The sequence below is a fragment of the Desulforhopalus glucosivorans genome (genome assembly GCF_054397165.1).
Map to the genome: position 1 here is coordinate 519,044 of NZ_AP044854.1, position 675,957 is coordinate 1,195,000.

Annotated in this window: 551 protein-coding genes, 2 tRNA genes, 2 rRNA genes, 11 pseudogenes and 2 riboswitches (2 of these 568 only partly in view); of the genes and pseudogenes, 358 read left to right on the plus strand and 208 right to left on the minus strand. The window is 43.3% G+C overall.

All coding sequences use genetic code 11. From position 1 onward, the window contains the following. From ACX6CI_RS02255 to ACX6CI_RS02290, 8 genes are all read left to right on the plus strand, one after another. Nucleotides 1-1,882: the 3' portion of a carboxy terminal-processing peptidase gene (locus ACX6CI_RS02255; RefSeq protein WP_458776560.1), read on the plus strand. It extends 299 nt beyond the left edge of the window; the window shows 1,882 of its 2,181 coding nt (coding positions 300-2,181); its start codon lies beyond the left edge, outside the window; the stop codon is at nucleotides 1,880-1,882. A gap of 178 nt (nucleotides 1,883-2,060) precedes the next feature. Beyond that, entirely contained in the window at nucleotides 2,061-2,606 is a 546-nt protein-coding gene (locus ACX6CI_RS02260) for an RsbRD N-terminal domain-containing protein (RefSeq protein WP_458776561.1), read from the plus strand. Between the two features lie 77 nt (nucleotides 2,607-2,683). Further along, a complete protein-coding gene (gene dsrM / locus ACX6CI_RS02265; RefSeq protein WP_458776562.1) occupies nucleotides 2,684-3,706 on the plus strand; it encodes a sulfate reduction electron transfer complex DsrMKJOP subunit DsrM in 1,023 nt (340 codons plus the stop codon). A gap of 40 nt (nucleotides 3,707-3,746) precedes the next feature. After that, nucleotides 3,747-5,378: a sulfate reduction electron transfer complex DsrMKJOP subunit DsrK gene (gene dsrK / locus ACX6CI_RS02270; protein WP_458776563.1), complete on the plus strand. Its 1,632-nt coding sequence runs from the start codon at nucleotides 3,747-3,749 to the stop codon at nucleotides 5,376-5,378. A 27-nt stretch (nucleotides 5,379-5,405) separates the two neighbouring features. Beyond that, entirely contained in the window at nucleotides 5,406-5,807 is a 402-nt protein-coding gene (gene dsrJ, locus ACX6CI_RS02275) for a sulfate reduction electron transfer complex DsrMKJOP subunit DsrJ (protein WP_458776564.1), read from the plus strand. Next, the gene (gene dsrO, locus ACX6CI_RS02280) at nucleotides 5,807-6,637 is read left to right on the plus strand and encodes a sulfate reduction electron transfer complex DsrMKJOP subunit DsrO (RefSeq protein ID WP_458776565.1); all 831 of its coding nucleotides are present in this window, start codon (nucleotides 5,807-5,809) and stop codon (nucleotides 6,635-6,637) included. The genes dsrJ and dsrO overlap by 1 nt, the downstream gene beginning before the upstream one ends. Before the next feature lie 7 nt (nucleotides 6,638-6,644). Next, nucleotides 6,645-7,820: a sulfate reduction electron transfer complex DsrMKJOP subunit DsrP gene (gene dsrP / locus ACX6CI_RS02285; RefSeq protein ID WP_458776566.1), complete on the plus strand. Its 1,176-nt coding sequence runs from the start codon at nucleotides 6,645-6,647 to the stop codon at nucleotides 7,818-7,820. A 260-nt stretch (nucleotides 7,821-8,080) separates the two neighbouring features. Further along, nucleotides 8,081-8,707 (plus strand): hypothetical protein, encoded by a 627-nt coding sequence (locus tag ACX6CI_RS02290; protein WP_458776567.1) that lies wholly within the window; start codon nucleotides 8,081-8,083, stop codon nucleotides 8,705-8,707. Nucleotides 8,708-8,797: 90 nt separating this feature from the next. Here the strand turns inward: ACX6CI_RS02290 and ACX6CI_RS02295 are convergent, their stop codons facing one another. After that, nucleotides 8,798-9,589, minus strand: a complete 792-nt coding sequence (locus ACX6CI_RS02295) for a prepilin peptidase (RefSeq protein WP_458776568.1) — start codon at nucleotides 9,587-9,589, stop codon at nucleotides 8,798-8,800. 68 nt (nucleotides 9,590-9,657) lie between these two features. Between ACX6CI_RS02295 and ACX6CI_RS02300 the strand changes: the two genes are divergently transcribed. Genes ACX6CI_RS02300 through aroA form a run of 3 tightly spaced genes read left to right on the plus strand, consistent with a single transcriptional unit; the run spans nucleotide 9,658 to nucleotide 12,668 of the window. After that, nucleotides 9,658-10,446: a dihydroorotate dehydrogenase electron transfer subunit gene (locus tag ACX6CI_RS02300; protein ID WP_458776569.1), complete on the plus strand. Its 789-nt coding sequence runs from the start codon at nucleotides 9,658-9,660 to the stop codon at nucleotides 10,444-10,446. Continuing rightward, nucleotides 10,434-11,378, plus strand: a complete 945-nt coding sequence (locus ACX6CI_RS02305) for a dihydroorotate dehydrogenase (RefSeq protein WP_458776570.1) — start codon at nucleotides 10,434-10,436, stop codon at nucleotides 11,376-11,378. The genes ACX6CI_RS02300 and ACX6CI_RS02305 overlap by 13 nt, the downstream gene beginning before the upstream one ends. A 21-nt stretch (nucleotides 11,379-11,399) precedes the next feature. Further along, nucleotides 11,400-12,668: a 3-phosphoshikimate 1-carboxyvinyltransferase gene (gene aroA / locus ACX6CI_RS02310; protein WP_458776571.1), complete on the plus strand. Its 1,269-nt coding sequence runs from the start codon at nucleotides 11,400-11,402 to the stop codon at nucleotides 12,666-12,668. A gap of 57 nt (nucleotides 12,669-12,725) precedes the next feature. On the opposite strand, the gene mltA is transcribed toward aroA, so the two are convergent. Genes mltA through ACX6CI_RS02330 form a run of 4 tightly spaced genes read right to left on the minus strand, consistent with a single transcriptional unit; the run spans nucleotide 12,726 to nucleotide 18,440 of the window. Then, nucleotides 12,726-13,922, minus strand: coding sequence for a murein transglycosylase A (mltA, locus tag ACX6CI_RS02315; RefSeq protein WP_458776572.1), 1,197 nt, complete (start codon nucleotides 13,920-13,922; stop codon nucleotides 12,726-12,728). A 14-nt stretch (nucleotides 13,923-13,936) separates the two neighbouring features. After that, entirely contained in the window at nucleotides 13,937-15,043 is a 1,107-nt protein-coding gene (locus ACX6CI_RS02320) for a lytic murein transglycosylase (protein WP_458776573.1), read from the minus strand. Between the two features lie 10 nt (nucleotides 15,044-15,053). Continuing rightward, a complete protein-coding gene (locus ACX6CI_RS02325) occupies nucleotides 15,054-16,010 on the minus strand; it encodes a DHH family phosphoesterase (RefSeq protein WP_458776574.1) in 957 nt (318 codons plus the stop codon). A gap of 30 nt (nucleotides 16,011-16,040) precedes the next feature. After that, nucleotides 16,041-18,440 (minus strand): LPS-assembly protein LptD, encoded by a 2,400-nt coding sequence (locus tag ACX6CI_RS02330; protein ID WP_458776575.1) that lies wholly within the window; start codon nucleotides 18,438-18,440, stop codon nucleotides 16,041-16,043. An 804-nt stretch (nucleotides 18,441-19,244) separates the two neighbouring features. Between ACX6CI_RS02330 and ACX6CI_RS02335 the strand changes: the two genes are divergently transcribed. The 5 genes from ACX6CI_RS02335 to ACX6CI_RS02355 all read left to right on the plus strand — a co-directional run bounded on the left by ACX6CI_RS02335 (nucleotide 19,245) and on the right by ACX6CI_RS02355 (nucleotide 24,450). Next, complete coding sequence (locus ACX6CI_RS02335; RefSeq protein ID WP_458776576.1) at nucleotides 19,245-21,710, plus strand: Rne/Rng family ribonuclease; 2,466 nt, start codon at nucleotides 19,245-19,247, stop codon at nucleotides 21,708-21,710. Between the two features lie 37 nt (nucleotides 21,711-21,747). After that, nucleotides 21,748-21,824 (plus strand) — tRNA-Arg (locus tag ACX6CI_RS02340). 301 nt (nucleotides 21,825-22,125) lie between these two features. Further along, nucleotides 22,126-22,422, plus strand: a complete 297-nt coding sequence (locus ACX6CI_RS02345; protein ID WP_458776577.1) for a hypothetical protein — start codon at nucleotides 22,126-22,128, stop codon at nucleotides 22,420-22,422. Nucleotides 22,423-22,710: 288 nt separating this feature from the next. Beyond that, nucleotides 22,711-23,217 (plus strand): shikimate kinase, encoded by a 507-nt coding sequence (locus tag ACX6CI_RS02350; RefSeq protein WP_458776578.1) that lies wholly within the window; start codon nucleotides 22,711-22,713, stop codon nucleotides 23,215-23,217. A gap of 792 nt (nucleotides 23,218-24,009) precedes the next feature. After that, nucleotides 24,010-24,450, plus strand: coding sequence for a fibronectin type III domain-containing protein (locus tag ACX6CI_RS02355; RefSeq protein ID WP_458776579.1), 441 nt, complete (start codon nucleotides 24,010-24,012; stop codon nucleotides 24,448-24,450). 119 nt (nucleotides 24,451-24,569) lie between these two features. On the opposite strand, the gene ACX6CI_RS02360 is transcribed toward ACX6CI_RS02355, so the two are convergent. After that, nucleotides 24,570-24,872 (minus strand): hypothetical protein, encoded by a 303-nt coding sequence (locus ACX6CI_RS02360; RefSeq protein WP_458776580.1) that lies wholly within the window; start codon nucleotides 24,870-24,872, stop codon nucleotides 24,570-24,572. 484 nt (nucleotides 24,873-25,356) lie between these two features. Here ACX6CI_RS02360 and ACX6CI_RS02365 point away from each other — a divergent pair, with 484 nt between their 5' ends. The 6 genes from ACX6CI_RS02365 (at nucleotide 25,357) to ACX6CI_RS02390 (ending at nucleotide 31,135) form a co-directional block, all read left to right on the plus strand. Continuing rightward, nucleotides 25,357-26,106, plus strand: coding sequence for an ABC transporter substrate-binding protein (locus ACX6CI_RS02365; protein ID WP_458776581.1), 750 nt, complete (start codon nucleotides 25,357-25,359; stop codon nucleotides 26,104-26,106). 274 nt (nucleotides 26,107-26,380) lie between these two features. Then, entirely contained in the window at nucleotides 26,381-27,064 is a 684-nt protein-coding gene (locus tag ACX6CI_RS02370) for an amino acid ABC transporter permease (RefSeq protein ID WP_458776582.1), read from the plus strand. Further along, nucleotides 27,061-27,819, plus strand: a complete 759-nt coding sequence (locus ACX6CI_RS02375) for an amino acid ABC transporter ATP-binding protein (protein ID WP_458776583.1) — start codon at nucleotides 27,061-27,063, stop codon at nucleotides 27,817-27,819. The genes ACX6CI_RS02370 and ACX6CI_RS02375 overlap by 4 nt, the downstream gene beginning before the upstream one ends. A gap of 1 nt (nucleotide 27,820) precedes the next feature. Further along, the gene (locus ACX6CI_RS02380) at nucleotides 27,821-28,486 is read left to right on the plus strand and encodes an amino acid ABC transporter permease (protein WP_458776584.1); all 666 of its coding nucleotides are present in this window, start codon (nucleotides 27,821-27,823) and stop codon (nucleotides 28,484-28,486) included. Nucleotides 28,487-28,518: 32 nt separating this feature from the next. Further along, entirely contained in the window at nucleotides 28,519-29,904 is a 1,386-nt protein-coding gene (locus ACX6CI_RS02385) for an FAD-binding oxidoreductase (RefSeq protein ID WP_458776585.1), read from the plus strand. Between the two features lie 34 nt (nucleotides 29,905-29,938). Beyond that, nucleotides 29,939-31,135, plus strand: coding sequence for a pyridoxal phosphate-dependent aminotransferase (locus ACX6CI_RS02390; protein ID WP_458776586.1), 1,197 nt, complete (start codon nucleotides 29,939-29,941; stop codon nucleotides 31,133-31,135). 65 nt (nucleotides 31,136-31,200) lie between these two features. On the opposite strand, the gene ACX6CI_RS02395 is transcribed toward ACX6CI_RS02390, so the two are convergent. Next, complete coding sequence (locus ACX6CI_RS02395; RefSeq protein ID WP_458776587.1) at nucleotides 31,201-32,100, minus strand: LysR family transcriptional regulator; 900 nt, start codon at nucleotides 32,098-32,100, stop codon at nucleotides 31,201-31,203. 153 nt (nucleotides 32,101-32,253) lie between these two features. Between ACX6CI_RS02395 and ACX6CI_RS02400 the strand changes: the two genes are divergently transcribed. Next, nucleotides 32,254-33,303 carry a homocysteine S-methyltransferase family protein gene (locus ACX6CI_RS02400; RefSeq protein ID WP_458776588.1) on the plus strand — a complete coding sequence of 350 codons (1,050 nt, stop codon included), beginning with the start codon at nucleotides 32,254-32,256 and terminating at the stop codon, nucleotides 33,301-33,303. Between the two features lie 526 nt (nucleotides 33,304-33,829). Next, nucleotides 33,830-35,998: an acetyl-CoA hydrolase/transferase C-terminal domain-containing protein gene (locus ACX6CI_RS02405; protein ID WP_458776589.1), complete on the plus strand. Its 2,169-nt coding sequence runs from the start codon at nucleotides 33,830-33,832 to the stop codon at nucleotides 35,996-35,998. Nucleotides 35,999-36,059: 61 nt separating this feature from the next. Here ACX6CI_RS02405 and ACX6CI_RS02410 read toward each other — a convergent pair whose 3' ends face one another. Next, nucleotides 36,060-36,770, minus strand: coding sequence for a substrate-binding periplasmic protein (locus ACX6CI_RS02410; protein WP_458776590.1), 711 nt, complete (start codon nucleotides 36,768-36,770; stop codon nucleotides 36,060-36,062). A 631-nt stretch (nucleotides 36,771-37,401) separates the two neighbouring features. Here ACX6CI_RS02410 and ACX6CI_RS02415 point away from each other — a divergent pair. Then, nucleotides 37,402-39,885 carry a diguanylate cyclase domain-containing protein gene (locus ACX6CI_RS02415; protein ID WP_458776591.1) on the plus strand — a complete coding sequence of 828 codons (2,484 nt, stop codon included), beginning with the start codon at nucleotides 37,402-37,404 and terminating at the stop codon, nucleotides 39,883-39,885. Nucleotides 39,886-39,983: 98 nt separating this feature from the next. Here the strand turns inward: ACX6CI_RS02415 and ACX6CI_RS02420 are convergent, their stop codons facing one another. The 4 genes from ACX6CI_RS02420 to ACX6CI_RS02435 are packed head-to-tail and all read right to left on the minus strand — an operon-like array spanning nucleotide 39,984 to nucleotide 41,694. Next, nucleotides 39,984-40,259, minus strand: a complete 276-nt coding sequence (locus tag ACX6CI_RS02420) for a hypothetical protein (protein WP_458776592.1) — start codon at nucleotides 40,257-40,259, stop codon at nucleotides 39,984-39,986. Nucleotides 40,260-40,262: 3 nt separating this feature from the next. Beyond that, the gene (gene rd / locus ACX6CI_RS02425) at nucleotides 40,263-40,436 is read right to left on the minus strand and encodes a rubredoxin (protein WP_458776593.1); all 174 of its coding nucleotides are present in this window, start codon (nucleotides 40,434-40,436) and stop codon (nucleotides 40,263-40,265) included. A gap of 51 nt (nucleotides 40,437-40,487) precedes the next feature. After that, nucleotides 40,488-40,904 carry an HIT family protein gene (locus tag ACX6CI_RS02430; RefSeq protein WP_458776594.1) on the minus strand — a complete coding sequence of 139 codons (417 nt, stop codon included), beginning with the start codon at nucleotides 40,902-40,904 and terminating at the stop codon, nucleotides 40,488-40,490. Between the two features lie 34 nt (nucleotides 40,905-40,938). Then, on the minus strand, nucleotides 40,939-41,694 hold the full coding sequence (locus ACX6CI_RS02435; protein ID WP_458776595.1) for a SagB/ThcOx family dehydrogenase: 756 nt from the start codon (nucleotides 41,692-41,694) through the stop codon (nucleotides 40,939-40,941). 281 nt (nucleotides 41,695-41,975) lie between these two features. On the opposite strand from ACX6CI_RS02435, the gene ACX6CI_RS02440 reads away from it, so the two are divergent. The 15 genes and pseudogenes from ACX6CI_RS02440 to ACX6CI_RS02510 all read left to right on the plus strand — a co-directional run bounded on the left by ACX6CI_RS02440 (nucleotide 41,976) and on the right by ACX6CI_RS02510 (nucleotide 58,712). Then, the gene (locus ACX6CI_RS02440; protein ID WP_458776596.1) at nucleotides 41,976-42,857 is read left to right on the plus strand and encodes a methylenetetrahydrofolate reductase; all 882 of its coding nucleotides are present in this window, start codon (nucleotides 41,976-41,978) and stop codon (nucleotides 42,855-42,857) included. Nucleotides 42,858-42,862: 5 nt separating this feature from the next. Beyond that, nucleotides 42,863-44,410, plus strand: coding sequence for a two-component system sensor histidine kinase NtrB (locus ACX6CI_RS02445; protein ID WP_458776597.1), 1,548 nt, complete (start codon nucleotides 42,863-42,865; stop codon nucleotides 44,408-44,410). Continuing rightward, complete coding sequence (locus tag ACX6CI_RS02450; RefSeq protein ID WP_458776598.1) at nucleotides 44,403-44,966, plus strand: 4Fe-4S dicluster domain-containing protein; 564 nt, start codon at nucleotides 44,403-44,405, stop codon at nucleotides 44,964-44,966. The genes ACX6CI_RS02445 and ACX6CI_RS02450 overlap by 8 nt, the downstream gene beginning before the upstream one ends. Continuing rightward, nucleotides 44,963-45,829 (plus strand): CoB--CoM heterodisulfide reductase iron-sulfur subunit B family protein, encoded by an 867-nt coding sequence (locus ACX6CI_RS02455; protein ID WP_458776599.1) that lies wholly within the window; start codon nucleotides 44,963-44,965, stop codon nucleotides 45,827-45,829. The genes ACX6CI_RS02450 and ACX6CI_RS02455 overlap by 4 nt, the downstream gene beginning before the upstream one ends. Beyond that, nucleotides 45,826-49,398: pseudogene (locus ACX6CI_RS02460) on the plus strand (FAD-dependent oxidoreductase); the annotation flags it as partial. The gene ACX6CI_RS02455 and the pseudogene ACX6CI_RS02460, both read left to right, overlap by 4 nt. 112 nt (nucleotides 49,399-49,510) lie before the next feature. Next, nucleotides 49,511-50,011, plus strand: coding sequence for a hydrogenase iron-sulfur subunit (locus ACX6CI_RS02465; protein WP_458776600.1), 501 nt, complete (start codon nucleotides 49,511-49,513; stop codon nucleotides 50,009-50,011). Beyond that, nucleotides 50,008-50,673, plus strand: a complete 666-nt coding sequence (locus ACX6CI_RS02470; RefSeq protein ID WP_458776601.1) for a methylenetetrahydrofolate reductase C-terminal domain-containing protein — start codon at nucleotides 50,008-50,010, stop codon at nucleotides 50,671-50,673. The genes ACX6CI_RS02465 and ACX6CI_RS02470 overlap by 4 nt, the downstream gene beginning before the upstream one ends. Further along, entirely contained in the window at nucleotides 50,673-51,599 is a 927-nt protein-coding gene (locus ACX6CI_RS02475; RefSeq protein WP_458776602.1) for a methylenetetrahydrofolate reductase, read from the plus strand. Before ACX6CI_RS02470 ends, ACX6CI_RS02475 begins: the two co-directional genes overlap by 1 nt. Nucleotides 51,600-51,754: 155 nt before the next feature. Beyond that, nucleotides 51,755-52,141: a response regulator gene (locus tag ACX6CI_RS02480; protein WP_458776603.1), complete on the plus strand. Its 387-nt coding sequence runs from the start codon at nucleotides 51,755-51,757 to the stop codon at nucleotides 52,139-52,141. Nucleotides 52,142-52,226: 85 nt separating this feature from the next. Beyond that, complete coding sequence (locus tag ACX6CI_RS02485; RefSeq protein WP_458776604.1) at nucleotides 52,227-53,735, plus strand: ATP-binding response regulator; 1,509 nt, start codon at nucleotides 52,227-52,229, stop codon at nucleotides 53,733-53,735. A 480-nt stretch (nucleotides 53,736-54,215) separates the two neighbouring features. Further along, a complete protein-coding gene (locus ACX6CI_RS02490) occupies nucleotides 54,216-54,998 on the plus strand; it encodes a hypothetical protein (RefSeq protein WP_458776606.1) in 783 nt (260 codons plus the stop codon). Between the two features lie 605 nt (nucleotides 54,999-55,603). Next, nucleotides 55,604-56,482: a LytTR family DNA-binding domain-containing protein gene (locus ACX6CI_RS02495; RefSeq protein ID WP_458776607.1), complete on the plus strand. Its 879-nt coding sequence runs from the start codon at nucleotides 55,604-55,606 to the stop codon at nucleotides 56,480-56,482. A 543-nt stretch (nucleotides 56,483-57,025) separates the two neighbouring features. Then, nucleotides 57,026-57,391, plus strand: coding sequence for a hypothetical protein (locus tag ACX6CI_RS02500; RefSeq protein WP_458776608.1), 366 nt, complete (start codon nucleotides 57,026-57,028; stop codon nucleotides 57,389-57,391). Between the two features lie 41 nt (nucleotides 57,392-57,432). Further along, nucleotides 57,433-58,227, plus strand: coding sequence for an MBL fold metallo-hydrolase (locus ACX6CI_RS02505; RefSeq protein WP_458776609.1), 795 nt, complete (start codon nucleotides 57,433-57,435; stop codon nucleotides 58,225-58,227). Then, nucleotides 58,209-58,712 (plus strand): hypothetical protein, encoded by a 504-nt coding sequence (locus tag ACX6CI_RS02510; RefSeq protein ID WP_458776610.1) that lies wholly within the window; start codon nucleotides 58,209-58,211, stop codon nucleotides 58,710-58,712. The genes ACX6CI_RS02505 and ACX6CI_RS02510 overlap by 19 nt, the downstream gene beginning before the upstream one ends. Before the next feature lie 459 nt (nucleotides 58,713-59,171). On the opposite strand, the gene ACX6CI_RS02515 is transcribed toward ACX6CI_RS02510, so the two are convergent. After that, complete coding sequence (locus ACX6CI_RS02515; protein WP_458776611.1) at nucleotides 59,172-61,454, minus strand: autotransporter outer membrane beta-barrel domain-containing protein; 2,283 nt, start codon at nucleotides 61,452-61,454, stop codon at nucleotides 59,172-59,174. 958 nt (nucleotides 61,455-62,412) lie between these two features. Between ACX6CI_RS02515 and ACX6CI_RS02520 the strand changes: the two genes are divergently transcribed. The 6 genes from ACX6CI_RS02520 to ACX6CI_RS02545 all read left to right on the plus strand — a co-directional run bounded on the left by ACX6CI_RS02520 (nucleotide 62,413) and on the right by ACX6CI_RS02545 (nucleotide 68,246). After that, nucleotides 62,413-62,979: a lipid-binding SYLF domain-containing protein gene (locus ACX6CI_RS02520; protein WP_458776612.1), complete on the plus strand. Its 567-nt coding sequence runs from the start codon at nucleotides 62,413-62,415 to the stop codon at nucleotides 62,977-62,979. Nucleotides 62,980-63,068: 89 nt separating this feature from the next. Then, nucleotides 63,069-63,569: a hypothetical protein gene (locus ACX6CI_RS02525; protein ID WP_458776613.1), complete on the plus strand. Its 501-nt coding sequence runs from the start codon at nucleotides 63,069-63,071 to the stop codon at nucleotides 63,567-63,569. A 10-nt stretch (nucleotides 63,570-63,579) separates the two neighbouring features. Then, a complete protein-coding gene (gene tsaA, locus ACX6CI_RS02530) occupies nucleotides 63,580-63,975 on the plus strand; it encodes a tRNA (N6-threonylcarbamoyladenosine(37)-N6)-methyltransferase TrmO (RefSeq protein ID WP_458776614.1) in 396 nt (131 codons plus the stop codon). A gap of 154 nt (nucleotides 63,976-64,129) precedes the next feature. After that, on the plus strand, nucleotides 64,130-64,903 hold the full coding sequence (locus ACX6CI_RS02535) for a LytR/AlgR family response regulator transcription factor (protein ID WP_458776615.1): 774 nt from the start codon (nucleotides 64,130-64,132) through the stop codon (nucleotides 64,901-64,903). 4 nt (nucleotides 64,904-64,907) lie between these two features. Beyond that, complete coding sequence (locus ACX6CI_RS02540) at nucleotides 64,908-66,629, plus strand: LytS/YhcK type 5TM receptor domain-containing protein (protein ID WP_458776616.1); 1,722 nt, start codon at nucleotides 64,908-64,910, stop codon at nucleotides 66,627-66,629. A gap of 180 nt (nucleotides 66,630-66,809) precedes the next feature. Beyond that, a complete protein-coding gene (locus ACX6CI_RS02545) occupies nucleotides 66,810-68,246 on the plus strand; it encodes a carbon starvation CstA family protein (protein ID WP_458776617.1) in 1,437 nt (478 codons plus the stop codon). Between the two features lie 165 nt (nucleotides 68,247-68,411). On the opposite strand, the gene ACX6CI_RS02550 is transcribed toward ACX6CI_RS02545, so the two are convergent. From ACX6CI_RS02550 to ACX6CI_RS02580, 7 genes are all read right to left on the minus strand, one after another. After that, nucleotides 68,412-69,305 (minus strand): selenium metabolism-associated LysR family transcriptional regulator, encoded by an 894-nt coding sequence (locus tag ACX6CI_RS02550; RefSeq protein ID WP_458778421.1) that lies wholly within the window; start codon nucleotides 69,303-69,305, stop codon nucleotides 68,412-68,414. A 458-nt stretch (nucleotides 69,306-69,763) separates the two neighbouring features. Then, entirely contained in the window at nucleotides 69,764-70,681 is a 918-nt protein-coding gene (cysK, locus tag ACX6CI_RS02555; RefSeq protein WP_458776618.1) for a cysteine synthase A, read from the minus strand. Between the two features lie 34 nt (nucleotides 70,682-70,715). Continuing rightward, the gene (locus ACX6CI_RS02560; RefSeq protein ID WP_458776619.1) at nucleotides 70,716-71,693 is read right to left on the minus strand and encodes a serine O-acetyltransferase; all 978 of its coding nucleotides are present in this window, start codon (nucleotides 71,691-71,693) and stop codon (nucleotides 70,716-70,718) included. Nucleotides 71,694-71,828: 135 nt separating this feature from the next. Then, nucleotides 71,829-72,458 (minus strand): methionine biosynthesis protein MetW, encoded by a 630-nt coding sequence (metW, locus tag ACX6CI_RS02565; protein ID WP_458776620.1) that lies wholly within the window; start codon nucleotides 72,456-72,458, stop codon nucleotides 71,829-71,831. Then, entirely contained in the window at nucleotides 72,445-73,581 is a 1,137-nt protein-coding gene (gene metX / locus ACX6CI_RS02570; protein ID WP_458776621.1) for a homoserine O-acetyltransferase MetX, read from the minus strand. Before metX ends, metW begins: the two co-directional genes overlap by 14 nt. Before the next feature lie 68 nt (nucleotides 73,582-73,649). Then, the gene (locus tag ACX6CI_RS02575) at nucleotides 73,650-74,927 is read right to left on the minus strand and encodes an O-acetylhomoserine aminocarboxypropyltransferase/cysteine synthase family protein (RefSeq protein WP_458776622.1); all 1,278 of its coding nucleotides are present in this window, start codon (nucleotides 74,925-74,927) and stop codon (nucleotides 73,650-73,652) included. Nucleotides 74,928-74,976: 49 nt separating this feature from the next. Continuing rightward, nucleotides 74,977-75,606 (minus strand): tetratricopeptide repeat protein, encoded by a 630-nt coding sequence (locus ACX6CI_RS02580; protein ID WP_458776623.1) that lies wholly within the window; start codon nucleotides 75,604-75,606, stop codon nucleotides 74,977-74,979. Between the two features lie 448 nt (nucleotides 75,607-76,054). Here ACX6CI_RS02580 and ACX6CI_RS02585 point away from each other — a divergent pair, with 448 nt between their 5' ends. Further along, nucleotides 76,055-78,553, plus strand: a complete 2,499-nt coding sequence (locus ACX6CI_RS02585) for a glycogen/starch/alpha-glucan phosphorylase (protein ID WP_458776624.1) — start codon at nucleotides 76,055-76,057, stop codon at nucleotides 78,551-78,553. A 169-nt stretch (nucleotides 78,554-78,722) separates the two neighbouring features. Here ACX6CI_RS02585 and ACX6CI_RS02590 read toward each other — a convergent pair. Further along, nucleotides 78,723-78,798 (minus strand) — tRNA-Cys (locus tag ACX6CI_RS02590). A 58-nt stretch (nucleotides 78,799-78,856) separates the two neighbouring features. On the opposite strand from ACX6CI_RS02590, the gene rnc reads away from it, so the two are divergent. Genes rnc through ACX6CI_RS02605 form a run of 3 tightly spaced genes read left to right on the plus strand, consistent with a single transcriptional unit; the run spans nucleotide 78,857 to nucleotide 82,570 of the window. Then, nucleotides 78,857-79,588, plus strand: a complete 732-nt coding sequence (rnc, locus tag ACX6CI_RS02595; protein ID WP_458776625.1) for a ribonuclease III — start codon at nucleotides 78,857-78,859, stop codon at nucleotides 79,586-79,588. Continuing rightward, nucleotides 79,585-80,598: an elongator complex protein 3 gene (locus ACX6CI_RS02600; protein WP_458776626.1), complete on the plus strand. Its 1,014-nt coding sequence runs from the start codon at nucleotides 79,585-79,587 to the stop codon at nucleotides 80,596-80,598. Before rnc ends, ACX6CI_RS02600 begins: the two co-directional genes overlap by 4 nt. After that, nucleotides 80,582-82,570 (plus strand): ABC-F family ATP-binding cassette domain-containing protein, encoded by a 1,989-nt coding sequence (locus ACX6CI_RS02605; RefSeq protein WP_458776627.1) that lies wholly within the window; start codon nucleotides 80,582-80,584, stop codon nucleotides 82,568-82,570. Before ACX6CI_RS02600 ends, ACX6CI_RS02605 begins: the two co-directional genes overlap by 17 nt. Before the next feature lie 416 nt (nucleotides 82,571-82,986). On the opposite strand, the gene ACX6CI_RS02610 is transcribed toward ACX6CI_RS02605, so the two are convergent. Together ACX6CI_RS02610 and ACX6CI_RS02615 are read right to left on the minus strand one after the other, a co-directional pair. Beyond that, a complete protein-coding gene (locus ACX6CI_RS02610; protein ID WP_458776628.1) occupies nucleotides 82,987-84,471 on the minus strand; it encodes a nitrilase-related carbon-nitrogen hydrolase in 1,485 nt (494 codons plus the stop codon). 129 nt (nucleotides 84,472-84,600) lie between these two features. Further along, the gene (locus ACX6CI_RS02615) at nucleotides 84,601-85,266 is read right to left on the minus strand and encodes an outer membrane beta-barrel protein (RefSeq protein ID WP_458776629.1); all 666 of its coding nucleotides are present in this window, start codon (nucleotides 85,264-85,266) and stop codon (nucleotides 84,601-84,603) included. 355 nt (nucleotides 85,267-85,621) lie between these two features. Here ACX6CI_RS02615 and ACX6CI_RS02620 point away from each other — a divergent pair, with 355 nt between their 5' ends. From ACX6CI_RS02620 to ACX6CI_RS02630, 3 genes and pseudogenes are all read left to right on the plus strand, one after another. Then, nucleotides 85,622-86,356: a response regulator gene (locus ACX6CI_RS02620; protein ID WP_458778422.1), complete on the plus strand. Its 735-nt coding sequence runs from the start codon at nucleotides 85,622-85,624 to the stop codon at nucleotides 86,354-86,356. Further along, nucleotides 86,353-87,657, plus strand: a complete 1,305-nt coding sequence (locus tag ACX6CI_RS02625; RefSeq protein WP_458776630.1) for an ATP-binding protein — start codon at nucleotides 86,353-86,355, stop codon at nucleotides 87,655-87,657. The genes ACX6CI_RS02620 and ACX6CI_RS02625 overlap by 4 nt, the downstream gene beginning before the upstream one ends. A 240-nt stretch (nucleotides 87,658-87,897) precedes the next feature. Beyond that, nucleotides 87,898-88,383: pseudogene (locus ACX6CI_RS02630) on the plus strand (arsenic resistance protein); the annotation flags it as partial. A 331-nt stretch (nucleotides 88,384-88,714) separates the two neighbouring features. Here the strand turns inward: ACX6CI_RS02630 and ACX6CI_RS02635 are convergent. The 3 genes and pseudogenes from ACX6CI_RS02635 to ACX6CI_RS02645 form a co-directional block, all read right to left on the minus strand. Beyond that, nucleotides 88,715-89,599 carry a formylmethanofuran dehydrogenase subunit E family protein gene (locus ACX6CI_RS02635; protein WP_458776631.1) on the minus strand — a complete coding sequence of 295 codons (885 nt, stop codon included), beginning with the start codon at nucleotides 89,597-89,599 and terminating at the stop codon, nucleotides 88,715-88,717. Between the two features lie 707 nt (nucleotides 89,600-90,306). Further along, a complete protein-coding gene (locus ACX6CI_RS02640) occupies nucleotides 90,307-91,089 on the minus strand; it encodes a hypothetical protein (protein WP_458776632.1) in 783 nt (260 codons plus the stop codon). Between the two features lie 35 nt (nucleotides 91,090-91,124). Beyond that, nucleotides 91,125-91,977: pseudogene (locus ACX6CI_RS02645) on the minus strand (transporter). A gap of 643 nt (nucleotides 91,978-92,620) precedes the next feature. Here ACX6CI_RS02645 and ACX6CI_RS02650 point away from each other — a divergent pair. Both ACX6CI_RS02650 and ACX6CI_RS02655 read left to right on the plus strand, forming a co-directional pair. After that, a complete protein-coding gene (locus ACX6CI_RS02650) occupies nucleotides 92,621-93,208 on the plus strand; it encodes a TetR/AcrR family transcriptional regulator (RefSeq protein ID WP_458776633.1) in 588 nt (195 codons plus the stop codon). A 225-nt stretch (nucleotides 93,209-93,433) separates the two neighbouring features. Further along, nucleotides 93,434-94,825 carry an MATE family efflux transporter gene (locus tag ACX6CI_RS02655; protein WP_458776634.1) on the plus strand — a complete coding sequence of 464 codons (1,392 nt, stop codon included), beginning with the start codon at nucleotides 93,434-93,436 and terminating at the stop codon, nucleotides 94,823-94,825. 39 nt (nucleotides 94,826-94,864) lie between these two features. On the opposite strand, the gene ACX6CI_RS02660 is transcribed toward ACX6CI_RS02655, so the two are convergent. Next, entirely contained in the window at nucleotides 94,865-96,277 is a 1,413-nt protein-coding gene (locus tag ACX6CI_RS02660) for a sigma-54 interaction domain-containing protein (RefSeq protein ID WP_458776635.1), read from the minus strand. 674 nt (nucleotides 96,278-96,951) lie between these two features. On the opposite strand from ACX6CI_RS02660, the pseudogene speD reads away from it, so the two are divergent. The 9 genes and pseudogenes from speD to ACX6CI_RS02705 all read left to right on the plus strand — a co-directional run. Beyond that, nucleotides 96,952-97,233, plus strand: a pseudogene (speD, locus tag ACX6CI_RS02665) (S-adenosylmethionine decarboxylase); the annotation flags it as partial. 1 nt (nucleotide 97,234) lies between these two features. Continuing rightward, the gene (locus tag ACX6CI_RS02670) at nucleotides 97,235-98,203 is read left to right on the plus strand and encodes a GNAT family N-acetyltransferase (protein ID WP_458776636.1); all 969 of its coding nucleotides are present in this window, start codon (nucleotides 97,235-97,237) and stop codon (nucleotides 98,201-98,203) included. Further along, entirely contained in the window at nucleotides 98,196-99,563 is a 1,368-nt protein-coding gene (locus tag ACX6CI_RS02675; protein WP_458776637.1) for an ATP-grasp domain-containing protein, read from the plus strand. Before ACX6CI_RS02670 ends, ACX6CI_RS02675 begins: the two co-directional genes overlap by 8 nt. After that, nucleotides 99,550-100,893, plus strand: coding sequence for a diaminopimelate decarboxylase family protein (locus ACX6CI_RS02680; protein WP_458776638.1), 1,344 nt, complete (start codon nucleotides 99,550-99,552; stop codon nucleotides 100,891-100,893). Before ACX6CI_RS02675 ends, ACX6CI_RS02680 begins: the two co-directional genes overlap by 14 nt. 102 nt (nucleotides 100,894-100,995) lie before the next feature. After that, nucleotides 100,996-102,279, plus strand: a complete 1,284-nt coding sequence (locus ACX6CI_RS02685) for a citrate synthase (protein WP_458776639.1) — start codon at nucleotides 100,996-100,998, stop codon at nucleotides 102,277-102,279. A 122-nt stretch (nucleotides 102,280-102,401) separates the two neighbouring features. Beyond that, nucleotides 102,402-102,671, plus strand: coding sequence for a hypothetical protein (locus ACX6CI_RS02690; RefSeq protein ID WP_458776640.1), 270 nt, complete (start codon nucleotides 102,402-102,404; stop codon nucleotides 102,669-102,671). Beyond that, nucleotides 102,658-103,725: an Mrp/NBP35 family ATP-binding protein gene (locus ACX6CI_RS02695; protein ID WP_458776641.1), complete on the plus strand. Its 1,068-nt coding sequence runs from the start codon at nucleotides 102,658-102,660 to the stop codon at nucleotides 103,723-103,725. Before ACX6CI_RS02690 ends, ACX6CI_RS02695 begins: the two co-directional genes overlap by 14 nt. A 74-nt stretch (nucleotides 103,726-103,799) precedes the next feature. Beyond that, on the plus strand, nucleotides 103,800-104,471 hold the full coding sequence (locus tag ACX6CI_RS02700; protein ID WP_458776642.1) for a PAS domain-containing protein: 672 nt from the start codon (nucleotides 103,800-103,802) through the stop codon (nucleotides 104,469-104,471). 199 nt (nucleotides 104,472-104,670) lie between these two features. After that, entirely contained in the window at nucleotides 104,671-105,393 is a 723-nt protein-coding gene (locus ACX6CI_RS02705; RefSeq protein ID WP_458776643.1) for a hypothetical protein, read from the plus strand. A gap of 171 nt (nucleotides 105,394-105,564) precedes the next feature. Here ACX6CI_RS02705 and ACX6CI_RS02710 read toward each other — a convergent pair whose 3' ends face one another. From ACX6CI_RS02710 to ACX6CI_RS02730, 5 genes are all read right to left on the minus strand, one after another. Further along, nucleotides 105,565-107,475, minus strand: a complete 1,911-nt coding sequence (locus ACX6CI_RS02710) for a hybrid sensor histidine kinase/response regulator (RefSeq protein ID WP_458776644.1) — start codon at nucleotides 107,473-107,475, stop codon at nucleotides 105,565-105,567. A gap of 377 nt (nucleotides 107,476-107,852) precedes the next feature. Beyond that, nucleotides 107,853-108,500: a response regulator gene (locus ACX6CI_RS02715; protein ID WP_458776645.1), complete on the minus strand. Its 648-nt coding sequence runs from the start codon at nucleotides 108,498-108,500 to the stop codon at nucleotides 107,853-107,855. A gap of 51 nt (nucleotides 108,501-108,551) precedes the next feature. Then, entirely contained in the window at nucleotides 108,552-110,756 is a 2,205-nt protein-coding gene (locus ACX6CI_RS02720; RefSeq protein ID WP_458776646.1) for a cache domain-containing protein, read from the minus strand. Nucleotides 110,757-111,045: 289 nt separating this feature from the next. Continuing rightward, nucleotides 111,046-111,930 carry a CoA-transferase subunit beta gene (locus tag ACX6CI_RS02725; RefSeq protein WP_458776647.1) on the minus strand — a complete coding sequence of 295 codons (885 nt, stop codon included), beginning with the start codon at nucleotides 111,928-111,930 and terminating at the stop codon, nucleotides 111,046-111,048. A gap of 84 nt (nucleotides 111,931-112,014) precedes the next feature. Further along, nucleotides 112,015-113,031: a CoA transferase subunit A gene (locus ACX6CI_RS02730; RefSeq protein WP_458776648.1), complete on the minus strand. Its 1,017-nt coding sequence runs from the start codon at nucleotides 113,029-113,031 to the stop codon at nucleotides 112,015-112,017. Nucleotides 113,032-113,488: 457 nt separating this feature from the next. Between ACX6CI_RS02730 and ACX6CI_RS02735 the strand changes: the two genes are divergently transcribed. Then, entirely contained in the window at nucleotides 113,489-113,800 is a 312-nt protein-coding gene (locus ACX6CI_RS02735; RefSeq protein ID WP_458778423.1) for a peptidylprolyl isomerase, read from the plus strand. Between the two features lie 161 nt (nucleotides 113,801-113,961). Here the strand turns inward: ACX6CI_RS02735 and ACX6CI_RS02740 are convergent, their stop codons facing one another. After that, nucleotides 113,962-115,404, minus strand: coding sequence for a GGDEF domain-containing protein (locus tag ACX6CI_RS02740; protein ID WP_458776649.1), 1,443 nt, complete (start codon nucleotides 115,402-115,404; stop codon nucleotides 113,962-113,964). Nucleotides 115,405-115,900: 496 nt separating this feature from the next. Continuing rightward, nucleotides 115,901-116,812 carry a PilZ domain-containing protein gene (locus tag ACX6CI_RS02745; protein ID WP_458776650.1) on the minus strand — a complete coding sequence of 304 codons (912 nt, stop codon included), beginning with the start codon at nucleotides 116,810-116,812 and terminating at the stop codon, nucleotides 115,901-115,903. Between the two features lie 674 nt (nucleotides 116,813-117,486). Between ACX6CI_RS02745 and ACX6CI_RS02750 the strand changes: the two genes are divergently transcribed. From ACX6CI_RS02750 to ACX6CI_RS02785, 8 genes are all read left to right on the plus strand, one after another. Continuing rightward, nucleotides 117,487-118,575: a GGDEF domain-containing protein gene (locus tag ACX6CI_RS02750; protein WP_458776651.1), complete on the plus strand. Its 1,089-nt coding sequence runs from the start codon at nucleotides 117,487-117,489 to the stop codon at nucleotides 118,573-118,575. Nucleotides 118,576-118,851: 276 nt separating this feature from the next. Further along, nucleotides 118,852-120,549 carry a PilZ domain-containing protein gene (locus tag ACX6CI_RS02755; RefSeq protein WP_458776652.1) on the plus strand — a complete coding sequence of 566 codons (1,698 nt, stop codon included), beginning with the start codon at nucleotides 118,852-118,854 and terminating at the stop codon, nucleotides 120,547-120,549. Between the two features lie 594 nt (nucleotides 120,550-121,143). Further along, a complete protein-coding gene (locus ACX6CI_RS02760) occupies nucleotides 121,144-121,929 on the plus strand; it encodes a transglutaminase domain-containing protein (RefSeq protein ID WP_458776653.1) in 786 nt (261 codons plus the stop codon). 119 nt (nucleotides 121,930-122,048) lie between these two features. Further along, nucleotides 122,049-123,512 (plus strand): circularly permuted type 2 ATP-grasp protein, encoded by a 1,464-nt coding sequence (locus ACX6CI_RS02765; RefSeq protein ID WP_458776654.1) that lies wholly within the window; start codon nucleotides 122,049-122,051, stop codon nucleotides 123,510-123,512. Further along, on the plus strand, nucleotides 123,505-124,479 hold the full coding sequence (locus ACX6CI_RS02770; protein WP_458776655.1) for an alpha-E domain-containing protein: 975 nt from the start codon (nucleotides 123,505-123,507) through the stop codon (nucleotides 124,477-124,479). The genes ACX6CI_RS02765 and ACX6CI_RS02770 overlap by 8 nt, the downstream gene beginning before the upstream one ends. An 86-nt stretch (nucleotides 124,480-124,565) precedes the next feature. Then, on the plus strand, nucleotides 124,566-127,886 hold the full coding sequence (locus ACX6CI_RS02775; RefSeq protein ID WP_458776656.1) for a transglutaminase family protein: 3,321 nt from the start codon (nucleotides 124,566-124,568) through the stop codon (nucleotides 127,884-127,886). A 68-nt stretch (nucleotides 127,887-127,954) separates the two neighbouring features. Continuing rightward, complete coding sequence (locus ACX6CI_RS02780; RefSeq protein WP_458776657.1) at nucleotides 127,955-130,474, plus strand: circularly permuted type 2 ATP-grasp protein; 2,520 nt, start codon at nucleotides 127,955-127,957, stop codon at nucleotides 130,472-130,474. Further along, complete coding sequence (locus ACX6CI_RS02785) at nucleotides 130,471-131,346, plus strand: transglutaminase family protein (RefSeq protein ID WP_458776658.1); 876 nt, start codon at nucleotides 130,471-130,473, stop codon at nucleotides 131,344-131,346. Before ACX6CI_RS02780 ends, ACX6CI_RS02785 begins: the two co-directional genes overlap by 4 nt. Before the next feature lie 117 nt (nucleotides 131,347-131,463). Here the strand turns inward: ACX6CI_RS02785 and ACX6CI_RS02790 are convergent, their stop codons facing one another. Next, nucleotides 131,464-132,312, minus strand: coding sequence for a beta-keto acid cleavage family enzyme (locus ACX6CI_RS02790; protein ID WP_458776659.1), 849 nt, complete (start codon nucleotides 132,310-132,312; stop codon nucleotides 131,464-131,466). Between the two features lie 173 nt (nucleotides 132,313-132,485). On the opposite strand from ACX6CI_RS02790, the gene ACX6CI_RS02795 reads away from it, so the two are divergent. Then, nucleotides 132,486-133,394 carry a MurR/RpiR family transcriptional regulator gene (locus ACX6CI_RS02795; RefSeq protein ID WP_458776660.1) on the plus strand — a complete coding sequence of 303 codons (909 nt, stop codon included), beginning with the start codon at nucleotides 132,486-132,488 and terminating at the stop codon, nucleotides 133,392-133,394. 17 nt (nucleotides 133,395-133,411) lie between these two features. Beyond that, a complete protein-coding gene (locus tag ACX6CI_RS02800; RefSeq protein WP_458776661.1) occupies nucleotides 133,412-134,755 on the plus strand; it encodes an aminotransferase family protein in 1,344 nt (447 codons plus the stop codon). On the opposite strand, the gene ACX6CI_RS02805 is transcribed toward ACX6CI_RS02800, so the two are convergent. From ACX6CI_RS02805 to ACX6CI_RS02815, 3 genes are all read right to left on the minus strand, one after another. Beyond that, the gene (locus ACX6CI_RS02805) at nucleotides 134,733-134,927 is read right to left on the minus strand and encodes a hypothetical protein (protein WP_458776662.1); all 195 of its coding nucleotides are present in this window, start codon (nucleotides 134,925-134,927) and stop codon (nucleotides 134,733-134,735) included. The genes ACX6CI_RS02800 and ACX6CI_RS02805 overlap by 23 nt on opposite strands. Nucleotides 134,928-135,036: 109 nt before the next feature. Then, entirely contained in the window at nucleotides 135,037-135,954 is a 918-nt protein-coding gene (locus ACX6CI_RS02810) for a VOC family protein (protein WP_458776663.1), read from the minus strand. Nucleotides 135,955-136,130: 176 nt separating this feature from the next. Beyond that, a complete protein-coding gene (locus tag ACX6CI_RS02815) occupies nucleotides 136,131-138,614 on the minus strand; it encodes a right-handed parallel beta-helix repeat-containing protein (RefSeq protein WP_458776664.1) in 2,484 nt (827 codons plus the stop codon). A 439-nt stretch (nucleotides 138,615-139,053) separates the two neighbouring features. Between ACX6CI_RS02815 and ACX6CI_RS02820 the strand changes: the two genes are divergently transcribed. Continuing rightward, nucleotides 139,054-139,296: a hypothetical protein gene (locus ACX6CI_RS02820; protein WP_458776665.1), complete on the plus strand. Its 243-nt coding sequence runs from the start codon at nucleotides 139,054-139,056 to the stop codon at nucleotides 139,294-139,296. Between the two features lie 196 nt (nucleotides 139,297-139,492). On the opposite strand, the gene ACX6CI_RS02825 is transcribed toward ACX6CI_RS02820, so the two are convergent. The 6 genes from ACX6CI_RS02825 to ACX6CI_RS02850 all read right to left on the minus strand — a co-directional run bounded on the left by ACX6CI_RS02825 (nucleotide 139,493) and on the right by ACX6CI_RS02850 (nucleotide 144,783). Beyond that, nucleotides 139,493-140,044, minus strand: a complete 552-nt coding sequence (locus ACX6CI_RS02825; RefSeq protein ID WP_458776666.1) for a 2-oxoacid:acceptor oxidoreductase family protein — start codon at nucleotides 140,042-140,044, stop codon at nucleotides 139,493-139,495. Next, complete coding sequence (locus tag ACX6CI_RS02830) at nucleotides 140,044-140,850, minus strand: 2-oxoacid:ferredoxin oxidoreductase subunit beta (RefSeq protein ID WP_458775100.1); 807 nt, start codon at nucleotides 140,848-140,850, stop codon at nucleotides 140,044-140,046. Before ACX6CI_RS02830 ends, ACX6CI_RS02825 begins: the two co-directional genes overlap by 1 nt. Before the next feature lies 1 nt (nucleotide 140,851). Then, a complete protein-coding gene (locus ACX6CI_RS02835) occupies nucleotides 140,852-142,000 on the minus strand; it encodes a 2-oxoacid:acceptor oxidoreductase subunit alpha (protein ID WP_458775099.1) in 1,149 nt (382 codons plus the stop codon). Further along, complete coding sequence (locus ACX6CI_RS02840) at nucleotides 141,993-142,214, minus strand: 4Fe-4S dicluster domain-containing protein (protein ID WP_458775098.1); 222 nt, start codon at nucleotides 142,212-142,214, stop codon at nucleotides 141,993-141,995. The genes ACX6CI_RS02835 and ACX6CI_RS02840 overlap by 8 nt, the downstream gene beginning before the upstream one ends. Nucleotides 142,215-142,292: 78 nt before the next feature. Further along, complete coding sequence (locus ACX6CI_RS02845; protein WP_458776667.1) at nucleotides 142,293-143,783, minus strand: alanine/glycine:cation symporter family protein; 1,491 nt, start codon at nucleotides 143,781-143,783, stop codon at nucleotides 142,293-142,295. Between the two features lie 88 nt (nucleotides 143,784-143,871). Next, nucleotides 143,872-144,783 carry a glutaminase gene (locus ACX6CI_RS02850; RefSeq protein ID WP_458776668.1) on the minus strand — a complete coding sequence of 304 codons (912 nt, stop codon included), beginning with the start codon at nucleotides 144,781-144,783 and terminating at the stop codon, nucleotides 143,872-143,874. 69 nt (nucleotides 144,784-144,852) lie between these two features. Between ACX6CI_RS02850 and ACX6CI_RS02855 the strand changes: the two genes are divergently transcribed. Continuing rightward, on the plus strand, nucleotides 144,853-145,056 hold the full coding sequence (locus tag ACX6CI_RS02855; protein WP_458776669.1) for a hypothetical protein: 204 nt from the start codon (nucleotides 144,853-144,855) through the stop codon (nucleotides 145,054-145,056). A 1-nt stretch (nucleotide 145,057) separates the two neighbouring features. On the opposite strand, the gene ACX6CI_RS02860 is transcribed toward ACX6CI_RS02855, so the two are convergent. From ACX6CI_RS02860 to ACX6CI_RS02870, 3 genes are read right to left on the minus strand one after another with little or no spacing between them, the layout of a single operon-like run. Next, nucleotides 145,058-146,458 carry a sigma-54-dependent transcriptional regulator gene (locus tag ACX6CI_RS02860; RefSeq protein ID WP_458776670.1) on the minus strand — a complete coding sequence of 467 codons (1,401 nt, stop codon included), beginning with the start codon at nucleotides 146,456-146,458 and terminating at the stop codon, nucleotides 145,058-145,060. Further along, nucleotides 146,451-148,214, minus strand: coding sequence for a sensor histidine kinase (locus ACX6CI_RS02865; protein ID WP_458776671.1), 1,764 nt, complete (start codon nucleotides 148,212-148,214; stop codon nucleotides 146,451-146,453). Before ACX6CI_RS02865 ends, ACX6CI_RS02860 begins: the two co-directional genes overlap by 8 nt. Before the next feature lie 4 nt (nucleotides 148,215-148,218). After that, nucleotides 148,219-149,034, minus strand: a complete 816-nt coding sequence (locus tag ACX6CI_RS02870) for a transporter substrate-binding domain-containing protein (RefSeq protein WP_458776672.1) — start codon at nucleotides 149,032-149,034, stop codon at nucleotides 148,219-148,221. Nucleotides 149,035-149,495: 461 nt separating this feature from the next. On the opposite strand from ACX6CI_RS02870, the gene ACX6CI_RS02875 reads away from it, so the two are divergent. Both ACX6CI_RS02875 and pntB read left to right on the plus strand, forming a co-directional pair. Beyond that, a complete protein-coding gene (locus ACX6CI_RS02875; RefSeq protein WP_458778424.1) occupies nucleotides 149,496-151,037 on the plus strand; it encodes a Re/Si-specific NAD(P)(+) transhydrogenase subunit alpha in 1,542 nt (513 codons plus the stop codon). A gap of 14 nt (nucleotides 151,038-151,051) precedes the next feature. Further along, complete coding sequence (gene pntB / locus ACX6CI_RS02880; RefSeq protein WP_458776673.1) at nucleotides 151,052-152,449, plus strand: Re/Si-specific NAD(P)(+) transhydrogenase subunit beta; 1,398 nt, start codon at nucleotides 151,052-151,054, stop codon at nucleotides 152,447-152,449. Nucleotides 152,450-152,507: 58 nt separating this feature from the next. Here the strand turns inward: pntB and ACX6CI_RS02885 are convergent, their stop codons facing one another. The 5 genes from ACX6CI_RS02885 to ppk1 form a co-directional block, all read right to left on the minus strand. Continuing rightward, entirely contained in the window at nucleotides 152,508-152,849 is a 342-nt protein-coding gene (locus ACX6CI_RS02885; RefSeq protein ID WP_458776674.1) for a hypothetical protein, read from the minus strand. Nucleotides 152,850-152,887: 38 nt separating this feature from the next. Next, complete coding sequence (locus tag ACX6CI_RS02890) at nucleotides 152,888-153,949, minus strand: asparaginase (protein WP_458776675.1); 1,062 nt, start codon at nucleotides 153,947-153,949, stop codon at nucleotides 152,888-152,890. Nucleotides 153,950-153,988: 39 nt separating this feature from the next. Beyond that, nucleotides 153,989-155,134 (minus strand): hypothetical protein, encoded by a 1,146-nt coding sequence (locus tag ACX6CI_RS02895; RefSeq protein ID WP_458776676.1) that lies wholly within the window; start codon nucleotides 155,132-155,134, stop codon nucleotides 153,989-153,991. Beyond that, complete coding sequence (locus tag ACX6CI_RS02900; protein ID WP_458776677.1) at nucleotides 155,127-156,560, minus strand: TIGR01777 family oxidoreductase; 1,434 nt, start codon at nucleotides 156,558-156,560, stop codon at nucleotides 155,127-155,129. Before ACX6CI_RS02900 ends, ACX6CI_RS02895 begins: the two co-directional genes overlap by 8 nt. Before the next feature lie 146 nt (nucleotides 156,561-156,706). After that, nucleotides 156,707-158,884 carry a polyphosphate kinase 1 gene (ppk1, locus tag ACX6CI_RS02905; protein ID WP_458778425.1) on the minus strand — a complete coding sequence of 726 codons (2,178 nt, stop codon included), beginning with the start codon at nucleotides 158,882-158,884 and terminating at the stop codon, nucleotides 156,707-156,709. Between the two features lie 278 nt (nucleotides 158,885-159,162). Here ppk1 and ACX6CI_RS02910 point away from each other — a divergent pair, with 278 nt between their 5' ends. From ACX6CI_RS02910 to ACX6CI_RS02935, 6 genes are all read left to right on the plus strand, one after another. Then, nucleotides 159,163-159,318 carry a CopG family transcriptional regulator gene (locus ACX6CI_RS02910; RefSeq protein WP_458776678.1) on the plus strand — a complete coding sequence of 52 codons (156 nt, stop codon included), beginning with the start codon at nucleotides 159,163-159,165 and terminating at the stop codon, nucleotides 159,316-159,318. A 6-nt stretch (nucleotides 159,319-159,324) separates the two neighbouring features. Next, entirely contained in the window at nucleotides 159,325-160,851 is a 1,527-nt protein-coding gene (locus ACX6CI_RS02915) for a CHAD domain-containing protein (RefSeq protein WP_458776679.1), read from the plus strand. Then, nucleotides 160,852-161,601 carry a ParA family protein gene (locus ACX6CI_RS02920; protein ID WP_458776680.1) on the plus strand — a complete coding sequence of 250 codons (750 nt, stop codon included), beginning with the start codon at nucleotides 160,852-160,854 and terminating at the stop codon, nucleotides 161,599-161,601. A 74-nt stretch (nucleotides 161,602-161,675) separates the two neighbouring features. Further along, entirely contained in the window at nucleotides 161,676-161,807 is a 132-nt protein-coding gene (locus ACX6CI_RS02925; protein WP_458776681.1) for a hypothetical protein, read from the plus strand. Nucleotides 161,808-161,959: 152 nt separating this feature from the next. Next, a complete protein-coding gene (locus tag ACX6CI_RS02930) occupies nucleotides 161,960-162,835 on the plus strand; it encodes a TRAP transporter TatT component family protein (RefSeq protein ID WP_458776682.1) in 876 nt (291 codons plus the stop codon). 18 nt (nucleotides 162,836-162,853) lie between these two features. After that, the gene (locus ACX6CI_RS02935) at nucleotides 162,854-163,582 is read left to right on the plus strand and encodes an alpha/beta hydrolase-fold protein (protein ID WP_458776683.1); all 729 of its coding nucleotides are present in this window, start codon (nucleotides 162,854-162,856) and stop codon (nucleotides 163,580-163,582) included. Between the two features lie 36 nt (nucleotides 163,583-163,618). Here the strand turns inward: ACX6CI_RS02935 and ACX6CI_RS02940 are convergent, their stop codons facing one another. The 5 genes from ACX6CI_RS02940 to ACX6CI_RS02960 form a co-directional block, all read right to left on the minus strand. Beyond that, a complete protein-coding gene (locus tag ACX6CI_RS02940; protein WP_458776684.1) occupies nucleotides 163,619-164,167 on the minus strand; it encodes a methyltransferase family protein in 549 nt (182 codons plus the stop codon). A gap of 10 nt (nucleotides 164,168-164,177) precedes the next feature. Then, nucleotides 164,178-165,665 carry a phytoene desaturase family protein gene (locus ACX6CI_RS02945; protein WP_458776685.1) on the minus strand — a complete coding sequence of 496 codons (1,488 nt, stop codon included), beginning with the start codon at nucleotides 165,663-165,665 and terminating at the stop codon, nucleotides 164,178-164,180. A 120-nt stretch (nucleotides 165,666-165,785) separates the two neighbouring features. Next, nucleotides 165,786-167,132 (minus strand): lipid biosynthesis B12-binding/radical SAM protein, encoded by a 1,347-nt coding sequence (locus tag ACX6CI_RS02950; protein WP_458776686.1) that lies wholly within the window; start codon nucleotides 167,130-167,132, stop codon nucleotides 165,786-165,788. Continuing rightward, complete coding sequence (locus tag ACX6CI_RS02955) at nucleotides 167,129-169,297, minus strand: beta-ketoacyl-[acyl-carrier-protein] synthase family protein (RefSeq protein ID WP_458776687.1); 2,169 nt, start codon at nucleotides 169,295-169,297, stop codon at nucleotides 167,129-167,131. Before ACX6CI_RS02955 ends, ACX6CI_RS02950 begins: the two co-directional genes overlap by 4 nt. Beyond that, nucleotides 169,294-169,560: a phosphopantetheine-binding protein gene (locus tag ACX6CI_RS02960; RefSeq protein ID WP_458776688.1), complete on the minus strand. Its 267-nt coding sequence runs from the start codon at nucleotides 169,558-169,560 to the stop codon at nucleotides 169,294-169,296. Before ACX6CI_RS02960 ends, ACX6CI_RS02955 begins: the two co-directional genes overlap by 4 nt. Nucleotides 169,561-169,785: 225 nt before the next feature. Here ACX6CI_RS02960 and ACX6CI_RS02965 point away from each other — a divergent pair, with 225 nt between their 5' ends. The 10 genes from ACX6CI_RS02965 to ACX6CI_RS03010 all read left to right on the plus strand — a co-directional run bounded on the left by ACX6CI_RS02965 (nucleotide 169,786) and on the right by ACX6CI_RS03010 (nucleotide 178,951). Next, complete coding sequence (locus tag ACX6CI_RS02965; RefSeq protein ID WP_458776689.1) at nucleotides 169,786-170,220, plus strand: hypothetical protein; 435 nt, start codon at nucleotides 169,786-169,788, stop codon at nucleotides 170,218-170,220. Between the two features lie 3 nt (nucleotides 170,221-170,223). Beyond that, nucleotides 170,224-170,988, plus strand: coding sequence for a 3-oxoacyl-ACP reductase FabG (gene fabG, locus ACX6CI_RS02970; RefSeq protein WP_458776690.1), 765 nt, complete (start codon nucleotides 170,224-170,226; stop codon nucleotides 170,986-170,988). Then, nucleotides 170,988-171,593 (plus strand): outer membrane lipoprotein carrier protein LolA, encoded by a 606-nt coding sequence (locus ACX6CI_RS02975; RefSeq protein ID WP_458776691.1) that lies wholly within the window; start codon nucleotides 170,988-170,990, stop codon nucleotides 171,591-171,593. Before fabG ends, ACX6CI_RS02975 begins: the two co-directional genes overlap by 1 nt. After that, nucleotides 171,590-172,252, plus strand: a complete 663-nt coding sequence (locus tag ACX6CI_RS02980) for a hypothetical protein (protein ID WP_458776692.1) — start codon at nucleotides 171,590-171,592, stop codon at nucleotides 172,250-172,252. Before ACX6CI_RS02975 ends, ACX6CI_RS02980 begins: the two co-directional genes overlap by 4 nt. Beyond that, entirely contained in the window at nucleotides 172,252-173,529 is a 1,278-nt protein-coding gene (locus tag ACX6CI_RS02985; protein WP_458776693.1) for a B12-binding domain-containing radical SAM protein, read from the plus strand. Before ACX6CI_RS02980 ends, ACX6CI_RS02985 begins: the two co-directional genes overlap by 1 nt. After that, entirely contained in the window at nucleotides 173,519-174,886 is a 1,368-nt protein-coding gene (locus tag ACX6CI_RS02990) for an AMP-binding protein (protein WP_458776694.1), read from the plus strand. Before ACX6CI_RS02985 ends, ACX6CI_RS02990 begins: the two co-directional genes overlap by 11 nt. After that, nucleotides 174,883-176,649, plus strand: a complete 1,767-nt coding sequence (locus ACX6CI_RS02995) for a DegV family protein (RefSeq protein ID WP_458776695.1) — start codon at nucleotides 174,883-174,885, stop codon at nucleotides 176,647-176,649. Before ACX6CI_RS02990 ends, ACX6CI_RS02995 begins: the two co-directional genes overlap by 4 nt. After that, on the plus strand, nucleotides 176,640-177,350 hold the full coding sequence (locus tag ACX6CI_RS03000; RefSeq protein WP_458776696.1) for a glycosyltransferase family 2 protein: 711 nt from the start codon (nucleotides 176,640-176,642) through the stop codon (nucleotides 177,348-177,350). Before ACX6CI_RS02995 ends, ACX6CI_RS03000 begins: the two co-directional genes overlap by 10 nt. Further along, a complete protein-coding gene (locus ACX6CI_RS03005; RefSeq protein ID WP_458776697.1) occupies nucleotides 177,347-178,258 on the plus strand; it encodes an LpxL/LpxP family acyltransferase in 912 nt (303 codons plus the stop codon). The genes ACX6CI_RS03000 and ACX6CI_RS03005 overlap by 4 nt, the downstream gene beginning before the upstream one ends. A gap of 96 nt (nucleotides 178,259-178,354) precedes the next feature. Next, nucleotides 178,355-178,951 (plus strand): GDSL-type esterase/lipase family protein, encoded by a 597-nt coding sequence (locus ACX6CI_RS03010; protein WP_458776698.1) that lies wholly within the window; start codon nucleotides 178,355-178,357, stop codon nucleotides 178,949-178,951. A gap of 53 nt (nucleotides 178,952-179,004) precedes the next feature. Here ACX6CI_RS03010 and ACX6CI_RS03015 read toward each other — a convergent pair whose 3' ends face one another. Further along, nucleotides 179,005-180,105, minus strand: a complete 1,101-nt coding sequence (locus tag ACX6CI_RS03015) for a D-alanyl-D-alanine carboxypeptidase family protein (RefSeq protein ID WP_458776699.1) — start codon at nucleotides 180,103-180,105, stop codon at nucleotides 179,005-179,007. Nucleotides 180,106-180,424: 319 nt separating this feature from the next. Here ACX6CI_RS03015 and ACX6CI_RS03020 point away from each other — a divergent pair, with 319 nt between their 5' ends. The 9 genes from ACX6CI_RS03020 (at nucleotide 180,425) to ACX6CI_RS03060 (ending at nucleotide 188,520) form a co-directional block, all read left to right on the plus strand. After that, complete coding sequence (locus ACX6CI_RS03020) at nucleotides 180,425-180,751, plus strand: metalloregulator ArsR/SmtB family transcription factor (RefSeq protein WP_458776700.1); 327 nt, start codon at nucleotides 180,425-180,427, stop codon at nucleotides 180,749-180,751. Further along, on the plus strand, nucleotides 180,748-181,314 hold the full coding sequence (locus ACX6CI_RS03025) for a YeeE/YedE thiosulfate transporter family protein (protein ID WP_458776701.1): 567 nt from the start codon (nucleotides 180,748-180,750) through the stop codon (nucleotides 181,312-181,314). The genes ACX6CI_RS03020 and ACX6CI_RS03025 overlap by 4 nt, the downstream gene beginning before the upstream one ends. Nucleotides 181,315-181,324: 10 nt before the next feature. Beyond that, entirely contained in the window at nucleotides 181,325-181,879 is a 555-nt protein-coding gene (locus ACX6CI_RS03030) for a DUF6691 family protein (protein WP_458776702.1), read from the plus strand. Between the two features lie 249 nt (nucleotides 181,880-182,128). Further along, nucleotides 182,129-183,124 (plus strand): HD-GYP domain-containing protein, encoded by a 996-nt coding sequence (locus ACX6CI_RS03035; RefSeq protein ID WP_458776703.1) that lies wholly within the window; start codon nucleotides 182,129-182,131, stop codon nucleotides 183,122-183,124. Between the two features lie 515 nt (nucleotides 183,125-183,639). After that, nucleotides 183,640-183,897 (plus strand): acyl carrier protein, encoded by a 258-nt coding sequence (locus tag ACX6CI_RS03040; RefSeq protein ID WP_458776704.1) that lies wholly within the window; start codon nucleotides 183,640-183,642, stop codon nucleotides 183,895-183,897. A gap of 18 nt (nucleotides 183,898-183,915) precedes the next feature. After that, nucleotides 183,916-185,163: a beta-ketoacyl synthase N-terminal-like domain-containing protein gene (locus ACX6CI_RS03045; RefSeq protein ID WP_458776705.1), complete on the plus strand. Its 1,248-nt coding sequence runs from the start codon at nucleotides 183,916-183,918 to the stop codon at nucleotides 185,161-185,163. A 220-nt stretch (nucleotides 185,164-185,383) separates the two neighbouring features. Next, nucleotides 185,384-185,929 carry a lysophospholipid acyltransferase family protein gene (locus ACX6CI_RS03050; RefSeq protein ID WP_458776706.1) on the plus strand — a complete coding sequence of 182 codons (546 nt, stop codon included), beginning with the start codon at nucleotides 185,384-185,386 and terminating at the stop codon, nucleotides 185,927-185,929. Continuing rightward, nucleotides 185,926-187,416 (plus strand): B12-binding domain-containing radical SAM protein, encoded by a 1,491-nt coding sequence (locus ACX6CI_RS03055; protein ID WP_458776707.1) that lies wholly within the window; start codon nucleotides 185,926-185,928, stop codon nucleotides 187,414-187,416. The genes ACX6CI_RS03050 and ACX6CI_RS03055 overlap by 4 nt, the downstream gene beginning before the upstream one ends. 66 nt (nucleotides 187,417-187,482) lie before the next feature. Then, nucleotides 187,483-188,520, plus strand: a complete 1,038-nt coding sequence (locus ACX6CI_RS03060) for a radical SAM protein (protein WP_458776708.1) — start codon at nucleotides 187,483-187,485, stop codon at nucleotides 188,518-188,520. A gap of 27 nt (nucleotides 188,521-188,547) precedes the next feature. On the opposite strand, the gene ACX6CI_RS03065 is transcribed toward ACX6CI_RS03060, so the two are convergent. Together ACX6CI_RS03065 and ACX6CI_RS03070 are read right to left on the minus strand one after the other, a co-directional pair. Beyond that, on the minus strand, nucleotides 188,548-189,735 hold the full coding sequence (locus tag ACX6CI_RS03065; protein ID WP_458776709.1) for a hypothetical protein: 1,188 nt from the start codon (nucleotides 189,733-189,735) through the stop codon (nucleotides 188,548-188,550). 18 nt (nucleotides 189,736-189,753) lie between these two features. Further along, nucleotides 189,754-190,425, minus strand: coding sequence for a class I SAM-dependent methyltransferase (locus ACX6CI_RS03070; RefSeq protein WP_458776710.1), 672 nt, complete (start codon nucleotides 190,423-190,425; stop codon nucleotides 189,754-189,756). A 396-nt stretch (nucleotides 190,426-190,821) separates the two neighbouring features. Between ACX6CI_RS03070 and ACX6CI_RS03075 the strand changes: the two genes are divergently transcribed. From ACX6CI_RS03075 to ACX6CI_RS03110, 8 genes are all read left to right on the plus strand, one after another. Further along, the gene (locus ACX6CI_RS03075; RefSeq protein ID WP_458776711.1) at nucleotides 190,822-191,181 is read left to right on the plus strand and encodes an ApeI family dehydratase; all 360 of its coding nucleotides are present in this window, start codon (nucleotides 190,822-190,824) and stop codon (nucleotides 191,179-191,181) included. A gap of 12 nt (nucleotides 191,182-191,193) precedes the next feature. After that, nucleotides 191,194-191,457 (plus strand): acyl carrier protein, encoded by a 264-nt coding sequence (locus tag ACX6CI_RS03080; protein WP_458776712.1) that lies wholly within the window; start codon nucleotides 191,194-191,196, stop codon nucleotides 191,455-191,457. After that, the gene (locus ACX6CI_RS03085) at nucleotides 191,458-192,510 is read left to right on the plus strand and encodes a radical SAM protein (protein ID WP_458776713.1); all 1,053 of its coding nucleotides are present in this window, start codon (nucleotides 191,458-191,460) and stop codon (nucleotides 192,508-192,510) included. Nucleotides 192,511-192,630: 120 nt separating this feature from the next. Next, a complete protein-coding gene (locus tag ACX6CI_RS03090; RefSeq protein ID WP_458776714.1) occupies nucleotides 192,631-193,629 on the plus strand; it encodes a radical SAM protein in 999 nt (332 codons plus the stop codon). Between the two features lie 6 nt (nucleotides 193,630-193,635). Further along, nucleotides 193,636-194,889, plus strand: coding sequence for a beta-ketoacyl-[acyl-carrier-protein] synthase family protein (locus tag ACX6CI_RS03095; protein WP_458776715.1), 1,254 nt, complete (start codon nucleotides 193,636-193,638; stop codon nucleotides 194,887-194,889). A gap of 66 nt (nucleotides 194,890-194,955) precedes the next feature. Beyond that, nucleotides 194,956-196,221 (plus strand): beta-ketoacyl-[acyl-carrier-protein] synthase family protein, encoded by a 1,266-nt coding sequence (locus ACX6CI_RS03100; protein ID WP_458776716.1) that lies wholly within the window; start codon nucleotides 194,956-194,958, stop codon nucleotides 196,219-196,221. Beyond that, nucleotides 196,221-196,697, plus strand: coding sequence for an acyl-CoA thioesterase (locus ACX6CI_RS03105; RefSeq protein WP_458776717.1), 477 nt, complete (start codon nucleotides 196,221-196,223; stop codon nucleotides 196,695-196,697). The genes ACX6CI_RS03100 and ACX6CI_RS03105 overlap by 1 nt, the downstream gene beginning before the upstream one ends. Beyond that, on the plus strand, nucleotides 196,697-197,512 hold the full coding sequence (locus tag ACX6CI_RS03110) for a polyketide synthase dehydratase domain-containing protein (protein ID WP_458776718.1): 816 nt from the start codon (nucleotides 196,697-196,699) through the stop codon (nucleotides 197,510-197,512). Before ACX6CI_RS03105 ends, ACX6CI_RS03110 begins: the two co-directional genes overlap by 1 nt. A 184-nt stretch (nucleotides 197,513-197,696) precedes the next feature. Here ACX6CI_RS03110 and ACX6CI_RS03115 read toward each other — a convergent pair whose 3' ends face one another. Continuing rightward, nucleotides 197,697-198,062, minus strand: coding sequence for a hypothetical protein (locus ACX6CI_RS03115; protein ID WP_458776719.1), 366 nt, complete (start codon nucleotides 198,060-198,062; stop codon nucleotides 197,697-197,699). A 224-nt stretch (nucleotides 198,063-198,286) separates the two neighbouring features. Here ACX6CI_RS03115 and ACX6CI_RS03120 point away from each other — a divergent pair, with 224 nt between their 5' ends. The 10 genes from ACX6CI_RS03120 to ACX6CI_RS03165 all read left to right on the plus strand — a co-directional run bounded on the left by ACX6CI_RS03120 (nucleotide 198,287) and on the right by ACX6CI_RS03165 (nucleotide 210,395). Then, on the plus strand, nucleotides 198,287-199,006 hold the full coding sequence (locus ACX6CI_RS03120; protein ID WP_458776720.1) for a glycosyltransferase family 25 protein: 720 nt from the start codon (nucleotides 198,287-198,289) through the stop codon (nucleotides 199,004-199,006). Nucleotides 199,007-199,014: 8 nt separating this feature from the next. Next, nucleotides 199,015-202,083: a methyltransferase domain-containing protein gene (locus ACX6CI_RS03125; RefSeq protein WP_458776721.1), complete on the plus strand. Its 3,069-nt coding sequence runs from the start codon at nucleotides 199,015-199,017 to the stop codon at nucleotides 202,081-202,083. A 1-nt stretch (nucleotide 202,084) separates the two neighbouring features. Continuing rightward, nucleotides 202,085-202,876 (plus strand): polysaccharide deacetylase family protein, encoded by a 792-nt coding sequence (locus tag ACX6CI_RS03130; RefSeq protein ID WP_458776722.1) that lies wholly within the window; start codon nucleotides 202,085-202,087, stop codon nucleotides 202,874-202,876. Between the two features lie 195 nt (nucleotides 202,877-203,071). Continuing rightward, complete coding sequence (locus ACX6CI_RS03135) at nucleotides 203,072-203,719, plus strand: acyloxyacyl hydrolase (RefSeq protein ID WP_458776723.1); 648 nt, start codon at nucleotides 203,072-203,074, stop codon at nucleotides 203,717-203,719. Between the two features lie 6 nt (nucleotides 203,720-203,725). Then, complete coding sequence (locus ACX6CI_RS03140; RefSeq protein ID WP_458776724.1) at nucleotides 203,726-204,169, plus strand: hypothetical protein; 444 nt, start codon at nucleotides 203,726-203,728, stop codon at nucleotides 204,167-204,169. Beyond that, nucleotides 204,162-205,169: a BtrH N-terminal domain-containing protein gene (locus ACX6CI_RS03145; protein WP_458776725.1), complete on the plus strand. Its 1,008-nt coding sequence runs from the start codon at nucleotides 204,162-204,164 to the stop codon at nucleotides 205,167-205,169. The genes ACX6CI_RS03140 and ACX6CI_RS03145 overlap by 8 nt, the downstream gene beginning before the upstream one ends. Then, nucleotides 205,166-205,948 (plus strand): ABC transporter ATP-binding protein, encoded by a 783-nt coding sequence (locus ACX6CI_RS03150; RefSeq protein ID WP_458776726.1) that lies wholly within the window; start codon nucleotides 205,166-205,168, stop codon nucleotides 205,946-205,948. The genes ACX6CI_RS03145 and ACX6CI_RS03150 overlap by 4 nt, the downstream gene beginning before the upstream one ends. A 37-nt stretch (nucleotides 205,949-205,985) precedes the next feature. Next, nucleotides 205,986-207,272: an ABC transporter permease gene (locus ACX6CI_RS03155; RefSeq protein WP_458776728.1), complete on the plus strand. Its 1,287-nt coding sequence runs from the start codon at nucleotides 205,986-205,988 to the stop codon at nucleotides 207,270-207,272. A gap of 66 nt (nucleotides 207,273-207,338) precedes the next feature. Further along, entirely contained in the window at nucleotides 207,339-207,575 is a 237-nt protein-coding gene (locus ACX6CI_RS03160) for a phosphopantetheine-binding protein (RefSeq protein ID WP_458776729.1), read from the plus strand. Between the two features lie 657 nt (nucleotides 207,576-208,232). Beyond that, nucleotides 208,233-210,395 carry a methyl-accepting chemotaxis protein gene (locus tag ACX6CI_RS03165; RefSeq protein WP_458776730.1) on the plus strand — a complete coding sequence of 721 codons (2,163 nt, stop codon included), beginning with the start codon at nucleotides 208,233-208,235 and terminating at the stop codon, nucleotides 210,393-210,395. Nucleotides 210,396-210,535: 140 nt separating this feature from the next. Here the strand turns inward: ACX6CI_RS03165 and ACX6CI_RS03170 are convergent, their stop codons facing one another. Continuing rightward, the gene (locus ACX6CI_RS03170) at nucleotides 210,536-212,767 is read right to left on the minus strand and encodes a transporter substrate-binding domain-containing diguanylate cyclase (RefSeq protein ID WP_458776731.1); all 2,232 of its coding nucleotides are present in this window, start codon (nucleotides 212,765-212,767) and stop codon (nucleotides 210,536-210,538) included. Nucleotides 212,768-212,925: 158 nt separating this feature from the next. Continuing rightward, a riboswitch (cobalamin riboswitch) is annotated at nucleotides 212,926-213,145 on the plus strand. A 203-nt stretch (nucleotides 213,146-213,348) separates the two neighbouring features. Between ACX6CI_RS03170 and trpD the strand changes: the two genes are divergently transcribed. The 6 genes and pseudogenes from trpD to ACX6CI_RS03200 form a co-directional block, all read left to right on the plus strand. Further along, nucleotides 213,349-214,449: an anthranilate phosphoribosyltransferase gene (gene trpD, locus ACX6CI_RS03175; protein ID WP_458776732.1), complete on the plus strand. Its 1,101-nt coding sequence runs from the start codon at nucleotides 213,349-213,351 to the stop codon at nucleotides 214,447-214,449. Continuing rightward, nucleotides 214,442-214,663 carry a hypothetical protein gene (locus ACX6CI_RS03180; RefSeq protein WP_458776733.1) on the plus strand — a complete coding sequence of 74 codons (222 nt, stop codon included), beginning with the start codon at nucleotides 214,442-214,444 and terminating at the stop codon, nucleotides 214,661-214,663. Before trpD ends, ACX6CI_RS03180 begins: the two co-directional genes overlap by 8 nt. Nucleotides 214,664-214,668: 5 nt before the next feature. Beyond that, a complete protein-coding gene (gene cobT, locus ACX6CI_RS03185) occupies nucleotides 214,669-216,774 on the plus strand; it encodes a nicotinate-nucleotide--dimethylbenzimidazole phosphoribosyltransferase (RefSeq protein WP_458776734.1) in 2,106 nt (701 codons plus the stop codon). Nucleotides 216,775-216,782: 8 nt separating this feature from the next. Further along, nucleotides 216,783-217,007: a DUF3820 family protein gene (locus tag ACX6CI_RS03190; protein ID WP_458776735.1), complete on the plus strand. Its 225-nt coding sequence runs from the start codon at nucleotides 216,783-216,785 to the stop codon at nucleotides 217,005-217,007. Nucleotides 217,008-217,647: 640 nt separating this feature from the next. Beyond that, a pseudogene (locus ACX6CI_RS03195) lies at nucleotides 217,648-217,896 on the plus strand (IS5/IS1182 family transposase); the annotation flags it as partial. A 33-nt stretch (nucleotides 217,897-217,929) separates the two neighbouring features. After that, a pseudogene (locus ACX6CI_RS03200) lies at nucleotides 217,930-218,100 on the plus strand (DDE-type integrase/transposase/recombinase); the annotation flags it as partial. Here the strand turns inward: ACX6CI_RS03200 and ACX6CI_RS03205 are convergent. After that, on the minus strand, nucleotides 218,093-219,835 hold the full coding sequence (locus tag ACX6CI_RS03205) for a methyl-accepting chemotaxis protein (protein ID WP_458776736.1): 1,743 nt from the start codon (nucleotides 219,833-219,835) through the stop codon (nucleotides 218,093-218,095). The pseudogene ACX6CI_RS03200 and the gene ACX6CI_RS03205 sit on opposite strands and share 8 nt — an antisense overlap. Nucleotides 219,836-220,248: 413 nt before the next feature. Continuing rightward, entirely contained in the window at nucleotides 220,249-221,052 is an 804-nt protein-coding gene (locus ACX6CI_RS03210) for a DeoR/GlpR family DNA-binding transcription regulator (protein WP_458776737.1), read from the minus strand. A gap of 475 nt (nucleotides 221,053-221,527) precedes the next feature. Between ACX6CI_RS03210 and gap (ACX6CI_RS03215) the strand changes: the two genes are divergently transcribed. From gap (ACX6CI_RS03215) to tpiA, 4 genes are all read left to right on the plus strand, one after another. Beyond that, on the plus strand, nucleotides 221,528-222,532 hold the full coding sequence (gap, locus tag ACX6CI_RS03215; RefSeq protein WP_458776738.1) for a type I glyceraldehyde-3-phosphate dehydrogenase: 1,005 nt from the start codon (nucleotides 221,528-221,530) through the stop codon (nucleotides 222,530-222,532). A gap of 99 nt (nucleotides 222,533-222,631) precedes the next feature. After that, nucleotides 222,632-223,924, plus strand: a complete 1,293-nt coding sequence (gene eno, locus ACX6CI_RS03220) for a phosphopyruvate hydratase (RefSeq protein WP_458776739.1) — start codon at nucleotides 222,632-222,634, stop codon at nucleotides 223,922-223,924. Between the two features lie 87 nt (nucleotides 223,925-224,011). Next, nucleotides 224,012-225,433 carry a pyruvate kinase gene (pyk, locus tag ACX6CI_RS03225; protein WP_458776740.1) on the plus strand — a complete coding sequence of 474 codons (1,422 nt, stop codon included), beginning with the start codon at nucleotides 224,012-224,014 and terminating at the stop codon, nucleotides 225,431-225,433. A gap of 19 nt (nucleotides 225,434-225,452) precedes the next feature. Further along, nucleotides 225,453-226,199, plus strand: coding sequence for a triose-phosphate isomerase (tpiA, locus tag ACX6CI_RS03230; protein WP_458776741.1), 747 nt, complete (start codon nucleotides 225,453-225,455; stop codon nucleotides 226,197-226,199). Between the two features lie 154 nt (nucleotides 226,200-226,353). Here tpiA and ACX6CI_RS03235 read toward each other — a convergent pair whose 3' ends face one another. The 5 genes from ACX6CI_RS03235 to ACX6CI_RS03255 all read right to left on the minus strand — a co-directional run bounded on the left by ACX6CI_RS03235 (nucleotide 226,354) and on the right by ACX6CI_RS03255 (nucleotide 232,248). Continuing rightward, nucleotides 226,354-226,956, minus strand: coding sequence for a class I SAM-dependent DNA methyltransferase (locus tag ACX6CI_RS03235; RefSeq protein ID WP_458776742.1), 603 nt, complete (start codon nucleotides 226,954-226,956; stop codon nucleotides 226,354-226,356). 241 nt (nucleotides 226,957-227,197) lie between these two features. After that, entirely contained in the window at nucleotides 227,198-228,151 is a 954-nt protein-coding gene (locus ACX6CI_RS03240; RefSeq protein ID WP_458776743.1) for an ABC transporter substrate-binding protein, read from the minus strand. A 111-nt stretch (nucleotides 228,152-228,262) separates the two neighbouring features. Further along, nucleotides 228,263-229,744 carry a betaine-aldehyde dehydrogenase gene (gene betB, locus ACX6CI_RS03245; protein WP_458776744.1) on the minus strand — a complete coding sequence of 494 codons (1,482 nt, stop codon included), beginning with the start codon at nucleotides 229,742-229,744 and terminating at the stop codon, nucleotides 228,263-228,265. 2 nt (nucleotides 229,745-229,746) lie between these two features. After that, nucleotides 229,747-231,396: a choline dehydrogenase gene (betA, locus tag ACX6CI_RS03250; protein ID WP_458776745.1), complete on the minus strand. Its 1,650-nt coding sequence runs from the start codon at nucleotides 231,394-231,396 to the stop codon at nucleotides 229,747-229,749. A 90-nt stretch (nucleotides 231,397-231,486) separates the two neighbouring features. Further along, nucleotides 231,487-232,248 carry a FadR/GntR family transcriptional regulator gene (locus ACX6CI_RS03255; RefSeq protein WP_458776746.1) on the minus strand — a complete coding sequence of 254 codons (762 nt, stop codon included), beginning with the start codon at nucleotides 232,246-232,248 and terminating at the stop codon, nucleotides 231,487-231,489. Nucleotides 232,249-232,879: 631 nt separating this feature from the next. Here ACX6CI_RS03255 and ACX6CI_RS03260 point away from each other — a divergent pair. From ACX6CI_RS03260 to ACX6CI_RS03275, 4 genes are all read left to right on the plus strand, one after another. Next, complete coding sequence (locus tag ACX6CI_RS03260; RefSeq protein WP_458776747.1) at nucleotides 232,880-233,221, plus strand: choline/carnitine O-acyltransferase; 342 nt, start codon at nucleotides 232,880-232,882, stop codon at nucleotides 233,219-233,221. Nucleotides 233,222-233,229: 8 nt separating this feature from the next. Next, nucleotides 233,230-234,639, plus strand: coding sequence for a choline/carnitine O-acyltransferase (locus tag ACX6CI_RS03265; RefSeq protein WP_458778426.1), 1,410 nt, complete (start codon nucleotides 233,230-233,232; stop codon nucleotides 234,637-234,639). A 445-nt stretch (nucleotides 234,640-235,084) separates the two neighbouring features. Then, a complete protein-coding gene (locus ACX6CI_RS03270) occupies nucleotides 235,085-235,987 on the plus strand; it encodes a type IV pili methyl-accepting chemotaxis transducer N-terminal domain-containing protein (protein WP_458776748.1) in 903 nt (300 codons plus the stop codon). A gap of 43 nt (nucleotides 235,988-236,030) precedes the next feature. Beyond that, on the plus strand, nucleotides 236,031-238,193 hold the full coding sequence (locus tag ACX6CI_RS03275; RefSeq protein ID WP_458776749.1) for a bacteriohemerythrin: 2,163 nt from the start codon (nucleotides 236,031-236,033) through the stop codon (nucleotides 238,191-238,193). Between the two features lie 176 nt (nucleotides 238,194-238,369). On the opposite strand, the gene ACX6CI_RS03280 is transcribed toward ACX6CI_RS03275, so the two are convergent. Then, on the minus strand, nucleotides 238,370-239,722 hold the full coding sequence (locus ACX6CI_RS03280; RefSeq protein ID WP_458776750.1) for an integron integrase: 1,353 nt from the start codon (nucleotides 239,720-239,722) through the stop codon (nucleotides 238,370-238,372). 216 nt (nucleotides 239,723-239,938) lie between these two features. On the opposite strand from ACX6CI_RS03280, the gene ACX6CI_RS03285 reads away from it, so the two are divergent. The 29 genes and pseudogenes from ACX6CI_RS03285 (at nucleotide 239,939) to ACX6CI_RS03425 (ending at nucleotide 267,280) form a co-directional block, all read left to right on the plus strand. Next, complete coding sequence (locus ACX6CI_RS03285) at nucleotides 239,939-240,466, plus strand: P-loop NTPase family protein (RefSeq protein WP_458776751.1); 528 nt, start codon at nucleotides 239,939-239,941, stop codon at nucleotides 240,464-240,466. Nucleotides 240,467-240,544: 78 nt separating this feature from the next. Further along, nucleotides 240,545-240,973, plus strand: a complete 429-nt coding sequence (locus tag ACX6CI_RS03290; RefSeq protein WP_458776752.1) for a DUF6892 domain-containing protein — start codon at nucleotides 240,545-240,547, stop codon at nucleotides 240,971-240,973. Nucleotides 240,974-241,792: 819 nt separating this feature from the next. Beyond that, nucleotides 241,793-242,404, plus strand: a complete 612-nt coding sequence (locus ACX6CI_RS03295; protein ID WP_458776753.1) for a GyrI-like domain-containing protein — start codon at nucleotides 241,793-241,795, stop codon at nucleotides 242,402-242,404. Nucleotides 242,405-242,673: 269 nt separating this feature from the next. Next, nucleotides 242,674-243,027: a hypothetical protein gene (locus ACX6CI_RS03300; protein WP_458776754.1), complete on the plus strand. Its 354-nt coding sequence runs from the start codon at nucleotides 242,674-242,676 to the stop codon at nucleotides 243,025-243,027. A 986-nt stretch (nucleotides 243,028-244,013) separates the two neighbouring features. Beyond that, complete coding sequence (locus ACX6CI_RS03305) at nucleotides 244,014-244,625, plus strand: GyrI-like domain-containing protein (protein WP_458776753.1); 612 nt, start codon at nucleotides 244,014-244,016, stop codon at nucleotides 244,623-244,625. A 169-nt stretch (nucleotides 244,626-244,794) separates the two neighbouring features. Further along, nucleotides 244,795-245,226, plus strand: a complete 432-nt coding sequence (locus tag ACX6CI_RS03310) for a gamma-glutamylcyclotransferase family protein (protein ID WP_458776755.1) — start codon at nucleotides 244,795-244,797, stop codon at nucleotides 245,224-245,226. An 82-nt stretch (nucleotides 245,227-245,308) separates the two neighbouring features. Then, nucleotides 245,309-245,743: an Imm44 family immunity protein gene (locus ACX6CI_RS03315; protein ID WP_458776756.1), complete on the plus strand. Its 435-nt coding sequence runs from the start codon at nucleotides 245,309-245,311 to the stop codon at nucleotides 245,741-245,743. 782 nt (nucleotides 245,744-246,525) lie between these two features. Then, on the plus strand, nucleotides 246,526-246,954 hold the full coding sequence (locus ACX6CI_RS03320; RefSeq protein ID WP_458776757.1) for a ribonuclease E inhibitor RraB: 429 nt from the start codon (nucleotides 246,526-246,528) through the stop codon (nucleotides 246,952-246,954). Further along, on the plus strand, nucleotides 246,914-247,336 hold the full coding sequence (locus ACX6CI_RS03325) for a hypothetical protein (protein ID WP_458776758.1): 423 nt from the start codon (nucleotides 246,914-246,916) through the stop codon (nucleotides 247,334-247,336). The genes ACX6CI_RS03320 and ACX6CI_RS03325 overlap by 41 nt, the downstream gene beginning before the upstream one ends. 53 nt (nucleotides 247,337-247,389) lie before the next feature. Next, the gene (gene ltrA / locus ACX6CI_RS03330; RefSeq protein WP_458776759.1) at nucleotides 247,390-248,823 is read left to right on the plus strand and encodes a group II intron reverse transcriptase/maturase; all 1,434 of its coding nucleotides are present in this window, start codon (nucleotides 247,390-247,392) and stop codon (nucleotides 248,821-248,823) included. Between the two features lie 132 nt (nucleotides 248,824-248,955). Further along, nucleotides 248,956-249,498 (plus strand): hypothetical protein, encoded by a 543-nt coding sequence (locus ACX6CI_RS03335; RefSeq protein ID WP_458776760.1) that lies wholly within the window; start codon nucleotides 248,956-248,958, stop codon nucleotides 249,496-249,498. An 848-nt stretch (nucleotides 249,499-250,346) separates the two neighbouring features. Further along, complete coding sequence (locus ACX6CI_RS03340; protein WP_458776761.1) at nucleotides 250,347-250,844, plus strand: hypothetical protein; 498 nt, start codon at nucleotides 250,347-250,349, stop codon at nucleotides 250,842-250,844. A gap of 122 nt (nucleotides 250,845-250,966) precedes the next feature. Beyond that, nucleotides 250,967-251,233 (plus strand): hypothetical protein, encoded by a 267-nt coding sequence (locus ACX6CI_RS03345; RefSeq protein WP_458776762.1) that lies wholly within the window; start codon nucleotides 250,967-250,969, stop codon nucleotides 251,231-251,233. Between the two features lie 158 nt (nucleotides 251,234-251,391). Next, nucleotides 251,392-251,826: a hypothetical protein gene (locus ACX6CI_RS03350; RefSeq protein ID WP_458776763.1), complete on the plus strand. Its 435-nt coding sequence runs from the start codon at nucleotides 251,392-251,394 to the stop codon at nucleotides 251,824-251,826. A gap of 72 nt (nucleotides 251,827-251,898) precedes the next feature. After that, nucleotides 251,899-252,351, plus strand: coding sequence for a cupin domain-containing protein (locus ACX6CI_RS03355; protein WP_458776764.1), 453 nt, complete (start codon nucleotides 251,899-251,901; stop codon nucleotides 252,349-252,351). Between the two features lie 877 nt (nucleotides 252,352-253,228). Further along, a complete protein-coding gene (locus tag ACX6CI_RS03360; RefSeq protein ID WP_458776765.1) occupies nucleotides 253,229-254,452 on the plus strand; it encodes a retroviral-like aspartic protease family protein in 1,224 nt (407 codons plus the stop codon). Between the two features lie 405 nt (nucleotides 254,453-254,857). Then, nucleotides 254,858-255,319 (plus strand): DUF5412 family protein, encoded by a 462-nt coding sequence (locus ACX6CI_RS03365; RefSeq protein WP_458776766.1) that lies wholly within the window; start codon nucleotides 254,858-254,860, stop codon nucleotides 255,317-255,319. Nucleotides 255,320-255,947: 628 nt separating this feature from the next. Beyond that, nucleotides 255,948-257,321, plus strand: coding sequence for a group II intron reverse transcriptase/maturase (ltrA, locus tag ACX6CI_RS03370; RefSeq protein WP_458776767.1), 1,374 nt, complete (start codon nucleotides 255,948-255,950; stop codon nucleotides 257,319-257,321). Between the two features lie 180 nt (nucleotides 257,322-257,501). Continuing rightward, a pseudogene (locus ACX6CI_RS03375) lies at nucleotides 257,502-258,147 on the plus strand (LysE family translocator). Between the two features lie 215 nt (nucleotides 258,148-258,362). Continuing rightward, nucleotides 258,363-259,487: an alpha/beta fold hydrolase gene (locus tag ACX6CI_RS03380; RefSeq protein WP_458776768.1), complete on the plus strand. Its 1,125-nt coding sequence runs from the start codon at nucleotides 258,363-258,365 to the stop codon at nucleotides 259,485-259,487. Nucleotides 259,488-259,601: 114 nt separating this feature from the next. Beyond that, on the plus strand, nucleotides 259,602-259,880 hold the full coding sequence (locus tag ACX6CI_RS03385; RefSeq protein WP_458776769.1) for a type II toxin-antitoxin system RelE/ParE family toxin: 279 nt from the start codon (nucleotides 259,602-259,604) through the stop codon (nucleotides 259,878-259,880). Nucleotides 259,881-259,889: 9 nt separating this feature from the next. Beyond that, nucleotides 259,890-260,201: a HigA family addiction module antitoxin gene (locus ACX6CI_RS03390; RefSeq protein WP_458776770.1), complete on the plus strand. Its 312-nt coding sequence runs from the start codon at nucleotides 259,890-259,892 to the stop codon at nucleotides 260,199-260,201. Nucleotides 260,202-260,621: 420 nt separating this feature from the next. Further along, nucleotides 260,622-260,786: a hypothetical protein gene (locus ACX6CI_RS03395; protein WP_458776771.1), complete on the plus strand. Its 165-nt coding sequence runs from the start codon at nucleotides 260,622-260,624 to the stop codon at nucleotides 260,784-260,786. A gap of 114 nt (nucleotides 260,787-260,900) precedes the next feature. Then, complete coding sequence (locus ACX6CI_RS03400; protein ID WP_458776772.1) at nucleotides 260,901-261,638, plus strand: methyltransferase family protein; 738 nt, start codon at nucleotides 260,901-260,903, stop codon at nucleotides 261,636-261,638. 444 nt (nucleotides 261,639-262,082) lie between these two features. Continuing rightward, on the plus strand, nucleotides 262,083-262,616 hold the full coding sequence (locus tag ACX6CI_RS03405; protein WP_458776773.1) for a DUF6985 domain-containing protein: 534 nt from the start codon (nucleotides 262,083-262,085) through the stop codon (nucleotides 262,614-262,616). A 125-nt stretch (nucleotides 262,617-262,741) separates the two neighbouring features. Continuing rightward, the gene (locus ACX6CI_RS03410) at nucleotides 262,742-263,305 is read left to right on the plus strand and encodes a hypothetical protein (protein WP_458776774.1); all 564 of its coding nucleotides are present in this window, start codon (nucleotides 262,742-262,744) and stop codon (nucleotides 263,303-263,305) included. A 637-nt stretch (nucleotides 263,306-263,942) separates the two neighbouring features. After that, nucleotides 263,943-265,172, plus strand: a complete 1,230-nt coding sequence (locus ACX6CI_RS03415; protein ID WP_458776775.1) for an OmpP1/FadL family transporter — start codon at nucleotides 263,943-263,945, stop codon at nucleotides 265,170-265,172. A gap of 54 nt (nucleotides 265,173-265,226) precedes the next feature. Continuing rightward, nucleotides 265,227-266,405, plus strand: a complete 1,179-nt coding sequence (locus tag ACX6CI_RS03420; protein ID WP_458776776.1) for a M24 family metallopeptidase — start codon at nucleotides 265,227-265,229, stop codon at nucleotides 266,403-266,405. 170 nt (nucleotides 266,406-266,575) lie between these two features. Beyond that, nucleotides 266,576-267,280 carry a TetR/AcrR family transcriptional regulator gene (locus ACX6CI_RS03425; protein WP_458776777.1) on the plus strand — a complete coding sequence of 235 codons (705 nt, stop codon included), beginning with the start codon at nucleotides 266,576-266,578 and terminating at the stop codon, nucleotides 267,278-267,280. Here ACX6CI_RS03425 and ACX6CI_RS03430 read toward each other — a convergent pair. Further along, nucleotides 267,262-267,588: a hypothetical protein gene (locus ACX6CI_RS03430; protein ID WP_458776778.1), complete on the minus strand. Its 327-nt coding sequence runs from the start codon at nucleotides 267,586-267,588 to the stop codon at nucleotides 267,262-267,264. The genes ACX6CI_RS03425 and ACX6CI_RS03430 overlap by 19 nt on opposite strands. Before the next feature lie 83 nt (nucleotides 267,589-267,671). On the opposite strand from ACX6CI_RS03430, the gene ACX6CI_RS03435 reads away from it, so the two are divergent. The 11 genes from ACX6CI_RS03435 (at nucleotide 267,672) to ACX6CI_RS03485 (ending at nucleotide 281,417) form a co-directional block, all read left to right on the plus strand. Then, nucleotides 267,672-268,274, plus strand: a complete 603-nt coding sequence (locus ACX6CI_RS03435) for a trimeric intracellular cation channel family protein (protein ID WP_458776779.1) — start codon at nucleotides 267,672-267,674, stop codon at nucleotides 268,272-268,274. Between the two features lie 167 nt (nucleotides 268,275-268,441). Next, the gene (locus tag ACX6CI_RS03440) at nucleotides 268,442-268,873 is read left to right on the plus strand and encodes a plasmid pRiA4b ORF-3 family protein (RefSeq protein ID WP_458776780.1); all 432 of its coding nucleotides are present in this window, start codon (nucleotides 268,442-268,444) and stop codon (nucleotides 268,871-268,873) included. A gap of 11 nt (nucleotides 268,874-268,884) precedes the next feature. Next, nucleotides 268,885-269,034, plus strand: a complete 150-nt coding sequence (locus tag ACX6CI_RS03445) for a hypothetical protein (protein WP_458776781.1) — start codon at nucleotides 268,885-268,887, stop codon at nucleotides 269,032-269,034. 486 nt (nucleotides 269,035-269,520) lie between these two features. Continuing rightward, a complete protein-coding gene (locus ACX6CI_RS03450; RefSeq protein WP_458776782.1) occupies nucleotides 269,521-272,973 on the plus strand; it encodes a response regulator in 3,453 nt (1,150 codons plus the stop codon). A gap of 539 nt (nucleotides 272,974-273,512) precedes the next feature. Next, nucleotides 273,513-276,599 carry a BTAD domain-containing putative transcriptional regulator gene (locus tag ACX6CI_RS03455; RefSeq protein ID WP_458776783.1) on the plus strand — a complete coding sequence of 1,029 codons (3,087 nt, stop codon included), beginning with the start codon at nucleotides 273,513-273,515 and terminating at the stop codon, nucleotides 276,597-276,599. A 130-nt stretch (nucleotides 276,600-276,729) separates the two neighbouring features. Then, the gene (locus tag ACX6CI_RS03460; RefSeq protein ID WP_458776784.1) at nucleotides 276,730-276,948 is read left to right on the plus strand and encodes a hypothetical protein; all 219 of its coding nucleotides are present in this window, start codon (nucleotides 276,730-276,732) and stop codon (nucleotides 276,946-276,948) included. Nucleotides 276,949-277,349: 401 nt separating this feature from the next. Then, nucleotides 277,350-277,985, plus strand: coding sequence for a PEP-CTERM sorting domain-containing protein (locus ACX6CI_RS03465; RefSeq protein ID WP_458776785.1), 636 nt, complete (start codon nucleotides 277,350-277,352; stop codon nucleotides 277,983-277,985). 269 nt (nucleotides 277,986-278,254) lie between these two features. After that, nucleotides 278,255-278,542, plus strand: coding sequence for a hypothetical protein (locus ACX6CI_RS03470; RefSeq protein ID WP_458776786.1), 288 nt, complete (start codon nucleotides 278,255-278,257; stop codon nucleotides 278,540-278,542). 419 nt (nucleotides 278,543-278,961) lie between these two features. Continuing rightward, nucleotides 278,962-279,360, plus strand: coding sequence for a hypothetical protein (locus tag ACX6CI_RS03475; protein WP_458776787.1), 399 nt, complete (start codon nucleotides 278,962-278,964; stop codon nucleotides 279,358-279,360). A 157-nt stretch (nucleotides 279,361-279,517) separates the two neighbouring features. Next, nucleotides 279,518-280,123: a hypothetical protein gene (locus tag ACX6CI_RS03480; protein ID WP_458776788.1), complete on the plus strand. Its 606-nt coding sequence runs from the start codon at nucleotides 279,518-279,520 to the stop codon at nucleotides 280,121-280,123. Nucleotides 280,124-280,322: 199 nt separating this feature from the next. Beyond that, complete coding sequence (locus tag ACX6CI_RS03485; protein ID WP_458776789.1) at nucleotides 280,323-281,417, plus strand: transposase; 1,095 nt, start codon at nucleotides 280,323-280,325, stop codon at nucleotides 281,415-281,417. Here the strand turns inward: ACX6CI_RS03485 and ACX6CI_RS03490 are convergent. The 3 genes from ACX6CI_RS03490 to ACX6CI_RS03500 form a co-directional block, all read right to left on the minus strand. Beyond that, nucleotides 281,403-281,849 carry a hypothetical protein gene (locus tag ACX6CI_RS03490; RefSeq protein ID WP_458776790.1) on the minus strand — a complete coding sequence of 149 codons (447 nt, stop codon included), beginning with the start codon at nucleotides 281,847-281,849 and terminating at the stop codon, nucleotides 281,403-281,405. The genes ACX6CI_RS03485 and ACX6CI_RS03490 overlap by 15 nt on opposite strands. A 68-nt stretch (nucleotides 281,850-281,917) precedes the next feature. Continuing rightward, nucleotides 281,918-282,544, minus strand: a complete 627-nt coding sequence (locus ACX6CI_RS03495) for a PEP-CTERM sorting domain-containing protein (RefSeq protein WP_458776791.1) — start codon at nucleotides 282,542-282,544, stop codon at nucleotides 281,918-281,920. Nucleotides 282,545-282,712: 168 nt separating this feature from the next. Then, a complete protein-coding gene (locus tag ACX6CI_RS03500) occupies nucleotides 282,713-282,892 on the minus strand; it encodes a hypothetical protein (RefSeq protein ID WP_458776792.1) in 180 nt (59 codons plus the stop codon). Nucleotides 282,893-283,713: 821 nt separating this feature from the next. Here ACX6CI_RS03500 and ACX6CI_RS03505 point away from each other — a divergent pair. The 15 genes from ACX6CI_RS03505 to ACX6CI_RS03575 all read left to right on the plus strand — a co-directional run bounded on the left by ACX6CI_RS03505 (nucleotide 283,714) and on the right by ACX6CI_RS03575 (nucleotide 296,398). After that, the gene (locus tag ACX6CI_RS03505) at nucleotides 283,714-284,394 is read left to right on the plus strand and encodes a hypothetical protein (protein WP_458776793.1); all 681 of its coding nucleotides are present in this window, start codon (nucleotides 283,714-283,716) and stop codon (nucleotides 284,392-284,394) included. Between the two features lie 174 nt (nucleotides 284,395-284,568). Further along, nucleotides 284,569-285,978, plus strand: coding sequence for a DUF1254 domain-containing protein (locus ACX6CI_RS03510; RefSeq protein WP_458776794.1), 1,410 nt, complete (start codon nucleotides 284,569-284,571; stop codon nucleotides 285,976-285,978). Nucleotides 285,979-286,107: 129 nt separating this feature from the next. After that, nucleotides 286,108-286,515, plus strand: a complete 408-nt coding sequence (locus tag ACX6CI_RS03515; protein WP_458776795.1) for a hypothetical protein — start codon at nucleotides 286,108-286,110, stop codon at nucleotides 286,513-286,515. A gap of 492 nt (nucleotides 286,516-287,007) precedes the next feature. Beyond that, nucleotides 287,008-287,502, plus strand: coding sequence for a hypothetical protein (locus tag ACX6CI_RS03520; RefSeq protein ID WP_458776796.1), 495 nt, complete (start codon nucleotides 287,008-287,010; stop codon nucleotides 287,500-287,502). 236 nt (nucleotides 287,503-287,738) lie between these two features. Then, nucleotides 287,739-288,296, plus strand: a complete 558-nt coding sequence (locus ACX6CI_RS03525; protein WP_458776797.1) for a hypothetical protein — start codon at nucleotides 287,739-287,741, stop codon at nucleotides 288,294-288,296. A gap of 469 nt (nucleotides 288,297-288,765) precedes the next feature. Further along, the gene (locus tag ACX6CI_RS03530) at nucleotides 288,766-289,350 is read left to right on the plus strand and encodes a helix-turn-helix domain-containing protein (protein ID WP_458776798.1); all 585 of its coding nucleotides are present in this window, start codon (nucleotides 288,766-288,768) and stop codon (nucleotides 289,348-289,350) included. Between the two features lie 222 nt (nucleotides 289,351-289,572). Then, nucleotides 289,573-289,800, plus strand: coding sequence for a 4Fe-4S binding protein (locus ACX6CI_RS03535; protein ID WP_458776799.1), 228 nt, complete (start codon nucleotides 289,573-289,575; stop codon nucleotides 289,798-289,800). A 177-nt stretch (nucleotides 289,801-289,977) separates the two neighbouring features. Further along, nucleotides 289,978-291,036: a 3-methyl-2-oxobutanoate dehydrogenase subunit VorB gene (gene vorB / locus ACX6CI_RS03540; RefSeq protein WP_458776800.1), complete on the plus strand. Its 1,059-nt coding sequence runs from the start codon at nucleotides 289,978-289,980 to the stop codon at nucleotides 291,034-291,036. Nucleotides 291,037-291,039: 3 nt separating this feature from the next. Then, nucleotides 291,040-291,786 carry a thiamine pyrophosphate-dependent enzyme gene (locus ACX6CI_RS03545; protein WP_458776801.1) on the plus strand — a complete coding sequence of 249 codons (747 nt, stop codon included), beginning with the start codon at nucleotides 291,040-291,042 and terminating at the stop codon, nucleotides 291,784-291,786. Further along, nucleotides 291,783-292,352, plus strand: coding sequence for a 2-oxoacid:acceptor oxidoreductase family protein (locus ACX6CI_RS03550; RefSeq protein ID WP_458776802.1), 570 nt, complete (start codon nucleotides 291,783-291,785; stop codon nucleotides 292,350-292,352). Before ACX6CI_RS03545 ends, ACX6CI_RS03550 begins: the two co-directional genes overlap by 4 nt. 57 nt (nucleotides 292,353-292,409) lie before the next feature. Continuing rightward, nucleotides 292,410-293,465: a Glu/Leu/Phe/Val family dehydrogenase gene (locus ACX6CI_RS03555; RefSeq protein ID WP_458776803.1), complete on the plus strand. Its 1,056-nt coding sequence runs from the start codon at nucleotides 292,410-292,412 to the stop codon at nucleotides 293,463-293,465. 709 nt (nucleotides 293,466-294,174) lie between these two features. After that, on the plus strand, nucleotides 294,175-294,753 hold the full coding sequence (locus ACX6CI_RS03560) for a DJ-1/PfpI family protein (protein WP_458776804.1): 579 nt from the start codon (nucleotides 294,175-294,177) through the stop codon (nucleotides 294,751-294,753). A gap of 137 nt (nucleotides 294,754-294,890) precedes the next feature. After that, the gene (locus ACX6CI_RS03565) at nucleotides 294,891-295,274 is read left to right on the plus strand and encodes a hypothetical protein (RefSeq protein WP_458776805.1); all 384 of its coding nucleotides are present in this window, start codon (nucleotides 294,891-294,893) and stop codon (nucleotides 295,272-295,274) included. Nucleotides 295,275-295,357: 83 nt separating this feature from the next. Then, entirely contained in the window at nucleotides 295,358-295,708 is a 351-nt protein-coding gene (locus ACX6CI_RS03570; protein ID WP_458776806.1) for a n-acetylglutamate synthase, read from the plus strand. Between the two features lie 444 nt (nucleotides 295,709-296,152). Beyond that, complete coding sequence (locus ACX6CI_RS03575) at nucleotides 296,153-296,398, plus strand: hypothetical protein (RefSeq protein ID WP_458776807.1); 246 nt, start codon at nucleotides 296,153-296,155, stop codon at nucleotides 296,396-296,398. A gap of 275 nt (nucleotides 296,399-296,673) precedes the next feature. Here the strand turns inward: ACX6CI_RS03575 and ACX6CI_RS03580 are convergent, their stop codons facing one another. Further along, nucleotides 296,674-298,707 (minus strand): PKD domain-containing protein, encoded by a 2,034-nt coding sequence (locus ACX6CI_RS03580; protein ID WP_458776808.1) that lies wholly within the window; start codon nucleotides 298,705-298,707, stop codon nucleotides 296,674-296,676. 457 nt (nucleotides 298,708-299,164) lie between these two features. Between ACX6CI_RS03580 and ACX6CI_RS03585 the strand changes: the two genes are divergently transcribed. After that, entirely contained in the window at nucleotides 299,165-299,437 is a 273-nt protein-coding gene (locus ACX6CI_RS03585; RefSeq protein WP_458776809.1) for a HesB-like (seleno)protein, read from the plus strand. A 167-nt stretch (nucleotides 299,438-299,604) separates the two neighbouring features. On the opposite strand, the gene ACX6CI_RS03590 is transcribed toward ACX6CI_RS03585, so the two are convergent. Next, a complete protein-coding gene (locus ACX6CI_RS03590) occupies nucleotides 299,605-299,946 on the minus strand; it encodes an IscA/HesB family protein (RefSeq protein ID WP_458776810.1) in 342 nt (113 codons plus the stop codon). 361 nt (nucleotides 299,947-300,307) lie between these two features. Between ACX6CI_RS03590 and ACX6CI_RS03595 the strand changes: the two genes are divergently transcribed. The 12 genes from ACX6CI_RS03595 to ACX6CI_RS03650 all read left to right on the plus strand — a co-directional run bounded on the left by ACX6CI_RS03595 (nucleotide 300,308) and on the right by ACX6CI_RS03650 (nucleotide 313,623). Further along, the gene (locus ACX6CI_RS03595) at nucleotides 300,308-301,036 is read left to right on the plus strand and encodes a FadR/GntR family transcriptional regulator (protein ID WP_458776811.1); all 729 of its coding nucleotides are present in this window, start codon (nucleotides 300,308-300,310) and stop codon (nucleotides 301,034-301,036) included. A gap of 30 nt (nucleotides 301,037-301,066) precedes the next feature. Continuing rightward, nucleotides 301,067-302,506 (plus strand): aryl-sulfate sulfotransferase, encoded by a 1,440-nt coding sequence (locus ACX6CI_RS03600; RefSeq protein ID WP_458776812.1) that lies wholly within the window; start codon nucleotides 301,067-301,069, stop codon nucleotides 302,504-302,506. Nucleotides 302,507-302,567: 61 nt separating this feature from the next. Further along, complete coding sequence (locus ACX6CI_RS03605) at nucleotides 302,568-303,524, plus strand: tripartite tricarboxylate transporter substrate binding protein (RefSeq protein WP_458776813.1); 957 nt, start codon at nucleotides 302,568-302,570, stop codon at nucleotides 303,522-303,524. A gap of 18 nt (nucleotides 303,525-303,542) precedes the next feature. After that, nucleotides 303,543-303,956 carry a tripartite tricarboxylate transporter TctB family protein gene (locus ACX6CI_RS03610; protein WP_458776814.1) on the plus strand — a complete coding sequence of 138 codons (414 nt, stop codon included), beginning with the start codon at nucleotides 303,543-303,545 and terminating at the stop codon, nucleotides 303,954-303,956. Between the two features lie 101 nt (nucleotides 303,957-304,057). Beyond that, nucleotides 304,058-305,557 carry a tripartite tricarboxylate transporter permease gene (locus ACX6CI_RS03615; RefSeq protein ID WP_458776815.1) on the plus strand — a complete coding sequence of 500 codons (1,500 nt, stop codon included), beginning with the start codon at nucleotides 304,058-304,060 and terminating at the stop codon, nucleotides 305,555-305,557. A 17-nt stretch (nucleotides 305,558-305,574) separates the two neighbouring features. Then, entirely contained in the window at nucleotides 305,575-305,925 is a 351-nt protein-coding gene (locus tag ACX6CI_RS03620; protein ID WP_458776816.1) for a DUF3592 domain-containing protein, read from the plus strand. Nucleotides 305,926-306,223: 298 nt separating this feature from the next. Then, entirely contained in the window at nucleotides 306,224-307,285 is a 1,062-nt protein-coding gene (locus ACX6CI_RS03625) for an extracellular solute-binding protein (protein ID WP_458776817.1), read from the plus strand. 102 nt (nucleotides 307,286-307,387) lie between these two features. Then, the gene (locus ACX6CI_RS03630; protein ID WP_458776818.1) at nucleotides 307,388-308,491 is read left to right on the plus strand and encodes an ABC transporter ATP-binding protein; all 1,104 of its coding nucleotides are present in this window, start codon (nucleotides 307,388-307,390) and stop codon (nucleotides 308,489-308,491) included. Further along, the gene (locus ACX6CI_RS03635) at nucleotides 308,478-309,332 is read left to right on the plus strand and encodes an ABC transporter permease (protein WP_458776819.1); all 855 of its coding nucleotides are present in this window, start codon (nucleotides 308,478-308,480) and stop codon (nucleotides 309,330-309,332) included. The genes ACX6CI_RS03630 and ACX6CI_RS03635 overlap by 14 nt, the downstream gene beginning before the upstream one ends. Next, nucleotides 309,329-310,183 (plus strand): ABC transporter permease, encoded by an 855-nt coding sequence (locus ACX6CI_RS03640; protein ID WP_458776820.1) that lies wholly within the window; start codon nucleotides 309,329-309,331, stop codon nucleotides 310,181-310,183. The genes ACX6CI_RS03635 and ACX6CI_RS03640 overlap by 4 nt, the downstream gene beginning before the upstream one ends. A 720-nt stretch (nucleotides 310,184-310,903) precedes the next feature. Further along, on the plus strand, nucleotides 310,904-312,259 hold the full coding sequence (locus tag ACX6CI_RS03645; RefSeq protein ID WP_458776821.1) for a sensor histidine kinase: 1,356 nt from the start codon (nucleotides 310,904-310,906) through the stop codon (nucleotides 312,257-312,259). A gap of 2 nt (nucleotides 312,260-312,261) precedes the next feature. Beyond that, the gene (locus ACX6CI_RS03650; protein WP_458776822.1) at nucleotides 312,262-313,623 is read left to right on the plus strand and encodes a sigma-54-dependent transcriptional regulator; all 1,362 of its coding nucleotides are present in this window, start codon (nucleotides 312,262-312,264) and stop codon (nucleotides 313,621-313,623) included. Nucleotides 313,624-313,819: 196 nt separating this feature from the next. On the opposite strand, the gene lon is transcribed toward ACX6CI_RS03650, so the two are convergent. The 4 genes from lon to ACX6CI_RS03670 form a co-directional block, all read right to left on the minus strand. After that, a complete protein-coding gene (lon, locus tag ACX6CI_RS03655) occupies nucleotides 313,820-315,868 on the minus strand; it encodes an endopeptidase La (RefSeq protein WP_458776823.1) in 2,049 nt (682 codons plus the stop codon). A gap of 128 nt (nucleotides 315,869-315,996) precedes the next feature. Then, nucleotides 315,997-316,284 (minus strand): hypothetical protein, encoded by a 288-nt coding sequence (locus tag ACX6CI_RS03660; RefSeq protein WP_458776824.1) that lies wholly within the window; start codon nucleotides 316,282-316,284, stop codon nucleotides 315,997-315,999. Nucleotides 316,285-316,438: 154 nt separating this feature from the next. Then, complete coding sequence (locus ACX6CI_RS03665) at nucleotides 316,439-317,494, minus strand: sulfite exporter TauE/SafE family protein (RefSeq protein ID WP_458778427.1); 1,056 nt, start codon at nucleotides 317,492-317,494, stop codon at nucleotides 316,439-316,441. A 329-nt stretch (nucleotides 317,495-317,823) separates the two neighbouring features. Next, the gene (locus ACX6CI_RS03670) at nucleotides 317,824-318,162 is read right to left on the minus strand and encodes a hypothetical protein (protein ID WP_458776825.1); all 339 of its coding nucleotides are present in this window, start codon (nucleotides 318,160-318,162) and stop codon (nucleotides 317,824-317,826) included. Between the two features lie 636 nt (nucleotides 318,163-318,798). On the opposite strand from ACX6CI_RS03670, the gene ACX6CI_RS03675 reads away from it, so the two are divergent. The 3 genes from ACX6CI_RS03675 (at nucleotide 318,799) to ACX6CI_RS03685 (ending at nucleotide 322,109) form a co-directional block, all read left to right on the plus strand. Beyond that, nucleotides 318,799-319,245 (plus strand): hypothetical protein, encoded by a 447-nt coding sequence (locus ACX6CI_RS03675; RefSeq protein WP_458776826.1) that lies wholly within the window; start codon nucleotides 318,799-318,801, stop codon nucleotides 319,243-319,245. Between the two features lie 56 nt (nucleotides 319,246-319,301). After that, nucleotides 319,302-320,186, plus strand: coding sequence for a universal stress protein (locus ACX6CI_RS03680; RefSeq protein WP_458776827.1), 885 nt, complete (start codon nucleotides 319,302-319,304; stop codon nucleotides 320,184-320,186). A gap of 120 nt (nucleotides 320,187-320,306) precedes the next feature. Continuing rightward, nucleotides 320,307-322,109 carry an APC family permease gene (locus tag ACX6CI_RS03685; protein WP_458776828.1) on the plus strand — a complete coding sequence of 601 codons (1,803 nt, stop codon included), beginning with the start codon at nucleotides 320,307-320,309 and terminating at the stop codon, nucleotides 322,107-322,109. Nucleotides 322,110-322,478: 369 nt separating this feature from the next. On the opposite strand, the gene ACX6CI_RS03690 is transcribed toward ACX6CI_RS03685, so the two are convergent. From ACX6CI_RS03690 to ACX6CI_RS03720, 7 genes are all read right to left on the minus strand, one after another. Continuing rightward, complete coding sequence (locus tag ACX6CI_RS03690) at nucleotides 322,479-323,498, minus strand: tyrosine-type recombinase/integrase (RefSeq protein ID WP_458774987.1); 1,020 nt, start codon at nucleotides 323,496-323,498, stop codon at nucleotides 322,479-322,481. Further along, entirely contained in the window at nucleotides 323,495-324,475 is a 981-nt protein-coding gene (locus tag ACX6CI_RS03695; protein WP_458776829.1) for a tyrosine-type recombinase/integrase, read from the minus strand. Before ACX6CI_RS03695 ends, ACX6CI_RS03690 begins: the two co-directional genes overlap by 4 nt. Continuing rightward, nucleotides 324,459-325,643, minus strand: a complete 1,185-nt coding sequence (locus ACX6CI_RS03700; RefSeq protein WP_458774989.1) for a tyrosine-type recombinase/integrase — start codon at nucleotides 325,641-325,643, stop codon at nucleotides 324,459-324,461. Before ACX6CI_RS03700 ends, ACX6CI_RS03695 begins: the two co-directional genes overlap by 17 nt. Then, entirely contained in the window at nucleotides 325,636-326,052 is a 417-nt protein-coding gene (locus tag ACX6CI_RS03705; protein WP_458776830.1) for a hypothetical protein, read from the minus strand. The genes ACX6CI_RS03700 and ACX6CI_RS03705 overlap by 8 nt, the downstream gene beginning before the upstream one ends. 16 nt (nucleotides 326,053-326,068) lie before the next feature. Then, on the minus strand, nucleotides 326,069-326,467 hold the full coding sequence (locus ACX6CI_RS03710) for a hypothetical protein (protein WP_458774991.1): 399 nt from the start codon (nucleotides 326,465-326,467) through the stop codon (nucleotides 326,069-326,071). Nucleotides 326,468-326,941: 474 nt separating this feature from the next. Beyond that, nucleotides 326,942-327,265, minus strand: coding sequence for a hypothetical protein (locus tag ACX6CI_RS03715; RefSeq protein WP_458776831.1), 324 nt, complete (start codon nucleotides 327,263-327,265; stop codon nucleotides 326,942-326,944). Nucleotides 327,266-327,498: 233 nt separating this feature from the next. After that, entirely contained in the window at nucleotides 327,499-328,500 is a 1,002-nt protein-coding gene (locus tag ACX6CI_RS03720) for a LacI family DNA-binding transcriptional regulator (RefSeq protein ID WP_458776832.1), read from the minus strand. Between the two features lie 26 nt (nucleotides 328,501-328,526). Here ACX6CI_RS03720 and ACX6CI_RS03725 point away from each other — a divergent pair, with 26 nt between their 5' ends. The 5 genes and pseudogenes from ACX6CI_RS03725 (at nucleotide 328,527) to pfkB (ending at nucleotide 336,135) form a co-directional block, all read left to right on the plus strand. Further along, a complete protein-coding gene (locus tag ACX6CI_RS03725; protein WP_458776833.1) occupies nucleotides 328,527-328,838 on the plus strand; it encodes a hypothetical protein in 312 nt (103 codons plus the stop codon). Between the two features lie 393 nt (nucleotides 328,839-329,231). Then, nucleotides 329,232-330,608, plus strand: a pseudogene (locus ACX6CI_RS03730) (PTS mannitol transporter subunit IICB); the annotation flags it as partial. Between the two features lie 105 nt (nucleotides 330,609-330,713). Then, nucleotides 330,714-333,347 carry a phosphoenolpyruvate--protein phosphotransferase gene (ptsP, locus tag ACX6CI_RS03735; RefSeq protein WP_458776834.1) on the plus strand — a complete coding sequence of 878 codons (2,634 nt, stop codon included), beginning with the start codon at nucleotides 330,714-330,716 and terminating at the stop codon, nucleotides 333,345-333,347. A 117-nt stretch (nucleotides 333,348-333,464) separates the two neighbouring features. Then, complete coding sequence (locus ACX6CI_RS03740; RefSeq protein WP_458776835.1) at nucleotides 333,465-335,201, plus strand: alcohol dehydrogenase catalytic domain-containing protein; 1,737 nt, start codon at nucleotides 333,465-333,467, stop codon at nucleotides 335,199-335,201. 16 nt (nucleotides 335,202-335,217) lie between these two features. Continuing rightward, nucleotides 335,218-336,135: a 1-phosphofructokinase gene (gene pfkB, locus ACX6CI_RS03745; protein WP_458776836.1), complete on the plus strand. Its 918-nt coding sequence runs from the start codon at nucleotides 335,218-335,220 to the stop codon at nucleotides 336,133-336,135. A gap of 307 nt (nucleotides 336,136-336,442) precedes the next feature. Here the strand turns inward: pfkB and ACX6CI_RS03750 are convergent, their stop codons facing one another. Further along, nucleotides 336,443-337,858 carry an IS1380 family transposase gene (locus tag ACX6CI_RS03750; protein WP_458775562.1) on the minus strand — a complete coding sequence of 472 codons (1,416 nt, stop codon included), beginning with the start codon at nucleotides 337,856-337,858 and terminating at the stop codon, nucleotides 336,443-336,445. A 101-nt stretch (nucleotides 337,859-337,959) separates the two neighbouring features. Here ACX6CI_RS03750 and ACX6CI_RS03755 point away from each other — a divergent pair, with 101 nt between their 5' ends. Together ACX6CI_RS03755 and gap (ACX6CI_RS03760) are read left to right on the plus strand one after the other, a co-directional pair. Next, complete coding sequence (locus tag ACX6CI_RS03755) at nucleotides 337,960-338,934, plus strand: class II fructose-bisphosphate aldolase (RefSeq protein WP_458776837.1); 975 nt, start codon at nucleotides 337,960-337,962, stop codon at nucleotides 338,932-338,934. Nucleotides 338,935-339,000: 66 nt separating this feature from the next. Continuing rightward, a complete protein-coding gene (gene gap, locus ACX6CI_RS03760; protein WP_458778428.1) occupies nucleotides 339,001-340,005 on the plus strand; it encodes a type I glyceraldehyde-3-phosphate dehydrogenase in 1,005 nt (334 codons plus the stop codon). Between the two features lie 169 nt (nucleotides 340,006-340,174). Here gap (ACX6CI_RS03760) and ACX6CI_RS03765 read toward each other — a convergent pair whose 3' ends face one another. The 10 genes from ACX6CI_RS03765 to ACX6CI_RS03810 form a co-directional block, all read right to left on the minus strand. Next, nucleotides 340,175-340,615, minus strand: coding sequence for a hypothetical protein (locus tag ACX6CI_RS03765; protein WP_458776838.1), 441 nt, complete (start codon nucleotides 340,613-340,615; stop codon nucleotides 340,175-340,177). 281 nt (nucleotides 340,616-340,896) lie between these two features. Next, entirely contained in the window at nucleotides 340,897-341,748 is an 852-nt protein-coding gene (locus ACX6CI_RS03770) for an ATP-grasp domain-containing protein (RefSeq protein WP_458776839.1), read from the minus strand. Between the two features lie 301 nt (nucleotides 341,749-342,049). Further along, nucleotides 342,050-342,886, minus strand: coding sequence for a cytidylate kinase-like family protein (locus ACX6CI_RS03775; protein WP_458776840.1), 837 nt, complete (start codon nucleotides 342,884-342,886; stop codon nucleotides 342,050-342,052). 30 nt (nucleotides 342,887-342,916) lie between these two features. Beyond that, complete coding sequence (locus ACX6CI_RS03780) at nucleotides 342,917-343,660, minus strand: NADH-quinone oxidoreductase subunit B family protein (RefSeq protein WP_458776841.1); 744 nt, start codon at nucleotides 343,658-343,660, stop codon at nucleotides 342,917-342,919. Between the two features lie 77 nt (nucleotides 343,661-343,737). Then, on the minus strand, nucleotides 343,738-345,258 hold the full coding sequence (locus tag ACX6CI_RS03785) for a hydrogenase large subunit (protein ID WP_458776842.1): 1,521 nt from the start codon (nucleotides 345,256-345,258) through the stop codon (nucleotides 343,738-343,740). Beyond that, nucleotides 345,251-346,678: a proton-conducting transporter transmembrane domain-containing protein gene (locus tag ACX6CI_RS03790; RefSeq protein ID WP_458776843.1), complete on the minus strand. Its 1,428-nt coding sequence runs from the start codon at nucleotides 346,676-346,678 to the stop codon at nucleotides 345,251-345,253. Before ACX6CI_RS03790 ends, ACX6CI_RS03785 begins: the two co-directional genes overlap by 8 nt. A 4-nt stretch (nucleotides 346,679-346,682) precedes the next feature. Next, nucleotides 346,683-347,336: a hydrogenase gene (locus tag ACX6CI_RS03795; protein WP_458776844.1), complete on the minus strand. Its 654-nt coding sequence runs from the start codon at nucleotides 347,334-347,336 to the stop codon at nucleotides 346,683-346,685. Beyond that, on the minus strand, nucleotides 347,333-348,250 hold the full coding sequence (locus tag ACX6CI_RS03800; RefSeq protein WP_458776845.1) for a respiratory chain complex I subunit 1 family protein: 918 nt from the start codon (nucleotides 348,248-348,250) through the stop codon (nucleotides 347,333-347,335). The genes ACX6CI_RS03795 and ACX6CI_RS03800 overlap by 4 nt, the downstream gene beginning before the upstream one ends. An 8-nt stretch (nucleotides 348,251-348,258) precedes the next feature. After that, nucleotides 348,259-350,214 (minus strand): proton-conducting transporter transmembrane domain-containing protein, encoded by a 1,956-nt coding sequence (locus ACX6CI_RS03805; protein ID WP_458776846.1) that lies wholly within the window; start codon nucleotides 350,212-350,214, stop codon nucleotides 348,259-348,261. Between the two features lie 233 nt (nucleotides 350,215-350,447). Further along, nucleotides 350,448-350,702, minus strand: coding sequence for a hypothetical protein (locus ACX6CI_RS03810; RefSeq protein ID WP_458776847.1), 255 nt, complete (start codon nucleotides 350,700-350,702; stop codon nucleotides 350,448-350,450). 852 nt (nucleotides 350,703-351,554) lie between these two features. Between ACX6CI_RS03810 and ACX6CI_RS03815 the strand changes: the two genes are divergently transcribed. From ACX6CI_RS03815 to ACX6CI_RS03830, 4 genes are all read left to right on the plus strand, one after another. After that, complete coding sequence (locus ACX6CI_RS03815) at nucleotides 351,555-354,404, plus strand: methyl-accepting chemotaxis protein (RefSeq protein WP_458776848.1); 2,850 nt, start codon at nucleotides 351,555-351,557, stop codon at nucleotides 354,402-354,404. Nucleotides 354,405-354,890: 486 nt separating this feature from the next. Next, nucleotides 354,891-356,204: a sulfurtransferase gene (locus ACX6CI_RS03820; RefSeq protein WP_458776849.1), complete on the plus strand. Its 1,314-nt coding sequence runs from the start codon at nucleotides 354,891-354,893 to the stop codon at nucleotides 356,202-356,204. Between the two features lie 50 nt (nucleotides 356,205-356,254). After that, nucleotides 356,255-356,614, plus strand: coding sequence for a hypothetical protein (locus ACX6CI_RS03825; RefSeq protein WP_458776850.1), 360 nt, complete (start codon nucleotides 356,255-356,257; stop codon nucleotides 356,612-356,614). A gap of 281 nt (nucleotides 356,615-356,895) precedes the next feature. Further along, a complete protein-coding gene (locus ACX6CI_RS03830; RefSeq protein WP_458776851.1) occupies nucleotides 356,896-358,944 on the plus strand; it encodes a methyl-accepting chemotaxis protein in 2,049 nt (682 codons plus the stop codon). An 80-nt stretch (nucleotides 358,945-359,024) separates the two neighbouring features. Here the strand turns inward: ACX6CI_RS03830 and ACX6CI_RS03835 are convergent, their stop codons facing one another. From ACX6CI_RS03835 to trkA, 4 genes are read right to left on the minus strand one after another with little or no spacing between them, the layout of a single operon-like run. Further along, nucleotides 359,025-360,383 (minus strand): sigma-54-dependent transcriptional regulator, encoded by a 1,359-nt coding sequence (locus ACX6CI_RS03835; protein WP_458776852.1) that lies wholly within the window; start codon nucleotides 360,381-360,383, stop codon nucleotides 359,025-359,027. Then, nucleotides 360,380-361,849 (minus strand): sensor histidine kinase, encoded by a 1,470-nt coding sequence (locus tag ACX6CI_RS03840; RefSeq protein ID WP_458776853.1) that lies wholly within the window; start codon nucleotides 361,847-361,849, stop codon nucleotides 360,380-360,382. The genes ACX6CI_RS03835 and ACX6CI_RS03840 overlap by 4 nt, the downstream gene beginning before the upstream one ends. 32 nt (nucleotides 361,850-361,881) lie before the next feature. Then, nucleotides 361,882-363,342, minus strand: a complete 1,461-nt coding sequence (locus ACX6CI_RS03845) for a TrkH family potassium uptake protein (RefSeq protein ID WP_458776854.1) — start codon at nucleotides 363,340-363,342, stop codon at nucleotides 361,882-361,884. After that, complete coding sequence (gene trkA / locus ACX6CI_RS03850; RefSeq protein WP_458776855.1) at nucleotides 363,339-364,676, minus strand: Trk system potassium transporter TrkA; 1,338 nt, start codon at nucleotides 364,674-364,676, stop codon at nucleotides 363,339-363,341. The genes ACX6CI_RS03845 and trkA overlap by 4 nt, the downstream gene beginning before the upstream one ends. A 597-nt stretch (nucleotides 364,677-365,273) precedes the next feature. Here trkA and ACX6CI_RS03855 point away from each other — a divergent pair. After that, complete coding sequence (locus ACX6CI_RS03855) at nucleotides 365,274-365,987, plus strand: pirin family protein (protein ID WP_458776856.1); 714 nt, start codon at nucleotides 365,274-365,276, stop codon at nucleotides 365,985-365,987. A 25-nt stretch (nucleotides 365,988-366,012) separates the two neighbouring features. On the opposite strand, the gene ACX6CI_RS03860 is transcribed toward ACX6CI_RS03855, so the two are convergent. Next, the gene (locus tag ACX6CI_RS03860; RefSeq protein ID WP_458776857.1) at nucleotides 366,013-366,201 is read right to left on the minus strand and encodes a hypothetical protein; all 189 of its coding nucleotides are present in this window, start codon (nucleotides 366,199-366,201) and stop codon (nucleotides 366,013-366,015) included. A 404-nt stretch (nucleotides 366,202-366,605) separates the two neighbouring features. Here ACX6CI_RS03860 and ACX6CI_RS03865 point away from each other — a divergent pair, with 404 nt between their 5' ends. Together ACX6CI_RS03865 and ACX6CI_RS03870 are read left to right on the plus strand one after the other, a co-directional pair. Further along, complete coding sequence (locus tag ACX6CI_RS03865) at nucleotides 366,606-366,815, plus strand: hypothetical protein (protein ID WP_458776858.1); 210 nt, start codon at nucleotides 366,606-366,608, stop codon at nucleotides 366,813-366,815. 38 nt (nucleotides 366,816-366,853) lie between these two features. Continuing rightward, complete coding sequence (locus ACX6CI_RS03870; RefSeq protein WP_458776859.1) at nucleotides 366,854-367,291, plus strand: ArsC/Spx/MgsR family protein; 438 nt, start codon at nucleotides 366,854-366,856, stop codon at nucleotides 367,289-367,291. 116 nt (nucleotides 367,292-367,407) lie between these two features. Here the strand turns inward: ACX6CI_RS03870 and ACX6CI_RS03875 are convergent, their stop codons facing one another. The 7 genes from ACX6CI_RS03875 to ACX6CI_RS03905 form a co-directional block, all read right to left on the minus strand. Further along, nucleotides 367,408-368,235: a TIGR02285 family protein gene (locus ACX6CI_RS03875; protein ID WP_458776860.1), complete on the minus strand. Its 828-nt coding sequence runs from the start codon at nucleotides 368,233-368,235 to the stop codon at nucleotides 367,408-367,410. A gap of 92 nt (nucleotides 368,236-368,327) precedes the next feature. After that, on the minus strand, nucleotides 368,328-370,355 hold the full coding sequence (locus tag ACX6CI_RS03880; RefSeq protein WP_458776861.1) for a hybrid sensor histidine kinase/response regulator: 2,028 nt from the start codon (nucleotides 370,353-370,355) through the stop codon (nucleotides 368,328-368,330). Between the two features lie 175 nt (nucleotides 370,356-370,530). Next, entirely contained in the window at nucleotides 370,531-371,277 is a 747-nt protein-coding gene (locus ACX6CI_RS03885) for a substrate-binding periplasmic protein (RefSeq protein ID WP_458776862.1), read from the minus strand. Nucleotides 371,278-371,613: 336 nt separating this feature from the next. Then, nucleotides 371,614-372,273, minus strand: coding sequence for an NAD(P)/FAD-dependent oxidoreductase (locus ACX6CI_RS03890; RefSeq protein ID WP_458776863.1), 660 nt, complete (start codon nucleotides 372,271-372,273; stop codon nucleotides 371,614-371,616). A 570-nt stretch (nucleotides 372,274-372,843) separates the two neighbouring features. Then, on the minus strand, nucleotides 372,844-373,335 hold the full coding sequence (locus ACX6CI_RS03895; RefSeq protein WP_458776864.1) for a hypothetical protein: 492 nt from the start codon (nucleotides 373,333-373,335) through the stop codon (nucleotides 372,844-372,846). Beyond that, nucleotides 373,332-373,829: a signal peptidase I gene (gene lepB / locus ACX6CI_RS03900; protein ID WP_458776865.1), complete on the minus strand. Its 498-nt coding sequence runs from the start codon at nucleotides 373,827-373,829 to the stop codon at nucleotides 373,332-373,334. The genes ACX6CI_RS03895 and lepB overlap by 4 nt, the downstream gene beginning before the upstream one ends. Before the next feature lie 204 nt (nucleotides 373,830-374,033). Next, nucleotides 374,034-374,291 carry a hypothetical protein gene (locus tag ACX6CI_RS03905; RefSeq protein WP_458776866.1) on the minus strand — a complete coding sequence of 86 codons (258 nt, stop codon included), beginning with the start codon at nucleotides 374,289-374,291 and terminating at the stop codon, nucleotides 374,034-374,036. Between the two features lie 102 nt (nucleotides 374,292-374,393). On the opposite strand from ACX6CI_RS03905, the gene ACX6CI_RS03910 reads away from it, so the two are divergent. Beyond that, nucleotides 374,394-375,362, plus strand: coding sequence for a LysR family transcriptional regulator (locus ACX6CI_RS03910; RefSeq protein WP_458776867.1), 969 nt, complete (start codon nucleotides 374,394-374,396; stop codon nucleotides 375,360-375,362). Between the two features lie 59 nt (nucleotides 375,363-375,421). On the opposite strand, the gene ACX6CI_RS03915 is transcribed toward ACX6CI_RS03910, so the two are convergent. Then, the gene (locus ACX6CI_RS03915) at nucleotides 375,422-376,729 is read right to left on the minus strand and encodes a hypothetical protein (protein WP_458776868.1); all 1,308 of its coding nucleotides are present in this window, start codon (nucleotides 376,727-376,729) and stop codon (nucleotides 375,422-375,424) included. A 239-nt stretch (nucleotides 376,730-376,968) separates the two neighbouring features. Here ACX6CI_RS03915 and ACX6CI_RS03920 point away from each other — a divergent pair, with 239 nt between their 5' ends. Then, nucleotides 376,969-377,592 carry a LysE family translocator gene (locus ACX6CI_RS03920; protein WP_458776869.1) on the plus strand — a complete coding sequence of 208 codons (624 nt, stop codon included), beginning with the start codon at nucleotides 376,969-376,971 and terminating at the stop codon, nucleotides 377,590-377,592. Between the two features lie 5 nt (nucleotides 377,593-377,597). Here ACX6CI_RS03920 and ACX6CI_RS03925 read toward each other — a convergent pair whose 3' ends face one another. Then, nucleotides 377,598-378,404, minus strand: a complete 807-nt coding sequence (locus tag ACX6CI_RS03925) for an arylamine N-acetyltransferase family protein (protein WP_458776870.1) — start codon at nucleotides 378,402-378,404, stop codon at nucleotides 377,598-377,600. Nucleotides 378,405-378,537: 133 nt separating this feature from the next. Between ACX6CI_RS03925 and ACX6CI_RS03930 the strand changes: the two genes are divergently transcribed. Beyond that, nucleotides 378,538-379,344 (plus strand): alpha/beta fold hydrolase, encoded by an 807-nt coding sequence (locus tag ACX6CI_RS03930; protein ID WP_458776871.1) that lies wholly within the window; start codon nucleotides 378,538-378,540, stop codon nucleotides 379,342-379,344. A gap of 51 nt (nucleotides 379,345-379,395) precedes the next feature. Here ACX6CI_RS03930 and ACX6CI_RS03935 read toward each other — a convergent pair whose 3' ends face one another. From ACX6CI_RS03935 to ACX6CI_RS03950, 4 genes are all read right to left on the minus strand, one after another. Beyond that, a complete protein-coding gene (locus ACX6CI_RS03935) occupies nucleotides 379,396-380,358 on the minus strand; it encodes a substrate-binding domain-containing protein (protein WP_458776872.1) in 963 nt (320 codons plus the stop codon). Nucleotides 380,359-380,522: 164 nt separating this feature from the next. Then, nucleotides 380,523-383,687: an efflux RND transporter permease subunit gene (locus ACX6CI_RS03940; protein ID WP_458776873.1), complete on the minus strand. Its 3,165-nt coding sequence runs from the start codon at nucleotides 383,685-383,687 to the stop codon at nucleotides 380,523-380,525. Nucleotides 383,688-383,705: 18 nt separating this feature from the next. Continuing rightward, a complete protein-coding gene (locus ACX6CI_RS03945; RefSeq protein ID WP_458776874.1) occupies nucleotides 383,706-384,731 on the minus strand; it encodes an efflux RND transporter periplasmic adaptor subunit in 1,026 nt (341 codons plus the stop codon). Beyond that, nucleotides 384,731-386,650, minus strand: coding sequence for a cation:proton antiporter (locus ACX6CI_RS03950; protein ID WP_458776875.1), 1,920 nt, complete (start codon nucleotides 386,648-386,650; stop codon nucleotides 384,731-384,733). The genes ACX6CI_RS03945 and ACX6CI_RS03950 overlap by 1 nt, the downstream gene beginning before the upstream one ends. 217 nt (nucleotides 386,651-386,867) lie before the next feature. Here ACX6CI_RS03950 and ACX6CI_RS03955 point away from each other — a divergent pair, with 217 nt between their 5' ends. Continuing rightward, nucleotides 386,868-387,482, plus strand: coding sequence for a CBS domain-containing protein (locus ACX6CI_RS03955; protein WP_458776876.1), 615 nt, complete (start codon nucleotides 386,868-386,870; stop codon nucleotides 387,480-387,482). Nucleotides 387,483-387,582: 100 nt separating this feature from the next. Further along, nucleotides 387,583-388,464, plus strand: a complete 882-nt coding sequence (locus tag ACX6CI_RS03960) for a universal stress protein (RefSeq protein WP_458776877.1) — start codon at nucleotides 387,583-387,585, stop codon at nucleotides 388,462-388,464. A 984-nt stretch (nucleotides 388,465-389,448) separates the two neighbouring features. Here the strand turns inward: ACX6CI_RS03960 and ACX6CI_RS03965 are convergent. The 4 genes from ACX6CI_RS03965 to ACX6CI_RS03980 all read right to left on the minus strand — a co-directional run bounded on the left by ACX6CI_RS03965 (nucleotide 389,449) and on the right by ACX6CI_RS03980 (nucleotide 394,652). Beyond that, a complete protein-coding gene (locus tag ACX6CI_RS03965; protein WP_458776878.1) occupies nucleotides 389,449-391,377 on the minus strand; it encodes a methyl-accepting chemotaxis protein in 1,929 nt (642 codons plus the stop codon). 584 nt (nucleotides 391,378-391,961) lie between these two features. Continuing rightward, on the minus strand, nucleotides 391,962-393,338 hold the full coding sequence (locus ACX6CI_RS03970) for a dipeptidase (protein ID WP_458776879.1): 1,377 nt from the start codon (nucleotides 393,336-393,338) through the stop codon (nucleotides 391,962-391,964). A gap of 59 nt (nucleotides 393,339-393,397) precedes the next feature. Beyond that, nucleotides 393,398-394,234: an MBL fold metallo-hydrolase gene (locus ACX6CI_RS03975; RefSeq protein WP_458776880.1), complete on the minus strand. Its 837-nt coding sequence runs from the start codon at nucleotides 394,232-394,234 to the stop codon at nucleotides 393,398-393,400. Beyond that, entirely contained in the window at nucleotides 394,224-394,652 is a 429-nt protein-coding gene (locus ACX6CI_RS03980; protein ID WP_458776881.1) for a PaaI family thioesterase, read from the minus strand. The genes ACX6CI_RS03975 and ACX6CI_RS03980 overlap by 11 nt, the downstream gene beginning before the upstream one ends. Before the next feature lie 164 nt (nucleotides 394,653-394,816). On the opposite strand from ACX6CI_RS03980, the gene ACX6CI_RS03985 reads away from it, so the two are divergent. The 7 genes from ACX6CI_RS03985 (at nucleotide 394,817) to ACX6CI_RS04015 (ending at nucleotide 403,089) form a co-directional block, all read left to right on the plus strand. Continuing rightward, complete coding sequence (locus tag ACX6CI_RS03985) at nucleotides 394,817-395,803, plus strand: arsenic resistance protein (protein WP_458776882.1); 987 nt, start codon at nucleotides 394,817-394,819, stop codon at nucleotides 395,801-395,803. 334 nt (nucleotides 395,804-396,137) lie between these two features. Next, nucleotides 396,138-396,521 (plus strand): response regulator, encoded by a 384-nt coding sequence (locus ACX6CI_RS03990; protein ID WP_458776883.1) that lies wholly within the window; start codon nucleotides 396,138-396,140, stop codon nucleotides 396,519-396,521. Further along, complete coding sequence (locus ACX6CI_RS03995; RefSeq protein WP_458776884.1) at nucleotides 396,521-397,159, plus strand: cobalamin B12-binding domain-containing protein; 639 nt, start codon at nucleotides 396,521-396,523, stop codon at nucleotides 397,157-397,159. Before ACX6CI_RS03990 ends, ACX6CI_RS03995 begins: the two co-directional genes overlap by 1 nt. After that, nucleotides 397,156-398,217, plus strand: coding sequence for a uroporphyrinogen decarboxylase family protein (locus ACX6CI_RS04000; protein WP_458776885.1), 1,062 nt, complete (start codon nucleotides 397,156-397,158; stop codon nucleotides 398,215-398,217). Before ACX6CI_RS03995 ends, ACX6CI_RS04000 begins: the two co-directional genes overlap by 4 nt. Next, nucleotides 398,214-400,433: a two-component system sensor histidine kinase NtrB gene (locus ACX6CI_RS04005; RefSeq protein ID WP_458776886.1), complete on the plus strand. Its 2,220-nt coding sequence runs from the start codon at nucleotides 398,214-398,216 to the stop codon at nucleotides 400,431-400,433. The genes ACX6CI_RS04000 and ACX6CI_RS04005 overlap by 4 nt, the downstream gene beginning before the upstream one ends. 45 nt (nucleotides 400,434-400,478) lie before the next feature. Continuing rightward, entirely contained in the window at nucleotides 400,479-401,807 is a 1,329-nt protein-coding gene (locus tag ACX6CI_RS04010; protein ID WP_458776887.1) for a response regulator, read from the plus strand. Nucleotides 401,808-401,892: 85 nt separating this feature from the next. Then, nucleotides 401,893-403,089 (plus strand): rubredoxin-like domain-containing protein, encoded by a 1,197-nt coding sequence (locus ACX6CI_RS04015; RefSeq protein WP_458776888.1) that lies wholly within the window; start codon nucleotides 401,893-401,895, stop codon nucleotides 403,087-403,089. Between the two features lie 76 nt (nucleotides 403,090-403,165). Here ACX6CI_RS04015 and ACX6CI_RS04020 read toward each other — a convergent pair whose 3' ends face one another. Next, complete coding sequence (locus tag ACX6CI_RS04020) at nucleotides 403,166-403,837, minus strand: CBS and ACT domain-containing protein (protein WP_458776889.1); 672 nt, start codon at nucleotides 403,835-403,837, stop codon at nucleotides 403,166-403,168. A 401-nt stretch (nucleotides 403,838-404,238) separates the two neighbouring features. On the opposite strand from ACX6CI_RS04020, the gene iorA reads away from it, so the two are divergent. The 5 genes from iorA (at nucleotide 404,239) to ACX6CI_RS04045 (ending at nucleotide 409,872) form a co-directional block, all read left to right on the plus strand. After that, on the plus strand, nucleotides 404,239-406,020 hold the full coding sequence (gene iorA, locus ACX6CI_RS04025) for an indolepyruvate ferredoxin oxidoreductase subunit alpha (RefSeq protein ID WP_458778429.1): 1,782 nt from the start codon (nucleotides 404,239-404,241) through the stop codon (nucleotides 406,018-406,020). Continuing rightward, nucleotides 406,020-406,601: an indolepyruvate oxidoreductase subunit beta gene (locus ACX6CI_RS04030; protein ID WP_458776890.1), complete on the plus strand. Its 582-nt coding sequence runs from the start codon at nucleotides 406,020-406,022 to the stop codon at nucleotides 406,599-406,601. The genes iorA and ACX6CI_RS04030 overlap by 1 nt, the downstream gene beginning before the upstream one ends. Nucleotides 406,602-406,614: 13 nt before the next feature. Next, nucleotides 406,615-407,925 carry a phenylacetate--CoA ligase family protein gene (locus tag ACX6CI_RS04035; protein WP_458776891.1) on the plus strand — a complete coding sequence of 437 codons (1,311 nt, stop codon included), beginning with the start codon at nucleotides 406,615-406,617 and terminating at the stop codon, nucleotides 407,923-407,925. A 140-nt stretch (nucleotides 407,926-408,065) separates the two neighbouring features. Next, on the plus strand, nucleotides 408,066-408,497 hold the full coding sequence (locus tag ACX6CI_RS04040) for an ACT domain-containing protein (protein ID WP_458776892.1): 432 nt from the start codon (nucleotides 408,066-408,068) through the stop codon (nucleotides 408,495-408,497). A gap of 76 nt (nucleotides 408,498-408,573) precedes the next feature. Continuing rightward, nucleotides 408,574-409,872, plus strand: a complete 1,299-nt coding sequence (locus tag ACX6CI_RS04045; protein WP_458776893.1) for a phenylacetate--CoA ligase family protein — start codon at nucleotides 408,574-408,576, stop codon at nucleotides 409,870-409,872. 97 nt (nucleotides 409,873-409,969) lie between these two features. Here the strand turns inward: ACX6CI_RS04045 and ACX6CI_RS04050 are convergent, their stop codons facing one another. After that, nucleotides 409,970-411,295 (minus strand): BamA/TamA family outer membrane protein, encoded by a 1,326-nt coding sequence (locus tag ACX6CI_RS04050; RefSeq protein WP_458776894.1) that lies wholly within the window; start codon nucleotides 411,293-411,295, stop codon nucleotides 409,970-409,972. Nucleotides 411,296-411,742: 447 nt separating this feature from the next. Here ACX6CI_RS04050 and ACX6CI_RS04055 point away from each other — a divergent pair, with 447 nt between their 5' ends. From ACX6CI_RS04055 to ACX6CI_RS04065, 3 genes are all read left to right on the plus strand, one after another. After that, a complete protein-coding gene (locus tag ACX6CI_RS04055) occupies nucleotides 411,743-412,051 on the plus strand; it encodes a hypothetical protein (protein WP_458776895.1) in 309 nt (102 codons plus the stop codon). Nucleotides 412,052-412,351: 300 nt separating this feature from the next. After that, nucleotides 412,352-412,543 (plus strand): hypothetical protein, encoded by a 192-nt coding sequence (locus tag ACX6CI_RS04060; RefSeq protein WP_458776896.1) that lies wholly within the window; start codon nucleotides 412,352-412,354, stop codon nucleotides 412,541-412,543. A 710-nt stretch (nucleotides 412,544-413,253) separates the two neighbouring features. Continuing rightward, nucleotides 413,254-413,439, plus strand: a complete 186-nt coding sequence (locus ACX6CI_RS04065; RefSeq protein ID WP_458776897.1) for a hypothetical protein — start codon at nucleotides 413,254-413,256, stop codon at nucleotides 413,437-413,439. Nucleotides 413,440-413,482: 43 nt separating this feature from the next. Here ACX6CI_RS04065 and ACX6CI_RS04070 read toward each other — a convergent pair whose 3' ends face one another. The 6 genes from ACX6CI_RS04070 to ACX6CI_RS04095 form a co-directional block, all read right to left on the minus strand. Continuing rightward, on the minus strand, nucleotides 413,483-415,132 hold the full coding sequence (locus ACX6CI_RS04070; RefSeq protein ID WP_458776898.1) for a multiheme c-type cytochrome: 1,650 nt from the start codon (nucleotides 415,130-415,132) through the stop codon (nucleotides 413,483-413,485). A gap of 179 nt (nucleotides 415,133-415,311) precedes the next feature. Further along, complete coding sequence (locus tag ACX6CI_RS04075) at nucleotides 415,312-415,740, minus strand: universal stress protein (RefSeq protein ID WP_458776899.1); 429 nt, start codon at nucleotides 415,738-415,740, stop codon at nucleotides 415,312-415,314. Nucleotides 415,741-415,832: 92 nt separating this feature from the next. After that, a complete protein-coding gene (locus tag ACX6CI_RS04080) occupies nucleotides 415,833-416,975 on the minus strand; it encodes an NAD-dependent epimerase/dehydratase family protein (RefSeq protein WP_458776900.1) in 1,143 nt (380 codons plus the stop codon). Between the two features lie 196 nt (nucleotides 416,976-417,171). Beyond that, nucleotides 417,172-418,458 (minus strand): TRAP transporter large permease, encoded by a 1,287-nt coding sequence (locus ACX6CI_RS04085; RefSeq protein ID WP_458776901.1) that lies wholly within the window; start codon nucleotides 418,456-418,458, stop codon nucleotides 417,172-417,174. A 3-nt stretch (nucleotides 418,459-418,461) separates the two neighbouring features. Further along, on the minus strand, nucleotides 418,462-418,971 hold the full coding sequence (locus ACX6CI_RS04090; protein ID WP_458776902.1) for a TRAP transporter small permease: 510 nt from the start codon (nucleotides 418,969-418,971) through the stop codon (nucleotides 418,462-418,464). A gap of 254 nt (nucleotides 418,972-419,225) precedes the next feature. Next, nucleotides 419,226-420,263 carry a TRAP transporter substrate-binding protein gene (locus ACX6CI_RS04095; RefSeq protein ID WP_458776903.1) on the minus strand — a complete coding sequence of 346 codons (1,038 nt, stop codon included), beginning with the start codon at nucleotides 420,261-420,263 and terminating at the stop codon, nucleotides 419,226-419,228. A 351-nt stretch (nucleotides 420,264-420,614) separates the two neighbouring features. Between ACX6CI_RS04095 and ACX6CI_RS04100 the strand changes: the two genes are divergently transcribed. The 4 genes from ACX6CI_RS04100 to ACX6CI_RS04115 all read left to right on the plus strand — a co-directional run bounded on the left by ACX6CI_RS04100 (nucleotide 420,615) and on the right by ACX6CI_RS04115 (nucleotide 427,507). Further along, complete coding sequence (locus ACX6CI_RS04100) at nucleotides 420,615-421,652, plus strand: TRAP transporter substrate-binding protein (protein ID WP_458776904.1); 1,038 nt, start codon at nucleotides 420,615-420,617, stop codon at nucleotides 421,650-421,652. Between the two features lie 393 nt (nucleotides 421,653-422,045). Continuing rightward, on the plus strand, nucleotides 422,046-424,772 hold the full coding sequence (ppdK, locus tag ACX6CI_RS04105; protein WP_458776905.1) for a pyruvate, phosphate dikinase: 2,727 nt from the start codon (nucleotides 422,046-422,048) through the stop codon (nucleotides 424,770-424,772). 335 nt (nucleotides 424,773-425,107) lie between these two features. Further along, entirely contained in the window at nucleotides 425,108-426,334 is a 1,227-nt protein-coding gene (locus ACX6CI_RS04110; protein WP_458776906.1) for a hypothetical protein, read from the plus strand. A gap of 24 nt (nucleotides 426,335-426,358) precedes the next feature. Then, the gene (locus tag ACX6CI_RS04115) at nucleotides 426,359-427,507 is read left to right on the plus strand and encodes a cache domain-containing protein (protein WP_458776907.1); all 1,149 of its coding nucleotides are present in this window, start codon (nucleotides 426,359-426,361) and stop codon (nucleotides 427,505-427,507) included. A 78-nt stretch (nucleotides 427,508-427,585) separates the two neighbouring features. Here ACX6CI_RS04115 and ACX6CI_RS04120 read toward each other — a convergent pair whose 3' ends face one another. Continuing rightward, on the minus strand, nucleotides 427,586-428,854 hold the full coding sequence (locus ACX6CI_RS04120; RefSeq protein WP_458776908.1) for a glycerophosphodiester phosphodiesterase family protein: 1,269 nt from the start codon (nucleotides 428,852-428,854) through the stop codon (nucleotides 427,586-427,588). A 271-nt stretch (nucleotides 428,855-429,125) separates the two neighbouring features. Next, nucleotides 429,126-429,350: a hypothetical protein gene (locus ACX6CI_RS04125; RefSeq protein ID WP_458776909.1), complete on the minus strand. Its 225-nt coding sequence runs from the start codon at nucleotides 429,348-429,350 to the stop codon at nucleotides 429,126-429,128. A 267-nt stretch (nucleotides 429,351-429,617) separates the two neighbouring features. On the opposite strand from ACX6CI_RS04125, the gene ACX6CI_RS04130 reads away from it, so the two are divergent. From ACX6CI_RS04130 to sbmA, 7 genes are all read left to right on the plus strand, one after another. Beyond that, nucleotides 429,618-430,550, plus strand: a complete 933-nt coding sequence (locus ACX6CI_RS04130; protein WP_458776910.1) for an RluA family pseudouridine synthase — start codon at nucleotides 429,618-429,620, stop codon at nucleotides 430,548-430,550. 125 nt (nucleotides 430,551-430,675) lie between these two features. After that, complete coding sequence (locus tag ACX6CI_RS04135) at nucleotides 430,676-431,968, plus strand: DEAD/DEAH box helicase (protein WP_458776911.1); 1,293 nt, start codon at nucleotides 430,676-430,678, stop codon at nucleotides 431,966-431,968. A gap of 106 nt (nucleotides 431,969-432,074) precedes the next feature. Then, complete coding sequence (locus ACX6CI_RS04140; RefSeq protein WP_458776912.1) at nucleotides 432,075-432,674, plus strand: flavodoxin family protein; 600 nt, start codon at nucleotides 432,075-432,077, stop codon at nucleotides 432,672-432,674. A gap of 327 nt (nucleotides 432,675-433,001) precedes the next feature. Further along, entirely contained in the window at nucleotides 433,002-433,700 is a 699-nt protein-coding gene (rph, locus tag ACX6CI_RS04145; RefSeq protein WP_458776913.1) for a ribonuclease PH, read from the plus strand. A 21-nt stretch (nucleotides 433,701-433,721) separates the two neighbouring features. Further along, nucleotides 433,722-434,510, plus strand: coding sequence for a radical SAM family protein (locus ACX6CI_RS04150; RefSeq protein WP_458776914.1), 789 nt, complete (start codon nucleotides 433,722-433,724; stop codon nucleotides 434,508-434,510). A gap of 47 nt (nucleotides 434,511-434,557) precedes the next feature. After that, nucleotides 434,558-435,505: a hypothetical protein gene (locus ACX6CI_RS04155; protein ID WP_458776915.1), complete on the plus strand. Its 948-nt coding sequence runs from the start codon at nucleotides 434,558-434,560 to the stop codon at nucleotides 435,503-435,505. Nucleotides 435,506-435,699: 194 nt separating this feature from the next. Next, nucleotides 435,700-436,962 carry a peptide antibiotic transporter SbmA gene (sbmA, locus tag ACX6CI_RS04160; RefSeq protein ID WP_458776916.1) on the plus strand — a complete coding sequence of 421 codons (1,263 nt, stop codon included), beginning with the start codon at nucleotides 435,700-435,702 and terminating at the stop codon, nucleotides 436,960-436,962. A gap of 334 nt (nucleotides 436,963-437,296) precedes the next feature. Here sbmA and ACX6CI_RS04165 read toward each other — a convergent pair whose 3' ends face one another. The 3 genes from ACX6CI_RS04165 to ACX6CI_RS04175 all read right to left on the minus strand — a co-directional run bounded on the left by ACX6CI_RS04165 (nucleotide 437,297) and on the right by ACX6CI_RS04175 (nucleotide 438,651). Next, nucleotides 437,297-437,494 (minus strand): heavy-metal-associated domain-containing protein, encoded by a 198-nt coding sequence (locus tag ACX6CI_RS04165; protein ID WP_458776917.1) that lies wholly within the window; start codon nucleotides 437,492-437,494, stop codon nucleotides 437,297-437,299. A gap of 145 nt (nucleotides 437,495-437,639) precedes the next feature. Further along, nucleotides 437,640-438,188, minus strand: a complete 549-nt coding sequence (locus tag ACX6CI_RS04170) for a PepSY-associated TM helix domain-containing protein (RefSeq protein WP_458776918.1) — start codon at nucleotides 438,186-438,188, stop codon at nucleotides 437,640-437,642. Nucleotide 438,189: 1 nt separating this feature from the next. Continuing rightward, nucleotides 438,190-438,651: a DUF4920 domain-containing protein gene (locus ACX6CI_RS04175; RefSeq protein ID WP_458776919.1), complete on the minus strand. Its 462-nt coding sequence runs from the start codon at nucleotides 438,649-438,651 to the stop codon at nucleotides 438,190-438,192. Between the two features lie 175 nt (nucleotides 438,652-438,826). On the opposite strand from ACX6CI_RS04175, the gene ACX6CI_RS04180 reads away from it, so the two are divergent. The 3 genes from ACX6CI_RS04180 to ACX6CI_RS04190 all read left to right on the plus strand — a co-directional run bounded on the left by ACX6CI_RS04180 (nucleotide 438,827) and on the right by ACX6CI_RS04190 (nucleotide 444,602). Then, nucleotides 438,827-441,094, plus strand: a complete 2,268-nt coding sequence (locus ACX6CI_RS04180; protein WP_458776920.1) for a heavy metal translocating P-type ATPase — start codon at nucleotides 438,827-438,829, stop codon at nucleotides 441,092-441,094. 216 nt (nucleotides 441,095-441,310) lie between these two features. Next, on the plus strand, nucleotides 441,311-442,240 hold the full coding sequence (locus ACX6CI_RS04185) for a BMP family lipoprotein (RefSeq protein WP_458776921.1): 930 nt from the start codon (nucleotides 441,311-441,313) through the stop codon (nucleotides 442,238-442,240). Nucleotides 442,241-442,310: 70 nt separating this feature from the next. Beyond that, on the plus strand, nucleotides 442,311-444,602 hold the full coding sequence (locus ACX6CI_RS04190; RefSeq protein ID WP_458776922.1) for an ATP-binding protein: 2,292 nt from the start codon (nucleotides 442,311-442,313) through the stop codon (nucleotides 444,600-444,602). Between the two features lie 11 nt (nucleotides 444,603-444,613). On the opposite strand, the gene ACX6CI_RS04195 is transcribed toward ACX6CI_RS04190, so the two are convergent. Continuing rightward, nucleotides 444,614-444,748, minus strand: coding sequence for a hypothetical protein (locus tag ACX6CI_RS04195; RefSeq protein WP_458776923.1), 135 nt, complete (start codon nucleotides 444,746-444,748; stop codon nucleotides 444,614-444,616). Between the two features lie 673 nt (nucleotides 444,749-445,421). On the opposite strand from ACX6CI_RS04195, the gene ACX6CI_RS04200 reads away from it, so the two are divergent. Together ACX6CI_RS04200 and ACX6CI_RS04205 are read left to right on the plus strand one after the other, a co-directional pair. Further along, entirely contained in the window at nucleotides 445,422-445,808 is a 387-nt protein-coding gene (locus tag ACX6CI_RS04200; protein WP_458776924.1) for a hypothetical protein, read from the plus strand. A gap of 116 nt (nucleotides 445,809-445,924) precedes the next feature. Next, complete coding sequence (locus tag ACX6CI_RS04205) at nucleotides 445,925-447,772, plus strand: SLC13 family permease (protein WP_458776925.1); 1,848 nt, start codon at nucleotides 445,925-445,927, stop codon at nucleotides 447,770-447,772. Between the two features lie 16 nt (nucleotides 447,773-447,788). On the opposite strand, the gene ACX6CI_RS04210 is transcribed toward ACX6CI_RS04205, so the two are convergent. From ACX6CI_RS04210 to ACX6CI_RS04245, 8 genes are all read right to left on the minus strand, one after another. After that, entirely contained in the window at nucleotides 447,789-448,367 is a 579-nt protein-coding gene (locus ACX6CI_RS04210; protein WP_458778430.1) for a LysE family translocator, read from the minus strand. Nucleotides 448,368-448,432: 65 nt separating this feature from the next. Then, nucleotides 448,433-449,200 (minus strand): amino acid ABC transporter ATP-binding protein, encoded by a 768-nt coding sequence (locus ACX6CI_RS04215; RefSeq protein ID WP_458776926.1) that lies wholly within the window; start codon nucleotides 449,198-449,200, stop codon nucleotides 448,433-448,435. A 38-nt stretch (nucleotides 449,201-449,238) separates the two neighbouring features. Beyond that, complete coding sequence (locus ACX6CI_RS04220) at nucleotides 449,239-450,333, minus strand: amino acid ABC transporter permease (RefSeq protein ID WP_458776927.1); 1,095 nt, start codon at nucleotides 450,331-450,333, stop codon at nucleotides 449,239-449,241. A gap of 9 nt (nucleotides 450,334-450,342) precedes the next feature. Then, a complete protein-coding gene (locus tag ACX6CI_RS04225; protein WP_458776928.1) occupies nucleotides 450,343-451,515 on the minus strand; it encodes an amino acid ABC transporter permease in 1,173 nt (390 codons plus the stop codon). A 65-nt stretch (nucleotides 451,516-451,580) separates the two neighbouring features. Then, a complete protein-coding gene (locus tag ACX6CI_RS04230; protein WP_458776929.1) occupies nucleotides 451,581-452,600 on the minus strand; it encodes an amino acid ABC transporter substrate-binding protein in 1,020 nt (339 codons plus the stop codon). A gap of 261 nt (nucleotides 452,601-452,861) precedes the next feature. Next, nucleotides 452,862-453,455: an HDIG domain-containing metalloprotein gene (locus ACX6CI_RS04235; protein ID WP_458776930.1), complete on the minus strand. Its 594-nt coding sequence runs from the start codon at nucleotides 453,453-453,455 to the stop codon at nucleotides 452,862-452,864. Between the two features lie 17 nt (nucleotides 453,456-453,472). Further along, nucleotides 453,473-454,492: a uroporphyrinogen decarboxylase gene (gene hemE, locus ACX6CI_RS04240; RefSeq protein ID WP_458776931.1), complete on the minus strand. Its 1,020-nt coding sequence runs from the start codon at nucleotides 454,490-454,492 to the stop codon at nucleotides 453,473-453,475. 72 nt (nucleotides 454,493-454,564) lie between these two features. Further along, on the minus strand, nucleotides 454,565-455,632 hold the full coding sequence (locus ACX6CI_RS04245) for a radical SAM protein (protein ID WP_458776932.1): 1,068 nt from the start codon (nucleotides 455,630-455,632) through the stop codon (nucleotides 454,565-454,567). Between the two features lie 551 nt (nucleotides 455,633-456,183). Between ACX6CI_RS04245 and hisD the strand changes: the two genes are divergently transcribed. From hisD to ACX6CI_RS04280, 7 genes are all read left to right on the plus strand, one after another. Continuing rightward, on the plus strand, nucleotides 456,184-457,485 hold the full coding sequence (gene hisD / locus ACX6CI_RS04250) for a histidinol dehydrogenase (RefSeq protein WP_458778431.1): 1,302 nt from the start codon (nucleotides 456,184-456,186) through the stop codon (nucleotides 457,483-457,485). Continuing rightward, a complete protein-coding gene (gene rsmG, locus ACX6CI_RS04255) occupies nucleotides 457,482-458,144 on the plus strand; it encodes a 16S rRNA (guanine(527)-N(7))-methyltransferase RsmG (protein ID WP_458776933.1) in 663 nt (220 codons plus the stop codon). The genes hisD and rsmG overlap by 4 nt, the downstream gene beginning before the upstream one ends. Nucleotides 458,145-458,195: 51 nt before the next feature. After that, entirely contained in the window at nucleotides 458,196-459,269 is a 1,074-nt protein-coding gene (gene leuB, locus ACX6CI_RS04260; RefSeq protein ID WP_458776934.1) for a 3-isopropylmalate dehydrogenase, read from the plus strand. A 66-nt stretch (nucleotides 459,270-459,335) separates the two neighbouring features. Then, on the plus strand, nucleotides 459,336-460,253 hold the full coding sequence (locus ACX6CI_RS04265; protein WP_458776935.1) for a ribose-phosphate diphosphokinase: 918 nt from the start codon (nucleotides 459,336-459,338) through the stop codon (nucleotides 460,251-460,253). Nucleotides 460,254-460,328: 75 nt separating this feature from the next. Beyond that, nucleotides 460,329-462,968 carry a sigma 54-interacting transcriptional regulator gene (locus ACX6CI_RS04270; RefSeq protein WP_458776936.1) on the plus strand — a complete coding sequence of 880 codons (2,640 nt, stop codon included), beginning with the start codon at nucleotides 460,329-460,331 and terminating at the stop codon, nucleotides 462,966-462,968. Nucleotides 462,969-463,332: 364 nt separating this feature from the next. Further along, a complete protein-coding gene (locus ACX6CI_RS04275; RefSeq protein WP_458776937.1) occupies nucleotides 463,333-464,172 on the plus strand; it encodes an MlaA family lipoprotein in 840 nt (279 codons plus the stop codon). 653 nt (nucleotides 464,173-464,825) lie between these two features. Next, complete coding sequence (locus ACX6CI_RS04280; RefSeq protein ID WP_458776938.1) at nucleotides 464,826-466,856, plus strand: AsmA family protein; 2,031 nt, start codon at nucleotides 464,826-464,828, stop codon at nucleotides 466,854-466,856. Here ACX6CI_RS04280 and ACX6CI_RS04285 read toward each other — a convergent pair. The 9 genes from ACX6CI_RS04285 to ACX6CI_RS04325 all read right to left on the minus strand — a co-directional run bounded on the left by ACX6CI_RS04285 (nucleotide 466,836) and on the right by ACX6CI_RS04325 (nucleotide 480,182). Further along, nucleotides 466,836-467,456, minus strand: coding sequence for a nucleotidyltransferase family protein (locus ACX6CI_RS04285; protein ID WP_458776939.1), 621 nt, complete (start codon nucleotides 467,454-467,456; stop codon nucleotides 466,836-466,838). The genes ACX6CI_RS04280 and ACX6CI_RS04285 overlap by 21 nt on opposite strands. Nucleotides 467,457-467,489: 33 nt before the next feature. After that, nucleotides 467,490-468,458 carry a GGDEF domain-containing response regulator gene (locus tag ACX6CI_RS04290; RefSeq protein ID WP_458776940.1) on the minus strand — a complete coding sequence of 323 codons (969 nt, stop codon included), beginning with the start codon at nucleotides 468,456-468,458 and terminating at the stop codon, nucleotides 467,490-467,492. A 20-nt stretch (nucleotides 468,459-468,478) separates the two neighbouring features. Continuing rightward, nucleotides 468,479-471,898, minus strand: a complete 3,420-nt coding sequence (locus ACX6CI_RS04295; protein ID WP_458776941.1) for an ATP-binding protein — start codon at nucleotides 471,896-471,898, stop codon at nucleotides 468,479-468,481. Continuing rightward, complete coding sequence (locus ACX6CI_RS04300; RefSeq protein ID WP_458778432.1) at nucleotides 471,895-472,491, minus strand: 5'-nucleotidase C-terminal domain-containing protein; 597 nt, start codon at nucleotides 472,489-472,491, stop codon at nucleotides 471,895-471,897. The genes ACX6CI_RS04295 and ACX6CI_RS04300 overlap by 4 nt, the downstream gene beginning before the upstream one ends. Before the next feature lie 1,083 nt (nucleotides 472,492-473,574). Further along, a complete protein-coding gene (locus tag ACX6CI_RS04305) occupies nucleotides 473,575-475,734 on the minus strand; it encodes a CHASE2 domain-containing protein (protein WP_458776942.1) in 2,160 nt (719 codons plus the stop codon). A 260-nt stretch (nucleotides 475,735-475,994) separates the two neighbouring features. Beyond that, nucleotides 475,995-476,678 carry an ABC transporter ATP-binding protein gene (locus ACX6CI_RS04310; RefSeq protein ID WP_458778433.1) on the minus strand — a complete coding sequence of 228 codons (684 nt, stop codon included), beginning with the start codon at nucleotides 476,676-476,678 and terminating at the stop codon, nucleotides 475,995-475,997. Next, nucleotides 476,675-477,901, minus strand: a complete 1,227-nt coding sequence (locus tag ACX6CI_RS04315) for a lipoprotein-releasing ABC transporter permease subunit (RefSeq protein ID WP_458776943.1) — start codon at nucleotides 477,899-477,901, stop codon at nucleotides 476,675-476,677. Before ACX6CI_RS04315 ends, ACX6CI_RS04310 begins: the two co-directional genes overlap by 4 nt. A gap of 33 nt (nucleotides 477,902-477,934) precedes the next feature. Beyond that, nucleotides 477,935-479,440 (minus strand): lysine--tRNA ligase, encoded by a 1,506-nt coding sequence (gene lysS, locus ACX6CI_RS04320; protein ID WP_458776944.1) that lies wholly within the window; start codon nucleotides 479,438-479,440, stop codon nucleotides 477,935-477,937. A gap of 169 nt (nucleotides 479,441-479,609) precedes the next feature. After that, nucleotides 479,610-480,182 carry an NUDIX hydrolase gene (locus tag ACX6CI_RS04325; RefSeq protein ID WP_458776945.1) on the minus strand — a complete coding sequence of 191 codons (573 nt, stop codon included), beginning with the start codon at nucleotides 480,180-480,182 and terminating at the stop codon, nucleotides 479,610-479,612. Nucleotides 480,183-480,567: 385 nt separating this feature from the next. Here ACX6CI_RS04325 and ACX6CI_RS04330 point away from each other — a divergent pair, with 385 nt between their 5' ends. Together ACX6CI_RS04330 and ACX6CI_RS04335 are read left to right on the plus strand one after the other, a co-directional pair. Continuing rightward, nucleotides 480,568-481,233 carry an HAD family hydrolase gene (locus ACX6CI_RS04330; protein WP_458776946.1) on the plus strand — a complete coding sequence of 222 codons (666 nt, stop codon included), beginning with the start codon at nucleotides 480,568-480,570 and terminating at the stop codon, nucleotides 481,231-481,233. Between the two features lie 2 nt (nucleotides 481,234-481,235). Beyond that, complete coding sequence (locus ACX6CI_RS04335) at nucleotides 481,236-481,889, plus strand: YigZ family protein (protein ID WP_458776947.1); 654 nt, start codon at nucleotides 481,236-481,238, stop codon at nucleotides 481,887-481,889. 37 nt (nucleotides 481,890-481,926) lie between these two features. Here the strand turns inward: ACX6CI_RS04335 and ggt are convergent, their stop codons facing one another. From ggt to rlmD, 8 genes are all read right to left on the minus strand, one after another. Continuing rightward, a complete protein-coding gene (ggt, locus tag ACX6CI_RS04340) occupies nucleotides 481,927-483,663 on the minus strand; it encodes a gamma-glutamyltransferase (protein ID WP_458776948.1) in 1,737 nt (578 codons plus the stop codon). 305 nt (nucleotides 483,664-483,968) lie between these two features. Beyond that, entirely contained in the window at nucleotides 483,969-484,601 is a 633-nt protein-coding gene (locus ACX6CI_RS04345; protein ID WP_458776949.1) for a thiamine diphosphokinase, read from the minus strand. A 4-nt stretch (nucleotides 484,602-484,605) separates the two neighbouring features. Next, nucleotides 484,606-485,565, minus strand: a complete 960-nt coding sequence (locus ACX6CI_RS04350) for a bile acid:sodium symporter (RefSeq protein WP_458776950.1) — start codon at nucleotides 485,563-485,565, stop codon at nucleotides 484,606-484,608. A 104-nt stretch (nucleotides 485,566-485,669) separates the two neighbouring features. Further along, nucleotides 485,670-486,086 carry a secondary thiamine-phosphate synthase enzyme YjbQ gene (locus ACX6CI_RS04355; RefSeq protein ID WP_458776951.1) on the minus strand — a complete coding sequence of 139 codons (417 nt, stop codon included), beginning with the start codon at nucleotides 486,084-486,086 and terminating at the stop codon, nucleotides 485,670-485,672. 82 nt (nucleotides 486,087-486,168) lie between these two features. Further along, on the minus strand, nucleotides 486,169-487,254 hold the full coding sequence (locus ACX6CI_RS04360; protein WP_458776952.1) for an ABC transporter ATP-binding protein: 1,086 nt from the start codon (nucleotides 487,252-487,254) through the stop codon (nucleotides 486,169-486,171). Between the two features lie 2 nt (nucleotides 487,255-487,256). After that, a complete protein-coding gene (locus ACX6CI_RS04365; protein WP_458776953.1) occupies nucleotides 487,257-488,930 on the minus strand; it encodes an ABC transporter permease in 1,674 nt (557 codons plus the stop codon). Between the two features lie 33 nt (nucleotides 488,931-488,963). Beyond that, entirely contained in the window at nucleotides 488,964-490,007 is a 1,044-nt protein-coding gene (locus ACX6CI_RS04370; protein WP_458776954.1) for a thiamine ABC transporter substrate-binding protein, read from the minus strand. Nucleotides 490,008-490,097: 90 nt separating this feature from the next. Next, a riboswitch (TPP riboswitch) is annotated at nucleotides 490,098-490,203 on the minus strand. Nucleotides 490,204-490,271: 68 nt separating this feature from the next. After that, nucleotides 490,272-491,606, minus strand: a complete 1,335-nt coding sequence (gene rlmD / locus ACX6CI_RS04375) for a 23S rRNA (uracil(1939)-C(5))-methyltransferase RlmD (RefSeq protein ID WP_458776955.1) — start codon at nucleotides 491,604-491,606, stop codon at nucleotides 490,272-490,274. Nucleotides 491,607-491,898: 292 nt separating this feature from the next. Here rlmD and ACX6CI_RS04380 point away from each other — a divergent pair, with 292 nt between their 5' ends. From ACX6CI_RS04380 to trpS, 6 genes are all read left to right on the plus strand, one after another. Further along, nucleotides 491,899-493,596: an autotransporter assembly complex protein TamA gene (locus ACX6CI_RS04380; RefSeq protein WP_458776956.1), complete on the plus strand. Its 1,698-nt coding sequence runs from the start codon at nucleotides 491,899-491,901 to the stop codon at nucleotides 493,594-493,596. Further along, nucleotides 493,593-497,402 (plus strand): translocation/assembly module TamB domain-containing protein, encoded by a 3,810-nt coding sequence (locus ACX6CI_RS04385; protein WP_458776957.1) that lies wholly within the window; start codon nucleotides 493,593-493,595, stop codon nucleotides 497,400-497,402. The genes ACX6CI_RS04380 and ACX6CI_RS04385 overlap by 4 nt, the downstream gene beginning before the upstream one ends. A gap of 49 nt (nucleotides 497,403-497,451) precedes the next feature. Beyond that, nucleotides 497,452-498,804 carry a sigma-54-dependent transcriptional regulator gene (locus ACX6CI_RS04390; protein WP_458776958.1) on the plus strand — a complete coding sequence of 451 codons (1,353 nt, stop codon included), beginning with the start codon at nucleotides 497,452-497,454 and terminating at the stop codon, nucleotides 498,802-498,804. A 259-nt stretch (nucleotides 498,805-499,063) separates the two neighbouring features. Continuing rightward, the gene (locus ACX6CI_RS04395) at nucleotides 499,064-499,678 is read left to right on the plus strand and encodes a nucleotide exchange factor GrpE (RefSeq protein ID WP_458776959.1); all 615 of its coding nucleotides are present in this window, start codon (nucleotides 499,064-499,066) and stop codon (nucleotides 499,676-499,678) included. Between the two features lie 163 nt (nucleotides 499,679-499,841). Further along, nucleotides 499,842-501,752, plus strand: a complete 1,911-nt coding sequence (dnaK, locus tag ACX6CI_RS04400; RefSeq protein ID WP_458776960.1) for a molecular chaperone DnaK — start codon at nucleotides 499,842-499,844, stop codon at nucleotides 501,750-501,752. Nucleotides 501,753-501,929: 177 nt separating this feature from the next. Next, nucleotides 501,930-502,895: a tryptophan--tRNA ligase gene (gene trpS, locus ACX6CI_RS04405; protein ID WP_458776961.1), complete on the plus strand. Its 966-nt coding sequence runs from the start codon at nucleotides 501,930-501,932 to the stop codon at nucleotides 502,893-502,895. Nucleotides 502,896-503,117: 222 nt separating this feature from the next. Here trpS and ACX6CI_RS04410 read toward each other — a convergent pair whose 3' ends face one another. Beyond that, entirely contained in the window at nucleotides 503,118-504,083 is a 966-nt protein-coding gene (locus ACX6CI_RS04410) for a peptidylprolyl isomerase (protein ID WP_458776962.1), read from the minus strand. Nucleotides 504,084-504,313: 230 nt separating this feature from the next. After that, the gene (locus ACX6CI_RS04415) at nucleotides 504,314-507,388 is read right to left on the minus strand and encodes a ChaN family lipoprotein (RefSeq protein WP_458776963.1); all 3,075 of its coding nucleotides are present in this window, start codon (nucleotides 507,386-507,388) and stop codon (nucleotides 504,314-504,316) included. Nucleotides 507,389-507,571: 183 nt separating this feature from the next. Here ACX6CI_RS04415 and ACX6CI_RS04420 point away from each other — a divergent pair, with 183 nt between their 5' ends. From ACX6CI_RS04420 to fabL, 4 genes are all read left to right on the plus strand, one after another. Continuing rightward, the gene (locus ACX6CI_RS04420) at nucleotides 507,572-509,257 is read left to right on the plus strand and encodes a B12-binding domain-containing radical SAM protein (RefSeq protein WP_458776964.1); all 1,686 of its coding nucleotides are present in this window, start codon (nucleotides 507,572-507,574) and stop codon (nucleotides 509,255-509,257) included. Nucleotides 509,258-509,384: 127 nt separating this feature from the next. Continuing rightward, nucleotides 509,385-510,569, plus strand: coding sequence for a phosphoglycerate dehydrogenase (locus tag ACX6CI_RS04425; protein ID WP_458776965.1), 1,185 nt, complete (start codon nucleotides 509,385-509,387; stop codon nucleotides 510,567-510,569). A gap of 455 nt (nucleotides 510,570-511,024) precedes the next feature. Beyond that, nucleotides 511,025-511,960 carry a DUF362 domain-containing protein gene (locus ACX6CI_RS04430; RefSeq protein WP_458776966.1) on the plus strand — a complete coding sequence of 312 codons (936 nt, stop codon included), beginning with the start codon at nucleotides 511,025-511,027 and terminating at the stop codon, nucleotides 511,958-511,960. A 91-nt stretch (nucleotides 511,961-512,051) separates the two neighbouring features. After that, the gene (fabL, locus tag ACX6CI_RS04435) at nucleotides 512,052-512,795 is read left to right on the plus strand and encodes an enoyl-[acyl-carrier-protein] reductase FabL (RefSeq protein ID WP_458778434.1); all 744 of its coding nucleotides are present in this window, start codon (nucleotides 512,052-512,054) and stop codon (nucleotides 512,793-512,795) included. Nucleotides 512,796-512,895: 100 nt separating this feature from the next. Here fabL and ACX6CI_RS04440 read toward each other — a convergent pair whose 3' ends face one another. Genes ACX6CI_RS04440 through ACX6CI_RS04450 form a run of 3 tightly spaced genes read right to left on the minus strand, consistent with a single transcriptional unit; the run spans nucleotide 512,896 to nucleotide 516,857 of the window. After that, nucleotides 512,896-514,545 (minus strand): putative ABC transporter permease subunit, encoded by a 1,650-nt coding sequence (locus ACX6CI_RS04440; protein WP_458776967.1) that lies wholly within the window; start codon nucleotides 514,543-514,545, stop codon nucleotides 512,896-512,898. 9 nt (nucleotides 514,546-514,554) lie between these two features. Further along, nucleotides 514,555-515,364 carry an ABC transporter ATP-binding protein gene (locus ACX6CI_RS04445; RefSeq protein ID WP_458776968.1) on the minus strand — a complete coding sequence of 270 codons (810 nt, stop codon included), beginning with the start codon at nucleotides 515,362-515,364 and terminating at the stop codon, nucleotides 514,555-514,557. Between the two features lie 14 nt (nucleotides 515,365-515,378). Next, nucleotides 515,379-516,857, minus strand: coding sequence for a transglutaminase-like domain-containing protein (locus tag ACX6CI_RS04450; RefSeq protein ID WP_458776969.1), 1,479 nt, complete (start codon nucleotides 516,855-516,857; stop codon nucleotides 515,379-515,381). 163 nt (nucleotides 516,858-517,020) lie between these two features. Here ACX6CI_RS04450 and ACX6CI_RS04455 point away from each other — a divergent pair, with 163 nt between their 5' ends. The 4 genes from ACX6CI_RS04455 (at nucleotide 517,021) to ACX6CI_RS04470 (ending at nucleotide 523,279) form a co-directional block, all read left to right on the plus strand. Further along, entirely contained in the window at nucleotides 517,021-517,617 is a 597-nt protein-coding gene (locus tag ACX6CI_RS04455; protein WP_458776970.1) for a Maf family protein, read from the plus strand. Nucleotides 517,618-517,886: 269 nt separating this feature from the next. Continuing rightward, nucleotides 517,887-518,087, plus strand: a complete 201-nt coding sequence (locus tag ACX6CI_RS04460; RefSeq protein WP_458776971.1) for a hypothetical protein — start codon at nucleotides 517,887-517,889, stop codon at nucleotides 518,085-518,087. Beyond that, complete coding sequence (locus ACX6CI_RS04465; protein WP_458776972.1) at nucleotides 518,087-521,464, plus strand: cyclic nucleotide-binding domain-containing protein; 3,378 nt, start codon at nucleotides 518,087-518,089, stop codon at nucleotides 521,462-521,464. The genes ACX6CI_RS04460 and ACX6CI_RS04465 overlap by 1 nt, the downstream gene beginning before the upstream one ends. 9 nt (nucleotides 521,465-521,473) lie before the next feature. Beyond that, nucleotides 521,474-523,279, plus strand: coding sequence for a DnaB-like helicase C-terminal domain-containing protein (locus tag ACX6CI_RS04470; protein WP_458778435.1), 1,806 nt, complete (start codon nucleotides 521,474-521,476; stop codon nucleotides 523,277-523,279). An 18-nt stretch (nucleotides 523,280-523,297) separates the two neighbouring features. On the opposite strand, the gene trmFO is transcribed toward ACX6CI_RS04470, so the two are convergent. From trmFO to mutL, 6 genes are all read right to left on the minus strand, one after another. Continuing rightward, entirely contained in the window at nucleotides 523,298-524,638 is a 1,341-nt protein-coding gene (gene trmFO / locus ACX6CI_RS04475) for a methylenetetrahydrofolate--tRNA-(uracil(54)-C(5))-methyltransferase (FADH(2)-oxidizing) TrmFO (RefSeq protein ID WP_458776973.1), read from the minus strand. 140 nt (nucleotides 524,639-524,778) lie between these two features. Further along, nucleotides 524,779-526,032 (minus strand): MFS transporter, encoded by a 1,254-nt coding sequence (locus tag ACX6CI_RS04480; RefSeq protein WP_458776974.1) that lies wholly within the window; start codon nucleotides 526,030-526,032, stop codon nucleotides 524,779-524,781. Between the two features lies 1 nt (nucleotide 526,033). Next, nucleotides 526,034-526,615, minus strand: coding sequence for a 3D domain-containing protein (locus ACX6CI_RS04485; protein WP_458776975.1), 582 nt, complete (start codon nucleotides 526,613-526,615; stop codon nucleotides 526,034-526,036). A 92-nt stretch (nucleotides 526,616-526,707) separates the two neighbouring features. After that, entirely contained in the window at nucleotides 526,708-527,400 is a 693-nt protein-coding gene (locus tag ACX6CI_RS04490) for a DUF922 domain-containing protein (RefSeq protein ID WP_458776976.1), read from the minus strand. A gap of 302 nt (nucleotides 527,401-527,702) precedes the next feature. Beyond that, the gene (locus ACX6CI_RS04495) at nucleotides 527,703-528,026 is read right to left on the minus strand and encodes a hypothetical protein (protein ID WP_458776977.1); all 324 of its coding nucleotides are present in this window, start codon (nucleotides 528,024-528,026) and stop codon (nucleotides 527,703-527,705) included. Nucleotides 528,027-528,236: 210 nt separating this feature from the next. Then, nucleotides 528,237-530,201, minus strand: coding sequence for a DNA mismatch repair endonuclease MutL (mutL, locus tag ACX6CI_RS04500; protein WP_458776978.1), 1,965 nt, complete (start codon nucleotides 530,199-530,201; stop codon nucleotides 528,237-528,239). A gap of 156 nt (nucleotides 530,202-530,357) precedes the next feature. Here mutL and ACX6CI_RS04505 point away from each other — a divergent pair, with 156 nt between their 5' ends. Together ACX6CI_RS04505 and ACX6CI_RS04510 are read left to right on the plus strand one after the other, a co-directional pair. Next, nucleotides 530,358-532,241: a transglycosylase domain-containing protein gene (locus ACX6CI_RS04505; protein ID WP_458776979.1), complete on the plus strand. Its 1,884-nt coding sequence runs from the start codon at nucleotides 530,358-530,360 to the stop codon at nucleotides 532,239-532,241. Nucleotides 532,242-532,404: 163 nt separating this feature from the next. Further along, entirely contained in the window at nucleotides 532,405-533,250 is an 846-nt protein-coding gene (locus ACX6CI_RS04510) for a DUF3108 domain-containing protein (RefSeq protein ID WP_458776980.1), read from the plus strand. Nucleotides 533,251-533,358: 108 nt separating this feature from the next. On the opposite strand, the gene ACX6CI_RS04515 is transcribed toward ACX6CI_RS04510, so the two are convergent. From ACX6CI_RS04515 to ACX6CI_RS04555, 9 genes are all read right to left on the minus strand, one after another. Beyond that, on the minus strand, nucleotides 533,359-534,624 hold the full coding sequence (locus ACX6CI_RS04515; RefSeq protein ID WP_458776981.1) for an inorganic phosphate transporter: 1,266 nt from the start codon (nucleotides 534,622-534,624) through the stop codon (nucleotides 533,359-533,361). Between the two features lie 12 nt (nucleotides 534,625-534,636). After that, nucleotides 534,637-535,323 (minus strand): TIGR00153 family protein, encoded by a 687-nt coding sequence (locus tag ACX6CI_RS04520; RefSeq protein WP_458776982.1) that lies wholly within the window; start codon nucleotides 535,321-535,323, stop codon nucleotides 534,637-534,639. Nucleotides 535,324-535,584: 261 nt separating this feature from the next. After that, complete coding sequence (locus tag ACX6CI_RS04525; RefSeq protein WP_458776983.1) at nucleotides 535,585-537,666, minus strand: metallophosphoesterase; 2,082 nt, start codon at nucleotides 537,664-537,666, stop codon at nucleotides 535,585-535,587. 300 nt (nucleotides 537,667-537,966) lie between these two features. After that, a complete protein-coding gene (locus ACX6CI_RS04530; RefSeq protein WP_458776984.1) occupies nucleotides 537,967-538,422 on the minus strand; it encodes a hypothetical protein in 456 nt (151 codons plus the stop codon). Between the two features lie 74 nt (nucleotides 538,423-538,496). Continuing rightward, nucleotides 538,497-539,414, minus strand: coding sequence for an ion transporter (locus ACX6CI_RS04535; RefSeq protein WP_458776985.1), 918 nt, complete (start codon nucleotides 539,412-539,414; stop codon nucleotides 538,497-538,499). A gap of 172 nt (nucleotides 539,415-539,586) precedes the next feature. Beyond that, nucleotides 539,587-540,423 carry an agmatinase gene (gene speB, locus ACX6CI_RS04540; protein ID WP_458776986.1) on the minus strand — a complete coding sequence of 279 codons (837 nt, stop codon included), beginning with the start codon at nucleotides 540,421-540,423 and terminating at the stop codon, nucleotides 539,587-539,589. Nucleotides 540,424-540,485: 62 nt separating this feature from the next. Further along, the gene (locus ACX6CI_RS04545) at nucleotides 540,486-540,899 is read right to left on the minus strand and encodes a GFA family protein (protein WP_458776987.1); all 414 of its coding nucleotides are present in this window, start codon (nucleotides 540,897-540,899) and stop codon (nucleotides 540,486-540,488) included. A gap of 46 nt (nucleotides 540,900-540,945) precedes the next feature. Continuing rightward, nucleotides 540,946-541,293, minus strand: coding sequence for a hypothetical protein (locus tag ACX6CI_RS04550; protein WP_458776988.1), 348 nt, complete (start codon nucleotides 541,291-541,293; stop codon nucleotides 540,946-540,948). Nucleotides 541,294-541,317: 24 nt separating this feature from the next. Further along, nucleotides 541,318-541,839 carry a lipocalin family protein gene (locus ACX6CI_RS04555; protein ID WP_458776989.1) on the minus strand — a complete coding sequence of 174 codons (522 nt, stop codon included), beginning with the start codon at nucleotides 541,837-541,839 and terminating at the stop codon, nucleotides 541,318-541,320. 857 nt (nucleotides 541,840-542,696) lie between these two features. Between ACX6CI_RS04555 and ACX6CI_RS04560 the strand changes: the two genes are divergently transcribed. After that, nucleotides 542,697-545,723 carry a DNA translocase FtsK gene (locus tag ACX6CI_RS04560; RefSeq protein ID WP_458776990.1) on the plus strand — a complete coding sequence of 1,009 codons (3,027 nt, stop codon included), beginning with the start codon at nucleotides 542,697-542,699 and terminating at the stop codon, nucleotides 545,721-545,723. Nucleotides 545,724-546,000: 277 nt separating this feature from the next. On the opposite strand, the gene ACX6CI_RS04565 is transcribed toward ACX6CI_RS04560, so the two are convergent. Together ACX6CI_RS04565 and ACX6CI_RS04570 are read right to left on the minus strand one after the other, a co-directional pair. Next, entirely contained in the window at nucleotides 546,001-546,648 is a 648-nt protein-coding gene (locus ACX6CI_RS04565; RefSeq protein ID WP_458776991.1) for a cold-shock protein, read from the minus strand. A 185-nt stretch (nucleotides 546,649-546,833) separates the two neighbouring features. Beyond that, nucleotides 546,834-548,156 carry an IS1380 family transposase gene (locus tag ACX6CI_RS04570; RefSeq protein WP_458775547.1) on the minus strand — a complete coding sequence of 441 codons (1,323 nt, stop codon included), beginning with the start codon at nucleotides 548,154-548,156 and terminating at the stop codon, nucleotides 546,834-546,836. A 603-nt stretch (nucleotides 548,157-548,759) separates the two neighbouring features. Here ACX6CI_RS04570 and ACX6CI_RS04575 point away from each other — a divergent pair. Then, nucleotides 548,760-549,032 carry a hypothetical protein gene (locus tag ACX6CI_RS04575; RefSeq protein WP_458776992.1) on the plus strand — a complete coding sequence of 91 codons (273 nt, stop codon included), beginning with the start codon at nucleotides 548,760-548,762 and terminating at the stop codon, nucleotides 549,030-549,032. Nucleotides 549,033-549,242: 210 nt separating this feature from the next. Here the strand turns inward: ACX6CI_RS04575 and ACX6CI_RS04580 are convergent, their stop codons facing one another. The 8 genes from ACX6CI_RS04580 to ACX6CI_RS04615 all read right to left on the minus strand — a co-directional run bounded on the left by ACX6CI_RS04580 (nucleotide 549,243) and on the right by ACX6CI_RS04615 (nucleotide 560,116). Continuing rightward, on the minus strand, nucleotides 549,243-551,600 hold the full coding sequence (locus ACX6CI_RS04580; RefSeq protein WP_458776993.1) for an FAD-dependent oxidoreductase: 2,358 nt from the start codon (nucleotides 551,598-551,600) through the stop codon (nucleotides 549,243-549,245). Nucleotides 551,601-551,676: 76 nt separating this feature from the next. Next, nucleotides 551,677-553,317, minus strand: coding sequence for a glutamate synthase-related protein (locus ACX6CI_RS04585; protein WP_458776994.1), 1,641 nt, complete (start codon nucleotides 553,315-553,317; stop codon nucleotides 551,677-551,679). Continuing rightward, nucleotides 553,275-554,411 (minus strand): class II glutamine amidotransferase domain-containing protein, encoded by a 1,137-nt coding sequence (locus tag ACX6CI_RS04590; protein WP_458776995.1) that lies wholly within the window; start codon nucleotides 554,409-554,411, stop codon nucleotides 553,275-553,277. The genes ACX6CI_RS04585 and ACX6CI_RS04590 overlap by 43 nt, the downstream gene beginning before the upstream one ends. A 446-nt stretch (nucleotides 554,412-554,857) precedes the next feature. Next, nucleotides 554,858-555,112: a Sec-independent protein translocase subunit TatA/TatB gene (locus ACX6CI_RS04595; protein WP_458776996.1), complete on the minus strand. Its 255-nt coding sequence runs from the start codon at nucleotides 555,110-555,112 to the stop codon at nucleotides 554,858-554,860. Nucleotides 555,113-555,253: 141 nt separating this feature from the next. After that, a complete protein-coding gene (tatA, locus tag ACX6CI_RS04600) occupies nucleotides 555,254-555,445 on the minus strand; it encodes a twin-arginine translocase TatA/TatE family subunit (RefSeq protein ID WP_458776997.1) in 192 nt (63 codons plus the stop codon). Nucleotides 555,446-555,786: 341 nt separating this feature from the next. Continuing rightward, complete coding sequence (gene thrC, locus ACX6CI_RS04605) at nucleotides 555,787-557,202, minus strand: threonine synthase (RefSeq protein WP_458776998.1); 1,416 nt, start codon at nucleotides 557,200-557,202, stop codon at nucleotides 555,787-555,789. A gap of 47 nt (nucleotides 557,203-557,249) precedes the next feature. Beyond that, nucleotides 557,250-557,627 (minus strand): ribosome silencing factor, encoded by a 378-nt coding sequence (rsfS, locus tag ACX6CI_RS04610; protein WP_458776999.1) that lies wholly within the window; start codon nucleotides 557,625-557,627, stop codon nucleotides 557,250-557,252. 35 nt (nucleotides 557,628-557,662) lie between these two features. Further along, nucleotides 557,663-560,116, minus strand: a complete 2,454-nt coding sequence (locus ACX6CI_RS04615; RefSeq protein WP_458777000.1) for a DNA topoisomerase III — start codon at nucleotides 560,114-560,116, stop codon at nucleotides 557,663-557,665. A gap of 712 nt (nucleotides 560,117-560,828) precedes the next feature. Here ACX6CI_RS04615 and ACX6CI_RS04620 point away from each other — a divergent pair. The 11 genes from ACX6CI_RS04620 to ACX6CI_RS04670 all read left to right on the plus strand — a co-directional run bounded on the left by ACX6CI_RS04620 (nucleotide 560,829) and on the right by ACX6CI_RS04670 (nucleotide 572,569). Continuing rightward, entirely contained in the window at nucleotides 560,829-561,284 is a 456-nt protein-coding gene (locus ACX6CI_RS04620) for a ribosome maturation factor RimP (protein ID WP_458777001.1), read from the plus strand. Between the two features lie 77 nt (nucleotides 561,285-561,361). Next, nucleotides 561,362-562,810, plus strand: a complete 1,449-nt coding sequence (nusA, locus tag ACX6CI_RS04625) for a transcription termination factor NusA (RefSeq protein ID WP_458777002.1) — start codon at nucleotides 561,362-561,364, stop codon at nucleotides 562,808-562,810. Next, nucleotides 562,791-563,018, plus strand: a complete 228-nt coding sequence (locus tag ACX6CI_RS04630; protein ID WP_458778436.1) for a YlxR family protein — start codon at nucleotides 562,791-562,793, stop codon at nucleotides 563,016-563,018. Before nusA ends, ACX6CI_RS04630 begins: the two co-directional genes overlap by 20 nt. 96 nt (nucleotides 563,019-563,114) lie before the next feature. Further along, nucleotides 563,115-565,928 carry a translation initiation factor IF-2 gene (gene infB / locus ACX6CI_RS04635; RefSeq protein ID WP_458777003.1) on the plus strand — a complete coding sequence of 938 codons (2,814 nt, stop codon included), beginning with the start codon at nucleotides 563,115-563,117 and terminating at the stop codon, nucleotides 565,926-565,928. Nucleotides 565,929-566,118: 190 nt separating this feature from the next. Next, on the plus strand, nucleotides 566,119-566,541 hold the full coding sequence (gene rbfA, locus ACX6CI_RS04640; protein WP_458777004.1) for a 30S ribosome-binding factor RbfA: 423 nt from the start codon (nucleotides 566,119-566,121) through the stop codon (nucleotides 566,539-566,541). After that, on the plus strand, nucleotides 566,510-567,520 hold the full coding sequence (locus tag ACX6CI_RS04645; protein ID WP_458777005.1) for a DHH family phosphoesterase: 1,011 nt from the start codon (nucleotides 566,510-566,512) through the stop codon (nucleotides 567,518-567,520). The genes rbfA and ACX6CI_RS04645 overlap by 32 nt, the downstream gene beginning before the upstream one ends. Nucleotides 567,521-567,555: 35 nt before the next feature. Then, entirely contained in the window at nucleotides 567,556-568,308 is a 753-nt protein-coding gene (gene truB / locus ACX6CI_RS04650) for a tRNA pseudouridine(55) synthase TruB (RefSeq protein ID WP_458777006.1), read from the plus strand. 263 nt (nucleotides 568,309-568,571) lie between these two features. After that, nucleotides 568,572-568,841, plus strand: a complete 270-nt coding sequence (gene rpsO / locus ACX6CI_RS04655) for a 30S ribosomal protein S15 (protein WP_458777007.1) — start codon at nucleotides 568,572-568,574, stop codon at nucleotides 568,839-568,841. Nucleotides 568,842-569,034: 193 nt separating this feature from the next. Beyond that, complete coding sequence (gene pnp / locus ACX6CI_RS04660) at nucleotides 569,035-571,116, plus strand: polyribonucleotide nucleotidyltransferase (RefSeq protein WP_458777008.1); 2,082 nt, start codon at nucleotides 569,035-569,037, stop codon at nucleotides 571,114-571,116. A gap of 222 nt (nucleotides 571,117-571,338) precedes the next feature. After that, nucleotides 571,339-571,800 (plus strand): dUTP diphosphatase, encoded by a 462-nt coding sequence (gene dut, locus ACX6CI_RS04665; protein ID WP_458777009.1) that lies wholly within the window; start codon nucleotides 571,339-571,341, stop codon nucleotides 571,798-571,800. Between the two features lies 1 nt (nucleotide 571,801). Beyond that, nucleotides 571,802-572,569, plus strand: a complete 768-nt coding sequence (locus ACX6CI_RS04670; RefSeq protein ID WP_458777010.1) for an MBL fold metallo-hydrolase — start codon at nucleotides 571,802-571,804, stop codon at nucleotides 572,567-572,569. 29 nt (nucleotides 572,570-572,598) lie between these two features. Here the strand turns inward: ACX6CI_RS04670 and yhbY are convergent, their stop codons facing one another. The 3 genes from yhbY to ACX6CI_RS04685 all read right to left on the minus strand — a co-directional run bounded on the left by yhbY (nucleotide 572,599) and on the right by ACX6CI_RS04685 (nucleotide 576,178). Further along, a complete protein-coding gene (yhbY, locus tag ACX6CI_RS04675) occupies nucleotides 572,599-572,934 on the minus strand; it encodes a ribosome assembly RNA-binding protein YhbY (protein WP_458777011.1) in 336 nt (111 codons plus the stop codon). Nucleotides 572,935-573,125: 191 nt separating this feature from the next. Further along, nucleotides 573,126-574,328, minus strand: coding sequence for a TraB/GumN family protein (locus ACX6CI_RS04680; protein WP_458777012.1), 1,203 nt, complete (start codon nucleotides 574,326-574,328; stop codon nucleotides 573,126-573,128). Between the two features lie 152 nt (nucleotides 574,329-574,480). Further along, nucleotides 574,481-576,178, minus strand: coding sequence for a LysM peptidoglycan-binding domain-containing protein (locus ACX6CI_RS04685; RefSeq protein WP_458777013.1), 1,698 nt, complete (start codon nucleotides 576,176-576,178; stop codon nucleotides 574,481-574,483). A 323-nt stretch (nucleotides 576,179-576,501) separates the two neighbouring features. Here ACX6CI_RS04685 and ACX6CI_RS04690 point away from each other — a divergent pair, with 323 nt between their 5' ends. Together ACX6CI_RS04690 and ACX6CI_RS04695 are read left to right on the plus strand one after the other, a co-directional pair. Then, complete coding sequence (locus ACX6CI_RS04690; RefSeq protein ID WP_458777014.1) at nucleotides 576,502-579,882, plus strand: transglycosylase domain-containing protein; 3,381 nt, start codon at nucleotides 576,502-576,504, stop codon at nucleotides 579,880-579,882. A gap of 237 nt (nucleotides 579,883-580,119) precedes the next feature. Then, nucleotides 580,120-581,955 (plus strand): tetratricopeptide repeat protein, encoded by a 1,836-nt coding sequence (locus tag ACX6CI_RS04695; RefSeq protein ID WP_458777015.1) that lies wholly within the window; start codon nucleotides 580,120-580,122, stop codon nucleotides 581,953-581,955. 72 nt (nucleotides 581,956-582,027) lie between these two features. Here the strand turns inward: ACX6CI_RS04695 and ACX6CI_RS04700 are convergent, their stop codons facing one another. Beyond that, nucleotides 582,028-582,738 carry an arginine N-succinyltransferase gene (locus ACX6CI_RS04700; protein WP_458777016.1) on the minus strand — a complete coding sequence of 237 codons (711 nt, stop codon included), beginning with the start codon at nucleotides 582,736-582,738 and terminating at the stop codon, nucleotides 582,028-582,030. Between the two features lie 193 nt (nucleotides 582,739-582,931). On the opposite strand from ACX6CI_RS04700, the gene ACX6CI_RS04705 reads away from it, so the two are divergent. Beyond that, complete coding sequence (locus tag ACX6CI_RS04705; RefSeq protein WP_458777017.1) at nucleotides 582,932-583,486, plus strand: DJ-1 family glyoxalase III; 555 nt, start codon at nucleotides 582,932-582,934, stop codon at nucleotides 583,484-583,486. A 168-nt stretch (nucleotides 583,487-583,654) separates the two neighbouring features. Here ACX6CI_RS04705 and ACX6CI_RS04710 read toward each other — a convergent pair whose 3' ends face one another. Both ACX6CI_RS04710 and ACX6CI_RS04715 read right to left on the minus strand, forming a co-directional pair. Next, a complete protein-coding gene (locus tag ACX6CI_RS04710; RefSeq protein ID WP_458777018.1) occupies nucleotides 583,655-584,032 on the minus strand; it encodes a DUF2237 family protein in 378 nt (125 codons plus the stop codon). A 226-nt stretch (nucleotides 584,033-584,258) separates the two neighbouring features. Beyond that, entirely contained in the window at nucleotides 584,259-584,762 is a 504-nt protein-coding gene (locus ACX6CI_RS04715) for an NUDIX hydrolase (protein ID WP_458777019.1), read from the minus strand. 127 nt (nucleotides 584,763-584,889) lie between these two features. Here ACX6CI_RS04715 and ACX6CI_RS04720 point away from each other — a divergent pair, with 127 nt between their 5' ends. Genes ACX6CI_RS04720 through ACX6CI_RS04730 form a run of 3 tightly spaced genes read left to right on the plus strand, consistent with a single transcriptional unit; the run spans nucleotide 584,890 to nucleotide 586,559 of the window. Beyond that, a complete protein-coding gene (locus tag ACX6CI_RS04720; protein WP_458777020.1) occupies nucleotides 584,890-585,111 on the plus strand; it encodes a hypothetical protein in 222 nt (73 codons plus the stop codon). A 3-nt stretch (nucleotides 585,112-585,114) separates the two neighbouring features. Continuing rightward, nucleotides 585,115-585,888 carry an NRDE family protein gene (locus ACX6CI_RS04725; RefSeq protein ID WP_458777021.1) on the plus strand — a complete coding sequence of 258 codons (774 nt, stop codon included), beginning with the start codon at nucleotides 585,115-585,117 and terminating at the stop codon, nucleotides 585,886-585,888. Nucleotides 585,889-585,941: 53 nt separating this feature from the next. After that, nucleotides 585,942-586,559, plus strand: a complete 618-nt coding sequence (locus tag ACX6CI_RS04730; protein WP_458777022.1) for a nitrite reductase — start codon at nucleotides 585,942-585,944, stop codon at nucleotides 586,557-586,559. A gap of 110 nt (nucleotides 586,560-586,669) precedes the next feature. Here the strand turns inward: ACX6CI_RS04730 and ACX6CI_RS04735 are convergent, their stop codons facing one another. The 4 genes from ACX6CI_RS04735 to ACX6CI_RS04750 form a co-directional block, all read right to left on the minus strand. Further along, nucleotides 586,670-587,212: a DUF309 domain-containing protein gene (locus tag ACX6CI_RS04735; RefSeq protein ID WP_458777023.1), complete on the minus strand. Its 543-nt coding sequence runs from the start codon at nucleotides 587,210-587,212 to the stop codon at nucleotides 586,670-586,672. Between the two features lie 12 nt (nucleotides 587,213-587,224). After that, nucleotides 587,225-590,455, minus strand: coding sequence for an efflux RND transporter permease subunit (locus ACX6CI_RS04740; protein WP_458777024.1), 3,231 nt, complete (start codon nucleotides 590,453-590,455; stop codon nucleotides 587,225-587,227). A gap of 193 nt (nucleotides 590,456-590,648) precedes the next feature. Beyond that, on the minus strand, nucleotides 590,649-591,698 hold the full coding sequence (locus tag ACX6CI_RS04745) for an efflux RND transporter periplasmic adaptor subunit (protein ID WP_458777025.1): 1,050 nt from the start codon (nucleotides 591,696-591,698) through the stop codon (nucleotides 590,649-590,651). Nucleotides 591,699-591,732: 34 nt separating this feature from the next. Beyond that, nucleotides 591,733-593,055, minus strand: coding sequence for a TolC family protein (locus ACX6CI_RS04750; RefSeq protein WP_458777026.1), 1,323 nt, complete (start codon nucleotides 593,053-593,055; stop codon nucleotides 591,733-591,735). Between the two features lie 352 nt (nucleotides 593,056-593,407). Here ACX6CI_RS04750 and leuC point away from each other — a divergent pair, with 352 nt between their 5' ends. Both leuC and leuD read left to right on the plus strand, forming a co-directional pair. Then, nucleotides 593,408-594,829, plus strand: coding sequence for a 3-isopropylmalate dehydratase large subunit (gene leuC, locus ACX6CI_RS04755; protein WP_458777027.1), 1,422 nt, complete (start codon nucleotides 593,408-593,410; stop codon nucleotides 594,827-594,829). 11 nt (nucleotides 594,830-594,840) lie between these two features. After that, nucleotides 594,841-595,491: a 3-isopropylmalate dehydratase small subunit gene (leuD, locus tag ACX6CI_RS04760; RefSeq protein WP_458777028.1), complete on the plus strand. Its 651-nt coding sequence runs from the start codon at nucleotides 594,841-594,843 to the stop codon at nucleotides 595,489-595,491. Between the two features lie 14 nt (nucleotides 595,492-595,505). On the opposite strand, the gene ACX6CI_RS04765 is transcribed toward leuD, so the two are convergent. Further along, nucleotides 595,506-597,599, minus strand: a complete 2,094-nt coding sequence (locus ACX6CI_RS04765) for a PAS domain S-box protein (RefSeq protein WP_458777029.1) — start codon at nucleotides 597,597-597,599, stop codon at nucleotides 595,506-595,508. A 147-nt stretch (nucleotides 597,600-597,746) separates the two neighbouring features. Then, a complete protein-coding gene (locus ACX6CI_RS04770; RefSeq protein ID WP_458777030.1) occupies nucleotides 597,747-598,973 on the minus strand; it encodes an MFS transporter in 1,227 nt (408 codons plus the stop codon). Nucleotides 598,974-599,525: 552 nt separating this feature from the next. Between ACX6CI_RS04770 and ACX6CI_RS04775 the strand changes: the two genes are divergently transcribed. From ACX6CI_RS04775 to ACX6CI_RS04840, 14 genes and pseudogenes are all read left to right on the plus strand, one after another. Further along, nucleotides 599,526-600,266 (plus strand): ABC transporter permease, encoded by a 741-nt coding sequence (locus ACX6CI_RS04775; RefSeq protein WP_458777031.1) that lies wholly within the window; start codon nucleotides 599,526-599,528, stop codon nucleotides 600,264-600,266. A gap of 20 nt (nucleotides 600,267-600,286) precedes the next feature. After that, nucleotides 600,287-601,588 (plus strand): ABC transporter ATP-binding protein, encoded by a 1,302-nt coding sequence (locus ACX6CI_RS04780; protein WP_458777032.1) that lies wholly within the window; start codon nucleotides 600,287-600,289, stop codon nucleotides 601,586-601,588. A 13-nt stretch (nucleotides 601,589-601,601) separates the two neighbouring features. Then, nucleotides 601,602-603,719, plus strand: coding sequence for an HAD-IA family hydrolase (locus tag ACX6CI_RS04785; protein ID WP_458777033.1), 2,118 nt, complete (start codon nucleotides 601,602-601,604; stop codon nucleotides 603,717-603,719). Between the two features lie 33 nt (nucleotides 603,720-603,752). After that, nucleotides 603,753-605,846, plus strand: coding sequence for a hypothetical protein (locus tag ACX6CI_RS04790; protein WP_458777034.1), 2,094 nt, complete (start codon nucleotides 603,753-603,755; stop codon nucleotides 605,844-605,846). Nucleotide 605,847: 1 nt separating this feature from the next. Further along, on the plus strand, nucleotides 605,848-606,870 hold the full coding sequence (locus tag ACX6CI_RS04795; RefSeq protein WP_458777035.1) for a nucleoside hydrolase: 1,023 nt from the start codon (nucleotides 605,848-605,850) through the stop codon (nucleotides 606,868-606,870). 152 nt (nucleotides 606,871-607,022) lie between these two features. Then, on the plus strand, nucleotides 607,023-607,817 hold the full coding sequence (locus ACX6CI_RS04800; protein ID WP_458777036.1) for a glycosyltransferase family 2 protein: 795 nt from the start codon (nucleotides 607,023-607,025) through the stop codon (nucleotides 607,815-607,817). 7 nt (nucleotides 607,818-607,824) lie between these two features. Continuing rightward, on the plus strand, nucleotides 607,825-608,982 hold the full coding sequence (locus ACX6CI_RS04805; protein ID WP_458777037.1) for a glycosyltransferase family 4 protein: 1,158 nt from the start codon (nucleotides 607,825-607,827) through the stop codon (nucleotides 608,980-608,982). A 10-nt stretch (nucleotides 608,983-608,992) separates the two neighbouring features. Further along, entirely contained in the window at nucleotides 608,993-609,946 is a 954-nt protein-coding gene (locus tag ACX6CI_RS04810) for a GDP-mannose 4,6-dehydratase (RefSeq protein ID WP_458777038.1), read from the plus strand. 207 nt (nucleotides 609,947-610,153) lie between these two features. After that, a complete protein-coding gene (locus ACX6CI_RS04815) occupies nucleotides 610,154-612,118 on the plus strand; it encodes an ArnT family glycosyltransferase (protein ID WP_458777039.1) in 1,965 nt (654 codons plus the stop codon). Between the two features lie 430 nt (nucleotides 612,119-612,548). Then, nucleotides 612,549-613,639 (plus strand): IS3 family transposase gene (locus ACX6CI_RS04820; RefSeq protein WP_458777040.1). Its coding sequence is split into 2 segments (ribosomal slippage): nucleotides 612,549-612,807 and nucleotides 612,807-613,639, totalling 1,092 coding nucleotides; the frame shifts between segments, so codons are not numbered across the junction. A 667-nt stretch (nucleotides 613,640-614,306) separates the two neighbouring features. Further along, nucleotides 614,307-614,439 (plus strand): annotated as a pseudogene (locus ACX6CI_RS04825) (IS66 family transposase); the annotation flags it as partial. Between the two features lie 143 nt (nucleotides 614,440-614,582). Then, nucleotides 614,583-614,858: pseudogene (locus tag ACX6CI_RS04830) on the plus strand (IS66 family transposase); the annotation flags it as partial. Nucleotides 614,859-614,960: 102 nt separating this feature from the next. Further along, a complete protein-coding gene (locus tag ACX6CI_RS04835) occupies nucleotides 614,961-616,517 on the plus strand; it encodes an MBOAT family O-acyltransferase (RefSeq protein ID WP_458777041.1) in 1,557 nt (518 codons plus the stop codon). Between the two features lie 83 nt (nucleotides 616,518-616,600). After that, nucleotides 616,601-617,629, plus strand: a complete 1,029-nt coding sequence (locus tag ACX6CI_RS04840; RefSeq protein ID WP_458777042.1) for a hypothetical protein — start codon at nucleotides 616,601-616,603, stop codon at nucleotides 617,627-617,629. A gap of 60 nt (nucleotides 617,630-617,689) precedes the next feature. Here ACX6CI_RS04840 and ACX6CI_RS04845 read toward each other — a convergent pair whose 3' ends face one another. Next, nucleotides 617,690-618,871 carry a class I SAM-dependent methyltransferase gene (locus tag ACX6CI_RS04845; protein WP_458777043.1) on the minus strand — a complete coding sequence of 394 codons (1,182 nt, stop codon included), beginning with the start codon at nucleotides 618,869-618,871 and terminating at the stop codon, nucleotides 617,690-617,692. Nucleotides 618,872-620,038: 1,167 nt separating this feature from the next. Here ACX6CI_RS04845 and ACX6CI_RS04850 point away from each other — a divergent pair. From ACX6CI_RS04850 to ACX6CI_RS04975, 26 genes and pseudogenes are all read left to right on the plus strand, one after another. Next, the gene (locus ACX6CI_RS04850; RefSeq protein WP_458777044.1) at nucleotides 620,039-620,575 is read left to right on the plus strand and encodes a GbsR/MarR family transcriptional regulator; all 537 of its coding nucleotides are present in this window, start codon (nucleotides 620,039-620,041) and stop codon (nucleotides 620,573-620,575) included. Nucleotides 620,576-620,605: 30 nt separating this feature from the next. After that, nucleotides 620,606-622,414, plus strand: a complete 1,809-nt coding sequence (locus ACX6CI_RS04855; protein WP_458777045.1) for an ABC transporter ATP-binding protein — start codon at nucleotides 620,606-620,608, stop codon at nucleotides 622,412-622,414. A gap of 6 nt (nucleotides 622,415-622,420) precedes the next feature. Continuing rightward, a complete protein-coding gene (locus tag ACX6CI_RS04860; protein WP_458777046.1) occupies nucleotides 622,421-623,410 on the plus strand; it encodes an NAD-dependent 4,6-dehydratase LegB in 990 nt (329 codons plus the stop codon). Next, nucleotides 623,403-624,554 carry a LegC family aminotransferase gene (locus ACX6CI_RS04865; RefSeq protein WP_458777047.1) on the plus strand — a complete coding sequence of 384 codons (1,152 nt, stop codon included), beginning with the start codon at nucleotides 623,403-623,405 and terminating at the stop codon, nucleotides 624,552-624,554. The genes ACX6CI_RS04860 and ACX6CI_RS04865 overlap by 8 nt, the downstream gene beginning before the upstream one ends. Beyond that, on the plus strand, nucleotides 624,544-625,719 hold the full coding sequence (gene neuC, locus ACX6CI_RS04870; RefSeq protein ID WP_458777048.1) for a UDP-N-acetylglucosamine 2-epimerase: 1,176 nt from the start codon (nucleotides 624,544-624,546) through the stop codon (nucleotides 625,717-625,719). Before ACX6CI_RS04865 ends, neuC begins: the two co-directional genes overlap by 11 nt. Further along, nucleotides 625,716-626,804, plus strand: coding sequence for an N-acetylneuraminate synthase (neuB, locus tag ACX6CI_RS04875; RefSeq protein ID WP_458777049.1), 1,089 nt, complete (start codon nucleotides 625,716-625,718; stop codon nucleotides 626,802-626,804). Before neuC ends, neuB begins: the two co-directional genes overlap by 4 nt. Beyond that, a complete protein-coding gene (locus tag ACX6CI_RS04880; protein ID WP_458777050.1) occupies nucleotides 626,801-627,436 on the plus strand; it encodes an acetyltransferase in 636 nt (211 codons plus the stop codon). Before neuB ends, ACX6CI_RS04880 begins: the two co-directional genes overlap by 4 nt. 17 nt (nucleotides 627,437-627,453) lie before the next feature. After that, on the plus strand, nucleotides 627,454-628,512 hold the full coding sequence (locus ACX6CI_RS04885) for a nucleotidyltransferase family protein (RefSeq protein ID WP_458777051.1): 1,059 nt from the start codon (nucleotides 627,454-627,456) through the stop codon (nucleotides 628,510-628,512). 1 nt (nucleotide 628,513) lies between these two features. Then, complete coding sequence (locus ACX6CI_RS04890; RefSeq protein WP_458777052.1) at nucleotides 628,514-629,539, plus strand: Gfo/Idh/MocA family protein; 1,026 nt, start codon at nucleotides 628,514-628,516, stop codon at nucleotides 629,537-629,539. Nucleotides 629,540-629,545: 6 nt separating this feature from the next. After that, the gene (locus tag ACX6CI_RS04895; protein ID WP_458777053.1) at nucleotides 629,546-630,256 is read left to right on the plus strand and encodes an acylneuraminate cytidylyltransferase family protein; all 711 of its coding nucleotides are present in this window, start codon (nucleotides 629,546-629,548) and stop codon (nucleotides 630,254-630,256) included. Then, nucleotides 630,253-631,056 carry an SDR family oxidoreductase gene (locus ACX6CI_RS04900; protein ID WP_458777054.1) on the plus strand — a complete coding sequence of 268 codons (804 nt, stop codon included), beginning with the start codon at nucleotides 630,253-630,255 and terminating at the stop codon, nucleotides 631,054-631,056. Before ACX6CI_RS04895 ends, ACX6CI_RS04900 begins: the two co-directional genes overlap by 4 nt. A gap of 270 nt (nucleotides 631,057-631,326) precedes the next feature. After that, entirely contained in the window at nucleotides 631,327-632,304 is a 978-nt protein-coding gene (locus ACX6CI_RS04905) for a hypothetical protein (protein WP_458777055.1), read from the plus strand. Between the two features lie 273 nt (nucleotides 632,305-632,577). Next, nucleotides 632,578-633,468, plus strand: coding sequence for a hypothetical protein (locus ACX6CI_RS04910; RefSeq protein WP_458777056.1), 891 nt, complete (start codon nucleotides 632,578-632,580; stop codon nucleotides 633,466-633,468). 32 nt (nucleotides 633,469-633,500) lie between these two features. Further along, complete coding sequence (locus ACX6CI_RS04915; protein ID WP_458777057.1) at nucleotides 633,501-634,478, plus strand: hypothetical protein; 978 nt, start codon at nucleotides 633,501-633,503, stop codon at nucleotides 634,476-634,478. 104 nt (nucleotides 634,479-634,582) lie between these two features. Further along, a complete protein-coding gene (locus tag ACX6CI_RS04920) occupies nucleotides 634,583-635,389 on the plus strand; it encodes an SDR family oxidoreductase (protein ID WP_458777058.1) in 807 nt (268 codons plus the stop codon). After that, nucleotides 635,367-636,878 carry an aldehyde dehydrogenase family protein gene (locus ACX6CI_RS04925; RefSeq protein ID WP_458777059.1) on the plus strand — a complete coding sequence of 504 codons (1,512 nt, stop codon included), beginning with the start codon at nucleotides 635,367-635,369 and terminating at the stop codon, nucleotides 636,876-636,878. The genes ACX6CI_RS04920 and ACX6CI_RS04925 overlap by 23 nt, the downstream gene beginning before the upstream one ends. Nucleotides 636,879-636,882: 4 nt before the next feature. Next, nucleotides 636,883-637,644, plus strand: a complete 762-nt coding sequence (locus tag ACX6CI_RS04930) for an acylneuraminate cytidylyltransferase family protein (protein WP_458777060.1) — start codon at nucleotides 636,883-636,885, stop codon at nucleotides 637,642-637,644. Nucleotides 637,645-637,648: 4 nt separating this feature from the next. Then, nucleotides 637,649-639,568: a transketolase C-terminal domain-containing protein gene (locus tag ACX6CI_RS04935; RefSeq protein ID WP_458777061.1), complete on the plus strand. Its 1,920-nt coding sequence runs from the start codon at nucleotides 637,649-637,651 to the stop codon at nucleotides 639,566-639,568. A gap of 18 nt (nucleotides 639,569-639,586) precedes the next feature. Beyond that, nucleotides 639,587-640,660, plus strand: coding sequence for an N-acetylneuraminate synthase family protein (locus tag ACX6CI_RS04940; protein WP_458777062.1), 1,074 nt, complete (start codon nucleotides 639,587-639,589; stop codon nucleotides 640,658-640,660). A gap of 780 nt (nucleotides 640,661-641,440) precedes the next feature. Further along, the gene (locus tag ACX6CI_RS04945; protein WP_458777063.1) at nucleotides 641,441-642,481 is read left to right on the plus strand and encodes a hypothetical protein; all 1,041 of its coding nucleotides are present in this window, start codon (nucleotides 641,441-641,443) and stop codon (nucleotides 642,479-642,481) included. Between the two features lie 260 nt (nucleotides 642,482-642,741). Then, nucleotides 642,742-644,439, plus strand: a complete 1,698-nt coding sequence (locus ACX6CI_RS04950; protein WP_458777064.1) for an aldolase catalytic domain-containing protein — start codon at nucleotides 642,742-642,744, stop codon at nucleotides 644,437-644,439. A 27-nt stretch (nucleotides 644,440-644,466) separates the two neighbouring features. After that, the gene (locus ACX6CI_RS04955; protein ID WP_458777065.1) at nucleotides 644,467-645,159 is read left to right on the plus strand and encodes an acylneuraminate cytidylyltransferase family protein; all 693 of its coding nucleotides are present in this window, start codon (nucleotides 644,467-644,469) and stop codon (nucleotides 645,157-645,159) included. Continuing rightward, on the plus strand, nucleotides 645,159-646,061 hold the full coding sequence (locus ACX6CI_RS04960) for a dihydrodipicolinate synthase family protein (RefSeq protein ID WP_458777066.1): 903 nt from the start codon (nucleotides 645,159-645,161) through the stop codon (nucleotides 646,059-646,061). Before ACX6CI_RS04955 ends, ACX6CI_RS04960 begins: the two co-directional genes overlap by 1 nt. Further along, on the plus strand, nucleotides 646,061-646,711 hold the full coding sequence (locus ACX6CI_RS04965) for an HAD family hydrolase (protein WP_458777067.1): 651 nt from the start codon (nucleotides 646,061-646,063) through the stop codon (nucleotides 646,709-646,711). Before ACX6CI_RS04960 ends, ACX6CI_RS04965 begins: the two co-directional genes overlap by 1 nt. Before the next feature lie 716 nt (nucleotides 646,712-647,427). After that, a pseudogene (locus ACX6CI_RS04970) lies at nucleotides 647,428-647,622 on the plus strand (N-acetylneuraminate synthase family protein); the annotation flags it as partial. Between the two features lie 313 nt (nucleotides 647,623-647,935). After that, a complete protein-coding gene (locus tag ACX6CI_RS04975; RefSeq protein WP_458777068.1) occupies nucleotides 647,936-649,324 on the plus strand; it encodes a surface carbohydrate biosynthesis protein in 1,389 nt (462 codons plus the stop codon). A 44-nt stretch (nucleotides 649,325-649,368) separates the two neighbouring features. On the opposite strand, the gene ACX6CI_RS04980 is transcribed toward ACX6CI_RS04975, so the two are convergent. After that, nucleotides 649,369-650,043, minus strand: a complete 675-nt coding sequence (locus ACX6CI_RS04980) for an IS1595 family transposase (RefSeq protein WP_458778437.1) — start codon at nucleotides 650,041-650,043, stop codon at nucleotides 649,369-649,371. Nucleotides 650,044-650,429: 386 nt separating this feature from the next. Continuing rightward, nucleotides 650,430-651,620 carry a glycosyltransferase family 4 protein gene (locus ACX6CI_RS04985; RefSeq protein ID WP_458777069.1) on the minus strand — a complete coding sequence of 397 codons (1,191 nt, stop codon included), beginning with the start codon at nucleotides 651,618-651,620 and terminating at the stop codon, nucleotides 650,430-650,432. Nucleotides 651,621-652,053: 433 nt separating this feature from the next. On the opposite strand from ACX6CI_RS04985, the gene ACX6CI_RS04990 reads away from it, so the two are divergent. The 9 genes from ACX6CI_RS04990 to ACX6CI_RS05030 all read left to right on the plus strand — a co-directional run bounded on the left by ACX6CI_RS04990 (nucleotide 652,054) and on the right by ACX6CI_RS05030 (nucleotide 661,921). Then, nucleotides 652,054-653,171, plus strand: a protein-coding gene (locus tag ACX6CI_RS04990; RefSeq protein WP_458777070.1) for an IS3 family transposase whose coding sequence is annotated in 2 segments (ribosomal slippage) — nucleotides 652,054-652,329 and nucleotides 652,332-653,171 — 1,116 coding nt in all. Because the reading frame shifts where the segments join, the coding sequence is not laid out codon by codon here. Between the two features lie 886 nt (nucleotides 653,172-654,057). Beyond that, nucleotides 654,058-654,891 carry a glycosyltransferase family 4 protein gene (locus ACX6CI_RS04995; RefSeq protein ID WP_458777071.1) on the plus strand — a complete coding sequence of 278 codons (834 nt, stop codon included), beginning with the start codon at nucleotides 654,058-654,060 and terminating at the stop codon, nucleotides 654,889-654,891. Nucleotides 654,892-654,925: 34 nt separating this feature from the next. Then, the gene (locus tag ACX6CI_RS05000) at nucleotides 654,926-655,807 is read left to right on the plus strand and encodes a class I SAM-dependent methyltransferase (RefSeq protein WP_458777072.1); all 882 of its coding nucleotides are present in this window, start codon (nucleotides 654,926-654,928) and stop codon (nucleotides 655,805-655,807) included. 31 nt (nucleotides 655,808-655,838) lie between these two features. Next, a complete protein-coding gene (locus tag ACX6CI_RS05005) occupies nucleotides 655,839-657,050 on the plus strand; it encodes a glycosyltransferase family 4 protein (RefSeq protein WP_458777073.1) in 1,212 nt (403 codons plus the stop codon). A gap of 169 nt (nucleotides 657,051-657,219) precedes the next feature. Continuing rightward, nucleotides 657,220-657,942: an HAD family hydrolase gene (locus tag ACX6CI_RS05010; protein ID WP_458777074.1), complete on the plus strand. Its 723-nt coding sequence runs from the start codon at nucleotides 657,220-657,222 to the stop codon at nucleotides 657,940-657,942. A gap of 209 nt (nucleotides 657,943-658,151) precedes the next feature. After that, entirely contained in the window at nucleotides 658,152-659,153 is a 1,002-nt protein-coding gene (locus tag ACX6CI_RS05015; protein ID WP_458777075.1) for a glycosyltransferase family 2 protein, read from the plus strand. Between the two features lie 87 nt (nucleotides 659,154-659,240). After that, nucleotides 659,241-659,924, plus strand: a complete 684-nt coding sequence (locus tag ACX6CI_RS05020) for a glycosyltransferase family 2 protein (RefSeq protein ID WP_458777076.1) — start codon at nucleotides 659,241-659,243, stop codon at nucleotides 659,922-659,924. A gap of 27 nt (nucleotides 659,925-659,951) precedes the next feature. Beyond that, on the plus strand, nucleotides 659,952-660,320 hold the full coding sequence (locus tag ACX6CI_RS05025; protein ID WP_458777077.1) for a DUF2304 family protein: 369 nt from the start codon (nucleotides 659,952-659,954) through the stop codon (nucleotides 660,318-660,320). Between the two features lie 293 nt (nucleotides 660,321-660,613). Next, entirely contained in the window at nucleotides 660,614-661,921 is a 1,308-nt protein-coding gene (locus ACX6CI_RS05030) for a glycosyltransferase family A protein (protein WP_458777078.1), read from the plus strand. Between the two features lie 198 nt (nucleotides 661,922-662,119). Here ACX6CI_RS05030 and ACX6CI_RS05035 read toward each other — a convergent pair whose 3' ends face one another. Then, on the minus strand, nucleotides 662,120-663,367 hold the full coding sequence (locus ACX6CI_RS05035) for a serine hydroxymethyltransferase (RefSeq protein ID WP_458777079.1): 1,248 nt from the start codon (nucleotides 663,365-663,367) through the stop codon (nucleotides 662,120-662,122). A gap of 577 nt (nucleotides 663,368-663,944) precedes the next feature. Between ACX6CI_RS05035 and ACX6CI_RS05040 the strand changes: the two genes are divergently transcribed. Next, nucleotides 663,945-665,519, plus strand: a complete 1,575-nt coding sequence (locus ACX6CI_RS05040) for a serine hydrolase (protein ID WP_458777080.1) — start codon at nucleotides 663,945-663,947, stop codon at nucleotides 665,517-665,519. 90 nt (nucleotides 665,520-665,609) lie between these two features. Next, nucleotides 665,610-665,909 (plus strand): MTH1187 family thiamine-binding protein, encoded by a 300-nt coding sequence (locus tag ACX6CI_RS05045; RefSeq protein WP_458777081.1) that lies wholly within the window; start codon nucleotides 665,610-665,612, stop codon nucleotides 665,907-665,909. Nucleotides 665,910-666,027: 118 nt separating this feature from the next. Here the strand turns inward: ACX6CI_RS05045 and ACX6CI_RS05050 are convergent, their stop codons facing one another. After that, complete coding sequence (locus tag ACX6CI_RS05050) at nucleotides 666,028-667,236, minus strand: sigma-70 family RNA polymerase sigma factor (protein ID WP_458777082.1); 1,209 nt, start codon at nucleotides 667,234-667,236, stop codon at nucleotides 666,028-666,030. Between the two features lie 403 nt (nucleotides 667,237-667,639). Between ACX6CI_RS05050 and ACX6CI_RS05055 the strand changes: the two genes are divergently transcribed. The 4 genes from ACX6CI_RS05055 to ACX6CI_RS05070 all read left to right on the plus strand — a co-directional run bounded on the left by ACX6CI_RS05055 (nucleotide 667,640) and on the right by ACX6CI_RS05070 (nucleotide 673,659). Beyond that, the gene (locus ACX6CI_RS05055) at nucleotides 667,640-668,857 is read left to right on the plus strand and encodes a HEAT repeat domain-containing protein (RefSeq protein WP_458777083.1); all 1,218 of its coding nucleotides are present in this window, start codon (nucleotides 667,640-667,642) and stop codon (nucleotides 668,855-668,857) included. An 84-nt stretch (nucleotides 668,858-668,941) separates the two neighbouring features. After that, nucleotides 668,942-669,655, plus strand: a complete 714-nt coding sequence (locus ACX6CI_RS05060) for a response regulator transcription factor (protein ID WP_458777084.1) — start codon at nucleotides 668,942-668,944, stop codon at nucleotides 669,653-669,655. Nucleotides 669,656-669,698: 43 nt separating this feature from the next. Next, entirely contained in the window at nucleotides 669,699-671,381 is a 1,683-nt protein-coding gene (locus ACX6CI_RS05065; protein ID WP_458777085.1) for a FecR family protein, read from the plus strand. Between the two features lie 4 nt (nucleotides 671,382-671,385). Further along, nucleotides 671,386-673,659, plus strand: coding sequence for a CHASE2 domain-containing protein (locus tag ACX6CI_RS05070; RefSeq protein WP_458777086.1), 2,274 nt, complete (start codon nucleotides 671,386-671,388; stop codon nucleotides 673,657-673,659). Between the two features lie 314 nt (nucleotides 673,660-673,973). On the opposite strand, the gene rrf is transcribed toward ACX6CI_RS05070, so the two are convergent. Together rrf and ACX6CI_RS05080 are read right to left on the minus strand one after the other, a co-directional pair. Further along, nucleotides 673,974-674,090, minus strand: a 5S ribosomal RNA gene (gene rrf, locus ACX6CI_RS05075). A 192-nt stretch (nucleotides 674,091-674,282) separates the two neighbouring features. After that, a 23S ribosomal RNA gene (locus ACX6CI_RS05080) occupies nucleotides 674,283-675,957 on the minus strand (it continues 1,361 nt past the right edge of the window).

A 675,957-nucleotide genomic window follows, 5' to 3' on the forward strand; every position in this document is an offset into this window, starting at 1 on the left:
TCTTGCGGGTGGTCACATCACACTGCCGGATACCGGTTATGATATCCTCAACGAAAAAATTAATATTGTAAAAGATCTTGTGGCCAAAATGCTGGTTGATGAATCTGTACATATTAAGAAGGATGGAAGTGATGATATTATTGTGGGTTCTTTTAATGTCTCAGAAAAAGATAGTTATGAGACTGATCCCGAAGCAATAGATTTTGTCGAAGATCTTGATGGGCTGGCCAACAGATGGCGAAAAATCCTTAAAATGCAGATTATCTCCCAGTACTTTGACCTCAAAGAAATTCAAGAAAAAGACATTGAAAAAGGTACTCTAAAGGAAGAGGAAATAAAAGATGACGAGGGGCTGTGGAAAGAAGCTCTAACCAAAATTCGTAAGCGAAACACCAACTTCTTTGCAAGACTTCATCAGGAAACCCTTCAGGACCATTACGATCGTTATTTTGGCTGCGTCACCAGAGCATTTGGGCCCCATACCAACTACATCCCACCTGCAACTAAAGAGCAGTTTGATATTAGCATGCGTGGTAGCCTCGAGGGTATTGGTGCAATCTTAAGAGAGGACGATGGTTTTATTAAGGTTATCAGAATTATTCCCGGTAGCGCATCAGCCAGGGAAGGAACTCTTAAGGCCGAAGATATTATTTATGAGGTGGCCCAGGAAGGTGAAGAGCCTGTTGATATAACCGATATGCGCCTTCGTGATGCAGTTCGTCTTATTCGCGGTCCTAAGGGTGAGGCTGTAACGCTTACTGTGAAAAAGTCCGATGGCTCAATGCACAGCATCAGGATTATCCGTGATGTGGTTCAGATTGAAGAGACCTTTGTCAAGGGTACGGTTATTGAGTCAGATAAGAGTAGAAAGATAGGATATGTCTACATTCCAAGCTTTTATCGCGATTTTGAGGGAAGTAGAAATGGCGGTAATGGCCGAAACTCAACCGATGATACCAAAGCAGAAATTGAGCGCCTAAAGGAGCAAGGGATCGATGGTTTGATTTTGGACCTCCGTGACGATGGTGGTGGTGCTTTAGTGGACGCTGTGGATATTGCCGGGCTTTTTATAAAAACCGGACCAGTTGTTCAGGTAAAAAACAGCTTTGGTGACAGTCGTATTCTCAGTGACACCAATGATGAGATTCAATACGATGGTCCCCTTGTTGTGCTGGTTAATCAATTCTCTGCTTCAGCATCAGAAATTGTTGCAGCAGCACTTCAGGATTACAAAAGAGCCGTAATCGTGGGGAGTAAGCATACCCATGGTAAGGGAACTGTTCAGACTATAATTGACCTTAATGAAAACATACCTCTTCTTCAGCTTAAAAAGTATGATGATCTCGGCGCCCTTAAGGTAACGATCCAAAAGTTTTACAGAATAACCGGAGTTTCCACGCAGTATAAGGGTGTTGAACCCGATATCATTCTGCCAAACCTTTCAGAACACATTAAATCGGAAGAGCGCTATCTTGATTATTCGTTGCCCTGGGACTCCATTGATCCGGTGGATTATACTGTTGCGGAATCCCACGCTCTTGATATTGAAACATTGCGTAAGCGCAGTCTTAAACGAGCAGCAGAAGACGAGGGATTGCAGATTATTCAGGAAGAAGCTGCAAATGCTCTTGCCAGAAGTGAAGATACCATCCTGACCATCCAGTATGATGACATGTTGAAAAAACGACGGGAGGCAGAGAAGGTAAGAGAAAAAGTTGGAGCTCACTATCGTAGATATCAGGTATCAGATGATGAAGAAAATGATTCTAAAGAAGATGTTTATGACAAAGAATATATGAAAAAGAAGTGGCTCGAAGAGGTAAACAACGACCCCTACATAGGAGAAGCGGTCAATATTATTGCCGATATAATTGAATTGTAAAAGTGTCTGGAAAGCCTAACTTTACAGAGATTTAGGCGAAGTGTGCATCGAAGAATCTACTTGAAAAAGAGGTGAAAAGGTGCTAGAAATGCCTTCTTATGAACCGTCATTCAGTAGTCTCGGTTTTTTTCTGAATGGCGGATTGAATCAATTAAAACGATAGAGAAGGTAGTATTTCATGGATCTCGCCGAAGGTTTTAGAAACCACAGGGACAAAATTGTCAACAAATGGGTGGAATATACACTCGACACCTATAATTCATCCGGTTTTTTTATCAAGGAAAAGGATAAATTTGCAAATCCCGTCGGCGGAAACGTTCGTGAAGCGTTGGGACATATGTTTACGCTTCTTGCAAAAGGAGCGGATAGCAAAGAACACCAGCCGTATCTTGATCAAATTATAAGTATACGCTCAGTTCAGGAGTTTACGCCCGCCCAGGCAGTTGCACCACTTAATGCTGTAAAGCATATCACCCGGGAAGTCTTTCTAAAAGACAAGGAAAGGGCACATCTGGTCGCGGAACTCTATGATTTTGAGTTTGCTGTGGATCTTCTGGTTCTCGCATCATTTGACACATATATGCAATATAGAGAGCGGATCTACAAGGTACGGTTAGCCGAAATAAAATCGGGTAGTCACATTCTCACAGACAGTAAGTGTCCATCGAACATGCTGGCTGAAGCAGATATAAAGGATTTAACAAAGGAAACAAACGGTAATTAACTGGTTGCTGTCGCTAAGCGCCCTGTGTTGGGTCTCAGTGCAGTTTCCAAAACAGTTCAACTGAAGCGAGGTAAGAAATGAAGTACGCCTTCTCATTCCTGGCAGTCATAGCGTTGGTATTGATTGCTTGGCTCGGATCACAGATACCGGGAATGCCCTACTTGTTTGGTGTGGCACTGCCGTATCTGGCCCTGATGATCTTTCTCGGTGGCTTTGTCTATAGAGTGGTACAGTGGGCTAAGTCTCCTGTTCCGTTTTCAATTCAGACAACATGCGGCCAGGGAAAATCATTGGATTTCATCAAGCAGAATAAGCTTGAAGCTCCTGACACAACAGCAGAGGTTGTTGCAAGAATGTTTCTTGAAATTGTGTTGTTTCGTTCACTTTTCAGAAACACCAAATCCGAGATTCATGATGGTCCTAAGATCACCTATGAATCTTCCAAATGGCTGTGGCTTTTTGCCCTGATCTTTCACTACTCTTTTCTCATTGTTGTTGTGAGACACTTAAGAATCTTTCTTGACCCGGTACCAGCATGTGTTGGTTGGCTTGAGGCTCTTGATGGTCTGTTTCAGATTGGAGCACCAACCCTGTATGCGACTGATGTCGGACTTCTCGCCGGTGTCGTATTACTTTTTGGTCGTCGACTGATCACTCGTCATGTACGATTCATCTCCCTTGTAAATGATTATTTCCCACTGGTTCTGATCTTTGCTATTGCTGTTACTGGTGTTTTGATGCGTTACTTCCTGCGCACCGATATAGACATTGTCAATATCAAACAGCTGGCTGTAGGACTTGTTACTTTCTCTCCTGTTATCGGTGCAGAAATTGGTGCAATCTTTTACATCCATGTTTTTCTTGTATGCGTTCTGCTTGCCTATTTCCCATTCAGCAAGCTGATGCACATGGGTGGTGTTTTTATGAGCCCTACCCGTAATATGAAAAATAACAGCCGTGCAGTTCGCCACGTAAACCCATGGAATCCGCGTATTCTGCCGCACTCCTATGCTGGCTATGAAGACGATTTTCGTGAGTATATGGTTGAGGCTGGTCTTCCTGTTGATAAGGAGTTGCCTCCTAAAAAGGATGAAGAGTAATTTGATTGACCCAAAACTAGCTTAAGAGGATTAGATAACGATGTCAGTTCCAAAATTAGAACAATTATCGAAAAGCGTAGTGCAGGGACCATCCTTGGCGACAGGAGCAATACCTACCATGGATTGGATGGATATTCCGGTGGTCTTCAAACCCGGTAATTATGCCTACCCTGCCAAAAAAGAAAAGGTCGAGTACCTCGACAGCCAAAAAGGTTTGAGCTTTCCAAATGCCCGTGAATGGAGTCCGGAAGATGAAGACTGGAAACTTCCCGAGGACTGGAAAGATATAATCATTAAAGGCTTGTCTGAGCGACTCGATAAATTTCGTTCCCTGAAAATATTCATGGATTGCTGTGTCCGTTGTGGTGCTTGTGCTGACAAGTGTCACTTTTTTCTCGGAACAGGTGATCCTAAAAACATGCCGGTACTTCGTGCAGAACTGCTGCGCTCAGTCTACCGTAACGACTTTACCCTTGCTGGTAAAATCCTCGGTAAGATGGCTGGCGCCCGCGAGATGACGACAGCTGTATTGAAAGAGTGGTTCATGTACTCTTATCAGTGTACTGAGTGTCGTAGATGCTCTGTGTTCTGTCCTTACGGTATTGATACTGCTGAAGTAACCATGATGCTTCGTGAGTTACTGCATCTGGTTGGTGTTGGTATTAACTGGATTTTAGAGCCCGCCTCTAACTCCAACCGTACCGGTAACCATATGGGGCTTCAACCACACACCTTCAAAGACAACGTTGAATTCTTGATCGACGATGTTGAAGGTCTTACCGGTATCAGACCGAACATCACTTTTAACCGTAAAGGTGCAGAGGTTCTTTTTATAACCCCTTCTGCTGATGTTTTCGCAGAACCCGGTCTCTATACCGCCATGGGGTATATGATCCTCTTTGATGCTATTGGTCTTGATTACACCTGGTCAACCTATGCATCTGAGGGTGGTAACTTCGGTCTCTTTACTAACAACGAGACCATGAAGAAGCTCAACGCCAAAATGTACGCTGAAGCTGAGCGTCTTGGGGTTAAGTATATCATTGGTGGTGAGTGTGGACATATGTGGCGTGTACTGCATCAGTACATGGATACCATGAATGGTCCTGCTGATTTCCTCGAAGTTCCCGTTTCACCTATGACCGGAACGGTCTTTGAAAACGCAGCGTCTACCAAAATGGTTCACATCAGTGAGTTTACCGCTGATTTGATCAAGCACGGAAAACTTAAACTGGATAAGAGCCGAAACAGCCATGTGAAAGCTACATGGCACGACTCCTGTAATACTGCGAGAGCCATGGGTCTTATGGATGAGCCTCGTTATATTCTTGACCATGTGGTTGATTGGGTTGAAATGCCTGAGAATACAATTCGTGAGCAAACCTTCTGTTGTGGTTCTGGAACCGGTTTGAATACTGACGAAATCATGGAACTGAGAATGCGTTCAGGACTGCCTCGTGCAAACGCTGTTAAGTACGTTCACGAAAAACATCTTGTGAATATGCTCGCCTGTGTATGTGCGATCGATAGAGCGACACTAACGTCTCTCATGAACTACTGGAACCCTGCTGTGGAAGTGTGTGGACTCACCGAACTCGTTGCAAACGCAATCGTTCGTGAAGGTGAGGTTAGACCTGAGCTCCCAGAAGGTCTCCGTACCATGCTCTTCTAATCCTGAACAGAACATAGGAGTTAAGTAATGTACAATAAAGGAACAATAATACCGGGACTGGCAATATTTGTCCTGATAGTGACGTCTCCGCTCTGGCTCAATGCGTTCATGACTGGAAGCACGGTACCCAAGGTAGAGTTACCACCAGGTGGAGAAACTAAATGTGTCGCTTCTGCTGCAGAAATGCGGGCGAACCATATGATACTGCTCAACGAATGGCGTGATGATGTCCTTCGTGATTCAAACCGGGTATCGATTATGGTAGATGGCAAGATGTATCGTAAAGGTCTGCAGATGGCGTGTATGGAATGTCATACCAGTAAAGAAAAATTCTGTGACTCATGCCACGAGTATGCATCTGTCAAACCGTATTGTTGGGATTGTCACCTGACACCGGAGATGGCTGCGACAAAGAAGGAGACACACTAATGGATAAGCAAAGAAGAAAATTTCTGAAAGTTGCAGGAGCTACTGCTCTTGCAGGGATCAGTGCTCCTGCTGTAGTGAAGTTGACTACAACTGATGCAGTTGCCTCATCAGGGCATGCTGCTCCAGCAGCTGACGCCCATGGCGCAGTAGCTGAGCACGGAGAAGCCTCAGCACCTAAGGGTGTTCGCCTAGGTCTGGTTATTGACATGCGTAAACTATATGGCAAGCCAGAGCTTATGGATAAAGCGATAAATGCATGTCATAGGGCGCATAACGTTCCTCATTTCGAAGAAAAAAAGAATGAGGTGAAGTGGATATGGAAGATGCCTTTTGAAAATGTCTTCCCTGAGCATTCTTCATATCATTCGTCAGACGTGACAAAAGAGAACGAGTTCTTTGCACTGTGTAATCATTGTGATGAGCCCCCTTGTGTTCGGGTATGTCCCACCAAGGCAACCTTTAAGATAGAAGCCACTGGTGTTATTGCCATGGACTATCACCGCTGTATTGGTTGTCGTTTCTGCATGATGGGCTGTCCATATGGTGCACGAAGCTTTAACTGGTTTGAACCACGTCCACACATTAAAGAATACAATGCTGAATTTCCAACTCGGATGCGTGGTGTTGTTGAAAAATGTAATTTCTGTGGTGAGCGCCTTGCAAAAGGGCTTAAGCCTGCGTGTGTTGAAGCTGTAAAAGAAGTAGGGGCAATTGTTTACGGTGATCTGCATGATCCGGAATCCGAGATTAGCAAAATACTTGCCGAAAACCATACGATCCAGAGAAAGCCTTCTCTTGGAACTAAACCTTCAGTCTTTTACATAGTGTGAGGGAGTCATGATAGAAAAAGTATTAAAAGGTAACTCTAAATACTGGATGTGGCTCGCTTTTCTGAGTGCATTCATTGCGGTAGGTGCTATTTGCTACCTCAGACAGTTTTTTACTGGAATGGGTATGACAGGTATGGGGCGTGATTTAACCTGGGGTCTTTATATCTCTCAGTTTACATTCCTCGTAGGTGTTGCGGCTGGAGGATTGATGCTGGTCCTTCCATATTATATCCATGATTATAAAGCCTTTGGCAAAATAACCATTTTAGGTGAGTTTCTTGCGATTGGAGCCTTAATTATTTGCCTGATGTTCATCATGGCTGATATCGGACAACCGCTTCGAGGTCTTAACATGGTTTGGCATCCTACACCAAATTCAATGCTGTTTTGGGATATGGTTGTACTGTGGGGCTATCTCATTCTTAATGGTCTGTGCGGGTGGGTTATCCTCACAGCCGAGCGCAAGCAGGTTAAGCCGCCTAAGTGGATTTATATTTTTGTGTACACCTCAATCCCTTTTGCTGTTTCGATCCATACTGTAACTGCTATGTTGTACTGTGGTCTACCTGGTCGTCACTTCTGGCTCACTGCAATTACTGCTCCACGCTTTCTGGCATCAGCTTTTGCCGCGGGACCTTCTATCATCGTCATAGCTTGTCTCATTATGAAGCGTGTTGCTAACTTTGATGCTGGAAAAGAGGCTATTAACAAGATCACCACCATTATTATGTATGCAGCTATTGTTAATGCGTTCTTTGTACTGCTCGAGTTCTTTGTAGGGTATTACTCAAATATTCCTGGTCATATGCACTCTTTGCAGTACCTGTTCTTTGGCCTTGAGCATCATGGTCATGTGTACAATAACCTGGTTCCATTTATGTGGACTTCAGTAATTTGTTGCTTTGGTGCCTTGGCGGTATTCGGTTATATGAAGATTTCCAAAGTCTACAATGAGGCGTTGATAGGGCTGGCCTGTGCAGCTACTTTCATTGCTCTTTACCTGGATAAAGGCCTGGGCTTTGTTATGGGTGGCCTTGTTGTGAGTCCTCTCCATGAAATTAACGAGTACGTTCCAACTGCAAATGAGATTGGTATCACTCTTGGAATCTGGGCAACCGGTTTTCTGATTGTTACTCTTCTCTATAAGATTGCAATCGGGGTTCATCACGAGGTAGAAGCTTAGATTCTTCGCTGATTAATCTAGTACTAACCCCGATACATGGGATAAGTGCCTCGAAGGTCTTACTGCGTGTACAATCTCGTGGTAAGACTAAGCTTACGATTTCAAATTCAACTCCTGAGTTTCCTGTTTTTATGACAGGAGTTCAGGAGTAAGGCACTAAAAACGCCTCCGACTTGTCGGGGGCGTTTTTTTTTGTTAAAAATGTAGCCTGTTACATTTTGCTTTGTTTTCGTTGCTCCATTTGACCTAAGAGGGATAACGTGAAGAAACGTGTGCTTGTCGTTTATTATTCATATACCCAGCAGACCCGGATATTGTTAAAACAGTTTTGTGCAGGTCTTGAAGAGCAGGGTGTAGAATGTGAATATGAGCGAATCGAAGCTGTTAATCCATATGAGTTTCCATTTAAGACAGATGTTCGCTTGATCTCTGTGATGATGAGAACTTTTATAAAAGGCAGAAAAGAAATTCAGCCGGTTTCTGAAAAATGTTTTGGCCCGTGGGATTATATCATTCTTGCTGGTCCCACATGGTCCTACCAGCCAAGTGGGCCGATGCTTGATTTCCTTGATAAGTATGGGGAGAAAGTGCTTGCCGGGAAAAAGGTTGTTCCATTTATATCATGTAGGTCATACTGGAGACTTCATCACTATAACCTCAAAAGAGTCTTTAAAAAGGTGGGGGCCGAAGGTCTCTCACCGGTCGTCTTTGAGCACCCTACAAAAGAGCCGTATCGGGTTATAGGGCTGCTATTAAAGCTCAGGGGAAAGATGATCCAACAGGACTGGTTTAGAAAGCACTATGAATCTTATGGGCATAGTAAGGCCCAGGGGCAGGAAGCCTTTCAATTCGGAGTTGAATTTGGGAAAAAAATCACAACAACATAGTTCATCTCTAATGTTATGTTGAATAATTACAGGTTGTTGTTGAGATTCAACTATCCGAGTTAATGTAACATTGATGTCTTTTAAAACCCCCTAGGGCCATTCACCATTGAGGTAGAGTTGGAAGAAGTATAAGATTTCACTGGAATAAAAAACATAGATTATTGCTGATATTGATAGAAATGGACCAAATGGGATACGTGTATACCCTCCCTTTTTTTGGTAGCCCATTGCAATAAGTCCGACTATAGTTCCACTAAAAGAACTGGCAAAGATTACAAAAGGCAGAGACTGCCAGCCAAGCCATGCCCCGATCATTGCTAAAAGCTTGATATCGCCACCACCCATTCCGTCAATTTTACGAATGAGAAAGTAGAGCAGGGCAATCGAATAGAGAACCCCTCCACCCACTGCGATACCGATAAGAGAGCTTTGCCAGGTGAGAGTCGTGCTAAAGCAGGAGAAGATAAAGCCTGCAATAATTCCTGGCAGACTGATAACATCCGGGATTATCTGGTGGTGGATATCTATGACGATGATAACAAGAAGTGCAGCACAAAAAACAAAGAGAGCGCCAAATTCAATACTCAGACCATAGGAGTAGATCAAGGCTGCAGAAAGTCCCGCCATGGTAAGTTCTACCAGAGGGTATTGCAGAGATATTCTCGCTTTACAGTGACCACACTTCCCTAAAAGAAAGAGGTAGCTGAAAAAAGGAATGTTTTCATACCACCTTAGTGGGGTTTTGCATGTGGGACAGTGGGAGGCTGGGAAGGCTATCGATTGCCCATCACTGGGGAGCCTTAGAATAACCACATTGAGAAAGCTGCCAACGAGTGCTCCATAGATTGCTGCTACTGCAGTGAGAATGGTAAGTGGGATCATAATTTTAAATAGACGTTTATATTACTGAATTTAGTTCAACAATTATTACATAAGGTGTTTAGCTAACTATGTCACAATTCCAAGAAAATGCAATTGTTACTCGTGTAGAACAGCTTTCCGAGTCAAATTATAGGCTAACCTTTGATGCACCCCTTATTGGTGGTGCAGCAAAGCCGGGGCAGTTTGTTATGATCAGGACCTCCATTGGTAAGGATCCTTTACTGCGCCGTCCATTCTCAGTCCATCAGGTGCTGGCGGATGGTCAGATTCAGATCTACTTTAAAGATGTTGGACGTGGTACGAGCATCCTGGCACGGGCAAAGATTGGTGATCTTTTTTCAGTCTTTGGTCCACTGGGACGCGGCTTTTCTCTTACGAAAACAGAGCCTTCAATTCTCGTGGGTGGTGGTCTTGGTATCGCTCCCTTACTCTTGTTGCTTAAAGAAAATTGTCGAATAAAAACCAACTGTGATAACGACATTGTTATCCTGGGAGGTCGAAACAAGGATGAGGTTGAACCCCTTGTTGAAGACTTTAAAAAATATGGTGTCACCGTTCGGGTTTCAACAGATGATGGATCGCTAGGGCAGCAGGGATTTGTTACTGATATTTTTACATCCCTCGATATTCGTCCAGACAGTCATATATACGCTTGTGGGCCTGAGCCTATGATGGAAGGCATGGCTCGTCTCTGCGCTGATCGAAATCTAAAATGTCAGGTCTCTGTTGAAAGTGTGATGGCCTGTGGCATGGGAGCTTGCCTTGGCTGCTCCCGACCAGATAAAAAAGGTTCTTATACCCATGTTTGTTTAAACGGCCCTGTTTTTGATGCGGAGAAATTAGAATGGAATATGTAAAACCTACGGGAGATGCCTTCCCTGATATGAGAGTTGATATTGGGTCTCTTAAACTTGAGAATCCAGTGATGACCGCATCCGGCACCTTTGGTTATGCCAGAGAGTTTGAAAACTTAATGAATCTTCACCGTCTCGGTGCTGTGATTGTTAAGGGGATTTCTCTTAACCCAAGGCCTGGTAATCCACCCCCACGCATTGTTGAAACAGCATGTGGTATGCTTAATGCCATTGGTTTACAAAATGTAGGTGTTGATCGCTTTATAGATGAGAAAATGACGTATCTTGCGGGACTTAATGTTCCGGTCATCGTCAATATACTTGGCGACTCCATAGCTGAATACGAAGAAATTACCAGCAGGCTCAATGGGGTTCCAGGGGTTGCTGGTATTGAGGTTAATATCTCCTGTCCTAATGTGAAAAAAGGTGGGGTTGCTTTTGGTACCAATCCAGCCATGGCCGCTTCAGTGACGTCTGCGGTGAAAGCTAAGTCATCTGTTCCTGTTATGGTAAAACTTTCACCAAATGTCTCTGATATTGGGACCATTGCATTGGCGGTGGAAGAGGCGGGAGCTGATTCAGTTTCTCTTATCAACACCCTGATAGGTATGGCCATCGATATCAAGACTAAAAAACCAGCCCTTGCTAATGTCATTGGAGGACTGTCGGGTCCCGCTATTAAGCCTGTAGCTCTCAGGATGGTATACGAGGTCGCCAAGAAGGTCTCTATTCCTATTATTGGAATAGGCGGTATTGAATCCGCAGAAGATGCATTGGAGTTTATGCTCGCAGGAGCCACGGCAGTTCAGGTTGGAACTGCCAATTTTGTAAACCCCAGAGCCAGTGAAGATGTGGTCGAGGGTCTGGCTGACTACGTTGCACAGGAAAAATTACCATCAGTTCGCTCCATAATAGGGCAGCTCGATCTATCTTAAAATCTGTAACTTTAAAATACAATGATTGAAATAATACCACTTGAAAACATAGATGTAGACATCGAAGTACCTGGCTCAAAAAGTCTTACCCAGCGTGCATTTATCGCAGCAGCACTTGCCGAAGGTACAAGCAGGCTCGTAGGTCCCCTCGAGAGTGAGGATACAGAGTACTCATCCAGTGCTCTTGAGCAGATGGGAGTTGTTATAAATCGGGATAAGGATTGGACTATTACCGGAAACGCAGGTGTTATTGCGCCATCAGATAAGCCTATTTTTCTAGGAAATAATGGAACGGCCACCCGTTTTCTTACCTCCGTTGCAGGACTTGGAGAGTCTTCATATCGTATTGATGGAGATAAGAGGATGTACGAGAGACCAATTGATCCACTGATGAGTGCATTAAGGGGTTGGGGGGTTGATATTACATCTGTGCAGGGTACTGGTTGTCCTCCGTTACAGATTAATGCCGCCGGTCTAAGTGGTGGTGAGACAGTGCTGCCGGAAGGTAAGAGTAGTCAGTATCTTTCGTCCTTACTGCTTGTTGCTCCATATGCTAAGAATCCTGCAACTTTAAAAGTTGAGGGTGAGGTGTTTTCCAAGCCATATGTTGCTATGACCCTTGCTGTTATGGCTGATTTTGGAATCAGTGTCGACTGTACTGAAGACTATAGTTCATTTACCATTCCCCAGGGCTGTTACAAGGCAAGGGAATACCATGTTGAAGGGGATGCGTCGAGTTCGTCGTATTTTTACGCCGCTGCTGCAATTACAGGCGGTCGTGTGGCAGTGACCAATGTTCCCGTCCCCTCTCTTCAGGGAGACTCGATGCTGGTACCATTACTTGGTCGTATGGGCTGTGAGCTTACAAAGCAAGGTAACGGGATTTCCCTTAAAGGACCTGAGCGTCTTACTGGTGTCACTGTTGATATGGCGGATATGCCAGATGTTGTTCCAACACTTGCAGTCGTTGCAGCCTTTGCCGAAGGTAAAACTGTCATTAACAACATTGAGCACCTTCGCATTAAAGAGTGCGACCGCTTAACAGCTGTTGTGACGGAGCTGACAAAGCTAGGTGTTAATATTGAAGAACATCAGTCCTCTATGGTGATTCATGGAGAGGGTGGGCGTGGATTACACGGTGCTGAAATTGAAACCTATGAGGATCACAGAATGGCCATGAGTATGGCCGTGGCTGGCTTACGCATACCGGGCGTTAAAATCACCGGTGAAGAGTGTGTAGGCAAATCCTTTCCTGATTACTGGGATCGATTTGCCTTACTGAGAGGGTAACGACGAGTTACTTATAAAATTCAAAAAAGGGAGATGTCATCCTGGCACCTCCCTTTTCTATTTATTATCCGCTTTTATTACACCTTTTTTGATAAGAAAATAGAGTTTTCCCGGATGTTTCATATGGTTTGCGGCAGTCTCAGCGTATACACCATTTCCCCAGAATACATCAACTCTTCCTGTGCCTTTAATTGCCGATCCTGAATCCTGTGGGAAAACTAACCGTTTCATAGGTTCCCAGGAAACGATTTCCTGATCATCCCCGAGTACCGGTTTCATGGTGTGTAGATATGCTATTGTACCAGTAGGCAGAGACTTTGGGTCTATTGCAATGGAGCGGCCTGCTGTGAGCGGTTCTCCTAAACTTCCACGTGGACCTTTATTGTCGCCCCACCTAAAGAATATATAGCGTGGATTTTGGTGGAGCAGGGGAATGCGTTCACTCGGGTGATCTTCTAAATACTTGCGAATAGCTGGAATGTTGACATCTGCAAGCTTCATGATGTTTGTATCCACAAGTATTTTGCCGATACTTTTATATTCAAGACCATTGGTGCCGGCAAAGCCAATTGACCTGATGGAACCATCAGGGAATTGGATTTTTCCAGAGCCCTGAACATGAAGGAGGTAGGCATCAAAAGGGTCTTTCAGGTAAACAAGTTCATTGCCAGCAAGGTGAAGGGCTGTCTCTATTTCTTCCCGACTCCAAAAACTGGTGAAGTGGTTTGTTTCATCGTAACGACCAATCACAGTTTTTTGCTGAGAGTCAATCTGCTTTACCAGTGATTTTGGTGGGCTATAGAGCGGATAAGTGTAGATTGGGGTTGGGGTAAGACTTCCCTTAAAAAGGGGCTCATAATATCCGGTTACAAGCATTTTTCGGCCCCATTTGTTCTTGCGGCCTCCTGCCTGGAAAAACTCGTAGTTGTTGGTTAAAAAATTTTCTAGCTCCTTTTCACTGGGGCCAGTTTTTAGAAAGCTCCGTAATTCAAGGAGTGAAGTGAGTAACCAATCATTTGTTACACTATATTCACCTATTGGATAAGTTGAGCCTGACGGGAGCTTTTCAAGGTAGTGTTTCTGGCGCTCTATGACGGCAAGTAGAGAGGCGCTATCCATATCATCAAACAGCGGTGATGGGGCAGAAACCTTATGTAGAGGTTTATATGGATCATAAAACCATAAAAAGAAGGTAGTTATAAGAACTGAAATTACAGCACACAGGGTCGCAATAGTGCGAGGGGAGTAGGTCATTGATAGTGTCAATTTTATTTCGAGAATGCTTCTGCCATTTCACTGACTACCATGGCATATTTGTGGCTGTGATTATATTCTGTAATCGCATGGAAATTAGGATATCCAGCAGTGTACCTGAGGCCTCCTCCCTGTTCTTTAGATTGTTCCAGGCCAATTATTGAAAGTTGAGCATTTCCGGGAGGGCGAGGCAGGGAAATGCCTTGACTATCAGCGACATAACGCCATTCGACTCTTGCCTTACGTCCCTTTGCATGGGCTGCAACGAGTTTACTTGAATGGAGTGTATCACCGATTTCAATATACACAGGGGCATCAAGGGTCCAGCCAAAGGTTTTAAGATAATTCGCAATTGATGCAAAAATGTCGGGGATGGATGTTAACAGATCGCTACGGCTGTCCCCATCAAAATCTACAGCATAGGCGTTATAGCTTGAAGGCATAAACTGTGCCTGGCCAAAAGCACCTGCATAAGATCCTTTGATTTCTAGTGGGTTGAGACCATTATCCCTGCAGAGAGTGATATAGTTGATCAGTTCTTTACGAAAGAAATCAGATCTTCTCGGGTAGGCATCAAAGAGAGTGTTGAGGGTTCGGAAAAGATTGAAACCACCCATATTGGAACCAAATCTGGATTCTATCCCCCAGATGGCAACAATCACTTCTCGATTCACACCATATACCCCTTCTATGTGGTCGAATAGTTCGTGATATCTTGCGAGGTACTTTTTCCCGTCATGTATTACAGTCGGGGTGATAAAGAGTGGACGATATTCGTAGTACGGTTTCCCCTCCCACTGCTTATCCATGAGTTGGAGAACTTTTATATCGATATTAACACCTTGAAAAAGCGTGTCCAGTTGCGTTTGACTGAACTGGTGTTCTTCCTTTAGCTCTGTAAACAGCGTTGTATATTTTGTGCTGTTGAGATCAATAACCTGTTTATCTGTGACAAGGTCCGCGGCCTTGGGTTTGTTATCCTCCGCATAGCAGGGCACACCCCCAGAGACCAGGAGTGATAAAAGAGAGAAGATCAGAAAAAGGGAACAGTAGTGCATGGAAAGAGCAACTGTTCCAAATGGGTATGTTCTGGGACTCTTTTGAAAAAATGTGGCCAGCATAGTTGTGATATCAAGGGTAGGTTGTATTGAATGCCTCTAGAAAAGATTCAAATAACTCAGGTGGTAATACGTTGATACCTGCAGCAGCTGATCTACCTCCACCTGTTGGAAAGGATTTGCAGAGTGTGTCAGCATCCCGACGGTCAGCAAGGGGTGCTCGAACACTTATACGCAAGGTCTTATCCGAGTTTTCTGTAATAATAGCGTGGGCAGAATGTTCTTGCTCTCTTGCTTTGAGGTTAGAAAACACACCGGAGACTCTGCGTGACCATGGTGCATCGGGGAATATATATACCCTGTTTTTACCAGGTATTGAATACGGTTTCTGCTCTAAAGCCTTGGCCATATCGCTTGCGTGCCCGTCTCTCAGTGTTGGCAGCTGGGGGGCATTTTCAATAAAATCAAATGGGTTTTTATAGGGGGCGATTGCAAGGTATAAATCAGCTGGGTCAAAGTGTAGATCTGCAAGTGTTGCCCCATAACCGTTATAGTTGAACAATTCTCCCAGTTCCATCAGTGCCCTGCCTTGCCCTTCACTTATTCCAGCTTTAGCTTGAAGCGTTAAGGCACTCTTATGCAGGTTGTCACCGTAAGCACCACATATGGCCCAAAGTGGAGAGGCATCATTTAGAAAATCATTTACAATGATTGAGGTACAGGTTTCAGCAGAGGGATTGATTTGTACACTAAGTGATGAAGAGGTTGGAATCTCTCCTGCATAGTGATGATCAAAGTAGCTGATAGTATTACCGGCTGCTATCAGGTTGCCTAAAGGGGCGCGATTACTATCCAGAGAAATATCAAAAACAGTGACTACACTGTTTTTGATATCTTTAATCTGCTGGAGTAATTTTATGTCTCTTTTTACTCCAGTAATACGTGTTGCACTCGCCTCAGGGTAGGCTAAGCGATACTGATGTAAGGAGAATATCCCATCAGCATCACCATTAAATATGTCGTAGTGCATGGTCTGTGTATTGTTCCCTTTTTGCCGTAATTAGAAATCTGCACCTAATGGGATGCCGATATTAGCAAGATTAAACACTACAAGATAGGTTGTATCTTCTGGTGTATAGGTTGTTTGAAATTTTACAGACCAGCAAAGAGCCTGATAAGTGATTGAACCTTTAGCTTCATTTGTCTCTTCATCTTGCAGTGAATGTTCAATTTCCGCTTTAAGCAGCCAGTTGTTAAATACAGTTGTTCCAAAGGAACCATTAACCTGTTCGATATTACTGTTAGGTTTAAAGGAATAATCAAGAGTGACGAAATCACCTCTGTTATTTTCATAGCTACCTTCAACGGTGTGTGCGTTAAATTCAGAGTCATACACATCGTAATAGGTTTTGTAGGAAAAGGAGGTAAGTTGAGCCGGATACCATTTTAGTTTAGCGTAAATGTCAGAAAATGGAGTGTCTTCTGAATCATCACTGTAGTCATAGGGGTCGTTTGCGTTTCCGCTGAAGTTGTATGATTGTTCAATGGTCAGTTCTGCATAATCAGACAGGCTATCTATTCCACCTGCGTTTTTAGAAACATGGTCAAAGAAGTTATCTATACCATAGGTAATAGTGTTTTCTTCACCAATGTTGTCAACATCGTCAAATTGAGGGATTTCATCCTGATCAACATCAGGAATATAATCGTACTCGATGTATGGGCGGAGTTGGTGACGGAGTGGTGTACTGAAATTAAAATCTCTTTCAAGGGTTGTCGCAACCTCAGTTTCAAAGGCAGCATAGAGACGATTTTGGGTGTCGTCGTATTCCCACTCTTCGTCTCCGTAGGTTTCAACCATATAATAGGTATCTCTAATCGAAATTTCAGCTCTTGATTCGAGATATTGTCCTAAAGGAATTGGGGTTGAAAGGGCTGGCTGGATGTCAAACCTGTTACCACCTAAACCGCTTTCACGCCAGTAGTTGACATAATCAGCATCCCAGCTAAAAGTGACATCGGCAAACCCGGAGTCAATGGTACCCGAATAGTCTACACTTGGCATCGTCCAGAGTGGGGTATCCGCTTCTTCATAGGTTGTTGTCGTTTCGCCGGTGACAGAGTCAGTGGTGGTGACTTCTACCAAATCATCGGATGATGTGTCGCTATCATTGATGGCAATAACTTTTCCAACTAGAGATTGACCACTCCAGCTCTTTAGAACCTTTAATGAGTTTGTTCGTTCAGTCGCTGTATCATCATCAAATCCGCGACCAAATGTATCGATGTAACGCTTCTGAGTATCGTCAAAACCTGTATATCCGCTGTTAAACTCACTCAGATAGTCTTCGTCTGAGGCAATGTCTATATCCAATCTTGATTGCCAGTCATCACCAAAGTCATAATCAGCCTTACCGCGAATCCAGTATCTGTCGCTGTTATCATGGGTGTAACCTGTGTCCGAATAGTATTCGGTCTCTGAAGGATCAGAAAGTGCATCGTCCAGATAAGAAGCTGTAAACACCCCTTTGTTGTTATCGCTAGCTACATAACGAAATTCAGCACCCGGCATAAAACCACGATTGGCAAAATACTCAGGGAAAAAGGTCGCATCAGCAGATTCTGAAATGTTGAGAAAAAACGGTAGGTTTACGCCGAAACCGCTGTTGCTGGAACTTGAGAATTCGGGAAAAAGAAAACCGGTTTGCCTGGTATTTTTAATAGGGACGATGAGATATGGGGAATAGAGAACAGGTACGTTCTTAATTTTGAACTTCGCATGCTTAAGAACCGCGTAGCCACCCTGGCGAATGTCAGTTTGACTACTTGCAAAACTCCAAGGCGGTGTTTTACCATCTTCAACCTTACAGGTAATGGCCCAGCCGTCAACGATTTGGTAGGTGTCAAAACCAGTTTTCTCTATGGTCTCACCTTCAAGGTGAAGAGAGTCTTCGTCCCGGATAACAACAGCATCGGTGAACTTACCTGTTTCAGTGGTGAGGTTCAGCGTTCCTTCTTTGGCTGTGACTTGATCTTCATCTGTAACAATTTTTACGTTACCCTTGGCCTTGATCGATTCAAGGTCCATGTCATAAACCATCCAGTCAGAATTAATCGTGACTGTTGTTTTATATATAGGGGGACCTTCATTTTCCACATCTTCTGCAGTTACTTCCTCAGGTTCAGTGGTCTCACCTAGCAACTCACCCCAGTCGGTTACTGAGTCATCCTGTTTCTTTGTTGTTTTGGGAAGCGGCTCCTTTTTTTCCAGTACTACATTGCCGGTTGCAACTATACTGTTAGGCGATTCATAACGTACGACCTTGTCAGCTGATATATTCCATTCTTCTGTGGAAACATTTTCTGCAAACGATGTTTCACCAAGGAATAGAGAGCAGCACAAAACAGTGGCACAACAGGTAACTGAATATCTCGAATATTTTCTTAGAGATGCAGGCACAGTTAGCTCCTTTCTGGAGATTGTTCTAGAGGGCAATGTCGACATTTTAATCTATGAAAAAAAGGTTTATGAAAAAATATTATGAATTCAGATGTTTAGGCTTAAAGAGAATGGTTTATCCTATCACATATATAAAAAGAGGTCAAAGTTTACGGTTCTAAGCTGACACTGTCAAGGTTAAAGTCTCATCTGAAGGAGGAAAATGGGTAGTGTTTTGTTAATTAAACCATGTGAGAATTGTGTGAAGAGTAACTAGTGGTACAATACAAATTGTTTTTTATATTTGTTGGTTGAGCTCTGGTCACTAACATAATTGTTGACCATTCACAGTCTTTAAGGTGGCTGAGTGAACGTTTGAATTACCGTTGTTTAGTGTCTGCAGTTAAGGCGTATTGCTGCAGACTTAATTACGAAAGAAACGTAAATAATATTTGTGTTTCATGTGAATTGACTGTACTAGTGTTCAGCACTGTACATTGTTTTGTCTCCATTATATGATAATCATGTACAGATATCCTCTTTTTTAGGAATGTACCGAAAAGAGTGATCTTGGAATTTGAAGTGAAAGGACGTTATTTCCATTCTCGGGCAACATTAATCTTATAACTGACAGCTGAGGTCTCGTACAGGCCTGTCTACGCTGCCATTGTCAGAGAATATAATATTGTTTTTCCACTGGTATTAACAGACATAAGGCATCGCGCAGTAAGGTAATACAACCCCTTTATTTGGCGTTGATGATATTAGAAATAGTAAACCTGTGGCTTGGATTTTAATCTCAGTTGCAGGTTATAAGGAATAAAGATGGTAGAAAGGAAAAAATCAGACAAAGAAGATAAAACCGTCAAAATCAAAGCAACAACAGGTGCATGGTGGAAGAGTAAAGCTTCTGATGAACCGGTTGAGGCTCCTGCCGAAGTAAAAAAAGATGTCAAGGATGCATCTAATGCAGTAAAGCCAAAGCGAGCCCCAAGAGCTAAGAAAGCTACGCCTGCAGTAAAAACTCCTCGAAAGTCAACTCGTACAACAACGAAGAAGAAAGTTGAGGAAACAACTGATAGTACCCTCGCTGAAACTGAATCATCACCTGAAGCTTTAGTCCCTAAAGCACGTGCCCCCAAAAAAACGACTCCCAGAAAAACAACAGCAAAGCCGCGGACCAGTAGGGCAAAGGCAAAGAATCCTGAAAAGGAATCTCTTGAAGTTGTAGCTGTGGATCAAGCTGTTTCTGCCGAGAAAGAGCCTGAAGTTGTGGTGCCCGAAGAAGCTAAGGATACTGCACCTGAGAAGGCTAAAAGTCCAAAACCCAGAAGGGGAAGGCGACCTAAGGCTGCCCCTAAAAAAGACACCTCGACCGGGCAGGAAGAAGGCGTCGATGAGGTAGATGGAAACAAGGCGGCAAAAGAGCAACAACTCGCGGAAGCAAAGGCCGTAGCAGAACAGAAGGATATTGATGGTAATGTTGTAGAGACGGTAGCCACAACTGAAACTCAAGATGCAGAAGCTCGGAAGGCAAAAAGCCCTAAACCCAGAAGGGCTAGAAAGCCAAGAGCTGCAGCAAAAAAGAAAGAAACGACGACAGACAATGTTGAAGGTGCTGTAGCCGAGGAAATTGACGGCGCAGAAACATCTGCTGATAACGAGCCGGTAAAGGCTAAGGCTACAGATCAACGAAGTGAAGCCCAAAAAACATCTCCCAAAAAGATCGAAGAAGAACCGCAAGAGGAGATAAAGAAGGTCTCTAAATTGCTGATTAATGCAGAGGAGCCGGAAGAGTGTCGTCTTGCTCTTTTAGAAGATGGGCGTCTTGAATCCATAAATGTTTCAACCACTGTTCGTACTCAGCGGAAGAATAATATTTATAAGGCACGTATTGTCGCAATTGAGCCGAGTCTGCAGGCAGCATTTGTCGAGTATGGAACAGACAAGAACGGGTTTCTGCCATTTAGTGAAATCCATCCTGAGTATTTCAAACAGGAACTCAGCGAGAGTATTCAGCATTTGGTAGATACCCAGCAGTGGAAGAAGCTGAGCATTACAGATGTGGTTGAAAGAGGGACTGATATACTGGCCCAGGTTGTTAAAGAAGAGGTCGGGAAGAAGGGTGCTAATATGACGACCTATCTTTCTATCCCCGGACGCTGTGTTGTCTTAATGCCAGGTTCTGATTCCTCAGGTATCTCTAGAAAAATATCCGGAGAGCAGCGAAGATCTCAGCTGAGGGAGACCATGAAGTCAATGGAACTTCCAGAAGGGATTGGTTGGATTGTTCGGACTGCAAGTGTTGATATTACAGAAGAAGATCTGAGTCGTGATGTTGGCTACCTGGTTAAATTATGGGATGATATTAAAGGTAAGGGACAACGTCTTGAAGGTGTAGGGCTGGTTTACGAGGAGCAGCATAGTGTCTTGCGTTTTCTCCGGGAACATTTTGACCCTTCAATTCAGGAAATCCTGGTTGATGACCGAACTGCACTTGAGCAGGTGAAAGATTTTGTTCAAATGCTTCCAAAAGATCAGCAAAATGTGACTGTGAGGTTGCATCAGGGAGCTCGCCCGATTTTCAATCAGTTTAGTGTTGAGGATCAGATAGAGTCAATCTATCAACCCCAGGTCAGTCTTCCTTCCGGCGGCTCTATTGTTATAGATCCCACAGAAGCTCTTGTGGCCATTGATGTGAACTCCGGCTCCACCTCAAAGGGGAAAAATTTTGAAGCCTCAATCTTTCAGGCAAACATGGAGGCTGCCGTAGAACTCGCAAGGCAGTTACGCCTAAGGGATCTTGGAGGTCTGATTGTCGTGGATTTTATCGATATGCGTAGTCGTAAAAACATCATTGCTGTTGAAAAACAGGTGCGCGCTGCGATGAAAAAAGATAAGGCCAAGGTTGATTTTAGCCGTATCTCTAAATTTGGCCTTATGGAAATCTCAAGACAGAAGCTTGGAGCTCCAATTGAAGCGGGCAATTATCGCAGGTGTGAACACTGTAAAGGGCGGGGAAGTGTTCGTTCTATAGAGACTCTATCTCTGTTTTATCTCAGAAGGGTGCAGACAGGTGCGAGTCGTAAACCTGTAGAAAAAATAGATTGTCATTTCCCTATGGATGTTGCAGCCTATCTTCTCAATAAAAAACGAACTGAGATAAATGAGATGGAAAAACGTTATAATGTGGAGATAACCATTCATGCAGAAGCCAGTATGAAGCCAAGTGATAATGAAATAATTTTCCATAAAGCAGAAAAAGACACAAATAATAAAAAACAAGCTTGAGTTCATTTTCAAAGTGGGGTATATAGCTACCTCCGATGCACCAGTAGCTCAGCTGGATAGAGTACCTGACTACGAATCAGGGGGTCACAGGTTCGAATCCTGTCTGGTGTACCATAAGATATTAAGGGGTTACAGCTTTTAAGCTGTAACCCCTTTTTTCTTTTCCGGTACCCAATAGAGATAATGACGTCGAGGTAAGCGATTCTCAACTATTGTTAGTGTAAAGATCATTGGCTCTTTGACATCAGTACTGTTAAAATCGGAATTTCTGTTTTAATTTCAAGGAAAATTAACAGGAGCCGTATACGAATTCCGTACCTACGTTTCTGTGAGGGGATAAGGTGCGCTTAATTAACCCACCTTACCCTGCTCGATTTTATCCTACGTTCAATTTCTCTTCTATTATGGGGGCCCTGTGAATTCGTTTTATTTTATCTATGAAGTTGAGCCGAAGACTGAGAATCCAGTGATTGCGCATGTTTCTAGGGCTGTTTCTCATATTTGGGTGATAGCAACTGATATAAGCGCAGCAAGAGATGCAGCACACCGTTTGCTCGAAACTGGACATTGGGAGCTAAGCGAAGAGAAGGAGGCACATTTAATCACTCCAGAGAAGATTGATGAAATGGGAGATGAAGAGCTGTCGAATTATCAAACAGCACAAAGAGAAGGCATTAAGGCGAAGTTTTACTATTGGCACAGGTCTGAGTGATTATACCTTGGTGCCACGGATTCCTAACTCCCCATCGATAAATTATATAAACAAAGAGCAATGAACAATATCTGGGGGGGACTAACCTGACACCATTGTTCCTTATGATGCATCTTATAAGTATCATTGTATGCGTCTCATATGATAAGGAGTAAGAACGATTCGAGGACCGCTGGGATGTCATCACCAACCCTTGAAGAATCGATCTCTTTTGGTACATTGTATCGATAATGTTTTGTTGTATCCATACAGTTAAGCGGGCCAACTGCAAAAATATAAAGGTTACATATGCCAAAGAATATAATTTTAATTGGTTTTATGGGAGTAGGAAAGGGGCGCACTGCACGTGAGCTTTCCAGACAAACTGGTCGTTTTACCATCGATACAGATGATCTGATTGAATCAGCAACAAATGTGAAGATTAAAAAGATATTTGAAACACAGGGTGAACCGGCATTTAGAAAACTTGAGTATGAGATGGCCCTATGGCTAGAGCACAATGTCAGTAATACCATTGTCTCAACGGGTGGCGGCTTTTTCATGGTGGATAATATTCAAAAACTCGGCACAGTTATCCATCTTCACGCGAGCATTGATGGAATCCTTCAAGCAATTAATAACCATCCCAAAGCTGCCAAAAAGATACATAAACGCCCTCTACTTCAGGATTTAAATAAGGCTAGAGAACTCTATGATATCCGTCTTCCTCTCTACAGACAAGCAGCCTCCCACACTATTGATATTGAAGGAAAAGACATCTCCGATGTTGCAAAAGAGATCAGGTCATTAGTGTAGAAAGTCGGAGTGTAATTCGTATCTGATTTTACCAGGTGTCATCAAGTCGGACTCTTGTTACTCAGAAAGGATTCATGGCGAAGATTGGAGAGAGCCTGAAGTGATTACCTGTAACTGCCTAACAATAAAGATGGGGCAAATGTGAGGATTCTCTTTACAGAGATTACAGTGTATGAAGCCATATCAGAGCTTGTTACGCTCATCATTAAGCTGATCAATACGCTGTAGGTTGACTCGTGAGAAAGCTTTGTGTATCGAGTACAGAACCTCATTTTAATTCGCTTAAACAGGCTACACTTTATCTGTATAAACACCATCGATTAATTACCCGTGACAGTTTGCAGCAATACGTATAGAGAAACCGAATCAGGATATTAGACGGATCTCTCCTTCGTGAATAGGTTTGTCGTGTCCACTTGCTCCGTAAAGTCGCTATTAAAACGATTGCTTATGTTAAGAATTGGGGCTTACAGGTTCCTGGTGCGGGGCGTAGTTCTTACAAAGACAGGGGTACTTAGTTTGGAATCACTGAAAAGGTTATTGCTGGTATCTTTCTCAGACCATGCGTAACTTTTTTGCACACTACGTGTGAAGGAATTGTCAATCCAGATGCCGTGGAAGCAATACTTTTTGTAAGGTTCTGGATAAATAACTCTGTAACATTCTGCAATTTCAATAATACTTTAAGTTAATAGATTTCGGCATATCGTTTGCTAGGTCTGAACCAGTCTAGAGATAGCTCTGGTGTCATGATTCAGGGTTGTACATTATCGTTCCCTGTTAATATAGCAAATGGAGATAGTCATTTTTATTAATTTTCGAATAACAGAAGTTTGTAAGAAATTTTACTTTAAACTGTTCATATTCATTCCCCTTATTTTCTGTTTTGCGATACCAGCTGTTGCACAAGAGTACTCTTTTTCCTGGTCGGCAAATGACGGTCAGGTGGATGGGTACAAATTGTATTATAAAAAAGGCGGTTCTGCTGGACTTCCATTTGACGGAAGTGACGCTTTTGAAGGGGATTCTCCCATCAGCATAACCAATGGAACATCAGTCACAGTTTCCGGTTTAGAAGAAAATACTACCTATCATTTTGCCCTGACAGCCTATAGTGGTGCGGATGAAAGTGATTTTACAGATATAATTACAGTGTTTCCAGACGATCAACAGGAGCGAATCGCAAGAGTCCTGACAATTATCAACAATTACTTATTGCTTGACCAGGAATAATCAAAACAACTCGTTGAGACCAACACAATACATTGTAGACCAAATCACTACACATCGTGTCGATATATAATTCGAAGGCTGATTTCCCCTATTTTCTTTGAGGGAAAGTTCCGACAGTCTCACTCATTACCTTTAGTAGACCACTTTCCTTTAAGGTGTTCGACACCAACGATTCGATTTTGCAGGTTGGCAAAGCTTTGACTGTTTATCATTAATTTCGCCGTAAAATCTTTTAAACATCCTTCGCACATACCTGTAACATCTTCTTCTCTGAGGTTCTGGAAATTGTCAGCACAAGCAAAACACAAGGCATCCTGATTTTCACTGAATATGATTGTATCTGCACTACCGTTACCAACATGTTTACAGACAATCCAGACGGGAACTGCACCATGCTTTTTGCATGTCTCTTGATGGTTCATTATGGTTTGGTCTCCGTAAAGAAGGGGGCGTTTTTAACTTTTCTCTCATTGTTCACATTTTCATTTTGTTTTACCCGCATACCGTTCTTATCCGCAATATTATGTGACAATAATTTTGAATTTTTCTTAGAGGTGTAGAAACTCAGCTAAGAAAACTACATGAGAAAATGTAAGTGGATGGGGCGGCCAATTTCTCACTTGTCTCGTAATATCTTACTGTAACCGCAGAGTATTATATGGTCAAATTCAAACTTTTTGCCGTTCTACAACATTTGGATTGTAGGGAGCTAAGGAGGCTTTTTTTGAAAGAACTTGACAAGATGCGAAAAATTACTGTTTTTTAACGTTTTTTAGTTGTAGAGAAAGTGAAATGCTTTCTATGTTACACGTTGCAATGTAGAGATAAATGTACATTGTTCGTCTGTTGTTGAAAACAGGATCGGAAATGTGTTCCGACCATAAATAATACAATGAGGAAAGAAGAATGATGAAAATGAGAGTGGTTCTATTTTTAAGTGCTCTGGCATTGGCTTTTGCCGGGCAGGCTATTGCTGCTGACAAAATTGTTAACGGTATTGATGCAAACTTCCCTCCGTTTGCCTATATTGATAAGACTGGTCAGCCAAGCGGTTTTGATGTTGAGGCCATGGAATGGGTAGCAAAGGAGATCGGTGTTGAGGTAAGTCACCAGCCTATTGAGTGGGATGGTATTATCACCAGTCTCTTGACTAAAAAGATCGACATTATTGCTTCTGGTATGAGTATCACCGAAGAAAGAGCCGAAAAAGTTAATTTTTCTATTCCTTACTGGGTCATCAAGCAGGTTATGGTTACCAAAAAAGATTCTGCTCTTACCATCGATGAACTGTTGAAAGGTAAAAAGATCATTGGTGTTCAGCAGGGAACATCAGAGGCAAAATGGCTGAAAGCCCAGGCCGCTGAAAAAGGTTGGAATTTTGAGCTTCGTTACTACAGCTCTTCGCCACTCGCGGTAGAAGATGTACTTAACGGAAGAATCGCTGCAGCTGCTATGGATGATGCTCCTGCAAAGGATGCTGCTTCCAAGAAAGATGTTCAAATTGTTGGAACCTTCGGTATGCATGATGAAGAGTTTGGTTATGCCGTTCGTAAAGAAGACAAGGAACTCCTTGAGAAGGTGAACAAAGCCCTTGCCAAGCTTATGGCAACACCTACCTGGAACGAGATGATCGAAAAATTCGAACTTGGTAAATAAGCTCTACTCCACCGGCTACCTCCCTTGTCTGATGGGGTGTAGCCGGTCTTTTTTCTGTTGTTTAAGTAATTTCAGGCTCATACACAACCTACCTCGATGTACCATCTTTCCTCCAGGCATTACTTCGCCTCTTGCTCAACCGCACTGTTGAGTGAGAAACTGTATTATTTCCTTGCAGGAAAAGTCGCTGTATTTTACCTTCCGACGCCAGTAAGATTGTACGGTTCAGCCGTACTGTTAAACATCTCTTAAGTATCCTTATTGAAGGAAACCCATGCAAAACGCCATCTCTGTAATCATTGATTCCCTGCCATACTTACTTCAGGGTGCGTCTCTCACTGCAGGCATCGTTGTTTCTGCAATGCTTCTGGGCCTTTTTATCGGTATTTTTATGGCAGTCGGTTTGGTGTATGGGAATCGGTACATCAAGTTTTTGCTCTCCGCTTACGTCTGGATATTTCGTGGGGTGCCTGTCGTTGTACTGCTTTTTCTTTTCTACTTTGGATTGTTCACCTATCTGAATTTGAATCTGAGTGCCTTTGCATCTGTGACAATTGTTCTCGGTATGACCACTGGGGCCTATCAGGCAAATATTTTCAGGGGAGCTATTCTTTCCCTGCCACAAGGACAGTTCAAGGCAGCAAGTGCACTTGGCATGAGTAATGGCCAGGCGATACGCAATATTGTGTTGCCGCAGATTTTGAGGATGTCGATTCCTGCCTGGTCCAATGAGTACTCTATTATTTTAAAAGACTCTGCTCTTGCCTTTGTTATTGGTGCTCCTGAGATTATGGCAAGAACCCAGTTTGTGGCGTCCCGCACGTATCAACATCTGTCGCTCTATATTGCTGCAGGGTTAATTTACTTTTTGCTCACCTGGGCTGGAGTTATAGCTCTTAGGAAACTGGAACAGTATCTTAGTATCCCCGGATATTCTCACGAAGGAAACAAATCATGACAGACCCAATTCTAAGCACCCATAATATTACGAAATCCTTTGATGGTAAGACTATCCTGGGTGGTGTGAGTTTTCAGCTTGCCAAGGGGGAAATCAAGGTGCTGATCGGTCCTTCGGGCGGGGGAAAAAGTACCTTGCTGCAATGTGTAAATTGTCTGGTCATCCCTGATGATGGCGAAATTACACTGGAAAATAGTAATATAGATTTTTCCAGTAAGAAGGATCTGTATCGCCTTCGACAGCAGGTTGGTATGATTTTTCAGGATTTCAATCTCTTTGACCATCTTAATGCCATCGACAATATCACTATTGCTCTTCGTAAGGTAAAAAAAGTGAGTAAGAAAGAGGCGGAGACACGGGCCAGGATGGAATTAGAACAGGTTGGTCTAGGTGATAAAGGGGATTTGTATCCAGCGCAACTCTCAGGTGGACAAAAGCAGCGGGTTGCCATTGCCCGTGCGCTTGCAATGGACCCAAAGGTCCTGATGCTTGATGAACCAACCTCCGCCCTTGATCCAGAACTTATTGGCGAAGTTATTGCGGTTATTAAAGGACTGGCAGTAAAAGGGATGACCATGATAATGGCGACCCATCAGATTAGTCTTATCTCCGGCTTAGCCGATGAGATTCTCTTTATGGAGAATGGAAAAATTGTCGAGCAGGGAAGTCCGGCAGAACTCCTGTCTTCAGGTAACTCTAGTAAATCCCAAGGGTTTTGTGACCGATTGAACGAGCTTTCGGTGGTGGAGGGATAGCGTGGAATTGTCACCTTTTTACCAGGAGTTGCTGACGAGTTTGAACAGAGGACTGCTTATGTCAGTTGCTCTTATTGTACCTTCTGCAATCGGCGGCGTATTGATCGGTATCCTTGCAGGTTCTGTGCGTACTTTTGGCAACACCTTTGTTAGAAAATGTGCTGACGCCTACGCCGCAGTCTTTCGGGGTACTCCTCTGGTTGTACAACTGTTCGTGCTCTATTTTGGTTTGCCAAATGTAGGTATTTACCTGTCTCCCTATATTGCAGCGGTAATTGGTTTTACGCTTTGTAGCGGGGCCTACCAGTCTGAGTATGTGCGTGGGGCGTTACTTTCCATTAAACGGGGGCAGTACCTTGGCGCTCAGGCCCTTGGCTTCACAACGTTTCAGTCGATTTTCTGGATTATTATTCCCCAGGCTGTCCGGCGGGCAATCCACGGTTGTGGTAACGAAATAATTTACCTGATAAAATATTCTTCCCTGGCATTTATTGTCACCTGCATAGAGTTGACAGGTGAGGGGAAAACCATTGCCACCGAGTATTTTCGTTTCACCGAGGTCTTTGGGCTTATCGGGCTCTATTATCTTGCCCTGGTCACCCTTGCCATCTTCTTACTCAAAAGAGTAGAAAAATACCTGCATGTTCCAGGTTTTGGCCAGGGCTGATGTCTTTCTTTTTTTAATAACACTCATCTATTATGCCTCAGTATTCAACTATTAACAGCGATATTGTAGCTGCAATCCATCAAAGGATATCTCCTGGATCGATTGTCTCTGACCCGGCTGAGCTTGACAAATATTCCCGGGATGTGTCCAGTTTGGAATATAAACCCGAGCTCGTTATAGAGGCCCAGAGTGTGGCTGATATTCAGGCAGTTATGGAGCTTGCAAATATCCATGGCTTTCCCGTTACTCCACGGGGTGGTGGGTCTGGTCTTGCTGGTGGCTGTCTTGCAAATTGCGGTGGTTTAGTGCTGTCCACAATCAAGTTGAACCGGATTGTACACATAGATACCGAAAATCTTCTGATGAAGGTGGAGCCGGGGGCTATTAGTCAGGATGTTCGTGATAGTGCCAGTGCTAAAGGGCTGTTTTACCCACCTGACCCAGCCGGAATGGACCAGAGCACCATTGGCGGAAACGCTGCAACCGATGCCGGTGGTCCCGCCTGTGTGAAATATGGTACCACCCGTGACTATATTCTTGGCCTTGAGGCGGTTCTACCCAGTGGAAAGTTGATCAGCACCGGAGTTCAGACACGAAAAGGTGTTGTGGGTTACGACCTCACCAATCTGCTTGTGGGAAGTGAAGGAACCCTTGGTATCATAACTTCTTTGACCTTGAAGCTGCTTCCGAAACCGGTTGGTACAACCGGGCTCATGTGTGTGTTTGATAATATGGTGTCCGCTATGAACGCTGTGGCGGCCATTCTTGGTAAGGGATATCTGCCAAGTGCCATCGAATTTCTGGATCATAAATGTCTATCACTCATCGGAGAATTGTTACCATTTTCCCTTCCTGATGGTAAGCCGTCTCTGCTTATCATTGAAATAGATGGGCCTGAAAAACAGATCAAAGAAGAGAGTGAAACACTCTGTACCCTTGTGAAGACTGAAGGCGCTGTAGATTTAATTAGAGCTGAAACCAGCGAGGAACGAGAGAAGATCTGGGCCACAAGAAGGCAGGTCAGTCTGCGTATCCATGACTACGCCAAGCTTTATATCCCAGAGGATATAGTGGTGCCCATCTCGGCCATAGCAGAGCTTGTGGGGGCATTACCAGAGTACGAAGAAAAATACGGTTTTGAAGTCTTTGCCTTTGGTCATGCAGGGGATGGTAATATTCATCTCAATATTACCACCCAGGATGCTGGCCAAGAGGCTCTTGCCTGGGAGGGAACAAAGGCTCTGCTTGAGTTGACTCTTCAGTTGGGAGGCACGATCTCAGGAGAACATGGTATTGGTATCGCTAAAGCTGCATATATTGAAATGGAGCTTGCTTCAGATTCCATTACCCTGCAGCGGGATATAAAAAAGTTATTTGACCCCAATATGATACTCAACCCTGGAAAGATATTTGTCTAATCCCATCAATACGTAAGCCAATCGATTGAAATTTATGGACAGTCAAGCAACTGAAAAACACCATTGTCAGGTGAGCCAAAGAGTACAAAATATCGCCACATCAGCCACTAAGGAGATGGCAATAATTGCTGCTCGCATTGGTGGCTGCGTGTCCCTTGGTCAAGGTGTCCCATCCTTTGGTACTCCTGCACATATTATTGAGGCGGTCACAAAGGTTCTGGCTGAAGATACAAATAGTGGCAAATATTCCCTGCAGACCGGAATGGGTGAGTTGCGACATAGTATTGCCGATTATCTGTTGCGAGAGAAAAATATATCCATAGATCCAGAAAGCGAGGTCTGTGTAACTGTTGGAGGAATGGAAGCTCTTCTGGCAACAGTTATGACTGTTGTGGATGAGGGGGATGAGGTCATTCTACCGACGCCAACATACGCCTCCTATATCGAGCAGGTTCTCCTGGCAGGTGGCACTCCAAAACATGTACCCCTTACCGGCGAGTGGGGGCTTGACCTTACCGCAATTGAAAAGGCCATAACTCCTAAAACCCGTGCCATAATGATCTGTAACCCTGGCAATCCAACGGGTACCGTTTTCTCAGATGAAGAGATACTAGCTCTTTGTAAACTTGCTGTTGCCTACAACTTTGTTGTGATAACAGACGAAGCCTATGACTATATCGTTTACGGCGGCGAAGAGCCGTGTAGTCCGCTTGGGATGGATGAGTTTCGCGACAATGTAATTTCGATCTATTCCTTGTCTAAAAAATATGCCCTTACCGGATGGCGGGTGGGTTGGGTAACAGCTACTGCCGGATGGATGGAGCAGATCATGAAAGTCCACGATGCAACGGCGATCTGTGCTCCTACACCTTCTCAGTTTGCAGCCCTTGCAGCTCTTGAGGGTGATCAGAGCTGTATAGATGAAATGCGAGAACAACTGGTTGAACGGAGGCAGCTCTGCTGCAATAGGTTAGACCGGCTCAAAGACTACTTTTCATATGTTCCACCTAAAGGTGCGTTTTATGTGATGGCAAAGTACCTTTTTTCAGCTGAATCTTCCCAGGAGGTTGCCACCAGAGTCCTTGAAGAAGCGAAGGTCATAACAATACCTGGCGGAGCATTTGGTACAGGTGGAGAGGGGCACTTGCGTCTTTCCTTTGGTGGTGAGCCAGAGGTTATAAATGAGGCCTTTGATCGAATTGAGAAGTGGCTTGGAGTGGCGGGAAAGTAACTCACAGCCCTCCCAAAAAAATAAAATGGATATTTTGCAACGTTTCTAAAGCTATACATTCTCGGTTAGTTCGAATCCTCATCTGCAATAGCCATTGCAAGAGAGACGAAATCCTGAATATAGGTTACGTCACTATCTGTTGTTCGTATAGCTGTGTAGAGCTTTTTATGAAGGCCTGAATTGCCTAGCCGAAGGGCTTTTATTGGCAGTAGTTCGGTATAGCCTGCAACCATCCAGTTCGGTAGTGCCGTTACTCCTCTTTTTGCTGCAACCATCTGGATCATTATTTCATGGTCTTCAATAACTTTGTGGTGGGCTGGCCTGCATCCCGCAGGCATTAAAAAGTGAGTAAAAATATCCAGCCGTTCAGTCTCCACCGGATAGGTAAAGAGTGTCTCGTTTTTCAGCTCCTCTGGAGTTACATGACTTTTCTTTCCTAGTCTGTGGTCTCTTGCCACAACCAGCACCATCTCGTAGGGAAAAACCGGGGTAAAGATGAGGTCATCATCATTGTATGGGTCTGGAGTGATGAGCAGATCTGTCTCATGATCTTTGAGAGCATTGTACCCATCAAACTGAAAGTCTTTTTTTATATCCATATCAACTTCCGGCCACTGCTGCAGGTAGGGCAAAACAATTGTAAGGAGCCACTGGTAACATGGATGGCATTCCATACCGATTCGGAGAGTACCTTTTTTACCATTTGAAAAGCGGGTGAGTGCGCTGTCTCCGTGCTCGAACTGAGGAAGGATTCTGTTGGCAAGATTCAGTAGAAAGTGACCTGTATCGGTAAACTCGAGGGTTCTGCCCTGTTTTAACCAGATCTTCACACCGCTCTGGTGTTCGAGCTTTCGGATGGAGTGGCTCAGTGCAGATTGGCTAAGATGCAGGGCTGCTGCGGCATCAGTCAGTGTTCTCTGACGGTCGATTTCACGGATTATTTCCAGGTGTGAGCGTTCTAGCATTGTATGTATGAGTTAAATTCATGGAATGATGAAATACTACCATTTTAAATCATGAATTAAAATGGCTATTGTATCAGTTAACAGCGAATGCCAGACCGGTATTACCTTGGATTATATGAAATTTTGAAATGATACAATAGAGGGAGACAGCAAATGTCGTCAAATATATTGGTAGAAAAACTCGATGAGGGCCCGGTGATTTGTGCTGAAGGCTTTCTTTTTGAACTGGAGCGACGTGGTTATCTCACCGCAGGGGAGTTTGTCCCGGAAGTAGCCCTGGAGTATCCGGAAGCACTGGAAGCATTGCACCGTGATTTTCAGCGGGCTGGATCGGATATTGTAGAGGCCTTTACCTATAACGGGCACAGGGAGAAGATGCGTGTAATCGGCAAGGAAGATCTGTTAGAGCCACTAAACAGGTCGGCCCTGCAGGTTGCCAAAAAGGTGGCAACGTCAAAGCCTGGAAATTTAATGGCTGGGAACATCTCCAACACCAATATATGGGACCCTCAAGATAAAGTTAAGCAGTTGGAAGTACGAAAAATGTTTGACGAGATGGTGGGCTGGGCTGTTGAAGAAGGGGCTGATATAATTATTGGTGAGACCTTCTATTATGCAGCAGAGGCCTACGCCGCACTGGAGGCCATTCAAGCTTCAGGGCTTCCGGCAGTGGTCACCATCGCGCCCATGGCAGAAAACCATATGATGGATAACATTTCCATCGTTGATACCTGTAAGGAGTTGGAGCAGCGTGGTGCAAATGTTGTGGGGATGAACTGCTTTCGTGGCCCAGAAACAATGCTGCCCTATCTACGCGAGATCCGTAAGGCGCTCTCATGCCATGTGGGAGCACTTCCCATACCGTATCGAACCAATGAGACTGAACCGACATTTTTTAACCTCTCGGACCATGCATCGTGTACCTGTCCTGCTCCCCACGGAAGAACCTTTCCAACGGCACTTGACCCTCTCTACTGTAATCGATATGAGATCGGTGAGTTCGCAAAAGAAGCATATGAACTGGGAATTAATTACCTTGGTGTTTGTTGTGGTGCTGCACCCATTCATATACGTCAGGTTGCAGAAGCCGTTGGGCTGACGACAGAGGCCAGCAGGTTTTCAGAAAATATGGCCAACCATTTCATGTACGGCTCCAATGATCGTTTGCCAGAGCATATAAAGGCATTAGGAGATAAGGCCTAGTCTAAATGATTCGCTGACTGGAACTAAAAAGGCCACTGACGTTGTGTGCTGATCTTTGTTTCAAGATCTGCATAACATAACGACGGTGGCCTTATGCAAACAGAGTGTAAAAAAATCCCCCCATTGTTTAGTCCTCCCCCTGTAAAAGTCACAACAATACTCTATAGCATTTGGGCTTAACTGCTGATCTTACTGCAAGGTATTTTACCGTCGGTGTATCGTTTGGTTCAGCCCCATTATTATCTTTTTAACGATCCTTCTCACAACTACACTTTTAATTAACCCTTACGTAAAGATAAAGATTGATTGCGGCTATCGTTTGGGATAGTATGCTTGGATTCATTTAATTATGTGGCTATGCACGATTGTAGTCGCCATTAAAAGAACTAAAGGATAAAGGTCTTAATTGGGGATACTCCCTTTTGCTAGAAAGCAGTACCGAGAACAGAATATATTGCGCAACCCAGAAATAAACTAACCCATCGATCAGTCGGGTCACCTTTTAATCAATGAATTGTATAGGTGGATGATGAACGGAAAGACAGGTGTTATTTACAGTGACGTGCAGAAAAGTGTTGATGATGTGCTCGCATATATGGGCAATGAGATCAGTTTTGCAATGACCTTAGCCCTTGGAAAGCCAGTTTTGTTCATTAACGAGTTGTATCGAAGGGCAAAAGAAGATTCCACCATTAAACTCAATATTGTTACAGCCCTGGCTCTTGAGCGACCTCCCATAAAAAGTGAAATTGAGAGACGATTTATGGGGCCTCTGGTCGATCGGATTTTTGATGGTACTCCCGCCTTTGATTACATGCATGATTTTCGCGCCGGTAATCTCCCTAAAAATGTTGAAATTTACGAATTCTTTAATAAGGCCGGTGGATACATGGAAACACCACAGGCCCAGAGAAACCACCTTAATTCGAATTATACCCATGTGATACGTGATGCCATCGATTTTGGATGCAACGTCTTTGGCCAGCTTATTTCAAGTCGTGAAATAGACGGAAAGATGATGTACTCCATGGGATGCAACACCGATATATGCATTAACGCAATAGAGGAATTGCAGAAGAAGAGGGCAGAAGGCGGGAAGGTTGCAATCATTGGAGAAGTTAATACCACGTTGCCTTTCATGTATGGAGATGCGGTCTTTGAAGGCGATCAGTATGATATTTTGCTTGAAGGACCAGAGTTTAACTATCCTTTGTTTGGTCCTCCTAAAGAAGCAGTAAGCCTGCGAGACCATGCAATTGGTCTCCACGTCAGTTCTTTGATAAAAGATGGGGGAACGCTTCAGGTGGGGATCGGCGCTCTTGGTGATGCCATTGCTGCTGGTCTGAGCATGAGACAGAATGAAAATAAAGTATATAACACTGTTTTGCAGTCAACAGGTATTGCTGATCAATATAATGGTTTGATAGAAAAAATTGGAGGGACCGGAACCTTTGACCAAGGATTGTACGGATCTTCTGAAATGTTTGTTGATGCTTTTCTTCAGCTCTATAAAAGTGGTGTTCTAAAGAGAAAAGTCTACGACTGCATACCAGTCATGAAGTTAATAAATAATGGGAAGCTTACTGGGGATACAATTCCTGATGATATTATCGAATCTCTTCTTGAAATCGAAGGTATACACACCATACTAACGGTAAAAGATTTTAAAATGTTGTCTAAATACGGTATTTTAAAAGACGGTCTTACATTTAAAGATGGTGAGATTATTGATGGAAAAACAAAAATATCCTGTGATTTTTCAATTGACGAGAACCTGACTCAGATAAAGACTGTTCTTGGTCGTAAGCTGAAGCGCGGTAAGGTCATACTTGGTGCATTTTTTATCGGTCCCCGTTCCTTTTATAAGGCTCTAAATGCAATGAGTGAAGAGGAGAGGATGCAGTTTGGTATGTCGGGGGTTGAAAAGGTGAATCAACTCTACGGCAATGAGGAACTTCGAACACTGCAAAGAAAAGATGGGCGTTTTGTTAATGCGGGCATGATGGTCAATGTCTTCGGTGCTATTACTTCCTCTACCCTTGAGTGTGGAAGGGTCGTCAGTGGTATAGGAGGGCAATATAATTTTGTCTCAATGGCCCATGCCCTCCCGGATGGCAGACTTATTATGATGATTCGCAGTACCAGAAATGCATGCAAGAAGATCAAATCAAATATTGTCTATCATTATGGACACACCTCAATACCAAAGCATCTCAGAGACATAATTGTAACGGAATATGGTATTGCTGATGTGAGAGGGAAGCCTGACTCAAAAATCGTTGAAGAGATTTTAAAGATAACGGATTCACGTTTTCAGGACGAGTTGATTAAGGAAGCAAAACGTCATGGAAAGCTCGCTTCGGACTTTGAACTGGCCCCTGAGTATAAACAGAATTTTCCTGAGAGAATCGATGCAATGCTTAAACCGTATCAGGCTGATGGACATTTTGCAGCCTTTCCGTTTGGGACCGATTTTACACCAGAAGAAATTACCCTGGGTGGTTCGCTGAAGAGTTTTGCGGCAAAGAAGAAGCCAGCTGTTATACGAGGTATTGTTGCTGAAATGTTCAGGCCCGTTCCCCCTGGCGCCAAACCTTATTTAGAGAGAATGCAATTGGATACTCCCAAAAACCCTAAAGAAAAAATAATGCGAAAAGTTGTGTTATCTGCCATGAGGGCCCATGGAACAATCTAGGGTCTTGCCCGGCAAGTTCCATATATGCATATTTAGATTGTTGTTGAGTCCCAAGAGAGAATCACCATGTTACAACTGATTGTAAGCCATCATTAAAGAGTTGCATGAGTTGCTTGTTGTCAGGGTTCTTTTTAGAGAAGATCAGGTAGGTGGAATGTGAAACCAATGGTGTTCGGGACCATGTTAGTTTTCTTATGTCACTGGGTGAAAAATGCTCTTTTAGTTTGTGAAGGCCAACATCTTTACTGATGGGGAATATATCTATTTGTTCCATAAATAATTTTCTGAAATTGAGAATATCATCAGAGGCCCAGTCAATATTGATTTCTCCTTTTCTTCCTGCCTCAGTAAAGTCAGGGGTATATGCAGAACCTAGTGTGGCCCCAATGGTTGTGCCTTGAAGATCCGCGATACTATGCCATCTGAAAAATGTTTTTTTAAGATGGAAGAATAGTGTGTCGCTCTGCAGTATCGGGTCGCTGAAATAAAATTCATCTTCCCTTTCTTGAGTTTTCACGTTTGTAAATGAGCCGTCATACTCTCCGTTTTTTACTAACTCATATGCCCTGGTCCAAGGGTGCCAACTGTACTGTACCCTCATGTCTTGTTTTGCGAAGATGGAAGTCGTTGTCTCTGGAATTCTGCCGAGTTGAGCAATTTTTTTCGAATAATAGGGCGGGTATTCTCCCAGGGCCAATTGTACTGTTTTACCCCGCGAAGTGGGATTGAGGAGCTTGTCGGCAAGCATATGGCAAAGTGGTAATATACCCATGTAAGGCCTTGTTTTAAAATCTAATTCATGGGGGAATCCCAATGGTTTGGCGGTTACCATTTTCCTTGGAATCTGTTTGAAAGCTATTGACCTGTTGTCTTTATATGAGAATTATACCAAATTTGAGATCAATTATCATTTTGTTTGGTCTAAAACAGAGTCGAATGCGTGTACTAGTATTGGCCTGATTTCTTAGCCCGCATTTCTCATGAGCTTTTACGACACAAGCTTAACTGTATAATTTATTAATTAAAAATGACTGCCGCAAATAACAGTATGTTTTTTGTTTGAAATCAAAAAGCCCACCCTTCGGGTCAAAAGATTTCTCCGCAGGTACAGCGTTACAAACCACTTGGAGTAGTTTACTACGCCGGCGTGGCTTGTGCCTCGACCTGCGGAAAAATTTATTGATGAGAAATACGGGGTAGGCCTATTGCAATAAAATGTTGCTTTTGGGTGGGATAATGAAAAGATAATTTTTGCGATTGTCACAGAAAAAGTGATACCCTGTCAGGATACAATGATTGTGTAACAGTTTCTCTTTTGACCACCTGGAATATATTTGTACACCTGTGTTAACATGCTGACATTTCTACGTTGCCTACTAATATTATTATTGAGCAGTCTTCCCGTGGCTGCTGAAAGTATACATCAGACAACTGCACCACAAATACTTATCCTTAATTCATATCATAAAGGCTATAGCTGGTCAGATCAGATCCTCGATGGTATTGAGAGCGACGTGTTGCTTCAATTCCCAGAGGCTGAAATCCGTGTCGAGTATATGGACACCAAGAGAAACAGCTCAGGCAGATATCTCGCTGAGCTTTCAAGGGTGTATGATCTGAAGTTTTCTAACGAAAAATTTGATCTGATTTTTGCAAGCGATGATAACGCTATTGATTATCTGATGTCTGTTCGCAGCACTTTATTTCCAAATGTACCCATCGTTTTTTGCGGAGCAAATAGGAGTCACAACGACACGCAGATAAAGGAGCATAACCTAACCGGGGTCCTTGAATATGCTGATATTAAGCAGACTGTTGACCTTGCCCTGCAGTTACAGCCAAAAACCCAAAAAATAGTCATAGTAAATGATAAAACCACGACAGGGAATAGCATTGGTTTAGAGTTTGACCGGTTTCTTCACGAGAGTGGAGGCAGGTTTGAAGTCACCCGCCTTGACGATTTACCTCTTGATCAGTTAGCAGCAGAGCTTCATAAGCTGCCAAGTGATACCATTGTACTGTTGCTTGCATATCTGCGTGATAAAAATGGAATATACTACGACCCTGCCCAAACCGCTGAGGTCCTAACAAAGGCCAGCTCTGTTCCTGTGTATAGTGTATGGGATTTTTATTTTAATCATGGCGTTGTAGGGGGTGTTATGACCTCCGGGCATCTTCAGGGGCAGGCTGCCGCGAAGCTTGGTTTGCAGATTTTGCAGGGGAGCTCTGTTGAAAGTCTTCCAATAGAGTTTGAGGGAGGTAATCGTGTAGTCTTTGATTATAGTGCCATGCAGCGTTTTAATCTGCCTGTGGATAAACTGCCCCAGTCAGCAATTGTTGAAAATATTAAATATACCAGTCAGAAAAATGTCCTGGTTTTGAATTCTTACTCTGCTGATAATGCCTGGACACGCGCAATTATGGAAGGGGTTGAAGAGAGTTTTGCGGAATCAAATCTAACTGTTACGACCTTTGTTGAATATATGGATACCAAAAGGTATTCCAGTAGTGCCTACATGTTGATGTTGGCTAAAACAATCGCACATAAATACGCGCAGACACCACTTGATGCGATAGTTGTTTCAGATGATAACGCTTATAACTTTATACTGCGTCACCGCTCTACTCTTTTTGAGGGAGTGCCTGTTGTCTTTTGTGGTGTGAATTATCTGGAAAACACCGATTCTCTCCAAGAACAAGGTATTACAGGTGTCGTTGAGTCGTATGATATTCTAGGGACGATGCAACTGGGTCTGACTCTTTTTCCAGACACTAAGAACATTCTTGTGGTGAATGATGACACCACTACTGGTAAGGCAAATGTACAGCGTTTAACCGATGTGCTGCCCCAATTACCAGATTATGTAAGGGTGGATTTTATACCGAAGACATCTATGCAGGCCCTGCAACAACGATTGTCGTTACTCGGTGATGAAACGCTTGTATTGCTTATGTCGTTTACCAAAGACAAAAATAATCATCGATTCTCTTACCGACAGAGTGTTGCAATGGTTTCAGAGGCGTCATCTCGGCCTGTTCTTGGTTTTTGGGATTTTTACAGTGGGGAGGGAATTCTTGGGGGAGTAATAACCAGTGGTTTTGATCAGGGTCATCTGGCAGGAGATCTTGCTGTTGCACTCTTGGATGGCCAGGATATCAGATCTCTACCTGTAATGACAAAGAGCCCGGTGCGAGCAACGCTTGATTACAATGTTCTCCTGCGTTTTGGCCTTGAGGATAAGGATTTCTCAGATAAAGTGGAGGTCTTAAATCAGCCGATATCTCTGTTTGATCAATATCCTGATCTTATTTACACCATTGTTGTTGTGATTTTTATACTTGTCCTGCTTGTCGCCTCCCAGGCAGGTAAGATAGTTTTTCAGAGCAAACGGCAAAAAGTTCTCTCAGAAAGGGCGGAGACTGATTCCCTCACAGGGACCAAAAATAGAAGCTTTCTTATGCAGTCGTTGGAAAGAAATATTGAGCAGGGTGTGGCTGATAATCAACCTCTGGTTGTCTGTTATTTTGATCTGGATAATCTCAAGCAGGTAAATGATGATGAAGGGCATAAGGCGGGGGATACTTATATTACTACGGTGGTGAAGATTGTGCAGCGCCATATACGTTCCGGAGATATTCTGTGCAGGGTGGGAGGGGATGAGTTTGTCATCGTCCTGCCCCATTGTTCTAAAGAAAAGATTGATGAGTTATGGAACTATATTTACAATGAGTTTCAGCAAAAGAAACAGTTAGGAATACTCTCGGGAAATACCGGGATAAGCTACGGTTTCGTAGAACTCGATCCAGCAAAGCCGCTCTCTGCCGAGGTTCTCATTGAGAAGGCGGACAGCAATATGTATAAACATAAAATGGCTAAGAAAAGGTAGTTCTTGTATACGTTTACGTCCTGATTTGGCTTTCGCGAAAAACCTTGATGAACCTGTCAAAGATGATTCTGTTGCACATCTCTAAGTAAATTTCTTCGTCATGCAGGCCACGGCAGATCGCTTATTTCCTGTAGGTGTATATCGGATTGTTTGAGAAAAACTCTGGTTTTACTGCAAACAGGTGCCGTGGTTACTATACTGACCTTAATTGAGGGTGCTACATCTCTGATAGCTTGAACTTTTTCAAAAAGCTTCTTCCCGTCGGACATAATAATCCTGCTCTTGCGATCTACGATAATCCCGATAGTATCCTCGGCGATCTTGGCAAGTTTCGTCCTTGGGGGTAGATTGTACGCTTTTGGATCAAGTTGCATTTATTATAGATTCTTTCTAGTAGGGTTAGAAAAATCTTCTTTGGATGCACCGCATACCGGACATGTCCAACTGTCTGGAAGATCCTCAAAAGCAGTACCGGGATCAATTCCCTCATCAGGGTCCCCCAGGGCTGGGTCATAAACATAGCCGCAAAGAGCACAAATATATTTATCCATAATGGTTCCTTTAAAAATGATTTTGTAACATTACGTTTACACAAGCCTTGTTTATTCAGCAACAGGGTAATTCATTTTATCAGGAATGACACCCCTTACTCCTCCGCGTGGCGCTGGAGTGTCACCATCTCGCCTCGGAATGAGGTGGATATGACAATGAAATATGGTTTGTCCTGCCGATTCGCCACAGTTTATACCGATGTTAAAACCTGTGACTGATGAATCGGCATTGCTGATTATCTCCTTGCACCTATGGATCAGTTTGTCAGCGTGATACTTTTCCATGCGGGTAAGCGAGAAGTAGTCTTCAACATGGCGACGTGGAATGATGAGTATGTGATTTTTGCTGACCGGATTCTGGTCAAAAATAGCTATCGCTGTCTTGCACTCTGTGATCGGATTAACTGCCGATTGCATTCTGCAAAACAGACAGTTTTCATCAGTGATGTCATTGTTGTTTATATCCATATTTCACCGGTCTGTTCGCGGATATTGAGTGTGTTTAATACTTTCCAACAGGTGCAAGATAGACCGTAAACTCATCATTGCCATCTACTTGAAGTAAATCATCCATTGCTTCCTGGTCATAGGCGGCTATGGCACAGGTCCCTGCACCGATATTTTCACAGGCAAGGTAGAGATTTTGGCATACGTGGCCAGCATCAAGTAAGATGACACGATGTGCCGAGTCAAGATATCGCCATTCCATCCGGTATGGAATAGTCGTCCAGACAAATGTGACAGCACTTTTTGCCACAAATTTCTGGCCAAAGGCCGCCTGGGAGATTGTATCCATGAGTTGTGGCTTGCTCTCATAGAGGAGAACCAGTTCATTTGAGAGGGGCAGGAAGCGATAGAGACCAGGTGTGATTGTCTCAACCCTGTTGATAAACAGATAGGTCTCAAAACTGTGTCGGGCACCTGCTGATGGTACGGTTCGAAACTGGGGTTGATCTCTTTCGGGACTTCTCTGTCCCTGGGTGGCCCAGAGAAGAAAACTCAGTTCTGAGTTGGTAAGTGCTGTTTTTGTAAAACTTCTCCTGCTTTTTCTCTCTGATATAACGTCCACAAGACTCTTTTGGTTAATGTTTGTTTTCCATTCTTCCATCTGAGGTAAAGCAATTCGTGGGAGTTCCTTGGGAGCTGGTTTTTCAAGGGGTGGTCCTGGTATGCCACGGTGTTGATCGCTTTGTCGAAAGTCGATGGTTTTTCTTAGGCTGTCTTTTAAGAATTGACGATGAATATGGTGATCATTCATTTTAAGCTCCTTGTCGTCTCTTGTGGGAGGGCTTCATGTCACGATGTTTGCGTCCTTATAGCAAAGAACAATAACCTGAATTTGCCAATTGCCAAGGGAACTATGGCTAACAAATAAAGAGGTTATGGATAATTATTTTGCCTTGCAAAACTATTTAAATGATAGTTAAATAAAATTGATATATAAATATATTGCTGTAGTTTTGTAGTTCTTCGCATTGCGATACCTTTTATTCTCCAGAAAGAAAGTAATTTGCCCTTTATCATCTTACAGGAGGTTCAATGGACGCTGCCCAAAATACTACCTCTTCCAGTCGTACTTCTCGCATTCTTATCTCTGAGATTGATCCGCCTAAAGGTGTCATTCTCGACTCATTTTTACAAACAGCGTCCCAGATGCGGGGGCGTTTGGATAATGTTCGGGTCACGGACTGTGAACACGCTATTATGCGAATGTCGCCAGTTGCTCCCTGTCTTGCATTAAAGAAGAATGGGTTTGAGCCGGAGATGGTCATCACGGGTCGTGATCGAAACAGAATTTCGTTTCAGGCAGACCTTTTGTCTGCATCAGCCCTTGGAATAAAAAATATCGTCATAAAAGAGGGAAACGACCCTGCAGAAGGGGATCAGCCGGTGGTGAGAACCAGTGGCGATCTTGATCTTGTGACGATGTTGAAATGCGTGCGGGCGCTCAATAGTGGTAGAGATCTTGGCGGAGAGGAGCTTGAAGGGGCAACAGACTTTACTGTTGGAGTGGCTATCGACCTCTCAGACGATGTTAATTTTAACCGCGAACGGGCAGAATTTTTCAAACAACTTCAAGGCTACGGGGTGCAATCCGTAACCTTGGGTCCAACCTATGATCTGAATATTATCGAGATGTTTCTTCCATTTGCAGAGGAAACCGGGATACAGCTGTTTACCTCGGTAATGTTTCTTAAATCTGTCACAATGGTACGTTACCTTAATAACTTGCCAGGTGTACCTTCAATCCCTCAAGAGTTTTTAAAGAAGATGATCCAGGCTCCTGTGAAAAAAGATGCCGGGTTAGAGGCGGCAGCAGAGCTGATGAAAGAACTTGATACTGTTGTTGATGGAACTGTCCTTCTTGCTATGGGATGGAAGGATAGACTCCCAGAATATCTCGATCTTATAGGCCGGTAATTAACGTGAAGAGTTCGTTTGTTGTTTCGACAGCAAATAGGGACCCGGTATCGTTACAAAAAGAGTTAGGGCCCTATAATTACCTTGCTACTATTTTGGAAGAGACTCCAAATGGCGTTGTGGTGGTGGGACCGGACCACCGGGTTATCCATGCAAACCCGGCAGCCAGCTGCTTCTTAGGAGTTGAGTATGGAACTCTTTCAGGGCAGCCTTTGGAATCACTTATCGGTGCTAAATATGGAGACTTTTACCTCCTTATTCAGGATTATGCAAAATTGCAGGGCAAAAAGGATGATTTAAAGATTCGTCATGAACTTGAATTTAATAGTGGCGAAGAGCATTGGATTTTAAATGCAGTCGCAGTCTTTCCTCAGTCCTGTCTCGATTACTATCTGTTGTATTTCATAGATATTACCCAGCAAAAGCAGCTTGAAGGTGAGTTGCGCCGTAGAAACAGTTTCTTTCAAAATCAGATAGATAGTTCAGTAGATGGAATAATTGCCTCCGACCGGCAGGGTCGGATCATGCTCTTTAATAAAGAGGCACTTTCTCTTTTGGGATACATGGAAGAGGATACCCGGGATCTTCATGTAACTGAACTCTATAATGAGGGTGTGGCGTACGAACTCAAGAAGAGGATGCGAAGTAAGCATTTTGGCGGTGAGGGTAAACTCTTACGCCATGAGATGATAGTAAAACATAAGGATGGTCAGGATATCCCGGTGAGCTTTTCTGGTGGAATCATTTACGACCAGGGAGAGGAAATCGGAACCTTTGGTCTGTTTACTGATCTTCGCGCTATTCAGCAGGTAGAAGAAGACCTTCAGCAGGCACAGCGGATGTTAATGCAATCTGAGAAAATGGCCGGGCTTGGCAGGCTTGCAGCAGGGGTTGCCCATGAGATCAACAATCCCATGTCAGGCATTATGCTCTACGCCAATCTGATCCAGGAAGATTTGGGGAAAGATCATATACTCAGTAAGGACCTGGATACCATCATACATGAGGCTGAACGATGTAAGGTGATAGTAGCTGATCTTCTGGAGTTCTCACACCAGACCAGCTATGAAATGGAATTGACAGATCTCAATGATGTGATCCATAAAACTATCACTATCCTCCAGCATCAGCCACTGTTTCAGGACATTGATTTTGTCCTGCAGCTAGCCGAAGATCTACACCCTATTTATGGCAACTCGATCAGATTGAATCAGGTGGTGATGAATATAATCGTCAATGCCGCCCAGGCAATGGATGGCAAAGGTAATTTGATTATCACGAGCACTATTCGAGCGAACAATGATCTTGTAGAGATCAGCATAAAAGACTCAGGGCATGGGATACCACCTGAGTTAGTCGAAAAAATATTCGATCCTTTCTTTTCAACGAAGGCAACAGGCGAAGGGGCAGGACTTGGGCTGTCAGTTTCATACGCCATAGTAAAAGAGCATAAAGGGTCAATTCGTGTTGTATCTGAGCCGGAATCAGGAACCACCTTTACCTTGAGGTTCCCCGTTGTAATGGAAACTTTGATGGGAGAAAACCATGGCTAAACCCTCTATTTCCCCCGATGAAAGAAATCGCAAGTTCTTACGTAAACTCCAGATTCGAAATGTGGACGTCCAGGCCTGTTATCAGTGCGGGAGGTGTTCGTCCGGATGCCCTGTGGGAGATTACTTCGATATCAGCGTGATGCAGGCGGTGCGACTTGCGGCCTATGGTCAGGAAGAGCGACTCTTGGGTACCGAAACAATCTGGCTGTGTGCCGCCTGTGAAACCTGTGCTACACGCTGTCCTAATAATATTGATATTACAGGACTTATGGATGTGTTGAGAGAACTTGCTCTCAGAAAAGGCATAGAACCTGCCCAACCTAAAATTGCCAGTTTTCACAAGTCATTCTTAGGTTCAATAGGTCGTTGGGGCAGGGCCTGGGAGGTGGGGATGATTGCAGCCTACAAGGTAAGGTCTCGTGATTTTCTAGGTGATATGGTCCTTGGCCTGAACATGTTTGGCAAAGGAAAATTGAAGCTGCTTCCCCATTCTATTTCTGGGAAGTCTGAGATTAAAGATATTTTTTCCGGCAAGGGAAAGGAGTATGACAGATGAAACTATCTTACTACCCCGGCTGCTCCCTTGAGGGAACGGCGCTAGATTATGATCATTCGGTCCGTGAGGTGTGTCTTAGTTTAGGGATTGAACTTGTTGATATACCTGATTGGAACTGTTGTGGGGCATCTTCTGCCCATATGACTGACCATGAGATAGGTATGCGACTCCCCATGCGCAACTTAACTTTAGCAGGGACCTTAGGCAATGATATCCTCGTACCATGTGCCGCTTGTTTTCAGCGGTTGAAGGCTGCTGATAAGGCTCTGAGAAAGAATGCACCTCAGTGGGATGTTCCTGAGTATTCTCCTGGCTTTGAGATTATTCATATCAGTACCTTACTCGCTCGCGCTGATATGCAGAAAATCATCACTGATAAAGTGATAAGTGATCTCAGTGGTTTGAAGATCGCCTGTTACTACGGCTGTCTTTCCTTACGAAACCCTGAAGTAACAGGTGCTCCCCAGTGGGAAACACCAGACACGCTCGAGCGAATCATGGAAGGAATTGGTGCAGATCCTGTGCGCTGGTCGCACAGAACAGAGTGTTGCTCGGGCAGCCTTACCATGGCACGGCCTGATATTGCCGAAAAACTGGTGGGTGACATTGCACGTGCTGCAAGAAGGGCGGGGGCTACAGCTCTGGTAACTGATTGCCCCATGTGCCAGGCCAATATGGAGACGCGACAGCTTACAAGAGAAGAAGGGGAAACCAGGTTGCCGGTTTTCTTTGCCACAGAGTTAATTGTTGCTGCAATCAGCGGCAGTTATCCTGCGGAGCAACAGAAAAAGCATCTGGTTTCTCCAGATATTTTAACAGATATCATACACAACAGGGCGGCGGTGAGTGAGGAGGCTATATGAAAGCAAATCTCAATGGCTTACCAAAAAAGAGTAGCCCACCAACCGGAGCCGTAATGGTTATTGGTGGTGGAATTAGTGGTATGCAGTCCGCTCTTGATCTCGCCAACTCAGGTATCAAAGTCTATTTGGTCGAACGTTCTCCTGCCATCGGCGGGAAGATGGCCCAGCTTGATAAGACCTTTCCTACCAATGATTGTTCGATGTGTATTGTCTCCCCCAAGCTCGTTGAGGTGGGACGACACAGGGATATTGAACTACTCACCCACAGTGAGGTGACAGGCATAGAAGGCGATCCTGGTAACTTTACAGCATCTGTTGTTCGCCATGCACGTTATGTGGATGTTGATAAATGCACCGGTTGCGGGTTGTGTGAACTGGTCTGTCCGGTGACCCATGTTTCCAGCTTTCCTCCAGTACAAGCGGAGGGCGAGAAAAAGAAAAAACTGCGGGCAAAAGTCAAACAAACTATTACAGGCATAAAGCCTCCAACGGCGACAGATAGACATAAATGGACTTTTACAGTGGATGAAGAGGCCTGTTCAATGTGTGGCGGCTGCTACTCTTCATGTTTACAGGGTGCTGTTACCTGGCAGAAGAAAAGTGTCGCAAGCATTGATCAGGATAAATGTACTGGCTGTGGTGCCTGTTATGTTGCCTGTCCTGAAAAGTTTAATGCCATTACCATGAGCAATGTACCCGATCTTGAAAAAAGTTTAGGGGCCGCTGTACATGCAAGATCTGAGCTTTTGAAAAAAGAGTTGGAAGTTCAGGATGGGACGAGTTGTGTGCGTTGTGGGCTCTGCGCCATTACTTGTAGCAAGGTGATGAATATAGGTGCACTAAAAATGGTGGAAGACGGGATTGAGGCAGGACAGGATATCTGCCAGGTCTGCGGTGCCTGTGTCTCTGTCTGCCCTGTTAATTATCTTTCAATAGATCAGGTGACAAATAAGGAACCACAACTGTTACGCAACGATTTCAATGAGGGTTTAAATGGCCGAAAACCGGTCAATATCCTCTACCCTCAGGCGGTACCACGGGTGCCGGTCATAGATGAACAAAGCTGTGTACATCTCAGCACTGGTGCCTGCGGGACCTGCGCCTCAATTTGTGGCGTAGGAGCAATTCACTATGAATCTAAAGAAGAAGAAATTGAAATTGAGGTGGGCTCAGTCATTTTCTCCCCGGGTATTGAGGTGTTTGATGCCAGGATGCGGGGTGAGTTTGGGTATGGGCAGTATAAGAATGTTGTGACCAGTATAGAGTTTGAACGCTTACTTTCCGCCTCTGGACCCACCTCCGGGACAGTTGCACGGCCAGGCGATAATAAACATCCTAAAAAGATAGCCTGGATTCAATGCGTTGGTTCAAGGGATCACTCATGTGATCGGGATTATTGCTCTTCTGTCTGCTGTATGTACGCAACCAAAGAAGCATTTATCGCAAGGGAGCATGATTCGTCCATTGAGCCTACAATCTTTTACATCGATATGCGCTCCTTTGGTAAGAACTTTGACGACTATGTGGAAAGAGCCAAAGATAATAATGTGAAATTTGTTCGGGCCATGGTGAGTCGGATCTTTGAAGATCCCGTAACAGGGGATTTGGAATTACGATACGTTGACGGCGCTGGCAACAGGAGAATAGAAGACTTTGATATGGTGGTCCTCTCTGTGGGAGTCCAGGTACCAAAGCCTGTTAAAACTTTGGCTGAAACCATTGGTATAGAGCTCGATAGGTATGGGTTTGTGGTGACCGATGCGTATCAGCCCCTTGCGACATCAAGACCCGGAATCTTTGTCAGTGGCGCTGTAAATGGGCCAAAAGATATCCCTGAGACGGTATGTGAGGCGTCAGGTGCCGCCGAAGCCGCATCTGCTGCTCTTGCAGGTGCACGTGGAGAGCTGATTGAGGCAGAACAACTCCCCGAAGAGTTATTGTTTACGGATGAAGATGAGTTACGAATTGGTGTATTTATCTGCCACTGTGGCACTAACATAGCCTCTGTGGTGGATGTCGATGCGGTGACTGAGTATGCCAGAACCCTGCCTGGAGTGGTCTATGCAGAGCATCCACTCTACACCTGCTCCCAGGACTCCCAGGAGCGGATGCGTGATATCATCAAAGAACATCGACTCAACAGAGTGGTCACCTCCGCCTGTTCTCCCACGACCCACGAGCCACTGTTTCAATCAACGCTCAGGCAGGCCGGGCTCAATAAGTATTTCTTTGATATGGCAAATATCCGTGATCAGTGCAGCTGGGTACACCCCGATGACCCTGAACTTGCAACTGAGAAATCAAAGCGTCTGACCAGGATGGCAGTGGCTAATGCTGCAGCCGGTGAACCCCTTGATGAAATGGAGTTTGAGGTGGATTCAAGGCTTCTGGTTGTCGGTGGTGGACTTGCTGGAATGACTGCGGCGGTGGAGGCCTCACGTCAGGGTTTTGGAGTGTATGTAATAGAAAGAGATGCAGTCCTGGGAGGACATCTGCGCAACCTGCACCGCAATAGCGATGGCCAAAAGTTCGCAGGTTTTATTGATGAGTTAAGTAAGCAGGTCATGCAGGACGAACGGATTAAGGTTTTCACAAGTAGTGAGGTGGTTGAACAGAGTGGTTTTGTTGGTTCCTTTGAAACTGATATTGTGATGCCTTCGGGTGCCACCAGGACCTTAAAACACGGTGCAATTTTACTGGCAACTGGGGCCCAGGAATATAGGCCTGAGATTCACGGTCTTGATACGTTCGAAAGAGTAATGACCCAAACAGATTTTGAAGCAGAACTCGAAAAGCTTGAAACAAGCGAGCTCGAGGGTTGGGAGCATCTGCGGGTTGTTATGTTGCAATGCGCAGGTTCCAGAGACAGCGAACATTTGCCCTATTGCTCAAGGGTGTGTTGTAATCATGCGGTAAAAAATAGTCTTAAGCTGAAGACAATGTTTCCCAAAACTCGTGTAGACGTATTGTACAGAGATATGCGTTGTTATGGACACGGTGAAATTGATTATCGCCATGCCCGTCGTGCTGGAGTCAATTTTATTCGTTTTGACCCGTTGGAAAATCCACCAACAATTAATGCTGAGGCTAGTGGCATCTCAATAAGTGTAACAGATCCGTCCATTGATATGGAGGTGCGTTTGTACCCTGATATCCTGGTGCTTTCAACTGGAATGAAGGCCCGAGATACGGAAGAGCTTGCCTCCATGTTACGTGTACCACGGCATGAGACCGGCTTTTTCATTGAGGCCCATGCAAAGCTTCGCCCCGTTGACCTGCCAAGCGAAGGTCTGTTTATGGCGGGAACAGCCCATGGACCAAAAAGCAGTAGTGAAACTATCATCCAGGCACAGGCGGCTGTTGCGCGTGCTGTGACACTGTTGGCCCAGGACAGGTTGCAGATGTCTGGTGTCGTTTCCAAGGTGGACCCAACCAACTGTGCTGTTTGTCTCACCTGTGTTCGCGCATGCCCTTACGGGGTTCCATTCATTAATGATGAACATTCAGCTGAGATTAACCCGGCACTATGCCAGGGATGTGGCATCTGTGTAGCAGAATGTCCGGCGAAAACTATTAGCCTTGGCAGATTTGAGGATAGAAATATAAAAGCGAAAATAGAGTCATATGGTCTGGCGTAGTCTGGTGTAGTTACTGATTCTGGTCAGGAAAGGAGTTGTACCTATGAGCGATTTTTCACCAAACGTTATTGTCTTTGCCTGTCGCCATTGAGCGTATTCCGCAGCGGACCTGGCAGGTTCGGAACGAAGACCCTATCCACCGGCAATAAGCATAGTCATGCTTCCCTGTACTGGTCGTATTGATGAATCACTATTACTTGCTGCCTTTGAAAATGGTGCGGATGGAGTGATGGTTATTGGCTGCCTGGAGGGTGATTGTCACTATATCTCCGGAAATATTCGAGCGAGATCCCGTGTTGAGCGGGTTTATAAAATTCTTGAACAGATAAAAATTGGTCCGGATCGGATTCGAATGTTCAACCTTAGCGCTGGAGAAGGAGAGCGATTTGCCTCCTATGCCAACGAATTTGTGGAGCAGATTCGAACGATTGGAGCCAGCCCGATTAATATTGTTCGTGCAGGCGGTTCTGCCCAATTAAAAGAAAATCCAGAAAACACTGAAAATACAGAAGGTACAGAAAGAACAGAAAGGGAGGCGACATGATAACAGGAACACCTAAACCCATTGATGAGGTTCTGGAAATGCTCGAACCGTACGACAATATCATCGTGGCCGGTTGTCATGGGTGTGTCACCGTTTGCAGGGTGGGAGGAGAAAAAGAGGTGCAGGTTCTCGCATCCACTGTTCGGCTGGCAAGAGAAGCTGCGGGTAAGAAAATAACGATTAAGGAAGTAAGTATTGAGAGGCAGTGTGACCCTGAATATGTCGAGCAGATGCGTCCCTATGTTGGAGATTATCAGGCAGTCCTCTCCATTGCCTGTGGGGCTGGAATTCAGTTTCTGGCGGAAAAGTTTACCACAACGCCGCTCTTGCCGGGAATCAATACAGGCTTTCTTGGAGTGACCGAACGGCAGGGTGAGTGGGCGGAGCGTTGCCAGGGATGCGGAGATTGTGTCCTACACTTAACTGGTGGCATCTGTCCTGTGACCAGATGCGCCAAGTCACTGTTTCATGGGCCTTGTGGAGGCTCTGTTAGAGGGATTTGTGAAGTGGACAAAGAAATACAATGCGGTTGGCAGCTTATTATAGATAGACTGGTATCCCTTGATCAGATGGAGAATTACTCGAAGTTAAAGCCCTATAAGGGATGGAAATCTGCGCGACATGGTGGACCACGGCGTATAATTCGGGAGGATATGATCTGATGAAATCAGGAAGCAATCTGGAAAAGGTACTCGAAGCAGGTCATTTTTCAGTCACCGCAGAGTGCGGGCCTCCTAGAGGTGCGGACCCGGACATTGTGCGTAAAAAGGCCGCATTTGTAAGAGGCCACGTTGATGCCTGTAATGTGACCGATAATCAGACCGCAATGGTGCGAATGAGCTCCCTTGCAGGTTGTATGCTTATAAAAGAGGAAGGTATTGAACCACTGATTCAGATGGTGGTACGGGATCGTAATCGTATAGCACTCCAGTCTGATCTTTTGGGTGCCTCGGCTATGGGGGTGAGAAATCTCTTATGTCTATCTGGAGATCATCAAAAATTTGGTGATGACCCCCAGGCAAAAAATGTTTTTGATATCGACTCCATGCAGCTCATTCATCTTGTTAAAACCATGCGAGATGACGGGGTATTTCCCTCAGGAGATGAGCTGGAAGGCGCACCCAAATTTTATATAGGTTGCGCAGTAAACCCCTTTGCTGATCCATATGAAATTCGTATTCCACGATTGAAGTTGAAGATGGAGGCAGGCGCAGACTTTGTCCAGACCCAGTGCATCTACAACATGGATAAGTTTAAAAAGTACATGGAGGATGCAAGGGCGCAAGGCTTACATGAAAAGATTAAGATCCTCGCAGGTGTTACACCGCTTAAATCAGCAGGAATGGCAAAATTCATGCGCAGAATGGTAGCTGGAATGGATATTCCAGAGGATGTTGTTGAGCGTATAGCAGCAGAACCTAAGGAGAAACAGGCAGCAAAAGGTATTGAGATGTGCATCGAGCAGATTCATGAATTAAAAGAGATCGAAGGTGTTGCCGGAGTACATGTTATGGCAATTGAGTGGGAAGAAAAACTGGAAGAGATTATTGGAGGAGCGGGCTTGTTGCCCCGCCCGGTAGTGGAGTGAGAGGAGAGAGGCTATCCCCGGAAACAGGGAAATAAGCCAATATAAGTACCTTGGTGGTTGTTTAAGTTCTTAATTTCTAAAGAGCCTCCAGATTTCTTGTTATTTATGACAGGTATTCAGGAGTAAGGTACTAACAATAATTACGGAGGAATCATATGTCAGAAAATAAAAAAGTGTTGTTAGTAGATGATGATCCTGATTTCGTAGAAGCTGTAAAAGTTATTGTTGAGAGTGGGGGCTACGATGTACGGGTAGCCTGTGATGGACAAGAAGGTCTTGAGGCCGTTGCAGCGGAACGTCCGGATATTATTATTCTCGATGTTATGATGCCGGTAATGGATGGTCATAAGGCATGTGCGGCACTTAAAGGCAACAAAGACACAGCCGATATACCAATTATTCTGCTTACTGCAGTGGCTGATCGGGTAACTACAAGTAAATATACCCATCGCGATATGCTTGAGAGCGAAGCAGAAGATTATATGCCAAAACCTGTGGAGCCTAAAGAGCTACTGGAACTCATCAAGAATTGGTTGAAGTAGATTGGGTTGGCAGGTGCGTTGATGTTCTTGTCAGAGATTCAGTCTCTAACCCTCAGCTTTTTGATTCTGGTAGGGGAGATGGGTAATGGATGATCTACGTATTTTAGTCATCGATGATGAGCAGGTAATACGTGATGGTGTTGAGCGGGCCCTCGTAACAGAGGGGTATGCGATTACTAAGGCATCGGACGGTCTTGCGGGTTTGGAAATGCTGCAAAGTGAGAGCTTCCATATCGTTCTTACAGATCTAATGATGCCTGGTATGGACGGTTTTGCGGTGCTTGACTGGATTCGTGAGAATCAGCCTAATGTTCAGGTAATTGTTATTACCGGTTTTGCAACAGTAACTAAAGCTGTGTCCGCCATGAAGCAGGGAGCTTTCGATTTTGTAGGTAAACCGTTTACGCCAGATTATATACGAGTGGTGGTAAACCGGGCGGTTGACAGGTTGAGAATGCAGGAAGAAACTGCACGCCTTAGAGCTGAAAAAAAAAGGGGACTGGAGGCAATCGATAAATCCGAGAGTCGCTTAAAAACTGTTTTTGGTTGTATGGCAGAGGCTGTTCTCATTACTGACGCTGACGGAATTGTGGTGCTCCATAACCCTGCAGCCATTAAAAATCTTGAAATCCAGACCGATCCTGTTATCGGCAAACATCTTTCAGCCTCCATAGGAGATTCTACGGCTATCTCCATGGTGGAAGAAGTCGTGAAGCAGTCTAAGGCCGTTATTCGGGAGTTCAGCCCCGGTTCTATTTCCAGAAAATTTCTACGGGCGTACTGTTCTCCTGTGATTACTGAACAGAATGAAGTTGTTGGTTCGGTGACTATTTTTGAGGATATTACCACCCATAAAGAAATCGACCAGATGAAGTCGGACTTTGTCGCCATGGTAGCCCATGAACTCAAGTCCCCCCTCGCCTCAGTGGAACAGATGATCTACGCAGTTCAGGTGGGCTGTGAACATGAACAGACCGCCTCCTGTAATGGTCTCCACTCGCGGATGACAGCACGGACTAAGGATCTGTTACGTCTTATTGATAATCTCCTCAACCTATCAAAACTTGAGAGTGGAACTGTTGTTTTTAATCTTGAGCCGGTGCGTGGAGAGGACATTATCCAGGATGTATTGGAAATATCCAGACCTCAGGCAGAGGCTAAAGATATTACTCTTCAGTACTCGTCAGCAGATGAGGAGTGGTGGTTTAAGGTAGATTACGATCATATGCGAACAGCATTCATGAACATTGTTTCAAATAGTATCAAATATACACCGGATGGAGGACAAGTCAGTCTCAAGTCTGCTGTGAGTGGAGGTTTTATCTCTTTTTCTGTGAAGGACACAGGGATAGGGATCAGTGAGGAAGATTTACCGCACATATTTGATAGGTTTTACAGGGTGCGTGGGAAGGCAACCAGAAATATAATTGGTTCCGGGCTTGGTCTTGCTCTCGTGAAAGAGGTTGTAACCGCCCATCAGGGCTATCTCGATGTTGAGTCAACTCCCGGGGTTGGAACGACATTCTCCATCAGTTTTCCATTGGTTCATGAGAATGGAACTGCTGCAGAAAATAAAGATCTCTCATTTATGTAGTTCTATCATCTCGACATTATCTTACTAAAAAAGATAACGGTAATCCAACTTGGGTTATCGATATTTTTGTTGATCCTGCCGTGAGATCGGTTGTCGATCCTAACAACGACATCGATGATTAAACTCTAGAGCTTGTGCCTTCTTTTTAGAAAAGCTTGGTATCAATCACGCAAGTAACTTTAAACAGCGGGGGAATATATGTACTTATTTAACAAAGGACGCAAAATATTTTCATCTGTTACTCTGGCGGTGATAGTTACATTTTCTGTTACTGTGTTATCGATTGTCGGGCTACCTCAATCAGTACGTTCTTCTTTTCTGGGCATAGATATACCGTATGTTGAAGGCTGGCAATTCGACCCACTATGTAATCCGGTATTCATGATTTGCGCGAAATTGGATTCCGAAGGAAAAATGCCCACTGGTCCCAGTTATTGCGAGTATAAATGTCCACTAACTAAGGTGGCTTTCGAGAAACATATGTGGGGAGAAACATTTTATGAATTTGGTGGAGAATCGTCTTACCAAGCTCATGGTCTTATGGCATGCCCACCAGGGATTAAAAAAATAAAGGGAGCCGCTTCATGGAAGCCTGGCTGGGATAAGGAAAAAGGGTTCGGAGGAATTGCTACAGAAGATATTTATTTGGAACAACCCTTTGTTGAAGGTGGTTGGGCAAGGATTATACTTACAAGGAGTTGGTGTAAATCGAATCCTTGGCTCGTGGAAACAACTGATTGTACGTTAATTGACAAGGTTCCTGTTCAGTCAAAATTTCCTGAACCGTTTCCACGAAGTGCTGCCGGAGTTACCCAGGCAATGCGGCACGATCTTCTTCTGACTGAACTATTGAAGACACCACCTGAAATTCAGTCTCCTGGAAATAACGATGTCATAAAAGATGGTAAAGCTGTTTTCACCGCACGCAAAACACTCCCCTCTACTGTAGAGGAAGAAACTGTGAGGGTTGAAGTAGAATTTAATCGTTCTCTCTGGCCGGGGTCTGAACCGATACAGCCTATGAAAATTAAGGAAACAATGCCTTTGAACAACGGATTTGCGATTAAAGCAATTTCTCTTAACGAGGGTCTATGGCAATGCCGTACACGGCTTGTGGCCCAAAACGGTCCCGGAATATGGAGTAAAATCATATCTGTTAAGGTGCCAGCCCAAGACACGACAAAAGACTTGAAAATCAATAAGAAATTAAAAATTATCCCCACGAATGTCACTAAACCTGTTTTGCCCCCAAAGAAAGACTAGCAAGTCTGGAGTAACACAATAGGTGCAACCGACTATACAGCGGACCCCGCAAAAAGCGCGGGTCCGTTGAGCCGGAACGTTACTATAACCATCTCGAAGATCTCTAGTTTCGTAAATCTCTCAACCATTGCCTTATTCCTGTCAAAATTCAGCTAGACAGGTAGCTCTTCAACTCTATATCTTCACTATAATATAGCTCCATATCCGGTTTCACTGGTCGGCCCATTGTCATGCTTTCTGCACAAAAGAAAATGGTGAGGCGGTATGGCGGGCACTATTCCGTCTCAACGAAACTAAAGAAAAGAGGGGGAAGGTGCCCTCTCTATCATTTGAAAACGAGCAGTAAGGTAGGGGCTGCAGGAGGCCGTTTAATGTTTTGCAAAAATTACTGATAAGGTTAAGTCACACCGCAAAAGGCCTATCTACTGCCGTTTTGGGCACAATCATTATAGTTGTTCTTGTAATCTTACCCACCTGATGTTACACATAAATTCGACATATATTAAACAATACCAAACACTTCACAACGTCGAGGATAGAGTGTACCCAAAGAATTAGACAATATATTTCTTACATTACCACAACTGAGTTAGCTCTAACTGTATATGAAAAAGATAATAGTAAACTACTTTTCACTCACACTGAGTGACGTTGGGGATAATCTTGATCAGAGACTCTTTTTGTATCTTGCCTATGGACTCTTGGTTGGTATCGTTACTTTTCTAAGCTTGAACATATTGGGCATCCTCAGGGGATACCCTGTCATACAGGCTTTTCAGGGAATGTATTCCTGGCATACGACCTTAAATTTTTGCCTTTGCTTCGTTTTGGTAACAAAAATAGTTCGATTTATCCAGAGCCGGAGTGAAAACCAGGTTAATTGGAAGGTCCTCCATCTTTGGATGATCGGTATCTCTTCGTTTGCGATAGCCTTTGTCGTGCAAAGAACCCTAGTCTATGCTGGTATTGAACAGTATAATCCCGCTTTGATTGAATACTACCAACTTCACCCTCATGCCAGGCCGAGCTTTTTTATTATGCTTTTCTGGTGTTTGTTCTTTTGGATTCCTACCTTTTTTGGTGTGGTGCAAATAGCAGTCTGGAAACAAAAACGCTACAGACAATTTATTGAAGGAGCCAGAGCGCCAGTGACACAGCGCTGGTCATTGGATGGTGGGAAGACATTGGTGAACATAGATGATATCACACATATTTCCATGGAAGATCATTATGCCAAAGTTTGCTGGCAGCAAACCGGTCTGAAAAAAGAGAAACTGGTAAGACTGTCTCTTAAAGAGGCAGTTAAACAGCTTCCTGTAGACCGCTTTATACAAATCCACCGTTCACATCTTATCAATCTTGACCACGTCGAAGGCCTTATCAGGGAAAAACAGAAGTGCATGGTGAATATTGACGGGGTAGAACTTCCTGTCAGCAGAAGCAGGTTGGCTACTGTTAAGAGTATGCTTACCAGCGATATTTGAATATGAAAGCGTAACTTTCCGTCAACCTTCTCAATATAATTCTCATCTCTTTTTTGATGATTTATCTCTGCTTTTTAAACACTCAAATCTGCTCTCCAGAATATTTTCCCGATTATAATCGAGTATGAAAATTTAAAGGATCATTGGTGTTCGAACGATGCCCAAGGATTTCCATATAAAAGAAGATCAACTACCGCTGTCATTTACGACAGAATTGAGTTCATTGGCGACAATTACTTTGAATTATAAGGAATATTTTCTAGGATCACTATTATCAAAATAATAAGCAGCCGCCACACTTTCACTCATTGTAAAATAACTGCTGGTGTCATGTCATGTTGTAAATGTTGTAATAGAGCGCCGGAATTCTGGTTTTCTGCGAGGCGCGCTAAAAGAAGCGTAGCAATGCTATGTAACTGATTAAGCAACGAAGTCAGGAATCCAGAACAACAAGCTCTAAGCGACAGAGGAAGCATGACAGGATACGGCTTAATACGACTCATATAATTAAATACTTCAAAATTTGACGTCGACGGAGGTACCATGAAAACATTATTTGCAGCTCTTATCTATCTTACCATCACCTCTTCACTTGTTTTTGCAGGTGAAGCCGATGTGGTAAAAGTCAAAATTGAGACGACCGATGATGGCTATCTTAATGTTTATGCAACAGTTCAACACAATGATGATGGCTGGGACCACTACACTGATCGCTGGGAAATTCTGGACCTGGAAGGCAATATACTTGATACACGTGTTTTGAGACATCCCCATTCAGCGGCTCCTTTCACAAGATCTATTCTTCGAGCAAGGATACCGAAAGGGACGATAAAAATTAACGTTCGTGCTCATGATAATGTCCATGAATTTGGCGGCAAAGAGGTTGAAGCTATCGTCCCTGAACATTAAGATGCGCTACTCCCTGTAGCGATTTACTATGGAAAATTGAAATGGAAAGAAAAGTACTGCCCGTTCATGGAGCATGTCTGGTTATACTCTCTTTATTCCTGGGGATGGCCAACATCACCTTGGCCGCTCCTGGGGTTGAAATCTACAACCAAGAGGCCGCCCAGTTTGAGTTTGTAAGCGAATCATCTCCAGTGATACATATAGACGTTGTCGATCCATCAATATTACAGAATAGATTCACAAAGCAGGCCATTCTTGCAGTGACGCATGGTCATCCCGATCATTACGATAAGACTCTCATCGATTCCTTTCCGGGAAAGTCGCTTGTCAAAAAAGCAGGCCACATATCGTTTAATACAGGCAAGATAATCTCTATCCCTTCAACTCATTCTGAAAAAATAGAAGGCGCTTTTTTAGTGGAGAATGGCAGTAACTACATAATGCTTGTGGAATTGAATGGCCTTAAAATTGCCCATTTGGGAGATATCGGCCAAGCATCCTTAACCAAGAATCAGCTGGGGATGCTGGCGGATGTTGATATAGTCATTACCCAGTTCATGAATCCTTTAAGTGATATGGATATGGAAAACAAGAAGGCCTTTAACCTCGTTGCACAGCTATCACCCAAGATTGTAATCCCCACGACTCATGGCCGCTTGAATGAAGGCGTTATTCGCCACGCCAAGAAATTATGGGAAGTATACGCCAGTGAAGAACCCTCCTTAACATTTGACAAAGCTACACTCCCCCAGAAAACCACCATGCTGGTATGGGGGGATGGGGTGTTTTTTGTCACGGAAGACCATGCACTTCCTGAATGGAATGTGACAAAATAGACCACTTTCGAAGATCGTATTTCAGCAGGAGGGCATTTGGGGGAAGGGTTCTCGCCGAATTCTGCCTAGGTACTAAAAGTTTTTGGTGGGTTGGCACTGAAGTTAGCTATTTATGTGTCAGATGGAGGTGTGCTCCCAGAAACTTCGAGAAAGATACAATTGAGAAATTTATCGATGGAATGCATTTTTTACCAGTATCAAAGGGAACGCTATTTAATAGAAATCTTAAGGCGACTAATTCAATTGGGGCAAGGATGTTTTACAGTCAGAGTGGGATGTTTGTCCGACAAATTGTAAAAAACAAACCTCTGCTTTTTAAAAAATTCATTGTTGATCTGCAAACAGGAAAGGATTTTAAAGAATGTTTCATTGAAGTATTTCATTCAGATGTTGATGTGGTGCTAAATAACTATATAGAAAACATAAGAAAAAAGCACAGCCAGTCACTGGACGCTGACAGCGGGAACAGCTCCGTTGCAGGTTAGCTCGGGCGCTATTTTTAAACAAAATATGGTCACTCTACTGGGGCCAAGCTCAAAGTATATTTTGAGAATTATATGCCTGAAATGTCAGTTTTATTCACTACATCTATACAACCTTCACTCTTACAATTGTGGGTGGGGATATTACCTTTAGTTATTGGCGTTTTCCTGATAGCACCATTTCCAGCAAATTATGAAATCCTAACCGTTATGAAGCCAAAGGAAAAATGATGAACATTGGAATTTATATTTATGATGAAGCTGAAGTACTCGTTCTCTGGCCCACCCGGCGGACCTGACTAATTCGTTCAAACGCCCCAACTAGTCCGTATTGTCAAATGTTTCACAGTTGTCGAGGATGTTGCCTGTGCTGGTCTCGAAGACCATGTGGTAAGGTTTAAAAAGCAACAGTAAAAGACATTTCTTCATAATTATTTTATCCCTATTCAATATTTTCAAAAATTAAAAACTGTAGGAAAGATAGAGGGCTCCCTCCCATTCATCATAGTCGCTTTGACCAATACTGAGGTAACCAAGACTAGCTTCGATGTAGATGGAGTCAGTGACTCTTGAACGAAGACCAGTCCTTACCGAGCCGCTCCAGGCAGAAGGTGTCTTATACGTAAATTCACCGGTCAGTATTTTTCCGTCATTAGGGCGTTCATATTCATATGAGACTCCAAGCTCGAAAAAAGGCTCTGTTGTAGGCACCGATTCGGTGGTGCTTTTTTCCAAGGAAAAAGTGTGACTGAATTCCGCGGTAACGCTTGCTACACCGGAGTTAGCGTCAGCGTTTTCTATATCGAGATCAAGCGGTATGTCGAATACCTCACCATGGAGAGTATAGTCATCCGTTCTCGTGTGTGTATAGCTGATTGAAACACTGGGTTGGATGCGTGTACGTCCGTCATCACTGAGCGTGTAGTAACCGTTGGCATTTATAAGAAGCGAATACTCTTCAGAGTTGTAATCTCCTTCCAGAATTAATAATTTGCTGGAATTATCGAACCGCCCGTAGCTGAAAAAAGTGGAAAGCGCCCAATGATCTGTAATCGACTTTCCGATATAGGGGCCGATCTTAAACCCATCACTTTCAGTTTCCACCAGAGAACGGAACCCGGTAGTCTCATTATTCATCAAACTCATCCAGAATCCGGTTAACCATCCGTCTCTAAAGTGTTTGTCCGCTCCCAAGTTAACTGAAACGCCATCGGAGTCAATGTTTCGGCCGTAGCGCTCATCAACGGTTTTCAGCGCCTTTGGGTTAACCCATACGTTCCATGGTGCTGCTGTATCGTATCGTCGGCCACGAGTTACCGGAGCCTTTGGGCCATTGCCCTTGGGAGTATCTTGAGATTCATAAATTGGAATGCAATGTACGTATCTTGGATCATCCAACATTGCCTTGTAGATTTGTTCATCGACTTCTTCAGGGCATGTGAGTATTGAGCCCTCAATAATTTCAGGATGTCTCTGGCCGGCCAGCTGTGTGATGCCAGTTCCCTGGGGCTTGATGGAGTGATCGGACTGAGAGGGCACAGCTGGAGTGATTCCCGTTGGTGGCAAGGTGCCGATCGGGTTACTGGGTTTTACAGGACGGGTTGGAGTGATTCCCGTCGGTGGCAAGGTGCCGATCGGGTTACTGGGTTTTACAGGACGGGTTGGAGTGATTCCCGTCGGTGGCAAGGTGCCGATCGGGTTACTGGGTTTTACAGGACGGGTTGGAGTGATTCCCGTCGGTGGCAAGGTGCCGATCGGGTTACTGGGTTTTATAGGACGGGTTGGAGTGATTCCCGTCGGTGGCAAGGTGCCGATCGGATTACTGGGTTTTACAGGACGGGTTGGAGTGATTCCCGTCGGTGGCAAGGTGCCGATCGGGTTACTGGGTTTTATAGGACGGGTTGGAGTGATTCCCGTCGGTGGCAAGGTGCCGATCGGGTTACTGGGTTTTATAGGACGGGTTGGAGTGATTCCCGTCGGTGGCAAGGTGCCGATCGGGTTACTGGGTTTTATAGGACGGGTTGGAGTGATTCCCGTCGGTGGCAAGGTGCCGATCGGGTTACCGGGTTTTACAGGACGGGTTGGAGTGATTCCCGTCGGTGGCAAGGTGCCGATCGGGTTACCGGGTTTTATAGGACGGGTTGGAGTGATTCCCGTCGGTGGCAAGGTGCCGATCGGGTTACTGGGTTTTACAGGACGGGTTGGAGTGATTCCCGTCGGTGGCAAGGTGCCGATCGGGTTACCGGGTTTTATAGGACGGGTTGGAGTGATTCCCGTCGGTGGCAAGGTGCCGATCGGGTTACCGGGTTTTATAGGACGGGTTGGAGTGATTCCCGTCGGTGGCAAGGTGCCGATCGGGTTACTGGGCCTTGATGGGCGTCCAGGAGTAACACCTTCAGGAGGTAAGATTTGAATCGGGGGGACCGGGCGCACGACTGGTGGTTTGACCAGATCGGGAATCTCCAAACCTCCTTTCTGGTTCTGTGTGTCAAGCAGACTATATCCTCCTTCTGTAACATTGTATAATTTATGGACACCACCGTTGCCACTGGACACATTGGGAGAATGGCTTATGTGTGAACCACTATTTTCCATTGCCCATTGATCGACAACTGTCGTCTGCGAGGTTGATTCCAGCTGGAATGAACCAACTGAAGTTGTCGAAAGCCAGATGGAATGGGTTTGGCTAGAATCGTACCCGAGAAATTCTAAAATGCCTGTAACCGGAGTATTCTTCGCCTCCACGAATGGAGCAGCAAACAGCAACATAAACGCTGCATTTACAAACATGTATTGTGCAATTTTTTTCATTTATCCCATACCTTCATATTAAAGTTGATAACTAATCAACACTGTTACTGTGTCACTAAAAACAATTTCTGAAAAATGTTGAAGCTTCCTTCTTTTTTCTGTTGATGAGATTTAATATATTGAACTAGAGGTGATTCTTGGTACCAATGTTTTAATTATCGTTTGAATAGTGATAAAGTCAACCATCAATAGTTGTTAATGGCAATATTCTATCATATTGTTTTTTCATCTTTTGTTACGTATACTTCCTGTACGTTTTTGATGTTAAAGCTGTGAAAAGTTACATCATTTCCGGCAAGTGGATGAAGGAGAGCCATTACTCATTATCTAGTTTGTATCGTTTCAATTTTGCGTTTGAAGGTTCAAGTGTTCACCTTATGTTGTCAGACAGGATGGAAGATGTCACGGCAGTATCATGCAACTGGCATTGAAATATTTGTAACGGCAGTAACACTTTTTTTTCGACATTCCTCTTTTAATACGAGGGTTTCACGTAGCTGATTGATGCCCCATGTAGGGATGCAGACACCTCTGAATGGAAACAGGAAAAATATTAGATTGTTGTTCAGCTATCTGAATTGAGGTTTTCATTGGCAAAGATTTCCGGCATCCGACTCAGCAACTCATTTTTCCATTTACTGACGGTTATCGAGTGGATCTCGTATTCCTCTTTTTTGCCATGATTGAAGGACTATGGATAGGTTAGGTAAATGGTTGTCCGGATTCCAGGGATCGCCTCTGCATTGCTTGTCAGTACTAGTTCATGATTATGCTAGGTGCATACCTTAACAAACAGGTTTTTATGTATAAAGTAGTCTCGGCATAGAAATGAAAGTTTTGGGTTTTATATTGAAGTCTGGGCGATAATCGCTAACAATTTTAAGAGGAACGTATGAAACGAATTCTTTATGCTGCACTACTATTATTTTCAGTGGTTTGTATCTCTTCACCTGCATTTGCAGACAAATTTGAAGATACGAAAAAGATGTTTGTGAAAGCCGGGGTGGGGGATAAGTTCGATACGGCCTATGGGTACGCCCTGTTCCCGACCATTGGTAAGGCAGGCTTTGTGGTTGGTGGTGCATATGGAAAGGGGCGGGTTTACATGCAGGGAAAGTATTATGGAGACACCGCAATGACCCAGGCGACTGTAGGATTTCAGTTGGGTGGGGCCGGGTTTAGTCAGGTCGTATTTTTTCGTGATAAACATTCCTTTGGTGATTTTGTACGGGGCAATTTTGAGTTTGGTGCTGATGCAAAGGCTGTGGCCTTGACTGCAGCAGTTGAAGCAAGTGCAAATACCGGTGGGAGTTCCACCACCGCCAGTGGCGGAAAATATAACGCCAATATAGCAGGTGGTGGCTACAATCATGGAATGGCGACATATACCATTACGAAAGGTGGCCTGATGTATGAAGCGACGATAGGCGGACAGAAATTTAGTATTACAAAGAAATAGTTGACCTAGATTGAGAATCTTTTAGTAAAGGGCCGTCAGTAATTGATACGCTGATGGCCTTTTTAATAAATAGTTACAGGACGAGTCCCATGAGTGAAATTCTTTTGTTACAGAAAAAACAGGATAGGACCTTTCTTCTTGTGTGCATTAATTTCCTCCTTTTTATGGTTCTTTTTGCAGGCTTCGGGATTGTTGTCTGGAAATCTGCAACGCTTGTCAGTCGCTTGAGTAGTGATCTTACACGAGCGGAAGAAACCATTGGACAATTGCATCAAAGGTTTCAGGCCATGGATACGACTCAACTTGTTGATCGTATAGCTCAAAATGCAAGCCAACAATTAGGTGAGTCGATACAGAGTTCATTATCAGGTGTTGATCTGTCGACTCCCATTACGAACCTTTCAGATAAGGTTGTCGTAACCCAGGAGATGCTGGAAAAAAGTGGTGAAACACTTCAGGCGATAAATACCAATGTTGCACAGCTGGATAATGATGTAATAGCAAGAAAAGTGGCTGACTATGTCTTACAGGGTTTAAGACAAGGTGTGAACAGTTCGGCTCAACCGTTAACAATTCAAAAGAATAACTGAGTTAAAAATAATGGATAATCCACAGCTCAAAATAATTGGTATTGTACACAGTGATATTCTACATTTAGACGATGCGCCCAAGAATTACAGCGAGTCGAACAGGGCAGGGCGTCTTGAGATTTTTCCGGAGTATGCCGAGGGGATGGAAGATATCTGTGTGGGTGATACCATTGTACTGCTCTGCTGGTTTCATCAGTCAGACAGAGAGGTACTGAAAGTATATCCTAGAGGTGATACGTCGAGAGGTTTACGGGGCGTATTCTCCACCCGAAGTCCAGCCAGGCCTAACCCAATAGCCATCTCAGAACTTGAAGTGTATGAGATCGAAGGTACCACACTGAAAGTGACAGGTCTCGATATGTTAGATGGTACCCCCATCGTCGATATCAAAAAAAAGATTAACTAACTCTTCTATACATAACAGTATATTGTTGTCCTTCCTCCTCTCTTCTGGAATTTCCTTCTCTTATATCCATTGCATTTCTATGTCCCATTGAGGTAGTTATTCTAGCGAATACGCCTTCTATCGTGTGAAGTATATAACCCAAGAGATCCATAGTATGAAAATTAGATGTATCATAGTTGATGATGAGCAACCGGCACGCGACGAATTACGTTATCTCCTTTCTTCTTTTGATGATATTGAAATTGTTGGAGATGTTGATTCTGCAGGAAAAGCAGAGAAGCTTATACATGGTCTGTCTCCAGATCTTGTCTTTCTTGATATTCAAATGCCCGGCAGAACCGGTTTTGATCTGATTAAGATGCTGGCCGGCAGCGACCATATACCGCTTTTTGTGTTTGTCACCGCCTACGATAACTACGCAGTGAAGGCATTTGAAAAAAGTGCCATAGATTATCTCCTCAAACCTCTTTCCGAAAAGCGGCTGGCACTCACTGTGGACAGGGTGCGAAAGTATATGGGAGAGGAAAAACATGACTCTATTGAGGAAAAACTACAGCATTTGCTTTCACAAATGGAGCCCCAAAAAGATGTGGTGAAAGTTTCAGTGGAGAATCATGGAAGAATGCAGCTCCTTTCCCCCGATTCTATTGTCTATTGTTCCTACGATTCCGGGCGAATTATGGTTCACACAAAAAATGAGCAATTTCCCCTGCATAGTATTTCCACCATGGATAAGTTAACAGAACATCTCAATGGTTGTTCCTTTTTTCGAGCCCATAGAGGACTCCTTGTGAATCTTAACTGCATCCGTGAGTTTAGTCCCTGGTTTAACGGTAAGTATAATTTAATTATGGCGGATGCGAAGGGGACCGAGCTTGTTGTGAGTCGCGCTCGAGTTAAAGATTTTAAAAAGCGATTGGGAATTTAATTCAATGACTATTACTGCCCTGATCACGGTTCTTCTCAAGCATGTAGGCCTTCTCGTTGCCGGAGCCTTTGTGTTGCTCACTATTTCCCCCGTCCAGGAACTCAATTTTAAGAAAAACTCAATCTACAACAGGTTGTTTCTCATTATCTTTTTTGGCCTTTTTGGAATTCTTGGGACCTATAGCGGCAACGCTATTTTTCATTCAATCGCCAACCTTCGGGCCATGGCTGTAATAACTGCTGGCCTTTTTGGCGGGCCCTTAGTGGGGCTTGGAGCAGGGATTATTGCCGGTGGGCACAGGTTTGTTATTGACCCCTGGGGCTTTAGTGCCGTTGCCTGTTCCTTGGCGACGATTTTAGAAGGATTGTTTGCAGGCTACATGCATCTGCGATTTAAAGAGAGAAGTCTTGAGTGGCAATGGGGGATGGTCTTGGCTTTCCTGGGCGAGGTCATGCATATGAGTCTTGTACTTCTTTTCTCCAGACCGTTTGAACATGCTGTGGAACTGGTTCGAGTCATTGCTTTACCAATGATCATTGGTAATACCCTGGGTGCTGCTCTTTTTATCCATGTTATTAAGACGCTTCAGGAATTTAGAGAAAAAAAGGACTCCACCCAGGCCCAGAAAATATTTGATATTGCCAGTAATACTGTTCGTTACCTGCGTGGTGGCTTAAGGATGGATACAGCCCAGGCAACGGCTAAAATTATACACCAGCGTTTACCGGTTGCAGCGGTGGCCATCACAGATACTTCAAAGGTGCTAGCCCACGTTGGTGCTGGTGACGATCATCATCTTGCGGGAAAGGCTATTAGGACGAAGTCTACCCGTGATGTAATTGACACAGGTAAGCCCATTTTTTTACGTCGTCACTCTCAAATTGGCTGTAACCATGATAACTGCCCTTTCTATTCAGCTATCATCGTGCCGCTGAAAAAAGGTGGGGTGATAGTGGGAACCTTAAAGTTTTATGGTTCTGAAAGGATAGAGCTTAACCGCATTCAGTTTGAAATAGCAAAAGGATTGACAGATCTGCTATCAGTCCAACTTGAGCTTGAGGATATTCAGGTAAAAGATAAGTTGCTGGCCCATGCTGAAATAAAACATCTCCAGGCTCAGATAAACCCCCATTTTCTCTTTAATTCTCTGAACACCATTGCCTCTTTTTGCAGGACAACGCCTGAGAAAGCTCGAGAGTTGATCCTCGACTTGTCTCTTTATATGCGGAAAAATCTTGATTCCAGTCGTGGATATATTCCTCTTTCCAGCGAACTGGAACAGATTCAGTCCTATCTTGCCATTGAAAAGGCTCGTTTTGGTGACCTGATTCAGGTGAATATCGATGTAGAACCCGGCTGTGAAGATTGGCCGATACCTTCGCTTATTATTCAACCCCTTGTGGAAAATGCTATAAAGCATGGGATACGAAGCAGGGAAGGGGGTGGATCCATTGCTCTTACAATTTATCGCAATATGGATGTCTTAGAAGTGACGGTTGAAGATGATGGTGTAGGGATTGCTGAAAACAATCTTAATACTTTGCTTACGAGAAAGAACCTTGAGAGCCATAGCGAAGGTGTCGGCCTACGTAATTCCAATTGTCGTCTCGAGCAGATCTATGGTCCGGAGTTTGCCATGGAGATCGTAAGCAGTCCGAATAGAGGCACCACTATATCCTTTCGAATACCCCAAAGTCAGGACGTTGAGTACCTTCCTGCGACCTGAAAAGATGGTGTCTCAGCTTTATCCCAGTGCACTCCAAGTATAACTTTTGTCACTTCAAGCGTATAAAACGACCACTCACCTCCAATGAATTGATGTAGATGCCACTTCGGACTACCCTCACTGCAAACATTATGCGAGCAAGGGGCAGCATATAAACATCAATTTAGTTGGAGGAACACAATGATTTTTTTTCTAACCTGTGTGGGATTACTCATCCTTGGATATTTAACCTATGGTGTTCTCGTTGAGAAGATCTTTGGTATTGAGGCAGAGCGCCAGACACCATGTATGACCAAAGAGGACGGTGTTGATTATATATCAATGCCCACCTGGAAGGTGTTCTTTATACAACTTCTCGATATTGCGGGATTAGGACCGATATTTGGGCCGATCCTCGGTGCATTGTATGGGCCTTCTGCACTTATCTGGATTGTCATAGGCTGTATCTTTGGCGGAGCGGTACATGACTATTTCAGTGGAATGCTCTCTGTTCGTGGCGGCGGTAAGTCTATTCCCGAAGTTGTTGGGGATATTATGGGTATGACTGCGCGTCAGGTTATGCGTGTGTTCTCAGTTATTCTTCTTCTATTGGTCGGTGTTGTTTTTATCTTAGGACCTGCAAAGCTTCTCAGCGCTCTTACCGGAGTGAATGTACAGATTCTGGTTGGCTGCATCTTCTTTTACTATTTCATCGCTACCATCCTGCCCATTGATAAGGTCATTGGTCGATTGTACCCATTCTTTGGCGCACTGCTTATCTTTATGACCGTCGGTATCATGGGTGGATTGGTTTTCCACGGATATGAAATTCTGCCAAATCTCGATTTTGCAAGTAACACCCATCCAGGTGGCAAGGCTATCTGGCCACTTCTTTTTATCACTCTCTCATGTGGTGCGATCAGCGGGTTTCACTCAACCCAGTCCCCACTTATGGCGCGCTGTATCAAAAATGAAAACAAGGGACGCCAGGTATTTTACGGTTCCATGATCATGGAAGGAATCATAGCACTTATCTGGACCACCGTAGGACTCTCGTTCTACACCGGTCCAGATGCAATGAGTGCTGTTATCGCATCAGGATCACCTGCAGCTGTTGTAAACGAGGCATGTAACACACTTCTAGGCCCTGTTGGTGGATTCCTTGCTATTGTGGGTGTGGTTATTTTGCCAATATCCAGTGGTGATACCGCTTTTCGTTCTACCCGCCTTATCCTGGCTGAAGCCTTTAAGATGGATCAATCTAAAACACCTAAGCGTTTAATGATTGCAATTCCTCTTTTTGCCATTGCCTTTCTTATTACCCAGGTAGATTTTAATATTATCTGGCGCTACTTTGGTTGGTCAAATCAGATGCTCTCAATGATGGTACTCTGGTGTGCAGCTATTTACCTTGCGAAAAAAGGTAAGTTTCACTGGATATGTTCCCTTCCTGCTACCTTTATGACTGCAGTTGATGTTGCCTTTATCCTTCAGGCAAAGATAGGGTTTGGCCTGCCAGCGACACCTTCAAATATTGCAAGTGTAGCAGTTGCCGTGGCTGTCTTCGTCTTCTTCCTCGTGTCGGCAAAACCCGATTCAGCAGCCATTGATCAGCTGGAAATGAACCAGGCGAGCTAGAGCTGTTTTGCGTTTTAGCGTAATATTCGGAGGGGGCTCTGAGTAGTTTCCTGGTATTTTTATAAAAAAAGCCCCACAGGATTACATATCCTGTGGGGCTTTTTCTGTTTCTACCTATACTGCCCTGACCTCGTTGGTCAATAGCGTGGCGTACTTTGTTTGTTTCTATACCTCAGACCCACTCTTACGTATACTGCGGAGAAAAGCATTGTATTGATGGGGGAGACTGCGTTTAGCAGGGGTAACAATATAGAAATAGCGTTGTAGGGTGAGGCCGGCCACCTTTATCTCCCGTAACTTCCCATTTTCAAGCTCTTCGGCAATTGCGTGCTTTGAAATGATGGAAACTCCGAGATTGGCCTTAATCGCCTCTTTAACCGCTGCACTGGATCCTAAGGTTGCACATATCTGCAGCTGGCGTACATTTAATTTTTCCTTGGCCAGGAGTGTTTCTGTACTTTTTCTGGTACCGGAACCTTGTTCTCTGACGATAAACGGTAGCTTTTTGAGGTCAGCAACGGATATTTCGTCGTCAGTTGTACTCTCTTTTGCTGCGGTTAAAATCAGGTCATCTTCAACGAAGATTTCGTACGATACCTTGGAAGACTGAGGTTTTGCTCCAACTATACCTAAATAGAGTTCATTTGTTGCAATGGCATCGATAATTGTCTTTGAATCTTTAATACGAACTTCAAAGGCAATACCGGGATACTGCTGTTTGAAGGTTGCAGCCAAAGGGGGAAGCAGATAGGTACCGGGAATGGTACTTGCTCCAAGAATCAGTTCACCGCTGACAGAGGTCTGTTGGGCTGAAATATCCGATTGTAACTGCTCAAGATCGTCAAGGATCGCGAGTGCTCGGGGGTTTAGAAGATCAGCTTCGGCGGTGGGCATGATACTTCTACCTAGCCTATCAAACAATTGACAGCCTAAGCTAGCTTCAAGGTTCTGTATATGCTCACTTACAGTGGGCTGACTTGTGTAGAGTTCTTCGGCTGCCTTTGTAAAACTTCTGGTTCTATATACAGCAACAAAGATTTTTAAATGCCTGGTTTCGATGGTAGGTACCTAGTAAAGAGAAAGATAATAGAACGGTTTATTTAAAGGCTACTAGGAAAAATTGCTAATTGGCCCAACTTCATCGTTACGTTCAGAATTTTATCCTTGGAATATCAGTTATATGCCTGTGGTAAAATTTTTCACGTGCCTCGAATTTGAGCTAATTATCTAATTTTTCAAGGTACCCTTAAGTTAAATCGTACATGCCAACTGTATTAAAACGCATTTTTTAGTGTTTACTGCCCTTCGGGCTACCCAAGCTTAACAAAGCTAATTTGTTTACGCAGACTTGAAATACATACACCGACTAAATGTACGCAGCGTGTCACCTTCGGCAGGTAGCGGAGGCTTTGAGCCTGGTAATTGTAAAAATTAGATTAAACGTTGAAAGTATAAACCGTAAGTATGTATTTTACTAGTGAGTAAAAACAATAAAATACATACTTACTCGATCTATATTATTTTTCCATCAGGGGAGTGCTGAGATACCTCTCTCCTGTGTCAGGTAATATGACCACAACCTTCTTACCTTTGTTTTCAGGTCTTGATGCGACCACTATAGCCGCTTTTAGAGCTGCACCACTTGAAATTCCGCAAAGAATACCCTCTTTTAGGGCAACTTCTTTTGCAGTGGCAAAGGCATCATCGTTACTGACCGGGATTATCTCATCGATGATCTCGGTATTAAGAATTGCGGGAATAAAACCGGCACCGATACCCTGAATTTTATGGGGACCTGGTTTTCCACCGGCAAGTACCTGAGAGTCTTCAGGCTCTACTGCCACGATCTTTACAGCAGGATTATGCTTTTTAAGTACAGCAGAAACGCCTGTGATTGTACCCCCGGTGCCAACACCTGCCACAAAGATATCAACCTCTCCACCAGTGTCTTTTATGATTTCTGGTCCTGTGGTTAGCTCGTGGATCTCAGGGTTAGCCGGGTTGCCAAATTGATCTGGCATAAAGCTGTTATCTGTTTCAGCAAGAAGAGCAGAAGCCTTTGCAATGGCACCTTTCATACCATCTGCAGCAGGAGTCAGAACCAGTTCCGCTCCAAGATGTTTTAACAGCGCTCGTCTTTCAATAGACATACTCTCAGGCATGGTGAGTATGAGACGTAATTTCTTATGTGCACATACAAAGGCAAGACCAATTCCGGTGTTGCCGCTGGTGGGTTCAATAATTGTGCTGTTTTCATTGATACGGCCATCTTTTTCGGCTGTTTCAATCATATTAACCGCAATTCTACACTTCACGCTGCCCATGGGGTTGCGCGATTCTTGTTTAGCAAGGATCGTTGCTCCGGTTTGCTTTGAATATGAGTGAAGCTCCAGAAGGGGGGTATTGCCAATTGACTGCAGTATTGTCTGGGACATAGTTATATCCTTGTATATTGTTTTATCAATCTCATTACGAGTGTGAGTAGATCAACTCTGGACGTTTCAGGAGTACCTTGGTTCCTGTGGCGACACTTTCAGTAATCCAGATATTACCGCCAATGATTGAACCTTCGCCGACAATCGTTTTGCCTCCAAGTATGGTGGTATTCGAATAAATTATAACATTGTCTTCAATGGTTGGATGGCGCTTTTTATCACGCAGTTTCTTGCCCGCATCCCTTGGCAGAGAGAGGGCTCCCAGGGTAACTCCCTGATAAAGACGAACATTCTCGCCAATAATTGTAGTCTCTCCGATAACAACCCCGGTACCGTGATCGATGAAAAAACCAGGTCCTATGGTGGCGCCAGGATGAATGTCGATTCCTGTGAGGCTGTGGGCGTATTCCGTCATTATTCTTGGAATGATTGGTATATCAAGAAGGTAGAGCTCATGGGCGATACGAAAAATGGATGTGGCCAACAGCCCTGGGTAGCAGAAAATAACCTCATCTGGACTTTTAGTCGCAGGATCTCCACGCAGTGCTGCCCTGATGTCGGTTGCAAGAAGACCGGTGATCTTTGGCAGAGCTTCGATAAAATGAAGGGCCAGCATATGACTACGTTCTTCACAGTTGGTGCAGGGAAGACCGTTCCTTCTACAATCATGCCGGATGGCCATGGTGATCTGTTCAGAGATCTTTTCGTAGAGATCTGTGGTCTGCTTACCTATATAGTATTCAATATTTGCGGCGTGGAGCTTGGTTTTGGTGAAATAACCTGGAAACAATATACGTTTCGTCTGCTCAACGATTTCAATTACTTTTTCCTGGGAGGGTAAAGATACCGGGCTGATATGCTCAAAACACTCCTTGGTATTCCAGGAGGAAAGGAGTTTTTTTACAACCTGAGGAACCTTATCCTGCTGACTGGTGTTGGTTATTTCAACATGATCGCAGAGTGTTGCAAGCTTTAGGTTATCAGTAGTGTTTTGTTCTGATTTCTGAGTCATAATATTTCTACATCCTTGTGGCATGGGAGTACCGTTTTGTATTACCTGCTTACTTTCCTGAAGTACTGAAGTCCTTATGTCCGCAAAAGACTCCGAGGGCATTCAACTGAGTTGTCGTCTGTTTTTTATTCCCGGTTACCGCCTTACTTTTTCTATAATATAAATACCGTATCTGGCCCGCAGGTTTGTGAAGTTGTGGATTACGTGGCCATCACTATTGGCGGGGTTAGTATTGATGAGTATCTCTTTGGTTATGTTGTACCCCACATCCCGCGCGAATTTTTTAAAGTCCCGTATGGTGATGACTCTGATGTTCGGGGAGTCATACCATGAGTATGGGAGCTGGTCACTTTTGGGCGCTACTCCCTTAAATAACAGCTGTAGTCTGTTGGAATAGTGGCTGAAATTAGGGAAACTGACAATCACCTTTCTGCCAATTCGTGCAAGTGAATAGAGAAGGGCCGCGGGTTCAAATACCTGCTGCAGGGTTTGACTGAGAATAACGTAGTCGAAAGAGCAGTCCGGGTAGTCATTCACTTCTTCGATGAGATCGCCCTGAAGTACGCTTAAACCACGACCAATACAGTGTGTTGTCTTTTCTTTGTCCAGTTCTATACCCGTTCCGTGTACCCCTTTATTAGCGGCAAGCCAGGCAAGTAAATCTCCATTACCGCAACCAAGATCCAGAACCCTGCTTCCCTCAGGTATTTCAGAACTGATTATTCGGAGATCAAACCGGATATTTTCGTTATCAGGAGATACCATCGATGAACCCCCTGATGAGTGTGATAAATCTGTCATCTGATATTAAAAATGCGTCGTGACCGCAGTCCGCTTCGATTTCACAAAAACTTACATCCTCGCCGCCACGTTTTAGTGCCTGGACCAGTTCCTTGGCCTGATAGGTTGGATATAGCCAGTCAGAACTAAATGAGACAACGAGGTATTTAATCTTCTTTTCGCCAGTTTTTTTGCTAAAATCCGCCTTGTTCATCAGATCAACCACATCGAAATAGTCAGCGGCTTTTGTGATATACAATAAAGAGTTGGCATCAAAACGATTGACGAATTTTGATCCCTGATGGCGCAGGTAACTTTCAACCTGAAAGTCCCCGTCAAAACCGTAGGAAAAGCTATCCTTATCCTGGAGTCTGCGTCCAAATTTACGCCGCATTGCCTCATCGGAGAGGTAGGTGACGTGGCCGACCATTCTGGCCACCGCAAGCCCCATATTAGGAGGTGCGGAATTGTAATAGTTCCCCTTGTTCCAGTTGGGATCGGAAATAATGGATTGTCTGGCAATCTCATTAAACGCGATAGCAAGGGCCGAATGGCGCATGGTGGTGGCGATTGGTACCGCTGCACGCACAAATTCAGGGTACTTAACACACCACTCGAGTACCTGCATGCCTCCAACAGAGCCACCGACCACAGCTCTTAGCTGTGAAATACCTAAGTGGTCGATGAGTACTTTCTGAGTGTCAACCATATCGCCTATGGTCATCATGGGAAAATCAAGGCCGTAGGGCTTGTCTGTTTCCGGGTTTATGGAGCTTGGCCCGGTCGATCCCATGCAACTCCCCAGGATATTAGGACAGATAACAAAGTATTTATTGGTATCTATACCTTTTCCAGGTCCCACGAGAAAATCCCACCAGCCCGGTTTGTCATCCTCCTTATCCGTTGCGTAATACCCAGCTACATGGGAGTCTCCTGAAAAGGCGTGGGCAATAAGAATCGCATTATCTTTCTTATCATTTAAGCAGCCACAGGTCTCATAGGCTATGGTAACAGGGCCCAGCTCTGCACCGCTCTCAAGGGTGATCTTGTGTGGTGGTTCAGCAAACGTAAAGAACTGCTTTTCAACAATACCAACAGAGTTTTTCATCCTGCTCATTTCATCAGATTCTATGTAAATCGGGCAATACTTACGGTATTGCCCTTTTGTTAAAAATTTTAAATTGTTTTTTCAAGCGCTTGGGTCAAATCCTCTATAATATCATCCGCATGTTCAATTCCAACGGAAAAACGCACCATACCCTCATCAATATCAGCATCTTGTAACTGTTGAGCAGATAGTTGAGAGTGGGTGGTGGATGCCGGGTGAATGGCAAGCGATTTTGTATCACCTACATTTGCCAGGTGGGAGACAAGTTGCAGGTTATCAATAAACGTCTTTCCTGCCTGGAGCCCCCCTTTAATACCAAAGGTAATCATTCCTCCAAAGCCGTTTTTCAAATATTGAGCGGCAATTTTATGGCCTGGAGCCTCGCTGAGGCCCGGGTAGTATACCCAGTCTACATTTTTATGGCTCTGGAGATACTCGGCAACCTGCTGTGCGTTTTCATTATGTTTTTCCATGCGCAGATTCAGTGTCTCAATACCCTGTAGGAATGACCAGCAGTTGTCAGGGCTTATTGCCGCGCCTAAATTACGGAGAGGAACCAGACGCATACGTAGTGCAAAGGCTACCGGATTAAGGTCTCCCAGGTCATGGGCGTAACGCAAACCATGATACGACGGATCAGGCTCATTGTAGAGGCTGAATTTTGGGTCCTGCCAGTTAAATTTTCCCGCATCGATGGCAATTCCACCAATGGCTGTTCCGTGCCCTCCAATCCATTTAGTCAGTGAGTGAATGACGACGTCCGCCCCGTGCTCAATGGGCCTAAGTAAGCATGGCGGGGTGAAGGTTGAGTCCACCACTAGCGGCAGATTATATTCTTGGGCTATTTTACTCAGCGCATCAAGGTCCGTCATATTTAAACCAGGGTTGCCAAGGGTTTCACAGTAAATGGCTCTGGTTTTATCGTTGATTGCCGCCTTAAAATTGTCTGGATTGGAAGGGTCAACAAACGTTACATTGATGCCCAATTGTGGGAGGATCGTGTCAAACTGGGTGTAGGTCCCTCCATAGAGATTATTGGCCGAGACAACCTCATCTCCAGGTCCACATATGTTAATGATGGAATAAAAAATGGCTGATGTTCCGGAGGCAAGGGCAAGTGCCGCAGCGCCACCTTCAAGTTGTGCCATTCGTTGTTCAAGTACGTCCTGGGTAGGGTTTCCAAGCCGGGTGTAGATATTGCCAAGTTCTTTTAAGGCAAAGAGGTTTGCTGCATGCTCGGTGCTCTTAAAGGTGAATGCAGCAGTTCTGTATAGTGGAACCGCCCTTGAACGGGTTTCCTGATCGACGCTCTGTCCCGCGTGTAGGGCAAGTGTTTCAAATTTCATACATGTTCTCCTTTGTGTGAGAAATGTTTATAGCAGTAACTATCTGAAGCTATTTAGTTTTAGCTGATTCTTTCTTCATACGGTCTATGAAGTCATGGAGATGTTCTCCGTTGCCTGTCTGGGCTTCTGGATCGATTTTAAGAATTGACTCCCAGCTGGCTATGGCTCCATCCATATTTCCCAGATCATAAAAGAGAACTATCCCTTTGTTGAATCGTGCTGGAATATGGTTGGCGTCCATTTTTATAGCATCATCAAATGCGCCTATGGCTTTTTCTGGCTGATTTGTTCTCCTGTACATTACGCCAAGGTCTGTGTAGATGTTGGCATTACCCGAGTGGAGTTCCAGTGATTTTTCGTAGGCAGGAACCGCCTTTTCAGGGTGGCCTGCATCAAAATAGAGGTTCCCGAGCTGTGTCCAGCTTTCAAAGTTGTCAGGGTTTGCTGTAACGTCAGCCTCAAGATTGGCTATGGCCTTATCAGTTTCTGCGCTGTGTTCGTGTTTCTGTTGCTGGTTTGCTACCGGTGCTGGTGCTGAGCTCCCAGTTTTATAAACAGTAAAAGCAATACCGCAGAGAAAGCCTGCAATAAATATGACAGCATACATAGTTAAGTTGCTGCTGGCTTTCGGAGTGGTCGCTGGTTCAGGGGACTCTGGCATCGCTTTTTTTCTACTCATTTTTTTATAATCCAGTTGATGTTGTTAGGATACGGTGTCATTATTATAGACATACAGGTTAGTAAAAGACATTGTGTGTACCACGATGTGGTATGCTGTGCAACAGTTTTAAAATAGTCATGAATTCATCAATCTCTTATTTAATTCTAAAAAATTACTGTTACTTCAGCAATTATTCTGAAGAGACTTATAGTGATTTGCATGTCAGTTGTAGTCGATACAATGTTTCTGGTGGATCAGTCGGAGCATTGCACTAATGTGAAATAAATTATAAAAAGTGCAGTAAGTCTTCCCCGTCAATCCTCGACCACCAGATTACATACAATAGATATATCCATTGTAAATGTTTGTCCAGTGAGCAATAGAAAGCAGATGTTGAGCTTGTTTTTGAGCTGCCACGTTTAGGGCCAAATATTTTATGGTCAATATAAATTCGGAGGAATCTGAGATGAAGGTGTTAGAAAAAATAGGTAGTAAAACAGATAGAGAAAAGGGGAGGGCTGACAACACAGCCTACCCGCCCACTGTAACAGCCATTAAAGAGAGTATTGTCCATCATTTAATGAGTTTTCAGGGACGGGATCCGGAGCGATCCGGGCCCCAGGATGTATATAGGGCGCTTGCGTATACCATGCGGGATGTAATGGTACAGAAGTGGATTGCAACTCAGAAGACGTTTTATGCCAAAGAGAAAAAACGGGTCTACTATCTCTCCCTTGAGTTTTTGATTGGGCGTTCTCTTGGAAACAGTGTGAGTAATCTTGGTCTCTTTCATGATGTCAAGCAAGCGGTGGAGGAACTGGGCTTTGATATGGATGAAATTAGGGACCAGGAAGAGGATGCGGCCCTTGGTAATGGCGGACTTGGGCGTCTTGCGGCCTGTTTTATGGATTCCATTGCAACTCTTAAAATTCCGGCCTATGGCTATGGTATTCGTTATGAGTATGGTTTGTTTTTTCAAAAACTCATCAATGGCTATCAGGTTGAGGGGCCGGACAACTGGCTACAGGATGGCTGTCCCTGGGAGTTTGAGCGCAGCATGCCCGTCTTTGAAATTAAATTTTTTGGTAATGTGAACTCCTATCTGGATGAAAAAGGTCAGTACAGGAAAAAGTGGGTTAATACCAAAAATGTTATGGCTAAGGCCAGTGATCTGATGGTGCCTGGTTATAAAAATGACCACGTTATAAATATGCGACTCTGGTCCGCTTCTTCATCAAGAGAGTTGGATCTGGGAGATTTTAGCCGTGGTGATTATATAGGCGCGGTTGAATCAAAGGTTAGTTCTGAGACTATTTCAAAAGTGCTTTACCCACCCGATCATAATTATGCGGGGCAGGAACTACGGCTTAAGCAACAATATTTCTTTGTTGCCGCAACTTTTCAGGACATTATGCGGCGTTATAAGAAAAAGCACACCAACTTTAATAAATTCACTGATCTTGTTGCTGTGCAGCTTAATGATACCCATCCATCCATCGCCATACCTGAACTGATGCGTCTTTTACTCGATGTTGAGGGGCTTAGTTGGGAGCGTGCCTGGAAGATCACGGTGGATACCTTTGCCTTTACCAATCACACCCTTATGCCGGAAGCACTTGAGCGCTGGAGTGTCGATATGATCGGGCGGGTTCTGCCAAGGCATCTAGAGATAATATTTGAGATCAATCAGAGATTCCTCGATGAGATCGCCGAAGCCTACCCCGGTGACGGCAGAAAGATTCGTGAGATGTCCATTATCCAGGAAGGACCGGTGCAGATGGTCCGTATGGCTCATCTGGCAATAATAGGTAGCCATAGTGTCAACGGTGTGGCCGAGCTTCATTCTCAGTTGCTTAAAGATCGTATTTTCCCTGATTTTCATCAGTTCTATCCGGGAAAATTCAACTCAAAAACCAACGGTATTACTCCAAGGCGTTGGCTGCTTGATGTGAATCCACAGCTTGCTGAACTCATTACCAGTAAAATTGGAGCTGGCTGGGTAACGAATCTTGACCTTTTGCGCGGCCTTGAACCCTTTGTGGATGATAAACAGTTCTGCTCGTCATGGGAGAAGATAAAGCTGCAGAATAAGGTGCAGCTTGCAGACTATATTCGTAAATCCTGCAACGTTATAGTTGATCCGAGAACAATGTTTGATATTCAGGTCAAACGTATTCACGAATATAAAAGACAATTGCTGAGTGCATTGCACCTGATCCATCTCTACCAGCGCATTATTCACGGAGAAGCAGAAGGGATTGCTCCACGAACGGCGGTCTTTGCAGGCAAGGCGGCACCATCCTACTGGCGGGCAAAACTAATCATTAAACTCATCACCTCCATAGGCAAGGTTGTTAATAACGACCCACGGGTTAAAGACCTGCTCAAGGTAGTATTTTTGCCAAACTATAATGTATCTCAGGCTGAAATAATCATGCCAGCGGCAGATCTGTCCGAGCAGATTTCAACCGCAGGTACGGAAGCCTCAGGTACAGGGAATATGAAGTTTTCTCTTAATGGCGCTCTTACCATCGGAACTCTTGATGGGGCCAATATAGAAATTCGTGAGGAAGTGGGTGAGGAAAATATCTTTATTTTTGGCATGACGGCAGAAGAAGCTGAGTTCGAGAGAAGGAATAGTAGCCGAACTCCGTGGCAGGTGTGTCAGATGAATGCAGAAATAAATGACGTCATCGAGTCCATTGCCGATGGTTCTTTTAGTGGTGGTGATCGTGAACTCTTCAAACCTCTTGTGGACAGCTTGATGGATAAGCATGATCCATATTTATTGATGCTCGATTTTGAATCCTATATCGCCTGTCAGAATGAGGTGAACGATGCCTTCTTAGACACTGATCAGTGGACGAGGAAATCCATACTTAATGTTGCCCGTATGGGTAAGTTTTCAACCGATAGGACTATTAAACAGTATTCAGAAGAAATCTGGGGAATACCTGTGGAGTAAGGTCGTCTCGGTCATGCCGTGCGGGGTCAACTTTCTTGACCTTGCACGCAAAATCGAGTACTTCTTGCGCCAGCGCCCGCAGCCTAGGTGGTTTCAGAACTCAGTTGCTGAAGGTAATGAACGAAAAAAGGGCTTACAGATAAATTATCTGTAAGCCCTTTAAAATTCATGGAGGCGGCGATCGGAGTCGAACCGATGAATAATGGTTTTGCAGACCACTGCCTTAGCCACTTGGCTACGCCGCCCCGCTGAGGGATATCTATATACCATAACAAAAACTTTTGACAAGGAAAATAATTAAAAATGGGAATGAACATTGATTCGCTTGTGCGGGTCAACAAAGAGAGGTTGAGTGAGTTTGAGAGAATTTTAGGTTACCGTTTCACTGATTTAAGGCTTTTGCAGAGATCTTTAGTGCATTCATCCTATGCATTTGAGCAATCCAATGAGGGTGAAAATAATGAAAAACTTGAGTTCTTAGGTGACGCGGTTCTTGATCTTGTCATTGGTCATGTCCTTTCCCATCGATATCCCGAGATGCGAGAAGGGCAACTGACAAAACTGAGAGCGTCCCTTGTAAATGAACACCATCTGGCCTTAATGGCCCGTGGTATTGATCTGGGCGATTATTTATTCTTAGGTAAGGGGGAAGATGCCTCCCAGGGAAGACAAAAATCTTCCATCCTGTCCTGTGCCTATGAGGCAGTGATTGGTGCAATCTTTGAGGATGGTGGCTTTGATACTGTATATGAGCTTGTAGATCGTTTCTTTAAGCCAACTCTTGATCCTAAAAAAGATGAACTGCTTGTGGCGGACTCCAAAAGCAGGCTTCAGGAACTCTTACAGGAAAAACACAATGAGGCTCCTGTCTATGTGATTGATGATGAAGAGGGCCCATCCCATAGAAAAGTTTTTTCGGTGTCTGTGAGATTTAGAGATGAAATCCTTGGTACTGGTCAGGCCGGGTCCAAAAAAGGCGCAGAGCAACAGGCTGCAGCGGCAGGACTTTTGACCTTGCAGAAAAAAGGTAGATGAAAAATATTCTTGTTATCCCGATCTTCATTCCCCATCGTGGCTGTCCCCATGATTGTCTCTTCTGTAACCAGCAGAAGATCTCGGGAGCAGCAAGAGATGGCGATTCGAAGGTAGAGGTTACTGATACGATTGAAGAGTGGTTGCAGTATAAACGCGGCCAACAAGAGGTGCAGGTTGCATTTTTTGGTGGCTCTTTTACCTGTATGGATCAGCGTGCTCAAAAAATGCTTCTGGAGGCTGTACAACCCTATATTAAGGATGGCAGGGTTCAGTCTATAAGGTGTTCCACCCGGCCTGATTGTATTGACGGGGCAATCTGTGACTTTCTTGCAGAGTATAATGTTCAGACTGTTGAGCTGGGAGTGCAGTCACTTGATGATGGTGTCCTGCGACAGGCACGGCGGGGACATAACGCCAGTGATTGTGAAAAAGCGTTTAGAATGTTGAAAAATGGTGGTATAGAAGTTGGCATTCAGTTAATGCCGGGTCTGCCGGGTGATACGACTTTCTCGTTTCTACAGACTGTGAGACGGGTGATTGAACTAAGCCCAGCCTTTGTTCGGATGTATCCATGCCTCGTGGTGAATGACTCAGGCTTGGAAGATCTTTATGAAAAGGGCGGGTTTCAACCATTAAGTCTACCGAAAGCCATTGCTATGTGTAGTTATTGCTACCCTGAATTTATAAAAGCAGGAATCGAAGTTGTTCGGATGGGGCTGCAACCTTCTAAGAGTTTAAGTGAAAGTGTAGTTGCAGGGCCGTATCATCCTGCTTTTGGTGAGTTGGTGCAATCAAGGCTCTGGTTGAAAAAGATTAAGCAAAAGCTCATGCTGCTGGCTAAAGGAGAACAACTGGTTATGCACCTTTCGCACCGGGATCTCTCATCCGTCATAGGGCAGCAGAGGAGCAACCTTCTTCGTATTGAAGAGCTGGGTTATAAAGATAGATTTACCCTTATGGTAAATAAAGATATGCAAAGGGGAAGTGCAGAATATGTTGTCAGTAAATAACCTCGATATACGTTTTGGGGAGAAGTACCTTTTCAAAAATGTTTCAGCCCAGGTCCATAAGGGGAATCGTATTGGCCTTGTTGGTGTTAATGGTGCTGGTAAGTCCACCTTACTCAAGGTGATGGCAGGTATTAACAGTACCGATGACGGGGTTGTGAGCTGTTCAAAGTACTTTTCTATCGGTTATCTCGCCCAGGAATCTGACGAACTATTTTCTGAAAAATCACTCTATGAAGAGGCGGAGACAGCCTTTGCCCCACTTCTTGCTTTGCAGAAAGAAGCGGACCGCCTCCATAAAGAAATGGAACAAGGCGATCCTGAATCAGAAGATTTTCAACAGTTATTACTTGATCACGGTGAAATCCAACAACAGCTCGATGGTAGTGATATCTATTCAATCAGTGGCAAGATAGAAAAAGTATTGCTTGGCCTTGGTTTTAAAAGAGAGGATATGGAAAAGCCGGTGGTCTCTTTTTCCGGTGGCTGGCAGATGCGTTTAAAACTTGCCAAGATGCTCCTTGAATCACCGTCACTTCTTCTCCTGGATGAACCTACAAACCATCTTGATATTGTATCCCTTACCTGGGTTGAGAATTTTCTTAAAAACTATAGCGGTGCCATGGTGATCATCTCCCATGACAGAACCTTTCTTGATAAAACCACCGAGCGAATATGGGAGCTCAGCTTTGGCAAGATTGATGTGTATAAGGGCAATTATACCTATTACACCACAGAAAAAATTGAACGAAGGGCCATAGAGAAGGGTGCCTACGATAATCAGCAGGCAAAGATCAAGCAGACCATGAAGTTTGTCGATAAGTTCAGGGCTAAGGCTACCAAGGCACGACAGGTACAGAGTCGGGTTAAACAGCTTGAGAAGATGGAGCTTATTGAACTCTCCGATGATGAAAGTTCCATTAAGTTCAGGTTTCCACCTGCACCATCTTCAGGAAGAGATGTGCTTAAGATAGATAAGCTGAGTAAGTCGTTTGCTGAAAAGCAGGTGTTTACAGACGTAGAGGTTTTATTAAATCGTGGTGATAAGGTAGCTGTGGTTGGAGTTAATGGGGCTGGTAAGTCAACATTCTTAAAGATTGTCGCAGGAGAAATCGAATCAGACTCAGGAGAGATTAAGCTCGGTTCCAATGTGAAGATGTCCTATTTTGGTCAGCATCAGGCACAGGAGCTAGCGCCTGGCCTCTCAGTGCTTGAGACGATGTCTTTTGCCGGCGAAGATATGACTATTACCCAGATCCGCTCGCTGCTCGGTGCATTTCTGTTTCGTGGAGAAGAGGTGGATAAAAAAGTTGCCGTGCTCTCTGGTGGAGAAAAGAGTAGGCTTGCCCTTGCGAAAATGATTGCTGTCCCGGCCAACTGCATGCTCCTGGATGAGCCGACTAACCATCTTGATATGAGCTCACAGGATGTTCTGATGGAGGCTATGGCCCAGTATGATGGAACCATTGTTGTGGTTTCCCATAATAGATATTTCCTTGATAGCTTTGTGAACAAGGTGCTCGAGGTAAAAGACGGGAATATCACCATGTTTGAAGGCAATATTACTGAATATATTCGCAAGTCTGAGGAAATTGAAGCTCAGGAACAACCAGCAAAAGGAAAGAGTAGTAAAGAGAGCAAAAATACGGAACCGGGTAGCTCTGCAGGCACAGAAAATCGTAAAGAGAAGAAACGTCAGGAAGCTTTAAAGAGACAAGAAAGAAGCCGTAGGGCAGGAAAGTGGGTCAACCAGCTGGAAAAGGCTGAAAAAAAGGTCGAAGAGTTGGAAAAGACCAAGGAAGCCATTGAAGAAAAGATGGCCGATCCTAATCTGTATAGTGATGAAAAAGGTTGGGCTGAAACCAGTGAGCAATACGAAACCTGTAAGCGTCATCTGGACAGGTATTACGCTCAATGGGAAGAGGCTCAGGAAAAAATTGACGAAATTGACGCAGAATTAGAGAAGATGTTGTAACCTTAATATCGGAATGATACGGAAGTAAAATATCAACAATATTGGTGCCTTATGTGGATCCTTTTTAAGGATGTCGAAAGCAATGTTACCGATAGAATATTACAAGTTAAGAAGGATAATGAGGTAATGGTTGGCTCACTCTAGTATCTACTCATGCACGTTGAGTTACTGCCGCTCTCATTATTTTGAGATTATCTTTGGGTAAGCTACAGTCTGTCGTTGCTTCGTTTTGAGCCAATTTAAATCAAATAGCCAAGTCTATCTTCACAGTCTATATACGCAATAAACTCAAGTGGAGCGACTGGTAGGATACTTAGAGTTTCGATCTGGCAATGTTAACATAATGATCACTGGTTAATCCGATGTGATATTTCGTTATTAAGAGTTTCCACAAGAGCCAAAAGCCGATTTGACCACTATTTTTCTTTATCTATAGTTGATTGTGTAAAAAACAGAAAGCCCGATATAGCTGTTAACCCGAAGATGGAGATCCACGCAAGAATATCACCCATCTTTGAATAAAATGTCGGTGTATTTTTAATTGACACATTAGAGTGCATAACATAATTTGTATTATTCCAGTAGTCTAAACTTGTTAACGTGGTTCCTGTGTAGTCAACTGCAATAGACAAACCTTCTCCAGTTGCTTTAATCATCGAGCATCCATTTTCTATTGCACGAAAAATTCCCATTCGACTATGTAGAGGACTTACTGCTTTCCAATCTAAAGATGGTACTAGTAATAGTCCGGCTTTACCTTTTCCCGTTTGCCGAATAAAATTAGGATAATTTTGATCAGCACAAATAACCGATGCAATTTTTCCAAACGAAGTGTTCACAATGGGTATAACACCTTTTCCAGGAATAATAGGTTCCAGTGGAGGGGCGGGTTTGGATTTGACATATTCTTGTATAATCTTCCCTTCAGGACTAATCCAAACTAATTTATTTTTCCAAGGCATTGCCGGGAAACCTAATGGTAGTGTAGCATATACCATAACGAGATATACTTCTTGTTCTTGGGCAATAGCACTAGCTTTATTTACAAAATCAGTCTCGTCTTCTTCTAATAGGGTAACTGCGTATTCCTGCCAAAATACAATTTGTGCACCTTTTTTAGCAGATACTATACTTTTATTTAAAAAATAATCTTGCTCGTTAATAGAGTGTTCTCTGATAGCAATCCTGTCTTTGTGACTTTCATTAAAAAATAATGAAATGAAAGTCTTATCAGGGTTCAAGATTGATGAAACTTTTATAGTTCCAGAATCTGGATTAATTAAAATTAGTCTCATTCCTCCATAGAAAAAAACTAATAAAAACAAAGCTAAGTATACAACTACTTCTTTCTTAGTTTCTTTGATATTAAAATCATTTTCTAAAAAACTATTAGCAACTGAAGCAAACCACGTTATTAAAAATGAAATTCCCCAAATTCCAGTTATTGATACAATTTGCATTAAGGCAATATTCCCATATTGAGTATAAGCCAGTGAGTACCATGAGCCAAATGATATAGAGATTATATATTCTATCGTTACCCATGCAAATGGAAATACAAATGTAGATGTAAGTCCTTTTAGTTTCGTAGCTAAACACCTATCTGCTAGAAATGGGAGAGAGAAAGCTATGCCTGAAGCTATTCCATATGACAATCTGTATATTGGAGGTAGTGCATCAAAAGAGAACATTAACCATGATATTAACGTATATGCTAAGGTTATCGATACGATACCTAAGGTTAGATGAATTGCAGTACGCCTGGTTCGAAAAAATCGAATTAACAAAGCTGGAAAAAGCCAAGTTGCAATTGCGATACTCCAGTTACCATTTGAAAGTACAAGAAGAATTGATCCTGTAAAAAGCAAAAAAAATGTTCTAAGTTTATTGGAAATGCTCATAACTTTTGGCCTGCCGTTTATGAAGAGAAGAGAAGCTATCGAAAAACAATAAACTCTGACCGTCTTACATCTTAATTCCGCTAATCAACCTACAGCTTGCTATAGGTTGATGAAGCAGACAGGATAGATTTAAAATCGGAAACCAGCATTAAAGGTGACAATGACAGCACTGAGATCTCCGTTATACTCAAACGGGATTGAGGCAGTTGTCGCACTTATATCAATGTCCTCGGTCCATCTATACATTGCTTCCAATCCTAAAAAGAATCGGTCATTAATGTTGTAGTTTGCCCCCGCTACAACATGTACACCAAAGACAGAATCATTATCGTCAACATCAAAATCTCCTAAGGCATCGGATTCGATATCCGCACAAATATATGTTCCATAGAGACCAACACCACCACCACCAAAAAGATCTACTGGGCCAAGGGGATATTCTCCCTTAAGCGTTAATAATATAGCTTGTGTAGCAAGACTGGAGTCTTTAGAGTAGGACCCTGCAACACCGTTTGAACTGGCTTCATCATCATTGCCTTGACCAGAAAGATCAATGGACCCCTCGAGAATAAGGTGGTCACTCAAGTACCTGCCGTAGGCGAAGGTGCCGCTAAAACCAGTGTCATCGAATCCTCCATCGTCCAGATCGGAGGTAGGGAATAGTGCCCCTAATTTTAGCTGCATATAGTTTTGCCGAGTTTCAGCTTCGCCTGCCAGACAATTCGATGCGAACCCGAGAGTTAGGCCACTAATACCGAGTACAATTCCCATTTTAATGCTTTTTTCTACGTTCATTTGTATCCCCACCCTTCATTGTTGTTATTGTGCAGAACGATGAACAAAATCATCTTTAAGCGTTTTTGTTCATCGCCCTCAATTACCTGATGTTCTGGACATATAGAATGAAATTACCGCTACGTCTACAGAGAAATTGTATTAAAATGTTGCAAAATGTTGTTGGTGTTAGTTTGTTAGGTCTACCAACACCTTGCGTCAGGCAACCTCTGTACATTTTGTTACAATTCGCCACACAATATAACAGGTTGAAGGACTATCCTGTGATACACTTCCCTTGTATTGGAATGAGCGTACCTTCAATATGAGCAAGGTCTGCTGACTTATTATTTATGGAGTTTTAATTATGTATTCAATCAATCACATTCTTCTTATTGAGGATGACCTGAGATTATCTGCTCTCATTGCTGAGTATTTCATTAAGCAGGGGTTCAGGGTATCCACTGAATCAAGAGGAGACCTGGGCCTTGCCAAAATTTTATCTGAGCCGCCCGATATCGTGATACTTGATCTTATGCTACCCGAAATGGATGGCTTAACAGTATGTCAAAAGGCAAGGCAGGACTTCTCTGGCCCAATACTGATGTTAACAGCCAGAGAAGATGATTTTGATCAGGTGGTTGGTTTGGAGATGGGGGCTGATGATTATGTCAAAAAGCCAGTAGAGCCCCGGGTGCTCCTTGCCCGTATTCGAGCTCTTCTTCGAAGAGCTCGTTGTGTAAAAAATGAAGGCCGGTACGAACATAATAACAGAGAAGAGCTTTCATTTGGTGACCTCTCACTGAGTAAGACTTCTCAGGAAGTTTCGTTTGCCGGGGTCCAAGTGAATGTCACGACAAACGAGTTTTCTCTCCTCTGGGCGCTTGCTTCTGCTGCTGGAAACATTCTCTCTCGTGAAGATTTATTCCAACTTACAAGAGGAATTCCCTTTGATGGTGTTGATCGGTCTGTGGATATTACTATTTCAAGGTTGAGGAAAAAGTTAGGGGATAATGCCGATAGTCCCTGGAGGATTAAAACAGTATGGGGCCAGGGCTATCTTTTTGTTAAAGAGGCTTGGCGTGATACCGCTCTTCAAGATGTCGAATGAAAAGAGTCTTTTTTAGTTTTTATACCTTTTTTATCTGCGTTCTTTTGTTGGTACAATTTCTTATTGCGCCGGTGGTGGGTAATATTTTAGATAAATATCGCGAAAATGAGGCTCTGCAATACTCAAGAAATCTTGCGAAAGGTGTCTTTCATCTTATGGAAGAAGATCTGCTTGGACGGCCCCAGGAGGCCTGGCCTGATCGTATCAGGCAACTGCAACCGTATTTTGGATACGATATCAACCTTGTGCATTCCGCCAGTCTTGATTTGCCGCAGAGGCAAATGGAGTATCTTGGTCGTAGCGAGATAGCAGTGGTCGACGCAGGCGACTATGTTTACTACAAGATTAAGGGCAGCGAGTTGATCATCACCAAAGGGCCATTCTCGGTAATAGAACCTAAAGGTGGTATTTTTCAATATATATTCCTTCTCGCAGTGTTCGTGATTGTTGCGATACCTACGGCGGTTTGGATCATTCCTTTCTGGCGCAAGCTCAACAAAATTAGCACAGCAGCAATCGCCTTTGGTGATGGTGACTTTGACACCAGAGCAGAGATAACATCAAGGTCAGCCCTTGCACCTATTGCCGTTGCTTTTAACACAATGGCCGATCGTATTCAGCATTTGATCAGCTCCCATAAGGAGTTAACAAATGCAGTCTCTCACGAGTTACGTACCCCTATCTCACGCATTCGTTTTGGCCTTGAGCTGCTGGATGATCCGGACGAGACTCCCCATAAAAAGAAACAGTACATAAACGGGCTGTATGGTGATGTCGCAGATCTGGAGGAGCTGGTTTCCGAGTTATTGACATTCGCCAAATTTGATAGGGAAACGCCTGAATTGCACATTGAAACTCACTCTGTAATTCCTTTTCTTAGCTCAGTACTTCGCGATATTGTCGGCAAAGAACCAAAGGTAGAATATCAGCTTGTGGATAAGCTCAAAGAGGGAGAGGGCTCCGTACCCTTTGATAGTAAATATCTGGAGAGAGCTATTGATAATCTGGTGCGCAACGCAATGAGGTACGGCAACCAACAACTGCGGGTTACCGTCGAAAGGTCATCAGACATGTATTTGCTCCATATCGAAGATGATGGTCCTGGGATACAAATTGAGGACAGGGAGAAGATCTTTGAACCTTTTACAAGATTGGATTCCAGCCGAAACAAGCTTTCTGGAGGCTATGGCTTAGGGCTTGCCATTGTCTCTCGCATAGTGAAGTGGCATGGTGGGGATATTTTTGTTACCGATGGAAGTCTCGGTGGGGCGTGCTTTACCCTTAGTCTGCCAGGAAAATAGGTCGCCCACGCGAAGGTAAAACGATATCTATCGCAGATATATGTTGCTCAGCCTCCAAATTTGACCCTCTTTCAGCGTTGAGCATTAACTCCTATATATTATGGAGAAGAATATGTTTCCTCGTTCAAACCCCTTCTGGGTGGTCGATTAAGAGTTTCTAAAAGAGAGTAGATATTTGGTCTGAGGGGTCACCCTTGGACGCTGACAAGGGGTCAATATTGAAAGCTGATTGACACGCAGCTCTTATCTGTTGCTATATATGTGGCTCTTCCCCTTGTTGCTGGATATTTCTCACGTAAGTGGATCATCGGTGCCAAGGGTGAGGAGTGGTTTAAGGAAAAATTCTTGGGCGTTCTGACACGCGTGACTATCACGGCTCTGCTGCTCACCTTGGTTCTACTTTTTAGCTTTAAAGGTGAGGTCATCACTAATAATCCTATGACGATTGTCTGGATTGCAATACCACTTTTTATCCAGACGATACTCATTTTTGCCCTTGGATACGGTGCGGCTAAACTCTTAAATTTCAAATACGAGGATGCAGCTCCAGCAGCCATGATCGGAGCTTCCAACCACTTTGAGGTTGCTATTGCCACAGAAGTGATGCTATTTGGATTATCCTCAGGTGCCGCACTGGCAACGGTTGTTGGCGTTCTAATAGAAGTTCCTCTCATGCTGATGCTTGTCGGATTTTGTAAACGCACCACATCCTGGTTTGAAAATTAATTTCTTTGCCCACTTTTACGGAATATTACTATGGACGACAAACATGTAGACAAAACAGACCAAGGTGATCAAAAACTATTCTTTCAAAAGGTAACAGCAGCTCAGCAGATTGAGGGTAAATGCCTATCGCATGTGAACTTGCCGGCCCTGCTAGATACCTAACAGAGCATCAGCTAAGATAATTACTTCATTTCTAAAAAAGCTAGTTAGCCCATTACTGGGAGTCTCGAGTGCAGCTGTAACTGAAATGGTTTTAACAAAAGATTCGATATCCTGGATATTTAAAGCTAAAACCACTCCCAGCGGCTAACATCTTGCACTCTAGAGTGCCTTATTTTCCTTCAGAAACAGGTTTATCTCGATAAGAATAATTTTTTAATCGGATATCTCCGCGTTTGTGGGGATTGGAGACAGCTTTTGTTGTGTCGACCCAATCTTCCCACCTAAAGTCTTTTATGATTTCTGCCTGATAGCTCTCACTCAGTGGGCGGCTGAGGATATCGTTGACATGCACCCACTGATAATAACGCATAAGGTCCACCTGATAGGGGGCGGGTTCACCTTTAGAGTTTTTAACGACTTTTTTCAGATCAATGATTTTCTGCATATCAATTTTTGTCTTCCATGTGATCGCTCCCGGAAGAACAACAGGTTCATTCGGGATATTATTGATTCCTTTTTTTAATGTCGCCAGAACAGCGACTCCGGTATCCTCACGATAGATGATAATTGCATGGCTATAATCTTTGTTCTTAAAAAAACCGAGATTGCCATATTGAACACGTGCCCCGGTCAGAAAAGCGATTCCGTCCGACCAACAAGGACCTGTTCCCGAAATGGCTTTAAGGACACTTCTGTCAATGATTCCATCAGGAAAAAGAATATCGAAAGCAGTTTTACAGCAATTCGCCACATGCGTTATTCCCTCGCAATCATGACCATGCCATTTTATGACGTCTTTTATTGTCACCGCATAAGTGCGCTGATAGTACCGTCCCTGTGTGCCTTTGGTTGCAAGAATCTCAAATACTGGTGCATATGGCATAGCGACCATGGGGGCATACCAAGTAGGTATCCTGTCCGGTGGAGTCACACCGGTTTCTATAAAAATATTAACGCCCTGTTTATAAGTCGGGTCTTGAGACCAAGATGGTGTGTGAACCATCGTTAAAAGAACTGCAAGTAAAGCAACCGATATCAATTTCATTTCTTTCATTCTCCTTTTTGTTCATTTTTTCAAAAACAATGAATGTTAAGCTGCACTGTATAGTCAGAAAATTTAAGCGCTACACAGGACAGAACCATTACATTATGAATCTTGCACCGAAGGTAATATTCCAGTATCTATAAGATTTTATAGTACTTTGCAAGAATTACTCAATACCAATATGTAGTTAGGAACTAGTGTGGTATGTTGACAAAGTGTCTCGTTAAGGAGAAGGATAGATAGAGAAATATCTTACTTATCACGTAAAAGGAGATGGTAATGGTAAATGCAGAGAAGTGGTTCAGTTTGTTTGAACAATTACCTGGTGTTCCTTAGGTGGAATCCCTGCCTACTTTATGCTGCTAAGGGTACCGCCGGCAGCATAGTTCCATATGCCTCGTCTGGTGTCATTTTCTCCAAGCTTGAATGCGGCCTCGATTGATTTCTGATTATCTTGTGCCATAATATAAAATAATTTATTGGTTTGTTCTGCTAAGATTGTGGTATCAGACCCCACACATAGGCAAGCGTGTCAACCTGCCTTCCTCCTTTAACTCCCGGCCCGGATTGCGCTGTCAGGCATCCCATCAAAAAAAACAGCGTGCAATACGTGTCTCTACACGGTCGGGCGTCATTATCTAGGGCGGTAGTGCGGTGGGCATTTTGGGCGGAGTTGGCTGTTTGTTCAACTCAACTAGTCTAGCCCCTTGATCACATTAAAATCTCCAGGAAAGTCCAATCGTTGGCCCATCTTGGCTGACATCGTATATAAAGCCATTACTCTCATAGTCGATATCCAGGTAACGGTACCCAATGGTGGTTGAAAACATTTCCCCCCACTTGTATCCCATGTTAAAACTTACATCCCACATAAGGTCTGACCCTGCACCGAAACCTCCAATAAGTGCTGCCCCACTCATGAAGAAATTTGAACTACCCAGAGCGGTGAGACCTTTCACACCAACCAGTGGATCCACCCAATTCTTTGAATTGTTAGACTCCCTCCCAGGAAGAAGACCGCCACTAAATATCAGTGTTGATTCAACCGCCATAAAACGAGCTCCCACCAAAAGATCAAGAAAATAGGTTTCACTCCCAGAAAGACGATAAAATGCGGCAGGTGTCATCAGCCACGATTCGGTTCTAGAGGAAGCTGAAGTAAAGAGAGAGCCAGGCGTAGCATTTTCAATGTCAATGTCCGTATAGGCAAGATCTAAAAACAGTCCGAATGCCCCCTTGCGAACCTCACCAAGGAGAAACAGGGCACCGTTGATGTTGCCGGCAATATCGTCCCAGAAATCGATATCAACATCAACTTTAGGCAGGTTGTTATAGGTCTTAACAGTGCCTTTTTGACCGGCAAGCCAGGCGTAGGTCGCGAGCTGAAAATCCCATTGGTCGTCCATATTCTCGGCGGAATTGGCGGGAAGAGCAAAAGCGAGCAGGAGAAGACTGGTAAGAAATAGTTTTGAACATTTTTGGCTGTGGAGAAAATGCATAATGTTGTCCCTTTATATTTTTTTATGGATATAACCTAATTAAATATCGATTTTGGTAGTATGAAGGTTACCTGAAAGCGAAGGCGAACCCCCTGGGCCTGCATCTGAAGATTCTATCCAGTAGCCGATGCCTCCAGAAAGGCTTACCGGTAACTTGCCAATGCGAACGAGTTTGGCCGCCGTCAAATTAATGGGTACAGACCAGTTTTCAGTTTCCCAGTTATATGTGTTTTCAGAAGTTAATGAAAATGTCAAAGCACTTTTAAGAGAGTAAGAAACAAAGGGCTGAATAAAAGAAAGATTAACGTCATCCCGATCCGAGTCCCCGGCAAATGACCAGATATGATTGGCAAGCAAACCAACTGTCCAAGGTCCTTTTATGGTAAGAACAAGACCACTGGGGCCAGTACCCCATTTTTCTGTACCCAGCTTCGAGTCGGTTGCTGTCGGCAGAAAAAAAACGGGACCAATCCCCCATGTTATCCCTCTGGAAGAAGGTTTTTTCGGGGAAAAGAAGACACTGAGTGTCGTGTCACCAAGACCAAACTGTGAACCAGCACCTTCAAAGATATCCTCCTGATAAGTGACAGGTAATATGGTTCGGCTGATAATATTCCAATCATCATTCATGCTAAAAGGTATCACAGGCTGAATATTGGTCTGCAATTTCCACCCGTCATCCGTTAGGCCATAATTCCCATCATAATTCATCTGGACAGGAATACTGATAAGATCAACAACTGGATTTGTTAATTCCTGCGCAAGATCAGCATCATTGGTTTGATTGGACTGTGCATCTTCATTGGCGGATACATTTTGAGTAGAAACAATAAGCAGGGCAACAATACTTAAGAGACAACAATTGGTGATACCATGTAGCTTGAACATAGTGTGTTCTTATTGTGGAGTTTGATCAAAAAACACAAAAGTGCCGAGGGTACAATTGCCATTCAACGCTGCAAGTTGTCAATACTGCAGAGCGTAGTAACATTTCAGATAATCTCAGCCTATCTCTCGAAAGCTTTGATCATTGTAGAAATTACGAAAATTGTGAATTTGAATTCAAGCAAAAATTGAGCGATTTGATGCACTTCAAGGAAATACATTTTCATCTTTTTCACCGAGATGTGTATGATGAATGCCGTTGTTTCGTTCTTATCCTGGTGCTTGAGCAGCTAAAGTATGTTTTTTCAGAAGTAGTATATTTAATTTATATCAGATAGAATTGAACGAGTACACCTATTATAGCCTAAATTAGATAATCAGACCCTGAGTTACAAATGTATTTTCTTTGGCTCTGCTGTCTGTTGCCCTATCAACTGATAAGGTTGTTTTCATTGTTGTATTACACAACCTCGACCAAAGAGATTTAGTCCTCCTTTTTACATATTTGTTACTGATGAGGATTCTCTCGCAATGGGCAATGTATTGACTTTTGACCCAAATATGATACATTAAAGTATCATTTGATTCACGGAGGTCTATTATGAGTGTTGGTTCGCTCAACTGATACATTTATTTCGGATGAAATATGGAACTATTTGATGAGGTGAGTAGTAATAAAAGTAAAGGTCGTAAAAAACGGACAAGAGAAAAAGTGCTGAACCTGGCGATGAATGTTCTTGCCAAAAACCCAAAAGCTTCCCTGAATGAAATTGCTGAAGCGGCTGAAGTTGGCAGAGCCACCATTTTTCGTCATTTCAAGTCCAGAAAAGATCTTATCAGCGAGCTCATAGTAGAAGCTGACACTAAACTTGAAACTGCAATACAACCTATTCTCGAAAAAAATCTCAATGCCAGAGATACTCTTGAAGAGTTCGTTAAGGTTCTCGTTCCGCTTGGAGCAAGTTTTCATTTTTTAAACTCCAACCAGATCTACGCGGAAGACTCAGGTATTGATGATTTATACAGAAATCAATTAATGCGATTACACGAACTTTCCAAACGTTTAAAGGCTGAAAACGTTGTTTCTTCTGAAGTTCCTCTAGCTTGGGTTGCTGCAGTTTTAGATAACCTGATATACACGGCGTGGGAAACTGTTCTGAAGGGTGACATTGCTCCTAACGATGCCCCTGACCTTGTACTCTCTTCGTTCCTCTACGGTTTTTTCCCGCGTTAGCTTTTCCTTCGAAACACCTCTGGAGGTTTTCTGTAATTCCTGCAGCCACCTCATTTTATATTTCTCTCGTGATGGCCTGGATGTCAGCAATACTGCCTTCTGCTCTAACCTATCTGCAGTACCTGTAATACCATCAGGCCGCGCATCCAGATACATTCAAAAGCTACCAATTAACGCAAGATGAATTTTTATTAAGCTTTACCAATCAAACTCTTCAGGTGTCCAATGAGTACTGATCTAAACCCCGTAACAGGGAAAATATTTCCTGTTTTTTTATTCTATGCAATACCCTCTGTCATTGGTTTGCTGGCGATGTCCTGTGCTGTTGTTGTGGATGGATTCTTTTTGGGAAACTATGCGGGGATAGCCTCTCTTGCTTCTGTAAATCTTACCCTTCCAGCAACAGGTCTATTGTGCGGTCTGGCACTCATGGTGTCGGTTGGCGGGGCAATTCGTTGCGGAAATTTTATTGGGGCAGGAGATATCAAGGCAGCCAATACCAGTTTTTCCCAATCAATTGTCTTTATTTCTATCTTGTCACTGATTCTGACGGTTATAGGAAAAGTCTTTATGGATCAATTTGTTTTCCTCATTACCACAGATAGTTCGTTGGCACCTTTGGTGGCAGAGTACCTGGATATCCTGCTGTGTTTTACTGTTTTTCAGCTTGGATCTCTCTGTCTCTCGTATTACATACGTGTGGCAAATTTACCATTCTGGGCTTCTGCATCCATGATAGTCGGCTGTTGTGTTAATGTTTTTCTAGACTGGATATTTATCGCTCATTTTCAATTGGGTCATCAAGGTGCAGCTTTTGCTACGGGCCTTTCAGCAACTGTGACATTTGTTCTTTTAGTCGCTCCTTTTTGCACTAAAAGAATCGAACTCAAATTTTGCTGGCGATTGAAAGATATTTCAGAGGTGATAAAGGGCGCGAGAGCAGGGTTCCCTGAATTTGTTGATGAATTTTCTTTTGGAATATTTGTTTTTATTTTCAACTGGATAATCATGAGAAAATTAGGGGAAAGTGGTGTGGCGGCTTTCTCAATCATTAACTATATGGTTATTACTGCGCTCGTCATTAGTTACGGTATTAGTGATTCGATGCATCCGATTATTAGTCAGAATCATGGAGCTTTAAAGCATAAACGCATTAAGAAATTCATAATGATTTCGACAATAGCAGCTTTTGCTCTGGGTGTTGGTGTAAGTTGCCTGCTCGTTATGATTCCCCAGGCTGTTTCTGGGCTTTTTATCCCAAATGGAGAAAGGGAGACAACACTTTTGACCCATCACTTTATTTCAAAAATATGGCCAGTTTTTATTGTCAACGGCATAAATATTGTTCTTGCTGCTTACCTGACTGCAATGAACAGGTGTATTGGCTCCACCCTCATAATTTTGTCGAGAAATATTCTGCTTCCTGTTTTATTTCTGATTATTATTCATCTCTTTGTCGATGGGGGCGGTATTCTTATCGTTCTACCACTTTCTGAACTATTTACCTTTGCTCTGGCTATTTTTCTGTTTTATAAAAACAGACCGGACAAATTGATGAGTAATGGCTTTGTTCCGAGCGTTGCACAGGCGGGGATGAGCTGTCAGCGCAGCGTATAGCAGGGCAGATGTTTACCAGTCCGGCTGTCCTGTTCCACGCTATTTAAAGTCTTCCTTCTGTATGCCAAGATGTTTCATCTTGCCGTACAGACCTCTTGTGTGGATACCAGCAATCTCAGCGGCTTTACCCACTTTTCCGCGGGTTTTTGTGAGCACCATTCTGAGATATGCTCCTTCTACCTGCTCCATGACAATTTTTTGGACTTCCGGTAGGGTCTTTCCTTCCCAGAAAGAATCATTTTCGACCATCGATGCAGTGAATGGACTGAGTACTCTATTTGTTGTATTGAAAACACTTGGCAGATCGTCCAGGGTAATTTGATTGGTTTTACAGAGCAGGATAGCTCGCTCTATAACATTCATAAGTTCTCGGACGTTACCTGGCCAGTCGTAGTTACAGAGTGCGGTCATTGCAGGTTTGGAAATCTGATTTACATCTTTTGCGATCTTATATTTGTAGAGTGAAAGAAAACGCCTTGCAAGGGATGGCACATCCTCTTGTCGGTCACGTAACGGTGGAATTGTCAGGGACATCACATTGAGTCTAAAATAGAGATCCTTGCGAAAATTGCCTAATTCAACTTCTTTTTCCAGGTCGCGATTTGTGGCAGTAATTACTCGAACATCTACCCATATTTGTTTTTCTCCCCCTAATGGTCTCACTTCATAATCCTGTAGAACCCGTAGCAGTTTGGTTTGCAGGTGTAGAGGCATTTCACCGATCTCATCTAAAAATATCGTACCCCCATGGGCGAGTTCAAAGGCACCACGGCGTGCGCGTGTGGCACCCGTGAATGCGCCGCTGGTATGACCAAAGAGTTCACTCTCCAGAAGTTGTTCAGGTAAGGCAGCTGCGTTTAGGGCAATAAATGGACCAGAAGACCTGGGGCTTTCAGAGTGTATGGCTTTGGCCAGATGTTCCTTGCCAACCCCTGTCTCTCCCAGGAGTAAAATTGTAGAATCACTTGGTGCAACGAGCTGAACCTCATCAATAAAAAATTGCATCCTTTCGCTACTGGAGGAGAAGTCGTTCAGTTTTGGCTGCATCCCTTTTTTTCGGGAAAGATGTTTTAACTCAACGAGTTGTAACCGTGATTCAACTGTGGCCTGGATGGTGTCTGTAAGGTTGTTCAAAGACACTCCTGAGTATAAAACCACATCGGCACCAGCAGCCATCAGTCTGGCATGTTCTTCTGAGGAATCAAAATTATGGATAACCACAGTTGTTGGTGCCTCAGGAAGGTTGTTGAGTTGACTGATGCTAAACTCAACTGGCCTTGGAATGAGGGATTCACTGATGACAATGATATCACCGCAGCTCTGTACAGCAGAGTGCCAGGGATTCTTGACCTGGCCATGGCATTCCACTTGAATGTCGGACGGCACAAAGCTTTGTTCAAGGTTTGCCTGTAGTTCTCTGTTTTCCACTGCAAGTATGAGTCGTGTCAGCATGGATGTCTCTCGTATAATCGGAGGGCTTTGATGTGTTGAGTAAAAAAATACCGTTTTAAAGTCAAATAATACAATAAAACGATCTAATCGGAAATAAAATACTCAAATATTATAGTATGTCACTTTTTACTGTATAAATATAGTGATAAACAGATCGTCAGTCAGATAAGTATCTGTGTGTAATATTACATATAAACAGCATGTTATATGTTTTTTTTGGCAGGTAAAATGAGGATTTTCTGGGCGTTTGAATATGTCGGTAAAAAATTACCTTTTATGCATTGAGGAGATGTGCGTATTGTATGACTTTGTTGTGTTTAACGTGCTGTATTCAATCGATATATATCTTTTTTTTTGTCTGTTCGTTTTTTTTGGCATTTAAGTTGCAAAATTGTACCGTAAGCAGATTGAAGGGCACATTTTTTATAGATCCATAAAATCGTTCTTACAGAAAATATAACATCCATCCGTGTAGAAAAATAACGGGCAAAACTAGAGGCAATCAGGAGATAACAATGCAGACTTTAACTCTTCACACCCCAGAACCGCTGCCAGCAAGAACTGGTTATGAAGGTATCTATGCTATGAACGAAGCCATTGAGCGTAACGCCTGGGGGATAGCGTCATCTGTAGATATATATAATTGTGAGCCGGATACAATTCGTGATGCCGATGCTATACGCCGTTTTGTCGTCGAATTGTGTGATCTCATTGAAATGAAACGATTTGGAGAAACTCAGGTGGTGCATTTCGGAGAAGACGAGCGGGTAGCCGGGTTTTCAATGGTTCAACTCATTGAAACATCGCTCATTTCTGGACATTTTGCCAATCAGACCAATGCAGTCTACCTTGATGTGTTCAGCTGCAAACCGTACTTACCAGAAAAGGTGCAAAAATTTGCTCAGGAATACTTTGAGGGAAGCCACAGTAACCTTAATGTCAGTTTGAGGTACTGATATGTTGAAGATCAGGTCATGTGAAGACTTTGACGAATGCGCAAACCTCTGGGCTAAGGTCTGGCCACAACATTGCATTTTTGATTTATGGGAGGTGCGGACAAGCTTTGCCTCATGTTTTGGTAACAAACCATACTTCATTGTTGCCGAAGAGTTCGGCGAAATTAAGGGACTTCTTCCTCTCAGTTGGATTGAAGAGACCGAGACATATGGAATTTTTCCCGGTGAAACCTGGCAGGGAAAGACCTGGCTTGAGCAAAATAAAATAGTTGCCGAATCCCGTCAGGTATTTGATGCCATGCTCGAAAGTATCCCAGGTCCTGTTCATTTGCGCTATCTCACATCAGACAGTATTCCTGATGGAAGCTTCCCGGTGGCGGTGGATGAGGTTGGTTTTCTGTTCTTTCCGAGCAGTTACGGCTATTCTTTTGATAGGTATATGGCTGAATTTTCAGGGAAATCCAGAAAGAATCTAGGGCGGGAAATTGCACATTTACAAAGTGGCGGTGTTGCATATCGATACGATCAGTGTGCTGATGTTGACTGGATGTTTCAAAAGAATCTGGAATTATTCGGAGATTCGTCCTATTTCAGTGACCCCAGATTTCTAGCATCCTATGAAAAGCTTATTGCAATGCTCTTTGATAATAATCTCCTGAGGGTTACGACGGTTTTACTTAAGGGAGAAATTGCAGCGGTGGATATCGGCACGATCTGGAAAAGCGAATATACCATTCTGGCTGGTGGAACCAATTCCGAATTTCAGGGGGTGGCCAAAATGATAAATTTTCACCATTTGGAGTGGGCCTGCCGGCAGCGTATGCATGTCGTTGATTTTCTTTGTGGCGATTTTGGTTGGAAAAAACGCTTCCATTTGTCAAGTCGTCCTCTCTATGAAATTTATCGACAATCAGCACCCGTATACTCTAACAACACTCTATGCCGCATGGCCCAGGTTACGCATGAGTAATAACCTAAGGGAATATAATTTAAATCTTCTCCCACCAGAAATCGGCAGGAATTTTTTGGATGATGGTAGGGAAGGATTGAATACTGCTGTAAGTGGAGCAAAGGTGCTCGTGGTCGGCACGACCTCAGATTATGTTGCTCTGCTCAGGCAATCGAATCCTGGAAATGCACTTTATCTGACAGCAGAATCAGAGAGGAATAAGGCCCAGGAACCTCGGCCATCGCACGATGAAGAAATAGTCTGTGATCTTGAGGAGGATGTCTCTCTGATTGTAGAGAAAATACAAACCCATAGCCGACAATGGGGTGGTTTCATCGATGGGGTGGTCTGTTTTGATTGTGAGTCTATGGCACTTGCAGCAAAATTAGCAGAAGAACTATCCTTGCCCTATCCCTCCCTTGACAGTATTCGTCTCTGCCGGGACAAGTTCGTAACCAAAACTATCTGGCGGGACAGAAAAGTTGCCTGTCCTCGCCACAAACTCGTCCAGACAACAGAGGAGCTTGTGGCTTTCTGGAGGGAGATTGATGGTCCCGTCGTGATAAAACCACTAAGTGGCAGTGGGAGTGAACTGGTTTTCATCTGTAAGAACTATAAAGAGTGTAAAAAGGCTACACATGCGATATTGGAAGGCCTTGCTGGGAGAAAAGAGGATCGACTTTACAGTAAGGCCACAACAAGCTTTGTGGCTGAAGAGTTTGTTGATGGTAGCGAGTTTAGTTGTGACTTTACTGTTAAAGATGGTCAGGTTGAGATTTTGCGACTCACCAAAAAAATAAAGTATACCAACGTTCCTTTTGGGACAATTGATGGCTACATGATAACCGACTGGCAGCGCAGCGGTATCAACCAGAGACATCTGTCAACAATGCTCGGGCAGGGTGCTGAAGCCTTGGGATTTGTTGATGCAGTTTGTATGGTGGATTTCATAGTTGACGGCGATAAAATTCTACTGCTTGAAATGACTCCTCGTCCAGGAGGAGATTGTCTTCCATTTCTTCTTCATAGAGCTTTCGGCTTTGATATCTTAAGTTATTGCATCGATTTTTCAATGGGGCGTAGTGCAGCACACCCGGTTCCAAGAATGTCAGGGGAAGGACTCGTTGCCTTAAGAATCCATGCAGAACGCGATGGTAATGTTGTTAAAATAGATAGTAATCGCCTCTTTCTTGATCCTCGTACACGGGAAATTAGTCTTTTCAGGGGAAATGGGCATCGGGTTACCATGCCGCCCCTTGATTATGAATCCTGGTACCTGGGGTACGTCCTCTTTCAACCTAATTCTGAGCCCTCTGTCGAACTACAGTGCAAGGAACTGCAACGCCTGCTTGAGGTGGAGATGAACAATGACAACAATTGATATCCCTAAGGACTCTTTTCAAGAAAGATTAGAAACATGTTTGCAAGACCAGGCTCCACCTCTTTCTGACTCTTCTCTCCGAGCTTTTGTTGAGCCCTTCTTCCTGCGGAGGTACGAGTTTTTAGCACCACTTAAAGAACAGGAGACCCCACTGTATCTTTTTGAGCCGGAGTTGCTGAGACGGCGTTCTGATCGATTCCAGGCTGCATTTATGGCACATTTGGCAAAGACTGGTTTTTATTATGCGGTTAAAAGCAACAACTATCCTGAAATCGCAAGAATACTCACTGAAACAGGGTTTGGCCTTGATGTATCAAGCGGTATTGAACTGAAAATGGCACTTGCCCTGGATAACCAGGATATCATTTTCAGCGGACCTGGAAAAACGAGAGCGGAGCTGGAGATGGCGGTTACTGGTGCTGAGAAGGTGACAGTGCTCGTTGATAGTTTTCATGAGCTTAAAATGTTGGGCGAGCTTGCCAGAATCTGGAAGAAAGAGGTTCGGATTGGTGTGCGACTTACCACCAGAGCTGATGGATTATGGCGTAAATTCGGCATCCCTCCGGAAGCACTGTCCCGGTTTATAAATGAGGTCAGTTACTTATCCTATTTGCATTTCAGAGGCATTCAGTTTCATACGAGTTGGAACCTGGACGCTCGGGCGCAGCAAGACTTTATCTTGAGCTTAAAAAATATTTTAACACAACTGCCTGCCACGGAACTGAGCCAGATCTCATTTATTGATGTTGGTGGTGGATATTGGCCAGAGCAGGGAGAGTGGCTGCAACCAGAGGGGACTGAAGCGGGTATTCTTAGAAAAGCACTGCAATTAGGTATAGAAGACAAGAACAACCACTACTGCCAAAGCGCAATTTCAATAGAAGATTTTGCAGAACAGCTGGGCCAGGCCATACATTGTCATATTTTTCCACTTTTACCTGATTGTCGGATCTGTTTTGAACCCGGCAGATGGCTGTGTAATGATGTTATGCACCTTCTTATGACAGTGGTTGATAAAAAAAGTGACGATCTCGTTATTACAGATGCGGGCACCAATGCTGTTGGCTGGGAGCGTTTTGAAACGGATTACTTTCCGGTTATAAATTTGAGTCGACCGGAAATGACTGAAAATACATGCAATGTTCTGGGTTCGCTCTGCACTCCTCATGATGTGTGGGGATATCAGTATTGGGGTGAGGATATTGAAATTGGAGATGTTCTGTTGATACCAGCACAGGGGGCCTATACCTATAGCCTTATGCAAAATTTTATTAAACCATTGCCTGAGGTCGCTGTTGTCTGGCCTGCAGCTGTTTCGAAATTACCCTAATTAAATAAAATAACGCAAAAAACAATACAAAAAATCCATCTAAAACATATGGAATGAATGCCCGGGGCATTACGTACAACGTTTAGAGGAAAAGGAGATATTTTGGACGAATTCGTAACTCTGACATATAACGGAAAGGCAGTTGAACTTCCTGTAATTACCGGAAGTGAAGGGGAAAAAGCTATTGATATTAATAGGCTACGAGCTGAGACAGGATTTATAACTCTGGATCCTGGCTATGGTAACACGGGCAGTTGCTTGAGTGCCATAACCTTTATGGATGGAGAGAAGGGAATCCTGCGCTACCGTGGTATTCCTGTTGAGCAACTGGCTGAACATGCTTCATTTAAAGAGACAGCGTATTTACTGATTAACGGTAGATTGCCAAACCGTGAAGAGCTGACCCAGTTCTCGGTGAGGCTCAATGATCATAGTCTGGTTCATACCGATATGAAGGGATTCTATCAGAATTTTCCCAGGGCGTCTCATCCCATGGGGATTCTCTCTTCCATGGTCAATGCCATGAAAAGCTTCTACCCTGAACTCGATACCACAGAAGAAGAGATCAATATCACCATGACGCGCTTACTTGCCAAGGTGCGTACCATGGCTGCTATGTCCTATAAAATATCGAGAGGCCATGAAATAGTTTTACCCAGACCGGATTTGACCTATTGTGAGAATTTCCTCAATATGATGTTTGACACTCCTGTAAAACCTTATGAGATGAAACGCGAGGCGGTCAATGCCCTGAGAGTACTCTGGATTCTCCATGCGGACCATGAACAGAACTGTTCAACCTCTGCAGTTCGTATGGTTGGAAGTGCCCGGGTAAACCTTTATGCCGCTATTTCTTCTGGCATAGCAGCACTTTGGGGGCCATTGCATGGTGGCGCCAATCAGGCAGTTCTTGAAATGCTTACTCAAATTCAACATGAGAGCGGTACCTGCGCACAAATGGTTGAGCGGGCAAAAGATAAGAACGATCCTTTCAGGCTGATGGGTTTTGGCCACCGGGTGTATAAAACCTATGATCCACGCGCGAAAATAATGAAGAAAATGTGCGATGAACTTCTCGAATCAATGCAGATTACTGATCCGTTGCTGGATATCGCAAGGGAACTTGAAGAAATCGCCTTAAAAGATCAGTATTTTATCGATCATAACCTCTATCCTAATGTGGACTTTTACAGTGGCATAATTTTAAGAGCCATTGGTATTCCAACCAATATGTTCACAGTAATGTTTGCCATAGGCAGGCTCCCAGGCTGGATTGCTCAGTGGAAGGAAAGTACTGATGATCCGAACTGGAAAATCAGTCGGCCCCGGCAGATTTATACAGGGGAGCGGGAGCACAGTTACATCCCCCTTCACGCCCGTCAATAAACGCTGTAATGAAACAAAGAGATGAGTTTTGACGGAAGGTCATTTATGTGTAACGGTGTTTGACTGCTGTAGTGACATTATTTTTAGCCCCATTATTTATGGAGCACGACATAGGACAGGACATGACCGAGTCAGAAGGATTTATTGAGTATATCAAAACAAAGATCCCTGCAGTTTGGGATAGTCTGGAAAGCGCGGCCCAAGAGGGACTTGTTTATATCGATCTGGACTGCGATGCCGTGACCGCTTCAAACCGTCTTCTCTTAACCTATCCAGATCTCCATGAAGTACTCTCGACCTTAATTAACCAGTGGGCCGAATCTGCGGATTCAACCGGTTTCTCCCTGCAGGATATTCTCAATGAGGAGAAAGCAGATAATGGACAATACTAAAACTCGTACCATAACAGCTGTTTTTGATTCTCTCATTGAGCCAACCTTGAAATGGCCTGTCAATGTACTAAATTTACTTAAAAAAATAGAATTTAAAGGCGACCGCGTTATTATCGATGTCAACTTGATATCCAGCGATGCTGATGAAAAAAATCTTTTTAAACAACAAGCACAACGGGCGTTGGTGGAAGTTGGTTTCGAAGATGTCACTATCAACCTTGGTACAGTGAATGTAGCAACAGAAGGGATCAGCGGGGTCAAGCATATCTTGCTGGTGGGTTCTGGTAAAGGTGGGGTTGGTAAATCAAGTACTGCTGTCAACCTTGCAACAGCTATTAGTAAACTTGGGTACAAAACGGGTCTCATGGATGGAGATATCTATGGTCCGTCGTTTCCGACGATGCTTGGAGTCACAGAAAAGCCTGAGGTTCTTACATCAGAGTACCTTTTGCCAATAGAGTGTCATGGTATTAAAACTATGTCTGTCGGGTATCTGGTGGACAGAAATAAAGCGCTTACCTGGCGGGGAAATATCACCAGTGGTACGGTTCTGCAATTTATCCAGAAAACATTCTGGGGCGATCTTGACTACCTCGTCATCGATTTACCCCCAGGAACCGGAGATATTCCACTCACGCTAGCCCATAAAGTGAAGTGTGATGGGGTTGTTCTGGTCACCACCCCACAAAATTTAGCACTTGATGATGTGCGGAGAGCTGTCACCATGTTTCAACAATGTGAAATTCCGATTCTGGGTATTGTCGAAAATATGAGTTATGCGGTGTGCAGTTGCTGTGGCCATCAAGATCATTACTTTCCTAAAGCAAAATCAGGCGGACCTGATGACCCGTTAAGCAGCATTGAAACACTCTGCTCCATACCGCTCTCAAAAGATGTATCTAGCGCAGCAGAAGCGGGTATGCCTTTAATATTCACAGAGGGAAATAATCCGGTAAAGGAAATATTTGAATCTCTAGCAGCCAAAATCACAGCCAATATTAGTAGTAATGAACAACAGTTGCCAAGAGAAGAAAAAGCCCAGATTCTTGAGTAGAATTATACCAACAGCTGTAAAGGAAGGTTATTTCGAATGTAGAGTCTATAAAAGATACAGATGGTGGGTAAGGCATGGACACACAGGAAGAGCAAAACACAAAACTTATTCAGCAAATATCTGATGAAAAATTAATTAACGCTTTAACACCCGAAAAAAAGCAAGATGTGATGAGCATTGTTTTTGATGCAATAAACTCTCTAGTAGGTGGTGTAATTATAACAGATAAATGTGGGGGAATTTGTTTCGCCAACCCATCATTTTGTAAAATGTTCGGCTACAACCAAAAAGAAATAATAGGAAAAAATGCAGCTGAACTTTTTACCACATCGGAGGTGACAAGATTTTCAGATGTTATCGAAATATTAGATATTAGCAAAAATACTACTGAAGAATTTATTGTTCAAAATAGTGACGGGGCGACTTTTGTCGTTGAGGTTTCAGTCTCAAATGTGACTTCTGAAGCTAACCAGGTTTTAGGAAGGATGGCTTCTTTTGTCGACATCACCTCTCGAAAAGAAATTGAGAATGATCGTGAAAATTTAATCAACAAACTCCAGAATGCTTTAGATACAATAAAAGTATTGAAGGGGATTCTCCCTATCTGTTCCTATTGCAAAAAAATTCGGGATGATAAAGGAGCCTGGGACCAAATGGAGGCTTATTTGTCTGAGTATTCGGATGTTCAGTTTAGCCATGGTGTTTGTCCTGACTGTTATAAAAAAGTAATGGATGGGTTGAAATAATGAAACTACACCTACTGCGAAGGTGTAATCCATTTTTGGGTGTGAAGATCGCTAACTGGAAATTGTATACGTCGTATGATTTTGTGATAAATATGACCGAAAAATTCATGGAAAAGGGGAGGGGGGGCCAGATTTGATGTAGTCAGTAAAACCGGTATGGTATACCTTGATCTTTCCCCAAAAACCTAGAGGAGGGTAAATGTTTCTTGACTCAAATTCGCCACTCCTGATACAAACAAAACATGTTGCTCTTGTTTTTGAGGATTTATGTTTATTTTTTGAGGAAAAGGAACCTACTATGACCCAACTTGTAAAATGCAAATTCTGCAAAACAGAATTTGCCTCGAATGCAAAAGCATGCCCTAAATGCGGGAAGCCCCCTTTATCCACTCAATTAGGAGTGATTGCAATTACAATTGTTGTAATCCTTTGTGCTGTCATTTTTATCGTGCCTCGTTTGCCTTCCTTAGACCCATCGTCACTGCCCCCTCAAACTCTGGGTGAGGAAAAATCTATGGAAACTGTAACTTTGACAGCAGAGCAGAGAAAACAAATTGAAAACAAATGGGGTGGAGCGCTCTTATACCACTGTCAAGAACTCCAGAAAGCTTTTGAAAAATTCAGGCAGGGAAATTTCAATGCGTATGCAGTATACAAAAAAGGTCAGTGGTTACCAGAATTTAGTAAAAATAGTGATGTAATGGTAACCGGCTGGAGAGAATTTGGATCGCCTGCCAAGAATCCTGATTTTAATAATATGAAAGAAATTTTAAGTGCAATGACCGATTTAAATTCAGTCTCAGTAGATATATTGTCTTATATTAGGAAGCCAAAGGAAGATGATTTGCGAATTATAAATAAGAAATTTGCTGAAATTTCTGAACTATCAGCACCCTACTCGGCATTTAAGCCAAACCCTTAATCTGTATAATTTTCTTATAATCAATCTGATTAATAAATGAGAATATCATAGCTGAAGATCCTGCGCTATTGTTAAAGAAACGATTTTAAGCAAGTCAGCTAGAAAAGTCTATGCAGTGACACGAGCAAGTATCGAGGAAGCTATCGCCGATATGTTGATAAATTAGGATGGTTACACGGATTCTACTCCGCAGAGAGCAATATATAGATTTTCAGCGAGATCATTTAAGGAATAAGGTTTCTTTATATTTGTTCTGAGGCCAAGTTCTTTGAGAGATTCAAGGCAATTTGGGTCAGAATAGCCGGAAATCAGAATCACCTTCTGGTTCGGAGTTATCTCCTTAATCCTGCGGTACGTTTCAAGCCCATCAATGCCTGGTTCCATAATCATATCCAGGAGGATGAGATCGAATTGTTTTTGTTTAATAATATCTATGGCAGACTCGCCATTTATTGCAACATCAACTGAGTAGTTCAGATACTCCAACATAGAACTAGCAATCTCTCTTTGCTCCTCTAAATCATCAACCACTAGAATGGTTTGCCCCTGCCCCATTGTAAGTTGGCCCTCTTTCGGCGTATCTAAATTAGAGACTACTCGTTCGGTTGCAGGTAAATAGACTTTAAAGGTCGTGCCAATACCCAGGACACTTTCAACTTCTATATATCCCTGATGGTCTTTGACGGCATTCCATACAATGGCCATCCCCAAACCAGAACCACTATTGCCTAGAATTTTACGTGAATAAAAGGGTTCGAAGATTCTTGAGATGTTCTCCGGGGGAATACCAGTGCCATCGTCTTGAACGGTGAGTATTACATAGTTGCCCTCAAGGACAGTCTCGTAACCTGATATTGGACCATCTATATGTCCGTTTTCAAAGGTGATCTTAACACTGCCTTTTTCCGGAATAGCCTCGACTGCATTGAATATGAGATTCATTGCCACCTTGCTCAGGTGTACAGGCGAACCTTCTATCAGCATCAACTCTTTTTCAATAGAAGTTGTAATGTGGACCCCTGAGTGGCTCGCAATTAACCTCTCAAACTCGGGACTTGCAAGAAAATCCTGTACTACAATGCTAATGTCGACAGGCTGCTTTACCACAATATTTTGTTGTGCAAGCGTTAAAAGGTCCTGGACAATAACAGCAGCCTTCTCCCCTGATCGCTTTATTGTTTCAAGTGGCTTACGCAACGGATCTGATTCATCGACTTTCATGAGAATCAATTCAGGGTAACTCAGTAGCCCTGACAAAATATTGTTGAGATCGTGTGCTACACTTCCGGCCAAGAGCCCTATTGCCTCCATTTTCTGAGCTCGCTCCAATTGCTCCTCCAATCGTTTCTTTTCGCTCATGTCCAAGAACGCTTCAAGAAAGTGGGGTTCGCCTTCTAGTTCGATACGGCTTACAGTTTTTAGAATAGGCAGATCCGTACCTTTGGGACATATAAGTGTATATTCACCTTGCTGATTTTTTTTGTCAGGATGTAGCAGCATCGGGCAATTATCTTTGTTTGCACCAAATACATAGTCTTGACATTGACAGCCGACAATATCACCCTTGGCAGCTCCAATCATGGATTCCGCCATTGAGTTGGCGTCTTTTATCTGGAGGGTTTTTTCCTCGATTATCAGCACTCCTATGGGTAGGTTGTCCAAAATCTGCGTGAGCTTTTTCTCCCTTTCTTTGGCTGTAATCTCAGCTTGTTCTCGCTCTTGAACTTCTAGTCCAAGAATCTTGTTTGCTTTTAGTAGTTTATGTCGCTCCTTTTCTAATGCTTCTGCTGACACACGAGCCGCTTCGTAGCGGTTACGAAGCATAGTGTTCATCGCATTTTGCAAACGAACACCAAGGAAAACAAATACAGCACCAAAAAAGAAAATAATACTAACGAAGATTTCACTTATAACTTCAGTTTTTGTATAAATAGCCACTGCCACAGAGAAGTAACCGATCAAAAAAAACAGCATCAACACAGTGTGAACTGTTTTGGAATTCTTGAAGGGTGAAAGCTCGTGACTGTCAAATTCATTGAAAATACGGTAAGATTTGAGGCTGTAAATTAAACTGGAAAACATGACAACAGCGCCACACAGGATTATACCTATTGAAATTATAGAAACAGAGTTCATCTAGCGTTGTTGCCTATGTTGTTTATTTTGAAATTCGTCAGGAATAACGGATTCTTGTAAACTATAAATATTCACTCCGAGTAGTGCTCTCCATAGTTTTCAAGTAGTCGAATCTTCCACTGTTTTGATTGTATCACACAGCGTGGTATTTTCACAACACACCTGGTTCTTAAACTATACAAGAGATAGAATGATGTTTGTCAGTTATGATAGGTGAGGAAAAGGTATCTATCTTCAGCTGAGTTACAGGATTACAGTGATGACATTCCTATGGGTGATATCTTTTTGAGGATATTCTGTTTTAAAGTAACATGTTAAATGGATTACAACTCTCCCTTTTCAAACCAGCGGACTGCTGAATGGATCAGATCCGAAGCGTTGTGGAGGTCGAGTTTCACCTTTATTCTTTCCCGATAGGTGCCAATAGTCTTGGCGCTGAGATCAAGGCGTGAGGCTATATCCTTCGTGGTCTTTCCTTTGCCTAGCAAGCGGAAGACATCGAGTTCCCGGTCGGTGAGGCGGTCTATGGGGCTTCGGCTGTCCTCCGGAGAGTGGTTGAGGAATTTATTAAGAACATTACCCATAAACTGTTTCGAGGCATATCTTTGGCCGCTGCAGACCAAACGTATCGCCTCGATAATGGATTCTGAGGTCTCTTCTTTCATGATATAACCACTGGCCCCGGCGCGAAAGGACCGTTCGGCATAGATTGATTCGTCATGCATGGAGAGTACGAGGAGCGGCAGATTGGGTGACTCCCGATTCAGTTCCGTAATGAGCTCAAGACCGTTTCTGCCCTTCAGGGTTATATCAACAATAACCAGGTCAGGCTTTTCTTGAGTAATCACCATCATCGCTTTGGTGATTGTGTCGGCCTCCCCGCAGACGTGGAGGTCTTTTTCAGTTTCAATGAGTTCCTTGAGTCCTGAACGAAAAACCGGGTGATCTTCAACGATTACGATGCGAGTCATAGTCATTACCTTTTCTTCTGTGTTCCACTGCCAATTGATCGTTAGGTAGTATTAAAGTGCCACTTGTTCTTCAATAGTGACTCCATTCAGTGCCAGGATTACCTGGGTTCCCCTTTTGTCTCCAGGCTTAACGGTGAGTTCTGCGCCAATACGCTCTGCCCGGTACTGCATTATTTTTAGGCCCATGCCACCTGCAGAGTGTTGTTGGGAGATGCCAATGCCGTCGTCTTCTACAACAATTCGAATCCGCTTGCCCAACTTTTCCTGGCGGATGATAATGTTTTGGGCCTCGGCGTGTCGTACCCCATTGGAGATTGCCTCCTGGATGATCATGAAAATGTGAATGGTATCACTGCTGTCATCAAAAAGGAGATGTCCACGTCCCTCATAGGAGCAGGTAATAGTATAGACCTCCATCGTATTTTTTGCGAGTTCCTCGATAGCCGCTTCAAGACCACGGTCAACCAGAAAGACGGGACAAAGCCCTCGGGCCATGCCCCGCGATTTATGGACAGCGTCTTTTATCAGGGTGTGAATCTTTTCGGCCAGAGCGCATGTTTTCGAATGCTCCTCTTCGAGTTTTTTCTGGAGAATTTTGGTCATGACTTCGGTGCCTATCAGATGGGGGCAGAGATCATCATGAATATCCTGACCTATTTTACGCCGCTCCGTTTCGCCAATATCAAGGATTCTCTCCTGGAGGAGCTGGCGTTCTGTGACATCCTCTACGATAACCAAGGCATATTTGTCCCCCCAGAGGTCAATGAGGTCGGCTGACATCATGGCCTGTCGTACCTCCTTTTTACGATTACGAAAGGTTATGGCTCGCTCTCGGATATGATTACTGGATTCTAGTATACGTTGCAACGTTGTTAGTTCTTCAATAGATGACAGGATGCCCAGGCGCATCAATGAACGGTTGAGCAGAAATTCACGCCTAAAACCGGTTGTTTTGACAAAACTATCGTTGGCACTGACTATCAGTCCCCCAGGGTAGCTGAGGATCATGATTCCAAAGGGACTGAGGCTGAAGGCTTTGGAAAACATCTCTTCGGATTGTCTCAGGGCCTTTTCTGCCTTGGTTCGTACTCGGATTTCTTTTTTCAGGTCATTACTATATCGTTCCATCCTGGCCATAAAGAGGTTGAAGAACTTGGCGAGTTGTCCGATTTCACCACTGTATTCTTCGGCAATTCGAGGGGTAAAATCCCCTTCTGGTACCATGGAGAAATGGGACATAATCTCATGCAGGGGGGCGGTTATAGTACGGCTGATTATTAGAGAGAGGGGTAGAAGCAGCAGTAACGCAATTATGGCTACTCCGATCATAAAACTTCGGATGGTGTCCAGCGGTGCAAAGATTTCATCGAGGTAGCTGGAAGAGGAAACAATCCACTCGAACTGGGGAATGTAATTAAAAGTCACCAGTTTTTCCCGTGGCTTCTTGTCACCTGGATTTTTCCAAGGGTAGATGATGGTTCCTTTTTTTTGGCGGCAGACCTCCTGAATGAAAAAGCGACCCTGGGCATCTTGTTCATCATAAATATTATATCCTTCCAGTTGCGGATGGAGGACCAGATTGCCTTTGAGGTCCATGACATAACTGTAGCCACTTTTGCCAAAGGTGAGAGCCAGAAATTTTTCTCTGAAATCGTCAATTTTCACCAGTTGACGAAATTCGCTGCGATAGGTTGAGACGGAAATAATCCAGTCCCACGGTGCAAAATAGGCCATATAGAGGGCTTTTCCACGCGGGTGGTGCTCGCTCGGGTTTTTCCAGTCGTAGACAAGATACCCATCTTTACGGCGCTTTTGGTCGGTAACAAAATCATAGCTGGAGATATCTTCGCCGACCAGGGATTGCTCCGGGTGGACCTGAAGGACCCCGTTGCTGTTGATGGAGTAGATATATCCGGATTCGCCAATATGCTGGTGTAGAAAAACCTCAGCGACCCGTTTCTTGGCTTCACGCTCCGAGAGTTCACCACGTTGAGCACGCTGGTAGTAATATCTTGTTATTTCGAGATTTTTTTCCGCTGTGGCCCGTAGATAGTTTTTCAGGGAAACTTCGGTTGCTGTTTCGACAATATTGAGCAGAGTGTTGGTGGACTGCACAAGCTCCCTTTCAATATCGTGTTCGATAGTCTGTTTCAGGAAATAAAAAATGCCGAGCCCGGAAGCAATTAAAATCAATAGAAAAGCGCTGGAATAGCTGAGGAACAGCTTCGTTCGGATATTGAATTGGAATGATCGCATTGCCCTGACTTATCTTATGTTTTTAGTACCTTACTTAGGGAAACCTGTCATGAAAAATATGAAACTGAGTTGGGTTAATTTCATTGTTCCGAGCAATCTACAAGGTACTTATCCCGTTTGTCGGGGTTAGGTAAACTGCATCCTATGGACAAGCCAATATACGGTAAATAATTTAGTTAGGCAAGGAGTGTGGGGAGCACGGGAAATGTAGAAAAGGCGAGCTGGCTGTAAAGATTTTTATGTTACAGCCAGCTCTAGCTCCCTTATGCGCCTACCGATCTATAAACTGCTATAGACCCTGGTGAGAGGAGAGTGGCGCAGGTTCGTGGAGGATGGGGGGCATCTCGATGTTATTTTCAATGTTACTTTTTTCATCTACCTTAGGTCGCTTCACAAAGGCCTGGGTAGGGTCAATATTTTCTCGAATCATCTGAATTTCTTCCACCGTTGGGGGGGCAAAAGAAGAGACGTTCGGAGCAACCAGCAATTCAAAGCCTGTGGCCGCCTGGATAGACTCGATGGTCTCTCCGGGGAATGTCTGCAGGATACGCATGCGATGTGTCTCTTCATCGAAGTCGAGGATTGCCTTGGTGGTGATAACCCGGTAGGGTCCTTTTCCCTGAAGACCCGCATTGTAGCGCGCATTGGGGCTACCATCAAGATAGCCTGGGCTGGTTACATACTGGAGCTTTCTGCTGAATTTACGTTTATCATGGGGGACGATAAGGATGGTTCGCTCACAGGAGGCGGCCATATCACTGGCACCACCGCTACCAGGCAGGCGTACTGTAGGTTGTTGATAACTGCCAGGGAAATCTCCAATCATGGTGGAATTTAGGTTTCCGTACATATCCACCTCAGCCCCTCCGATAAAGCCGATATCAGCATAGCCGCGCTGGGTCATTTCAAAAGCTGTGTTCAAACCGTTTAAGAACGAAGCCCCGGTAAAGGTTTTGGAGTCACCAACCGAAAGTGGTAGGCCAACTCCTAGCGGCGGGCCAACCGCCCCGGCTTCAAATACTGGGATCAAGCCGGGCGCATGGGTCATTTTGGCAAGAAGAGATGCAACCATTGGCAGGCCTGTGCCTACAAATACAACTTTATTATCTTCCAGAATTTTAGCTCCCGCCACAACGATAATTTCCTGGGCGGTATAATCAGTAGAAGCAGTCATGGTAACTCCTCATTGTTTGGATTTATGGGTATTGCTCTATCTCAATCACCTTGCTGGAATATGGTTTGTATTGTTGATTATGATCTACGCCAGACGTTCGCAGTTGCCAGCTTCGGCTGCCTGGCTTGCTAATAATTTTTTATAGGGAAATTTGGAGATAAAATCGCTGAAGTTATTTACCCCAAGGATGTTTTCGTCATAATAGTTCTCCAAAAGTTCGGACTTGCCGTCTTTTCGAAATGCTTCTACTGCTACATGGAAGTTTTTGATATGTTCTCCATCGAAGTAGTAGTGACGCCGACAAGCACCCGGGTAGGCACCAAAGGGGACTTCAATGATAGCGTCAACCGCTAAAAATGGGATCACCACATCTTTGGGTTTGCCCGCCACCAGTTCATGGGATACGAGCTGTTCACAGGTAACTATAGTATGGGCTGAGGCCATGGCTATCTCAGCGCAGGTACAATCAGTTCCGCGAATTATGCAGTTACCGTACTTGTCAGCTGCCTGGACGTGTATGATTGCAACATCCGGATTACTGGCAGGGAGTAAGGTCAATGGGCGATTGGTGAAAGGACAGTCGATAACCCTGGTGCGGTTGGTTTTGATCAGATCACTCCCAAGTGGTCCGCGGGAGGGAATAAAAGGTAGGCCCATGGCTCCGGCCTTGAACCGTGCAGACATATTGAAGTTACTCCAGTCTTCAATCTCAACCAGCCCTCGTTCGGCCAGATACCTGAAACAGGGGGAGAGCCCGAAGGCCTCATGGGCCCAATAGGCAAGTTCTATACGTTTAATGGAGAAATGTTTGTCATAGAGCATCATCGCTCCGGCCAGATAGTCAGGTGCCATGCCGGCAGACTGCCAGGAAAGGGTAAGGTCCCTGAAGCCATGACGAATCATTTCATGGGTAATGGCAATAGGTTGGCGGATATTGACAAAGCCACCAATAGCAACATTATCGTTATCTTTGATAAAGCGACTCACTGCCTCTTTCAGACTCATCCGCTTGTCTCTCATGGATTTATCTTTATTTACAAGCACTTCTCTCGCTTCATCGGGAGACAATCCAGTCCAGTACATCTCGGTGTTGTTTGCCATATTTACCCCTCTTATTTGTAGTACAACCTGTTAGTGTATTTACATAAGGACGATATTCTATGGACTTGTACTTGTAAATCGGTGAGGAACTGAACTTTTTCTGGCGGGAAACTTCAGGGGGTGAAGGAGGGAAACCTTAAGCCCTGTAGGTTTAAAACCTACAGGAAGAGCTGTCATAAAAACAGGTAGCGTCGACTCCGAGAAATTGAGTGTTGGGAAACTTGCTGATATCGCACTATTTTCAGATAGTGACCGCAGGGAGACCTTCGGGGAACTTATCCAGCATTACTAAAAATTTTTCCGCTTGTCCGGTTAGAACTTAGATGAGTCACTAATGATAGTGTCTTTTTGCTTATTTTGAAGTTCAAATTTTTACTTTTGAACAAAAATGGGGTGGATTTATACCGCTAGTAACACTACTATCCCTAAAATACGAAGTGTCAGTAAATAATTACCAATTTATAAATTAAACAATACAAGGAGATATCTCATGGCTAAAGCAAGCGCCCGACACATTTTGGTACTTGATGAATCTGAATGCAATGCTCTGAAAAAAATGATTGAAGGAGGCGATGATTTTGCAACGGTCGCCAGCCAGCATTCAAAATGTCCATCAGGAAAACAGGGTGGCGCGTTAGGAGAATTCTCTCCAGGTCAGATGGTTAAAGAGTTTGACGAAGTTGTTTTTTCCGGAGAAATAGGAAAGGTACTTGGTCCTGTGAAGACACAGTTTGGTTACCACCTCATCGAGATCACCAGCAGAAGCTAATACGTTGATGGTCTAAATTTGAAGTAGTAAAGGATCAAAGGTTCAATCTGGGGCAACAGGGTTGGGCCTTTATCTTGTATGCGATTGATATGGTACCATTGCTTTGATCATTAATTTTTAAATTCCAATACCTTGTCTGATGTATTGGTAAATCGACATTTCTATTGAACCGCCACTGTGGTTGGCTTGTCATGGGAGGCAGAAGAGGTTCTATCCAGTTCTATCTTGTTTTTGCCGGATTTCTTTGCGTAATAGAGTGATGCATCAGCATGGCGAACCAGTACATCCTGGTGAGAGACATTGAGCTCAGGGTGAGATACACCACCAAGACTAACTGTCACCTTGATAGATATGTCACCTTCCATAACTGTCATGTCTTGAACTGCACGCCGAATGCGTTCACCAACCTGTCTCACATCTTCCAGTGAAGCGCCGGGTAAAACGACCATAAACTCCTCACCACCATACCGAATCAATATATCTCCCTCACGCAGCATAGATCTCGACATTTTAACAACATTTATCAAAACCCTATCACCTACCATGTGCCCGTAGGTGTCATTGATCAGTTTAAAGTCATCTATATCAAATATGATAACCCCAAGCGGTGAATCGGCACGAACAGAACGAGTATATTCTTCGTGTAATCTTTTAACCCCGAAACCACGATTGTAAATCTCAGTCAGGGGGTCTAAAATGGCGAGCATCCGCATTCGCCCATGGGTCAGGGAGTTGTTTAAAGCTAATCCCAGGCCAGTTCCCAAAATTTCTAGCCTATGTAAAATTTCTTCACTATATTCATGTGGTGACGCCAGGACAAAAACCCCTAGAGAAACACCTTTGTATAAAACAGGGGTTACCAGAACGTGCTTAGCCCGGTGATGACCAACAATATGGTCTATCACAACGTCTTCAGCTTCAGGTAACGTCATTAGTTTAGGCTGTCCTTGTTGAAAAACTTCATCAACATATTCACTTTGAGCTATTTCATCTGGTTTTCCTACACCATGGCTGGAAACTACCTGCAGAGCTCCTTGATGCTCTACGGCTAACAAACCTCCCTCTGATTGAGAATAAATTAAAATTTGTTGGAGAGCCTTCTCTGCGAGAGGTTCAAGATCTAAACACGTCGTTAACATGTACGTAAAAGAACGAGCCGCCCTTTCAGTGGATATAGTCTGCCGAAGAGTTTCAGCCAGTAGGTTGAAGGCATAGGCACTCTCACCAAAAACATCGTCAGAATCGACAACAATATGACAGTCAGTTTCTCCACAGATATCTTCGGCGAATTCATTTGAGATGTCAGATCCTTCTGGATTCTGCTTAGTTCTTTCACGCATAATTCTTGCGAGATTGGTCATTTGTTGGCCCACTCGACTAAGAGTTGACAAGCGATCTCCAACTATTTTCCTGGCTAACCCAAAATTTACCACTCCAGCAATTAGTCCAGCGGAGATACAGGAAGCAAAAAAAGGATATGTTAAGGTATACTCTTTCGGAACTCCAAGCATGGTAACAAAAAAAGGAAACACGGTCCCAATTGCAAAACCAAAGGCCAACATAAACAGCCCTAAATCGGTAAATACTTTTTTGGTAATTCTCATTAATAACTCCGGTAAATCAAGGCGTAAAGCCAAGTAGAAAAAACTTACAGATCAAATCCATCACAAGGTTTTGGGTCCATTTATTCCCTAATGTTACAAACTTCACAACTAAAATAGTATCACTATGTCATACTATTCTCCATTCTCAAAAGCATTTTGCTGAAAATCATGACTGCCTCAAACGGAGCGAACCCTATGTGTGATGAATTGAGATGGGACATGAAGTGAGTACAACACTCATATGGAAAGAGGAAAAAATGGTGATTTCCTATTATTTAGTCAATAGAACAGGTGAGCCCTGGCGTTGATTAACTTACAGATCGTCAAAATATGTTTTTACAGTGAAAGCCGTGAACAGAACTGTACCCGCAAGAACAAAACGGCACTTTTACGGGGAGCAGTGCCTTTTCTTCCAATGGTTCATTTAACAATGAAGCTGCCTTAGAAGGATGTTGTACCGACTTATTGATAAAGGACATATCTTCATTTAGCTCTATTATTTGTCATAATAGACACCAAATTGTTCCTCGATATCTGATAATTCTCTTAAATGTTTTCTTTGCACAAGAGCGACAATTTTTTCAATGGAAGATTTTACTGCCGGTACGCGGAAGTTAAATTTCAAACCAAAACAATGCTGAATTCCAGTTGAATTACGCAGGTTTGTTACATGAATTATTGACGCTTCAACCAAGACTGGCTCTTCACTGGGTATTTGCAGATCGCATAGTATCTTTTGGCCTGTTTGAAAGTCTGTCTGTCTACCCATAGGGTCAATGAGAGACATACCATTGATACTGATATTTAATGGTGTTGTCGTTATTGTCTTTTTTTTAGGTCTTTCTACAGTGACTTTAAAATTCATTCCTTTTGGTACTTTTACTCTAAACTCTCTGGCACTTGATGTTTTTCTGGCAACTAATGGAAAGCTTAGTTTAAGGACTGGCATATCACCAAGAGATGTTCGTTGTTCAAAAAAACATCCTATTTCGACCGCTTCCCCTGAAGAGATAATTCTGAGTAATACTGGTACTTCACGGTTTGGATGGGCAGAGATGAGGAAATTGCCCATACTGGGTTCAAGGGGAGTGATGATCAAAGAATTATGGTTATCCAAATACGAACCTGTTTCATGATTTGTTTCGTTTAAATCCTGATCGCCCATGCTCTCAGGTCCTGCATCTGGAAAAGGGTTATCTAAAATCCGACAAAAAAACACCTGTTCAAAGTCAGGCAATTTCACTTCGACAATAGACTCATTCAACAAAGCACCTTTTAGCGTATTAGCTAAAGATTTTTCGGAAATATCAAGTTCATCACTCTCGACGTATTGATGAATATTTTCAGATGTATATTTAATCAGAGGGAAAAATGTCTGGAGCTGTGTGAGAATGAGATTCTGGTCCATATGTATTGAAAATATTGTGAGGTTAACAAGGTAATAATAAGGATATTCTATCCTTCCTCCTCTATGCTAAACTAATCCTGTGGTCATTGGAATACAAAAAAGAAGCACAAAGCGTACCAGTTAGAGCTTTCTCAGGTTTTGAAGGTAAGTGTCTAGTAATACAGTGAGATTCTGTATAGTCTGTTAAATATATAATCATCAAGAAATAGATCAGTTCCCAATGACGTCATTCAAAGTTCAAGTATGTAACTCAACACTATCAGGTTCACCTCCTAACCTGTCATAATTCCATTTGTTGGTCTGTACCAGTATAGCGTGGGTGAGATTGATTCTCTACGCATCTATTGGAGATGAGTGTGTACTACTCCAGTAAGAATCAAGCATATATAAATTATATATAGGGTAAGTTTTAGAAAACATTGAGTAAAATAGTGTGAAAAGAGTTCTTGATGTTGTGTAGAGCTGATAACATCAGTATGTCAATTGTAAAATTATAGCAAATTATTGGTGGCTGAAGGTACAGTTATTCTGAAAAAATGGTATTAAATAGCTGAGAATAGGTATATGTGCCGATGTTTTTATGAATATTTATTTGTATAAACATAATTCTGGCGGCCCACTTATACTATGAGGCCACCAGTTCGCGCTGTTTGTTAATTCAAAGATAGATTTCAATGGTAAAAAAAATATTCATAAATCTTTTCTATGCAGGACAGCTGGAGATTGATAGTGCCAGTGTTCGTAAACAGATTCTCATTTGTTCAATTTTTAACCTGACTGCATTTATTCTACTCATTCTTTATGGAACCCACGCGGCGTTGCAGCAGAACTATCCTATCGCAGTTGTAGATTTTAGCGTTTGTGTCATCAATGCACTCAACTATATTTATCTTCGAAAAACCGGAAACTATAAAATTTCGTCCCAGATAGTTGTTTACATGATGGGGACTCTCTGCCTCTATCTTTTTTGTTCGGGGGGGAGTTATCAGACGGGACCATTGTGGTCACTTATGATGCCCAGTCTGATCTTTTATATTTTAGGTCTGCGTGTGGGCAGGATTGTTTTAACATTATTCTTTTTGACAATACTGGCTATTGTGGCCTTACCTGATAATCTAGTTTCAATAAATAATTATCCACCCTCATTTTTCTTTCGGTTTATTGGTGCTTTTCTGTCGGTCAGTATTATCGCATATGCCTATGAGTACACCCTCGAAGACGGCCGTAACGAGTTGTTGAACTTGAATGAAAAACTCGACGCTCTCTCAAGAATAGACAGTCTGACCGGCCTTGCAAATCGAAGGGATATAGTCGAGAGGATGGAGCAGGAAGTGAGGCGGTATGAGAGGAGTAAGGACACATTCTGTGTTCTGATGGCAGATATCGATAATTTTAAACAGATAAATGATAATCAGGACCACGCCTTTGGTGACCTTGTTTTACAGAAGGTTGGTGCTGCTTTATCTCATTCGACCCAGAAAAGAGACTGCGTTGCACGTTGGGGCGGAGAGGAGTTTTTGATCCTTCTGACGGATACGTCTCTAAAGGACGCCACTCGTATTGCTGAGAGGTTACGTAAAAACATTGCTGGATTGGAATGTGTTACAGATGATATTGTAGAAAAGGTTACCCTTAGTATAGGGGTTGCTGAGTACGATAAGGTCAACAGTGTAAACGAGTTGGTGAAAGAGGCTGATCGGTTTATGTATGTTGCTAAAAATAAGGGTAAAAACCAGGTCGTTTCAGCGCTGTGTCACTCGTGAATTATCTGTAACTATTTCACGGTTACAGTTCTCTATCTCCATTCAAAAAGTATGTATCTATTTTCAGTCTCTCCCTATAGACTTGTGTCTGCGTGGGTAGTGTTATATTGAATTTCTCCCCTTATTTCTTGCATATCGGTGGTTGTAGTGAGTATGGTTGTCGGGTTACTCCATGAGCGCTATATGGTGTATTGTTTGTTTAAAAGCTCGTGGAGAAGGTGTCTTGACTGATTCCTATATCGCTACATAATAATCTTCTCTTTTTTGAAAAGAATTATGAATGATGAAAAATTGAAATGCTCTCAGTGCGGAATTGTTGCACAAGAAGGACAATACTTCTGCGGGGATTGCGGTCAAAAGTTGAGGACTGTGTGTACATGCTGCGACTCAGCTAATCCACCCGGATATAAATTTTGTGGGCAATGCGGTAAAGACCTCAGAATCCTGGGTACTTTGGTGCTTGATCGAGCCGGTATGATCGTAGAAGTGGATAACACTGCCACTTCGATTTTACGCACTCCAGGTGACAGTCTCTCAGGTAAACCTTTTTCAATTTTTGTTAATATAACGGACCGTGCTTTCTTCTTCTCTTGTTGGAATGTGGCATTAAATTCCTCCAAAGAACAAGATCTGGAGGTGGAACTCAAGACGGAGCAAGATAGTACAATTAGTACTCGTCTCATCCTCAAACCTCTGGCTACATCCGGTAGAACAGTTAATAGCCTTCAAATGGAAATAGAAGACATAACTGATCGTGGCAGAACCCAGCAAAAGTTGGAGGAACAGGAAAAAATATTTGAAATTATAGGTTCAATAACAGAAATATTCCATCCCGCTAAAAGGAAAACCCGGCAAAAGACTATCAACGGTGTCCTCGAAAAAATTGGTATGGTATCACTTGCACAATACACATTTGTTTCAAGAATCGATCCGGTGAGTATGTTACTATTTACAGAGTTTAAGTGGCAACAAACAGATACTCCCCAAACATCAAAATCTGTTATAACTCTACCTCTTGATACCATTCATCCTGTCCTTGATAAACTGCAGAAGGGTATGACATACATCGCTGAAGATTTCAGCTTGTTGATTCCTTCAGAATGTAATCTCTGGCAGAGGTGGCACCCGGGTTTTTCGTCTCCTGGTTCCATAGCCTGCGAGCTGATATGTCGTGACTATAAACCAGTTGGTATTATCGGTATAGTACGAACTGAGAAGGGGACGTGGCCACGAAACATTATAGTGCTTTTGAAACTTGCAGCTCAATTAATTTCTGAAACATTGCCCAAAAGTCTGTCAGGTAACTCACTGCTTCAACCAGCAGATGTCTCAGTGGGCCAAAGTCGTTTTGAAGACATTTCGTTGTACTCAGGGGAGAGTGATGATTTTGGCGACATAGAGATAATAATAGATGAACATGAGGTTGTTGAAAGAGCTGAAAACCTTGATCAAAGAATGCTGATTGAGCCTGTCGAAGAAGGTAATCCAGATAGTGCTCACCCGGTTTTTGCCTCAGATGATGGTGCCTATGCTCTTCAATGCCCCAAGTGTGAACGCAGTGAACTGGTCGCACCAGAGTATTTCAAAACAAGTGGTTGGATTCTAAACGTAACCTGTCCCTGTCGTTGTTCTTTTCGAATAATTCGTGAAATGCGAAAAGCGTACAGAAAGAAAGTTCAGCTATCAGGATCCTACACCCATGTGCCAAATGATCGTACTTATCTTACTGTTCCTATGAAATGGATTTCCATGGAGGTTACAAATATCTCTAAAAACGGCTTGTGTTTTAAGGCACCCATGACACAATCATTAGAGATTGATGACGATATACAGCTCAGATTTAACCTTGATAATTCGAGTAATTCACTGATGAAAAAATCGGCAATCATAAAATCTATTAGAAAAAACAGTGTGAGTTGTCAGTTCCAGGATGCTGATGAGAACGATACAACCCTTGGCTTTTATTTTCTGTAGGTTTGTAAGGTTTTTTTTACCAAATCCACAGCGGAGTTGACAGTTTGTTGCAGTGTCTCTTTTGTTTCCCCATTTTTCATTGTATTTCCCCGTATATTCATTCATTATCCAATGGGTAATAGGCACATTCCAGGCACATTTTCTATACGTCCGTTGTAAAAGTAGTCTATGGAAAAGTCCGTTTTAACTGGATGAGAGGTTACTGTAAAATTACCAGCCGATATTCCCATCTTTTGTAAGCTCTACACCTTCTTCTATTGAAGCTCTTTTGTGAAAAATACCAGTTGTAACTCGTTGTTTTTTACCTGTTGTCAGGTGACTTCCAGTGCAGAAGAGTCTGTAGATCCTCATTGTTGTTTACTCAAAGTATCATTTACGACAAGAGTCTAAAAACGCTTGTGATTTTATCTATTAAGTATATTGTTTGTTAATTAGACCATACGGAAAATTGGTTTGTGGTCATTCGTTATGGGTAATAGGTGAGTCTGGCACTGTTATTGCTATTGTTGCTTTAGGCTGTGTCTCTGTTGTGATACTTTCACCTCCGAATAAATGGGGTGGTTGTGCGGTACTGTTTTTATAAGGCGAATCTTTATGCAATTACAAATCAGTTGTGATTTATCCTTTAGTATTATCGTTCCGACTCCGTTTGTTTTTATGTTAAGGCCCCGCAGTGGTGCCCATCAATGGGTCTGTTTTGAAAAGTATAGTCTCACACCCTTAACTGCAGTATCTGAGTTTACAGATTACTATGGCAATCTCTGCCAGAGGTTAGTAGCACCGATCGGAGATTTTTCTGTTTCCACTAGAGCCGAGCTGGTCGTGTCAGATGGCGTTGATACGGCTCCGGGCGGCCTGTTTGTTGAGATTCAAAATTTACCCGACTATGTTCTGGGGTATTTATTACCAAGCCGTTACTGTGAATCGGAACTATTCAGTGAAATGGCTACAGAAATTACTGCAGGGAGCAACTGGGGGTATGATCAGGTTTCTGCAATTGAAACCTGGATCCGCACAAATGTCCGTTATGAATTAAGTGGTAGTGATGAGACTGTATCCGCCAGCGAGGTAAATATGCGAGAGTGGGGCGTCTGTCGTGATTTTGCCCACTTAGGGATTGCGCTTTGCCGGGCTCTCAGTATTCCGGCTCGCATGGTTGTTGGTTATCTCCATGGCTTAGAACCGATGGATATGCATGCCTGGTTTGAAGCATATATAGCAGATCGTTGGTACACCTTCGATCCTACACAAAGAAATTCCATAGGAGGATATGTGGTTCTTGGTTATGGTCGTGATGCAGCGGATGTCGCCGTGTATAACCAGTTTGGTCCACCAGTTTTTCCGACAATTAAGACGATTAGCGTTGAACGTATAGATTAAGGATATTTCAGCAGGGCGGGGAATATCTTGTTATTTGATACGGCATTTATATTACAATTTTGTAGTATTTTCTCAGTTTTATATTACAAAAATCACTAATAATTTTAAGGTGAGTTTTCATGGAAACATTTTCAACATACGATCCTGAAGGATTTTATGACGAGTTAATTGATGAAAAGGGTAAGCCGCGCCCTGGTATTCAACTGCTCGTGGATAAAATTGAGTCATTGCCAAAGGGTGATTTACAACTGAGGCAGAAAGAGGCGGAGGCCCTGCTTTTAAAAATGGGCATCACATTTAATGTGTATGGTGAGGATCAGGGAACTGAGAAAATTTTCCCCTTCGACCTTATTCCTCGGATTATTTCAGATAATGACTGGCAGCAGATTGAGGTGGGGCTTAAGCAACGTATCTATGCCCTCAATGAATTTCTACAAGATATCTACAACGATCAAAAGATCCTAAAGGATAAGGTCATCCCCAAGGATCTTGTCCTGAGCAGCAAGACGTATCGAAAGGAGTTTGAGGGATTTACTCCACCAAAAAAAATCTGGTGTCACGTCACTGGGACTGACCTTATTCGTGGAGCTGACGGCTGTTTTTATGTCCTTGAAGATAACCTGCGATGTCCCTCGGGAGTATCCTACGTCCTTGAAAACAGGCAGGTACTTAAACGAACCTTTCCCCATGTTTTTGAACAATCGAGGGTGCGTCCTGTAGAGGATTACCCTGGCAAGTTGATGGAAATGCTTGAATATCTGGCTCCAGACGGTATTGACTCCCCAACGATTGGGGTGTTGACTCCCGGTATATATAACAGTGCCTATTTTGAGCATTCATTCTTATCACAGCAAATGGGTGTTGAGTTAGTCGAAGGCCGTGATCTTATTGTTTCGGATGGTTATGTACATATGCTGACCACCAAAGGCTTAAAACGAATTGATGTTCTTTATCGAAGAATTGATGATGATTTTATAGACCCGACCGTATTTCGTCCTGACTCTCTCTTGGGTGTTAAGGGGCTGATTGATGTGTACAAAAACGGTCGAATTGCCATGGCAAATGCACCTGGGACCGGCATTGCTGACGATAAAGTTATTTACGCGTATGTTCCTGAAATCATAAAATATTACACGGGTGAAGATGCCATTTTACCTAATGTCCCAACCTATATTTGTGAAAAGAAACAGGACAGATCCTATGTATTATCTCATCTTGATGAATTGGTTGTAAAAGCTGCCAATGAGTCCGGGGGCTATGGGATGCTTATCGGTCCTCACTCAACAGTAAAAGAGCGGGAGCAGTTTGCAGCACTGATAGAGGCAGAGCCCCGCAACTATATCGCTCAGCCTACAATTTCTCTTTCCCGGGTACCAACTCTTGTGGGTGATGGCCTGGAAGGGCGACATGTGGATCTGAGACCATATATAGTGTTTGGGGAGGATATTTATGTGCAGCCGGGAGGGCTGACCAGGGTGGCGCTTAAAAAAGGATCTCTTGTTGTCAATTCATCCCAGGGCGGTGGAAGTAAAGATACCTGGGTCCTGTTGCCAAGTAAAGATAAGGAGAACCAGAATGCTTAGTCGCGTTGCCAATTCAATTTACTGGATGTGTCGATATATTGAACGGGCTGAAAATGTTGCTCGTTTTATAGATGTTAACCTCAATCTCCTACTTGATCTTCCAACTGATGACAGGGAGCAATGGTCTCCGCTTATCAAAACCACAGGGGATCAGGCACTGTATGAAAAAAAGGAACAAGCGTACAGTCAGGAAGATGTTATCTGGTTTATGACCTTTGATCGAAGTTATCATAATTCAATTCTCAGTTGTGTTTCTGCAGCCAGGGAAAATGCCAAATCCATTCGAGAGATTATTTCTTCGGAAATGTGGGAACACCTTAATAATTTTTACCTGGAATTAGTAAGTGAAGAGTCAATAAAAATGGCCATTGAGGATCCTGCTCGTTTCTTTAAAATAATAAAGATGCGAAGCCATCTATTCACCGGTTTATTGGATTCGACCATGAGCCACGGTGAGGCGTGGAATTTTGCCAGGTTCGGTATGATGATTGAACGGGCGGATAAGACTTCGAGGATACTTGATGTTAAGTATTTTATGCTGCTTCCCCAGGTAGGCCTTGTTAATACGCCTATTGATAATCTTCAGTGGATTTCTGTACTGCGATCCGCCAGTGCATTTGAAATGTTCAGGAAAGAATATCATAGGGTAAAGCCGGCTAGTGTTGCCGATTTTCTCATCTTTAACAGGTTCTTCCCACGTTCTATTTATCATTGTGTTGAAAAAGCTCAAATATGCTTGCATCGTATTTCCGGCTCTCCACTTGGTGCTGCTTCAAATCCAGTGGAAAAAAAGCTGGGTCGCCTTAAAGCTGATCTTGAATACACAGATATTGAAGAAGTTATCGAATCCGGTTTACATGAGTTTTTAGATGAGCTGCAGACGCAGTTTAATCAAATCGGTGGTACCATAGGTGAAACTTTCTTCAACATAGAGCCAAAGGTTCAGACAGGTATCAGCGAACAGTAACCGGCAGTTAATATTTCTCACCCATGGGTTATAAATATGGGGTGGACAGTGGTAAAAACAAAAAATCACTTTATTGAGGAACAGTAGTGGGAATCCATATAGCTCTACATCATAAAACGACCTATAAATACGATCGCCTGATAAATCTTGCTCCACACATTGTCAGGTTGCGTCCCGCGCCCCATTGCAGGACACCAATTTTGAGTTACTCAATGCAGGTGACTCCAGCCGACCACTATATTAATTGGCAGCAGGACCCCTTTAGTAACTATCTTGGCAGGCTCGTTTTCCCAGAGAAAACAACGGAATTTGAGGTTCAGATTGATCTTGTGGCGGACATGATCATTATCAATCCCTTTGACTACTTTCTAGAGCCTGATGCCGAAGAATTCCCCTTTGGCTATGAAAAGACATTACGTAAAGAACTACGTCCTTATCTGATTAAAAAACGGCTGGGCAAAATGTTTAAGGACTATGTTGCCGAAGTGGATGTCAGCCCAAGGCGGACCATCGATTTTCTTGTGGATCTGAATATGAAGCTGAGTAATGATATCAGCTATCTTATTCGTATGGAGCCCAACGTTCAAACCTGTGCAGAAACCTTGACCAATAGAAGTGGGTCTTGCAGGGATTCGGCCTGGCTTTTGGTTAACATTCTCCGTTCGTTTGGGCTTGCTGCACGTTTTGTCTCCGGATACCTGGTGCAGTTAAAGCAGGATGTGAAGTCCCTTGATGGGCCATCGGGTACAGACGTAGATTTTACAGACCTCCATGCCTGGACGGAAGTTTATCTGCCGGGGGCTGGCTGGGTTGGTATGGATCCTACTTCCGGGCTTTTTGCAGGAGAAGGGCACATTCCGCTTGCCTGTTCTCCTGAGCCTCAGAGTGCTGCTCCTATTACTGGTGCTCTTGACGCCTGTGAGGTAGAGTTTAGCCACGAAATGTCTATTGCCCGCATCCTTGAAGATCCTCGTTCCACAAGGCCTTATCCTGAAAATGTATGGTCTGACATTTTAAAACTGGGTGATAAGGTCGATGAAGAGTTGAATGCTCGTGATGTTCGATTGAGCATGGGAGGAGAGCCCACCTTTGTCTCCATTGATGATATGGAGGGAGCGCAGTGGAATACAGAAGCTCTGGGGGAAGAAAAGCTTGTCCTTTCAGAAACGCTCATTAAAAAATTATGGAAAGAGTGGGCGCCCGGTGGATTTCTTCACTACGGCCAGGGCAAATGGTACCCTGGAGAATCCCTGCCCAGGTGGGCCCTTGGCTGCTATTGGCGAAAAGATGGTGTAGCGATCTGGCAAGACGAGCAGTGGCTTGCCGATGTCTCAAAAGATTACGGCTTTGATGTTGGTGAGGCTGAAACATTTATTAATACTCTGGCTGATGTTCTTGAAGTCAACAAAGAGTATGTTCGTGAAAGTTATGAGGACATCCTCCATAACCTTTTAAAAGAACAGGAACTGCCAGTCAACGTTAGTCCAACCGACTCAAAACTTGACGACCCCGAAGAAAGAAAGCGAATGATCCGAGCCTTTCGGCGTGGTTTAGGCTCTGTTGTTGGTTATGTCCTGCCATTACAATATGGCTCCTGGAAGAGTGGTCCCTGGACATTTAGGGGAGAGCACATGTATCTGTTGCCCGGCGACTCGCCCGCTGGACTTCGCCTCCCTCTTGATTCATTGCCATGGATTGCACCTGAGGACTTACCTCTTGATGAACCCCTTGATCCAATGGTTTCAAGGGACCCACTGCCTGATCTTAATGACCGAATTAAAGCGGGTGATAGCGAAGCCTCAGTGAGTTCTACAATTGCCCGGGATACTGTTCAGCCGCAACCTGACCCCATAGAAGATCCGCAACCCGTAGAAGGGAAATCCGCGGCATGGCTTGTGCGCACTGCTCTTTGCGTGCAACCGAGGGAAGGGCGCCTCTATGTCTTTATGCCGCCGATTACCTCCCTTGATGGTTATCTGGAACTGGTTCATTGTATTGAGAAAACAGCAGAAAAGACCGGGCTTCCTGTGGTGATAGAAGGCTATGGCCCACCATCGGATTATCGATTGGAATGTCTGAAGGTGACTCCAGATCCAGGTGTTATTGAAGTCAACATCCAGCCAATGCACAGCTGGAAAGAAATGGTGGATTGCACAACCACACTCTATAATCTTGCCCGGGAAACACGTCTTGGAACTGAGAAGTTTATGGTTGATGGCCGTCACACAGGAACCGGAGGTGGTAATCACATCGTCATCGGTGGAGCCACTCCTGCCGACAGTCCTTTTTTACGCCGTCCAGATCTACTACGTAGCTTTGTAAGTTTCTGGAATAACCACCCATCCTTGTCCTTTCTTTTTTCTGGGCTGTTTATGGGGCCGACAAGTCAACAACCCCGTATTGATGAGGCACGGCACGATAGTTTGTACGAACTGGAAATTGCCTTTGCCGAGCAGGACAAACAAACCATGGGGGATCAACCCTGCCCACCATGGCTTGTGGACAGGTTATATCGTAATCTTCTGGTTGATGTCTCCGGTAACACCCACCGGGCTGAATTCTGTATTGATAAGCTCTATTCTCCGGATAGTTCAACGGGGCGTCTTGGCCTGCTTGAGTTCAGGGCTTTTGAAATGCCGCCCCATGCCAGAATGAGCCTTGCACAACAGCTTCTTTTACGAACCTTTGTCAGCTGGTTTTGGGTGCATCCCTATAGGCAGGACTTAGTACACTGGGGGACACGGCTCCATGATAAATTTATGCTCCCGCAGTTTGTGCGCGACGACTTTACTGATGTCTTGTCCATTCTGAATGAGGTAGGGTATGAATTTTCCGTGGATTTTTTTCATCCACATTTTGAATTTCGTTTTCCTATTTATGGTAGAGTAGACTATCAGGGAATGCAACTCGAGCTGCGTCAGGCCCTTGAACCGTGGCATGTTCTTGGCGAGGAGGCGGGTGGCGGTGGCACTGCCCGCTATGTTGATTCGTCGGTTGAACGACTGCAGGTGAAAGTGTCCGGGATGACCCAGGAACGGTATGTAGTGACATGTAATGGTAGAAAGGTCCCTCTACAGCCGACCCTTGAAGCGGGTGTTTTTGTGGCTGGAGTTCGGTATCGTGCCTGGCAGCCGCCATCGTGCCTTCATCCGACAATTGGTGTTCATGCACCTCTTGTGATCGATCTTTTTGATACCTGGACAGGGAGAGCTGTTGGTGGCTGTACCTATTACGTGGGGCACCCAGGTGGACGCAGTTATGATATTTTCCCTGTAAATTCATACGAAGCGGAAGGAAGACGTAATTCAAGGTTTATTCCCGGAGGGCATTCTCCGGGGGCACATGTGAACGCTCCTGCTGACGAGGTTAATCGTTATTTCCCATACACTCTTGATTTGCGTACCTGAAAAGAGTAAATAACGGGCAGTGGAATCAATAAAGATTTCACTGCACCTGGAATATTAAACGCAAATTTATGAGCAACACAGTCCCTGGCAGTTCACCTACATCTTCAGGCTCTTCTCCATCAATTTTTGAGACGATTGCATGTCCTAAAGACTCCTACTGTGAGCATCTTGATTCAGAGGGTGCGCTGAGACCCCACTGGAAATCACTGCTTGAAGCACTAGCATCAAAAGGTAAGGACGCACTTACCCAGGACCACGAGCGAGCAAAACGCAGGCGTCATGAAGATGGTGCCACCATAAATCCCTATGATGATCTGACAGAGCAGACCAGTTCCTGGGCTCTTGATATGGTGCCTCTGCCTCTTGCCTCACAGGAATGGGCGCAGATTGAGGCAGGGATTAAGCAGAGAATGGGGCTTTTGGAAAAGGTTCTGCGGGATACCTATGGTCCGCAAAATCTATTGAAAACTGGCAGTATTGATACTGAGCTGATTTTTGCAAATCCTAATTTTCTCCACGCCTGCCATGGAATCGAACCCTCAGGGAACCGGCATCTCACATTTTACGCAGCCGATATTTACAGAGCTCCCGATGGCCAGTTTAAGGTGTTTCGGGATTACAGTGTAAATCCGGCAGGACTTGGGTATACCCTTGAAAATCGGCTTGTTATGTCACGGGTATTTTCGCGCCTGTATCATAAAACTCAAATTCGCAGGCTCGCGCCATTTTTTCAGAAATTTCATAGGGCTTTTATTGAACGCTCATCCCTTCGTAAAAATGATCCGGGTATTGTTCTTTTATCTCCAGGGCCTGATAGTAATATTTATTTTGAACATGCCCTGCTTTCAAGATATTTGGGTTATCCACTTGTTGAGGGACAGGATCTGACCGTTCGAAACGGAGAACTGTTTTTAAAGACTCTTGCAGACCTTGAACCGGTGGAAGCTATCTTTCGTCATGTTGATGACCAGAACAGTGATCCATTTGCACTACGCCGTAAAACGAGTGCGGGGGTTTCGGGTCTCATTCAAGTGTGTCGTGAACAAAATATTGATATTACAAATCCAATTGGCAGTGGATTTGTTGAGACACCAGCTCTACAGAGCTTATTGCCAAAGCTCAGCCGCGATCTCCTTGGCGAAGAGCTGCTGCTTGCAAATCACCCGACATGGTGGGGTGGTCACAGTGATTCTCTTACCCACATGGTGAACAACCTCGCTCATCTTGACGTCAGTCGGGCAATGGAGCGGTCAGCTGATTTGCAAGCATCCGACGACCTGCTTGCGGATATACAGAAAGCACCTGCCAGTTATATTGGTTCTTCTGTCATTGCACCATCCACTGCCCCTGCATGGAACGACCAGGGCGTTGCGAGTTGTTATACTATGATTCGGGTCTTTGCATGTGCAACCGAGAGCGGATACTCTGTGATGCCTGGGGGGCTTGCAATTACAGGTGATAACGTTGAAACGCTGTGTACCCGTAACCCTGAGATCCAGAAAAGTAAGGATATCTGGATTATTTCAGATGAGCCGGTGGAACTCATCACTCTAATGTCCGGGTTTAGCAGTATCCCGGAATTTAAGAGGAGCAGCGATCTTCCCAACAGGGTTGCGGATAATCTTCTCTGGTTAGGACGTTATCTTGAGCGGGCCGAAGGATTGGTTCGGATTCTACGTTCGGTCTTTAGAAGGTTATCTGGCGAAGAAAAGCCGGAAAATGTACCTGAACTCAAATTCCTACTCCATATTTTGCAGGCAAAACATGTATTGCCCGGGGTTGTTGACGAGTTGCAGGGCGATGAACTGGCCCTGTTACAGCACCTGAACAATGCCCTCTATAAAAAGGATAGTTCGGAGAGTGTTGCTGCCATTTTAAGACGTGTACAGCAGACAGCAAGAAACGTTCGAGACAGGCTCTCAATTGATTGTACACGAATCCTTGGTCGCATGGAAAACTTCAGAGCAACAGCAGACAGTGACCCCGTTGAAATTCTGGATGAGACCTTAATTAACCTCTGTGCCTTTAGTGGTCTTGCCATGGAGAGTATGCAACGGGGCCTCGGTTGGAGCTTTATGGATATGGGGCGAAGGATAGAGCGGGCGATGAACCAGTCGGTACTGATTCGCCATGCGATCCCCGAGGTCTGTATTGATGCTCACAATACATTGCAGGCCTTACTCGAAATTTGTGATAATTTGATGACCTATCGGGGGAGATACAGATCTTCCTTTCAGTTAGCGCCGGTTCTCGATCTACTGCTTGCAGATGAGGTGAACCCTAAATCCATGGCTTTTCAATTTAACCAGATTTCAGAACATATAGAGCAATTTCCTCGAAAAAATGAGAAGAGATTTTCGAGTAAAGAAGAGCGCATAACCCTTGACCTGCTGACCGGAATTCGCCTCCTGGATCTGACGAGAATAGATTGTACAGATACGTCATCAGAGACTGAAAAAGTAATAGCATTTTTACATGAGACAGAGCAGAAGCTCAAAGATTTCGGGCAGGAAGTGAGTGCTAATTATCTCACCCGGGTGCCGTCCACACCTCATTACGCAGTTTTCAATGGTGGCCAGTCCCTATGATATATCGTGTTACCCATAATACCGGTTATAAATATTCAGCACCGGCATCTTTATCTCAAAATGAGTTGTTTCTGGCACCCCGGAATACTCCGTCCCAGGAGGTCCTGGAAAGTCAACTTAAGATTAAACCTAAACCACAATATCTTCACCAGCGGACAGATTATTTTGGTAACAGTGCCCATGTGTTTATGGTGCAGCATCCCCATAATGAACTTGCGATTACTGCAATTAATCTTGTGAAGACCACAAAGCCTGATACCCCGGCCTCAGAACTTACCATGCCATGGGAGGCCGTTGTTAAAAGATTAGCTGAACATAAGGATGCTGTGGAACTTGATGCACAGCAGTTTACCTTTGCAAGCCCCCTTGTGCCTCTTTTGCCTGAAAGTTTGAGTTATGCCCAACAATCGTTTCTGCCTGGTACACCTGTACTTGCAGGAGCAATTGATCTGACGAGAAGGATTTTTACAGAATTTACCTATGATAAATTGGCAAGTAATGTTGAAACCCCAGTTGATCAAGCCCTTGCCAATAAAAAGGGTGTGTGTCAGGACTTTGCCCTTGTGGCAATAAGTTGTCTGCGAACCCTGGGATTGGCGGCCAGGTATGTGAGTGGATACCTTGAGACAATACCTCCACCGGGTAAGGAAAAACTGATAGGCTCTGATGCATCCCATGCCTGGATTTCAATCTTTATTCCCTATTTTGGCTGGGTGGATTTAGATCCCACCAATAACCAGCTTGCTAATGAAACATATATTACAGTTGCTTGGGGGCGCGATTACGGCGATGTTTCGCCGGTAAAAGGTGTGGTGATGGGAGGTGGGGCGCATAATCTTTCTGTTACTGTGGATGTCGCACCACAGGTGTAGCGGAGTTGTTTGAGTTCTCTACCGCTCATGAAACTAAACAAGCGTCCTGGAAACGTTACATCTCAGGCTGTTCGTTTGTCTGTAGATAAGACCTCCAAAGAGGTGTGGTTGATACACCTATCTTATCTCTGTCAATATCCTATCCTTATTTTCTTTTTTAAGGCCTAAAATTTCTCTTGCCTCGTCAGGGGTTGCAATAGGCCTGCCTACTTCTCTCGCAATTCTCACAATGGTCTCAACCAGAGTTTGGTTGGACGCAAGGGAGCCATCCGGGAGGTATAAGTTATCTTCCAGGCCCACACGCACGTGACCACCCATTACGATTGCGGCTGTGGCCAGAGGAATCTCATGTCTTCCAATACCCGCCACAGTCCAAGTGGAGTCTGGAGGAAGACTTTCAGATAGAAAGAGCAGATTTTTTATACTTCCTGGCATGGACCCAGGTGCTCCCATGACAAAGCCAAAGTGCAGGGGCGATGAAAGAATGCCTTTTTTCACAAGAAAATGGGCATTGTTGATCATTCCCGGTTCAAACACTTCTATTTCAGGTTTAACCTCTGTTTCCTTAAATACTCCGGCCAGAAATTCAATAAATTGGGGAGAGTTCTCGTAAATAATGCCGGGCAGGTTATTTGAACCTGTGGTGAAGGAGGCCATCTCTGGAAGTAAGCGAACTGGAGTTGCGCGCTCTTCCCAATCTTTTCCTGCCCTTGCACCAGTGGAGAGTTGGATAATGACACCCGGTACCCTGTCTCTTATTTGTCGTACCGTTTCCTTAAAAATTTCTACATCCTGGCACGGTTTTTCATCTTTATCTCTTGCATGAACATGGAAAATGCTAGCCCCGGCATCGGCACACTTTTTAACATCCCTTGCAATCTCCTCAGAGGTCACAGGAAGATTTGGATTCATCTTTTTAGTAGGTACATTGCCGGTTAAGGCTGTTGTAATAATAAGTTTTTCCACAGCGATTTTCCTTATGGTCTTGTTCCATGTTTTTGAGCTGAGAGCATCGATTATTATTCTTTACATCATAATGTATCAAGTGTTACATTTGTGAGAAATTAATGTAATGATCATTGCTACGCAAGTTTTTTTTGCTATGAAGATCAAGAAATAAACGTGAACAGGCCACTACGATGCTGAAAAAAGAATTTCTCTTAAAAAAGACACCTTTGCCAAAATTGACAGCCTCCCAGAATAAGATACTGGAGTACCTGTTGGACCATCCCGATGATGTAGCGTATATGAGCAGTGGACAACTGGCAGCGAGCCTTGGAATGTCTAATGCTACTATTGTCCGATTCTGTCAGCATATTGGTTTTAAGGGCTATATGGATCTTCAGCGACATATTCGCCAGGAGATAAAAACTCGGTTGAGTGTCCCACAACGGTTACAGAAACAACCGAACAATATTGTTGCGACCCGTGATTTTATAAAAACAGTTTTGAAAAGTGATCAGGAGAATCTTGCAGTGGTAGCAAAGACCCTCTCTTCTGAATTGTTTGAGCAACTGGTCACTGATATTCAAGGCAGACAGGAAATATGGGTACTAGGGTTACGCTCCTGCCATGGGGCAGCACACTATTTTTCCACTAACCTCAGATTTCTATCAAGGCGGGTAAATCTGATTACCCTTGATGCAGGAACCGTCTGGAGTCAGATTCAACCGGGCCTTAACCCTGACGCCCTTTTAATCAGTATCTCTTTTCCCAGGTATTGCAGGCAAACAATAGAAATAGCCGAGCTTTTTCAAAATGGAGGAGCACGCATTGCTGCGATTACTGATAGTGAGGTATCTCCTCTGGCTCAACTGAGTGACCTGGTTTTTCCACTACCTTTCTGGGTAGATTCGTTTTTCGAATCCAATGTTGCAGTGCTGAGTTTTTTTAATGCGGTACTGGCTGGAGTTTCGTATCTGGACGGGCATAAAACCATGTCAAGGCTCCAGCGCTTAGAACAAATATGGGACGATAAATCAGTATATTTAAACCCGAGAGCTGCTGTACCCAGCTGGGCTGAGCAGCTTCAGCCTAAAAACAAATGAACTTTAAGGACAAATCCATGGGAAAAGGACAAAATATCCCCAGAAATTTTTTGGCAAATACCCCCAAGGCGACACGCGCGCAAGGCATCTATATCTATGATGATCAGGGAAAAGACTATCTTGACGGTTGTAGCGGCGCTCTGGTCTCAAATCTCGGCCACGGTGTTACTGAGGTCATCGATGATCTGACTCAGCAGATGAAAACTCTGGACTTTGCCCATCCCTCGAGATGGCATCAAAGTGCAGCCCAGGAGGCGGTGGATCTCATTGCAGAATTGACCCCTGGTGATCTTAATCACTGCTGGTTTGTCTCCGGAGGTTCTGAGGCGGTTGAGTCAGCGATTAAAATGGCTCGTCAGTATTATGTGGAAAGGGATGGAAAAAACAGTCCTAAACATAAAATAATCAGTCGCCACTGCTCCTACCATGGGGCGACAATCGGGACAATGTCTGTGGGGGGAAGTGCTGGTCGGGTGGAGACCTATGCGCCTCTGCTTAACCCTTCAGTGAAGATTCCGGCCACCTATTTTTATCGTAAGCCTGATCAGTATACCACCGAGGAATTTGCCGATCATTGTGCAAATTCTCTCGAAACTGAAATTTTGAGCCTGGGAGCTGAAAACGTTCTCGCCTTTCTGGCAGAACCAATTGTGGGTTCAGCTGGTGGAGCAATAACGCCGGACGATAATTACTGGCCTGCCGTCAGGAAGATTTGTGATACATATGATGTCCTGCTCATTGCAGACGAGGTAATGACAGGATTTGGCCGTACGGGGAAAGCCTTTGGTGTTGACCACTGGGATGTGACTCCAGACATCATCGCCTCGGCCAAGGGAATGGCTGCTGGTTATATCCCAACAGGGGGCATCTTTGTCAGCGAAAATATAATTAATACGATTAAAAACGGTACTGGAGCATTCATTCACGGCCATACCTATAATGCCAACCCTTTGAGTTGTCGGGCTGTGGCAAGTGTTCTCACCTATATCAAAGAACATAAACTGATAGACAACGTACATAAAAACGGATCAGTGCTTGGAAAAGGGCTCACTGATATTGCACAGGAATCCCCCTTTATTGGAGATGTCAGGGGAAGGGGATATATGTGGGCCCTTGAGATTGTACAGGACAAGGAGAGCAAACAGCCTTTTCTCCCTCAGGATAAGGCGACCGCAAGAGCGCTTTCAGCCTGTCTTGATAATGGACTTGTTGTGTATCCCGGCGGCTGCCATATCAATGGCATTGACACCAATATCGTTCTGGTAGCTCCCCCTCTTGTGACCACTACAGCAGAAGTTGGTGAGTTATTAAGTCGGCTTGACAGCGGGCTTAAGCAGTTTATGAGGGACATTCAAAACTGATTTCAAAAGACACAAGTGGCCTGAAATAAAACATATTCAGGCCACCAGGGTTCAGCTGGGGACTATCTTCGTCGATGACCACCTCGATGACTACTCCGGTGATTGTATTTGTACGATGGACGGTGATGGTAATAGCGTCGGTGATGATGATGGCCCCAGTATGGACTTCCATGAACGCTCACTCCGTAGGTGGCGCTGTAGGGGGCGCATCCTCCGATGTAGAATATTGGAAGGGTCACAATTGCAATAAATAGAATAAGGGTTAGTGGTTTCATTATTTGTCACCCTTGGGGGGAAAGGTTAATGTCAATCTGCTGGATGCCAAAGATTGCTCCGGATGGGTCGGCTAGTATAGCCACCTCATTTTCAGGAAAGGCAGTGTCGGGTTCCATTATTAAGGTCGCGCCAAGCTCTATGGCTTTGCTAGTGATGGTCGCCACACTTTCTACGCCAACGTAGGGGATCCAGATAGGATCAACATCATCCCAGGGGATTTGGGCTATTCCGGCACGGGGTTCTTCGTCCCTCATCAAAAAATGATAGGTGTCACCACACGTTAAGGGCACCAGCTTTTCTTCATAACCCGCGATGTTTGTGTAAAAAATTCGAGCCTTTTCCATATCAGTCGTCCAGAGTTCGCTTCCAAGCCACGCCGAATATTTCAGATCTTCGTCTTTAGGATCACCGGTGGATGAATGTAGTAGAGCAAAGAGAGCACCCTGGGGATCACGAACGACTGCTACGCGACCGCGGTCAGGGAGTTGTTTTGCTGCGGTATGTATGGTTCCATGGTCGTCTTCGACGACTTGTACCGCCTCGTCAACATCTGGGACTGACATGTAACTGAGCCATTGACTACCTGAATTTTTGTTTTGACGTTTGCCAACCGCTATAGCATTTCCAATTGGTACACCATCTTGTACTATGGTTTGGACCTGGGTTTTACTCGCGGGAAGATCCTGAAAAGACCAGCCAAATAGTTCACTGTAAAATGTTGCTGTACCGGATAAATCATCGGTAAAGACATCGTACCATACAAATTTCCCAGTTAGTTGCGGGCCTTCTGCATCTTGTGATATTTGCGGCACCTTTGTTTGACTGGTGATACATCCTCCAAGAAGGCTTACGAAGATGAGAAGGAGAATAGGTACAAAGAATGGGGAACGATTTTTCTTCTTTCTGGGGTGAGTTAATTTCATTGGCATGTTCCGTATTTGGACAGCGAGGTTGTCCCAAATATGTATGGGGTTAGGTTGTAAAGATTTAATGTTGATAGTAACAGGTGACATCATTTATATCTATTCACCATCCTTTTCCTAAAGAAACTGAAGAAGGATGGCGGATGGCAAGCGAATTGTTGTGAAATAGTGTCAGGTTATTTTGCTACCACGCGGGGCATCAGCTGATCCGTATCAGCAGCATCGTCCATATTACTTTCTCCTTTTATGGAACTGTTATCTGCTACAGAGGATGAACCTGAAACGTTCACATAGTGTCCCATGTAATCAAGAGCAACACCTCCCCCTCCAGTTTTTGCACTGTTATTGTGGATGGAAGTTTCCTCTAAAAATAAGGTTCCTTCATAGACTTCAATACCACCCCCTCGAAGGGAACTCGAATTGTTTGAAAAGTCGCAACCTACAAATCGGGCCTGGATGGGAGAGAGTTGAGATGTGTTGTTGTCTATATAGACAGCACCTCCACTGCCATAACTTTCGTTTTCAGTTAATTCACAGTTTGTAAAGCTTGGCCAGGCACCGTAGTCTACGTACACTGCACCACCCCGGTCCTGAGCAATATTATTTGAAAAAATAGTATCGATGATTTGCGGCCCGCTTTCTTCACTGTCTGGGCCTGAACGGAATAAAAGAGCACCTCCAATTTCAGCTGAATTGTTTATGAAGGTACAGTTTGAAATAGCTGGTGCAGAATTGGAATAACTGGCAATAGCCCCACCTTCAATACCACTATTATTCTGAAAGTTACAATTTACTATAGTAGGTGAAGCACTGTTATAACAGAGCATACCGGCACCACGACTGTGGTGGAAGTTGCCATCTGCATAACCGTCCTGAATGGTAAAGCCATCAAGAGTAGCATTTGAGGCCCCAAAGAGTACATGGTATACATTGTCGGAGTTATCCCCAACAGTTCCAATATCACCTGAGAGGATGGTGATGTTTGCTGCATAATCCCGTGCCTCAAGATCGGTTTCTGTGCCGGCAAAACCTCCGTAAATATAAACACCTTCTTTCATGACAAAGGTTTCTGATCTGTCGGTGCCGGAGGTTGGCTTGTAGGTACCTGCAGCAACCCAGATGTCTGAGCCTGGTGTTGCGTTTTCAAGGGCATCACTTAGCTTAGTGTAGGCATTATCCCATGAGGTTCCATCGCCTAGTCCACCGGCATCGTATTTGACAAAGATCCTTGAGGCAGCGCCTTCACTACTCATTGTGTTATAGCTGTACGCTGTATAGGTGCGATTTGGATCATTGAGAAAGTAGTCAGCCCAATAGTCGACATCGGCCTTCCTTCCAGGGTGCCAGCCAATGAGCACTTTCTGGGGAATGTAACTATCTTCTTTGAAATAATCCTCTGTATCAACTGTTCCTTCAGTGGTTTCCACCAGCGACTCCTCATCAAACATTGCAATACCGTCATGCCAGTTACTGATTGAGGTTGTGGCAGAGCCGCTATCATTAGCGATAATGATGGATTTATATACATGAACTTCGTTCCCGACATAAGGCTCACCGTCCCCTGTCAGGCCCATTAAGGCCCCCTGATACAGGGCAGAGCCTATGTCATATGCCTTGTTATTGGCAAAAGTTGTGTAGGCGAGCCGGTGTGGAGATACACCATCGGCCACCAGGGCTCCACCGCGCTCTGCTTCATTTTTGTAAAACAGAACGTTTATAATAGATGCCGGGCTTCCCATATCAGAATAGATCGCTCCACCTTTTGCATCACAAACGTTTTTTGAAAAAACAGAGTTTGAAATTGTAATCTTAGTGAAAAACTCATTGTTCATCGCGCCGCCACGGTCGGTGGCATGATTACTTTCAAAGATGCAGTTCTCAAAAATAGGGGCGTCACCGATAACTGTTCCAGCATTACTGCCCGGGTCCCATGACTGGGTTACCATGTTATAGACTGCTCCGCCCTTTGTGGCATAGTTGTTTGTAAAAAAACAGTTTTTGGTAATAGTTCCAGTATGCACGTTTAAAAGACCACCGCCTGAACTTTTCTTCGTATTGGTTACAATGCGAAGACTCTCCAGGTCGGAAAATTCATCTGGTACGGTTACCAGGCAACCGCTGTTGTCTGTTTCGCTTTCACCGAGGATTGCATAACCGTCACGTATGATGAAGCCATCCAGGACGGCATCATCGGCACCAGTCACCACATGATAGACGTTGTCCGTTAGAACAGATTGGTCCCCAATTTCCCCTGAGAGGATGGTTGTGTTTTTTAACCAGTTGCGCTGTTCTTTACGAACTTCAGTGCCCTTAAAACCACCATACACCCCAATTCCTGAGACAAGTGAGAATGTTGCCTCACGTTCAACATCACCACTGGGATAGTAGACACCCCGCGATACCCAGATTTCACTTTTATCGGTGAGATCACTTGCTAGAGCGTCTCCCAAGGAGGTGTAGGCCGTGGCCCATGATTGGCCGTCAGGATTTATGGATGTTGCGTTTTGTCTGACATAAATAACTGAAGAATTAACCTCTGGAAATGACATCTGTAACTTTGTTCTTGTATATCCGATTCTCTCTTCGGCAGCTAGAGCTACACCAGCAACATGTGCTAGTAAAATGGTAGCTATAACAAACGCTTTGTTCGAGATGTTCATCTATTTCTCCTATGAAAAATGTGCACTGCTTGTTTTTAAAAAAAATTCTACTGGCAAAATGTAGCAGCCATACGATTAATGAATGAATTTATCGGTTAAATGTGCACTAAAAATGAAAGTATGTGCAGTAAAAGTGGAAATAGAAATAATGTAAATTATTGGATAGGTAGGAGCTGTATGCAGGTAGATTTTAAATTTTGGACGGGAAACAGTTACATATTGGAGTGGTAACATAATCTTCAAAATAGTTGTTTTATGACTTTGTTGTAGGCCCTGAATGTGAAATCGTTCTCCTATTTTTGGATGAGTATCGTCTTCAATGACCGCGTCTGGTAACTATTAGGAAAAATTCTTAAATACTGCTCGGTTTGGTTTACATCTTGCTCTACGTACAGCAAAAGAGCCGTAAGATGAAAATTAAGTCTAGGAGACGTAGACAATGAAACAAACATGGGAAAAAATATTTGAGTATGCATCTATGCCTGTACATGGGACACTCTCACGTAAATTGAGAAAGGGAGTGTCTTTGCAGGTCAATGAAGGAAAAGTATATAAGAGTGCGGTGATTTTTCTCGGTGATGCCTTTGTTCGTATTACCGAAGAAGATGATGGGCAGGCAATAAACAGCTATTATGATTGGGGTAGCATCAAGACTATTCGGACCTATGGAGTGAAAGAATAGCGCCAGGTTCTTTAAGTAATTGATGAAAAGATTGGGCAGGAAGGGCTCTCCTGTCTGATTGCTTCCCCTATATTCAGACTTAATTTTTTTTAAAAAAAAGATAAAGAGATGAGTGTATTAACTCCCAGAAAGAGATGCAAATCTTCCTGGGAGCTTTACTTAACTCACATATTCCATGGGAATATCGGGTTATATACTACGTAGTCCAGCTGTAATCCGCACCGAGCTCCATACCAAGTTCAAAAGCCTTGGTGTTCAGCTCAATAAAGTCTTTTGGCACCTTGCCAATAACAGCACTAAGGACAGACTTTGGTTTGATTACTTCTGTAATAGCAACCAGTGTTCCCAACATACAGATATTAAAGACAACTGGCTTACCTATCTTCTCCATCACGCTGTCATACATCGGCAACTCGATCTGCTTGGCATCGACCTTACGGGTAGTCTGTACATAGCGACTGTCCGAAAGTAAGATACCACCAGGACGAATGATGGGGGCGTAACTGTTATAGGCATCCTGGGTGAGACAAACCAAAACATTGGGTTGGGTGACCTCAGGAAAATCGATCTCTTTATCAGAGATGATGATATCGCTGCGGGTAGATCCACCACGGGCAGCAGCACCATAGCTCTGGGATTGAGTTGCATTGAGGCCTTCTTTTATAACTGCTGCCTCAGCGAGGATAATAGCCGCAGTAATGACTCCCTGGCCACCGGAGCCGGTAAATACCAGACGTATTCTACTCATTACACGTCCTCCTTCATTGCGTGCTTGATTACTTCATCATATGAAGCACAGTATTCAGGTCGCTCTATATCCACAAAGATTCCACGTGGGATGAGATCTGGATTCTCCTCCAAGGCCTTTGAACCAAGTTTTGCTGTGTTATTCTTATGAATCTCAAGCATGCTGACGGCATCACCTTCTCTGTTCTTCCTGCCATAGTGGGTAGGACACTGGGAAAGTATCTCAACCACAGAAAAGCCCTTGTGCTGTATCGCCTGCTTCAGATAGCCCGTTGATTCTTTGGCATGGTAGGCGGTGGATCTGGCAACAAAGGTGGCGCCAGCAGCTTTTGCAAGCTCGACCACATCAAAGTTGTTGTCAATGGTGAGGTAGGGCGCAGTCGTTGCTTTAACACCAGGGCCTGATAGTGGAGAAAACTGTCCACCGGTCATGCCATAGATTCTGTTGTTCATGACGATTGCGGTAATATCTATGTTACGCCGCGCCGCATGGATGAAGTGGTTACCACCAATGGCAAGTGCATCTCCATCGCCCATGGGAACCAGTACGTTAAGGTTTGGCTTACTGAGCTTTACCCCTGTCGCACAGGCAAGTGCTCGTCCATGCATGGTATGCAAAGAGTGAAAGTCAACATAACCTGAAATTCTGGCAGAACACCCGATACCAGAAGTCATAACAATCTCATTCTTATTTAAACCGAGCTCTTCAACAGCGCGTAGGAGTGAATTGAGAATAGTTCCATGCCCGCAACCGGGACACCACATGTGCGGGAAAAATCGTTCCCGTAAATAATCTTTTACAGCCATCTCACACTCCCCTCCCCTGGATTACCCGAAGAAGTTTCTTAATATCTGAAGGTGTTATCAATTCACCATCAATGCGATTTGCAAGAAATACACGACCCGGTTTTTTCACTGCGGCCTTCACCTGCGCGAGAACCTGGCCCATATTCATCTCGACAACCAGTACAGCTTTTGCGCGGTCGCACTTTTCACGAACGAGCTCTTTAGGGAAAGGCCAGATGGACTGAAGCTCAAGTACCCCAATCTTTTCACCTCTGGCTCTTCTGGTCTTGGCAAGATGTATGGCGGATCTTGCAGAGGAACCGTAGGAGACGAAGACATACTCAGCGTCATCCATGAAATGCTCTTTGTAGCGTGTGATTTCATGGATATTGTTGTCAATCTTGTCAACGAGATGACGGAGCAGCTCATTGACAACCTTTGGGTTGTTTGAAGGAAAACCCCACATGTCATGGAAAAGACCAGTGACGTTATATCTGTGCTCGCCACCAAAGTCAGACATCGGTAGACGACCATCTTCTCTTGGCAGGTAAGGGTGGTAGTCGACCCCTTTGCCAAGGGATGTTCTGAGGCGGTCGACAATCTCAAGTGCGCCTTTTTCAGGGATAACCAGCTTTTCCCGCATATGGCCAACGGCCTCATCGAGCAAAAGGATTACAGGGGTACGATAGGTTTCAGCCATATTAAAGGCATCGACGGTGATCTGGAAAATATCCTGGTGGTTGGAAGCGGTCAACGCAATGATGTTATGATCACCATGGGTTCCCCATCTTGCCTGGTTGATATCTCCCTGACTGACGTGGGTTGGGTTTCCTGTGGATGGCCCGCCACGTTGTACATTGGCAATAACGCAAGGGATCTCAGTCATACATGCGTAACCGATAGCCTCCTGCTTCAAGGAAAAGCCTGGACCACTGGTTGCGGTCATAACTTTTCGGCCGGTAAGAGAGGCTCCAATAATGGCACACATGGAAGCGATCTCATCTTCCATCTGAATAAACTTGCCTCCCTGCTCAGGAAGCCTTTGGGATAAATGTTCTGCAATCTCTGTGGAAGGTGTAATCGGGTAGCCTGCAAAGAACTCAATCCCTGCGTAGATAGCCCCCTCAACACACGCTTCATTGCCTTGAATAAAACGTATATTCTCAGTCATTGTCCTTATCCTGGTCAATTAGTACCTCGATCGCGAGATCCGGGCACCTTAGTTCACATAACATACAACAGATACAGTCTTCCGGTCGCACCGCAACAGCCGTATCTTTTGCATTGAGTTCCAAAACATTTTTAGGACAGAAACTAACGCAAATACCGCACCCTTTGCACCAGTCTCCGTTGATTTTCAGCTCTTTGAGCTGCTTCTTAGCCATGGCTTTTCCCTATTTACCTGATCACTTTGTTAAGGTTTGTTGGTATTGGCCGGACCTGTATTGTCCGGCCATGGTTGGTTAATTTTTCAGGCCGCTTATAGCAGCAGCGCTCATTTCATCTATAGTCTCATTCTCCGCACCCTCAGTTCCAGGTTTGTTATTCCAGGCGGAGTGGTCAATGTCGAGATCTTGAAATTTTGAAGGGTCAAACACAGGATCATCAATTCCCTGTTTTAGCTGTTCCCTATAGTCAGCTAAGATTCGTAATGCTGTTGGAAATAGCATTAAGAGTGCCAGTAAGTTAACTAATGCTAGAATTCCCATCATCGGGTCTGAGAAAAAGAAAATTGAAGTAGCACCCGGAGCAACGGCTCCAACAAAAAGAATCGCTATAACGGAGATGCGAAGTATTAAAACGGCTAAGGGGTTTTGGGTGAGAAAAGTAAGGGCATTTTCTCCGAGATAGTAGTTGTAAATAATTGAGCTAAAACCAAAGAGCAGGATGGCAAAGGTGAGGTAGTATTGAGACCATACACCGAGTTGTGCAACCAGGGTCTGTTGTGTGAGAACGATGCCGTCAATGCTTTCAGCACCTGGGACATAGACCTTGCCCAGTAAAATAACAAAGGCGGTGCAACTGCAGATAAGGATTGTATCAATAAATACCGACAGTGACTGGGTGATCCCTTGAGCGATCGGGTGATTGACTTCTGCAGTTGCTGCCACATTTGGAGCAGAGCCAAGGCCCGCCTCATTTGAAAATAGACCACGACGTAATCCTTGAGCAAGGGCCGCCCCCATGCCACCTGCAACTGCTTCTTGAATTCCAAAGGCATTTTCGACAATATTGACAAGAATAGTAGGCAGCTCGGCAATGTTTAATACAATGACCACCAGTGCCATGGCTAGATATCCAACTGCCATAACGGGTACAACGATATCTGCAGCTTTGGCTATACGCCTGATACCACCAAAAACGATAAAGCCTGAAACTACAGCGAGAAGAATACCGGTCCAGATCCGGTCAATTCCAAGACTATCCTGGGCAGCACCTGCAACGGTGTTTCCCTGAAAGGCATTAAAACCAAGAGAAAAGGCTGCAATGAGACAAACTGCATAGATAACTGCGAGCCATTTAAACTCCTTACCTAGACCGTACATTATGGTCCTGGCAGGGCCTCCGCGATAGGTACCATCATTATTTGATCGCTTGTAGAGCTGGGCCAGTGAACATTCGATGAGACTTGTAGCCATGCCAACGAGTGCAATCATCCACATCCAGAACACTGCGCCAGGACCACCCATAGTAATGGCAACAGCAACACCGGCAATATTACCACCCCCGACCCGTCCACCTACAGAGATGAGGAGGGCTTCCCGGCCTGAAATTGAACTGGAACTGCCCTGTTTTTTAGTGAATAATACTTGAAACATTCGGCCAAAAAACTGAACCTGTACAAATCGTGTGGCCAACGTAAAGAGAAGGCCAAATATTACCAGAAAGGGGATAAGTGCCCATCCCCAGGTAAGGTCTCCAATTATGCCAAATACAGTTTGCAAAAATTCCATGTCTACTCCAAATTGAGGTGATTGTCTTAGGCAGTGATGAGCAAGTTATAGATTGTCTCTGCCTCGCTATATAGTTCTTTGTCTTCGACTACAAAATGCTTAATCTTTCAGTTTCTGCTAATAGCTCCAGCGCCTTAAATCCTGCCACTGAGGTACCGTATTGGTCGAGGCCAGGCGACCAGACCGTGATGGTCATTTTGCCTGGTACAATGACGAGTAGGCCCCCTCCAACACCACTTTTGCCTGGCAGACCAATGCGGAAGACGAAATCACCGGCGGCATCATAGGTGCCGAACATCAGCATCAAGGCGTTGATTCGCCTGCTCTGAAATGGTGTAATGATTTGGGTACCGGTTATTGGGTCCAGGCCATGGTTGGCTAGAAAGAGAAATGCTCGGCTTAAGTCCTTACAGCTCATGGCAAGGGAACACTGGGTAAAGTATGCTCCCAGCACATCATCCACTTCGTTTTTCAGGATGTTGTAACTTTTTAGAACAAGGGCAATTGCGGCATTTCGGTGGCCTGTTCTTTTTTCAGACGTTGCAACACTGAGATCATAGTGGATGCTGTTATTACCGGTAAGTTGCTGCACAAAACTCAATAGCTCTTCTGTATAGTTGTCACTTATTGAAAGAAGTAGATCAACGATGGCGATAGCGCCGCCGTTGGTGAAAGGATTTCGAGGGGTGCCTTCGGCTTCCTCAATAGGCGTTATTGCATTAAAGGTCTTAGCTGATAATCTGCGACCAACATGGCTCCAGAATTCATCACCAATTGATCGAAGAGCTAAGATGAGGGGAAATATTTTTGTGATACTCTGTAAGGAGAACTGCTCGGAAGAGTCGCCGGCCTGATAGGTTGTTCCATCAACACAGGTCGCAGATATACCAAATTTTTCAGGTGAGACGCAGCCCAAAGCAGGTATGTAATCTGCAACCTTACCTTCTGTAAGGTACGGTTTAATATTTTCAGGTAGCCCATCAAAAATTGCTTGATTCATTTTCACCCCAATTCCCAGGAAATGTACATCAGAGGCAGTGGTATAAAAGCCTTTGGTGTGCAGAGGTTTATGTCAAAGCAAATTACATACCGAAAATCAGTAGAAAAATTCTATCTGTCTAATTTACTGATAATTTTTAGAATTGAGGCTGGATATGGGGAAAATGATCTGGTTCGTACTGGAGAAGGTATGGGTAGGGGGTGGTGGTGGAGGCTTTTGGGCGCACACTTTCGTGCGGTATCGAACGGTAGTGTGCGGTATCGCACAGAATGATTTACTGTTTTTGTAAGTTAAAACGCTTTAATTTTCTGAGGAGGGCGTAGCGGCTTATTCCAAGTTTCTGTGCTGCTTTGGCCTTTACTCCTCCACATTCCTGCATTGCCTGGTTGATGTTATCAATTTCCAGAGCGCTCACAGCATCCCCAAGAGACCTCTCTAAACCATTTGGTTTTGCTATATTAGTATCTGTGTGAGGTATCAGATCGTTTTTGTTGGATTTTACATTTTCAAGAAAACGATTGGGCAGATCTTCTAAGTATACGCCACTTTCATTTGATAAAATAACAAGTTGCTCCAGCAGGTTTTTGAGCTCACGGATATTGCCTGGCCAGTTATAACTCATTAAGGCTTTGGTAACATCCTGGCTTAAGTGTAAATCTCTCTTGTGGAACTTGTGGGTAAAGATCTTCCAATAGTGGGCTACGAGTAGATCGACATCGCCAGGGCGGGATCGAAGTGGAGGCATTTTAAGAGGGATAACCGCTAGTCTGTAATAGAGATCTTCTCTAAATGTTTTATCAGCAACACGCTGTTGTAGGTCATTGTTGGTTGACGTAATTATAAAGAGATCGACCTTATATTCTTTGGTACCACCGATCCGGCGAAAGGTTCTTGTTTCAAGAAACTTGAGGAGTTTGGCCTGCAAGGGTAATGGTAGTTCGCCCACTTCATCAAGAAAAAGTGTGCCGCCATCGGCTAGTTCAGCTAAACCGACTTTCATTTTTTTTGCATCGGTAAATGCACCGCTTTCGTGGCCGAAAAGCTCACTCTCGAGCAAGTGTTCAGGAAGTGCTGCGCAGTTTATTTCGATAAATTGTTTGTTCTTCCTATTGCTTTGATTGTGGATTGCTTTTGCCAGAAGATCCTTGCCCGTCCCGCTTTCACCAAGGAGTAACACCGTCGTGGTATCTACCTGTCCCAACTGATGTACCTTGGTAAATAGTTGCTGCATGGGACGGCTGTTACCAATGATATTATCAAGGGTAGTCTTTTGATGGGAGCGATTGCGGTGGTGTTCAACCTCTCTTACTAAGCGTAATTCCTTACAGGCCTTGGCAACAAGCATCTCAATGACATCAAGATCAAAGGGCTTACTGATATAGTCAAATGCCCCAAGTTTCATGGCCTGTACGGCTGAGTCAATATCGCCATGGGCAGTAATAATGATAGTTGGGGTGTTTGGATTCAGGCGTTTAATATCTTGTAGTATTTCAAGACCGTGGCCGTCAGGTAGTTGTAAGTCCAGTATTACTATATCGGGGACATTATCCTGAAAATAGGCCATGAAACAGGTCTTGTTCTCAAATGTTACGACCGTATAGCCGCACCTGGTAAGGCCAATCTGCAGTGACTTTAGGACCACTTTTTCATCATCAACAATCGCTATCTCAGTCATCGAGCCTATCCTCTTGTACGTCGCTGGTTCCCATAAATGTTATTTTAAACTCGGTGCCTTGGTTTAACTCACTCTTAACCTTAATTCTAGCGTTGTTTTGCTTGAGTAGAGTGTACACTACCGATAAACCTAACCCTGTTCCTCCATCGTGAAGCGAGAAAAATGGATCGAAAACACGGGGGATAGAATCTCTAGCAATTCCTGAACCATTATCTATAACTCTTAAAATTACGAATTCCTCAGGTGATAATTCGGATTGTATTGTAATGTGGCCAGTATGTTCAGGGACCGCCTTCAAAGCATTGAACAGGAGATTGAGCAGTACCTGTAAAATCTGATCCGGGTCTGCGACTACCTGATGGGGAATAAGCTCTGTGGTAATCTGTACCTGTTTCTTACGAGTTTTAGAATGAACGAGGCTTATGGCATGGGTAACAGTTTCCTCTAAACTAAAGGGTTTGGACCGTGCTTCACGGGGACGACCAAATTCAAGCAGGTCATTTACAATTGTAGTTAAACGATCCGCCTCATCTGAGATACCTTGTGCTAGTTCTGATACCAACTGATTGTCTTCAGTGTTGTTGCTATGGTTGGGGGGACAGTCTGCAAGCAGATCTGTTGGTTTAAGAATCTTATTAATAACCTGAGAGCTTGTCTTTATACCAGTTAGAGGATTTTTGATCTCATGGGCTATACCTGCTGTCATAACCCCAAGAGATGCAAGTCGTACAGCTTGGTTCAGCTCCTGCTGCCTATCATTTAACTGATTGGCCATATCATTGAAGGCAGTGGCAAGCTGTTGTGCCTCATGTCCGGAATCAACAGTGATCTTATGATCGAGGTTACCCGTAGCAAAATCTTTTGTTCCATGGATGATCTGTTTAAATGGCTTAGTGAATCGATGGCTGAAAACAAAGATGAAAGCAAAGGCCAGAACCACAACGATAGCAATGAAGATGATACTATATTTTTTAAGCCAAATTACATCACCAAATAGTTCAGCTTCACTAATACCGACAACTATCTTCCAGCCCAAAGGTTCTACCTGGGCTGAATATTGACGCTGGGTTGAGGTTGAGTCCGCTGCTCTGTCTGTGGTGAAAGAATTTATTAACTCGCCACTATTGGTCACAATGGATTTTTCTGCATCAAAGTCCAGGTGAAGATTTTGAAGATATTGAGTGAGTGCGCTAAGGGGGACATAAGCTACCATGTAGCCCACAGATTTTTCCGCGTTGCGAAAGGAGTGGATTGGGATAAAAAAGGCTAATTCGTCCGAGTGGTTTACCCTACGGTTATATGCAGGACTGGTCTCTGTTATTGGTGCGCGGTGCTGCCTGATGGTTTTCCTTGTGAAAGACGCATATTGCTCTGTCTCTGGTGTTGTATGGGTGCTGAGCATTAACTCGCCGTTGAGAAAACAGAGATCTAAACGGCTGAATACTTCACTTGAAACTCGAAATAATTCCAAACGTTCTCTGAGAAGCTGCAGGCGAGTATTAAGAGGGAATTGTTGAAAACTGAGCTGGAGGTAGGGTTGTATTGCCTGATTTTTAATGTCGTCTATCACGTTGAGTGATTTAACAGAAGTCTGTTCAGCAACCTGGGAAACAAGCTGTGAAACCTGATTGGTATAGGTTTGCTCAAGAGAGCGTGTGTAGGCAGACATTGAAAAATAGGAAATTACAACCTGGGGCAGTAATCCAAGTAGACAAAAGAAAAATAGAATGCGCCATCGAAGAGATATATTGGTCATGGTCTTACCTGGCCCACCAATTGTCAGGTATTGGGTAGGTTATAACGCTCAGGTATTCTTTAAAGCTTGGGGACATTTTAAACGGCCCAATGCCCAGCGGTCCCATCCATTGTTCATAGATATCGAAGTACTTTCCGGTAAGAATGGTCCAGCGAATGGTATCATTTACAAAGTCACGAAAGTCTGAATTGTTTTCAGGGATCATAAAGGCGTATGGTTCGTAACCAACTGAATCTTCAAGTATTATCCAGTCATCTGGGTGAGGTGTCTGTAATCGTTTGGTGGTAAGGAGTACACGGTCAGCGCAATAGGCATCTGCTTCACCATTAACAAGGGCCCAAAGGGCCAGGTTGTGGGTGTCGTAGGAAAGAATCTCTTTAGGCAGTATTTGGCCGGATTTTTTCATCTGCTGAAGAAGAAGGAGGTTGGTTGTTCCTTTTCCAGCGACTATACGTTTATTGCTCATTCCCGAGGTTTCAAGAATGCCTGAAGCTTTACTGACCAAAAATGTTGTCTCGGAGGTAAAGTAGATAAGACTGAAATCTACTTCTTTTTCTCGGTCATAGGTCTGGGTGGAAGCACCCATTTCAATATCAATTTCATCATTTAAAATCATGGCGGCTCGCTGGGTTGCACGGAGCCTTACCGGTTCCAGCCTGATTGTTTTATTAAATCGTTTTGAGAGATAATGAACCAGTTGACCTGCCATATCCACCGAAAAGCCCCTATGAAGTCTTGAAATTTCATCAAAACTGGAGAACGGGGTAACATCTTCCTGAAAGCCCACCCGAAGGACACCTTCTTTCTCAATCTTTTCCATTAGTTGATCTGACATTCCTTGGTTTGGTATGAAAACTAAAAGAATGAATATCACAATGAATCTGCTTGTCGTGATAGAGCTAAAAATCTGTAATTTCTTCTGGTTATATTTTCCCATTCTTTCTGGTAGGTAATTCCTGTGAGCTGTGTGTTAGGGTTTACAACTCTTGAATATGTAACAACAGTTGGCCTGCTGGCTGTTGTATGTTTATGTCAGGCTCTGGAGCTTTTACAGTTGTCCAATAGTAGCAAGGTTGTGACCTATTGTCATAGATAATTCCTCTGGGAGTTTCCAACGATGCCATATCGATTGAAGATAAAGACAAAGGATGATCTATAAAAAACCACTTTTAAAGCCATCTCTTAATAGCCAAAGCGCCCATCCATGAATATCCTTTTGATTGTGTTTCATGTATTGCAGTTACTTGCCTAACTAACCCACAATATCAGAGGAGATTTATGATGCGAATTGGGGTGCCTAAAGAACAACACCAAGGTGAATTGCGAGTCGCAATGACGCCTGACGTTATCACAGCAGTCATTCAGCTCGGTTATGAAGTGATGATTGAAGCCGGAGCTGGCGAGCTATCAAAATTTAGTGATGAAAAATATATAGAAGCAGGTGCGGAGATCGCTGTAGATAGAGAGTCGCTCTATCAGCAGAGTGATCTGATTTTAAAGGTCCGTGCGCCAAACGAAGAGCAGGGGGAGGTGTCTCTTCTGCGAGAGGGACAACACCTTATCAGTTTTATCCAGCCGGCACAGAACGAAGATTTAATGGCCCAGCTGGTAGAAAAGAAATTAACAGTACTTGCCATGGACTCTGTGCCGAGGATCTCAAGGGCCCAGAAGATGGATGCCCTTAGCTCCATGGCAAATATTGCGGGTTACCGCGCTGTGGTTGAGGCCGCACAGCACTTTGGTCGTTTTTTCACGGGACAGATTACAGCTGCCGGAAGGATTGAACCGGCCAAGGTTCTTGTGATCGGGGCAGGTGTAGCTGGACTTTCAGCCATTGGTGCTGCCAAGAGTATGGGAGCCATTGTTCGAGCCTTTGATACCCGGCCTGAGGTGAAAGAACAGGTAGAAAGTATGGATGGGGAGTTTTTGCTCCTCGATTTTGCAGGCGATGATGATGGCTCTGGAGAAGGTGGTTACGCTAAGGTGATGAGTGAAGAGTTCATCAAGGCAGAAATGGCTCTTTTTGCTGAGCAGGCAAAAGAAGTTGATATAATAATCACAACGGCGCTTATCCCAGGAAAACCGGCTCCAGAACTCATTACCGAAGATATGGTTCGCAGTATGAAAAATGGCAGCGTCATAGTGGATCTTGCAGCGGAAATGGGAGGTAACTGTAAACTGTCTGAGCCTGATAAGGTGGTAGTACAGCACGGTGTTTCTATTATTGGTTATACTAATTTACCCGCAAGACTGCCAACTCAGTCCAGTCAGCTCTATGCCACAAATCTTAAACACCTGCTCACTGATCTCACCCCTGAAAAAGATGGGGTGGTCAATGTAAATATGGACGATGAGGTGATTCGGGGAGCCACGGTTATTAAAAATGGTGAGATCACCTGGCCGCCTCCTGCACCTAAACTTTCAGCAGCACCCAAAAAAGAAGCTGAACCCGCAAAACCCGTTGTCAAAGAAGAGAAAAAATCGGCCTGGGGTTTTCTTGTACCCTTTGCCATTGGTGCCACTGCACTGTTAGGGCTTGGTTCGGTAGCTCCAGCATCCTTTATGTCCCACTTTACTGTTTTTGTACTCGCCTGTTTTGTTGGTTATATGGTGATCTGGAATGTATCGCCTTCCTTGCATACACCTCTTATGAGTGTCACCAATGCCATTAGCTCTATCATAATAATCGGTGCCCTCATTCAGATCTCTTCAGACAGTTTTCTGATTCGATTTTTGGCAGGAATCGCGATTTTAATAACCAGCGTTAACATCTTCGGTGGTTTTGCCGTAACCCAGCGCATGCTGGAAATGTTCAGGAAATAGGGGGGAGTGAAAAAATGTCTCAAGGAATAATGTCTGTGGCCTATATAGGGGCCACGGTTCTTTTTATATTGGCACTTGGCGGACTCAGTCGTCAGGAAACTGCACGTCGCGGCAACTATTACGGCATGGTCGGTATGGTTATGGCGCTGGTGGCAACTATCAGTGGAATGGTGACTGCTAACTATTTTATTCTCATCTTAGGTCTTGTTATAGGTGGGGGGGCCGGTCTGGTGCTTGCCAAAAGGGTGGAGATGACTGCCATGCCGGAGTTGGTTGCCATCCTCCACAGTCTGGTTGGTCTTGCTGCAGTGTTGGTGGGGTTTGCTAATTTTCTCGATCATGGCGGTTCACTTGTTGGTGCGGAAAAGACAATTCATGATGTTGAAACCTACCTGGGTATTCTCATCGGCGCCTTGACCTTTTCTGGCTCGATTGTGGCCTACTTAAAGCTCAGTGCAAAGATATCGGGTAAACCATTGCTCTTGCCGGGAAGGCACTATCTTAACCTGGGGCTTCTTCTCGGGGCTATCTGGCTCTGTTTCACATTTGTTGGTCAGTCGCAGGCAGGTGGAGGTGCGTTACCACTGGTACTTATGACCCTTATCGCTCTTGCCTTTGGAGTGCATATGGTACTTGCCATTGGTGGCGCTGATATGCCTGTGGTTGTCTCCATGCTCAACTCATACTCAGGTTGGGCGGCTGCTGCCACCGGCTTTATGCTCAGCAATGATCTGCTTATTGTGGTGGGTGCCCTGGTTGGATCCAGTGGTGCTATCTTGAGTTATATTATGTGCCGCGCTATGAACCGCAAATTTTTAGCGGTTATCGCTGGAGGTTTTGGAACCTCAGGGGGATCAACGGCTACTGGAGCTGCTGGGGATGCTGGGGACGTTCAAGCTGTGCAACCACTTGAGGTGGCTGAAATGCTCATGGGAGCGAAAGAGGTAATGATCATTCCAGGATATGGGATGGCCGTCGCACAGGCTCAGCATACGGTGTTTGAAATCACCCGTAAACTTAGAGAGAAAAATGTTAATGTGCGTTTTGGAATCCACCCTGTCGCGGGGCGGATGCCTGGACATATGAATGTGTTGCTCGCTGAAGCCAAAGTGCCCTATGATATAGTTTTTGAACTCGATGAGATCAATGGGGACTTCCCTGATGTAGATGTTTCTGTTGTCATTGGGGCCAATGATATTGTTAATCCCGCAGCAGAAGAAGAGCCAGACAGCCCTATTGCTGGTATGCCGGTATTGCAATGTTGGAAGGGGAAGGTCTCAGTGGTTTTAAAACGTTCTATGGCAACAGGCTATGCAGGAGTCGACAATCCTCTTTTTTATAAAGAGAACAGCCGAATGCTTTTTGGTGATGCCAAAGACACCCTTGGTGAGGTACTAAAAAATATAAAATAAAATATGTTCTCTGTATACATAGTCTGTGTACATCTGTGCACAGACTATTCTTTTTCAATTACTTGATTTGTTTTTCCATCTCCTGATATTTCTCTTCAGAAACAATTCTTCTAAATGATGGCGGTTTAATGAGTTCAGGCTTTCCGGCTCTTGCGAGTTCTTCTGCAGCATCCATTGCCTCCCGCAGTTCTCTATTCGCAGCATTTGCGGCGGATCGTTTATCTCGACGCAGGGTCGGGCGTGATATTTTATCGGGATTGGCCCCATTTTGCAGTTGGACGATATAGTTAGCGACCTTAAACTGATTGTTTACAATCTTATTTTTCCAGGCTAGTGCAGGACCACCAAAAAGAAATACGACTGAAATGACCAACAGGGTGATTTGTGTTATTCGTTTCATGTTTTCATTCCTTTTTTCTCTCATTCATCGTAACTTTTTTACGAAAAATAAAATTGTTCAGGATTTTCCAGTATGTCATCACGCATTGGGGTTTCGATGAGCTCTTTAACCTCTGTCGGGTCGTTCGTTTTTCCAAGGGCCCACATGAGTTTTGCTACCAGTGCTTCTGTATTCATATCTTTACCGTAAATAATTTTATCAAGGGGCAGGGAACGCCCTACCTGGTAGACATGAAAATTGACACCCTCCTGCAGGCACTGGGTGGTGAGAACCACTGAGACTCCTGCTTCTGTGAGTTCTTTTACCTTGGTTGCAATGTCAATAATCTCAGAAGAAACTCCTCCGATACCATAACTCTCAATGATGACTCCTTTCATGTTGGTTTTAAGGTAGTCAAAAATACCCGTGTCAAGGCCCGGGAAAAGCTTTAGAACGAATATTTTCTCTTCAACTCTAGTGGCTACCCTCAGAGAATTGGCAGTGCTTTTGTTGTGGCTAAAATCATTTTTGAAATGTGCGCAGACAGATTGATTGTAACTGATTCGGTTGTGCTTGACTCCTGCCACGGGTGGGTAATTTACACTTTTAAAGGCGTCATAACTTTTAGTTTTTGTTTTGATCCCGCGGGTTCCGTTAATCAGTAAGCCATCAAAAGCAATAAAGACACCGGCCAGATCTTCACTTGCAAAGAGTATGGCATCATTGAGGTTGTGTATGGCGTCGGTTGCACTGTCTGTCATTGAGTACTGTGAGCCGGTAATAATTACTGGTTTGTCAAGGCCTTCTAAAATATAGCTGAGAGCTGCAGCAGTATAGGCCATGGTGTCGGTTCCATGGGTAACGACAAAACCATCGTATTGAGAATATTCTTTCTCTATGGCCCTTGCAATTGTAAGCCAGTATTTGGGCGTCATGTTGGAACTATCAATGTTCATAACCATCGTACCGTTAATGGTATGATGTTTATGACACGGTTGAACGCACTTCAGCAAATCATCTACGTTGTAGTGAGGAAGCAATCCGTTATCGGAGCTTGCGCAGACAATAGTTCCACCGGTGGCGATTATAAGAATTTTTTTGCTGATAGTAGTATCGGTCATAGGTTCGTTTTTTGGTTAATTCGAGGGGACAGAACTCAGTTATTGAGCTGGCATTTCTTCTAAAACCTTGTCTTCCGCCTTGACCATTCCAACATCCACCTGACCGTGATTAAAAAGAAGGGTGTAGAGCAGGTATCCGTAACATAGAATTGCTGCAACTGCTGGAAGGGGATAGAAGTATCCTAGAGGGCAGAGAATAAGCACCGTGACCCAGTGGAGTATGATGACTTTTTGAGAGTGCAGTCGGATGGGAAAGTCTCCATGTCTGCTGATCACTGCAAGGCCGCTTAGATTCCAGCCATAGAGGGCGGTGAATGCGTGCATTCTAAGAAGGGGCAAAGAAAAATTTGGTGTGTAATAATCTGAAAATTCCAGGAAAATGTACATAATTCCTGTGATTGAAGTGATAACCAAAAAGAGGATACCTGAGGTTAAAAACGACTTTTGCTGCAGGCGCATCCCCTGTTGCCAGTAGAGGTAGAGTACCAGACTTACAGTGATAAACAAAAGGGTTGCGATAAAGACCTGGGGAAGAAACCAGTTGGCGAGGATAAAGAGAAAGAAAATGATAACCCCAAGGTTAATAATCCAAAAGGAGATCTCCTTTAAAAACTTTGATGGAGGAGCACTATTGTTTTTCATCAGAGCAAAAATCACTGACATACTGATGAGGGAAATCGGGAATGAAAAACCGAGGAAAAATGTGTCGAGGGTCAGCTTTTCAAGAGTAAACCAGTGGGTGTATTCACTGTTGAGGATAGCAATAGTTGAGATTACAAGCCCCAGAGAAAGACAGAGCAGTGAGGCCTGATGGAATTTTCTGGAGGTGGTTTCTTTTTTGGTGAAAAGGGCAACCGGAAGGCAGTTACCAAAGTGGCCCACGCGAACCGACTCGATGATAACTGCGAGAATAAGCGGAATAATAAGGGTCGGTCCATACCACTCCATAAAGGCACAGAAAGCAAAAAGCAGGGCAAAAAACAGGAAGGTATAGCCTTTTCTGCTGAGTCGTCTTGTGTTTTCTGTAAAGTAAATGAGTAGGGTGCCGCCACTTACAAGATTGAACAAAAAGATATGTAACCTCTCAAAGTTCATAACAGCAGGCGAGATGAGATGGTGAAGGAAACCACAGGTGAGTGCAGTGATCATGATGAACCACAGGGTGACCTTTAATGATTTATTCACTACAATTTCCCATGTTTGAAGTGCTGGACGAGGCGATAGTATCCTTTCCAAGTAATTTCGTTAATGCAAGCTCAAGGGTTGGATGCCTGAATTCAAAACCGGATTCAACAAGTTTTCTGCTTGAGACATGACATCCTGAAAGTAATATTTCAGACGCCATCTGTCCATAGACTATTTTGAGTAGTGTCGAAGGGATAGGTATGAGTAGAGGGCGCCTGGCAACCCTTGCAAGCGTCTTCATAAACTCCGCATTGGTGACAGGTTCTGGCGCTGCAATGTTCACCGGACCATGAAGTGACTCAGTGGCTAGGCAGTGGAGCATGGCCGAGATCATATCATCTGTACTGATCCAGCTTATGTATTGGTTACCAGATCCAAAACGCCTCATAAATCCCAAGGGAGAAGTCTCGATAATCTTCTCAAGAGCCCCGCCCCGTGGAGTGAGGCCTACACCTAAACGGAGAAATACTGTTCTAATCCCGGTATCAGTGGCCTCCTTGGCTGCGTCTTCCCAGAGGCCGCAAACCTTTGAAATAAAGTCGGTTCCTTGCGCATTTGCTTCACTGATATTTGTGAGGTCAGTATCTCCATAGTAACCCACTGCAGAGGCGCTGAGAAAGACCTTTGGTCTGACTGGTAGTGAACTGATAACTCGACTTATAAGCTTCGTGCCGTCGACTCGGCTGTTAATGACCCGCTGTTTCTTTTCTTCAGACCACCGTGAAAGACCAATATATTCGCCAGCCAGGTGAATGACTGCGTCGAGCTTTGGGAGTTGTGATGCATCGAGGATATCGTTTTCAGGATCCCAGAAAATTTCCTGCTTTTCGAAATTTGGTTTCCGGCGTACCAGTGTCCATACCTGATGTCCCCCGGTGGTAAGAAAGGGGATGAGTTCCCGGCCAAGGACGCCGCTTGATCCCGATATAAGTATGCGAAGAGGCGTACTGCTGCACCTGAGATGTACTTTTATATCTTCAGTTATAATACTTTTTCTATGGTGGAATACCTGCTGAAGACTTGAGTGGACATGTTTTTTAAGAAATGATGGTAGTCGCTTGCCAAAGGGCAAGCGATACTCAACCTTGTCATACAGGGTTGAACCGAAATCTGTTTTCTTAAAATAGTGGGAATGGGAAAAACTGGAAAAAGGACCCTTTTCCTGTACATCACGAAACATTTCACCCGGAACATTTTCGATATGGTGGGCATGGTAGTAAAAGGGGATGGGGCCTGCACTCATTTTTAGTACAACTCTGCCCCCTGGGTCTATCCCACCCTCGCGGGAGATGATTTTTGTTTTTTCCCACGGAGGCAAAAGACGTTCCAGAGCGCCAAACCTACTATGCCAGTCATAGAGTTGTTGTGGACTACATGGATAATCACTCTGGTGCTCAAATAAGATCGGTGTGCTTGTGTTATTCATTCCGTCTGATTTTTAGTGCCTTACTCTTGAACTTCTGATTAAAAAAACAGGTAGCGTAGACTCCGAGAAACTCAGGAACAATATTTAGAATCGTGAAGTTGATTGTTGCCAACAAGGCACTTCTCCCGTGTATCGGGGGTAGAGTCTTATTTATTTCTCTTTTTGCCTGAAGATCTACCCGGTAATTTTTTCTTGCTTCTCTTTCTTGCAAGCGCCCTTCGACCGGCTGCTGCACGTTTTTCAGCACTTTCAATGAGGTAACGATGAATACAAATATCACCATTTTTTTCCACTGATTGCAGTTGGGTATAGCTGCCCTTATCGTCCATCTCCCAAACATTACGGGTGTTTGTGAGTTGTAGGTCAAGGATTTCCCGTAATAGATTAATATTTTTGACGGAATCTATGGGTGTGCACACCTCAACCCTGCTTTCAAGGTTACGTTTCATCAGATCAGCTGATCCTATGAAGTATTCTTCTTCTCCATTATTATGAAAATAAAAAATCCGAGTGTGCTCTAAGAACCTTCCCACGAGGGAAATTACCCTGATATTTTGGGATAATCCTTTGATTCCCGGACGCAGACGGCAACTATCGCGAACAATAAGATCCACATGAACACCCGCCTGGGAAGCCTTATAGAGTCCCTCAACAATATCACGGTCCTCCAGGGCATTGGTCTTGAACTGGATCAAACCCTTCCCATTAGATTTGTGACAGGCGATTTCTCTTTCGATTTTAGTTAACAGTGCTTTTTTGAGCAGTTTGGGGGACGGAAGCAACTTGGTGTATTGCCGTACAGGGGTGTAGCCGCTGGTCAGATAGTTAAAAAGTTCGGTGAGGTCAGCTCCGATATCAGGGTTACAGGTTAACAGGCCCAAATCCATATATGCCCGGGCAGTTCCAGCATGATAATTACCGGTTCCGATGTGGGCGTAACGTCTCAAGCCATTGTAATCTTTACGGATAACGAAAATGAGCTTTGAGTGGGTCTTAAGGCCCACAACCCCATAGGTGACGTGGATGCCAGCTTCTTCCAGGAAACCTGCCCATCTGATATTTGCAGATTCATCAAAACGAGCCATGAGTTCCACAACTACAGCCACCTGTTTTCCGTTGAGGGCTGCATCGATGAGATACTGGATTATCTTTGAGTCCTTTGCTGTACGGTACAGTGTCATCTTGATGGCAAGGACCTTAGGGTCCTGACTGGCCTCTCTTAAAAACCTCTCAACAGAGGTCTCAAAAGACTCATAGGGGTGCTGCAGCATGATGTCGCTGTGTTCCCGGATGGTGTGGAATATATTGGGGTCATCCCCGAGTAGTTCCGGGTTATCTGTGGGCTGATGGGGGATAAAGTGGAGGTCTGAACGGTCTATTGCATTGATTTCAAAGAGGTCCCTCAGTCCTAATATGCCATCGACTTCGAAGACGTCCATGTCTTCATCCACTCCCAGTTCTGCAGCAAGCTTACCTTTATGATGGTCGAGCATGGTGGATTCAACTTCAAGGCGTACTATTTCAGCGAATTTTCTATCCCTGAGAGCCGTTTCGATCATCCCGAGAAGATCATTTGCCTGCTCTTCGTGTCTGTCTGTTATGGCGTTTCTGGTCACCCTGAATGTTTCACAGGTTTCTATCACCATGCCGGGCAAAAGAAGCTCCATGTTGTTTGCCACGAGGTCTTCAAGCAGGATATAGGTGTCAGTTTTGCCAATCTTAACAAAACGGGGCATATCTGAGCTAACCGGGATCTTGATGCGGTTAAGATAACTGTGGTCACTGTCCGGATAGTGACAACTCACTAAAAGGTTAATGGAGAGGTTGGAAATAAAAGGAAAAGGATGCGCCGGGTCCATGCCCTGAGGAGTGAGAAGTGGATAAATTTCGTTCAGAAAATAACTATCTATTTTCTTTTTGTCCCGTGCAGGCAGATCCAGATAACGTTTGATAAAAATCTTTTCTTTGGCCAGGAGTTGCTGAAGCTCAATTTCAAGACTCAGCTGCTGGTCCCGTATCTCGCGCACGGATTCATAGCAAATATCTATCTGTTCCTGGGGAAGACGACCATCTATGGATAGTTTTTTGACACTGGCACCAACCTGTTGCTTGAGTCCTCCAATCCTCTTCATGAAAAATTCATCAAGGTTAGACCCGACGACTGCAAGAAAGAATACCCGCTCAAGCAAAGGGTTTCGCGTGTCCTGACCTTCGTGGAGCACACGTTTATTGAACTCGAGCCAGGTGAGTTCCCGGTTCAGGTACCATTCGGCGGATTTGAGGTCAAAGCTTTGTGGGGATGCCACGACTGTTTTTTCTTTCATGGTTGTTTGTGGGTTTTGGTCGGCAACGGGTGCTTCTTGATGGTTGCTTGATACTGTTAATTCCTGCTCGGCTTCTTCACTCATTGCTATACTTATCCATAGTTTAACAGATTATTAATAAAAGCTGTAATAATAAGAATCTATTGTTAGTGTTTTATGAGTATTTGGTTAAGTCGTTAAAAAATAAGTGTTTTATATTGAACCTATAGTAGATTGGCCGGTGTCAGTATGTCATGATGCAATGACGTCATAATTGCGATTTGTTTGAGGAGGCCGCGATGCCAAAAGAAAAGAAGAAGAGTACCTCCCTTCGTCTTGATGCTAAAGTGCTCAAAGATCTCAAGCTGCTTGCAGTAGAGCAGGAGACAAGTATCCAGGCGATTTTAGAGACTCTTGTGAAAGAATATATTGAGAATAATACATCAAGGAGGTGAATCAATATGGATCCATTCATCTATATTGGTCATTCAGTGCTCAGGGCTAAGTCACTAAACAAGTCGCTGGATGAGACAAAAGAGTACAAAATTCGTGAAGAAAAGGGTGAGAAGGTGGACGGTGTAATCCTGGATACCTTCGATAATGTATTGCTTAAGAAAGATCTACTCCTCCTGCAGCTTGACGAGGGTCAGGTTCTGGTGAATCTCAAGGATGGTTCTATTTTAGAACAGGGTTTTGCAGGTGATTGGAGATTCGCAGCCGATCTACCGCCAGGTCCCATTGCGGATCTGCTCGGCGAACTTTCTGAGCTTCGTGCCTTTTTACCTGTTGTAAGTATCAAGGTCCGACAGGACAGGGGGGCCTTGCTCGATGATGAAGGCAAGACCCGCGCAAGGTATAATAATCTTGTTCTCTGGAAGGGAAAGACTGCCATAAGTGTTGGAACGGTGACCTCGTTAAGAGGATACTCTAGAGCTTACAATGATCTTATAGACCTTCTTAAGGGACATGATTTTGCATCACTTGACAAGGCAGCTGAAATATTTGCTCTTCTGGGAGTAAAAATCAACACCTACACCAGTAAACCAGCCTTGCCTCTTGAGGCCGGAGCCCCTGCGAGTGAGACAGCGGCAACCATCATTCGCGAATTCATAAAAACTGCACGACTCAATGAGTCAGGAGTTATAGCTGATTATGATACAGAATACCTGCACGATTACAGAGTGAGTTTTAGAAAGGTCCGTTCCGTACTCAGTCTCTTTAAGGGGGTCTATGAAACGGAAAAGACCGTGGAGCTTAAGGAGGAATTTGCCTCCATTATGCAATGCACTAATCGTCTGCGAGACCTGGATGTGTACCTCATGGAAAAAGAACACTATTTTACCATGGTCCCTAAACCGTCTCTTGCAGGTTTGAAAATACTGTTTGATTTCTTTGGTAAAGAGAGAAAAAAAGAACTGAAGAAGGTAAAACAGAATCTTGGCAGTACCACCTATAAAAAACGGGTCGAGGGGCTGGCGCAATTCTTTTTAGAGGGTAGTTCACTTCCTGCAGGAGCTAAAGGGAAACTGCCATCGAAGGTTCTTGCAAGTAAACTTGTTCTTAAGCGCTATGCACAGGTGTGCCGGATTGCAGGTACTATAGATAAAAACACCAAAGATGAGGTGGTCCATCAGCTGCGAATAAGTTGCAAAAAACTGCGCTATCTTATGGAGTTTTTTACGCCTCTTTTTCCTGAAGATGATATTAAAACGCTTATTAAGACGTTGAAAATATTGCAGGACAATCTTGGTAAGTTCAACGATTACTCAGTCCAGCAGGAGTTTTTGCGTCAGGTGCTGGAGAATGATCTAAAGAGTTTTAAAGGTGATGAGATGCAGCTTATTGAAGCCATCGGAGCCTTGACAGCAATGCTCTATAGCCTGCAACTCAAAGAGCGCAAGAAGGTGATGAAAAACTTCACGCGTTTTAACAGTGAAGAGACACGGGCGCTATTTAAACAGCTATTTCAGCAGAAGGGGGAGCTATAAATGAAGATTATCGCCTGTTACAGCAATAAAGGTGGGGTTGGAAAAACAGCAACCTCCGTTAATCTGGCCTATGCCTGTGCTATGAGCGGGAAGCGGACGCTATTGTGTGATCTTGACCCACAGGGAGCCTCCGGATTTTACTTTCGAATAAAGCCCTCAAAAAAGCTTAAAGAACGGGCCTTTTTTAAAGATGTTGAGCGGTTTACGGATGCCATCAGGGCCAGTGATTATGAAGATCTCGATCTTGTTCCTGCGAATTTAACCTTTAAGGATTTTGATATTTTCCTTTCGCGGATGAAAAACAGCAGGTCTAGGCTTAAAAAGGCTTTAAGGGCTGTGGGTAACGATTACGACGTCATTATTCTCGACTGTCCCCCTAATATTTCCTTGTTATCAGAAAATGTCTTTAAGACGGCAGATAAGATTGTTGTCCCTGTAATCCCCACGACCTTATCTGCGCGGACCCTCGAACAACTGTACACTTTTTTTGAAGAGAACGGTTTTAGCAGGAAAAAATTGTTACCGTTTTTTTCCATGGTTCAGGTCAGTAAAAATTTGCACAAAGAGAGCATGTTGACGTTGCGAAAAAAATATAAGAACTTACTTAAACCTTATATACCTTTTTCCACGGATATCGAGCGTATGGGGGTGCATAGGGCTCCTGTGACCACCTATACCGGTAAAGGCTCGGTTGGAAAAGTGTATGCTGAAATGTGGAGGGACGTCGCAGCAAAGGCGGGAATAGTTTAATGCTTGCCTGCTGATTTGATACAAGGGGAGTTTTCTTGTTGCAAGTTTTCGGGTGATTTACATAAGAGGTTGTTGTGTCTAAGAAAAAGAAAAAATGTTGCGGTAAATATAAAAAGAAGGATAAGTTTTGTAAGAAGTGTCCAGAGGCTGAAGATTGTAAGGCCTGCAGCGAATCAGACTCCTGCAAAAAGAAGAAAAAGAAATAATCTTTCTGTTGCCTCACAAACTGTTTGTTCATGCTGAATTAACTTTCAATGATTGAGAACTCTGTTGAGTGGGGCAAGAGTAACTCACAATGTACTTATCACGTTTATCGGGGTTAGAACGTAATGCAGCGCGGTAGACAGAGGAGAATCTGATGTCTTTTAAATCCCCGATTTGGGTGTTGGGCCTTCTGATATTGCTACTTGCTGGATGTGGAAAGAAAAGCTGGCATCCCTCGTGGGAAGAAGCTGGACAGATTACAGGTTCTGATCAGGGGGAACAGTTATATCTGCAAGCTCGAACCAAAATTGATGTTTCTGCAGATTACGAAAGTATACTGGCAAGTATGGAATTGCTGCAGCACGTTTTGACTGTGGAACCAATGCACCGGGCAGCTCTCGCCTATCTGGGTAATCTTCATATACTTCTGGGCACCGCCTACACTGTTGATAGGGCGGAGAAAACCGCACATTTTAGACAGGCAATGAAATATTGTGAGCTGTCAATGTATACCAACCCGGAGTTCGGACAGGCTGTAAATAAGGGTCTGGAACCATGGAACGCAGTGGGCACACTCCAGCAACAAGACGCTGAGGCTATGCTTTTTTGGGTGATAGCTCTACAGTATGAATTCAAAGAGGGTATGACAATGCCCATGAAGATTATCAATGTCGGCTGGCTTAAGCACGCTATTGCTTTTCTGGATAGAATTGCGTTGGTGGCTCCTGACTTTGGTAATGGCGCCGTAGAATTTGCGTATAGTATTTGTTATTTCGCTTTACCAAAAATATTTGGTGGGGATAATGAGGTTGCTGAAATGTATATGGAAAGATCAATCTCAGAGGGGAAAGGTTACTTGCTTCCCAGGTGGGGAAAAGGGAAATACTATCATCAGGTATCGGGGAATCAGAAAACAGCAGACAAAGAATTGCAGTGGGTGGCTCGTCAAAAAACAGAAGATTTTAACGATCTCTTTCCATGGCGGGTTCATTTTATCACCGATGCTAAGCTGCAAATAGATGCTTTATAAAAAGAAAGGGGGCAGTCTATGCTAGCAATTCGTATATCTCTTTTAATCCTTATTATGATATCGCTCTCCAGTTGCTCAACCAACGCGCCTCTCGAATCACTCTATTACAATGCAGATGAATTCAAATCCCAAAAGAGCCTTATTATCTTTTTAAGAGGAAGGGGAGGAAGTCACGAAGATTTTGCTGCAAAAGGCTTTGTTGATTCAGTAACACAACGAAGCCTACCCTACGACATGGTCGCTCCCGATGCCCATTTTGGCTATTATTTTGGGGAAACTCTGGTTGGGCGTCTAAAGTCGGATCTCATTGAACCGGCTAAAGCGAAGGGGTATGATAATATTTTTCTTGTTGGTGCTTCAATGGGCGGTTTAGGGGCCATAATTTACAGCCGTTTTTATCCAGAAGATGTGACCGGGGTGTATGCGATTTCACCATTTCTTGGCTATGATTCAATCATAGGAGAAATCTCAGATAGTGGAGGTCTGGCGCAATGGCAACCGGGACCATACGATCCTGATAAGGACTGGCAGCGCATGGTGTGGGATTGGCTTAAAACGAGTACGGATAATCCCCAGGGCAAGCCTGTGATTTACCTTGGATATGGTACAGAAGACACCTATGTAAAGTCCCAGAAGATTTTAGAAGATGCCCTGCCTGGTGATCGTGTTATAACGACTGCAGGCGGTCATACTCCGAAAACAATGAAATTACTTTGGGACATGTTTCTTAATAAAGAAATTTTGTAGGCTGTATTGTGAGCTCATCCCAAGAACGGTTGTTGCTTACAATATCAAAGGAATAAACATCTTAGTACGTTGCATGTACTCTGTATACGTTGTTCCAAAAAAACTGATATTCTCGCGCTCTTCCACCTTGGCCACAGCGATGAGCAGGCCAGTCACTGTTAGAACCAGTATTACGTTTATCAGCGTAATATGTTTAAAAAACGCACCCCAGGCAAGAAACAGCAGGGAGCTGTACATGGGGTGTCGAATAAAGTGATAAAGACCTTCATCCACTACATTGACAGTATTTTCAAAAGAAAGATTCTCCGGCATATCTTCTCGTTCTGCATGGCCGCCACTCTGTTTGAGCATCATGAGAGAATTGACGATAAAAACAATCGATATGAGCAAAAGGCACCAGGACAAAAGATGTACTGGTGAAAATGGCTCCATGAACCAGTATGGGTAGTTGAGTAAGACGAGAAGTAAAATCCCTTCAAAGACAAAAAAACGGTAGAAGCCGTGGGCCTTCGAATTACTTAAAGCTCGCCTTGAAAAGCTGATGAAAAATATTGTGAAAATGACAAATAGTGCGATGCGAATCAAGGCTAGCTCCCTAAAAATGGATCATTTTATTAAACTCATCTGTGCCGAGTATCAACTTTACAGTATTAAAAGAGCCCATTATGGTGCCGATAACTCCGGGAGCTGTGACGTTTTGCCCGGAAAGATATAACCCCTTCACTGCGGTTCGATTAAGAAGAGCCGTGGCGAGCATCTGACTCGATGATCGCAGTACTCCGTAGGCGCTCCCACCTGGAGTGTTGACCCAATCTCGCATTGTGAGTGGTGTGTAGGTATCAAGGATTTTTGCGTTTTTAAGAGGGCCGAACATTTGCTCCGCCTCTATAACGAGTTGAGCTGCGCGTTGCTCTTTTAATGCGAGATACTCTTTACCACGTTGACCACTTTTGGTCTCTATCCAAGGGGCCCATAACTCGTCCTTTCCTGAGGTGAGGATGGACAGGAGATTACTTTCTGACTTTTCAGTTTTCCTGATTTGATAATATTTTAAATCGGGTTCCTTTCCTGGCTTTTCGGTGTCGATTGTAAAGATGTTGTAGGGGATTTCCGGATGGCATCCAGCATCGATCTTGACATGAACCGAAAAAATTCCATGGGTGTCCTGCAAACTGCTGATTCGTTGCCGGTATGAGGGTTTCACATCTCCCTCGGCCAGCATCTGTAAAACAACTTTTGGGTGTACTGCTCCTATGACGCTATCTGCTGCCAAAGTTTCCCCGGATTGTAACTCTACTCCTTTTACAACACGTGACTGAACATTGATTCGGTTAATTTCTGCATTGGTGACTATCTTTCCGCCCAGTTCCTTGAACTTCGTTGCAAAAGCCTTTGCCATATCCGAGCCATTTTTCTTAAGACGCCAGGAAGAGGAAACATAGGACGCAAGTGCCATGTTATGATAGTAGGCAGGACAGTCATGTAAAGGGACTCCAATCCAGCAGGAAGGGATGGATAGAACACTTTGTAAACCGGGAGAACATCGAAGGTCCGAAAGTATTTTCCCAAGAGGATCGAACTGATCAGACAGGGAAAAACCCGTATCACCTGCATACAAAAATTCCAGCTGGTGCAGTTGCCTGGATGCCTTATGTATGGGTTTAATGAGTTTGTCTATTGTCTCATGTTCAAGTGGAAACGCCTGCTTGAGGTTTTCAGCATAGTTATCAAGACCTTGAGGGAGATCAAAGGTTGATGATTGGTTCTCGGCAGCGTCAAAAATATATCTGTCGATTATCCCGTTTGTCCCCATCCTGCTAACAGGAATAGCATCGGTGACACCGAGATAGTCAAAGAAAGTCCTGAGGACCTGGCCCCGGTCAAGGGATCCAAGGTAGTGCACTCCAACGTCACATTCGATTCCATCACGGCTATAGCTTCGCATTAGTCCGCCCGGCTGACTGTTTTTCTCAAGGACAGTAACGTCAAAACCAAGCTTTGCTAAAATTATTCCAGTGCTGAGACCGCCTATACCAGCCCCAATGATCAGCACATTTTTAGGTATGGATGAAGGCCCTTTCATAGTTCGCAGTAATGATAGATGTTTTCATAAAAAATAACCATGGAGATGAGCTCTGGTAAAAGGTTCGATAAACCATCGCTTAAGATCTATAACGAAGTAGATCGGGTTTTTACGAGTTCATCAGCGAATGAGATACTCCCAGAGCGGCCCCGTATACCCCCGCTCATACATTGCACTAACCGTTTTGGTCTCTTCAGGATTACCGGCTCCAAAAATCCAGTTACTTCGTTTACCAGCCCTTGACTCTACCATTGCCTCGATGGTTTGTTGTTCAATATCGTCGGCAGTATAAAAGATCGGTTCCAGAAAATTGGTGTCAGGTGTGATTTTACCCTCAGCCATTGCGATATCGTAGAGTGCCGTTTCGGGGTAGATCCTGATGCCGATAAAGAAAAAGAAGACAGCCTTTTTCAGTGCATCAATGTTATCGAGACTTTCTGTGATGGTTGCAGCGGATTCTCCGGGCCCCCCCAAGAGGAAATAGTGGGCAACATGTAATCCGGCGTCAAGTGCCTGCTCGTGGGCGGTAAAAACATCACCCACTGAAAAAGGTTTACGATATGTTTTTAATACGGAAGCTGACAAGGATTCTGTGCCAAATTCAACATGGGACAGGCCTGCATCTGCGAGCGTCTGGAAGTAATTTTCAGGATGCTTCATGGGGGCAAAAAAGCTGCCCCATGGAATTGAAACACCAGCGGTCTTAAAGGCTTTGGCCACTTCCAGGCTGTGCTTGATATCGGAATTAAAGGCAGAGTCGGTGATAAAGAAATATTTAGCCCCTGCTGCCTGTAACTCAAGAGCTGTTTTTGCTACGTCTTTCGGATCTACCAGGCGATGTTTGTGCCCCTCAATATGAGGGTAGGAGCAGTAGATACAGTTAAAGCAACAGCCTCGTTTGCTCTGGAGATTGAGCATACCTCCCTTTGTAAGGTAAAAACTGTTATGGCTGAGGCTTTGAAAATCACGTTTTATTGGGCCTTCCCAGGGAGGTGGGGCGTTTTTATCTATGTTGGTGGAGGTAATGACGCCTGGCAGTTCTGCCGGGTCCCTTCCCTCGTTAATGGCTTCAATAAGCAGGCCGAATCGTTCTCCTTCTCCAATTACTCCATAATCTGCACCAAGGATGGGAAAAATCCGTTCGGGCATGATGGTGAAGGCACTGCCCCCGCAAACAATAGTTGCCTTTGAGTGTGATCGTAAGTGGGAAACAATTTTTGCGTAATCTTCGAGAAAACAATGGAAGTCGCCTGGATCCATGTTGTCAACATTGCGGCAGGACAGTCCTATGATATTCGGGGAGAAAGTAGTTACGATTTCAGCGAGATCGGTCAGCGTAAGTGTGTTGAGATCTGCAATTTCTACCTCGTGATCAGAAGAGATAGAGGTAGCTACATAATCGAGACCTAAGGGGTAGACAGGGTAGGGAACTGTGAGTGTGTTGGGCGATACAAGGAGGATTCTCATGGCCTTTCGAGTTCCATAGCCGTCACGTATTCCCCAAGACCCAGGATGAGAATTTTCGATGTTTTTGCCGTTGTATCAATATCACTGCCTCCGGTAAGAGCGGCTGGGATCACTCCTGATTCAAAAAAGGAGGCGGCAAGAGAGGTGGCAACAGCCGACGCAGAGCCAAACTCTCCTGTAATTTTACGGTAGTCGACAATGGGAGCTGTGAGCTTAGATATTGACAAAAACTGTTCAAGCTGCCGTTTTCCCTCACTGTGCATGGCGGCAGGGATACCAGCAAGTATAAGCGTGTAACCGCCCTGTTGTTTAAGAGTGGTTAGCGAGTCCACAAGTTTTGCAATAACGTCTTCTGTTGTACTACTCCGGTAGAATGGGAGGGATAGGATGCATTTTGCACCGTCTTTTTTCCTACTTACCGAAAGAGCGCCGCCACCATCGGCAAGCGTTGAGCCTTGCGCAATGGAAGGATCAAAGAGTGGTGAAAAAACTTCATGCCCTTCATCAGCGCCAAGGATGAGGGCTGCTTCTGGCGATTCATCCATCATCAGTTCTGCGGTGAGCAGTGCCTGTTCAAACGAATAATCTCCCCCGCTTGTGGTAATGTTGGGCCCTGTTGCGCCATGAAATATTGCGACCTGACTGGCTGGTCCGTTATGAACAGAGCCAACAAAGTCAGTGGGGCTGGGAAATTTCTCTTTGGATTCTTGTAGGCGATCCAGGAAATCATGGGTCTCAGAAAGGGCACCCCAGCTGGTGCCCATAAATACAGACGAGGGTTTTTGCTCAAGTGTCGAATGTTCAATGGCCTCTCCAGCAAGGGCAAGCGTCATTCGCGGTAATCGTTTAAGCCTGCGTACTAATCGCGATGGCAGGTTTTTAGAAATTGTATCGAGTCCTGCCATGCCTGAGACTGGAGAACCTGTCTGTATTCCGTGGAGGGTTTCGTTGATATCTCCAGCACCTGTCAGGCAGGAGTAACCATGGATTGCAAGCCCCGCTTTAGGTAGTGCGGAGGATGTTCCCCTAAAGGTATCAACTGCGCCGATGGCAAGTGATCCATTGTTCCCGCCAAAACCAAAAGAGTTGGAGAGAACCGCCTTGGTGGGCTGTGTACGTGGGCTTGTTATCGGAGTTAGTCCAAGCGCTGGGTCAACGTCTTGTACACCGGTATTGGCGGGCATGAAATCATGGGATATTGCCATGGTGGCAACCACCGCTTCAATGGCCCCTGCGGCTGCAAGGCTGTGACCTGAAGCGCCCTTAATCGATGAAAGGGGAGGCAGGGTTGTAAAGAGTTTGCGTATGGCTTTGGATTCTGCCAGGTCATTATCCGGAGTGCCTGTACCGTGAAGATTTATATAGCTAATATCTGCGGGCTCAATCCCTGCATCGGACAGGGCTCCCTGCATCGCCATAAATGCGCCCTGACCCTCGGGGTGTGGGGCTGCCGGATGGTAGGCATCACAGGATAGTCCGGCACCAAGGAGTTCAGTTGAACAATTTTTAGATTTTTCGGTACTTAAAAGAAGCATGCCAGCGCCTTCAGCTACAGCCATGCCTTGTCTGTTTTGATCAAGGGGTTTACAGCCGGACTGGTCAACCAGTTGCAGGGAGTGGAAACCAAAATAGGTAAGACGAGAAAGAGAGTCAACACCCCCAGCCAAGACTGTTTTTACAGCGCCGCTTCGAAGCATTTTCAGCGCAATGCCCATGACCACAGCGCCCGATGAGCAGGCCGTGGAAACCACTATAACAGGACCTGTACATCTGACCTGATCAGCAAGAGAACTGGCGACAGTGTGCAAGCCGTGGTGCTGGTAGTGCTCTTTGTTCTGATCTCCGTTTTTCAGTAACTGCTCGGTGGTAAAAATTCCCCCAGTTGTGGTACCTATAATGATCGCATCAGGTGGATGGGAACATTCTTCCATGGCCTGCATGGCGGCAATGCCAGCCAACTGGTGGGTCCTCGGGAGCAGAGACGATGATTGTTCTATTTCAGGAACAGCACCCACAGGAAGCGGTGGTCCTTGAAGCAGGGAAAACAGTTGAAGAGGTCGTATTTCCGAGCTGTTTTCGCGAAGAGTCTTTTCTGTGGCAGCTAGTCCGACCCCCAGGGAACTGATGATCCCTCTTCCTATAATATAAACCGGTTGGTTGTTCAAGATGATGATTCGGTGGAGTTTTCTTGGATGTACTCGGCGAGATTTGTGAGTGTTGCAAAGATCTTTTGACCGACTTCCTGATTATTGATGATGATGCCATAGTCTTTTTCTACCATGACAACCATTTCTAAAACATCAATGGAATCGATACCGAGTTCACCTCCAACCAGTTGACTGTTTTCATCAAAATCTTCAGGTTTTACATCTGACAGACTCAAAACTTCTATAAGTTTGACCTTGAGCTCTTCTATTAATGCACTCATAATTTTTTGCTTTTATAGTTCCGTTGTATTAATAAAACCGTCAGGAGCGTGGCAACAAGACAAGCTCGGTTTTATGGTAAATTATGCCTGATGTAAAATCAGGAAAAAACATAATGCCAATAAATTCGTATAATGCCAACAGGAATTTGACATCTAATTTGGTAGCGATTCCTATAGGATTAAAGTATCATTTTAGCCCTTTTAATGGGCTTCCCCTGTGAAATTATGAATAGTATGACAATCTCCGATCTGACTCTTGAGGATGTACTGCCCCATCGAGGTCATATGATGCTGCTGGAAAAAGTGCTCGAGGTAGATACCAAACATGCACTTACACTGTGTCGCGTAAAAGAATCCTGGCCCATGGCGGATGAGCGCGGGGTGGACCCTCTGATACTCATCGAGCTGGCAGCGCAAACAGCAGGTGTGTGCAATGGTCTCGATAGAATCCAGTCCAAAGGCCCCGACTCTGAGAAGATGGGGTGGTTGGTTGGAGTCAAAAAAACGGAGTTTTTCATCCAGTCACTGCCCTTTGGCAGTGAAATAATAGCCAGTGCAGAAAACACCTACAGCTTTGAAAATCTTCGGGAAGTGAGCTGTGAACTGCACATTGCAAATAAACTTATCTGTAGAAGTACACTACAGCTCTTTCAGGCATAAACTATGACAGTTGAAAAGAAACAAACGAATCAGACAGAGCAGGAAAAACAGAAAATTGCAATCGTAACCGGTGGTAGCAAGGGAATAGGTCAGGCTATCTGTGTGGAATTGGCCAGATGTGGCTGCTACACCGTCATTAACTATATGTCTGATAAAAATGGGGCAGAAGAGACCTTATCCCAGGTTGAAGAAGTTGGCGGCCACGGTGAAATTTATCAGTTTGATGTACGAGATGAACAGGCAGCAAAGACGGTTGTGGATGACGTTGCTACCCGGTTGGGTTCTATTGATATTCTTATCAATAATGCTGGTGTTGTGGCAGACGGTCTGTTTATGATGATGCCTGCAAAGAACTGGCAGTCGGTAATAGACACCAGTTTGAACGGCTTTTATAACATGACTCAACCTGTGGTTGAACAGATGGTGCGAAAGCGTAAAGGTTCCATTGTATCCATCTCTTCAGCGAGCTCTCTTATGGTCAATCGTGGTCAGGCCAACTATTCTGCTGCCAAGGCCGGGTTGAATGCCGCAAGTAAGGTGGTCGCTTCTGAGGTTGCCCGAATCGGTATCCGGGTCAATGTCGTGGCCCCCGGTCTTATTGAGACGGATATGATTGCGCAGGCACCAAAGGCTGAAATTAAGGCGATGATCCCCATGGCTCGTATCGGCAAACCTGAAGAAGTTGCTCAGGTTGTTAGTTTCCTCTGTTCCGATGCAGCTTCCTACGTGACCGGGCAGGTACTTTCGGTTAATGGCGGAATGTATTAATGAAGTTTTTTGCATTGCCAGCCTCACTGTCAGCTATAGTAGCGCTGTTTCTAACACTATTTGTCTGTTGCTCCCAGGCATCTGAAGAGAAAGCTATTGTCTTGAAGTCGATCCAGGCGGATTTTATTCAGGAAAAGCATCTAAAGATTCTGGTCAGACCCCTTGTTTCAACTGGTACCTTTACCTTCCAGACTCCCCAGTCTTTGCGCTGGGAATACCTGGCACCTGTTCCATCTGTTCTCATTATGCATGGTGACAAGATAAAGAAGTTTGTGGAACGGGATGGTCAGATGGTTGAAGATAAGGGGCTGCGGCTTGACTCTATGCTGGTGGTATTGGGGCAGATCAGTAATTGGCTGGATGGTCGTTTTTCTGACAATGATATGTTCACCGTCTCTTTTAGTGATGACACGACAGTCCAGCTTTCTCCAAAAGATCAGGGCCTTGCTGGATTCATTAGCAAAATTGAACTGAAACTTGCCGCTGAAAAAGGTTTCCTTGACGGGGTAACTATCTTTGAAGGTCCTGATTCATACACAACGATGACCTTTGAAAACAGGGCCATGAACATGGACGTACCTCTCTCCGTTTTTACTCAGCGATGAAAAGCCAATTTTTTTATGTAATTATTGTTCTTGTCTGCCTTACAGGTTGTGCGGCACCACAGCAACGCCTGCAAGAACTGACTGTTACGGGGGATGAACAAGAATCACACGATTGCTCTGCTGTGTTTCCTGGGGGAAAATGGCAGTTTTCCCATGCCATCGATTTTCATATGGGGAACGCATCTGGCACTCCTGTGATCGGCGTAACGAGTTTAAACGAAAATGATATCGATGTAGCGCTTGTTACAGTAGAAGGGCTCACTCTGTTTGATGCCGTGTTTCACCATGATGGAACGACTGAGCTCAGGCGAGCTATCCCGCCCTTTGATGGACCCGACTTTGCTAAAGGGTTGATTGGTGATATTCAGATGATCTTTCAACCCCCGACAGGTGCCATGACCATGGGGCAGATTGATGGGACTACCAGAGCCTGCCGATACACCGATACGAATGGCCGAATTGTTGATGTTTTACCCGGTGTGGATGACTGCTGGCAAATAAAGAGTTATAATTCTGAGTTGATTATGGATCGTTCTATTGTTGGGCGATCATGTACGAAAAAAGGGTCCTACCTCATCCCGGATTACCTTGAACTAAAAACCTACGGTCAGATCGGCTATACCCTGAAACTGACTTTGATAACTGCTGATACATTGTAATGAAATTCAAACTGATATACCCTAAATGGGCAAAGCTCGATCGACAGACGGAGTTTCATCTTCCTCCCCATGGACCTGTGGTTTTTGCTGCAACATTACCCGATTATGTTGATATTGATTTTGTTGACGAAAACCTCCAGGAGATTGACTTTGATGGGGACGTAGACTTCGTTGGTATTTCGATGATGCTCACAGTTCAGGTCAAACGTGGTTGGGAGATTGCGGACAGGTACCGAAAAAGAGGTGTTAAGGTCATCTTCGGCGGTATTTCTACCATGCTGCACGCCGAGGAAACCATGGAGCACGCTGACTCGGTTTTCTTAGGTGAAGCGGAAGGGCGGATGGAAGAGGTGCTGGCCGATTTTCGTCAGAATACCTTGAAGCCCTGTTATGATTTTATCAACGATAGACCTGATATTGCCCTGATTGGACCTGCGAGGCGTGATATTCTCGATCGCAAGCTCTACAATTATAAGGGCGTACAGATGGTGGATCTGGTCCATGCCTCAAGGGGGTGTCGATTTAACTGCTACCCCTGTGCTGTCTCCTATCTGGGGGGCAGACAGTTTCGCCCACGGCCTATTGATAAGGCGGTGGAAGAGATTGCGGGGATTGATAATAATCGCCTTTTTATCGTCGATAATTCTCTGGCTCAGGATACCCAGTGGGAAAAAGATCTTTTCCGGGAGATGATTCCGCTGAAGAAAAAGTGGTGCTCTCATCCCATTGAAGACAAACCAGAGGTTCTTGATCTGGCAGCTCAGGCTGGAGCCTGGTACGTCTACCAGGCGGTTTTTGACACCTCTGATTATATTAAGGAACGGATTAAACGGTATCACGATTATGGTATCGGGGTGGAAGGAACAATCCTTCTTGGGCTCGACACCCATACAGAAGATGACATTAAGCGCCTGATCGATTTCTTGCTTGAAATAGAGCTCGATCTTGCAGAATTCACTGTGCTGACCCCATTTCCGCACACCAAGGCCTATGATGACTTAAAAAAACAAAATCGAATCCTGTCCCATGATTGGAATGATTTTTCGGCTGATCGGGTCGTATATCAGCCTAAGCACATGAGTCCTGAAAGACTTCAGGAGCTACTCGATTATGCCTGGAGTAGTTTTTATAAGGATGAGCCTCAATCGATTAAAATGGCCAAACTCTTTAAAGAGGTCGTGAAAAAAGAAATGGCCGATAATACCTTTAAACCAAGGGATAGAAGTCTGAGCGGACAATCCTTTGGCAAGGCGGTCACCAGGGAAGATGAGCGCTGAATTTTCTCTCGATATAGATAAGGCCATAGAAAATCTGCTCAAGGGGCCTGAATATCCAGACAGGGAGTTTGTCCGTTCCGGAGCCACCTTTGCGGAAGTCTATGGAATGGCTGCCTTCCTGCGAGAGACACTGGCGGCTCCTGAATATCAGGGCGCATCAATATGTCTTGCTGCAGATAATAAGGCCATTATTGCTGCGGCTCTCTTAGCATCTCTTGCCGGTGGACCTCGTCTTCTTCTGCCCTATGCTTTTTCGGGAAAGGCACTTTCCAAGATGCAGCAGGCAACAGGGTATAATATTGCTATTTCTGATGTGGATAGAGATTTTCCGGAAGGGGTGAAGGTGATCTGTCCACAAGCCTCTCAGGTAACTGATATTCCAGTGAGTGGTCCCGCTTCTCCCCAGACCGAGTTGCTGAGAATCTTTACTGGTGGTTCCACTGGTACGCCTCAGGTTTGGGCCAAAACAAGGGAAAATGTTTTTAGTGAGGCGTTTTTCCTGGCCAACCAGTATGGAGTGACAACTCACGACAGTATTTTGGCTACCATTCCCGCCTACCATATTTACGGCCTGCTTTTCTCTGTTGTACTGCCCCTTGTTTCTTCCGCAACTGTTCTGGGCGAAGTTCCAGTTTTTCCAAATGAAATTGCTCAGCTGGCAAAAGACAATGAAATAACTCTTCTTGTCAGTGTTCCTGCCCACTATCGGATTTTGGGTGGAGTGAGACTCAGCGGATCCCTGTGTCAGTCGTTTTCGTCAGCCGGAATGCTTGATGAGACAGACAATAAGGTTTTTTGTAATAGAAATAAGATAGGTGTCGTGGAGGTGTATGGTTCCACAGAAACAGGGGGCATTGCCACTCGAAATCGGGATGCTGGAGAAGAGTTCTTTACTCCTTTTCAAACCATCGACTGGAAGATTGTAGATGGACGTTTAGCTGTATGCTCACCGTATATCTCACCTGATCTCATGGTCGATGACAACGGTTTTTTTACCGCAAGTGATAGGGTGGAGGCCAGGGGGACCAACCAGTTCACCTTAAAAGGTCGGGCTGATTCAGTGACTAAGGTCGCAGGAAAACGTGTTGATCTTGATGAGATTCGTCTGCTCATTAAAAATGAATCAGGAGTTACAGACTGTGTGGTTGTAGCCCTGCCAAACCCGGGTGGGCGCGAAAACCGGATCGGTGCGTTGATTCAAGGAGATGGGATTGATACCGAGGTGATTAGAAAGGGTTTGGCCAGGGTGCTGGAATCCTACGCAATGCCCCGTCGCATAAAAACTGTGGAACTCATCCCGGTAACGAAAAATGGCAAGTACGACTGGTCTGGGATTACGGAGCTTCTAAAAAAATGAGCGATCTCAGCCAGAGTTTTGCTGCAGGTTATGCCTGCCTTGCAGCCTGGGCTGGGCTTTTTGACCGGATCAATGTCTTCCCCGTGGCCGATGGGGATACCGGAACCAACCTGCGCATCAGCCTTGCACCCCTTCGTGAATGTGGAGAAGAGAACAGAAGAACCTTTGATCAACTGGCTCGCTGTGCCACTGGTAATTCTGGCAATATTGCGGCAGCTTTCTTCAGGGAATTTTGTCAGGCGAAAAACTATGCCGAGCTGGCAGAAAAGTCAGCACAGGGTAACGAGAAAGCCTGGCAGGCCATTGCCAGTCCAAGGCCGGGAACCATGCTTACGGTTTTTGAAGGTCTTAGCGTTGTGTTGGCAGCAGAGAGTGGCTTACATTCCATTTATCCCAAGGTAATCAGTGCATTACAAAAGGCAGTGCAAGAGAGTTTACAGCTTCTGCCTGAGCTTACGCATGCTGGAGTGGTAGATTCCGGAGCTCTTGCCATGTATGTCTTTTTCGATGGTTTTTTCTGGCATCTTACGGGGCAAAAGGGACAGGCTGAATCTGTCCTTGATATCTTTCACGGTTTTCTTGAGATCAATAGTTCTTTTCGTCCTGCAATTACCGACAGCTATTGTGTTGATCTGATCCTTCAATCATCAGATATCCATACTGGCGTTAAAGATGATATAGCTGCTCTTGGAAAAAGTGTGGTTGTGGTGGAGGATGAGACCCAACTCAAGGTGCATGTACATACTTCCGATCCCGGTCAATTGCAGGAACAGCTCGGTAGGTATGGTGAGATTTTAGAATGGTCCGCTGAGGAAATTGATCAGGGAAGAGATGGGCAATATGCCGAACCAATAGTAAAACCAGTTCTGCAGATTGTAACTGATGCGGCTGGATCAATTCCAAGAGAAATGGCCCGTGAAAATGGCCTTGTCTTGCTCGATAGTTATATCGTGGCTGCAGATAACTCAAGGCCTGAAAGTCTCTATGATCCAGCTCAACTCTACTCATTGATGCGAAAAGGAGCGAAGGTGACCACTGCCCAGGCATCGACCTTTGAGAGGCATCAGCACTACCAGAGCATTTGTGGGCAGTTTGGCAGGGCCTTGTACCTTGTGGTCGGCTCAGCCTTTACCGGTAACTTTGATACTGCCACGGCCTGGCAAAAGGAAAATGATCCGGATCATCTGCTGACGCTTATGGATACCGGCGCTGCCTCTGGCAGGCTTGGACTTATTGCTCTCCTTACCGCCCGGTTGGCAAAGAAGGCCACATGTGCTGAAGACGTAATGAGTTTTGCCCAAAAAGCCATTCTGGACTGTGTGGAATTTGTTTTTATTGATGAACTGAAGTATCTGGTGGCTGGAGGCAGGGTGTCGAGAGCTGGTGGATTTTTTGGGGATCTACTGTCCATGAAACCTATCATCAGTCCCACAAGTGAGGGGGTGCGTAAGATTGGTGTTGTACGTAGTAAAGAGAGCCAACTTACCTTTGCTACTGCCGAACTAAAAAAGCTAAAAAAAATAAAAAAGCATAAAGAGGGTGGAGAAGAAGCAACTGCACCTGTTATCATGTTGCAATACTCTGACAATAAGCAATGGGTGAAAGATACCGTCTTGCCCGAGGTAAACAAACTTTTGCCTGAAGCAGAAATATTGCTTGTACCGTTGTCACTCACCTCTGGGGTCCACATGGGCCCTGGTACCTGGTCCATGGCCTATTGTCCTGGTGATGGTTTGAATGCGGGTGTTTTGTCATGGGTATGAATCCTGCCATCATCATACCTGTCTACAATCATGGAGAGCAGATTGGTGAAGTTCTACGACAAGCTCTCACCCTTGGTCTGCCTGTTTTTGTGGTTGATGATGGTTCAACAGACTGTACGAATCAGGTTTTGCAAACATTTAAGGAGATCACTGTTCTCCGCCACTCAATCAACCAAGGTAAAGGTGCGGCTATTCTCACCGGTTTTTCTGCAGCTGTTAAAAACAAATGTGACTGGGCAATAACCATTGACGGAGACGGCCAACATAATCCCCTGGATGCGATGGATCTTCTCCAGGCAGTTAAAGGTGAGGAGCGGTGCATTGTGATCGGAAAAAGGCAGGGGATGGAGGATTCTGCGAACGTCCCCTGGACCAGTAAATTTGGCCGTAAGTTCTCCAACTTCTGGGTATGGGTTTCAGGAGGGCCGATGGTAGAAGATTCACAGTCCGGGTTTAGACTCTATCCACTTCCGGAAGCTTTGCAACTTGATGTGAAAGCTAAGAGATATCAATTTGAGGTAGAGATTCTTGCCAAAGCGCGGCACCGGGGTATACAAATAAAGGAAGCACCTGTTTCGGTGGTGTATCTGGCAAAGGGTGTACGTGTGAGCCATTTTCGGCCCTGGCTTGATTTTTGGCGTAATTCTGTTTGTTTCAGCCGTTTGATCTTCAATCGTATTGGAAGGATATTTCGGTTATGAACGGGGTTTGGTATAGACTGCTGGTCCGCATGGCGAGCCTCATAGGCCCATGGTTCTTTGTTTTAGTTTCTCGTATTATTGCCACAGGTTTTTTTGTTTTTTCCAGCCGGGTACCAATAAGTCGTAACTTCTACTCCGTTCTCTATCCAGAACGGGGAAGACTCTACCATCTTTTATGTACTTTCAAGCAGTATCAAAATTTCACAACCATCCATCTCGATAGATTTTTGGCGCGACAGGAAAAACCCACGACCTTTACCTCCAAAGGATTTGAAAAGATGGAGGCGGTTATTGGTCGCGAGGGCGGTGTTCTGCTGATGTCTCATCTTGGCAACTGGGAAATGGCAGCGACCCTGCTTAAGGAACTGCGAAGTGACCTCCAGCTTCTTCTTTATATGGGAATAAAGGAAAAGGAGGGTGTTGAGCGGGTGCAGAAAAATGATCTGCGCAGCTCTGGGATAACCATAATCGGCGCAGATCAGGAAAACAGTTCACCGTTTACGGCAGTTGAAGGCATCCGTTTTTTGCAGAAAGGGGGCCTTGTGTCCATGGCCGGTGATATTGTCTGGCGCAGTGACCAGCGTAGGGTACGTGTGACGTTTCTTGGTCACGACGCCTATTTGCCTGAGGCACCTTTCATTTTCGCCCTGGTGTCAGGCGCTCCGTTGCTGGTGTTTTTTGTCTATCGGAAAGGCAGAAACAATTATCATTTTACTCTCTCCGATCCCATCACAATTCATTCAACATCTCGCAAGGATCGTCCTGAAGCCATCGCCAGAGCTGCCCAACAATATGCTGATCTCCTGGAGCAGGCACTGCGGGAGCATCCTTTTGAATGGTATCACTTTGATCAGTTTATTTTTTCTAAAAAGGATATATGCCCGCCTTGTCTGACAGGAGTAGGGTAAATATAATTCAGGTGTTATGAAACTGCTGAGAATGATTCGAAGCCACCATCAAGTGATGAGATCTTTATCTTTAAAACAACTCTTTATAGGACGTAGATGCAAAGTATAGCCTGCATGGGAGACAGCCTTACCGAAGGAGCAGATCTTGATATAGGACACACCTGGCCATTCCTTGTCGGAAAGGCATTGGCTCTAAACGTTTCAAACTTTGGTATCGGGGGTGATACTACAGGGGGGATGCTTTCCCGGTTTTACCCTGAAGTCATACAGAGTAAACCTGATTATGTGCTGATTATGGGTGGCACAAATGATCTGTGGTGGGATTTGGAGTTGAAAACAATCCTGGGAAATATATTTTCAATGAGTTGTCAGGCGCGATATCATAGTATCACACCTATCATTGGTTTACCGCTCCCTGTCGATGTGGAATCTGCTCAAAAAGAAGATTTTTCCCCTCCGTTTCAAGGCTATGAGCAACTGGTAGATAAATTGACTGATCTGGTGACTCAGCTAAAGACTGCCGCAACTGAGAACGAAATTCCTGTGATTGATTTACACCAACCGTTTTTGAAAAATGGTCAGCAAGCTGATAGTACTCTCTTTCTCGGGGACGGTCTACACCCAAACCAGAGAGGGCATCAGCTCATTGCTGATAGTGTTATTGGATCACTAAGAGATCTCTTTCGATTTTAAAATGATATGGTTTAATCCTTATATTTTGAACAGACCTAAAACACCTAAGAGACCTACATGTATTTGCGGGATCGTCGATTACTTCTCTTTGTTCTGATGAAAACAAGAAAAAAGAATGGTATGAGTCCAACGCCGACACCTAGGAAAAACATCATCCAACTATTGTTGGCAGGTTCTTGTGCCTTTTCAGATTTTTCAGCCGTTTCTGCTTTCTGTTTCTTTATTACAGGTTGGGCTTCTTCACTATTCTCTTGTGGAGTCACCGGTTGAGCTTTTTGTGCTGAGGGGGTCTTTGCAACTGCTGTCGCGGGCCTTGCTGGAACCTTAGAGAACCCTCTTGCGAGTAGTTCGGTAGCTTTTGCATCCCGTACTTTTCTGTCTTTACTGCCAAGGACAACAACGATTAAACGCACTCCGTTTCTCATGGCCGTGGCAACAATTGAAAAGCCTGCTGCTCTAAAGTATCCAGTCTTAAACCCATCACATCCATCTACATTTTTTAGAAGGTTATTATGGGTGCGCATGATGAAATTCCCGTCCCGGAATTCCCGTTCTTTAGCAGATGTGTATTTAAATGTTTCTTCACGTTTGGCCAGGTTCATCGCAAGAATTGAGAGATCTTTTGCTGTGGTCGTATCAACTTGCTGTCCATCTGCCGGGGGTAAGCCATGTACCGAATGGAATTGGGTGTCTTTCATACCCAGAGAAGCAGCCTTCTCGTTCATCAAGGCAATAAAGCCCTCTTTTGAACCCGATATATGAATAGCAAGAGCCATAGCCGCATCGTTTGCCGATTGAATCATTAAGGCGTAGAGTAAATCATCTACAGGGAACTGTTCCTTAGGGTCGAGGTAGACTTGGGAGCCTCCCATGCGTGCAGCCTCAGGAGTGACCTGAACAATATCACGTAAGCTAAGGGAGCCTTGATCTATCTGGTCAAGAACAACCAGAAGCACCATCATTTTTAATACAGATGCGGGATACGCCTTTGCTGTGCTGTTTTCATCTATCAGGGTTTTTCCTGTACCAGCATCTATTACCAGGGCGGAAATATATGGGTCTTTAGAAATAGTTGCGATTTTTGCACGAGCTGCCCATGTTGATTGGGCAATAAGCAAAGTGCTGATGACAACGAGGATGAGTCCACGTTTCATGATTTTTCCTTATTTGAGATTTCTAATTAGAGTAAATTCATGGAATTTTTAGCCAAATCATAACCTCATCAGGTTATTTTTCAAGATGCATTTGTAAATCATTAATAACTATTTCTTGGTGTTTGGATATGAGTTGATGAAGTTTCTGTAAAATATCGGAATTGAGTTCGTTAGAAAACGTCTTAAATCAGTCTTAAGTCAGTCTTAACTCAGGTTTATGACAAAACTATGATATTCGAAAAATGTTGATTGCAATTATTGACAACTCGTTATATTAGAATTACCTAATTTATTAAAAACTAAAATAGTTCGTGTGGTTATGGAAAAAATTGATCCCTATAAACTTAAAGATAATGCGGAAAAGGCTGCCAGCTTACTAAAAAGCATGAGTCACCCAAGTCGGTTGATGGTGCTTTGCCACCTGATGGATCGGGAATGGTCTGTGAGTGAACTGAACCAGACTGTGCCGCTGAGTCAATCGGCTCTGTCTCAGCATCTGGCAAGTTTACGGGAAGCTGGCCTTGTACAAACACGGCGTGAAAGCCAGATCATCTACTATCGGTTATACAGTGAGGCTGTTGCAGCTATTCTAGAAACTCTGTACACCATCTACTGCACCCCAAACAATGAGGAGTCATCAATATGAATGGACAGTTGAACTGGTTTAAAGGTGGGCTATTGCTCGGAGCAGCATTTCTTCTTGCTGTGGCACTCGTCAAACCCATCGGTGTTTCCACTCAATTTGTAATAGCTGACGGCATTGTCTGGAATATTTTTTCAGACACTATTGTGCAGGAAAACCCTGAGAGTAAAAGTGGTTTTTCAAGTCCTAATGCCTATCTCAATAAAAGTGGTGGTAAATACGCGAAAAACGTGGCTAACCCGGTAAATTATAGTTTTGTTTTTGTTCTTTCCATGATTGCAGGGGCATTTATCTCTTCTAGGCTCGGTGGCCCTCAACCCAACGAAAAAGACCGTGTGGCACCAAAGGTATGGCGAGAGCGTTTCGGGGAGGACCCTGTTGCCCGTTATGCAACGGTGTTTTTGGCAGGTGTTGTTGCTCTGTTTGGAGCCAGGCTGGCAGGTGGCTGCACCAGTGGTCACATGATGAGCGGCATGATGCAGACATCGCTTAGCGGCTATCTGTTTGCTCTTGGGGTTTTCGCAGCAGCAGTTCCGGTAGCTGTATTAGTTTATAAAAGGAAATAAGAGGTTTACAATGAATATTATTCTAGCGATCATTCTAGGAGCATTTTTTGGTTTTGCTCTGCAGCGAGCAGGGGCAACCAACCCTCAAAATATCATTAATATGCTCCGCCTTAAGGATTTACATCTTATGAAGGCCATCTTTTTTGCAATTGGAATCAGCAGTACCTTGCTGTTTTTGTTAATGACCGCCAGTATCATCGATAGCGGACACCTTTCAGTCAAGAGCAGTTACATTGGTGTTATTGTAGGAGGTGTGCTGCTTGGTCTGGGGTTTGCCATAGCAGGTTATTGCCCCGGAACGAGTCTAAGTGCTCTTGCAGACGGTAGAAAAGATGCCATGTTCTTTAGTGCTGGCGGACTACTAGGCGCTTTTTTATATACTCTTGTTTACGGCAGTATTAAAGATACGTGGCTTTTTGATAAGATTGCCGGCGGCAAGGTAATGCTTGCAACCGGATCTGAAAAGTTTGAACCGCTACTCCCCATGATTCCAGGGACCTTACTGGCTGCAGGTATCGGTGTTGTCTTTATGCTGCTTGCCTGGAAACTTCCAGAAAAAATCTAACCCCGTTGCAAGGGATAAGTACCTTGAAGGCCTCAATACGTTTACGTATCTGGAAGTAATTATCCCTCGAAGCTCTCTCTCAAGAAGGGCTTGGGGGATAATCGTGATTCTCTATCTAGAAGTCGAGTAGTTTGTGAGGCTGGTTTTGTTTTGAGTAGAATATTCTCTTGAAAGTGTCAGAAGTATATGAGAACCTTTTCTACAAGGAACAGACTCTTATAAATCTTTCTCAAAATGACGGTACGTAAAATGATTGCTCCCGAATTTTTGCCCATTCTCTTTGTATGTGCCGGTGCAGTAATCATGACCCTGAGCATTGCTAAGTACTATTCAACACTAACACTTGCCCAAAAATTCGAAAAAGGATCTGCTGATACCTTTGGTACAAAGTGGTATAAAATCCACCATTTGCTCATGGTGTTTTTTTTGGTCGGCTATATTCTTGTGATCATTTCGCTGGTTAAAAATATCAATATCATAGGTGAGTTGTTTATTTCTCTAATTTTCTTCTTTGGTGCCGCGTTTGTCCTGATAGGTATCCTTTTGCAAAACAAACTATTACGTTCTATCGAACTCCAGCAACATAAGTATATAGAAAAAAATGAACAACTCAATCAGCTCCAAGATGCAAATATCTTCACCCTCGCCTATCTAGCTGAAATAAGAGATTCTGAGACGGGCAAGCATATTGAGAGGACATCTATGTATGTCAGAGAACTGGCGATACAGCTCTCCATCTTACCGAAATATAAGAACCACCTGACCAGCAAGTATGTAAGTGATCTGGTTAAGTCTGCACCACTCCACGACATTGGCAAGGTTGGTATCGAGGACGCTATCCTCAATAAAGCTGGCAAACTGACAGACACAGAGTTTAACGCCATAAAGCGGCATTGTGAGTATGGAGCAAATATCCTTACAATAGCCGAAAGTAAGGTTAATTTTCGCTCTTACCTTGCGCTTGCTATCCCCCTTGTTAGAAGTCACCACGAACGTTGGGATGGGAAAGGGTATCCGGATGGTCTCAAGGGCGATCAAATCCCACTGGCAGCACGAATAATGGCTGTGGCGGATGTTTATGACGCTTTAAGAAGTAAGAGATGCTACAAACAAGCGTTCTCCCATGAAAAAGCGATGGGAGTTATTGTTAAGGACAGAGGGACGCATTTTGCCCCAGCTGTTGTTGATGCCTTTTTGAAATGTGAACGAAAATTTAACCAGATTTCATTAACCCATGCTGATTAGACTCAGGTATCATTCCGGAATTTTAAAAGCAAAGTAAATGGCCTCTTGCAACCATCTAATATTTCTTATTATCCACTATCATGCTGTCAGGTATCGTAGATGATTACAGAGCATTGTCGTCTGGTGCCTTTATTTTTCAAATCTAATATCTAGCCATACGAAAAGAATTTAAGAAAGATCGTTGGAGTAACTTACATTAGCAGGCCCAATTTTTTACACGAGAGCCACAATGGTAGGTGAGAGAGTCTGAGCTGGTTATGATCTTTGATATTGAAAGCCTACTGTCGCTAATGTAGAACGAGCTAAAAAAGTCAGCGCAATCTTTATTCCTGTGAAGGTGGAATTGCGGGGAGCATTATTGGTTCAATAATTCCTTTTGATATTGTACGAAAATGTGTAGTATCGGCGGTCACACATAAAGATATTATAGATGGTGTTGTAAAAACTTTCCCGCTTCGTCTTCACCACACTATCACTATTACATTATAAAGAACAATTCCCCAATACAGCTCATTATGACTAGAGATGAATTAAAAGATAAAATTATATCTATCCTTGTTGATGATTTTGAATTTGAAGCCCCTGGGCTTGAAGATAATCTTCGGGATGACCATGGGTTTGATAGTATTGATGCCATTGAACTGCTTGGGAAGATTGAGCTTATACTCGGCTACTCCATTTCCAGAGAAGAAAAGGAAAAAGCCATGGGTATCAGGACGATCAATGATATTCTAGACTATGTGGAAGCAATACAAGAATCACACACCAAATAATTCGGCCGGTCTCACTCCATGAATAGACGCGTTGTTATTACTGCCTGCTCGGCCATCACACCTATTGGCTACGACAAAAACGATATAATAGACAGCCTCAAAACCGGGAAGTCCGGTGTAGGGGTCCTGCGTGATGACGGGTTACTGTCAAAGCATATCCATTCCCGGGTATTTGGAACGGTAGATTATCCCATTGAGTTTGATTTCACTCGGCAGTATCGAAAAACCATGGGGCCTGTGGCGTATTATGCCTGTCAGGTGGCAAAGGATGTGTTGGCAAGTTCCGGGATGAGCCAGGAATTTATTACCTCTGGCCGTCTGGGGGTCGCCTTTGGCTCCACCCACGGTAGCCCAACGGTCCAGCGTGAAATTTATAAGACATTTTTTAGTGATCTTGAATCAAAATTTTCTTCTATCGGTGCGGTGGATTACCTGCGTTCCATGGTCCACACAACAGCGGTGAACATAAGCCGAATGTTTGGCATCACCGGGCGAATCATTGCCTCATCCACCGCCTGTACGACCAGCAGTCAGTCCATAGGCTATGGGTATGAATCAATTAAATACGGTATGCAGGATGCTATGATTTGCGGCGGGGCGGATGAATACGATACCACCACCGTGGCAGTCTTTGATAACCTGCTTGCCTGTTCTGTGAAGTATAACGAAACTCCGGATTGTACCCCTCGCCCCTTTGATGCCAATAGAGATGGTCTGGTAGTGGGCGAGGGTGGTGGAGCTGTTCTTCTCGAGGAGTATGAAACAGCCAAAAAACGAGGAGCAGAAATTCTGGGAGAGGTTATCGGCTTTGCCTGTAACAATAACGGTGGAGACCTTATCCTGCCAAATCTCGATGGGATAACAACAACTCTGCGCCTTGCCCTAGACGATGCGGGAATTAAACCGGATGATGTTGATTTTGTTAGTGCCCATGCCACTGCAACAAAGATGGGTGACGTTATAGAGGGGCAGGCCATTGGTGCGGTGTACGGTAAAGGACCGCTTGTTACCGGGCTGAAAAGCTATATGGGACACACCATGGGGACCTGTGGGGTGATTGAGACGATTTTAACCCTTTATATGATGGAACAGGGTTTTATTGCTCCTACTCTCAATCTCGACAATGTCGACGAGCGCTGCAATATGCTGCGACATACGCGTGAGTTAACAGAAGCAGAGACTAAAATTGCAGCCATCCAAAATTTCGCCTTTGGCGGAGTCAACACCTGTTTGCTTATAAAAAATGGTAGAGATGCAGTCCAGTAACAGCTCTTTTCGTCGTTTTCTTTCCCAGTGTATTGATTGCATTGTCACCCTTGTCTGCTGGACTTGGTTTATCTTTGGTTTCATCCTTTTCTTCTCCTGGTTTTATCTGGGAGCGGCTCTCTTTTGTAAAAATGCTGAGTTGGTTTTTCAGAGATTAAACAGTTACTTCTATCAAATATTCTTCTTAATAGTCAGAGCTACTGCTCCTCGGCAGCGAGTTATGATTGATGAAAAAATTGCTGATATCAGGTCTTCTGTTATCGTCTGTAACCACCTCTCCTATCTTGATCCATTACTACTCATTGCTCTTTTCAGGCGACAGAAGACAATCGTGAAATCGCGTTTTTTTGGTATGCCGGTGTTCGGTTGGATTATTGCAAAGTCTGGTTATCTGCCCGCCTCAAGTGAGGGGAGATTTGCACGTATGATGATAGACCAGATGGAGACTATGAAGTCGTATCTTGATGCTGGAGGAAACTTTTTTATTTTTCCAGAAGGAACGAGGAGTCGTGACGGTAAAATGGGCAAACTGAATAAAGGTGCGTTTAAAATTGCACGGATGAACAGGGTGCCAATTTATGTTCTGGAAATCAGCAATACTGATAGATTATTTACCCCAGGTAAATTTTTCTTTAATACCAGACTGCATAATAGTATCAGCGTAAATATTATAGATTGTATCCAGCCCGATTATGAAGGTAAACAACCAACGGCCGCGGAGCTTGAAAACCAGGTAAGGCAGGCTTTTAGCCAGAGGCAAAGATGAAAGTTCTTTTGATTTCAATGCCGGATGTAGTGCCTGTCATTGTTCACGAGGCAGCAGTTCATCTGCCAAATCACGGCATAGCCAGTATCGCAGGTAACATTGATGAGGAACATGATGTTGTCCTTATTGACCTGGTTCGGAAACGTCGTTCGATTAAAAAATACCTTAGCAAGGTGATTGGCAAGATCCAGCCCGATCTTGTTGGTCTTTCCTCCATGGCCTGGCAGTTTGATACCTGCATCAAAATTGCCCACCTGATTAAAGAACTCCTTCCCGGTGTCAAAATTGTTGTTGGCGGGTATCACGCTACCTTGATGTTTGAAGAGACTGCCGTTTCGGAGGACGCCCAGTGGATCGATTTTATGATCAGGGGAGAAGGGGAGGAATCTTTTCGTCGTCTGGTTAATTGTTTGGCGGGTAATGACACCTTGGCTGAGATCCCATCACTCTCGTATAAGCAGGATGGGCACTTCGTTCATAATCGGTTGGGCGAAAACCTTGACCTGAGTACATTGAAACTGCCGGTCCGTGATAAACGAAGACTTACCTGGGGGTATCATCTGTTCAACTCTAAAATTGAACTTATTGAGACTTCCCGTGGCTGTACTCGCACCTGTAACTTCTGTTCGATGAAACACATGTATGGGCGAACCTTCAGGAGTTATCCCATAAGCCGTGTCTTGGCCGATATTGACGACATTTATTATAAGCGGAAAACTCGCTATATATTCATTACCGATGATAATATGGTGTTGAGTCCCCATAGGGTCATTGAGTTGTGTGATGCCATCATCGCTCAAAAATATGACGGCCTTCGTCTGATGGTTCAGGCGGATTGTATGTCCATGGCCAAAAATGAAGAGATGGTCGCTAAGATGGCCGAAGCAGGTTTTTGTTCCGTTTTTCTTGGTATTGAAAATGTGTCGAAGAAGAACTTGAATTCTGCTGACAAAGGTGATTCAGGGGCTTTTGCAAAAAAGGCTGTGGAAAATTGCCACAAGTACGACATGATGGTGATCGGTGGTCTTATTTTCGGTTTTCCTGAAGATGATGAGGCATCGATTAAAGAAAATTATGAGTTCTTTACAGATGTACAGGCGGATGCCGCCTACTGTCAGGTCCTGACTCCCTACCCAAAAACCGGTATGCGCCAGAATCTCCTTGATCAAGATTTGATAACCAATCGGACAGATTATAAAAGATATAATGGTCTGTGGGCGAATGTGCGAACGAACTATTTAGATTCGGAGCAGCTCCAGTATCAATTTTGGTATCAGCGGCAAGTGGTACTGGGGTGGTGGAATCCACCCGCTGAAGTGAACAAGATTGGTTGGGTATGGGTGTCCATCTGGCGTTTTCTCTTTAAACCTTTTTTGAAACTTCGTTATAAGCGGGTTATGAAAAAATATGGTTGGCAGGGTCGCTACGAAAAAGAAATGCTACGTTGGGAAAATATGAACAAGTTTAATGATCTTGATGGATATTGATGGTGTGGTTATACTTTTTCACTGTTTCACACGTTAGTTTTTTAGAATTTTTTATTATTGAGAGTAATGCAAATATATAATCTTGAATTTACAGAGCAGGAAGTTCGCGATGCCGTTGCGGCTGGAAAGCTGTTATCCATGGAAATCGAATTCAGCCGGGTCTGTAATTTTCGCTGTTCCTATTGCTATGTCGATGAAAAAATTGAATGTGACAAGGAGCTTTCAAGAGACGAAATTAAGGATGTTATCCTCCAGGCAAAAGCTATGGGGGCCAGGAAGATTATCATTTTAGGGGGAGAACCTTCTATTTATCCCCATCTTGTTGAGATGTTACTGTTTCTCAGTAAAGAGGGGCTTGAAATAGAGATGTTCACTAATGGCTCTGGGATTGATACAGCTCTTGCGACTGTGCTGGCCCGTGAAAAGGTGCGGATTGCCTTAAAAATGAATTCGCGGGATGAGCAAATTCAGGATCAGTTAGCTGGAAAAACAGGCGCTTTTAACATGATTAAGAAGGCGCTTTCAGCATTGAAAGCTGCAGGCTATCCTTCAGAGGAGTTATTTCTCGCCATTAGTACAGTTATCTGCCAGCAAAATATAAAAGAATTACCCGCTCTTTGGCAGTGGCTGCGTGAAGAGAATATTGAGCCATTTTTTGAAGTTCTTACTCCCCAGGCCCATGCGAGCGAAAATAGCTGGCTTGGCGTTTCCCCCATGGAGTTGAAGGATCTTTTCACCAGGCTTTCAAAAATTGATCAGGAACAATTTGGTCGTCATTGGGAACCGCAACCACCACTGGTTGGCAATAAGTGTATGCGCCATCAGGTGTCCTGTGTGGTGACTGCAACAGGTGATGTGATGCCATGTGTCGGGGTTACCATTCCGCTTGATAATATTCGTCGCACCGGCCTGGAATCTATTTTGAAAAATAGTGAGGTTGTCAATAATCTAAAGAATTTTAGAGAGACGATTAAAGGAGAGTGTCGCAGTTGTGAAAAAGCGGCAGAGTGTTATGGCTGTAGAGGTGCTGCGTATCAGCTTACTGGCGATTATCTCGCCTCAGATCCTACCTGTTGGCGAAATGCTGAGATAAAAGACAGATGATGATAGCTGTTGATGGAAATGATCAGGTTACACGGTCAGTGAATCGTCAAGTAATGTGCTGATGTCTGCTGCAAGAATATCCGCCTCATCTTGGTCATAGCGTACGGCTCTTTTTGCATATCTGTGGCAGTGGCGACAATTCTCGCAGAAGGTCTCCGCGCAATTGATTGTCCCAAAGCCGTCTAGAAAATCGGATAACTCAGCATTGTCAATGTGGATATCCAAGGCGAGGAGGCGACGTCGTAGTTTAAGCATACGCAACATTAACTGCCGTTCCTTTTTGTTGTAGTGCCGCATCCGCTCAGGAATCTGGTTTTCTATATCACTATGAAAACCAGCGGGGTCCCCAAGCATTTCCAGTGAGAGTATGTCCAGTAGGTTTCCGTCATAGCTCCGGTTTGCGTAGGCTTTTGTAGCACGCAACAGCCAGGCTGTTGAGCGGGAACGATCAATAATCTTGAATTCATCAAAGCCCAAATCTTCGTATTGCTGCAGATCTTCAGGGCGAATCCAGCGACTCATCAGAAATAGCTCCGGATGGAGTAGGCGCCGACGGGTGCATTGCCAGAGATAGATATCAAGAAACGATTTCGGGCCCTGATTGTTTTTGGCTAATTGAGATGCGTGGCCAACACTGTTGGCGTGCTCTCCGAGGTAGTGGCAGTTGTAGATGCATGAGACATTGACAAAGAGTTGCATGTTACATGAGAGGCCTGAACGAATCTTAGGTAACATGTTAAAGTCACGGTTGAACTCGCTGTATGGAATGATCAGCGGGTCAACGCCCAGAGCCTCCTGATATTTCAGGCGCGATAGATTTGTTGGCCAGCTGAGGACGCTGCCGCGAATAGCAAGACCAGGGAAATTACGACGAACCAAAGCTACCAGAGATAGATTTGCAATTGAGACGCTGTCAACCTCCATATCAACCAGTTGGCCGATCATGGAGAGTATCTGTTGCTGGCCTTCTTCGTTCTGTTCCAAATTCCCCAGGCAGGGAGCATTGATAAGGTAGCAAAATGATAGGCCACGTTGATGGGCCAAATCTATATATGAGGCAGCAAAGTCCAAGTCAACAGATGGTATGACAAGCCCTGCACGTCCTCCACCAACGACGTCAAAGGGGAGTTTGGCATAGATCGATGTGACTTCTGGGATTTCGCCAAGGCCGTCCAGTAACTCAAGATCCCAATTCGCAGCAACGCTCAGTTTCATTCTGTTACCCCTTTTGAATCAGTCTACGTATCCATATGCCGCAAATTGGAACGTGGTTGTCATACTTAAGTGTATGTTTTCAGCAAGGTTGGCTTGTTCCAGTTGGGTTTTGACCTCATCCAGGGTGTAAGCACCGAGCAGTGAGAGCAGCATGTCGTGTCGAAGTAGTGATGGTGCATTGGGCATGTATTGATCAACCAGGTGCTGGGCTTTTTCTTTACTTGTCGGCCGCACAAGGTCAACAATGAGGATTGCTCCCCCTGGAAGACAGTAGGTATGGATGGCGTCCCACAAAATCATGGGGTCCGTTAGGTGGTGTAGAAAGCTATTGGAAATAATTGTTTTGTACTTGTCCTGTGGGAGTGGGAGTTTGTCTGGTAGATTACCGAGGAAAAAATGTATTTGCTTTTCCAGACCTTCCCGCAGTGCGGCTTGTTGTCCCTGTGCCAACATCTGGGGAGCTCCGTCTACACAATGTATCTGACAGTTATGAAAAAGTTTGGCAAGGCGCATGGGGATAGCGGCAGGACCACAGCCAAGATCGAGAATTGCGTCTTCTGGTACCTGGTGAGGAAAATATTTGCGGAACAGTTGTTCAAAGAGCCAATACGCATTATCCAGATCTCTCCCAGCGTAGGCTGCCGCCTGCTTTGGGTCGTTCATCAGTGCTGGTTCAGGAACTCTCTTCATGCTGTGGTTTTCCTGCTATAAATGTGACCGTTTACTTTTTATAGACTCTATCGTCTCGAAATTATACACTATCAATGGAGTGACTACCTCAAAAAACATTACAAATGTCGGCTTGTCGTGGATGTGTTGAACGCAGTATGAGAGAAAGGTATGCTCGAATACGAGCAATGTAGTGTGCCCTGCGGGTTGTATTGTCTTGAACGAATAATTACTGTTTTCATTCAGTCACAGAGCTTTTAGTTAACGTAGATTTTGCAAAAATAATCTGTTTTTTTCTTCGGATTCACTATTGTGTATTGCTGGTCTTAGTGGTATAAATTTTTCCTTGTAATTGATTACTAGATATACATAGGTGTTGACTGGGAAGAAGGGTTCTTCTTCTGTCTGATCTTGGAGTTGAGGCAGGTTTATCGACTTGTTGATATAATAATGAAAGAAGGTGAAATGGTTGCCTCTGTTGCAACTGATGACAAATCCCCTTGGTTCTCCGGACATTTTCCTGATAATCCAATTTTACCTGGAATTGCTCAGTTGAAGATGGTTGCCGATCTTATTTCCAGGTCCTCAGAACGGGATATGTATTTGGCGGGTGTTACTCGAGTCAAATTTAGAAAAATTGTCAAGCCCGGTGAGGTGCTTGATATTCATGTCACCTCAGGAAATAAGCAAGATCAATATATATTTAAAATTACCAGCGGTGAGGACGATGTATGTTCCGGCTGGATGTTTTTCACTTTAAACGAAATAGAAAAGTAAAATAACGAATTCATGAGCAACCATAGCCAAACCATTACTCGAATAGCTGAAATAATCATCGACGAGCTTAAACTTGAAGATGTTACCGCCGCCACCTTTGATGCTGACCTTGATTTGGTGAATGAGGTGGGTATCGATTCCATGGACATGGCAACTGTAGCCCTGTTTCTAAGAGATGAATACGAGATACAGATCGATGAAGATGATTATCCCAAGTTGACCACTGTTCGTATCATTGCCGAGTATATAGACGATAAACGTAACAATCGCGAATAGATGTCTGTTCAGACAAAATATAAATTCTCTGATATCATAGCCGATCCGGTTATAGGCGAACGTTGGGAAAAGGTTCGACGCTATTTTTTCCTGCGCGAATCAACCTATGACATGAGTAACCGCTGTAATATTCGTTGTGATGGATGTTACTACTTCGTTGGCGAAAAGCAGTTTGCCGAAGAAAATAAAAGCGAAGAAGATTGGCGACAGCTTTTTCTCTCAGAAAAAGAGCGTGGGATAACCTTTGTTGTGCTTGCCGGTGCCGAGCCTTCTCTGGTGCCAGAGTTGTGTGCTGCCTGCTACGATGTTATTCCATTGGGGGCCATAGCCACAAATGGACTCATCCCGATTCCCCGAGAGATAGATTACCGTATTCATATCTCAATCTGGGGTAATGATCAAACCAGTCTGGCGGTTCGAAAGGCCCCGGATATGCTGGTTCGCCAGATGAAAAATTATCAGGATGATCCGAGAGCTGTGTTTGTCTACACGTTTACTCCGTTCAATATTGATGATGCACGGGAAGTAACCAGGATTCTTGCAGATAATGGTCAGCAAATCACCTTTAATATGTTTTCAGCACCAATTGGTTATGATGGATCTCTTCGTCATACAGCTGAGTCATTGAAGAAGACCGGGGAGATGATGAGTGAATTGTTGCGTGACTATCCCAAGACTGTTCTCTTCTCACCCTATAATATCGTTGCCCATACAAGCAATAAGGGACTGCATGATCTGTTTTCCTGCACCTATCCGAGGATGAACCCATCTACTGATATCGGGCTTGGCAGGTCGTTCAGGCAGTATCGGACTGATCTTCAATGGGACCGTGATGCAGCCTGTTGTGTGCCGGATACCGATTGTGATGACTGCAGACATTATGCAGCAGGAAGTGCCGTTGTAACAGCCAGGATGTTTAGACATGCCACCGATCCTGTGACCTTTTCTGCCTGGCTCGATTATGCGGACACTTATCTTGCCGTCTGGGTTAGAGGTTATGAGAAGGGGCAGAATCTCTGTGATAGTTTTGTTAATCCGCCTGAAAAAGAATAGTGTTGTATTGTGCAAGGTTGTTTGTATCCTCTCATAACATAGAACGCACCGTCCAATAAATTTGAAAGTACAGTCAGGTACTCATCCTGACCTTTCCCGTTTCCTAGGGGTAGTAATATTATGATAACTGTTAGTTCCCTCCTTGATGACCACTGGTATGAGCGTTATACAAAAATCTCAAAGCTCAATATCCGCAGCTCCATCTATGATGTGACAGATCGCTGCAACCTGCGTTGTCAGGGCTGTTTTTTCTTTTCATCCGGTGAACATGAGGTAGCGTCAGAAGAAAAGGACGTTAATAAGTGGCATGCCTTTGTTGAAAAGGAGATGGCCCGTGGGGTGAATCTGGCGATACTTATTGGCGGAGAACCAACACTCTGCCTCGACCGGGTAGAGGCCTTTTACAAACGAATGCCTTCGTTTTGTGCCACCAATGGTTTGATTAAGGTTCCAAGAGATCGCTTCCCGGATATGATGGTTGGTATCTCCCTCTGGGGAGACGCGGAAGATGAAACGATTCTACGTGGCAAAGACACCTTTAAGATCTCAAGTGCCAATTACGAGGGAGATCCCCACGCCTACTATCTGTATACCATTACCCCTAAGCAACTGGGCAAGACAGAGAAAATCATCCAAAAGATTAAAAATGTTGGGCTTAAGGTTCAGATGCAGCTCCTGTCCAATGACGAAGATGTCGATGGTTTTTCCTGGCAGCCTGAGGAACTTATCGCTATTCGGGCAGAAATGGATGATATGCTGGATAAGTACCCAGAGACGGTTATTTCCTGTAAGTATTACCATGAGGTGATCACCACCGGGAAAATGCTAGGCCGACCTTTTGGTTGGATGGAATGTCCCTCTGTTACTGAACCGATCGATAAAAGAAATCCCCGACCCAGGCGGTTGACCAATTTTATTCGCTGGTCTTCTGATCTTGAGACCATGCACCGTTGTTGTACCTCTGAAACCCGCGACTGCAGTACCTGTAAGGACGGCGCTGCCCATATGAGCTGGGTTATGGTCAATAAACGGGCGCATATCAAAACGACCAAGGACCTGCAGAATTGGATTGAGGTCTATGAAATGTTTGCAAAACTCTATCAATTTATCCCCTGGTAATAGAATATGGGAGGAAAAGATGCGGTCATCGTCGGCTATGATGCAATTTCTCCCCTGGGAAGTGATCTTGGAGAGCAGTGGCAACAGGCCCTTGCAGGGAAAAGTGGCATTGGTCCATTAACTCGTTTTTCGCTTCCTGATAAATTTCCAGTTCATATTGCAGGTCAGGCTCCTGAGATTGAGGGTAAGGAGTATCCTTTCCTGTCCGCGAGGCACCAGGCAGCCTGGACATCTCCTGTCTTCAAGTATTCCATGCTATCGGTAGCTAGAGCCCTAAAAAACAGTGGGGTCGAGATAACGCCGGACATTGGTTTACGAACGGCTGTGACCTATAGCTCGGCCATTGGTGGACTGGATGCAGTGTTAAACGCTGATCGTAAACTTCAGGCCGAGAATAAACTGCCGCTACCCTATGTTAATCCCAACTCATGTATCAATATGGTTGGTGGCAAGGTGGCTATTCAGACCGGGGCGCGTGGGCCAATTACCTCAACCATTAGTGCTTGCGCCACTGGCCTTACATCGATGATCATGGGCGCCATGTTTCTAGCCCAGAACCGGGCTGATGTGGCAATTTGCGGTGCTGTTGATTTTGCCCTGGTTGAGCCCATAGTTGCTGGATTTTACACTATGAACGGGGTTTACAGTCCCCAAAAAGGGCGGGAAAGTGAGCCACCGCAGATGGCGAGCAGACCTTTTTCTGCTGATCGGCGTGGTTTTGTCATCTCTGAGGGGGCCGGGGCAGTCATTATGACCACCAGGGACTTTGCTGAGGTCCATGGCTTACGCTATAAGAGTGCACTTGCTGGCTGGGGTATGACTTCAGATGCTCACCATTTTGTTGCTCCCTATTTGGATACTGTTAAAAAATGTATGCTTGATGCGATCAGTGATGCGTCGCTTACCACGGGAGATATAGCTGCAGTAAATGCTCACGCTGCATCAACCAAGGTGGGTGATAAGGTAGAGTATGACGCACTCAAGTCCGTTTTTGGGGAAGCTCTGCCACCTGTATGTGCCAATAAATCGCTTATAGGCCATGCCATGGGGGCATCCAGTGTTATTGAATCAATTTTTGCTCTGCGAGGCATGGAAGAGGGTGTTGTTCCACCGACTATTAATTACACACCTGATCCGGAAATTGAAATCGATTGTGTAACAGAGGGGAAACGGACTCTTGAACAGGAATTTGTTCTGAAAAATTCGTTTGGTTTTGGTGGCTGTAATGCGTGTGCTGTATTCCAAAAGTGTGATGAGTAACAGTATTGAATTTAATAATTTTTTAAGTTTTGACTACTGAATAGTCCCAAATTTAACTAAAATTCTATGAAGGCACCTCTAAACAGAAAGGTCATGGTTGTTGGCTATGATGCTGCAACGCCACTTGGCAACGATTTTTCCTCGACCTGGCAAGGGGCTGTAGATGGCCGCGCAGGTTTTCGTAAGCTCACTCGTTGCGAGACCAAAAGCCGAAGTAATGTTGTCGGTGAAATCCCTGACTGGGACCCAAGTTCGTTTTCCTACGTCAACCGTAAAGAGGCCTCTTTATGGAACGCTGATTTTGTCTTTCTCACCATGGAAGTGTGTAGAAGGGCACTGCTTAATGCTGGTCTTGAAATGAATGCAGAGACAGGGCCCAGAACAGGTTGTCTGATAGGTTCTGCCTTAAACGGGACTGACTCCTACCGTATAGCTGTTGATAACTATGTTAATAAGGGGCCACTAAAGGTCAGCCCCTATCTTCTGCCCAATGTCTGTGCCAATCTTCCCGGTGGTAAGGCGGGGATGATGCTGGGCTTTACCGGACCTATCTTTTCCCCCCAGGGAGCTTGTGCTTCGGGTAATCATGCCATAGCTATTGCGGCTAAAATGATACGGGACGGAGACTGTGATTTTATTCTTGCCGGTGGTGTTGATACATGTTTGGTCCCTGAGATTATCCAGGGCTTTTCAAATATGCAGGCCACCATCAAGATTAGCCCTAAAGATCGTGCAGCCGAAGATCCTAGACTGGCTTCACGGCCGTTTAGCATAGACCGGCGAGGGTTTGTACTCTCAGAGGGTGCTGGTGTTTTAGTTCTTGCCGCTGAAGAGGCAGCAGAATCACTTGGTTTGACAGCAAAAGCAGAAGTCGCAGGCATCGGCTGGAACTCGGACGCTGAGCATTTTACAAGGCCCAACAGTACGACAATTATCCGGGCCATGCACGATGCGATAGATGATGCCGAAATTAGCCCTCTTGATATTGGCGCGGTTAATGCCCACGGCACTTCAACGCCCACAGGTGATGGTACTGAAGTCGAGTGTCTGCGGAGTGTCTTTGGCAAAAATGTATCAAAGATACCTGTATCATCAAATAAATCCCAGGTTGGTCATTCTCTTGGTGCCTCTGCTGCCATAGAGGCAGCTCTTGCAATAGAGGCCATGGGACAGGGCATTGTCCTGCCCACAGTTAATCATATCCCTGATCCTGCTTTTAGTGATCTGGATGTGGTCCCCAATACAACTCGCAAACATGCACATGAATTTGTACTCTCCAACTCTTTTGGTTTTGGTGGAACGAATTGCTGCGTCGTCTTTAAAGGATTATAATGCGACCAAAACCTTTTAAACCCGAAGTTCAGGATGAACCCTGTTTTGTCAAAGACACAAACACTGGTCTCATCTGGCATAGATGTGAACTGCGCACCCTCTATGTTGACACCGATCGTTCAGAGGTTGTTTATCACGCCAACTACTTGAAATATTTTGAGTTTGGTAGGGCAGAGCTGATGCGTAACGCCAACTATCCCTATAAGAAAATTGAGGAAAGTGGCTATGTCTATCCCATTATCAAAACAGAGCTCAGCTATTTCTCACCGCTCTTTTATGATGACCTGATGTATATCTATACGCGGCCCGGTAAGCTTGAGATGGTCAAACTTCAGTTTGAGTATCTGATCACAAGGGCAGATAACGGTGAAACCTGTTGTACAGGTTTTACCAGGCACTGTGCTGTTAACGGTAAAGGTATTCCAGTGGAGATTGATCAAAAGACCATCAACCTCTGGCAAGAATTTCCCCGTTGATGAGTGACCGGCGTCTTCCTCTCACAATTCCTGTGAAACCCTGGTTTAAGGATCACTGCTTTGCAGGTAGTATTGTTCTGCCCGCAGTGGAGAGCATGCTTCTACTTGCCGCTAAGGCCCATACTGTACATCCGGAAGTGGATATCAGGGTCATGGAAAATGTTCGCTTTGCAAAGTTTCTGGAAATTCCCCCAGAACGCAGCACAGTGGATAGCCTCGTTGAGTGTGATAAGATATCTGGTGATCGCCTGCAGGTTACCTTGCTCAGCCGAACAGTTTTCAAGGCAATGAGTAGGATTAAAGAGCACGGTACTATAGAGTTTTCCTCTACGCGTATCCAGAACCTGCATGTTTCAAATATAGATCTTACCCGTCCGGAAAAGGCCGAGACTGAGGTTGCGGCGAATTATCTGTACAGTGAACTTGTTCCCTTTGGCCCTCACTATCAGACCCTTCATAATATTCTTTATCTGTCGGGGGATGAGGCGTGGGGACGGTTGAAATCTCCAGAGCTTACCTGCGACCCTATCCAGGAAATTATCGGTTCGCCATTTCCTCTGGATGGCGCGTTCCATGCAGCCTGTGTTCTCGGACAACAATCGGTGAATTTTATTCCCTTTCCAGTGGGATTTGACAAACGGGTCATTGTACGACCGACACAGCCTGGGTGCTATTATCAGACGAGGGTCAAAAAAGTAATGCAGACAGATACTGAGCTGATTTTTGATCTCGTTATTGCAGGCGATGATGGCCAGGTGTATGAAACAGTGACAGGATTGCGCATGAGAGATGTCAGTGGGGCAATAAGGAAATGATGGACTCGTAAAAAGCTCGATCTACTTCGTTATAGGTTTTAATCGACGATCCGGTGTACTATGCGTGCTATTGAATCATCGATTAAGACACTACGCCTCGTATAGCGCGCGTTTTTCAGAGCCTATCTCTACTCACTGCGTCTGTGTATGAAGCCATCAAACAACAGTAATTTGATACTTTCTCTTACCGGTGTGCCCAGACAAGAGCTTTCTCCACTGAAACTTTAGTGAGCCAGCGCAGGAAGATAAGAGAGTACTTTGCACCGGAAAGATACATGCCGAAGAGAAAAACAAGGTGGGATAAGCCGTAGGTGAAGGGGCCACCGACTGCGACGATCCAAGGGTTGTGTAGTTTGACAGCGAGAATTCCGAGTGCTGTAATAGCTGGCCAACCAAGGACAAAGCTAAAACCAATAGCAAAAACTCCGAGGAGAACCACAGCCGTAGGTTTTTCTTTAAAGGCAGAAAGATCGGCCTGGTCTGCTATTGCAGAGCGGACGTAGTCTAACTCACTAATTTTAAGTATATTCTTTTTTATTGTTTCTGTCATGGTACAAAGAAAAGTGGATCAAAGCATCCAGGCTACTACGCAGTATTGCCGGTAAATTCAAAAATATACCACAAAAGCAGAGTAAACAACAGGCGATGTTCCAGCCTTGGTTAATCCTCAGAAAAATGTAGGCTAGAGTCATTTGAGAACCACGACTACCAGTTTTTGTGACCATCAGCAATTATAAATTCGCATAACCGATACAGACGAGTAACGTGAACCAATTGCAATCGAGTCAAATTGATAGCTGGGCTTTTTTTGACAGGATTTATTGTATATCTCTTGAATCTCGCCCGGATAGAAAAGAGCAGGCGATACAACAGTTTGAAGCTGTGGGGCTGTTGTCTCGGGTTGAATTTATTATTGTTGAAAAACACCCTGTTAATCAGGAAAAGGGTATCTTCCTGTCCCACATGACCTGTCTGGAAATGGGACTAAAAGATAATGCCAACCGAATTCTTGTATTTGAAGATGATGTTTTCTTTGATTGTTTTGATACGAACGTACTAGATAATGGCTGTCGCAGCCTTGATTCTGGTGGTGATTGGGATGCATTTTTTCTCGGCTGCATAAGTGATGGCAGCAGAAAGGACGAAAAGACGAATCTAGCCCAAATAGCCTACCGTTGTCTGGCCCATGCATATGCCTTGAACGCACCATTTGCCAAAGTCATTGTCGAACAACCCTGGGACGGCACTCCTTTTGATGAACTTATACGGCGGCAGAGTAAATCCTCCTATGCACTCTATCCCATGTGCGCTTTTCAGGGTCGTGCAAGTTCTGATAACCAGACTGTTATAATAGATCGTATGCGTAGAATGTTAGGTGGACTTCCATTTATTCAAAAGGCGAACGAATTCTATCAGAATCGTAAAACGATTTTGCGGGTGGTTACGATTGGTATTGTAATGGCTCTTGTTACTCTTTTGACCCTTAGTTTGTGATACAAACCATGATCAACTACCGACTTCTTATAACCGTTTCTTTTCTGATTCTTGTGTTAGGCGCAGTAGGTATTATGCGCCTTGATATTGATACCGATGTGGCCCGTTCTTTACCCTCTGGTGAAAAGGTCATTGCTGACGGTCTGGATATTTTTGAGCATCATCCTGTGCACGATCAAATTGCTGTGGATATTTCCCTTGATGGTGAAGATCCAGATACCTTGGTCGAAATAGGGGGAATGCTAGAAAAAGAATTGGAGGAGAGTGGACTATTTGCCCAGGTTGGTACTGAGGAAATCGGTGAGCTGATTCCACAATTGGCCTTCCATGCAGCGCGCAATTTGCCAATGCTGTTTTCAAAAGATGAATTAGAACAACATGCCGAGCCACTCTTGGACGGGCAGATGATTCAAAATCGTCTTGAGAAACTGTACCAGGATTTGAGCAGTATGGAAGGAATAGGACAGGCTGAGTTTATCAACCTGGATCCCCTTGGCTTAAAAGATCTGGTCCTTGCCAAAATGGCGCCGCTGGCACCATCGCTGAATTCCAAATTTTACCAGGGTCGTCTTCTCTCTGCCGACAGTCGTCATCTATTGGTGGTTGCAAGACCTCTGGCAACAGGCACCGATACCGGGTCTGCACGCAACATCTCTGAGCTTCTAGCTACGAGCTTTAATACACTTACCGAAAAATATAGTTCTTCAGGCCACAAAGTTACCTTTACTCCGGTGGGGGCGTACCGCGCTGCTCTTGATAACGAGAATATAATTCGGCATGATGTCCAGCTCGCTCTTATTCTTGCAACTGTAGCCATTGGCCTGCTCCTCCTTTTTGCCTTTCCAAGACCACTGCTTGGGTTGTTATCGCTGGTGCCAGCCCTTGCCGGAACAGGGACTGCTCTCTTTGTCTACTCTCTTTTTCACCCATCTATTTCCATTATGGTGTTGGGCTTTGGTGGGGCGATAATTTCCATCACCGTGGATCATGGAATTACCTATCTGCTCTTTTTGGATCGTGATCGCAAGACCTTAGGAAAGGAGGCTTCCCACGAGGTATATGCCATCGGTGTTATGGCGGTTGTTACCTCAATTGGCGCTTTTTTGATTTTGAGTACAAGTGGGTTTCTCATTTTCACAGAACTGGGTCAGTTTACCGCACTTGGTATTCTCTTTGCCTTTCTCTTTGTTCATTCGATTTTCCCAAAGATCTTTCCTGTCATGCCTCCTGGCAGTAGCCGCACACTACCGCTTCGTGGTGTGGTCAATCGTCTGTACAGCACCGGTAAGCCTGGTGCTTATGCTGCTGCCATGCTGGCCGTTGGGCTGCTCTTTTTTGCAAAACCAGAGTTTGAAGTAAGTCTCAGTAGTATGAATACGGTGAGTGAGGAAACTCTTGCAGCCGATGACCTGTTCACCAAGGTGTGGGGCAATATTGGTAACCGTGTTTTCTTGATGAACTCTGCAGAGACCATAGCAGGTATTCAGATAGCTAATGACCAGATTTTAGAAAAAATCGAGCAAGATATCGACAGGGAGGTCTTGTCTGCGGCTTTTGTGCCATCAATGATCTTTCCCGGCCAAGTTAGAGCCAATGAAAATGTAGCCGCCTGGAAAGATTTCTGGGGTAGTGGTAGAGGAGAAAAACTACAAGCAGAACTGGTGAGAGCAGGGGCAGAACGAGGATTCACACCTGAGGCATTTACAGAGTTTTTCTCTCTGCTGGGTCCTTCTTATAGTGCTAAGAGTTGGGAAATTCCGCTGGCTTTCCGGAGCTTACTTGGAATCTCAGAAAAAGAGTCTGGTCTGATCCAGTTTATTACCGTTCAGCCCGGTAAAAATTACGATGGATCAGGTTTTTATAGTCGGTATGGTGATGAAGATAAAATTTTTGATGCAGATTATTTCACAAAAAGACTTGCTGATATTCTATTTTCTACCTTTACCTCCATGCTGCTGATCATTGCGGCAAGCGTTGTGGTACTCACATTTTGTTTCTACCTCAATATTCAGCTGACCCTTTTGACATTGCTTCCGCCTTTTTTTGCCTATATCTGCACCTTGGGAACCCTGAAACTAATTGGTCATCCCCTCGATATCCCCGCACTTATGCTCTCTGTTGTAATACTTGGGATGGGTGTTGACTACTCAATCTTTTGTGTGCGCGCCCATCAACGTTATCGTGATATTAATCACCCTTCCTATGTCCTTGTGCGTGTTGCCATTTTTATGGCAGGCGCTTCCACTCTGATTGGCTTTGGAGTGCTTGCTGTTGCAGAACATTCTTTATTACGAAGCATAGGTATCACTTCTTTACTGGGCATTGGGTATTCTCTGCTTGGAACATTTTTGTTACTTCCCCCGCTGTTAAATAACTATATAGCCCGTGAAAATAACAGAGCAGACCGGAAAGATAAGAAAAGCACTATAGAGCGGACTCGTAATCGTTTTCGAGCGATGGAACCGTATCCACGGATGTTTGCACGTTTTAAGATACAGTATGACCCGATGTTTAGTGATCTGCATCGCATGCTGAAGGGTGTTGGTAAAAATTCAACTATTATTGATATCGGTTGCGGTTATGGTGTTCCGGCCTGTTGGTGCCTCGAACAATACCCTGAGTCAAAGGTGTACGGCATCGACCCTAATCCCGAAAGGGTAAGGGTGGCTGGACTTGCCATTGGCGAGCGGGGTGGGGCCACCGTTGGCTGGGCCCCTGAAATGCCGGAGGTTCCAGGCGCTGCTGATGCTGTACTACTTCTTGATATGATACACTATCTCGACGATGAGACGGTGGCTGATGTATTTGAAAAAAGTTTTCAGGCTCTTGGCGAGGGCGGCGTTTTGGTTACAAGGTTTGTACTTCCACCGTCTGATAAACCATCATGGTCCTGGCATTTGGAGGATAAACGAATAAAGCTATCCGGTGGGGCTGTCTATTATCGTTCTGCTGATACAATAGCAGAGTTCATTGAAAAAGCAGGGTTTGAAGTCATCCTAAACGAAGTTTCAACTTCTAATTCAGAATTAGTCTGGATGGTCAGCCGGGTGGGTAAAGAGGCAACTCGTGTGGGGTAATATGCGTAAGACACCTTTTACTCTTGGGGAGAAAATTGGAACTGCTGCATTTTTATTGGCTGTGCTGTTCTCTTTTGTCGCGCCTTTACTCGCAGTGCTGCCTCTTATAGTTTTTCTTGTCTTTTCATTCGTGGCACCTTTTTTCCCTGGTATGAGTTTTTATCTGCCAATAATCAGCCGAGGGAGTGCAGGAGTTAAAGAAATCGCTTTAACTTTTGATGATGGTCCATCACCGCTCTCCACCCCCGTCTTACTTACATTACTTGCTCGTCACAACCTCCATGCTACATTTTTCGTGATAGGTGAAAAAGCGGCTCAATATCCTGAACTGATCAAGACTATTCTTGATCATGGTCATACCATAGGCAATCACTCCTGGAGCCATGACTATTTTCTGATGTTACGGAGTCAAAAGAAAATAGAGCAGGAGATCCATCAAAGTCAGGAGTTATTTCGACAATTCGGTGTGAAACCACTTCTTTTCAGGCCACCTGTGGGTATCACCGGGTCGCGTTTGGCTAGAGTATTGACAGAAGAAGGGCTGATAACGGTAAATTTTAGTTGCCGTGCCCTTGACAGGGGGAACCGAAATATTCAGGACCTTGCCCGAAAAATCCTGAGTCGAATTGAACCTGGAGCAATAATAATGCTCCATGATCTTCCACCATATGAGAGAACATTAGAGGATCACTGGGAAAAAGAATTAGATTGTCTTTTTACCGCATTGAAAAAGAAATATTCTATTGCTCCACTGGAGGCTTTAATTGAGCGTCCAGTAATGATGGTTGTATAGCAAATCCGCTATATGCTTGCAAATCAGAGCTCTTTTCAGTATAAAAGTGTTTCCACTGACGGGGGGTGAGTGGGTACGCATCGTAGCATCTTATTCCAAAATAATTGTTACATATTTAAGGAAAACTAGAGATGTTTTTTCATAGCAGGACCTCTAGCCAACAAGATGTCTTTCCCGTTTAGCGAGCTTAGAAATATGGCACTACAGATAGAATTTAATCATAAAAGTACTCCAGCTACAATATATCAAAATATAGGTTGCCGCACTATTGCTGGTCTGTTTGTTCTTGGTATTATTCTCAGCTTTTCTTCTTTTGAAGCCCGTTGTGCTGATGTAGTGGGACTTGAAACAGCACAAGATAATTGGGCTGTGATTGGTGGCTATGGTCAGAGTATTCCCGGCTGGGGAGAGACAAGCCAACGAGTTGAAACCGTAGATCTTATTCCACGTTATAATCACCATCTTATCGATAACATCGGGTCGAGCTGGTACCGGGGCTATCACTCTTTATTACTGGAACTTCCACTCTCCATAACTACCAGTCCAGATGTCTCAAGTATGGTTGGTGCTAATTTTCTGGCAGCGTATACATTTACAGCTGATCAGGTGTGGCAGCCATATCTGTTTGGTGGCGGTGGACCTGTTTACAGCTTTGCAGATATCCCGGAAATGGGTGCCGAACTCAATGGAAATTACCAATTTGGGATAGGCCTTAAGCATTCCCTGGACGAGCTGCATAAACTGCTCTTTGAAGTGCGATATCATCATATTTCCAATGCTGGAACTAAAGAGCCTAATGATCCACTCAATTCAGCAAAAATATTGATAGGGGTGACCTTTTAAGAACGTATGGATGAACCCAAGCAAAATTCAGAGAGCAGTGTAACTGGCGGCGTAAAAATTGTCAGCTATGTTGCCAATAATAGTGGGAACCATGAGCTTGTTCAGGGTTCTATGTGGTCTCCTGTGGATGTTGTCAATGATCAGGCCTGGCAGGAGATCGACAAACATATTGAGGCGTCAAAAGAGAAGGTTGCAGCGGGACGGGTGAGTTGTCTGCACTATTACATGACTGCAAATCAGATGGATGCCGGCCTTCTTGCCAGTTATACCAAACAGTCACGTTGGTTGGTCCGCCTTCATTTGATCCCTTTTTGTTTTAGCAGGTTAGGCTCAACCACTCTACGAAAGTATGCCGAAGTATTCAATGTCTCAGTGGACGATCTGATCAAGGGTGCGCTCAAGCCACCAGTTTATAATCAAAGCGAGTATCAGGAGAGTTCATTTGACTGATTTTTCACATCAGCAGTCAGCCCATTGTGAGAGTGGTGTTGCCTCTAATCTGCTCACCCATAAGGGTATTGGTCTTTCAGAAGCAATGGCTTTTGGTATTGGTGGAGGCCTTTTCTTTGGTTATCTTCCCTTTATCAGGATTAATGGTCTGCCACTTGTTACCTACCGTTCTGCTGCCGGGCATATTTTAAAGACAATCGGAAAAATTCCGGGTGTCACGATGTACCAGAAAAAGTTCAGGGACAAGGGCCAGGCGATGGCTGAACTGGATGAAGCCCTTGAACAATCGATTCCTGTTGGTCTGCAGACTGGAGTCTATTGGCTGCCCTATTTCCCAAAGGCGTTGCGCTTTCACTTTAATGCCCATAACCTCGTCGTATATGGAAAAGATGGGGATGATTATCTTATAAGTGATCCTGTATTTCCTGGTACCGTTCGCTGTCCTGCTGAAGATTTAGTTCGAGCAAGATTTGCCTCTGGAGCACTGGCTCCTAAAGGAAAAATGTATTATCTGACCCGGGTTCCTGAGCAGATTGATCATAGGTCGCAGATCATTGAAGGAATTGGGTCCGTTTGCAAGAGTATGTTGGGTAGTCCTTTTCCTTTAATTGGTATTAAGGGCATACGGTTTATGGCCGGTCGACTCGAAAAATGGCCGGATCGACTGGGAAAAGAACGTGCAGATCTGCACCTTGGTCACGTTGTTCGCATGCAGGAAGAGATTGGCACAGGTGGTGGCGGCTTTCGTTTTATGTACGCTGCGTTTCTTCAGGAAAGCGCCGAAATATTGCAGGACTCTTCTTTGGTCGAGTACGCAGCAGTGCTTACTGCAGCCGGCGATAGCTGGCGGAAATTTGCTGTTATGGCCGCCCGCATTTGTAAAAAACGTGTCCAGGATGGTGATAATTATACGGCCTTAGCTGAACAGGTTCGTGAGTGTTCAGTATTGGAAGAAAAATTTTTCCTCCAGCTGCAACAGTGGCAAAAACGACAAGTATGAATGACAGTAATCCCTCTCTACATCTGCAAGACAAAGGTGATGCACTTGTGGCCATCTCCCTTGTGAAGCGCTATAAAAATAGTGTGAGCCCGGCCTTGGATGATTTTAGTCTTCGGGTTGGAAAGGGTGAATTTTTTGGCCTGCTCGGAGCAAATGGAGCGGGAAAAACCACAGCTGTTTCAGTTTTTAGCGGTTTTCTGTCACCAGACAGTGGCACTGTTTCCCTTATGGGGCTGGATTGTAGCAAGAGTTTGCATGCAATTCGGAAAATACTTGGTTTGGTTCCTCAGGATATTGCCCTGTATGATCAATTGACCGCCCGGGAAAACCTCCTTTTCTTTGGACGGTTATACGGCCTGGCCGGGAATACGTTACGGAATAGGGTGGATGAATGTCTTGAATTTGCGCAACTGACTGAGCAGGCAACACGCAAGGTATTGACGTTTTCCGGAGGAATGAAACGCCGCCTCAACCTCGCAACAGGTCTTATACATCTTCCCAGGATCCTTTTTCTCGATGAACCGACTGTTGGGATTGATACACAATCCAGGCACCTCATTCATAAACAGCTAAAGGAACTGAACCTGAAGGGAACGACAATTCTCTTTACGACACACTATATGGAAGATGCTCAGGAACTCTGTAGTCGCATAGGCATTATCGATGCTGGTAAAATTATCGAGCAGGGTACACCAGAGGCCCTCCTTGAAAAAAGCGGATGTCGTAATTTGGAAGAACTTTTTTTACGCCTGACAGGAAAGCAGCTTCGCGATACCTAATGAGTTTTTTCGAATTATTATGATGTAAAGAATTAATATGTTTAAGATAATAACAGCAGCAGGCAAAGAACTTACATTACTTAAGCGTGATCGAGCAGGCCTGCTTGTGCTTTTTCTCATGCCAGCTCTCCTGGTTGTTGTGATTACTCTTGTCCAGGAAAATGTTATGGAGCTCACCGGGCAAAAGAATACCCAACTTCTGCTTCTTGACCTGGACGGAGGGACCATTGGCCAATCACTCAGCCAAAGGCTCGAAAAAGAATATATTGAGATAGTTGCCTGGGATAGTCAATTAAAACAACCAGCTGATGTAGAGACCGCAATCGCGGGTGGGAAGTATCAGGTTGGTCTTGTCATCCCCAAAGGCTCCTCTGTTAACATGGATAAGACTACTCTCCAGCTTTTTCAAAAGAGTAGTCAGGAATTAAAAGAGGAGTCAACGGCTCGTCTTTCTATCGATGTCTTTTTTGATCCGGGGATTATGCCGGGCCTCCGTTCCGGGCTCAGTGCTCAGTTGCAGATGGCTCTGGAAGCTATTGGTATGGAGTCTAAGATCGGTATCTTAGAAAAGGAACTGAGTATAATCATGGACCAACTGGGTATTCCACAAGATTCGTTATCGGCCCCAGGGATCTCGGAGATAATCGTTCAACCTCTGTTTAAACTGGATGCCAATCGTGAAGGTCTTGCTGATACAGATGTACCTGCATATAATCCGGTCCAGCAAAATGTTCCTGCATGGGCACTTTTTGGCATGTTTTTTACAGCTATTCCTCTCGCTGGGGTGATATTGCAGGAACGAAAGTCCGGTATCTGGGTTCGTCTGGCTTCTCTGCCGATTTCACCTCTTGTTTTATTCTTAGGTAAGGTGGTGGCCTTTGCCTGTGTCTGCTTGTGTCAATTCCTGCTTGTTGCTCTTATCGGTACATTTTTGTTTCCGCATATTGGGCTACCAGCCTTCAGTATTGCACTGAACCCTGGTGCTGTGTTTCTTATCGTTCTGCTGGTAAGTCTTGCATCCTGTGGCTTTGGTGTTTTGCTCGGCATGGTATGTAGCACGTATGAGCAGGCCTCCACCCTTGGATATACGGCTGTTGTTACTGCCGCGGCCCTTGGAGGAGTGATGGTTCCGGTTTATGCAATGCCACAGGTAATGCAACAAGTGGCAGTAGTATCGCCTCTTAATTGGGGACTTACCGCCTTTCTTGATATTCTGGTGCGGGGGGCCTCTATTACTGCTATTTGGGGTGATCTTGGCAGGCTAATTCTGTTTTTCCTACTGACAACTTTTCTTGCCTGGATATTAGTCCGAGCTCGAAGATAGTTGCACAGTAATTACAATCAAGCTGAACATATACTATTTTTTATGGAACCTATAGAACGAGAGCTGTTGGAATTAATTTGTAAAACATGCAACTTAGATGATGTGGAGATGGATGCATTTGTGAGCACCGAACCACTCTTGGGGCCGACGTCGACTCTGGGGCTGGATTCTCTGGATGCCCTTGAAATTGCGGTTACAGTACAGCAGGAATATGGTGTACGAATGGATTCTGAAAACACAAGCAGGGAAGTTTTACAGTCCCTTAAAACCCTTTCTGACTATATTGTAGAGAAAAACCAGTAGGTTGTGGCCCCAGGTTTGTTAATTCCCGGATTTTTCATTGATCCATTAAAAAATCCGGGCGAGATGTTCCCGGCCGCTTTGTTCTTGATGTAATGTACTTGATATCCACCTCGTTTTTGAGTGTATGATAAACTGTCATTATATTTGAGGTCACATATTCACGGTATCTTCATTCGAAGCCCCTCCCTGTACCGCTGTGATAACGCCACTTTTCCCTCTTTCGGTTTGAGAGATGGAGCGGGTGCTGAATGTTTTCGGATTCCAAGCCAGTTCATTGTTGCTTCAGATCTGTTTAAAATTCTATTTAAATAATCACTTAAGTTGAATAATTAAAAAGATACTCCTACCTTGTCGCACAGTTTATTGCATTACCCGCCTGTGTTTGGTTCCTATTAATTGTCCTTATCCATTTAATAGCATGTTTTATATAGGGTTAATTACTTTTTAAAATAAAAAAATGTTAGGAAGAAGGCTCTTTTTATGGGATAGGTATTGTGTGGTGATTCGAATTGTAAAGTCAAATTAATTTCTAACAAAACACCTCATTTGGCCATATGTTCAAAAAAAAACCATAATTATTTTTATCCCCTCAAGTTATGTGATAGCATTTCTCAGAGTCCTAATTTCATAACAGGTTTTTCTATTAAGGAGATAGAGATGTCGTCACTGTTTCAAAAAATATTGCCGAAAAAGGTCAAAACGAAGCTACTTCTGATTCTTGGTGTTTTAATTACAGTCATGATAGCTGTTCCGGTTTTTTTCTCGTATAAGAAATCGGTTGATAATGCAGTGAATGGATTTAAAGAAGAAGTAACAGTTATTCTGGGTCAGGTGCGCCATGAAGTGACTGAAGGTAAAGCAGAGCAATTGCAACTTATCGCAAGAACAGTGTCAGAAATGCCGAGTGTTCAGGACAATTTACAGTTTCAATCCAGGGAAGATCTACTCAGTATTACAGCTCCGTTGTTTACAGGGTTAAAAGAGATCATTGATCTCAATGTATTTCATTTTCATCTACCACCGGCAACGTCCTTTCTTAGACTACAGAAACCTGCAAAATTTGGTGATGATCTCTCCTCCTTTAGAAAAACAGTCCTTGCAGTGAATACTAATATTATGCCAGCAGTGGGGCTTGAAGTTGGCAATGCAGGATTGTCTGTTCGAGCTGTTGTTCCTGTAAAATATCTGGGTGAAAAGCATGCAGGATCTGTTGAATTTGGCGCCCCGCTTAACGATAAGTTTTTTAACGGCATAAAGGCATCCCTGGGTTTTGATTTATCACTGATTATTCCCGATGAACAGGGGTTTAAGTATCAGGCAAAAACCCATGATCTTAAGCTCAAGAAAGAGAATTATCCCCTTTTTAAAGATGTTATGGGAGCCGATGAGATAGTAACGGTACGAAGTGTTATTGATGGAAGGGAATTCATGACAGCCTATGTCTCTCTTCAAGATTATTCCGGTGAAAGTGTAGGTCTCATAGCTATTCCAAAAGATATTGAGGGTATTTTATCTGCAGCCAGAAAAACGGCTTTTAACTCTATAATTGCCGGTTTAGTCGCGCTCATCCTTATCCAGACATTTGTCTATTTTCTCTTTGTTAAACTCATCGACAAACCCATCAAGGAATTTACCACAATTTTGGAGCAGGCAAGTACTGGAGACTTATCTCAGGAAGTTGATCTGAGCAACATTTCCGAGGTTAACTGTTCTGAAATGTTGGGTTGTGGGAAAAAAGATTGTTCGATGTATGGGAAAAAAGGTCTCTGTTGGGAAGAAGCCGGCTCTGCTGCAACCAATATTCAATGTCCAAAAATCTTATCCGGGGAGTTTAAATCCTGCTCTGAGTGTAAGGCCGTATTCCGAACGGCTGTAACGGATGAGTTCTCTGAATTAAGTGCATATATGCACTCATTTATCGGCAACGTCCGAACCCTGGTCAAGGATATTAACACGAACAGTGTTAACCTCAATTCTTCTTCTGAAAGTTTGACACGAATATCTGCAAAAATTGATACAGGATCAACCGAGTCAGCATTAAGGGCAGAGGGGGTCGCAGCTGCGTCAGAGGAGATGAGTTCGAATATGACATCAGTTGCAGCTGCCACAGAAGAGGCGACGGCCAATGTCAATGTGATGACCACGGCAACAGAGGAGATCAGTGCCACTGTTGGTGAAATTCAGCAGGCGACTATGAATGCCAAGGGCATTACTGGAGATGCAGTCATGCAGGCATCAGATATAACCGAGAAAGTTGATGCTCTTGGAAGTGCCGCACAGGATATTGGTAAGGTAACAGAGACAATTACAGATATTTCCGGTCAGACAAATCTTCTTGCCCTCAATGCCACCATTGAGGCTGCAAGAGCAGGGGAGGCAGGAAAGGGGTTTGCTGTTGTGGCCAATGAAATTAAAGACCTGGCCAAGCAGACTGCAGAGGCGACCGGTGAAATTAAACAACGAATCGAGAGTATTCAGTCATCCACTGATGTCACGGTCACAGGAATTAAGAAGATTTCTTCAATCATTACGGAAATTGACTCCATTGTCTCTACCATTGCTGTTTCTCTCGATGAGCAGAGTGAAACAATGACAGAACTTACAACTAATATTGTCCAGGCAGGAGAGGGGATAGGTGAGGTCTCAGAGAATGTTGCCCAGAGTTCTTCTGTTTCTCAACAGATTTCTGAAGATATTTCTGAAGTTCACCAGGCCGTGAGTATTATTTCTTCTGATACTGGCGAAGTGCAAAAAAATGCGGAGGAGTTGCGCGCCCTTTCCCAGAGCTTAAAAGTCTTGATTGAAAAGTTTAATCTATAAAAGGCGACGATTCTTTATGGAATAATGCCCCTTGCTTGTCCAGCAAGGGGCGCAGTGTCATGTAGCAACGAAGAGAAGAGGGCAGCGAAGTAAACTCTTTGCATTTAGTGTTGATAGTATTCTTTCGACTCCCAGGAGTTTTATTTCGCTGATTCGACCCTGTTTCTGCCATTGTTTTTTGCCCTGTAAAGGGCCTCATCTGCCCGTTGAATAAAACTGCTTTTGCTCTCTCCAGGGAAATAGCATGCAACCCCAAAACTGGCTGTTCGTTTTCCCACATCTTTAAATGATATTTTAGAAAATGCCTGCCTTAAATTTTCTGCCTCTGCCAGCGCTCCCTGGATATCAGTTTCCGGGCATATAATAAGAAACTCTTCTCCACCCCAACGACTGACGACATCTGAGTCTCTCGTTTTTTCAGTAAGTATTGTTGCAAATGCTTGTAGTACAGTATCACCGATCTGATGTCCCCAGGTGTCATTAACCTCTTTAAAGAAATCAAGATCACCTATTATGAGTGACAAATTACCCTTGTATCTGGTTGCTCTGCGGATTTCTTCCTCTAGTTTGATATCGGAGTATCGTCGGTTGTATAGCCCGGTCAGTACATCTGTAATTGAGATCCTTTGTAACTCCTTGCTCTGTTCTTGTAGTTTCTTGTTTGCTTCAGCAATCTTCTTATTAAGGTGAAAGAGTTGTCTGTTCCAGAGGAGAATAAGTAGAACAATGATTGAAAATATAGAGAAAAACTTCCAAAGGGCAGTGTAGTCAAATTTTGTGTCAAAGCGGATAGACATCCATTTTTGATACACGGAGTCAATATCGTCTTGGGGGATTGAACGGATAAGTTTACTCATTATTGAGTTGAGGTAGGGCCTGTCTTTTTGGCTCCGTATTCGTATTGTGCCCTCAGAACCAGAATATCCAGCAATCTTCAGGTTGGTAAGGCCCAGGTGACGGATATAATGAGCTGCAACAGGCAGTGCGAGGAGTGCTCCGTCACTGGTTTTGTTTGAAACGTGTAACAGACATTCCTGGGCATTGTCGTAAGGTAACACTGAAATATGCGGGTAGAGCGATGAGATATTGTTCTCATTGAGATCATATTGTACTACTGCAAGTTTTTTGCCAACAAAATGCTGGAGTCCCGCGATAAAACCTTCTTCCTCCCTGGTTATAATAGCTGTCTGAAACTTGAGTATTGGACTTGTAACATTGGTTTGTCTATCAAGTTGCTCGTTCATTGTAATCATGGGAATTATGTCACATTCCCCTTTCTTAAATTTTTCCTGGGATTCTTGCCAGGTGGTGGTGGGAACAAGATTAAATGATATGTTCAGCTTTTCTGAAAATAAATCAAACATATCAGTTGCCATGCCCGAAACCTGACTGTTTTTTATGTCGGCAAAAGGCATGGCTTCAGGGGTGATGCAATAGTTGATTGAATAATGTTCACTCAGAAAAATCTTTTCATCAGGAGTAAGCCCTACATCCGCTTTACCAACTGCTCTGCCATCCCGGCTGAACCATTTCAGTTTTAATGATTCCAGGGTTTGGGGCGGGATACTATTGTGCGCTTTTGCAAGGATTTGAAACAGAATGGGATTAGTTTTTAAAACCGCAAAGTGCATGGATGATGTTTTTTGCAGTTCAACATCTTCAATCCACTCGGATAGTTTTAAATCATAAAATCCAAATTTACTCATGAAGTATTGAGCTATTTCCTTTTGTTCGACTGTAGCATAGACCTTTCCCTGATCAACATATTCGAGGGCTTGCCTGGAGCTGGCAACTTCAACAATATGGATGCCTGGATAGTATTTCTTGAAAAATTCAATGGATGACCAGCCCCTAGGTAGCGCAATAATCTTTCCCTCAAGATCGTTTAGGTTATGAGTAAGTGGGCTGTCATTTCGCAATATCAGAACGTTTTTACTATGATAAAAAGGGGGAGAAAAATGTGAGGTCTTCTCTCTTTCAGGAGTAATTGATAAACAGTGTAGAAGATCAATTTCTCCCCTTTGGTATTTGTTCACCAGTTGGTCCCAGGTATAGCCGTTAATGTACTCAAATTGAATCCCTGAAGTTTCTGAGAGTAGATTCATTAAATCTATGCCGAAGCCATAGGGCTTGCCAGAAAGAGCAAAATCAAATGGAGGCCAGTCAAACTCGTTGGAAACTGTGATTGTAGGATGTTCCTTAATCCAGAGTTTCTCTTGCTCAGTGAGGGCTATTTGAGCAATCGATGGAAGGGGAGTGGCGATTGAGGTTGCGGTCTTGTCGGGCTCTGTCTCGGCAGCAAAGGTGGCAGGAAGACTCGTGAAAAATAGATGAAATAAGACTGTTGCAAGGATGAATTTATTTTTGAACATACATTCCTTGTATTATCTGTTTTGTTTTCTGATCTCTAGACATATTGTGTCTATTCTAGCACAGGGAATCCTTTATAATATAGTATTTTGTCAAATCAGTAGAAATAGTTACTTTAATACCATCACCCTATAAAGCCGTTGAATTTCTGGAATAAGATGGTATAAGAATTTTATCAGGTGCATACAACGTTAAAAGGAAAGACGGTGTGAGTCCGTCACAAGCCAGTCCTTGCTGTATACGGAGGCTGCTGTAACTGAAGAGCTGTTGGCTTCTTCATCCCGGGATTTTTGCCCGGGTCGTCACTGGAAAGTCCGGGAAGGCGGTTACAAGCAGGATAATCCGTAAGTCAGAAAGCCTGCCTGTTATGATAGCAATTTCACTGCTGTCATCAGAGTATACCCACTGGAGATACTCTGTGTCTGTGAATAATCGTTGTGCTGTTTTTTGTAGATTCAGCCCAGTGGATTATGCCGTCGCGGATACGGAGATCTACCTCATGAAGTTTCTTTTTCCCGTATCCTGATCTATTTGTTTTGAGTTTTGTCATGACGCAACGACAAAATACTATTGAGGTACTATTATGGATATGGAAAAAAATCAAAAACTTGGAGCTTGTATTGGACAGCTGATTCGAGGTGAGGATCTCTCGGAAAAGAGCGCCTATGATGCCTTTACCATGGTGCTTGGTAATGAAGTTACCGAGATGCAGCAGGGAGCTTTTTTAGCAGCACTTACTGCAAAAGGTGAAACTGCCCAGGAAGTTGCCGGCGGTTGGAAGGCTGTATATGAGCTGGATACTGAAAAGGTCGATTTTGGTGATTTGGCAGTTGTTGATAATTGCGGTACCGGCATGGATACCTTTAAGACCTTCAATATCAGCACTGCGGCCTCTCTTGTGGCTGCTGCAGGTGGTGTAAAAGTTGCCCGTCACGGGGCAAGAGCCATTACTTCATCCTGTGGAACTGTTGATATGGCAGAACTACTCGGAGTTGATGTTGAGTGCGGTGTGGATCTTGTTAAAAAAAGTGTGGTTGAGGCGGGTATAGGTCTTTTTAATGGCATGAGCCCCACTGTACATCCCATGGCTCTTGGTAGGATACTTTCCCAGATATGCTTTGGCTCCCCACTCAATATTGCAGCCTCTCTTGCCCATCCGGGTCTTCCAAAAGTAGCCGTGAGAGGTGTCTATTCACCATCTCTATTACAACCGGTAGCAGAGGTTATGCAGGCCATCGGTTACAGTGATGCCCTTGTTGTCTACGGTTCAATCAACGGCAGTGATAAGGGTATGGATGAGGGCTCAGTTTGCGGTGAAACCGTTGGGGTTCAGTTGAAAGATGGCATAATAGAGCCACTATCCTTTATGCCTGAAGATGTTGGCTTAGGTCTGCATAGTGCGGATTTAATCTCTTCAGAACGGAACCGGGATAGAGCTGCAAAGCATATGTTTGAACTTCTTGCAGGAAGAGGGACTGAAGCTAAAAACGATGCTGTTATCCTCAATAGCGGTCTGATCTTTTATGTTAAAAATGAAGTGGCAACTATACAGGACGGCGTAGAAAAAGCGCGGGAGTTACTCTTGTCTGGTCAGGCAATGAAGAGTCTTGAAGGGTGGGTCTCTGTGCAGAACCGTGACGCTGATAAGGGACGCGCAAAACTGGAGGCTCTTGGTAATGGCTGAGGTGTTAGCAACCGAACTGCTCATCGTTAAAGAGGGTGAGAAGTATATTCGTTTTTTGGAGACAGGTTTTGAGTACTGCTCCATGAATAAGGCTTCTGTTTTTCCTTTAGAGAGTATTGAGGAAGTAAAAGTACGCTGCAGCAAGATACGTCTGGAAACCCAAGGTTTACAGCTTATGAAGCTTGTTATTACTGAAGAACCTTTCTTAGCGTGAAAACAATGCAATTGATACTGGAAAAAACAGGCATTTTAACTGTTGAAGAATCTTCTTCTCTTCCTGCCGTTGGCGCTGGACAGGTACGATTAAAGGTGCTCTCCTGTGCCATATGCAGGACAGATGCGAAGATGTGGCAGCAGGGGCATAGGGATTTATTACTCCCCCGTGTCCTGGGCCATGAGATTGCTGGTATCGATGAACGTGATGGCAAAATATATACGGTTTGGCCGGGACAGTCCTGTGGGACGTGCAGCTATTGTTTGAGTGGCAGAGAAAATCTTTGTGAAGAAATGAAGATTATCGGTTTTCACTCCGATGGTGGTTTTGCAAGTCATGTTGTGGTTCCTGAAAAGAGTCTTATTCCTGTTCCGGAAAATCTCCAGCCTGAACTTGTCACCTTTGCAGAACCTGCCGGTTGTGTCATTAATGCTCTTGACATGGTCAAGCCGGCGGGTGGAGAACGAGCAATAATCTATGGCGGTGGGGTCGTGGGGATTATTGCCGCCCTTATGCTGCGAGATAAGGGCTGTGGTGTGACCGTTATTGAGCAGAGTGAGGAGAAGATTAGCCTGCTTGCAGATCTTGCGAAGAAAAACTCCATTGAATTATGTAAGGACTCTACTGCTGCTGATTTTGATCTGGCCATAAACTGTTGTGCAAGTCATATTGCCTTTAGTCTTTGCATTACAAAACTGTGTAAGGGTGGACGTCTGGCCTTTTTTAGCGGTCTCAGTAAAAATGAGGAGATTGATACAAACCTTCTCAATCTGATTCACTATAAGGAGCTTGTGGTCACGGGCAGTTACGGGCCTAAGCGGTCTGATATGGAAAAGGGGCTTACCTTTTGTAAGAAGTACCATGAAGATGTCTCTCTTTTAATTGAGCGAATAGTAAAACCGGGTCAAGTGCAGGACTTGTTGCCCTCTATCTTAAACGGTGAGAGATTGAAATGCGTCGTCATGATGGACGATGGTTGTGATGTAGACGTTAAGCAAGAGATGAGTCGTCCAGACAATTTTAAGGTAGAAAAAGCTGAGGCTGCTCTACCAGCGCCAATTGCTGAGTTAACTGCACATATTACAGCCACTCAAAAGAGCTTTGCCGACCAAGCCCAAAAAAAGGTGGATTTAAAGACCAAACCCCTAGGGGCACTTGGTCGTCTTGAGACACTGGCTGTTAAGATCAGCACCATACAGGAAACTCTTCAGCCGGAAGTTGGTTGTAAAAGGATGTTTGTTTTTGCCGGTGATCATGGTGTGGTTGAAGAGGGTGTTTCTGCCTTTCCAGCCAAGGTTACTGTTCAGATGGTGGAAAATTTTCTAAAAGGCGGGGCTGCTATTAATGTGTTCTGCGCGCAGTATGATATTGATCTTGCTGTGGTGGATATGGGGGTGAACACTATTTTTGATGATCATCCGCTTCTCATGCAGAAAAAAGTGGCCCATGGGACTGAGAATTTTGCCATAACAGATGCAATGAGTCTGGATCAAGCCATTTCAGCTATCGTACGTGGTGCTGAATGTTTTTATGAGAAACAAAAACAACAACCATGTAAGATTGTTGGCCTTGGGGAAATGGGTATTGGAAATACCAGCAGTGCCACAGCTATAGTTTGTGCCGTTACAGGTATTGCGGTTGAAGATATAGTTGGTCGTGGCACCGGTGTTGATGACAGGGGACTCCAACGAAAACAGGAGGTCCTTGAAAAGGCCCTTATGCTCCATAAACCTGATGGTAGTGATGGTCTTGAACTATTAAGGACTGTTGGTGGTTATGAGTTAGGTGGAATCTGCGGGGCAGTTTTAGCCGCGGCTTCAGAAGGTTGCTGTGTGGTGCTCGATGGTATTATCTCAACGGCTGCGGGGTTGCTTGCCTATCTTATCTGTCCTGAAGTAAAAGACTATCTTGTCGCAGGGCATAAATCAGTGGAAGTGGGCCAGAAGGGTGCCCTTGACTTTATGGGTATAGAGCCTGTGCTCGATCTTGATTTCCGTCTTGGTGAGGGAACAGGTGCAGCCATTACTATGAATCTGGTTGATCTGAGTTGTGCTATGATGCGGGATATGGCATCCTTTGAAGAAGCTGGTGTTGACGGCAGTTCTATCTGAACAAAACTATGACAAAAGAAATTCAATTTGATCATAATGAATTACTTGAACTCAGTAAGGCCACGATGCCATTTGGTAAATATAGTGGACGACGTCTTGTCGATCTTCCTGAGCCCTATGTCGTATGGTTTGCCGGACAGGGCTTTCCTCCCGGTAAACTGGGGCAACAGCTTGCCATAGTGTATGAGATAAAGGTAAATGGTCTTGAATACCTCTTTGGTCCTTTGAGGTAGTAATGCTTAAACTATCGTTTACACCTTCTATCCCAAGTATGGAAGTTGTGTCCCTAGAAATGCTACAGTTTGTTTAAAGATATGTAATAACTTTGTGATACAATGTGTTGGTTCACGTGTGCTATACTCAAGGATAACATGGGGCGGTGCCAATTTCAGGTGATTGACTATCTTTATAGAAATTCCATACGGGGTGTGTCCGGTTGATTCACTCAAAATGGAACAGTTTTTCAATGTAATTCATCTCGTCAAGCTCATATTAACTGAATTTGACACTCAACGATGGTTACCAGTGGGAAAGGTACGAAGTTGATATCTGTTTGCGGTTGCCATTGTAAAGCATCTATACCTAAATGCAGTTTAACTTCCAAGGACTCGTTTTACTTGTTTTCAAGACTATCTAATCAGAAACTCCTTCTTTTAAAATACCCTTGTCAATTAACTGAGTAAGAATATCAAAACACTTCTGTTTGATCGTATCTCTTTGTAGCCTCGCAGCCGGGGTAATTAATTGTCTGCTTGGAAAAATAAGCCAAAGTTCTGTGGGGGGTGGGTTTGAATTCAGGCATAACGCTAAAAAAGCTCATTCTTGCTCAACGCTTTCGTGACCATCCAAAAAAACTACAAAAAGGCAACACCTTACCAAAGGCAGAAGGCTAGGAAAAGATTTCGGAAAAGAGCAGGCATTGAGCCGATAATAGGACATTTAAAATCAGATTACCGACTCCTGCTTAACTATCTCAAAGGAACTGTTGGCGATAGCATCAATTTGATGTGTGCAGCAGCGGTTTCTAACTTCAAAAAGTGGATGAGAGAGGTACAACTCTCTTTTGCCATAATTATTATTAGCGTTATTCGTAAAAATCATTACATGCGAAAAGTGGCTTGAACCGAAAATTGTCATCTCTCAGGGACGACTAAATATCTCAATAACCTCAATGAAGCAGATTATGGCAAATTGAAACGCCTGATCCAACCGACCTCAGGCTTTGAGTCTATGAAGACAACCTATGCAACGATTAAAGGATTTGAAGTCATGAGAACTTTTGTAACAGAGACCCTGGGGATACAAAACCATCATCAGTTCAACTGAACAGCGCATTTGGGTCAAAGCCGATAATTAATGCCCCCCAATGCCGTCCGTCTATATATATCGGCAGAGAAAGGTCGTTGAGAACCTCCCCTGTGTCACGCATGTATGTTTGCAATAGTAGAGGGTCGGTATGCGAACTACGTCTTTTCTCTGTTGTATTATTTTGGTAAATGCGTTGGTGACGGCTATTGAGAAGATCTTTTTTGGGATCGCCTGTCATAGGTTGTGAAAAGGCTGTGTGGTGGGCAGGCAGATAACCGTTCTTATCAATGGCAAGACAGTATATGACCCCATTCATCTGGCTCTTGGCTGTGTCGTATTTTTTTGACATCTGCTGCTTAACAACAGTAGTAAATGTTGTTTCAAATTTTCTCGGATCAGTATCAGGTACTTCTTGATAGCGGGTGTCGAAAAGATTGGTACCTTTTGTATGAATTGCCTGGAGTTCTTGTTCAAATTGATTTCTGGTATCTTGAGCCCAGGACATGATCGTATCAAAGGTACCTTCCCCGGTATTAATGCGTGAAACCATCTCAAGCATTTTTTCAGTTACCGAACTGAGAGTGTTCACCGAGATCTCTGACCGCTGCATATCTTTTTCTATTTCTTCGCTTAAAGAATTAATTCCAGCAACTTTGTCAGTCACCTCACTATTGTTTGTCGAAAGTTCTTCCATCGCAGCAGCAATTTTCAAAAGCTGGTCGTTAGCCTCTTCAAAATCCTGCATCATGAGGTTGAAGTTTTCTGAGGCTTCACTGACTGTTGTATTTGTTTCTTGTGCAAATTTACTGATTTGTTTTGTTTCCTGCTGGGTTTTTTCTACGATCGTGATCATCGAAGTAATATTAGCTGTAATTTCTTGAGTCGCGGGCTTAATACGTTTGGCGAGATCGCGCACTTCTTCGGCCACAACCGCAAAACCTTTTCCGTGTTCAGCAGCCCTGGCAGCCTCTATAGTAGCATTGAGGGAAAGTAAATTTGTCTGCTCTGCGATATCGTTGATAACAGAAACCGCCTGGAGGATAAAAGTTGAGCTTTTACCCAAATCTTCGACAGTGGTTCGAAATGAATCAACAGATTGATTAATTTGGATGGTTTTCTCTGTCGCATCAACCAACTCCTGATAAGATTTTTGGGCCACACTAAGGTTATTCGCCGTTTTATCTGAGACATATTGAGCGCTTTCCGACACTTCAGCGATCGCGCTATTGGCCTCTATACTCACTGCAGAGACAACATTGGAAATCTCGAGTTGTTCTCCAGTTTTACTGGCCGTAGCCTTTACTGAAGTTGCCACCTTTGCGGCATCGACAGCAATATCAATACCGATTTTACGAATTTCTTCGATGATTTGACGGATTGCTGCCAGAAATTCTCCATATTGTTGACGGATTTTTTGAGTGTTTTGATTTCCATCAGTTAAACTAGGGGAAGTTAAGTTTATTGTTCCATTTTCTAAATTACAGAATATTGCGCTGATCTCACCTATCGTTTCCTTCATGGTGTACTTGAGGGTTTTACCAAACCCCAAAGCCGTCAGAACTGAGAAAAAAAATAATAGCCCAGACAGAACTATCAGCAACTTCTGGCCCGCGGGAAAGACGATAGCCGCCGCAAGTACACCAATACTTGTGAGGTGGAAACAGAGAAGCAAGCTAACCAAACCGTTAACTTTGCCACTGTACGATGGAAATATTTGAGAAATGGTTCGAGCGGGAAATGAATACTCCGACATGCGTAACCTCACAGGAAAAAATGAATAAGAATGAGGGGTATAACCTGTCATCAGAATACTTAGTAATTAAAATAGCTTCCGACAACTACAACTACCTCCGAATAGATTAACGTTATATCTCTGTTAATTGACGATGTACAGAAAAATATAAGTGATCAAACTCAAGATTAGAATCACGGAATCAATTCCTAAAATATACGGCAATAGGATAGTTCAAAGCCGCGCCAGAGAGGAACCAAAGGTGCTGATGGAATCTTTTGGGGATGTGATAAGCCATAGAATTAGACGCCAGTTCTAAAGATGGTACAACCACATTATTCTGAATAGCCTTGGTGCTTCTTTTACGCCCATTCACGTTTCTTGAATGGGCTTAATTTAAGTACTTTTGTGATGGGAGGTTAATTCTACTTAAGCTAGCTGATATGGTTTTCGGAAACGTGGAGGGCGACATCTTTTTCCTTGAGTAGTTCCTGGAAGTTCTGAGGGGGCATGTTGTCGGTGAAGATCCTGTCTATCTCAGAGAGATCTGCCATACGAACCATCGCGTTTCGGGAGAATTTGGTATGGTCGGTTACCAGAAAAACTTGACGTGAGTTCTGCATTATCTCTTTTGTGACCCTCACCTCATGGTAATCGTAGTCAAAGAGGCTCCCATCCTCATCTATGCCTGCAGTACCGATAATAGCGATGTCAACTTTGAATTGTCGTATGAAGTCTATCGTCGCTTCGCCGGTTATTCCTTTATCTTTTTTTCGTACCATACCACCGGCAATGATGACCTGACAGTTGTTGTTGTCGCTCATACTGACGGCTACATTAAGGTTGTTTGTAATCACCCTCAGGTTTTTGTGGTTCGCAAGGGCAGTGGCGACCTCTTCGGTGGTCGTTCCAATATTAATAAATAGAGACGCGTGGTCATGGATTTTTCGGGCAACCATTTCGGCAATGCGTCTTTTTTCTTCCCCCATAATATTTTTACGATCCGAATAATCAATGTTTTGGACACTGGTTACCCTGCTTGCACCCCCATGGTGGCGTTGGAGGAGATTACGATTGCACAGGTTATTAATATCCCTCCTGATGGTTTGGGGCGTAACATTAAAAAGACTTGTTAAAGCGTCGATGGTAACAAATCCCTGTTTGTTGATGAGCTCAAGGATGTTTCGTTGTCTCTTGGACAGGTTCTCCGGATCGGCGTTGGATTTACTTTTTTGCATATGATGTTCTAAAAAATTGAAAATGGCTTTAATGTTCGATTTCGAACAATTGGCGTGGGCGCCTGCATTGTAGGTGTTTGGCTCTCATTATTTCTTCCGACAAGTTCTCCTGACAGAAAACTTGACAGTCATCTGCCTTAGCATACCACAAAGAGCCTCAACTGTTAAATTTATAGCAGACAGGCAGTTGAGCTGAAAAGTCGTTGCGTTGAAAAGAGTTCGGTTCAGACGATGTTCGTGTTGGCTCACGAATATATTCTAATCTTAGAGAATAACAAGCCCATATTAGTCTCAACTGAAAGAGGTAAAGGGCTAAAAGCTTATATTTCTTATAAATTGGCCAAAAATATTCACATACGAACATTTAAGCGTTGCTTTTGCACGTTTTATTTGTAATTATACTTTCGCAAAACAACATTGGTCTAGGCAGAAAAAGGTGTGAGCACCTTCTGTATAATTAAATTAAGGAGCAATAATGGCTATTAAAGTAGGTATTAACGGATTTGGACGAATTGGTAGAAATATTTTCAGAGCAATGTTGAAGGACGCCACCTTTGAAAATATAGAAATTGTAGCAATCAATGATTTGACTGATATTGCAACCTTAGCCCATTTGATCAAGTATGATTCTGTTATGGGTATTTTAGATGCAGATGTTAGTGCCTATGATGAAGGCATAATTGTCAACGGCAAAAAGATTGTTGTGACCAGTCATCGCAGTCCTGCAGAGATTCCATGGGCTGCAGCAAATGTGGAGTATGTTGCTGAGTGTACCGGGCTTTTTACGGATCAGGAATCAGTGCAAGCTCATATAGATGCCGGAGCTAAAAAAGTAGTTATCTCTGCCCCTGCAAAAGGTGGTGTTAAAACCATCGTCATGGGTGTGAATGAGGACGAATATGATGCGAGTATTCATCATGTCGTATCCAATGCATCATGTACCACCAACTGTCTCGCCCCATTTGCAAAAGTTATTATGGATAAATTTGGCATAGAGCGTGGACTTATGACGACTATCCATGCATATACTGGAGACCAGCGACTTCTTGATTTTCCACATTCAGATCTGCGGCGTGCAAGAGCAGCAGGCCTATCAATGATTCCAACCAAAACAGGTGCTGCGGCAGCTGTATCTCTTGTAATTCCAGAGTTGAAGGGCAAATTTGATGGTCTTGCTGTACGAGTTCCTACCCCAACGGTATCTATTGTAGACGTTGTCATGGAAGTAGGACGTGAAACAACTGTCGAAGAGGTTAATGCAACACTTAAAGAGGCCGCTAACCGCTACCTTGGTTACACTGAATTACCTCTTGTTTCTATCGACTTTCAGGGTGATAGCCGTTCTTCCATTGTTGATGCTCAGTCTACCAAGGTAATCGGTAAAACGGTGAAAGTTATGAGCTGGTATGACAATGAGTGGGGATATTCTAACCGAATGCTCGATCTCATTCTGCATATGGCATCCAACGAATCCCTGTAAGCCCTATCTTTTAAGTAGAAAAAATCGGCGTATCTGATTTTGAATGAGGCCATTTGCAAAAGCAATTTTGCAAATGGCTCAAATATATTGGGAATAACTATGTCAAAAATTAGCAAAATAGTTGGTAGAGAGGTTATGGATTCAAGGGGCAACCCTACAGTTGAGGCAGATGTTTACCTTGAGTCTGGAGCATGGGGAAGAGCATGCGCACCTTCTGGCGCATCAACTGGATCAAGAGAAGCTCTTGAGCTTCGAGATGGCGACAAGAGTCGTTACCTCGGTAAAGGAGTACTAAAGGCTGTTGCGGCAATTAATGAAAATATTCAGTTGGCATTAGTTGGCCAGAGTTCCTATGACCAGCAAAAGGTTGATCAGATAATGATTGATCTGGATGGTACTGAAAATAAAGATAAACTTGGTGCTAATGCAATCCTCGCAGTTTCTCTTGCCAATGCTAAAGCCGCAGCTCTTGATAAAAATATTCCTCTTTATCAGTATATCTCCGAATTGAATGGAACTGCAGGTGAGTATGTGATGCCCGTTCCTATGATGAATATCATCAATGGCGGGGAGCATGCCGATAACAATGTGGATATTCAGGAGTTCATGATCCAGCCGGTTGGAGCCAAAACTTTCCGTGAAGCGTTACGCATGGGAGCTGAAGTGTTCCATAACCTAAAAAAGGTGCTAAGTGAAAAAGGCTTGAGTACTGCAGTGGGTGATGAAGGTGGTTTTGCACCAAATCTTTCTTCAAATGAAGAGGCTCTTACCGTCATCGTTAAAGCTGTTGAGGCAGCTGGCTACAAGATGGGTGAAGACATTACCTTGGCACTCGATTGTGCAGCATCTGAGTTTTTTAAAAATGAGAACTATGACCTCAAAGGTGAGGGGAAAATCTTTGATTCTGAAAAATTTGGTGACTATCTAGCGGGACTCACTAGAAAATATCCAATTATTTCCATAGAAGATGGCTTGGATGAAAGTGATTGGGAAGGGTGGGCCAGTCTGACCAAAAAGATAGGAGCACGCATTCAGCTGGTAGGTGATGATCTGTTTGTTACAAATACGAAGATCCTAAAAAAGGGTATTGATACAGGCGTTGCAAACTCTATCTTGATCAAATTCAACCAAATCGGCTCCTTGACTGAGACCTTAGCTGCTATTCGGATGGCTAAAGAGGCGGGTTATACCGTGGTGATCTCACATAGAAGTGGAGAAACAGAAGATGTGACCATTGCCGATCTCGCAGTCGGTACAGCTGCAGGGCAAATCAAAACCGGTTCTCTTTGTCGGTCTGACCGGGTTGCAAAGTACAATCAACTGCTGCGAATAGAAGAAGAGTTGGCGGGTAAGGTGAGCTTCGCAGGTCGCAAGGGAATATATGGGCAATAGTAACTCTATTGTTACTGTAATTCTGCCATCGTCTTGTAAAACAATCTCTTATCGCTTCACCAGTACAGAAACAGGTTCGTAATTGCCATGCAAAGAAAAACAAAAATAGTTGCAACGATCTCAAGTAAAAATTGTTCTGTACCCTTTATTACATCCCTTTTTGAGGCGGGAATGAACGTTGTACGGCTTAATACTGCCCATATGGATCATAATGATGCCCTGGATGTTATCCGAAACACCAGAGCCGTGTCGGATAGGATAGGCATACTTCTCGATACTAAAGGGCCTGAGATCAGGACCTGCGCTATGGAGGCTCCTTTAGCCGTCAGATGTGGTGATACAGTCTTAATGAAGGGTGCGCCAAATGAAATATCATATGATAATGTAATATGCGTATCCCATGGTGAATTTGTTGAAGACGTCCCAGTTGGTAGTTCTATTCTTATTGATGATGGCTTGATTGCCCTTGCTGTTATAGGTAAAGAAGATAATTGTCTCAAATGTACTGTTGAAAATGATGGAACAATCAATGCGCGGAAAAGCATTAATATTCCTGCTGTTCATGTGAAATTACCGGCCCTTAGTGAAAAAGATAAGGGGTTTATTGATTTCGCGGCTGACAATGACCTGGACTTTATTGCTCATTCCTTTGTTCGAAATAAGGATGATGCTTTAGCTGTTCAGAGTATTCTGGATGCTAAAAAGTCCGGCATTAAAATAATTGCTAAAATTGAAAACTCTGAAGGGGTGGAGAATCTGTCGGAAATTCTGGACCATGTTTATGGAATTATGATTGCGAGAGGCGATCTAGCCGTTGAAATACCGACAGAACAGATTCCACTCACCCAAAAACGTATCATAAAAGAATGTATTGAGAGAAGAAAACCCGTCATTGTCGCAACTCAGATGCTTCATTCCATGATTGAATCGCCAAGGCCCACAAGAGCTGAAGTGTCAGACGTGGCGAATGCTTGTCTTGACCATGCCGATGCCGTTATGTTGTCAGGTGAAACTGCCAATGGTAAATATCCAGAACTCGCAGTGCGCATGATGACGAAGATAGCAGGCGAGGTTGAAGCGAACACTTCTGGTAACATCGATGTCCCCTACAGTAATGGGAATAAACTTGCCGCCTATCTGGCAAAAGCAGCCGTTAAGGCGGCGGTTCGTCTCAAAACAAAGGCGATTATTGCAGATTCACTTACCGGGAAGTCTATTCTTGCCCTTGCAGCATATCGTGGCCCAAACGTAATTTATGCGCAGGTTTATGACAAACGAGTGACGAGGCAACTGTCACTTTCCTATGGTGTTTATGCAGAGTATGTCCCAATTGATCTGACTGTAGATCAACCGTTAAAATTATCAATCTGTCGTCTTGTGGCGGAAGATCATTTTAAAGACAGTGATCTTGTCGTGATCCTTGCCGGAAGTTTTGGACCTAAGCTGGGTGCATCATATATTGAAATAAGTTCGGCTGCAAATTTCAGACAAAATTGCGGTCATTTATAGAGTATAATTGAGGAATAAAATGAGAAAGCCTATAATTGCTGGAAATTGGAAGATGACAATGAGTATTGCAGAAGCAAGAGATTTCGTTGCTGCAATTAAAGACCAGGTGACAGGAGAGAATGTTGAGGCTGTTATCTGTTCGCCCTTTACCATGCTTAAAGATTTAAAAGAGGTTACTGCCGGGACAGCGATCAAGGTAGGAGCACAAAATATGCACTTTGAAGAAAGTGGTGCCTTTACAGGGGAGATTTCTCCTTCAATGCTGAAGGAATTAGGTGTGGATTATGTAGTCATCGGCCACTCCGAGAGAAGAGAATATTTCAACGAAACAGATGAAACTGTGAATAAGAAAGTTCTTAAAGCATTAGAGCATGCCATCCTGCCTATCCTCTGTTGTGGAGAAACTTTAGAGCAAAGAGATGCAGACAAAACCAAAGATGTTGTGAAAGAACAGGTTGAAAAAGGTCTTGTTGGTGTGAGCAGTGCTGATCTGGTGAACGTTGTTATAGCCTATGAGCCTATCTGGGCAATTGGTACAGGAAAGACGGCCACAAGCAGCCAGGCAAATGAAGTGATCACATACATACGAAAAGTTGTGGCAGATATGTTTGATGCTGAGCTTGCTGCACAAGTTCGTATTCAATATGGTGGGAGCGTCAAGCCTGCAAATGTTGCTGAAATCATGAATGAATCAGATATAGATGGAGCCCTTGTTGGCGGAGCAAGTTTGAAACCAGAGAGTTATCTGGGGCTTGTGAATTTCTAACGAATCCTGGGGCTCAGGTCCTGAGAACCTTTAGGTATAAAGATGATTGAAATATAATAGACGTGGCCCATGGTGATTGCAAAAGGAACTTCTTGATGACCAATAGAGCTCTTGGCAGTGGTCAGGAGCTTTATTCTATGAATGAGCGAAAGTATTAACCCTTAGTGGCAGTTACCAGAAAGGCCGTAAATTTCCTTTCGTTATAGGTGAAATGATGGGCTGTGACAAACTCAATATTCTCAAATGAGTACATTTTGAGTATTGCTTTCAACTCTTCTCGGTTAAATCCGCAATGATAAACACCTTGATTATCCTCTCCATGAAAACTTCCATCTTCTTCATCGACATCAACCAGGGCAATCCACGATCCTGATTTTGAGTGGGATGAGAAACTTTGTATCAATTTATTTGTGTCCTCCACGTGGTGCATCGCAAAGGCGCTTATGATGAGATCAAATTTTTCACCAATGGGATTTGTTATGATATTCTGGCAGAGGGCAGTAACCTTGTTTTCAAGCTCAGGTTTTGCAGTGAGTTGTTCCAGCATTGCTTCGGATATGTCCAATGCTGTTATCCTGTCCACTTCCGGGGCAATTTGGGAGGAAATAAGGCCGGTGCCAGCACCGAAATCCATAACATGCATCTGTTTATGAATGGGGACTTTTGATAAAATCAAATCGCCAATCACAGGTGACATATCTTTTGCCCACTGTTCTGCATCATAATCTTTCGCTTTTTCTTCAAACAAATCTGACATAGAATATACCTGTGTAACTCGTTAGTATTGGTTCTTGCTTGATATGTTCCCATGCGTGTCAGCGAATCTCTTTCACTATTATTTTGTGTAACTATTACTAATAGGATTCTAGTCAAAATTTCAGGAAATTTCGAGCTGTAATCGGGACGTAGATATGGAAATTCTTATGAGAAGTATACAGACGCCCCGACAACACGAGCAGTGTTGTCGGGGCGTTTGAGTGTTCTGGGTAAGGGGAGAATTACTGTTTCTGGAGGTATGCTGTAAAAACTGGTAAGGCAGGTTTGCTACCATCAGCGGTGGTCACACCCTCTAACCACCCTTTGTAGATTTCAGGGTGCTTTTTTAGATAAGCTATTCCTGCTTCTCCATGCTTGAGTTGCTTGTCTTCCTGGAGCATGAGTGAGATCTCGTTTATCATTGTGATAGGGAAGGTGTAATTCTTTAGAAATATACCAACGTTTGGCATCTCTTTGTCAAATCCCTGGCGTATGTTTGTGTAGACGGTGGCTGTTCCGTCATTTGCTCCAAAGGTTTCTTCTGTGGAGCCTGTGAGATACTTCATGTCGATGATCCGGTTCATGTAGTGGGGAGACCAGCCGAGGAATACCACCCATTGACCTTCTTTACTGAGGGTTTTTACTTCAGCGAGCATAATTGGTTCACTCGTCTCAATGAGTTCGAAATCACCAAGACCAAACTTGTTTGTATCGATCATTGCTTGAACAATCATGTTGCCGTCATTGCCGGATTCAATACCGTAAATCTTATGATCGAGTTTATCAGCGTATTTGGCAATATCGCTTAAGTCTTTCAATCCGCCATCCACAACATAGGCAGGAGCTGCTAGGGTGTATTTAGCACCAGGCATATTGGCAACATATTTAACGATTGTCTTCTTTTCGAAGAACTGGTCGGCAATAGATGCCATTGATGGCATCCAGTTGCCAAGAAATATATCGATATCGCCCATATCTAGAGCCTTATAGATCATGGATACCGGTAGTATTTTGCTGGTGGTTTCGTAGCCGAGGCTGTCGAGGATTTGCTGACCGATCTCAGTTTTTACTGTGACACCGGTCCAACCGACATTGGCAAAACGTATTTCTTTTGCACTGTAAGCTGTTGTAGTAAACAAAAAAAAGGCTGTTACTATCGTAATTAGCGTTATGCTGCATCTTCTCAGTGGTTGCATACATTCTCCTTAATTATATATGTATCTGATAAGTGGTTTCAGCTTACTTTCTCCTGTAATTTTCCGGAAATGGAGCTGACCTGCTCATGAAGAAAACCTTTATTCTAAAACTCAAATACCAAACCATCTCAGAGGTTCGGATTTATGGTTTTGAAAAATATGCTTAACTTCAGTGTATTCTTCGAGACCATTTGGGCCCAGCTCCCGTCCAAGGCCGGACTGCTTGTAACCGCCCCAAGGGGCTTGGGTGAAATAGACGTTAAAATCGTTGATCCAAACGGTACCAAATCGTAGCTGTCGTGAAACCCTGGAAATTCTATCCGGGTCACGAGTCCAAAAGCCCGTGGCAAGGCCGTAGACTGAGCTGTTCGCTCGTTGTATAACTTCCTCTTCTTCCCTGAATTTTTCTACAGTTATGACGGGGCCGAACACTTCTTCCTGGACGATGCGCATGTCGTTATGACAGTTGCTGAAAAGTGTCGGCATAAAGAAAAACCCGTCTTGCAATTCAGCTTCATCAGGACGCCGACCACCCAGCTCGAGGTGTGCTCCATCAGCCTTTGCAACACTCATATAGCTCTCAATCTTTGACAGGTGTTCAGCTGAAATTACAGGTCCCATCTGGGTTGACACCGCCATGCCATCGCCCAGTTTGATCTTTGACATTCTCGTTTTGAGCTGTTCTAGAAAGCGATCGTGAATACTTTCTTCAACCATTAATCTGGAGCCGGCGGAGCAAATCTGTCCAGCGTGAAAAAACACCCCGTTCAGTGCCCCCTCAATGGCAGCGTCCAGATCAGCATCAGCGAAGATGATGTTGGGGTTTTTGCCGCCCAACTCAAGGGCGATTTTTTTAACGTTGCCACTTGCTGCACGCATTATAGTTTTTCCGGTCTCTATCCCTCCGGTAAAAGAGATCAGATCCACCATATGGTTTTCGGCAAGCTCTGCACCTACACTTGCGCCAGGTCCCAGCACAGTGTTAATGACTCCTGGTGGAAAATCGAGCTCGGATGTAAGTTCTGTAATTTTGAGTGTGGTGAGCGGCGTAATTTCACTTGGTTTGATAACAACCGTACAGCCGGCTGCAAGGGCAGGGGCCAGTTTCCAAGCTGCCTGGAGGAGTGGATAATTCCACGGTGATATTTGGCCACAAACACCAACTGGCTCACGTACCAGGCGGCTGTCACTGTTTGGTATTGGTGAGTTGATAATTGTCCCACCATCTTTATCTGCAAGACCTCCATAATAACGAAAGATACCGGCAATATCTGCCATGTCCCAACGACTCTCTTCTAACGTCTTTCCAGTGTCAAGAGTCTCGAGCTCTGCTAAAACCTCGCTATCTGACTCAATACGATCAGCGAGTTGAAATAGGAGATTACCACGTTCCACGGCAGGGAGATCAGACCACACCTTGCTGTCAAAGGCGTGCCTGGCTGCTTCAATGGCACGTTGGGCGTCTTCCCGGTCGCCTTCAGCTACTTCAACAAGAACCTTGCCGTTAAAAGGGTTGATGATTTTGCGAGTTTTCCCAGATGCAGCAGGCTTCCATTGCCCATTTATAAACATGTTGTTGGCGGTAATGTTCATAATTACTCTGCCTCTTGCTTGTGTCTGTAGAAGTCTGCTTGAATGGCTGGTTCGGGGCTGTTGCCAAGTATGATATCGGCAGCCTTTTCGGCCACCATCATAACCGGAGCGTAGATGTTACCGTTGGTGATTGACGGAAAAATCGATGCATCAACAACCCGTAGATTCTCAACCCCATGGACCTTAAGTTCTGAGTCCACAACAGCCATGTCGTCGTATCCCATTTTACAGGTGCAGCTAGGGTGGTAGGCGCTTTCACCCTCACGGGCAACAAAGTCAAGAATCTCTTCATCGCTCTGCACATCGGGGCCGGGGGCCAGTTCTGTACCACGCAAGTCATCAAAGGCGGCTTGACCGATTATTTCCCGGGAACACTTGATCGCTTCCAGCCATTCTTGCCGCTCCTGCTCAGTGGAGAGGTAATTGAAGAAGATTTCGGGATATTTTGCAGGATCCGCTGATGTGATCTTAACGTGTCCGCGGACATCTGTATTCATCGGTCCAACATGGAGCTGAAAACCGTGACCTTGGGCTGGTGCAGAACCATCATAGCGGATGGCAATGGGTAGAAAATGAAACTGTAGATTTGGATACTTAACTCTATCGTTGCCGCGGATAAACCCTCCAGCCTCAAAATGATTGGTAGCGGCTGCACCTTTTCGGTGGAATAACCAGTCATATCCTATTTTAGGTTGGTTCTTCCATTGTAAGGCAGGGTACATACTGACCGGTTTCTTGCAGGCATATTGGACGTACAATTCCAGATGGTCCTGTAGGTTTTCCCCAACACCGGGTAGATCATGAACAACATCCACACCAAGCTTATTTAGTTCACTGCCATTGCCGATGCCCGATTGTTGGAGAAGTGCAGGTGAGTTAATTGCGCCGCCACAGGAGATGATCTCTCCTGCATAGACTGTATATGTCTTGCTTCCTCTGCCATACTCGACCCCAACAGCTTTTTTCCCCTCGAAAAGGATACGTTTAACCATGGCCTTGCAGTGCACAGTGAGGTTTGCGCGATTTTTAACTGGGTGAAGGTAGGCGCGGGCAGCATTATGTCGACGTCCTCTGTAGATATTTTGGTCAAATTTTCCAAAGCCCTCCTGTTGATAACCGTTTACATCTGTGGTTAGAGGATGACCCGCCTGTTCAGCAGCTTTGAAAAATGCACTAAAGAGAGGACTGTCACATTTTCCTGTGTCGAGATAGAGCGGACCGTTTGAACCATGGTACTCATCTGCTCCCTGCAGGCGGTTTTCGGCTTTACTGAAGTAGGGTAGGCAGTGAGCGTAACTCCACTGTTCTAACCCTTGATTGCCAGCCCATTTGTTGTAGTCCATTGCGTTACCGCGAATGTAGATCATGCCGTTTATGCTGCTCGATCCCCCCAGGACCTTACCTCTTGGCTGGGCGATACGACGATTATGCATCTGCGGTTCGGGTTCAGATTCATACAACCAGTTATAGGTGTCATCTGTGAGCAAGTAGGTGAGAGCTGCAGGCATATGGATACGGAAATCCCAGCGGTAATCAGGTTTGCCAGCCTCTAGTACCAGAACCTTATTTTGGGGGTTGGTGCTCAGTCGATTGGCAATAACACTTCCAGCTGATCCACCGCCTATGATAATGTAATCGTATGTTTTATTCATTTGCTCCTCACGTCCTTACCTGTAAATTTTTTTAAAAAAAGTTGTTGGCTGGGGGGACAGAAAGATGTTCTTTGCCCTATTGAGTCAGTGCTAGCCTATAGCTTTGTTGTCTTCAGAAATACCCTCTCGTTCACTGTTTTTTTCAATACAGTTTTGCAGTAATGCGTAATGCGCTGATATCGAGTTAAGTGCTTTCATAGGATCATTTTCAGCAATTCGACATGCCGTGACATACCAATTTTTTGCTGTTTTTCTGCGGAAATCCGGATCATCATATAGAGCGTAGTCGTGGGAGCTAAAGCCGTGTTGAATGGCTTCCATGACCCACTCAAAAATTGGGTTTTTACTCATTTTTGCCAGGCGGATATTTAGTAACTGGTCCTGCCTTTCCAGGATGTCTCGCTCAACCTCCTCACCGTCAAGAAGCTGCAGTAGTTTCTCTGTTTCTGTTACAAGCTCCTCTTTTTCCCTTGTGGTCGCTCGAGCAATGGCTAAAACGGTAATTGTGCGGTCTATACTTTCGCGGAACTCCACAATGTCATTGGTGCCGATATCTTGCTGTTTTAGAAATAAAGATAGAGATTCACCCACATTAGCTACGTCAATCTGTTTAATGTATGCTCCTCCCTTAGCCCCTTTACGGGTTTCGACCAGTCCTTTTTGTTTTAATGCGCGTATGGCCTCTCTAATTACTCCACGCCCGCACTGAAACTGGACCTGTAATTCTCTTTCACTGGGGAGTCGTTCGCCTGGAAGGATCTTCTCCTCAAGAATTGCAGCTTGGATCTGAATTGCTATATCTTCGCCTGCTCTGCCAATTGGAACGGGAATAAAAATTGGTGGTTTTGACATCACGTATCCTTTGTTGTCGTAATGGTAGGACCAAATGGGTGGTTTTAGATTTCGATATTTATATATGGTAAAATTAAACCATGTTAAAACGGGGTTATAGTAATTTTAAATGAATGACTTTATGGTTTCTTGGCCCTGAATGGTCGTACCAAACTTATCTGACAAAGAGATGGATGTCAAGTTGTTTGAGTTTTGGGAGCCGGTTTGAAAGAGTGAGTTGGTGGATGTGGTCAGAGCGGAGCTGCTTTTTGGGAAGATAGTGCGAACATATTTTTCCTACGCCTAGCAGTCTAAGATGGCTGGTAAGGTTCATAGTAAGTGTGTGCTGGAATGGTACTACCATTGTGGCTGTGAGAAATAATGATGGTGGCGTGTTCTTGGGGTTGAATTTTAACCAAAGCTCTGTTAATAGTCGTTAAAATGATTTAGTCGTGATCGGTGTGTTCTCAGTTTTTTTGTCTTGAATGGTAGGACCAAACTGACAGGTAGAAGAGCCTAAGTCGTTTTTTTTGAAGACCAAATGCACTGCAGTAGTGCTTCAAGCTCGCCTTAAATAAACACGTAGAGTCACATCTAAACATCAAGAAAAGTCCCTCTTATTTATTATTTTACACCTATGAATGCTCCAACAATGACATTACCACAACAACCGATTCCCGAACTGGAACAAACCTGCAGGAACCTACTTTACTGGATAAAACCGTTGGTTGACTCTGAGACATTTGCTCAAACCAGCAACGTTGTCAATGCATTTCAGAATAAGACTGGTGCAGGTCCAAAGCTGCAGAATCTACTTGTCAACTGGGGCCGAAATACAAAAGCTGAGAACTACGCAGCCCCACTTTGGCGCGAGCTATACCTTTCGTCTAGACATCCTCTCATTATTGAAGGGAATGTTTTTTTTGCTCTTGAAAGTCCCTATGATTCTGACCTTAAAAAACACCCGACCAGGACCAGGTGGCGTGCAGACTAGTCCATTCAGTGCTCAGGTTTATAGCGGATATTCAAGCTGAGTATATGTCCAAACCGCCTGGTAATACAAATATATGCATGCACCAATATACGGAGTTATTTGCAACAACTCGAATTCCCGGAACAGGTCGAGACACGATAGTGACTGGTTCATTGGACAGCGACTACATCGTTGTAGTCTGTCATGGCCATCTCTATAGACTGAAAGTCAGGGACTCAAGAGGCACACCTTTGTCAGAGGAGATACTCAGAAAAACAGTTGCCAAGATACAGGAGTTGCCTGTCAACGACCAGAACAGTCCAGGAGTTTTTACTACACTTCAGAGGGATGACTGGGCCAGGATTCGAAGAGATCTTGAACTCATTCCGGGTAATAGTGAAAAACTGGACACAATTGATGAAGCACTCTTTATTCTCTGTCTTGATGATACCGTCGTTGAACAGCCGGAAGAGATAGCTGAGAATATGCTGCTTGGGCCTTGCGGTAACCGGTGGTTCGATAAATCTCTGCAATTCATTGTGACAAAAAACTGTCAGATTGGTTTGAATATGGAGCATACCTGCTTTGACGGAACCGTTACAACCCATCTATTGGAGGAAATATCACACAATATGTCCGTTATTCCCAAGGACAGTAATGGGCAAGACGATATTCAAGAGATATTGTATGAACCCCTTGTCTTTGCACTAACACCTTCTCTTCAAGATGAACTCAATGACAGCCAAAAAAATTTTAGCCAGATTGTATCAGACTACTCTTTTAATGTGTTGTTGCTACCGGACTATGGTATTGAGCGTCTGAAGAAATTTAAGTGCAGTCCTGATGGTTTCATACAGCTTGCTCTTCAGTATGCGTATTATAAAATATACACCACTTGCCCCAGTACATATGGAGCTGTATCGATGCGCCACTTTGTTAAAGGTAGAATCGAGGTTATGTATACTGTCACTGAGGAGTCGATACAGTTCGTTCATTTGATGTGCAATCCCGATACAACAATCAGAGAAAAACAACAGGCATTGCGTCGTGCAACCACAGCACACGTCGAACGAATTCGTAGTTGTCAGAAGGGGTGTGGTATCGACAGTCATATCATGGCGCTCCGCTTCATGTATGACAGTTTTGCAAGTGATGCAGGAATAAAAGAACTCCCTGAGTTGTTCAACGATCCCGGGTTCAAACGACTACTGGACACCAGGCTTTGTACAAGCACAACCTCTTCAAGTGATCTATTCCTTGCGGGGTATGGCCCTGTCGTAAAAGGTGGCTTTGGTATTCGTTATATTAAAGATCGTGAAAGTTTGCGAATCATCGTCACAGGAAGAGAGGAAAGTGCACCATATGTTAATGATATGAGCCGTCAGATACAGAGAGTATTGACAGAAATGATTGGGCTTATGGAAGATATAGCTTCATGATGGGCAAAATTATCAGTTACATTAACCAATACCGTAATGCAAGAAGGTATCTCTCACTTCACTCACTCGACTTTAATGTGTAGAATCCTAGCTGGCTGTTGCTGTTGCACCCTTGGCTCTTCCGAAAAGATTTGAGCTATCTCTCCCCGCCCTTGAATATAATTGATGGAGATCAGGTTATTCTCCAGTCCTACCCTCTGACTCTTTTGTTTTAGCTACGAGCAGTTACGTAGTTTTAAGAAAAGAGCAAGAATCTCACCGACCCTGGTAACCTCAATCTATTGAGCCTTTTGCAAAAGTAAGCTGTAAAGGGCGTTTATGGCTCATAGAAAGGAAAAAAATTGCACTAAAAATTTGTAATTAGCAATGGCGATACGATACAGTTAGTAGACTTCTTCAAAAGAAGATGTCCTACAGCTAACCACACACCTTAGGAGAAAAATGTATGAACGGTTTATTACAAATGATCATTGCCTCTCTTGTTATATCCCTTGTTACAGTAACCGGTTCCACACTCGCCTTTGCAGAGGGACCGACTGCAGGAGAATATGGTGTTGTTCTTAACCTGTCCGGAAAACAACGCATGTTGTCGCAGAAAATGAGTAAGGAAGTCGCTCTCATTAAACTCAACTATAAAAAGGATGAAAACCTCGCCAATCTGAAAGCGACGTCAGCATTATTTGATAAAACACTCAAAGGCCTACGTGATGGGGATGAAGGTCTCAAGCTGCCTGCCACCGAGTCACGCCGTATTCTTCGCCAGATAGACCAGAAAATTACACCTCTCTGGGGGCCTTTCTACGCAACCATCCAGGAAATTACTGCAGCAGGTGATGTCACTGATGAACAACTTGATGCAATAGCTGTAAATAACTTACCTCTTTTGGGCGAGATGAATAAATGCGTGAAACTCTACGAAAAGGACGCTGCTAAAGCTGGTATGAAATCAGATCCAGGCCTTGCTGTAACAATTAATCTTGCTGGTAAGCAACGCATGCTTTCCCAGAAAATGAGTAAAGAATTTCTTCTGATTGCAGCCGGGTATAAGGTTGATGATAATAAATTGAGTCTACAGGAAACTTCTGGTCTGTTTGAGAGGACATTGACAGGGCTGCTGGATGGTGATGCAACCTTAGATCTTCCCGGGACAAAAGATGAAGGCATCAGGGCCCAACTTGTAAAAGTTCAGGGATTATGGACCGAATTCAAACCGGGTGTAGAATTTGCCGCAAAATCTACTGACACAATTCCAGAGGATAAGGTGGCAGGTCTTGCTGAACAGAATCTTCCCTTACTGAAGGAAATGAATAAGGCCGTTGGTATGTATGAGGCCTTGGCTGCTCAATAGTTTTCATCTAAGAAAGCACATTTGATTTAGGAGAAGCTCGGAAGTGAAAATACGATCGAAAATACTCTCGCTCGGTGGACTGAATGTAATTATTCAGTTCATCACTCTTGCTATCATTATCACAATATTCTCATCTCTTCTTACGGGGTTTGGTGAGATTATTGAAAAAGCAAATTCAAACAAGCTGCTTACTGAGAAATCTCAGGAAGACATAAAGGCTGCTAATCTCCAAGTCGATAAAATGGTTGAGGAGATGGCTGGTCTTAACGATCTGATTGGTGCGACAAATAACTCCATAAAAATCCTTGAAAAAAAGATCGTGGTCAGTTCGAACAGCCTCTCTGAAATGTCAGAGAGTATTGAGGTAGTACTCGATGCTATTGAGGATGAAGAAACCCAGGATCACCTCTTTGATATGGCCGATGGAGTAGGGAATTTGCAGGAGATAATGAAGCGTGAGGCGTTGGTAAGCCTCCAGGCTTCAGTCAAAAGTATGGATGCGTCCACCATCAAGGTTGGTCAACAGCTCGACAAGATCAATAGCTTTTCCCAAAGCCTCGATCAGATGATGGCTGATGGTGTAAGGGTCACAAAAGAGAGTGGCGAAATTCTCTCTATCTCAACACTTTTTGAGACATCTATCACCAAAAACAAAACCTTTTTGACAATATTGATTCTGGTATTTGCGGCTATTGCCGTGGTCATCAGTATCGTGATTTCCCGCTCTATTACTGTACCTCTACTTAAGGTAGTAGATATGGTGCAGGACATCGCTCAAGGTGAAGGCGACCTTACCAAGCGACTTACCATAAACACAAAAGATGAACTTGGAGAACTCTCTTCCTGGCTCAACATGTTTATAGAGCGTCTTAACAAAATTATTGTCAATATCACCACCAATGCGGAAACAGTAACAGCCTCTTCCCGTGAACTGTTGGTCGCTTCTAAAGAGGTATCCGGAGGGACTGAAGAACTCTCTGGTAAGGCCAATACTGTTGCGGCCGCCTCAGAGGAGATGAGTTCAAATATGAACTCAGTGGCAGCAGCAAGTGAACAGGCTTCTGCCAATATATCCATCGTTTCAAAGTCCGCTGTTGTTATGCAGGAGACCCTTGGTGCTGTTGCGACAAATTGCGATAAAGCAAAGACCATTTCTGGGGATGCCACGGCACAGGTCGATACAGCGGCAGAGCGTGTTTCATTTCTGGGTACAGCAGCTCAGGAGATCTCAAAAGTCACTGAGGTTATCACCGAGATTGCAGACCAGACGAACCTCTTGGCACTTAATGCAACTATTGAAGCGGCAAGGGCTGGTGAATCTGGTAAGGGGTTTGCGGTTGTCGCGGGTGAGATTAAAGAACTTGCAAGCCAGACCACAGAGGCGACAAAAGATATTAAGGAACGAGTCGCTAAAATTCAGAGTTATACTGACGATACCGTCCAAGATGTAACCAAAATATCCAATGTCATCACTGATGTGAATACCATCGTGCTTGCCATCGCCAAATCTGTGGAGGAGCAATCGAGTAATGCAGCAGAGGTCGCAGATAACATCGGCCATGCAGCGCTCGGTATAGGAGAGGTGAATGAGAACGTTGCTCAAAGTTCCCAGGTTTCCTCCGAAATTGCAGAAGATATTGCTGGTGTTAAGACTGTTGCTGAAAATATGTCTAAGACAAGTCTACAGCTTAATCGTAGTGCCGATGACCTCTCTACACTATCATCAAATCTACGGGATATGATCAGTGTGTTTAAAATTGATAAAGAAGCCGGGTCTGGTCAGCAGATATTTGGGAAAACACCTCAGGACGTGCCTGATCTTTTGCCCTGGAGTAAAGACTTAACTATTGGCATTGAGGAAATAGATAAGCAACATCAAAAACTAGTGGAGTTGCTTAATAAACAGCACAGGTCTATGCGGATAGGAGGAGGTAATGAAGATCCTGCTGCAATTCTCAAAGAATTGTTGAGTTATACGGAGTACCATTTTAGAAGCGAAGAAAAGTTGTTTGCAAAATTCAATTACCCAAAACAAGACGAGCACATAAAACGTCACAAGGAACTCATTGAAAAAGTTACCCACTTCCAGCAGCAGGTGGAAGATGGCAGTGCATCTGTTAATATGGACCTTATGGATCTGTTGAGTGACTGGCTAACAAATCACATCTTAAAAGATGATAAAGACTATGTTGAGTATTGTAAGTAGAACGAGACTGTCTTTGTGATGGGAAATGTTTGATTACCCAGTGAGGTGACAGGAGGCAAATGTCGCCTTGCTGGGAATTGGTTTTGATGAGGTTTTTAACGTGAACGAATTGTAGCAACAATCCACACCATTGCCTGCCACAAAATACTTTCTCAGCAATATGGTCGGTTAACATATTAAAAATCAAGTGGACTCTTTGCTTCCTTTTTTGTCGTGCTTTTCACAGTATGTGTATAAATCATTGTTGTTCGCACATCACTGTGCCCCAGTAATTCCTGAATTGTCCTAATGTCATAATTTGCCTGTAGGAGATGGCTTGCAAAACTGTGTCTGAAGGTATGTGCAGTGACTCTTTTGGTAAGACAGGCCTTTTCTACAGCTCGTCGAAGAGCTTTCTGAACATGGGTTTCATGGAGATGAAATCGTTTCATCTCTCCCGTCTCCTTTACCCTGGAGAGCTTGTGTGCAGGAAACAGCCACTGCCAGATGAATTGACGACCTGCATTCTTCGATTTCCTAGCATATGCATCAAAAAGAAAAACCCCATCGTAACCTCTTTCAACATCTTTACTGTGTAGCTCATGAACCGCGCCAAGTTGCTTACGTATTTCCCCGTGCAGACTTTTGGGTAGGGGTACCGTACGATCCTTTTTACCTTTCCCGTTGTGGACAGTAAGAATACCTTCTTCCAGGTTTAGACATTGGACACGTAGTGACAGACACTCAAACAGACGTAGCCCACAACCGTACAGCAGTTTAGCAATGAGTAGATACGGTTCATCGATTGCGTTAAATATTTTCTCGATTTCAGCTCTGGATAGGACCACGGGAATATACGGTCTTTTCTTAGCACGTACCACTCCATTGATGGTGCCGAATTCCCTGTTAAGCACGTGTCTGAAGAAGAAAAGGAGTGAATTAAAGGCTAGGTTCTGGGTTGATGCTGATACCTTTTTCTTAACGGCAAGGTGAGTCAAGTAGCCCTTAACGTGTTCAGCAGTTAGAGTATCCGGCCTCGGGGATTGGGTATAGGTTTGAAAATCTCGTACATATTTTCTGTAGGATCTGAGTGTTTTGTCAGAGTAGTGCCTCATCCGGATGGTATTCTCTAGTTCTGCATATTCAGATTTCCAGGAGATTGCGTTCCTATTGGTGTTTTTTTCAGCAAGTTTGGTGTCACATGTTGGTGAGGCATTTTTTCTGCTAGGATCTTTCTTAACATTGTGTTTGTGAATATTGACCCTTTTATCTGTTGTTTCATCGTTTTTCATAAGCATTACAGCTTCTTGATAGAGCTGAACTGCTCTTTTAGCTTCTTTTATTGTCGTTACATCTTGTTTTTTTTCGGCCAGCTTAAGAAGAAAGGCTTTTAGCCCTTGGACAGTTGATGAATCATGACGATATTTATGACAAAAATCCAAGTAATAACGTAGGTATTTCTGGCATTTATAAATGTAATTCTGAGCAATACCTTTCTTGACGAGAAACTCAGCATACCTGATCCTGATCTCTGTAGGTAAAGCCAGCATGAAAGCCTCCAGATCCTAAATGTACACACCTGTAATATGTTTTTATGTAATGTTACCCAGAAGTAAAACACTAACAACTTGCATCGATTACATCAATCTATTTATCTGATATCTCACAATATAAAAATTTTGAGTGGAGCACCTCCAAGGATGAGCAGTACCATATGGGTGGCTATACTCAGTCTTCTGTATAATAACTTGTTGGGCGCCACTCTCATGAGAATGATAATAGTAGGAAATAGCGGAAGCGGGAAAACATGGTTGGCCAAAAATTTGGCAAAGATTGATGGATCTCCAGTGATCCATTTGGATCACATCTTTTGGGAACCTGGCGGATTCGATAAACCAAGGCCCGCAGAAGTAGTGACTAAAATGATTGACGAATCTAAAAGTCATGAATCATGGATAGCTGAAGGAGTTTTTGGCGAATTAGCTGAACAATTTATGGAATGTTCACAGTATTTTATCTGGTTGGATATTGACTGGCCGATTTGCCGAGATAGGCTGTTGATTCGAGGATCAGAATCAAAACAACATATGGGAAGAAACGAATCTGAAGAAGGGCTCCGACAACTGGTAGAGTGGGCATCTAAATATTATGAGAGGAAAAATGCGCGATCCTACGAAGGGCATAAAAAGCTTATGAATGGTTTTAAAGGTCAACAAATTTACCTCAATTCAGAAGCCGGTGTAGATGATTTTATTACATTAGCCCAACAAAAGTTTTCACTGGATCGCGGATAGATCGCCGCGTCCAGTGAAACTTGGCGTTATGTCTCTGCTAGGCTAAAGCGGTAATCAATCCATGGATAAATATAAAAAATGTCTAAAGTATTAAAATTCAAAGATCCTAATTTTAGATTAGCAGTAATTAATGTTTTGATGTATGAAAAAAATATTCTAGAACCTGCAATAGACCCTTTTGAGTTTGCAGAAAATTACGATAAAAGAACCATTGATATTGATGAGGAGGGATATGAAATTATTCCTGAAATATTGGAATACTTTAATAATCTGGAAATTTTAGATTCTCAAGTAAAAGATATTGATGAGCTGTATCAAGATGGTGGAGATGATATTTACATGACTATTTGCCCATTTTGGAGTGGAACGAATGATATTTTTAATATTAATTCAGCGGAGGATGCTACTTTATTGCCTAAGTTAAAAAATGTAACTCTATTTCATTCTTCAGATAATGGAATTTTAGAACAATTTAAAGCAAAGGGTATAACCGCAGAATGGTTGTAAAGAAATTTCAGAAATTAATATAAGTACATAACAAGTTGCTACATCGGAAAAACTACTCGCTCGCGCTCGCATTTTTCCGCTGAGCAAAGCGTTAGTGCGCCAAGCGAAGCTTGGTGCTTCTTATAGGGTGCCCTGCTTAAGTTCCTGGGCAGGAAGTCCCAATCGGGCAAAGCTTAACCAGCAGCCCGTACCGAGTGTTGCGGGGTCGGCGGAGTCGGCACATTTAGCCGGTGAACAAAGATTGCGAAGCGTACACAGGGAACACTGCAGGCCGCAGGGGAGACGTACCTCCTTTAAGCAATTCAGCCTCGTTAGAGTAAAGTGCAGTTGGCGACGGCTTTAACGTACCGGAAGCCAGGACAGAGGAATCGCTATGGTGAGATTCCCGAGGGACTGCCGGGGTCCGAGAGCGTGGCATGTAGTGAGAGAAGCATCAGGAACTTGGGAGCCCCTTCCACCTCCCCCGATTTACCGATCAGGGGTAGGACAGTTCAATCACAAAAAGGCTGTCGCGATGGGTAAATTAAGCGAAGGGAGTCAGATCATCTCATACTACTCTGAGACGGTAACGCCGATCACATGGGGAAGGGGATGACGGTATTGTGTAGCCCGCAAAGGAAACTTGTACGGATACGAAAGGCCGAATAATGCAAGCCAACCTCACTGAGGGGAATAGCAAAGAGAGCATGAGAATGTTCTTGTACGAAGCGAACAATACTGAGGAGCCTTGTGCGGGAAAACCGCACGCAGGGATCTGTGAGGGGGCGGTCGGGTAACTGGCCGTCCTACCTCAATGCATCCCACAAATGGAAATATATCATGAGCAAAATTGACTACAAAAAAGAACTTAAGCATTTATATAAACCCTCACCCAAAACCGTTGCCACTGTTGATGTGCCAGAAATGAATTTCCTGATGATTGACGGCAAAGGAGATCCGAACACATCGGTGGCGTTTCAAGATGCAATTCAGTGCCTTTACCCTGTTTCTTACACGTTGAAATTTATGGTCAAACGAGGCGAAATCGGAATTGATTATGGTGTATTGCCTCTTGAAGGACTTTGGTGGTGTGATGATATGCGTGATTTTAGTGTTGACGACAAAAGTGATTGGAAATGGAAGTTAATGATTATGCAACCAGAATTAATTACTCAAGACATGGTTGAAGTTGCAATTTCAGAGGTTAAAAAGAAAAAAAATCCAGTGGCCCTCCCCTTATTGAAATTTCAAAAATATGCGGAAGGAAATTCTGCCCAGATGATGCATATAGGACCATTTTCAGAGGAAGGGCCAACCATAGAAAAAGTTCATAATTATATTCAGGAACTTGGCTCCTCACGAACAGGCAAACATCACGAAATATATCTTAGTGATATACGAAGGGCAAAACCAGAGAAGTGGAAAACTATTATCCGTCAACCAATGAAATAAATAAAAATGCTAACAAGTCACTGCACTGGAAAAAAAGGGGTCAGGGGTTTGGGTTACTTCTCGGTACGCACCATGTATATCTCTAGTTCTATACATTTTGCTACGCACCTTTTTTTCCAGTGAGTTCAACCGTTGCGTAATGGTTAGGATGGTTTTAATTATTATCCTTCTAAAAAAACAATCTATTAATACGTTAGATGTTGAAGTAAATAAGTTAGTTGTATATTGATTTGCACCCAAATAAATATTTTTTTTTATCGGAGAAAGCTATGTCAGAAAGTGGTATCGCATTATTTGTTAAATTTGATGATTATGACAAATTAGAGGTAGTAGAAGATATCTTAAAAGATATTGACAAATTAATTTCAGAATCAGGTGATGAAATAACTATTCATGATTATCTGCAAAAAAAGAATTTAACAATGGGTGTTCAGTTTGACTCATGGTGGATTCCTGAGACGATCATGACAAATGGGTGTGCAATCATCTTTAAACTAATTGGGTCCCCCTCTGGAACAAGAGAAGAAGATATTGTTACATGGCTAAATAAAATGGGTGCAACATCAATTAGCGGAAATCTGTTAATGTCTGGCGGTGGTGATGTAGAAGAAATGGATATTTAGGCTACTAATTTAGAACAATAGGTTTGGCTTAAAAAACTACTCGACCGCTGTTTCTATTGAAATTTAAAATAATTTTATTATTTGGTCTATTTTAAGTCAGACTTATTGCAATTTAACCCACACCATATTCACAAAAAAAACACTAAAATATATTATAATTTCTTACTGATATGACTAGTAAGTCATGAAATTTACATATTGGATCAAATAACAAATCCATCAACACGGACTCGCTGAAGCTCGCCGGTTATGTCCACGTTAGTGCGCCAAGCGAAGCTTGGTGCTTCTTATAGGGTGCCCTGCTTAAGTTCCTGGGCAGGAAGTCCCAAACGGGCAAAGCTTAACCAGCAGCCCGTACCGAGTGTTGCGGGGTCGGCGGAGTCGGCACATTTAGCCGGTGAACAAAGATTGCGAAGCGTACACAGGGAACACTGCAGGCCGCAGGGGAGACGTACCTCCTTTAAGCAATTCAGCCTCGTTAGAGTAAAGTGCAGTTGGCGACGGCTTTAACGTACCGGAAGCCAGGACAGAGGAATCGCTATGGTGAGATTCCCGAGGGACTGCCGGGGTCCGAGAGCGTGGCATGTAGTGAGAGAAGCATCAGGAACTTGGGAGCCCCTTCCACCTCCCCCGATTTACCGATCAGGGGTAGGACAGTTCAATCACAAAAAGGCTGTCGCGATGGGTAAATTAAGCGAAGGGAGTCAGATCATCTCATACTACTCTGAGACGGTAACGCCGATCACATGGGGAAGGGGATGACGGTATTGTGTAGCCCGCAAAGGAAACTTGTACGGATACGAAAGGCCGAATAATGCAAGCCAACCTCACTGAGGGGAATAGCAAAGAGAGCATGAGAATGTTCTTGTACGAAGCGAACAATACTGAGGAGCCTTGTGCGGGAAAACCGCACGCAGGGATCTGTGAGGGGGCGGTCGGGTAACTGGCCGTCCTACCTCAATGCATCCCACAAATGGAAATATATCATGAGCAAAATTGACTACAAAAAAGAACTTAAGCATTTATATAAACCCTCACCCAAAACCGTTGCCACTGTTGATGTGCCAGAAATGAATTTCCTGATGATTGACGGCAAAGGAGATCCGAACACATCGGTGGCGTTTCAAGATGCAATTCAGTGCCTTTACCCTGTTTCTTACACGTTGAAATTTATGGTCAAACGAGGCGAAATCGGAATTGATTATGGTGTATTGCCTCTTGAAGGACTTTGGTGGTGTGATGATATGCGTGATTTTAGTGTTGACGACAAAAGTGATTGGAAATGGAAGTTAATGATTATGCAACCAGAATTAATTACTCAAGACATGGTTGAAGTTGCAATTTCAGAGGTTAAAAAGAAAAAAAATCCAGTGGCCCTCCCCTTATTGAAATTTCAAAAATATGCGGAAGGAAATTCTGCCCAGATGATGCATATAGGACCATTTTCAGAGGAAGGGCCAACCATAGAAAAAGTTCATAATTATATTCAGGAACTTGGCTCCTCACGAACAGGCAAACATCACGAAATATATCTTAGTGATATACGAAGGGCAAAACCAGAGAAGTGGAAAACTATTATCCGTCAACCAATGAAATAAATAAAAATGCTAACAAGTCACTGCACTGGAAAAAAAGGGGTCAGGGGTTTGGGTTACTTCTCGGTACGCACCATGTATATCTCTAGTTCTATACATTTTGCTACGCACCTTTTTTTCCAGTGAGTTCAACCGATATGTGACGAAAATAAACCTCATAAAAAGGAACGTTATGAACGACGTATGGGTGTTTTTCTATGGAACATTTATGAGTGCTAGAATTTTGAAACAGCATGGGATCAATTGCGAAAAAACCTATCCTGCAAAGGTGTCTGGATATTCTTTATCAATAAAACCAAGAGTCAATCTGGAAAGAAGTGCTGAACACAATTGCTATGGCGGCCTAGCATTGGTCAGACATAATGAGTTGACAGAACTTTATACAAAGGTTCATCAAACGTTTGGTCAAGCTTACTATCCTTACCCCGTGATGGCAGAAATGGACAATGGTCTATTCCGCCAAGCTCTTTGTTTTATTTCAGAAGAATTCGATTTTGGTGACCCAGAACCAGATTATATTAACGAAATGAATCAATGCGCTAATGAAATGAATGCCCCAAGAAGTTATATTCTACATATTGAATCATTTAGAAAAGAAGCATAATATTAAACACATATCAAAACATTCCAGCGGACCCGCAAACAGCGCGGGCCCCTGAATTTTCCGTTAGCAGCACATATGAAAAATGAAACTATTTTTAAGTGGTGAAATCTCAGATATAAATATTGCTGACAAAATACCTGAAAAGTTTAACAAAGCCGTTGGCTATATTGAGAGTAGACTAAAACCCTTTCTTGCATCGAGAGATTATGGGGAAGAAGTTAATGAGCTCAACATAATTCCTGTAATTATCAAACTTCCCAAAGAAATGGAATCTAAGGGCTGGTTTAAGGAAAGGAAACTCTTTAAACGCAAAACAAAATCAAGTGATTTTAGGCTTCGAATAGACTACGACAAATTTTGCAATGGAAATGATGATTTAAGAATTAATCTAGTCATAAAGAATATAATTGATTCTGTCAGAATACTAGATCAAAGAACAACAAAGAATTTTGATGGGAAAAAACTTGAAAATGATATTCTGGAGCTATTTAGTTTGAGCATAAATGACTTGAATTAAAGATATTTCTGCTAACCAGCCGTTCGAGTCGGACTCGCTGAAGCTCGCCGCTCAACTCAACGTTAGTGCGCCAAGCGAAGCTTGGTGCTTCTTATAGGGTGCCCTGCTTAAGTTCCTGGGCAGGAAGTCCCAATCGGGCAAAGCTTAACCAGCAGCCCGTACCGAGTGTTGCGGGGTCGGCGGAGTCGGCACATTTAGCCGGTGAACAAAGATTGCGAAGCGTACACAGGGAACACTGCAGGCCGCAGGGGAGACGTACCTCCTTTAAGCAATTCAGCCTCGTTAGAGTAAAGTGCAGTTGGCGACGGCTTTAACGTACCGGAAGCCAGGACAGAGGAATCGCTATGGTGAGATTCCCGAGGGACTGCCGGGGTCCGAGAGCGTGGCATGTAGTGAGAGAAGCATCAGGAACTTGGGAGCCCCTTCCACCTCCCCCGATTTACCGATCAGGGGTAGGACAGTTCAATCACAAAAAGGCTGTCGCGATGGGTAAATTAAGCGAAGGGAGTCAGATCATCTCATACTACTCTGAGACGGTAACGCCGATCACATGGGGAAGGGGATGACGGTATTGTGTAGCCCGCAAAGGAAACTTGTACGGATACGAAAGGCCGAATAATGCAAGCCAACCTCACTGAGGGGAATAGCAAAGAGAGCATGAGAATGTTCTTGTACGAAGCGAACAATACTGAGGAGCCTTGTGCGGGAAAACCGCACGCAGGGATCTGTGAGGGGGCGGTCGGGTAACTGGCCGTCCTACCTCAATGATGTATGAGATTGAAATGAAACATTCTTTAATAATTATTTCCACTTTTATAACATTAGTCTCAGGGAGCTATAATTTAGTGCTAGCAGACAATACCGAATACGAAAAACTGTTAAAAAGTCAGCTGTCTATGACAATTAAGACTTGGGAGCAACTACAAGCGAATGGTGCTACTGAGAAATCAAAATTGAAATTAGAATTTTTCTTCTATTGTTCATCTGAGACCTCTGCTAAAGACTGCATGCAACATTTTCTCGAATATGAGTACAAAGTAGAAATAAAACCAGAAAATGATAATGAAAAAACTAGTCTTTGGCTTTTAAGCGGAAATACCCAACCTACAGAAGTCAATGAAAAAATATTATTGCAATGGGTAGATTATATGGTAACGGCAGGTTGGAATTATGGCTGTTATTTTGACGGGTGGGGAGCAGAAATACCATAATTATCATCTAACAAGTCACTACACTGGATTTCGCAAACAGCGCGGGCCTGTGAACGCTACGTTAGTGCGCCAGGCGAAGCTTGGCGCTTCTTGCAGGGTGCCCTGCTATACAGCAGGAAGTCCCTGTCGGGCAAAGCCTAGCCAGCAGCCCGTACCGAGTGTTGCGCGACTCGCGGAGCTAATTACGGCGAACAAAAGTCGTGAAGCGTACACAGGGAACACCGTAGGCCGCAGGGGAGACGTACCTCCTTTAAGCAATTCAGCCTCGTCAGAGTATAGTGCAGTTGGCGACGATTTTAACGTATCGGAAGCCAGAACAAAGGAATCGTCATGGCAAGATTCTGGAGGGACTGCCGGGGTCATAGAGCGTGGCATGCAGTGAGAGAAGTGTCAGGAACCTGGGAGACCCTTTTATCTCCTCCTCGTGGAGGTAAGATGTATCAACCACAAGAAGAGCATCTGATGGGTAAAAGGGAGTCAGATCATTCCATAGTACTCCGAGACGGTAGGGCCGTTCACATGGGGAAGGGAATGACGGTATTATGTAGCCCGCAAAGGAAACATATGCAGATAAGACAGGCTGATAAACATATGCAAACCTCACTGCGGGGAATAGCAAAAAGAGCAAAGGAAGTTCCAAAATACCGATTCGGTAATCTGTACAGTTTGCTCAACAAAGGCAACCTTCGGTGGTGCTATGGTCAACTCAACCGCAAATCAGCTCCAGGAGTTGACGGTGTGGACTGGGAAGAGTTTGGAATTGATTTGGATGGCAACGTTAGCCAGATAACAGAAGCGTTGAAAGAAAAACGCTACAAAGCTGGTCTTGTTCGAAGACAATATATTCCAAAGCCAGGAGGCAAACAACGTCCTCTAGGTATCCCTGAGACTGGTGATAAACTTGTGCAATATTGCGCAGCGCAGATCCTGTCAGCCATATTTGAACAGGATTTCTTGCCGTGCAGTCACGGATATCGGCAGGGTAAAGGTCCTCGTTCAGCGGCCCTTGAGTTGAGTCAACGTATTCATCGGGGCAAGTTCGGTTGGGTACTGGATGCAGATATTAAAGGCTTTTTCGATAATCTTGATCATGATTGGCTCCTGCGTATGCTGGAGCAGCGTATCAATGACCAGCCATTTCTCCATCTTGTGAAGAAGTGGCTCAAAGCAGGCATCCTTGAGGTTGACGGCAAAGTAATACTACCCGTTACAGGAACACCTCAAGGCGGAGTGATCTCCGCAGTCCTGGCCAACATTTATCTCCATTTTGCCCTTGATCTCTGGTTTGAGAAAGTTGTTAAACCCAGATGTCGGGGTGATGCTTATCTGATTCGTTTTGCTGATGACTATGTGTGCTGTTTTCAGTACTGCAGTGACTTGATGAAAGTAGTTCGCGTTCTTCCTAAACGCCTGGGCAAGTTTAACCTGGAACTTGCAGCCGACAAAACAAAAGCTATACGGTTCAGTAGGTTTGAAACGAAACGTAGCAAGAGTTTTGTTTTTCTTGGCTTTGAATATCGCTGGGTCATTAGCTTGAAAAAGAAGCCTCTTGTTAGAATGGTAACCGCTCGGAAGAAATTCCAGCAGGCACTGTCAAACATGAAGGCGTGGATCAGAAGCAATCGGTGTGTTTCAGGAGTCACTGAACTCATGGAGCAATTTATGGCAAAACTACGTGGGCACTACAATTATTATGGTGTTAGTGGTAACTTTGATAAACTCGGTTCCTTCTACAATCTGAGTTGCAAGATAGTCTATAAATGGTTGAATAGGAGGAGTCAGCGGAAAAGCTTTAACTGGCGAGGTTTTGAAGAACTCTTACGGAGTTTCTCAATTCCCCGGCCTCGGATCACAGGGTACTGGAGCTGAAATGTTTTTGTACGAAGCGAATAATACTGAGGAGCCCTGTGCGAGAATACCGCACGCAGGGATCTGCGAGGGGACGGTCGGGTAACTGGCCGTTCTACCTTAATTATGAGAGGAAAATTCAAAAATATAGGCATGGCTAGCAAATTATTTCTTTTAATTCAATTTGTTCCACTATCTATCTTTCTTGCGATTACCCGGTGGCCTGATGGATCTGACAGCCCAAATTGGAAAATGGCATTTATTGTTGGTGGCGGTATTGCGTTAGTAGAAACCATTTTATTGTCTCGTCGTAAAAACACATTCAATCGTTTTATTTTAGCTGTAAATGTTTTCCTTTTTGTTGGTGGCATGGGTTTTCTGCTCAGTATTGGCCCAATTCTTAGTATGTATAAGAATCTGATGCAATCAGCACTGTTTTCATCTCTCATAGTGGTTGGCTTACTAACAACGTTTTTCTCTGCTCATGGTTTCATTGGCGTTGAGCACCCCAATAGAAAACTTGTTATAAACCGATCTATTTATCTATTACTGGCATCTCTATTTGCTTTTAGCTTCTCACTGTTCTTTCGAGGAAACACGCTTTTGTCTGGCATACTTCCTTTTATCAGTCTATTATTTTTTGGTAAAATATTACGATTAAACATGAATGACAAAACAACCATTAAGAGTATATAACCTGGCGCTCCAAGGGACGGCGTGAGGTTACGGCTTTTACAAAGTTTATCGGTAAATCGACAATAAATCTTTTACTCCAAGTTCAGTGTAGAAATCACGCCGCCCCTTAGCTAAACGTTAGTGCGCCAAGCGAAGCTTGGTGCTTCTTATAGGGTGCCCTGCTTAAGTTCCTGGGCAGGAAGTCCCAATCGGGCAAAGCTTAACCAGCAGCCCGTACCGAGTGTTGCGGGGTCGGCGGAGTCGGCACATTTAGCCGGTGAACAAAGATTGCGAAGCGTACACAGGGAACACTGCAGGCCGCAGGGGAGACGTACCTCCTTTAAGCAATTCAGCCTCGTTAGAGTAAAGTGCAGTTGGCGACGGCTTTAACGTACCGGAAGCCAGGACAGAGGAATCGCTATGGTGAGATTCCCGAGGGACTGCCGGGGTCCGAGAGCGTGGCATGTAGTGAGAGAAGCATCAGGAACTTGGGAGACCCTTCCACCTCCTCCGATTTACCGATCAGGGGTAGGACAGTTCAATCACAAAAAGGCTGTCGCGATGGGTAAATTAAGCGAAGGGAGTCAGATCATCTCATACTACTCTGAGACGGTAACGCCGATCACATGGGGAAGGGGATGACGGTATTGTGTAGCCCGCAAAGGAAACTTGTACGGATACGAAAGGCCGAATAATGCAAGCCAACCTCACTGAGGGGAATAGCAAAGAGAGCATGAGAATGTTCTTGTACGAAGCGAACAATACTGAGGAGCCTTGTGCGGGAAAACCGCACGCAGGGATCTGTGAGGGGGCGGTCGGGTAACTGGCCGTCCTACCTCAATGCTTAAAAAATTGAATTTCACAGTTTAATGCAGAATAAAGAACATATTGATGAAAGCATTTTTTCCATTGATAAAATGGACTCTTTTGTTGGAAAAAATTCATGGAAAATTGGTTTGTCTTTAGTATTCATTATTATACTTGCTTCTTATATTGGTAGGGAGAGCATCAATATTGGAGGTATGTTTGGAGTAATAGTTTTCTTCTTAGCTTTGTTTTATATATTTGAAAGGTCTTTTCAGAAGTATATCGAAACTATTCATTTTGACTTTGAAAAAAGTGCCCTTGAAGTTCACTTGTTACGAAGAAATCATTCAAAACTTATCCCTTTCAACAATATTATCTCTATAAAGGTCAACGGTTTAGTGATAATTAAAACTATAGAACAAACTCTTTATTACAAAGATATTAGTAACGACAATCTTTTTTATAATCTCAATAAAATTAAAGAAATTGAGTGGGGATACCTTAGCAAAGTCTTCGGTCCTAGCAAAATAACACGTAACAAATTGAAAATTAAAGAATAAAATAGCTAACCAGGCGCTACACGACGAGGACCCGTAAACAGCGCGGGCCTGTGAGCTCAACGTCTTCTGACAGAAAAATAGATTGATTGTAAAAGTGATCCACAATAGATGAGAAAAAAGGTTTGAAAAAGAAGATTAAAAAATATCTCTGGGGTTTTCTTTCTTTAGGTTTGGGTCTTTATTTATCGTATCTTTGCATAGAAAATATTGGAAGAATGGGATTGGACATCTTTAATCCTGAAGCTCAGGATGTCACGTTAAGGCATAGTTGGGGAGAAGATCTAAGTCAATTCATACTATCACTGGTAGGTGCTGTTGTTTGCTTCGCCACCTCATTTGGGTACTTAGTGCTTTTTAAAGAAGAAGAATTGTTCTATGACGATGAATAAAAAATTATCAAAATTAAAGATAACTAGACACTCCAGTGGATTTGCTGAGGTCGGCGGTATTTTGAAGAAAAGGGGTGTTAAGTAATTCCGATACTATTCGAGCAAATTACTTTTCATCCGCAAACCACTGAGTTCAACGTTGTGCTTAAGAAAAATTAATGACAAATATCGTAGAAAGAATCTTGGTTGTGCTAATTTTTTTAATACTGATTGTACCTGGTGCATACAAGATCAGTTCCTTTCTTTTTGATTGGTCACATTCAAGTACTTATAGTGGAATTGTCGTAAAAGATGGGATGGGGAAGTTTACAGGTTGTAAACCATTTATTGAATTCTATGATAGCAAAGGATTGTTAAGAGAATATAAAAGCGAAATTAATTATCATTTTTTCTTTTGTCCGAAAGAGGGAGATGAAATAACAGTAATCAGTCACAATCAAATCCCATCAAGAATCTATACACTTAATACTTTCCATTATATTTTCATACCAATAATCCTTGTTCTTTTAGGCCTCTGGGTGGTTTACTCATATTTTTTTAAGAAAGATTTTAACGAAGACGCTGAGGACAACAAACAGTATCACAGGCCTTGATGAAGTTTGCTAGTAAATCAACCATTGTTCTTAAAGGAATGATCTATTCATCTCAAACAGGCAAAGTTATATATGAAACTTAATAATATTATTCCGATTTTGTTACTAGTTCTTTCTTTTTTCTTTCGGGCTGAATTGCTGTTAGCAGAAGAAAACCACAAAATTTCCATGAATTATACTAGGCTGGGTGTAGACGAATCAGGAGAAACTTACTTCAAGGAAGAAATTATTGAATTTAATCATAGGCCTTCTGGGTTCATGGTTTCACTTGCAGAGGCATCAGAAAGTGTTCGCTTTTTTCAAGCCAAACCCGGCTGGGAAATGCTTGAACTGCATTATGCTCCTGATCGTCAATATCTACTAGTGATGCAAGGAATTCTTGAAATTCAATGTAGCACAGGCCAAATGAAGAAGTTTGAGCCAGGTTCAGTTTTGTATGTTGAAGATACGTATGGAAAGGGGCATAGGACAAGGAATGCAGGCGAAAATGACTTGATACTTGTCTGGGTAAGTGTGCAAAAATAAATGTAAAAAGCACAACCAGCCACTCCAGTGGATTTGCTGAGGTATGCGGTGTTTTGCAGCATCGAAGTACTTAGTATCTTCTACATTTATCGAACATTTTACTGTTAATCCGCAAACCACTGAATTCTACGTTGGTGCGCCAAGCGAAGCTTGGTGCTTCTTATAGGGTGCCCTGCTTAAGTTCCTGGGCAGGAAGTCCCAATCGGGCAAAGCTTAACCAGCAGCCCGTACCGAGTGTTGCGGGGTCGGCGGAGTCGGCACATTTAGCCGGTGAACAAAGATTGCGAAGCGTACACAGGGAACACTGCAGGCCGCAGGGGAGACGTACCTCCTTTAAGCAATTCAGCCTCGTTAGAGTAAAGTGCAGTTGGCGACGGCTTTAACGTACCGGAAGCCAGGACAGAGGAATCGCTATGGTGAGATTCCCGAGGGACTGCCGGGGTCCGAGAGCGTGGCATGTAGTGAGAGAAGCATCAGGAACTTGGGAGACCCTTCCACCTCCCCCGATTTACCGATCAGGGGTAGGACAGTTCAATCACAAAAAGGCTGTCGCGATGGGTAAATTAAGCGAAGGGAGTCAGATCATCTCATACTACTCTGAGACGGTAACGCCGATCACATGGGGAAGGGGATGACGGTATTGTGTAGCCCGCAAAGGAAACTTGTACGGATACGAAAGGCCGAATAATGCAAGCCAACCTCACTGAGGGGAATAGCAAAGAGGGCATGAGAATGTTCTTGTACGAAGCGAACAATACTGAGGAGCCTTGTGCGGGAAAACCGCACGCAGGGATCTGTGAGGGGGCGGTCGGGTAACTGGCCGTCCTACCTCAATGGCCAAAAACTAAGAACAGGAATTAACAATAAAGAAGGGAAAATGGATAAAATCTTAAGTTATTTTACTGCAGTACTCATTTTAATTATTTTTCTACCAGGCTGTACAGCAATACAGGCATTTAAGCTATTAAATGACAGTGAGGCTGTAATTGAAAATGACAGTGATAGTGTAATTCCGTTTATTGTTGAAGGGCACCAGATTCTTGTAAAAGCAAAAGTTAATCACTCTAACAAAGAATATACATTTATTCTTGATACCGGCGCATTGACCATGATGAGTGAAAAGGTTGTTAAAGAATTATCATTGCCAAAAGGGATAGAGGTTAATGCTGGAGGCACTGGCGGCAACTTAAAAACGATCAATTTGGTACAGTTGGATAGTGTCATTGTCGGGAATGTGGAAGTAAATAAATGTGCATCAGGTATTACTGATTTTAATTCTATTTTTCCGCATAAAATTGATGGTATATTAGGATCAAATTTTTTAAAGCACTTCAAGGTTACCATTGATTATCAGAAAAAGGAACTAACCCTATCTCATGATACCAAACCTGTTCAGCTACAAAGAAATGAAATAAGGATACCAATTAAACTTGACATGTTACACGGATTTGCTCCGGTCGTAGAGTGTGAAGTTGATGGGGTGCTTCAAGACCACGGGATTATTGATACAGGGCTTTATGGTTATATTGCGCTGCCAAAAACTATAAATAAAATACCTTCGTTTAAAAATGGCAGTGTCGTTTCCTCACAAGGATCAATGAGTTTTGGAATGTTCGGTTTAGGCAAAAAAGAAGACTATGCCTTACTTTTAAATAATGTAAAAATTGGCAACCTGAAACTTCATAACATTCCAGCCAAGTCACATGACCACAACGATGGGCAAATTTTAATTGGCAATAGCTTTCTAGAAAAATATATAGTTGTACTTAATTATCCTGCAGAAGAATTGATTTTGCGCTCTTTATCTTTGCCCTTTGAACGTAACATTCCTACTTACGGGATTGCGTTGACGAGAAAAGAACAGAAAACCATAGTCTCAGGAGTTTGGCGTAATTCAGTTGCGTTTAAAAAAGGTCTAAGACCTGGAGATGAGATTATTAAGATTAACTCTATTGAAACTAGTTCGATTCAGTCAGTATTTGAATTAATGGTCATTTTTACAGATGAAGAAATTAACAGCTTAACTATTGAAGTATTAAATGAAGCTGAAAGGAAAACTGTGGTTCTACAAAAAGAAAATCTCCTTCCTGCTTTGTATTAATCCGGCGGGCATTTAGATCGTAATTTATGTCATTGGAGCAACGGGTATTTAGTCAAATATAACGCATCTTAAATGATGAGAATGCCCACCGGGTTAATAATGATATTGCCCAACTAGGCAAATTAACTCGGATGCAATTCCGCTGCGCTCCATTTGCACCGGTTATTTGCAAGCGTTAGCTGAGCACAAAATAGATATATGAATTTGTTTTCAAAAATGGCAGGCTTATTTACTGGGATAATAATATTTATTTTGTCTAGCTTCCTATTGCCCGATTTCATTCAAAACACTTTCAGTCATTCAGAAGAAGGCATTTCAAGTTTCATATTATTTGTTGTAATTCTTTCATTCTCAACAATTATCGGAAAGTATTTTTACAAATGGTTGACGCGACGAAATAAATACATGAAAACTGCCATTATATCAATCTGTTGCTTGAGTGGAACCATGTTGATTGCCTTCTGTCTGTTCATAACCCTTGTTGGCATCGCCACGCATGATCTTTGTGCTGAAACTATCATTTCTGAGAAATATTCTCCTAACCAAATATTGAAAGCTAAGGTTTATCAGGTAGATTGTGGTGCCACGACAGGGTTCAATACTCAGGTTGACATTTCATGGGTTAAAAACTCTTCATTAATACCTATATTTCAAAATATTTATGGTAAAAAAAGTACCAAGGTTTTCCTTGCTCAAAATGGCCATGGTCAAGACACTTTTGGGAAACATGGTGGTCCAGAAGTCATTATAAAATGGAGAAACAACAAAGAACTCGATGTTGATTATAATTACCGTGCAGATGTAAAAATAAAAAACTCACGAGTTAAAGGGGTTGAAATCTCTTTTAATAAACTGAAAAGCAATTAAGACAACAGCTAACAAAATGCCACACAAGGAATTTTGCCAGTTCCGGCTACTGCATTCTTTTTTGGTTTTTCAATGCTCCTTGATCTTGCTTCCATTCAAGCATTTTCATGCAAAATCCTGTGAGCTCAACGTGTGTGCCGAGCATGGCATGAAACTAGAGAGGTGTAAGTCCTCTTACCAGGTATAAGCAGAGCCGAAGGTTAGAAGAAGGGCAGGTAAGCGAAGACTCCGAGGGCGACATCGTGAGGTGTGGTCTGGAGGAAGCCCAATTCAAAGTCGCGGGGCGACGAACAGGAACCGGATACGAGGTGTGACATACTCGGGACCAGCGGGCACGTGACCGCGAAGTCCTCCATCTGCGATTTGGGTATGTTTTATAAATCCGGCGTTTACGCGATGAAAGTTTCATGCCTTACCTCGGGAGATCTCCCCAATTGCCCAGGGAAGTTGCGTGCAGCGGAAATTGGCTGGGAATTGAGTAATCAATTCTGATCATTGAGGAGAAGTCAGCAGAAGGCATAGTAGGCGAAATCATGTGGAAACGCATGATGTGGAAACGAGCTCGGTGAATAGAAAAGCCGGGAGGACTCACCCGCTGAAGGCCTGAACGGTTCCCATAAGGGATCAAATGAAGAGAGTAGTCAGTCATATGACGAAGACGGGTATAGCATCAGGCAAACAACTGCGGTTGCCCTTTAGAACTAAAGGGGATGAAATTCGTTTTATGAATATGAAAGAAGGCGCTCCGGTCAAACATGTAATAGCAGAACCTTTGCTTGAGCGTGTGCTTGAACGCGGTAATATGTTTACAGCGCTTCAGCAGGTAATGGAGAATAAGGGTTGTGGAGGAGTTGACGGATTAAATGTTGACGAACTTCCAGCCTATCTGAAGGAGCACTGGCCCCGGCTACGTGTGGAATTACGTACCGGTAGTTACAAGCCGCAGCCGGTAAAGCGGGTTACTATTGCTAAGCCGGGTGGCGGTGAAAGGCACTTGGGTATTCCAACAGTTGTGGATAGATTGATCCAGCAGGCTCTTCTGCAGGTGTTGCAACGTGAATGGGACCCGACCTTTTCTGATTCTAGCTATGGCTTTCGTCCCGAGCGCAACGCTCATCAAGCTGTACGCGCTGCCCGTGGATTTATAAGATGCGGGCATAAGTGGGTAGTTGACATGGATCTTGAGAAGTTCTTTGATCGCGTTAACCATGATGTATTGATGCATCGTGTACAACAACGAGTCGATGATCCAGTAGTCGTCGTTTTGATATACAGGTATTTAAAGGCAGGTGTGCTGAGTCATGCAGGTTATCAAGATTCAGATGAAGGCACCCCTCAGGGTGGGCCTCTCTCACCGCTGCTTTCGAACCTGTTGCTGGATGATCTGGATAAGGAACTTGAGCGCAGAGGACATAAGTTCGCTCGCTATGCTGATGACTGTAACATATATGTGAAGAGCAGAAGGGCAGGAAACAGGGTGATGCGAAGTGTCAGCCATTTCCTGTCGAGAAGGCTTAAACTGAATGTAAATGAAGAGAAAAGTGCTGTAGATCGTCCTTGGCGACGTAAATTTCTCGGTTTCACCTTCAGGACACATAAAGATGTGCGTATCAGGGTAAGTCCAGAGTCAGAACGCGCTCTTAAACAGAAAGTAAGAGTGATCACCAAACGTACTCGTGGCCTCAGTTTTGATACAATAGTTGAGGAACTTTCTAAATATCTGCGCGGCTGGGTAGGATATTACCAGTTGAATGAAATCAAACGTCCATTTACTGAACTTGATAAATGGATACGCAGGAGGTTGCGATGCTATGCGTGGAAACAGTGGGGGCGTTCAGGATACCGCCGATTACGTGAATTAGGGATAAGTGTTAGACTTGCTTGGAACACTAGCAAGTCAGCACATGGACCATGGCGATTGAGCCACAGTCCAGCCCTTAACTATGCTATGCCGAAAACATATTTCGTGGAACGAGGGTTACCATCACTAACTGACTGGTAGCATGACTCAATCAACCGAACCGCCGTGGTACGTGATCCGTACGCCCGGTGGTGTGGGAGGAGAGGAACCGTGAGGTTCCTCCCTATCCAGATTGTATATAAAGGCCTACCGGCCTTAATGAAAAAATAATAATAAAATCTTCACGAAGTAACTACATCAAGGCATCAAAAGGATTTAATGATGGAATCATACTCTTATTGGTTATTATTTTTATCTGCAGCCATTGCGATAAATATCACACCTGGTCCAGATATGCTCTACATCCTTTCTAGGACAATAGCTCAAGGACGAAAGATTAGAATTGCATCATCTTTGGGGGTCTGTAGTGGGTCTTTAGTGCATATTTTTGCAGCAGCATTTGGCCTTTCAGCGATACTTGCAACCTCCGCCATGGCCTTCGGTGTTGTTAAGTATGTCGGTGCAGCATATCTTGTTTATCTGGGGATAAAGGCTTTAAGGTTGAAAAGGATATCTTTTGATATTCCTGTTAAAAAACAGGATCAATCAACATTCTGGAAAGCTTTCAGGCAAGGGGCGTTGATCGATATCTTAAACCCTAAAGTTGCCATTTTTTTTTTTTATAGCCTTTTTGCCACAATTTGTTCGTCCGGAACTGGGACACGCACCGGCTCAGATTCTTATACTCGGTTTTCTCGTAAATTTAATCGGTATGGTAATTGAGTCTGTCCTCGTTTTAACTGCTGCTCGAACAACGATTTTTTTCCGCAACAACAGTCAATTCTCTACCTTACTTGACCGAATTTTAGGCTCTATGCTTATATGTCTGGGAATTCGCTTAGCCTTAATTGAGAATCACACGAATTAGTATAGCATAGGTTGCCATTTCAAAAGACAAACTGCGTTAACGAAAAAAAAAAAAAAAAAAAAAAAAAAAAACGGCATAAAAGCATAAAGAAAGACAAAAACATATAATTATTTATACAACAAGCCATTTCTGCGGACCCAACAAACAGTGCGGGTCCGCAGAATTCCACGTTGTGCATAAGAAAATATACAAGAATGACCATAGGAATCTTTCTCATGTTCATACCCAAATCGGTAATTTCCAAGCTTGTCTTCCTTTTTAGCCTTAGCGCAATAGTTCTTTCCGGTTGCGCCACGTACACACCAGAATTTAGAGATGTCAACGGTCAAATCAAATCAGATAGTGTTGCGGAAATTAGAGAAGTTATCATCGGAGGAGTAAAACAAAGTATTATAATAAGAGGCAATAACCGAAACAATCCAATTTTACTGATTATCCCAGGTGGTGGAGTAAGCATCCTACCTGTAATGTCCAAAAGCAATAGCGAGTTGGAACAACATTTTATAGTTGTACACTGGGATATACGTGGAACCGGTAAATCTTACTTCAATAAACCTGGTGTCCAAGATATGACCTTCGAACATCTTATCAATGACACCGAAGAACTTGCAGAGCTTTTACTTACCGAGTTTAATCAAGAGAAACTATTTATTATGGGCTGGTCACTTGGAAGTGCGATCACCATGGGAGTAACCCAAAAGCGACCTGACTTGTTTTATGCCAATATCGCAGTGTGTCAGGTGGTTAATTTCGTTGAGAATGAAAAAATTGGCTACAACTATATCTTGGCTGAAGCCAGGAAACACAACAACAAGAAAGCGTTGACCGAACTCACAAAATTGGGGTTCCCTCCATATGCCAAAAGTGACCTAATGCATTCATTTAAGGTAAAAGGGAAATGGCTACAAGAATTTAACGGCGTTATACACGATAAAAACAATTTGAAAAAGACGGCTCTCGGTAAACAATATTTTTCAGGAGAAATGTACACAAAGTCCAAAGAGTATTCCTATTGGGATCTTTTTAAAATCATGTGGGGAATAAAGTTCTTTATGACTTCCATATATGAAGAATTACTCGAGGCAGATCTATCTAGTCAAGTAACGCAAGTTGAGGTTCCAGTTTATTTTTTCCTTGGGCGGCATGATTATAACGCACCTGCGTCCTTAGCTGAACAATACGTCCAAGAACTTCGAGCCCCCTATAAGGAAATGGTGTGGTTCGAACATTCTGCGCATTACCCTTTTCTGGAAGAACCAGAAAAATTTAACAAAGAAGTAGAGGCTATTGGCAGAAGAGCATTAGAAAAAAAACAAAATGAAAGCGATCCAACCTTCTGAAATGAAAACCATGCACAACAAATCCATCAACACGGACGCGGTGACCCGCGCCGGTTATGTCCACGTTATCTTTTTCAAATTGACATTCGTAACCTGGAAGGTTACGCTCTAGTCATGATTAAATCATTCAAACATAAAGGATTAGAACAATTCTTTTTTACTGGAAGCAAGAAAGGAATAAGGGCTGATCATTCTTCTCGTCTTTCAAGGCTTTTAGACCGTTTGAATGCATCAAGTGACATAAAAGATATGAATTACCCTGGTTCTAATTTACATGAGCTAAAAGGCGATAAAGCTGGCCAATTCTCAGTGAAAGTATCTGGGAATTGGAGAGTCTTTTTCGAATTTAAAGATGGTGATGCATATATTGTTGACTACGATGATTATCACTAGGGAGGTGGTATGCAGAAAATGGAAAGAAAACCAACGCACCCAGGTGTTATTGTTAAAGAAGACTATCTAGTTCCTCTCTCTATATCTATCAAAGATATGGCTGAAAACTTAGGTGTCTCAAGGAAAACTTTGTCTAAAATTCTAAATGAAAGAGGCTCTGTAACTCCTGACATGGCACTGAGGCTATCTAGGGCTTTTAGTACATCACCTGATTTGTGGTTAAATTTACAAAAGAATTATGATTTATGGAATGCAGAAAGAGAATCAAAGTCTTGGAAAAGAGTTAAACCTCTTTCTCCAAAAATTCTGCATTCACATTAAAAAAATCAGATAATCAATTAATGAACACTGACCACGGGCCTAGCTCTGCAACAAAGTTCAAGGATATTCATTTACCCTATGAGCTATTGGACCAATAATTCTTTTCCCGCGGCAGGTTATCAAAACGTTGTTTGGGTTGATCAGTCCCTCATTTAGACTTCTTGTCATCCATAGTGACATAGAATCACTAGTAAAAAAAGGTAAACATACTGAGGTAAGAAATCTCAGACATAAAAGCCTAAACCATTTCAATAAAAAATATCTTGCTCCATTATGGCGGCAAGAAGGCTTTGATCTACTGTATGAGGTTAAGGATTATCAGAAAAGTTTAATAGCATTTGAAAATGCTATTGAAGCTTTAGAGCTAAGTACAGCGCTCTATGGAGTAGCCAATCCATTAGATATATTTTTTGTGCATCTATGGCTGCTGTCTCAGCACATAAGACAGACAAGGCTAAAAAATATTACACGGAATTCAAAGAATTATTTGCTACATACGCGAGAAATCCAAAGCTTGAGAAAGCAATGGAAAATTATAAAGAAGGTATAACCTGGCTTGAAAGAAATATACCGCAACATACTTAAAAATAATAATAATTTGCTAACAAATCATTTCACCGGAAACCGCAAAAAGCGCGTTTTCGATGAATTTCCCGTTAACCTACAGATAAAATTCGACGGACCTATAAAAAATAGGATATGGATACAATGCATCTAAATTACAAGTTACTGTCATGGTTGTCGGTGATTATTGGTAGTATTTCTTTGCTTCTATTTTTTCATTTTGTACTGTTCGGGCCATTAAACCTTGTTGAACTAAATCTTAACCAGTCAATGATCATCATTTTCAATTTACTGCTTTCATCGATTTATTTTACTCAACACAGTTTGTTGATACGTAAATCAGTCAGAAATAGAATAGATCAATATCTACCGAAGGAGACATTTTATTCATTTCATTCAATTACTTCTGGTTTACTCTTAGGGGCCACAGTTGTATTTTGGCAACAAACTGATTTCATCATTTTCTCTGTACCTTATCCTTACCGTTTTTTGCTATTTATTTTCATAATCATCGCTATAGTTGGCCTAATATGGGCCATATTTTCTTTATCTAATTTTGATCCTTTCGGCAGAAAACAAATCTTAAACTATTTGAAGAACAGAAAAACAAAAACTCAGGATTTTGTTTTGCGCGGCCCATACAAAATTACAAGACATCCATTTTATTTTTTCATTTTAGCAATGATTTGGCTTTATCCAGTCATGTCCACTGACAGATTGCTTTTCGCATTAATTTGGTCATGTTGGGTAGTTTTAGGGACAAAACTTGAAGAGAAAGACTTGGTCGAGGAGATTGGTGAAGACTATATTAAATATCAATCGAATGTTCCAATGTTAGTTCCTTATAAATTTATGAATAATATTAAAGGTTAACAATTCGCTCAACAATGACCGCGGGAACAGCGCCGCGGCCAGTTAGCTCGGGCGGTTATGCGTTAGAAAAATGAAATTTCTCGAAATATATGATCATATTTTAGATATGTGGCCTGAGGAAGTAGATATTTCTGATGGGCAACCATCAGGTGAGAGGGGGTTCTACTTTAAAACTCTTTCTAGGGTTAGTTATCTTGAAATTAATACCTAATTCCAAGTAGCAACTTGCTACAAAAACAATTTGAGTAACTCCTGCGCTTGGCAAATAACAACTTGAAATAAAATGAATAAAAAACCATAACCAACTAATCAGCACAGACTGCAACACAATTGCGGTATTTTGGAGTTGGGAACTGCTCCAAAACTCATAAGTAACTCAAACACCCTGCACCAAGATTTGTTGCAGCAGGTTATTAAAACGTCAGATTTCCATCAGGGGGACCAATGTATAACGTAAACCCATCAAAATATCCTAAAACCAATGTGGATGAATATTTTAAATACACCTCGACGATTGTTGATGGTTTCGCAGGGCTTCAAATAAGAAACGGTATGTATGGTTCCGTTTCTAGCTCTGAGGCTTCGGACGGAGAAGTGCATTTTTGTTGCGACAAAGAGTTAGATACAGAGCTTTTTCTAAGCATCGTAAATTGGGTAGACGCGAATGGTAAGGAATTATTAGAGACTTCCCTAAAATCCTTCGTCGAACAATATTGGGAAATGCGTGATCTTGTTATTGAAAGTCTCATTGATGAGGACCCCGACGAAGTTGTTCCCGAAATATCTTCTTTTGCTGATCTTGCTAAGCTTTGCGGTATTGTTGCTATTCATGTGAAAGGGAGTGGAACTAGAAGTGAGCCTAGGTTTGGTATAGAGTTTGGCTGCACATGGGAAGATGAACACGGAGCAGGCGTGAGCTTCAGTGGCCTGAAGGTAATAGAAAGTGGTCAAGGGTCAGAGGCATTCGATTTTGAATAGAAAAATTTAACGACTAAGGATAGATCGTGTGAGGAACGAACCACGATCTTATCCCGGAACAAATTGCTGCACGCGGACACATACTGCTACGCTCGTTTTTGTTTCCGTGAGCAAGACGTTATAATATGACAAAACAATACATAATTGTTTCAAGTATTTTTTTGGTATTGCTCATCACTAGCGGCTGCGGCCTTACAAATAAGAATGCCCCTGACAAGTTATATTCATTTGATACCGAAAAACTTGGTTCAAAAAATATGAGCATCGTCGTCGAGGAGCTAAGTCATTCAGACAATATTTCTGTGGTGCGAGAAACTGTTAACAAAAGAGGATCGTACGCTGGTGCCATAGTGTTTTCATTGTGTAGCTTTAGCGTTATAGCTGAAAATCGTGGCTATAAGTATTTTACAGTTCTAAATACAACGGATAATCCTTGGGAGTCGCACAATGAATGGAGCGTAGATCGCAAGATAGGCTTACTCATTGATATTGATAAAGAATTAACTGTAAAAATTAGTGATAAAAAACATGAAAGTGTTCAAGAGAAGAACAATAGGGAATTAAAAACAAAAAAATATCTAGAAGAGCAATTTCCTTATCAAACAATTGACGCAGACACCAACGATATTGTGTCGGTCAAAGAATATTGGCCACTCTGTAAAAATGTCAGGAATATTTGTAGTTGGTAAGTGCTATATATTATAACAAGGCGCTACACAAATAATCTTGCCGGTCCTGGCTATTTTGAACTCTGTTGCTTTTCCAATAGCCGTAGCTTGATTACTGGTCAATGCTTTCAGGCAAAATCCTCTGTGCCTAACGTTAGAGATTAAAAAAATATATAAACAATGATGAAGGGTTTTGATACCCAAATTCCATAGACGAAATAGTTGCATTTCTCAGGATTGTTGAATGTATCGGAGTAGACGGTAAAGATATTATTCTATAAATAAAGAAACAATCATGGGAAACGACTTGAAATAACAAGTAAATACTTGACCATGCGGCTTACATTAACTGCAGATGGGGTAATTTACTTAGCTGCAGTAGTTAGAGAGCCACTATCACGTCAGTTACAAATATCATGGCCCAACAAATCTGGAGAAAGAATTAAAACACTTACCCAAAAGCTTAAAACATCGGTAAATCTTGACCCTCCTTTATGCATTTTGATTTTCTTCCCCAATTGATACCACATTCATCGCAGTTTTCCAGTTCTTGACTTCCGATAAATGCCCTTGACATTGGCTATTGTGAAGTGTATTTGCATAAGTTAATAGTAGTAACTAAAGTGAATGCTGTTTAAAAATCTTCTCTGGAGGTGTCATGAACAGGAATCAATGTGTAATGCTTAGTACAGCTGGTATGTGTTTCATGTTTTCAACCTTTGCCTATGGCTCGGGTATCGTGAATAAACAGGGGTATAGTGCTGATTATTATCGAACCTTGAACCGTGCAGCTGCTACAGAAGGAGTAGATGTTGCTGCCTACAATCCGGCAGGAGTTATGAAACTTGTCAATGGTATTCATGTGCGGGGTGAGATTCAGTATGTTGGCAAGACCTACACGAATACAGTGCCCGGTTATGGAGATCTGGAAAGTGATGAACCATCTGTTATTCCCGGATTATTTTCTGTCTATAAACAGGATAAATGGGCTGGGTATTTTGCTATCACCTTTCCAGGAGGCGGTGGAAGAGTTGATTATGAAAATGGCAATGCAAGGACAGCAGCAATCGCTGGTGAATTGATAAGCTCCGGCATGGCCGCGACAATAAGCAATATGTCTCTCAATGCCATGACAACCTATACCGGTTTCACGCTAGGTGGTGCATATGCTGTTAATGATACATTGTCACTTTCTCTGGGTATGAGGTACATCTATGCCTATCAGGAATTTGAAGGAATTATCGGTTCCACGGGAGCCGCAGGCGATACGGTTATAAAACTCGATCTTGAACGGGATGCAACAGGTGTCGGGGGGATACTGGGGGTAAATATCAGTCCATCTGAAAATCTCAATATCGGTATGCGGCTTGAGAGTTCTACTAAAATAGACTTCGAATCATCAGTGGCAAGAGACGATCTGGGATTGACAAGCCGTATGGGTATGGGTGATGGCGTTAAGCAGCGGGAAGATCTTCCGGGCTTAATCTCAGTGGGGCTTTCTTATAAACCTGCACCTTCATGGAGGCTAGAGACCTCTTTTACCTATTATCTCGAAGATGATGCTACGTGGGAGGATGCACGATTGCAGGGGGCAGGCAACAGCTGGGAAGCCGGGCTGGCTATAGAGTACAAGACCTCGCCCAAGCTACTGGTAAGTGCTGGGTACCTGTATAATGAATTAGAGATAGGTGCTGATGAAATGCAGCCGGAAAACCCTCTTCTGGACAATCACTCTATAGGAGCGGGCGGGGTCTGGAGCGTAAATGAGAAGATGAATGTAAGTCTAGGAATATTCAATACATTCTACGACGACGAAACGACCTCTTCAGGTGTTACGTACAAAAAAGATGCACTGTGTGCAGCACTCGGCGTTGAATACATGTTCTGATAAGAGCATCCAGGCCTCAATAAGATGGTGTGATCGTCTTACCGGAGAAATACAATGAGTAATGAAGAGCATCGTTATCGTCTGAAAAAGTTACAGGATACAATCAGCCAAAAAGGGATGGATGTTTTTTTGGTAACCACCCCTGATAATATCTACTACCTGACAGGACTTACATATGCACAGCAGGAACGCCCTTTTTTTCTGGTAGTACAACCTAAAGAGGCTGAAAAGTATATTGTTCCTGAATTGGAAAAGTCGCATTTAGATAAATATCTCGGAGCGGGGCGAATCATCTCTTACACAGAATATCCGGCCAAAGCCGGGAAAAGGTGGCAGGATGCTTTGCTGGAATGTGTGTCGGGCATGACAACAATAGGGGTTGAACCTGACCTGAACCTTGAATTATACAAGGCGCTTGATGCTGAGAAAACTGTAATCTTGACCTTAATTGAGCAGCAACGATTGGTAAAGTCAGACACAGAGATTGAAAAGATCCGCCAATGCGCCCGCTATTGCGACCAGGCCGTCTCTCATGTTGTCGACAGTGCATATTATGGGGTGACTGAGCTTGAGCTTTTCAGCCAGGGACGGAAGATTCAAAAACAGATTTTGCAGGAAACGGTATATGATCCTGTTACCACCAGTATATTGGTTGGCTCCTGGGTTGCTCCTGACAGTGCAATTCCGCACTCCATACCCAAGGTTGATGATGTGTTAAAGGATGGCCCTCACATTGCTCTTGGTTACCTCAGAGTTAATGGGTACGCTGCGGAGAATGAGAGAACGTACTTTCTGTCGCCTCCTGAGCAGGAAATTCAACGAGCGTTCAGCTGCATGCTTAAAGCAAGGAGAATGGCTCTTGGTATGGTTCGGCCGGGAGTCGCCGCAGCAGAAATTGATTCGGTAGTGAGGTCCTTTTTGACAAAAGAAGGATATGGAGAAAATATTCTGCACAGAGCGGGGCATGGGATCGGGATAAGTAATCACGAAGGCCCATGGCTGGCAGAGGGGAGTGACGATGTATTGGCTGAAAATATGGTAATAAGCATAGAGCCCGGATTATACTTTCAGGAAATCGGCGGGGTCAGGCATTCAGATACTGTTCTGATTACACAAGACGGGTATGAAATGCTAACTTCTTACCCTGTTGAGTCTGATACGTTAACCATCACCTCCCGTAAACCGCTCAAACAACTCCGCGGAAAGATAATGAACCGTATGCTGTCGAAATGATTCACTGTCTCCGTTGTATATCATGATATCCCGGATATTGTGTTATGGTTCGATTGAAGGTGCGCATTACTCAGCTTTTCGACTATAGTGAGGTTCTGTTTGTCTTGAGAGAATGAACATATCTTTTATGAATGCAGTACACTATCAATACTTTTTAATGCCAGGGGACAATGAAAACACGCCGTGAACGAGTGAAGGAAGCAACAATTCAGGAAATAAAGGAGGTCGCCTGGGGACAGATTGCAGAAAAAGGCGCCGCCGGTATTTCAATCAATGCTATCTCACGAAACATGGGCATGACGGCTCCTGCATTTTACAGATATTATGAGAGCCGTAATGCACTGTTGAAGGATCTTATCAGGGATAGTCTTGTTTCATTTCGGAAAGAACTTGAATCTGCCAGGGACAGCATTCCGGAAAGCAGGCTAGCTGAACGAATCTTCCAGGTTTATAAGTCATGGCGTGAGTGGGCCGTGACTAACCCTAATGCTTTCAGATTGTTTACCGAGCTGGATGTATGGGGAGATGTCTCCTTTCAATCAACGATCAACAGTTCCCATGAAGCGGTATATGCTATTTTCAGTGAACTATTTCATCAGGCATGGGAATCAGGGTGCATAAAAATTCCCAGTGAGTTAAAGAGTCTTCCTGCAGAGTATGTTTCACAGCTTAACCGACTGAAAAGAGAGAGAAATGTTGCAGCACCTGCAGAGGTTATCCATGTGGTGCTCCATCTCTGGGGGCTTTGCCATGGGCTCATTTCACTCGAGGTTAAAGATCGCTTTGCATCTATTCTCAGCAATCCAGTTCATCTCTTTGAACATCAGATTCTTACTGAACTGGATAAAATCGGGCTTCAAATAGGTGATGAGTAGGTGATGGGCAAATTGAACCACCTTTTTATTATGGCATGACGGACAGAACCAACGACCACGGCAAAGTGGGTATTGAGCAACTGCCAGAGTGGCGATTGCTGCGGATTTATCGGATGACAGATTTTCGCCTGGCTATTTTTTTTCATTGTCGCACCTGAGACAACAAGAAGGTGCAGCTCTATACCACCGGAGGATCGTATAATTTTCCCCTGCATCAGGGGCATTGTGAGATTTTTCTCTAAGAAATAGAGGAGGGACTGGGCAATAAGAGTCGTTGATGCGATGCTATTTCCAACCAGAAAATGCACCGGATAAACCTGTGATTTTGGCGTTAGTATTCCTTGTGTTGAAATCGACTCTTTACAGGCAGTAAAAAATTATGATTTATTATATGGGATTAATCGGAATAGCCGCTTTTGCCATAACAGGGGTGATCGCAGCCGGTAAAAAAGGGATGGATATATTCAGCGTTGTCCTGCTCGGTGTTGTTACAGCGCTCGGAGGCGGCACTCTGCGTGATGTGATTATAGATTCTGGCCCGGTCTTCTGGACTAACGATTTACTTTATCTATGGATATCCGTGGCGGCTTCTGTCATAACATTTTTTCTAATCCAGCATGTGCGCCATGCTCTGAAACTGCTGCTGTTCGTTGATGCATTCGGCCTATCACTTTTTACCGTTCTTGCAACGGAGCAAACTCTTAATCTGGGCTTTACCGAGCCGGTTGCTGTATTAATGGGGGTTATCACCGGAATCGCCGGCGGCATGATCCGTGACATACTGACAGGCCGAATGCCTCTGCTTTTAGGCAGGGAATTCTATGCGACTCCTGCGCTGCTCGGAGCCATTGTATTTTGTCTCCTCCGTTATTATTTCCCTCTGCATGGCTTTAACATCATTTACGCCGGCGGTATTATATTCATACTCAGATCATCTGCTATTCAATGGGGGCTGTATTATCCTAAATGGCTTATTTACAGTGAAAAAAACTGAACAGATTAAGTGTTTCAGTCAGATTTATATGTCTTTCAAATAGAACTAACAATGCAAATTAACGCGGACTGGCTTACAGCGGCGTTTTTTGAAACACTTTGGTTATAAAAACTTTATTAATTTTTCAACCGTTTTCGTGAATAGCCGCCAACCGGTTATTTGCGGCGTTGGGAAGAATAAAAACACAACAAGCCGAAATGATTTACATATTTAAAGTAAAACTATCACACAATAAACGAACTTGGCGTACAATTGCCATCAATGAAAATCAAACTCTCGATCAATTACATGATACTATATTTGATTCATTTGACCGGTATGATGAGCATTTATATTCATTCTACATGACAAGTGGTGCTAAGCGTCAAGACAGGTTCAGAAACTGCCCTGAATATACACATCCACAAGCGTTTCAAGACGGGGGAGGTATGTTTGGGTTTAGAACACCTCCAAAAAATGCAGCAAAAACCAAAATCAAAGACTTGGGGTTATCTGTCAAAGATAAGTTTGAATATCTTTTTGATTTTGGAGATAATTGGCTGCATGAAATTGTATCCCTTTGCTGCAGCACCAGCCAATTGCAATCCTTGCAGCAATAATAGTAATTGCGGTGGTTGGCTTATTTCAGATTGCGACCCTGCTTCACTCCTATAAGGTTAATCCCCATGATACTGTGGTGGCTTTTGTGGTTTTTAACACCGCGATATCCTTCGTTCCACACTTCGAAAAGGGTGAGTATATAGGGATTGGGATGATGTGACGAAATGCATGTCGGATTTGTGAGCAATTGCTTGGGATTACAGTTTGCAAGTAGCTATCGCTGATTTCTGCATGTGATTTAGTATTGGAGTGGGGAAAAGCACGGTCAAGGTACCGCAGCCCAGAGAGATAAGAGGAAAAAAGCAACAACTCCCACACCCGATCTGAAAAAAGCTGATACCCTTCACCTCCCTCCTTTTTTACCTTTCTCGTTCTCATTTCCTGCAGTTGTTCATATGGTTAGCCACATCGACCAGTGACTCCAATTACACGCGACACACTTCTCCCAAAATCAATTTGGCCTAACAGGTAAAAAGAACATATTTCTTGCATTACCACCCAAAACTATATAGTTATGCTGTCTGAATGATACCAATTATTCTACGGATGGCATAATTCCAATGCTATTTGAAGTGATTTCTTGGCTACAGGAATCCTTATGGGTAAAGGATGCAGCATACATTAATTGATGTACCATCAGGTCACTTTGAAAATAACAAAAAATGTCCGTTTTCTAACGATTTTTCTGTTTTGTGTAATGCTCGCAGGATGCGAGCAAACGCCTCCGAATCAACCAACAGCCCAACAAGGCTTTATCGACCTCACCGAGTGGGATTTTGCACGGGACGGTTCTGTCGAACTGTTTGGCGAATGGGAGTTTTACGACCAAACGCTGCTCACGCCATCGGATCTCTCCAGTCCTGATAGACTGAAACATCCGGATTTCTTTTCAGTACCGGATTTCTGGGCCAATCATCAGGCGAACCGCGCAGAGATTCCCGCTCATGCTTTCGCAACCTATCGCCTGCTGATTAAAACACAAACCACACAACCCCAATTAGTACTCCTCAACTATGGTGTGATGGCAGCCCATAGTCTCTGGGTGAACGGCAAACTGCGTCGAAAAGACGGCCAGGTGGCAGACGAAGCGGGAAAGGTTGTTCCCGGTCAGCTACAGCCTGTGCCTATTCACCTCTCTGATTCAGATTTTATAGCGGGTTCAATCGAACTGGTCGTACAGGCTGTAGGTTCCAAATATTGGGTTGGTGGCATGGCCCAGCCGTTCAAGATTGGTCTGGAGAGCCAAATCATACGACCACTGGAACATCAGCGATGTTTTGTGGTTTTCTTCAGCAGCCTTTTACTTTTCATGGGGTGTTTTCATCTGGTCCTGTTTTTTTCACGTCGCCAAGACCCGTCAACCCTGTTCTTTAGTCTATTTTGTTTAACATGGGTCGTTAGCATTGTATCCAGTGCGGCTGACCGATGGCTGATTTTCTCTCTCTTTCCAAATATTTCCTTATATACAGCTGACCACATCGAAATCATCGGGTATTATTTTTCTGTCCCTCTGCTGCTCTTTTTTCTGCAGGCTCTCTTCCCTCGTGAGACCCCAAAATGGCTGGCCAAAGCCCATCTGGTCCTGGCCGTTATTCTTACGCCATTAACATTCACCTCTCAGCCAATATATGGTGTATCCTCGACCATCGGCCATATTGTGACAGGTTGTGCCATATGTTCTGTTTTTGTCATTCTTGTTAAAGCGCTGCGCCGAGGGCGACAGTCCTCTCAACTGCTGGCTGCTGGTGGAATTACCTTAGCCATCTTCGGATTTGGTGATCTCCTTGCTGCCTTTGGAATTATAAAATTTATCTATCTGAGACATTTCGCCCTGATGATCTTTGTCAGTTGCCAGGCCTGCGCCATCGCGCTTCGATTTTCTCAAACTTTTGCCAAAACAGAAGCACTGTCTCTTGAACTGCGCCATAAAAATATCCAACTATCCCGGCTTGATGCCTTAAAAGACGAATTCCTTGCCAATACCTCCCATGAACTCCGCACCCCCCTGGCGGGCATCATCGGTATCGCCGAATCGATGCAAGCAGGGGCGACAGGCAGCCTGTCCGCTTCCGCCATGGGAAATCTTGATCTGGTGGTGGCCAGTGGCAGAAGACTCGCCAACCTGGTGAACGATATCCTCGACTTCTCCCGTCTGAAAAATAAGGATCTCTCCCTGCATCTTAAACCAGTGGACCTTGGAAATGTTGTTGAAACAGTCTGTACCGTTTTGCATCCCCTGGCATCTGGTAAAGGCATTGCCCTTGTCAATAACCTGGATGGTTCACTGCCACTCGTCCAGGCGGATGAAGATCGGCTGCAGCAGATCTTGTTCAATCTTATTGGCAACGGCATCAAGTTCACCCCTGCGGGCAGCCTGACCATAACAGCTGAACCAAACGACCAGTTTTTACAGGTGGCAATAACCGACACAGGTATCGGAATAGCCCAGGATAAACTGGCAGAGATATTCCTCTCTTTTGAGCAGGTGGACTCCACCGAGACCAGAAACTTTGGTGGAACGGGGCTGGGGCTCTCTATTACCAAAGATCTCGTGGAGCTTCATAACGGCACGCTCAAGGTTCAATCAAAACTTTGCAAGGGCTCGACCTTTTTCCTCAACCTTCCTCTGGCAGAGCAGGCCGTAGAAGGCGAAATCCCCGTGCCTGGCATAAACAGGTATCAGCCCCCAACTCGGTCTGCAATGAGTGATTCAGTTGAGCCAATACCTAATAGTGAAATGGCTCCCCTCTTCGCAAACGCTCCAACGATTCTTGCAGTCGATGATGAACCTGTAAACCTGCAGGTAGCTGTAAACCAGCTGGGCCTTGCAGGGTTTAAGGTTCTCACGGCTGCCAATGGTGCTGACGCCCTTGCTCTCTGTCAGGAAAAACTGCCGGACCTGATCCTTCTGGACATCATGATGCCCGGAATGTCAGGCTATCAAGTGTGTCAGCAGTTACGCATGAAACATTCAGCCTCCATCCTGCCAATCATTATAGTGACAGCCCGAAACCGCACCGCGGATCTGGTTGCAGGCTTTGAATCTGGCGCGAGCGACTACCTGACCAAACCGTTCACCAGTAGTGAGCTCCTTGTCCGTGTCCGCTCCCTCTTGCAAGTCAAAGATGCCTATCAAACCCTAGCGGAAAACAGTCGCCTCAAAAGGGAACTTCAACTGCGGCAGGAAACAGAACTTGAGCTACGACTTACCCAGCGTCGTCTCTCTATTCTGCTCGACACCGTCGATGATGCTCTTTTGGCTTCCAATGAAAGTGAAGAAATCTGCTTTTGCAATAAGGTCTGCTCCGAGATGTTGGGCTATGACAATAACGGCTTGCTGGGGCGGCCGCTGAGATCCATTCTTACCGATAAGGCCTTGTGTCTGCTTGAGGATCTTGGTGCACACAGCCCTGATGGTACAGACAGCCCAGCAGCCTCTTACCAGGATATCGAAATTATGGCGGCAAGTGGTACACATAAGAGAGTGAACGTAGAGCGTACCCTGCTCTTAATGGAGGAGGACAATTTCGCAATTTTCATGATCCATCAATTTCCGGGAGACAAGAAAAATGGAAGAGAACTCAATGGATCGAATAGCCAGAATAATCCCCTGGCCCTGGTCAAGGAATTAAACCACAACCAGATACGACTCCGAGGGCTGGAAGAAACCCTGCAAACAATTCTTCCCGTTACCAGCATGCAGCCGTCCACAATTCTCAATGAAATCAATGCCATTGATACCGCTCTAGCAAGGATGAGCAATAGGCTACAGAATCCGCAAACAGCCGAGGGGAAACGTCAATTGGCCGTAACAGCAATGAACCTTGCCATTGAGTATTGGACCGAAACAACCGGCAACAATAAGTTCGATCTGGCCCGAGAGTCCGGTCTCTGGAAGGTCTACACCAACCAGGATGGATGGGAACGGGCCCAAACCCTTGATAAATATCTCGATATTAATACCCTCCCTGCCCGTCCTCGCTGGAATCTCATCATGGCCACCTGTGACTTCGTCCTGGCCTATTCAACAAGCCAGTCCGCCCTCCGAAACCATTTAGAGACAGACCTGAGTAAGATGAGAGCTGTCTCATTTCGGTGAAGGATAATTAAATAAGGGTTGTCTTCCCACCCAAAAAACAAATATTTAGTAGACTAGCTTATTCTATGCAGTAGATGGTCTTCCCATACTCCTTATATAGTATTTTCCACGTATTTTCAATGTTATAGATGTGTGTTAACAATCTTTAACAATTTGTTTCCTTGTACTTACCTAACTCATTGGTTAACCATACAGCAGAGAGTGTCGCCATAACGCGCATCACAATCTACATATCAAACAAGACAATGAGGAAACATGAAATGGAGAACTCCTCTTCTATTTTGAATGTCGGGATTTGTAACCACAAGAGAGATGAGTCAAGTAGGGACTTGAGCCACCTTATTTCAAATTACAATTTTCAATTGAAAAACTCTGATACTCAAATAGAATGGGGATGCCCCCAAGACACATCCTCCATCCGAGCGAAAATGCATCCACATGCTGCTTCTGAATTAAATCTTGTTAAGATCAATTGTCCTTCCGCGGATGGCCTCTTCCCCCGGAGGCGACTGTTTCAATTCCTGGACGAGAACACTTCTATGCCAGCTACCTGGATTACAGCACCTGCTGGTTCAGGTAAAACCTCGTTGGTTGCAAGCTATCTCGCTTACCGTAAAGCGAGCTTTATCTGGTATCAATGTGATTCTGGTGACAGAGATCTGGCGGCGTTTTTTTATTACCTCGGGCTTGCTGCCAAAAGGATTCTTCCGGCAGGCTCTTCTCCACTCCCGTTATTAACACTTGAATATCAGCACGATATCCAAAATTTTTCACGCAATTACTTTGAAAATCTGTACCATCTGCTGCCACCTGATTCCTTTATAATTTTTGATAATTTTCAGGAAGTTGATACTGAATCCAAACTATCGGGTTTATTAGCAAGTGCAGTTAGCAGTGTCCCTGAAACCACACATATCATTTTTGTAAGTAGAAATGCTCCGCCGCAATCCACGGCTCGCCTGCGAATGCACAATCAACTCCTTCAGCTTAAAGGAGTTCAGATGCGCCTAACACGTAAGGAGACCGACAGGATTGTAGCAAATTATGCGCATGGTGAACACTCTTCTCATGAGCTGGACATTATTTATGCGCGATCTCAAGGCTGGGTGGCTGGAGTAATCCTCATGCTCAATCAGAAGAACAGACAGACTGAACCATCCGATAATTGTCATAATAATACAGAAGAAATTCTATTTGACTATTTTGCTGGTGAAGTATTTGAGTCAGAACCGCTTGTAGTTCAGCAATTCCTGCTTAAGACCTCCTTTTTACGCAGTTTTACAGAAGCTATGGCAAAAGAGATCAGCGGAGCGGATAGCGCAGGCAATATTTTGCAAACACTGTTACTGAAAAACTACTTTATTACCATGCATACTGGAGGAACTTTTCAATATATCCCACTCTTTCGTGAGTTTTTACTTAACAAGGCAGAGGCAGTATTTGATGCAGATATTTTAGGTCCTCTTCTGCGCAGAAGCGCTTGGCTTCTCTATGAAAACGGGAAAATAGAGGAAGCTGCGACGCTGTTTGCCAGGGTCGAGGAATATCCCACGTTAATCAGAATTCTTTGTAAAGAAACACCAAGATATATACAGAGGGGACAGGCGAAGACGATCCAAAGCTGGATTAACAAAATCCCAGCCAAGCTACAGCTTGAAAATCCGTGGGTCCTGTATTGGGCGGGAATGTGTCTGTTACCGTATGACCTTTCTCTTGCCAAATCGCACTTTAAGCAAGCATTTGAAGAACAGAAAAAACTGGGTGATATCAGCGGCCAGTTTGCGGCATGGTGCGGAATAGCAGAATCCATACTTCATGCACTTGATGATTTATCTGAACTCGATCATTGGATCGCCATCCTCGACGAACTTTTAGCCAAGAATAACAACACTCCACCCACACATCTGAAGAATCATATTGCTGCAGCAATGTTTATGAGCCTGGTCTTCAGGCAACCAGATCACCCTGAGTTTGCATCTTGGAAGGCAAAGGCAATGGATGTACTCACCGAAGAACGGGACATATCACTGCGCATATTTACATGTTTCTTCCTGTTGTCCCATAGCTACTGGACTGGAAACCTCGGTGTGGCAAGCAATGTTCTTCAAGAGATTAAAGCTATGGCTGAATCTCCAGATGCAGAGCCTTTTGCAAGGATTATGGGGCATTTTGCAGTTTCCTGGCATGGTAGGATGGAAGGGGACTATAAGACGACACAGACTGCGGTTGAGAATGGCCTTCAACTCTCAGCACAGACGGGGATAGTTATATGGAATTTTATACTCAAGATGCAGGGTGCGGTAAGTTCTCTTAGTGAAGGAAACGCAGATGAAGCTGATATATGGCTCGATGAGCTGTCTGCAAACCTCTCTCAATGCCGTAGGTTTGATGTTTTTTACTATTACCATGAGCGTGCCTGGCAGGCACTCATTCGAGGCAAGATTCAGGAAGCTTACGCCTATCAACAAAGTGCACTTGATAACATATATAAAGCTGGTGCCAAACCGATTATTGGAGTTGCCCATTTTGGTATGTCCCAGGTATGTCACGAAATCGGTAAATTCAAAGAGCGAGATTCTCATCTGGCAGAATGCCGTCGTTATGGAAAACTCTGCAACAGCAGACTTTACCTCTTTCTGGCCGATTTGTCAGAGGCGCAATATCGTATAGATAACGGCGATAAGGACCGTGCGGTAGAGCTGCTCAAGCAGACAATGGCCATAGGTCGCGTAGAGGGATATTATAATTTCAGTTTTTGGCGCACCTCATTTATTACACCGGTGATTGTATTTTGCCTCAAACACGATATTGAAGTGGAGTATGCGCAAAAAATAATTCAAAAGAGAAACTTACAAACTCCTGACCCACCTGTTGAACTCGAGAATTGGCCATGGATGCTGCGTGTCTATACCTTAGGGCGGTTTTCTATCATAAAAGATGGTGTCGCTTTAAAATTTGGCAAGAAATCCTCAATCAAAATTTTGGAGTTACTTAAAGCAATAATTGCATTTGGTGGGCGTGATGTGAGTGAAAGCCGTCTGAGTGATGTGCTGTGGCCGGACTCGGATGGTGATGCCGCACATCAGGCCCTGGCGACGACCCTCTTCAGGTTGAGAAAATGGCTGGGCGTGCAAAATGCCATTATACGCTCAGAAGGGCTGATCAGTATTAACCCACATATCTGCTGGGTTGATGCATGGTGTATTGAAAGACTTTTGGGGAAAAGCGTTCAATTGGATATAGCGGACGACACCTTGTACAGCAAAGTAGTGCAAATGTACTCGGGTCATTTTCTGGTGCAAGACACTGATAAACCATGGGCTACTATCATGCGTGAGAGGTTGCGATTTAAAATGGTACGCACCATAGCAACCGTTGCTGCACACCTGTTTGACCGTGATAAACACCATGAGAGTATTACCTGCTATCGTAGAGGAATAGAATTTGCCCCCCTTGCTGAAGAATTCTATCAGGGATTGCTGAAAAACTACTCAGCACTAGGTGAAACAGCTAAAGCGTTGAAGGTTTACGATGAACTCAAATCGATACTTGTCGATGCCTTAAATATTGAACCATCACAGGTCACACAGGCCTTGCATAAACAATTACTCAATATCGAAAACTGACTTTTTCTTTGAAGTACCGTTGCGTCTCCATCTCCCCTTGCATAGTTTTTTCTAATTAATCTACAAAAAAACTCATCTGTACCCCATCTGTAATCGGCCCCATGTTACTTTTTACCTATAAGGAGAGAGCATGTCTTTAGAAACCTATGTAGTTCGAATTTATAGACGTGATGGCGACAACGTTGAGCAAGTGGTTGGTGTTGCCGAGAGCGTCGAAACGGGAGAAACCTGGAAATTTGTTTCACTGCAGGAATTAGTTTCAATTTTTGAAAATAAAAACTGCAAAGAGAACGTGAAAGGGTCAGGGATACCTGAAACTGACAGGCAGGAAATGAAAAAAGAAATGTAATGCAGTATACCCTCTCCACGCCTGTCAGTTTGATGCATTGATGAGGTTAGTGAAAAACAGGACATCACTTCATTGGATATGTTTTCAAACAAGAAAGACCATATGGGTGACAATCAAAATGAAAAATGAAGGATTCTGTTTTTCATGGGGCTATCTAAATCTAACACCGGTAGACGGGAAATAAGCCGAGACTCAGTTCAGTCCCCACTCGGAGTCTATCGCTTACCTGAGGGGTATAAGTGCATCGAAGGTCTCTCAACGTTCACTGTCTGTCAGATGAACCTTACGATTTCAAATAGTATTCCTGAGTTTCTCGGAGTCTGCGTTACCTGTTTTTTATGACTGAAGTTCAGGGCCAAGGCACTAAAGGTAGGAAACTATCAATACAAGTGGAGAAGAGGATGAAGAACTTTAAGAGATTGTTCCTTACGATTTTTACGGTTTGTGTTGCAGGTCTACCGGCCATTGCACAGAGCTCTTTGATAAGTTGTGTGCTTGAGGATTTGGATGATAGCCAGGGGGCAGGAGGAGATTTATGGCAGGCTACCTACACTTTGGGTACCTCAAACTGGTCAGATCCTTTGGTGAGGTCTGGCGCTGTTATAGAAATCAGGCTTTGGGGAGTTAACTATGAATCGATTGAATGGGTTGATAATGATATCAATAGTATTTTTGAGCCTGATTATTGGTTGGCCGGAAGGCCGTTAAACTCTTTTGACAAAACACTTACGTTTACGGCCAGTAGGGCTCATTTACCCTATGAAGATATAGGGAATGATTTCTCAATCCAATTTATTTGGACAGGTGTTGATGATCCAGGTGGCTCTCAATATTGGAGCCTCTATCTAAGGGAGTTGGATTACGTTGAGAGCCGTTTTGATGGTCTGGGCACTGTCAACATTGATGAAATAATACACTTGGAGGCGCCCGTTCTTGGACCATCAAATGCGCCTGTGCCTGAACCAGCGACAATACTACTTTTTGGAGCTGGGTTAGCCGGAATTGCGATGGGCCGGAGACGGATACGCAAATCGTAATATGGAAAATTGGGAGGGGCGGTGATTGATCGCAATTACAATACTTTAATGCAGTTTCAGCAAAAAGACGATGGTTGGGGAGAAAGAGAAGAGTCAAGCAAAAATTTGACCCCTTTATCATAATATTATCCATGTTGGTGCGTATACCAGTGAGGTCTCCGGGCCGTAAATAGAATGAGTCGCTTAAGTCTGAACAGGTTAAATATTGCCTGTTGATCATAAGAGGAGTTGTTCAAAATGATTTCCAAATACAATTCAAGGAGGTTGCTATGCTGCCAGGAGGTTGGACAAATTATTCAAAAGAAATATCAGGATCGGATAAGGAAGTTTTTAACATTGTTATTAAAAAGGTTGCAATTGAAGGTTATGTCGGTGTCGGGTTTGAGCCTATAGGCTTTCAAAAACAGATAGTAGCAGGGACGAATTACTGCTTTTTCTGCATTGAAGAAACGGTCTCACAAGACCCTGCTCCAATCTGTATGACGAAAATAAGAGCTTCTAAGGACGATGCTGGCAATGTTGAACTCAAAAGTGTTGATGTGGTGCATCCATATTAATGGTCACTCATTGAATTGCGTTTATCACATTTCCCAATAGGCAACTGCAGTTATCATCGAGTGAGATGATAACTGCAGCTCTATCAGTAGAGTTTTCGAACTCTTTGCATCTCCAAATATTTCCTAGCGGTACACGAAGAATTTAACCTCAGTTATGAGCAGGATGCGGCTGGCGAACGTATTGGGGAGAATATTAAAGGGTGGTGGCTTGTTATTTGATGTGAGCCGTTTTTTGACGAGGGTTGGTGGTTCTTATAATAAAAAACCAGTCCACTTCTCGTAAGTTGAGCACTTTAATGTAGTTTCAGAATAGAAATTCTAATGGTCGGAAGAGATGAGTCAAACAAAGACTTGACCCCTTTTCCTTTTCTAATCGTAATCGGGGGCTGTCCCCAATTCAATTAACTTGAAAAGGAGGAATGATGATGGTTGGAAAGGCAAATGTAAAAGGTGACTTGAAAATATATGAAGGAGCACAATTTTGGGCATATATATCACCACAAGATAAGACTGAGGAAATGATTATAAAGTGGCAAGTCAAGATTGAACAGCAAGATGGTGATTGGGCTGGTGTAATTAGCTCAGACAATCCTACTGCGATTTTGCATACACCAAGTTTGTCCGGGGTTTTTCGTGTGACTGTGAAGGCAACAGGTAAATTCTTTGAAGAAAAAATTCTATCTTGTGCTGATTATAGCAATCCGGATATTGGTTGCAACTCGAACTGTTTTGGTATGGTTGGAATTGTATCAATTAAAGGTGGTGAAGATGCAAACTATTGGACAGTTTGGGACGCTATATGCAAGCAAATTAAATAAGCATCTATCTCAATAGTTTAGTCTGATTATGAGTAAAAAAAAGGGTCTGTCCCCAATTTGCTCTATTAACCTGCAGAATTTACACAATTAATCAATACTCAAGGACGAGTTATGCATTCTTGGTAAATTGGCATGTTAAATGAGAAAGGAGAATTCTATGAATAATTTACAATCTTCAATCAAAAACCACGAAGAATCGTCAATTCACATTAAGGCGCTAAAGGCATTTTTCAAGAAAGCAGCGGCCGACGAGTCGGAGTATATTGCGCTATGCAAAGACCCCCTTGATATATTGGAAGCTCAGGGTGTTTTTGTCGAAGAAGAATATAGAGAATCTGTCTCACTACAGATGAAGTCGGTTGCCGCATTCGCATCCCTTGGCGCTGGAGAGCCTGCCTACCAGGAAGGCACCAATTTACAAGGTTTTTTCGAGGTGGCTAGCGATTTTCAATTCCTGGTTCAGCCCTGGGGTGTTGTACTGGTAGTTGGTGAACCGGGCATGAAGTACTTGGAGGCGGGTGGCGGAATCACAGCAGGAATACTGGGAGGCGCAGCAGGTGTTGCAGCGATCCCGGCGGCGCCTCTTGGAGCAGTGCTCGGCGTGGCGTCAGCAGCACTAGGCGTTTACTTTGCAGGTATGAAAGCCATTGATCAAGGAAATGGTGTGTACCTGACCTGGACTTGGGTACAATTCTGGCCATTCCTTCCGATCCCGCCGATTCCGAATCCGATGTTTGGTGTGCCTGTGTACACTGCCATATAGGAGTCGTATTAATTGGGGTCGGATCAAATCAAGTTGTTTGGAGTACAACTGATCCGTGTCGAAAAGATGTTGGTTTTACCATTAGAGGTCCCTTGTTTATAGGTAAAAAGGGGCCTCTAAGTTTCTCTACCCCGCATTTTTGTATGTGAAAATGGGGGTGCTTCAGTATTTATTCACACCCATATTGGCAATCCAGGCCATGTTTATATTTATTTTAAAATGGGTCAAAAAGGGGTCAAGTCTTCGCTTGACTCATCTTGCAGAATCCATTAGCCTCCTTCCTATGACGAGACCCCTTAGAATAGAATATCCAGGTGCCTGCTATCACGTAATGAACCGTGGAAGGCGCGGCGAAAACATCTTTACAGACTTTGATGACGATAAGGCATTTATTGATCTGCTACAGGAAGCCTCTGAAATGTTTAACCTCCGGGTTTCTGCATTTTGCCTTATGTCAAATCATTACCATATTCTGGTTCAGACACCTGCTGGCAATCTGTCACGAGCTATGCGACATATAAACGGTGTTTATACCCAGCGTTACAACCGAAGACGAAAGATATATGGACAGCTGTTTCGTGGACGCTACAAAAGCGTTCTCGTGCAAGAAAACAGTCATCTACTTGAGCTGTTGCGTTACATTCACAGAAACCCTGTCAGGGCACATATGTGCAAGGCTGTAGGTGATCACCTCTGGTCCTGCCATCATGGCTATATCTCTTCAGCGAAAAAGTGGGATTGGTTACATAAGAAGTCACTGCTTGAAATGTTTGACCGCGATCAGATCAAAGCCAAAAGACAGTACAAGAGTTTTGTCGAATGTGAAGACTCTGCCGAAATCACCAATTTCTTTGGTAAGAAGAACCTTTCTCCATTTTTTGGCTCCCAGGATTTTATTAAATGGGTTAAAGCCACATATCGGCAGCTTCAAAATAATACGGAAATCCCTCAAACCAAGAATCTTGCTCCGACAATAGCCGAAATAAAATTGGTAGTATGCCAATATTATGAGGTTGAACAGCGACGACTTGAACAAACCAAACGCGGTCAAGTCAACGAGGCTCGCAACGTGGCTATATATCTTGCCAGAAAAAGATGTGGTTTACGGCTAGAAGAGATAGGTCGTGAATTTGAGGTCCTGAAATACAGTTCGGTGAGCAGTATAGTCACGAGAACTGAAAAGAAGCTTAAAACGAACAGTCAACTAAGAAATCGGGTTGAAGAAATTCACCAGATGCTCAACAAGAGTCAAGCAAAGACTTGCCCGCCGCCCCAGGTCTTAATTATTTTTTAACTCTTCAGGTTTAATTCCCGCATGCTCAATATCACACGGCCAGACACCATTATCGATAAACACATGACCTGGATTACCTATATGAGAGTGGATAAAGACAAATCTTGGATCAATTTCAGTCAGTTCTGCTATTGTTGATGTAACCGAGTTCATGATCTTGGCGATTTCTCCATATGAGAAGACAGATGTAAGATATAAATCAACAAAAATAGGAAACTCTTTTTTCTCTGCATCAAACTCATACAGATATTCCTGTTTACCAGTAGCCTCAGGTGTGTGCGCTATAGCGTTAAGTGTTTGCCACAATACTGTGGCGCTTCCCACTGGTAGAAATCCCCCTTTACCTTCATACAATCTGACTTCTACCGCTCTTATTACCTCTTCAATCTCATATGACTTTGCAGGTAAGGCAGAGATTTTCACAAATGGCACAGTACCCTCTCAACGACATCTCAGGTTAATGGAAGAATGGGGGCAGTTCTCATTCTTCCTTGAATATTTTATTGTCGACCAAATTTTCTTCGGCAACCAGCAATTCCTGCTAATCCAACTCCAAAGAGCAATATCGTTGACGGTTCCGGCACAGGTGTGTCCAACCTATTAATCTCGGTAATGTTGACATCCCCATAACTTGATGGAATTGCCCAAATTGGCGAATAATGGATATCCCTGTAAGTAAGCCATGATTGGCTGTCAGGGTCGCCATCACCCAACCAGACAAATTGAATTGAAAAAGGGAAAACTTGGCCTCCGAAAGTATCAGCATTGAAACTGAATTGAATATACCCGCCGTAGTAAGGCGAAAATTGTTGCGTTATTGAAACATCGAAGTAGCCACTGACATCTGGTTTATCTACCCACTCAATGGATTCATACAGATCACTATCAAAGGTGATTGCGAAGTTATATCTATCATCGAATACATAAAATACTTCGTTTAAAGTTGGGTTACTTGGATCCGAGTAGAAATTGAGAGGATATGTAGCCTGCCAAAGGTCCCCTGCTGTTCCCAGGCTGTCATCCAAGTCGGTAAGTTCACAATCAAGAGTTAAACTGCTCGCTATTGTAGCGATACTTAATGCACAAACGACAGTGACTACAAAAAATACACTTTTAATTTTTTTCACATTTCCCCCCTGCAATGAATTGAAGTTTGACCCGAATGCCACGAACTATCATGAAGTAAGATACCGCACCGCGACTCTAAGGTGAATTGATCCGTTCCATGATATGTTTTTTAACCTGCTACAGCCTCTCCATTATTTTCCTCACGATTTTCCATCCACAATCCGCTGCTAAGGCTCATTCAGTTCTTTCGCGTTGCCCTTGTCTTCTTCACCACGAAATATTGACCGCAATTCACTCAGCGCGCTGAATTTCCAGGTGTTTTCAGTTTCAACCTCCTCAACAACACCAACTACCCAATCTGGCTTTTCGCTATTACGTCTGTATATTCGAACTATATAGGTTTGCATGCCATTTTCTTGTTAGGCTAAAGATAACATGGAGTCGATTACAGATAGGGTACAGATCAGCTTTTTTTCGGAGTATTCTACGAAATACTTTGGCCAGGAGATGCTACAGTTAGAAAGGCATCACATCGTGCACAAACCAGCCTGGATATTTCATGAAAAACGTGTTGTCTATCATTTATTACTAAGTAATAACATCAGCTTAAATTGTTTTGGTACTGAGGGGCTTCAGGTTACAGTTTGTACATAGATACTCAGGGGCTTCCATCATAACTTTCCACCCTTCGGGCGAGTCGATATAGCCCGCTATTCATCGTTGCAACGGGGAGTCACCTACCCAAGTAGTGTAACTCCCTGTGCGCCTCCGCTTGCAGGCCATCTCGACTCGTGAAATATCCAGCCTCGTTCTTTGTATCAATGAATGTATTGTATATGGCCTGGAACGCTTGAGATAGTTTGAAATTAAAGATTGCTAACGGCACAGATTGCAAATCATCGTAAAGTCGAAAGACATCTGAACACAGTAAAGGGCCATCATGTGAAACAGGACTACCCTTTATTCATTTCAAGAGTTATCAAATGGATATTGTCCTTTTAACAATCTTTAACAATCGGCTTCGTTGCATACACCTAACCCATTAGTTTATCAGTTGAACTGCAGGCGACACAGTCACTGGCTATAACAACATACAAGGTACACCACTAATCGATCCCGTGAATTTGATCACGCTGTGGTACTTTCAAAATAAAAGACAGCGGTGTACATTGTTTGTTCTATCTCACAATAGGTGTTGATAATGCGGTTAAAATGTAAGGAGAATGCAGTGTCGATAGACAACAAAAGTTGGAATGCAGTCGGTTTTGTAAAAGCGGTTATTCTTTTCACTCTTTTATTTCCGCAATTTACTGGTGCCCATGACGTAGACGGTAACCATCAGGAGGGTCTTGCAGAAGCTATCCATGCCCTACAGGTAGCCGCAGGACAGACTCCATCATCGTCTGATCCCACAGGCAATGCACAACCCGACCAAGTGTTAGAGGGTGTAACATTTTCCAATGTCAATGAATTAGGACTAACCGGCACGATGCCAGACAATGGTACACTCACCATTACCCCAGGAGTTAATGAACAGGCTATCCCGGAAGGATACCACAGCGGTGCTGGTACAGTTCCAGGGGCCGAAGATCTTCTTTCCAACAATATCAAAAGCGGCATAACGTTATATGGTGTGGTTGGTGACCCGATGGTGGTTGATACCTCAGAAGGCGATGCTGTGGCGGCTGATATTAAAGTGAACCGAATAGTATATGTGGATGGAGTGATGGTTACAGGAACGAATCATGGCCCTTGGGGATGCGTGGCTGAAGGTTTTTGGCACAATACGACTTGTATTTATCAGTGCATGGAGTTGGGGAAACTCCCCTACGCAACATGTGCATCTGCATGTCAAAATATATATTATGACTATGAATTATCGGAAATGATGAGAAAGCAATGTTTTTGAGAAGGACGGGTGTGCATGATAGAAATTGACCAGCCAGAAAGAGGCAGCTTCCCAAAGAATTATAGTGCCTGTCCTTTTGTTCATACTTATTGGAGAAATAGTATGCTTATTGTAAAAATTCCTCACTACCAGATCCTTACAAAGATCTTGGCCATATAATGGGGTTTCAGAAATTTGGGGAGCCTTGCTATTGCGGCACAGACCACGCAGGACACGTATCTGGGAAAAATTGAATATCAGAACCAGACGATAACCAAAGCTTCGGCTGCAAAATTGAATCGAGAAATTGATTTACAGCGTGCTTCTCAACTCACGCTTTGGGCCATGCCGATAACTTCTTTGTATCAGTCAACAAAAGCTGCAAAGGAGAATTTAGGACATAACGATGATGAAATTGTAATAGGGTTACACGAAGGATATGATGCCGTTTATCCTTTTGTCACAGCAAATGTTACAACACCCTATACTGTTGTAGCTCATTTAGATCTTTCAGCTACTGGTCCTGTAGTTGTTAACATACCCGCTGGAGGTATTTTTGGTGTGGCCAATAATGCTTGGCAAGAGCCCATTAAAGAGATTGGTTCAGGAAAAGCAGAGCCCCTTCTTTTTGTTGGGCCAGGTCAGGATTATCCGAAAGATTTTAAAGGTGAAATCGTACATAGTGATACTTTTATAGTTGTTTATTTTTACCGAGTATTGGGTACAGGGGCAGAGGCAGAAAAACTAAAAACGGCTGTAACTTCGTACAAATTATCTGAAGCTGATAATCCACCAAAAACAAAATATGTTACTTTTTCTCCAAAATCAGAAGATAAGGTTGTCATAGGGACGGCACCTGAAGATATGAGATATTGGGAGTTGGTCAATGCCTATGTGCAAAAAGAGCCTATGGCTGATCGTGATCGCTTTTTCTATGCCTGGTTAAGAGATTTGGGCATTGAGAAAGTAAAACCATTTAATCCAAATGCATATCAAAAAGAGATTTTACTCGAAGGTGTAAAAACTGGAATGGCAATGGCTCAAGCCACTGCATTTAGTAAAACCAAAGCGAAATTCGCTTCATCACTTTATGGAAATGACTCGGGATGGGAAGATGCTATGGCAGGGATGGATCCTAAAATAGATTTGGAAACCTATTCAATGTTTAACGAGCGTACTTCTTATACATTTGAAGCAGTAACTACCTCTGCCGGAATGGTATCGAGAGTCGCAGGAAAAGGCTCTGCGTATATAGGGGCTTATGGCAATGCACTTATGGGAGAAAATAACTATAGCCTCCACATCGAACCTAATCCACCAGCGGCACTCTTCTGGTCCATTACGGTCTACGATATAGCGAACCATTTGATCATTCAAAATGAGACCAGACGTGCAGACCTTTCTTCACGCTCAGAACAGTTAGTTACAAACAGCGATGGATCTGTGGATTTATATTTTGGTCCTGAAGCACCAAAAGGAAAAGAAAACAATTGGATTCAATCTAATAAAGGAGAATCCTTCTTTGTCTATCTAAGATTGTATGGCCCTGAACAGGCATATTTTGACCAAACTTATCCAATGAATAAGATCCAGAAAATAAAGTAATGAAGCTTAATCAAGGGCTAACCAACACATGCACTCGGGTAGCAAAAAGCGGCGCGGCTTCCGCCATGTTTCAGCACCCCCACTTTTTGCTGCCGATAATGTGGAACATTGTGCGATAAAAGTGAATTAATGAAAGAAAATATCAAAACACTAATAAAACCACTATTTGATGAGTACGGAGCTGAAATACTTCCTGCCTCATCAATACAGGTAGAGAGTTTCCGTAGTACTGCGCTGAGAAGGGGTGTGCCGATTTCTGCGATTGGTCAACTTGTCAAGTTTTATCAAATCACCAATGGTATTCCATGCCTTGACGGGTTTGATTTCCATCGATGTGAGGATGAGATACTCTATGAATGGTGGGATGAGCTAGAATTGTGGTTGGGGGCAAAAGATGATGATGTTTTACGATGGGTTGACAACAAATTCTGCATTGGAGATACGGCTAACTTGAGTTATGGAAAAGAATACGAGTTTGACTCACTTGTAGAACTAATTGAGAATAGCATGAAAGAATGGTTCTGTGATAACTATTGAAATCTGAAACAGCATAACAAACACATTTATTGGATAAGCCTGTGATGCGGACGTTAGCAGACTGTATGAAGAAAATTATCACTCAAATATAACAAATCAAATCCCAAAAGAAGTCATTAAAGAACCAAGGGGTAATATCTATGTCCAAGATTCGGCAAGAAAAAAGACTATTATTGTTTAGTTGTAGATTTGAATGGCCAAATAATTGGAGGAGTTTGGGTAAGAAAAATTGCTGATGAGATTAAGGGGTATGGATATATAGATAACAAAAAACCTGAATTTGCAATTTCTGTGTACTTTGAAAAGTGTTCAAAAAGAGAATTATGCTGTGAAAATATATGTAAAACTCGGCTTCAAGATAATTGAAGAAGACGATGAAGATTACCTAATGTTGTTGAGATTATACAAAAATGTTAACCTGGCGTACCTTTAGACATAAAAGGTCAAGCCTATAATTTAAGCAAATGTGTATAAGCAGTGGAGATAGATATTGTGTCGTTTAGAAAAGATTATTTTTACTATGCATTTTTATTGCTTCCATTATCTTCAATCGCCTTGCTCCCTATATATATTATAGCAAAATATGGTTTGACCAATAACACTCTTGTTTCGGTAGTTATTTTATCTCCATTGTCTTTCATTTCAATATTTCTATGCAGAATATTAATGAAGGCGATACCACATAAAATCAGACTCACACCTGATTATCTGGTTGTAGATGATTTTAAACCATCCGCGTTGCCATGGTCCGAAATTGATGAAGTTTCCTACGAGGTAATTCCTGTCGGACAAATGGGGCCAATCACTTCGTTGATTATCGAATTTTCAAATCCGAAAAAATATAAGATAAAGAATAAATGGTTAGGTGGACTTAACAACGAAAATCTGGAAAAGGGAATCGTGGTTTGCAATTTGGCAACCTATAGAGAAAAGCCCTCTTTGATCGTTTCTCAAATCAATGAGTATCGATCAAAATGCAACAAATAAAAAAGATGCTGTTGTGATAGCTGATCTCACGCTAAACATGTGTGAGTATGATCTGGGGCCCCAACATATTAGAAAATTTCAAATTTCGCTAACAATTCCATCAACACGGACTCGCTAGATCCCGCCGATTATGTCCACGTTATTCGCAGTACGTTACATACAAGCTAAGCGATGATTCGATTTTCGAAAATTCATTGGCAAAACGCCAAATTGGTTAATAACAGAGGAAACCATTAATGGAACCAACAGCGATCGTTGCGAAAGTAAGAATTAGTAAATTAAGAGCAGAACAGTTCCTTCGTGACCATAAAAAACAATTCGTAGATGAAATTGTTCGAATCATGAATGGTGAATACGATCGGGGTAATGTACTTGTTTTGCAGTACGACGAAGATAGTGAGTCAATCGTGTTCATTTATTGGCTGGAACTGCGAGATTCAGATTCAATGAAACAGATGTCTGGTTTTGAGACCTTCAAACGAATAGCAACCTACAAAGATATTGAAACAGTTGACTTGATTGCTTTTTCATCAAGTGCACCGAATTTTTTGACGGATCCGGTTTGGTTAGCATATCAAGTCGGCGTGAATGAATTTTCAAAAGTTTTTCCCGATGAAATGTCTGAAAAATCGATGGCGGAATTAGATGATATGATTAGAAAATATATTTTTGATACTGCTAGAGAAAATAATGATTCCATTGACGCTTCAAGCAATCCTTACAAGTTGTTTCTCCATAACAAGTGCGTCCACCCAATTTTAATGAATGAATACAAAAAAGTAGCAGGCAGCTAACGAATAAGGATAGATTGTGAGAGCGTAGCGATCCAAGATCTTATCCATGGTTGAACAAGCCCGGGGGAATAATAAGGAAATATCTTTTTTTCGGGACATTTGGTTGATGTGCAATCGAATGATATGCAATTTTGTCAGGACGCACGTATCCCTTTGCATCTAGAGGCGTTAAAAAATCTATTTCGGGGCGACGGGCGACGGGCGACGGGCGACGGGGCGCGACGAGTGGGCGACCCGGCAGGTAGCGTAGACTCCCAGAAACTCAGGGATTGAATTGAAATCGTACGATTAGTCTTATCACCAGATAGTGAACGTAGTGAGACCTTCGAGTTCCCGCATATTTACAAAGGTATAGGATGCTTGTTATATAAGCTTTAGATAATGTATGGTTCTAGCGGACAGCGGGATTTCAGTGAATTGCTGATCTCAAGAGCTTTCGGTTTTCCTTTCTTACTATCGGGTGCAACATATGGTGCAGGATATTAATCATAAAGTCGCCTCTCTTGACATAGGCAGTCAGGTTCGGACGTTACGAAATAATCGCAACCTGACCTTGCAGGAGCTGGCTAATCTCACCGGGTTGTCGAAACCGAATCTTTCCCAAATTGAAAACAATCTGGTGACACCTCCTATTGCAACTCTTTTAAAGATTGCAACTGCTCTTGGGGTAGGGATAGGGCATTTTTTTAGAGATTCGACCAAGCCGAGTAATGTTGTTGTTACTAGAAAAAATGATCGCTACGGTGTTGCAAAAGGACCACATATTTCCCATATCGGATACCAGTATGAACCGCTGGCATACCCAAAGATTGGTAAAAAGATGGATCCCTTTGTGGTTGAGATGGAAATGCGCAAGGCGGAAGAGATTGTCTTTAATAATCATCGGGGAGAAGAGTTCCTGTTTCTCTTTGAAGGACGTCTTGAGTTTCGTTGTGGTGATGACATTATTGTACTTGAAGAAGGCGACAGCATCTATTTCGATTCGGATATACCCCATGGTTACAGAGGGTTGGGAGGTCCTGCGAAAACCCTGGTTGTAATTTACCGTCCATAAGCTGTGCTCTTTCGGGCAAGTTTATTTAGATTTAATCAAGTTTCACTTCTCCTTTTCCCGGATTATCGCTCTCATAGTGTTGAAAAAGCGTGGTTTTACACCTTGACTAAATCAGAAAATCTGCTACCATTAAGTTAAGCGTAGATGAACAAAGTTTTCTCTTGAGAAACATTTGAGCCGTTTCACAGGTCGGTAATAGAGTAACCCTTGAGGAGGTATGATATGGCACGATCTAAAGGATATACGCTGTTTGACAGTGAGCGTTGCAAAGGGTGTGGCATGTGTGTGGCGGTGTGTCCGGAGAAGATAATTTCCCTGGATGAGAGTGTAACGAATCAAAAAGGGTATCATCCTGCTATTATAAGAAATTATGAAAAATGTACCGGCTGTTGCAGCTGTGCAATGATGTGTCCGGATGTGGCCATTACAGTGGAGCTACTGGCCGCATAAGTGCCTGCAACGAGCAAGAGATTGCAGGGCAAGGCCTGGGAATGACGAAAAGTTTGAATACAACTTTTCAGCGATACAGGAAACCAGGATTTTGTTGAGGCTCTGAGGGGTCAAAGGGATTTTCTTTTCTCTCTGACTTTTAGCACTTTTCCACCATTTGCTGATGGAGGTGACGGTATGGGTAAAACCTTAATGAAGGGCAATGAGGCACTTGCCCTGGCTGCAATCAAGAGCGGGTGTACTCATTTTTTTGGTTACCCTATCACTCCCCAAAATGAGATACCGGAATATCTGGCAAGAGAGCTTCCCGAGGCTGGAGGGACATTTGTTCAGGCTGAAAGTGAGATTGCCGCAATAAATATGGTTTTTGGCGCAGCTGCTGCGGGTGCGCGCACAATGACATCGTCATCATCTCCAGGGATCGCTCTCATGCAGGAAGGTCTTTCGCTGTTGGCTGCGGCTGAGCTTCCCTGTGTGGTCGTGAACGTTCAACGTGGAGGGCCAGGTATTGGCGGCATTCAGCCAGCTCAGTCCGATTATTATCAGATGACACGTGGAGGGGGCAACGGAGATTATCAGATACCGTCTTTTGCTCCGGCGACAATTCAAGAATCTACAGAGATGATGCGGCAGGCGTTTATACTGGCGGATAAGTACCACACACCAGTGTTTATTGTAAGTGACGGTTTACTGGGCCAGATGATGGAACCTGTTGAGTTTAAGGGGTGGTCTAAACCTGAGTATCCGGAAAAACCGTGGGCGACTGTTGGGCACAAAAACCAACGTGCGCCTAACACTATTACGACTTTGAGGCTTGCGCCGGAGATGCTTGAGGAAAAAAATCTCACACTCCAGAAGAAATACAAACAGATTGCCCGAGATGAGTGCCGGTGGGAGGAGTATAATCTCAAATCTGCCGAAATCGTGCTGGTTGCCTATGGGTCAATGTCGAGGATTATCAAAAATGTAATAAAAATGCTCGAGGAAGAGTCAATTTCAGCAGGATTGATACGCCCGCAGACCCTCTGGCCTTTTCCGGTTGAGCCTTTTGCTGCATTAGGAGAAAAATGTCGGGCGATACTCTGCGTGGAGATGAACTGTGGACAGATGATTGATGATGTTCGCCTGGCTGTAAATGGTGCTCGTCCGGTTGAATTTTATGGGCGGGCCGGCGGCGTTATACCTTCACCGGTCGAGGTTGTTGAACAGGTGAAATCATTGCTGGGGAGGAACTGAATCATGACAGCTAACTTCCACAAAACTGACGGGTTGACGGAAAAAGAGACACACTACTGTCCAGGCTGCACCCATGGTATTGTTCACCGGTTGGTGGCTGAGATCCTAGAGGAACTTGACGTGCTTGGAGAAACTATTGGTTGCGCTGCCGTCGGCTGTTCCATTTTTTCACACAGCTACTTAAACGTTGACATGGTCGAATGTGCCCATGGAAGGGCACCGGCAGTGGCCACGGGTATTAAGCGTGTACACCCTGACAAGATCGTATTCACCTATCAGGGAGATGGGGATCTGGCCTCAATAGGCACTGCGGAGATAGTTCATGCGGCACATCGGGGTGAGCGTATAACTACAATATTTGTCAATAATGCAATCTACGGTATGACTGGCGGTCAGATGGCGCCGACCACCTTACCCGGGCAGAAGGTCACAACTGCTCCAAAAGGCAGAGATACCGCCCATAGTGGACTCCCTTTACGCATTTGCGAGATGTTTGCCCAGATACCTGGTTCTGCATATATCGAGAGGGTTTCCGTGCATAGTCCCGGGGCTGTCAGAAAGGCGAGAAGGGCCATCAAAAAAGCGTTTGAGGTTCAGATAGCGGGTGAAGGTTTTACCATGGTTGAGGTGCTTTCAACATGTCCGACAGGCTGGGGGATGGAACCGGTTGAAGCGTTGAAATGGCTAAAAGACAACATGATACCGTACTACCCCATTGGAGTCTATAAATCTCCGGAGGTGGCGAAATGATCAATGAACGAGTGCTCTGTGCAGGATTTGGCGGTCAAGGGGTTATGTCGCTTGGTCAACTGCTCGCATATGCCGGAATGCTTGAGGGATTGCATGTGAGTTGGCTTCCTTCCTACGGACCTGAAATGCGGGGAGGAACAGCGTATTGCTGCGTGATGCTCTCAGAAGAACCTGTTGGCTCACCGGTTATTGCAGGAGATGCAACCTGTGCAATAATCATGAACCTTCCCTCGCTTATCAAGTTCGAACCCGCGCTTATGAGCGGTGGCTTGTTATTTCTGAACAGCTCGATGGCAGACAAAAGAGCGGAGAGGGATGATATTGATGTGTACTATATCCCCGCAGGTGATTTGGCCCAAAAGTGTGGTGATGATCGGGCTGCAAACATGGTTATGCTTGGGGCGTACCTTGGGATCATGCAGGTTGTAGATAAAGAGAGTCTGGAAAAGGCTTTTGCTCGAGTTTTCGGGGAAAAATCTGAAAAACTGCTGCCGCTTAACCTAAAGGCGATCACGTGCGGGATGGAATATGTAAACAATAAGGAAACGCTCAACAGGGCAGCGTGAATCGGAGTTTTGAGAAATATTACGCTTATCAGAATCAATATGTTCCATTGATGAACTATGAATATTTATACAGAACTGGATGTTGAGGGATATGAGCGGGTTGTCCGCTGCGATAACGAAGATGTCGGTTTTGTTGCCTGGATAGCTGTTCACAACACCGCTTTAGGCCCTGCATTAGGAGGTTGCCGGGTCTGGAAGTATGAATCTGAAGATGCAGCATTAACCGATGTTCTGCGTCTCAGTAAAGGCATGACCTACAAGAACAGCCTGGCGAGACTACCGCTAGGTGGTGGCAAGAGTGTTGTGGATGCTGATCTTAATGAAGTTGATCGTATCGCCCTTTTTAGAGAAATCGGTAATTTTGTTGAGCTGTTCGATGGGCTGTATATAACAGCTGAAGATATGAATTCGACAGTCGAAGACATGGCTGTTATAAAAAGCCGGACTGGTCATGTCGCTACGGTTGGCGCCAGTGGGAATCCAAGCCCGTTTACCGCGCTTGGGGTATATCACGCTATCTGTGCATCGGTGAAGCATCTGATGAGGCGAGATTCTTTGAACGGTTTAACGGTTGCAATTCAGGGTGTGGGGGAGACTGGCGGAAGGTTGGCTGAGATGCTGTACACTGCTGGCTGCAGCTTGATCGTGGCAGATGTCAATGCAGATAACATCAGAGCACTACAGGAGAATGTGCCGTTTATAGAGGTTGTCCCCGGACAGATCTATGATGCGGATTGTGACATCTTTTCCCCCTGCGCCATGGGAGGAATTTTAAACAGCGAAACGATTCCCAGGCTAAAGTGCAGGATTGTGGCTGGGAGTGCAAATAATCAACTCCTTGAAGAATCTGATGGAGCAAGGCTACTGAAACGAAATATTGTCTATGCCCCTGATTATGTGGTAAATGCAGGGGGTGTGATGAATATATGCTGTGAGATTGGGCAGGTATATGATGCCGAGAAGGCGCGTGCTCTGACCCTGCAGATTGGAGAGAACCTTAAAGAGGTTCTGAAAACAGCAGAACTAAAGAAACTACCGACAAATATAATCGCCAACAGGTTGGCGGAGAAGTATGTAGCCGCAGGACGTTACCCGTTACAGGATGTTGTTTAGTCTTTACTCCTTCAGCTTGTCCTAAACAATCGGTTTCCTGGTCGAAACCACCCCATGCCGAGACTCTGTATGCCTTCATGCACATCGCCACATTCCAGATAATTGTTGGGAACAAGTGAAACACCAACCGATAAAAGCCGTAATAGAGAGTACAACGTCGAGCATAACAGGGTTCGAATTGAGTAACCTCCTAAGTGGCTATTCTAGTTGTCTTTTTCTGGTTTTGGGATATATATAGTGCAGTCACTGCCGATACTATGCAGGTAATGGCATAACAATAAAATGCATTGCTAACTATGGTTGCCCGAAGTTTTGACGGTATCAACCTGACTCAATCAGCAAATCTAAAAAAGCCCGATTTGTCATCGGTTGTATCACCATGGCTGGGTATCCATTCATTTTTATGATCTTGGGTTAGCAGAACGTATTTATGACTGTATCGCTCGGTGGATTGATATTCCCATTATTTTTAAACGACTACCTGTTGGTAACGTCAATTAATTTATAAGCCGTAATCCATTGATGGCAAAGGCATGGGAAGATGCAGGTTGGCAATTTGAGAAACCGAAAAGTTTATAACAACAGCATGCATCCGGACAATAATCGTTTTCGGAGTGGGCTTTTCCCAGAGTTTCAATAAAGATTCATCGTTAGTCCTCTTTCATCAAGGTTGCCGGTGATGCAGACGTTGTACGTTTTCGGAGACATCATGGAAATAGGTATACTTATATATGAAGAAGCTGAAGTCTTAGATTTTGCCGGCCCCTATGAAGTATTTTCAACGGCAGAGAGGTTGTTAAATACTTCGATATTTAATCCGTTTTTAATTAGTCAGAATGGTGGGCTAGTTAAAACAAGAGGCGGGTTCGAGGTTAACACAAAAAGTATCTACGAAATTGATACGTTGGATATTCTCATTGTGTCTGGTGGGGTTCATGAAAATATCGTTGGAAACGATGTTGTAGAATCATGGGTAAAGGAGATATCCGAAAAAGTCGCCTACTTGGTGTCTGTTTGCACAGGTGTATTTCTACTTGCATCGAGTGGTTGTGTTACATCGGGTAAAGTAACAACGCACTGGGAAGATCAACAAGATTTAAGCATCAAATATCCAGAGCTAGATGTGATATCGAATGCACGTTGGGTGCAGCAAAGTAAACTATTCACGTCTGGCGGAATCGCAGCAGGTATAGATTTATCATTGCACTTAGTTAGTCTTGTTGAAGGTGAATCAATCGCAATAAATACTGCCAGGCAAATGGAAGTAACCTGGCAAAAAAACGTATAATAAAGCAATCTATTGATAATTGACGGTGATTTTCTAACACTGAAAAAATAAAAAGTGGACAATATGGCTAATTCGACCGATGCAAAAAAAAGGGCGGCTGCTAAAATAATGTTATACGTGAAAATAGGGGTTTTATTATGAGAGATATTTGCGTAATTCAAGACGAATCTTCAGAAAATCTTGCGTTGATCGGTGAAGTTCTAGGTGCCGCTGGTGTAAATATTGAGGGCCTGACATTAGCCACATTTAGTGGACAGTGTGTCATTCATTTTGTGGTGGAAGATGCTATAACCGCAAGACATGTTCTTGAAAATTCTGGGGTCAGAATCAAGGATGTAACTGAAGTATTTGTTTTCCATAAAGATAAAAAGGGTGTTACTGGAAAACCGGGTTCTTTTGGAGGAATCTGTAGATTGTTTGCAGAGAATGAAATCAGGGTTAATTTTGGATATCCAGCCGAAAACAACCGGTTTATTTTTGGAGTTGATAATATTAAGAAAGCACAAGAATTGCTGGAGTAGTAATCTGGGAGACCCAGATTAGTAGTGGGAGAGACCAGTATCCTCTATTGTTTATTCAATTCGTTATGCACAAGGTAGCAAAGATGGAATTTAACCTCGAAGGCAAATTATTTCACTCCGTTTCAAATTCAGAGAATGGAGATGTGAACGCTGAAACTTTATTCCATTACCATCAAGACAGAGAAATTATCTCAGCCGACTATTATGGTGGCAATATTATAAAAGGGCATCTCATAGGAAAAAAACTGGATAACGGTCAACTGGATTTCTATTATCATCATGTTAATAATCACCATCAACTAATGATTGGCAGATGTCTATCTACTCCTGAAGTTTTAGAAGATGGAAGGCTTAGGTTTATGGAGAAATGGCAGTGGTTTACAGGTGATAAATCGAATGGCGAATCCGTTATTGAAGAAATAGATAGCGTATAACATGGGCTGTATCAGACTACGAGAACGACCGGTGCTTTCCTTTACGTCACTGGCGCAGCTGGTGATTTTGTCGTTAGGTGGTAGGAAATTAATTGCTTTTAAGGCTTTTAAACAAATAGGAGAAATGAAAAAATGAAATCAAACCGGTTTCAATATTCTTTTTCCGGACTGAATTGTAGATAGAAGTGTGCTCAAATAATTTTCGGGTACAGCTCCCTATTGGTCAGACGGTTGTTCTTTTCTGACTGGGGCACGTCTTCAATATGGTAATCTTGGATTCTTTAAAAATAAAGATTCTAATCGTACGGTTATTCTGTATCTTGAGAATACCGGAGTTGCTGTCCTCGCAACATTGAAACTTACAGTAGTTGGCTATAAGGTCTTATGAGTGATTAATGCATAAGCATCAAAATTCATTTATCTATCAACCAAACACCACCTCATATGCGATTCATTACGTTAACCGGGGTTTCATTCACAGGCATCGTGATCGTTATGATGGGGCTTGTTTACGATATTATGTTTGCCGGTATTCCCTATCAGGACCCCACGCCTGAACTTCAGGCCAGATATGACTTTCATAGTTTTGTAGCTGGAATATTTTACAAAACCGGAGGGATGGTTTTCTTAGTTGGATTGGTGGCTATCCTGTTCATATGGGTAATGGCAAGAAATAAGAACAGCCAATAAACCGCTCCAGCAACGACCATGATCCTGCATACACAAATCACGGAATGCTCCGGGTTTTCAACGATGATGTTGTTCAAAGTTGAGCTCAAACCCGCTTCATTTCTTATTAGTGCCTTACTCCCCCCCAAAAAAAAATGTCATAAAAAACAGGGAGTGTAGACTCCGAGAAACCGAAAAGAATGTGTTGGAATCGGTAGGTTAAGAACTTACGCCAGGTAGTGAACGTCGTGAGACCTTGAAGGCACTTATACCCCCTTGTGGGGTGTTTGTTTCTTCTATGAGTCTTCTGGAGTGAACTCAAAACCAAACAAATCAGATTGAATGTTGCGAATTGCCTGAAATTTTGGCGCTTCTTCAATCGGTTGATCTTGATACTCCAAAATTCCCCATGAACCATATTTGCTGGGCCGCGTAACATATGAAAAATTGGCAAAAACATTGCCAACGTTGGCAAACCAATAGTTTAGATATTTTTCATAAAGTGCCCCCATTCCCGGGTCACTTTGGGCTGCAGTGAGTTTTGCTGTCAGAGTGTCGTTGTTCTGATTCTCACCAGTACCGACCAAATGCTGCCCCCCTTCATAGGCAACCAAATCAACGCCAAATTGATTGGCAATTGTTAGGTTGTTTTGCATCCACACCATGGCCCGGCCCTCCATATCAACATCCATCCGTTGGAGGATTTCAGTACTCGTTATGGTATCAACAACACCGTCTGTGACAATCTGATTGGCAACACTCCCCCCAAAATATGGCGCAATGGCCAGTACATCAATTTCAATATCCTTCGGGTTATACACTGGATCAGTCGCTGCAATGAGCAGCTGCTCACCCACCCAGGAGTTCGCCGCCTGAGACGCAATAACCCCAATCACGCGGGTTTTATCCTGCGCCAACGCCTGTTCAAAAATATCGATTATTTCTGCTGTTCGTTTGGCCTGGAATCGATGCGCTGAGGTGCCATCATTACAGCCAGGGATGCCCCAGTCAGTTCCACTGGTATGGGGGGTAAAGGTCACCGGGTCATTGCAGGCAGCCTCCCACTGCCAATGGGTTTGTGAAAATCCGGAATTCCATAATTCATTGGAATACTCAACATAGACTTTCAGGTTATGATGCAGATTATTCGCGACATATTGTGCAAAATTAGCAACATATTCATTATTTACCATGTGGGGGAGAGTAAACCAGGCATCCATATTTAACCTGTTGGCCAGCTCAACCATATACTCAACACATACACCATCACTCAAGTTTTGGGTATGAGATGTCGGAGTGGTTCTCTCAGACCAACTCGTCGTTGGGCTACCGTTGGTTCTCATGTAATCCATAAACCGGAGAACACCAAAACCTTCAAGACGCCTCAAAAATAATGGATGGAATATTTGCGTAGCATAATTATCTTCAAAACCGGGAGTGATTATGCGAATATTTCGCACATGATCAGCAACATCTGAACGTGTTATGTTGAGCCATAAACCTTCACCAAATTGAACGGTCACTTCATACCTGTTTGATGAGACTCTGTTAACCGCTCCTCCTGCAATACCACCAAAACTCAAATCACCATCACCATCAAACAGCACTGTGTACGTAGCCGTTGGTAAATGTTCACCAACATTGATAACCACAGTTCGTACGTTTTGATCAGGCTGACCCGCAATAGGAAATGGTATTTGTAGTGGATAGCCGTCAGCATCTTTTGCAATCTGATCTTTTAACCCGGTATCCCAAGGACTTGAGCCTGCTGAATGATACGTGATCCAATCTCGGGAATTTTTCATCACATCGACGAAATCCCATTGACCATCGTAATCTGTAACTCCTGACAGGTTTGTCCCTAACAGTGTATTCGGCTGTATAGCTTGTGGTTGCAGGACGGTGATGCTGACGTCATCAACACTGCTGAAATCATCATTGTCAATAACCGTTAAACGAATGGTATGGCTACCGTCACTGAGAAATACACTGGGATTGACGCCCGATGCGATTTCGATATTGTTTTCAGTCCAATGGTAAGTAACGATGGTTCCATCATTGTCAGTTGATGCGCTACCATCCAACTTGACCAACTCACCAGGCGTGTTATCACTGTCGGCCACCGTTTGATCGGAACCGGCATTGGCAACCGGAACCTTGTTATTGAGCGGATTGTCGAGAAGGAGTAGGGAGAGCACTGGAACTATTTTCCCTTCTTGGGCTGTATAGGCTGGCTGAGCATCGAGGCACAGGAATACAGGGAAAATAGCCAGGCCTAAAAGGATATATGACAGGCTGGTGACAATGTTACAGGGGAAAAAGTTCATCATAATGAAGAAGTATCTCCGGGAAATCTGGCGTTTGCAATATGTAGGTTGTAATACAAATATTGAAATTCTAGCAACTTACCACAGGAAGAGAGGGCTCGCAAATATTACCGGCTTTTTCCGGACCTGATGATGAGCACTACAACCAGAGTTGTGATACCATTTCAAAATCATTTCGAATAATGCGTCATCGCCATAGATCAACTTTGCTTTTTGTTACACAGCTCCATTTCCTTGTAGTCGTATACATAATGAGCCACTTGGATTAGTGCATGTGTCAACCAGATAAAACATATTCCTACACTATTAATGATCGGACATTACGATTTGACATATTAGCAAAAGCGATGTTAATGTATCCTGACAACTACCAAAACTGTTAACATACTCTTATACATGTAGAGGGTTGTGATCGGTGGAAATGATCTGAGTAAAAGGAAGTGGGAAGGAGAATAATAGGTTGATTAATTATCCTAAAGAAAGCCATATGATGGTCTTAGAAATCAGGGTGTCTATGGTAGAGGAAGAGGGGGCAATACCTTACTTGAGACTCTCTCTGGATGAGGAAAAACCCCAGGATGAGACATTTTGCGTTCAGGGTGTAACGTTTATCGTGGATAAGATCCTTCTTAAACAGTGTGGTGCCATCAATATTGATTTCATCGAAGGAGAGAACAACTCCGGATTCAGGATCACCTCTGCGAATTCGCTTCATATAGGATATGACTGTTAACGTTGAGGCTCTTGCGGAGTCCGGCCTGCTGCTATTGAGCCTTGATTTGTTGGTCTCCGGGGCTACTCAGTAGTTACATAAACGACGTACTTCATTGACAATGAACAAAACCCATCTGCCAACAGGTAGAAGGGTTTTGAGCATCCTGTGGATCGTGTTGGTATTTATCAGGAACCACATCCTCCAGAACCGCAAGAGCCGGAACTGCACCCGCCACCCGCTCCAGGCAGTGGAATTGCAGAGCTGATGGAGAAACCAGAACGGGTGCCGGCATCGACGTAATCAACGTTGATGGAACCGCATTGTTCCAGCAAACTTTTCTCAACGAGTAAAGCTAAGCCCTCACAATTAAACAACTCATCGTTATCTTTCTTTTCATCAAGAGCGAGCCCAAGTGAAGGACCGGAACATCCTCCCTGCATTACGGCAATCCTGAGTGATGAAGTGATATTATTCTCTTTTAGATATGCAAGCAGTTTTTCCGTTGCCAAATCAGATATATCCAACATGATCGTTCCTTTTATTATAGTTTGGGTTCATTTTTTACTGGACACCACAACGGGGCAGAAGTCACCCACGCATACACACTCTTTTAAAACAAGATATTGTATAGATCAAATAGGTAAAACCTATCGTAATGGGTGTACTTATCACATAGCAATCTATCAGGCCTAATCTAGATTTCTACCTCTGAGGTCGTCAAGGCCTTCCAGCCAGTATTTTTAGTATAAACTTTCAGGTAATAGCCGAAACACCATTGTGTTTCCATAAAAGCTGGTCAATCATGATCCTTGACAAAGATTACTTCGTCTGGAATTATGACCTTTTAAAAGAACTAACATTTAAAGAACTAATATTTATGGAGTCGTTGTGTCTCGATCATCTAAGCCTCAGTTGGCACCACAGATAAGAATTTCAGACAAAATTAAAAGTGACCTGAAGCAAGCCATCTTAGATGGAGTGTATAGCCCTGGTGATAAGCTTTCTCCTGAAATTGAAATTGCCAAGCAGTATGGAGTAAGTAAGGTTTCTGCCCGTGAGGCTCTGCGAGAGCTTGAAATTGAAGGGTTGATTGTAAAAAGAAGAGGGATCTTTGGCGGAAGCTTTGTGGCTGAACCTGGTGCTGAGAAGATGGTGGATGTTGTCACCAATGCATTTTTATTTGGTGGTGTGACTTTAACAGATCTGGCCGAATTCAGGCAGATTCTAGAACCAGATCTTGCTCGGCTTGCAGCAGAACGCAGGACCGATAGTGATCTTGCCGTAATGAGAGAGTACATCGCAGCAATCCATCTTTCCATAGAGCAGGGTGATCCTGACCAGACAAAGGCTATAGGGTTTCACAAACTCATTGCCGATGCCTGTTACAACCGCTTTATCAGTGGCTTGATGGCTGGTCTTGTCCATGTCTTTCAGCGGGTGTTGGATAAAGAACCTGATCTTGAAACTGCCAGGATGGATATTCGTTTTAATGAATTATTCTACGAACACATCAAGGCAGGTGATGGAGAACAGGCAGAATTAGTCATGAAACAGCATTTTGATGCTTTAGAAGAAATTATAAGACAGAGAAGAAAGAACGGTGAAACGATCAGTTGATGAACTGGTTAGGAAAGGAAACAGAAACAAATGACTTATCCAAGCGTATATCCTACAGGAACAACTGTTTACGACTCTTCAAAGTGTTTTAACGGTTACACTGTATTTCAGGCAAAAGAGCACGGGGCCCTGGTCATCGATATGAATGGGGGTGAGGTTAAATTATGGCGTGGTCTCCACGGTTTTCCCAATAAACTTCTTCCTGGTGGACAAGTGCTGGGCCATACTGGTGAGCGTTCGACCCTGTATGGTATGCAGGATTATAGAGATCTGATCCAGGTTGACTGGGATGGAAACGTAGTCTGGAAATTTAACGAGTATGAGTTCATTGATGACCCCGGTGAAGAACCTCAATGGATGGCTCGTGTTCATCATGATTATCAGCGTGAGGGTAATCCAGTCGGCTACTATGTGCCAGGTATGGAACCGCTGACGAATGCAGGTAACACGATGTTGCTCGGTCACAAAAATGTTTATTCCAAGGCAATAAGCGATAAGAATCTCCTTGATGATACTGTCTATGAAATATCCTGGGATGGAAAAATCCTCTGGGAATGGGTCTGCAGTGATCATTTTGAGGAGTTTGGTTTTAAAGAGGATGCGCGTACAGCGCTCTCACTTGACCCCAATATGCGCCCATGTGGTGGTGGTATGGGGGATTGGATGCATCTTAACTCCATGTCACTCTTGGGGCCTAATAAATGGTTTGACGCAGGTGATACACGTTTTCATCCAGATAACATCATAGTGGATGGCCGGGAAACAAATATCATATTTATTATTAGTAAGGCGACAGGAAATGTTGTCTGGAAGGTTGGCCCATATTACGACGATACTCCTGAAAAAGATCTTGAGTGGATAATTGGTCAGCACCATGCCCATATGATCCCAAAAGGTCTGCCGGGAGAAGGTAATATCCTGGTTTATGACAATGGTGGCTGGGCTGGTTATGGTGCTTGTCATCCGGCGAGCCCAACGGGCACTAAAAATGTTCTTCGGGATTATTCAAGGGTCTTAGAGTTTGATCCGGTAGCTCTGAAAATTGTCTGGCAGTACACACCCCACGAAGCGGGTCTGGTACATCCGACCGATTCTAATCGCCTCTATAGTCCATTTATAAGTTCTGCTCAAAGATTACCAAACGGAAACACCCTTATAACAGAAGGCAGCGGCGGGCGAATTTTTGAAGTGACTGCAGGCTATGAGCTTGTGTGGGAGTATATCTCACCCTACTGGGGACAGCATTTTAACATGAATATGGTGTACCGGGCCTATAGATATCCTTACGACTATATTCCCCAGGTAGACGCACCTGAGGAAGTTGATATAAAACCCATTAGTGTTGTTGATTATAGAGTTGATGGGGCAAGCCCGAGAGGGGCCAGATCTGAGAGTACAGTGGCGGGGGCTGTGCCGTACCAGACATCTTCGGCTTTATGTGTTCTCTCTGATACAGATGATAAAAAATAGTACGAAACTTTTAGTATTGCAGATCGCAGATATAAAAAATTGTACATTCAGGAGGAAGTAGATGAAACAGTTACTCTCTATTGCAGCACTGGTATGTGTTATGGCCTTACCTTCTTTGGGGCTGAGTCAGGATTGGGCTCCCAAGGACTCCATCAAGCTCCAAATAGGTTTTGGTGCCGGTGGTTCGACAGATATTATGGGGCGTTTAGTTGCTGCTAAGATTGAAGAAAATACCGGTTGGAATGTTGTGGTTGAAAACAAGCCAGGGGGCGGCGGAATCGCCATGTTTTCATCACTTATGAGAGAAAAGGCTGACGGTCAGACCTTAGGGCTAGGCGTGAGTATGCCAATCTTTCTCAACCTTGCTTCAAGGGGCGATAAACTTCCCTTTAACATTGATACCTTTGATTACCTCGCCACAATCATGCGCGGTGAGATTGGTATGGTTGCAAAGGCGGATGCGCCCTATAACAATCTTGAAGAACTCATTGCCTATGCTAAAAAGCAAAAAGGCGGTATTGCAGTTGGTTTTGATGCCAAGCCCCAACAAATGGTGCTTGAGCCTGTTGCTAAAAAGGCTGGCGTTAAGTTCAAGTTTGTAAAGCACAAAAGTGGCGCGGAGCAGGTCCAGTCTATTCTTGGTGGACATGTCGATATTGCCTGTACTGCAGGTGAGCATGTCAAATATATTAAGAGTGGCGATTTGAAACTGATCGCTTCCATGAGTAAGGATAGACAGGAGTGCGCACCGGAGAGCATGACCCTGATTGAAAACGGTTTTGATCTCTATCTGGAGCCTTACTTCTATATTGCAGCTCCAAAAGATTTGCCTGAACATATTAAGGCTGCCCTTGCTAAGGCATTTGATGAGGCCATTAACTCTGAGAGTGTAAAAGAAGGTCTTATAAACTCGATGCAGGCAAAGGCCCATAATCTGGGCCCTGTAGGAACATACGAGATGATGAGTCAGGGCGCTGTTGATATTAAGGCTCTCGTTAAGGCTGCAAAGACTGAGTAACTATAGGATGCAGAATTAATGGAAAATCGCATGTCAGGTGTTGTTGTTGTGCTATTTGGAATTATTTTGCTCGTTTTTATAATTCCAAGCCAGACAGAAGTTGTTGATTCGGGGTGGCTGAAACCTGCCACCCTTCCAACAATTGCTGCGATTATTATAACTGTTGCGGGGCTTCTCCACTCTGTTTTTCCAAGGGGTGGAAATGAGTTTGATCGTAACTCATCGCGTAGAGCTCTCCTGTTTTTTATCATCGGGGTTTTGGGGGTATGGTTGATGACTGTCAGTTATCTGGTGGCAGCACCCCTGTTGGTGCTGGCACTTATGTTGGTAATTGGTGAGAGAAGATGGCAGTGGCTCTTGGTTGGAGTTGTGCTGATGCCCGTATCTGTTTGGTTTTTTATAGATTATCTGCTTAAAAGACCTCTTCCATGACTTCTATGTCAGCCTGGTATAATTACTACCCGAAGGTTTGAGTTGCAGCTTATTTCGCCCCAATTATCGGGATACGTTAATTAAAGATTGAATCAGACAAAATGATTGATTTACAAATAATTTTGGCAGGCTTTGCCGACGCACTCACCCTGCATAATTTATTTTTTGTCTGGTTTGGCATCATAGTTGGGCAACTCGTAGGGGCTATTCCTGGGATTGGTCCAGTAATGGCTATGGCAATTGCCATTCCATTCACATTTACCTTAAGCCCACTGCCCGCCATTGGTTTTCTTATGGGAGTGAGTAAGGGAGGACTGGTTGGTGGCGCTATTCCGGCTATTCTTATAAATACCCCAGGCACTCCTGATGCCGCCGCAACGACCCTTGACGGCTATCCCATGACCAAAAAGGGCAAGCCTGAAAAAGCTACTAAAATGGCCTTGTATGCATCTGTTACCGGAGATGCCTTTAGTGATATTATCCTTATAACCGTGGCACCATTTATTGCGGTTGTTGCCTTGAAAATGGGACCCATCGAAATCTTCTGTCTGATGGTTTTTGCTTTCTCTATCATTGCAGGCCTGGTTGGTGATTCCATGGCAAAGGGAATAGTCGCAGCAGGGTTTGGTCTTTTTTGTGCGACGGTGGGGCTTGATCCGGAAAACAGTACGCCACGCTTTATCTTTGGCTATTTTGAGTTGTACGATGGTATTCCTCTCATTTCGATGGCGCTCGGGATGCTCGCTGTAGCCGAAATTATTCGGAGGATGGCGCGTATTCGTGGCAAGATTGAGTCTGCAATTGTTATTCCTAAGACCCAGGAAAAATCCGATAAAAGAGTGAGTTTTACGGAGTTCTGGGCCTGTAAGTATACGATACTTAGAGGGTCAGTAATTGGAACCATCCTCGGAGCCATTCCAGGACTTGATTCATCTGCCGCTTCCTTTATGAGTTATGCTACTGCAAAACAGGCTTCAAGTGAGCCTGAAAGTTTTGGTAAAGGAAATATACATGGTGTGGCGGCCACAGAGTCTGCAAACTCTGCGGTGGCTGGTGCAAACCTGATACCACTACTTACCCTGGGCATACCAGGGAATCTTGCAGCAGCGCTCATCATCAGTGCATTAATGATCCATGGCGTACAGCCTGGCCCACTTCTCTTTCAGGAACAGGGACAGCTGATTTACGGCTTGTTTGGTACGCTTCTCATGGCTAATATCCTCAACCTCTTTTCGGGGATGCTGGGGCTTCGTTTATGGGCCAAGGTTATTCAGGCACCTGAGTCTGTCATCTTTCCAGCGGCGCTGCTGCTCTGTATTACAGGAGTGTACCTTGCAACGGGAGGGCTGTTTGGAGTGGCTGTAATGTTTGTCTTTGCATTTCTCGGGTATCTGATGAGTTCCTACGGCTACTCTGTTATCGTCTTTGTGATTGCCTTCTTTCTTGGGGAACGATTTGAGTTATCCCTCTCCCAGTCTCTGAATATAATTGATGGAGATCTGACTATTCTCCTATCCCACCCTTTGGCTCTGTTATTACTTGTTTTAGCCCTGGCCTCTACTGTATGGTTTGGACTGAAAAGCAATGGTACCTCTAAATAACCTCGACGGTTCACTGAATGGCGCAGAGAGTCTCAGATATAATTGGTGACTATTTCACAAAGATCTTTGTCGTAGGGTTGTCGCTCATTGTTATGGTGCCAACGGCCTACAAAATCTATGATTACCTACGTAAGCGAAACCAGTCTATATCCGCCCAGGCAATTGTACTTAATGATCCTGTCATTGGTTCCGACCTGTCCAGCAGACCCCGCGTACGCTACACTGATCACCTTGGGAATATCCATGAACATAAAAGTAAGATCAACTTTTACTGGATTTTCTCCCCAAAAAAAGGAGACTCTCTTAAGGTCTACTACCATAAAGATACTCCTGGCGTTGCCTTTATCGATAGTCTCTATCACTCATAATACTTCCCTTTCAACTGTTTTTAATGGGCTTGGTACCCTTTCTCTGTGTCCTCATGGGGCGAGTGAAAAAGGATAATGGTTCTGTGGATTTAAATTGACTGTACTTTTTTTGAATGTGTGGGTAATTTGATCTTCATTCGCAGTGTGGGATATAAAAAAACCGTTATCCTTGGAAGATGTCTGGAGCAGGGCATAAAACTCTAATTTTAAACTCATCATAACTAAATATTTGGTCAATAGTGTGTCTGCTGGCCGCATATTAAATGTGTATGATGATAAAAATTAACAGGAGAATGTGATGAAGAGATTTTTAGTAGGATTGACCTTGATGATGGTGGGCAGTGCAACAGCTGTTATGGCTCAGGATACCTTAAAGATTTTAACCTGGAAGGGGTATGCACCACAGCAACTCATTGAAAAATTCGAGAAAGAAACAGGTATGAAGGTAGAGGTTACCTTTTCAAACAATGAAGAGATGATTGCTAAGCTTCGCGCAACCCGTGGGGCGGGGTTTGATCTTGCCCAACCAAGTCAAGACCGTATCTCATCCGTACAGGAGAAATATAAGCTGTATCAACCACTTGACTATACAAAGATTGAAGAAGGACAGCTGGTTACCTCCATGCTCGATGCCGTTAAAAAGAACACCAAGGTTGGAGATGATTCCTATGGTGTACCATTTTGCTATGGAACCTCTGGTTTGATTGTAAATAAGAAGATGGCCCCGGATGCAATTGACTACGATGCATTGCTCGATTCTGCATACGATGGTCGTATTAGCTACCGTTTAAAACGACCAACCCTCATTGCTCTGGCTTTTGCCGGCGGTGATGATCCATTTGCCAAATATGGTGATCCTAAGGCGTACAGTGCTTTAATGAACTCTGTTTCAGAGAAGATGATTGCTGCCAAGCCCTATGTTAAAAATTACTGGGCCAACGGAGATGCACTCCTTGAGATGGTACGTAGTGGTGAGGTAAGTGTTGCCATGGCGTGGGATAATGGTGGTTGGAAGCTCCATGCTGAAAATGCTGATATTGACTTTGTAGCTCCTAAAAGTGGTGCTCTGGGGTGGATTGACACCTACACAATTCCCGCAAAGGCAGAAAATGTAGAGGGTGCATATAAGTGGATTAACTTCATGTTAAAGCCCGAGAATGCAGCTGTCTTCACCAATGCTGAGAAATACGGTACTGCCTCCAAGGGTGCCAGTGAGTTCTATGAAGCTTCAATCAAGGAAAACTTTGACCGTTCCTTTACCAGTGCTGATATAGATAATATCAAGTGGTATCCACCTGTTCCTGCCAAACTTGAGCAGGTTGAAGGTAAGATCCTCGATAAGGTAAAAGCTGCGAAGTAAGCTTTATACACCTTGTATCTTTGGGCACCTCTTTGATCTGTTCGGGAGGTGCCTTTTTTAATTTCACCTAGTTTGTAGAAGTAGGCAATAAGGGTTGTGTGTATGTCGAATGTTCTTGAGATAAAAGCGCTCACTAAAAAATTTGGTGATTTCGTAGCTGTGGATGGGGTTGATATTGAAGTGGAAGAGGGGAGTTTCTTTTCTATTTTGGGGCCATCAGGGTGTGGGAAAACCACCTTACTCCGTATGATATCAGGTTTTTTAGAGCCTGACTCCGGAACGCTTCGTATACGTGGGGAAAACATGCTGGGGGTTCCACCGAACAAGCGGCCAGTTAATCTTGTTTTTCAAAATCTGGCGCTCTTTCCCATGATGAATGTTGCGGGTAATATTGCCTTTGGCCTCAAAAGACAGCGCAAATCAGCAAAAGAGATCGACCATAAAATTGACTCCATCCTGGAGCGGGTTGGACTGTCCGGGTACAAAAACAGCGAGGTGTCACAGCTCTCAGGGGGGCAGAAACAGCGTGTGGCCATTGCCCGTTCTCTGGTGCTCGATCCATCCATACTACTGCTTGATGAACCTCTTGGTGCACTTGATTTAAAACTGCGTGAGCAGATGAAAATCGAGCTTAAAAAACTGCAGGCCGAGGTGGGAACCACCTTTATCTATATCACCCATGATCAGTCTGAAGCTCTGGTCATGTCAGATAATGTTGCTGTGATGAATTGCGGGCGGTTTGAGCAGATTGACTCTCCTCGTAACCTCTATTCCGACCCTGAAACTGCCTTTGTGGCTGGCTTTGTCGGGGAAAATAATGCCTTTGAAGTACAGGTGGTTTCCGGCCGTGACCCCTTTACAGTGCAAACTGCAATGGGCCAGGAAATACAGGGCGTGGCAGTGGGGGATATACGCGATAAGTGCACACTCTATATCCGCCCGGAAGCTATTATCCTTAGCCCGCCAGAAGACACAGAGGGTCTCAACCTCTTTGATATAGAGGTGAGGAATATTCTCTTTGACGGCTCAAATACCAAGATTCTCGCAACACTCATTGGCAGTGAGGTGGAGCTAAGTATTGCACTTCCACAAAACCAGCAGTTTGCCCATATTCAGGTAGGGGACACTTTACAGGCGGGTGTTCACTTCTCAAGTTGCAAATGCTATGGCGCTGCCAATACTGGGGACGGTCATGAAAAAGCATAAGCTTGGTTTCTGGATCTTTTTAACCCCAGTCCTTCTCTGGCTGGTGCTTCTCATTATTGTCCCCCATATGCAGTTGCTCTTTATGTCCCTGCAGGGGGAAAATGATTTTGGGGATGCTATCTGGACCTTTGAAAACTATTCACATTTTTTCACGGAACAGATTTACTGGCTCACCTTTGTACGAACAGCGAGTTACGCAGTATTGGTGACCATTCTTACTTTTTTGATCACCTTTCCTGTGGCATTTTTTGTGGTGAAGGTGGCTCCTAAAAAAAATGCGGGTTTTCTTACCATTCTTCTGTTGTTACCCTTTTGGGTAAGTGAGTTGGTCCGCGTCTACGGCTGGATGATTTTGCTACGGGAGAGTGGGGTGATGAACCATTTTCTCCTGATAATGGGGCTTGTGGATCAGCCCATCGAAATGCTGTATAACGATATTACTATGATCATGGGCCTTGTCTACACCTCCATGTTGTTTATGGTTGTACCTCTTATCTCGGCCTTGGAAGGTATGGATGATAGCCTTATTGAGGCGGCCCACGACCTGGGTGCGTCAAAGCTGACGATACTTCTTAAAATTGTGATCCCCTATGCGGCTCCAGGGATCACTTCAGGCTCTATTGTTGTTTTTATGCTCGCCCTTGGGAATTATCTTACCCCTAATCTCATGGGTGGTAAAAACTCCCTCTGGTTTACTGAGCAGATTTATAACGAGTTTATTGCGAGTTTTAACTGGAATCAGGGTGCTGCTTTTGGTTTTCTTCTCCTCCTTCTCTCTTCAACGATTATCTGGTTTGGCTTGAAAATCACCAGGCAAGACCTTGGGAGGGCGCTATCATGATACGAACACTGCCACGTTCCACAGCATATATCGCCGGCTATAGACTATATATCGGCCTCTTTTTCCTGTTTCTCTTTGCACCACTTCTGGTCACCTGCGTGCTGGCCTTTAATGACTCAAATTTCCCAGCCCTTCCCTGGAAGGGATTTAGCCTCGATTGGTTTGTTTCAGCAGGACCCGAGCGTGTGGGACTCTGGTATGACAGATCTAACCTTACAGCTATCCTCGTTAGTGTAAAGACCGCCCTGTGGGTGTCTTTTTTATCTCTTATTGTAGGGACCATGGGTGCCTTTCTCTTTGAGCAAGAGGAGTTTCGCGGAAAACAGGCTCTTTACTTCTTGGCCCTTACGCCCCTCGTTATTCCTGGTGTTATCCTTGGTATCTCTATACTGCTTGCAGCCAACGGCGCCGGCCTGTATATGGAAGATAATTGGGGGATCGATCTGTCACTACTACGACCTAGTTTTGCCCTTGTGGTCTTGGGCCAGTTTTCCTTTATCACAACCTTTGTGTTGCTGGTGGTCTCTGCACGCTTAAAAAAGTTTGACCCGGCCTTAGAGGAGGCAGCTTTAAATCTAGGAGCTTCACGTTTTGAGGTGATTCGCTACATCACCATCCCGTTTTTACGACCAGCACTCATTGGTGCGGGAGCTGTGGCCTTTCTGATGAGTTTTGAAAACTTTAACACTACCCTCTTTTTAGTCGGTTCAGAGACGACCCTACCTGTTAATTTATACCTGCAGGTGCGAGACGGTTCCAGCCCGATCATTAATGCTGTGTCCTGCCTGCTTATCTTTTTTACTTCGATACTCGCAGCTCTTAATCTCTTTTTCACAAAATCCAAAGAGTAATGTAATGCCCTCCCTAACTCCATTTTACATATGTAGGTTGTGGGGGAGGTATACATGCTCACATTGTTGTTTTAGGGAAAATTTTGGTACGAAGAGTGCTGAGGGTGTACACCAGCTTGCCTGACACACTTCGCCAAAGAAAATTGTAAACATTCTCGCTCCCAAGAATGGTTGCAAATGGAGCAACATTTCGAAGCGGGGAGATGGAGAGAGTCTTTGGTAAGCTCTTGTTTGCAGTTACTCCATTTTGCCCATCTTTATTCAGGTAGGAAGATCTACTCTGTCGGTAACAAGGTTAAAACCATTGGGATACTCTCAGTTTTGAACTGCCATTGCTAATCTTCGATTCGTTTTCATGATCCTACATAAGGTATACCGCTATGCGACTAAAGCGCATTATGGCCAGCCTATATCGAAAGAATCGGTACGATCTGGTTAGTACATTATGGGTCAGTATAGCAGTCAAGTGAGAATGCACTCATAAAGACATCTATAGTCCTATGAAATAGTACAAAAAACTAAAGAAAATATAGTCTATATAATTGTTTTGGTAAGGGAACCTCTCTTTACTTTTCGCTCAATTTTAAGTAGAAAAAAGAGTTATATTGATGGACTTCTCAGTCACATTTCAGGAGAGCGATTTTGTCAAAACCATTTCACTTTAGCCTGACATTTAAAATACTCTTTTTCGTCGTATGTTACCTTTTGGGAATATCCGTGATGTGGTATATGTCAAGTGACGATCTCCACACCGCTGAAAAGAAGTTTTCCTTTATGGAACAGGCCTATCAACTTGATAATATTATTCTCGAGATTCGCCGATACGAAAAAAATTATTTTTTATATGGCACACCTGAGGCGTTACAAATACACCAGGATTATCTGAGTAAAGCGAAATCAACAATCAAGATTGTGGATGAGCAGCTATCTCATTTAAAAGTCCACCCCCAGCTCATGGAGCTTAAAGTACTCATTGAAAATTACGATGATAATTTCAGCAAACTAGAGGATAGTCAATCCCTGGGCTTAATATCTTTCCAAGTCCTTGTGGACAAAACGAGAAATCTGGGGAAGCAGATGACGGATAAGAGCAGCCAGCTTCTGCAATTTGAAAGATCGCAGTTGCAGTCTATATTCCACGAACTCAGGATCCGTATGGACCTTTGGTCCGCTATTGCGATAAATCTTGGCATTGTTATGCCATTTTTGACCTTTTTTAAGATATTTCGGCCACTGAATATCATAAAAAAAATAACACATTCTATTGCTAAAGGCAGATTTAAGCAAGTTGAGGTGCTCAACACTCGGGATGAAATGCAGCAGGTTATGGAGGCGTTTAATACTATGGTCAGAGAGCTTGAGCTGCGTCAGGATCAACTAGTGCAGTCCCAAAAGCTCTCCTCCATCGGGACACTAACAGCCGGGGTGGCCCACCAGCTGAACAACCCATTAAATAACATTTCCACGTCATGCCAGATCGCCATGAGTGATTTGGAAGAAAACGACACGGAGATGCTTGGTAAAATGCTGAAAAATATCGATCAGGAAACATTGCGGGCCCGGGATGTGGTTAAAGGTCTTCTCGAATTTTCAAGATCAGGGAAGTTCACGTTGCGCCCGACTCTTCTTGCGAAAACCATTAAACGGGTTGTGCAACTTGCCAAAAGCGAGGTCCCCGCAGATATCACGGTTGAAATTAGTATTCCAGAAGATCTCGAAGTCAAGATGGATCCGCAGCGGATGCAAGAAGTTTTTCTCAACCTGATTATCAACGCGGCCCAGGCTATTGAGCAACAGGGTGCTATAGCTATAACGGCGGAAATCGACCCAATTAAAGAAATTGTTGTCATCATGGTACACGATACTGGCCCGGGAATACCTGAAGAGATGCGGGGTCAGCTGTTCGACCCGTTTTACACAACCAAGGAAGAGGGCAAAGGTACGGGCCTTGGGCTTTCTGTTGTGTATGGTATTATTCAAAAACACCAGGGCGAAATTACTGTCAGCAGTGAACTGGGGCAAGGAACATCTTTTATCATTCACCTCCCCCTCCATCAAAAAGCAACTCACCCCTGATTATGAGCGTATCCTCGACCAATAGCACAATCCTCGTTGTTGATGATGAGGTTATTGCCCGTGATAACCTTGCCCATGTTTTGACAAAGGCCGGTTATCAGGTTTTGACTGCTGCGGATGGTGTTGAGGCTGTACATATAATGGAAGGCCGGGAAGTAAACCTGGTCATCACTGATCTTCGAATGAAGGGCAAGGATGGGATGGGAGTCCTGACCGAGACAAAGCGTCTCTGGCCTTCAGCGGAAGTGCTCATGGTGACAGGCTATGCAAGCCTGGATACTGCCATTGAGGCTATGAAAAAGGGTGCCTATCATTACCTCGCCAAACCTCTGAATGTAAAAGAACTGCTAGCGATGGCGAAGAAAGCACTTGAGCGCAACGCTATGCAGTTGGAGCTGTACCGGCTCCGTCAGCAAGTGGCTGACACCAGTGAAACATCCAAAATTATTGGCCAGAGTTCAAAGACAATAGCCCTAAAAGAGCAGATTTCTCAGGTTGCACAACTTGACTGCAATGTACTCATCCTTGGGGAGACTGGTACAGGTAAAGAACTCGTTGCCCGAACTATTCACGATCTCTCAAGAAGGAGCGAAAATAAAATTGTATCGCTCAACTGCGGCGCATTCAGTGAAGAACTGATCAGTACAGAACTCTTTGGTCACGAGCAAGGAGCCTTTACCGGAGCACAGAAAAAGAAGAAAGGACTGCTTGAATATGCAAAAGGTGGCACTGTTTTTTTTGATGAAATCGGCGAACTGCCCCTGCAAATGCAAGTGAAACTGTTACGTGTATTACAAGAACGAACCCTGATGCGCGTAGGCGGTTCAGAAGAGATCTCCATTGATATCCGGGTACTGGCAGCAACCAATAGAAATCTGAAAGAGGCGATAGATGAAGGCAGCTTTCGAAAAGATCTATACTATCGTCTCGACGTTATTACCATAGTGGTGCCCTCACTGGTGGAACGCCGCAATGACATCCCGCTTTTAGCCAGTCATTTTCTGCAAAAGCATGTGGAGATAGGCCGTCCTGTACCACAACTTTCTGATCTCGTTATTGAAAAACTGAAAAGTTATGACTACCCCGGTAATATTCGTGAACTCGAAAATATTATCCAGCGTGTTCTCATCACTTGCCCTGAAGATGTGATCGAAACACACCATCTCGAAGAGGATATCGCCGGCAGTGACACCAGCGCAACGACAAAACAGGAGTCATGGCCGACTCTTGAAGATAACGAAAAAGATTATATCATCAGGGTACTTGATGAAGTTGAGGGAAGGCGAGCAAAAGCTGCAGAAATCCTGGGGATTGATCGGGTTTCTCTTTGGCGAAAAATCAAACGTTATGGTCTGGAGGAATAATTGTTTTCATACAAAGAATTATCCCCTATTAAGATCGAAGAACGTACTCCAGACAACATGTCTTACCCCGATGAACCGGATAAGTACCTCGAAGGTCTCACTACGTTCACTATCTGGTGGTAAGATTAAACTTAGGATTTCAAAAACAATTTCTGAGTTTCTTGTTTTTTTACGACAGGCTTTCAGGAGTAAGGCTCTAATTTGCCAGGCTATTCGGAAGTAGTACCAGATCAATCATCTCATCGATGTTTTTTACCTTCTTCACTTGCACTCCAGCTGTAATTTCTTCCGGGAGTACCTTCACGGCATCACTATTTGCCGCAGGTACAATGACAAGGGTGATACCTGCCCGCTGGGCCGCAAGCATCTTCTCGCGTATACCGCTTACCGGCAGCACCCTTCCGCTCAGTGTCATCTCCCCGGTCAGCGCCACGTTTCGCCTGGCAGCCCGCCCGGTAAAAAGTGACAGGAGAGCTGTAAAGATTGTAATACCTGCGGAAGGCCCATCTTTTGAGATACTTCCTGCGGGAATGTGAATATGGATATCACTGTTTTGAAACACTTCATGATCAATTCCAAACTCATCCGCCCTGCTTCGGATGAGACTGAGTGCGGTTTGGGCGGACTCCTGGAGAATCTCCCCCAGAGAGCCTGTCATGATGAGGTCACCGTTTCCGGCCATTTTCACTGTTTCAATGGAGATAATCTCGCCCCCAGTCTCAGACCAGACAAGACCTGTGGTAATACCGACGTAGTCGTTTTCCTCAGCCATCTCGCGGTAGAACTTTTGAGGTCCGAGAAAGGATGTAATAGTTGACTCATCGATCTGGGAGAGTTCAATTACTGCGTTTTCGTTTTGCTCATCGAGCTTTAAAAGTGCTATCTTTCTACATACATTTGCAATTTCGCGCTGAAGATTTCGCAGGCCTGACTCAGAGGTGTAATTGCTTATAATGCGAGAGACAGCCTCGTTAGAAAAGCTGATGTTTTCCCTGTGCAGTCCAGCAGCCTTGAGTTGACGGGGAATGATGAACTTCTGGGCGATACTCAGTTTTTCTATCTCTGTATATCCTGAGAAATGTACAATTTCCATCCGGTCAAGAAGTGGCCGCGGTAATTTCGAGAGATCATTGGCTGTGGCCATGAACATGATGTGTGAGAGATCAAAAGGGATGTCGAGATAATGATCAACGTAGTTTGTATTCTGTTCGGGGTCGAGCACTTCAAGAAGAACAGAGGCCGGATCACCACGAAAATCCTGACCAATTTTATCGAGTTCATCGAGCATGAAAACGGGGTTGTTCACTTCGGTTCTCTTGATTTCACTGAGAACCCGACCGGGCATGGCTCCGACATAGGTGCGACGATGTCCCCGAAGTTCAGCCTCGTCACGGAGGCCAGCCACAGAAACACGGATGAAACTACGATTGAGTGATTCTGCTATTGCTTTGCCCACAGACGTTTTGCCTGTGCCGGGAGGGCCTGCGAAACAGAGTATAGGACCTTTTCCCATGTCACTTGAAAGCTTGTGCTCGAGTACCTCTTTCACCGTCTTGCGTAGCTCATCAAGATTTACAGGTTTGCCTAAATAGTGGGCGGCGCCTTTTTTCAGTGCTTCTACGGCGGAGCTTACCGTTGCAAAACCGGTCACCATGATAACCTGGGTATCTGGATAAAGACGATTGATATGGCCGAGCAGTTCAATACCGTTCATGCGTTCCATTTTCAGATCGGTGATAACCAGATCAACATCATGTTTTTCCAGTACTTCAAGAGCTTCAACACCGTTTGAAGCTGCATGGCAACGGTAGCCGTCCTTTTTCAGAACGTGCTCCATATTCGTCCGCGCAATTTCTTCATCATCGACAATCAGTACATGCGACTGGACATTGCCTCGCAGTGTTTTTGAGGCGAGGAATTCAAGGATACGCTGCTTGACCTGCTCTAGGCCGCTGTGTCTTGAATCGAGGATTTTTCTCGCCCGTCCAAGATCAAAATTACCGGTTGAGCTTTCTCGCCAAGGAAGGTCAAGAAGCATGCTGATATAGTTAATCCCCACAGTGAACTCAGCCACTGCAGGGTCGGTCTTTTCAAGCTTCTCCAGTTCTCTGTTTGCAGCTTCCGCTGCATGAGCGGGTAGATCGGCCTGATTGATGCGTGCTTTAAGTTTTGAGAGAAGTGTCGACTCTTGAGCTGGCTGTTCTTCCTGAGGTACTTCGGATGATTGTTTTTTTGAAAAAAACATTCGAAAACTCCTTTCGGTTCTCTCCTATAAGTCTGTTAACTGACTGGTTACAACCTTATTCTGTATCATACTCAAGCTGGCCAGGAAATAGAATTATTCCATAAAATATCTCGTCTGTAGCAGATCACTCACGCAAGATAGCTCCTCAGTAATACACGACTATCTTTTGCTTTGCTCTTTCCACGACGCACACTGATATTCTTGTCTTTTCCTTTACGAACTACTTGCTCTTGTGTCTCTCCCGTAAGGGCAGAGCAGTGAAAAAACATATACCAGTCGCTTCGTTTGTTTTGGGCTTTGGAACTGGTGGGGCTTAATGCTTTGAAGTGGTGGCGAAATGAAACAACACCTCGTGTGATAAGATGTAAAATCGCTACTGCAAATACAAGTGCTGTGAGATAAAATCCGGGTTCCATAACTGTACCTCCTTGTTAAATTTTTCCTTAACTATTGGGGTCGTTATCTGGGCCTGGAGTTTTGTTTATGCATAGATATGGTTTACACCGGGCCCACAAGGTAACTCACAGGAAGGGGAGCCTGTCAGTCACCTCGTTTAATGGTAAAAAGCTATTATGAGCTCACCCCCTCCTGGATGGCCTGCCCCTGTTTTTCTGCACGATCCTGAAGCATACCTTGTATCATTGCAACAGAGATGATGACTCCGGCAACAGCAAGAGCTGCAATAAGAGCCCAGAAACTCACACTGTTAAGGACAACAGTCAATTTATGTTGCATCTGTGGAATGAGGTTGAGGTCAGAAAGATAACCAGGCACTTTGGCACCACGAGAAACTGCGACAATCAACATAACTGCAGACATCACGAGTTTGATGGTGTGATCTTTAACATATGTTGTACCAAGCGCTCCAAGCTGTACACCAATAAGAGAACCAGCAAGAATGAGTAGTGTCATGCGAATATCAATGAGCCCTGCTATACCCCATTGGATAGAACCATAGCAACCCATAATAAAGGCAACAACAAGCTCAGTGGCACTGGCAACCATGGCGGAGGCTCCAACCACATAGATCATTCCTGGGACACCGATAAAGCCACCAACGGCTATGGTAGCTGCGAGCATTCCAGTGAAAAGTCCAACAGGTACAGTTACCCAAGCAGAAATACGAACCTTGGCAACTTTGAAGTCCATCATTGGCCAGATATTTACTTTCTGCAGCCTGAGAGCGAGTTTAGATGTCTTTGCCTCTGCCTTACCTTTAGTCAATTTGATTGCATCACGAAGTACATAGGCGCCAACAATGACGAGAACCAGAACAAATACGACACTTACATAAAGGTTAGACCCTGCATTTCCCCACATATTGAGGATTGCTTTCTGAATTTTAATACCAATTTCCACACCGATGATTGCGGTTACTGCCATGACGATGCCGAGTTTTATGTCGACCTGCCCATATTTCCAGCGCTTATAAGAGCCAACCATGGCTTTTGGAAACTTGTGACACATGTTACTGGCAACAGCAACGGCACCTGGAGCACCAAGTGACATCATGGCAGGAGTCAAAACGAAGGCGCCACCAGAGCCGATAAAGCCGGAGAGAAGTCCTCCAATGAGGCCAACGATGAGAAGAGCGAAAATCTTTGTAGGGGTCATATCAAAGAACATCAGCGAGACGTCTTTGATGGTATTGGGGGCAGCGTGGGTATCGAGGCTAACCATAACCTTTTTATCGAGTATTATTTCATCAACAGTCATACCTTCTGCAAGGTTCAGCACTTTGAGGTCATCATGGCCATCAACTTGTATGGTTGCTGTTTTTGCAGCCATGTCAACTTCAGTGAACACACCTTTCATTACGTTTTTGGGAGGAGGACCTCCAGCATATGCTGATTGCACTAAAAGTGCGCTTAAACAGACTGTTATCAATATAGTGAGAAATTTTTTCATGGAATCGTTAGCTCCTGCTTGGATTGAGTTCTTAAAAATTCGTACACTTATGATTTTTTGGGTTCAAGTCCCAAGACTCCGAGAAAATTGCTGGCGAAAGCGCCGTGGATAAAAGAGAATGCGAATGCGGTTCCAACAGGAAAGATCGCATGCCAGCCGCCCAAGGTGTAAGTATTCGTGATCATTCCTTCATTTGAGAACAGCAGGCTGTACATGCCAATAGATGCGGCTCCAAAAAGCACCATTTTACCGGTTGGCTTTTTTTTACGAAATGCGGTTTGCGTACTGGTCCTTGTCCCAGTAGTTTTGGTTACGCTCCTGGTTGTTGATTTCGAAGTTGTTCTCTGGGTGGATAGCTGAGTTTGATAGGGATCATTTTGTCTCATTGCATTTCTCCAATAAAGATGAATTATAAACTGATCGGTAAATCATGACGCGGTGGGACCTTATCTGTACCGAATACTTTGAAACCTTTATTACCAGTTTCATCGCAAGCTTAATGCCAGTTTATTTTTCTGATATAATCCATCAATTACAGTTACTTATATATATTCACCATAAAATGTTTTTTGTTGCATAATGCAACGTATTTTCAACAGAAATCTAACAAAACATTAAAGTATCAAATATTTATATGTTATTTTGTGCATTCGTCATATTCGTTGCACATTGCAACACTATGGACTTCACTTAATGAGGTCAAATCTCCGAATGATACGGCTACACCATTTCCTACGGTGACACCTATGTTACTGATTATATATGTTATTTTTTGATAAATTGTGACGACAGCTTAGAGGGCGGGCCATTTTTCCAGATAGAGACTATCTACGCTGTGTCGCACATGTTTCATAATGCAACAATCGCCGTAACTACACAGGTGCAAACAGCACCATAAACTTCGCAATTACAGAATCTTATTTGATTACCAGCACGCCTGGAATACCTCTTGCTAGTTATTCCATTGTTAATTGAGAGTACGATTCAAGAGCCTGGAAAACACAATTGCATGGTAAAAGGAGGTGAGTTCACTGGAACAGGACATATCTTCAACAGAAAGTCTTCACAATCAGCCTGTAATCCTTGTTATTACTCGTAGTTCAAAACTCACTGAGGGGGCAATGAACTACAGTCTTAATGTGGCAGGAAGACTGCATCATGGAATTCTTGTTGCATATGTGAACACCATGCCTTTTCTTAAAAGTGGCCCCGATCAACGGGAACGGTTTTCTTCTGGTGTGGGTGAGAATATTGCGAAATTTATAGAAAAGGATGACACCAGAACCATTCCCATATCACATGTTAAAGAGAGCGGCAAGATAGGAAAAGTGGTGGGCAGACTCTGCCGCATTGTCAAAAAAATCAATTTAGTAATTGTCGATGAAGGTGTCAGGATGGAAGAAGTTGTGTCCCGAGCACCGGTACCTGTTTTTAATGTCGATATATCCATGAAGGCGAAGCAATACTAAACCCAGAAAAACCAACAAAAACAATCTGCAGGTCAAATCGTATCGAGGTACACTCTATGACAGCTCATGCAGCTAAAACCATACTCGCAACAATAAATAACTCAGTAGAAAACCAGTCGCTGTTTAAAGAGGCGCTTGCTCTTGCGTCGGCTATGCGGGCAAGGGTTGTGGTTGTTTCAGTGACACCTGAATATGAAGGCAATACTAATCGGTTTTTCCTGAATAATGCAGAGCAGGAATTTAATAAGAATCTCTTAGAAATGCTCAGCGAGGCGGAAGAGTATGCAACCTCGCTTGGTCTTTCTTTAGAGACAATCCACCGAACTGGAAAGCCGGATGAACAAATCTGTTCAGTTGCCTACGACATAAAGGCTGATGTTATATTGCTTGGCTGCGTGAAACGTATGCAGATGGAGAGAATAATGCTTGGTCGAACCACTGCTGAGGTCGTGGCAAACAGTCCATGTGATGTGTTGCTTATACCGCTAGAGACAGAGCTTCGTTTTGATAGAATCCTTACAGGCATCAGTGGCTCAGAGGCAAGTGAAGAAGCAGGACTCCGTACCATCGAAATCGCAAAAAGTTATGGTAGCGAGGTCCACGCTCTGTATGTAACCAGTATCCCGACAGATCGGTATCTTCGCTATGGCGTTTCCCGCGAAGCTGAACAGAAGGGATGGAAAATACTTAAAAACTATATTGTCAGCGCAAGTGAGCAGGATGTTGCCGTTATTGCTTCCACTCGCGGCAATAATATTGAAGAATGTCTTACAGAGTACATCAAAGAAAAAAACATTCACCTCCTCATCATAGGTTCTCAAACAAACACCTTCAGTCTGGATATGTTTTTTGGCTCTGTATTGGAGCGGATCGTCTCAACTACGCCATGCCCGGTACTTGTCGCAAAAAAACAAATCAATTACTCCCGTGGTCATCGCTGAAACTGTTGATTGGGCGGTCAGTTTGATTTCACATTTGTAAAGATAGAAAAATACCGTTATTTATTTTTGTTCCTGTTTAACCGGAGCTCATATCAAATAACATCACTTTATGGTGCGGTCATGGAGTCTGCAAAAGATCTGCCCCCCTCACCCCAGAGGGGAAAGTACGAATTAAAGAACCAGACTGAAAATAAAAAAGGTGGTCTTGGACAAATATCTGCCACTGCCATATGCGGCAACGATATCACCTCATCCTGCCTCTATGTCTCAGCCCTTGCAATTATATATTCTGGAATATGGGCGCCAGTGGTCCTTCTTCTGGTTGGGGCGGTATTGTACCTTTATCGTGGGATCTATGCTGAAGTAGTCAGTGCCCTCCCTCTCAATGGTGGCGCATATAACGCTCTTCTCAACACAACAAGTAAATTCAGAGCATCCATAGCTGCCTGCCTGACTATTCTCTCCTATATGGCAACAGCAGTCATTTCTGCCAGCGAAGCGTGTCACTATGCACACACCTTTTGTCCTCTAATACCAGTTGAAATAAGCACCATCGTACTACTGGCTATTTTTATGATTCTTACGATTATTGGTATTACAGAATCGGCTGTGATTGCGATTGTGATTTTTTTCCTGCACCTTACAACACTTTGTCTTCTGCTTGGAGTTGGTGGATACTACATTACTCAGCACAGTTTGAGTACCCTACAGTTAAATATGAGCACGCCTACCGCAGGCGGACTTGGTATAGCCCTACTTTTCGGTTTTTCTGTATCGCTTCTCGGGATTTCAGGCTTTGAAAGCTCTGCCAATTTTGTTGAGGAGCAGGCTGAAGGGATATTTCCGCTTACGCTGCGCAATATGTGGATTGCGGTGAGTTTTTTTAATCCGGTTATAGCACTCCTTGCTCTGACTCTGGTACCCATTGCGGACGTTGGCGAAAATCAACATGCCCTGCTTACTCACATGGGAAATATGATTGGAGGGGAGTGGCTCGGATATGTTGTTTCAATCGATGCAGCCTTGGTGCTCTCAGGTGCCGTTTTAACAAGTTTTATCGGTGTGAACGGACTTGTTCACCGCATGACTCTTGACAGATGTCTGCCTCAGTTCTTTCTAAAAAAAACAAAAAGGAATACGACATACCGAATCATTATCGCCTTTTTTCTCCTCTGTGTGTCGGTGTTGTTTATAACAAAGGGGGATCTCCCTGCACTTGCTGGAGTCTATACCATTTCTTTTCTTGCAGTGATGGCTCTATTTGGACTTGGCAATCTCTTCCTCAAGACAAAGCGTGCGCGCTTGCCGCGTGAGACCAGTGCACCACTCTTATCTGTAGTCTTAGGTATCGCAGCTGTACTTGTCGGTCTTGTTGGTAATGCAATGATGAATCTGCATTATCTCTTCATCTTTTTAGAGTATTTTATCCCCGCGCTCATGATTGTGACCATCATGCTTGGCAGGATTACAATACTCAAAGCAGTTCTGTTTCTAGTAAGATCAATGCTTATGATCTTTGTGAAACGAATGACCTCAGCCTCCCAAAAAATCAGAGCTCAGATTGATAAAATCAACGATCAGCAGATCGTCTTTTTCACAAGGGGAGATAATCTAAGCAACCTCAACCAGGCGATGATTTATGTGCAGCAGAACGAGGATACAAACAAGATAAAGGTGGTCAATGTTGTCGCCCAAAAAGAAGAGCTACCACCCAATCTGAAAAAGGATCTCGATTTTCTCAACGAGGCATATCCGGATATCGATATTGAATTTGTACCGCTTACAGGTACTTTCAGTCCCAAGCTTATTATGAAGCTTTCCAAGGAGTGGCAGATCCCTCCAAATCTTATGTTCATCGGTTCTCCCGGTGACCATCTCATCTACGGGCTCGCCGATCTTGGAGGAGTGAGACTTATCATCTGATAACAGATTATTGAAATCAAAATTTTTCTTTTAACACTAATTGGCAGAATAGCTTGTATAAGCCATACTTTTTCTGAGACTGCTATCATAGCTCTGGTTCCAAATATATGTGAGAAAAGTCACTGCATGTAAGAACGCAAAACCTAACCCAAAACAAGCAACCTACAATCAGAGCTTGTCCATGTTATGTTGCGAGTCGGCCTATCTGCTCGAAATGATAACATTTTTAACGGAAAAGGCTATTGTCATACTATTCTCTTTTATTTCAAGCAGTTCCTCCAATTTCGAGAACGATTCTCCTTTTTCATGCAACATAATAAGTCGGCCTGTTTTTCACCTGTCCATCAACCTTGCGGAGATCGGAAAGCACTACAGACTATCGAGCCAGTCTAAAATTTCCTCCTTGTTTTCCCAGTCGAGTAGTTCACCGACCTTGTCATCCTGATTGAGCAGCGATTGTGTATGATTGATGAACTTTTTCTGTATTCCTTGCCGTTGACCTAAATCGAGGTGTAGATAGATCATAGTTGATTTAACGCTATCGTGACCGAGACGGTTTTTTATATCAGATATAGGGTGTCCTTCCAGAAGCATATTGACGGCACAGGAGTGTCTGAAGCTATGTGCAGGGTTGAGGTCTTTCAGCCGCTTTTCCGGCAAGGATTTTTCCAGATATTTCCGACACAGTCTATATATTCCGTGCCGAGTAAGTTCTTTTCCACGCTGGTTTAGAAACAGACGATTCCTGTAAAGAATGTGCGGTGTTGTTCGATATCTTTCGACATATCTGGAGAGAAGATCAACAGTTTTGGGCCAGAGTGTTATCATCCTGAAGTGACCACCCTTGCCTTGAATGACCAGCGTTTTCTGCTGTGGATCAAAATAGTCGAGATCGAGTGTAGCCACTTCACTGGCCCTGGCACCGGAATCAAAAAGCAGATTGAGTATGGTATAATCTCTGAAGCCTTGTACCGACTTGAGGTTCACGGACTCAAGAACTGCCAGGATTTCTTCTTGGTTGAGAAAGCCGATGACATTCCTGTGGTAGCGTTTACAGGGAATATTCAGTATTTTCTCTGCAATATCTCTTTTTTCAGGATGCTTATAGAGGATCATTTTAGCCAGAGACTGTATGGCCGCCAATCGGTGATTTCTGGTTCTGGCGCTGTTTCCTCGCTCTTTTTCGAGCCAACCAAGAAAGTCCACAATCAACTCCGGGGTGAGCTGTTCAAGTTCTAAGGAGTTGATAGGCATACCAAATGTATCCCTGGCAAAAGGTAGAAAAAGAGAGAATGCATCACGATAGGACTTAATCGTGTTGAGCCCGTATCCTTTGATCCGTGGCAGATACTGCTCAAAAAATTGATGGACACAGCTGACAAGTTTCATGGGGTTAGTGGGTACTTGATCATGAAATCAATGAGATTCCGGTGTTGGTCCGCATCGATCAGTTTAAGGTAGTAGATTGTGTAGAAGTACATCCTATGCCCCATGTATACAGAAAGAACAGGCAAAGCGTTTTGTGGCGAATCACCTCGTTCTCTTATCCGCCTGAGGGTATTAACTGCAAAGGAATGTCTCAACGAGTGCGGTGTAGGAGCGCTGATGTTGGTATTGCCTATAACCTGCCTGGTTTGTGTGAGCCCGATCTCTTTTCTTGCCCGGTGGAAATAGTTGCGAATACGCTGGGCATATCCTTTGCTGGGATTTTTGGCCAGGAGATACGGGTTTTGATTATTCACCGGCAACAAGGTTTTGCGGAGCTGAAGATAGTCCGACAGATGGTTTGCCACGTCCCTGGGAATGGGGATTAGCCGATCCTTGCTGAACTTTGTTTTTCTTATATAGATTGTTCTCTCATCTAACCTGAAATCACTCACTTTTAATTTCAGGGGTTCAGATATCCGCAAACCGCAGCGGGCCAAAAGCTGCAGAGCCATACAGCAACTCATGTCCCCCAGAAAAAGGTGTTTATGTTCCCTGCGTACCTGCTGCCAGGCAGCTTCAAGTAGCTGCTCAGTCTCCCGTTCAGAGAAAATAAAGGGAATAATGTTGTTTCTTTTGAAACGTGGAACTCCGGTAAGAGGGTTAGTCTGGCAGAATTCGATCCGCACGAGATATTCAAAGAAACCGCCCACCCCATCAATCACCCTGCTTTTTGTATTCTGCTCTATCTCCAGATCTTTCAACATTTTCAGAAAGAACAGAGGTGTTAGGTGCTCGATCGTGGTCACATTTTCCTTTACCAGGTAACGATCAAACAGTTTCAGCCTGTTTACTGCTGCTGTGGAACAACCAAGGTTTTGTCGATATCCACCATATTGTTCCATCTGCAGTGCCAGAAAGCTTTTAAACAAATTCGCCAAGAATAACCCTCCTCATGAGTTTGAGATGAATATGGAGGTACGTGTTGGTCGCTTCAATATCCTCATGACCAAGCATTTCCTTGATCTCAAAGAGCGACGCTCCGGCTTCCAGTAAATGTTGCGCATGGCTATGTCTCAGCCAATAGGCCGTAGCTTCTTTAGGTAAACCGGCTTTTCTCATACAGCTTTTTATTGCCCAACAAACAGTCCATGACTTGGCAGGCCTGAAGGGTCGGTGGCATTGTAGGAAGAGTTCCCGGCAATCGCTTTCCGGGCGACCTCCGACCAGGTAGGCCGCAATGGCTTTCAGCGTTTTCTGCGGAATCGGCATCGTGACCGGTGAACTGGCTTTGCGGTATCGCACACACATTTCGGCTTTGCCGAAAGCAATATCATCTAGAGTTAATCTGCTGATTTCCTGTGGCCTCAACCCCATCGTGTAGGCAATATGGACCATCGCATATGCCCGTAGTCCAGAAGAGGTTGTCTCGGTCATACTTTCAAAGAGTTGTTTGATTTCGCCCGCGCGCAGAAAGCAAGGTGGCTTTGCCTGATGGTACATTCGCGGCACCTTGAGTAATGCTGCAAAATCCCGTTTGATCGCATGACGATCATGGTAGAGGTACCTCAGAAAACCCCTGAAACATTTGCGGTTTAATTTCTGACTTTGCCGGGCATACGGTGCATTATACTCCTGATCAAAGGTGTCTATTTGTTCTATAGTTATTGCTGAAAGTTTGAGATTATTGCGTTTGAGATAGTGGCTGAATGCTTCAAGAATCCGCCGTACATGCTCTACCATTTTTGCGGTATCGTAGCGGGTTGTCGCACAATAATGCAGATAGTGTTCAAATATTTTTGGCAATATTGGTCTTGATTTTCTCGGAATGGGCTGGGGAATAAGTTTTTCCTGGTACAGGAAACTTGCCAATCCCCGGACAGCCCCTTGTCGTCTACTGATGTCATTGCCAGCATGCATAAATTCCCGCAATATCTCAAGGGTGAAAATTGCATTCCATTCCTTTACCCGCTTCTCTACAAATATTTGAAAATCCATCAGTATTTTATACTGGGAGGTAATGTCCGTGTCCCGGTATCCTTGTTCTATCCGTTGCAGGATATATTGCTCAACTGCCAGCGAGAGTCTTTCAGAGTCTTTATCATTCATGATTGCGGTTAAGTTGCTTATTCATGATTTGCACAATCGTGGCCCTGTCAAATGTCTTCATGTCATCCTGGTTTTGAAGCACTTTGGCAGATTGGATTACAGGGCTTCGCGGCAAAGAGAGAACCTGGAAAAAAGTACCGTCAAAGGCGACTAGATCTTTGTCTATCAGCAGGTTGCGGGCAACTATGTAGTCATCTAAAGAAATCCCAAGCAAAGAGCAGATCTTGTCATAATGGTAATAGGAAAGTCCCTGGCGGTCGGCCACAAGGATCAGGAAGAAATACAGGATCAGTTCATGGTGGCCGAGGGTGGTAAAATACCCACCCCGTAGAAAGCGGTGACCGATCCAGGCGAAGCTCCCTTCTATTGTTCTGATGCGATCGCCGACAAGGGGTTTTCTGCTGGTCATATGCTCCTCCGAAAAGTCAGAATGGCTTGAGATTGGCTTCTGTCTTCCGTCTCCCGTATCCCCGGCGGGGGAAATGTTCAACGACAACGCCCTTTCCACCACAAAAATGACAACAGGGGACGATAAACGGGTCATCTTGAGGTAATTTATCATACGTGATTACGACTGTTGAAGATGCATCAGCCACGGTTTTTTCAGAAACCTGCATCCTGCGTCTTCTTTCAGCTTGTCGGTGAGCTTCCCGGCCTTTTTCTGTCTGGCGATATCTTTGCTGGGCTAAGCGGTGAGCTTCTCTCTGGGCATATTGCCGACAAGGATCACTGCAATATGCCTGTCCACGCCAGCAACTCCGGCAAATGTAAAAAATCCTGCCACAGCATCTGCATGACACAGCCTTGAGTAGGATAATCTCCATTCTTCCGTCTTGAACAAAAACGAAAGCCGTGATTAGATGAAAGAGCTTGATGGGCTTCCGTATTTACGGGATGTCTAAAGAAAGGCCCGAAGTTGCAGCTTCGGGCCTTTCGTCCGTTATGAGACTTTCCCGTTATTATCGTCGGAAAAACGGAAGAAAAAAAAGAAAATCCAAAGAAAAAGTAGGAAGAAGAGACAAAAGTTTACAACTTTAAAAAGCGGGAAGAAAAATAGAGAAGAAAACACGCAACATAACGGATCTCGCACCATAATCCATGATAGCCCTATGTTGGAGATGGCTACAATCTTGTAATTTTAACGTTAGGCAAATGGGACTACTATGAGACGTCTGTTCTATTGTGTATTACTCCATCCCTGACATTCTGAATGGTAGAAGAATACTTTGGTGGCATCATACAGATTAAGACAACTTTAGTGGGGATTTCTACAAAAAAATGATTTTATTGATAGAGTTTTAACATTGGATAGAATTGGTGTTACGAAGGTCTTCAAAATACTGGTCTCTTATCGTTGGATCATCAAGGCAGATGGTGCAGGTATAATTCCAACATTTTTCTAATAAATCGTCATCCTGTCTAAGGTCAGCTACTGCTGAATTCAGATTACTTGTTGTTCCTGTGCGAAGAACGTTAACCTGAAACCCTGCTAGATGGCCACGGGGATGGGAATAGGTCAAGATGAAAACGCCACCTGCTGTAGGAAGTTGAGCACTCTTGGAGTAGACATCAAACGTATAGACTGTTCCCGACAATCCTATGAATTCCAATCTTTTCTGCATTGCTCTTCTTGTATCCTTTAATAATCAGTTTTCATCTCAAACCGATCGGATGGTTTTGGCCAGGGAAAACGCTTCAAAAGGTTTATCGAGAAGTACTCTAAATCCTATTCTTTTCACCTATGCTTTCCTCCTGTAATTTCTCTTAACAGTCGCCTGACCGAGTGTCTACGATTTTAGGGGAACTAAGGTCGTTAAGTAGTGCTTATTGTAAAAATATATTCGATGAATGCGATTTAGTCGTTTTTACAGCCACAGGATTCACGAATAATGAGTTTTGTTTGCAGAACAACTTCACGGTGAGATCTGTTCGGGTCATCAATTCTTTTAATAAGCATTTCCGTCGCAGTTCGACCAATTTCATAGGTCGGCTGCTCAATCACCGTGAGGGCGGGTTCAATTAACCGGGCCCAGCTGGTGTCATCAAAACTGGCAAAGGCTATATCTCCGGGAATAGAGAGTTTACAATTTCTAATGGCAGAGAGTATACCTGATGCCAGGAGGCTGTTACTGGTGAAAATCGCATCGGGTCTATCTGTTCTTTTCAGCAGTTTTAGCGCTATATTATAGCCGTCGTCTTCCCTTGGAGAACTGTATTTAATGAGGTCTTGTACAGGTTTGATACTATTGTCTTTCAAGGCTTTTATAAAACCTTCGCGGCGTTCCTGGCCTGTGGTACTGCCTGCTCCGAAAATACCTGCAATTCGTTTGTAACCGTGGCTGACCAGGTGGCTAACGATGGTATGGGCTGATGCGATATTGTCGATGAGAACGTTGTCGACACTGAAATTATGTACGTGGCGATCGATCATTACCATTGGGATGTCAAGAGAGTAGGTCTCTGTGAAGTTTTCAACGCCCTTCCTGGTGGGCGAGAGGATAATACCTGCAACATTTTCCAACCGTAGCATATCAAGGCATCGCTTCTCTTTTACAGGATCTTCATCCGTATTACAGAGCATGACGTTATAGCCCATTTCCTGGGCAACATCGTCCACAGCTCGACTCACTCTTTGAAAAAATGGATTTTCTATATCTGCAACAATGAGCGCAATGATACGGGAGGTATTTGAACGGAGGTTTTGGGCAACCCTGTTGGGTTGGTAGTTTAACTCTTTTACCACAGTCATAACCCGTTCTTTCACTTCGGCTCTCACGTGGGGCTTGTTTGCAAGAACTCTGGATACCGTTGCTGTAGAAACACCGGCAGCATCTGCCACATCTTTGATTTTAACCATTAGAACCTCTGTCTTCGTAGGTAGAATTGAACCTTGAAACTTCGGTTAATTGTAAACGGTTACAGGTGGTAAGTCAATTTTTTTACAAAGAAAAATGTGAAACAACTACTTTATCCTTAGAGGTGCACTCGTTGTTAGTTATCGAAAGATTGATTCGTGAATTAATGTTTAATATTATATATTTGCAGGAATTTTATTCTGGAGGTCGCTTGTTGTTACCTGTCCGAACTAGTGTTCATGAACTGTTTTGTGGCGATTATGGAGGTAGGTCTGTGGGGGGAGCTGCTGTGAAAAAATATGGTATGTTCACAGTTACAGGATTGATTGTTGCGGTGTGATGGCTTTGTGCTGTTAGGATCTTTCGAGGTGTGGTGTTGTTAAGTGTATAATAATGTGTCGTTATTGTGGTTGTAGGGGGTCTGCTGTGTTCAAATGTATCAATCCAAAAAAAACCTATTGACAAGGAATCCTGTAATCGATTACAGTTTTTTGTAATGGTATTGATTGTCATTAGTTTTACTGAAGAGGCCAATGTGAGTTACCCCGTTAGGTTGTAAAACGTTTGGCCGACTTGTGAAAACCTATGAGAAAGAGAGTCATTGATCGCTTGATGCAAGTGAGCGAATTTGTGTCTTTCCCGGAGGGATGAATTCCCCCTGTACCATCGGTGAATGTATCACCAGGGTTTGATTATGGAGAATTTAACAACCATGTAACAAGGAGGTCTGTTTATGTCCGGTAATGCTTTGAAGGTAGGTGCCCAGTCATTGGGACGGTTTTTAAGTGGTATGGTGATGCCCAATATTGGGGCGTTCCTCGCTTGGGGTTTGATTACGGCGCTGTTTATTCCAACAGGTTGGTTACCTAATGAAAAATTAGCGGAACTAGTAGGCCCAATGATCACATACTTGCTGCCGCTATTGATTGGGTATACAGGTGGTAAGATGGTCGCTGGTGAGCGTGGTGCAGTAGCAGGCGCAATAACTACAATGGGTGTCATTGTTGGTGCAGACATACCAATGTTCTTGGGGGCTATGATTGTTGGTCCTGTAGGCGGACTGGCAATAAAGAAATTTGACGAAAAGGTTGAGGGTAAAATCAAACCGGGTTTTGAGATGCTGGTCAACAACTTCTCTCTCGGCATTATAGCTATGCTTATCACTTTAGTAGCCTTTTTGGTGATTGGCCCTGTGGTTGCTGCAGTGTCCAAGGCATTGGGTGCTGGTGTAGGTTGGATTGTAGAAATGTCTCTCTTGCCTCTGGTCTCTATTATTGTTGAACCTGCAAAAATTCTCTTTTTAAATAATGCTATAAACCATGGTGTTTTTACTCCGTTGGGAGCCGAGCAGGCTAAGGAGTTCGGTGCTTCAATCTATTTTCTAATCGAAACCAATCCGGGACCTGGTCTGGGTATCCTGCTTGCCTATATGGTGATGGGGAAAGGTATGGCACAGAAATCATCGTATGGTGCTGCTATTATTCACTTTTTTGGTGGTATTCACGAAATATACTTTCCGTATGTTATGATGAAGCCAAAATTGATCATTGCCGTAATTGCTGGTGGTATGGCTGGTGTCGGTTTTAATATGGTTACTGGTAATGCTCTGGTTGGTCCCCCTTCTCCAGGTTCTGTTTTTGCTTTGGTTCTTATGTCTACAAAAGGAATGGGTATTGTACTCACCTTATGTTCCATCACTGTTTCCGCTGTCACTTCGTTCATTGTTGGTGCAGTAATAATTCGTATGGACGCCTCTGAAACTGATGATCTTGATGCTGCTACAGCAGCTGTTGCAGCAAGAAAGTCAGAGTCTAAAGGTCAGAGCGCACCAGTTGCTGCTGGTACTATTCGCTCTATTGTTGTGGCCTGTGATGCAGGTATGGGATCATCAGCCATGGGAGCCACGGTATTACGAGGTAAAGTTAAAGATGCTGGTTTAAATATTGAGGTTACTAATGCAGCTATTAATGATCTGAAGGATGCGGATATCGTTATAACCCAAAGTGAATTAACTGATCGTGCCAAGGCTCAATTGCCAGGTGCACAGCATATGAGCATCGGTAATTTTATGGATGCAGGCTTCTACGATGACTTGGTAGCAAAGCTGGTGTAATGACTCTGTTAGGACTGACCGCGGCATCACAGCTGCGGTTTTGTGTTTGCCGCAGGCGTAGGATTTGTTTGAAGTTCGATACAATTTTTTAAGGAGATCAGCATGTCTTTTTTTAAAAAGTTACTCGGTGGTCAAAGTAAACCAGAAGTCACCGAGAAGCCAGAAGTAGCCGAAAAAATTATCCAGGAACCTGCAGCTGAGGTTAGTGTACGTGCAGCCGAGGACGATACACTGAAGGTCAGTCCACAACAGTTACTATTAAACGCAGAAGTAACAACTAAAACAGAAGTTCTTGAACTGATTGCAAAGAACTTGTCCGCTCTAGGGCTTGTCAACGGAGACTATCTTGAGGCCCTTCTTGGCCGTGAAGAAAAAGTAAGCACCTACCTTATTAATGGTGTGGCTATTCCACACGGTGTAAATGAAGCCAAGGATCAGGTTGTAAAGACAGGGGTATTTATTGTTCAGGTTCCCCAGGGTGTTGTCTGGAATGATAAGGGGGATGTAGCCAGACTCATTGTAGGTATTGCAGCAAAGGGTAAAGACCATTTGGATCTGCTTGCCCGTTTGACAGGTGTAGTTATGGATGAGTCCTTAGCCGATACCCTTGCAACAACCACCAATAAAATTGATATTCTCAATGCATTAAATGTTGAACAGCAGGCTGTACCTGAGCAGTTTGATGATTTCGCAGTGACTGCGACAGCAACAGTGGTCGATGAACAAGGAATGCATGCCCGCCCGGCAAGCCTGATATCAGAGGCTGCCACAAAATTCTCAGGAACAGATATCCGTATTAGAAACGATAAGAAGACGGCAAATCCTAAATCCATGGCGACCTTACTAACCATGGGGGCAAGTTGTGGGGATGTTCTAACAATTTCTGCTGACGGCCCTGATGCTGAAAAAGCCACTCAGGTTCTTGCTGAAATGATTAACCAGGGGCTCGATAATGATGAGGAAGAAGTAAATGCCTCGTATAATCCACTCACAGTTCTCACAGCCCTTCCGGATGTTCAGTGTCGTGCCACCATAATCGGTTCTGCAGCCTCTCCTGGTATAACCATGGCACCTGCCTTTCGCCTGCAGGCAGGCAAGATGAAGTACGAGGAGAACGCCGAGGATCCAAAAGCTGAGGCCAAACTTTTCAGTTCAGCTCTTGTCAAAGCTGCCCAGCAGCTCGATGAACTGAAAGCCACCATGCAAAATACAGCTCCTAACGAGGCGGCGATTCTACACGCCCAAAAACAGCTGTTGCAGGATGAACTGGTCTTAACGGACAGCGAAAAACATATAGTAAACGGAAAGACGGCCGCCTGGGCATTTCATCAGGCTATTGAAAAGCAGGTGGAGTCTTTACGAACAGTTGAAAATGAACGATTAAGAGAGCGGATAGCCGATCTCATTGACGTTCGTGACCGAGTTCTTGCTCTGATGGTACCCGCAGTATCAGCAGTTGAATACCCCGAGACAGAGTTTATTTTGATGGCCAAGGATCTCACACCGTCACAGACTGCAGGGCTGCATGGGCTTAAGGTTCGCGGCATATGTACAGAGCTTGGTGGTCCTAACAGTCATATGGCAATTCTTGCGCGTGCCTTTGGTATTCCTGCAGTGGTTGGGCTTGGCGATGGTAGCCTTACAGATATTAAAAATGGTGAGCTCATTGTTGTCGATCCCCAGGCATCATCGGTCTATGTCGAGCCAGACGCGGTAACCAAGGAAAATGGCTTGAAATGGATTGCCCAATGGGAACAGATCCGCACCGCAGAAGATGCACAAAAGCACAAGGTCGCAGAAACCCAGGATGGGACACATATTGACGTTGTATGTAATATTGCAAAACCTGAAGATGCTCAACTTGTTTTGGAGCATGGTGGTGAAGGTGTTGGCTTATTGCGAACAGAGTTTCTCTTTGAGTCTTCTACGGCTGAGCCAAGTGTTGAAGAGCAGTTCGAAAGTTTAAAGTCTATTGCCAAGGAACTTGGAACCCGCCAGTTGATTGTTCGAACCGCCGATATCGGTGGAGACAAGCCCGTATCCTGGATGCATATACCCCATGAGGAAAACCCCTTTCTTGGTATGCGCGGAATACGTCTGTCGTTTAAGCACGAAGGTATGTTCAGGCGGCAATTAGAAGCAATATACAAAACTGCAATCTGGCAGAAAGAGACAGATGGATCGACCGGCTTACATATCATGTTTCCCATGATCGGTAGAATGTCTGAGTGGCAAAAGGCGCGGAATATCGCAGAGGCTGTTCGATCTGGGTTAAACGCCCCGAAGTTGCCCCTTGGAATCATGATTGAAGTCCCATCTGCTGTTATGATTGCAGAACACTTAGCCAAAGAAGTGGATTTCTTTTCCATCGGCTCGAACGATTTAACCCAGTACACCCTGGCAATAGATCGTGGTCATCCCGATCTCTGCTGTGAGGCGGACAGCTATCATCCAGCGCTTGTACGAATGATAGAAATGACAGCAAAAGCTGCCAAGGCCCACGGAAAATGGGTTGGGGTATGTGGTAATGCGGCCGCAAGCCCAAATCTTGCAACCCTTCTGGTGGGGCTTGGTGTCACGGAACTCTCAGTAAGCCCAACTAATGTAGCAGCGGTGAAAAATATTATCCGCGCAGTGAACTATAAAAAATTACAGGAAAAAGCGAGTAAGGCCTTAGCGCTTGAAAGCTCTGAAGCTATTATGGAGTTGTATAAAATTAACGACGATCTGTTGTAGTAAATATCTTTAAAATCTTAAGTAAGACCGTGATACGGAGCTTATGAAACTCTGTCACACACGATATGAGAGTACTTTCTGAGTTCCTTGAGTTCACACTCCCCAGGAGACATAAAAATGACATCACAATATAGCAAATATGGGTCGAGTGACCCAGTAATACCAGAACAGACTCTGGTCTGGAACATGTACGGTGCAGGTGAGGAAAACATAGGAAAAGACGGCAAACCAGAAGAGTTTCCCGTCCCGGAGCCAGGCCCAAACCAGATGCTGGTTCGGGTGGATAGTGTTGGTCTCTGTTTTTCTGATGTTAAACTCATCAACATGGGTAGAAAACACCCTAAATTGTACAACCGCGATTTGACCCAGGAGCCAACGAGGCTTGGTCATGAAGCAAGTCTCACCGTAATCTCAGTAGGGGAAGAGCTGAAAGATAAATATAGTCCAGGTCAACGACTTGCAGTTCAGCCCGATATCTACCAAAACGGCAAGAGCACAGCCTATGGTTATACCATCCCAGGCGGGCTCATCCAATATCACCTGATTGGCCCGGAGATGCTTGAGACCGATGAAGGTGCCTGTCTCTTGCCCATTGGCGACAGCATGGGATATGCCGAAGCCTCTCTTCTTGAGCCCTGGGGCTGTGTGTTGGCTTCCTATACTCAAAGACGACGTCTGGACCCAAAACAGGGCGGCGTTATGTGGATTATCGGCCGAGATGGTGATGAGCGTGACTACACCTTTTCAAAAGGTCTTGATGCTCCAAGAACAATCATTTTAACCGATGTCCCAAGCTCTGTTGCGGCTCTTGCAGGGAAGACTTCAGCCACTGTAGTTGTCCGCGATAAGGTGTCCTCTGATCAGTATCAGGCACTTTCTGATGAGTTTACTGAAGGTGCAGGCTTTGACGATATCGTTATGCTCGATCCACGGTCTGCTGCGACTGTCAGTGATGTGGCTAAATATATCATGCGAAGGGGAACCCTCAATATGGTCGGGAAGGCTCCTCTAGATGGCCTCGTGAGCGCAGATGTGGGGCGTCTTCACTATGACTATATTGCCTTTATAGGCTGCCAGGGTCCAGATATTAGTGCATCTTATGGAGAAGAGAGAAACCGCTGCGAACTGAAAAAGGGTGGAACCACAGTATTTGTTGGTGCCGGTGGCCCCATGGGACAGATGCATGTCCAGCGCGCCATTGAACTCCCCGATGGACCCAGCAAGGTTATTGCCACCGAGGTGAGCGATATGCGCCTTGAGGCTATTGTTGAGCGTTTTGGTCCTCTGGCGAAAAGTAACAACTGTGAACTCTTCACCTACAATCCCCAAACCAGTGATAAATCAATCCATGAGTTTGTCATGGAGGTGACCGACGGTAAGGGAGCAGATGATGTTGTGGTCAGTGTGCCTATAGCAGCCGTTATGGCCGAAGCGGACACCCTGATGAACAAAGATGGAATGCTTGTTTTTTTTGCAGGAGTACCCAATGGAACAATGGCTGATCTGAATCTCAGTACGGTCTATATGTCCAATGCTCAATATACTGGAACCTCCGGGTTAAGCCTTGATGACCAGTTCCAGGTACTTGATCAGGCCTCTAAGGGGGCTTTATCTCCTGGCCGCAGTGTCGGTGCCATTGGTGGTATGCAGGTCGCTAAAGAAGGTATTCAGGCAGTAATTGAGGGCCGTTTTGCTGGAAAGATCATCATCTTTCCTCAGTTTAATGATCTGCCTTTAATCGGCCTTGATGACCTGCACAAAACCGAGCCCGAGATTGCAGCTAAACTTGAGCCAGGCAATATGTGGACAGCAGAAGCTGAAGAAGCGCTGTTTGAAAAATATTACAAGGGCTAACACAATGATATGTACTGTGACACTAAACCCCGCAGTTGACAGGGAGTTAACAGTTGACAATATCGTTTTTGATACTGTTTTAAGAGCTTCTGAATGGCGGGTTGACTGTGGAGGAAAAGGTTTTAATGTTGCCAGGATGCTGAAATCAGTTGGAGTTTCAAGTGTTGCCCTGGGTTTTGCAGCAGGAAAAACCGGAGAGCTGTTAAGCGACAAGCTTCTAGATCTTGGGATTGAAACGGATTTTGTCTGGGTAACGGGGGATACCCGTACCAACGTCTCAATTGTGAGTGAGGGGAGTAGTCGGTACGTGAAGGTTAATGAGCCGGGACCGACCATTTCAAAGGCGGATTTGGTTTTGCTGGAGGAGAAGGTTCGGGGCCGCGTGCAGCCTGGTGACTGGTGGGTTTTGGCTGGTAGCCTGCCCCCGGGTGTACCTGATACCTTTTACAGTGAGCTGATTGAGATCATTCAGAGCGCCGGGGCCCATGTGTTTCTTGATACCAGTGGTGGTGCGTTACAAAAGAGCTGTAAGGCTTCCCCCGTATTGGTTAAGCCTAACGACGAAGAGGCCCATGAGTTGACTGGACTGCCCGTTGGTGATATCAATGAAATTGTAGAAGCTGCCCGGGCTGTTCGGTTGCTCGGGCCTGCTAATGTAGTTGTCTCTCTTGGTAAAGAAGGTGCCCTTCTGGTGAATGACAAGGGAGCCTGGAAGGCGAAGAGCCCTGCAATTACCGAAAAAAATCCCATTGGCGCTGGAGATTCAATGGTTGCTGGAATCGTTTGGGGGCTCAGTGAAGGTTCTGAACTATCCGAAGCACTTGCAAGGGGTATTGCCTGCGGTGCTGCCACGGCCAGCCAAAGTGGTACAACTGTCGGCAAACTATCTCAGGTGAATGAACTGCTTCAAAGAGTTGAACTTGAGAAGCTGTAGTTGAGGGGCATGTACGTTCCCATAGATGTAGTCAAGCTGCCCGGTTATGGGGATTGTATGCTGAAGGAAATTTGACCCTACTAATATGTTGAAGGACTAACCCGGATTTCTCATAAGGTGTAAAATTTCGCGGAGGCGGTGGCTCATTTACTATAAAAAGATGAATTAGTGCGACCTTTCAAATCTCAGCACTAGCAATCAACCAACGCCGGTTATTTTGAGGCCATTTCTAGCGAAAATCCTTGAGTTATTTTCTCCAGAGAACGCACCTCAACTGTCGATTGCACTGCTCATTCAGAATTCACAGTTAATGCCTGATGGGTATTCTGCCGATATTTTTCAAAACCTGATCGAAGATCTCCTTATAGGGATATCCTTCGGCAAATGCTATCCAAACCTTTCTTACTGTCAGTCTCACCCTTGCTCCAATTTTGAATAATCTAATTCTTATGGTGTCACATTGAGCTTTTGCCATCACAGTACCTTCAAGGCCAAGACGACGCAGGGCTTGAGTAAGAACGTAGGCCAGAGAGGAGAAATAGAGTCGAACTTGATTACTGTGCATTTTCTTGGTACTGGTTCTTGCTGCAAAGAGCATCAGCTGCTGCTCCTTTATGCGATTCTCCATATCACCCCGGGCACAATACATCATTTCATACAAATCACGAGCACCATAGAGTTCAGCTGGTAACGAGGTAACGACAAATCGTGGATTTGATCCTTTGGCCAAATGTTCAGCCTTTCCTACAACTCGACGATGCCATCGCCAAGTTTTTAAAGTTTTGTAACAAAAATCCTTAAACACGCGTGACGCTTTTCCACTGCATTGATACAACGCTTTGGCTAGCGCCAGTTCTTCTGCAATTTCCTCAGCAAGGCGGTTGTTTTTAGCAACTCCAACAAGAAAGTGAACATCATGATCTTCGCACCAGACCATGATCTCTTCACGACAAAAACCACTGTCACCACGAATAATTATTCGAGTGTCCGGCCAAGATAAGCGAATACGCGCGATTATGCGATCCACCTCCTCAACTGTACCAGCTGCGCCATCATTATTGGCAGTCCGGAGCCGTGCACACAACAGATGTTCTCCACAGAAAATGTACAACGGTAAGTAACAATACGCTTTATAGTAACCGTGGAAAAATTTACCTTCCTGATTGCCATGTAAGGGATTATCAGTAGCATCAACATCAAGGATTATTTCTTCAGGGATTTTTGTTTGTGATTCGAGAAAGATATCAACTAGAAGATTGTCTACAGATTCTGGTTGCAGGACAATTTTTTTGTAGGCACTCTTCGAATCTGCATCGGTTGCTGTCAATTCCAACCTGTTCAAGGTACTTTTTCCTGCCAGGGGCTTGCCCTTGTCTTTTATGGATTTACGGTCCAGGCCTTGGGGATCTTTTTTACCTACTGCTACAGCAAGCATTTTATCACTGGCCAGACGGTCATGGTCATTAAGATCCTCATATCCCAAAGCCATGCCAATAACCCGCTGGGAAACCAGAGATAGTACGCTATGTTCAATACGTTTGGAATCTCGATAGTCCGTAAAACATTCTGAAAAACGTTGGAGAATTGCTGTTCGTTGCTCAACTTCTCGAAGTAACAGCGCCCCTCCATCGGAAGTTATGGTTCCACCACTGAAATCAGCAACAATCCTTCTTTTTCCCAGGACTTGAAATGAACGGTAACTTTTTGTACACTCTGTTTCCATAAGGCCACCTTTGTTGGATTATCTAACGTCTTGAGATAACGTTAAATATACCACTTTTGTGGCCTTTTTTGTTCTAATTAATGAGAAATTCGGGCTAAACAATGACTATACGATACGAAGACCTTGGGCTGGTTAACACCAAGGATATGTTTGCCAAAGCAATGCAGGGGAAATATGCTATACCTGCGTATAATTTTAATAATATGGAGCAACTGCAGGCCATTATCAGAGGCTGTGTTGAGTCCGATTCTCCTGTCATTCTTCAGGTTTCCGGTAGTGCCCGAGACTATGCTGATCCTGTATTTTTACCCCACATGGTAAAAGGCGCTGTATCAATGGCAAGAGAAGCAGGAAGCACTATACCAATTGCACTGCATCTCGATCATGGTGGCACCTTTGATCTCACTGTGAGTTGTATTGACAGTGGATTTTCTTCTGTGATGATTGATGCTTCCCATCACTCCTTTGAGGAAAACATCAAGTTGACCAGTGAGGTCGTGAAGTATGCCCACGGAAAAAATGTCACAGTAGAAGCGGAACTTGGGGTACTTGCAGGAGTAGAAGATGAGGTCTCTTCTGAGGTGTCCCACTACACACGACCTGAAGAAGTAGAAGAGTTTGTTGAAAAAACAGGTGTGGACAGTCTTGCCATCTCCATAGGAACCTCCCATGGTGCCCATAAGTTTAAGCTGGCTCCTGGCGAGGCACCTCCAACACTGCGTTTTGACATACTAGAAGATATTGAAAAGCGTCTTCCCGGCTTTCCCATTGTGTTGCACGGAGCATCATCTGTCACCCCTAAACATGTTGATATGATCAACCAATATGGCGGATCACTTGAGAGTGCTGTGGGTATCCCGGTAGAGCAACTGAGAAGAGCGGCGGGTTCAGCTGTGTGTAAAATCAATATAGATAGTGATGGCCGTCTTGCTATGACAGCGGTCATCAGGAAAATATTCAGTGAAAAGCCTTCTGAATTTGACCCACGAAAATATCTTGGGCCTGCAAGGGTTGAGCTTATTGAGCTTATCAAAGAGAAAAACAGCAAGGTACTTGGAAGTGCCGGACAGGCATAAGGGGTATTTCAATACATTTTTTGCACAATTAATCCCATTAACATGGGAATTATAATAGGAAGAATGATGAGTATAAAAATCGGAATTAACGGATTTGGAAGAATTGGAAGAAATATCTTTCGGGCTGCAGTTACAGACCCGGAATTTTCAGACATTGAAATTGTTGCAATCAATGATTTAACTGATACCAAGACTCTGGCACACCTGCTTGAGTATGATTCAGTTATGGGACGTCTTAAGGCCGATGTACAAGTTTCTGATGGAGGTATTTCTGTTAATGGAAAAGAGATTACTGTCAGCAGTCACCGTAACCCTGCGGATATTCCCTGGGGAGATATGGGGGTAAAATATGTTGCCGAATGTACCGGACTTTTCTGTGATGATACTTCAGCCCAACCCCATATAGATGGTGGTGCGGAAAAGGTTGTTATTTCAGCTCCAGCCAAAGGTAATGTCAAAACCTTTGTTATGGGCGTAAACGAAGACGACTACGACCCTCAGGCGCACCATGTTGTCTCAAATGCCTCATGTACCACAAACTGCCTGGCTCCTTTTGCCAAGGTTATCCTTGATAACTTTGGAATCAAGAGAGGTCTCATGACCACAGTTCACGCTTACACCGGCGACCAGCGTCTGCTCGACTTTCCCCATTCAGACCTTCGAAGAGCAAGGGCAGCAGCACTTTCAATGATCCCCACCAAGACCGGTGCAGCTGCCGCTGTTTCTCTTGTAATTCCTGAGCTCAAAGGCAAATTCGACGGTCTGGCTGTTCGTGTTCCAACTCCAACTGTCTCCCTTGTGGACGCAGTAATGGAAGTTGAAAAAGAAACTACAGTTGAAGAGGTAAATAACGCCCTTAAAGCTGCTGAGAGTCGTTACCTCGGTTACACTGAGCTTCCTCTTGTTTCCATTGACTTTCAGGGTGATGGGAGGTCTTCAATTGTTGACGCTCAGTCTACTAAGGTCATTGGATCTACTGTGAAGGTTATGAGCTGGTATGATAACGAGTGGGGCTATTCTAACAGAATGCTTGACCTGATTCTTCATATGAGTAAAAAAGCAGTACTGTAATGGAACAGGGGACTGAAGTCCCCTTGGTGTCACCAGCATACAATCACCTGGCCTATGTATATATGTCGGGTGATTCGAAGAGATATTCATAGGAGTGACTCTGCAAATAGTTCTCTGTAACTGCCATTTCCCGGCAACTTATTTTTTATGTAGAAAGCTGTATAGCAGATTAATTACTCAGTTGTTTTTCTAGATCAGCAATAATCTGTTCTTTTTCTTTTATTGTGGCATGGGCTGCAGCTGCCGCTTCGTAATTACCGTCGGCAGCCTGGACAGCATCTTCTTTGGCCTGCTCTGCATGGGCTATTTTCTGGATTGAGGATTGGACAACATCATCCATTTTACTTTCGAAATCGTTTTCTAAGGCCTCTAATGCCGATACGTTTTTATCGCGGTCTTGTTGTGCGGCTTTGAGCGCCTGTTCTTTTCCTACAAGAGAATCTTTTGTTTCACTTAACTCTTGTTCAAGCATCGAAATTTTTTCACTCAGTTCTTCAATCTGTTCAACATCCTGACTGTGACCGCCGCCTTTTTTTTGTAACAGCAGAGCAGCAACAGCGGCTACGATAACAGCAATCCCATACCCACCCCACATAATCAGTGTATTCATCTATCACTCCTGTACTAAAAAGTTAGTCATATATTAGTCTATGCCAGTGACAGCGCATATTTCATAATAAATTCTATCTCTTTACAATCATAATCACAATGTTTTCAAAAATTATGAAGATTTCCTCAACCATTGTGTCGGCGTAAGTATATGTTACTCCTTGTGAAATGGCTACAATCAGATTTGTCTATATGCTATAGACATCACCATTATCAAGGGTACAATTTCAAGTCTTGACAAGGGGTTCGGTACTATTATTTCCATTTCGACCAGCAAAAACCTTATGTTGCTTGGATTCTGCCAAGAAGCTGTTGCTGGCGAACAGCTATCTTGTCTTTGTATTCATCTGGACTGATCTGGGCTCCCAGGAGCCCGCCTCTGAGGTTGATCTCTGTGAGGTATAGCTTTTTATCTGGCGTCTCCATGATGTCCATGTGGGCGTAGGGAAATTCACTTCTATCCATTATTTTCCTGCAAAATGACAGCAGCTTGTCATCCATGGTGATAGGGCAGGATTGACCTCCGCAATGGAGATTGTGTCTAAAGTTCCATGGGTTAATACGCTGGTAGGCTTCAGCATAGTCCCCAATGATGATGACCCTGATATCCGTGAAGTCTGCAACATATGGTTGAAGGACAAAGGGGAAGCAAAGGTTACCGAAAGCTGCATGGTTGTATACATCTTCGACACTTTGGAAAAGGTGGATGCCCATACCTCCGTTTTTCCTGTTTTGCTTGACCACAACCTTTTTGATATCTTTTTGCTGATAACTGGTCGTGGCCTTGAGTAAATTATTGGTATCGTAGATCACCCGGGTATGGGGAATCATGAACGGGGCAAAAATCCTGGTTTGATGTGCCTTGGAACGGCTAGCCAGTTGTGCGGTGGCAGATGGAATGAGTCGAACGTTCCTTTCCAGTAAATCCACCAGAATGTGTTCTTCACCTGCATAGAGCTTGAGTCGACAACAGACGATACTGGTCTGGTCAAGAAGATGAAAGACCTTTCTAAACTGATCGTTACTTGTGACGGTGATCCTTGGTGTGTCAGTCATTATAGAACCAGTAGTGAGAGGTGATAAAGAAATAAGTTGTACAGCCCAGGATAAAAACAAGGGGCGCGTGCGTTCCATCTTCCTCTCTATATAGACTATCCCATCAGCTACCTATCTTCAAATTATTATTTATCGGTCGCTTTTAGAGGAATTTTGGGAAATTGAAATATTTGCAAAGGTGCTAGATGGTGCTAGATGCTGATAGGCGAGGTGATTGAGCAACACTCTAACGTTAGTGGGGAATTAAAATAACGGCAGAGCACTCTTGATGCTCTGCCGTCACTTTACTTTTTGGACCTGTATGAAACTCATTCTTTGCGCTACTACCTGCTGTGTTGAGTATTGCAAAGTATGAGATAGTTACCCAAAAAAAGTTCTTTTAATCGAGATTGTAAAATGGATTAATGTGGTCTGTTTTGGCCTTTACCCGTTTTGCAAAAACAATATCTTTAATATCAAAACGATCAATTAATCTTTCTTTAGTTTTTTGCCGGAAATCTGAGTCATGTTTTAAGGCTCCATCAAGGTTGCTGAGGGTGACGATTCCATCCTTAATATTCACTCTGGCGCGGGGAGCTACACTCACAATATTAGCGTGGATGTTCGCAAGGAGAGCTTGTTTTTTTATAGTTGCTGTGGATTCAGGGGTTGCATCAAATCGTCCATCTTTGGTGATTTTCTCAAGAATCCCTACGACATCGTCAATAGTCATGGTGTCGATACGAAGCACAAGGTCGTACAGATTAGAGTTCGCTGTGTCCATACCGTAGAGGCTAAGCGCCCATTTACGCCTCTCATCATCATCTTTTTTAAGAAGATATCTGGCTTCTTCAGCGGAGGAGTTCTCACGCTTCATCTCTTCTTTGATTCGATCTTCCATTTTGCCAAGGATTCTTACTTTTACAGCATGACCAATACCTTGAAGAAAGAAGTGACCGGAAAGGCCATGATAGACGATGTTATCTTTAATCATATGGTTGAGAAAGGCTGCTTGGAAATAGCTTATGTATCGCTCTCTTCCGTTATTGAAACGATCAAGAACTGATGGAGCATCGTGTAGGGCCTTGATTAAACGAATTTCAGGGATGGCGAATTCTTCACAGGTTTCCAGTAAAATATCTCTGGAAACACACTCATAACCAAGTCTATCGGCTAGTGCTTCTGCCACTTCCTTGCCACGGCTGTACGACCCTCTTGAAATTGATATGATTGCCATAATGTCTTCCTTTGCAGATTGATTAAGTGTTTATTTGAAAAAGTTTAACAGTGCGTGGAGTGTAGTTAGCGGATGCGGAGGGCATCCGGGAATATATAAGTCCACAGGGATTAAACTATTTAAGTCTCCGACTATTTCTTTGCTGCCGTAGAAAGGACCACCTGAAATAGAGCAGCAGCCACTGGCAATGACTACCTTGGGTGATGGCACAGCATCGAAGGTGTCCAGTAGTGCCTGTTTCATGTTATTGGAAATTGGTCCGGTTACATGTATGCCGTCTGCATGACGGGGTGAGGCGACAAAGTCAATTCCAAAGCGTGACAGGTCAAAGAATGGGGTGTTTAAAACGTTGGTATCAGCCTCGCAGGAGTTGCATCCACCAGCGGAAACCTGACGAAGCTGTAGTGAACGACCAAAGAGTTTTTTGAAGTGTTGCTTGGAGTGCTCGGCAAGGGCTGGCAAACTCCCGTCAGTTATAAGATCACTCCTGTTTGCAGTACCGAGATCGAAGTTCTCGCTAAAGTGGACAAAGGCCCCATCTGCAACTGTTTCACACTGGCCGCAAAAGCTGCAGCGGCCAAGATCAATTGTTTTATTCTCTATATCTATAGCGTCCTGGGGACAGATATCGACACACTGTTGAACAATTTCGGCGCTGCAATCTTTGTTAATTTCTGGTAGCCCCCTGAACCGGTGATAGAGATGGATTGGTTCTTTGGGGTAGCTCGAGGTTTTACACCCTTGTTCTATTCTATTTTTAATTACTTTTAGCATAGTAGTACCTTATATGTTTACTGCTATTGCATGCATTGCAGCAATAGCAGGCAAACTGAATATCAATCCCGGAGATTTTATAAATCAAAGCCGCAGTAAGAGAGGTTGAAGCTCTTGTTGCAAAGAGGGAAGTCGGAGATTTCCTGGTTGCGAAGAGACATAGCAAGACCTGTCCAGTTATGGAATGACGGATCCTTGATTTTGTAACGCTGTATCTGGCCGTTACTATCGGTCAAAACGCAGTGTGAGAGTTCGCCGCGCCAGCCTTCATTAATGGTGACAACAAAGGAATCGGCGCGAAGACTATGCTCTCTCATATGTACCTCGGTTTCATGATTTTTCAAGGTTTCATGATCGCCAAGGAGAATATTTATGAGTCTCAGTGAATGCATAATTTCTTCCCGCCTGACCCACGCACGACTATTGACATCTCCATCAGTCACAGCGTTGCTGTTAGCAGGTAATTTCTCGTAGTATTCAGTGGGAAAGGCTACTCTTGCATCGTAAGGGAGCTTACATGCTCGGCCGGCATAGCCGACAAGGCCAAGCCTGGTTGCTGTTTCCTGATCCACTGTTCCGGTGTTTTCAAATCTGGCCTGAACTGTATGGGCATCAAATAATAGATCGGCCACATGTTTTATCTCAGGCGTTGTTTCTGAAATCTTATCAAAGAGAAGTTTACGTTGTTCCTCTCCCATAGCGTGGGTAATTCCCCCTGGACGAATGAGGCCCTTACCAAATCTGTTACCACCAAGTACCTGTAGAAGATTAAGGAATTCTCCTCGAATTCTGCCATAATATGCTGCGGGGGGATTAAAGGCTACGTCTCCACTAAGTGCGCCAAGATCACCAATATGATTGCAGATTCTCTCAAGCTCAAGGGCAATGGTGCGTACAATCTTGGCACCTTCGTCAACCTTAAGGCCTGCAAGGGCTTCAATCCCCTGGGACATACAGAGGTTGTGGCCAACACTGGTATCGCCCGCTATGGATTCACAGATGATAGGAAACCTTTTCTGCGGGAGGCTGGTCAGCATATTTTCAATGCCCCGGTGCTGGTACCCGAGCTGAATTTCCAGGCTGAGAACTTCTTCTCCTGCACATTGAAACCTAAAGTGTCCAGGTTCAATAATTCCCGCGTGAACCGGACCTACAGCTACCTCATGAATGGCGTCGCCTTCAACGCTAAAAAACGGGTAGTTTCCAGGAATCTTATCTTTGTAGTCATTGCCGAAAACATCTTCTTTACCAGAATAGTTCTCATGATACCTGACCATTTTAAGCCAGGGATGACCGTCAGGCTTAAGTCCAAACTGTTCGGCAATTTCTCTTTCGAACATATGGAATTTCTCACTGGCGTTTCTTGTTAGAGACTGGAATGACGAACCAACCTGTGTGCTGGTTACATAGAGATTAATGTTTCGAACCACTGCGATCAATCTATGGCTATCGTCTTCTTTGCACGCAAAGAACTGAACGATGAAGCCATCATTTTTAACAAAATCAGAAAGTGTAGAGAAGAACTCCCCAAAGGAGAGATCAGGGATAGACACTCGACTTATGGCTACACCATTTTCTATTTTCAGGAGGTTAGACATGGGTTATGCCTCCTATTATTTTAATTGAGTTGAGAATGGTTGTGTAGATGATATCCGGCATCCATATACAGAGCGCAACAGAGGCAAGCAACAAGGTGTATGAAGGGACTAAACGAATCATCTTTTCTTTTACCTGTAATTCTTTTGTGGTTTCACCGTAGGACATGGACATGAAGATACGTCCAATGCCAGCCCCAACGAGTGTGAGGGCAAGTAGAAACAGAGCAGCACAGATATAACGGTGTTGCTGAAAAGCACCGATAATTATAACCATTTCACTGATGAACATGCCAAAGGGAGGCATACCGGAAATACCTATAAATCCAGCGAAAAATGAGATGAAGGTTTTAGGAAGATGGCGGATGATGCCTCCAACCCGTTGGACCTGTTTTGTGCCAAACCCTAGAAGAATATTACCGGCTGAGAGAAACAGAGAGGACTTCAAAAGAGAATGATGAATAATATGGAGGAATGCTCCATAGAGTGCAAACCCTCCTATACCAACGCCAAAAGCAATGATACCCATGTTTTTAATCGAAGAATAGGCAAGCATTCTTTTATAGTCTGGCTGGGCAATGATAAAGATTGCACCCACCATCATGGAGAGAAGACCAAAGCCGATCAGCAGATTACCTGAAAAGTCACCGAGTCCTGCTATACTCATAAGCACATGGGTCTTGTAAATACCTAAAAAAGCGCAGTTGAGTAGTGCTCCTGAAAGTAGTGCAGAGGCAGGGCTTGGTGCCTGGCTGTGGGCATCAGGTAACCAGGTGTGCATAGGGGCAAGACCCATTTTGGTACCAAAACCGATCACAACAAAGATAAATCCAATTTTTAACCAGAGAGGATCGAGTTGGGTTGCAACGGTGTTAAGTGATGTAAAGGTCAGCGGTGCATCTATATTTCCAAGATCCATGGCAAGGGTAATGAAAAAATAGCCAAGGAGCGCAAGTGCAATCCCTACTGAACAAATGAGTACATATTTCCAGGTTGCTTCCAGTGCCTCCTGGGAACGATGGATGAATATCAGAGGAGCACTCACCAGAGTCGTTGCTTCAATGGCAATCCATAATACTATGGGATGATCTGAAAGGGTGACCATGGACATGGTGCCGAGGAAAAGCAGCATACAGCAGATGAAAATCGGCTTATTTTCCATCTCAGTCTCTTTCATATAGGAAAAAGAGTAGAGAGAGATACAGACGAAGATAAAAGAGGTCACCATAAGAATCAGCAAACCCTCAGGAGAGTTACTGAAATAGTTGGTGAAAGCAGGTGTCAGCTTGCCCAACCAGCTCATTACAGTGAGTTGAAGATGTAACAGTGCTGTAATAAGGAGCAGTACTCTGCCTAGCGTTGCCGGCAGTGCAAGGGCCATGAAGCCTGTTGCAATTGGTAGTAAAAATATAAATTCAATCATAGCATCAATCCTTTAAACGTCCGAGTAAGGTTGTATCAACATCATCGAATGCACTGTTAATATTATGCAGGATGATCCCCATGATCATGACCCCCACCAGGAGATCCAGTAGTACCCCAAACTCAACAACATAAAGGGTGTGGCTGTGTTTGGTGAGCGCAGTACCGATAAGGTAGATGCCGTTTTCCAGCATCAGATAACCGATAATCTGAGTGATTGCCTTACTTCTTGCCATCATCAGGAAAAAACCCGTTGCCATAGTGGTTATGGCCGTGATCAAAACCATATCGTGGCCTTCCGGCAGGGAAAGGCGGAGATGGTTTGTGATAAAGACGGAGAAAATTAAAATAGCAAGTCCAGACAGGATCGAGGCGTGGTAACCGATAAACGGTTCAATCTCACGTTTTATGGCAATCCGTTTAACCGCCATATAGAGTAGCCCTGGAATAAGCAGACCTTTAATAAGGATCATTATCTGGAAAAAAATAATTGCACCGCTACCAAGGGAGCCGTGGTCTTTAAGGAAAAGCGGGGTGAGTGACACCATGATTCCCTGCAAGGCCATAATCTGGACCAGTGCAAACAATCTGGTTGCTCCAAGCGATAGCAAAACAGAGAGGAGTATGAGTACTAAGAAAGCTTCGGTTATAACTATCATTGCAATACTCCCATGGTTAAAATGGCAGCGAAAAAGACCAGAGCAAACGAGGTGAGAATGAATTGGGGCACCATGGGCATTTTAAACCTGGCCATTATGGACTCGGTTATACCAATAGTCACATAGACACAGGCGAGAATCCCATAAAAGATAAGACCGCTCACAACGCCATTACCTGGGCTGAACGGGTAAATGATCTGGGTTATAAACGCAGCGTAGAAAAATAATTTATAGAATGAGCCCAGCTCAATGAGCGCAAGGTCAGGCCCACTGTGATCTAGTATCATTACCTCATGGATCATGGTCAACTCAAGGTGGGTTGCAGGGTCATCTACTGGAACTCGGGAGTTTTCCGTGAGAAGTACCATAAACAGGGCTACAATGACGAAGAGCAACAGGGCTCCAGATGCATTGATCAGGCAGATTTGGTTATCCCCTGTGAAGTATTCCGCAAAACTGAGGGAGCCAGTGAGACGATAGAACAGTATCAGGATAGTAAAAATAGTTACCTCGGCAAGCATTGAGAAAAATACCTCCCGGGCAGCTCCCATCCCTTCAAAAGGAGAAGCTGTATCAAGGGCTGCTACAACTGTGAAAAAACGTCCGATTCCCATGGCATAGAAAAGGAAGATCACATCGCCCTGAAAGGAAAAGAGTGGTGAACTCCCTGCAAATGGAAAAAAGATGAGGGCGATGATCGCTGTTGCAAATGAGACGATGGGCCCGAGTTTAAAAACAAAACTGGTGCTGTTGCTATATACCGAACCTTTGCGCAGCAGCTTTATTACCGTGTAATATTTAATGAGAAGTGGCGGACCTTGTTTACCAGCAAAAAAGCCTTTTACTTTTAAAATGATGCCAGGGAAAAGCGGTGCCGACAGAATCGCAATGGCAAATGTTATATATGTTTCCATCTGGGGCCTCATATGAAAATCAGTAGGACAATGATAGTCGCAACGATATAGCCAATATAGAGCTGGATATGGCCGTGTTGGATCCATCGCAATTTCGCAAGCAGATAGAGTAGTGGACTGATGAGCTTGTCCATCATCGCTTTTTCTGCAATGTCATCCACCTTGGTACTATAGGTGGTGCGACCGGGAAATATCCTCGTTATACCTGAATAGCTGGTTCTGATACCAACAAAGGGTCTGAAGAAGTCAACAATACTCATCGCATATGATGTGCCGGTATACTGCATTTTCACAGAAGGTTGGGTAAAGCCACAGCCCCATGTGGACCCTGTGGCAATGTCCTTTTTGCGATAGAATATTTTTCGTAGGCAAAGGCTGACGAGAAAGAGAATGAGTAAAAGGCGAGTGGCAAAGGCTACATTTCTGATAACGACCGTCATTTCATTTGAAGTGACAAATTCTATAGATGGAATACTAGCTAGGGCCAGACACACTGCCTGAATAAAAGGCTCTGGAAAAATACCGATAATAACACAGCTACATGCCAAAATGATCATAGGAATGGTCATGGTGGCTTCTGGCTCAGAACCGTTTGCTGCTTTTTTGTTCCTTGGTTCACCTAAGAAAACGATCCCCACGACCTTTGAAAAACAGGCTGCAGCAAGTCCTCCAATAATGGCTAAAGAGAGGATAGCCAAAATTGTAAAAATAAAAGGAGAGCCTCCAAGGTTAAGGCCATGAAAAGCTCCATAATATATTAAAAACTCGCTGATAAAACCGTTAAAGGGTGGTAGACCGGAGATGGATACTGCGCCAATCAAAAATGATTTACTGGTGGTGGGCATCCTTTTCATTAGTCCACCTAATTGGTCTAGATGCCTTATTTTTGTTTTTTGCAGCACTGCTCCTGCGCCAAGAAAGAGTAGAGATTTGAAAATAGAATGATTCAGGACATGCAGCAGAGCACCGGAAAAACCAAAACTAGCCATTATCATGTTATCGGAAGCAATGCCGATCATACCAATTCCAGTGCCGATCAGAATTATTCCTATGTTCTCGACGCTGTGGTACGCTAGTAATCTTTTGAGATCGTGTTTTCCTAGAGCATATACAACCCCAAGTATGCCAGATACTATTCCTAGGGTAAGTATTACTTCACCGTAGATAAGATCAGAGACTCCCAAGGAGGCATAGAGGCGAAAGATTCCGTAAATGCCCATTTTGATCATAACTCCTGACATCACAGCAGAGACATTACTTGGTGCTGCAGGGTGAGCATGGGGGAGCCAGATATGTAAGGGAAAGATGCCCGCCTTTGACCCAAAGCCTACGAGGGCGAGGAAAAAGACTATCATTTTAATGTTTTCCGGTATGGCTGCAAAACTGAGGAAATGAAATGATCTTGTATAACTGTATACGAGAGCAAAGGCTGCGAAGATAAACATGGCCCCGATATGGGTGAATATAAAGTAAATATATCCCGCTTTTCGTGTATCCTTTTTATGGTAGTCGTGCATGACGAGGAAAAAGGATGAAAGGGACATAACTTCCCAGACGAGTGTAAAGCTGATGATGTTATCAGCCGTGACCACTAGGGCCATGGAGATTGTAAGGATGGTTGAAAAAAAATAGTTTATTGCGACTCTGCCCTGCTGGCTCGGCAGATCCATATAGTGAAAACTATAGAGAGCCGTGAGTGGACATATCGCAAAAATGGGGATGAGAAAAAAGGCTGAAAGAGAGTCCAGGCTAAAAGAAAGAGTGAATAGGTGGAGCCATGTTGTAGAGAATACAACCACAGATCCATCAAACAAAGGGGCTTTTGTTGCGTATAAACCTAATACGCTGCCAGCTATTGAGAGAGCAATATAGCCGACTTTCATTAAATTGAACTGTTGATGAGCCAACAGGGCAAAAAGCCCACCAGCTAATAAAACAGTCAGTGAAAGTAAAAAAGTATCCATTAGTCCTCGTTGTTCGGGGTGAATAGGGCTTTGTGCATCACTATGGTGAATGTTGTGTTACCAGGGTGTTCCATTGTGTTAGCAGGTTTTGCTCATAGTGCCTCCAGGTTGGTCGGGTGTGATATATCATAAAGTTTAAAAAGGGTTTATTTTTAAGGGAAGGTAGGACCGGGGTATCGGGATATAATTGTCAGTCCATAAAGAGAGAAATAGCAGTTTTAGTGATGCTGGAATTAATGGTGCTGATGCATCTTTGGCTGTTCAAAAGTGAAGCCAAACCATAGATCTGCGTCTTCTTCTGTCTGTGATATCGGAGTGATTTCCTGAAAATTACAGATTCTGCACTTGAGATAGGCGAGCCAATTCAGCGCATCAAGTCTGGATGCGAAGGGACCAACCTCGGTCAAGGTTCCATCCTGGCCAAGGTGATCGTAGAGGTAATCTTTTATGTTTTCCGGGTGTTTGGTAACGCCAATGAATATTTTCACTTGCCACCTTTTAGCGAAATTTAATAAGTGTGATTTGCAAGTTGAAAAGCAAAATGAATGCCAACTCATTACTGTTGGGTGGTATGTCGTGTATGTGTTTAATAATTATAGAGATAGTTGTGGTGCTGTTGAATCCTTCCCAAAAAATAAAGGATGAAAGAGTAGTCTTGAGGGGTGGGGTGGGGCACTATGCCCCAAGTCGATAACAACTCGTAGGACAGAGGTCTCCGAAACGATTCAGTGCCTTACTCTGGAAAAGCTGTCACAAAAAACAAGAAAATTAGTGGGGGTATGTTTGCTGATACCAAGCTCCCTCCAGGGAACTTATCCCGATCATCGGGGTTAGATTCTTTCTGGTAAGTGGGTGGCGGGGGCTCGGTTGTGTTGGTGCTGAGCTATAAAAGGTTAATGTTCTACAGCGCTGGGGCATAATGCCCCGGGTTGGCATAATGCCCCACGGTTATGGACTTGTGGACTTTTTGATTTCAAACGAAAAACATACTGTTATTTACGGTAGTTAATTTTAATGATTAAAATCGAATAGTTATCTTTGTTGCGAAAAATCTCATGAGAAATGCGGGTCAAATCTGATTACCACGATTTCATCGTACTACAATTGTTTCTACGAAAATGAGTTTATTTGTAGAGCACCAGTTTCATTATCTCATTGGAAATTAAAGGAGTTACTGAAATACCCGTTGTGGACACACATTTTTCACTTCTGGAAGTGGACTTGTTAAGATTCAATATGATAGGATAAATAAATAAAAAATAGTGATAAGCGACTATGTTAAGGGCGCTAATGAGATACAGGTGCTTAGGCGGTTCAACTTTCTATTAAGGTATGCTTATATGGAAAAAACAGCTGTGAAATCAATTTTGGGGAATTTTTCTTTAAGTAAAAAGCTCATTTTGTCGTTTCTAGCTGTGGGTATAATCCCACTTATTGCCGTGGCTATCATATCCATGCAGCAGTCTGGCTCCGCACTTTCAGAACAGGCGTTTAACCAGCTGGTGCTTGTGCGCGAAATTAAAAAATCCCAAATAGAGCGGTTCTTTAATGAACGTCAGGGGGACATGGGGGTATTACTTGAAACAGCTGCTGCCATGGAAAGTTCGGGCATGGACCGCCTGACGATTGCACAAGAACTTAAAAAGACTCAGATTGAAGAGTATTTTTTATCCTTGGAAGATCAGTTTTCTACCCTGAAATCAAATCCGTTAATAAGACAGGCCCTAGTCTGGTTTGGTGGTGCTTTCGAGGATTCAGGCAATAAGGTTTTAACGCCTGAATGGTTATCTCTTGCTGAAAAGTATGATCCGCAGATGAAAGCCGTTATGGAACAGTATGGTTGGTATGATATCTTTCTCATGGATACGGACGGTAACATTGTTTACACTGTTGCTCGTGAACCTGATCTCGGAATGTCTATCCATGATGGAGTATTGAAGGGCTCCGGATTAGAAAAGGCGTTTACAGAGGCACTCAAGGCCAGTCCAGATGAACTCGTTCTTGCCGATTTTGAACCCTATGGACCGTCCAATGGCAACCAGGCCGGATTTATGGTTGCTCAGGTTCTAGATGATTATGGAAATATAATTGGGCTGATCGCTTTTCAACTTCCCACGGATAAAATCAACGAGATAGTGCACCAGAGTGCCGGAATGGGGGAGACTGGCGAAACATATCTCGTCGGCAAGCATGACGGGAAGGTCGCATTTCGAAGCCATATGACTACCATGGGTGATGGGAAGTATGTGGTTGGCTATGAAATATCAACGCCATATATAGTAGAAGCTCTTGATGGGAAAAGTAGTATAGATCTTTTTACCGATAGTGCCGGTAGTCTTGTACTTGTTGCCTATAACCCGCTAAATATTAAGGGTTTACATTGGGCCTGTGTTTCCAAGATTAACCTTGAGGAGGTCATCACCACGACACTTGAGGGAGAAACAAAAGACTATTACACCAAATATATTGAAAAGTATGGCTACTATGACCTTTTTTTAATTCACAATCAAGGTAAGGCGTTTTACACCGTCTCAAAAGAAGCCGACTACGGAACAAATTTTGTGAATGGAAAATATAAGGATTCAGGTCTTGGCAAACTCGTAAGAAAGGTTCTGGAAACAAAGTCCTACGGGATTGCAGATTTTACTCCTTATGCTCCTAGTAACGATGAACCAGCGGCTTTTATAGCCCAGCCAATAATTCAGAATGGTGAAGTGAAAATGATCGTTGCCCTGCAACTGTCACTTCAGGCGATTAACGACATAATGATGCAACGGGACGGAATGGGTGAGACCGGTGAGACCTATCTTGTGGGCGAAGATCTGTTGATGCGTTCCGATAGTTTTCTTGATCCTACTTATCATACGGTCAAAACATCCTTTGCTAATCCTCAAAAGGGAAAGGTGGATACAGAAGCAACACGGGAGGCTTTTTCAGGGATAACTGAGAATAAAATCATAATCGATTATAATGGTAACCCGGTTCTAAGTGCGTATACCCCGTTGAAAGTAGGAGATCTAACCTGGGCACTTATTGCAGAGATAGATGAATCAGAGGCCTTTGCGGCAGTTGATACATTGAAATGGGCAACCTTAATGACGGGTCTTATAGGCGCTGCAGTTATCATCGTGATTGCATTATTGCTTGCAAGAGCAATAGTAAATCCGGTGCGAGAGGTTGTTGAAAATCTAACAGAACTTGCCCAGGGTGAAGGAGATCTGACATCCAGGTTAGAGGTAAAGAGTGGTGATGAAATTGGTGAACTGGCAAGGCGGTTTAATCAGTTCATCGAAAAATTACAGGCAATGATTAAAGACATTACTTCCGGAGTTAATACCCTTTCTTCGTCTTCAACAGAGCTTTCAGCGATTTCAGAACAGCTTTCTTCAAGTGCGGATACTACTTCAGGAAATGCAAATGCCGTATCTGCGGCTGTTGAAGAAATGTCCAGTAATCTTAATAGTGTTTCTGCGGCAATGGAGGAATCGACCACAAATACGAGTATGGTCGCTACAGCCACTGAGGAAATGACCTCTACCATCAACGAGATTGCCCAAAATGCAGAGAAGGCTCGCTCAATAACAGCTCAAGCTGTTGACCAAGCGAAAGTTACTTCTGAAAAAATGGGTACTCTGGGTGAGGCTGCCAATGCTATTGGAAAAGTAACGGATGCCATAACAGACATATCGGGACAAACTAATTTACTTGCCTTAAATGCAACCATAGAAGCGGCCCGTGCAGGTGAGGCTGGTAAAGGTTTTGCTGTTGTCGCAAATGAGATTAAGGATCTGGCAAAACAGACAGCTGAATCGACTCTCTCTATTCGAACACAAATAGATGATATTCAGCAATCCACTGAAGCTACAGTAGTTGAGATTCAAGGGATATCGCAGGTTATTGGTGATATAAACGATGTTATCGCAACCATCGCTACGGCCATTGAAGAACAGTCTGCAGCAACAAATGAGATTTCAGGTAATGTTGCTCAGGTATCCGATGGAATTGGTGAAGTAAATGAAAATGTAGCTCAAAGTTCTGCTGTTGCCGAAGAGGTTGCACGCGAGATAGCCATGGTGAATGCTTCAACAGAGGAAATGAACGCTGGAAGTACCCAGGTAAGAGACAGTGCCGGAGAATTGTCCAAATTGGCAGAAAGTCTTAATGAAATGGTCAGCCGCTTTAAGGTCTGAGTACGGTCGCTTAAGGGAAAAGTAAAGCCTCATTTCATTTTGTAGAATGAAATGAGGCTTTACTTTTTCGTACATTCTCCTGAAATCTGAAGAAAATTATCCCGGCCTGGGTGAATACTCTTTTTTGTCACCAGATGGTGGTTGGCAGGGTGCCAAGAGCCTGGGTAGTGTAGCCAAGTTTCAGGCGCCGCTGGTCAGGGAGAGCGGTATACTGCAGAAGTAATGAAAGGTGTAAATGGCTAATGAAACCCTGACAGAAAGATATGGTTGTCTCGCGTTTTCAAACACATCCGACGTTCTCTATTTGTATTCTGAATAACACTCAGTCTATCCATTGGAAATTACTATTGTACTTGTTGCTTATACACTGGTAAACAGCACCAGCTGTATTAAGGCAACAATAAATAATTTTTCTATTTTTAAATCATATGGAGGTGCTGAGTGTTACGATTTTGGCGAGCTAGGTTTGTGTTGTTGTTTGTTTTGATGTCTGTGTCTATCCAAGCGGATAGCACCGTTGCAGCTAGTTTAGATCTGCCCACAATAAATACTGAAAAGCTACTTTCCATCCAGGAAAATTCTGATTGGAGAATCGTTGACTGCCGTTTAAACGATGCCTTTAATGGCTGGAAGATTGATGGAGTTAAGCAGGGTGGGCATATACCTGGAGCAACAGATTTTTCCGCTAACTGGCTCAAGGTGGAAATAAAGGACAAGGCAAATGTGCTCAATGAAGCGCTCACTGCAAAAGGCATTTCTAAAGAAAAGAATATTGTTCTCTATGATGCCAATGGCAGAGACGCTGCAGAAGTGGCTCAGTTCCTTCAGTCTCAAGGTTTTAGTAAACTCTATTCCTACGATATAAATAGCTGGCCTATGGACAGGCCGCTCATAAAATACAAGCATTATCAGTCCATCGTTCCAGCCGTAGTTGTCCACGATATTATAGAGGGTAGGCTACCTGAAACGTTTCCCGGCGGCAAAACGATAAAAATTGTTGAGGCAAGCTGGGGTGAGGAGAAAACCTCCTACGCAAAAGGGCATATCCCCACTACTTTTCATATCAATACTGACAATATCGAACCGCCGACCGCCACCGAACCAGTGATGTGGATGCTTGCAGGTGATGATGTATTGGAAAAGTTTGCACTTAAATTTGGTTTTACTAAAGATGATGTGGTTATCGTTACGGGTAGCGAGCAGATGGCCGCATACCGTATTGCCCTTGTTCTTCGCTATATTGGTGTAGAAGATGTACGGGTACTCAACGGTGGAACGTTGGCCTGGACCCTTGCAGGCTACGAATTGGAGACGAAGAGTAATAAGCCTGTGCCTGTAACTGACTTTGGAGGTCAGATACCGGGTGATCCATCTGTTATCGACACCATGGATCAGGCGAAAAAGGGGCTACAAACCCCTGAAACCTATACTCTTGTAGACAATCGTACCTGGGATGAACATATCGGCAAAATTTCAGGTTACAGTTATCATAAGATAAAGGGGCGCATTCCGGGTTCTGTATTTGGCTATGCTGGTAAGAGTGATGCGTACTCTCTTGACTATTTTCGCAACCCGGATAAAACCATGCGTAATGGAGACGAGATTATAGCACTCTGGCAGGAGCAAGGTATAGACCTGGCTAAACGTCTTGCTTTTATGTGCGGCAGTGGTTGGCGTGCAGCAGAGATCTACTACTACGCTGATGTTTACGGTTTACCAAATATCGGTGTGTATAGTGATGGTTGGATAGGTTGGAGCAATGGTGGAAACACCTTCGACACTGGAATCCCAGCCAAGTGAACAGAGGCACATTGATCAATTTTTGGGTCACCTTTCTACAGGTGACCCTTTTGCTCGCTTTATTTGTGCTGGAGTACCTATCAGGTTATAAGGCAGGCCTTGCCCAGCATCTATATTTCAAGAAAGTCTACTACATCTCCCACTATTATCAGGGTGTCCCACTTATCCTGCATTTTGTACTACTTGTTCTTCTGACTATGGTAGCCGTGAAAATGTATGTCCGCAACAGTCACCAAACACGCATCAAACTTCGTAAATATTTCATCATACTGGTTGGGTTAGTTAGCTGGTTCTTTGCTGGTTTCACCCACGAACTCAATGTCTACGCCCATGTCTTGATGATTGTAGAGTTCTGTTTGTTGCTTGAAATTGTTTCGCTCACATTACGTTTCTATGAACCTAACAACTAAATGTCGGGGAAAAGCGTCAGGTATGTGATTTTTTGCTTTAGGAAAAATTGTTAACCTTTTTGTCCCTTACTTATATCTCTCTTTCTATATTATTCCCTCAGCTTTTCTGAACCACTTATTTCGCAGATAATATTATACCTTGACTTGTCTCCTTTAAATATGGACAATTCTGTTTAAGAAGTAATTTTTTGCAATATTCCTCTCTACTCTGCAGCCTAGTGTTGCTTCCAATATTTATAATTATTTTTCTCTTTTCAGAATGGGAGAAGGGGCGTGTTTGAATGAAAAACCTGAAGATTGGCGTAAAACTGGTTGGAGGTTTCATCCTCACCGCAATTATTATTATCGCCGTTGGTGTCACTGGAATTGTAGAGCAGGGAAAAATGCATCATCTGCAGGAAGAAATGGGTGAAGATGATTTGCCGGCTGTAGAAAATATTTTAATAATTAAAGGTGAGTTATCTTCAATAGCCAGCCTTATGCGTACACTACTCACCCCATATGCCTCTGCTGAACAGCGAAAAAAATCTCACCAGGGACTTCTTGAGATAAGAAAAGTATATGGCGCTGCAAAAACAGCTTTTCTCGATTTGGATTTTGCTGAGACGGTTAAACCTGAAATGGATAATTTTTCAAATTATATCAGTAGTTGGGTTGCAGTGAATAATAAGGCTGTCGAGATTTCCAAGAGTCTTATCGAAGCTGATATGACCAACCCGACCTTGTTGAACAATCATATGAATGATTTTGAGATTGCTCACTTGGGACTCCTTGCAAAGATAGGTCAACTTCTTGCATTTAATGAAGCATTTGAGGGAGGTACAGACGGTACATCCTGTTCCCTTGGCAAGTGGTTGGGCAATATGGACACCACAAATCCAGAGATTGTTGCCTTGGCAGAAGAATTACGACCAGTTCATTTAGCGTTGCACAAACATGTTGGTGAAGTCAAGAAGTCTAGTTCTGAAAAGAGAACCTATGCAGCTCGAGATATAGCTCTGAATGACCTCTATCCTGCGTCTGAGCAGGTATTTAAGCTTGTGGCTCAGATGAAGGCTGTCAGTGATGTGGCATACTCATCTTTTGTAGAAATGAATAAACTTCTCCTTGAAGATGCTGCTGTTCATCAGGACAATACATTTAAAGCTATAGATATAATTGTTAACAAGGCAAAGGAAGAGTCTGCAAAGACGGTCAAAAGGGGCGAAGCTATTGCCAAAAGAAGTCAAATTATAACAATTGTTGGTATTTGTCTAGGCGTTGTTCTCGCTCTTATTTCCGGGTTTTATCTAACGTATATTATCACCAAACCATTACAGAAAGGAGTTGAGCTGTCACAGGCCATGGCTGGCGGTGATATGACAAAAACCATGGATGTAAATCAGAAAGATGAAATTGGTGTTTTGGCACAATCATTAAATGATATGGCAGGGAATCTTCGTCAAATGATCACTGATATCAGGCAGGGCGTTGAGAGTGTCGATGATTCATCTTCTCAGTTGGCAGTTATTTCCAACCAGATGCAATCTGGTGCAGAAAACACCGCATCAAGGTCTGGACAAGTCGCTTCCGCTGCTGAAGAAATGAGTGCAAACCAGAACACAGTAGCAGCAGCAATGGAGCAGGCTTCAGTGAATGTGAATATGGTGGCAACAGCAACCGAGGAGATGAACGCCACCATCAGTGAGATCGCCAGGAATTCTCACAATGCAAAAGATATCACAACAAAAGCGGTGGGCAAGTCAGAGAGAGCTTCCCAGCGAGTCAATGAATTAGGAAAGGCTGCCGACGAAATTAATAAAGTAACTGAAGTAATAACAGAAATTTCAGAGCAAACTAATCTTTTGGCTCTAAATGCAACCATCGAGGCTGCCCGTGCCGGTGAGGCGGGTAAGGGGTTTGCGGTTGTAGCCAATGAAATCAAAGATTTGGCGAAACAGACAGCCCAGGCCACCCTGGATATTAAGACAAAAATAGAGGGGATTCAGGAGGCAACCGGTATAACCGTAACGGAAATTAATGATATTCAAAAGGTTATCTCTGAAATCGATCAGATTGTAACAACGATTGCAGCTGCAATTGAAGAACAGACGGCAACCACCAGTGAAATTGCAGAAAATGTTAGCCAGGCGTCTACTGGCATCACAGAAGTGAACGAAAATGTAGCGCAAAGTTCTACGGTTGCAGGAGAAATAGCCAGTGACATTGCTGATGTGAACAATAGCGCCAATGAGATGACTCAAGCCAGTTCACGTGTCAATGAAAGTGCTGAGGACCTCTCAGGAATCGCCCTTAATCTGAAAAATATGATTGCCAAGTTCAGAGTATAACTCGACTCCATCCGTTATCAACGTCATCTGTACAGATGCATGTTGATGGTGGATGGGTGCTTTGAATTGCAATATGAATGTCAGTGATCCTCGTAGCGTTGCAGTTTACGATACAATGTTTTTCTATCAAGTTGGAGGATGCGGGCGGTTAAGCTCCTGTTGCCACCACTTCTCTTTAAAACATGCATGATGTAGCGTCGTTCCATCTCCTCCATGGATATCAGCTCCATGGGGTCTTCAGCCCCCAGCAGGATGTAATCTGTTCGAAAAAGACGAATTTTTTCAGGGAGATCTTCTGGAATGATTTTTTCATAGTGAGTGAGGGCTACCGCATGTTCAATGGCATTACGCAACTCCCTGACATTTCCAGGCCAGGAGTACTCAAGTAATTTTTCAGATGCGGCGTTTGAAAGACCTGTAATTGCCTTATTTTGTTGTTTTGAAAACTGTTCTATAAATTTCCCAGCTAAAAGAAGAATATCATTTCCCCTGGAACGCAGAGGTGGCATCTCTATGTTGATCACGTTGAGCCTGTAGTAGAGATCCTCCCTGAACAGTCCGTCCTCTACTGCCGATTCAAGATCACGGTTGGTGGCTGCAACAATTCGAACATCAAATGGTCGTTCTGTTGTTCCTCCAAGGGGCCTGACTAAACGCTCTTCGAGGGCTCGTAGCAGCTTTGGCTGGAGTTCAAGCGGAATTTCTCCCACTTCATCGAGAAACAGGGTACCACCGTCGGCTTTGAGAAACAGTCCCGCATTGTGATGTGTTGCATCGGTAAAGGCACCTTTTGTGTGGCCAAACAATTCACTTTCGAGCAGTTGGCTTGGCATGGCAGCGCAGTTGATGGTGGTGAGAGGTTGTTTTTTCCTTCGGCTGTGCATGTGGGCAGCTCTTGCTGTGAGCTCTTTGCCTGAGCCACTTTCCCCGGTTATAAGAAGTGACGCTTCAGAGTCAGCAATACGGCTGAGTTTTAAAAATAACTCCTCCATGGCGGGGCTTTCGCCGATGAGATCGTTAAAGGTGTGGGGTTGTTTAACCGCATTTTGCAACTCTCTTACGGTATCCTGGAGGTTACTGTATCGAACAGCCCGATCAAGAGACAGGGCAAGTATGTCAAGATCAATGGGTTTTGTTACAAAGTCATAGGCCCCAGCTCTAATTGCTGCGATTGCAGTGTCCATACTACCAAAGGCTGTCATGATGATGACAGGTATTTCCGGGTAATTTGTGGCTATATCCTTACAAATATCAAGACCATTTTTATCGGGTAGATGTATGTCTGTGAGCACAACGTCCGGGAGGATGCTCCCAACAGCTGCGAGTCCACCCGTGCCTGAGGTATACGTTTCAACGGTGTAGTTTCGTCTGCTGAGTCCCACGGACAGCATGTTGCACATATCCTGGTCATCTTCGATAATTACAATTTTACCTGTCATGACGCATCTTCCTTAATGGGGAGGTAAATAGTAAAACATGCGCCTCTTTGGACCCTGTTTTCAATATTGATCCAACCTCCGTTTTCTTCTATGATGCCATGGGCGATCGACAGACCAAGTCCGGTTCCTGTCCCTATGGTTTTGGTGGTGAAAAAAGGAGTGAAGATATGTTGTATATTTTCTTTTAAAATCCCTTCACCTTCATCCTGTATTTTTATCTTGAGATAACTGGTTTTTGTATGTTTGTCAGTAGTAGATCCTGTGATAATCTCATTAGACAGGTCGACATCAACCTTACCGCCATCAGGCATCGCCTGTATTGCATTCATAAGCAGGTTAACAAGTACTTGCTGCAGTTGAGCAAAGTCGCCACTCAATATAACCTTAGTATCGTCTTTTTTGTTTAAGGAAAAAGAAACACGTTGTTTAGCCGCCATCGGATAGAGCAGCTGGAAGACCTGTTTGATGTGAAATGTAATATCTTCTCTTGATATCTTCTGTTTTGGTTGGCGGGTGAAATCCAGCAACTGTCTGATAATGACAGCCATTCGTTCAGCCTGACTCTGTATAATTGAGGCGCAATCATGGATGTCTTCCATGGGCAGATTTTCACGGATGATCATTTTTGCTCTGCCATCAACAACGTTGAGGGGGGTTCCAAGCTCATGGGCGATTTCAGCTGCAAGAACACCAAAAGATGAAAGTCGCTCGGTATGGCGGAGTTGTTCAATGGTTTTTAAGCGTGCATCATATTCAAATTTTATTTTTTCTTTTGCGATAAGCAGGCGTGAGCACATGTCATTCATGGTTTCAGCCATTTCTGAAAGTTCGTTATCTCCGATGATCTCCTTATTGGCTGTGAGATCGCCCTGGCCAATTCTTTCGGCCTGTGCCATAAGGTTATTTAACGGACGACGTATTTTTCGGTCGATGAAGATAAAGAGTATTATACCGCAAACCAGTGCAAGAAGAGCGGTGATAGTCACTGCCCGAATCAGCATATTTTTTGAAAATTCGGTCAGTGGTAGAAGTGTTTGACTGAGTTGAAGTGCTCCGGCCTGGGACGTACCCACATCCACTGGAACATATGTGTATCTGACGAGGATTCCTTCATCATTTTTGAGTTTTAAAGAGATATTTTCCCCTTGGAGAATACGCTCAAGCTGAGATTTTTCCTCTGAACTGCCGGTAAAGGTCCCAAGGAATGTGTCAAGCCAGACCCAGCGAACCTGTATTGTGCCTGACTCACTGGCATCGCTGATCAGCTGAAGGGCTTTTTCTTCACCACTTTCCCGCCAGGTATGTGAAACCATACCGGAAATGCTCTTGCCATTCTGGATTGCATTGGTGATCATATCTGATTCATATTGTGTAATCTCTTTCTGGAAATTAAGAAATTCATCAATACAGATCAGGGCTATCATTCCTAAGAGAAGATAGGCAAACAGGTGGTAAAAAAGTTTCATGCTCTTGTGTTCATCGTTAATGAGTTAATGGGTTAGTGATTGGAAAAATTCCAGAATTCAGGTGAGAGCATAACGAAAAAAGGGATCAGCTCCAGCCGGCCGACCAGCATATCGATGATAAAGATCACCTTGCTGAGTGGCTGTACACTTGCAAACGATCCCATTGGTCCAATTTCGCCAAAGCCTGGTCCCACATTACCAATTGTTGTAATCGTGCCAACAAAACCCACTGCTGCACTCTGTTCTATCATGGTAGTTACAACTCCTGAACATAATATGAGCATAATGTAAAAAAGCAGAAAACTGAGAATCTGTCGTTGTATATCATCGAGTACGGTAACCTTGTCAATTTTAATGGGCAATACTGCCTTGGGATGAAGGAATTGATGAATTTCCCGTTTAAGAAATTTAAAGGCAAAAAGTATGCGAACGACCTTAATGCCTCCTCCAGCTGACCCTGCACAGCCCCCAACAAACATCATGGTAAGAATGAGAACTTGTGCGGGAACGACCCAGAGAGCGAAGTCTGCTGAAGAAAAGCCTGTTGTGGTAATTATGGAGACTATTTGAAAGAGACTGTCCCTAAAGTCGATTGAGGTTGTTGCCGTTTGAGACAGGACAAGGGATACAAAAAGAATGACAGAAAAAAAACATATAATAGCTGTATAAAATCTGAATTCTTCACTGGCCCAGAGTGGTTTAAAATGGCCCTTGATGAGCAGCCTGTACTGTAGAGCGAAATTACTTCCTGCAAGGAGCATAAAGAATGTAATGATCCACGTTATTGTAGAGCTCTGATACCCCATGATGGATTGCGGGTTGGGAGAAAAACCACCTGCAGCCATTGTTGTGAGTGAGTTGCAGATAGCATCGTACATTGGCATGTCAGCAAGGTGCAGAGCGACAATCTCAAGACAGGTGAGTAGAATATAGATAAGCCAGAGGGCCTTTGCAGTATGGGTGATACGCGGAGTCAGTTTTTCTTCAGTAGGGCCGGGGGCTTCTGCAAAAAATATCTTTCGCCCGGCGACTCCAAATTGGGGAAGAATTGCAACAAAGAGGACGAGAATTCCCATGCCGCCAAGCCATTGAGTTAAGGATCTCCAAAAGAAAAATGTTTTTGAGTAGAGGGAAAAATCGACAAGAATTGTGGCTCCAGTCGTGGTGATCCCTGATACCGATTCAAAGAGTGCATCTAGTGGATTTAACCCGCAAAAAATGTAGGGGATTGCACCGATTATACTGCAAAGAACCCAGGTGAGACTGACGATAAGCAATCCCTCGTTTCGTTTTAAAAGATCAAGATTACGATGTTCACGACCATACCAGCGTAACAGTAACCCCAGGGAGATTGAAAATGTGGAGGCAATCAAAAAAGGAACAGCTGCCATATATTCAGTTTCGTACCAGGCAATAGCAATTGGCAAAAGGATGATTGAACCAAAAGCTATGAGTACAACAGCTAAGGCTGAGGCTATAAGAGGGAGTTTCATAGGGCAAAAAGTTCTTTGATGGTTTCTGAGTCTTCTTTCATAGTGAATATTTTCAGTTGATCTCCTGGGTTGAGAAACGTATCACCATTGGGGATCAGTACCTTATGACCTCTGCTGATAACTCCAATCACAGCGTTTACTGGAAATGTGAAATCTTTGAGTTGTATCGTGACAAAGGAGTCGGGAACCGTAAGTTCTAAGACCTCACCTTTTCCTCCTTCAATAAGTGCTATGATATGGATATCGTGGCTTTGGATGCGATTGTGTACCTCTGTCAGGGCAGATGCTTTGGGAGAAACTAAAACATCAATTCCCACCCGGGTAAAGAGATCGTAGTTTTGCGGGTTGCTGATTCTGGTTATGGTTCTTCTGGAGCCAAGTTGTTTGAGAAGTAGTGAGCAGAGAAGGTTTTTCTCATCGTTGTCTGTGGTACATACACAGACGTCTGCGTCTGCGATGGCTTCTTCTTCGAGCAGCTCAAGATCGGTACCATCCCCCTGAAGCACCAGTGTTTTTGTGAGGGTATTGGCAAGATACTCACAGCGGTTTTGTTCACACTCAATAATTTTGACGTTAATACCCTGGTCTTCGAGCTTTTGGCAAAGCATCAGGCCGACACTGCCGCCTCCAATGATGGATACCTTGTTTACTTTGTTGTTGTGTTTAAAAAAGTCCGCTGCCAGTGAATCGAGAGCTTCGCTGGTGCCGATGAAAAAGACTCTGTCATCCTGCTGGATGGTGGTTTTTCCATTGGGGATAAAGAGTTGGTCTTTACGGGATATTCCAGCTATGAGTATGTTTGGTGGAAAGTTGCAGGACATTATCGGGGTATTGATGATGGTGGAGCTGTCTTTAATTTTATACTCAAATAATTTTGCCTTGCCACCTGCCAGATATTCGACATCCAGGGCCTCAGGCACTGAGATTATGCGGAAAATATCCTGGGTAAGAAGTTGTTCCGGCCAGATGATGGAATCAATGTCGTAACGTGTCTGGTATTTGTTGTGGATGGACGAAGAAAGGTTGTTGTACAGGCTTGCCTTACTGATAAAACAGACGGTTTCTGTTTCTGATATTTTTTTAATTGTCCAGCAGGCAACGATGTTTGCTTCATCTAGTGGGGTGCAGGCAATAAACAGTCTAACTTTTTTCGCTTCTATGCTTTGCAGTACCGCTATATCCCCACCATCACCTTCTACTATACTGATATCAAGGTGGATGAATTTTTCACTGAGCTCTGGGTTGTCAGATAATAGAGTGACATTGTGCTGCTTATGTAATTGTGAGGCAATCAGGTAGCCTATTTCTGTGGTTCCGTAAAGTATGATATCCATATGTATTATCAATACACCGTATTTTTTTAAAGAGATCCAGTAGATATACTATGTAAACTCTAAAATGATAGTAGTGGACTATATGTTTTTGTTTATACAACTCAAGGGTGACGAATACCACGACTTTTTAAGGGACTGTAGTCAGTAGAGTTAGGTGTGGCGAGTAAAGTCCAATATCTCTTCCGGTTCATAAAACAGAGGGCACCTTTTATTTACGTATAAAGTGAAATTACGTAGCAATGTTTCGGCAATGTTAACCATCGCATGGATGACAAAGAACCCATATCGGGTCCATGAGAGTGATTGATAGTCTCGAGAGAAACACTTTGGTTATGTGCAAAAGGGCAGAGAAAGATAGGTACAGGGTGACAGTATGTCTTACTGTATCAGGTAGAGAGTTAATTGCCTGGGTGTTTCTAAGCCATGCAGAAATTGTAGTAAAGGCGTTTCTGTGTCTAAGTGTTGAAGAAAAAGATATTTAGTCGAATGTATTAAAAAGATTCAAATAAATGCGCCTATTTTATTAACTGTATATTTCGGCATCGAAATAAATGCTAATTGTATGCAATATAACCACTCACCATACAGGAGAACATAATGAAACCAGTGTATCATGAAAATCAATCAAGAGGGTTGGCTGATCATGGTTGGCTCAAAAGCAGACACACCTTTAGTTTTGCCAATTACTACAACCCTGAGCGCATGAATTTTGGATTATTGCGAGTGCTCAACGATGATATCGTCACGCCATCAATGGGATTTGGAACTCATCCCCATGAAAATATGGAGATAATTTCTATCCCTCTGTCAGGGGCTTTGCGACATCAAGACAGTATGGAGAACAAGCACATCATATCTACAGGTGAAGTCCAGATTATGTCGGCAGGAAGCGGCATAACCCACTCGGAGTACAATGATTCATCTTCAGAAGATGTAAATTTTCTTCAAATCTGGGTGCTGCCAAAAGAGAGGGACATTACCCCGAGGTATGATCAAAAAGTCTTTGATGAAGGTAAGAGAAAGAACAGCTTCCAGCTTCTTGTATCACCAGAAAAATCGGAAGAAACAGTTTTGATCAACCAGGATGCCTGGTTTTCCCTAGCTGATATTGAGGCTGAAAAACAGGTGATCTATGAGAAAAAAATCCAAAAGAATGGTGTGTACTTCTTTGTCATCGAAGGCAATGTCACCATAGACGGTAATGCTGTTAAAAGGCGTGATGGCTTGGGGATAGCAGATGGCACATGCTACCCAATTGTAGCTCAAAGCAAAGCGCAAATCCTGGCGATTGAGGTCCCATTAATCGACTAAGTAGAGCCCTTTAAAAAGGTTAGGCTTATCCCAGGGTCTTTAAATAGGCTTTAGTGATCCAGGTATCTCCTTCTTCTTCCGTTAGATCATCGAGGGACATGACGATTCGTTCAATATATTCCATGGAAAATTGGAGTAGATAAGCGTCGATTTCAAGATCGAGTTCACTACTCAGTTTTTCTAAAATATGTACTTGTAATCTGTTGAGTTGCATCGCTGAATTCCTTCTTAAACAGTATCAAATTTCTATGTACTCCTTCTAATGTACATCCATAGACACGTCTGTGCAACGGGGTATCAAGCAACCCAAAAACAACTTGCGTTTCAACACATTGCAACCCGACATTAATGTAATTTTGCTTCAGTTTTGAAGGAAACAATACAGCCACACTGAAGCACCGTTTGAATAGTAAATGTTCTGTAGTACACGCGTGTGTGGAAGAACAAATTATACATCATAAATGGCTCGAGATTTGTAATAGAGAACATCAATGTAGTAGCTTCACGAAATACAATTTTTAAAAATATGAATTTCGTGAATTACTTATCCTGGCAGAATTCTCGTTTACTGGGCGAGCATTTATCTCGTTAAATCGGATCAATCTGAGGAATACAATAATGGCTCAATTTATATGTCCCGGTTGCGGGTCAAAATATTTTCAGACCTCTAAGGCAGGTGCGAAAAATACATTTATTGTTGTTGGCAGGCGAACAGTGGAATTCATCCAGCAGGCCGGTGATGTTGAAATAGATACGAAGAGTATTTGCTGTGGTGCTTGCAGTTGGCAGGGGGCTTTGGACGAGTTGGTTGAATCCCGTTTAGATTGACAAACAAGATTTTTTTATGAGAAGAAAGGTAGAAGTTTATGGCGTATATTCAATTTTTTGAAAAACCTGGTTGTATTAATGGTGGAAAACAGAAAAACATTCTGCTTGAGGCTGGAAATACTCTTGAGTGTGTGAATATCTTAAAGCACGCTTGGAGCCCGGAGGAGCTGGCTCAATTTTTTTTAAGCAGGGACGCTTCATTGATTATGAATCACACTGCACCGGCTATAAAAAATGGAACAATAAACCCTGCACATTTAAGCTATGATGAAGCAGTGGCCCTTATGGTAGAAAATCCAATACTTATAAAGCGTCCCCTCATTAGAGTCGATGGCCTGTCGATCCAGGGCTTTACTGATGAGCGCCTTACTCCTTATCTGGGGGGCTGGGATAAGAAGAATGATGTTACGACCTGCCCGAATCTTTTATCCATATCCTGTGATGACAAAAGTAACCTTGATGATAACGATGTCTAAAGCAGGGTAACCAAATCAGATTTAAGCTTTTCTTTCCATGTTACTATGCGGAAGTCGAGCAATCCACATGTAACCCGGACAAATATCGTTCCAGGTGTTGGCTTTCTGCCTGACAATCAGTTGCTTTTTTGTAGGGAGTTAAAAAACTCTTCAGCCATTTGTTTGTGTAAAGTTTTGGTGGTTTCATCGAGCCACTCCCCATAAAAACCAATAAATTCCTTGTCCCTGTGTTGTTTGATCTGTACATCAATCTGCTGGATAATATTTCTACCCCAATCGTTATTTGGGCAGCCGATATGGCCTACGGTGTAGGTTACACTACTCTCTTGTATTGGGTAGTAGGTGAAGTCGTTATGTGCGTTGTTTTCTCTCACAAAATATCCTGCTTCCACAGGATAACCAACAAGGCAATCGATCCTACCCATATTCAACATGTTGATAAGGCCACGGAAAACATCATTTCCGGAACGAACCAGCAGGTTTTTTTTGCCACTGAATTGACTCAAAATTTGATCTATTCCACCAGAATAAACTCTGCCATTGGATATCCCAAGTTTGATGTTCTCGTCCTGTAAGAGAGAGAGGAGTGAAATGTTTCCGTCTGCATCGATGTGTGGAGCAAGTTTTTCACGGTTTTTTTCAGATGTTATCAGTCCGTTGGGTAGAACTACCATCGCAGGTTCTGAAAATGATACAAATTGTTCGCGTTCCTTGGTTTTATAGAGTGAGGGGCAGCATACATTTTTGTTTTGCTTAAGTTCCAACATTATTCTTTTGAAATTAGCAATTTCAAAATTATGTGAGTATTCAGGAAGATGATGTATTAAAAAATGCATTGTCTTATCAAAGAATCCCTGATCCATATGTGGTTCATTAGGAATAGACACTGGTGGAAAGTCAGCCCTGTACCAGGTGATTTGATTCTGCGATTGATTTACGTTCACCGCAAAAGATCTGCTTGGGGTCGTGTACGTTAGTAGCAATAGCGTGACTATAAATAGTGTTGCAGGCTTCATTGATTTTTTGAAGTATAGTGTCATGGGGTAGTAATCTCAGTGTATACGGCGCTTGCGAGTTGTTCACTGGTGTAGGGTTTATTGACTAGGCCACTGGCACCGAGACGGATGGTGTTCTTAACATCATCACTTTCTGAGAAGCCACTTAAAATTATAGCCTTTTGCTGAGGAGCAATGCTGATGATTCGTTTGTATGTCTCAAGTCCATTGATTCCAGATTCCAGTATCATGTCGAGCAGAATCAGATCAACCGGTCTCTTTTTAATATATTCGACTGCGGCCTCTCCCGAGGCAACACTTTCAACATTGTAACCAAAGGATGTGAGCAGTCGGGTGGCAATGTCTCTTTGTTGAAATTCATCATCAACAATGAGTATAGACTGTCCTTTGCCCTTAAATATATCAGGGTTTGGTTTGACTGCCTTTTTATGAATGAGGCTGGGGGAGCTTGGGAAATAGAGTTCAAATACAGTACCTTTTGAGTTAGAGCTGACTTGTATTCCGCCATCATGGTCCTGCATCGTATTCCATACAACGGTGAGTCCGAGGCCTGTTCCACTTCTGCCCAGTTCCTTTTTTGAAAAAAATGGTTCTAGAATATGACTTAACTCAGAGGCAGGTATTCCTTTGCCAGAATCCTTGATGGCAACAGTAGTATAGGAGCCAGGAGAAATAATTCCATGGCCCGTTGTAACTGGGCTGTTAACTGTTACGTTCGCTGTCTCTATAAGAACATGTCCTTCACCATGTACGGCTTCAAAAGCATTGTTCACAAGGTTCATAAGACTTTTTCTCACGTGGATTATCGAACAGGAAATATTGTCGATTTCAGGTGAAAGGGTCTTAGTAAAATGTATCTTTGGATACAGCGATTGAATTGTTTGAAATTCGGGTGAAAAGGTGTAGTCCCGAATAATTTCATTAAGATTGGCAGACTCTCTTGTCGCTGCAACACCCCGGGCAACGGTTAGTAGGTCAGCCACGACTGCTGCAGCACGAAGACCAGCATCTTTAATAGGTTCAACTAGATTCACCAGGGGGCTGTCTTTGGGCAGTTGATGTAGTAACAGCTCAGGATAGTTGATGATACCTGAGAGAATATTATTTAAGTCATGGGCGACACCCCCCGCCATGATACCGATGGATTTCATTTTTTGGTCCCGGCTAAGTTGTTCCTGAAGAGCCTGTCGTTCGGTAATATCTATAATGACCATCCGCGCTCCGATAAAATGGCTGTTTTTATAGATAGCAGCTGAGCGGACAAGTACGGGAAAAAGGGCTCCGGAGCTGTTCTTTGCCCTATATTCTTTACGATTAAGGTCTGCACTATCTGAATCTAGATAGATACTGGCATCACCTCTCTTACCATTTTCCAGGCGGATGTAATCCCTGCAATCATGTTTTGAGTTGGTTAAATCTGTAATACCAAGACATTTCTGGGCTTTTTCGTTGGCAAAGGTAATGTTTCCTTCCGCATCAGTTTCGAGCACCATTTCCGGGAGAAGACTGACGAGGTCGTGATATTTCTGCGTTCTTTCTCTCACCTGATGTGCAAGGAGTCTTCGGTGGAAAATAAGATAAAAGATTAGAAAGAGGGTGAGAACGGTAAAGAAAAGTCCAAGAAATATGTAAAAGAGTGGATAAATGTACCTGACGTACTGTTCACCCTTAAAGTATCCTATTTTGCGGTTTTCATATAAAACAGGATGAGATATTTTTTTAGTGGATATAAGCCCGGTTCGTAAGAAAAACGCATCAAGTGACTTGGGTTCAGGCCCGGAGATCATAAGAAACGTTTCCTGATCATCGGTTAATACTTCAATGTTCTTGTAATGATCTGCTGCAGCAACAAGGTCGAGGTAGGCTTGCATACCATAGGTGTTAAGGCTCCAAAGATCATGGGCTATAATTATCGCGTGATTTTCTATTAGCTGAGCATCTTTTGTTTTGGCTGACGTCAGATACCAGGAAGCCATTGCAAAATAGATAAAACTCAAAAGAGATATCACTGCAAAAAGTGATAGAATTATATGTTTCTTACGTAACATTAATACTCACGAAATAATACGAGCCGCTTGCAAAAGTGTCTTTTCGCCCAATCTTTTCGTTTTGTTCAAAATTTTATCCTCGGAATATTAAAGATATGCCTGTGGTAAAATTTTTCACATGCCTCAATCTTGAACGAAAATCCTATTTTTGCAAAAGGCTCTACTATCTTTAGTTCTATTCAATAATTCCATATTTACCAATAAGATCACGGTATGCAGGTGTTGTTTTATACGTCTGTAGTGCTTTGGCGAGTTTTTCTGCTCTGTTGTTCTCGTTGCGAGCTTTAACTACTCCAAGATAGAGTGTTTCTTTTGTAATGGGTGGATCAAGAAATTTAATTGTGTGCTCAATTTTCCTTAGCTTTGCATAGTGTTGCACCACATACCTGTTCCCCACTCCTATATCAAAACGATGGTGGGTAAACATATCGATGAGGTGCTTATCGCTTCGAGTAACTTGTTTTTTAGGAAACTCAAAGTGATCAAAAATAGTTCCATAGCTGTATAGATCGACTACTCCAATCTGATATTGTTTAAAGTCTTCAAGGTTACCGGTAAATGAGATATCCGATTCTGTGGAAGTGAAAAAATGATTGGTTTCAGGTGCCAGCTCAAGTCCTTCAAAAATAAGATATTTCTCTCTTTGTTCAGTTTTAAAAAGGGGCATTATGGCATCAATATCACCTTTTTGGGCATTGGCTATAAGTCGCTTCCACGGATAGACCTCATACTCCACATCAACACCAATTGCATCGGCCACTGCATTGATGGTTTCGATACAAAACCCGGTAAGAGTTCCTTCATCTTCGTAATAGTAGGGTGGGTAGCCAATACTGATTCCAACGACAAGGGTTTCAGCCTGCACAGTTGTGTAAGCCGCAAACAGCAAGAGTAGTAGGGTCGTACGGATGAAGAGTGTCATGGCAAAATTCCATATTGATAACTATGAGATTAATAGATTTACTAACTACTACTTGTAGGCTACGGTTTTTGTTTACTAATTACAAGTTGAAAAACGAAAGGAATAACAGGTGTATGTTGTTTGAAAAAAAGGTGGGGGATTTCGTCAACAGACAGTCATGGCGCATGAAGAACAGCGGTATATTCTAGAGGATAATTCTAGAGGAAAAAAACAGCAGTTGTGAACAGTTTTAGGATAGGAACAACACAATCTGACCTGATAATAATCTGTGGTACTCGATAGATGTCAGGTCAGATGATGCTAGAGTGGGGCTTGGTAGAAATATGTTACAGCGAGTTAAGCTCCAACAGCTTCCTGAAAAGGTTCTAAGCCGACTCGCTCAATCATTTTCCCAAGACGCTCACCTTTTTTGGCATTTTCTTTGTAATACTCGATAACAGTATCAACGGCTGTCATAACGGCTTCATCATCGAGACCTCTGATCACTTCTTTGCCGATACGGGGGGTGGCGCCTACATTCCCGCCAATGGTTACAATCCAGCCGTCCTTGTCACCAATTAAACCAATATCTCTGACCCAGGACTCAGAACAACTGAGTTTACATCCCGAAACTGCCATTTTAAATTTACCGGGTAGTTGGTAGGCATGGTATTTTTTATCAAGCTTTAGACCAATTTCAACAGCGTCTTGTTGTCCAAGACGGCAAAAGCCGTTTCCAGGGCATGTGCGAATGCTTCTAACACATAGGCCCACCGCTGCACCTTCCTCTAGCTGAAGATCTTCCCAGGCAGAATCTATATCGGCTTCTTTTAGACCAACGATTGCAATACGTGTGGCTCCTGTAATTTTCAGAGCTTTGGCGTCATATTTCTCAGAAACATCTGCGATTTTTCTGAGTAGATCTGGCGTTACAAACCCACCGGGTATATGGGGGGCGATGGTGTAACTGTCCTCTCCACGTTGTGGAATGGCTCCTTTTTCTCCTAATTTTAACATAACTTTCTCTCCTGATTCGATTTAATAGATGAGTAATTGAGTGTCTTAATAATAGTTGTCGTAAATAATGAGTTGATAATAGTGCGTAACTCTGCACTGTATCAACTCATTTTTTAATTTTTAATATGAAGAGCCACTTGCAAAAGTGCCTTTGCGCCCAATCTTTTCGTTTTGTTCAAAATTTTATTCTCGCCATATTAACTATATGCCTGTGGTAAAATGTATCACAAGCCTCAATCTTGAACGAAAATCCTATTTTTACAAAAGGCTCTGAAGTGTACATTTATCAGGAGTAAGCCCCTGATAAATAATGTTTCAGCAATATTGAGAAGTATGAGAATGGTTTCTACTCTTAAAAATTTGTCACTGTCTTTGTCAACATAAAAGACGAGACCAACGCTAAAAAAGTTGATAAATCATGGTCTTAATGAGGACCATGGCAGAGGTCCTCGGTAGGCGGAAAACTATACAGTTGGAAGGTCTTATAGAGAGAACAGCAGTCTGTTAGCGTGATTTGAAAATCATTTTAATATCAAAATGTTCCAGTTGTAATGAAGTGCGGGTGTATCCCTATTTTTTCATAAATTCAACGACTGTAAATGATGAAAACAGCCAGTCCCCATCAATTTTATCAACCGTGATATCAACCTCATAGGCATCTGTAAAATTCCCGTCGTTAGACTCTCCATTGAGCCGAATGGTTGTCAACACTGATGCACTGTTTTCTGCGGGAAAATCTACACTCACATCCTCAAAAGTGAAGATTGTGGTTGGTAATCGTTTCTTGAGTATAAGAAAATTATCTGAAAGCTCTTTTTGGCTTAATTCCTTATTGAAATTTCTTGACTCAATTTCAATTTTGCAGGGATCGGTGCAGAGTTTTGATGCAAGAGTAACGTTACGAAGAGTCTCTATCATAGATTCTACGCGTAATGTAGAACAGTATTCAGCGAGTGAATGTAGATTTTTTTTTATCTTTTTGTCATCACTGGGCAAGAGAAATATTGCACCTCCCACAAGCATTAGAATGATGCCTAGAAGAAATTTTGTTTTACTGTTCATGGGACTATGCCTCCGACTATTCGATTTAAGCGTATTTCACCAAACTGGTGTCTTTCAATGGATGTACCGCGGTTATCGCCGACCACATATACATGATTATCTCTAATGGTTCTCGGTGGTAGCTCCCAGTCTGTGCGATATTTTACATAGGGTTCGTCCATTGCATTTCCATCCACGTACAGAACACCTTGTCTAAATTCGACTGTTTCGCCTGCGTGCGCTACTATCCTTTTCATAAGCATAACTTTTTTACCGGCAAAACGAACTCCTACTATATCAAATCGTTTTGGAGAGCTCAGCAGGTAACTCAGTCGCCAGCAGAATGCAAAAGATCTGTCATGGTAGGTGGGTTCCATGCTCATCCCCTGAATGTTAAGTGGTATGAGAAGATGCCCAAAAATGATGTAACAGCAAAGAACGAGGAGAACAAGTCGCACGAAAAATCGTTTATTGAAACGGGGAAAGAAAAATTCGCGAACAGGGGAGGAAGACATGGACGATCCAGTTGAATTCTTGGCCACGATAGGGAGCGTTTACAAGCTATAAGAAAATGATCTACGTCCAGTATATTCCTGTCCTCTGACTAAAATCAATAACAATCAGCTGTTTTTCAAGGTTGCCATAAGATATGGGAGGTTCGCAATGGTTTGATGTGCATATCTCAGTGGTATCTGGATTGGATACGTGTACCTATTGGTTTAATGCAGTTGGCCCATGGCAATAGTTGCAGCAATGGATACTGAGATCCAGAATAGTGTTTTTACCATATCACGGGTGCCCTTAACATTTGGAGCCATCATGTCATGGGAGCTATTGTCTGCGTTGGAACTGGTGTCCTCGGGTTGTAGCAGATAGCCTGCTTCACTTGCGCTCTCACTGATAAGTTTTTGCAAGCGGCGCGATGGATTGATATCCAGGCTATATTCAAATTGTCTTTCAAGTTTCGATTCGAGCATAGACTTCTCCTGTTAGTTATGGCTTTCGATTTGTTGCAATTATAAAGGGGGACGAGTAATAAGTATAATTATACAAAATTCACCACAGGATTAATTATACTTATGTTACAGAATCTCGATCGATTGAAGGTATTCTTCCACGTATTTACTCTGGGGAGTGTTGTCCGTGCCGCTGAAATCCTACATGTTAGTCAGTCTGCGGTGAGTCAGGCTATTCAAAAACTTGAAGCGGAACTCAACAGCCCCTTGTTCATTCGTTTACACAAACAGCTCATTCCAACTTCAGCCGGTAAGCAGTTACATGAAATTGTTCAACCATTTATGGGAGCACTTGAGACCTATGTGAAAAGTCTTGAGATGGCAAAAGAGAGTCCGGTAGGAGAGTTGAGAATAGGTGCCCCGTATGAATTCGGCAAAACATACCTGCCTTCAATTGTTGCTGATTTTCGGCAGCACTATAAGGATGTGACTTTTTTCCTGGAATTTGGAACACCTGACCGGTTGTTGCCAATGCTCAAAAAGGGGATGATTGACCTTGCTCTGGTGGATGTCTTTCTAACAAAAACCACAACTTCTGAAACCCATGAAGTGTACAACTTTAAACCAGTGCTTGAGGAGGAAGTGATTCTTGCTTGCTCCAAAGAGTATAACGACACCCATATTAAAAAGGATCTATCATTTAGATCTCTTTCAAAACAGAATTTCATCGGTTACAGAAAAGATCAGCAAACCATTAAAAAATGGTTTAAACACCATTTTGCAAAACCCAATGTACAGGTGAGCGATGTACTCGTTGTGGATAGCCATGATGCTGTTATCGCATCTATCAAAAAAGGCGTCGGTCTGGGAATTATTGCCTCTCACCTTGTAAAGCACGAAATTCAAGAGGGGGAGATTATACCGATATCCACTTCAAAGCCAGCGATATTAAACCCCATCGCCCTTGTCCACCTTCAGGATAAAATTCCAACACTCACCGAGAAAGTTTTTGCAAAATTTATGGTGGAGCAGATAAGAATAATAATACCCAACTCTGGTGGTGGAATGAAAATTCTCGATGCTAAATTCTGAGAAAGGACTCCACATAACCCATGATTGCATAGACTTGGTTTGTGGAGTCCAGTGGCCCATTAAGACAACATTGAGGATTTTAATTGTGTGGTGAGATGCTCCAACCGCTCCACCATTTCATTATGGGAGCTGTTGAGCATTTTACTGCCAAAATACAACTGCATTTTCATTCGTTGCCAGAAAATAATCTGTCTTAAATCATCCATGGCGCTCTGGTTTTTCTCACTGATCGAACTGATAATATCAGCTTGAGCAGTTGTCTCGAGCTGCCCATTAGAACCTCCGTTAATGTCAGGTACTGAATCTTGTATTTCACGGTTCCGCGGGACCATGTCAATCTCCAGCATCGATTTTGGTTCCCCGTTCTCCATGAGAAACATGCCTGAGGCCTGGACGATGCCCTGCACTGTTCCATCCTGATCTTCAAGGTTAAACTGGGTCCCAAGATTGGACACTGATATAGCGCCTACGCCAGCCTCCCGGAGACTTATGAGGTGTTCATCTTCCCCTCCAGCCCCCTGCCAAATCATCAGGTCATCAAAGATAGGATCATTTTCATCAATCCAGGAATTACCGTCATAATCAAGATCTGCCAGTTCTCCAAAACCACTGTCCGTTGACGGGCCAAACAGTTCGAGACCGTTGTTTATCGACCCATCACCATTGCGGTCAAGGGCCAGGAAACCGCAACAACTGCCTAGGGTAGATAGTTCTTCCTTTTCGCCATCACCATCAAGGTCAAAGGAAAAATAGTTCTCGTCAAAAATAGAGATAGTATCATCGAAGTTGAGAACTAATGGGTCGATGCCAAAGATTGATCCCATACCTGCAGACTGGATCAGAAGCTCCTGGCGTTCCATCTGCAGCCCAAGATTAAAGGATATGGACCTGCCATCTTCGGTTTGCACCTCTCCTGCTGCTTGAAAGAAGACCGACTCCTCTTCAAAGTGGACAACACTACTGCTGAGGCTGGCAGAACCCACTTCGATGGAAGGGGATGATCCCAGTCGATTTGGGCTGATGCCCCTCGTTTGCTGGATGTTGACAGAGGTACCAGCAACAAGTTCCACCATTGATGAAATGGCAGCTTTGGATTGCAGGTTTTGATCGAATTTTTCAGGTACTTCAACTGCTTCCTCAATTCCCGATCCTGTTGAAACAGAAAAAGACCCGCTCTGCCGGGTAGAGGTGGAGGAGTGAATCAGTGAAAAAAAATCCTGTTGGAAGGATTGCCCGGAGAGTTCTGACCGGGGTTGATTGATAGAGTTGAGGCCTGCCTGGCCCTGTTGCATAATTGTGTTGGTCTGATCTACTTCCGTGTAGTTTCGTGCCGCATCCATGCTGACCATAGTCGCAGCTATTTTCATGTGGGTATTAGTCTCCTCTCGTTAAATTTAAACTTCTTTAAATATGCCTATAGATCTTTTCGGTTTTGCAGGGTCTGATCTTAATTAATATTTGGCCGATGTATTGGGAAACAGACTAAGGAGTATAAATGTGGTCTATAAGATAGTAATAAACTTGACTTGAACGTGGTACATTGTATGCCCGCTTGATTGTACAAACTAACAGAATTTTTTATATTACATAACGCACTAAAATTATAATGATTAATGAGTATTTAGTTTACATTACACTTGCAGTTACCATTACCGCACTTCCCGGACCTGCGGTAATACTGACTGTAAGAAATAGTATACGATACGGTTATAAGGTTGCTATCCTCAATATAGTTGGCAATTTTGCTGCCATGGTCATTCTGGCATCTCTTTCTGCGGCAGGTTTGGGGGCTGTGATCCTTGCTTCATCAACTCTTTTTTCCGCCATAAAAATAGCAGGTTGTTTGTATCTCATCTATTTGGGTGTGAAGGCATGGAAGGCACCTTATATTCAGGAACCTTACGGGGTAATATCTCGGAGCAAGCAAGTCAAACCGCTTCTATCAGTTTTTAAAGAAGGTTTTGCTGTTGGTATTGCTAATCCAAAGGCCATCGCCTTTTTCGTGGCGCTTTTCCCACAGTTCATTGCTCCCGACAGAGCTTATCTGCCGCAATTCCTGACGCTGATATTTACCATTGAAGGAATATCAATTACTGTGTTGACGACCTATGCTGTGTGTTCATCTGCAGCCTCTCCGTTTTTATCCAGAAAACGTTCTATGACGATTTTTAATAAGATAACAGGTGCAGCTTTTATGTTATTTGGCCTGGCTCTGTTGTCTGAAGAGTAGTTTACTTATTGTCTGGCAGACACCTTCTCAAACAAGGTACGGCACTCATCTGCGCCTAGTTGAAGATTGAGTTCTTTGGTGAGGATATGGTGTAAATTCTCCGGGTCATTAATGTGCTGTTTTTTTGTTCCTGCTGCTGTGATTTGCCAATATTCCAGATCAAGTAAAGAATGGATTGTGGATTTGGTGAGGCGGCTAACAACCAAATGATTAACGAAGTTCGCAGCGGGGTGCTGGTGGGAATAAAAGTGGCCAAGCTCGCAGTCTGCCTGACCGTAACGACATAATTCAAACCGATACAGAGAAAAAAAGTCACCGTCTTTTATAATCTGCATATGAAACTCGGAAGGTCTTGGCTCAGCTATCCGGTAAACCCTGTCGCCATCTCTGGACTCAGTTTCAGACATCAGTACCGGTATTCTGGGACCGTTTGCACCAAAGCCTACGTCGATGACATATTGCTTGCCATCATATTCGATTAGAGAGATTCTGTGGGTCAAACCGGGATGGATGTCCTGATTGTGAATCACTCGTGCCAGATAGAGCCTAGGCGCAAATCCAAGTTCCTCTAAAATTTCAAATAGTAGACCATTTTGCTCGAAACAATATCCACCGCGCCTTTGTATAACAATTCTGCGGTACAAGGATTCGTAATCGAGAGGCAAATCATCACCTAATTGACAACTTGAGCTGCTAAACGGATACGCCGCAACATGGCGGGGAATGAGATCACATAGAAACGTGAAGTCCAACTCCCGGTTATGTAGGTCAAGGATCTGTAGATAATCCTGCACCATTTCATCACGTTTCATTACAAACTCCTCGGTGTTGTTGGTTGCTTTCAAATATTAAAAGAACTGATTAATAATTGATTAATAATTGAGTCAGGTTATATGGTAGTGGTTAACCATTATAATCAATATTTATCTTTGGAACATGGACGTGATGAAAAAACACTTTAGAGTTAAAGGTAGTGGAGAGACCATTGTAATGCTGCATGGCTCCATGGCCTCAAAAGAACAATGGTCATCACTCGCCAGGATGTTGAGTAAAGAGTATCGCGTTGTGACCATCGACCTGTTGGGATACGGAAATAGTCCTATGCCGAAGATCCTGGAAGAGTATGATATTGAAGAGGAATCCCAACATATCCTGAATACCTTAGCTGAAATCGAAAATCTTCATAGTTACCATCTTGTTGGGCATTCATATGGTGGAGCAGTTGCTCTGCATTACGCCTTTACACATCAACGCAAGGTTAAGAGTCTTACTCTCTATGAGCCGATGGCCTTTCATCTTTTACACCAAGACCATCCTCTGCTTGTTGAATCGTATGATATGGCTGCCGATATTGTAGAAGATATTCAAGAAGGCAATAGTGTTACCGGCGCAAAAAAGTTTATTGATTTATGGTTACCTGAAGGTACTTTTGATCGGACCACAGAGCTTGAGAAAAAAATGCTCGCGGTTGGTGTAAAGAAAATGGTTCATGATTTCAGGTCTGCAGTAACTGCTCCCCATGGCACAAAAGACTATATGGAGCTTCACATCCCAACCTGCCTGCTTGCCGGACAGACAAGTCCTGACTATTCCCTTTGTATTGCCGATGTCGTTGGATCATGTCTGCCGAATATTGAAATACATAATGTTGAAGGTGGTCATGTAGGACTGTTTACTCATCCGCATTCTTCATACCCGGTTATGTTTGATTTTCTTATGAGACAGGTTCAACAGGCAACGACGGTAATATGAGTACAGAGCTGCGGGTAAGAGGTCGTGGCAGCTAAGTGTTAAGCGGGCGTTTTACTTTTTGGAATTCTGCGATAAATATTGATTGATGACCTTCAGCACCTTTGAAGATTCAATGTTTTCTTGAGTGACGAGAATCAAGTCGGTATATACTTTTTCTGGAACGTCCTGATTTTCTATGAGCTGATTGGCTATGGTAACGGCCTTGTAGCCCATTTGATAAGGGTTTTGCACAATTGTGGCATCCATATCTCCCCTGATAATTGCCTGCCTGATGGTTTCGTTGAAATCAAAGCCAATAAACCTGGGCCTGTTTTCTTTTGCTATATTTTTCAGCGCTTTAAGTATTCCAAGAGACGCCTCTTCAGAATCACAGAAAATGGCATCAATTGTTTCCTGGTTAAGCAGCCCAAGTATGACATGGAACGCTTCTCCCTTTGATGCCCCGACGTAAGGGTCAGCTATAACTTTTATTTTTGGAAAATTTGTTTGCAGGGTATCCAGAAAAGCCTCTTCTCGTTTCTGGGTTGATCCATGGCCCCTTATATGTCTGGCCAGAATGATTCTACCTGAGTTACCCAGTATCGTAGCTATATGATTGGCCGCCATCTTGCCAGCCATATCATTATCCGAAGCAACGAGGGTTGAATGGTGCTCTGAAGTCATGTCAGAATCCACGAGAACGATTCTGATATTATTTGCAACTGCCTCATTAAGAATATCAGCTGCTATTGCTTCGTGGTTAGGAGCTAAAACTATCGCATCGTATTGATTTTTTATTCCATAGTCCACGATATAGGTCTGGGCATTATGATTGTCTTCATACCTCGGGCCGCGAATGGAAACAGTTAAACCAAACTCTCGTCCTGCGTGGAGAGCTCCATAACCAAGGTTTTTCCAAAATGAAGCCCTGCTACCCTTAGGAATGACGAGTACCTTGGTAACTGCAAGAGCATTGGAAACAGATATACACAGGAAGAGATGAAGAAGAAAAATCTGTATAAGGGCTCGTCTCATAGGCAGCTACTACACTGTCGGTTCAAATTGCAGTGTACAGATAACGTATAAATGAAAATGTTTAACGATCTTTCCATTATGCTATCACACCTAACTTTGATAATTCAAATAGGATGAGACCGAATTTTTCATGAACATTCTTTTCACCGAAACGAGTATAAGCACTACTCTTTTGTATCCGGTTGTTCCCAGTCAATAAGAATATCCCATTGCGCCGGTACAAGAATAATTGTGAGTACTGTGGCTGTGCAGAGACCTGTGACAAAGGTCATGGCCATACTGCCCCAGATAATGGAGTATTGTGGGATACCTATGGCCATGGGAAGTAAACCAAGGGTTGTTGTCAGTGTGGTGAGGATAATTGGCCGCAGTCTGGTATTTGCAGCTGTGATAAGAGCTTCTCTTTTCTCCATCCCATTTCGGTGGCATGAGTTTATAAAGGCCACAAGCACCAGGGCATCATTAACCACAACCCCGGCAACCCCAATGACAGCTACAAAGCTGTTAATGGTGAAAAGAGTGCGGGACAAAAAGGTTCCAAACGTTACCCCGAGAAGAGCAAAAATCACAGCCGAGATAATAATGAGGGGTTGCAGGTAGGATCTGAACTGTGCTGCAAGAATGAGGTAGATGAGAAGTATTGCAATAATAAAGGCATAGGTCAGTGAGAGAAAGGACTTTTGGGTTGATTCATGTTCGCCTGCAAAGGTTATTGTGGCCCCAGGGTATTCATTGCGGATCTTTTGGTAGAACTGTTTGGTCTGGTTAATTACCATTGCAGGGGTGAGAGGGGAGCCTGTGCCGATGTCGGTTGTGAGGGTAATGGATCGCTGCTGTTGGTATCTATTGAGGATACCCGGTTCTTCACTATAGCTGTAGCTGCAGATGTCTCTTAGCCTGATTGTTCCATTTTCGCTTTCGATAACAGGGGTGTCAAGGACCTGAAGGAGATCCACTGTCTCTGGTTGGGCGACTTTTACTATTATGTCAATCTGCTCTTCAGCTGTCTTCATTTCTCCAACAATCTGTCCATTAATAACTGATGCGGAAAGGGCCGCCACCTGTTCGACGGTGAGACCAAGTTCAGCTGTTTTTTCTTTTATAACCTCTATTCTGAAAATCCTGTTTGGACTTCCCTGGTCGTTCTTGAGTTCTGTTACCCAGGGACCTATGTTGTCATCATTTTTAAGATAGGATTCAAGCTTTTCGGCAAGTTGGGACACTTTTCCGGTATTGGTTCCAATGATTCGAATTGTGATATCTTTGCCCGTTGGCGGACCATCTTTTTCAGGTCGTACCACCATACTGAACTGATCTGGTAGATGTTCTTGAAGCCTGTTTCGAATAGAATCCAGATGTTTGATCACATCATTTTCAGGGTAATCTGCAAAATGCCGTCTACCCTCAGGGGGGAGGGTGACAGCGATATGTCCCATGGTACTTCCATACTGTGGTGCAAAATCGTCATCGATATAAAATCCGGAAAAACCAAGAATCGACTCTGACATCTCAGGTCCGTCCCCATGGAGTACTTTTGAGATATCAGATATGACCTTATTGGTGGTGTAGATGGGAGTACCGGTGGGACCAAACAGCTCTACAAAGTATGTGGAATAATTATCGGGAAAAAATTGTATTCGTATCAGGTTAGATTTTCCAAGAAAGGAAAGACCAAAGATAACAACAGCTGCGAGAAAGCCAAATATTAAAACACATTGTGCGCTGTAACGAAATCGCAGAGTAAAAAGGATGAGATAATTACAAACCTTACGGGTTGCTCCCATGATTCTGCCTTCTTTTTCGATCGCGCTTTTCGGCAAGTCTTGGTTTGTAAGCGATTGATCTGTTTTCTTCTGGCCGAACTCAAGATAATGGCAGGGGAGAATGAATAAACATTCGAGTATGGAAGCGACCAGGGCAAAAACAATGGTTTTGGGAATAATTGCAAAGAAATCCCCAATCATTCCTGTCATAAGCAGCATTGGAAGAAATGCGGCAGCAGTTGTTAAGGTTGCTGAAACAACAGGGAGAAAGACCTCGGAAGTACCCACAGTAATGGCCTTTTGAAGTGGCTTTCCCAGCTGGATGTGGCGGTAGATGTTTTCAACCACCACAATGGCGTCATCCACAATGATTCCGGAGACCAGAATAAAGGCAAAGAGAGAGACTTCATTGATGGAATTTCCGGTAAGAAACATCAGGATGATGGTCACCAGAAAGGCAAAAGGAATGCCGATGGTGGTTAACGCGGCGTTTCGAAAACCCATGAAAAGCCAGATAATGATGCATACGAGGACGATACCCACAAGAAGATTGATGCCAAGTACTCCGATTGAGTCCTTTATTCGAATGGATGAGTCCTGGGTGACTGAAATGTTAATTTCATCCTTGGCATAAACGGGTTGTAGATCCTCTACAATCTTTCGCACCGTACTGGCTATTTTCAGAGCGTTGCCGGATTCACTTTTTAAAACCTGAAGGGTGACACACTCTTCCCCGTTTATTGACGCGAGGATATGTGGTTCGCGGTAGGTGTGGATGGCGTCATCTATAAGGTCTGAGATACGAATAAAGGAACCGTTCTGATCCGTTCGCACTATGGTGTCAAGAAGTTGCGCCCTACTCGTAACCTGTTCGTCAACACGGAGGGTAAACTCCCCTCCAGATGTCATGATATGGCCTGCAGGGATGGCGATGTTGGATTGTCTCAGAACTCTGGTAATATCCTGGAAGGTTATGCCGTAATTCCCCATCCTCAACGGGTCGAGCAGCAGATGAAATTCCCTTGTATATTCCCCAAGAATTTTGACCTGACTCACTCCTGTGATGGTGGAAAGAGGGATTCTCAGCTCTTCAGCAACAAGTTTAAGTGTCGTATTGGTATGGCTTCCGGATACATTAACACTCACTGTCGGGAACCAGTCTCCAACATCGAGGAAGTTAAAGACCGGGGAGTCGGCACGTTCAGGCAGGTTATTTACTTCAGAGAGCACCTTGATTCGCACATCGTCGTAGGTCTTTTGGTAATCGGTATCGTCCAGGAATTTTATGACGATGTTGGAGCGTTCCCGGTAACTGCTTGAGCGGATATACTCAATGTTGGTAATTTCCTGAAGTGCGTCTTCTATCTTTTTGGTAACAAGAGTTTCAACCTCATCCGGTGCACCTCCGGGAAGGTAGGTGTTGATATACATCTTACCAAAGTAAATGTTTGGATAGCGGTCAACTGAGACCTGGAGCAGGGTAAATGCGCCAACGACTATGAGAAGCACAAACAGCAGGTTCATGACCACGCGCTGTTTGAGGGTGAATTGAATGAATTTTTCCATAATCAGGCTGTAAGTACCCTAAAAGTTTTCGGGAGTCTTTGTGAGAATTCTGTCGCTTGCTGTGAGGCTTCCCGATGAGATAATTGCAGATATGCCATCATCTGTTACACCGAGAAAGAGGACTCGAATTCTCTGGTTATTTTCTTTGACAATCCAGTGGGCATCATAGCGGCTAATAACCGCTGTGGTGGGTATCGTAAAGGTTCCGTTTTTTTGTTGTTTAAGTTGTATCTCCCCGCGAAGACCACCTCGTATTGTACGTTGGTCGTTGTTGTCGATAATTATGTCTACAGGAATCTTTTTTGTGGTTTCAGTAAAGGTCGGAGATATCCTGTAAATTGTACCACTGGTTTGTAGATTCAGATCTGGAAAATAGAGAGAAATTTCTTTAGTTTGTTGCAGGTTCTGGAGTTCATTGAAGCTTAGGGCAAACCGCAGGATTAATTGAGAATAATCCCCAATGGTTGCAATAACCTGTGCCGGTTGAATATATTCACCCGGTTGGACCATGCGTTGAATAAGAGTCCATCCCCTCGTTGCTGTAATGGTGTGGCGGGCCAGATTTTCCTGAAGGTTCTGGAACTGGTTGTTGAGTGTTTTTAACTTCATCTCGTGAAGATCAACGCTCAGTTGTACTTCGTCGAGTTTGGCTTCAGTGGCTGAGTTTTTGTCAATAAGGGTCGTATATCTTGCAAGCATCTTTTGTTCAGTTTTCAGCTGACGCTTGAGACTTTCAACCTCGAGTCTGTTGGCCTCAATATCAAGTCGGATGAATGTGTCATCAATCTGCGCAAGGATCCCGGAATCTGGTACAACATCGCCAACATCTGCATGGATAGCCAGGCATTTACCTCCCACCTCACTGCTCACCTCTATGGTTTGCCTGGCCTCTGTAAAACCGGTTAGAAGTTGTGTTCGGTGATATGATCTTGGTTGAACTGTTTCACCTGCCTTCACTCCTGTGGTGTAGAGTAAGCCGAGGATTACAGTGAGGATGAGTGGAAAGTGGCGGTGAATAGGTTGTATGGAGATAGAACGGGCCATTAATTTTCCTTTTCTGGTGAGAAAGACGATTTTGCTATAACTGGTTGCTGTAATTCTTTACCCTGTTGAAGTGCAACAAGAACACCACCGGTAGCGTGACTATTATTTTCTTGCGCGGTGATAATGTGAATATGATCTTTTTGGTCAATAAAAAATAGCGGTATAAGGTGCTCAGACTTCTTTTCTACTATTTCCTGTACTGAAGTGTTCTGATCGACAACTATCTTTATAAGCTCTGCTCCTGAGGCTAGAGCTTCAGAGAACTGCAGGTAGCTGATCTTGGCATCGAAGAGGAGCCTACCTCTATTGTTTCCCGGGAGGAAACGTGAGTCTGTCTTCTTTCTTGCGGAAACGATGGTGGTTGAATCATTACTTACCGAGCTTTTGGAAGATCTATGGGATTTTTGAGCCCACATGGCCTGGGAGCGAATGAGGAACACATTATTATTACCTAATTCTCCACGGAAATGCATTACGGCACCAAAATTAACGCTTTCATACGGCGAGATTGCAAGTAAAGAACCAATCCCTGTCATGTCTAAATGTCGTTCTGCGTGTTCTGACATCGGGTTGCCGAGATAGGTTTCTAGACCGTCCCCTGCAGCAGCCTGTATGTGTTCACGGGATGTGTCCGCAAGTACAACTCTTACGCCACAATCAGAAAGAATCTTACCAATTGAACGGGCGACAACATTGGCTCCAATTATAATAAACCCCAGTGGTTCAGGTTCTGCAACTCCGAGAAATTTGGCTACCGGGCCTGCAGTAAAACTTTGGAGCAACACAGTTCCGATTATGACAGAAAAGGTGAGGGGAACAAGTAGATGCGCATTTGCAACGCCAGCTTGTTCAAGCCCAAGGGCAAAGAGAGAGGCAATAGCAGCAGCTACGATACCCCTGGGAGCAACCCAGGCAAGGAAGTGACGTTCATGTATCGTGAGTCCTGAGCCAATGGCAGAAAGCATGACGTTTACGGGTCTTGCAAGAAATTGAACGACCAGAAATACAGATAAGGCACCCCAACCAATTTCCCTGAATGTACTGAATTCAAGGCGGGAGGAGAGCATAATAAAAAGCAGAGAAACGAGAAGGATACTGAGATGTTCCTTAAAATGTAAGATTGAATCAATATCAACGCCCTTCATATTAGCAAGCCAGATTCCAAGAACGGTTACAGTGATAAGACCTGACTCCGGCTGCAGGTAGTTGGCTGAAGCGAAAAAGAAAAAGACTATGGAGAGGGTGGCTACATTTTTGAGGAACTCAGGGAGCAGGTGATTCCTGAGCGCCAGACCAAATATGTAGCCCCCGGTGACACCAGTTACAAAGCCCACAGAGACAATTTTGGTAAAGGTGAGCAGGGTGTGGCCCCATGCTGCCTGTCCGCCGCCTGAAACGATAAACTCATAGACAAGAACGGCAAGGGATGCACCGATGGGGTCTATGACGATTCCTTCCCACCTGAGAATGTTGGCAATTGGTGCAGTTGGCCTGACAGATCGGAGTAGTGGGGCGATGACTGTTGGCCCTGTGACCACTGTAATGGCACCAAAGAGGGTTGCAATCTCCCACGATACCCCTGTGAGTAGTTTTGCGCTGAGACTGGTTATAAGCCAGGTGATAAGTAGCCCAATTGTGAGCATGTTTCTTAAAACTGACTGCAGGTGAAGGATATCCCGGAGTTTTAAGGTAAGGCTCCCCTCAAACAAAATAATTGCAACACTAAGAGATATAAAAGGTAAAAGGAGTGGACCCATAAGTATATCCGGATTAAGGATATTAAAAACTGGGCCTGCGAGTAAGCCTGCTGACAGCAGAAAAATTATTGCAGGGAGTTTTAGCTTCCATGCGATCCACTGGCAGAGGGTAGAGGCAGTCACAACATAGGCAAAGAGCAATACAATATCTTTTATTTCCATATCACAGTCTTTTAAATAAATTAGCACCTTACTCCAGAAAAGCTGTCATAAAAAAGCAGGCTTTCAGGGGTAAACCACTAAAAGTTCTACTTGTTGGATAGGTAGTGGTATATTTGATTATAATTGTTAGTGTTTACATAACAAGGAGCAGCTAAAAAAAACAGTTCATGATGATGTAAGAGCAAAAAAATCTTCAAGAATTCAGATGGGGGCCACAATGTTTTATGTAAATGATATCGACGGACTAAAATTTACAGGTCCACTGGAGGAGTTGGAGCGATGGGGGAAGGTTTCAAGGAGGCGAAAAGTTGCCGCCCTTACTGAAGAAAAGGTGACCCCATCCTTTGGAAATGGGGCGAATGCCGGGGCCATAGCTGCATACCAGAAATACCTGAGCGGTGACAGTGATATGGTAGAGCCCCTCATTCATGCCCACCAGATTATGTCTTCACCTGTGCTCACTATCCGTTTAGAGACACCTCTTATCGATGCCTGGAATATGCTTGAACAACAAACTGTACGGCAGGTTGTAGTGACCACAGAACAGAGAAAGGTTCTTGGTATGCTTTCAGAACGAGATCTCCTTAAAAGAATTAATATTATAGATAATGTTGCCCAGGCTAGTCCAGATCTTTCCGTAAGTGATGTTGTAAACCGGGAGATCATCAGTACCCACTCAATTTCGGATATACGTCGTATCGCAAAAGTCCTTGCTCAGTTCCATATTGATTCAATGCCTGTTGTCGAAGATGAGGTCTTGATCGGTATAGTTACCCGAGGAGACATATTGAGAGGGTTTGCAGATAATCCAAAATTAAATTTATACGCCTGATGATACATATATGGGGTGTACATTTTCAGGCAGATTGTGATGGGTTTCAGGGTGTAGAAACGTAGTTAGACTTTTTTCTTTGTTAAGAGTGAGGATATAAATGAATAAAAACTTTTTGGTCACAGTAAGTAACGATTGCGAGCATCTCACAGGGGTTAAGTTTCTCTGCTCTTTTTTCAAGCAACGCTCAGAGCATCAGATCACATTGTTACATATTTGCCGCCTGGACTCGAAGGCCGCCCGGCATACCTTACTTGAGATGTGGGAAAACCCGGATGAACGCGTTAAGGGTACACCGACAATAGGTGCTAAAAGGGCGCTTGAGAGGGCAACAAACCTGCTTAACGAAAGCAATATGGCTGTTGGTGAGATGAAAATTAAGACCTTTGCCGAGCACTATGGAAAGGTTAAGGATATTTTAAAGGAAGGATCTTCAGGGCTTTATGATGCGATTGTTTTGGGAAAACGTGCCTCATATACCCTCCAGTGGCTTGTGGAACAGCCGGCCGATGAAACAGCTAAGGCAATAATCACCGATAGTACAATAAGCACCCCCATTTGGATTTGTCCTGATCCTGAAAAGGGGCAAAAAAATGTGCTGCTTTGTGTGGATGGTTCTGAAGGTTCCCTAAGAGCAGTGGATCATGTTGGGTATATTCTGACAAAGCAGGAGCAGCATGATATTACACTTCTGCATGTGGAAAATGGGGCGGGACTGGGGAGTGAAGGTATCTTTAAAAAATCTAAAGAGATCTTAAAGGAACATCACATAGCTGAGGGACGTATACATACCGAAACCACTTGGGGAATCAATGTTGCAAACACCATTTTAACTGTTGCTGAAAAGGGTAAGTTTGCAGCAATAGCAATAGGTCTGCAAGGGACCGATAAGGGCATTATGAAAAAAATGAACCTTGCGGGTGGAACCACTGTGAGTCTCATTGAGCGCACAAAGAAAATTTCCCTCTGGTGCTGTCCGTAGTTGAATGATCTACAATTGTAGTTGGACAATATAATTTTACCATTTCAAAAGAACACTTTATTGTGTTTGTCCAGCTACGCTTTTTGTCGGGCCTTGTTGGGATACTCTAACGTGTTGTAATATGTTGCCTCACGTACCACCCACCTAAGAATATACAAAAATATATTTTCCTACAGTAATCAACCTTATTCTTTATCCCAGTCGCACCATTGAGTGAGAAGCCTAACATCTGCAAAGACTGATGGCACGATCTACATGATGAGGAAAAAAGGGAATAAGAACAAGGAATAAAAACTGTAGGAAAGATAGAGGGCTCCCTCCCACTCATCATAATCGCTTTGACCATCGCACTTTTGGGTTACCCCATACGTTCCATGGCGTTGCTGAGTCGTAGCGTCGTCCCCGTGTTACCGGAGCCTTCGGGCCATTACCCTCGGGAGCATCTTGAGATTTTTAGAGTGGAATGCAATGTACGAATCGTGGATCATCCAACATTGTCATGTCGGTTTGTTCATCGACTTTTTTAGGGCATGTGATTCTTGATCCTTCAACAATTTCTACACCTCTCTGGCCAGCCAGCTGCGGGGTGCCTGCCCCCTGGGGCTACATGGAGTGGTCGGACTGAGAGGGTACATCTGGAGTGACTCCCGTCGGACGCAAGGTGCCGACCGGATAGCTTGGTTTTATAGTTTACAGGGTTACGCGAGATTACGATGGAAGAAACGAGTCAATGGTAATATTAAACAGCAAACTAGTCTTACTTATGGAATAAGATAGTCATTTACAGGACAATGTACTCTTTACGTATGTTGAAACGATTGGTTTAGGGGAGGCAACGTGCTGAGTAGAGATGAGTAATGATAATAAATAATTTCAATCACAAGGGCTCTTGTTTGCTCCTAATTCTCCCCCTCCTCTTCAGTGTATTTAAAGTTTGCTGAGGAGAAAGGGGGAGATAAAACTATAAACTGCTATCCCAATATTCTATATTTTGAATCTCTTGATGAGGTTCTCGAGTTGATCTGACAGATTTGACAGCTCTTTAGCACTTTCTTGAACATTATCACTTGATATATTTATCTCTCCTGAGGTTCGACTAATTTCAGTAATATCTTTGGTGACCTCAGAGATTGCAACTGAACTTTGAGCTACATTTTCATTGACTTCACTGAGCCCCGCAGATGCTTGAGACACATTTTCAGAAATTTCGGACGTGGCAGCTGACTGTTCCTCTACCGCTACAGCAATGGTCGTGATAACAGCATTGATTTCATCTATGACACTACCGATTTTTTCAATATCACCGATAGTTCCGTCTGTTGTTGTTTGCATGCTCTCTATCTGACTTTTAATATCTACTGTCGCTTCGGCAGTTTGCTTTGCAAGATCTTTGATCTCATTAGCTACGACGGCAAAACCCTTCCCCGCCTCTCCCGCTCTGGCTGCCTCAATTGTAGCATTAAGTGCAAGCAAATTTGTCTGCTCAGATATTTCGGTAATGGTTTCAGTTACTTTACCAATGTTACTTGCTGCGGTCCCAAGCTCATTAATCTTTTGAGATGTACTCTTTGACTGGGTAACTGCGTCTTCTGAAATACCTTTAGCTCTTTCAGCATTTTGGGCAATCTCATTGACTGTTGCTGACATTTCTTCTGTGGCAGTCGCAACCATACCCACGTTACTTGAGGATTGCTCCATTGCAGCAGAGACAGAATTCATGTTTGTAGTCATCTCTTCTGCTGCTGTTGCAACTCCGTTAGCCTTGGACGTTCCTTCCTCAGCACTATCTGAAAGTTGTGAAGCTATGGATGAAAGCTCTGTGGAGGATGAAGATAATGTTGTCACCCCCTCCTGTATCTCCTTGATCATCTCGATTAGATTCTGACTCATGACTTTTGTACTGGCAAAAATCCCGGTTTCTTTTCCATTAATTGATGGCACTGATGCTAGATCGCCTTGTGAAATTTGTTTAACGATCGCTTCAATATCTTTGGGTTCACCACCAATAGGAAGATACATCAATTTCATCACAATCAAATAAACAACGTATAGTGATAAACTAATCAGGACTAATGCTATTAACAGGCTGATTTTTAGATTTTCATTTGATGCTGCATTAATACGACTCCAGTAATCCCAGGACCATACCGTCCAATCCAGTGAATCAATCTTGGTCGAAACAACCTGATACTCATTTCCCTCAAAGCTATAGGAGTGGATGCTCTTTTTATCATCCTTGAATTGCTTATATGACTGTCTTAATTCAAACAGATTCTGGCCAAGCATTTCAGTATTTTGACTTGCAAGCAGATACCCATCACCACGACTAACAAAAAGTTGATTTTCTGGTGTTAGGTTTTGAATAAATTGTGTGATTTGGTCGACTTTGAGATTTACGCATAAAACACCTAAAATATTTCCGTTGCGCACAACCGGGACTCCCACAGCCATTACGACATTGCCCTTAGCGCTTGTATAAGGAGTGGTTATTATTTTCTTTTCACCTTTAAATCCACGTAGGTACCACTCTCGCTTCTTCTCAATGGCATTGAAACCCTTTATCAGCCCATTGGCCCCATGTGAATAGGTCGCACCATTTTTTATTCCAATATAAGCGTTTAGAACACCTAAATTGTCCACCAGAAGATGGAAGTTAGTGATGGTTCCATCGATATCCAATAAACCATTTTCGTCTATTTCAATACCGTTGGACATGATATTTAAAGCATCAAAATAGCGATTCATTTTCTGTTCAATTGCATTGGCGATCAAGAATGTCTGGCTGTTGAGTTTGTCAGTATAATTTTCAACAGACGCTGATTTAAAATTAACATAACCGATGACGGAGACACCTATGGTGGATACGATGAACATCACGCCAATTGATAAGAGTATCTTAAGTTTTGCGCTCATATATTCCTCAATATTTTTGTTGCACTGTGTTGATGATTTTTTATATAAAATCATCAATTAAGAACATTTCACCCATGAAACCTGAATCACATACCTCTCAATTGTTCATCAGCTCAGTAGGCCGCTTAGGAGAGAATGCAGAAATTTTCATAACTGTTTCTGGTAAAAGTATATGGGAGAAAAAAATGCTTGTCAAAAAAATAGCCAATTGCTCTAACTTGAGCTTCTTCCTGTATCTAAAAACCTATTGTTCCCAAAACTTAACACTACATCATGAATTTGAGAGTTGAGAAAATCCATAATAACACTATGTTGGCGAAGGATGATTGTGAGTGTTTTTAGTGTTAGGCGAGTGGCGTTGTCCTGAGATAGTATTCTAACCTCGATAAACGGGATGAGTGCCTCGAAGGTCTCACTACGTTCACTGTTTGGTGGTAAGACTAAACGTACGATTTTAAATTCAATTTCTGAGTTTCCTGGGGGCTACGCTACCTGTTTTTTCAATAGAAGTTCGGAAGTAAGGCACTAATGGACTAATGCTCCATTTGTCCTTTTGCTGGTATCGGTTCTACTCGTGGGCGTGTTTAAATCCTGAGTCTGCCCAGATAGTCTGCAACTGTCTTCATTCCAAGTGAATATTGCTGGAGGCTGAATTTTTCATTGGGGGCATGAATGTTGTCGTCAGGTAGAGCAAAGCCCATGAGAACAACCGGTGTATTCAATTCCTGATCAAAGAGGGCCGCAACAGGTATGGAACCCCCTTCTTTGAGAAGTACCGGAGGTGTGGTAAAGGTTTTCTCCAAAGAGGTTATCGCCTCCTCAAAAAAACGATTATCCTGATGTACATCAACACCTGAACCTGCATGGATATTTGAGATTGTCACCTCGTATCCGTCCGGTGCCAGCTCTTTAACCCGTTGTTTGAGCCAGCCAAAAACGGTATTCGGTTCCATGTTTGGTGGCAGTCGCAGGCTGATTTTAGCGGTAGCTTCAGCGGGAATTACGGTTTTTGCCCCCTCTGCTGTAAAGCCGCCCGCTATGCCATGCACCTCAAGTGTTGGGCGCGCGCCAAGGCGTTCAAGTGCAGGGTAATTATTTTCACCCACAAGCTTTGAAACACCCATTTCATCACATAAGGCCTGCTTTATATTGAGCGGGTCGTCCTGGTAAAACTCTTTTTCACTTGGAGTTGGTGTGAGGATAGCCTCTTGTAGCTTAGGAATATGTATGGTCCCATCTTCAGTTTTGAGCTGGGCTATCATAAGGCAGAGGGCGTGTATCGGGTTGGGGGCAACCCCTCCGTAGCTTCCTGAGTGCAGGTCGGTCTTTGATCCTGTTACCTTAAGCTCAGTGTAAACAATGCCGCGGAGGCTGGTGATAATAGACGGTTGTTCCGGACTTGGCATATGAGTGTCGCAGATAAGAACACCATCGGCGGCAAGTTTTTCCTGGTGGGTTGTTACATAGGTCTCAATTGATGCACCACCTGCCTCCTCTTCTCCCTCAAAAAGGATCTTAATGTTGATAGGAGGCGCGCCCATAACTTCGGCCCACCCCTTAAGGGCAGCCATAACAAGCATTACCTGGCCCTTATCGTCACTGGCCCCCCTTGCATAGAGGTTGTTGTTCTTAATTACCGGTTCAAAGGGTGGGCTGTCCCATAATTCAAGAGGGTCAGCTGGCTGGACATCATAATGGCCATAGATGAGCAGAGTGGGTTGGGTCTTATCAACAATCCACTCTGCATAAACCAGTGGATGTCCTTTGGTGGGTACCAGTTCGGCAACATCAAAACCTGTGGATTCAAGTTTTTCCCGGATCCACTCTGCTGCCCTGTGCACATCTTCCTTATGCTCTCTCAGGGTGCTGATGGATGGAATTTTGAGCCAGTCAATCAGATCATCTGTAAACGATGAGAGATTCTTTTCAAGATAGAGTGCGATATCGGATGTAGTAGCCATGTTGTCCCCACACCTGTTTTCAGGTGATCATGTATTGTTCTCTCCCCCTCAAAAAACGATTAGGGGGTAATACGTATATCCATCCCTGCAAAACCTTTCCGGGCCCCTAGCCTTTCAGCGAGCAGGCGATGGGCTTTTTCTCCGGTGCAGTGGCAGGTCACGATACTGTCGACATTCTCTTTTTCAAGAAGCGATACTGTTTCTTCAAGTCTTGCGTCATCTGCATTGGTCAGGTGCAGGCCGCCGATGATGCTATGGATTGTCTCAACACCGCTCACCTTTTTTATATGACGGATAGTATTGATAATACCAGCATGACAACACCCTATACATATTACGAGGCCTTGTCGACTGTTGATCCAGAGGGCCATGTCGTCAACAATGGCGTCGGCTCGTTTTCCATCAAGATCAAAGTAAAACGATCCTCCAGTGGTCTCAAATGATGTCTCCCGAGGTATTTCACCAGAGATAAAAGTTGAGTCAGACAGACTGCGGGACTGTGTTACCCAGGCCAATCTCTCTTCAGGTAGATTAGCTATGCTGGACATTGCACGAGTGGTCATCTTAACCGGGTGGGCAACACCTTCTTTCATTGAATAGCGTGGTAAAAAGGCTGCTGCATGGCAATAGACTTTGACCTTCCGGTTACATGAGAGTACGTCTGCCAGCCCACCAGTATGGTCATAGTGACCGTGGCTGAGTACCAGAGTATCTACTGTTTCAAGATTAATTTTAAGTTGAGCAGCATTATTAACAAGGGCACCTTTCTGACCGGTGTCAAAAAGAATCTTTTCACCATCAACCTCAAGTAAAAGAGCAAAGCCGTGCTCAGCTTGCAGACCTTTTTCAGCCTCATTATCGACAACTATCCGGATATTGATATCTTCAGCGTACATTATAATCCCGTTGCATGAATTTTGCCTTAGCCCTACAGACAATTTTATTGTTGATCCTAATTTGTGATTTTAGACAGTAGAGTGGGGGGAGGGATGAATCAATCCAGGCAGTTATAGCCATTGTACTGTTGCAGGCAACCGGATCTAAAAAGCGTACATTAAGTTCCCCAGTTACCGCCTCTATGTTTTGTTGCATGAGGCAGTTTGCCATGGCTGTGTCGAGCAGGGCAGAGAGAATCCCACCATGCATAATACCGTCGTAGCCTTGCATCGATTCGTTTCCAGTGAAGGTCGTGGAGACATACCCTTCTTTTTCCTTATTAAAATGTAAGCCAAATGAGAGAGGATTATCTTCACCGCACATCAGGCAGTGGCGATGATTGGCCATGGGATATTGATCTTTATTGATGTGTTCCATTATGTTTGGGAAGTGGTTTTTATTGTTGATTGAGTATATAAAAGCTAAATTTAAGAAAATAATTAAATAGCAGTCTTGACAATTATCTGGATCCGAATAAATATAACATATGCACAAATGAAATATAGGTTTCTTTTCAACTTTAGAGAAAAAGGATACGGCATATGTGGAAAATTCTCACCCGAATTAATAAAAATCTTGTTTATGCAATACCTGTGATGATGTCGGCAGGGTTCCTCTTCGGGGTAGTCGTGAACTCAGAGTCTGTGATGAGGCTTAAGGGATTGATCATGCCCCTTACCATATTGATGGTTTATCCAATGATGGTGACCCTGAATATCAAACATCTTAAGAAGGGACTTGATCTACCGCTCCAGGCAACGACACAGTGTATAAATTTTGCGATCATTCCATTTTTTGCATATTTTTTGGGTAGACTCTTTTTTGCCGATCAACCATATATGGCATTGGGCTTACTGCTTGCATCGCTTCTTCCCACAAGCGGAATGACAATCTCTTGGACCGGTTTTGCCAAAGGGAATATGGGGGCTGCCATCAATATGACGGTGATTGGTCTTACCCTTGGCTCCCTCCTCACCCCTTTCTATGTGAATGGACTTTTAGGAGCAACAGTCCGGGTGGATATCGTAAGCGTCATGTTGCAGATTTTATACATTGTTTTTCTTCCAATGGCAGCAGGTTTTGTCACCCGTCAATTCTTTTTGAAAAAGTATACCTTACCTGAGTTTAAGGAAAAAGTAGCTCCACGTTTTCCTCCCATTTCAACCATTGGGGTGCTTGGAATCGTGTTTGTTGCCATGGCCTTGAAATCAAAGGCAATAATGGCAAACCCTGGTCTTATTGTCTCAATCTTTATTCCTCTTCTCATTCTTTATGCTTTTAATTTTACCCTGTCGACAATAGTGGGAAGACGATTTTTTAGCCGTGGGGATGGCATTGCCCTTGTGTACGGGACTGTGATGAGAAATCTCTCCATAGCTCTAGCCATCGCAATTAATGCCTTTGGTGTTGATGGAGCCAATGCTGCCCTCGTTATTGCCCTTGCGTATATCATTCAGGTGCAGTCCGCCGCCTGGTATGTGAAATTTACAGATGTTTTGTTTGGCAAGGGGACAGCAGGTTCATTATGATGTTTTATCGAAATGTTCTTTCACTTAGGTTCACTCGCCTTTCGAGTCAATGATTATATTGATACAAGGTTTATCTGAATGTATCAAAAATAGTATTACACCTTGGCGCAAGATTCGTTGAGCGAATCTTTCTGAACCGTTTTCTGCTCTTTTCATATCCGATTATCGAACTTTTCCACCTCGAGGCAAATGCACCTTGACTTTGCCTGAAATATCCTGAGATAATATTTATGTAGACGAGTATTTGAGCAGGGTGTTTGGAGGGTGTGCTGATAATATTCTACATATTGGAGGCGAACCCATATTAACCTATTTTTCTATACTTCATGTGAAAATGAGCTTTAAAGACAAGCATATTCTGGTCGTGGATGATGAGCCACTTTTAGTCCGCTTAAATAAGCGCCAGCTTGAAAATAGCGGTTTCATTGTTTCCGTGAGTACAGAAAGTCGTGACGCCCTGGAACAATTAAAGAAAGCACCTGACAGCTTTGATTTACTCCTTACAGATCTCACCATGCCAGGGTTGTCTGGTACAGAACTTATCAAAGAAGTTCGTCTTCATGCTCCTGACTTACCTGTGGTTGTATTGACAGGTCTCAGTGATAAAGAGACTGAAAGGGAGCTTTGTGATCTTGGAGTAACAGCTATAGTCATTAAACCAGTTCTCGATGGTGAGCTTGTGACAGCCGTAATGAGGGTCTTTGATAAGGAATATTGATGAAATCAGTTGCTGGTTCTTCTGAACAACCTCTGTTTGAAGAAGCGTTATTGTCAATGGATAAGGATACTGTTTTTGCTCTGGCAGCAAAGCATACAAGTGTGTCAACCCTAACTGAAGAACTGCTGGTTCCAAGCCTTGAAAATATTGGTGCCGGTTGGGAGCAGGGATATATTGCACTGGCCCAGGTGTATATCAGTGCCGGTATGTGTGAGGATGTGCTGCAGAGAGTACTCAATGAATCTGTAGAAGATAAGATTCGCGAACCACAGCTCGCTGTGGTTCTTCTCGAGGATTACCACGCTTTAGGGAAGATGATTGTGCTTTCATCGCTTTCGGCTGCTGGTTACCGCGTACTTGATCTTGGACGAATGGATGTTGAAGAGATTATAACCTACCTTAAACAATCCTCCATTGAAGTCTTACTTGTCTCGGTGTTGATGTTGCCTTCTGCTCTTCGTGTAAGAGATCTTAAAGAGAGACTGACCCAAGAAAATATTCAAACAAAACTGGTTGTCGGTGGTGCTCCTTTTCGCCTTGATGAGACGCTCTGGCGTGAAGTTGGTGCAGATGCCTGTGGAAAGGTTGCCTCGGATGCCATAGAGATCGTAAAAAATCTATTGGGAGAGAAGACATGAGCGAGACCATGACTTCCATGGAGCGTGTGTTGACGACTCTTTCCCATAAGGAGCCGGACCGGGTTCCTTTTTTTTTACTACTCACCCTGCATGGAGCAAAAGAATTAAACCTGTCCATCAAAGAATATTTTTCAAAGGCTGAATATATTGTGGAGGGGCAGGTACGACTCAGAGCAAAGTATCAACATGACTGCTACTATCCCTTCACATATGCAGGACTCGAAGTGGAGGCCTTTGGAGGAGATGTACATTTCATAGATGATGGCCCTCCCAATGCCGGGGCGCCCATTATACAAAAGATCAGCGATATAGATGATCTCATTGTTCCGGAAATAGAAGCTACTCCTTGTCTTACAAAGGTGCTCGACGTAATAGGGCGACTTCATGAAAAAGCAAAAGGTGAAGTTCCGATAATCGGTGTTGCGATGTCGCCTTTCTCCGCCCCGGTGATGCAGATGGGTTTTTCTGCGTATCTTGATTTACTTATAGATCAGCCGCAAGCGTTTTGGACACTGATGGAAAAAAATGAACAGTTTTGTGTCAATTGGGCTAATGCTCAGCTCGCTGCCGGGGCAACGGCTATCTGTTACTTTGATCCGGTTTCTTCCCCTACCATGGTCAGCCCACAAATGTATGGGGATACTGGTCTGATAGTCTCAAGACGAACCATCGCGAAAATCAATGGTCCTGTGGCAACACATTTTGCATCGGGTAGATGTCTTGATATTTTACCAGATGTTATTTCAACAAAATCAGTCGCAGTGGGCGTAGGTGAAGATGAAGAAATAGCATATCTCAAAGAGGCAGGCAGGACGCAGATATCTATCATTGGCAATTTAAATGGCATAAAAATGTGCAGGTGGAGTGCTGAAGAAGCCAGAAAAAATGTTGTGGATGTTATAGATAAGGCTGCTCCCGGGGGAGGGTTTATTCTTTCTGATGGCCACGGAGAAATCCCCTGGGGAGTCAGTTCTGAGGTGCTGTCTGCAATCTCTGAGACTGTGAGGCGTTACGGTATCTATGGGGCTGAATCTATAGTCCCAAAGGTCGGTTCATGAAGTTCTCATCGGATGATTTACTCACCATTGCTGTTTGCCAAAATTTTGTAAAAGAGGCGTCTCTGGTCTTTAATCAAGAGGGCTGGAAAGATGTAGAGCTTGTTTCATTTCCCGCAAGGTGCGGCGGCCCATCCATTGCAGAAGAAGAAATCACAATTCTGCCCAATAGATCTGAGGATATGATCGTTGTCGGGGGCAAGTGTCTTATTGGGCTACAAAACAATGAGAATATCTCAACAATTGTGAAGGAAAATTGCTTTTGTAGTCTGTGTGGCAGCTCGTTTGTTCAGCAGTTGCTAGGAGATGGAGCTTATATCACGACCCCCGGTCGGTTGAGGACCTGGGGAGAGGGGAAAGGGGAAGCTGAGCTGGGATTGACCGGTGAAGTAGATCCAGTTACATACAAAAAAATTGTCCTGCTCGATACCCTTGTAGATGACAATACCAGATCACATTTTGAAGATTTTCTCAAAACAACAGGATTTGCGGGAGAGAACCTTGAGGTTGGTTGTGATTATTATGGATTGTATCTTCATCGCATTGTAACTGACTGGAGGATGCAAAAGGGATACAGGCGTTTACAGCAAGCTCGTGCAAAATCCTCAGAAGCCACGTTGATACTGAACCTGCTCGCCTTACTGGAGCCTGCCATTTCTTTTGAAAAAGCGGGTGAGCAGTTGACTGAGTTGTTTGCCATGTTTATGGCGCCGGAGCATGTTGGGGTAGAGATAGTATCAAATGCTGTGACTGATTTTCGCTTTACCGAGGACCCGTCTTCTATTTCACTCTCAGCGTTTTCCAGCGCCGGGCTATATAAAAGTGATAGAATTGAAGGGTTTTACCTGTTGGTTCCCATTGATAAGGGCAAAAATGCGGTAATTCGGGTTGCGGGAATCTACCTTGCTGCAAGAATGAATGATTATATGGCGCTGTCCCTGTCACTGAAGGGGTTAATCCGTCTCATTTTATACAATGGTATTTTATATAATGACCTGCATGCTGAAATTATTCATAAAGCTCAGATTGAAAAATATCTGGAAAAATCTGAAAACCATTTTCGTTTGCTCTATGAGAACGCACCCTTGCCTTATCATGCCCTGAATGAACAAGGTGAAATTCTTGAAGTGAACAATGCCTGGCTCCAGGCCCTTGGTTTAGAAAAAAGTGCAGTGGTGGGAGAGCAGTTTGAAAAATTTTTAAGTCCAGAGAGTCTTGGAGACTATCAAGAGTTTCATAACAGACTTTTTGTGGAAGAAGACGGACCGTGGTCTATCGAACTGAAGATGATTAAAAATGACTCCACCCCCATCCAGGTTCAACTGGATGAAACGACTTCCACCGATAGCGATGGGAATATACACCAGATCCACTGTATCTTTGTCGATATAAGTGAGAGAAAGAGAATTAAGAGTCTGATCCTACAGTCGGAAAAGCTTTCTACCATAGCAGGACTTGCAGCTGGTATTGCCCATGAAATTAACACCCCGCTGAGTGGTATAATGCAGTCGGCTCAGCTCATTGAAATGTTTCTTGATCCTGAGAACAAACAGAGTGTCAGCGTTGCTGAGGGCTGTGGCGTTGACCTTGTGAAGGTGAGAGAGTATACCCAAAAACAGGATTTAGACTACTTTGTAACCGGTATTAGAAACTCTGCAGTGAGTGCAAGTGAGATTATTAAAAATCTTCTGGAATTTAGCAGGCCAACTAAGGGCGAGTGGGCAGCGATTCGTCTGCCTCATATGCTTGATCAGATAGTAAAACTTATACTCTCTGACTACAATCTTAAGAAAAAATATAACGTTATCAATGTTGTATTTGAAACAGATTATGACTCTAACCTGCCTTTTATCTATTGTGTCCCTGTTGAGGTTGAACAGGTGTTTTTTAATATTATCAAAAATGCAGTCCATGCCATGGGAAAATCAGGCACAAAGGATCCGAGGGTAAAGATACGTACCAGGTTAGAAAAAAATAGAGCGCGCATAGAAATAGAGGATAATGGTCCTGGAATTGGCGTAGATACAATGAAGCATGCTTTCGATCCATTTTTCACGACCAAAGAACCTGGAGAGGGAACAGGTCTTGGGCTGTCTGTTTCCTATGCCATTGTCGTTGGAAAGCACAGTGGACTCATTTGGATCGACCCTGATTTCACGAGTGGTACACGTTTTATAATTGAGCTCCCGGTGGAAACAAGTCATAAAAAGATCTTGTAAGTTGGAGTGATTAGATCAGATCGCCATTTAAAGAGGAAAATTGCAATGGTTGACCCCAAAGCAACATTGTTGATTGTAGAAGATGATATCTTCACCCGTACATCGATGACTGCATACCTTACAGCTGAAGGATATGCAGTGAACAAGGCGGGATCAGGTGTAGAAGCGCTGGAGGGGATTCGTCTTCATGAACCTGATCTGGTGATAACTGATCTGCGCATGCCGGAGATGGGTGGGCTTGAGTTGTTAAAAAAGTTAAAGGAAGATATTCCCCAATTGCCGGTGATCATCATTTCTGGTGAAGGGACGATGGGGTCGGTGATCGAGGCACTACAATTTGGGGCAAGAGATTATTTGCAAAAACCTATTCAGGATATGGGTTTACTCAAACACTCTATTGAACTGGCTCTTTCCCACGCATCACTGAAGAAGGCCCATGACATGTATCGGGAGGATTTGGAGTGGCTGGTGGAGAAAAGGACCCAGGAGCTTTCAGATAAAAATGAGGAGCTGATTGAGACGGTTAAACAACGCAAGTTGGCAGAATCTCAACTTCTTCAGGCGCAAAAGCTTGAATCAGTAGGACAATTAGCCGCAGGGATTGCCCATGAAATTAATACTCCAACCCAGTTTGTCAGTAGTAATGTAGATTTTTTGGAAGAGTCCTTTACGGAAATGGTTGAGTTGCTCAATGGGTGCTGGGATGTTTTGCAGCTCTTTAAAAAAGGAGAAGCAACCAAAGAGCAGGTGGCCAAGCTTGAAGAACTTGCAGATGAGCTGGACTGGGAATACCTCAAAGAGGAAATTCCGGTTGCAATTAAACAGAGTCGTGATGGAGTAAAGCGGATTGCCACCATTGTGACCGCGATGAAGGAGTTCTCGCATCCCGGTAGTCGCTCAAAGACGGACGTAGATCTTAATAAGATCATTGATACAACTATTACCGTTGCCAGAAATGAGTGGAAGTATGTGGCTCAAATGGAAACAGATCTTGATGAGAATCTGCTGCCTGTACATTGTCTCGCTGATGAAATAGGGCAGGTATTTTTGAATATGATTGTTAATGCGGCCCATGCAATTGAAGCAAAGCTTGGAGAAAATCCGGAGGGGGAAAAAGGACGTATTGTGATCAGTACTCGTCAGGGAGATGGTTTTGCAGAGATACGTGTTGCTGACAGTGGATCTGGGGTTCCCAAACACGCGCAGCACCGGATTTTTGATCCGTTCTATACCACCAAAAATGTTGGCAAGGGTACAGGGCAGGGCTTGGCTATCGTACATTCGGTAATAACAAGTAAGCATGATGGGACAATATCGTTTACCACCGAAGAAAATGTGGGGACGACCTTTGTCATCACCTTACCCCAAAACTGATGAATCCCCTTGATCTTCTTGTCAGGATTTTTTAATAAGATAGATATTGATATACTATTTCAAATCCAACTGATGAGGAAAATATATGAGTGAATGGGAGTGCGGAGTTTGCGGATATCTCCATAAAGAGGACGGGGCTCCTGAAAAATGTCCTGTCTGTGAAGCGCCTGAGAAAATGTTCACTGAAAAACACGGTGAAGTTGAGCAGGTTGAAGATCAGACGACAGCAGCAGATCAGGCTGAGGTGGCGGCTGTGGATACGAAGCCAACTGTCGATATGATTGAGTGGGAGTGTGGTGTTTGCGGATATCTCCATAAAGAGGACGGGGCTCCTGAAAAATGTCCTGTCTGTGAAGCACCTGAAAAAATGTTCACTGAAAAACACGGTGTGGCAGGTGAGACTGAGGAAATTGCACCTGGAGTGGAAAAGATTGAGGAGCAGGCAGAGGTCATTGAAGAAAAAGAGACACTGCCTGATAAACAGTGGCGTTGTACCGTTTCCGGTTACCTGCATACAGGGCCTGTGCCCCCTGAAAAATGCCCGGTTTGTGAAGCCACTGCTGAAGAATTTGAAGAAGTAGTTGAGCCTGAAGAAGAAGTTATCGAAAAGCCTGTTGCAACTGATAGTGACAAGAGATGGCGTTGTACTGTTTGCGGTTATATCCATGAGGCAGAAACACCTCCTGAAAAATGTCCGCTCTGTGGTGCTGATAAGTCTCTTTTTGTTGAGATTGATGCTGATGGCAATGTTATTGGTGGTGGTGAAGAAGATGTATCTGGAGAGGGCTCGGTTTCTTCGTCTGGAACAGGGGTTGAAGACTCTCAGGTTCCAGCCACATTTTTTGATACGATCGCCAAGCTGGTTCTGAAATTTCATCTCCATCCCATCCATACTCATTTTCCAAACGGTATATTACCCGCCATGGTGGCTTTTTTAGCTATAGGGATATTTTTTAACATTACAGCCCTTGAGACCGCGGCATTTTTTAACGCCATTGCGGTTCTTGTTATGTTGCCCATGGTTATCTTTACCGGTTATGTGGAGTGGCAAAGACGTTATAATGGACTAAAATCAGCACTGTTTATCACCAAGATCCTCTGTAGTCTGATCGTTTTAGCATCCGTAAATGTGTTGGTTTTCTGGCGTATTATTGATCCTACAGTGGCGGCTGAAGGTTCGTCCACTCAGCTTATCTATTTGGGTGTTGCAGGGGGTGCGCTGGCTGCTGCAGGAATTGCAGGCCATTTAGGTGGAAAACTTGTTTTTGCCGGTCGGCATTAATAGATAGTAGAGTAGAAACTACAAAGGGGTCATCTTCCATTGGAAGATGACCCCTTTTTTTATGAGAGTCAGGGTTTTAGGATGGGAGATATGGAGCAATATCTTTCTCGTATTTGTCCTTTACCTTAAATCCGTTTTCATTGAGTGCGGCGATCGCCTTTGGTCCATCCTCTGATGCGACTCGAAGAACCAGTTGAGTAATGCCAGTGTGATTTTTCTCAGGCCAGCAGAAAAGACTTTGAATGTTTATCCCAGCCGTTTTCAAGGTCATTGTGATTTCTGATAGTTTACCTATTGTGTCGTTTACAAAAATACCAAGTCGAATGGAGTTGTCACTGATACCGATGGCCTCAAGAAGTACCCCCATAACATCGGTACTGGTGATAATGCCCACCAGTTCATCATTTTCCATAACGGGCAGGGAACTGATTCGGTGTTGCTGCATGATGAGTGCGGCTCGCTCAATCGTGGTACTTGTCGGCACTGTGACCACTGTCTTTATCATGATCATAGAAACAACAACCTTTTCAAGAAGGTAGTTGAGTTCGTGGGTGGAAAGTGAGGTGGCAGGTGATGCCCAGTACTGTTTCAGGTCCCGGTCAGAGATGATTCCTACCAGTTTTTTGTCACTATTTACCACCAGCAGGTGATCAATAGATTTATCTTCGAGAACTTTTTTGGCCTCAACAAGTGTAGTGTCCGGGGCTACAGTTATGAGGTCAGTGTGCATTATTCTGCCTATATACATGGCTATCCTCCTGTCGGATAAACGGTCTGGAACAGTTTTTTCTGCTCTCTATTGTATCATGATAATTACATAATTTTCCATATGTTCTATTACTATACAGTTGCAATAAAACCTGTCAAAGTAAAGTTTTAAATCCCCCTGGATAGTATCTATTTCTTACCTGTAGGTACAAAAGAACGAAAAGTGTTAGGGTGAAAATGTCTAGTCTTAAGGGAAATGAAAAATAACTTGCTTGAAGCCTTGGTTTCAGAGTAATTTGCCTTGTTCATTAAATTGTTAAAATTTGCTCAGGACCTTAATAAGGAACAGCAAATACCATCTGTAAAAAACATATAATCATACTATTTGATTTCTATTATTCGGGAGAGATTGTGACTAAAAAAAATGAAAATGTACTCTGGATGTCTGGGAATGAGGCCATCGCTCTTGGAGCCTTTGAGGCCGGAGTGGCGGTTGCATCAGGTTATCCAGGAACCCCTTCAACGGAAATAATGGAAAATCTTTCCACGTATGAAGGAGTCTATACAGAGTGGGCACCCAACGAAAAGGTAGGGCTTGAGGTTGCTATCGGTTCAAGTTTTGCTGGGAGTCGGTCGCTTGCCACCATGAAGCATGTTGGTGTAAATGTGGCCGCCGATCCGCTGTTTACTGCATCCTACACAGGTGTCTGTGGTGGTCTGGTGCTCGTGAGCGCCGATGATCCTGAAATGCATTCTTCCCAGAATGAACAGGATAATAGAAATTATGCCTTTGCTGCAAAGGTTCCAATGCTGGAACCGTCTGACCCCGGTGAAGCAAAAGAGATGATAAAAGCTGGTTTTGAGCTGAGTGAGAAACTTGACACTCCTATCATGCTGCGAATTACAACCAGGGTTTCCCATGTTAAGGGTGTGGTAGAAAAGGGGGTGCGACAAGAGCCCCATGTGGTTGAAGAGGTAAAAAAACAGCCCGGTAAGCTTGTGATGCTTCCAGCTATTGCCAGAAAGCGTCGTGAGGTGGTTGAAGAGCGTATGGCCCAGTGTCGCGCACTTGCTGAAACCACTCCATTTAATAGGATTGAAGAGGGTGATACAAAAAGAGGGTTTATTACCTCTGGAGTTTCATATCTCTATGTAAAAGAAGCCTTTCCTGAAGCAGCGGTACTCAAGCTTGGAATGTGCTGGCCTCTTCCTGAAAAGAAAATTCGTCAGTTTGCTGAGATGGTAGATGAACTGTATGTGGTGGAAGAGCTTGACCCATTTCTAGAAAATCACATCAAAACCATGGGCATTGATTGCCACGGAAAGGATCTGATTACCAATCAGGGTGAGCTCAATACAGCAATTGTTCGACAGTCCATCGATCCATCATCTAAAAAAGAACTATTTGCACCAGTGGAGTTACCAAACAGGCCACCTAACATGTGTGCTGGTTGTCCCCATCGCGGCATCTTCTTTAACCTCTCCCGGATGAAGGTTTTTGTCTCGGGTGATATTGGTTGCTATACACTTGGGTTTTTGCCGCCACTTTCTGCCATGGATTCCTGTGTCTGTATGGGTGCTTCTGTCTCCATTGCCCATGGTATGGAAAAGGCTTTGGGCAAAGATAATCACGATAAAGTGGTTTCTGTTATTGGAGATTCCACCTTTATCCACTCGGGTGTAACTGGACTTATTAATTCGGTCTACAATGAATCTGCCTCAACACTCATTATCCTCGATAACCGCATTACCGCAATGACAGGACAGCAGCAGAACCCGACCAGTGGGTATTCCATAAAGGGTGAGGCTGCAAATTCAATTGATATTGAAGCCCTGTGCAAGGCTGTTGGTGTTAAGCATGTGTACAAAGTGAATCCACATGACGTGGTTGAAACCAGAAAAGTACTTAAAGAGGCAGTTGATCTTGATGAGCCGTCTGTCGTCATCTCTGAGGCCCCTTGTGTTTTGCTGCCTGAAATGAAAGAGAGAAAGCCTGTTTCTTATTTTACCAACCAGGAAAACTGTGTTGGCTGTATGTCCTGTATTAGACTAGGTTGTCCCGCAATCAGTTGGACCACTTTTAAAGAAGGTGAAGCTGAAGCGAAAGGGTACAGGAGTAAACAAAAAGGTATTTCCAAGATAGATGAAATACTGTGCAACGATTGTGGTCAGTGTGCGTCTCTATGTAAGTTCAATGCCATCACCAGAGGAGAGGGGAAATAATGGAAGATTCAGGAAATATCCTCTTTTCAGGGGTAGGTGGACAGGGAATTTTACTTGCCAGTGAGGTGACAGTCTATAGCCTTCTTGCAGCTGGATATGATGCAAAAAAGAGCGAAGTGCACGGTATGGCCCAACGTGGAGGTTCCGTTACTGCGCAGCTCAGGTACGGGAAAAAAGTATATTCGCCTCTCATTGAGCCGGGTGGTGCTGATATTCAGGTGGCTTTTGAAATGATGGAGGCGGTTCGCTATTTACCGTATCTGCATGAAGGAAGTAAGGTCGTTGTAAATACTCAACAAATCTTGCCTCCTTCGGTTGCAACAGGCCAGGCTGAATATCCTGATGAGGTTTTAAATCACTTAAGAGAACGCGATATAGTCGTTGTTCCTGTGGATGCCTTTGATATTGCCAGGGAAGTAGGTGAGGTTCGTACTGCTAATGTTGTCATGGTTGGAGCCCTTTCGGCCTTTTTGCCAGTTGATGAGGCAAACTTTGAAGAGATTATACGTAGTCGTGTTCCGGAAAAATTTATTGATGTGAATTTGAAAGCATTTGCCGCGGGCAGAAACGTCAGCAAGTAATGAAGGGGAAGATATGACAGTATCGTATTGGGAAGAAGAGATAGAGACCTTACCGAGGGTAGGTCTCGAGTCTATCCAGTTGAAAAGATTACAGCACCTTGTTGCCCGGGTTTATAAAACCGTTAAGCCCTATAGGGCAAAGATGGATGAGGTAGGAGTTACGCCTGAAGATATACAGAGTCTTGCGGATCTTGCAAAATTGCCTTTTACAGTAAAGGATGATCTCCGGGATAACTATCCCTTTGGTCTTTTTACTGTCCCCTTAGATGAGGTAGTGCGAGTGCATGCATCATCGGGCACCACAGGAAAACCAACAGTAGTTGGTTACACCGCAAAAGACATTAAAACCTGGTCCAATGTGATGGCAAGGGCTCTTTGCTGCGCAGGTGCATCCAAAGGTGATATGGTGCATAATGCCTATGGTTATGGCCTATTTACTGGTGGCTTAGGGGCGCACTACGGTATTGAGAGGCTGGGAGCGACAGTTATTCCGGTTTCGGGTGGTAATTCTAAGCGTCAGATTAACATCATGAAAGACTTCGGTTCTACTGTACTCTTATCCACCCCCTCCTATGCATTGAATCTTGCTGAAGCCATGGACGCAATGGATGTTGACCCAAAGTCGTTGTCCCTTCGGGTGGGAATTTTCGGGGCAGAGCCCTGGAGTGAGAATATGCGTGAGGAAGTTGAGCGTAAGTTGAACTTAAAAGCCACTGATATCTACGGTCTTTCAGAAGTGATGGGACCAGGCGTTGCCCAGGAATGCCTTCAGACGACTCGTGGTATGCATATTTTTGAGGATCATTTTCTCCCAGAGATTATAGACCCTGAAACCGGTGAGGTGCTTCCTCCCGGAGAAAAAGGTGAACTGGTTTTCACAACGCTTACAAAGGAAGCCTTTCCAATTATCCGTTATCGAACAAAGGATATTTCCAGGCTTTTTTATGAGCCGTGTGAATGTGGTAGAACCCTTGTTCGCATGGAAAAGGTAACCGGTCGAACTGATGACATGCTGATCATTCGTGGCGTCAATGTATTTCCTTCACAGGTTGAGCATGTTCTCATGGGTGTTGAGGGTGTTGAGCCACACTATCAAATTGTTGTGGATCGAGATGGAAACCTTGATACAATGCAAGTACAGGTTGAGGTGAGTGAAGGGGTCTTTTCAGATGAAATTCGAAAACTTGAAAACCTCAGCAAGCATATTCAAAAAGAGATTAAAGACCTTCTTGGAGTGACCTGTAAGGTGAAACTGGTTGAGCCAAAAACTATCCAACGCAGTGAAGGCAAGGCCCAGCGGGTTATAGACAATAGAATTCTATAACTCCTATATTATGGGTGTAGACTGAAACTCACTTTATGCCCGTTTGTGGGGTGCAGTACCTTCATGAAATTCTTTATGAATAGCAGTGGATTTTTTCTGCTGCTTTTGGATTTCAAAGTCTTGAGGAAAAAGGGGACATCATGCTCGTAGAACAAATTGCTGTATTCTTGGAAAATAAATCGGGAAGACTTGCTGAAATTACGGCTGTTCTTGCTGAAAACAATATTAATATTCGCGCATTGTCTGTTGCAGATACAGCGGATTTTGGAATTTTACGCCTCATTGTTGATAAGGTTGAAAAGGCCAAAGAGGTATTGAAAGAAAACGGTTTTACCGTAGGAAAGACTAATGTAATAGCCGTTGAGGTAGATGATAAGACTGGTGGGCTTGCACGTGTACTGGCATCTCTTAGGGACGCGAGCATTAATGTTGAATATATGTACGCCTTTGTTAACAAAACAGGTGAGAATGCTGTGTTAATCTTTCGTTTTGAGAAAATGGAAGAGGCTATTGCAACCCTGCAAAAAGACGGGTTTACAATCATCTCAAGACAAGAGATCTGCGCCCTGTAATAAAACGCAGTTGTAGAGGCTCGCGTAATTATAAAACGGGTGTTGTTTACCCTAATAATCTGACCACTGAGACTGTATGTATTGGCAAAAGGAACAAGAGTGTCTTTCAAGGCCGGCCCTTGAGCAGTTGCAACTCGATCGATTACAGAATACTCTGAAAAGGGTTGGGACTAATGTCCCTTTTTACAGAAATAAGTTTAATAGCTTACATCTTAACCCGGATAAATTGACCTCCCTTGAGAGTATACGGGACTACCCGTTTACCCTAAAGCAGGATCTGAGGGATAACTATCCTTACGGTCTCTTTGCTGTGCCACTTAGGGACGTCGTCAGGGTGCATTCGTCTTCTGGGACAACTGGTATGGCTACAGTTGTAGGCTATAGTAAAAATGATATTGTTACCTGGTCCAATCTGGTGGCCAGAGTCCTCTGCGGTGCTGGGGTAACCCCTGACGATGTGATCCAGATAGCCTTTGGCTATGGTCTGTTCACAGGCGGCTTTGGCCTGCATTACGGGGCCGAACGACTTGGCGCATCGGTTATTCCAATTTCTGCTGGTAACACCAAGAGACAAATCCAGATCATGCAGGATTTTAAGTCCACCGCCCTTGTCTGTACTCCGTCTTATGCCCTGAAAATGGCTGATGTTATGATGGATATGGGAATTAATCCAAATGGTCTTTCCCTTCGGTATGGACTCTTTGGGGCTGAGCCATGGTCTGAGGCCATGCGTCAGGAAATTAATGAGAGGCTAGGGATTCGTGCTACTGATAATTATGGCCTGTCAGAGGTGCTTGGACCTGGAGTTGCCGGAGAGTGTTTTGAGTGTAATGGTTTACATGTCAATGAAGATCATTTTCTGATCGAGATCCTCAATCCGGATACATTGGAACCTGTACTGCCTGGGGAAGTCGGGGAATTGGTTATTACCACTCTCACCAAAGAGGCGTTTCCAGTTATACGTTATCGAACCCGTGATCTGACAAGGCTTCTACCTGAACCTTGTCCATGTGGTCGAACTTTTTCCAGAGTATCGCGGATGATGGGACGATCAGATGATATGTTGATCATCAAAGGGGTTAATGTCTTTCCGACCCAGATTGAGTCTGTACTCTTTGAAATTAAGGGTACGGAACCGCACTATAGACTCATCGTAGAAAGAGAGAATAACGAAGATAAGCTCACAATAATGGTTGAGGTTGTTGAATCAATTTTCTTTGATGAGATGAAAAAGCAGCGGACCTTTGTTGATTCAATCAGAAAGCGTATGGCCTCAGAACTTGGGATCGGGGTTAAGATCCAGCTTGTGGAAGAAAGGACCCTTGAACGCTTTGATGGTAAGGGGACCCGGGTAATAGATAAAAGGGAGCTGTAGGTAGTTTAACGGCACTGTTGTCTTAAAAAAAGAAAAGCCCCGTCTCAACACATATGGAGACAGGGGCTTTTTTGTTTTGGAACATCTATATGATTCATTAAAAGGAATGACCGAACATAACCCAGGCTGTGGTGCCTTCATCTGAGTGGGCTACGTCGAGCCGCACTACGGATCCTGCAAGCATTGCACGAAGACCAACACCTCCATCGACCTTCCAGTCTGTTGTGAGTTCTGAAAACTCATATTCGCCGGCAACCCTGCCACCTTCGGCAAAGGCTACAAGTTGGAACCAATCACTTTTGAGCCATCTCAACCAGTTTACATCCTGAATCGGATTCCACTTAAGGGTGTGCCTATACTCTGCAGCAGTGTAGACAACCGCGCGGTCATTAAACCTGTTATTGGGATAGCCGCGCATACGGTAAAAACCACCGAGGCGAGCACCCTCAAAAAATGGAGGTTTATTGACAACTATCTCCTCTCCATCATCATTAATCTTAGTTGTCCATGAAGGAGAAAAACCGGTCCAGAAATTCAGGGCAAGAACGCGCTGCCTGCTGGAAGAAGATGCCCCAAAATCAAAATACTTGCTGGCTTCAAATTCTACAAAATCCCAGTCCCCGGTTTTTGTATCGGAAAAGGCATCATAGGAGTAACTGATCCACTGACTGCTTCCGTAGGTGGGGTTGGTGGGAAAGTCTGTATTATTATAGAGATAGCTGACCTGGAATGGGTGGACTTCTCCAAAGAGGGTGTTGTCTTCTTCAGACTCATAGTTCTGGTAGCGGTTGGATTGTCCAAAGGAGACAACGCTCACACCAGAATTGAGTGGATTCCAGGATTCTCCACCTGTGGCACCTCTATCGAGGATTCCATTTTTTAAATGATATACCCCGCGGGCTTCATGACGCATAGAGCCTAGTGGGAGAACATATTCGAGCTTTATTTCGGACCAGTTATCTTCCCCTGATGTTTCTATGAAATCATCCTTGTCAGAGTCGTTGGAACCAGCTGGTGAGCCAGCTGAAGAAGGGGGCCTGGACGTAGTAGAATATGCTTTTTGCCTTGGGTAGTCTCCATAGGAGCCATAGGCTGTGAAAAATAGACGATTAGTGTAAGGAACCTTAAAATCCCACAGGCCCAAGATGAAACCCTTGGCATCATCAAAACTTCCGAAGACTGTTCCTGCAATAAGTAGCTGATCTTGACCATATCCTTTGGCAAGACCACCGAGTCCATAGGTAGTACCCATGGAATCCGAAGAAAACACATAGGGCAGGAGGAGTGTTTCTTGACTTTCTTTAGGGTTTTCCGACCGGATAACAGACGATTTGACACTGGAATCTGGTTTTGCCATACTGGTCGTAATCGAACCGAGTAGTAATAATGTTGAACAAGAGAGACAGAAAATATGATGACGCATGTAACAACCCTGTTGGTTTTTTTGTGAACAATTGTAACACTGTTAACATAATATATGGGTGACTACAAATAGTATCAGCGACAAATTAATTACGAGAGAAAATAAGATTTGTCTGAACGTGGAGCTACGATTATGTCGGTTGAAGTTGAAATAAAAAGAAAGGGGTTGTGATGAAAAACCATAGTCGCCAAATCAGGGTAGATCTTGGCGACTATGGCAGGGAGCAACTACATAACTTTGAATTTGTTAACGATGGATGAAAGTTGAGGTAACAGCCATGAAGGGGCGTGTGCCTATCCTGGAACTGACGGCTTGACTTGATAGCGTCATTTGGCTGGAACCCGTTATGATATTAAGGGATATAGCTGATCCTTTCTGATAACATCGCCATAAATCTACAAGACTTGTAATTGCAATGAAATGTAAATGCCCAAGGGAAATAATTAGATGGCTCTTGTAAATATTGAAACGGCCCTAGCTGACCTTCTCCATCATCTGAAAAGATGTTCAGTTGGTGGAGGAATGGAACTGTTGTCCTATAAAAGAAACAGGACCATAGCTGTTATAAAAGAAAAAGCGGATGAATATCGTATTCTGGAAAAAGGCTATGTCGTTGATGAGGAAACGGCCTCTAATGATCAACTGAAGAAAAAATTGAAGAAAATGATCAAACGGGAGTTTCCCCGGAGTCGAAAAATACGTCTTTATACATTTGATAGTGTAGATGAGTTGGGGCGAATTCATCAGAAAATTTAGTATGACGAGTTCCAAATGAATATAAATGATAATTATTTCTGAATTGTATTCTGCCAAAATTAAGAAGTAGGTCATGTATCGTAGGGGGAGTTATTGGAAAAACACCTGAATGGGTAGTTATACCTATATTTAAAGTGGGTATTTGTCCGGGTTGAGGGGCTGTGAACTGTGTGATATCCTATTTGTATAGTATCTTTTTGATCGCTTTTTTATGGGTCTTGATGTGCTTGCAATGATTACGACCTTGGTTATGGATCCGTGTAAAAACGGTATACTACCCGCTAACTATGGAGGTCCCTCATGTCAGTTATTTCAGAAACGATCATTTTTATTTGGCTCCTGCCCCTCGCGCTCTACGTAGTTCTACCTCTCTCTATGTTGATGATATATCTTTTAGGTCGTTTGATACATTTTATGCTTTTTCCTAAAAGAGTTGTTCAAGAGGAGATTGCTCCGGGCTTACCCGTTGGAGATTTCGAAAAGGTACGTTGAGCTGAAGTGCTGCAGGTTTAATGCTACAGGGTCTCTCTTGATTTTTTTGACCAGAGACATCTCATCATCTGCCATGGCCATGGTGTGTTCTATTCTCGACCTGGCTCAAGTGAGACAAACCCATAGGTCATTTCAATATTAAGAGGCGATCTATTCCATGCTATTGGGTTATTTTTTATTCACCAGGAGGTCAGTCTGTCATGATCGCTGCAGCATCTTGAGTAGTATTAAATTTGAAGTCTCAGCGAACTGGTACAGTTGCTAACTGGATCGCTTGTGGTTGTGCGATGTGTGCTAGCCCTTCACTGTATTATTTTTGGTAAATGATGGAATAAGCCAAGCAGAAAATTAAAAGTGGGTGTTGTGCAAACTACCTGGGCAAAGATTTTTCCTGTCAACCAGATGGTGTTGCAGTGATTTCGGGATGCCACCAGAGATGATTGCTCTGTTGTAAGTTTTTATCAAAATTAAATCATTTGCATATGAGTTTGAAAAAACAACGGAAAACGTCACAAGTTGTTGTATTGGTGTGGTTATCGCTTATCTCGCCCCTTGTGATGGAGCCTGCAACTGTGCTATAATAACCAGTACGTACACAAACTGACATTCAATCTTCGTAAATTATTTTTGTACACCAGTGACAAATCCGGTTAATCGAGCCATTCTACCCATGTGTGGCAACTATTTCCTGTAGTTATTTGGGGGGTTACATGACTATTCTATCCGAGGCTATAATTTATATCTGGCTCCTTCCATTAGTACTTTTTATTATTATTCCACTAATGGTTCAGTGCTTTCATCTGGTATTTAGATTGACTCATTTTATGTTCGCAGGGGGGAGTCACGTTGAAGCAGCATCGACCATCCCGGACGGCAATTTAGGGAAGATCAGCTGATTCAGCGTCTGTATGGCTCCATGCCGTCAAACATAGTGTGTGGTTAATCATCATGGATAATTGCGGTGCTGAGACCTCGCTCAGGTCTGGTGAAAGCGTGACAGAGAGAGCAATCGATGTTTTCATCTTTAACATGTTCCTCATGAATCCATAGATATTCAACCTTGTCTTCTCCGTCCTTAGTTTTATGACATTGAGTGCAAACTTCTGATCTCGTAGATTTAAGTGCGTAGCCAAGTTGTTCACCGGTTAGATCCATTATGCTTGTATTATTGTGGCAATCAGCGCAACGTAGCGCTTGTTCGGCTGGTGCGATTTCATGGGTGATCAGCTGGTAGGTGTCCGTTGTCACCCATGTAACAGAAGTTGATGCATCTCGGCCCATGTTCACAAGACCTGCTCTGGTCGCATCTATATAACTACCGGTTGCAAAATAGACACTGGTATCAAGCGCAATGAGTTGGTTGAGTGAATCATCCAATGGCTGATAAGCGGTCTTATATTTAAACGGGTAGAGTTTGGCGTCACTACTATTTACATCTCCTATGGGGGCTGAAGTTGAGATTGTATCAGGAAGTGGTGCAGGTATTTGATCAAAAAGAAGATAGGAACTGCTTAAACCATTCCACCATCGATAACGTGGAGTAAGGTCTCCAGCCATTGTTGATTGTGGATGAATTGGGGCTGTGGATGTGTTTTTTGGTGTTTGCCAATCCCTGTGGATTTCAGTTTCTTCATTAGCTGCTGTGTCGTCGGCATTTTTGGCAAAGGTGGGTATATGACACGTCTGACAGGCGACTCTGGCAACATGCCTACCAATAATATCGCTGTTATGACCTGATAGTTTATCCTTGTTTTCATGACAACTGTGACACGTCATTTCAACATCAAGGTCCGTTGGTCGTAAATCCGATCCTCTTCCTGCCATTCTGTGGTTTTCGGTGGTGTGACAGTTTTGGCAGGTAAGATTGCCTTCACTGGTTGCCATATGTACATCGAAATTTCTATCAGCGGTGTATCCATGGGCAAGAGCCATGTCCCCGCGCTTTAGATTATCACCGCCCCCACCTTTTGCGTGGCATTGTAAACATCCAGTTCGTGTTGGCAGATGGACCGTTTGAGCTGCCATTTTCATGGATATGCTCATTGCTTCAGTATCTGGAATGAAAAGGCCTTCGACTTTTTTTCTTTTGTATTCATCCTGATGGCAGATAAGGCAATCTACATTTTCAAGTTGATTAGTACTGATTGTTGTCTCAGGACGAGCACCGAGACCTGTGTGGCAGCTACCACAACCATCCCAGTTTCCGGTTGTGTTAATACAATAACTATTAACACCCATATCAAGCTTACCCTGTATCTCCGGTCCACTTGTCATATATGGGGTCTCACCAAGCCATTGGTAATGGGTTGAGTAAAATACCTCCTCACCCTGTGTTTGATGACATTTCAGGCAGGTTGCTGTGCCCTTCCAACTTTTAATGGATCCATGGGGATCGTTCGGGTCATACTGGTTTGCCTGGTTTGCCTGGTTTGTCTTATGGGCAGCAATGATGGAGGGAATGACCAGGAGTAAAAAATCATCGTCTTCCGGTTCGGCGGCAAGTGTTGAGTGTGGGGTAGAGATAACTGCAAATAGGATGAGTAAGAGAATAGAAAAAGGTGATGTAGGTAAAGAAAAATAACGTCCCATGGTGGTACCGCCTCAGTTGGAATTAATAACAATAACTGAGTAAATGTACCACAATGTGGTGATTTTATCGAGGGCGAACTACACAATAATAGGTAGTTAGTTGCACCTTGGTTTTCAGGAGGATGAAGATAATGAGAGATATAGATACGTTAGAGTATTCTTAAATAGATTGCGCAGTTTTAAAAAAGTAATACAGGGCAAGATACATTGTGGAGCACGTGATTGGCAACAGAACCAAATAGTACGTCTCTTATTTCTCCGCCACCCTCATGCCTGCCGATTACAAGAAGCTGGAACTCCTGACTGTTTGCGATATGGGCGATAATTGATCGTGGTTCGCCAAACTCGAGAATGAGTTCACAGGTAAATCCTGCACTGTTGAGTTTTTTACTTGTACGTTCAAGAAGCAGGTTACCGGCCTTTGTTGCATTTTTTTTGACCATATCTACCTGAAAGTCAGGAATCATTCTATAGGCGAGCTGATCGTTGTTTATTACATACAGCAGTGTAAGGTGTTTTGAAAATCGACTTCTCTGTTCAATAATACTGTTAATAGTGGCCTGGGCCGTTGGGGAGTCATCCACAGGTACAAGAATTTTAGGGTCCATTATTTATCTCCAGTATTAGCGATATGACATTAGATTGAATTGGTCTTTTTGTTATTATATCATAGTTCTAGTGTGGAGTGTAACAACCATTATTATGAATCGTTTTCAGAGTTTAACATATCATCAAATGGTTCCAGACCCTGGGCGTGAATAAGTTCGAGCAATCTTTTGGGATCGATGTCGAAGATATCCTCCACCGACTCTTCGTCGAGGATATCTTTAAATGTAGTTATAAGATTCTCATGGGTCCACCTGGAAAGATAGTAAACCACAAGTTCCGGTAATCGTGTAAAAATAGTCTCGTTAGGTAGCGGGTCAATAAAGGACGAACTATTAAGTTTTTCAGCGGATAAGGTCTGAGGACTGTAGAGATTATCCAGAAACATCATTTCTGGTGGGACAGCGGCCTGTATCCCGAGTTTTCGCACACCTTTTAACACTAATTCAACGAAGGATTTTCCATAATTTGCCACCCAGAAGGGAACAAAGACTTCTTTAGGGCGATCAAGGTTGAGGTACGACTTTATGGTGAGGATGAGTGTTGCAAGATCTACCGGGTTTTTGTCGACAAAATGGTAGGTGTTTCCTGAAAACTCCGCTCTGTTGTTAAGAGCATGATTGATAAAATAGGGGAGTTTTCGTGAATTTGTATAGGAGTGGAGTATCCCTTTTTTGGTAAATAGAACAGGAATGGCCTCATCGGCCACTGAAAACAATAATCTATGAAAGCCTTGGATCTTATGATCGTGGGCACCATAAACAATAGCAAGGCGAATACAGGTATAATCCAGGCCACTTTCTCTGGCCATTTTTTCCAAAGAGAGTTCAGCCATCAGTTTTGACTTGGCGTAGTTACTAAGAGATGCCGATAGCGGAAGGGTATCGGCTTCAGTGAGATTTTCTCCCTGGGGAAGGGTGGCAGCCGAGCTGATATGAATGTAGGGAATGTTTAGAGCATTTGCGGCTCTTGCAAGGTTGATGGGCCCCTTGTAGTTCACCTCATAGGAGAGCTGTCCGCTGGCTGCAAGGTTTGCCATTGCAGCGTTGATAACAAAATCTGGCTTAACTTCCAGCAGATATCGTTTAATATCTTCTTCTTCTCTTAATGAGAGTTTTTTGCTACTTGGTGCGCGTATATCGACAGTGTCCGGGTGATTTTTTTTGTAAAAATTTACTATGGTTCCACCAATAAGACCTGATCCACCTGTCAGTACTGCTATTTTTTTTGGGGCCATCTTTACTCCCTGTCGGTCTATAACGTTCGGGGTGTTCCGGCCCATTGACTCTTCAGGCCGTGCCTGTCTGAAAATATCTGAAGTACTTATTGCGGCTAATAACTTGTTCGCGAAGTTAGAATAAATCCCTGCTGATATTGTTGCAATACAAAACTACTCAGCAGGGATTGATGATACTATGACTTAGAATGCCTCTCTAGCCGTACACAAGGCGTGGCAGCAGCAAGACAATATCTGGGAAAAAGGTCAGGACAAAGAGAATGAGAATCTGGATCAGCAAAAAAGGCAATACCGCCTTGGTGACATAGACAATATCCCTGTCCACCGTTGCCCCTGAGATATATAAACTGACGCCAAGGGGTGGGGTGCAGTAGCCAATACCGAGATTAATTGTCATGATCAGGCCAAAATGCATGGTATCGATGCCAAATTTTCCAAGAAGGGGCAGAAATATCGGTGTGAGAATGAGTGTTGCTGAGATGATATCCATAAACATACCGATGAAAAGAAGCAGTATGTTAACGGACAGAAGGAAAACCCAGGGTGAAGAAATATTATCCACCACTACAGCTGCGATCTTACCTGGAATTTGCTCAAAGGTGAGATACTCTCCAAAAACTGATGCTCCGGCTACGATTATAAGAAGGGTGGCTGAGGTCAGAGCTGAGGAGACGATCACTTTTTTAACATCTGCAAGTTTCATGTCTTTGTGTATGGCAATTTCCACAAAGAATGCGTAAAAGCAGGCAACGACAGCTGCTTCATTTGCCGTGAAGAGGCCTGAGTAAATCCCTCCGAAAATAAGAACAGGAAGCATCAGTGCCCAGATGCTCTCTTTAAGCACGGCAAAAACTTCGCCTGCAGTAGGTTTGGGACGTCGCTTCATACCCATCTTCCGACAGGCAAAATAGGCATAAATACTCATGGCAAGCATGATGATGACGCCTGGTATAAAACCTGTGAGAAAGAGAGCCTCAAGTTGATCATTACTCACCATGGCATATAAAATCATGGCAATGGATGGCGGAATGATAACCCCGAGAATAGGCGAGGTTGTCATAATACCAACCGAAAATTTTTCGTCGTAACCATTTTCTATAAGGGCAGGGATCATAAAGCCGCCGATGGCTACAACGGTTGCTACGGTGGATCCGGAAATAGCGCCGAAAAAACCACAGGCAAGTACTCCTGCCATGGCAAGACCACCGGGCAAAAAACCAACCATGACGTTCGCTGTTTTAATCAGTTTTGAAACGATGGAGCCGGTGGTCATAATATTGCCGCAGAGGACGAAAAACATGACAACCACAAGGGCGAATTTATCCATACTGCGATACAATACCTCAATGACAATCTGAGGATCAATACCAACCATATAAACAAGGCCTATGGTACCGGTAAAAAACAGTGCCATAAAGACAGGTACTGTTGTCGCAAGACAGCCAATGAGGATGGCAAATATAAGAAGATAACTATTTTCCATGGCCTATTGCTCCCCTGTTATATCTTTTATTCCGGTCCAGTCTTCCCGCATAACAATGAGAGTTCGAAGAAACATCATCACTCCCATAAGTGGCAGGATAGCGTAGAAAAAATATTCGGGAATCTGCAGGGTTGCGGTACGGGCGTATTCATCTTCATACATCATGTAGGTCATCTGGGAGCCGAGATATATCATAACAACAGAGAAAACCAGTACTGCAAGGTGGGAAAAGAGTGTCAGCGGTCGACGCAGTATCGGCAGCATCTGCGGCAGGGCATCGATTCGTATCAGGGAACGGTTACGTATTGCGGCCACACAGCCTATATAGGTCGAAAAGAAAATAACCTTACGCACAACTTCATCGGACCAGTAGAGACTGACATCGTTGGTGACTTTTCGCAGGATAACGTTTGCCATAGCCGTACAAAGAGCCAGACAGACGGCAAAAAAAAGTGACCACTCTTCAATCTTAGAGAAGACGCGGTCAATACTCTTAAAGGTTTTTATGAACATATCTACCGTAAAAGCTAAGTTAGACTGGTTGAAAATGAGTGGAGTGAACGCAGAATTAAACTCCTTACTCGGTGAAAGGCAACACTATTCTGAGACATTGTGAGACTTTTTGAACCTCAAGGCTTGATTCAAACAAGACCTGGTTAATAAAGAGCCATAGTAGAAAACAAAAAAGTAGGGATAAGGCAAGTGGATTACTTGCCTCGTCCCTACTTTTACTGTTGCAGTAACAGTCGTCTAAATTTTCTAAACTGTTATTTCAATGTGGCACGTACAGTCTCAAGGTACTCTGGACCGATTTTTTCGCTCCATTTTTGCAAGACAGGTTCAGCCATTTCCTTGAGCGTTGCAACATCACTATCGCTCAGGCTGATAAAGGTAACTCCTGCCTCTTTAGCTTTTGCAAGCTGGGCGTCATGCTGGGCCCGGGTGGCGGCTCTTGTCTTCTCGCTTTCTTCGGAAATAACAGTCAGAAGAATATCCTGAAGATCCTGAGGAAGTTTCTTCAACCAGCGTTTGTTGATCAGGTGGACAAAGAGACCCTGGGCGTAATTGAGCTCTGTGAAGTTCTTGGCGATGGTAAATTTTTTGGTGATGTTGCAAACAATTGCAGTGTGATCTAAACCGGTTATAACACCTGTTTGCAATGCCTGAGGAACATCCGGCCATGGCATTACGGTGAACTTTAGGTCCCATGCCTTGTAAAGATCCGTGTTAACAGGAGCCTGGGCAATACGAAAATTAGTCTTTTTTGCATCAGCGACCGTATTCACAGGGGTGGTTGTTGCCCAGCCGTATGGGCCGTAACCTGTCACGTCAGCAACAATGAGGCCCTGCTTTTGAGCTCCATTGGCAAATGGTTCCCATGTCTCAGGAGTGTTTCTGAAGGTGTCAAGTTTGTCAAAGGTGTCAACCACGTATGGGAGATTAACAATACCCAGACGGTCAGAGATATTGGCTGCAGCAACAGATGAACTCATCATGCCTTGAATGGCACCGAGCTTTAGTTTTGCGATAACATCTTTTTCTCCACCCATTTGAGAAAGTGGACGAAAATCAACATACAATCTTCCTCCAGACTTTTCCCATACCTTGTCACGGATAGCATAACCTACCGCAACACCTTCAATAACAGGGTGGGAAACATTGGAAAGAATGTACGTGTATTCCGCTCCCTTAGGGTCAAATTTGGGTTGCCACGCTTCAAGTGGATTCTTTTTCTTATCAGCAGCCAGAAGAGCACCGGGAAGACAAAGGGTGAGAAGGAGTAAGGTGGTTAACACTTTTTTCATAAAAAGACCTCAGAGAAAAATTGTTGATGATAGATGGCGAACACCGCCTATGTCTTTGTTTTTGAGTTCTTGATTACCATAAACTATTTCATGAAGTAAACCCTTAAATGAACTTAGTAAGGCGGTGTGGTTGTTGTGCAGAATTAATTAAAGGCTTGGTGGCTTGTTGGTTGTGTTAATTAGGCGCGCGGCTTCTGCAGCTGAATGGAAAATCTGTTGTTTCGTGAAAAGTGACGTGTTTAAGGATGGTTATGGCAGAAATGAATGTGAAATTATCAATATTATCTGGTAAGGATTTAAAAATAAGTGATGTGCCTTTGTAGCTTTTCTATCAATCTAGAGGAGGGATAAGTGAGATCTATAAAAAGTTTATTTTTAGTTGTAGTCAATGTAGCCATAATTGCTTTAACCGGTACCAGCGTTTTTGCTGGAGACCCATTAGAGAAATGGAACCCGACCTTTGATCACTCAAAAGCCGAATTTGTGTATCTTCTCTCCTGCGTAGGCCATCCTGCCATCGAGGGGGTTGCCGTGGGGTTTAAGATTCGGGATCGTATCTGGGAAGAAAGTGGTGGCCGGATCTATGTGGACTTCAGGCCTCTTTCTCAGCTGGGTGGCGAAAAAGATGTGATCAATAAACTAAAGTTTGGAGCCGTTCAGGGGATGATGAGTTCATCGGTTGCAGCGGCAAACATTGCCCCAGCCCTTGGTATTGTCAATTTGCCCTATGTCGTGGACAGTTTTGATAAGCTGGAAAAGTTTCGAGCGACAGAGAATCTATGGGTTCCATTCCGTGATGCTGCAATAAAGAAAGGCCTCCAGGCAATAGATTTCACAGGGTATGGCTCCTATGGCTGGGCTACCACTAAGCCGGTTGCCAACCGCGCCCAGGCAACAGATGTTAATTTCCGCATTGCCCAGGCACCTGTAAATATAGATGTATACAAGGCATGGGGACTGAAATTTGCGGTTCTTCCCTGGCCTGATGTTCCCCAGGCGCTTCAGACTGGCGTTATTGACGGCCTGGATCACACCCCTATTGTTTGTAATATTTCAAAAAAATTTACTGTGGCAAAGTATTACACCCAGCTCGATTATGCTCAGGGATTGTACGTACATATCATCAATCAAAAATGGTTGAAAAAGTTGCCTCAGGATCTGCAGGAAGTGTTTCTGCGAGTGGTTAAGGAGGAAAGCGCTGTAGCCAGAAACCTGACTAGAAAACAGCAGGAAGCACAAATCGTGGATGCCAAGGCTGCCGGGGTAACATTTTATGCCCTTCCTCAAGAAGATAAGGCCGCAATGGTGAAGGATTGCCAAAAGGTCTACGATGTCTGGGGAAAAAAGATTGGCCAAGATTATTTTGACCTGGTGAAGAACAGTCTGTAGCTGTTACCATTTAAAACCGGGGAGGTCGGCCTATGGTCGGTCTTTCCGGTTTCCCACCTATCTCTGTAGTATTGCTGCTGACAGTACTTGTCATCCTAACACCGTTTATCGTTGTAAGTCCTTAGAAATTTACTCCTATAATTGTAAAATAATAGGGCTATGGTTCTTTAGTGTGCAATGAGCGTTATGTTCGTATATCTGTGGATTTACAGGTAGTGCGGGGTGGGCGTTCCAGGATGTTCCTCAAGGTAAGGACATATTTTTTTTAGAAAATTTGTTAGAAAAAGGTAATTGAATTGTTTCCCTTTAGCTTCATTTTGTGTATTTTAGGAATCAGTGTTGCTTTGGGAAAATATCAATTATATTGAACAGTGTGCTTCAGGAGATATAGAAATGACTCAAAAATGGGTGTATCGATTCGATGAACTCGATGCAATTGAAAAATATGTAGATGGATCCTGGGATGATGTTCGTGGTCTTCTCGGTGGTAAAGGTGCGAATCTCGCGGAAATGGTTCGCATCGGAGTTCCTGTGCCTGACGGCTTTATTATTACAACAGAAGCGTGTAACGAATATCTTTCTTTGGGAGAGCAGCTTCCTGATGGTTTGTGGGGACAGTTTGAAGAGTCTCTAAAGGCCATAGAAAAGGCTACTGGTAAGACCTTTGGCGATCCTAAAAACCCACTACTGCTTTCTTGTCGGTCTGGTGCAAAGTTTTCCATGCCGGGAATGATGGATACGGTGCTTAACATCGGTATGAACGATGAGACTGTTGCAGGCATTATTGAGAGTACTGGGGATGCAAGAGTTGCCTATGACCTTTACCGCAGGCTTATTCAGATGTTTGGTAGTGTTGTAATGCATATCCCTGATGACAAATTTGAAGATGTTATCAGTCGTACACGTAAGGAAGCTGGAGTCAAAACAGACACCGAACTGACCGCTGAGCACTGGATGGCGGTTACAGAAGAATTTAAAAATGTTTTCAGATTCCATACCCATCATCATTTTCCAACTGAACCGTATGCTCAGTTACAGATGGCAACAGAAGCAGTCTTTATGAGCTGGAACGGAAAGCGTGCCATAGATTATCGAAATGCAGCGGGTATCGATCACAAATTGGGTACTGCGGTCAATATTGTCACCATGGTCTATGGTAATCTTGGTGACGATAGTGGTACTGGTGTCGCCCTGACCAGAAGCGGTACCACTGGTGAGAACCAAATTGAAGGTGATTACCTGACCAATGCCCAGGGTGAAGACGTAGTTGCCGGAATACGAAAGACTAAAGATCTTACGGCCCTGAAGGCTGAGATGCCTGCAGTTCATGCTGAATTTGAGCGTGTTGCTGTACTTCTTGAAAAACATTACCGCGACATGCAGGATGTGGAGTTTACCATAGAAAAAGGTAAGCTCTGGATGTTACAGACCCGAGATGGAAAACGTACCTCCCAGGCCGCTGTGCGAATAGCCGTTGATTTGGTTGAGGAAGGAGTAATCAGTAAAGAAGAAGCCTTGATGCGAGTAACTCCTGATCTGATAGACTTTTTCTTTCATCCACAGTTTGACAGTCAGGCCATGGCAGAGGCGACCCAGGAAAATAAGCGCCTTGCAATAGGTCTTAATGTCTCACCGGGTGCTGCTGTTGGTGTTGTTGCACTCGACGCGAACTTGGCCGAAAAGTGGGGTAAGGACGGCAAAGATGTTATCATGGTGCGTCCTGAGACCAGGCCTGATGATGTCCATGGTATGCTTGCTGCACAAGGGATTGTGACCAGTCGGGGAGGCAGGACAAGCCATGCCGCTCTTGTGGCTCGCCAATTTGGTAAACCCGCTGTTGTCGGGGTTGAAGAAATGGAAATCGACTTCACCAGAAGACAACTTCTTGTTGGTAGTCAAGTGATAAGAGAAGGGGAGTATATTTCAGTTGATGGAACAACAGGAGAGATATTCCAGGGAAAAATTGAAACAAAGCAGCCGGATATAAAAGATGAATGGTTGTTAAAACTGCTCTCTTGGGCGGATGAATATAGAACATTAGGTGTTTGGGCAAACTCTGATTATCCCGTTGATGCCTCCCGCGCTCGCGATTATGGGGCCGAAGGTATTGGTCTTTGTCGGACAGAGCACATGTTCATGGAGTCAGAACGTCTTCCTTTTGTTCAGCAGATGATTCTTGCTGAAATGGAAGTTGATCGAATTGAGGCAATTAAATCGCTCCTGCCGTTTCAGCGGGAAGATTTTGCAGGATTGTTTCGTGTCATGGATGGACTACCGGTTGTGGTCCGGTTGATTGATCCGCCACTCCATGAGTTCTTACCTGATCATGTAACTCTTATGAAAGAGTTGTCTGATCTTAAGATTCAGTTGCAGCATGCACCTAATCTAGAAGCAATAGATGACCTCTTAAAGCAAGTAAGGGTAAAGGAGAAGATGCTTGCCCGGGTTGAAGTGCTAAGAGAAGACAACCCAATGCTGGGACTGCGTGGAGTTCGACTTGGAAATCATTTTCCAGATCTTCCACGTATGCAGGTTCGGGCAATTATTGAGGCCGCCTGTCTCGTGACAAAAGAGGGTGGTGACGTTCGACCGGAAATTATGATTCCTCTCACAAGCCATGTGAACGAGTTGATTTTTCAACGGGAACTTTTAGAAGATGAAGCAAGAATGGTTATGGAAGAGCAGGGAATTGAGATCAACTATAAGTTCGGTACAATGATCGAAATCCCAAGGGCTGCTCTCACCGCGGACCAACTTGCAGAACATGCAGAATTCTTCTCCTTTGGTACCAATGATTTAACCCAGACCACCTACGGTATTTCAAGAGATGATGCCGAGCAGGGTTTTCTTATTGAGTATATGGTTAATGGTATCCTGCCTGAAAATCCTTTTGAAACCATTGATGTTGATGGAGTGGGACAATTAATGGAGATTGCAGCTGAAAAGGGAAGAAGTGTGAATCCGGATATTAAACTTGGTATATGCGGAGAGCATGGGGGTGAGGCAAAATCAATCGCACTCTGTCATAAGCTTGGTTTGAACTATGTCTCCTGTTCACCATTTAGAGTTCCGCTGGCACGTTTGGCTGCAGCCCGGGCAGCCATTGCAGCTAAGAAGTAGTATCATTCCCGTTTATAGCGGATAAGCTATAACGGTCCTATACAATCCGCAGGCTGTTTCTCTAGAGATAACAGCCCTGCGGATTTTCTTTTTGTACTATTTATTTCTGCACGACGTATCCGTTGTCTCGTATCAATAGGCCTTGCTCTTTCGCTTCTTATTCTTCTTTTCTTCTGTATTAGATTCTTACATTGATCAAACAGCGTATACCGCGTACATAGATAAGTCGTGTTTCATCACAAAGAATATGTACGTTACTATCCAGCATGGTTTATAAATCCGAATTGTCGGGTTCGCCTATTGTTATGCAAAAATATATCGGAATTTTTATCGTAATGACACTCGTCAGTTATTTGCTGAGTGTTCTCTATCCAGCAATAGGCGTCTTAACCACGATATGTGCTTGGACAGTTCCTGTTTTGATGTGGCAAAGTCTTGGTAGAAGTGCCCTGCAACAGGTGTTGGTGCTTTTGGCGATTGGTGTAATGACTTTGTCCTTTGCATATGGCAAAGGTTATTTCCCTGGTTGGACTCAGGTCTTATCAACTAATCTGCCGCTTCTTGCAATGTTTGTAGCCGTTGCTTTTCTTACTCTCACCAATAAAAGTGTTGAAGATTCAGAACTTCCAGGTGGAAAGCCTGCGGTAGTCACCACCGCGATTGGTACTCATATATTGGGGGCAGTTATTAATTTATCTGTGATCTTTGTTTTTGGCGATCGAATCCAAAGAAAAGGCAGGCTTACACAAGAACAACAGATTATTCTGGCAAGATCATTTTCAGCTGCTGCCTGGTGGTCACCATTTTTTATAGCAACGGGAGTTGTTTTAACCTACGCCCCGGAAATGATATGGAGAAAAACCATGGTCCCGGGTGTTCTCATGAGCCTCCTGGCCCTTACTTACTCCATTGTTGAAGTATGTTATATACGGAAAAATAAATTTTCAGGTTATCCATTACGTTTTGACAGTCTGATGGTTCCGCTGTTTCTCGCAGGATCTGTTGTCTCTATACATCAACTCTTTCCTGATGTAAGTATATTGCTGGTGATCTGTATGATTTCTCCAGTTGGAGCGCTTCTATTTATGCGAGGCCGTCCGAGAAAGCAGGTGCTTGGTAATTTTATTCAGGTACGAATACTATCTGTGGTGAGTCAGTTTGCACTTTTTTTAGCAGCTGGAGTTTTTTCAACCGGGATTAAATCGATTCTCCATGTCTATCCCGGCGTACTCAGTTTTGAGGGTATGCAATTTTCTCCAATCATGTTTTCGCTTGTGCTGGCAGTGATGCTTGTTGTCGGCATGTTTGGAGTTCATCCGCTCGTGAGCGTTGCGGTCGTTAGCCCGCTCATTCTCCCTCTTACTCCTGATCACTCCCAACTGGCATTTATGTTTTTGTGCAGCTGGGCCATATCAACTGGCAGTAGTCCCTTCTCAGGAATTGGACTTGCTATGATCAGCAGATATCACGCGTCTCCACGGCAAATTATACAGAGCAACTATCATTATGTTATAATGATGTGGTTGATTGCTTCTGGGTTAAATATTCTCTGTTTGTCATAAAAAAATACTTGTAAGGGGAAATCCATGTCCATGGACTATGCAAAATTGCGGCTTGTGCCAGTTTTAACCGTTCTTCTGGTGACCGGATTTTTAATCACAAGTCTCACAAGTTTTTTTGTCTCAAGAGAGTCATTGCGTTCAGAAATTGCACTTAACGAGTTACCGCTCACAAGCGACAATATCTATTCAGAAATTCAGCGGGATTTGTTGCGGCCGGTATTTATTTCTTCTGTCATGGCAACAGATACGTTTCTCAGAGATTGGGTTTTGGGGGGAGAGCAGGGACCGGAAAAAATCACTCGCTATCTTTTAGAAATAAAAACAAAATACAATACCTTCACTAGTTTTTTTGTATCTGAAGCGAGCAAAACATATTATCACTCCGCAGGAATTTTGAAACAGGTTTCAACTACAGATCCTCGTGATAACTGGTATTTCCGTGTTAAAGGCTTAGAAGAACATTATGAAATTAACGTAGACCCTGATAAGGCTAATAAGGATGCGATGACGATCTTTGTTAACTACCGTGTCTACGATTATGATCAGAACTATATCGGGGTAACCGGAGTAGGGTTAACAGTCAATGCTGTCAAAACCCTGATAGAGTTGTATCAAAAGAAATACAGCCGGACTATCTATTTTATTGATGATGATGGCACCATTACACTTACTGGATCTGATTTCAAAGAGACAAAAGATAGTTTGAAGTCAAAGGACTATTTCCCGCTGTTTACAAGGAATATGGGGGCCCTGGAAGGCAATTCTTTCTCGTATGAAAGGGATGGTCAAGTCGTTCATACAAATATTCGTTATATTGATGAGTTTAAGTGGCACTTGGTAGTGGAACAGCCTGAACAGGAGGTGGTACAAGAGATTTACAGAACACTTCTCATAAACCTGTTTCTTTGTGTCGTGGTTACGGCTGTTGTTCTCGTTTTGGTTAACTATTCCATCACCGCATACAAAAAACGAATAGAAACCCTCAGGGGAATTGTGCCAATCTGTTCATTTTGTAAACAGATCCGTGATGATAAAGGTTACTGGAACCGGGTGGACGCCTATATTGCGAAACACACTGAGGCGCAGTTTAGCCATAGTATTTGTCCTGACTGTGTTAGGGAGCATTACCCGGAAGCTGGGAAGATCTTAGACGAGAATGTAAAAGAAGAATAGGTAAGGCGGAAAGTAGGTGAAATCGGCCCCACTGAGGACAGCTTGTCCTGAGTGGGGATTTTTTATATTCGTGACCTGTTATAGCCCTTTGCAATTTGCATAATATGTAACAGTTGCGGGCCAGTCGGAAAAGACGCCAATAACTCCCACGTCCTGGGCGAGGACATCAAGTGCCACCATCATGTCTCCATCGTTGTTAATAGCATCTTTCACTGAACTGTAATACCAGCCACCACCATCCTTTAACAGGCCAGAGCGCTCAAAACTCCAGGCGATGATTTCAAGACCTGCAGCCTTTGCATGTTTCGCGTATTCAGAGGCAACAATATCACCTTTTCCATCAACCGTGAGGAGCATCCAGATAGGTGGTGCAATGATACGGACATTTTGGCTAAAGAGTTCTTCCATTGTTGGAGACCATGTTGCTGGGTCACTGATATCAAATGTTTTAATATTGTATCTATCATCAAGAAAAACCCCTTGCTTACCAAACTGTGGTTCATTTTTCAGCCAGTAGAGTATATCGCTCAGGTTAAAGGATTGGGCAAAAACGTTTCCAGGGTCTACACCTGCCTTTTTGTAGTCGTCGATCATGGCCTGGGCATATTTTTCCTGACTGTAATCACCATCAAAAGGCATTGTGACTTCAGGAGTTTTCAGTTCAGGGGTCATTTTAACCCCGAGTTCTGTAAAGAGCTCAATGCTTTCAGCGTGGGTCATAAGGGTACCGTGGGCTGTGTAGAGATCGGTGCGCCAGCTTGGAGTACTATCTAAGTATTCTGTAACTGTGGTGGCCTTTTTGTTGCCAGCATCCATCTTACCTCTCAGTTGTTTGAACTCTTTTAAGGTAATATCACTTGTGCAGCATTTGGCAGATGCTGGTTTGATAAGCTCTCCTGTCTTTGCATCGAATTCAGCAGGTGTAAAGGGCTCTGAACATTTGGCTGCAAGTTTTGGGATAGTAAGAATATTAGTGGTGGTGTGAAGGTCGCATTGGGAGTGTCTGCACACGAGTTCTTTATCTTTTGTGAAGGTGACATCACATTCAACGATACCAGCACCCATGGTGGCCGCAGCCTCGTATGACTCTTTGGTGTGTTCTGGAAACTGCATGGGAGCCCCTCTATGGCCGATGGAAAAATCGGTTTTGTAAAAAGGGCCGGCAGCACATGTTTCAAGGTTTTTTCTAAGCTCACCTTTGTCCATGTCGCCGATAAGATAGGCTGGGCGAACACCAAGCTGGATCGCGGGATCGACACTTGTTTCTGAAGTGTTTCCTGCAAAAACTGAACTACCCCATAACAATGCGACAAATGCAATTGTAGTCACTCTGATTGGATTGCGCATAACAGAACATCCTCCTAAAAGAATATTAAAAAACGGATAACACCAAGAGGTGCAAAGATAAAACTGGCACATGAGTGATACTAGGCCAGAGAACTATTGGATCCTTGTGTCGTTTTTGTAAGAACTTCGTTTCTTTTTATATAAAAAAATCAGCTGCCTGTGATATTTATATGTATGGATTCTGTATACTAATTTGTTTTACGTACAACTAGTGGCTGGACGCCTTCTAGGTTTTACTATACTCCTTTATTGGTTGATGATTATGGTGATGCTATTCATCAGGAAGAAAGTAGGCTCCAAGGCGGACCAGAAGGTGAAAGACAATATAAAAGCCAACCAGTGCGCCCAGGATGCAGCCGATTGCCTGAAAGGGTGTGATGTCTTTACTATGAATAAAGGTAATGAGCGGCTGAAAAAGATCAGTGTAGGCCATTAATAGCCCAAGGGTAATAAGTGACAGGCAAACACTGACCGGAAGCCATATATTTTTAGGCATTATAACTCCGAAGGTAGAATCAAAAAATTACTGAATACAGGTAATGGTAATGTAACTAAATAAATGTTTGCTATTGTGCAACTATTAAAGGATTTTTTATTAAAATAATCCCTAAAACAGGAATCCTTATATAACCTTTTGAGGAAAGTGATTATTGTGGGATGGAATCTGTACATAAAAGAGGTAGACTACTCTTAAGGAAACGGGAAATGAACTGTAGTAAGTATCTTCACCGCCTCTGTACAAACTAAATATTGAGAGAACTGCATGAAAGGTATGAAACAAAAGCGTACGTCAGGACCTAAAAAAAATACTGAATCTTCATATAAGGTTAAATCCAAGGAGACTTTGCTTGTTAGCTTAATTGATAACTTTCCTAAAAAAACCAGAAAATTACTAAAAGCAGTACTGCGAGACAAGCAGGTATCAGTTGAAGGTAAAACGGTCACTCAGTTTGATTATGTGCTTATCCCTGGTCAGGATGTGGTTGTGAGTTGGGAAAAGAAAAAAACGCGATCCCATCCGCGTGAATTAAATATTCTGCATATGGATGAAGATATCATTGTCATAAATAAGCCGGCAGGTCTTCTTACTGTTGCAACCGATAAAGAGAAGCGTAGAACTGCGTATTCCATGCTCAGTACCTATGTCAAACAGGAAAATCCAGATAATAAAATCTTTGTGGTTCACCGGCTTGACCGGGAAACATCAGGACTTTTGATGTTTGCCAGAAGCGAAACGGTTAAACATCAGATTCAGGAAACCTGGACAGATACAATCAGTCAGAGAACCTATGTGGGTGTGGTTGAGGGGCAGGTTGATCCACCCGAGGGGACCGTTACCTCATGGCTTACAGAAAGCAGCGCTTTTATAGTCTATTCTTCTACGACTGATAAAACCGGAAAAAACGCTGTCACCCATTACAAAAAAATCGATGGAACAAAGGATTTGTCACTTCTTGAGATACACCTTGAAACTGGAAGAAAGCATCAGATCAGGGTTCATATGCAGGATATTGGACATTCCATAGTGGGTGATAAGAAGTATGGTGCAGGTGCTAATTTCATGGGCAGAATGGCACTTCATGCCAAGGTTCTCACTTTTACCCATCCAACCAGTGGAGAGGAGTGTCATTTCGATACAGGAGTTCCAACAAAATTCAGACAACTCTTTCAGCTTCCGGGTAAACAGAGGAAATAGCCTGATTGTTGTTTATCAAAAGACTTGTCCAAACGATTTTCATAGCATCCGACCTGTTTATGCAGGAAGTTTAAATCCGGGTTCAACCCAATAAAAAAAGTTAAACGCTTTAGCGAGAATTATTTATGAGTTTTACTACCATGGGCTTATCTGAGCCTATTCTGCGCGCAGTAGAAGAACAGGGGTACGCAGACCCTACTCCAATTCAGAAACAGGCAATACCGGTAGTGTTGGCCGGTAAAGATCTTATGGCTGCGGCACAGACCGGAACGGGTAAAACCGCGGGTTTTGCTTTGCCAATACTCGAAAAACTATCTAAAGGGCAAAGGCCCCAGGCAAATCAGGTTCGAACCTTGATTTTGACACCAACCCGTGAACTCGCAGCTCAAATCGATGCCAGTGTTAAGGCATATAGTGCTCACCTGCCACTTCGATCCACTGTTGTTTTTGGGGGAGTGAAAATCAATCCACAGATGATGGCGCTTCGTAGAGGTGTTGATATTCTGGTGGCAACTCCTGGCCGATTACTTGATCTCTATAATCAGAATGCCGTCCGCTTTAAACAGCTTGAACTACTTGTCCTTGATGAGGCGGACAGGATGCTTGATATGGGATTCATCCATGATATTAAAAAGATTCTGGCACTACTTCCTAAAAAACGTCAGACGCTTATGTATTCCGCAACATTTTCAAGAGAGATACGGGAGCTTGCCAAAAAACTGGTGAATAATCCGGTTGAGGTCTCTGTTACCCCAAGAAATACCACCGTTAAAAGTGTGAAGCAGTGGCTGGTTCCTGTTGATAAGAAACGTAAACCCGGGTTACTCATTGAACTGATAAAGACCAATGGCTGGGAACAGGCACTGGTGTTTACCAGAACAAAACATGGGGCAAATCGTCTGACTCAACAGTTGGAAAAAGCAGGGATCAGAGCAATGCCAATCCATGGTAACAAGAGTCAGAATGCAAGGACCAAGGCCCTTGCTGATTTTAAGGCAGGGAAGGTTCGGATTTTGGTGGCCACCGATATCGCTGCTCGGGGGCTCGATATTGATCAGCTTCCCCAGGTGGTAAACTTTGATCTGCCCAATGTTGCCGAAGATTATGTCCATAGAATTGGCAGGACTGGGCGGGCAGGTGCTACAGGACAAGCTGTGTCTCTTGTGAGTGCCGATGAGTTTAAGCAACTTTCAGAGATTGAGTATCTTATAAAGCAAATTCTTGACCGGCAGTATCAGGATGGTTTTGAACCGGTGAATGATGTTCCTGCATCAAGGCTTGATCGTCGTCCTAAACGTCCTAAAAAGCCTAAGAAACCAAAGGTTCATACAGCGCAGAATGAGGGTGCTAAAGAAACGAAGGATGTGCACAGTTCCAAGCCTGCCAGGCGAAACAATCGGTATCGTGGTCGGAAATAATGTTCTGACTTGTAATGCTATTACTCATTGAAAAGTCAGAGAAATTATTTTCACAAAGTTGTTAATTGTGAAAAAACAGGTTTAAAAATTTTATTTGGAGGGGAACATGTACGCTGTAGCAATTAATGGTAGTCCCAGAAAAGGCGGAAACACTGAAATGCTCTTAAAAGAGGTGCTTTCTGAACTTGATAGCAGTGGTTGGGAGACTGAGCTTGTAAAAGTCGGAGGCACTGCAATACGTGGATGTATCGCCTGTCAGAAATGTTTTGAAAACAAAGACAAGCAGTGTGCAGTAAAAACCGATAAATTTAATGATATATTTGAAAAGCTTCTGCGAGCAGATGCTATTATTATGGGATCTCCCACATATTTTGCCGCAATTTCAGCAGATCTAAAGGCACTCGTTGAACGGGCGGGCTATGTCGCCTATGCCAATGACCACGCCTTTACCGGAAAACTTGGTGCGGCAGTTGTTGCTGTTCGTCGGGGCGGTGCAACCCATGCCTATGACACTATCAACCATATGTATCAGATGTCCAGGATGGTATTGCCTGGTTCTACCTATTGGAATATGGGAATTGGTCATGGTAAGGGGGATGTTGCTGAAGATGCTGAGGGGCTGAGAAATATGCGTCACCTTGGTCAAAGTATTGACTGGCTTGGCAAGCTGATGAAGCCGCAGATAGAGAGTTACCCCAGGGGGTAGCCCGAACTTCTCATGAACATTTTGTCGAGTTTTAGAAATTTTTCTATTTTCAACTCAAGAGAGTTTAAATCAAGATAATGGAAATTCAACAAAATGTTCACCAAAGGTCAGTCCATGTGATACCGGCTTCCACAGTGTTTTGTCAATAAGCATAGCTCACTATGGCTCATTAACAAAAACTTCGAATCCCGCACCACCAGGACTGGTGAGAAATCAGGGCTAGTCATTTTTTTTAATTAAAATACGAGTGTTAATTAAGTTTTCACCCTCTTACGCCGGTAAACCTGCGTAAGAAGACTTGTGTTGTTGAAACTGTAAGGAAGAGATATGCGAAGTAATAATAGAAAGGCCGATGAAATGCGCCCTGTCTCCATAGAAAGAGGTTTGCAGCATCAGGCGGATGGTTCGGTCCTTATTAAAATGGGAAATACCCATGTGATCTGTGGTGTTTCAGTTGAAGAAAAGGTCCCACCGTTTTTAAAAGACAGTGGTCAGGGTTGGATCACTGCTGAATATGGTATTTTGCCTTGTGCTACAGACAGTCGGTATCGCCGGGAAACCAAGGGTGCTTCAGGACGAACCATGGAGATCCAGCGCCTTATTGGCAGATCTTTGCGCATGATGGTAGATCTGAAATCCATTGGTGAACGAACTCTGCGAGTGGACTGCGATGTATTGAATGCGGATGGTGGTACCAGGACTGCGTCCATCACCGGTGGTGCAATTGCTGTGGCGGATGCATTGAAAAAAGTTGTGGCTGCTGGTGGCTTGGATTCCATGCCTGTGATAACACCAGTTGCAGCAATATCTGTTGGTCTTTTAGATGGTAAACCTCTTCTTGATCTCGATTACCCTGAAGACTCAACTGCTGAAACAGATGCAAATTTTGTAATGGCAGGTGATGGTCGCTGGATTGAGATTCAGGCAACGGCTGAAGGTGCTCCCTACTCAGATGAGGACTATATGGCCATGATGGATCTTGCCAGAAAGGGTTGTGGTGAGCTCTTTACTCTTTGGGATAAATAGGTTTTTTGTACTGGAGATAATATGAAGGGAGACATCCGGGGAACGAAAGAATGGGCGGTTGCTGAAATCAACTGTAGTCGCGGATGTCCCCATGGCTGTTTATACTGTTATGCCAGGTATGATCAGGTTGAGAGAAAAAAACTGGTCACGGGCAGTGAGTGGAAGCTGTGCCAGGATATTGATGAGGAAGTAGACAAATCCCAGCCATACTACGATGGCCAGGTTATGTTTCCGGCAGCCCATGATATCATCCCGGAAAACCTTACAAGTGCTATCAAGGTGATAAAAAATCTTCTGGATGCCGGTAATAAGGTGCTTGTTGTCTCTAAACCACACTTGGGTTGTATCCAGCAGATTTGCCACGAATTATATCCCTTACGTGAAAATATTCTTTTTCGTTTCACAATAACTGCAAGAAATCCCGAGATATTACAATTCTGGGAGCCGGGTGCGCCTGACTATCAGGAACGTCTGATGAGTCTACGATCGTCCTTTGAGAGAGGCTATGCCACCTCAGTCAGTATTGAGCCAATGCTTGACAGAGATGATGTGGTTGAAATGATTCACGAGCTTTTACCCTATGTTACCAACTCTCTCTGGCTTGGGAAAATGAATAAGATCGAGACCAGGGTGGTGGGAGGCGGTGATGAGTTACCGAAGGAAATTGAACGTATTAAGAGTGGTCAGACAGATGAACAAATTAAAAACTTATACCAGCAGTTGCAAGGTGTAGAAAAGATCAGGTGGAAGGAATCCATGAAAGAGGTGTTGGGGCTGTCGCTACCTCAGAAACCTGGACTGGATATTTAAAAACGTTTTCACCGTGAATTCACTTGTAGTAATAAAAGGTTTCTATTGTGACGTTGTTTGACGAGTTTATAGCTGTACTACCCACCATGAGTGTTGAGCCAAGATGGTTTGTCTTTGGCCTCACCATAGTCGGAGGATTTCTCGTTGGTTGTGGGGTTCGAAGACAGCAGTTTGGGCTTCGTATCATTGGTCTATTTCTACAGCTCAGTTCTTTCTATTATTTCCTGAATTCTGTCTGGTATCCGTTTTCCGTCTCTATTGTTACAAATTCATATTTCTTTCATTGTTTCATTATAGTGTTAACAGCGATGTTTTCCGCATATATGATGGAAAAATGGCTGATTGGAGGTCTGAAACAATGGGACAATATTGTATATGCGACCCTTTTTTTACTTGGGGTCGTGGCCTGGTATGCTGGCGGAATTCGGGAGATTTACATGCATATTGTGCTGTTTGAAAGGCTCAGTGGACTTTTACTGTTGATTTCAGCGACATCTATCGCTGTGGGGCTTTTGGCAGAAAATATTGGCTGGGTCCGACTCAATATCCTGCTTCTCATCCAGCTTCCGGTAATGTGCCTGTTATTGTTGCTTGAGTATTTCAATGGTGTTGAAACGTTCTCTTTACTGACAGGGTGGGGGACTACTGTATGGCCAATTGCATTATTTATTCAGTATAGAATCCTCACTGTACTGGATGATCTGAGCTGGAGAAAAACGAGTAGTGTGTATCACCTTGTTTCTTTTTGGCTGTTGTTTGTTTTCTGCAATAAAGAGCTCACCATTATAGTAACTGAGAAATTTTCAAATGCGTTGATCACTCACTTTGCGCAAATCCTGTTAGGATGTGGAGCAATGTTGTTCATAGCTGCTTTCAAAAAACTACATATCTGGCCTGTACGGCGGTTTCCATCCCTCTATCTATGGGGAGGATCTGCTGGTATTATAGTTGTTCTGCTCCTCACTGTCATATTGACGCCACGCCTGATTTCTTAATATATTTACCCACCTGCAAATCCATGAATTAACTAACTAAGCTTGTTAAAGAATCAGTAAATAATTACTATACTAATTTTTTCCGTTATTGCCGGTGGTATTGAAACGCTGGAAAGAGTTTATCGTGTACGTGATGTTCTGCCTGGAACAGTGGTCTTTGAAGTACTATTTTTAATTAAGAGAGTGTACCCGCTATGTTTAAATCTTTTTTTCCAAATCCAAGACTGTTTTTTACAACTGTTGCCCTTTATGCTGGTCTCTGTTGTTTTGTGTGGTACGAGTTTAATGAAAAAATCGGCCACTATGTCGGGCTTGATCTGTCCTCAAATGAACCTGTGATTGGCTTGGGGCATTTTTTGACAGACTCATTTTTGTTGTTCTACGTTTTTTATTTCTTCTGTACAGCCATTTTTGCGGCGGTCTGGTTTACCTTTGCAAGGCATCGTTGGCAGTGGTGGTCAATTATTGGGACCGCATTTATTCTGTTTTCCACCTATTTTTCTGTGCAGGTATCGGTTGCAATAAATAACTGGCGCAGGCCCTTTTGGGATTTAATTCAAAACTCTTTGAAAAAACCCGGAGCAGAGTATGTCCCCCATGCTGTGGCAGAGGGAACGGGATCGGTTTCGGCTCAAATATATGATCTCATATTGATTTTTGCTGAAATCGCTTTTTTAGCCATCTTTGTCTATGTGATAACCCGGTTTTTCGTCAGTCATTATATCTTTCGCTGGCGTACTGCAATGAACGAATATTACACAGGAAGATGGTCTCAGGTGCGACACATTGAGGGTGCATCCCAGCGTGTGCAGGAAGATACCATGCGTTTTGCATCGATTATGGAAGGTTTGGGAGTTTCCATGGTGGATTCGGTGATGACCCTGTTTGCGTTTCTGCCACTTCTCTGGGCACTTTCAGAGTATGTGGTTGAATTGCCGATTGTCGGTGAAATTTCTCATCCTCTATTTTATGCAGCTCTTGCCTGGTCCATCTTTGGTACTGGTTTACTCTCCATTGTGGGGATTAAGTTACCAGGGCTTGAGTTTAAAAATCAGAGGGTTGAAGCGGCCTTTCGTAAGGAACTGGTGTACGGGGAAGATGATGAAAGCCGCGCACAACCACCAACTCTTAATGAACTTTTCAATAATGTAAGAAAGAATTATTTCAGACTCTACTTTCACTACATGTATTTCAATGTTGCCCGTATGTTCTACCTTCAGGCGGATAATATTTTCGTTATGGTTTTACTTATCCCCACCATTGCAGCAGGAGCAATTGCCCTGGGTATATTTCAACAGATACTTACAGCCTTTGGCCAGGTAAGTAGCTCTTTTCAGTATTTGGTCAATTCGTGGACGACCATTGTTGATCTCTTATCGGTCTACAAACGCTTACGTTCATTCGAGGCTGCTATAGAGAACAAACCACTGCCAAAGATTGACCAGGTGGAGGCCTGATTGTCGTTGTTTTTAGCGTCAGTTGGTAACACGTATCGATGAGATGAATGTCGCCTTCGTCCATTGAAACAACCCACTTTCTGGTTCAGCCTTGGGTGTGTATATCACATTATGGATTGGTTGAGTTTTTAATGTGTGGGTAAAAGAATCATCCCTTCAATGCGCTCTACGTGACGGGGAGTAAAACTCCAGTGTAAATAAAACCTTACCGGATATTCTGAAAATGGAATCCGGTAAGGGGAAGGTTTTGGCTCAGTGTTTTGCTATTTTATGACGTTTAAATTTGTTTAGAGTGGCAACTGAACTAATCGGTCTTGCTCCATGTTATTCTTTCTTATTCCCCTGGATCAAAACCGATCTGGTTAATTGCTGCTTGTATTGTACTGCGTTCGATACCTGCGTTTACAAAGGAAGCTTCACCGGTATCAAGGTCCACTGAAACCTCAGTCAGCCCATCTATTTCTTCCAGCGCCTTTGTTACTGCGCCAACGCAGTGTTGGCAGCTCATGCCGCTTATCTTTATTTTGTCCATTTATCTCTCCTTGCTGTGCGTTAATATACCCTAACGAGCCGTTTGTAAAAGTGTCTAACTATTAAAGATTAGTTGACCTTTGAGCAACTGTTTGTTGGGCATAGTCTCTGGGGTACATGATATGTCTGATATTAACCAGGTGGTTTTAAAGCAGGAAAACAAAGTATAAAGGAATCAAGAACCCTACGAGCACCAGGCTAAGATGCCTGGTTTTCTGCTTTCCCCGGATCATGAAACCACCTGTCAGAGCGACAATGAAAAGGGCAATGCAGTACACGTCCGCAAACCAGGTCCAAACACCTTTCAATTTATTGAGGTGAAGACTGTTGATCTCATAAAGTATTGGTCGCTTAATCACTTTTTCCATCTCAATTATACCTGTATCAAGATAAACATCGATGGTGTTACCTTCAACAAAGACCCGCAGCACCCGTGGTGAAACAAAGGCGCCACTTTTATATTGTCCTGTTTCTCCTAATTCTTTGAGAAGGGTTGCAATATACTGCATGTCCGGTTGAGTCCCTTCACTCATCGGGGCTACAGAGGCGGTCGATTTTTCAATCTGATAATTGGGGTTAAAGCGTGGAGATATGTGATTAAGAGTAATCCCGCTTACAGCGTAGATGATGGTCAACCCCACACAGAGATATCCTATATCTCTGTGGAGGAGATGGTTAAGTTTACGCCATTTCATCTTATTCTATTTCAGCGCCAAGACCACGGATACGGTAGAAACTTACTGGACCTGTGATAGACGCAGGGTCAAAGGGTGTACCCTGTTCTTCGGCATGGTGTTGTGCCATTTTGATTGCCTGTTGTTGAGTGAGTTTAATTTCTTCCGGAATTCCTTCAACTCTGGCCATTTTGCCCTTTGTATCTAGTGGAAAAACGATTTCTCCATCAACTACCTTAATTTTGATTTTTTCAAAAGGCAGGTCGCTTGCAATATCCATCCAGCAACCCCGAGCTGCGCAGACATCTATAATGAGGCCTTCAACCAATACTTTTTTGCCAAGGTATTTGGCCGGGTGGGCATTTATTTCAGAAACCTTTGTTACCTCTGTAAGGCTTAATGGTTCACCAAGCTTGAGGTTATTTGCAGAAACAATAGAAGGTAAGAGTAAAAGAGTAAAGAATAGTGAAATGATTGCTTTCATAGATACCTCGCCTCGGTAAACGGTTGTAGTTTGCGTCATGTCATGCCTTTGTGATTGTTTTGATTTCGATCTGATCTGTGATTATTCTTCTAGGATCAGACCCTGATATTTGATAACAGTAAACACGTATAACCTATTATTAAAGAAAATCGTTAATTTTTTAAATAGAATCGCAATGAAAAAATATCAATCAGAGATTACAGGAATGCATTGTGCTGCCTGTTCAAGTCGTATTGAAAAGGTTGTAGGCAATTTGGAGGGGGTCGCCAGTTGTGCTGTGAATCTTGCTACAGCAAGGGCCAGTATAGATTATGATGATACTGTAGTGACGGTTCAGGCTATAGAAGCGTCCATCAAAAAAATAGGATTTGAAGCGGTTGGGGAGAGTCGGGAGCCAAGTAATTCAGATGAAAATAGAGTCGAACAGCAACTGGAGGAAGTAGGAAAGCGCCTGTTTCCAGCATTCATACTAGCTGCTTGCATCATGTATGTTTCGATGGGACCAATGATTGGTTTACCTCTTCCCGGTGCAATGAGTGCTAGCAGCGGGCCCTTCCTTCACGCTTTTATTCAGTTTCTTCTTGTCCTTCCTGTACTCTATCTAGGTCGACATTTCTATTTGAGTGGTATTCCTGCACTGCTGCGGGGTGGTCCTAATATGGACTCTTTGATTGCCATTGGTACCGGGGCGGCATTTCTCTATTCCACATGGAATCTTGTGGAAATAACTATGGGGATACGTCCGGTTGAGCTGGCCCATGATCTCTATTTTGAATCGGCTGCCATGCTCATCGCGTTAATTTCCCTTGGGAAGTATCTGGAGATGCGTTCAAAGGTGAAAACCGGAGAGGCGATTGGAGCGTTGATGCAACTCACTCCCGAGACGGCGACATGTATAGATGCTGAGGGCAAGCACCAGAGAACTCAAGTTGATTTACTTCAGGTCGGAGACAACATTTTTATTCGTCCGGGCGAGCGAATTCCGGTGGATGGAGTCATTGTGGAGGGGGAGTCGTATATAGATGAGTCAATGCTGACAGGAGAAAGTATTCCTGTAAAAAAGACTGAAGGTACACACGTGTACGGCGGTACACTGAATACGACCGGAACCCTCACATTCACGGCGGCAAAGGTTGGGGCAGAAACGGTGCTTGCACGTATTGTTACCCTTGTTCAGGAAGCCCAGGGAAGTAAGGCTGCCATTGCCAGTCTGGCTGATCGTATCAGTTTATACTTTGTGCCGGTTGTCATGTTTATTGCAATTGCATCAGGTCTTATCTGGTATTTTGGCGCAGGCGCTGACTTTAGTTTTTCTCTTCGAACTGCTATTGCTGTTTTAGTCATTGCTTGTCCCTGTGCCATGGGCCTTGCCACTCCAACGTCTATTATGGTTGGTACAGGGCGAGGGGCCCAGCTTGGGATCCTAATTAAAAATGGGGAGGTGCTTGAACGCGCTGAAGGGATCGATTGCGTAGTCTTTGACAAGACAGGGACCCTCACCAGAGGAAAGCCTCAGCTCACAGATATCGTACATTTCAGTTCTCTGACTGACGATGACTTGCTTAGTGTGGCTGCAGGTATAGAACAGTTTTCTGAACATCCCCTTGCAGGAGCAATCGTAATGGCTGCTCAAGAAAAGGGGCTTCATATGAGTGCTGTGGAAGACTTTAAAGCACTTCCTGGTTACGGAGTTCAGGCTCATTTAATGATGGAAGGTAGACTGAAACAGTTACTTCTAGGCAATGCATCTCTATTACTACAACAGGGTGTCAACGACTTCCCTGAGGATTATGCTGATAACTTCAAACGTTTATCCCTTGAAGGGAAAACTGTTATTCATCTAGCAATTGATGGCACAATTCAAGGCCTGATGGCTGTAACTGATCCTATCAAAAATGAAGCTAGAGAGGCTGTGGCAGGGCTTCAAGATATGGGAGTTGAGGTTGTTATGCTGACAGGTGACAATGAACAGACTGCAGAGGTAATAGCGAATATTGCGGGGATCTCTCATGTTGTTGCAGGCCTGTTTCCCGAAGATAAATCAGATGAAATAAAAAGGCTGAAAGAAAAAGGCAGAACAGTTGCAATGGTAGGAGACGGTATCAATGACGCTCCTGCCCTCGCTGTTGCTGACGTAGGTATGGCTATGGGGACTGGTATTGATATTGCCATGGAGTCAGCGGATATAGTCTTGATGAACGGTAATCTGGAAGGGGTAGAAAAAGCCATTGGACTGAGTCGGGCAACAATGAGAAATATACGCCAGAATCTTTTTTGGGCATTTATATATAATGTAATAGGGATACCTGTTGCAGCCGGTGTTCTCATCTTGGTTGGCGGCCCAGCGCTGAGTCCTATGCTGGGAGGGGCGGCAATGGCATTAAGTTCTGTTTCTGTGGTGAGTAATGCTCTGCGACTTCGCTATTATGGTGTTGCAAAGTAATAGTTAAATATCTTTCCATATTTTGAGAAATGAAAACTCTGTGATATAAGTTCTATAGGACTTACATTTACACTTAGATTTAATTGATATCAAAGATATATCTGAGGGAGAGCAGTTATTATAATGGTTTTGGCGAATCTACGAATTTGTATCTGTTTCATTTTGTTGTTCTTACTGCCTGATGTTTCTTTTGGTCAGTTAAGAGTAGGGTTCCTTGTGCCGGTCTCTGGACTTGGGGATCAATCCTTTAATGACATAACCTATGCGGGGCTAGTAAAGGCGAGAAACGATTTTGATTTGAGGCTCATGATTGGTCAATGCCAAATAGGCTCCCTATCCATTACGACAGAGATGGAAACTCTTCTTGAAGAAGGGGCTGATATCATTGTTGCCAATGGCTGGGAGTTCGTTGACCCGGTGAAGGAGTATGCTAAAAAGTATCCTGAAAAGATCTTTATTTTAAATGATCAGCCGGTGACTGGTTTTGGTAATGTCGTTTCAACCATTTTCAGTCAACACGACGGTGCTTTTTTGGCTGGCGCTCTAGCTGCCATGGTTACCAAGAAACAGAGTGTAGGGTTTGTTGGAGGTATGGATATTCCTGTGATTCAGTCTTTTTATATAGGATTCAAAGAAGGTGTTGAATACATAGATGATAAGATCACTGTCACAGCAAAATACCTTGAAGGTGAGGGTGGTAACGGCACGGGCTTTGATGATCCTGCACTGGGCCATAAAGTAGGTCATGGACTTTATAATGATGGTGTCGATGTTATTTTCAGTGTTGCCGGACTTTCGGGCAACGGGGTTATCCGGGCAGCTGCTGAGCGTAAACTCTTTGTAATTGGAGTTGATGCCGATCAGGATCATATGGCTAAAGGGTATGTATTGACCAGTGTTATGAAGCGCCTGGATACTGCTGTTTACACAGTTTTGTCTAAGGTCGTTGATGGTAAAATGACCCCAGGTCTCCATTATTTTGATTTAGAGAATGAAGGGGTTTCCCTCACTCCTATGTTGTTTAGCAGAGAGGTTGTTACTGAGGAGATAAGAAAACAACTCAATGAGGTTAAGGAAAAAATTGTAAATAAGGAAATTATTGTCACCAACTACCTTAATACTCCAAGTCAACAATCGAACAATTAACTGATGTTTATCTCTTGGCTGGCAACTTTTCGTTCTGCTTCTCCCACTCCTTGGAAGTTCAATTGTATACATGATTAATAGAGATACATATTTTAACACAAGTGTGTTGATACCATGGATGACCATGCGATACCGGATTACTGCTGGAATCATGTTTATCCTGTGTATTCTTTTCCTTTTTTTTGCCAAGATTGCCATAACTGAACAGCGAGCAAGAATGCTCCAGCAAATTGAAAACTATGGTGCAGAAAGTTCTCGTTTCATGGCACAGATTTCTATTATTCCTCTACAGAAGTTCAGCATATATCAGTTGGAAAACTACGTAGCTCATTTTGAGAAGAGTACACTTATTGCCTACTGTAAGATCTACGATAATAAAGGCTTATTGCTCACCCCGGGTGGCGGCATGGAAGCAGGGGTGGGTGGAAAGAATGATGAGCAACTACCTTCCATTAAAATTTTTGAGTCAGAAATTACTGAGAATGGAGTCTACTACGGTAGGGTGGAGGTTGCCCTATACCTTGATTCTGTCAATTCACAGATAGATAGTATCTCCATGTATATTATGGCAGCGTTCCTTTTAGGACTCGTGGTTATTGGAGGGGCAGTCAGTTATTTTATACATAGCCAGTTCGTTCGGCCTATGCAGAAATTATCCAAAACCACTAAAACTATTGCCGAGGGACATTTTGTTACCTCAGATATTTCACACAGAAGGGATGAGATTGGTCAGCTTGCTGAGTCTATCAATCTCATGAGTAGTAGTTTAGAAGACTCCTATAGAACTCTCGAAAAGAAGGTTGATGAGCGTACAGCAGAGCTGTACCATGCCAAAAATATGGCGGAAAAAAGTAATCGCCATTTGCAGATTGTAGGAGAAGAGGTCCAGGCCCTGCTTGATAACTCTCCGGTGGGAATTCTTTTTGTTACAGATGACTACAATATTCTTCGGGTAAACGAGGAATTTTATAGAATTACCGGCTATAAATCGGAGGAAATTGTAGGGAAGTCGACAAGGATTTTGTACCCTAATGTTGCAAGTTTTAAAGATTTTGCCAAAATTTCAGAACATCTTGATAATAATGATCTCTTTGAAAAAAGGACTGAGCTTGTAACAAAAGATGGCTCACTTATCAGTTGTGCTGTTCGAGGTCGTAAAACCTTTCTAGCAGGTGGTGCAAAGGGGATTGTCTTAAACTTTGAGGATATAAGCTCTCGCTTACTTATAGAGGAAGAGCTTCTTAAAATCAAAAAACTTGAGTCCGTCCGGGTTCTTGCTCGGGGAATTGCACACGATTTCAACAATATGCTGGTGGCAATACTCGGTAATCTATCTCTGATTCAACGTTTTACCGAAAGTGATGAGAAGGTTGGGGGCTTAGTAGAAGAGGCTCGAAAGGCATCGATGCGTGCTAAGGATCTTACTGAAAAACTTCTCACCTTCGCCAAGGGTAGTGAACCTGACTCTAAGGTTGAGCACTTATCTACGTTTTTACAAAAACATATTCCTGTGTTTCTGCTTGGTAGTAGTATTGAGTGTGATTTTGATCTTGAAGATGGGCTCTGGAAGGTAAAAATGGACAAGAGTCAGATTGATACTGTTTTGCAGAACATTGTACAAAATGCAAAGGAAGCAATGGCTGGTGTAGGGGAACTGAAGGTTTCATGCTCCAACAAGGAAATTGGAGATAACGAAATTTCTACCCTTGCAGCCGGGAAATATGTAAAAATTACCATATCCGATACAGGTTCTGGGGTAGATGGAAAAATCATAGATAAGGTGTTTGATCCGTATTTTTCTACCAAGGAAAAGGATAGTAATAAAGGTAGTGGCCTCGGGCTTTCCATTGTTCGCTCCATTATGATTAAGCATAAGGGTGCAGTGTCAATTGAATCCAAACTGGGACAGGGCAGTACGGTAACCGTATTTTTACCGGCTGTTGAAACTGAACCCGCAGCTGAGAAGGTGCCTGAGGAGATCCTACCGACTGGAAAAGGACATGTGGTGGTTGTTGATGAGCATCAGGACACACATGACCAAGCCATGGAGATGTTGCCATATCTTGGATGGGAATACGTGGGGTGTTATTCTCTAAAAGAAGCGACTACTAAGGTCGAGGAGCTAGTTACCGAAGAGAATAGCAGGGTCATAGTTTTGGTGTCAATGACAGATGAGACGGAGGCAAGTAGGGTTGTTGAAATGTTTCAGAGGCTTTCTGTTGATATCAAACTTGTTGCATGCCATGGTGGGAACGAAGACGCAATTGTAAAAGGCTACGTCAGGGACGGCTTTAATAGTGATCTTCCAAAGCCATTTCAACTCTTGGATCTTTCAAGAGTTTTGTCTGCTATAAACAGATGATCTGTAAACGTCTATTTCAGAACATTCTTTTTTCCACCATAGGTGCTGAAGTTGATTTCGAGCAGCTTTTTAAAGATTTCAACGATGATGTTATCTTTTTCCTCAGCTGGTGTGTTGTTACTCTCTTTCTCAGGGGCTTCGACCATCGGTATACCTCCGTATATTGATTAGTGCCTTACTCCTGAAATCCTGCCATAAAAAACAGGAAACTCAGGAGTGGAATTTGAAATCGTAAACGTAGTCTTACCACCAAGGCACTTATCCCGTTCATCGGGGTTAGTACCTTACTCCAGAAAAGCTGTCATAAGAAACAGGAAACTCAGGAGTGGAATTTGAAATCGTAAACTTAGTCTTACCACCAAGGCTCTTATCCCGTTCATCGGGGTTAGCACCTTACTCCAGAAAAGCTGTCATAAGAAACAGGTAGGGTAGACTCCGAGATAACAGGAGAACCTTTTAACATTGAGAACTTAAAATTACTTCTAAGGTACTTATCCCGTTTATCAGGGTTAGTAATATATCTAATTAGTACCAGATTCATTGGCAGTTGCAAGCAAAGAAAAGAGACGACTCCTCAATGGTGGAAAAACAGTGAAGCTGTGCTGTGCATATGTTATGTAGTTTTTTATGGAAAACCTGTCGTAAAGATACAGTTTGTATTGTCTCAATAAGGGAGCTAAAAGGCACTAATAGATAGTCAACAAAGAGAGGTGTCCCAGGTATTTAACCCGGTTGCTTCGTTTAGTGACTATTGCTATGTACTATGATGATGTAGAGAACTTACATGTATATTCTTGGTACTCAACATGAGGTGAAGGTATGGCCCAGGTAAAACCGATGAAAAAGGTTCACGTTTCTGTTTCACTGCGAGATAATAAAAATGTTACTGAAGATAGTGTCGTGTCATTTGCCTTTATTTTTGGGATTGGCCAGGACGGTCTTACTCCTTTTGAGTGTGTACTTGAAGGGGGGCGTAAAGGTGATCAGATACAAACGGATGTAAGCTCCAGCTCACTTGTTGAGTACTTTGGAGTATTACTTCATACGCTCAACCCTCTTACCGAGGGGAAAATCCTACCCCAGAACCTTTGTCTTAAGATCGAGATATTAGACGTGATGGACGTTGAGAATAGGGAAGTGGTTGCGGCTCTTGCGGGTTCCACAAGTGGTTGTGGTTCTGGTGGCTCCTGTGGTTGCGGCTGTTAGTGCCTTACTCCTGAACTTCTGTTAAAAAACAGGTAGCGTAGACTCCCAAGAAAACTGGAGAACCTTTTAACATTGCGTCTTTAAATTCTGGTCGTTGAAATAAAAAGGAACCATTAATGGAAGCAGCGATTATCACAACGGACATGTATATTGTCTTTTTTTTGTTGGGGTTGGCAGTATTTCTATTTGTAACAGATTTGTTGCGGGTTGATCTTGTGGGGCTACTGATGATGGTGTTATTACCTCTCTCCGGTGTCATCAGTGCTGAAGATGCCATTGCTGGTTTAAGTTCCAATGCCGTTGTTTCCATCATCGCCGTAATGATAATTGGGGCCGGACTCAATAAAACAGGAGTGATGAACCTCGTTGCTGCTCAAATCATTAAAATTGCAGGTCGTGGTGAGAATCGCATAATGGTGGTTATCTCTGTGACTGTAGCGGTCATTTCAAGTTTTATGCAAAATATTGGTGCTGCGGCACTATTTATGCCTGCAACCATCCGTATAAGTAAACAACTCCACTTTTCTGTGAGCCGAATACTTATGCCCATGGGTTTTTGTGCTATTATCGGGGGGTGCCTTACTTTGGTTGGTTCCAGCCCTCTTATTATGCTTAATGACCTTATGGAGGGGTGGTGGAATAATAACAGTGCCACAGTGGGAGATGCCACATTCACACCATTTGGTCTTCTTACTGTAACCCCCATTGGTTTAGCTCTTCTGATTACAGCCCTCATCTATTTCACGCTATTTGGAAATAAAGTTTTACCTGCAGAAGAGTGTAGTCTTGACGATGATAATATGGATAAACGACTCCATGAAATCTATGGAAGTGAAGTGGGGCATGGCTATGAAATTGAAGTGCCCCAGTTTTATCCCAACCACACCTTGGGAGAACTCGAAGTACGGCCCAAATATCATGTTACAGTTGTTGGTATTGCCAAGCAGAGCGGTTTTAAGAAGAATCTTTCTCCACAAAAAGATTCACATGTCGAGGCTGGGGATTCAATCTGGGTTGTCGGTTCTGAAGAAAATGTAGGCCGTCTTTGTGAAGAGCAAGGCTGGGTCATTAAGCCAGACTACGACGTATTTGAAACTGAAAATTACCCGGATGAGTCCGGAGTTATTGAAGGGGTTGTTATCCCCCATTCAAATCTTAGTCAGCACACCATGGAGGAATTGCAGTTCAGACGACTGTTTCATATTAATCCGCTCGCCATTGTTCGTGGCGATGAGATAATTATGGACGCAATTAATGTGACTAAACTGCAGCAGGGGGACACCATCCTTATGCAGGGCCAGTGGAAACAGTTTCGCCTTTTGTCAGAACAGATGGATATTGCCTTTCTCAGTGAAATTCATGATGTTGAACTAAAGCCGGAGCGAACCCGTTGTGCTGTTTTTTTTCTGGTACTTGCCCTGTTTTTGGCACTTGTGGTTCAGGTTAAACTTTCCATTGCACTACTCGCGGGAGCTCTTGGGATGATTCTTACGCGAATTATTCCAGCAGATAGAGCCTATGAGGCGGTGGATTGGAGAACCGTGTTTCTGCTTTCTGGCCTTATACCTCTCGGCACCGCTTTTGAGACAACTGGAACAGCGGCTTATATTGCAAACACCGTACTTGACCTGGTGGGTAGTCCGAGCCCACTTATGTTGATGTTTATTATTTCAATTCTCGCTTCATTTTTCTCCCTTGTGGCCTCAAATGTTGGGGCAACTGTTCTTATGATTCCACTTGCCATGAACATGGCAGTATCAGTGGGGAGTGATCCGATGATTGCAGCCCTTGTGGTGGCTGTTTCAGCCTCTAACACTTTTATTCTGCCAACACATCAGGTAAATGCCATGATTATGCGTCCAGGTGGTTATAGGACAAAGGATTATATGAGGGCTGGTCTGGGGATGACCTTTTTGTATACCGCGGTGTTGATGGGCTGTATTACATTGTTTTTTGGTGTGTAGCGGTGGGGGATATCGTTTAACCGAAGGCCAGCCAGCAGCCCACAGCCATCATAAGTAGGCCTGAAATTTTATTTAAAATTTCACTGCCTCCTTTTTTACTCAGAAATCTTCGAAGGCGTTTACCGCCATTCGCATAGATAATAAGGCAAAAAAATTCGATAAAGAGAATAATTGTAAGGAGTATAGCTGTTTGAGGTAGTACCGGGTACTGCTGGTCGATAAATGGGGGCAGGAGAGAGATCATAAAGGCCCAGCCTTTCGGGTTGGCAATAGCCGTAATAAAGCCCTGCATGGCGAGGGTGGATCGCTTTACATCATGGCTTGTATCCAGTGTGTCGGATAGTGCCATCTTCCCTTTTGAGAGCCACATCTGTACGCCCAGGTAAAACAGATAGCCGCCTCCGCAGTATTTAAGGAGAATAAAGGCCTGGGGGTATCTGAGCATTATTGCGGCAACACCTGCTACAGCTGCAATGGAAACAACAGCCACCCCAAGGAGCTCTCCCCACATCATGTAGAAGGTGCGACGAACTCCAACAGACATGCCGAGGGTGAGTGAGAGGGTCATACACATCCCTGGCGTGATGGAGACCATAAAAAAAGTCGGCACAAAAAGTGCCAGCAGGGATGCGTTGATCACTATTCTTCTCTTTATTCTAATTAGTCGAGAATCTGACTGAGGAAGAGTTGGGTCCTTTCGTGTTGCGGGTTACCAAAGAATTCATTTGGCTCATTTTCTTCAAGTACTTCACCACCATCCATAAAGAGCACGCGGTGGGCGACACTCTTGGCAAAGCCCATTTCATGGCTGACAACCAGCATCGTCATGCCATCCTGGGCAAGGCTGATCATAACATCCAGAACCTCTTTTACCATTTCCGGATCAAGGGCTGATGTAGGTTCGTCAAAGAGGATAACATTTGGTTTCATGCAGAGACTACGTGCTATGGCCACCCGTTGCTGCTGGCCACCTGAGAGCTGACCCGGGAACTTCAGCGCCTGTTCCGCGATCCGTACTTTTTCAAGATAGTACATCGCAATCTCTTCAGCCTCTTTTTTAGGCGTCTTACGAACCCAGATTGGACCGAGGGTGAGGTTTTCGAGGATAGTAAGATGGGGAAAGAGGTTAAAATGCTGGAAAACCATACCAACTTCCACCCTGATCTTTTCTATGTTTTTTAAATCATTAGTAAGCTCAATACCGTCAACGATGATCTTGCCTCGCTGATGTTCTTCCAGTCTGTTAATGCAGCGAATAAGAGTCGATTTTCCTGAGCCGGAGGGACCGCAGATAACGATCCTCTCACCCTTTTGTACTGTGAGGTTAATATCTTTGAGTACATGAAAATCACCATACCACTTATGCATGTTTTCGATGGTGATAATAGGAGATTCTTGATTATCTGTATCTGTAAGGTTTTCGTTCATCAATTTTTCCTGGGTTTAAAGCTTTATACGTAAGAGTCTTAAAGGCTCCTATCGAGTTCTCTTTCAAGTTTTCTACTGTAGTTTGACATGAAGAAGCAGCAGATAAAATAAATAAGGGCAACAAAGATATATGCCTCAGAAGAGTACCCCATCCATTTAGGATCGGTAAGTGTTGTCTGTGTGGTTTTGAGCAGGTCGTAGAGTGCAATGATAACAACCAGTGAGGTATCTTTAAATGCGGAAATGAGAATACTCACCGATGGTGGAATGACAATCTTTAGTGCCTGGGGAAGGATGATCAGGCGCATGGACTGAAAGTAATTAAGGCCCAGTGACTCAGCGGCCTCATATTGGCCACTATCAACACCCTGTAATCCTCCTCGAACAACTTCTGCGATATAGGCCGCTGTAAACATAATAATTGCGACCTGAGCCCTGAGAATTGGGTTGATGGTCATACCCTCTGGTAAAAAGAGGGGAAAAACTACAGACGACATGAAGAGGAGGCTGATAAGTGGCACTCCACGAATAAGCTCGATATAGATAACACAAAATGACTTGATGATTGGCATTTTTGACTGCCTGCCAAGGGCCAGGATAATGCCAACAGGATACGCAGCCGTGAGCCCAAAAACTGAAAGCAAAAGAGTAAGGGGGAGTCCTCCCCAGTTGGTACTTTCAACAGATTCAAGTCCAAAAAGACCACCTTTAAGAAGTAATCCCATGGAAAATAAACCAATGGCCCAGGCGTAGGCCAGGGATTTCTTCCAATGCTTTCTGTTCTGACTGTAGATTAATAGCAGTACCAGAATAACCACAGCAAGAAGCGGTCGCCACTGGAGGGCATGGGGATAAAAGCCGAATAAAATAAAACGGATATTTGCTGTAACAACAGACCAGCATGCTCCACCGTTGGCCTTACACTCTTCACTTGTTGTAAACCAGCTACTGTTAATAAAGGCCCAATCAATAAATGAGGGCACAGTTACATAGAGTACGTAACCGAAAACAAGGGTCAGTATCGTGTTAAACCAGCCGTTAAAGAGGTTGGATCGCATCCAGCCAATAATACCGACATCTGTTACCGGAGGTTTAATTTCTTTGGTTGTATTGGGGCGTAAAGTTTCTTCCATAGCTGACAACTATCTTTCCACAAGGGCAATTTTTTTATTGTACCAGTTCATGTAAGCCGAGGTCGACAGACTGAAAATGAGGTAGACAATCATGATGAGAGCAACACCTTCTATGGCCTGTCCTGTCTGGTTGATGGTGGTACCAGCAACAGACACAAAATCAGGATAGCCGATGGCAACTGCTAGAGAGCTGTTTTTTGTAAGATTAAGTAGTTGGCTGGTCAAGGGAGGTACGATGACTCGTAATGCCTGGGGTAGAATAACCAGATTGAGTACATGTCCTGGTTTGAGACCAATGGAGAGGGCAGCTTCACGCTGTCCCTTGCTTACTGACTGGATACCTGCTCTTACAACTTCAGCAACAAAGGCCGCTGTGTAGAGTACCAGCCCCAGCAACAGTGCGGTAAATTCAGGGCTGATTGTAATACCACCTTTAAAGTTAAATCCTTTGAGGGCGGGTACGTTCATCTCAGTAGGCGCACCTCCGACAAACCATGCGAGTAGCGGTAGGCCGAGCAGTACTGCAGTAGATACTTTTACGGTTGGAAATATAAGTCCAGTTGCAGCCTGTCGTTTTGCAGCCCATTTTTTAATAATAAAGACAAGGACAACTGCAATGATCAGAGCCATACCTCCAAAGAGAAAACCCTGGTGCCAATGTGGAACACCAAATATGAGACCTCTATTACAGAGAAAGACACCATCTATGGGATTGAGGGCTTGTCTGGGAGAAGGAAGTATCTCGTAAAAAAAGGCGTACCAGAAAAAGAGTTGTAAAAGGATAGGTATATCCTGAAAGAGCTCGATGTAGGCCGCAGATAATTTAGAGACAAGCCAATTGGATGACAATCTGGCAATACCAATAAATGTACCTAAGAATACAGTGAGGAGTATACCAATAAAAGAGACGATAAGGGTGTTGAGAAAGCCGACAGCAAGAGCTTTACCATAGGAGTCAGCTGCGGAATACTCAATGACCGATTCACCAATCTCAAAAGCAGCTTCTTTTTCAAAAAAACCGAACCCAGTTGATATTGACTGTCGTTCAAGGTTGGCAAGGGTGTTGCTGATCAGGTAGTAACTGAGCAGTGCAACTCCAACAACTGTGAGAATTTGATATAAAATTGCAAGCTTCGTTGGGTCGCGAAAAAAGGGGATTTTGCCGGGGGCTGTTGTGTCCATATTAACCTACAGTAAATAAAACGATGCCCGGACATGGTCCGGGCATTTTGAGTTGTACTATCGAATTACTTAAAAGGAGGTGCGTACATTAAACCACCGTTGGTCCAAAGACCGTTCAATCCGCGTTCAATCATAAGAGGTGTCTTGGTACCAACATTTCTCTCAAAGATTTCACTGTAGTTACCTACCAGCTTGATAATGTTATATGCCCATTTCTCATCAAGACCAAGTGCTTCACCATTACCCGCTGTAACGCCTAAAAACCGCTGAATTTTAGGATCAGTACTCTTCATCATCTCATCGATGTTCTCAGAGGTAATTCCCATCTCTTCTGCAGCAATGAGTGCGAGTACTGAGTAGTTAACGATATCGAGCCACTGGTCATCTCCGTGACGAACGGCTGGTGCGAGGGGCTCTTTTGAAATTATTTCAGGAAGGATCATGTAGTCAGTTGGAGTAGGAGCAACTGCGCGGATACCTGCAAGCTGAGAGGCATCAGAAGTCATACAGTCACAACGTCCAGCAAAAAATGCTTTTGAAAGCTCAGCTGTATTCTCAATGACAACCGGATTCATCTTCATGTTGTTGACGCGGAAATAATCAGCAACATTCTGCTCAGTGGTGGTTCCTGGAAGAACACAAACAGATGCACCATCAAGCTCGGTAGCGCTTTTTACACCGAGTTCTTTTGGGATGAGAAATCCCTGTCCATCATAAAAGTTTACGTGGGCAAAGTTGAGTCCAAGAGAGGTGTCACGGCTTAGAGTCTGGGTTGCGTTACGGGTAAGAACGTCAATTTCTCCGGATTGGAGCGCGGTAAAACGGGTCTTAGCGGTGAGAGGGGTGTACTTAACCTTGTCAGCATCACCAAATACTGCAGCTGAAACAGCTCTGGCTGTATCTACATCAAGACCTTTCCATACACCTTTTGCATCGGGTTTGGCAAAACCAAAAAGATCACCGTTAACGCCAGCCTGGATAAACCCTTTAGCCTTTACATCGTCAAGAGTTCCTGCAGTAGCAACACCTGCAGTTAAACAAAATGCAGCAACGACCGAGGGAACTACATGCTTTAACTGTTTCATCAATTAAGTCTCCTTGTAGATATTGATTGGTTATTGGTACTAAAATAAGACAATGATAATCTTATTTATCATTATTATCTATATGTATCATAAGTAAAACACTGCACGTTTCGTGCGACTCTGTTTATTCCAACAATTCATAGTAGTGTCAAGGATATTTGTTACATTATTGAGTAAAAAATGTGAAAAAGTTCAAAGGTTACAAAGTTGCCCGAAAAACAAGACAAATGTGACGTAAATGTAATAAAGACGATGGTCGTTCTATTCACCAACAGATAGAAAATCGTCCACAAGATTATCTGCTAAGGCCTCAGGTTCAAAACTTACAAAGGAAAAGAGTAACTGTTCAAATTTGAATGTCGCTGCAAAATTCTCCTTGATTCGTTGTTCTTTGACAGGGTCAGCATTGCCATAACGCTCTATTATATATGCGAGTCTGTCGTTTAGGGTGACCACCTGGTCGTGACGGACCCTTTTATCAGCGTAGTAAACGAGTTCTTTAGCGCCAAATGCCCCTTGTCTGTATTGTTGCTCGTTAAAGTCTCGCAATACCACGTGCTCAAGTACGATGTCCCCAATCTCAGGAAAACCGAGTTCTATACAGATGGACTGTCCGTCTTGAGCGTGATGACTGTTGTTTTTAAGACAACGGGTTTTGGCAATATCGTGCATGAGGGCACCGGCAATAACTTCGGCGGTATCGGGAGATAGTGCTGTAGGAGAAAGATAAAGCTGGGTGGCAAGTGTCTTTGCAACACGAGCCACCATAAAGGAGTGATCACGAATATTGTCCAGCATTTCATACTGGTCGATGAAATGCAGACACTGTTTAATGGAGGGTATTGGTCTTGTCATAAAAAACGTGAATTTGCCTAACGGCTGCTCAGTTCGTGGACAGCATCAACTGCAATTTTGGCCTGCTCAGGTGGAGTGAACTGGTGGATGCCATGGCCAAGGTTGAAAATATGACCATGGGCATCCTTGGCACCGTCTAGTAGGCGGCCAATTCGCGCACGCAGTTCATCCTTTGGCAGGAGAAGAGCAAAAGGGTCAATATTTCCCTGTATAGCTCTGTTACCGACTTTTTTAATTGCATCACCTATGTTCATACGCCAATCAAGGCCGATAACACTGGCACCGGAGGTGATGGAAAGATCAAGGAGCGTAGCTCCATTGTTGGCAAAGTATATAAGCGGAATGTCATACTTTTGTAGAGCTGCGAGGATTTTCTGCACATAGGGCAGGGCAAACTTTTCAAAATCACATGGGGCAAGCACCCCGGCCCAGCTGTCAAAGAGCTGTAGAGCCTGTGCACCTGCTCTGGCCTGGGCGTCAAGATAGAGGATGGTCGCATCGGTGATCTTTTCCATTAGATTGTGGAAAAGAGTAGGATCGGTGAACATCATTTTCTTGGTTTCCCAGAAAACCTTTGAACTGCCGCCCTCAATAAGGTAGGTGGCGCAGGTAAATGGGGCTCCTGCAAAACCTATGAGCGGCACCTTTAATTCTTTTCGTAAGAGACGGATAGTCTCCATGACAAAGCCTGTGGCTTCATCAGCATCAGGAATAATCAGCGTATCAAGAGCTGCCTGACTTCTAATGGTCTCAGGAAAGATCGGTCCCTTGCCCTCGTGGAATTCAAGATGTGCCCCCATTGCTTCCATGAGGATAAGTATGTCGGAAAACAGAATTGCTGCATCAAAGCCTAGGATATCAATTGGTTGAAGGGTAACCTCAACACAGAGTTCCGGGGATTTACATAGCTCAAGAAAGGTGACATTGCCACGAACCTTCTGGTATTCAGGAAGGTACCGTCCAGCCTGGCGCATCATCCAGATTGGGGTGTAGTCTGTTTTTTCTCCTCGACAGGCTTTTAGAAAGGTATCATTCATGTTGTTTTTATAAATTGAAGTTTTTGTTTAAATTATTATGCGTTACGTTTTATGCTTTTACCAGCAGTCCGTTTACTCTTTTTGTCGTAATTTTTTCGGGGTGTAGTTGCAGAATGGTTCCTGAGCCAGGAAGTCTCCGGTCATGGAATATGACCTTGCTCTGCATCCACCGCAGACACCAACATACTCACATTGACCGCAGTTGTCTTTATATCCTTTAAAATCTCTTAATTGGAGAAATAGTTCAGATTCTTCCCATATGGTTTTAAAAGGAGTGGTTTTTACATTCCCGGCAGATTTTGGAAAGTAGCTGCATGGTAAAATTTCTCCATCGACATCAATGAGACAGATGAGTTGTCCTGCAAGGCAACCCTTTGATCCACCCGTTGAGAAATTAAGGTTTCTTCTCTGGACTTTTTCTCCAGCTTCTTTAGCCTTTTCCCGGATGATCCTATAGTAATGCGGCGCACAGGTTGGTCGCATTAATAGCTCATTTTCTTCTTTTTCCACTTCGTAATGCCAGTCAAGAATTTCATCGTAGAGTTCCTGAGGGATAAGTTCCTCCATGATGTCTTCTCCGCGCCCTGTGGGAACGATCATAAACATATACCAGGCGACGGCTCCTAAACCTTTTACGAGTTTATAAATCTCGGGAATTTCGTCTTTGTTGCGCACCGTAAAGGAGGAATTAACAAGAAAGGGAATATCATGTTTTTTGAAAAGCCTAATGGCCTCCATAGTCCCTGCAAAAGCGCCTTCCTGGTTACGGAAGTTGTCATGGGTTTCAGGTTTTGCACCATCAAGACTAAGTGAAACCATTTTAATCTCAGCCTCTTTAATCTGCCGGCAGATTTCATCTGTTACTAGAGTCCCATTGGTTGCAAGACACATTCTAAAACCCTTGGAATTACCGTATTTGGCAATATCAAATACATCATCGCGCAACAGGGGTTCACCACCGGAGAGTACAAGAACAGGGCTTGCATAGGAGGCAATGTCATCCATGATTGTCTTGGCTTCTTCAAAACTGAAATCAGGATGATCGTCTATGGCAAGCTCTGACGATGAACGACAGTGTACACATTTAAGGTTACAGCGGCGGGTGATTTCCCAGGCAATCCATTTGGGTTCGAAATCCATAAAAAGCTCCAGATATATAATGACTCCAGGCAGCACAAAGGAGTCTTGTGATCAACCATAATTATAGGCTGTAGTTCAAACAAAACCAAGCATCTTAACAAAACTTAGCACCTTACTCCAGAAAAGCTGTCATAAAAAACAAGAAAACTAGAGAAACTTTTAACACTGCGAGCATAAAATTACTTCCAGATACGTAAACGTAGTGAGACCTTCGAGGTACGTATCCCGTTTATCGGGGTGAGTCTTTTGGGTTAATAAAAATTAAGTCTTTCCATACTAAAATAAAGATGTAATTGACTTAGAACAGGTTGCTGGTCTTTTTTTACGAATTCAGCACATGCACTTTTTGACCATTTTTAAGCGACTTGTGATGAAAAGCATGACAGAACGAGAAAATTACTTACTGTTGAACTTTATAAATAGAGCTAAATAGCGTATAGTAGCATCCTGTTTTAGCGCAAGAAATAAATGAATTAGACTGATGTGCCAGTTGTTCAATGACATGCAATAAGGTTACATCGGTCTGTCTGATATAATGAGGTAATGTTTTGATTACAGCGGTTAATATCTCAACCCCTGAAGGGGTTACAATTGTTAATGATTTGTTAGATCGGTTCCAGGCAGCGGACAGTGGTTGCCAGGAGGCCGTGGAAGCAATTGTGGCAGAGGTTAAGGCAAACGGGGACTTGGCGGTATTGAGTTATTCTCGGAAATTTGATGCCCCAAACCTGACTATTGATCAGTTGCAGGTGAACAGTAAGGAACTTATTGCAGCCTATGACCAGGTGGACAGTGATTTTCTTGAAACCCTTACTAAGGCAATTGATCGTATCCAGAGTTTTCATGAACGGGAGATGGAAGATTCCTGGATGCAGACAAGGGACGACGGTACCATAGTTGGTCGTCTGGTACGGCCTGTAGATTCAGCCGGTCTCTATGTGCCCGGTGGAAAGGGTGGTTCAACGCCTCTTGTCTCTTCTGTTCTTATGAATGGCATACCTGCTGCAATTGCTGGTGTTAATGAGCGTGTAATGGTGACTCCGCCTGATGAAAATGGGCAGATTAGTCCTCACCTGCTTGTTGCAGCACAGGAAATTGGAATAACTGAAATTTATAAGGCGGGATCAGCCTGGGCCATTGCAGCGCTTGCCCACGGAACAGAGTCTATTCCTAAGGTGGATGTAATTGTGGGCCCTGGGAACCAGTTTGTGGCTGAGGCCAAACGTCAGGTCTCCGGTATGGTCCGTATCGATATGATCGCTGGACCTTCAGAGGTTTTGATTGTGGCCGATAAAACTGCAAATCCTGCCCATGTGGCAGCAGATATGCTAGCGCAAGCCGAGCATGACTTGCAGGCTCTGTCCATACTTATTACGACCCATGAGCCACTTGCAGCAGAGGTTCTTGCTGAACTTGATAAACAGTTACCTCTTCTTTCCCGGGAAGCTATTGCCAGAACGGCTCTTACTGATCATGGGGTGATCCTGGTTGCAAATGACCTTGAAGAAGCCATTGAAGCTGCAAACTCCATTGCCATTGAGCATTTAGAACTGGACATTGAAAACCCCTGGGAGCAGCTTCCTCATATAAGACATGCTGGTGCAATTTTTCTTGGTAGTAATACGCCAGAGGCTGCGGGAGATTACCTGGCAGGACCAAATCACGTATTGCCGACCATGGGAACCGCTCGTTTTGCTTCGGCACTGGGGGTGGAAACGTTTCTGAAGAAGAGTTCGATTATCAGCTACTCCAAAAACGCTCTGGAAGCAGATGGCGAACATATCATGCGTTTGGCAAAGCTCGAAGGTCTCAGCGCCCATGCCAATTCAGTTGCGGTACGGCTTGAAAAATGAGTTTTGATTTTAGATCAGAGCTTGCAGCGGGTGTCGACGTTCTTGGTCTTGAGATTCCAGAGCTCGCCTATGGTCCGCTTGAAAGCTATTTTGACCAACTAAAGAAGTGGAGCAGGAAGGTTAATCTCATTGCAAAAGCCACGACGGATGCGGAGATTGTTGAAAAGCATTTTCTTGATTCTCTGACCCTTGCGCCCTTTTTACAAAGCGATGGGACTCATCTCTTGGATATTGGGACAGGGGGGGGCTTTCCAGGCCTTATCTGCAAAGCAGCTCTAGGGGATTCTCTTCAGTTGACTCTGGTTGAACCAAGGCTAAAACGTGTAAGCTTTTTACGACATATTGTACGCAATCTGAAACTTTCGGCTGTCGATATTTATGCAAAACGACTCGAAGAAATACCGGAGTTACAAGAAGAGGCTTTTACTCACATTACCTGCAGAGCGGTCACTGAGATCGGTCCGTTTATAGAAATGGTTTCAGGGTTTTCAAAGACTCGCGCACAACTTGTCTGTATGAAGGGCCCTAAATGGTCGGATGAGCTTGAGGCTGCAGGGGATGTTATAGAACAATCTGGATATGTTCCTGGAAAGAATGTGAAGTGTGTACTGCCCAAGTCAGGGGTTCAGCGCACACTGTTGTTTTTTGATGCACAATAACTACTGAATCTCAGTATAACTAATTACGTAATATTATAGAAAGGTGTAAACATGAAGAAGGTTGCAGTTCTCGCAGGTGACGGAATCGGTCCCGAGGTAATGAAGGAGGCGATCAAGGTTCTGGATGCGGCTCAGGCTAAGTTTGGTTTTGAGTTGTCGTATGAGTATGCTGATGTTGGTGGTGCAGCAATTGATAATCATGGAGAGGCGCTTCCTGTATCCACCCTTGAGTTGTGTGAAAATAGTGATGCCATTCTGTTTGGTTCTGTGGGTGGTCCCAAGTGGGAAAGTCTGCCCCCGGAAAAGCAACCTGAGCGAGCAGCTCTTTTACCCCTTAGAAAACATTTTGACCTGTTTTGTAACTATCGACCAGCCAAAGTTTTTCCTTCAATGACAGCAGCTTGTCCACTCAGAGCAGATATCGTAGGAGATGGGTTTGATGTCCTTTGTGTTCGTGAACTCACCTCAGATATCTACTTTGGAACTCCAAAAGGACGCGAAGGTTCTGGTGCTGATGAGAGAGCCTATGATACAATGGCCTACACTAGAGCTGAGATTGAGCGAATTGCACGTATGGCATTTGACGCAGCTCGGGTGAGAAGTAAGAAGGTTACCTCTGTTGATAAGGCAAATGTTCTGACAACCATGGTACTTTGGCGTGAGGTGGTTATTGAAATAGCAAAGGAATATCCGGATGTCGAGTTAAATCACATCTATGTTGATAATGCCACCATGCAGCTTGTCCGCGATCCCCATCAGTTTGATGTTATGCTTTGTGGTAATATGTTTGGAGATATTATTTCCGATGAGGCCGCAATGCTCACTGGTTCCATGGGTCTTCTGGCTTCTGCGTCACTTAACAGTGATAATTTTGGTCTCTATGAACCGGCTGGTGGTTCTGCACCTGATATTGCAGGGCAGGGTATTGCCAACCCCATTGCTGAGATTTTGTCTGCTGCCATGATGCTGCGCTATAGTTTTGGTCTTGAAGAGGCTGCTGTAGCCATTGAGACTGCAGTGGCAGCAACCCTTGAAAAGGGTGTTCTGACTGCTGATCTCTGTGGTGGGAAGGGTGAACCTGTCAATACTGCGCAGATGGGTGATGCGATAGTGAGTGAACTGTAACTCCATATACAATCTGAGGTGTGTCTGACGCACCTCAGATCATTGTTATGTAAAGCAGAGTATGAGATGACAAACAAAGAAAATGTAATTCTTGTAGCAAATAGTGCTTCAACACCACTTGCAAATAAAGTTGCTGAACGACTGTGGATGCCTTTTACTGAAATGGAGCGTCATCAGTTTGCAGATGGTGAGAGTTTTCATGCCTTCCCTCAGTCAGTCTCAGGTAAAGATCTTGTTATTCTGGCCAGTACCCATGATGACAATGCACATCAGGAACTCCTCGACCTCATTTCAGGCGGCAGGTATTGGAATGCTGCCTCGGTAAACGTTATCATTCCATTTCTCGGTTACTCCACAATGGAACGGGCCAAGCCGGGCACCTTTGAACTTCCTAAAGGAATAACGCGTACCCGGCAGATTTTCAGGGCCAGACCTAGTTTTGTGTCCTTTGTTGATCTGCATTCTGAAGCAGTACTCCACGCCCATGCTGGAGAAATTCGCACCAAGCATGTCTGGACGGATGATCTGGTGGTGGATAAAATACAAAACTCAGGTCTCACTGACTATGTGTTGGTCTCTCCAGATTATGGTTTTTCAAAGAGGGTGGCACGACTTGCCAGTCTACTCGATTGTCCACATACCGCAGCCGACAAAGATCGTTATGATACTGACAAGACCATTGTGGGACAGGTTTCAAGTGTTGTAAAGGGAAAGACGGTGATCATCTGTGATGATATGATTCGTACCGGTGGTTCGATTATTCAGACCGCCAATAGATGCCTTGAGGCCGGAGCAAAGGAGGTTGTCGCCCATGCGACCCATCTTGTCATGGCAGGAAATTCCATAGAAAAATTTAAAAATGGACCTATTAGTAAGGTTATAGGTTCTGATACATATCCCGGAAAAGAGAATGACTCTTTTCTTGATGTATATTCAGTTGCTCCACTACTTGCAGAGGTTATTGAAGATTATTTGCACATATAGGACATGTATCTCGGCGGACTTGTTTGTGGGGTAAGTTGTTTTCTTGTTGGCATAAAAGGTTCTTCAGGTTCAGAAATGAAACGCGACGTTATTGTTGAACACTTAAGTCAGTCTCTTCTTTTTAAGGATGCTACAGCTTCAGAGATCACCTCTTTTGCTGACGTTGCACGGGTGCAAGTCGTTGCGGAAGGTGAGTATCTTTATAAGAAAGGTGAGGCCAGCGAGATTTTCTATGTCATTGCAGTAGGGGATGTTGAGCTTGTCTTAGATAATGATGTCGGGTCAACAAAGATTGTAGGTAAGATTGGGCCGGGCGGCCATTTTGGAGAAACGGGACTGTTAACTAACTCCCTGCGATCCCTTGGTGTGCGGGCAATATGCGATCTGGTCGTCATTTGTTTTGATAAACGTTTTTTCAAAAGGGCCTTTCTTACAAACCACAGAATTCATAGTCAACTTGACTCAGCCCTTGCCGAGAGGCTGAGAGTCGCCTTTCTCGATCAGATAGATGCGAGCCACTCAAATAGAGTCTCTGAAAATATTTCGGAGGCGGATGATGTTATTTTATTCAAAGATAAAAATATATCAGCAATTCACCTCAGACGTCTTGCAAAAAGTCGTAAAACTGATATTCGGGAATCAAAAACAGCCAAGAGGACCCAGGCTGTAATTGAAGAGTTTGCCTCTAACAAAAAACCCTATTTTCTGACAGGTGAATCCGGCACAGGAAAGACCATAATATCGAGGCAGATTCATCTGCAAAGTAGCCGGTCTACAAATCATTATGTCGAAGTCGATCTCCGTGAGTATGAACCGCTACAGCTTGAACGCAAACTCTTTGGCCTTGAGCAGAATAGCTTCCCCTTCGCTGAGGCAAGGCTGGCTGGCTATTTTGAACAGTCCTCAGGGGGAACTATTGTTTTTACCCACGTACATCTCCTGGCAAATGCGCTGCAGAAAGAGTTGGTTAAAATTATAAAAAGCAGCACCTATTCCCATGTTTGCAGTAAGAAGCAACAGGCTATGCAGTCAAGGATTGTCTTTGTCTCCAGTTTCTCCGTGGATCATTTGAGAACTACAGGTAAGCTGATTCCAGAACTTATTTCACTTGTTGCTGAGCAGGAGTTTGAAGTTCCACCTCTACGTAATCACAAAGAAGATCTGCCGCGGCTTGTGTCCCATTATCTCAACAGGTTTAGCAAGGAGTATGGTAAAAAAATTTACAAGGTGAGCTCAGAGACCCTTGGAATATTTCTCAATTATGATTGGCCTGGCAACTTGACGGAGCTTTCAAGCGTTATCAGGCGCGCTGTGATGCTTGCTAAAGACGATGAGATTGACCCTGAGGAGGTTCTACTAGGCTTGCCAAAGACAGAAGGAAAGTGGGAGTATAATCTCTTGCGAATTCCATGGATTAGAAAGGTATTATCCAGTTGGGTGTTCCCAAGAGTTCCACAGTTCGTTATATTTTGTGTCCTCCTCATCACCGTCCTCTGTCTTTTCAAGGGGCCATCAAGTCCCACTTCAAATATAGGTTTAACCATAGGTTGGTATATCGGCTGGCCGCTGATGTTTTTTTCATTCTTCTTTCTGGCAAGAACCTGGTGCGGAGTCTGTTCCTTTGCAGCACCCGGCACACTTTTACAAAATTTCATCAAACCCACACGGAAACTTCCTGCCTTTATGGTTAATTATTCGGGTTGGATTATGGCGGTGCTCTGTATTCTTGTGTTCTGGATTGAAATTGTTTGGGATGCGTATAATAACAGGTATCTAACAGGGGCAATCATTCTCATTATAACCTTCGGTTCGGTACTGTTTAGTGTACTGTATTCGAGAAGGGCCTGGTGTCGATATTTATGCCCTCTTGGGGCTGTGAATGCAATATTCTCGATGCCCTCGGTTATGGAGTTACGCTCCAACAGTCATGTATGTCTGAATCGGTGTCAGAGCCATGCCTGTTATCACGGGGACTCCGAAATTCCTGGATGCCCAATGTTTCGTCATCCGTACCTTGTTGATGATAATCGTGATTGTATCATGTGTGCAAAGTGTATTAAGGCTTGTGATAACAGTTCTATACAGCTCAATGTACGTCTGGCTCCTCAGGAATTGTGGTCCCTGGAGACGCCGAGGAAGGCTGATAGCTTTTTGATTGTTGCCCTGGGAGCCATATTTTTTCCCTTTGCCTTACAGCCGCAGTTCAAAGAGATAGTTGAATGGTGTGTTGGAGTGCTAGGAGACGTCCATGGACTACATATGCCGAGCTGGATTGTGGCAAGCGCACTTTTTTTTACAATTATTTTTGTATTTCAGGTTGGTTACTATTGTATGATTTCCATCCAGTCAATCTATGCGAAGATCGATAAGGACGTTTTGCTACCGCTTTTAGGCTACGGCTTTATTCCTCTCATACTAGGAGGGTATATGGCCCAGCACCTCGAATTTTTTATTAGTGGAGCCGGTCGTATTATTCCGAATATTCAGGAATTTCTTGGGTTTGCCTACAGTTATGAGGATATCAGACTGATTAGTTCAGATTCCACGTATGTGCTTCAGTTCATAACGGTTATGGGAGGTCTTCTTGCCGCATTATATGCCACCTATAGGGTAACCGAGCGGGTTCTTGTGGGAGTTCCTGTGACATCTAAAACTCTTTTTCTGCCCTTTAGTTTTCTCTGTACCCTCGCAACCATGTTCGTATTTATGGTGTAACTGTTTAGACCACATATTTCATGAAAAGTATTGAATGTATCCGTTTAACAAAACTTGCTGGGGCTGTTGCACCTTCATCTTTTGTAGATGCAGCCATAGCATAGGGCTGATCACACTGTGATCTTGCCTCGCTTACAGTCTCTGTGCTCGGTTTAGTAGAATTTCAGTAAATAGAAAGGATAGTATCCTGGAAGAGATATGTTGGTGAAAAGTGTTTAATACTGGTCGTTTATCTCTGTGTTGATGCGTCTTGGCCAACTTGTTTTAAAACTCTTGTTGATAATCTGTTGACTAATCGTAACCCGGTAGTAAGTTTCTACTACTCGGTACGAGGTATTTTTGCAGAACAATTGGCAAGAAAGTAATGGTAGTTAATATAAAATTAATTGGTCGCAGGGTAAAGGCCATTATGAGTGATATGCGTACTAAAACAGTTCTATCCCTTTTGTTGCTTTTTTTGATTACACTATTTCCGGTTGCCCCTCTTATGGCTGTGGAAACTTCCGGCACTCAAAGTAGTTTTCCAGATTTACTCGATGATGATTTTGACATTGACGATGAGTTTGACGATGATTTTGATATAGATGATACTGCAACTATCAACGATCCTCTTGAGCCGATTAACAGGGTGTTCTTCGGTTTTAATGACGTGGTGTATGAGTATGTTCTTAGTCCGGTAACGGACGGTTATATCTGGCTTTTACCTCGAGAGTTACGACAATGCTTTGGTAACTTTTTCTTTAATCTCTCTTCACCGGTACGATTTGTAAATTCTCTTTTGCAGGGTGAGTTTAAGCAGTCAGGTGTGGTGTTTAGCCGGTTTATTATAAATAGTACCATTGGGGTCTACGGACTCGTGGATACAGCGTATCTCGAGTTTGATATTGAGCCAGCTAATGCTGACTTTGGGCAGACCCTTGGTCGTTGGGGAATTGGTGATGGGGTTTATATCTGCTGGCCATTCATCGGGCCTTCCAGTGTGAGAGATACCGTTGGTTTAGTGGTAGATGCCTATACACACCCGATTCCATATTTCCACGACAATCTGGCTTTGGATATCTCGTATTACACTTCAAATAGGTTGAACACGCTTTCCCTTAATCCTACACTTTATGACGATCTGAAACGATTTTCCCTCGATCCCTATGTTGCATCCAGACAAGCCTATTATGACTATAGGCAAGCTATTATTGATCAGCGTTAAGGGGATGTAATCCAACCATCCGGGCAAAAAAAATCGGGTAGAATATACAAACTGCGTAATGTCTACCCGATTGGGGGGGGTTGAGTTGAGTTCCTTGTGGAACACAACTTACATTGCACGTATCATGCCTGAAATTAATTATGTTGTGAAAACTGTTTTTGTAATGTAAAAACAGTACCTTCCTTTTTGATCCACTTACTGCTGTTAATTGGACTCATTATTCTGATTACCAAAAGCTACTCTCGGTTTCCTATTTGTAATTCATTGTTGAGGTTTGTAACTCAGAAACGATTTGCCTTTTAACTCTATCTGGATACGATCGGCTAAACAACTTGATCTATCTCGATAAATTATTCATAATAAACAATTTTGTTGCTAGACTTGAGCTGTGTTTTTGTGTTAGCTATACAAGGTTTTACGTATTTTAGTTTACGTGAGTCCCGGGGACGGGTAACTCAACCTGGATAGGTGGCACGAAGATTCTTTTTCGGTTAACTGTCTCCAGGTACATGGTGGCTAATAACTGTAACCCCAAAAAATCTGTTTTATAACAGGACCGTCTGAGTAAATAACTCAGTTGATCCTTTGTTTCATTGGGATTGCAGTTTGTTTGGATGTTTATTTGAGCTCAGTGATTTGTGATAGGTTCTCCAATGAAAAATATCTTTAAGTATGGTGTTGTTCCTCTGGTGGTAGGCACATTTCTTCTGTGTATCACTGCCATGTTGCTGCCTGCCCTTATTAACGTTCAGAAGTTCCTCCCACAGATTGAAAAACAAATTTCCCAACACACCGGGCGTACCTTTAGTGTCGGTTCTGATTTTGGACTGACTTTTTTTCCGTGGTTGAGTGTTACTTTTTCTGATATGCACCTTGGTAATCCTGAGGGTGTTGGTGGTGATGATTTTATTGAGATTGACTCCTTTGAAGCCAGATTGAAAATCCTGCCCCTCTTGATTAATAAGGTGGAGGTTTCAAGGTTTGTTGTCAGCGGGCTAAATATCAACCTGAGGCGGGAACCTGGTGGTGAGACAAACTGGGAAATGTTTCATTCCAAAAATTCTGCACCAGATAGGCAAACACGTACATCTCACCTTAGTTGGATCTTTGACCGGGATGTTGCTGTAGAGCTTTTAGCAGTCACCGGCGGTAAGATTACCTATGTTGATAAGAATATTGGGACTCAACATGTCATTGAAGATCTTATGGTCCTGCTTAATGAAGTCTCTTCAACAGAAAAGGCTAAAGCGGATATTAAGGGTGTTGTTGATGGCTATAAGGTGAGAGCAACAGGAGATATTGGTCCCGTTTCGGCCGGATTAGGTTCTCTTGCAACGGATTTGCGTTTAGAAATCAATGAGCGTATCAAGGCCAATGTGAATGGTGAATGTACTTATCCACTGGATAGTACTACCTGTGATCTAAAGGTGAGTGTCCCACGTTTTGCTCTTGATAATGTATTTGTGGATGGACAAGGTGGTGAAGACGACAACGATGGAAGTGTTCTGAGTGGTCAGGTCATTGAACTGGAAGGCCAGTTCCTTGGAAATATTCATACGTTTACTCTTAAATCCGGTTCAGGGGTTATTGACAATACATCATTTACATATGAGTTATCCCATGATTCCCAAAGTGACGTGATCAACGAGATCGATGTACGTTTTAATACACTGGATCTTGATCGCTATTTTTCAGAAAGTGCTCTAGGCAACACAGCTGGCAATGGTGAGAAAGAACATCCTGTTCTTAATATTGTTAAATCGACCCCCTTTACCGCCCATATAACGGCGGAAGAATTGAGCCTTGCAGAGGTTCTATTTAACGATGTTGATATGCAGCTCAGTGTTGTTGATGGGGTGGTGGAAGTGGGTGACGGGACGTTTGTGCTTCACGGTGGTCGAGGTAGCTTTAATGCAGTAATTGGACTTGATAAAGAGCCTGTGTCAATGAATACTCATATTGAATTAAGTGAGGTTCAGGCGGAACCGTTCAGCAAAGAGCTGATTGGGGCATCATTTATATCGGGGGTCTTAAGTGGTAATCTTAATCTGAAAAGATCTGATATAGCCGGTAGTGATATCGGTAAGGCCTTTGTTGGACAGGGTTATCTCGAAATTGATGGTGGAATGATTTCAGGACTACAACTTTTAAAAGATGACACCGAAGGTGATGTTGTTGATGAATCCGGAGACTATTCGTTTACCACAGATTTTGAGAAGTTTTCAGCAAATCTCGCTATGGGAGCAGGCGTTATTTATCTTCAACCCTTTACACTGAGTGCTGATGGAATCAACACAGTAATGAGTGCTGTTATTGAGCTGGATGAAAAGAGTTTTTCTATTTCACCTGAAAAAGAGAGTGCAGATGAAGAGGTTCTCTCGATTATGGGCAGTTATGGGAGCGAGGGTTTAGCCGTCAATGGGTTTACTGATGAGCATGAAACAACGATTCATGAGATGAGGGATGCCCAGACCCTGGTTGATGAAAAGATGCCCGCTCCGGTTGAAGAGGATGTTCCAATGGTTGGAACCCCGCTTATCGATCCAGCGATTGTTGCCGAGCGTTTTGGCTTGAGGCCAGAGCTTATAAAGCCAAGTAAAAAGAAAAAAGCATATAATGTTGGTCGAGGCAGGGTGATCATTCATGATCTCAAAGAACTCAACTCATCTATCTTTGTCGAATAGGTGGAGCTTTTTATAGTTACGTAGATCCTCTGGAGTGTCTACATCTATAATGACCGCAGGGGTTGAGACCGGGTGGGCGATAATATTGAGCGCCTTGTCTGTGAAAAGAAACCTGGCACCACTGTCGCCTTTTGCCTCAAGCAATCGTCCGCGTAGTTTTGAGGAGATAATCACAGGGTTGCCCCGTTTTCCCTGGTACTCCGGATAGAGGATATCAGCCTCTTGTTGTTCAAATTTTCTCAGTAATTCCCTTACTAAAGTACCATCTACCAGCGGTTGATCGATGAGCATAAATAGATATGCAGAGCTCTTGGCTGTTGTGGCTGCCACGCCACATCGTAGTGATGTTGACATCCCTGTTTGGTAGGACTCATTTATAACAACTTTGCATTTGTGGAGAAGTTCTGTTTGATGTTGTATTTCTGAGGCGTTGTGACCGAGTACGACGACTGGTTTATCGATCCCGGCTGCAAGGGCGGTCTCAACAGCACGGTCCAGCATGGTCGCACCATTTATCTGTAGCAGTTGTTTGGGGCTGCCCATGCGCGAAGATAACCCGGCAGCAAGTAGTATGGCTGAAAAGTGTCCTTTTGAATTCATGATAGAGGTATCCGGGGTTTTCCTCTGTACATTTTATTCTTTTCGTCTGTCAAAGCAGATGGTGCTGCCCGGAGACTCTTTTGCTCGTTTTTTCATTTCTGCACATGCGTCGTTGACCTCAAGACAGGTGGTGTAATTTTTGTTCTGTAGATCAATTCCGGCAATGGATAGGCTCATGATAGGGAAGATTTGTGCTTTTCCCTGGCGGTTTTTTGATTCTATATAGCGAAGATCGGTATCCTGTCGATTGTAAAACTGAGTCACCTCTTTATCAAAGCGCCTAATGATTTCTTTTGGCACCTCGTAGCCGTATTCTGATGGAATAACCAGAATAAAATCATCCCCTCCTACGTGCCCTATAAAGGCATCAGGGCAGGGGGATTTGCGTACTGTTGTCTGTATGATTTCTGAGGTGAAGTGAATAACATCGTCTCCTCTGGTAAAGCCGTATTTATCGTTGTATGCCTTAAAGTTATCAATATCCGTGTAGATGACACAGACATTTTCACCCGAGAGGACCTTACTTTCTATGTGCTGGGTGATGGAGTTGTTACCTGGGAGACCTGTGATGGGGTTTGCATCCAGGGCAAGACTGTACAGGTGCTTTAGTTCCTGCATTGCTGTTCGCAGTTGCAGGTGGTTTTTTATTCTTGCGCGAACAATAGCAGGGCTGAAGGGTTTAGTAATGTAATCTATTGCACCAAGCTCCAGTCCTTGGGTTTCGTCCTCGTCAGCACCCTGGGCAGATATAAAAACGATTGGGGTTTCCTGGTATAGAGGTTCTTTTTTAATTTCCTTACAAACTGCAAAACCGTCCATGCCCGGCATCATAATGTCTAGCAGAATAATATCAGGATGCACTGAAGGGAGGATAGCTATACCTTCTCTGCCGCTTTTGGCAAAATATACGTCGTAGAGATCATCCAATAAGGCGATTAGAATTTTAATATGTTCAATTGAGTCATCAATTATGAGAATCTTTTGGGTTGTATCATCGTGCATAAGCAAAAACCTCTTCAGCCTTATTGTGTTTGCCACTCAGTTAACAGATCGCGGGCCTTGTCAAAATCAAGCTCTTTAGCGTACTGTTCAATTTTGTTAAACACATAGATGTTCTCATCGCCTAACTGAGACTTGAGCAATTGTATCTGTTTAAGTGCTTTAGAACTATTATTTTTTAATGAAGTGGAGAGTATTTCAGTGAGATCTTCAATATTGTAGTTATAGCGGTCAAGTTTGGGCTTCGATTCTTCAGAGGACCACTGATTGTTCTTGTTCTGTTCAAGCCAATCGCTCAAGAAGTCACACACAACCCCTGTTTCCTCTTCAACTTCGTCCAGCAATTGTTGTATAGAATCTATCTCATTGCCGCGTATACAGAGCTCTAAGCGCACACTTAAGGAGAACAGCTTTTCCATTCCAAGGTTACCGCTTACCCCTTTGAGAGTATGGACAAGGTGGCGGCATTGTTCAAGATCTCCAAGCCTGAAAGCTGACAATATATCGTTTGGCCATCCCCTGTAGTTTTTCTCAAAGGACATGAGAAGGTCCATATAGAGCGCAGGGTCATTCATTACCTGAGCAAGTCCGGTCTTCATATTTAAGCTTGAGTTCTTGGCAAGCAGATTGTCAGGAATACTATGGGGGGTAGTCTGTTGGTGTGTCAGTTGCTGGTGTGGGATTTGTTCCCCTATAAGTTCACTTAGAGTGTGAAAAAGGTCATTGGCATTTATTGGCTTGGTAATATACGCGTCCATTCCTGCCAGGATACATTTTTCTCTTTCCTCAGGCATTGCGTGGGCGGTTAAAGCAACAATGGGAATTGTTGAAATCGGAGCATCAAGATCTCTTATTGCCTTGGTGGCGGTATAGCCATCCATAACTGGCATTTGTATATCCATTAGAACGGCATTGACCTGACCACCACTTGTGGAAAGAAGTATCTCCAGGGCTTCTGCTCCATTATGTGCCACAATAACAGCTAAATTTCGTGACTTAAGATAAGCAACCGCAATCTGGCTGTTGATTTCATTATCCTCAACCAAAAGTATGGTAGCACCACCGTGAATTTTGCTGTTCGATGTATCGATTGGATTGAAAATGGATTGTTTTTGTAAACAGTGTGGGTTGTTGATATCGAGAACTGTTGTGATTGCATCTAAAAGTCGAGCAGGTGTTATGGGGTTAACCAGATAGTAATCAGACACCTGTTTATGCTGCGAATGAAAATGGGCCGCCAGGCGCTGTGGCCCGGTTAAAATAAGGTGGCAGACGCTGTCACCAGCTACAGCCTCTTTAACAGACTGTACAGCCTCCTGCAAGTGGAAGGACAGGTCTTCGCAGTCAATGAAGATGAGTTCTTCATTTTCATCATGACCTTCACCTGAATTATCTTTGATTTTGGCAAGTATTTCGTCAATAGACAGGGTTTGGAAAATGGTCAGACCAAAGTGATTAAGCTGTATGGAGAGTTCCGTCGCGGACTTGGGTGTTCGTGACATGACGATTGCTGACATTTCAGTTAGCTTACTGGGAGCATTAAAAAATGAACTGTTATCCACCAGTTCAAAGGTGCAGGTAAATGAAAAGGTGGACCCTTTTAACTCATTTTGCTTGAACCAGATATCGCCGCCCATCATTTCAACGAGGTTTTTACAGATGGCAAGGCCAAGTCCGGTACCGCCAAACTTACGGGTGATGGATTTGTCTGCCTGGGTAAATGGTTGAAAAAGCTGTTGTGCATTTTTTTCTGAGATACCGCCTCCAGTATCCTCTACAGAAAAAAGAAGTGTTGTTTTATTCTTCCAGTTTGAAAGTCTATTTTTTGCCGAAATATGAATAGTTATGCTGCCTTCACTTGTGAATTTAAACGCGTTTGTAACGAGATTTGTCAGAATTTGGCTGAGGCGTAATGGATCTCCGATTATTTTATATGGGGTGCCTGGTTCTATATTATAGTAGAACTTCAACCCGGATTCTTCACATTTTAGACTGATTATTGAAGAGAGGTCTTCAAGTAGGTTTCGCAGGTCAAACTCAACCTTATCAAAGGTGAATTTACCCGCCTCAATTTTTGATATATCCAGAGTGGAATTGATAATGCCAAGCAGAGAGTGGGAAGCATTGTTGATCTTACTTAAGTAGTCCAGATGCTCAGTAGGGCTGTTGGTCATGAGTGCCAGATCGGAAAAACCAAGAATTGCGTTTAAGGGAGTGCGGATTTCATGACTCATGTGTGCAAGAAACTCGGATTTTTGCACAGCCGATCGTTCTGCAACACTCTTTGCTTCATGGAGTTCTGTCGAAAAATAGTTGATGGAGTTGGCAATCTCTGTAATTTCATCGCCTCCAGCATCTTCAATCTGTAAATTTTCTCCAGCTACCATCGCAAGGACGGTTTTGTTGAGGCTTGTAAGCCGACTGATCAAAAAACGCTGGAAGTAAATAAAATATCCAATGGCAAGGAACAGGGAAACAATAAAGAGAAGTGATAGAATCTGAATCTGCCGTTGAACCTTATCTGATAACATTCTGGAATCATTTGCAACTGAGGTTGTGAGATCAAAGAAGTGGCCCATACTGGAGTCACCCTTGTTTTCCAGAAGGTTGCGGATAAATGTTGCCCGACTATTCACTTCATTAATAACTAAAAGGTAGTTTTTCGCCACAGTAATGGTTCCATTATCACCAAGGAGTGCGTCCTGGATTGTGGCTACTATGGTTCCTGTGGATTTTTGTAAATGGGCAGGAAGATACCTTGTGGTGTCTATCATCTCATCAATGAGAACATTGACACTGGACTCCTTGGCTTTAAGCCCGTAAAGGCTCGATTGCTGCTTGCTTTGCAGACCGGTGACAAGAACAGTAAAGGCCTGTTGTTCAAGTGTCGTGATAGTCTCTTTTATTTCAGGGTCAGTAAGATGTTCAAGCAGTGCACCTAATTGTGTGTGGACCTGTTGACTGTGGATGATAAGGCCGGTAGTTGCTGTATAAAGGTCTTTTTGCAGGTCAATCTTTTTTGAAACGAAATTGTTCAAGGTGGTAATGGACTGTTCAAGATAATCCATCTTTGTGCCTTGTTTATTTTCAAAGGCTTTCGGGTTAGCTGAACTGAACTGTTTAATTCTGGTAAACTGGGAGTTGATGTTTTTCAGGGCAATTCGTCTTTTTTGCTGGGATTCTGCAGTATGGAGAAGGTTGACCTGTTGAAGCAATTGGCCCATTAAGATTGAACTTTGCGCCTCCTGGGTGGTCAAAGGAAAGGTCTTTTCTGAAAAATTCTGGAGTAGATTCTGAAAACTGTAAAAACCAAAAAGCGCAATTACAGATATTGCTGTAAACAATAATCCCTGAATAAGAATACCACTACCAATTGTGACCCTTATTGAGCGTAACGGGTTAAAGGGCGTTGATTCTCCATTTTTGTTTTGGGAAGTATTCATGGCGATGTCTGGCTTACAACTTTCATTCTTCCATCTATTTCCGGAGAAATTGCACCTTCTTCAATTATAAAGTTACGTACATATTCCCAAAGCAGTTGGGGATCACCAATGTTTATTATTCGTTTGGCGTTTTTGAGTTCATTGTAGCCGTCACCACCATTGGCTAGAAAGTCAATGGTGGTTAGGGTGTAGGCTTTTTCTGGATCAAGAGGTTGACCATCCTTAGTTATGGATAGTATTCGGTGCCTAGGTTGAAGAGCAGGATTGTATTCAACAGTGATGCCTGAAATATGGGGAAAGCATCCCTTTATTTCTTTAATTCGGCTCAGTCCGGTCTCAAGAGTAGTCTTTAACATTGCTCCGGTTACCTTAACGTTTACGACTCTGTTGTTGAACGGTAGTTCTTTTTGGATGTCGCCAATGGTCAGGTTTGAGCCTGATGGATACTTTTTGTTGGCCCTAAATCCACCACCATTGATCAGAGCAATATCTGAATTATAAAATTTCCGGAGAGCGTCTGCGACAAGATTGGCGAAAGCATTTTCTCCCGTCCGCATGGCTACACGTCTTGTGTCCAAATCTGTACGAGTCATTCCAATAACCTGGTCGAGTATTTCAGAGACCTGTACGAGGTAGGAATCGATTTTTTTGTTCACCATTGCATCCGGTTTATAGTCACTGAGTTTGATCATTTCCCTGGAACTGGTCCATTGCGTCGTAAGATCATCTGTACTTAGATTAAGAGTGATCCTACCTGCCATTCCTTTATGACCTCGTATTTCAAAGAGGCTGTTTCCTTGATGAATGAGGCCAGCTTCTCCACTTGGGTCTGAGAGAAGAACTATATCCACAGGAGGATTCAAAAATTGTGCATTAAAATGTTCGAGATCCATATCGATAATCAGGATAACAATGTCCGCGCCCTGTTGTCTTAATATTTCAGAGTTTTGTGCAACAGCCTTATTAACATCAATGGTTGTAATGCGCTGGGGCATGTAGTCGGCAATAACCTCTGGGTCGACAATCGAGACAAATCCAATGTTGTACGACCCTATTTTTTTCATAAAGTGGGGAAGCAGTCCTTCTAATTGTCCTTTCGTTAAGGGATCAAAAATGTTGCAGTTAATGATGGGAAAGGATGCTTCAAATGCTCGAAGGGAAAGGGTGTCCTCCTTGTGGGCAAGATCACTTTTAGAGATGGCCATCACATCTGGGTTAAGATCATTAAGGATGGAAATGATGTGGGCACCCTTGTCAATTGTAGATAAAATACCAGGAGATAATACAGCGCCACCATGGATAAATAGGACATTATCGTTTTCTTCACGGACCTTTTTGAGAAAAGTTTGAAGGTGGGCAAGCCCCCCCTGGTCGTGGTCAAGGTATATCTCTGCCATATCAGAGGTGAAGATTATTGTGAGTGCTTGATTAACAGTGGCCGATATTCCGAATTTGGGTATGGCAATAAGGGAGAAGAGCAGCAGGATAAGTGGGGAGAAAAAAACCTTCTTGTTGTCTGATTTCACGATTGTTCTGTTACTAAAAATTAAAAAAATGGTGGCCAAAAATCTTCTTAAAAAAGTTTATCGTAAAGAGTTTGAAAAGTTAAGGAAAATTAACAACAAAAGGTAATACAGACAAAGGTAATACAGACAGGGGAGGTAGGAAAAAGAAATTTATACGAGCTGAGATCTAGAGCTGTGTTGGTACACACCGTCCCAGTGATCCTGTGGTGGTTGGCCCTGTAGTTCTATACATCTTTTTAAATACATCTCGTATAAGGGATCGGCATATGACTCCAACAGTTTTTCAAAGAGCATGCCGGCCTGGCTGAAATCTCCATTTTTGTAGTAAACAATCGCCTGTTCATATCGAGAAAGAGCATTTTCAGTACTTCTCTCTGTGCTTTTTGCCAGTGGTTCAAAGAGGTCTACTGGTTTGTTTCGTCCCTTTACAAGAACTGTATCTACGAACCTGCAATGAATAAATTCGTGAACATTGCTACAGGTGGATTTCGTGAGAAGGATTTCAGTTGGGTAATATTTAGTGATGCCTTCAACACGGGAGGCAAGATTAACATTATCCCCAAGAACCGTATAATCAAAGCGTCTGCTACAGCCAAAATTCCCGGCGCTTACAAGCCCTGTGTTAATACCTATGCCGATATGAATGGGTTGTCCGGAAAGCAATAATTCATCTCTGTTATTGTTTACTGCTTCAACCATGTCAAGGGCTGCCTGGACTGCTTTTAATGCATGCTGGTTGTCTGCAAGCGGGGTTCCCCATACAGCCATCACTGCATCCCCCATATACTTATCCACCATACCGTCATGGTGTATGATGATATCGGTAATGAGTGAAAAATAGTTGTTTAAAAAGAGAGCGAGCTCAGCAGGGGGGGTGATTTCTGCAAGGGTTGTGAAATCTCTGATATCACAAAAGAGAACTGTTACCTCCCTTGTGTCTACACGCAAGTCGAGTCGTTCTGGGTGTCGCATGATTTCATTGATCACATTCGGTGAGACGTAGTGAGAGAAGGCACGCTTAATAAAAGATCGGCGCTTTCCTTCAAAAAAATAATTAGAGAGGGTCACTGTAAAAAATATTGTTCCAAGCAGAGCACTTACAAAGGATGTACCAACGAGTATATTCTCAAGAAAAAGGAGATAGTAGTTGGCAAGGCCAAGTCCTGTGAATAGCAGGCAACAGAGAACAACCCCAATAAGAGGATGGAGGAATACCAGGGCAAGACTTATGCTTGTTCCACCCACTATAAGAATTCCATAGGAAAGTAGTTGCTCTAAATGCTGATCCCAGATAAGCGGGTCATTTTTTATCAGGTTGTCGAGGATATTTGCATGGATTTCAACGCCGGGCAATCTTGATGAGTAGGGGGTTGAAATTAAATCTATGTTACCAGAGGCGGTTGAACCCACGAGAACATATTTATCTGCAAGAAGTGGTACGGCAAAACCGTTGAGTATATCACTTGCGGAGAGATAGAGAAAGGTATCCCTTGGGCCTCTGAAATTAATGTCGATCTGACCAAATGAATCGGTTTTAAAATACTTTGTTCCAAGAGTTATCCCTTTTGTGGGATAATATTTTCCACTCTTTTCGTCTTCAGTATGAAGCACAGGGCTATCATTACCTGTGGCAGTTTGATACATCTCAGTCACAAGAGAAGGATATGGGATATTATCCATCAGAAGAAAGAGAGGCGCCTTGCGAACGGTGCCAAACTTGTCATGGAAAAGATTAAGATATCCTTCTGGTGATTCAGCCCTTATTGGGGAAAAATTGAGGATTGGCCTGTAAGCGGATATGAGCTGGACGTCATTAAAATCTATTTCCGGGCTTGTGAGACTAAGGCTATGCTTAAGATGCGGTGTGGTCTCAGCGAGTTTTTGAAAATCTTCTTTGAAAAGAAATCGATACCCCTGAACTGACTGTGAGGTGCTTAGAATTGTGCTAAGCCTGTTATCTGGATCTGGAACTTGGGATATAAGTGCACGTAACTCACCTCGTTTATTTCTGGATGACTGTGTAAATAGATGCTCATAATGATTGAGTAGATAGGCGGGTGAACAGCGATCCTCTTCTGCAAACATAAGATCAAAACCGATACTGAGGGGTTCTGCGTGGGCAATTTTTTCTGTAAGATCTGCAATAAGACTTCTGGGCCAGGGCCATTGACCGTAATCTTGAAGACTTTTCTCATCAATATCAATTATGACAACAGACCCCGAACTATCCTGAGGACCACGAAGATTAAACATCGAATCGATGAGTCGGTTATCAACTGTTGTAAATATTTCAGGTTTGTTGTCTCCCATTGATAAATAGAACAGACAACTGAGAAGCGTGCAGAAGAACCCTGCTTTACAGGCAGCCGGTAAGGAAACGTTATGCAGGGGCAATAGCTTCATAAGAAAAATAGAGTACGTGGTACTGTTACGTGCTGAGATTGGGAGTGCTGTTCTTCATTGAGGACACAAAACAGTAGTAAAAAACAATCGATAAACACTGAAGTAGTTGAAAGATACAGGAAACCTGCTGATTTATGAAGAAGAAAGAGCGTGAAGGGAGCGGATTGTCAATCCGTTTTAGGCACTAGAGATCCTTCCCGGAGAACCATGCAATGGTCCATAAGTGCTGCTAGTTTGGTGTTATGGGTCACCATTATGGTGGAAAGATTATGTTCTCGGCACAGTTGTTGTAGAAGTGAAAAAACGATATCTCCAGCCCTGGTGTCGAGGTTGCCTGTGGGCTCATCTGCAAGCAGCAGGGCTGGTTCCATAACCAGGGCCCGTGCAAGAGCTGCGCGCTGTTGCTCGCCTCCAGAGAGTTCGTTAACCTTATGGTGGTGGCGGTGATCGAGTTCAACCTGCTTCAGAAGTTCTGTAGCCTTACCAACTATTTCACTCTTTTTCCTGCCTGCAATAAGTGCTGGCATCATCACATTTTCAAGAGCTGTAAAGTCTGGTAACAGATGATGGAACTGAAAAATAAAACCGATGCTGTTGTTACGAAAGGCTGCCAGTTCTTTTGACGTCTGTTTGAGGAGTTCAGTCTCCCCAAAAAACAGACTGCCACTGGTGGGGAGATCGAGTGTTCCTAAGATTTGTAGGAGGGTAGTCTTCCCAGATCCTGAGGCTCCAACGATTGCACTCATCTCACCAGGGTTTATTGAGAGGTTAATGTCGCTTAGAACGGTGAGGGTTTCAGTTCCTGCATTGTATGATTTATTAATGTTTTTAGCTTGAAAAAGAGCCATCAGGAAAGCACCTCGGCAGGTTGTACAGTTGAGGCCTTCCACGACGGGTAGAGTGTTGCCAGAAGGGTAATGACAATGGAACTTACAGCAATAATGGTCACATCCATTGGCAGTACTTTTATGGGAAGCGTTGTCATGGGGTAGACGTTTGAAGGCAGCTCGATAAACTGGTAACGTGAAAGAAGCTCGCAGAGGCCTAAACCACCTGCAACACCAAGTCCTGTGCCAGCAAAAGCAATAACAGTTCCCTGGAGGAAAAATATCTTCATTATAGAACCAGAACTGGCACCCATGGACTTCAGGATTGCAATATCCTTACTTTTCTCCATGACAACCATAACAAGGGCGCTGATAATATTGAGGGCAGCGACGAGTATTATGCACGTCATGGCGATGAACATACCTATCTTTTCAAGTTTAAACGCAGCAAAAAGATTACGGTTCATCATCATCCAGTCTTTTGCGACAAAGCCCGAGCCAAGTTTTTCGGTAATATCAGCTGCAATTACATCCGCACGTTCCAGATACTCCTCCTTGATTTTCACCTCTATTCCATGGGCTATGTCATCAACCCCAAGGAAATTCTGTACATTGCCAATGGACATATAGGCAAGTGTTGAATCATACTCAAACATTCCTGTCTCAAAAATTCCAGAGACCCTGCATGTGGTGATCTTTGGAATAACTCCCATGGGGGTAAGAGGGCCTGACGGTGAGATAAGGCGCAGTTTGTCGTTTCTGCCAACCCTGAGTTCTGAGGCCAGATTTTTCCCAAGTATGATGTTGGGGACCAGATTCGTTGCATCCTGATCGAGGTCCTTGATGGAGCCTGTCAGCATCTGCTGAGAGAGACTCACTACGTTTTCAGCGGTTCGCGGATCAATTCCTCGAAGCACGACGCCACTTCCGCCATTTGCACTGCTGAGAAGTGTCTGGGTGTAGAGATAGGGGGTGGCACCTGTAACGTTTTTTACCGTGAGAACGCGATCACGTTGCAGTTGATAGTTACTTATCGCACCACCATATTTTTGCACGATAATGTGTGAGTTGACACCAAGTATCTGATCCCTCAGGCCAGTGGTAAAACCAGAATAGACCGACAACACGACTATGAGGGCAATAACACCCACAGTGATCCCGGCAACCGAGATCAGAGAAATCAGGGAAATGAAGCCATGCTTATGCTTGGCTCTCAAGTACCTCATGCCAACAAACCATTCAAACATTATGCGCTCTTTATATTGTAACGATTTGTGAGTCTATTCTTCATCACTTTGCTGTTGCCGTACTTCCGGCTTAAGGTGAGGAAAGAGTATAACGTCACGTATGGATGGGGCGTCGGTGAGCAGCATAACAAGACGGTCAATACCTATTCCTTCTCCTGCAGCCGATGGCATACCATATTCAAGCGCTCTCACGTAGTCATAATCGAGCTCCGGGTGAATCTCATCGTCATCACCGCGATCAGCGATCTGTTTTTCAAAACGCTGAAGTTGGTCGATGGGGTCATTGAGCTCACTAAAGGCATTTGCAAGCTCACGGCCTGTGATAAACAGTTCAAAACGATCAGTCACCTCAGGGTTCTCTTCGTTGCGCCGTGCAAGGGGAGATATTTCAGTGGGGTACGAAGTGATAAAGGTCGGGTTGATGAGCTTTTCTTCAACCAGAAGTTCAAAGAGTTCTGTCTTTGCCTTTCCAGGCCCCGCCTGCTCTTCGAGTTTAATACCTTTTTCTTTTGCAAGGGCGATGACCTTGTCATCATCGGCCAGGATCTCAGCATCGATTCCTGCCACCTGGATGAGGGATTCGTCCATGGTGAGTCTGGTCCATGGCGGGGAAAGATCTACCTCTGTACCCTGATAGGTAATCTGCATGGAACCGTTCACCTTTTCACAGATGGATGAGATCATATCTTCAGTAAGCTCGATTAAATCTTCGTAGGTTGCGTAGGCCTGGTAGAATTCAAGCATGGTGAACTCAGGATTATGCCTGGTGGATAGTCCCTCGTTTCTAAAATTTCGATTAATCTCAAAAACCCTTTCAAAACCACCCACTAAGAGGCGTTTAAGGTAGAGTTCTGGAGCAATACGAAGGTATAGATCCATATCCAGAGCATTATGGTGGGTCTGAAAAGGTTTTGCAGTAGCACCACCCGGGACAGGCTGCATCATAGGGGTTTCAACCTCCATGAAGTCCTTGGTGTTGAGATACTCGCGGACAAGTCGGATAATTTCAACCCGCTTCTTGAAGGTGTCTCGACTGGCAGGAGTTACAATGAGGTCAACATATCTTTGACGATACCGGGTCTCTACATCACTGAGACCATGCCATTTATCCGGCAATGGACGAAGGGATTTTGAGATCATAACAATTGATCGTGCCTGAACAGACAGCTCGCCAACTTTAGTTTTAAAGAGTGAACCCTCAATGCCTACAATGTCGCCGATATCCCATTTTTTAAAGGTGTCAAAAACTTCGTCGCCTACGATATCTTTTTTGACATAGATCTGGATCTGACCACTTTTGTCAGTAATTGTACAAAAGGCGGCCTTACCAAACTTACGCATTGCCATGATACGACCAGCCACAGAGTAAAGCTGCTCTCCTTCTTCCTTTTCCTGGGGGCCTAAGTTCTCACCTTTTGGGAGGAGTTCTGCCACAGCGTTAGCCGGTTTAAAACCGTTGCTGTAGAGGTTAACGCCTAGGTCTGCCAGGGATGCTGCTTTTTCTCGTCGTTGTGCCAGGGTTTGGTTTTCTTCTGTCATGGTTAAATGCTCTTGGAATTGTGTGTGAGGCGATAAAAAAAGCGGCAGAAATCTGCCGCGGGTCATCAATATATCAACTTAGTAGGAATTACTGGGAATTAGCCATTATGTCAATCGTTTTTGGACTGCTCCTTGTATGGGTTGTAATTCTTTTATAGGGGTAATCACATTATTGCTTATAAAAATCAGGTACTGTCATGGCATAGAACATGAGGGCATTAAGTACTAGTCCATGCTCAATGGAGCCATTTTTCATCTGCTCCAGTAGCTCAGACTGTTCAAGGGTGAACACTTCAATATCTTCCATGTCATCGGGGCGTTGTTCACTGGTTTTCTGTGCATTTTCAACGAGAACTGTGTAACAAAAATTGTCCTGAATTGCCGGGTTAGGACAGACCTTGCCAATGATGCGGGCATGTTCTCCAGTATATCCTGTTTCTTCAAGGAGTTCTCTTACTCCTGCATCAAGGGGATCTTCACCCGGTTCTACAGCGCCACCGGGGATTTCAAGTTCGAGCTGTCCTGAGCCAAAGCGGTATTGCCGGATGAAAACGAACTGTTTATTTTTCGTCACAGCCACAATGTTTACCCAGGAGGAAAAATCAAGCCTATAAAAAGACTTCATTTTTTCACTGCGCTTGCAGACGACCTGACTTGTGAGTACATTCATAACTGGAGTTGAAAGTATTGTCTCAGGTGCTGTTACCTGCCACAATTCATCGTCTTTTCTCTTTATTGTCATCCCGGTTTTCACTTGGTTTGTGTTTAGAAAGTTCTGTGATTTTACTTTTAGTCTATGAATACAAATTATTACTAGTCTGTAATAGCACAATAGGTTTAATACCTAGATTTTGCAATTGCCAAGTTCGGAGTCTACGCTACCTGCCGAAACTGCGAGGCGGCGTAGATGTAGATATTCTGAAGTATTTCAAATGTACGCAAACGAAGCAAATTCCGTAAAATCGGCAATCCCGAAGGGTGACAAACATGAGAAAAATGCTATTGAGGATAATACATTTAAAAAGTGGTCTGATAATTGGTTATCAGAGTGGCTAACATACTGAAATGTAATGATTAAAAATGTTTTCTTATGTTTGGCATGCAAGGTTTAGGTTTATAGAGGGAATATGCAACCACAATTACGTGCAATTTTTTTCGATTTTGATGGTGTTCTTATCGATTCGGTGTCGACAAAGACAGAGGCTTTTCGCACCTTGTTTATGGACTACCCTGAAGACATTATAGAAAAGGTACTGTTTCACCACCAACAACATGGTGGGATCAGCAGGGTAGAAAAGATCGCTCATGCCCATGCTCATTATATTGGTGTACCTCTCACGGAAGATGTCTTACAGCAGTGGGCCAATCACTATTCTGAGCTTGTGGTTGAAAAGGTCATTGAAGAAAAATGGATTGCCGGGGCTGAAGAATTTCTTCTGTCAATGCGTGGTAGTGAGATTAAATCCTTTGTGATTTCAGGCACACCTGAGGTGGAGTTACAATATATACTTCAAAAGCGGGGGATGAGTGATAGTTTCCACGAACAACTTGGTTCCCCTGTAAGAAAACCAGACCATATTAAAATGTTGCTTGATACGTATCATCTTGATCCATCAGAATGTGTATTTGTTGGAGATGCCTATACGGATTATGATGCGGCAAAAGAGACTGGTCTACACTTTATTGGCATTCAAGGGGACGTTGTGTTTGAAAAAGGAACTATAGTGCTGAAAGATTGTTGTAACTTACAGGATGCCATAGATTCACTGTTCTCTTTAAATAAATCTGAGTGAATGTGAGTCACAAATTAGACATGTCCAGTAACTATTTTATTCCAAATTCTTCTGTGATCCATGAGACTGTGGTGAAAAAGAGCAGGTTTATCACCTGTATCCATGAAGTGCACTCAAAAGATGAGGCTCTGGATCATATCAGGGCAATCACTGCAAAAGAGATTGGCGCAAACCATAACTGTTATGCATTTATCGTAGGTTCTCCTTCATCACCTGTAGATATTCACTGTAGCGACGATGGGGAGCCCTCCGGGACTGCAGGAAGAGCAATGTTACATATCCTCCAGTATGAAAATATTGGTAATGTGCTTGTTGTGGTCACCAGGTATTTTGGTGGTATTAAACTTGGCAGTGGTGGACTGGTACGGGCATATTCAAATGGTCTTAAGCTGGCGATTGATGAAATCGGCCTGAAAGAATATGTGGAAAAGAAAAGAGTTACAGTCAGTCTCCACTATCAGTTTGAAGGAAGTTTCAGGCATATATGCAGTGAGTATGGAGTTGTAACTCTTGATACGGTTTATGGAGAGGAGGTAAGATTTATTCTTGAAATAATAGAAGAGAACGTGGATCCATTTCTTTTCCAGCTGCGGGATCTTACTTCCGGGCAGATTAAGGTAGAGCGTGAGACGGGCGAGGATAATGAGGAGCAGTAAGAGAACTACTCCTCATTGCAAAGATAACTATTTCCTCTTAGAGACCCGCTGCAAGTGCTGTGGATCTTCTTGGATCTGCTCCGCCATACATCATTCCATCTTTGACTAGAATGGATTGGATTGCACCCATTGATGATTTCTTAACGATTGTATGACCCATTTCCGTAAGGGCCTTTGTTGTGTCCGGACTGAGACCTTCTTCGATGCGTATCTCATCAGGCAGCCACTGGTGATGAATGCGTGGCGCAGCCACTGCACTCTGAATATTTAGACCATGATCGACCACATTCATAATTACTTGCAAGGTTGTGGTTATGATCCTGGATCCTCCTGGACTACCGGTTACCAGAAAGTTCTTTCCTTCCTTTTTAACGATGGTAGGGGACATTGAACTCAGCATACGCTTATTTGGTTCTACTTTATTGGCCTCTCCACCAAGAAGACCATAAGCGTTTGGTACTCCGGGTTTGGCAGAAAAATCATCCATCTCATTGTTAAGAAGAAAACCGGCACCCTCAACAACAATACCGGAACCATAACTGAAATTGATGGTGTAGGTATTTGATACAGCATTGCCGTATTTATCTACAATGGAAAAGTGTGTTGTTTCATTGCTCTCATAGGGAAGAACTTTGCCCGGGGCAATGGTTGAGCTGTCGGTGGCTTTTTCGGGATCGATTTTATCCCTAAGGCTTGCCGCATATTTTTTTGATGTAAGACCCTTCAAAGGAACCGTAACGAAATCCTCATCCCCTAAATATTGCGACCTGTCCGCATAGGCAAGTTTCATGGCTTCTGCCATAAGGTGGATAGTCTTGGCAGAATTGTGACCGTATTCGCTAATGGGGTAGCCCTCGAGGGTGTTAAGAATTTGAACGACATGGGTGCCGCCTGAACTTGGTGGCGACATGGAGTAAATATCGTGTCCCCTATAGGTGCCATGGACTGGGGTTCGCATCCCGGGAGTGTAGGCTTTCATATCGTCCATACTGATCAACCCACCATGCTTTGCCATTTCAGCCACAAGTAGTTCTGCGGTTTTTCCCTCGTAGAATTCTTTGGCGCCGTTTTCAGAAATCCTGGTAAGGGTTGCAGCCAGATCTTTTTGAATGAATATATCTCCAGGCTCGTAGTAACTGCCATCAGCCTTGTAAAAAATCTTCGCTGAAGAAGGCCATTTTTTGAGCATTTTCTCTTTATTCTTGAGTCCATCACTAAAGCGTGGAGTGACGACAAAACCTTTTTCTGCAAGTTCAATCGCCGGAGCAATAGCTTCTTTAAGACTAATGGTGCCGTATTGTTCAAGTGCCATGGCAAGGCCTGCAACTGTGCCCGGGACTCCTGCTGCCAGGTGGGAATACCTTGAAACATTGCTATCTGCATTTCCCTCTTTATCAAGAAACATATCAACGGTGGCTTTGCCCGGGGCTTTTTCTCGGTAATCAATTGCAACAACATCATCTTTGCTCTCAGATGATATGAGCATAAATCCTCCACCACCAATATTGCCTGATCGTGGTTGGGTTACAGCCAGAGAAAACGCAGCAGTGACAGCCGCATCTATAGCATTACCACCATTTGCGAGAACATCCTGGGCAGACTTGGTGGCAAGAAAGTGACTGGTGACAACCATGCCATCTTTTCCTTGAACTGGGTGCATTCTCTGTCCTTCCAGTATGGCAGAAGCAAATGCGGTCTGGCATAGTAGTAGAGTTACTCCGGTGGCAAATACAGCTATTTGTTTCTGCCGCCAAAAGGTGGATCTTTGCGTCATAACGAGCTTCTTTAAGTTGAATAGAGATTGAGCTTCAGGGTGGGAGTAGATGTGTTGTCAGGTCTCTCTTGCGTTTGTGCCCCTGAAACAAGATATAATAGGTGTGATATTGGTATGGTAGGATATCCATTGTTGAACCATCCCAACACGTTGTTGCACCATACTTGTGGAAGGTTCGCTAGTCAATTTAAAAAAAGGAGTGTACTCTTGCTAAGGGTATGATGTGAAATGGTTTATTTGTAGCCCTGTTGTTTGGGGTTGAGGAAGGCGCTTTTGGGTTGAGTGGTTGAGATCGTAGCCGTTAATTATGAAAATATGACTAATAATACTCCATCACTATGTTTGATGTGTACTTTTTGTGAGCAGACTACATTGCTTAACCCGATAGTCGAACCGTAGTGGATAGTGTAATTGTCGAGAGGGTATTCAAAGCCACTCAGAGTGACCCCTTTTCCATCCCCATTAAGGGGGATTATTGATGCCCTTTGTTGTAGCTGAGTTGCAAATGAATACTCTCCTGGGTGAAGTATGTGCATTGTGCATTCATCTCCAAACAATGTACATTGCAAATCTTTATACTTTTCACTGGCCAGCAAAAAAATGTTAGAGAGGCTCATGTCCCATCTTCCACCAAGTAGACCTGCACAATAGATTTCTGTAGTCCCTCTTTCTGCAGCATGGTCTATGGCAAGTTCCAGATCTGTTGCATCTTTTCGAACTGGAAACTGTAATACTTCACTTCCGCTTTTCTTTAATCGCAGTAGATTCCTGTCAGAGATTGAGTCCAAATCACCTATTATGATATCCGGTATACAATTAAGTTGTTCGCAATGGTTGGCTCCACCATCTGCTGCGATAATATAGTCCGCCTCTTTTGAAAGTTCTAACAGTTCAGGTGAGAGATGTAGTTCTCCATTTGCAAGTATCAGTGTGATCATGGTGTTAGCTCGTTTGTTTTTTAAGGTAGCCGATGAGATAGGCATCCATGACTAAATGTACAATGTGATGGACAACGCAGACAACGAGAGCAAGGCCGAGTTCAGGGAAAAGGGAAACCTGAAGAATAATTGAAAGAGGAAGAGTCTTTTGCCCAGCCATGAAAATCACACTCTCACGTTTTCCTTTTGCAATATTGAAAACCCTCGTTAGAAATAGACTGATGAGCACCAGAACAAGATGGAAAAAGAAAACAAGTAGTATAACAACTGTAACGGAGTCGAGTCCTGAAACGATTGCCGGGCGACTCCCGCACAGTGCCATCCAAACAATGGTGAGTATTCCCAGTTGATTGCATGTTGAGGTATACGGCAAAAACCTTTGTAGCTGAGATGAAAATAATCTTCTCACCATAATCCCCATTACAAGTGGGGTGAGAACAAGGCTCCCGATTTTCATCATAATGGGAAGTTGGTCTATCTGAATTGTTTGACTCCCATCTCCACCAAGTAAAAGTGAAAGGGTGATGGGGATAGTAAATACAGCCAGTGAGTTGGCAATTATTGTTATAAAGAGGCTATGGGCCATGTTGCCGCTGGCACTTCCGGTCATGACCACACCACTGCTTAGGGTGGTAGGCATTGATGCCACAAGAAGGAGGCCAACCAGTAAAGCTGAATTGAGGGGAAGGAGTGAAAAACAATATCCAGCTAGAGGTGCCACCAGGAAAATGATACCTAAAGCGAGAAGTGTACCTTTAATGTCCGAGACTCCGTCCTTTATTTGCCTGGTGTCAAGGGCAAGGCCAGAGAGGAAGAAGATAAGAACAATGACGAAATCAGGTCCATGGTGATTTTTTAACCAAAGGCCGGGGCGAACTATGAGACCGGAGGAGTCGAGGGTAACCAGGATAGCCATGAAAACCAGACCAAACATAAACCAGTTCTTTTTAATAATTGTAAACATAGATCTTTAATTCCAAAATACGGTTTAATGTTTGTTATGATTATTCATCGAAGATGATGGTTGCAAGCTTTGCTGTACTCAACAGGATGGATGTATCACACCTACTATTCACCAATAATTTTAACCAGTACTCTTTTTTTGCGTTTTCCATCAAATTCTCCATAAAATATCTGCTCCCAGGTTCCAAAGTCCAGTCTTCCATCTGTTATAGCGACCACTACTTCTCTACCCATGATCTGGCGCTTCATATGAGCATCGGCATTATCTTCATAACCGTTGTGCTTGTACTGATCTACAGGGGCATGGGGGGCAAGTTTCTCCAGCCATTTTTCGTAGTCGTGATGGAGGCCAGATTCGTCGTCATTAATAAAGACAGATGCAGTGATGTGCATAGCATTGACCAGGGCCATGCCTTCCTGGATGCCACTCTCATGAAGACAGTCTTCTATGGTGGGGGTGATGTTTATGAACCCACGTCTTGTCGGTACGTTAAACCAGAGTTCTTTTCTATAGCTTTTCATAAGAGTCTCCTATGCTGTTCGTTCATATTTTATGTAAACGTAATATCTCTTTATGTCTGTGCGGCAATAAGAGTTATTACTCTCAGGAACTTTTTTCGATACGTAAGATTGAATCAGGTTCTATTACCAGTTCAATTTGGGCGTTGACCTGAGGGGGTGGAGGTTCAAGTGGTAAATCAAAATGCAGTAGCTGGGAGTTGCTCTCTATTGTAAGATTATAACTACTGCCCTGGTACCGCTTGTCTTTTACTGTTCCCTGTATGATGAGTTTACCCTCCAGATTTTTAAGGCCAGGTTTACGTAATGATGCACCTTCAGGTCGCAGGAGTAATACCTGATCGCGGGATGTTGTAATAGGACCTATATTTGTTGCAATAGGGCCAAAAGGACTCTCGATTATGTTTGTTCTTTGATCTATAGATAGATCAAAGAGGTTTGTAAAGCCTAAGAATCGTGCAACTGTACTATTTATGGGATGTCGATAGATTTCTTCAGGTGCGGCAAATTGTTGGAGGCAACCATCTTTTAAAATTGCTATTTTGTCGGAAACTCCAAAGGCCTCATTTTGATCATGGGTTACGAAAATGGCTGTGACATTGAGTGCTTTTAAGATGGACCTGATTTCCACAGTCAGTCTATCACGGAGGGTGCGGTCAAGGGAGCCTAAGGGTTCGTCAAGAAGAAGGAGTTGCGGCTCAGGGGCAAGGCTTCTTGCAAGGGCCACCCTCTGTTGCTCTCCTCCAGAGAGTTCGTTAATTCGACGCTTACCAAAACCTGACAGGCCAACGAGTTGAAGCATTTTTTCTACTTGCTTACGCTTTTCCTCCGAATCTAGCCCCTGCATCTCAAGGCCGAATCCAATGTTATCCTCTACATTTTTATGGGGAAAGAGGGCGTACTCCTGAAACATCAAGCCAAAGCCACGTTTGTGGGGAGGCTTACTCTCTATGTTATTGCCCTTAAATAGTATAGTGCCGCTATACTCTGCTTCAAGCCCGGCAATAAGGCGTAACAGGGTCGTTTTACCAGAGCCCGATGGGCCGAGCAGGCAGAGAATCTCTCCCTTTTCAAGTTGAAATGACACGTCTTTAAGTAGTGATTGACCATCGTAGCTGTTTGAAATGCTATTAACAGAGAGTATTGGTCCTTTCGTTTGGTTATTGATCATTATTAATGTCTTTTTTGGGCTATATCTTCAGAAGGTGAGAACTTACCGATAATCCAGAAGCTGGAGCAGGTAACAAGCATAAGAATAGTGCTCATAGCCATTGCCTGACCGTAGTTCATGTCACCAGGTTGGCTGAGAAACCTGAAGATGGCAACAGGCATTGTCGGAGTGTGAGGACGGGTTAGAAATGCTGAAGCACCAAATTCCCCCATGCTGATTGAAAAGGCGAAAATGGCTCCCACGAGTATCGCACGTCTTATGAGAGGGAAATCGATGAGTCTCCAAATGGTAAAAGGGGATGCTCCCAGTAAACAGGCAGCCTCCCGTAAGTTATTTGGTATTTGTCTAAGGCTTGGTAACACGCAGCGAACAACAAAGGGGAATGCAACAAGAGTATGGGCAATAGGTACAATGATGAGTGTGTCTCGTAGGTTAAGTGGGGGTTGATTTAGTGTGATGATATACCCGAAACCCAGAGTTACAGCCGATGTTGCAAGAGGGAGCATAATAATGGCATCCCAGAGGTTGGTTCGGCGTTTTGAGCCGCCTGCAAGAAATACAGCTGAACTTATTCCTAAAAGTAGAGAAAAGACCATGGCCGTCAGGGCAAAACCAATGGAGTTTGCGACCGAAGAAATTGGTTCAACATAAAAAAGTGAATCCGATTCTCCTGAGAAAAGCTGTCTATAGTAGCTGAGGGTAAAACCATCTTCACCAAATAGAGAACTTATAACGAGTGCGCCCAGGGGAAGAATGAGTAAGGCCACCATAAAACCAATGTTACAACCAACGCCAAGTTTTTGGCAATTCGATTTTACATCACTAAGGGTGGCCTCGCTCGTGCCTGAGAAAAAGGAGACCTTAGCATGTTTACTGAGCCTTGCATGGAGCCACATCAGCAAAAAATTAAAACAGATCTGAATAAGCGATAGGGCTGCAGCCATGGGCAGGTTAAAGAGTTGTACCGCCTGCCTGTAAATTTCAACTTCTAGTGTTGCGTATCCCGGTCCACCGAGAATAAGCACAACTCCAAAACTGGTAAAACAGAAGATAAAGACAAGGAGGCTGGCAGACCCTATTGCAGGCAGGAGCAGGGGCAGGGTGATTTTGTAAAAAGCAGTCCACGGGGATGCTCCAAGCATCCTGGCAGCTGTTACTATACTCGGATCGAGTGAACTCCAGAAACTGGAAACAATACGTACGACCATTGTGTAGTTGTAAAATACGTGGGCGATGAGGAAAAAAGTAACAGTCTGTTCTATATCTATTGGAGCACTGTCGAGATTAAAGGTTGAGATAAGAACGTCATTGATGAGACCATTCTGCCCAAGCAGTGCCCTGAAAGCAGCAGCAGTAACAACCGTTGGCAGAACGAAGGGAACTGTCATAAGTGCTGTAAGGAGGTCTTTGCCGGGGAAACGGAATTTGGCAAAAACATAGGCACCTGGTATGGCTAGAACCAGTGTGATAACGGTTGAAAGTCCGGCCTGCCAGATTGTGAACCAGAGAATCTTGCCGTAGGTAGGAGTTGTGAATAATCTGCCTAACTTCTCTGTATCTAGTGGGAAAAAACTGTAGGTGATTATCTTAAGCAGCGGGTAACAGTAAAAGACGATTAAAAACAACATGGGCAGGGAGAACAGTAATAGCATGACAGGTTTTCTGGAAAATATCATGTCCCGTTCTCCCCTATTTGGATGAGCTTATCTTTATCTCAGTACTGCAGTTGTCCAGGCGTCGATCCAGCTGTCACGCATTGATTCAATTCGTGCAGGATCAACCATGGCAGGTTTTTCAGCGACCACCGCATGTTTTACAAAGACTTCTGGCAATTGAGCGTCTGCATTACTTGGAAATACAAACATTTTTAAGGGGATGTCTTCTTGTAAGGGGACACTTAACATAAAGTCGACGAATTTTTCAGCCAGAGTTACGTTTTTGCTTCCCTTTAAGATACCAACAAATTCAATCTGGCGAAAAGCTGATCCATCACTTACGACAGCTGCAGTTGGCGCTTCAGTCAGTGGTTTTTCGGAATAGTAGACAGCTGCAGGAGGGGAGCTTGCGTAGCTTACAACGATGGGACGATCTCCTTTTGAGGCGGCGGTGAAATGACCAAAGTAGGCATCTTCCCAGCCACCTGCAACGAGGACATCATTTGCCCGCATTTTTGTCCAGAAATCCAGATATTTTTCTTCGCCAAAATAACCGATGGTGGCAAGTAAAAATGCCATACCGGGGGAGGAAGTGGCGGGGTTCTCAACCACGGTGAGTCCTTTGTACTCAGGTTTAATAAGATCAGAAAGACCTGCAGGTGGGGCGAGTGCTTTTTCTCTAAACCAGGCCTTGTCGTAGTTAAGACATACATCACCATAGTCCACAGGAAGAAGACGATTTTCCTTGTCGAGTCTCAGGCTTTCCGGGATCTTGGCAAGAAGAGGGGAGTTGTATTGTTGAAAAATGTCTGCAGTGAGTGCCCGGGATAAAAAGCTGTTATCCACACCAAAAAACAGATCAGCAAGGGGGTTGTTTTTTGAAAGAATAGCCTGGATAAGAGCAGCCCCTGCATCCCCGGATTTTAAAAAGCGAACCTTCACGCCGTTTTCTTTTTCAAAGGTGGCAATGAGTTCTTTACTGACATCAAAACTGTCATGGGTCATTACGGTAAGGCTTTCTTCTGCCTGCACCGCAGGAGAGAACAAGAGGGTGATCGCTAATATCGCAATCCCAAAGCTGTGATATATATGATTCATTAAGATCTCCTGGGGTTAAAGTCGTCGCTTGTTGATTCGTTGGATGTGAATGCTTGCAAAATTAAAAAGCCGACTCCAGTTATGGAGGCGGCCTCATTCAGACAGATCCCTCCGCCGGCATTATCCGGATCAGGTTAAACGGTCGGGTTGTAACACCCCTCTCAGCCCAATGTATGAGGCTCCCGTATCAGAGTTACAACATAGGGTAAATAATGGACCATTGCAAGCAGGTTAAAAGGAAATGAAACAACTATCGGATGATGGTTATTTTTTCAGTACAACGACCGTCTCAATATGATGGGTTTGGGGAAACATATCAATGGGTTGTATTTTTTGTATTGTAAATCCTTTACTGGTGAGTTCTTTAAGGTCACGGCATAGGGTTGCCGGGTCACAGGAAATATAGACGAGTGTTTTCTTGCATAGCTTACTGAGCTGCTGTGCAAGCTCGGGTGCGCCTTGCCTGGGAGGGTCAATTATTACGCAGTCAAATGTAGCGCTTTCTGCAATGAGCTGATCGCAACCTTTGTGAACAGGTTGTTTGGTAAATATGGTGTTTGTTCTCCCTGCGGATGCGCTATTTTCTTTTGCACATCGAATCGATGCGCCCTGACCTTCGATACCATGGACACTGGCGGCAAGAGAGCTAAGCGGGATTGCAAAATTTCCCATGCCGCAATATAGATCGAGAACTGTGTCGCTGCTATTAAGAGCACAAAAGTCAATAACGGTTTCGATCATCCGCTTGTTTTGGGCCAGATTGACCTGGCAGAAGCCGCCGACCTCCCATCCAAGCTGTAATGACTCCTCTATACCCTGCAACTTTTGGTAGTGGAGGTTCAGCATCTTGTTTGATTCAGATGTCTCCGCTCCAACTGGACCAACCATGGGAAAATCCTCTCCCTTAAAAAAAATGCGGTCAATTGAAGAAATTTCACTACACATTTTCTGGGCTCGTTTACGGTCAGCGGGGCGAGGCTTTCTTTTGAAGTGGAAAATACAGGAGACTGCATCAGTTGTTGGGTTTTGCTGTAATTCAAGCTCGGTTGAGAGTTCAAGCAATTCCATAGCGGGCTCACTTTTTCGTAGAGCAGTGAGGCTTAAATTTATAGAAGGCTCTGCAAGAAGACACTTGTCAACTTCAACAATGTCATTGGAGCGAAAGCGGTTGAAGCCCAGGGTTTCATTATCCCCGACTTGCAATCTGATTCTTTGGCGATAGTTGAATGGAGACGGTGCAGGTATAACCTCTCGAACTGTATCTTTAAGTGCGCCTAGAGTAAGAACATCCTGGCGGAGAAGCAGATCGACCACAATGTCTCTTTTAAAAGTGGTTTGCGCATCGTAGTTGCAGTGTTGAAGGTTGCACCCCCCACAACGACCGTAGTATTGACATGGAGGGGTGATTCTGGCAGGGTGTTTGTTTTCTATTTGAGCGGCTTTGCCAAAAAGATAGTTTTTTTTAATTTCCTGAGTGGTTACAATTATATTTTCGCCGGGCAGGGAAAATTGTACCAGGACGACCTGTTTTGAAGGAAGGTGACCGAGGCCGAAACCGCCGTTGACGATTTTTTTTATGGTGACAGTTTCCTTGTGCATTTTTATCCGGTTTTGAGCTAATATTTGGTATTTTACTTTAAAAAATCCTGCAATACAAAACAGGAAATCTGAAGAGTACATTGAACTCAGGGGCTTAGAACAGCCACCCCAAAGTACGTTAAGAGAGATCTTTGTACTATTTATACTGGTTTATTTCCCCGTTTGTTGGGAATAGTCCATGTTTATAAAAAGAGGACGTTGCTGGAGCGACGATAAAACACGATTCTTGGAGTTTTTTAATACATCATCATTCTCTTGTCGAATTGTATTCGTCTTCCTTTTCAGTTTGTGGATGGTATCACCAGCTCATTCTAAGCCTGTTAAAGTAGAGGTCGAAGTAACCGGGGTGACAGCCTCACTCAAAGAAAATGTTCTAGCCTACCTTACCCTGTACCTGCAAAAAGATAACGAACGATTAAAAGAGAGTACTGTCAAAAGGTTGCATGCCAAAGCTTCCACCGATATTGCTTCAGCTCTTGCTCCTTTTGGCTATTATAATGCCACCGTAAAACCGAAGCTCACTAAAGATGATGCAGGATTTCATGCAAGTTACCTTATTGATAAAGGACCTGCCGTTCGCGTGAGTAGCGTCAATATCATGATAAATGGGGCTGGTCAGGAGAATAGGGTAATAGAAAAAGCGGTGGCAGCCTGGAAACTGCCTGTGGGTACGGTCCTTGATCAGGCAGTGTATGAACAGGAGAAAAAAAAGATCATAAATACGGCTATTAATGAAGGCTATCTTGATGTCGTTTTTGTAACAAAAGATCTGGTTGTAAACTCTACAACGAACAAGGCAATTATTTCACTCGTCGTAGATACAAAACAGCAGTACGTTTTTGGGGAGACAACCTGTAAGCAGGAGGTACTAAAACAGGATCTATTAAATAGATATTTACCCTACGCCAAGGGCGATCCTTATCAACCCTCTAAGATTTTTGAGTTGCAGGCTATTTTGTATAAAACCGATTTTTTTAAGAAGGTCATTGTGAGCGGCAAGATGGATGAGGCCGTTGATCATACGATTCCCATCGAAATTGACCTGGTAAGCCCCGAAAAACTCAATAAATACAATATTGGTGGTGGTTATGCTACAGACACCGGTGTTCGTGGAAAAATTGACTGGTCGAACCGGATATTTAATAATCGAGGCCATAAAATTAGCGCTTCGTTACTGGTTGCTGAACTTGAAAACAGCCTCTCCCTTGTTTATAAAATCCCCCGAAAAGATCCACGCTACGACACCTTGTTTCATTCTCTTGGTTATCAGGATTCCCAGTGGGATGACACTGATACAAGGTTGATAACTGCGGCTGTTTCTCAGGAACACGCCGGGCCAAGATTTAAGTTCTCAACGGGGCTGGAATTGCGTGACGAGGTGTATGACATAGGTGATACCAGTGGAGACTCTACACTCTTTTTGCCATCGCTTAATGCTGGTTATATCTTTGCCGATGATATTCTCAACACCAGGCAGGGCTTATCCACCTCCATGAATCTACTTGGAGCCTATAAGGGTGCTCTTTCCGATGCGAGTTTTCTCCAGGCGACAGTAAATGGGAAGGCAATTTACACTCCTTTTAAACAGTGGAAATTGATTGGCCGGGCATCTGTGGGGGCAACCCTGGTCGACTCCATTGACTCTCTCCCTCCGTCGCTTCGATATTATGCCGGTGGTGACGCTTCAATACGGGGTTATGCCTACAAGTCTCTTGGAACAGAAGATTCTTCCGGGACAGTTATCGGCGGCCGTTATCTCATCGTTGAATCTATTGAACTCGAGCATATCATTAACCAATATTGGAGCCTGGCCGCATTCTGGGATGGTGGAACAGCAACAGATGACCTGTCCCTTGATTTTTATCAGGGTGTTGGGGCTGGAATTCGTTTCAGGCTTCCTTTTGGTCAGATACGTTTTGATGTGGCCTCAGCAATAACCGAGGATGGAAACCCATTTCGCGTGCACCTGACAGTGGGAGGTGATCTGTGAAAAAATATCTTTTTGTACTGCTCATTGTTGCTGTTTTTCTTTTGCCCATTGGGGTGCTGTTAGGAACAGAGTGGGGTTTGCAGCGTGCTGTAACTGCGGCCAGCAGTCTGAGTAGTGGTGCAGTAACTGTTGATTCTGTTAAGGGGCGTATAGCTACAGGATATGATTTGGGCGGAATTACAATTGCGACAGCCGGAGCTGACATTGATATTGAAAACTTCCACTGGTCCTGGAAGCCGCTCGCACTGCTCAAAGGTACGTTGGATGTTGTTGCATGTAAAACAGAACAGGTTTCTGTCAATTTTAAGTCCACCACCGAAGAGCCGAAAGAGGACGGTGATTCTGCAGGATTACCCAACTTTGTTCCTCCTATACAGCTCATATTAAGGGAGTTTTCATTTCGGGATGTTAAACTTTTTGATAGTGATGGAACCCTGCTGTTTCAGATCGATACCTTTAATACTTCCTTAACCCTTGGGGCCGGTGGTCTTGTTGTTAACAGCTTTGGACTCGATGGACCTGAGATTGGTCTTCGTTTTCATGGTAATATCGCTTTAGATGGTGATCACAAACTGGATCTTATGGGTAACTGGCGCGTGGTTGGCTACGGTTTTCATCCTTCTAAGGGGACCTTTTCAGCAAAAGGACCGATAAACTCTCTGGGAGTAAATGTTGCCCTTAATGATCCGGGTAAAATTCAGGTTGTTGGAGTAATAGAAAATCTTCTTGATAACCCAACTTGGACTGCCGATCTTGATGCACAAAACATCAATCTGGAGACATGGATTCTCCACTGTCCTGAAATCATATTAGAAACAGTTCATGGTGATATGTCTGGTGACTTTGGCCATTATCGTGGCCTGGTCGTAGCTGATGGTTACTGGGGAGTGGCAGATAATCTACACCTTCAGAGTAACATTGATGGAAGTATATGGGGGATAGTCTTTGACTCTCTCAGGATTGACCGAAACGAGACTTCTGCTGTGGCCACCAATGCAAGTATCAGCTGGGAACAACTCTTTTCCTGGGAGGCCGATCTTGATTTTCAAAACTTTGTCTTCTCTATGTTTTTTCCCGAATTTGATGGCAGTGTGAGTTCTTCTTTTCACACTGTTGGAGATGTTACCGAAGAGGGGCTGGATGCGAGTTTTGCTCTCAATACAATGACGGGGCAATTTACCGACTATGTCTGGTCTGCAGCAGGAAATATTGGCCTTACTGATGAAAAAATATTTTCCAGTGATTTAGTGTTGAAAAGTGACTCTGTCGGGGGAGAGGCTGTCGTTCGGTATGTTGAACTTTCATGGTTTGATAAACTAAGCTGGGGCTCTGATATTGATTTCCATGACTTTGATCCCGGATTTATTCATAAAGAGATGGCTGGTAGAATTAATGGCCGGGTTAAGAGTTTTTTAGAGTGGCAAGAAGATGATCCCGCTGGTTCTCTTGAAATTTTGGGTCTGTCTGGGGACGTACGTGGTTCAGAATTATATGGTGGTGGAACTATTGCAATTGACGGACATGTATTGAGTTCCGATGGATTAGAGCTCCTGCTTGGTGACAGTCGGTTGTCTGTTTTAGGTACAGTTAATGATAATTTTGGTTTGGAATTTACCTTTGAATCCTCTGATCTTTCAAATATTGCAGCTCATTTAGCTGGGTCCTTAAGCCTTGATGGCCTTGTGACAGGGAGTAAAAAAGAGCCGAAGATCGATTTTCGTTTTAGTGGAAGTAACATTCAGACCGGTAACGAAAGAATAGGTGATATAGACGGCCATTTAGGGGCAAGTCTTGAGACTGATGGCTTTGTTGATGGAGCTATTATCGTTAAAAAGAGTTTAATTAATGGCTACGGTATAGACAAGTTAGAGGCCACTGCCTCTGGAACCTTACTTAACCATGAATTGCATACTGAAGTAGAGACCACTGAGGGAAATCTAAGGCTGGATATTATTGGTAAGTATCAGGAAGGTTGGTCAGGGACGTTTGCTGGCCTCAGTCTTGTGACTGACAAATATGGCAACTGGAACCAAGTAGATTCTGCAGCCCTTGAATTGTCCTCCCAGAACCAACTGTTAAAGGATTTTTGTCTCTCAACTACTATCTCAAATACTAGTGCAGGTGACAACGGTAAGGCCTGTCTTACTGCTGCACGTCATGGTGGTGAAGAGGGCAACTGGTCTCTTATCACAGAACTGAACAGTTTTGAGCTAAAATCTCTGACGGATATGGATTTTGGACTTCCACCCATCACCGGAATTGTTGAAGCGAAAATACAAGCTGAAGGAAATAGAGCTGGAGTAAACTCTGCCCAAGTATCAGTTACCATCCCTGAGTTAGACACTCTTTTACATGTGACAGATGCTGACTTTGTCTCTGTCCAACTAAGAGATTCTATTATAACAGCTGACCTGGTTGATCAAAACCTCGATCTCAATGTATTTTTCAGATCAAATAATGGTGGAACTCTTGGGCTAAAGGGTGCCATAACTAATATTGGTTTTTTTGACACGCCCTTAAGGGAGAACATAATCTCAGGGGAGTTGAACCTTAATAAATACTACCTTGCCTCCCTTGCAGCCTTTACAGGATACGGTATTGAGCCTACGGGCTGGGTCAGTAGTTCTATTAAATTATCCGGGAGTCTTGCACAACCTGAAATTTATGGCAAACTTGCAATCCGGGACGGTGGCTTAGAGCTGCCCTATCAGGGAATCAATCTTCAAAATGTAGTTGTGAGTGTGGACTCCAGAGAGTTTGGGGCCTTTGTACATGCAGAAGCAACCTCTGGAGGAGGTAAGCTCAACGCAGATGGTTATGTCAGTCACGGTGATGACGGCATTGAAACATCACTAAGACTAACCGGTGATAATTTCCTGCTAGTGAACCTGCCGGAGTATTCCTTTCGTGTGACCCCTGAAGCTGTTCTTAAAATTAATAAAAATCGCGGTCAAATTGATGGTCGGGTAGTCGTGCCGTCCGGTTTAATTGCTCCAGAGGAATTAAGTGGAGCGGTTAAGGTGAGTGACGATGTAATTTATCTTGGTGAGGAAAAGAATCATGAGAAAAAGGGGTATCCCTTTTACCTCGACCTTGATGTGCTATTAGGAGATGATGTTAACGTTGAAGGTTACGGTCTTGAGGGTCGACTCGGTGGTAAGCTTAATGTAAAAGTCACCCCAACCGATTTCATCACAGGCCGTGGTGAGTTGGATCTTATAGAGTCTACCTTTACTTTTTATGGCAGGACTCTTGATATTGAGCGGGGAAGAATGTTGTTCACAGGTGGGCCAATTGACAATCCGGGTGTAGATATACGAGCTCAAAAAATTGTCACAGCAGCAACTGCAATAGATGACGGGTATACTGTTGGTGTTGATATAAATGGTCTGGTGCAAGATCTGCAGTTTCATCTGTTTTCAGATCCATATAAGGACGACACTGAGATTCTCTCCCAGATGGTGGTGGGGCACTCCTTCGCCTCTTCCAATGAAGAGGAGGGGACGATGCTTCAGGCAGCAGCCATGACCCTGGGCTTTGGTGACAGTTCAAAGGTTATGAAGGGAATGAGAAATTTACTCCTCATTGACGATCTCCACCTTGAAGGCTCAGCCAGAGAAGAAGATGTTTCCCTTGTTGTGGGGAAACGTATCACAGATGATCTCTATATAGGCTATGATATGAATATGTTTAGTCAACTCGGACAATTCAGGGTCCGCTACGACCTGAGTCGTGGTTTTTTTGTTGAAACCCGGTCTTCTTCTGAATCAACCGGAGCGGATCTCATCTACACCTTCGAACGCTGAGACCATGATCGATTCCAATGGTAAACCATATTGACGCTGTGAAATGATTATGGGAAAAGATACACCTGTTAAAATTCTTGTGGTTGATGATGACCAGGTCCATAGATTTATGCTGGTTTCCATGCTGAATGAATGGGGCTGGGATTCTGCCCAGGCAGATGATGGCACCACCGCTGTTGCAGCGGTTGAAAAGTATAACTACGATGCTGTGCTGATGGATGTTCGTATGGCAAAGATGGATGGAATAGAAGCCTTTAGCAAAATACAGGCTATCCAGCCAAGCTTACCGGTCATTATCATGACGGCCTATTCAACTGTGGATGATGCGGTGGATGCTATTCAACATGGAGCCCACGACTACCTGACCAAACCCCTGGATTTTGAGCGTCTCCGTCTGGCTCTAATGCGGGCTGTTGATCATCACCAGGTTGCAGAGTTCAAGGAGAAGGCACAGACTGACGATTCACTCCTTGAGACCAGAATAATAGGGGAGAGTCCTCCGGTACTTGAGCTTCTTGAAATGGTGGGTTATGTGGCTCCAACAGAAGCGACAGTTCTGATTTATGGAGAGTCAGGTACTGGCAAAGAGCTTGTGGCCGAAGCCCTGCAAACTAATTCAGAGAGGAAGAATGGACCTTTTATTAAGGTGAATTGCGCAGCTTTTGCTGAGTCATTGCTCGAATCTGAGCTGTTTGGCCATGAAAAGGGTGCATTTACAGGTGCTGAGAAGCGCAAGGAAGGTAAATTTGTCCAGGCGGATGGCGGTACCCTGTTTCTTGATGAGATTGGGGAGACCTCCCAGGCAATGCAGGTAAAGCTTCTCAGAGTGTTGCAGGAACAGGAACTGCAACGGGTGGGAGGAGACGAAAATATCTCCATTGATGTCCGTATTATTGCCGCAACGAACAGGGATCTTGCAAAAGAGGTCGCTGAGGGCAGGTTTAGAGAGGATCTTTATTATCGACTTAATGTTGTAATGCTGACTGTCCCCCCTTTGAGGGATAGATCGTCTGATATAGATCTGCTTGTTAATCATTTTGCCCAAAAATTTGCGGAAAAAAACAGGCGGCAGCTTGATAAAATTACAAGGGAGTGCAAACAGTATCTCAACGCCTATTCATGGCCCGGTAATGTGAGAGAGCTTGAAAATGCAATTGAGCGCGGAATTATTCTTATGCGGGGCAGTGAACTCACAGAAAAGAGTTTACCTCTTACTATTCAAAAGAACGGGGAGGGTGCTGGTAATCAAAACAGTGTGGAGCCGACGTCACTTTTTGAAGCTGAAAAAATGCTCGTTATGAAAACACTGACAGAGACTGAAGGCAATAAAAGTGAGGCGGCAAGGCGTCTTGGGGTAACGAGAAAAACCCTGCAAAATAAACTTAATAGATATAACGAGTAATAAGAGTCGGTTTTCACTACTCATCCTCCAGTAATACAATTATCTTTTCTTATAGTAATTGTACTCTCTTCTTTTCCTCGAAGAACTCCCTGAATATCCACAGATATTTTCATGTTGTTCATTATTGATTTTCTGTCTCTTGACAAGGAATTTTCGGCTACTTATTGTTGGCTCAGGTTTGCAAATGGTCAGATGCACAGGTCCTGTTTTAAGGGACAATCGCGTTTGAAATACGAATTGGTGATTAATGGAGGAGTAGGTGAGCGAAGTAAAGATAAACGAAGAACTCCAGGACGATCCGGTAGCAGCAGATGTTACTACGGATGAAAATGTTGAAGAGACACAACAGGCAGCAGATGGTGATCAGGTGACTGAAGAGGCACCAAAGGGGCCTGAGCAGGAACTCGCTGAAGCCAGAGAGCAGATAGCTGACTTACAGGACAGGATGCTCAGAGCAGCAGCAGAGAATGAAAATTTCAAAAAACGTGTCGAGCGCGATCGTCTAGCCAGCTTGAAATATGCGGGAGAGGCAATTTTTAGAGAAATCCTTCCAACTGTGGATAATCTGGAACGTGCACTCGATCAGGGTGTGGTCGAAGGTGCGGATGCACAGAAAAATTTGGACGGACTAGTTGAAGGGGTTCAGCTGACGCTTAAAAGTCTTGTTGCTACCCTCGAAAAATTTGAAGTTAAAGCAATAAATAGTGTTGGCGAGCCTTTTGATCCAAAGCATCAGGAAGCACTCACCATGGATTCCCATGATACGATTCCTGAGAACCATGTTCTTACGGATTTTGAGAAAGGTTATTATTACAAGGACAGGCTCTTACGTGCAGCGAAAGTGGTTGTCTCTTCTGGTAAAAAAGAAGAATAACCTGCCGAAAGCACCTCGTGAAAAGGGTGCCAGATTACTTGACAAACCCATGAAGATGACAACCTTAAAGAGGTTGCCACTACCGCGGGTAGAGCAATAAAATACTTTGAGCAATGCTGTTTGGATATATAATCCACTGAGAAAGATTTAAGGAGAAAGAAAGATGGGTAAGATTATTGGAATTGACCTGGGTACAACCAATTCTTGTGTCGCAATTATGGAAGGGGGAGATCCCAAGGTTATTGCCAACGTTGAAGGAAACAGAACTACTCCTTCAGTTGTGGCGTTTACTGATAATGATGAGCGTTTGGTCGGTCAGGTTGCAAAGCGTCAGGCTGTAACCAATCCAACCCGTACATTATATGCAGTTAAAAGACTTATTGGACGTAAGTTTACCGATGCAGAGGTTCAGCGTTCTATAGACATCAGTCCATTTAAAATTGTGGAAGGTACCAATGGCAGTGTCTCTGTGGATGTTGCCGGCAAGGTCTATAGACCTGCTGAGATTTCCGCCATGATCCTCGCTAAAATGAAGCAGACCGCTGAGGAGTATTTAGGCGAAGAGGTAACTGACGCTGTTGTTACTGTTCCTGCTTATTTTAATGATTCCCAGCGTCAGGCAACCAAAGATGCTGGTAAGATTGCCGGACTCAACGTTCAGCGTATCATCAACGAGCCAACCGCTGCGTCTCTTGCCTACGGCCTTGACAAGAAAGGTGAAGAAAAGATTGCTGTTTTCGATCTTGGTGGTGGTACTTTTGATGTATCCATCCTCGAAATCGGTGATGGTGTTTTCGAAGTGAAGTCCACTAACGGTGACACCTTTCTCGGTGGTGAAGATTTCGATATGAGAATTGTTAACTGGCTCGCAGATGAGTTCAAGCGTGAGCAGGGGATCGATCTCAGAACCGATAAAATGGCTCTCCAGCGTCTGAAAGAAGAAGCTGAAAAAGCTAAGATGGAACTTTCCACCACGAAGGAAACTGATATTAATCTGCCATTTATCACCGCAGATGCTTCAGGACCCAAGCACCTCAACATTAAATTGAGTCGTGCCAATTTTGAAAACCTGGTTGGTGATCTTGTAGAACGAACTGTGGGACCATGTGTTACTGCTCTTAAAGATGCTGGTATCAGCGCTTCAGAGATTGACGAGGTTATACTCGTTGGTGGAATGAGTCGTATGCCTATGGTACAAGCGAAGGTTCAGGAAATCTTTGGTAAAGAGCCTCATAAGGGTGTGAATCCTGATGAAGTTGTAGCGATCGGTGCTGCAATTCAGGGTGGCGTTCTTCAGGGAGATGTTAAAGATGTACTTCTTCTTGATGTTACCCCTCTTTCTCTTGGTATTGAGACCCTTGGTAGCGTGACCACCAAGCTGATTGAGAAGAACACCACTGTTCCTACTAAGAAGAGTCAGATTTTCTCAACAGCGGCTGATAATCAGCCTGCGGTTTCTATTCACGTGCTCCAGGGTGAGCGTGAGATGAGTCAGGACAATAAGACCATTGGTCGTTTTGAACTCTCTGACATTCCACCTGCGCCACGTGGTGTACCACAGATTGAGGTTACCTTTGACCTTGATGCAAACGGTATTTTGGCTGTTTCTGCAAAAGATCTGGGAACTGGCAAAGAACAGTCAATCAGCATCACCGCATCGTCCGGGCTTACCCAGGATGAAATCGATCGCATGACCCAGGATGCTGAGCTGCACGCTGAAGAAGATAAGCGTCGCAAGGAATTGGTTGAAACCAAAAATTCCGCCGATGCACTGGTTCACGCCACTGAAAAGAGCCTGAAAGATCTTGGTGACAAGGTTGACGAAGAGACTAAGGCAAAGGTTCAGACCGAGATTGACAACGTCAATCAGGTAAAAGATGGTGAAGATGTTGATGCTATTAAGGCGGCGGTTGAGGCTCTCACACAGGCCTCCCACAAGCTTGCTGAGCTTATGTATGCTCAGGCAGCAAAGGAGAATCCTGATGGAGCGGATGCTGGTCCTGAAGCTGGAGCAAAACCAAAGAAAGACGATGATGACGACGTTGTAGACGCCGACTTCGAAGAGGTTAAGTAATCTAAATTACTATCCTGGTAAATAAGAAGTAAGACCGGGATACACGGACCTTAGTCGTTTTGAAGGGGAGTAGAGAAATTGATTTTCTCTACTCCCCTTTTTTTATGTAATGCGGTATTGTGACGATCTGCTTTTGAGCTAACAATCACTACGACAATAATTATTACTGAGCGAACCATGAAAATACTATCTGGAATACAGCCTTCAGGGCAATTACATATTGGCAACTACTTTGGTATGATGCAGACAATGATCTCAAACATGGAGACGTCTGAACTCTATGTTTTTATCGTTGACCTCCATGCTCTTACTTCAGTCCATGACGGGAAAAAACTTGCAACCGGAACCATTGAGGCTGCGGCTGATTTCCTGGCATTAGGACTTGATCCTGACAAATGTATATTCTGGGTACAGTCCGATGTGCCTGAGGTGTGCGAGTTGACCTGGGCCTTGTCGACCCTTGCACCCATGGGACTTATTGAACGTTGTCACTCCTATAAAGATAAGGTCGCAAAAGGAATTGCTGCGAGTCACGGTCTCTTTTCTTATCCCATTTTGATGGCAGCCGATATTTTGTTATATCAAGCCGATCAGGTTCCTGTGGGGAAGGATCAGAAACAGCACTTAGAGGTGGCGCGGGATTTGGCCATTAAGTTCAACAATCAGTATGGTGATACTTTTACTGTTCCAGAGCCTGCTATAAGTGAGACAACTGCCACGGTTCCAGGTCTTGATGGGCAAAAGATGTCTAAGTCCTACGGCAATACCATCCCTATTTTTATGGACGGCAAGCAGCTTAAAAAGAGAGTCATGGCCATTGAAACCGATGCCGCTCCTGTTGAGGATCCAAAAGATCCGGATAATTGCAACCTGTATCAGTTGATGAAGCTGTTTGCAACAAAAGAGCGAATGGAGGAGATTAACGGTCTCTATGTGAATGGTGGTGCGGCGTATGGCTACCTGAAACTTGAATTGCTGGATCTGCTCAATGATAAGTTTGGTGCAGCACGGGAAAAGAAAAAAGAGTATTTATCTGATCCTGAAATGGTGCGTCAGATATTGCAAAAGGGAAGCGATAAGGCCCGTGAAAAGGCGAGTGTTACCTTGGATCTTGTTCGTGAAAAGATAGGGTTAAAATATTAGGACTACAATACGAGTGCCTTACTCAGGAAAAGCTGTCATAATAAACAGGTAGCGCAGACTCCGAGAAATAGTCTCTGTCTCTTTTTTTAACCTCGTAACCTTAAAACCTTGTAACCTCATTTCCTTCAATCTCTTTTTGATGTGACCGTACCTGTGGGATAAAAAAAAAGCCACCCTGCCCAATGAGCAAGGTGGCTTTTAAAATGAAGATCGTATGAAGGCTTATTGAAAGTCTACCAGCTCCACATCAAAGATCATTGTTGCATTAGGTGGAATTGGTCCACGTCCGGACGGACCATAACCAAGATCTGATGGGATGATCAGAACACGCTTCTCACCTTTTTTCATACCAAGAATGGCTTCTTCCCAACCCTTGATGACCTGCCCCTGTCCCACTGGAAAGTCGATGGGCTGACCACGGTCATATGAGCTGTCAAACTTTTTACCATCTAGGAGTTTGCCGGTGTAGTGAACGGTTACTACAGCACCGGACTCAGGACTGTCACCTTCACCTTCTGCAACTACGACATATTTCAGTCCAGATGGAGTGACTATGGCATCTGGCCACTGTTTTTCAATAGCCTTCTGCTCTTCTTCCATGGCAGCAAGTTCTCTTTCACGCTTGTCTTTATCAAGATTAGCAAGCAGACTGTCAAAGGTCTCCTGGGTTGCTACAAAATTCTCAGCTTCTTCACCGACGCGGATGATCTCCACAGAGTTGAGAAGATCGTCACCTTCAATCTGGTTAACAACATCCATACCGGACACAACGTGACCAAATACGGAATGTTTGCCATCGAGCCATGGAGTTGGAACATGGGTGATGAAGAATTGACTGCCATTGGTTCCAGGACCTGCATTTGCCATGGAAAGTACACCAGGTTTTGCATGCTTGAGGCTTGGGTCAATCTCATCAGGAAAGGTGTAGCCAGGACCACCGGTACCGGTACCGAGAGGGCAGCCGCCCTGGATCATGAAATCAGGAATAACACGGTGGAATTTCAGACCATCATAGAACTTGTCGCCCTGAGCTTTTGCTCCGCCACCAAGATCCTTGGTTCCTTCAGCAAGTGCTACAAAGTTAGTAACTGTAAGAGGAGTCTTCTTATATTCAAGAAGACAGATTATTTCACCTTTTGCGGTGTCAAATTTGGCGTAAAGACCATCTTTGAGTTTTGTTTCAGCCATTCCAGATTCTCCAGATAAAAGTATACAAGATAAAATTAATACAAACAGCGTGCAGATTCTATACATCGATTCTCCTTTTGCAAAGGGGGAAATGAAAAATTCCATGGTATTGTACCCTTTTTTGTTGGGTAAACACCTGGTCTTATGAAAAAGATCGCATCAAACATAAACCCTAAACAGTCCTATGTCCATGGTCTGTTGTGGGAAAAGTTCATTTGGTCAGTGAAAAATTATGGATGGCCTTTTGGCATTTGCGGTATGGTTAGCTCAACTTTAAAAACCTGACGCTGTTTCTCTTTGTCTCCTCGTAGCACCTCTATCTCAAGGGTGTCACCGGCACTTGCATCTATCATGGCAATGCGAAGGTCCGCCATATCTTCTATTGTATCGTCGCCTAACCGAATAACAATATCACCAACCTTAAGGCCCGCATCACCTGCCTTCCCATGGGGACTGAGCTGGTCGATGGTGAGTCCTTTCATTGTGCTTCCTTCTGCAGGTTCCGTGAGAACGAGTCCGATTTTAGGAGAGGGAGGAAGCTCAAGATTATCGGCAAGGAAAAAATAGTCAGCCGTTTCAAGAATATTTGCAGGTGTGGTGCCATCGTATATATTGATGACACTTGCTTGAGCAGTGTCTATCCGGCTTGAGACCCTTGGAGGAATGCCAGAGTCTTTTCGGGTATGCTGGTTGCCAGCGATTACAATTACTCTGCGCTCAGGATTATTGTTAAGGTAAGAGACGATGTTAACAGCCATGGTCTCATCCCAAAGAGCCTGGGATTGAATAAAACCGCTGGAACCACCGCTAGCGTGTTTGCCGCTGACGTGTGCATTATGCACAACAGCTAAGCGTTCCTGGTAACCGGGCAGATCAAGGTTTCTATCAATCACAAGGTGAGCAGTAACGTCTTGGCTGAGCCCGTCGGTGTTGCCCGCGCGGAAAACATCAGAGACAATCTTACGGTCCAGGTTAATTCCCAGTACAGGTATATTCTTTTCTTTTGCAAAGTTTAGAGTATTTCGAAAGAGGCGATAATCATACCTCCAGACATTGAAATAATCAGACTCTTTGAGAAAGGTTTTTTCATCCATGGTCGAACCTGTTCTCGTGAATGCATCCAAACTCTTCTGGGAGGAACTGGGGAACATCTCCATGGCAATGGCTATTTGTGGGTCCTTTTGATAGAGTGCCTCAATCACGCGGAGTTGTAGTATGTGATCTGGGAGGGAGTTGTGGGTTTCCCCAAGGTAAATCACCCGTTTTGTGAGAAGTTCATCAATAATAGTGTCAAACCCTGATAGAGCACCAGTTGCACCCCCTGCAGGGAGCCGTTCCAGCTGGTACTTGATTCCATTTGCCGCGGTCGCGATGTCTTTTTCTACAGAGCCATCTGAATTGAACTCAAGATAAGAGTACCTGCCGTAGTGAGATAATCTTCTCGCAGCTGATGGGGAGGGTGATTTTCTCTTATCTGAAATAATCGCTGCCACAAAGCCCGGATGAAGTGGGTTTTTTCGAATATCCACTGTGAGGCTACCCTCTTTATGGGAAATGGAACCAAATATAGACCTGCACGGGAGTTGATTGGCACCTAAAAAGAGCAGGTTGTTATCAATAAGCATCTGGTTTGTCACTGAATCTGCCACTGCAACTGTCGGGTCATATTTTTTGAGTGAGTGTATAAAAGGGCTGTATTTTTGACGGTCAGCCTCGGATGCCAGGATGATAAGTTTCTTCTCTGCCCCTAGAAACTGTGACCACACAGGTACTACTTCTTCAGGAGCCAGTTGCCGCAGTAACGTATAGTCAGGATCGAGACTAAAGCGCAGGGGCATATCAGGAAGGCGAAGCGTTAAATTTTTGCTCGCTACGTCCAGTTGCTCATGGAAAACATAGGTGCCTGACATAGTTGTAACATGGATCGGGATCTGGAGCGGCACAACTGCATCAGCTGTTTGGCCCAGTGTAAAACTTAGTGTAATACCGCTTTTTGACTGGATTGATATGTCTGTGGCTGTAATTTGAGGTGGAGTTTTCATGGTCAGTCGGGTCTTGAAAAATGTTTGAAGATTTTTTCCAGATACAGTTTCAAAACTGGTTTGTATATCTCTCCATGAGGCGGATTGGCCACTGTTACTGGTGTAAAAATTACGAATGCCCCTAGAAAAAACTTCTTTACCGAGTAATTCTTGTAACTCATGGAATAAAAAGGCTCCACCATTGTAGCCAACTGATCTTTTTGCATCTGCAAGCGGTTGGTTGTGGCTTGCCGAACGAAAATCCGTAAGGGTAAATGGTTCTGTGTTACTGCCATGTACATAGCTGTGGTATTTAATGAGACTTGCTTTTCTATCTTCTGGTCCCTTACCTTCAGCTGCCCTGTAGGCATGGTCAGCTAAAAATGAAGTCAATCCCTCGCACCAGTTGCCGTATTCATAGTCCACTTCCACATCATTTCCAAACCATGAGTGAAGAATCTCATGACCAAGGGAACTGGATTTAATAAAGGGCAATCGGAGTACCATCTGGCCGATCAGAGTGAATGAAGGCATGCCGTAGCCGGTGGGGAGTCTGTTGGCCACAATGACATAGTGATTGTATGGAAAAGACCCCACCTCTTTTTCATATTTTCTAATATAGTCAGCCGCTGCCTCAAGATAGCCCTGTGTCAGATCCTTATCTTCATGAAAAAACATAGAATAGACAAAGAGGTCATCCCTGACCTTGATTTTCTGAGTCTCGTAGGGGCCTGCTATAAATGAAATATCTGTTGCGGGTTTACTCCAGGTTGATTGTACTGTGCCTGACTGAGCAGAGAGCGGAAAAGAGTCTGACTGGGTTATTGCTGTAAAACCTTCAGGCAGCTGAGCCGAGAGTTTAAATATATAAGGACCCGATGGATACGGGTACCAGCCATGGGTAAGGGAAATGCCCTGTTTATCAATGAGACTACTATAGTCGTTACTAACATCTCTTATGTAGGAGAGATAGAGGGTCCTCGCGCTCGGTTCTGCTGTAAACCCAAGAACATTTGACCTGTCATCGAGTATGTTTTCAGCACCGTTTGCATGCTGCACGAATGCTCCTGTGATCGTAAGCCCAGCAAGAGAAAGCGATAGATCGTTATGGGCAGGGATAATAATTTTTGCAGTACCCGTTAAACGATTGTGCTCTATGTCAAAACTTATTGCGAGTTCATAAAGGGGGGAGTCTTTATCTGTGGCATATGCTGTTCCGTGGTGGGTGAACAAGATAAGAATAGAGAGACAGGAGATAAAACACGTATTAAAGAGATATGACATTTGACTTTTCCACTATCTGGTGAATATGTTGAGGAGCTCATAGTACAGTTATTGAGCCGGCTTATGATAGAGTCGTCCTGCAAAAACTCGTATATTGCTCATAAAATAAGTGCGATAGAATTGTTTTGCTTAAAAAAACTTATCTCAGAAGAAAAGATATGCTGAACCTGGTACCTAATTAATATGGATTCAATTAAACTTGTCGGTATAAATGGACGTTATACTCACTCCTGTCTTGCCCTCTTTTACCTGCGAAATGAACTGGAAGTACACTACCAGAACTGTCGTACAGAAATAGTGCAACTAACCATAAACGACAACTATTTTGAGTCTCTTCTACGTTTGAGTTCCGGTGACCCCAAATGTATATTTTTTTCCGCTGCAATCTGGAACAGCGAGCTTGTGGAAAAGCTCACGAGGGATCTTGCTGTCTGTCTGCCAAATTGTCGCGTTATTATCGGCGGCCCCCAGGCATCAGTTATAGAGCGTCAGCTTGATACGCTAAACTGTAGTGTGGTGCTCGGTGCAATTGAAGCTGTAGGGGAGCAGTTCTATACGGACCTCATTGCTGGTAAACCTGCAAAGAAGTATGAGGCAGACTATTTTAAAAGTGCAGACCGTACCTTCAGTTATCCCTATAAGGATGAGGACTTTAGTAGTCATCTGGACAATCGACATATCTATTATGAGAGCTCACGCGGCTGTATGTTTGGTTGTAGTTACTGTCTCTCATCAGTGGAAAAGGGTGTGTATCACAAGCCGCTTGATCTTGTAAAAAAAGAGTTGAGAGAAATACTCTCCCATAGTCCTAAGGTCGTGCGTTTTATCGATAGAACTTTCAATGATCTCTCTGGTCGGGCTCTTGCCATATGGGAATTTCTTATTGCTGAGGGGGGGGAGACCCTGTTTCATTTTGAAATGGCACCGGATAGATTTACGCCTGAGATGTTTGAGTTTCTAGAAGGAATAGGCAGGGGGAGGTTTCAGTTTGAAATTGGTATCCAGTCAACCCATCCAGCAACCCTTGCAGCAGTGAACAGAAGTGTTGATGCAACGATTGTCCATCAAACAATAGAAAAACTCGCTCAACTTGGAACCATTCATCTGCATGTGGACCTGATTCTTGGTCTTCCCTATGAGACGGCAGAAACGTTTGCAAACTCTTTTAGGGAGGTGTTTGCTATGGGGGCAAACTATATCCAAATGGGTTTATTAAAGATTTTGCCAGACACACCCCTCTGTTATAGTGCCCTCGAGTATACGTATAAGCACAGTCTAATCCCCCCATATTCAGTTCTAGAAAATCGCTGGATGGACCATGGAACGATTCAGGAACTCTACTGGTTCTCTGAATGTGTGGAAAAATTCATGAACAATCGGTACTTTGTGTTGTTGTGGGACTATTTTCGCAGCAACAATGAAGATATAGTTATCTTTTTTAAATCTTTGTTGAGCTTATGTAAGGCCACGCATTTCTTCTCTTTTGCTGCAACCCATGAACTGATGTGTGAAAAATTGATTATTTTGCTGGGGGGGCGTGCTGACAGCAGTCTTATTAAAGAACTACTCAGGGTTGACTGGCTGCGCTGTAATCATCGTTTTCTTCCCCCTTGTCTTGTTCCTGATGGTAACAGTGAGCAGCCGCTGGATACAAAACAGTCATTAATGGAACGTTTACCGGATGAGCTCGAGGGTTTTTTTACACGGAAAACCCGAAATAAATTTTTTAGGAAAGGGTATTTTCTACGTATTTCGGAAAAAACTGCGGTAGAAATGGGTATAACAATAAATTCTGACCAACCTGTGCTCTGTTTTTTAACAGACCGCGACAGTTCAATACATGGTTACAGTAAAATACTGGTTTTATGATGTAAAAGAAGATTGTTGTGAAAAGTGTTGACCTCTTAGTCCGTCTGTATATAGTTATCATCTGTTTCTATATTTTCCACCGTAAACTTGTCGAGCAATCAATCGAAAATGCAATAAGGAGAATTCCATGTCGTCCTATAAAATTAAGAAGATAAATAATATTGCAGAAGAAGGTCTAAAACTATTTACAGATAAATTTACGGTTTCCGCAGAAGAGACCGATCCAGAGGGTATTATTCTGCGTAGTTCACAATTAAATGTTGATGATTATGATTCCCTACTTGCAGTGGCAAGGGCTGGTGCAGGAACAAACAACATCAACGTAGATCGTGCTACGGAATGTGGAATTTGTGTATTTAACACCCCCGGAGCGAACGCTAATGCGGTTGTCGATCTCGTTTTTCCAATGCTTGGTGTATGGAAGAGAAATATCTATAAGGGTATTGATTTTTGTAAAGGATTAGCAGCAATGGATCCTGATAAGGTCAGTGATGAGGTTGAAGCCAGGAAGGCGGCCTTTAAAGGTGAGGAAATCCAGGGGAAAACCCTTGCTGTGGTAGGACTTGGTCAGATAGGTGTACGTCTTGCCAATGGTGGTATTCACAGGCATATGAAGGTAAATGGTTTTGATCCGGCACCGGCATTATCAAATATTCATCAGCTGTCTCCTGAGGTGCGTGTCTGTAGAAACCTTGATGATGCAGTAGGAAATGCTGATGTGGTTAGTCTGCATTTACCACTTATTGAACGAACCAGAGGACTGGTTGATGCTGAGTTTATTAGCCGGATGAAAAAAGGTGCGGTTCTGGTCAACTACTCCCGCGAACCTATTGTAAATGAAGAGGCTGTGGTTGAAGCCCTTGATAATGGGCATCTTGAAGCCTATCTATGTGATTTCCCGACCCCGGCTCTCGTTCGTCATGAGAAGGTTTTGGCAACACCCCACCTGGGTGCCTCTACCTCTGAATCTGAAGAGAATTGCTCAACCATGGCGGTGAAAGAAATTTCCAATTATCTGAAATACGGTAATGTGCTCCATAGTGTTAACTTTCCCAATATTGAGTCTACCCCAAGTGATAATGTCCGCTGCAGACTTATTGTAATAAATAAGGACGTGCCTGGTATGATCGCATTTGTGTCTAATATATTTGGTGATAATAATGTGAATATCGCCAGCTATCTTAATCAGTCAAATGGCACAGTGGGGTATAATATTATTGACGTGGAAGATTTGATTCCTGATTCAGTTGTAAAAAGTATTGAGGAAAACAAGGATGTTATACGGACGAGGGTTATCTGTTTTATTAAGTAAGCCATTTGCAAAAATGCCTATTCGCTAATATTTTCGTTCTGTTCAAAATTTTATCCTCGGAATATAAAGATATGCCTGTGGTTAAAGTTTTGCACAAGTCTCAATCTTGAATGAAAATTTTATTTTTGCAAAAGGCTCAAGCAAAAGTAAAAATTAGGGGTAGTTAAAAAAATTAGCCTTATATCTTACTGTTTTTGTGGGTAAGAAATGAAGAAGTGATCTTAAAGGTCTTGTGGAGTATAAAATATTGTACTATTTTGCAATGTTTGAAAAGGTAAGTATGTTGTGTAACTATCTGTAAATATGTATTTATCGCGGGTCGTTGGGGTTTTGGCACACATGATGCATTAAGTATTATGCTTTATCTCTTCTCTCTTTTCTCCTGGAAAAACCGGACCTCATACGAGGCCCGGTTTTTCTCTTTTGAACGACTTCAAAGTAAAAAATAGTTTGTTATGGATCAATTAAGACACAATGTCTATCTTTCGTCGTGCACAGAATATTACGCTCGGAAAATATCGATGATTGTGGACGGTTTTGCCGCAGGGCTTGATCACTTTAAGCAGTTGCATGGTTCAACTGTGCTGTTAAAGCCAAATCTTATCAGTTCCCGTGGGTCTGCCTTATCCTGCAGTCATCCTCAGTTTATTGAGGGGGTTGCACTCTGGTTTAAGGAGCAGGGTGCAAGGGTTAAAGTTGGTGATTCTCCTGCCTTTGGTACCGCGCGGAGCGTATGCCAGGCGAGAAAGATAACCGGGCCACTTGAAAAAATTGGTGTGGATATCGTCAATTTCAAAAGGCCGATTGAGAAGAAACTATCCTGTAACAGAAGTGTTACTATTGCTGCTGAGTCACTTGAGTGCGATTATTTTGTGGGTTTGCCCCGCATTAAGGCCCATAATCAAATGTATGTGACCTTAGCTGTGAAGAATATCTTTGGCATAGTTAAGGGAGTAAATAAGGCTCTGCTGCATATGAGTTGTGACAATAGCCATCAAAATTTTTCTGAAATAATTCTAGGCCTTGTTGAGCTATTACCTCGTCAGTTTCATTTGATCGATGGAATTGAGGTTATGTCGGGATCAGGGCCATTAGATGGTTACCCTCTTGCCGTTGGATGTGTTGGTGGCGCGGCGTCTCCTGTGGCCCTTGATACAGCAATTGCTGATCTCTTGCAGCTTGATCCCCGGAACATTCCCCTTAATAGAGTTGCTAAAGAGATGGGGCTCACGGGTTCTGAGATGTCTACTATAGATTTTCCACTCTCTCTGACGTCTGATTTCAGAGGGGCGGGTTTTGTTCCTCCTGCGGGTTTGAATCCTGTTCGGTTTAACCCCTTCAGATTTATCTCAGGAATGTGTAAACGCTTGGGCTTGAAACTCCGCAGTTGATAGGCCTGGTATGAAATTGTATGTAAAACTTTGTTGTATGACAGTATATTGATTTTAATAAATTCTAATAGGATATTTTAGTATGTTTGATTTGCAGGATAAGATTGCACTGGTAACTGGTGGTTCCCGTGGTATTGGGCGGGCGATAGCTATTCGTCTGGCTGAGCAGGGTGCAGATGTAGTTGTTAACTATGTTCGTCATAAAAAAGATGCAAGGGATACAGCAGATGCTGTTGAAAAGCTGGGACGTAAATGTTTGTTAATTAAAGCTAATGTAGCTAGCGGTGATGATGTGACGAACATGTTTAACACTATAAAGGATGAGTTTGGGCGTCTCGATATTCTTGTGAGCAACGCTGCATCCGGTGTTTTGAAACCAGCTCTCGAGTTAACTGAACGTCACTGGGACTGGGCTATGGACATTAATGCAAGAGCCCTTCTTAAGCTTGTTCAAGGGGCGCTTCCTCTTATGAAAAGTGGCAGCAGGGTTATGGCGGTTTCAAGTCTTGGATCTGTTCGTGCCATTGAAAATTACACAACAGTTGGTGCATCAAAAGCCGCTCTTGAGTCGCTGGTTCGTCATCTGGCTGTGGAACTTGGTCCTAAAAATATAAATGTGAACACCATTAGTGCAGGTGCTGTTGATACCGATGCCCTTAAACATTTTCCAAACCGGGATCAGATCTTAACAACCGCAATGGAGCGCACTCCATTGGGGCGTTTGACCACCCCTGCCGATGTTGCCGATATCGCACTTTTTCTTTGTAGTGAACTCGCTACGATGATTCAGGGACAGGTCATTACTGTGGATGGAGGGTATGCAATTAGAGGGTAACGATCTGTAGTGTAAAAAATGGTACCTGATATTGCGTTGTGAATATCTGGGTAAAATGTGAAAAGGGTGTACATCAGATTGTCTGATATACGCCCTTTTTTTATCCGCTGAGGCGACGAATACCTTTTTTACATATGATAACTACGATGATTGCCGAAACAGTAGTCCCTGTGGTGAGCCAGATAATAATGGAAAATATTTCGGGAAGAGGAACGCTTGCGGGGGTGATAATTCCTTTTTTCAGAAGTCTGTATGTCGGTAGAAGGCCTGCTCCAAGGAAAAGTAATTGATATAACATGGCTGAAAGTAAAAAGAGGATGGCACCAGGGCCCATGGAGGCGACACGGTTTTCTGCCTTGAAATCTGCATAGAGTGATCCAAACCCGAGAGCCATTCCAAGTACCGTCCAGGTCATAATGAGAGCAGTAATAACTGAGATCCACTCAAGGGGGCCTGATATCTGAAGCAGATGATTGGAGGCTATGATAAGCAGGAGGGTGAGAAGAGTGAATGGACCAACATAAAAGAGAAATTTAATGGAAAGAAATTTTTTTAGTGTGAGAGGTCCACTGGTTATAAGATAAAAAGCCCCCTTTTCAGAACCGATTGAAGGGTAAACAAACCTGGTGGCAAGGGATGCGGCCAGAAAACCTGTGAGACCAATATTGGCAAAGCCTATCAGGTTGCTGATATACACTGTAGGTATTGGAGAGCGGTCAAGTGGCAGGACTTTAAAGTTATACAGATAGACGACTATAAGGGCTGCAATCATGAAAAATTGCGACCATTCTGCAGAGTCTCTAGTGAAGTGTCGTAATTCTTTCCTGAAAAACCATGCAGTTTGTCCCTGGAACATCGTTGGTGGTTTAAAGTGATGACCGCCTGCAAATGATTCCTGTGATTTTGAGTAACCCGATAGAAACAGCCGATCCATAGCAAATTCTCCAGCAAAAAATAATACAAGAGGAGTGGTTGTGAGTAGACCTGTGAGCAGCCAGTCAATCTGACGATCCAACAGATAGGTTGAAAGTAACTTTGCCCCCCAGGCCGCTGGTAACCATGGCCCTACCGGCCTGGATATGGCACTGAAATACTCTATAAACTGTCCATATTGTTCAGGGTTGACAAGTTCTTCAGGCCGAATCATTCGAAAGACCAGATACAGGAATACACCAAAGAGCAGCGAGAGATAAAAAATAATATCCTTGGTTCTTCTGGCCGGAAAAAGAAAGACAATACTTATGGTTATGAGGCTGGCTATGCCAGTTCCGATAAGGGCAACGGACGGAACAGCAAAGAGGACCAGGGGCCAGAACATGAGGCCCGCGTCAAATATTTTGCCATAGGCTCCAAAAACTGGAAGGGAGAAAATCACTACCATCCACGAAGTGGAAAGGCTGGTTATGAAAAAGCGCAGTCTGAATATTTCTCTGTGTGGTCTAGGGGCAGCTAGAAAAATTTCATTATCTTCTGAGAGATAGATGGTTGAAACAGCAGTAATCATAGCTGAAAAAATGAGCATACTAAATAGCATGATCCACATCATCTGGAAAATTTTCAGGCTAAGTATCACACCAAGCTCATCTTGTGCATGGAAGTAACCAAGCACTTTAATGCTGCCAAGATAAATAAGAAAACAGACAGCAAGGGCCAACATCACAATTATGCTGGTTCTGCTGCTAGTTTTTTTATCGGCCCAGAACCTGTTTTTAGCAGTATAGAGCCAAGGCATAAAAAGGCGGAAGTTCATCGTATCCCTTTATCCCTGTTTGTCGGAGGATACAGGTGTGCTCACTGTCTTTGTTCGGAGGGCCTGTATGATGGATTGTAATTCCTGTGCCCCTGTCAGCTCAAGGAATATATCTTCAAGGTTATTGGTTGACTCTCCTCCTTGGCTTCGTAGCTGGTCCATAGTTCCGCTGGCTTTGATTTCGCCTTTGACAATGATACCAATACGGTCGCAGAGTTCTTCAGCAATTTCCATTGAATGGGTAGAGAGAAAGACGCTGATGCCAGATTTTGCTTTGGATTTGAAGAGTTCTTTTACGATACGGGCACTTTTAGGATCAAGGCCCACCATCGGTTCATCTACTACAATGAGTGGTTGGTTGAGCATGAAAATTGAGGTCATGATCAATTTTTGCCGCATTCCATGGGAATAACCCTCTATGAGGTGGTCCTGCCAGTCCTTGAGGTCAAAGAGATTGAGGTAATTTTTTGCTTCAGCCAGTGGATCGGTTGAGGTGCGATACAGACTGGCAATAAAGCTTAGATACTCCATTCCTGTTAATTTTTCATATAGATAGGGCCGGTCAGGTATATAACCTGTGTCCTGTTTGCAAGCAATTGGTTCTTCGTGGAGCAACCTGCCGTTTATTGTGATGTGGCCTTCGGTTGGCAGAAGAAGACCAGCGAGCATTTTAATCGTTGTGGTCTTACCGGCACCATTGGGACCAAGAAAACCAAATATTTCGCCCGGGTTGATTTCAAGGTTAAGATTATGGACTGCATTAAATCCACCAAAGGATTTTGTGAGGTTATGTATGCTAAGTAGGGGTATGTTTGTCATAATATGTGTGTTATTTATGGACTGTCTTCAGCGAGAGGTTCTATGACTAATTTACCAAGAAGGGCACCAATGCGCACCTGCTCCTGCATTTCACCAATAACCAGTCTAATGTGACTAAGGTCTGCTGGTTTCTGGTTTGTGGTGGTATCAATGCTCATCCAGCTGTTGTCTAAACAGACCTCGTTCCATGCGTGATAGTAGAATCCCTCTTTATGAGATGTGACCCCTGCAACGATACGTGTGGGGAGACCAGAGGCCCTGGCAAGGGCTGCAAAAAGTGCAGCATGTTCGTTACAATCCCCCCGCAGATTCTTGAGGGTGGTGAGCGCATCAGGCAGGCCTAGAACTGGTCTTTTTTCAATATTGTTGTGTACCCAGTCGGCAAGGACCTCTACCTTCTGATAGGTGTTGTTGGTTTCTGCTGTAAGGCTGCTGCTAAGACTCATGATCTCTTGATGGTTTACCTGAACATATGGTGTTGCTTGATAGTCTTCAGGGCTGGGAGTGCAGGACGGGTGGTTTTCTTTATTGTGGAGTTCGCTTGTCACAGTGAGTATACCATCTTGAAATTGCTGTCTGCCACCACTCAGATCCAGTATTGCGTCTTCCGGGAAGCTGAGACGATATTGCATTGTATCGTCACGTAGTGTGAGTGGGCCAATACGCTGCACCGCGACAGCGTTAAGGATGTCATCACTTGTTGATGATTGTTGCAGGGCTTTGAATTTTGGCTCTTTAATAAATATAAAGCCTGCTGGAGATTCCTGTTTCACAACTCTCCCGGAGTCGTTGAGCCACAAGTTAATTCTGGAACCTGAAAAAGACTCAATAAAATGATGGAGGTTCTGGATGCGACCTCTAATCTGAATAGCTTCTTTCCCCTTATACTCAATCACCGATTCCTTGCCTGTCAGAGAAAAAGGATCAAACCATGGGATTTTAACCTTATCGCCTGGTTGTATGTTTTCTTTGAGCAGATATGGGCGTCTGGCAGTAGTGAGAATTGGTGGCTGGGGAAGAGTAACGCTATCGGAGATTGTATTGTTTCCAGTATGAATGGTGTAACTAATAGAATTTCCTTCCACTGTTCCCGTTGCATTCATTTTATAAAATGGAGAATTAAAAGAAAAATTGAAAGACTTGAGCTGGGTTTTTTCTGTTAGGGTGGCCAGAAGGTTTAACTGTAAACCCTGTATTGACCCAGCCACATTGAGATTGAGTTGTGCTTTCTGGACAAGCTCTATGGTGTCATCAGGTTGTTTTGAGTATCGCTGCATCACATGGCCAATCTTTTCACGTTTAAAGTAAACTGATTGGTACTCTTCTGCTTCCGCAAGTTCTATGGTCGCAATTTCTCTTAAATCTACTGTTTCAAGGAAAACATCTCGTTTTAGCAGAAGAATAAAGAGAAGGCACCATACGAAAAGAATTGTAATTTTTACTATATTTGCCTTGCTGTAATAGTTTATACCCATGTATTTAAGTATATCCATTTGCAGACAATTGTGAATGGTAAAGGGCTTTTCATTTGTATAATGCCAGGTTGATATGATGAAATTACTGTAAAACTATAGTGTTACATCTAAGGACTGTTATGGAAATAGAAGCTTTGTTGTCGATTCTGTATTACAGTACTCAATTTTAAAGTGGTAAAATATGTATAACAGCAAACAATCAATTATTCTGGCCTCCGGGTCGCCAAGACGTAAAGAGTTTTTAGAAAACCTTGGCCTGTCATTTGATGTAGTTGTTGCCTCCATCAATGAAGCTGCTATGGAGCATGAATTGCCAGGGGATTTTGTCCTTAGGATGGCAAGAGAAAAAGCATCTTGTGTGGCAGGTCAGTTTCCGGAAAGCTGTGTTATCAGCGGTGATACTATTGTCTGTCTTGGTCAAACTATTCTTGGTAAGCCTCTTTCTACAGACCATGCTGTTGATCTCCTGCTTCAGCTGTCGGGGCGAGAGCATATTGTCCGAAGCGGCTTTTGTGTAATGCAGAAGAGTCGACAGGTTGTCAGGGTGCGTAGTGTTGAGACAAGGGTCACCTTTACTGAATTTTCTAAAGATGCTGCACGGGCTTATGTGGCAACAGGTGAGCCCATGGATAAGGCTGGTGCCTACGGCATACAGGGGGTAGGTGGAATGTTTGTTCGGAGTATTGAAGGCTCATATACTAACGTTGTAGGGTTGCCAGTGGCCGAACTTCTGGAGATTTTGGTAGAAGAAAAGATAATCGAAATTAGTGTCGAGTGAGCCGCTGCCCATCTATTGGTTGTAGTCGTTGTCCCTTCTGGAAGATTTGGCTTTAATTGAAGAATTGGAGCTGATATAATATGTGACTGTGTCTAAAATAGCCTACGTATGTATCGAGTAATTGTACTGGTCCCAGGACAAGACCATTAGTTTTTGATATTGCAAAAGAAATTTTTAATGAAAATATTTGATTTCTCTTACTAAAGGATTTGTAGCCAGAGATAAACCCGTATATAATCTTCATAGACTATATGTTGGGGAGTCGTTCTATGGTGCTTTTATCTTTTTCAGGTAATTACAAGGTTATCAATTCAGTTGCTTGTGAAGATTATTTTTTCAGAATTTTACCCGCTGCAAGCTGTCATGGAAGACAGGAAGACTCTGCTAATTTGTGTTTATTAAAGCTTGAGGCTGAAGAGAACGTATCACAACAGTACATTAAATGTTGTTACTATAACGGTGTCGGTTAATGAAGAGAAATGAGCTGCAGGTCAGAGGTGTTGAGGTTTTAAAATCCTTTAATAATGCTATTTCGACGAGTCGAATATATCCTCCTGAAGCACCACAGGTTACCGCCGCTGTGGATAGAGGCTATAAATCAATAAAGGAATATCTGCGACTCTATAAGGTGTTGAAATTTGACCTCATTGATGGCCAGCCACACCTCTGCGGTACACCATTACACCAGGACGTTCTCGACTCTTTCCCAAATCTGTATATATATAGGCAGCTCAAGGTTTTAGGGCTTGCCAGTCTCTCTGTTACGGCAGATATGGATCGTTTTACCTTTCACCAGCTATTGACTGTCTTTCAGGGGTCTGTTGCAAAAATTAAAGAACATGGCGGTGGGCTTGAATATGTTACAGGGCTTGGGCTGGCCAACTATTTTCCTGAAAGTGTATCAAGCAGTGATGGAGGAAAAGATGTCTCACGGGCCAAATCTCAAAAAGAGAGAAATATTCTAAAAGTTCGTCCTGAACTGGTTTTATGTCTTTTAGGTAAAGACAAGCGTCCGCTTGTGATAGAAGATTTAAAAAAACGCATCGGTGTGGTTGATAGTTCCGTTTCGATCCTGGCCGCAACCATCGCTCGAATTCTTCAAGGAATACGTCAGAAGAAAAAAATTATTGCTGCTGCGGAATTTCCTAAGATGTTTAGAACTGCAGAGACCTTGATAGACAAGGATCAGCTTCAGGTTGTTGCCACTCAGCTTGCTGAATTCCTTGCTGTTAATCTCAAAGATTCAGCACTCTGTGTTCTGTTTTGTCAGGATTTTCCCTCATCTTTGGGCAAGTCTGTCTACACCCAACTGGTAAGTGGTCTTTCGGGAAGCAGGACAGGGCGGATCATTGTCATTTTTCGCGAGCAGATTGCTCGGGTAAATCATAAGGGGGCAAAGTCCCCGGAGATGCAGTTACTTGGTAAGTCCTTATTGGCATTGATGAATAGTGAAAAAGGAAAAACCTTTCTCAGTGCTGAAAAGGCTAAGACTATTATTCATGAAGGGGAAAGAGAACGGATCAAAAAACGTCTTAACTCAGGTATTAGTGGGATTCTAGAGGGGGATTATAAGGTTCTCGAAAACGAAGAGTTCATTAAGGCATTGCCGGAAGGGATGCTTGAAATGTACAAAGGACCTAAGAGTGAATATGTTCCCAAGGTACTTAAAAAACTTATCATTTACCTGGGTAAAAGCCATGAGAAGGCGAGTGGAGACGTCCTGCATTGTCTTTTGAAGATTGGTGATGATTTTCTGGAAGCAAACCTCGTCAATCAGGTTGAAATACTCGTGGAACCGCTCATTTTGGTGGTTCAGAGATCAGCTCTTGGTAGTCAGGTTTTTGAAAAGATCATCACATTTTTGCAAAAAATGATGCGTGCCAGTTGGAAGGATGGCGAGAAGGAACTTGGTGATAAGATCCTTATGCTATTTTATCAGATGCGCTCAGGGCAGATTGAAAAAAGTGATACGTTGAAAGTAATTGTTGGTAAGGTTCAGGATAGAGGTATTGATCGTCCCAGTCTTCCACACTTTTTGACTGATTACCTGGAAAACCCAAAAGATGAAGCCTTAGGCTATCGTCTTGTTCTTCAGGGGCCTGTGGCAGTGAGTTTTTTGGTTGACGTTCTTATAGAGACAGAAGGGTCTTTCGATCGCCTTAAAATCATAGATCTTCTTAGCTACAACACGAGTTATCTCCCTTCTATTATACATGATCGCCTGCCAAATCATATGCCCTGGTATGGCAAACGTAATTTGATTAAACTTCTTGGGGAGGCTGGAGGAGCAGAGGATGCTGAGGCTGTTCTCGGATTTTTGAAGCATTCTGATTTTAGAGTACAGAGAGAAGCTTTTCTCTGTATGTATAAGATAGGTGGCCCCAGGCGAAAGAAATTGTTTCTTGAATCTCTTAATATAGCATCGGAGACGATATCGATTCAGATTGTTGAGGCATTTGCCTCTTTTTGTGACCAGGAAGTCGCTTCAAGACTTGCAATCCTTCTGGAGGAGTATACCAGCTTTTCAGAGAACACAAGAGAGCCGCTTCTTCTTGCTCTCTTTGACACCCTGGGGCGTTGCCCATGTGGTGTGTCTCTTCGAGCTGTCGAGAATTTTATTGCCACTAAGGGTGTGAAGAAATCTTCGAAAAATATTTCTAAAAAGGTCTGGGCAAGCGCAGATAAAGCCCTGCATTTTTTGAAAAACGATATGCAGGCCCTTAAAAAGAAGCATATGCAGGCAAGCCAATTACGTAAAGTTGCAATGAAGCAATTGGCCAGCAAGAAAAAGACTGCCGTTCACCAAAGGGTCATCACCGGTCTTCCCGAGGAACAGGCGATTCGTAATTATCTTTCTAAAGGTGAACAGCAAGAGGGCGTTCGATTACTGATGCTTTTAATAGAGCAGACCGCCCGAAAGAGAAATTTCCCCCAGGCAGAAATGCTTAAAGAGTGGCTTGCTGAAATCGACAAGACAGACGTCTCCAATACCTTAAGGGCCGGCGAAATCATAGCACGCGAAAAGATTGCCTCCATAGATAAAAGCCACCTTGAAGTTTGGAGCGACTTATATGACGCCCTGAGTAGTGAAGAATTCAGTGAGGTTTTTGAACATCTGGAGCATAGAAAATATGCAACAGAGAGCCCCATTGTCGAGCAGGGTGAGGAGCAAAATGCTCTGTTTTTTGTAAATAGTGGAGAGGTAAAAATTTACTACAGAGATGAGGGAGATGATTTTCTTATTACCACCATGGAGAGTGGAGAAATCTTTGGTGCAGATGCATTTTTCGAGCCTTCCATATGGACAATGTCTGTAGCAAGTGTTGGCGATTCTGATGTTTCCCTTCTTCCTGTGGATGTTCTACAGCAGTGGAACAAGGATTTTCCTGAACTGGAAGAAAAGCTCCTTAATTTCTGTGAACAGTTTGAACGTGTTGAATCTCTCATTATTAAAAGCAGTCGCGACAGAAGGCTCCACAAACGTCATCAGATTCAAAGTAAGGTCAAAATGACCCTTATTGATACCAGGGGGCGGAGCACCGGCATAAATGCAGAGGCTCAGTTCATCGATATTTCCCAGGGAGGGTTGGCCTGTACAATTGAGCTGGAACATAAAAGTAGCCTGCGACAGTTACTTGGGCGAACCGCAAGAATTGAACTGCCAACCGGTGACACCAGGGATACTCTACCGAGTGTGACAGGTACCATAGTTTCAGTTAAGACCTGTAAGGGGACACATAATGAATATTCAGTGCATTTAAAATTTGATGTTCTGCTTGAAACCCAGCAACTCTACGACATCATTCAACTATGTAGAATTGAACCCGCCTCTACACAGGAGATGTAGGTGAGTCCAATGGTGAGTGGTGTGGCCGGGGAGAAGATGGAACTGATGGATCCCGTAGAAGAGTTTTACAGAAAACATCTCTCTATTGCTTCTGACAATAAATCGGCACCCTGCCCATTTTGCAAAAGTAGAGGACAGGGGCCAGGTCGACTTGCCATTGTTTTGAATCCTGAAAGTTTTTTTTACGGATATTTTCGTTGCAGTAATTCCTGTATTCCAGGAGGTTTCCCTCTATGGTATGCAAAACAGGCATCTATCGATAGTTCAGGAGTGCCTGGTTATGATCCTGATCGTGAGAACCTAGGGGTTGTTCATGAATTTCCTGTGGAAAATATCAACGATGAAATCGCCCTATACCAGGATCGAATAGGTGATTCTCTTCTGGAGTATTTTCGTCAAAGAAGTGTATCAAAAACAGTTCTGAACCTGCTTAATATCGGCTTTAACGGTCGATATATTGTCTATCCGTATTTCCAGGAGGATGGCAACTGCTATAGTGCCAGATGTGTATATCCGGAAAAGAAGGAGGATTTCTTCTGGCAGGGTGATGAGTCCTATACAGAAGTCCCCTATACCCTTTTTAACCGCGCGGAGTTGGAGCACTGTGAACAGGGTACTCTCTTTATCTGCGAAGATGAGAACAGTTTACTCACCCTTAAGCAATTAGGTTTCCCTGCAGTTGCAGTACCCCACCATAGCCACCTGGACAAATTACCCATTGAACTGTTTGCTGGTATAAAAACTATCTTTGTCGCTGCGAGTAATAGCATCGAGTCTATTGGGAGCAGCTCTAGCTTTGCCTCGCGCTTTGGCTATAGGGCAAGGATCCTTCCATGGCCCGCAGCGACGCCAGCCCGATATAGTTTTGTTAATCTTGCAGAAGACAGTGGTAAGGATTACGGAAAACGTATCGGGGCAATGATAAGAGATTCCCGGTCGTTTTCGCCTTTTTCCTCTCCCAAAAGAGAATACCAACAATTTTTACAGGGGCTGAAAAGTCAGCAGGGGAGTAATTATAAAAATTTAGTTTCAGGTTTTCCTCTCCTTGATGATGCACTTGGTGGGATACACGGCATTAATATAATCGGTGGAGGTCCAAAAGTAGGTAAGTCAACCTTTACCATACAGGTTGCCTCTCAGATGGCACAGAGGAAAATACCAGTACTCTATTATGATTTTGAAAACGGTAGACAGAAAATTTACCAGCGTACTCTCAGTCGCCTCAGTAGACTCATAACAGATAACTTGCATCAGTCAGCAGGAGGGGGAGAAGAATCCTTTGAGCTGAAAACCGCAAAAGCTACGTTTGAACAGATGCTCTTTTACTGGCGAGTTATAAATGATAGAACAATTACGCCTGAATTGATGCGAAAACATATCGAGTTTATTCGTCATGAGACCCGCAGTGAATATACAGTTGTTGTGATCGACAGTCTCCATAAACTTCCCTTTAAGGAATTTTCAGAGCAGAGAACAGGTATTGATGCCTGGCTCAGACAGATGGAATCCATTCGGGACGAATTAAACGTCTCATTTCTTGTGATCTCAGAACTTTCAAGAGGTGCTGGAGATTCTTACGACAACACCCCACATTTAGGCGTTTTTAAGGGGTCGGGCGACATTGAATATAGTGCGGATAATGCGATGGTACTCTTTCCTGCAACTAAGGCATCCTCTACAGGTGAGCCCCATGAGAGAAATAACTGTCTCTGGCTGGTGGCAAGTAGAGAACATAGCCCCGGGCGAGTCGCAAATTATAATCTGGACTACCCCTTCTGGGGCTTTGTAGAGCAGCCAATTGGAGATGAGGTGTAATTACCCGCATCAACAGGGTTATTCTCCTGGTTGTATTGTCTGTAACCCTGAAGTTTTAAGCCATTCTGTAAAGGCGGTGTCGGATCTTTTCTCCCGCTCTTCCCCTCTGAATTTTTTCCTGATTTTTTTCTCCCATGGTGGAAATAGGCCAAAGTTTACGTTTGAGGGCTGAAACCTCTTAGGGTCACTTTCTGTGAGATGGCCTATAAGGGCACCTAATGCTGTGTCTTTTGGCGGTACAACAGGTTGCTTACCATTGACTATGCGTGCAGCGTTAATACCAGCCAGCTGGCCCATGGACGCAGATTCAATATAGCCTTCAACTCCAGAGAGTTGTCCTGCAAGCAGGAGGTCTGGGCGGGTCTTAAATTGTAAGGTCGGGTCAAGTATTTCTGGAGAGATGATAAAAGTGTTTCGATGGATTGAACCAAGTCGGGCAAACTCAACGTTTTCCATTCCCGGAATCATACTAAAAATTCTTTTTTGCTCACTGTAGGTGAGTTTTGTTTGGAAGCCCACCATGTTGTATGTTGTGCCTTCTTTGTTTTCTTTTCTCAATTGAATTGCCGCGTATGGATCTTCTCCAGTTCTAGGGTCTTCCAGTCCCACCGGTTTCATAGGACCAAAGCGCAGGGTGTCTTCACCACGGGAACATATTACTTCAACAGGAAGGCAGCCTTCGAAGTATTTTGGCTCTTCAAATTCTTTAAGAGGAACATAGTCCGCGTTATTGAGTTCTTCTATAAAGCGGAGATATGTCTCTTTATCCATGGGGCAGTTGAGGTAGTCACCCGGTCCATCTTCATAACGCGACTTTGAATATATAATATTCATATCCAGTGAATTGCTATAGACAATGGGTGCTATGGCATCGTAGAAGGCGAGGCGTTCTTTACCGGTAAATAGAGCGAGCGAATCCGCAAGCGCAGATGAGGTGAGTGGTCCGGTTGCAAGTATTATGGGACCATCGCCAGCTTCTGGTATCTCGGTAATTTCCTGGTGGATAATTTCCACAAGGGGATGTTCGTGTAGGATCTTTGTGATACGTGCTGCAAAGGCTTCACGGTTTACGGCTAAGGCCTTTCCGGCGGGGACTTCTGTAGCGTAGGCACTATCTATGATCAAAGAACCAAGCTCTCTCATCTCTTTTTTTAATAACCCCACAGCTGAAGTTGGGTCGTTAGAGCGAAAAGAGTTGGAGCAGACCAGTTCTGCAAGATCGTCGCTATGGTGGGCCGGGCTGTGCTGACCAGGCCTCATTTCAACTATACGGACCTTACAACCCCGTTGTATAAGTTGCCATGCGGCTTCGCATCCGGCAAGTCCGCCGCCTATTATCGTAGTAATTTTATCTGCCATTATAGTGAGTTGGTATTATGAAATGTATTTGAAATCAGCAGGTCATGATAAGTGGTAAAATACTTATCCTTGATAGGGCTGAAGTCATTGATGTAACTGGTGACGTAATCCAGCCAGGTTGGGGCTAAATTAAGCACAGCTTACTCTACGTCAATTGATTTTTCACGTAGAAGGAAAAAACAGAAAAGGCCTCCAACTTGAAGAAAGAGTAAGAGAGAAAAGCTCCACTGAAAGCCGACAACATGAAGTAAACTCGCAGTATCTGCGGTGAAGTAGTCAATAATGGCACCAACGATCCACTGGGTACAGAAGGCTGCGACAAATACCAGAAGATTGATTGTAGTGGTAACCCGTCCGGAAAGTTTCTGCGGAAAGGATTGAGCAAGAGCCGCATATGCGATAATACCTGTTGTGCCACTAAATCCGAAGATGACCCAGGTTGTAATTGCGAACTCTCGCGGCAAAACTATCAGGAGCAGTTGAGCGATCATAAAACATGACATCCCCGTAACAGCAGTCGTCGAGGTTGGAATGTTCTTTTTTCCAAGCCACTGTGTAAGCCAGCCCAAGCTGAGAAAGCCTGTGATCATGGCAAGAGCCACTAAAAACAGGATATCCGCTGTCTCTGCTCGTGTAAATTCCCCGACGTTTATAAGCCATGGTCCTGACCAGAGCCCCTGGAGGGAAAGGAAAGCTGCCTGGGATGCGGTAGTCAGAGGTGCCAGACACCAGAACGTGCGGCTGGTGCAGATAGTCCGAATACCTCTGATTTGTTGGGTAAGTGTATCCCGGGGAGCGTTACTCGTTTTTTCAGGGACTCCAAAGAATACAAAAGCAGCACAGAAAATTGTAAGAACAGCCAGTAGGACAAATAAGGTTCGCCAATCTGTAATGGTGAGGGCGTATTCAACAGGAGAGGTGGCCGCGAGTGCTCCAAGTCCGCCTGCAGCCATCTGAAATCCGTTCACCATGGGCCATTTAGATTTGTCAAACCAGAGCGTATATGATTTAAAAGCAGCCATGAGGCATGCAGAAACGCCAAAGCCTATAAATGCTCGACCTATCACAAGCCCTGTCAGTGTTGCTGCCTGACTGAAAATATAAGCGCCAAGGCCAGCAAAGAGTAAAAGTGTCGCTTCAACCTTGCGGGGTCCGTAACGATCAAGGAGTATCCCCAGGGGTAATTGGAAGGAGGCAAAGGTGATAAAATAGACGGCAGTAAGCAGTCCAAGGCTCGATGGGGTGAGGGATAGCTCATCGACAAGATATGGGGCAATTACAGCGTTGACGACGCGGTAAAGGTAGGAAAGAAAATATCCTGTGGCAAAGGGAATAAAGACCAGAAGCAATTGAACGACTTTGATCTCTTTTGTCTCTATCTCTTGATCAATCATTCTATCGAGGCTCAACGGTAACAGCAATTTTCTTCCTGCCCCACTGTAGGGCTTCACCATGGGAGTTAAAGTAGAGATCAATTCGTTTAGCGCCCTTAATGGCTCCACCACGATCTTCAACTACCCCCCAACCGTAACCGGGAACATACATCCGGGTACCAAAGGGATAATATGCGGTATCAGCGGCTATAGTTCCATCGTGGGGAAGTAAATACCATGGGAACAGAACAAGGCGAACAGGGATCATCCAGGGACGATAGATGGAATCCGTGGAAAAGAGTCCGGCTTCAGGTTCACGAGGCTTGGTTCCACTTGCGGTCAGTCCACTGTAGTGGCGTCCTTTTCCTGATCCGGCACTGACATACTTATTCCAGAAGTCGAGTTTGAGCCAACGCCAGCTACCCCGTTCCCAGCTGCAGCAGGAGGAACAGTTGCAGTATGCAGTTGTTTCAATGACAGTAGGAATCCGGGTTTTAGCACATCCTGTCTGTAATAGGAGAAGGGTCAGACCTACAAGCAGGCAACGCTTAGAAAAGCAGATTTTAATATGGTGGTACGCTGATGAGAGTTGATTGAATTGCATTATGAATTTGAGGTAGTTATGTATAAAACGAAGTATAAAAAAAGAATCTGATACTCATAAGTTACCATGTTTACCCGTAAACTGATAGTTTCTTACCGAGCCCATTTTGACAGGTCGTAAAGCTCGTCCTGGCTGTTGTCATACCACTGCTGTTGACGCAGGGGATCGTGAAAAAGTGAAGTGTCCTTATCAAAAGCTGTGTGTTCTTCTAAAATTTCAGCCTGAATTGCTGTAACTTCACTATCGATGGTTTCCTGTAATCTGCGTACAACTGTTGCCCCATGAGGAGCGCTGATCACCTTTTCTGGCATACTCGCGAGTTTTCTGTTGAGTCTGCGTGCTGCAATTTCCATTAATGCAAAATGAATCTGCTCATGCTGGAGTACATATGCTGTTTTGGACGGGGTAAGCTGAGGGTTCCACCAGCTTCTTTCGGGTACCATGACAGCTCTGAATCCAAGCTCCTGAAGATACGCCTTATATAATCCAAAGTTTATTTCAGGAGGACTGATGATATAGCGTATATCATGGACAGGCCGCAGGGAGAGAGAGGTGTGGGCGTTAATCATATGCTTATGATCACCTATGGATGGCGCGGGCTGAGTCGCCTGAAAATCTTCTGTTTTTAGTGGTCTATAGCTAAAATATGAAAGAGCTGGATCAAACGGCTGGCTGCTCATGTGGGGTTGGGCATAGTCTGGCAGTCGGGCGCAGCCGGTAAAACCAATGCTGAACAGAAAGAAGAGAATCAGAGGGAGAAAATACAAGAAATTTTCGTTGTTCATCGGTTTGGAATCTCCGTGAGAGAACATTATAACGCTGTAACGTTATAACGCGGACATTGAACATCTGTGATCTCATTATAGGCAACATATCAATAATTAACCATGTTCATACATCTTATTGAATGAGATATTGCTCAATAGCCTCAATTTTAAAAGGCTTGAATAGTCTGGGTAGGTTTGAAAATTACAGAGGGGATAACGCGAGGTAGTGTGGAGAGAAGAGAGGTAAAGGGAGCACAGGATCACTGGCTCCCTTTTTCTATAGCATTGCTATTGGAGTCAAACAATGAAGACGGTGATAATTATTTGCTCAGTTGAATACGGTTTACTGCGAGCTTCTTGATATCGCCTTCATCGACAACCTTGCCGATGATGTTAACCTCTTTACCTCTAATCATATCAAACTCGCCACCGATGAGGGGATATACTTCATTTTCGGTATAAAGGGCCATTCCATCATCGAGCCGTTTCACAATACCGTGGAACATTTGGGTCTCTTGTTTTGCTGGAGCTTCAATTTGAGCAGGATCGATATTGTTTTTATTGGTGGAATTGGACACACCGTAGGCGTATCCGGATATGAGCAGACATGCGACAATAGTTATTGGTTTGACTAAGTTTTTCATGACGTATTTTCCTTTTGTTAAATAGTGTTCAGGGTGAGTTTTGACTCCATCAAACCTCAAACAATATTAAGCAAAAGATATGCCATGGTCTAAAATGTCGATTTTACAGTGGTATAGGTCCTAGGCTTTTGGTGGCAGGACCAAAAAAGAACAATAGTTGCCCACCGGGGGGACGCTTGTTGCACAGTGTGTAATTTTGTCGAGCTATTCCTATGTCCTGTAGAACCATTTCTTTACCTCATCACTGCTAAAGCGTTTAATGACGGGTCTTCCGTGGGGACAATGTGAGAAAAGATCGGCTCTGGCCATTTCGTTTAAGAGGTTATCAATTTCCTGCTTTGAAAGTGATGTCCCGGCCTTAACGGCAGCTTTACAGGCCATGCCGGCTAGAATATTATCCAGTTTTCCCCCGCCATTTGTCCCGGTTTCACTGCCAAACTGTTCAAGAATATCAAGAAACAGTTCCCGGGGATTGCTAAGACCTGCAAGTGCAGGGACGGCTGAAATCACAAAGGTGTTTCCTCCAAACTCACTGATACGAAAGCCCATTCGTTCAATGGATTCTGTATGCTTTAAGGTCAGTTGTGACTGAAATAGGGATAGCTCGACAGTTTCAGGAAACATCAGGGTTTGGCTGACCACAGATTTGTCGAGGTACTGTTTATGCAGTTTTTCGTAGAGAAGTCGTTCGTGGGCTGCATGCTGGTCCACAACCAAAAGACCTTCACTGTCTTTGCAGAAGATATAGAGATCATCAAATTGGCCAATCACCAGAAGATTATGGTCAAGCTGTCGTTTCTCTACAGGAGGCACACTACTTGGTAGAGTTGGCTCAGAATCTTTGATCGGCTGCCTATGGATTGGTGGCGAATCCTGAAACAACGATTGCGGAGGTGGTTCAGATGTTCTGGTTGGTTCCCATATTTCTAGAGGAGGGTCTTCAGCTAGTCTTTCTTCAAGGTCAGGATCAGGCTCGCTATAGGACTGTGCACTATTATTTGTAACAGGGGCTGGATGGGGAACTGATACAACACTTTCAGTCGGATGACTGGTATACTCCTGCTTATCCACGTGAGTCTCATTTGGATGTATATTATCGGTACGTAGGCCTGGATCTATGGGGGCTGGAGTTCTGTCTGGAGCATTGTTGCCGCCAAATATTGAACTTTGCAGATCCTGTTGATGTTTTTCCATGGCAGAGGCGACTGCACGGCTTAGAAAGGTGTGCACATCCTGAGAATTTCTAAAACGTACCTCATGCTTTGCAGGATGAACATTAACATCCACCTCATCATGGGGGAGTTCCAGATGAATAAGCCCGGAAGCATTTTTACCCTTCATCAGAAACGAACGTAAGCCCTCACCAATGGCGTGGGTGACCATCCGGTCTTTAACTGCTCGACTGTTCACAAAGATCCGTAATCTGGAAGGTCCTATGGTCACCTTCTCTGGGGGGATAAGATGGCCGGTTACTCGAATTTTTCGATCCCCAGTTCCTCTGGATGAGTGTACAGGGATAAAAGGACCATCATAACGCATGAGGTTTCCAAGCCTCTGGGTGAGGCTTTGACTTCCATCAAAATAGAGGGTGTCTTTTCCGTTAATACGCAGAATGAACGTGATATCCGGGCAACCCAGGGCGTAATTTTTTACAACCTCTTCAATGTGGCCCACTTCTGTTCTGGTTGTACGCAGGAATTTACGTCTTGCTGGTGTTTTACCAAAAAGACTTCGTATCTCCATGGTCGTACCGAAACTGCAGCCGATTTCGTGAACCTTGGTGAGTTTGCCATATTCAAGTACCACCCTGGTACCAAGATCACTGTCCTTGACTCTGGATGTGAGGGTGAGTTTACTGACAGATCCGATGGAGGGCACAGCCTCACCACGAAAACCAAGGGTTGCGATTGCTCCAAGGTCTTCTTCAGTTTGTATCTTTGAGGTACCATGACGCTCAAGACTCATGAGAAGATCATCTTCTTCCATTCCTTCACCATTATCTATGATGCGGATAAGTCGGGTGCCGCCACCTTCGATCTCAATTTCAATACGGGTGGCACCGGCATCAAGACTGTTTTCAACCATTTCTTTAACAACAGATGCGGGGCGTTCAACAACCTCTCCGGCTGCAATCTGGTTGGCGAGTTGTTCTGGAAGTATTCGGATTTTAGACATAGTTAAGACTTTCCTGTTGCGCGTTCATAACGAGATGTTAGATTGCTCCTGCAATGTAACATCGGATCTATTTGTTAATGTAGTCAATTCCAATAATAACAATTAAGGACATTACCCCATTGATTGAATCTACAAATATTACCATGAGTTGTAATTGTGTCACCATCTAACCGGAAAACACCTGTAAAGCGGCCACCCCGTAAACCTGCTACCCGCGCCAGAATATATAGAGAAAAGAGTATTTATTTTTTTCTTATTACTATCTGCCTTCTGCAAACCATGTTTGTGGGTGGCCTGCTACTCGCCTATTCAAGCCTGAATATTCCAAATATCAGCACTGTTGAAAATTATAGACCAGCGGAGTCCACGGTAATCTACGATCGGCATGGTAAGATCGTAGATCGTATGTTTACTGAAAATAGAACGGTAATACCTCTTACTAAGATGTCACCGTATCTTGCAAAGGCCTTTGTGGCTGCTGAAGATGGACGCTTTTATGAACATCCGGGCCTTGATTTTATATCTCTTTTACGTGCTGTTATAAACAACTTTAAAAACGGGGCTAAAAGCCAGGGCGGATCGACTATAACCCAGCAGGTGACAAAATCGCTCCTGCTCACTCCTGAAAAAACCTATATTCGTAAGATTAAGGAGTCCATACTTGCCTGGCGAATTGATAAGTTACTGACCAAAGATGAAATCCTTTTTATCTATCTCAATCAGATATACCTCGGTGAAGGTGCCCATGGCGTAGAGGCAGCAGCGCAGGTGTATTTTGGTAAAAGTGCCGCTACACTCACCTTGGGCGAATGTGCACTTTTAGCAGGTCTACCACAGGCGCCCAGCAGATATTCGCTGTTTAACCATATGGACCGCGCTGTAGAGCGGCAGAAATATGTGTTGAACCGAATGGCGGCTGATGGCTACGTGAGTCCGGAAAAAGCAAAAAAAGCATATGAGGCAAAGACCCACCTCAACTCCAGGGTGCAGTATGCAACAGATGAAAATGCATATTATCTGCAGATTGTGAAGAAAAAAGCGCGTGACTACCTTGGTGGCCCGCTGCAGTCAGCAGGGGTGAGGATCTATACCTACCTCGACTCAAAAATGCAGAAAGAGGCTTTAAAGGCAGTTCGAAGAGGGGTGAAAGCAAGCAAAAGCAGGCAAATTATTGCAGGAAAAACTGTTGACTCTCCTCCCCAAGGCTCTCTTGTCTCTATTGAGACCAGGAATAGTCGGATACGCGCCCTTGTGGGTGGTACATCCTTTAAACAATCCCCCTTTGACCGGGCAACCCAGGCCAAACGCCCGGTGGGCTCCACCTTTAAGCCCTTTGTCTATGCTGTTGCCTTACAAAAGGGATGGACACCACAGTCGGCAATTGATGACGGACCCATATCCATTAGAGGAAAGGATGGTAGAACCTGGAGTCCGAAAAATTATTCGGGTAGATATCATGGTATGACGACCCTCAATAATGCTCTAACTCACTCCTATAATGCTGCCTCAGTGCGATTAATGCAGAAGGTTGGTTATAAGGGTGTTCATCAGTTGGCAAAAAATGTTGGTATTAAAGAAAGCTTGCCACCTGACCTGTCTCTTTCCCTTGGGGCCGCAGATATCTCTCTACTTGAAATGACCGGTGCCTACCTGCCTTTTGCAGGAAATGGAACCTTTCTTATGCCACGTTTTATTGAAAAGATGGTTTTACCTGATGGGACAGTTGTATACCCCGAAGAGCCTGGCAAGAGAAAGAGAGTGCTGAGTCAAAGTGTTACAGATGGTATGAAACGTATGCTCCATAGCGTGGTAACCAAGGGCACCGGAAAAAAGGTGGCCGATGTGCCAGGGGTACAGGGTGGTAAAACTGGTACCTCAGATAAAAGTCGCGATGCCTGGTTTGTCGGTTATGATAATACATACACAACCGGGGTTTGGGTTGGATATGACCGCAATAAGTCCATGGGCAAAAAAGAGAGCGGCGGGGCCACTGCAGCACCAATCTGGCGTGACTTTATGCTTGGCAGTTTAACTCATTGAGTTGGTGCCTGACCACTCATTTGTTTTAAAAGGTGGATACCATTATTTTCACCTTTTTTTTCAAATTTACATGTATAATTCGTTGTAGATATAACCACTGTACGTTCCCATAATGTAATTGTTTTTCCACCCGCAGTATTCTCTCTATCTGGAGCTGGTGTTTATGGATTATAGAAAAAAAATTATCTCCGTTGGATGCTGTCTCACGATTGTTTGCAGCACGGTATTTTTTAACAACCCAAGCTTTGCTGAGACTTTAGTAGACAGCTCTCAGGTCACCGAAAGAAAGACCAGCAGTGGTGAGCTGGATATTCTTTCAGAATTTGATCCTACCCCCGGGACCTATTACTACGATGTCTTCTTGAAAGGGACTAAACTTGGTCGGGCAAGCATCGCAGTGGATCGAACAGGAGATGAATATGTTGTAGCGGTTAAGGCCAGGACCAGAGGGATCTTAAAACACCTCTATAAGGTAAAGTACAAGGGTGAGGTGGCTGTCACAAGGAATCCTTTATTGCCTCAGACGGCAAAGATTATAGAGCAAACGGGAAGGAAAAAGAAAACCATCAATGCGGAGTTTGAGTCACATGACAGGATTGTAGTTACAGAGGAAGAAGTTAAAGGAAATAATCCTGCAAAGGTAAAGACAAAAGAATATGAGTCAGAAAGCTTTATTCTTGATCCTTTTTCCATCGTTTTCCTTATCCGTAGTCTTGATTGGCAGGTTGGGACCAGTGAGGTTTTTGATCTTTTTACCGGAACTAAACAGTATGAAATTCATCTCCTCTGCCCGGAGGAAACAGCTCTTACTATAGACGGTGTACTTCGTCCTTGTTGGGTTATTGTGCCTGAAACACGAACGTTAAAAGAACCCCGGGAGGTGAAGATGAGTGGTTTTAAAATCTATCTGTCAAAAGATGAGCGTAAAGAGATTCTGAAAATCACTGGTGATCCTAAGATTGGCAGGATAGTGGCAGATTTACGAAAATTTGAAAAACGGGAAGAATAATCATCTTGTCTTGTTGCATTAAAAAAAGCCCCTGGCAATTAATGGCCAGGGGCTTTTGCTGTATTGATTAAGTTACCGGTAGTTTCTTAACCGCTTACCGGGATTAACTTAACTGAAGATACCTTTAAGGGTAAAGAAAAAGAGCATCGCCATAATAGCACCGGCTGGCAGGGTGACCAGCCAGGAGATGATAATATTGAGAACGACCCGCAGATCAAGAGCACCAATACCTCTCGCAAGTCCTACACCAAGAACAGAACCAACCAGAATATGGGTAGTAGATACAGGAAGACCTGTTCTAGAGGCAAGTACTACTGTGGTTGCAGCAGCAAGCTCTGCACAAAAACCCCTTGAAGGAGTAAGCTCAGTGATTTTCTTACCAACAGTGAGCATAACGCGGTAGCCCAGGGTAATAAGGCCTAAAACGATACCGCCACCACCAAGAAGTAGAATCCATATAGGCAGAGGTGAGGACTGCATAACCTCACCACCAGAGCTGATAATACTGTAAATAGCAGCAAGGGGGCCGATGCCGTTGGCAACATCATTGGAACCATGGGCAAAGGCCATGGCGCAGGCGGTAAAGAGCATCATCGGGGTAAAAACTTTCTCTACACTTGCATAGCTAAAAGACCTGTTAGCCTTGGGGTCGTCTACAATCTTACGAATAAAGGTCCAGCCAATGCCAGCAGTTAAGAGGCCAAAACAGGTAGCAACCGCAAAACTCTGGCCGGTGGACAGCTCAAGGTTCAGGTGCTTAAGCCCCTTGAACATGGTGACCAGTGAGATGACAAAACCCACAAGAAAGATGTACATAGGTGCATAACGCTTGGCATTTTTGAGGGGATTATCTGTATCAAAAATAAGTTTTCTGGTGCTGATAACCAGCAAAAATGAAATGGTTCCACCAACAACAGGAGAGACAACCCAGCTCATTACTACGCTTGCAACCTTGCCCCACTTAACAGCTTCAGGTCCGATACCAACTATGGCAAAACCTATAAGGGCACCGATGATCGAGTGTGTGGTGGAAACAGGCCAGCCCTTTGCTGAGGCTATCATCAGCCAGACTGCAGCTGCAAGAAGTGCAGCCAGCATTCCATACACAAGAATTTCAGGACTGTTAACAATGGAGGTGGGGTCAATTATTCCTTTACGAATAGTCTTGGTAACATGACCACCCGCGAGCACAGCTCCCAAAAACTCAAAAATAATGGCAATACAGATTGCCTGTTTAACGCTTACAGCTCCGGCTCCAACGGATGTTCCCATGGCATTTGCGAGGTCATTTGCGCCGATTCCCCAGGTCATGTACAGCCCGAAAATAATGGCCAGGATGAGTAGGACCGTTCCGTATGATGCTATAATTTCCATTACATACCTATGTTATTTAGAGAGAAAAAGAAGGAGACGGTCACCAAGGTTTTCTGACTGATCAGAAATAAGACCCAGCAATTCTATAATCTTATACCAGAACATGACAGAAACAGGGTCGAGTTCTCCTTCAATGGAAAACAATTGTTTCTGACATCTATGAAGAATATCATCGATGTTATGTTCGCTTCTGCGCACGCCTTCGATCATCTCGGTAACAATGGCGCTTTCCCGGCCACCAAAACCGAGTTCAAGGAGCTCGTCGAGTTGTTCTATCATTTCTTTGGCAGCAGCTGCAATCTCCATGGTGCCTTCAAGGAGTTCATCAAGCAATTCTTTAATTGCTTCCGGAACCACCATGGATCTGTAGAGAAAAATCTTACAAATATCCTCTGCAGTGTCGGCTATCTTATCCTGGTCGGCAATGAGGCTTAGCAGATCCTTTCGGTCAACCGGCATAAAAAGAGACTTTGGCATATTGAGGCGAAAGGTCGATTTAAGCTTATCCGCCTGGGTTTCAAGACTTGAAATCTGGGATGCAAAATCTGCAGTTTGGGCTGTATCATTTCTGTACACAGCATCAAAAAGAGGTGGTATCAGGCAAACACAGGAAAAAGCAACTGACATGTGTTCCTGTATGGGCCGAAACGGTGAGCCTCGCAGGAGGCCCGAAAGAGAACGGTTAGACATTATTGGCATAGTACGAAATCCCCTGTATATGGATATATTTAATAGCTGTTAAATTATTGTACTGTGTCTTAAATCTTCAAGCCAGTATTCGTGAAAAATTATATAGATTTTGTGAGCCTGATTACTAAGTATTGTCGGAAAGTCAATGGTTTTTTTGTGTTGAGACACCTCGCCTGACGGTCCGTTGGTAGCACTGGTATAACGATTTACGGCCGGGTGTATTTGCTCAATACAACAAAAGAACGTCTTCTCATCATTGATAACCTGTTTTTACTTAAGATCATTGATGAATTCAGTCAGTGGTTCTGCCGGAAAACTGATTGGCATAAAGTTATCACCAGTGCGAATAAAAATACTTGGCCCATCATCGTGGGCACTATAGATAACGTGGTGGTTCTTTATGGTGCCGGCATTAAGCCAGTAGCTGCCGAAGGGATCCATAGGGGTATGACCAACAAAGAACGGAGTCTTGGCAGATACATTAAGGCTTTTACGAAATTTTTTCACATCACCCTTTGAATAGCCACCAAGATGATTAGGACGCTGTAGTCGGTTCTTGGTCAACTCTTTTGCAAGTTTACTCTCGGGCTTGATATTGATAATATCATTTCGCTTTACCTCAAAGCGTGGCGGCCCTGCATGACAACAGATAAAATCATTTGAGCTTACGACATAGGCAAGACTGTCGTAAAAGAGCTGCATCTGCTGAACATATTCATCCCCGCGGGTCTCAGCTAATGTCTCCTGGAAAAGTTCGCCTTGTAAATGGCCATTTTTATTGATTTCAGGACTAAAACTGTCGTGATTTCCTCTAATGTAAAAAACATTGTCGGGAAAGGTGAGTTTAAGTCTGAAGATGATATCCATCATCAACATAGATGACTCAAACTGGTCCATCTCACTGGCATTTTCGGAGTGAACAGCATCTCCTAAAATGATCAGAGTGGCAGTTTTGAGGCGTAAACAATCAAGCAGACAGTTCTCGCTTAAAATCTTAAGCAGGTTATTCACCTCAGCATGGAGGTCTCCAACAATTACAGGTGACGTTTTAGAGGATAACTCCACAAGTCCTCCAACAAATCCCTCTTTGTTTTCGGGACGAAAGGATTCATTTGTAAGAAGCTCGTTTACTGCCCGAATTGAATCAAGGGCAAGTTTTGGCGGCAGTGGAGCAATTTCCTGGCCGTAACTGCGGCGTATTTTGAGTAATGCTTTGTGGCGACCACGCTCTAAGCGTTCACGAAGATCTAGATCATTGAGCAGTACAACCTTAGTTTTAAATTCCAGTGAAAGCGGGGTGAGTATCAGATCGCCCCTGCGGTTGGTAATGCTGATATGTCGTTGTCCAACACTGTCATCAAAGTCGAAGAGTTGTGCAAACTCGGGATTGGAATGACCAAGAACTATTGTCTCCCCAACCTTAATCCGCATAAAGCCACGGAGTTTTTTAGTGGAACAGGAGAGGTCAGTGTTAATAATCCAGTTTTTATGGGCCACCTTCTTTTTAACACCAAGTACAATCTCAGGATGAAAACGGAGGAACTTATTTCCAAGTCGAAGGCCAAAACTGCGTCCATCGTGGGCGATTCGGCCCGGTTGTTTAATGGTTTCAGGATTGTTTGTAACTGTTATCCATTGAATGGGGTAGCGTCTTCTAAAAAGATATTTCCAGCCGTTAAGGGTGTTGAGAGCAGGCTTTTTTATGGGTTTATCAAGCGTCCAGCGGGGGACACTTGTTACTCCGGGCTCTGCAAAAAATAGAGGTGTTTTATCAAGTCCCTTTCGAAGATAGACGTTGAGCCCAGCTCTATGCAGGTAGAGGGCGACTTCTCTATAGACTTCAACCTGTCTGCGAACCATATCCAGATTAAGTTTTTCATCCACCGGGAAGTAACCCTGATTTTGCCTTGCGAGCCGCTGCTCATAAATGGTTGAAGGTCCGGGTATGAGAAACTCAAATATATACCGGTTCCGCCAGTTGGTCTGGAAAGAATGTTGTTTCAATGGTGGTAGAACAATACGATCAAGTTCAAGTGCTAGAGGAGGATCGCTTTTGAGCCACTCCTTGTCAAAGACCGTCAGGGATTCTTGCACACCTTTGAACGGCAGACCCAGGTGAACCTCTCTTGGCCTGTAGATAAGGGATTTTTCCTTCCACCAACCATTTTGAGCAAGATCAATGTAACCCTCATTGGGCCATCCTTTTATCTGTTCAATGTAATATGATTTGCCAGCTCCCGGGGGGCCAGTCACCACAAGTTGGAGAAATTCAAGACCAATGGGTAGCTCAACCCCTCGTATTACCTGGAGATCTTTGATTGGTTCGAGGATTTTTTTGAGAGGATCAGCCATTAGTCAGCACAGGTTAAGTTAAATAGGATTGATAGTAGAGCCACTTGCAAAAGTGTCTTAGCGCCCAATATCTTCGTTTTGTTCAAAATTTTATCTTCTGAATATTAACTATATGCCTGTGATAAAAATTTTTACAGGCCTTGATCTTGGACGAAAATCCTGTTTTTTCAAAAGGCTTAGTATTATGAGAATAAAGAAATAACGGAGAAATGTAAAAATAATTCTTTCTTCAGGAATGGTAGGAGAAAGAAAACATATCCCGTTTACGGGTAGTGTAACAGGGATATGTTGTGAACAGTTTTACCAGGATAATGTCTTCACATTTGGATCAAACAGAATCTCAGAGACGAGATCGGGGTTGCCCATGGTTACCCCATCAATAAAGTCATCGTGTACAAGACCAGCCGCCTTTGAGCAGGCAGAACAGGCAATAACAGTTCCTCCATCTTTTATAAATGCTGCAAGCATGTCCTGGATAGATTGATTCTTATCCTTCATTAAGCCGTGAACGTGTGAGGCGCGTTTTTTGTCACCCAGGTAAATGCCCCTCACATTAAGCCAGATGGCAACAGGTTTATGTCCCCGTTTCAATGCCTTTTGGTGGGCAAACATAATGGCCTTGGTGGCAGCCCAGGTGTCATCTGTCGTGAGGTTGACAAAGAGTCCTCCCTTTGCCTCCTCAGCCTGTACTGTTTGGGAAAAACCTGTGATACAGAAAATCGCAAAAATCATAACTGCCAAAGTACATTTTTTCATAATAGTTGTCCCTATGTTGAATTTAATGTGCTGCGGGTTTTTGTTTGAATTTTAACGCTTCTTTCAGGTCTCCTCTATGGGCTTTGATGTTTCGATTGTTGTTCTAACACTTCTTTCAGTGAAATTATTTCCTCTTGTAACTGGTCAAATTTGAGGTGCAGGCTTTCAACTTCCTGATGGGTGTATTGTTTTAACTCAGATTTATCTGTCTCTCTAGGCTCATGTTGAGCTGACTGCATGGCATCGACGATGATTCCAATAAAGAGATTGAGCACGGCAAAGCTTGTGACGATTATAAAAGGAAGAAAGAATATCCAGGAAAGCGGGTAGATTTCCATTGTTGGTCGAACGATTCCCATTGACCAGCTTTCAAGGGTCATGATTTGAAACAGGGTATATAGTGAGGCAAAGACTGAGCCAAACCACTCTTGCATCTGAGGGTCAGGATGATGACCAAAGAGTTTTGTAGCGAGCACTGCACACACATAAAAAATCAGGGTGAGTATTCCCACCACCGATAACATTCCAGGAATTGAGTTGAGTAGGGCGGTGAGCACCTTCCTCATTTGCGGCACAACGGAGAACAAACGAAAAACCCGTAAAATCCTGAGCGCTCTAAAAATTGCAAACGCACCACCTGTGGGAATCCATGCAATGGCAACGATTACAAAATCAAAGTTATTCCACCCGGATTTAAAGAAATCTTGGCGATATGCGTAGAATTTTATCAGTAATTCCAGGGTAAAAGTCAGCAGGATTGTTTTATCAATTGCAAACAGCAGTGTCCCATACTCAGCTATCATTTCAGGATCAGCCTCAAGACCGAGGGTAATGGAATTGATAATGATGAGAAAGGTAATAAACCGAATAACTGTTTGGCTTTCGATCAGGGTCGCAAGTTTACTACGTATTCCTGGTGGTGGTAGAGTATCTTTTGGGAGAACCATGGCTGAAGTTATATGAGATGAGGTTGGGAAAAAAATATTAAACATCACAACTCTATGTTGTCCAATGATAAACCATGTTTATCAAATAGAGCGAATTTCGCAAGGGCCATGTTTGTGAAATGTGTAATAATCAGTGTGGTTTGATCGGATGTTACTTGCCTAACCTGTTGTTAATAGGTGTATCGAACAGTCAGCTCTTTTTTTAATGCAAAAGTTACTATTTTTTCACGACCATTCTACTGATTATTTCCTTTAAGAACTTAGCTGCCACCATTGCAGTCATATCATTAAAATCACGATCAGGATTTAATTCTACAATATCAGCTCCAACCAGGTTTCCTTTGAGGTTTTGGATTATATCGAGAACATCTCGAGTACTCATTCCTCCCGGTTCATGATGTGATACACCCGGTGCATAGGCTGGGTCTAAACAATCCATATCTAAAGAAAGATATACAGGTCCATCGAAAGCCAGGTCTGTAGCGACAGAGATGTTTTTCATATTGATTATTTCGACGCCAAATTTCTGAGCTTGTTCCTGTTGGTGGCCTGTGATGGTCCTAATACCAACTTGAACGAGTCTTGCCGCCAAATTCTCTTCCATTATTCGCGCGAATGGACAAGCATGAGAATGAAGATTACCATCCAATTCATCATATAGATCGGGATGAGCATCGAGGTGCAGTATGTTCAGCTTGTCATATACTTTTGCAAATGCACGAATGACAGGGAAGGTGATGGAATGGTCTCCCCCAAGTGTAATGACTTGTGACTTGTGCACCAAAATCTTGTCAATCTCACTTTCAATTTTCGTAAATGCTTTTGCCTCATCTATTATCTTGATATCTGGTCTGAAATGCAATCCGGATAATGCTCCTACATCAATCAGGTCCTCTGTCCATAGGTTGGCTGAGTCGCAATAAAGAGCATCAATTATCTTCCCAGGAGCAAGGGCTGGACCACGCATATATGATGAATTACTGTCTAATGGTACCCCGACAACAACGATGTCGTCCTCGGTTAAGTCTTGGTTTTCAACAGATGTACTACTCATAAATTATACCTTCGGATAGGAATGAGTGTAGCGAAAAGGTGGAAAAGGGTTGAATAAGTCATCTATTTATCAATAAACTTGACTGTCATCCAGCCTGCCTGCCAACGTTCAATTTTTTCTTCTGGTGATAAAGTCTTGGGTGAAACAGAAATTGGGTTTTGTAGCTTGTTTGAACCAGCGAGACAATTCGCATTTATTGCGCCTTGAAGGCCGGTTTCAAACTCATGGGTTACAGCGATTAAATCATGGCAGGATTTGCACTGCCAAAATTTGGCCTGTTTTGATCCTTGAATGAGTGATTCAAGCCCTTCGGATTGTGTTATTTCTAAGACGCCATCTGGGTCTGAAATATAGGCAGCTTTACGCGTGGTGCAGAAATCACAATCACATGCCCTTGGCGTATATTCCTCGATAGGTTTTGGAAGAGTGAGTTTGATCTGGATTTTTCCACAACTACAGGTGTTTGAGTAATTCATGTGGTGTCTATATTATTTTATGATAACGTCATGTTTAAGGTGCTCTTTAGTTTTGAAAACTATGTGCTCTTGCCTTAACCTCAATTATTTGCTCTCTATACCCAATTCCCCAATATATTCGATCATCTATTGCAATATCGGTCAAAAAATCAGTTCCTGTAATTTGTGATTTTGCATCGTTGATTGCTGTATTAGTTGAAGGTGCTTTTCCAGATGGGAACATGTATAAAATCCATGTTTGCTTAGACTGGCCGGTGACATCACCTAAAACATTACTGTTATGTCCCTCTTGGCCATTATAGCTTGAGGTTACAAAGGTTCCGTGGTGGGAAGTTGCACAACTACTTAAAAGTACCACGCTTATAATAAATAATAAAAAATCTTTTACACTCATTGCTCATCGTCCCTGAAAAGTGAATTACAGTTTTTCCTGGTCAACAAATATTAAGCTATCTGTATCAAAACCAAGATTCTGAGCTTTATGGATAAATGCAGATTTTACCTCATCAAGGACCGTCGGTGTTCGAGATAGCAGCCACAAGTAGGAGTTGTTGTACCCGGATACAAAGGCATAGGATTGTTCTTTTTCATCCAGCTCAAAAATCACATATGAACTGTAGAAAGGGCCAAAGAATGAAACTTTTAAATGGCCAGTGTTATCACTGCCTACAAAGTATGCTTTTCCTTCTGCGGTTTTCCAGTTTTCATTAGCTGTAGAATATCCACGATTAATAACACTAACCCCGCCATCTTCTCTTAGAGAGTATGTGGCGCTGACATTGCTTAAACCACGTTCAAAAGAATGATCTAATCGAGCAATTTCATACCATTTTCCAAGATAGTCGTTTAAAACAAAATCTTCTATGGGGGTCACACCCTTTGGCATTCCCATGCAGCCAGACAAAAGAAATGAAGCTAAGCCAATAAGTAGTTTTTTCATTGTGGATTTTACTCCTGGTGGAAATGGTGATTGTAGCTCATGAATGAGTGTAAACATTCAAAAATAGTTATAAATCAGTACTCCCAACTCTGGTACGTTTCGGTATTAGCCCTCAAATCTTTATAGAGTCAGACCGTCCGATTTAAAAACCAGCTCTAGCCTGAATGGGTCATGACAAGCCCTAAGATGCCTCCCAATAAGAATAAGTTACAACGGCCCATACTGATAATATAAAGTCGGTTGAAGCAATGGTTTGGCTAACTTGAGGTTAGGGACTTCGGCTTTCATGCTATTAAAAACACCTTGTTTTACATAAGCAAAACAGGGCATATCGCTCCATTGCTTCAGCTGATGAGGAAAGGTGTCAGGTTCCGCGATATTTTATTCTTATTGGTCTAGACATGTTTTATATACGAGAACTTCATAATAATGAAGTTAAAACTGGCTTTGACCTCTTTCTATATCCCACTCTAAAAAGGAGCGGGATAAGAAAATACAAAACAAAGATTTTTCAAGTCGAAAAGATCAAGATAGTGTTCAGATTTCTTTCTTTATAGAACTGCGGTCAATCGAAGCTTTATGTTAAAGGTAGGCTTGAGTTGTAAGAGTCAAAATAACTGATACCTCTCTCTATTGCGAATTCTCCCCTTTTATGGTTCACTCGGTTTCGCCCTGTTTTGGTTTAAGATAACTGGTACGCAGTTGTTGTTCCGTTTACCCGGTATCATGCCTGAAGTATATTTATTAGAGTACTTTAGCAGTGAACAGTGCGCATAGTTGAACAGAACTATCTCAGACACCTGTCGTGGTGTTTCTAAGGAGATTCAAATTTAATATCAATTCATATAGGCAGTATTGTGGGAATTAATAAACAAGGTTTTGATTACAATTACAGTCTTGATCAAGATATTCTTATTCTGACAACAGAACGTGGTCAGCATAAATTTCAAATTGATAATGCTGATGTGCTGGGAAATATTCATGATATTGCTTCGTTGATTATCAAGGAGTTACAATGTGTTGAAACTAAAACTGATGTACATCGGGATAGCTTGAATCACTATGATAAGCTTTTATTGGCAACGTTAAATATCAGTGAGAAATATACCAAACTAGAAAAAAAATATGCTGAGGTCAGGGAGGTTTTGGAGGAGCTTCAGGTACTTAAGGCAAAATTGCAGAATGGCACTTCTACTCAAACAACAAGGTCATCCTCTGTACATAGTACCAGCCCAAAGAGGGAGGGGAAATCCTATCTGAAAAAAAAGGTGGCAATGCCTTCAGCAGTAAAAAATGCACTGTATCGAGAACCTGCGTGTCCACAAAATTTTTCCAGTGAGATCGGTCAGGAACGATCATCGTTTACGCAACCTTCTAAGGAATCTACAGCAAATCAGGACGCTGATCATCAGCAAACAAATTACTTGCAGCCTTCGGCATTGTCTCAAAAAGAGATGCGTATCGAGGACTCAAGCGTTAGTGATTGTGCTGGGGCTGAAAACCCCACTGAAATCTCCAGCCAGGCAGCTTCTGTAGAGTTGGAAACATCAATTTCTACTACTTCATCTGATACGAACTCTGTCCCATCAGACTTTTTGCGGTATGCAGAAGAAAAAGAAAACATAGACATTGTAGACACGTCCAAGGTGGATATATCAGGTTCGTGTGTGGTAGGGGGAATATCTGCTGAAAACCAAGGACAACCGGAAAAGTCTGATGTTATTGAAAATCGGTGTCAACAAAGCATAATCCAGGCTAAACCGGAGGGACGTACCCAGGTTGTGGAGGAGGAAACATGGGGAATAGATAGGGAGAATAACCATTCAGAAATCAATAAAATCCCTATGGGTAACTCCTCTGCGGCATTCGATATACCAACTGTATCGACAGATTCTGTGCAAGATAGATCATTGATAATATCGGTTACAGAAGACGCGAATGGTCAGGATGGTGGTGATATTCAGATGCTCGGGGTTTACTCCTCTGTTGATGAAGAAATAACGAGTGTTTCGGTTAAGACTACGGCAGAGCACCTTCTAGAAAATGTGGAAGATAGCCAATTTATTGCGAAGCAGGAATTAAATGGCAATTTGTTGGATGTAACTGCGCAGACTGCAGAAGTAGTTGAATCGGAGGGTGGTAGTGTAGCCAGTGTTATAAGATTAGGCTATGAACACGTTCCACAGGAGGATCAGCCTGGAGAGCGAAGAGAAGCTATTTCAAATCAGAGTTCACCTTCTCTTACAACATGGTCTTCGGATGAAGAATCAAGCATTGAGGATAGAAAGATCCATAGAGAAGATTCATTGTTTGGAACGGACAAGGAGACCTCTTCTTTGTCTATAACCTCTAGCCCCCTTGATCTGGCAGAATATAACACCGGAGATGATGCTGATAACGGTGCTTGTCTTGAGATGCAACAGGAGAAAATTGAACAATCAGGAGAGTATCAGCTGCCATTGCTTTCATTTTTGAAAAATACCTGTGATGACAATATGGTGGATCATGAACGTATTCGCAATGATGCGGAGCTCCTTGAGACTAAGCTTGGTTTTTTTGGTATTAAAGGTGAGGTTATGGGGATTCATCCCGGACCTGTGATCACCACCTATGAGTACAAGCCAGAACCAGGTATCAAAATCAGCAAAATTGTAAATCTTGCAGACGATCTGGCTTTGGCCCTTAGCGCATATAGTATTCGTATTGTGGCCCCCATTCCGGGAAAGGATGTAATGGGAATTGAGATACCCAATATTAAAAAAAGCCTGGTACCATTTATTGATATCGTTACATCAGTGAATTTTCGAGAGATTAATTCAAAAATCCCCATCTGTCTTGGTAAGGATATTGTCGGTAGCCCCGTTGTGGTTGGGTTGGAGTCCATGCCACATCTACTTATTGCAGGTGCCACCGGAACAGGGAAAAGCGTGGGCCTCAATGCGATGATTACGAGTATTCTCTATAAGGCTTCACCGGATGAGGTGCGCTTTATAATGATAGATCCCAAGCGAATCGAACTTTCTTTTTATAACGATATTCCGCATCTGTTGACCCCGGTTATTACAGATATGAATAAAGCCACTACAGCTCTTCAATGGTTGGTTAGGGAGATGGATAGGCGCTATAATCTACTTGCAGAGTTTCAGGTCAGGAATATTGATCAGTTTAATCAGAAGGTGGCTGCTTCATCAGACGATCAATTTGCTGAACATGGGGAAGACTTGGGAACACTTCCTTACATTGTCGTAATCATTGACGAATTAGCAGATTTGATGATGACAGCGTCCAGGGACATAGAGTTTGCACTCACCCGACTGGCTCAAATGGCGCGTGCAGCAGGTATTCATCTTATCCTGGCGACCCAAAGGCCTTCGGTTGATGTGTTAACTGGCATCATAAAAGCGAATTTTCCAACTCGAATTTCTTTTCAGGTCTCTTCTAAAACAGATTCCCGCACTATTATTGATTCCAATGGTGCGGAAACCCTACTCGGTAACGGGGATATGTTGTTTGTGCCTCCTGGAACTTCTCGTTTGACAAGGGTCCATGGAACCTATCTCTCCGAAGATGAGTTGGAGAGCATCACATCCTTTATCAAACAACAACGAAAACCAAATTATATGTTTGATGTTTTGAGTGAACAGGACTGTGATGATGTTCATCCTAACGATCAGCAGGATGAGTATGATGAAAAATATAATGAGGCACTTAATTTTGTAATGAATAGTCGCCAGGCCTCTATATCTGGAGTCCAGAGAGTGTTACGTGTTGGGTATAACAGGGCCGCCAGAATCATAGACCTCATGGAAAAAAATGGAGTTGTTGGTCCACCTGATGGAGCCAAACCCCGTAAGGTGCTTGTTAATGATATTAATATAATGTGATATTACTAATGTTGTCATCGCCCTGTACCGTAATGAGTGGAGAAAATTCATCACTAATCTCAGCGTTACAGTCAGCAATAGAGGGATTCACATAAGGTGTGGTTTGGTTAGACTTGTAAACAATCCACTTTTTCTCATTAGATTTGATTACGATATCAATTAAAAACAGGTTCTATTCATAAACGATACTCAGCGCGTCCAGCGAACGTAGTGAGCGATGGTGAAACAACTGGTTAAATGAAATATTGCTGAGTTGTTATATTTGATGGTGATGCTGTTACAACAGCCAATGGTAGAAACATAAGCTACCGACTGTGGGCAGTATTAGCATTAAAACAAATACGCCAAGACACTCCCCTCTATTTGTTTGTGAGGTTAGTTTTTGATGTGGATTTTCTAGCAACCATCTATGATGACACGTACTGCAATAGAGCCTTGTAAAGCCCCTATTCCATGCTTCTATCGTTCTTCGATCATAATCGGTTATTGTTTTGCAACCAGCACAGGAAAATGATTTCTCTTTTGGTTTTTTGGGTCTATTTAAGAGAAAAAAAGCTATTAAAGCAGGTGCTATATATATAAGAGTATTTTCAAATACTCTTGAGCGAAGAAATTCTGCTCCTCCAATGATTAGAAAGCAAACGCCAACTAAAATGAAAATATAGTCAATAGCATCCTTTTGTGGTGGATTCACAGGAACATATTTTGACTTTGCTGTTGCACGCTTGGTTGCAGCAACACCTTCGATAACAACACGTTTAGCTTTTAATCTCTGCTGTGAGTCAATAGTAGAATCAAATAGTACTATATCTCCTTTTTGTGGTCTTCTTGTATTTGTTGTGACAGAAGAAATGTGGAAAAAGATTTTTTTTGAACCGTTATCAGGTTCCTGAATCCGTGACGCCAGAGCTACAATCCCTTTCAAGGTTAACGCTGGGCCATAACTAGTAACTCTGACACTGCTTACATTCCAAATAGCATAGTGTTAGAGTTCCTTTTCTCATTTTTTGGAGAAATCATCCCCTTAAATAATCATTTCTCCTGCACTAAGACACAACTCTCTCTTTGTATCTCATACTTCATCTACTCAAGGACAGCTTTTGCTAAAAGCTAAGGAACAAGCCGCTGGTATATAGACTTGTACATCAAGAACCACGGATTGCACTTGCCGAGCTTTATGAAATTTTGATTACTTCGCCGGACATATTTACAAGCAGTCAAAATAAGATCACGAATGACACTTTTTATCCTGCGCCGTTGTACAGTAAGCTTAACTGGCGAAAGCTCTTTTAGCTCAATCATCAACGACCCAATGGTTCTCAGGCAATTAAACGCTAGCATCGACAGCAGGAGAACCAAGCTGTTAGTGCCGAAATTGCTTGACGGCAAACGTTCGACGTCCATATCTGACTTCAACTCACTGTGAAATTGCTCGCTGGTCCCATGATCGTGGTATAACCTAATGATCTCTTCAGCATCCTCACACAAATTTGTCCAATACGTATCAACCTCCAATTCAGGGAATAAAAGATAATTTCCTGCCTTGTCAATTTCTCTCACAGTAACTTCAAAGGCTACAGGAACAGGAGAGCATTTTTGATTCGCTGGCTGTTTAGAGTAGAGAACACCCCTGTAAACAGTTTTTCCCGGTCGTGGTACACTCTTCTTGCCTAAATCCATAGCCGTTTTAAGCCACTGCTCACGAACTTCTTTGCGAAGGTTGCGTTTGATGATAAAGTTGCATTGACCTTGAATGAGCTCAAGGTTTTCCGCGCTATCATTACCGGAATCCAACCGCAAAAGCACTTCACTTTTTAACCCAAGCTCTTCGATGAAACCTAAGCCACGCTTTAAAAAATCAACTGTTCCTGACTGACAATGCTGTTTGCCAGGTCGTAGCTCACAATCAAGCATAAATCCTTCTCTTCCAAGGTAGCCAAACATCGGTGCGTAGCCGTCATAGTCCTTATAGGTGCGAGACACATTTTGTTTTTTGGTTCGAGAGTTATCCAGGGGAGATACGTCGCAGTCCCATGGAATATAACTGCCGAGTTGTGTCTTCACTCTGCTAAACTGCTGATTACTCAGCAAAGCAAGGTTTACTTTACGAATGCTAGAGTCGAATAGCCCAGCACCTTCATCAAGCCGTTGCCGAATCCTTTCGACTGAGGCCAAACCTTTGATGTTTAATGAAGCAGCAAAAAACTCATTATTTTTGAAAATATTCAAGTCATCAAAAGATGTTCTTCCCTGGCACAGCAACCCAAGGTAACTCCTGATTATCAACGAATTACAATAGATAGGTCTTCTTTTGCCTGTCTGGATTGCATCTACAGCCTCGTTCAGTCCTGACTTATCAAGCAATGCACCAACGAGGGCCATACCACCGGCACTGTTGATTTTTTCAGAACTTTGTTCTATTTTGAATTTCATGGATAATCTTTTTGGTGAAGTTATATATGCAGTTTGGCGACCGCATTAATATACCTAAACTTAAGAGGTTATCCTATTTTTTTTGCTATTTTGCTCATATGTTCGTCACGGATTCAGGAGGTTTTATAAAACCAAATCCTTTATCATCCTTCCATTGCTCGATGGTGCCTTTCATGATTTTCCTATTTGACGATTAATTTATTTTCTTACACATTGTAATACATGAAAAATATCCAATTACTGCATTCCGTTTAGATTTTTCTACCTTATCCGTCCGCCTAGAAATAAGGTGAGGGCTGAAACTCTACACTTCAGAATTATGAGCAAATGTTCTTAAAGGTATAAACTATCATAGCATCGTTATCAATGCACTTCTTTTACCTATTGAAATCATGGGAAGTTATCCTAAATAACCTGATGTCTAGCTTCTTAGGAGGGATGGAGGAAAGAATTAACGCAAAATGTATCTAAATTTGTCGCCATGTATTGGGGCTTTGGGGTTCACAGCATCTAACGTCCTGATAATCTGTGCTTAATGGTGTTGAAACTTGTGTACATGTGTAGTAAAAATAAGGTGGAGACTACAAGACAGGAGTGTTGCTTATGGAAATTATTATTGGATCAATGCCACCTTTGACTGGACATGGGCAGAAGTTGCCGGAAAAGAGCAAAGGGTTGATAGATGCACAGTTGCTTAATGTAAGACCGCCACGAAAGGGAATTGCAGGGCCATCTGGTAGGGAAAGACGAACAAAGGATGCCAGTGACCCCCATAAGGGCAGGGTTTTGACTATAATGGTGCCTGATGCGACCCAGTTACCAGCTGATATTGATACTGCTCGATATGAAGTCAGTATACGTCTGGTGCGTAAGTAGTGGTGATTAATGATAAAATATCATTAGCTCTTCAATCTTAACATCGATATAGTTTCTGCATCGTTCCAGATAAAATTCTCGTCTGCCCTCGCCTCAAAAACAAAACCAGAATTTTTCATTAATAGATTATACAGGTAAGAAATAACAAAGGGGCATCAGCACTATTGTGCTGATGCCCCCTTTAATCTCTACGAGTAGAGTACCTTTTTTTTAAAAAGGATTCATTGCCCAGATTCCGCATGGGCAGGTGTCTGCACAAAAGCCGCAGCCAATACACTTATCGTCATCTGATACATATTCATAGTCCACATCAAGACCAACCTGATCACCAGCCTGTGTAACAGGGGTAAGCTCACGTCTTGTGATAGCACCTGTTGGACAGATGGTCTCACAAAGATGGCAATCTCTGCATGAAGCACAGGACAAACAACGATCTGCCTGATTCTGCTCAGTAGTGGTGATCTCATCCGGCACATAATGGGTTATGGTGAGCGCCTTTTGTGGAATGAGAGGCTTGGCGAAAGGTTGCCATTCCTGGCCCTTTGCCTGGGCTATGATGAACTCAGCAGCGGTCTTTCCAGCACCAAGGGCGTGGGTTGCAAGCCCTGGTCGTTCAACATCACCGATGGCCAGAACCTGAGCGTCTGAGGTGAGGTGTGCCTTATCCGTTGTGACCCAGGCAGCTCCACCGACAGTCATGGTATCTACCGATTCAGGTAAAAAGGAGAGGGCTGGAACATCACCGATGGAGATGAGCACTGTATCAGCAGGTATAAGCTCACCGTCTTCTGTTAAAAGACCTTCATCTGTGACTTCTTTTGTTGACACTGGCCATCTAAACGTAGCGCCTAAGGCTTCAGCGGCATCTTTTTCCTTACCAAAGGCAAGTGGCTTTTGAATATCCACAAGGGTAACCTTATCCGCACCAAGTCTGTACGCTTCACAGGCTACATCGCAACCAACATTACCGGCACCGATGACAACCACTTCCTTACCGACACGGGTTGGGTTGTCGGACTTGGCTTTTTTAAGGAAATCAAGAGCGGGCAGAACCTTTTCATGTCCAGGAAAGGGGATTGTCCGTGGTACATGGGTTCCCACAGCCACAACAACGTAGTCAAAATCTTTTTGCAGCTCGGCAAACTTGTCCTTACTCATGTCAGTATTAAGACTGACCGAGATGTAGGGTGTTTCCATGAAGCGCTTGATTTCCTGATCCCAGATTGCCTGTGATAATCTCTCCCATGGAATAACCTGGGCAAGTTTACCACCAATCATTGAATCCTGCTCAAAGATATGAGACTCTATCCCTGCAAGGGCGAGTTGCCAGGCAACGTTCATACCAGCGGGCCCACCACCAATAACCGCAACTTTTTTACCTAAGGGCGCAGCTTTTGGAAGGCCCTTTGAATCACCCACAGCACGACCAAGTACCTGCACATCGATGGAATCATCGACGCCACGCCTTGAACAGTTGTCCATACAAAGATTAGGACAAACCGAACCACAGACGGAAGCGGGTAGCGGGGTGTAGTGGAGCAGCATGTCATATGCTTCATCAATCTTACCTTCGCGAATGAGTCGCAGGCGATCAACTGTAGGAATATGTACTGGACAATAGTAGGTACAGGGGGCAGCTGACTCGGCATTAGCCCAGTAGGGTTGCTTGCGACGCAGGTCACCTGTTACAATTGTACCGATGGGGCTACGATCAAGACCCGGCGCCAGATCTCTTAGTGGATCACCACCAAGGGATTTATTCCAGTGCTCGTTTCTAAATTCAGCCATACTCATAGGTCCAGAGAACATGAGAGCACGTTCCTGGGGCGTGATGGCAACGAGCATCTGCCACTCTTCGCGGACACTTAGAGTTTCAAGAAGCTCAGGCTGGCGGATGTTATCAAGATAGCCTTTAATATTATCCTGTAGCCACTGCCACTGGGCATCGTCTGGTTTTGTCAGTTTGGAGTTGGTTTTTGAATAGGAATCATCAATTTCACCACGAAAGTAGATGAGTCCTCCTACCATACCAACACATGGACGATAACCAAGTATGTTTTTAGGATTTTTAGGGTTGATACCACAGACAACAGCGGTTCCACCACAGTTAAACTCTGCAAATGAATCACCAGTGGACCCGAGAATCCAGAGTTCTGGCTTTTCAAATTCAGGGTTCCATTTGGTCATGGTGAGACCACGGGCGCCAATGGAGCCGCCGATAAATACCTTACCGTTGGCCATGGCGTTACAGACACCGTTGGTCGCATCACCGAGGACTGTGATTTCTGCACCGATATTCAGATAACCGACATCATCTGAGGTGGCATCTTCACAGATTATTGTGGTACCGGGCATCCCCATACAGCCAAGGCGCTGGCCGGAAGGGCCTTTGACTCGGATGGTGAGGCCGTCTTCTTTTTGAAGACGGATACCTATATTATGTTGACCGTAGGATTCGAGGGTCAGGTCGCTTGCGCTGGTTGCGGCGTCCCGTACCAGCTTTTCGAACTCCATGGAGCCGATGCGCAATCCTTTTTCGTTTAGACCTTTTACAACCGTTGTAGACACTGAAAACTCCTTATATCAGGTGATTGAAAACAGAGTTACTCGCTTTCAATCACATCCATAAAATTTATGTAACTGCTTAGCAGACGTATTTGATATTTAATCGATCTGCAGCCGCTTTATTACCAATACCGATAGCATCAGACATACCAACAGGGAGACTTTGCGATCGCCCAAGTGGAGCCATGATTTTTTTGACTTCGGTGTTGATAGACATAAAGGTCTCCGCAACACGTTCTGCAACCTTATCAGGATCCAAACGGCGGTATAATTTGGCGTTTTGGCTGGTGATACCTTTAGGACAGATACCCACATTACAGACGTTACAGCGATTCTTCTCGTTGCCGAGACAACCGGCAGCTGCCTGCATGATGTATTTTCCGATGTGTACACCCGATGCCCCAAGCATAACCATGGCCATACCGTTTTGGGCCACGTTACCGTTTTTACCAATACCACCCGCTGCAAAAATAGGGATCTCATTCTGCTTGCCCTGTTTTGCAAGATCGAGGTAACAGTCGCGCACGCAGGAGGCAATGGGGTGACCAGTTGCTTCCATACTTACGTTGTAGGCAGCACCAGTTCCACCATCAATACCATCGATCATAAGCCCGGCTGCATAAGGGTTTCTCACAAGATTATTGAGAACCGATTTAGCAGAGGTCGATGCTGAGATCTTAGGATAGACTGGTACCTTGTGGTCAAAGGCGGTGGACAGGGTCTGGATCATCTTCATGACACTTTCCTCAATGGAGTAGAGTGTCTGGTGAACAGGCGGTGATGGAAGATCCACACCCTCAGGAACACCACGAAGACGGGCAATAAGCTTGGAAACCTTGTACCACATGAGAAGCCCACCATCACCAGGCTTTGCGCCCTGACCGTACTTGATCTCGATGGCCGCAGGATCACACTGCATCTCCGGAATGGCGCGGATAATCTCATCCCATCCAAAATAACCGGAAGCGATCTGGAGGATGATGTATTTAAGGTATGGGCTTTTCAGTACCCATGGAGGACAACCACCCTCACCGGTACACATAACCACCGGGATTCCAAGAACTTCGTTACAGTAGGCAACACCCTGGAGTAGACCAAGCCACATATTTGGTGAGAGTGCACCAAAAGACATGGAGCCGATTACAAAGGGGAAAATTTCTCTTGTTGGAGGAATCCAGCCACCATTCATTGTGCGGTCAAGAAAATCCTCTGGAGACAGAACCCGTCCAAGGGACGTGGTGACCGTGAACTCATGGCGACCTGCATCAAGAGCAGGATCCGTGAGCATGGAGATACGATCAAACATGATCTGATCGAGAAGAGTGGGACCAGGCGAGTTTCTCCTGCCTCCACGCTTCATTGGCTCACCCTTACGGTTATCAAAGAAAACTGTTCGGTTTTCGTTGGTGCCGGGCTTAGGAGCTATAGCGTCGTTGGGGCATACCATGGAGCACATACCACAACCGATACAGAGTTTTTCCGGATCAAGCACCTGACGGATACCTGTGAATGTTTTGTAGTCGTTACCTCGCTTTTTCTGGAATACATCAAGCTTTGGAAGACGCTTGCGCATGTGAGCAAGGGTGATTGCACCTTTTGGGCAGACAGCGGTACACTGTCCACACAGGGTGCATCTGTCCTCTTTGTGCTCAATGATCCAGGGAAAATCGGATGGAGTTAAGCTGCTTGGGGTAACGGAAACTGATCGTACTGAGACCATATCTTTAATTCCTTTCTATCTGGGGGAACGATTACTGTGTGTTCGCGCATTGGTTGGAAATCAAGTGAAGGATCACGATCCGGTACCATTGCCTGTACTCCACAAATTTCTGATGCAATGGCCCATGCGCCGTCTCTACCACCAACGGTAGCTGGCCTGAGTTTTTTCTGGTCCATTGCTAGCATGCAGGTTTCATCGGGCAGGGTGCCAATGATGGCATTGGGGCCATCGATGACAAGTCTTCTGCAGGCCTGACGGAGTCCTGCAAGAAATTCACCCTGGGGGTGTTCTGCAAGTTCTTTTGAACTGAGCGGCGTAATGATGTGCTTATACGCCTCCAGGGGAAGCTTTAGCTTTTTAAGGGCGTAGTGAAGGATGTGGGTAAAGACCTCACTGTCACTCTGGTAGCCGGTGTACCCAGGAATGTTTTTACCTTCAAGCCAGTCTTTGATAGGAACAAAGGCGGTGTTCTCACCGTTGGTCATGGTAGAGATACCCTGGATAAAAAATGGATGACAGGCATACAGGTTGATGCCGTAGTTGGTGTTCTGTCTCCCTTGAGCCATACAGACACGGGATTTAATCTGGGCATCATGTAAGCTCAGTCCATCACCAATCTGAAGAGGCCAGCCAACCTCTTTAATCATGGCAACATCAGGATAAAAGGAAAAGACGGTAATCTTATCTTCCTCAGTTGCAAGTTTTCTCAGAGCAAGTCGTGCGTTGAGCATTTCAGCTTCCCGCACTTCGTCTGATGCATCTTTGAATCTGAGCGGCATTCTGTATGCACGCAGGAAGTAGCGGAAGCGGTCGGCTTCAATGTGCCCAGCTTCAAAGGTGAAACGGTGATCGTATTTCAATTCATAGCCACGGTTCTCCATGAATTCGGTGACCCGTTGCCAGGCTTTTTCCGTATGGGCAATACCTGAGAGGATTGGGTAGCGTGGATTGTATTTGAAATCTTCAAATTCAAGTCCACGGAGCAAAAGGCCAAGACCGGACCCGTCATATCCTTCCTGCATGGCTTCCATGGCAGAAAGAACCTCATAGGGTGAGAAGGCCTCATTGGCGGTTTTCAGGGCTAAACGACACATGTTTTCTCCTGATGAGTATAAGAGATATGCCTGACGGCAGGAAAATAAGTCTATCGGATGTTGATCTAGTGGGATTCATGCCGGATAAACAAAGACAAAAACGTACAATCGAGATAGTTTTTCTACTGTATTGTTACAAAAAAGTCAATAATACCCCATAATGAAATATTATATAAAAGCGGATTTTAAGGTTACAAAAATGTAAGAATTGGTGTGTCGTGTTGCTGTGAAGCACATAATAACAGTGGGATAGTCTAGTTTTGTCCTGTATGACTATGGCCAAAAAAAATATGTCACATTTTATTGGCAATTATCAGGGAATCCGTTATTAGAGGGGGTAAGAGAGGTGAGGTGCGGGAATTACGGGAGGTACGAAGTGCGTAAAAGAAAACGGCAGATAACCCAGAAGGGTCATCTGCCAAAATACAACGTATTGATATAGGATACTATTTAAGAATATTCTCTATTTTTCCAAGGTTTTTAACACTCTGAACCTTTTCTTTAACCTCTGCAACTTCTTTAACACCTGGTATATCATTGATTATGTCTTTACCGCCTTCTTCGACGTCACTTATACCCTGTTTAAACGAAGTAATTGCCTTTCCTAGACCAGATCCGATTTCGGGAAGTTTTTTTCCGCCAAAGATGAGAAAGGCGATACCGAGTATGACGATGAGTTCAGGGGTTCCAAGTCCAAACATGAGTCTCTTTCTCCTCGTCACTTGTCACAGAAAACAAGTGAAATTGATTAATCTAAGCGTTTTTTTTACGACAATGTCTCTGGCATTATGAATGTTGATGCAATAGACTGTGTCGTTTTTTAAGGGGTGAGGACAAGATATCTATGCCTGGCTGTCAGGTCCTTTTTCATCATCATCGATTTTTTTAGGATCGTCTTCTTTTTTGGTGGCCTCTTTAAAGTTCTTGATGCCTTTTCCAATACCAGATCCGATTTCGGGAAGCTTGCCAGCTCCAAAAATAATCACAATTATCACTAATATTACAACAAGTTCTGGCATTCCGAGTCCAAACATAGTCTTACCTCACGTAAATATAAAAATAGTATATGAGCGCTGTAAAAGCGTACATTTTAATTGCAATGATTGAGTTACTTAGCACCTTACTCTTGAAAGCCTGTCCTAAAACACAGGTAGCGTAGACTCCGAGAAAACTGGAGAACCTTTTAACATTGCGAACTTAAAATTACTCCTGAGGTACTTATACCCCTCAACCGAGTACTGAAAGAAGTCCCAGCTTATTTCCAGGTTGCCGCGAGTAATGCAAATGACATTAGAGTAGTCACGGCAACTTGTCAAGTTTCCACATTCCCGTAGGAACTATAACTGCTGTTTACCTGGATCCATATTTATTTTTCTTATGAATCGGGATTTGGCTTAGAAAATAGTGAATGCTCAGCGACATAGTTCTGTATGGCATTTTTATCAGCAGCCATAAGTTTACACCGTGTTTCCTTGCTCTCAATTCCATTAAGACTTTCCGGAATTTCAGGTGGAGTGTTAATTGCCTGTTCTACAACATCACCAAATTTTGCAGGGTGTGCGGTTGCCAGACAAACGATAGGCACGCCACCAGTCTTGAGTTTTGTGGCAGCTTTAACACCTACAGCGGTGTGTGGGTCGAGGATATAGCCAAACTCTTCGTGGAAGGAAGCAATGGTTTCGGCGACTTCTGCTTCTGTAACCGAAAGGGCTGCAAAGTCCCTTTTAATGAGATCCTGGGAGCCGGAAAGGTCTATCTTGCCATGTTCGGCAAATTCTTCCATGAGTTCTTTGGTCTTTGCTGCATCGCTATCCATGAGGTAGTAGAGGTAGCGCTCAAAATTTGAGGCGGCCTGTATATCCATTGATGGACTGGTGGTGATTTTTACATCTCCGAGGGAGTAATCGCCATCGTTGACAAACCTGCTGAGAATATCGTTATCGTTACTGGCAAGGATAAGTTGGCGAATGGTGCCGGGTGGCAACATTTTTCGCGCTATGTATCCAGCGAAGATATCACCGAAATTACCTGTAGGGATCGCAAAATCAACCGAAGAGTCTTTCTCGTGGTTTGCAACATGTATACAGCTGTGTACGTAGTAGACAACCTGTGCAAGAACCCGGGCCCAGTTGATTGAGTTGATGGCACCTAATCGGTGCTTGTTTTTGAACTCGATATCGTTAAAAATCCTTTTGACGATGCTCTGTCCATCGTCAAATGAACCATCAATAGCAATATTGAATACATTGTCATCTAGAACCGTAGTCATCTGTCGTTCCTGCACTGCACTGACGCGCTGGTGGGGGTGGAGGATGAAGATGTTAATCCTCTCCTTGCCACGAACACCATAGATGGCTGCAGAACCGGTATCACCGGAGGTTGCGCCGATAATATTAAGTACTGACTCGTCTTTTTTCAGAAGATACTCAAAGAGATTTCCGAGGAATTGCAGGGCAACATCCTTGAAGGCAAGAGTCGGACCGTGGAAGAGTTCCAGAATATGGAAATCGCCATGGTGGACCAGTGGAGTTATCTGCTCAGATGAAAAGCTTGCGTAGGAGGCGTTAATGATGTCCCGGAGGTCAGTGCCTGGAATGTCGTCGATAAACCGCGACATTATCTCAAAGGCCAGTTCAGGGTAGCTCAGTTCCTTCCAGGACGTCAAAGTGTCGCTACCAATACGGGGAATGGTTCGGGGAAGCAGTAATCCACCATCTTCGGCCAGCCCCATCATGACAGCCTTCGTAAACGAAATCGGGGAAATTCCACCCCTGGTACTTAGATATTGCATAATCGACGATTAGTTATTTTTTATAGCTAAGATTATTGATTGAGTCGTTATACCGATTCAACATCCAATTGCTTCGCCTCTGACCAGAGACCTTCAATGTCGTAAAACTTTCTCTGCTCGTGGTAGAAAATATGTACAACTACATCATCAAAGTCGAGAAGAACCCACATGCCTTCATGAAGACCTTCAGCATTTGAAGCCTTAACTCGCTTAGAGCGGAGTTTACCTTCGATGGCTTCAGCAAGGGCCTGAACGTGCCGGGTTGACTTGCCGTTCATTACTACAAAATATTCGGTGAAGGTAGTGAGTCCACGAACATCAAGGATTACTACTTCTTCAGCTTTTGTATCAAGACCTGCAGCTGCACATATCTGTGCGAGATCATGACCACTCTTGTCTATAAATTCTTTTTTAATCTGTTTCATTATATTTTCCCATTATTTTGGGAGCGTTACTAAAATTATTCTTTGCGCTTTGATTTCCGTGGTGGAAACTCAAAACTAACTTTACCAGTTTTAGCAAGTATCAGGTAGGCGTCAAAGGGTTTTTTTCGTTTAGAGATAAAACCTGTGATAAGTTCTGTCTTGCCGTCAGTTAGAAGTTGTCTGATATTGTCAGCAGTTAGCTCTTTTGCGAGTATGATTCTGCTTATTCGTAGTCCTTTTTTTGTATCCCCATCAAGGGCTGACTCAGAGACAAAGGCCATGGGGGTTTCGAAAACCCTTGTGTTGTCAATGGGGGACAGACCAAGATGTTCTGTCTTTTTGATTGCGTCAATGTCCAGGTCGGCCATGGAGTCGGCAAACATAAACTCAATTTTATTATTAGCGAGCTTGACCGAGGCAGTAAAGGGCTTTCCGCGCTTGGAGCGGAAGTCACTGTATGGTCCGATGGTCTCGCCTTTTAAAAGATTAACCACATCATCTTCGGATAACATCCTGCCTCCGAGTATTTTCCTGATGCTGATCTTCTCGTCCTCTGAAATATATGCAGTGGGAGAGCTGAACATATGGATGCCGTTAACCGGGCTAAAGGGAGCCTCCGGTCGAACTTCTTCAGACTCGAAATTTTTTACCTGATCAATGATGTGCCGGGTCATGGATCGAATTTCAGCCATGAACTTATCGCGGGTAAACTCACCTTTTAATATCTGATTAAGTTTATACTCCCACTCACCTGTCATCTCAGGGGAGGCGAGAACATCAATTTTCATTGCCTCAAGAAGAGAGAGTAGCTCAAAGGCTTTACCGGTGGGGGTAAGATCCTTACCTTCACGAACCACATATTTTTCATTGATAAGTTTTTCAATGATGGCAGCACGGGTGGCTGGGGTTCCAAGACCCCGTTCTTTCATTGCATCGGCCAGTTCGTCATCTGATATAAGTTTGTCAGAGTTCTCCATGGCAGAAAGAAGCGTTGCCTCATTAAAGCGTGTGGGAGGCGTCGTCGCGTGCTCATCCTTTTCTACACCTTCGCAGGTAACTGCCGCATTTTCCGGAAGTTGAGTGAGAACCTTGTCTTTGCCGTCACCCTTGTCGGTGCCGTATATTGCCTTCCAGCCAGCCTCAAGGAGTATCTTTCCTTCGGTGAGAAAGGTCTCTTTTTCCACAACTGAATAGCGCTTGGTATTCAAAAATTGCGCGGCTGGGAAAAATACAGCGAGAAACCGTTGAACGACGAGTTTATAAATCTTTTCTTCGGGTTCAGAGAGGTTTGAAGGCAGATGGGTAGTAGGGATGATCGCATGGTGATCAGAAATCTTTGCGTTATTAAAGATTTTTTTCGTCGGCTTTATATATTTATTGTCGAGGGCAACTTGAGCATATTTACCAAGTTTCCAGTCGGTCTGATTCTTAATCGTCTTTTTAACAGTAGGGACATAATCTTCAGGCAGGTGCTTGGAATCGGTACGAGGGTAGGTGAGAACCTTGTGTCTCTCGTAGAGTGCCTGGGCAATGGAAAGAGTGTTTTTAGCTGAAAAACCAAAGCGTGAGTTGGCCTCTCTTTGCAGTAAGGTCAAATCATAGAGTGGAGGCGAGCTTTGGGTCGTCTTTTTACTCTCTTCTGTTACATCAGCAACTTTTCCTGCGCACTTATGTATAAGCGCATCTGCGTCTTCTGTTTTCCAGAGTCGGTCTGCCTTTTTATGGGCATCTTTTGGGTCCTTGCTGAACTCAGTGTCAATCCATTTGCCCTCGTAGGATCCAGTGGAAAAATCAAATGTAGCACGGAGTGTCCAGAAGGGCTTTGAGACAAACTCCATTCTGGCACGTTCTCTTTTGACGATAAGTGACAGGGTCGGGGTCTGTACACGCCCACATGGGGTGAGAAAAAATCCACCCCGTCTTGAATTAAAACCGGTGAGTGCTCTCGTTGCATTAATACCAATGAGCCAGTCGGATTCTGATCTACAAAGTGCAGTATCCTCAAGAGAGACCATCTCGTCGTTGTCGCGAAGAGAATCAAACGCGGTTTTAATAGCATCTGTGGTCATTGACTGCAGCCAGAGTCGTTTAAAAGACTTTTTGGCAACAGAATTGTTCCAGACATATTTGACAATGTATTTGAAGATGAGTTCACCTTCACGCCCTGCATCACAGGCGTTGACAATCTCGGTAATGTCTTTTCTTCGTATCAGTTTTTGCAGGGCATTAAGTTGGGATTTTGTTCCATCTAGTCCTTTAAGGGGGAATTCCTCCGGTAAAATAGGCAGGTTAGCCATGTCCCATTTCTGAAACGCAGGATTGATCTCCTCCGGGTAGCATATGGAGACAAGGTGGCCTATTGCAAACGAGACAACATGATTGTCTCCTTCGTAATGTGTTTTATTTTTTGTGAATTTTCCAGGAAGTACCTTTGCAAGGTCTCCGGCCACACTGGGCTTTTCTGCAATAATTAAGGTTTTATTGGTCATAAAAATGCTTTTAAAGAATGTATAAAAACTATTCTTGTTGAATAGCAGCTACAATATCGGTTGCTGAAGTGGGAAAATGTAATGCATGTAGCGCCCTATTCCCAAATAATGTGATAAAAGAGCAAGAAAAACTTTGGTTGAAATATACACTTAAGTTCATATTACAAGGAACTTATCCCGGTTTTTGCCGGTTTTCGGGGGTAGCAATATGCGTACAACACAGTCATATTGTCCTGGGTAACAAAAGATAGCAGGAACGTGCTGAGACAGAGGATTAAATATAGTGCGAGTTGAACTTTGTCAAACATATTTTTCAAAGGATACTCTGTCCAGAGTATAAAATTCCCTGGGATGCTGCAGGTTTTAGCCAATTCACATTCTATTTGAAACAGGACGTTGCCGTTTGCAATCAATACTGAAAATCAGATAATAAATAGTGGGAGTCGATGAGAAATAGCTTAACTGTTGGTCCTTTCGGCTTGACAAAGTTACCGATCTGTGGTTAATTTTCTACCGCTAATGGTTCTAGAAGATTTAATTGGAAAGAAGATGTCTTTCATTAAAGATAGAGCTGTTATGGTTATACCTCCCTGTCGAGCAGTATCAGGGGGGCTTTTTTTGAAGTGGGCATTGCCCGCTTTTTTTTGTGTCCGCATATTAGAGATGGTAACTGCAAAGCCTCATTGGCTGCAGTCATGTTGGTGGTAGGTTTATGAGCGAATTGATTGTAGAAAAAATTCAAGACTATCTTGCAGAGTTGCTTCCCGATATGGGACTTGAACTTTTTGATGTGCAGTTCAGGACAGAGGCCCATGGCTGGGTCTTACGAGTATTTATAGATTCACCCGAAGGCATTTCCCTTGATCATTGTACTGACGTAAGTCGGGAACTCGGGCAATACCTCGATGTGGAAGAAGTAATAGATCATGCTTATAATCTTGAGGTTTCCTCACCAGGACTTGAACGACCGTTGCGATCGATTGCAGAGTTCAAAAAAAATGAAGGGAAGAAGGCTCGAGTAAAGGTACATAATGCTATTGATGGAGTGAAAACTTTTGAAGGTGTTATTGGCGATGTCGGTGAAGAGATGATTAACATGACCCTTGCCGATGGGAGTTCGATGCAGTTTTCGTACGATATGTTTAGTAAGGCAAGGTTGGCCATTTAAGCTGGACGGGCTGTTTTAAGAACAATGGATGTAACTCCGATGTTCGGAGATGAAAGTCATAGTGACGGGGTAATAGAATGCTATCAGATTTAAAACGTATAATCGACCAGATAAGCAGGGATCGAGGTTTTGATAAAACATTACTGATAGAGGCCATCGAAGAGGCGGTCCAGTCTGCAGCGAGAAAGAAGTTTGGTAGTCGTCGGGATATCGAAGTTCGATACAACGAAGAATTTGGTGAAGTTGAAGTTTTTCAATTTCGTATAGTTGTAGAAGGTGCAGAAGACGAGCAGACAGAAATTGAACTTGTTGAAGCACAAAAGCTTGATCCTGAAGTTCAGGTTGGAGATGAGCTTGGCGAGAAGATGGAAAATATTACTGACCTTGGTCGGATTGCAGCACAATCTGCTAAGCAGGTAATTATTCATCGCATGAAAGATGCAGAGCGCGAAGTCATCTACGATATGTTCAAAGATCGCATCGGTGAAGTCGTCAGTGGTATTGTGCAACGTTTTGAACGTGGTAATATGGTTGTTAATCTTGGTCGTACAGATGCAATTTTGCCAAAAGATCAACAGATTCCTAAACGCTCCTTCAAACAGGGTGATCGGATTCGTGCCTACCTCAAAGAAGTTCGTCAGACCAGCCGTGACTCACAGCTGATTCTTTCCAGAACCTGTGACGAATTCCTCGGTAAGCTCTTTCACATGGAAGTTCCAGAGATGGGAGAAGGCATTGTCCGCGTAATGGGTGTCAGTCGTGAGCCTGGCTTTCGCGCTAAAATTGCTGTGAGTTCTTCTGAAAGTGATGTTGATCCGGTAGGTGCTTGTGTCGGTATGAAAGGTGCTCGCGTGCAAAACGTTGTCCAGGAACTTCAGGGTGAGCGTATTGATATCGTAACCTGGAGTCCGGATCCTGCAAAGTATGTGTACAACGCTCTTGCCCCTGCCCATGTCAGTATGGTTATGGCCGATGAAGATGCAAATTCACTCTTGGTCGTTGTTCCAAACGATCAGTTGTCGCTGGCAATTGGTAGGCAGGGTCAGAATGTTCGTCTTGCATCCAAACTTATTGGCTGGCGTATTGACGTTAAAAGTGAACAGCGCTATGCAAATCTTCAGGAACCAAGTTATCAGAGTCTTTTAAAGCTAAAGGGGGTCGATGAGACTCTTGCTGATCAGCTCCTCGGTAAAGGAATATTCTCTACTGCTGTTCTAGCCACGAAGTCTCTAGAAGACTTAACGGTTTTAAGAGCAATTGATGAAGAGTTTGCCCAGGCACTCATTGACGAAGCAAAAGCAAATCCTTTTGTACCTGAAGAGACTGAAGAACAAGCTACAGATAAGACTGAGGCTTCTGATCAACCTGCTGCAGATGTTGCAGATGTCGAACAGGAAGTAGCTGACACTCCGGTGGACGTTGCTGTTGAAGAAACAGGCGAGAGTGATGAGTCGGTAGCAGAGGTTGACAACGAAGTTGCTGTTGAAGTAGAAGAAAAGCATGCTGATGAGAGCGAAGAGTCCTGATAAGAAAGTCTCTTTGCGCACTTGCTGCTCGTGTAGGTTGAAAAAGCCCAAATACGAACTGAAGCGTTTTGTCTGGCAAAACGATACAGTTCAGGAGGATCCCGGTCAGAAACGGCAGGGTAGAGGGGCTTACTGTTGTGACAACGAGCGATGTGTGGAACTTCTTCTTGGTAAAACGAAAAAATGGAAAAGATTGTTTCGTCTTTAAATATAGAGATTTAAAACGGTTCATTTCGGTTTAGTGAGTAATTACCGAGAAGCTAATGGATCAAATGATTGTTGCGATGCAATACGGGAGTAGAGGATGAGCAGAGTTAGGGTATATGAGTTGGCCAAAGAGGCTGGCATGAGCAGTAAAGCATTGACTGATAAATTGATTGACCTTGGATATGATATCAAAGGCCACAGTTCTTCGGTTGATGACGAAACAGCAGAAAAAATACGGAGTACTGTTCTGACATCGGCGAATACCGAGCTTGTTGAAAAACGTATTGACAGTGATAATGAGGGCTCAACGATTATTAGACGAAGAGCCACCGTAATCCGCAGGCGTGCCAAAGTGAAAGAAGAGGTTGAACCTGAGGTTGAAGAGTCTGCTGAATCTGTTGAGGCTGTTGATTCTTCCGAAAATGCTGAACCAGTAGAGGCGGTTGCAGAAACCCCAGAGGTTGAGACTGTCGCTGAAAAAGCTGAGCCTGCTGCTGAAGCTGCTAAGGAAGAGGTTAAAAAAGAAGTTAAGGTTGAGGACGTATCCGCAACCACAGCAGAAGATACTTCCGTCGCTCAAGAGGTTCAGGAAGAGACTCCAGAGCCTAAAGTACTAAAAGAGCCTAAAGAGGCGAGCCAGGAGCCAGTTGCAGAGGCCCCACCAGTTGAAGCTGTAAAAGAAGAGACTGGAAAAGCTGAAGAGCCAAAGGTCGCTGATAAGCCTAAAGCAGATGCTAAGCAAGTAAAAGCAGAGGCTTCTAAACCAGGCAAGCCAGTCCAACCTCAAAGAAAGCCAATGGCCCGTGTTCTTCGTACAATCGAATTGCCTAAGACTGAAGAGCCAAGCAGACCTTCCAGGCCGAAAAGAAAACCTGGCAAGCCCGCACCAGTCAGAAGACCTGCTGCAGGGGGGCCGGGAGGTCCACCAGCACCACCAGAGCCTCAAGCCGATGACCGTTCGAGAAAGAAAGGTAAGAAGGGAGCAGCAGGTGGAGCTGATGACCGCAATAAAGATACCCGCAGAGGCGGAAAGAAAGGTCAGAAGAATGTAAAATTCACTCACTTTGGCAATGACTACTCCAATAGAGATGGTGGTCGTCGAAGAAAAGGGAAAAAAGCTGCCAAGGTTGTAATGCCTCCTTCAGAAATGAAGGCGAGCAAGAAACGCTTTAAAGTGTATGACACCATTACAGTTGGTGATCTCGCACTTAAGATGAAAATAAAGGCAAGTGACGTTATCGCAAAACTGATGGCACTTGGTGTAATGGCAACCATTAATCAGCCGGTAGATACTGATACCGCAATGATTATTGCCTCTGACTTCGGTTACGAAGTAGAGCAGGGTGTTACGGAAGAGATCGGAATGCAGCTCTTAAGCGAAGCTGAAGAGGGTGGAGAAACTGCACCACGTTCTCCGGTTGTAACTGTTATGGGGCACGTTGATCATGGTAAAACCTCTATCCTTGATGCCATTAGAAAGACAGATGTGGCAGATGGTGAGGCGGGTGGTATTACTCAGCATATCGGTGCATATCATGTTCGTTCTGCTTCAGGAGATGTTACCTTTGTAGATACTCCAGGTCATGCCGCGTTTACTGAAATGCGCTCAAGGGGTGCCCAGGTAACAGATATTGTTGTCCTTGTTGTGGCAGCTGATGATGGTGTAATGGATCAGACCCGTGAGGCTATCCGTCACGCCCAGGCAGCAGATGTACCAATTATAGTTGCCGTGAATAAGATCGATAAGGACAATGCCGATGTTGACAGGGTTAAACGTGAGCTCTCGGAACTTGACCTTATGCCGGAAGACTGGGGCGGTCAAACGATGTACTGCGAAACATCTGCCAAGGGAAATATTGGTATCGATAACCTCATGGAGAACATTCAGCTTTTAGCTGAGATTCAGGAACTTAAGGCTGATAAGACCAGAAAGGCGAGAGGCCGTGTTGTTGAGGCTCAACTCCATAAAGGTCGTGGTCCAGTTGCAACTGTACTTATCCAGGATGGTACCTTGCGTCCTGGAGAACACTTTGTTGTGGGCCAATTCGCTGGTAAGGTTCGTGCGATGCTCGATGATAAAGGTCGGCCGCTTGGCGAAGCGGGACCTGCAATTCCTGTGGAAGTGCAAGGTCTCACAGGTGTTCCGAGTGCTGGCGACGAGTTCATTGTTGTAACTGACGATAAGATGGCTAAGAATGTTGCCCAGGTTCGATCGCTCAAAGCACGTGAGTCAGATCTTGGTGCCCACACTAAGATCTCCCTTGATAAGCTCTTTGAGCAGATGAGTGAAGGGGATGTTCAGGAACTGAAAGTCGTGCTTCGTTCTGATGTTCAGGGAACCCTCGAAGCCTTTGCCAAGGCTGCTGAAGACCTCTCAACAAAAGAGATTAAGGTTAAAGTCCTCCATGAGGGTACTGGAACAGTTACTGAATCTGATATTCTATTGGCCTCAGCGTCCGATGCCATTATCATTGGTTTTAATGTACGCCCAAGTCTAAAAGTGAAAGAGCTTGCAGAAAAAGAGAATGTTGATGTCAGATCCTATGACGTCATCTACCATGCTCTTGATGATATCCGTAAAGCCATGGTCGGAATGCTTGATCCTACCTTTGAAGAAGAGGTTATTGGTCTTGCTGAGGTTCGTGAAACCTTTAGTGTTCCAAAGATTGGTGTCATTGCGGGTTGTCATGTTCTGGATGGTAAGATTCTACGATCTGCTCAGGTTCGTGTACTTCGTGATGGTGTTGTTGTTTACACCGGAAAGATCGAATCGTTGAGACGCTTCAAAGATGATGTTAAAGAAGTTATGTCCGGATACGAGTGTGGTATCGGCGTAGAGAAGTTTAATGATCTCAAGATTGGTGATAATCTTGAAGCATTCATCATGAACGAAGTTGAAGCCACTCTCTAATCCTCGTAAACAGGACACGAGTCAGGATAGATATACGTACGTTATGGGAATTCATGATGCATTGAACAGGCATGGGTTCCCAAGATACTAACCCCGGTAAACGATAAGTAAGCCGGGATAAGTACTTTCTTAAAATGAATTCATAATATCAAGAATTGAATTTTTAAAGTGCTCATAAGAGGTTACGGCAGTGTCAGTATTAGATCCAAAACAAACGCTTGACTCCATTGGAGTTGGCGGTAAAAATGAACAGAAGAGATCTTCAAGGGTAGCAGAGGCGATTCGTACAGAACTGTCTATGTTGCTTGTGAGTAAAGTTGGAGATCCCAGGCTTCACCCTGTCACAATCTCACGGGTTGAAGTTACAGATGATTTGAGCCAGGCAAAGATATTTTTCACCGTCTTTGGAGATAAAAAAGAAATCCGCGAGGCCGAAAAAGGTTTCCAGCGAGCCACTGGATTTATGCGCAGTCATATAGCCAAGACCCTCAATTTACGATTTACTCCTGCAATTCAGTTTCATTATGACAATGTTGCTGAAAAGGTTGCCGAGCTTGATGAAATTTTCAAGGAAATAGCAGATGAGCGAAAGTCCTCAACGGAAGATTCCTGAGCAGATCGTCTTGGATATTCAGGGCGCGTCTAATATTGCCCTATTTACCCACTCCCACCCGGACGGAGATGCGCTGGGATCTATACTTGGGATGGCAACCCACCTTGAAAGCCTCGGTAAAAATGTCTTTTGTCTTTTAGAAGAGCCTGTTTCCCACCTGTACGAATTCCTTCAGGATACTGACAAAATCAATACGAGTCTAGAAGACTTTAATGATTTCATGGATGGTGCAGGCAAGGACGTGGTGAGTATTGCTCTTGATTGCGGAGACGATGATAGGCTTGGTTCTCTTAAGAATACAGCTCTGTCATCAACTCCCTTCTGGGTTATTGATCATCACCAGTCCCACCGTGATTTTGGAACCGGTCGCTGGGTTGATCCTTCCTGCTCCTCAACCGGAGAGATGGTCTATGAGCTGGGACTTCTTTTAGGTGGTACGCTTCCCTATGGCGCAGCGTTTAATCTCTATGTCGCAATCTGTACTGATACAGGTTCTTTTCGCTATGAGTGTACCGGAAAGCGAACTATGGAGATAGCGGGTCAGCTTATCGGCATGGGTGTTAAACCCCATCAGGTTGGTAGTTATCTCTATGATAATTATACCAAGGAACGACTCAAATTGATGGAGCTGGTTCTTGGTTCAATTACTCTGCATGATGATGATCAGATTGCTTTTATGTCTGTAACCAGAAAGATGATTAATAAGAGTGGGGCAACGCTACAGGATGTTGAAGGTTTCATCGACCTGCCAAGGTCCCTTATCTCTGTGAAGGTTGCAGTACTACTTAAGGAATCCCAGAATGGTATGATCTCTGTCAGCATGCGGGCAAAAGGTCAGTGTGATGTGGCCGAAATCGCCAAGCAGTTCTGTGGTGGTGGTCATAAAAACGCTGCAGGTTTTCGTTGCCAGGACAAATCCATAAAGCAGGTTCGCGACGAAGTGCATAACGCCCTCCAGCAGGTAGTTGCTCGTAACTAATCCCACCTGTGATAAAAGATTTTAACTGATATACTATGGATGCAACTAAAGTAGGTGCTGTTGAAGCCGGGGTGTTTTTAATCGATAAGCCTGTGGATATCAGCTCCTTTGGTGTTGTCGGTAGGATGAGAAAAGTGCTTGGTATGAAGAAGGTCGGTCATGCAGGTACTCTGGATCCTTTTGCAACTGGTTTGCTCATAGTTTGTGCCGGCCGGCAAGCCACGAAACTGATTTCTCAGTTTATGGATGGAGAAAAAGAGTATCTTGCCACCCTTCGTCTCGGTGTGGAAACAGAAACCCTCGATACTGAAGGCGAGGTTGTTGCCCGCACTGATGTGGGTGAGTTATCCGCTGGGACCATTGAGGCTTGTCTTGAAAGGTTCAGGGGAGTACAGTTACAGGTACCGCCTGCATATTCGGCCCTAAAGCATAAGGGGAAGCCGCTCTATTATTATGCCCGTAAGGGGATTAAAATAGAAAAGGAAGCCCGAGAAATAAATATCAGTGCCCTCGAGCGTACTGATGGTGACTCTGACCTGAGCGGAATTGAGGCAGATTTACAGATTCGAGTCGTTTGCAGCAAGGGAACCTATATACGAACACTTGCAGCAGACATTGGTGCTGCTCTTGGTTGTGGAGCCTATCTTACTGCCCTGCGCAGGACAAAAAGTGGGAGGTTTCTGGTCGAAAATGCTGTGAGTTGGGACGAGTTAACATCTGAGAATGGTCTTGATCACTGCCTAAAGAAGATGATAAGTGTAGAAGACGTCGCTAAATTGTTGCAATAATCACCTGAGTTGACTAGTGTGTCCGTGACAATTTTTATAAAAAAGTATCTCGCCTGGGTAATCATCTAATTATCCGAGGCGCGTATCTTAGAAAAATCGTGTAATATCAGTAGTAAACGTAATTTTAAGGTGCACATTGATTTGCTGGGTTCGCCACCATTTAGTAAATCACCTGTTGTCGAGAAGTAAAACCGGCTATACAATAGAGCTGGTGAAGAATTTAAAATAACTATATTCAAATATACAGTTTCAGGAGGATTGTCGTGGTACAATCAGCAGTTAAAAAAAATGAGATAATCGAAAAGTTCAAGATCCATCCTACCGATACAGGATCTTCTGAAGTACAAATAGCTCTTCTTACTGATCGTATTCAGTATCTTACAGAGCACTTCAAGACCCACAAGAAGGATCATCACTCAAGACAAGGTCTGCTTAAGCTTGTAGGTCAACGTCGTAGCCTTCTTGATTATTTGAAAAAGAAAGATATCGCAAAGTACAGAACAATTCTTGCTGAACTAGGTCTGCGTAAGTAATATTTTTACGTTGTCCTCCAAATTGCAAGTTCTGGCACAGTGCCGTCTTATGCCTCAAACAGTTCCCTAATAGAACTGTTTGAGGTTTTGTTGTTCAGGAAAACCGAAATAAAAGCATACGGGGCTGGTGGATAATCCAGTCAGAAAAATTGGCGCTGCGCCTTTTCCCTGATGCTACACATCTGGAGAAAACATGTTTACAAAAGTTGAAACCGAAATCGGTGGTAAGGTAATTTCCATCGAAACTGGCAAAATTGCCAAGCAAGCATCAGGTTCTATCGTTATTCGCTCTGGCGAGACTGTTGTCCTTGTTACAGCAGTAGGTGCGAGTAAGGCTCGCGCTGATATAGATTTTTTACCCCTTACCATCGAATATCAGGAAAAACTTGCTGCCGTTGGTCGAATCCCCGGTAACTACTTTCGTCGTGAAATTGGTCGTCCAAGTGATAATGAGGTTCTTACCTGCAGAATCATTGACCGTCCCCTGCGACCTCTATTCCCTAAAGGGTATAGAGCAGAAACACAGGTTATCGCAACCGTACTCTCAGCGGATCAGCAGATCCTCCCTGATGTATTGGCATTGACCGGTGCATCTGCGGCCTTGTCCCTTTCAAATATACCTTTTGCTGGCCCTGTTGCCGGTGGCCGTATAGGTTTTATAGATGGTAAATACGTATTAAACCCAACCGTTGCAGAACTGGAAAAATCAGCAATGGATATCGTGGTTGCCTGTACCAGAAAGGCAATCGTTATGGTTGAAGGTAAGGCCGATGAGCTGAGCGAAGATGAGGTACTGTCAGGTATCTTTTACGCCTTTGATAATCTTCAACCGCTTCTGGACATTCAGGAAGAGCTGCAGAAATCTTCTGGCAAGACCAAAAGAGAAGTTGTAGAGCCTGAAATTAATGAAGAGCTTCTTGCAAAAATTAAAGAAGTTGCTGCTGCAGGCATGGAAAAGGTCTACACAACCAATGATAAGCTGGAGCGTGGTGATGTGTATGACGTATTGAAAGATGAAGTTCTTGCTACATTAGATCCTGAAGGTGAAAATAGTGGTGAAATCAAGGATCTGTTATCTTCTTTCAAAAAATCTTACATGCGCAGTAAAACCGTTAATGATGAGATCAGAATTGGCGGAAGAAAGTTTGATGAAATCCGCGATATTAACTGCGAGACTGAGTATCTGCCTAAGACCCACGGTTCTGCTCTTTTTACGAGAGGTGAGACCCAGGCTCTGGTTTCCACTACCCTTGGTAGCGAAAGAGACAAGCAGCGTGTAGAAACCTTAAACGGTGAAGAAAATAGACGCTTCATGCTCCATTACAACTTTCCTCCATACTGTGTTGGTGAGGCTCGTATGCTGCGTGGACCATCCAGAAGAGATGTAGGTCATGGTACCCTTGCTACCCGTGGACTTGAAGCTGTACTCCCGAGTGAAGAGGATTTTCCATACTCAATCCGTGTGGTTTCTGAGATACTTGAGTCAAACGGCTCATCTTCCATGGCCAGTGTCTGTGGCGGTAGTATGGCAATGATGGATGCCGGTGTTCCTATTAAACGACCTGTTTCTGGTATTGCCATGGGACTTATCAAAGAAGGCGATAAGATTGCCATTCTCTCTGATATTCTCGGCGATGAAGATCACTTGGGTGATATGGACTTCAAGGTTGTTGGTACCTGCGATGGTATTACTTCTCTGCAGATGGATATCAAGATTGATGGTGTTGACCGTGATATCATGGGCACTGCGCTTAATCAGGCAAAAGATGGTCGCCTGCATATCTTAAACGAGATGGAAAAAGGTATTGCAGCTGCCCGTGATGCCGTTGCGGATCATGCTCCTAAGTACATGGTTCACAAAATCAATCCGGATAAGATTCGCGATATCATTGGACCTGGTGGAAAAATCATCAAGGAAATGTCTGCTGAATTTGATGCCAAGATTGAGGTTGACGACAGCGGTCTTGTTAAGATCTTTGCCCTGAGTGGTGAGCGTGCTAACGACCTTCTTGAGAAGATCAAAGCTATAACTGCTGAAGCTGAGGTGGGAGCTACCTATACGGGTACTGTTAAGACCATCAAAGACTTTGGCGCCTTTGTTGAAATCCTCCCGGGTACCGATGGGTTGGTTCACATTTCAGAACTTGATCATGCCCGTGTAGCCAAGGTTACCGATGTGGTAAGTGAGGGTGACGTCATTGAGGTTAAGGTGCTGGACGTGGATAACCGTGGACGTATTCGTCTTAGTCGTAAAGCCCTTTTAGAAAAGGAGTAAATTCTTTTCTATAGTAGTTTTAGGCCGACTTCTTGTATGAGGAGTCGGCCTTTTTTTTTAGTGCCTTTCTCCTCCCTTAAAACTAAGTTTGTAACTATTCAAGTATAATGGTTGAAATCGGAGTGTACACAGTGCACCCAAGGCACTTATTCCGGTATATTTTCTCATCTTCCTGGATCGTGAAGTCAGAATATTCTAAAAAAGATTACAGCATATAAAGTTATGGAAACAAAACGTGTGCAAGTACAGTTTCGTTGGCTACTTCCAGCAGATCAATGTGATTTGCAGTTACCTCAGTATGAGACCATTGGCTCAGCAGGTCTCGATATCAGGGCTGCAGGAACAGAAGATGTGATGATTGAGCCTGGTGATATTGCTCTTATTTCCACAGGCTTTGCAGTGGCTATCCCAGTAGGTTATGAAATTCAGGTGCGACCTAGAAGTGGTCTGGCTGTGAAATATGGTATAACCCTGATCAATAGTCCGGGTACCATTGACTCTGATTATAGGGGAGAAGTTAAAGTTCCACTCATTAACCATGGTAAGCAAAGGTACACGGTTGTACGAGGGACACGTATTGCCCAGATGGTCCTGGCCCCTGTTGCACGAGCAGAGCTTATGGCGGTGGATGTACTGGATCTCACAGATCGTGGAACCGGTGGTTTTGGCCACACTGGAGTCTAGCATGCGATTTTCAGTTCTAGGAAGTGGCAGCAGAGGCAATGCGGTGTATGTGGAGAGTGGCAACACTTCGATTCTCATTGACGCTGGTTTTTCAGGTAAAGAAATGCAAAGGCGTATGGAGTCCATTAATCGGTGCCTCACAGACATTAATGCATTGTGCATAACCCATGAGCATAATGATCATATTTGTGGGGCAGGTGTGCTGTCTCGGCGTTATGAGATGCCCCTTATTATTAATGATCTGACACTGGAGTCAGCGTCTGCTAAACTTGGAAAACTAAGCGATACCACAATATGTTCAGTGGGGGAGGTTGTGGAGGTGGGCGAACTTCAGATTCGCTCCTTTCGTATTTCCCACGATACTGCAGACCCTGTAGGATATGTTATCTCAGATGGTGAGAAACGATTAGGCTATCTTACAGATACTGGCAAGGTGTCTCATCTGATGGCACAGCGGCTGCTCTCTTGCAATGGTATTATTTTAGAGTTTAACCATGATCTTGAAATGCTAAAATATGGGCCATATCCTCTCCCCTTGCAGCAAAGGGTCAGATCGAGTCGAGGGCATTTATCCAATGATGATGCAGCTGATTTCTTAAAAGATCTTATGGAGGGTTCAGTGAGGGAGGTGGTTCTTGCTCACCTCAGTGAAAAGAACAACACAGTAGAGTTGGCTAGAGAGGCCGCCGAGGGCAGCCTCAAATGTAATTCAGGTGTTAACCTGCATATTGCAACTCAAGATAGTGCAATGCCATTATTACAGCTCTAGCCCACATATTTCATGAAAGGCTATACCGTTTACTTCTTAGGTATATAAATTCTCTTGTCTTTAGCTATTTTAGGATTTGCCTTATAGAGGACAACAGTTTTACCTATTAGTTGCACCAGGGTGCTTCCTGTTCGTTCTGCAATTTCAACCGAAGCCTCATGTTTGTCGAGCCCACTGTTTTGTCCCAGCTTCACCTTTATGAGCTCATGGTGCTTTAATTCCTGGCTGGTCATGGTGATGAGTCCAGGGCTTAGGCCCTCTTTACCAACCTGAACGAGCGGGTTGAGTGGGTGGGCGAGTCCTTTGAGATACTGTTTCTGCTTGGTGCTGAGGGTTAGAGGCTCAGTCTTTTTGTTTTCTGACATCTTCTGTTGTTATTCCTTAATGTAAAATTACGGAGATCATTCTCGATCTGTCACGTATTGATTCTGTTTAAAAAAAAGCACCCTGTTATGTAAACAGGTTGCTCAGACAACATTACTACCCACCCGGTAAATGAGAAAATAAGCCGGGATACCTACCCTGTTTGTTATGACAGGTTTTTAAGACGAAGGCACTAATTAATAAGATTGGTAAATATTTCGTATCCTCCAACCCAGGTTCCAATGGATGAACCGAGACCGGTGAGGAGGAATACAAGAAATACACGCAAAAGCCGATTCTTCCACCATCCCTTAATAGTACTGACGTCATCGCCTGCGGTTTGGAATTCTTTAACCACGGGTGGACAGGTTAAAACCTGTACAAAGGCAGCTACATATCCTGCACCGATTACGGGAGTTAAACTTGTAATTGGAGCTGCCAGAAAGGAACTCAGGATGGTGAGAGGGTGTGCAAGCGCAAGAAGAGCACCTATGGAGCAGGGTACACCATTTGCAATGACCCAAAACAGCAGGTTTTCACCGGCAACTGAAGCACCTTTTTGACTGCCAATTACTACTAAAGATCCAATAATAAGAGCGGGAATTAACCAGCCGATGAACTTAAAAACTTTAGATACAGGTGGGATGCTGGTAATTTCTTCGAGTTTTGCCTTATTGTCCTCACTAAAGGCTTTTTTCATACCAGCAACGTGTCCAGCGCCTACCACGGCTACTATCCGCGTACCAAGGGATGACTTTATCTTCTCATTGAGATAGATATCCCTTTCATCGATGAGTACACGCTTTAGATCAGGAAGTGAACTCCCCATCTCGTCCATAAGCTCCGTCAGCACATCCTTTTGTTTTAACTCCTGTAACTTTTCTTCAGAAACCTCAGTTTTGTCAAAGGCACTGGCAAGAAGCGAGGTAAGGAGATACCCCTTCTTCCAAAATGAAGTGGATTTCCATGCTCTTCTGAGTGTGATGCGTACATCGCGGTCGCACAGACTAATGGGGATCTGTAATTTTTTTGCGGTATTTGCGGCCATCAAAAGTTCAGCACCGGGGGTGACCCCAAGTTTTCCACCTAATCTTTTTTGATAGGATCCCATCAAGAGTTGAACGAGCAGGGTGGAGAGTTGTTTGTTCTTTACAATGGTCTTGAGGTCAAGTTTTTCCCATTTTTTCTTCTGGGTAAGCGCTTGATATCGTTTGTCATCGAGCTCAATACATACACAGTCTGGCTTTTCCTGCTCAATGACTTGTTCGACCAGTTTGACAGATTCCTGCGATATATGTGCTGTTCCAACTATAATAAAGGTTCTGTCGTCCAGGGTTACTGTATGAACATCGCTTGAATATTCATGAGCTGGAATAGGTGTTTCACTCGTTAACATTGTATTATCTGCGGTCAAAAATTGATAAAGCTCCAAGTGGAGAAAGACGATTGACGATGAATAGTCTCAGCTGCAAGGTAGAGATCGTCATGTATTTCGTCATGTAGAAATATATGATATCGGAATACATAGAGGGCAAAGCCAGACTGGTTTTACCCTTTTTTAAGCTTTAGCGTTGATCCGGGATGAATCATATTTGATTTGAGATTATTCCATCGTTTTATGTCTCCGGTTGATGCGCTAAACCTACGGGAGATACTCCAGAGGGAATCTCCGTTTTTCACGTTGTAATAAAGAAAAAGTGTTTCACTATTTGCTGAAGGACGTTTTTTCTTATAGGGTCTCAAAACCGTGAGGTTTGAAGACGCATTCGTTCTGTTTTTGCCTGCAACAGTACGACTATTTTGAGGGCGTGATGATGAGTTCCCCTGGTCAATGTAAAGTGCGAGTTGCTGACCTTCGCGGATGCTATGAGCATTTTTTAAGCCGTTCCAGGCGACAATCATCTCTGCTGGAACCTTATACTTGTAAGAGATCTTCGAGATTGTTTCCCCACGCTTTATCCGGTGAAGAACAAGACTGTCTTTATAGGCAGCCATAGCATCGGTTGAGCCTTCAGGTAGCAGTCTATAGGTAATGGTACTATATGGAATACGAAGGTTGTGGCCCCGGGTCAGTTTGCTGCTTCGCAGATTATTGACCTTGAGTAGTGTTGTCTTGTTGACATCATATCGTTTGCAAATCTTATTGAGGGTGTCACCTTTTGCAATCTTATGGGTCTTGTATCCAGTCGTTGCAATACTGTGGAGGCGAGAGATGTTTTTCTTTGCAATCGCTAGACTATGTGCTGGAATTTTTACCTCGTAACGAGCCTTATTCCCAGGGGTTTTGCCACGTCTTAGCTCATGATTGAGAGTCTTTATCTCTTTCTCACTACTGTCGCTGATGAGTGCAACAGCACTAAGCGTCATGTTTGGACCAACTGTGATGGTGTCAAACTCAAGAGGCTGGTCATAGGCGATGTTGCTAAAGCCATATTTTTCAGGATCTTTAGCAATAACCAGAGCTGCAATCAGTTTTGGAACATAACGTTTGGTTTCAGTGCGAAGATGTTTTTTCGAGGCAAGAGCCCAAAAATTATCGACCTTATGTTTACGTAACCCATGACGAACTTTTCCAGGACCACCGTTGTAGGCAGCAACAGCAAGATGCCAGTCTCCAAACTCCTTATACAAATCAGAGAGATATGTAACAGCGGCCTTGGTGGACTTTACAGGGTCTCTTCGCTCATCGACATACTTGTCAACTTTGAGATTATACTGCCTGCCGGTACCTTTCATGAATTGCCAGAGCCCGACAGCTTTTGAGCGGGAATAGGCAAGTTCATAGTAGCCACTTTCGATCATGGAAAGATACATAAGATCAGTAGGTAAACCGGCTGCTAAAAGCTCTTTTTCCATGAGATCCTTATACTTACCGGACCTCGCTAACCAGCGGCCAAACTGTTTTTTCTGTTTGCCCTGAAAGAGCTTAAGATACATATCGACCTGTTTATTAAAGACTACAGGAAAATTGTATTGCACACCTTGCTCAGGCTGCTGTACAGCTGATTCAGCGGGAGGACTCCAGAGTCCAGTTAGGTCAAGTTCTTGCAGTTCCTCATTGAGGCACATTAGAGGCTCAAGGTTGACAAGGTCTTTGTCGTTTTCAGCGACCTCTGTAGAACTGTTTTCTTCAGTCAGTGCATCTTGAAAAAGATCCAGTCGGTCAATACTGGCGCAGCCTGAAACGAGAGAAATAAGAGCAAGAGAAAGGAATATCGAAGGGAAATGAACTGATTTTAAAGTCATCGTGTTATTTATAGGGTGGACTATTATCCACTTGATCAGTAAAAGACTGGTAAAGTCGAAACTCACATATTGAGTTATCCAAGTATACTTAGTACCTTAGAAATTCATTTTCTGTTTTGCTGAATGAATTTACAGAAGGTATGCATCCCGACTTGCTTCTTTTGTCGGGCCGGGTACAGTTATGAGTGTTTAACCTCAGAAAATAATTGACAACATTTAAACCCTAAGTCGTCCGCAATTGCAAGTTTTATAAGCTTTTGAGGGCTTATAACCTCTTTTTGAGCTCATTTTAGAGTCCTTTGTTTCAACAATTACTTAATTTCATGCTAAAAAAGTTATCTTTAACCATATTTTTTCTTTCATTTATTGCCGTTGGTGGTTTCGCCGGTTGGGTATATATGCTTGTTGTTGTAGAGCCAGGTACTGAAATCAGTCAGGAGAGTATAGAGCGAATACTAGGCAGGGAAAGCCATGTCTATTATAGCGATGGGGTTACAAAACTTGGAGTGTTTTTCGATACTGCCCATAGGCAATACGTTAAATACAGTGAGATACCTTCTTATTTTGTAAATGCCCTTGTGTCAGCTGAAGACGGTCGCTTTTTTGAGCATTTCGGTTTTGACCTTGGTGGTATTAGTCGTGCAATGATCAAAAATATTGAAGCAGGAAAGGTCGTGCAGGGCGGAAGTACTCTGACCCAACAGACAGCGAAAAATCTTTTTAAAAGAGAGGACCGCTCATATAAGGCAAAGCTCAAAGAACTTCTTTTTGCACTGCGTCTTGAGTACCATTATCCCAAGGAGAAGATTTTTGAGTTTTATGCAAATCAGTTCTATGTAAGTGGTAATGGTCATGGTCTTGGGGTTGCTGCACGCTATTACTTTGATAAGAAACCTTCGGAGCTTACCCTTGTTGAATGTGCCTTTATTGCTGGAAGTGTTAAGCGACCAAATTATTATAATCCTTTCATTAAAAAAACAGACGAAGGGGTCGAAAAAGCGAAACAGCGTGCCAAAACCAGACTTCGCTACGTTCTGGATAAAATGCGCGAAAGTGGTCGTATTGATAACTATGCGTACAATACGGCCCGTGCTTCTGAGATTGAGTTTCGTAAAGGTAAGGTGGGATTTGCCCTCGATTATACGATGGAGCTTGTCCGTGAGGCTGTGTCAACGACGGCTGTGCGTGAGGCTCTGGAAGCCCTTGATTTTGGAAATATCGCAACCTCGGGTGTGAAGGTTATCACAACGGTTGATAAGGGCTTGCAAAAAGAGACACTCTGTTCACTTAGAAGTGAACTTTCACGACTTGATGTTCGTTTACGCGGCTATAAGCGTGAAGAGGTTCAGGCCGAACTGGCCGCCCAAGAATATACCGGTGATAGTGCACTTTTTAAAGGCGCTTTCTTATTTGGTACAATTCAAACCATTGAAGGCAAGGGGAAAGATCTTGCTATAGAGGTGTTGTTCGATAAAAAGCTTGGGACCGGAACCATTGATTCAGAAGGGATTAAAAAACTGGTCCTGGCTGATACCAGGTATCGTAATAATCGTTGGTCTACTGCTGAAAAAAAAGATGCTGATATTCTCGTTAAACAGTTGCAGGCAGGTGACAGGGTTTGGGTGAGTGTGCGTGAGCTCACAGAAGCGTGGGAGCCGTCTCTTCTTAATCTTGAAAAATATCCGTTGGTACAGGGTGGGGCCATAGTTGTACAAAAAGGTAAGATAAAGAGTATTGCAGGTGGTAGTGAAAATCGCTTTTTTAATCGTGCAATCCATGCCAAGCGGACAATGGGGTCAGCCTTTAAGCCTCTTGTTTATGCTGCTGCCCTTCAACTTGGTTGGAATAGTGCTGATCCGCTTAAGAATTCCAGGGATCTTTTTGTTTTCCACGGTAAACCCTATTTCCCAAGACCGGATCATGTCAGTCCCCATGAATGGGTTTCCATGAGCTGGGCTGGAGTTCATTCTGAAAATGTTGCATCAGTGTGGTTGCTTGCAAATCTTTGTGACAAGCTTTCTCCTGCTGAATTTCATGAGGTCGCTGAAAAAGTAGGGCTTACTCCCAGGGTTGTTGATGGTGAGCAGGAGCCATATCGATCCTTTCGTAATCGCATTCGTGACAGGTATGGAATCAATGTTAACAAGAAAGCACTGCATCAGGCTGCGTATGAGCAGGCTGTGAAAAATCTTGAAACCGATTTTATCTTTGATGATCTGGTTGAAGAATATAAGGTTTTAAAAGACTTGGATTATGGAAGGGATTATGAGATTTTTGCAAAAGATATCGACACTTCCATTAGACAGGAAAAAAGTCGCAAGAGGGCTCGGGAGAGAACCATTAATGAACTGATTCTTCGAAAGTCCCTATTAAAAAACAACTATCTTGCGCTGGGACAACTAGATAATGAGCTTAACAATTTACGATCAGAGATCGATAAGATTGTTGACCATCCCTTTCCTGATCTTAGACTTGTTTCTCTTCCTGAGTCGGGTGCGGCACTCTATGTCAATGAACTGAGCAATACGTTCTATTTCCTTTCAGCTAAGGCAGAGACTGAAGGATTGACGCGGATTCAGCTCAGAGATCTTGTTGGTTATCTTGGGCATCAGGGAAGCTACCAGCGAAATGAGTTTTGGGAACAGGTGAGTCTGGATAAAACCCTAAGTGCACTTGCCTATAAAAAGACAAAAGTTCAGGTTGAGTATGAGTATCAAAAATTACTGGACCAGCTTCCCTATGATTTTGAAGTCCTCGCTCAAATTGATGACTTTAGGATAACAGTTGGATTGTTTTATCTGAAAAAACTGTCAAGGGAGCTTGGTATAAACAGTAAGCTTGACGCGGTACTCTCATTTCCCCTGGGCTCCAATGTGATCACACTCTTTGAGGCGACACGGATGTATGAAGGACTTGTCTCGGGCAGCGTTACTACATTTACGGAAGAGGGGCAGGATGAAGAAAATGACACTCTTGCCATAATTGACAGGATTGAATCCTCAGATGGTCGCATCCTGTATCAACCATTTGGAAATGAAAAAAAGGTTATTGATAAAAAGACCAGTCTCGCCCTCGGGGGTATACTTGAAAATATCGTTAAATTTGGTACAGGCAGGGCTGCAAATAAAATTGTAAAATTCAAAGGGGCAGAGAAGGACGAGGGATCAAAAGAGGTTGTCGATCCAATTGAAGAGCTTGATCTTTCTGTACCGCTTCTTGGAAAAACAGGAACCGCTAATGATTACACAAATGCCTCATTTCTTGGTTATATGCCAGAAGTTGCAGCAGACGGTGTTGCAATGTCACTGACTGGCGGATATGCCATCGGTGTCTATGCAGGTTATGATGATAATAGTCCTATGCGCAGGAGAAGTAGTCGTATAAGTGGTTCAGCGGGGGCTCTTCCTACCTGGAGTGCCATAGCAAATGCCCTTATAGTTGAGCAGGATTACACAAGTAAACTTGATCCGGTGGATTTGTCGTTTTATGGTCTGGCCATAAAACGACCAGAAGAAGGTCAGGTTAATGTGGGAGTCGATGCTGAGGCTGGAGGGCTTGTTATCGAACCCTATACCCCTGTAAGTGAGCTTTCACGGTATACTCCTGCTATCCTAACCTTTGGGAAAAAAAGTGCAGCCGGACGGTTTGTATACGAAAGAAGCTTTGATCCATATTGGAAAAATAGTGGAGAAGCTGTACAGTAGATCGAGAATTTGTCGATGTTTACACTTAACTGGAATTACAGCAGATTGGAAAGTAGGCCTTGTAGCTCTCTATATGTTCGGTCTATGTATGCTTTTGGTCGCAAAACTACATTCTGGAATGTACAATTCACTTCGGATGACTCCTTTTTAATTACTGTTTATCCGAAGTAAGGCACTAATTATTGAAACAGAGTGGCTGCCAGGTTGCTCGTATCCCACTAAAGCTTGAGATTAATTATGAAAAAACATGTATGGAAGATTGCTCTTTCACTCTGTGTTGTAAGTATGGGCGGTTGTGCTATCCCTGAACAACCAAAAGTTACCCCGCCACCTGCTGTGGCCACGACTACCTATCAGGTCCCTGTTACTACAACTCCTACTGATACCAGTGTTGTAAAAACTGTTACACAGCCGCGTTATCTCGATGTTGGTATTGATTCGGATGATATGATTGTGGAAGAAGATATTGAGGTGGTTCTTCCGTCAATGGTATATGTGAATGATCGAATTTTTGAATACGGCAGAAAACTTGACAAATGGAAGCAGCTTGATGCCAAATCCGTAGGAATGGATGTGGGCGAGGACGAGGCAGCAGTAATGGTTCGTTGCTTTAGACGACTGCAAAATGTTCTTAACGGCTACAGTGACCTGCGCAGTAAAATGCTCCAGGCTCAGAAAATTTCCACTGCTGAACAGATCAGCGGCTCCGACCTCTTCCAGCTTCAGACTGCCGATATTGAGTTTCTGGAAGGAATTTGCGGTGGGTTGGTCTCAGAGTCAGAAGATGAGAGTGCTGGTTGGAATGCCAGAGAAGAAGGCGCTGATCTATCAAAACTTGAGACCCTCATTGATCGCTACGATGAGAGCCGTGAGTATGAAGAGGTTATTCAGGTCTGGTTACAGATTCCTGCCTTTCAGATTCCAAGAGTTCACGTGAGAGCCAAGATTAAGTACGGTAATGCTCTTATGTATCTGCATCAGGAGCAAAAGGCCACTGAGGTATACCGAGAAGTGGTGGATCAGATGTCAGATTCAGATGAGCAGGCAACTGACCTTGTCTCTTTAAGAAAGATACTTGCAGATCTGTATACCGCAGCGGGAGATTATAAATCTGCTGAAATTCAGTATAAGAAGATTTCTGAGGATTATGAGAATCTAGGGCGACTCGAAGAGTGGTCAAAATTACAACTATCTATTCTTGATCGATCCTTAGATGATAGTCCGGAACTCACAGAATACTCTGGTATGCTTCGAAATTATCTTGGTTTTATCCCAGATCAGGACGGATATGAAATTGTTTGGCAGGCGGATAAGTTTTTAACCAACTATCCATATTCTCCAGTTGCATCAAATGTTGATTTTATCCGGGAGTCAGCACTTATGAGAGCTGATGACTGGTTCAATACATTCATTGCAGAAGTGGATACACTTGGAGCTGAAAAGAAATTTGATGAGGCTCTGGAATTGCTTGAAACCATGCCCACAGAAATTATTGATGCTGACAAACAGCTTCAGGTACGCGGTAAAAATGAAGAGCTGTTACTTGCTGCCGCCGTTGAAAAAGAAACTGATAAAATGGCTCTTATGCAGGAGTTACAGCATCAGTGGAACAACGGTATGCTGCTTGTTAAGGGGGAGAGATTTGATGAGGCCATTGATGTCTTTACCAACCTTCTTGACAGTGAGTATGGAGTAAAGGCGGAGAATAAAATTCAAGAAATTTCCCTGCAGGCTGCAAAAGCAGACAGAAAGAAGGCGGCAGGGTTATTTATCAGGTTTACTAAAACCACAGACCTTGAGAGTCGTAAGACACTACTGATAGAATCAAGACAGATGCTTCGGGATATCCTGGTAAAGTATCCTGATACAGAGATAATTCCAAAGGTTCTTGGCAATATTGAAAGGGTGGAGCAGGAGATGAACCTCATCGATCCAAATCTTATCAACATTGCTGATCAGCAGGCTCAGGAGATTAAAATGGATGGAATTGATAGTGCATTTAACAGTACAATGATGCAGCAGGACGCTACGAATGTGCCTGTGGTAGAAACACTCCTTGATGATGGGCGTTGATACTGTACGGAATTATCTATGGTAACCCCATGGCAATGAACAGGGCCACCGAACTTCGGTGGCCCTGTTTTTTTAGGGCTTGAGTTGTACTCTGAGTAAGCCCTCTTCAACCCCAATGGAATCCACACCGTCTGCAAAGGCTTTCCAGAACCCTTCATCTGAACCAAATTCTTTTACCAGATCGATGTTTTTCAGCCCGCCAAGCCAACTGTTTGGCATGGGAACCCCCATAAGACTGACTCCTTTTAGTTTTACCACTGGTCGTCCCTGTCTGTAGGCCAGTTCTGCACCAGCCTTTACCTTAAACGTTTTCCCGCCAAGCATCGGGAAATCAGGATCAAGCGGGATGAGTAATTTGACACTCACCATATCTTGAGCAAGGTCGATGGCAAGCTTGTCTGACAGGTCTGTATTTTTTGCAACCATGGCATTGATTTCCCGTTCAGTGAAATCAACCATTCTCGCACTGTCGTCCTCTGTGTATTTTTCAGGGGCTAGTGTACCAGGAGTTTGAGTTTGGTTGTTATGTGATGTTGTGTCACCAAAACCTTCAAAGATTGCAAGTTTAGTTTCGAGTTGATGCTCTTCTTTTTCTGTCAGTGTGACGGGATCAAAGGGCGGCGGAAAAAGTAAAATCTTTATGGCAAAAACAGTTCCGATCGCGGTGATAAGCATTGCAAGGGCAACGACGCCCAGGGTTTGCATAACACTGAAACCGGTTGCTTTGGCTGGTGGCTGACTTGGTATTTGACTTGGTATCTGACTCGGTGTTTGTTGGTCCATTGATACGTCCTGTTCTTTGGGGGATGAAAGAGGTAAATTGCCAAAAAATAATTGATATATAGTATATACCATAATATTTGAATTCATCATTTTAATAGAATTGGTCACGTTAAATTGTATTTCTGGGTGTGTGCTCTTTTGGGCAGACGTATAGACGTAAGGCACTAAGATGTCATCTCTTGGAGGAGATTCCATGGAAAAGAAAATTCTTGTTCCCTTAGGCGAAGGTTTTGAAATGCTCGAAGCCTTGAGTGTTGTTGATGTGTTTCGTAGAGTTGGTGCTTTAGTTGATCTGGCCTCCGTTATGGATGCTCTTACTGTGACATCTTCCCACGGTGTCCCTGTGATCACACAAAAAAACATCACCGAGTGTGTGAACGTAGACTATGACCTGATTGTTTTACCAGGTGGGATTCCTGGCTCTGAAAACCTTGCGAAGTCGGAACCTTTACAGAAGTTACTGCAGCATCAAAATGATGCCGGTCGTTTATACGGAGCCATATGTGCCGCTCCTGCACTGGTGCTTGGCAGCCAGGGATTACTTGAGGGTAAGGATGCAACCTGCCACCCAATGTTTATTGAAAAACTTCCTTCCCAGGACCACAGCGCAGAACGTGTCGTTTTTGATAAGAACTGCGTCACCGCAAATGGTGCCGGAGCTTCAATAGAGTTTTCTCTTGCCCTTTTGGAAATTGTTATGGGAGCTGATAAAAGAAAAGAAGTTGAACAGCAAATGGCTATTGTCTAACCCCGATGAACGGGATAAGTACCTTGTCAATTACTCGAAACAATGAATTTACCCCAACTCAGTTTCTCGGAGTCTACGCTACCTTTCTTTTATAGCAGGTTTTCCTGAGTAAGGTACTAATATGCGAGAGTAAGTGTCTATCTATATATAGCCGGACACTTATTCTCATTAACTGTGGCCGTTATCTAAGGAATGGGCGAGAAGATCTTCCAAAGAGACAAACATAAGAGTTGCTTCATGGGTGGCGAGCAGGTTTACATGGGGGGCTGCATCGTTTTCAAGAGCTTCTTTCCAGCGGGAAGCACAGAGGCACCACCTGTCTCCAGGCTTTAATCCTTCAAAACCGGCAAAGGGCATGGGAGTAGACAGATCGTTACCCTTTTCTTTTGAAAATTTTAAAAATTCCTCGGTGACCTGTACGCAGACGGCATGGATGCCAAAATCATTATCGGTTACCTTGCAGTTACCTTCCCGGGTAAAACCTGTCATGGGATTAGTGCTGCAGATTTCAAGCGGGGTTCCAAGCACATTTTTATGTACGGTCATAGGTCACCTTTGTTACGTTAGATGATACATTATTTATAACAAGTTACAAAAACAGTAAGAAAACCGATGGAAAAGGCAAATTAATTTTAAAACCTTATTCCTGAAAAGCTGTAAAAAACTATAGGTTCAAAGTGTATTGTGAAGGTAAGTATTAAGGGATTTACACCTTTCAAGGAACTACTGTACTGAATCTTGGCCATTTTAGGTCTGTTGGGGATAGAATAGGTCAGCCCTTAATAATTTTACCGAGTAATTTATAGGTAAATCCCCACAGGTAATAGTCCTGGAGAGGAAAGGAGGGGAAAACGCGCCCTGGAACCATTTCAGTCTCCTCGTGGGCGGAGGGGTTTGTGAATTCTGTCTCCTTCACCCAAACACTATTTACAACTTCAGATGTATCAAGAACGATTTTTGGAGGGCTAGGCAGTGAAAAGAGATAGGGCTGAACCCATAACAGCAGCTGGAGATTTTGACCTGCGGCCTCAGGTTGAAGGGTTTGTATCAGTTGACTCCGGTCAAGTTCTATTCCGGTTTCTTCTTTGGTTTCGCGCAGGCAGGTATCAAAAAGTGTAGTGTCGTAGGACTCTTTTCTGCCGCCAGGAAAAGAAAAATGCCCTGACCAGGGATCATTAGGATGCGAGGCTCTACGAAGCAGAAGATAGCTGGGGGTAGGCTCTTCACAACGGATAATCGCAACGGCAGCAGTGGCTTGGATATTCGGATTTTTCATTAAGAGCGCCTAAATTAATAAAATACGTTTTATAAACTCCATTTGGAATTGTTACTCTGTTTCCTGACAAAAGCAAGAGAGCTGTTACTGTGGTAACTACTTTAACACAAGATAAGGGTGAGGTGATATGATGAAACACAACGTAATTGTATTCAAACAATATCCATTTAGTGTTGGTGATAAAATTCGAATTGAAGATGGCAGGCGTAAAGGAGACTGGGAGGTGGCAGCCATTGAAGAGCATAAGGTGGTTCTTCGTTGTCCAATATCTAAAAAAGAATTTTCCTGGAATAAGTTCTGCTATCTCAGCAGTGAAGAAAAAGATGTTGCCTGGCCCCAGGCCGATTAATCTATGTGCCTTGTTTTTGTAGCATACAACTGCACATCCTCCCATAGGTTTGTTATTGCAGCCAATCGAGATGAGTACAGATCGCGATCTACGGCTCCTTTGGGGTATATTGATACTGAGCAAACCATCCTGGGAGGGCGAGATCTCCAGGCTGGAGGGATGTGGCTCGGGGTTACAAAATCTGGCAAAATTGCAGCCATCACCAATTTTAGAGATGGTGTGATCGCACAGCCAGAGCAACCGTCGAGGGGCGATATTGTATATGACTACCTTCGTGGTAACGATTCGGCAATATATGCCATGGAAGGGTTGTCAAAAAAATCCCATAAATATGGTGGTTTTAATGTTTTATTTGGAGATGATAGCGAGCTTGTATATTTCTCTAATAGACAAAACGAAGTGAGAATATTAAAACCGGGATTTTATGGGTTATGTAACCATCTCCTTGATACTCCATGGCCTAAGGTTACCCGTGGCAAAGAGTTGTTAAAAGATGAAATGTGCAGAGAAGGCGGAGTGGATGCGGGGCGTATCACTCACGTGCTAACAGACGATGAAGTACCTGCGGATAATCTCTTACCTGAGACTGGCATTGGTTTAACTTTTGAGCGGTTTCTGAGTCCTATCTTCATCGATGGACCAGATTACGGGACAAGATCATCGGCAGTGGTGGAAGTTGGCCATAAGGGAGATGTATTTTTTACAGAAATCAGTTACATACATGGGCCAGATTCTAGTAGTGTCTCGTCTCAATTGGAGATGGGTTTTGGTAAATAGAAGTGTAGTCGCAAATGTTGTTTTTAATATTATGTAAAGGAGCATACGTCATAATGAGTGAAGAAAAGAAAACCAGTGTCACCATACTCTTACCGGCAGGTCGCCTGCCTCTAAGCATTATGGCTGAAGCCCATAAGATTGCAGCGAAGCATGACCTGAAGGTGTATCTGTCAAATGCGCAAAATTTAAGACTTGCTGGTATCAATGAGAGCATAGTTGATGAGGTAAAGACCGGTCTGGCAGCTCTTGGTGCTGACTTTAAGGCTAAGGGTAAGTTTCCTTTACCCAAGGTGTGTGAGGGAAGGGACCATTGCAATCTTGGAGCCACCGATACAGAGGGTTTAAGTGCAAAGATCGTCGATCGATTTTCTGGTCGCACACATACCAAGCCAAAGTTTAAGATTTCTATTTCTGGTTGTACCTTATGCTGCTCTGGTGCAAAGCTTGCGGATATCGGAATAGTTGGTACAAAGGAAGGTTTTGAAATGTACGCTGGTGGAAAGGGTGGTTCTTTTCCAAAGGTGGGTGTTCGTATCGGCAGAAAGCTTGGGGAAGATGATGTCCTGACAATGGTTGAAACCCTTGTTGAATTTCACGATAAAAAGACAGAGAAGAAGCAGCGATTTTTTAAACTGCTCAGCGATCCTGAATTTCCATACCCCGTAGTGTAATGGCCTCTGTTCTTCTATTGATTTATTAGATTTTTTACTATGGATCACACAACGTCCGGGAGAATCACATGGTTCTCCCGGACGCTGTTGTTTTGTGCACCAGGGCTTGTTTATTGGGTGTTTGTGGGTGTCAGTGTCGGTGCCTCTAAAACTGGGTTTTTGAGGGCTTCTATTAAGGGTGCTGGATTAAAGTAGTTGCTGAGTAGATTCTCGTTTTCTTGAAGAACAGGCCATGATTTACCAGCAATTTTCTTTGCGACTTCAGTATATCCGCACTCAAGTTTCACATAGGTTCCTGCTGCCCGTATAAGAGCCTGGAGGAGCAGTTTGTAATTCCCACCAGCGTCGTACCAGGCGTGCTCTAAAACTTCATGTACCTCAAAGTATAATTTTTGATTCCAGAGGATCACGGCTTGCTCAATAGGCTCTTGTTCCACATGGATACTATCAAGGGCCAGTGTAAAGCGTTCATATCGAACCTCCAGATAGTTACGATAGTGGGGGGCAAGATCCTGTTTTCGATAGGATGCCACAACACTTGTCAGCTCAGTTGTCTCACCTGTTTCGATGGCGGTTGCAAGGGCTGATGACATCGCGTTTCTCATATCCCTGCTGAAACGGTCTTCAAATGGATTAAATGTCTCATTTTCCATGGAGTTCTCGCCTTAAGTTTTAACTGGGACAGGCTTCTCATGTTGTCTCTTTTTCATTACATAATAGAGTACAGGTACAGCCATGCGGCTGATAAGTAGTGAGGCAATCTCTCCAAACATAAGGGATATTGCAAGGCCTTGAAAAATAGGATCAGCCAAAATAACAGAGGCTCCAATAATTACCGCAAGGGCAGTCAGAAGCATTGGCCTAAAACGAATGGCTCCTGCATCCACCACGGCCTTATCCAGTGGCTCCCCCTCACGAAGACGTAATTCTATAAAATCCACCAGGATGATCGAATTTCGTACAACAATTCCGGCCCCTGCCATAAATCCGATCATTGAAGTTGCCGTGAAAAATGCGCCAAAGCCCCAGTGTGCCGGTAATATCCCGATAAGGGAGAAGGGGATGGCCGCCATCACAACAAGCGGCGTGACATAGTTTTTAAACCAGCCAACCATGAGCATGTATATAAGTACCATAACCACGCAAAAGGCAAGGCCAAGGTCTCTGAATACTTCAAGGGTTATGTGCCATTCCCCATCCCACTTCATAGAAGGCTCGAATTCACTAAATGGCTGATTAAGATTATAGAGTTCGATATGCTCTGTTGTGCCCCCAAATTGTTTGGCGGAAAGAGCCTTGATCTTTTCATTCATCTCAAAAATTGCATAGACCGGGCTTTCAACTGTATCGGCAACATCGGCGGTAACGTAGATGACCGGCTTGAGGTTTTTGCGGTAGATTGGCTGTTCAACAGACTGCTCTGAGACTATGACAAGTTCGCGAAGAGGAATAAGCGGGGAATCGTCGCGGTTTTGACCTCTGAGGGAAATATTAAGGATGGATTCCACCCGAGCCTTAAGTGCAGCAGGAAGTTCCAAAACTATATTCACTGCCTCTTTTTCCTGGGGCTGGTGGTAAAGGTCAAAAGAGTAACCGCCAACAGCAGTTTTAATGGCACTGGTAATCTGTTTTTCGGAGATTCCGCTTAGGGCCGCTTTTTCTTTGTCTACTGTAATGATTTTTCGTACCCTGTCTGTTTCCCTGAACCAGTCGACATCCACTACACCTTCTGTGGAGGTGAGGATATTTTTAACCTCCGTAGCTAAGGCGATACGGTCAGCATCAGTTGGCCCATATATCTCAGCTACAAGGGTTTGCAGTACTGGCGGGCCTGGCGGAACTTCAGCTACAGCGACAGTTGCTCCATGTTGCTTTGCTATTTGAGCCAGAGCTGGTCGTACCCTGGTGGCAATGTCATGGCTCTGCAGGGACCGTGCATGCTTTGGAAGCAAGTTGACCTGGATGTCTGCAACAGTGGGGCCACTTCTCAGAAAGTAATGACGTACTAAACCGTTGAAGTTGTATGGAGATGCCGCACCTACATAGATCTGGTAATCAGTGACAGTGGGCTCATTTTTTATAACAGCACCCATCTCAAGGGCTACCTGAGCAGTTTTTTCAAGGGTTGATCCCTCAGGCATATCGAGAATGACCTGGAATTCGCTTTTATTATCAAAGGGTAGCATCTTCACCTTCACCTGACCAAAATAGAACATGGAACAGGTGGCGAGAAGCATGAGAGTGATGACGGAGAAAAAGGCCATTCTCCATCCGGCATGAGCCAGGAGTGGGTCCATTATTTTGTGGTAGATTCTGGTGAACCAGTCATCCGGAGCTACTTCTTCAGAATCACCTTTTGGTTGTTGTTTCTTTAAGATATGGGTTGCAGCCCATGGTGTAACGGTAAAGGCAATAATAAGCGAAAAGATCATGGCAGCCGAGGATCCAATGGGGATTGGTCGCATATATGGTCCCATGAGACCACCCACAAAGGCCATGGGGAGGATGGCTGCAATAACTGCCCAGGTGGCAAGGATTGTTGGATTGCCTACCTCAGCAACTGCCTCAATGGCAACCTCAGTTCGCGGACGTCCTGAATTTTTCGGTAATCTGAGATGGCGAACGATGTTCTCAACCACAACTATTGCATCATCAACCAGTATGCCGATGGAGAAGATCAGGGCAAAGAGAGTGATTCGGTTGAGTGTATATCCGTATAAAAAGAAGACCAGAAGGGTAAGTGCAAGAGTTGAGGGGATTGCCAGCATAACAACAACGGATTCCCTCCATCCAAGAAAAAATAAGATGAGCAGTGCCACGCCAAAAACAGCAATACCCATATGCAGGAGCAGTTCATTGGATTTCTCAGATGCTGTAGCCCCATAATTTCGTGTAATCGATACTGTGATGTCAGTTGGAATAACTCTCCCTTTTAAGACCTCGATCTTTTTTGTGACATCATCCACCACAGAGACAGCATTGGCTCCAGGGCGTTTAGCAACTGAAATGGTAACAGCAGCTGCAGGATAACCACCACTCTTATCTCCATACAAAACGTAATTGGATGGTTCCTCCGGACCATCAGCGATGGCGGCGACGTCACTCAAGTACACCGGTTTGCCTCCATACACGCCGACAACTATCCGACCGACCTCAGTTACTGATTCAAGAAAGGTTCCGGTCTGTAACTGAATGTTTTGGTTGAGCGATTTAAGATCTCCTGAGTAGATTTGACTGTTAACCGCCTGAACTTTTCCTGCAAGATCGTTGACCGTGAGATTTCTGGCGGCAAGGGCTATGGGGTCAAATTGAATACTCAACTCTCTTTTTGTTCCGCCAATGATTTTGGTTTCTGCAACTTCGCTTATGTTTTTAATGGAATCGTCAATCTCTGATGCGACCCGTCTGAGGGTGAAGTGATCATAACCTTCGCCATGTAGGGTGAGTGCCATTATGGGTACGTCATCAATGGTATGGGGCTTTATAAGAGGCGGTGATACGGTATGGGGAATACGGTCGAAGTTTGTTGCTAGTTTTTGATTAAGGCGGACAATAGAATTTTCCAGATTTTCACCAACGTAAAAACGGACTACGAGCAGTGTTTTTCCAGACATGGAGGTGGAGTAGATATATTCAACCCCCGGCAATTCATAGAGCAACTTCTCCATGGGGATGGTGAGGCTCTGTTCGATTTCTTTGGGCGTTGCTCCAGGCATACCCACCATGACATCGATCATGGGAACTTTTATCTGTGGTTCCTCTTCACGGGGAAGAAGAGTAATTGCAAGAAATCCTAAAAGAAGGGAAGCGATGATTCCAAGTGGGGTGAGCTTAGAGGAGATAAAGGCTCTGGCTAACCTTCCTGCAAAACCATTTGTATCTGTTGAAGAGTTCATAGCACTGTTGTTTAAAGTATTTATGAAAATTTAGAAAACGTTACCCGCTTGAGCCTTTTGCAAAAATAGGCTTTTCGTTCAAGATTGAGGTTTGTGATACATTTTACCACAGGCATATAGTTTATATGGCGAGGATAAAATTTTGAATAGAACGAAAAGATTGGACGTAAAGGCACCTTTGCTGGTGGCTTGCTTATTTAATGGATAAGGGCTGTCCAGATTGTAGAGTGCTATTACCCGACGTTATGACTGTATCCCCCAGATCAAGGCCACTTAGAATCTCAATGAGTTCATTGTTGTCATTGTCAATAAAGGACCGACCGCTACGAACAAGTCGAAGCTTTGCAGTGTTGTCCTGGGCTACAAATACACGTTCAAGCTGACCATAGGTAAGAATGGCTGTTTGCGGTATTACAAGAGTCTTTGTCTCGTCTGATGCAAGAGTCACCCGTGCAAATTGCCCTGATCGAAGTTGCGGCTGAGATGTAATTTGAATCTTTATTGACGACGTCCTGGAGGATGGATCTGCAATGGGAGATATTTCAGTCACCTGTCCCGTAACCTTGGTGTTGGTGGCTGGGATTTGAGCTTCTAGGATGTCTCCACGTTTAATCGCGTGGATCATTGCCTCCGGGATATCAGTAATGATTTGCAGGTTGTTTTCACCTTCGATTCGCAAAAGAGGTTTTCCTGGTGTAGCAAGATCACCTGTATTCGCAGGTTTTTGGGTGATGATCCCGTCAAATGGGGCTGAAATGCTCGTGTAGTTGAGCATGGTCTTGGATTCGAGGAAGGCCGCTTCTGCAATACGAAGACCATCTTTAAGTGATTTGACGGTCTCAGGTGTGGCTGCATTTTTCTTGAGCAAGTTTTCTTCTCGTTTTAGATTACGTTTAGCCTGTTCCAGTTGGGCGGACGCGCGTTGAAGCTGTGCGGACATCTCTTCAGCCTCGAGTTGCACCAGTAGATCATTTTTTTTGACCTTTGAACCAAGCTCGACAGAGATAGAAAGGATGTTGCCGCTGATTTTTGAAGATATCTCAGCCTGCTCCACTGCCTGGACGGTACCAACAAGTTCAATTTGATTCTTTGCAATTTGCTCTGTCACTTGAGCAACAGTGACATCTGCAGTTGGCAGGACTTTTGATTCACCTGTGTTATGTGAGTCATTGCTATTACATCCTCCAACCACTCCGAGGGCGAATACCAGCATGGAAAAGAAAGAAATTTTGCAAACACTCATGAAACCATCTCCTTATTTTAAAATAAAAATTCCATTACAAAGAAAATTGATCGAGACCACTGGCCCTTCGTAAATTTGCTATGGCGACTTGATAGCTTGCCTCTGCACTGAGGTGTCTGGCCTGTGCATCTGATAGTCTTGTTTCAAAGTCGATAAGATCCGAGGAAAGTATAACCCCTTCCTTGAACCGAGCCCGGGCAAGTCTGGTTGCCTCTTCTGCTACACCAACCATTTTCCCTGTAACGGTTAAGCGCTCTTTAGTCTGTTGGTAGGTGAGTTCTGCTTGCTGGAGTTCAAGACTTAGATTTAATTCGGTTTTTGCTATGCGAGCCTCGAGCTTCTGGAGCTTGATTCTTGCAATGGTAACCTGACTTTTACCATTGTTCCCATCGTATAAATTGTAATTAACTCGTACTCCGGCTATCCAGGAGTCTCCATTGCTATCGAGTTCCCAGCCATTGTCAAACTGGTAGCTTGCAAAGGTATCGACCTTTGGACGGTTAACTCCTCGTGCTTTCTCAAGGTCGGCAATGGCTGCATCTTTTAGTTTTGTTAGAGTCACAAGTTCACTGCGATTGGAGTAGTCAGGGGCTGCCGGTGGAAGCTGGTCGACGTTTGCTGTTACATCAAGTGTGATGAGACCCTCTTTTTTGCCCAGTAGGTTGAGGAGACTTCTCTTGGTGAGTTCAAGGGTATGTCTTGCTATGATCAGATCCTCACTGGCTGTTGATTGCTGGAGTTCAAGATTTAAGAGATCTTGTTTTAAAAGGTCGCCAGCCTCATAGCGTGCAATCCCTACATCGCGCGCCAGAGAAATTGATTTGAGCGCCTGATTACGTACAGTGACCATCTTCTGGGCCTGGACTACAGCGTGATAGGTTTTGACTACTTCAAAGCTGAGTTGTTGATGCACCCTTGTAAGATCACTCTCACTTGCCTCTATGTTGGCCCCTGCTGCAATCTTTCCAGCACTATTTTGGCCACCATTATAAACTCTGTATGTAACAGCAGCCTTAAGTTGTAGATTGTCTGTCCGGCCAGGGTCATTGAAATCTATGGTGTCATCAAATGCGCCTTGATTGAGGATGTTACCAAACGAATACATTGGATTGTTTGTTTGGCCATATTCAGCACTAAGATGTACAAGAGGATAGTCGTGAGATGTCACCATGACAGCGGAGGCCTTAGCCTGGGCAATCCTATGCTGGGCTATAATATTGTCAGGGTTGTCTTGCAGGGCTAATTGTACAGCAGCCTGGGCAGTTAACGGCTGAGGAAGTGGGTTGGATGCTGCTAACACGGTTGAACTCAGCGTGAGGACCAGACCCAGTACGATGCTTGATTGGAGAGTCTTCATTGTTTCCCTTGTAATCAAAATAGAGCACACTATTATAGTAAATAATTAAATAGACAGTGTATCTGTAATACTTTCATAACGGTTGTCAAAGAAAAGCAGTGGCTTATGAGAATAAATAGATGCATTGGTGTGAATCCCTTGGTTGCGAGAGATTGTGTGTATATGCAATTGATTGAAATCTATCGTTAAACGCTGTTGAGGTCAAGTGATTTTAAACTGAGATACGGTTATCGCTTAATTATTATAGTTTCAGGGCATGGATAAGTTTGGAAAGTGAGGCGTGAGTTGTCTTTAAAAATTTAATAATTACCATTGATGCTGAATCATAATATTTAATCTTGAGGAGGTTTTGATGCCTGGAAAGACGCTATACGATAAATTGTGGGAGACCCACATTGTAGAAAATAGAGAGGATGGGACCGCTCTTATATATATAGATCGGCATTTGTTGCATGAGGTGACTTCACCCCAGGCATTTGAAGGGATGAAAATTGCCGGAAGAACTCCCTGGAGAAAAGCTGCAAATCTTGCAACTCCTGATCACAATGTACCGACCATTAAGTCTGAAAGGGTGGGAGGAATTGCAGGTATTGTTGATCCCTTATCCAGGTTACAGGTGGAAATATTAGATCTTAATTGCAAAGATCAGAACATTGCACAGTATGGAATGGAAGATATCCGTCAGGGTATTGTACATGTTGTTGGTCCCGAACAGGGGTTAACCCAGCCGGGGATGACCATGGTTTGTGGTGATTCCCACACATCTACCCATGGCGCTTTAGGAGCACTTGCTCAAGGTGTTGGAACTTCTGAAGTTGAGCATGTCCTCTCCACACAGTGCCTCGTACAAAAGAAAATGAAGAACATGCTGGTTCGCGTGGCTGGATCACTGAGCGAAGGAGTGACTTCTAAAGATATCGTTCTTTTTATAATAGGAAAAATAGGTACTGCCGGTGGAACAGGATATACCATCGAGTTTGGAGGGCAGGCAATATCCGAGCTTTCCATAGAAGGGCGTATGACAGTCTGTAATATGGCAATAGAGGCAGGAGCAAGGGCGGGCCTGATTGCAGTTGATGATAAAACAATTGATTATGTAAAAGATCGTCCGCTGGCCCCTAAAGGTGACTTGTGGGACAAGGCGAGCAGCTATTGGAAAACACTTGTTTCAGATGAAGATGCCGTCTTTGATAAGGTTATAGAAATTGACGCGGCTATGATTGAACCCCAGGTAAGTTGGGGTACATCTCCTGAAATGGTGCTTGGGGTAAGTGACAAGGTGCCCACCATGGCAATGATGCGTAGTAGTGGCGAAAAAGATTCACTCAAAAGAGCGCTTACCTATATGGGACTTGAAGAAGGTCAGCCGATTACAGGAATCAAACTGGACAGGGTGTTTATTGGTTCCTGTACAAACTCTAGAATCGAGGACCTTCGGGCAGCCGCCGCCGTTGTAAAAGGCAAAAAAGTCTCAGACTCAATTAAACAGGCAATGGTGGTTCCAGGGTCAGGTCTTGTGCAACGGCAGGCCGAAGACGAGGGCCTCGATAAAATATTTACTGAAGCAGGCTTTGAGTGGCGCGAACCTGGTTGCTCAATGTGTCTTGCCATGAATGCCGATAAGCTGGGAGATGGCGAACACTGTGCTTCTACGTCAAATCGTAACTTCGAAGGGCGTCAGGGGTTTGGTGGAAGGACACATCTGGTGAGTCCTATAATGGCAGCCGCTGCAGCCATTAAAGGGCATTTTGTCGATATTCGTAGTTGGAAATAGGAGGGTACATCATGGAAGCTTTTGTAGAACATAGTGGAATCGTGGCTCCCCTTGACAGGGCGAATGTTGACACAGATCTCATAATTCCAAAGCAGTTTCTAAAAGCCGTGAAAAAAACCGGGTTTGGGCCCAATCTCTTTGACCAGCTTCGATATAAAGATGAAGGCCAGCCAGGAATGGATAATAGCAAGAGACCAATTAATCCGGATTTTGTTTTAAATAGGCAGCAGTACGCAGGTGCCACTATTTTACTTGCGAGGGAAAACTTTGGCTGTGGTTCAAGTAGGGAACATGCTCCATGGGCACTTCTTGATTATGGCTTTAGAGCAGTTATCGCACCAAGTTTTGCTGATATTTTCTATAACAACTGTTTTAAAAACGGCATCCTTCCTCTGGTGTTGCCAGAAGAGAATGTTGATGAGTTGTTTAAAGAGGTTCAATCAGGACGTCTCAAAGAGCTGACAATAGACCTTGAGGCTCAGGAGCTGAGAGCCGTGGGTAGGAAAAATCTGCATTTTGATATCGACCCGTTTCGCAAAAAATGTCTCTTGAATGGTCTTGATGATATTGGGCTAACCCTGGAAAAATCAGAACTAATAAAAGAGTACGAACAGAAACAGAAAAAGAATCGTCCCTGGCTTTTCGAGGATGTTCTCAGTTAGAGTATAAAGGGGTTTTAGTCAGATGTGAGGGCTTTTAATTTTGCATCCAGTGCCTTGATGTCCACCGGTTTTGAAAGGTAACTGTCCATACCTGCAGCAAGACATCGCTCCTGATCGCCTGCCATCGCGTAGGCGGTTAGGGCGATTATGGGAATGTTACAGACTGCTTTAAATATTTCGGAGTTTCTAATACGTTTTGTTGTTTCAATACCGTCTAAAACCGGCATCTGCACATCCATAAGGATGATGTCATAACGATTAGACTTCAGTAGCTCTAGTGCCTGTTCTCCATCACTTGCAAGGGTTGACTGGTGCCCAAGTTTTGTGAGTATTGCCTGGAGAATTTGCTGATTAATCTGTTCGTCTTCTACAATGAGTGTAGATAGTCTACGATTTGGGCTTGTAAGAATGGGCGCTGGTGGCTTAGTGGTGCTGGTGGCCTTTTGTGTTTCAGGAGCTTCGACCCTTATGGTGAATGTTACTGTGGTGCCTTTTATGGGGTTTCGCTTTAGCTGAACGGTTCCACCCATCTGGTTGACCAGCTGTCTGACGATGCTCAGTCCAAGGCCCGTTCCCTTGAACTTTTTCTTGTTCCCATGGTGGACCTGGGTGAAGAGCTCGAAAAGTTTCTCTTCACTCTCTATAGGTATACCGATACCAGTATCACTAATAGTTCCTTCAAGTAGTATTGTTTTTTCGTTTGGCTTGGTCTGGTCACTCTTTTTAATGAGAACAAGGATTTCACCCTGTTCAGTAAATTTAATGGCATTACCAACGAGGTTAAAGAGAATTTGTCGGATTCTGGTCTGGTCGGCTTTCAGTGTCTCTGGTATCGCATCGTCAATTTCATAGCGCAAAGTCACATCTGCAGGGTCAACGGATGTTTCAAAAGATGTTATAAGAGTACGAACCATTTCTCTTATCTGAAATAGTTCGGGGTTTATTTGTAGTTTACCCGCCTCAATTTTTGAATAATCTAATATATCATTTATGATCGTAAGAAGACTTTTTCCTGCACTGGTTGCCGCTTCAACATATTTAAATTGTTCAGAGTTAAGTTGAGTGAGGGTGAGTAACTGAAGCATACCTAAGACTCCATTCATGGGAGTTCGTACTTCATGACTCATGTTAGCAAGAAATGACGATTTTGCATGACTTGCCGTAAAGGCGTCTTCTTTAGCGGCTTCTAGCTCCAGAACAATCTTTTTACGGGTAGTAATATCACGGGTGACTACGATAACCCCGGAAAACTGGTCAGTATCATTTTGTTGTGGCAGCGGAGAGGCGATAGATTCGATCCATAGAATACTGTTACTTGCAGTTTTTATACAGGATTCCCAATGGATTGATGTACCTTCAAGAGGAAATGGACTACCGCTGCTATGAAGGTTAAAAGGTGAGGTGGCAAGTATCTTTTGTTCTATGAGTTGTATAGCCTTATCATGGGAAACACCTGTGAGATTGAAAAACGAAGGACTCACATATTGAGGAGTGAATGTGTTGTCAGTTGTCCAAATGACATCATGCACATTATCAGCGAGTAGGCGGTAGAGGCGTTCACTGTCCCGCGTGGCTTGCTCTATTTTTTGTCTTTTGGTGATGTCTCTTGCAATTCCCATGAAAAAGTCTTTGCCGTTAACATTGAGACGCAGTGCATTTACCTCAATGGGAGAGACGGAGCCGTTTTTATGTACGCAGTTTGTTTCAAACGTTGCAGAGCCTTTTCTTGCAAGGCGCAAGGTTAAGGATCTGTTGGTGATATAGTCTTTTTCAAGGCTCAGTTCAAAAGGGGACATGGCAAACAGCTCTTCCCTGGTGTATCCCAGTCGTTTGCATGCGACGTTGTTCACTTCAGTAAATCTGCCATAATCAGAACTGTTTTTATCGAGGGAGACGACGAAAATAGAATCGTTAGCTGAATTGAATAACTTCCGATACTTATTTCTCTGTTTCTCAAATTTTTCTATAAGTAAGCTTTGCTGCTCGATGGTTTCTTCAGCTTTTTTAAGCACATCTTTGTGAGTGTGAAGGCGTGCGCGTAAAGACTCTATCTTAGATAGTGCCTGATCAAGTTTTCGCTGAAGATTTATATTTTCCTGGTTTGTCATCGGTTGTGACGAGTAGTTTCCCTGATAAATGATTGATCATAGTTATTGACTAATAGGGTTTATGTTTTCACTACCAATGATGTTACTGATTTTGGATACCTGAGTCAAATCGATTTAATACATTACGATTAACAGAAGAGAGAGGTCTTAGTCTTGAGATAGGTCTGAAGAACTCGTGAAATACTCGGGAGCATGTCGATAGAGATTATAGCCTGTGATGATTGACAGGTTGAGTAAAATGATACCTGCAACTATAAGTGCCATATCAAGAGAAGATTCTCCCGCAATCCAACCAATTAAGGGCCCAAGGGTTGCAAAGCCAACTCGATAAATGAGGCTTCTGATGGAAAGAACTGTTGCCCTTGTCGCAGAGTCGCAATTTTGGTTGATAAGATCTTTTAAGATTGGCGTCGCAAAACCCCGAACAGCAAAGAAGGCCCAGAGACATATAATGGCGGGAACAACGGGTATTGCTCCAAGAAGGATGTATGTGATTGGGATGTAGAGAGTAATGATGAGTAGGGTAGCTTTTTCGCCTAATAATTTTTGAGTGGTGGCTGCAAACCCAGAAAAAAAGGCGACAGTAAGGTTGAGTACGACCCATAGCGGAGTAATCGTTAACTCTTCAAAGCCCACAGAGACAAAGTAGACCTGTGCAGTCCAGGCCATGCAAAGTGTTGCAATTCCGATAACAGATGAAAAGAGAAGAGTTGAGCTTAGTTTTGCATTATAAAAAAGTGATGTTCTGCATACTGAAAAAATGAGGGCAAAGTTTTCTGCGATATTTTTAGTGCGTTTGGTCGTTTGACGTAGTGGCTCCCTTAAAAGAAATGCAGCAGGGATCGCCATGGAAGCAATAACCGTTTGTGCCATGTACACGTGTCTATAGCTGAGCAGTCCGGCTATCACACCACCGAGGATTGCAGCAACTGTCTCTGCAACATTTCCAAGTGAAGTGATTCTGCCCTCAAAGCTGACATACTTCTGTTTTAAATCAGCTTCAGCGAGAGTATCGTAGAGTAGGGCGGAATCGGAACCAGATATAAAACTGCCACCTATTCCTAAAATAATTTCAGCAACAAGAAATCCAGTAAACGAATCACTTACGGAATAGATAACAAAGCCCAACGTTCCCAGAATTGAGCCGAATATAAGCGTTTTCCTCCGGCCAACCACATCAGCCATATATCCGGAAGGTATTTCCAGTATAGCAACACTTATGGAGTATATGGCCTGCAGGAGAAAAATATTAAATTCATCAAGCCCATTTTCATTGTAGAATAAAGCTACAATGGGCATGATAAGCATCAGCCATTTTGAGAGCTTGATGATACAGAGGCAGTATACGTTTTTGAGGTGTGGTTTGATACCCATGTCTATATGGAATGAAATTAATGAGTACTCTTGGTGTAAACTGATTTATAATAGGGGGACTTCAATGTATTGCAAAGTGATATACAAAGGAGTGAAAGAGGTTGAAATTGATTATTGCGTCTATTGTAATTGTGCATGTAGAACATTTTTCTCTGAAAATTGGAACAGGAAATGTCATCCCTCAAATGGTGATGCTTAGACTTTGTTAATTATGTATCCTTGTTGCGCCGCTGAAGGGAAGACTCGTTTTTTCCTTCCCTCTGTCAAGTTTTGAAAAAAAAACAGTAGGAAGATTTGTTCCGAAATTTAAATGTGTTGGTGAGGTACGCCCCCACTACCAAAGAATTTCTGGCAAAAGCCTTAGAAAAAAGGTAGGTTGCTCGGGATTTTTAAATCCAGTGCAGAACAATATACAATGTTGAGACTTTTAAAGAGGGTAAATGGGGGATAAATCACTGTATTGTCAGTTTGTTTTCTTCCTTTTGGTATATGATTAACGCTATATTTTCATTTGTTACACCGATATGGTCAAAAAGGCGGTTGATCCTGCTCATGGCAAATCGTGAAATAAAGGCTCACTATGTCGGGTCTGTTTTGGGGTTTGCCTGGATATTGATTCATCCTGCTGTCATGATAACAGTATTCTGGTTTGTTTTCAGCATGGGATTCAAAGTGCAGCCACTCAATGATGTGCCTTTTGTAGTCTGGCTCACTGCAGGTCTTGCTCCCTGGTTTTTTTTCCTGAATATTGTGAGTGGTTCTACCTCTTCGGTTGTGGATAATTCTCACTTGATTAAAAAAACAATTTTTTTCCCGCAGGTTTTACCTGTTGTCAAGATTTGTTCCAGTATCATAACGCATGTGGTTTTTGTGTTAATCCTGCTGTTATTAATGCTTTTTCAGGGCATGACGATAGATCTTTGGGCATTGCAGTCGTTCTATTATCTTTTCTGTCTACTGGCTCTGGCTATTGGAATTTCCTGGGGGACATCGGCTCTTAATGTTTTTGTACGTGATGTTGGACAAGTTGTTGCTGTTTCTCTTCAGGTTGGATTCTGGGTTACACCCATATTTTGGGATATTCAAATGATGCCAGCCAAGGTACAGTTCCTTCTAAAATTGAATCCAGTCTACTATATTATTCAAGGCTATCGAGACTCTTTTGTTAGTGGAACAGGATTCTGGGAGCATCCCGTTTATTCACTCTATTTCTGGTGTTGTACCATAACCATCCTGCTTCTTGGCGGTTTTGTGTTTAGACGTTTGCAGCCACAATTTTCTGATGTTTTATAAAAAAAGTTGTTCTCTCTGATATGGTAAGAAAAACAATCTCAGTACAGGCTGTCAGTAAAGATTACTGCCTTTATAAAAGAAGTTTTCATCGGGTTTTCTCGATTTTCTTTCCTTTTGTAAAAAAAATACAACACCAGATTTTCCATGCTGTTCGGAATGTTGATGTTGATGTTCATAAAGGAGAGTCTATAGGTATTATTGGCCGAAATGGCAGCGGCAAATCAACCATGCTGCAACTTATCTGCGGTATAATACAACCTACCACTGGAAAAGTTGAGGTGGATGGCAGGATTTCTGCTCTTTTAGAATTAGGAGCTGGATTTAATCCAGAGTTCAGTGGCAGGGAAAATGTCTACTTAAGTACCTCGATAATGGGTCTTAGTAAAGATGAGACTACTGCCCGTCTGGGTAACATCATAGAATTTGCAGATATAGGAGAATTCATAGATCATCCTGTAAAAACATATTCCAGCGGCATGTTTGTTCGACTGGCATTTGCAACTGCAATAAGTGTTGACCCGGATATTCTCATTGTAGATGAAGCATTGGCGGTAGGGGATATATTTTTCCAACAGAAATGCATGAAATATATGAAGAAAATGATGGAAAATAACACCATTGTTTTGGTTTCTCATGATATGCATGCCGTTTCCAGTTTATGCGACAGGATCATCGTTATGGAAGGTGGTGAAAAAATATTCGATGGAGATCCGGCAGAAGCAATTTCGTTATATACAAGACTTGTTCACAATGAACTTTTTGATAAAAAGCGTCACGCCAGTGCAGTGAGTCAAAAAATACCGGAACATATATTGACATCTCTTCAAAAGCATACACCTGACTTTAGCCAGTGGTTGTCTGTGGATTCCGAGTCATTGGGGGGAGCTGATGAAGTTTCTATTCAAAATGTTTCGGTGACCAAAAATGATCAGATTTTCAAGACTGTCGAGCCTTCCGAAACAGTTAAAATCAGAATACTTATCTGGGCTAAGCGTGCAGTAGATGACGTCATTTTCGGATACACCATAAAAGACCGAGTAGGAATTGCGGTCTTTGGGGAAAACAGTGTCCCTTTACAAAACCAGCACAATGGTCTCAATAAGGGCTATTCGTTAATTGAATTTGAGTTCTCCTGGCCAGAGGTTACGCCTCAGGAGTATACACTTACTATTGGCATAGGAGAGGGAACACATCCTTTCGAGCATACCATTCAGTGCTGGGCCCATAATGTAGTTTCTATCGTAGCTGTGACCCCCGGAAGATATCTCCACGGTATTATTAACAACCCCTTGGATTCCTTAGCACTCACTCCACTGGATTAAAAAGGGAAGGAAAATGGAGCACTGGAATGCCGAACAGGATGATGTTGAAACTTTTGTGGAATACGTGCAAAGTTTTGCTGCTCGAAGTAACCAAACTGAAGTAAACCATCCTATAGTTTGTGTCGATTATTTTGACACCATTGTCACACGCGAAGTTGAACCGGAATACACAAAAGAAATTGCTTCACAATTGCTTAGCCAATTACTTGGCGGTGCTGTTTCAGGAAATGAGTTATATAAACATCGACAACATATTGAACGTGAAATAGTAGAAACAAATTGTGCTGCAACAGGAGAACTTGAATTTTCTCTTATCGATTTTTCACATAGGTTGTTTGCTTTTCTTAAAGAGCAGTATCCGCAGTTACCGCTTACAAGTCTTGAAAATTTCACCCAGGATATTCTTAATATAGAAGTTGCAGTTGAACTAGCTGTGCAACAAGTTTGCCCCCGGATGCTGCAGGCTTTGAGGGAAATGAAAAATGCGGGGGTACAACTTGTTCTCGCATCCGATTTTTACGTACCCGAAAGTCATTTTCACCGTTTTATCAAGCACCATGGCATACAGGACCTTTTTGTGCGCTTGTATGTGTCCATCGACTATGGGCAAAGTAAGGGTTCTGGAAAACTGTATGAAACAATAATTCGAGATTTTCAATGTTCACCGGAACGTATTTTGATGATTGGAGATAATGAACATGCAGATATTAAAATGGCTAAAAAATCAGGGGTGCAAACAATTTTAGTATCTCGACCAGCACAACGCCAATTTTACAACAATTTCAGAAAAGAACTTATTGGTAACAGAGAAACACTAAAAAAGCCTTATCCACAATTGAAGTTCAAGGGTGAATTCGCAGAGATGGGGAGCAGTTTCTGGCTGTTTTGTCATCGTCTCTTTGAGGATCTTACAAGAAAAGAAATCAGTGATGTCTTTTTCTTTTCTAAAGAAGGTGAATTTCTCAAAAAACTTTTTGATCGTTATCAACTCGATCTATATGGCCAGTTGCGAATACAGGGCCATTATCTTCTGGCATCACGAAAAGCGACTTTTCTCGCTTCACTTGGGCCACTTGCCGAGGAAGATTTTTCGCGTTTGCTGGATCATTACCGTGATATATCCATTCGTGACTTTTTACAAAGCTTGAATTTTACTGATGATTTGGTGACTACTCTCTGTGCTCAGTTATCTGGAGATTGTGACGAGGTAATCATTGATCTGAAAAAGAATGATACGCTCCGCGAACTAATTGATCTGCCCCTGTTTCGCAAACAATACGAAGAAAAGAGGCTTGAACAACGCAGCAATTTCACAGAATATTTAGATTCATTTGGTGTAAATTATCACGATGATGGACTCTGCATCGTGGATGTGGGGTGGAAAGGCTCTATTCAGGATAATATCTTTTATATTCTTGAACAACATGTTGACGTTCAAGGTTATTTCATTGGTTTGTTTAATCCCACAACGCTTAAAAAGAACAATCGTAAAAAGGGTCTTCTTTTTGAAAATTATCCCTCCGAAACCCTTTTTTATAAGGTGTACAATAATAACCGTTCTCTTTTTGAAATGATGCTCGGAGCCAGTCATGGTAGTGCGGACTGCTATCTCACCCCTGAGCAGTATAAAGAAAGAAGCAACTCATCGGATCTGGTGATACAGAGCCGTGTGGAAGGCAAATGCGGTGATATACTCGTAATGACACTCGACTTACCCCTTGAGAGAGAGTTGTTTGAGACTGTGATTAAAAATCTGCAGGAAAATATTTTTTCCTATTTCTGCAAGTATAATAAAAGTTACGTGCAGTCAAATTGCACGCTGCCTGATATAGAGTGGTTTGCCCGTAACCATGCAAAGATGGTTTTTACTCCAACAAGGAGTATGGTAGACCTTTTTGCTGAATTGTATCATCTTGAAAATTTTGGTATATTCACATTTTCCAACTTTAAGACAGATAATGCCGTCACTATTTCAGTCAGATTGCGTAACCTGTATAACATTGCCAGGAACCCCTCAATACTCGGTTCTGGAATTTGGCCGCCAATCATATTTCGACGGTTGGGGCTAGGACCACTGCAGGCGTTAGATGGGCTTCGTCGTTATTATAATGAATTTTCCTCCTTCAGGTAGTACCTGTTTTCTCTTTGTCACATGTAAATAACGATGCGCAAAACACTCCTTTTTATTCTAACTTTTCTCGCGTGCCTTTCCTGTTATTATTTGTCGAGTTACTGGTATCCCACTGCAACGTTCTTTGTGAGTGGATCTGTTTCTGATAATTCTTCGCAAATTTCAATTAAATGGGATTCAGGAGAAGGTTTTAATGGGTACGAATGGGAACGCTTTCCGCTGCATGAGCTTTCCGTAAAAGCTGAACGAGATGGGATTCCAGTACGTATAACGCGAACTGGTGAGAGAAATTCTGCATCACTTAGCGCAGAAATAGGTCTTCGCAGCATCTATATAGATTCTCAGCAATATTTCCCTCAACCAGAAAATCTCTCTCCAGGCATAGAGTTTTCTTCGGGGAAATATGTATTCAAAAAGGATGGTGCTTCGCTCAATTTTCTTGTTCAGCCAAAGAGTCATATACAACTAGAATTTCCTAAATTTAATGGCGCCGGCCTCGTTGATGTTCAGATTGGCGAAAAAGTGACACGTTATGATCTTTATGCTTCAAACAACGAGAGTCAATGGGGCGGGAGTTATGCCAAAATTGTCAACTCATGGCTTGTAACGGACAGTGGCAATTTTACAATCAGTATGCCAATGCCACGCTACCCCGTTCAGTCGTTGCGTGTTAGCTCAAAAGGAAAAATGTCGATTTCTTCCGCCATGATTAAAACAGCGGAAGGTAAAGTAATCAGTGTAAGTGGTGGAATATCTTCAGAGCATGGGATTAACTATTCAATGCTTGATGCAGACACCCAGTTACGCAATCACTACCACCCTGAGCGTTTCCTGCTTCAGATTGTGTTCGCACTTTTAACAGCTTGTATCCTCACCTGGGTGTTTTCTTTTGTGTCTCGTTTTAGGGGAGCTAGAGATTTTTTTATTGCTGAGCAGCGATATATCTTCTGGTTGATGCTGAGCTGCTGTTGTGCCGTCTTTTCACTCTGGCACCTTTCTTTCTGGCCCGGAGTGATGTCCAACGATTCTCTTGAAGTATGGAGGGCTGCTCAGATACCGGGGATGTACCTCGGAGACCACCCTCCATTAAATGTGATTCTGTACATTTTCCTCAGTCAGTTGTGGAATAACCCTGCAGTAGTACCACTGGCACAAAATTTTTGTACTTCGCTGTTGATTGCGTATATCTTTTTCTCCCTTTTTAGAAGGGGACTTCCACTATATTGCCTTGTACCTTGTTATGGTCTGATTGTCCTGTCCGTACCTGTTGGTCTCTATTCGATTATTCTATGGAAAGATGTTCCGTTTGCACTCATTGTTGTTTTACTTGGTTTTATGCTAGCTCGTCTGTACCGCGATAAACAACAGGGCAAGTTGCCTGTACCATGGAGTAACTGGCTGTTGATATTCTGCCTTACTCTGTTGCTGGTTGGGCTGCGACATAATGGAGTGTTGTATCTGTTTATTGTCCCCTTTATCATTGTACTGTTTGGTCTTGTCAGAATTCGGCCATTAGCAATAGTGACTCTTTTTGTTGGCACTATGTTAGTCGCAGGAGCTTTCTTTGTAATTCCCGGTTTGTCCAGCCAATCAAGCTACTTGACAGGACAAACGGAGAAATACCTGAGTCAGGCAGTTAACAGGGTTTCTTACAACTATTTACAGAACAGTGCTAAAAAGTATCTAGGGGTTTTCGATGTAAACCAGAACGAGATGCAATGGGACTTGGTTCATCTTTGTATGTATGGGCGATATACTAATGACTTTCTGCGAGAACTTCGCTGGAATGATGTGTATCCTTACCTTCCATTGCCATCGAATAAAACAATAAAGAAAATAAAAGGTCTGGCATGGAAAGTGTACTGGAAAACCTATGATAAACCGTGGGTCTATTTCTCCTGGAATCCTGTCTTTATGTTGCTTCTGTATCCTCTACTGCCTCTATTTTACAGAAGATTTCCTATGGCTGCCACCTTTAGTTTATTTGTCATGATTCCTGTGGGGGTGCTGGTCTTTCTTGGCATTTTTAACTGGCGTTATTACTACTTCGCCCATTTGTCATCGTATTTTCTGCTGCCTATGGTTTTTGCTGACTTTTTTCAGCAGAAAAAGCGTATTGAGATCTGAGATGAACAGTTCTAAACGAGCCAAGGTGAAACGACTGTTTACAATTTTTATTGCATGTTGTTTTGTCGTGTTAATCTATCTGTGGGGCAGTAGTCCAGAAAAACATGTTCCCAAGATATTTCTGGATACTGATATATCTTCAGATGTCGATGATGTTGGAGCCGTTGCGGTACTTCATGCCTTAGCTGATCGCGGGGATGCCGAAATTCTTGCCATGGCAGTGTCCTCCGGCGACCCGTGGGGTGCGCCATGCCTTGAGGTCTTAAATGCATCTTTTGGCCGTCCAGATATACCTGTGGGGAAAATATTGGAACCAACGGTACACCACGTTTCAAAATATACACAGCATATTGCAGAGAATTATCCTCCACATACTGAATCTGAAAAAGGTACGTACGATGCAACGCGGTTGTACAGGAAAATCCTTGCAGGGCAGGATGATAAGTCTGTTACAATTGTAACTATTGGCTATTTAACCAATTTGAGAGAACTACTGGAATCATCTCCGGATGAATTCAGTCCTTTGAATGGATCTGAGTTAGTGGCAACAAAAGTGGAAAAACTTGTGTGTATGGGGGGAGAATTCCCTTCCGGAAGGGAGTGGAATCTGTATCAGGATGTGGAGGCCGCTTCCTATGTGATGTCGCAGTGGCCAACAAAAATATGGTTCAGTGGTTTTGAGATTGGCAATAGTGTGCTGACTGGTAAGGTGTTACGCCAAACGGATATCGATAATCCGCTTACCAAGGCATATCAATTGTACAATAACATTCAAAACCGACAAAGCTGGGATCAGGTAGCGGTGTTGTTGGCATCCAGTAATGGGCTTGCGAAAAATACGTACTGGAAAATGTCTCCTCCCGGAGATGTAAAGATAGATTCCAAGGGGATGAATACGTGGGAAGCACGTAAAGACGGACAACATCAATATATGATACGAACAAAGAAAACGGAGCAGCTGGCTCAGATCATAGACGAATTGATGGTGTCACCTTTGACGAACGCAAAAGATAAACAAGAATAAGCTAACACCGGTATAAGGTTAATAAGCCGGCATACGTGCCTCGAAGGTCTCTCTACGTTCGCTATCTGGTCGTCTTTTTAAATTTTCAACTTCAATCCACTGGCAAAAATTTCTTTTTTTTTAAAAAGTTTTCAGGAATAAGGTTCTAAAATATGCGTTTCTCAATTATTACTCCAAATTTTAACGGAGAAAGGTTTCTGGAAGAAACGTTAAAGAGTGTGATTCAACAGCGCGCAGATGGTATAGATCTTGAATATATCGTGGTTGATGGAAATAGTAGCGACAAATCACATGAGATCCTAGAAAAATACGCAGCAAGTATTAATACCTTGATTGTTGAAAAAGATACGGGGCCGGCGAACGCAATTAATAAAGGACTTGCCGCTGCCACTGGAGATGTAATTGCTTGGTTGAATGCTGATGATCTGTATTATCCTGGGACTTTGAAACGCGCGCAGCAAACCATGGAGCAAAACCCTAATGCTGCATTTTGCTTTGGCGCTTGCACAATAGTTAATGAACAAGGTGAAGAATCTCGAAGTTTGATAACCACCATTAAGGAACTGTTTTATCCATTGTCATCAAGATTTGTTTTTCAATGTATCAATTACCTGTCCCAACCCGCTGTGTTTTTCCGCAGACAATCTTTTAAAAAGGCAGGAATGTTGCGTGAAGATATGGTTGGTGCCTGGGACTACGAGTTTTTCCTGAGGTTATGGCACACAGGTAAATCATGTCAAATAAAGGGTGCTCCGGTTTCCGCATTCCGGTGGCATGAACAATCTATCAGCGGACAAAATTTTACTGTTCAGTTTCAAGAAGAGTATGAAGCTGCGCGCGAGGATGCAGGGAGGCTTAGTGTGCAGACCCTTGCTCACTTTTTTGTGAGATGGGGAATTGTGGGCATCTACTCTTTGATGGCATCTCTTCGTAACAATAGGCACTGATACTTCTATGCGACTTGGTATAAACACATTATATATGGTTCCCGGGGATGTTGGAGGGACTGAGACGTATCTGCGTGAGACACTGCTTGCTGCACTGACAGAGTACCCGGATACTGAGTTTATCCTCTTTACCAATATTGAAAATGATGGACTTTTTAGACAAATCTGTTCGGGGAATGCAAATGTAACATTCGTCTGCCTCAATTTCAGAGCGGCTAATCGTCCTGTCCGGATAATACTTGAGCAAATCAAGCTTCCTTTTGTTGCGAGAAAGCATAAATTGGATATTTTGTGGTCACCTGGGTACACTGCGCCTTTTCTATCTTTTTGTCCACAGGCTGTTACAATATGTGATTTGCAGTACAAGAGCCATCCTGAAGACATGAGCCGACTGGAAAGAATCACCTTGGATGTCTTGGTGAGAGGGGCGTGTCGCGTGTGTGATGCTGTTTTGGCAATTTCAGAGTTTTCAAGGCAGGAAGTTATTCGTTATAATTTTGCGCGTCCTGAAAAAGTGCACACTGTACTGCTTGGAGCTGATGAGAGTTTCGGTAAGGCCTACCCTGATGAAGATAAGAATGCAATACTCAACAATACGTTGGGTGGAGACACACCATACATTCTTTGTGTAGCTCACACCTACCCGCATAAGAAAGTTCATATACTTATAGAGGCCTTTCTTGATGTGATGGAAAAAATTCCTCACAAGCTGGTAATTGTCGGGCGGGAAAGAAGGGGCGAAGATCTCGTTCAGGAAGCGATGTCCTCTTTCAAAGATACATCTCGTGTTGTTAGATTTAAGGATGGGGTACCATATAGTACATTGCAGATTCTTTTCCAGTCGGCAGATATGTTTGTGTTGCCGTCTGCTTACGAAGGATTTGGCTTGCCTGTTATTGAAGCTATGCTGGCAGGTGTTCCGGTGATAACTACAAGGGAAGCTTCACTCAAAGAAGTCGCGGAGGACTATGCCTTTAGTGTTGATCGTATAGACCGAGAGGCAATAGCCAGCCAAATAATCAAAGTGAGCATGCTGTCGGAGCAAGAAAGAAATAAAGCAACTGAAGCTGGAACCTTGTGGGCAAAATCATTTACCTGGCAAAGGTCTGTCAAAACAATGTTCGATGTGTTTCGTGAAATACAGCATAAGAAGAATGTGAAATGAGGATTGATTTATGAGGGCTTTGATTTGTGGAGTATCTGGCCAAGATGGTGCGTATTTGGCTCAGCTTTTACTCCAAAAGGGCTATGAAGTATTCGGAGCTTCAAGAGATGCTCAGATGGCTTCTTTTGCCAATTTGAAATCCCTTGGAATCAATGAGTCTGTGCAAAAGATATCACTTGCTATAAATGATTTTAGATCAGTCTTACAAGCAATACAGCAGGTTGAACCCGATGAAATTTATAACCTTGCAGGCCAAAGCTCTGTAGGACTCTCGTTTGAACAACCAGTTGAAACGTTAGAGAGTATAAGTATTGGTGTACTGAACCTGCTTGAGGCTATTCGCTTTTCGAAAAAGAATATCAAGTTCTATAACGCTGGTTCCAGTGAGGTCTTTGGTGATACTCACGGAACGCCTGCAACTGAAACAACTCCTTTTCATCCCCAAAGCCCCTATGCTGTTGCAAAGGCTTCCGCGCATTGGATTGTTTCCAATTATAGGGAAGCTTACGGTCTGTTTGCCTGTACAGGAATTCTTTTTAACCATGAATCACCACTTAGGCCAACCAGGTTTGTAACCAGGAAAATTGTTTCTACAGCTTGCAGGATTGCTAATGGAAGTAATGAAACATTGAAACTCGGTAATATATCGATCTCCCGTGACTGGGGGTGGGCTCCAGAGTACGTTGAGGCTATGTGGCAGATGTTACAACTCGAAAAGCCTGAGGATTTTGTCGTTGCAACAGGAAGCTCAAGGAAGTTGGAAGATTTTATACAACTTACTTTTGCTACTCTTCAACTTGACTGGCGTGATCATGTACAGTCTGATTCCTCTCTCTTGCGACCATCCGATATTCTTGAAGGGTTGGCTAATCCAGCAAAGGCGCACAGTGTCTTGGGCTGGAAAGCAAAATTTCAGCTAGAAGATATTTTGCGCTCAATGGTTGACGCAGAGAACAAAAAATAGATGCTTTAAGTACTTTAATTGAGCGGTAGGCTCTGGTTTCTCTACGGTAATTGTAAGTTGAAAAATTCTAAACTTGAGAAGCTTATATTCTTTAATTTAGCCATTTCTTTTTGTTCATAATGATGAACATAAATGTGTAAAACTGACAAAAATGAATGGTTTGAGTGTCGCCACTAAGTGTGACAGATTGCTAGGCAGGCAACATTAATGCAAAATATTTTGAACTTTACTGAGCAGTGGCTTGGAGGTTTGTCCGGTGTTCTGATTTCATTTTCCGGGATCTTATTGTTTGTTCTTGCCATTAATGCTTTTTGGGATCGAAGAATACGGATATCTGAATTAATTAGCTTAGCAGTATGTTGCCTTGCTCTGACGTTTTATACGTTTACTACAATTCTCATTCAAAGGATATTTGATGTTGAACAGAAAAGCGTAGTCATAGCGTTGTTCTCTTTGACGCTTTCAGTTTTTATCTATACATCATTGAGGGAATTGAAGATAAGTGCTGAGGCACGAAATAAAGGGGGAAAACTCAAAAGCACAGTCCTTTCAGAAAAAACAGCAGGGCGCTCAGTAAGAGGCACAAGTATAGCGGTACCGCTTATTATCATACTTAGTTCTCTTGTCGTTCTGTGTACTGGACTTTCGGCTCCCCAGGTTATGATTGGTGATGAAGTAACTCATTACTACATGCTCACCCATCAGGCGGAAGACCTCTCAAAACCTAATTTTTATGCCGAAATACCATTGGCAGGTGGGGAGGTTGAAGAGCGTCGTTATCCTCATTCTTTTTTATGGCACTACGCGGGAGCTGTTATTTACAGTCTCACTAGCGAATCTTTTCTTTCTGTCCAAATTTATCAAATGCTTTTCTTTATCCAGTTATTAGTTGTTGGATATTTAATGGCTAAAGAAAGGAAGGGTATAGAGTCCAGGTCGGCTCTGCTCTACGTTCTGGTTCTTGCTTCCTTGCCCCTGTGTCTCGTGTTTTCCGTCGCTTTCTATCAAGATGTCCCTTTAGCAGCTCAAGTCTTAACAGCTTTTTATTTTCTGCGTAGAGGGAGGTGGTTTACTGCGTCATTCTTTTTGGCGTTTGCAATTGGTATCAAGGTCACCGCTGTTTTGTTTTATCCGTCATTTTTTCTCTTTCTTTCCTATTGGGCGATAAAGAAAAGTGGATGGATAAGGGGGAGTGCCGCAACTGTATGCGCCCTCCTGATTGTATTGTGCTGCACTTGGTCAATCGGCCGAGCTATTGTGACGTATGGCAATGCAAGCTTTTACCCTCAGCAGCAGCTCGAAAAAATTATTAAAAAAGGACACAAGGCTATAACGTCAAGTATACCATCAGTAGCCGAAAAAACGGGTATTTCAAATCTTAACACTACTCTCTCAGCGCAACCGACAAAGACGAAGGAAGTTCGTGAGAAAAAGCATCCAGTTATAGCAAATCACCCTGGCGATTTGAGGATGAAAGTAAATTATTTAATCTACGGTGGTGTCGTTCTATGGATGTTGCTTTTTTTAGGTGTCATTGGAGTGATGTATAATCGCTATCAAGCTAAACGCAAGTCCGAATCTCAGGAATCAAATTGGTGGTTAGTTTTTGTCGGTGGAACATATATGGTGTTGGTGGCCTTTTTCACCAAAACAGCACCGGATGCAAGGTTTTTTTTGCCGGGATTACCTTTCCTGCTCCTTCCTCTTGCAGAAAAGACAGTTAGTTTACCTAGGCCGAAAGCTATTATTTCAATCATTGCTACGATTGCTATTTTGCAGAGCGGATATGTTCTTGCAAAAAGCTACCGTCTGCGTGCAATCACACCTGCAGTGCAGGAAGGTATTGATTTTTTATATAAAAATCCTCCAAGTGGTCACATATTCATGTACCCAGAGGGAAATTACCGGTTTTTCCCTGCGCAACACGAATGGTATCTTGGTTACCAGCTTCGGGATTTTTGGCGTGGAGATAATGATAGACGAATAGGATTATTACAAAGGTACGATGTGAGTATGGTGATAGTTAAAAAGCACCTCATCTCTCCAGTTGATGAGGAAATTACAAACCTTGGAGTTTATCCAGTTACTTTTGTAAATGAGATTTCGTCTGATGCAAGATTTGATCTGGTTTTTTCAAATAGTGAACTGCTTATGTATAAGGTCTTGGAGTAGTAATTCTATAAGGATTATAGAGGCTGCTCTGCAATCATCCAAAAATATAGAGACTTTGGGAATAATATTGTGCTTTGTAAAACAATATTTTCCTTTAGCTGTTTTTAGTACTTCCAAAAACTCTTTTCACGAAGCTAATTAACATTAGCGGATTGCGACCTGATGTTGTTACCTGCAGAGTGTAAACTATCACACACCAAACAATAGCAAGTGGTGGCATGATTGGCCGAGGATGTTTTTTTAAGGTTTCACTAGGAGGCATTTGGAGACAAAGGATTACCGCCTACTAACTAATCGTCTAAGTTTGAACAGCAAGAATAGCATCAAGCTTCCGTTAACGGTTGCAAACAGGGAGAATACGGTAATCCCCCCGCAAAAAAGTAGTACTCAAAAGTAGAATTTTCTATTAATTGAAAACTAGGAGAATTCTATGAAAAAGTCAAAATTTAGTGATAGTCAAATACTCGGGATCTTGAAGAAAGCAGAGGGCGGTATCCCCATAGCTGAACTATGCCGTGAACATGGCATAAGTAATGCAGCATTTTACAACTGGCGTTCTAAATATGGTGGGATGGATGCTTCCTTGATGGCTCGGATGAAAGAACTAGAGGAAGAGAATAGGCGCCTCAAGAAAATGTATGCTGAAAAACGATTGAAATCTGAAATCATTCAAGAGGCAATGGCAAAAACCTGGTAAAGGCATCTCATCGACGCGAGATGGTTATAACAGCAGTGAGCACAAGAAATATTAGTATTCGCCAAGCATTCGCACTATTTTCAATTAGCGAAAGCTGCTACCGATACAAGAAGAAATTGTCGTGTGACAATGAGCTCATTACTGATTGGCTGATACGTTTAACCAGGACATACCGAACATGGAGATTTGGTTTATGCTTTCTTTACTTGCGTAATGTGAAAGGATTCCCGTGGAATCACAAGAGGGTATATCGTATTTATCGGGACCTGGAGTTAAACCAGCGTATTAAACCTAAGAAGCGCTTATGTCGTGAGAAACCGGAGCCACTAGCTGTCCCAGAAAAGATTAATCTAAGCTGGTCGATGGATTTCATGCACGATCAGCTCGAAGATGGCCGCAGCGTACGTCTTTTTAATGTGATTGATGATTTCAATCGCGAAGCATTAAGTATAGAGATAGATTTTTCTCTACCTGCCGCTAGAGTTATTAGAACTCTTGATAGGATAATTGAATGGCGGGGTAAACCTGCCTCAATTCGTTGTGACAATGGCCCAGAATATATCAGTAATACTTTAAAAACGTGGAGTAACGAAAACGATATAGAGATTAATTATATCCAGCCAGGCAACCCTCAACAAAATGCCTTTGTCGAGCGCTATAACCGCACGGTACGATATGATTGGTTGAATCAACGCCAATTTACCTCACTCGATAGCATGAGAAATTTTGCAACTGACTGGATGTGGATTTGCAACAACGTAAGGCCTAATATGGGACTTGGTGGCATTACTCCAGTTCAATGCCTGTCTATTGCCGGAGTTTAGATCTTTGAGTGGGTGATCGCATATTTTCCTTTTTATCCACTCCTTGGTTTATTTTAAAAGGAAGTAGATAAAAAGGAAACTACGCTAAATGGTTGAGTGTATCTCAGTGTTGAAAAGCCCTAGAAATTGGTAACTGCAATTCTACTTCTGTTTACTACTAAAAAAGGGAGGACTACCATACCAGTAAAAAGAATAGGAGTAATAAAGCTGGTTGCCAAAATAGTTATGTAGCTATAATTCTGGAGAAGGTCAAGACGCCAGACAAAGTGAAGATTAATAACATCGATAGCTCGGGGTGATCTTCACGAGAGCACATAGAAGTTGGGTATGAATTTTGACAAGTTTTTGATATTGAAAATTCTAAAATCGTAACAGAATATCAAACCGAATTTCTTGAAATGGTTAAAGGTAAAAGATTCGTAGCACCTTTTCGAAAGGAGTTACAAAAGCAGTACAGTACGGTGAGAGCATAAAGACGTACTCTGTTTATATGTCACAATTTCAGCTAATTCCCTAAGACCGATTACGAGTTTATTTTGCTGATCGACTTGGAATACCAGTAAGCGTAGGGTCTATCTATAATTTCAACAAAGAGGCATTTGGCTTCACTGTATATCAAACAGCTTGGGAGCAATTTATTTCTTCATCAGAAAAGAGGGTGCGTACAATGAACGATGTTGGTATCCTCCCCACGTTTGCGGGACATTGTGCCACGATCACTGAAGCCATATTACAAATATCGTTGTACCCATGCGTTATGTAATGCACACCATTTCCGCAAGTTGACAAGGGCTTGGGAGTAGGATAACCAGAGTTGGGAAAAGAAAATCAGCGAATTGCTTGAATAAATAAACAGAGCAACAGATGGTGCTGATGGCAAATTAGAAAAGATTGAATCGCAGAAATATCACCAAAGATATCGAGAAATTCTAAAAGAAGAAAAAGTCCTCCACTAGATGAAACGAAAAGGAAAGGCAAGCGAGATGACTCAAAAGAACAAAATTACGAAACCTTCTGGATAGACTGTGGAACTGTGAAGAGCACGTGTTGAGATTTATGGACAATGACACTGTACCATTCACCAACAATCTTGGTGAAAAAGATATCAGAATGACCAAGGTACAGCAAAAAGAAATCTCGATGTTTTCGCTCAGAAGAAGGAGTACAATTCTTTTGCCTAATCCGAAGTTATATTTCTTCTTGTCGTAAACAGAATATTTGATCGACAACAGCCTTGGACCTGTTGTTTAAATGCGAAATGTCGGAATTTGTAAAATAAATTTGAATCGTTTAAAATTACGTTACATGGTTACAGAACACAATGCTTTTTAATTCCAATATTTTCATGTTTGTTTTCCTTCCAGTAATATTGCTGGGCTTTCATCTCTTGGGAAAAACCGATCATCGGCAAGTTGCAATAAGTTGGCTTGTAGGTGGGTCATTGTTTTTTTATGGCTGGTGGAATCCGTCATATCTTGTAGTGATAATCACTTCAATTGTTTTTAACTATGCAGTAGGAGTTGCACTGGGTGAGAAGCCATCTAAAATAATCCTCACGCTTGGGATAGTGACGAACTTAACTTTACTTGGATATTTTAAGTATTCAAATTTTTTGGTTAACAATATTAATGAGCTCGCCAGTACCAATTTCCACCTGAATGAGATAGTTCTTCCTTTAGCAATCTCCTTTTTCACATTTCAGCAAATCACCTACTTAATTGATTCTAATCGTCGATTAACGAAAGAGTATGACTTCTTGCATTATTGTCTATTTGTTACTTTCTTTCCTCAGTTGATTGCGGGGCCCATTGTTCACCATAGAGAAATGTTGCCACAATTTCTTCAAAAGAAAGCACAAATTCTAACGGCACCAAATTTAGCAGTTGGCGTTACGATGTTCATGTTGGGATTGTTTAAAAAAGTAGTTCTTGCAGATAATATCGCACTTCACTCAACCCCTGTTTTTGCGGCAGCAGAGCTTGGTGTTGTATTGACTTTTTTCGAAGCTTGGGGGGGGGCACTGTCGTATACATTTCAGTTATATTTCGACTTCTCGGGGTATTCCGACATGGCCTTAGGTTTAGCGCGGATGGTTGGGGTGACATTGCCCGTAAACTTTTACTCGCCTTATAAGGCTAATAGCATAATAGAGTTCTGGAAAAGGTGGCATATTACATTGTCGCGGTTTTTGCGAGATTGTCTTTACATCCCGCTTGGGGGGAATCGAAAAGGGCAAGGACGGCGTTATGTGAATTTAATGGTGACCATGTTTATTGGTGGGCTTTGGCATGGCGCTGGATGGACTTTCATAATATGGGGTTGTATGCACGGGGTGTTTTTGTCGATAAATCACGTTTGGAACCAAATGGCGGTCAAAACCCTAGCTCGCTATCAATATTCATTGTCTGTTAATAATATGTCAGGACGATTAATTACATTTCTTGCAGTTGTGGTCGCCTGGGTAATGTTTCGAGCTGAAAGTGTGAATGGAGCAATGAACATGTACTCTGCAATGTTTGGCAGCAACGGTATCTCATTGCCTGTTGCGGCTGAGGCACTAATGGGCAGTTTTGCTGAGACTATGAAAATGATAGGTTTTACCTTTGAGGGAGCATTGCGAACAAATGTTTTTGGAGACGTCATTAGTGGTTTAGTATTACTTTTTGTTTTGTTAATAACTGTTTGGGCTTTACCGAATACTCTCGACCTGCTTAGAAATGAAAACCCCGCATTGGGCGTGGATTCTTTGTTGACGAAAGAGAAGTCATTAATTTTATGGAAACCTAATAAGGTATTCTCGTTAATTCTTATATTTATTTCGGTCGTGTCAATTTTGTTTCTTCAAGAAGAAAGTGAATTCTTATATTTTCAATTTTAATTATGTTCTCATATAAGCAATACTTATTGGTGTTATTTTTTGGGATAACACTTCTGCTGTTTTCTATTATAATTTTAAATTATATGGTTGATCCAGCTAAGGTTTATAATAGTGCGGAAAATTTAAATGAAAATGGTTTATCTTATGTAACCACATTAACCAAATCGAGTTTTGGAATAATTACACCGAAAAATACATGGAATGAAAGGGATATGAAGCGCTCTCTTGCTAGGTGGAATGGCGAGATCGACTGTATTGTAATTGGTAGCAGTCGAGTCCTTCAGATAAGTTCTCAGAGAGAGAACAAATCACTAACACACGTGTGTGGATCTTTGCTGAACCTTGGCGTTTCTGGCGGAACATTAGAGGATTATTTGGCGTTATCGTTTGAAGTAATGCAAAGAGAAACAAAACCAAAAAAAATAATATTCGGCGTTGACCCATGGGCACTCAATTTTAAAAATGACGCAAGATGGCAAGAATATGAATTGTCTTACAATAATATGATTGCCTCATTGGGGAAGAGTAACCTAAGAATAATTGATAAATTTTATATAAAATGGAAATTGTTTTCTAACCTTATAAACTTTGAATATTTACTGTTGTCATTGGAAACAATAATCAGCGAAAAATCGTTAAAGACCTTAAATGCAATGCCACAAATTACAGAGGCGCCTCAATTTGATCTATCTGTAGGCATTGAAGCCCCTGTCACTTTGCCCGATGGAAGTCACATTTATTCACGGCAATATATAATAAGAAATGCTCCACCAAAAGTTAGAATTGGTGGAGAAAATTACAAGATAAGACAAGGAAGACAAGTGTCAGAAGACGCGGTTGAGCTTTTCAGTAAATTAGTTAAACGACTGAAAATGTTAGAGATCGATACAGTTTTACTTTTGACACCATATCATCAGAACGTCTGGGTGGACGAAAACTCGTTAACATCAAAAGCCATGCAAGAAGTCGAGGCGCGTATTAAACAACTGGGAACCGATCTAAATTTGAAAGTACTTGGGTCCTACAGCCCACAGAAAATAGGATGTCGACCTGATGAGTTTTATGACTTTATGCATACAAAGGACTCGTGCTTAGCCAAGATAAAAAACTGATTCTATGGTAATCCCCCCGAAAAATTAGTATATGCATAAGTAGAATTTTCAGTATTCAATTTATGATATCTTTTGAGCTACAAAAGTAACATTCTGTGTTATAAGGTCTTCAATAGTTATGTGTTCATGCGTCTCAAAACATTGCTTCATGATATCATTCGTTAGATACCTTAAATACTCAACATTTGCATTCCTAGTAGTCCAGGACTTTATAGAAAATCCAGACCAAACTACTTCACGTTGCATTTTGGAAATTGACAATTCTGGATTTAAGGCATTGTTTAACCATTCAATAGCCGTTGAAGCTTCATATGGACGAAACTTGGAAATATACTCACGGTAATTCTGGTAAGACATTCTTACATGCCCCCAAGGGCAATCAGGAATACCAATAGCATGTCCACCATTTGGGCAAAAATACGGATGATAACCATGAACAATAATACCACCCGGTTTTAAAATACGATACATTTCCTGAAATGCAGCTTGAATATCCTGAATATGCTCTAAAACACTTTTGGAGTATATAATGTCAAAAAAATCGTCTTCAAATATAGTTTTTTTACAAATATCGCCTTCCTCAAAATTCACAGTTGACATCATTTTTTTAGCTATGTAATCGTGAAGGTAAAACGGCTCTACAATACCACCATAACAATTATCAATCCCATAAACTTCTAGTCCTAACTGTTCAAATGCAAATAGTGAATACCCTCCTGAGCTATAACCTATCTCAAGGAGTCTTTTGTTAGGGGCTATATCAAATAAATTCAGATCACCTAGTTTTTCAAAAAGCGTCGACTGTTTCGCAATATTATTCTTTACACTATTATTTATCTGCTGAAGAGAAAACTTTAATACTGGTTGTTTATCTAGAGAATCCTTAATAAAGTATTCACCATTTCTATTAACAAATTCAGAGACGAACCTATCCGCCCTTGATATATCTTCTTGTAGAGTCCTGTGACCAATACTCTCGTTTAGAATCTTTTTCCCGTCGTTTGTTAGTAGTTCACGGTGCTTAAGTTGATCCATCAATGCAAGTTGCCAAAAGGACCGATAGCCCTTTTTCATTGAATATCGATAGTAGTTGAAAATAGGTAGTTCGAATCCAGACGTTGTTGTAAAATAATCCTCAATTTCACCTATATATTCAGCTCCTAAGTAATTAAAAATACTCTCTTCTATCAATCTTTTTTTGCTTAAATATGTTACAATATTTTTTTTCAGTTTACCAATCATTGTATAACACTTTCTCTTTAGTCTAAAGTTTGCAAATTACGAGCAATATTGAACCGTTGGGATCATGTCTTTACAGAGGTAAACACCTTGTCCTTCGCCTTTTCAAATGGGTCCGCTTAAAAGAATCCCTTATGTATTCGCTTCATGTTGCAATGTTCTATAAATATTGACCACATAAAGGTCTGCCTGACAAGAGCTTAAGAAGGAATAATTTGTAAAATGTATTCAAAATCAATAATGTCCCGTTAAGAACTTGCATGTGATTTCTTCAATCGTTTCCAGTTTTCTATTTCCGATGTTGTGATAGAGGTTTTGCAGTAGCAACCTGTTGATTAGCTTTATTTCGTATTTGATTGCGAAGTTGTCGTACACGGTGAATAGAAAATTGTTCATTGTGCTTTTCGTGGCAGTTGATTAGTACATGGCTAAAAGGAGATAGGTGATTAGTCCTGATAGATTTTGAACAATCAAACCATTCTTGTTTCTAGCCAAAAAATCAATGTCCCAATGTAGTTTGTTTATCAAAACTACCTATTCATCATATATTTTTACTTTTTTACCGAAAAAACGTTGCTTGTGAAGTACAATCCCTTGGCAAGCTGGAGTTCTGCTATGATTAAGGCTTCACGCGTGATGGTGCGAGCAATGTTGAGTCTTCAAAAACTGGCATTCCAGTTCAGGACAATTTGCTCTTTCTGAGACAGCACAACGACTTTTTCATAAAATAGTATTTTCTTGTTTGTGCTGAACTGCTTGGCAGTCTCATTTAATAGTTGTGATAAATTCTTCATGTTTACAAGAACCCTAGTATGTTGTATTGTCTTGGGGCCCTTTTCCCTAGGTAGAAATATCCTCAAAAAATTTTCGTTCTTCCTTAGTCAATGTTGCTCGGCAACGTTGTGCTATATACTCTTCCAGACCTTTTGAAGGAATTATAAAACATTGCTGTATATGCGAACATTTACAATTTTCATTACGCTAGAGTCGCGTTTGTGAGATACTACATCTTGCTGAATATATATATTTAGTGAGTAATCGTGAAAGCTAGTTCCATACTGACACGTCGAAGGTTAATTGATGCTGAGCTGGCCTCGATTCCCTGGTAGTACTCTTGACAAAAAATACTTTTAAAAGACCTTGCGATTGGTCCTGAAGATTGGTAGTTTTTTGAAAACTCTAAAAATTGGAAAAGTAAGAATGGGTAACAATCTTCAGGATGCCAGGCTGAGATTAATCGAAGTAGGTGGCCGTACTGCTCAAGATTTAGGGGTCGGCCGTATAGTTGGTCAAGTTTTGGTCTACCTTTATTTACAGGAAAGGGAATGTTCACTAGATCAGATTGGAGTGCATTTGGGGTTGAGCAAGGCATCGGTGAGTATTGCTGTAAGACAGCTTGAGAAGTTAGGGCTTGCGAGGAAGGTTTGGATTACCGGTGACCGAAAAAATTATTTCAGAAGCGCCGAGAATATAACCAATGCATTGCAACAAGGACTGCTTGGAGTAGTTCGTCAAAGAGTAGAACTCTTCGGTCATGAGTTGGAGGTAGTACGTGAGCTTATTGAAAAAGATATTTGTGAGGATTCGTGCCAAGGTGATAGCTCTTTTTTGATGAGCCGAATAACCAGAGCGCTAACAATACAAAAAAGGTTACAGAAAATTTTGGGTAACCCACTTCTTAATTTGTTCTCTAAATTAAATAGATAATAAACCGATTTAAAGGGTATGAGAAAATAAATGTTAAACTATAGACTGATATATTACTATTTCACGGTCTACAAGAAGTATATCGGTAAGCGTCTCTATATCGTGTTCGTTTTGTCTGCGTTGGCTGCTGTCACGGAGAGCTTTGGTATCTCACTTTTGTTGCCACTGATTGAGTTGGCAGATATTGGCCTCGCTAGTGATGAGGTTTCGGATGACAATGTTGTTCTGAAGGGGTTGTGGATCTTACTAGACTACTTGGGTATCGGTTCTTCAATGGTTAGTGTCCTTTTTTTCATTGCATTCATTTTTTTGTCGAAAGGTGTTATCGCATTTGTGTCAAACGCTTACCAGAGTCACCTTAAAGCTCAATTATTGCACGAGATAAAGAGTCTTGTTTTTGATTTGTATAATAAAATGGATTATGGGTATTATAGTTCATATAACACAGGACATTTTGTTAATATTGTAAATGGCCAAGTTGACAAGCTCATAGCATCATTTGACTCGTACAAACAGTTTTTGACTACTATTGTAACTGCACTAGCGTATCTTATGACTGCTGCACTTTTGGCATGGAAATTCGCCCTTATGGCCTTGGTTGCTGGAGTTGGGCTGTTGTTGTTGTTTCGGGGGTTGAATGTATATGTTCATCGGCTCTCCAAGCAAACAGCGTATGAACAGGGAAACCTTAACAAGTTTCTAGTTCAGACTATTCAGTCCTTTAAATATTTAACGTCAACCGCGCAACTGGATTTTCTTAGAACAGAAGTCATGGCTAGTGTTAGTCGGCTTTCTGTTTATATGAGAAACCAAGGCATTGCCCAATCCCTAACAACAGCACTAAATGAACCGATCTCGATCGTCTTTATACTCATTGTTATAATAATTCAAGTTTCTGTATTGGATGCATCTTTGGCACCTATTTTTGTAGCATTGGTTTTATTCAATCGTGCTATGGGGAGTATTCTAGGGATACAGGGGGCTTGGCAGTCAACAATGAGCAAGATAGGGGCTCTTGAGGTTGTTGAAGCTGAAATTAAAAAATTGAAAGATAATAATGAAGTAAATGGTATTAATAAAGTTAAACCGTTCGAAAAAAAAATCGAACTGAGTAACGTATGTTTTAGCTACGATCAAGAGCATGGGAATGTATTAGATGACATAACATTTACGATCCGAGCAAACTCGACTGTGGCTTTCGTTGGTGAATCTGGTTCGGGTAAATCCACCCTGGTTGATATGTTGACACTGTTGTTGAAGCCAAACCATGGTGATATACTAATTGATGGAGTATCGTCTCGAGACATAGACCTAGACTCTTGGAGAAGACAAATCGGTTACGTTTCTCAGGAAACCGTCGTCTTTGATGACACTGTTGCGAATAATATATGTTTGTGGAAAGGAGACTGCAATTTAGACTCCACTCTCAGAGAAAAAGTGGAAAATGCATGCACACAAGCATATGCCGAACAGTTTATTCAAGATCTTCCTGAAAAATTTAATACTCTTGTTGGTGATCGTGGAGTTCGGTTGTCGGGTGGACAGCGTCAGCGACTCTTTTTGGCTCGTGAGTTGTTTAAAAAACCTAGGTTATTAATCCTTGATGAAGCTACGAGCGCACTAGATTCTGAGTCAGAGCACTATATTCAAGAAAGTATTGAAGATTTGAGGGGAAAAACCACAGTCATTATCATTGCACATCGATTATCAACTATTAAAAATGCAGATTATATCTATGTCCTCAGTAAGGGGAAGATAGTCGAGCATGGTAAATATTTAGAATTGTTGGCAGATAGCAGTTCATCTTTTTCAAAAATGATAAGTTTACAAACATTATGAGGGGAAATGTCATTGTCTAAATCTATTCTTGTCACGGGGGCAGACGGTTTTATAGGTTCGCATTTAACCGAACTCCTAGTTAAAAACGGGAATAAAGTTAAAGCACTTTCGCAATACAATTCATTTAATAACTGGGGTTGGCTGGAAGATACTGACTGTCTTGATCAAATTGAAGTTGTTACTGGGGATGTTCGCGATCCTTATTTTTGTAAACATATCATGAGTGATGTGGACATTGTTTTTCATCTTGCTGCGCTGATTGCGATTCCTTACTCATATATTGCCCCGGATAGTTATGTAGATACTAATATCAAAGGTACTTTGAATATCTGTCAAGCGGCTAAGGAGATGGGGGTCGGCCGTGTGATTCATACCTCGACAAGTGAGGTGTATGGGACTGCACAATATGTACCTATTGATGAGAAACATCCCCTGCAAGCCCAGTCGCCCTATAGTGCAACAAAAATTGCTGCAGACGCCATGGCGATAAGCTTTTACAACTCCTTTAATTTGCCGGTTACTATTGCCCGCCCATTTAATACGTATGGACCGCGTCAGTCAGCTCGGGCTGTGATCCCAACTATTATTACGCAGATTGCAAATGGGGCGAAGGTGATTGAGCTTGGTGACGTTACTCCTACACGTGATTTTAATTATGTGGAAGATACATGCCGTGGTTTTTTGGCACTAGCTGAGAGTGAAGATACTATCGGACAGACTGTCAATATAGGATCTAATTCTGAAATCAGTGTTGGAGATACTTTAGAACTAATAAAAGAATTGATGGGAAGTGATGTTGAATTTGTGACAGACACACAACGCCTACGCCCTGGGAAGTCTGAAGTTTTTCGTCTAAGGTGCGACGACAGTTTAATTGAAAAACTAACAGGATTTAAATCTCAGGTTAATATTCGAAAGGGGTTGCAGCGGACGATTGACTGGATTACACAACCTGATAACTTGAAAGCTTACAAAGCAGAATTGTATAATGTTTAAGAATTTTATTCAATTTGTTAGGGAATTGTATAGGACAAATGATTTCATTCCCCTACATGCTCCCCGTTTCGAAGGTAATGAAAAGCGTTACCTCCTCGAAGCTATAGATTCTACTTTTGTCTCCAGTGTCGGTGAGTTTGTAGATGAATTTGAGGCTAAGGTCGCTGAATATACAGGTATTAAACATGCTATTGCCACCGTTAATGGTACTGCGGCACTTCATGTGGCATTAAAACTTGCTGGCGTCAAAGAGAACACCGAAGTTATCACTCAATCATTGACCTTTGTTGCAACGTGTAATGCAATTCGCTACTGTGGCGGAACTCCTACCTTTGTTGATGTTGACCGATTCTCATTAGGACTATCTCCACAAAGCTTTAGCACATTTCTGGCAGAGCAGTGTGAAATGCGTGATGATGGTTATTGCTGGAATATAAAAAGTGGCCGCAGAATCACAGCTTGTCTACCTATGCATTCTTTCGGTTTTCCAGTAGATCTTGAAAAAATCAAATCTATTTGTGAAAAGTACAATATTAAGTTAGTTGAAGATGCTGCTGAATCTCTCGGTAGTTTCTACAAAAATCAACACACAGGGAGCATCGGAAATCTATCTATACTAAGCTTTAACGGGAATAAGATAATTACTACTGGTGGGGGTGGGATGGTGCTGACCAATGATGAAGAACTTGCTCGTCAGGCAAAACATATTACCACTACAGCAAAGCTACCCCATAGATGGAGTTTTGATCATGACGCAATAGGATTTAATTATCGTTTACCCAATCTTAATGCTGCTCTAGGTGTTGCACAAATGGAGTGTTTGCCCTCTTACATTTCAAATAAACGTTATGTAGCCAAGCAATATCAGGCATGGGGTGAAGAGTATGGGGTACGTTTTGTAAAAGAGCCAGTTGATACAAAAGCAAATTATTGGTTGAATGCTGTGATAACAAAGGATAAACAGCAAAAAGAGGCTATGCTTGAAGTAACAAATGACAATGGTATTATGTCAAGACCGGCGTGGACACCAATGCATAAATTGGCAATGAATCAAGAATGCCAGAAAGGCGAAATGGAGAACACTGAATGGTTATTTGACCGTTTAGTAAATGTTCCCAGTAGTGTGTTGAGTCATGAAAACTAAACGAAAGATTTGTGTAATAACAGGTACTCGTGCTGAATATGGACTGCTATATTGGTTGATGAAAGAAATTGATGCTGCAGAGGAGTTAAAGCTACAATTGGTAGTAACGGGTACGCATCTCTCGTCAGAGTTTGGGTTAACATATAAGCAAATTGAGCAGGACCACTTTGAAATAGACTGTAAAGTTGAAATGCTACTTTCTTCTGATACAACTGTAGGAATCAGCAAATCAATGGGGCTTGCAATGATTGGTTTTGCTGAAGCTTTCGAAAAATTATCCCCTGATATTATTGTTGTTCTTGGCGATCGGTATGAGATTTTCTGTGCGGCGGCCTCTGCGACCGTAGCAAGGATTCCTATTGCCCATTTGCATGGTGGTGAAAGAACAGAAGGGGCAATTGATGAATCATTCAGGCATTCGATCACAAAAATGTCTCATTTGCACTTTACTGCAACTGATGAATATCGTAGACGGGTAATTCAAATGGGAGAACATGGTGACAGGGTCTTTAATGTGGGTGCAGCGGGTATCGATAATATTAAGAGACTAACCTTACTTTCACGAGCTGCATTTGAGGAATCTATCGGATTCAATCTTGGAAGTCGAAATTTGTTTGTCACTTTCCACCCAGTTACGTTAGAAAAGTCCACAGCTGAAGCTCAGTTTCAAAATTTATTATCGGTCCTTGATGAGTTGGACGAAACCCATCTTTTTTTTACTAAAGCTAATGCGGACACCGATGGTCGAATTATTAATGGCATGATAGATGACTATGTAATGGCTAATCGTACGAAAGCAATAGCACATATCTCATTGGGCCAGCTCAGATATTTGTCTGGTATGCAGTATGTAGACGGGGTCATAGGTAACTCTTCCAGTGGGTTGCTTGAGGCTCCAAGCTTTAGAATTGGCTCCGTTAATATCGGTGATCGTCAGAAGGGTAGGATTAAGGCGGACAGCGTGATCGATTGTGATACTAATCTCGAAGATATTAGAGGTGCATTGTCAGTTCTTTTCAGTTCAGACTTCAGGGAAAAATTGAAAACTGTTGTTAACCCATATGGAGACGGTGGAGTGGCAACTAAAATTGTAGAAGTTCTTCGTAAACACCAGTTGAATGGAATACTGAAAAAGAAGTTCAATGATCATGTGGTATCTTCGTGAATAATATATACATCATAGCCGAAGCTGGCGTAAATCATAATGGTGACAGTGAATTAGCGTTCGAATTAGTAGATGCTGCTGTGGATGCAGGGGCTGATGCAGTAAAGTTTCAAACCTTTAAGGCTGAGGAGCTCGTAACCAGAAAAGCAACCAAGGCTATTTATCAACAGCAAGGTTCAGAAGAGGATGAGTCTCAGTTTACAATGTTGAAAGGCCTTGAGCTTTCATATGATATTCACCATGACCTGCTTGCTTATTGCAAAATAAAAAATATTGATTTTCTCTCGACGGCGTTTGATCTGGATAGTTTGTCTTTCTTGGCTAATGATTTGGGATTAAAGACTTTAAAAATTCCATCAGGAGAGATTACTAATGGACCACTTGTTCTGGCTTATGCGCTTACTGGATGTGAACTTCTTGTTTCTACAGGAATGACAACTCTTGAAGAAATTGAAGAGGCACTGGGGGTAATCTCATTCGGTTTTTTACAATGTGGTCAACATATTATCAAACCTTCCTGCGATCGATTCAGACAAGCATACCGTTCAACTGAGGGGCTGGGGTTGCTAAAGAAAAAAGTTAAATTGTTACATTGCACGACAGAATACCCAGCGCCAGATAGCGAAATAAATCTCAAAGCTATGCAGACACTTCGTGATGTTTTTGGGTTGAAGACAGGTTATTCTGATCATAGTGCTGGTTTGAGTGTCCCTGTTGCTGCAGCTGCTGCGGGTGCAGTTCTAATAGAAAAACATTTCACTCTTGATAAGAGCCTGCCAGGTCCAGATCATAGGGCATCTTTAGAACCTAATGAGTTGAGGGAAATGGTTAGCAGGGTTCGACGTATTGAAAAGATACTTGGTGATGAACAGAAAAAGCCATCTGTGAGCGAGGTAGCGAATATGAAGATCGCTCGAAAAAGTCTCGTTGCTGGCAAAGGTATTAAGGCAGGAGAGATCTTTACAAAAAATAATGTTGCTATTAAACGTCCTGGCGATGGCTTGAGTCCGATGAACTATTGGGAACTATTGGGAACTAGAAGCCTAAGATCGTATGATAAAGACGACTTGATTGATAACCTATGATTCCCCAAAAACCGATAATTATATTAGGAGCAGGTGGACATGCTCAAGTTTTAGTTGAAGCATTGCGTTGTATGGGGTTGGAGATGATCGGTGTAGTAACACCTGACTTACCTGTTGGTTTTTCCTTTGCGGATATGACAGTTCTAGGAGATGATAATGTCGTATTTGATCATTTAGCTGAGGATATTTACTTAGTAAATGGTGTGGGTTCTCTTCCATATCAAGACATTAGGTGGAGGCTTAGTGAGCAATTTCGAAGGGAAAAATATAAGTTTGTTAATGTAACTCACCCAACTGCCATAGTTGCTTCAGATGTAAGATTAGACGAAGGTGTTCAGGTCATGGCCGGAGTGATACTTCAATCTGGGGCAAAGGTTGGATGTGATTCGATTGTTAATACTAAAGTTTCTATTGACCACAATAGTGTGGTTGGAAAGTGTTGCCATCTGGCCCCTGGAGTGACAGTGAGTGGAGATGTTACAATAGGTGATTATTGTCATGTCGGCCCAGGGTCTTGTGTAATACAAGGGGTAACAATCGGAGACGGAACTGTTATCGGGGCAGGGTCGGTTGTTTATGAGGATGTTCCTTGTAATTCTAGGTATATCCAGAAACGAAGTATATTGATTTAACAGATTTGGTGAGTGTGATGTGTAGTTGGGTAAATTCTACATTGAAGGAAAATGAGACTATGGCTCGTGCCATAGATGTCCTCAACAGTGAGGCTTTACGGATTGTTTTAGTTGTTGATGGCAATAAAAGACTTCTAGGTACTATTACTGATGGTGATATACGTAGAGCACTTTCGCGATCATGTTCCATGTCTACTACTTTGCACGAAATCATGAATCATAAACCGTCAGTGGCTCTGGTTAGTGATGAGCGTTCAAAGATACTAAACCTAATGAAGGCCAGGGACTTATTGCATATTCCACTACTTGATCAAAACGAATGTTTGGTCGGTTTAGAGACCTTGCAGAATTTGACAGAAAAGCCTTCTTATGAAAATGTTGTTTTTCTCATGGCGGGTGGTTTCGGTAAGAGGCTGCACCCATTGACTCTTGATGTACCAAAACCTCTTCTGAAGGTAGGGAATAAGCCTATTCTTGAGACAATTCTTGAGCAGTTTATCGAGTCTGGATTCTCAAATTTCTGTATTTCAACACATTACAAAGCTGAAATGGTAAGGGAGTATTTCGGTTCTGGCGAAAAATGGGGAGTAAACATTGCATATGTTTATGAGGAGGAACCACGCGGAACAGCTGGTGCTCTTGGGCTTTTTCCCAAAAGTTGTTCTGATTTGCCAGTAATTGTTATGAATGGCGATTTGCTCACGAAACTAAATCATAAATCTTTACTTAACTTTCATTCCGAGCAGGGCGGGATTGCTACAATGTGTGTACGTGAATACGATTTTCAAGTACCATACGGTGTAATCGCAACTGATGGAAAGAAAATTACAGATATAATAGAGAAACCTGTTCACACCTTTTTTGTGAACGCTGGAATATACGTGTTAAATATGGAGCTAGTTCGTAGAGTGAATGGAATAGAGTACTTAGATATGCCCGAATTGTTAAGTCAGTGCATTGTGCAAAATGAAGTTGTGAATATGTTTCCTGTGCATGAGTATTGGTTGGATATTGGTAATATGCCTGATTACCGAAAAGCGAATAGTGAATCTGGCTTGTTTGGAGATCTGTCATAGGATGAGTCGTTTCTTAGTAGTTGGATATGGCAGCATTGGGAAACGACATATTAGAAACATCAAAGAATTATTCCCAGACTCCAAGGTAACTGTATTAAGAAGAAGTGCATGTAGCTCTGTGCAAAATAATCATATGCAGACTGATGTTGATCTATTTGCTACTAACCTCGATGATGCTCTTGCTGACCCACCTCAAATAGCAATAATTGCTGGCCCTGCACCTTTCCACATTGAGATCGCCATTAAACTTGCTCATGTTGGTGTACATCTACTAATCGAAAAACCACTCTCTGATGATTTAGATGGTGCTGATGAGTTGTTAAGGGTCTGTAAGGAGAAAAAAGTAGCTTTGATGGTTGGCTATAATTTGAGGTTTCTTGATTCTTTACAAAAGCTGAAGTTTATTCTAGATAACGGTGAAATAGGAGATATCATTTCTGTAAGATGTGAGGTTGGCCAATACCTTCCAGGGTGGCGGCCCGATATGGATTATCGTGAGTCTGTATCTGCACAAAGAAAATTAGGTGGTGGCGTTCTTTTAGAGTTGAGCCATGAGATAGATTTTTTAATATGGTTTTTTGGAGATGTTCTTGAAGTTACAGCTAGCATTAGTACGCAATCTCAGCTTGATATTGATGTTGAAGATACAGCTCATCTAATTCTCAGATTTAAAAGACAATATAGACGTGATAATTTGATCGTCTCCCTTAATATGGACTTTGTTAGACAAGACACTACACGACAATGTTCAGTTATTGGTGAACGAGGAACCCTCCGTTGGGATGGCATCCAAAACAAATTAGAATTGTTCACTTTGGATAGTGGAGGTTGGCAAGAGGTGTGTGTCGATAATTCAGATAGAAACATTACATATCAACGTGAGTTGATGCAATTTGTAGAACATACCAAATCCGCAGATTCATCTGAGTTTTGGGCAACCGGTCAATCAGGAAAAAAAGTTTTGGAAGTAATAGAAGGGGCACGTAGGTCTGCAGAAGAGCGTAGGACTATACTTGTAAAATCTTGAGGGTTTATGGTTCAAAAATATATAGCGTTGATTTGTGCACGTGAAGGGTCGAAAGGCATACCCGGAAAAAACATTAAACTTTTGGGGGGGCGGCCTCTTATTGGTTGGGCGATTAAAAAGGCTTTAGAGGTTGAACGTATTGAACGGGTCATAGTTTCAACCGACTCTGAAAAAATTGCTGAAGTGGCTATTGGACAAGGGGCAGAGGTTCCCTTTCTGCGTCCACTGGAGTTTGCACAAGATGACAGTCCTGAATGGGAGGTTTGGAGGCATACTCTCGACTTCTTAGCTAACCAACAACATGAGTTTGATGGATTAGTGGTTGTTCCTCCAACTGCACCATTGAGGATTGCAGAAGATATAGATAACTGTATTGATGAATTTGAAAAAGGGAATGTTGATGTCATTATCACGGTTAGTGATGCTCACCGTAGCCCGTATTTCAATATGGTAACAAAAAATGAGAATAGTTTTAATTCGCTAGTCATTCCTACTATTGAAAAAATATCTCGTAGGCAAGATGCCCCAGAAGTTTTTGATATGACCACCGTAGCATATGTTGTACGACCACAATTTATTCGTGAACGTAGTGGCATTTTTCAGGGACGAGTGCGAAGCGTACATATTCCTCCTGAAAGAGCGCTAGATATTGATACTCCGCTTGATTTTAAGTTTGCAGAGTATTTAGTAGCACAGAATGAAGAGAAAACATCATGACAACATTGAGTGATCTAATAAATTTAAAAGGAAGAAGAGCGCTGATCACAGGGGCAAACGGTGGGATTGGTCAGCAAATGGCGATGACCATAGCTGAACTTGGTGGAGATTTGTTACTTGTTGACCGGCCGGGGACTAATTATAATGCACTACTTGAATCTCTTCAAACCATAGGCAAAGTTACCCCTGTTTTTAAAGATTGTGATCTTGAAGATGTGGATGCTAGGAAATCTATGATAGTCGATATTCTGTTGCAGGACGATCCACTTAATATTTTAATTAATAATGCTGCTTTTGTAGGAACTTCTGGTCTAGGTGGTTGGGTTACTGATTTGGAAAATCAAAGTATTGAGACGTGGCGGAGAGCTTTGGAGGTTAATCTTACTGCAGCTTTTGATCTATCAAAAGGGTTGGCCTCCAAACTGAGAGAATGTGGAAATGGTACCATCATCAATGTAGCGTCGATTTATGGAATGCTTGGACCTGATTATTCGTTATATTCCGGCACGGAGATGGGAAATCCAGCGGCGTATGCTGCGTCAAAAGGGGGGTTACTTCAATTGACCAGATGGCTCTCAACTACGCTTGCACCTGAAATTAGAGTAAATGCAATATCGCCAGGGGGGGTCTTTCGTAATCAACCCGAAGAATTTGTAAATCGTTACGAGGCGAAGACTCCACTTGGTCGTATGGCAAGAGAAGGAGACTTTAAAGGGACTACTGCATATTTAGCTAGTGATCTTTCTGCATATGTGACAGGTCAGAATCTAGCTGTGGATGGTGGATGGTCTGTATGGTAAAGCGTTGTAAAAACAACAGGCGGCTACTTTACTGGTCTTATTTTTTCTATAGTTGGGAGATAGTACGATCTTTTGTAAACTGACTCAGTCAGTTGGTATTGCTCATCTTGGATGTTGTTGTTTGGCGGTACGACCTAGCTGTTATTTTAATTGAAGACTTGTCGTATTCAGGTGTGACCTTAGCCTAGGAAACTTAAACATGTTACCTATCCTTTCTTATGGTTGTGTGTACTTCACATAGCACAAAAGTAATCAGAAATTCTAATTTTTATGAAATTAACTAGAAAGAATCAAGCTATATGTGAAAATATTGCAATTATTGATGGCTTCTCCAATAGTGGCAAATCGCTCATTGCTCCAATTTTCGGTTATTTAGACAATGTCGAAAAGTGGCAAATCGATTATAGATTTGAATATATAGCGATGCTTCATTACTTAGATAAAATATCAGATGATGCAGCAGATGTACTATTGAATATTGGTGCTGATAATTTGTTGTACGATTTGAGTATATCTAGAAATGTAAATTTTCGAAAAACAGATGCTAGCTCTCCTTATCGTGACGGGTTAGAGGAACAATACCTTGCACGGTTAGAGCGACAGGAGGGTGATATTAGGGTTGTTGATATCCACAACGATAACCCGGTGCTACCATTGCATGTCCATTACCTATTCGGGTTTACCGATTCTCTACTGCATTTTTTCGGTAGTAAAATCAAACTTTACTTAATATGTCTGAGACACCCTCTTGAGCTGATTGTATGTTGGAAAAAAGGTGATTGGGTCAATAAAATAGGCCATGTTGACAGAGAATTTCATTTATGTATTGAATACAAAGGCAATCAATATCCATGGTATACAAAAGATTACCTCGATGATTATCATGTCGGTAGTGAACTAGAAAAAACTATTTTAACGGTTTATTATTATTACAAAAAAGTTTTTGAAATGTATGCTAGAGTTGATAGATCTACGAGAGAAAAATTTTTATTTATTCCAATTGAACAGTTCATTTTAAATCCTGACAAGTTTATAGATGAAATTTGTATTAAACTGTCTACCGACAGAAGTGCACAATTCAATAGAATTATAAATATTCTTAAGTTACCAAGAGAGCAAGGTTCCCTGAGTAATGTAACAACTAGCTCCTTTATTAAAGAATATGGCCCAGAGCTAAACAAAGATTACCATCGTAAAATCGAAGAACTAGTTTGTATGTATAATGAATTTCTAACTAGGATACAATGAAAATGGTATGATTCTGTTATTGCGGAAAATCAATTTGGGTTTTAACCGTCATTCCAAATAAGTGGATTCGTGAACTAATTGTAAGTCATGTCGCGCCTGTAGTTGTATTAATTACGTGTTAAGTGATTGAATATTGCAGAAAAAAATTTATGAAGAATGTTAATATTTGACACTAGTTTTACATTGTCGACTCTTGTTTGAATTGTGTTATCAATATCTAGTTTTAGTAATTGTCAAAGTTTTTTTATATCTTGCTTTAAGGTTATCGTGATCGTGAATATTTCATTATTAAATCAAATTCTGTTGAAGGCAAATAATCGGAAATTGTTTTCAAGGCATTTAAGAAACATACCTAAGGCCAAGGAGTTTTGTAAACTACACAATATACAGTATTTTAAAGATTTTTCGATAGATAAGCACAAGAAATCTGATACGTTATTTATCCTGGGTAGTGGCGGTTCAGTTGCTTCATATTCAGATAATATGTGGGAAATTATCAAATCAAGGGACTCTTTCGGTTTCAACTATTGGTATTTACACGACCATTTGCCTACATTCTATATGATGGAAGCTTCCGGTAAAAAAGGTTTGACATCGGTTCGAGTTAACAACCTATCCTGTATCTCAAAAAAATACAAAAATATCCCAAAATTCTTGAAACCAGCCTCTCCTTCGATATTTCCTCTAATATCTGATTTGCCAGAATCTTTTAAAGATAACCTTTACTATGTACACTCATATAAAATACCGAACCGAAATGTTGAAGCCTACGAGATGTTCTTAAAAACAGCCCTAGATTGTCGCTACGGTGAAGAAAATGGGTTCCCTAATTTACAAACTCAATCCAAGGCGTCATTGGATCAGATTATTAGCTTTGGAGTTTCTTCTGGTTATAAGGAAATTGTTTTATGCGGTATAGATTTAACTAATACAAATTACTTCTATACTGAACCCGGTTTTATCTGTCCTGACGGGTTGACAATTACACCAACTGGACAAAATGGGGTGGTACATAAAACGTTTGATAGGTCTCGTAATAGCCTTCCAATAGACCAGATAGTAAAAAGTATGAATGAAATAATTATTCCTCGAAAGAAAGTTGAGCTTTTTGTAGCTCTGAAAAATTCAGGTTTATACCCTATGCTTCCAAGCTATTTTGAATAGTTGCTATTAGATCGTTAGTGAGATATTTATTTATGCCAATTAGAAATGAAAAAAGATGTGATTTTGTTGAAGATAAAGGTTCCAAAGGAATCGTTTATGTTGCATTTGGATATGAATATTTACTTATGGCCGCATATTCTGCCTATAGTGCCAAATTATCAAATCCAGGGATACAATGTTCACTTGTAACAAATATTAAAATTCGTAATGTCCAATTGTTGAAAATATACTTTGATTTTGTAGAAATAATAAATGAAAAAAACAATTCGAATAGACTAACTAAGACACAAGCAATAAAATATGCTCCTTTCGAAAAATGTCTTTACCTTGATTGTGATACCGAGGTGAGAGGTGATTTGAGTGTAATGTTTAATTGTTTGGATCGGTTTGATGTTATTCTAAAAATGAATGCTCGACCTTATCTCAAAGATTACATGGTGGCTGAGGGTATACCAGGTTATCTGTTTCCCATTTGGAATGGTGGATTGATCTTTTTTAGGAATGGTGTAAAAGCTCGGTTGTTATTCGATAATTGGTATAAAAATTTTACTAAATTTGGTAAGAAAAGCGATATGCCAGCTTTGGCATGCTCTATTTATCAGCAGCCTGATCTTCGAGTTCTCTCCACTAATGCTATATGGAATACTTTTCCAAACGATATAGAGTTGTTAACAGTAAATGGTGTTAATTTTGATAGTAAAATATGGCACTATCGTAAAGTAAATGAATTCCCAAGTATGGTCCCGAAAGTTTTAGAACATCATCAAACAATATCTTGCTGCATAGATTCAAAAGATGAACGCCTTAGTAAAGAGATTAGCGAAGTTGAAGAGAGATATAAGATTATGTGTACAATTTGGTTCCAGAGTAAACTCTTTCGGCCATTATTTATTAAATTTTTCGATTTAATCAGAATTGTTATTGGAAAACCACACTTAACTCTATATAGAAAAACAGAAAGATCAGAAGGGGCTTTCGCGGATATAGATGAATCAAAAATGCATTGGTAGATTTTGAAATAAAATCAGATTAAGTGATTTTAGGATTGACCTCTAGATAAAAGGTGATCAGGTCACGGGGTATTAAAAAAATCTTTTGGAGAAATAAAAAAAGAATGTTTAATGTGATAGATAAAGTTGCAGTTATCACCGGGGGGATGGGGCAACTTGGTGTGATTTATGCTGTAGCACTTGTAGAGCAGGGTGCTCGGGTTGCTGTGCTTGACCTGGAAACCAACCCAAAACTTGAGGACAATAATTTCTCTCGTTATTGTGAGGAAGGTTCAATAAAATCATATGTTGTCGATATTACCAATTTAAACGAACTTCAGTCTGTATCCGATCGTATTAAAAACGATCTAGGCACTGTAGATATTCTGATAAACAACGCTGCTTTAGATTCTCCACCTGATGCCCCAGCCTCAGAAGTTGGTCCTTTCGAAAGCTATCCAGAAAGCTCTTTTGATAGTGTGATGGATGTTAATGTTAAAGGGACGTTACTTTGTTGTCAAATTTTTGGTAAGGAAATGGCCGAAGGCAATGGCGGATCTATTATTAACATATCCTCCATCTATGGTATCCTCTCTCCTTGTCAGGATATTTACGATTTTCGTAGGACTGAAGGTGAAGAGTTTTACAAACCCGTGGCGTATTCAGTATCCAAATCGGCTATTCTTAACTTAACGAGATATCTTGCCACTTACTGGGCTAAAGCAGGTGTGCGTGTTAATACCTTAACATTGGCAGGCGTGTTTAATAATCAGCCACAAGAGTTTCTTGAAGAATATTGCAAGAGAATGCCCGTCGGCAGGATGGCTGAAGCAGAAGAGTTCGTCGGTCCTGTCCTTTTATTGGCCTCCGATGCTTCGTCATATATGACTGGTTCCAACCTGGTCGTGGATGGTGGCTGGTCTGCCTGGTAAAAATAAAAATATGGTGAAAAATATGACGGTTTTGCAGGAAGTAATTCCAAATTATATCAATGGAAAAATGATTGAAGCAAGTTCTGGACAACTGTTTGGGAATATCGATCCTCATTCAGGTAAGGAACTATGTAAAGTTGCTCGTTCGGGAGCTGAGGATGCCTTGGTCGCTGTTGCGGCCGCGAAAAGGTCTCAAGTTGCCTGGGCGAACATGACCAGTGTTGCACGTGGGGATGTTATTCGTGATATTGCTTTTCGAATGATAGAACGCAAAAATGAAATTGCGGAAATAGTTGCCACCGAATCTGGAAAGGCACTGCCCCATGCGCTTGGCGAAACGCAGGCCGCCATTGAAATGGGATTGTTTATTGCTGGGGAAGGGCGTCGGAATTACGGTAAAACTATGGGGGCTACAATGGCGAATAGGCAGGTGCTTACTGTTCGTCAACCACTTGGTGTTGCGGCACTGATCATTGCCTCGAATACGCCCATGGCAAATGTTGCTTGGAAAGCCTTTCCATCTATGTTTTGTGGCAATTCATCCATTATGAAGCCATCGGAAGATACTCCTGGAACAGCATGGATATTTGCAGATATTTGTCGTGAGGTAGGTTTGCCCGATGGAGTATTTAATGTCATTCAAGGTTTGGGGGCGGAAGCTGGGATGCCTCTTGTCGAGTCGGGGGATGTTGATCTCGTAAGTTTTACGGGTGGCCATGTGACAGGGAGTTTGATTAACCGTGTCGCCGGGGCGAGATTGGCCAAAGTGTGCTTAGAACTTGGTGGGAAGAATGCCCTGACTGTCTGCGATGACGCTGATATGGATAATGCGGTTCAGTGGGCATTGGCATCAGCATTTAGTAATGCTGGCCAGCGATGCGTCGCCGCTAGCAGATTGATTGTTTTTGATTCAGTTTATGAACAATTTAAAGAGCAGTTGGTGAGCGCTACTGCCCAGTTGAGTCTGGGGGTTGGAGAAGAGGACTATCTCGGACCTGTGATTAATGAACATCAGCTCAATGGTATGCTCGTTGCAATCGAAAATGCTAAAGAAGAAGGTGCCGAGGTATTGGTTGGAGGGAACCGAGCATCATCAGGGCCACAAAAAAATGGTTACTATATGCAGCCAACCGTTATTGAAAATGTATCCCCTGATGCTCAAATTTCTCAGAATGAATTGTTTGGTCCGATAACCTGTTTGTATAGAGTGAAAGACTTGCATGAAGCGATCGAGTTAGTCAACAATTCACAGTTTGGGCTCTCGTCGTCGATTCACACAAACGACATTAATCGCGCTATGGAATATTCAGATAAAGTAAATGCTGGGGTTATTGTTGTAAACGGTGGGACCCACGGCAGTGAGCCTCATATGGGATTTGGTGGACTGAAGAATTCCGGTACTGGGTGGCGGGAGGCTGGTGTTGAGGCCTTGGATGTGTATAGTGATGTCAAATACATTAACTTGATCACCAATCCGTCCAAGGTTTGAAAAAATGAACAAAGCAATAGCACTTATACCAGCAAGGGCTGGCTCTGTAAGGGTTCCCGATAAGAATATTAGACTTTTGAACGGGCACCCTCTTATCGCCTACACAATATCCGCTGCTGTACAGTCAGGTGTGTTTGACAAGGTTCTTGTTTCAACTGACTCTGATGAATATGCCCAAATTGCAAAATATTATGGTGCTGAAGTACCGTTCTTAAGGCCCTCTGAGCTAGCAGGTTCGAAGTCACCTGATATTGAATGGGTGGAATTTACGCTCAATGAACTCAAAAATATTGGAGATGATTATTGCTATTTTAGTGTATTACGTCCAACTTCTCCTTTTCGCCAAGCTGAAACTATACAGAGAGCCTGGAAATTATTTCAGGAATTTGGTAAAGCTGATTCGCTCAGAGCGATTGAAGTGTGCTCACAACATCCAGGTAAGATGTGGGTGGTGCGCGGAGAAATTATGTATCCAGTGATGCCGGTAACCCCGCCTGAACAGCCATGGCACTCCAGCCAATTCGCAGCTTTGCCGGAAGTGTATGTACAGAATGCCAGCCTGGAAATTGCCAGGACATCAGTGAGTAAAAAAGGCAGAACAATTGCTGGAGAAATCATACAACCCTTTCTCACAGAAGGGTTTGAAGGATTTGACATTAATCAGGAAGTTGATTGGGTGCTCGCAGAATACTATTTGAATAAGGGTGAAGCGAAGTTACCTAAAATATTGCAGCTTCCATACGATAGACAAGCTGATAAAGGATAAATAGATGGGTGATCTTGTAGGAAATCCTGTAGAGGGAGAATTATATTTTGTACCGCTGGTTGAATTCACTACTATTAAAGATAGTTCAGCTAGTGAAATACAAAAGGCTAAAATATTTGCTTTTGCAGCTAGAATAAATGCACTGTACATGATAGCTAAAGCCGGCTCGGGCCACATCGGTAGTTGTTTTTCGAGTATGGACATTCTGTCTTGGTTACACCTTGGAGAAATGGATGATAAGGATCTCTTTTTTTCTTCAAAAGGACACGATGCTCCTGCATACTATGCAACTATGGCTGGTTTGGGGCAATTGGATTTTGACCTCATCCACTCACTAAGACGGAAAGATGGCTTACCTGGGCATCCTGATGTTTCGGTTCCGGTCTGTGTGACCAATACAGGCTCACTCGGAATGGGTATTTCAAAGGCTAAGGGGCTACTGTTTGCAAACTCACGCCTAGGTCGCGAAGGTCAAGTGTTTGTCATGACAGGGGACGGTGAACTGCAAGAAGGCCAGATATGGGAATCACTGGTTTCTGCAGCTAACCAAAAAATGGGTAATTTGGTTGTGATAGTTGATCACAATAAATTACAATCTGATACATTTGTAAAAAACACTAGTGACCTCGGTGATTTATCTGCAAAATTCTCGTCTTTTGGTTGGGAGGTTGCTCGCTGCGATGGCAATGATATCGAGGCTCTGCAAGAAGTCTTTGACAATTTTCGAGAAGTTAATGATCGCCCTAAGGTGTTGATTGCTGATACTGTTAAAGGCTGTGGTGTATCTTTTATGGAGCACACCAGTCTTGATTCTGATGTGGCAATGTACAAGTTTCACAGTGGTGCTCCTGACCAAGATGCATATCGAAGGGCTCTGACCGAGCTGAAGGATAAATTCGACAAATTGGTGTCAGAGGCTGACTTAGCACCAATAACGCTCGAAAGTGTTATTGCACCTAAGCTCGTCAAGGGGCCTAAAAAGGTTGAGCGTTTAATTGGAGCATACTCAGAAGCTCTTTTGAAGCAGGCTGGACAGAACTCGGAAATTACTGTTCTTGACGCAGATCTGATACTTGATACGGGACTTATTGACTTTAAAAATGAATTTCCGGATCGATTTGTAGAATGTGGTATAGCTGAACAGGATATGGTCTCTCAGGCCGGTGGAATGGCATTGGGCGGACTCTTGCCTGTAGTTCATTCATTTGGGTGTTTCCTCTCTGCACGGCCCAACGAACAAATTTATAATAACGCCACTGAACACACGAAGATTGTTTATGTTGGCTCTCTAGTGGGAGTGGTTCCAGGTGGGCCAGGGCATTCCCATCAAGCAGTTCGAGATATCTCTTCTCTTGCTGCAATTCCTGGCCTTGATGCTGTAGAACCTTGTTGTGAAGCTGAGGTGCCTATTCTACTTGACTATTGTCTCAATACCGCATCAGGTAGCTCATATATGCGCCTTGTTTCAATTCCATGCGAAATCCCTTATTCTCTGCCTAAAGAGTATGCTTTACAATATGGTAAAGGTATAACACTACGAGAAGGTGGAGACGTTGTTATTATCGGCTATGGGCCAGTACTGCTCGCGCAGGCATGGTATGCTGCTGAAGAACTTATAAACCAAGGTATTGACGTCAGAATTATTAACTTACCGTGGCTCAATTATGTTGACTCTGAATGGCTCATCAGTGAAGCGATGGCTGGTTGTAGCACTCTCATTACACTGGACAACCACTATGTCCGTGGTGGTCAGGGTGAGATGATCTCTGACAGTTTGTCCCGTTTTTCAGATGTTGTGCTTAATGTTGAGCACCTTGGTGTTGAGGGAGTACCTGTTTGTGGAACAAATGACGAGGTACTTAAAGCACATTCGTTGGATAAAGATTCGATTATCAAAACAGTTAAGAAGTCATTAAAAAAATAACAATAAATTACAGACGGGATGAATACGATGGCACACACTAGGAGCTTAAAAATTGGTGATCACCTCATCAACGATGACAGCGATTGTTATGTGATAGCAGAGATTGGTAATAATCATCAGGGAGATATCAATGTTTGTAAGGAAATGTTTGTTGCGGCCAAAAAGGCCGGGGCAGATGCTGTAAAATTGCAGAAACGTGATAATAGAGCCTTATACACTAACGAAGCATTTGAAAAACCATATGAAAACCCAAACAGTTTTGGTGAGACTTATGGAGAACACCGTGACTATCTTGAGTTTGGTTTTGACGATTATATAGAACTTAAAAAGTTCGCCCAAGAGCAACAAATAGACTTTTTTTCTACAGCTTTTGATATACCAAGTGCCAACTTTCTTGAGGAAGTCGGGGTTCCTGCATATAAAATTGCTTCAGGTGATTTGAAGTCAATTCCACTTCTTAAGCATATTGCATCATTTGGCAAACCGATGTTGCTTAGTACCGGAGGCGGAACTATTGAGGACATTAAACGAGCCTACGACGCAATCATGCCGATTAACAACCAGCTTTGCATAATGCAATGTACTGGCGGGTATCCTCCAGCTTGGGAGGAGCTTAATTTGCGGGTTATAAGCACTTTGAAAGAACATTTTCCGGACATTGTTACCGGCTTTTCAAGTCATGACAGTGGAATAGCAATGGCTGTTGCCGGTTATATGCTTGGGGCCAGGGTAGTGGAAAAGCATTTTACTCTGAATCGAGCAAATAAAGGTACTGATCACGCTTTTTCTTTAGAACCGGTTGGATTGACCAAGATGGTACGTGATCTGCGTCGACTAAGGTTAGCATTGGGAGATGGTAAAAAAGCAATGTTTCCTAGTGAAGAAGCACCTATTACTAAAATGGGTAAAAGTTTGGTTGCCAGTGCTAATTTACCTTCAGGACATATCTTGTCAGCAGAAGATATTACCATGAAATCTCCAGGAGGTGGGATCCCTCCTTATGATTTTGATAATATCGTTGGGTTACAATTAACAAGAGATGTCTCTGAAGATGAGCAGCTGCAACCTTCAGACTTGAATGAAATATCGTAAAATAAGCTGAAATGAGTACTAAGGCAGGGGGGAGGGACTAAAACTCTTCCTCCCTATCGACTACCAAAAGCTGAGAATGGTATGCTTAGAAAAGAATACCCTACTAAAACATGTTTTCATCTCTTACTGTATGGAATGGTTTTTTGGGCATAGCAACACGCTGAGCTTATCTCAAACATCCTCCCTTCGGTGAAAGATACTGTTGTTTCATTTGCTGACTCTATATTGAATTTGTATTGCCCCCCCATAGTCATAAGTGTGAAACGAAAAAGGGACCTTTCTTTCCGGACTTTTGTTTTGGTATTTACGAACCTTTAATGCATTTTAAAAAAGCCAATTTTGGATATGTTGACCTTCTTCTACAGTCCAAAAGATTCCTGTTAAAGAAGAGTCAAGGTTTAACTCAGTGTCTGTGGTCTTTAAAAGAGGATAATATTTCAGAATTTAAATACAAGTTCGAATACCACAGATGACGATGTATTAATATGGTTCTCATTCTCAATTTAACGTAAATGACCTTAGTAAACCCTCGGCTTTGCGGGAAGGGGCAGTAGAAGTTTTCGGCTTTTTCAAAAGGATTGGTTGCGTAAAAGGTATAAGTGCAATTCTCATAGCTCGCTGAATCTTATAAACACACCTGTTTTGGTAGTCCATAATTTAAAGTCACCAGCTTTACTGGTTTCTACTTAGTAGATTATCATCAAGTTACACATTGGGATTGACTTCGATCGCAATGATCTGAAAACTGAAATATACTAAATTATTAGTTAGGTAAATTTAATGCATTGTAGCACACAAAAAAGAGCCATAGATTTTGATATTTTAAGAGTTATCGTAATTCTAAGTGCCCTGTTACAACATTATAATAGCGTAATTGGTGACACATTTCTTAACCTTCCAACAACTATTATTCAACAATACTTTTTTACGGTCGGTGCTTTTTTCTTTTTTACAGCTGGTTATATGGCTAGGAAAATATACATACCTAAGTTTTATGAGCAACCGATAGCTTTGTCTAGGAAAATAATCATTAAAGGCGTTGGGATATTAAGTGTTTATGTTTCGTATGTTTTTCTTCTGCATATTTTTACAGATACGCCTGTTCAGATGGATGTTTTATATTTTGTAGCTGACCACAAATTTAATACTAAAGTGTTGTTTCCTTTCGCAATGCTGTATATTCTCTCTCCTTTATTTTTTTATATGTATAGCAGAAATAAAGTGTTGTTGAGTTTGCTGATTTTACTGTTATTTATAATTGTTGTTTCACACAACATACTATGGACGTTAAATATACCCTATACTCAAAAGAAATTGTTGATTGACAGAGGCTTGTTTTCGTACCCATTGCTATCTTCAATACTGATTTATTCTATTGGATTTTTAATATCAAGTATGGAGAATATTTGTGGGGAAATGAAATATTCTTTTTTGTTTATATTGTTTATTGTTGCTGTAATTTTCGTCCACATATTCCTTGTTATGAATGTTAAAGAATATCATGATATTGTCTCAAAGAAATCCTATTACCTTATTGTGGAATGTATAACTCCGTATCTGGCAATAATTGTCGTGCGATTTTTTACAAGATATGATTTTTTATATAAATATCTTTCTTCATCTTATGTGATGTGTATAGGCGTTTGTAGCTTGCATTTTTATATTATTATGAACCTAATATTGTTTCTTTTGCAAATTCCTAGAGATGCGGATCAATTCACTAAAGTTGCAGGGTTGGTCGGGGTGTTTGGTCTGACGTATTTGTTTACATTTTGGAAATATAGCTCAGCTATAGGAGTAAGAAAAAAACAAGTGGTGTAGGAAATATTTATTAGTTGACTCTTGTCAGAGTTGTAACATTGTAATAGTGTAACCCTAAGACAGTACTGGCCGGTTGGGATTTGACCATGTAAGGTACACATGATATTGGTACAATTTAACTTAAAATTGTAACCGGTAATTCTTTCTCAAACTCAATGTTTAATAATTAGTTATATACGATATTGATAATATGGTATTAATATTTTTTGTTACTCTATGAATGTCAATCATAAAGTCATTATCTTTAAGGTAGGTTGTTAATGGATCAAAAACATAAAATTCAAATACTAGATTGTACTTTAAGGGACGGAGGTTATCTTAATAATTGGTATTTTGATTTGAAAATGGTGAAGGGCGTATATAGGGCTTTATCTAAAGCTGGTGTAGATATTATAGAGATAGGGTTCAGGGGAACAGAAAAATACTTCAGCAGAGAAGAATTTGGTGCTTGGAGGTTCTCAGAAGACGACCTCATTTCCCATGTGATTTCTGGTATAAAAGGTCCCCAAATAGCAGTGATGGGAGATTATAACAAAATAGATATAGATGATTTTGCAGAGGCTAATGATAGTCCTGTTGATATTGTGCGGTTAGCTGTTCACAAGACTGATTTAGCACCTTGTATTTCACTTGGTGAAAGGATCAAGGAGAAAGGATATGAGGTCACTATCCAGGCAATGGGTTACGCTAACTACACTCTACAAGAAAGGAGGGATCTTGCAAGTCGCTTTAAAGATTCAAATCTAAATGTTCTATATGTGGCAGACAGTTACGGATCAATGCTTCCAGACCAGATTGAATCACTGTTCGAAAATCTACTTGATATTCCAAATGTCCAACTTGGTTTTCATCCTCATAACAACTTACAGATGGCTTTTGCTAACACCTTAGAAGCTATTAAGCATGGAGCTTCCATAATCGATGCTACATTGAATGGTATTGGAAGGGGGGCAGGAAATCTGCCTCTAGAAGTTATCTTACTATATATGGAGATGAAGAATAAAGGGACATATAATATTTTACCAATATTAAATTGTGTAGATACGTATTTGACACCATTACAGGATGAAATTGAATGGGGTTATCAACTTCCATATATGCTTTCTGGAATGTACCAGTGCCATGGGAGTTATGCAAAAAATCTTCTTGATTTGAGACAGTTCAATATTGAGGATATCTGTGTGGCAATGGAGAGGATAAAGGAAATTAATCCAGTTGGATATTCTAAGCAGGTACTGAATCATATTGTTTCAGAAGGTATTATAGGACATACAAAAAGTGATGGAACGAAGGGAACTCAGAAAAAAAATGAACCAATACCATATTTAGATCGTCATAAAGGACGAGATTTCCTTATTCTTGCAAACGGACCAACTCTTGTTGAGCACAAAGAAAAAATTGACCAATTCATTAAAAAGTATGATCCCATTGTTATAGGGGCTAATAATCTTTCTGGACTTTTTGAACCAGACTACCATGTATTCAATAATAAAAGAAGATTTGAGATGTATATTGATACAGTCTCATCTAACTCTAATATTTTATTGAGTCAGTATTTTACAGATGACATGATTGGTGAGTACACTGAACGCTCATATGAATATTTATATTATCTCGATAGGATGGACTATGAATTCGATATAATAGAAGGTACTATTCAATCCAATTGTAGGACTATTTCAGTTCTTTTACTTGGTTTATCTATAGTGATGGGGGCAAATAAACTATTTATTGTTGGGCTTGATGGGTATCTTGAACCACATAATAGGCAGTTACACTATTATAAAGAGTCAGTTGTTCAAACAAATGAGAGTCTCCTAGCTGACCTTCATCACGAATGTTTAGATTTTATAACTCAAATTGACCTATACCTTAAGCAAAAAGGTAAAGATGGAATCGAAATATTGACTCCAACAACCTACCATCAGTTTTATAAAGGATTTGACCTCTTTATTTAGCGATTCTCATTTATTTTGGAGTTACATGTGAAAAAAAATATTTGTTTTATACCTGCACGAAGTGGTTCGAAACGCCTGAAAGGCAAGAATTTGTCGTTATTCAAAGGGAAGACCTTAGTTGCCAATACAATTGAGCAAGCTATAGAGAGTAAAATATTTGATCACATTATTCTATCATCTGATGATGAAGAAATGCTCGCTATTGGTTCAAGTTTTGGAATTGAACTACATAATAGATCTAAAGATATGTCAACTGATTACACAACTATTCTAGATGTTATACAACATGTCATTAAAACACGACCAATATCTGAAGATTCGAATATTGGCCTGTTGTTAACAACATGTCCATTGCGATCAATTAATGATATTGAGACAGCGTATAAAATCTTTAAAAAGGCAGACTTCCGACACTCTGTGGTGAGCGTTAAAAAAAATGAAACGCCCGTTCAACTGAGCTGGAAAAAAGTAAACGATTATCTTGAACCAATGATTCCAGAGGAATATTATAAAACTACCAGAAAGCAGGATCATTTTGATACTTATTGCTATAACGATGCGATTATATTTGATTCTGCAAGTAATTTTCTCGAACAAGATCGGAACCTTTTTGGGAAGAGCCCAATTCCTTATTTGATGCCCTGGGAAAGATCTTTTCCAATAGATTATGATTTTCAGTTAAAAATATGTCAGTTGTTTGGAGAAATGGAGGAGAGATAATGGGACAATTCAAAGGCATAATTGCAGCATTGATAACCTCATTTGATGATAGAGGTGCAGTTTTTGAGGATGGAATTTGTAATCAGGTCGATTATTTGGCTCAAAATAATATAAAAAATATATTTATATGTGGGTCGTATGGGGCTTTTCCCGTGATGACTATTGAGCAAAGATTTCAGGTTGCGGAAAAAGCTATAAAGATTGCTAAAACTAACAAAATGAAGGTGATTGTTCAGGTCGGACACACTTCAACAAGTTCAGCCATGCAACTTGCCCGACATGCAGAAGGGATTGGTGCAGACGCTATTTCCGCAGTTGTCCCGTTTTATTACTCTACTACGCTTTATAATGAGGATGTTTTTCTTGAATATTATGAAAGTATCATTAATAGCGTTTCAATACCGGTTCATTGTTATAATAATCCTAACACTACAGGGTGTAATATTTCTCCATCTTTTTTAAGAAAATTAATTGAAGCTGGCCTTAAGGGAATAAAAGATGGTGGTTCTGAGATGGGAAGAATGCTTGAAATGTTAACAGTAGTGGAACAAAGTGATGTAAATTTCGATTATTATCCTTCTTCAACTAATAGTCTTATTACAGGCTTTCTTTTAGGAGCCGAATCTTGTATTTCTGGTGTTGCATTAACCGCTCCAGATTTAGTTAACCAAATATATGAAAGTGTCAAAAATAAGGATATAGACCGGGCAGTGAAAATGTATGGAAAAGTCATGAGGATCCGTGCATTGTTAGGTGAGAAGTCTGGACGAGCTATAGCAGCATATTCCGTATTACATGCAAAAGGGGTTGATGTTGGAACGTGTAAAGCTCCCTGGAAACGCTTAAGTCACTCTGACTCTAACTGGCTTGTCGATGAATTACAGTCCTTGGGAGTTGTATAGTGACAGCTGAATCCCAGTTGGATAAAATTGAATGTGTTATGCTCGATTTTGATGGGGTAATTTTAGACTCCTCTGGTTTGAAAACAGATTGTTTTAAGAAATATTATAGTAAATTTGAAAATATATCTGAACAATTAATGGCGTTCCATTATCAGAACAAAGGTATGTCAAGATTTCGTCAGTTTGACTATATAGCAAGAAATATTTTGAAAGTATCTGATCCTAAAGCTCAGGTAGAGCGTATGGCCAATGAATTTGCAGAGATAGTGTTTGAGGTTATATCGCAAGCTAATTTTATTCATGGAGCAAGAGAGCTACTCAGGTTTCTATCACCCAATCTTCCTCTATATGTCATCTCTGCAGCTCCTCATAACGAGTTGACGAAAATCATTGAGATGAGGCAATTAAGCCACTTTTTTGTCAAATATTATGGGAGTGTCGACATTAAGTCAAAAATGATTGTTCAAATTATGAAAAGTGAAAACTTTATTCCAAATAAGGTTCTGTATGTAGGTGACACCTTGAATGACTTGAATGCCGCTAGAGAAGCAGATGTTCTATTTTGCGGTGTCAAAAATCCGTTAGTTGATTTCCATGGGGAAAAGTGTATAAAAGTTTCTGATCTTAGGGAACTCAAAGAGAAATTTTAAAGAGTTTGTAATAATATTCAATTAAATCTCATTTACTTTTTAACTTTCTAGCTCATATTTAGGCAGAGATGATTGGCTTGTTGCAGCTTTAGTGGAAAAATTATATTGATCTATCAGGTTGTCAGGGGGCTTTTATACCTCATCTTTTATATTGTAGTGGTATCACATAGAAAAATGGTTGAAATAGTTTAATCAGTTGGAGGGCCTGATGCGAAAAGAACGTTTTTCTGAACATTATGGTTTTAAAACTTGTGAAAAGTAGGCGATAAATCGATGATGCTCGACTGGAAAAGATCCGATTACAAATCACACATCTCGATGTGAGTAGTGTGCCTTCATCTGGTACGTATGAGAAGATATACTTGAAGCAGATGCGTTAGACAGATAATCGATTATGAGCACAGTTCAAAACTCGCTACAGAAATAAAAATTAACTGTTTTACAGATAGATGCGATGGCATATAAAAAACAGTTAAAGATTGGTGTTCACTAGATCAACGATGACAGTGATTGTTATGTAATAGCAGAGATTGGCCTAATCATCAGGGAGGTGGCAATGTTTGTGGAGCCAAAAAAGGCCAAGTCAGATGCTGTAAAATTGCGAAAACATGATAACAGTGCGTTGTACACTAACGAATCAGTTAAAAAACCATATACACTCAAAGAGTTTCGGTGAGACGTATGGAGAACACTGAGACTATCTTGAGTTTGGTTTTTATGAATATATTGAACCGAAAAAATTTATCCAAGAGCAACAAATAGACTTTTTCTCTACAACTTTTGATATACCAAGTGTCAATTCTCTTGAGGAAGTTAGCATTCCTGCATATAAAATTACTTATGGTGAATTGAAGACAATTCGGTTTCTTAAGGAAATTGGATCGTTTGTTAAATCGATACTACTGACTTAACTTCGGGCATGTATTGTCAGCAGAAGATATTACAAGTGTAATCACTTAGCAGAGGAATACTTTCATATGAAATTGATAATATTATTGGTACCGAGATATTGGTAGAAGTAGTTGAAGAACAACAATTTTCACCTACTTTATTGTTTGAAATTAATCGGTACAGATTGTGTACTAAACTACTCTGATGTCAAATCCGTTATCTGTTATTAAATAGACTTGTAGACAAACGATAAGCTTAGATCTTATGCCAACTAATAATTAGTTGGCTTTTAGGCTGATACTAATGAAATTTTGCTAGGTTGAATCAACTGTTATGAAGGATGATAAAAATCAGGAGAAATGGTTGTTTATCCCTGTTGAAGTGAAAGTTCGTGAACTTCAGGCAAAAATCCTCCTTGCCTGCTTGGCAGCTGAGCGTGGATTCAATGTTGTCCTTGGTGAGGCACATGCTGTCAGAGATGCCTTGCATTTATTGCCAGCTGGAGTGCTTCTTGAAAAGGGTGTTGCCCCCTCTTCCAGGGAGTCATTTAAGCGTTTTCGTAACCTAGGTAATGTAGTCGTTTCATGGTGTGAAGAAGGGTTGGTGTTCTTTGATGATGATGACTATGTGCGTCGGAAAATATCGGAAGATGAATTGGCTCAGGTAGATCGTTTTTTTGCGTGGGGAGAGTACCATGCTGATGTTGTGACCTCGAATTTTCCTTCAATGAAAAATCGTGTTGTTTGTAGTGGTAATGCTCGCTTAGATTTGCTCCGTCCGGAGTACAGGGATGTTTTTTCTGTTGAAACCAAGAAACTGCAGGAGGAGTTTGGCCCGTACATTTTGGTTAATACAAACTTTAGTCACTGTAATCACAAAAAAGGCGAACATGGCTATCTAGAACTTCTTAGAAATGCTGGGAAAATCGGCACAAAGGAAGAAGAAAGATTTGCGGAAGGTTGGATGACCCACAAGCGTTGTCTTTTTGACGCTTTTATACCGATGATTAAAAAAGTAAGTAAAGCTTTTCCTGAGCAAAAAGTTATAGTTCGGCCTCACCCAGGTGAAAATCATGAATTTTGGACGGATGTATATAAATCAGATTCAAATATTGATGTTATACACGATGGTGGTGTAATCCCATGGATTATGGCCTCTTCGGTGGTCATACATAATGGATGTACCACTGGTATAGAAGCTGCGCTATTGAAGCATCCGGCTATTGCATATCGACCAGTAACTTCTGAAGTTTATGATCAATTTCTCCCAAATTCAGTTAACTATCAGTCAGATGATGAAGATCACCTAATCGAGAGCCTAGACCTACTTTTAAATAAGCAAGACAGTGAACAATTTATAGACAATCCTGAGTGGAGAAAAACGCTTGAGTCTTTTATAAGTGGAACAGGCACTGCTTCAGCTTGTGATATTATTCTTGAAGAAGTATCGAAAGTTCATAATAATATTAGACCATTGGGAAGGCGTCCCTGGTATCCACTACATAAATTACATTTGAGTTCATATATGAAGTTGAACTCACTCGCCAATACTCTTTTAAGTGGGCCCAAAGAAAGAGGTGAATACTCTGAACAGAAATTTTCACATCTACATCTTCCAGAACTGACCGAGGAAATACGCAAAATGAGAAAAGCCTCAGGAAGGTTTGATGGTGTAACACCAACGAAACTAGGTGAAAACATCTTTATGTTATCACAAAGCTGAGGAAACATATTTCCCGTTTCTGCATTTCACATAAAAATATCTGATTACCATCGAACTTCAGCCAACTTGAGAAGTCTTCTGGGCATCGGTGAAGTATTAACGGCATGTTTAAGGAGAGATGAAATCATTCCTCCCATATTAAACCTTCGGTTAAAGCGATAGCAGTATTCAGCTAGATATCGTGGTACATGTTTATCACTTATCGAATGGTAAACGCCACGTATAGCGGTTTTAACATTGCCGAGGACGGTGTTTAACCATTTGAAAATTTTACGTGATAGTTCCTTGTGCTTGTTGGTTGAAATGTAAAAATGATTTGATTTTGCATCTTCAATTCCTGGGAAGCAATTTAGAGCATCGGATACAACATAACTACCAGGAACGAGATGTTTTGAGCTCCAGGCGGTGATTTCTTTTTTAGTGAATCCTGCGACCTTATTGAATTTAATAGATATTGGGCGTTTCTCTTTTGACAGTTGGATGGCGGCGACAAAAGGTGTTTTTCCAGAAGCTCCTCGGCCTCTTTTACCATCATGCTTTTTGCCACTGCAATATGCATCATCGATGAGAACCAGTCCCCTAAGAGGGATGAGATCATCTCGTTGTTTCATAGTGTGTTGCAATTTATGTTTTATCCGCAAAGCACTATTGGCAGAAATGCCCAGAGTACGCCCAAGTTTAAGCGAAGAAATATGTAGTGGTTCAAACCTTTTTGAAATTGAACTTTATTTTTGGCCATGTAATACCCTTCTTGTTAATTTAGAGGTATTATTCCATAACTGATTGGACAAATAGCGTCCTACCAAAAAAAAAGCTGAACATTAGTGGTAATCAGATAAAAATATCTCATTACCACTTATTTTCTGCCAGGCTGACCGTCACTCCCGAGTTCTTTTGTCGGGAGTCATTTGTAAAAACTGGATCAACGACTACTACCTCGGGGATGACTTTGGCACAATACATTATACATCAATATCGGCCAGGCGTGTGTGTCTTGTATTTTCAGAATGTTACCATATAAGCGTCACAAGTTAGCTGAATATCAGTGGTAACCCGAAAAAATATAAGTGAATCTATTCTCTTACATTCATGTAGAAGGTGTAGATCATGAGTTCGGATTTAAGACCTGATTAATGAACTCCACGTATTTTATTGCACAGGTTTCCGGCAGAAAAGTTTCAAAGGCTTTTTGCCGACCAGCCTCGCCAACGAGTCTCCTTTGCTTTTCATTTTTAAGGAACTCAACAATGGCCGACGCGAACTTAGGCGTGTTTGGATCTTCAATTCTATTGCCAGTCCCTTCCACATATTCGGGCATGCCTCCGAATGGACTCGCAACAATCGCTTTTCTGCGTTGCATCGCCTCGAGTACCGTAGTCGGACTGGTATCCCATTTAGAAGGCACAATCACCACCCAAGCACGGCGGTAAGCTTCATTTACTTCGTCCCGGTTCAAGTGTCCGGTAAAATGTACATATTCTATTTCCGATGCTAATTGTTTTTCTAACCAGTTTCGGCAATCCCCGAGTCCGCGTGCGTAACTGTCTCCACCAGCAATTTCAAAAAGTACATTTGGTATTTCAGCTTTTACTTGTCTGATCATCTCAGGAAGAAATCCGATTCCTTTCCCGATATCAATTCGTCCAACTAAGAGAACAGTTGGCCGTTTCGCCTCACGATTTTCCCATTCCATTAATGGCTTTAGCGGCTTGGGCAGGACCGCATTCTTCTCAGGAATTTTCACCCCCTGATTCCTTAATCCCTCCATCATGATCCGACTAGGTGCGGCTAAAAGATCTGCATGTTCAATTGAATATCGTTCGCGAAGATGTCGTTTCCATTCTCGGATACGGGCCAATTGAATCATCACCTTTTGCCATGGAAAATAAACTTGTGAATATCGGGCCTGTCGGAGTACATCATTGTACCGGCAATTAATCATTACCGGAGGACGTTGCTTGCTTCGCATCAGCACACCAGCTTCACCTAAACGTTCAGGCGCTTCAATCAAATCAATCTTTTCTGTTTTTGCGATTTCTAGGACTTTGTCAGCCAACCATTTTGAGCCTATGTCGGAGGGGGAATAGATCCGAAGTAGTTTTCCATTTTTGAAATCTTCTTGTTCCGGCAATCCTTCTGCACGACTGGTAATGATCAGCGTGTAATGGCCTAAGGCACGGAGTCCCGTGGAAATGGACTCAATGTACTGTCCGACACCAGATCCGGTGGGGGGGTACTCCCAACATAATTGTAAAATTCGGTACAAGGGTTGGTGGTGTTCTTTATTTTTATTCATCAGGGTTACTTAAGGTATATTAATAAAAGTAGATGCGTTGTGGGAAAACCTAAACTTTTGAAATGGTCCTTTCAAGTATTATTCGATGTACAATCAGTTGACCAACTGATAAAGCTGTTTCATTGATTTTATAATACACAATTTCGAATAAACGTATACATTAGTTGCCTTTAAACTAGAAAGCGGGTTGTTTTTTTCCGCCCGCCTTCGCGCTACGGTCAGTAGCCTATTGGGTTTAAATATAAGTGGTGGCACATTGGGAAATATCTGGTATTAAGAAGCTCCTTTTGGTTTAAGCAATATACAAAACAGCTTAATATGTTGACAATTTAACTAATAACGCAATTAAGTATTAATGCGCTTAACCCCAATATTAGGACCACCCTCTTAGGTGGAATTTGCATTCCAAAATTGGTAATAAAAGAGGATGCAAATGAAAGGAAAAAGAAGAGCACATTCGGACAAGTTTAAAGCCAAGATCGCAATTGAAGCTTTAAAAGGAATCAAGACACTGGCTGAGTTAGCGACAGAACATAAAGTTCATCCCAACCAGATAACCACCTGGAAAAAGCAGCTGCTGATGAACGCAGAAGAACTCTTTTCACGTGGTAAGACAAGTAAGTCCAAGACAGAAGATGAAATCACAGCTCCACTTTATGAAGAGATTGGACGACTCAAGATGGATATTAAATGGCTTGAAAAAAAGCTATGAGCCTGCCACTATCAACCCGTAGAAATTGGGTGGAGGTGAGTCCTGAATATTCCATCAGACGACAATGTAGATTGGCAGGCGTATCAAGATCTTCTGTTTACTACAATCCTGCTGCTGAAACAGATGAAAATCTTAAGCTCATGCGGCTGATCGACGAACAGTATTTGCGGCATCCGGAGTTTGGTTATCCGCGAATGACTGATTGGTTGCGAGATAAGGGGTATCAGGTTAATCATAAACGGGTGGCTCGCTTAATGCGCCTTATGGGGCTTCAGGCCATAACGCCAGGGCCTCATACCAGCAAACCTGCACCAGGACATAAAATTTATCCATACCTTTTGCGTAATATGGATATTGAAGCGGTGGACCAGGTGTGGAGTATGGATATCACGTATATCCCAATGCGATACGGGTTCATGTACCTCGCGGCGGTGATTGATTGGTATAGTCGCTACGTTCTTGCTTGGGAGCTTTCCAATACCATGGAAAGCCTTTTCTGTGTAGCTGCCTTAGAGCAAGCATTGACCCAAGGTAAACCAACAATATTTAACACCGATCAGGGTTCACAGTTCACTTCTGAAGCTTTTACAGGGGTGTTGCTTGATAAAAACATTGCCATCAGTATGGATGGTCGCGGCCGTGCTCTAGACAATGTTTTTATTGAACGTTTATGGTGGACGATAAAATACGAAGACATTTACCCCAAAGCTTATTCGGATGGACATGCATTGCATCGAGGACTGAGTCGGTATTTCGATTATTACAACAAGGAAAGAGAACATTCCTCGTTGAACAAACAGACACCATTTGAGGTATTCTCAAAGCCGACTACGCATTGAAGAGAGGGGGGGGGACGGCCCCAAGGTGACAAACCCTTCCTGCTCGCTCCGCTTGCAGGAAGTAGGTTTAACGCATTAAGGACTCAAGAATGGAAAGGTACAAAGAAGAAAGGCTGAGTATGTTTCCATACACAGCCTCCCATTCTCAAGTCACTCACTACGGCGCTCGGGTCGCTCCTCAGCGTTGCCCTATCCTCCGAGTGAGCAGAACAACAGTAACACGGCTCTGTATTTGTATAAAGAAAATGGCATAAAAAAATGGCGAACTGACTTAACAGTCGCTGCAAGAAGGAACTGTGGATTCCACCTTAAATATATCTACCTGTGGTTTAAGAATAGGGGTAGCCGCATAATCATTTAATTCATTCGTTAGTATTTGCCGACCTTTTCGAGTAAACCATGCTTTGAAAAGAAGAAATACTTTTCTTTTTTCATGCATGCTTCTAACCGGATACTACTTAACAATAATACAATGACCTTTCCAAAAAAAACCGTATGCATGCTGGTTTACAACTACTATCCCAATAGTACAGGTGGAGCCGAGAGACAGTGTCGTTTGCAAGCTCATGAGCTTGTTCGGACTGGGTACAAATGTATTGTTCTCACAGCAAGAGTGAATCGTCACTTAGTATCTAAAGAAATTGATCATGGATGTGAAATTATAAGACTTCCTATTATTCAGCCACTTGTCGATTTTCTATTAACTATCAAACACCGAAATAGTGCTGACTCTGAGACTCAAGCAGTAAATACCAGGAAAACACAAATTGATCATAAAGCGTGTGATCAAAATGACTTCTTTGCCGCTTCTGTTCAATGGCTAAACATATTAATTTTTATGATAAGTGCCTTTTCTTATTTATACAGGAATAGAAAAGAAATTGACGTGATTCATACGCATGTGGCCAGTTGGAATGCTGGGTTTACAAGTTGGGTTGGTAACCTATTTAAAATTCCAACCCTTTGCAAGGCTGCCTACCTTCCTCCATTTCATGAATTTGGAAATACCGTACCATTAGCGAACAAATGGAAGAAATGGCGGACTAAAACACACTATATTGCTCTGTTGCCTGAAATGGCAAAGGTCCTTCATGACCAGGGTGTGCCCGCAAAGAATATACACATCACCCCAAATGGGGTATCGGTGCCTCTGGAAACTGTTTCCGTTGAACTCAACAATTCTGTATTGTATGTTGGAAATTTTTCACAAGGATCAGATCATAAAGCCTTCGATATCCTGCTAAAAGCATGGTCAATTGTCTGTCGTGAATTACCTGATTCAAGATTGGTGATCGCTGGCGGAGGAAACACAGAGCCATGGGAGGAAATGGCAAAAGAGTTGGGGTGTATTGAAAACACAGTGTTCCTTGGACATGTTTCGGATCTTCAAGATGAATACAAAAAGTCCTGTCTTTTTGTTCTTCCCTCTAGAGGTGAAGGTATGTCTAATGCACTACTTGAAGCGCAAAGTTACGGTATTCCAGCTGTTGTTTCAGATATACCAGGAAATCGTGAAATTGTGATTGATCTAAAGACAGGACTTGTTGTACCCGTTGATGATTATGAGAAGTTGGCTGCTGCTGTCTGTGAATTGATCAGACAAAAGGATCTTCGCCAGACCATGGGGGGGGCAGCCCGAGAAAATTGTATTCAGAAGTATTCAATAGTGACTGTTGTTGAACAGGTAAAACGAATTTATGCTCGCATTGAAACAGCATAATCTACCTTACTATTCTGACTAGAGTTGAATTATAATGAATGATAAAAAAATGACCGATCCCCGGCCAGACTGGGAAGAAAAGTACGTTAGTTTGAAAATATCTGGTTTTTATAACACTCCGATAAAAAAAGTTTTAAGTGTGATTGATAACTTGATTGATATTTTTACGCATCCACGGAGTGTTAGTTCCGTTGATGACATCATCAATTGTGCTAATATTCTGACCAATAAAGATAAGCTAGGCACTGAAGTAACTGTTATCGGTTGCGGGCCAAAACCGAAAACGGTTACAGACCTGGCATCTCGTGGTTATGACGTTCTTGGTGTTGAACCTATCGATGATGCTGTGTTGCAGGCTCAAGATTATCTGGAAGGGCAAGGAAAGGTTGTGAAAGGCACTGCTGAGTCAATGCCAATAGATGATAGCTCCCAAGTTTTTGTTCTCATGGAAAATGTCCTTGAACATGTTGACTCTATCACTTATAGCCTGGAGGAGGCATACAGGATTTTAAAACCCGGCGGTGTTTTATTTATTCGGACAACAAATCGCTCACGCTTCTCGTTAACAGGAGTGAATTGGGAATTTACCACAAGGTTCTACAACTGGTTCCCTAGGATGGTAAAGGAATCTTATGTTTTTTCACAGCTCCACTATAAGCCAGAACTTGCACGATATTCACCGCGTCCAGCAGTTCACTGGTTCAGTTTCCCAGATTTGTGTAACCATGGAAGAGAAGTCGGATTTGCAAGATTTTACTCTCCATATGACCTATTGTATTTGGCTCGAGGCCAAAATAAATCGAAACTTCTATTTAGATTAAGCCAATGGTGCCGTAAACAACCTTGGGTACGAGCCTTTGTGGTCAGTCAGTTGAATGGTGATATTTTTATGTGGAAGAGGCATGAGGAGGATTAGTGCCAAGAGAAACGATACAAGGAATCTCCACATGAAAGTAGGAATGATTGTTTGGAGTTTTTGGCCCGGGCCAGAAGGAGGAGCTGAACGGCAATGTCGGAAGGTGACTCAACAGTTGGTTAGAACCAAAACAAACAGTGTTGTTCTAACAAGTCTATCTAGCTACAAATTGAACAGAAAATCCACAGATGGGTCTGTAACTGTTCTCAGATTTGGATTGCTGTGTCCATGCTCAGAGTTTTTGAGACGTGTACTTTATAAGCTTTTATCGATGCTGCAAGGCAAACATGAGAAAACGATACGCTCTTTAATGTTTTGGCTGATGCTACCCCTGGAATGGCTTTCTCGTTTAAGTTTCATATTGGAAGTTATATTAACACTACCTGGAAACAAGCTTGGGTTGAAGATTATACATGTTCACGAAACGTCATGGCTCGCTGGATTTGGTGTACTGCTGGGTAAACGTTGGAAGGTTCCTGTTGTGTGTAAAGTTCGCAATACTCCAGCTTTAGAAATTATAGGCTATGATACTCCTTTTAGGAAAACTTGGAGTAAATTACGGAAAGAAGCGGAATTTATTGCTCTTCACCCAGAGTTAGAAAGAGAACTCATTCTTTTAGGAATAGTCAAAGAGAAAATTCATTTAGTCCCTAATGGAGTTGAGTTACCTGAGTTGGGAATCAAACAAACAACTCTAGACGGGGTATTGTATGTTGGAAATTTTACCCAAGGTGCGTCTCATAAAGGTTTTGATACGTTGCTGTTGGCTTGGCCTGAAGTGATAAGGGTACGGCCTGGGGCTCACTTGACCTTGGTTGGTGGGGGGGATATAAGTACCTGGAAAGCATTGGTAAAAGATTTAGGGTGTATTGATAGTGTCACGTTTACCGGTAAGGTGAGTGACCCCCAACAGTATTATCGTCAAGCCGATGTTTTCGTTTTACCCTCCCGGCATGAAGGGATGTCTAATGCGCTTTTAGAGGCTCAAAGTTGGGGGATCCCCTGTGTGGTATCAGATATTTCTGCCAACGCTGCTATTATAATTAATGGGAAGAACGGATTGATTTTTCCTGTCGATAATGCACACATTATGGCCCAGAATATTCTTAGCATTTTATCGGACTCAGGCTTGAAAGCAACTCTCGGAGAAAACGCGCGAAAAATAGCTGAAATTAAATTCAATATTGAACGGGTTGCTGAAAAACTAGTGTCCGTTTATTCGCACGTTTGTGGTAGGGGATAGTTCTGCCAGAAGAAAAATCGTGTCAAAATTGAGGTTTAAATTTCATAATGTTGCTGAGATTTGAGTATGTCATGATCAACTCTGGTTTTTTTAACTATTACACTTGTAGTTATATTGTGTTCAACGCATATGAAGGGATAGCTGTGTCGATGAGAAAAGGAATTGTTGCATGAGGTATCAAGCGGTTTTCTTAGATATGGACCATACATTGTGTGATACTGAACGTGCTGATCGGTTAGGCTTGAGAGATTTTCAAGATAGACTTTCTCAACGATTTGATCATGGAGATGCCATCAGGATAGGTGAAAAGTATCTAGAAGTAATTTATGGCAGTAAAAGTGATGTACCGGGATGGCTGAGGGAAGAAGAGGAAACTGAGGTTGATTATCGTGCCAAGTTGTTAGAAAAAACGATTGAGGAAGAAACCAATAAGGTTTGGGGTAGAAGTGAGTTGTTAAGTTATGCTAATGTCTTTATGGAACTAAGAATTAAGCATTTTGCATTTTTTCCAGGAACTATTGAAATGCTTGGTAGATTGCGAAAAACATACAAATTGGTTTTGATTAGTAACGGGCCTCTTTTTTCGCAAAAAGTCAAGGTGGAGAAAGTTGAAATGACGCAGCATGTAGATCATATCTTAATAGGAGGAGCTTTGAAGCGTCAAAAACCACATCCTTCGATCTTCATGTTGGCATGTCAGAAGGTAGGATGTCATCCTTCGGAAGCTATACATGTTGGCGACAAGTTGGACGCTGATATTCAGGGTGCTGTAAATGCGGGAATTACGAGTGTATGGTTGAATTCAACTGGTGAGATGCTTAATGGTGATCCCACTCCCAATTATACAATTAGAAATATATTGGAACTGGAAAAGCTACTTGAGTGCCAATAAAATGTTGTACAAAAAGGTATTGTGGCTTTCACCTAGATTAGGATCTAGGTTGATTGTCAACGGGTTTGTTTGAGTGTGAAGATCTTTCTCAATTATTTATTTAGATTCAATCTGTACTCTTGTAGTTCCGTTTTCACAACTATCAAATAATATTCTCTCAAATTATACACATAAAGTAGATCATTTATTGTTCGGTCAAAGAGTAAAGGATGGAATTAAAAGATATGAGAACCCCAGTTCTTCATGGTGATACAGAGCTTCCGATTAGTGTTGTTTTGCCAACATACAATCGTAAGGAAACCCTTGAATTACTCTTACCTTTGTTGGAACGCCAATCGCTCCCGTTGGATCAATTCGAGGTTATTGTAAGTGATGACGGTTCTACTGATGGGACCCAAGAGTTTCTAACTTTATATTCGGAAAAAACAGTTAATAATTTGAAAATTGTTTTGGCCGAGGAAAATGGTGGACCAGCAAAGGCTAGAAACTCAGCTCTGCACGTAGCATCAGGGGCAATTGTCATAATTATTGGAGATGATATCGAGATTGATGAAGATTTTGTTGAACGTCACTACAATTGGCATTGTCTGCACTCAGGTGAAGGGGATGCCGTCTTAGGTTATGTAACTTGGCCTGAAGCTATTAATCCAAGTAATTTTATGAGATGGCTTTATTCCGGTGGGCGTCATTTTTTCTTCCGGTATGCTGATTTTCGATCGGGACATACTATTGATTGCCAAAATTTCTACACCTGTAATGTCTCCATAAAACGATCACTGCTTTTCCAGACAACACTTTTTGACGAGTCTTTTCCGTATGCATCTCATGAAGATCTCGAGTTAGGTGAACGGTTGAGGCTTAAAGGAATGAATCTGTATTTCGAAAAAACAATTTGCGGATATCATCATCACTTTTTGCATATAGCAGGAATAGCGAGACGAGTTTATCTAATGGGGTACTCAGCAAAAATATTTTGGGAGAAAGTGCCCGATCGCTCATCTGTTTCTAAGAAAAAGTTGAGAAAAATTATAGTGAGGTTGTTTTCTTTTCCTGGTATTTGGTCACTTCTTAAAAAGTTGTTATCACTGCCGGAAAATGCGAAACAATACTCTCCTCTTCGGTGGAAGATGATATTAGTTCTTAGTTATTGGCTTGGGTTATCAGATGCTGAGCGGGGAGTTTCACCCAAAGAATTTGTGAAAGCTAAATAGCTGTTTCAATTGGACCTTGTTATTGCTCAAAAAAATGTATTTCATAAATGATATCAATTATGATTGCTCGAACATTTTGTTCATAATATGAAAAAAACAAATATATTTATTGTAATAGCTGCATACAACGAAGGTTCTGTCATCGAGGATGTGATTGATGAAGTTAGGAAGTGCGATTACTCTAATATTGTAATTATTGATGATGGTAGTAAAGACTTAACATTTGAAAAATCTAAGAATAAAGGTGTTACAGCGTTACGTCACAAAATAAATAGAGGAAAAGGAGCTGCGGTCAAGACGGGATTTGCGGCGGCTAACTTACTTGGGGCCGATATCATCGTTACCATGGATGGTGATGGCCAACATGATGCGAATGATATTGCTAACCTGATTAAGCCTATCCTTGAAGAAGGAGTAGATGTTGTTTTGGGGTCGCGTCTATTAGACACAACTGGAATGCCATTTATAAAAATTCTTGCAAATAAAATAGGTAATGCTGTTACATTTCTCTTCTATGGTATCACTGTGTCAGATAGTCAGTCAGGATTTAGAGCGTATTCACGCTATGCAGTTACAAAAATTGATACCAAAGGCGATAAGTATGAATATGACAGCAAAGTGCTTCGGGAAGTAAAAAACAATCGTCTAAAATTTGTTGAAGTGCCCATTGCAGTGAGATATACGGAATACTCCATGGGAAAAGCTCAAAAGCAAGGGTTTGTTAACGGTCTTAAGACATTAGGTCGCATGGTATGGGATATGATTGTCTAAAACATACCAGGACAATTAGAGGGAAATATGAAAATTCAAGTATATCAGGTTGTTATATTAGGAATATCATCTGTGATGATATTTCAGGGTTTAAAAGAGTTTTTTAAGCGAGAAGCAGGGCAGACAGTTTTAAAATTAATGGTGAGGTTGATTGTTTGGGGGGGAATGGGGGTCATCGCTGCTTATCCCAATTCGACGATTGTGGTTGCAAAGTATCTTGGGGTTGTTGATAATATTAACGCTGTTATCTTAACAGGTTTCCTTCTGGTTTTTCTTCTGATTTTTAAACTATTATCAGCAATTGAAAAGATTGAACAAAATGTGTCAGAATTAACGAGAAAAGAATCGTTATCGCATCTTGATCTTGCGGCATCAGAAAACAAAACAGAAAAATGAATACTAATTTGTCAAAAATATTCATTTTTCTGTTTCTTATCTTTTTGATAGTAGTGGGTTTCGTAGCCTTGGTTGCAATGTCTAAGCACTGTTAGTCTCACCAGCGAAAAGGATAGAGTAACTACATGTTCGAAAGAAGAACGAAAAAACCTAGTGTGCTTGCGTGCTCAGTTGAGAAAGCTATTTGTGAACTTCATTGGAAGCCACAGTTTAATAGTCTTGAAACAAATTATTCAGACTGTCTGGAAGTGGTATATTAATAATCTTAAAGGCTATGTAATGACCAAGGTCTCATGACTGAGCAGACATTCAAACCCTCGTCCCAGGTCAATTCTAGTGCCAAGGTTAGTGTAATCATTCCTTGTTATAACCAGGGAAAGTATGTCCTGGACACACTTGATTCTGTGTTAACTCAGAGCTATCAACATGTCGAAGTTATAATTGTGAATGATGGTTCTGATGATCAGGATACATTTTCTATTCTGAATCAAATAAATATACAAAACGTTCAGATACTTCACACATCAAATCAGGGACTTGCTGCTGCGCGAAACAATGGCATTGGCAAGGCTACAGGGGATTTTATCTTACCACTTGATGCAGATGACCTGATCGAGCCAGGCTACGTCGAACAGGCAGTAGCTGTACTAGAGAAAAAAACCGAAATTGGCATCGTATATTGTCGTGCGCAACTCTTTGGAGCAGTTGACACCGAATGGCTATTACCTCCATACTCTCTTGAGGAAATGCTTAAAGATAATGTGATCTTCTGCACTGCCATGTTTCGTAAATCAGACTGGGAAGAGGTTGGTGGCTACGACTCCGGTATGATCTACGGCTGGGAAGATTACGATTTCTGGCTGTCCCTCATTGAAAAGGGGCGTGAGGTATATCAAATTCCAGAAATACTTTTTTCCTATCGTGTCGCATCTGATTCCATGGTGCGCAGCAAAGAAAAATGGCAGAAAGTTGCCATGTTCAAACGTATTTTTGAGCGACATCAGAAATTGTTTACCAATAATATCGAGGTCTGGATTAGCGCTCTCCTTGAGGTGCGTGAGAAGTATTATACCAGTAAACTGTACCTGGATACTGGCAATGGATTGAGTGATGATAGCTGTGTAAGTAGAAAAGTAGATGGGAGTACTTATGAGATTCAATTTTCTCTACCACAATGTGAAGGGCTAGAGGCTATTCGTTTTGACCCGGTGGATTGTCCCGTCGTCTTGGAGATACAAACAATAATATTGACCACTGTCCAAGGTGAATCACATGACTTTACTGCGTATACCAGTAATTGCGATTTTCAGTTGAATGGTGAGAGTTTCTTTTCAACGGATGACCCATGTATCTTTTTTAACCTTACAAAGGAAGAGCTGGCGACTCTGAAGACTGTTACAGTGCGCTTATCTTTTAAGGCTTTGGGGGAAGAGGCACTGGCACGGATCGTTTCCGGGCAGCACAAACAAATACAGAAGATGACCAGGCAACTTAATGATGTGGAAACATCAGGAGTTATTAAGGCTGCGGGGAAGGCATGTATGCCCCACAAAAATGAAAACGTGCTGCAATACGTAAAGCGTCAGTTCAAACCTTTTTAATATCTTGTTCCGAAGAGATCAGCTTGCATCCTGTGTAGACAGAGATGGACGCTATATTCTTGGGCTGGCTACTACTACCAAAACTATGACAGAAAACCCATTCTACCTTTATTGGTGAAAAAACATTTTTGTTATACCAGACATGTTTCCTCTCACATTCCGAAAATAGGTATGTGAGAGGAAACAATCAAATAAACCTTAAATGTGTTCTAAGCCAGGAGCAGGGAATGCACTACAGAGCTTGGCGATCTTTTCAGTGGTTTCTTCTAAGAAAGCTTCATTCTCCCAATTATTAACCACCTGGTCAATAAACTTTGCAACCTGAAGCATCTCTTTTTCTTTAAAGCCCCTGGAAGTAATCGCAGGGGTCCCCATACGGATACCACTAGGATCAAAAGGTTTTCTTTTGTCGTATGGGACTGCGTTGTAGTTCATAACAATACCAGCCTTATCAAGTGCTTTTGCTGCCTGCTTGCCGGATAGTCCTTTGTTAGTCAGGTCTACAAGGAGAAGGTGGTTTTCAGTACCCTCAGTAATCAGATTAAAACCTTTTTCTGTGAGCGCTTTAGCCAGCACATCAGCATTTTTAATAACCTGTTGTGCATACTCTTTAAAACTATCTGATGAGGCTTCTTTAAGTGCTACAGCAATTGCGGCGGTGGTGTTATCGTGTGGTCCACCTTGGACTCCTGGAAACACTGCTTTATCAATGGCTGCCGCATGTTCAGCCTTACACATAATCATGGCACCACGTGGTCCACGGAGTGATTTATGGGTCGTAGTGGTAACTACATCGGCATATGGTACAGGGGAAGGGTGAACACCGCCAGCCACAAGACCTGCAAAGTGGGCCATATCAACCATAAGGATTGCGCCAACCTCATCAGCAATTTCTCTAAAGATTTTGAAATCTGGAATTCGTGGATAGGCTGAATGTCCAGCAATGATCAATTTGGGTTTGAGCTCAAGTGCTTTTGCACGAATGGTATCGTAATTAAGTCTACCGGTACTGGCATCTAATTCGTAGGACTGTGCATCAAAATAGCGGCCAGAAATGCTCACCTTTGCCCCATGGGTAAGGTGTCCCCCGTGGGGAAGGGCCATGCCAAGTATCGTGTCACCTGGTTGAAGGAAGGCAAGGTACACTGCAATATTAGCAGGAGATCCAGAATATGGTTGAACATTAACGTGCTCAGCACCAAAAAGATCCTTGGCGCGTTGGATAGCCAGCTCTTCTATCTGGTCAATAATTTGCTGACCTTCATAATACCGTTTACCTGCATAACCTTCTGAATACTTATTTGTAAGAACGGACCCGGTTGTTTCAAGTATTGCATTAGAAACATAGTTTTCAGAGGCAATCATACGGATTTTGTCCGCCTGACGCTGTTCTTCTTGTTTTACGAGTGAATATATAACTGGATCAAAATCTTTAACGCTTTGCATTGCTTCTCCATGTGACAGTGGTATAATTTACTCGATTCGCTGTCTCTTCAGTATGTTTGGTGTCACAGTAGGTCTATAGGATACAGTGAACTGATCCTTAGGTGTTCAACAACTAAACTTGATCTAAATGTGACTGGTAAGTCGAGTATGTTTTTTCAATGAGGCAAAGAATATAATTGAAATTGCCTGATTTTAACAGAAGAAAGTTGGAAAATAGCAGATCAGGAGATATGATGTATAAGATTGACAAATGAAGATGATATTTTATGGTACCTGACATGCAGGAGCTAGTATGCTCTGAATTCAATCAGGTAATTTAAATCAGGTGATATCGGTCTCAATGTTCATGTGATTGTTACCCATCCTGACGAATACTGGTTGTTAATGTACGTAGTACGTTGTGCGTTAGTGAATGAAGGATCTGTACTCCTTTAATTATATAAAATTCTATCTTGTCAAAATTACAGTCATTTTTTTGCAATTTCATGTTAGATGAAATATCATAACATATTGCATATACACGTCACTGTCTTTGCGAATTGAGATATTTCTACCTTGAGGTTGTTTATACCCGCCTATGAAGTTGTCACTATTGTACCCTTTTCGTGTTTTTCTCTTTCTGCCTGTTTTGTTTTTTACAGTGAGCACTCTGTATCAGACCGAAGATGTTTGGGCCAAGAAAAGAGAACTCTATGATATCATTTATCTTCTTACAAATGATCTTGAGAGGGTTCTTGATTATAAGGAAGAATTGGAATCCATCTTTGATACCGAGATTCAGAAAAAATTAAAAGTGGTTGGCCGTGGAGACGAATACGCTCTTATCTATGATGGTAACGATACGGCTCGAACTGTTAGTCGAACTCTTATATATCATGCAGAACTCCTCAGTGTAGCAGGTTTTGATGAACCATATGCCACAAAAGAGCAGGATTTTCATCTTCTCTACAATGTAAGCTATGGTATGGGACCAAATCTTGATCCGTTAAAGAAACGATACGAAAAATTATATCGAATACTAGGTGAGGATGTAAAACAGTCTCTATTTATCGAAAAAACAGATTACGGCAATTATAAGCTCATATATAGACTGCGGGGCGATAAACGAAAAACCACACTCATTGCCCGCAAGCATTCAAAGCTTCTTCGCAAAAAGAAGATTGCTGCTTCCGTTGCAAAAGAAAATAACAATCCAATCGTTTATGGTGAGTCGAGCCTAATAGATGATAGTACAGATGAAAACGTGGTTGCTCAAACACCTGCCGCTAAGCCCAGTAACGTTACAACTAAAAAAGAGCTGGTTGCTACACAAAAAAAGGTACGTGAAACGATAGCCAAGTCTACACCTGAGCCCAAAGCCAGAGCTGCAAATTATTCTGGGTTTGAGCAATCAATAGAGGACTATATTGGTAAACTTCGTCGTAAGGGTAAGATTAGAAAGGATGAGTCTACGGGATGGATGGTATACGATCTTGAAAAAGACATGCCTGTAATTAATATTAACGCTGACAAGGGGTTTCAGGCAGCAAGTATGATTAAGCCCTTTGTCGCTTTGGCTTTTTTCCATCAGGTAAAGCATGGGAAATTTAAATACGGGCCGAAGAGTAGAAGGAAGATGGCCGCAATGATTCAGCGCAGTAATAACGCTGCCACGAACTGGGTAATGCGACAGGTGGGTGGTCCTAAAAACTGTGAAACAATCCTAAGAAAAAATTATCCTCACATTTTCAAAAAGACTGAAATTAGAGAGTATATACCTGCAGGTGGTAGAACATATCTTAATAGTGCTTCACCTTCAGATTACGTACGATTCCTCCGCTCGCTGTGGAATAAAAAATTACCCTACGGAAAAGAGATTCGCCGTTTGATGGCCTTGCCGGGCCGTGACAGACTGTATCATGGTACACCAATTCCTAAAGGTACCCTTGTGTACAATAAAACAGGGTCTACAGCTCACCTTTGTGGTGACATGGGTATATTGGTACCTAAAACCAAGGGTGGCGGTAGATATCCATATGTGCTTGTTGGTATTATTGAACGTAGTTCCCGTCCCTCAGATTATGGTAGTTGGATGAAGTCCAGGAGTAAGGTCATCCGCGAAGTTTCCACCCTGGTGTATAAGCAGATGAAGCGTGATCATCAACTGAGATGATACAAATGCTGTAGCAATGATATTTGGCGTAGCTAGAGGAAGTGTGTTTGGCGTATTGAAAAACTCTGAGTTCATTTTTGGGAGGTATAAATGAAAGTAATAATGGATCTGTGTGTCATACCCATGGGAGTAGGGGTCTCGGTTTCTGAGTATGTTGTTGCATGTCATACCATACTAAAAGATGCAGGACTTAAGAGTCAGCTCCATGCCTATGGTACTAACATTGAAGGCGAATGGGATGAGGTAATGGCTGCCGTTAAAAGGTGCCACGAGAAAGTACACGGGATGGGTGCACCAAGAATAACCACCACAATCAAAATGGGTACAAGGATTGATCGAACCCAGACCATGGAAGATAAGATCACCTCTGTTCTCGATAAGGAAGTGTAGCTAGTATTGGGGGTGAGCAATACTGCGTATGAAACCAGTTAAGTGAGGTTTGTTTGTACTGGTAACATCAATGAACGTCTACGGTTTTGTTGGAATAGTTTACTCTAATCATTTTCTGCTACTGAGAACAGGTTTCATGTTTAAGCAGAGCTTTGCGTAGAACTTGAAGAGCTTTGCTTTCTAATTGATAAATACTGCTTCTGGTAACAGCGTATGTTTTGGCTATTGATATGACCGACTGCGGATTGTTCATATATTGTGCTATTCCAAAACGTCTTTTTATTACATCAGCCTCTCTTTCAGATAGATGTGTCTCAAGTATATGATGTATTCTCGCTTTATTTTCACTACTCTCAAATAGTAGTTCCTGTTCTGAAATTTCATCGTGCTGTTTGAAGGTCTGTCTCACATCAGTCAAAAAATGTTCGTCATATTTACAGCTACTGTTCGTGAGGATTGTAGAGTAATGGTCGAGCTTACTCATATTATTATTTTTTTGAGCTAAAGAATACTGTTCAATTGTATTTGTAGATATTTTTATAAGCCGTCCTTCCAGCGCCTGGCGCTGAATTTCTTTTTTTATCCAGTTACTTGCATAGGTTGAAAATCTAACCCCACTTGAATGATGATATCTGTACGCCGCACGGGAAATCCCAAAGCTTCCTATCTGGTGAGCGTCTTCTTGTGATATGCCTTCCTTGTAAAAATCTCCTATTTGAGATGTGATTTTTTTAACGAGGCCGGTTGTCAATAAGACGTAGATATTTCGAACGGTATTAAGAGATTCTATAATGTTAACAAGTTGTCTCATTGCAGTTGTTTGATAGTCCTGCTGACTGCTTTGACTTCGGATTCTGCTCCAAACCCGTGCAATGATAAGGTGTTGAAAGGTTTTTGAGAGTGGTAGTGAGTGTAGTTCCTTGTAGCTACTAAATAAATGAAGTGCCTCCTGGCGTTCTTGCTCGTAAAGGGACCCGCATGGATCAAAGAAAATTTTCCTGTTTTGAAAGAGATAAATATTTTGTAGTACAGTAAGAGCTGCCTGGTTAAAACGTGGAGTTTTCCACACCAGCTCTGTAAATTTGTGGCGCAGGAGCAGGACCTCTGTTGCCAGTTCTTTTTCGTCTTCAACCTGAAGCTGCAGGGGGGGCTCTGATTTAATGAAAGAACTAGCCCTATGAACTTTTTCTTCAAGAGCGTTTGTTAATCTGAGGTTCTCGACTCTTTTTAAAAATGATTCTTTAGAAGGCTGACAGATGAGTAGGTCAACGATATCAACTGATTCTTTTTTGTGAGTGTGGGTAATGTTGTAATAATCCCTGTCCATGGAGGCTTCTATTCCTTTGAAAATATTTTGAGTTCACAAAAATGATATCACAAATATTTTTTAGAATGAAATTCTCGAGACACTTTTTCTTAACTTCTAGTGGATTTACGCAGAATAATGCGTTTTCAATTTCAGTGATCAAGCACAGCACGATCTAGGGTTAAAGGGAGAGTGGATGTCACTGTTGTAAGAAAAATAGGGGTAAGAATTCAGTAAACTTTATTACCATGTATTGATAAATATTCAGGCTTTGTTTAGATGTCTGCAGACGAAGTAAAGATGAAACAACTCATTTCCCGGAACGTAGAGAAAACTTAGCTTGTGTTTGTACTTTTATTAGAATTCATTTTGTTAGGGTATGCATCGAGTTCTCCTATACTAACACTGAAAGGACAAGAGAATAATGCGAGTGCATAATGCAGAGACATTTAATGTTCTACTCTTTCAGCACAACATATATGATCTTGAACAAGGCTATTTCGAAGTTCTGGAAAATGGTGACTTTTGCGCAGAATTACAACAATATTTGGTACAATTGTTTACTCTCGGTCGTAAAGATATCATAAACAATGTTCTTATTAAAGTAGGCCATTGTGTAACAGATGATACAAGGCCAAAACTGCAGGTAAAAGCTCTCAGGGTTATAACGGAATTTAGTAGTGTACTGGATGGACTGAAAGACAAAGAACTCTTTAGCCTTGTTTGTAATATTTTAACAAGTTGGTTGAAAAGACAGCGACATCTGCAGTCAACTCACGTAAAGCTGTTTGGCCAGGTTGAAGTCATTATTAAAAAAATGTTTTCATTGCATTTATGGAGGCAAACCGAGCCACTGATTTCTGTATCGAAACAAATTACCACAGGTGTTCAGCCTGTAGATAACTTACTGAAAAAAGAGGTGAGTAAACTACATAGGACTATCGCAGATCAGAAAGCAATTACACTACTTGTTAACTCATTTCTAGAAAGTAAAGACCACGAAGACGCAGTTGTCGGAGATCTACTACAAGCACTTACACCACACTCCTCTGAAGCGATGATTCATGGTTTGTTCAAATGCAATAAAAAAAACAAACGTCTGGCGTTGTTGGAAATGATTTCTCTGCACCGTGAAGGGGTTCTCCCGGTACTTATCAGGAAGTTAAAAGATCGACAGCCTTGGTATGTAGTTCGTAACAGCATGATACTGCTTGGTTCAACTGGAGATGCTGATCTTTACCACTTCGCCAGACCTTTTCTTAACCATCCAGACCCCAGAGTCCAACGTGAAGTCGTTCTCTGTATTTTTAACTTAGGTGGAGAGCTGGTTGCTGACAGGTTAATAGCATCGTTTCCACGCCTCAATGATCGGGTAAAACCTGTCATCATAGAAAAGTTATCAATTCTTGATGACTATAATATTGAAGCAATGTTTCTTGATGTTCTTGAACAGCGGGGCTGCTTTAAATCAACTGTAAGAGAAGAACTCATAGAAAAAATATGTTCCAGCGATAAGCTAACGTGTTCGGAGAGAGCTATTACAGTTTTGCGTGAAATAGTAGAGGAAAGGGAGTCCCTTGCTTCAGTCAGTGAGCCTTCTTTTGAGTATGCAAAAGGGTTATTAAAAAGGTTGTATAATTGAGATAATTGTTCGTATTGTCAATAAATGTAGTGTATCCTGCCTTGTTGTAACTTACTAATTTACTGAAAAATAGTTTAGAAACTTATGAATAATAAAGAGCTTGAAGGCGTTTCAATTCTTGTGGCAGAAGATGATATTGGTATTGTGACCCTTTTGCGGAGTTATTTTGAGCAGAATGGTGCTACTGTCTGGGTTGAAGATAGTGGTAAAAATGTTCTGGAAAGAGTAAATACCCTGCATCCTGATATTGTCATTCTTGATGTTGTCATGCCCTATGTTGATGGCTTAACAGCACTTTCGGCGCTCAGAAATAGTGGGAATGATACTCCAGCTATAATGCTGACGGATAAAAGCACCATTGACGACAAGGTCGCAGGACTTGATTGTGGCGCAGATGATTACATGACTAAGCCTTTTAGTACTAAAGAGTTACTTGCTCGGGTAAAGACCGTTCTTAGAAGAGCTGATCGTGTTAAAGAGGGAATTACGGAAAAGAAAATTTGCATTGGTAGTCTTGAAATTAATCCCCTATCACGAGAGATTAACATTGTAGATGGACCACTGGTACAATTCACTAAAACTGAATTTGATTTACTCTACTATCTGGCACAAAAGAAAGCTGAAGCTGTAGGTCATGGAGCCTTGCTTGAAGATGTTTTAGGATATAAGGGAGATGTAGAAACGAAGGCATTGGTAATGCATATCGCCAATATGAGAAAGAAAATGGCGAAACTTTCACTTAATAGCGTAAAAATTGAAACCGTAGCAGGGGTAGGGTACAAACTCATCGAAGTCTAATTTCGACGGCCTGCCACCTTGACTACAATGGGTAGACCTCACTATGCAACATAAAAGAATTGATTGGATCACTACACAAGTAATATCTTGTCTCCGGCGTCCCGTAGTAGCCTCTGTTTTCCTCATTACTATTTTGAGCAGTACCTTGCTTCATGCTGAAATTCTTATCCCCATAACTGTTCAGAAGGGGACAAATCTCATAACTATAACCAGACAGTTTTGTACGTCGAAATACCATTGGAAAGAGATTGCTAAAATTAATAATCTTACATCTCCATTTCTGATATCTTCAGGGGACGTCATCTATGCCCCGATTGAACTCCTCAAAACTGAAAAACTTACTGCAAAGGTAGCTTCCGTTGTGGGAGGGGTCTTTATTCTTGAACGGGGGAAAAAGCTAAAGAGAGTTGTAAAGGGTGACGAGATTTATCCCGGACAAACTTTAGTAACCGAAGAGGATGGTTTTACCCATATAGTTTTCCCTGACAATAAATATACTCGCATTTCCAGTGGCTCAAAATTCACTCTGACGTATCTTGTACGGCTAACTGATAAGAGTATGAAGGCTGAATTCTTTCTCGAAAAGGGAAGGATTACCCATGCTGTCAAAAAACAGCTGGAAGTAAATGAAACATTTACAACCCGCACACCCGTTTCGGTTACAGGTGTAAGGGGGACTGAATTTCGTATGAAGGTTTCAGAGGACAAGGTTAATATTGTTGAGACGCTTAAGGGTATAGTAAACGTACAGGGTGACGCTGGTAACCTCTCACTCAACAAGGGAGAGGGGACAAAGGTTGCTGAGGGGCAAAAACCAGAGCTACCGAAAAAATTACCTCCCACACCTGAATCACCTGTTATTGATGATATCTTCAGGACGTTGCCTGTCATTGTTAGTGCACCTGAAGATGACAGTGCAACGAGTTATAGACTGCGTATTACTACAGATCAGATAGGAAACAATACTGTACTTGAAAAACAGGCTCAACCAGGTGGCTCTTTTACCCTTCTGGCCTTAGAAGATGGCAAATATTATGGTTTTCTGACTGCACTTGATGATGAAGATTTTGAAAGCTTATCAGCATCGCCATTTATTTTTGAAGTGAGAACTGTACCGGGAGCACCAATTTTCGTAATGCCCCATGAAGGTAAGGCAACCTTTGAAAAAAGTGTAGAAATAAATTGGCTGCAGGCGGAAGATGATGATACGTATCACCTCCAACTGGCAAGAGATGAAGAGTTTTCTTCTCTGATAGTTGATGAGCACCAAAAAGAAACAAGGTATACGATTACTGAGCTAGAACCTGGAACATATTTTTTCCGTGTACAGTCAGTTGCAGGTGATGGTTTTACTTCATTGTATTCTCTTGTCGATTCATGGAAGGTTCAACAGCAAGCCTCACTTGGGCCACTTGAAGGCTCTAATGAGGATGGTGTTAATCTACACTGGGCAACCATGGGAGACGATATTGTGTATGACTTAGAGTTGAGTAAAAATAAAGATTTCACTCAACTTGTAGTTTCCGCACAGGCTTTAGTTGCCCCTGAGTTTAGTTATACAAAATATTTAGACCCTGCAAACTATTATGTTCGTGTTCGAGGAGTCCTGAGTGATGGTCAGGTATCTCCCTGGACTCCCGCACAAAAACTAGTCATAGAGCCCGCTCCATTTAGTTGGCTTGATACTACTGTCCTGGCATTTTTTCTTGGATTGTTGCTCATTTAAGACAGTGAAACGACTACTCGGGTATAAAAGAATTTGGGAAGTTGTTATCACCATAGGGCTCTGCTTTGTTTTACTCCAGACTAGTTTTTCACCATGGTTAGCTGAAGTCGGTCTCGATCTGTTGTTTAAATCAAGACCGCCTCGAGCCACAAGCCAGTCAATAGTAATTATTGGGATAGACGAACAATCAATTCAGGATCATGGGCCCTGGCCTTTTCCAAGAAGTAGTCACGCTAAGCTCTTAGATAAATTAAAGGATGCAAAAGCTATTGGTTTTGACCTTATCTTCAGTGAGTCAAGTTCCGACGATAAAATTTTGGAGTATGCGATAGTAAATGGTCCTCCAGTTACTGTGGCAATAGCTTCAAACTATCAGGGAGCACTGCTTAGACCGGAAGGTTATTTCTCAGGTGAGGTACTACTTGGACACGTTGAGACAGAACGTGGTACGGATGGCCTAATTCGCAGGGTACAGTTACGAAAATATAATGTACCTGTACTTGCGGCTGCCATGGCAAAAAGTGGTGGAGTCGGAAGTTCTGAAGATTCTGGTAATGATAGCCAAAGTCAGTTGATTAATTTCTATGGACCTGAATTTACCTTTATCTATCTCTCCTACGGTGATGTATTGGCTGGGGTGTATGCTGATGATTTTTTTGAAAATCGTTATGTTCTCATAGGATCAAGGGCTCTTGCCTTAGGGGATGTTCATATTACTCCATATAGTAAGATACATCCAATACCGGGGGTAGAAGTTCAAGCGACAATTCTAAATAATATCCTGGATAAAAGCTTTATTTGTGAGTTGAATTGGCTTACATGGATAATGGGGCTTGGCTGTTTTGCAATGTTGTTCTGGTTATGGCCCCGTAACAGTGAAACACGAAATGCTTTTATATCTGTTGGATTTGCTATTTTCACCATCCTCATTGCGGTTATTCTGTTTCGGTTCAACTATTTCCTTAACGTTGCTGTAGTTCTATTTGTACTTCTTGTAAGCTATATCATTCATTCTCTTTTCTGGTGGGTTAGAATTACCAGTGGAATGATCAAAGAAATTAATATGTTGGACGGGCAGTTAGAGGATGGTGTTGAGAAAGTCTTTATGAGATTACCATCTTCTCTTACTTACTCTCCAAAGCAAAAAAAGCAATTATCGCTGACCGGAGGCTTTCAAAAACATATCAATAGAATGCATCGCGGTATCCAGGCTCTGGCCCTGCAAAATGGGTTTATTAACCATCTCTTAAGTGAAGAAACCCCTCCACTTATTCTCTGGCAAAAAGAGAGTGGCTATATAGTACTTGCAAATAATCTCTTTACAATCCTCTGGAACAGCACAATTCAGCCTGGTCAAAGCTTGCCCACCTTAGAAAAGTTTCATGAGTTTATCAGCACTAAGATAATATCTGATCAAAAGAATACTGAGATAGAAAGTACTGGGGGATTAGAGTTTGGTACTGTAGACCGGATTGTAGATATACTGACTGCATCAGCAGGTAAGAAGTTCTATCATAGGGTGGTTATACATAATGTGACAGATAAAGAGCTTGGGTTCACCGGGATACTTGCAAGTTTTACTGATGTGACAGAGATTCGTGAGCTTGAGCGTCTTAAAAGCGAGGTTATGAATATAGTATCACATGAGCTTAAATTACCACTTACAACGATTATGGGCTTTGCTGAAATGTTGTCTGAGTCACTTGAGGGGCCAGAACGGGAATTCGCGTTGCAGATTCAGAGTCAATCAAATCGACTTGCCAAAATGATAGAAGATTTTCTTGATATAGCACGAATTGAAAGTGGTAAGTACCTTATCCATAAATATCCATTTGATCTCCTAGCAATAATACATGATGCTGCAAGTGGTGTGGCCCATAGTGCATCTGTAAAAGATATAAAGATTACCTACGAACTACCCCGGAAAACGTCACCCCTTTTAGGAGATGAATCACTTCTCACCCAGGCTATTTTAAATCTTTTAGACAATGCAGTAAAATTTAGTCCAATATCAAGTCAGGTAAAACTCTCTGTCGTAGAAAAAGAAACTTACATTTTGGTTTTGGTTGAAGATACCGGAGAGGGGATTCCGGACAATGAAAAGCCAAAAATATTCGAAAAGTTTATTAGAGGTGCCGGACAGGTTCAAGGCAGTGGCTTTGGATTAGGTTTGAGTTTTGTCAAAGAAGTTATAGAAGGGCACTCCGGTGAAATTATTGTAGAAGACAGTAAGCTAGGTGGTGCTAAGTTTACAATTGTTTTGCCAAAATCTGAGTAATAGCTAAGTCTGTTTATTTGTTGTGTGGGTTGCATAGAAAGTGCCATTCATAATGCTCTTTTGTTTTGCAGAGGGAATAAGCAAAAAATAGGAACTTTGTATGGCCTATTGTCCAACACTCCGGCGAGTGCAGGCGGTAAGCGAACAAAGCGAGACTCCGAGAGAGTTTAACTTCATTTTAGAGGGGAACTGACAGAGACGTAATTGCAACACTTGCCATGGTGCTAAAGTTCGTTGCGTAACTTTCGTTTACACCAGTTTAAAACAAAAAAATCCCCAATCAGCATAAATGCTGATTGGGGATTGTATAAAAAATACGGCGATGACCTACTCTCCCACACAGTCGCCCGTGCAGTACCATCGGCGCTAAAGAGCTTAACTTCCGTGTTCGGAATGGGAACGGGTGGATCCTCTTTGCTATGACCGCCGTAAAACTTTTTGTGCATGGGGTAGGGGAGGATTGTATCCATTCTACCGTGCACTGTTTTACTATGTAATCCCATCTCGCCTGTGGCTCGTGGGATACGATTCTCTAAGCGTTGCAAGAGCTAGGCTCTTGCAATACTAAGAGTATCTAAATAATCGAATAGTAGAATAATCAGTAGTTACATCAATCAAAAAATATGGATAAGCCACACGGGTTATTAGTATCAGTTAGCTCCAAGTATTACTACTCTTCCACACCTGACCTATCAACGTGGTGGTCTACCACGACCCTTCAGATGGCTTACGCCATGGGATATCTCATCTTGAAGTGGGCTTCCCGCTTAGATGCTTTCAGCGGTTATCCCTGCCGAACTTAGCTACCCAGCAATGCCCCTGGCGGAACAACTGGTGCACCATAGGTTCGTCCATCCCGGTCCTCTCGTACTAGGGAAAGATCTCCTCAAATATCCTGCGCCCGCAACAGATAAGGACCAAACTGTCTCACGACGTTTTAAACCCAGCTCACGTACCACTTTAATTGGCGAACAGCCAAACCCTTGGGACCTGCTTCAGCCCCAGGATGTGATGAGCCGACATCGAGGTGCCAAACCTCCCCGTCGATATGGACTCTTGGGGGAGATAAGCCTGTTATCCCCGGAGTACCTTTTATCCGTTGAGCGACGACCCTTCCATGCGGAATCGCCGGATCACTAAGACCTACTTTCGTACCTGCTCGAGATGTCTCTCTCGCAGTCAAGCTCCCTTATGCCTTTACACTCTACGGCTGGTTTCCAATCAGCCTGAGGGAACCATCGCGCGCCTCCGTTACTCTTTAGGAGGCGACCGCCCCAGTCAAACTACCCACCAGACAATGTCCTGGATCCAGATAATGGACCGCAGTTAGATTCCTAAGATAACAAGGGTGGTATTTCAAGGGTGACTCCATGGACACTGGCGTGCCCACTTCAAAGTCTCCCACCTATCCTACACATGTTACCTCAAAAACCAATGCCAAGCTGTAGTAAAGGTTCACGGGGTCTTTCTGTCTTGTTGCGGGTAACCGGCATCTTCACCGGTACTACAGTTTCGCTGAGTCTCTGGTTGAGACAGTGGGGAAATCGTTACGCCATTCGTGCAGGTCGGAACTTACCCGACAAGGAATTTCGCTACCTTAGGACCGTTATAGTTACGGCCGCCGTTTACCGGGGCTTCGGTTCAATGCTTCGCTTGCGCTAACACGTCCCCTTAACCTTCCGGCACCGGGCAGGCGTCAGACCCTATACTTCGTCTTTCGACTTCGCAGAGTCCTATGTTTTTAGTAAACAGTCGCTCCCCCCATTTCACTGCAACCTGACTAGGCTCAGTTAGTAAATAACATCACCATGCAGGCACACCTTCTCCCGAAGTTACGGTGCTATTTTGCCGAGTTCCTTAACCAGAGTTCTCTCAAGCGCCTTGGTATCTTCTACCTGCCTACCTGTGTCGGTTTACGGTACGGTCACAATCATAACTAGATACGAGGATTTTCCTGGAAGCATGGAACCAACCACTTTGTTGTCTAAAAGACATCGTCATCACGCCTCAGTCTTAAAAGGACCCGGATTTGCCAAAGTCCTAAACCTACACGCTTAAACCGGGACAACCAACGCCCGGATGGTCTTACCTTCTCCGTCCCCCCTTACCATAACATTATGATAGTGGTACAGGAATATTAACCTGTTTCCCATCGACTACGCCTCTCGGCCTCGCCTTAGGAGCCGACTAACCCTGAGCAGATTAACTTGACTACAGGAAACCTTAGGCTTTCGGCGACAAGGTTTCTCACCTTGTTTTTCGCTACTCGTGTCAACATAAGCTCTTGTGGGACCTCCA

Coding starts and splice junctions, on each gene's coding strand:
- ACX6CI_RS03555 (WP_458776803.1), top strand. CDS start 292,410: ATGAATATTTATACAGAACTGGATGTTGAGGGATATGAGCGGGTTGTC.
- ACX6CI_RS05065 (WP_458777085.1), top strand. CDS start 669,699: ATGCAACATAAAAGAATTGATTGGATCACTACACAAGTAATATCTTGT.
- ACX6CI_RS04530 (WP_458776984.1), bottom strand. CDS start 538,422: ATGAAAAAATGTACTTTGGCAGTTATGATTTTTGCGATTTTCTGTATC.
- ACX6CI_RS03785 (WP_458776842.1), bottom strand. CDS start 345,258: ATGTCTAACCTCCTGAAAATAGAAAATGGTGTAGCCATAAGTCGAGTG.
- ACX6CI_RS03765 (WP_458776838.1), bottom strand. CDS start 340,615: ATGAATACACTGATTATGTGGGGTGGGTATGGGATTGCTGTTATCGTA.
- rnc (WP_458776625.1), top strand. CDS start 78,857: ATGGGAATGAACATTGATTCGCTTGTGCGGGTCAACAAAGAGAGGTTG.
- ACX6CI_RS02740 (WP_458776649.1), bottom strand. CDS start 115,404: ATGAGAATTACCAAAAAAGTATTTACCGATTTAGGGCTGTTTATGTTG.
- ACX6CI_RS03530 (WP_458776798.1), top strand. CDS start 288,766: ATGGTGCAGGATATTAATCATAAAGTCGCCTCTCTTGACATAGGCAGT.
- truB (WP_458777006.1), top strand. CDS start 567,556: ATGGATGCAACTAAAGTAGGTGCTGTTGAAGCCGGGGTGTTTTTAATC.
- ACX6CI_RS04305 (WP_458776942.1), bottom strand. CDS start 475,734: ATGGGAGACAACAAACCTGAAATATTTACAACAGTTGATAACCGACTC.
- ACX6CI_RS03325 (WP_458776758.1), top strand. CDS start 246,914: ATGGCTGTTATTTTGACGGGTGGGGAGCAGAAATACCATAATTATCAT.
- trpS (WP_458776961.1), top strand. CDS start 501,930: ATGAAAATACTATCTGGAATACAGCCTTCAGGGCAATTACATATTGGC.
- dsrK (WP_458776563.1), top strand. CDS start 3,747: ATGTCAGTTCCAAAATTAGAACAATTATCGAAAAGCGTAGTGCAGGGA.
- ACX6CI_RS04315 (WP_458776943.1), bottom strand. CDS start 477,901: ATGTTTGAATGGTTTGTTGGCATGAGGTACTTGAGAGCCAAGCATAAG.
- ACX6CI_RS02575 (WP_458776622.1), bottom strand. CDS start 74,927: ATGAAATTTGAAACACTTGCCCTACACGCGGGACAGAGCGTCGATCAG.
- ACX6CI_RS02365 (WP_458776581.1), top strand. CDS start 25,357: ATGATGAAAATGAGAGTGGTTCTATTTTTAAGTGCTCTGGCATTGGCT.
- ACX6CI_RS04630 (WP_458778436.1), top strand. CDS start 562,791: ATGAGAGCGAAGAGTCCTGATAAGAAAGTCTCTTTGCGCACTTGCTGC.
- ACX6CI_RS03030 (WP_458776702.1), top strand. CDS start 181,325: ATGAATATTATTCTAGCGATCATTCTAGGAGCATTTTTTGGTTTTGCT.
- ACX6CI_RS03205 (WP_458776736.1), bottom strand. CDS start 219,835: ATGTCGGAGTATTCATTTCCCGCTCGAACCATTTCTCAAATATTTCCA.
- ACX6CI_RS04905 (WP_458777055.1), top strand. CDS start 631,327: ATGAAATTAACTAGAAAGAATCAAGCTATATGTGAAAATATTGCAATT.
- ACX6CI_RS04780 (WP_458777032.1), top strand. CDS start 600,287: ATGGTAAGAAAAACAATCTCAGTACAGGCTGTCAGTAAAGATTACTGC.
- ACX6CI_RS03310 (WP_458776755.1), top strand. CDS start 244,795: ATGAACGACGTATGGGTGTTTTTCTATGGAACATTTATGAGTGCTAGA.
- ACX6CI_RS03645 (WP_458776821.1), top strand. CDS start 310,904: ATGTGGTATATGTCAAGTGACGATCTCCACACCGCTGAAAAGAAGTTT.
- ACX6CI_RS03420 (WP_458776776.1), top strand. CDS start 265,227: ATGAGTAATGAAGAGCATCGTTATCGTCTGAAAAAGTTACAGGATACA.
- ACX6CI_RS04470 (WP_458778435.1), top strand. CDS start 521,474: ATGGTGAGTGGTGTGGCCGGGGAGAAGATGGAACTGATGGATCCCGTA.
- ACX6CI_RS03650 (WP_458776822.1), top strand. CDS start 312,262: ATGAGCGTATCCTCGACCAATAGCACAATCCTCGTTGTTGATGATGAG.
- ACX6CI_RS03190 (WP_458776735.1), top strand. CDS start 216,783: ATGACAAAAGAAATTCAATTTGATCATAATGAATTACTTGAACTCAGT.
- infB (WP_458777003.1), top strand. CDS start 563,115: ATGAGCAGAGTTAGGGTATATGAGTTGGCCAAAGAGGCTGGCATGAGC.
- ACX6CI_RS04200 (WP_458776924.1), top strand. CDS start 445,422: ATGGCCCAGGTAAAACCGATGAAAAAGGTTCACGTTTCTGTTTCACTG.
- ACX6CI_RS03640 (WP_458776820.1), top strand. CDS start 309,329: ATGATACGAACACTGCCACGTTCCACAGCATATATCGCCGGCTATAGA.
- ACX6CI_RS04325 (WP_458776945.1), bottom strand. CDS start 480,182: ATGACAATAAAGAGAAAAGACGATGAATTGTGGCAGGTAACAGCACCT.
- ACX6CI_RS02560 (WP_458776619.1), bottom strand. CDS start 71,693: ATGACTCAGAAATCAGAACAAAACACTACTGATAACCTAAAGCTTGCA.
- ACX6CI_RS03050 (WP_458776706.1), top strand. CDS start 185,384: ATGATTGATGAAAAAATTGCTGATATCAGGTCTTCTGTTATCGTCTGT.
- ACX6CI_RS03775 (WP_458776840.1), bottom strand. CDS start 342,886: ATGGCAATCATATCAATTTCAAGAGGGTCGTACAGCCGTGGCAAGGAA.
- ACX6CI_RS03625 (WP_458776817.1), top strand. CDS start 306,224: ATGAAGAGATTTTTAGTAGGATTGACCTTGATGATGGTGGGCAGTGCA.
- ACX6CI_RS04220 (WP_458776927.1), bottom strand. CDS start 450,333: ATGGAAGAAACTTTACGCCCCAATACAACCAAAGAAATTAAACCTCCG.
- ACX6CI_RS03380 (WP_458776768.1), top strand. CDS start 258,363: ATGTTCATACCCAAATCGGTAATTTCCAAGCTTGTCTTCCTTTTTAGC.
- ACX6CI_RS02495 (WP_458776607.1), top strand. CDS start 55,604: ATGAAAAAGATAATAGTAAACTACTTTTCACTCACACTGAGTGACGTT.
- ACX6CI_RS03910 (WP_458776867.1), top strand. CDS start 374,394: ATGTTACAGAATCTCGATCGATTGAAGGTATTCTTCCACGTATTTACT.
- ACX6CI_RS02580 (WP_458776623.1), bottom strand. CDS start 75,606: ATGAGTAGAAAAAAAGCGATGCCAGAGTCCCCTGAACCAGCGACCACT.
- ACX6CI_RS02875 (WP_458778424.1), top strand. CDS start 149,496: ATGCGAATTGGGGTGCCTAAAGAACAACACCAAGGTGAATTGCGAGTC.
- aroA (WP_458776571.1), top strand. CDS start 11,400: ATGATTGAAATAATACCACTTGAAAACATAGATGTAGACATCGAAGTA.
- ACX6CI_RS04015 (WP_458776888.1), top strand. CDS start 401,893: ATGAGTGAATGGGAGTGCGGAGTTTGCGGATATCTCCATAAAGAGGAC.
- ACX6CI_RS03060 (WP_458776708.1), top strand. CDS start 187,483: ATGCAAATATATAATCTTGAATTTACAGAGCAGGAAGTTCGCGATGCC.
- ACX6CI_RS05040 (WP_458777080.1), top strand. CDS start 663,945: ATGAAGTTGTCACTATTGTACCCTTTTCGTGTTTTTCTCTTTCTGCCT.
- ACX6CI_RS04495 (WP_458776977.1), bottom strand. CDS start 528,026: ATGAAAAACTTAGTCAAACCAATAACTATTGTCGCATGTCTGCTCATA.
- ACX6CI_RS02355 (WP_458776579.1), top strand. CDS start 24,010: ATGGAGATAGTCATTTTTATTAATTTTCGAATAACAGAAGTTTGTAAG.
- ACX6CI_RS03260 (WP_458776747.1), top strand. CDS start 232,880: ATGACATTACCACAACAACCGATTCCCGAACTGGAACAAACCTGCAGG.
- ACX6CI_RS02730 (WP_458776648.1), bottom strand. CDS start 113,031: ATGGCAAACAACACCGAGATGTACTGGACTGGATTGTCTCCCGATGAA.
- ACX6CI_RS03100 (WP_458776716.1), top strand. CDS start 194,956: ATGAAGGCACCTCTAAACAGAAAGGTCATGGTTGTTGGCTATGATGCT.
- speB (WP_458776986.1), bottom strand. CDS start 540,423: ATGAGTAGTACATCTGTTGAAAACCAAGACTTAACCGAGGACGACATC.
- ACX6CI_RS04915 (WP_458777057.1), top strand. CDS start 633,501: ATGCCAATTAGAAATGAAAAAAGATGTGATTTTGTTGAAGATAAAGGT.
- ACX6CI_RS04670 (WP_458777010.1), top strand. CDS start 571,802: ATGCGATTTTCAGTTCTAGGAAGTGGCAGCAGAGGCAATGCGGTGTAT.
- ACX6CI_RS04380 (WP_458776956.1), top strand. CDS start 491,899: ATGGTATCACCAGCTCATTCTAAGCCTGTTAAAGTAGAGGTCGAAGTA.
- ACX6CI_RS03905 (WP_458776866.1), bottom strand. CDS start 374,291: ATGCTCGAATCGAAACTTGAAAGACAATTTGAATATAGCCTGGATATC.
- leuB (WP_458776934.1), top strand. CDS start 458,196: ATGAAGAAGGTTGCAGTTCTCGCAGGTGACGGAATCGGTCCCGAGGTA.
- ACX6CI_RS04140 (WP_458776912.1), top strand. CDS start 432,075: ATGTACGCTGTAGCAATTAATGGTAGTCCCAGAAAAGGCGGAAACACT.
- ACX6CI_RS03150 (WP_458776726.1), top strand. CDS start 205,166: ATGAATGACAGTAATCCCTCTCTACATCTGCAAGACAAAGGTGATGCA.
- rlmD (WP_458776955.1), bottom strand. CDS start 491,606: ATGCACAAGGAAACTGTCACCATAAAAAAAATCGTCAACGGCGGTTTC.
- ACX6CI_RS05000 (WP_458777072.1), top strand. CDS start 654,926: ATGAATGATAAAAAAATGACCGATCCCCGGCCAGACTGGGAAGAAAAG.
- ACX6CI_RS04420 (WP_458776964.1), top strand. CDS start 507,572: ATGGATTCAATTAAACTTGTCGGTATAAATGGACGTTATACTCACTCC.
- ACX6CI_RS04690 (WP_458777014.1), top strand. CDS start 576,502: ATGCTAAAAAAGTTATCTTTAACCATATTTTTTCTTTCATTTATTGCC.
- ACX6CI_RS04045 (WP_458776893.1), top strand. CDS start 408,574: ATGTATTGGCAAAAGGAACAAGAGTGTCTTTCAAGGCCGGCCCTTGAG.
- ACX6CI_RS05020 (WP_458777076.1), top strand. CDS start 659,241: ATGAAAAAAACAAATATATTTATTGTAATAGCTGCATACAACGAAGGT.
- ACX6CI_RS02690 (WP_458776640.1), top strand. CDS start 102,402: ATGACCGAGTCAGAAGGATTTATTGAGTATATCAAAACAAAGATCCCT.
- tpiA (WP_458776741.1), top strand. CDS start 225,453: ATGAGAAAGCCTATAATTGCTGGAAATTGGAAGATGACAATGAGTATT.
- ACX6CI_RS03635 (WP_458776819.1), top strand. CDS start 308,478: ATGAAAAAGCATAAGCTTGGTTTCTGGATCTTTTTAACCCCAGTCCTT.
- ACX6CI_RS03890 (WP_458776863.1), bottom strand. CDS start 372,273: ATGTTAAAATTAGGAGAAAAAGGAGCCATTCCACAACGTGGAGAGGAC.
- ltrA (WP_458776767.1), top strand. CDS start 255,948: ATGAAGAGAGTAGTCAGTCATATGACGAAGACGGGTATAGCATCAGGC.
- ACX6CI_RS03840 (WP_458776853.1), bottom strand. CDS start 361,849: ATGAAACTTTTTTACCACCTGTTTGCCTATCTTCTCTTAGGAATGATA.
- ACX6CI_RS02375 (WP_458776583.1), top strand. CDS start 27,061: ATGACAGACCCAATTCTAAGCACCCATAATATTACGAAATCCTTTGAT.
- ACX6CI_RS02360 (WP_458776580.1), bottom strand. CDS start 24,872: ATGAACCATCAAGAGACATGCAAAAAGCATGGTGCAGTTCCCGTCTGG.
- ACX6CI_RS03040 (WP_458776704.1), top strand. CDS start 183,640: ATGACTAGAGATGAATTAAAAGATAAAATTATATCTATCCTTGTTGAT.
- ACX6CI_RS02835 (WP_458775099.1), bottom strand. CDS start 142,000: ATGACTGAGAATATACGTTTTATTCAAGGCAATGAAGCGTGTGTTGAG.
- ACX6CI_RS04685 (WP_458777013.1), bottom strand. CDS start 576,178: ATGACTTTAAAATCAGTTCATTTCCCTTCGATATTCCTTTCTCTTGCT.
- ACX6CI_RS03895 (WP_458776864.1), bottom strand. CDS start 373,335: ATGAACAGTAAAACAAAATTTCTTCTAGGCATCATTCTAATGCTTGTG.
- ACX6CI_RS04190 (WP_458776922.1), top strand. CDS start 442,311: ATGATTAATAGAGATACATATTTTAACACAAGTGTGTTGATACCATGG.
- ACX6CI_RS04745 (WP_458777025.1), bottom strand. CDS start 591,698: ATGAGTGTTTGCAAAATTTCTTTCTTTTCCATGCTGGTATTCGCCCTC.
- ACX6CI_RS04005 (WP_458776886.1), top strand. CDS start 398,214: ATGAAGTTCTCATCGGATGATTTACTCACCATTGCTGTTTGCCAAAAT.
- ACX6CI_RS04135 (WP_458776911.1), top strand. CDS start 430,676: ATGAGTTTTACTACCATGGGCTTATCTGAGCCTATTCTGCGCGCAGTA.
- ACX6CI_RS03940 (WP_458776873.1), bottom strand. CDS start 383,687: ATGGAAAAATTCATTCAATTCACCCTCAAACAGCGCGTGGTCATGAAC.
- ACX6CI_RS02830 (WP_458775100.1), bottom strand. CDS start 140,850: ATGGCTGTAAAAGATTATTTACGGGAACGATTTTTCCCGCACATGTGG.
- ACX6CI_RS04840 (WP_458777042.1), top strand. CDS start 616,601: ATGGTTGATCCAGCTAAGGTTTATAATAGTGCGGAAAATTTAAATGAA.
- ACX6CI_RS04570 (WP_458775547.1), bottom strand. CDS start 548,156: ATGAAATTCAAAATAGAACAAAGTTCTGAAAAAATCAACAGTGCCGGT.
- ACX6CI_RS02335 (WP_458776576.1), top strand. CDS start 19,245: ATGGTAGAAAGGAAAAAATCAGACAAAGAAGATAAAACCGTCAAAATC.
- ACX6CI_RS04885 (WP_458777051.1), top strand. CDS start 627,454: ATGTGTAGTTGGGTAAATTCTACATTGAAGGAAAATGAGACTATGGCT.
- ACX6CI_RS02840 (WP_458775098.1), bottom strand. CDS start 142,214: ATGGCTAAGAAGCAGCTCAAAGAGCTGAAAATCAACGGAGACTGGTGC.
- ACX6CI_RS05055 (WP_458777083.1), top strand. CDS start 667,640: ATGCGAGTGCATAATGCAGAGACATTTAATGTTCTACTCTTTCAGCAC.
- ACX6CI_RS03290 (WP_458776752.1), top strand. CDS start 240,545: ATGTCTAAAGTATTAAAATTCAAAGATCCTAATTTTAGATTAGCAGTA.
- ACX6CI_RS02260 (WP_458776561.1), top strand. CDS start 2,061: ATGGATCTCGCCGAAGGTTTTAGAAACCACAGGGACAAAATTGTCAAC.
- ACX6CI_RS03700 (WP_458774989.1), bottom strand. CDS start 325,643: ATGAATGATAAAGACTCTGAAAGACTCTCGCTGGCAGTTGAGCAATAT.
- ACX6CI_RS02870 (WP_458776672.1), bottom strand. CDS start 149,034: ATGGAAAAGATTGAGAAAGAAGGTGTCCTTCGGGTGGGCTTTCAGGAA.
- ACX6CI_RS03665 (WP_458778427.1), bottom strand. CDS start 317,494: ATGTTCTTTGATATGACCCCTACAAAGATTTTCGCTCTTCTCATCGTT.
- ACX6CI_RS03480 (WP_458776788.1), top strand. CDS start 279,518: ATGAATAATTTACAATCTTCAATCAAAAACCACGAAGAATCGTCAATT.
- ACX6CI_RS02820 (WP_458776665.1), top strand. CDS start 139,054: ATGAAACAAACATGGGAAAAAATATTTGAGTATGCATCTATGCCTGTA.
- ACX6CI_RS02990 (WP_458776694.1), top strand. CDS start 173,519: ATGAGCGCTGAATTTTCTCTCGATATAGATAAGGCCATAGAAAATCTG.
- ACX6CI_RS03985 (WP_458776882.1), top strand. CDS start 394,817: ATGTGGAAAATTCTCACCCGAATTAATAAAAATCTTGTTTATGCAATA.
- ACX6CI_RS04415 (WP_458776963.1), bottom strand. CDS start 507,388: ATGTCATATCTCTTTAATACGTGTTTTATCTCCTGTCTCTCTATTCTT.
- ACX6CI_RS03315 (WP_458776756.1), top strand. CDS start 245,309: ATGAAACTATTTTTAAGTGGTGAAATCTCAGATATAAATATTGCTGAC.
- ACX6CI_RS04945 (WP_458777063.1), top strand. CDS start 641,441: ATGCATTGTAGCACACAAAAAAGAGCCATAGATTTTGATATTTTAAGA.
- ACX6CI_RS03870 (WP_458776859.1), top strand. CDS start 366,854: ATGGCGTATATTCAATTTTTTGAAAAACCTGGTTGTATTAATGGTGGA.
- ACX6CI_RS04545 (WP_458776987.1), bottom strand. CDS start 540,899: ATGAATTACTCAAACACCTGTAGTTGTGGAAAAATCCAGATCAAACTC.
- ACX6CI_RS03930 (WP_458776871.1), top strand. CDS start 378,538: ATGAAAAAACACTTTAGAGTTAAAGGTAGTGGAGAGACCATTGTAATG.
- ACX6CI_RS02945 (WP_458776685.1), bottom strand. CDS start 165,665: ATGAAAGGGCCTTCATCCATACCTAAAAATGTGCTGATCATTGGGGCT.
- ACX6CI_RS03020 (WP_458776700.1), top strand. CDS start 180,425: ATGGAAAAAATTGATCCCTATAAACTTAAAGATAATGCGGAAAAGGCT.
- ACX6CI_RS03685 (WP_458776828.1), top strand. CDS start 320,307: ATGGAGTCTGCAAAAGATCTGCCCCCCTCACCCCAGAGGGGAAAGTAC.
- ACX6CI_RS02390 (WP_458776586.1), top strand. CDS start 29,939: ATGGACAGTCAAGCAACTGAAAAACACCATTGTCAGGTGAGCCAAAGA.
- ACX6CI_RS02975 (WP_458776691.1), top strand. CDS start 170,988: ATGAAGTTTTTTGCATTGCCAGCCTCACTGTCAGCTATAGTAGCGCTG.
- ACX6CI_RS03415 (WP_458776775.1), top strand. CDS start 263,943: ATGAACAGGAATCAATGTGTAATGCTTAGTACAGCTGGTATGTGTTTC.
- ACX6CI_RS03135 (WP_458776723.1), top strand. CDS start 203,072: ATGGCACTACAGATAGAATTTAATCATAAAAGTACTCCAGCTACAATA.
- ACX6CI_RS04525 (WP_458776983.1), bottom strand. CDS start 537,666: ATGGCTGATCCTCTCAAAAAAATCCTCGAACCAATCAAAGATCTCCAG.
- ACX6CI_RS03165 (WP_458776730.1), top strand. CDS start 208,233: ATGTCGTCACTGTTTCAAAAAATATTGCCGAAAAAGGTCAAAACGAAG.
- tsaA (WP_458776614.1), top strand. CDS start 63,580: ATGGATAATCCACAGCTCAAAATAATTGGTATTGTACACAGTGATATT.
- ACX6CI_RS02900 (WP_458776677.1), bottom strand. CDS start 156,560: ATGAATAACACAAGCACACCGATCTTATTTGAGCACCAGAGTGATTAT.
- ACX6CI_RS04180 (WP_458776920.1), top strand. CDS start 438,827: ATGAAAAAATATCAATCAGAGATTACAGGAATGCATTGTGCTGCCTGT.
- metW (WP_458776620.1), bottom strand. CDS start 72,458: ATGGTATCTCCTGATAACGAAAATATCCGGTTTGATCTCCGAATAATC.
- ACX6CI_RS04070 (WP_458776898.1), bottom strand. CDS start 415,132: ATGGGACGTTATTTTTCTTTACCTACATCACCTTTTTCTATTCTCTTA.
- pnp (WP_458777008.1), top strand. CDS start 569,035: ATGTTTACAAAAGTTGAAACCGAAATCGGTGGTAAGGTAATTTCCATC.
- ACX6CI_RS02865 (WP_458776671.1), bottom strand. CDS start 148,214: ATGACCAATATATCTCTTCGATGGCGCATTCTATTTTTCTTTTGTCTA.
- ACX6CI_RS03475 (WP_458776787.1), top strand. CDS start 278,962: ATGATGATGGTTGGAAAGGCAAATGTAAAAGGTGACTTGAAAATATAT.
- ACX6CI_RS02650 (WP_458776633.1), top strand. CDS start 92,621: ATGGAACTATTTGATGAGGTGAGTAGTAATAAAAGTAAAGGTCGTAAA.
- ACX6CI_RS03670 (WP_458776825.1), bottom strand. CDS start 318,162: ATGAGACAAAATGATCCCTATCAAACTCAGCTATCCACCCAGAGAACA.
- ACX6CI_RS02825 (WP_458776666.1), bottom strand. CDS start 140,044: ATGAGTAGAATACGTCTGGTATTTACCGGCTCCGGTGGCCAGGGAGTC.
- ACX6CI_RS03750 (WP_458775562.1), bottom strand. CDS start 337,858: ATGGAAACAGAGTGTACAAAAAGTTACCGTTCATTTCAAGTCCTGGGA.
- ACX6CI_RS02660 (WP_458776635.1), bottom strand. CDS start 96,277: ATGCTGACACGACTCATACTTGCAGTGGAAAACAGAGAACTACAGGCA.
- ACX6CI_RS03965 (WP_458776878.1), bottom strand. CDS start 391,377: ATGAGCGCAAAACTTAAGATACTCTTATCAATTGGCGTGATGTTCATC.
- ACX6CI_RS04695 (WP_458777015.1), top strand. CDS start 580,120: ATGAAAAAACATGTATGGAAGATTGCTCTTTCACTCTGTGTTGTAAGT.
- cobT (WP_458776734.1), top strand. CDS start 214,669: ATGCAATTGATACTGGAAAAAACAGGCATTTTAACTGTTGAAGAATCT.
- ACX6CI_RS04480 (WP_458776974.1), bottom strand. CDS start 526,032: ATGATTGATCAAGAGATAGAGACAAAAGAGATCAAAGTCGTTCAATTG.
- ACX6CI_RS03385 (WP_458776769.1), top strand. CDS start 259,602: ATGATTAAATCATTCAAACATAAAGGATTAGAACAATTCTTTTTTACT.
- ACX6CI_RS02795 (WP_458776660.1), top strand. CDS start 132,486: ATGCTGAAAAAAGAATTTCTCTTAAAAAAGACACCTTTGCCAAAATTG.
- ACX6CI_RS03620 (WP_458776816.1), top strand. CDS start 305,575: ATGGCGCAGAGAGTCTCAGATATAATTGGTGACTATTTCACAAAGATC.
- ACX6CI_RS04700 (WP_458777016.1), bottom strand. CDS start 582,738: ATGGACCAACAAACACCGAGTCAGATACCAAGTCAAATACCAAGTCAG.
- ACX6CI_RS03320 (WP_458776757.1), top strand. CDS start 246,526: ATGAAACATTCTTTAATAATTATTTCCACTTTTATAACATTAGTCTCA.
- ACX6CI_RS04115 (WP_458776907.1), top strand. CDS start 426,359: ATGTCCATGGACTATGCAAAATTGCGGCTTGTGCCAGTTTTAACCGTT.
- ACX6CI_RS02985 (WP_458776693.1), top strand. CDS start 172,252: ATGAAATTCAAACTGATATACCCTAAATGGGCAAAGCTCGATCGACAG.
- ACX6CI_RS02430 (WP_458776594.1), bottom strand. CDS start 40,904: ATGGATATAAACAACAATGACATCACTGATGAAAACTGTCTGTTTTGC.
- betB (WP_458776744.1), bottom strand. CDS start 229,744: ATGAACATTACCGCCAACAACATGTTTATAAATGGGCAATGGAAGCCT.
- ACX6CI_RS02480 (WP_458776603.1), top strand. CDS start 51,755: ATGTCAGAAAATAAAAAAGTGTTGTTAGTAGATGATGATCCTGATTTC.
- sbmA (WP_458776916.1), top strand. CDS start 435,700: ATGTTTAAATCTTTTTTTCCAAATCCAAGACTGTTTTTTACAACTGTT.
- ACX6CI_RS02920 (WP_458776680.1), top strand. CDS start 160,852: ATGAAGATTATCGCCTGTTACAGCAATAAAGGTGGGGTTGGAAAAACA.
- ACX6CI_RS02750 (WP_458776651.1), top strand. CDS start 117,487: ATGGTAAAAAAAATATTCATAAATCTTTTCTATGCAGGACAGCTGGAG.
- ACX6CI_RS02435 (WP_458776595.1), bottom strand. CDS start 41,694: ATGAATGATCACCATATTCATCGTCAATTCTTAAAAGACAGCCTAAGA.
- ACX6CI_RS02300 (WP_458776569.1), top strand. CDS start 9,658: ATGTCACAATTCCAAGAAAATGCAATTGTTACTCGTGTAGAACAGCTT.
- ACX6CI_RS04330 (WP_458776946.1), top strand. CDS start 480,568: ATGCAACCACAATTACGTGCAATTTTTTTCGATTTTGATGGTGTTCTT.
- ACX6CI_RS04010 (WP_458776887.1), top strand. CDS start 400,479: ATGGTTGACCCCAAAGCAACATTGTTGATTGTAGAAGATGATATCTTC.
- ACX6CI_RS04450 (WP_458776969.1), bottom strand. CDS start 516,857: ATGGATATACTTAAATACATGGGTATAAACTATTACAGCAAGGCAAAT.
- ACX6CI_RS04065 (WP_458776897.1), top strand. CDS start 413,254: ATGACTATTCTATCCGAGGCTATAATTTATATCTGGCTCCTTCCATTA.
- ACX6CI_RS03435 (WP_458776779.1), top strand. CDS start 267,672: ATGGGATTAATCGGAATAGCCGCTTTTGCCATAACAGGGGTGATCGCA.
- ACX6CI_RS04390 (WP_458776958.1), top strand. CDS start 497,452: ATGGGAAAAGATACACCTGTTAAAATTCTTGTGGTTGATGATGACCAG.
- ppk1 (WP_458778425.1), bottom strand. CDS start 158,884: ATGAAAGAAAAAACAGTCGTGGCATCCCCACAAAGCTTTGACCTCAAA.
- ACX6CI_RS03400 (WP_458776772.1), top strand. CDS start 260,901: ATGGATACAATGCATCTAAATTACAAGTTACTGTCATGGTTGTCGGTG.
- ACX6CI_RS02295 (WP_458776568.1), bottom strand. CDS start 9,589: ATGATCCCACTTACCATTCTCACTGCAGTAGCAGCAATCTATGGAGCA.
- metX (WP_458776621.1), bottom strand. CDS start 73,581: ATGAAAAACTCTGTTGGTATTGTTGAAAAGCAGTTCTTTACGTTTGCT.
- ACX6CI_RS02520 (WP_458776612.1), top strand. CDS start 62,413: ATGAAACGAATTCTTTATGCTGCACTACTATTATTTTCAGTGGTTTGT.
- ACX6CI_RS03465 (WP_458776785.1), top strand. CDS start 277,350: ATGAAGAACTTTAAGAGATTGTTCCTTACGATTTTTACGGTTTGTGTT.
- ACX6CI_RS03980 (WP_458776881.1), bottom strand. CDS start 394,652: ATGGAACACATCAATAAAGATCAATATCCCATGGCCAATCATCGCCAC.
- ACX6CI_RS04925 (WP_458777059.1), top strand. CDS start 635,367: ATGGTGGCTGGTCTGCCTGGTAAAAATAAAAATATGGTGAAAAATATG.
- ACX6CI_RS02420 (WP_458776592.1), bottom strand. CDS start 40,259: ATGCAACTTGATCCAAAAGCGTACAATCTACCCCCAAGGACGAAACTT.
- ACX6CI_RS03500 (WP_458776792.1), bottom strand. CDS start 282,892: ATGCAAACCTATATAGTTCGAATATACAGACGTAATAGCGAAAAGCCA.
- ACX6CI_RS04290 (WP_458776940.1), bottom strand. CDS start 468,458: ATGCACGATGATACAACCCAAAAGATTCTCATAATTGATGACTCAATT.
- ACX6CI_RS04845 (WP_458777043.1), bottom strand. CDS start 618,871: ATGATTGGTAAACTGAAAAAAAATATTGTAACATATTTAAGCAAAAAA.
- rsmG (WP_458776933.1), top strand. CDS start 457,482: ATGAGTTTTGATTTTAGATCAGAGCTTGCAGCGGGTGTCGACGTTCTT.
- ACX6CI_RS03460 (WP_458776784.1), top strand. CDS start 276,730: ATGTCTTTAGAAACCTATGTAGTTCGAATTTATAGACGTGATGGCGAC.
- ACX6CI_RS02395 (WP_458776587.1), bottom strand. CDS start 32,100: ATGCTAGAACGCTCACACCTGGAAATAATCCGTGAAATCGACCGTCAG.
- ACX6CI_RS04170 (WP_458776918.1), bottom strand. CDS start 438,188: ATGAAATGGCGTAAACTTAACCATCTCCTCCACAGAGATATAGGATAT.
- ACX6CI_RS02980 (WP_458776692.1), top strand. CDS start 171,590: ATGAAAAGCCAATTTTTTTATGTAATTATTGTTCTTGTCTGCCTTACA.
- ACX6CI_RS02545 (WP_458776617.1), top strand. CDS start 66,810: ATGATTTTTTTTCTAACCTGTGTGGGATTACTCATCCTTGGATATTTA.
- ACX6CI_RS04485 (WP_458776975.1), bottom strand. CDS start 526,615: ATGCAATTCAATCAACTCTCATCAGCGTACCACCATATTAAAATCTGC.
- ACX6CI_RS04080 (WP_458776900.1), bottom strand. CDS start 416,975: ATGGCCCCAAAAAAAATAGCAGTACTGACAGGTGGATCAGGTCTTATT.
- ACX6CI_RS03830 (WP_458776851.1), top strand. CDS start 356,896: ATGAAAAACCTGAAGATTGGCGTAAAACTGGTTGGAGGTTTCATCCTC.
- ACX6CI_RS04810 (WP_458777038.1), top strand. CDS start 608,993: ATGAGGGCTTTGATTTGTGGAGTATCTGGCCAAGATGGTGCGTATTTG.
- ACX6CI_RS04270 (WP_458776936.1), top strand. CDS start 460,329: ATGAAACGCGACGTTATTGTTGAACACTTAAGTCAGTCTCTTCTTTTT.
- ACX6CI_RS02675 (WP_458776637.1), top strand. CDS start 98,196: ATGAGTAATAACCTAAGGGAATATAATTTAAATCTTCTCCCACCAGAA.
- ACX6CI_RS04615 (WP_458777000.1), bottom strand. CDS start 560,116: ATGACCAATAAAACCTTAATTATTGCAGAAAAGCCCAGTGTGGCCGGA.
- ACX6CI_RS04575 (WP_458776992.1), top strand. CDS start 548,760: ATGGAAATTATTATTGGATCAATGCCACCTTTGACTGGACATGGGCAG.
- ACX6CI_RS04800 (WP_458777036.1), top strand. CDS start 607,023: ATGCGTTTCTCAATTATTACTCCAAATTTTAACGGAGAAAGGTTTCTG.
- ACX6CI_RS04510 (WP_458776980.1), top strand. CDS start 532,405: ATGGATTATAGAAAAAAAATTATCTCCGTTGGATGCTGTCTCACGATT.
- ACX6CI_RS04730 (WP_458777022.1), top strand. CDS start 585,942: ATGAGTGAAGAAAAGAAAACCAGTGTCACCATACTCTTACCGGCAGGT.
- ACX6CI_RS03115 (WP_458776719.1), bottom strand. CDS start 198,062: ATGACAGAAACAATAAAAAAGAATATACTTAAAATTAGTGAGTTAGAC.
- ACX6CI_RS04300 (WP_458778432.1), bottom strand. CDS start 472,491: ATGACTCGTACAGATTTGGACACAAGACGTGTAGCCATGCGGACGGGA.
- ACX6CI_RS02535 (WP_458776615.1), top strand. CDS start 64,130: ATGAAAATTAGATGTATCATAGTTGATGATGAGCAACCGGCACGCGAC.
- ACX6CI_RS03090 (WP_458776714.1), top strand. CDS start 192,631: ATGATAACTGTTAGTTCCCTCCTTGATGACCACTGGTATGAGCGTTAT.
- ACX6CI_RS02755 (WP_458776652.1), top strand. CDS start 118,852: ATGAATGATGAAAAATTGAAATGCTCTCAGTGCGGAATTGTTGCACAA.
- ACX6CI_RS04750 (WP_458777026.1), bottom strand. CDS start 593,055: ATGAAGACTCTCCAATCAAGCATCGTACTGGGTCTGGTCCTCACGCTG.
- ACX6CI_RS03515 (WP_458776795.1), top strand. CDS start 286,108: ATGAAAGAAAATATCAAAACACTAATAAAACCACTATTTGATGAGTAC.
- ACX6CI_RS04940 (WP_458777062.1), top strand. CDS start 639,587: ATGAATACGATGGCACACACTAGGAGCTTAAAAATTGGTGATCACCTC.
- ACX6CI_RS04355 (WP_458776951.1), bottom strand. CDS start 486,086: ATGAAAAGCTATAGAAAAGAACTCTGGTTTAACGTACCGACAAGACGT.
- ACX6CI_RS03590 (WP_458776810.1), bottom strand. CDS start 299,946: ATGTTGGATATATCTGATTTGGCAACGGAAAAACTGCTTGCATATCTA.
- ACX6CI_RS02625 (WP_458776630.1), top strand. CDS start 86,353: ATGAAAAGAGTCTTTTTTAGTTTTTATACCTTTTTTATCTGCGTTCTT.
- ACX6CI_RS03975 (WP_458776880.1), bottom strand. CDS start 394,234: ATGTACGCTGAAGATATCAATATCCGGATAGTTGTCGATAATGAGGCT.
- ACX6CI_RS04710 (WP_458777018.1), bottom strand. CDS start 584,032: ATGACCGTACATAAAAATGTGCTTGGAACCCCGCTTGAAATCTGCAGC.
- ACX6CI_RS02320 (WP_458776573.1), bottom strand. CDS start 15,043: ATGCTGGCCACATTTTTTCAAAAGAGTCCCAGAACATACCCATTTGGA.
- ACX6CI_RS03425 (WP_458776777.1), top strand. CDS start 266,576: ATGAAAACACGCCGTGAACGAGTGAAGGAAGCAACAATTCAGGAAATA.
- yhbY (WP_458777011.1), bottom strand. CDS start 572,934: ATGTCAGAAAACAAAAAGACTGAGCCTCTAACCCTCAGCACCAAGCAG.
- ACX6CI_RS03865 (WP_458776858.1), top strand. CDS start 366,606: ATGGCTCAATTTATATGTCCCGGTTGCGGGTCAAAATATTTTCAGACC.
- ACX6CI_RS03085 (WP_458776713.1), top strand. CDS start 191,458: ATGTCTGTTCAGACAAAATATAAATTCTCTGATATCATAGCCGATCCG.
- ACX6CI_RS04095 (WP_458776903.1), bottom strand. CDS start 420,263: ATGAAAAAAGTGTTAACCACCTTACTCCTTCTCACCCTTTGTCTTCCC.
- ACX6CI_RS03535 (WP_458776799.1), top strand. CDS start 289,573: ATGGCACGATCTAAAGGATATACGCTGTTTGACAGTGAGCGTTGCAAA.
- ACX6CI_RS02935 (WP_458776683.1), top strand. CDS start 162,854: ATGCTAGCAATTCGTATATCTCTTTTAATCCTTATTATGATATCGCTC.
- ACX6CI_RS02890 (WP_458776675.1), bottom strand. CDS start 153,949: ATGACCGATACTACTATCAGCAAAAAAATTCTTATAATCGCCACCGGT.
- ACX6CI_RS03395 (WP_458776771.1), top strand. CDS start 260,622: ATGGCTGCTGTCTCAGCACATAAGACAGACAAGGCTAAAAAATATTAC.
- ACX6CI_RS03300 (WP_458776754.1), top strand. CDS start 242,674: ATGTCAGAAAGTGGTATCGCATTATTTGTTAAATTTGATGATTATGAC.
- ACX6CI_RS02760 (WP_458776653.1), top strand. CDS start 121,144: ATGCAATTACAAATCAGTTGTGATTTATCCTTTAGTATTATCGTTCCG.
- ACX6CI_RS03340 (WP_458776761.1), top strand. CDS start 250,347: ATGCAGAATAAAGAACATATTGATGAAAGCATTTTTTCCATTGATAAA.
- ACX6CI_RS04445 (WP_458776968.1), bottom strand. CDS start 515,364: ATGACAAACATACCCCTACTTAGCATACATAACCTCACAAAATCCTTT.
- ACX6CI_RS03105 (WP_458776717.1), top strand. CDS start 196,221: ATGCGACCAAAACCTTTTAAACCCGAAGTTCAGGATGAACCCTGTTTT.
- thrC (WP_458776998.1), bottom strand. CDS start 557,202: ATGCAATATCTAAGTACCAGGGGTGGAATTTCCCCGATTTCGTTTACG.
- ACX6CI_RS04815 (WP_458777039.1), top strand. CDS start 610,154: ATGCAAAATATTTTGAACTTTACTGAGCAGTGGCTTGGAGGTTTGTCC.
- ACX6CI_RS03025 (WP_458776701.1), top strand. CDS start 180,748: ATGAATGGACAGTTGAACTGGTTTAAAGGTGGGCTATTGCTCGGAGCA.
- ACX6CI_RS05010 (WP_458777074.1), top strand. CDS start 657,220: ATGAGGTATCAAGCGGTTTTCTTAGATATGGACCATACATTGTGTGAT.
- dut (WP_458777009.1), top strand. CDS start 571,339: ATGGAAACAAAACGTGTGCAAGTACAGTTTCGTTGGCTACTTCCAGCA.
- ACX6CI_RS03155 (WP_458776728.1), top strand. CDS start 205,986: ATGTTTAAGATAATAACAGCAGCAGGCAAAGAACTTACATTACTTAAG.
- ACX6CI_RS04920 (WP_458777058.1), top strand. CDS start 634,583: ATGTTTAATGTGATAGATAAAGTTGCAGTTATCACCGGGGGGATGGGG.
- ACX6CI_RS02615 (WP_458776629.1), bottom strand. CDS start 85,266: ATGAACGTAGAAAAAAGCATTAAAATGGGAATTGTACTCGGTATTAGT.
- ACX6CI_RS04230 (WP_458776929.1), bottom strand. CDS start 452,600: ATGAAACAGTTAAAGCATGTAGTTCCCTCGGTCGTTGCTGCATTTTGT.
- ACX6CI_RS03210 (WP_458776737.1), bottom strand. CDS start 221,052: ATGCAAAAAAGTAAATCCAACGCCGATCCGGAGAACCTGTCCAAGAGA.
- ACX6CI_RS02635 (WP_458776631.1), bottom strand. CDS start 89,599: ATGAAAGAAATGAAATTGATATCGGTTGCTTTACTTGCAGTTCTTTTA.
- ACX6CI_RS02695 (WP_458776641.1), top strand. CDS start 102,658: ATGGACAATACTAAAACTCGTACCATAACAGCTGTTTTTGATTCTCTC.
- ACX6CI_RS04150 (WP_458776914.1), top strand. CDS start 433,722: ATGAAGGGAGACATCCGGGGAACGAAAGAATGGGCGGTTGCTGAAATC.
- ACX6CI_RS03280 (WP_458776750.1), bottom strand. CDS start 239,722: ATGCTGGCTTTACCTACAGAGATCAGGATCAGGTATGCTGAGTTTCTC.
- ACX6CI_RS03335 (WP_458776760.1), top strand. CDS start 248,956: ATGGCTAGCAAATTATTTCTTTTAATTCAATTTGTTCCACTATCTATC.
- ACX6CI_RS04345 (WP_458776949.1), bottom strand. CDS start 484,601: ATGATCACACTGATACTTGCAAATGGAGAACTACATCTCTCACCTGAA.
- ACX6CI_RS04210 (WP_458778430.1), bottom strand. CDS start 448,367: ATGGTCTCCATCACGCCAGGGATGTGTATGACCCTCTCACTCACCCTC.
- ACX6CI_RS04175 (WP_458776919.1), bottom strand. CDS start 438,651: ATGAAAGCAATCATTTCACTATTCTTTACTCTTTTACTCTTACCTTCT.
- ACX6CI_RS04035 (WP_458776891.1), top strand. CDS start 406,615: ATGACAGTATCGTATTGGGAAGAAGAGATAGAGACCTTACCGAGGGTA.
- ACX6CI_RS04715 (WP_458777019.1), bottom strand. CDS start 584,762: ATGAAAAATCCGAATATCCAAGCCACTGCTGCCGTTGCGATTATCCGT.
- ACX6CI_RS03015 (WP_458776699.1), bottom strand. CDS start 180,105: ATGAAACGTGGACTCATCCTCGTTGTCATCAGCACTTTGCTTATTGCC.
- fabG (WP_458776690.1), top strand. CDS start 170,224: ATGACAGTTGAAAAGAAACAAACGAATCAGACAGAGCAGGAAAAACAG.
- ACX6CI_RS03955 (WP_458776876.1), top strand. CDS start 386,868: ATGTTTTATGTAAATGATATCGACGGACTAAAATTTACAGGTCCACTG.
- ACX6CI_RS04350 (WP_458776950.1), bottom strand. CDS start 485,565: ATGTTTACAATTATTAAAAAGAACTGGTTTATGTTTGGTCTGGTTTTC.
- ACX6CI_RS03550 (WP_458776802.1), top strand. CDS start 291,783: ATGATCAATGAACGAGTGCTCTGTGCAGGATTTGGCGGTCAAGGGGTT.
- ACX6CI_RS04030 (WP_458776890.1), top strand. CDS start 406,020: ATGGAAGATTCAGGAAATATCCTCTTTTCAGGGGTAGGTGGACAGGGA.
- ACX6CI_RS02765 (WP_458776654.1), top strand. CDS start 122,049: ATGGAAACATTTTCAACATACGATCCTGAAGGATTTTATGACGAGTTA.
- ACX6CI_RS05025 (WP_458777077.1), top strand. CDS start 659,952: ATGAAAATTCAAGTATATCAGGTTGTTATATTAGGAATATCATCTGTG.
- ACX6CI_RS02605 (WP_458776627.1), top strand. CDS start 80,582: ATGTTGTCAGTAAATAACCTCGATATACGTTTTGGGGAGAAGTACCTT.
- ACX6CI_RS03600 (WP_458776812.1), top strand. CDS start 301,067: ATGACTTATCCAAGCGTATATCCTACAGGAACAACTGTTTACGACTCT.
- cysK (WP_458776618.1), bottom strand. CDS start 70,681: ATGTCCCAGACAATACTGCAGTCAATTGGCAATACCCCCCTTCTGGAG.
- ACX6CI_RS03065 (WP_458776709.1), bottom strand. CDS start 189,735: ATGAAACTGAGCGTTGCTGCGAATTGGGATCTTGAGTTACTGGACGGC.
- ACX6CI_RS02325 (WP_458776574.1), bottom strand. CDS start 16,010: ATGCACTACGACATATTTAATGGTGATGCTGATGGGATATTCTCCTTA.
- ACX6CI_RS04110 (WP_458776906.1), top strand. CDS start 425,108: ATGACACTCGTCAGTTATTTGCTGAGTGTTCTCTATCCAGCAATAGGC.
- ACX6CI_RS04460 (WP_458776971.1), top strand. CDS start 517,887: ATGGTGCTTTTATCTTTTTCAGGTAATTACAAGGTTATCAATTCAGTT.
- ACX6CI_RS02860 (WP_458776670.1), bottom strand. CDS start 146,458: ATGACTGAGATAGCGATTGTTGATGATGAAAAAGTGGTCCTAAAGTCA.
- ACX6CI_RS02655 (WP_458776634.1), top strand. CDS start 93,434: ATGAGTACTGATCTAAACCCCGTAACAGGGAAAATATTTCCTGTTTTT.
- ACX6CI_RS04930 (WP_458777060.1), top strand. CDS start 636,883: ATGAACAAAGCAATAGCACTTATACCAGCAAGGGCTGGCTCTGTAAGG.
- ACX6CI_RS02400 (WP_458776588.1), top strand. CDS start 32,254: ATGTCGTCAAATATATTGGTAGAAAAACTCGATGAGGGCCCGGTGATT.
- ACX6CI_RS03630 (WP_458776818.1), top strand. CDS start 307,388: ATGTCGAATGTTCTTGAGATAAAAGCGCTCACTAAAAAATTTGGTGAT.
- ACX6CI_RS04060 (WP_458776896.1), top strand. CDS start 412,352: ATGTCAGTTATTTCAGAAACGATCATTTTTATTTGGCTCCTGCCCCTC.
- ppdK (WP_458776905.1), top strand. CDS start 422,046: ATGACTCAAAAATGGGTGTATCGATTCGATGAACTCGATGCAATTGAA.
- ACX6CI_RS02485 (WP_458776604.1), top strand. CDS start 52,227: ATGGATGATCTACGTATTTTAGTCATCGATGATGAGCAGGTAATACGT.
- ACX6CI_RS02910 (WP_458776678.1), top strand. CDS start 159,163: ATGCCAAAAGAAAAGAAGAAGAGTACCTCCCTTCGTCTTGATGCTAAA.
- ACX6CI_RS02540 (WP_458776616.1), top strand. CDS start 64,908: ATGACTATTACTGCCCTGATCACGGTTCTTCTCAAGCATGTAGGCCTT.
- ACX6CI_RS02455 (WP_458776599.1), top strand. CDS start 44,963: ATGAAACTATCTTACTACCCCGGCTGCTCCCTTGAGGGAACGGCGCTA.
- ACX6CI_RS02810 (WP_458776663.1), bottom strand. CDS start 135,954: ATGAAATTAACTCACCCCAGAAAGAAGAAAAATCGTTCCCCATTCTTT.
- ACX6CI_RS04775 (WP_458777031.1), top strand. CDS start 599,526: ATGGCAAATCGTGAAATAAAGGCTCACTATGTCGGGTCTGTTTTGGGG.
- ACX6CI_RS04680 (WP_458777012.1), bottom strand. CDS start 574,328: ATGTTAACGAGTGAAACACCTATTCCAGCTCATGAATATTCAAGCGAT.
- ACX6CI_RS04265 (WP_458776935.1), top strand. CDS start 459,336: ATGACAAACAAAGAAAATGTAATTCTTGTAGCAAATAGTGCTTCAACA.
- ACX6CI_RS02505 (WP_458776609.1), top strand. CDS start 57,433: ATGGAAAGAAAAGTACTGCCCGTTCATGGAGCATGTCTGGTTATACTC.
- ACX6CI_RS03035 (WP_458776703.1), top strand. CDS start 182,129: ATGATTGCTCCCGAATTTTTGCCCATTCTCTTTGTATGTGCCGGTGCA.
- betA (WP_458776745.1), bottom strand. CDS start 231,396: ATGAATAAAACATACGATTACATTATCATAGGCGGTGGATCAGCTGGA.
- lepB (WP_458776865.1), bottom strand. CDS start 373,829: ATGTCTTCCTCCCCTGTTCGCGAATTTTTCTTTCCCCGTTTCAATAAA.
- ACX6CI_RS03580 (WP_458776808.1), bottom strand. CDS start 298,707: ATGATGAACTTTTTCCCCTGTAACATTGTCACCAGCCTGTCATATATC.
- ACX6CI_RS05030 (WP_458777078.1), top strand. CDS start 660,614: ATGACTGAGCAGACATTCAAACCCTCGTCCCAGGTCAATTCTAGTGCC.
- dsrO (WP_458776565.1), top strand. CDS start 5,807: ATGGATAAGCAAAGAAGAAAATTTCTGAAAGTTGCAGGAGCTACTGCT.
- ACX6CI_RS02745 (WP_458776650.1), bottom strand. CDS start 116,812: ATGGACCAGAATCTCATTCTCACACAGCTCCAGACATTTTTCCCTCTG.
- ACX6CI_RS02845 (WP_458776667.1), bottom strand. CDS start 143,783: ATGGAATTTTTGCAAACTGTATTTGGCATAATTGGAGACCTTACCTGG.
- ACX6CI_RS03125 (WP_458776721.1), top strand. CDS start 199,015: ATGATCAACTACCGACTTCTTATAACCGTTTCTTTTCTGATTCTTGTG.
- ACX6CI_RS02720 (WP_458776646.1), bottom strand. CDS start 110,756: ATGCGATCATTCCAATTCAATATCCGAACGAAGCTGTTCCTCAGCTAT.
- ggt (WP_458776948.1), bottom strand. CDS start 483,663: ATGACGCAAAGATCCACCTTTTGGCGGCAGAAACAAATAGCTGTATTT.
- ACX6CI_RS05050 (WP_458777082.1), bottom strand. CDS start 667,236: ATGGACAGGGATTATTACAACATTACCCACACTCACAAAAAAGAATCA.
- ACX6CI_RS02725 (WP_458776647.1), bottom strand. CDS start 111,930: ATGACTGCTTCTACTGATTATACCGCCCAGGAAATTATCGTTGTGGCG.
- ACX6CI_RS04895 (WP_458777053.1), top strand. CDS start 629,546: ATGGTTCAAAAATATATAGCGTTGATTTGTGCACGTGAAGGGTCGAAA.
- ACX6CI_RS04410 (WP_458776962.1), bottom strand. CDS start 504,083: ATGGCTGAAACAAAACTCAAAGATGGTCTTTACGCCAAATTTGACACC.
- trmFO (WP_458776973.1), bottom strand. CDS start 524,638: ATGGCAGATAAAATTACTACGATAATAGGCGGCGGACTTGCCGGATGC.
- ACX6CI_RS02780 (WP_458776657.1), top strand. CDS start 127,955: ATGAGCAACACAGTCCCTGGCAGTTCACCTACATCTTCAGGCTCTTCT.
- ACX6CI_RS04055 (WP_458776895.1), top strand. CDS start 411,743: ATGGCTCTTGTAAATATTGAAACGGCCCTAGCTGACCTTCTCCATCAT.
- ACX6CI_RS03365 (WP_458776766.1), top strand. CDS start 254,858: ATGAAAACTGCCATTATATCAATCTGTTGCTTGAGTGGAACCATGTTG.
- ACX6CI_RS04770 (WP_458777030.1), bottom strand. CDS start 598,973: ATGGGTATCAAACCACACCTCAAAAACGTATACTGCCTCTGTATCATC.
- dnaK (WP_458776960.1), top strand. CDS start 499,842: ATGGGTAAGATTATTGGAATTGACCTGGGTACAACCAATTCTTGTGTC.
- ACX6CI_RS03690 (WP_458774987.1), bottom strand. CDS start 323,498: ATGAAACTTGTCAGCTGTGTCCATCAATTTTTTGAGCAGTATCTGCCA.
- ACX6CI_RS03990 (WP_458776883.1), top strand. CDS start 396,138: ATGAGCTTTAAAGACAAGCATATTCTGGTCGTGGATGATGAGCCACTT.
- pyk (WP_458776740.1), top strand. CDS start 224,012: ATGCAAAGAAAAACAAAAATAGTTGCAACGATCTCAAGTAAAAATTGT.
- ACX6CI_RS03860 (WP_458776857.1), bottom strand. CDS start 366,201: ATGCAACTCAACAGATTACAAGTACATATTTTAGAAAAACTGAGTAGT.
- ACX6CI_RS03000 (WP_458776696.1), top strand. CDS start 176,640: ATGGGTATGAATCCTGCCATCATCATACCTGTCTACAATCATGGAGAG.
- ACX6CI_RS04515 (WP_458776981.1), bottom strand. CDS start 534,624: ATGGAAATTATAGCATCATACGGAACGGTCCTACTCATCCTGGCCATT.
- ACX6CI_RS03755 (WP_458776837.1), top strand. CDS start 337,960: ATGACTATACGATACGAAGACCTTGGGCTGGTTAACACCAAGGATATG.
- ACX6CI_RS04465 (WP_458776972.1), top strand. CDS start 518,087: ATGAAGAGAAATGAGCTGCAGGTCAGAGGTGTTGAGGTTTTAAAATCC.
- dsrJ (WP_458776564.1), top strand. CDS start 5,406: ATGTACAATAAAGGAACAATAATACCGGGACTGGCAATATTTGTCCTG.
- ACX6CI_RS03570 (WP_458776806.1), top strand. CDS start 295,358: ATGGAATTTAACCTCGAAGGCAAATTATTTCACTCCGTTTCAAATTCA.
- trkA (WP_458776855.1), bottom strand. CDS start 364,676: ATGGATATCATACTTTACGGAACCACAGAAATAGGCTACCTGATTGCC.
- ACX6CI_RS03575 (WP_458776807.1), top strand. CDS start 296,153: ATGCGATTCATTACGTTAACCGGGGTTTCATTCACAGGCATCGTGATC.
- ACX6CI_RS02490 (WP_458776606.1), top strand. CDS start 54,216: ATGTGGGGAGAAACATTTTATGAATTTGGTGGAGAATCGTCTTACCAA.
- ACX6CI_RS04645 (WP_458777005.1), top strand. CDS start 566,510: ATGAGCGAAAGTCCTCAACGGAAGATTCCTGAGCAGATCGTCTTGGAT.
- ltrA (WP_458776759.1), top strand. CDS start 247,390: ATGTATCAACCACAAGAAGAGCATCTGATGGGTAAAAGGGAGTCAGAT.
- ACX6CI_RS04215 (WP_458776926.1), bottom strand. CDS start 449,200: ATGAACGAAAACCTTACAGATACAGATAATCAAGAATCTCCTATTATC.
- ACX6CI_RS03545 (WP_458776801.1), top strand. CDS start 291,040: ATGACAGCTAACTTCCACAAAACTGACGGGTTGACGGAAAAAGAGACA.
- ACX6CI_RS04720 (WP_458777020.1), top strand. CDS start 584,890: ATGATGAAACACAACGTAATTGTATTCAAACAATATCCATTTAGTGTT.
- ACX6CI_RS02805 (WP_458776662.1), bottom strand. CDS start 134,927: ATGGAAGTCCATACTGGGGCCATCATCATCACCGACGCTATTACCATC.
- ACX6CI_RS03970 (WP_458776879.1), bottom strand. CDS start 393,338: ATGGCTACTACATCCGATATCGCACTCTATCTTGAAAAGAATCTCTCA.
- ACX6CI_RS02525 (WP_458776613.1), top strand. CDS start 63,069: ATGAGTGAAATTCTTTTGTTACAGAAAAAACAGGATAGGACCTTTCTT.
- ACX6CI_RS02405 (WP_458776589.1), top strand. CDS start 33,830: ATGATGAACGGAAAGACAGGTGTTATTTACAGTGACGTGCAGAAAAGT.
- ACX6CI_RS04130 (WP_458776910.1), top strand. CDS start 429,618: ATGAAAGGTATGAAACAAAAGCGTACGTCAGGACCTAAAAAAAATACT.
- ACX6CI_RS04455 (WP_458776970.1), top strand. CDS start 517,021: ATGTATAACAGCAAACAATCAATTATTCTGGCCTCCGGGTCGCCAAGA.
- ACX6CI_RS02370 (WP_458776582.1), top strand. CDS start 26,381: ATGCAAAACGCCATCTCTGTAATCATTGATTCCCTGCCATACTTACTT.
- ACX6CI_RS04090 (WP_458776902.1), bottom strand. CDS start 418,971: ATGTTCATAAAAACCTTTAAGAGTATTGACCGCGTCTTCTCTAAGATT.
- ACX6CI_RS02600 (WP_458776626.1), top strand. CDS start 79,585: ATGAAAAATATTCTTGTTATCCCGATCTTCATTCCCCATCGTGGCTGT.
- trpD (WP_458776732.1), top strand. CDS start 213,349: ATGGATATGGAAAAAAATCAAAAACTTGGAGCTTGTATTGGACAGCTG.
- ACX6CI_RS03885 (WP_458776862.1), bottom strand. CDS start 371,277: ATGACACTCTTCATCCGTACGACCCTACTACTCTTGCTGTTTGCGGCT.
- ACX6CI_RS02815 (WP_458776664.1), bottom strand. CDS start 138,614: ATGAACATCTCGAACAAAGCGTTTGTTATAGCTACCATTTTACTAGCA.
- ACX6CI_RS02715 (WP_458776645.1), bottom strand. CDS start 108,500: ATGACTCGCATCGTAATCGTTGAAGATCACCCGGTTTTTCGTTCAGGA.
- ACX6CI_RS03010 (WP_458776698.1), top strand. CDS start 178,355: ATGCAAAGTATAGCCTGCATGGGAGACAGCCTTACCGAAGGAGCAGAT.
- ACX6CI_RS02640 (WP_458776632.1), bottom strand. CDS start 91,089: ATGCATTTTCTCCACAGCCAAAAATGTTCAAAACTATTTCTTACCAGT.
- ACX6CI_RS03255 (WP_458776746.1), bottom strand. CDS start 232,248: ATGTCAAAACCACCAATTTTTATTCCCGTTCCAATTGGCAGAGCAGGC.
- ACX6CI_RS05060 (WP_458777084.1), top strand. CDS start 668,942: ATGAATAATAAAGAGCTTGAAGGCGTTTCAATTCTTGTGGCAGAAGAT.
- ACX6CI_RS02770 (WP_458776655.1), top strand. CDS start 123,505: ATGCTTAGTCGCGTTGCCAATTCAATTTACTGGATGTGTCGATATATT.
- ACX6CI_RS02960 (WP_458776688.1), bottom strand. CDS start 169,560: ATGAGTGCATTAATAGAAGAGCTCAAGGTCAAACTTATAGAAGTTTTG.
- ACX6CI_RS02965 (WP_458776689.1), top strand. CDS start 169,786: ATGAATAGTATGACAATCTCCGATCTGACTCTTGAGGATGTACTGCCC.
- ACX6CI_RS03095 (WP_458776715.1), top strand. CDS start 193,636: ATGGGAGGAAAAGATGCGGTCATCGTCGGCTATGATGCAATTTCTCCC.
- ACX6CI_RS02950 (WP_458776686.1), bottom strand. CDS start 167,132: ATGAGAATCCTCCTTGTATCGCCCAACACACTCACAGTTCCCTACCCT.
- ACX6CI_RS02610 (WP_458776628.1), bottom strand. CDS start 84,471: ATGAGCATTTCCAATAAACTTAGAACATTTTTTTTGCTTTTTACAGGA.
- dsrM (WP_458776562.1), top strand. CDS start 2,684: ATGAAGTACGCCTTCTCATTCCTGGCAGTCATAGCGTTGGTATTGATT.
- ACX6CI_RS04880 (WP_458777050.1), top strand. CDS start 626,801: ATGATTCCCCAAAAACCGATAATTATATTAGGAGCAGGTGGACATGCT.
- ACX6CI_RS03680 (WP_458776827.1), top strand. CDS start 319,302: ATGACAGCTCATGCAGCTAAAACCATACTCGCAACAATAAATAACTCA.
- ACX6CI_RS04440 (WP_458776967.1), bottom strand. CDS start 514,545: ATGAACTTCCGCCTTTTTATGCCTTGGCTCTATACTGCTAAAAACAGG.
- ACX6CI_RS02700 (WP_458776642.1), top strand. CDS start 103,800: ATGGACACACAGGAAGAGCAAAACACAAAACTTATTCAGCAAATATCT.
- ACX6CI_RS02785 (WP_458776658.1), top strand. CDS start 130,471: ATGATATATCGTGTTACCCATAATACCGGTTATAAATATTCAGCACCG.
- ACX6CI_RS03770 (WP_458776839.1), bottom strand. CDS start 341,748: ATGGAACGCACGCGCCCCTTGTTTTTATCCTGGGCTGTACAACTTATT.
- ACX6CI_RS04120 (WP_458776908.1), bottom strand. CDS start 428,854: ATGCGCAATCCAATCAGAGTGACTACAATTGCATTTGTCGCATTGTTA.
- ACX6CI_RS04370 (WP_458776954.1), bottom strand. CDS start 490,007: ATGAATCATATATATCACAGCTTTGGGATTGCGATATTAGCGATCACC.
- tatA (WP_458776997.1), bottom strand. CDS start 555,445: ATGTTTGGACTCGGAATGCCAGAACTTGTTGTAATATTAGTGATAATT.
- ACX6CI_RS02350 (WP_458776578.1), top strand. CDS start 22,711: ATGCCAAAGAATATAATTTTAATTGGTTTTATGGGAGTAGGAAAGGGG.
- ACX6CI_RS03295 (WP_458776753.1), top strand. CDS start 241,793: ATGAGCAAAATTGACTACAAAAAAGAACTTAAGCATTTATATAAACCC.
- ACX6CI_RS04040 (WP_458776892.1), top strand. CDS start 408,066: ATGCTCGTAGAACAAATTGCTGTATTCTTGGAAAATAAATCGGGAAGA.
- ACX6CI_RS03605 (WP_458776813.1), top strand. CDS start 302,568: ATGAAACAGTTACTCTCTATTGCAGCACTGGTATGTGTTATGGCCTTA.
- ACX6CI_RS04735 (WP_458777023.1), bottom strand. CDS start 587,212: ATGGAAAATGAGACATTTAATCCATTTGAAGACCGTTTCAGCAGGGAT.
- lon (WP_458776823.1), bottom strand. CDS start 315,868: ATGTTTTTTTCAAAAAAACAATCATCCGAAGTACCTCAGGAAGAACAG.
- ACX6CI_RS03995 (WP_458776884.1), top strand. CDS start 396,521: ATGAAATCAGTTGCTGGTTCTTCTGAACAACCTCTGTTTGAAGAAGCG.
- ACX6CI_RS03455 (WP_458776783.1), top strand. CDS start 273,513: ATGCCAGCTACCTGGATTACAGCACCTGCTGGTTCAGGTAAAACCTCG.
- ACX6CI_RS04835 (WP_458777041.1), top strand. CDS start 614,961: ATGCTTTTTAATTCCAATATTTTCATGTTTGTTTTCCTTCCAGTAATA.
- ACX6CI_RS03920 (WP_458776869.1), top strand. CDS start 376,969: ATGATTAATGAGTATTTAGTTTACATTACACTTGCAGTTACCATTACC.
- ACX6CI_RS04590 (WP_458776995.1), bottom strand. CDS start 554,411: ATGTGTCGTTTAGCCCTGAAAACCGCCAATGAGGCCTTCTCACCCTAT.
- ACX6CI_RS04805 (WP_458777037.1), top strand. CDS start 607,825: ATGCGACTTGGTATAAACACATTATATATGGTTCCCGGGGATGTTGGA.
- ACX6CI_RS03815 (WP_458776848.1), top strand. CDS start 351,555: ATGGAAAAAACAGCTGTGAAATCAATTTTGGGGAATTTTTCTTTAAGT.
- ACX6CI_RS04555 (WP_458776989.1), bottom strand. CDS start 541,839: ATGAAAAAACTACTTATTGGCTTAGCTTCATTTCTTTTGTCTGGCTGC.
- ACX6CI_RS04195 (WP_458776923.1), bottom strand. CDS start 444,748: ATGGTCGAAGCCCCTGAGAAAGAGAGTAACAACACACCAGCTGAGGAA.
- ACX6CI_RS03945 (WP_458776874.1), bottom strand. CDS start 384,731: ATGGCCCGTTCTATCTCCATACAACCTATTCACCGCCACTTTCCACTC.
- ACX6CI_RS04020 (WP_458776889.1), bottom strand. CDS start 403,837: ATGTATATAGGCAGAATAATGCACACTGACCTCATAACTGTAGCCCCG.
- ACX6CI_RS04490 (WP_458776976.1), bottom strand. CDS start 527,400: ATGAACAACGAAAATTTCTTGTATTTTCTCCCTCTGATTCTCTTCTTT.
- hemE (WP_458776931.1), bottom strand. CDS start 454,492: ATGAATGATACCTTTCTAAAAGCCTGTCGAGGAGAAAAAACAGACTAC.
- ACX6CI_RS03820 (WP_458776849.1), top strand. CDS start 354,891: ATGTCTGTGTCTATCCAAGCGGATAGCACCGTTGCAGCTAGTTTAGAT.
- ACX6CI_RS04280 (WP_458776938.1), top strand. CDS start 464,826: ATGAAAAATATCTTTAAGTATGGTGTTGTTCCTCTGGTGGTAGGCACA.
- ACX6CI_RS02450 (WP_458776598.1), top strand. CDS start 44,403: ATGGCTAAACCCTCTATTTCCCCCGATGAAAGAAATCGCAAGTTCTTA.
- ACX6CI_RS03740 (WP_458776835.1), top strand. CDS start 333,465: ATGACATCACAATATAGCAAATATGGGTCGAGTGACCCAGTAATACCA.
- ACX6CI_RS04765 (WP_458777029.1), bottom strand. CDS start 597,599: ATGACAAACCAGGAAAATATAAATCTTCAGCGAAAACTTGATCAGGCA.
- lysS (WP_458776944.1), bottom strand. CDS start 479,440: ATGACAGAAGAAAACCAAACCCTGGCACAACGACGAGAAAAAGCAGCA.
- ACX6CI_RS03560 (WP_458776804.1), top strand. CDS start 294,175: ATGGAAATAGGTATACTTATATATGAAGAAGCTGAAGTCTTAGATTTT.
- ACX6CI_RS03390 (WP_458776770.1), top strand. CDS start 259,890: ATGCAGAAAATGGAAAGAAAACCAACGCACCCAGGTGTTATTGTTAAA.
- ACX6CI_RS02475 (WP_458776602.1), top strand. CDS start 50,673: ATGAAATCAGGAAGCAATCTGGAAAAGGTACTCGAAGCAGGTCATTTT.
- ACX6CI_RS03405 (WP_458776773.1), top strand. CDS start 262,083: ATGTATAACGTAAACCCATCAAAATATCCTAAAACCAATGTGGATGAA.
- ACX6CI_RS03270 (WP_458776748.1), top strand. CDS start 235,085: ATGAACGGTTTATTACAAATGATCATTGCCTCTCTTGTTATATCCCTT.
- mltA (WP_458776572.1), bottom strand. CDS start 13,922: ATGACCTACTCCCCTCGCACTATTGCGACCCTGTGTGCTGTAATTTCA.
- ACX6CI_RS04535 (WP_458776985.1), bottom strand. CDS start 539,414: ATGTTTAATATTTTTTTCCCAACCTCATCTCATATAACTTCAGCCATG.
- rd (WP_458776593.1), bottom strand. CDS start 40,436: ATGGATAAATATATTTGTGCTCTTTGCGGCTATGTTTATGACCCAGCC.
- ACX6CI_RS04225 (WP_458776928.1), bottom strand. CDS start 451,515: ATGGACACAACAGCCCCCGGCAAAATCCCCTTTTTTCGCGACCCAACG.
- gap (WP_458778428.1), top strand. CDS start 339,001: ATGAGTATAAAAATCGGAATTAACGGATTTGGAAGAATTGGAAGAAAT.
- ACX6CI_RS03935 (WP_458776872.1), bottom strand. CDS start 380,358: ATGAGACGAGCCCTTATACAGATTTTTCTTCTTCATCTCTTCCTGTGT.
- ACX6CI_RS03960 (WP_458776877.1), top strand. CDS start 387,583: ATGAATAAAAACTTTTTGGTCACAGTAAGTAACGATTGCGAGCATCTC.
- ACX6CI_RS04740 (WP_458777024.1), bottom strand. CDS start 590,455: ATGAACTCTTCAACAGATACAAATGGTTTTGCAGGAAGGTTAGCCAGA.
- ACX6CI_RS04085 (WP_458776901.1), bottom strand. CDS start 418,458: ATGGAAAATAGTTATCTTCTTATATTTGCCATCCTCATTGGCTGTCTT.
- ACX6CI_RS04050 (WP_458776894.1), bottom strand. CDS start 411,295: ATGCGTCATCATATTTTCTGTCTCTCTTGTTCAACATTATTACTACTC.
- ACX6CI_RS03235 (WP_458776742.1), bottom strand. CDS start 226,956: ATGTCAGATTTGTTTGAAGAAAAAGCGAAAGATTATGATGCAGAACAG.
- ACX6CI_RS04900 (WP_458777054.1), top strand. CDS start 630,253: ATGACAACATTGAGTGATCTAATAAATTTAAAAGGAAGAAGAGCGCTG.
- rsfS (WP_458776999.1), bottom strand. CDS start 557,627: ATGAAACAGATTAAAAAAGAATTTATAGACAAGAGTGGTCATGATCTC.
- ACX6CI_RS04365 (WP_458776953.1), bottom strand. CDS start 488,930: ATGATATTTTCCAGAAAACCTGTCATGCTATTACTGTTCTCCCTGCCC.
- ACX6CI_RS03240 (WP_458776743.1), bottom strand. CDS start 228,151: ATGCAACCACTGAGAAGATGCAGCATAACGCTAATTACGATAGTAACA.
- ACX6CI_RS02510 (WP_458776610.1), top strand. CDS start 58,209: ATGGAATGTGACAAAATAGACCACTTTCGAAGATCGTATTTCAGCAGG.
- ACX6CI_RS04785 (WP_458777033.1), top strand. CDS start 601,602: ATGGAGCACTGGAATGCCGAACAGGATGATGTTGAAACTTTTGTGGAA.
- ACX6CI_RS03565 (WP_458776805.1), top strand. CDS start 294,891: ATGAGAGATATTTGCGTAATTCAAGACGAATCTTCAGAAAATCTTGCG.
- ACX6CI_RS04865 (WP_458777047.1), top strand. CDS start 623,403: ATGTTTAAGAATTTTATTCAATTTGTTAGGGAATTGTATAGGACAAAT.
- ACX6CI_RS04950 (WP_458777064.1), top strand. CDS start 642,742: ATGGATCAAAAACATAAAATTCAAATACTAGATTGTACTTTAAGGGAC.
- ACX6CI_RS04725 (WP_458777021.1), top strand. CDS start 585,115: ATGTGCCTTGTTTTTGTAGCATACAACTGCACATCCTCCCATAGGTTT.
- ptsP (WP_458776834.1), top strand. CDS start 330,714: ATGTCTTTTTTTAAAAAGTTACTCGGTGGTCAAAGTAAACCAGAAGTC.
- ACX6CI_RS04425 (WP_458776965.1), top strand. CDS start 509,385: ATGTCGTCCTATAAAATTAAGAAGATAAATAATATTGCAGAAGAAGGT.
- ACX6CI_RS04285 (WP_458776939.1), bottom strand. CDS start 467,456: ATGAATTCAAAAGGACACTTTTCAGCCATACTACTTGCTGCCGGGTTA.
- ACX6CI_RS02930 (WP_458776682.1), top strand. CDS start 161,960: ATGTCTTTTAAATCCCCGATTTGGGTGTTGGGCCTTCTGATATTGCTA.
- ACX6CI_RS04935 (WP_458777061.1), top strand. CDS start 637,649: ATGGGTGATCTTGTAGGAAATCCTGTAGAGGGAGAATTATATTTTGTA.
- ACX6CI_RS03615 (WP_458776815.1), top strand. CDS start 304,058: ATGATTGATTTACAAATAATTTTGGCAGGCTTTGCCGACGCACTCACC.
- ACX6CI_RS04620 (WP_458777001.1), top strand. CDS start 560,829: ATGAGCGAATTGATTGTAGAAAAAATTCAAGACTATCTTGCAGAGTTG.
- ACX6CI_RS04585 (WP_458776994.1), bottom strand. CDS start 553,317: ATGGTCTCAGTACGATCAGTTTCCGTTACCCCAAGCAGCTTAACTCCA.
- ACX6CI_RS04275 (WP_458776937.1), top strand. CDS start 463,333: ATGGTAGTTAATATAAAATTAATTGGTCGCAGGGTAAAGGCCATTATG.
- ACX6CI_RS02440 (WP_458776596.1), top strand. CDS start 41,976: ATGGACGCTGCCCAAAATACTACCTCTTCCAGTCGTACTTCTCGCATT.
- ACX6CI_RS03410 (WP_458776774.1), top strand. CDS start 262,742: ATGACAAAACAATACATAATTGTTTCAAGTATTTTTTTGGTATTGCTC.
- ACX6CI_RS03715 (WP_458776831.1), bottom strand. CDS start 327,265: ATGCAGAAAAGATTGGAATTCATAGGATTGTCGGGAACAGTCTATACG.
- ACX6CI_RS03780 (WP_458776841.1), bottom strand. CDS start 343,660: ATGCTAAAAGTAATTAAAAATAGAATAGAACAAGGGTGTAAAACCTCG.
- ACX6CI_RS03470 (WP_458776786.1), top strand. CDS start 278,255: ATGCTGCCAGGAGGTTGGACAAATTATTCAAAAGAAATATCAGGATCG.
- ACX6CI_RS04360 (WP_458776952.1), bottom strand. CDS start 487,254: ATGATCAATAACCAAACGAAAGGACCAATACTCTCTGTTAATAGCATT.
- ACX6CI_RS04245 (WP_458776932.1), bottom strand. CDS start 455,632: ATGGATTTCGAACCCAAATGGATTGCCTGGGAAATCACCCGCCGCTGT.
- ACX6CI_RS02705 (WP_458776643.1), top strand. CDS start 104,671: ATGTTTCTTGACTCAAATTCGCCACTCCTGATACAAACAAAACATGTT.
- ACX6CI_RS03925 (WP_458776870.1), bottom strand. CDS start 378,404: ATGAAACGTGATGAAATGGTGCAGGATTATCTACAGATCCTTGACCTA.
- ACX6CI_RS02800 (WP_458776661.1), top strand. CDS start 133,412: ATGGGAAAAGGACAAAATATCCCCAGAAATTTTTTGGCAAATACCCCC.
- ACX6CI_RS02410 (WP_458776590.1), bottom strand. CDS start 36,770: ATGGGTATATTACCACTTTGCCATATGCTTGCCGACAAGCTCCTCAAT.
- ACX6CI_RS03485 (WP_458776789.1), top strand. CDS start 280,323: ATGTTTATATTTATTTTAAAATGGGTCAAAAAGGGGTCAAGTCTTCGC.
- ACX6CI_RS05035 (WP_458777079.1), bottom strand. CDS start 663,367: ATGCAAAGCGTTAAAGATTTTGATCCAGTTATATATTCACTCGTAAAA.
- ACX6CI_RS02680 (WP_458776638.1), top strand. CDS start 99,550: ATGACAACAATTGATATCCCTAAGGACTCTTTTCAAGAAAGATTAGAA.
- leuC (WP_458777027.1), top strand. CDS start 593,408: ATGCCTGGAAAGACGCTATACGATAAATTGTGGGAGACCCACATTGTA.
- ACX6CI_RS03660 (WP_458776824.1), bottom strand. CDS start 316,284: ATGGAACCCGGATTTTATCTCACAGCACTTGTATTTGCAGTAGCGATT.
- ACX6CI_RS02710 (WP_458776644.1), bottom strand. CDS start 107,475: ATGTTTTCCAGTTTAATTTACAGCCTCAAATCTTACCGTATTTTCAAT.
- ACX6CI_RS04595 (WP_458776996.1), bottom strand. CDS start 555,112: ATGTTTGGACTTGGAACCCCTGAACTCATCGTCATACTCGGTATCGCC.
- ACX6CI_RS03805 (WP_458776846.1), bottom strand. CDS start 350,214: ATGGATACTTTTTTACTTTCACTGACTGTTTTATTAGCTGGTGGGCTT.
- ACX6CI_RS03915 (WP_458776868.1), bottom strand. CDS start 376,729: ATGAAAATAGCTGCGACTATGGTCAGCATGGATGCGGCACGAAACTAC.
- ACX6CI_RS02885 (WP_458776674.1), bottom strand. CDS start 152,849: ATGAAACGAATAACACAAATCACCCTGTTGGTCATTTCAGTCGTATTT.
- ACX6CI_RS04890 (WP_458777052.1), top strand. CDS start 628,514: ATGAGTCGTTTCTTAGTAGTTGGATATGGCAGCATTGGGAAACGACAT.
- ACX6CI_RS03140 (WP_458776724.1), top strand. CDS start 203,726: ATGGATGAACCCAAGCAAAATTCAGAGAGCAGTGTAACTGGCGGCGTA.
- ACX6CI_RS05005 (WP_458777073.1), top strand. CDS start 655,839: ATGAAAGTAGGAATGATTGTTTGGAGTTTTTGGCCCGGGCCAGAAGGA.
- ACX6CI_RS02995 (WP_458776695.1), top strand. CDS start 174,883: ATGAGCGATCTCAGCCAGAGTTTTGCTGCAGGTTATGCCTGCCTTGCA.
- eno (WP_458776739.1), top strand. CDS start 222,632: ATGTCAAAAATTAGCAAAATAGTTGGTAGAGAGGTTATGGATTCAAGG.
- ACX6CI_RS03005 (WP_458776697.1), top strand. CDS start 177,347: ATGAACGGGGTTTGGTATAGACTGCTGGTCCGCATGGCGAGCCTCATA.
- mutL (WP_458776978.1), bottom strand. CDS start 530,201: ATGTCTAAAATCCGAATACTTCCAGAACAACTCGCCAACCAGATTGCA.
- ACX6CI_RS04125 (WP_458776909.1), bottom strand. CDS start 429,350: ATGCCTAAAAATATATGGCTTCCGGTCAGTGTTTGCCTGTCACTTATT.
- rph (WP_458776913.1), top strand. CDS start 433,002: ATGCGAAGTAATAATAGAAAGGCCGATGAAATGCGCCCTGTCTCCATA.
- ACX6CI_RS03170 (WP_458776731.1), bottom strand. CDS start 212,767: ATGTTCAAAAATAAATTCATCCTTGCAACAGTCTTATTTCATCTATTT.
- ACX6CI_RS04235 (WP_458776930.1), bottom strand. CDS start 453,455: ATGACAAGACCAATACCCTCCATTAAACAGTGTCTGCATTTCATCGAC.
- ACX6CI_RS03610 (WP_458776814.1), top strand. CDS start 303,543: ATGGAAAATCGCATGTCAGGTGTTGTTGTTGTGCTATTTGGAATTATT.
- ACX6CI_RS04205 (WP_458776925.1), top strand. CDS start 445,925: ATGGAAGCAGCGATTATCACAACGGACATGTATATTGTCTTTTTTTTG.
- ACX6CI_RS03800 (WP_458776845.1), bottom strand. CDS start 348,250: ATGGAAACATATATAACATTTGCCATTGCGATTCTGTCGGCACCGCTT.
- ACX6CI_RS03355 (WP_458776764.1), top strand. CDS start 251,899: ATGAAACTTAATAATATTATTCCGATTTTGTTACTAGTTCTTTCTTTT.
- neuC (WP_458777048.1), top strand. CDS start 624,544: ATGAAAACTAAACGAAAGATTTGTGTAATAACAGGTACTCGTGCTGAA.
- ACX6CI_RS03110 (WP_458776718.1), top strand. CDS start 196,697: ATGAGTGACCGGCGTCTTCCTCTCACAATTCCTGTGAAACCCTGGTTT.
- ACX6CI_RS02850 (WP_458776668.1), bottom strand. CDS start 144,783: ATGAATCAAGCAATTTTTGATGGGCTACCTGAAAATATTAAACCGTAC.
- nusA (WP_458777002.1), top strand. CDS start 561,362: ATGCTATCAGATTTAAAACGTATAATCGACCAGATAAGCAGGGATCGA.
- ACX6CI_RS03305 (WP_458776753.1), top strand. CDS start 244,014: ATGAGCAAAATTGACTACAAAAAAGAACTTAAGCATTTATATAAACCC.
- ACX6CI_RS02915 (WP_458776679.1), top strand. CDS start 159,325: ATGGATCCATTCATCTATATTGGTCATTCAGTGCTCAGGGCTAAGTCA.
- ACX6CI_RS03360 (WP_458776765.1), top strand. CDS start 253,229: ATGGATAAAATCTTAAGTTATTTTACTGCAGTACTCATTTTAATTATT.
- ACX6CI_RS02305 (WP_458776570.1), top strand. CDS start 10,434: ATGGAATATGTAAAACCTACGGGAGATGCCTTCCCTGATATGAGAGTT.
- leuD (WP_458777028.1), top strand. CDS start 594,841: ATGGAAGCTTTTGTAGAACATAGTGGAATCGTGGCTCCCCTTGACAGG.
- ACX6CI_RS02385 (WP_458776585.1), top strand. CDS start 28,519: ATGCCTCAGTATTCAACTATTAACAGCGATATTGTAGCTGCAATCCAT.
- ACX6CI_RS03045 (WP_458776705.1), top strand. CDS start 183,916: ATGAATAGACGCGTTGTTATTACTGCCTGCTCGGCCATCACACCTATT.
- ACX6CI_RS04975 (WP_458777068.1), top strand. CDS start 647,936: ATGAAGGATGATAAAAATCAGGAGAAATGGTTGTTTATCCCTGTTGAA.
- ACX6CI_RS03835 (WP_458776852.1), bottom strand. CDS start 360,383: ATGACAGGTAAAATTGTAATTATCGAAGATGACCAGGATATGTGCAAC.
- ACX6CI_RS03795 (WP_458776844.1), bottom strand. CDS start 347,336: ATGATAGTTATAACCGAAGCTTTCTTAGTACTCATACTCCTCTCTGTT.
- ACX6CI_RS03710 (WP_458774991.1), bottom strand. CDS start 326,467: ATGGAGATTATCCTACTCAAGGCTGTGTCATGCAGATGCTGTGGCAGG.
- ACX6CI_RS04795 (WP_458777035.1), top strand. CDS start 605,848: ATGAACAGTTCTAAACGAGCCAAGGTGAAACGACTGTTTACAATTTTT.
- ACX6CI_RS03880 (WP_458776861.1), bottom strand. CDS start 370,355: ATGTTACGTAAGAAACATATAATTCTATCACTTTTTGCAGTGATATCT.
- ACX6CI_RS02500 (WP_458776608.1), top strand. CDS start 57,026: ATGAAAACATTATTTGCAGCTCTTATCTATCTTACCATCACCTCTTCA.
- ACX6CI_RS03845 (WP_458776854.1), bottom strand. CDS start 363,342: ATGAAACTCCCTCTTATAGCCTCAGCCTTAGCTGTTGTACTCATAGCT.
- ACX6CI_RS04000 (WP_458776885.1), top strand. CDS start 397,156: ATGAGCGAGACCATGACTTCCATGGAGCGTGTGTTGACGACTCTTTCC.
- ACX6CI_RS02855 (WP_458776669.1), top strand. CDS start 144,853: ATGTCAAAGCAAATTACATACCGAAAATCAGTAGAAAAATTCTATCTG.
- ACX6CI_RS05015 (WP_458777075.1), top strand. CDS start 658,152: ATGGAATTAAAAGATATGAGAACCCCAGTTCTTCATGGTGATACAGAG.
- ACX6CI_RS05045 (WP_458777081.1), top strand. CDS start 665,610: ATGAAAGTAATAATGGATCTGTGTGTCATACCCATGGGAGTAGGGGTC.
- ACX6CI_RS03055 (WP_458776707.1), top strand. CDS start 185,926: ATGAAAGTTCTTTTGATTTCAATGCCGGATGTAGTGCCTGTCATTGTT.
- ACX6CI_RS03285 (WP_458776751.1), top strand. CDS start 239,939: ATGAGAATGATAATAGTAGGAAATAGCGGAAGCGGGAAAACATGGTTG.
- ACX6CI_RS03720 (WP_458776832.1), bottom strand. CDS start 328,500: ATGGTTAAAATCAAAGATGTGGCAGATGCTGCCGGTGTTTCTACAGCA.
- ACX6CI_RS04550 (WP_458776988.1), bottom strand. CDS start 541,293: ATGAGTGTAAAAGATTTTTTATTATTTATTATAAGCGTGGTACTTTTA.
- ACX6CI_RS04520 (WP_458776982.1), bottom strand. CDS start 535,323: ATGCCAATAATGTCTAACCGTTCTCTTTCGGGCCTCCTGCGAGGCTCA.
- ACX6CI_RS03070 (WP_458776710.1), bottom strand. CDS start 190,425: ATGAAGAGAGTTCCTGAACCAGCACTGATGAACGACCCAAAGCAGGCG.
- ACX6CI_RS04430 (WP_458776966.1), top strand. CDS start 511,025: ATGGATCAATTAAGACACAATGTCTATCTTTCGTCGTGCACAGAATAT.
- pntB (WP_458776673.1), top strand. CDS start 151,052: ATGTCTCAAGGAATAATGTCTGTGGCCTATATAGGGGCCACGGTTCTT.
- iorA (WP_458778429.1), top strand. CDS start 404,239: ATGTCTGGGAATGAGGCCATCGCTCTTGGAGCCTTTGAGGCCGGAGTG.
- ACX6CI_RS04790 (WP_458777034.1), top strand. CDS start 603,753: ATGCGCAAAACACTCCTTTTTATTCTAACTTTTCTCGCGTGCCTTTCC.
- ACX6CI_RS03705 (WP_458776830.1), bottom strand. CDS start 326,052: ATGACCAGCAGAAAACCCCTTGTCGGCGATCGCATCAGAACAATAGAA.
- vorB (WP_458776800.1), top strand. CDS start 289,978: ATGGGTAAAACCTTAATGAAGGGCAATGAGGCACTTGCCCTGGCTGCA.
- ACX6CI_RS04705 (WP_458777017.1), top strand. CDS start 582,932: ATGGAAAAGAAAATTCTTGTTCCCTTAGGCGAAGGTTTTGAAATGCTC.
- ACX6CI_RS04855 (WP_458777045.1), top strand. CDS start 620,606: ATGTTAAACTATAGACTGATATATTACTATTTCACGGTCTACAAGAAG.
- dsrP (WP_458776566.1), top strand. CDS start 6,645: ATGATAGAAAAAGTATTAAAAGGTAACTCTAAATACTGGATGTGGCTC.
- ACX6CI_RS03130 (WP_458776722.1), top strand. CDS start 202,085: ATGCGTAAGACACCTTTTACTCTTGGGGAGAAAATTGGAACTGCTGCA.
- ACX6CI_RS02670 (WP_458776636.1), top strand. CDS start 97,235: ATGTTGAAGATCAGGTCATGTGAAGACTTTGACGAATGCGCAAACCTC.
- ACX6CI_RS03350 (WP_458776763.1), top strand. CDS start 251,392: ATGACAAATATCGTAGAAAGAATCTTGGTTGTGCTAATTTTTTTAATA.
- ACX6CI_RS03855 (WP_458776856.1), top strand. CDS start 365,274: ATGAAACCAGTGTATCATGAAAATCAATCAAGAGGGTTGGCTGATCAT.
- gap (WP_458776738.1), top strand. CDS start 221,528: ATGGCTATTAAAGTAGGTATTAACGGATTTGGACGAATTGGTAGAAAT.
- ACX6CI_RS04860 (WP_458777046.1), top strand. CDS start 622,421: ATGTCATTGTCTAAATCTATTCTTGTCACGGGGGCAGACGGTTTTATA.
- ACX6CI_RS02585 (WP_458776624.1), top strand. CDS start 76,055: ATGAAGGTGTTAGAAAAAATAGGTAGTAAAACAGATAGAGAAAAGGGG.
- ACX6CI_RS03080 (WP_458776712.1), top strand. CDS start 191,194: ATGAGCAACCATAGCCAAACCATTACTCGAATAGCTGAAATAATCATC.
- ACX6CI_RS04960 (WP_458777066.1), top strand. CDS start 645,159: ATGGGACAATTCAAAGGCATAATTGCAGCATTGATAACCTCATTTGAT.
- ACX6CI_RS03180 (WP_458776733.1), top strand. CDS start 214,442: ATGGCTGAGGTGTTAGCAACCGAACTGCTCATCGTTAAAGAGGGTGAG.
- ACX6CI_RS03950 (WP_458776875.1), bottom strand. CDS start 386,650: ATGGAAATAAAAGATATTGTATTGCTCTTTGCCTATGTTGTGACTGCC.
- ACX6CI_RS04295 (WP_458776941.1), bottom strand. CDS start 471,898: ATGAATACTTCCCAAAACAAAAATGGAGAATCAACGCCCTTTAACCCG.
- ACX6CI_RS02470 (WP_458776601.1), top strand. CDS start 50,008: ATGATAACAGGAACACCTAAACCCATTGATGAGGTTCTGGAAATGCTC.
- ACX6CI_RS04165 (WP_458776917.1), bottom strand. CDS start 437,494: ATGGACAAAATAAAGATAAGCGGCATGAGCTGCCAACACTGCGTTGGC.
- ACX6CI_RS04985 (WP_458777069.1), bottom strand. CDS start 651,620: ATGAATAAAAATAAAGAACACCACCAACCCTTGTACCGAATTTTACAA.
- ACX6CI_RS03525 (WP_458776797.1), top strand. CDS start 287,739: ATGGAACCAACAGCGATCGTTGCGAAAGTAAGAATTAGTAAATTAAGA.
- ACX6CI_RS03790 (WP_458776843.1), bottom strand. CDS start 346,678: ATGATTGAATTTATATTTTTACTACCAATTGCAACAGGCTTCATGGCC.
- ACX6CI_RS04075 (WP_458776899.1), bottom strand. CDS start 415,740: ATGGACCCTAAAATTCTTGTACCTGTGGATGACTCCCCAACGGCCCAG.